Source organism: Vibrio sp. 10N, assembly GCF_036245475.1.
GTDB lineage: Bacteria > Pseudomonadota > Gammaproteobacteria > Enterobacterales > Vibrionaceae > Vibrio.
The window spans coordinates 2,589,412-3,512,157 of sequence record NZ_BTPM01000001.1 but is presented as its reverse complement, the minus strand read 5'-3'; the positions used below and the strand labels follow the sequence as shown (position 1 = coordinate 3,512,157).

Genomic DNA, 922,746 nt, shown 5'->3' with positions numbered 1-922,746 from the left:
AGCAGGTCGCCGATGTGATTGGTAAATCACGTACAGCAGTGAGCAACCTATTAAGACTGAATCAGCTCGAAACACCAGTGAAGAAACTGGTGGAGAGCAAACAGCTTGATATGGGGCATGCTCGTGCACTACTGGCGCTTGACGGTGACGTACAGAGTGAAATCGCACAAACTGTCGCGAAAAAGCAACTCACAGTACGACAAACTGAAGATTTAGTTAAAAAGTGCTTAAAACCGAACTCTTCTGAGAAAAAACAGTCAGAAGACCGTGATGCACAAGAAATTTCTGTACGTTTAAGTGAAAAACTCGGTGCGAAAGTTTCTCTTGTACGAAACGCGAGCGGAAAAGCCAAAGTCACAATAAGTCTTGATGAACCTCACAAATTGGAGCAACTTATTGCCAAGCTTGAGAGCTAAATGAGATAATTGATGTAGGTCAATTATTCGTAAATCCAAATTATGTGCGAAAGTTATGGTTTTGTGAATGAAAGTGTGTCTTTTTGATGCACTTTGATTGCAATAACTTTGGTAGAAAGTATAATTTTCGCCAATCTCCCAGCACAGTAGTTATTAGGTGCAGTGTGGATAGAACTAAAGGTAAGAATACATGGTAGCGGCATTAGCTAAACCAGGGCGAGCGCTTGCAAAGCGTTTGTTACTGATACAAGCCAGTGCGGTTGCGTTAGTAGCTGTTGGGATGGCAGTGGCTGTAAATGCTGAGTGGGGAATTTCAGCGCTCATTGGTGGTGGCAGTTTTGTTATCGCGAATGCTGTTTTCGCGTTGTGCGCATTTCTTTTTAGTGGGGCTCGAGCAGCAAAACAAGTTGCCGCGTCTTTCTATGCGGGCGTCGCTTTGAAAATCCTTATTATAGCCTCTCTATTTTCAATAGCTTACATGTATATTCAGGTGGAAGTGATTCCCTTGAATCTCACATTTTTACTGGTCGTCTTAATTAACCTTATGGCTCCAGTAATTTTCGTTAACAACAAAAAATAGGATGAGTTATGGCTGCGCCAGGTGAAGCGCTAACATCGGCCGGATACATCACTCACCACTTGACCAACCTTTCACTAGGTAGCTTAGGTCTTGTGGACGAGTCGAGTTTCTGGAACGTACATATCGATAGCCTGTTTTTTTCTTTGCTTACTGGTATGATTTTCCTAGGAATTTTTCGTTCAGTAGCTAAGAAAGCAACAGCTGGTGTGCCGGGCAAACTGCAGTGTCTTGTTGAAATAATCGTGGAATTTGTCGATGAAAACGTCAAAGACACGTTTCATGGACGCAATGCACTTATCGCGCCCCTAGCACTAACTATCTTCTGTTGGGTATTCTTGATGAACTTGATGGACCTTGTGCCTATCGATTTCATTCCTTATCCTGCAGAGCAGTTGGGTATCCCTTACTTGAAAGTGGTACCGACGACTGATGTCAATATCACCATGGCGATGGCGCTAGGTGTTTTTGCTCTGATGATTTACTACAGCATCAAAGTGAAAGGCCCAGTGGCATTTATCAAGGAGTTGACACTACACCCATTTAACAATCCAATCATGATCCCATTCAATATGCTTATCGAAGTGGTGTCTTTGCTATCAAAGCCACTGTCTCTCGGCATGCGTCTGTTTGGTAACATGTTTGCGGGTGAAGTTGTTTTCATTCTTTGTGCGGCAATGCTGCCATGGTATTTACAATGGATGGGCTCACTACCATGGGCGATATTCCATATTCTAGTTATTTTGATTCAGGCCTTCGTATTTATGATGCTAACGATTGTTTATCTATCGATGGCTCACGAAGACAATCACTAATATTAACGCGTTTTATTTAGGCAAATTTTAGCCAACAACTATAAATTGGAGATAGTAATGGAAACTTTACTGAGCTTTTCTGCAATCGCCGTAGGTATCATCATCGGTATGGCTGCATTCGGTACTGCGATCGGTTTTGGTCTGCTAGGTGGTAAATTCCTAGAAGGTGCAGCTCGTCAACCTGAAATGGCTCCTATGCTTCAAGTTAAGATGTTCATCATCGCTGGTCTACTTGATGCGGTTCCTATGATTGGTGTTGTTATCGCACTTCTATTCACATTCGCGAACCCATTCGTTGGTCAGCTAGGTTAATCAGTTTTTGTCTTGGCAAGTTTCGGACTTGTCACCTGATTACACTTTAGCTCGTCAATGAATCTTTAGAGGGGTAGCTGTTGTGAATATGAACGCAACTCTGCTAGGTCAAGCAATCTCATTCGCAATGTTTGTGTGGTTCTGCATGAAATATGTATGGCCGCCAATCATGAATGCGATTGAAGAGCGTCAGAAAAAAATTGCTGACGGTCTGTCAGCGGCTGAACGCGCTGCAAAAGACTTGGATCTAGCACAAGCCAACGCTTCTGATCAATTGAAAGAAGCGAAGCGCACTGCAACTGAGGTTATTGAGCAAGCGAACAAGCGTAAAGCTCAGATTATCGATGAAGCTCGTGAGGAAGCTTTGACAGAACGTCAAAAAATCCTAGCGCAAGCGGAAGCGGAAATCGAAGCGGAACGTAACCGTGCTCGTGATGACCTGCGCAAACAGGTTGCAACTCTGGCTGTAGCTGGTGCTGAGAAGATTCTTGAGCGTAGTATCGATAAAGATGCGCAAAAAGATATTCTCGACAATATTACTGCGAAACTTTAAAGCGAGGGGCGCATATGTCTGAATTGACTACAATCGCACGCCCCTATGCTAAAGCAGCATTTGACTTTGCGGTGGAAAAACAAGCGCTAGACCAGTGGGTCGAAATGCTAACGTTTGCCGCTGCAATCGCTAAGAACGATGAAATTGCAGACCTGATCTCAGGCTCTGTAACAGCGACGCGAGTGGCTGAAATTTTCAACGCAATTGGTGGTGAACAGTTTGATGAATTCGGTCAGAACCTGATTAAGGTGATGGCTGAAAATGGTCGACTAGTGGCGTTGCCTGATGTGTTAGTTGAGTTTCTAGAGCTGAAAAAAGAGCTAGAAAAGCAAATTGATGTAGACGTGATTTCTGCATCTGAGCTAACAGAAGAGCAATGCACTGAGATCAGCAACAAACTTGAGAAGCGTCTTGAACGCAAAGTTAAGCTGAATTGCAGTATAGATGAGACCCTACTTGGTGGGGTTATTATTCGAGCCGGAGATCTTGTAATTGATAACTCAGCACGTGGTCGTTTGAACCGCCTGAGTGAAGCAATGCAGTCTTGATGGGGATTGGAGCATGCAACTTAATTCCACAGAAATTAGCGACCTAATCAAGCAGCGTATCGAATCTTTCGATGTTGTGAGTGAAGCTCGTAATGAAGGTACTATCGTATCGGTAAGCGATGGTATCATTCGCATTCACGGCCTAGCGGACGTGATGCAAGGTGAAATGATTGAATTACCGGGTGGCCGTTATGCACTAGCACTTAACCTTGAGCGTGACTCGGTTGGTGCGGTAGTAATGGGCCCATATGCTGACCTTAAGGAAGGCATGAAAGTAACAGGTACTGGTCGTATTCTTGAAGTACCAGTTGGTCCTGAACTGCTTGGTCGTGTTGTAAACACACTAGGTGAGCCAATTGATGGCAAAGGTCCAATTGAAGCTAAGCTTACGTCACCAGTAGAAGTGATTGCACCTGGTGTAATCGACCGTAAATCGGTTGATCAGCCAGTACAAACTGGTTATAAGTCAGTTGACTCAATGATCCCAATCGGTCGTGGTCAGCGTGAGCTTATCATCGGTGACCGTCAGATCGGTAAAACCGCGATGGCGATCGATGCAATCATCAACCAGAAAGACTCTGGTATCTTCTCTATCTACGTAGCGATTGGCCAGAAGGCATCTACAATTGCAAACGTTGTGCGTAAACTGGAAGAGCACGGTGCACTACAAAACACTATCGTTGTTGTCGCATCTGCATCTGAATCTGCTGCACTGCAATATCTTGCGCCATACTCTGGTTGTGCAATGGGTGAGTACTTCCGTGACCGCGGTGAAGACGCTCTGATTGTTTATGATGATCTATCTAAGCAAGCGGTAGCTTACCGTCAGATCTCTCTACTACTTAAACGTCCACCAGGCCGTGAGGCATTCCCAGGTGACGTATTCTACCTTCACTCACGTCTACTAGAGCGTGCAGCTCGTGTAAACGAAGAGTACGTAGAGCGTTTCACTAATGGTGAAGTGAAAGGTAAGACTGGTTCTTTGACTGCTCTTCCTATCATCGAAACTCAAGCGGGTGACGTATCTGCATTCGTACCGACGAACGTAATCTCGATTACCGATGGTCAGATCTTCCTACAAACTGAAGCCTTCAACGCGGGTGTTCGCCCAGCGGTTGACCCAGGTATCTCAGTATCTCGTGTAGGTGGTTCAGCGCAGACTAAGATCATTAAGAAGCTATCAGGCGGTATCCGTACTGCACTAGCGGCTTATCGTGAACTAGCGGCATTCGCACAGTTCTCATCTGACCTAGATGAAGCAACTAAGCGTCAGCTAAGCCACGGTCAAAAAGTTACAGAGCTAATGAAGCAGAAGCAATACGCTCCAATGTCTGTATTTGACCAAGCGCTAGTTATCTTTGCTGTTGAGCGCGGCTACCTAGATGATGTTGAAATCAACAAGATTCTAGACTTCGAAGCAGCGCTTCTATCGTATGCTCACAGTCAATATGCTGATCTTGCTAAAGAGATCAACACAACGGGTGCTTACAACGACGATATCGAAGCTCAGCTTAAGAAACTGACTGACGATTTCAAAGCAACTCAGACTTGGTAATTGGTGGGTGACCTTTTGGTCACCACTTATGGAGAGTAACGATGGCCGGCGCAAAAGAGATACGTAATAAAATCGGTAGTGTGAAAAGCACTCAGAAAATTACGAAAGCGATGGAAATGGTAGCAGCTTCAAAAATGCGTCGTTCGCAAGACGCGCGTGAAGCTTCTCGTCCATACGCTGAAACTATGCGTAAAGTGATCGGTCATTTGGCTAACGCAAACCTAGAGTACCAACATCCGTACCTAGAAGAGCGTGAAGCCAAGCGTGTTGGTTATGTCATTATTTCTACCGACCGTGGTCTCTGTGGCGGCTTGAACATTAACTTGTTCAAAAAAGCTGTCCTAGAGATGCAGGATTGGAAACAAAAAGGTGCTGAAGTTGAGCTGGCTGTGATTGGCTCAAAAGCAACGGCATTCTTTAACAACAGCGGTGCGAAAGTAGCGGCACAGGTATCTGGTCTGGGTGATGAGCCTAGTCTTGAAGACCTAATCGGTACTGTAGGCGTGATGCTGAAGAAATATGACGAAGGCGAATTGGATCGCCTGTACGTAGTGTATAACCACTTTGTGAACACTATGATTCAGGAACCAACGATCGATCAATTGCTACCTCTGCCTAAATCTGACAGTGACGAGATGCAGCGCGAACATTCATGGGGCTACATTTATGAGCCTGAGCCTAAGCCACTACTAGACGCACTATTGCTTCGTTATATCGAATCTCAAGTGTATCAAGGTGTGGTAGAGAACCTTGCTTGTGAGCAAGCGGCTCGAATGATTGCAATGAAAGCTGCAACGGACAATGCGACCAACTTGATTGATGATCTAGAGCTTGTGTACAACAAGGCGCGTCAAGCGGCTATCACACAAGAACTATCAGAAATCGTTGGCGGCGCAGCTGCGGTTTAAGCTTAGGTAAAACGAAATAGATTAGAGGATTAACGATGGCTACAGGTAAGATCGTACAGATCATCGGTGCGGTAGTCGACGTAGAGTTCCCACAGAGTGACGTACCAAGTGTATACGACGCTCTAAACGTAACGGACTCTAAAGAGCGTCTTGTTCTTGAAGTTCAACAACAGCTAGGCGGTGGCGTAGTTCGTTGTATCGTAATGGGTAGCTCTGATGGTTTACGTCGTGGCGTAACAGTAGAGAACACAGGCGCGCCAATCTCAGTACCAGTAGGTACTAAGACTCTTGGTCGTATCATGAACGTACTTGGTGATGCGATTGACGAGTGTGGTGAGATCGGTGCAGAAGAAAGCTATGCGATTCACCGTGAAGCGCCAAGCTACGAAGAGCAATCTAACGAAGTCGCTCTTCTAGAAACGGGTGTTAAAGTAATCGACTTGGTTTGTCCATTCGCTAAGGGTGGTAAAATCGGTCTATTCGGTGGTGCAGGTGTAGGTAAGACCGTTAACATGATGGAACTTATCAACAACATCGCACTACAACACTCAGGCCTATCCGTATTTGCGGGTGTAGGTGAGCGTACTCGTGAAGGTAACGACTTCTACTTTGAGATGCAGGAAGCGGGCGTTGTAAACGTTGAGAAGCCTGAAGAATCAAAAGTAGCAATGGTTTACGGTCAGATGAACGAGCCACCAGGTAACCGTCTACGTGTTGCACTGACTGGTCTAACAATGGCAGAACGTTTCCGTGACGAAGGTCGTGACGTACTACTGTTCGTTGATAACATCTACCGTTACACACTTGCAGGTACAGAGGTATCGGCACTTTTAGGTCGTATGCCATCTGCGGTAGGTTACCAGCCAACTCTTGCAGAAGAGATGGGTGTACTACAGGAACGTATCACGTCAACAAAAACGGGTTCTATCACGTCTGTACAGGCGGTATACGTACCAGCGGATGACTTGACTGACCCGTCTCCAGCAACAACGTTCGCGCACTTGGATGCAACGGTTGTACTTAACCGTAACATCGCTGCTATGGGTCTATACCCAGCGATTGACCCACTAGATTCAACATCTCGTATGCTTGATCCTCTAGTTGTTGGTCAAGAGCACTACGAGGTTGCTCGTGGTGTGCAGCAAACCCTGCAGCGTTATAAAGAGCTGAAAGACATCATCGCGATCCTAGGTATGGACGAGCTATCTGAAGAAGATAAGCAAGTTGTATCTCGTGCTCGTAAGATTGAGCGTTTCCTAACTCAGCCTTACCACGTAGCGGAAGTATTTACTGGCGACCCAGGCATCTACGTACCTCTTAAAGAGACTCTACGTGGCTTCAAAGGTCTACTAGCTGGTGACTACGATGACATTCCAGAGCAAGCGTTCATGTACTGCGGTACTATCGACGATGCTATCGAGAATGCTAAGAAGCTATAAGGCTAAATAGGAGGCGATATGGCAGCAATAACCTTTCACCTAGACGTAGTAAGCGCTGAGAAAAAGCTTTTCTCTGGTCGCGTAGAAACGTTCCAGGTGTCCGGTAGCGAAGGTGAACTTGGTATTTTCCATGGTCACACACCGCTGCTGACCGCTATTCAGCCTGGTATGGTGCGTATCGTTAAACAGCACGGCCATGAAGAGTTCATTTATGTCTCTGGTGGTATTGTAGAAGTTCAGCCTGGTACAGCGACTGTACTGGCTGATACGGCTATCCGTGGTGAAGAACTAGACGCAGCGAAGGCAGAAGAAGCCAAGCGCAAAGCTGAAGAATCTATTTCTAATCAGCATGGCGACATGGACTTCGCGCAAGCGGCCAGTGAACTGGCTAAAGCCATTGCTCAGCTTCGAGTAATCGAACTGACAAAAAAACGTCGTTAATCTAGCTCGATTAGATTGACCGCGATGAGAAAGGCGACCGTTTGGTCGCCTTTTTGCTTATTTTTTATAGAGAATTTGCGTCATAACGTTAACAGTAAGGGTATTCATGGCTAAAATGACGAGAATAGATTTCCAACTATATGGTTAGATAGATGAACTTTAGTACGGTCGTACTCGCCGCGGGAAAGGGAACCCGCATGTATTCCAATAAACCGAAAGTATTGCATACCCTAGCGGGTAAGCCGATGGTGAAACACGTCATCGATACTTGTGAAGGTTTGGGCTCTCAAAATATCCACCTAGTGTATGGTCACGGTGGCGACCTTATGAAGTCGGCTCTTGAGCAGGAGACGGTAAATTGGGTGCTACAAGCAGACCAACTAGGGACGGGACACGCGGTCGATCAAGCGTCGCCTCATCTCGCCGATGACGAGAAAGTTCTGGTGCTTTACGGTGACGTGCCACTGATTTCAGAACAAACCATAGAAAACCTATTAGATGCACAGCCAACAGGCGGCATTGCGCTACTTACTGTCGTGCTGGATAACCCAATGGGTTATGGCCGTATCGTACGTAAGAACGGTCCTGTGGTGGCTATCGTTGAGCAAAAAGACGCCACTGAAGAGCAGAAACTGATTAAAGAGATCAACACCGGTGTGATGGTCGCAACTGGTGGCGATCTGAAGCGTTGGTTATCGGGTCTTAGCAACGATAATGCACAGGGCGAATACTACCTAACAGACGTGATAGCAGCGGCGCACGATGAAGGCCGTGCAGTTGAAGCGGTTCACCCTGCGAATCCAATTGAAGTGGAAGGCGTTAACGACCGTGCTCAGCTAGCGCGTCTAGAACGGGCATTCCAATCGATGCAAGCGCAGAAACTGCTAGAGCAGGGCGTTATGCTGCGTGACCCCGCTCGCTTTGACCTACGTGGTCAACTGCAGTGCGGTATGGATGTCGAAATCGACACCAACGTCATCATCGAAGGTAGCGTAACGCTCGGTGATAACGTGGTGATTGGTGCTGGTTGTGTGTTGAAAGACTGTGAAATCGATGACAACACGATTGTGCGCCCATATAGCGTGATTGAAGGTGCGACAGTGGGTGAACAATGTACCGTAGGTCCATTCACTCGCCTGCGCCCAGGTGCGGATATGCGCAATGACTCTCACGTAGGTAACTTCGTTGAGGTTAAGAATGCACGCCTAGGTGAAGGCTCGAAAGCGAACCACCTTACTTATCTTGGCGATGCTGAGATCGGTCAACGTACCAACGTTGGCGCGGGTGTGATCACCTGTAACTACGATGGCGCGAACAAGTTTAAGACCACTATCGGAAACGATGTGTTTGTTGGCTCCGACAGCCAGCTAGTTGCTCCAGTGACAATTGCTGATGGCGCAACGATTGGTGCGGGTACTACCCTAACCAAAGACGTAGCGGAAGGTGAGTTAGTGATCACTCGCGCTAAAGAGCGCAAAATCACAGGCTGGCAGCGTCCAGTCAAGAAAAAGTAATCACGATTACACTTTAATAGCGAAAAGGGTCTCATTGAGACCCTTTTTGGTTTCTGAAGTTTTCTTAAAGCTTGTTACATACCCAGCTGGTGGTTAGTGACTTGGGATCGCAATCCGTTTTTCTAGCCAGCGCACGGCTTGAGAAACCAGCAGAATCAGCACTAAGTACTCCAATACTAGGAAGGTATAGATCTCTAGTGGTAAGTACTCGTTAACCACCAGCTCATTGGCACGCCTAGTTAAGTCGCTCAAGCCAATGACACTCACCAGTGAAGACATCTTTAAGATGTAGACAAACTGGTTCCCCAGTGGCGGCAGTATCTGCCTAAACGCCTGAGGTAAAATCACCAGGCGCATTTTCTGCCAATAGTTGAGCCCAAGTGACTCCGCCGCTTCATGTTGACCACGAGTCACGGCTTGAATACCACCACGAAAGACCTCGGCCATAAAAGCGCTCTCCGCGACAGTCAGCGCTATCACACCTGCCCAGAAATGGTTGAGTGAAATGTCTAGCAGCGTCGGCATACCGTAGTAAACCCAGAGTAGCAATACCAAAACCGGTATCGAGCGTATGACTTCGACGTAGACGCGGTTGATAGCACGTAGCCAAGGTTTTTCAGAAAGCGCAGGGAAGGCAACAAGCAGACCCAACAGCATGGCAAACACCATACTCAGCAGTGACACATAGATGGTGTCCTTAAAACCTGCTAACAAGAAGCCGAGGTTGGTTTTCCCTTGTTCGGTAGAAGGGTCAAGAACATACCAGCCCCACTCGTAATCAGAACAACCACTTAGTAGCGGCAGGCACAACACAACAGCAAGTAATCGATAGCTCACAATCGTCCCTAAAATCTCTGAAAAATCCATCTGTTACTGCTATGTTATCAAGGATGTACCACCAATGTTTAATAATTTAAGGGACTATTCAATGAAGAAGTGGATTCTGGGCGTTATTATTACTTTTCTCTCTATTGGTCAGGTGGCGGCAGAAACCAGTCGCCTACAAAAGATCTTAGACTCAGGTGTACTTAGAGTGGGGACCACGGGAGACTGGAACCCGATGACCATGAAAGATCCGGCGACCAACTCTTATCGTGGATTTGATATTGATGTCACTACTGAGCTTGCCAAAGATCTTGGGGTTAAGGTTGAGTATGTCGCAACCGATTGGAAAACGTTGGTCAATGGTATCACGGCTAACAAGTACGATATCACCGGAAGCGCCTCGCTTAACATGTCTCGCGCTAAGGTAGCCGGGTACAGTCAGCCATATTTCTACTTAGCTTTTGTGCCAGTCGTGCAAAAGAAAGATCTTGAAAAGTATGCTGATTGGGCAGATTTTAATAAACCTGATGTTAAGGTGGCGGCGACGCTCGGTACGGTGCAAGAGAAGATGGTGAAAGATTTTTTCCCAGATGCTGAGCATATTGTGATTGAAGCGCCTGCACGTGATTTCCAAGAGTTATTGGCTCGTCGCGCTGATGTGTCTGTAACTTCAAACGTTGAAGCGGCGACTTTGGTGACCAAGTTTAAGCAATTGGCGATTGTGCCAGTCGCAGAGCCTCGTAAACCAACGCCAATCTCTATGTTGCTGCCGCAAAAAGACCAAGTATGGATTAACTACGTGAACCACTGGGTAGAGCTTAAGAAGACTCAGGGTTTCTTTGACGCTACCGCAGAAAAATGGGGACTAAAAAGTCTGTAACTGCAGTCGATAATAAATACAGTCGATAAATAGAAAGGGCGATCCGCATACTGTGCGAGGTCGCCCTTTTTTGTCTCTATTCGTCGCTCACTACGCGAGAGTTATCTGGAATCGTTAGTTCCTCAGTGATCGCTGGGTTGGCAATGAGATAGCCAATCCACATTACCGCCAAGCAGCCAAGGATCACGTAGCCAACCGCGGATTGCGCCATAACTGCAAATGCCGCCACAATGGCACTGGCTAGGCTGCTAACGCCAATCTGTAGGCTATTTTGCAGACCTGCGGCGGTAGCGGAGCAATGCGCTACACTGGATAGTGCACGGTTCACCACGATAGGGTAGAGCGCACCGTTGGCGACCGCCAGCAAGCAGAATGGCAATAGAATTGGCCATACACTGCTCAGCTCCCACTGACATGCTACAAACACCATCAAAATTGCTACGGTTTCCAAGCCAAGAAGCTGCTTGAGTACGGCCTCATCACCGAGTTTTGCCACCAGCTTTTTACCCGCATAGCCACCGACCATAAACGCCACGGTTTGCGGAATAAAGCTCAGGCCAATATCTTTTGCCGAGTAACCAAGCTGGCTCATGATTTCGGGCATACCAGTTAGGTAAGCAAAAAATGCTGCCGATGCCACACCGTACATGATCACGTTGCCCATGTACTCTCTGGATCCAAACAGACTCTTTAGATCGGACTGAATTGACGATCGTTGTTCAGTCGCTTTAGGTTGATCTTCTAGTGATAGAGTGATCATGGCCAATAGTGCACCTGTGATTGCCAGTACCACGAAGATACTGTGCCAGCCCCACATTTCTGTCAGCAATACACCAAGTTGAGGTGCAAGCGCTGGAGATAACGCGACTAGCGGCATGATGGTGGCAAAAATCTGTTGGCTGGTTTTCTTATCAAATTTATCGATAACCATAGACTGCCAGATCACAGCGGGTGCACAAACACCAATCGCTTGTAGTAGACGCAGCGATAGCAATTGCCACACTTGTTCACTCCAAGCCAGACCAAATGACGCGATGGTAAAAATGGTCAGTCCAGCAAACAGCGTTTTGCGATGACCAAAGCGATCGCTGGCCAGTCCCCATACAAATTGACCCAGACCCATACCGACCAGAAATACCGTCAGCGATAGCGCGATCTGCTCTGGCCCAGTGGCAAAGTCCTGCTCAATAAGTTTAAACGCAGGCAAATACATATCCGTGGCTATAAAGCCCAACATCGACAGTGCGGATAGATAGATAAGTTGAAGTTTAGAGATTTTCATTGTTATTCCTTGAAATATTTTCACAGGAATGGTTTGGCGCCAGCCCATACTGCTGATGGTGTGTATTCTATTTTTGGAAAAAGAAAAAATAAAACGCTATATTTTGTGGTTATCTATCAAATATTTTGAAAGCTAGTTATGTACTCACGTTCTTCATTAGAAATGCTCGATGCGGTTGCGCATCTGGGTAGCTTTAGTGCGGCAGCACAAGTGCTGCATAAAGTCCCTTCTGCGATTAGCTACAGCGTTCGTCAGATAGAGCAAGAGCTTGGCGTGCAGCTGTTCACCCGTTTGCCTCGTAAAGTCGAACTGACGCCCGCTGGGGAAGTGTTTATATCGGAAGCCAGACAGATGCTGCGCCGTATGGATGAGCTAACTCATCAAACCCGTCGTGCAGCTCAAGGTTGGCAAAGCAGTTTAAAGCTGACCCTAGATAATATCGTTAAGGTCGATAAGCTTTCACAGCTCATTGAGGATTTCTATCGCGAGTTTGAGTTTGCTGAGCTGCAAATCAATATGGAAGTTTACAATGGTGCGTGGGAGGCGATAGCTCAAGAGCGTGCCGATATCGTGATTGGTGCCACATCCGCCGTGCCAGTGAGTGGTGAGTATGGCGTGAAGAAAATCGGCAATCTAGATTGGGCGCTGGTGATGTCGCCGACTCACCCCTGTGCGATGGTGGATGTGCTGGATGAAGCGTTGGCAAGTCAATATCCCGCCATCTGTATCGATGATACCTCTCGCGAGCTGCCAAAACGCCATACCGAGCATTATCCACAGCAGCGCCGTGTGCTGCTCCCTAATTGGTTCACTGCGATTGAGTGCCTGAAAAGCAATGTCGGAATTGGCTACATGCCAAACCACATTGCCAAACCTTTAATTCAGCAAGGCTTATTGGTTGAACGTGCATTGCCCGATGCCAAGTTGTCGAGTGAGTGCTGCATGGTGTGGAGAAAACACGATAACCACAAGCTATTAGAATGGCTGCTCGACTATCTGGGGGACGAAGATAAGCTTTATCGTGATTGGCTGGCATAAAAAACGGGAAGCAATGGCTTCCCGTGGTATATCGTTGACTGGCTAGGACAAAAAGAACTTGTAGGACGGGTTATCCGTTTCATCTTTGCACTGATAGCCAAGCTCTCGAAGATGAGTAGAGAACTCACTGAGATCGCTGTCTTCAAGCTCAAACCCACACAACACGCGACCGTAATCGGCACCGTGATTGCGATAGTTGAATAGACTGATGTTCCAATGCGTACCAAGCGTGCTTAAAAACTTAAGTAGTGCGCCAGGGTACTCTGGGAACTCAAAGCTGTATAAGCGCTCTTTGAGCTGTTTAGAAGGCTTACCGCCAATCATGTAGCGAATGTGCAGTTTTGCCATCTCGTCATCAGAGAGGTCCGCAACGGGGTAGCCACCGGTTCGCAAATCGCTAATAATGCCCTCCAACTCATCTTGGCCACCGACAAGTCTGACACCCACAAAGATATTTGCCAGTTCGTCGTCGTTGTAGCGGTAGTTAAACTCAGTAACAGCACGGCCACCAATGATATTGCAGAACTCAAAGAAAGCACCCTGGCGCTCTGGGATAGTGACCGCAAGTAAGCCCTCACGTTTCTCACCCAGTTCACAACGCTCAGAGACATAGCGCAGACCGTGGAAGTTGGTGTTCGCGCCAGAAAGCACGGTACCAAGCTGCTTGTCCTTCAGTTGATGCTTTTCGGCAAATTTCTTCAGACCTGCCAGCGCCAGTGCGCCAGAAGGTTCAGCAATGGCACGAGTATCTTCAAAGATATCTTTTACCGCAGAGCAGATCTCGTCGCTAGACACAGTAATGTGGCCATCAATGTACTTCTGACACAGCCTAAAGGTCTCGTTACCAATGATCTTCACCGCCACGCCGTCAGCAAACATGCTCACTTGATCAAGTACAACGGGTTCACCGGCATCAAGTGCGGCTTTAAGACAAGCTGAATCTTCAGGCTCAACCGCAATTACTTTGATTTCAGGCATAAGCTGCTTAACCAGCACGGCAACACCCGCCGCCAGACCACCGCCGCCCACAGGGACAAAGATGTAGTCAAGGTGACCATTTTGCTGCAGCATTTCCATGCCAATCGTGCCTTGTCCTGCAATCACCAGAGGGTGATCGAAAGGAGGAACAAAGGTATAGCCATGCTCTTTTGAGAGGCGTTCGGCTTCTGCCTTAGCTTCATCAAAATTGCTGCCATGAAGTACCACGTTGCCACCAAAGCCGCGCACCGCCTCGACTTTGATGTCTGGTGTGGTTTTTGGCATTACGATAGTGGTGTTGATACCGAGCTTGGTGCCTGACAGCGCCATGCCTTGAGCGTGGTTACCCGCCGAAGCAGCAATCACACCCGCACGCTTTTGCTCATCGCTGAGGTTGGCCACCATGTTGTAGGCGCCGCGCAACTTGAACGAGTGTACAGGCTGTCTGTCTTCACGCTTGATTTGGACTTGGTTACCGATGCGAGCCCCGAGTCTTGGCATATCTTGAAGCGGCGATACGGTCGCCACTTCGTAAACAGGTGCTCTGAGAACCTGACGCAGATAATCTGCGCCAGATACGGGATGATTATCTACGTCACTCATGATTAGCCCTCGAGTTTGGACTTATCACGTACCGCACCTTTGTCGGCGCTGGTGGCAAGATTGGCGTAGGCTTTCAATGCTAGAGAAACGGTACGTTCACGATCAGCCGGCTTCCAGCCAAGCTTGTCTTGCTCTGCGCGGCGAGCTGCTAGCTCGTCTTCAGAAACCACAAGCGTGATCTCACGGTTTGGAATATCGATGTTGATCAGATCGCCATCTTTTACCAAGCCAATTGTACCGCCATTAGCCGCTTCCGGAGATGCGTGACCGATAGAAAGACCCGATGTACCACCAGAGAAACGGCCGTCAGTCAGTAGCGCACACTCTTTACCTAGCCCCATAGATTTCAGGTAAGTCGTTGGGTACAGCATCTCTTGCATGCCCGGACCGCCTTTTGGACCTTCGTAGCGGATAATCACGACATCACCGGCCTTCACTTTACCGCCTAGGATGCCATCTACTGCATCTTCTTGGCTTTCGAATACCACCGCAGGGCCTTGGAACTTATGGATGCTTTCATCCACACCTGCTGTTTTAACAATACAGCCGTCAAGGGCGATATTGCCTTTCAGTACGGCTAGACCACCTTCCTGACTGAATGCGTTGTCTTTAGTTCGAATACACCCTTGCTCACGATCGTCGTCAAGGCGATCCCAGCGACAATCTTGCGAAAAGGCTTGAGTGGTGCGAATGCCAGCAGGTCCAGCGCGGAAGAATTTGAGAACATCAGCGTCTTCAGTTTGCATGATATCGTATTGCGCAAGCTGCTCTTCCATTGACAGTCCTAGCACAGTGCGTGCTTGATTGTGTAGCAGTCCTGCACGATCGAGTTCACCTAGGATTGCCATAACACCACCCGCTCGGTGCACATCTTCCATGTGGTATTTCTGTGTCGAAGGCGCCACTTTACATAAGTGTGGAACTTTACGAGATAGGCGATCAATGTCTTCCATATCAAAATCGACGTCACCTTCTTGAGCGGCCGCCAATAGGTGGAGGATAGTATTGGTTGAGCCACCCATTGCGATATCCAGCGCCATCGCATTTTCAAATGCATCGAACGTAGCGATATTGCGTGGTAGTGCTGATTGGTCGTCTTGTTCATAGTAGCGACGAGTCAAATCAACAATGCGTTTACCAGCATTAAGGAACAGTTGTTCGCGGTCTGCGTGTGTTGCGAGCATTGAGCCGTTACCTGGTTGAGATAAACCCAGAGCTTCGGTTAGGCAGTTCATTGAGTTAGCCGTAAACATACCAGAGCAAGAGCCACATGTCGGGCAAGCTGAGCGCTCAATCTGTTCACTTTGTTCGTCGGAAACTTTTGGATCGGCGCCTTGGATCATGGCATCGACTAAGTCCAGTTTGATGATCTGATCAGACAGCTTCGTTTTACCTGCTTCCATCGGACCACCAGAGACAAATATCACTGGAATATTCAAACGCATGGATGCCATTAGCATCCCTGGAGTGATTTTGTCACAGTTTGAGATACATACCATAGCATCTGCGCAGTGTGCATTGACCATGTATTCAACGGAATCGGCAATCAATTCACGCGATGGCAGTGAGTAAAGCATGCCACCGTGGCCCATTGCAATACCATCATCCACCGCGATGGTGTTGAATTCTTTTGCGATACCACCCGACTTTTCAATCTCACGAGCGACCAATTGCCCCATATCTTTTAAGTGAACATGGCCTGGTACGAATTGTGTGAATGAGTTTACAACGGCGATGATTGGCTTACCAAAATCTTCGTCTTTTACACCGGTTGCGCGCCATAGGGCACGAGCGCCAGCCATATTGCGTCCGTGTGTCGTGGTCGCTGATCTGTATTTAGGCATGGTATGTGTCCTTATTTAGCTTGGTTGTTTTCTGGGTAAACGTAGTCCAACCAGCCCCACTTATCTTCTGTGGTGCCGTTAAATAGACCGAAGTACGCGTCTTGCATCACTTTAGTGATTGGACCGCGTTTGCCTTCGCCCACTTCAATCTTATCGATAGTACGCACTGGAACGATTTCAGCGGCCGTACCTGTCATGAACACTTCATCAGCAAGGTAGAGTGCTTCACGAGCAATGTTGGCTTCACGCACTTCATAGCCCATGTCTTTCGCTAGCGTCATGATGGAATCACGCGTAATACCAGGAAGAATCGCGCTGGTTGCTGGTGGTGTGCTGATCACACCATCTTTAATGACGAAAATGTTCTCACCTGCACCTTCAGATAGGTAACCATCAACGCTCAGCGCGATGCCCTCATCATAGCCGTGACGACGAGCTTCACCGCCAACCAATAGTGAAGATAGGTAGTTACCACCGGCTTTAGCGGCAGTAGGAATGGTGTTTGGTGCGGCGCGGTTCCAGCTTGAAATCATCGCATCGACGCCATTCGCCAGAGCTTCTTCACCTAGGTAAGAACCCCATGGGAATGCAGCAATGATCAGCTCCATTTCTGTACCTTCAGGTGGGCAAACACCCAGACCGACATTACCAACGAAGCCCAGTGGGCGAATATACGCTGACTCAAGCTTGTTTTGACGCAGTGTTTCGCGCGTCGCTTCCATGATTTCTTCTTCAGTGAAAGGAATTGGGAAGCGATAAATTTTTGCCGAATCTTTTAGACGCTTAGCGTGCTCAGGATGGCGGAATACCACTGGCCCTTTTGGCGTGTTGTAACAGCGAACCCCTTCAAAAACAGATGTGCCATAGTGCATTGCGTGAGTCAGGACGTGAACGTTCGCCTCTGCCCATGGAACCATCTCACCGTTAAACCAAATAAAATCTGCTGTCTTAGTAGCCATTTAGCAATTCCTTCCTTATGCGTTCTGTTCTTGTAGGTTGTGATTGGTCAGTTCGTTGTGTTTTAGTTCGGTGACCTCAACGGTTCTGATGTCCCAAAGCTTCTCAATTTGGTTGATCAAGGTAGTGATTGGTCGATCGCTGTCTACAATGATCTCAACGCTGGCAACCTTACTCTCGTGGTTTTGGGTCGCAGCCACTTGTTTGATAATAAAGCCACGGTGGCGAATAACGCGCAATACGCGCTCAAGCAAGACAGGTTTGTCATCGGCTTTGATGTCTAGTAGATATCTGTCCATTAGGTATTCTCCAACATGTCACTATTTGAGGCACCTGGTGGAACCAAAGGCCATACGTTTTCTTCTTCGTCGATCAGCACGTGCAGCATGTAAGAAGTTTTCGACTCCAGCATCTCTTTTAGCGCTGGCTCCACTTCTTCTTTGCGAGTGATGGTCTTGCCCGGGATGTCAAAGGCCTTAGCAAGCATGACGAAGTCTGGGTTGTCATCCAAAATCGTCTCACTGTGTCTGCCGTCGAAAAACAGTGACTGCCACTGTCTTACCATACCAAGACGTTGGTTATTTAACAGTACAATTTTTACTGGAATCTGGCGGCGTTTCAGCGTACCCAGTTCTTGAACGTTCATCATGAATGAACCGTCACCCGTGATAAGCACGGATTGGTCATCAGGACGTCCTACTGCTGCGCCCATCGCTGCAGGTAGACCAAAGCCCATGGTGCCGAGACCTGCGGAAGTAATGAAGTTCTCAGGCAGTCTTGGTTGAATGTGCTGAGCAGCCCACATTTGATGTTGGCCCACATCGGTCGACACAATGGAGTTTTCCGGCATCATGTCTGAAAGCTGCTTGAGCAGCAGCGGAGCAAAAATCAGATCGCCAGGGTGGTCGTAGCGCCACTTGAAGCCAGCGCGCAAGCTTTCGCTATGATGTGCCCAAGCGTTAATGTCTTTTGATAGTTCGAGCTGAGGCAGGATCACGTTGATGTCACCACGCAGCGCAGCGTGCGCTTCACGAAGCTTGTTAAATTCTGCCGCATCAATATCGATGTGAATCACTTTGGCATGAGGTGCGAACGTATCCAGCTTACCGGTCACTCGGTCATCAAAACGTGCTCCGACTACAATGAGTAGGTCGCACTCTTGTACCACTAAGTTAGCCGCTTTAGTGCCATGCATACCTAGCATGCCAAGGTAGTGCGGGTCATGCCTATCAATAGTACCAAGGCCTTTCAGTGTGCTGACACTTGGCATTGGGTTGATACGCAAGAACTCGCGAACAGATTCGGTTGCATCCGCAAGCTGAACACCACCACCGACGTAAAGTACTGGGCGAGAGCTTTCATCAAGCAATTGCTGTGCGCGTTTGACTTGCTGTGCATCGGCGACAGGAATTGCGGGTGGGGTAAATGGAGGAAGCACGTCCACCGGAGCATTAGCAAGTTGGACATCTTTAGCGATATCAACGATGACAGGACCGGGTCTGCCAGCTTTAGCAACTTCAAATGCTTCGGCTAGAGTGGGAGCGAGTTCATTGATGTCAGTGACGAGGTAGCTGTGTTTGGTACATGAGAGCGACATGCCGATCACATCCATTTCTTGGAAGGCATCAGTACCGATATGTGAACTAGCGACTTGGCCAGTGATAGCAACGAGAGGGATAGAATCGAGGAAAGCGTCGGCAAGGCCGGTAACAAGGTTGGTGGCTCCAGGGCCTGAGGTTGCCATGCAAACAGCAACATCTTTGGTGGCTCTTGCCATTCCGATGGCTGCCATTGCAGCACCTTGTTCGTGTCGGCAAAGGATGTGTTCCACACCACCGTCATACAAGGCATCGTAGATGGGCATGATGGCTCCACCTGGGTAACCAAATACGGTCTCGATACCTTGCTGCTTCAATGCGGCTACAACTAATTCAGCACCTGTCATTATAGCCTCCTTGAGTACCACGTTTGTCGTGGCAATTTGTCGTTCGCTTGCACATGTTGTGCTCCATTTCTTCCTGTCATCTCAGCCTATGGCCTTCAATGAGTGATCACTATCAAATTACTATTTTGAGTTTGTAAAAAAACCCCCGGACTTTTCAGTGCGGGGGTTTTTAAAATCTTGTGGTTATTTAACGCCCACATGCCCCCGTGCGGTACCAATCAGGACCACAATAATCAGGCTAATCAGAGTGTGAGAGTGTGCGTTAAAAGTCATTATCTTGTTTATAAATCGTTGTGTTGTGTCTAACGAAAATGTTTGCGCCACTAGTGGTATCACAAATTTCTGTTAGCTGACAAGCAAAAAATCATACTTTCTTCACATTTACTCAGCATTAAATATCGCTATATAACATAGGGTATATACAAAAATCTGACTTTTAACCATTTTTCAAAGGTAAGTTAGAGCTAAAAAGGGGATTTATGGGATTATCGATTATTTATAGTCGTGCCAGTGTGGGCGTCGAAGCACCATTGGTGACGGTAGAAGTGCATATCAGTAATGGCATGCCAGGCTTTACACTGGTAGGACTTCCTGAGACTACCGTAAAGGAATCTAAAGATAGAGTTCGCAGTGCGATCATCAATTCGCGGTTCGAATTCCCGGCTAAAAGAATCACCGTTAATCTAGCCCCTGCCGACCTACCCAAAGAGGGAGGGCGATTTGATTTGCCGATTGCGCTGGGAATATTGGCCGCTTCTGATCAATTGCCGCACGATAAGCTTTTGGCGCATGAGTTTGTTGGTGAATTGGCGCTATCGGGCGAGCTGAGGTCGGTGAAAGGGGTATTACCTGCGGCGCTCTCCGCTAATAAAGCGCAGCGATGCTTGTTGGTCCCGGAAGATAACGGTGATCAAGCGGCGCTCGTCGGTAAAGAAAATCATAAGTCAGCCTCATCACTGTTGGATGTGTGTGGTTATTTAATGGGGCAGCAAGCTCTCTCGTTGGTGACCAGTGAGCCTCGTATCCAAGCGCCGACGAAAACACGCGATTTGCAAGATATAATCGGCCAGCAGCAAGGTAAGCGCGCGTTGGAAATTGCTGCGGCAGGAAATCATAACTTACTCTTTCTCGGCCCTCCTGGTACCGGTAAAACCATGCTGGCTTCTCGTTTATGCGACTTACTGCCAGAGATGAGTGAAGATGAGGCTATGGAGACCGCTTCCGTTGCGTCACTGACCCAACAAGAAATCAATGAAAACAACTGGAGGACTAGGCCATTTCGCGCTCCCCACCACTCAAGCTCGATGGCTGCGTTAGTTGGCGGTGGATCCATTCCTAAGCCGGGGGAGATCTCGTTGGCGCACAACGGTCTGCTGTTCCTTGATGAAATGCCAGAATTTGAGCGCAAAGTCCTAGACTCACTTCGTGAACCATTGGAATCGGGTGAAATTATCATTTCTCGAGCTCAAGGAAAGACGCGCTTCCCGGCTCGATTCCAACTGGTTGGTGCCTTGAACCCCAGTCCTACTGGTTACTACGAAGGCAATCAATCCAGAACCAATCCACAGCTCATTTTACGTTATTTAAGTCGACTCTCCGGACCCTTACTGGATAGATTTGATATGTCGATAGAGATCCCCTCGCTTCCCAAAGGCACTTTAGCTGAGGGCGGAGATAGGGGAGAAACAACACAAGTTGTTAAACAACGTGTTTTGGAGGCAAGAGAGGCGATGTTGTCGAGAAGTGGCAAAGTGAATGCTCTGTTGCAAAGTCGCGAGATAGAGCATTATTGCCGCCTAGAAAAAGCCGATGCCGAATTTTTGGAAAATGCCCTGCATCGGTTAGGTTTGTCGATTCGCGCGTATCATCGCATTATTAAGGTCGCGCGAACGATTGCCGATCTTGCCAATGAGCCCGCTATTCAGCGAGCTCATATTGCAGAGGCTCTCGGCTATCGCGCTATGGATAGGTTGCTAAAACAGCTCAGCGCTCAGGCTGTGTAGCTAGAATGCGAAGTTCATACCGATAGAAGTGATCCAGTCTGCAGAGTCATAGAATGCGATTGAAGAGTCGGTCGCATTGTAGCCAGAAAGCGAAATCAGCGACAGTGAGTCGATATTCCACAGTGATAAGTACTCGTAAGCGAGGAACGCACTGTATTTGTCGTCGATGCGACCGGATTGCTCAAAGATAGCGTTATGACCTGAGAATTCGTGATTCATGTAGCTCATTGTGGCTGCGATACTGTGGCTGTCATAGTTAAACAGCGCGGTCAGCTCCCCGCCTGCGCCTTGGTTGTTCATCGCTTCACCTTTTGCATCGTCAAGGAGGTAAATAAGCGAAGGGAATAACGCCCAGTGTTGGCTGACCTCGACGCTGTAAGAGCCCTTGAGGTAATACAGGTCGCTGTTTCGGTCGTACTGGTTGGACAGTTGGCTACTTAAGTTGGCAGCGGAGCTTTCTGCGTTCACTTCACGGCTGCCGTAAGCCATATCTAGAGTGAGCAAAGTGCCGGCAATATTCTCGATCTGCAGGCGATAAGCTTGGCCTTTGGCCTCGGTTTCTTCGAGCTGCTCGGCGCCGACATAAGGGTTTTTCCAAATCGGTTCACCAATCACAGTCGGAAGGTAGGAAACACTCCAAATAGAGCCATCTTGCAGCTGCTGACGATACCCGCCTTCGAGAACAAACATACCCACAGCAATGTCGTTTCGCGAGGTACCAATAAACCACTCTTTATCCAGGTTAGCCCCATAGGTATATTTGACCATGCCAAGCGGCATCCAGAATTCATCATAGGCTTCTTCGGCACTGCTGATTTTGGGATCGGAACTGGCGACGAAGTTAGACTTGTCGCCGATCCTCGCGTTACTGAGGGAGAGTTCACCACTAAAGCCGGATTCTGGCGCTAGTGCTGCGATTGCTGATTGGCTAATAACAGTAAGTAGGGCAGCGGTAACGAGGGGCTTAAATTTGGTCATACAATATCCGTCAGTAGGCTCATTGAGGTACTCAATCCAAGTACCTATATTTGGTGCGGATACTTTAATGACAAAAAATGGCTTAACAACATGTTTTGTTAAGCCATATATTGATAGTTTTAATGCTTCGCTTCGGGTTCTATTAGAACTCCCAATTTAGACCCACAGAAGTGATCCAATCTTTCTCATCATAGAAGGCAATATTGGAGCTGCTGTTGTTCACACCACCAAATGCGACCAAAGAGAGGTTATCTGCGTAGAAGATGCCCGGATATTCATAGGCCAAAAACGCTTTCCATTCATCATCTTCGCGAGTGACATTGTCGAACACTGGGTTTGCACTATCATATTGTCGGTTGAGATACGTCACGGTGAAAGCAAATTGGTGATTGCCAGCAGAGATAAAGGAAGAAACTTCAGCACCATAGGTGTTGCTCTTCATCGCGCTACCGTTTGCATCTTGCTGGGTGTAGATAAGCGCAGGGAATAACATGACTCCTTTGCGGACAGGCAGCATCATTTTGAATTTGCCGTAGAGGATATCGGCATTTCTGTCGAGCGCTGCCATTTCATTCGCCGTTAAATTCGCGCCAGAGCCAGATAACTCCGAGTCTAATTCACGCTTGCCATAAGCAAGGTCGAGGCTGAAAAGCGAGCCGGCGATGTTATTGATTTGCATACGATAGGCGGTGCCTTTCTCGTCTGTTGTGCTCCGAGCTTGATTTTCAAGGTAAGGGTCGCGCCATACTTCACCTTCAAGAATGGTTGGCAAAATCGCTAGGCTCCACTTGGTCCCATCTTGAAATTGATAGCGGTAGCCGGTTTCAAGTGCCAGTGTACCTACGGCAACGTCGGCTCGAGAAGTACCTAAGAAAACTTGATGGTTGGAACGTGAGCCCCAGGTGTATTGAATGTTACCCAGTGGCAGAACTAATGCGCTACTGTCTTCTTGTGCCTCACCGGTATAGGTGCGAAATTCATCATCGGTATTGCTAAGGTTTGACGTTTTGCTAGCGTAAGCGGCGTTTAGTGCGATTTCGCCACTAAAGCCATTACTTTCTCCCAATTTAGCTGCAGCACCATAAGAGACAACACTCAGTGACACTGCTAAGACACTCCATGCCCTTTTCATAACGGTTCCTTATCACATTCTGATTATTGAGGTAACGGTTGTAATTATATGTTTATGTTATGTTATTGGTTCAGAATAAGATTGTTTTTTGCAAGTTACAACACAAATCAGACCAATAAATTAATCGTTGCGTAGGGTATTTCCCCTTGTACAATTAACCGCCATAAAACTGTTACAAATACTTCATAGAACATTAGATATGCTTGGATACCTAATTTTTGTAATGAGTTCGTCGCTCGTCATCCTCAATACCGCATTTTGCTCGATCCCTATCTTAGGCTTTGGGCTGATCAAACTGGCGCTGCCGTTTAAGCCCATTCAGGCCTTATGTACCAAACTTGCGAATAAGTTTATGTGGCTATGGGCAACGGTGAATCACGCAATACTTTGTTTGATAAACCCTAAGCTTGAATGGGAAATTGAAGGCATTGAAGCGCTGAGAAAAGATGGCTGGTATTTGATGATCAGCAATCACTTAAGCTGGACCGATATTGTGGTCTTGTGCAGCGTATTCAAAGATCGCATTCCTATGCCCAAATTCTTCCTCAAGCAGCAACTGCTGTACGTTCCTTTTGTGGGTATGGCGTGCTGGGCGCTCAATATGCCATTTATGAAGCGCTACTCTCGTGAATATTTAATTAAGCACCCAGAAAAACGTGGCCAAGACTTAGAAACTACGCGTCGCTCTTGTGCCAAATTTAAGGATACGCCGACAACGGTGGTGAATTACGTCGAAGGCACGCGCTTTACCACTGAGAAGCAAAAGCGCAGTAAGTCGGGTTTCCAGCACTTGCTGCAACCGAAATCAGGCGGTATCGCGTATACGTTGGCGGCGATGGGCGAGCAGTTTGATAGGATTATCGATGTCACTTTGGCTTACCCTGAGAATAGAGTCGAGCCATTTAAAGCGGCGTTGATGGGTAACATGACCAAGATTGTGGTAAAAGTGCAGACTCTGCCCATCGATGAGAATGTGTCAGGGGATTACTTCAACGATAAGCCCTATAAGCGTCGTTTCCAGCAATGGCTTGGGGATGTCTGGCAGCAAAAAGATGATATGTTGAAACAGATTCATCGCAAATAAAAAAACCGAGCCGTGATGATATCAGGCTCGGTTTTTCGTTTTAGAGTTGGATTACTTTTTCAGTAGGAAGTTAACCAGCTCAAAATACTCATCAAGAGAGGTAATGCCACCCGCTTCAACTAGGTACTTGTTGTTAACGATTACCGCAGGAACACCCGTTAGGCCGCTATCTTTAAATTGCTTATCGAAGCGACGAACCATGGAATCAACGGCAAAACCGTTAAACGCTGAATCGAATTTCTTAGCGTCTACCCCTTCATCTAGGAAGATTTGGCGTAGCTCTTCATCGTTTTTCGGCGGTTTGTTTAAGTTGTGAATACGGTTAAACAGTACTGGCGTCATTTTATCTTCGACTTTTAGCGCGATCATTGTCGCGTAAGCCTTACTCATCGAAAGACCCATTGGACCACCCATAAAAGAAACGTGGTTCTTCTGGAATTTGGCGTCAGCAGGGATCTTCTTTTTAAGCTGAGCGATGATTGGCTCAAAGCTGTTACAGTGCGGGCAATAGAATGAGAAGAACTCGGTCACCACAGGCTTTGATGACTTTTCTAACTCCAACACTTTATAGTGAGTCCCTTCTTGGAACTGCGCGGCACTGACGCTTAGGCTGACGAGTAGCGTCGCAAAAAGTGCGATGATTTTTTTCATTATTTTCTCCATGTGTAAAACTCAATCCTATTGACGGATTTCGACTAGTTTGTCACCACTGCGGCTGCAATGAAAGTGGCTTTTCGTTAAGAGCGGCAATTTGCTCTTTAAAACCAAGTACCTGACCTTCCCAGTATTTGGCGTCATTGAACCAAGGAAACGCTTGTGGAAATGCCGGATCGTGCCAGCGTTTGGCGAGCCATGCCATGTAGTGCACCATACGTAGACCGCGTAATGGTTCAATAAGTTTCAACTGACTACTAGGCAATTCACTGAATTCTTGATACCCCTCTAATAACACATCGAGTTGCATCAGTTTATCTTGACGATCTCCGTTGAGCAGCATCCACAGATCTTGCACTGCCGGGCCGTTGCGAGCATCGTCGAGGTCGACAAACATTGGCCCATCACGCCATAAAATATTGCCTGGATGGCAATCGCCATGTAGCCTGATGGTTTCTGTCGGCTGCCAATGAGCTTCAATTTGGCCGATCAGCATATCTAAGTCGCTAAAGAAGGCATTTTCCAGATGTGCAGGGATAAAGCTTGAGTTCTGCAGTAGCTTGCGTGGCTGGTAAAGGTACTCATCCAACCCGATTGTGGGGCGATGTTCGAAAGGCTTGCTGGCGCCGACTTTATGGATACGACCTAGGAAGCGTCCTACCCATTCAATTTGTTCAAGGTTATCCACCTCAAACTGTCTGCCGCCTTCGCTTGCGAACAAAGTAAATAGATAGCCTTGGTATTCATGAATGCTCTGTCCGTTGATGGTAAGCGGAGCAGAGACAGGGACCTCATGTTCCAAAAGCTCATGAGCAAAGTCGTGCTCTTCTTGGATTTGTGCTTGGCTCCAACGTTGCGGGCGATAGAACTTAACCACGTAGCGCTTACGCTCTTCATCGGTGAACTGATACACGCGGTTTTCATAGCTGTTGAGGGGAAGCAGGCCGGATTCGGCTCTGACACCGATACTTTCCAGGGCGTACCACATGAAATCCGGGGTTAGGGCGTCGAAGTTGAACGCAGTGTCTGTCATGGTGATGATAAAAGGGCTCGTTGCCGAGCCCTTTCCTATAATTAGTTGCTGCTTAAGCGCTAAAGCTTCTTGATAAATCGACTCTCCATTTGTACGGAGAAGTCATTACTGTCGCTCAGTATAAACTGAATTGTCGAGACAGGTGAACTGAGCTTATCGGGATCGGCACCTAGGCTTATCGGCAATATGTATACCTCGCCCGGCTCGACGTTGATGGTTTGTCTGCCATACCAAGTCGCTCCCTCCAGACCTGAAACACTCAATGTGTACTGCTGCTCTTGCTGGGTCTTATTAATGACTTTTAGGGTATAGGTATTTTCAACCAGACCGTCACTATTGACTCGGAACAGCTGGTTACGATCGCGCAGTACACTCAGTCCAGCAGGATCCACCGCTGAAACTTGAACGAAGAACAAGCCAATCATCACCAACAGAACGGCACCATAACCCAACAGTTTTGGTCGCATCACTTTGGTGTGTTTTCCAGACAAACGGTGCTCAGTGGTGTAGCTAATAAGTCCTTTATCATAGCCCATACGATCCATGGTCTTGTCACAAGCATCGATGCAGGCACCGCAGTTAATGCACTCGTATTGAAGCCCATCACGGATATCGATGCCAGTCGGACAGACCTGAACACACAGATCACAATCAATACAGTCACCCAATCCAAGCTGCTTCGGATCCGCTTTGCGAGAGCGAGGGCCACGCTTTTCACCGCGTTTGGCATCGTAACCGACGATGAAGGTGTCTTTGTCGAACATCGCTGATTGGAAGCGCGCATACGGGCACATGTGAATACACATAATCGAGCGCATCCACCCAGCGTTGGCGTAGGTACAAGCCGCGAAGAACACGACCCAAAATACCGGCCAAAAGCTAGCATTAAAGGTAAAGAAATCGCTAACAAGAGGGCCAATGGGCACAAAGTAACCGGTAAAGGTAAAACCGGTGGCCAGGGCAATCGCGATCCACGCGGCATGCTTGAGGCCTTTACGCGCGATAAGATTTCCAGTGAGTTTGCCGCTGTCTTGTTTACGACGCTTGTTGGCGCTGCCTTCGAGTTTTTCCTCGAACCAGATGTACATAAAGGTCCAGACGGTTTGCGGGCACAAGTAGCCACACCATACGCGACCTAGAAAGGTGGTGATAAAGAATAGGCCAAAGGCTGCAACCATGAATAGTAAGGCGAGCAGGGTGAGATCTTGCGGATAAAGGGTGGTACCAAAAAAGTTAAACTGCTGATTACCAATATCGAGCAGCACCGCTTGTCTCTCGCCATAAGGTATCCATGGCACTAGGGCAAACAATACCAGTAGGAACCAGCCGCCATAGCGTCTTAGTTTTTGAAAGGTCCCTTTGCTCTCTCGAACATAGATCCGGTTGCTTGGGTTGAATCTGTCGCCGTTGCCTTTGTGGGTTTTGGGGTTGAACGTTTTAGGCGTTACATCCTTTACGTCGATTTTGTCCTGACTCATTGTTGAGTGTCCTTCTTGGGCTGACGGTGCGTTTCGTACGCACTCTATCTTTTCCGACATTGCAGTAACTGTGTACGCGGCCATACCATTTTATTTGGCATTGCTATTCAGTACGCAGTATGAAAACCCAAGGATTATAACCCTGATAACAATTTCATTTCTTTAACGCTATCAACCTTTAACAACAAAATGAGCGAGCCGTCATAGAAAAAACGACCCTATAAAGGGTCGTTTTTATAACTAATCGTTACTTGATGATGCCACGAGCTTTAAGAATAGCGGTCTTGAAATCATCCTCTTGGTCTTTGGCAAGGCCCGGGATCATCTCGTCTTTTTGGCTGTTGCGCATCTTGAGATGGTAGATAAGCACGTCATCGGTGAGATCTTCGAGTTTGCCTTCGTAGCCTGCCTCTTGAGCAAGTTTAACCAGGAACTCAAGCAGATTGAGATCAGAATCTTTTTGCCATTCAGGGTGAATGAGCTCTATCAGTTCGTTGACGCGGTGACACTTCATAACTTTCTCCACAAAATTTATAGGTATTTTTGATTAAAAGTATCAAAGTTCATTGAGAATACCAATATATGGCGAAATGGAAGACAAAAAAAAGCGCAGACAGACTGCGCTTTTTATTAAGCTGCCTTAACAACGCTTGCTGGCGTTGATGTCATTCGGACACCTTGCTCAACTAGGGTCATTGAAGGAGCGACTTTTTTCGCGACAGGTGCAGCGACAAAACCACTGCGACGACGCATTAACGCACTACGGTTAGCCGAGTACGAGAACCTGACGGGTGTTGGGCGCATATTGTTGTAACCTAACAAGTCAGGCAATTCCGTTGCCAACTACATGGCCTGATCACCTATGAGAAACACGGAATAGACTCCCAATGTCGCTCTTTTTTGACTGATGCCACTCCAAATAAGTAATCAGGAATAACGGTGTGCATGCACACCACGCATAGAATAGCAGTAAGCTTTCTGATATTCGATAGGTCCCATAAAAAAAGTGGTTATTTTTTCTTCACCGACTCTGTGCGTGTATCGTTTGTTTTCTCTGGCGATTTACGATACAACACTAGCAAGTGTCTTTGGTTATTAAAGGAAGTAAGAATGTCTTTTTTCAAAAAAACCTTAGCAAGTTTTGGGATAGGGGCAGCCAAAGTTGACTCTGTTCTGCATCAAGAGTTTCTGCATCCGGGCGAGACAGCAAAAGTAACTATTCATGTTTATGGTGGTAAAACCGCGCAAACGGTCGACAACATCAAGCTTAAGCTATGTTGCCGTTACATCGACGAGGTAGCGCAAAACCAAAACGACAATAGTAATCATCCTGGAGCGCCAAAAAAGAAAGTCTCCAAAACCTATGAGCTGCAGTCTTGGACCTTGCCGTATGCGTTTACCATAGAGCCTGGAGAAACCCGTGACTTCGACGTTGAACTGAATGTGCCATGGAATACTCCGGTGACAATTGGCGATTCACGTGTGTGGCTGGAGACTGGCCTCGATATTGCCATGGCAGCGGATCCGAAAGACAAAGATATGCTGACCGTTCGCCCTGATCCTCTCATTGATGGCATCTTTGTCGCACTTGAAGACCAAGGATTGCGCATACGCCAAGTGGAATGCGAAGCAGCGAAAGGCTTTGCCATGCCGTTTGTTCAAGAATTTGAGTTTGTGCCAACCACAGGCCCATACCACGGCCGCTGGCGAGAGTTAGAGATCATCGCGTATCGCAGTGAAGATGAACTTAAGTTGTGGTTTGAGATCGACCGCAATAAAGAAGGGGTCAAAGGTATGCTGTCTAGTTTGATTGGCCTTGGCCAGCTCAAACGCGAGCTCACTTTACCAAGTTCTCTTTCTGGTGAGGAAGCGGGCAAACAGGTTCTAGACTACCTAGAGCAAACTACCTAACTTTGAGCTAACACATGTTCGCTGAATGTGGCATGCTCTGATTTTGTGACCAAAATGAGAGTATGCGGGCATGTCGACGATCACTTCCCACTACAGCGCACGTGAAGAGTGGGCCAACAGTGTTACTCATGGAATTGGTATCTTGCTGTCGATCCTAGGGTTGGTATTGCTGTTGCAGCGCTCACTGGCCGCAGGTGCCGATGTGATGACCATGACCAGCATGAGTCTGTATGGCGGCAGCATGATCACCTTGTTCCTCGCCTCAACCCTGTATCATTCCATTCCGCACCCGAGCAGTAAACGTTGGCTAAAGACCTTTGATCACTGTGCTATTTTCTTACTTATAGCGGGTAGCTATACCCCATTTATGTTGGTGAGTTTACGCACGCCACTTGCAGTTGGATTAATGATGGTGATTTGGGCGCTTGCGGTGATTGGCATTATCATGAAGCTGTTTTTTGTCTATCGCTTTAAACGTGCGTCACTGATTACCTATCTGGTGATGGGGTGGTTATCGCTCATTGTGATTTATCAGCTCGCCAAACATCTTGAACCTTCAGGGCTTATCTTGCTTGCTGCTGGTGGGGCAATTTACACGCTGGGTGTGGTGTTCTACGCCAACAAACGCATTCCTTATAATCACGCCATTTGGCATCTGTTTGTGTTAGGGGGAGCGGCGTGTCACTTCTTTGCTGTGTATTGGTATGTGACGCCAGTGTAGTCTAGATAACGCCGCGACTAGCGGCGCCAGAATGCAGGGAAGAACAGTACGATCAGTGTGAGGATTTCCAAGCGCCCCATTAGCATACCTAAACTCAGTAACCATTTTGCCGCATCGGGCAGCGGAGCAAAGTTTCCTGTTGGGCCAATGACTGAGCCCATACCCGGTCCCACATTCGCAACGGCGGTAATCGCGCCAGAAATACTGGTGGTAGGGTCTAAACCCATCGCGCTGAGTGCTGCAGCAAGAACGATAATCGTCACAAAGAACATCAAGCCAAATGCCACGACGGAGCGCACGATATCATCGTTTACTGGGCGCTGGTTGTAACGCTGCACGAACACGCCAGATGGGTGAATAAGCTTCATCATTTGTTTGTGCAGCAGCGTCACCGCAATCTGAAAGCGAAATATCTTAATGCCGCCAGAGGTTGAACCTGAACACGCCCCTACCATCATCATGAAGGCAAACACGACTGAAGGCAGTGGTCCCCAGGCGGTGAAGTCTTCCAAACCAAACCCAGTGGTGGTCACCACCGAGACGATGTTGAACATAGAGACGCGGAAGGCATCATCTAAGGCATAGCCGTCCTCGATAAACAGCCAAAGAGCCACAACCGTACTGGCTATCAAGAAAAGATAACCAAAGCCGCGTACTTGAGCGTCATTAAACAACACTCTCGGGTCGCGTTTCGACAGTGCGGCCACAAACAGCAAGAAGGGTAAGCCGCCCAAGAACATAAACACAGTGCCAACCCAGTGTGACCCTTCAGAGAAGTGGTTCATTGAGCCGTCAGAGGTGGAGTAGCCACCAGTGGATAACGTGGTAAATGAGTGGTTAATGGCATCGAATAGGTTCATGCCTGTTGCAAGATAGCCGAGTAAGCACAAGCCTGTCAGTACTAAGTACACCACCACAATGTTTTTGGCGACGGTTTTCGCGCGTGGACTACTTTTATCAGACCAGTCGGAAGATTCGGTCTGGAACAGTCGCATCCCCCCGACGTTGAGCATCGGTAAGACGGCTACCGCCATTACAATAAAGCCGATACCGCCCAGCCACTGTAATATTGAGCGCCATAGCAAGATACTCGGCGCCATGTTGTCGAGGCCACTGAGTACAGTCGAGCCTGTGGTGGTGATACCTGACATGGTTTCAAAGTAGGCGTCGGTAAAACTGATGTGGTTGATGAACACGAAGGGCAGCGCTGCAAAAGCGCTAGCAATGGTCCATACAAGACTGGTGATCAAGAACATATCTCGAACACCAAGCTTAAAATGTTTGGTTCGACCTATGGTGAGACAAAGGAATGCCGCGATGTGCGTAATGACGACCGCAAGACCAAAGTCGAGAAAGCCATCGGTACCAGTAAAGAAAGCGACGAGAGTGGGCACGTACATGAATAGGGCCAGCTTAGACAGCACTAACCCTATAACGAACGAGACCGGGCGGGCGTTAACCATAAAATTGCCTTACAAGAAGAACGCGCTCGGCTGGAACAGTGCCTCAACATCCGGCACGTATTTCTTATCAACCAAGAACATCACTACGTGGTCATCCTGCTCGATAATGGTACGGTCGTGGGCAATGAGTACTTCTTCACCACGCACAATTGCGCCGATGGTGGTGCCCGGTGGCAGTTTGATATCACCGATGGCCTTGCCAACCACTTTAGAGGTGGTTTCATCACCATGGGCGACCGCTTCGATGGCTTCTGCGGCACCGCGGCGTAGTGAGGATACGTTGACGATATCCGCACGGCGAACGTGAGTAAGCAGAGCAGAAATCGTCGCCTGTTGAGGTGAAATCGCCACATCAATGGTGCCACCTTGGACGAGATCAACATAAGCGCCGCGCTGGATAAGTACCATCACCTTTTTGGCACCCATTTTCTTCGCCAGCATCGCCGACATGATGTTGGTTTCATCTTCGTTGGTGAGTGCAATAAACACATCGACTTGATCGATGTTTTCTTCTGCAAGCAGCTCTTGGTCTGCGGCATCACCACAGAAAACGATGGTGTTTTCTAGCTCTTCAGACAGCTTCTCTGCACGCTGATAGCTGCGCTCAATCAGTTTAACGCTGTAGGTTTGCTCTAGGCGTTTAGCAAGACTGGCACCGATGTTACCACCACCCACAATCATGATGCGGCGGTACGGCTTCTCTAGGCGCTGTAGCTCACTCATTACCGAGCGAATATGGTTGCTTGCCGCGACGAAGAACACTTCATCATCGGCTTCAATAATGGTGGTGCCTTGTGGGCGAATTGGACGGCCTTGACGGAAAATCGCCGCGACACGGGTGTCGATGTGCGGCATATGCTCACGTAGAGTGGACAGTGCATTCCCCACTAGCGGACCGCCGTAGTAGGCTTTTACCGCGACAAGACTGACGCGTTCATCGGCAAAGCTGACAACTTGCAGCGCGCCTGGGTATTGGATCAGTCTTTCGATGTAGCTGGTGACGAGCTCTTCTGGGGCAATCAGGTGGTCAACCGGAATCGCACCAGAGTTAAACAAACTCTCTTTCTCGATCAGGTATTCACGAGAGCGAATACGCGCCACACGGTTTGGGGTGTTGAACAGCGAAAATGCGACCTGACAGGCTGCCATGTTGGTTTCGTCCATATTGGTTACGGCGACCAACATGTCGGCATCTTGTGCGCCGGCTTCTCTTAGCACGTCAGGGTGACAAGCGTAGCCATTGACGACACGCAAATCATACTTATCTTGCAGCTCTCTTAAACGGTCGCTGTCGCGGTCGACGATAGTAATATCGTTGTTTTCCCCTACGAGGTTCTCCGCTAGGGTGCCACCAACTTGACCAGCTCCAAGAATGATGATTTTCATAACATTTCGCTCTTCTGTTTTTTTATAAACTCATTACGTCAATAGCATAGCCATCAATAAGTTAGCATGCTATTGATTTTTAAGTTCCCTTTTAATGGTCGATTACTGCGTCTTCTGTAGCACTGCGTAATAGAAGCCATCCATATCGTGTTCACCCGGAAGAATCTGACGACCTGGGTTCTCTTTATCTGAGCCGATAAGCTCAGCATTCGCGGTGCGCGCCAAGAATGCAATGACTTGGTCTTTGTTTTCCTGCGGCGTGATAGAGCACGTCGCATAAACCAAAGTCCCCCCCACTTTCAGTTGCTGCCACATGGCATCAAAGATCTCGCGTTGTAACTCGGCTAGCGCGTCAATGTCCTCCGCGCGGCGCAACCACTTGATGTCAGGGTGGCGGCGAATAACGCCGGTTGCCGAACATGGTGCATCCAATATGATGCGGTCGAATTGCTCGCCTTGCCACCATTCCTGCGGCGTTCTTGCATCACCACACACCACTTTCGCCTGTAGATTAAGGCGCTTTAGGTTGTCGTGAACGCGCTTGAGACGCGTCTCATCACAGTCAATCGCGACGACTTGGCTGTCTTTGGTTCGCTCTAGAATATGCGCTGTTTTACCACCCGGTGCGGCGCAACAATCTAAGATCAGTTCGCCATCTTGCGGCTCAAGATAGTTAATCGATAGTTGTGCTGCGGCGTCTTGTACCGATACCCAACCTTTTTCAAAGCCTGGCAGTTTGGTCACATCGCACGGCGCGGCCAATTTTAGGGCATCTTGCGCCTCTGGGTGTGGAGTGGAATCTATGCCTTCATTTTTGAGAAGCGCTTGATAGTCATCACGCGGCAAGTGCTGGTGGTTCACACGCAGCCACATCGGTGCTTTCATGTTGTTGGCTTCAACAATGCTCTCCCACTGTTCTGGGTAGCTTTGCTGCAACAGTTTTAGTAGCCAGCTTGGGTGACCATACTTGCCTGCATTATGGCTGACCGATTTTTGATCGAGCTGCTCTTGATTACGCTGATAATTGCGCAATACCGCATTGATCAAACCACGCAGCTTTGGGCCTTTCAGTGCTTTAGTGGCTTCAACGGTCTCGCCGACTGCTGCGTGGGCAGGAATACGCATATGACCGATTTGGTAGAGACCCACTAAAATCAAATGATGAAATACGCGCTGTTTGCCTTTGAGTGGCTTATCCATTAATTCGGAAGCGATAGACTCGAGACGAGGCAAAATTCGAAGCGCACCAAAACAGATTTCTTGAAGCAGTGCTTGGTCGCGAGGTTTCACCTGCTGCTGACCTAATGGAAGTGCACTCGAGAGCGATTGGCCTTTATCAACCACTTGGAAAAGGATATTAGCCGCGACAGCGCGAACGTTCATGTTAGTTACCTAAAATTGTGTTGCTATGAAAACAAACTAGGGCCCGTACTGGTCAGCACTGGCCCTAAATATCGTATGCGGTGGGTATCGCTAACCTAGGATACTGCCGACTTCAAACCAGCTGGCTTTGGAATTGAGAACATCGCTCACTGGCATCGCTTTCTTACCTGGGATCTGGATTTGCTCCAGAACCAAAGTATCTTGACCAGTTGCAACGTAAATTCCTGTTTTATCAGCCTTAAGGATAGTCCCCGCTGCCGCGTCTGTCGCACTTGCTTCAACGCGAGATTGCCAAACCTTGATGTTGTTCTCTTCAACAGAGAAGAAACTCATTGGCCATGGGTTAAAGGCTCGTACGCAGCGCTCGATAAACGCGGCGTCTTGAGACCAATCGATCTTAGCTTCGTCTTTACTCAGCTTGCTGGCGTAATTGGCTTGCTCATCGTCCTGTTTGACAGGGTTGGCCTTGCCCGCTGCGATATCACCAAGACAATCAACGAGAGCCTCTGGACCAAGTTCAGCAAGCTTGTCATACATGGTGGTGCTGGTATCGGTAGCTTCAATTGGCAATGTGGCGATTTTTAGCATGTCACCAGTATCAAGGCCGATATCCATCTGCATAATAGTCACGCCGGTCTCAGCATCGCCTGCCCAGATAGAGCGCTGAATTGGTGCTGCGCCGCGCCAGCGAGGCAAGATAGAGCCGTGCACGTTAATACAACCGAGTTTTGGCGTATCGAGTACTGCTTGAGGTAATAGTAGACCGTACGCGACAACCACCATGATATCGGCGTTGAGATCTTTCAGCTCTTGTTTGGCTTCGTCTGACTTGAAGTTGACTGGCTGATAAACGGGAATATCGTGCTCAAGCGCGATGTTTTTAACTGGGCTTGCGGTAAGCTTTTTACCACGGCCTGCAGGGCGATCCGGTTGGGTATAAACCGCGATAACCTCATGCTCCGAAGACAATAACGCCGCCAAGTGACGGGCGGCGAAGTCTGGAGTACCGGCAAACACAATACGTAATGATTGGCTCACACTGACCTCTCTTAACTTAAATTCTTATTCGATGACTACTGCTTAGCGTTAAAGCGCTTAATTTTCTCAAGCTTGTCTTTAATGCGCTTGCGCTTTAGAGGGGAAAGGTAATCAACAAACAGTTTACCCTCTAGGTGGTCAAGCTCATGTTGAACACAGATAGCCAATAGATCATCCGCATCGAAAGTGAACTCTTCACCGTCGCGGTTTAGTGCTTTCACAGTGACTTCTGCAGCACGAGGCACCAGTGCGCGAGCGCCTGGTACTGATAGACAGCCTTCTTCGATACCGTCTTCGCCACGTTTTTCAGTGATTTCTGGGTTGATCAGTACCATTGGCTCGTCGCGAGTATCTGAAATATCAATCACAACAATTCGCTGATGAACGTCAACTTGGGTTGCTGCCAGACCGATACCTTCTTCGTCATACATGGTTTCAATCATGTCGTCGACGATTGTTTGGATTTCCGGCGTTACCGCTTCAACGGGCTTTGCTACCGTTCTTAGGCGATCATCCGGGAAAGTTAATACTTGTAATACAGACATATACACTCAAAATGTTGAACTGTGCCGAATAGGCTTGGACTTCGTTGGTTCAATTCTAGACATTTTCTAACCTAAATGACAGCATCCCTTGAAACAAAGCGAAGGATTGCGGTGTATGAAGCAGGGAAATGTGCTGGTATTGAGGGTTTACATTGTTGTTCTCACACTCGCCCTGAGCTTTTTCTCTTTTGCTGATAACCCGCTTACGATTAAAGAGACGGTCCCTGCTGTTTATCAGGTAAAGCAGGGCGATACGCTGTGGGGAATTTCGAGTCTCTATTTACACTCGCCATGGCGCTGGCCTGAGCTTTGGAGTCAGAACCGGCACATTGGTGACCCCGACCTTATTTATCCCGGTGACAAACTGATGCTGACATGGGTTGATGGTCAGCCAAGGTTGGTGCGTAAGGCGACCAAGAAGCTGTCGCCGACGATTCAAGTCACCACGAAAACGCCCATCGCCGCCATTAACGCCCTGACCCAAGCTCGTTACACTCAAAGGGAAGGGTTAGTGCTAGAGAGCGATTTGGCGAGCCTTCCTAAAGTGATTGGCTCAAGTGATGGTCTTAACTACGTGACCGCTGAAGATGATGTCTACATTGACTATCAAGGTGGCGAAACCGAGTGGGCTATCTATCGTGCTAGCCAGCGCTTTGCTGCACCGCAGTCAGAATACAGTATGCAGCAAGTAAGAATGGTGGCGATTGCGCGCAGCCAGTCTCAAGTGAGTGACGTTACCACCCTTAAGATTGAAAGGTTCATTCATGAAATTAAGCAAGGCGACGTTGCAATCCCTCTCTCGGCGATACAAACCCCAGAACAGATTAACCACTTTCAGCCTCATGCCGGCCCGGCTATTGACGATCTAAGTATTGCGGGAATGATGGATGCGGTGAACTATGCAGTGAGAGGACAGGCGGTGGTGCTCAATCGTGGTTACGTGTCTCAGGTCGAGCAAGGCAGTAGCTACTCGTTAGTGAGACCAACGCATGGCGTTCAATTTTCTAAGGGAGAACGAGGCCTGGTGGAGTTGAGTGAAGAAGAGACGTCGCTGAGGATGCCGACGGTTGAAGTCGGGCAACTGGTGGTGATCCGCAGCTATCCTTTTTTTAGTATTGCTGTGATCATCGAGGCGAGCGAGCCGATTACTCAGCACATGCTTGTCATTTCGCCTTCCCTGCGCCCCAACAGCTGATGGATGACTTCATGGATGAGAGTAAAGCATCGGCATGGCTGCGCCTTTCTTTGTGCCCCGGCATTGGCCCAGTTACCTTCTATAAGCTGCTCGCTGTGGATGATCCGCGCAATATTGTCGAGTCGGATGAGCAGACATTATCGGCCATTGGACTGAAGCCTAATCAGGTTAGTTTTATTCGCAAGCAATCTATTGAGATCGCAGAGCGAGCCTTGGCTTGGCGAGAGAATGCGAATAATCATATCCTTCTTCAACAAGACCATGAGTATCCAACGTTACTGCGAGAGTCCAAAGGTTGTCCGCCAGTACTTTTTGTACAAGGTGACGCGGCGCTATTGTCAGAGCCGCAAATTGCCATGGTTGGCAGCCGAAACGCCAGTGCTGGTGGTTTAGAAACAGCGCGTAGCTTTGCTGCGGAGTTCGTTAACTTTGGCTACTGCGTAACAAGTGGATTGGCGCTGGGTATCGACGGTCATGCCCACCAAGGAGCGCTAGAGGCAAATGGCAAGACTATCGCCGTGTTGGGATCTGGGCTGGATTCCATTTATCCTGCTCGGCACAAGTCGCTTGCGCAGCGCATCGCTCAGCAAGGTGCACTGGTCAGTGAACATCTACCTTGGATAAAACCGAGAGCGGAGCACTTTCCAAGACGAAACCGAATTGTCAGTGGTCTGTCGCTGGGCGTTGTGGTGGTGGAAGCCGCGGAGAAGAGTGGCTCGTTAATTACAGCAAGGTATGCGGCAGAGCAGGGGCGTGAGGTGTTTGCTGTGCCTGGGTCTATTCGCCATGCCTATCATCAGGGGTGTCATTCATTAATACGAACTGGTGCTTGCCTCGTACAAAGTGTTGAAGATGTATTGTGTGAAATAGAATCTCTGTCAAACTGGTCTAAAAAAGTACAACCGACATTGTTTGACCAAGTTATTGATAAAGAAGAATTGCCATATGCAGATCTGTTGGCTAACGTAGGAATAGAGGCAACGCCGGTTGATATTTTGTCTCAAAAGACCCATATTCCTGTTCAAGAGGTCATGCAACAGCTTTTAGAGCTCGAATTACTGGGTCATGTTGTTGCGGTTAACGGTGGTTATATTCTTAAGGGGAGAGGCTAGCTATGATGATGGACATACTGATGTACCTGTTCGAAACCTACGTGCATAGCGATGCAGATCTGCAGGTAGACCAAGACGAACTTGAGGATGAGCTACTAAGAGCTGGTTTTAAGCAAAAAGATATCTACAAGGCGCTAGAGTGGCTTGAGGATCTTGCTGAGCTGCAAAACACCGATGAGCATTCTGCGATTGCGATGAGTGCCGCGACCTCTACGCGAATCTATACCCAGCAAGAAATGACGCGTATGGATGTTAAAAGCCGTGGCCTACTGATGTTCTTGGAGCAGATTGGCGTCTTGACCACCGAAACTCGCGAGATGGTCATTGACCGAGTTATGGGGCTGGAAACTAACGACTTTGAACTCGATGACCTGAAATGGATCATTTTAATGGTCTTGTTCAATGTTCCTGGCAACGAAAACGCGTACACTCTCATGGAAGAGCTTATCTACACCGCTGAAAGAGGTGTGGTGCATTAATCCTCCCAGCCCAACTTAATGGGCTGCTTGCGTTAAGAGAACACCATGAGTGGTAAAATCGACAATCAACTTTTCTCGGCTCATGAACACGCCTTAGATCATGAGCCTTGTCCCCAATGCCAGTCCGGTAAGCTGCTTCTCAAAAATGGTAAACATGGTCCTTTTCTAGGGTGTGACCAATATCCGAGCTGTGACTATATTAAACCATTGCATCAAAACGATGGTCATGTCGTCAAAGAGTTAGGCGTACCCTGTCCGGATTGCGGTTCTGAGTTGCTGTTGCGCCAAGGACGCTTTGGTATGTTCATTGGGTGCAGCAACTACCCTGAATGTCACTTCATTCAATCACCCAATAAGCAAGAAGAGCCTGAGCAGACCGAACAAGCATCGGTTTCTTGTCCTGAGTGTGCTAAAGGGACACTCAAAGAGAGAAAGTCTCGGTTCGGCAAAACCTTCTATGCATGCGACCAGTATCCAAAGTGTAAGTTTGCGGTCAATCACCCGCCTGTAGAGGGTCACTGTCAATTCTGCGGATTTGAGTTGCTGGTGGAAAAAAAGCGAGCGTCTGGAACCGTGCAAGAGTGTGCATCACGGCGATGTCATAAAGTGCAAGATACTGAATAAACAAAAATGGCTCCCAAGGGAGCCATTTCAGACTGCTGACAAAGGTCTAGCTTTCGAGCTAGACCTTTGATCTAATAGGAGTATCGAAATATGGATACTCCGATATGCTTCAAGAACCTTCTCCTCAGCAATACGAACTCGAAATGGTCACGATGGAACAGCTTGTTCCACAAAATCATCTCGTTCGTAAAATTGATAATGCCATCGACTTCGAATTCATCCGAGACGAAGTGGCACATCTATATTGCAAAGATAACGGCCGCCCGCCCGTAGACCCTGTTCGCTTATTCAAAATCATTTTGCTTGGCTACCTATTCGGCATCAAAAGTGAGCGCCAACTGGTCAAAGAAATTGAAGTGAACGTCGCTTATCGTTGGTTCTTACGAATGTCACTGACCGAAAAAGTTATCCATGCTTCGACGTTAAGCCAGAACCGAATTCGACGCTTCAATGGTACTGACGTCTTTGAGCGCATCTTCAACAACATAGTGCTTCAAGCGATGGAGAAAGACTTAGTCGCAGGACAGGAGCTCTTCACTGACAGTACACACCTTAAAGCCAATGCTAACAAGAACAAGCACATGAATCGTCTGCGTCCAGTTAGTGCAGGCGCTTATCTTGATATGCTGAATGAAGATGTGGCTGCAGACCGAGAATCTGAAGGTAAAAATCCATTCAAAGAGACGCCACCAAAGACAGACGTCAAAAACACTAAAGTCAGCACCACCGACCCTGAAAGTGGCTTTATGACACGAGACAATAAGCCTCAAGGCTTCTTCTATCTTGACCACCGAACCGTGGATGGTAAGCACGGTATCATCGTAGACACATACGCAACACCGGGGAATGTGAATGACTCACAGCCCTATATCCGTCGTCTCGATCACACACTAGAGCAGTTCAACCTCAATCCTATCGCAGTTGGTATCGATGCAGGTTACTTCACTGCGCCTGTTGCTGAATCACTCGAGCGCCGCAGTATATTAGGTGTGTTCGGGTATCGCCGCCCATCAAGAACTAAGAACAAATTTAAGAAGAAAGACTTCAAATACCAAAAAGAGACCGATACCTATCGCTGTCCAGAAGGGCAAGAACTTATCTATAAAACCACAACACGCGCAGGCTATCGCTCATACGCTTCAGACCCGAAACAATGTGCGTTTTGCCCCGTTCGGGACGACTGTACTAAGAGTGAAAATATGCAGAAGGTCATAACGCGTCACCTTTATAGTGAGACGGTGGAGCGAGCCAATCAAATGCGACTCTCTAGCTACGGAAAGAAGACGTATCGGAGGCGAAGTGAAACAGTAGAACGAAGCTTCGCCGATGCAAAACAACACCATGGCCACCGTTACGCGCGCTACCGCGGTCTCGCAAAAGTGCAAATGCAATGTTGGTTAGCCGCTGCCGCTCAAAACATCAAGAAGATAGCGTTGGTGGTGAGCTATCTGCGAAAAATGGGCCTAAATAAGGCAGAAATAAGTCAAATACTAGTCTCTGTATGCCGATTTAAGCCTTACTCACTTCAGAACGCTATCTAACAAAAAATATCGCGATCGCGGCCTACGGCCGCTCCGAAAAAAGAACCCCGCTTGAAAAAGCGGGGTTCGTCAGCAATCTGAAATGGCTCCCAAGGGAGCCATTTCTAAAAGTTTACGCCTAGCTTAAAGGGCTTCAGCGGCTGGTTTCAGCGCAGGAAAAGCCGCTTCATCGAGTAACTCTGACAAGGCAAGTAGCTGCGCCTTAAGTGCCGCTTTGTCATTGGCCGTGACATTGATGTGACCCATCTTACGGCCAGCACGTTTGTCTTTACCATACCAGTGAACGTGGCAGCCAGACAGGCTGTGTACCGCTTCTGGCAATGCATCTTCGCCTAAAATGTTCACCATAGACGTGGCACGAATGGCTTGTGTCGAGCCAAGAGGCATGTCGCATACCGCACGTAGATGGTTTTCAAACTGACAAGTATCCGCACCTTGTTGCGTCCAGTGTCCAGAGTTGTGCACGCGAGGTGCAATCTCATTCACTAGTAACTGACCATGCACATCGAAGAACTCAAGTGCAAGCACGCCAACATAGTCCAAAGACTCGGCCACCGCGGTAAACATTTGCGCCGCTTGAGCTTGCAGTTCTGGTTCATCAATCGCTGTTGATAGCGTTAGTACGCCGTCAGTATGTACGTTTTCAGCCAGTGGGTAGATAGCAATCTCACCTTGCTTGTTGCGTGCGCCAACCAGTGATACTTCGCGTTGGAAAGGGACAAACTCCTCAGCAACGATCGCTTGGCTTTCTGATTCTGCAATACATTCGGCCATTTCTGCCCAAATTGTGTCGACATCATCAAGCGTTTTTAAACGCCACTGACCTTTTCCGTCATAGCCACCCAATGCGCTCTTAAGCACCATAGGCAGACCGACGTGGGCAATAGCCGCATCAAAATCTTCGCGTGTATTGATAACGGAATATTTGGCGTTTTTCACACCTGCGCTGTCGAGAAGGCCTTTTTCAATACGGCGATCACCACCAGCTTTGATGGCTTCTGTCGACGGGAGGAACTTGCCACTCTTCTCACAGATCGCGAGGACATCGAGTGGAATGTGTTCGAACTCAGCCGTGATAACGTCAGCTTCAGCAATGGCATGCTCTAGACCGTTACCCAGCACTTCAAGTGTCAGTGGGTGAACGATATTCTCACTGCGCACATCAAATGCTGAGATTTTGATATTCAGAGGGGCACCGGCTAGCGACATCATGCGCGCCAGTTGGCCTGCTCCAAGAACCAGTACGTGTTTCATCATTAGTCCTCAGAAGGATCTGGGTTAGCAAGTACGGTTTCTGTTTGTTGGCTGCGGAAGGCTTCAACTTTTTCCATTACGGCGTTGTCATGAACACCAATGATCTGCGCGGCTAGGATACCCGCGTTTGCTGCGCCTGCTTCACCGATAGCCAGTGTGCCAACAGCGATGCCTTTTGGCATTTGCACGATAGACAGTAATGAGTCCATGCCTTTTAGTGCACGACTTTGAACTGGAACACCCAGAACTGGAACACTGGTGAATGCCGCTGCCATACCTGGAAGGTGCGCCGCGCCGCCAGCACCGGCGATGATGACTGAGATACCGCGCTCTTTCGCAGAGGTCGCGTAGTCAGCGAGTAGTTGCGGTGTGCGGTGAGCAGAAACAACCTTGGTTTCATAATCCACACCAAACTGATCCAGCATTTCTGCTGCTAGTTTCATGGTTGGCCAATCTGATTTTGAACCCATAATAATGCCGACTTTCATCCGAAGCTCCTTCAAGGCGTGTGCAAATGGACTAATTTGCGCGCATTATACGAGGATTTTTTTCTTAGGAAAACGTTTGCGTGGGTGATTTTTGTGTTTTTTTCTGGATTCTCACTCGGCTTTTGAGCATAGTGCCGTAGAAATGTAAAATATTTGTTTAGCTTTTAGTAAGAGGGAGTCTCGGTGGATAATTTTCAAACCACAGTTGCAGCGCTTCAATCCGGTGAAGTTATTGCTTATCCAACGGAAGGGGTATTTGGTGTGGGTTGTGATCCAGACGATACTCAAGCAATTAAAACGCTTTTAGCCGTTAAAGAGCGCCCTGTTGAGAAAGGGCTTATCCTTATCGCGGCGAATTTTGAGCAGCTTCGCCCTTACATTGATGAAGCGCAACTGACAGAGCAGCAGCTAGAAAGTGTTCAGCAAACTTGGCCTGGGCCTTACACTTGGATCATGCCTGCCAGTGCCCGTGTCTCTTCTTGGTTGAGCGGCGCTTTTGACACCATCGCAGTGCGTGTTACTGACCATGAGTTGGTACAGAAATTGTGTTTGGCCTACGGCAAGCCAATTACGTCGACCAGTGCTAATCTCTCCGGCATGCCATCTTGCATGACGACTGAAGAAGTTAAGCAGCAACTAGGTAATCGCCTGTCTGCGATCCTCGAAGGTGAGACGGGGGGTAGAAATAAACCGAGTGAGATCCGTGATGCTCGCACCCTAAAAGTATTACGACAAGGCTAAGGAGTCCTCGTGCAGCAAGTCGATAAACATCAAGTTAAAGCTTTTCTACTTCAGCTCCAAGACGATATCTGCCAAAAGCTCGAGCAGCAAGACGGCGTCGCGACTTTTCAGCAGGATGAGTGGCAGCGGGAGCTAGGCGGTGGCGGTCGCAGTCGAGTGATGAAAGACGGCCACATTTTTGAACAAGGCGGTGTAAACTTCTCCCACGTGTTTGGCGACAAAATGCCAGCGTCTGCGACTGCGCATCGACCAGAGCTTGCTGGACGTAAGTTTGAAGCCATGGGGGTGTCTTTGGTGATTCATCCTAAGAACCCATATATTCCCACATCCCATGCCAATGTACGTTTCTTTATAGCTGAGAAAGAGGGTGAAGAGCCAATTTGGTGGTTCGGGGGCGGTTTTGACCTTACGCCATTTTATCCTTTCGAAGAGGACTGCCAGCATTGGCATGATACGGCAAAGCAAATTTGTCAGCCTTTTGGTGAGGAGGTGTATGCGGAGCACAAAAAATGGTGTGACGATTATTTCTTCCTACCCCATCGTAATGAGACTCGTGGTGTTGGTGGTCTGTTCTTCGATGATTTGAACCAGTGGGGCTTTGAACGCTCGTTCGCCTACATGCAGGCGGTGGGTAACGGTTACACTGAGGCTTACTTGCCAATTGTGGAAAAACGTAAAGCTGAGCAGTATGGTGAGCGTGAGCGCAATTTCCAGCTGTATCGTCGCGGCCGATATGTTGAATTTAACCTAGTTTATGATCGTGGCACGCTATTTGGACTGCAAAGTGGGGGGCGTACGGAATCGATTTTGATGTCGATGCCTCCACTTGCGCGCTGGGAGTATAGCTACCAGCCAGAGGAAGGCAGTGCAGAGGCGACTTTGTATAACGACTACCTCAAACCTAGAGAGTGGTAAACTCCCTTATCGTCCTCGTACAACTTGGCGAATGTGTGTCGAAGTGATAGTGTCGAGCTATACATTTCGGCACCCATTAGGCAAGGACAGTAGGCACAGACATGAGCAAGCCCGATCAGTACGTGGTATTTGGTAACCCTATCTCACAGAGTAAGTCACCGTATATTCATACTCTCTTCGCACGACAAACCTCGCAAAACTTAGAATACGGCCGCCAGCAGCCTGAGCCAGAAGCGTTCAAGCAAGCAGCAACGGCGTTTTTTCAATCGGGTGGTAAAGGGTGCAATGTTACCGCACCATTTAAAGAGGATGCCTTTCAATTCGCAGGCCGTTTGACGGAGCGCGCAAAGCTTGCTGGCGCAGTGAATACACTTAAGAAGCTTGATGATGGTGAGATCATTGGTGACAACACCGACGGTGAAGGCTTGGTTCAAGATTTGCTGCAACATCAAGTTCAGCTTGAAGGCGCCTCTATATTAGTGATTGGCTCAGGCGGTGCAGCGCGTGGTGTGCTTAAGCCTCTGCTCGATCAAAAACCTGCCTCCATTACCATTACAAACCGTACTTTCGAAAAAGCACAACAGCTTGCTGAGCTATTTGAACCGTTTGGCTCGATAAGCGCGGTGCCTATGCAAGATGTCTCTCGTTCCTATGACGTGGTGATTAACTCATCCTCTACCAGCTTATATAAACAACTGCCAGAAATTAGTAGCGTCATCTTTGCTGATCATACGGTGAGCTACGACATGACTTATGGACAAGGTCTGACTACCTTCAATCAATGGGCGAAAGATTCGGGTGCAAGATTTGCCTACGACGGTTTAGGTATGTTGGTTGGACAAGCGGCGGAGAGCTTTATGCTGTGGCGCGGCCTTAGACCGGGTACCAAACAGATCTTGCGTGAATTACGAAAAAATTTAGAAGGCTAATGACATGAACCAGTCGATTCTGTTTTCAGACCAGCTTGCTTGGAATCAAGACTTAGAGATGGTCGAGTTTCATGCGCAGCAAGCGGGGATGTTGATCGTTTGTCTTGTTGGACTGGAAAAGCTCGCTAAGCTCAATGCTTCAAGTGAAATCACTAAGGATAAAGCGTTTGAGTGGTTTGAAGCCGTTCGCTTTGATCTAGAAGAAATAGCAGAAAGCCTCATCGAGGATGAGGCTTTTGATGCGCAAGGTCGTATTGTCATCGACTAACGGATAACTTTCACATCCTGCATATAGTCATTTTTGTTTTGTACATAGTTATTTGCAGAGCGTAGTAAAAAGGCTCTTTCTTTATCTGTAAGAGGACGAGCCTGTTTTACCGGGCTGCCCACGTAAAGATAACCGCTTTCCAAAACCTTGTTGGGGGGCACGAGCGACCCGGCACCAATCATCACATCAGATTCAACAACAGCGCCATCGAGCACAATACTGCCCATACCGACAAGCACTCTATCTTTAATGATGCAACCATGCAGCATCACCTGATGACCAATAGTGACATCACTGCCTATAAGTAGTGGGTAGCCGTTTGGGTTCTCCGCGTTTTTATGAGTAACGTGCAATACGCTATTGTCCTGAATATTGGTGCGCTCACCAATCTCTATATGGTTAACATCCCCGCGCGCGGATACGAGTGGCCATACACTGGCGTCTTTGCCAAGTCGAACATCGCCAACAATCACACTGGTTTCATCTATATAGACAGAGTCGTCCAGCTGTGGGGCAATGCCTTTGTAACTACGAATTGAAGTCATATCAGTCTCTAAATCTATGGAACAGAGCTATTTTGGCGAGTTATTGCGGTAAATTACAGCGCTAAAGCACAAAAAATAACCATACAAACAAAAAAAGCGAAAAAACTGTATTTAGGGTATTGCCAATGTGATTTCGATCTCTATAATGCCCCCTCGCTGACACGGGAAAGGACAACGAAATCCTCAACGAGTCAGAAGGTCACAAGCTTCTAAGAAGCTTAGCAAAATAAGTTGAAAAAAGTGGTTGACACGAAAACTTATCTCGCTAAAATGGCCGTCCGTTTTGAAGTAAGCTTCGAAACAAGCTCTTTAACAATATAAACCTATCAATCTGTGTGGGCACTCGTTGATGATAATCAAATTAGATACTTCGGTATCAAATTAGGTTTCAATGAAACGAAGTGACCATTGAATCGAAAGATTCAGCACAGTCAATTCAAACATTACTTTATGTAATGTTCAGTATTCATTGAGCCGAACAAAATCTTAAATTGAAGAGTTTGATCATGGCTCAGATTGAACGCTGGCGGCAGGCCTAACACATGCAAGTCGAGCGGAAACGAGTTAACTGAACCTTCGGGGGACGTTAACGGCGTCGAGCGGCGGACGGGTGAGTAATGCCTGGGAAATTGCCCTGATGTGGGGGATAACCATTGGAAACGATGGCTAATACCGCATAATAGCTTCGGCTCAAAGAGGGGGACCTTCGGGCCTCTCGCGTCAGGATATGCCCAGGTGGGATTAGCTAGTTGGTGAGGTAATGGCTCACCAAGGCGACGATCCCTAGCTGGTCTGAGAGGATGATCAGCCACACTGGAACTGAGACACGGTCCAGACTCCTACGGGAGGCAGCAGTGGGGAATATTGCACAATGGGCGCAAGCCTGATGCAGCCATGCCGCGTGTGTGAAGAAGGCCTTCGGGTTGTAAAGCACTTTCAGCAGTGAGGAAGGTGGTGTCGTTAATAGCGGCATCATTTGACGTTAGCTGCAGAAGAAGCACCGGCTAACTCCGTGCCAGCAGCCGCGGTAATACGGAGGGTGCGAGCGTTAATCGGAATTACTGGGCGTAAAGCGCATGCAGGTGGTTAGTTAAGTCAGATGTGAAAGCCCGGGGCTCAACCTCGGAACTGCATTTGAAACTGGCTGACTAGAGTACTGTAGAGGGGGGTAGAATTTCAGGTGTAGCGGTGAAATGCGTAGAGATCTGAAGGAATACCGGTGGCGAAGGCGGCCCCCTGGACAGATACTGACACTCAGATGCGAAAGCGTGGGGAGCAAACAGGATTAGATACCCTGGTAGTCCACGCCGTAAACGATGTCTACTTGGAGGTTGTGGCCTTGAGCCGTGGCTTTCGGAGCTAACGCGTTAAGTAGACCGCCTGGGGAGTACGGTCGCAAGATTAAAACTCAAATGAATTGACGGGGGCCCGCACAAGCGGTGGAGCATGTGGTTTAATTCGATGCAACGCGAAGAACCTTACCTACTCTTGACATCCAGAGAACTTAGCAGAGATGCTTTGGTGCCTTCGGGAACTCTGAGACAGGTGCTGCATGGCTGTCGTCAGCTCGTGTTGTGAAATGTTGGGTTAAGTCCCGCAACGAGCGCAACCCTTATCCTTGTTTGCCAGCGAGTAATGTCGGGAACTCCAGGGAGACTGCCGGTGATAAACCGGAGGAAGGTGGGGACGACGTCAAGTCATCATGGCCCTTACGAGTAGGGCTACACACGTGCTACAATGGCGCATACAGAGGGCGGCCAACTTGCGAAAGTGAGCGAATCCCAAAAAGTGCGTCGTAGTCCGGATTGGAGTCTGCAACTCGACTCCATGAAGTCGGAATCGCTAGTAATCGTGGATCAGAATGCCACGGTGAATACGTTCCCGGGCCTTGTACACACCGCCCGTCACACCATGGGAGTGGGCTGCAAAAGAAGTGGGTAGTTTAACCTTCGGGAGGACGCTCACCACTTTGTGGTTCATGACTGGGGTGAAGTCGTAACAAGGTAGCCCTAGGGGAACCTGGGGCTGGATCACCTCCTTATACGAATAGATTATTGCGATGAGTGTTCACACAGATTGATTAGGTTTGTAAAGATAAAGAGATTTTGTTTTTGCTGAAAAGCGAAAACAGAAAATAGTAAGTGCCCAACACTTACTGCTTAGTGTCCCGTTCGTCTAGAGGCCTAGGACACCGCCCTTTCACGGCGGTAACAGGGGTTCGACTCCCCTACGGGATACCATTGGGTCGTTAGCTCAGTTGGTAGAGCAGTTGACTTTTAATCAATTGGTCGCAGGTTCGAATCCTGCACGACCCACCATTCCTTCTCTGAAGGAACTCTCAAGAAATGGGGCTATAGCTCAGCTGGGAGAGCGCCTGCCTTGCACGCAGGAGGTCAGCAGTTCGATCCTGCTTAGCTCCACCATTCTTGAACATTCCACGGAATGACTTTCGTGGGCGATTAGCTCAGTTGGGAGAGCACCTCCCTTACAAGGAGGGGGTCACTGGTTCGAGCCCGGTATCGCCCACCATCTTTAAGCGCATTTCTTTTAGAAGAAAGGCTTTAAGTGCTCTTAAAAATGGTTTCGAAAGAAATCTCGTTCTTTAAAAATTTGGAAAGCTGACGAATAACATTTGATTAATGTTATTCAATTAAAAGTTCTCAAATCCTAATCTTTTGATTAGGTACCAACACACATTCAAGTGTTCTTGGGAATCACGAAAGTGATTCATATTTGAGTCCGGCAAAATCGAGTCTGCATCATGTATAAAAATTGCAGACAACTTTGGTTACGTAACAAAGACCCTTTGGGGTTGTATGGTTAAGTGACTAAGCGTACACGGTGGATGCCTTGGCAGTCAGAGGCGATGAAAGGCGTAATAACTTGCGATAAGCTCAGATTAGGTAGTAATAACCTGTGAGTCTGAGATTCCTGAATGGGGAAACCCAACTGCATAAGCAGTTATCGCTGAGTGAATACATAGCTCAGCGAGGCGAACCGGGGGAACTGAAACATCTAAGTACCCCGAGGAAGAGAAATCAACCGAGATTCCGAAAGTAGCGGCGAGCGAAATTGGATTAGCCCTTAAGCTTTTAATGAGACAGGTGAAGGCTCTGGAAAGTGCCGCGATACAGGGTGATAGCCCCGTAACCGACATCTCATCATCAGTGAAATCGAGTAGGGCGGGACACGTGATATCCTGTCTGAATATGGGGGGACCATCCTCCAAGGCTAAATACTACTGACTGACCGATAGTGAACCAGTACCGTGAGGGAAAGGCGAAAAGAACCCCTGTGAGGGGAGTGAAATAGAACCTGAAACCGTGTACGTACAAGCAGTAGGAGCACCTTCGTGGTGTGACTGCGTACCTTTTGTATAATGGGTCAGCGACTTATATTCAGTGGCAAGGTTAACCGTTTAGGGGAGCCGTAGGGAAACCGAGTCTTAACTGGGCGTTCAGTCTCTGGATATAGACCCGAAACCAGGTGATCTAGCCATGGGCAGGTTGAAGGTTGAGTAACATCAACTGGAGGACCGAACCGACTAATGTTGAAAAATTAGCGGATGACTTGTGGCTAGGGGTGAAAGGCCAATCAAACCTGGAGATAGCTGGTTCTCCCCGAAATCTATTTAGGTAGAGCCTCGGACGAATACTACTGGGGGTAGAGCACTGTTAAGGCTAGGGGGTCATCCCGACTTACCAACCCTTTGCAAACTCCGAATACCAGTAAGTACTATCCGGGAGACACACGGCGGGTGCTAACGTCCGTCGTGGAGAGGGAAACAACCCAGACCGCCAGCTAAGGTCCCAAAGTATAGCTAAGTGGGAAACGATGTGGGAAGGCTTAGACAGCTAGGATGTTGGCTTAGAAGCAGCCATCATTTAAAGAAAGCGTAATAGCTCACTAGTCGAGTCGGCCTGCGCGGAAGATGTAACGGGGCTAAGCTATACACCGAAGCTGCGGCAATGCATTTATGTATTGGGTAGGGGAGCGTTCTGTAAGCCGTTGAAGGTGGACTGTAAGGTCTGCTGGAGGTATCAGAAGTGCGAATGCTGACATGAGTAACGATAAAGGGGGTGAAAAACCTCCTCGCCGGAAGACCAAGGGTTCCTGTCCAACGTTAATCGGGGCAGGGTGAGTCGACCCCTAAGGCGAGGCCGAAAGGCGTAGTCGATGGGAAACGGGTTAATATTCCCGTACTTCTTACAATTGCGATGGGGGGACGGAGAAGGCTAGGTGGGCCTGGCGACGGTTGTCCAGGTTCAAGTGCGTAGGCTTAAGAGTTAGGTAAATCCGGCTCTTTTTAAGGCTGAGACACGATGTCGAGCTACTACGGTAGTGAAGTCATTGATGCCATGCTTCCAGGAAAAGCCTCTAAGCTTCAGATTGTAAGGAATCGTACCCCAAACCGACACAGGTGGTCGGGTAGAGAATACCAAGGCGCTTGAGAGAACTCGGGTGAAGGAACTAGGCAAAATGGTACCGTAACTTCGGGAGAAGGTACGCTCCTCGCGGTGAAGTCCCTTGCGGATGGAGCTATGGGGAGTCGCAGATACCAGGTGGCTGCAACTGTTTATTAAAAACACAGCACTGTGCAAAATCGTAAGATGACGTATACGGTGTGACGCCTGCCCGGTGCCGGAAGGTTAATTGATGGGGTTAGACTTAGGTCGAAGCTCTTGATCGAAGCCCCGGTAAACGGCGGCCGTAACTATAACGGTCCTAAGGTAGCGAAATTCCTTGTCGGGTAAGTTCCGACCTGCACGAATGGCGTAATGATGGCCACGCTGTCTCCACCCGAGACTCAGTGAAATTGAAATCGCTGTGAAGATGCAGTGTACCCGCGGCTAGACGGAAAGACCCCGTGAACCTTTACTACAGCTTGGCACTGAACATTGACCCTACATGTGTAGGATAGGTGGGAGGCTTTGAAACTAGTACGCCAGTATTAGTGGAGCCGTCCTTGAAATACCACCCTTGTAGTGTTGATGTTCTAACTTGGTCCCCTAATCGGGGATGAGGACAGTGCCTGGTGGGTAGTTTGACTGGGGCGGTCTCCTCCCAAAGAGTAACGGAGGAGCACGAAGGTGGGCTAATCACGGTTGGACATCGTGAGGTTAGTGCAATGGCATAAGCCCGCTTGACTGCGAGAATGACAATTCGAGCAGGTGCGAAAGCAGGTCATAGTGATCCGGTGGTTCTGAATGGAAGGGCCATCGCTCAACGGATAAAAGGTACTCCGGGGATAACAGGCTGATACCGCCCAAGAGTTCATATCGACGGCGGTGTTTGGCACCTCGATGTCGGCTCATCACATCCTGGGGCTGAAGTCGGTCCCAAGGGTATGGCTGTTCGCCATTTAAAGTGGTACGCGAGCTGGGTTTAGAACGTCGTGAGACAGTTCGGTCCCTATCTGCCGTGGGCGTTGGAAGATTGAAGGGGGCTGCTCCTAGTACGAGAGGACCGGAGTGGACGAACCTCTGGTGTTCGGGTTGTGTCGCCAGACGCATTGCCCGGTAGCTAAGTTCGGAATCGATAACCGCTGAAAGCATCTAAGCGGGAAGCGAGCCCTGAGATGAGTCTTCCCTGGCGCTTTAAGCGTCCTAAAGGGTTGTTCGAGACTAGAACGTTGATAGGCAGGGTGTGTAAGCGTTGTGAGGCGTTGAGCTAACCTGTACTAATTGCCCGTGAGGCTTAACCATACAACACCCAAAGGGTTTTGATGGACTCAAAGCAAGAACTTTGAATGTGTATTTAGACTTTTAAATCAGTTTTCCGAATTAAGAATTTGCTTGGCGACCATAGCGTTGTGGACCCACCTGATTCCATGCCGAACTCAGAAGTGAAACGCAATAGCGCCGATGGTAGTGTGGGGCTTCCCCATGTGAGAGTAGGACATCGCCAGGCTTTGAACATAATCTGTTTAAAGCACGATTGAGATAAGACTTTAAATAGACCACTGCGGAGTGGTAGTTCAGTTGGTTAGAATACCGGCCTGTCACGCCGGGGGTCGCGGGTTCGAGTCCCGTCCACTCCGCCACTTATTAGAGAACCCGATGCGAAAGCGTCGGGTTTTTTATTATCTAAAATTTGGTAGCTCCCTTTTCAAGGGAGTCGAGTCCCGGTTGGATGCAACCCAAGGCTAGGCGCCCCCGCCATTCCGCCACTTATTATGAAGCCTCGTCGAAAGACGCAACGTAGTTCATTTAAGAGGAGCAGCGTTGCGATTAACAGGGTATCGGGTTTTTGATATTTTTACCGCCCTAGGCCGGTTTGGCTTAGGGCGTTTGTCTATAAAGAGGATGGATAGGTCGCCTCGAAGGCTCTTTAAGCGTTTCGGCGTGTTACCTAAGGATACCGCTTTACTCATCACTTTGAGCTGGCTGGCTATAAATTGGCAAGCATACTTAAAACTTATTTCATTAGGTAAGCGCCCGTGTTCAACTGCGGCTTGACTAGCTTCTCGTCTCACCAAGTTATAACCAAGTAGCAGTCCCCATAGCTCTTGATAGACGAGATCGACTGTTTTGCTTCTCAACACTAAAGCGTTATGTTGCATCGAACTCTTGATATCACGATAACCTAATTCTATCTCCCACCTTTCATGATAAAGCTCTGCCACGGATTGAGCGTCATACTTGTCTCTAGGAAGAGAGGTAAACACCGTCTTGGATTTACCTTGGACCTCGTAAGTGACCGCCCTGACTGTCCATTTCTCAGGAAGATTAGGGTTCTTCTTACGAGCCTGTGGAGAGGTCTTCATCTCTACTAGCATGTCACTGCTTTCTTTATCGTCCAGTAGGGTATATTTGACTCCTTTCTTTGCAGGGAGAAGCCAATGTCTATTTATTCCACTGTTGTGAAGAGAAAGTAGTAAATCTGCTCCATAAAACCCTTTATCCAGTAATGTCACAGAGTTGTCTGGTAAAGCGTTGATGAAGGGCATCGCTAGAGGGATTTCACCTCGGCGATACGGGCTTATCGCTGCATCAACGATGACATGAGAGCGAACATTCATCATTGTCACAACCCTCAATACTGGATGAGGTGTTTGCCTGTTGCTAGACGTATTACCAGAGCCAAAATGTTCTCTTAATTCGGGTGTGTCAGCTGTTCTAAAAAGAGCACCATCTACAGCAAAAACCTGTAGGCCTTGCCAAGTATCATCAGGGTATCGCTCAAGCCCCCATGTTTTTCCGCATTGCTTAAACAGCCATTCTGGTGCTGCTTTACCTAAGCGCTGTCTTGCTTGGGTTAAAGCGCTCTTTGCCAACAGTTCTTCATCAGCAAGGCCATCAGCACAGACGTTCATTCTCCGTGCGACTTCGGCAATGGGTTCATTACGGAAAAAAGCCATACCAACAATTAACCACAAAACCATATCACTCGGTAGTCGGCGTCGACGGATTGTCGCTTTATCAGACAGAGAGGCTGCTTTAGCGACCCACTCATCAGGAATATGTTCAGAGAATGTGGTGAGCTGAGCTACATCGACAGGGTTTTCTTCGAGGAAGTCGGCAAAGAAGTTTTGAATAGACATAAAAAAATCGGAAACCTATAAACAGGTTTCCGATTGTCTCTCATCAGAAGGATCGGTCAACCGATCCTTATCTGATCTACATTGCGTCGAAAGACGAGGCTTTTTGCTATCTGCAATATACTAAGTCTTAGACTAGTTGCTTCCGTCGAAAGAGTAGGGCTTTTTACGTTCATCAGAAACGTCCCCCCCGTCTGTGAAGCTTTTCTTCTTTGATCCAATCCGTTTTGTGCTCTAGCAACTAACCACTTCTTCATTTTATCCTCATAAGTGACGCCTGTAACTTTTGAAATAATCTCGCCAATCTGATGGATTATCGATAGGATTTTATGGTTGAAAAACGTGATGCTGACTCGAAATTATTCATTGTTAGTATATTATTACCTTTTCTATTTGTAGTTTTGGGGTTCGGTGATGGGGCAGTTTTCAATTTTGGGTTTTATCGCATTAGGGGGAGCTGTTGGTGCTTGCTCACGATATTTGGTTTCTGAACTTTGTATCGTGCTTTTCGGTCGTGGTTTTCCTTATGGTACTCTCACCGTCAATGTGGTGGGCTCGTTCATTATGGGCTTACTTATTGCTGCGTTTGAGGCAGAGATATTCGCTCCTGAACCATGGCGTCAAATCATCGGCCTGGGCTTTCTTGGAGCACTGACGACATTCTCTACCTTTTCTATGGATAACGTGCTCATGATGCAGCAGGGGGCGTTTTTGAAGATGGGTTTGAATATCTTACTTAATGTCGTCTTGAGTATTTCAGCTTGTTGGTTAGGATTTCAGATGCTGACCAAAAGTTAGGCAAAAATGTCTTACGTCTTGTTGATGTATTAAAACTAATTCCTTTATAATCGACACAATACTTGTCGGAGTGCCCATAGGGCTGAGACCGTTAATTCGGGATCCGTTGAACCTGATCTGGTTAGTACCAGCGAAGGGAACAAGAGAATAGAAATATCCATTACTTTCTATTGATCAAATAGCGCACGCTATTGCAGTTGATACCTCTTGTATTCACACATCCGTCAAGCATTTATCTTTTATAACTATATGATATATAAGGAAATGCTATGTCGACACGCAAGCAAAATAGGCTGGAAGCAAAAAACTTCATCGATACCCTATCGGTGACGCCTTACCCAAACTCTCAAAAGACATATATTCAAGGTAGTCGCAGTGATCTGCGAGTACCAATGCGTACTATTTCTCTTGCAGACAGTTTAATCGGTGGCAACCAAGACAACCCAATCTACGAGCAAAATGAGCCCATCAACGTGTATGACACGTCTGGTGTCTATACCGATCCAGAACACGCTATCGATTTGTATTCAGGTTTACCTAAGCTGAGAGAAACTTGGATTGATGAACGCGCCGATACTGAAGTCTTGTCAGGCGTCAGTTCCGAATTTGCTAAACAACGACTCGAAGATGATACGCTTGATGAGCTTAGATACGGGCAACTTCCTCGAATAAGGCGCGGTGTTGAGGGTGCTTGTGTTACCCAACTTCATTACGCACGCCAGGGCATCATTACCCCTGAGATGGAATACATCGCGATTCGAGAGAACATGGGGCGACAAAAGCTCAAAGACGAAGTGCTCACTCAACAGCATCCTGGCCAGCATTTTGGTGCGAACTTACCCAAAGAAATCACGCCCGAATTTGTACGTAAAGAAGTCGCTGAAGGCCGAGCTATTATCCCTTCCAACATCAACCACCCTGAATCCGAACCAATGATCATTGGTCGTAATTTCCTAGTTAAGGTAAACGCTAATATTGGTAATTCCTCCGTTACGTCATCGATAGAAGAAGAAGTCGAAAAGTTGGTTTGGGGCACGAGATGGGGCGCTGATACCGTGATGGATTTGTCCACGGGTCGAAATATCCATGAAACACGCGAATGGATTCTTCGTAATAGCCCGGTACCCATCGGTACGGTTCCAATGTATCAAGCGCTGGAAAAGGTCAATGGCGTCGCTGAAAACCTTACTTGGGAAGTGATGCGAGATACGTTAGTTGAACAGGCAGAGCAGGGAGTAGATTACTTTACGATTCATGCCGGACTTTTGTTGCATCATATTCCAATGACAGCAAAACGAGTAACAGGAATAGTAAGTCGTGGCGGTTCCATCATCGCCAAGTGGTGTTTGGCACACCATGAAGAGAGCTTCCTCTATACCAACTTTAGAGAAATCTGCGAGATCTGTGCTCGCTATGACGTTGCTCTATCTTTGGGTGATGGTCTGCGCCCTGGCTCGATCGCTGACGCAAATGATGAAGCCCAGTTCGCTGAATTGCGAACGCTTGGCAAGCTTACAAAGATTGCATGGGAGTACGACGTTCAAGTCATCATTGAAGGTCCAGGTCACGTGCCTATGCACATGATAAAGGAAAACATGGATGAGCAACTAGAGCATTGCCATGAAGCGCCATTTTATACACTTGGCCCACTGACTACTGATGTCGCCCCCGGCTATGACCATATTACCTCTGGGATTGGCGCTGCGATGATTGGTTGGTATGGCTGTGCCATGCTCTGCTACGTCACGCCAAAAGAACATTTAGGTCTACCAAACAAAGAAGACGTTAAGACAGGGCTTATTACTTATAAGCTTGCAGCACACGCAGCTGACCTGGCTAAAGGGCATCCAGGCGCGCAGATCCGCGACAATGCACTCTCTAAGGCTCGCTTTGAATTCCGCTGGGAAGACCAGTTCAATCTCTCACTTGATCCTGATACTGCCCGCCAGTTCCATGACGAAACGCTACCACAAGAGTCTGGAAAGGTAGCGCATTTCTGCTCAATGTGCGGGCCAAAGTTCTGTTCGATGAAAATCTCACAAGAGGTGAGAGAGTACGCTAAGGACAAACAGCAACGCGACAATATAGCCATCACATTACTTGATGATCCTTTAGAAGGAATGCGCCAAAAATCCCAGGAATTCAGGGCAACGGGTGCAGAGCTATATCACCCAGCTGTTACTGAAGAATAACTATTACAATCCAAGGAGCTTCCGTTGAAATTAATTTTGCCCTCTGGTTCACCTACTTTGAACACTCACATACAGAGTGTACTTCGCTTAGCCAAGCAAGTAGGCTTTTCTACCGATCACATCAAGGTGTCTTGTTCTGATGAAATCGACACTATTGTTATCGAGCAAGGCGTTGATAGTCATTCTATCTCGGCCGATATTCTCGGCTCTATTTCCAGTACAGAAAATAGAGCACCTGAGAGTGGAATTCGCATACGCTATTTGCACGATATGAGCGAGAGTCAGCTTTCGACATCACTGGAAACAGCCAAACAAGGCGACGTTTTCGTGGATGTGGTTACTGCGTCTCATTGGCTAGATGTGTGGTCCTGTAGAGAGAGCGTAACCAAAGCTTCAGCGGCGGCTTCTTCGATTGTCGATCATACTGAGCATCTCGCTTGGCTGGTCGTCAGTTTAGCTTTAGATTTTCCACTCGAAGATGCCGTCATGGTTGCTAGAGCAGGATGTGTTTCACGTGAAACATGGCCGAATCACCTGAGTCAATTTTCTACCCCTGTTATCGAAAACGCCAATCTAGGTATCCGTGTTGGTTGGGCGGTTGAGGCATCGAGCCAAGCGTTTCCAACGGTGAGTAAATCAAAACTCGGTTTGTACCCTGTTGTGGATAGTGTCGAGTGGGTAGAGAAGCTTCTCGTGCTTGGAATTAAAACCGTTCAGCTTCGCATCAAACAGCCCGACCTACCGGATTTAGAACAACAAATTGCTCGCGCCATTGAACTAGGTAAACACTACAAGGCACAAGTTTTTATCAATGATTACTGGCAACTTGCGATTAAACATGGCGCTTATGGAGTCCACCTTGGACAAGAGGATATCGAGGTTGCCAATCTTAGGTTGTTGGCAGAACAAGGTATTGCATTAGGCCTGTCTACTCACGGTTACTACGAGCTGCTTAGGATTGTCCAAATACATCCTAGCTATATTGCACTCGGGCATATTTTCCCGACCACAACCAAAGCAATGCCTTCAAAACCGCAAGGATTGATTCGTCTCGAGCTATACCAGCGTTTGATTGATTCAATACCTTATGGCTCAGACATGGGGTATCCAACGGTGGCTATTGGTGGCATTGATTTACAAACCGCTAAGCCGGTATGGAACTGCGGCGTGACCAGTCTCGCTGTCGTAAGAGCGATCACTTTGGCCGACGATGTGCCGTCGGTGATTGAACAGTTTAGTGCCATCATGGATGAAAGCGACCATGGTTAGTGATATTCAATTTAAGCAGTACCTGCGCCAAATTAGTCTCCCTAATGTTGGTGAGGCAGGGCAAAGTAAGCTCCTTGATGCCAATGTACTTATCGTTGGCTGTGGTGGTCTTGGAACGATTGCCAGTATGTATTTGACCGGTGCCGGGGTTGGGTCTCTGGTTATCGCTGACGATGACGTTGTGGAAGTGTCCAACTTACCTCGTCAGATTTCTTATCAGGCGAAGGATGTGGGCAACACAAAGGTGGATTGCCTGAAGGCTAGCTTACAACAACAAAATCCCACAATAAGAGTGCGCAGTATCAACAAGAAGCTTAAAGAGAGTCAACTGTTGCTTGAGATCTCTGTTGCCGATGTTGTTCTCGATTGCTCTGACAACCTAGAAACGCGCCAAGCGATCAACGCTTGTTGCAAACAGACCAGCACCGATTTAGTCAGTGCTGCAGCAATTGGTTGGAACGGTCAATTGAGTGTCTTCCCATTTTCTAGCTCTCAAGACATTGCCTGTTATCGATGCCTGTATCCTTTTGATGAAATCAAAGGCAGCAGTCGTTGTTCAGAATCATCGGTCATGGGACCGGTGGTAGGCATGATGGGTTTATACCAAGCATTGGAAACCATTAAGTTACTCACGGGTGTGCATCCACAAGTTGTCGAGCAAACACCACCACAACTCAAGCTATTTGATGGTCTGAATGGCCAGTGGCAAACCTTGAAGATAGCGCGCGATGAGGCTTGCACAATTTGCCAATAGGGCAGTGCAGTCCAAATATTCAATTACAGTTAATTAAGTTGAGAAATCAAAAAATGATCCAAGTGATGGTCAATAATACTCTCCACCAAACGCAAAGCGACAGCGTACTCGAGCAGCTATTGAGTGATCTCAAAATCGACACTCATGGCTGTGCTATCGCTGTCGATGACCAAATCATTCCTCGTACAGAGTGGTCAAAGTTTGTCGTTAAGACAAACATGTCTATCAACATTTTCCAAGCCATTGCCGGAGGCTGATCTATGCTAACTATCGCTGACAAAACCTTTGAATCACGACTGTTCACTGGAACCGGAAAATTCTCAGATCAATCACTCATGGTTCAAGCGATCACACAGAGTGGCTCTGAGCTTGCGACTATGGCGCTTAAGCGTGTTGATTTGCAGCAGCAGGATGACAATATCTTACGCCCGTTAATCGACAATAAAATTAATCTATTGCCTAATACCTCGGGCGCTAAGAACGCTAAGGACGCCATTTTTGCTGCCCATCTTGCTCGTGAAGCGTTGGGTACAAACTGGCTTAAACTAGAAATTCATCCCGATCCAAAGTACTTACTACCTGACCCGATTGAAACTCTAAAAGCGGCAGAGCAATTGGTTAAAGATGGTTTTATTGTCTTACCTTATTGTCATAGTGACCCAACGTTATGTAAGCACCTAGAAGAAGTAGGCTGTGCTGCCGTAATGCCACTGGGCGCGCCTATCGGAAGTAATAAAGGCATCGTCAGCAAAGACTTCTTAGAGATCATCATTGAACAAGCGAATGTACCAGTCGTCGTTGATGCTGGCATTGGTGCTCCTTCTCATGCTGCACTGGCAATGGAAATGGGTGCAGACGCGGTGTTAGTAAATACGGCAATTGCTGCCGCAGCAGATCCAGTAGCCATGGCCAAGGCGTTTAAACTCGCCGTAGAAGCGGGGCGACTTGCGTATGAAGGAGGCCTAGCAGGGACCGTAAATCATGCTGTAGCATCAAGTCCTTTGACTGCGTTTTTGGATTCCCAGTAGGAGAGCATCATGAGCTTTGTTGACGAACATGCGAAGTACGATTGGGATGATGTCAGGCTATCCATCTACGCCAAAACCGCCAAAGATGTCGAACGCGCGTTGTCAAAAACGCGCCTCGATCTTGAAGACTTTAAGGCGTTGATCAGTCCGGTAGCGGAACCTTATCTAGAGCAGATGGCTCAGCGGTCGTTCGCTCTTACGCGTAAGCGATTCGGCCATACCATGTCTATGTACATTCCATTGTATCTATCGAATTTGTGCGCGAATGCTTGTACCTATTGTGGATTTTCGATGGAGAATCGCATCAAGCGTAAGACGCTTAGTGTTGATGAGATAGAACGTGAGTGTGACGTTATCAAGCAAATGGGGTTCGATAATATCCTTCTGGTCACAGGTGAACATGAGAACAAGGTGGGTATGAACTATTTCCAACAAGTTCTGCCAGCGATCAAAAAGCACTTTAGTTACTTGGCGATGGAAGTGCAGCCACTTGAGACTGAAGAGTACGCATTGTTAAAGCAGCATGGACTCGATGCGGTCATGGTGTATCAAGAAACGTATCATCGCTCCACGTATGCGCAGCATCACTTGCGTGGCAATAAAATGGACTTTGACTTCCGACTAGAGACGCCCGATCGACTTGCTCAAGCAGGAATCGATAAAATCGGTATTGGCTCTTTGATTGGGCTAGAAGAGTGGCGCACAGATTGCTTCTTTGTTGCTGCACATCTTCAATATTTAGAAAGCCGATATTGGAAGACTCGATACTCGATTTCCTTTCCTAGGCTGCGACCTTGTGAAGGTGCGCTGCAGCCAAAATCGGTAATGACAGATAAACAGTTGGTCCAACTTATTTGTGCTTATCGCCTGTTTAATAATGAAGTGGAGTTGTCACTTTCTACTCGTGAGTCTTCAACATTTCGTGATCATGTATACCCATTGGGTATCACAAGTATTAGTGCGGCATCGAAAACTCAGCCAGGCGGGTATGCCGACGATCAGCAAGAATTAGAGCAGTTTGCAATTAGTGATGAGCGAAGTGCAGAGCTTGTTGCTGCCTCGGTAAAGCAGGCTGGTATGGAGCCTGTTTGGAAAGACTGGCATCAAACATATTCAGGCTAGTATTTTCCAAGCTGTTTCACGTGAAACAAAAAAGGCGCTGTTATCAGCGCCTTTTTTCTAACGGATTAACCCAACCCTTATAAAGGTTGGCATGCTGACTCTAGCCAAACCAAAGCATCACCATCTACAAGAGGTGAAACATCTTTCCAGACTTTCTGGTGATAGTCGTTCAACCACGCTGTTTCAGCGTCGGTTAACAGTTCTGCGACGATGTTTCGTTTATCGATAGGGCATCGTGTTAGCGACTCAAAGCCAAACATAGAACTGTCACCGTTCGTTGCTTTTTCAACGACCAGCTCTAAGTTTTCTATACGGATACCGAACTCGTCTGCACGGTAGTAGCCTGGTTCATTAGAGAGCACCATGCCTGGGACTAATGGCGTGTTGTTTACCGCTTTAGCGATACGTTGTGGCCCCTCGTGAACACTAAGGAAGTGACCAACTCCATGGCCAGTGCCATGGTCATAATCATAGCCATTCGCCCACAAATGTTGACGAGCCAATACGTCCAGTTGATGACCACAGGTTCCGCTTGGGAACAGCGCCGTGGCAAGGCCGATGTGACCTTTTAGCACCAAGGTAAATTGACGTTTCATCTCATCAGAGGGAGTGCCAATGGCGATGGTGCGTGTAATGTCTGTCGTGCCGTCGAGGTACTGACCGCCTGAATCAACAAGGTATAAAGTATCCTCTACAAGCGCACCAGGAATTTCTTGGTTCTCATGGTTGTAGTGACACATGGCTGCGTTACCTGCTGATGCAGATATAGTATCAAAGCTTAGGTCAACTAAGGTCGGGTCGACACGGCGGAACGACTCGAGTTTATCGCTAACCACGGCCTCATCGTACAGGTTGCCGCTCGCTACTTCACGATCAAGCCAGCTTAGGAAGTTCACCATAGCGGCGCCATCACGGATGTGGCTGTTACGCATACCCGTAACTTCAACAGAGTTCTTAGCCGCTTTTGGCATCAAGCATGGATCGGCCAGTTCAAGTAGTTTCGCGCCATTTTGTTCCAGTTTTAGTTGGAACCAAGCATTACTTGTTGCCGGGTCTAGTGTGACTTTCTTGCCTTTGAGTGATTCGAGCGCGGATTCAAGTGTATCTGGGTGACAGACCTCAACAGCCGATCCGACATGGGCAGCAAACGCGCTCATGTCTTCGATTCGTGCTGGGTCGATAAAGAACTTGGTTGAGCCATCTGCATAGAGGATCGCATGCGATAGCAATACTGGTAGGCGAGACACATCAAGACCGCGAACATTGAGGAGCCAGCAAATTGAATCAAGTTCGGTGATGATCGCAGCTTCCGCGCCACGCTTAGTCAGACTTTGTGCTAGCTGTTGACGTTTGTCTTGGCTTAATTGGCCAACGGTATCGACAGGCATTAAGCGTACAGTACTTAGCTCGGCAGTAGGGCGATCGTTCCAAAACAGGTCAATTGGGTTTTGCTCGACAGCAACCAATTCATACTGACCAGATACTTGTTCTAGTGCGTTTTGGTACCAACTGCCTCTGTGCATACGTGGGTCGATACCAATGCGAGCACCAACATCGAGCGACTCAATGGTCCAACTTAATGGCGGTTGCTCAATTAGGTGACAGTATTCGAAGCACTGCTCTGGAACTTGTTTGCGTACTTGAACGGTATAGCGTCCGTCGACAAAGATGGCTGCTTTGTCGCGAGTGATCACAGCAGCACCTGCAGAGCCGGTAAATTGAGTGAGCCAATGAAGGCGTTCATTATGCGCCGGGACATACTCACCCAGATACTCATCTTCATGAGCAACAATAAACGCATCAAGGTCGTTATCAGAAAGCCAAGATTGAACTTGTTCAATTCGGCGAGAAATGTGTTCCTGCATCTGTAGTTCCTTTATCACGGCGAAACGTATCACCTTGCTATTATTTGGCCTATAAGCTATCGCTTTTGTGGGCGATATACAAACGATTCTGCGTGCGAGTTAGACGCCTATGCGTGTCGTTTAACGTAAGTGGAGTGTTTTCTGGCGAATAATATCGATAAGCCAATTCAGCGCTGGATCTCGGTTTCTGTCTTTGTGCCAAAACAAGGTATAGGCCATGGGAGGAAACTCGAGTGGCAGCGGTAACACTCTTAATCCCATTTGCTGTGCGACAAGGTGAACAAAGTGTCGCGGTGCAGTAAACACAAAGTCTGTGTAGCTGCACAATGCAGCGGCATTGTTGAAGTCAGGGACGGTAATGGCGATATCGCGCTCTTTTCCCATGTCGGCAAGCTTGTAATCAAGAAGCCAACGGTCACTGCCATCACAGCGGACTTGTACGTGGCGCATTGATAAGTAAGTTTCCAGATCCCATGGTTGGGAGAGCACAGGATGGTCAGCGCGAACTAAGCACATTTGGTTGTCGCGATACACTTCTAATTCCTGAATGTCATCAGGAGGCAGAAGGGTGCGCTGTGCATCACGGATATCGATGTCTTTCCCCGTGATCCCCAAATCAAGTTCGCCTTTTTGCATCTGTTCAAACGTCGACTCATTCCAGGCGTGCGTGCTGATACTAAGGTTTGGACCTTGACTGAAAATAGCCGGCAAGAAGTGGGGCATGATTAGTGGATATACACTCTCGACGGCGGCGATATGGAACCGATACTCACTGGATGTAGGAGAGAACTCGGGAGGTGTTGTGATGGCCTGCATATGCGCCATTAACACATCCAATTTTGGTTTAAGTTGTAATGCACGAGCGGTGGGAGAAAGGCCGTGGGCGTGGCGAGTGAAGAGTGGGTCATCAAATAACTCACGAAGTTTTGAAAGTGATTTGCTCACTGCCGACTGGCTCAAACATAACCGGCTTGCGGCACGAGTAACGTTGCACTCTTCAAGTAGTACCGATAGACACAATAGTAGGTTGAGATCGACTCTGCTCAGCTTTTCTATATTCATAGCGTGAAATTCCTCGGAGGAATAATGCTAATGAGTATAAACCATTTCTGCTCATATCTTAACGGATATAGAATTGCGTCTTCATTAACTCATTTTACTATTGGTAAGAGGCACCCCGTTGCAAACCACACCTTCTAAAGTCCAACTCGCCGCTTTGGTGATGTTGGTATTTTTTAGCCCTTTGGCCATCGACATCTATTTGCCAGCGTTAACGCAGATTTCTTCTACGTTTGACGTAGCTCATACGCGTGCTCAAGATACGATTACATGGTTTTTGTTTGCTATGGGTGTGGGACAGCTGTTTGCGGGACCACTTGCCGATAAACTCGGACGTCGAACGGTTGCCCTTGGCGGCATAGTGATTTACGGCTTGAGTGCTTGCTTGGCGTGGGCAGCTCAATCCATTGAGTGGATGCTAGTCGCAAGGCTGCTACAAGGCTTAGGTGCATGCGCGACATCTGTGGCAGCCTTTGCAACCGTTCGCGATATGTTCGGACCTGAGCGCAGTGGCAAGATGATCAGCTACCTCAATGGTGCGATCTGCTTTATTCCGGCTCTGGCACCTATTCTAGGAAGTTATCTGACTCAACAGTTTGGTTGGCGAGCGAACTTTAGTTTCATGGCGGGGTTTGCTTTGTTTGTCTGTGTGATGGTTATCTTCAATATGCGAGAAACCAATCCCGAGCAGTCGAATCAGAAATATTTTGCTTTCTCGCGCTATACCCACGTACTAAGCACGCCGACGTTCTTGTTTCACGCGACACTGTGTTTGTTGGCGATGGGGGTCATTCTCGCTTACGTGACCTCTGCGCCAGTCGTTCTCATGGAGAATATGGGACTTTCGATGAACGCGTTCACGTTCTGGTTTGGTCTAAATGCGGTGTTTAATATCGCGGCATGTTTGTTGGCACCGAAGATGATGGACAAACTTGGCACCCATAAAACACTTCAGTTTGGAATTGTCACACTTTTGATCGCGGGCGCACTGATGGTGTGGGGCGCTCAATTACGTACCCCAGCATCGTTTATGATCCCAGTGATTCTGTCTTCAATTGGCTTTGCACTGATCCTTGGTGCGGCAGCCGGTAAAGCGCTCGCACCGTTTGGAGACAAAGCTGGTACAGCTGCGGCGCTACTTGGCCTCTTTCAGATGAGTGGTGCAGGCCTTTTGGTTGGTTTGATGCAGCGTGCAGGACTAGAAGCGCCGTACATGATTGCTTTGCAGATGTGGTTGGTATTGCCAGCATTGTTCATTCTCAAAAGCAAAGTTGGCAAAGGTTGGCATCAAGCAGTAAAAATCGGTTAATTAAAAAACGATTAGGTTTTCCATTTTCAGAAACGGGTGTATATTTAGCTTTATACACCCCGTATTTATTTATAACTGGATAAACGCAGTAATGTCTTTGACAACATACGAAATGGCTCGTGTTCTCGAGCAAATGGAAGAGTCTCCAGAAAAAATCATGTTTGGTAAATTGCTTAATGAATTAGGCAACCAAAGTGAAGAGCGTATTCGCAGCGCTGCAAAGCAAGTGCCGATCCATATTCTTCGCGATATCGTCTATCAGTTTCAACAAGTGATAGAGTCTCGTAAGGGTGAGCAAGTTGAATCTCTGGCAAAAGAGCTTGCTGAGCAAGGTATTTCTGCGGACGAATTAAAAGCGTTTCTTGCTAATAAATAATCGCTGATTAAATAAAAAGCCCCGTATCAATACGCAATGTAGATCAGATAAGGATCGGTTGACCGATCCTTCTGATGAGAGACAATCGGAAACCTGTTTATAGGTTTCCGATTTTTTTATGTCTATTCAAAACTTCTTTGCCGACTTCCTCGAAGAAAACCCTGTCGATGTAGCTCAGCTCACCACATTCTCTGAACATATTCCTGATGAGTGGGTCGCTAAAGCAGCCTCTCTGTCTGATAAAGCGACAATCCGTCGACGCCGACTACCGAGTGATATGGTTTTGTGGTTAATTGTTGGTATGGCTTTTTTCCGTAATGAACCCATTGCCGAAGTCGCACGGAGAATGAACGTCTGTGCTGATGGCCTTGCTGATGAAGAACTGTTGGCAAAGAGCGCTTTAACCCAAGCAAGACAGCGCTTAGGTAAAGCAGCACCAGAATGGCTGTTTAAGCAATGCGGAAAAACATGGGGGCTTGAGCGATACCCTGATGATACTTGGCAAGGCCTACAGGTTTTTGCTGTAGATGGTGCTCTTTTTAGAACAGCTGACACACCCGAATTAAGAGAACATTTTGGCTCTGGTAATACGTCTAGCAACAGGCAAACACCTCATCCAGTATTGAGGGTTGTGACAATGATGAATGTTCGCTCTCATGTCATCGTTGATGCAGCGATAAGCCCGTATCGCCGAGGTGAAATCCCTCTAGCGATGCCCTTCATCAACGCTTTACCAGACAACTCTGTGACATTACTGGATAAAGGGTTTTATGGAGCAGATTTACTACTTTCTCTTCACAACAGTGGAATAAATAGACATTGGCTTCTCCCTGCAAAGAAAGGAGTCAAATATACCCTACTGGACGATAAAGAAAGCAGTGACATGCTAGTAGAGATGAAGACCTCTCCACAGGCTCGTAAGAAGAACCCTAATCTTCCTGAGAAATGGACAGTCAGGGCGGTCACTTACGAGGTCCAAGGTAAATCCAAGACGGTGTTTACCTCTCTTCCTAGAGACAAGTATGACGCTCAATCCGTGGCAGAGCTTTATCATGAAAGGTGGGAGATAGAATTAGGTTATCGTGATATCAAGAGTTCGATGCAACATAACGCTTTAGTGTTGAGAAGCAAAACAGTCGATCTCGTCTATCAAGAGCTATGGGGACTGCTACTTGGTTATAACTTGGTGAGACGAGAAGCTAGTCAAGCCGCAGTTGAACACGGGCGCTTACCTAATGAAATAAGTTTTAAGTATGCTTGCCAATTTATAGCCAGCCAGCTCAAAGTGATGAGTAAAGCGGTATCCTTAGGTAACACGCCGAAACGCTTAAAGAGCCTTCGAGGCGACCTATCCATCCTCTTTATAGACAAACGCCCTAAGCCAAACCGGCCTAGGGCGGTAAAAATATCAAAAACCCGATACCCTGTTAATCGCAACGCTGCTCCTCTTAAATGAACTACGTTGCGTATCAATACGGGGCTTTTTATTTCTTAACCTTGTTTACCATGGCTATTTTATTTGTGAGCGAATCACTTTGTCTGCCGATAGTGGACCTGGTCCCCATACAACCACTACCAATATCATAAGTCCCCATAATTGGTGATCATAGAAGCCTTTTTCCCAAAGTAGTGGGTAAGAGACGACGGCTATAATGTTAAACACAAACAAAATGGCTGCCATTGGTCGCGTCAACAGACCTAACGCCAAAAACACCGGCAGAATCAACTCTGCGGCGGTACCCATATAGGCGGCAAGTTCCCAAGGCAAGATAGGGACTTGGTACTCAAGTTCAAACAGATACAGCGTACTATCCCAAGATCCAATCTTGGTCAGCCCTGATTTAAAGAATACCCAGGCCACCCACAAGCGACAGAATAATAACAGCAGAGGTACAAAGCCTGCTTGCAGTGTGTCGATAAGCTTGTCATAACGAACAAGCCAGAGAGAAAGTGTTGATTTCATAACATGCTCCTTTCGGTGTTCTCATTATCCAGAGTGAATCCAGCTACAAGATCCAAGGCGAACAAGCGGGGCAGTGCTGACAGGAGAGCTGGGTCAATGACCTTAAGAGGTTGCTGGCAAGATAGTCCCTCTAGCAGCAGTGATATATCGTGGTCGATAATATGGAGAGTCGGTTTCGCTAAACCTTGCTTGATAACCAGTACGCATTCGGGTTGATTGATGTTGAAGTTATCTAGGTCATTACTATGTATGGCATTAACTAAGCTGCCGATAGAAAATTGTGATGATAGGACAAAGTGATTTGGTTTCACATGAAACACTAGTTCGCTATGTCGCGTCTCTGGTACCGCATTCATATTGACCAAAGGCTCGATGGTTGTTGGCGCGGTGGAGGGTGGTCGCTGTTGTAGCATATCAATCGCCCATTCTAATGCCATCACATCGACTAAGTAGGGTACAGCGTTGATGATGTTTTCCAGTTTTGCGACTGACTGAGCAAAACCTTCGCCATAATGAATGACATTCGCCGTCGTTGGAGGACACCGCATGACATGATATTTGGCCATGGATTGAAAGCACTCTTCACCAACGAGTTGCAATGTGATCGGATAGCAAGCTTCGAGCGCCTCGCTTAAACTGATGGTAAAGTTGTTGCGGTATATCTGAAGGCGTTCATGGGCACTAAAGTGATCGGCGATAATGACGCTCTCAACGCTATTGTCCTGGTGGCGTAGCGAGCGACTAAAGGCGGCCTGCAGTTCATTGAGGTTCATCATCATGACGCACTCCTTAGTGAACGGTCACCATGTTCGATAAGTATGTTGATGGCTTTCTCTGCCTCTTCAAGTAACACTTGCGGGGCAGGAATCTCTAAGTCCCATTCAATCAAAGTCGGTATTGGAGTGTTGGTGCAAACCCAAGAGCGGTAGAGCTCCCAGACTTCTGCCGACACTCTAGCACTGTGAGTATCTATCCAAATTTCACCTTGATCGAGCTGCTTGCGGGTAAATCCAGCCAGATGGATTTCATCGACACTGGTTGGGTCAATTGCGCTTAGATAGCGGTTGGCATCGTAGCCGTGGTTGAAACAGGAGACATGCACGTTGTTGAGATCCAGTAACAACCGACAGTCTGTCTGGCGCTGTACTTCGGCTAAAAATTCCCACTCTGGAATGGTGGAGTGTTGAAAACGCAGATAACTCGAAGGGTTCTCCACCAACAACGGTCGTTGGAGCGCATCTTGTACCTGAATCACATTACGACAAAAAAGCGTCAGCGCTTCCTCTGTATAGGGCAGCGGTAACAGGTCATTGAAATAATGCCCGCCATGCTCACTCCAACTCAGGTGATCGGACACCGCGAAAGGTTGAATATCATCGAGTAACTGTTTCAGCTGCTTTATGTGGTTAATATTGACGGTAGAGGCTGAACCCAAAGACAAGCCAATACCATGACAACTGATGTCGACTTGTTCGCGAATCGCTTTTAGTTGGCGATATTCAGCGCTATGCGTTAAGAAGTAGTTTTCACTATGAATCTCTAACCAGCCCACCTGATGAGCGTTTTGCTCAAAATAGTCTAGATGTGGCGTGCGCAGTCCAACGCCAACAAGTTCAAAGGCACGACTTCGATCCATAATGATCTCCCAGATCTGATAGGTTCTGTGGGTAAGTTGTAGAAAACGAAAAGGGCGTACCGTTACGCCCCTCCGATAATGCTGTCACTTGAATTGGTATGAACAAACAAAGTGAAGACAAAGCGACAATCAAGCTATGCAGATAACATTAATGCTTCTGGCATGCGAGGGACTAGGCAGACTCTGTGCTACCGCCCGCGAGTTTGTCACATAGACCTTTAGGAACGACAACAAAGGCATCTTTTTGGTTGTCTTCTTTGGCTGTACCTGCACATGAACTGGTTTTAGTCGCACAATCGTTTTGGCCTGCTTTTGATACGCCATAGCATTTTTCTTTGTCGGCAGCATGAGCAGGTGCTGCGCCAAGTGTTGCACCGCCAAGAGCGATTAGACCGGTAACAGCTGCTGTGATAGCTAGATTGGTAGTTTTCATAGTTCTTTCCTCGAGACTTGATCCTTGTGGTTTATTTTCACAGGCCGCTGTTTGCGACTTGCTTAACCAATAGGATAGGAAGGGGAAGATAAATCTTTCAAAAAGATCATAATATTTTTAATAAAATGTTAAATGCTGCCGTATGGTTATGATTTTAAGGGATTTATTGTCTTTTAAAAAAACAGAACTTTTTCTGAAATGGCGCGACTGTTTGAGTTATAATCAACCGATATGTATAAATAACCAGTAGATAAGACTCACCATGGATCCTTCTCTTCTTCTCGACGGTCTCAATGACAAGCAGCGTGAAGCTGTTGCAGCCCCTCTAGAGCACATGCTCGTTCTTGCCGGCGCCGGTAGTGGTAAAACACGGGTGCTTGTTCACCGCATCGCTTGGCTTATGTCAGTAGAGAATGCGTCTCCGTTTTCCATTATGTCCGTGACCTTTACCAATAAAGCGGCTGCGGAAATGAGAGGGCGTATTGAAGAGCTGATGATGGGCAGTGCGTCGGGTATGTGGAATGGCACGTTTCATGGTATTTGTCACCGTATCCTTCGCGCACATTATCTTGATGCCAAACTTCCAGAAGACTTTCAAATCATTGATACCGATGATCAGCAAAGGTTGCTTAAGCGCTTAATCAAAGCGCAGAATCTCGACGAGAAGCAATGGCCAGCCCGTCAAGCTGCCTGGTGGATCAACGGTAAAAAAGACGAAGGCTTGCGACCACAGCATATTGATAGCTATCAAGATCCTGTCACCAAGACTTATCTACAAATATATACCGCGTACCAAGAAGCGTGCGATCGTGCTGGGCTGGTGGATTTTGCCGAAATCCTATTGCGCGCCCATGAACTGCTACGCGACAACAGGTTTGTTAGAGAGCATTATCAAGCCCGCTTTAAGCACATTTTGGTGGACGAATTCCAAGATACCAACAACATTCAATACGCTTGGCTGCGTATGATGACCGGTGCTGACTGTAAGGTAATGATTGTCGGTGATGATGATCAGTCGATCTATGGCTGGCGCGGCGCCAAGGTTGAGAATATTCAAAAATTCTTGGATGAATACTTAGGTGCGAAAACCATTCGCCTAGAGCAGAACTATCGTTCGACGAAAACCATTCTAGAGGCCGCCAATGAGCTGATTGCCAATAATACCGAGCGTATGGGCAAGGAGCTGTGGACCGAGGGCAATGAAGGCGAAAAGATTTCGGTCTACTCTGCGTATAACGAACTCGATGAAGCGCGTTTTGCTGTCGGTAAGATCAAAGAGTGGCAGGATAAAGGTGGCAGCCTTACGGACTGCGCCATGCTGTACCGAAATAATGCCCAGTCTCGTGTTCTCGAAGAGGCCTTGATTCAAGCACAGCTGCCATACCGTATTTATGGTGGTATGCGATTCTTCGAGCGCCAAGAGATCAAAGATGCCTTGGGTTATTTGCGCTTGATGGCTAATCGCAATGATGATGCAGCATTCGAGCGTATTGTGAATACACCAACTCGTGGGTTGGGGGATAAAACCCTAGATACCATTCGTTTCGCCGCTCGCGATCGCGGTGCAACGCTGTGGGAAGCAAGTATTGCATTACTGGATGAGAAAGTTCTTGCTGGGCGTGCTGCCGGCGCGTTGTCGCGTTTTATTGAGCTTATCAACGCACTCGAAGACGACACGTTTGAATCGCCGCTTCATGAGCAAACTGACCATGTGATTAAGACCTCTGGGCTATTTGCTATGTATGAGCAAGAGAAGGGCGAAAAGTCTAAGGCGCGTATTGAAAACTTGGAAGAGCTCGTAACCGCAACGCGTCAGTTTGAGAAACCTGAAGAAGCGGAAGATATGACGTTACTGACGGCGTTCTTAACTCATGCAGCGTTAGAAGCGGGAGAAGGACAAGCTGATGAGTTTGATGATGCGGTCCAACTGATGACGCTGCACAGTGCAAAGGGTCTAGAGTTCCCTATGGTGTTTATGGTCGGCGTTGAAGAAGGCATGTTCCCAAGCCAAATGTCAGCAGAAGAAGCGGGCAGGTTAGAGGAAGAGCGCCGTCTCTGTTACGTAGGTATGACGCGCGCCATGGAAAAGCTGTTTATCACTTACGCCGAGATGCGCCGTCTGTATGGACAAGACAAGTATCACAAGCCGTCGCGCTTTATTCGTGAGCTGCCAGAAACGTGTTTGCAAGAAGTTCGCATGAAGGCGCAAGTAAGTCGCCCAACCACTGCTGGCCGCTTTAGCCAAACGGAAGTGAAGAATAACTTCAACGAAACGGGCTTTAATTTGGGCGAGCGCGTGATGCACCCTAAATTTGGTGAAGGAACCATCATAAACTTTGAAGGAAGTGGTCCTCAGAGCCGTGTGCAAGTTGCCTTTAATGGTGAAGGTATTAAGTGGTTGGTGACGCAGTACGCCAAACTTGAAAAGCTGTAAACCACTTAGTAGGGCGGTTTAAAGGAAAAGGAGCTGAGTGATGAGCTCCTTTTTTGTATCTGCTGATCTCGATTGAATGGTATCTGAAGCGGTAAACCGCAGACAAAGAAAAACCCCGAGGGCTTGCGCCCATCGGGGTTATAGTCTTACTCGCAGCAATCCGGCTACTAAAAGTGCTCCATGCATCTAATCCATGATAGTGTGCTGTAATCCGTCAGCTTAGTCCTTTCGTCGCCTTCCTAGCGGTGTCCTAATGATCTTATCCTGATCTGCTAACAATCCTCGTTAGCGCACTTCACTTGTTCCCTGAGCGGTGTCCCTGACATCATCCTGATGCTAAGTCCTTGCCTCATCCAGAGGTGTCCATTGTCTTTCCTTAGTAGTAACCATCCTAGTTACTATTGCGTCCATTCAATGTCCAATTTGCTTTCCATGCCGATCATTCATCCTGAATAACCGTATCTTCTTCCTGAAGATGCCCAAATCCGTGAGCGTTTCCTGTTCCGTGTCAGCATCCTTCCGACATGATTAATATTAAACGAAAACAGCCTCTGAGCAATCGGTTAAATCGGCAGTTTTGTTTCGCCTCAAGAAAGAGAATTTATCTATTATCGTTATAAAACAATGACTTATGGTTCTTTAGGGTTGAACGCTTGTAGCACGAAGCGATAAAGGCCTAAGGCTTTGTGAGAGATCTCGCACACGCTTCGTGTCTAATGGCGCAAAATGCACTATAGGCTGAAAAATACCTGTGTGAAGATGGTCACACCAATTCCAGAAAAGAGCACGCCACACAGTCCGTCAATATAGATCGCTGCAGCCCCCAACTTGCGTTGCATGCGCTTTGTCGATAATGCCCACGCTAAGAAAGAAAACCAGGCTAAAGACAGTGACCACAGAATCACTAGTGCGGTGATCTTGCCTGGAATCGACATGGTTGAGGGTACCAAGCTCGACATCAAACTGATAAAAAACACTAATGCCTTAGGGTTGAGAATATTGGTGGTAAAGCCACGAGAAAATGCTTGTCTGCGACTTGAGAGTAGCAAGCTCGGGTCGTTGGCGAGGTCGCCTGGTTGGTGGCGCTGTGCCCATCGACCAGATACAGAGCGTAACGCTCCGACACCGAGGTAAAGTAGGTAACTGCCGCCAGCGATTTGCATCAAAGCAAACAGAGTTGGGTGTTGGTGCACGACATAGCTGACACCGGTCAGACTGAATATTGAGTGAAGTAAGATGCCAAAGGAAAGCCCAAGAGCAATATAGAAGCCAGTTTGGCGCCCAAACCGAGTGGCATTTTGTACCACAAGTGCAAAGTCTGGGCCCGGACTCATGAGCGCAACAAAGTGCACCGTGGCCAGTGTCATTAAGATAGTAAGTTCATTCATGGTGGTATCGAAGTTAGTTAGTTGATGTTTGAAGGTGAAACGCCATACACGTTTCGAAAAGCCTTACTAAAGTGTGCCTGATCGTAAAAACCTGTCTGCAGTGCGACTTTCACCGCTGACTGTCCCGCTTTCATCAGAGTCATGCTTTTTTCAAGCCTAAGTCGGGTCAGCCAGGCGTGTGGCGACATGCCCGTTGCCAATTTAAATTGGCGATGAAATTGTCGGGGGCTTAAATCACAAAGCCCAGCAAGTTGCTCAAGTCGGATTGCCTGATCAAGGTGCGCCATTATGTACTCGCGAACCCGTTGAAGAGACTGAGAGCCAATGGCATGGGGCTCAGCAGACAGCGGTCTACCGTGTCTATCCAGTAAGTTTTGAAAGCCATCTAGTGGGATACAGTCCAGTGCCAATGCGCTCATTTTACCGCTACTCAATGTTGTATGGACATTGAGTAATGAGCGAAACAATTCAGGTTCACGCACAATTGGAGAACGAAAACCTAAACCACCAGTGTCATTACTCATGGCAAACTGAGTCAGCCAAGGTGCTGAAACGGTGAGTACTTTAACCTGGTAGCCTTCTTCATGACGAGATTGCCCATCATGGAGCTCGTCGGGTGGCATGAGCACGAGGTCACCGGGGCCGCTGGTATACGATGTGCCTTTTAGTTGGAATTGCTGCTGACCACTGACAATCAACCCAAAGTGATAGTCGAGGTGGTAGTGCTTTTGAAAGGCAAACTTTTTGTAGCGGCCACTAATGAGATTAATAGCCGGGATCGGCGATGACAGATAATCTATCTTCTCCATGTGATCTCCTTCTATTAATAACAGTGGTTCCAGTATAGGAGGTGGAAAGGTGAGGTGTCTTGTAAAAAATGGACACCTCAGGCATCAATAATGTTGAATTAGCGTTTTTTGTTGGCTCGGCTGGTTTTCAGTCCATCTAAGCTAAACACCACTAATGCGCTCCAGATGAAACCAAAGGTCAGAGCCTTATCCAGGGTAAAGGCTTCGCCATACACCAATACTGCCAATAAAAACATCAAGCTAGGACCAATATATTGGAAGAAGCCTAATGTTGATAGTTTTAAGCGAGTCGCTGCACCGGTAAAGCAAAGCAGGGGCAGTGTCGTTACAATACCCGCTGAGATAAGCAATAGATTCAGTGTCGCACTGTTATCCATCATGTTTGATGTTGCGGTATCAGCGATGAACAGGATATAAATCGCCGCTGCGGGCAGCATTACCAAAGTCTCAATAAACAGGCCGGTTTGGGCATCCAAACTGACTTTCTTACGAAGCAGTCCATAGAGACCAAAACTCATCGCCAAGGCCAGTGCGACGACAGGCACTGAGCCAAATGCTATTAGCTGGATCAACACGCCAATGGTTGCGAGCGCGACGGCAAACCACTGCAATTTTCTAAGTCGCTCACCCAAAAACAACATGCCAAGTATCACGTTGATCAGTGGGTTAATGTAATACCCTAGGCTGGCATCGAGCATGTGGTTGGCATTCACCGCCCATATGAAGATAAGCCAATTGACGCCAACCAGCAGGGCGGTGGTAATCAGATAGCCCATCTTCTTTTTGGAGCGAAGGACATCGCGGACACCACGCCAGCGACGGCCAAAGTGAAGCAGAGCCGTCAGCAATACAAACGACCAAACCACACGGTGACTGAGGATTTCTAGAGGGGAGACAGCACTGAGTGCTTTGAAGTAGATGGGAGCTATGCCCCACATAGTGTAAGCACCGATGGCGAGCAATACGCCTTGTTTGGCTCTTTGTTGTTCTTCTAGTGACATGCAAATTTTCTCAAGAGCGGGTCTGTGACCAAATAAGGGGGAGGAAAGCGTTTGAGTATAACGTGTTGTGTAGATTTGGACTATTTAATGCGCGATATGGCGTTACTTTTTCTTCACCTCGCTGAGTAAATTGAGTTTCCTTCGCGTGGTAACACCTCTACAATGTAGCGTTTTCGACCTATCAAAGACTTTCATCAGGATATTGCATGACCGCTGTACTCGCTGCAGAACAATCTGAATCGCTACCCAGTTCGCAGTCGGTCTTAGAGTCCGTTTTCGGCTATCAAGAGTTTCGACCGGGACAGCAAGAAGTCATCGATAGCGCTATTGCAGGTAATGATGGCTTAGTTATCATGCCAACGGGTGGCGGTAAATCTCTCTGTTATCAGATCCCAGCCTTGGTGCGCCCTGGCGTAACGCTGGTCATCTCGCCACTGATTTCCCTGATGAAAGACCAAGTCGATCAGCTTAAAGCCGACGGTGTTGCCGCTGAGTGCATCAACTCGACTCAATCGCGAGAGGCGTTGATTGATATCTATCGCCGCATGAATACTGGCCAGCTTAAGCTGGTGTATGTATCGCCAGAGCGAGTGTTGATGCATGACTTTATCGAACGACTCGGGCACATAGAACTGTCGATGATTGCGGTGGATGAAGCACACTGTATCTCGCAATGGGGACACGATTTCCGCCCAGAGTACGCTGCGCTTGGCCGTTTGAAAGAACAGTTCCCTTATGTGCCTGTCGTGGCGCTGACTGCAACCGCTGACGATGCGACTCGCAAAGACATTATCCATCGACTTAACTTGCAAAATCCGCATGAGTATTTGGGCAGTTTCGATAGACCCAATATTCGCTACACCTTGGTTGAAAAACACAAGCCGGTTTCACAGATCGTACGTTTTCTTGGTGAAAACAAAGGCGGTAGCGGAATCATCTATTGCGGCAGTCGCAAAAAGGTGGAAATGCTCACCGAAAAGTTGTGTGGAAACCATATTCGAGCCGCTGGCTATCATGCGGGCATGGATACCGATGAGCGCGCGTATGTTCAAGATGCTTTTCAGCGAGACGACATTCAAGTCGTGGTGGCGACGGTAGCCTTTGGTATGGGCATCAACAAACCGAACGTACGTTTCGTTGCTCACTTTGATATCCCGCGTAACATCGAGTCTTATTACCAAGAGACCGGCCGAGCCGGGCGCGATGGTTTGCCGGCCGAAGCCATGATGCTGTACGACCCAGCAGATATGGGGTGGTTACGTCGCATGGTGGATGAGAAACCCGAAGGGCCACAAAAGCAGGTGGAAAGCCATAAGTTGAATGCGATGAGCGCATTTGCGGAGGCACAAACCTGTCGACGTCAGGTGCTATTGAACTATTTTGGCGAGTATCGTGAGCAGCCGTGTGGCAACTGCGATATTTGTCTCGATCCCCCTAAGCACTTTGATGCCACGCAAGAAGCGCAAAAGGCACTGTCTTGTGTCTATCGCGTCAATCAGAGCTTTGGTATCAGTTATGTGGTGGAAGTATTACGTGGCATGTCGAATATCCGTATTCGCGAACATGGTCATGACAAGCTCACCACTTACGGGATAGGCCGAGACCATAGTCACGATTATTGGGTCAGTATCTTCAGGCAGTTGGTGCACAAAGGTTTGCTGAGCCAGAACATCACTCGCAACTCAACATTGCAGCTGACAGAAGAAGCGCGCCCGTTATTGCGCGGAGAAACCACACTTGAGCTGGCCGTACCAAGGCTTGATACCGCGGCGCGCAGCGCTAAATCGGATAAGCTCGCATCGAAACACTATGATAAGAAGCTGTTCGCTAAGCTTCGTAAACTGCGTAAGTCGATCGCTGACGAAGACGGTTTACCACCGTATGTGGTGTTCAGTGATGCGACTTTGATTGATATGGCGGAGATCTTACCGACGTCGTATGGTGAAATGCTTGCCGTGAATGGGGTGGGTGAGCGCAAGCTTGAGAAATATGCCGACCCATTCCTCGACTTAATACAGGAGCATCTGACTGGTCATGGCTGATTTTGGTCTTCGTGAATATATTGAACAAGAGGGCAAGCTACTTATCGTTACGCCTTCTTTTGATTTTGATAGCTTTGATGCGCTCGCCATGGCGATGTTGACTCAGTTATCTGCTACCGTTATTGAGAAGCAATGGGATGCCGATATTCATACTTGGCTGGTGGATTTTGAAGGCTGTCGCATGTTACTAAAAGGTGAGCACTACAGTGAATCAATGTGGTTTGAAGCTATCGATATCGCTGGCAGCAAAGAAGAGTTAGACTTCCTAGCTGGGCTGTTTCGTCGCGGTTTTTAATCCTTCGTCGTGTGAGTTTGACAGTAAACGATTGCTATTGCCGCGCCTATTGCACCTCAAAGTGATTAATGTATAATCGCCCGCCGCTGAACCAAGTTAACTGTTAAGTAAGCTAAGGTGCGGCAAAAGCACATTTTATTAGTCACTCGAGGCTTTGCCTCAACTTGGGTTCCCTCAACCCCAAGAAAAACGAAAAAGGTACAATATGAACCCATTTTCTCCTGCGCAGCAGCGCAAAGCCCTGACGTTCCTCGTCCTATTTCACTTAGTGATCATTGCATCCAGTAACTATCTGGTTCAGCTACCCTTTACTATTTTTGGTTTCCACACCACGTGGGGCGCGTTTACATTCCCGTTCATTTTCCTTGCAACAGACCTGACGGTACGCATCTTTGGTGCTGGACTGGCGCGTAAGATCATCTTTTTGGTGATGCTGCCTGCTTTAGCGGTGTCGTATGGATTATCGGTGTTGTTCTTTGAAGGGCAGTTCCAAGGTTTGAGTCATTTAGGTGAGTTCAATCTGTTTGTTGCACGAATTGCAGTGGCAAGCTTTATGGCTTATCTGCTAGGACAAATCCTGGATGTGCATGTCTTCAACCGCTTACGTCAAATGAAGCAGTGGTGGGTTGCTCCGACATGTTCAACACTGTTTGGTAACGCGCTCGATACACTCGCCTTTTTTGCGATCGCATTCTACCAAAGCCCAGATCCGTTTATGGCGGAGCATTGGACTGAAATCGCCTTAGTCGACTATGGCTTTAAGTTAGTTATCAGTCTGGGACTGTTTGTTCCGATGTACGGGGTGTTATTGAACTTTTTAGTGAAGAAGCTAACGGCGGTGAATCCAGAATTAAAGGTGACGGGCGTTAAGGCTTAACCGGTACTGAGTGGTATAAAACAGCGGCATAAAAAAATCCCGAACTCTGCAGTTCGGGATTTTTTTATTCTGGCAGTAACCGCTTAGACCGCTTGAATGGTTAATGGCCATCCAGCATCCGACTGGCGGTTCGATTCGATCTCCAGCTCTGCTGCTGAGAGCGGGTGAGCATCTAACCACTGTTTGTCGATGGACAGTGTTAAGCTGTTCCCTGCACACTCGACGGCAAATTTCGGCTGTAGGCTGCGCTGACGACGGTGAGTAATGATCACCGATAAACGCAGCAGTCTAAGTACGCGCTCGGCGCTTTGTGTCGACAGTGCATGTTGCGAAGGCAGAGGTGTTAATTGGTCTTTGTAGCGACGAACGACTTCGGCTAAGAGGTGCTTTTGCGCGCGAGTAAAACCGGGTAAATCCAAGTTTTGAAGTAAGTACGCACTATGCTCGCCTGCCTTTTTAAAGTCTAGCGTAAGGCCGATTTCATGCAGTTTTGACGCCGCGTCAAGTAGTGCAATGGCGTGCGGCTCTTCTACCCAGGTGTCTCCGCCACAACTGGCCAGTAAGCTGGTGGCCGTTGCTGCGACTTGCTCACCGTATTCGACGTCTAGCTGACAGCGGATTTGTACACTGTTAATGGTACGGGCACGAATGTCATCTTGCTGAAGTTCTTTGACCATGTCATACACCATGCCTTCACGCAGTGCGCCACCGGCGAGGGTCATGGACTCGATATTGAGCAATTCGAAGATGGCAATCAGAATCGATAACCCACTCGGAAACACTAAAGCACGCTCTAACGTCAGGCCATCAATGTCCAGCTCTTCGAGGTGGTCAGCTAACATCGCTTGTTTTTGCAGACGCTTTAGCTTGGCGTGGGTGATAACCTCATCCATCCCTTGCGCTAACATGATCTCTTGCAATGCTTGCACGGTACCACTCGCACCTACACAGACGTCCCAACCCAACCCTTGATACTGCTCTAGGATTGGGGCAAGTGTCTGTTTGGCACCCTCGATAGCGCGATCAAAGTTCGCTTTATTTAACTGGCGGTCTTTAAAGAAGCGCTCTAACCAAGTTACACAACCCATCTTTAGGCTAGTTAGTGCCTTAGGCTCAAAGCCTTCACCAATAATTAGCTCGGTACTGGCGCCGCCAATATCGACGACAAGACGACGGCCTGTGCCACCCGAAGTATGCGCTACACCCTTATAAATAGTCGCCGCTTCTTCTTCTCCACAGATCACTTGGATTGGGTAACCCAAAATCTCATTGGCCTTTGCCAAGAAAACATCCACGTTGGTTGCGGTTCGCAAAGTGGCGGTACCGACAATGCGAATGTTTTCTTTTGGGATATCTTGAAGTCTTTCCGCGAAAAGACTTAGGCAATCCCAACCACGTTGCATTGCTTCTTGACTGAGGGCCATCTCATCATCAAGGCCTGCGGCCAAACGCACTTTGCGTTTTATCTTGGCCATGGTCTGAATGCTGCCATCGATATGGCGAACAACCAACATATGGAAACTGTTGGAGCCAAGATCGATAGCCGCATACAAAGGTGAAGAATTCACTGCGAGACTCATAAAAACTGCATACTTCCTGTTCAGATTACTGCTTATATACGATCACTGCCTATCAAGACTTTGGTGAACGTGGCCTTCTTTGAGGCTTTCTGTTTGATGGGCGCGAGCCACCCGTATTGGTGCGACGTGGGCCTGAGTTACGGCTCTTCATAACCAACGGCGCAGGCAGCTCAGTCAAAAGGGCACTTGAGTCATAGTCCGACACTGGAATTGAGTGTTCGATGTACTCTTCAATCGCTGGCAAGTTGATCGCGTACTCTTCACAAGCGAAGCTGATAGAGTGACCACTTGCACCTGCGCGACCAGTACGGCCAATACGGTGTACATAATCTTCACAGTCGTCAGGTAGGTCGTAGTTGAATACGTGCGTCACTTGAGGGATGTGCAGACCACGCGCTGCAACATCCGTCGCAACCAGAATATCTACATCACCCTTTGTGAATTGCTCAAGGATCTTTTCACGCTTCTTCTGTGGTACATCACCGGTCAAAAGACCGACGCGATGGCCGTCTGCAGCAAGGTGACCCCACACTTTTTCACACTTATGTTTGGTGTTGGCAAAGATAATAGCGCGATCAGGCCATTCTTCTTCTACTAACGTTTGCAGTAGCGCCATCTTTTCATTGTTTGATGGGTAGAACAGCTCTTCTTGAATGCGATGACCGGTCTTTTGCTCAGGCTCAACCACGACGTGCTCTGGGTTGTGCATGTGCTCGAACGCTAGCTCTTGTACACGGTATGACAAGGTCGCGGAGAACAGCATGTTGAGACGGTCTTTTGGCTCAGGCATACGACGGAACAAGAAGCGAATGTCTTTAATAAAGCCAAGATCGAACATGCGATCGGCTTCATCAAGAACCACAGCTTGAATGTTGTTGAGGTTAAAGACACGCTGCTTGTAGAAATCGATAATACGACCACAGGTACCAATAAGGATATCGACGCCTTGTTCAAGCTTCGCTAGCTGCTTATCGTAGCTATCGCCGCCGTACGCAAGTGCTGTTTTTAGACCCGTGCTTTCAATGAGCGGTTTGGCATCATTGTGGATCTGAATAGCAAGTTCGCGTGTTGGAGCCATGATGATCGCGCGCGGCTGAGTCGCTTTGCGGCCTTCATGTTCAGGCGTGTTTAGTAGATGGTTGAAGGTAGCAGTGAGAAACGCGAGCGTTTTTCCAGTCCCGGTTTGGGCCTGTCCTGCAATATCTCGGCCGGCGAGCAGTACCGGCAACGCCAAGGCTTGGATAGGGGTGCAATATTCGAACCCTTTTTTTTCCAATCCTTCAATGATTTGGGGGTGCAATTCCAAATCGGCGAACTTTTGCTCTGTGATATGCGTCTTTTTCATTGCTATAGAATATCAGCTTAAGCTTGCAATACGAAGGTAAATACATTCCAATAGGAGATCTAATTGTTGGTGATTATCTCATCAATACAAAAAATATCGGAGTGAAAGATGAGTGAAAAGATTTTGCAGCTGACGGATGACGGTTTTGAAACTGACGTAATTAATGCTGCAGGCCCGGTTCTTGTTGACTTCTGGGCGGAGTGGTGTGGTCCTTGTAAGATGATTGCCCCAATCCTCGATGAAATCGCAGATGAGTACGAAGGCAAACTCACTATCGGCAAGCTAAACATCGACCAAAACGCGGGTACTCCACCTAAGTTTGGTATTCGTGGCATTCCAACGCTACTACTTTTCAAAGATGGCGGAGTGGCAGCAACTAAGGTTGGCGCACTGTCAAAAACTCAGCTAAAAGAGTTCTTAGACGAGAACTTATAATGAAAAGCAACGAAAACCGTGTATCTTAACAAATACACGGTTTTGTTTTTTTCAAAGCTAGACTAGACTCTTTTTTAGTGATAATTTATCGCACGTTAATTAAACAAGTGTTCACTTCTTGGTCGATCCTGTGACCAAATCCTTCTTAACAACAAAACAGATCCTATTTTGACTAAACAAACATCCACCACAATGAACTTAACAGAATTGAAGAACAGACCTGTTTCTGAGCTCGTTAAACTTGGCGAATCTCTTGGTCTGGAAAACTTAGCTCGTCTGCGTAAGCAAGACATTATCTTCGCCATCTTAAAAGCCCATGCGAAAAGTGGTGAAGATATCTTTGGTGACGGGGTCTTAGAGATTCTTCAAGATGGTTTTGGTTTCCTGCGTAGTGCAGACAGTTCTTACCTTGCTGGCCCAGATGATATTTATGTCTCTCCTAGCCAAATTCGCCGTTTCAACCTGCGTACAGGTGATTCAATTGCCGGTAAGATTCGTCCACCAAAAGACGGTGAGCGCTATTTCGCACTTCTAAAAGTAAACACTGTTAACGCTGACAAACCAGATAACGCTCGTAACAAGATCCTGTTTGAAAACCTAACCCCTCTGCATGCCAACGAACGCATGACTATGGAGCGTGGTAACGGTTCAACAGAAGACATTACGGCGCGTGTTCTTGATCTAGCATCGCCAATTGGTAAAGGTCAGCGTGGTCTGATTGTTGCTCCGCCAAAAGCGGGTAAGACAATGTTGCTTCAGAACATTGCACAGAGCATTGCTCACAATCACCCTGAATGTGAATTGATGGTTCTTCTTATCGACGAACGTCCGGAAGAAGTAACAGAGATGCAGCGCCTAGTTAAAGGTGAAGTTGTGGCATCGACGTTTGATGAACCAGCGTCTCGTCACGTTCAAGTTGCTGAGATGGTTATCGAGAAAGCGAAGCGCCTTGTTGAACACAAGAAAGACGTGGTTATCCTACTGGATTCTATCACTCGTCTAGCTCGTGCTTACAACACGGTAGTACCTTCATCAGGTAAGGTTCTTACTGGTGGTGTTGACGCGAACGCACTACACCGTCCTAAGCGTTTCTTCGGTGCAGCTCGTAACGTAGAAGAAGGCGGCAGCCTAACTATCATCGCAACAGCGCTAGTCGATACTGGCTCTAAGATGGATGAAGTTATCTACGAAGAGTTTAAAGGTACAGGTAACATGGAACTGCACCTAAACCGTAAGATTGCTGAAAAGCGTGTCTTCCCAGCGATTGACTTCAACCGCTCAGGTACACGTCGCGAAGAGCTACTAACGAAAGCCGATGAGCTACAGAAGATGTGGATTCTACGTAAGATTGTTCACCCAATGGGCGAAATCGATGCGATGGAATTCCTAATCGACAAGCTTGCAATGACTAAGACTAACGATGAGTTCTTTGACGCGATGCGTCGCCAGTAATCGTTAAACTTGTCCGCAAAGCGGACAACGAGTCTCAAATTTTAAACGTCACCCTTATAGGGTGACGTTTTTGTTTGCACTTCCCCTGTTTCACGCGCACAATACTGAGTGTGTTAACAGGAGGTTAATATGCTACAAGGATGGTTAGCGTCGTTACTCCTCGTATTGGTTGTTTCATTCTCACAACCGGTGCACGCGTCTAAGGAAATGACGCAGCAGGAAGTAGAACGCTGGTTGCAAAGCCCAGTGGTGCTGCAAAAAGTCGACGATTTTTTATTGTTGGTGGAACAAGATGACACCGACGGCCTTAAATTTGCGTTAAATAGACTCGCGTTGCCTCAGCAAGAAGTGGCGAGGTTTTTGTTGCTCAAACATATTGAAGACAACGAACGCATTCTTTCCCCTAAAATGGCCATTTTCGTTCAAGGCCAAAAATCCCTGCCACCTACCTACACTATGCTCGAACGTGGTGATGGCTACGAGTTTTCGATTCCTGCGTTTAACTACCCAGCTATTTCTGCGCGCTTGATTAAGCGCTGGAACAGTGACCAAAAAACCTTGGAGTTTATCTTGCAGGCGGAAAGTGAGCAGTTGGTATTACGTGACTGGCTATCTGAGGGTAGTGATTATGAACGTAAGATCCGCGAGGACTTATTAGTCAAAGAATTTGATAGTCTGTCACCGAAAGCGAACGCATTTATTACTCAGCAACTTACCGATACCAATATCACCGAGTGGTTGCCTTCAACTCGCGTATTGGTGCGAATGGCGCAAGTGAATGAAGACGCAGCCTTGTATGACTTACTGTGGAAAATGCGCGCGGATTATCACAGCCAAGTAGAATTAGAGAGGCTAGCGAGTCTTTCTTCTCCGTTTGCTCAGCAGCAAATCATGGCGGCTGCACGTAATCCGAGTTTAAAACGTCAGGCGATCACTGAACTTGCTCAAATCACCCCATTACCGAATGAAGTGAAGACCTTCTTGGTGACACGAATGACCAAGGTGGAAGACGCTAGTTTTGTCGCCAGTCAATTGGCGCAGAATGGTCATGGAGGGTGGGTGAGGGATGTGTTGTCGACCAATAGTCAGGTGAAAGCAAGTTTGGTGTTGCAAGCTCTGTCTAATTAGCTGAATTCTCTCAGCTTCTCAACGTCGCAGAGGACATTTCGCCCGATGATAGATTTGCGTATATAATGGTACCCTCTTTCAAGGCGAAGTATCCCCTATGATTTACAAGGACTTACGTGATTTCACTCAGCACCTGGAAAGCCAGGGGCTGCTCAAGCGCATCTCTCACCCCGTCGACCCTGATTATGAAATGACGGAGATCAGCGACAGAACTCTGCGAGCAGGTGGACCCGCTCTGCTGTTCGAAAACCCGATTGGCTATGACATGCCAGTGTTGACCAATTTATTTGGTACCCCTGAACGTGTTGCAATGGGAATGGGTCGACAGCAAGTCTCTGAGCTTAGAGAAGTAGGTAAACTACTGGCCTACCTAAAAGAGCCTGAGCCCCCGCGTGGCTTTAAAGATGCGATCAATAAAATCCCTCTATTTAAGAAAGTGCTGCATATGCCAGCCAAAAGGCTGCGTAAAGCCGCTTGCCAGCAAGTCGTTTGGCAAGGTGACGAAGTCGACCTTGATAAAATCCCAGTAATGAGTTGCTGGCCTGATGATGTCGCACCCTTGCTAACATGGGGACTAACGGTCACTAAAGGGCCGAATAAGAAGCGTCAAAATCTAGGTATTTATCGCCAGCAGAAGATAGCTAAGAATAAGATCATCATGCGCTGGCTAGCACATCGTGGTGGTGCGCTCGATTTAAGAGACTGGATGGAAACCAATCCAGGAAAACCGTTCCCGGTATCTGTTGCATTTGGTGCCGACCCGGCTACCATTCTTGGGGCGGTCACACCTGTACCTGACACATTGTCTGAATATGCCTTCGCTGGATTGCTGCGTGGTGAACGTACCGAAGTGGTCAAATCGGTTAGCAACGATCTTGAAGTGCCAGCGAGTGCCGAAATTGTTCTTGAGGGTTATATCGATCCGCAAGAATTTGCCGATGAAGGTCCGTATGGCGACCACACCGGTTACTACAACGAAAAAGAAAAGCACCACGTCTTTACTATTACGCACATTACTATGCGTGAAAACCCTATCTATCACAGCACTTATACCGGTCGCCCGCCTGATGAACCGGCTGTATTGGGGGTGTCGCTGAACGAAGTCTTCGTGCCAATCTTGCAAAAGCAGTTCCCGGAAATTGAAGACTTTTATCTTCCGCCAGAAGGATGTTCGTATCGCATGGCGGTGGTAACCATGAAGAAGCAATACCCAGGGCATGCTAAGCGTGTGATGATGGGGGTATGGTCTTTCTTGCGTCAGTTCATGTACACCAAGTTTGTCATTGTATGTGATGAAAGCGTCAATGGCCGCGACTGGCAGCAAGTCACCCAAGCCATGAATGATCATATGGTACCGAGCCGCGATACCTTGATGATCGAAAGCACGCCAATAGATTCTTTGGACTTTGCATCACCGGTTACCGGTTTAGGTTCCAAAATGGGACTGGATGCCACAATTAAGTGGGATGCAGAGTTGGAGCTGGAGGCGGCCAAGTATCAAACGGCACAAGATATCGAGCGCTCGAATAGTTGGGATGAAACCTTATTGACGAAACAGGTTACAGCTCAATATCCAGAGGTGACTGACTTGTATATTGCACCGGGAACGGGTACAAATCGTATGGTACTGCTGACTCTAGATAAGCAACGCGCAGGTCAAGCTATTGAGGTAATGAAAGGAGTAGAGGCTATACTCTCACCTTACTTGGCGACTAAGTTTATCGTTGCCTGCGATCAAGACGTGAATGTGCGTGATTGGAATGATGTAATTTGGGCGATCACTACGAGAATGGATCCGTCCAGAGATACATTATTGGTCAACGATAACACCTCTAAAGCTTATTTAGATGCAACCAATAAACTTGAAGACGAAGTGACGCGCGAGTGGGGCATACCAATTAAAAAAGACCCAGCGTTGGTTGCAAAGATAGATAGCATTTGGGATGAACTGAATATCCTATGACAAAGCGAGTAGTGCTCAAGCCTCAGAACCTTGAGTTTATAGTCGAAGAAGGGCAGACAGTGTTAGAGGCTGCGCTCAACCAGAATCTTGCTTTTCCTCATCGTTGTATGGTGGGGGCCTGCGCTTCTTGTTTATGCCGTATCGAGTCGGGTGCGGTTGACTATGATTTGGAACCATTACTTACCGAGAAAGAAAAGCAGCAAGGTTGGATGTTCTCCTGTCTTGCTTATCCAAAGAGTGATTTGGTGATCACCTTTGGAGACGAATAAAAGAGATAAACCATGACCATTAATTGTAAAGTTAAGTCTATTGAGCCTTTAGCAGCGAATACCTATCAAATTTTGCTGCACCCAGAACAGCCTGTTAGCTTTAAAGCAGGTCAGTATTTAATGGTAGTAATGGGAGAGGCCGACAAGCGTCCTTTCTCTATTGCTAGCAGCCCTTGCCGTCATGAAGGCGAGATCGAGCTCCACATTGGCGCTGCAGAGCACAATGCTTATGCGCTAGAAGTGGTTGAATCAATGAAGCATGCACTTGAAGTGGGTGGCGACATTCAGATTGATGCCCCTCATGGCGAAGCGTGGATTCGTGAAGATAGCCAGCGCCCAATTCTATTGATTGCTGGTGGCACTGGCTTTAGCTATGTACGTTCTATTCTTGATCACTGCATCAGCCAAAACATTGCGCAGCCTATCTATCTATATTGGGGTGGTCGCGATGAAGCTCAGCTATATGCTAAACAAGAACTGGCTGATATCGCCAATGCTCATGAGCGCATTCAGTTCATTCCTGTTATTGAAGAAACACTAGCTGAGTGGACAGGCAAACAAGGCAACGTACTTCAAGCGGTCAGTGATGATTTTGATTCACTTGCTGATTTCGATATCTATATAGCAGGTCGTTTCGAAATGGCTGGCGCTGCACGTGAACAGTTTACGCAAAACAAGCAGGCAAAATCAGAACACATGTATGGTGATGCGTACGCATTTATCTAATTGTTAGTGATTTGTGGCTAAAAGGAGAGTTTTTATACTCTCCTTTTTGTTTTTTGATGGTATTTCAATCAAAAGAACGTTTTTTCTAAAAAATATTAAAAAAGGGGTTGCGCGACTTCTCATTCTCCCTATAATGCGCACCACACCAAACGGGAGGGCAGCAAAGCAAGAGCCCAACAGGTTTGGCGGGCAAAAAGCCTAAACGAAAATAATTTGAAAAAGTGGTTGACACGACAAGTTATCTAGTTAAAATGGCCGCCCACTTCGAGAGAAAAGCCGAAAGGCTCAAAAACGAAAGTTTAGCTTCTCGAAGAAATGTTCTTTAAAAATTTAAACCTATCAATCTGTGTGGGCACTCGTTGATGATAATCAAATTAGATACTTCGGTATCAAATTAGGTTTCAATGAAACGAAGTGACCATTCGAATTGGGAAGCAGCCTTGAGCTGTTTTGTTTTACTTTTTCAAAAGTGAAAACCAATAAGAGCACAGTCAATTCAAACATTACTTATGCTATTTATTAGCAAGAGCAATGTTCAGTATTCATTGAGCCGACAAAATCTTAAATTGAAGAGTTTGATCATGGCTCAGATTGAACGCTGGCGGCAGGCCTAACACATGCAAGTCGAGCGGAAACGAGTTAACTGAACCTTCGGGGGACGTTAACGGCGTCGAGCGGCGGACGGGTGAGTAATGCCTGGGAAATTGCCCTGATGTGGGGGATAACCATTGGAAACGATGGCTAATACCGCATAATAGCTTCGGCTCAAAGAGGGGGACCTTCGGGCCTCTCGCGTCAGGATATGCCCAGGTGGGATTAGCTAGTTGGTGAGGTAATGGCTCACCAAGGCGACGATCCCTAGCTGGTCTGAGAGGATGATCAGCCACACTGGAACTGAGACACGGTCCAGACTCCTACGGGAGGCAGCAGTGGGGAATATTGCACAATGGGCGCAAGCCTGATGCAGCCATGCCGCGTGTGTGAAGAAGGCCTTCGGGTTGTAAAGCACTTTCAGCAGTGAGGAAGGTGGTGTCGTTAATAGCGGCATCATTTGACGTTAGCTGCAGAAGAAGCACCGGCTAACTCCGTGCCAGCAGCCGCGGTAATACGGAGGGTGCGAGCGTTAATCGGAATTACTGGGCGTAAAGCGCATGCAGGTGGTTAGTTAAGTCAGATGTGAAAGCCCGGGGCTCAACCTCGGAACTGCATTTGAAACTGGCTGACTAGAGTACTGTAGAGGGGGGTAGAATTTCAGGTGTAGCGGTGAAATGCGTAGAGATCTGAAGGAATACCGGTGGCGAAGGCGGCCCCCTGGACAGATACTGACACTCAGATGCGAAAGCGTGGGGAGCAAACAGGATTAGATACCCTGGTAGTCCACGCCGTAAACGATGTCTACTTGGAGGTTGTGGCCTTGAGCCGTGGCTTTCGGAGCTAACGCGTTAAGTAGACCGCCTGGGGAGTACGGTCGCAAGATTAAAACTCAAATGAATTGACGGGGGCCCGCACAAGCGGTGGAGCATGTGGTTTAATTCGATGCAACGCGAAGAACCTTACCTACTCTTGACATCCAGAGAACTTAGCAGAGATGCTTTGGTGCCTTCGGGAACTCTGAGACAGGTGCTGCATGGCTGTCGTCAGCTCGTGTTGTGAAATGTTGGGTTAAGTCCCGCAACGAGCGCAACCCTTATCCTTGTTTGCCAGCGAGTAATGTCGGGAACTCCAGGGAGACTGCCGGTGATAAACCGGAGGAAGGTGGGGACGACGTCAAGTCATCATGGCCCTTACGAGTAGGGCTACACACGTGCTACAATGGCGCATACAGAGGGCGGCCAACTTGCGAAAGTGAGCGAATCCCAAAAAGTGCGTCGTAGTCCGGATTGGAGTCTGCAACTCGACTCCATGAAGTCGGAATCGCTAGTAATCGTGGATCAGAATGCCACGGTGAATACGTTCCCGGGCCTTGTACACACCGCCCGTCACACCATGGGAGTGGGCTGCAAAAGAAGTGGGTAGTTTAACCTTCGGGAGGACGCTCACCACTTTGTGGTTCATGACTGGGGTGAAGTCGTAACAAGGTAGCCCTAGGGGAACCTGGGGCTGGATCACCTCCTTATACGAAAGATTATTGCGATGAGTGTTCACACAGATTGATACGGTTTATGAATTAAAGACGATGCTTGGGTCTGTAGCTCAGGTGGTTAGAGCGTTCGCCTGATAAGCGAGAGGTCGGTGGTTCAAGTCCACTCAGACCCACCAATCTTCCTCCCAGATGATTGGCGGTAAGCATCAAACACTGATGGGGCTATAGCTCAGCTGGGAGAGCGCCTGCCTTGCACGCAGGAGGTCAGCAGTTCGATCCTGCTTAGCTCCACCATCTTTAAGCGCATTTGCTTAAGTGTTCTTAAAAATGGTTTCTTTCTTTAAATAGAAAGTAAATCTCGTTCTTTAAAAATTTGGAAAGCTGACGAATAACATTTGATTAATGTTATTCAATTAAAAGTTCTCAAATCCTAGATGATTTAATCATTTAGGTACCAACACACATTCAAGTGTTCTTGGGAATCACGAAAGTGATTCATATTTGAGTCCGGCAAAATCGAGTCTGCACATGTATAAAAATGCAGACAACTTTGGTTACGTAACAAAGACCCTTTGGGGTTGTATGGTTAAGTGACTAAGCGTACACGGTGGATGCCTTGGCAGTCAGAGGCGATGAAAGGCGTAATAACTTGCGATAAGCTCAGATTAGGTAGTAATAACCTTTGAGTCTGAGATTCCTGAATGGGGAAACCCAACTGCATAAGCAGTTATCGCTGAGTGAATACATAGCTCAGCGAGGCGAACCGGGGGAACTGAAACATCTAAGTACCCCGAGGAAGAGAAATCAACCGAGATTCCGAAAGTAGCGGCGAGCGAAATTGGATTAGCCCTTAAGCTTTTAATGAGACAGGTGAAGGCTCTGGAAAGTGCCGCGATACAGGGTGATAGCCCCGTAACCGACATCTCATCATCAGTGAAATCGAGTAGGGCGGGACACGTGATATCCTGTCTGAATATGGGGGGACCATCCTCCAAGGCTAAATACTACTGACTGACCGATAGTGAACCAGTACCGTGAGGGAAAGGCGAAAAGAACCCCTGTGAGGGGAGTGAAATAGAACCTGAAACCGTGTACGTACAAGCAGTAGGAGCACCTTCGTGGTGTGACTGCGTACCTTTTGTATAATGGGTCAGCGACTTATATTCAGTGGCAAGGTTAACCGTTTAGGGGAGCCGTAGGGAAACCGAGTCTTAACTGGGCGTTCAGTCTCTGGATATAGACCCGAAACCAGGTGATCTAGCCATGGGCAGGTTGAAGGTTGAGTAACATCAACTGGAGGACCGAACCGACTAATGTTGAAAAATTAGCGGATGACTTGTGGCTAGGGGTGAAAGGCCAATCAAACCTGGAGATAGCTGGTTCTCCCCGAAATCTATTTAGGTAGAGCCTCGGACGAATACTACTGGGGGTAGAGCACTGTTAAGGCTAGGGGGTCATCCCGACTTACCAACCCTTTGCAAACTCCGAATACCAGTAAGTACTATCCGGGAGACACACGGCGGGTGCTAACGTCCGTCGTGGAGAGGGAAACAACCCAGACCGCCAGCTAAGGTCCCAAAGTATAGCTAAGTGGGAAACGATGTGGGAAGGCTTAGACAGCTAGGATGTTGGCTTAGAAGCAGCCATCATTTAAAGAAAGCGTAATAGCTCACTAGTCGAGTCGGCCTGCGCGGAAGATGTAACGGGGCTAAGCTATACACCGAAGCTGCGGCAATGCATTTATGTATTGGGTAGGGGAGCGTTCTGTAAGCCGTTGAAGGTGGACTGTAAGGTTTGCTGGAGGTATCAGAAGTGCGAATGCTGACATGAGTAACGATAAAGGGGGTGAAAAACCTCCTCGCCGGAAGACCAAGGGTTCCTGTCCAACGTTAATCGGGGCAGGGTGAGTCGACCCCTAAGGCGAGGCCGAAAGGCGTAGTCGATGGGAAACGGGTTAATATTCCCGTACTTCTTACAATTGCGATGGGGGGACGGAGAAGGCTAGGTGGGCCTGGCGACGGTTGTCCAGGTTCAAGTGCGTAGGCTTAAGAGTTAGGTAAATCCGGCTCTTTTTAAGGCTGAGACACGATGTCGAGCTACTACGGTAGTGAAGTCATTGATGCCATGCTTCCAGGAAAAGCCTCTAAGCTTCAGATTGTAAGGAATCGTACCCCAAACCGACACAGGTGGTCGGGTAGAGAATACCAAGGCGCTTGAGAGAACTCGGGTGAAGGAACTAGGCAAAATGGTACCGTAACTTCGGGAGAAGGTACGCTCCTCGCGGTGAAGTCCCTTGCGGATGGAGCTATGGGGAGTCGCAGATACCAGGTGGCTGCAACTGTTTATTAAAAACACAGCACTGTGCAAAATCGTAAGATGACGTATACGGTGTGACGCCTGCCCGGTGCCGGAAGGTTAATTGATGGGGTTAGACTTAGGTCGAAGCTCTTGATCGAAGCCCCGGTAAACGGCGGCCGTAACTATAACGGTCCTAAGGTAGCGAAATTCCTTGTCGGGTAAGTTCCGACCTGCACGAATGGCGTAATGATGGCCACGCTGTCTCCACCCGAGACTCAGTGAAATTGAAATCGCTGTGAAGATGCAGTGTACCCGCGGCTAGACGGAAAGACCCCGTGAACCTTTACTACAGCTTGGCACTGAACATTGACCCTACATGTGTAGGATAGGTGGGAGGCTTTGAAACTAGTACGCCAGTATTAGTGGAGCCGTCCTTGAAATACCACCCTTGTAGTGTTGATGTTCTAACTTGGTCCCCTAATCGGGGATGAGGACAGTGCCTGGTGGGTAGTTTGACTGGGGCGGTCTCCTCCCAAAGAGTAACGGAGGAGCACGAAGGTGGGCTAATCACGGTTGGACATCGTGAGGTTAGTGCAATGGCATAAGCCCGCTTGACTGCGAGAATGACAATTCGAGCAGGTGCGAAAGCAGGTCATAGTGATCCGGTGGTTCTGAATGGAAGGGCCATCGCTCAACGGATAAAAGGTACTCCGGGGATAACAGGCTGATACCGCCCAAGAGTTCATATCGACGGCGGTGTTTGGCACCTCGATGTCGGCTCATCACATCCTGGGGCTGAAGTCGGTCCCAAGGGTATGGCTGTTCGCCATTTAAAGTGGTACGCGAGCTGGGTTTAGAACGTCGTGAGACAGTTCGGTCCCTATCTGCCGTGGGCGTTGGAAGATTGAAGGGGGCTGCTCCTAGTACGAGAGGACCGGAGTGGACGAACCTCTGGTGTTCGGGTTGTGTCGCCAGACGCATTGCCCGGTAGCTAAGTTCGGAATCGATAACCGCTGAAAGCATCTAAGCGGGAAGCGAGCCCTGAGATGAGTCTTCCCTGGCGCTTTAAGCGTCCTAAAGGGTTGTTCGAGACTAGAACGTTGATAGGCAGGGTGTGTAAGCGTTGTGAGGCGTTGAGCTAACCTGTACTAATTGCCCGTGAGGCTTAACCATACAACACCCAAAGGGTTTTGATGGACTCAAAGCAAGAACTTTGAATGTGTATTTAGACTTTTAAATCAGTTTTCCGAATTAAGAATTTGCTTGGCGACCATAGCGTTGTGGACCCACCTGATTCCATGCCGAACTCAGAAGTGAAACGCAATAGCGCCGATGGTAGTGTGGGGCTTCCCCATGTGAGAGTAGGACATCGCCAGGCTTTAAATACTGTTACTTGCAATAGTAAGTAACCACATCATCAGTGTACTAATCTGTTGATGACAATTTGTGGAGAGATGGCTGAGTGGTCGAAAGCACCGGTCTTGAAAACCGGCAACCGTTAATAGCGGTTCTAGGGTTCAAATCCCTATCTCTCCGCCACATTGAAAAGCCCGCTGAGAAATCAGCGGGCTTTTTTCATATCTGAATGTCTGTAAAGCGCTGCCTTAGCCATTGTCGATCTCTGTTGTCCTTCCGTTTGCTGCCATTGTCTGTCAAAGTAAACATTACTCTTAACCTTTAAAGGGAAGTAAACCTTGAGTTCTTGTCCTTATGAGCCGGCAGAGTCCCTGAAAACACTGCTTGGTGACCAACATCATGTGGTTTCGAAAGATCCAATACAGAGTCTCTGGAGCGGTTATGGCGAACTGTTTCGCGTTCATACCGACAATCCGGCGTTGCCTAGCCTGATCGTTAAGGCCATCAACTTACCTAAGGTTGCACCTAAGCATCATCCGAAAGGATGGAATACCGAGCTTTCAAACCAAAGAAAGCTCAAGTCTTATCAAGTCGAGTTTCATTGGTACCAGCACTATGTTGTTCAAATGCCTATTGGCTGGGCACCACGCTGTTTGGCCGCGGAAAATCATGGCTCGCACTATGAGTTGCTTCTGGAAGATCTCAAGCTTGTTGAGTGCGCTAGAGTAGTAAAAACGCCAACAAACATAGAAATAGAAACAGCACTTCGCTGGTTAGCGCAGTTTCATGCTTTTTGGTTGGGTACCGAGCCTACCGGACTTTGGCAGCAAGGTACCTATTGGCACTTGGCTACTCGCCCCGATGAGTGGCGAGCGATGACGCCGAGTCGTTACAAAGCGGCTGCTGAGCGCATAGATGACATACTCAATGATTGCCGTTACCAAACCCTAGTGCATGGTGATGCGAAATTGGCTAACTTCTGTTTCAACGAAGCTGGTACGCAAGTCAGTGCGGTTGACTTTCAGTATGTCGGTGGTGGTGTGGGTGTAAAAGATATCGCGTTATTTCTTTGCACTGTGCTCGATTTTGATGATCCGCTGTTATCGATCGACACATATGTTGAAACCTACTTTGGACAGCTAGAAGTGGCGTTGGCTACCTATCAGCCTAATGTGGATGCAAGTGATGTGTGTCATGAGTGGCGAAAGCTACTCGGACTGGCGTGGGCTGACTATCAGCGTTTCCTGCTTGGCTGGAGCCCCGTTCATGAGCGAGTGAATGCCTTTACTAATCAGCTGACTTTAGACGCTCTCGACGACTTTCAGTTGTAAAAAGTCAGCTGTCAAAAGCCGGTTGTAAAAAAAGCTCCCGAGGGAGCTTTTTATCATTGATAGCGATTGAGATAGAACTATTTGCTGTCAATCAAAGTCAACGCTTTGCGAGACACTTCACCGGCTGCTTTAGTGAGGTCTTGCTTCTCAAGCGTATCAGCAAGGTAAGCATAATCCGAAACGTCTGGGCGCACCGACAGCGCTCGCTCAAAGTGGCGCTGTGCCTCAGGCCATTTTTCTTCGCGGAAGTAGAACTGAGCTAAAGCGCTTTGAGCTTTGGCATTGTCAGGCTGCTTCTTCACAACATCTTCCAGCATCACAACCACTGGGTGAGCATCCGCTAAGTTCAGCTCTGGTAGCAAGCTATAAAGGTCATCGTGACCTTGCTTTTTCAGTGTCTCTTTAATCACGGTAAAGGCTTCAGCGTCTGCCTTGCGAGCGATAAGCTGCTTGGTAAAGCAACCCACGAGGTGTGTGCTTTGACGTGTTTTACGTGGCAGCTTGTTCCAATGACCGATAAGGCCCTCGCTGCCTTGTTGGCTAGCGATGTCTTCAAGCAGACCGCATTGGGCACGCTCTTCAAGTTCAACTAGCTCTTCAGCATCGATAAGCTTGGCTTTGTTAAGCTTTGGCAGTAGGTCAATAAGGGCTTGCCACTTGCCAAGTTCACGATAGGTGGTTTTTAGCAGGCTAAGTACAATCGTATTGCTTGGATACTCGGCTTTTAGTGTCTCAAGTGTAGAGGCAGCAAGTTCCCACTCTTCTTCACGTACCGCTTGCTTCGCACGAGTAAGCTGTACAGCAAGGCTTGAGTTCTCTTGCTGAGAAGCCAGCTCAAGATAGTGATCGCGTTTTGCTTTGTCGCCTTGACCTAGCGCGGCTTCAGAGGCCACCAGGTAGCACAGTAGCGGCATATCGTGATAGTTGGCCCAACGTGTCACTTTTTTCTCGGCAAGCTTCCAGTCGCCTTCTAAGAGCTTAACAATCCCTTCGTTAGTGTAACGGCGTGAACGGCGCATTTTACGAACACTGAAGTAGTTGAACGTGGTTACACTGGTGTAGAGGATTTTTTTGATGATGTACTCAAGCAGAAACAGTGCTGCGAGTGCTGCGATCACGAACACCACCAGTGTTGTCACGCTCATCTCGATGGTCTTATTGGCAATCGAAATCAACACATAACCTTGTTGACCCGAAAACTGGGTACCCACAAAGAGGCCAGCACCGAGTACGACGAAGAGAAAGATTAATCGAATCATTATTTCTCCTCCGTGATGATGGTGGTCACTTCACGGCGCAGGCGCTCACTGATGACATCGGACAGGTTTGCCTGTGTTTCGAGTTTAACTGGGTAATTCACTTGGATATTTTGCTGACTTAGCTTACCAAGCGCTGCATTAAATTCTTTAACGCTGTTGTTATCCATATCGAAGAAGGATTCAGACCACTGTTCTGCAGTGTCCAATGACATCTTGTAGATCTCACCTTGCTCTTTGTACACAGCACGAATCGCGGTCTCAATCTTGGATTTGATGTTCTCGCGCAGGTAGAAATGCTGATCTGGCGATAACAATGGAATGACGTTGCCATCACGGCTGCGGAAGGTGATGAAGTTGTCTGAGAAGTCTTTCAAAGACGTCATCAAGTTATCTTGCCAGTCGTAAATGTCCTGTGATACCTGACGTTTTTCAACGGCTGGTGCATCAGGGAGAATGGCGTTGGCAAGTGGCAGCTGGTCGACTTCACGCTGCAGTGAGGTAAGACGCAGTACCAAGCCATCACGGTCAATCAGAGGAACGGTACGAAGCTTAGTGATATCGTTCGCCATTGATTGGCGCAGAGAAACCAAACTTGGATCGTTAAGTGCCGCGATGCGTTGGTCGGCGCTTTCCATTAAGCGTGTCGCACTGACGACATCGTGCTCGAGGAACAGTTTGCGGCCAGCCAGTTTCACAAGATAGTCCGCTTCTGCTAACAGCCAGTCATTAGGGCGGCGACCTTTCACGTCGGCGACCGCAAGCTGCAGGCTCTCAATGCTCTTTTTCTGTTGACCAAGCACGACTTCGGCTTTGTGGGTCATGGTTTTTGCTTGTTTTAGCGTATCCGCTTGAACTTGCTGCATCTCAGAACTTAGGGAGCTTTGTGATGCCTTGATTTGGGCTTCGAGTCTTGCAATACGTGCTTCGTAGTCACCCGCTTGCTTTTGCATCATAAACGTCATTCCACCGCCCAGAAGAAGGGCTAGAATGATGGCCGCTGTACCGAGCTTAACACCACGCTTGCCCTGCTTTTCTTCAAATTCAGGCGCTTTTGATTGCGGGCTTTGGGCTTGTGCGTTTTCAGTTTCAGACTCGTTGGATTCTTGGGTTTTCTCTGGGGCTAGAGTTACGTCTTGTTTGTCTTCAGACTGGATTTGCTCGTCTTTATTTTTGTTCGTCATTGTTAAGTCCTGTTTTTAGACGCTGGAGAGCAGCAAATAGAGTAGGGTTCGATGCACCTTGGCTGTTAGTAACGTTATTAAATCCTTGTGCTATCGCTTGCTTGGCTATTCGTTCACTCGGAACCAACAGCCGTTGTTGCTTCAACCATGTGTGTTGTGCTTCTGGCATTACAGACACTAAATGAGCCAGTTGTTCGGCACTTGTGACCACCATGGTATCAATCTTGGCTTGTTGCCACTGATGTATCGCGGCAGGTTCGACGGGGCGATATTGGCGCTGATACAGTTGCAAATAATGCACATGAGCACCTCGTTTCGTCAACTCGTCGAAGATAAGCTCACGTCCGCCATTGCCACGGAGGATGACAATACGCTTGCCTACAACATCCTCTAGCTCAGGTAGGGCAAGGAGGTGTTCACTGTCGCTGACCGAGGGATAGTGTACGTTTTGTTGTACCAGTTTGCTCAATTCATGTGCGGTTTTTTGACCAACCCCAAGATAAATAGCGTGATTAGGCGTGCCATCTGGATGAGTTGAGAAATGCAGGGAAAGACCGTATACGGCATATTGGCTTACAGCAATGACAATGTCTGCTTGGCGAAGTTGAGTCAGATGGGATGAATCGAGAGCGGAAAACTGAATATCAATCAGTGGATAGTGGAGGGCATAGCCCCCCACATTTTCAATCAGAGTGCAGAGTTCGGTACCTTGGGATTCAGGCCGTGTTACCAGTACTCTCATCAGGCATTACTCGTGATCTTGATACAGTTTCTCAAGGATTTCCTTGGCGCCATCGTCGAGCAACTGATTCGCGAGCTGCACGCCAAGCGCTTCGGCATCTTTGCGGCTGCCTTGGATTTCACCGCGCACGATTTTGCTACCATCGGGCTCACCCACCAGTGCACGCAACCAGATGTTGTCGCCATCGATCAATGAATAGCTACCAATTGGAACCTGGCATCCGCCTTCGAGCGTTAAGTTCATGGCGCGCTCGCAGCGAACGCGATCGGCGGTCTCTGCGTGATTGAGTGGTGCGAGTAACTTGATCAGACGCTCGTCATCAAGGCGGCATTCAATACCGACTGCGCCTTGGCCAACTGCAGGTAGCGATTCTTCTGGTTCGATAAAGCTGCGAATGCGTGATTCAAGCTCGAGGCGTTTAAGGCCTGCCGCCGCAAGAATGATCGCATCGTAGTCGCCGTTGTCGAGTTTACCCAGACGCGTACCTACGTTGCCACGCAATTCTTTGATGATAAGGTCAGGGCGCTGCTCTTTTAGCTGACACTGTCTGCGTAGGCTACAGGTGCCCACAACAGCACCTTGTGGCAGTTCACTAATACTACCGTAGGTGTTGGAAACGAAGGCATCACGTGGGTCTTCACGCTCACAGATAGTGACAAGTCCCAACCCTTCAGGGAAATCTACAGGCACGTCCTTCATTGAATGCACAGCGAGATCGGCGCGGCCTTCCAGCATAGCGACCTCTAGCTCTTTGACGAATAAGCCTTTACCGCCCACTTTTGCTAAAGGCGTGTCTAAAATGATATCGCCCTTGGTGACCATGGTTACCAGCTCAACCTCCAGTCCAGGGTGTGCAGCAATGAGTGCGTCCTTGACATAGTGTGCTTGCCATAGCGCAAGAGGGCTTTTACGGGTGGCAATTCGAATAGGCTGAGTCTGGGTCATAGTGTTCTCGTAAGCATCTGGATGGTTGTAATAGCGTAATCGTACCATTGACTCTATGAAATGCTTAGTGATTTCCCAATACCCAAACTGAGGGATAACTTTACGGATCACAATTATTGTTAATATTGTGAGGTTAATCGCATTTGTTGTGGCTACTGCTGTTAGAATTATCCGCTATTATTTGGAAGGCTAAACCAAACCCCACCTTGATGGGAATTGAGTTGTCGTAGTGCCGAGTATCACTTTACCGCTTATAATAAAAATGATACATTGATCACGTTTTGAACGCTTGTTTGTTTAAAACCTATGCAAAATAGCAGTCAGATTGAACCTAGGAATCACCCTTGCAGGCATACACTCAAACCCTTATACAAAGGTTAGATACCCTAAACCAGCAGCGTATTGAGCGCGCGCTGGCACTTATGGATCTGCAAGGTCAACGAGTATTCCAGCTGATCCCAGCACTGTTTCATTTCAATCATCCTATCATCCCTGGTTTCTACGAAGCAGACAGCCCAAGCGGTTTGTTCGGCTTTGAAGCCAATGAGCTTCAGCAACAATTTCTCGATGACATCGCGCTGGCACTCGGTCAGCCACTACCACAACCGAGTCAAACTGAGATCCTTGGTTTGTACACCATGGGTAGTACCTCGTCTATTGGTCAAAGTACATCGAGCGATTTGGATATCTGGGTTTGTATTTCTCCACAGATGTCGACTAAGTCGCGAGAGATGCTCAGCAATAAATGTTTGTTGATAACCGACTGGGCAAAAGGCCTTGGGGTTGAAGCCAACTTCTTTTTGATGGATGAGGACCGTTTTCGCAGCAACATCTCTGAGGAGATGACTGGTGATAACTGTGGTTCGTCACAACACCTACTGTTGCTGGATGAGTTTTATCGCTCAGCGGTACGCCTGGGTGGTCAACGTCTGTTGTGGCAAATTGTGCCGCCAGAGATGGAAGAGTGCTACGAAGATTACGTCGCAAAAATGTGCGATGAAGGCCACATCAATTGTGACGAGTGGATCGACTTTGGTCGTCTGAATCGCATTCCGGCAGAAGAGTACTTTGGCTCGAGCCTGTGGCAACTCTATAAGAGTATCGACTCTCCTTATAAGTCGGTACTTAAAGCTATTTTGCTTGAGGCGTATTCTTGGGAATACCCACACACCCAATTACTAAGCATTGATACCAAACGTCGCTTCTTTGCCCACGAGCCTGATCTCTATGGGATGGATGCCTATTATCTGATGCTTGAGAAAGTAACGCGCTATCTTGAGCGTATTGGCGATGAGACCCGCTTGGATTTGGTACGTCGCTGTTTCTACCTCAAAACGCACGAGAAGCTATCTCGCGAACCTGGTGTGGGTTCGATGCCTTGGCGCCGCGAAGCGCTGACGCAAATGACCACCAATTGGAATTGGTCGCTAGAGGTGCTAAAAGAGCTCGATAACCGCCGTAACTGGAAGGTTGAGCAGGTGATGCAAGTGCATAACTCTCTGCTTGATGCATTGATGCTCAGCTATCGTAACCTGATCCAGTTTGCGAGACGCAACGACATTACCTCGGCAATCAGCCCGCAAGACATTAGCATTCTTGCTCGTAAGCTGTATGCGGCGTTTGAGGTGCTGCCTGGCAAAGTTACTCTACTCAATCCGCAAATCTCACCTGATTTGCATGAGCCTGATCTAACGTTTATCGAGGTTCAGGAAGGTAAGAGCTACCAGTCGGGTTGGTATTTGTATAAGCAGCCGCTGATCCCGCATCGAATCTTAGGCCAAGCGCCACTCGAGCATAACGAGTACTTAAGTAAGCTTGTTGCTTGGGCGTTCTTTAATGGCCTTATCACCGAATCGACACGTCTGAACTCGGTAGTGCGTGATGCGCACATTGATATCGATAAGTTCTATCAGATGGTGAGCGATCTGCGTAATACCTTCTCACTGCGCAAGCGCCGCCCGAGTATGCAAGCTTTGGGTAGTCCGTGTGAGATCAGCCAACTCGCTATGTTCATCAACTTCGAGAACGATCCGACGCAGGAACTCTCTGCGAAGGCGTCTAAAGTGGATCTGAAGAATGTTGATATCTTAAGCTTTGGCAGCGAAGGCAAAAGCCTGATTGGATCTGTTGACTTGGTGTACCGCAACTCTTGGCACGAAGTCCGCACGCTTCACTTTGAAGGTGAGACTGCGATGCTGGACGCGCTGAAAACCGTGCTTGGTAAAATGCACCAAGACGCGTTCCCACCGGAGTCGGTGGACGTGTTCTGTTACAGCAAGAACTTGCGTGGCGTATTAAGAAACACTGTCTACCAATTGCTGGCAGAGTGTATTGAGCTGCGCTTGAAACCAATTGACCAGGAAAAGCGTCGCCGCTTCAAAGCACTGAAAGTTGCCAATCAGATGTACGGCTTGTTCTTTGAGCGTCGTGGGGTTTCGGTGCAGAAACTGGAGAACTCGGTGGATTTCTACCGCAGTATTTCGACCAACAAACTGCAAGGCTCACCACTACTCATGCTTGATAAAGAAGTGGAGTATCAGCTACCTCAAGTGGTGGATGGGTTTGCCAGTGAAGGTTTGATTCAATTCTTCTTTGAAGATACTGACAATGGTTTCAACATTTATGTGTTGGATGAATCGAATCAGGTTGAGGTTTACCACCAGATGCGCGGCAGTAAAGATGAGATGATTGCCAGCGTAAACAGCTTCTATACGTCAAACGTCAACAACGACAGTGAGGTGTCATCGAAGCTGATTAACTTCAACTTGCCGCAGTACTACCAGCTGGTGCATGCGGAAGAAGGAGAGCCTTACATCATTCCTTACCGTAACGACGGTGGCTCTTCCAACTCTCGTAATTCAAAAGCTGTCAATGCTTGATGCATCGATTGGGCTTATACCCAGTCGATGTCTTCACCCGTGTGTTTCTCACACTCTTCTTTGACCATAGCCATTAGCTCAAGACCAGTCTTTGAGCATGTCCATTTACCTTCAATGAGCTTGAAGTGAAAACCACCGGACTTCGACGCTAGCCAGATCTCATGCATTGGCTCTTGGCGGTTGATGATGATTTGACTGCGGTCTTCAAATTCCAGTGTCATGACGTTACCCGTCACTTCATAATCGATATCGGCACCCGATTCGTCGATCGCTTCTTCGATGTTTTGCAGTTGAGCATCGACCAGTTGGTGAAATTCCGTGTCGTTCATTTTGTAATCCTATTGCTTTTCTAATTCGTGGTGCGATTATAGGGGGCATTGATTCAATAATCACGATATGCAAAATGAAAAAGACGATTACAGCAATGTTTATGCTTGTAATAGTAGGACTTGCAGGGTGCGGCCAAACGGGCGAGTTGTATATGCCTGCCGAGGAAGCTCCAGCAAACGAGCAAGCGCAATAACGATAGCCATCGACACAGTGTAAAGGGATACAGGATTTGGATTATTTCAACTATCAGGACGATGGCCAGCTTTGGGCCGAGAATACGTCACTTACCGAACTTGCCGAGCAATACGGCACACCACTTTATGTATATTCCCGTGCGACGCTAGAGCGTCACTGGAATGCGTTTGATAAATCTGTCGGCGATCATCCACACTTAGTGTGTTATGCGGTGAAAGCAAACTCGAACATTGGCGTTCTTAATGCGCTGGCACGTTTGGGCTCGGGCTTTGATATTGTTTCTGGCGGTGAATTAGAGCGCGTAGTAGCAGCAGGTGGCGACCCAAGTAAAGTGGTGTTCTCTGGTGTCGGTAAAACCGCGCAAGAGATGCGTCGTGCGCTTGAGTTGGGCATTAAGTGCTTTAATGTTGAATCTGAACCTGAGCTTGAGCGCCTTAATCAGGTGGCCGGTGAAATGGGTGTCGTCGCACCGATTTCATTGCGTATTAACCCAGATGTGGACGCGAATACTCACCCATACATTTCAACCGGCCTGCGTGATAACAAGTTTGGTATTGCATTTGATCGTGCGCCAGCCGTTTACAAATTTGCCAGCAGCTTACCTAACCTAGCGGTTCATGGCATCGACTGTCATATCGGCTCTCAGCTAACGGATATCGAACCATTCATTGATGCGACCGATCGTCTGTTGGCGCTTATCGACCAACTTCGTGCTGATGGTGTGGACATTCGCCACTTAGATGTCGGCGGAGGTCTTGGCGTAGTGTATCGTGATGAATTGCCACCACAGCCATCGGACTATGCGAAAGCTCTATTGGCTCGTTTGGAAAACCACCCTGAACTTGAGCTGATTTTTGAGCCGGGTCGTGCGATCGCTGCTAATGCAGGCGTGCTACTGACGAAAGTTGAGTTTTTAAAACACACCGAGCACAAAAACTTCGCGATCATCGATGCGGCAATGAATGATTTAATGCGCCCTGCGCTTTATCAAGCTTGGCAAGACATCATTCCCGTGTCGCCTCGTGAAGGCGAAGCGACCACCTATGACCTTGTCGGACCTATCTGTGAAACCGGCGACTTTATCGGTAAAGATCGCGCCTTGGTATTAGAGCCAAACGATCTATTGGCGGTACGTTCAGCAGGGGCATACGGTTTTGTTATGTCGTCCAACTACAACACGCGTCCACGTGTTGCAGAAGTAATGGTTGATGGCAACACCGCACACCTTGTGCGTAAGCGTGAGACCCTTGAAAGCCTTTGGGAACTAGAAAGCATTTTGCCGGAGTAACAGAACCACTATGCACTTCCACTTTTCTAAAATGCACGGTCTGGGTAACGACTTTATGGTTGTTGACTGTATAACCCAGAACGTTTTCTTTTCGCCTGAGCTTATCCGTCGTTTGGCGGATAGGCATACCGGCGTTGGTTTTGACCAATTGTTGATTGTTGAAGCCCCTTATGATCCGGAAACTGACTTCCATTACCGCATTTTCAATGCCGATGGCAGTGAAGTGGAACAATGTGGTAACGGCGCACGCTGTTTTGCCCGCTTCGTACAGATGAAAGGGCTCACCAATAAGTACAGCATCAGCGTCAGTACTAAGAAAGGTAAAATGGTTCTGAAGTTGGAAGAGAACGATTTAGTGACGGTCAATATGGGCCAACCTGAATTCGAACCTAACAAGATCCCATTCAAAGCCAAGCAGAAAGAAAAGACGTATATTCTGCGTGCCGGTGACCATACCTTATTCTGCGGCGCTGTCAGCATGGGCAACCCACATGTCGTGACCGTCGTGGACAACACGGAAACAGCCGATGTCGATACTTTAGGCCCATTGCTGGAGTCGCATGAGCGTTTCCCTGAGCGTGTTAATGCGGGCTTTATGCAAGTGCTCAGCCGCGGGGAAGTGAACTTGCGTGTTTATGAGCGTGGAGCTGGTGAGACGCAAGCATGTGGAAGTGGCGCTTGTGGCGCTGTGGCGGTTGGTATTGTACAAGGCTTGCTGGATGAGACGGTGAAAGTGCACCTGCCGGGCGGTGATTTGAAGATCAGCTGGAAAGGGCCAGGCCATCCGTTGTATATGACGGGCGCGGCGGCTCACGTTTTCGATGGGCAGATTTCTTGTTAGCCAAGAAGGCATTATACTAATGGCGGGCCAATGTGAGGCCCGCCATTTTTTTATCTATTTGACAGGGATTAAAGGGAATCATTTTGTCTGAGTTTGAAGCGAACCACCTGACAGCAGAAGTGGTAGCAGAGTATCTTTCTGATCATCCAGATTTTTTTAAGGGTAGAGAATCATTAGTAGAATCCCTTTCCCTCCCACACCAGCAGCAAGGTGCGGTGTCGTTGGTGGGCATTCAACTGCAAAGACAACGAGAGCGTATTGAAGCGCTCGAAGAAGAAATCACCGCATTGATGTCCCTTGCCGCACGCAATGATAAAACCTTCTATGAGTTCATGTCGCTGCAAGAAAACCTATTGAAATGCCATGATCTACAAAGTGTTGTTACGGCGATCAAGCAAACAGCGACTGGCTTGAACCTGCGCGGTTATCTCAAGCTTATCGACAGTGATGACAATGCTGACCCATTGTCGATGGAAAGCTGGAAGCGCTTTACCACCAATCATTTGAATGGCAAAGATGCCTATCTTGGACGTCTGCGTCAGGCGGACCGTACTATGCTATTTACAGAGCAGCAGATCGCCGATGGCCAGGTGCCTGAACTTGGCTCATACGTCGTGTTGCCGTTGAAGCGTAAGTTTGCGCAGGGGTTATTGATCTTCTCAAGTGACGATGGTGGTCACTTTCAACCGGACATGGATACCCTATTTTTGCGCCACCTAGCGCTGGTGGTTTCCTATCTTTGTGAGCACCTCGATTGGCAGGTGCAAGAGGAAGACAATGTCAGACCAAGCCATGCCTAAAGTAAACTTACCAGGTGGCCTACAAAAGCCGCTTGATAAGTTTTACGAATACCTACGCAGTGAAAAAGGGCTCAGTCTTCATACTCAGCGCAATTATCGTCAGCAACTCGAAACCATGGGTCAACACTTGAATGAGATGGGCGTGAAAGCTTGGACTCAGGTTGATGCCGGGTGGGTGAGACAGCTGGCGGGCAAAGGTATGCGAGAGGGGATGAAGGCGAGCAGCATTGCGACACGGTTATCGTCACTGCGTAGCTTTTTTGATTTCCTCATTTTGCGTGGTGAGCTGACGGCGAATCCGGCAAAAGGGGTCAGTGCGCCGCGTAAGCAGCGACCACTGCCTAAGAATCTTGATGTTGATGAAGTTTCGCAGCTTCTCGAAGTGGATGAAACCGATCCGCTGGCCATTCGTGATCGTGCCATGATGGAAATGATGTATGGTGCAGGATTGCGTTTAGCGGAGATGGTCGGCATCGATGTGAAACACCTTAACCTGTCGAGCGGTGAAATCCGTGTTATTGGTAAAGGTAACAAAGAGCGAAAAGTCCCATTTTCTGGCTATGCGACAGAGTGGGCGACAAAATGGCTCAAAGTACGCGGTGAGTTGGCAAAACCGGGTGAACCGGCACTATTCGTGTCGAAACTTGGTACGCGTATTTCTCATCGAAGCGTGCAAAAGCGCATGGCAGAGTGGGGACAGAAACAGTCGTTGGCGAGTCATGTGAGCCCACATAAACTTCGCCACTCGTTTGCCACGCATATGTTAGAGTCGAGCAACAACCTGCGTGCGGTTCAAGAGCTACTTGGTCATGAGAACATCTCGACGACGCAAATCTATACCCACCTCGATTTTCAACATCTTGCCCAAGCGTATGATCAAGCTCACCCCCGAGCACATAAGAAAGGTAAGCCTAAGCAACAAGAGGATTCCTAATGCGCTTTTATCGCAGCCTAGACACTATCAAGGCGATGACCTTTGATCTCGACGATACGCTCTATGACAACTGGCCGATTATTCGCAAGGTCGAACAAAAGGCCGCACTGTGGCTACAGCAAGCCCATCCCATCAGTCAGCAGTGGGACCGCGCTCAGTGGCAAGCGTTTAAGTTTAAGTTATTAGAGCAAAGCCCAATGTTGAAACATGATGTCACCGAGTGGCGTTTTCAGCAGATCAAGCAGGGTCTAGAGCATTTGGGTTACGATGATCCTAAAGCTACCGAGGCGGCACAAACGCTCATTAATCATGTTTTACACTGGCGCAGTGACTTCGATGTTCCACATGAAACACATCAGGTTCTCACCCAGTTGTGTCATCGGATACCGCTGGTTGCGATCACCAATGGTAATGTCGATGTCGATAAAATCGGTTTGGGTGGTTATTTCTCCCTTGTGCTCAAGGCGGGTCCAGACGGTAGAGCAAAACCTTATGCGGATATGTTTGATAAAGCCGCTGAGTTTCTAGCCTTGCCGCGTCAGCAAATACTGCATGTTGGCGATCACGTTGTGACCGATGTGGCGGGTGCCAAGCGAAACGGTTTTAGTGCCTGCTGGTTTAACGACCAAGGTATGACACCTCGTGATGCCCAGCGAATGAAACAACTGCCAGATATTGAAATCAGTCACATCCAGCAGCTGCTTGAGTTAACGCCTTGAGCAAGCATTGGATATTAGCGCGTTAGGGCGTGCCCACTGCGCTCGGCTTGAAAGCGCTGTAAGTAGTCGTCAAAGAAGGTGAGCATGGTGTCAGCATCCTGCTCACTGCCTACCTCCCGAGTGATCTCGGCACACACTTCAAAAGTGCACAAGTTGCCCGCCTCTTGGTTTCTTCGCAGTTGATATTGCGATAACTGAGTGGCATTAAGATGCACTTTCGGCAGTGATTGCAACCAAGCGCTGCGATTGAGCATCTTCTTCGCCTCTTGCCATGTGCCATCAAGCACAATGAAGTTACTGGCTAAGCCTTGTTGCTCTCTTTGCCACTCACAGAGTGGCTTGCTCTCTTCACAGGGAAACACCAGTACAGGTGTATGGGGGCTGGTATCAGGTAAACAGCGCTCACATGGCTGTTTGCGTTGCCATTCGGTTATTGCGCTGGACATAAACAACCGGTTGATCAGCTTCCCGGTATTGGTGGCACGGGTCAATTCGTTAGGGTGTGTCAGCAGGGTAAAGCAAAGATCTGAGGCGATCGTTGGGATCGCCTCGCAGTAGCAATTGTGGATAAAACCACACGTTGTGCACATTGGGTTCATTGTCTCGATCTATTCACTCTTAAACAGCACTAAACCACCATTGGCAATAGGGTAAACAATATCACCCACTTTCTCTTGTTTAGCGATGAGCTTGTTGCCGTCCCAAGTAAACAGTCGCTGTGAGACTAAATACTGTTGCTGGTGGCGTGTCATGATCACTTGTACTTGTTGATTGCTCAGCTGCTGCCAGAAGCCGCGTTCTTCGGTCGCTGGAGAGTCATCTGGGTACTCGTAGCGAGTGATGGCGGTATGATCCGGTAGCAGTGTCATTGACACGGTAAAGCCTGCTGTCTCGGTTGACTGTGCTACATAATTGCCTGCCCATTTTAGGGTGGTATCGGAGTTGGAGAGTGTTGCACAGCCCTGTCGAGTCTGACCGTTCATGGTGAGCACGCCGGTCCAGCCGTAAATGGTGTCACTCATGGTGTCGCTGCACAGTTTGCTGCTCATCTGCAGGTTAGCATCGTCAAACTCATAGCGACGGGTGGTCTGTGTTACCTTGCGATCGTTCAACGTCAGCGACTGCGCCTGTTCTCCCATCATGGCAAAGCTGGCTTGCTGTGCAGTGTCGAATTTCAGTGACCAGAAAGGTTCGTTACCCAGCACTTGTGTCGGTCTCAATGGTTGATCGCAGCGCTTAGGGTTCTCTGCGGTCAGCATGTTGACCTGCGTGACCACAAAGCGTCCTGTGTAGTCGGAATCAAAACCTCGATGGCTCGGTGGTTCAAGGTAGCCAACGACCTCGGCATAGATAGGCTGATATGGCTTGCGCGTTAACCTCTCGGCTTCCGAGCGAACTTCTTTTGGCAACGACAGCCAGTATTGGTGCTGACTACCACATGGTTGAATGGTGCGGGTCTCGTGACCAATGACCGCTTGTCCACGCATCACGTAAGTTTGTGGTGTGATGGTTTCTGGACGTGATAGTTCCGCGGAAGGCACTTGAGGCGCACTTTGCGGCGTCTCTGTGTTGAAAGACGAACACGCTTGAAGCAATATGAGCGGGGCAACCGCGAGCGTTAGACGCGACATTGTCATTAAATTTTCCTTAGTTAGAACGATCACAGGGTTCGATACCATTATGGCATATTGGTTATTCAAAACAGAACCAGATGAATTTTCCATCGACACACTGCGTGTGAAAGGAACTTCATGCTGGGAAGGGGTTCGTAATTATCAAGCGCGCAATATGATGCGTGATGAGATGAAGTTGGGCGATCTGGTGCTGATTTATCATTCGTCATGCAAAACCATTGGTGTTGCGGGCATTGCTCGTGTTACCAAAGAGGCGTATCCCGATCATTTTCAGTTTGATATCAATAGCGACTATTACGATCCCAAAGCGGATCCGGATAATCCACGCTGGTTAATGGTAGACATTGAATATGTCGAAAAGTTTAAGCGTGTCCTGCCACTGAGTATTCTTAAGGTGATGCCTGAGCTGGAAGATATGCCGTTAGTGAAACGAGGTAATCGCTTATCGGTGATGCCCGTATCTGAGCCTGAATGGTCGGCGATACTCGCGCGAGTTACCCGTTAGTCAGCGGTGCGACGAGTTAAACAAACTCCCATGCCCAATAGCTAGGATATACGCTATATAGGGGTGAGCATGGGAGATTGGATCGGTTACAGCAGGTGCTGTTTTAGAAATTCTGCGACGGCATCATCGGCATTGCTACCAATGATGGTATTGTTTGGTAGCGCTTTTTTCACCTTCTCATGCGCGTTCTCCATGACGTAGCCGTGACCCGCCATGCTCAGCATTTCTGCGTCATTCATGCCATCGCCAAATGCGATACAGTTTTCCAAACCAAAGCCGAGTTTTTCTGCAACCGCTTTAAGTGCCTCACCTTTTGATACTTCTTTGGCCATGACTTCGAGGCACCAAGGCGTTGAGAACGCGATGTTCAGCGAGTCACCAAATTTTTCGCGTAGCGCGTCTTCAAACTCAACCAGATGTTCATGATCTTGTTTCGGGTGAGTAATGAAAATCTTGGCGATCCCTTGAGTTGGTGCATTGCTGGCATCGAACAGGGTGTAGGTAAAGCCAGTTTCAGTATGGAACTTGCGTAGGAACTCATCCTCTTGGTTCAGCAACCAAGTATCGTCTTGATACATGTGCACAAACAATTCACTGTCGGTATTCAGTACATCAACGACGGATTGCACGAGCTGTTCTGGGACGTTTTGGCTATACAGCAGCTCGTCTTGCTCATCGTGGACGCGCGCGCCGTTAGAGGTGATCATGTAAGCAGGGATCCCCACGGACTTACGAATGCCGGCTACATCGACATGATGACGACCTGTGGCGAAGATAAAGGTGTAACCCTTAGCGTGCAGCTCTTTCAAGGTTTGCTTCGAGTTGGCGCTGAGCAGGTGATCAGGTGCCAGCAGGGTACCGTCTAGATCAGAGGCAACAATTTTGATGGAATCTCGATTCAGGGTCATAGTTCTCTCTTTGTGTCACAGGTACAAGCGAGTCGCTTGGTGCGGCCAAGGGGGCCATCACAATGGCGATCATTGTAGGGGATCTGAGCGTAGAAAAAGAGGGTAAATGGTGAATTGATTTGTTTCCTCATTTTACCCTCTACCGTCGCTATCGAGTACTGAAGAACTGAGTGACGGCGTCCAGGGCTTGGTTACGATACAGGTCTTTCTCAAACAGCACTTCATGTTTGGCACCATCGACCGTCACGAGTTGTGCCTGAGGGTTGGTACGAGTGAGCTTATTAATAAAGCGCAGCTGGTCTTGGTTGCTTACAATTTTATCGGCACCCGCTTGGACCACCAGTAGAGGAATGTTGACTTGCCTTGTTTGCTGAATGCACTGCTTTGCTGCCATCAAACCCTGCCATACCCAGCGTGTGCTTGGGCCACCAATCTTGAGCTCAGGCATTTTTTCATACAGATCGCGAAACCAGTGATAACGCACCTCACTTGAAGAGAGAGGATTGATATCAAACGGTTTTGCAACATACCCTTGGTAACCAGGTGCGTAGGTTGGGGTTGGGTAGATCGCAGTCATAATTTGTGACAACCACATCGCAATCGGCTTGAGGTACCAAGGAACATTCACGCCATACATTGGCGCGCTGAGCGCGATTTTATCGAAGCCGTGCTCTGGGCGAGTTTGCAGGTAGCGAGTTGCGATATTGCCTCCCATGGAGTGAGCAAGCAGGTAGCGCTGTTCGTAATGGCGTAAATCAAAACTCTCAAGGATGAGTTGCATGTCATTGAGGTAATCATCAAACTCATGCACGTGACCCATTTCCGGATTCGGAGCAAGGTGAGTCGAAAGCCCTTGGCCGCGGTGATCAAATGAGTAGATGTTGTAGCCTTGCTGGTAAAAGTCGAAAAATAGCTCTTGATACTTCCACGCCGATTCGATGCGTCCATTGACCACCACTAGGGCCTTCTTATGGCTGTCATGGGTTAACTTACACCAAAAAAGCTCGGTGCCATCCTTCGCTTTGAGCTTACCCTCATGGCGACTGTCCCATAATTGAGCGATTTGTGTGTTTATTACTTGCTCAAATTGTGGCTCTTGAGTATAAGAGGTGTCGGTAGCATTTTTTTTGTGCATACATAGGCCTACTTCAATATTTGTGTATAATGCACTGTTTTTTCGACGGTTTTGTGTCGATGTACAGGGTGATTAGTCCACGGGACGTCTTATTTAGTTAAGAGTAAACCAGTGGTGAGGAAATACAATGGATTATCATGTTTGGTTCGCTTACGTGGTGACTGCGATCGTGTTCAGTTTGGCGCCTGGATCTGGCACCGTTAACTCGATCAGTAATGGATTAAGTTACGGGACACGCAAATCGCTCGCGGCAATTGCTGGCTTGCAGATTGGCCTAGCTGTTCACATCGTGTTGGTGGGAGCGGGTATCGGCGCGCTCGTAGCACAGTCAGCTTTGGCGTTTAGTGTCATCAAGTGGGTAGGGGTGGTGTACCTCATCTGGCTTGGTATTCAAAAATGGCGTGATACTGAATCGGTTTCAGCTAAAGCTGGTCATGAATGTTGTAGTGCCGGGCAATTACTGCGCAGTGCGGTGCTGATTAACCTCACCAATCCAAAATCCATTGTGTTCTTGGTCGCTCTGTTTCCGCAGTTTATTGACCCTGCTGGCGATCAATTCCAACAGTTGGCGATTTTGGGTATCACGACGGTCATTATCGACGCTGTTGTAATGCTCGGGTATACCTCGCTTGCTTCACAAATGGGGCGCTATATTCGCTCAGACCGAGTGATGGGGCGTATCAACAAAGTGTTTGGCTCTATGTTCGTCGGGTGCGGTGCCTTGTTGGCCGCGGCTAAGTCGTAGGCTGGCGGTTTGGACATGTACGCCACCTACGTGGCTCGTCAGCCCATTTTTAATGCGCGTCGGCATACCTTGGGCTACGAGTTACTGTTTCGCGATGGCGAGCGTAATGCGTTTCCAGCGCATGTAGAGGCCAATCGAGCGACTTATCGCTTGATAGCAGAAAACTTTCTATCGCTGGGGGTCAACCCTGCGATTTCTAATTCCCGTTGCTTTATTAACTTTCCACAGCAAAGCTTGATACGTCGCTTACCGCTCATCTTGCCAAAAGATCGAGTGGTGATTGAGATCTTGGAGACCTGTGAGCCGAATGATGAGCTTTATCAAGCGATCAAAGAGCTATCACGCAGCGGGTACATGATAGCGCTCGATGATTTTGTTTATAAAGAAGCGTGGGAGCGCTTTTTGCCATTTGTGCAGATCGTTAAGCTCGACATCATGTCGATGGGCGTGGAGCAAGCGTGCCAATTTGTCGCTCGTCAAAAGGCAAAGGGCAGTCCAAGACAGTATTTGGCAGAGCGAGTTGAGACGGAACAGGAGTTTGTACTCACCAAGCAGGCTGGGTTTAAGTTTTTCCAGGGCTTTTTCTTTAGTAAGCCGATTATGGAGAAGCGAGTCTACATCAGTGCCGAGCAGCTGGTGGCGATGGAGCTGTTCCAGCAAGTGTGTGTGCCTGAGGTCGATTTTGATAAAATTGAGCAGATCGTCGCCAAAGACGTCACCTTGTCCTACAAGCTGCTGCAGTTTGTAAATACCATGAGCCCGCGCTTAGAGTCGGAGATTTCGTCGTTCCGACAAGCTTTGGTTTATCTCGGACAAGATAAGCTCAAGTTGTTTGTATCCCTCACTGTGGCCTCATTTATCTCTAGCCGTAAGCCGAAAGCGCTCTATGAGTTATCGCTGCAGCGAGCGCAATTTTGCCGCTTAATGACCAAGTATCCGCCATTTAAGCAATACAAAGATCAAGCGTTCATGATTGGCTTGTTTTCGATTTTGGATGCGCTGATGGATCTCTCCCTTGAACAGCTGCTTACCCAACTGCCTTTATGTGAAGAGATAAAGCGTGCTTTGCTTGAACGTCAAGGCCCCTACGGACGCCTGTTGCAGATTGGAGAGTGTTTTGAGTCCGCAGACTGGCAAGGGCTGGAGCAGCACCGAGTGCAATTGGGCGTGTCTCAAAATCAAGTCTTTGCAGCGCTGGCAGATGCCCAGCGCTGGAGTCAAAAAGTTCAAGCGCTGAGTTAATTCTGATTTGGCTCAGCATTGTTTGGTTTGCTCCTATTTGGCTCAGCATTGTTTGGTTTGCTCCTATTAGGCAGCACGTCGAGCATATTTTGATAGGCCATCTTATCCGCCACAGGCGCAGGCAGTGCTGACAAAATAGGTGACCAAACGGCTAAGGCGCTCGCTTGATACTGGAACTGTCCCACCACATCACTGCCAATCATGAATCGCTCTGGATAGGCTTCAATCAGAGACAGCCAGCGGCGGTCAATTTGGCCCTGAGGCATCATCACTTCAATCAAACTCCACGATGCCAAGATGTATAGGTTGTCGTGCTCACTCAGTAAGTCAGCGACGGTTTGATACAGAAATCTCATGCTGACCGTTCGGGTCAGTGTGGTCGTTGTACCAGCATGAGCCCAAAGAAAGCGGGTTTCAGGGTGCTGGCTTAGTGCTTGCTCGAGCTCTTGCAAATAGAGTGGGTTATCTTCTCGCTGTGAGGTGATATTGGTATGCAAAAGCACAGGCATATCATAGCGCGCGGCAAGATCGTAAACTTTGCTAAGAGCAGGGTGATTGGCTCTGGGCTTTTCATCGGCGGTCAATGCCGTTAGATGGTCATGGCGGGTAATCACCTCCCCAATTCCTTGCCAAAACCCGGGGCGGTATTTGAGCTCTCTTTCTATATGTTCAGCGGCGTTCATGTCCGTGGTGTTGAAGCCACTTAAAAATGGGTGCAATCTGGCTTGGCTTGCTGCAGGCAGCGATTCCACTTCACGAGCGACGAGTTCATCGGTAAAGGAGTAGTAATAGACTGGTGTATCATCACCGTAGACAAAGCGCGGCGCCTTCGGGGCACTGGCATCCCATTTTTTCATCACCGGTAAGCCCATGACATAAGCATGGTCGATGTTGAGTTTGTCCATGGTGGAGATGAGCGCGTCACCGCCATCTGAGCGTTGAAAATAGTCTACGAGGTGGACCTCGGCATCATTGATACGACCTTGGTAGGCGGCACTGCAGCCGGATGTCAGTATCGCAAGGCACGCGAGTAAGGCGTTGCGTGCTACGCTCGAGGCTAGCTTCATGATTTACGTCCCTGTTATTCAACTTGGTCAAAATTACCATGACTATAAAATGGCGTAAATCTCAGCGGTTTACGATTGTGATTAACGGTTGAGAGCGAAGTGTAAGAATTCATCCCCTTGGTAGGTCAATACCCCTTTGTCACCCGGGTTTAAGTGGTGATAGTAGTGAACTCCAATTTGAAACTCTCGCTTTGGTCCAAAGGTTCCTTTTTGGATATAGATCCAATACTCATCTTCTTTTGTCGGATCATCAGTAGTAACCACTTGCTTATCTAAAATCGTGACGGCGACTTTTCGCTCTGGAGCATCGACCCCAAAAGTGTGCTTTCGCTGAATAAAAACAAATAGATAGCCGGCAACGCCAATCAGCATCACTACCGCTATAATTAGAGAGATAGGCATACAAACCCCGTTCATTCCAATGCGCTGGATTTAAGATCGCACAAAAACCACAGAAAATAAGCTGTCATCGTTGGTTTTGCCGAGATTTTTAGGCTCATATCACACAAAAGGCGCTGGAATTAGGGTTAAATCTTTACTTGAATTTACCTAACAATTGTCGAATTCTTAATACAGATGGTTAACAATGGAGTGAACCGAAAGTAAAGACATGAGCCAGCACGGCTTTTTCACAATTCGCTGGTGTTGGGAGGGATGGATATGTCTGATATTGAAAGCGTAGTTATACGCACAAGGCGTTTGGAAAAATTGCTCCGACAGCAATATCGAGCTGATGGCAAAGGGTTACATCAGTTAGTCACCAGTTGTGAGGAGCGTTTGCCTCATGATGTGATTAGCAAGCTAAGGTACATTGCCACCATTCGCAATAAAATCGTTCATGAGGAAGATTTTGAATTAGACGACAAGTCTGGGTTTTTGCGTGCTTGTGATGAATGTGAGCAGGAATTGACGCCGCGAAGTAGCCGGTTCATCTGGCGCACAGCGATGTGGTTGATGGCATTGATTACCTTACTAGCGATGGGATTTTACTATGTACACTGGGAAAAAGTGCTTCATATCCTGTCGAAGTAGCGTAATGAGAGCGTATGTGGCTTTGATCGCCGGATAAATCAAATACCAACGAAAAAGGGACGCTGAATGCGTCCCTTTTTTTGATCTTCTAGTTTTGACCTAGTCAGTACTAGTAAAGTATCGGCAGTGTCATTAGCCCTACTACTACGGCTATCATCACTAGACCTTGCTTCTGAGAAGATGAAATCATAACACTGCTCCTTTCAATAATTCTGTCGTTGAAAATAAGAATAGCATCATTTTTGGCTTTTACACAATAATATTATTGAATTCTTTCCGTTTTATGACGTTTTCTTACGTTGTTTTGATCTTAATACCATAAAGAAACAGTGTATTTATTTTGTGTCAATTTTGTCCGCATAGCATTTTGTGAGCCAGATCCTTATTAAGATTCTGTTTTTATTGGATTTAATTGTGTTTACATGTTGCTCAATAAAGTTAGGTGTACTTTTGGGGCTTTGGTGTCTTACGTGCTCTCTGGGTTGTTTATGGGTTGGTTGGGGTCAGGATTGTGTGGGGGTCTTGTGCTACTGGGTGAGAATTTGCGCGCGGTTTTCTTAAGTAGTGATAGAAAAGACCTGTTTTTGTTAGGTTGCTAGAAAGTTAATGTGATTTTTGTCCAGATTGATAGTTGATTTTATTTATAATAAACAAGGTCTTATAATGTTGCTATTGAGTACTGATGTGGTTGCTGTGTTGCTGAAGGTCAGCAGACCATAAAAAATGACAGTTCTGTCACTCACGCCCAAGGAAAACGTTTGCTTTCTAAGTTGATGCATTTGTTAGCTGTGGGGAGACAAAGGTGCGAAATTTTCCAATGTCAAAACGAGAATGGTTTAGTTTAAGACAAGTCCAACTTTTACCCCTTACCACTAGACAGGATAAGTGAGCTTCATACACTGGGAGCGATAATAAGAACTGGGTATGTGTATGTGGAGTTGGTTGGCAGTCGCGCTTTCGGGCTTGCTGTATATTTTTGCGGATGAAAAAGGGGATAAAGTCAGAATGGTGCTGTTCAGTTTGCTGACGCATGCACTGTTGGCCGCTATCATTTTGGCTACTGACGTCTTGCTACCCTATCAACGTTGGATGTTGCTCGGACTGGGTGTGTTCGCTGTTAGCGATGCCATCGCACAGTGGCGACAACACACGAAACTAAGTTTTATCGGTTTTATTTGCGCACAGCTTATTTATAGTTGGGCCATGTGGGGGCTTGTGAATAGTCAGTTTGTGTTGTGGTTGCCCGCACTGCTGTTCTGTGTCGCCATTGTTACGTTTTTGCTGCTTTTACCTCGTTTGGACTCGTTTTTAATGCCAGTGGCACTTATGGGGCTCTCTTTGGTGCACTTACTGTGTGCGGCTGGAGAAGCTTGGCTGATCTCGGGCACGTACGCGTCGACATTAGGGTTTGTCGGAGCCTTGGTCTTGATGTTATCTGCACTGCTGTTGGCACTCGAACAGTACCATTTTCAATCTCGACGCGCGCGCTATGCCGTATCTGGCAGTTATTACTTGGCACAAAGTATGTTGGTGGCTTCGTCATTACCCATCGCGACGCATTAATGTCGTAGGTTCATTTGCGATAGATCATCTCGGTAGCGATGAATATTGATTACCATGCGTCTCTGAACAATAAGTGAGGTAATCCACCATGACCGCATCTGATATCCATGCTCACAAGGTACTTAATCTACTGCGTGAGCAGCCGATGAGCCGTGCGCAACTTGAGCAAACCGTTGTTGAACAGTTTGGCGCCAATGCTACGTTCCGTACTTGTAGCCGCGATGGCTTTGATCTTGATTCTCTATTGGCTTTCTTTATCGATAAACAGAAAGTAATTGAGAATGATGGGCTGTGGAGCTTAAATATCGAGCGCGTCTGTTCTCACTAAACGATAAATAGCCTGCTATACTCCCTGAAAATTTTCGTTAGCAGGCTGTAATTCATGGATATTCTTTCAGCGGCGACCATGCTATTCCTTATCATGGATCCGCTCGGCAACCTTCCCATCATACTTTCGATACTGAAACATATCGATCCAGAGCGTCGTCGCAAGATACTGGTACGCGAGCTGTGTTTTGCTTTGCTCATTTTGCTGCTGTTCCTTTTTGCAGGCAAAAGCATACTTAGCTTCTTACATGTTGAGCCGGAAACTCTGAGTATTTCTGGCGGTATCATCTTATTTATCATTGCGATCAGGATGATTTTTCCACAAGCGGGCAGTGTGACGGGGCTAGCGGCAGGTGAAGAGCCATTCATTGTGCCGATGGCGATCCCAATGATAGCTGGGCCTTCTGTGATTGCGTCCGTACTACTTCTGTCTACGCAAAATCCAGATAGCTTAGTGGAGCTTTCTGCGGCAGTGTTGATTGCTTGGGGCGCGACCTTCTTTATTTTAATGTTCTACAACTTCTTCCATAAATTGCTGGGAGAAAGAGGCCTGAAAGCGGTCGAACGTTTGATGGGCTTATTGCTGGTGATGATTTCCACCCAAATGTTCCTAAACGGCGTGAAAAGCTACATGGGTTAATCGTGACACGAAAATAACAAAAAAGAGCCGCATTCGCGGCTCTTTTTTATAGCTTGTTGGAGAAGGGGCTATTTTTGCTCCTGGCTTTCGTCATCCTGCTCAGGCGCCGTTCCCATCATGTACTTTTGGCGGATATCCAGTAGGGCGAAGATACCAAACGCCAGTATGGAGTACTTTTCCCAAGTGCCGAGCTTGAGCTTATCGCCAAAAGCACCAATGAAAATTGCCATCTGAATACCGTGCATCATAAATAGGAATGCGGTCATGATGTACAGCGCGATAGCGCCTTTGCCTGGGAACGGGTGGAAGATGTTCAAAATCAACACAAACCAAACAAACCCAAAGGCGATTTTTGCCAGCATTAATAGCGCTTTCATTGTGATTCCCTCTCAAATAATCGGTAGCTAACCTGACCCGCTGTCTTTTCTTTTAGGAGATCCCAGTGCTCTGGGATAGCGTCAAGCTGCAGTTCTTTTTCCGTTTCAATATAGATTAACGCATTGTTAGCGAGCCAGCCATTGCTCTCTAGACGCTCGATGACATCCGGTAGCAGCCCTTTGCGAAAAGGGGGATCGATAAACACCAAATCCTGTGGTTGCCCAGCTTGAGATAAGAAGCTCAGTGCATCACCATGATGGGCTTGGATGTTGTCTGCTTTGACCAGTGCGATATTACTGACAATTTGCTTGTAGGCTTTGTCATTAAGCTCGATCATAGTGACCTGTTCGGCTTGTCTCGACGCGGCTTCAAACCCCAGACCGCCAGAGCCTGCGAACAGATCTAACACTTTGGCATGGGGGACATCTTGAGCGAGCCAGTTAAATACCGTCTCTTTGACGCGATCGGTGGTGGGTCTGAGCCCTTCTGCATCGTGCACAGGGAGCTTACGACCGCGCCAAAGTCCGCTGATGATGCGAACACTGCCCATCTGGCTCGATGGTTTTTGTGATGGAGTTTGCTTGCGACGTCTAACCATAGATTTTTTGACCGCCAATAAAGTGATACTATAACGGGCTCATTAAAGAGCTTAAATTGATAAGTGACGAAGTGTACCAATCTCTGAGAAAAGTTTTCACTGCTTTGTCACAATTATTTTTGCAGCGCCAGACGTGAAACAGTAGCGTCTTGGCAACGACGAATTTAAGACATTTGAAAAGACAGTATTCAGGATAGTTTCAGATGACAGAAAAGAAAAAGCGCGGACTCCTCTCTTGGCTTGGTTTTGGCGACGAAGAGCAAACAGAGCAAAAACAGCAAGACACGTCTGCACAGACCGAATCAGAGCAGCCATCAGCGGAATCAGGTGATGAGCAGCAACCACAAACTGACAAGGTTGAAGCCAGTGTTGAAGAGACGCCCCAGCAGCAAGAAGAGCCAACGGCTCTAGAATCAGCGGACCAAGAGGTGGTAGCTGAGGATGAAACGCAAGATACTGAAAAAGCAGAAGCAGAAGCAGAAGCAGAAGCAGAAGCAGAAGCTCCGGTAGCCGCTCGAGCTCAAGAGCAAGAGAAGCCGACCGAAAGGTTCTTTGCGCGCTTAAAACGCAGCTTAAGCCGCACCAAAGCGAACATCGGTGCCGGTTTCTTTGGCTTGTTTAAAGGCAAAGAAATTGACGATGAGCTGTTTGAAGAGCTCGAAGAGCAACTATTAATTGCTGACGTGGGCATGAACACCACGGTAAAAATTATTGATAACCTTACAGAAAAAGCGTCTCGTGCCGATTTAAAAGATGGTGAAGCGTTATACGGTCTTCTTAAAGAAGAGATGGCCGAGATCTTGGTGCAAGTTGAAAAACCGCTGGAAGTGGACACGAGCAAAACACCATTCGTGATCCTTATGGTCGGTGTTAACGGTGTGGGTAAGACCACCACCATTGGTAAGCTGGCGAAGCAATTCCAGGCTGAAGGCAAGAAAGTCATGTTAGCGGCGGGCGATACGTTCCGCGCGGCAGCGGTAGAACAGCTTCAGGTTTGGGGCGAGCGTAACGACGTTCCGGTGATTGCTCAGCATACTGGCGCGGATAGTGCGTCTGTTATCTACGATGCCATTGAAGCGGCGAAAGCGCGTGGAGTGGATGTGGTGATTGCGGATACCGCAGGCCGCTTGCAAAACAAAGCTAACCTGATGGAAGAGCTGCGTAAAATCGTGCGTGTGATGAAGAAGATTGATGACTCTGCACCGCATGAAATCATGCTGACACTGGATGCGGGCACTGGCCAAAATGCCATTAGCCAAGCGAAACTCTTTAGTGATGTCGCACCGCTCACCGGTATTACGCTCACCAAACTCGATGGTACCGCTAAAGGCGGGGTGATTTTCGCCTTGGCTGATCAGTTCCAAATTCCTATCCGCTATATTGGTGTTGGTGAAGGGATTGATGACTTAAGGCCGTTCGAGACGCAAGATTTTATCGACGCACTGTTTAGTCGAGAAGAGTAATTGAAGGGGATGCATGGCATCCCTTTTCTGACCTAGGATGTCCAGATCAGAGGAATGATTCGGTGATCAAATTTGAACAAGTGAGTAAAGCCTATCGTGGAGGACGACAAGCACTGCAAAAAGTCGACTTCCACCTCAAACGCGGTGAAATGGCGTTTTTGGGCGGCCACTCAGGGGCCGGTAAAAGTACCTTACTAAAACTTATCTGCGCCATTGAGCGACCAACCGATGGTCGTATTCTGTTTAACGACTACGACATTAGTCGACTGCCAGCCAAGGACATTCCTTTCCTGCGCCGTAACATAGGTATCGTGTTCCAAGATCACCGATTGCTGATGGATCGCACCGTGTTTGATAACGTGGCACTGCCCATGCGTATTGAGTCTATTTCAGAAAATGAAATCAAACGCCGGGTGTCTGCGGCGCTGGATAAAACCGGACTGTTAGACAAGATGAAGTGTTTGCCGAGCCAGCTCTCGGGTGGTGAACAGCAACGAGTTGGCATTGCTCGTGCTGTGGTGAACCGTCCAACTATGCTGCTTGCCGATGAGCCAACGGGTAACCTTGACCCAGAGCTGTCGAATAAAGTGCTTAAGCTGTTTGAAGAGTTTAACCGAGCTGGTGTGTCTATCTTGCTGGCTACGCACGACATTAATTTGGTGCGCTCACGACCTCAGTATCGTTACCTCGAGCTTAACCAAGGCTTTTTGAGTGAGGTGAGCGATGGTGTTTAAACGCAAACAGAAACCAGTGAAACAGCGCCTGAAATCCGATGGCTTCTTTACCGTTCATTGGCGACAGGCGAAAAACTCGCTTATCGAAATGTGGCAGCGCCCGCTTGGCAATATCTTAACTCTGGCAGTGATCTCCATGGCGTTGACCATGCCCGCTTGTTTGTACTTGCTGGGTAAGAACGTCGCCGCCGTGACCTCCAATGTGGCCAGTCAGTCGCAAATTACAGCGTTCATTGATGTCGGTGTCGCCGATGCCAGAGTGCTAGTGCTCAAAGATGACATCGAAAGCTGGGATACGGTCAGCAAGGTGGAGTACATCACGCCGCAGCAAGGTCTGGCTGATTTGAGTGAACATTCCGGCCTTGATCAAGCATTAAGCCTCCTTGATGGTTATGCGTTGCCCGGCGTATTAGTGATCATTCCTAGTGATGCAAGCGTAGAGACTGACCGAGAGTTGGTCTCGAAACTGCGCACTCGAGGTGACATTACCGATGTGCGTCGTGATGAAGACTGGCTAGGCCGATTTGATGCGATTAAGAATTTAGCCTCGACCTTAGTGGTGAGTCTGTCGGTGCTGATGTTGGTGTCTGTCTTTCTGATTGTTGGAAATACATTGCGCTTTAATGTGCTGGCCAATAAAGAGGCGATTCAAACCATGAAGCTTATCGGTGCGACCGATGCCTACATCTTAAGGCCGTATCTGTATTCTGGAATGTGGTTTGGCCTGATTGGAGCGATAGTGGCTTGGCTGCTGACGGCTTTGCTTACCGTTATTATCAACAGTACGGTGACCGAATTGGCGAAGATGTACGACAGTGATTTCCGCTTGTTGGGGCTTGGCTGGGACGAGACGCTTCTTATCTTGATGCTTGGTCTATTCTTGGGTACTGGAGCGGCGAGAATTTCAGCTAAGCGCCATCTTAAAGAAATTGAACCGGTTTAGCGGATGGTGGTCCAAATAATCGGTAACAAGGCATGACCAGCGGTTCCAGCATAATCATACTGGGATTCAACGACATAGTGAGATTTGTGTCTCATTAACTGAAGGTTTACCTATTAATGAGTAAAATTTAATCGGTAAATACACTTGTTTAGACCTATTGATTATGCATAATTACTAACCCCTTCTTGAATCTGCTGCCAATTAGGTTCAGTATTGTCAGGTTAAGAAGGTGTTAACCCTACTCGAGATAGATGAGGACGTGAATGGCAAACCAAGCGTATCCAATGGCTTTAGTCACACAAGATAGCCTAGACGGCTATATCCGCTCAGTGAACAGCTACCCAATGCTGACCGCTGATGAGGAGCGTGAACTAGCAGAAAGATTGCATTACGACGGTGAGATTGATGCAGCGAAAGGGCTGATCTTGTCACACCTTCGCTTCGTTGTTCACGTTGCTCGTGGTTATTCAGGTTACGGCCTACCTATGGCGGATCTGGTCCAAGAGGGCAACATTGGTCTGATGAAAGCGGTAAAACGTTTTAACCCAGAAGTAGGGGTAAGACTGGTATCGTTCGCTGTTCACTGGATCAAGGCGGAAATTCACGAGTACGTATTGCGTAACTGGCGTATCGTTAAAATTGCCACCACCAAAGCACAACGAAAATTGTTCTTTAACCTGCGTAAGTCGAAAAAGCGTCTTGGCTGGTTTAACAACGGTGAAGTGGAAACGGTAGCGAAAGAGCTTGGTGTCGAGCCTGCAGAAGTTCGTGAGATGGAATCACGCTTGGCTGCGCAAGATGCCACATTTGAAATGCCTAGTGATGACGATGAAGCGGGCACCACATATACGGCTCCAGCGCTATACCTTGAAGATAAGAGTTCTGATCTTGCAGAAGATTATGAAGCGCAAAACTGGGAAGCGCACACTAATAACCGTTTAGGTCACGCACTGGCGACACTCGATGAGCGTAGTCAGCATATTGTTCGTTCTCGCTGGCTTGATGACAATAAATCGACGTTGCAAGACTTAGCCGATAACTACGGCGTCTCAGCCGAGCGTATTCGTCAGCTAGAAAAGAACGCAATGAAGAAGCTTAAAGCCGCGGTTGGCGAGTTCTAATCGCAGACAAGCGAAAAAACGGATTCATACGAAAGGCCGAAGTCATAGACTTCGGCCTTTTTTATTGTTGCTGTCCGCTCACTGCGCGCGGGTTGTTGCCAATCTGGGTTGGTGATCGACACGGTGATCTGAGTCGAATCAGAGTGTCGATCCTTGATCTGGATTTTGTTGCCATGCCTTGTGGATAAGTCTGTGACAAAATTATTTGCCAACTGTCAGAAAGCAGCGACAAATGGCGCTTTTAGCGGCTTTTGGCCTTGGGGATACCTTTTGCCTTACCCACAGTTAGATCAAGATCATACCCAGATATAGTGGATCAAAAGATCCAAAACCACTTTATCAACGCAATCCACAGAGTTACTCACAGATGGTGAAAATATAGACTGAAGTGGATAACCCCAAAAGGTGTCGGTACTTTGTTAGCACTGAATAGTGCTATTATCGAAGCCAATAAAATCATGACAAAAACGCATGGAATACGCTTAACTTTGATGTGGCACCATGTGTGACGAAAGTAAAGGATTAAACTCTATGGAGCAGTTTCAACATATCGATGTGCAAGCGGCACATCAGTTATTACAGAGCAATGAAGACGCTAGGCTGGTGGATATTCGTGATCCGCAAAGTTACTCCGTTGCACATGCCGTTAACGCTTTTCACCTGACCAATGACAGTATTGTAGATTTTATGCAGCAGGTTGAGTTTGAAGCGCCAGTACTGGTCATGTGCTACCACGGTATCAGCAGCCAAGGTGCCGCCCAGTATTTAATTAACCAAGGCTTTGAGCAGGTTTATAGTATTGATGGTGGGTTTGAGGCCTGGCATCGCGCCGCATTGCCAACTGAGAGTCACACATAGAGAGAACAAACATGGTTAGACTTATCACCCTTCAAAACCCGCGAATGGGGCAGGCGTTTATTGACTATATGGCATCAAGACGCATTGATGTGCAGATGATGCCTGAGGGTGAGGGTCAGTTTGCGTTGTGGTTGATGAACAGTGAAGATCAGCTCGAAGCCGAAGTTGAGCTCAAGCATTTTCTCGACAATCCGCATGATGCTAAATACCAGGCTTCATCTTGGGAAATGGCTGAGACGCGACACAATTCGTTTCGTTATCAAACCCCAAGTTTCATGTCGATGATTAAAGCTAAGGCTGGTGCAGTGACGTTAGCTGTCATGGTGATCTGCTCGGTTATCTTTGTGTTGCAGCAACTTGGCATGGGTAATGCGATTTTCTCGGCGCTGCACTTTCCCGCTTTTGAAGGTCAGCAATGGCAAATCTGGCGTTGGTTTAGTCACGCGCTGCTGCATTTTTCCGCCATGCACATCATCTTCAACTTGCTTTGGTGGTGGCAACTTGGTGGTGATATCGAGCAGCGTCTCGGAGCTAAAAAATTACTGGAAATCTTTTTGCTGTCGGCTGCGGTGTCCGGTACTGGGCAATATTGGGTTGAAGGCGCTAACTTTGGCGGCCTATCTGGGGTGGTTTATGCCTTAGTGGGTTACTTATGGATGCTAACCATTAAGCGACCTGAGCTTGGGCTTGAAATCCAAAAACCGATTGTCGGATTTATGCTGGTGTGGCTGGTGCTCGGCTTCGTGCAGCCGTTTATGGCGATCGCCAATATGGCGCACTTAACTGGACTCGCTGTGGGTGTGGTGCTAGGGCTGATTGATAGCCAACGTCTTAAGCGCTAAACGCAATAGCGCTCAGCGTGTTCGCACGCTGAGTGGTTATTGATAGAGGTATTTGGTAAACAGCAGATCGGCAATGACGGCTTTGCCTGTTTCCGCCAACAGTAAGTTATTGAGATTACTTACTAAAGCTTGGCGAATTTCTTCTCTTCCAGCGAGTGACTTAATCACATCGGCGTTTTGTTTGCCAAGCAGCTCGACCACCGCATCACGGATTAGTGGCTGGTGGTGTTCGATCACCGCCAAGTCATTCACATCGGCGACCATGACATCAATGCGGACTTGGACGTAGCCCAGACGCTTACCTTTGGTGTAAAAGTTGGTCGTCAGTTCAGGTTCTAAAGTGAAATAAGCGAGGTTTGGGACCGACTCTTGCGACGACAGTGCGGGCATGGCAGCAGTCAAGCCCATGATCAGGAAAAACTGGGTCAGGTAACGTTTACGCATATTTCTCTCTTTCAAACTCGATTTAGCCGATATTCCATGAGCCTAATTTTGTTACAATGACGTAATATCGCTGGAGTGAATGTGCTCTATCGATGGTACAATACGCCATCGAGATGAATAATGATTGTACGCGCTTAGCGCGTGTTATTGAATAGCAAAAATGAATGATTCAGCTTTCGACTATCTGAAAATATTACGCCAAGCTCAATGGCGATCCCCCGACGAGTTTCCTCATCTTAATCGCCATGCGCTGCAATGGCTTATGGAGCAGGGTTCACTTTCTCACAAGTTAGCTAAGCATTGTGACCATTTCTCGGTTGAGGTGGTGCGCAGTGAGGCTTGTCCCTTGCAGGACATGCTACACGATGAAATCGAACTGCTCGATCATGAGGCGTGCTGGCTGCGAGAAGTGGTGCTCTCTGGGGACGATTCACCTTGGGTGATTGGCCGCACGTTAATGTCGCTCGAGTCGATGGATCGTAGTCAATATGATATTTCCCAACAGGGCACTGTGCCGATTGGGGTGACGGTCTTTTCGAGCGCCGACACTAAACGTGATGCGCTGCAAGTCGCGCAAATTTCCACCCCAAGTGGGGACTTATTTGCACGCCGCTCAAGGCTATGGGTAAAAGGGCACCCGATTTTGGTGGCTGAGCTATTTTTGCCTCAGTCGCCGATCTATCAACAGGAGAGTGGTCAATGACCTCAACCAAGGCGAAAGCCTATTGGCAATTAATGCGCATGGACAAGCCCATTGGCTCGTTGCTGCTTTTGTGGCCGACATTGTGGGCACTGATTATTGCTGCCGAAGGGGTGCCGGACCTGTTGGTATTGGTGGTGTTTACCCTTGGGGTTGTAATGATGCGCAGCGCCGGCTGCGTGATCAATGACTTCGCCGATCGAAAAGTCGATGGTCATGTTGAACGCACCAAGGGCAGGCCACTGCCTTCTGGGATGGTCTCGTCCAAAGAAGCTCTCGGCCTGTTTGTCTTCTTGGCCCTCGCATCGTTTATTTTGGTTCTGACCATGAATACGCTGACGATCCAGCTGTCGTTTGTCGGTGTCTTTCTCGCGTTCATTTACCCGTTTATGAAGCGTTATACTCATCTGCCGCAATTATTTTTGGGTTTGGCGTTTAGCTGGTCGATTCCGATGGCGTTTGCCGCTCAAGCGAACACATTGCCCCCGGTGGTGTGGTTCTTGTTTGTCATTAATGCGCTGTGGACGATTGCTTATGACACCCAATACGCCATGGTTGACCGAGAAGATGATCTGCAAATTGGCATCAAATCGACCGCGATATTGTTCGGGAAACGAGACAAGCTGATCATCGGGGTGCTGCAATTGACGACGTTGCTGATGCTTATGGCCCTTGGCTATGCCTATCAACTGGGTACTAGCTTTTATTGGAGCCTGCTGGCGGTGAGTGCGTTGTTTGTTTATCAGCAGTGGCTGATCCGTCATCGTGAGCGCCCACTTTGCTTCCAAGCCTTTCTCAACAATAACTATGTAGGCATGGTGGTCACCATCGGTTTACTGAGCGCGTTTTTGCTGCAGTAGTGTTTGCAATGGTCGCCAGAGACAATAAAAAAGGGCGCGGTCACCACAGTGACCGCGCCCTTTTTTCATCACAGATTGGCGTGCTAAGCGGTTTCTGGCTCGCTTACGTCATCTTGATCGGGTTCGCTTTGATGCACACTTTCTTGAATGGTTAAGCGTACTTCAGGGTAAAGTAGACCGTACAATAGGTTTGCCAAGTTCTCGGTAGCGGCGATGTCGCAATTGCCATCGCTATCAAGATAACCTTGCTCTTTCAGAGTACTAAACAGGGACGCGAATACCCCTTTGTCGAAGAACTCTGGAGCGTTAATGCTGTGCAGGCGGCCAAGACGCTGGGCAATATCTTGGCTCTTTTTCTCCAGGTCGCGCTTACCGAGTTCAGGGTAGTAGGCCAGCAAGTTCAGAGAAATCGCATAGCGCTGCAAGGTTTCTGAGATGGTACGACCCAGTAGCATCAGCGTTTGAGTATTCGATTGGTTCATCGATACCACGCCTTGTTCCACCAGTACTAACTCTTGTCGAGTTAACTCACTGACAATGCTATTGACCACTGATTCCAGCTCGCTTTCTTCAATACTCAAAAACAGCTCTTTTTTCAAGAAAGGATACAGCTTACGAACATTGTATTGGATTTGCTCTAGCGATAATTTGTGCTGGCGGATCAGCATTTGTGCAATCAGTGAAGGCAGCGCGAACAGATGAATAATGTTGTTGCGATAGTAGGTCATCAAGATCGACTGGTGACGGTCAAGCGAGATGATGTCGCCCAAGGTGTCTGATTCAATCACAAACTTATCCAGTGACTCTGCGTGTGCCACCAACTCCTCGGCAGACGCGCTTGGTAGCGTACAGGTCTGAGAATAGGGCACTTGCTTGAGCAGAGACAGGTAGCAGTCAATCTGATTAACTAAGCTATCACGAGATAACGCGCGTTGACGTGAGGCCAACAGCGCAGTAGCACATAGCGTCAGTGCGTTGGCCGCCGCAGCGTCATTGATGTTGGTCATCATCTTCGTCGCTAATTCATTCACCGCAGGTGCCAACCACTGAGGTTTACTGGTGCCCATTGGGTCAATGTCTTGCGTCCAATTCGGCGCTGCCTCGTTTAGGTACTGATTGATTTGGATCGGTTCACCAAAGTTGACGTAGCCTTGGCCGAAGTTACGCAACTTACGCAGCGTTTTCAGTACCTGACCGGCGTTCTCTTTTTCTTTGCGCTTACCACGCAGCTCTTTTGCGTAAGTGCTGACTTCCATTACGTGTTCGTAGCCAATGTAAACCGGCACTAACGTTACTGGACGGTTCAAACCACGTAGCATGGCTTGGATGGTCATCGCCAGCATGCCGGTTTTGGCTTGCAATAAGCGACCGGTACGTGAGCGACCACCTTCACTGAAGTACTCGACTGAGTAGCCTTTTGCGAACAGCTCGGCGAGATACTCGCGGAAAATCGTCGAATACAGCTTATTGCCTTTAAAGCTACGGCGAATAAAGAATGCACCACCACGGCGGAAAATAGGTCCTGCCGGGAAGAAGTTGAGGTTAATGCCTGCGGCAATATGCGGTGGCACCATGCCTTCGTTGTAGAGCACGTAGGACAGCAGCAGATAATCCATATGGCTGCGGTGACATGGCACGTAGACGATCTCATGGCCGTCTTGCGCAAGGCGTCGCACGGTAGAGGCGTTACTGACGTTGATACCTTGGTATAGCTTGTTCCAAAGCCAAGTGAGGACATGCTCACCACTTTTTACCAGCTTGTAGGAGAAATCGGCGGCGATCTCATCCATGATTTGCTGTGCTTCTTTGCGCGCTTTCTCTTCTGGCACGTTGTTGCTCTGAGCGTGATCTTTAATCGCTTGCTCAATCACTTGTGAGTTCAACAGACGGTGGAATAACACTTGGCGGTTAGGCAGGTTTGGACCTGACGCCGCTAGTTTCTGGCGAGAGAAGTGAATACGAGCCACACGTGCCAGTTTATGGGCGATGGATTCATCGGTGCCGTGTGAGTCAGCCATATAGCGCAGCGAGACCACTGGGCTAAAGCGCACCATACAGTCGCGTCCTGAGGCAAACACGGCCTGAGTTTTCTGCAGGCCGTTCATTGGCTGCAAATAAGGTTTTGGTGTCTCTTCTTTGCCCGGTTTGCGTCCCCACAACACGGTGGTTGGGATCACTTGTACGTCGAGAGTAGGATCTTTCTCGTGCTCTTTGAGCAAATCAGAGAACAGAGCAATCGACTCACTAGGGACATGCTGGTCGCTATTAATAAGAGTTGGCCTGGATGCTATGAACACAAAGCGATTACGTTCTTCGCCATTGAGCACGATTGGCTCGAGTGGATCTGGTAGCCCAACTGCAATGGCTTGCTTTTGTAGGGTCAGCAAATCAACGTTTGAGCTGAATGGAAGTGCGTACACCACAGGTTTCGAAATATCGATGTTGTGGTCTTCGATGGGGTTAGATGGAATCGCCGTCCCTTTTACTAGCACCGACATGGGCAGTTTTATAAAGGAACGGAACAGTGATTGTCCTGAAGACATAAAGGTTCACAGCCTCATTTTGTTCAAAGAAACAATGTCGAGGAGTAATCATGGCATTACCATGTTACAGATAAATCCTAGACATTAAATTTAGCGCGCGCCAAGCATACCAGAAACTGGTCTTACCTTTTATTAAAAAAAGCACCAAGCCGTCGATTTAAGATTCACCACACCACTGTGATTAGTTATGGTGTCAACTTGCTAAAAAAACAACCAATTATCGTTGCAATTGCCCCATTACTGGATATACTCACAGTTAACTGTATAAACAGACAGGTGATGTATGAAGCCGCTAACGCCCCGACAACAGCAGGTCTTTGATCTAATCAAAGCCAAAATAGACGATGTAGGTATGCCACCTACGCGTGCCGAAATCGCCAAGGAACTTGGGTTCCGTTCAGCGAATGCGGCCGAAGAACACCTAAAAGCTCTCGCTCGTAAAAAAGCGATTGAAATTATTCCTGGCGCTTCACGCGGCATCCGTATTTTACTTGAGCAAGAGCCAGCCAACGAAGATCAAGGTCTGCCTCTTATCGGTCAAGTTGCAGCGGGTGAGCCGATTTTGGCGCAAGAGCACGTTGAAGCGCACTACCAGGTCGACCCTGGTATGTTTAAGCCGCAAGCGGATTTCTTACTTCGCGTTAACGGCGAGAGTATGAAAGACATCGGTATCATGGATGGCGATTTACTGGCGGTGCATAAAACTCAGGACGTTCGTGACGGACAAGTGGTTGTCGCACGTGTAGACGAAGACGTCACCGTGAAGCGTTTAGAGCGCAAAGGGGCAACAGTATTGCTGCATGCCGAAAATGAAGATTTTTCACCAATTGAAGTGGATTTGACCGCGCAACACCTTGCGATTGAAGGCATTGCAGTGGGCATTATTCGCAACACAGATTGGATGTAATGTCTCGTGGCGGTGCGGTCATCCTTGGTCGTCCGCCGATTTTCCGCGATTAAATTGACTAAATTGTAGAAAAAATACCCATCTCTACTCCCCACAGTGCTCACTTTCTGGTATGTTTCGCACCCTTGTATTGATCAGGGTATCGTGAAGGAGAGGAATTGTGGAAGCTTGCCCACTGTGTTCGGGACAATCCGTCCACCATTATCATAGTGATAAAAAGCGTGATTACTTGCAGTGCGAGCGTTGTGAGCTGGTGTTTGTGCCAAGAGAACAACGTCTAGATGCGGTGAGTGAAAAGGCGCACTATGACCTCCATAATAACGATCCCCAAGACCAAGGGTACCGCCGCTTTTTGTCTCGATTGGCTGACCCAATTTTGCAGCGAATTGCACCCGGTTCAAAAGGACTAGACTTTGGATGTGGTCCTGGTCCGACTCTGTCACTGATGCTCACCGAGCAAGGCCATGACATGGCGCTGTACGATCTGTACTATTATCCGGATAAATCCGTACTCGATACTAGTTATGACGTAGTGACCGCGACAGAGGTGATCGAGCACTTGTATGAGCCAAACCAAGTTTGGCAACAATGGTTATCGCTCATTAAGCCTGGAGGATGGTTAGGCTTAATGACAAAACTGGTGATAGATGTAGACGCATTTGCTAAATGGCACTACAAAAATGACCAGACGCATGTTGTTTTCTTTAGTCGAGCCACGTTCTTGTACCTCGCAAAGCGAGACGGGCTGGATATTGAATTCATTGGTAATGATGTCATTTTACTGAGGAAGCTTACGTAATGAGTCGTAAGAAAAAATCAAGAAAACCGGGTTCGAATCCAGAGCCGGTAGTAGCGGTTACACGTAACCGTTCACAAGCAGACGTTGATGGACGTCTTCGCAAGCGTTTGAAGAAACGTAAAGGCCAGAAGTCGGGCAGCCGCCACTCTGAAGGCAAAGAAGTGAAGCAAGGCACAGGTTCTGCGAAATTGGATCCGCGTCTTGGCAGCAAGAAAAAGATCCCACTGATTGTTGAGCCGAAGAAAAAGCCAACTAAGGTTGAGCGTCGTCTTTCTGCTGAGCAAGAGCTAGAGATGCTAGAGAATGATGCACAACTTAACGTGTTGCTGGATCGTATCGAAAGTGGTGAGAATCTAGGTGCAGGTCTACAGAAATACGTTGATGAGAAGCTGGATCGCATTGAGAAGCTGATGAACCAACTAGGTCTGATGGAACCTGAATACGACGAAGAAGAAATGTTCGAAGAGCCAGTGTCTGCACCAAGCAAGAAAGCGAGCAGCGATGACGATCTTCTGTCTCAGTTCGAAGATGTCGATATGGATCAGTTCAAAGGATAATGAGAGGTAAAGTAGATGAATACCGTTACTCTGTTAGCCATTGTTGGCACGCTCATTATTGTGGGTTTGGCAGGTTACGCTGGGTATTTGCTACTGCAACTTAAAAAGCAAAAGGAGTTGCAACAGCAGCATCGTGATCTCGCGATTAAAAAGCGTAATGCCAACATTTTTGAAAGTGTAGATACCATTTGCTTAGCAACGATCCAGGGGCAGTGCGATTTATCGGAAGCAGCGATTCGTCTGTATAACATCATGGACTATGTTCAAGGTGAAGAGCGTGTCGACTTCGATAAGGACTTTCCTGCGACCGCTGAGCTTTATCATGTAGTCAAAGGCATGCCGCGTGGTGAAGCAAGGCAAGCAATGGAAAAGCAGCAGCGCATGCGCGACAATTTAGCTAGGCAAAAAGCTGAAGCGCGCCTCAATGACAGTATCATTGAAGAGATGAAAGTGCTGCAACGCACTGTAAAGCCGCTTAACGATCAAATTGATATTAAGCTGGTGGGCTAAGGGTATTTGCTAGAGCGAGTGATCGCCCTAGCAAAATTGGCGATTGCTCGCCATAAACCATAGCGATTGAAACGCCGACAGTCGCTATGTGGTTTACGAGTGTGGCAAAATAGCGCCTTATCTAAAGCGTCACTGACTCAAGTTCGGGTTGGAAGGCGTAGGGTGACAGCACCGCGTTTATTGGAAGTATAACCATGTCTCAAAATCAATCCGACACTCAACAGCAAATCGTCTGGGATCAAGCAATTCTCGATAAGTATAACTACTCGGGACCACGCTACACCTCTTATCCGACGGCGGTTGAGTTTCATGAAGCGTATACCATTTCTGATTTCGATATGGCATGCAGCCAATACCCAGAACGCCCATTGTCACTGTATGTGCATATCCCATTCTGCCACAAGCTTTGTTACTACTGTGGTTGTAATAAAGTTATCACTCGTCATTCTCATAAGGCTGATGAGTATTTAGATGTTCTGGAGCATGAAATTCGTCAGCGCGCGACTTTGCTTCAAGAGCGCAAGGTAACACAGCTGCACTTTGGCGGCGGTACTCCAACGTTTTTGTCTAAGAGCCAAATCAGTCGTTTGATGGCGATACTACGTGGTGAGTTCTGCTTTGAAGAGACGGCAGAAATCAGCATTGAAGTGGATCCTCGTGAAATTGAACTGGATATGCTCGACCACCTTCGTGAAGAAGGCTTTAACCGCTTAAGTATCGGCGTTCAGGACTTCAACAAAGAGGTGCAAACGCTGGTTAACCGTGAGCAAGATGAAGAATTTATCTTTGCGATGGCCAAGCGTGCCAAAGAGCTTGGTTTCCGCTCAACCAACCTAGATTTGATTTACGGTTTGCCAAAACAGACGCAAGCTCGCTTTGCTAAAACGCTCGAGCAAGTGCTGACCATGCGTCCTGGCCGTTTGTCGGTGTTTAACTACGCTCACATGCCAAACTTGTTTGCCGCGCAGCGCAAAATCAAAGATGAAGATCTCCCGCAAGCGGAAGAGAAAATGGCCATTTTGCAAGATACCATCGCGACGTTAACGGGCGCTGGCTATCAGTTTATCGGTATGGACCACTTTGCACTGCCTGAGGACGAACTGGCGGTAGCGCAGCGAGCCGGGGAATTGCATCGTAATTTCCAAGGCTACACCACGCAGGGTGATTGTGACTTAGTCGGTTTTGGCGTGTCGGCGATTTCTATGATTGGTGACAGCTACGCGCAAAACCAAAAAGAGCTGAAGAAGTATTATGCTCAGGTCAATGAGTCGCGCCACGCCTTGTGGAAAGGGGTTGTGCTGGATAAAGATGATTTGATCCGCCGCGAGGTGATTAAGCAATTGATCTGTAACTTCAGCTTGGACAAGACGTTTATTGAGCAAACTTTTGCGGTCGACTTCAATCAGTACTTTGCTGAGGATATGAAGTTATTGCAAACGTTCATCGACGATGAATTAGTCAGTGTCTCGGAGCGCACTATTGATGTAACGCTGCGTGGCCGCCTGCTGATCCGTAATATTTGTATGAGCTTCGATAAATACTTGCGCCAACGTGCTCGTCAGCAGCAATTCTCACGAGTGATTTAAACGTTAAGCATTGTCGATAACGTCGATAAAAAAGTCCGCTCAATGGTAGCGGACTTTTTTGTGCGCGTTATGGCGTAGGCTCGAGGGAGGGTTCTTGCTGCCACTGTAATGAGGGCCATTGCTCAAGTGGTAGGGGTGGGCTAAACAAGTAACCTTGTGCATGATGACAGCCTAACATGCGAATAAGCTCCGCTTGCATCGGTGTCTCAACCCCTTCAGCTAGCAAACTAAAGCCAAAGCTTCGTGACAGTTTGGTGATGGCGGCCACTACGCTGTCATCGACGTTGTCTTGCGTTAATCTATCGATAAATGCTTTGTCGATCTTAATGCTGTCGAACGGCAGCTTGTGCAAGTAGGCCAACGATGAATAACCAGTCCCGAAATCATCAATCGCGATACTGACGCCGAGCGCTTTAATTTTCGCCATATTAGTCAGGATGATAGGGTCGTTGTCGGCAAGCTGTGACTCAGTAATTTCTACCGTCAGTTGCTCAGCAGGGAATCCGGTTTGTTCGAGCAAGTGTTGCATCTGCTCAATGTACTCTTTGTCAGCAAGTTCCAGTACCGATACATTAATGTGCAGTTGAAACTGAGGAGGCAGCTTACCTTGTAAGATAGCCCGATTAACCGTTTGCATCGCCCCTGCCGCCATGTGCTGGCCAATGGCTTTGATAAGACCAGAGCTCTCGGCCAACGGAATAAAGCTCAAAGGCGAGATAAACTGACCATTTTGGTCGCGCAGTCTGAGCAGCGCTTCGGCTCCAAAGGGTGCGCCGGTACGAATGTCGACCAGAGGTTGGAAATAGACTTCGTACAAATCGTGGTCAAGCGCATGTCGCATGTAGGTCAATAGGCGGGTCTTATTCTTCGATTGCTCAGCCATCACCGGAGTGTAAACAGAGATACGATTGTTATCGGTTTTAGCATGACTCAGCGCAATACCGGCGTTTCTTAGGCAGGTATCAGCATTGTCGCAATCGTAAGCGACCCCCATCGAGATATTTAAACTCAGTGGCTCACCTGCAACCACAAAAGGTGCGGCGAATATTTGCTTCAATCGATGCTGATAACAGAGCTTCTCTTGAGAGCTGAGGTTGGGTAAGTAAATCGCAAACTCGTCGCCACCCACTCGCCCCAGAACTCCGCTCTCAGTCAATACCCACGCTTTAAGGCGCTCAGCGACTATGGTCAGTAGCACGTCACCATAATGGTGACCTAGGCTGTCATTAATATCGCGAAATTGGTTGATGCCAATTAACAGCATGGTACCGCAGCCATTTTGCTGCGCTTTCAATGCATCGCAGGTTTCGATAAAGCCTTGGCGGCTGTAAAGCTTAGTTAAGTTATCGCGCACCAACTGCTCTCTCAGGGCGTGAAACGAAGCTTGCAGGTGTGAGCGCATCGCTGAAAAGCTGTGCAGCAGCTGTGAGACTTCCGTTATTTGACTGCGTTTAGCGAGCGGGTAGTCCCATGAGCCGTTGGCAATCTGCTTGGCTGCCTTTGCGGTTTCAGACAGCGGAACAGTGAGTCGGTTGAGGACAAAAATGCCTAGCCCCATACCCAGTAGCCCCAACACTAGGCTAACCCATAACGTATGCTGACTGACTATGGAGATGTCCCCCATGAGATCGGCTGCCGAGATGACGACCACTACGTACCAGTCAATTTGGTCGTGTGTTTGATAGTGACTGACCATGATGTATTGCGTCTGTTCACCTTGGTGTGTCAGTAGCATTGACTGTTGAGATGAGAGGCCGGCAATGCTGCGGCTGATGCGTTGGATCATTGGGTCGTGACTGTTTGTCAGTAAACGGCGCTGTCCCGAGCTATCCAGAATGGTCTCTGAATTACTCTGTGCAATTAGCGCTTGGTTCGCATCTATGACGTACACTTTGGCTTGGTGAGTCACATTCAGGCTTGTTAAGAACTGGCGGAAGGTGTCGATCTGGACATCGATAGCAGCGACGCCAACGAGGTGTCTGTTTCCCGATTCAGACTGAAACACTGGCGCAAGGGCAGAAATAGTGACTTCCTGAGCCGCATCGGCATTAGTGTATACCTCAGACCATGCTGCCTGGTGCTGCTGGCGTATGGGCAAATACCATGGGCGCTCGCGCGGATCATACGCAGGGATACGACCCAAGATGTCCGAATCTCGGTACTCATCGGCATAGATGAGTAGATTGCCATCAGTGCCAGCATCTTTCACCATGAGTGAGAATTGTGCTGGCTGTGCAGAGCGATCCGCCGCTCGTATCGCCAAGAACTCACCCTGCTCACCGCCAAATCCCAAAAGATCGATTTGCGGGGAGTGCAGGTGCAAAGTCGCAAAGCTCGAGCGTAGGTAGGCTTCTAATTGGGTTGCATCGTTAGGCGTGTACAGCTCATGGTACTCGATCGCGTGAGCGAGCGTTTTGACCGCAGTCATCGGCTTATCTAAGTAGATATCAAGGCTTTGCACGACATTGGTGGTCAAACTTGATAGCTGCTTTTCACTCACATCCAGCGCTAAGTCATCGTAACGCTGCTTCTGTAGCCACAAAATAGTGCCAACCGAGCACAAGAACACCACGATAAAAGGCGCAATGAGTGCTTTTTTGAGGGAGAGCGTAAACAAACCAGGCATAGAGATAAGGTACTTAACCGATAAAACAGAATTCGAGTAGCGCGCTTATAAGCATCGCGCTTTGTTTTTTATCGGCTAAATCCGTGGGAAGTTTAGGCTATTGAGGCAAATAACTACCTATTTTGTTAATAATCAACACACTAACATGGCTGCTAACGTTATTTGCCTAAAATGCCCTTTGTCTGCCACCGGTTACGCTAGTAAAGCTCTTTAAGTTTGCGGGTTAGGGTGTTTCGACCCCAGCCGAGTACTTTGGCGGCATCTTGTTTATGGCCGTTGGTATGCGACAGTGCAGCCTCGAGTAAAATGCGTTCAAACTCTGGCTGAGCGCGATTGAGGATCTCTGTTTCACCAGACGCGAGCGCTTGTTGTGCCCAAGAAGAGAGTAATTGCTGCCAATCTCCGCCACTCATCTCGGTCATACGCTTAGGCTCATCGAGCAGCTCCGGGGGTAAGTCGCTGGGCAGGATTTCGCTGCCGCTCGCCATCACGGTTAGCCAGCGACACGTGTTTTCTAGCTGGCGTACGTTACCAGGCCAATCAAGTTGGTTGAGGATCTCGACCGTATCGGGATTGAGTGATTTGGTTTCTACGCCCAGCTCTTCCGCCGCCAATGATAGGAAGTGCAGCGTGAGCTTTTCAATATCTTGCTTACGCTCTCTCAGAGACGGAATGTGGATGCGGATGACGTTCAAGCGATGGAACAAATCTTCACGAAACTCACCGTCATTCACCAGCTTCTCTAAGTTTTGGTGCGTAGCAGCGACGATTCGCACATCAACTTTAACCGCAGAGTGTCCACCAACACGATAGAACTGACCGTCGGCCAATACGCGCAGTAAGCGGGTTTGAATGTCGAGTGGCATGTCACCGATCTCATCGAGAAACAGCGTGCCGCCATTGGCCTGCTCGAAGCGACCTTGTCGAACACTATTGGCCCCGGTAAATGCGCCTTTCTCATGACCGAACAACTCAGACTCAATCAAATCTTTGGGGATCGCTGCCATGTTGAGGGCGATAAACGGCTTAGCGGAACGTGGGCTATGACGATGCAATGCATGCGCTACCAGCTCTTTACCGGTACCAGACTCACCATTGATCAATACCGAAATCGATGAACGAGAGAGCCTACCGATGGCGCGAAACACCTCTTGCATCGCTGGGGCTTCGCCGATAATTTCAGGCGCTTCAGCGGCGATGGTTTCTTCGCTAGATAGGGCGCTTTTTTGCTCTTGGCTATGGGTGATGGCACGCTCAACTAAGGTGAGTGTTTCGTCGATGTCGAAGGGTTTTGGTAGGTACTCAAACGCGCCTTTCTGATAGGCGTTGACTGCCGCATCTAAGTCGGAGTGAGCGGTCATAATAATCACAGGTAGCTCTGGCGCGCTTTCTTGCACGCGGTTGAGCAGTTCAATACCATCAATCCCAGGCATGCGAATGTCCGATACTAATACGTCGGGTGTTTCTCGCTCCAACGCCATTAAGACGCTTTCTGCATCGGCGAAGGTCTCACATTTAATGTTTGCCGACGATAGGGTTTTGTCCATTACCCATCGTATCGAGCTGTCGTCATCGACGACCCATACATATCCTTTACTCATAGCCAAACTTCCTTACAGCAAGCTCATCCAACAACCTCTCAGGGCGTTTAAATGGGCAGATAAATAGTAAAAATGGTACGACCGGGCCAACTTTCTACGTCTATTTTTCCATTGTGTTGGTCGATCAAGTTTTGCGAAATGGACAAGCCAAGTCCGGTACCGCCTTCGCGACCACTGACCATAGGGTAAAACAGTGTGTCTTGAAGCTCGGCGGGTATGCCGGGTCCATTGTCGATAATTTCTATACGAGCCGCGAGCTTGTGGCGCTGACCATGAATATTGGCTTGATGCACCGTACGGGTACGCATGGTGATCTTGCCATTGTTCTGGTGTTTGAGAATTTGTGCCGCATTGCTGGTGATATTCAGCAGCGCCTGCTCGATTTGGTCTGTGTCCATTAAAATGGCGGGCAGGCTTGGATCGTAATCGCGTTCGATCGCGAGTCCAGTTCCGGCTTCTAGCTCCACCAACTGGCGTACCTTCTCTAAGATGAGATGGAGGTTTTCTTGTTTTTTGGTGCCAGGTTTTTGGGGGCCAAGTAGGCGGTCGACAAGGGCTCTTAACCTATCGGCCTGCTCGATAATAATGTTGGTGTATTCATTGAGAGACGGATCTGGCAGCATTTTTGAAAGCAACTGAGCCGCGCCGCGCAAGCCACCGAGTGGATTCTTGATCTCGTGGGCAAGCCCGCGGACGAGCAGCTTAGCGGCTTGTTGTTGAGCGTGTTGATTCAGCTCTTGTGTCAGTCTTTTTTGCTGGCCAATTTTTCGCATTTCAACCAGTAGCATCAGCTCTTTGTTCCACGATAGCGGGCTTACGGTCACTTCAAGTAGCAGTGGCTTACCATCCACCACAAAGGTGACGTCGCTGTCTGTGATACTTTGCCCACTTTGCAGCGGTTGAGTCAGCAGGGCGAGATCCAGTGACGCGTGTTGAATGAACTGTGATAAGTGGCAATTGACCAATCGCTTAGCACTTTGCGAGAAAAGCTGTTCAGCAGCAGGGTTGGCATATTGAACCGTCAGTCCTTCGTTGAGCATCAATGTTGCGGTCACAACATTATTGAGTATTGCATCGGTCAGTTCACAATTTGCCACACGCTATCCTTACTCTGGTCGAAATTGGTGCATTGCACGAGCTCGGTTCGCTCGCTGCACTAAAATGGTGCATCTGTTAAGTTAAGTATGGCGCAATTTATTCTAGAGTAAAAGCGTTAGTGCGGCTCTGCCTACTATTGCACCGATGCACGATGAAGATGCACTGTTATAGTATCGGATGATGCAATTACCTTGCCGTTTTGTTGCACTTGAATGGTTAAGGTGTGAGTACCGCGATCTATGTTGGTCAAACGCCAACTCGCAGTGGTTTGTGGCGAGCCATAAGGTTTGCCATCGAGCAGCAGCTGCAGGGTTTGTGTTTCAGTTAGAGAGCCCGTGAGAAAACCGTTGACCGAGAAGTCGCCGGCATTATTTCGTAGCGTCGCATCATGCTGTGGGCGAGTAATCGTTAGGGCGAGCTTTGCGTTTGTTTCTGCTTGGTTCTGATCCAAGTATGGGCTTGATGTCCAATCCACAGGGGCCTCGTTGAGAACTTTTGGCGGAGGTGGAGCGTCTGGTAGCGATAGAATCTGCGCATTTTGACTATCGGGAAAATCGCTAAAGTGGAGGTTTCCTTGCTCGTCTTTCCAATGATAAATATCGGTCGCCAAAATAGGGCTGCTAACCAGGATGAATAGGCCAACAATAGTCGGAAAAATGCATCGCGCAGCAATCATACGATAGACCTTAAATAGGGTAAGAAAGTCTAGTAATGCTAACGCGCAGAGGGGGGATTTCGAATAGAAAAAAGGCCCGCCTGCGAGGCGAGCCTAATATTTATGAAAACATGAAAGTGATGTCATTCTGTCTATTAAACAGAGTAGTACAGTTCGAACTCAAGTGGGTGAGTTGTCATGTTTACTTTCTCTACGTCTTGAGACTTAAGGTCGATGTAAGAATCGATAAAGTCATCAGAGAATACACCGCCAGACGTTAGGAACTCACGGTCAGCATCTAGACACTCTAGCGCTTCTTTTAGTGAGTAAGCCACTGTTGGGATTTCTGCCGCTTCTTCAGCTGGTAGGTCGTAAAGGTCTTTGTCCATTGCTTCGCCTGGGTGGATCTTGTTCTTGATACCGTCAAGACCAGCCATAAGCATTGCAGCAAAACATAGGTATGGGTTTGCTGATGGGTCACCGAAACGTAGCTCGATACGACGTGCTTTCGGGCTTGGTACCACTGGGATACGGATAGAAGCAGAACGGTTACGTGCAGAGTAAGCAAGCATAACAGGTGCTTCGAAGCCTGGTACAAGACGCTTGTACGAGTTAGTAGATGCGTTAGCAAATGCGTTGATTGCTTTAGCGTGCTTGATAACACCACCGATGTAGTAAAGCGCCATTTCAGATAGGCCGCCGTACTTGTCGCCAGCGAATAGGTTAACACCGTCTTTCGCTAGAGATTGGTGAACGTGCATACCAGAACCGTTATCACCAACTAGTGGCTTAGGCATGAATGTCGCCGTCTTACCAAATGCGTGAGCAACGTTGTGTACAACGTACTTGTAAACTTGGATTTCGTCCGCTTTAGCAGTTAGCGTGTTGAAACGAGTTGCGATTTCGTTCTGACCTGCAGTTGCAACTTCGTGGTGGTGCGCTTCAACAACTTGACCCATTTCTTCTAGAACTAGACACATTGCAGAACGGATGTCTTGAGAAGAGTCAACTGGAGCTACTGGGAAGTAACCACCTTTAACGCCAGGACGGTGACCTTTGTTACCGCCTTCAAAGTCAGTACCTGTGTTCCAAGCTGCTTCTACGTCGTCGATTTTGAAGAATGAACCAGACATGTCTGTTGCAAACTTAACGTCGTCGAATAGGAAGAACTCTGGCTCTGGACCAACAAGAACAGTATCAGCGATACCTGTTGAACGTAGGTAGTCTTCAGCGCGCTTAGCGATAGAACGTGGGTCACGATCGTAGCCTTGCATAGTTGCAGGCTCTAGGATGTCACAACGAATGTTCAGAGTTGCATCTTCAGTGAATGGGTCAAGAACCGCGCTTGCTGCGTCTGGCATCATCACCATGTCTGACTCGTTGATGCCTTTCCAGCCAGCAACAGAAGAACCGTCAAACATTTTACCTTCTTCAAAGAAGTCTGCGTCTACTTGGTGTGCAGGGATAGAAACGTGTTGCTCTTTACCCTTAGTGTCTGTAAAGCGTAGATCTACGAATTTAACTTCGTTCTCTTGGATCAGCGATAGAACATTTTCTACTGACATCTTGGAAAACCTCCAGTGTTATTTAAAGCGGTTAAGTGCTCGATTAAATGAATCGGCATTGATTAACGTCTGCTTGATGAAGTGCGTTAATCGATGCTGATTGTTATAAAGCTAGAACCGTGCCAAAAAATAAATCCTTTATTTTTCAATCTGATATAAAACTTGGCTCCAAATTGGAGCAAACGTTTGCACCAAAATGATCATTGAGTGCACCATAACTGTGCAATGTTAAATTCTTGCACCAAGTTGAATCAAATAGCCCATACATTCAGCATGGTTTTGAATCACCTGTCAACCCATTCGTTCAGCTTGGTCTGTGCAATGCGTCGAATTGGTGAATCAGCAGTTTTGTCTGCTTGTTTTACAGCAAAATCAGTGTAAACCGACTATGTTTAAGCAAGATTTCAACGAAGAAGATCACAACTCTCGTTATTTCTGGTATATTGCGGGCGTTTTTTTAATCGAGTCAGCGGCTATCGTGCGGCGACTCTTGACTGAGTGAAAGAAATCTATGTCAACTCCACAGATTGATAAGTTAAGAAACATTGCGATTATCGCGCACGTTGACCACGGTAAAACTACCCTTGTTGACAAGCTGCTTCAGCAATCCGGTACTCTTGAGTCTCGCGGTGAAACTGAAGAGCGAGTTATGGACTCGAACGATATTGAAAAAGAGCGTGGTATTACCATTCTTGCTAAGAATACCGCGATCAACTGGAACGACTACCACATCAACATCGTAGATACTCCGGGACACGCGGACTTCGGTGGTGAAGTAGAGCGTATTATGTCGATGGTAGACTCTGTACTACTTATCGTTGACGCGGTAGACGGTCCAATGCCACAAACGCGTTTCGTAACGCAAAAAGCATTTGCACACGGTCTTAAGCCAATCGTTGTAATCAACAAGATTGACCGTCCAGGTGCTCGTCCTGACTGGGTAATGGATCAAGTATTCGACCTATTCGACAACCTAGGTGCTTCTGACGAGCAGCTAGATTTCCAAGTGGTTTACGCATCAGCACTAAACGGCTGGGCGACGCTTGAAGAAGGCGAAGAAGGCGAGAACATGGAAGCGCTATTCCAAGCTATCGTTGATAACGTAGAAGCGCCAGCGGTTGACCCAGAGGGTGCACTACAGATGCAGATCTCTCAGCTAGACTACAGCTCATACGTGGGTGTTATCGGTGTAGGCCGTGTAACTCGCGGTACGGTTAAGCCTAACCAACAAGTAACGGTTATCGGTGCAGACGGTAAGACTCGCAACGGTAAAGTAGGTACTATCCTTGGTTACCTAGGTCTTGAGCGTCATGAAGTTCAGCAAGCAACGGCGGGCGACATCATCGCGATCACGGGTCTGGGTGAGCTAAAAATCTCTGACACTATCTGTGCTCAGGGTGAAGTAGAAGCACTACCAGCACTGTCTGTTGACGAACCAACAGTAACCATGACGTTCCAAGTAAACACCTCTCCATTCGCGGGTAAAGAAGGTAAGTTCGTGACTTCACGTAACATCCTTGAGCGTCTAGAGAAGGAATTGGTACACAACGTTGCACTGCGCGTTGAGCAACTTGACGATCCAGACAAGTTCCGTGTATCTGGTCGTGGTGAACTGCACCTATCTATCCTTATCGAAAACATGCGTCGTGAAGGCTTCGAGCTAGCGGTTTCTCGTCCTGAAGTTATCATCAAAGAAGAAGATGGTCAGAAGCAAGAGCCGTACGAAACAGTAACTATCGACGTTGTTGAAGAGCACCAAGGTAGCATCATGGAAGCTATCGGCCTTCGTAAGGGTGAGCTAACTGACATGGCTCCTGATGGTAAAGGCCGTATCCGTATGGACTTCATGATGCCATCTCGTGGTCTTATCGGTTTCCAAACTGAGTTCATGACGCTAACGTCTGGTTCTGGTCTTCTTTACCACACGTTCGATCACTACGGTCCATTCAAGGGCGGTGAGATCGGTCAGCGTGTGAACGGTGTACTTATCTCGAACGGTGCTGGTAAAGCACTAACGAACGCACTGTTTAACCTACAAGAGCGCGGCCGTATGTTTATCGGTCACGGTGTTGAGGTTTACGAAGGTATGGTTATCGGTATCCACAGCCGTGATAACGACCTAACGGTTAACCCGCTTAAAGGTAAGCAGCTAACTAACGTTCGTGCTTCTGGTACCGATGACGCACAGGTTCTTACTCCGCCAATCATCATGACACTTGAGCAAGCGCTTGAGTTCATCGACGATGACGAGCTAGTAGAAGTAACACCTGAAAGCATCCGCATCCGTAAGAAGTTCCTTTCGGAAAGCGACCGTAAGCGTGCAAGCCGCGAAGCTAAGTCTTAATTGATTTAGGTGAGATGTGAAAAAACCAGCCATGAGGCTGGTTTTTTTTGTGTCTGAAGTCAGTCGATAGTTGTTACTTCTAACTGATGCCGTCATCCTCACAAAAACATCGTCATCCTCACGAAAGTGAGGATCTCTGTCCGCGAGTATTGTGCTCAAACAAAGTGAGCCACTTGCCGCGCGAGATCCCCTTTTTCAAGGGGATGACGTTGTTTTGAATTTTAAAGCAACTGCTTCAAAACTCGATCAGCCCTCACTCGAGTTATCTTCTTCAACAACTTCTGTACCGGAGCTGGATAATTCTCAACTTTTTCAAGCTGTCTATAAGTGCAAATCAACTGAGTATGCTCAAGGATATTGTTGATTTCGGCATCAAACTTCTCAACTAAGTGCGAGTAGTGATCTTGAATCAGAATCGCGTTCTCTAAATCCAAACTCCAAGCGCGTGGATTCAGGTTGTTACCAGTGATCAGCATATAGCGCTTATCAACCCAGATCCCTTTTAGGTGGAAGCTGTTTTCATCGTGTTTCCACAAACGAATGCACAGGTTGCGGCTAGCAATGTGTGCTTCATTGGCTTTGGCGAAGCGACGTAAGTTCATCTCATACAGATAAGGCAGGCCACCGATGGTCTTAAAGTCTTCTTCTGGTGAAATGTAGAAATCGTTGGCGGTTTTATCACCCACAACAATACGTACTTTCACACCGCGCTTGAGCGCGCGTTTAATTTCCTTAGCGACGGACTTCGGGAAATTAAAATAAGGCGTACAGATAAAGATTTCATCTTTGGCACTGGCTAGCAGTTGATTGATGCTCTGATTAAGTTTATTGCGGCGTTTGCCAATACCGACGATTGGCGTTACCGAAACTTGATTCTCGTTAGCCGGTTCGGCATCAAACTCATAGCGAGCTTGAGACAGGGAGCCACGCAATTGGCGGATCTCTGCTTTGATTTCTTTGGTGGTCGGCTTTTGCGGAAGTGACAAGTCATTGACCGCGGGATTCGCAATCATCTCTGTTGCCACAAAGTTGGCCATGCTGTCGGCAAGGCTGGCATTGTCGAGCACGTGATAACGGTCGAAACGATACCGGTCTTTGTAGTTGAGGTAGATGTTGTTGAGGCTAGCACCGCTATAAATGACTTTATCGTCGATGATAAAACCTTTGAGGTGCAACACGCCGAAGACCTCACGACCGCGAACCGGAATGCCATACACAGGCACGCCATGTTGGTGCTTGTCACGAAATTCGCGGTACATGACGGCGTTGCCATCCGAATGCGCCGCGCCGATCAATCCGCGCTGTGCACGGTGCCAATCAACGCAAACAGCAATATCCAGCGCTGGATTGTTTTGCTTTGCTTGATAAAGCTCACTAAGAATTTGGCGTCCTGCGTCGTCATCTTCCAAATACAGTGCGACTAGGTAGATTCTTGATTTTGCTTCGCGTATCGCTTGAATGAGATGTTCGCGATAGTCGCTGGCAGAGAGCAAAACATCGAGTTTACTCGGATCCTGCGCGATTGAGGGAAGCTGTTCAAAAGAGTTCCTAAAAGCCATCATGTAGAGACTGTACCTTTGGTGATTGCAAAATTGCGAACCTAGAATTTTACCAAATTCTTGTCGTTAATGGGTAGTAAACCGTTGATAAGTTTAACGGGGATCAAGGTAACGCATTGCAATTAGCGACTTTCCACCCTGAATATAGCGACAAAACAGCTGCTTAAGTGGGTTGGGAAGCGCTGCTTCTTCCACTGTTTCAAAGCCATGTTGTGCGTAAAAACTCTCAAGATGCGCCAGAGCGAAGCAAAAGTCGCCATCTTTCAGCTCGGCTTGCTGCAGTTGAGCCATCAATTCATGCCCTAAACCTAGGCCACGTTGCTCAGGGATAACCAGCATGCCTGTCATCAATCGATAGTGCTCAATAGTGCGAAATCGGACCAAAGCGCTAAGAGTTTGGTTGCGGCTTAGCGTCAGGATGCGTTCATCGCTTTTGGGTTTGCCCGCGGGGTAGTGAGCCTTGTAGAGTTTTTTCGCAATAGGGAGCTTTATCGGGTCAAGCACACCGAAATTTAACGTATCCATAGCCAATTCGGATTCCAAAAGGATAGAATAGCGGCAGTGTAAGCCATCAATCGACGCCCATGCAAATTCAAAACAACGCTCAGCTCCGCTCTTATCATACTTTTGGTATTAACCAGCACTGTCACGCTTTGGTCGAGGTCCACTCGGTCGATGACTTGATTGAGGTGTACCAGCACCCAGAATGGCAGTCTTTGCCAAAGCTGATGCTGGGTAAGGGCAGTAATATGCTGTTTACCGCTCCGTTTGAAGGGGTAGTGATCGTTAATCGCTTGGGCGGCATAGAGGTCAGTGACACACCGACGAAACACAAACTGCATATTAGCGGCGGAGAAGATTGGCCAAGCTTGGTGAAGTGGTGTGTGGAACACGGCTATGCAGGCATTGAAAATCTCGCCTTGATACCGGGTTGCTCGGGCAGTGCGCCGATCCAAAACATCGGCGCTTATGGCATTGAGTTAAAAGACGTCTGCAGCTATGTCGATTATCTTTGTCTTGAATCCTTGAAGGTGAAAAGACTCACGCGCCAAGAGTGTCAATTTGGCTATCGTGACTCTATTTTTAAACATGCGCTGAAAGATAAGGCGATAGTGACCGCCATTGGTATAGAACTGGAAAAACAGTGGCAACCGAATCTAAGCTATGGTCCGTTACAAACACTGGACCTAGACACAGTCACACCGAAAGAGGTGTTCGACGTGGTGGTGAAAGTGCGACAAGAAAAATTGCCCGATCCGGCGGTGACAGGCAATGCGGGCAGTTTCTTTAAGAACCCGATCATTAGCCACGAGCACTATACTTCGCTCAAGGCGAGCCACGATGCCTTAGTCGCTTACCCTGCAGAAAATGGGATGAAACTGGCGGCGGGCTGGCTGATTGACCAATGTGGTTTGAAAGGTCATCAGATTGGCGGTGCTATGGTCCATCCGAATCAAGCTTTGGTACTCGTGAACCACAATGAGGCGACAGCAGAGGATGTGGTCCGTTTGGCAGCGTTTGTACGTCAATCGGTGCTCGATAAGTTTGGTGTCGAACTTGAGCATGAAGTGCGCTTTATGGGCGCGAGCCATGAAGTGTATTTAAAGGACGTGCTATGAAAGAGCATCACATGAAATTGGCTATTCTCACTAGGCTCGCCACTGGCGGCTTCCACTCTGGTGAGGCGTTGGGCGAAGATCTTGGGATCTCGCGTGCAGCAGTGAGCAAACACATTAAGGGCATTCAAGAGTGGGGCGTTGATATTTTCCGAGTTCAAGGCAAAGGCTATCAATTAGCTCAGCCGATGGAACTATTGAGCGAAAAGCGCCTTGCACAAAGTGTGTCGACACCGTTTGAGCTGATACCAATCATTGACTCAACTAACCAGTACCTACTTGACAAGCAAGAGTCCTTAGAGTCTGGCAGCGTCTGTATCTCAGAGTATCAAGCTAAAGGTCGTGGACGCCGCGGTAGACAATGGGTATCACCGTTTGGCAGTAACCTCTACCTGTCGATGTACTGGCGTTTGGAGGCTGGGATGGCAGCGGCGATGGGGCTGAGCCTAGTCGTGGGTGTTGCTATAGTTGAAGCGCTGCAGGAGCTAGGGATTGAGGAAGTGAAGCTTAAGTGGCCGAATGACCTGTACTACCGAGATAAAAAGCTCGCCGGAATTTTGGTTGAAATGTCAGGCCAAGCGGGCGGCGCTGCAAACTTAGTGATTGGTATGGGAATGAACCTCAATATGAGTGAGCAAGTGACCGGTATCGATCAGCCTTGGACATCGCTCAGTGAAGTGGTTGATACTCCATTTAGCCGTAATGATCTAGTGGTCGCGTTTATTAAAGCTTGGCAAGCGGCATTGGAAGACTATGAACTGCGCGGTTTGCATGGCTTTGTCGAGCGCTGGAACCAGCACGACAACTTCTTAGGTCGTGAAGTCAAACTCATCATGGGTCAGCGTGAGATCAAAGGCGTTGTGCGAGGCATTGATGCGACCGGCGCGGTACTGCTTGAAACCGAGCGCGGAATTGAGTCGTACGTTGGCGGTGAAATATCGCTGCGAAAAGTTAGTGATTAAAGGTACTTTGGTCCTATGGTCCTATGGTCCTATGGTCAAAGAGCATGCAATTAGAGCGGTTATTACTTTCTTAGGTATACCGTTTCAACACTGTGATCAGCGCCTTTCTGCAAGATCAGCTGAGCGCGCTCTTTGGTTGGTAAGATGTTTTCGACCAAGTTTAGGCCGTTGATTGAGGCCCAAATGGCTTTGGCCTTGGATTCGGCTTCTGCTGCACTTAATTGGGTGTAGTGGCTGAAATAGGAGCCAGGTTTGGTAAACGCGCCTTCGCGGAACTTCATAAAGCGATTGACGTACCACTGCTCAATTTGCTCGCTGTCTGCGTCGACATAGAGTGAAAAATCGAGGAAGTCGGAGATGAATACGCGGTGTGGATCGTGTGGGTAGTCCATACCACTTTGCAGTACGTTTAACCCTTCAATAATCAGCACGTCAGGAAGGTCAACGACCTTTTCTTCTTCCGTAATGTCGTAAGTGATATGCGAATAGACCGGCGCCTGAACATTTCTTTTGCACGCTTTCACATCGGACACGAACTGCACTAAGCGGCGCATGTCGTAAGACTCTGGAAAGCCCTTTTTACCCATCAACCCTTTTTCGAGTAGAGTCTTATTTGGGTACAGGAAGCCGTCCGTGGTGATCAGTTCAACTTTTGGGTGATTGTCCCAGCGGCTTAAAAGTGCTTTTAGCAGACGTGCGGTGGTGCTTTTACCAACGGCGACACTACCTGCGATGCCTATGACAAACGGCGGCGTGTGCTCGGTGTTTCCTAAAAATTCGCCAAGTACTGAGTTACGACGCTGCCTTGCGGCAACATAGAGGTTGAGCAGTCGAGATAGAGGCAGGTAAACATCGGTTGCCTCCTGCATAGTCAGTTTTTCATTGATGCCTTGAAGCTCTTTTAGGTCCTCTTCTGTGAGGGTCATGGGTACGGCGTTACGAAGCGCTGACCATTGCTCTCGACTGAATGACATAAAGGGACTCATAGGTAACCTAACCATGGATTAAAATGACTGAGTGCTGAACATACCTGAAGCAAGGGATAAATCAAATAATTCATGCAACGGGGTTACGCTAATTCCCCGAAATGTGTACAAAAAGCCATCAAACAAAAAGAATGTGGTGAAAATCGGATTTTTTTTTAATTTAACGGTTGCATCCATAAGATTCATTCAATAGAATGCGCTCCACTTATGCCGACTTAGCTCAGTAGGTAGAGCAACTGACTTGTAATCAGTAGGTCACCAGTTCGATTCCGGTAGTCGGCACCATTTTCACTTTGCCTAGGGCAATGATGACGAAAATGGTAAGTAAAATTTGGGGGGGTTCCCGAGTGGCCAAAGGGAGCAGACTGTAAATCTGCCGGCACTGCCTTCGATGGTTCGAATCCGTCCCCCCCCACCATATTCTTTAGGGAATAGCTCTCAGAGTTACGTGTTGCGGGCATCGTATAATGGCTATTACCTCAGCCTTCCAAGCTGATGATGCGGGTTCGATTCCCGCTGCCCGCTCCAACTCATTTAGAGTGCTGATATAGCTCAGGTGGTAGAGCGCATCCTTGGTAAGGATGAGGTCGGCAGTTCGAGTCTGCCTATCAGCACCAGCTCTCAAAGCAATTTTCCTTTTGATACTTTCTTTTGCCTAAACTATGTTTATTGGTTGAAAGAAGCTTTATTACCAAGATTTTTTGGTTGCGTGGTCTTCAAAGCCACCTAAATCCGTACCTAGAGGGACAACTCATGTCTAAAGAAAAATTTGAACGTACGAAACCGCACGTAAACGTTGGTACTATCGGCCACGTTGACCACGGTAAAACAACTCTAACAGCTGCAATCTGTACTACTCTTGCAAAAGTGTACGGCGGTGAAGCGAAAGACTTCGCATCTATCGATAACGCTCCAGAAGAGCGTGAGCGCGGTATCACAATCGCAACTTCTCACGTTGAGTACGATACTCCAACTCGTCACTACGCACACGTAGACTGTCCAGGACACGCGGATTATGTTAAGAACATGATCACTGGTGCTGCACAGATGGACGGTGGTATCCTAGTTGTTGCTGCAACTGACGGCCCAATGCCTCAGACTCGTGAGCACATCCTACTAGGCCGTCAGGTTGGTATCCCATACATCATCGTATTCATGAACAAGTGTGACATGGTTGACGATGAAGAGCTTCTAGAGCTAGTAGAAATGGAAGTTCGTGAACTTCTATCTGAGTACGAATTCCCAGGTGATGACCTACCAGTTATCCAAGGTTCTGCACTAGGCGCTCTAAACGGCGAGAAGCAGTGGGAAGACAAAATCGTTGAGCTTGCTGAAGCACTAGACTCTTACATCCCAGAGCCAGAGCGTGCAGTAGACCAACCGTTCCTACTACCAATCGAAGACGTATTCTCGATCCAAGGTCGTGGTACTGTTGTAACTGGTCGTATCGAGCGCGGTATCCTACGCGTAGGTGACGAAGTAGAAATCGTTGGTATCAAAGAGACTACAACGACTACTTGTACTGGTGTTGAGATGTTCCGTAAGCTTCTTGACGAAGGTCGTGCTGGTGAGAACGTTGGTGCACTTCTACGTGGTACTAAGCGTGACGAAGTTGAACGTGGTCAAGTTCTTGCAGCTCCTGGTTCAATCAACCCACACACTAAGTTCGAGTCTGAAGTATACGTACTTTCTAAAGACGAAGGCGGCCGTCATACTCCGTTCTTCAAAGGCTACCGTCCACAGTTCTACTTCCGTACAACTGACGTAACTGGTGACATCTCTCTACCTGAAGGCGTAGAAATGGTAATGCCAGGCGACAACATCCAAATGAAAGTTGAGCTAATCGCTCCAATCGCAATGGATGAAGGTCTACGTTTCGCTATCCGTGAAGGTGGCCGTACAGTAGGTGCTGGTGTTGTTGCTAAGATCTTCGACTAATTCTTAGAATTGTCGCAAGCTCTGGTAAAATCTTTGAATAAGATTTGACTAAGCAATGCTAAAAAGGGCATCATTTGATGCCCTTTTTCTGCGCTACTATTTATAGGGGCGCATAATTCACTCAATGACTGCTCATAGAGTGAATGATTAAAGGATTTATAAGGGTTGAGTTGGAAAGTAATTTCTACCTGAGCCTTTGCAAAAAGTGTTGGTTTGACTCAAATTTTACCAACATTAAAGGAATAAGCCCTGCAGCAGCGGGGTTGTTGTCGTCTAGTTAAGACTTGTCACAGGTTGGTTTTATGAAAGCAAACGCTGAAACTCCTGATAGCTCAAATGCAGCAGATGTAATTAAGTGGATCGTCGCTTTTGCGCTGCTAGCCGCCGCTGTTGTGGGTAATTACCTGTACGGAGAGCTATCTGTAGTTCTTCGCGCTGCAGGTGTAGTTGTATTAATTGCCGCGGCACTTGGTGTTGCAGCTACAACAACAAAAGGTAAGGCAGCTATCACGTTCGCACGTGAAGCACGCGTGGAAGTTCGCAAAGTGGTTTGGCCAACACGCCAAGAAACGATGCAGACTACGCTGATTGTCCTTGCAGTAAGTATTGTAATGGCGCTTGCGTTATGGGGTATCGACGGCATTATGGTCCGTCTTGTTGCGTTCATAACCGGGTTATAGAGGGTGTTAATTCATGAGTGAAGCTCCGAAAAAACGCTGGTACGTTGTTCAAGCCTTTTCTGGTTTTGAAGGACGTGTGGCTCAGTCTCTTCGCGAACATATCAAAATGCACGCAATGGAAGAGTACTTTGGTGAAGTGCTAGTACCGACTGAAGAAGTTGTGGAAATGCGCTCAGGCCAACGCCGCAAGAGTGAGCGTAAGTTCTTCCCAGGCTACGTTCTTGTTCAAATGATCATGAACGACGAATCTTGGCACCTTGTACGCAGTGTGCCACGAGTAATGGGCTTCATTGGTGGAACCTCTGACCGTCCAGCACCTATCACAGATAAAGAAGCTGACGCTATCCTTAATCGTCTAGAGAAAGCTAGCGAAGCTCCACGTCCAAGAACGATGTTCGAAGCGGGCGAAGTGGTACGTGTTAACGAAGGTCCGTTTGCTGACTTCAACGGTACCGTTGAAGAAGTGGATTACGAGAAGAGCCGCCTGAAAGTGTCTGTATCGATCTTTGGTCGTGCAACACCAGTTGAGCTCGAATTCGGTCAAGTTGACAAACTTGATTAATACCGAATTTTTAATGGCTTAGTCCTTTAAAAATGAGAGTATAAAAAAACACCATTTTAGGGTTGTTAAAGGCGCGAATTATGCTTATAATTTCGCGCCTTTTTGCAGTAATGACTGCAGAAAGTTTTTTCAAAACACGGGGAGCTTTCCCATTCGGATAGCGTTTGAACCCAAAATTAGGAAATATCATGGCTAAGAAAGTTGAAGCTTATATCAAACTGCAAGTTGCAGCTGGTATGGCAAACCCAAGTCCACCGGTTGGTCCTGCACTAGGTCAACACGGTGTGAACATCATGGAATTCTGTAAAGCGTTCAACGCAAAAACAGAATCTATTGAGAAAGGTCTACCGACTCCAGTAGTTATTACTGTTTACAACGACCGTTCTTTCACGTTCGTAACTAAGACTCCACCTGCTGCTGTTCTTCTTAAGAAAGCTGCTGGCGTTAAGTCTGGTTCTGGTCGTCCAAACACTGAAAAAGTGGGCACAGTAACTGACGCTCAAATCCAAGAAATCGCAGAAACTAAAGCTGCTGATATGACTGGTGCTGACATCGAAGCAATGAAGCGTTCTATCGCTGGTACTGCTCGTTCAATGGGCCTAGTGGTAGAGGGTTAAGATCATGGCAAAACTTACTAAGCGTATGCGCGTAATCCGCGAAAAAGTTGACGTAACTAAAGAATACGAAATCAACGAAGCTGTAGCTCTTCTTAAAGAACTAGCAACGGCTAAATTCGTTGAGTCTGTAGACGTTGCTGTTAACCTAGGCATCGATGCTCGTAAATCTGACCAGAACGTACGTGGTGCAACTGTACTACCTCACGGTACTGGCCGCGAAATCCGCGTTGCAGTGTTCACTCAAGGTGCAAACGCTGAAGCAGCTAAAGAAGCTGGCGCAGACATCGTAGGTATGGAAGATCTTGCTGAGCAAGTTAAGAAAGGCGAAATGAACTTCGACGTAGTTGTTGCTTCTCCAGATGCAATGCGTGTTGTTGGTCAACTAGGTACTATCCTAGGTCCTCGCGGTCTTATGCCAAACCCGAAAGTTGGTACTGTAACTCCTAACGTTGCTGAAGCAGTTAAGAACGCTAAAGCTGGTCAGGTTCGTTACCGTAACGACAAGAACGGCATCGTACACACTACCATCGGTAAAGTGTCTTTCGAAGCTAACCAACTACAAGAGAACCTAGAAGCTCTACTAGTTGCGCTTAAGAAAGCGAAGCCGTCTTCAGCGAAAGGTACTTTCCTGAAGAAAGTAAGCATCTCTACTACTATGGGTGCTGGTGTTTCTGTAGATCAATCTACACTAAACACTCAAGCTTAATTGCTTGCATAGGCGCGAAATTCTTGTATAATTTTGCGCCTATCAAAATTTGTGGTTGAGGCTGAAATCCTAGTGAGTTTAGTCTCCATCCAAGACCGTAGGCGTTCTGTAAAGAACTTAATACTACCTACGTAGATGGTGCCAGATAGAAAGGAAGTTGAGCGTAACGTTTATCTTTCTTCTGGAAAGCACCGTATGAACTCCCAAAATCGCGAAGATTTCGGGTGGTGTAAAAACAACCAGGAGTAAATCCAAGATGGCTTTAAACCTTCAAGACAAAAAAGCAATTGTTGCTGAAGTCAACGAAGCAGCCAGTGGTGCACTTTCTGCAGTTGTAGCTGACTCTCGTGGCGTTGAAGTTGGCGCAATGACTTCTCTACGTAAACAAGCGCGTGAAGCGGGTGTTTACATGAAAGTCGTGCGTAACACACTTGCACGTCGTGCGGTTCAGGGTACTGACTATGAGTGTCTAACAGACAACTTCACTGGTCCTACTCTGATCGCGTTCTCTAACGAGCACCCGGGTGCTGCAGCGCGTCTTTTCAAAGACTTCGCTAAAGAGAACAAAGAATTCGAGATCAAAGCTGCTGCATTTGAAGGCGCGGTTACTGATGCTGAAGTACTAGCGACACTACCAACTTACGACGAAGCAATCGCACGCCTAATGATGTGCATGAAAGAAGCTTCTGCAGGCAAGCTGGTACGTACTATCGCTGCACTACGCGACCAAAAAGAAGAAGCTGCGGCATAAGCCTTGCTTTTCACTGGTTGCTATTTAAACTTATTGTTGACTTAAAAGAGAATTGTTATGTCTATTACTAACGAGCAAATCCTAGACGCAGTTGCAGAAATGTCTGTAATGCAAGTTGTTGAGCTTATCGAAGCTATGGAAGAGAAATTCGGCGTATCTGCTGCAGCTGCTGTTGTAGCTGGCGGTGCTGCTGGTGGCGAAGCTGCTGCTGAGCAAACTGAATTCGACGTAATCCTAACTGCTGCTGGCGGTAACAAAGTTGCTGTTATCAAAGCGGTACGTGGCGCAACAGGTCTAGGCCTTAAAGAAGCTAAAGGTCTTGTAGACTCAGCTCCAGCACCTCTAAAAGAAGGCGTTGACAAAGCTGAAGCTGAAGCTCTTAAAGCTCAGCTAGAAGAAGCTGGTGCTTCTGTTGAAGTTAAGTAATTATTGCTTAATTTCTTAGCCGAATAGGCTAATGGCTGGTGGTTTATTGACCACCGGCCTTTTTGCGCTGTAGGGCATAGATGAATTTTCCCGCTGTTTAAGCGTCTATGCACCAAGCAAAAAACGTTGTCTCGACGCTAGAGTCAACGTCACTACAGTAAACAGTTGTTAGTCACTGCCCCATACTCCACCTTAAGTAACTAGGATGGAAGGGCAGTTTGGGTCACTTATCAGCGAGCTGAGGAACCCCATGGTTTACTCTTATACCGAGAAAAAGCGCATCCGTAAGGACTTTGGTACTCGTCCACAAGTTTTGGACATTCCATACCTGCTATCGATCCAGCTTGATTCGTTCGACAAATTCATCGAACAGGATCCAGAGGGTCAATACGGACTTGAAGCTGCGTTTCGTTCTGTATTCCCAATTCAGAGCTACAACGGCAACTCTGAGCTGCAATACGTTAGCTACCGTCTTGGTGAGCCAGTATTTGACGTTAAAGAATGTCAAATTCGTGGCGTTACGTATTCAAAGCCACTACGCGTAAAACTACGTCTAGTTATCTTTGATAAAGACGCACCAGCAGGTACCGTAAAAGACATTAAAGAACAAGAAGTCTACATGGGCGAAATTCCGCTTATGACAGACAATGGTACCTTCGTAATCAATGGTACCGAGAGGGTTATCGTATCCCAGCTGCACCGAAGCCCAGGCGTGTTCTTCGACAGCGATAAGGGTAAGACTCACTCTTCAGGTAAAGTTCTTTATAACGCACGTGTTATTCCTTACCGTGGTTCATGGCTCGACTTCGAGTTTGACCCGAAAGATAACCTGTACGTTCGTATCGACCGTCGTCGTAAACTACCAGCATCGATCATTCTTCGTGCACTAGGTAAGTCTACGCAAGAAATCCTCGATATCTTCTTCGAAAAAGTAAACTTCGAAGTTAAGGATCAAACTCTACTTATGGAGTTGGTTCCTGAGCGTCTACGTGGTGAGACTGCTTCTTTCGATATCGAAGCAAACGGCAAAACTTATGTTGAGACTGGTCGTCGCGTTACTGCTCGTCACATCCGCCAACTAGAAAAAGATGGCGTTGAGTTCATTGAAGTACCTGTCGAGTACATCGTAGGTAAAGTAGCTTCTCAAGACTACATCAATGAAGCGACAGGTGAGATCATCGTTGGTGCAAACCAAGAGATCAGCCTAGAAGCACTAGCGAACCTATCTCAGGCAGGCGTTAAGAAACTAGAAGTTCTATTTACGAACGATCTAGACCACGGTCCGTTCATGTCAGACACAATTCGTGTCGACAGCACGGTAGACCGCATCTCTGCATTGGTAGAAATCTACCGCATGATGCGCCCTGGTGAGCCGCCAACAAAAGAAGCTGCAGAAGCACTATTCGAAAGCCTATTCTTCTCTGAAGAGCGTTATGACCTATCGACCGTTGGTCGTATGAAGTTCAACAGCTCTATCCTACGTGAAGATGCTCTAGAACAGGGTACGCTGGATGAGACTGATATCATCGAAGTGATGAAGAAGCTTATCGCGATCCGTAACGGTATCGGTGAAGTCGATGATATCGACCACCTTGGTAACCGTCGTATCCGTTCTGTGGGTGAAATGGCTGAGAACCAATTCCGTGTTGGTCTTGTACGTGTTGAGCGTGCAGTAAAAGAGCGTTTGAGCCTAGGTGACCTTGATGCAATCATGCCTCAAGACCTAATCAACGCTAAGCCTATCTCTGCGGCAGTTAAAGAATTCTTCGGTTCTTCACAGCTATCTCAGTTTATGGACCAGAACAACCCGCTTTCAGAAGTTACGCACAAGCGTCGTATCTCTGCATTGGGTCCTGGCGGTCTGACTCGTGAGCGTGCTGGCTTCGAAGTACGTGACGTACACGTAACTCACTACGGTCGTCTATGTCCTATCGAAACGCCTGAAGGTCCGAACATCGGTCTAATTAACTCTCTATCAGCATTCGCGCGCTGTAACGAGTACGGTTTCCTAGAAACTCCGTACCGCCGCGTTGTTGATGGTGTAGTAACTGACGAAGTTGATTACCTATCAGCAATCGAAGAAGGCCAATTCGTTATCGCACAGGCTAACGCTGCGCTAACGGAAGAAGGCTCTTTTGCTGACGAGCTAATCACAGCACGTCAAAAAGGTGAATCTGGTCTTCACCCACGCGACCATGTTAACTACATGGACGTTGCAACAAACCAAGTAGTATCTATCGCTGCATCGCTTATCCCGTTCCTAGAACACGATGATGCGAACCGTGCATTGATGGGTGCGAACATGCAACGTCAGGCTGTTCCAACACTTAAGGCTGACAAGCCTCTAGTTGGTACTGGTATCGAGCGCAACGTAGCGGTTGACTCTGGTGTAACAGCAGTAGCTAAACGTGGCGGTACAGTTCAGTCTGTAGACGCGTCTCGCATCGTTATCAAAGTTAACGAAGACGAGCTGATTCCTGGTGAAGCAGGTATCGACATCTACAACCTGACTAAGTACACGCGTTCGAACCAGAACACTTGTATTAACCAGCGCCCAACCGTACTACCTGGCGAGCCAGTAGCACGCGGTGACGTTCTTGCTGATGGTCCTTCAACAGACCTTGGTGAGCTAGCGCTTGGTCAAAACATGCGTATCGCGTTCATGCCTTGGAACGGTTACAACTTCGAAGACTCGATCTTAGTATCTGAGCGCGTAGTTCAAGAAGACCGCTTCACGACTATCCACATCCAAGAACTGTCTTGTGTGGCACGTGATACTAAGCTGGGCTCTGAAGAGATCACAGCGGATATTCCAAACGTAGGTGAGTCTGCTCTGTCTAAACTAGACGAGTCAGGTATCGTTTACATCGGTGCTGAAGTTAAGGGTGGTGACATCCTAGTTGGTAAAGTAACGCCTAAAGGTGAAACTCAGCTAACGCCAGAAGAGAAGCTACTACGTGCGATCTTCGGTGAAAAAGCATCTGACGTTAAAGATACTTCACTACGTGTACCTAACTCTATTTCAGGTACCATCATTGACGTTCAAGTCTTCACTCGCGATGGCGTAGAGAAAGACAAGCGTGCTCTAGAAATTGAGCAAATGCAGCTGAAAGAAGCGAAGAAAGACCTAACTGAAGAGTTCCAGATTCTTGAGGGTGGCCTTCTAAACCGTGTTCGCGCTGTACTACTTCAAGGTGGTTACTCTGACGCTAAACTAGATACTATCGATCGTAAGAAGTGGCTAGAGCTAACGCTAGAAGACGATGCAATGCAAACTCAGCTTGAGCAACTTGCAGAGCAGTACGACGAGCTAAAAGCAGACTTCGATAAGAAGTTTGAAACTAAGCGTCGTAAGATCACTCAAGGTGATGATCTAGCGCCTGGCGTTCTTAAGATTGTTAAAGTTTACCTAGCGGTTAAACGTCGTATCCAGCCTGGTGATAAGATGGCGGGTCGTCACGGTAACAAGGGTGTAATCTCTAAGATCAACCCTGTTGAAGACATGCCTTACGATGAGAAAGGTCAGCCTGTCGACATCGTACTTAACCCACTGGGTGTACCTTCGCGTATGAACATCGGTCAGATCCTTGAGGTTCACTTAGGTCTGGCAGCGAAAGGTATCGGTGACAAGATCAACCAGATGGTGAAAGAGCAGCAAGAGCTAGCGAAATTCCGCGAATTCCTGCAGAAGGTTTACGATCTAGGTGGTACTCGTCAGAACGTTGATATTGCATCACTGTCTGATGACGAAGTACGTACTCTGGTTAAGAACCTACGTGGCGGTCTACCGATTGCTACACCTGTCTTTGACGGTGCGTCTGAGAAGTCTATTAAAGAACTTCTAAAACTGGGTGACCTACCAGAATCTGGTCAGCTAACTCTGTTTGACGGTCGTACTGGTGATGCGTTTGAGCGTCCTGTAACTGTAGGTTACATGTACATGCTGAAACTAAACCACCTTGTTGATGACAAGATGCACGCTCGTTCAACTGGTTCGTACAGCCTAGTAACTCAGCAACCACTTGGTGGTAAAGCTCAGTTCGGTGGTCAGCGTTTCGGTGAGATGGAAGTATGGGCACTAGAAGCATACGGTGCTGCATATACGCTTCAAGAAATGCTAACGGTTAAGTCTGATGACGTTAACGGCCGTACGAAGATGTACAAAAACATCGTCGATGGTAACCACAGCATGGAACCTGGCATGCCAGAATCGTTCAACGTACTGTTGAAAGAGATCCGCTCGCTAGGTATCAACATCGAGCTAGAAGACGAATAATCCCTCTGGATTATCTGGTAGAAAAGGGGCTCGCACAGGTTTGCTGACCTAGCGGGTTCCTTTTTAAACTCCTTACAGGAGCTGATTGTGAAAGACTTATTAAACTTTCTAAAAGCACAGCATAAGACCGAAGAATTTGATGCAATCAAAATCGGTCTATCTTCACCTGACATGATTCGTTCATGGTCTTTTGGTGAAGTTAAAAAACCAGAAACTATCAACTATCGTACGTTCAAGCCTGAGCGCGATGGTCTGTTCTGTGCGCGTATCTTTGGTCCAGTTAAAGACTACGAATGTCTTTGTGGCAAATATAAGCGTCTGAAGCACCGTGGTGTTATCTGTGAGAAGTGTGGTGTAGAAGTTACACAAACTAAAGTTCGTCGTGACCGTATGGGCCACATCGAGCTTGCGTCTCCAGTAGCTCACATCTGGTTCCTAAAATCGCTACCATCTCGTATCGGTTTGCTAATGGACATCCCGCTACGTGATATCGAGCGCGTTCTTTACTTCGAAATGTACGTAGTAACAGAGCCGGGTATGACGGATCTAGAAAAATCACAGATGCTTACTGAAGAAGAGTATCTTGATCGTCTAGAAGAATGGGGTGATGAGTTCACTGCTAAGATGGGTGCAGAAGCGATCAAAGATCTGCTGTCTACTATGGACATGCACGCTGAAGCAGAGATGATGCGCGAAGAGCTTGAGTCTACAAACTCAGAAACTAAGCGTAAGAAAATCACTAAGCGTCTGAAGCTAGTTGAAGCGTTTATTCAATCAGGTAACAACCCTGAGTGGATGATCCTAACTGTGCTTCCGGTACTTCCGCCAGATCTACGTCCTCTAGTACCACTAGATGGCGGCCGTTTCGCAACGTCTGATCTGAACGACCTATACCGTCGCGTAATCAACCGTAACAACCGTTTGAAGCGTCTTCTAGAGCTAGCGGCTCCGGACATCATCGTACGTAACGAAAAGCGTATGCTGCAAGAGTCTGTTGATGCCCTTCTAGATAACGGTCGTCGCGGTCGTGCGATCACAGGTTCTAACAAGCGTCCTCTGAAATCTCTTGCTGATATGATCAAGGGTAAACAAGGTCGTTTCCGTCAGAACCTACTAGGTAAGCGTGTAGACTACTCTGGCCGTTCTGTAATCACAGTAGGTCCATACCTTCGTCTGCACCAGTGTGGTCTTCCTAAGAAGATGGCACTAGAGCTATTCAAACCATTCATCTACAGCAAGCTAGAAACTCGTGGCATGGCGACGACAATCAAAGCTGCTAAGAAGATGGTAGAGCGCGAAGAAGCGATCGTTTGGGATATCCTAGACGAAGTAATCCGCGAACACCCAGTACTATTGAACCGTGCACCAACACTTCACCGTCTTGGTATCCAGGCGTTCGAACCAGTACTAATCGAAGGTAAAGCGATCCAGCTACACCCACTAGTGTGTGCGGCGTACAACGCGGACTTCGATGGTGACCAAATGGCGGTTCACGTGCCTCTAACTCTAGAAGCACAGCTTGAAGCTCGTACTCTGATGATGTCGACAAACAACATTCTGTCGCCAGCATCAGGTGATCCGATCATCGTACCTTCTCAGGACGTTGTATTGGGTCTGTACTACATGACACGTGACAAGATCAACGTGAAAGGTGAAGGTATGTACCTTGCTGGCCCTGAAGAGGCTGAGAAGGCATACCGTACTAAGAGCGCAGAGCTACACGCTCGCGTAAAAGTACGTATCACTGAAACGGTAGTTGACGAAGACGGCAACAGCACAACTGAGACTAAGATGGTTGATACCACTATCGGTCGTGCAATGCTATGGCAAATCGTGCCATCAGGTCTTCCATACAGCTTGGTAAACCAAAAGCTAGGTAAGAAGCAAATCTCTAACCTACTAAACGAGGCTTACCGTAAGCTGGGTCTAAAAGACACTGTAATCTTCGCTGACCAAGTTATGTACGCTGGTTTTGCTTACGCAGCACTTTCAGGTGTATCTGTTGGTATCGATGACATGGTTGTACCTCAAGCGAAGTACGACGAGATCGAATCAGCAGAAGAAGAAGTTCGCGAAATCCAGGATCAGTTCCAATCTGGTCTTGTAACAGCGGGTGAGCGCTACAACAAAGTGATCGATATTTGGGCATCGACCAACGATCGCGTAGCGAAAGCGATGATGGACAACCTATCATCTGAAACGGTTATCAACCGTGACGGTGAAGAAGAACAACAAGAGTCGTTCAACAGCATCTACATGATGGCTGACTCGGGCGCTCGTGGTTCTGCAGCTCAGATTCGTCAGCTTGCTGGTATGCGTGGTCTGATGGCACGTCCAGATGGTTCAATCATCGAGACGCCAATCACCGCGAACTTTAAAGAAGGTCTAAACGTACTTCAGTACTTTATCTCAACGCACGGTGCTCGTAAGGGTCTTGCGGATACGGCACTGAAAACAGCGAACTCGGGTTACCTAACTCGTCGTCTAGTAGACGTTGCTCAGGACGTAGTAGTTCACGAGCATGACTGTGGTACGCACGAAGGTATCGACATGATGCCGCATATCGAAGGTGGTGACGTTAAAGTTGCACTTTCTGAGCTTGCGCTAGGTCGTGTAGTTGCTGAAGACGTTCTTAAGCCAGGTACTGAAGAAGTTCTGATCCCACGTAATACTCTGATTGATGAGAAGTGGTGTCAGATCATGGAAGATAACTCTGTAGACAGCATGAAAGTGCGCTCAGTCGTTACCTGTGATGCAGACTTCGGTTGTTGTGCACAGTGTTACGGTCGTGACCTAGCACGTGGTCACCTAGTGAACCAAGGTGAAGCAGTGGGCGTTATCGCTGCTCAGTCTATCGGTGAGCCGGGTACACAGCTTACGATGCGTACGTTCCACATCGGTGGTGCGGCATCTACTGCAGCAGCAGAGAACAGCATCCAAGCTAAGAACACAGGTTCTGTGAAACTTCACAACGCTAAGTTTGTTATCAACAAAGATAAGAAACTGGTTATCACCTCTCGTGCGTCAGAAATGACAATTATCGATGAGTTCGGTCGTACCAAAGAGAAGCACAAACTTCCTTACGGTTCACTACTGACTAAAGGTGACGGCGATGCAGTTCAAGCTGGTGAAACAGTGGCAAACTGGGAAGCGCACACGCTTCCAATCATCACTGAAGTAGCAGGTCGCATCCAATTCGTAGACATGATCGACGGCGTAACTGTTTCTCGTCAAACAGATGACCTAACAGGTCTATCTTCAAGCGAAGTAACAGAAGCGGCAGCTCGCCCAGCAGCAGGTAAAGATATGCGTCCAGCTATCAAACTTGTTGATGAGCAAGGTAACGACGTAATGATCGCAGGCACTGAAATGCCAGCACTTTACTTCCTACCTGGTAAAGCGATCGTGAACATCGAAGATGGCGCAGAAGTAGGTGTGGGTGATACGCTAGCACGTATTCCACAAAAATCTGGCGGTAACAAAGATATCACCGGTGGTCTACCTCGCGTTGCGGACCTATTCGAAGCTCGTAAGCCAAAAGAGCCAGCAATCCTTGCTGAGCACTCTGGTACCGTTTCATTCGGTAAAGAGACGAAAGGTAAGCGTCGTCTAATCATCACTCGTGATGGTGGCGATAACTACGAAGAGATGATTCCTAAGCATCGTCAGCTAAACGTGTTCGAAGGTGAGCGCGTAGAGCGTGGTGACGTAATCGCTGATGGTCCAGAAACTCCGCATGACATTCTACGTCTACGTGGTATTCACGCTGTGACTCAATACATCGCGAACGAAGTTCAAGAAGTATACCGTCTACAGGGTGTAAAGATTAACGATAAGCACATCGAGACTATCGTTCGTCAAATGCTACGTAAGTGTACTATCACTCATGCAGGTGACTCTGAGTTCTTACCAGGCGAGCAGGTTGAATACTCAAGCGTTAAGATCGCAAACCGTCAGCTAGAAGCTGAAGGCAAAGAACTTGTACGTTTCGAGCGTGACCTACTAGGTATCACTAAGGCATCGCTAGCAACAGAATCGTTCATCTCTGCAGCATCGTTCCAAGAAACGACGCGCGTACTAACAGAGGCAGCGGTATCTGGTAAGCGTGATGACCTACGTGGTCTGAAAGAGAACGTTATCGTGGGTCGTCTGATCCCAGCGGGTACAGGTTTTGCGTATCACCAAGACCGTCAAGCTAAGCGTGACGAAGCTCAAGAAGGTCCATCAGCTGAACAAGCGACGGATAACCTAGCTGCGCTACTAAACGCAGGTTTCTCTTCTGACGAGTAATCGCAGAGCGAAATGACAAAAGGCGCCGAAAGGCGCCTTTTTTGTATCTGTTTTTTTTGAAAGAAACGCCTTTACTGCAGCATTATCGGTGACCCAACAATACCCGTTACCTTAATGGTGTCATCCCTTTGAAAAAGGGGAACTCGTGCGGCTAGTGACTACCAAAAATTGAGCACTATACTCGCTGGTGAAGATCCTCACTTTCGTGAGGATGACGGTTTAATTCGGATAGGGTATACATTGGATTCGAGACAGTAAAACACTTGACCAGTGTGGCCGTCGTCCCTTTAAAAAGAGGACTTCGTGCGGCTGGTGACTCACGCAAATGGAGCACAATGCTCGCTAGTGAAGATCCTCACTTTCGTGAGGATGACGGTTTAATTCGGATAGGGTATACATTGGATTCGAGACTGTAAAGCCGTGACCAGTCTATCTGTCATCCCCTTGAAAAAGGGGATCTCGTGCGGCAAGTGGCTCACACAAATCGAGCACAATACTCGCTGGCGAAGATCCTCACTTTCGTGAGGATGGCGGTTTAATTCGGCTTAGGTATTAATTGGATTCGAGACAGTAAACCTGTGGCTAGTGTAACCGTCATCCCCTTGAAAAAGGGGATCTCATGCGGCACGTGACTCACCCAAATTGAGCGCAATAATCGCTGGCGAAGATCCTCACTTTCGTGAGGATGACGGTTTAATTCGGATAGGGTATACATTGGATTCGAGACTGTAAAGCCGTGACAAGTCTATCTGTCATCCCCTTGAAAAAGGGGATCTCGTGCGGCAAGTGGCTCACACAAATCGAGCACAATACTCGCTGGCGAAGATCCTCACTTTCGTGAGGATGGCGGTTTAATTCGGCTTAGGTATTAATTGGATTCGAGACAGTAAACCTGTGGCTAGTGTAACCGTCATCCCCTTGAAAAAGGGGATCTCATGCGGCACGTGACTCACCCAAATTGAGCGCAATAATCGCTGGCGAAGATCCTCACTTTCGTGAGGATGACGCGATGCTGGAGGCGAGTGCGTGCTAGGCTTGCGAAGGATAATCAGTAATTGGCTCGCGTGCTATTTATACCTAAGCCCCTGGCGGAATTGCCAAACTGTCCGCAATCAGCTGAATCAGCTTATCTTCCACTTCAAAGCGCAGCTCAAGAATTTCGCCAACTTTAGACATATCTTCTTCGAACCCAGGAAGCTCATCTTCAAATGACACTTGTACATATTTGTCATTAAACTCAAGCAGTGGGTCGGTCGTGAGAACGATCTTAGCGTAGGTCGCATCGATATCGTCATTGGTTTTAAAGCCGGTGGCTTTCCACTTATCCATCACCATGTCATAGATCTTAAAGTGACCTTCGGAAATGTAATCAACGAGATGATCGCAAAAGGAGCTGATTTCTTTAGCGGTGGGTAGCTCGACCACATTGGTTGGGGCGTGAGCAGGTTGTAGGGAGCCAAGCTTACAGTATTCAACGATAAGCGCTTGTCTGGTTTCTAACCAATGGTCGATGACCTCACTAGAGCCACCCCATTGTTCTTGTACTTGTTTGAATTTATTTAACATGACCATGTCCTCATGATCGGGGACTGCAATAGACAGTCTCACGCTTTGTAATGACAAAGAGTAAAAGAGAAATCGTTTCTCATTCACCAGAGTTAGAATTTCGAGTTTTCTAGCTGGTATGAAATTAGATTGCCAGTAAAATGGTCGAACTGCAAGTGAAGAGGATTGATGATGTTAAAAAAAAGTAAAGCAACCATTCGTCAAGCTTATTGGTGTGTGGTGTCAGGGAACGAGCTTTGGCTTGCAGATGGCGATGTTCCGTTTGGCTCAGCAGAGCAATTCTCCCTACCTGCCGAGCAAGCGATTCAAGTGGGTGAGTTTGAAGGCCACCCTGTGATGTGGCTTAACGATGCCGATTTAGACGGCGAGCGAGAGCTGACATCGCTGCGCGAACTGCTTCACTTGCCAGAAGCGCTGTTTTATCAACTTTCTAAAGCGATTCAATATGGCTACATGAGCCAATCTATGCGTTTTTGTCCTCAGTGCGGAGGTCGCAACCACCTCAACCACAATCAGCTTGCTATGCAGTGTCAGGACTGCAGAACGCTGCATTATCCACGCATCTTCCCATGTATTATTGTCGCCGTTCGAAAAGGGCAGCAAATCCTGCTGGCTCAGCACAACCGCCACGCGGGCGGTATGTATACGGTGATTGCGGGCTTTCTGGAAGTGGGCGAAACACTTGAGACTTGCGTCGCTCGTGAAGTGGAAGAAGAGACGGGGATTAAGGTGGGTAACATCCGCTACTTTGGCAGTCAGCCATGGGCATTTCCATCGAGTATGATGATGGCGTTTCTTGCTGACTACGAGAGTGGTGAGATCAAGCCGGACTATACGGAACTCAAAGACGCGCAATGGTTTTATACCAATCAATTGCCGCTGGTGGCACCGGAAGGGACGATTGCTAGAGCGCTGATCCATGCCACGGTCGACGCCGCTTCAGCAGAAAAATGACAAAAAAAACCCTCCGCGTGCGGAGGGGGTAAGTAAGATGTCGTTATGAGATGCTGAGTCCTAAGACTCAGTAGTATTATTGTAATTTTCGCTAGCAAACAAACTTTTAACATTCCTTTTCTCCATTGGCAAACTCACCTCAAAACTGCGTATTGATAATATGATCTGCTTTGCAAAGTGACTCTTTTTTGAGCGTTCGCGCAGCATAGTGGATGACCCTCAAAATTTAGTAAAAGAATTGTTATCTAAGGCTGCCAACCATGAATGAATAGCGTTAAACTAACGCCTTTCGAATTGGAGAAAAAAGAATGACGGAATTAAAGAACGATCGCTATCTTCGAGCGTTGTTAAAGCAACCTGTAGACTACACACCAGTATGGATGATGCGCCAAGCTGGACGTTATCTTCCAGAGTATCGTGAGACTCGCTCTGTGGCGGGTGATTTCATGTCACTGTGTAAGAATGCAGAGCTAGCGTCTGAAGTGACCCTTCAGCCACTACGCCGCTTCCCGCTAGATGCCGCCATTCTATTTTCTGATATCTTGACGATTCCAGATGCAATGGGTCTAGGCTTGTATTTTGAAGCCGGTGAAGGTCCAAAGTTTGAGCGTCCAATCACGTGCAAAGCGGATGTCGACAAAATTGGCCTTCCTGACCCAGAAGGCGAGCTGCAGTACGTTATGAATGCCGTGCGTCAGATCCGTAAAGACCTGAATGGTGATGTGCCACTGATCGGCTTCTCTGGTAGTCCGTGGACACTGGCGACTTACATGGTTGAAGGTGGCAGCTCAAAAGCGTTCACTAAGATCAAAAAGATGATGTACGCAGAGCCGCAAATCTTACATGCACTGCTGGATAAGCTAGCGGACAGCGTTATCGAATACCTAAATGCTCAGATCAAAGCGGGTGCTCAGTCTGTGATGGTATTTGATACCTGGGGTGGTGTATTAACACCTCGTGACTACAACCTGTTCTCACTTCAGTACATGCACAAGATTGTCGATGGCCTGATCCGTGAAAACGAAGGCCGCCGCGTTCCAGTGACCTTGTTCACTAAGAACGGTGGCATGTGGCTAGAGCAAATCGCAGCAACGGGCTGTGATGCAGTGGGTCTAGACTGGACCATCAACATCGCTGATGCGAAAGCTCGCGTAGGCGACAAAGTGGCGCTGCAAGGCAACATGGATCCATCCATGCTTTACGCTCAGCCTGAGCGTATTCGTGAAGAAGTGGCGACCATTCTAGAAGGCTTTGGCGACGGTGGCACAGGTCACGTGTTCAACCTGGGTCACGGTATTCACCTTGATGTACCGCCAGAGAACGCAGGCGTATTTGTAGAGGCCGTTCACGAGCTCTCTAAGCCGTACCACAAGTAATATACTTGAGTCTAAATAATGAGATGCCGTTATCTCCTTAACTGGGGGTAACGGCATTTTTGTATCATCTTGACTACGCTTTAACTAGGTTTCGTTTAACGAGGCAACCTTATGTTTAAAGTGTTTCTCTCCTTAATCGCCTCAGTGCTGTTGATCAGCGGCTGTGCATCTGATGTTGCGACCGACTACAACGCCAGCGTAAATTTTTCCGCCTTCAGGACCTATCAATATCAAGAAAATGAAGCGACACCTCTTAGCCTAGATGGTGCGCGGATCAAGCAAGCCGTGGACAACGAGCTCGGTAATCGCGGATTTGCAATGGTAGAGCAGGGCGCAGACCTATTGGTTCGTTATGACATTCTGGAAGGCACCGAGCTTAGAGCGGATGGACCAAGTTTCGGTTTTGGCTTTGGCACGGGAAGCTACAACAGTGGCTATGGTGTCGGCGTACGCACTCCAACACGCGTTAAAGAGAAGAAGCTTGGCAAACTTGCGGTTGAGCTGGTTGATCCAAGTACCAACGACGTCGTTTGGCGCTCGGTGTCACAGCGTCAGTTGACCGAAACCATGGAGCCTGCTGATAGAGATGCCTTTGTGCAGGAGCAGGTTCATAAGATGTTTGAGGAATATCCGGAATAAGAGCGGTTGAAGAGCGGTTGAAGAGCGGTTCTATGGCCCTGTGGCCCTATGGGGAAGAGCCATGCTGATTCATTTAAGTTATTGACAGATATTGTCTTATGGTTTTTTCTGACCACAGGACCACAGGACCACAGGACCACAGGACCACAGGACCACAGGACCACAGGACCACAGGACCACAGGACCACAGGACCCTAATACCCACGCTCAAAATCAATCACGTTCTGCAACTGGAACCCATCTCTCCAGCGTAAGAAGTTCTCCGCGAAAATATCCACCACCTGTTCAGGGAAGCTAATCGCTGCGATATGAGGGGTAACCGTCACATTTGGGTTGCTCCAATACGGGCATTCTTGTGAGATAGGCTCATCGATAAACACATCCAAAAAGGCATGGACTAAGTGACCGCGCTCTAGCGCTTGAAGTAGTGCATTTCCGTCCACCGTTTGACCCCGCCCGACATTAAAAAACAGGGCATGGCGACAGGCCGAGAACAGACGTTCACCGAAAAGACCATCGGTGGTTGGCGTATTCGGCAGCGTATTGACGATGATGTCTGCGCCTTCAAGTGCTTTCTCGGCTTCATTGATATGGTAGGTTTCGACAAACGCACTTTGCCTTGGTGGAATGCCGGTACGATTAATCCCCACAGGCACAATACCCAGCGCTTTCACTGTGTTGGCTAGGTGGCTACCAATGGCGCCAGTGCCAAAGATGGCCATGCGCTTGCCAATCATCGATTGGTAGCTATGGGGTTGCCAGTCGCGTTTGTTTTGCTGCTGTCGGTACAGATCGAAATGACGGAAATAGCTAATCGAGTAACCAAGCACATACTCACTGATCTGTTGGCCGAAAATCCCTTTCACATTGGTGAGTTTATAATCTTTACGAAGTGATTCACCGAGTAGTGCATCGATACCTGCATACGTCGATTGAACCCACTCAACTACTTTTGCTTCATCCAGTTTAGACGCTAGTTTGGGCGGTGCAGCCAGCAAAATGTTGGCCTCATTGAGCTGGGACGTGAACTCTAAATCTGGCAACTGTTTGCTTTCAAGGAGCTTTCGGTAGTGGTCATTGTTATCCGTCACAAGTGCTAAGCGATGCTTTTGCGTCGTCATTTCTGGCTATTCCCTATCCGTTTGGTTACACTTCCGCTGTCTACACTCACTACGGCAGAGCAACCATGTTAAAGAACCCTATTCAGGTACGTATCGAAAAATTTGAGCCTTGGCAGCATATCACTTTTATGACCTGTTTGTGCGAACGTATGTACCCGAACTTCGCGATGTTCTGTGAGCAAACTGAGTTTGCTGAAGCACGTGTGTATCGCAATATTTTGGATGCGGTATGGGAACTGCTGACGGTGAAAACCGCCAAAATCAACTTTGAAAAGCAGCTTGAGAAGCTAGAAGAGGTCATTCCGAACTCGGAAGATTTCGAGATGTACGGCGTCTATCCAGCGATTGATGCGTGTTTTGCCTTATCGACTCTACTGCATGGTTTGCTCGATCGCGATTACTTACTGGAATCAACGCTTAAGATCAGTCAACAGTCTGTCGCGACGGTGGCTCAGCTTGAACAGGCAGAAACCGGTGTGGAAATCACCAATGAGAACCAAAAAGAAAACGAAGCTGTGTGTGAAGAGTGGGATGTTCAGTGGGCTATTTTCCGTCCACTACGTGATTGCACTGAGCGTGATATAGAACTGATTAAAGATTTACGTGCTGAGCTGAAAGAACAGGCTGTCAGCAACATTGGTGTAGAGATTTAAAAAGCGGACCTATGGTTCTGTGGCCCTGTGGAACGTTTGCTTGACGGTGTTTAGCATACACAATCAACCATAGAACCATAGAACCATAGAACCATAGAACCATAGAACCCTACAACCCCGAATAACTAATCCGATTCACAAACCACTCTTTGATCCCTTCTGGCGTCTTGACCACAAACTCATCATCGACCTCTTTTTTCAAGATCGCGCGAGCCATCGGTGAATCGATCGAGATGTAGCCTTTGGCACCACCATAGATCTCATCCGGTCCGACAATACGAAATTGCATGGTATCGCCATCATCATTTTCAATCTCAACCCAAGCACCAAAGAACACTTTGCCTTCTTGCTGGGGAGAGTAGTCCACGACCGTAACCTGCTCTAATCGTTTTCGCAGGTAGCGGACGCGACGATCAATTTCACGTAAGCGCTTCTTGTTGTATTGATAGTCAGCGTTCTCTGAACGGTCGCCGAGCGACGCTGCCCACGTGACCTTCTTGGTCACTTCAGGTCGTTCTTCACGCCAAAGATAATCGAGTTCTTTTTTGAGTTTGTCGTACCCTTCGCGGGTAATCAGGTTTGTTTTCATCATTCAATCGAATTGTGGGTAACCGACACCATATTGCCATGAAAACAAAAAAGCTCAATCCAGTTCACGGACTTAGTGGGTGGGTTGAGGTGTTCGGCGGTCTCGTTGTACTTTTTGATGATGGCTGAGTAGCGACAATATTCGTCCTTCATCGTGTATCTGTTCAAAGAATGGATTGGCATATAAGGCGGTGAGATCACATTCATACACGGTCAGCTCCCCCACCTGATACTTCTCTGGAATGTAGATGTCCGACATTAAGGTTTTAGCGTAGGGCTTGATGGCGGTAACGAGAACCTTTTTCCCTTCAAATAACTGACAAGCGTGTCGGTGAACTTGGCGATGCAGCGGTTTATCTTGTGCTAGATAACTCAGTAAGCAATCTTGGTCGTTGGCATCTTTACCGTAAACGATATGACCCACCATGGCTTGCTGATGCAATGCGATTTCGACATGCAGCTCTTTGACGGACATCGCTGAAACTAGATTTGCAAAGCTGATGTTACGGTAGTGCTGCTGAGCGTGCTCTATTTGCTGGCGATAGAGGGCTGGCAATTGCTCCCAAGAATAACGAGTGAAAGAGTCGATTGAGCAAGGGTAGACGGGGTCATATCCAATGAAAAGCTCGTCGTATTTTTCTACCCCCTGTATTAATCGCAGCTCTTCTTGACTGTAGCGATAGGGCAATTGAAAAAACGCCGCAACCCCAGCTCGGCGCATCAAAGAGGGTTGGCCATTGCTGTGCTCCCACTTGCTTAGCATAGGCTGATTGACGCCTTGAAACGCTCGATGAGACAAGCTCAGGGCTTCGACGAGTTCAAGTTGAGACAGACCATGAACACTGCGCCAATACTTGAGTGCTGTGGCAAAACTGTCGCGGGAAAAATGCGGTTCCCATTGGGATGATGTGGTCATAACCCTCTCCTTGATATATCGAGACCAGAGACGTTACTAAGGGTATATGACGGAAGCGATGGCGGCTGTGAAAACGGTATTTCCAAGCGTTACAAAGCGTTAAAGAACGCGAGAAATATGACGGTGGCGTTAATCGTGTTTCAGAAACAAAAGTCTGGCAACATACAATAAACACCATTCATATCACACAGAATGGTGACGAAGGCAGCTAATATAGGCCATAATTAATAATCGCTAACAATTCTCTGCACAACTTTTGTCCAAGGAATGTTACATTTACCGCTGAACCTTTGGTTTGCCTCTAACGACAGCAGACTGAAGGTGTGAATTGCTTTTTAGTGGTGGAATCGAATATGCAAGAAAATCACAAGATTTTAGTTGTTGATGACGATGCACGTCTACGTGCATTGCTAGAGCGTTACTTATCAGAGCAAGGATTCCAAGTACGCAGTGTTGCTAACAGTGAGCAGATGGACCGCCTGTTAACCCGAGAAAACTTTCATTTGATGGTATTGGATTTGATGCTACCAGGTGAAGATGGCCTGTCGATTTGTCGTCGTTTACGTAACGCCAACAACATGTTGCCAATTCTTATGCTGACAGCGAAAGGCGATGAAGTAGACCGTATTGTTGGCCTTGAGGTCGGTGCGGATGACTACTTACCAAAACCGTTCAACCCGCGTGAGCTGCTAGCTCGTATTAAAGCGGTGTTACGCCGTCAAACCATCGAAGCGCCAGGAGCGCCAAGCCAAGAAGAGTCTGTGGTTGAGTTTGGTGACTTCCGTCTAAACCTTGGTACTCGTGAGATGTTCCGTGGTGAAGAAGCGATGCCACTCACATCTGGTGAGTTTGCAGTGCTTAAAGCATTGGTCACCAACGCACGTGAGCCGATGTCGCGTGATAAGCTGATGAACATGGCTCGCGGCCGTGAGTATTCAGCGATGGAACGTTCTATTGACGTGCAAATTTCTCGCTTGCGTCGTATGTTAGAAATCGACCCGAGTAAACCTCGCTACATTCAAACCGTGTGGGGTCTAGGTTATGTCTTCGTGCCAGATGGCAAAGAAGCATAATTGATTGATAAGGCTCTGGATGGATTCAGAGCCTTTTTTGTTTATTATCCTGTCTCGATCTTCGCTCCAAAGGAAATCTTATGCGCTTTCGTAGCTCCTTCACGCAATCTATCCTGCTGTTTTTCTCTCTGCTGATTGCCAGCCAAGTTTTCTCCTATTACGCCGTGTACAACTATGCGTTGTTGCCAAGTTTGCAGCAGTTCAACAAGATCTTGGCGCATGAGCTGGTGTTCTTCTTGGAAGACACGGAAGCGGTCGATGGGCAGATCGAAATGGATGCGCCAATGCGCCGCCAGGTATTGGCTCAGTTAGGCGTAACGATTCACGCCGATGATAGCCCGATGGCCGAAGAGTTCAGTCAAGCGTTACCGATTGATTTGATGAGTGAAGAGATGAGTGACGAGCTAGAAACCGAGACCGAGGTTCGTCTGATACTTGGTGAGGAGAGCTATATTTTATGGATGAAAATTGCCGCGTTGCCAAACTCCTTAATACGCATCCCGCTCTCTGAGCTGCAAGAAGAAGACTTTGCACCGCTATTTCGCAATAGCTTAATTATGGCTCTGCTTGTCCTTGCTGGTGGCTGGCTGTTTATTCGCTTGCAAAATAGGCCGCTGACAGCGCTTGAGCATGCGGCGAAACTGGTGGGGCAAGGAGAAATCCCGCCGCCACTGCCAGAGAAAGGGGCATCGGAGATCCGCTCAGTCACTCGAGCCTTTAACCAAATGGCAAAAGGCATCCAAGAGTTGGAACAGGACCGCACACTATTGATGGCCGGTATCAGTCACGATATCCGCACGCCGCTGACACGTATTCGCCTTGCCACAGAGATGATGTCGCCAGAAGACAGCTATTTGGCGGAAGGCATTATTAGTGACACCGAAGAGTGTAACGAGATCATCAGCCAGTTTATGGACTATTTAAAACCGGTTAACACTCAGTCGTTCGAACCGCTTAGCTTGAATGATATTGCCTCGGATATTGTCTCGTCTGAAGGCGGCTATGAGATCCAAATTGATTTTGAACCCATGGCGCGCATCAAAGATATTGAAGGCAGTCCAATTGCCATCAAACGTGCTATCACCAATCTCGTGGTCAATGCTGTACGTTATGGCAATGGTTGGGTGAAAGTAACCACCGGCATGACGGTTGACAACAAACTGGCGTGGGTCACGGTGGAAGACAATGGACCGGGCATCGAGCCCGATCAAATCAGTCGTCTATTTGAACCCTTCACGCGCGGTGACACCGCTCGTGGCAGTGAAGGCACGGGATTAGGGTTAGCGATTGTTAAGCGTATTATCAGCCAGCACCATGGCTCAGTAAGCATCTCGAATCGCAGCGAAGGCGGCTTAAAAGCGCAAGTGAGCTTTCCCGCAGTGAAGAATGGGAAGAATATGGTTCCTAGGACCTAGGTTGGAAGTACAGGGTTGGCCTGTCGACCATGTTAAATGAGTCACGTGTTGTAGAAGATCCCCTTTTTCAAGGGGATGACGAAGTGGCAGGAGATGACGAAGTGGTGGGGGATGACAAATTTATTTGGTCGATTGTGAGTGAAGAAAAATACCCGTCATCCTCACGAAAGTGAGGACCTCGTGACGCACGTGCCCAGTTTAGTCGTAGCGTCCAACTCACAACCTACGCCTTAGCGTAGTACTCTCGATCACCCAACCAACGCTCAATGATCTTCTTAGCATTGTCCGGATATTGTTCATGAACATGACGGGCAATGCGCTGCACTTCTGGCACTAAGCGCTGGTCACGGACTAAGTCGGCGATCTTAAAGTCAGCCAAACCGGTTTGCTTGGTACCGAGCAGTTCGCCAGGGCCTCGGATCTCTAAGTCTTTCTGAGCAATCACAAAGCCGTCATTACTTTCTCTTAGCACGCCTAAGCGCTTTTGAGCGGTTTTAGACAGTGGAGAGTGATACAACAGCACACAGTGACTTGCGACGCTACCACGTCCCACACGGCCGCGCAGCTGGTGTAGTTGAGCTAAACCAAGACGCTCTGGGTTTTCGATGATCATTAAGCTGGAGTTGGGCACATCCACCCCGACCTCAATGACGGTAGTGGCGACCAAAAGATGCAGCTCGTTGTTTTTAAAGCGCTGCATCACATCTTGTTTCTCGGCTGGCTTCATGCGGCCGTGCACCAAACCAATCTTAAGATCAGGCAGTTTGCGTTGTAGGTCTTCGGCGGTATCCGCGGCAGCTTGCGCCTCAAGCACTTCAGACTCGTCGATCAAGGTACACACCCAATAGGCCTGCTTGCCTTCATGAAGACAGGCATTTTTAACTCGCTCAATCACATCATCACGCTTGGTGTCCGGAATGGCGACCGTTTGAATCGGAGTTCGACCCGGTGGCAATTCATCAATCACGGAGGTTTCCAAATCTGCATACGCGGTCATCGCCAGCGTTCTAGGAATGGGCGTTGCCGTCATGATCAACTGATGCGGGTAGAAGCCTTGCTTGGCGCCTTTCGCACGCAGTTCGAGTCGCTGGTGGACACCAAAGCGGTGCTGCTCATCAATGATAACGAGTGCCAAGTTTTTAAACTCGACCGATTCCTGAAATAGCGCATGGGTGCCCACAACCATTTGTGCTTCACCGCTAGCAATACGCGCGAGCTCAGCTTCTTTCGCCTTGCCTTTCTGCTTACCAGATAGCCAGCCTACTTGAATGCCCATCGACTCAAACCAGCCAGCAAAGTTAATCGCATGTTGCTCAGCAAGCAGTTCGGTCGGTGCCATCATGGCCACTTGATAGCCATGTTCAATAGCGCGCACCGCAGCTAAGGCTGCGACCAGGGTTTTACCCGAGCCCACATCGCCCTGTACTAAGCGCATCATAGGAATAGGTTTTTGCAGATCGGTTTCAATCTCTTGAACCACGCGAGCTTGAGCACCTGTTGGTGAGAAGGGCAGTTGCTGCAAAAGCTTTTGTTTCAGCGTTTGCACGGGATCAAGTGCAATCGCAGCATCTTGCTGACCTTTGCTGCGCACGGCGAGCATCGACAAGTTCTGCGCCATCAGCTCTTCAATGATCAGGCGCTGCTGAGCGGGGTGTTTGCCTTCATCAAAATCGTCGAGGTTAATGTTCGGTGGCGGGCGGTGAATAATGTGTAGCGCTTGGCTAAGCGTCATTTGTTGGTTGTACAAGCCACTGGGTAGTAGCTCATCAACGGCGGCGCCATCCATGAGCTCTAGCGCTTGGTCGGTTAAACTCTTCAGAGTCAGTTGTCTCAAGCCTTCTGTCGTCGGGTAGATGGGCGTCAGAGTTTGCTCAAGCTTCGGGGTTTTCCCCTCAGCATGAAATTTGTATTCTGGATGGATGATTTCAAGGCCGTGATTGCCGCGCTTCACCTCGCCATAGGCAACAATAACGCGCCCCTCGGAGAAGTTATTCTTCATTGCTGCGGTGAAGTTGAAAAAGCGCAGGGTAATGGTGCCATTGCCATCACTGACTTTTACGGTCAGCATTTTACGGCGGCCAAAAGCCACGTCACTGCTCATCACTTTACCTTGCACTGAGCCCCAAAGACCTGGGTGCAATTTGACGATAGGGTAGATTCGCGTGCGGTCTTCATAGCGATGCGGCAAGTGAAATAGCAGATCTTGCACCGTGTGCAATCCTACCTTTTCAAGTTTTTCTGCGACTTTTGCCCCAACGCCAGAAAGCGAAGTTAAAGGAATTGCCGACAGTAACTGAGCCATATTCACCATCCATCAGAGTGTTAGATGGGAATATTCAAGCACTTTACTGTCTTTTTGTACAGTTTAAGTTTGGAAGAGCGGGGAAGAGCGGAACTATGGCCCTGTGGTCCTGTGGGGTGAGACGAGATACACCTTTAATTAATTAATTAATTGATTAATGTTGTTGGTTTGTTTTCATGAACCATAGAACCATAGAACCATAGAACCATAGAACCATAGAACCATAGAACCATAGAACCATAGAACCATAGAACCATAGAACCATAGAACCATAGAACCAAGGACCACTACTTCTTCTGCATCTCTTTCCACCATGACTCATCCGCCACAATCTGACCTTCATGATCGAGTGGTGGGTACGGCATGTTTTTCTTTTTGGCGACTTTGGCGAGAACCGGGTGGCCGCGTTCGAATAGGATGCGGTGGATAGTTTCTTCTGGGAGAGCGCTTGCCTCACGATCGTACATGCCCGCAAGTTGGCGCTGTCTTTGTGCTTCGAACAGAATGAGTGCGCTAGCAACCGAGACATTGAGCGACTGCACCATGCCGACCATAGGAATAATGATGTCCTGATCGGCTTCACCGAGCGCATCTTGAGTGATGCCGTTCTTCTCCCCGCCAAGAATGATGGCGGTAGGTTTGGTGTAATCGATGTCGCGAAAGTCGACAGCCTTATCCGAGAGATTGGTTGCCAGTACTTGCATGCCTTGTGATTTAAGCTCGCGAACCGCATCTGCCACCGTATCATGGGTTTCTACTTCGACCCAGTTTCGTGCACCTGCCGAGGTATGGCTTAAGGTACGCATTTTTTCATCTGGCCATACTGCATGGACTTTGTGGACACCTGCTGCATCGGCGGTGCGTATCACGGCAGAGACATTGTTTGGCTTGTGCACTTGCTCGAGCAGCAAAGTCAGGTCGGGTTGACGTGCTTTGAGTACTTCTTGAATACGATTGTAGCGTTCTAAGTTCATTAGGATGTTCCAAATAAAACGGGCTCGATATTCATCGAACCCGTATTAAATCAAAAAGCTGTGCTAGTTCTTACGACGTCGGACGCGAAGCGCGTGCGGCATCACGCGAATGCGCTTCATAATGCCAGCAAGGTGTACGCGATCTTTGGTCGTGAGCAACACGGTCACCGTATACAAACGGCCATCACGCTCCTCGGTTGAGATGCCGTGGATGTTGGAACCCGTTTTGGCAATCACGTTGGTTAGCTCAGCCAGCGCGCCTTGGTGGTTTTGCAGATCGACTTTCAGCTCAGCAGTAAACTCCTGCTCGAAGTCGTCACTCCACTCAACGGCCATGTACTTATCCGGCTCTTTTTGGTGACCACGCACGTTTGGACACGTCTCGCGGTGAACCACAAGGCCACGGCCCGGTGATACATGCGCAATGATGTGATCGTCTGGGATCGGGTGACAGCAGTTGGCGAACGTCAGCAAAATACCTTCCGCGCCGCGGATTGGTAGCTTTTTGCCTGTGGTCGGTACAGAACTGGTTTGCGTTAGCTCATCGGTATCACCTAGCAGGCGACGCGCGATGACGATGCTCATTAACTCGCCCAAGCCGATATCAGCCAGCAAGTCATCCACAGAGTCGAGTTTAAGATCGGTCAGTACTTCATTGATGTTATCTGGGTAGATGGTATCAATGGAATGGCGACCCAACGCGTGGTTGAGTAGGCGGCGACCCAGTACGATAGACTCTTCACGGCGCATTGTTTTAAGAACCTGACGGATCTTAGTGCGAGCACGTGAGGTCACGACGTAGTTTAGCCATGCTGCATTCGGGCGAGCGCCCGGTGCACTGATGATCTCAACCGTTTGGCCGTTCTTCAGTGCTTTACTTAGCGGATAAGGGTGACGGTCAACGCGAGCGCCAACACAGGTGTTACCCACATCGGTGTGAACCGCGTACGCAAAGTCGACTGCGGTTGCGCCAAGTGGCAGCTCAACAATACGACCTTTTGGTGTGAACACGTAAATCTCGTCTGGGAACAGATCAGATTTTACGTTTTCAATAAATTCAAATGAGTTGCCTGCACTTTGCTGAAGCTCAAGCAGACTTTGCATCCAGCGCTGGGCTTTAATTTGTGCTGTCGTGCCTGTGCGATCGCCATTGCCTTTGTAAGCCCAGTGCGCCGCAACACCTTTGTCCGCCATCTGGTCCATATCTTCAGTACGAATCTGCACTTCAACGGGTACGCCGTGAGGGCCAACCATGGAAGTGTGTAGGGATTGGTAGCCGTTCGCTTTTGGTACCGCAATGTAATCTTTCATGCGGCCAGGGCGGGGCTTGTACAGGCTGTGGACTTGACCAAGTACACGATAGCAGGTATCCGCCGTGTCCACGATAACGCGGAAGGCGTAGATATCCATAATGGTGTGGAAGCGCTGCTCTTTGGTTTTCATCTTGTTGTAGATGGAGAACAGGTTCTTCTCACGACCCAAGACGCGACAGTTGAGACCGACTTCTTCAAGACGACCTTCAATTTCACTGTGGATACGTTGAATCATCTCTTTACGGTTACCACGAGCAGCTTTCACCACTTCTTTTAAAACGCGATAACGGTTTGGATAGAGCGCTTCAAAACCCAGCTCTTCAAGCTCGGTTTTGATGTTGTGAATACCCAGACGATGCGCAAGTGGCGCATAGATCTCTAGGGTTTCACGAGCGATACGACGTTTCTTGTCAGGACGAAGCGCGCCCAAAGTACGCATGTTATGAGTACGGTCACTGAGCTTAATCAAGATCACGCGGATGTCTTGCACCATGGCAAGCACCATCTTACGGAAGTTTTCCGCTTGAGCTTCTTTGCGATCTCGGAATTTTAGCTTGTCGAGCTTGGAAACGCCGTCCACGAGTTCCGCGACAGTATTGCCAAATTGTTCTTCTAGCTCTTCTTTGGTGACTTCCGTATCTTCAATAACATCATGCAACAGAGCCGCTTGTAGCGTTTCGATATCCAGACGCATTTCTGCGAGGATACGAGCAACCGCAACCGGGTGGATGATGTAAGGTTCACCGCTAGAGCGGGTCTGCCCTTCATGGGCATCTCTTGCTACCACATAAGATTGACGCAGAGCCTCAATTTGAGGCTCTGTTAGGTATTCTTGGGCAACGTCTTTAAGGCTATCGAATAGGTACAAATTATAGGCCCGAACGTCGATGGAACTCTGGTTGGATAGGTCGAATTAACGGTTGTGAGCGATGCTGCTTACTGCCGCTAGTTCTGCAGCTTCTTGCTCTTGCTGCTCTTGACGCTCACGTGCGTCTAGTACTTCTTTCGTGATCAAGCCTTCTTCGATTTCGCGTAGAGCGATAACCGTTGGCTTATCATTTTCTTCTGGCACTAGTGCATCTTTACCACCGATTTGCATCTGACGTGCGCGGCGAGCCGAAATAAGAACTAGGTCGAAGCGGTTGCCAACTTTTTCAACAGCGTCTTGAACAGTTACGCGTGCCATAAGAACTCCAATAGTTAACTAAATTTTTGATGACGAGAAAGTATACAGGCTATTACATTTAGATTCTAGATCACAAATGATCCGTTTAGCTACTGTTACTTAGGTTTTAATTGCGCGCTACCTCCGAAGTAGCACACTCGTCATCCCCTTGAAAAAGGGGATCTCGTGCGGCAAGTGACTCGCATTATTTGAGCGCAATACTCGCTGACAAAGATCCTCACTTTCGTGAGGATGACGGTATATTTTGTTTTTGTGTGTGCTACATACGAAGTAGCACACTCGTCATCCCCTTGAAAAAGGGGAGCTCGTGCGGCAAGTGACTCGCATTATTTGAGCGCAATACTCGCTGACAAAGATCCTCACTTTCGTGAGGATGACGATGTTCCGTCATCCCCTTGAAAAAGGGGATCTCATGCGGTAAGTGACTCATTTTATTTGAGCACAATACCCGCGGACGGAGATCCTCACTTTCGTGAGGATGACGGTATATTTTGTTTTTGTGTGTGCTACATACGAAGTAGCACACTCGTCATCCCCTTGAAAAAGGGGATCTCGTGCGGCAAGCGACTCGCATTATTTGAGCGCAATACTCGCTGGCAAAGATCCTCACTTTCGTGAGGATGACGGTTTATTTCGGTTTTTAATGTGTACTGCATTCAACGCAGTACACTCGTCATCCCCTTGAAAAAGGGGATCTCATGCGGTAAGTGACTCATTTTATTTGAGCACAATACCCGCTGGCAAAGATCCTCACTTTCGTGAGGATGACGGTATATTTTGTTTTTGTGTGTGCTACATACGAAGTAGCACACTCGTCATCCCCTTGAAAAAGGGGATCTCGTGCGGCAAGCGACTCGCATTATTTGAGCGCAATACTCGCTGGCAAAGATCCTCACTTTCGTGAGGATGACGGTTTATTTCGGTTTTTAATGTGTACTGCATTCAACGCAGTACACTCGTCATCCCCTTGAAAAAGGGGATCTCATGCGGTAAGTGACTCATTTTATTTGAGCACAATACCCGCGGACGGAGATCCTCACTTTCGTGAGGATGACGGTTTTCTACTCCGCTAGCAACGCATCCAACATGCCTTTATATTTCACCGCTTGCTTATCTTGCTTCAAGCGCTCAGCACGTAAAATGGCTTTAAAATCAACCAGTGCGCCATCAAAGTCATCGTTGACGATAACATAGTCGTACTCGTTGTAGTGTGACATTTCTGATTTTGCTTCGCTCATGCGTTTTGCGATCACTTCATCGCTATCTTGGCCACGAACGTTCAAACGGCGCTCTAGTTCACTGTTTGAAGGCGGTAGGATAAATACGCTTTTCGCTTGAGGCATTTGCTCGCGGATTTGGCGTGCGCCTTGCCAGTCGATGTCTAGGAATACATCGATGCCTTTATCTAAGGTTTCTTCAATCCACAGGCGAGACGTGCCGTAGTAGTTACCGAACACTTCGGCATACTCTAGGAAAGCGCCTTGCTCAATCAGTGATTCAAACTCTGATTTTTCAACAAAGTGGTAGTGCACGCCATCTTCTTCACCAGGGCGCATGCCACGAGTGGTGTGAGAAACTGAAACCTTCATTGCGTAGGTTGGGTTTTTTTCCAACATCGCCGAAATTAGGCTCGATTTACCAGCGCCGCTAGGAGCCGATACGATATAAAGGGTGCCTTTACCAATCATTTGTCAGTGTCCGCATTCTTGGGTTGAAGGAATAGAAGCCGGTCAGTGCCTTGTTCTATTTTAGATAAAACACTGGCCGAAGTGCTGAAATTTCGGCCAGAAAAATGGAGGCGAAGAGTATCACAAACCTAGATGCAGACTCAACTGTCTTGTGGATAACTTGCTAGGCAGATTACCGCGCGGAAGCAATCCATTTCTCCAGTGTTGCGAGGAGCATTTTAGAGTTAATCGGTTTGGTGATGTAATCATCCATCCCGACTTCTAAGCAGCGCTCACGATCTCCTTGCATGGCATTGGCCGTCATGGCGATGATGATAACGTTCGGGTCCGCGACTTGACTATCGGGTTGACGGATCAGCGTAGTGGCTTCAAAGCCATCCATGACGGGCATCTGGCAATCCATAAACACGATGTCAAAACTGCGTTCATGAAGTCTCTCTAGTGCTTGCTGACCGTTTTCGACCACCTCGACACTGACCTTAAACTTAGACAGTAGCGATTTGACGACTACTTGATTGGTTTTCATGTCATCGACCACTAAAACGTCGGCATGAAACTCAGGGGCCAGAGTCGGGGAGTGCTTGGTAATAAACAGCATGCTCTGATCATCCACGCCATCAAGTGCGGCGACGCGAGACAGGACATCAAACAGCTCCGCTTGTTGAGTGGGTTTCGTCAGATAGGCACTAAACCCGTTACTCTTCACCAACTTCATGTCGCCACGTTGTACCACAGAAGATAGCATGACAAGTCGAGTAGAACGCAGCGTGTCGTCGGCTTTAATACGTCGGGCCAATTGGAGGCCATTCACTTGTGGCATTTCATAATCGAGAATGGCAATCGAGTAGGGCCTAGCCTCTTCATGTGCCTGGGTGAGCATCGCCAGTGCTTCGGCGGCAGAACTTGCCTGCTGATACTCGATAGACCAATTAGACAGAAGCTGGCCGACTAAATGCCGATTCACTGGGTTGTCGTCCGCCACTAAAATGCGCTGTTGTTTTAGGTCGCCTTTTGGTGCGTAGTGAACATCTTTATCGGCGAGATGTGGCAGGGGCACTTCAAACCAAAATGTCGATCCTTTGCCGACTTCGCTATGAACGCCTATGTGGCCACCCATCAGAGTGACCAGCTTTTTGCTTATCGATAACCCTAAACCTGTACCGCCATATTTTCGGGTTGTGGAGCTGTCGGCTTGGGTAAACTTGTCAAACAATGTGTCTTGTTGAGATTTCTCGATGCCAATCCCTGAATCCACCACAGAAAATTTTACGCTGTCGATGTGGTCATCTTTGGGCTTCACCGACACATAAACCGCAATCTGGCCTTGCTCGGTAAATTTGACCGCATTTCCTATGAGATTGACGAGTATTTGCCGAATTCGACCCGGATCCCCTATGTGCCATTGAGAAAGCACGGGATTAGCAGGGCATATTAACTCCAGTTTCTTTTGAGACGCCCCTAGGTAAAGTGTGGCACCTATGTCTTCAATCAGTTCAACCAAGTTGAATTCGAGTTGCTCCAAGTCGATTTTCCCTGCTTCAAACTTAGAAAAGTCAAGAATATCGTTGATGATGGTGAGTAGAGACTCTGCGCTATCTCTGGAGGTGCGAGCAAGTTTGAATTGCTGCTCATCCAGTTCAGTATCGAGCAGTAAGTCGGTCATGCCAATGACCCCATTCATGGGGGTTCGGATTTCATGGCTCATGGTGGACAGAAAATCACTTTTAGCACGAGCAGCGGATTGTGCTTGTTCGGTCGCTTGTTGCAATTGGCGATTGTGTTCGAGCATTTGTTCTTCTTTGAGAGCTAACGAATTGGCCATGTTGACAAATCCAGTGCTAAGGCGACTGATTTCATCGGTTTGATTAAATTGGTGCTGGGGGAGTGTAATTTTGTAGTTGCCGAGGCCGACATGTTTGGTGGCATTGAGTAGCGTTTCCAGCCTCTGCACGAGCTGTCTAGACATCAAAAGTAAAATCACCAAAAACACAATGGCGAATGCAAGGCTAAGCGAGCCAATAATGAGGTCACGGCTAGTATTGTGTACCGTGCGAGTCGCTTTTTTTAGTATTTGCTGGTTTTGTAACTCGAGAATCGATCGGATCCGTTCGATACGCTCTGTCGCCAATGGGAACCAAAATTCGGGAGTCACATCAGTGAGCTCTTGTGTCAGTGTTCCTGAGGTCACGAATACGGATTCGATGTCATCGATCTGTTTGTGAACATCCCAATTGATAATAGGCATGTAGAGTGACTCAGGCGCACGTTGTCTTAATAAGCGTAGGTTCCAGTCAAAACTGCGGATATAAAAGCCAGCATCTATCATCTTGTCGTTTGATATCACTTGCTCAGGTGCGGCAAAAATACCGTTAAGGATGCCACGAGATTGCCCGGCACGCTCTTTAAGCCAGAGTAAATGAACGTGGTGCAGCAAGTCCTCGATTAAATCAGGAGATTCAATGGAACTGACGATGACGTCATAGATGGTCAATGCCTGCTCGATAAGGCCAGAGTAGTGTTTAAAAGAGTATTCTCCCACCCCATGGTCGACAAACTCTCTGACCATGATGGTATGGTCGAGAGCGCGAGCAAGTAATTGCTTCTGCTCACTAAAGGTGCTTTCTATATCAGGGTACTTGAGAGCCAGATTATGCCACTGCTCAGCGGCCTGATCGGCTTCCTTTCTTGCAGTCAGTAACTGCTGCCTTGTTACTTCACCCAAGCTGGATTTGTATCCTTCTGATAGCCCTCGTTCCAGTGCAAAGTAATGAGCAATATTGTCCAGCGAATGGGCGACATTCAATAGTTCGATGGTTTTAGTGGCCTCTGCATTTCTTTCGACCAGCGAACGGATCACCTGATAGCTCATGCTCGATACGATGATAAGTAACCCCAATACAATCAGCGTTGTTTTGGTTTTAAGGGTTAAGTTACGTATCGCTGCTGGCATGAAGGGCCATCCTATTTTGCTATCTATCTCAGCAGTATAGGAAATGAGCGGATGAGTTCCGATGTTCCCTGTTTCTCTTTGTTGTTGAGTTAATTGCTGGCAAACGTTTGCTTATTTATCAAGGTGTTGTTTTGTAAGGTTTTGTCTTTGGGACGAAAAGTGTTGATTTATTCTCGCTAGCAATTAGAATTCGCGCCAATATTTTTGTTGCGCATACGTTTGCGTCGGCGTGTTTTCTATCTTAAAAGGTACCACTGTGAGTGCAGAATTAGCGGGTCAGAGACAGACCAACCCTTCCTTTATCGAAGCGACCTTCAAGGTGAGTGAGCGCAAGTCTACGATTGGCACTGAGGTGTACGCGGGCTTCATTACGTTTCTAGCGATGAGCTACATTTTGGCGGTCAACCCGGCTATTTTGGGCGATATTCCTGGAATGGATCGCGGCGCAGTATTTACCGCAACAGCGCTGGCGGCCGCGTTTGCGACGCTGATTATGGGTGTATTTGGCAACTACCCAGTGATGCTTGCTCCCGGTATGAGTATGAACGGCTTTTTCAAAGGCATGCTGCTAAGTGGCTCGGTCGCGCTGGTTTGGCACGAGGCACTGCTTGGTATCTTTTTCTCGGGCATTATTTACCTAATCTTATCGATGACTCAGATCCGCAAAGCGATGATTGAGTCGATTCCAGAAGATCTCAAGCTAGCCATTACGGTCTCGCTGGGCTTGTTTATCGCTTTCTTGGGGCTTAAAAATGCTGGCATCATTGTCTCAAATCCCATCATTTTGGTGAGCATGGGTGATATTCTCGATCCTAAGGTTATCATCGCCTACATCAGTATCTTCATCGCTCTGGGTTGTATGGTTCGCGATATCAAGCTGGCCACCTTCATCTCGTTTATTTCAGCTATCGTGCTGACCATTGTTGCGGATACCTTTATGGGTACAGCTAATGCGCCAATTCCAGAACAGCTAGTTGCGATGCCGCCGAGTATGGCCGGTAGCTTTGGTGCTATTTTTGATTTCTCAGGTTTAACGGCCGAGAAGATGTTTGATCTGCTGTTCATTGTCATCATCTTCCTAATTGTCGACTTCTTTGATGGTCTTAGCACGATTGTCGGTGTAGGTCGTGATGCTGGCATCATCGACAAAGACGGTAAGGTGCCGAATGCGCGATCAGCACTTGTGGCTGACGCGGGTGGTACTGTGATGGGCTCGCTGCTTGGTACAACGTCGGTAACCGCATTCTCTGAGTCAGGCATTGCGTCTTCGCAGGGCGCGAAAACCGGTCTAGCGGCAGTCGTGGTTGCTGGCTTGTTCTTTGTATCCCTGTTCCTATACCCACTATTCTCACTGTTCTCGGCAGCCATGGTAGCGCCAGCAATGGTAGTGGTAGGCATCTATATGATTGGCCGCTTGGGCGATATCAAGTGGGATAAGAAAGAGTCGCGCATCGCTGCCTTCTTTACCATCATGTTTACCGTGCTGAGCTTCTCTCCTGCAAACGGTATGGCGATGGGCTTTATTAGCTATGCGTTTAGTATGGTCGTGGCAGGTAAGGGCAAAGAGGTTCACCCGGTGATTTATGTGTTGTCGGTGTTGTTTATGACCTATCTAGTTCTGTTGTAAGCAAAATTCAGACACAAAAAAAGCAGGCATTCGCCTGCTTTTTTAATGCACGGACATTATTCAATGTTCTGGATCTGCTCACGCATTTGTTCAATCAATACTTTAAGCTCTACGCCTGATGCGGTGATGTCGGTACTAATAGACTTAGACGCCAATGTGTTCGACTCGCGGTTGAATTCTTGCATCATAAAGTCAAGACGACGGCCAACGGCACCGCCTTTCTTCATAATGCTGTTGGTTTCTTTAACGTGAGAGTCTAGACGGTCGAGTTCTTCTGCAACGTCTGATTTTTGTGCTAGAAGAATCAGCTCTTGCTCAACGCGAGAGGCATCTAGCTCGATTTTAGCTTCTTCAAATTTGCCCAGTAGACGTTCACGTTGCCATTCAATGATTTCTGGCATACGAGCACGAACTTTCACCACTTCTGCTGTAATTGCATCAAGACGCTGTACGATCAGCGCTTTCATGTTCTCGCCTTCACGGCCACGCGCTTCAATGAAATCGCTAAGTGCACCTTCAAAGCCATCTAATAGTGCTTTGTTGATGGTGTCCATGTCCTGCTCTGGCGTTTCCATCACACCTGGCCACTGCATCACTTGGAATGGGTTGATGCGGCTCTCTTCGCCGGTTAGGGCCATGACTTGGTTAGCCGCACCAATCACTTGCTTGGCCAGCGTCTCATTGATGTTTAGTTCACCTTTCGCGGCAGGGTTGGCTTCAAAACGCAGGTGACATTCAACTTTACCGCGTGCCAGACGCTTACGAAAACGCTCACGAAGTACAGGCTCTAGACCACGGAACTGCTCTGGAAGACGGAAGTATGTTTCGAGATAACGTTGGTTTACAGAGCGGATTTCCCATACTGCGCTACCCCAGTCACCTTTGACCTCTTTGCGCGCGTACGCGGTCATACTGTAGATCATGAAATGATTCCTTTGAATTCATTAAGTGTGTTCAAACTGTTGTCATGGTAGCACAGTTAATAATAAATGGTCCTAGGGGAAAGAACGGTTTTTGGGAAGAGCGGACCTATGGCCCTGTGGGGAATGACGAGTTACGCTTTCATTAATTAATAAGGTTTTCTTGTATGAACCATAGGACCATAGGACCATAGGACCATAGGACCATAGGACCATAGGACCATAGGACCATAGGACCATAGGACCATAGGACCATAGAACCATAGAACCTAGATCCCTTTTCACTTCTCCGCTATAATCTCCGCCCAACCTAACTCGCTTCCCCAATTAAGGTAATGCCCATGCGTCCAAATGATCGCGCAGCAGACCAAGTGCGCCCAATAAAAATTACTCGCAACTATACCGCTTATGCAGAAGGTTCTGTGTTGGTAGAGTTCGGCAATACCAAAGTGTTGTGTAACGCAACCGTGGAAGAGAATGTGCCTCGCTGGCTAAAAGGCCAAGGTAAAGGCTGGGTAACGGCGGAATACGGCATGCTACCACGCTCGACGCACTCAAGAATGCGCCGTGAAGCGGCTAGCGGTAAGCAAGGCGGCCGTACTATGGAAATCCAACGTCTAATCGCTCGCAGCCTGCGCGCGGTGGTAGACCTAGAAGCCATGGGCGAAATCATGGTAACGGTCGATTGTGATGTTATCCAAGCGGATGGTGGCACGCGTACTGCTTCTATTTCTGGTGCAAGCGTGGCAATGGCTGATGCGTTTGCTCACCTTGTTGCGAAAGGCAAGCTAAAAGCGAACCCAATGAAAGGCCACGTGGCTGCAGTATCTGTGGGCATTCTTGGTGAAGACATCTTGTGTGACCTTGAGTACACCGAAGATTCTGCAGCGGATACCGATATGAATGTGGTGATGACAGAAGATGGTCGAATGATCGAAATCCAAGGCACCGCAGAAGGCGAACCGTTCAGCCACGATGAGTTGATGGCGCTACTGGCGTCAGCAAACAAAGGCATTGCCGAGATCGTAGCAGCTCAGAAGCTGGCTTTAGAAGATTGATTGATAGCTCCCGTAAGGGGGCTATTTTTTTGTGTAGAGAAACCACAAATCAAAAAAACGTCATCCTCACGAAAGTGAGGATTTTTGTCAGCAAGTGTTGTGCTCAAATTATGTGAGTCACGTGCCGCAGGAGATCCCCTTTTTCAAGGGGATGACGAGTGTGTAGGGATGACGAATATACAAGGATGACTAGTGTACAGCCTCGACTTCTGAGCACGATAAAACCAAAATAAACCGTCATCCTCACGAAAGTGAGGATCTTTGGCAGCGAGTATTGTGCTCAAATTATGTGAGTCACGTGCCGCAGGAGATCCTCTTTTTCAAGGGGATGACGAGTGTGTAGGGATGACGAATATACAAGGATGACTAGTGTACAGCCTCGACTTCTGAGCACGATAAAACCAAAATAAACCGTCATCCTCACGAAAGTGAGGATCTTTGGCAGCGAGTATTGTGCTCAAATTATGTGAGTCACGTGCCGCAGGAGATCCCCTTTTTCAAGGGGATGACGAGTGTGTAGGGATGACGAATATACAAGGATGACTAGTGTACAGCCTCGACTTCTGAGCACGATAAAACCAAAATAAACCGTCATCCTCACGAAAGTGAGGATCTTTGGCAGCGAGTATTGTGCTCAAATTATGTGAGTCACGTGCCGCAGGAGATCCTCTTTTTCAAGGGGATGACGAGTGTGTAGGGATGACGAATATACAAGGATGACTAGTGTACAGCCTCGACTTCTGAGCACGATAAAACCAAAATAAACCGTCATCCTCACGAAAGTGAGGATCTTTGGCAGCGAGTATTGTGCTCAAATTATGTGAGTCACGTGCCGCAGGAGATCCTCTTTTTCAAGGGGATGACGAGTGTGTAGGGATGACGAATATACAAGGATGACTAGTGTACAGCCTCGACTTCTGAGCACGATAAAACCAAAATAAACCGTCATCCTCACGAAAGTGAGGATCTTTGGCAGCGAGTATTGTGCTCAAATTATGTGAGTCACGTGCCGCAGGAGATCCTCTTTTTCAAGGGGATGACGAGTGTGTAGGGATGACGAATATACAAGGATGACTAGTGTACAGCCTCGACTTCTGAGCACGATAAAACCAAAATAAACCGTCATCCTCACGAAAGTGAGGATCTTTGGCAGCGAGTATTGTGCTCAAATTATGTGAGTCACGTGCCGCAGGAGATCCCCTTTTTCAAGGGGATGACGAGTGTGTAGGGATGACGAATATACAAGGATGACTAGTGTACAGCCTCGACTTCTGAGCACGATAAAACCAAAATAAACCGTCATCCTCACGAAAGTGAGGATCTTTGGCAGCGAGTATTGTGCTCAAATTATGTGAGTCACGTGCCGCAGGAGATCCCCTTTTTCAAGAGGATGACGAGGAATCGTTGATTGACGGAGCATCGTCGAATGACGGGTGTACTGCGTGGGTGACGCGATGTACATTGTGAATGAAATTAAAGAGAGAGATAAAATGAAAGCATACCAGCGTGAATTTATTGAATTTGCATTAGAGAAAGAAGTCCTAAAATTTGGCGAGTTTACCCTTAAATCTGGTCGTAAAAGTCCTTACTTCTTCAACGCTGGGCTTTTCAATACTGGTCGTGACCTAGCACGTCTAGGCCGCTTCTACGCAGCTGCATTAGCGGACTCAGGCATTGAGTTTGACGTGCTATTTGGCCCAGCTTACAAAGGCATCCCAATTGCAACGACAACGGCGGTAGCACTCGCTGATCACCACGATATCGACACTCCTTACTGTTTCAACCGTAAGGAAGCGAAAGACCACGGTGAAGGTGGCAACCTAGTGGGTAGCGCACTCGAAGGTCGTATTATGCTGGTGGATGACGTGATCACAGCGGGTACTGCGATTCGTGAGTCAATGGAAATCATCAAAGCCAACGGTGCTGACCTAGCGGGCGTGCTAGTTGCGATTGACCGTCAAGAAAAAGGCAAGGGTGAGCTTTCTGCCATTCAAGAAGTGGAACGAGACTTTGGCTGCGCGGTGATTTCTATCGTCAGTCTGACAGACCTTATCACTTACCTTGAAGAGAAAGGTGGTAATGCTGAGCACCTTGAAGCGGTGAAAGCGTACCGTGCAGAGTTTGGTATTTAATTGTTCACATGATGAGAAGTCATTGAACCGCATTTGAATACAAAAAAGGCCTGATTAATCAGGCCTTTTTATTTTTTGTTGGCTAGTTATTGCTAGGGTTTCACCTTACACAGAATAGCACCGCGGTTGTGGCTTTCAGCAACGACATCACTACAATCAAACTTCTCTTGATAGTATGGGTAGTCATAGGCCATTCGGTCTTTGAAGGTGATCAGATAGAACTGATCGAGTCCTTCAAGTTGATCGTCAGTGCGCAGTACTTTGGCTTGACCAAAGCTGTAATATTGACCTGAATATGAGCGTGGGTATTTGTAGAACACGCGCACATCAGGGTCTAGGCTCTCAATCAGATGTTTATCACTGTTATCGGCAATTTTCCCCGTCGACAGCATGTACGTCGCTGCGATCAGTGCTACAGGGACAACCAGCGCAGCAATCGTCAACCAAATGGTATCTTTGTTCTTCCAGAAAATCGCAATCAATAGACCAATCGCTGGTGTGCCTGGTAGTACGTAGGTCGGCAAAATATTACTTGAAACCGTGAACAAAATAAGCGGTGACAATGCCCACCAAATAGCAAAGCTAGTGAAACCGTGGTTTTGCTTTGCTTGCTCAAGGCCAAACTTGGCACGCACTAACATGAGTACTGGCAGAATGAGTGACCAAGGGAGTACGGCTAATAGCCAGAAGAACCAAATTTTACCTTTAGGCTCTTCGTGACCAGAACCATAAAGATCGCCAGTCCAGCCAGGTTCGACAAAGCGCTTGTAGTGCTCGCCGACAATAAAGTAATCGATAAATCCAGGCGTAGCACGCTCTGCCATGATGTACCAAGGCAGTGCTATGGCTAACATCAGCAGTGTTCCCTTAATTAGTGGGAAGCGGCGCCATAGCTCAACGAACGCGCCAATGAGACCATGTTGAATCACCATCCATGGGAAGACAGCCAGGCCAAATAGAACAATCGCAACCGGACCTTTAGCCAGTAGGCCAATAGCAAGACCAATGAAGCCTACATAACCCCAAAGTGTTTCACCGCGCCAACATTGGTAGAAACCAACCATGGCAAGCGCAAGACCCATAGTGAGTGCCATATCGGTCATTACAGCGCCCGCTGAGATGGAGAACACGAGCGTGGTCGACAGCACGACTGCGGCAACCAGTGGATTGTAACCATTCTTTTTTGCAAACCAAGCGGCGGCAGCAACCACCAATACACCCGCAAGCCAATGTGGTAAGCGCAAAGTAAACTCTGACAGCCCAAAGAGCTCGACGCTCGCAGCGCTCATCCACGTAAAGAGTGGCGGCTTACCCCAAAATGGGACGCCGTAATCAAACAAAGGCGTTAGCCAGTTACCAGTTTCCACCATCATGCGCGCCATTTCACCGTAGCGCGACTCAGTTGTGTCCATTAGCGGATAGAACCCAAGTGAGAGTAGGCGAATTAACAAAGCGCCAATGAGTAGGAACCACAGCGTTCGCTGTTTATTTATCATTTTCATATGCTCCAGAAGCGGGACTTCGACCAAGATGAATCGTTTTGGCCGATGCTGAGCAAGATGAGGCTATATCATCTTGCTGAACAAAAAAACGTTCGAAGTCTCACACATTCTTCAAGTGTAGGTCAATAAAATAGCAATCAAACTATTGTTAATTTGTGTATATCTTTAGACCCTACACAACCTTCTTGGTTTGCAATGCCTGCTCAATCAGTGGTGGCACAAATTGACTCACATCGCCACCATGGATGGCGACTTCGCGAACCAAAGTCGAAGAGATGAATGCGTGCTCTTCTGCTGGGGTGAGGAACACACTCTCCAAGCCAGGCAGTAGTCTTCGATACATGTTCGTCAGACCAAACTCATATTCGAAGTCGACCGTGGTACGTAGGCCGCGGATCAGCACGTTAGCTTGTTCATCTTCTGCAAAGTTGACTAGAAGACCTGAAAAGCCTTTGGCGGTGACATTATCTAGGTGCTTTGTGACTTCGGTGGTGAACTGCACACGCTCATCGAGAGTAAACATGGTGTTTTTGCTCGGGCTAGCAGCAATGGCGATGATGACTTCATCAAACATGGTCGAAGCACGTTCAATCAGATCAAGGTGACCGTTGGTAATAGGATCAAAGGTGCCGGGATAAATCACTCGAGATAGACGTTTTTTTGTCACGGTATTGGCTCTTGTTAATAGTTTGCGTCAGTGTAGCACTTTCCAGTGTTTATTAGGAATGAGGTTGCCAGAACACAGTGAATTGCTATTATCCTCAAACAGCTAGGTGACAAGAGAATAAAGATGAAAAACATACTGGTGGTTCGGAACGACAAGATAGGCGATTTTATGTTGGCATGGCCGAGTTTTGCGATGCTCAAAGCCTCGATGCCTGATTGTCGAGTGACCGCTTTGGTTCCTAGCTATACTGTGGCGCTCGCAAGAGCCTGCCCTTGGATTGATGAAGTGATTGTGGATTGTGGAAAAAACGCAGACAAGCACACCCAGAAACATCTCGTTGAAACTCTTAAGGGCGCCAAGTTTGATGCTTCCATCAACCTGTTTTCAACTACTTATAACGCCCTGTTGGTATGGAAAGCGAAAATCCCGTATCGACTGGCCCCAGCGACCAAGTTTGCCCAGCTTTTCTATAACCGACGCATTAAACAAAAGCGCTCTCAAAGTGCCAAGCCAGAGTACGAGTACAACCTCGACCTGGTCCGTGCGTTTTTAAACGATCAGTCGATTGAGATTGTAGAACCGCGCGCGCCGTATTTTTCTTTTTCTCTTGATGCGTTGGCGAAACAGAAAGAAAAGCTGGCGAGTGAGCTTGGCTTAAATAAAGCGTTGCCTTGGATTTATGTTCACGCGGGCAGTGGTGGTTCAGCGAACAATTTGACGCTCGAGCAATATGCGGCGTTGGTGGCTGGCATTGATGGCAGTATGAATGTTGTGTTGACTGCAGGGCCGGGTGAAGAAGAGAAAGCACGAGAGCTTCAAGCGCTGCTCGCAGAGAAGACGATCGACAGTGTGGTGTATGACAAAAATGACGGGCTGGTGGATTTTTCATGCTCGCTAGCGTGCGCCAGTTTGTTTATTGCGGGCTCTACAGGGCCGCTTCATATCGCTGCAGCACTTGACGTGCCAACCGTGGGTTTTTTCCCAGCGAAACGCTCAGCAACACCGCTACGTTGGAAGCCACTAAACTCAGAAGGTCGCCATTTAGCGTTTGCGCCGCCTCGAGCAGAGGACAAAGCGAGCCAAGAGAACATGACCCGCATCGATATTGCTAAGGTGACTCAAGAGCTTAACCCTTGGGCGGCTCAGTACTTGTCCTAACCCAAAGATCAGCGTATTTCACGAACGTGGAGTGCGCTGACAGCAAACACAGTAATAATCCCTGCTTACCATCCAAAAAGCCGGCTTTGACGATGTACATTTTCACAAAACACGCCACAGCGTGCAGAATACCTTGTGAAATGCTCGACTTCTTGCCGCGTTTCTCTCTTTGTTCTGCCCACGCCTTGGCATAGCCTGCAGATTTTACCAAGTAATGATGAATGTCATCGTAAGTGTAATGGATGAGATCGCCCGTTAAGGTTTCAATCGTCATTGATTTATCTGTTTCGACTTTTTCATGCACCAAAGAATCGTTGTACTGCGTGAGCTTAGTCGGGTAGAGGCGTAGCACTTTGTCTGGATACCAGCCACAGTGTTTGATAAAGCGGCCAAACACCCAGCTGAGTCGGGCGAACTGATAAATGGTGGTTGGGGCGTTTTTACTGACCGCATCTAAGATACTGGCTTTAAGTTCTGGCGTGACGCGCTCATCGGCATCGAGCCAAAAAACAAAGTCGGATTGGACATGGCTTTGTGCGATTTGCCTTTGGCGGCCAAACCCGGGCCACTCACTGTTGGTGTAAAACTTGGCGCCCATCTCCTCGGCAATGGCTTGAGTGTCATCACTGCTGCCAGAGTCTAGGACGACAATTTCATCCACCCAGCCTTGCACTGTCTCTAGGCAAGCGCGTAGATGTTTCGATTCGTTTTTTACTATCAGCGCGACAGCTAGTGTTGGTTTGGTCACTGTAATGATCCTTGGTTGATTGTTGTTCTGCCCAGTCTTCTCGTCATCTTCACCTGCCCTCGACATGCTCGTTTACCCTCGACATGCTCGTTTACCCTCGACATGCTCGTTTACCCTCGACATCCTCACTGTTCTCGTCATCCTCACGAAAGTGAGGATCTCCTACAGCGAGTGACTTCCTAAATAATAACGCTATATCCAAAGAGCACTTAACTTCACAGCGCGCTTCATGAGATCCCCTTTTTCAAGGGGATGACGGGTGTACTACGTAGGATGACGGGTGTACTACGTAGGATGACGAGTGCACTACTTAGGGTAATGAGTGTAATAGCTTGAATATACAGCATTAACAAAGCGCTTCTGCTTTCACCACATGATCGAACATCGCAATCACGCTTTCAGCCTTAATGCGCTGCATCGCTTGCTTGTCTTTCACTCGTGCACGCCACTCAAGCTCATTGCTGGCTTTACCTGTTTCCGCGACAATCGCCTCTTCGTAAGCCGACACCACATAATCTAAATAACAATATGGGCCTGTGCGTTGCGGGTTGTGATGAGCATATAATCCTATCACGGGCGTATTCATCGCATTGGCCATGTGGGTTGGCCCGGTATCCGGCGCAATCACCAAATCGCCCATATCAAGCAGAGCCAGCATCTGCATCAGGCTACTTTGACCAATGACGTTGTTGATTGTGTGAGAGCACAAAGCTTCAATTTTCGCACCAAGCTCCACCTCAATCTTTGCCGGGCTGCCTGCCAAGATGACCTTCCATCCCTTCTCAATGGCATGATTAATCACAGCAACATAACCTTCCGCCGTCCAGTTTTTATAGCCCTTGCTAGCCGCAGGAACAATGACGAGATTTTGCTGTCCCACTAAAAGCGGTTTTGCCCAATCAGCGTGTTGCTGACTATAGTTTAGTTGCCAATGGGGGGAGGAGGCTGGGACTCCAAGTGTCTCGCTGAAGGCCAGCAATCCATCCAGTACATGCATTTTTTGTGGTGAAGGCACCTTGACGTTGGTGAATAACTGCTGAAAGTCTTGCGCTCTTTCAGCATCAAAACCGAGTTTGTATTTGGCTTTAATACCCAGAGTTGCAATGCTTGCGCGCAGCGCGTATTGCATGTGAAGTAGAGCATCAAACTGTTGACCACGAAGCTGACGCCACAAGTCGCGATAGCCTCGCCAACCTGCTTTTTTGTCAAACACGACAACACTGATGCCTTGAATACTCTCGAGCAGCTTTGCTTCTAGTGATCCGGTTATCCAGGTGATTTGGGTGTTCGGCCAGTGTGCTTGAATTGCTTGTACCGCAGCGATGGTGTTGCACACGTCGCCAATGGCAGACAAGCGCAGAATGCAAATCGATGTAGGAGGAGTGGTAAACAAAGCCATAGTGTCAGCGCATTCAGTAATAGATAGGCAACGATTATGCAGCTAAGAAAATAGAATGTAAAATTTCACTATAGTGCTAGAATCGCCGCCCCAAAACGATAGACTTTACAAATTGTTAAACTCTGTCACTCTTTGAATAGTGATTTAGTAAAGGTAATGACCACCGAACTATGCGGTATGAAGTGATTATGTCGGCCTATAACGATGCCGACGTCTTGAAGCTCACCTTGTCAGGTTATCTCAATCAGGTAGACAAGGATTTTGACATTTGTGTCGCAGACGATGGCTCTGAACCTGATGTGAAACAACTCGTTGAGTCATTTCAGCGGAAGGGATTGAGATTGCGTCATATTTGGCATGAAGATCAAGGTTTTAGAAGAACGGTCATTCTCAATAAAGCCGTGGCAAGCTCCCAAGCTGACAGAATTATTTTCACCGATAGTGATTGCATACCCAGCCCTCACTTTGTTGCTGATCATAAAGCCTTGAGCTGCCCAAAGGGACTGGTCACGGGGCCAAGAGTATATTTGGGTTCAGATATCACTCAGTGGTTAAAGAATGGTGACTCGTCGATAACGGAGTTGAGCAAAACTTCTTTGTTACTGTGGCTTTCCCTACGCAAGCAGCTGTCAAAAATTGAACAAGCTATTCGCTATCCGACATGGGTATTGCCCTTGTTGAATCGAATCAAAACGATTTGGCCATATGGTGCTAACTTCGCTGTCGATCGCCAAGACTTATTGTTGGTGAATGGCTTTGATGAGGACTTCATAGGATGGGGGGGAGAGGATGTTGATCTTAGTCATCGCCTTTCCTTAGTCGGCGTCACGGCACATGGTTCACTTGGGCGAGCGGTTGTTTATCATTTGGACCATCCTGTGAGGGAGGTCGATGATGGGGATAAGTCATTGACTCAAATCAAGCAACAAAAATTGAATACGACCGTTGCTTATTGTCGCAATGGCATGAATAAATGGTTAGATTAATGCGTGAAACAACGTCATTGACTATCCATCCACCGGAGACCTTGTGCAACAAATAGCCCCCAACCCCAATACTATGATTTGGTATGACAGCGACTACATTTCTAGTCCTGATGAAGAATTGTTTACCCCAGAGTTTTGGAAAGCACAAAACAAAGTAATAGGCAGCGCACAAGGTCGCGGCACTACTTGGTTTGTCGAAACTGAACATTTGCCAGCGGCGCTGCGCCATTATCGCCGTGGTGGGTTGTTTGGCAAGTTGGTGCGTGACCAATACTGGTTCAATGGTTGGCAAAATACGCGCAGTTTTCAGGAGTTTTCTCTTCTTAACAAACTTGCTAAAGCCAACGTCAATGTGCCCCGCCCACTAGCAGCGATTGCAATACGATCAGGCCTTTATTATCGAGCTGATCTTTTGAGTGAAAAAATTGCTAATGCACGAGACTTGGTCGCAATTCTTCAAGACGGTGCGTTAGACAAAGCGGCGTATCATAGAATTGGTGCTGAAATCCGAGCGATGCACGATGCAGGAGTGAATCACACCGACCTCAATATCCACAATGTGCTGATGGATGTGCAGGATAATGTATGGATCATTGATTTCGACAAATGCAGTGAACAAGCCGGTGACAGCTGGAAGCAAGATAATCTCAGTCGCCTAAAACGTTCTTTCGAGAAAGAGTTGGGACGTTACCAAATCCACTGGCAGCCCATGGATTTTGATGCGTTGCTAGCAGGATACCAACAGGGTAAGCAATGAGAAAACTCTATTTCTACTTAAGGTGTATTCCCAAAACCTTATGGTTTAATTTTCGCTATTTTCCATTGAGAACGGCTCTGCGCTTTCCTGTACTCGTTTGTCATCGTACCTACTTCAGAGATCTGCGCGGTAAAGTAACTGTGCCTGAGGGAGCTAAGTTTGGAAAAATAAAACTGGGTTTTGGTGAGGTTCAGATAGCTGACGGCAAATACTCTCGGTTTATATGGTCGCTTAAAAAAGGCGGCATCGTGAACTTCGGGCGTGGCAACAAAATTGGTACCGGAAGCCGTCTTCACATCTCTGGTGAGCTCACTATTGGTGATGGGGTTAACTTCTCTGGTGAAACGACGATCGTGTGTCAAAAAAGTATGCGCTTTGGTGACCGAGCGCTAGTCTCGTGGCAAACCTTATTTATGGATACGGACATGCACGCGGTCGAGCTAGAAACGGGTACGAGCATCAATCCAGATAAAGAGGTGATAGTCGGCTCAGATTTATGGGTATGTGCACGCTCGACCCTTCTTAAGGGGTGCATCATTAACGACAACTCGATTGTATCCGCATCCGCGTTAGTCAGTGGTGAGTTTGCAAAGGATGCTATTATCGGCGGCAACCCTGCCAAGGTCATTGGTTCTATGGCAGGGAAGCGATTTGTGCATTAAGGCTTAACTTTTCTCTGCGTTTTTCGCACGAATAAGGAAGCCAAGTAAAATAGCATTGGTGGTCGCATAGAGTACCACGCCTTCGTTATGCAGGAAGTGGTCTTGAGATACGCAAAAACCCGCCGTCGATAGGATGTGCAGCCCGCCAAGTGTCGCCCATAGTTTGGTCTCTTCGCTCTTGGCTCGCACTAGTGAGATCAAATAGAGAATGCCTGGAATGGCGAGAAAGGCCATTAGTCCAATAAAGCCAATCACACCGCGTTGGGATAGGGCATTGAAATAGGCGCTGTGAGCATTACCATTGAATGTTCGCGCGTAGTTTGAAAGCTCGCCACTGGCAACCGCGATATCTAAACGTGGTTGAAGCGCATCTTCACCCCAGCCCATTAGCGGTTTTTCAGCGAACAACTGCCAAGCAAACTTCCACATTTCAATACGCACGCCTACCGAGCCTTGTTCTGATTGTGCCTCACTCGCTACCACAGCCACGCGCTCTTCAAGGCCGACAGGCGCGGTGGTGAAGACTAATGTGACCGTTGCAATCAATGATAGGATTGCAATGGCGGTATAGTGGCGTGCGGTCTGTTTGAAGAAAACCCCAGCGGCAATCAAATAGGTGAGTGGAGCAAGAACCCACCCGCCTCGACTGAGTGACATTATGCTCGCAGCAAGCGCGAGATTAGCACCCAATAAGCAAAGCCATGCCAGCTTTTGATTTGACTTATACCAGTAGAATGAAAGCGTAAACAGCATCGTAGAGAATAGGATCGCAGCATTGCCCTTTTGAATTGGCATCATTGCACCAAAGCCACGCCAGTGCTGAATATACACATCGTAGCCTGAAATAAGCGCACCCAACACACCACCGGCAACCAAGCCATAGCATAGCGATGCGGTTGAAGCTCGGGTGAATATCACTACGTAGCTGACAATGCACAGCAACAAGGCTTTGGCGGGGTACTCAATTGAGCGTCCAACACTTCTTGTATCAAGATCTAAGTAGGCACTTAAAGTAATAATGGCCAAGTTAAGACCGAATAATGCAAACGTCCAGTTTAATAGCTGCAGGTTTTGAGGTGCAGAACTGGGGCTAATTTTACGTTGATACACCAAGACGATAATCGCAGTTAATGCGAGCAGTGCCGAGGTGAGGTTGTAACCACCATTGAAGTAAGACGCAAAAAAGAGCGCGATTAATGCAGCACTGAGTTTAGTGACCCATTCAGGGGTAATGGAGTGATTTACGGTCATAGTGATTTTGGGTTCGTTTTTTCTGTAATATGAAAAGAAGAAAGACGGTCTAGTGTGTGCCTTAATGCACCTTGATTGCGATTCACTACTTGTTTACAAGCAATTCCCATTTCGGTGGCAAGTGATGACTGCTCAATGAGCTTAGAAACAGCAATCGATATTTGCTCTGTATCCTGACAAATAATAGCACCATCGTTCTCAACCAATTGCTCGGTAATATCAGTAAAGTTAAAGTAGCTGGGACCGGTTAGAACAGGTAAACCAAGTGCGGCAGGTTCTAGTAGGTTATGCCCACCGACTTTCTTACCGAGTAAACTCCCTCCCATAAAGCACACATCGCTTGCTGCTAGGTAGGACATCATCTCGCCCATGGTGTTACCAAGCACAACGGAGGTTTCGCTTGATAGCACAGAGTTAAGCTCGGTGCGTTTCATCGCTCCAAAGCCTTGGTCTTTGCAAAGCTTTGCAACACTCTCAAAGCGCTCGGGGTGTCTAGGCACGACAATAAGCAGTAGTTCGGGATGATTCTGTAGTAGCTGTTTATGAACAGTTAAAACCTGCTCATCCTCACCATCATGGGTACTTGCTGCTATCCAGACTGGTCGGTCTTGACCAAGTTGCTTGCGCAGTGCTTTCCCTTGCTCTATCTGCTTATCAGTAATCTGTATGTCGAATTTGATTGAGCCTGTCACCTGAATACGCTCTGGGGCTATACCTAAACGTTCAAAGCGACTCGCATCATCATCAAACTGGCAGCACAGGGTCGAGATAGTCGGGGCAATGACATTGAATAGCGGTTGGACCTTTTGATAGCGACGACAAGAGCGCTCCGACAAGCGAGCGTTGATCACAGTGATAGGCACACCTGCTTTAGCGACAATGTGAAGCGTATTTGGCCAAAGCTCGGTTTCAACAATGACCATTTGTGATGGCTTAATCAGGCGCAAAAAACGTTTTATCGCAAAACCAAAATCGAGTGGCATGTAGCGATGAGTAGCAATGTCACTCAGTTTTTCAGCTTGCTCGGCGCCAGTTGGCGTTGTTGTCGTAATGACGATTTGCGTATCGGGATTTTCGCTAGCAAACTGCTTAATGAGTGGGGTAACGGCTAACGTTTCGCCCACGGAGACGGCATGAAACCACACCACCGGTTTGTCACTGGTTGCGAGCTTTGGTGTCCAGCCAAAATGTTCGCGCCAGCGCTTGCCCACACTTGGTTTTCCTGGCTTGGCTTTGAATAAGCCATACAGAAACAGCGGCGCAACGATGGTTAGCAATAATGTATAAACAAAACGAACGATCATTGCGGTCTCACGTTCGGACTAATGAGTGATTGCTGCTGCAAAAATTGCTCGGTTTGCTGCACATAATCGGCCTCGTAGGAGTATTTGATGCTGTCGTGAGACGCAAGCAGGTTGAGCGCCAGCAAATAACCAAACGCCAACTTCAGTAGCAGTACGCGTTTTTCACGCACAGTAAACCAAGTAGCGATGAGTGATGTTAAGCGATAGCGCTGCACGAAACCGTTGAACTTAGTCGGTGTAGAGCTGCTAGGTGCCGACTGTTTCGAAATCAATATAGCGTGAATGCCAATCAGGATTGGCAAAATGGCAAATGGATACACCATGATTAAGTGCCAGTAAGAGAAGGTAATGGGTGACAGGGCAGCACTGATTAGCACACCAACAACAGCGCCAAATGCATACAATTCGACCCATTGTTGGCCATTGACTTTACCTCGGCCACGCAAGCATAAGGGCTTAACACGTTTCCACCAAAGCCAGTTCAATCTTGCAGAGATGACAACTGTTATAGCGCCAACTAGGAATACGAGAGTCTTCCATAGTGCGAGAGCGGAAATCTTTAACCATTCAATCTGTGTTAACCAATCAAACTCACCATAGGCAATGACTTTGTTTGAGAACAGCATTGAGCCATATCTTAGCCAGTACAATAATGCTTTTAAAACCGGATAAACGTGCACTAAGCCATAGCCAATGTATCTGTCGCTCTCGCGAGTCAGTTCTTCATTGACCGCATATTCTTGGAAGTAAGGCACCAATGAAAGTAGGAGAGCCGCTACAGCGGCGAGAGCACCAAACCAAGAGACCTGCCCCATTTGGCGATAGAACAAGTACACTGAAATCACCGCCAAAATTGGCCATGAATAGTGAAGCTGCATCGCGAGTCCAATCGATAATACGTGGACAAAGGTATAGCCGAAGGACTTACCAAGGCGCATCTTGGAGGCCGACCAAAGGTGCATGGCGGCAAACAGGCAAAGATACGATGGGTTATAAAGCAGGCTATCGTATAAAAACCATGGGTTTAGCCAATAGAGTGCGAGAAACAATAAGCGCATTAAGGCGCTGTTTTTCTCTGGCATCATGGTTTTGATGACATTATCAAGTAGTACCAGTGAGACGATACGCAGAAGTACCAACAGCACCATCGGCGACCATGGCGAATCCCAAACAAGCAAAGGCACACCAATCAGCCACGTCGATAGTGAACCCGGAACATTACCCACGGCGCTCGCGGCATTACCATAGCTTAACCAGGTATCTTGATAGGCACCTAAGTATCCCTTGTACAGCATTTGGGTTTGATCGCCAGTGAGGATTTGGTTTTGTGCGTATAGGAAAGTCAGCAGCAATCCTACAGCAAAGCCCAAAGCGTACAGCCAGTGAAAATGTCGTTCTGCGATGGAATGTTGGTTCATTATCAGACTCTTTAGAGCGGTTAGTGAGGTGTGGATTCTGAGGAGCCGGAGTAGGTCCACACTTTATGAATAAGATAGGTGATGATGGGCAATATAACGACGACCATCAGCACTCGAATATAGCTGTTCCAGTCGGAGAACAGCTCGCTTATCGCTTGTGAAATCATCAGTGCGCCAAATTGCACCATAAAAAACCTTAGTGCATTGCGAAGATTTACTTCTTGCCTGAACACCAACACTGTCTGCGCGAAGTAGGAGAACATAAAAGCGATTGAGAAGCCGAGAATATTGGCGTACAGCACATTGTCTTTTACTAAGTGGATAAAGCTAAACGCGACAACAATATGGATCGCTGTCGCCATTCCGCCCGTCAGGGCGAAACGGACAAGACGGTACTCAAGCAGTCGGTCTAACATTGACTTCATGTTTACTGACTCGAATCATCATTTTGCTGTTTGATTGCGCTCGGCGAGCCAATACTATCTTCTTCAATGATATAGGTGGGCCTACGCTTCGACTCCATGTAGAGACGCCCTATGTATTCACCCATAACGCCAATACCGATAAGCTGCACACCACCAAGGAATAGCATAATGGTGATGGTCGAGGCATAACCAGGAGCATCAATACCGTAGATAAGGGTCTTTATTACCGTGAAACTGCCGTAGATGAAGGCAAGTGCCGAGATGAACGAGCCAATATAGAGCCAAATACGCAGCGGCGCAGTGCTGAAGCTGGTAATGCCATCAAGAGCAAAGTTCCACAGTTTCCAACCATTAAAACTGGTTTCACCGGCTTCGCGTGCTTCACGCTTGTATTCAACCACGGCGGTTTTAAAACCAACCCAAGAGAAGATACCTTTCATAAAACGCTGGTTTTCGGGTAGCAACTGAATGGCATTGACCACTCGACGGTTAATGAGACGAAAATCACCCACGTTCTCGGGAATGTCGACCTGAGCAACCGCATTATGAAACTTATAAAACATCTCAGCGGTAAACTTTTTCGCCCAAGAATCTGTGCTGCGATCGGCTCGTTTTGCGACAACCACGTCATAGCCTTCTTGCCATTTCTCAAGAAAGTCATGAATGAGTTCAGGTGGATCTTGCAGATCAGCATCGATCGGGATCAATACTTCGCCGCGCGCAAGGTCAATACCAGCGGTTAATGCCGCTTCTTTACCGAAGTTTCTCGATAGGTTAACGACACGAATGTGCCCATCTTGCTGTTGAAGCTCTTTAATCACTGACAGCGTATTGTCTTTACTACCATCGTTGATAAGAATCACCTCATAGTCATACTCAGTTTGCTGTAAAACCGTGGTGATGCGTTCCATAAACAAGCCCACCACTTGCTCTTCGTTGTAGCAAGGGCAGATGATGGAGATGGTCGGGTTGTGTTCTGTCATTCGGTTTCTCTAATTTGGTCGATGCCATTTAAGCAGCGCGTTAAATTCAGCTTTTTCTTTTGCTCGAACATTTGCATGGCTTCAGGGCCTTGCTGTTTCTCTTTGTGGTAGAGATGGAATAGGGCACAGCGCCCGAGTACCGTTTTAGGTTTAAGCCCCCACTTTTCTAAGCGCCACACGAGGTCGGTTTCTTCCATGCCGTAGCCTTCGTAATCCGCATCAAAGCCATTTACTTCAAGCAGAGCATGACGTGGCACGGCTAGGTTAGCACCAATAGCCCCTCGAGGTTTTCGGTTCCAATATTTAAGGATAGGTTCTGGAAACCTGATAGCCATTTCTGGTCGCTTTAACCCTTTTTTTAGTGCTTGGCTTAACAGCCAAAATACGGATTCGGTCTGCTTTAAAGCCACGTTATGTTCACGGATAAGCTGACTAGCACCTTGGTACAAGTCGACTCTACGACCAAATAGCATGGTGTCGCGACCAAGCCTTTGTCGATAATCTTCGATAAAGTACTGTGAAGGGATGCAATCGTTGTCCGTCATGATAATAAAGTCACACTGTGAACTGGCAATGGCTTTGTTTAACGCCAGTGCTCGACGGTAGCCTTTGTCTTCTTGCCAAAGGTGGCGAATATTCAAGCCAAGAGCACGATAGACATCCACTAGGGCTTTCACTTCTGGTCCTGAACCATCGTCAGTCACACAAAGAGAAAAGTCGGTATCGGTTTGACGCAAATACCCCTCGAACACCAATCGCATATCTCGCACATTGTTGTAGGCGGCCATGATGACTTCAATGGTCGCACTGTTGTCCGTGTTGTCGTAATGCTTAGCAGACATAACCGCTTAATAATCCTGATTCTTGAAAACTGGCTGCTCTATGGTTTTGATATAGCCTCTAGAGCAAATGGTTTGATGTACTATAACTTAGCGATAACCATATCGGGTTCGAGCTGTTTTAAGCAATTCATATGCCCCAGAGGACACTCACGCTTAAAGCACGGTCGACACTCTATATCAGTATTTACGATCTGTACACGCTCACCGAGAGGAGGTGTATAGTCTGGTGAGCTCGAGCCATAAATTGCCACTATATTACACCCCACGGCTGCCGATACGTGCATGAGCCCGGAATCGTTACTGATCACGGTATTGCAAGCCGCCAGTAAATCCACCGCTTCAATAAGCGAAGTGTTACCCGCCACGTTATAACAATGTTGCTGCGCCTCTGGCGTCAGAGCATTGCGAATTTTTTCCGTCACTTCGCGATCTTTTGCCGAGCCGAATAGCCAAACTTGGTTACCATTGTCTATGGCATGTTGTGCTACCTTGGCGTAGTGCGCATCTGGCCAGCGTTTCGCTGGACCAAACTCAGCACCAGGACACATGCCAATCGCCACTCTGTCGTTGGTTAGCGAGAACTTCGCCAGCGTTTGTTTTTGAACACGCTCATCCACCGATAGCTTAGGTCGCGGGCAGGTCTCCAAGCGTACTTCATCCAACATGGCGTCTTTTGGACTCGCGAGTGCGACAAATCGTTCCACATAATATTGAAAAATACGTTTGTTAGGGCGTAAGTCTGTGAGCAAGCCATAACGACTCTCGCCTTTCCAGCCGATTCGATTAGGGATACCCGCAAACAGTGGTATTAACGCAGACTTTGCAGAGTTGGGTAGTACATAGGCGTGCGTATAGCCTTGCTGCTTGAGCTGTCTGCCAATTCGCCAACGCCCTTTTAAATCAAAAGCACCATGCCCAATAGGCATTTCAATCGAGCGATTCACTTGCGGCATTCTGGCAAGAATCGGTTCGCACCAGGCAGGAGCAAGCACATCAATAGTCGCATCTGGGTAGCGTGTTTTGAGCTCAATGTAGAGACTTTGCGACATAACCATATCGCCGACCCATGAGGGGCCTATGACTAGGATCTTCATGATTTCACTTTTCTAAATAGGTAATTGCCGCGAACTTTTCGCCACAGACCAAATACATCGGTTTTCGGGAAAATCGCAATACGGCGGATCTGATACGGGTCTTGATGAAACGCCAATGGCCCGGAATTGGTGGCGACCGCATATTGATAGCCCGCTTCCTTGGCAATTTGCTTAGAGGCTTGATTGTGCTCACCAAATGGGTAAGCGAATGAGGTGAGCGTTTTACCCAAGGTTGATTCAAGCGCTTTCTTGTTTTCGACGATTTCAAAACGCTGCTGTTCATCGCTCAAGGTATCAAGTTTCGGGTGAGTGAGGGTGTGACCGCCAATCTCGATGTGCCCAGACTCGGCCAATAGTTTGACTTGCTTTGCATTCATCAGAGGTACAGATTTCTCAGGGTTGGATGGATTCTCAACATCCCAACGATTAAAGGTTTCGCCAGTCACCACGTACACCACTGCTTTAAAGTCATACTTTTGCAAAACTGGAAGCATGAGTTCTAGGTTATCAACGTAACCATCATCGACAGTCAGCATGATATAGCGCTTGTTGGCTTCTAAACGTCTGATGAGGCGGCCATCTTGTAAGTCTTCGAATGTTAACGTCTCAAAGCCCATCTTTTTGAGTAGCGCCATATGCTTATCGAACATATCAATATGCAGATAGGTACCGTGGACGCCTTTGCCACTGTCGTCTTTGATAAAACGGTGGTACATGATGACCGGCATTTCACGCTTGAGCGTCGTAACGTAGACATCTTGGTAAATACGTTCGATATCATCAACGATGTTGGTAAGGCTGTAGTTGCCTCGAATAGTATCGCTGGTGGTTTGCGAGCAATGCGAACTGTTTAGCCCCTTTTCGACCAGAGCAGCAATTTGGGTAAAGTCGATATCGAGATCGACAGGGCCAATATCACCAAAGTTCGTTGCCATGGCGTTATCGACATTGTTTTCATCGACAATGCCAATGCACGTCGCTTCACCAATCGCCAGTGTCGGTCTGCCGCAAAGCAGCGCTTCCATGGCAACTCGGCCAGCACCTATGACTAAATCCGCTTCACCAAGCATGGCTGGTACATCATCGGTGTAGCCCACAAAGTTGACGCTTGATGAAAACCTTTCAAATCGTGACTCAAACTTAGAGCCCGTGACGACTCGAATGTCGTACTTTTCAGCATCCAAACACTCATCGAGTAGGCGATAGCAGAGCTCACCTTTTGGACCGCTTAAGCGACCAACAATGGTGACAACCGGTTTGGTATTTTGCGGGGCGCCCAGCCACTGAAACTTGTCGGTTTCAATACCGTTACGACTGACTTCCATCTGTTCTAATGGTACCGCCAAGTCGTTATGGAGCTGATCACGAATGGCTTCACATACAGGCAGAGCTTTATCGCCCATCGCGTGAAACTTCTTACGGGAGGCGTGCACAGGTTGGCGACCGTGTACGGTTGTGACCATCGGTGTGTTGGTGATTTTACAAGCTACATGACAGCTCCAGCTTGAAGCGCGTGAATGGGCATGCACCAGCTGGATGTTGTGCTTTTTGATGAGATAAATCAGATAGCCCACGTGCCAAAAACGGCGCGGCACACTGCGCTTATTAAAACGCAGTGAGAAAAAATCGCCGTTGTGTGGCTTGGTTAGGGTGTCAGAGACATAAAACACATTATGGCCCCGAGCTGTCAGTTCATTACCTACCGTAGTAGCGTAAACCTCAGCCCCAGTCACTTCGAGTTGGGACAGAGCCATAAGAATGTTCATTTAAAATATATCTCTCTTAGCGGCTTAATCACCTGCGTACGTCATCCCTATATATCCTCGTCATCCTCTCTTACTCCCGTCATCCTCACGAAAGTGAGGATCTCGTAAAGCGAGTGACTTCCTACATAATAACGTTACATCCAAAGCGCACTTAACCTCACAGCGCGCTTCATGAGATCCCCTTTTTCAAGGGGATGACGAGTGTACAGCTTTGATTATTGTGCACGATAAAACCAAAACAAACCGCCATCCTCTCATACTCTCGTCATCCTCACGAAAGTGAGGATCTCGTAAAGCGAGTGATTTGCTTAATAATAACGTTACATCCAAAGCGCACTTAACCTCACAGCGCGCTTCATGAGATCCCCTTTTTCAAGGGGATGACGAGTGTACAGCTTTGATTATTGTGCACGATAAAACCAAAACAAACCGCCATCCTCTCATACTCTCGTCATCCTCACGAAAGTGAGGATCTCGTAAAGCGAGTGACTTGCTTAATAATAACGTTACATCCAAAGCGCACTTAACCTCACAGCGCGCTTCATGAGATCCCCTTTTTCAAGGGGATGACGAGTGTACAGCTTTGATTATTGTGCACGATAAAACCAAAACAAACCGCCATCCTCTCATACTCTCGTCATCCTCACGAAAGTGAGGATCTCGTAAAGCGAGTGACTTGCTTAATAATAACGTTACATCCAAAGCGCACTTAACCTCACAGCGCGCTTCATGAGATCCCCTTTTTCAAGGGGATGACGAGTGTACAGCTTTGATTATTGTGCACGATAAAACCAAAACAAACCGCCATCCTCTCATACTCTCGTCATCCTCACGAAAGTGAGGATCTCGTAAAGCGAGTGACTTGCTTAATAATAACGTTACATCCAAAGCGCACTTAACCTCACAGCGCGCTTCATGAGATCCCCTTTTTCAAGGGGATGACGAGTGTACAGCTTTGATTATTGTGCACGATAAAACCAAAACAAACCGCCATCCTCTCATACTCTCGTCATCCTCACGAAAGTGAGGATCTCGTAAAGCGAGTGACTTGCTTAATAATAACGTTACATCCAAAGCGCACTTAACCTCACAGCGCGCTTCATGAGATCCCCTTTTTCAAGGGGATGACGAGTGTACAGCTTTGATTATTGTGCACGATAAAACCAAAACAAACCGCCATCCTCTCATACTCTCGTCATCCTCACGAAAGTGAGGATCTCGTAAAGCGAGTGACTTGCTTAATAATAACGTTACATCCAAAGCGCACTTAACCTCACAGCGCGCTTCATGAGATCCCCTTTTCAAGGGGATGACGAGTGTACAGCTTTGATTATTGTGCACGATAAAACCAAAACAAACCGCCATCCTCTCATGCTCTCGTCATCCTCACGAAAGTGAGGATCTCGTAAAGCGAGTGACTTGCTTAATAATAACGTTACATCCAAAGCGCACTTAACCTCACAGCGCGCTTCATGAGATCCCCTTTTTCAAGGGGATGACGAGTGTACAGCTTTGATTATTGTGCACGATAAAACCAAAACAAACCGCCATCCTCTCATACTCTCGTCATCCTCACGAAAGTGAGGATCTCGTAAAGCGAGTGACTTGCTTAATAATAACGTTACATCCAAAGCGCACTTAACCTCACAGCGCGCTTCATGAGATCCCCTTTTTCAAGGGGATGACGAGTGTACAGCTTTGATTATTGTGCACGATAAAACCAAAACAAACCGCCATCCTCTCATACTCTCGTCATCCTCACGAAAGTGAGGATCTCGTAAAGCGAGTGACTCGCTTAATCATAACGTTACATCCAAAGCGCACTTAACCTCACAGCGCGCTTCATGAGATCCCCTTTTCAAGGGGATGACGAGTGTACAGCTTTGATTATTGTGCACGATAAAACCAAAACAAACCGCCATCCTCTCATACTCCCGTCATCCTCACGAAAGTGAGGATCTCGTAAAGCGAGTGACTTCCTACATAATAACGTTACATCCAAAGCGCACTTAACCTCACAGCGCGCTTTATGAGATCCCCTTTTTCAAGGGGATGACGTATATGAATGGATAGCGCCACACGTGAGGTTCACTCTATTTAAGGGATGACGAAATTACTTATTCACAATCGCTAAATACTCAGCTACACCCTCAGCAACCGTCTTAAATTCAATATCACAACCCGCTGCGCGCAAGTTAGTCAAGTCAGCTTGGGTAAACTCCTGGTATGCGCCTTTTAGGTGATCAGGGAAAGGAATGTTTTCAATTTCACCTTTACCGTGGTGCTTAATCACAGCACTTGCCACCGCTTCAAAACTTTCAGCGTTGCCAGTGCCACAGTTAAAGATGCCAGATACGCCGTTTTCCAGGAACCAAAGGTTCACGTTTGCCACATCGCCCACGTAAACAAAATCGCGAATAAAGTGTTCACTACCAGCAAACAGTTTTGGGTTCTCACCCGCATTCATTTGGTTGTTAAGGTGGAACGCGACCGACGCCATGCTGCCTTTGTGCTGCTCACGAGGGCCGTAAACGTTGAAGTAACGGAAACCTGTGATTTGAGACAATGTTTCACCATGTGCTTCTGCATCTGCCCATAGGCGACGAACATAGTTATCAAACTGCTGCTTTGAGTAACCGTAAACATTGAGCGCACCTTCATATTGGCGCTCTTCTTTAAATACGGTCGTTTCACCATAAGTTGCTGCAGATGACGCATACAAAAATGGAATTTCACGATCCAAACAGTAATGCAGTAACTCTTTCGAGTACTCATAGTTGTTAAGCATCACGTACTTGCCATCCCACTCCGTCGTTGCAGAGCAAGCGCCTTCATGGAAAACCGCTTCAATTGGACCGAAGTCATCACCCGCCATGACTTGAGTAAGGAAGTCATCACGATCCATGTAATCTGTGATATCTAGGTCAACTAAGTTTTTGAACTTACGCCCATTTTTTAGGTTGTCGACAACCAAAATATCATTCAAGCCAGCTGCGTTAAGTGCCTTGATAATATTGCTGCCAATCATGCCAGCACCACCGGTTACAATGATCATAAAACGTTCCAATTTGAGTGGGATAATGACTTGAAGTATATAAGATTTACGAAGGTGTTCAAAGGAGTTCCTTGGTGGCAAGCGGCGATCACTCAAGTTGACAAACTGTGACCGGGTGCTCAAAAAATATCATTTGTCAGAAAGATGTAAAAATAATACCGTTTACAATGCTTTATACAATGGACTAACATTGAAAGTCAGTGTGTTCAATCAGATGCACTGAATTATCGATAATTGAGTAAAAGGAAATAACCATGAAAAAAATCGCATTAATCATGGCGATTGCAGCAGGTATGGCTAGCCCAGCATTTGCAGAAGCTGAAGGCGGCGCAGCAGGCGCTGGCGCAGGTGGTGCAGCAGCAGGTTCAGCTATGACTGGCGGTATTGTAATTGGTACTGCAGCTGCAGTAGCAGTAGTTGCTGTTGCTTCAGCGGAAGACAACAATGCGACAACAACAACAGTAACTAACACTCAGTAATTGTTGTTTACATGCGCTCTCTTTACATATCGTTTGTAGAGGGGGCGTTATTTTCTTAAAACGGTTATTTTTCTCCACTTTGTCGAGTTGAGTAATATCCAATCTTATGCAGCGCTTATAGCTTGCGCTCAATCTAATGCGGGATGATGTATTGAAGTTTAAATCCACGCTCATTATGTGCTCGTTATTGACGATAACGGCTTGCTCCCAGCGTTTCCAAGACGTAAACGCTACCTTAGCTGAGGCCTTTTTAGGTGCCGATGATGTGGTCATGACGGCTGAAGAAATCAAGGCTCTCCCCTACGCCAGTGCGTACGTTCGAATTAACGATGGCGCCCAGATCTTTGTGGTTTTAGCTTTTGCGGAGCCAAACACGGCGACAGGTGTCACTCAGTATAAATGGATGTCTTCAGACCGTGCTTTGTTTGTCTACGAAAAGGGTAGGTTAGTGAAAACCATAGGTCTCTATGGCGATAACCTCCATGGCGTCACCAGGACAGAGCAAACCGCCAACTCATGGCGAGTGAATTATGATTGGATGCCAGACTACCGTTATGGATATCAGGGCATTGCCAATCGATGGGCTGATGGCAACGAAACCATCAATACCGCTGTTGCAAGCTATCAAACAGAAAAATACAGCGAGCGAGTGCAGTTTGATGCGCTTGACTACCCACTAATCAATGAATACTGGCAAGACAGCGAAACGGGGAAAACCGTCCGCGCTGTAGAGTACATAGGCCCGCAAATGGCCAAAGTCGAATTCACAGTATTAAAACAACCTTCGATGTAATCACTTTGATAGCAACGTCGCTACTAGGCTTTGATCTAGACGCTGATATCGATTAAGGAAACCGCATGTTCTATCACGGATGGCGAAATATTAAATGGTTAAACAGCCGCTTTTTGTCGCGAGTAATGCTGCCGCGAGTATTGGCTTATCCCCTTGTTGTTTTTATTACATTTGCCGCAACTTTCCCTGCGAGCAGTGCCGAGTTATCAATCATGCTGCAGCAGCAGTCGGTTAGGTTGGAGTACCCTCAACCAGCACGACTGGATACGATTCTAAGAGACACCAACAACCAAGCACAGCTCGCGAATGTGCAGTTGGACTATTTGCAAGCTCAGTTATTCTCCCTAGATAAGCAATCGTCTATTGATAGCAAAAAAGTCCAAGTCGTCGCTCAGCTTAAAGCGCTTCAGGCACACGATGCGAGCATTGGTGCATACAAGATTCTAAATCACATCGAAAGTTCGCAATTTCAATACCGTGAGTTCACTTCACTAGACTATGACGAGGTGCAGTCGCTACGAAACGGCAATCCACAATTGGTGGGTCACTATCACCTCAACATTGGCGCTCGCAATAACAAGATAAATTTTTTAGGTGCAGTCGAGCAGCCGGAGAGCATTGTCCATCAAGCACAATGGTTCTTAGCTGATTACTTTAATGCGCTAGGTGGCATTCGCTTGGATAGTGCTAGTCATAGCAGTGCATTCGTCATTCAGCCAGACGGCAAAGTGATGGAGATAGCCTATGGCATATGGAACTTTCAACCTCATTTTTTGGCACCCGGTGCAATAGTCTACGTGCCTTTTAAATCCCTTCCATCAGAATTTTCAAGCCTAAATCAAGACATAGCCGACTTGCTGCGCCACAAGGTGAATCACAATGAATAATAAGCGATTAACGCCTTCAATATTGTCCGCGGCAATCGCCACAGTGTTAAGTACAGTGTCCTATGGTGATGTGTTTGAACCCGCAACATTGTCGCCATCACAATCGGACTTTGGTGGTGTAGGCCTTATGCAAATGCCAACAGGGCGAATGGCTGCGGAAGGGGAAATTAGTATTAATGGTGACTGGACCGAACATTACCATAAATACAACGTTAGCTTGCAGTTGATGCCTTGGTTTGAAACCACCATTCGTTACACCTTGGTGCAGGATTTACTTTATAGCAGCGACCCGAGCTTTAGTGGTGATACCAAATACACAGACAAGGGGATTGATTTTAAGATCCGCTTGTTAGAAGAGGGAGACTACCTGCCAGAAACCTCGGTAGGTTTTAGAGATTTTGGTGGTACCGGGCTGTTCGATGGTGAGTTTGTTGCAGCTACAAAGCGCTTTGGTAATGTCGATTTTACGTTAGGGATGGGCTGGGGTTACCTAGGCACTCGCGATAATATCGCTAACCCGTTTTGTAAAGTAAGTGATGGTTATTGTAGACGCCCTTCAGATACCAAAGGATCTGGTGGTATGGTCGACTATGAACGCTGGTTTAAAGGACCAGCAGCACTGTTCGGCGGCATCGAATACCAAACACCCTGGCAACCGCTGCGTCTCAAACTTGAATATGACTCGAATGACTACTCTCAAGACTTTCCTGTGGTGCGGGCTGGCGTTGACATGACACCAGCCACACCTTGGAACGTTGGTGCGCTGTATCGTGTTGGTGATTGGGGGGATATTCGTGCTAGCTATCAGCGTGGCAATGCCGTTGCATTGGGGGTGACACTTCGCACTAATTTTAACGATACCAAAGCGTATTGGTTGGATGAACCAATGCCAGAACCACGTCCCACCCAAGTCGCCAATAGTGTCGATGAAGTTGATTGGGACAAACTGGCGGGTGAGCTAAATGCGATTGCTGGCTATGATGATGTAGCTATTGTGCGCAGCGGAGATGCGGTAACGATTGTCGGTAAGCAGAAAAAATACCGCGACCGAGACGAGGCGCGCGAGCGAGCCGCACGTATTTTAGCGAATCATCTTCCAGCTAAAATCACCACTTACAACATCATAGAAACCAATCTCAATTTACCGCAAACCGAGACTCAAATTGATGCTAACACATTCAAACAAGTCGCGCAGGAGCAGCCACTAGATCGTCAGCTTACCGACTCGATGTCAGAGAAAGAGATCGAAAGCAATGTCAGCACGGAAACGGCAGCAATAGAATATGACGGCTTTGATCGCTTTCAATACTCGTTTAGACCAACGCTAGCGCAGTCGATAGGCTCTGCAGAGAACTTCTACCTGTATGAGTTGGGTATCGATGGAACGGCTGATGTTTGGGCAACGAAAAATCTCAATCTATCCGGTACGGTGCATTTAAACGTTGTCGATAACTACGACAAGTTTAATTACATTGTCCCGCCAGATGGTACTAACGTACCTAGGGTTCGAACCCTGTTTAGGGCTTATGTGTCTGACAACACCTTATGGGTGAAAAACTTGCAAGCGACGTACTTTCAAGAGTTTGGCAATGGATTTTATGGTCAAGTCTATGGTGGCTACTTAGAAACCATGTTTGCGGGTGCGGGTGGTGAGTTGCTTTATCGTCCTCTAAATCGAAATTGGGCGATCAGCGCCGACATCAACTTAGTATCGCAGCGCGACCCAAGAAGCGCTTTTGGTCTGTTCGACCAAGAAGACCAGAACATCCCAGAGTTCGGCAGGCCATTCAAAGCGGCAGTGAATCAAACCACAGGCTTTGTTACGGGCTACTACATGCCACAGTGGTCATTCCTGGACAGCACGCTATTCAAAGTTGGGTTTGGTCAGTTCCTCGCAGGAGATGTTGGTACTCGTTTGGACTTCTCAAAACAGTTTAAAAGCGGTGTGATTGCTGGCGCTTACGCGAGTTTTACCAACTTGAGTTCAGAGGAGTTTGGTGAAGGTAGCTTTACCAAAGGCTTTTACGTCTCAATACCATTTGACATTATGACGGTCAAACCGAGCGCCAATCGTGCGTTCTTCAACTGGCAGCCGCTAACTCGAGATGGGGGACAGATGCTTGGACGTAAGTATGAGCTATTTAGCGTGACTGATGCTAGATCACCTTGGACGTCGAGACCTAGCAGCGTTGATTAAATCTCTTTTATTCCTTTCTGGCATCGTTTGTTTAATGCTCAATAACCACTCAAATCATTAGTGAATATTCAAACGGTGCCTCAGGAAAGTAGTAAATTTCCATACATAACTTATAGAGATAACATACAGAGAGAACGATAACAGAAACAGAGCCAGCATGATTGACTCACGAACTTGCAATAATTCTCCGGCTATCCCAACAAGTGCGTGTGCTAGAGAAATCCCGCCAATTATGAGTAGGCTCTGGTAACGTCCCATTTTTAGTCGCGTGCAGATATGATGTAAGTGCAGACGATCGGCTGAAAATGGCGAACGTCTGTTTTTCATTCTTCGCAACATCACCATAGCCATATCCATGAGAGGCACCGCAACCAGCCAAAGTGCAGTAACAGGCCGCATAATGGGTTCTGCTGAAGGCTCTCCGGACGTTTTAGTGGCAGCGATCATCAGCCAGATAACGGTAAATCCAATTAGGAAACTGCCAGAGTCACCCATAAATACTCGTAAAGAGCGGTTTGGGATAATATCTAGGTTGCAGATGGCATAAGGTACCATTGCCAAGACAAACAGCAAACAAAAGTAAGTCAGATTCAACTCACCAGAGGCATAGAATATTGCCGCTAGACCAAGAAAAGTAACACTCGCAAGAACGCTCAATAGCCCATCAGCGCCATCGACCATGTTGAATGCAGTAATGCACCCTATCAATGCGACTGCCGTGAACGCAACGCTAAAGCTTTTTATATCCAGCTTGCCGGATCCCGCCAAGTCTCCAAGGTTGTTTATGCTGTGCCCACCAACGTTTGCAAGCCAAATAGCCAAGAAGAGCATCAAGACAAGTCTCAAGCTCGCTGAAATATCATACTTGTCATCGAACATACCGACGAGGACTAAAAGCGCTCCCCCAATAAGGTAGTCATAGCTCATGGGAACGAGTATGGGCTGTGCCAAGCAGATAAAAACAACAGAAACGAACAGAGAAGCGCCACCCACTAGCGGTATTTCACCTGAATGCCTTTTTCTGCTGCATGGGCTATCCACAAAACCATAATGTAAAGCGGCTTTGCGCATTGATAACAGGCTCAAGGTTGATACCGTGAGCACACCAGCTGTCGTTGTAAGCACTACTCGTTCCTTAACGTTGTGTTTTATTATCTTGAGTTATTAACGTGACATCTTTGTGTCACTTTGGCCTGTTGAAGGCTCACTTACTTTATGTAATTGTTTTCTCGAAGATACTCTACGATTTGAATCGCACATTGCTCGATGCTTTTTTCTCCGCACTTTACGTGTATCTCAGGAGCTTTTGGCTCCTCATAAGCCGACGATATACCTGTAAAGTGTTTGATTTCACCTGCTCGAGCTTTCTTGTACAAGCCTTTCGGGTCGCGAGCTTCGCAAATGTCGAGAGGTGTATCAATAAAAATCTCAATAAACTGAGATGAGTCAACAAGATCCCTCGCAATTTTTCTGTCAGAAGTAAAAGGGGAAATAAAGGCAGTTGAAACTATGATACCTGCGTCAACAAAGAGCTTTGCAACTTCACTCACGCGACGGATATTTTCTACTCGATCACTGTCACTAAAACCTAGATCACCATTCAAGCCATGGCGAATATTATCGCCATCTAAGAGGTACGTTTTGATACCTAGATCAAATAACATCTTGTCAACAGCGTTAGCGATCGTTGATTTTCCTGAGCCACTCAGTCCCGTAAACCACAAAATCGCGGGCTTTTGTCCGAGTTGCGACACGCGCTCGTTGTGGCTTACTGAAGCTAGGTGCCAGACGACATCACTTGATTTTTCATTCTGAGTGTCTTTCTCGATATATGGTGAAGTCATAGTTCCTCTTTATAAACTGTTCTATGTGTTACTTTTCCAATCAGTAACATTGTATTTGTTCAAACTTAGTGCGTATTGGCTATAGGCCATATACCCAATAAATGCCGGCAATCGTCGTTATGCCGTAGACGATGCTAACGGGAGCCCCGATTTTTACGAAGTCGCTGAGTCTATATTTTCCGGCATTAAATACCATTAAGTTTGTTTGATAACCGTAGGGGCTTATGAAGCTAGCGCTAGCACCAAATGCAACCGCCATGATGAAAGCCGTATTGTTCGCTCCAAGTGCCTCAGATAAGCCAAGTGCAACAGGGAACAACAGGGCAGCCGCTGCATTATTGGTGACCAGTTCCGTCAGAAGCCAGGTAAGAATGTAAACCACAATAACAGCAGTAAGCGGTGACAGATCATTCAAGTAATGTTGAACAAAGTGTTCTAAAACTTGCTGTCCTCCAGCATTAGACATGGCCTGAGATAGCACTAGTGCGGTAGCAATAATCAACCAAATATCGACCGGGAACCGACGAAGTAACTCCGAGACACTCAAGCAGTTACAAATGAGTAGAACGCCAAGAAGTAAACAAACGCCCTTAAACAGTGAAACTACTCCGCAAGCAGACAAGAGAATGGTACCTAAAAAACCGAAGCAGGTTAGGAGTTCTTTGTAACCTGAAAGCATGACTTCTGGTTCATGCCCGCTGACAACGATGAAGTTCTTCTGTAAGTTTTGTCGATTTTTAAAGTCAGGGCCGACCGCGAGAACTAGAGCATCACCAGCCATGACTTTAGAGTCACCTAGCTTGCCTGATATCCTTTGCCCATCGCGACGTATGGCCACTACGGCAGCGTCAAATTTGGCGCGAAACCCAACTTTTTTTAGCGACTGACCCAGAAGGCTACTCTCTGGCCTGACAACGACTTCAGTAAGGTTGTTAAGCGGTAAACCATTGTCATGCGCGAAGGTTTTGAGGCCATCAAACTGACTCAATTGCATGACTTTGTTGATATCACCACTAAAGATAAGTCTATCATTTTCTTGCAATCGCTCAGTGGGAGTAACTGGACTTATCAGTTGTCCATTACGAACTATTTCAACCAAAAATAACGACTCGAGATGACGTAAGCCATTCTGCTGGATGGATTGACCAATTAGACTGGAGCCACCCAGGACTTTAGCATCAATGAAGTAGCTTTTAGACTCTCTAGCTGTCTGTTGATAGGCTGGTAGCCAGCGGTTGCAGATGAGTAATGTTAAACCGCAAGCAACAACCAACATAAGCCCGACTTTGGTGAAGTCAAAGAATTTCAGTGACGGTAGTCCAAAATCTAAAACTAGGCTGTTAACAATGAGATTGGTCGATGTACCGACTAGAGTGAGCGTACCGCCCAAAATAGCCGCGTACGACAGTGGAAGAAGTAGCTTGCTCGCGGGGTGGTAAGGGTTATTTCTTATCGGGGCGAGCATGGTAGAGACGACAGCCGTATTGTTCAGGATGGCTGAAGTAGTGGCGGTGATACCAAATAGACGAAGCCAAGTTTGAAGGTAACTTTGGTGAAGGACTTTTGTTGCGATAAGTCGCAGTAAGCGAGTTTTTTCTAGCGCTAATGAACACAGCATTAGCAATACAAGAGTGAGGAGTCCCTGGTTAGACATACTATTGAGTACGTCATTAGCGGATACAGCGTTGGATGCAAACAGCACCATAAAAGCAACGCCAAAAACCATCGCGGGTCTTTGTTGATAGCGAATCAACCCCGCAATAGTGAGAATAAATACAATAAGTACCAACATTGAATAAGCCTTGGGTGAGTGGGTTCGGATAGGTACTCTGGTGTTTATTTGTGTTGTGAACCTAACCGTATAAAGCCCTTGTCGTCAAATGACGACAAAGGGCTTTACCATTTGTAAACTGACGCTATTTCAGTTTCTTAGCTCCCCAATGTGGGAAGTGCTTAGTCACGAGCTTATTCAGTTCCAGTTCAAACTCAGAGTACTCACTCGGTGCTTGTGCTGAAATTAGACTTTTATGGGCATTGCGAATCATGCCCGCACCAACAGTGATGTTAGTGAGTCTATCGATGATAATGAAGGCTCCAGTCGAGCGGTTTTCATTATACGCATCAAAAGTCACAGCCTCGGTAAAGGTAATTTGGCAATGGCCAATCTCATTCAGAGCGAGCTGATTGGCCTCCTCTTTCTCCATCGTGTTGACATCAACTTTATGATAAATGCTTTGCACTTCCCCAAAGACTGATTTGGCACCGACCTTAATTTCATACTGACGATCAACGTGCAATGGTTCCTCTGCCATCCACACAACATCAGCATCAACGATTTGACTAGATTGCGGTTGCTCATGCGGTCGTACCAGCATGTCACCACGGCTAATATCGATTTCATCTTCCAGAGTAATAGTTACCGCTTGATCGACGTGTGCTTTTTCAAGGTCGCCATCAAAAGTTACAATCGATTTTACTTTACTTTGTTTGCCCGAAGGCAGTGCCACAACAGAATCGCCGACACGAATGTCCCCGGCAGCGACTGTTCCTGCGAAGCCGCGGAAGTCTAGGTTAGGGCGGTTTACATATTGAACTGGGAATCGGAACGGTTCAAAACCACCACGATGAATGTTGACCGAGTTTAGAAGCTTCATAAGAGGGGAGCCAGGATACCACGGCATATGCTCACTCTCGTTGACCACGTTATCGCCCTTTAGCGCAGAAATAGGCACAAAGCGCACATCTGTGAACTCTAAATCTTTTGCAAACTCACGGTAGTCATCTTTAATTTTTTTGTAGACATCTTGGTCGTAGTCCACAATATCCATCTTGTTCACGGCAACAATGATATGCTTGATGCCTAGCAATGAACAAATATAGCTGTGACGACGAGTTTGGACTTGTACACCGTGTCGAGCATCAATCAAGATGATTGCAAGGTCACACGTAGAAGCTCCTGTGGCCATGTTACGGGTGTACTGCTCGTGTCCTGGAGTGTCTGCGATGATAAACTTACGTTGTTCTGTAGAGAAGTAGCGATATGCAACATCAATAGTGATACCTTGCTCTCGTTCAGATTGTAGACCATCCACTAAGAGCGCCAAGTCGAACTCTTCGTTGGTGGTATTGAAGCGCTTTGAGTCTTTTTCGATCGCTGACATATGATCTTCAAAAATCATCTTTGAATCATACAGAAGTCGACCAATCAGTGTTGATTTACCATCATCAACGCTGCCGCACGTTAAAAAACGCAGCAGATCTTTGTTTTCGTGAACGCGAAGATATTCTTGGATATCTTCAGCGATTAGATTTGATGTGTGTGACATTTTTAATTCCTTTGGAATTTTAGTGACTGCACGCTTTGCTAGAGGTCGCTTCGCTATGGGACGCTTTGCTATTGGGCGTGTCTGTACTTAAATTCGTTTATGTTCCTTGAGTTCTTTTGATTAAAGCACCTAACATACGACCGATAGTGTCGCATTCATGCTTGAGTTTCATTGCCGGTTCTGGAGCAATGTAGCCAATATTGTTTGCAATGATGACTTGGGTTTTTAACTCGCCAAGAGAGCCTTTCGCTATGGCTAAGAAGTGAGCTTTTTCTTTGCGCGATAAGCGTTCGCAGCCTTCTGCGATATTGCTTGGTACAGAGACAGAACTACGACAGATCTGATCTTTAAACCCAAAATCACGGTTATCTTTCATTAAAGAATAAATTTCAGTAGTCAGTGCGACGCTTTTACGCCAAACATCAAGCCTTTCATAGTTCATCTTCGTCACCCTTGCATGTAGGACGCTTCAGCATATACTAACTCGCTACTCGCTACTCGCTACTCGCTACTCGCTACTCGCTACTCGCTACTCGCTACTCGCTACTCGCTACTCGCTACTCGCTACTCGCTACTCGCTACTCGCTCTAAAAATAACCTTCCATCTTCTTTTTCTCCATCGAGCCAGCAGAATCGTGGTCGATGACGCGCCCTTGGCGCTCAGAAGTGGTACAAAGAAGCATTTCTTGGATAATTTCAGGCAGCGTTTGCGCTTCAGATTCAACGGCGCCAGTCAGTGGGTAACACCCAAGTGTACGGAAGCGAACCATTTTCATTTCTGGTTCTTCGCCCTCTTTAAGTGGCATACGCTCATCATCGACCATAATCAGAGTACCGTCTCGCTCGACAACAGGGCGCGGAGCAGAGAGGTAAAGAGGAACAATTTCAATATTTTCCAGATAGATGTACTGCCAAATATCGAGCTCTGTCCAGTTAGAAAGCGGGAATACACGGATGCTCTCGCCTTTTTCTACCTTAGAGTTGTAGATATTCCAAAGTTCTGGACGTTGGTTTTTCGGATCCCAGCGATGGTTCTTATCTCGGAACGAGTAAACGCGCTCTTTAGCTCGCGATTTTTCTTCGTCGCGTCTTGCGCCGCCGAATGCCGCATCAAAGCCATGCTTGTCTAGAGCTTGCTTGAGCGACTCTGTTTTCATGATATCTGTGTGCTTTGCACTACCGTGAACAAACGGGCTGATATCCATGTCCAGTCCGCGTTGGTTTTTATGTACGATGAGATCGAAACCATACTCTTCTGCCAGTCGGTCACGAAACTCAATCATTTCTTTAAATTTCCAGTTAGTGTCAACGTGCATTAGCGGAAAAGGGATCTTTCCTGGGTAAAACGCTTTTCGCGCTAAATGTAGTAGAACCGATGAGTCTTTACCGATGGAGTAAAGCATGACTGGGTTATCAAATTCAGCGGCAACTTCGCGCATTATTTGAATGGATTCAGCTTCTAAAGCCTTAAGGTGGGTAAGTCTATTGTTTTCCATAGTGTCTGTTTTTGCTAAAGGTCGAAACCTGTTTGCATTCCTTCTAGATATCTAGCCAGTGGCTATCATAAGTTGGACTCACGACTAAGTCGAGAGAGAATCAATCCATACACTCCTAAAGTGAGCTATATACCTCTAAAGCCTGCTCTAAGTCCTCGAAGTACTCGAGCTTCCCTTGGTGCAGAATAACGGCGCTGTCACAAAATTGTCGAATTTCCTTTAAGTCATGGCTCACCATGATCACGTTCGCTGTTCGAGACTTGTCTAATAGCGCCTGTTTGGCCTTACGTTTAAATTTGGGGTCCCCAACGGAGGTCGCTTCATCAATCAAATAGACGTCAAAATCGATAGCGATGCAACACCCAAAGGCCAAGCGAGAACGCATACCGCTGGAGTAGCTTTTGACAGGGAGATCGTACTTGATGCCAAGCTCTGCAAAGTCTCTAACTTTTTCTTCGTATTCCGCTAGGTTGTCTACACCGTTCACTCGACCGATAAAGCGGGTATTTTCTCGTCCGGTCATTTGTGGGTGAATACCCGTCGCCAAGGCGACAGGCCAAGAAATGGATTTGTCAGTGACCACTTTGCCTTTATTTGGGTATTCACTGCCAGCAAGGATTCTAAATAACGTGGACTTGCCTGCGCCGTTAGAGCCCAAAATAGCGATATTCCGGTTGCTCGGGAAGGTGAAGTTTAGGTTCTCAAAAATATACTGATTCCCAAGCTCTGAAGGATAGAATTTGGTAAGGTTACTAGCTCTAATCATCGTGTATCCTTTGCTTGTGGATATAGTTCTTGGCAAGTTTTCATTCTGAATGGATTTTTTTTAACTTAATTTTCGAGGCTTTTAATATCGAACGCGCCATGACTCCAAGTTTTACTGTGATTATCAATGATATGATCTTGGCTGATGTTGTTGGAGAGTTGTTTTTGAAGTTTAAAGCAACATTGCTCAAGTATTTTAGTGATATCTTTCGACATTCATTGTTTACTATTATTAAGTGCTTGCATGTGCTGTTGAAATCAAATTTTTCCCAACAGTCTTCTGGTTGTTTTACATGCGATGATAAAATATTTTCTTCAAGAAGGTGCTTATTGTCGAGTGCTGTTATACCTTTGACATGCCTATGGTTTAGCCTGAACTTGTCGCCAGAAACCATAGATAGTAGGTGTATATTTTTTTGATAGTCACTCCCTGATAGAGGGACTTCCTGATATTGATTGGAGTTTGATATGTAGTTTTGAATAAGTTCATAAGATTGGGCGCTCAAGCTTTCATTACTCATTTTGACTGATTTATATGACTGCTTGTAACCTACTACTTTTTCGAGGAAATATTGCTCTAATCCACGCTTATATTTACATGCTTCTTCAAAACTATGTTCAGTGATTATCGATTGAGGGAAAGTGCGTTTGAGAGCATCAATGCGCAAGTAGTCATTACTCATTTTGCTTGCATTTAGCCCATCAAAGATAGATTGCTCCAACGTTCCACCTTTTAGTCGTTCTTGAACAACACTGGTAATATAGTTACCAATATCTCGTTTGAAGTAGTGAAACTCAAAGGTTGCTTCTTGATCGGCGATAGACTCAATCAGTTTTTTTAACCTCTCAAGATGAGGGGTATCTAAATTTGATATCCCCTCAGCAGAAATCAAGAGAGTTCTACTTGTCGAAGATAGACTTTGTAACTCGTTTAGGTTAGAGCTATTTGATGTTGAAATTTCTATCTGTTTAATTCTGTGTCTTATATTTAGGTGGTATAAAGAGGGTTTGTCACTTACTAGATTTATTATAGGCCAAGAATGATTGGCTGGTTTGAACGTAGCTATGGTGAGCTGAGGGTATGCAATACCATTATTTAGTAGTGCGTTGTGATTCTTTCTAAGCGTTCTCTGAATTGAAGTTGTGCCTGTTTTATGTAGACCCAGGTGGATGATAACGTGCTTAAACAAAACTACCTCGATTATAAATACAACTCAAGTGAACGTTCCAAATTTTCTATGTCTATGCGCCATTTTATTTCATTGCTTGATACTGATATCAAATCATCAGGGGTACAATATCCAAGGCTACGATGACCACAAATCAGGTCGGTGTTTACTTGGTGATTTAGACCTGGGTTAATTCTCATTATAGGCAAGCAAGTTAACCCCAGAGTGGTCGCTGCGTGTGGAATGAAAAATGAATTTTGAAGACCAGAACCAGGGTTTCCCGCTATAAAAGAAGTCTCAGATAGAATAGTCTGCATCTCTTTTTGGGTTAATAGCTCAGGGGTAACAATGTCAAACCCAGAAATTTCAAAAAATCGTTCCACTTCACCTTCATTCTCCAAGATACGCCCTTGAATAGGGTTTTTCACCGCTTTTCTACTTAGATAGATCTTTTTGTTAGGTGGGTTTGAACCGCTGTTATTGCTGTTTGACATGTTGCGGTTTATTGTGTTCCACACATGTTTTGCTTCGTCTGATAGATAACAGTTCCCATCGCTTACAGAGATCGATGACTCTGGGATAACCATATGCTCAAAAATCGTAGGTTCTCTTACGAACGTGATATTTTCTCTTTGCAACCCGAGTGCATGACAGAACTCCATTAAGTTGGATTGAAAGAATTTATCCTCAGCTTCTTTAGTAAAGTTACTAAAGACATGGAATACAAACTTAGTGTTTTCTTGTAGAATCCCTGGTTTCTTCAATGCTAGCCAAATACGAGTAATTGATTCTTGGATAAAGTGTCCATAGTGTGGATTGAGCATCCCCATATAGTAATAGCTACCGCTCAAATAAGTTTTTGGCAAATTTTTTCGGAAAGGATAAATAGGCACTTGTGAGTGATCTCGATATCCTCTCAACACAGGTTTGTAGTGATCAGCAATAAGAATTGGGTTAAGGTGCTTATCATATGCCCAATGCTCGAAAAAACCGCTAGAAGGGATGTGATAAGATTCATTATAAGGTAGTAGTAGAACGTTATCTTCTATTTGGTACCTAGGAGTGAACTTAGTAAAACTAGATTGATAAAGGCGCGTATCGCTGATATCTGAACCACATATCGGAGTAATATGGTCTTTAAGTTTTAAAGAGTAATCATGTTTGACTCTTCGAGCCACAGGATCTTGGTAGTTCATTTCAATCATTTGTTTTCAATCCATTGATATCGTGCTTTTAATCGTTCACAGTCATGTTGATAAGTATTACGAGTGATTTCTTTCTTTATTTTATTACTGACCGATTGTTGATGTTTGCCATCGTAGTCGATGTTTGACAAAAATGAGATCAACTCCTTTCTTTTTTCTACATCGTTACAGACTCGATCAAATGCTCGCAGTGTTTGGGCTGCCTCAAAAGGTATGGAAGAGTTGACCTTTTGGTTCGTCGATATTTCGTCAGGCAATGTGATGTCAATGTCAGAAAAAAAGCTCCGAACAAAATCTTTAGAGTCACGAGTAAACTCTTTAACGTAAATATTTTCGTCACCGATATGCCTTGCCCAGATATCGAGTTTTTCAGGGAGACGTATCTGATTCAGTTCTCGATGACAAAAATCGAAAATATGCTCATTTTGGCGCAGTCCCCACTGCACCTTAACCGCTTGAAGGTAAGCGGATTTTAGATAGTCGGTGTAATCTCTTATTGCAAACAATACCTTGACCTGTAAGCCACTTTTTAGCGCATCCTTTAACATATATCCGATATGATTTGCATTGTCTCGAATTAAAAATTCGCTAGAGACTATGGTGCTGGCATCTCTGTTAACAGCAAAGTTGAGTAGTTCCTTCCATTCCTTTTCAAAAATCGCTGGGCTAAACCCAGGATGAACAGAGGCAAAATGATTGTGTGCACCGCCATAAACGCCATACGGTGAAAAACAGGCCTGTCCCGAATTGTTTGTAGGTAACTCAAGTCCTATGGTTTGAATTGCGCTTGTTGCTGTTTTACCAATTCCAGGGTGGAAAATAAGGGTCTTAGGTTGATTTAGATTGATGCTCATAATGGGTTATTCACCAAAAAACGGGTAACGACCAAAGCTACTAATCATTGGCCCCCATTTTGCAATTAATCGTTCGTTTAATTCATCTTTACCGACGAGAGGGTTATCAAAGCCGGCTGCTTGCCACTTATCAAGTGGGTTTAGGATATGGAGGTTCGCCAAACCAAAATCACCGGGGATTTGTGCATCGGCGACGGCATTGTCACCAATGTGTACGAAGCTGCCCTTGTTTTTAAGGTGACCTTGCATATATGACCACATACTGCCGTTGTCTTTGCGCAGTCCCATCTCTGAGGAGACATAAAGCTGATAGCCATTGGTGACCCCTGCTTTACGCAGCATGAGTACGATTTGATGCTCACTGTAGTAAGTATCAGAGATAATGTAGACCGTTTTTCCTGCGCCAATGAGCGTGTTTAATATGTCTACGATTTCGTCTTTGCTTTCAATCATCGCTAGATCGTGACCAAATTCCACCTCAGCGTATTGCTGCGCTTGCTCGGCTGACCAGTCGAAGTGCTGACCTAGCTTTTCATAGACTTGAAAAATATTCACGTCGCCTTGGAAGTTTGTCTCTTTACGCACTTCAAACTCGGCGTTGTTGCGAAGCTTCACGAATTCATGGGCGCTGGCGACCAGTCCCTCTTTTTCGAGCTGTTGCCCGAACTTAAGCTTGGCGTAATCTGGGACGAAGTGGCTACGACGTACCAATGTATCAAACACATCGAATGAGATGATGTCAAAAGGTCTGACCTTATCCATAAGTTGCTGTTTTGTATTCACATAATTTGAGAAGACAAAACTTTTATCATGAGTAAAAGAACCTAACTCTGGTACATAAAACAGTTGCTTGTGACCGGTTTTCTCTGCAAGCAGGCCAATACAACGTTCAAGTGCATGAAGCTCTGAGCCATCATTGGGCAGCGGTTCGGCCGGGAAATCATCGTATTGGTAGGTTTTGTCTAACAGCGGCTTGAGAGCCGAAGGCCTTGCCCAAAACATTCCACCCACAGGGTAAGCAAGGAAGTCGTCATGATGTTCGATCTGCCATTCTTCAAAGAATCGCTGCTTAAAAGGTTTGTTCTTAAGCCAGTGGTTTACCCAATCTGGCATCATGAAAAACGATGTTGGGTAATAAATGCCGCAGTCTTTGTTTTGAGCAAAATACGTGAGCATTTGAGCGACACGATGCGAGTCTTTGAGCAAGAACTCACCTAAATAGTCTGCCCATTGTGTTTGTTGGCGACCAGAATAAAGAGACTTCTTAGAATGGAGGTGAGCAAAAAGATCATACCGCATCAATTGCTCGGCAAACTCGACCAGTAACGGCCCGAAATTTCGCCCGTGGTTCGGCACAATAGCGACCTCAAGTTTCTTGACGTTATCACATTGATTTAGCTTCGTTTCAGCGAGCTTTTTTGACGCTTCACTGGTCACCGACACAAAGACATCTACTTTTGTCGGGAAAGTCTTTAGGCATTCGAGATAGTAATCGAGAAAGTCATCGTAAAACACATGTAGGCAAAGGGCGATATTTAATGACTCAATCGCCTTGATGTCTATAGGGGTTGTCAGCTTGTCGGTTGGTGTCCAGTTCGGCAAGAACGGTCGTGAAGCTCGTCCCTCGTGACTGCCGGTAGCGAGATAATGGGCTAGCGGTGGTAACCCAGAGTGATAGACATCTGTATTGGCTTTTAAGTAGTGAAGGTTATCGAATGCTGGACTTGGGCTCACACCACAAAAGCGGCTTTTACTTAGATAGTCACCAAATGCCTCAAGTTCGCTATTAAATACGCGCTGTTGGACATCTTCGTACCACTTACGGTCGAACATGCCTTGTTTTTTTGCGTCTTGTAGCAGCTCGATTTGATCGGTGGATAGCGCGGCGACGGTGCCTTGCAGCTGTTTGGTTTGCTTTTTAAGTTGTCGTTTGATGAGGTGAGACTCAGTTCTCACTGCCAAGCGCATTAACATTGGGTTCTTACGCAGCAGTTTTTCTGCCAGTGGTAATTTGTGCTTTACCATTGCTCGGTAGTTCATCGTTTTAGTCCCCAAAAATCTAATGCGTCCAGTGTGCCTTCTCCTGCGATGTCATCATCGAGAGAAAATACTTCCCAGCAACTGCGCGGGAACATGCCTTGTTTTTTCATGTGTGAAGTGAGAATTTGCTCTACTTCTTGTTTTTCAAATGAAATATCGAGAACGGAATGTTGCTCGATGCTTTCAAGAGCGGCTTTCATCATCGCTTCCAGCGTGTGGAAGTTATGCTGTGAGCGAACTTTACGTCCAAAGAAAAACTGGTAGGTTTGCTCACCGGTTTCATCAAAACGAATATCCTGAAACTGACCTGTTGGAGCTGTCAGCACAGCCTCCAACAGCATTGAGCGATCCAATGGCGTGTAACCTTCGCCAAGCTTACTTCCCTCATTTAAGTAGCCTTTCATAGTTAATTGGTTGCCGTTATGCGTGCGTTGACCTGGCTTTGAGGCAATTAAGTAGTGCCCTACCGAATCGACATGAAATAGCAGACTTAGCAGTGTCTGAATGCTGCCACTGTAACCAAGATCAACTAAATGAACCTGCTTATGGTCGAAAAAACCAAGGCTTGATAGATAGTGACGGTAGGCATTCATTGATGGTGCAATGATTGCTTCTAGTTGTGGAAGTTTTTCCTGCAGCAGTTGAGCAATTTTCTCTAAGTCGTGGGGTAATACGATACTTTTCGTTTGTTGTTTCTCATCGAACAGTTTACGGATGCTGACATCACTGAGCATAAAGCGCGTGCGCATTAGCTCATAAAGACTACCCGAGAAAGAGAAGTCGAGTGAAATGTCATAACTCTTAGGCTCAATAAGGCCTAACTTGAACAGAAAAGCTCGAGATGCCAGTAGATATTGAGAGTTTGTCTTTACACCGCGTGCGTGCTGATAAGTATCGTAAGCTTGTTCGAGCCAATATCCTTCGCGGGCAAGAAAAAAGTAGTGATTGGAGGGAAACTGAGCGAGTTGCTGAGAAAAGAAAGTAAGTACAGGAGAGGCGAAGGTTTGCCCCACCTGTCGCAGTGATTCTATAGCCATTTAATACATTGTCCTAGCCGTAAGCTGTGATTGGGAACGCTACCGCCCTATGGTTTCACAGTATTGACGCATCCATTTTGCGTAGTCTTTTGTTTTTCGAGTAAGTTTATTGAAAACAGGAACGATAGATTTTCAATATGACAATAGAGGATACAGGATGACTTTTTCAGCTGCAATATCTCCAGCGAGTCGCTGGGACTAGAGAGCTTAATGAAAGGCTTAGAATGTTACTAATCTTGTTTCATTTGCTGTGCTTATTGGGTGGTTATCTTGCATTGGGCTGCTCGATGTGGCGGGTTTTATAAAAAGATAGGTATTCTGTATATTATTGATGTAAATCACATATTTTATATATAACGGCAGTCAATATGCCCGTACGGTAACTGCTACCTGTTTCATTGTGTAACAATATCAACCATTGTCAATATTTTGTGATTTTTACGTCAAAATGGAGTTGGTATGAAAACAAGGCGAATAGTGCCGATCGTGTGTTTGTCAGCCGTGGGTTTGGCAGGGCAGACGGTTGCGGCCACAACGACTTACTTAGATATTGATCGCGGGTCGAACCATTCTTTAATGATTGATGGTGAGGGGCAGTTATTTGGGATTGGTGCAGAGCAAAACTTCGTTCCGAATACAGGAAGTCAGTTAAATGGAAGAACCACGCCTCTCTCTCTCAGTAACTTAGTACCAGATGTCACTAAATGGAAAGATATTGCTGTTACGCAGGATAGCTCGTTTGCGATTTCAGAGAGTGGCGATCTCTATTCTTGGACAGGGCACTACGAGTCCGACTGGTGGACCGATAGTGAGCATTGTGACCTAGGCAGAGGGACAGGATTGTCCGAAGATACGGTGAACACCCCTATGTTGGTGGACAGTAACCAGACTTGGTCTAGCGTGTACGCCAATGACGACTCAGTTTTTGCTATTACTGATAGCGGTAAACTCTGGGTTTGGGGTGAAGGTAGCAATGGTCGTTTAGGCACCGGGTCTTCAACAGACCAGTGCGCCCCTGTCGCGCTATTGCCAAACGAAACCGTTCAAAAGGTTGTTAATTACGGAAGTGCAACCTTGATTCTTACTGCAGATGGCCGTTTGTTTACAACAGGGGACACTGCTCTTCGCAACTCACTAAATCCGCTCGAGATGGCGAGCAATCATGCTTGGGTTGATATTGCCGTTGGTGATGACTTTGTCATCCTTATTGATGAATTGGGGCAGATCTATTCTCACGGCTATAGTTATTTAGGTGCACTGGGTCTCGGTGACGATGTGCGTCAAACCAATAGCTTGACAAAAATCGATGATTCAACAGATTGGAAGAGTGTTTCTGCCTACGATGATCATGTCATTGCAACCAAAAACGATGGCTCGGTTTGGACCTGGGGTTACAACTCGTCTGGGCAGTTGGGGCGAAACAATACTTCCACATTATATAAACCCGAGAAGGTTGATTTTACTGCGACAGCCAATAAGGTCTTGGCAGACATCTACTCTACTTATGTGATTGATGAAAAAGGTGTTCTGTGGGCAACAGGTTCAGATAGCAGTGGCCATTTCGCATTAGGTGCGACATATTCCAGTTCTGTATTCGTAACACCTTCTTATCAAGTAAGCTATGCGGGTAAAGCGTTAAGCGCGGGTAGGCATCACTATTACGTACTCGATGCAAGTGGTGTGCTCTGGGGCGGAGGGCAAGGAAGTTCCTACCTTTTAGGTATCAATGATGATGTGCACAAAGCTACACCATCACGTCCATCCTTAAGTCAATGGATTGACGTTTCCTCTGGTGTATATACTACAATGGCCATTAACAGCGATGGCCGTCTCTGGGGGTGGGGCGACAATAGTTATAATTTGCTGACCGCAGAAGAAGTTAGTTATTTAAATACGCCATACCCGATCAATGATGATACTTGGCAGGCGATAAGTGTTGGTACTTACCATGCTGTCGGAATCAAAAGTGATGGTACATTGTGGGCGAGAGGTTACAACCGCTATGGTCAACTTGGTGATGGTAATTATGGGTATAACGCCTACTCCGATGATTTTGTTCAGATAGGAGATGATAATACTTGGGTCGAAGTTTCCGCCTTCTTAAATAGCACCATCGCACGTAAATCGGATGGTTCTCTATGGGCTTGGGGATACAATGGCTATGGACAATTAGGACTCGGCAATACTTCAAGTACGATATCTACGCCAACGCCGCTTAATGCTGGCGGCGATTGGGTCGCTATTGCAGACACTGCTCATAGCTCACATATGCTGGCTATAAAAAAAGATGGAAGCCTCTGGGGCTGGGGCCTCAATGGCCACAATCAAGTAAGCAGTGATACTACTGATAATATTGTGTTGCCAACAAGAGTGGGGACGAAATCAGATTGGAGTAAGGTTGCTGTAAGTCGCTACAGCTCTTTTGCGATCAAGACAAGTGGCGTTTTGTATGCTTGGGGTGACAATGATTACGGTGAATTAGGTCTTGGTCATCAGAACGATCAGTCTAAGCCGCAAGCTGTTGAGGGCCTTTGGCAAGAAGTATCTGCTGGAGATAACTTTACAGTAGGAACACGACTTGATACCAATGAATTGTATATGTGGGGTCGAACTGTAACCAATGATAGCGTATGGCTCAGTTATGCGAATTATTTAACCCCAACGCAGTGGTCCTACTACGACCGTGATGGTGATGGTATTGCCGATGGCGCAGATGCTTTCCCAGCTAACCCTAAAGAAAACTTCGACGCCGACTACGATGGCATCGGCGATAACGAAGATACAGATGACGATAATGACGGCCTGAGCGACGAATACGAACTGCTCAATGGCACTGATCCTAACTTACCTGATAATGGCCTGGTGGATCGTGACAACGATGGCTACCCTCTGTTTGTTGAGTATCAAGCTCAAAGCTTTGATAACAACGCGCAGTCTGTCCCGACTCGTGATAAGTATCGCTTATTCACATTTGCGGATGATAAAGACATCGTTAGCTTCGCTTCCCAAGGTTGGGCGGTGACGTCTGGTGTGGATTCAAGAAATGGCCATGCCGTTAAGTCAACCACGCATGCCGATGGTGGTGAAGACACACTCACGCTAACCTCTAAATTCCACAATGGTTCTATCGTCTACTGGGCAAAGGCCTCGACAGAGAAAAAGTACGATAAGCTTTACCTCAAAGTCGATGGTACAAAAGTGGAAACTACTGAGCTCTCCGGTGTCAATGGCTGGACTCAGTTTGTTGTGGATATTGAACAGGGTCAGCATACGGTCAGCTGGCATTACATCAAAGATGATGAAACCAACGAGAACGAAGATACCGTTTGGTTGAGTGACATCGTCATGCCAATCGACCTAGATGGTCTAGACAGTGATGGTGATGGTCTAACCGATGCTTGGGAATACAGCCACGGGCTCGATCCATACAATGCTGCAGACGCTAATCAAGACATCGACAACGATGGACTGACAAACCTAGAAGAGTTCTTCACTGGTACAGATCCGCGCTCAGACGATACCGATGGTGATGGTATTCCTGATAAGTTTGAGATCGATAACAATCTAGATCCACTCGATGCAACTGATGCTCTCAATGACGCTGATGGCGATGGCCTGTCAAACCTAATGGAATATGTGTTGGGTACGAGCCTGTCTAACAGCGACAGTGATGGTGACGGTGTTAGTGACTTTGACGAGCTAAACAATGGCACCAATCCGCTTGATTCGAAGGACTTTGTTGAAGATTACGTACAAGCGAAAGTTTGGGGTGATGTGAACAAGGATGGTAAGTCGGAAGTGTTGGCGCTTGATGCATCGAGCAATGATACGGTCACTGTTATTTGGTCTAGCTCAAATGGAGTTCATAAAACTGTTCTAGAACTTTCCTTGCAGAATCCTACTCTGATTGAGTTAGAAGATAGAAACAATGATGGGGTTGCAGAAGCAGGAGTCTTTGGCTTTGATAAAGTGAAGGGTAGGTATGTTCTGGCTGTAATAGAAGTGTCTTCTTCTATGAAGTTACTGGGTATGTGGAATTGGAGCAATACGCTCAATGACGTTGAATTCCGCCAAGTTCCGGATCTTAATCTCGATGGCCAGGCTGACTATGCTATTGCAGGTAAACATAAGCTAAATTCAACAAACCAGCTTATTGTTCGAAGTAGTGATGACAAAGGTATCATTAACACATACAAATGGGTTGATCTTTGGAAAGATGTCCAATTATTTGCCTTAGATGACCGAAACGATGATGGCGTACCTGAGATCGCGCTATTCGGCAACAGGAAGAGCAACGGTAAAGCACAGCTGTTTGTTCTTGATGGTAGCAATACATCACGACTAGAGGTGTACAACTGGAACTCGGTGTGGAGCAAGGGTACAGCGACTCTACTTCAAGACCTTAATGGTGACGGCACGAGAGATGTGGGGCTGTTTGCGAAGCGCAGTGATGATGGGCGCTATCAGATGGTAGCGAAACATGGACACTCTCGTTTAGGTTTTGCGGGTAAAACTGCTTGGCCAGGAGATCTAAAGCATGTACGTCTTGTATTTGTAAATGATAGAGATGGCGATGGCTTGAATGAACTCGCTCTATTTGGTGAGTCTGGAGAGGGTACCGATGCCAAATATAAAATGTTGATTACGTCAAGTCGCGATAACTCTAGATTGCAGAACCTATCTTGGAAGAAGCTATGGAGTGAAGTGCATATTGAGCAAATTGCTGACCTAGATGGTGATGGGCTTGCCGAAATCGTACTTGTTGGTCGAGATTCAAAGACCGGTATACTTCAATTATCGATTCGTGGAAGCTCAACAGGTTCGACAGTTTCAAGTACGACTCTGCCTGATACTTGGGAGGATGTCACAATCAATACTGGTGATCTAAACGGAGACGGCGTTCAGGATTTAATCATCATAGGGGAAAGCCAAACCGCTCTTGCTACAAAGGTCTTAGGGGTCAGTGGTGCTGATGGCCGCACTGTCTTACACAACCAAAAAGCTGTTCAAATGTAGCTAAAAAGTATTGCTAAAATAATGACAAAAAGCCCAGTGTGTTCTGGGCTTTTTTGTTTGCTTTGAAAAGCTCGCAAACACCTTAGTCAAACTACCTGGATTGCATGGAAGTTGACGCATCCCTTGTTTTGATAGAGATGCGAAGTTTGATACACTAAACCAAGGTTATACAGTACATGGAAAGAACGGTGCAGATAATAGAAGAAAAGCCCCAGAGAGAGGTAAGGTTTCATCTGGATAGTATTCACCAAACAAGTGTTGCCGTGTTTGTCTCAGGATGGTTTGTCACTGACGAGAAAGTTGAAGCGTTAAGGTGGTACTCTAATGACGTTGAATTGGCTCAACATACTAAGTTTGTCTCTCGGCTCGATGTTGTTGAAGAGTTGAATTTAGATGAGAACAACTACTGCAGTGGTTTCATAACAGTGATTGATAGAAGAGGAGGGGATCTAAATGATCTCAGTCTCATGCTTCACGATCAGAAATTACCATTGACGATATCTAACGAAGTTTATCGTTCCAAACCTGATGATATTCTTAATTTGCTTGGTAGTGAAAGAACGGAATTTTTATCTAAAGTCAATCTATTTGATGCTACTAGTGCTAAAGTTAACACTAAGTTTTATATGGATATTTGTGAGGTTGACCAAAATAATTTTGTTGTCATTGAAGGTTGGGTTTTATCTGACAATGTTACCAAAGTATGCTTGGTCAATGCATTTGGAGAGTCGCAGGACATTAGTGAAGAATTAACACGATTTTATCGTAGTGATGTGGCGGAAAAATGCAGCCCAACTGAAATGAGGATTAAATCTGGGTTTTTGACAATATCAAAGCTCAATATTATTAATAATGGCGTTGTAGTTAAAATAGAAACTCTTGACGGAAATGACATCATCTACCCTGTAATGCAATCGCAAAGGGAATATTCGGCTAGTGAATTATTGAAGATGCAGCTTAAGTATATTGACATATATGACAAGGGGTTCATTAATTCGGGATATAAGAAAGTCCTCAATTCGATAGCCACCATTTGGAATGCTGAGGATAAGAAGAAAAAATCTAATGCAAATAAACACCAAACTATTTTTGGTGAGGTGAATTATAAGCCATTGGTTTCACTTATTATTCCTATTTATGGTCGATATGACTTTATACAGCATCAGCTATTGGCCTTCAGTCAAGATCACGACTTTAAAAATCATGAAATAATCTATGTTTTGGATGACCCAAGCATTGAAAGAGAGTTCATGATTTGTGCGGAAGGTGTATTTAATACTTTTTTTGTACCATTTTCAATAGTTTACTCAAACGTCAATTTAGGGTTTTCTGGAGCAAATAATTTAGGAGCGAGCTTCGCTAAAGGAGAGTTCGTTCTTGCATTAAACTCTGATATTATGCCAACCAGTGAAGGCTGGGTAACAAGGCTCGTCAATACATATAACGAAAAATCTGATTGCGGTATCCTTGGAGCGTGTTTGCTTTACGAAGACGACACCATTCAACACTTGGGAATGGAATTCGCTAAAGACCCCTATTACCCTAATATTTGGATGAATTATCATCCAAATAAAGGCATGCCTATTCACTTAATGGGAGATGGTGAAGTTAGAGCCGTAGAAGCTGTTACAGGAGCTTGTATGTTGATTAAACGATCTTTATATGAGTCGGTAAATGGCTTTGATGAAGGCTACGCAATTGGGGACTTTGAAGACTCTGATTTGTGCCTAAAAATAACGTCTTCAGGTAAAAAAGTATACTTAAACCCAAATGAAAGATTAGTTCACTTAGAAAGACTATCACAAAACTTAGTGGATAGCGGAGACTGGAAGTTTAAATTAACAATCGCAAACGGTATTCGTCAGAAAAACAAGTGGGATAGAGAGATTGTTGAGGTAAAGAAAGAGTATGCGTAAAGTATTGATTATGTCGCATGGCCACCCAGATTTAAACAAAGGGGGGGCAGAGCTGGCAGCATACCAGTTCTTTGAAGAGAGCTTGAGGCAAGGAGATGATGCGTATTTTTTAGCGAGAACTGACGCAGAGCCACATGGTGGAGCGGCATTTTCGACTAAGAACTCACCAAGAGAAATCTTAATGCATACGACGCATGATGATGCATTTCTATTCTCCAATATCAAGACGCGTCATCTATGGGGGGATTTTAAAAACCTAATTGAAAAACTCTCTCCTGAGGTTGTATACATACATCACTATTTCTTTATTGGAATAGAAGCGATAAAAATAATCAAGGACGCTCTGCCTTCTGCAAAGATTGTAGTTACGCTACACGAGTACCTAGCGATATGTGCGAATGGTGGACTAATGAAGAAAACCAATGGCTCATTGTGTTACAAATCAAGCACATTAGACTGCAGTCAATGTCTCAAGTTAACCGAGAAGAGTCCAGGTGATTTCTATCTGAGGAAGAGATACTTGATGACATTTTTTAGTTATGTCGACCTCTTTATTTCACCGTCTAAGTTCTTGAAGGATCGTTATGTTGAATGGGGGCTACTAAGTGAAAAGATCACTGTTATCGAAAATGGCCAGCCAAAAGTTGAAAAGTTGATATTAACAAAAGAAGCCTCTGAGAAAACCACGCTTTGCTATATTGGTCAGATAAACTCAAACAAAGGATTAGATGTCCTTCTAGAGTCTATTGCGCTGCTTCCGAATGAGCAGTTACAGAAAGTACAAGTTAATATTCATGGCACTGGATTAGACAGTCAGCCGCAGGAATTTAAGAAGAAAATTTCTAAACTTAGTAAAAAGCACAAAGATGTCGTTAGTTTCTTTGGCAAGTATGAGGCTGAAGAGCTTCCCAGCATTCTCCAAGATGCTGATTGGGTGGTAGTGCCATCTACTTGGTGGGAAAATTCACCGATGGTCATTCAGGAGGCTTACAAGCATCAAGTTCCTGTAATTGCGAGTAATATTGGTGGCATGAAAGAAAAGGTCACAGATGGTGTAGATGGTTTTCATTTTAATGTAGGCAAACCACAATCTTTGGCTAGAGTAATAGAGAGAGTTATTGCAAATCCCACATTACATGATGCGTGCAAAAGCAATATTAAAGAACCCAAGAGTATTGCCGACGCCTATGAATTAATAGTAAGTGAGGCGTTTTAATGTACAGTTATTTTAGTAGAAAGATTAACGCGGATTTCTTTGATTTAAGATTGAACTCACCCAGCGCTGGGTTATCTGAAAATGGAGATTTAGGCTTTGAAGGATACTTAATTAGCCAAAGACCCATAAGAAATATAACTTGCACTAGTTACTTCGACACAAAAGCAAAGATAACATTAAATATTGAAAACGCGGAGCCTAGTGAGCGCATACAGTTAGGTATATCTGAAAAACTGCACTTGTTAAAGTACAAAGTGTTTGTGAGTATGATGGAAGATGTCAATGATCTCCATTGTAAGCTTGATGTAGAAGTTGAAGAAGGACAGTGGACACAGTTGTTTGCATTTTGTGTCCAACATCATCAAATTTTTCCAGAGGTTCGATTAGTAGTAGGTTCTCCACGTTCCGGTACCACGGCTGTCGGTATGGCAGTAAACAGGGGGGAAGGAGTAAGATCTCATGGAGAATCTCATGTACTTCAAGGTGTAGTTGCATCAAATCAGTCTTTAGAAGACTTCTTTATCAAGTCTTCAACTGCGCAGGTTACAGGAAACTTGGTCAACGAGATGCCTAAAACAATGACTCTTGCTGCAAATATTAAAATGGTAAGAGAGATTTATCGAAGGCATTATGGAGATACGGTGTATGTGGATAAAACACCGGGTATACCTATGCTGAACTCGTTAGAATTTGCATTTGATGTCTGGCCCAATGCAAAAGTAATTTTTTGCAAACGTAGGGGGATTGAAAACGTCCAATCAAGACTTATAAAGTTTCCTAATGTTCCTTTTGAACATCATGTTAAACAATGGCGGCAAACCTTTATAATTTGGCGAAGAACCCAAGCTTTGCTTAGCTCAAAATTAAAGAGAAACGACTGGTTTTTTGAACTAGAACAGTATGAGTTAGCGAATAAACCAGAGCCAACTATTAGGCAATTATCTGAATTTCTGAACTGGAATAATATGAAGTTCAGCCGAGCATTAAATGCAGTATTGGGCAAACGTCCCCAACAAACTAGTCAATCCGACAGGGCTAAATCATTAGCTGATATGAGTTGGACTGAAGAAAATAAATCTATTTTTTCGACAGTATGTAGTGAGGAAATGGCTCGTCAAGGATATAGTCTAGACAGCCAATACTACGCTAGTGTACTAAATAATAAGTGAGCAGTGCAATAACATGGAAAATATAATTTATTCGGTAAAGCACAACCTTGTGTTTATATCAAACCCGAAGGTTGGTTGTTCAACTATTAAAAACTCGCTGTTAAACAGGGAAGTTGATAATGTACATATAGAAGTGCATCAAAGTCAGGACTTTAAGTTGCCCGCTAGTGCCTCTTGTCCATTTTTTGCATTGACTAGAAATCCTTATTCAAGAGCGCTTTCTGCATATAAAGATAAGATAGGGAAAAGTAAGAATAATGTGTGGTTGGCATTTTGTAAAAAATATGGTTTTAATGAAAATGACAAACCTTCATTTTTCGAATTTTTGACGGTTCTAACCAAAGATGCTAATCCTCAAGATATGGACCCACACTACCGACCTCAAGTGTACAATCTCCATGTAGAAGACATTGTACCTGAGTTTTTGGGGCGGTTAGAGAATATGGCAGATGTGTCAGAGTACCTTGCCCCAAAAGGAGTATTATTAAAGACTTACAACAAGCATGCACGCAATGCATCTCAAACTTACCAGCAGGAAATTACGCCTCAAGAAGAAGACCTCATTAACAAAATATACAAAGATGATTTTGTGAAACTAGGCTATGAAATGAGCCTTAATAGTTCATATGTACCACCGTCTTTATATAATTCACAGCAGGTTAGTGAGCGTTACATGGCTTTGTTCGCTCTAAATGTTGTCGGTCTTAATGCAGATGACTTAAGGGATCTGGCGGTTGCCAATGAAAATGTTAACATCCATAAAGCGTACCAGTTAATGGATCTCGCTAAATTGTTGAGACCTAATGGACCATTTATTGTAAAGAAACACGGTGAATACTACAGCAAAATTAATGCTTTAGAATGACAATCGGAATTTGTGAGCAGGGCTATTTACCCTGCTCACAAGCTGTATGTAAGCTCTATTTCAAAGCTCGCTATTGATTGTCTACTTGTGTCAACGCTAGTTTATTAGAGTATTCATTGATTTTGCTAATGATAGCTTTACCTTTGGGCCTCTTTTGGTGAGCCAGCTTCATAACATACAAAGCAGCACTGTAGTTTTCATCTCGCTCAAAAGCTCTTGCTAGACGAATGCAAAAAGTTGTTTCATTATCTATTGACTCCATTTTGATATCGTCAATTATTTTATTAATGTCACTGAAAATACTGGTTGAATGAGTAGGGGCGTCACTATAATGGTGGTAGAAGTCATAAACGTTTCCATTTGGAGATAATGTATTTATCTTCAAAAAGAGGTTGTTGTTTTGATTTTTTATATAGTCTATAGCTTTGCTGTAAGATTCGAAGCTGATTGTTTGCTCATGAAATTTCTTTGTAGGGTTTCTTGCCAACGCACCTATTAAGGGGGTTAGGCTCTTATCTTCTGAGGTCTTGATATAGCTTTCTAGTTGTTGGGTTAAGTCTTCACTTAACCTTTTATATTCAGTTTGGCTTACTAGAGAATAATAACTTGTTTCTCCCTCAAACTGTTGAAGTATCCTATCTATCGCACTGTCTATTTCGTTCAGCGGTAGGTGGTTCAGTATTCTTTTTGTCTCAAGTGCTTCTAAGCTGTATGAAGGGTTCACTTTTTCATTGTTGCTAGTTTGTGCCAAGTTTATATCAAGAAATGACAGGAAATCAGAGACTATGTTCCAGTTTTCTTCTGCATCAAACAAGTAAGGTCGAAGTTCTATATTTATATCAGAATTTAAATCTTTTATTTTATCTAAAACGGAAAATCTAACACTGTGGGGTATGGAAAGGCGAGTTCTATTTTGTGCTCTCTTTACGGATTGGTTATATCCTGAATAAACAAGTTCTATAGGGTTTCTTACATATAATACTATGGTGGCTTCTGGAAAAAACTTATAAATATCCTCTATGTCGTTATGAAAATACTCAGAAGACAATATAAGTGTTTGGCAGAGAGAGTCTTCAAAGTCTTGTTTTAGCTTCTCTACTAACTGCGCTGATATCTTATTTGATACTTGATCATAAATAACACGTTTGTGACCGCTGCTGATGTTGTTTTTGTCTATGTTGTGAGATGGGTAGAAAATGCCCACACTCTCTAGCGACCTCTGATTACTAAGCAAATAGTGCTGTAGGGCTGATGAGCCAGTTTTTCCAGGGCCTGCATGAATGATTATGGTGCGTTCAGAACTATTTCTATTCACTAAAACTCCTTATTAGTGCATCTTTTTTGTTTATTTCAATTTTTCCAAGATACGACATGTTTTTTGGTAGATTATGTTGGTCAATGCTTATTTTATTCGATGTTGGATTCGCTATAACGAGTCCATTGTCAAACTCTCGGTATGGAATGGCAATGGCATGGATGATAGAGTAATCATCTAAAGATAAGTTGCCATTATCACTTGTTATATGAATCCTATGAACACCAGGCTCTAAGTTGTATAGTTGAAAGTGAGATGTGAAATTCCCCTCATCTGCCCACGTGCTGTCAAAAGGCTCCTTTGATTGGTCTATCCGCAGTGTCACTAACCCAGCAGGGCTATGAGTAGGAAGGTTATTAAGCTTGAATCTATACGTCATGTGAATGTCAGCTCTATCTTTCACGTTAAAAAGCACTTCAATGCTGCGCTCTGTTAATTTTTTAACTTGGGGAATGATTGGCTGTTCTTGATCTTGTTTCAAAAAGAGATAGTTGAATTCAGATTTAGGTGTACCAAGCCATCTATTATAGGCTCGTTTTGAACCGATTAGTTCTGGCCAGCGATCAACCTTTGCGTAATTTGCTTTATATGAAGGGGCAATGGTAGTCCCGGTAAGGAGCGCACTAGCAACGCGTAAGCGTCGATAATTCTCAGCCGGATTATAATGCCCTTTTCCCCTCATCGGCATTTTTCCTATTTTAATATAATTGAAGCTCGGCTCGATACTACGACTATTCCAAAAGTTTAACCGATTAATTCCTGTGTACCATAAGTCGATTTCTTTGTCCCATAGACTTGGCCATGCTTCATTTTCAATACCATTGAGTAAACCAAACCCCCTTTGTTGATTCAACTCGCTACCATCCGACATTATTAGTTTGTTCGGTAGAGATGCCCTGAGTAATGAAAATAGAGTATATACGCCTTTTGAGTAGTTAGCTTGACTCTCAATATCAGCATTAGAAAATTTTCCATCCAGGTTGTAGTCAATTTTTCTATCTCTTGACCAGTGTCGCACAGGTCGTGTATGGGCAATAACATCAAAGCTGATACCATCAAACGTATTGAGCGACCCTTCTTCCCTCAAATAATGTATTAAGTTGTCATGCAACTGCTTTGCAGTATTGGTTGTATCTGAAAAGTAGCTGTAGTTGTAGCGCCAGAGTGGACGCTTAATGTCTTTGTTGGGAGGAATATCCGTAACAATTGGCGCAATATATAGTTGGCCGTTGCCATACTCCTTAGCTGTTGTTCCAAATTTTCCTCTAGACAAGCGTAGTGTATTTGTTGCCTCGTCGATTGCTTCGACTGTTGCGTATTCTGCTTGTTTCCATAATAGTTCACCTTGAGAACTCTTTGGTACTAAAGCGACAGGATCGTTAAATGTGTTTACGCCTTTCATGCCCACTTTATAGGGTGAGATATCTTTGACATTAACGGTCTTGGTATCAGCAGAAATAGCGCCGTTAGCTTCAGCGCCGACATAGTACGTCCAGGAAGTGGGAGTAAAGAAGTGCTGATCGAAAGCAGGGTCGCGAGCATTGCCATTAAAGTGGAGCAAAAGGAGCTTTTCTGGATGTTTTTCCTTATACAGTAGAAACTTTCGTTGCGCCTCCCCACTTCTTCCAGGAAATGACTCGTCGAGTGCTTTAACGATCATGCCGTCCAACTTTGACCACCTTTTTTCCCATCTTTCGTACGAAAGCTTTGGATTCGCAGCACTTCCCTCGACGTAACGGAAGTAAATGGCCTTTGGGTAGTCTGGTTGGAGTATGTTCAGTTTCTCAAGCGGTTGAGCATTGACTATTGAAGTTATACATAAGCTGAACAGTGCCAGTCGTTGATACTTGCTAGTTATTTGAAAAAACCGTTCCATGGCTCACTCACCGCTAATGTTTAGTTAATGGCTAACTCTTCCCGACGCTTTTGATATTTGGCTATTGGCTATTGATGAGATCCTCGCGCAAAAACGCCACGAGCTTTTCATAGTTTAACGTAAACTCGATAGGCTCATGATTCACCTTATGCTCATTGATGTACATGTCCGCACGGACGACCTCTAGTGATTTTTGGGGTAAATCTGGTGCCATTTCAAAAGCGCAGTTGGCAGTAGCTAGTCCAGCGCCGGCTAAATCCTCACGTGATTGGTTGGCAATAACCTCACAAAAAACAATGCCATTTAATTTAAATGCAATATGCACAGGGTGATCCGGGCGCTTAATGTCAAATGCCCAACCTTTAACCAGATGCTTGTCTGTAACATCGAGGTGATACTGAAAGCTATGAGGTGGAATATAGTTTGAGCCTGTAGCTGCTTTGTGTTTGATTTTTCTAAGTATATTGATCATTTTTATTCCGTGAAGAAGTGAAGTATTTCCATAATGGTAACGAAATTTATTGACTACCTAAAGTAAAAACGAATTGATCTCTTTCTATTGTGTTATTTATGTCAATAGTCTAGTTTTAGTTATTGTCAAATCTTGGTTAGAATTACCCAAACATTGCTTCGGATCAAGTTGGATTCGATATTAATGTGAACTTTAAAACAAGAGATATAATTATGAAATACGGAAATTTCAAAGGGTTAGGCTTAGCTCTTTCAATGTTAGCTTGCACATTCTTACAACCTGCTATCGCCGCAGAAGTAGAAGTCGAACCTGGGCATTTGACTTTGAGTAGGGCGATTAGCGCTGCGGAGGCTGGAGATGTACTGGTGTTGCAAGATGGCATTTATTACATGTCGGAAGAAGATACGCAGGTTATTGATAAGTCTTTAACTATAAGAGCGCTTAACGCCCAAGCCGCTCCTAAACTCATATACGATAAACTCTGGAATTTTAAAGTGGAGGTTCGAGGCGCCGACACCGACTTTGTTATGCAGGGAGTGACTGTTATTGACGGTTACTTTGACGTGAGAGGTGAGGTGAAATCTGTAGCTTTTCTAGAGAACAACCTCACAGATAGTAACTTGCATGTATATCCTGAGTATGATCCAGATGGTAACCTGTTGCATTTAGATAAACTTGTTGTGGTTGGGAACCGTTTTGTACGTGGGTACATCGATTTGGCTGCTGAAGACTTGTTCCTTTTTGCGGGAAACCACTCAAGCTTTAGTAGTTTTAGAGCAAGCAGTTCGCTGTCATTATCAGAGCAGCATGTACTCGGAAACTCGTTTGTATTGGATTATAACACACAGTTTCACGTTGGCGACACTTCAGGCACCCATTCGAGAGTAATAGGAAACTTTATTAATCGACTGGTTTCAGATGATAGCAATAGCGCATCCCAAGTTGGACTCTCGCCTATTTACTTGTACGGGAATGGTGTATTTTCTAACAACACAGTACTTGCTGGAGGAAATACTTACCAAGCGCCAGGCACACCAAGTAGCATTACACTAGCTCAGTTTTATGGTTCCTTTGACGTTAAAAATAATGTGTTTCATGTAGAGCCGATAGCATTACAAGACCGAGAGCGTATTAGTATTGATGTTAGAAGTGGTGACGCACATTTCAGCAACAATATTTTTGTTAACTTACCCAATGATGTGGCATTTTCCGGCTTAGATCGTGCCAATGGAACGACGCTGGAAAATAACCTCTGTTTCAGTGAACTGGATGGAGTGCCTTGTATTGAGCATGCTGGTGTCACCGTGGTTGATGATCTGAAACTCGACAGTCAGTTCCGTCCGTTAGCAGGGTCACCCGCAATTAATGCAGGTATTGATGACGTCTTTTATCGCGATGTCGATGGTACCCGCAGCGACATCGGTATTGAAGGCGGTCCACTACCTAAGAGCCAATTCGATGCCCAGCGCTCGGCGAGCGAGTCTGCACCTTATCTATATCCCCTATTCGAGGCCAACGCGAGCTTGAGCAATAACGGTGAGCTTAATGTAAAAGCCATCGCAATCTCTAAATTACGCTAGAGCGAGGTCTCAGGGATGACAATGAATAAATCTCGGGTATTCGCCCTATTAGCTATTGTGCATAGCTATAGCGCATGGGCCAGTACCATCGACTCCGCACAAGTCTATTGGGACAACGATTCCATTAACAACGCTATTTCAGTTCCAGTCGAAGACGCGCTTACTTTGCCTTGGGTAGTCTATACCCAAAAGGTGGATACAAGCTCACTCTCAAGAGGTGAATTTGACTTAGACGGAATCTCGCACAAAGTGAATATTGCGGTGACTGACAGTGAAGGCAATGTGAGTCCTGCTTTTTCATTACCTATGTATTTGCGCCAGTTACCTGCAACGGATACCGAATACGGAAACTTAGTTAGTGCTGTCGTGCTCGCGAGAATTGATCAATCTGAAGCAATAGCTATTGACGAGTTAGAGTTCGGTGTTGGGCCTGAAGAGGAAGGTTCAGGCAAAGTGTGGGGGGTCTATAAAGGGAGCACTCAGTATGGCGCGCCACTGACGGGTAATCAAAAGCTGGCCTTAGCTGCTTTGGATAATTATGCCGGTACTCAAACGAATGCCATTGAGAGCAACTTATACCTTACATCTGAGCGCTATTCACCCATGTCTTCTGTCATCACAACGGTTGATGCAACAGTGAATGGTCAAGCTTTGAGCGTGGCTGAGAGTTGGATTAATGGCCCTATCTATAGTGTCTCTTACCACTCTCCTCAAGCGTTTGATGCTGATAACCAAGCAGCGATAACCGCTGAGGACTTTGATGGCAACGAGATCGCGCTGGGCATTAACTACTTTGGCTTTATCGATGGCGACAATGACTTCATTGACGATCGATTTGACGACGATTGGGACAATGATGGTCTAACCAACGAACAAGAGGCGGAGCTAGGCACTGACCCGCGCAATCCAGATAGTGATGGTGATGGCCTTGGTGACAAATACGAAGTAGACAATGGTCTTGACCCAACCGATCCAACGGACGCGCTGCTTGATATCGATGGTGATGGTCTAAGCCATTTGGATGAAGTGAAAAATGGTACCGACCCCAATAAAGCCGATTCTGATGGTGATGGTGTCAATGACGGTGATGAAATCCGAGAAGGTACTGATCCACTTGATGCTGAAGATTTTAAATCCCAAGCCATCCAAGAAGTACTGACTGTTGGTGACGTCAATCGAGATGGGGCGTCGGAGTTCGTTGTCCTTGATAAACAAGCACTTCCTTTGGTCAATGTGAGCGTGTTGGATGCTCAGCTTGCACCGTTGGCAGAAGTGGAGCTTGATTATCAGTTTAGCGATGTGCAGCTTATTGACTTGAGTGAGCACTATAAAGGGACAAAAGACTATGTCGCCTTATTTGGTTACATTGAAAGCCAAAATCGTTACTCATTAGTGATATTGAACCCAGCGAATGAGCTTAGCGTAGTTAAGCGAATCAACTGGCCAGCAACTCTTAATCGGGTTGAGTTTAAGTCGGTTCCAGACATGAACTCGGATGGTGTAGCTGACTTTGCGATATTTGGTCAGCATAAACTTAACCTCACCAATCAGTTGGTTGTGCGAAGTGGTGCCGATGGAAGCAGTTTTAAAACCTATAAATGGGTAAATAACTGGATTGAGCCAAGCATTATGTTTTTGGCCGACAGAAATAATGACTCAATTAACGAGGTGGGCCTATTTGGTTATCACAAGCGCACACAAAAAAATCAATTGTTTGTACTGGATGGTTCGACAGGGGCTAAACGTGAGGTTTACAACTGGAATCCACTCTGGGAGCAAGGAGAACTAAAATCGATCGCTGACATTACAGGTGATGGTGTTGATGATTTAGCGATGCTTGCTAAACGGAGCGATGACGGTCGTTACCAAGTTGCTATGAAGAAAGGGCATACAAATGCTGGCATGGTCGGCTTTGTGCATTGGCCTGCCGAATTTGAATCTGCTATCGGTGTTAATATTGATGACCGAAACCAAGATGAAGCTCGTGAAGTTGGATTATTTGGTTTATCGGTGAAAAACGGAGTGGAAAAATATAAGCTGTTGATAAATAGCTATAAAGATAACCAGCGTTTACAGACTCTTTCTTGGCCTAATGCATGGCTATCTCCAATCATTAAACAAGTCGGAGATATCGATGAAGATGGCATTAGAGAAGTTGCCCTCATTGGCGTTAACCGCAACTCTAACAATTTAGAGGTGTCCGTTAAGTCAAGTTCAACGGGTAAGCAGCTTGTCTTAACCCCTCTGGAAACTGTGCTAAATGAGGTGACTTACTCAAGCAAAGACATGAATGGTAATGGATACGACGATCTCGTGATTCTTGGCAAGAATGATGATGACAAGGTTGAAGTCGTTATTATTGATGGTCGAACGCTTCAAGACGTTCTTTTGAGCGGTGAGTTACCTTAGAAATAGGTTTGAAAGCGGTGATAAAGGCCAGCTAACAATGCTGGCCTTTGTTTTTATGGTTGTTCTTTACTCATAGAACGGCCATAGAAAGTATAAAAAATGGAAATAATAGAAACTAAAATGGAAGGCTTTAAGTCAGTGATGTTATCAAATAAGAAACTAATTTGTGTATTGATGAGTGCAGCTCTAATTGGTTGTACGTCTACAGGGTCAAGTTCAGGAACAAGTGTTGGCAATGTAGATATGACGTCGACAGAACAAATAACCATGTTTGACTCAATTAGTAGTCGGCTCAAGCAAGCTGAAAAGAAATTTACCACTGAAGAGTTAGACTGGTACGCTGTTGATGCCTATGAAAAAATGGGTGAAGCACTGGAGGAGGCAAGGGAGTATTACTCAGAGTTTGAAAACGATCCTACGCTTATAAACGACTCTGGCTTCTTCTCTAGCAAAAGTTATGGTGAAGAAACAACAGAAGCTTTAAATCAATTTGATAGTGCTTATAAAGTTGCGACAGCCACTAAAAATAGAGTGCAAACTACGATGGCAGTCGCCTTTGAGAATCGCCAGTTCTTAGAGCAGTTAGATGTTAAATCGATTTACCCTAAAGATTTTGGCCAAGTAGAGAAGCAGCTGAAAAATGTCGTTGATTACATTGCGCGAAATGTTGATTTTGATAGTCAGCGATTACTCTCTTTGGAAAAAAAACAGCACAATCTTGAGGTTCGTGCAGTTACAGAGAAATACTTAGGTGAGTTAGAAAAAAAGCTTAAAGCTCAAGAAAAACAGCGTTATGTAACTTATGCACCCATTGTTATGTCTAGGTCAAAAAGCCTGCTTGAGAAGTCTAACGCATACATAGATGCCTCACCGAGAGATTACGACACAATAAAGAAAAACTCAGAAGACTTTGCTTTCTCACTTGAGCGTAATGAGAAGATGGTGACGCAAGTTAAAGAACTAAAGTCACTATCTGAAAAACAGTATGAGAGATATATTCTGGCTCTAGAATCATCGCTTCAAGACATTGCGTCAGTGACGGGTATGGATGATATTGGCAATAAAACGCTGAAAGAGCAAGCGCTGGCGATCAAGGTATCCCTAATGGACAAGGGGAACAAGTCAAGGCTTGCTGACGAGAGCAAGTTTGCCAAACTCCAGCAGTTAAATGACAGCCTAAAAAAGCAGACTGAAGCGTTAATCGCGGAGGCACAGCAACACAAAGCCGAAAGCCTCGCTCTACAGCAAAAGGTTAAACGCTTATCTGCGATATCGCCTGAACCTACAGTGTCAGATCTCTCAGATACGGTGGCACCTAATCAAATTACCCCTGACTAAATGTTCTGCTGATAATTTTACTTTTACGAACGACCTAGTAGCTTGCTACTAGGTCGTTTTGGTTTATCAACGCTTGGTCTCAGCTAGCTTACTTGCTCATGAGCTTAAAAGGTTTCGCTGTCTTTCCGATTAATAACGACAAGGTTGTTGAGTTATTCGCAGTGACATTTGAACTTGATGTGTTTAGTGGTCGATCGTTATGCAACATAGGTCACAATGCGGATGTCGTCTCAATGAGAGATAGCAAAAGATCTGTATAATTTTTGATCAACTGCGTTGAGGCTCTTTTTACTCTTAGTGTGTATCGGGATGTTGAGTATCTCTTTCAAAGAGCTGGAATTTTGCGCCTAGTGGAACAAAGGAAGGTTATTGTGAAAAATGGTACTTGGTGGTTCGGCTTTCGATATCTAATATTCGTCTCTATTACGGCATTGACTGTCATGCTAGCCAGTGTGGTTCAGGCGCAGCAGGCTGCGCATTGGCTGCTTAATGATGTTGAATCGGATGAGTTTGTATTTAATGAGTGGGTGAGCCTCGAAAACCTTAGCTCACATAAAACTGACAGTAACGCTTTTGGCTCTAGCATTGCCTTTCTTGGACAGCTATTACTTATCGGAGACCCTGACTCAAGTGATACCGGAGAAGTCTTTGTCTATAGCTTAGCTAATGGGCAACCTGTATTAGATACCGTCTTACGACCGAGTGATGGTCAAACGAGAGATCAGTTTGGGGTTCATATTGCAGCGAAGGATGGTGTTATTGTTGTGGCCAGTGCTTGTGGTGGCAGCCAATTTGGTGGCTGCGTGTATGTGTACACCAAGGATGAGAATAACCAGTATCGAGAGCAGCGCCTCCAAGGAGTGGGTGCTTTTGGAAGTCAGTGGGATTTTGGTAGAGCAATCGCAATAAATGAACAGTATATCGCTATTGGTGCGCCCGAAGCATGGACAGTAAACGAGAGTTCGAGCATTGAACATGGAAAGGTATTTCTATTTGAGGCGGATGATAGTGCTCATTATTCACTTGTACAGACGTTAATTCCAAGCAATATAGCAAAGGGGCTCAAATTTGGTTCGTCCTTAGCTTTTAGCGATGATGACTTACTAGTGGGAGTCTCTGGCGCAGCGACCTATGGTCGTTTGTCGGGAGATATTGCTCACTATGCCAAAAGTGGCAATGGGCTATATGAAGTACGCGACTCAACCAGTGAGTTAGAATCGCAGGGCTTTAAGTTTTACGCGTATGGCAGCAATATTGAGGTCAATCAAGGGTATGTATACTCTTCAGGTGTCGCCAGTGCCCAAGTTAACCGCAGAGTGGATGATATTGCCGCTTTCAGGCATGTCGATGATTCTTCTCTTCACCTACTCTCTACATCTTTCGTCGATTTTGTTAATCCGACGGTAAATGTTAGTGATTCGTTTACAGTTGCAGATAAGCAAAAGTTAATTGGTTTATCTAACGGTGAGTCAGAAACACTTCCTCCTTATTTTAATTGCTGGAACATGGGCTGTGGTCAAAGTGGATATGTTCATGAAATAGCGCATAAAGATGGTGTCAAAATACGAGAGAGGCGATTTCGCCTTGCTGGAGAGAAATTTTACCGCTCTTCAGAGATTTCTAGCAATTTTTCTAATAGCAGTGGCTCATTACAAGTTAATGACGATGGCAGTGTATTCGCGCTAGGCGTCAGGAAAATTGGGTTTATCAATCAAGATGGTTCTCTTATTGAGGGTGAAGAGACTAACACCGGCCGCGTCTTTGTATATAAGTTAGGTAATCGGCTTAATAATCATGACTATTTATCTTACGCAATCAATGAAAATACTCAGTTTGCACATCGCCTAAAAGCACATTACCCCGATGGCCAGTCTGGAGAGGTTTTGCTAGAGGGGGATGATGCCTCTTTGTTTGAAGTGACAACAGAGGGCGCGATTACATTTCGCACACTTCCGGATTATGAGAGCCCCAGCGATGCGAATGGAGACAATATCTATCGGCTTTCTGCCACTGTTGTGTCAGCAGATCAATCATCGTCTTCGACAGTTCACCTCTTTTTGGAAGTGGCTGATATACCCGACTCCGACTTAGATGGTTTAGAAGACAACATCGATCTGGATGATGACAATGATGGGGTTCCTGATCTTGTAGAGAAAGCGGAGGGGACAGACAGCAAAGACATCGATAGCTATTTAGACTCGGATTTAGATACCGTGCCGGATTTCTTTGAGGATGGAACTTATGGTTATGACAAGCTCCAGCCAGATGCGATTGACTCGGATTTAGACGGTATCAATGACTATATCGAGGCATTTAGTGGCATCAATGATGCGCCCGTGTGGTCTTATGTCGATGGAAACAATGTCAACTTTGGCGTCGCGCTTAGGCAGTTGAAAGCACACCAGACGTTTGATGAGGATTTTGATCAGACAGGCGAACTCACCAAAGACTCGGGTTTACTTTACGTGCCTGCGCCTGCTCACAATATTGTCTATGTGTATGACACGACGGTAACACCGTACCAAAAGATCACAACCATACAACCCTCCGATATCGCATTTGATGATGACAATGATATTGATTTTGGCGCATCCATAGCGAGTGAAAATGGCACCATTGTCGTTGGAGCTTATTCGGACTCCCAAAACGGGAAAAGCGCCGGCGCGGTATATATTTACACTGACCTGGGGGATGGGCATTACCAAGAACAGAAAGTTGTGGCGTCTGACGGTAATGAGGCTGACTTTTTTGGCCGATCTGTTGACATAGATAACGGTGTGATTGTCGTTGGAGCCGATAACTGTGCGATAGAAGGGATTAGAGTTGGCTGCGCTTATGTGTTCACTCCGCAAAGTGATAATTCGGGATACAGTGAAACCAAGCTGTTCAGTCGTAATGTCTCTGAATACGCCTATTTTGGGCTTGATGTTGCGATAGATGGTCAGACCGTCGTGGTGAGTGCTTCGGGGGATGATAGCGTCTTTGAAGATTCGGGCAGTGTGTTTGTCTACCAGCGGAATACTGATGGTACGTTCAGTGAGCAAAAGCTCACTCCGAATGACCCAGAATATCGAGGGGACTTCGGCGCAGATGTGGATATAGAGGATGGCACTCTAGTAGTCGGTCTGAGAGAGGATAGGAATCAATCTTACATAGGTGGCTCAAACCCGGGTCGGGTTTATGTGTTCAATCAAAATTCACAGGGAGATTACTATCAAGCTAGTAAGTTGTACGAAAATCTTCAACAAACCCATTCGCGTGACTCTTCCTTCGGTCAGGTCGTAAAAATACACAATGGGGTCATTTATACCGGTTTCTATCAAGATGACAATGTGGCTGAAAAAGTTAAAGGAGTATATCGTTTTCACTTAACCGACCAAGGCATATATCAGCAAGACCGATTGATGACCACGGTTCCAGAAAACTATATCCGGGTACAAAATAACTTGGTCAGGGATTTTTATGTTGACCCATCTTCACTGTACATGGCCGCTAATTATTTCTTTGTCATTGCTGACAATGGTAATAGTTCGACAGTTGATCCATACGGAACTATCACCGAATTTGAGTTGGACCGTTTCCTTCCAGATAGCAAGCAGGTATTTATCAACCTGCAAGAGCATGACACTCTGGATAATGTTATAGAGGTCTCAGACCCTGATGGTGATGATATGACAATCTCTTTGTCTGGAAGGGATGCTGAGCACTTCCAATATCTATCAGGAGCACTGCAGTTTATTCATCGTCCATTAGCGAGTGCACCGAAAGACTACGGCAAAGACAATACGTACGATATCACCCTAACGGCAAGTGATGGCGAGTGGGAGAGCGTTGCCTCAATCGCGGTGAGTGTGTTAGCGGATGTCGATATTGATAACGATGGCATTCATAACAACTCCGATCTGGACAACGACAACGATGGTGTCAATGATGCTCAAGACGCCTTTCCACTGGATCCTTCGGAGACGACCGACACCGATGGCGACGGTATCGGCAATAGCGCTGATCCAGATGATGACAATGATGGAATGAGCGATGCGTTCGAAAAAGCAAACGGCCTTAATCCACTGGATCCAGACGATGCGCTAACCGATCTTGATTTAGATGGTATTACCAATCTTGACGAGTCGTTATATGGCACAAGTCCTGTGCTTGTCGACAGTGATGGCGATGGCGTGTCGGACTATGATGAACTGGTCAACAGAACCGACCCGTTAGATCCCAAAGACCTTCTCAAGCGCCACATCAAGCATTGGGTTTGGCAGGATATTAACGACGACAGTGCAGCAGAGATGGTCGTTCTTGTGCCCGGCGATAGCTCCCAATTGAGTGTCGAAGTGCGAGAGGCACCGGACATGGGAGTGGTTACCCGACAGCAGTTTGACTTTAACCTCCTTTGGGCGGAGCTCCATGGTTTAGGTGACCTCAACTTAGATGGTGTGAATGAGGTTGGGGTATTTGGTTACAGCGAGTCCGAACGTCGCTTCAAACTCGTTGCACTCGATGTGGTCAATAACCTAAATGTCGTGCGTCGTTTTAATTGGCCAGCGTCAGTCGTTGGGGGGAAACTATATTCATTGCCGGATTTGACAGGAGATGGCACGTCAGAAGTGGCCTTATTTGGTCAGCACAAACTCAATAAGACCAATCAACTTATTGTTAAAGATGGCCTTACAGCAGAGCCGGTTAAAACCTTTAAATGGGTGAATAACTGGCGTGATGTCGAGATCATGACATTAGTGGATAGAAATGATGACAACATCCCTGAAATTGGCCTGTTTGGTACGCATAAGAGAACTTCCAAGGGGCAGTTGTTCGTGCTTGATGGTGTAACCGCCAGCAAAAAAGAGGTTTATAACTGGAGCAAAACACTTGCCGAGGGAATGCCGTTTTTGCCTGGTGACCTAAATAGTGACGGAGTGAGTGATATTGGCTGGTTCGCAAGACGAACCGACGACAAACGGTATCAACTTTTTGTGAAACATGGTGATACAAAAGCAGGACGAGCCGCTTCGATTACGTGGCCGAGTGCGTTGGAAAATGGGAAGCTATTTTCCGTGAGCGATATGACATTCGACGGCGTTGCAGAGCTGGGGCTTTATGGCGTATCGGGTAGTGGCGAAAACGCTCGTTATAAAGTGTGGATTAATAGCGGTGCAGATAACCAAAGAGTGGCTAATCTCTCTTGGCCACGACTCTGGAGTGATATTTCTGTGAGGCAAGTGGGTGACTATGACAATGATGGAATTGGAGAGATCGCGCTATTTGGACTTAACACCCTGACAGCAGAGTATGAAGTATCGGTGAAATCGCCAAGTTCTCGTCTTGAGATAGGAGTGATCGGGTTGGGTCGTCATATTGAGCAGTTAAAAACTGAACAAGTTGATATTAATGGCGACGGTGAAAAAGACTTGGTCATGACATGGCAAGATAGTGATAGTGGACTGTTCAAGCTGCTGGTGGTTGATGCGAATACACTCGCTTTGTCACTTGTGAATGCAACTATAGAGTGATGCAGTAGTGATTTGTGTGAAGCTGATCAATATTAAATCAGGTGATATGAAGTGCGTTTGCTACACTTTTTGATGTCTCGTGACCATATTGTTAGAGTTATCAAGGAAGATAAAGATGCGAAAGCACACACTGATGATCGCACTCGGAATGGCGTTCACGGCTCATTCCGAGGCATCGTACAACGGATTTATTGATCAAGCTTCACTCAATTCTATTTTTAGCCTTGGTGACTTAAATCAGGACGCAGTTCGTGATTACGGCCTTTTTCAGCTCAATTCAGTGACGAACGAGCTTACTTTGAGCCGATTTAGTGGTGCTGGTGACTCGAATCGCTTGTTGGACAGTTTCGCCTGGTCAAATACGTTATCCGATCCGCAAATCTTAATTCTTCCAGACCATAACAATGATGGTATCGAGGACATTGCACTCTTTGGGCAGAAAGTAGGGGGCGCTTCAGATGGTAAGTGGCAGTTAATCCTCCACAGCGGGGCTGATTATACCTCCTTAGCGCAGTATGGCTGGCCAAATAACTGGAGCCAGGTGCAACCTCATATTTTGGAAGATATGGATGGTGATGGTGTAAGAGAAATCGCATTGTCGGGCGTATTCAAACAAGGCTCTAGACCACAGCTTATTGTTAAGAGTGGCAGTGATCCCAGTGTCAAAATCGCGACCTACAGCTTTCCAGCACTTTGGAACCAGCCTCAGTACATTCAATTAGCTGATCAAAATGATGATGGAATAAGTGAAGTTGGCTTATATGGCGTCATAAAGCGAAACGGTAAGCCGCAAATGAAAGTGGTTAGCGGCAAAAATAGCAAGGACATATTTGGTGCCTATAACGCCCCAAGTAAATGGGCAGAGCTCTCTTTGCATAAGCTGATTGATTTTAATGGCGATGGGGCGCGTGAAGTTGGCTTTCTGGGTAAACTGAAAGATGAAAGCGATGGTCGTTGGCAGCTATTGGTGAAGAAAGGCGACACTCATAAAGGCCTTTACCGCATCTACAGCTGGCCTTCTGATATGTCGAAGGTGCGACTTGAAATTATCCCCGACCTCAATTTTGATGGTATCGACGATATAGCGCTGTTTGGTTTTCGAGCTTCCATTAATAAATATCAATTGCTAATAAAAAGCGGTCAAAATCGCAGTGAGAACTTGGGCCGTTACAACTGGCCGAAGAATATTGAACCAATCAGTTTTCAGGCCGTTCCAGATTTTTCCGAAGATGGTGTTGCAGACTTTTCGCTGCTCGCAAAACGTAAAGACAATCGCTTGGAATTGATACTGATGTCGAGTGACATTGGAGCCGACAACCCAGCAAGTATCCTACTCGATGAGAACGCGGTAGATGCGCATATATTGACCGACATAGACAGCAATGAAAGCGGGCAGCCCGAGGTTGCGGTTATTAGCTTAACGGCAGCAGGAGAAAGTACGCTGAGTTTTTACTCGCCGACGACACAAGGTACAACCTTGGTAAGGCGACATGTCACTAACGATCTTGATGGCGACCATATTCCCAATGCCCTAGATAGTGATGACGATAACGATGGTGTCGAAGACAGTCTAGATGTGTTCCCACAAAATGATTTAGAAACACTCGATACAGACAATGATGGCATGGGAGACAACGCCGACAGCGATGATGATAACGATGGAATTGAAGACGATTTAGACGCGATGCCAAAAGATGCCACCGAGTCTGAAGACACTGACGGAGATGGTGTGGGGAATAACGCCGATACAGATGATGACAACGATGGCGTCGAAGACACGCTGGATCAGTTCCCTAAAGACAGTTCGGAAAGTATCGATACCGACGGTGATGGTATAGGCAACAACCGAGATGATGACGATGACAACGACGGCATTCCTGACGCCGAAGATGATAATCCGCTCACCAAAGATGTCATATTTTCGCCAACCGAAATCCATGTTAACCAGACGCTTGCTTACTCTCAGCAACAGTCGGATGTCGCGATAGACGAACAAGGCAATTTTGTCGTGGTATGGGAAGCGCAAGGCACATCGCTAGCTGATGAGCGTCGTAGCAATATTTATGCGCGTCGTTTTTCTGCCGATGGTACAGCGATAGGATCGGAATTTCGAGTTAATGACATGCCGATAGGCGAGGGTTATAACGATCTCGTGACGCCGAGTATATCGATGAATCGCTCGGGCGAGTTTGCCATTTCTTGGATAGATGAGCGAGACGATGATACATCCAAGCCCACCATTGGCCACCATATCAAAGTATTTAATGCGGATGGCTCGGTAAAAGTTGCGGATTTTGCCATACAGTCTAACTCCGATGACTGGGGACATTACGAGAACGCCGTTACTCTATTTGATGATGGTTCCTTCGTGTTAGTTCATGATTATGGGCGTGGTTTTAGTACAGGTCTTGCTTATCATCGCTTTGATGCCAACGGTGACGCTACGGCTGAAGATGAATGGTTGGTGGACGTAGGTTGGGGCAGTGTTAGCCATACTGTCGTGGCGGCGAATGCGAATGACATCAGCATCGTGTGGGAAGATGGCAATTTAAACGAAGACATCAATAGAATTGATTTATCTAGCGATGACTCAATGACATCGGTAGCACAGGTCAATATGACTGAAGAAGGCTCACAAACTGCCCCAGATGTGTCGCTAAATAGCCAAGGAGCGTCGATTGTTGTTTGGCGAGATGCACAAAGAGACGCGATTTACGCTCAGCGATTTGATTCTGATGGCAGTAAAGTAGGCTCGGAGCTGCTTGTAAGCTTTGCTGATGACATTTTTGCAGACACGCCGCAGGTGCACTTATTCGACGATGACAGTTTTGTGGTGACGTGGGAAGGCTATAGCTCTGATGATAAATATGGCTCGGATATCTACTTCCGCCACTTTGATACAAATAACATGCTGGTGGGTGAGACGTTGCAAGTGAATTCTCAGTTTACGCGCCGAGTTAAAGATCTTGCTATGGATGTGAATGGGCAAAAACAAGTGGTGATTACGTGGACGGACACCTATAGAGAAGAGCGTGATGAGGGAGGAGAGACGCATTATAATGATGGAGTTTATGCGGCGGTGTTTTCAATGGACGAGCGGTGATTCAGTTTCTCACTAAATTTAGCGCCGTGCAGTTTGAAGAGGATTCAAAGGCACGGCGTTATATTCTCAACAGAGGATATTAAGCTGGCGACAGCTCCTGAGTTGAGTCTTCTTTCTCTACTTCATATTGAGCAATGGTAGAACTTGGTGACTGTGAATCGAGGTAAAGGTTCTGATAGCAATAATTGGTTGCGTCCATATACCCCTCAACACTACCGCAATCGAAGCGTTTACCTTCAAATTTGTACGCCATCACACACCCTTGTTGGGCTTGTTTTAATAGCGCATCAGTGATTTGGATTTCACCGCCTTTACCTGGCTCGGTATTTTCGATGTGTTCGAAAATATCTGGAGTGAGGATGTATCGGCCAATGATAGCAAGGTTACTTGGAGCGCTTCCTAGCTCTGGCTTTTCAACCATGTTGTCCACACGGAACAAATTGTCCTTGAGTTGCTCACCGGCGATGACGCCATATTTGTGGGTCTCTGATTCAGGCACTTCTTCTACCGCGACAATAGAGCAGCGAAACTTATTGTAAAGTTTCACCATCTGAGAAAGCACGCCATCATCTTTATTTACACACAAATCGTCTGCTAACACCACCGCGAAAGGGTTGTCTCCAACAAGCTCTTTACCGGTTAGGATCGCATGACCCAGACCTTTCATTTCTCGTTGTCGAATGTAAGTATAAGACGCAGAGTCGATGAGAGAACGAATATCGGTAAGCAGCGACTCTTTAGCGGTGCCACTGATTTGGTGCTCTAGCTCATAGTTTTTATCAAAATGATCCATGAGCGTGTGTTTACCACGCCCAGTGACGATGGCCATATGGTTCATGCCTGCTTGAATCGCCTCTTCGACACCATACTCGATAAGTGGCTTGTTCACGACCGGCATCATTTCCTTTGGCATTGACTTTGTAGCCGGTAGAAAGCGGGTGCCGTAGCCTGCTGCGGGGAATAGGCAGTGTTTGATCATGGTTGACGTTGTCCTTTATGTTTTATTATCTAGTTGTAAGCTCGAGCGAGCTTTCCTACACCACTGTATTGGTATTTGAATGTGGAGCAAGGAATAAACGCAGACTCTCCAGTTCTAAGAATAACTGTTGTCTCTGAGGTCTCAATAACCACTTCACCTTCTATACAAAAAAGAATCTCTGCGCTTCGAAGGTACTGTGCTTTTTGTGGTTGGCTAACAGAAAGAATGTCGAATGCGAAGTCATCGACCGGAACTGGGAAGTGAGAACGTCCGTCAGAAAGAACTGGATTTAGCTTTAAATTTTCTGGTTCAATGGGCTCAAAGAGCGTGTTGTCCAATAGCTCTTGTACATCAATATGCTTTGGTGTGAGGCCTGCCCGCAAGACATTGTCTGAGTTGGCCATAATTTCCAGTGCGGTGCCGCGAACATAAGCGTGCGGTGTTTCTGCATGAAGAAACATGGCTTCACCGGGAGCCAACTCTATTGTATTCAATACCAACGGAGACAATATTCCAACATCATTGCTGAAATATTGAATAAAGGATCGGCTGTACTCCAGAGCCTCTTTTGCCATTGATGATAAATCTTGACGTTGAAAGTGATGAGTCAGCTCGTTGATGGCCTGTGACAGTTTGTCATCATTTAGCGTAAGCAATTTGGAGAAAAACGCCTTGAGACCTTCTGTATTTGGTGACTGATGTAAAGCACTCAGCTCCTCTTGGAGTGATGGAAGGTAGAGTTCTTCAAACAAACTTAGAATGTGGTTTATTGGTCTGAAACCGTTCATCGCCTTATAACAAGTAATTGCATAGACCAGTTCTGGCTTATGGTTGTTATCCTTGTAATTGCGCTTAGCGTCATTAATTGCGAGGCCAAGTTTGTCTTCTCGGTTAAATCCAACTTCTGCTTTGTCTTTATTAGGATGCACCTGTATTGATAGAGGCGCATCAGCAGCAAGTACTTTGAACAAAAAAGGGAGGGCTTTGTATCGCTGCGCGGTGTATTCACCTAGCGTCTTATGGGGTGCAGTCTCTATATATGTGGCTAACGACATAGCGTTGGATTGAAGTTCAGAGCAGCCATTAGCATGTGCACCCATCCAGAGTTCGGCCTGGGGCACATTGTCTGGGTTACTGCACCCAAAAAGTTTGTTTAGTGAGTTTTTACAGCCCCATTCATAGTTTTTGATGGGGTTACTAAGTTTGTAAGCCGACATGATATTACCGTTGTCTTTGTATAATGCGAATTAAATTTGATGATGTATGTGTTGTGCTGATGGTCGTTAAAGGCTGTTCACTTTTTGACGATATTGTTGCACTTTTTGTGAGATAACAGGGCCGCTTGGGCGGGCTTTGTGTGCAATTTCCATTAACTTGAGCGCTAGCCTAATGTCTTTATTTTCCAGACGTATTGCTTCATCACGTAAAAAGTCGACATCTTGTTGATTTCTGACATCCGCGAAAGTGACGGCATGAATATCTAAGCGTGGTGGCTGCTTTAGTCTCAAGAATCGATAGCCGCTATTGACTAGATCATCTATGGTTTGCTGACGCAACTCTGAAATGGCGGAAAGTAGTGCAGCTTTATTGTGGCCACTAATGGATACCTGGTTATTTACAATAGCGTTGTTGAGTTCTTCTTTTGTTTGGAGTGATAGCACAGTGTCTAGATTAGACGCGACAGAGATATCAGAACAAACGGGGGCTTTTGAGATCGCATTAAGTTTATGGCCTTCGCTGACAAAGTGCCATGGGTCTTTGATTTCCTCAAGCTTGATGGCTAGCGTTGTCCCATCATCTACCTTTATAGGGTTTTCAGTAAACAGGAAGTTAAGGGCTTTACCAAGGGCTTTACTTTGTAACCGCTTCGGAATAATTCGAATGGCGGTGATAAAAATACGTCTGTTCATCATACTATTGAAGTGTTCCTTTCTGATGGAGATCTTGGTTTACAGTAGCTAAGCCGACAAAGTGGAAAGCATCAGCCATTTTTCGTAATCCGTTTTGAAATGAATATTGCTCATTTGCGAGCGTGTGTGCGTTGCATGAAAGTTGTTGCCAAAGCAGCTCATTACTATACAGCTCAGTGATTTTTGCAATCCATTCCTGTGGCGTATCTGCAATCAGGGTGTTGATGTTATCGATAAGCCCGGTACTTTCAGCAGCGATAGGTGAGAGCACACTCGGCGTACCGTATGCTGCCGACTCAAGAACTTTTCCCTTGATTCCTGCACCCGACAGAAGTGGTGCGATGAATAGACGATGATTTAAAAATACATCATCAAGGTTTTCTACAAACCCAATCAAGTGTAGATTTGGGTGAGAAAAGCGCTGGAAGGTGTCCGGCATATGACTGCCATATAAATAAACGTTAATATCTGGTGCTTGCTCAACGAGTGCTGGGAAAACGTGTTCCAAGAAAAATTCTACGGCTTCAACATTGGGCCAATGTTTATATCCGCCTAAAAATGCAATACCTTGACTACTCTGGAACTGACACTGTTTTTCCTTCGCCTCTAACACCCAAGGACACTTAAATATCTTATCTTGGGTCAATAAGTGTGAGGTAATGACTGCGTGTTCTGAATCATTGTATGAGAGTACCGCATTGGCTTGCTTCATGACATCCAGCTCACTGTTTTTGGTCTCCAGGGCTGCATTAAGTAACTGTTGCTGGATTCTTTTCTGATCTTCTGATTCAGCTGGCATTGAGAGTGCCGAGCGGATTTCGCGCAGGAAGTGTAAATCAGCATTGTTGAACAGCACTGGCACATCAGGGGCGTGTGTTCGAATAGTCTCTAAGCACTGTGACGCAACATGATGCCTTGTAATGTACACAGCACTGGAGGTTGGCAAATGATTCAATATCGCGTCCAGAAATGAATGGTAATATGGGGCATAACATACCTCTATCCCCATGCTTTGAAGCCTTTCTGTGTAGTGGGGTTCGAACGACATCTTCAGAGGAATAAATACAACATGGTAGCCAAGAGCCTGAAGAAGTTTTATTTCCTGAATGGCGGCATAGGAACCAGCGTCGCTGTCGGGCGTTGGGGTCTGGGCGTCAATGACGAGTATGGTTCCGAGTATTGCTCGACGTTCTACGGTGAGAGTTTGCGTATTGTGCCGCTTGGCCGCATGTCTGGCGAGAGTATTCGCCTCTTTTTGATGATATCGCCAGTGCTGAGCCAGCTCTTGCCCTCGAGCAATCGCATTAGGTTGGTACATCCCTAATAGCTTTTCGTCGCGTAAACGTATTTGCCAATCAATTAATACATCCGATATTGATTGAGACTCTGGGTTAATGCCCAAGGCCGCAATTTGTTCGGTACGATACGCTGACGGAGCAACTAAACTGTAGTCTATCGGTCGTACGTAACGGTGGCGACAGTGTGATGCCAGCTCTAACTCAGTGACGTGACTGTCTCGACAGACATCAATGCCGGTATCAATGATGTAACCGTGATAATCCTGAAGGCTACTTCCAACAAAGCCAATACCGGTTTGATTCAATGATTGCTGTAGTGTTTCTAGGCAATGCGAGTCAACATCAACGCTATGCGGGCATACAATAGTAACCGGAGCAAGTGCAGAGTTTAATGCCAACTGTAACGCTGATGCAGGTGCTAATTCATCCGTCAACGAGACAAGGGTTAGGTTGGCAATGTCGACGCTGTCTGGTGAGCTGGTTGGCCAAATAAGCTGGTAGGTAAGATCGTTGTGACTTAACAGTAGAGCACCAACAAATTGGTAAAGATCAGCTTTGTCTATCCCAACGGGAAGAATAACCGATACATCAGGTTTGGTCACATAAGGGAGTTGAAGTGACGCGTGAGGTTTGCCCAATGATGCGAGCAGTGCATCATAGAGCGAACTTGTCGACTCGGCGGTAACTGTTTCTAATCTTTGTACCAGCTTGGCCGCGAGCAATTCCTCTCGAGATTGAGTGGTTTGTCGCACTGCATTTTGAGTCTCGGCGCTAAATGCACTGTCCGAGTACAATCTGGCGAGAAAAAGTCTCCGCTGCCACAAAAAACATGGCCAACCACTCAATGCGAGTTGAAAGTCACTTTCTCTACCTATTAACTCATCTCTGGATACCGGCACCATTAACGTCCCGACCCCTGCTTTTATACCGATTTGTTTCGAATAAATGGGAGAAGCGTTGGCGTGCAAAACCAGATGGCTATCGATGTCGGTGTCTGAATAATAAGTAAACGTTAACTGTTGTGGTGCAACAGATACCAAAGACAGTTCTATCGTATGCTCGGGGTCTTTGATACTCAGCTGCGCCTCGGGTATAGGGCGCTTTTGGTGATCGAGTAAGGTTAGAGTCTTACCTACGAGAGATGACAGAGGAAGCGAAAGGGACAAAGAGAAACTGCACTTACCATCGCCGAACCCGGCTTGCTCTAGATCTTTTCTAAACTCATTGGCAATGCCTTTGGCAATGATATCGCCTTGCAAAGCAACATAAAACTCATTTGCCTCACTATGAACCTGTTCATTAAAGATCCAGCCCCTTATCGAGCCTGCATCAAAATTGTCAATAAAGCCTCTTGCAGAGCTGGTGTTTGGTGTTTGATTCAATGCCGCTTCCTCTATACGCATACAAATGCAACTATTAACGATCTTTCTGTAGGTGCTCAGCAACCACACGCTCTAGGATATTTAGGCGTGTAGAGATCTCGGCAATATTTGCGATAGCAACATTAGTGACTAGATTGAGAGAGGTCGATTGATGAGCTTCGCCAACTTCGGCAATTTGCGCCGCGATACGCTGTTGCTCATTACTAAGTTGCTGCTGAAAGCTCTCCATTTGGCTGCCAAACTGTTGCATGAACTTGGCTCTCTCAAATTCAGCAGAGTCAAAGCTTAGTTTAAGCGGTTCAATATTGCCTGGTTTGCCGTCTAGGTAGATCTCGGCAGTGACCGTCTCAGATGGCAACAAGGCCAGGTCAACAGTGAGTTTAAAACCATATTGTGCGTCACCAATATTGGCGTCTTGTAAATCTGAGCGGAATTGCTCTGCAATTGCGCTACCTACGGTAGTCTCATCTACTTTCAGGTCAATAGTAACGCGGTGCTCGTCAACGTGTTGATGCTTACACCAACCGTTAATCATAGTGTCCTTGATGGCATCGACATGGCAAATGTAATGCTCTGGAAGCAATGCTTTCATGGCAAGAGGGAAAGGCGTTTCATTGGCTTTAAAACCATCAATAAATAAATCGACGGTCTCAATATCTGAGGTAAGCGCTTTGATATCCGGCTTTATCGTGAAGGCACAATCGCCCAGTTCGGCCTGTGCTAAATCCGCACGCGACTGCGATGCCTGAGTTTGCCAAATTACCTGCTCATTGGCACGTACCTCAATAGAGGCAGTTTGACCGGTTAGTTTATTTACCGCCCAGCCAGAGATAAGCTCGGGTGTCACTGCATCAATATGAAATTGATAGTCTAGCAAGCTAGGTGTGTGTGTTTGTGGTTGCTTTTTTTTCTTAAACACGGATTTGTATTCCTGTAACGTGTGAGCAAGTTGGAACTAAATATACCATTTACTGTGTTCATGGACACTAGCGTCCTCGCGCATTTGCTCTTTTGTGAACCATTGGTATTGCCCATGTTGTTTCTTCGGTAGGTCGTCAAGAACGATGTCGAGAACAATTCTATAGCCCAGCACGACATAGTGAGTAGAAACCTCTTCACCAAAGACAAAATCATTGTAAAAGTGCTCGTATGGTCCCAAGTGTTCCGCTTGTTCTCGAGTGAGTGTTATGCCCAACTCTTCTTGGCATAAACGCATAAAAGCGTCATCTAGTTTCTCATTCTTTAAAATACGACCACCAGGAACAAACCAAAAGCCTTGAGCTGGTCGATTATTTCTAAGCCCAAGCAAAACTTGACCTTTAGAGTTTTCAATGAGTAAGTCAATGGATACGAGTGGTGTCGACTCGATGACAGTGGTGAATGTTTCTTTGTCTAGGTACATAGTGGAGCCTTTTAGAAGCTAGAAGCTAGAAGCTAGAAGCTAGAAGCTAGAAGCTAGAAGCTAGGAGCTTGAAATGAACCACAGATCGAAAGAGAAAATGAATCACACTCTGTGGTTCAAAACGTTCTCGCTCTAGCCACGGAAATTGTCTTGATTGTCTAAGAACCATTGGTAAGCGTCTTTTAGACCCTCTTCTAAGGTGAAACTGTATTTCCATCCTAGGGCAGCGAGGCGGTCTACGTTCATTAACTTGCGAGGGGCGCCATCTGGTTTAGTCGTATCCCAAACAATTTTACCTTTAAACCCAATGACCTTAGCCACCGTTTCAACCAGTTCACGAATCGTACAATCTACACCTGTACCGACATTTATGTGGCTAAGCATAGGCTCTGTATTTTCGTCGTAAATTGCTTTGTCTAATTCCATCACGTGAATAGAGGCGGCTGCCATATCATCAACGTGCAAAAACTCTCTCATTGGCGTACCACTACCCCAAGCAACGACCTCAGAATCGCCGCGTAATGTTGCTTCGTGAAAACGTCGAAGCAGAGCAGGGATCACATGCGAATTTTCTGGGTGGAAGTTATCGTGTGGACCATATAAGTTGGTTGGCATCACACTACGGTAGTCAACACCATACTGGCGGTTGTAAGATTCACATAGCTTGATGCCCGCAATCTTGGCAATGGCATATGGTTCATTGGTTTCCTCCAATGTACCAGTGAGCAATGCCGTTTCTTGCATTGGTTGCTCTGCTAGCTTTGGATAAATGCAAGAAGAGCCCAAGAACAGCAGCTTTTTTACGCCATTCTGGTAAGCCGAGTTGATGATGTTGCTCTCAATCATCAGATTTTCATAGATAAACTCTGCTGGGTAGGTATTGTTTGCATGGATCCCTCCCACTTTAGCAGCGGCTAGGTAGACCTGTTCAATGTCTTCAGAGGCAAAAAAATCAGCGACTGCTTGCTGATTTGTTAGGTCTAACTCGGAACGTGTTTTAGTAATGATCTGTACATCATCACGTTTTTCTAACTGACGAACAATCGCCGAGCCCACCATCCCACGATGGCCTGCTACGAATACTTTTTTCATTGTTTTTTCTCGGATGTTAGAGGCTAAATATTAGCATTTAGCCTCCAATATCCAGCCTTTAGTTCATTTTAATATTTGGTGTGTTTTCTTTGGCTACCGATACATCAAAGCCGTGCTCTTTTAGTAGTGCGTGTTGCTTAGCCTTATTAAGGTCATAGGCCACCATTTCAGAACACATCTCTTCTACCGTAATTTCAGGAACCCAGCCTAACTTTTCTTTGGCTTTAGTTGGGTCACCCAGTAGTGTTTCTACCTCAGCTGGGCGGAAGTAGCGAGGATCTACTTTAACAATTACATCCCCTACTTTTACGCCTGGTGCATTAGTGCCTTCAATAGCAACTACAGTTGCAATTTCATCTACGCCTTCACCTGAGAATTCTAGGGTGATGCCTGCTTCTTTAGCTGATAGGCGTACAAACTCACGCACTGAAATTTGCTTACCTGTTGCTATAACAAAGTCTTCCGCTTGGTCTTGCTGTAGCATCATCCACTGCATACGCACGTAATCTTTGGCATGTCCCCAGTCACGCAGTGCATCCATGTTACCTAGGTACAAGCATGGCTCTAACCCTTGGGCAATATTAGCAATAGCGCGAGTGATTTTGCGCGTTACAAACGTTTCACCACGGCGTGGTGATTCGTGGTTAAACAGAATGCCATTACATGCATACATACCGTAAGCTTCACGGTAGTTTACTGTAATCCAGTAAGCATACATTTTTGCCACTGCATAAGGAGAGCGCGGGTGGAATGGCGTGGTCTCTTTTTGAGGAGTCTCTTGTACTAAGCCGTAAAGTTCAGACGTAGAGGCTTGATAAAAACGCGTTTTCTTTTCTAAACCTAAGAAGCGAATAGCCTCTAGTAAACGCAATGTACCCATTGCATCGACATCAGCGGTATATTCAGGCGCTTCGAAAGAAACCGCAACGTGCGACTGTGCACCCAAGTTGTAGACTTCATCTGGCTCAACTTCTTTTAAGATACGCGTTAAATTTGACGTATCGGTTAAATCACCGTAGTGAAGTATAAAATTCGGGTTCTCAATGTGGGGATCTTGATAAATGTGGTCGACACGTTCTGTGTTAAATGATGAAGCACGGCGTTTGATTCCGTGAACTTCGTACCCTTTTTTCAATAAAAATTCGGCTAGATACGAGCCGTCTTGGCCGGTGACACCAGTGATTAACGCTTTTTTCATTGCTTCTACCTTTCTAATTTCCAATAGCCTTTTTGACCAAACTCTTCATACATGCCTTTAGCCATCATGCACGCTAACTCTATATGCATTGCCTGACTAGGATAATAGTTGTTGTTTTTGTGCAGTCCATCTGGCCTTTCTATTTGGACCTTTTCTCCAGTAAACTGATTAATAAAAGGACTCGGAAAGCCCAAAGTGGATACATACTCATAATAACTATTAAAATAGGGCTGAAGTGAGTCAACAACCTCATCGTTGACAAATTGAGGAAAGCCGCCCATTAGGGTTGCAGGGCTATCAAACTTTAATGTGTAAGCTGGGTTTCTATTGGAGAAATACACCCCTATAATAGGCACACTTATTTTTGAAAAAAGCTGGATACAGGCATCAACATAACTTTGCCTACTCTGACTTACTAGTTTTTCGATAAAATCTTCAGAATAATTTTCGAGCACCTTACCATAAACAGAAAAAGCGTGGTTATTCCCACTGTATTCACCTTCAAAGTGACACCCTAAAAAGTCTCGATTTAACTTAACCACTTCATTGCTACTATTCCTCGCTGGTAGTACTTGAAACACTAAACACTTGCTTTGATTTATTAAATCGAGAATTAAATCATTGTTTAGGTAGTATTCAGGTGAAGCACCTGGCACACTCAAGTTTAAACAACTCAAATTCAGTGCCTTAGATAAAAGTTCCGCATAAGTAGTATCAACTAAACACCCAAACGTATGAGCAGTGCCTATGAATGATATATTATTTTTACTTTTCAAGCGAAGCGGTCTCGGCCCTCGAAAAAACCTCTCGAAACCTTCTATGTTAAACATATCATAAGTGTTCGTTAAAAAGTCTTGATACTGATATGGAACTTGCATTTTAATAACCTAGAGCCTTCAATTGAGTTTCATACTTACGTGAAAACTTCTTTATTTGCTCTTCTGTCAAGTAACTTTTAAAGTTTTCGGCCTTAGATTTCCAATAAAATTTCTTATTTCCACTATTTTTTGTTTTGCTATCAACAGAATTGACGTTTAACTCAGTAAAGTCATCCGTTCCAAAGGTAGCATTTAACACCTCCAAAGTTATCTGCTTTGGATTTTGAATCAAGTCTTCATACTTCACTGATATAACATTATCTAACTGGATCGCAGATAAATTATACTCAAAATAATTAGATTTCTCCGAAAGCATTCCAGGCCAGAAATTTTCTCCTACCGTATTTAAATACTCTTCAAAATAGTGGTCCAACTGAGAGTCTTCAACGATCTTGTCAACCCCTTTGGGTACTCCATTCAGGAATAACTGCCTCTTTCTCTCTTCTGAAAACTTATCTGACTGATGATATAAATAATTTAGCGCAGACAAAAAAACATCTAATGGATGCCTATATATATGAATGATTTTGTTCGGTTTCTCCATGTTATTATTTAGAATGTGACTTTTATAGATAAAAAAATCTCGCCCTTCGAAATCACATATACTCTCATTTTTTTTCTCGGAAAAGCCCTTCTCATGGATATCAATTGGCAAATAATTGATATCAAAGTTTTCTCTTAGTGCAGACTCTACTAAGTGCCTAAACCAAGTATTACCAGATTTAGGATAGGAGCTTATTTCGACTTTTAATAAATTCATTTTTTTACCTTTTTGTTAAAATTATATAAACATTCCAATTACTGAGAATAAAGTTGGTTCGCAGTTTCATTAACCAATAATGCGAGACTCTGAATAAAGTCCTTGTCATAATCTATAGCACTGTGATTGATTCTTTTTTCAAAGTATTCGGTTTTGTACTTTAAGTTGAGCGTAACTAAATCATTTTTAATCCACTGATATTCTTGCCGATTTTCTGGTATTAAGAAGTAAAATTTATTCCCCTTAATTTTTTTCAAAAGCTTAGAAATCATGTCTTGTGGAGCGCGCCCCTCGGAAAACTTAGGAAGTACCTTGCTCAATTCGTTAGCTATAAAAATGGCCTCTTGGGATAAAGATGTATTTAAGTCTGCCGGTGGTCTTAGATAGGCGATATCTGGCAGTTTTAGCGTTTTACAAAAGTCACTTAAGAGATCAGGGCACTCCAACTTTCTTACTTTAACTCTTTTATCTCCAAACACCGACACCCACCTGTCAATTAAGTTATGAAATATCATGAAGTTAGGGGTTTCAATTGCTTGCTCAAGTGTTTGTTCACCGTTTTTAACAGCCTCTTGCACTCCGCTACTAGCCCAATCAAACGGGTTTCGAACATAAACAAGTACAGTTAGTTTTTTCGCTTTCCGTTTAAATAGTGAAAGTAAAGCATTTATCTCGTCTTCTTTAAGTAATACTAAATGTTCAGATGAAAATAGTAACTTTTTGCTATTACCTGTTTTACTTAAAAAGTCTGTCAACTTAGAGTCATGCCAAACAACAGATTCAACTCTAGTTCTACCTGCTGATCTATTAAAATCTAACTCTTCAGGAGCATTAGAAAATTTAGACACCAAGAATTGGTGGTTTTTCGAACAGCCAGGTATAGAGATCCCATGACTAAATAACGAATCACGGTTAAGTGCTAAAAAATCTTGAATTGTAGTCGTGCCTGTTTTAGGTGCACCAATATGAAATATCACTTCGTCAAACATATGTAGCCTTTAATTTTAATACAGTCCAGCAGATATCTGGCTGGCCACCAACTTCCAACTCAAATCTATAGAAGAATCTTCGGGTAGACCTTCATTAGACAATTTTGAAGTTATCAAACTGCAAAAATCAGCAGGGGTAATAGCAAAATTGGCAGTTTCACTAGTGTAATAACGAGTAGAAGGCAAATCACTTGTAATAATTTTAGTATTGGCCGCTACCGCTTCTAAAATCGCATTATTCGCAGCCCCACCTTTAAGCGGCAAAAACATCAATTCACAGCGCCTGTATAACCAGTGCAGTGCTCGATCAGAAATGCCAGTGTTAAGTAATATTATGTTTTTATCATCCTGATTGAGCTCTAACTCTAAACCTCTAGAAACTGCAACAAATACAATATCGCTGTGCTCTCTGAATGAACGCGCCACTTCTAAAACCATATTGTAGTCACGCAGCCAGTTGCCGACAGTGATAATCACCTTACGACCGTCAAATTGCTGTTGTAACTGTTTGATTTCGGCAGAAGCTGGCTCTCCAACATCTAATGGTAAAGCTGGCATATAGTGCTCGTGCGCCACACCATGAGGAACAACAACAAGCTTGCTTTCATCAACACCTAGTTCAATAAAACTTTGCTTTTGGCAAGGGGACATTAAATGAATCGTGTCAAAGCCGCCAATAAATCCAGGATTAAGCACTAAGTCTTTAATGACATAATCCGGCTGGTGGAATGTTGCAACTAACTTAGGCCCCTGCCTTATTACTCCTTTTATATTGGCTAATGCGACCATAAGGCCAGCGTGCTCGCCATCAACAAAGTGAATTACGTCGAAATTCTGATACTGCGTGATAATTTTTTGCTCAACTTCAAACGCATTTACTTGATAGGACTTAAGATGATTGTTGGTTGCTTTTAGTAATTCCCAGCGCTTACCATCGTTTATAAATGGTACACGTTCATGACCTAAAGGTACTAACACCTCTTCTACTTCATAACCTAGTTCAGGCAAGTAATCTACAAAACCACCAGGGCCGGAAAGCTTGGTAAAATGTCCGTAGTCGGTGCGAACAACTAGTATTCTTTTCCTTTTTATTCGCGGCTGTTCATTCTGTTCAACTTGATACTGGCTATTTAGGTTCTTGAGTTGAGCAAATACGTGCTCGCCAAAGTCAGACAGAAGGGTTTTAACATAGCTATTACGATAAGTTTTTGGCGTTACTATATTGTTTTTATCTGCTAGGAACTTGGTTACAAGCCCGCTGACATCACCATACTCAACGGGGTTATAATTAGCACCCATTTGGGTAAGCTCTTTTTCATGCCAGGTATTTTGACTGACAAAAACCGACTTGCCTTGTGCGTGCCTTAACACATCCCATAATACGCCGGAGGTTTTATATTGGTAATGTTCAGGGTCGTAAAATAAAAAATAACTTGAGGCTGAGGCCAGTAGGTCCTCATACGTATCTTTAGCAATATTGCCCTCGATAATTTTAATATTATCGTTATTAAGCTCAGTTAACTGCGACACCAGAGATTGATAGACATCCGCCCCTGGAAATTCATTATTATAATGAAACACAAACTCAACATCAGGTTGTAGCTGACTTAGCCTGACTAACGCTTTAACGGTAAATTCAATACCTTTGTCCCACTTAGGCCCACCTAAATAGGCAAGAACGCGCTTGTCTTTAATTTGCTCAACTGTTTGCCCGCCACCACACACTGATGGGTGCAAGGCCATTGGCTTTTCAGGCCAAAAAGATTGATACGCATCGAGGTAGAGCTGCGTGGGCGATTCTATGCAAAAATTAAAGTCACGCTCACTTTCAAGTTGCTTAAAAATGCCAAACGCAAATTTATGGCGCATGACCTCATTTATACTTTGCGTTTTAACGTCACCAAACTCAGCAACTCTACCGGGCGAAAACATAGTTGACAGATAAACACTCACTCCCTGTTGATTGCTAAAATATAAGGCTCTGGCAAGGGCTTCGTATACATAGCTAAAGGCTGTATGAATGATAAGCTTATCATCACCGCGCAAACCAACAACCTCAAACAACTTGACAAAATGCTGGTAAAAGTCTGCCATTATTGCCTGATAGGGCTCGTGCTCTAAGTTATGGTAACCAACCGGATACATATTGAGGTCAAAAAACGGCAACACTTTAACAGCGCATTTTTTGTTTTCTGTTTCAGCTTCCTGGTACTGCTTGCCCGCAACGATTATGATTTCGTCACTCTCGTTCGCTGCAGATAAAATACGCGAGTTTACGACTTCATGGTGTGAGTCATGATGTTCAAAGCCTGGGTCTAGAATAATGTATCTATGACTCACGATTCGCTACTCCCCATTAGTTGAATAAAATAATCGGCAATTTTATCGGGCGCGTTGGCATTGGTTTGCCCTGCTACCCCCCCGGTTGTTAATGCAAAGTTTAACTCTTGAGCATTCATCTGGTTATAGTGTTGCTCTTCCACTTTGATGATGCTTTTTACCGGCAGTGATAGTGTCCGTCCTCCATTTTCTTCTTGAAAATAGTCTGAAAACGTTAGAGTTAATAACGATTCGCCGCGTGGCAAATTGAACTCGACAACAAAAACATCCTCAAAGTCTGCTTTTATCGTAAAAGCGACAGGTTCACTATTACTCCCCAGTGCTGTAAGGTGCAGAAGTCTGTGATTTAAGGTGTCAATGGAAAATATCGCTTTAGGCACCGTAAACAAAATAACCGAAGGTGCATCCGCCGCTTGAAAGAATAGCGAACATGAATTCTTCAACCAAAAAAAGTCAATGCCTTTATATTGCTCTTGAGGATAATGACCTGACCAGCAAAGTTCGCTTCCGCCTTTTACTTGGGTTGCAAGTGACTGCAGAACATCCATCTCGATAGGCGTATTAGACGCCATGAATTGATAAAATGGAGAAAAACTCATTATGCGCCACCTCCAAGCTGATGATAGAAATCTAGCAATTGGGTTGCAATATGTTTTTTGGAGTATTTATCGCTGTTTTTGCTTCGCCAGACTAATGTACTCTCTCGCAAAGCGTGGAGATCCGAATTCAGAACTAATTTACTTAACGCTGATGAGTAAGCTCGTTCAGAGCGTTCTATAACCAACTCGCCATTAATACCGGCTCTTACAATGTCGGGAATGCCGCCTAAATCGAAACCGAGTACCGGGCAGCCACACATAAGCGACTCCAAGATGACATTGGCAAAGTTCTCTTCAATAGATGTAAAAGCAAGTAAGTCAGCGCTTCTAAATAAGTCTCTTACTTGCGCTTCTTTTAGCACTCCGAGGTGTACATATTTTATATCTGGGTTATTGCACTCTAAAACATGATCGCCACCGCCGAATGCGACAAACTTGATTTTACTTTTGTTTGAATGGCCAAATTTAGCAGTATTAATTTTTTTGACAGCATCTTCAAAGTAATTGAAGCCTTTTCGAATTTCGTGATTATTTTCAGCCCCTGAAACAACAATGATTTCATCGGCTGCAAAACCAAATTCATTTCTGAGTTTAACGCGTTTTTCGGGATCCGCCGGTGAGAAATAATCTGTATCTAAGCAATTACGAATGACTACACTACTTGTGTCACCTAAAGATTGCCCTATTGCTGAGGCTTTATATTCTTCATTCAACCAATCACTTGGGAACACATATGTTGGTTGGGCTACCTCAATTGCCTTTTTCTTTTCACGATGGGAGGCTTCGATAAGCAAATAAGGATCATTTTCCAGGTGAGTGCATCCACTGCATAACTCTTGATGCTTACCGCACCCAGCGTCGTAGTGGCAGGTTCCGGTAAAATGATTCATATCATGCCCAGTGATAACCACAGGAAGTTTTTTTTCTGAAAGACGAGCTAGCAATTCAGTCGATATAAGGTTCGAGGCCCAATGAAAATGAACTACATCAAAGCCATTTTTAAAAATATAGTCAGTAATTTGAGTGTCAAATTCTGTTTTTGTTTTCCATAGCGACATGTAGGTATTGCTAACAGGCGTGCGGTTGTTTTCCAAATACTTTTGAAAAAGCAGGTCCGTTTTTATATAAGTTGGCATATGAGGCTTAACATGCACATTATGACCAAACTCTTCTAGCGTTAGCTCATGGCCTTCCCAACATTGGTCAATAAATAAGTGTTTTACATTACAACCCAATTCACGCAAAGCAACGGCTTGCCTTTCAGCAGCTATCGTTGCTCCGCCTCCCTTATTGGTTGACAGCTTTAAAATTTTCAAAATATCAAATACCCTTATTAACTTTCTTAATTCGTTATATACGAATTATCAACTAGCCAATCCGTGAATTCGTGCTCTATTCGTGACACAACCTCCGAAGATAAACTCATACCGTAATCCGTTTTTTGATTGGAAATATGATTTGGATGAAGCTGTGTTTTTTTATCGTATTCTTTTGGTGATCTTAATCGAGAAAGTGCGCTAACTACCTCTTCGACCATTTCATTTTTGGCCGAAACCTGAAGCAGTTCGCACACTTGACGTATCAAAATGCCCGGCTCAGCTAAAATTCTGGAATATTCGATTTCAAATTTTGATCTTTCTTTCCAAAATGGATGAACGCAATTAATTAGACGGCGTGCTTCACTCATTATTTGCTTTTCTTCATTGGCAATCCACCCCATTCTTATTAATGAGACAAGCGCATTTCTGATATCTCTGCGCGTAGAAATGATCACATCTGCTTGGCTTGAAAGACGATACTCTGGATCATGTACTTTTATTATGTGCAAAAAACTGTTGTTACTCGGAACATAATCTTCAATCCATTCACTATAAAGATCCACCTCCTGATTTTTATAGATTTCTCTCACACAGTTAAACAACCAAGTACTTCCACTTCTCGGCATAGTCGCGATCAAAACTATTTTCTTGTCTTTCAGTTTAATTAATTTCTGAATTTCAAAATACGCTTCAGCCTCACCTATCGCTTCCAAACTTGGTGTTGTGCTGAGTTTACAGTTGTAGTGTTCATTTTCATTAGCTTGCCAAAAAAGAAGCTTATCACTACGCAAATCATTAATGTGTAAATCATAAGTGTCATCAAACGGCAGTTGTAATAAAGAGCATAACTTCTCTGTAAACTCTGACTCAGAAAAATACAACTCTTCAAATGTAATTAACGGCTTATCGCTATTTACTTTTAAAAACTGCAATGCTCTATCGCAATACTCAGAAAATTCTAATTTTTTTCCCAAATAAAAATCATTTAGTGCTAATGAAGAGTAGGCATCAATTGTGTCTCGATATAAAACGACTGAAATAACGTCAAAGTGCGTTTCTAACAACTTAATGATGCTGTTTTCGAAAATTGCATCTTGCGACATGTAATCAAGGTGTGCGTTATCTACAATGACTAACTCTCCCCCACTTTCAGCCACTTTTTCATAAGCTTTAATAACTGTTTCTAAATATGCCTGCTTTTTAATACCTGTCGCTTCTGGTATACCTAATGCATCTAGAGAGCTCAATACATTGAATGAGTCACACTTCTGATTGGGCAACTCCAAAAATGGGTGAGACTCTGCCAATAAATAGACATTAGGCATTGCAGAAAGAATATTTTCGACTAGTGTACCACCGCTACATGCAAGATGTTGAATAGCCCTTATTTTTGGTTTATTTGTTTGATGTGTATCGCAAATATGCTCACACCTTTGCAGTAGAGACTGCGTGTCCACCATCTCATCATTAAGTTTATCCGGTAAGGATTGTTTGCCTACTTGTGGCACATCTTCTAACAGTTCAAGAGCACTATCAATTTGGTGCTTAAACTCGGTAAAGTTATTACTCATAACAGCCCTCCTTTTTACTTATTTTCAGTCGCGGTGTTATGAAGTAGTTCGGGGTGCTCTTGTTGTAACTGGTAATAATATTTTGAAGCGATGGTGAGTTTTTCTCGTAATTCTTTAATTAACTCAATTAAGTCTGACTCTGAGGATTTCTTCTCTGCGTATTTATTTCTTAAGTCATCTAAATCAATTTGAGATTTAGCGAGCATTTTTTGATTTAAGCGCGCAGAGCGAGTGAGTTCTTGGTTTTCAGATTCTAGGTTTGAAATAGTAGATTCGAGTGACGAGATGCGAGATGCGAGGTTTTTGCGTTCGGCTTCTAACCCTTTCTTGCTCTCTGTGAGCTCAGTGTTCTCTGTGGTGAGTTCTGAGGTTCTAGATTCTAGGTTTGAGATACTAGATTCTAGATGCGAGATGCTAGAGGCTAGGTTGTTGCGTTCGGCTTCTAACCCTTTCTTGCTCTCTGTGAGCTCAGTGTTCTCTGTGGTGAGTTCTGAGATTCTAGATTCTAGATGCGAGATGCGAGATGCGAGGTTGTTGCGTTCGGCTTCTAACCCTTTATTACTCTCTTCAACCACTCTTTTACTCTCTGTGAGCTCGGTGTTCTCTGTGGTGAGTTCTGAGGTTCTAGATTCTAGGTTTGAGATGCTAGAGGCTAGGTTATTGCGTTCAGCCTCTAACCTTTTCTTACCCTCTGCGAGCTCGGTGTTCTTTGTGGTGAGATCTGAGATTCTAGATTCTAAGTTCGAGATAGTAGATTCTAGATGCGAGATACTAGAGGCTAGGGTGTTGCAATCGGCTTCTAACCCTTTCTTGCTCTCTGTGAGCTCAGTGTTCTCTGTGGTGAGTTCTGTGTTTCTAGATTCGAGATGCGAGATGCGAGATGCTAGGTTATTGCATTCAACTTCTAGTGCTTTTTTACTCTCTTCTAGCACCCTTACAACCTCTGCGAGCTCTGTGTTCTCTGTGGTGAACTCGGAGATGCGAGACTCTAGAGACGAGATACTAGAGACTAGCCCTTGTTTCTCTTCAATAAGCTTGTCTAGCTCTTCATGTAGTGCGCTAAATTCTTCCGAGACGGTTTGCTGGTATTCATCAAACTCCGCCTGGAGCGGTTTTAGTCTTGCCTCACTAATCGATTCCATTAATGGCGTCGATGGCTCCGTTTGTTCCAGTTGCCGAGTCAACGTTAATGTAGTGGTCAGACCGGATTTTTTAATATCAATTAGCTCAAATCCGAGGCTTATCAGTGAGGCGAGCGCACAAGCTTGGCTTATAGGCTCTGAGGTGTCTTGGTTTGCTTTAACGGTTCTTAATTCAATGTAACTAAAATGGTCAAGAACTTCTCTGGACGTGCTATTAATTACATCGCATTCAATCCCATTTAAATCTAAGATCAAGCCATTTACGCTATTAGCATTCTTTAAGGACGGGTGCTGCTCAATGACGTTCGCTAAAGAGAGAGCGGGAACTTGCTGTGTGCCTTCACATACTGCGTTTTTAAACGCTTGCGTCACCCATTTTGTGTTGATGCCTGAAAATTGTTGAGGCTTGTGGTGGTGAAAGTCCGTTATTCCTTCTACCGCGGCAACCACTCGATTGATGACTTTTATGTTGTGGCTAGATGGCATTGTTTCACATAGAGCTTGGTAGGCACTTGAGTGCCCTTCATACAAGTAGAACTGCTCAGCCTCGTGCTTAAGTAAAGATTCTAGTTCAGTTCCATCACCTGCGCCTAATACAACTAAATTGGTCATTGGTTGTAAAAATCTTGGCGTTGTAAGGTTTGACTGTGCGCTCATACTGCTCCCTGTATACGGCTAATCTCAATAAGCACCGAGTGGAATAAGTTATTCGATCTCGGTTCAAAAATAAAGATGCTGTTGTGTGATTAATGTTCAATCGAATTTACTGTGTAACCAAGAATTGAGTGGGGTGAAAAGAAGTCCTTTGTAACACTCTGTATTGTGGCCTTTTTTTTCGTTTTTATAGAACGGCGACTTTTCTGTGATTGATGTCACGATTTCAGTTTTTTTTTCGCAATATGTGACCTCGCTTATCAGTCGTTTCGCTTCTCTTTCTAGCCAGTTCTTGGTTAGGGTGATTACCTTAAGGTCAAAAAATGCAGCCAGCCACAAGACGCCAGAGCTCTGGTATTGGTATGTTTCGGAGTCATAATTGAGCACTATGGTTTCACTGGTTTGAAATAGCGTCATCAACTCTTGGTGGTCAAGAAACCTATTCACTAATGTGAGGTTACTGTAGGTATCGTTAAGCTGTTTAAGCTGACTATCGATATTGGCTAGCAAGCTCGACTGGTTAGTGAGAGTGTATTGTACGATAAACTGTTGCTCAGGACAGTTTGGCACTACACTACGAATTAAGTCAGGTAGTAGCGTAAACCCTTTATCGGGCTTCGCGTCGCCCGTAAACAGTAACACTTGATTCTTATCGTGCTGCTTGAGTTGCCGTTGTAGTTTGATCTCTTGTCCTAATAGTAAGCACGGCTGTATATCAATAGAGCGTTTTAACAAGCGCTGATAGTAGTCTTGTATTTCGAAGTCTGCCGCTAATAGCTGTACTGAGCTCAAAGATGAAAGTCGCTTCAATGCTAGCTCGTGATGCATCTTACGTGTAATGACTTCAGGCTCAAGTTTAGGCAACCGACTAAAGGGGTGGTACATTAGGCCTACCATTACATGATATTGCCTTAATTTCGAAGTGGGCAGTGTTTGGTGTACCTTTGACAAGGCTAGGTATAACGCTTGTGCGTGCTGCCAACCAAGAGTGTGGCACCATATTACCGTAGAGCTAGCATCCTTATTTTCGAGAGCTTTTAATATTGCTTGGTAGTATTCACTGGCTAAATTGAGCGTATAGTGCGTAAGTTGCTGCCGGGTCGGGGACTGATAAAAGTACTGATAGTACTCAGTAATAAAGTGTGCGTTAATTTCGACCCCTTGTTGCCGTTTTGGCTCTACGAATGAGGTCGAAATCTCCTTGTGACAATAAACACTTATCCGTGGGTTGTTAAACGCATCGAGAGAAACGTCGAGTGCATTTACAATCGCCTCGATGCTTGCCGGGTGGTGCCCGCTCAGCTCTTTTAACCCAGGGTCGAGTATAACAAGTTGCTTCATTTTATTGGCTGACGACTAAGTACACTAGGATAACAATTGCAACGTTGTTCGTAAGTGACTACTGTCGTTAGAAACGCAAGCCTCTAAAGGTGTCCAACTCGCTTGCTGTTGATACTTCAAGTAGTAATGCTCGAGTTCTTCTTGCAATTGATGGATCTGAAGCAAGGCCAGTTCGTTTTCAGCTTGTAGTTCGGTCGTGATTGTCGTTTGTTGTGCGAGTTTGTTGTTGAGTAGTTCTACTTTGGATTGTTCTTCAGACAGTTTATCCATAAGGTGCTGTTTATTTAGATCAAGCATGTTTTCTTTGCTATCCATTGACTTTTGAAGCTGGTCTATTTCGCTCTGTAGCTTAAGTACCTGCTTTGCTGCAATCTCGTTGTGTGAAGCTAATTCTTGACTTTTAGTTTGCTCGGATTCTAGTGATTGCTCAGACTGTTTTGCCGCCAAGTACGTTTGCTCTAGCTCTTCTTGAAGCTGGTGAATTTGAAGCATCGCTAATTCGTTTTCTGACGCGAGATCCAGATTTGTCGTGACTAACTGAGCATTTGTATTGTCGGATTCAATGGTGACGTTAGCGAGTTCATCTTTTAATTCTTGCTCAGTTCGGGTCGCTGATAGGTGCGCTTGCTCAAGCTCTTCTTGTAGTTGGTGAATTTGCAGCAACGCTAACTCGTTTTCTGAGGCGAGTTCCAGGTTTGTCGTGACTAACTGAGCATTTTTTTTGTCAGATTCAATGGTGACGTTAGCGAGTTCATCGTTTAATGCTTGCTCAGTTCGGGTTGCTGATAGATGCGCTTGCTCAAGCTCTTCTTGTAGCTGGTGAATTTGCAGCAACGCTAGTTCGTTTTCTGAGGCGAGCTCAAGGTTTTTCGTGACTAATTGAGCATTTGTTTTGTCGGATTCAATGGTGGTGTTAGCGAGTTCATCTTTTAATGCTTGCTCAGCTCGGGTAGCTGATAGATGCGCTTGCTCAAGCTCTTCTTGTAGCTGGTGAATTTGCAGCAACGCTAGTTCGTTTTCTGAGGCGAGCTCAAGGTTTTTCGTGACTAATTGAGCATTTGTTTTGTCGGATTCAATGGTGGTGTTAGCGAGTTCATCTTTTAATGCTTGCTCAGTTTGGGTCGCTGATAGATGCGCTTGCTCAAGCTCTTCTTGTAGTTGGTGAATTTGCAGAAACGCTAGTTCATTTTCTGATCTTAGCTCGAGGTTGGCAGTTTCAAGCTGAGTTGTTTTCTCTTTGAACTGAGAGGTTATTTTGGCTAAATTGGCTTGCTCTGTCTCATGAGCTAGTTTTGCTTCTCGCTCGTGTTCACTGATTTTCTTTTGATAAGTGGCTAACCTGTGGGCAATGCTTGGGTTAAAGTCCTCTCCGAGTAATTCGGCAGCACTTTCGAGCTGCTCAAACAGTGTTTGACTTTTTGGTTCTGCTTGTAATAAAGCTAGCGCTCCCATTTGTGATGCTAATTCGCTGATGGAAACTTTAAGTGATGGTAACTGTGGTAAAGACAATGCGACGTCATACTGGTCGCTCAATAGAGCGCAGAGCGCAGTTAGGTTTTGAAAAGTGCGATATTCTTCGACTAGTATGGTGGTCTCTAAGCGCTCCATCGCCCAGCTTAGGCGCTGTTCATGCCTCTGATACCAGTCTTGCTGAGAGGTGTCATGGCTTACTGCCAACTCAGGAGCGCTGTAAAAGCAGATATATAGACAGCCCTCTCGTCGTTCTAGCTCTTCTAACTCACCTGTGTAGATAACGGTGTTCCACCCACTCGATGCGCGAGAATCGGAAGTTTCATTGATGATACCTTGGTGTGCGATGTGCTTCTGCGATTGCAAAAAAGAATCCAGTGCATCTAGGTGACTTTTGTTTTCAATACCATAAAAAATGACTTGCTTCATGCTCTTCTCTCGATGCGGCTAGGCGCCACAGTAAATGACTGTAGCGCCTAGCCATTGGTTCTAGTGTGTTTTATCCGTTTATTTTTTGCACTTGCTCGAGAGCTTGGGCAACATAGTTCGAAGCGATACTGTCCTCAGCAGCTTCCGCGTAGCAGCGTAACTCTGGTGCATTGCCAGATGGTCGAAGGTGAATAATATCGCCGTTATTGAACACCATTCGCAGACCATCGGTGGTGTTTAATGCCTCGAGGTGAAGGTTATCAAACCCTAGATTTTCGATAAGTCGCTGAGGTTGTTGCGTGCCTTGCGTAAGAATCGTTCGGCTTCTGTCAGTCGCAAAGTTCTGGATGCGGTCACTAGCGGTAAAACGTTTTGGTAATGCGTCAACCAGAGCTTTAATTCCGGACAGCTCTGCAGCGACTAAAACAGCAATAAATGGCAATACTGCATCACGCGTAGGTAGTGCCTTGAGTGATTGGTTGTTGATCTCAATATCGCTACCTAAAAGGAAACCGCCATTGGCTTCAAATCCAGCTATACGTTGATATTTTGATGCAAGGTTTGCGAACTCGGCAATCACGTAAGGTGAGCCAATTCTGGTTCGTTCTGTATGTGAAAAGAACCGGCTGAGTTCTACAGCTGTGTTGCAGCTCACTGGGATGGCAAGAGCCTCAACATTGAGTGCGCGGGAGCACAACAGTCCGAGAATGTCTCCGCGTAGCCAGTTCCCCTCCTCGTCAGCAACGAGAGGTCTATCGCCGTCTCCATCGGTAGAGAATATAGCGTCAAAGCCATAGTCCTTCGACCACGTTTTTGCTTTTTGCTGGTCTTCCTTGCTTACTGCCTCAGTATCTATAGGGACGAACGTATCGGTTCGCTCTAGGCTGACGACTTCTGCACCAAGTGCTGTGAATATGCCAGGGTAAAGGTCACGCCCTGCACTCGAGTGCTCGTAAATACCGATTCGTTTTCCCTTCAATGCGTCACGGCTATATATTGAGGTGTAGCGTTGGATGTAGTGTTCAGCAGCCGTATTATCAGCAATCAGTTCTGAGAGAGTTGAAGGCAGAGTAAAGTCTACAGATGCATTGAGGATAGCTTGCTCATCTTGTTTTTCAATCTCGCCATCCGGTCGATAAAATTTAAGACCATTGCGATCAAAGGGGATATGGCTTCCAGTGACCATAATTGATGGAATATTTTGTTGCATCGCGGTATATGCAAGCGCTGGCGTTGGTATAACCCCGTAGTAGACGATAGCTATATTGGCCTGCTTAGCTGCTGCAGCACAAGCTTGTGCCATGGCAACACTGCTTGGGCGATTATCTATGGCAATAGCCAACGTATCAAACGCGAAGCTTTGCTGCATCACTGAGATAAAAGCACGGGTAAATGCGGCACATACTTCAGGCGTAAAGTCAGTGACTAAACCACGTGCGCCGCTCGTGCCAAAGGCGACATTGCTTTGGCTCAGACTGGTTGAGGAATTGAAAGTCATGTATTGGGTTTCCAATGAATTACAAAATTAAAAGCGGTTCGAAGAGTAATTGTGCGTATTAGATTCTGACCAACTAATATTTATCCTTTTCAAATCCGTATATGTCTTCAAGTCGTTCGATGTCATCTTGACCTATATAGCTACCCGTTTGAACCTCGATCATCACTAAGGGGATATGGCCTGGGTTCGCAATAGAGTGCTCAGCACCAACCGGAATGTAGGTCGATTGATTTTCGGTCACTATTGATTCTTGACCATTACAGGTTACCTTCGCGGTACCGGATACAACAACCCAATGCTCGGCTCTGTGGTAATGTTTTTGTAGTGATAGTCGGCTGTTGGGTTTAATGGTCACTTGCTTCGACTGGTAGCGGTACCCTTTTTGTAGCAAGTCTATTTTTCCCCATGGGCGATAGATGGTTTTGTGCTCGGTGGCTTCGCTGCGCTGCTCCGCATTGAGTTGATCAACGATTGTTTTTATGTCTTGAACGCGAGATTGATCGGCGACCACAACTGCGTCACTTGTTTCCACGATGACTAAGTTTTCTACACCAATAGCCGCAACCATTTTGTCTCTTGCATCGATAAGAGAACCCGAGACATCAATTGTTTTTACATCACCACGGATGCTGTTGTTTGCATCATCTTTAGGTGAGGCCTCCCAAATGGATGACCAAGAGCCGACATCACTCCAGCCCGCATCAAGCTTGACCATAGCGGCTAAAGTCGTCTGTTCCATGATGGCATAATCAATCGAGTCGTCTGGACTAGTAAGAAATGCATCGTTGTCTAGTCGGGTAAAGTCAATTTCTTTAATTGAACCTTCAATCGCGCGCTGACAAGCGACAAATATATCTGGATTGTGTTTTTCTAGTTCGGAGAGGTAGACGCTTGCCTTTACAAGGAACATACCACTGTTCCAGAAGTATTGCCCTGAAGAGAGGTACTCTTTTGCGGTCTCGAGATCTGGCTTTTCTACAAATTCTCTGACATGAAAGCAATCGGAGTCATTAATAGGGTTGCCGGAGTTGATATAACCGTAGCCGGTTTCTGGCTTATCTGGGACGATACCAAAAGTAACGATGTGGCCTTGCTTGGCGCAAATCAGCGCTTTTGACACTGCGGTCTGAAAGGCATCCACATTGCGAATGACATGGTCAGCGGCGAGAACTAATAAATACGGGTCTTGCTGTTTTTTGACGGCATCAAAGGCAGCAAGGGCAATCGCCGGGGCGGTGTTACGCCCTTGAGGTTCAAGTATGATTTCACCACCTAGCTTGTCGATTTCGGCAAGTTGCTCTGCGACGATGAAGCGATGTCCCTCGTTACAAATTACCGTCGGCTGCTGGCAATCCAGTCCTTCTAGGCGAAGAATGGTCTCTTGCAGCATGGTATGCTCACCTACCAAAGGAAGGAACTGTTTTGGGTGCGCTTTTCGAGATAATGGCCACAAGCGAGAGCCATTGCCACCTGACATTATTACGGGCAAGATCATTGTTTTTACTCTTGTGTGATTTTTAATTCTTTATCTGGTTTTAAGCCGAACCAGAGTTGCGTCTAAGTTGTAAACTAAAACACTTTGTTTTCTAGAAGGTTTAGTAAGTATGTACCATAGCCTGACTTAACCAGAGGAGTGGCAATATCACGAAGTTGTGCATCATTGATATAGCCTTTTCGGTAGGCAATTTCTTCGGGGCAACATATTTTTAAACCCTGGCGCTTTTCTATTGCTCTAATGAAAACAGCAGCGTCTAGCAGGTCATCAAGGGTTCCTGTGTCAAGCCAAGCCGTGCCGCGCCCCATAATCTCCACTTTTAAGTTTTGTTGGCTCAGGTATTGGTCGATGACGTCGGTAATTTCAAGCTCACCGCGTGCAGAGGGTTTTACGCTTTTGGCATACTCAACCACGTTATTATCAAAAAAGTAAAGTCCCGGTACTGCGTAGTTTGACTTAGGTTGCTTCGGCTTCTCTTCAATAGATATGGCAGTACCGTTGTGATCAAATTCCACTACACCATAGGAAGTCGGATTGGCAACGTGGTAACCAAACACGGTTGCGCCTTGTTTTTGGCCATTGGCATTAATTAGTGACTTAGCAAGGTCGTGACCGTAGAAAAGATTGTCACCTAATACGAGAGCCGCTGGCGCGCCATCTAAAAACTCTTCTGCGAGGATGAAAGCTTGGGCTAAGCCGTCTGGGGTGGGTTGTTCCTTATACTCAAAACGAATACCCCAATCAGAGCCGTCGCCAAGTAAATTTTGAAAGCGCGGTAACTCTTCTGGCGTAGAGATGATGAGGATCTCTTTGATACCCGCTAACATTAAGCTTGAAATCGGATAATAGATCATAGGCTTGTCATATACTGACATTAGCTGCTTACTCACGCCTTTCGTCAAAGGGTAAAGACGAGTGCCTGAGCCTCCAGCAAGTACAATGCCTTTGCGAGGTGTGTTGGAGTTTTCCATGATTAAGCTCTTTGTAAACGTTGTTTTTGTATAAAATGTTAGCTGTTAGCTGTTAGCTGTTAGCTGTTAGCTGTTAGCTGTTAGCTGTTAGCTGTTAGCTGTTAGCTGTTAGCTGTTAGCTGTTAGCCTCTCGCTTCTCGCCCCTAGCTTTCAGCTCATCCATCATCGCTGATAGTTGTTTGCGCCAGTGTTGAGTTTGTACTCCGCTGTGTGCTTCTGTGCTCGATTTATCGATTACGCTGAAACTTGGGCGTTTTGCAGGCAGAGGATAAGCGCTAGCAGGGATAGGGCGCACGGGGATGGACTTATCTAGCATACCTTTTTCTAAAGCTAGCTCTTGAATAGCGGTTGCAAAGTCGTACCAAGATGCCACGCCAGCATCTGTCCAGTGTAAGATTGTGCTGTCAGCTGCAGGCTTAAAGCTGTCAGCTTTCGCTGTTAGTGCCCATATAAGTTGTGCTAAACCTTTGGCCCAAGTTGGTGTACCCACTTGGTCGTAAATAACACCTAGTTCAGACTTCTCCGCCATTAGGCGGAGCATGGTTTTGACAAAGTTATTGCCGTGCGTAGAGTATACCCATGCGGTGCGAATAATGCTGGCGTTTCCACCAAGAATGTCGGCAATTTTCATGTCACCCATTAATTTGGATGCGCCATAAACGTTAATTGGGCTTGGGGTGGCATCCACAGAGTAAGGCGTGGTTTGCTTGCCATCAAACACAAAGTCGGTAGAAACATGGATCAGTTTTGCGTTGATCTCTTTACAAGCTAATGCTAGGTTTTCGCTGCCTTTTTCGTTGACGGCATAGGCAATGCTGCTGTCGCTTTCAGCATTGTCTACCGCGGTGTAGGCGGCGGCGTTAATAACGATGTCTGGTGATTCCTGCACCAGAACCTCGTATACACGAGCGGTGTTAGTGATGTCTAGCTGTTGAGCGTCGAATGCAACCCAATCAATATGACTTGGTGCTGTCTGCTCCAGTTCCCAAGCCAGTTGGCCACCTTGACCCGTAATTAAAACTCTCATAAATGTCCTTGAATGGTATTTCGGTTAGCTTTTTTGCTAATCTCGTTTTCCTACTTTGTTTTTAAGGCCGTGCCAAGTCCCTTGCAGCATTGCAGTCATGTGTTGGCGTTTGTTGCTAGTAAACAGAGAGTACACGATAAATCTGGGCACCAATTTTAATAGCTCTGTGCGCTTCCAAACCCGCGGCACATAGGAGCGCTTCAACATATGAATGAGGTTGCGAAAATAGTAGTAGTGACGAGTTGCAGAATGGTTCACCATGTTCACGCCAAATACGGATACAGGTTGTATTCCTAAACTGTGTGTTAGTTTGGCTGCGGGAATAACACGAATTTGATAGCCCTTTGCATTGGCTCTCAGTCCCCAGTCGATATCGACAAAATCAATAAACAGCGATTCGTCATGAGCACCTATGTCGTGATAATGAGACAAGCATAGGTAACTGCCCGATGTAATCGTATAGCTGGCCCACTCCATATGTTGCGGCGCTCTCAGCCGAGAAAGCTGCGATCCTTGTATTTGAATTATGCGCCCACTACGTTGCAAGTTAGTGTCATAGTAAACAGGAGCGATAGCCGCTACTGGTTTTGCGAACTGTTTCTTACATCGCGTTAGGTGGTCGCGAGCGGCTCGCATATGTCGAAAAAACTCGCCATCCGGCCTCGAATCCTGATCAAATAAAAAGCACCAATCTGCACCGTGATTGAGGGCGTAATCAATACCATCGTTAAGTGCTTTGGCAATACCTAAGTTATCATTGTTGGCAATATAGTGCTTGAACTGTGCTAAATGCTGTTGTATGTCCAATTCTTTGGTGTTGCATGGTGTGTTGTCGACAACAACAAGTTGACCATTGCTTTGCTGGTATTGTTTTTGTAGCCAAAGTGCATGCTTGATAGCATCTTCGTCGGGGAAGTAGAAAACAATCACTGCCCAATCACATACTTGGTTTAATCTAGCGTGCTTCATTGAGGCAAGTGCCTTTTTAGTCCTTTTACCGATAGCAAACGTTTTGAACTTAATGAGTAGATAAACACACTTTTCACATGCCAAAAGAACGCTCGTGAAAGAAAGCGTTGGCTACTTCTCCTGCGATGGTGAGAGGCGTTGACATTACTCAGAAAGGTCACGGGAATGCCTTGTTTACTTGCTCTTCTGCAAATGTCGATGTCTTCACAGTACAGGAAAAACCGTTCGTTCATTCCATCTAATTGTTGGTACACCAGTGAAGTAAATGCCAAAAATGCCCCGCTAGCCCAGTAGCGCTCAGGTAGTTGACTTGGTTTACTTTTATCTATGACGCTACTTCGATCGTTGAATAAATAGTTTTTTGTGAACGTCAGTATTGATGGGTATCTACGTAGATTGTCATCATAGATTGTGTGTTCGTGATCCAAAAATAAGTTGGGAGCCGCAATTAATGGTTTGCTTTTTTCTAACGAGATGATGAGTTGTTGTAAAGCAAGAGTGTTGATGTGTACGTCGCAATTTAGAAGAACGAAATAGTCATCGTCGCGCATCCCCAGCTTTTTAGCTTCCCAAAAATTAAGATTGTTATTGGTAGCAAATCCTGCCCTTGTTTGATTTGGGAAGTAAAGAATACCGCTGCACTCACAGTGTTTTTTGAGTGCTTGGCTATTCTGATTGTCGCGGCAAAGAACCGTAATGTCAGGGTGGTTAGCCAATCGTTTTAGCGTTTGAAACTTACGAATTAATCGTTCGTGACCATGCGAGACCGCAGAGATATATAAATGCATTCTGTTCCTTAGATGTTATCTCAATTGTCACATGGGGTTTTATTCTTGATGTTGCAGTAGCACAGCGTCCAGTCAAGCTTTAAAAGGCTGGTGCTTCTGTAAATTTGAGGCCTGTCTCGTCTTTGGCTGATAGGCTGGGTGGCAGGTTGTCAACCAGTGGCCACTTAATGTCCAGTGAAGGGTCATCCCATTTAATAGATACTTCAGCATTCGGATTGTAAAAATCCGTGCATTTGTAAACGAACTCGGCTTCTTCTGAAGTGACGTAAAACCCATGGGCAAATCCTTCTGGTACCCAAAGCTGTTTTTTGTTTTGTTCAGAAAGGTAGACGCCCACCCATTGACCAAATGTTGGTGAGTCTTTTCGCATGTCAACGGCTACATCGAACACTTCACCTTTTACGACTCGAACCAACTTACCTTGAGTGTTTTCGGTTTGGTAGTGTAAACCGCGTAAAATACCTTGGCTGGATTTACTGTGGTTTTCTTGCACAAAATCACGCTCTGCACATTGTTCGTTAAACGTAGTGGTTCGGAAGGTTTCCATAAAAAAGCCACGCTCGTCACCAAAGACTTGTGGTTCAATGATTTTAACGTCTGGAATGGCAGTATCGATAATCTTCATGTTTGTCTCTTTTGTTATATATTGTTGTGAAGTGATTCGTTACTTAAGCGCTTTGCTATTTAAGTTCGTAAATGGTAAGTAGGATGATGCGACCGATTGCAAATACCATACTTGCTAGAATGGCAAACAGAGTGACGTTATAAAACACTTCTGGATACTGATTGTCTTCTGGCGTTGTTGCTGACTCCACCGTGACGAGGTATTTAAGCTGACGATATGCCTCAATGCGTGATTTCTCAAGTGAGATCTGTGAGGCAGTGTAGGCTTGCAGCGCTAGCTCCATTTTTACTCTTAAGTCTGTAAACGTGGCCAAAATTTGGCTCACCGAGAAGCTTTTGCCTTCTGATGTCGCGAGTTTGGTACGTTCAGAGAGCAGCTGCTGCTCTAAAGCGGCAATTTCATTTTGCAACATCTGTACTTGAGGAGCTTGTGCGCTCATGATTTGACTAAGCCCAGTGAGTTCGGCATTTTTTGTGGCAATTTGTCCTTCCAGGCCATATGCAATTTGCTGGATAGCCGCGCCCTCTGCGGTAGGGTCGATCAGGTTGTACTTTTGTTGAAATCCAAGTAAAGCGGTTTGAGCATCACTGAGCTTCTGCGCAACAATCTCGTGCTCACCTTGAATAAAGGTTAACTGCTCCTGTGCCAGTTGATGACCAATGGAGTTAATGTACCACTCTGCTCGATTGACTATGGTTTGTGTCAGCCTTTGAGCGTACTCAGGGCTAAAGGCTTGCCCAAAGATAGTAATCACGCCCGACGCAACGTTGACTTCGACTTTGACGCGCTTTTTGTAGTACTCAATTAAGGTTTCTCGGCTATCGTTGTCGTGCACGCGACTAAAATAGTCGATGCTCGTGTCCGCAAAGTGATCGCGCATACCAAGCTCACGATTGAGGTATTCGATCATGTCATTGGAATAAATGTACGCTTTAACAAGCTCAGAGTCTGTTCCTTGGGAGCCACTCACGCCCAACCCGCTCAGAAGCGCCATTGAGGCATCCATGGTTGCCATACCATCGGGTTGCTGAACGGTTACTTGAGCTTGACTCTCGAAGCGCTCGGAGGCCCAAAATAGTTGATATGCAGCAAATAGTAGCGTTGGAATAAGCACCAAAGCAATAAAAGGGCGTCTTGATACCCAGTCAACCAAAGGGCTAAAAGGGGCGTACCAGTTTGGCGCCTCCTCTGGTGCATTCGCTTTGGAAGGTAATGCTTGCGTTGTCTCTGTATCGTCTTGAGAAGAGGTGGCGTTTTCAAGGGAGTTAGGTGTTAATTGGTCAGTTTGTGTTGCTTGTTGCGAACTGGATTGGGCTACCTTTGGCTGCGTTGGCTTATTTTGTTGCTGCGTTTTCAGATTTTTGACTCGAAGTCGAATGCGGTTGGCGAGCTGTGGGTCGCTACTATCGAGTTGCTTGGCTTCGTTCATTAAGAATTCTATATCATTAAATTCTACGGGCTTTACACTGAGCCTAAACTCGTTAAATCGTTGTTCAATCATAGGTACTTTTCAATCTTAACTGCTCTAGAGTGGCTACTTATCGGCTAATGGCTTGTTTCCAACCTACGTGATAGCAAGCTAGTGAAAAGAACACCAATACTATAGTGACTGTGTCTAGGTAAAAGTCGCTCACGCCTTCGGTTCCATAGCCAGAGTAAGCGGCATAGCGCGCTAACTCCACCGCATGGAGAAGAGGGTTCCAGTCTAAGTAGTGCCAATACTCTCTGGGGATGTCTTGCAAGCTAAAGAATATGCCGGATATAAAGAAAAGCGGTCGCATAGCAAGGGTTTGTAACTTACTTACCTCTGGGACATAGCTTGACGCAAGCGCTGTTATCAAACCAATGCTTGTTGCTAGCAGCCAAACACGCACGACAATGAAAATGACTTCAATAGGATCGTCAATGTTATGTTCCATTTTCAACAAAAGGCATAGCATGGCTATGGTCAGAATGACAAACACCTTCACCAAAAACTCAAAACCAGCGATGGCCAGCACAGAGCTAATAGGTTGAACTTGTCGAAAAGCATATAAGGGCTTGTTTTTTTTGATGGAGTTGGACACCACCTCAACGGTTCCGAGAAAGAACTGTATTAAGATCATGCCGTAAACCATGAAGAAAAACGTTGGAACACCATGTGTATTACCACCGTCCATTTTTCCTCTCATAAAAGAGAGGAGAAAGATAAAACTGACGGGTGAAATAATGCTCCAAGCAATCCCTAGCTTGTCATTGAACTTGCTTTTTATTTCCCTGAGGAATATCGCAAATATTACATCTTTCCAGACCGCTAGCGTCGAACGCTTTTTTACCTGAGCCATGCCTAATTTATTCCTAACTAAACACGGTGCTAACGTCTCAATGCGACATTAGCTGATACGGCAATTTGATAAACGATCTGAGTAATATCTTTAACCGCTTGCATGGTCTTAGTATCTACTTTTGGTAGTACGAGGATTTGGTCGCCTTTGCGGATCTCTTTGTCATTTCCAAACTCGACCAGCCCGTTGGCGCGAACAATGGCAATGCGTTGATCTTCGGCTCGTTCAGTAAACCCGCCTGCCCAAGCCACATAATCATCAATGGTCGCATTCTTATTAAACACCACAGCTTGTGGCATTAACACCTCACCACCGATAGAGATCAGGTCGGTTTTGTATGGAATGACGATTTGGTCGCCTTCTTCGAGCATGATGTTAGCGATGTTGCCATTTTCGGACACAATCACTTTACCAAGTGGTTCCACTTTTCGCGCTTTTTCTGAGAATTGCAGCACCATTTCAGCTTCTTTGGCTCGAATAGCAGCTTCACCATCGGAAGACGCTGGCGCAGTAAAGACACTTCGCTCTAGTCGGTCGAGAGAGTCATTGAGTGTTTGTTTTTGGCGTGCGGCAACACTTTTTCTTTGGATGTAAATAGAGCCGTAATCAGCCAGTTCTGGATTGATTGGGATATAATGCAGCAAGTCGTGGAGCTTAGCGGTTTTTTTGACGGCAAAGTAAGAAGGGCCTAAATAGCTACCCATGACTTGAATATCCATCACCTGTGCATGTAAGTCATCGTTATAGAAGACTTTGTCGCCATCCTGTACTTCAAATTCAAGGAAGTCTTTGTAGGTAAGGTAGCGTGAGAATGGGCCACTTTCTCTGTTGCCAACCACCCCAACGTGAGAGATTTTTGCCAGTGGTCGTGCATACTCAGAGAGTTGGGAGCCTAGTGCTTTGTTGCCGTCTAGCTCGAAACGGAATGGGTTTCTTGCACCACCGGCTACAACCACAGCAGATTTTTGTGGTGAGACTAAAATAGTATCGCCATCTTTAAAGCTCACCTTTGGAAGCTTGCCACTGCGAATAAAATCATAGAGATCAACTTCAGCAATCACTGAGTTGTTACGACGCACCTGAATGTTACGATAACTGCCGCGTTCCGAGTCAATACCGCCAGCACGTTTTAAAAAGTAGAGCAAAGAATCGGAAGCCATGCCAGCATATTGGCCAGGACGTATTACCGGTCCACTTAAGTAGATGCTCACGGGCGTTGAGGTCAGTAGATTAACGTAAACACTGACATTCCGAGTGTAGATGGTTTTGATTTTGGAACTTACGAGAGCGTTGACTTCGCTTGCTCTGACATCTTTTACTTTAATTGGGCCAACGTTCGGAATAAAGATATTACCTTGGTTGTCCACGGTGGTGACATCGGAATAATTCACAGCGCCCCAAAGCCAGATGTTGATTTTGTCACCAGCGGCGATCAGGTAGTTGTCATTGAGACCGTCACTTCGCTCGGTTTCGTAACCGCCGGCAAATAGGTTCGCGCCATAAGGAGGAGGTAGTGCTTCTCCGGATGACGGCAATAGCTCTTTAACGTCTACTTCTCCCGGAAGCAGCGTACCATTGCGCCCGGTTGTATTGTAACTGCCCATTTCGAGTGCTTTGGTTGGAGAGAGCCCGGCTTGAAGCTGTGAAGAAATAGCGACTTGTGATGAGGTGCTAGTGGCAGGAAGTGAAGAAGCACCGGTTGGTACTGCTGTTGTACTTGTGTTGTTGCCCATTAATTCTGGTGGAATGGTAACCGCAGATACTGAGGTACAAACAACACTTAGCAGTAAGGTGCCTAGCCGAGAAGATAATTGCAATACTGACATTATTGGATCTTAATTATTGTGGATGATTCAACGATATCGTCGGTTAAAAACCACGCTTTCTCTGTTTTCGTTGAATTCGAATCGGTAGTGACTATTTTTGCGCAAGCAATGCGTGTGCGGTTTTCATTCAGTTCTGTGGTCATTTGTAGCTCGCGACATTCTTGCCCCAAACCTGAGGTATATGGCGAACCGACTTTAATGAGCATGCCGCTGGCGTTCACTTGGGTCGTGCTTGGATGATCCAGTGACGCCCAGTATTTGCGCGGAATCGCTTCTTGGTACTGAATGTTTTCGGTTTCAACCAAGGCGACTTTTGCTTCTACTTCTCTCGGTGTATGGCTGCAACCAGAGACCGCCATCACCAAAAAGGCGGCGGGAATGAGATACTTGTTCATTGTTTTAAACATCAATTTTGGGTGCTTAGCTGCAGGTTATGGGTATGCTACCGCCCTACGGTTGGTTGCGTTATCCATAACACGCTTTAAATAGAGGAGGCAGCGTACGGTAGGCTTGGAGTCAGGGATGAATCCATGTTGTACCTGTCCTTGTGATACATAGCTTAGGTTAGTGAGGAACTACTCTAATAGTGCTAAATGTTACCGTAACCGATAAGTTGAAGCAATGTCACTATGTGCATTTTTGAATACTACTGTGCATTTTTGAACACTGCTGGGCTTTTCGTTGAAACTCTGTTTCCATTTGAGGTACGTTAGGGAACATCAAAACCAACAACTGAAGTTAAGGTGACTCATGGCTCATTACGATGTATTCAATGGGGATGCAGATGGAATTATCGCATTGCTACAACTTAGGTTTTCTCACCCTAAAAAGGATGCGAAGCTCATTACTGGCGTTAAGCGCGATATTGCTTTGTTAGAGAAAGTATCATTTGAAGCGGGTGATAGCGTGACGGTGCTGGATATCTCTATGGAAAAGAACCAGCGAGGGTTGCTTCAAGCCATAGAAAAAGGGGCTGAAGTGTTTTATGTTGACCACCATAGAGCGGGTGAAATACCGCAATCAAATAACTTGGAAGCTCATATCGATTTGGATGCGGAGACATGTACGTCATTGATTGTGGATAAGTTATTGGGCGGCAAATACCACGATTGGGCTATTGCTGCTGCTTACGGCGATAATTTAACGGCGACGGCAGAGAGCCTTGCTTTACAAGCAGGTTACGGTGTTGAGCAGCGCGCATACCTAAAAGAGCTTGGAGTGCTGATTAACTATAATGGCTATGGCTCTTCTGTTAGTGATTTGCACTTTGACCCAGCAGAATTGTACCAATCTCTATCCATCTACCCATCTCCTTTTGATGTTCAAAAAGACAAAGCATCCCCTTACTATGCACTTAGAAGTGCTTATGAAGCTGACTTTAGTGAGGTGAGATCCTTAGACCCCGTCTATTCCTCGGATTATCTGACGGTGTTTGAATTACCTGATACAAAAGCATCTCGCAGAGTCAGCGGTGTGTTTGGCAACTGGCTAGCCAATGAAGCGCCACATCAAGCGCATGCGGTTCTGACAAGAAATAGAGATAATAGCTATACCGTTTCCCTTCGAGCGCCACTTGACAATAAGCAAGGGGCAGGGGATATTTGTGCGCAGTTTAGTACTGGAGGAGGCCGAGCGGCCGCAGCGGGCATTAATGCCCTGCAAGAAAGCCAGTTGCAAGAATTTATTAATAAAGTTGAACACTTTTATAAAGCGTGTTCGAGCTCATAATATAAATCAAGGAACGTTATGAAAATTCTGGTTACAGGTGGCGCAGGCTTTATCGGTAGTGCCGTCGTTCGTCATATTTTAGGTAATACAACAGACAGTGTGGTTAATGTCGATTGTTTGACTTACGCGGGTAATTTAGAGTCATTGCCGGGTGCTGTTGGCAATGAACACTACGCCTTTGAGCAAGTCGATATTTGTGACTTTGCTGAGCTGCAACGTGTGTTTGAGCAGCACAAACCGGATGCGGTAATGCACCTAGCGGCTGAATCACACGTCGACCGTTCTATTGATGGCCCATCTGCGTTTATTCAGACCAACCTTGTAGGTACCTTCAATATGTTGGAAGTATCACGACAGTATTGGAACACCTTAGAAGATAGTAAAAAGTCGGCGTTTCGATTCCACCATATCTCCACAGATGAAGTATATGGCGATCTAGAAGGCACCGATGACTTGTTCACTGAAGAAACCTCTTACGAGCCAAGCAGCCCGTACTCAGCGAGTAAAGCAGGTTCTGATCACCTCGTTCGCGCTTGGGGGCGTACCTATGGATTCCCTGTATTGGTGACCAACTGTTCCAACAACTACGGCCCTTACCATTTCCCAGAAAAGCTTATACCGCTCATGATTCTTAATGCGCTAGAAGGTAAGCCACTGCCGGTTTATGGTGATGGTATGCAAATTCGTGATTGGTTGTTTGTCGAAGATCATGCCCGCGCCCTTTATAAGGTAGTGACGGAAGGTAAGCTTGGCGAAACCTATAACATTGGCGGCCACAACGAAAAGGCAAACATCGAAGTCGTTAAAACTATTTGTGCATTGCTTGAAGAGTTAGTACCGAACAAGCCTGAAGGTGTAGATGAATACCAAAGCTTGATTACTTATGTAAAAGATCGTCCCGGTCACGATGTCCGTTATGCTATCGATGCGTCAAAGATTGAACGTGAACTTGGTTGGAAACCAGAAGAAACGTTTGAATCGGGTATCCGAAAAACGGTTGAATGGTATCTGAATAATAAAGAGTGGTGGACTCGCGTTCTTGATGGTTCTTACACAAGAGAGCGCTTGGGTAACAACTAATTAGCTCAAATGACTCTATGCCAGCGAGGCGGCGCTCAATGTAGCGCTGCCTTTCATCACTTTCTTTGAGAGTGTTTTCACTTTTATGTCATAGCGTGCAACACTTCCCGCCTATTTGCCTTCTCGGTCGCAAATAGTAAATCGCATCGAGTTTCTCTCCCGGCTGTTTTTTATCCTCCACCGACTCAATGAGCAATAGGAGGCAGCATGCTGTATATTACCAACCGAATTCCCATCCAATCTGCGCGTTCAAGACAGAATCGCAACATCTCACTCAACACTCAAAATGCCGATGTCTCGAAATGGCTCGATTTCTGCGAGCGGCGTAAAGAAGCCGATTATGTCGAGATCCTCTCCAGCGCTTTTTTTGCAAGAGTTAAGGCGCTCTCTATACAAACACAGTCAACAAGGAGCGAGAATGCCAATGTCTAAAAAAGCGGTATCACTAACCAATGAGGTAAGCGTGATACATCATGGTGGCAAGGCATCTGTGACGGGCTCGTGCCATGAGCTGAGTGTGAAGGGGAACTCGTTACTCATTGATTGTGGTCTGTTTCAAGGGAGCGATGTCAAACAGGGCTCGCTAGATATTGAGTTTACAATCTCTCATATTCGTGCGTTAGTGCTTACTCATGCCCACATTGACCACATAGGCCGACTTCCTTGGCTGGTGGCGGCTGGCTTTCGAGAGCCGATATATTGCACGCAGGCAACGGCGCATTTAGTCCCGCTGATGCTAGAAGATGGGCTCAAGTTTCAAGCGGGTCTGACCCAGTCTCAACGAACGCATATTGTGCAGTGGATTGCTCGTAAGCTTCGACCAGTGAAATACAACGAGTGGGTTCCTATCAAAAGTGCCCAGCAAGGCTACTTTACTCATATTCGGTTTCAGCCTGCCGGTCATATACTGGGTAGTGCTTATGTCGAAATTATGCTTCCTAACAAAGAAGTGGTGGTGTTTTCTGGGGATCTCGGACCAAGCCACACTCCATTGCTGCCCGATCCTAAACCACCTAAACGAGCTGACTATCTGTTTTTGGAATCCACCTATGGGGATAAGCATCATGAAAACGTTGAGACCCGCTCCAAGCGACTGCTTGAGGTCATTCAACGTAGCCTGAGTGACGGGGGCGTCATTTTAATTCCTGCATTTAGCGTTGGGCGGACCCAAGAGCTGCTGTTTGATATAGAAAGCTTGCTGTCGCAACATCAGCTAAGTGAGCGCTTACCTATTATTGTGGATTCACCACTCGCGGCAAAGGTGACCAATGCCTATCGGCGTTACCGTAAGCTTTGGAATAGAGAGGCAAAAGCAAAGGTCTTGCGTGGGCAGCGCCCGCTCAGCTTTGATCAATGTATTGTGGTGGAATCTCACCGAGAGCACACAAGGCTAGTTAATCGCCTCGCGACCAGCGGTGAACCTGCGATAGTGATTGCGGCTTCTGGTATGTGCCAGGGTGGACGCATTGTGGACTACCTAAAAGCGCTCCTGCCTGATGAAAGAACCGATGTGGTGTTTTGTGGTTATCAGGCTGGTGGCACGTTAGGGCGTGAGATTCAGAGCGGATGCGCCTCAGTAACAATCGAGGGGCGGCAAGTTGATGTCAGTGCCAAGATACACTCGATGTCCGGGTATTCTGCGCATGCCGACCAGCAAGATCTTCTCAAGTTTGTGGCAGGGTGTCAGGATACTTTGAAACAAGTGCACCTTATTCATGGAGAGGCGTCTTCACAATGCACTTTGACGCGAAAATGCAATGAATTGAAGAATGCTAAACTGGTTATAGAGTGAAAGTGGTACTTCGGTACCAGAGATGAATAAGTGAAAGAGTCGCACGACCTTGTTAACTCAGGTACAATTCTGCGTTACCTACGCTTGCTACTCTCTGGCATTTAGTTTTTAGATGCTCGATGTGGAAGTTGGGATGTGAATTAGTAATCTGCTTTTGAGGGCGTGACTCAAGGGCGGTAGCGTGTTTGAAACCATTTCATATCATTTAACGTAACTTGCGTTTACTTAGAAAGGTTATCAACGGCTTTTACGCTTAAATTGGTGAGCCGCTAGCTAACGTGATCACCTATCAATACAGGTCAACAACAATGCTAAATAACAAATCAGTATTAATCACTGGCGGCACTGGGTCGTTCGGTAAGCAATTCATCAAGACAATCTTGGAGCGATATGCGGACGTGAAGAAGATTATTATCTTCTCGCGTGATGAACTAAAGCAGTTTGAACTGAAGCAACAGTATCCTCACCATGACTACCCACAACTGCGCTTTTTTATTGGTGATGTTCGCGATCAGAATCGTATGATCCAGGCTTGTGAAGGCGTTGATGTCATTATTCACGCAGCGGCGATTAAACAAGTAGACACCGCAGAGTATAACCCTACGGAGTGCATTCGTACTAACGTAGACGGTGCAGAGAATGTGATTCAAGCGGCTCTGCAATGTGGTGTTAAAGACGTAGTAGCACTTTCAACCGATAAGGCTTGTGCTCCAATCAATCTTTACGGTGCGACGAAACTAGCATCAGATAAGTTGTTTACCGCAGCGAATAATATTAAAGGTTCGAAGGACATTCGTTTCAGTGTAGTTCGTTATGGAAACGTTATGGGCTCGCGTGGTTCGGTTATCCCATTCTTTATGAAGAAGAAAGAAGAAGGCGTGCTGCCAATTACTCATGAAGAGATGACACGCTTTAACATTTCTTTGCAAGATGGCGTCAACATGGTGATGTATGCGCTTGAACATCACCTTGGTGGTGAGATTTTTGTACCTAAAATTCCATCTTACAAGATTTTGGACATCGCAAAGGCGATTGCTCCAGAGTGTAAAACAAAGGTGGTGGGCATCCGACCTGGAGAGAAGCTTCACGAAGAAATGATCACTGATACAGATTCTCTTAACACGATTGACTTGGGCAAGTACTACGCTATTTTGCCGTCGGTTTCGTTTACCTATACGGAAGCTGAGTATCTAGATCATCACAAAGCAGAAAAAGTACCGTTTGGTTTCAAGTATAATTCGGGCACTAACACTGAATGGGAAACCGTTGAAGGTTTGCGAGAGTTAATCAAAGAACATATTGATCCTCAATTTACAGTGTGAGAAAGAACGTGATTCCTTACGGCAAACAAGATATCGATCAACAAGATATAGATTCAGTGCTTGAGGTTCTTAAGTCAGACTTTCTAACACAGGGACCAAAAGTGCCTGAGTTTGAAAAAGCGTTGACGGAGCATACAGGTGCGAAATATGCGTTAGCAATGAACAGTGCAACGTCTGCTCTGCATGTGGCCTGCTTAGCTTTAGGGCTAGGTGAAGGTGACTGGTTGTGGACATCGCCAGTAACGTTCGTCGCCTCTGCCAACTGCGGTTTGTATTGCGGTGCCAAGGTGGACTTTGTTGATATTGATCCTGCCACTTACAATATGTGTCCGAAAAAGCTGGAACAGAAACTCATCGCAGCGAAAGCAAATGGCACCTTGCCTAAGGTAGTTGTTCCAGTTCACCTTTGTGGTCAGCCTTGTGATATGCAGGCGATATCTGCACTGGCTAAAGAGTATGGCTTTAAGGTGATTGAAGATGCTTCCCATGCAATTGGTGGGCGATATCATGATGAGCCGATTGGAAATTGCGCGTACTCTGACATTACCGTGTTTAGTTTTCACCCAGTTAAAATCGTGACGACCGCCGAAGGCGGTGCTGCGGTGACAAACAACAAAGCTCTCGCAGACAAAATGGCGCTGCTTCGCAGTCATGGTATTACTCGCGATAGTGAGCAAATGGTTGGTGAAAGTCATGGTGGTTGGTATTACCAACAGATTGACCTTGGGTTTAATTATCGTATGACCGAGCTGCAAGCTGCGCTGGGTGTTACGCAAATGAAGCGACTCAATGAGTTTGTTGCTGCCCGACATCGTTTAGCAGAACGATATTATGAGAAATTGGCTCACTTGCCGGTAACGCTCCCTTATCAACTTGAGAATACTTATTCAGGTCTGCATTTATACGTAATCAGGTTAAAGCTTGACGATATTAGATTGTCGCATCGCGAAGTGTTTGATGCACTCCGTGACAATGGGATTGGCGTGAACTTGCACTATATTCCTGTACATACTCAGCCTTACTATCAAGCGAAAGGTCATCGCACTGGTGACTATCCTGACTCTGAACAGTACTATCAAGAAGCCATCTCTCTCCCTATGTTCCATGCAATGACTCAACAACAACAAGATGAGGTTGTTGAGGTGTTGTCGAAAATTTTGGTGGGGTAATAAAGATGAGAGTAGCCGTTATTCCAGCCCGAGGGGGAAGTAAAAGGATCCCTCGAAAGAACATCAAACTGTTTCATGGCAAACCTATTATCGCCTATTCGCTTGAAGCTGCGCTCGGCGCAGGTTGTTTTGATAGGGTGATTGTGTCTACTGATGACCAGGAGATTGCTGACGTTGCCCGAGAGTACGGCGCTGAAGTTCCTTTTATTCGCACTCCGGAGCTAGCCGATGATTTCACGGGGACTAATGCGGTGGTTGCAGATGCGTTGCGAAGGCTCAATATCTCTGATGGTGAGGCTTGTTGTATCTATGCAACCGCGCCGTTTGTGACTACAAAAACGCTAAATTGTGGACTGAGCACCTTGAAAGCAAGCGGCGGCGATTATGCAGTGACAGTGACGTCCTTTCCTTTCCCTATTCAGCGAGCTGCCAGGGTAAACGACGAAGAGATGTTGGAGCTGAATGAGCCCGAACATCGAATGACACGTTCTCAAGATTTACCAGAGATGTTTCATGATGCTGGTCAAGTGTATTGGGGTACGGCACAAGCATTTCTTCAGGATGTTCCCCTTTTTTCGGGCACCACTTCTCCGATAGTGCTACCGAGACACTTTGTGCAAGATATAGATACGCCAGAAGATTGGGTTAGAGCGGAGGCTATGTACCATGTGCTTCGCTCACAGGGAGCATTTGAGTGAATATTGTCATTCGAGCTGATTCAGGTATAGAAATCGGTACAGGTCACGTAATGCGGTGTCTGACGCTCGCTAAGGCGCTTAGAGCAGCAGGGCATACGATTGTTTTTGTCTGCAAAGATCATAATGGAAACATTGTTCGTCATCTAGAAAATGAAGATTTTACGGCACGGCTACTCTCTGTCGATAGTAAAGACGAAGAGGGCGCTCTCGAGCACTCAAAATGGTTAGGTGGCTCTCAACAAGCTGATGCAAGACAAACCATCGCAATGAGCCTGCAATACTTCGAGAAAGCCCCTGATTTGGTGATTGTCGATCATTACGGTATCGACAGAGTGTGGCACTCGATAGTTAAAGCACACTCTGACACAACGAAGATTTTGGTTATTGATGACTTGGCAGATAGAGACCACGAGTGTGACTATCTTTTAGATCAGACTTTTATGCGCTTAGATTCGGATTATTCCTCGCGTGTACCCAGGCATTGTCAATTAATGCTAGGTACTCCATTTGCCTTGCTTAGGCCTGAGTTTGCTTCATTAAGCTCTGAAGCTAGAGATGTTCGTCGTTTGGGCTTTGATGAGACCGCAAAGCGTATTCTCGTGATGATGGGGGGGACTGATCACCTTAATGTGACGGCGACGGTGTTAAATGCCATACAGCCGGAATCTTCAATTTCAAAAATCACCGTGGTGTTAGGTCCTACTGCACCTCATCGTGAGGCGATAGAGCTGGCATTTGGATCCGATAGTCGCATAGAGCTCCTTTCTGGCGTGTCTAACGTTGCAGAGCTAATGCTAGAGCATGACGTGTGCTTTGGCGCAGCGGGGACGGCTTCTTGGGAGCGTTGCGCAATGGGTCTTCCAAGCATATTGGTTGCTTTTGCGAGCAATCAAAAGACTATCTTGTCGATGCTCAACCAATTTGGTGCGGTTTCTGTTTTTGAACTTATTGATCAACCAGACACCATCAAAGAGCTGTTATATAAGACCTTTGATACGAACACATACAGTAAAATGGTCGCAAGCTGTTTTAAAGTGAGTGATGGGCTTGGTACTCAACGCGTGGTAGGAGTTTTAACGCAATGAAGAACATAAAAACAGTCAATGTATTGGTTGATAATGACTCGTGGGTACTCCCGTATGCAGAACAGTTGGTGACGGCTTGCAAAAAAATGGGACTGGACGTAACTTTTGCACGCAATCAGCATGAGTTGGTTCAAAGTGATGTCAGCTTTTTTATTGGTTGTACTCAATTGGTGAGTCCGGAAAATCTGAAAAAAAGTGCGCTAAATCTCGTCGTGCATGAAAGTGCCCTCCCTGAAGGTAAAGGCTTTGCGCCGGTGGCATGGCAGATCCTTGAGGGGAAACAAGATATTCCAATTTGTTTGATAGAAGCATCAGAAGCCGCAGACAGTGGGGATATTTGGCTTCAAGACAGTTTTTCACTTTCTGGAAATGAGCTATACCATGAGTGGAGGGCTAAGCAAGGGCAAGCCACATTAGCGCTGTGCATTAAGTTTCTAAATGACTCTCAGAGCATTACTCCTATCAAACAGCATGGCGTGGAATCTTTTTACGCCCGACGTACTCCTCGCGATAGTGAGTTGTCGATTGAGAAAACGCTAGAGCAACAGTTTGACCTATTACGTACAGTTGATAATGATAATTTTCCTGCGTTTTTTCACCATCGTGGGAAAACATACAAACTCGAGATTTCAGAATATGACGTCGAATAATTACCTTGTCGCTACCATAAAACCTTGGAACATCGAACAGTTCCAAAAAGTGAAAGATACACTTCCTGGTAACTGGCATTTAGTTACCGATCATACTGAGCTGACAGTAGAACTACTCGAGAAGTTAAACCCACGTTATATCTTCTTCCCTCATTGGAGTTGGATTGTACCAAGTGCGATACTTGAACGATGGGAATGTGTCTGTTTCCACATGGCCGATGTTCCTTATGGGCGAGGTGGCAGTCCTTTACAAAACCTGATTGTAAGAGGGCACACTGAAACCAAGCTTAGTGCACTTAGAATGGTAAGTGAGTTAGATGCTGGTCCTGTTTATCGTAAACTTCCGCTTTCGCTGGAGGGGACGGCCCAAGATATTTTCCATCGAATGGCACCATTGATGCTTGAACTGGCCCGAGAGATTGCCACTGATGAGCCAGAGCCGAAAGAGCAAGAAGGTGAAGTCACCTTGTTTAAACGACGGACGCCGGAGCAGAGTGCACTGCCAAGTGAAGGGGATATTGACTACGTATACGACCATATTCGCATGTTAGATGCCGAGACCTATCCGATGGCGTTTTTGGAGCATGGTGATTTTCGTTTAGAATTCAGTCAAGCAGAGATAGATGAACACGGTCAATTGCACGCTCGTGTGAGTATCGTGAAGAGTGATTTGAGTAAGTAATATGAAAGAAATTAAAATTGAAGGGCGCACCATTGGCCCAAACAGCAAGCCCTACATCATTGCTGAGTTATCTGCAAACCACAACGGTTCGATCGATCGAGCGTTTGAAACGATAGAGATGGCGAAACGTGCCGGTGCAGACGCTATTAAGCTCCAGACTTACACCCCGGATACGATGACCATCGACTGTGATAAACCAGACTTTCAGGTAGAAGGTGGTCTTTGGGACGGATATAAACTCTACGATTTGTATCAATGGGCACATACTCCTTTCGAGTGGCATAAAGCGATGTTTGAGAAAGCGAGAGAAGTAGGAATCACGGTTTTCTCTACCCCATTTGATGAAACAGCTGTGGATTTGCTGGAAGAGCTCGATGCGCCAGCTTATAAAATTGCATCATTTGAACTCACCGATTTACCGTTGATTAAGCGTGTTGCTCAAACAGGCAAGCCAATGATTATGTCTACTGGAATGGCAAACTACGAGGAGATCTCGGAGGCAGTGAGCACGGCGCGCGATAATGGTTGTCAAGAACTTGTTGTTTTGCACTGTATTAGTGGGTATCCATCGCCAGTGGATCAAGCGAATCTCGCTACCATTCCTGATATTGCTAAAGAGTTTGACTGTGTTGTTGGACTATCAGACCACACCTTAGGTACAGCCGTTTCTGTCGCATCGATTGTGATGGGGGCAAGCCTAATTGAAAAGCATGTCACCCTTAGCCGTGAAGATAAAGGTCCTGATTCTGAGTTCTCTCTTGAGCCTGAAGAACTGAAAACCTTGTGCTTGGATACCGAGTCTGCTTGGAAAGCAATTGGTCAAGCAGGCTATGAGCGTAAGCCGGTAGAAGAAGCAAGTATGAAGTTTCGACGTTCCATTTACTTCGTAAAACCGTTGAAAGCGGGTGAAGAGATTACGCGAGAGCATATCCGAAGAGTACGCCCTGGATACGGGTTACCTCCGAAGTACTTTGAGGAGCTTATCGGAAAGTCAGTCAAAGTTGACGTTAATTTTGGTGACGCGACCTCTTGGGAGAACATTGAACGTGGTGAGTAAAAACACGGTTCTTGTTGTTGCAGCACACTCTGACGATGAAGCGTTGGGGTGTGCTGGCACCATCGCTAAGCACGTTGACAACGGAGATGACGTATTCGTTGTTTTCATGACAGATGGCGTTGCTGCTAGAGGAAGTGATGATGGCAGTGATGAGCGCCATGAAGCCTCAGAGGCTGCATTGTCAGTGCTTGGTGTTCAAAAAGCATTCAGGTTTAGTTTTCCCGATAACCAAATGGATAGCGTTCCTCTATTATCTGTGACGAAACAAGTTGAAGCAGTACTCGCTGAAGTCTCTCCGAATATTCTCTATACTCATTTTGCTGGCGATCTAAATGTTGATCACCAGATCACGCATAAAGCTGTGATGACTGCTTGTCGCCCTCAAGCATGGTGTAGCGTTAAAGAAATCTATTGTTTTGAAGTACTCTCTGCAACAGAGTGGAACTCAAAATCAGCTTCCCCTTTCCTGCCACAAAAAATCGTCGATGTTACGAAGCAGTGGGATCGTAAAGTAGCAGCGTTGGCTTGTTATAAAGAAGAGATGAGACGCGCTCCGCATAGCCGAAGCATAGAGTCAGTCAACGCATTAGCGTGCCTCAGGGGCTCATGCCACGGCCTTTACATGGCAGAGGCATTCTATGTTGAGAGAATTATTTCGTAACTAAATTGTTTATTTGAAAGCATAGGCTTATTTATACATTGTTTCTCGTCATTAGCTTATGCTTTTGGAAGTTTTCACTTGAAGTGCGCGATGAAGGTAGGTGAGAGGAGATATTCAATAGAAATAAAGTTTCAGTATGCTTTATTGTGAAAAAGTGAAAGGTACACCTAAAAAATGAAAGCTTGTATTGTTTTTTCGCTGAAAATTGTAAGATGAGCCTAATAAAAGATAGCACTGTTTATGTAATGGGTGAAATGTTTTCTAGAGCTCTTCCTTTTATTCTACTGCCTTATTTGACACGTAGTTTAGGGGTAGAGGGCTTTGGTGAGCTTTCATTGTTCCATGCTTGGTTAGTTCTAGCTTATGTTTTACTGGGGCTTAGCATGGAAGGAGCTATTGCTCGCTACTATTACCGTTATGGCCATCACGCCATGGGCAACTTGGTGATCGTTTCCTATCTTTACGTAACGGTTATGTTTTTAATTTTCTTGATAGCTGCATTGGTTATCAAGTCAAATGATATGATATTAATTTCCACTGTTGGTGCCCTTCAGAGTATATTGAATGTTCAGCTATCTGTGAGGCAATGTCAAAAAAAGAGCATTAGCTATCTGAAAATCCAGTTAGGACAGGCAATCGTATCTGTCATTTTTACAGTAATGTTCTTTGAGTTACTAGCACCTTCAGCGGAGCTTAGGTTTGTTTCTCTTGGGGCTGGGTATTTATTATTCTCCCTGCTTTCTGTAAGAAGCTTCTTAAAGGTTCATAAAGTAAACTATAACGCGCTTTTGAGAGATTGCAAAAAGTTGCTCTTATACCTATTTAGCTTCGGCATTCCCTTGATATTGCATCAGCTTAACTTCTTTTTTAAAGGTCAGGCTGATAGGTTTTTTATTAACTCCTTATATGATTCTCACCTGTTGGGTATTTACTCGGCGGCTTTTCAGTTGGCATCTATTTTCTTGATACTAGCTCAGTCAATCAATAAAGGCATTGTTCCTTACTTTTATGAGAATGTAAAAAATAATAAGATTAATGCTAAGCGCGTCTTAACTTGGTGTAGAATGTATATCTTGTTAGTTCCGTTTATTATTGCTTTGGTTTACCTTATTCCTGAACAAGTGTATCTTTACTTTTTAGGAAGTGATTTTAAAGGGGTTAAGCAGAATGTAGTGGTGTTTTTATCGGGGATGTCGCTTTTTCCGATGTATTTGATGTTAACGAATTATCTGTTTTATAAAGGTGAAAACAAAGTCATATCTATGTGCTCTTTCACTAGTGCTTTATTATATGTTCTTTGCCTTTTTGTGTTTTCATCCCAAGGTTTTGAGTGGCTGCCTTTTTCTTTGCTAATCTCAAATTTATTTCTAGTGTTATCGCTTTACGCTGTGACCTATCGGAAGTACTACTTTAGATCAACCTCTTGTTTTAATGAGTAAAGTTAACTCATGGCACTTTTAGTGGCCTTAGGGGGAAGTTTAGTTGCCAATAGGTTGGGTGTTGCATTCAAAGTTTGCTACATTAGCGATGTAGCTAATGAGCTTTTATCTGTTTTCTGTTTTATTTTAGGTTTGAAGCATTATGTTATTAAATGAAAGTGGCCGAGTTCTTGTTGGTGTAAATATTAACTCACCTTATCAATTGATGTCATTTGTTTCCTACTTTCAAGCTAATGCCAACAATTTTGAGAGGGCAGTAGTCTTTAAGCGTGATGTGTGGGGGTATAATCAAATATACCAACCTTACCTCGACCTTCTTTCAACGTTAAATATTCAACTTATTGAACAGCAAATGTCACCTAAGTCCTTAGGTGTCTATTTCAAAGATGAAGGTATATCAGTCGTTACTTTAGTTATAATTAATGACGTCAATCCCCAATATTACCATTATAGTGGTTTGTCAGTTGAGCTTGTTATCATTGCGGATGGACTTGGTTACTATGGTGATGCTAGATCACGATTCTTAGCCACTCAAAGGGAATCGGATTTTAGCAAGTTGGCCTTGTTTAAAACTGCTCTTAACTACTATATAAAAAAAGTATATGACTCGCTCCGTAATCCAAAGCGCTTTACTATCGCTGAAGTTAAACAAAATATAGTTATAAATAATGATTATACTTATTCGCTTAAGTCTGTTTTTGATAAAGTGATTTTGGAGCCTCAGTTGAAGAGGCCTGCGCTGATTTTTGTATCTCAGCCATTAGTTAAGTTAGGTCTGATGTCACAGCAAGCTTATGACGACCATTTGGACTTTTTACAGCGTTTTGCTGATAATAAAGGCTTGGATTTCTTCATCAAGCCACATCCATCTGAGATTGATGATTTGAGAAAGTATAATATTTTCAATTCACCAGCAATTATTGAGCATGCGATGTATTATGAGTCTAATATTAAGTGTGTGGTGGGTTTTTCTTCGACTTCTTTGATAAATATTAAATTACTCTACGATGTTGAAGTTTGGCGTTTAGACTTGCTCGATGCTTCTCTCAGTAGTAAGCAAAATAAGCTATTAAATATGATTGATAGGCTTGAGTTTAGCTCGCTTTAATGGTTTTTATAGGGCTGTTAAATAAACGAGGAATAAACTGGTAGGGCTCGGGGTTTTTTAGGGCTTTGTGAATAGGTTGCTTGTGTTGGCGGTATTTAAGGGTGAAGAGAAGTAGTGTTAGACGTATGTTTTGTTAAAACCGGAAAAGCATACATTCCGGAGGCATCTGCCTATAGTCAATACCTCAAGAGTAAGGGTTTTGATACCGTTGTAGTGGAAGGTAATGATAATGCTCGCTTGGTAGACGCAAAATTATATTACCGATTTGGCGGGGTTTTGAAAGGTAATATTAGATCTGGTGTGCCTGAGATTCATGAATATCATACTGCTAGTACCGGTCAATTTCCTCGACTGAAAAACTTAGTGAAGTCTGCGTTAGGTTCTACCCCTTGTTACTATTCATTTCTCAGTCCATTCGTTGAAAATCAGTATTGGTTTAACGCCAAAATTCCTCGTTTCTATCGTGATATGGGAGCGCCATCGGAGTTGTTAGCGATTAGGAACTCAAAGGAAGCCGCTGTCTACGACATTTGCTACTTTGGTTCAATAAGTCAAAGAAAAGGGGTGAGGGAGTCTATCGTAAAGCTGGCAAGCTTGGGTCTTTCTATTGTCGTTGCAGGGAAAGCGGATGAGGTAGACGCCGCCATTCTCGAGAAGACGGAGGGTGTGAAGTTTTTAGGAACTGTTCAGCGCGAGGAAGTGGATAGTTACCTGTCTTGCTCTAAGGCTGGTCTTAACTTCATGCCAGATGAATATCCACTGACCTCTCAGACGTCGACTAAGGTCATCGAGTACTTAGTCGCTGGTGTGCCGGTCATCTCGAATGATTACTCTTGGATCATTGAACATAGCGAACTTCATGGTTATAAATTTGCAAATATTGATGGTTTAACAAAAGAAAACTTTCAAGCGCTGCTAAGTGACGAGCGAACAATATTACCTGTCGATGAGGTGAAAAAATTCACTTGGGATAACATTCTTGAGCGTATTCATTTCGATAGACTAATCCTTTCCTGTATAAATTCTTGATGCTGTAATCCAATGACACAAAAATCTATTCTCTATATCATTACTCGTTCTGACGTCGTCGGTGGTGCCAGTATTCATCTCGTTGACCTTATTCGTCACGCTAATCAAGAGGGTTACCAGGTAAACGTTGCTGTTGGTGGCGAGGGGGAGTTTAGTCGATATCTCAGGGACAATGAGGACTGCCAAGTCTATTGCCTTACTCACTTAAAGCGTGAACTTCACTTGAGCTCTGACGCTCGAGCGATTCGTGAAATACGAACCCTTATTAAAAGTCTCTCGCCAGATATTGTCCATTTGCACTCGGCCAAAGCTGGATTAGTGGGGCGTCTAGCCACTATAGGCTTGAGCGTTCCACGAATTTTCACCGTGCATGGTTGGCCATTTACCGATGGTATACCGGTGCTTCGTCGTGCGGTTTATTTGTCGATAGAGTGGTTCATGTCATGGCTACCGACTTACGTGATTACTGTTTCTAAACAAGATAGAGAGCAAGCTGAAAGGTACCATTTTGCGAACATGGATAAAATGTTCGCCATACAAAACGGTGTTGCCCCTTCAGGTATGAGGCGTTGCTTTGAAGCTTCGGGTAAGGCCGGTGAACTTAGGTTTACTATGGTGGCTCGTTTTGATACTCCGAAAAGTCAAAAAACGGTAATACAAGCACTCGCTTTGTGCCGCTCGTCGAAACTGCGTGTTAGCTTTGTAGGTGATGGGCCTAGTTTGGATTCATGTCGAGAATTGGCAACGTCATTGGGTGTTGAAGACAGGGTTGATTTTCATGGTTACTTGGAACCCGATGAGGTGAGGAATGTTCTTGCGCAAAGTGACGGCTTTTTGTTGATCTCGGATTGGGAAGGTTTACCTTTAACAATTCTTGAGGCTATGTCTACAGGGGTTGCGGTGATTGCAAGTGATGTAGGCGGAGTCAATGAGCTTATTGATGATGGTCAATCGGGGTATCTTATTCCTCGAGAAGGAAGAGTGGAACGTTTGACTGAAGTGTTTGAGCATTATATCGAGCATCCAGAATTAGTCAGAGTGCATGGTGAGCGTGGGCTGTCGTTATATCGAAGGCACTTTACTCTAGACATTATGCTGGCAAAGACGTTTGAGTTGTATCAAAAGGCTAGAAAGTGAAGATTTTACTTACCGGAGCAACAGGCTTCATTGGTCGAGAGCTCCTTGCTCAACAAAAAGCTGACTATCTTTGTGTGGTACGTACCCCACTAAAAAGTTCAGAAGAGTGTATTGTCGCAGATCTTTGCGTTGATGTAGACTGGTCGCAACATCTGGATGGTTGCAATGCAATTATTCACCTTGCGGGGGTCGCTCACAATAAAGCGAAAAATGCGGCTGACTTTTTTGCGGTAAATCGAGACGCTACTATCAAGTTAGCACGTGATGCAGCCGCGGCTCAGGTTAAGCGCTTTGTTTTTGTCAGCTCAATTGGAGTTAATGGTACTTCTACCCATGGTGAAGCTTTGAGTGCTGATTCGAAATGCGATCCACAAAGTGATTACGCTCGTTCGAAGTATGAAGCGGAAAAAGCTCTAATGGATATATCAAAGGAAACTGGCCTAGAAGTTGTTATTGTTCGGCCAACACTTGTTTACGGTTTGGGCGCGCAGGGAAATTTTGGGTTGCTTTCATCACTGGTGGCAAAACTACCCGTTCTGCCCTTTGGTTGTGCGAGTAATCGACGAGATTTTATATCCGTTCAAAATCTCTCGGATTTACTCTTCTGCTGCGCGACTCACCCAAAAGCCGCTAATCAAGTATTCATTGCGGCTGAGAACGAAACGGTAACAACACGTCAATTCACTGATGCTATCGCTAATGGTTTAAACAAGAAAGTGTTCCAATTGCCAATACCTGTCACGCTATTTCGACTGCTAGGAAAATTGATAGGCAAATCAGCGATGATCGAGCAGCTTTTTGGCGACCTAGAGGTGGATGCCTCAGCCCTAACATCAAAACTTGGTTGGCGCGCTCCTCTCTCTATGGAAGAGAGCATGGCCAACCTCAAAGAGAACAAACAATGATTCGACTTTTAGACTTCTTTATCGCTTTTGTTGGTTTGGCAATACTGTGGCCAGTGCTTTTGATTGTGACCATCATAGGTCTGTTTGATACAGGTTCTCCTATTTTCGTTCAGGAGCGTGTTGGACGACATAAGAAACCCTTCAAACTCATTAAGTTTCGTACTATGTCGGTGGATACTGCGTCGGTCGCAAGCCATCTAGCGAGTCGCAGTTCAATTACTAAACTTGGGGCATTTCTTAGAAAGACCAAATTGGATGAGTTGCCGCAGCTGATTAATGTCGTTAAAGGAGAAATGAGTTTAGTCGGACCAAGACCAAACTTGTTTAACCAAACAGAACTCATGGAAGTGAGAGGGCGTTTGGGTATATATGATGTCTTACCTGGCGTCACAGGCCTAGCGCAAATCAACAATATCGACATGTCCACTCCCGAGCTATTAGCAAAGACTGATCGACAAATGCTCGATGCTCTTACCGTCCGAAAGTATTTTGAATACATTATTGCTACGGCCACGGGTAAGGGCTCGGGTGACCGAGTTTCTAAATCTTAAGATTTAATTATTCTCTCTAGGGGTTAGTTTGTGCTCTCTTTGAATCCTATTTGGACAATGCCAAGACCAGCTAAAAGATTGGTTAGTGTCGTTGTTGATATTATTTTTATCTTTGTTGCATTCTGGGCCGCATTCTATTCGCGCATGGGGTCCATTGCGGAGTACTGGGTAGACCCTGTGTATTGGTATGTGTTGGCGTCTGTAACACTGGTTACTTTGGTCGCTTTTGTCAACACTGGCCTATATCGGGCAGTGCTGCGCTATTTAAGTTTACAGGTTGTCGTGACGGTCGCATTCGGTGCTGTCTTGTCAGGGTTATCTATTATCCTGTTTTCTTACTACTTCCAAATTTTCCTACCTCGTTCAGTACCTGTTATTTACGCTACATTTTTAGTTTCTATGTGCGGTGGCGCGCGATTGCTGGTCCGTTTTTTGGTGTCTGACTTGTTGGTGACAGGGCGCATTCCTGTGCTGATTTATGGAGCAGGCAAGGCCGGTCGCCAGTTATATAACGTGGTATCCCAAAGCGATGAGTATCGTGTTGTTGCGTTTATCGATGATGATCGCAAGATGCATAAAACCACGATACAAGGTGTGACGACTTTTCGCCGTAAGTACCTACCTCGACTGATTGATAAGCATAAGGTGGAAAAGGTACTGCTTGCCATGCCGTCGGCAACGCGCAGTGAGCGTAAATCTGTAATTGAAGCTCTCTCCGAATACCCCGTTGAGGTCATGACGATCCCCAATTTGAGTGACATCGTTAGTGGTGATCTGCAGATAGATCAGCTTAAAGAGGTAGCGATTGAGGACCTGCTTGGTCGTGAACAGGTCGCGCCAAATCAAGCGTTATTGGAAAAGAACATTAAGAACAAGATCGTTATGGTGACAGGAGCTGGTGGCTCGATTGGATCTGAGCTATGTCGTCAGATTGTTAAACACCAACCGACGGTATTGATATTGTTTGAGGTCTCTGAGTATTCTCTGTATCAAATAGACCGAGAGCTACGCCAGTTGGCACCAACGCTGAATTTAGTGCCGATTATTGGAAATGTGCAGGACCAGCAGCGTTTGGTGCAAACGATGAAGGCATATCAGGTCAATACGGTTTATCATGCCGCTGCATACAAACATGTTCCCATGGTTGAGTTTAATGTGGCTGAAGGCGTTCAGAATAATGTGCTTGGTACCTACCGAGCAGCCTGTGCCGCAATTGAGGCGAATGTCTCGTCCTTTGTGCTCATCTCAACGGACAAAGCGGTGCGTCCTACAAACGTGATGGGTACCACCAAACGCTTGGCTGAGTTAGGTCTTCAGGCGTTGGCTAAAGGTTATAAAACGCAACACAACACCCTGTTTTCTATGGTTCGGTTTGGCAATGTGCTTGGCTCTTCTGGCTCAGTGATCCCATTATTCAAAGCTCAAATTGCCAAAGGTGGTCCGGTTACAGTTACGCACAAAGATATTATTCGTTACTTCATGACTATTCCTGAAGCGGCACAACTAGTTATTCAAGCTGGTGCCATGGGTAAAGGTGGTGACGTGTTTGTGTTGGATATGGGTGAGCCAGTGAGAATCGCGGAACTTGCTAAAAACCTAATCCATCTATCGGGCTTAGAGGTCAAAGATAGTCGTAATCCAGATGGCGATATCGAAATCCTGTATACAGGCCTAAGGCCAGGTGAGAAGCTGTTTGAAGAGTTGCTTATTGGCGATAGCGTCTCTAAAACCTCTCACGACCGCATCATGACAGCGCAAGAAGTGTCAATGGAGCAAGTCGAATACAATCAGTTACTTGACGATTTGCAGCAAGCGGCACAAGATTATGATCAACAAGCGTTGCGACAGCTCATGTTACAAGCACCAACGGGTTTTGTGCCGACTGATGGCATTGGTGACTTAGTTTGGGCTCAATCTAACGTCAACAAATCACAAACAAATTAAAAGACAGAACTATGAAAATTGCAGTTGCTGGAACGGGCTATGTAGGCCTATCGAATGCGATGTTGCTGGCTCAGAATCATGAGGTAGTGGCGGTTGATATTAATGCAGAAAAAGTCGAGATGCTATGCAATGGGCAATCGCCGATTGTTGATAGCGAAATTGAAGCGTTTCTAAAGCGTGACGATCTTAACTTCACTGCTACGCTGGACAAAGAGTTAGCGTATCGCGGTGCTGACTATGTGATTGTGGCAACGCCGACCGATTATGACCCGCAGACCAACTACTTTAATACGGGCTCTGTTGAAGCGGTCATTAAAGATGTGCTCGCGGTGAATCCAGATGCGGTGATCGTCATCAAATCCACTATTCCAGTAGGCTACACGGTTCGCGTTCGTGAAGAGCTAGGCACTGACAATGTGTTCTTCTCTCCTGAGTTTTTACGTGAAGGTAGTGCTTTATACGACAACCTCAACCCGTCTCGCATCATTATTGGTGAGCGCAGTGAGCGTGCCAAGGTGTTTGGTGATTTGTTGGTAGAGGGCGCACAGAAAGAAAATATCGATGTACTGTATACCGACTCGACTGAAGCGGAAGCGGTGAAGCTGTTCTCCAATACCTATCTAGCGATGCGAGTGGCGTATTTTAACGAGCTTGATTCGTATGCGGAAGCTCATGGGCTAGATACGCGCCAAATTATTGAAGGCGTAGCACTAGACCCACGTATTGGAGGCCACTACTGCAACCCATCTTTTGGTTATGGCGGTTACTGCCTACCAAAAGACACTAAGCAGCTTTTGGCGAACTATCAAGAAGTGCCGAACAATATCATCGGTGCCATCGTGGATGCAAACCGCACTCGTAAGGACTTTATTGCCGAGTCGATTATGAAACGTAACCCGAAGGTTGTCGGTGTGTATCGTTTGATCATGAAGTCGGGCTCGGATAACTTCCGTGCATCGAGCATTCAGGGCATTATGAAGCGTTTGAAAGCGAAAGGCATTGAAGTCATTGTGTACGAACCAGTACTCAAAGAAGAACACTTCTTCCATTCGCGTGTGATTCAAGATGTAGATGCCTTTAAACAAGAAGCTAACTTGATTATCTCTAACCGCATGTTGCCTGAGTTAGAAGATGTCGCGGACAAGGTTTACACTCGCGATTTGTTTGGCAACGACTAATCGAAGTACATCACTTTTTAATGATTAGAATTTAAACTTTATTGCAGCCAGCCTCAAAATAAATACGTCATCCTCACGAAAGTGAGGATCTCCATCCGCGAGTATTGTACTTAAATTGTTCGAATCACTCGCTGGGAAAGATCCCCTTTTTCAAGGGGATGACGGTAAACTCAAGGGGATAATGGTCGTTTTAGGAGGGGGCTTTAGTGATGTTTTTAACTATCACTCTTCGGTGTCTTCCGCTTCTTCTTCATCAAAGCTCACATCAAGTGGCTCTTGTGACAAGATGATGCCAGTGTTGTCGGCATACACGTAGTCTTCTGGCAAAAAGGTCACGCCACCAAAGTTCACTGGCACATCCACTTCACCCACATCTGAAATAGCGGCGCCCACGGGAATTGAGGCCAGCGCTTGAATGCCTAAATTCATGTCTTCAAGCTCGTCGACTTCTCGAATGCAGCCGTAGACAATAATGCCTTCCCACTCGTTGTCCTCGGCCAATTGAGCGATTTCCGCATCAATAAGGGCTTTTCGTAGTGAACCACCGCCATCAATCAGCAGAACGCGACCCACGCCGTCTTGCTCTAAAATATCGCGTATCACACCGTTATCTTCAAAGCATTTTACGGAAGTCACTTGACCTGCAAATGAGGCTCTGCCGCCAAAATTGCTAAACATTGGCTCGACAACATCTACTTGATCTAGGTAGATATCACATAGGGCTGAAGTACTGTATTCCATGGCGGCTCTTCTATGCAGTTTTCAAAAGGGATAAATCGAGTATATCGGTTGAATAGGTCAATGCAATGACAAGGCTCAATTAAGTGATCAGAGTTTGAGCTATAACCACACCAGAAAACAAGATGTTGGTGACTAATGAGCACTTAACCACAATAGGCATCATTGGGGCGATCTGTGCTGGCTGTGTGGTCTGCCATACCGCAGTACCGTGTTTGATGACAGCTACCAAGCTCAGTACAAAAGGCAGACTTATCCAAAGCGGTGACTGCTGCAGTGACAGGTATATCGCAAACGCACTCACCGCGACAGCAAGTAAGGCGAAGTGATACAGCTTGGCTTTGCGCTCACCAAGGCGAACGGCCACGGTACGTTTTCCGCAAGCGCTGTCGTTTTCGATATCGCGCATGTTATTGACGTTAAGGACTGCGACGGCAAGTAATCCACAGCCAATGGCAGGTAAAAACAGCAGTGTGTCTAAGTGGCCGGTATGAAGGAAATAAGTGCCTGACACACCAAGCAAACCAAAGAAGATGAACACTGAAATATCACCAAGCCCGACATAGCCATAAGGTTTGTTGCCAACGGTGTAGGCGATAGCCGCAGCGATGGCAAGTATGCCAAGGCCAATAAAAGCGAGGATGTTTTGCAGCGATTCGAGCGAATGCAGCACCAAAAATAGTCCGGATGCGATGGTCAGAACCACATTCAGGATGATGGCTTTTTTCATCCCTTGCTGTGATACCTCTCCAGATTGAATCGCGCGCATTGGCCCGAGTCTGTGCTCATTGTCGGTGCCTTTTACGGCATCACCGTAGTCATTGGCGAGGTTGGATAGGATTTGCAGCAAAGTTGCTGTCAGCAGCGCGAGCAGCGCCACACTCCATGACATCTCGCCTTTGGAAAACGCTAGGGCACTGCCGGTGATGATAGAAACCAGCGCCAGCGGCAGTGTTTTGGGTCTTGCGGCATCGAGCCAAATACGAAAAGAAGAAGTCATTATTACGCTACGAATTAACTGTTTGAAGTAAGTATACGGCAAAATGGGAAGTGGCTAAACACGCACACTAAATATGGTTTTAGTATGGGATTAGTATGATATTGAGGGATGTGTGAAGTGCGCTGAAAATCTACTGGCGGCAAACGTATAGCATGAGTCCATTTGAATCCTATCAAAGAATAAAAAGGGACTAGATATGACAAAGCAGCCATGCGTGTATATTACGACATCAAAGGGACGAGGCGTTATCTACATAGGAGTCACGTCAAACCTACAACAGCGTATGTGGAAGCATAGGCACGGTGTGACGGGTGGATTTGTAAAGAAATACAATGTTAGTCAGTTGGTGCATTACGAGCTGTTTGATTGTATGGAAGAAGCAATAGCGCGTGAAAAACAGCTGAAGCATTGGAATCGTGCCTGGAAAAATGAGTTAGTAACAAGTCATAACCCTTACTGGCGAGACCTGACTACAGATTTGTGGTGATTGCTATTGTCGACTTTCAATCGAGAATATTGTTATCAGAGATTTTTATTCTTAAAGAACTTCATCACTAAAAAGCTATGTCATCTTCACGAAAGTGAAGATCTTCCAAAGCGAGTGACCAAGCATACTGAAACTTGTAAGTAACGTGTGCTGGAGTGAGTGTGGTGACTCTGGGTGTTCACTTTGGGGTTTGGTATGCGCGGAGTGAGATCTCCTTTTTCAAGGAGATGACGGGAGTTGGGAGATGACGGGAGTTGGGAGATGACGGGAGTTGGGAGATGACGGTAAGCGTGGAGAGATGAATCAATTGTCTAAGTTTAAATTCGAACGGCGCTCAAGTGGAGCGCCGTTTTAGATCGGGTCAGTATTTAATTAAAGAATAAAGCGACTCAAGTCCTCATCTTCAACAAACTCACCTAATTTCGATTTCACATAGCCAGAGTCAATCACCAGCTTAGAACCAGGTTTGTCGGTCGCTTCAAATGAAATCTCGTCCATTAGACGCTCCATTACGGTGTGAAGGCGACGTGCACCGATGTTCTCAGTCGTTTCGTTGACCGTCCACGCAGCATCCGCGATTTGTTGGATACCATCGGTAGTGAACTCCACATCAACCTCTTCGGTCTTCATCAGCGCAATGTATTGCTCTGTCAGGGATGCTTTAGGCTCAGTGAGGATACGTTTGAAGTCATCGCTGCTCAGTGCTTCTAGCTCAACACGAATTGGTAGGCGGCCTTGTAGCTCTGGAATAAGATCCGATGGCTTAGCCACTTGGAACGCACCAGAAGTAATAAACAAGATATGGTCTGTTTTCACCATGCCGTGTTTGGTTGAAACGGTGCTGCCTTCAATCAGCGGCAGCAAGTCGCGTTGCACACCTTCACGCGATACGTCAGGGCCTGATGCTTCACCACGCTTACAGATTTTGTCGATCTCATCGATAAATACGATGCCGTTGTTCTCAACGTTGTAGATCGCTTGCTCTTTTAGCTCTTCTTGGTTAACCAGTTTGGCCGCTTCTTCTTCAGTCAATGCTTTAAAGGCATCTTTGATTTTCAGTTTGCGCTTTTTCTTGGTGTCACCGCCCAGGTTTTGGAACATGCTTTGCAGCTGGTTGGTCATCTCTTCCATGCCAGGAGGTGCCATGATTTCTACACCCATTTGCGGCGCTGCGGTTTCGATGTCGATCTCTTTGTCATCGAGCTTACCTTCGCGTAGCTTTTTACGGAAGATTTGGCGGGTGTTAGACGATGAGTCATCTTGCTGCTCATTCTGACCCCAAGCGTCGCGAGCTGGAGGAAGTAGGGCATCAAGAATGCGCTCTTCCGCTTGCTCTTCGGCGCGGAATTTTACTTTTTCCATTTCTTGCTGGTGGGTCATCTTGATAGCAACATCGGTCAGATCGCGGATGATAGTTTCCACTTCCTTACCGACATAGCCCACTTCGGTGAATTTCGTCGCTTCAACCTTGATAAACGGCGCATTGGCAAGCTTGGCTAGGCGACGAGCGATTTCGGTTTTACCAACACCCGTTGGACCAATCATCAGGATGTTTTTTGGTGATACTTCAACGCGCAGGCTTTCTTCAAGCTGCATTCGACGCCAGCGGTTACGCAGCGCGATAGCGACAGAGCGTTTTGCTTTGTCTTGGCCAATGATGTGGCGGTTTAACTCATGAACAATCTCGCGAGGAGTCATCTCAGACATAATCAATTCCTTACAAAAAATCAGACACTATTTGGTTTTTGGAGCGCGAGGATCACGCGTCGCTTTCTAGTTCTTCAATAGTGTGGTGATGGTTAGTGAACACACAAATATCGCCAGCAATCTTAAGGGCTTTCTCTGCGATTTCGCGTGCATCTAATTCGGTATTTTCCAGCAGTGCAGTGGCAGCGGCTTGAGCAAAGTTGCCACCTGAGCCAATAGCAATCAAATCATTTTCAGGCTGAACCACGTCACCGTTACCTGTGATAATAAGCGAAGCGGTTTCATCCGCTACTGCTAACAACGCCTCTAACTTGCGAAGCGCACGGTCGCTACGCCAATCTTTAGCAAGCTCGACGGCCGCTTTGGTTAGGTGGCCTTGGTGCATTTGTAATTTGCTTTCGAAGCGTTCAAACAGAGTAAACGCATCGGCCGTGCCGCCAGCAAAGCCAGCCAGTACTTGGTTGTTGTACAGTCTACGAACCTTACGGGCATTGCCTTTCATTACGGTGTTGCCCAGGGATACTTGTCCATCACCCGCGATCACGACTTTGTTGTTACGACGTACAGATACAATAGTAGTCACGACGTTTGCCTCTTATTGGTTTTAATTTGGTTATGAAATGGATATGTGGACGAGAGGAATGGAATTCAAGGGAGGTAAGGGCGGTTCTAGGGAAAACATGGTCCTAGGCCCTAGGGAAAAGTTTGGCTTAGGGGGCGAGAAAAATAGCCTCTACAAGAACCACAAAATATCATCACAGTATATCGTCATCTCCTTGAAAAAGGAGATCTCCCACAGCGCCTAGCAAACTCGATTGATTTGAGTGAGTCAAGCGCTTCAGGAGATCTTCACTTTCGTGAAGATGACGGATTGGGTGTGAAGATGACGGAATCGTGTGAGGGCATGGAATGGTGAGATGCTACTGCGTTTCCTTCCAAATTGCACAAGGTTCAATCTTAGCGCGCTGCAACTTATGCTTATCGCGCTCAGCATCGCGCTTGAGCTTGTATGGGCCGAGTACGACTCTAAACCAACTACTATTTTCTTTCTTGCGAATTTGGCTGGAGATCCCTTGGAAGGCAATGTCCAACTTACGAGCTTCCGCCTGTGCTAGCGTTTTGTACGCGCCGCACTGCATGATGTAAGGGATCTTAGAAACCACTTGCTCTTTGGCTTTCACCTCAACCTCACGCTTTGGTAAGGTTTCCACGTAGTCCCACTTTTCTTCAGGTGGTGGTGGAATGGGTTTCGCCGGCTTTGGTTTCGGCTTTGGGGCTGGTTTAGTTACCGTCGGCTGTGGCTTTGATGGTTCCGGATCGTTACTTAGCGTATACAGCCCGTAACCAAACCCACTGGCGAGCAAAATCGCTAGCAAGCCACTGCGCCAGGGTTTCTTACCGGAAGTCTTCTTTTTTGCAGGGCGACGGCCAGTGCCTTTGCCCCGTCTTACATAGTCTCGGTTTGCCACTTAGATTGGTTCTGATTGAAATAACTCACTGACCTCATGGTAAATACCGCAAGGTCAAGTTGCAAGTCAGTATCGTGCCAACTAAAGGATTCTTGGAGGAGCCGCACTGTCGCGGATCACAAGTTCGGTATCCAATAAGCGCGAACCAGCTCGAACATCTGCGCCTTTGAGCACTTCAAGCATCATATACATGGCTTGGCGGCCGATCTCATAGCGCGGTTGAGACACGGTGGTGAGTGGTGGATCGCAGTACTGTGCGAATTGGATGTCATCAAAGCCAACAACGGATAAGTCTTGAGGGACACGTAGGCCGAGTTTCTTAGCCTCTTGCATTGCACCAATGGCCATCACGTCATTGTGACAGAAGATGGCTGTTGGCGGCTCTGGCAGGGCGAGGAGAGTGCGAACCAATCGTGCACCGGCTTCAAACGTAAAGTCACCTTTCACGGTGTAGGCAGGGTTCATTGGTAATCCGGCGCGGCGCAGTGCCTGCTGATACCCCTGCTGTCTAAAGCGACACAGAAACGCGGTGTCTGGACCGGCTATTTGTGCAATTCGTTTGTGGCCTAGATTGGAAAGGTAGTTCACCGCTTCAAAGGCTGAAGTCAGGTTATCAATATGCACGGTCGGCAGTTCGAGCTCAGGCGCGAATTCACATGCCATTACAATCGGAGGCAGATTTTTTTGCTCTGGCTTACTGATATCAAATGGAAGATTGGTGCCGAGCAATAGCATGCCGTCAGCTTGCTTGGTAAACACAAGGTTTACAAAGGAGGTTTCACGTTTTTTCGACTGACCGCTGTCTCCGAGTAGCACAAGATACCCATGCTCCATGGCTGCATCTTCAATGCCGCGAATGATCTCGGAAAAATAAGGGTCGCAAATGTCAGGAACAATCGTCACTATGGTTTTGGATTCATTTCTGCGAAGATTGCGTGCGAGTGAATTGGGCGAATAACCAGCTTCCAAAACAGCATCTTCCACACGTTTACGGGTAGAAGATGAGACTTTTTCCGGATTCATCAAAGCTCTCGATACCGTAGCCGTTGAGACGCCTGCAAGCTGGGCAACATCCTTCATTGTCGCCATAAACGTGTGTCCTCTCTTTTTAAGTCTGAACCTATCGGGAAGTTCTATTATTTATTGTTATCAGTCCCTTTGGGTTATTCTTGTGTTAAATGATTAATTTATCTAGTAAATAGATTTGTAATATCTATTTTTACAATCATGAACTAATACTAAATATTATTCATTTCTCGAATGAAAGTTACGGCCTGATTAACAGAATTTGCAATGTAATTGTGAAGCATATCACAACTAAAGGCGCTTATGGTTTTGTCATTAACCTTTTCACCACGTGTCTAACCCTAAATTTTGAGGCTAGCTAAGATCTTGTGGCTCTATATCCAGTGACCAGCGTACTTTTTTTGCCAGCGGCAACTGGGCAATGACAGGCTTCGCTGCGCTGATGATCTTTTGCATTTGAGGCCTAGAGGGTACTTGCAGCATCAGTTGCCAGCGCGCTTTTCCGGCGCGTTTTGCGATTGGAGCTGGAGTAGGGCCGAGTACCATGCATGCGTTGTCAAATAATGGGTGAGCTTCCAAAGAATAGCGCACTTGTCTTAAAAAGTTTTCCACTTCGTTGCTGTTATTGGCTTCAGCGCGTACCAAGGTCAAAAAGCTAAACGGTGGCAGTTTAGCAAGCTTACGTTCCTCAATGACCGTTTCGGCAAAGTGTCGATAGTCTTTGTGTAATAAGCTTTGCAGAAGCGGATCTTCTGGGTGATGTGTTTGCAGCAGGACTTCACCAGGTTTACTGGCGCGACCCGCACGTCCGGCAACTTGAATAAATAGCTGAGCAAGTCGTTCAGAGGCTCTAAAGTCACTGCTGTACAGCGAACCATCGACATCCAATAGGGCGACGAGAGTGACGTTGGGAAAATGATGCCCTTTCGCCAGCATTTGTGTACCGATTAGAATTTGATATTCGTTTTTCTTGATGGCGTCTAACGCGGCCTCAAGGCTGCCTTTACGTCTGGTGCTATCGCGGTCAATGCGAATGGTATTGTATTCAGGAAATAGACTTTCTAGCTGAGCTTCCAACTGCTCGGTACCAACGCCTACAGTCACTAACTGGTGTGAGCCACACCCTTCACACTGATGAACGATAGGGCGCTGTGAGCCACAATGATGGCAGCGAATTTCGTTACTCGATTGGTGATAGGTGTAGTACGCATCACAGCGATGACACTCTGCGGTCCAACCACACTCATGGCACATCAGTGCAGGGCTAAAGCCGCGGCGGTTGAGGAATAGCATCACCTGATTACCCGCTTCCAGATGGCGACGCAGTTCGGCGATAAGCGGTGCCGAGAGTCCGGCTTCGAGAAACTGACCTTTTACATCTATCACTTTATTGGTGGTCGGAACGGCGAGTCCCGCGCGCTGGCTGAGGATCAAATGATGATACTTGCCGGCTAATGCGTTTTGCAGCGTTTCGATACAAGGTGTTGCCGAGCCTAAAATAATCGGGATTTGCTCTTTGTTGGCACGCATCACTGCCACATCACGCGCATGATAGCGCAGGCTATCTTGCTGTTTGTATGAGGTGTCGTGTTCTTCATCAACAATAATGATGCCAAGATCAGCAAACGGCGTCAGCAGCGCCGATCGGGTACCGATAACAATGCCTGCCACTTTATCACGAGCACTCAGCCAAGCGTTGAGACGCTCGGTGTCGTTCAGCCCTGAGTGAATGACCTCAATGGGGACATTAAAGCGTTTGCGAAAGCGGTTGATGGTTTGCGGCGTCAGACCAATCTCGGGGACGAGTACCAAAGCTTGTTGCCCGCGCTCGAGTACCGGCTTGATCATTTGCAGGTAGACCTCTGTCTTACCTGAGCCGGTTACCCCTTCCAGCAAATAGCAGCCAAACTCAGTTTGACTGTTGACGGAGGCGATGGCGACCGCTTGCTCGGCATTTAAACGAAGATCAACCGGATCGTTACAGATCGCCTCTGGCCATAAAGTTGGCTGGGTCTGTTTTTCTATTGAGCTGATCCAGCCTTTTTCGGTCAGTGTTTTAAGTACGGTGGTGCTGACTTCATTATCAACAAAGGTTTGGTGACTGCATGGGCCATTTTCAAGCATATGCATGACTTTGGCCTGTTTGACCGCGCGGCCAAATCCTGAGATAAGCTGGTTTTTTCCCGACTCCGTGATGTGCCATTCAACGGTCGCAGCAAATTCGGCTGGTTTACCTTTGCGAAGCGCAGCGGGAAGTGCGTTACTTAAGGTATCCCCCAATGGGTGTTGGTAATAAAGGCTACACCAAGAGATTAACTCAAACAGAGGCTTTGGCCAGACAGGTGAGCTGTCGAGTGCAGCCTTTATTGGTTTGAGTTTGTCGATGGGAAACTCAGACTCATGACTGAACGCCATGACAATGCCCACTAAGGTTTTAGGCCCAAACGGGACAGACACACGTCCACCAACCACCGGAAATAGATGGGCAGGAACAAGGTAGTCAAACTGTTTGTCGAGTGGTACCGGTAGGGCCACGCGAGCGACATTTGGGCGCATAATGAGGTCGATATTGATAAAGAAGACGTCTATTCTAACGGTATGGGCTGCCTTGTATAGACTGGGTCGTTAAATTATCGCTAGTGAGTCACCGAAGGTGGTGAAAAAAGTCGCAATTTTAGTTGATTCCCATGGCACTATTCATTACTATACTGCGCCTTGATGGCATGGCTTCTTGCTCTCTTATGGAAGTGTGAAGCGATGGTATCGACTATTTATTAACTACGTGTGGTGTCCGGCTTAGAATCGGATGGCGACACGGCCTAAATTATTGAGGTTTCCCATGAAAGCTGGTATCCACCCAGAATACAAAGCTGTAACAGCAACTTGCTCTTGCGGCAACACATTCGAATTCAACTCTACTCTAGGTAAAGATTCTATCCACCTAGACGTATGTGACAAGTGCCACCCATTCTACACTGGTAAGCAGCGTATCGTTGATACTGGCGGCCGTGTTGATCGCTTTAACAAGCGTTTCGGTGCTCTATCTAGCAAGAAGTAATGATTACTTTTGCAGATTAAAAAAGGACGCTTCGGCGTCCTTTTTGCGTTTCTGGAGCGACAGTCGTGTCCACTTTGTGTGTCAATCTCACTCTTATGACTTTGGCACTCACTTCCGATTTTTTCCTGCTTTCATTTCGTCCATCCATTCAAAACCGTGATGAAGTCGCGTAGTATTACTTTTGCAAAGTATGATTTTGCCAGAGTATTGAACATCTGAGATACCTCCTCTCCGTTCAAATGTACCCACTCTGTGTGTATGTAACCCTTTAGAAGCAAAGCTAATAAAAATTAACGGGTTTATACTCATAAAAAAACAATACCATTCAGTCTAAAAAAAGCAGGATCGCTAACCATGTCCGATGATCATCAAATCGACGAATTTCGCCAACAAGCGCTTGATTACCATGCCAACCCCGTCCCTGGAAAAATTGAAATAGCGTTAACTAAACCCGCTAATTCTGCCGCTGATTTAGCACTCGCATACAGCCCGGGTGTGGCTGAACCGGTGCGCGAAATCGCGCAGAACGCCGAGAATGTCTATAAGTACACCGCAAAAGGCAATATGGTCGCGGTGATCTCAAACGGTACCGCCATTCTGGGTTTAGGTAACTTAGGCCCAATGGCCTCTAAGCCGGTAATGGAAGGTAAAGCGCTGCTGTTCAAACGTTTTGCAGGCCTAGATTCGATTGATATTGAAGTGAAACATCGCACGATTGATGAGTTTGTGGACACTGTGGCGAATATTTCTGACACGTTTGGTGGTATCAACCTCGAAGATATCAAAGCACCAGACTGCTTTGAAATTGAGCGCCGCCTTATCGAGCGTTGTGATGTTCCGGTTTTCCACGATGACCAACACGGTACCGCGATTGTTACCGCAGCGGGCATGCTTAATGCGATAGAGCTGCAAGGTAAAGATCTAAAAGAAACAACGATCGTCTGCTTAGGTGCAGGAGCGGCTGCCATTGCATGTATGGAGCTATTGATCAAATGTGGCGCGATGCGTGAAAAGATCTACATGCTGGATCGCAAAGGTGTGATCCACACTCGTCGTGACGATCTTAACGAGTACAAACAGTTGTTTGCTAATAACACCGACAAACGCACGCTAGAAGATGTGATTGAAGGTGCCGACTTATTCCTTGGTGTATCGGGTCCAGATTTGCTGCCACCAGAAGCGTTGACGTTAATGGCGGACAAGCCGATTGTGTTTGCTTGTTCAAACCCTGATCCAGAAATCAAACCGGAGCTTGCTCACCAAGTTCGTGATGACCTAATCATGGGCACCGGTCGTTCAGACTATCCAAACCAAGTAAACAACGTACTGTGTTTCCCGTTTATCTTCCGTGGCGCACTGGATGTTCGTGCAAGCGAGATTAATGATGAAATGAAACTGGCTGCGGTCGAAGCGATTCGTGAGCTAGCGAAAGAGCCAGTACCACAAGACGTACTGGATGCTGCCGGTGTTGAAGCGCTGACGTTTGGTAAAGACTACATCATTCCAAAACCGATGGATCCACGTCTGCTACCTCGCGTAGCTAAAGCGGTCGCGAAAGCAGCGGTTGAATCGGGTGTGGCGCGTATTGAGTTGCCTGATAGTTATATGGCTTAATTACTCAACTGCGTAGTATTGACGCTATATCGTCTATCCTCCCTGTTACCAGTCACCCCGGTGCGCTTTCGTCATCCCCTTGAAAAAGGGGATCTCTCGCAGCGAGTGACTCACGTAAGTTGAGCACCATATGCGCTGACAAAGATCCTCACTTTCGTGAGGATGACGAATAAAAAAAGACGGTATTAATACCGTCTTTTTTACTTCCGTTTAAGCGTTACTCTTCATCAAACGCTTCAAACTCAATCCCCATCGCCGTCATTAGCTCTTTTGCTTCTGTTGGGATGTCATCTGGACGGTCTTTTCTCAAATCTTCGTCGGTTGGAAGCGGCTGGCCAGTGTAGGCGTGCAGGAAAGCTTCGCACAATAGCTCACTGTTGGTTGCATGGCGTAAGTTATTGATTTGGCGGCGAGTACGCTCATCAGTCAATACCTTTAGCACCTTCAGCGGGATAGACACTGTGATTTTTTTTACCTGTTCGCTTTTCTTACCGTGCTCCGCATATGGGCTAATGTATTCACCATTCCAATCTGCCATTACACACCTTCGCTCTGTTAATCATAAATAGTAGTAATAAGAATGCTGCAATTTTAGCGGGATTTACCGCCATAAGCAAAGACATATAGACGTCTAGAAGTGTTGACGTCTCACATTTTGGCAAGTAAAGTGGTTCAACGAATGTGGACATTTATTTTAATGCAATGTTAATTCTTTAACGTTTGTGGCTTTTGCCGGTTCCCATATTACCGACAAAAGTGGACACTGTGGTTACACCTACTAGCCATGCGATCTGAGAAAGGAAGTTTCTATGAGCAATCGGAAGCCAGCGACAATAGCCGTACGTACTGGTATCGAATCGGATACCCAGCATCACGCTGTGGTGCCACCTATTTATCTTTCTACTAACTACGGATTCCCTGCGTTTGGGGAAGTGCCGACTTACGATTACACCCGCTCAGGAAACCCAAACCGAGGTTTACTAGAAACCGCTCTGTATGAGCTGGAATCTGGTAAAGGTGCGGTCGTGACCAACTGTGGTACTTCTGCGCTTAACCTTTGGGTCTCTGCTTTCTTAGGCCCTGAAGACACCATTATTGCCCCTCACGATTGTTATGGCGGTACTTACCGTTTATTTAACACGCGAGCACAAAAAGGCGACTTCAAGGTTCAATTTGTCGATCAAAGTGATGAACAAGCTTTTGATGCCGCGCTTGAGAAAAAGCCAAAACTCATCTTGCTAGAAACACCATCAAACCCGTTAGTGCGTGTGGTGGATATCGCTGCTGTGTGCGAAAAAGCAAAAAAAGTGGGCGCGCTGGTGGCCGTGGACAATACCTTTTTGACACCGGTGTACCAAAAGCCTCTTGAGCTTGGTGCGGACTTTGTTATTCACTCAACCACTAAATATATCAACGGTCACTCTGATGTGATTGGCGGTGTGGTGATCACTAAAACCGAAGAACACGCCGAAGAGCTAGGCTGGTGGGGCAACTGTATTGGTGCGACGGGCACGCCATTTGATAGCTATATGACGCTGCGCGGTATTCGTACCCTTGGTGCTCGTATGCGTGTTCATGAAGAAAGCTCGCAACAGATCCTCGATTTTCTCAAGCCGCAACCATTAGTGAAAGTGATTTATCACCCGAGCTTACCTGAGCATCCGGGCCATGAGATTGCTAAGAAGCAGCAGTCAGGCTTCGGCTCAATGCTGAGCTTTGAGTTCGCTGGCAGTTTTGAGCAGCTTAAATACTTTGTTGGCGAGCTAGAGCTATTCTCTCTCGCAGAGTCGTTGGGCGGCGTAGAAAGTCTGATTTGCCACCCTGCATCAATGACACACCGTGCCATGGGTGAAGAGGCGTTGGCGGAAGCGGGCGTTTCTCAGCAGCTGCTTCGTCTGTCAGTTGGTCTGGAAGACGCGCAAGATCTGATTGATGACCTTGCTCAGGCGTTTGAGAAAGCCACTGCGTTTGGAGGATAAGCCGGCATGAGTCACAGCAACATCCAGAATAAGCAGCTGCATAAATTTGGTGGCAGTAGCTTGGCTGACCCTGAATGCTATCGCCGAGTGGTCTCTATCCTTAAAGATTACTCCAATGAGGAAGACTTGATTGTGGTGTCGGCTGCGGGCAAAACCACCAATCGTCTGATCGAATTTCTTGATGCACTCAATAAAGATGGTCGTATTGCCCATGAACATCTGCAAGCTCTGCGTCAGTTTCAACTTGAATTAGTTGAATCACTACTCACAGGTGAGGAAGCCGAAGGGCTGACCGCTCTATTACAAGATGAGTTTAGTACGCTGGGCGAGCTGAGTTATCCACTGACAGAAGCGGAGCGCGCTTCTGTTCTCGGACACGGTGAGGTGTGGTCTTCACGTCTACTCGCGGCGTTGCTTAGACAAAGTGATCTGCCAGCGGTGGCTCAAGATGCGAGAGCGTTTCTTCGCGCCGAGTTTGGTACGCAGCCAGAGGTCGACCGAGCAAAGTCGTACCCATTGATTAAAGAAGTGCTTGCCCAGCACGCGCATCACCGAGTCGTGATCACGGGCTTTATGGCGCAAAGTGAATGCGGTGAAACCGTGTTGCTTGGTCGTAATGGTTCGGATTATTCCGCGACAGTGATTGGTGCATTGGCGGAAGTCTCATGTGTCACCATCTGGAGTGATGTTGCTGGTGTATACAGCGCGGACCCTCGTGTGGTTAATGACGCTTGTCTATTACCCTTGCTGCGATTGGATGAAGCGAGCGAATTAGCGCGCTTAGCGGCACCTGTACTTCACAGTCGTACGCTGCAGCCTGTGGCTCAAAGCGCTATGGATTTGAATCTTCGCTGTAGTTATCAACCTGAGTCGGGCTCAACGCGTATTGAACGCGTATTGGCTTCTGGTCGTGGTGCGAAAATCATTACCTCTCTGGATGAAGTGTTGCTTATTGAGTTAGCTTTCGGTGCTGGTCACGATTTTGAGCGTGCACAGACCGAAGTGCTGAACGGCCTCAAGCGTGCGCAATTGGCGCCGCTGGCGTTTGAAGCGCAAGCAGACCAATCTCGTCTTCGTCTCGCTTACACCGCAGAAATTGCCTCTGGTGCGCTCACTGAGCTGCAAGATTTGGCTATTGAAGCAGAGATTAAACTCAAAGAAGGTTACTCCATGCTGGCGGCAGTCGGTGCGGGCGTGACGAAAAACGCCAACCATTGCTTTGGTTTTTATCAGCAGCTAAAACATGCGCCAGTAGAGTTTTTCTCAGAAGCTGAGTCGCAATTGAGTCTAGCCGCTGTACTGCGCAAATCAGACATTCAGCCGCTAGTAAAATCGGTCCACACTCAGCTGTTCCAGGCGCAAAAGCGTGTTGCGGTGGCGCTGTGTGGTAAAGGTAACATTGGTTCAAGCTGGCTCGATCTGTTCAAAGAGCAGAAAAGCGAGCTAGAGAAACGTCGTGGCATGAGCTTTAACTTGGTCGCTGTTATTGACAGTCAGACCTATTGGTTTGATGAAGAGGGTATCGACGAGCAGCAGGTACTTGCACGCTACGAAGATGAAGCCACTGAATACCAAGGTGACATCTGGCTGCAGCGCTTAGCTGGACTTCAAGGTTATGATGAAGGTGTGGTGCTAGACGTCACTGCGAGCGCGGCTCTAGCCGAAAGATATGTGAGTATTGCAGAGCATGGTTTGCACCTTATCTCAGCAAACAAAGTCGCCGGCTCAGCGCCAAGCAATGATTACCACGCGGTACAAGATGCGTTCTCAAAAACAGGTCGCCACTGGTTGTATAACGCCACTGTGGGCGCAGGGTTACCGATAAACCATACCGTTCGCGATCTGCGTGAAAGCGGAGATGACATCGTAGCGCTATCAGGTATCTTCTCTGGCACTTTGTCTTGGTTGTTCCAGCAGTTTGACGGCTCTGTGCCTTTTGCAGAGCTTGTAGACCTCGCATGGCAGCAGGGCTTAACCGAGCCAGATCCACGCTCGGACTTAGATGGTTCGGACGTGATGCGTAAGCTGGTTATCTTGGCGCGCGAGTCTGGATTGGATATCGAACCTGACGCGGTTGAAGTGGAGTCTTTGGTTCCTGAAGAGCTTGCTGAGTTGTCACTCGAAGACTTCTTTGAGAAAGCCACTCTGCTGAGCGAAATCTTGCAAGAACGCCTAGAAAAGGCTCAGCGTGAAGAGAAAGTGCTGCGCTACGTTGCTCGCCTTGATAGACAGGGTAAAGCGCGAGTAGGGATTGAAGCGCTATCGAAAGAGCATGCGCTGGCGAATCTTCTGCCTTGTGACAATATCTTCGCGATTGAGAGTAAGTGGTATAAGGATAATCCGTTGGTGATTCGTGGTCCAGGTGCGGGTCGTGAAGTGACGGCTGGGGCGATTCAGTCGGATTTGAATTTGATGTCTAGCTTTTTTTGATTTCTAGATTCATAGAATACGGACCAAGAAAACCGACCAAGAAAACCGTCATCTTCACGAAAGGGAAGATCTCACCAAGCGCGTGACTAATCTGAATTAGGCAGTACCTGAAAGCACAGTATTGCTTCTCTATTCGACAGCGTCACACTCGGCATGAGATCTCCTTTTTCAAGGAGATGACGGTTTCTCTATATGAGTAGTGGTCTGTAGCTATTGTTAGTAGTCATTTTAAGGCACTAACCCCATCTTCAATTTCCCTAACTCACCACATGAAAAAAATTCATAGTCCCTCTATTGACTTTAAAACCCATTCATTTCATTCTGTAGACATATAGACGTCTAAACGTCAAAAGAACGACAACATCATCATTGAAGACAGACAGGTTTTAATCTGAGATTGGATAGGATAACCAATCTTGGTGCTTAGGGAGAGAACCATGGGATACACACACGCAGGCCACATTGATGCTTTGAACCAGAATATTGCTGAACTGTCGGACAATATTAATGTTTCATTCGAGTTCTTTCCGCCGAGCACGCCGACAATGGAAGAGACGCTGTGGAAATCGGTTCACCGCCTAAAAACACTTAAACCTAAGTTTGTTTCTGTGACTTACGGTGCTAACTCTGGTGAGCGTGATCGCACCCACTCTATCATCAAAGAAATCAAATCAGAGACTGGTCTTGTGGCAGCGCCGCACCTAACGTGTATTGATGCATCTCGTGATGAGCTAGTCGATATCGCCGAAGATTACTGGGCGAACGGTATCAAGAACATCGTCGCGCTGCGTGGTGATATTCCAGAAGGTGGTGGTCAGCCAGAAATGTATGCCTCTGATTTGGTGGAGCTACTAAAATCTCGCCATGATTTTGATATCTCAGTGGCTGCATTCCCAGAAGTTCACCCAGAAGCGAAAAGTGCTCAGGCGGATCTTCTTAACCTAAAACGCAAAGTCGATGCCGGTGCTAACCGTGCAATTACTCAGTTCTTCTTTGATGTTGAAAGTTACCTGCGTTTTCGTGACCGTTGTGTGGCGGCAGGTATTGATGTGGAGATTGTTCCGGGTATTCTGCCTGTGACTAACTTTAAGCAAGCGTCGCGTTTTGCCGCAATGAACAAGGTCAAAGTGCCGGGTTGGATGCAAAAGCAGTTTGAAGGTCTCGATGATGACCTAATGACTCGTCAGTTGGTCGGCGCTAGCCAAGCCATCGACATGGTTCGCGTACTGAGCCGTGAAGGTGTGAAGGACTTCCACTTCTACACCCTAAACCGCGCAGAAATGACCTACGCACTGTGCCACACCCTAGGTGTCCGCCCAGAAGCGTAACCCTCTAAAAACACCAATAAAAAACGCCAGTCATATTGAGTGACTGGCGTTTTTCTATCTCATATTTCCAAGGACCAAGGACCAATAATCTTACGCTAACGCTTCCAGCTCAGCGAGCGCCTCTTCCGCCCACTCCAACCAAGCTTGACGCGCAAGCAGGTTACGACGAAGCGTCAGACGCTCTAGGCGTGCGTGTTTCTCAAGCGTGCTTGGTGTTGCGTAGTAGGCCGCTTCAATTTCACGGTAGTGCGCAACCAGCTTCTTCGACTCTTCGATAAGCTCTTCGAGTTGGATGCGGAACGCAGCAGAAGGCTGAACGGCACAGGCTGCCAGTTTCGCTGAAAACTCATCACGAACGGTTGGGTGTACGGTTGGTTGCTCGAACCACTCGCCAAGTGCGCCACGGCCTGCGTCAGTGATTGAGTAAACTTTACGATCCGGTTTGCCTTCTTGCGGCTCAAGTTTACAAGTAACTAGGGCTTTGTCCGCCATCTTGTTGAGTTCGCGGTACACCTGTTGGTGGCTTGCTTTCCAGAAGTAACCGATGCTAGCAGAAAATTCCTTAGTGATGTCGTAGCCTGTTGCGTCACGAGTGCTTAGGACAGTAAGGATAACGTGTGGTAGTGACATGTCTTAAATCCAAATGGTCAAAATCTTAGTAATAGTTATGTTGTTCTTTTAAGTGCGTTTGTGGATGAACGATTACACCATGCAAGCGCCTTGGAATCTTGGTTGATTCCAGGAAACTCGCGCAAAGAACAGTGCACCTCGCCAAAGCGGGCACCAATAACCGTGTTTAAAGCCTTTGTCACCTAGATGGCCACATGAACATGTGACCTACGCTGTCGACGTCGTATTTTTGTTTTTATCGAACAGCGGAATGTAATTATATCTGAATTATATAAGCAAAAAGTGGAATAGAATGCGATACCACTTCAAAAAACTGATAAAACTCTCAGTAAGTATGCCAGTAAAAATAAAAGGCCGCAATATGCGACCTTTTGTCTCTAATGTAGAATAAAGTTCTGTTTAGCCGGTGTTGCGCATGCCTGCAGCAATACCTGCAATCGTCACCATGAGTGCTTCTTCTAGCTCAGATTCGGTCTCTTCACTTTGGCGAGTGCGATACAGAAGCTCTGCTTGCAGCATGTTGAGTGGCTCAACATAGATGTTACGCAGACGAATCGACTCTTGTCCCCAAGGGTCGCTTTGCATCAAGTGGTTGTGGTTTTCTACGTTCAGTACCGCAACGATGTCTTTTTGCAATTGACCACGCAGTTTGTCACCGAGAGGCAGTAGCTCTGGATCCGCAAGACGCGTATCGTAGTAGCGAGAGATTTCCATATTACACTTGGTGTAAACCATCTCTAGCATACCCAGACGTGTTGAGAAGAATGGCCATTCGCGGCACATCTCTTCAAGCAGCGCTTGGTGACCTTTGTCGATAGAGTATTGAATTGCTTCACCAGCACCAAGCCATGCAGGCAGTACTAAGCGGTTTTGACTCCATGAGAAGATCCATGGGATCGCACGTAAGCTTTCTACGCCGCCATTCGGGTTACGTTTCGCTGGGCGAGAACCTAGCGGCAATTTGCCTAACTCGAGTTCTGGCGTTGCTTGGCGGAAGTAAGGGACAAAGTCCGGTTCGCCACGAACCACTTTACGGTAAGCATCGCAAGAGACTTGAGATAGTACTTCCATAAGGTCACGCCAATCTTGCTTCGGCTCTGGTGGCGGCATTAGGTTCGCCTCCAGAATCGCACTTGCGTACAGATTGAAACTGTTAACCGCAATTTCTGGTAGACCGAGCTTAAAGCGGATCATTTCGCCTTGCTCTGTCACACGTAGGCCGCCTTTAAGACTCTTAGGTGGCTGAGAAAGCAGTGCCGCGTGTGCTGGTGCACCACCACGACCAATCGTACCGCCACGGCCGTGGAATAGGGTGATGTCGATACCCGCTTCTTCGCCGACAGCGACCAGTTTTTCCATTGCGCTGTACTGAGCCCAGCCAGCCGCCATCACACCAGCGTCTTTTGCTGAGTCAGAATAGCCAATCATCACCATTTGGTGGTTTTGGATGTAGCCACGATACCAGTCGATATCAAATAGCTGCTTCATGACCGCTTCTGAGTTGTTCAGGTCATCGAGAGTTTCAAACAGTGGGCAGACGTCCATACGGAACTTGCAGCCACACTCTTGAAGGATAAGGTGCACAGCCAAAACATCAGAGGCGGTACGCGCCATTGAGATAACATACGCACCAAATGCTTCACGAGATTGCGATGCAATCACTCGGCAAGTATCGAGCACTTCTTGCACTGGCTCTGAAGGCTCCCAGTCGCGTGGTAGCAATGGGCGCTTCGAGCTTAGCTCGTTAATTAGGAAAGAAACCTTGTCTTGTTCGCTCCACTGGTCGTAGTCGCCCAGACCTAGGTGGCGCGTTAGCTCAGAGATGACATCTGAGTGACGGGTACTTTCTTGACGGATATCGAGACGTACTAGGTGAACACCGAACGCCTTCACGCGGCGAAGGGTATCGAGCAGTGAACCGTCGGCGATGATGGCCATGCCACTTTCGCGAAGTGACTTGTAGCAAGCCATGAGCGGCTCCCAAAGCTGGGAGATGTCTTCAAGGATTGGCTTGTTCGGCACATCTTGATGATTAATTTGCGCTTCCAGTACTTCCATGGTGTTCACGAGAAGCTTGCGAACCGGTTTTAGGATAGCGCGGTATGGTTCGTGTGCATCGCCCGCTAGTTCGCGAACTTGGTCGTTGCACTTAACCATGGAGAGCTCAGTGATCAGCTCTTGGAAATCTTTTAGGTAAAGCTCAGCCGCTTTCCAGCGTGACAGTAGCATCACTTCACGAGTGATTTTATGCGTCACAAACGGGTTACCGTCGCGGTCACCGCCCATCCAAGATGAGAAGTGCACTGGGCGAGCATCAATAGGCAGACCTTCGTCTAGGTAGCCTTTTAGGCGCTCATCAAATTCACGCAAGAACTCAGGAACCGCATCCCATAATGAGTTCTCGACTACGGCAAAGCCCCATTTCGCTTCATCAAGTGGCGTTGGACGCTGCTGACGAATCACATCTGAGTGCCAGCTTTGTGCGATGAGCTGCTCTAGACGACGTTCGGTTTTCTTACGCTCTTTATCTGACAGCTCATTAAGTTCTAGCTTAGAGAGGCACTCGTTGATTTTGACCAGCTTGTTGATCATGGTGCGGCGAGTGATTTCTGTCGGGTGCGCGGTCAGTACGAGCTCGATGTTGAGGTCACGTACAGCCTGAACGGTGTCAAACTTGCTGACATCTTGTTGGCTAAGCTTAGAGAAAAGCGAGTAGATTGGGTCTGGTTCACACACATCGGCTTCGCAGCTGCGTGATATCGTATGGTATTGATCGGCGATGTTAGTGAGGTTTAGGAACTGGTTAAATGCGCGAGCAACAGGGGTGAGTTGCTCATTTGGCAGGCTCTTAATCTCTTCAATGAGAATATCACGATCGGCTTCATTGCCTGCGCGTACCACGGATTTAGAAAGCTGTCGGATCTTCTCCACTTTCTCTAGGATCTCGTCTCCATGCGCTTCCTTGATGGTGTTCCCCAACAGGTGCCCTAGCATCCTAACATTGCTCTTCAATGGGGCATATTTTTCGTTCATAGTCGTCCTGCCTTGTAATTTAACTACATCCGTTATTCCTTATCAGCCTCACAATCTAGCGAAAAATGTTAGTGCGAGTCAAATAAAGTAAACCAAGTTTGCATTTATCGTGCTGGCAGGATAAACGCACACTGGGCTGAGTTAAAAGCTTGAATTGTTGAAAATTTATTACAGAATATCGATCACTCGAAGCAATATTGTCGCATTGCCTTGGCCAAGATATTGATGGTCGGATCAATGAAATCAAAGCTTAAGAATTCATCTGGCTGGTGAGCTTGGTCTATAGAGCCTGGGCCTAGCACCAAGGTAGGGCAGAGTTGTTGCAAAAACGGTGCTTCGGTACAATAGTTGACCGTTTCTGATGGCATTTCACACAATGTTTCCATTCCACCAACAAATGGGTGCTTGTGGTCGCACTCGTAACCGGGAATCGGCTCATGCAAAGCGGTAATCGTTAATCGTCCCGGCCATTTTGCTTCCACTTCTTTTAGTGCATCACGGAGTAGGTTATCCAAGCCATCTAAGCTGATACCTGGCAGCGGTCTGACATCGTAATGCAGTTCACAGCAGCCACAAATGCGGTTAGCGCTGTCGCCGCCATGAATATGACCAAGGTTGAGGGTAGGGCTAGGGATAGCAAAGCCAGGGTGGTGGTACTCTTTCACCAGCTTGTCGCGCAGCTTCATCATCGCGTACATCACTTCGTGCATGATTTCGATGGCATTAACGCCTAAAGCAGGATCGGAAGAGTGACCAGACTTGCCTGTCACTCGTATTGCATTAGCCACATGCCCTTTATGGCCGCGAATAGGCACTAGGCTGGTGGGTTCGCCGATAATGCAGTAATCCGGTTTGAACGGCGCATTGTCGGTAAAGTGTCTTGCGCCCAGCATAGTGGTTTCTTCATCACAGGTTGCTAGAACATAAAGTGGCTTGGTTTGTTTGCTCCAGTCGATTTTCTTGACGGCTTCGTAGATAAACGCGAAGAAGCCTTTCATATCTGCGGTGCCCAAACCGTAGAAGCGGTTGTTGGCTTCGGTCAGATCGTGCGGGTTGAAACTCCAACGACCTTCATCAAATGGTACAGTATCACTGTGGCCTGCCAATAGTAGACCGCCTTCGCCTTGTCCCTTTTTGGCAATCATATTGAACTTGTTCGGTTCAACCTCGATGACTTCAACCTCAAAACCTAGGTCTTTCATCCATGTCGCCAGCTTTTCGATAACTTTTTCGTTGCCATGGTCCCAGCTAGGATCGGTGGAGCTAATCGAAGGTGTGCTGATCAGGCCTTTGTAGACCTCTAAAAAACTAGGTAATTGCATATTATCTTCGCTTCTACTGTTGACAGATTAATCTTAAGACGGTAAAACACATATTAAATCATAATTAATGAATAAAAAATCAATTAATGGCGTTTTTTTTATATTTATAATCATTAATTGCAAGCTTCACTAACAACGTTAAATCGACTTAAATACGGAATCAGAGTCATGCTAAAAACCACCATTATTGGCGCATCAGGATACACAGGAGCAGAGTTGGCTCTGATGGTCACCAAACACCCAGAGCTCACGCTATCAGGTTTGTACGTATCCGCCAATAGTGTTGATGCGGGTAAACCGATTTCTCAACTGCACGGTAAGTTGGCAGGCCTAGTTGAAATGCCCGTGCAGCCGCTGGTGGATGTGCAAAAAGCGGCAAGCGAGTGTGACATCGTATTTTTGGCGACAGCACACGAAGTGAGCCATGACCTAGCACCTGTGTTTTTAGCACAAGGTTGCCAAGTGTTTGACCTGTCAGGCGCTTATCGCGTGAAAGCCGATGACTTCTATACCACCTTCTATGGCTTTGAGCATCAGCATGAAAACTGGTTGGACAAAGCGGTGTATGGTCTTGCTGAGTGGAATGCGAAAGAGATTGAAACGGCGCAGCTGGTGGCGGTACCAGGTTGCTACCCAACGGCTTCACAACTGGCGATTAAGCCGCTACTTGAAGCAGGTCTTGTTGATAGCACTATGTGGCCAGTTATCAACGCAACCAGTGGCGTCACTGGCGCAGGACGTAAGGCGTCGATGACCAATAGCTTTTGCGAGGTCAGCCTTCAGCCATACGGCATCTTTAATCACAGACACCAACCAGAGATCGCAACGCATTTAGGTTGTGATGTGATTTTTACTCCGCACCTAGGCAACTTTAAGCGTGGCATCTTGGCGACCATCACTATGAAGCTTAACGATGGTGTAACTGAGGAGCAGGTAGCTGCAGCATTTGCGACGGCTTATGAAGGCAAACCAGGTGTACGCGTCAAAGGGGAGACTATCCCAAGAATTCAAGATGTTGAGAACACGCCGTTCTGCGATATCGGTTACAAAGTTCAAGGCCAGCACGTCATCGTCGTGTCGGCGATTGATAACCTGCTAAAAGGTGCATCGAGTCAAGCGATGCAGTGTTTGAACATCAAAAATCAGTTTGCACAGCTAACCGCGTTGGTTTAGTCGAGGAGAGCAGCATGAGTCAGCAAAATACACCATTAGTGATCAAGTTAGGCGGCGCGGCACTGTCGTGCTCAGAGACACTTGGACAACTATTTAAGGCTATCTCTGATTACAGTCAGCAAGCGCAGCGAAGTATCGTGATTGTTCACGGTGGCGGTTATCTCGTAGACGACCTAATGAAGAAGCTCGATTTGCCAACGGTGAAGAAGCAAGGTTTGCGCGTGACACCTTATGATCAGATCCCTTTGATTGCGGGCGCGCTAGCGGGTACTGCAAACAAGCTGCTACAAGGCGATGCGATTAAAGCGGGTCTTAATGCGGTAGGTTTGAGTCTTGCTGACGGTGGGCTTTGTGAAGTGACTGAACTAGACCCAGAGCTTGGTGCGGTAGGCGATGCTAAGCCGGGTAACCCTGCGGTTCTGCAAGCGATTTTAGCAGCAGGCGCATTGCCAATCATTAGCTCAATTGGCTTAGATAGCCAAGGTCAGCTGATGAATGTTAATGCCGACCAAGCGGCAGTCGCAGTGGCTGGTGCATTGGATGCAGAATTAGTGCTGCTATCTGATGTAAGTGGTGTGCTGGATGGTAAAGGTCATCTACTACCAAGTTTGACCAAGCAAGAAGCGGATGCGCTGATTGAAGGCAAAGTGATTACTGATGGCATGATTGTTAAGGTACAAGCCGCACTGGAAGCGGCCAACGACCTAGGTCGTCCAATTGAAGTGGCGACATGGCGATACCCAGAAAAATTAGTCGAATTGTTTGCAGGTAAGAGTATCGGCACACAGTTCGTCCCAAACTGAATTATCAGAAAGTAAACCGAATCTAAGATTAACGAAATTAAAGTGAAGTAACCCCGAGAAGCTGACCGCCAAAATCAGGCTCGGACAAGGAGAGAGACATGAGTAAACCATCCGTAAAAAAAGTTGTTGTTGCCTACTCTGGCGGTCTAGATACGTCAGTGATCATTCCATGGCTAAAAGAGAACTACGACTGTGAAGTTGTCGCATTCGTGGCTGATGTTGGCCAGGGCGAAGAAGAGCTTGTGGGCATCGAGGAAAAAGCGAAAGCATCTGGCGCCTCTGAGTGCTACATCGCTGACCTGAAAGAAGAAATGGTCGCTGACTACATCTTCCCAACGCTAAAAACGGGTGCGTACTACGAAGGTAAATACCTATTAGGTACATCCATGGCGCGTCCGATTATCGCTAAAGCTCAGGTTGAAGTGGCGCGTAAAGTCGGTGCTGATGCACTGTGCCACGGCTGTACAGGTAAAGGTAATGACCAAGTACGTTTTGAGGGGGCATTTGCAGCTCTAGCACCAGACCTAACCGTGATTGCGCCTTGGCGTGAGTGGGATCTCGTTAGCCGTGAAGAGTGTCTAGATTACCTAGCGGAGCGCAACATCCCTTGTACTGCTTCACTAACTAAGATCTATTCACGTGATGCAAACGCATGGCACATCTCTACAGAGGGCGGCGTTCTAGAAGATACATGGAATGCGCCAAACGATGATTGCTGGGCATGGACAGTGGATCCTGAGCAAGCACCTGATCAAGCAGAATACGTGACGCTAGAGGTAGCAAAAGGCGAAGTGGTTGCCGTTGACGGTGAGAAAATGACGCCATACAACGCTCTGGTTTACCTAAACGAGAAAGGCGTGAAGCACGGCGTTGGTCGTATCGACATCGTTGAAAACCGTTTGGTAGGTATGAAGTCTCGTGGCTGCTACGAAACTCCAGGGGGCACCATCATGATGGAAGCACTGCGTGCGGTTGAGCAGCTAGTGCTGGACAAAACATCGTTTGAGTTCCGTGAAGAGCTAGGCGTGAAAGCCTCACACCTTGTCTATGACGGTCGTTGGTTCACACCTCTTTGTAAGTCTATCTTGGCAGCGTCGGAAGAGCTGGCACAAGACGTAAACGGTGAAGTTGTAGTTAAGCTATACAAAGGTCAGGCGATTGTGACTCAGAAACGCAGCGTAAACAGCCTGTACTCAGAAGAGTTCGCAACGTTCGGTGAAGATGAAGTGTACGACCAAAGCCACGCGGAAGGCTTCATCCGCCTTTACTCACTATCAAGCCGTATCAGAGCATTGAACGAAGCAAAGAAAAAATAACTTTCTAGGCTTTCGGCTCTTAAGGTAAAAGCCCTCGGTGACACTAGTCAACCGAGGGCTGCTTTTTATTAACCTTGCTAAAGAACTTATTAGTTGCTTTGCTGGTTTTCTACATATTGGTAGGCAATAGTAATATTCTCCCCTTCATTAGGGATTGCAGAGCCTGTGAAAACTATTGATTTTGACAGTGGGTAATATTGCCAACCGTCAGTTGAGTTTCTATCAATAGAAACGCCAGCGACTTTTACTGCAATGGAAGAAGAAAGTATCTGCTTCGTTTCTGCTTGGGTCAATTCATAGCCTGCGCTAGATGCACCCGCATTCTTAGCCATTGTCTCAACAAACGCCCCATATTCATCAGTCACATTAATGTTGAGCGTTTTACCTAATGTTCTTGTGGCAAGATCGTCGTATTGGCTATTGCTAGCATCATTTGGATTGACAATGGAGTAAACACGATACCCGTTGTCGACAAACAAGTTGTTGTCGATATCAAATACCTCTCCCCATGGGTAATGGTTAGGTTCATCACTCATGATTACGACCGACAGCGATGCTCCAGGACGAGGGTAACCAGCTTGCTCCACAGTTCCACTAGGTGATAGTGCTTGTTCCGCATAGTAAATGCCTCTTTCTGTAGCGCTGCCCCTGCTACCTGGCTTGAAATCCGTCTCAATTTGATCGATGTTGTTTGTGAACCCTTGACCACGAAGCGCATCGCTATCTGTTGTTATTGTTCCGACCATGAAATCGACACCCGCATTTTGTATCGTCCCCGTAAACGCTTTGGTTAGGTCGCTAATAGCTTGCTGTTTATCTGACATGCTGCCCGAATTATCGATGACAAACAAGAAGTCGGCTTTCGAGACGGTTTGGTTTACGGCAGTAAAGCTATCGTTATGCAGCAGTAGTTTTGCTTCCTTAGACGAGGTAATACTTTCTGATGTAGTTGATACGATGAGTTCAGAATATAATGTTGCTTTGTCTTTTGCGACGAGTGTTGACGTAAGCACAGCACTGCCAGACTCTGGGACGTAGTTTAATGTAATGTCCAATTGATATTCTGTCGCTGCAATTTCGGTTGCCGCAGGAACTAAAGCACTAGCACTACCACCGACTTTATCGATAGCTGTCTGCTGTATTAGAGTCTCCAGCAGCGCTGTTAGTGTTTGTTCTGTGCTTAGTGTGATTTTATATGAAGCGTTAATGTCACCATTTGCAAGGACGGTTTGTGAGGTCTGTACTAGCGGGCTCCAACCAGAAAGTTGACTCGCAAATGCACTCATCATCGACTGTAGAACAGCTTCTGTGCTCAAACCCTTATCCAATGTCGTCCGTTCTGCCACGAAGCCCGCGAGTTGGGTGTCTTCTGGAGTAGGCAGTCCAGACATTGCGACTACGCTGGTCGGTTGAGGCTTGGCATAGATAATACTACCGTACACATCGCCGGTTAGTTGACTAGTATTGTATCCCTCTGGGAGAAATACCTGTTTAGTATTTAGTGAGACTGCTTGGGTGGGAGCTGGGGCATCAGCGATGGTGATTTGAACGTCTTTGTGTTGAACAATATTTTGCCCCTGTTCGTTGATGGTCGCAATTTCCAGCGTGTATATTTCCGTTCCAGAGGCGGCACTCGCTGTAATAGACAGCACATTTGGTGTGTTAACGTCTTGAGGGAGCAGTACATTTCCTTGACTGTCTTTCCAAATAAGCTCGTCACTGTCACTCATGTTGGACACCGTGGCGGTCAATGTTGCGCTCGACCCCGCTGCAACCACTGCTGGGTTCACTGTGATGGCATTGATTATTGGACTTGGAGCGAAATCAGCCCCAACACTACACAAGACCTCGTTTTCTAGAATTTCGCTATTGTCGAGTAGTCCATTGTTGTTGTGGTCAATGCCTACTAAAACTTGTTGACCACCTGCGCTGCAACGATTGTCATCTTTTGCGATTAGAACCGTGGTTACAAGAGCCTGATTGAATATATCACTGCCTTCGTCTGACGTTTCACCTGTGCCATCGTTGCAGATAGTTTTGTTTGAAATGTATTCATCTTGTTCTAGCGTTCCGTTCTCGTTTTCGTCGTAACCTGCTAAAACTTTAATACCACCATAACTACATTCCGCACTGTCCAAAAGTAGTTGTTCTACTTGCACGACTGCATCTTTTTGCTCAGATATTCCAGTATTTGGGGTACCATCCGAAGAGCTATCACCACAACCCGTAATAAAAACTGTAGCGATGGCGCTAGCCAAAAGAGTTTTATTATATGTTTTTATTGCATTCATTCTGATTTCCCTATGTTTGAATTAGCAACTAGTAGCTAGATAAACGGAACCGATATCACAAGCTACAATTGCAGTGCGTTATGATGCTTATTGATTGTTGAGTGATCTACAAGAGGGTTGATAACGTGTGACGTATATCTTTAATTTTATAATTTCTTGATATAATCATATGTTTCTTATGAATGTGTTGGTGTTTATTGAGTTGTGCGTTGATTGTATAAGTGAGGTCTATTGAATATCATCAATAGAACTTACCGAAGAGGAATGAGAAAAAATCAAAATTCGCATGAATATTTATGTGAAATAAATGAATTTTTACTTTATTTTTAATTCGGTTTGTCGTACCTTGAACCCTATCAACAAAGACACTGAGTTGCATTCAATTCACTCAGCGAGAATAGCGGTTTATTCTTACAATAAGTAACCACAGAAGCAGCGACGCAAACTGAGCAGTTAGGAGAGACACGATGGCATTATGGGGCGGAAGATTTACCCAAGCAGCAGATACGAGATTCAAAGACTTTAATGATTCATTGCGCTTTGACTACCGACTTGCTGAGCAAGACATTGTTGGCTCAATTGCTTGGTCAAAGGCATTGGTTTCGGTTGGCGTTCTGACTGAAGATGAACAGCAGAAGCTAGAGCTAGCGCTAAACGAGCTTAAACTCGAAGTGATGGAGAATCCAAAGCAGATCCTAAGATCGGATGCGGAAGATATCCATAGTTGGGTTGAGCAACAGCTGATTGGCAAAGTGGGCGACTTAGGTAAGAAGCTACACACTGGCCGTTCTCGTAACGACCAAGTGGCGACCGACCTTAAACTCTGGTGTCGTCAGCAAGGCCAGCAACTTTTGCTGGGTCTCGATAGACTGCAATCGCAGATGGTTGAGGTTGCAAGAGCACATCAAGATACCGTTCTTCCTGGTTATACCCACCTTCAGCGTGCTCAGCCTGTGACGTTTGCTCACTGGTGCTTAGCGTACGTTGAGATGTTTGAGCGTGATTACTCTCGTTTGGATGATGCCATTAAGCGTTTAGATACTTGCCCACTGGGTTCAGGTGCACTGGCAGGTACCGCTTACCCAATGGATCGTGAGCAGCTTGCTCATAACCTCGGCTTCAGAAGAGCGACACGCAACAGCTTGGACTCGGTGTCTGACCGTGACCACGTGATGGAGCTAATGTCTATCGCCTCTATCTCTATGCTGCACCTATCGCGTCTGGCTGAAGATATGATCTTCTACAACTCAGGTGAGTCGAACTTTATTGAACTTGCGGATACCGTGACGTCTGGCTCTTCTCTGATGCCTCAGAAAAAGAACCCAGATGCTCTAGAGCTTATCCGTGGTAAAACCGGTCGTGTTTACGGCTCGCTAGCTGGCATGATGATGACAGTGAAAGCACTGCCACTTGCCTACAACAAAGATATGCAAGAAGACAAAGAAGGTCTGTTTGATGCACTCGACACTTGGAGTGACTGCATGGAAATGGCCGCGCTGTGTTTCGATGGTATCAAGGTAAACGGCGAGCGTACGCTAGAAGCGGCGAAGCAAGGCTATGCAAACTCTACTGAGCTTGCGGACTACCTAGTTGCTAAAGGTATTCCATTCCGTGAAGCGCACCATATCGTAGGTGTTGCAGTAGTGAGTGCGATTGCCAAAGGCTGTGCACTCGAAGAGCTCTCCATTGAAGAGCTGAAAGAGTTCTCGCCAGTGATTGAGAACGATGTTTACGACATCTTGACGATTGAGAGCTGTCTAGAGAAACGTAATGCGCTTGGTGGTGTAGCGCCGCAGCAAGTCGCTTACGCGGTAGACCAAGCTGAGAAACGTCTCACAGCACGTGATAATTCAGCGGTGAAAGTGCGATCTGCTCGTCTGACAGATATCGATGCGCTAGAGAGCATGGTGGCTTACTGGGCGAACCTTGGTGAAAACCTACCTCGTAGCCGCAATGAACTGGTGCGTGATATTGGCTCATTCGCCGTCGCAGAGCATCATGGTGAGGTTACTGGTTGTGCATCGCTCTATGTGTATGACTCAGGGCTGGCAGAGATCCGCTCTCTAGGTGTTGAAGCGGGCTGGCAAGGTCAAGGGCAGGGCACAGCGATTGTTCAGCACTTGGTAGAGAAAGCACGTAAGATGGCGATTAAGAAAGTGTTCGTTCTGACTCGTACGCCAGAGTTCTTTATGAAGCACGACTTCATCCCAACATCGAAGACGCTGCTGCCTGAGAAAGTTCTGAAAGACTGTGACCAATGTCCACGACAGCATGCTTGTGATGAGGTAGCGTTGGAAGTGAACTTGGTAGAGCAAATTATTGCCAAGATGAACGTTGCGTAACTTATTGAAAAATAAGTGAGTAACGAAAATATCGGAAAAATTTTAAAAAAAGATCATTTTTCTGGGAACAAACAAGAAAAGGCACGGTCTATTAAAGTACCACTGCTTTTTCTTAGAAGAATCTAAGAAGGCCCCGAATCAAGGTTGATTACGGGGCTTTTTTCTTTTTAGCGCTTTTCAAAGTTTTCTCCCCTTTCAACCTAAACCTCTCACGTTCGATTGATCTAACTCTTTGCTTTTGCCCGCAGCGAGAAAAACTGCGGTTCGCCAAGCATGTCACAATGTTCGCGTGTTGCTTGTCCTTGGTATCCGATAGAATAGGCCTTCCTGTTTCAGCCCTATCGTTCGGATAGCCAAAAAAAGAGCAATAACATTATGATTGAACGCCTTCATACTAGAGAGCGCATGAGCCGCATCGTTAAGCACAATGGCACCATCTACCTTTGTGGTCAGGTGTGTGCAGATGCCACTAAAGACATTACAGAGCAGACACAAACCATGCTTGATAAGGTCGAAGCTCTGCTACTTGAAGCGGGCAGTGACAAAGAGCACATGCTGTCTGCGACCATATACCTTAAAGACATGCAAGATTTCCAAGCCATGAACGCAGTATGGGACGCATGGGTACCCGCAGGCCATGCGCCAGCTCGTGCTTGTGTGACTGGAGATATGGCCCGTGAGGCCTTGCTGGTGGAGATCTCTGTTATCGCGGCTGAAAAATAATTGACATAATGTGCCCGAGTTCAAGGTGTATTCGGGTATAAATCTTTGTGATTAGTTGACTAGGCTTGTTACGATTGATTGAGTAACTCAAGCATTTTATATCGATTGGCAGTCGGCTTTTCATCTAGATAAACGTAGAGTAATTGCCTCACATCCTTCTCAGTCAGAGGGTCATTTAAACTAGGGTCAGCACCGCGAGAAAGTAGCCATTCAAACATGGTGAGGTTATCTTGTACAACAGCACTAACTAGGGGTAATGCTTGGTTACTAGTTACAAAGTTGATGTCATAGTTGCTGTCTAGTAGAGATTGAATCAACTCATATTTATGGAAAGTGCCCTCAGTATTTAAAAGAGTAGTCAATCCAAAGTCCCTTGCTACGATTTCAATAAGTTCATTCGATGGTCCTATGTATTCGAAGTATGCCAAGCATTGGTCGCGATTGAACACCTTCATTTCAACCCCAGAAGCACACCACATTACACGCTCTTCTGAAGGCAGAATTACAATCGTTATAGCCACTACTGTAAAAAAGAGAAATAACTTTTTTTTCATACGTTTATCCAAAGTCTTTCTAGAGGTTTTGTATTTGCGTAGTGAGGAATAATGAGAGGTTTGTTTTTTGCAATGCCGTCCAGACACATAGAAAAGTAGGACTTAAAGCGCGACTCTAACGTTCTAATAACAAACTCATATATCTTAACTTTACGTAGATCTTTTTGAGTAGCATATTGATAAAAGTGGGGAGCTAGATTCGTAATGAGCTTTTCTATAATTTTACGAAGAGGCAATCTAGGGTTGATTGTTGACTCATAAATGGCAAGCATAAATCCAATGTTATAAGTCGCATCAATGGCCTCAAGCAACAGGCTTTGAGCAAATCCCCGATAAAAATCGGTTACTACCAGATCGTTAATGTCATTCTTAAGTGAGGGAAAGAACAGAGCAAGAATTTCTTTAGTTTCTTGTTCTGTGAATAGTAGTTCCTGCTCCTTGAACGTCTTCAGCTTCATTTTTTCCTCTCGAGATTGCCTTAGCTTGTCGACTGCACGCTACCTAACGTCAAATAAATTGTCGATTCGCTGTGGGGGGATTGCGAGTGGATGCTGTTAAGGATGTAATTGATAAAGAGAATAGGTTGGTTTGTTGTGAGCGTCATAGGAATGGAAGTAGAGCCAGGGCATTACTACCCTAGCTCTATTTATTATGCCAAATAGGCTTCTAGCTCTTCACTACCACCAATATGCTTACCACCGATAAACACTTGCGGTACAGTTGTACGACCACTTACGGCACGTAAAGTCACAGTAGTTGCGTCTTTACCCAATACGATTTCTTCATACTGAAGGTTATGGTCAATCAGGTTTTGCTTCGCTTTCATGCAGAATGGGCAACCTGGCTTAGTGAATACTGTGATGGATTCTTGAGTCTTGTAGCTTGGCGCGATGTAGTTCAGCATCGTATCTGCATCTGACACCTTGAACGGGTCGCCTGGCTCGTTTGGCTCGATGAACATCTTCTCTACCACGCCGTTTTTCACCAGCATGCTGTAACGCCATGAACGCTTGCCAAAACCAAGGTCGTTTTTCTCAACCAACATACCCATACCATCAGTGAAGTCACCGTTACCATCTGGAATGAAGGTAATGTTTTCTGCTTCTTGATCTGACTTCCATGCGTTCATCACGAAGGTGTCGTTTACTGATACGCATAGGATTTCATCTACACCGTGATCTTTGAACACAGGAAATAGTTCGTTGTAGCGCGGCAGGTGGCTCGAAGAGCATGTTGGCGTAAATGCACCTGGTAGACTGAACACAATCACCGTCTTGTCTTTAAACAGCTCATCTGTTGTTACGTTGACCCACGCATCACCCTGACGAGTTGGGAATGTCACTTGAGGTACTGCTTGGCCTTCTTTAGATGCAAACATACTGATGTCCTTCTGGATAATTAAATTCTTGTGAGTCTAGCGTTGCTAACAGAGAGTAGCGTTTATTGCTTTGCTTCGATGGGACTATTATCAAAAAAATGGTTTGATAGTTCTAATCGTTTATTGTTATGGTATCGATAGTCAAATTCTATCGGAGCATGCGATGAACATTCGTGATTTTGAATACCTAGTGGCCCTGGCTGAACACAAACATTTTCGTAAAGCAGCAGAAGCTTGCTTTGTTAGTCAGCCGACACTAAGTGGTCAGATCCGCAAATTGGAAGATGAGATTGGTACCTCTCTGTTAGAGCGCAGCAGTCGCCGAGTGTTGTTTACGGATGCCGGTTTACAGCTGGTTGAGCAAGCAAAGCGTATCCTTAAGGAAGTAAAGACGTTTCGTGAGATGGCTGCGGGGCAAAGCGGTGAGATGATGGGGCCAATGCATATTGGTTTTATCCCGACTGTTGGGCCTTACTTGTTGCCTCGAATTGTGCCTCAGCTAAAAGAGGCATTTCCCGATCTTGAGTTATTCTTACATGAGGCTCAGACCCACCAATTGGTCAGACAGTTGGAAGAAGGTAAGCTCGATTGCTTAGTGCTAGCGTCAGTGCCAGAAACTGCACCATTTAAAGAGATTGAAGTCTTTAATGAGCCGATGAGTATTGCGGTGCCATGCGACCATGCTTGGGCAAAGCGTGATGAGATAGAGATGGATGAGCTCAAAGGGCAAACCGTGCTGTCACTCGGTGACGGACACTGTCTGCGCGACCAAGCCCTTGGCTTCTGTTTTGCTGCTGGTGCGAGAGATGATGAACGATTCAAAGCCACCAGCTTAGAGACGTTGCGTAACATGGTGGCCGCTGGGGCAGGCATAACTCTGCTGCCTGAACTGTCTCTGCCTAAAGAGAAAGAGAAGGATGGCGTGTGCTACGTAACTGCGGTGAATCCGACGCCGTCTCGCAGTATTGTTTTAGCCTATCGCCCAGGCTCGCCGCTGCGTGCGCGCTTTGAGAAATTGGCGGAGTCGATTAGTCGCTATCTTAGTGCTTAGTGCTGAAATTCAGATGATAAAAAAGGGGCTTAGCGCTAATGCCGATCAGTTAAACATTAATCGGCAGATCAATTGAATGATCCCACCAGTGTGTAAAAATCCGATAGACCCTGTTTATCGGATTTTTTTATGCACGTTTCTCAAGCCCTCGACATCATCAACAACTACAAACCAAATCAAGTTGAAACTCTCGCAGACCTCTTACCTATTGAACTCATCAAAGAAGCCTATGAACTGACAGATACTGTCACCCTTAGAAAACGAAAACTGACTTTGGAATCGATGGCATGGCTGTTAGTTGGAATGGCTATCTATAACGACAAGTCTATGGCTGATATCGTAAATATGCTCGACATTGTTGACCGTTCGGGTAAGCCGTTTGTTGCTCCAAGCGCACTAACACAGCGCAGAAAAAGTCTCGGTGAATCTGCCGCTAAAGCTCTTTTTGAGTGTACTCAAAGCCATTGGTTCGCACACGCTAACCTTCCAAATTGGAATGGGCTTACGTTGTTAGGTGTCGACGGGGTCTTGTGGCGCACTGAAGACACGGAAGATAACGCTAGCGCTTTTGCCAAGCCCACCAATCGAGACGGTATAGAAACGCAGTATCCACAGGTTCGCATGGTATGTCAGATGGAATTAAGCAGTCATTTAATCACAGGCAGTGCCTTTGACTGTTATAGCGTCAATGAAATGAAGTTAGCAGAACAACTCATAGAAACAACGCCTGATAATAGCTTAACGCTCTTCGATAAAGGCTTTTACTCTCTTGGTTTACTGGATGCATGGAGCTCACAGGGGCTCAATCGACATTGGCTTATCCCGATGAAGAAAGGTCTAAATTATGAGGTCGTTCAGTCTCTTGGCCGACAAGACAAACTAATAAAGCTGAAGAGCAATCCGCAAGCGCGTAAGAAATGGCCGAAGTTAGGACAAGAGGTTGTTGTACGTTTAATCACGAGAGTCAAAGACGGCAAGCAATACGATGTTCTCACTTCAATGCTTGACCCTATGCTTTATCCAAAAGCAGATATTGTAGGTTTATATGGGTATCGTTGGGAAATTGAACTCGGCTACAGGGAGCAAAAACAATATATGCTAGGGAATCGCCTTACGCTGCGCAGCCGACTCCCAGAGCTCGTTAAACAAGAACTCTGGGGGATATTACTGACATACAACTTAGTCAGGTATCAAATGGTTCAGATGTGTAACACATTGAATGGCGACTACTTACCATACCAACTTAGCTTCAATGGAGCATTAGCTCACATCATGCGCCTGATAGTGGGGCTTCCATACTCGTCACCAGGAGCAATACCGAGGCAACTCCAAAACTTCTACTCAATGAGCGAGAGCCTAATACTTGAGCCTAGGCGGGAAAGATCCTTCCCAAGGGTAGTGAAGAAAAAGCCAAGCCGATACCCGAGAAAAAACAATGCCGCTCACCTTAAGTGAACGGCATTAGGGCTTAGCGCCCCTTTTACTTGTTAAGTCCAATCTAGAACAGACTTTCACCGTCAGACTCATCACTAGAGTACAAGGTGTCCGTTAGGCTTTCCTGTACGTACTCAGTCGGTTCAGTTCCAATCTTGAAGTATTCAAACATGGTTGAACCATCGGTCTTATTGGTCAGAAGACCCGAATCTCGGTCGATACGCACGCGAGTGATATCGTTTGGTACTTGTTTAGCGACCACTTCGTGACCTTCAAGCGCTAAGCCCATGAAGTCTACCCATGCCGGTTGAGCGGTTTTTGCACCAGCCTCAGCACCAGTGATTTGATCTTTACCTAAGTTAGCGTTTGCCGTTGTACGACCAAGCTTTCTTTGGTGGTCATCAAAGCCAACCCAAGCGGTTGCGACGATACCCGGACCATAGCCGTTGTACCACGCGTCTTTAGAGTCGTTGGTGGTACCTGTTTTACCGCCCACATCGCGACGCTTAAGCTTTTGAGCGCGCCAACCGGTGCCATTCCAACCAGTACCTTCGCGCCAGTTACCACCACCCCAAACGTTGCTGTAGAGCATTTCACGCGTTAGGAAGGCTGTCTGCTCAGAGATGACTTTTGGCGCGTAGCGCGGCTCGTCAGATTCTGAGAGATCTTCTTCGTTGAACTGTGCGATATCTAGCGGCTCAATTTCAGAGGCATTGGTTGCTTCTTCAATGCTTGGCGCTGTTTCATCAGTTGCTGCCTTGGCAAACTCAGGAGCCTGCATATCTGGACAGTTTTGATGGCAAACGATTTTCGGGTTCGCTTCAAACTCCAACTTGCCAAATGGGTCCTCTACCTTACTGATATAGAACGGTTCTACGTAGTAGCCACCGTTAGCAAACACAGAGAAGCCTTGTGCCATTTGAACCGGTGTCAAACTACCAGCACCAAGAGCAATCGTCTCAGAGCGAGGCAATTTAGACTTGTCAAAACCAAATCGAGTTAGGTAATCACGAGTCTCATCGAGACCCACTTCACGCAACACTCGAACCGCCATAACGTTCTTCGATTGTGCGAGACCGATACGCAGACGTGTTGGACCTGTGTAAGTCGGTGGTGAGTTTTTAGGGCGCCATGCAGTGCCTGCACTCTTATCCCACTTATTGATCGGCGCATCGTTCACAAGACTTGCCAGCGTCATATCTTTATCCAGCGCTGCAGCGTAGATAAACGGCTTAATGCTCGAACCTACCTGTCTTACCGATTGCGTTGCACGGTTAAACTTACTGTGTACGAAGTTAAAACCGCCCACGAGAGACAGTACTGCGCCGTTCTCTGGATTAATCGCAACAAACGCCGTATTGGCATTTGGCACTTGGCTTAGACGCCATGTGATGGCCGTTGGCTCAGCCACTTGGTCGTCTTCAGTTTGCGCTTCTTTTTCCTCGGGAGACACATCAGGAGTGATATCCAGATCTGCAGCACGAACCCAAACCTGCTCACCTACGGCTACAACATCACTAGGTGCTTTTGGTGCCTCACCTTGACGGTCGTCCGTTCTGAACTTACGTGCCCAGTTCATGTTCTCCCAGCTAATGGTTTGCTCGCCATAGCTTTTCACATAAACCGTCGCTGACTTATCGGCCACTTGGGTCACTACAGCAGGACGAAGCTCACCATAGGTTGGCTGGCGACGTAAGTGCTTAGCAATCTCTTCGCTAGTCATCGCCGTTTGACCTGCTTTCCACAGCACTTTTTCAGCGCCACGGTAACCGTGTCGCTCGTCGTAGTTAAGAAGGTTTTTAATGGCCGCGATGTGACCGGCTTTTTGCAGTTTAGAGTCAATCGTGGTGGTGATACGCATGCCGGATTCGTACGCTTCTTCACCGTAACGACTCACCATCCAAGCGCGGGCAATTTCTGCCACATAAGGAGCGCTTAGCTCGATCTCAGCACCATGGTATTGAGAGATAATTGGCTCGGCACGGGCTTCATCAAACTCAGCTTGAGTGATGTACTTTTCAGACAGCATGCGTGATAGCACCACGTTACGACGCTGAGTAGCACGCTCGACAGAGTAGATTGGGTTCATGGTTGATGGCGCTTTCGGAAGGCCAGCCAGTACCGCAATTTCACTTAGAGTGAGCTCATTAAGGTTACGACCGAAGTACGCCTGTGCTGCTGCGCCAAAACCGTATGAGCGGTAGCCCAAGAAGATTTTGTTAACGTACAGCTCCATGATCTCTTGTTTGCTGAGAAGCTGCTCGATGTGCACGGCGATAAAGATCTCTTTCACCTTACGCATGATTTTCTTCTCATTAGACAAGAAGAAGTTACGAGCTAGCTGCTGCGTGATGGTACTCGCGCCTTGCGAGGCGCTACCAGAGGCGATCACAGCCACAGCTGCACGGGTAATACCGATTGGGTCAAACCCAAAGTGGTCGTAGTAGCGGCTGTCTTCTGTCGCAATTAGGGCGTCGATAAGATCTTGCGGGATCTCATCGTAAGATATTGGAATTCTGCGCTTTTCGCCGAATTGTGCGATCAGCTTCCCATCTTGGCTGAACACCTGCATCGGTGTTTGTAGTTGGACATCTTTAAGGGTGGCGACATCAGGTAATTCAGGCTTTACGTAGTAGTAAAACCCAAAAATTGTACCAACTCCAAAGAGTATGCAAATGAATGCAAGAACCAACAGTCTCTTTATGAACTTCACCGAGATTTTCCTGATTAATTAAGGTTACGAGTAGGTAATTACTTGTAGGCTAGGACAAAAATATACCTATAGGGTTAATTAACGCTTATTTGAGCGTCGATCTCAACCTTTTCACGTTGTTTATGTATTTGTTGAGGTTATTTTTCATGGCAAGAAAATGGATCACCGGGATAGATATTGGCCATCACAGCACCAAGGCCGTTGTCTTGGTCAGCGATGGGACCGATATCTCCTTAGTCAACCATCTGGAGCTCAAAGGATGTGATGCTATTTTCTCCGATCCCCACGCCCTTAAACATCAAGATAGTGTTAAGAAACTTAAAATTCTGCGAAAGATTGCGCCGTTATTTCGCAATAGTGCTGCTATTGTGCTGCCGGAAAGTGCCGTGATCAGCAAAGTCGTCACACTTGAGGCGGGTCTTGAAGGGCAAGAGCAGGAGCTTGCCATTGAGCAGGCGATGAATCATCAGACGCCTTATCCAATGGATGACATTGCTTTGGATTTTATTAAAGAGACCGAAGAAGACAACGTGGCGGTAGAGGCGTATCGAGTACATGTGACCAAACAATCGATCGTCGATAACTGGTCTCAAGTGGTCAGTAAGCTTGGTTTTCGTCCTAAGTTAATGGATACCAACAATGGAGCACTGCGCGGCATACAGAGCTGGGTTTGCGCTCATACGCCATCGTTGGCAAATCATGCGGTGCTGGATCTTGGCTGCGTACAAGCGACACTACTTCCACCGCCGGCGCTCTCCCCTGAGCTGGCAAAGTCATGGGTGCTGGAGCCCATTCCCGAGCTACAAAATCGCGCAGAGAGTCAGTTCAAGTCGCTATCTGAAGTGGTGTTTGAGTCGGTGGCTGGGCGGGTTGCTTCTCAGCTGCAGTTGTATCGCTCGGTGGCTGGGCAAGAGGCCATTGATGGGGTCATTTTGATGGGCGGACACGCGCAGCAAGAGGGCGTAATCGATAGCGTTACTAAGACCTTGTCCTGCCCAATAGCGAGCATCGATTTTCAGCGATTATCGACAAGTAAGACCAAATCGCCCCAACCTTTGTCACCATGCTATGCCTCTGCGGTAGGAGCGGCCATCAATGGCCTGAATTGGCTTAAGAGACATTGATATGAAGATAATCAACCTACTGCCTTGGCGGGAAGCTAAGCGCAAGCAGCACCAACAGCGCTTTATCGCGATGATCGCCGCGGCACTGCTTCTTGGTTATTCGACGTCACATCTGTTGAATTTGAAATTAGCGGGTGAGGTCAGTACCCAACAACTGCGGGTCACCTATCTACAAGGTGAAATCGACGACTATCGACGTCAAATCCGCGCATTGTCATCGACCAAAAGTGAGCAGCAGTCTCTAGAAGCACGCCTTGACTACATTGATGGGTTACAGCAACAGCGTAATAAGACAACTGCGGTGATGAATCTACTGCCGACATTGATCCCTTCTCAAGTCTATGTCGATAAGATTCGTATGCAGGGGGAGCAATTTAAGGTCAGCGGCATTGGGGAAAGTACGGCTTTTCTTGCTCAAATGCTGGATAGATTTGAACAATCGACGATGGTCAATAATGTAGTACTCCACTCTATCGTTCATGATCGAGAGCGTTTTGGTAATAAATATCAAGCATTTGAACTGTCATTTGCTATTGATAGTGCGGCGTTACTTGCTAATCCAGCCAAACAATCGCAAACAGGAGTGAACTAATGTCACTCGACCTTGAACTTGATGAATTAAGTCACTGGCCGTTGATACCGCAGCTTATGGTTGTCGGTATGGTCTTTGTAGTGGCGGCGCTGGTCAGTGGCTGGCTTTTGGTTAAGCCAAGTTATGAAGATCTCGATTATTACAAACAACAAGAAACGCAATTGAAACAAGAGCTACAGGTTGTCGCTCGCAAGGCCGCTATGTTGCCAGCGATGTCAGCGCATCTTAGCGAACTTTCCGACCACTACGACAGGCTAATGCGTCAATTGCCTGCTCAACAAGAACTAGCAAGCTTGCTCGCAGACATCAACGAGCAAGGCCTCAACAACCATCTTACTTTTACTCGCATCAACTGGGGTAAGCGTCAACCACAGAAGTTTCTATTAAAACTTCCTTTAGATATCGAACTGACGGGAAGTTATGACGATATAGGCCGCTATGCGCAGGCAATTGCAGCGCTGCCCCGCATTGTATTAATTGAAAATGCTGAATGGCAGCGAGTCAGTTTGGAGAGCAGCACACTGCACTTTCGCGTCAATGCGACAACCTACCAGTTTATTGCGGAGGCTGAAGATGAAAAATAGCGGTCTAGCAACAGTGTTATTTCTTGGTTTATTTGGCTGTAATGCCAATCAAGACTCATTGCAACAGTTTGTTTTAAATACAGAATCGAGCACTGAGCCGCAAAAAATGGCGGCGCGATTGATTCAGTCTTCTGACGTAGTACGCTTCCAAGAGCCGAGCAGTCACTCGCCTTTTAGCTTGCCGAAAATGGCAACTCAGCAGAATCCCGAACGTGGGCAGAGCTGCTGGCAACCGAAGACCAGAACCAAACAGGGGTTGGAGCTTTATCGAATTAACGAGCTGCAGGTCAAAGGAATCATGAGTAAAAATGGCAAGATGACAGGCTTGGTGATGTTGCCTAATAGACGCGTAGTGAAAGTGGAAGAGGGGCATTTTCTTGGGGAGAACAACGGTCAAATCAAACAAATAACTGAAAATGCGCTAATAGTGGGCGAAACCTTGCCCGATGGATTGGGATGCTGGTACCAAAGACAAATAAAACTGGCATTGAAGTAATGGAGAAACACGTGCAACGTTTAGTGGTGCAGGGCATCAATTTCTTTATCTGTGGTCTTGCATTGAGTCTTGGCTTGCTGACAAGTAGTGAACTTGCGGCTAATGAAATTACCAACGTCTCATTTCAACTCAACGAACAGCGCCAAGGCGTGCTGGTGGTTGCGCTTTCTGAGCAGGAGAGTGCTGTGGATGTTAGTAGTCATGATAATGGTCTGAACATTATGCTCAGGCAAACCAAAGTGACAGCCGAGCATTTATCTATTTATGATGTGACCGATTTTGCCACACCAGTCACGACCATCGAAGTCTTTGATGAATCGCCTCATGTGCGCCTGGCCGTGAAAACCAAACAAGCGGTTGACTATCAATATGCGGTCTCTGATAGGCAACTTCGGGTTACCATTGTTGAGCTTACCCAAGCTCGCGCTGACGAAAGGGCGCTGGAGTCGCGCAATAAAGATCAGCTTACCTCGATTAATTTTCAAGATATGCCCGTTCGCAATGTGCTGCAGCTTCTCGCCGATCACAACGATTTCAACTTGGTTGTCTCTGATACGGTACAAGGCAACCTGACGCTGCGCCTTGATAGTGTCCCTTGGACCGATGTACTCGATATTATTCTGCGCGTAAAAGGTCTTGATAAACGAGTCAAAGGGGACGTAGTGCTGGTGGCGCAAAAGGCAGAACTCGATCGACAGGAAAAGCTTGAACTAGAACGTCATCAACTGACCGAAAAAATCGGTAAGTTGGCGTCAGAAATCATCAAGATCAACTACGCCAAAGCCTCTGAAATGGCGGTTATGATAGGTGGTAAAGAGGCCGTCAGCATGCTGTCTGAGCGTGGCTCTGTGACGGTTGATGAGCGCACTAACTCACTATTACTTCGCGATCTTCCTGACAATATAGAAGTCATTAAAAGCATCATTGCGGAGCTCGATATACCCGTGAAGCAGGTTCAGATTGAAGCGCGAGTGGTGACCATCAAAGAGGGCAATGTTGAAGAGCTAGGGATCCGCTGGGGAGTGAGTTCAACCAATGGTAATACGACCGTGGGTGGCTCTATTGAAAGTAACCTGGTGGCTGCTGGTAATGGAGAAGAACTTAAGATAGATGATTTCTTAAATGTAAACCTGCCTGCTGTATCCGATAACGCCGCAAGTATAGCGTTTCAGGTGGCAAGCCTTGGAACGAACACTTTGCTCGACCTTGAGCTTTCGGCACTACAAAATGAGTCGAAGGCAGAGATCATTTCTAGTCCAAGATTAATTACTACCAATAAGAAATCAGCGTATATAGAGCAAGGTACCGAGATACCTTACCTAAAATCCACATCAAGTGGTGCTACTGCAGTGGAGTTCAAAAAAGCAGTACTGTCGCTAACGGTCACGCCCCAAATTACCCCCGATAACCGGCTAATTTTAGATCTTGACGTTACCCAAGACAGAGTGGGGGAGGTGCTGAAAACACTAGAGGGCGAAACCGTCGCGATTGATACTCAACGTATTGGTACACAGGTTCTGGTGAACAATGGTGAGACTGTGGTACTTGGCGGCATCTACCAACATACTTTTTCCAATAAAATCGATAAAGTGCCACTTTTAGGTGATATTCCAGGCTTGGGCGCATTATTTAGACGAACCTATGAAAATATCGGCAAGAGTGAGCTGCTAATCTTTGTGACGCCGAAGATTATTACCCCAACTCCTGCACTGGCAGAACTCGGTAACTCTTTGTAAATTAGTCATTAATTGAAAAGGATTAAAAATAAAGTTGCATTAAAGCCACCTTACCTTGATAATTTCGGGTCTTATCACGACTTATCTGTGAGGAATCGGTGCCACAAGCCCTTTTTTCCGAGGTTCCTTTTCGGTCTTTTCTTGTGGCGATGTCATTGAATTAACGTTGTAAATTAATGCTGAACATGGCTGAGAAACGTAATATTTTTCTTGTTGGCCCTATGGGTGCCGGCAAAAGTACAATCGGTAGACACCTGGCTCAACAACTTCATATGGAGTTTGTTGATTCTGATACTGTTATTGAAGAGCGCACTGGCGCAGACATCGCTTGGGTGTTTGACGTTGAGGGCGAAGAAGGTTTCCGCAAACGCGAAGAAACCGTTATTAACGATCTAACCGAACAGCAAGGTATCGTACTTGCAACTGGTGGTGGTTCTGTAAAGAGCAAAGACAACCGTAACCGTCTGTCTGCTCGTGGTATCGTTGTTTACCTAGAAACCACAATTGAAAAACAACTTGCTCGCACTAACCGCGACAAGAAACGTCCATTACTTCAAACGGATAACCCACGCGAAGTACTAGAGAGCCTAGCGGACGAGCGCAATGATCTATACAAAGAAGTAGCGGACTATGTGGTTCGTACTGACGATCAAAGTGCAAAAGTGGTAGCCAACCAAATCGTAAAAATGCTAGAAGAAGGTTAATCGAAACCTTTTTCATTAGGAGAGCAAACCATGGAACGGATTACGGTCGAGCTTGGTGAGCGCAGCTACCCAATTTCAATTGGTGCCGGGTTATTTAATGACTCGGCTCAATTTGCCCAAATTCCCGACGGAAAATCAGTAGTGGTGATCACCAACACCACAGTATCCCCTCTTTATGCTCAAGCGATCCTTGACCAGTTAGCAAGCAAAGGCTGTAAAACTTCTTTGCTGGAACTGCCGGATGGCGAGCAATACAAAACACTCGATACTTTCAATACGGTGCAAACTCATCTGCTTTCTGGCAACTACGGTCGTGATGTCGTGGTGGTCGCTCTTGGCGGTGGCGTGATTGGCGATCTTGTCGGTTTCTCGGCAGCTTGCTATCAACGTGGCGTTGATTTTGTACAGATCCCAACCACCTTACTTTCGCAAGTGGATTCATCGGTCGGCGGTAAAACGGCAGTTAACCATGAGTTGGGTAAGAATATGATTGGTGCGTTCTATCAGCCTCAATCAGTGATCATTGATACCAACTGTTTAAAAACGTTGCCAGAGCGCGAGTTTGCAGCGGGCATCGCTGAAGTGATCAAATATGGCATCATCTACGATGAAGCTTTCTTTGAGTGGCTAGAGGAAAACCTCGATAAATTGTATGCACTTGATCAGCAAGCGCTAACCTACGCAATTGCGCGTTGTTGCCAGATCAAAGCAGAAGTTGTTGCTCAAGATGAAAAAGAGTCTGGTATTCGCGCGTTATTGAATCTAGGTCATACATTTGGTCATGCGATTGAAGCGGAACTAGGGTATGGTAAATGGTTACATGGTGAGGCGGTTTCTTCTGGTACCGCGATGGCAGCGCACACTGCACAACTGCTCGGTGATATTACCCCGCAGCAAGTGACACGTATTATTACATTGTTAGAGCGTGCTAAGTTGCCTGTGCATACACCGGATTCGATGAGCTTTGATGATTTTATCAAGCACATGATGCGCGATAAAAAGGTACTATCTGGCAAGCTGCGTTTGGTATTGCCTACCTCTATTGGCAGCGCCCAAGTGGTCTCGGATGTGCCAAGAGAGCTCATTGAGCAAGCGATTGATTTGTGTCGCAAGTAGCCCACAATCGCATTTAGTGTATTGAGGTTACGCGAGAACAGCGAATAAAATAAGAGGCTCCATTATGGAGCCTTTTTTAGTTTTGATTGGTGGAAGTAAACCTGGATGAGTTTGTGCTATGAATTACGGGTGTTAGAGCTCGACTCACAGACGCAGTTGCTTGAGAGAGTGCAACTTCTGACGCAATTCGCGTCAAACTTTGTGGTAATCAAAGGCGAAGCTGGAGCGGGGAAAACTTGGCTGGCACATCGTTACCTCGAGGCCTGGTCGCATGATAAAAACCAGTCTTTAGTGACCAGCCTTCCCAATCAAGAGGATGAGGTAAATCGAGGCAATATACTAAGGCAGCTGTTCCCACAACAGATGTACAGTACGACGGATTCACTGAATGACAGTATCGAGCGTCTTCTTGATGGAGAGGCGTGCAATATTGTGATTGTGGTGGACAATGCTCATCACGCCTCCCAAGCCTTGCTCGCTGAATTGTGGCTATTGTATAGCGCTGCACTCTCTACACCGAAACAGAACATCAGTGTGGTGCTGTTTACGTCCAGTGATTCGGTTGCAAGCAAGCTTACTCGATTGAGTCATGGACTGGAGATAAAACCGGTTGAGCTCGATGTGGATGAGTTGTCAGAGGGAGAAGCTGAGCGTTTTTTTGAGAGTTTAGTTCTACGCTATCTTGATGAAAGCGTTGAAAAAAGAATTAAAAGGGCGTTTACTAATACCAGACCACTTCCGGGAGAAATTTTGGCGCTAGGAGAGCACAAAGTGGAAAAGAAAGTGATTATTCGTTCATTGGTAGGCTCACCTGCCAAGATTGCTGCCACGGTAGCGGTTATTGTGTTGCTACTGTTTTTGGGCTATCGCTGGCTACTGCAAGCTCCCAAACCGAGTATTTCACCGGCCGAGGCGGTGAAAGAGCAAACCGTGATCCCGACCTTAGAGCAGCCGCAAGATGAAGTAACTGCTGAGCAAGCACAAAAAGCAAATCAAGAGATGCCAGCTGAGCTTAGCGCCAGTGACGATTCAGAGGCGCTGCCTCCGGTCGTCACGTCTGAAACGGCAAGCGTTGGTGTGGCTGAGAGCGGAGAGCGCGTCGTGATTACCTCAGATGTGGTTGATGCTCTGTTGGATGATAAAACGGACATTGCCGTGGAAAAAGCGGCCGAAATTCAGCAAGCCGTGGACAGTGCTAAAACGTCAAGTAATATTCAGCCCGTGGCTATTGAGCCACCACCAGAAGTGACTCTTGATGAGGAAGTCACTGAGGCGCTGCAAACGCCGATCAGCTTCTCATTTGCGAGAGATCAGCTTAATGCATTGCCATCAAACAGCTATACATTACAAATAGCTGCGATGACTGCTATGGAAGATGTGCAAAGGTTCTTAAACCAACACAGTTTTGATAAGCCAGTACGAATTTATCCTACCCTACGCGGTGAGGAAAAATGGTATATCGTCACTTACGATCATTACGCGACTATCCAGCAAGCGCGTGATGCGGCGGAGAAGCTGCCAGCAGAGCTTAAGTCGCTCGGCCCATGGCCAAAAGCGCTGAGCCAAGTGAAGCGTGAAATTGCTCGCTGGACAGAATAAGCTTTCGACCTAGTCACCTGTGAGCGAGTTAACGGCGACTCAGTCAACATTTACACCAAGCGCTGTTGACCTTTCTACCAGAAAGGTCAACATAACAATTTGAATTATGATATATTCCCCAGCCTTAATTTTTGGGGTGGTAGTAGATAGAGCAAGTAATGAAGAAGCAACGTGCCTTTCTTAAATGGGCTGGTGGAAAATATGGCTTGGTTGAAGACATTCAAAAGCATTTGCCAGACGCAAGAAAGCTGGTAGAACCGTTCGTTGGTGCAGGCTCTATTTTTCTCAATACGGATTACGAGCACTACTTGCTCGCCGATATCAACCCAGATCTTATTAATCTTTACAACCTGCTAAAGACGCAGCCAGAGCAATACATTGCTGAGGCGAAACGTCTGTTTACCCCAGAGCACAATCGTAAAGAAGTTTATCTCGATATTCGCGCTCAGTTTAACCAAACCGACGACATTATGTTTCGCTCGGTCGCCTTCTTGTACATGAACCGTTTTGGGTTTAACGGCTTGTGCCGTTACAACAAAAAGGGGGGCTTTAACGTGCCGTTTGGTTCATACAAAAAGCCATACTTCCCTGAGAATGAAATGGAGTTCTTTGCAGAGAAAGCGAAGAAAGCCACGTTTGTCTGTGAGGGTTACCCTGAGACCTTTAAGCGCGCTCGAAAAGGCAGCGTGATTTACTGCGATCCTCCATACGCTCCGCTTTCCAACACGGCCAATTTTACCTCTTATGCAGGTAATGGTTTTACCTTGGACGATCAGGCTGCACTTGCCGATGTGGCTGAGCATGCGGCGTTTGACCGTGGCATTCCGGTACTGATCTCTAATCACGACACCACGTTGACGCGCCGCTTGTATCACGGAGCCCAGCTCAATGTGGTCAAAGTGAAGCGAACTATCAGCCGCAATGGCGCCGGTCGCAATAAAGTCGATGAATTGTTGGCATTATTTGAACCGCGAGATCAATAACTCCTAGCCAAGGGCTAGGATTTACCCCCTTGCTTCGGTAGAATTGCGCGCACTGTTACTGTTATGTAAAGACTCGCTTGCAATCCATTTCACTGAGGTTAGGTATGAAAGACTTTCTTATTGCTCCATCCATTCTCTCTGCAGACTTTGCTCGTTTGGGTGAGGATGTCGAAAAAGTACTCGCTGCGGGTGCTGACGTCGTTCACTTCGATGTGATGGATAATCACTATGTGCCTAACCTAACGTTCGGTGCGCCAATCTGTAAAGCGCTACGTGACTACGGCATTACTGCTCCTATTGATGTTCACCTAATGGTGAAACCTGTCGACAGCATCGTACCTGATTTTGCGAAAGCGGGCGCGAGCATGATCACTTTCCACGTCGAAGCGTCTGAGCACATCGACCGTACTCTTCAGCTAATTAAAGAGCACGGCTGTCAGGCCGGTGTGGTACTTAACCCAGCAACGCCGCTTTCTTGCCTTGACTACATCATGGATAAGGTCGACCTGATCCTTCTGATGTCGGTAAACCCAGGCTTTGGTGGTCAGTCATTCATCCCTTCAACGCTGGATAAGCTGCGCGAAGTTCGCAAGCGTATCGACGCTTCTGGTCGCGATATTCGCCTAGAGATTGATGGCGGTGTTAAGGTTGATAACATTCGCGAAATCGCTGAAGCGGGTGCAGATATGTTTGTTGCGGGCAGCGCTATTTTCAATCGTCCTGATTACAAAGAGGTGATTGATGAGATGCGTGCTGAACTTGCTAAAGTAGAAAGCAAGTAACGGGTAGGCATGATGAGCGCAATTAAACTGGTTGTATTTGATCTCGATGGCACGTTGCTTGATAGCGTGCCTGATTTAGCACTCGCCGCTGACCAAGCGGTTCAAGAGCTTGGTTACCCAGCAGTAACGGAAGAACAAGTTCGCGATTATGTTGGCAATGGTGCTGATATCTTAATTGGTCGCTCGCTAAGCCAGAGTATTGATGTTGATCCGAGCTTATCACCAGAGCTGCTCGCGAAAGCGCGTGTTCTGTTTGATGATTTTTACAAAGCGAGTGGTCACAAACTTAGCCACCTTTATCCAGCGGTACATCAAACGCTGGATACTTTGGTTGCCAGCGGCATTACCGTCGCACTGCTAACCAACAAGCCGTCAAAGTTTGTTCCAGAGCTATTAGAGCAGCACAAGCTGGATAAATACTTCAAGCACGTGTTGGGTGGTGATGCGTTTGAAAAGCGTAAGCCCGATCCCATGGCTTTACATTGGCTGATGGAGCAAGAGCAAGTATCGGCGGATCAGGTGCTGATGGTCGGCGATTCAAAGAATGACATTCTTGCGGCGCGCAATGCGGGCTGTCACGCGTTTGGTTTGACTTATGGTTACAACCACGGTGAGCCGATTGCTAATGCCAAGCCTGATTTTGTTGCCGACATTGTGTCGGATGTGCTTAAAGCAGTCGGTATCGACGCTTAACTACCTCAAAATGCCGTGAAGCCAGTGTCTTTCTATCCCCTAGTTATAAAACACTGGCAAAATACTCGCCAATGAGTACACTGCTAAAACCGCGTTAAAATAACGCGGTTTTTCATTCTCCTAAATTATCTCGTCAAGAAGTCAAAGGAATCATAATCATGAGCAAACCCATTGTATTAAGTGGTGTTCAGCCGTCAGGTGAACTAAGTATCGGTAACTACTTGGGTGCTCTACGTCAATGGCAACAAATGCAAGACGACTATGACTGCCAGTACTGCGTTGTTGACCTTCATGCCATCACGGTTCGCCAAGATCCGAAAGCGCTGCATGAAGCAACCCTAGACGCACTAGCAATCTGCCTTGCGGTTGGTGTTGATCCAAAGAAGAGCACGCTATTTGTTCAGTCACACGTACCAGAGCATGCTCAACTTGGTTGGCTTCTTAACTGCTACACCCAAATGGGTGAACTGAGCCGTATGACTCAGTTTAAAGACAAATCTCAACGTTACGCGAACGATGTGAATGCAGGCCTATTTGGTTATCCAGTATTGATGGCGGCTGATATCCTGCTTTATGGCGCGCACCAAGTGCCAGTTGGTAACGATCAGAAGCAGCACCTAGAGCTAGCGCGCGATATCGCGACTCGTTTCAACAACATCTACAGCCCTGAATCGCCAATCTTTGAAGTGCCAGAGCCGTACATTCCAACAGTGAATGCGCGTGTAATGAGCCTGCAAGATGCGACTAAGAAGATGTCTAAGTCGGACGATAACCGTAAAAACGTGATCACGCTGCTGGAAGAGCCAAAGTCGATTCTTAAGAAGATCAACAAGGCGCAAACAGACACAGAGACACCACCACGCATTGCTCACGATTGGGACAACAAAGCGGGTATCTCTAACCTAATGGGTCTTTACTCTGCAGCAACCGGTAAAACGTTTGAAGAGATTGAAGCGCAATACGCTGGCGTTGAAATGTACGGTCCATTTAAGAAAGATGTTGGTGAAGCACTCGTCGCTATGCTTGAGCCTATCCAATCTGAGTACCGTCGCATTCGTGAAGACCGTGCTTACATGGACGAAGTGATGCGCCAAGGCGCTGAAAAAGCTTCCGCTCGCGCAGCAGAGATGCTGGCGAAAGCGTACAAAGCGGTAGGTTTTGTGGCGCGTCCATAACATCATCACAGCATTGAATACAAAAAACCACCCAACAGGGTGGTTTTTTTATGCCTGCAGTAAGTGCATGATTTGTAAACGATTGCATGACCGGAACCAGTTCTGTTGAAAGTTAGTGTTGTGCGACAAATTCTCACAAGGCACTGTGACAAAACACTCAAAATACCCTGATCTGTCTTATTTGTCTCATAAATTATCGTGATAGTTGTCCTGAATTTAGTTTCATTAAATAACAATAACGAGATATTCAGGTGGATGTATGACAACGAACAACCGACGTTCCTTGCTCGCAGTGGCGATTGGATCGCTGCTGGCAGCCAATGCGAATGCCGAGCTGATCATTTCCCAATATGTTGAAGGTGGTGGTTACAATAAAGCGATAGAGATAGCGAACACCGGCGATACGCCGTTGACGCTTGATGGCTATCAGTTAGCACGATCAACCAATGGCGATGGCAGTTGGGGCAGTACGCTCTCTTTGGATGGTAAAACGCTCGCGGCGAAACAGGTCATGGTGTTTGCCAATTCTGGCGCAAGCGATGCGATCAAAGCCGTGAGTGACGAAGTGGAAAACAGTGTCACCAGCTTTAATGGTGATGATCCTATCGCTATTTTGAAATCGGACGGCAGTGTTCATGATGTGCTTGGCGTGATGGGCGATGTGGACTTTGGCACGGACGTGACTTTGGTGAGAACCACTGCTGCCATTGAGCCTAGTGCGACGTTTGATGCTTCGGATTGGGTTACGTTAGACAAAGACGTGATTGATGGTTTAGGTGACTACGATCTGCAAGCTGCGCCTGAGGCATTCACTTGTACTGATTCTGGCGCTGCGCCAACTTTTACCACCATTAGCCAAATCCAAGGCAGTGGTGACAGCTCACCCTTTATTGATGGCTACCCTTATATCACCGATGAAGATTTCTTCGTCAACGGCGTGGTTACAGCTGTCACCTCTGGGCTGACTAAAGGTTTTTACCTTCAAGATATCACCCCAGATAACGACGTTGCGACATCCGATGGTTTGTTTGTCCACACCGGCGGTTTGGTCGCTGATCTAGCACCGGGTGATGTGGTGTGTGTGAAGGGGAAAGTACAAGAGTATTACTCCCATACCCAGCTTGCGTCAGACATGAACAGCTATCTCAAGCAGAGCTCTGGCAACGCCCCTGCGGCGACGCCACTGGAACTGCTGGAAGGTGAAAACCTTCGCCAAGCACTTGAACGTCATGAAGGCATGTTGGTTGAGCTGACCGATCAAAGTGCTTTGCATATTACGCGCAATTTCTCCTACGACTATGCTGCGCGCCGCAATAACATGCTGCTTTCCTACCAAGCACCGCTGTACAAGCCGACGCAGTTGCACCCAGCTGAGAGCAGCGAGGCGGTAGCGCTTGCAGAGCACAATGCCAACCATCGTGTGTTTGTTGAATCCGATCAAAAAGCGCCGAGCGGTCAAATCCCTTATTACCCAAGTTTTGCCACTGACCCGGATCAAAATGGTAGCTCTGAAAATCACCTACGTTTAGGCTCACGAGTTGAAGGCATGCAAGCCGTCGTTACCTACAGCTACAACGAGTATCGTTTGATTGTCACCAACGAGCTCGACAAGAGCAATTTTGTCGAGGCAGGTGAAGGATTCAATGTCGAGCGTAAAGCTGCCCCTAGCGTTGTGGATGCCGATCTGCACGTAGCAAGCTTTAACGTACTTAACTACTTTAACTCGGTCGCAGACAGCGGCGATGCTAATGCCCTTGGTCAAAATCGCGGTGCAGAGAGTTTTGCAGAGTTTGAGATCCAACGTGCGAAAATCGTGGCGGCAATGAAAGCGATGAACGCAGACATCATCGGCCTAATGGAAATTGAAAATAATGGGTTTGGTGAAGGCAGCGCGCTGAACAACTTGGTGACTGCGCTGAATGCAGAATTTGATAATACCGATGACCACTACGCCTATGTTGAGATTGAGGCTGCGGACAAACATCAAGATACGTATCTAGGCAGTGATGCCATTATGGTGGCGATGATCTACAAGCCTAGCAAGGTGGAAGTGAATCAAAGCGCTCAAGTGATACCAATGCCAGAGCAACACATCGAAGCGGGTTTGATTAGCCGTGATAAAGATGACACCACCAACCCAAGCTACGACAAGTATCAGCGTCATAGCTTGCTGCAGACGTTTGATGTGAAAGGCAGTGACGAGTCCATTACCATCGTCGTCAATCACTTCAAATCAAAAGGCTCTGAGTGTATTGAAGAGTGGATTGCGGGGGTCGAAGATAGCGAGCCAAGCGACCTGCAAGGGAACTGTAATAACTTCCGCGTATCGGCAGCGAAAGTGCTAGGGGATGCCATCGACCAGGTATCTGGCGATATCCTGGTGATGGGGGATATGAATGCTTATGGCATGGAAGATCCGATTCTCGTTCTGACCGACTACGATCCTGCGCAGCACAAGCGTGAAATTAAGACCGCCTCTTACACCACGCTTGGCCTAAATGATGATGGCACTAACAAGGTTTACCAGCAGCAAGGTGCCATTATTAATCAAGGGTATGGGCTCGTGAATCTCAATACCAAATTGCATGGGGCCGAGACGTTCTCATACAACTATGGTGGTGAGCTTGGCAACCTAGACCACGCGCTGGCGAATCAAAGCTTGGCGCAGAAAGTGGTGGCGATTGAAGATTGGCACATTAACTCGCTGGAGAGCAATTTGTTTGAGTACAGCAGCAAGTACACTGGAGATATGGCGAAGTACCAAGATGCTTATTCAGCATCGGATCACGACCCTATCTTGATTGCTATTGATTATTCTCAAGAAGAAGAGAAAGAGGATGGCGCTGGTTCAACTGGCCTAGCTTCTCTGCTCGCGCTGTTCGGTTTTGGTGTTTATCGTCGTCAGCGACGTCATATAAAACGTTAATGCTTGTAGACTTGTAAGGCCAGCGTAAGCTGGCCTTAATTTTAATAAACCATAATTCTGCGCTTGCCTTTCATCGTAGGTATTGCACAATACCGCCTCTTGGTGCGCAACCCTTTAAAGTCTGACTATGCTACTCATCATCGACAACTACGATTCCTTTACCTTCAACCTGTTTCAGTATTTTTCTGAATTGGGCACAGAGGTCAAAGTCGTGCGTAACGATGAGATTGATATTGCAGGCATTGAGGCGTTAAACCCTTCTCACTTGGTCATTTCCCCCGGCCCTTGTACACCTAATGAAGCAGGGATCTCGCTCGAGGTGATCAAACACTTTGCTGGTAAATTGCCACTGCTTGGCGTTTGTTTGGGTCATCAGGCGATTGCCCAGGTGTTTGGTGGTGAAGTGGTACGCGCAAGACAGGTCATGCATGGTAAGACGTCACCGATTCGTCACACCAACCAGAGTGTGTTCACTGGGCTCAACAATCCCTTGACTGTGACTCGCTATCACTCGCTTATTGTGGCTCGCGACAGTTTGCCGGACTGCTTTGAAGTCACCGCATGGACTGAGCTTGAGAATGGCGCGTTTGACGAAATCATGGGGTATCGTCACAAGACCCTCAACATTCACGCCGTCCAATTCCACCCAGAATCCATCAAGACTGAGCAAGGGCACGAGCTTTTGCGTAACTTCCTGTTGCAGAAATAGTCGATCTAGATCACCTTTTTTTGTTTTCTTATCCTTCATAAGTTTAACTTATGGCTTTGCAAAATTATTCGCTTTTACTGATGTGAGGCGAGTGAACACCTTGCCTGAGCAGTTTCTTTGCCTCTTCGTCAAAAAATACTTCATTCAAATTCATTTATGATGCATAAATACTCACAAGGCGATATTGAATCCGGCGCAAAGTGCGCCTAAAAAGATTTTTTCACTATTGCTATGGTTAAATAAATGTAAATACAATGCTGCATCTGTGGAAAGTCGATAGAAAATGTTCTGTCGCCAACGGAAAGAGAAGGTTCCCCTAAAGCCGCCTTGTTGAAGGCCAACCTCTTTTCGCCCACACGCAGTAATAAGAAGGAATGTGTTATGACAACGGAAAAAGCGGTAACTCGTGAGTGGTTCGATGAGGTAATGGTACCTTGTTATAACCCGATGGAGATGATTCCAGTTAAGGGCGAGGGTGCACGTGTTTGGGATCAGCAAGGTAACGAGTATATCGACTTTGCTGGTGGTATTGCGGTGAGCTGTCTAGGCCATTGCCACCCTGCTATGGTGAATGCGGTTACTGAGCAAGCCAACAAAATTTGGCACTTAAGTAATGTAATGACCAATGAGCCTGCGCTGCGTCTGGCGAAAAAACTCACCGAAGTGAGCTTTGCGGAGCGAGTGTTCTTTGCCAACTCGGGTGCGGAAGCGAATGAAGCGGCATTGAAGCTTGCGCGTCGCTGGGCAGCGGACGTGCATGGCACTGAAAAGTCAGAAATCATTGCCTTTAACCAAGGCTTCCACGGCCGTACGTTCTTTACCGTGACAGTGGGTGGTCAAGCGGCCTACTCTGACGGCTTTGGTCCTAAGCCAGGTGATGTGACGCACATTCCTTACAATGATATCGCGGCGCTTGAAGCGCAAATGTCTGAAAAAACCTGTGCAGTCATGATGGAACCGCTACAAGGTGAAGGCGGTATTGTTTCTCCACAACCTGAATTTGTTCAAGCCGTTCGTGAGCTTTGTGATAAATACAATGCGCTGCTTATCTTTGATGAAGTGCAAACCGGTAACGGCCGTACTGGTAACTTCTACGCTTACCAAGGCCTTGGTATAACGCCAGATATCTTAAGTACAGCAAAATCACTAGGTGGCGGTTTCCCTATTGGTGCCATGTTAACGACAGAAAAACTGGCCGCTCACATGAAGGTGGGAACCCATGGTTCTACTTATGGCGGTAACCCGTTAGCGTGTGCAGTGGCAGAAGCCGTAGTCGACGTAGTATCTCGCAAAGATGTGCTAGAAGGCGTTGCTGAGCGTGAAGCTTGGTTCCGTGAAGGTCTTGAGAAGATCAACGCGAAATACGGTCTATTCAGTGAAATTCGCGGCAAAGGCTTGCTACTTGGCGCAGCACTTAACGAAGAGTGGCAAGGCCGCGCTCGTGACGTATTAGTTGCTGCAGGCCAACAAGGCTTGATGGTGCTGGTTGCCGGTGCCAATGTGGTGCGTTTCACGCCATCACTGGTTATCACTCAACAAGAAGTTGAAGAAGGATTAGCTAAACTAGACAAAGCCATTGGTACGCTAGTTTAAGCAGATAGCCGATAAGTCGGCTTTTAGATGCTCTCTCGGATTTGGATGTTCCGAGAGAGTTCGCGTCAGGAGGGATTATTGATGCTTGTTGTTCGTCCTATCACTATGTCTGACTACGATGCGCTGCATACTTGCGCAGTAGAATCAGGCCACGGTTTTACTTCTCTTCCCGTTAATGAAGAGCTTCTGACAAACCGAATTACCCATTCAGAATACAGCTTTGCTAAGCATGATGTCACAGCGCCTACCGACGAAGGTTATTTGATGGTTGGCTTTGATACTGAAACCGGCGAAGTTGCAGGGACAACGGGTATTGAAGGTGCGATTGGTTGGGATGTTCCTTTCTACTCTTATCACATCAGTACCGTGGTGCATTCATCACCAAAACTCAACGTGAATAACGTGGTGAAGCTACTGACTTTTGGTAACAACTACACGGGATGCAGCGAAATCTGTACCTTGTTCTTGCGTCCGGAGTTTCGAGGTGGTCTGAATGGTCGCTTAATGTCGAAGTGCCGCTTCTTAATGATGGCAGAGCACCCAGAGCGCTTTTCAAAAACCATCTTTGCAGAAATGCGTGGTGTATCGGATGCGGAAGGTAACTCACCGTTTTGGAAGTGGCTGCAAGAACACTTCTTCTCTATTGATTTCACGATGGCCGATTATCTAACGGGGATCGGGAAAAAAGGCTTTATTGCCGACCTAATGCCGAAGCTACCTATTTACATCAACCTGCTGAGTAAAGAGGCGCAAGCGGTGATCGGCCAAGTGCATGAAAATACGCGCCCTGCATTAAAACTTCTTGAGAGAGAAGGGTTTACTTGTCGCAACTATGTCGACATTTTCGATGCAGGTCCAACGGTTGAGTGCGATCTTCGTAATATCCAAGCGGTGCGAGACTCATTCCGCGCCAAGGTATCGGTCTGTGAACACACCAGTTCACAAGACTACCTGATTGCTAATACTTCTTTCGAGCACTTCCGTGCGACGGCGGCTAAAGCGGCGTTTGACGCCGAGTCAGGCACCGTATTGCTGTCTCCAGAGACTGCGGATGCACTGAATGTTGCTGATGGCGATATGGTTCGCATGCTGGCTCAATAAGCAACATTACTCGCCTCTACAAGCAATAAGATGGCCGCTCACAGCGGCCACATTTAAAAGACCAAAGGAACTTCACTATGTCTCAACAAACTCAATGGATCTCGGGCAACTGGGTAGCGGGTCTCGGTGACGCGTTTCAGTCACTGTCACCCTACGACAATAATATCATCTGGGAAGGCCAATCAGCGACGCCTGAGCAAGTCGAGCTGGCGGTATCTTCCGCTCGTAAAGCGTTTGTTGAGTGGAAAAAAAGACCGTTCGCGGAACGTGAGGCTATTGTGCTGGCGTTTGCCGACAAGGTTAAAGAGCGTAGTGAAGAGATCGCCATTGCGATTGCCAAAGAAACCGGTAAGCCGTTATGGGAGACCCGCACAGAAGCTGGCGCAATGGCAGGCAAGATTGCCATTTCGATTCGCGCCTACCACCAACGTACAGGTGAGAGCCAACGCGAAGCGGCTGGCAACCAAATTGTCCTCCGTCACAGGCCCCTTGGTGTTATGGCCGTGTTTGGTCCTTATAACTTCCCTGGCCACTTACCGAATGGTCATATCGTACCGGCCTTATTGGCAGGGAACACGGTCGTCTTTAAGCCTTCAGAGCAAACACCACTGGTGGGTGAAATCGCGATGAAGATTTGGGAAGAAGTGGGACTGCCTGCTGGTGTCATTAACCTGGTTCAAGGTGGTAAAGAAACCGGTATTGCTCTTGCTGATTCAAAGGGTATCGATGGCGTGTTGTTTACGGGTAGTGCTAACACAGGTCATATTCTTCATCGTCAATTTGCTGGTCAACCTGGCAAGATGCTGGCGCTTGAGATGGGTGGTAACAACCCACTTGTTGTCAGTGAAGCGTTTGGTGATGTGGATGCAGCGGTGTACACCATTTTGCAATCGGCCTACATCAGTGCTGGCCAGCGTTGTACCTGCGCACGACGCCTTTATGTGCCATTTGGTGAAAAAGGTGATCAATTAGTAGAAAGCTTAGTGTCAGCCATTAAGAAGATTCGCATTGATGAGCCGTTTGCAGAGCCTGCACCATTTATGGGACCACAGATCTCAGAGCAGGCCGCAGACCATATTATTGCAGCGCAAGCTGAACTGGTGAAACTCGGTGGTAAGAGCTTAGTAGAGGCGAAACGCCTCAATGCAGCGTTCGTAACGCCAGCACTGCTAGATGCGACAGACATCGCTGAGCTGCCTGATGAAGAGTACTTTGGACCGCTACTACAGCTGGTGCGCTACGAGACCCTTGAGCAAGCGGTAGAGCTGGCTAACGACACTCGATTTGGTTTGTCGGCAGGTCTTATCTCTGAGCGCGATGAAGAGTGGCAATATTTCACAGACCATATTCGTGCTGGCATTGTAAATCGCAATCGTCAGCTCACAGGTGCGAGTGGTGATGCGCCGTTTGGCGGACCGGGCGCCTCTGGCAACCTTCGCCCAAGTGCGTTCTACGCAGCAGATTACTGCGCTTACCCTATGGCATCAATGGAAGGCGACAATACCATTCTTCCTGCGACCTTGAGCCCTGGCATTGAACTATAAGGAGTAGGCTATGACTGTTGACGCGTTATTTGGCCATTTGTGGCAAGACTACATTACTCGCTTATGTCCATCTGCTCACAAGGTTCATGACTTGCTGAGGGAAGATGAGTCGCTCATCAATGACCATATTGCACTGCGAACCTTTAATGTCGCGCCACTGGGTATCGACACGCTGGCTAAGCCGTTTCTAGATCTTGGTTACGAGGTGAGTGGTCATTACGACTTTGAATCCAAAAAGCTGACTGCGATTCACTTAGAACATAGCAATGCTCTGCTTCCTAAGGTGTTTATCAGCGAATTGCGAGTGGAAGAGTGCTCTCAGTCGCTACAAGATATCGTGGCTAAGCTAGTGGCGCAGGTGGACAGTGCTAAGCTATCTTCTGCTGACTTCTTATATGGTGGCCGCTTGTGGGATCTGAGCTATCAAGACTTCCAAACGCTGGCGCAAGAAAGCGAGTATGCTTCATGGCTTGCCGCTCACGGTTATGGTGCGAATCACTTTACAGTGAGTGTGAACCAGCTTGATCGTTTTGCCGAAGTGGTTGAGGTCAATCAGCGTCTTCGTGACGCTGGGTTTGCAATTAATGAATCGGGTGGCGAGGTAAAAGGCTCACCAGAGGTTCTTTTGGAGCAATCCTCAACGATGGCAGACAAAGTATCCGTGGCATTTACTGATGGTGACCAGGTGATTCCTGGTGGTTTCTATGAGTTTGCTAAGCGCTACCAGTTAGCCGATGGCAGTTACTATCAAGGCTTTGTCGCCGCATCGGCGGACAAAATTTTTGAGAGTACACATCAATAACCTCAAAAATAAAAGCCCCAACAACAAAAAAGCCACCCGAAGGTGGCTTTTTAAATCTGTCGACGCGCTATTAACGAGTACCGTACACCACGATAGTCTTACCGTGGGCAGAAATTAGGTTCTGCTCTTCTAGCATCTTAAGAATACGACCTACTGTCTCACGAGAACAACCTACGATTTGGCCGATCTCTTGACGAGTGATCTTGATTTGCATGCCGTCAGGGTGAGTCATTGCATCTGGTTGTTTCGCTAGGTTTAGTAGCGTCTGTGCAATACGACCCGTTACGTCTAGGAACGCTAGGTCACCTACTTTTTGGCTAGTCACTTGTAGACGACTTGCCATCTGAGCAGATAAGCGCATTAGAATGTCTGGGTTTACTTGGATAAGCTGACGGAACTTCTTGAATGAGATTTCCGCAACTTCACAAGGTGATTTTGCTCGTACCCATGCCGTACGTTCTTGGTCCTCTTCGAACAAGCCAAGTTCACCGATGAAGTCACCTTGGTTTAGGTAAGACAAGATCATCTCTTTGCCTTCTTCATCTTTAATCAGTACCGCTACAGAGCCTTTGACGATGTAGTAAAGCGTTTCTGCTTTCTCGCCCGCGTGAATAAGCGTGCTCTTTGATGGGTACTTGTGAATGTGGCAGTGTGAAAGGAACCACTCTAACGTTGGGTCGGTTTGAGGTTTACCTAGAACCATATATCTTACTTCCTCTGCAGGGTATGCTTGCTGCTTTCCATATTTGTTAGCAAGCCCGTTGGTTAAGACCTACTAGCATAAAAGCACTTTGAAGATGGCGCAAGCGATCTTCTGTTTCCTAGAAATAGTATCCTTTTTTGCGCCGCTTTTCTTGATTTTAATCGTGTCAAAAGCCTATTTATCTATACAAAACTGTGCACATGATCACGATACAAAAAAACAGGCTGATTTGGCTCACAATTCCTAACCTATTTTCCCGGTTTCTATAAGTTGCTGAAGTATTGGCCTGACGATTAGCTCCATCGCAAAACTCATCTTACCGCCCGGTACGACAATGGTGTTATGACGCGACATGAACGAACCATCAATCATCGCTAGTAGGTACGGGAAGTCGACATTCTTGATACCACGCAAGCGGATCACGACAAAACTCTCATCCAAACTCGGAATGCCTTTAGCATTGAGCGGGTTTGAGGTGTCCACGGTGGGAACGCGCTGAAAGTTAATATGGGTGCGCGAAAATTGTGGGGTAATGTAGCTTAAATAGTCGTCCATCGAGCGAACGATTGAGTCAGTAACCGCTTCTCGAGAGTGACCGCGATCGCGGGTGTCTCGTACGAACTTTTGGATCCACTCCAGGTTAACAATGGGCACCATGCCGATGAGCAGGTCAACGTGCTGCGCCGCATTCACATCCCCGTCGACGACTCCGCCGTGTAGGCCTTCGTAAAACAGCACATCGCTATTTTCGGGCAGGTCTTGCCATGGGGTGAAGGTGCCTGGCATTTGGTTATAAGGCACGGCCTCATCGAAGGTGTGCAAGTAGCGACGAAACTGTCCGGTACCGTTTTGCCCATAGTTGCGAAAAAACTCTTCAAGGGCTGGGAAATCATTCGCTTGCGGGCCAAAGTAGCTGATGTGTTTACCTTGCTCTTTGGCTTTGCGGATCTCGATGTCCATTTCTGGACGAGTAAAGCGGTGAAAGCTATCACCTTCAATAAATGCAGGCTTGACGCTCATCATGTTGAACATCTTGCGAAATGCTTCTGACGTTGTGGTGGTTCCAGCTCCAGAGGAGCCGGTTACAGCAATGATTGGGTGTTTTGCTGACATAACACTTCCTGTGTATTTGTAATTGTCGTTATAAATTTGCTAACTCACATAAGGAGTTAGACCTTGTAGGCCAATTTCAGTTCAATAGCCTTTCAATATAGCAGCTACTCACGCGGCTACCGAAAAATTACAGCGAGCGACGAGATTTTATGTCGACGGTTTCGTGCAGTTCGGAGAAGACAATGACGGCCTCGCCACTTTCTAGCTGGCTGCGAACATGGCGAACTTTGTCGTCTAGTGACACTTCCGACTCACCATAGTCGGTGCCTTCGCGCAGCACGAACTCTTTAATCAGGTTATCCAGTGTGTCTGCATCAATTTGCTGCCATGGGATGATCATAAATACCTCTCAATTCTATGACCGCAGGATTATACCATTGCTGATTCACAAAGGGAGCTATCGCTGTTTTTGGCTAGTCAATAAAGTGCCGGTAGTAACTTGGTAGGCTCTCTTCTAACCAAAAACGCGGACGTCGCAAACTGCCCGTCATGAACCCCACATGACCTCCTCGGTCAAGCAGTTGGTAATTGATATGGCATGGAAGAGTAAAGGTTGGAATGACCTCGTGTGTCATGAAGGGGTCATCCTTGGCATGAATAAACCGGGTCGGCACCGTGATTTCTCGAAGGCGAGGCAGCCCGGAGCAGCGCTGATAATAATCATCGGCATCTTTAAATCCGTGCAGCGGGGCAGTGATTAAATCATCGAACTCGTAAAGCTTTTTCATGTTCTTAATGCGCTCTTCGGTCAGTCCGAGTACTTCGCTTAGTAGATGAAGTTTGTTGAGTGCGTTCTTTTTCATCGAACTGAGCAGGTATGAGCGATAGACCTTAGAGAAGCCTTGCTCAATGCGCCTAGCACATGCTGCGAGGTCGAGCGGCGCAGAGATGACAGTCGCGCCATTGAGCTTGGTATCATCGCCATAGTGAGCGAGATAGTTGGTCAGCATGTTGCCACCAAGGGAAATGCCTACGGCAACCTTTTTACTGTTTGGGTAACGATGATCCAAAAGCTCAATGAACTGTCTTGCGTCACCAATCTCACCAGAATGGTAAGCTCTGGCAAGTCGATTTGGGTTTGGTCCACAGCCGCGAAAATGCATCATGACCGACAGCCAGCCTTGCTGGGCAAAGGCGTGCATCAGACCGTTGGCATAGGGACTGTGAAAGCAGCCCTCCAAACCATGGAACAGAATGAACACGGGTTTGCCGTGGGCACTTTGACTATGTGGTTCTTCACTCCACGCGAGCTCGACAAAGTCTCCATCTGGGGTGTCCATAGTTTCCCATATCGGCTCAAAAAGCGCTTTGCGGCGCACAAAGCGTGGGATCAGCGTCTGGATGTGTGGATTGGCTAGCCCTTTGGCGGCGATAAAGTGTTTGCTGCTCATAACGTAAATTCACTTACGGGATTGGATAGTAATAGTGCTTTAAGTGTATCTACGCCTAATTGTAGCTGCTCGATCGTTTGCGGCGAACTCAGAGATAAACGCACGGCCGGAGCAATGGAACCGCCAGGAGGGGCAAATAACTCCCCAGACTTAACGATCACCCCTTGCTGCGCGGCTTGGGCGACAAAATCACTCAGCCGCCAATGTTCTGGTAGGGTAAGCCAAATATGAAAGCCACCGTGTTGATAGCGAATATCAAACTCGCTCAAAGCTTCAACGGCAACGGCGATGCGCGTTTTCATTTCGTTATGGATGATGGTGAGGTTGCGCTCGGCATCCCCGGATGTGAGCATTTCACAGGTTAAGGCGGTCAATAGTGGGCTTATCATCCAACTGTGGTTTTGCAGCGTCATGACCAAGTTCTGGTGCAGTTTCTCTGGGGCGCTCAGATAGCCCACTCGTAGACCCGGAGCAAGACACTTGGAAAAGGCGCCAATATGAATCACACGTTCAGGAGCCATATTCACCATAGGCGCAGGTGCCTGTTCCAGCAGTAGGCCATTGATCTCATCTTCAATCACGTAGACATCATAAGACTCACAAATTCGCAAAATGTCGCGGCGGCGCTCTTCTGGCATGATGGCCGTGGTTGGGTTTTGCAATGTGGGTGTGAGGTAGATAAAGCGCGGTGAATAGCGTTGGCAACACACCTCTAGCGACTCTGGCGTAACACCAAACTCGTCCATATCCACGCCTTTGAGTGTTAACTGATTCTGACGAGCCAAGCTGATCACACCAGGGTAGGTGTATTTTTCAACCAATACCGTATCGCCTGCGCGAGTGAATGTATCGAGCACCATTTGAATCGCATGTTGGGCACCTGAGCTGAATAACATCCGATGCGCAGCGAGCTTAATGCCTCTGTCGTTTAACCAGTTGGCGACAATGCTGCGATGTGCATCCAGTCCCGCTGGTGGTTGGTAGAGCATGAGCTGGTTTAGGTGGGAATTGGAGCTCGATATGCGTTGCATGGCCTGCTTGAGCATATCACTTCTATCAAGCAGCGGTGGGATGTTGTAACCAAAGTTCATTTCATCTTGTGCGACGCTGCTTTGTTCAAATACCCAGCTCGGCTTATTGCTATCGGTGACGTAAGTGCCAGCTCCCACTTTGGCTTCAACCAATCCTCTACGCTCTACTTCTGCATAGGCTCGAGTAATGGTACCGACGGTAACCCCAAGCTTGTCGGCCAACCAGCGATGCGTAGGCAGTTTACTGTTTGCCTTAAGCTCACCTTCTTCGATCTTGGTGGCGATCTGATCGGCGATCTGTTTGTAGATCGGAGCGGGATCTTGCTTGAATACGGTAATTGTCTCGATTGTCATGGTGACAATAAATCCTTTGCGTCTGAATTATGGCTTTGTTAGGGTTATTTTGTGCTCAAATTAACAATAAATCAACGTAATTATGAAAATTGTATCGGTACAATTTTTACGGAAATAGGAGAAGAGGGATGGAGTGGTCATTTTTGCTATCGGTGGCGTTGTTCGCGCTGGTCATGACGGGGACGCCGGGTCCCAATAACGTCATGTTGACAGCGTCGGGTGCGAACTTTGGCTATGTCAGATCGATCCCGCACTTTCTTGGAATTGGTCTCGGCTTGATAAGCTTGATCTTATTGAATGGCGCTGGTCTTGGCGTGATCTTCCAAACTTACCCGATGGTTCAGGAAGTTCTCAAATGGCTGGGGAGCGCGTATTTGCTGTATTTGGCTTGGCGAATTCTAACTGCTGGGATCAGTAAGGGAGAATCTGACAGCAAAGCCAAACCCATGACCTGCTTTGAGGCCATGACATTTCAATACTTGAATCCAAAAGCTTGGGTGATGTCGGTCACCGCCGTGAGTTCGTTCGCATTGAACGGTGACTACTATTGGTGGTCACTGGTGGGGATCTCAGTGATCTTTTTGCTGGTTCAGATCCAAACGTCGTCGGTATGGGTAGGTTTTGGTACTTTTATTCGCCGCTGGCTGGCAACCCCCACGGCATGGCGACGCTTTAACTCCAGTATGGCGCTGCTTACCGCTTCATGCGTGGTGTTTATTTGGTAACGAGCTCGCTGACTGGCTTTGCAAAGATAAGCCCGAGATGCTCAGCGCCAAGTTGGCGACAGTAGCCGAGCACAAGTGGTTCATCCTGTTTGGGACTGAGCGTTAACGCATTGATGCAATCAACGAGGTCGGATTGCTGCTGTTTCTCAAGGCTGAGTTCAAACTCAAGCGCTTCACGATATAAACTATCAACCACGCTGTGCTTGAGCTGACGGCGAATATCGCGAAATTGATGCAGCAGCTTTTCAGTACGGCCGAGGCAGGATTGGACGTGATGCCAATCCTCGGCATGGAAACGAAGTGCCTGTTCGTCCAGCCACTTCAATAGCAACAGTAGATTGACGTTGCCGTGGTAGTGATTTTGCAGATTTAAGCACGCCTCTTTTACCTCACGCACCCCATAATATTGCAGGCTGAACTGCCATAGGTGCTCTAAAGTGAGATTTGAAGATGCGTGCTCACGGGTCATGACTGATTGAATTCCTGTTCCATCTGCTCAAGAACTTCTTGCTGCGCCATCCAGTCCATTTCCACTTCTTCAAGTTCGGATTTACTGGAGGCTTGCTTGGCAAGTACTTCATTAAGTTTAGCTTTATTTTCCGCATCATACAGAGAAGTATTAGATAATTGCTCTTCTGCCTCAGCGATGAGGGCGGATAACTTATCCATTTTTTCTTCAAGCTTTGTCAGTGTTTTGCGAATTGGCGCGGTTTGCTTACGAAACTCGGCGTCTTTACGCTTTTGCTCTTTCTTAGCAGCCGCACTGTTGTTTGAGGTTTTATCCGGCTCACTTGCCTGAGCCTCTTTACGCTCGATCTTTTGTTGCTCTGTCAGCCACTTATAGTAGTCAACCAAATCACCATTGAATGGTGCTACCTGACGATCGTGGACTAGGTATAGGTCATCGGTGGTCGCGCGCAGCAAGTAGCGATCGTGACTGACGATAACCATGGCACCCTCAAAGGTTTGCAGAGCAAGCGTTAAGGCTTGGCGCATATCCAGGTCAAGGTGGTTGGTCGGTTCATCGAGCAGCAATAGGTTTGGCTTTTGCCACACCACAAGCGCGAGTACCAGTCTGGCTTTTTCGCCACCGGAGAACGGCGCGACTTTTTCAAGTGCTTTATCACCTTGGAAACCAAAGCTACCCAAATAGTCACGAAGCTGCTGCTCGGTGTGCTGTGGTGCGATTTGCATCATGTGCTGCAGCGGCGTCTCTTCTGGGTGTAGGGTTTCAAGTTGGTGCTGGGCAAAGTAACCAATCTTAACGCCTTGAGAGTAATTTAGATCGCCCCCTTTAGCGCCAAGCTCGCCGGAGAGCAATTTGATCAGCGTCGATTTACCCGCACCGTTGCGACCCAAAAGACCAATTCGGCTGCCAGGTACAAGATTCAGTCGGATCTTCTCAAGAATGATGTTGTCATCATAGCCTGCCGATACGTCATCCATCATGATGATGGGGTTTGGCAGTGCTGCAGGCTCTCTAAACTCGAAGCTAAATGGGTTATCAAACTGGGCTGGGAGCACTTTTTCCATGCGCTCAAGCGCTTTGATACGGCTTTGCGCTTGGCGTGCCTTAGACGCTTTGTAGCGGAAGCGGTCGATGTACTTCTGCATATGTGACATCTGCTTTTGCTGCTTCTGGTATTGAGCTTGTTGCAAGATGAGTTTTTGCGCGCGCTGCTCTTCAAATGAAGAGTAGTTGCCGGTGTACTCATTGAGCAGTTGATTCTCGATATGAATGATGCGACCGACGATCGGATCAAGAAAGTCTCGGTCGTGCGAGATCAAGATAAGCGTACCCGGATAGCTTTGTAGCCAGCGCTCAAGCCACATCACGGCGTCCAAGTCCAAGTGGTTGGTCGGCTCATCGAGTAGCAATAAATCAGAGCGGCACAATAGCGCCTGTGCTAGGTTGAGGCGCATACGCCAACCACCTGAGAACTGGGTTAGATTCCAGGTCATCTGTTCTTGACTAAAACCAAGGCCATCTAAAAGCTCTGCCGCGCGAGCACGGATGCTGTAGCCGCCAATGACTTCGATCTTGCCATGCAGTTCCGCTACTAGAGTACCGTTATCTTGCTGCTCGGCATCGACAAGCTTCTGCTCCAGTGCTCGATACTCACGATCGCCATCAATCACGTATTCAATCGCAGTGCGCTCTAACGCAGGGGTTTCCTGTGCTACCCAAGCTAGCTCCCAATGGGAGGGTTGGCTAAATGAGCCTGCGTCAATGGACAGCTCGTCTTTAAGCAGCGCAAACAGAGTGGACTTGCCACAGCCGTTTTTGCCGACAAGGCCAACTTTGTCACCAGGGTGAATGGTGGCAGAAGCTTGGTCGAGCAGTGGTTTACCGCCGCGAAGCAATTGAATATCAGAGAAGGTGATCATAAGGAAACAACTAGCTAGTGATTGAAATTTCGACCCACGAATACTATGAGGAAAGTGCCGAAATGTCGATCTTTATCCCTTGTTGCAGGTTAGAAATAGCGCGGAAAACAGGGGCAAACTAACCTGCACGAAGGACGAAGTTTGGTATATGATGGAACAAACTGATAACAAAAACAGAATGATTTCAATAACAATCATCACTGTCTACCCTTAAAGATTAGGGTAAATAACATTGACCGGCTCTTACTTGGTTGGAGGGCGGTCTAAGAAGCCGTAAGCATGGAGATGGTTTTAAAGGAATGACGTCAGAATTACAACACTCAAACCAATCCCCAAAAGTTCTGGTGATATACGCACACCCAGAGCCGCAAAACTCTATCGCCAACCAAGTGATGCTTAAGAAAATCCAGTCACTGGATAACGTCACTTTACGCGACTTATATGCCCTCTATCCTGATTTTTTCATTGATGTGAGCACCGAGCATCAAATGTTGTTGGAACATGATGTGATTGTCTTTCAACATCCGCTGTATATGTATTCCTGTCCTTCACTGCTCAAAGAGTGGATTGACCGAGTGTTGGGTAAAGGCTTTGCGTTTGGTGATGATTGTGCGCTGGAAGGTAAGTTCTGGCGCAGCGTGATCACCACCGGGGGCAAAGAGTCTGCTTTCAGTCAATCGGGGTATAACAAGTACCCGTTGGAGCAAATACTGCAACCGTTCGAATTGACGGCTGCGCTGTGTAAGATGCAGTGGATGGAGCCATTGGTGCTCTATTGGTCACGCCGGGTGGACGATATGGAGCGCTATCAACATGCTGAGCTATACCGGCAATGGTTGATGCATCCTTTTGATGAGTCATTGATGATGTCGTCGCTCACAACAGAGGAGGCGATCGATGGCAATGGCGAATGATTTCCTACAAAGCAGTGTGATATTTCTTTCTGCCGCAGTGGTGGCGGTGCCCATTGCCCAGCGTTTTGGTTTAGGAAGTGTACTCGGCTATCTATTGGCGGGTGTGGCAATTGGCCCATGGGGGCTAGGACTTATCAGTGATGTGGATGAAATCCTCCATTTCGCAGAATTTGGCGTGGTGCTGCTGCTGTTCTTGATTGGCTTAGAGCTAAATCCGAAAAAACTGTGGCAGATGCGCGTACCGATACTGGGTCTCGGTGGGGCGCAGGTGCTGGTAACCACCTTGATATTGTCGGCGATTGCTTCGTTGTTTGGTCTTAGCTGGCAAACCAGTTTAGCGATAGGAATGGGACTGGCGCTTTCCTCGACAGCGATTGCACTTAAAGTAATAGAAGAGCAGGGCTTAGCTGGAGGAGAAACGGGGCAGTCGGGGTTTGCGGTATTGCTGTTTCAAGATATCGCGGTGATCCCAATGTTGGCGCTGCTTCCGGTATTGGCGGGTAACACGACAGGCAACTGGGATGACATTTTATGGATGCTCGCCGGTGTACTCGGGTTACTCGTCGGTGGTCACTACTTGATCCGCCCGCTGTTTCGTTATGTGGTGATGAGTGGTGTGCGTGAGCTCTTCACTGTAGCCGCGCTGCTGTTGGTGGTAGGTATTGCCGCCTTTATGCAAAAGCTCGGTTTGTCGATGGCACTGGGTACCTTTTTAGCTGGGGTGCTACTGGCGGAAAGCGAATATCGCCATGAGCTAGAGATCGCCATTGAACCGTTTAAAGGGCTACTGCTCGGCTTGTTCTTCATTGCAGTCGGTATGGCGGTTAATTTGGGGCTGTTGGTATCCGAGCCATTTAAAGTGCTGCTTGCTGTGGTGTCCTTGGTGGTAATTAAAGGGCTGCTGCTTTATGTCTTGGCTCGTCTGTTTGGGATCCGCCCCAAAGCGCGCAGTAAAATGGCGGCGATTTTGAGTCAAGGCGGTGAGTTCGCCTTCGTTATCTTTACCGCTGCCAGTGCACAGGGGCTTTTGCCCGCTGAAGAGTCGGCTTTTCTATTGGTGGTGGTGAGCTTATCGATGGTCACCACTCCGCTGTTGCTGATGGGGCAGAAAAAGTGGTTTGAGAAATCGCTCAATCAAGAGCATGAAACCACGATTAAAACCGATGTAAAAGATAGGCAACCACGAGTCATAATTGCTGGCTTTGGTCGTTTCGGCCAAATTGTTGGTCGATTGATGTACGCCAACAAGGTCAAAATCACCGTACTAGAAAGTGACGCAAGCCAAATCCACTTACTTAGAAAGTATGGCTACAAGGTGTTTTATGGTGACGCGACTCAACTTGACTTGTTGCGTGCGGCCGGTGCAGACAAGGCGGAAGCGATCATCGTTTGTACTGACTCACCGGAGGAGATCATGGAAGTAGTGGATATGTGTCATAAGCATTTCCCGTCGCTTAAGGTGCTTGCTCGGGCACGAAGCCGCGTAGAAGCGTACCAGCTAATGAACCACGGCGTAGAGCGCTACTCGCGAGAGACCTTTTTAGGTGCCCTAGACCTAGGACGCCAAGCGTTGATTGAGCTAGGTTTTCACCCTTATGAGGCCAAGCGCGCAGAAGCGCACTTTAAAAAGCTGGATAATGCCATGCTCAAAGAGCTGTTGCCGCAGCACAGTGAAGATAAAGAGTTGGCACAACGATCAAAAGAGGCTCGAAAAGAGCTCGAAGAAATCTTTGGCCGAGAAATGGAAAACGACCGACAGTCCCGTAATTTTTGGGATTAGTTGGCGCGAGTCGTCTGGAAAGTAGGAAGTAACATGAGCAGTACCAAGAAACGATTTATTGCCGGGGCGAGCTGCCCGAAATGTTCAACACAAGACAGTCTGCGCTGGTGGATTGAGAACAATGTTGAATGGGTGGAGTGCGTGGATTGTGAGTTCACGGAGCAGCGCACGCCAAAAGCTGTAGAAAAATCTGAACGAAGTGATGAAGAATTAATCGGTATTTTTAAGCCCGAATGATTGAGTTTCTATTTTCTATCCCCATAATATGCTCACACGCCGCTTAACGGCGGCATTGTTTTGATAAGACTAGGGTGCTCTTGCATCAGCCTAGTTTTAGTGCCAATCCTTTGGAGTATCCATGAAAATTGCTAAGAACGCAGTAGTAAGCCTAGCGTACCAAGTAAAAACTGAAGACGGTGTTGTTGTTGATCAAGCAACAGTTGAGGCACCTCTAGATTACCTACACGGCCACAACAACCTTATCACTGGCCTAGAAAAGGAACTTGAAGGCAAGGAAGCAGGTGACAAGTTCACTGCAACTGTTTCTCCAGAAGATGCATACGGCGAGCACAATGACGCGCTAGTTCAGCGTGTACCTGCAAACGTATTCCAAGGCGTTGATACCATCGAAGTGGGTATGCGTTTCCTAGCGGACACTGACCAAGGTCCAATCCCTGTAGAAGTCACAGAAGTTGATGGCGACGAAGTTGTGGTTGATGGTAACCACATGCTAGCTGGCCAAACACTGACGTTTGACGTTGAAGTGGTAGCACTTCGCGAAGCAACAGCAGAAGAGATCGAGCACGGTCACATTCACCAAGGTGGTGGTAGCTGCTGTGGTGGCGAAGGTCACGGTGAAGAAGGTGGCTGTTGTGGTGGTGACGACCACGGTGAGAAAAAAGAAGACGGCTGCTGCGGTGGCGGCGGTTGTGGTTCTCACTAATCACACGCTTTTCAAAGGCCTCCCATTGGGAGGCCTTTGTCGTTTATAGTACTTGGAAACAGAACGAATAATAAGGAAGTGATGTATGACTCAGCCTTTTGCTATCGCTATTCATGGTGGTGCCGGTACGATTTTAAAAACGCAGATGAGCGATGAGCTCAAGCAAGAGATACTTGATGCATTGAGTAAATCGGTACAAGCAGGCGCTGCCGTATTAGAGGCAGGCGGTGATGCCCTAGATGCCACGGTAGCAGCGGTAACGGTCATGGAAGACTCGCCGCATTTTAATGCAGGCAAAGGCTCGGTATTGACGCACGATGAGATGGTGGAGATGGACGCTTCCGTGATGCACGGCGCAGAGCAAGATGCGGGCGCAGTGGCGGGGGTACGGCATATTAAAAATCCGATTGCGCTCGCCCGTGATGTGATGCGCGATAGTGACCACGTGCTCTTGATTGGCGAAGGCGCCGAAAAATTTGCTTTTGAGCAAGGTCATGAATATACCGAACAAGATTACTTCTTTACTGAGCGACGCTACGAGCAGCTTCAATCGATGAAAGAAAAAGGGCTGTTTGCGTTATCGGAATCAAAATACCCCGACGATAAGAAATACGGCACGGTAGGTGCGGTCGCGCTGGATAAGCAGGGCAACCTAGCTGCTGCGACCAGTACCGGCGGTGTGACCAATAAGAAATACGGTCGAGTGGGTGATACTGCCATCATAGGCGCAGGTACCTATGCTGAGAATAATAATGTCGCGGTGTCAACCACAGGTATGGGCGAGTACTTTATTCGAAAAACGGTGGCGGGAGAGGTGGCTGCACGTATGCGCTATCTCAATGAAGACGTACACACAGCCTCTGAGACTGTGATTCAGGGGGAACTGAAAACGATGGGCGGAGAGGGTGGTTTGATCGCCATTGATGCTAATGGTGATGTGCACTTTGCGATGAACAGTTCTGGCATGTACCGAGCCGCTATTGGCGTCGATGGAGCATTAACGGTTAAGATTTATGCTGATGAATAGCAAGGCTTTTTGCGCTTAGACAGTGCGGGGCACTTTCCTTGGTGGTTTCGCCTCTAAAATTGCTTGCTTATTGTTCGCCCTTTCTGTAACATTCGCGGTCCTTAATTCTCGGTCTTTTTTATTAGTTCCTTGCTTCCTCTGGACGACCGAGCCAAATGTGGAAGCTAATAATCCGTAAGGAGCAACCAATGCGTCATTACGAAATCGTATTCATGGTGCACCCTGATCAAAGCGAGCAAGTTGCTGGCATGATCGAGCGTTACACTGGTTCTATCACTGAAGCTAACGGTACTATCCACCGTCTAGAAGACTGGGGCCGTCGTCAACTGGCTTACCCAATCAACAAGCTTCACAAAGCGCACTACGTTCTAATGAACGTTGAAGCGCCACAAGAAGCAATTGATGAGCTAGAAACTGCTTTCCGTTTCAACGATGCAGTTCTACGTAACATGATCATGCGTACTAAGAAAGCTGTTACTGAGCCTTCTATCATGCTTAAGCAGAAAGAAGAGCGTTCTGAGCGTGCTCCACGTCGTGAAGAGCGTACAGAAGCTAAGCCAGAAGCATCTGCAGAGTAATTCGTTACTCAATTAGTACTTGGTAGTGGTTATCCATTACCGACATCAAGACTTTAATTTAGATCAGGAGATAGCCCATGGCTCGTTTCTTCCGTCGTCGTAAATTCTGCCGTTTCACTGCAGAAGGCGTTCAAGAGATTGATTACAAAGACGTAGCAACTCTTAAAAACTACATCACTGAAGCTGGTAAAATCGTACCTAGCCGTATCACTGGTACAAGCGCTAAATATCAGCGTCAGCTAGCGCGCGCTATCAAGCGTTCACGCTACCTAGCTCTACTTCCGTACACTGATAAGCATCAGTAATCGGCACCGTTTAGAAAAGAGGATTAAACAATGCAAGTTATTCTACTTGATAAAATCGGTAACCTAGGTGGTCTTGGCGATACAGTTAATGTTAAATCTGGTTACGCTCGTAACTTCCTTATCCCACAAGGTAAGGCTGTAATGGCAACTAAATCTAACGTTGAAATGTTCGAAGCTCGTCGCGCTGAACTAGAAGCTAAAGTAGCTGAGCAACTAACTGCTGCTGAAGCTCGTGCTGAAAAAGTTAACGCTCTAGAAGCTGTTGTTATCGCTTCTAAAGCTGGTGACGAAGGCAAACTATTCGGTTCTATCGGTACTCGTGACATCGCTGACGCTATCACTGCTGCAGGCGTTGAAGTTGCTAAGAGCGAAGTTCGCCTACCTGAAGGTGCTCTACGTACAACTGGTGAGTTCGAGATCAGCGTTCAACTTCACTCTGAAGTTTTCGCTCAAATCGCACTACAAGTTGTTGCTGCTGAGTAATTTCAGTCAGAAGAACACGAAAAAACACCAGCTTCGGCTGGTGTTTTTTTTTTGCCTATTTTTATTGATTTGAGGTGTAGCTTCCGTTGTTCAAACCTCAGAAGGCGAAAAGCAGGTTCACCGTAAAGATAGAATCGCGCTTGCTCAAGTTAGGGCTAGGCACCTTGGTATGATATTTACTGTCATAGGCAAGTTTAAGAGCGATAGTCTCGGTAATATCGTTGGTGACGTTTACCTCGGTATCCATACGTGTGTTGCTTTGACCGGCAGTGACCGTGAGCTTGGTGGCGAACGTTAGGTTCTCCAATGGGTTCCAAGAAAAATTAATGTTACCGCGGACAATGGGTTCTTTGACTATGTCCTTGAAGATGATTTCATCGTCATCAATCTCATCAACGTTAGGCTCTTGATAACGAAAGCCTGGACCGAATTCGGCCTCAAGTAGCAGTGAGTCGGTATTGTACAGCTGGTAACCCAAACCGCCTGAAACAGTATGGTCTTCAAAGTACGAGCTGTAGCGGGAAGAAAACCCATTGTAGTTTCCGTAAAGATAGGTTCTTGGGCCTAACTTGTAGTCGGTTTGCAGCAAATAGTTTTGCTGGTTCTTGTCTTCTTCCCCATTTTTGTACAGTTGATAGTACTTCCATTCACCATTGGTACGGTGTCTTCCTTCCGTGTACTCAGCGCCAACCCGAGCGTTGAGTGATTGTGAATCGGTGTTGCCTGAGTGTGCTTGGTAGCCAAACTCTACTTCGGTTTTGAGCGGGGAAGCCGGAGTCTCTTCACTGTCACCAGAAGGCGTGAACTCTTCAGCATAGACAGCCGGCGACGCAAGCAGCACTAAACCAAATAACAACTTCTTGGACACGAAAACCTCATGGCATGGAGAAAAGGGTTGGGGATTATATGTGTGGCATATTCGTTCATCGTCAGCGATAGGTCAAATATTGATTCATGAACCATCGCTTTTGTCGCGTTTTCTTTACTTTAGCCGACACTGAGTTGTGTATATAATGGTGGGTCTTAGTGTGTTATCGAGTTAGGTCATGGCGGATAGTCGAAATCAGAAAAGTAAAGATGCTCAAGTGGACTCAGTGAAGGTACCTCCTCACTCCCTAGAGGCTGAGCAATCGGTCTTAGGTGGTTTGCTGTTGGACAACCAACGTTGGGATACCGTGGCTGAAAAAGTCATTAGCAGCGATTTCTATAGCAGACCGCATCGTTTGATCTTTGAAGGTATTCAAGCCATTCTCGAAGAGAGTAACCCGCTCGACTTAATCACGCTTTCCGAACACTTAGAGCTGCGCGAGCAGCTCGACGACGTTGGCGGCTTTGCTTACCTTGCTGACTTGGCGAAGAACACGCCGAGTGCCGCTAACATCAATGCGTATGCCGACATCGTTGCCGAGCGAGCGCTGGTTCGTAACCTCATTGGCGTTGCCAACGAGATTGCTGATGCGGGTTACGATCCGCAAGGACGCTCTTCAGAAGATTTGCTTGATTTGGCTGAGAGTAAAGTCTTTAAAATTGCTGAAGATCGTACCAACGAAAACGAAGGTCCTCAGAATGTTGATAACATTCTCGAGAAAACCCTAGAGCGCATTGAGATCCTCTACAAAACGCCGCAAGACGGTGTGACAGGGGTGACAACAGGCTTTAACGACCTCAATAAGAAAACAGCCGGCCTGCAGGGCTCTGATTTGATTATTGTGGCAGCACGTCCGTCGATGGGTAAAACCACCTTTGCGATGAACCTATGTGAAAACGCAGCCATGGCCAGTGATAAGCCTGTGCTCATCTTCTCGCTAGAGATGCCTTCTGAGCAACTGATGATGCGTATGCTTGCCTCCCTTTCTCGAGTCGACCAAACCAAAATCCGTACTGGTCAGCTTGATGATGAGGATTGGGCGAAAATTTCGACCACCATGGGCATGCTCATGGAAAAGAAAAACATGTTCATTGATGACAGCTCGGGCTTAACACCAACGGAAGTGCGCTCCCGTGCTCGTCGAATTGCCCGTGAACATGGCGGTCTGAGCCTAATCATGATCGACTACCTTCAACTGATGCGTGTCCCTTCACTTTCTGAAAACCGTACACTGGAAATTGCTGAGATTTCTCGCTCGTTAAAAGCTTTGGCGAAAGAGCTGAATGTACCAGTAGTGGCGCTATCGCAGCTTAACCGTTCCTTGGAGCAGCGCGCTGATAAGCGTCCAGTAAACTCGGATCTTCGTGAATCGGGCTCTATTGAGCAGGATGCCGATCTTATCATGTTTATTTATCGTGATGAGGTATATCACCCAGACAGTGCACTAAAAGGCATTGCCGAAATCATTATTGGTAAGCAGCGTAACGGTCCTATCGGTTCGGTTCGCTTAACGTTCCAAGGTCAATTCTCCCGCTTTGATAACTACGCAGGTCCTGCGTTTGACGAAGAATAGTAGGATATCCGTATGAGTTACATGAAAGCGGCGACGGCGCACATTAATCTCGAGGCGCTGGCGCACAATCTTGCATGCATCAAGCAGCAAGCACCGAATAGCAAAATTATGGCGGTGGTGAAGGCTAATGGCTACGGCCATGGTTTGAGACATATCGCTAAAAATGCCCAAGGGGCCGATGCGTTTGGTGTGGCGCGTATTGAAGAAGCGTTACAGCTAAGAGCCAGTGGCGTGGTGAAACCTATTCTGCTTTTAGAGGGCTTCTACTCGCCAAACGACTTACCGGTGCTAGTGACCAACAACATTCAAACCGTCGTCCATTGCTATGAGCAGCTTGACGCCTTAGAGCAGGCTGAGCTTGAAGGCCCGGTTGTGGTTTGGCTAAAAGTTGACAGCGGCATGCACCGTCTTGGTGTTCGTGAAGAGCAATATCAAGAGTTTGTTGAGCGCTTGCATCGCTGCGATAACGTGGCGAAACCGCTTCGTTATATGAGTCACTTTGGCTGCGCCGATGAGCTTGAAAACCCAATGACGAAGCAGCAAATTGAACTGTTTCTTTCCCTCACCGAAGGCTGCAATGGTGAGCGCTCAATGGCGGCGTCTGCCGGCCTCTTAGAGTGGCAAGCAAGCCAGCTCGATTGGGTTCGTCCGGGCATCATCATGTATGGTGTGTCGCCATTTGGAGACAAAACGGCCGCAGAGATGGGCTTTAAGCCAGTGATGACATTAAAGTCTCATCTGATTGCGGTGCGTGACGTCAAACAAGGCGAGAGCGTGGGCTATGGCGCAACATGGACCAGTGAACGAGACACCAAAGTTGGCGTGATTGCGATTGGCTATGGCGATGGCTACCCAAGAACGGCACCGAATGGTACGCCAGTACTGGTTAATGGCCGTAAAGTGCCTATAGCAGGTCGAGTATCAATGGACATGCTGACCGTTGACCTAGGACCAGATGCATTAGACCAAGTAGGTGATGAAGCTATCTTGTGGGGTGAAGACCTGCCTTCTGAAGAAGTCGCAGACCACATCGGCACCATCGCTTACGAACTGGTGACCAAACTCACCTCACGTGTCGAGATGAGCTACAGCGGTAAAAAATAGACTTTATATCTCACACCAAAAACTCACAGCCGATTACATCGTCATCCCCTTTTACATCGTCATCCCCTTGCAAAAGGGGATCTTCTCGCAGCGATCTGAGAACCAAGCTCTACCTTTTTCTCAAACCTGCCCTTGCAACGTCGCAATCACTCGACGCTCACCACCAAAATCTCGATGCTCCCCTAAGTAAATACCCTGCCATGTTCCCAAAGCTAACTGACCATGGCTAATCGGAATCGACACGCTCGCGCCAAGCAACGAGCTCTTGATGTGTGCAGGCATATCGTCGCTGCCTTCATAGGTATGACGGTAATAGGGCGCATTTTCCGGCACATAACGATTGAAGTGACTCTCCATATCCGCGCGCACAGTCGGGTCGGCATTTTCATTTAGGGTTAAACTTGCGGAGGTATGTTGAATGAAAAGATGTAGCAAACCTACAGAGTAGTCTCGAAGCTGTGGCAATTGTTGTTCAATTTCATCAGTGATTAAGTGAAAACCACGCTTTTTCTCGCTGAGGTAAAGGGTCTTTTGTTGCCACATAATCACTCCTCTGTATTATAGTGCTTAGCATTCATAAAGTGTTTACTGAAATTGTTTACATTGTGAACCGATACGTGACCTAACTCAAGGAGAGTGCAAGCGCTCTGGTTCATAATTACGCCTGAAAATTTATTACTAAACAAAGCCATTGCTTTGTGAACAAGATACAAGATTGTAACGACGAGTGATCATCACGGGCACTCGTCTGTATTTAGAATATACTGTTTATTATTCGCTAAACTGGGGGTTCCTTTTCCTTGGGGGGATTGGGAATAAAACCGACTAAAAATTGGGATAGAGACCATGTTGAAAAACATCAATCCAACGCAAACTGAAGCTTGGAAAGCACTGACAGCGCACTTTGAATCTGCGCAAGATATGGATTTAGCAGAGCTATTTGCACAAGACGCTGACCGCTTTGGCAAATTCTCTACACGCTTCGGCTCTGACATTCTTGTTGATTACTCAAAAAACCTAATCAACGAAGAAACAATGAACAACCTTTTTGCTCTTGCGAACGAGACTGAGCTTAAAGGCGCAATCAAAGCGATGTTTGCAGGCGATACCATCAACCAAACCGAAGGTCGTTCTGTGCTTCACGTAGCTCTACGTAACCGCAGCAACACGCCAATCGTGGTAAATGGTGAAGATGTGATGCCAGCGGTAAACGCGGTTCTTGAGAAGATGAAAGGCTTCTCTGAGCGCATCATCTCTGGTGATTGGAAAGGTTACACTGGTAAAGCCATTACTGACGTTGTAAACATCGGTATCGGTGGTTCTGACCTTGGTCCTTACATGGTAACTGAAGCGCTAGCGCCATACACAAACCACCTAAACATGCACTTCGTGTCTAACGTAGATGGTACTCACATCGCAGAGACTCTGAAGAAAGTTGACCCTGAAACTACGCTATTCCTAGTAGCTTCTAAAACATTTACGACTCAAGAAACCATGACAAACGCGCACTCTGCACGTGACTGGTTCCTAGCATCTGCATCAGATGAAGCACACGTTGCTAAGCACTTCGCTGCGCTATCTACTAACGCGACTGCCGTTGCTGAGTTTGGTATCGACACAGACAACATGTTTGAGTTCTGGGACTGGGTCGGCGGTCGTTACTCTCTATGGTCTGCAATCGGTCTTTCTATCATCCTGGCGGTTGGCTACGACAACTTCGTTGAGCTACTAGCAGGTGCTCACGAGATGGATAAGCACTTTGCTGAGACTGATCTAGAAAGCAACATCCCTGTACTGCTTGCTCTTATCGGTATTTGGTACAACAACTTCCACGGCGCTGAATCAGAAGCGATTCTACCGTACGACCAATACATGCACCGCTTCGCTGCGTACTTCCAGCAAGGCAACATGGAGTCAAACGGTAAGTTTACTGACCGCAACGGTGACGCAGTAGATTACCAAACGGGTCCAATCATCTGGGGTGAACCAGGTACGAACGGTCAGCACGCGTTCTACCAGCTAATTCACCAAGGTACTAAGCTGATCCCTTGTGACTTTATCGCACCTGCGATCTCTCACAACCAAGTGAGCGACCACCACCAGAAGCTAATGTCTAACTTCTTTGCACAAACTGAAGCACTAGCGTTCGGTAAGTCTAAAGAGACAGTAGAAGCAGAGTTTGCAAAAGCAGGTAAGAGTGCGGAAGAAGTGAAAGATCTTGTACCATTCAAGATCTTTGAAGGTAACCGCCCAACTAACTCAATCCTAGTGAAGCAAATCACGCCTCGTACTCTAGGTAACCTAATCGCGATGTATGAGCACAAGATCTTCACGCAAGGTGTTATCTGGAATATCTTCAGCTTTGACCAGTGGGGCGTAGAGCTTGGTAAGCAACTGGCTAACCAAATCCTACCTGAGCTAGCAGACGACAGCGAAATCTCGTCTCATGACAGTTCAACCAACGGTCTAATCAATGCATTTAAAGCGTTCAAAGCTTAATCATTGAAAAGCAAAACTGAAAAAGGTGCCGAATGGCACCTTTTTTTGTTTATTCTCGATTAGAGTGTTATTTCGCTTTGGGTAACACCACAACCTTAGTCTTCGCCCAGATATCGTGGAAGCCACGCTTTTGCGGGTCAATTGGCACTGCAAGGTTGGATAGACCAAATGCAGAGGTTGCGAGTCGAATCAGCGCCTGTGTGACAGTGATTCTGCCACCTTCAAGGTTTTGCACTTCAATCTTCCAAGCGCGCATACCGAGCGTTTGGCCTGCTCTTGTCCAAAAGAACACGATAAAGTAGATCCAAACAAACGCAAGATAACCGGTGTACACTGGACTCCAAAACGGATGGTTACCTAAAAAGTCACTCGCGTCAGCATACGGCGCGTAAGACATGAGCCCTGCGGCAACCAGTGCTTCCATTATTGCGACGACAACACCGCCAGCCATCATCACTACCGCAAGAATAATCAAGCTATCGTAGAACAGCGCACCAAGCCTGCGAAAAAATCCTGCAGGTGGGAGAGATTGGGTTTCCATTGAGACAAACTTCCATAACTAAAACTTGCCACAGCATAGCGATTTCAATGCCAAGGGGAAAGCCTTGCCCATCGCATTGCTTCACATTGTGGTGAAAATAGCAGCAAACAATAGAATATTCAGCGTTTTGCTCTTGCGCGATCTAAATGCTTACGTATAATGCCAAACATCAAAGGACATCAGTCCAAGATGCCGGTGTGGTGAAATTGGTATACACGACGGATTCAAAATCCGTTGCCTTCGGGCGTGGCGGTTCAAGTCCGCCCACCGGTACCATATTTAAACGATAAAGCCTCGACGAAAGTCGGGGCTTTGTTGTATCTGGAGTTTGTAAACTCAACATAGCTATTCTTCAGCTACCTGCTTTTTAAACGCCTTATCAAAAAACACAATCGCATTTTTGCCCTGAGTCGCTGTAAACGTGTGGTTGCCATCGTGGGCGTATTCTTCATGAGGGATGTGACGTTTTTTGAGCTCTGCGGCAAGATACGCGCTGCCTTTAGGTATCCAAGGAAACTGGTCGTTCATGCCATACTCGATGCGAATTGAGCTGAGTTTATTGGGCTTCTTAAGGTAATAATCAAGCTTTTCGGGGATGGCACCAAATCCAGATTCCCACAGTGCAGTGACTTTAGGGTTAGTGGCATCCCAGTTATGCCACTCCGCCTTAGCTTCGCTGTTCTCAATTGGCGCAAAGGCCGCAGCGTAACCTTTCAAAACTCGGTACCAGCGCATGGTTTGCCATTGGGTGACGGCGTCGGTTAGTCCATTTTCATCAAACAGTCCGGCGCTAAATGCGTGCATATGCTGAAATGTATCGGGGTGGCGTAGGGCGAGGTTCGTCGTCGCAAAGCCGCCCATTGAGAAACCAGTTAATCCACGGTAGTGAGGCTCGCTGAGTGTGCGGTAATGCGTATCGACATAAGTGATCACATCTTTGACCACAAAGTCTTCCCAGTTACCGGTCACGGCCGAATTGACGTAAAAGCTGCCACCAAATTGATTCGCGCCATTTATGCCTACGATGATCATTTCCGTTAGCGAGGGGTCTTGTGCGAGCAGCGCTGGTAAGTGTTTGGCAATTCGATCGGCTTCTCTCACTGAACCGTTGTAGCCGTGGAGGTAGTAAATAACAGGGTAGCGCTGTTTGCCGGTGTGATAGCCCGGTGGAAGTGCAACAAAAAGCTGTTGGGTCTCGTCGTTGTCTAGATACCCTGAGTGTAGCGAGGGAGCTGGGATATCAATGGTCTGTTTTAGTGGTGGGTTTGCAAATGCAAAGGACGTTGAAACAATAAATAGTAGATTGGTGAGTAACGTGCGAGAGAGTGGTATCACAAAAAACTCCTTAGAATCAGGTGGGTTGATGGCTTTTTGTACAACAATGTGGGGGTGAGTAGGAGAAAGGATGTCAGTTGCAGGTTTTTTATGCGAGTGCGTTCATATTTGAGTTTGTAATCTGGGTGAAAGACTGAGCCCAAAAATAGCGCACTATATCGGATTCACTGTGTGCTTTGTTTGTCTCAGACAAAGCGAAGCGCTAGAATCTAGGTATCAGAGAGGAGAATGACTGTGGGCGCAAAATATACCTATCTCGCTTGGCAACAAACCAATTTAGAAGCGAGCCATAAGTTAGTATTGTTGAAGTTGGCTGACTTATGTGGACAGGATGGCTCCGTCGCTGTTGTGCTCTCAGAGATCGCCAAAGAGTGTTTGCTTGGGGAGTTTGGCCTTGCCGATGTGCTCACGGCGCTGGCGCAAAAAGGCATGCTGGAAAAAGGTCAGGTGAGCTCAAATGGCCGAGAGCAAGTGCATCACTTTACTCTGTCGCTGTCTGAGCCAAACAGCCTGCCGGTGATTGAGACCAGTCGCGAACATCAGCCGCAACCTACACCTGTGGTGACAACGCCTCAAGCCTCTCCTGCGCCTCCTTGGACGTATCATCCGATGAACTTGTACAAGGTGCCGGTGGCGAACCGAGACAGCTTGTGGCAGCGGTTTATTCGCGAACGTGATGTACGCAATGTTAACGAGGTTCGCCGTGATTCGATGTTGCGAGACTGGCTGGAAATGATGAAAGGCTCGGGCGGTTTCGAGCAGTATTTTGAAGGTGAGACTCAAGGGCGTAATGATCGAGTGCCAGTAACTCGTCAGCGCACGCAAGCTCCGTCGAATGCTAAATACATTTCAACCCACGATTTGCAAGAGAATGAAATCGCCGAGTGGGCGATGCAGTCGATCTTGCATTCAGGAATGACAGCCGATCCCCATCTGTTTTGGGAAAAGTTTGTGGTGTATTACAAAGCACGCGCCAACGAGTTTTTGTCGGTGACGCAAATGTTGAATAAGCTGAGACTGTGGATCGTTAACGAGAAGCAGGCGGAAGATAGACGCAGGCAAGCGGATGAAAGACGACGTCAGTCATTCCAGCAGAGCCAGAAAGCGGGTGAAGTGAGTCCGTCGGAAGAGTTTCGTGAGTATTTGCGTGGACAAGGTAAGAATCCGAATTTTTAGTATGATGACCCTGTTGTGGTCGTTAAGGGTAAAGGGTTGATATGAGTAATGGCAAAAAGCCGAAAAACTTAGATTTTGGCGCGATGGAAAAAAAGCTCCGCGAAATGGGCGTCAGTGGCAACCTTGAGCACTTGAAATCAGCAAAAGGTGACTCTTCTGCACCCGCTACTAAATCTAAGTCTGAGGTACCGAGTACTCAAGTACAGGCTGCGCCATCAGTCGAATCTCGTCCAGTTGTTGGCGATTCGCGTCCTATGCTGCAAACCGACGCTGAGCCAGAGCGTCAGCCGAGTGATTGGTGTAACTACATTTTTGGTACTTTGCTCAGTATCTATGAGTCCACTTGGATTAAGTCTTATGGTCGAAGACCAACTGGCCGCTTCTTGGACTTTGCCGACAGTCTGACTGAGGCCGAATTGATGCGCGTGATACAGCATTGCCGTGAGCGCTTACAAGCAGGGGAAAGGTGGCCACCAATTATGGGTGAGCTTGCCCTGCTGAAAAGTCAGTTGACCGAATCTGAGTCCCTTGAAGCGTTAAATCGTGTCGTGAGTAAAACGCCGAAGAACCAAATTGAAAAGTGGATCATGCAAAACAAGGGCTACGAATTAAGACGTTTGCCTCAATCGATGATCGTTCGACGCTTTAAAGAGTTCTACCGTGAAGCCATGAGTCTGCAAGAAAAAGGCAAGCTGGTCACTGAGGCACCGAAAGCGCTGCCAAGTCAGTCGGTGAAGAACTTGGTGGATTTGAAACGCGAGGAGTATGAGCAGCAGCACGGCAAGGCGCTTGACCCGCGTATTCAAGCTATTCTTGATCGCAAAGCTTAATGTTTGAGACGCTTGCGCTTGTAGCGAGCGTCTTACTTTGTGTCGTTCGGTATATGCTCGAATCACAGTTTATTGATTAATGAGTGAATATTAGCCGTAAGTTGTTTAGAATTGCCGCGTGTTTTTCAGCCAATTGCAGTATTCTTGTGGCAAGTATCAAAATTTCAGTGGATCGAATTCAGCCCGGTCTTCACGTTAAGATCCCCCTCAAATGGAATGAACATCCCTTTCTCTTCAATGTTTTCAAGATAAAGTCCGATCAGCAAGTCCAGGTCATTCGCCAATTGGGTGTAAAGTACGTTTATGTAACGCCAGAGCTGAGTGATGCTTTACCTTTGTCCGTCCAGCAAGCACTGGCGCCTGTGGTAAATGATGGCGCCGCACAATCGGAATCGGATTTGTTGTGGCAAGAGAAGCAGCAACGTATTGAAGAGCTATCTGCCTATCGTCGGAAAGTGTCCCGTTGTGAGAAGGAGTTTGACCGCTCACTGGCGCGCATTCGTAATTTGATGACTAAGCTGAGAAGTCGTCCAGAGCAAGCGGCAAAAGAGGCTCAGCAATTGGTGGATGACATTGTCGATTCTTTGCTGTCTCAAGACGATGTGACCTTGCACTTAATGGGCAGCAAAACAGAGTTCGAAGATATCTACTTCCACTGCTTAAACGTCTCCATTTTGGCGATGATGATTGCCAAAGCCAAAGCCAAAGGACTCGAAGCGGCAGAAATTAAAATGGTAGCGATGGCTGCGCTGTTTCATGACATTGGTAAAGCGAAAATCCCCGCTGCAATCTTACGTAAAGCCACCCCACTAACAGAACCGGAAAACAATTACCTTAAGCTGCACACCAAGTATGGCGGTAATATTGCCAGAGCGATTGAGATTTTGCCGCAGCAAGTGATTACGGTTATTGAACAGCATCATGAATTGCTCGATGGCTCTGGTTACCCTAATGGGCTTAGTGGCGATCAAATCGATGTCATTACCCAAATTGTCTCAGTAGCGAATGCGTTCGATAATTTGTGTCACCACCAAAACCCCGCTGAGAAAAAGATCCCGTATACCGCGCTTTCTTATCTGTATAAACACGCCAAAGCGAAGTACAACAATGAGAACTTGAACATTCTTATCAAGTACATGGGTGTGTACCCACCAGGGACGATAGTTAAGCTGTCGAATGAAATGGTTGGGTTGGTTGTGTCGATCAACAGTGCCAGCTTACTTAGCCCAAATGTGCTGCTATACGATCCTAGCGTGCCTAAGCTGCAAGCGCCTATCATGGCTCTCGAAGGTAAAGATTTGAAGGTCGAGTCAGTGATTCATCCTGAGCGTCTACCCGAGGAGATTCGTGAGTACTTAAATCCACGCGCTCGGATATCGTATTACTTTGACGATGATGCCAACTAGCGTTGCACTCGTTGGCATCGTCCCTATGAATTAGGGCTGGTTAATTAACGTGTGTTGGTTATTGCACAGCAGCAAACAGTGTTGGTTCAGCCTTTGGTGTCCAATCTGCTTGGGAAACGTGTGCTGTAATGACTTGATACTTAACGCCCTCAAAGACTACGACATCTCCAAGATCATAGCTTACGTTTAATTGCCAATTGGTGGCTGGGTCCGCGTTGTACCATAAGGTTGAATGTAGCGAAGGTGCCCAATCGTTTTGTGCAAAGTGGTCTTTTTGTGCCACGTAGATAGTACCTTGGTGATTGACGTGATCACCGACTTGATACTGGGTATCCGGTGCCCAATCAGCGATATAGTTATCCAAAGTATCAAACACATAGCCCGCTTTCAGCGCCAGTTCTAGGAACTTATCCAGTTTTGGAATGTTGTTGGTCTCACCCATGCCGCGATGGCCATCTTCAAATAAAAACTCGTGAGTGAGGACGATCACTTTGTCTTTGTGAAGCGGTGTTTCACAGGGGAAGTTCTGCGCTTTTGAGTTCACTGGCTCAATAGTAACAGGGGCACAAGTGTTGATAGAGGCTGCGACATATTCTAAGAATGGCTCTGGTTCGGTGAGGCTGTTCGCTGGCATTTCAATTCCCCAGTTCTCCGGAGCCCAATCGAGATCCCAACCAAATAGCTGATAACTATCATTCGTTAGCATGTCAGATAAGGTCATCGCGTTACTGGAGCTGTTTGAAGGGTTTTCAGGGTCGCAGATGTAGTTAGGATCCCATGGCAAATAATCGTCCGAGGTGGCGCAAAGGCCGTCGGCTTTAAAGCTTTTCGCCACACGCCAGCCATTGGTATAAGGAAGACGAGCAAACTGATCGGCGACATAATTTGGGTAGCTGGTAATGTTCGGGATGTATTGTTCAAACTTCGCCAGATTGAGTGGGAAGTAGGTGTAGTCATATGCCGGATCACGGTAGGAGTTGACGTTGTGCATGCCTGTCGCATTACATGCAGCTGCGGTGTTTTCACCGTTTAGGCCATCACAGTTGTGTACCATGTGATCGTAGCTATGGTTGCCGACCATGTGTCCGGTGTTTAGTGCCAGTAGCAGTGCCTCTAGCGCTCGATCTTCGTTCTCATCACCAATGCCATCCAGATGCCACGCATTGAAGAAAAACGATCCTTTTACGTTGTGTTTATTGAGGGTTTCGATCACTTTGATCGATGCGTTGATGGGGCCGTCATCAAAAGTCAGGTAGATGGTGGCTTTGGGCTCAGCCGCAACAGCACTAAAGGATAGCGGGATAAGTAAGCTACTGATGATGCTAGTGACTTTCTTCATAATAAGTCCTATAAGTGTGAGTTTTAATAATACTTCTTTCCAAAAATCGATATTAATTTAGCCACAAAAATAAACCCAAATTAGTAGTGGTTTTATTTTTTGCGATCCATTTCAATTAAAAACGCAACCGGTTGCGCTTTAATGTTAATGTTGTTTTTGTTACTGTTGTTTTGTCACTGTTATGGAGGCTTTATGAAAAAAATATTACTTTGCTGCAGCGCTGGAATGTCGACCAGTATGCTAGTGAAAAAAATGCAACAATCGGCGGAAAGTCGTGGGATCGAGTGTGATATCCAAGCTAAGTCTGTATCAGACTTTAACGACGCGATTGGTGAATACGATGTATGTCTACTGGGGCCTCAGGTGAGGTTTCAGTTAGAAGAGTTAAGAAAAGTTGCCACTGAACATGGTAAAAATATCGATGCGATATCACCACAAGACTACGGAATGATGAAGGGGGCAGAAGTATTAGATCAAGCGCTAGCCCTAATAGATTAGTCAATTAATAACATCAACGTGAAATAAAGGAATATGTTATGAAGCTTTATGATGCGATTATAAATGTCGTCGAAAAGCACATCGCGCCAATAGCAGCAAAAGTCGGTAATCAACCTCATGTTCGTGCAATGCGAGATGGTTTTATTGTTGCTATGCCATTTATTATTGTCGGTAGTTTTTTACTTGTTTTTGCTTTTCCCCCATTTTCTGAAGACACCACCAATAGTTTTGGCCGAATTTGGTTAGATTTTGCCACCACACATTTTGACACCATTATGATGCCATTCAGTATGTCGATGGGCATCATGACGATTTTCGTCTCTCTTGGGGTCGCCTATAGCCTTGCGAAGTCCTACAAAATGGATGGAATCACCAGTGCTACGCTCTCTTTGATGAGTTTCTTGCTGGTGGCGGCACCCGCAAAGGATGGTGGTTTACCGACAGGCCACATGGGCGGAACCGGTATTTTTACCGCCGTGATTTGTGCGTTTTTTGCCGTGGAGCTGTATCGCTTCATGAAAAAGCACAACATTACCATTCGAATGCCAGAGCAGGTGCCTCCAGCGATTGCGCGCTCATTTGAAGTACTACTGCCAGTCTTGGCTGTGTTCTTTACCTTGTACCCGCTGAGTATCTTTGTCCAAACGCAATATGACATGCTGATCCCAGATGCGGTAATGGCAATGTTCAAACCATTGGTCAGCGCATCGAACACACTGCCAGCCATCATTGGTGCTTTGTTGGTTTGTCAGCTTCTTTGGTTTGCTGGTATCCATGGGGCAGCGATTGTTGTTGGCCTGCTGTCACCAATTTTCCTAACTAATATCAGTGCTAACATCGATGCATTTGTTGCAGGAGAGCCTGTACAAAACATCTTTACTCAGCCGTTCTGGGATTTCTATATCTTCATTGGTGGTTCCGGCGCAACCTTCGCTCTTGTGCTACTCATGATGTTTAGCCGCTCCATTCACTTAAAGAGCTTAGGGCGCATGAGTGTCGTACCAGGCTTCTTCCAAATTAACGAGCCGGTTATTTTTGGTAGCCCTGTCGTACTCAACCCAATTTTGTTTATTCCATTTGTGTTCACGCCAGTTATCAACGCGACGATTGCGTACTTTGCCGTGCACGCAGGCTTAGTTGGAATGGGTGTTGCCACAACGCCTTGGACTGCACCAGCGCTTATCGGTGCATCGTGGGGCTCGGGCTGGACACTATCACCGGTTCTTCTGGTGTTGGCGCTATTGGTCATTGACCTATTTATTTACTTACCGTTCTTCAAGATGTTTGAGAAGCAATTGCTTGAGCAAGAGCAGCCAAAACAAGAGAACGAAGTAGCGCAGCCGGGCAAAGCGGCAACCGCATAACGATTAAGTCATATTGAGGAGAATATCATGGACCAAGAATTGGTAGTGATGGAGATCATCTGCAACGCAGGTGAGGCAAGAAGCTTGTGCTTTGAAGCGCTTCAGGCAGCAAGAAAGCAAGACTTAACCGCCGCAGATGCGTCGCTTGCAAAGGCAAAAGAGTGCTTGAACAAAGCACACTTGATTCAGACTCAGCTCATTGAGTTGGATCAAGGTGAGGGTAAGGTACCCATGACGTTAGTAATGGTACACGCCCAAGATCACCTGATGACTACCATTCTTGCCCATGAGCTCGCAACAGAGTTGGTGGAGCTAAGAAAAGCATTGGTACAGGAGTGATCCTATGACAGCGCAATCACTTAAAATAGCCGTGATTGGCGGGGGCAGCAGCTATACCCCAGAGCTAATTGAGGGCATTTTACTTCGTCAAGACTCGTTACCCGTTCGTGAAATCTGTTTGACGGATATCGAGGCTGGTAAAGAAAAATTAGAGATTATTACCGCGCTTACTCAGCGCATGGTGGCCAAGGCTAAAGCCGATATCGTGGTTTCTCAAACGTTAGATAGAAGAAAGGCGATACAGGGGGCGGATTTTGTTATGACGCAATTTCGCGTAGGGGGGCTCAAAGCTCGCCAGCGCGATGAGGCGATTCCTCTGAAATACAATCGAATTGGGCAAGAAACGACAGGGGCAGGTGGCTTCGCCAAAGCGCTGCGTACTATCCCTGTTGTTCTTGATATTTGTAGAGATATTGAAGAGCTTGCTCCGAATGCGTGGATGTTAAACTTCACCAACCCTGCCGGTCTGGTTACTGAAGCGATTCAAAAGTACAGTAAAGTGAAGACTATTGGATTGTGTAACGTTCCAGTATCGATGCAAATGATGGCCTCAGAGATGCTCGATTGTGAGCCAAGTGCTTTACAAATGAAGTATGCAGGCCTTAATCATCTTGTTTGGGTAACCAGCGCATACCTCAATGGTCAAGAGGTCACTAAAGAGCTACTGGAAAAAGTCGGCGACGGCGCTAACTTCTCGATGAAGAACATTTTTGAAGAGCCTTGGGATCCTGACTTTTTGAATGCTTTAGGTGTGGTCCCTTGTCCTTATCATCGTTATTACTATCAAACAGAAGCGATGTTGGCAGAGGAGCAATTGTCCTTTAAAGATAAGGGCAGCCGCGCAACGCAAGTAATGGCAACGGAAGCGGCTCTGTTTGAGTTATATAAGCAAGAATCTTTAGACAGTAAGCCGAAAGAGCTTGAAGAACGTGGTGGCGCTTATTATTCGGATGCATCCCTGAATCTCGTTGATGCTATTCATAATAACCGCAATGACATTCATGTGGTCAACGTCAGGAACGCTGGCGTGATCAGTGCATTGCCAGAGGACGCGGTCATTGAGTGTTCCGCAGTGATTGGTAATAACGGAGCAACGCCACTCGCTGTGGATCCACTGCCACATTTCGTTGAGAGTTTGATCACCCGAGTGAAAAGCTATGAAATGCTGACAGTGGAGGCGGCTGTGAACGGAGATAAGGAGCAAGCACTATTGGCACTTGCCACTCATCCTTTGGTGGGTGATATACAAGTCGCAAAGGTATTGCTTGATGACATCCTTGAGCAAAATAGAGATCACTTACCTCAGTTTGTATTGCAATGAGTTAAATGAGGCTCTGTGAAGTCATAGAGAAGGAAATGATGTGAAGATAATTTTTAATGCTGACGACTACGGGTTATGCCAAGCGGTGAATGAAGGGATTATAGCCAGTCATCTTAATGGGGTGGTGACGTCTACGACTATGATGGTGGGCATGCCTGGAGAGCAGGATGCTTTGGCGCGTTTATTATCAGCACCAAACCTGAGTGTGGGCATTCACTTGCGCCTTACCGCAGGTAGGCCATTATCTTCACACTTTCCTATTGTAACGCCAGAGGGGAGCTTTCCTAAATATGACGCACTCATGGCACAGCTAAAGCCAGTGCATGAAGCGTCTATTTATGATGAGTTCCATGCTCAAATTGAACGTTTTATGAGTTATGGTGTTCCCCTTAGCCACTTAGACAGCCATCACCATGTTCACTTCCATCCTGTTATCGGTAAGGTCGTGGCTAGGCTAAGCCATGAGTTTGATATTCCTTACCGTGCAACACCAACCATTACCGGCTATCAGTTTAGTGATGGCTTTTATGATGACAATATTTCGCTGGACTGGCTCAAGTCGCAACTCTCTATTTGGTCAGAGCGTTATGATGTGGTCGAAGTGATGTGTCATCCCGCCATTGTGGATGATGAACTGGCATCGATGAGTTCGTACCTTGAAAAAAGAGAGTTGGAACTTGACGTTCTAAGTTCACGCGAGTTGAAACAACATTTGCAAGATCATCAGGTCGAGCTAACCCGTTACAGTGCTGTTATTTAGTCGATACTTTTATCGATAACCATGAGTGCGTTCCCAAAAATTCACCTTGCGCTCATGGTTACTTCTTTCCCTACCTCACTCGGTTCCGTAGTATTGAGTGCAGCGATTCATTTTCACAACATTCAAGGAAGCATAGTCAATGGCGAGTATTAAGGAAGTTGCTGCATTGGCGGGTGTCAACCGCTCCACAGTCTCACGGATCATTAATGGTGAAGGTAGTTTTCGAGCCGATACGAAACGCAAAGTCGAAAAGGCAATGGCCGCACTCGACTATCGTCCCAGTGCGATAGCTCGCTCGTTGGCGAAATCACACTCCAATATGATTGGTTTAATGGTGACCTATTACACTGGTGGCTTTTTCGGTCAAATGATGAATCAGGTTCAATTGGAACTGGATGTGCAGAACAAGTTCTTACTGACTGCACAAGGACATCATAGTGCTGAAGGTGAAAAGAAGGCGATCGACAAGTTTAAAGACCTGCGCTGTGACGGCTTTATATTGCATAGTCGTTATTTGAGTGACCAGGAGTTGATTGCGCTATCAAAGACCCAAACACCTTTTGTGCTTCTCGACCGCTATATAGAAGAGATCAAACAACAGTGTGTGACTTTTGATCATCAGCTTGCCTCAGCGATGGCTACACGTCATTTGCTAGAGCGTGGGCATACACAGGTCGCTTGTGTAACTGGCCCGCTAGGTAGGGTGAGTAGTCAAGTTCGTCTCGCAGGATATAAAGATGCCATGGCCGAGAATGGGGTGGAGCTTAATCCAAGTTATATTGTTGAGGGAGATTACGAGCTAGATAGTGGTTATGCGGCGATGGCTGTACTTATGAACCAAGAGCAAAGACCGACCGCTCTGTTCTCAACGGGTGAAGAGATGACGCGTGGGATAATGAAATACTGCTATGAGCACCAAATACGGTGCCCTGAAGATATCTCTATCGTTAGCTATGACAGTGTGAATAGCTGCCGTGGTCTTTATCCTCAGGTGACGACCATCGAATTCCCTATCAGTGATATGGCTCATGAGGCGGTACTTCTTCTTAATACTCAACTCAAAACCAAGAATAGTGAACAAGGCCAGTTGAGCGTCGAGCCTCGAATTCAGGAAGGTAACAGTGTCATTAGCCGCACTTAAATAAGGGTATAAGTGATACTTTTAGAGCACTTCGGCTATTTTTTCTGCATATGAGCTGTTTTTTTAAAAAAACTTGAAAAAACGCTTGCCAAGTTATCGGGCATCTCTATAATGCGCTTCCACTGACACGGCAGAGGCGGCAACGCTTCGAAGGCCAAATCAGAGCGGCAATTAGCCAAAAAGAAAATCTGGTTTTTATTTTAGAAAAAATAAAAAAAAGTGTTTGACACAAAAGATTTTCTCGCTAGAATGGCCGCCTCTTCAAGCGAAACGCAGTAGCGAACGATTGAAGAGATGTTCTTTAAAAATATAGACCTATCAATCTGTGTGGGCACTCGTTGATGATAATCAAGTTAGATACTTCGGTATCAAATTAGGTTTCAATGAAACGAAGTGACCATTGAATCGAAAGATTCAGCACAGTCAATTCAAACATTACTTATGCTATTTATTAGCAAGAGCAATGTTCAGTATTCATTGAGCCGACAAAATCTTAAATTGAAGAGTTTGATCATGGCTCAGATTGAACGCTGGCGGCAGGCCTAACACATGCAAGTCGAGCGGAAACGAGTTAACTGAACCTTCGGGGGACGTTAACGGCGTCGAGCGGCGGACGGGTGAGTAATGCCTGGGAAATTGCCCTGATGTGGGGGATAACCATTGGAAACGATGGCTAATACCGCATAATAGCCCGGTTCTTCGGAATTGGTCTCAAAGAGGGGGACCTTTTAGGCCTCTCGCGTCAGGATATGCCCAGGTGGGATTAGCTAGTTGGTGAGGTAATGGCTCACCAAGGCGACGATCCCTAGCTGGTCTGAGAGGATGATCAGCCACACTGGAACTGAGACACGGTCCAGACTCCTACGGGAGGCAGCAGTGGGGAATATTGCACAATGGGCGCAAGCCTGATGCAGCCATGCCGCGTGTGTGAAGAAGGCCTTCGGGTTGTAAAGCACTTTCAGCAGTGAGGAAGGTGGTGTCGTTAATAGCGGCATCATTTGACGTTAGCTGCAGAAGAAGCACCGGCTAACTCCGTGCCAGCAGCCGCGGTAATACGGAGGGTGCGAGCGTTAATCGGAATTACTGGGCGTAAAGCGCATGCAGGTGGTTAGTTAAGTCAGATGTGAAAGCCCGGGGCTCAACCTCGGAACTGCATTTGAAACTGGCTGACTAGAGTACTGTAGAGGGGGGTAGAATTTCAGGTGTAGCGGTGAAATGCGTAGAGATCTGAAGGAATACCGGTGGCGAAGGCGGCCCCCTGGACAGATACTGACACTCAGATGCGAAAGCGTGGGGAGCAAACAGGATTAGATACCCTGGTAGTCCACGCCGTAAACGATGTCTACTTGGAGGTTGTGGCCTTGAGCCGTGGCTTTCGGAGCTAACGCGTTAAGTAGACCGCCTGGGGAGTACGGTCGCAAGATTAAAACTCAAATGAATTGACGGGGGCCCGCACAAGCGGTGGAGCATGTGGTTTAATTCGATGCAACGCGAAGAACCTTACCTACTCTTGACATCCAGAGAACTTAGCAGAGATGCTTTGGTGCCTTCGGGAACTCTGAGACAGGTGCTGCATGGCTGTCGTCAGCTCGTGTTGTGAAATGTTGGGTTAAGTCCCGCAACGAGCGCAACCCTTATCCTTGTTTGCCAGCGAGTAATGTCGGGAACTCCAGGGAGACTGCCGGTGATAAACCGGAGGAAGGTGGGGACGACGTCAAGTCATCATGGCCCTTACGAGTAGGGCTACACACGTGCTACAATGGCGCATACAGAGGGCGGCCAACTTGCGAAAGTGAGCGAATCCCAAAAAGTGCGTCGTAGTCCGGATTGGAGTCTGCAACTCGACTCCATGAAGTCGGAATCGCTAGTAATCGTGGATCAGAATGCCACGGTGAATACGTTCCCGGGCCTTGTACACACCGCCCGTCACACCATGGGAGTGGGCTGCAAAAGAAGTGGGTAGTTTAACCTTCGGGAGGACGCTCACCACTTTGTGGTTCATGACTGGGGTGAAGTCGTAACAAGGTAGCCCTAGGGGAACCTGGGGCTGGATCACCTCCTTATACGAAAGATTATTGCGATGAGTGTTCACACAGATTGATTGGTTTATAGATTTAAGACACCGTGTCCCGTTCGTCTAGAGGCCTAGGACACCGCCCTTTCACGGCGGTAACAGGGGTTCGACTCCCCTACGGGATACCATCTTTAAGCGTTTTCTCTATCGAGAATTCTTAAAAATGGTTACTTCATTACGAAGTGATTAGCTCTTTAAAAATTTGGAAAGCTGACGAATAACATTTGATTAATGTTATTCAATTAAAAGTTCTCAAATCCTAGATGATTTAATCATTTAGGTACCAACACACATTCAAGTGTTCTTGGGAATCACGAAAGTGATTCATATTTGAGTCCGGCAAAATCGAGTCTGCACATGTATAAAAATGCAGACAACTTTGGTTACGTAACAAAGACCCTTTGGGGTTGTATGGTTAAGTGACTAAGCGTACACGGTGGATGCCTTGGCAGTCAGAGGCGATGAAAGGCGTAATAACTTGCGATAAGCTCAGATTAGGTAGTAATAACCTTTGAGTCTGAGATTCCTGAATGGGGAAACCCAACTGCATAAGCAGTTATCGCTGAGTGAATACATAGCTCAGCGAGGCGAACCGGGGGAACTGAAACATCTAAGTACCCCGAGGAAGAGAAATCAACCGAGATTCCGAAAGTAGCGGCGAGCGAAATTGGATTAGCCCTTAAGCTTTTAATGAGACAGGTGAAGGCTCTGGAAAGTGCCGCGATACAGGGTGATAGCCCCGTAACCGACATCTCATCATCAGTGAAATCGAGTAGGGCGGGACACGTGATATCCTGTCTGAATATGGGGGGACCATCCTCCAAGGCTAAATACTACTGACTGACCGATAGTGAACCAGTACCGTGAGGGAAAGGCGAAAAGAACCCCTGTGAGGGGAGTGAAATAGAACCTGAAACCGTGTACGTACAAGCAGTAGGAGCACCTTCGTGGTGTGACTGCGTACCTTTTGTATAATGGGTCAGCGACTTATATTCAGTGGCAAGGTTAACCGTTTAGGGGAGCCGTAGGGAAACCGAGTCTTAACTGGGCGTTCAGTCTCTGGATATAGACCCGAAACCAGGTGATCTAGCCATGGGCAGGTTGAAGGTTGAGTAACATCAACTGGAGGACCGAACCGACTAATGTTGAAAAATTAGCGGATGACTTGTGGCTAGGGGTGAAAGGCCAATCAAACCTGGAGATAGCTGGTTCTCCCCGAAATCTATTTAGGTAGAGCCTCGGACGAATACTACTGGGGGTAGAGCACTGTTAAGGCTAGGGGGTCATCCCGACTTACCAACCCTTTGCAAACTCCGAATACCAGTAAGTACTATCCGGGAGACACACGGCGGGTGCTAACGTCCGTCGTGGAGAGGGAAACAACCCAGACCGCCAGCTAAGGTCCCAAAGTATAGCTAAGTGGGAAACGATGTGGGAAGGCTTAGACAGCTAGGATGTTGGCTTAGAAGCAGCCATCATTTAAAGAAAGCGTAATAGCTCACTAGTCGAGTCGGCCTGCGCGGAAGATGTAACGGGGCTAAGCTATACACCGAAGCTGCGGCAATGCATTTATGTATTGGGTAGGGGAGCGTTCTGTAAGCCGTTGAAGGTGGACTGTAAGGTTTGCTGGAGGTATCAGAAGTGCGAATGCTGACATGAGTAACGATAAAGGGGGTGAAAAACCTCCTCGCCGGAAGACCAAGGGTTCCTGTCCAACGTTAATCGGGGCAGGGTGAGTCGACCCCTAAGGCGAGGCCGAAAGGCGTAGTCGATGGGAAACGGGTTAATATTCCCGTACTTCTTACAATTGCGATGGGGGGACGGAGAAGGCTAGGTGGGCCTGGCGACGGTTGTCCAGGTTCAAGTGCGTAGGCTTAAGAGTTAGGTAAATCCGGCTCTTTTTAAGGCTGAGACACGATGTCGAGCTACTACGGTAGTGAAGTCATTGATGCCATGCTTCCAGGAAAAGCCTCTAAGCTTCAGATTGTAAGGAATCGTACCCCAAACCGACACAGGTGGTCGGGTAGAGAATACCAAGGCGCTTGAGAGAACTCGGGTGAAGGAACTAGGCAAAATGGTACCGTAACTTCGGGAGAAGGTACGCTCCTCGCGGTGAAGTCCCTTGCGGATGGAGCTATGGGGAGTCGCAGATACCAGGTGGCTGCAACTGTTTATTAAAAACACAGCACTGTGCAAAATCGTAAGATGACGTATACGGTGTGACGCCTGCCCGGTGCCGGAAGGTTAATTGATGGGGTTAGACTTAGGTCGAAGCTCTTGATCGAAGCCCCGGTAAACGGCGGCCGTAACTATAACGGTCCTAAGGTAGCGAAATTCCTTGTCGGGTAAGTTCCGACCTGCACGAATGGCGTAATGATGGCCACGCTGTCTCCACCCGAGACTCAGTGAAATTGAAATCGCTGTGAAGATGCAGTGTACCCGCGGCTAGACGGAAAGACCCCGTGAACCTTTACTACAGCTTGGCACTGAACATTGACCCTACATGTGTAGGATAGGTGGGAGGCTTTGAAACTAGTACGCCAGTATTAGTGGAGCCGTCCTTGAAATACCACCCTTGTAGTGTTGATGTTCTAACTTGGTCCCCTAATCGGGGATGAGGACAGTGCCTGGTGGGTAGTTTGACTGGGGCGGTCTCCTCCCAAAGAGTAACGGAGGAGCACGAAGGTGGGCTAATCACGGTTGGACATCGTGAGGTTAGTGCAATGGCATAAGCCCGCTTGACTGCGAGAATGACAATTCGAGCAGGTGCGAAAGCAGGTCATAGTGATCCGGTGGTTCTGAATGGAAGGGCCATCGCTCAACGGATAAAAGGTACTCCGGGGATAACAGGCTGATACCGCCCAAGAGTTCATATCGACGGCGGTGTTTGGCACCTCGATGTCGGCTCATCACATCCTGGGGCTGAAGTCGGTCCCAAGGGTATGGCTGTTCGCCATTTAAAGTGGTACGCGAGCTGGGTTTAGAACGTCGTGAGACAGTTCGGTCCCTATCTGCCGTGGGCGTTGGAAGATTGAAGGGGGCTGCTCCTAGTACGAGAGGACCGGAGTGGACGAACCTCTGGTGTTCGGGTTGTGTCGCCAGACGCATTGCCCGGTAGCTAAGTTCGGAATCGATAACCGCTGAAAGCATCTAAGCGGGAAGCGAGCCCTGAGATGAGTCTTCCCTGGCACTTTAAGTGTCCTAAAGGGTTGTTCGAGACTAGAACGTTGATAGGCAGGGTGTGTAAGCGTTGTGAGGCGTTGAGCTAACCTGTACTAATTGCCCGTGAGGCTTAACCATACAACACCCAAAGGGTTTTGATGGACTCAAAGCAAGAACAAATTGAATGTGTAAGAGAACACATTAACAGCTTTCCAGATATTTTGGCTTTTAGCTTTTTTGAAAAGCTGAAAACCAAAGCAGAATTTGCTTGGCGACCATAGCGTTGTGGACCCACCTGATCCCATGCCGAACTCAGAAGTGAAACGCAATAGCGCCGATGGTAGTGTGGGGCTTCCCCATGTGAGAGTAGGACATCGCCAGGCTTTAAATTAAGGAACCACGTTGTAGAACGTGTTTGCCACTGCGGAGTGGTAGTTCAGTTGGTTAGAATACCGGCCTGTCACGCCGGGGGTCGCGGGTTCGAGTCCCGTCCACTCCGCCACTTATTAGAGAACCCGATGCGAAAGCGTCGGGTTTTTTATTATCTAGAGTTTGGTTGCTTCCTTTTCAAGGAAGTCGAGTCCCGGTTGGATGCAACCCCAGCCACTCCGCCACTTATTAGAGAACCCGATGCGAAAGCGTCGGGTTTTTTATTATCTAGAGTTTGGTTGCTTCCTTTTCAAGGAAGTCGAGTCCCGGTTGGATGCAACCCCAGCCACTCCGCCACTTATTAGAGAACCCGATGCGAAAGCGTCGGGTTTTTTATTATCTAAAATTTGGTAGCTCCCTTTTCAAGGGAGTCGAGTCCCAGTTGATGGCAACCCCCGCCATTCCGCCACTTATACTAAGCCCTAGACTAGGCGTCCCCGTCGAATGACTGGGGCTTTTTTACGTCTATGCTTTTTGAAGTTCTATCATCTGCCATCCCATAGATGCAAAAAAGGCGGTATTTCTACCGCCTTTGTTCAATGCTTATCGCCTACTCAAACAAGTCTTCGTGCAGCGCCTTTACTGCATCCTTCGCTTCACCTTCGTCTAGAAGGAAGCAAAGGTTGTGAGGGCTTGCTCCGTAGCAAATCATACGGATATTGAAGCTGTCTAGTGTATCGAATACTTCCGCTGCTGAACCTTTGGTTTCACTCATCTGGTTACCAATAAGCGCGATAAGGCTAAGCCCTTGTTTGACTTCAACAGTACAAAGTTGCTCTAGCTCTTGCTGTGCTTCAAGTGGGAGCTCTGGTGCGCCTCCACCTGTGTCAGTTTGGTCAAGTGTTAGAGAAACACTGACTTCAGAAGTCGTCACTAGGTCAACAGAGATCTTGTGCTTAGCAAGTACAGTAAATACGTTTGCTAAGAAACCATACGCCTGGAACATTCGAGGGTTACGTAGCGTGACCATAGTTTGGTTGTTACGTAGCGCTAATGCGCGGAACAGAGGTGCGCTCTCTACGGTTTGTCTTACCCAAGTGCCACCTTCTTGTGGTGCTTTAGATGAACCTACAAAAACTGGGATTTGATGACGCAGTGCAGGTAGTAGTGTTGAAGGGTGCAGGATCTTGGCACCGAAGTTAGCCATTTCAGACGCTTCACTAAAGCTGATCTCTGGGATTGGACGAGCATTTGGTGCAATACGTGGATCCGTGGTGTAGATACCTGGTACATCTGTCCAGATTTCAAGACCTGCAGCTTCTACGGCTTCAGCAATCAGTGCTGCGCTGTAATCACTACCGCCACGGCCTAGCGTGGTAGTCTCGCCATCTTCATCAGAGCCAATAAAGCCCTGTGTAACGACAACATGTTGCTTGCAAAGAGGAACCAGCTTCTCGCTAGCCGCTGCTTTGGTCGCTTCGATGTTTGGTTCTGCTTTACCGTAATCACTGTCAGTTTTAAGCGCTTCACGAATATCAAAACGCACTGCATCGACACCACGCTCTTGCATTAAGCGAGTAAGGATGTGCGTGGACATTCGCTCGCCACAGGCCACTAGGTGATCGGTAAGCTTTGGAGTAGCCGCAATGCAAGCTGCTTCTGAAAGTGTTGCTACCTTTTCAATCAAAGCATCAACACGTGCTTCAATAGAGCTGACGTCATTGAGCTTTGACATAATGTCGGTGTGGATATCGCGAAGCTTGCGAATCAGCTCAGCACGACGAGCTTCGTCTTTAACGCCGTTTGCAAGTTCAACCAAGATATTGGTCACGCCTGAACAAGCGCTGCTTACTACCAATTTGGTTTGCGGGTTATTTTCGACGATTTCGGCACAACGGCTCATGGCTTCGAAGTTGGCGACGCTTGTTCCGCCAAATTTAGCTACATTGAATGCGCTCACAGTGTTTCTCCAGGACTTCCAGTTTAAAGTTTAAGGTTGGTAACCCAACATCCGATGTTTGAAGAGAGAAATAGAGCAGAGGAATCTGAATAATTAGAATAGACCTCAGAAGCTCTTCACCAAATCTTGGTGACAGTTAAAGGGATTCAGCCCGTTTAACCGACAAACTAAATCCGACAATTTTAGTTCATCTCGGCACTGCTCCCCATGAGTGAATTGTATTGAAGTTGCGGCTTCACAAATCACTTGCCTGGGCAGTGCTCCTCTTCCGCTGTAGCATCGAGAACGTCAATGAAAACGATTGGCTACAGATAGTGTGTTTATTCAACGTTTTTGCGTGCCAAAAGTCAATGGATGTTTATGCATTTCACATGAAAAACTTGAGTGGTTGGATGTTGCAAAAATGTTGTTTTTTCGCCATTGTAGATGGCATTAACGTCCAACGTGATGTTTTTCCCAACAACTACAATAACCTAATAGGATAACTGCCCATGACCATTTCAAGCTTTGTGCCCCCTCACCGAACTCTAATGGGACCTGGCCCATCTGATATCTATCCGCAAGTATTGCAAGCATTGAGCCGCCCAACAATAGGTCACCTTGACCCACTTTTTATCGGGATGATGGATGAGCTCAAAGCGCTGCTGAAATACGCATTCCAAACAGAAAATGAATTTACAATTGCGGTCTCTGCCCCTGGTAGTGCCGGTATGGAAACTTGCTTTGTAAACCTAGTCGAGCCAGGTGATAAGGTTATCGTGTGCCGCAATGGTGTGTTTGGTGAGCGCATGCGTGAGAACGTGGTTCGCTGTGGCGGCGAGGCGATTGTGGTGGATGATGAGTGGGGTGCACCGGCTTCGGTCACTAAAGTCGAACAGGCGATAGCTGAACATCCTGATGCGAAGATCCTCGCATTTGTGCATGCTGAAACCTCTACCGGAGCGGTGAGTGATGCTAAAGCGCTAGGTGCGCTGGCTAAGCAGCACAACATGCTATCTATTGTGGATGCAGTGACCTCACTAGGTGGTGTTCCGTTATTGGTAGACGAGTGGCAGTTGGATGCCGTTTACTCTGGTAGCCAAAAGTGCCTCTCTTGTGTTCCTGGTTTGTCACCAGTCACCCTGTCTCCAGCAGCCATTGAAGTGATTAAGTCCCGACAAGCACCAGTTCAGAGTTGGTTCTTGGATCAGAGCCTAGTACTAGGTTATTGGAGCGGGGAGGGTAAGCGTAGTTATCACCACACTGCGCCAGTAAACAGCCTTTACGCGCTTCATGAGTCGTTGGTGCTTTTGAAAAACGAAGGGCTAGAGAATGCATGGCAGCGCCATAAAGACATGCATATGTTGCTACGTGAAGGGCTCGAAAACCTAGGTCTGAGTTTTGTTGTTGAAGAGCAAAGTCGTCTACCGCAACTTAATGCCGTCTATCTTCCAGAAGGCGTAGATGATGCCGCAGTAAGAGCGCAGCTGTTAGAAGAGTACAACCTTGAGATTGGTGCTGGCCTTGGTGCGCTCGCTGGAAAAGCATGGCGTATTGGTTTGATGGGCTACGGCGCGAGAAGAGAGAATGTCGCGCTTTGTCTGAAGGCGCTTGAGACGGTGTTGAAGTAGTCTTTACAACATTAGATAACAGACGTCATCCCCTTGAAAAAGGGGACCTCGTGCGGCAAGTGACTCACACAATTTGACCGCGGTACTAGCGGGTGAAGATCCTCACTTTCGTGAGGATGACGTCTATTTTGGTTATTAGTGTACGCTGCGCTCAATGCAGTACTTTCGCCATCTCCTTGAAAAAGGGGATCTCGTGTGGTGAGTGGCTCACACAATTTGACCGTGATATTCGTGGATGAAGATCCTCACTTTCGTGAGAATGACGTCTATTTGGGTTATTAGTATACGCTGCGCTCAAAGCAGTACTTTCGTAATCTCCTGAAAAAAGGGATCTCGTGTGGTGAGTGGCTCACACAATTTGACCGTGGTATTCGTGGATGAAGATCCTCACTTTCGCGATGTATGGACTCCCTCCCTCAAGAGGGAGCTAAAATTACTGGTGACCAAACCATAATCTTTAGGAGTCCATACATGAATAAGTCTACGATCATTGCGATTGATTTAGCAAAGAACTCATTTCAAGTTTGTAAGCTGATTGGCAATCATGTCGCCACCGAGAAGGCGTTCAGTAAAGCCAAACTAAAATCTTGGCTAGCTAAACAGCCGCCTTGTACTGTCGTCATGGAGTCCTGCGGCACTTCCCATTTTTGGGGGCGTTTTTGTCAGTCTTTAGGGCATGAAGTTATCTTAATCGCACCAAAGAATGTATCCCCATTCCGCTCGAATCAAAAAACAGACAAGAATGATGCAATGGCCATTGCTGTCGCAGCTAAACAGCCTAATGTCCACTTTATTGCGGTCAAATCTGTCAGGGCGCAGTCACTTCAATCCATCGACAAGATGAGACAGCACTTGGTCGATACAATCACTGCTACAAGCAACATGATTAGAGCACTTATTGCCGAGTTTGGGGTTGATATTCCACGCGGAACGTCCGCTTTTGGAAAGCAAGTTCCTTTCGTCTTAGAAGATGCAGAAAATGGCCTACCAGATATTGTCAGAGAGCAAATATCGACAATGTATTGGCTGTACCAAGACCTTACAGCAAGGAAAGAAAAGGTTGTAAAACAACTCAACAATGAGATTCAACAACAACCTGAATGTCGTGCTCTATCTGCTCTTGAGGGCGTAGGTAATGTCAACGCATTAGCCTTGTATCTATCCATAGGTGAAGACGGCGGCAACTTCAAAAATGGCCGTGAAGCTTCTGCGTGCATTGGCCTAACGCCAAAACAGTACAGCACTGGCGGCAAGACTGTGCTTTTAGGTATAGGCAAAAAATACGCCTGTAAACGAATACGAGCTAATTTGATTCAAGGTGCTCTCGCTTTTGTTCGTGCTGTCGACCGAAGGGAGCCTAAAACAACAAAAGAGGCTTGGGTTAAAGGCCTGATAGAAAGAGCAGGGCTCCGAAGAGCGGCTGTTGCTCTTGCTAACAAAACAGTCAGAACGGCATGGTCGATGCTTAATCACCACCAACCATACCAATTACCCGAGCCAGTTTAAAACCCCTATTTAGATTACAACCAAGAGTAAGACGAAAACAGGTAAGACCGACCCTAACGAGCCAGATCATCCTCATGGTACCAGGTACCTTTTTCGCGAAGTGGCATTAGGGTGCGAAAACATCAAGGGGCAGAGTTCGCTACTCAATAAGAGCCCGAATATGCGCATGCTTCCTACTTATTTTTGTCCTCTAGTTGCAATCTAACGGGAGTCCATATATGAGGATGACGTGGGATATGAGGATTACGGGGAATATGAGGCTGACGTTAAACTCTGTCCAATGGCGTTGAAAACAAAAAAAGCCGAGAGTGTTACCACTCTCGGCTTATGTTTTTAGACTTGCTAATTAAAGCGCAGCAATAGTTTGCTTTTGCTCTTCAAGTTTAACTAGCGTCTCTTTGTAGCCTTCTAGCTTCTCACGCTCTTTAGCCACGACTGCTTCTGGTGCTTTTGCTACGAAGCCTTCGTTACCTAGCTTACCTTCGATACGCTTGATCTCGCCTTGAGTCTTAGCAATCTCTTTCGCTAGACGATCCAGCTCAGCGTCTTTGTCGATCAGACCCGCCATTGGGATCATCAGCTCAGACTTACCAACCAGTGCTGTTGCACATGCTGGTGTCTCTTCGCCTTCAGCCAGTACCTTGATGCCTTCTAGTTTTGCAAGTGAAGCAAGAACTGCTTTGTTTGCTTCTAGGCGCGCTGCGTCTTTCTCGTCAGCAACCTTCAGCATCACGTCCAGACCTTTGCTTGGTGCAATGTCGTATTCTGCACGAAGGTTACGGATACTAGTAATGAATGCTTTCACCCACTCGATATCATCAAGCGCTTCTTGGTTGAAGTTAGCTTCTTCAAACTGAGGTAGAGCTTGTAGCATGATTGTTCTTTCTTCAGAATCAGGGCCTTCAACACCGTCAACTAGTGGTATAACGCTTTGCCAGATAGTTTCAGTGATGTATGGCAGTACTGGGTGAGCAAGACGAAGTGTCTTCTCAAGTACGGTGATCAGCGTACGACGCGTACCACGTTGCTGAGCTTCGTTGCCTTTCCATAGAACTGGTTTAGTCAGCTCTAGGTACCAGTCACAGAATTGGTTCCAGATGAACTCGTAGATAGTGTTTGCTGCCATGTCTAGACGGTAGTTGTCTAGGTGAGCGTTAAACTCTTTGGCTGCCAGTTCGAACTGAGATTCGATCCACTTGTCTGCTAGTGAGTACTCGATGTCACCTTCGCCGAAGCCACAATCTTGGTCTTCAGTGTTCATCAGTACGTAACGGCTTGCGTTCCACAGCTTGTTACAGAAGTTACGGTAACCTTCAAGACGCTTCATATCCCAGTTGATATCACGACCTGTAGACGCCATTGCTGCAAGAGTGAAGCGAAGTGCATCCGTACCGTATGGTTCAATGCCATCCTCGAATGTCTTACGAGTGTTCTTCTCGATCTTCTTCGCTAGTTGAGGCTGCATCATGTTACCAGTGCGCTTCTCGACTAGAGACTCAAGATCGATACCATCAATCATATCGATTGGGTCAAGTACGTTACCTTTCGACTTCGACATCTTGTCGCCGTTCTCGTCACGGATTAGACCGGTAACGTAAACCGTCTTGAATGGTACTTGTGGCTTGCCATTTTCATCTTTACAGAAGTGCATGGTCATCATGATCATGCGTGCAACCCAGAAGAAGATGATGTCGAAACCAGTAACCAGTACATCTGACGGGTGGAAGGTTTTTAGATCGTCAGTGTTTTCTGGCCAGCCTTGCGTTCCGAATGTCCATAGCGCTGAAGAGAACCAAGTATCCAGTACGTCATCGTCTTGGCGCAGTACAACAACCGGTGCCAGACCGTTCTTCTCACGAACTTCTTCTTCGGTGCGACCTACGTACACGTTGCCGTCGTTGTCGTACCATGCTGGGATACGGTGGCCCCACCATAGCTGACGAGAGATACACCAGTCTTGAATGTCACGCATCCAAGAGAAGTACATGTTTTCGTACTGTTTAGGCACAAATTGGATTTCGCCGTCTTCAACGGCTTTAGTTGCTGTTTCAGCAAGAGGGGCTGTGCGAACATACCATTGGTCAGTTAGCATTGGCTCAATAACCACGCCACCACGGTCGCCGTAAGGTACCGTTAGGTCGTGATCTTTGATCTCATCAAGAAGACCCAGCTCTTCGAATTCTGCCACGATCGCTTTACGAGCAGCAAAACGCTCCATACCGTGGTATTTCGCTGGAAGCTCGGTTGTATACGCGTCGCTCGCTTCACCGTTGGTGTTAAATACTTCAGCGGCGTCACGGATATTGGCATCGAAGGTTAGGATGTTGATCATCGGTAGTTGATGACGTTTACCTACTTCGTAGTCATTGAAGTCGTGTGCTGGTGTGATCTTCACACAGCCTGTGCCTTTTTCCATATCGGCATGCTCGTCACCCACGATAGGGATGCGGCGATCAACGATAGGAAGCAGGATTTCTTTGCCAATAAGATCTTTGTAGCGAGGATCTTCAGGGTTTACTGCAACGCCCGTATCACCAAGCATGGTTTCTGGACGAGTGGTTGCAACAACGATGTAGTCTTTGCCTTCAGCGGTCTTAACGCCATCCGCTAGTGGGTAGCGGAAGTGCCACATGTGGCCTTTTTTGTCTTTGTTTTCTACTTCTAGATCTGAGATTGCTGTGTGCAGCTTTGGATCCCAGTTAACTAGACGCTTACCACGGTAGATAAGATCGTCTTCATATAGACGAACGAAGACTTCTTGAACGGCGTTAGACAGGCCGTCATCCATAGTAAAGCGCTCGCGATCCCAGTCTACTGAAGCACCTAGGCGACGAAGCTGTTTAGTGATCGTGCCACCAGACTCGCCTTTCCATTCCCAAATTTTGTCAATGAATGCGTCACGACCGTAATCGTGCTTAGTTTTGCCTTCTTCAGCGGCGATCTTGCGCTCAACAACCATTTGCGTTGCGATACCCGCGTGGTCGGTACCAACTTGCCAAAGGGTATTTTTGCCTTTCATGCGCTCAGCACGGATCAGAGTATCCATGATGGTATCTTGGAAAGCGTGACCCATGTGCAAGCTACCAGTGACGTTCGGTGGCGGGATCATGATGCTGTATGATTCTTTAGATGTGTCACCGTGTGGCTTAAAGTAGCCTTTCTCTTCCCAAGTCTTGTACAGAGCTTGTTCGATAGATTGTGGGTTATATGTCTTTTCCATAGCTTTCTTGGATACTTACTTTAATCTGTGAAAGAAATTTGCCAAACCTTATAAATAAACGAGAGTGTGTCACGCTTACTTATAAGGATTGACCTTGATTAGGATTCTGAATGTTGAATCTCAATGGTTTGTAGCTGATAGCCCGCTTGACGGTAAATTTTATACCTTTCTCGCGCAACTTGCTTAGCTTTTTCTTCGCAAGGGACGAAGTCTACCACTTGACCAAAGGAGTTCGCAAAGGTTGCGTGACTATTAGCCAGATTTATTACCAATTGACGGTTCCAACTGGGTTTAAGCCCTTCAAAACCGATCTCAACCGGTGTGCCATTCTTTGGTCCTTCCCCCACTAAATTGTGGGCAATAAATTGCTCTGGGGAAACTTGCCAGAAAAACTCAGCCACAGTCTCAGCGTGCTGTCTATCGGTGCAATTGATGTAGAGTTTGGCTCCTTGCCCAGTGAAGTGACGACTAAGAAAATGCACATAGGCAAACCAACCTTGCGGCGTTGCTTGCTCAGACTCTTCTCCAATAATGTAGAACGTTGCAGTATTCATATCGTGACTTCTGTGTATAGAGGGAAATTACGGATGCCTAAAACTAAAAAAGGGCCTTGCGGCCCTTTTTTCGATTACTCTTCAGTCTCTTGGCCACTGCGGTTAAGCAAGAATTGGACAAGTAGTGAGACTGGACGGCCAGTAGAGCCTTTTGCTTTACCAGACTTCCATGCGGTACCTGCGATATCTAGGTGAGCCCAGTGGTACTTCTTCGTAAAGCGCGATAGGAAGCAGCCAGCAGTAATGGTACCGCCAGGGCGGCCGCCAATGTTTGCCATGTCTGCAAATGGGCTTGCTAGCTGTTCTTGGTACTCATCTGCCATCGGTAGGCGCCAAGCTCGGTCACCCGCTTGCTCAGAAGCGTTAACTAGCTCGTGAGACAGTGGGTTGTGGTTAGAGATAACACCGCTGATGTGGTGACCTAATGCGATAACACAAGCACCTGTTAGCGTCGCTACGTCAACCACACACTCTGGCTCGTAACGCTCAACGTATGTTAGCGCGTCACACAGTACCAGACGGCCTTCTGCATCGGTGTTAAGTACTTCAACCGTTTGGCCTGACATGGTGGTTAGGATGTCGCCTGGACGGTAAGCATTACTACCTGGCATGTTTTCACAACCCGCGAGGATGCCAATAACATTGATAGGTAGGTTTAGCTTCGCAAGTGCCTTCATGGTACCGAATACCGATGCCGCACCACACATGTCGTACTTCATCTCATCCATGCCTTCACCCGGTTTTAGCGAGATGCCGCCTGAATCGAAAGTCAGGCCTTTACCGACCAGTACGATTGGTTTTGCGTCTGACTCTGGGTTGCCCTTGTATTCCATGATAGACATCATAGATTCGTTCTTAGAGCCACGACCTACCGCTAGGTAAGAGGTCATGCCTAGTTTTTCCATCTCTTGCTCACCGATGATCTTAGTCGTGACGGTTTCATAGTCATCAGCAAGGCGACGAGCTTGAGACGCTAGGTAAGCAGGGTTGGCAATGTTTGGTGGCATGTTGCCAAGATCTTTTGATGCTTTCACACCTGATGCAACCGCGAGACCATGCGCAATCGCTTTTTCGCCTAGGTTTAGTTCACGACGCGTTGGTACGTTAAATACTAGTTTACGAAGTGGACGGCGAGTTTCTGGCTTGCTGCTCTTGAATTGATCGAAGGTATACAGACCATCTTTGGTCGCTTCTACCGCTTGGCGTACTTTCCAGTATGTGTCGCGGCCTTTAACGTGAAGCTCGGTTAGGAAGCAAACGGCTTCCATTGAACCCGTTTCGTTCAGCGTGCTGATGGTTTTTTGGATAATTTCTTTGTATTGACGCTCGCCAAGCTCGCGCTCTTTACCACAACCTACTAGAAGTACACGCTCTGACAGTACCCCAGGCACTTGGTGCAAAAGAAGCATTTGGCCTGGCTTACCTTCAAGGTCGCCACGGCGTAGCAGTGAGCTGATATAGCCATCACTGATTTTGTCCAGCTGCTCTGCAACTGGTGAGAGACGACGTGGCTCAAAAACGCCAACTACGATGCAAGCACTGCGCTGCTTCTCTGGGCTGCCACTTTTTACACTAAACTCCATGCGTACTCCTACATCCTAAAGACAAATAGAACTAAATGTTAGATAATCGATTATTAGTGTTTGAAATTTATGTGCCAGTTCGGCCTATAATCTAAAGATAAGAATCGATCAAAAAAGTAAAAAATAAAAGGTTTATCCGAAAACTATAGCGATTCAATCAAAAAAACAAGTTTTGTATAGGTGTTTTCACTGTGATTATTGTTAGATATTTGATCAGAGAAACAGTTAAGAGCCAATTAGCTATCTTTTTAGTGCTCTTTCTCGTGTTTTTCAGCCGTCAATTTATCCAAGTGCTTGCTGATGCGTCGGATGGGGACATTCCCGCCGGACTGATTATGACGTTGGCGGGGATCAGCATGCCAACCATGGGACTGTTGATGTTCCCGCTGAGTATCTACATCGGTATTTTGGTTACGTTTGGTCGTTTATATGCCGAAAGTGAAATTACGGTCATGAACGCCACTGGTATCGGTAACAAGTTTTTGATCCGTGCCGCGATGTATCTTGCTGTGATCACCACCTCGCTGGCGGCATTTAATGCATTTTGGCTTGCCCCTTGGACGCAAGAGCAAGAAGTGCAGATCCGAGAAAAGCTGGCGTCGGAAAACTCAGTTGAGCTAATTCAAACGGGGAGCTTCCAGCGCACGCCAGATGGGTCGTCAGTGGTGTTTATTGACGATATCCGTAATCGCAAACTGGATAATGTATTTGTTGCGCAGCTCAGCCCTAGAGACTCTATATTGCCAAGCGTGATTTCTGCCAAATCCGGTGAGGTGAAAGAGCTGAGTGATGGCAGACAAGTCATTGCCCTGTACGATGGCACCCGTTATGAAGGCATACCAACGCGCCTAGAATATATGATCACGGAGTTTTCCGAGTATGAAGGGGTGATTGGTCAGCGTGAAGTGAAGCCAAGAGGCCGCTCATGGATGGCCATTCCGACCTTGGATTTGATCTCTGATCCTACGCCAAAAGCGCAGGCTGAGCTTCATTGGCGCATTTCCCTTGTCGTATGTATCCCATTGTTAACTATGCTGGTGGTACCGCTGTCAGCGGTGAACCCAAGGCAGAGCAAGTTTGCCAAAATGGGGCCGGCGATATTCGTTTACTTTGCTTACTTTATGGCGATCAGCGCAATGAAATCGGCGCTAGAAGATGGCGCATTCCCAACTTATATTGGTCTGTGGCCCGTGAACTTTGCGTTGTTAGTCGCGGCGATTGGGGTGAACACTTGGGATACCGTGCCAGTAAGAAAAGTCAGAGAAAAATGGCGTCGCAAAAGACGCGGTAAGCCGCAAGAGGTAGCGTAAACGTGTTTCGAATTTTAGATGTCTATGTTGGCCGAACCATTATTACCACCATTTTGCTGGTATTGTCGGTGTTTGTTGGTTTGTCAGCGGTGATCAAATTTGTTGAGCAGCTGCGCTCTGTCGGTGAAGGTAGCTATGATATGCTGTCGGCTATGTACTTTGTACTGCTTGGTATGCCGCGTGATGTGGAACTGTTTTTCTCTATGGCTGCACTGCTTGGCTCGCTTATTGGCCTTGGTATGTTGGCGGGTAGTTCTGAGCTGGTGGTCATGCAGGCTGCCGGCATTTCAAAAATGCGTATTGGTTTTTCGGTGCTCAAGACCGCAGTTCCATTGATGCTAGCGGTGATGGCTCTCGGTGAATGGGGGGCACCAACTACTCAGCAAATGGCTCGAGACTTACGCATGCAGTCCATCACCGGGGGAAGTATTGTTTCGGTGAGGAATGGGGTCTGGGCGCGGGATGCTAATGACTTTATTTTTATCTCCAAAGTCGATGGCGAGTCTATCCAAGGCATGAATTTGTGGCGTTTTGACACCGATAAGCATCTGGTGGCGACGATATACGCTGATCGTGCCGATTATCTTGGTGATAACCGTTGGCAGATGTACGACATTCAAGTGACGAATATGGCAGATAGTGTGGTGCTCAGCAAAGAGACCATCGATAGCCAAGAGTGGCAAACATCGCTCGTTCCTGACAAGTTGGCCATCGTGACGGTTGACCTCAACGAGCTGCCACTGAGCGGACTTTGGGACTATACCCAATACTTGAAAGACTCAGAGCAAGATGCATCACGTTATGAATTAGCCTTTTGGCGTAAGGCAACCCAGCCTATATCGGTGGCGGTGATGATGCTGATGGCACTCTCGTTTGTGTTTGGTCCATTGAGAAGTGTCACCATGGGGGCACGAATTCTCTCTGGTGTGATAGCGGGCTTTACCTTTTATATTTCCAGTGAGTTCTTTGGCCCAGTGAGTCTGGTGTACGGCATGTCACCGCTGTTTGGTGCTTTAGGGCCAAGCTTGGTATTTCTCACCATTGCATTACTCTTGTTGAGAAGAAAGCTATAGAAGACTAAAAAATAAGGCTCCAATGGAGCCTTATTTTTTTTATGTAATCATGATGGTAGCGAGGCCCAAGAACACGGATAGGCCAACCACATCGGTAATCGTGGTGAGTGCCATACCTCCTGCGAGTGCAGGGTCGATGTTCATTTTCTTAAGCAGAATTGGGATGGTTACCCCGGCAATACCCGCGACCAATAAGTTGGTCATCATTGCGGCAGAGATAATGCCGCCCAGCATCCAGTCGCCTTTCCAAGCCACGACAATACCGCCGATGATGAGCGCCCAAAGGATCCCGTTAAGAAAGCCGATCGCCGCTTCTTTGAGGAGCAGTTCTCTGCGGTTACTGTCACCAATGTGGCCCAGTGCCAAGCCGCGAATGACGAGTGCTACCGTTTGGTTACCCGCAACACCACCCATGGAAGGGACAATCGTCATTAATACTGCAATAGCGGCCATTTGCTCAAGGGTTGCCTCAAACATGTTGGACACTGAGGCTGCCGCGAGTGCAGCTAAGACATTCGCCCCGAGCCAAACACTGCGTCTTCTAGCAGATTTCACCACAGGTGCGAAGGTATCTTCGTCATCATCCATACCCGCCATACTCATCATGGAGTGTTCGGCGTCTTCACGGATGATGTCGACCACGTCATCGATGGTAATACGGCCAACGAGGTGGTGCTGGCTATCCACTACCGGCGCGGATACCCAGTCACGACGTTCAAATAGCGAAGCCACATCGGAATCACTGGTTTCAACATGAATGGCTTCATCGGCATCGTCCATCACGTCACTAACTTTGATATCGGGCTGAGTGGTTAACAAAGTGGTCAAAGAAAGGTGACCAATCAGCATATCTTCTTCATCAATGACATACAGCGCATCGGTGGCTTCTGGCAGCTCACCTTTCATGCGCAGATAACGCAGTACGACATCGACATCGACATCACCACGAATGGTGATAACGTCGGTATTCATGATGCCACCAGCGGTATCTTCTGGGTAAGATAGGGCGGTTTCGACGCGTAAACGGTCGGCCGTATCCATTTGCGATAGAACTTCACGAGAGACATCATCTGGAAGACTACGAAGAACGTAGGCCACATCGTCGGTGTCCATGCCTTCCGTCGCTTCTGCGAGCTTCTCGGGCGCCATTTTTGAGACTAACGCATCTTTGACATCCTCGTTAAGTTCATCAAGGATCTCACCGTAATCTTCAGGATCGGTTAGCTGCCACAGTACTTCACGGCTTTTGCGTGGTGAGGCTTCTAAAAGATGGGCGATGTCTTCAGGCTCCATGTCCTGAAGTTGTCTACGAACGAATACGAAGCGGCCGTTTTCTAGCGCTTCTGTGACTTCTTGGAGGGTTTGGTGAGCTTGATCGAATTCTATTTGCTCTGCCATGGATGCCCCCTACACTCAACTGCTTGTTAATGTACTGAATAGTAGCCTAATTCTGCTTGTTAATTAATAACTAGTTATCAATGGCGAGAAAGTTTTTTGTTTGGAGTAGGCTGGGGGATGACGTTACTCGTCTTCGTCGAAACGATGTTCGACCAAGTCACAGACGGCATTGAGTGCCGCTTCTGCCTGAGTGCCTGTTGCTTTGATGGTAATGTTCTCACCTTGTGCTGATTCAAGCATCAATAACCCCATCACGCTGTCGGCTGTGGCTTCTTTCTGTTCGTGGTTACAGATGGTCACTGTCGCATCAAAGCTCTGTGCTAATTCGACCAGTTTAACCGCGGCGCGAGCATGCAGACCAAGACGATTGAGAATAAGCACAGTGCGAGAGTGAGACATTGATATTCCTATTGGTTTTTTTCGAGTGAGGCGTGACGGATTTTCACCTTGTGGCCGAGCTGCTCGAAATACTCACCGATTTGCTGAGTAATATAAACAGAGCGGTGCTTGCCACCAGTGCAGCCGATTGCCACGGTCAAATAACTGCGATTGTTCTTTTCTAGTAGCGGAAGCCAACGCTCGACAAAGCCTTGGATTTGATGCTTTAGTTCAATCACATCAGGATAGGACTCAAGAAATGATTTAATGGGAGCATCGAGGCCAGTCATTGGGCGAAGCTCTGGTTGCCAGTGTGGGTTCGGCAAAAAGCGCACATCAAACACATAATCTGCGTCACTTGGCATGCCATATTTAAATCCAAACGACTGAAACACCATGACCAGCTCTTTTTTCTCTTGTCCTTCTATCTGAAAGCGAATGGCTTCACTGAGATCATGAATAGACTGCTTGCTGGAGTCGATGACGTAATCGGCTTGCTCTTTAATTGGCGCGAGCAGTGTGTGCTCTAAATCGATCGCTTGCTCAAGAGAGAGTTTGTCTTCACGCTGCGACAAGGGATGAATACGGCGTGTCTCGCTATAGCGAGTGAGTAACACCGACTTGTCGGCATCGAGAAACAGCAGCTTGACGTCGTGCTTTAAAGACAACTGATCCAGCGTCAGTGAAAGCTGAGCAAGGTTTTTAGGTAGGTTTCGGATATCGATACTGACCGCGACACTTTGCTGCGTGTCTTGGCTGGAATCAACAAATGGGCCAAGAAGGTCGACAGGAAGATTGTCAACACAGTAGTAGCCGGAGTCTTCTAGGACTCGCAAGGCGACACTTTTGCCAGCCCCTGAGTGTCCACTTACCACAACCAAACGCATGTCTGCTGGTTTCCTTGATCAGTGACTAACAATGATGTCGTAAAGCTCTTGATCGCTTTGAGCATTACGCAGTTGTTTGAGTACCGCTTTGTCGTTAAGACGCTCTGCCATACAAGAGAGTGTTTTCAGGTGCTCTTTGCATTGTGCATCTGGTACAAGCAGCGCGAACATAAGATCAACAGGGCGATTGTCGATGGCATCAAAGTCCACCGCATCTTGGCACTGAAGCAATACCGCCACCGCTTTGTCACTGTCTTGCATGCGGGCGTGTGGAATGGCAATACCATTACCAATGCCAGTGCTGCCAACTTTCTCTCGGCTTAGCATGCATTCAAACAGCTCCGTTGAGTTCTTTCCAGTGTGCTGTGCGGCGATTTCGCTGATGATTTCAAGCGCGCGCTTTTTGCTGGTACAAGGGACTGCACTTTTGGTGCAGTCCAGCGTTAATACTTCACTTATTTGCATTTTAGTGATTACTTAGCTTTTCTTTGTGCTTATTCAGTTGTCTGGTCAGTTTATCTACTAACGAGTCAATCGCAGCGTACATACTCTCATCATTGGAGGCTGCGTGAATTTCAGCTTGATTTACGTGGAGCGTAGCTTCGGCGATCTGGTCTAATTTTTCAACTTTTAAAACCACATGAATGTTGTTTATGTGCTCAAAAAAGCGCTCGAGCTTCTGAAATTTACTGTGAACGTAGTCTTGCATTGAATCAGTGAGATCAACATGGTGGCCTGTAATTTGAATTTGCATAGACTTTCCTTCTTAGTTATTGACCTTAGAGTAGGCGTTTACGCTGACTGGATGGGGCGATGCCCAACGATTCACGGTATTTCGCTATGGTTCGCCTAGCGACCTGAATTCCTTGGTCAGCGAGTTGAGCTGCGATTTTACTATCGCTCAATGGCTTGGCTGGGTTTTCCGCAGCAACAAGCTTCTTGATTAGGGCACGAATTGCAGTAGAGGAGCATTCTCCGCCATTGTCAGTCGACACGTGGCTTGAGAAGAAGTATTTGAGCTCGAAGATACCGCGCGGTGTATGCATGTACTTTTGTGTGGTCACGCGAGAAATCGTAGATTCGTGCATATCGACGGCTAGCGCCACATCATTAAGCACCATTGGTTTCATCGCCTCTTCGCCATATTCGAAGAAGTCATGTTGGTGTTCGACGATACACTTGGCCACTTTTAATAGGGTTTCGTTGCGGCTTTCTAGACTCTTAATCAGCCATTTCGCTTCCTGAAGGTTGGAGCGAATATATTGACTGTCAGCGCTGTTGCCTGTACCTAGCTGAGCATACTGCTGATTGACCTTGAGTTTCGGCACGCTGTCAGGGTTGATTTGCACTACCCACTTGCCGCGGTCTTTGAATACCGATACATCCGGTACTACGTATTCGGTTTCATCCGGCGTGATCTTACTGCCTGGACGTGGGTCAAGCTGCTGAATAAGCTTAAGCACTTCGCGAAGCTCGGCTTCTTTCAGCTTGGTCTCTTTAATGACTAACTTATAGTCACGATTACCCAGTTGGTCGATATGGTGAGTAAGGACTAACTTCGCTTCAGCAAGCCATGGCGTATCTTCAGGGAAGGTAGCAAGTTGCAATAGCAAGCAGTCTTGTAAGTTGAGTGACGCAATGCCCAGTGGATCAAACTGCTGAATGCGCTTGCGTACCGCTTCGACTTCATCAAGCTCGACATCGTCAATGTCGACACTTTCCAGGATTTCTTCACACGAGAGCGTGAGATAGCCGTAGTCGTCCACAGCATCAATGATGGCCAGAGCGATAGCGCGATCGGTTTCGGTAAATGGCGTTAAATCGAGCTGCCATACGAGATAATCTTGCAGAGACTGGGTTGTTTCACCTTGATAAATAGGCATGTCATCGTCAGCTGCGATGCCAGTATTTCCGGTATTGGCGCTGTAGACGTCATCCCAAGTGGTGTCCATTTCGAGCTCGTTGGAGATCTCCGATTTTTCAATTTGATCGGAACTGTCTTTAAGCTCAGGCTCACTGGTTATTTCTGCAGTCGGGCTCTCATCTTTATTCTCAGCATTTGGTTTGTCGTCATTGCTTGTCTCTTCAACGGCTTCTTCGACGTCGAGGAGCGGATTTGAGTCCAGGGCTTCTTGGATCTCTTGTTGCAAATCAAGCGTCGACAATTGCAGCAAGCGAATTGCTTGTTGCAGTTGTGGCGTCATTGCTAACTGTTGACCTAGCTTGAGTTGTAATGAGGGTTTCATGCAGTGTTATGAGCCTATTATTAATATTGTATCCATGCCTATTAAATCATAGTCTGAATTGTTCACCGAGATAAACCTGTTTTACGTGTTCATTATTGAGAACATCTTCAGGACTTCCCTCTGCGATCAAGTGACCTTGACTCACTATGTAGGCTTTTTCACAAACATCTAGCGTTTCGCGTACGTTATGGTCAGTGATGAGTACACCTAACCCTCTGTCGCGCAAGTGTTCAATAATTTTCTTTATATCAATTACAGAAATTGGGTCAACCCCAGCAAAAGGCTCGTCGAGCAGAATAAACTGCGGGTTTGCTGCCAGTGCTCTAGCGATTTCAACGCGTCTTCGCTCGCCACCAGAGAGTGCCATGCCTGCGCTTTTACGAATATGCTGAATATTAAACTCGTCGAGCAAATCTTCGAGTCTATCTTGTCTTTCTTCTTGGGTTAGCTCATTGCGTGTTTCCAGTACTGCCATGATGTTGTGTTCAACACTGAGCTTACGGAAAATCGACGCTTCTTGAGGTAGATAACCAATCCCCATTTTAGCGCGGCTGTGCATTGGCAGAATGCTGATGTCATTGCCATCAATGGTAATGCTGCCTTCGTCGCGCGCGACCAGACCGACGATCATGTAAAACGAGGTTGTTTTACCGGCACCATTCGGGCCGAGCAAACCGACAATCTGACCGGATTCTACTGACAAACTCACGTCAGAGACGACCTTACGGTTTTTGTAGCTCTTCGCCAAATGCGAAGCTTTCAGTAACGCCATATTGGACTCTACTTCTCTTGAACTTGTTGCGGCTGCAGAACGGTTGAAACACGTTCGTTGGCATTACCATCAGCAACCAGCTTTTGTGATGAAATGCGGTACTTGATAGTAGTGCCACGGATCACACTGTCATCTTGCGACAACATGGCTTGTTTTTTCATCGTTAGCTGGTCATCTTTCAGTGAGTAGTGAAGTTCTCTGGCTTCGCCGTACAAGGTTTTACCATCGTCGGTTAGCTGCGAAAAGGTGGCCAGATTACCAAACCCTTGGATCACCTCGATTGTCCCTGTTTGCGCTTCACGAGTGACGATGATTTTGTCGGCGTTGATGTTAATGCTGCCTTGTTTTAACTTCACATCGCCCGCAAATGTCACTTTGTTGCTCTTCATATCGAGCTGTTGGGTGTCTGAGTCAATGTATACCGGTTGTTCGGTATCGGTCGACAGTGCCAGTGCCGCTGTTGGCAAAAGCAGGCACAGGCTGAGACTAAGGTGCGAGAGTTTCATATTTACTATTCACTTTGTTGTAAAGTTCCGCGAGGTGATTGGCAAAGTTTCCTTTCATTGCCTCTCCTTGCGTTTCAAATTGTGGACCAAGCATGATGACTTTATTGTCGGCCCAAAAATCACGATTCTCGAGTTTGATACTCATGGTCTGCGTCGACAAAGTGTCAAACCCCGATTCAGGGAGCAAGTTTCTAGCTACGACATTGTCGTGCAGTGTCAGTACTTCTTGCTTATCCAATATCGCCGTATCGGCAGAGATCTCCCACTCTTGGATTTCACCATTGGCAAAAATACGCACAATTGGCTGCTGGAATACGGTTTCACCTCGTTTTGAGAAGTGCTCTAGATGCGCAGAAGTAATACTGTAACTGCGTATCCCCGTATCGCTGTAGGAGATGTTGTGTAAGTTGGTACCGCTAAACGCCGGCAGCTCAATGTTCGGTTCAATTAAGATAACGTTAGCGTCATCTTTGCTGTACAGGTAGTACCCACTACCTGCGATAACAATGGCAAGTAAACTGTAAAGAATACGAGATAAACTCATATACTTAGACCCTTGTGAAGCTCAAGTTCTCCCTTTGATTCTAGGATCAGATCACAGATTTCCCTAACCGCGCCGTGTCCGCCACGGATGCTGGTCACATGATCGGCTTTTTTCGCCAGTAGCGGGTGACCATCCGCCACACAAACGCCCAGCCCCACTTGTGCCATGACTGGCCAATCAATTAAGTCATCACCAATATAGGCGGTGTGCTCAGGTGCGATGCCTAACTTGTCGCAAATATCTTGGTAAGCGACTACTTTGTCATCTTGACCTTGGTAAATCAACGTGATGCCAAGTGCTTTCATGCGGTTCTCAACAATTTTTGAGCTACGTCCGGTAATGATAGCAACATGGACCCCTGCGCTCATCAACGCTTTGACACCATAGCCATCACGGGTGTGAAAGGTCTTCAGCTCCTCACCATCATTGCCCATATAAATCAGGCCATCGGAAAAGACGCCATCGACGTCGCAAATTAATAGCTCAATATTGGCGGCCTTATCAACCGTAACTTTGCTGATTGGGCCGTAAAGTGTTTCTACATTCACAGACATTACATCACTCCTGCTTTGAGTAAGTCATGCATGTTTAACGCACCGACTACTTTGTGATCTTCGAGCAGAACTAGGCCGCTGATCTTTTTCGATTGCATCAAGTTTAGCCCTTCTGCTGCCAACATGTTTGGTGTGGCCGTGGTTGGTGAAGCAATCATTACCTCGCCGATGGTGGTTTCATGAATATCCACACGGCGATCTAGGATGCGGCGCAGGTCTCCATCGGTGAAGATGCCGAGCAGAGTATGTTTCTCATCCACAACCGTGGTCATGCCAAGGCCTTTGTTGGAAATCTCGAGTAGGGCGTCACGAACCAGGGTTTCAGGGCCAACCATAGGCAGTGCCTCACCAGTGTGCATGATGTCGCTGAGCTTAAGAAGCAGTTTGCGCCCCAGTGCGCCGCCTGGGTGAGAAAGAGCAAAATCTTCCTCGCTAAAGCCACGAGCTTCAAGCAAAGCCATTGCCAGTGCATCACCCATGACTAGGGTAGCGGTTGAACTGGACGTTGGAGCGAGCTCAAGTGGGCACGCTTCTTTTGGAACCGTAATCTGCAAATGGTAATCGGAAAGTTTGCCCATAGTGGAGGCGGGCTTACCTGTCATGCTGACCGTGGTAATGCCTAAGCGTTTGAATACTGGAAATAGGCTAATGATCTCATGTGCTTCGCCTGAGTTTGAGATGGCAATAACCAGATCACGAGCTTCGATCATACCCAGATCGCCATGTGCCGCTTCACCAGGATGAACAAAAAATGCAGAAGTACCAGTACTGGCGAGTGTGGCGGCAATTTTCTTACCGATGTGTCCAGACTTACCAATACCCATCACAATCACTTTGCCCTGATGGTTCAAAATAGCTTGGCATACTGCTTCAAAATGCTCATCGAAGTAGCGCTCTATGTGCATCAGTGCTTGCACTTCGGTATTCAGAACACGCTTGGCACTGCCAATGAAATCAAATTCAGACATACAATTGCTCCTATGCTGCCATATTGGCAAACAGATACACTTGATAACCTAAGAAGAGCACGAATAGGATGCCCCCTTCGATGCGATTAATGCTTTTTGACTTGCCAAGTGCCATAACAACTAACAGCAGAGACAATCCTAGCATGACCCAGAAGTCACGCCCCATGGCATGCTCGCTCAGTAGCGATGGGTTGAGAATGCCTGGGATGCCCATGACTGCAAGGATATTAAAGACGTTGGAACCGATGATGTTACCCACCGCCATATCGTCTTCACCTTTAAGTACACCTGCGAGAGAAGCCGCAAGCTCAGGTAAACTGGTGCCAATGGCAATAATAGTTAGGCCAATAACCAGATCACTCATCCCGAAATACTGAGCGATAACCACTGCGCTGTCGACAAGGCGGTCGGCGGCAAGTGGCAGCACGATAAGGCCGATGATCACCCACATAGCGGCTTTGCCATTGCTCACGCCTTCTGGCACTTCAGATTCTTGATCGTCGAGAAGGGCATCGGCATTGCCACTTTCTTTTTCTGCTTTGCTGATACGCAGCATCGTCAAGATAAAGACGGCAAATAGAGCAAATAAAATAACACCTTCTACGAAGCCAAGGTGGCTGTCCCAAAGAATTAGGCCGGCAATCAGAGTGACAGCAATCATCAGTGGCAGTTCACGTCTCAGAACGGCGGATGAGATGGAAAGTGGCTTGATCATCGCAGTAATACCGAGGATAAGTGCGATATTGGCGATATTAGAACCGAGAACGTTGCCCACTGCAGTATCGGTTTTGCCTTCCAGAGCTGCGGTGGCGGATACCATCATTTCTGGAGCGGATGAGCCCATCGCAAGAATGGTCATGCCAATGACCAGTGGGGAAATACCCACATTGCGTGCCAATGCAGCGGCACCAAATACCAGTTTATCCGCACTCCATACGAGAAAAACCAGTCCAATAATCAGAAACACCACGGCTTCGAGCATGTTTTATTCCACTTCTTTTTTTCTGAGACAATTGGCGGCTAATTTTGACGCTTTGTCATCCAAAATGGAAGCCAATCAATAAATAAAATACCGATAGAGCTCGGAATTGCGTACCTTTAAATGAGACAAGGGAAGCGTTTGTCGTTTTGAGCGCGTCTCCGTTATTACTTAACGAATACGAATTTGTTGAATTGTTTATAAAATGGATTGACCACTAGGGTTTTAATTGCACTCAAGTATCATTATCATGGAAGGTTATTAAAGCTTGGAGTTCGAGATAAGGAAGTCTATGTCAAACAATGACTTGGTTTCTATTAGCGGGTTATCTTTTTCACGTGGTTCACGGATTATCTTTGATGATATCGAACTGCATGTGCCAAAAGGCAAGGTGACAGCGATAATGGGACCCTCGGGAATCGGTAAGACGACACTGCTGCGTTTGATTGGTGGGCAATTGATGCCAGACCAAGGAGAGGTGTGGTTTGATGGCGATAACATTCCTACATTATCTCGTAAGCGACTTTACCAAGTTCGCAAAAAAATGAGCATGTTGTTCCAGTCGGGCGCGCTGTTCACGGACTTGACCGTTTTCGATAACGTGGCATTCCCGCTGCGTGAGCACACCGCTTTAGATGAATCCATGATCCGCACCCTAGTGCTGCTGAAACTTGAGGCGGTCGGACTAAGGGGGGCGGCACAACTGATGCCTAGCGAGCTCTCTGGCGGAATGGCAAGGCGCGCAGCCCTTGCGAGAGCGATTGCCCTTGACCCTGAATTGATTCTTTATGATGAGCCCTTTGTCGGCCAAGACCCTATCACGATGGGCGTGCTGGTGGAGCTGATCAGTAAACTGAATAATGCTCTGAACGTGACCTCAGTCGTGGTCTCCCATGATGTTCCTGAGGTGATGTCGATAGCTGACTGGGTGTATCTCATGGCGAACGGAAAAATCGTCGCTAAAGGTACACCTGATGAGCTGCGAAATAATCCCGACCCTCAAGTTCAACAATTCCTTAAAGGCGAAGCCGATGGCCCCGTGCCGTTTCGTTTTCCTGCCTCACCATTAGAACAGGAGCTATTTTAATATGGCATCGCTTTCGCTGTGGGTTCAAAAAGTTGGTCAGCGTGCACTTTCTGTCGGTTATGCATGGGGGCGAGCAACATTCATGCTGCTTGGTGTGGTGTTATCTAGGCCGCAACCGAGAAAACATTTTCCGTTACTTATCAAACAGCTTTATAACGTTGGGGTACAGTCCCTCGCGATTATTTTAGTCTCAGGGCTGTTTATCGGCATGGTGCTGAGTTTGCAAGGTTATGTAGTGCTGGTGGACTACGGAGCAGAAGGCAGTTTAGGGCAAATGGTCGCTCTGTCTCTGTTAAGAGAGCTGGGGCCTGTGGTGACTGCGCTGCTGTTTGCCGGTCGGGCGGGGTCTGCGCTGACGGCGGAAATCGGTTTGATGAAAGCCACTGAGCAATTGTCCAGTTTAGAAATGATGGCGGTGGATCCTATCAAGCGTGTTGTCGCGCCACGCTTTTGGGCTGGTGTGATCTCAATGCCGCTGCTGGCGATGATCTTTATGTCGGTGGGTATTTGGGGAGGACAGTTGGTCGGAGTGGACTGGAAGGGCATTGATCACGGCAGCTTTTGGTCAGCGATGCAGTCTTCGGTAGAGCTGGGTCGAGACATCGGAAATAGTGCGATCAAGTGTGTTGTGTTTGCTATTACCGTGACTTGGGTTGCGCTATTTAACGGCTATGATGCGACGCCAACCTCTGAGGGGATCAGTCAAGCCACGACCCGTACCGTTGTGCATTCTTCACTTGCGGTACTTGGATTAGATTTTGTTCTTACTGCCTTGATGTTTGGCAACTAAGCTTAAAGCAATAATTAAAGGAACTCTTAATGCAACAGACAAGAAAGTTGGAATTGTGGGTAGGCAGTTTTGTGTTGTTAGGCCTTGGCGCAATCTTGTTTATGATTTTTCAGGTTGCTGATGTCAAGAGCCTTGGCTCCGGTGATACTTATACGCTGGAAGCGAGATTTGACAATATTGGCAGCCTTAAAGTGCGCTCTCCAGTGAAAGTTGGTGGGGTGGTCATTGGACGTGTTAGTGATATCAAACTCGATAAAGAATCATTCCTTCCTGTGGTGAGTTTGGCGATCAGCAGTGATTATCAGTTCCCGGAGACGTCGAGCGCCCAAGTGCTGACATCGGGTTTAATTGGTGAGCAGTACATTGGACTGGTCCCTGGGTTTGTGTTTGATGACGAAGGCTATTTAGCGGACGGTGATCGAATCGAAGACACCAAGTCGGCATTAGTGCTAGAAGATATGATTGGCCAAGTGCTTTATAGCATCGGTGGTTCCGATGAGAGTAATAAGGAGTAAAGCGATGTTGAAACGCTGGTTTGGGTGGTGTTCAGCTTGGATAGTGACGTTATTGCTCTCGGCTAACGTGCTGGCTGACACTTTTGATGCGACGCAGCCTTATGACATGATCCTCAAAGTCTCAGATCAAGCCTTTTCTCGTTTGAGTGCTGAGCAGGAGATGATTAAAGCCGATCCTGATCACCTAAAAGTTGTGGTGGAAGAGGAGTTAATGCCTTATGTGAACTATCGCTACGCGGCGTTAAAACTCCTAGGGCCGAATTTAAAAGGAGCGAAACGTGATGATGTGATGGAGTTTATCACCGCGTTTCGTGCTTATTTGGTCACGTCCTACGCACAAGTGTTAACTCAATACACTGGTCAGGAAGTGAAGTTTGGCCCTGAGCCAAAAATTGATGATAAAACCTCCATTATCGGCGTGAAAGTGACCATAATGGACTCACCGCGTCCCAATATTAATCTTGAGTTTAAGCTTCGTAAGGACAAGAAGAGCGGTGAGTGGAAAGCATTCGATATGATTGCTGAAGGCATCAGTTTGTTATCCAGTAAGCAATCTGAATGGAATACTAAGATCCGTCAAGAAGGTATCCTTTCAGTGGCCAGTGAGCTTGAAAAATTGGCGAAAGCACCGATTCGTTTTGAGGGCGGCGGGCAATAATGGTAGCGAAATTAGAACAGCGTACTGACACAACGTTGGCACTGGTGGGTAATATAAACCGCGATACTGTGCCCGCACTTTGGAATGATATTCAACGCTTTAACTTCACTCAGCCAGAAATGAATTTGGTACTAGAGCAGGTGGAGCGCTTCGATTCTGCGGGATTGGTGATGTTAATCCACTTATTAGAGCATGCAAAAAATCAAAAGTGTCATATAATGCTCAGCTTCGTGCCCGATGAGCTGAACATACTGTTTCAGCTATACAACGTTGAATCAGTCATAGAGAAACACATTTAGGAGTATCTTGTGGATAGCACAAAAGTACAGGAACTATTACAAAACGCGCTGAACCTAGAAGAGCTTATCGTCAAAGGCGAAGGTAGCCACTATGAAGTCATCGCGGTAGATGCTCAATTTGAAGGCATGAGCCGAGTTAAAAAGCAGCAGACGATTTACGCTCCGCTGATGGAATACATTCAGCGTAATGACATCCACGCAGTATCAATTAAAGCCTATACTCCAGAAGAGTGGGCTCGTGATAAAAAGTTGATGTCTCTTTAAGGTTTATTAATGGATAAGTTTCGAGTTATTGGATCGAATACACCGCTAAGCGGCGAAGTCTCGATCTCTGGTGCTAAGAACGCAGCACTGCCAATTTTATTTGCTTCAATTCTGGCAGAAGAGCCAGTTGAAGTCGCTAACGTTCCTCATCTTCGTGATATTGATACGACGATGAAGCTACTGAGCCGCCTAGGTGCCAAAGTGCATCGTAACGGTTCTGTACACGTTGATGGTAGCGAAATCAATGAGCTATGTGCGCCATATGACTTGGTGAAAACCATGCGTGCATCCATTTGGGCGCTTGGTCCTCTGGTCGCTCGTTTTGGTAAAGGCCAAGTGTCACTGCCAGGCGGTTGTGCGATTGGTGCCCGTCCTGTGGATCTGCATATTCACGGTCTGGAGCAGCTAGGCGCAACCATCACGCTTGAAGATGGTTACGTGAAAGCAGAAGTTGATGGTCGCCTGAAAGGCGCGCACATCGTAATGGACAAAGTCAGTGTTGGTGCAACCATTACTATTATGTGTGCGGCAACGCTTGCTGAAGGCACTACCGTGCTTGATAACGCAGCGCGTGAACCTGAGATTGTTGATACCGCAGACTTCCTGAATAAGCTGGGTGCCAAAGTAACAGGCGCGGGTACTGATACCATCACTATTGAAGGTGTTGAGCGTCTATCTGGTGGTAAGCACACCGTCGTTGCCGACCGTATCGAAACGGGTACCTTCTTGGTTGCAGCGGCAGTATCTGGCGGCAAAGTGGTTTGCCGTAATACCAGTGCACACTTGCTTGAAGCGGTACTGGCTAAGCTTGAAGAAGCGGGTGCTGACGTTGAGACCGGTGACGACTGGATCGCACTAGATATGACGGGGCGTGAGCTCAAAGCGGTATCGATTCGCACGGCTCCGCATCCGGGTTTCCCAACGGACATGCAAGCGCAATTTACGCTATTGAATATGATGGCGAAAGGCGGTGGCGTGATCACGGAAACCATCTTCGAAAACCGCTTTATGCATGTGCCAGAGCTAATGCGTATGGGTGCAAAAGCGGAAATTGAAGGCAACACGGTTATTTGTGGCGATGTGGATTCACTGAGCGGTGCTCAAGTGATGGCAACCGACCTTCGTGCTTCGGCAAGTTTGGTCATTGCGGGCTGTATTGCACAAGGCGAGACTATCGTTGACCGTATTTATCACATCGATCGCGGCTATGAGCGCATTGAAGACAAATTGTCTGTGCTGGGTGCCACAATCACCCGTGTCGCGGGCGATGAATAACAACATTTAAGATTCAATTAGCCGAAATCCAAGGGTTTCGGCTTTTTTTTGAAGCCATTGTCGGAGAACAAAATGGTTGCTTTACTTCGCTGCATTGCAGTGGCTATTTTCGCCGTTGTCATGTTTGTATTTGGCTGCGGCTATTGCCTGCTTAGCCCTAGAAACCCAAAACACGTGTTTACCTTCGGTCGCTACTTTGGTGCGATGTCGAAGATCCTAGGCGTCAAACTCGAACTTCGCCTTCCTGAGGATGCGTACAAACGTGGTCAGCACATTTACATTGCTAACCACCAGAACAACTGGGACCTGTTTACTGTCTCTTCTGCGGTGACGCCAAACGTGGTTACTGTTGGTAAAAAGAGTCTACTGTGGATGCCTCTTTTCGGTCAGCTTTACTACCTAACGGGTAACATCTTGATTGATCGTGCTAACCGCAGCAAAGCGAAAGGTACGATTGATCAAGTGGTCGATAGCATGAAAAAGAGCAATCTATCGGTATGGATGTTCCCTGAAGGAACCCGCTCTCGCGGCCGTGGTTTATTGCCATTCAAAACCGGTGCTTTCCATGCGGCTATCGGCGCTGAAGTGCCTATTATTCCTATCGTGTGCAGTAGCACTGGCCACTTAAAACTTAACAAGTGGGATAACGGGCATATTATTGTTGAGATGTTGCCGCCTGTCTCCGTTGAAGGCTACGGCAAAGAAAACGTCCGTAAGCTTGCCAATGTTTGCCGTGAGCAAATGGTGGAAAAGCTCGCTGAGCTGGATGCCGAAGTCGCAGAATTGAATGCGAAGAAATAACTAAAAAAGGGTTGCCACTGGCAACCCTTTTTCTATGTCATCAAGGCGATTACTTGCGAACAGCGATCGCTTCGATTTCAATTTTCACATCTTTAGGAAGACGAGCGACTTCAACACACGAGCGTGCAGGGTAGTTTGCAACGTTGTGCTCATCAAAGAACTTGCCATACACTTCGTTCACTGTGCCAAAATCGTTGAGATCTTTCACGAAAACAGTCATTTTAACGATGTCAGAAACAGTCAGACCAGACGCTTCAACCACAGCTTTTACGTTGTCTAGAGACTGACGTGCTTGCTCTGAAATGTCGTCCGACACTTCACCGGTTTGTGGGTTCACTGGGATTTGGCCTGAAGTCAGTACCATGTTGCCTAGATCAACGCCTTGAACGTAAGGACCGATTGCTGCGGGTGCAGACTCTGTATGAAGTACTTTTGTCATCGTTTTATCCATTTTGATGGGATTAGTAAGAGGTTTAGACTGCCTCTAGGACAAATAAAAATCAAGCCTCCGATAAAGAGAAATATCGGAGGCTTGAATAGCTATTTACTCGTGGTTAACGCTAGCGTTCGGTCACGATCTCACGAGAGTATACTTTTTCGCAGTATTTACACTTCAGACGAATATCTTCGTGCTTCTCGAACACCTTGAAGCTGCTGTCTACTGGCTCGTTGTGCGTGATGCAGTTGCTGTTTGGACACTCAAAAACACCTGTGATGGTTTCTGGTAGTTCTAATGCCAGCTTTTTACACACTTCGTAGTTTTCAATCTGGTTCACTGTGGCATGTGGCGCGTATAGCGCTAGCTTGTTCGCTTGCTCTTCCGTGATAAACACGTTTTCAATTTTCAGCAGATCTTTGCTACCCAGCGCCGATGAAGGCAAGTTCAGACCGATAGTCACGCGCTGTTTTGATTCATCCATAGCAAACAGTTTCAGCACCTTGATGCCAATGTTTGCAGGGATGTGGTCGATAACGGTGCCGTTTTTGATCGCTTCAACTTGCAATTGAGTTTCTTTAGCCATGACAATCTCTCCTTAAAGTGCTTCGTTAAGAACAAGGGCAAGCAGCGCTTCGCGAGCGTACACACCGTTTTCTGCTTGTTGGAAGTAATACGCGTAAGGCGTTTTATCAACGTCTACGGTGATTTCATCCACACGAGGCAGTGGGTGTAGGACTTTAAGGTTGTCGCGTGCATCTTTCAGCGTCTCTGCAGACAGGATATACGCCGACTTAATGTGTGCGTATTCAGATTCGTCAAAACGCTCTTTCTGTACGCGAGTCATGTAAAGGATATCAAGTTCTGGCACAACACTGTCGATGTCTGTGTGCAGGCTATATTGAATGCCCGCTTCTTCTAGTTCTTCACAGATGTAATCCGGCATCGCTAGCGCTTCTGGTGCGATAAAGAAGAAGCGCACGTTGTCGAATTTAGCCAGTGCTTGAGTCAATGAGTGAACTGTGCGGCCGTATTTTAGGTCGCCCACAAACGCAACGTTGATGTCATCTAGACGACCTTGCGTCTCATAAATAGAGTACAGGTCAAGCAGGGTTTGTGTTGGGTGTTGGTTTGCACCGTCTCCCGCATTGATAACTGGTACACCGTTAGAGAACTCAGAAGCAAGACGGGCTGCGCCTTCTTGTGGGTGGCGCATAACGAAGGCATCAACGTATGAAGAGATGACCTGTACAGAGTCTGCCAGCGTCTCGCCTTTTTTCGCCAGTGAAGTGTTGCCACCGCTGTCGAAACCAATCACATCACCGCCGATGCGCTGGATAGCCGTTTCGAAAGAAAGTCGGGTACGTGTCGATGGCTCGAAGAAGCAGCTTGCCACGACTTTATTCTTGATTAACTCAGGTTGAGGGTTGGATTTTAGATGACCCGCGGTTTTCACAATGAGTTCTAGTTCCTCACGTGACAGTTCCGGAATCGAGATAATGTGCTTTTGATAGAGCGTATTCGCCATGTTTATCTTCCCTATAGTTACAACCAGACCAGATAGATATACTCAAGTAACCTCTAGATTTCGGTTCAGCGGGTGTCCTAGCTCTCTAGTCGAGGCAGTGATTTGAAAACATAGCGGGCTACGTTGAGAATCACTAACGAAGAGGAGAGAGCTAGGACACTCGCCCTTCGGGAGCCCACCTAAGCTCTTATTTCTGCGTCAATTGCAGCCAAAAGGGGTTACCATTCCGACTACAATTTCCTTGAACTAAGAGCTTAGGTGGGCTCTGAACCGCAATCTAGAGGTCACTTGAGTATAAAGACCATAAAAAAGCCCCCCATATTGGGAGGCTTAGAATTCGATAGGAAATAATAACGGTGCGTGATAAGCAAGTTGCTTACCGAGAGTGTGTTGTGATGTCAAACTCGCTTGCGCCATTAATCGTTCCCCAGACAAATTGCCGAGAATTATACGCCCAAAATTTGCGAGCGCAAGCGATTACATCAAACATTTAGCGTCAATTATTGGCAACTTTGTTAGCTGCCTAAAGTGGCTACCATGACCGCTTTAATAGTATGCATGCGGTTCTCAGCTTCATCAAAAACGATTGAATATTCAGACTCAAACACATCATTGGTCACTTCAAGGCCATTGAGTCCATATTTATCCGCAATTTCTTTACCTATAGTCGTCTGATCGTCATGGAAAGCAGGCAAACAGTGCATAAATTTCACGTTTTTATTCCCAGTTGCTTCGAGCATCGCCATGTTAACTTGATAAGGTTTCATGACCGCGATTCGCTCTTCCCATGCTTCGGCAGATTCGCCCATCGATACCCAAACGTCGGTATATAGGAAGTCACAATCTTTGACGCCCGCTTGGACATCCTCAGTTAGGGTGATGGTCGCACCGGTAGTTTGAGCAATGGTCTGACACTCATCGACTAAGCTCTGTTCTGGCCAAAATGCTTTAGGGGCGACCAAACGAATATCCATCCCCATTTTTGCTGCGCCCACCATGAGCGAATTGCCCATGTTATTGCGCGCGTCACCTAAGTAAGCAAATTTGATTTGATGCAGTTGCTTGCCTTTGCCGTGCTCAAGCATAGTGAGGAAGTCAGCAAGGATTTGAGTAGGATGGAACTCGTCTGTTAAACCATTCCATACCGGAACGCCGGCATGTGCACCCAGCTCTTCGACAATTTCTTGGCCAAAGCCGCGATATTCAATGCCGTCGTACATACGGCCTAACACGCGCGCCGTATCCTTCATCGATTCTTTGTGACCAATTTGCGAGCCAGAAGGGCCGATATAAGACACTTGTGCGCCCTGATCAAAAGCCGCCACTTCAAAGGCACATCGGGTACGGGTCGATGCTTTTTCGAAGATAAGCGCAATGTTTTTGCCAACCAGTTTCTTTTGTTCAGTACCGGCGTATTTTGCCGATTTGAGCTCTTTGGACATATCGAGCAGAAATTGAATTTCTTTTGGCGTGAAGTCGAGAAGCTTGAGAAAGTTCCTATTCCGTAAGTTGTAAGCCATGGTCCGTACCTCTGTGTTAGTTGTTGATTCTATTTATACATACAAATTCTTATTTTGTGAATAATTATTTTATTTAAGTGCAAAAAAAGCCCCTTATTTGGGGCTTTTGTAAATAGTTATGTTTAAATGCCATCGCGTTCAATTGGGCAGCTCATGCAGCGAGCACCGCCACGACCACGGCCAAGTTCATTGCCAGGGATGGTCAACACTTGAATGCCGGCTTTGTCGTATTTCTCATTAGTGTACACGTTGCGCTCATAGCCGATGACAACGCCCGGTTTGACCGTCAGTACATTGTTGGCGTCGTTCCATTGCTCTCGCTCGGCTTCGTAGTTGTCGCCGCCAGTAGTGATGATCTTCAGCTGATCTACATCTAGGGCGCTTTCTAGTGCTTTAAGATAGTTTGGCAGCTTCTCAACCTGCATTTGTCCGTTATTCGATGGCGTTAAGCGCCAGGTATCGAGTTTGTCATTGATGATTTCTGGGTAGACCGAGAAGGTATCGACATCCATGTGGGTCATGACTGTATCTAAGTGCATGCATGAGCGATGCTTAGGTAGGTCGATAGCAATCACTTGGCTGGCTTGTCCTGACTTGAACAAGCTGGCTGCTAAGTTTTCCACCCCTTGTGGTGTGGTGCGCTCAGAAATGCCGACCAGTACCGCGCCTTTACCAATGACTAGAACGTCGCCGCCTTCGATATTGGCATTGTCGTAATGCAGATCTTCATCACCGAAGTACTTAATGAAATCTTGTCCCGCAAACGTAGGGTGCCAACGGTAGATTGCGCGAAGGTGGTTAGTTTCACGCTGACGAGCCGGTTTCATCATCGGATTTAACGAGACGCCGCCATACACCCAGCACGAGGTGTCACGCGTGAAAAGATGGTTTGGCAAAGGCTCAATGACAAAGTCGAGCGGCCTGCTCATCTTTTGCAATATCGATGGTGTTTTGATTGGTAGCTCAGAGTAGGCGAGGCCACCGAGCAGCACGGTCGCTAAATGCTCGTTGTCCATTTGCGCTAAATATTGACGCAGCTCGTTGGCAAAAATGGGTCCGTAGCGAAAATCGGAGATTTGGGTATTGAGTAGCCAGGTTCTAGCATCGTCTACTGCGAGGGTTTCTACTAGCAAGTCATGAAGCAACAAAACCTCGACGTCTTGGCTGCGCAGTGTGCTTGCAAAAGCATCGTGCTCTTCGCCTGCCGCTTCTACTGCCAGTACGTCATCGAACAACAGTTCATGACAGTTAGATGGGGTGAGGTGGGTTAGGGCTCTTTCTGGACGGTTTAGCAAAACGCGTCGTAATTGACCGACTTCCGAGCCGACATACAACTTACTCATTACGATTCCTTTCAGCTTGATCTGCCGCTATTTATGACAAGCTTGTTATAAAGATGCAAGTTTAATGGTCAGTAAATATCACTGAGCAACGTTTTGTTTTCAGTTAAATTTATTGATTGATGGATTCTATGCAGACAAAGATGGCGCTATTTGGGCCATTCACAAAGAGGGATGAGTGCTTGGATATGCAGGGTTTTCTGCCAATCAAGCTTCAATACTCATGTCACTAGTTTGAATAAAAAAACATTTTCTAGCGGTTCTATTAACGATTAATGAATAAAACCTAAAGCTGGAGAGTGTCAGGCTGACTGGCGGATATGCATGCTTTATCTATAACTTTGCGGTGATCTGAGCTTAGTCTATTGTCCATCGTCAACACACCTAAAAAGAGTGCAGCCTTTGAGCATTAAAATGTTAAATTTATGTATATGTGATCTTGATCATACTTTGCACTCAATGCGATTTCGAAAAATAGTCACTAAAGATCTCGTTTTGATCTTTCGATCTCCGGCGACTTCTCGTATTATTCATGCCGTTAACCTATTTATAGCTGGAGCACTTTATGTCTCAACAAGATGAGTATATGTCCGTTGAAGAACTGATCGAATTTCAGAAGGAAGAAACTCGCGATATCATTCAAGCGCTAATTGAAGATGGAAGTGATCCAGAAGCTCTTTATGAGATCGAACACCACCTGTTCGCAGAAGACTTTGATCGTTTAGAGAAAGCGGTCGTTGAAGCGTTCAAGATGGGCTTCGAGGTGCTAGAAGCAGAAGAAACTGAAGACGAAGATGGCAATAAGCTGCTTTGTTGTGATGCGACAATGGAATCGGCACTAAACCCTGAGCAAATCGATGCTCAAGTAGAGAAGCTGGTTCATCTAGCAGAGAAGTACGACATCATCTACGATGGTTGGGGTACTTACTACGAAGGTGAAGATGCGCTTTACCCTGAAGAAGATGATGAAGACGAATAAGTCTTGATGAAAAGGTCAGCTCCGCTGACCTTTTTTGATCCTGCTATCTTTCCAAATACGATTTGATTATACTTCGCTCAACATGATCTAGGTCAATATAATCAATGAAGATGAATCTCGCCGGTCTTTGGCAACTCTCCCCCCTTACTGATCTCTCTATCCCTCAAGATGATCTGACGTTTCCAGGTGCACTGAGCCAAGTACTACCCGAAAGCTTATCGGAACAAGCGATTCGTGACCAAGAATGGCACTTAATGCACGACTTTGAGCTCACCGATGCACAGTTGGCGAATCCTGCGGTGGATCTGGTCATTGGTGGTATTGATTACTATGCAGAAGTGCGTATCAACGGACGCGCAGTCATTGATTGTGATGGTAGTGAGACGACGTATCGCAAAGAGATCCGAGCCCATCTTCAACAAGGCCCAAATCGCCTCGAAATCCTGTTTCTTGAGTATGATGAAGATGATTTGCTGGTTGATATCGACAGTGCGCCGACATGTTCATTAGCTCAAGAAAAGTCGCGCACCGACGAGCGGATGGGTGTGTGGCAAATGCCTTACTTACAGTTCATTCCTCACGTACGCCTTGAGCATGTGGCGATGGAGCAGATCTGGCACCATGGTGGTGGCTGTGAATTCAAGGTCGATTTACATTATCAAACGTTTCGTGCTGGCCTTGTCTCTGCGTCGGTCAAGTTCGATGGTATGACCTACTTTTTGCCGATAGACGTTCGCGCGAATCAGGCATCTGCACTGTTTCAGATAGAGGCACCTAAATACGCAGACCCAGAACACCCGAAAAAAGAGGACCTCTACAACTTAGTAGTCGAACTCGATGGCCAAAAGCAAGAGTTCGACGTCGCACTCAGCCAACAACTCTGCGTCACCCATGTCGCTCTCTAATAACTAGGCGATGCGCAGCAACCCAGCTGTTTCTCCCCTTAATAAGTGGGGCGCGCAGCTGGGAGTCTAGGAGGGGTAATCTTCTGATTCTAACCCTAAAGCAACTGCTTCAATCGATACAATTCGTCCAACGCCTGACGCGGCGTCAAATCATCCGGATTAATCTGCGCCAACGCTTCTTCTACTTCACTTGGCTCTGGGATCAAACTTAGCTGATTGGCAATATCCACCTGTGGCGATTCTGCTCGCGCGGGATTCTGCCCAATCTGCTCTAGCTGCGTCAGCTTTTGACGTGCGTTTTTAATCACTGCTTTTGGTACGCCAGCAAGCCCTGCTACGGCAAGGCCGTAGGACTTACTTGCGGCGCCTTCTTGTACCGCATGCATAAACGCAATCGAGTCACCATGCTCGACCGCATCCAAATGGACATTGGCAAGGTTCGGTAACTGATTTGGCATCTCGGTGAGCTCAAAATAGTGCGTTGCGAACAGCGTCATCGCGCCAACCTTGGTCGCTAACCACTCGGCACTTGCCCAAGCGAGCGACAGGCCATCGTAGGTACTGGTGCCGCGACCAATCTCATCCATCAGCACTAAGCTGTTTTGAGTGGCGTTGTGCAAGATATTGGCGGTTTCTGTCATCTCAACCATGAAGGTCGAGCGGCCAGAAGCAAGGTCATCGGAGGCGCCAATGCGAGTAAAGATGCGATCGAGTGAACCGATCTCAGCTGATTCGGCTGGGACATAACAGCCAATGTGTGCCATTAGTGCGATGAGTGCCGTTTGGCGCATATAGGTCGATTTACCGCCCATATTTGGACCAGTAACGATCAGCATCTTACGCTCTGGGTTGAGTGCTATAGGGTTGGCAATAAACGGCTCATCCATGACTTGCTCAACCACAGGGTGACGGCCTGACTGGATCTGAATGCCTGCTTTTTCGGTTAATGTTGGTCGGCAGTAATCTAGACTTTCTGCGCGCTCAGCTAAGTTTTGCAGTACATCGAGCTGCGACAAAGCGGACGCTAGGTTTTGAAGCTGCTCTAGACTTGGCAATAGCAAATCAAACAGCTCTTCCCAGAGTTTTTTCTCTATGGCGAGCGCTTTTGATTTTGAGTTCAATACCTTATCTTCGTGCTCTTTAAGCTCCGGGATAATGTAGCGCTCGGCATTTTTCAACGTTTGACGACGAACGTAGTGTGGAGGCACAAGATGGCTTTGACCACGACTTACTTGGATATAGAAGCCGTGCACATTGTTGTAGCCAACCTTAAGGGTGTCGATGCCGTGACGGTCACGTTCATCGTGCTCAAGCTTGTCTAGGTAGGCCGTTGCGCCGTTGGCAAGGTCTCGCCACTCGTCTAGCTCTGCATTGTAACCATCGGCAATCACACCGCCATCTCGAATCACAACCGGAGGGTTGTCTTTAATGGCGCGCTCAAGCAGATCGGCCATTGAGTCCATTGGTGCAGAGAATTCGGCGAGCTGCTTGAGGTACGGATGTGCCACAGTCTCTAGGTTAAGTGCTAGCTCAGGTAACTGCTGGAGTGCGCTACGCAGACGGGCCATATCACGCGGCCTTGCTGAACGCAGTGCCAGTCTTGCTAAGATACGTTCAATATCGCCGATCTGTTTTAGCGTTGGAGCCAGCTCTGTGTAGAGTGCGTCTTGCTTGATCTCGGAGATCGCATCTAAGCGGTAGTTCAGCGTTTTTTGACAGCGCATTGGCTGGTGGATCCAACGCTTAAGCATGCGGCTTCCCATCGCTGTCGCGGTATGATCAAGCACTTCAGCAAGCGTATTGTCATGGCCGCCAGACAGGTTTTGAGTCAGCTCTAAGTTGCGTCTGGTCGCAGCATCGAGGATCACCGATTGATCTTGACTGTCTAAAGTCAGCGAGCGAATGTGAGGCAGAGCAGTTCTTTGAGTGTCTTTGACGTATTGGATCAAACAGCCAGCAGCACATAGACCAAGCTCACACTGCTCAACACCAAAACCGACCAGGTCTTTGGTGCCAAATTGTTGGTTGAGCTGCTGCCTTGCAGTATCGATTTCAAACTCCCACACTGGGCGGCGGCGGTTGCCGTTGCGATTGGCCATAATGCCAACCGGTTCAAAATCTTCGGGGAATAGAAGTTCTTTTGGTGCCGTGCGCTGCAACTCGGCCAACATCGCTTCTTCACTACGAGGTTCACAAAGTTGAAAACGACCAGAGGTAATGTCTAGCGTGGCATAGCCAAATTTACCGTTTTGGTGGTAGATTGCGGCAATTAGGTTATCGAGTCGTTCTGATAGTAGAGCTTCGTCAGAGACGGTGCCCGGAGTCACGATACGAACAACTTTTCTTTCTACCGGCCCTTTGCTGGTCGCTGGATCGCCAACTTGTTCGCAAATCGCGACTGACTCTCCAAGCTGCACCAGTTTGGCAAGATAACCTTCGACAGCGTGAAAAGGGACACCCGCCATTGGAATGGGTTCACCCGCAGAAGCACCACGCTTGGTTAGCGAGATATCAAGCAATTGCGATGCGCGTTTGGCGTCATCGTAAAATAGCTCGTAAAAGTCGCCCATGCGATAAAACAGCAAAATATCTGGGTTTTCGGCTTTTAGCTTCAGATACTGCTGCATCATTGGTGTGTGTTTTTGTTCTGCTTTCACTGTCACTTCTTTGCTACTGGTTTTCGTTGCCGCCTAGGATACGTGAAAGCAGCGAGAGCGAAAAGGGCAGAGTCTTTCATGATGCTCATTAACATGATGTCACGTCACAGTTAGCCTCAGTTGGAGGCGAGGAGTAGGGGAAATGCAAAACCTATCTGAGTTAAGTACGCAATTGGGTCAGCTATTGCAACAAGGCGATCAGGTCCTGGTTACAGCTGAGTCATGCACAGGCGGTGGCGTCGCCACAGCTATTACGGATATAGCGGGTAGCTCGGTTTGGTTCGATCGTGCGTTTGTTACCTACAGTAACGATGCCAAGATGGAAATGCTGGGCGTTCGTTCAGAAACGCTTGGTCAATATGGTGCGGTCAGTGAGGCTGTGGTTATAGAGATGGCGCAAGGCGCACTCAGCCACTCAAATGGCACCTTGAGCGTCGCCATCAGCGGTATTGCTGGCCCTGGAGGGGGCAGCGAGGATAAGCCTGTGGGCACGGTCTGTTTTGCTTGGGCCTCGTCTGTTGGCTGGCAAAAAGTAGAAACGTGTCTGTTCGCAGGCGATCGAGCTGCGGTGCGCAGTCAAGCCGTTTGGCATGCCTTAACGACTTTGCTTGACCATGTGACTGACGAAGAGCCGTTCAGTTAAACATGCGGAGCATTGATGTGAGTCTTAGGGGAAGACGCTAAGCGTATGGAAATTAACAGACTCTTTTAGAACTCACATCAAGGTCACAAAAAAATCTTCATACAGGTATAGACACTGTATGAATCAACAGTATAATGAAACACATCTTGCGGCGTATTGAACACGCTGCTCACCTGATTAAAACAGCTCAAGCACGTAAGTTGCCTAAAGCGTATATCCGTAAAGGATAGTTGTGGAGAAAGTAATGGACGAGAATAAACAGAAGGCGTTAGCCGCTGCATTAGGTCAGATTGAAAAGCAATTTGGTAAAGGCTCAATTATGCGCCTTGGTGATAACCGTACCATGGACGTTGAAACCATTTCAACCGGCTCACTTTCTCTTGATATCGCGCTGGGTGCTGGTGGCCTGCCAATGGGTCGTATCGTTGAGATCTACGGTCCTGAGTCATCAGGTAAGACAACGCTTACCCTTGAGTGTATTGCTGCGGCTCAAAAAGCAGGTAAAACCTGTGCATTTATCGATGCGGAGCACGCACTTGACCCTGTGTATGCGAAGAAGCTAGGTGTTGATATCGACGCGCTATTGGTGTCTCAGCCAGATACCGGTGAGCAAGCACTTGAGATCTGTGACGCACTAGCACGCTCTGGCGCGATTGACGTTATGGTTGTTGACTCGGTTGCAGCACTAACACCAAAAGCAGAAATCGAAGGCGAGATGGGTGACAGCCACATGGGTCTGCAAGCTCGTATGCTGTCTCAAGCAATGCGTAAGCTGACAGGTAACCTGAAGCAGTCTAACTGTATGTGTATCTTCATTAACCAAATTCGTATGAAGATTGGTGTGATGTTCGGTAACCCAGAAACGACGACTGGTGGTAACGCACTTAAATTCTACGCATCTGTTCGTCTTGATATCCGCCGTACTGGCTCTATCAAAGAAGGCGATGAAGTGGTGGGTAACGAAACTCGCATCAAAGTGGTTAAGAACAAGATTGCCGCACCATTTAAGCAAGCGGAAACGCAAATTCTCTACGGCCAAGGCTTCAACCGTTACGGTGAGCTGGTTGACCTAGGTGTTAAGCACAAGCTTGTTGAGAAAGCAGGTGCTTGGTACAGCTACAATGGCGACAAGATTGGCCAAGGTAAAGCAAACGCGTGTAAGTTCCTACGTGAAAACCCAGAAGCGGCACAAGCGATTGATAGCAAGCTGCGTGAACTGCTGCTAACACCAGCACTTCCTGAAGAAGCTGAAACCGGTGAAGCGCCGGCAGAAGAGCTATAAATCTTCATCTGAATTAAACAAAGCCCTGCACTGCGGGGCTTTGTTGTATCTGTTGTCTTATCAAGCCATTAGTTTTTATGTATCAACGAAAGCCGCCGACGCTATCAGCCAACGAAGCTGCCATCCAATTATTAAGCCGCCGCGATCACGGTGAGTACGAACTGTATCAAAAGCTGAGTTTCAAAGGGTATGAAGAGTCGGAGATCGAAGCTGCGATTGAGCTGTGTAAGTCCTATCGTTATCTCGATGATCTGCGCTTTGCAAAAAGCCAAGTTCGCCAACATATCTACAAAGGCCATGGCGAGCGCCGTATTCGCCAAGAACTGAATCAAAAACGTGTCGCAGAGTCTGTGGTCAATGAAGCCATGATGGAAGAAGAAGTTGATTGGTTTGAGCTGGCGAAAACCACGGCCGAGAAAAAGTTCCGACATGGAAAAGCGAGTGACCCTAAAGAATATGCCAAGCAAGTACGGTTTTTACAGTATCGAGGCTACTCCTTTGACCAGATAAACTATGCGTTGGATTCATTGGAAAGTGAATAAAACCAAGTGGTGAGTGCCTACAACTGCTTGTCCTTACTTGAATAAACTCTAATTTCCTTACGTTTGTTGCCTTTTTTACCAGAAGACTAGGCGAATCCTTACTCATGGGGTTACAATATGCCCCCAAAATCTAACTCGAATTATTTCAGGAAGAGCTGCATGTACATGAGCACAGACGAGGTTCGCAACGCGTTCCTTAAGTTCTTTGAGAGCAAAGGGCACCAAATCGTAGACAGTTCATCGTTGGTTCCACACGATGACCCAACTCTGCTTTTCACTAACGCCGGTATGAACCAGTTTAAAGACTGTTTCCTTGGCCTTGAGAAGCGTAACTACACTCGTGCCACTACGGCCCAGCGTTGTGTTCGCGCTGGTGGTAAGCACAACGACCTTGAGAACGTTGGCTTCACTGCTCGTCACCACACTTTCTTTGAGATGCTGGGCAACTTCAGCTTCGGTGACTACTTCAAAGAAGATGCCATCAGCTTTGCTTGGGAATTCCTAACAGAGACGCTAAAACTGCCTAAAGATCGCCTGCTGGTGACCGTTTATGAAACGGACGACGAAGCATTCGAGATTTGGAACAAGCAAGTTGGCGTTCCAGCAGACCGCATCGTTCGTATCGGTGATAAAGAAGGTGGCAAACCATACGAGTCAGACAACTTCTGGCAAATGGGTGACACTGGTCCTTGTGGTCCATGTACAGAAATTTTCTACGATCACGGTGAGCATATCTGGGGCGGCCGTCCTGGTACTCCGGAAGAAGACGGTGACCGTTTCATCGAGATCTGGAACAACGTATTTATGCAGTTCAACCGTCACGCAGACGGTACTATGGAGCCGCTACCAAAACCATCGGTAGATACGGGTATGGGTATCGAGCGTATTTCTGCAATCATGCAGGGCGTTCACTCAAACTACGAAATCGATGTATTCCAAACGCTAATCAAAGCTGCGGCAGAAGTGATCGGTTACGAAGACCTTTCTAACCAGTCACTACGTGTAATCGCCGACCATATTCGTTCGTGCTCATTCCTAATCGTTGACGGCGTAATGCCATCAAACGAAGGTCGTGGCTATGTGCTTCGTCGTATTATCCGTCGTGCAGTACGTCACGGTAACAAGCTTGGCGCACAGGGTGCCTTCTTCTACAAACTGGTTGGCACCCTAGCATCAGTTATGGGCACTGCCGGTGAAGAGCTTAAGAAGCAACAAGCAGTTGTGGAAAAAGTACTGCGCATCGAAGAAGAGAACTTCGGTCGTACTCTTGAACGTGGTATGACAATCCTGACGGAAGCACTTGATAATCTTGGCGACGAGAAAGTGCTAGACGGCGAAACGGTATTCAAACTTTACGATACTTACGGCTTCCCTGCTGACCTGACTAACGATGTGGCTCGTGAGCGCGAGTTTGCTATCGATGAAGAAGGTTTTGAGAAAGCGATGGAAGCTCAGCGTCAACGTGCGCGTGAAGCTGGCCAATTTGGCACTGATTACAACGCTGCGATCAAAGTTGATACCGACACTGAGTTCTGTGGTTACACAGGCACAGAAGGCAGCAGCACAGTGGCAGCCATGTTTGTTGAAGGCAATGAAGTAGAAGCACTGTCTGCTGGCGACAAGGCGATTGTGGTTCTTGAAGAAACGCCGTTCTACGCAGAGTCGGGCGGTCAATGTGGTGATGCTGGCGTTCTGAAAACATCAGCGGGTCTATTTAAAGTAGAAGACACTCAAAAGCTAGGTAACGCGATTGCACACCACGGTGAGCTGGTTGAAGGCGTACTTGCTAAGGGCGATGAAGTGGCAGCGACTGTAGATGCAGAGCGCCGCGCAGCTATCTCGCTAAACCACTCAGCTACGCACTTGTTGCACGCAGTATTGCGTCAGGTTCTAGGCGAGCACGTAACGCAGAAAGGCTCACTAGTGAAGCCTGACAACCTACGTTTTGACTTCTCTCACCTTGAAGCGATGACCAAAGCGGAAATCAAACAAGTTGAACGTCTAGTGAACGCACATATCCGTACAAACCACGTGATCGAAACCAACGTCATGGACATCGAGTCTGCGAAAGCAAAAGGCGCGATGGCTCTGTTTGGTGAGAAGTACGATGACGAAGTTCGCGTTCTTTCAATGGGCGAGTTCTCGACTGAGCTTTGTGGTGGTATCCACGCAAGCAATACTGGTGATATTGGTCTATTCAAGATCACTTCTGAAGGTGGTATTGCTGCGGGCATCCGTCGTATCGAAGCGGTAACCGGTGAAGCAGCACTGGATGCGATTGAAGCGACAGCGGCACAGTTTGAAGCGAAACTTGGCGATGCAGCAAGCAAAGCGAAATCTCTAGAGAAAGAGATTGCTCAGCTTAAAGACAAGTTAGCAGCAGTGGAAAGTGCCAACATCATGGGTAAAGTCGAAGAGATCAACGGTACTAAGGTATTGGTTGCTGCTCTTGAAGGTGCGGATAGCAAGAACCTTCGTACTATGATGGACAATGCTAAGAACCAAATGGGCAGCGGTATTGCGTTCATTGCTAACGTGGCTGACGGTAAGATTGGTTTGATTGCGGGTGTGACTAAAGACCTAACCGGTAAAGTGAAAGCAGGCGATCTTGTTAAGATGGTGGCTGAGCAAGTTGGCGGTAAAGGTGGCGGTCGACCAGACATGGCGCAAGCAGGTGGTACTGATGTCGATGCACTGCCAGAAGCAATGCAGTCTATTCGCGGTTGGTTAGAAGAGCGTCTATAACGCTCTGAACTAACAATGAAAATGCCCAATCAATGTATGTTGATTGGGCATTGTTGCTTTAGGTCACTACCTATTCAGCTTATCAATTGCATACTTAAAAGCAGCACGCAAATTTAATAGGCGAGGTAAATTGCGTCGCCTATCTATAGGAGCGACCTTGATGGTCGCGGTTTCAAAATCTGACAACTCACGTTGTCTTGGGAAGGTGAAGACTGGTGAAAAGACCACTAATCGTACAAAAGTTCGGTGGAACTTCTGTTGGCTCTGTAGAACGCATTCGTAACGTCGCAGAGCAGGTAATTCGTGCAAAACAAACAGGCAAACAGGTCGTTGTAGTTGTCTCTGCAATGTCAGGAGAAACCAACCGCTTGGTGGACTTGGCTAAACAGGTTGATAGTGTCCCAAATGCCCGTGAACTTGATGTGCTTCTAGCGGCCGGAGAACAAGTCTCAATGGCACTGCTGTCTATGGCATTGAATAAACTGGGGCATGCTGCGGTATCGCTCACTGGTGCACAAGCGAACATTACCACCAACAATCGCCACAACAATGCCACGATTAGTCACGTCGACACCTCAGTGATTGACCAGTATCTAGACCAAGACAAAATTGTCATTGTTGCCGGTTTTCAGGGCGTCAATGAGCATGGCGACATCACTACGTTGGGTCGCGGCGGCTCTGATACTACCGCGGTGACTCTAGCTGGTGTACTTAATGCTGAAGAGTGCCAAATTTATACCGACGTCGATGGCGTCTACAGCTGTGATCCTCGCGTAGTGAAAAGTGCCATCAAATGGCCAGAAATTGATTTTCCTACGATGCACGAAATGGCGCGCAAAGGAGCGAAAGTACTGCATTTACCTTGTGTGACGTACGCATGGCAACATCAGGTACCACTTCGAGTGCTATCGAGCTTTGAGTCGGGGCAGGGGACACTTGTGGTTGGTGAGCAGGCCAAAGCGCAAGTTCAAGGTGTTGCACTGAGAAAGCAAATGCGATTACTCAAAATTGAGAAAGCTTATGTAGACCTGGTCGATAAGCAGAAGGACATGCTCGGTGTAGATGAAGCCGAATGGTTACATGGTGAGCAAGATAGCCACCTTCTATTGAAGTCGGATTGTTCCGACAAGCTCAAATTAGTGATTGAAAATAAACTCGTTGCCGAACAAGACGTCGCGTTAATTACAATGATTGGCGTCGAAGCCATAGCGCAAGCGTCACAATATCAACAACTTCTCAACCATTCAGACATATCTGTTCTACACTTTTGTGAGGGTAAACACTCAATTACATTGGTAATAGAGCCTGAAGCTATCGACAAAGCGGCAGTCGTACTGCATGATAACACCATTATCACCAGTGGAACCGTAGTGGAAGACGTGAAACAGGTACATTTGGGGTAAATACTTTTCATAAGAGAGTTTACGAAAATATAACTTTTGTTGGATAATAAGTTTCGTAGCAAGATAATTAGAGACTACTCAAGGAGCTAAGAATGCTGATTTTGACTCGCCGTGTTGGTGAAACGTTGATGATTGGTGATGAAGTCACTGTTACTGTATTGGGTGTAAAAGGCAACCAAGTTCGCATCGGTGTGAATGCTCCGAAAGAAGTATCCGTGCATCGTGAAGAAATCTACATGCGCATTCAAGCGGAAAAGGGAAATGGTAACGTTGCATCTGGCAACTACTAATTCTAACCGAGAGGGCTGGCACATTGCCGGCCTTTTTGTTGCGTGAAATTCGCCATAAACTCGTGGCACAAGGGTGAATTTTGCTTAGGAAAGCTACGATTAAATGGTGGTTTGGTTAAATTGCCAACGCTTAGTCTGTTTTTTCCTATTTTTGCCAAGAAAATGTTTGACTTATTTTTGGTAAATCGTAATATGTGCCTCCGCAAGACGGTGAGGTGGCCGAGAGGCTGAAGGCGCTCCCCTGCTAAGGGAGTATACGGTTTGTAGCCGTATCGAGGGTTCGAATCCCTCCTTCACCGCCATTCTTGCATTGTGTTGTATGACACTGTTCTTATTGAACATATTGCGCGCTCGTAGCTCAGCTGGATAGAGTACCTGGCTACGAACCAGGCGGTCGAAGGTTCGAATCCTTCCGAGCGCGCCATTTCTCTCTTCGGAAAGAAATACATGCGGTGAGGTGGCCGAGAGGCTGAAGGCGCTCCCCTGCTAAGGGAGTATACGGTTTGTAGCCGTATCGAGGGTTCGAATCCCTCCCTCACCGCCATTTATTGACTGTTTAAGTCAATTTTTTTGTTCAAAAAGAAATTAAATGTGATATGCTTCACATCCTTGCGCGCTCGTAGCTCAGCTGGATAGAGTACCTGGCTACGAACCAGGCGGTCGAAGGTTCGAATCCTTCCGAGCGCGCCATTCTCTCCTTTAGAGAATGCCCTTTGGGAAAGGACTTTCTCTTATAGAGAAAAAGGGTAATGCCCTGTAACGTCAAATGACAATGCGAAAACTTGTTGCGCGCTCGTAGCTCAGCTGGATAGAGTACCTGGCTACGAACCAGGCGGTCGAAGGTTCGAATCCTTCCGAGCGCGCCATTCTCTCTTTGAGAGCCATTTTCTTTTTCAAAGATAGTGGAAGCCCAGCATCGTTAACTGACAACACGAAAATTTGTTGCGCGCTCGTAGCTCAGCTGGATAGAGTACCTGGCTACGAACCAGGCGGTCGAAGGTTCGAATCCTTCCGAGCGCGCCATTCATTCTACTTTGTAGAGAAAAGGGTAATGCCCTGCAGCGTCAAATGACAATGCGAAAACTGTTGCGCGCTCGTAGCTCAGCTGGATAGAGTACCTGGCTACGAACCAGGCGGTCGAAGGTTCGAATCCTTCCGAGCGCGCCATTTTCTTTCTTTACAGAGACCTAGGGCAATGCCCTGCAGCGTCATACGACAATGCGAAAACTTGTTGCGCGCTCGTAGCTCAGCTGGATAGAGTACCTGGCTACGAACCAGGCGGTCGAAGGTTCGAATCCTTCCGAGCGCGCCATCCTTTAGAAACCTCGCTTCGGCGGGGTTTTTTATTAACAAAAATTTATCATACCTATAACCTTATTATTACAACGTAATGTTTTTAAACGAAAAATTGCGGTAATTTTAAGCGTGTCCCAGTTTTTCAACTTTAGTTTGTTTATGTTGAAGCCTCATGTCAGGTCATAGTATGAAGTTCTGCGTAACTTGAAATGCACCGCAAATTGTCGTGCTCATCATAGTTTTTCATTCGAATGACGTTTTAATGACGGTGTACGATTAAACAAAATTGACAAAATTTCACCAATCGAGATAATCCTAGACCTCTTGCAATGGATCGATGCAAGACCATTGCCAGTCAATCAGTGTGCAGTGACGCCACAGAAGATGATTGAGTAACTTGTCAGGATGACAAAGAAAGGACGCAACATGACTAATATTGGAAGCCTGCTAGGAGATGCAGCCACCCTAATGCTTACGGGTATGGTTGTCGTATTCGTATTCCTAACAATCCTCGTTTATCTCGTTCGGTTAATGTCGAAACTGGTACCACAAGAAGTACCAGAGCCGATCGCAGTACCTACTCAAAATACAACACAACAATCCCCCTCAAATGGCGTTAGTCCGAATGTGGTGGCAGCAATTTCTGCCGCTGTCCATCAATACCGCACTTCGGCCGCTAAATAGATTGAGTTAAAAGTTTAAAAAGGAGTTTATGAGCATGTCTAAACCACTCGCTATCACGGACGTGGTACTTCGTGACGCCCACCAGTCTCTGTTTGCAACACGCATGCGTATTGAAGATATGTTGCCGATTGCCGCAGAGCTCGACAAAGTTGGCTACTGGTCTTTGGAAACGTGGGGGGGAGCAACCTTTGACGCGTGTATTCGTTTCTTAGGGGAGGATCCTTGGGAGCGCTTGCGTGAGCTGAAAAAAGCCATGCCGAATACGCCAATGCAAATGTTGCTTCGTGGTCAAAACCTATTGGGCTACCGTCACTACGCGGATGACGTAGTCGAGAAGTTTGTTGAGCGTGCTCATGCTAATGGTATGGATGTGTTCCGTATTTTTGATGCGATGAACGACGTGCGTAACTTCGAAAAAGCGGTGAAAGCTGCGGTTGATGTCGGCGCGCATGCTCAAGGGACACTGTCGTACACCACAAGCCCGGTTCACAATACCGATACTTGGGTTGACCTAGCAAAACGCCTTGAAGATTTAGGCTGTCACTCGCTATGTATTAAAGATATGTCTGGCCTACTTAAGCCATACGAAGCGGAAGAGCTAATCTCACGTATTAAAGCGTCGTGTGAAGTGCCACTAGCGCTGCACTGCCACGCGACAACGGGTCTTTCTACGGCTACAGCTGTAAAAGCAGTCGAAGCGGGTGTGGATATTCTGGATACCGCTATTTCTTCAATGAGCCAAACCTACGGCCACACGCCTACAGAAACCGTGGTTGCTATGCTGCAAGGCACCGAGCGTGATACGAACCTGAAACTTGAACAGATTGAGCCTATCGCCGCTTACTTCCGTGAAGTACGTAAGAAGTACGCGAAATGGGAAGGCCAGCTCAAGGGTGTTGATTCTCGTATCCTGATTGCTCAGGTACCAGGCGGCATGCTGACTAACATGGAAGGTCAGCTCAAAGAGCAAGGTGCGGCCGATCGCATTGATGAAGTTCTAGAAGAGATCCCACGCGTGCGTGAAGATCTAGGCTTTATCCCTCTCGTTACGCCGACCTCTCAGATTGTCGGTACTCAGGCGGTGATCAACGTACTTACTGGTGAGCGCTATAAGAGCATTACCAAAGAAACGGCGGGTGTACTAAAAGGCGAATACGGTAAAGCACCAGCAGAAGTGAACGCTGAGCTGCAAGCTAAGGTACTCGATGGCGGTGAAGCAATCACTTGTCGCCCTGCGGATTTACTGGAAGCTGAGCTGCATACTCTTACAGACGACTTGCTACAAAAAGCGAAAGCGGATGGCATTTCTCTAGCGGAAGACACAGTGGATGACGTTCTTACTTACGCACTTTTCCCACAAGTTGGTCTTAAGTTCCTGAAAAATCGTCACAACCCAGATGCATTTGAACCAGCACCGGGCAAAGAAGAAGCGAAACCTGCGGCGCCAGTAGCGGCTCCTGCGGCATCAGCTCAGGGTATCGAAGCTTACAGCGTGAAAGTGGATGGTCAGGTTTATGATGTTGAAGTTGGCCCTAAAGGCGAACTGACGTCTGTAACGCCAGCTCAAGCTTCATCAGCGGCGGCAGCACCAGCGCCTGCAGCGACCAATGTTGAAGCAGTAGCGGCACCACTTGCGGGTAATATCTTCAAAGTGAACGTAGCGTCTGGCGCGCAAGTTCAAGAAGGCGACGTGCTGCTTATTCTAGAAGCGATGAAGATGGAAACCGAAGTTCGCGCAGCGCAAAGCGGCGTGGTTCAAGATGTACACGTGAAAGAAGGTGATGCTGTTGTCGTTGGCGCACCTCTCGTTAGCTTAGCGTAAGGGAGTACCATGGAAGGATTGATGATCTTATGGTCAGAAACAGGGATCGCTAACTTTGAATTCGGCCAGATCTGTATGATCTTGGTCGGATGCATCTTGTTGTTCTTAGCGATTCGCAAGGGTTTCGAGCCATTGCTGCTATTGCCTATCGGCTTTGGTGCGATCCTAGCGAATATCCCCAATGCAGGCTTCACTGAACCAGGTGGTTTGCTTTACTACGTTTACTATATTGGTATTGAGTCGGGGGTATTTCCACTGCTTATCTTTATGGGCGTAGGGGCAATGACGGACTTTGGTGCCTTGATTGCTAACCCGAAAACCTTATGGCTCGGCGCAGCAGCGCAGTTTGGTATTTTTGCTACCTTGTTTGGTGCGATTTTGTTGAACTATGTACCGGGTATGGAATTCTCGATGCAAGACGCGGCGTCCATCGCCATCATTGGTGGTGCCGATGGCCCGACGGCTATCTTCTTGGCAAGTCGTCTCTCACCTGACTTACTGGGTGCGATTGCCGTTGCCGCTTATAGCTACATGGCTTTGGTGCCGATCATCCAACCACCAATTATGAAGGCACTGACGACACCTGAAGAGCGTACCATCAAGATGGCTCAGCTTCGTCACGTAAGCAAAGGGGAGAAAGTTCTGTTCCCACTTGCGGTACTGTTGATGACAATTTTGTTCCTGCCATCAGCCACACCACTTGTCGGTATGTTCTGTTTGGGTAACTTAATGCGTGAAGCGGGCGTGGTCGATCGCCTGTCAAAAACTGCGCAAAATGAGCTTATCAACATCGTCACGATTTTCTTAGGCCTAGGTGTTGGCTCTAAGCTTCAGGCAGATCAGTTCTTGAACTTTGAAACGCTGGGTATTTTGGCATTGGGTGCAGTAGCGTTCAGTATCGGTACTGGTGCGGGTGTCATGATGGCGAAGCTTCTTAATAAGTACTCAAAAGAAGACATCAACCCATTGATTGGTGCGGCAGGGGTTTCTGCAGTGCCAATGGCAGCACGTGTGGTGAACAAAGTTGGTTTGCAAGCGAACCCACAAAACTTCCTGCTGATGCACGCAATGGGGCCAAACGTCGCTGGCGTTTTGGGCTCTGCGGTGGCAGCCGGTATTTTGTTGGCGCTGGTTGGTTAACGGCGAGTTCAACACGGATTATTAAAAAGGGAAGCGTAAGCTTCCCTTTTTGTTGTGTTTGTACCAAGGACCTGCAAACGCAGTGATTCGCACTTGCTGCTAAAGTGATTGAAATTGTTACATACTTGCTATTGAACGATGAAAAGTTAATCTAGACTCATGGACGGAAATCGTTACTATGAAGTCTCAATCAGGAAGAGGAAGCTGCAATGAAGTGTAAACAGGTCGTGATTCCAGAGTTTGGTGCCGCAGAAGTTTTAGCGTTTCAGGAAATCGAAGTCCCACAGCCACAGGCTGGAGAAGTGTTAGTGAAAGTGGCGTACTCGGGAATTAATCCGATTGATGTTAAAACTCGTGCAGGACTTGGCTGGGCAGCCGCTGAGAATAAAGATAATCTTCCTTGGGTTCCTGGCTATGATATTGCAGGTACGATTGAAGGATTGGGCGAGGGCGCGGAGCAGTTTGAGGTTGGCGAAGAGGTCGTGGGCTTTATCGGTTTCCCTGTGCGTGGTGGCGGCTATAGCCAGTATGTGTGTGTCCCTGAAACGGAGCTTACTCCGGTTCCCAACTCTGTTGCGCTTGAAGCAGCAGCAGCTTTGCCTTTAGCTGGACAAACTGCGGCACAAGCTATCAATAAAGCTCAAGTTCAAGAAGGTGAGCGTGTGCTCATTCTGGCTGGCGCTGGCGGTGTTGGCCACATTGCAGTACAAATCGCGGTCGCAGCGAAAGCCGAAGTTTACACCACTTGCAGTGAACGTAACTTAGATTACCTCGCTACTTTGGGAGCTCACGCCATCAACTATGAGTTCGCTCCAGCATCCGAGCGTTTGAGTGACGTTGATGTTCTTATCGATCTTGTTGGTGGTGATACCGCTTTAGATGCATTGAAGTGCCTGAAAGACAATGCTCGTGTCGTCACGATTCCGACGATTACCGCGGAGCTGGTGTGTGAGAAGGCTAAACTGCTGGGTTTTGAAGCCAGTGGTATGTTGGTATCGCCAGACACCAAACAAATGGAAACCTTACTTTATATGGTGGGTGTTGGATTGCTGAAAACAGAAATCCAGCATGTTTACCCTTATCAACAAGTGGTTGAGGCTCATCAGCAAGTCGAAACCAGCCGTACGCGCGGTAAAGTACTTCTTAATATGCAATGTTAGAAACATTCTCTCAATATCTCGCGGAGTCTTGGTTCGCCGACTCCGCTCTCGCTGTTCTTTTTATCTCAGGATTTTTAAGTGCCACGCTTCTTCCCGGCGGCTCAGAAGCAGGATTAGTCGCAACACTGAGCCTGCAGCAGTACTCGCCCGTATGGGTAATATTTGTCGCTACGATAGGTAACACGTTAGGCGGCCTGACTAACTATTGGATAGGTATTTGGCTACCAAATCGAACTCAAAACGAGAAGCACGGTCATAAAGCCATAGCTTGGCTGCAAAAATATGGTTACTGGAGCTTGTTGTTCAGTTGGTTGCCCGTGATTGGCGACCCGCTCTGTTTAGCGGCCGGTTGGCTAAGAATGAAATTTCTTCCCTGCGTTATTTTGATAGCCATAGGCAAGGCGTTACGTTATATCGCGTTGACAGCCGTCTTCTATGGATTCTTCTAGTTTTCTCGATCTTTAAGGAGCTCTTATGAGAAAGATCTGGCTCGGCTTGCTGTCGGTCGTTTTTGTTTACGGTTGCAGTAACAGCGACGTTTCGACTCAGACAGCGGGTGCACTTCCTCCCGGTATTACTCTGGTTGAGGAAATGAAAGCCGATCCCTATAGGGTGATGATCCCGTACTCTAAGTACAAGTTGGATAATGGCCTAACGGTGATCTTAGCGCCCGATGATTCAGATCCTTTGGTGCACGTAGACGTGACCTATCATGTTGGCTCGGCGCGTGAAGAAATTGGTAAATCGGGTTTCGCTCACTTCTTTGAACATATGATGTTCCAAGGCTCTGAGCATGTTGGCGACCAGCAGCACTTTAAGATCATTACCGAAGCGGGCGGCACCCTTAATGGTACGACGACCAGAGATCGAACCAACTACTTTGAAACAGTACCCTCGAACCAGTTAGAGAAGATGCTATGGCTGGAAGCCGATCGCATGGGTTTCTTACTGGGAGCGGTCTCGCAGCGCAAATTCGAAATTCAGCGTGATACGGTGAAAAACGAGCGTGCACAGAACTTTGATAATCGCCCTTATGGCCTGATTTGGGAGCGCATGGGCGAAGCCATGTTCCCAGAAGGTCACCCGTATTCTTGGCAGCCAATTGGTTATGTTGAGGATCTTGATCGTGTGAACGTCAACGATTTGAAAGCCTTCTTCCTGCGCTGGTATGGGCCAAATAATGCGGTATTGACCATTGGTGGCGACATCGATAAAGCGCAAACCTTAGAGTGGATCCATAAATACTTTGGCACCATCCCTGAGGGCCCAAGCGTTGAAAAAGCCCCTAAGCAGCCAGCAGTATTGCCAGAAGATCGCTATATCACTCTAGAGGATCGTATTCGTCAGCCAATGGTGGTGATCGGTTGGCCAACGACCAGTTATCGCGGTGCGGACGACCAAGTGGTGCTCGATGCCATGGCGGACGCCATTGGTGGCGGTACCAATGGTTTGTTGTATCAAAAGTTGATTAAACCCCAAAAAGCACTCGATGCAGGTGCATTCAGCGATTGTAACGAGCTTGCTTGTAACTTTTATGTGTATGCGATGGGCGCATCCACCGATAAAGACGGCCTAAAGTCGCTTTACAATGACTTACTCGCAACCTTGGATGAGTTTGAAAAGCAAGGCATCAGTGAAGAGCGTTTACAGCAAATCAACGGTCTTTCTGAAGCTGGTGCCGTGTATGCGTTAGAAAGTGTTAAAGGTAAGGTTACCCAGTTGGCTGCGAATGAAACCTTCTATGGCAAGCCCGATCGTATTGAGCAAACACTAGAACGAATTCGTGCAGTCACTCCTGAGGCGGTAAGTGCGGCCTACCAAACGTTTATCGAAGACAAGCATAAGGTCACACTCAGTGTAGTGCCGAAAGGGCGCACTGACATCGCAGTGCAACCTGCAACATTCGTAACGCCAGCGCGCACGCTGCCAGAGTATAAAGAGGTGACTGAAGCGGATCTTGATTTCCGTCGTCCAGTAGACAGCTTTGATCGCAGTGTGATGCCAGAAGTGGCGGAGGCTGTAAGTGCGAAAATGCCAGAGCTTTACGAGATGTACTTTGATAATGGCAGTGAACTGCTAGGTACTGAAACGTCTGAAACGCCAACGGTGGAGATCCATTTGCAACTACCAGCAGGCAGTCGTTATGTGCCAAAAGGTAAAGAAGGACTCGCAGGGCTAACCGCTTCTATGATGGAAGAGGGCACGACAACTCGCACGGTTGAACAGCTACAAGCCGAACTTGATCGTTTGGGCAGTCAGATCGGATTTAGCGAAGGGGCTTATACCACGCGTGTTTCTGTGTCTGCGCTGGAGCGAAATCTACCGCAAACCCTCACTCTTCTTGAAGACATGCTATTTAACCCAGCAATGAAGCAAGAAGACTTCGAGCGCCTTAAAGCACAAACGCTTGAAGGTCTGGTTTATCAACACCAAAAACCAAGTTGGATGGCGTCGCAAGCAACCCGTGATGTGCTTTATGGCGACAGCGTATTTGGCCGCTCTTCCGACGGCAGCAATGCCTCAATTTCATCGATTACCTTGGATGACGTTAAAGCGTTTTATCGCGAGCACTACACACCACAAGGCGCACAAATTGTCGTGGTGGGGGATATCTCTAAGAAGCAAATTACTGATCAGCTAGCGTTTTGGTCACTATGGCGCGGCGAAGCAGCGCCGCTGATTGATCCGGAGGTGATCCCTTCTTTATCGGGGCAGAAAATCTATCTGGTAGACAAGCCTTCAGCACCGCAAAGTATTGTTCGTATGGTGCGTCAAGGTTTGCCGTTTGATGCTACCGGTGAGCTCTACCTAAGCCGCCTAGCGAACTTTAACTTGGCAGGTAACTTTAATAGCCGTATCAACCAGAACCTAAGGGAAGATAAAGGCTATACCTATGGCGCAAGTGGCTACTTTGCCAGTAACCGAGAAGTGGGTGCGATTGTGTTTAGCGCTCAGGTACGTGCTGATGCGACGCTAGCCTCACTTGAAGAGATGATCGCAGAACTGAAGAACTACAGCGAGAATGGTATGACGGACGAGGAACTGGCATTTATGCGCCTTGCCGTTGGGCAGCAAGATGCATTGACGTATGAAACACCAAGTCAAAAAGCCAGTCTGCTCTCGTCGATTTTAACCTATAGTTTGGATAAGGATTACCTGAAGCAGCGCAATGACATAGTTGCCACCGTTGATAAATCGACGCTGAATGCGCTGGCGACGAAGTGGTTTGACCCTAGCCAATACCAATTGATAGTGGTTGGCGATGCTAAGCGTTTGAAGCCACAGTTAGAGAAACTGAATATTCCAATTACAGAGCTTGAAATCTCTCAGTAACATGACCATATAGTGGGAATAGGTGATTTAGCGAACACCTTACATAGTGTTCGCTAATGTATCCGTTTTTCAATTGGAATAACAAACTATAAGCGAATCGCATTGTGACTAAATTTGCTCAGCGACTGGATCAAGTTGCTAAACATCAGGCCGTATTCAAAGAGTTCGGACGCGGAGTGGAGCGGGAATCGCTGCGTTACACCGACGATGGTCGATTGGCGACAACGCCTCACCCTAAGTCGTTAGGGTCAGCCTTCACTAATGAATACATCACCACGGACTTCTCTGAGTCGCTACTGGAATTCATAACGCCAGTATCACGTGATGTCGACACGCTGATTAATCAGTTATCCGATATTCATCATTTCACGCAAACCAAACTCGGTGACGAAAAGCTCTGGCCGCTTTCTATGCCTTGTTATGTGGGCTCAGAAGACGACATTGCGTTGGCTCAGTACGGTACATCCAACTCCGGTCGCATGAAGACGCTTTACCGTCAGGGTCTTAAGCATCGCTATGGCAGCTTGATGCAGATTATTTCTGGTGTGCATTTTAACTTCTCATTCCCAGAGTCGTTCTGGGATGCCCTGTATGGCGATCAAGATGAGAAAACACGCCAAGATGCGAAGTCGGACGCGTACTTTGGTTTGATTCGTAACTATTATCGCTTTGGTTGGCTGATCCCCTATTTCTTTGGTGCATCACCAGCTATCTGTTCATCATTTTTGCAAGGTAAAGACACCAAGTTGCCGTTTGAAAAAGTGGGTGGAACCTTATACCTACCAAAAGCAACGTCATTACGATTGAGTGATCTTGGCTATACCAATAGCGCGCAGAGTGCATTAAGAATTGGCTTTAATGGTCTAGAGCAATATCTGGATGGATTAAATCAAGCCATTCATACCCCATCGCAAGACTTTGCCAAGATTGGCGTTAAAGTGGATGGTGAATACCGTCAGCTCAATGATTACGTTCTGCAGATTGAAAATGAACTGTACGCTCCTATCAGGCCAAAGCGTGTGGCGAAAAGTGGCGAAAAACCGTCAGAGGCGCTCTCCCGTGGTGGTGTTGAATACATTGAGGTGCGTTCACTGGATGTTAACCCATTCAGCCCAATTGGGATTACTGCGGAGCAAATTCGCTTCCTCGATCTATTCCTAACTTGGTGTGCACTCAAAGATTCCGAGCCAATGGACAATTGCGAGTTAGAATGCTGGCGAGAGAACTGGAATAAGGTGATCGTTGAGGGACGTCAAGTCGGGCTACAACTGCAAATCGGTTGTCACGGTGAGGTGTTAGACAGTCAATCTTGGGTTAAACGTGTTCTTACCGATCTTCGCGATATTGCTAAACATATGGACGCTGCACATGGCGGTGATGAATATGCTGCAGTATGCGACAAGCTTGCGATGTGGAATGAAAACCCCGAGCTTTCGATCTCTGGTCAGCTACTGGAGAAAACCAAACAACTCGGTGGTCTAGGAAAAGTGGGTTGTGAGCTTGGGAAAGAGTATCGCCAAAAGAACCTTTCTCACGACTATAAAGCTTACTCGGCACAGATGATGGAAGATGAAGCGTCTCGCTCTGTAACGGCTCAGTTAGATATTGAGTCTTCGGATAGCGTTAACTTTGACGATTTCTTGGCGGACTACTTTGCGTATCTATCTCCAGAGCGTACTGAGTTTGCCGACTAGAGTTGCACCTAAAGGTAGCGCCACTTACAATCACGATACAGTCATTGTGCTCGCCACCAAAAATAGGTGACGAGCCACAACAAGGAGAACAATCATGCCACTACTGGATAGCTTCACGGTAGACCACACTAAAATGCAGGCACCTGCGGTACGTGTTGCCAAAACGATGCAAACCCCTAAGGGCGATACCATTACGGTATTCGACTTGCGTTTCACCATTCCGAACAAAGACATCTTGTCTGAGCGCGGCATTCATACGCTAGAGCACCTATATGCTGGATTTATGCGTGCCCACTTAAATGGTGAGTCAGTAGAGATCATTGATATTTCTCCAATGGGTTGCCGTACTGGCTTTTACATGAGCTTGATTGGTACGCCATCTGAGCAGCAAGTGGCGGACGCATGGTTGAGTGCAATGCAAGACGTGCTAAAAGTGGAAAGCCAGAACAAGATCCCAGAGTTGAATGAGTACCAGTGTGGTACGGCTGCGATGCACTCTCTGGATGAAGCAAAAGCGATCGCTGAGAAGATCATCGAAGCGGGCATTCAAGTGAATAAGAATGACGAACTGGCCTTGCCTGAGGCTATGTTGCAAGAGCTGAAAGTAGACTAATAGAGTCCATTGCGCGAGTTAGCGGAAATAAAAAAGATGGCGATTGCCATCTTTTTTTATGCTTTAACGTTTACGCCCACTGGGCTTCAAACCAGCTTTCTAAAATAACCACGGCAGATTGGCAGTCGACATTGCCTTTTGATAATGCCTTATAACCACCCATCTCAAATAATTCCGATCGAGCCTCGGCGGTAGACAGTCTTTCATCGTGCATTTCTACTTGGTAACCGAAACGACCGTGTACGCGGTTAGCAAATTTCTTGGCACGAGCGGTGATTTCATCAAGCGCTTTGCCACGCACATCCGTTGGCAGACCTACAACAATGAGATCGGGTTGCCATTCTTTTAATGTGGCTTCGATGTCATCCCAGTTGGGGATACCGTCTTTGGCCTTGAAGGCTTTTAGTGGACTTGCTGTGCCAGTGACCTCTTGGCCTATAGCACTACCAATACTCTTAGTTCCGTAATCGAAAGCAACGATGGTTCTGGATGTCATAAGTTCTCTATTTGTGAAGGCTATGTTTGTGCAAAGAAACGGGCTGGCGGCACGGATTGTGGTCTAAGCGTGACCGACATCCGCCGAGAGCTGTGCGATGTCAAACCCTAACATACCTACCGCACTGCTCCAACGCTCTTCCACCGGAGTGTCAAAGATGACGCTTGGGTCTGCTTCTATGGTAAGCCAAGAGTTTTCCGCCAGTTCGGTTTCCAGCTGCCCAGCACTCCAACCGGAGTAACCTAAGGCGACGATATAGTTATCTGGCTGGGCATCGGTCCCCAAAACCGCCAAAATATCTTTTGAGGTCGTAACCGAGAGCCGATCGGTGATCTGAATACTCGATTGATATTTGTCTTTTGGGTTATGCAAGATAAAACCGCGATCTTCAGACACCGGCCCACCATTTAAAACGGGCTCGTCGAGACTTTTGCTATGTGTTGTTTGCGAAGCAATAGGGAGCTCAACTTGTACTTGCTTAAGCATGTTAGCTACGGTGACATCGATTGGGGTGCTGATCATGATACCCATGGCGCCCTCTTCGTTGTGCTCACACACGTAAATCACGCTGCGCTGAAAGTAGGGATCTTTCATCCCTGGCATGGCAACGAGAAAGTGATTGGCTAAGTTCATACCCGTTTCTCCCTATCTACTATTGGCTACTTGCCTAAACGACGCTCGATAGCGTCCATTAGCTTGCCGGTAATAGAGATGTCAAAGGCGGCTTCGATTTCACGAATACACGTTGGGCTGGTCACGTTGATTTCTGTTAGTTTGTCACCAATAACATCCAGTCCTACAAAGATTAAGCCTTTCTCTTTCAAAGTGGGAGCCACAGCCTCAGCTATTTGCTTGTCTGTCTCACTTAAGGGACGTGCTTCACCGCGGCCGCCAGCTGCTAAGTTACCACGGGTTTCCCCCTTAGCTGGAATACGAGCTAGACAGTACGGCATTGGTTCGCCATCGACGACAAGAATACGCTTGTCACCGTTACTGATATCAGGAACGAACGTTTGTGCCATCGCATAGTTTTGGCCGTGATTGGTCAGCGTTTCGATGATTACAGATACGTTTGGATCATCTTGCTTAACACGGAAAATGGATGCGCCTCCCATACCATCGAGTGGTTTTAGGATCACATCACCATGTTGGTCACGGAACTGCTTAATCTTCTCGGCTTTGCGCGTCACAATAGTCGTGGGTGTCAGTTCTGGGAACCACGCAGTGAATAGCTTTTCGTTACAGTCACGCAGGCTCTGAGGCTTGTTAACGATGAGTGTCCCTTTCTCTTCTGCACGCTCTAGGATGTAGGTCGCGTAGATGTATTCGGTGTCGAACGGAGGATCTTTACGCATCAGAACAGCGTCAAGCTCAGACAGCTCAATGGTTTGCTCTGAGGTAAATTCGTACCAGCCGTTTGGATCTTCTTTGAGTTTCACGACTTTTGTGTCGGCAACGGCAGTGCCTTGATCTAGGTGCAGGTCATTCATTTCCATGTAGTGGATTTCATAACCACGACGCTGTGCTTCGAGCATCATTGCAAAGCTAGAGTCTTTCTTGATGTTGATGGATGAAATAGGATCCATCACGATACCGAGTTTAAGCATTTTTTTCTCCCGTTAACCTAAATCGCCAAAGCGTACTTGAAGTGCCGTGATCGCCGTAAGCGCGGCTGTTTCTGTTCTAAGTACACGAGGACCAAGCAGGGTTTCTTCGAATTGATATTGTTCCGTCATTTCAATCTCTTGCGCTGACAAACCGCCTTCAGGGCCGATAAGTAGACGAACCTTTTGCACTGGCTCTGGCAAGGTATTAATTGAGTATTTGGCTCTTGGGTGAAGGTTGAGTTTGAGCGCATCAGATGGTTCGGCACACCACTCTTCAAGTGACATGATCGGACGGATGACTGGAATCGTGTTACGACCACACTGCTCACAGGCACTGATTGCGATTTTTTGCCACTGCTGCAGCTTCTTCTCGAAACGTTTGGCATCGAGTTTTACACCGCAACGTTCTGAGATAAGCGGCGTGATGGTGTTGACGCCCAGTTCGACCGATTTCTGAATGGTGAATTCCATCTTGTCGCCACGAGAAATCACTTGGCCGAGGTGCAAGTCGAGCGGTGACTCGATACTGGCAGCGATTTTTTCGCGGATCTCTACATCGACGTTTTTCTTGCCGACGCTGGTGATGGTGGCTGGAAACTCATGACCACTGCCGTCAAACAGCAGTACTTCTTGACCTTCTTTCATGCGTAATACCCGGCCAATGTGCCCTGCGGCATCATCACTGAGCGCAAGTGTGCCCAAAGATTGAATCGTTTCAGGGTGATAGAGTCGAGGTATACGCATAACAATTTCCAAACAACAAACAGTATTGAGGTATAAGATGGATGCCAGCCCTCGAAATTACAAGGGCTTGGCTTAGGAATTAACTGGGATTTTTACATGCCTGTGCCACGAACGGATTATCATTGCCTTGAATGCGCTTGATACGTTCGTTTCGCGTACATTCCCACGCATCAACGGGGTAGGTTTTGTTCCAGGCATTCATCAGTTGCGTCTGCTGTTTCGACAGCTTAAAGCCATATTGCTGGCTCATATAAAGGTAGGTACGAGCAATTGAGCCACGGGCGCGATCGGGGGGCATCACTTTACGTTGCTTGAAGTTGACTTGCATCTCGCAGCGGCCATAGCTGACCCCATCCATACCATTCCATTGTGAAAAGTTGTAGTTGGAACGGTCACCGTTCACTTCACCGATCGCTGGCGTTAGGTTGTGCAGGTCGGCTTCCATGAGTTTGAATTGCTTGTCATTTCGGGTGCAATTTTTGCGTCCGCCTTCTTGCCAGCACTGTCGCTGGTGGCCAAATTGCCAAGCCGGTACCACATGCTCCCATTCGATACGACTGGCTCGCTTTTGTTGTTTGCGAACTTGATAGCCACAAGCTGACAGATCGGGTATGCCTTTTTTACCTTGCCATTGAATATCACAGCCACAGTAAAAACTGATTGGGTGATCAGCGTAGATCTTGACGGCTTCTTTTTTTGCTTTGCTAAAGCTACTTGGCGGCGCACTGTGGGCGACAATAGGGAGGGCGGCGGCCAACAAGAAGGCCGAAACGAAAAGCTGGCGTATCATAGTGAGGTCTATAAAAGGTTGAGATAACCTAGTGTAACTCGCAAAAAAGACCTTAGCTATTGATAGTTAGATCATGTAATTAGCTCAGCTGCTTGCCAGTGAATTCAATCGTGTCACCGCACTTCCGGCAGCGATAGCTGGCTTGTTGGCGCAACACCTTATTATGGCGACGAATCGTGACGGCAAAAGTGTCACATTGACAGCGATACTCGTAGGTTCGTCCTTGTACTGAGCTTACATTCAAAGAGTGCGTGGTTTTCGGCGCGATGCCAAATACCTGGCTCATCACCATCTGCCACTCTTTGCCGTGTGGGCGCACACGTCCAAATAGCGCATAAGTGATCAAGTGGGCAACCTCATGAGGGATCACTTCGTCGATAAAGTCTTGCTGGTTTTCGACAAACAGAACGGGATTGAGGCGTATTTCCCAGGATTGCAGGTAGGCTTTACCCGCAGCCTTACCACGCAACTGATAGTTGAGGGCTGGGACTGGGAAGTTGCGTTCAAAGTACTGACGAGCTTGCTCTATGCAGCGAGACAGCGTCTTGATAGCTTGATAATGAAGTTGCTCAGAAAGCGAAGCATCCACGGGGTATAACCTACAATAAAAAAGCGCCCAAATAGGGCGCCATTTTACTGAGGTTGGCTGAATATGCCAACGTGTTACACGTGGTGTTTCTTTTTGATGGTCTCGTGATAGGCGTGCCATGTGCCGTAACCAAGGATCGGCATCGTCACGATCATTCCTATGCCGTAGGTGGCAAAACCGATCAAGATACCGCCACAGATGATCAGTGCCCAAACGATCATGGCTGGTACGTTAGATTTCACCGCGTTAAAGCTAGTGAATACCGCGGTCATAATGTCGACTCGACGTTCCATCATAAGTGGAATAGAGAACGCTGAGATGGAGAATATGACCGCTGCAATAACGGCACCAACCACACTACCAGTGATCAAGAACGGAGCAAACTCGGTGAGCGGCGCACCTTGTACTGAGGGGTAGAGTGCGTGCAGCAGCGCAGCAATACGCATCCAAAAGATCATCGCGACGGCCAGAAGTACCGCAAACGCCCATTGAGAAGTGGAGTTGCGCCCGATGGCCTTCATGGAGTGGAACAGGCTGGGTTTATGTCCTTTTTCTCTTTCCCATGCGGCGTCATAAAGTCCTAATGCGAGAAACGGACCGATCAACATGTACACCACAAGACTCGGCATTATGACGAGGTGTGTTCCCTGCCACTGCACTAACAGTACGATAGCGACGGCAGCAGCGGTGAAACACAGCCCGTAGAACGCGCTGATGATTGGCATACGAATGAGGTCGTGCAACCCGAGCGCCAGCCAATGGAATGGCGCAGACACACTGAGTTGATTGCATGGAATGGTTTTAGCGTAATCTTGATCCCTGACTTCATGTTTCTTCTGGAAGTCATCAGAATTAACAGTTCGAGGCATATGTCCTCCCTGATTGACAAACTGGCCTTCGTTTTTCTCAGGGCATGGCGCTAATTTTAACGGACACGTCGGGCGTGAGACTTACAGTTATTTCTGTAGTGTCTAGCCATTTTCCGTTGTTAGCGTCTTCCCCTCTTAAGTGCTCTATTTTGCATACGAACAAACTCTTAAAGTGGTCTATTCGCAAGGGCACTTTTGTCTAACTATTGACCGTGTTAGGGAAAAACACAATTTTCAGAAGGGTATTAAATACAAGCTACAAGATAAGAAATTAACACTTTTGCAACAAAGTGTTTGAAAAGACAGGATTAAAAAAATAAAAAAGCCCTCAAAAAATTTTGAGGGCTTTTTTGGAGTAAAAACTCAGGCTAAGAGTAATTACAGACCAGCAAACTCACGTAGGATTGCTGCTTTATCTGTCGCTTCCCAAGGGAATTCTTCGCGACCGAAGTGGCCGTATGCTGCTGTCTTTTTGTAGATAGGCTGAAGCAGGTTTAGCATCTCTTGTAGACCGTATGGACGTAGGTCGAAGTTTTGACGAACCGCTTCTACGATGATGTCGTGAGAAACTTTTTCAGTACCAAATGTCTCAACCATGATAGACGTTGGATCCGCAACACCGATTGCGTAAGACAGTTGGATCTCACAACGGTCAGCCATACCAGCCGCTACGATGTTCTTCGCTACATAACGTGCTGCGTATGCTGCAGAACGGTCAACTTTTGATGGATCTTTACCAGAGAATGCACCGCCACCGTGACGAGCTGCACCGCCGTAGGTATCAACGATGATCTTACGACCTGTTAGACCACAGTCACCCATAGGACCGCCGATTACGAAACGACCGGTTGGGTTGATGAAGAAGTTGGTTTCTTTGTTGATCCACTCAGATGGTAGTACTGGCTTGATGATCTCTTCCATTACCGCTTCACGCAGATCAGGTGTTGAGATTGAATCACAGTGCTGAGTTGAAAGAACAACCGCATCGATACCCACGATCTTACCTTGGTCGTATTGGAACGTTACCTGAGACTTAGCGTCTGGACGTAGCCAAGGTAGAGTGCCGTTTTTACGTACTTCTGCTTGCTTTTGAACAAGGCGGTGAGAGTAAGTAATAGGTGCTGGCATTAGGATGTCAGTTTCGTTCGTTGCGTAACCGAACATGATGCCTTGGTCGCCTGCGCCTTGCTCTTTAGGATCCGCTTTATCAACACCTTGGTTGATATCTGGAGACTGCTTACCGATGGTGTTTAGAACGGCACAAGAGTCCGCATCAAAACCCATATCAGAGTGCACGTAGCCGATTTCGCGAACGGTTTCACGAGTTAGCTCTTCGATGTCTACCCATGCTGAAGTGGTGATCTCACCACCCACCATCACCATGCCAGTCTTAACGTAAGTTTCACAAGCAACACGTGCTTTTGGATCTTGTTCTAGGATTGCATCAAGAACCGCGTCAGAGATTTGGTCTGCGATTTTATCTGGATGGCCTTCTGATACTGACTCAGAAGTAAACAGGTGCTTAGCCATGAGAGCTCCAATTACTGTTTTTAAGCGAGTGTCTAATTACTCACTTGTAATAAATTCAATGATATATAGTAGGTGTATCTACATCTAGACGTCTATTCTAGTCATCAATGTTCGATTAGCAAGCGATTTTTGCTTTTAACATATAGCCAAACGTTTGCCTGTTTTAAACGCTGCGAGCCATATTCAGCCGACATTATTCGGCGAAAATGCCAAAAAATGACGGTAAATCGTTTGCAGAGACTATATCGCTTTGCGACAATAGCGGCCGCTGATTATTCAATCAGTCTATGAAAAACTTGGAATTCGCTTAATGCACTCAGGAGCAGACATGTCTTCTCGTAAACAACTCGCTAATGCAATCCGCGCGCTAAGCATGGATGGTGTTCAACAAGCTAACTCAGGTCACCCAGGTGCACCTATGGGTATGGCAGATATCGCTGAAGTTCTTTGGCGTTCTCACCTAAATCACAACCCGTCAAACCCAGAGTGGGCTGACCGCGACCGTTTTGTTCTGTCTAACGGCCACGGCTCTATGCTGATTTACTCTCTGCTTCACCTCAGCGGCTACGAGCTGTCAATTGACGATCTTAAAAACTTCCGTCAACTGCACTCAAAAACGCCTGGTCACCCAGAGTACGGCTACGCACCAGGTATCGAGACGACGACTGGCCCTCTAGGCCAAGGCATCACTAACGCGGTTGGTATGGCGATTGCTGAGAAATCTCTTGCAGCGCAATTCAACAAAGAAGGTCACGACATCGTTGACCACTTCACTTATGTCTTCATGGGTGATGGCTGTCTGATGGAAGGTATCTCTCACGAAGCGTGTTCACTAGCGGGTACTCTAGGTCTTGGTAAGCTGATCGCTTTCTGGGATGACAACGGCATCTCTATTGATGGCGAAGTGGAAGGCTGGTTCTCTGATGATACGCCTAAACGCTTTGAAGCGTACGGCTGGCACGTAATCCCTGCAGTAGACGGTCACGATGCTGACGCGATCAATGCAGCGATTGAAGCGGCAAAAGCGGATCCACGTCCAACACTTATCTGTACTAAAACCATCATCGGTTTTGGTTCACCAAACAAAGCGGGCTCTCACGACTGTCACGGTGCACCACTAGGTCACGACGAAATTGCAGCAGCACGCGAATTCCTAGGTTGGGAACACGGTCCATTCGAAATCCCAGCGGACATCAAAGCTGAGTGGGATGCAAACGAAGCGGGTAGCGCAAAAGAAGCAGCTTGGAACGAGAAGCTAGCAGCTTATGAAGCGGCTTACCCAGAGCTTGCGGCTGAGTTTAAACGTCGTGTAAACGGTGAGCTTCCTGCTCAGTGGGAACAAGAAGCAAGCAAGATCATTGCTGACCTTCAAGCGAACCCAGCAAACATTGCATCACGTAAAGCGTCTCAAAACGCTCTAGAAGCGTTCGGTAAGATGCTTCCTGAGTTCATGGGCGGCTCTGCTGACCTAGCACCATCAAACCTAACCATGTGGTCTGGTTCTCAGTCGCTAACGGCTGACGATGCGTCTGGCAACTACATCCACTACGGTGTACGTGAGTTTGGTATGACGGCGATCATCAACGGTATCGCGCTACACGGTGGTTTCGTTCCTTACGGTGCAACATTCCTAATGTTCATGGAATACGCTCGTAACGCAATGCGCATGGCGGCACTGATGAAAGTGCAAAACATCCAAGTTTACACGCACGACTCTATCGGTCTGGGTGAAGATGGTCCAACGCACCAACCAGTTGAGCAAATCGCATCACTACGCGTAACGCCAAATATGAGCACATGGCGCCCATGTGACCAGGTTGAGTCTGCAGTGGCTTGGAAATACGCGATTGAGCGTAAAGATGGCCCAACATCGCTGATCTTCTCTCGTCAAAACCTAACACAGCAAGATCGTGACGCTGAGCAGCTAGCAAACGTTGCTAAAGGTGGTTACATCCTGAAAGATTGCGAAGGCACGCCAGAGCTGATCCTTATCGCGACAGGTTCTGAGGTTGAGCTAGCAACAAACGCTTACGCTGAACTGACGGCTGAAGGCAAGAAGGTACGCGTCGTATCGCTTCCTTCAACTGACGTCTTTGACGCGCAAGATGAAGCATACCGTGAAGCGGTTCTTCCAGCGGCAGTAACTAAGCGTATCGCGGTTGAAGCGGGTATTGCCGATTACTGGTACAAGTATGTTGGCTTCGGTGGCAAGATCATCGGTATGACGACATTTGGTGAGTCTGCACCGGCAGGCGAGCTATTCAAGATGTTTGGTTTCACAACGGAAAACGTTGTGAACACAGCAAAAGAGCTGCTTGCATAAGCACCTTCTCTTGAAATGAAAAACCGAGCCTAGTGCTCGGTTTTTTTGTGGCTATTCAAACTCTTTGCCCTTGTTATCAAGTGTGCGTTTGCCACAGTCTTGGCAGGTTATGTAGCGATCCATATCGTAGTAATGGCCGCCATTAATAAACGTATGCGCAAACAGCTTAATCTTGCCCATTAAGGATGGGTCGGTATCGTAACTGCTTGGCTTGCGTACCAGCATCTCTTTGTGAGTGGTGGATTTGTTGCAAGTTTGGCAGTAGGTTGAGCTTGTCATAGAGAACATCTCCTGTGCGTTAAAAACTGTGTGGTTAAAAGACACAAGATCATGACTCTTGTATGAGTGTAACAGGGGTATAGATAAGAAGAGTGAGCGCTTTAGAGAGGTGCATCGCAACTATTGGTGATAAATAGCGCAATCAAATTGCTAATCACGTAATGCGAAATGACGGTCGATCGGTTACCATGCAAGCCTTTATCACGTGAACAAAAAGGCGTAATGCGATGCTAAGAGTGGCAATTAATGGCTTTGGACGCATTGGACGGAATGTACTCAGAGCGCTATACGAAAGCGAGAAGAACGATCAAATCAAAGTCGTCGCCGTGAACGAACTTGCGCAACCTGAAGCGATGGCTCATTTGCTTCAATACGATACCAGTCATGGTCGTTTTGATAAAAAGGTCACCCACGACCAAGAGCATCTCTATCTGACTCACAAAGATGGTCAGTTCGACACCATTCGTATTTTGCATCTTGAAGACATCAGTCTATTGCCTTGGAAGAATCTAGAAGTCGATATTGTCTTAGACTGTACTGGTGTGTTTGGTAGCCGCGCAGATGGCGAGAAACATATAGAAGCTGGCGCTAAAAAGGTGCTGTTTTCTCATCCTGGTAGTAATGATCTTGATAACACCATTATTTACGGTGTTAACCACCATACTCTGACCAAAGATCACACCATTGTCTCCAACGGTTCTTGCACCACAAACTGCATCGTGCCAGTTATCCAAGCGTTAGATGAAGCCTTTGGTATCGACTCTGGGACTATCACCAGCATTCACTCTTCAATGAATGATCAACAAGTTATCGATGCCTATCATGGCGATCTACGACGTACTCGCTCAGCCAGTCTATCTATCATTCCGGTGGATACGAAACTTCACAAAGGCATCGAACGCATCTTTCCGAAATTTTCTAACAAATTTGAAGCAATTTCTGTAAGAGTGCCAACAATTAACGTCACCGCTATGGATCTTAGTGTAACTATAAATACGAATGTGAAAGTTAATGACGTAAATCAAGTCATTATTAACGCTTCTCGGTGTACATTAGACGGCATTGTTGACTATACTGAAGCACCGCTGGTTTCCGTGGACTTTAACCACGACCCACATAGCGCCATTGTTGATGGGACACAGACTCGAGTGAGTGATGGTCGTCTGGTCAAAATGTTGGTGTGGTGTGACAACGAGTGGGGCTTTGCTAACCGCATGTTAGACACCGCGTTAGCAATGCAAGCGTCTCAGTAGTATCAAGGGCGCTCTTGGGGAAAATATTAATTTTGAAGGTTGAAATTAATATTCATGAGCCCAATATAAGTAACCAGTTGATGAATTCTAAAACTTGGCAAGAAGCCGGGTTTCAAAAACTTTATTTATTTTTTAGTTGAGAGGACTAAACATGTCTGTAATCAAGATGACTGACCTGGATCTAGCAGGTAAACGCGTATTTATCCGTGCTGATCTGAACGTACCAGTAAAAGACGGTAAAGTAACATCTGACGCTCGTATCCTTGCGTCTCTACCAACCATCAAGCACTGCCTAGAAGCTGGCGCTAAAGTTATGGTTACGTCTCACCTAGGTCGTCCTACTGAAGGCGAGTACGCAGAAGAGTTCTCTCTACAACCTGTTGTTAACTACCTAAACGACGCACTTGAGTGTGAAGTTAAGCTTGCTAAAGATTACCTAGACGGTCTTGAGCTAAATACAGGTGAGCTTGTTGTTCTTGAAAACGTTCGCTTTAACAAAGGCGAGAAGAAGAACGAAGAAGAGCTATCTAAGAAATACGCTGCACTGTGTGACATCTTCGTAATGGATGCATTCGGTACTGCTCACCGTGCACAAGCGTCTACTCACGGCGTTGGCATGAACGCACCTGTAGCTTGTGCTGGTCCTCTACTAGCTAACGAACTAGACGCACTAGGCAAAGCAATGGACAAGCCTGCTCGTCCAATGGTTGCTATCGTGGGTGGTTCTAAAGTTTCTACTAAGCTAACGGTTCTTGAGTCGCTATCTAAAATCGCTGACCAACTTGTTGTTGGTGGTGGTATCGCGAACACGTTCATTGCAGCTGCTGGCCACAACGTAGGTAAGTCTCTATACGAAGCAGACCTAGTCGACACAGCTAAGAAGCTAATGGACGAGTGTGCAATTCCAGTGGCGACTGACGTTGCATGTGCAAAAGCATTCGACGAGAACGCAGAAGCGGAAATCAAGCACGTATCTGAAGTTCAAGACGACGACATGATTTTCGACCTAGGTCCAGACTCAACAGCTGAACTAGCGAAAATCCTAAAAGATGCTAAAACTATCCTATGGAACGGCCCTGTTGGCGTATTCGAATTCAAGAACTTCGAAGCGGGTACAGAAGGCATTTCTAAAGCGATCGCTGAATCTGAAGGTTTCTCTGTAGCAGGTGGTGGTGACACGCTAGCAGCTATCGACAAGTTCGGTATCAAAGCTGACGTTTCTTACATCTCTACAGGTGGCGGTGCATTCCTTGAGTTTGTTGAAGGTAAAGTACTACCAGCAGTAGCAATGCTTGAAGAGCGTGCTAAAGCATAATTATCTTTTTATAAAGCGGGCTAATGAGTCCGCTTTTATCTATGCTGCAATGGCTGGTTAACTTTGATACAATGCCGCCCATTGTGAGCAAACGATTGCCAATTTTTATTTAAAACGACAGAAAATAGGACTTATTCCATGTCTAAGATCTTCGACTTCGTAAAACCAGGTGTTATCTCTGGCGATGACGTTCAGAAAGTATTTGAAGTTGCTAAAGAGAACAACTTCGCTCTTCCTGCAGTTAACGTAGTTAACACTGACTCTATCAACGGTGTTCTTGAAGCTGCAGCTAAAGTTAAAGCTCCAGTTGTAGTTCAGTTCTCTAACGGCGGTGCTGGCTTCTTCGCTGGTAAAGGCGTTAAGCTTGAAGGTCAAGGCGCGCAAATCCTAGGTGCAGTTGCTGGTGCAAAATACGTTCACGCAGTTGCTGAATCTTACGGTGTTCCAGTAATTCTTCACACTGACCACGCGGCTAAGAAACTTCTACCATGGATCGACGGTCTTCTAGATGCGGGTGAAGAGTTCTTCGCTCAAACTGGTAAGCCACTATTCTCTTCTCACATGATCGACCTTTCTGAAGAGTCTCTAGAAGAGAACATCGAAATCTCTGCTAAGTACCTAGCTCGCATGGCGAAAATGGGTATGACTCTAGAGATCGAACTAGGTTGTACTGGTGGTGAAGAAGACGGCGTAGATAACTCTCACATGGACGCATCTGAGCTTTACACTTCTCCAGAAGACGTAGCATACGCATACGAGAAACTAAACGCTGTTAGCCCACGTTTCACTATCGCTGCTTCTTTCGGTAACGTACACGGTGTTTACAAGCCAGGTAACGTTGTTCTAACTCCAACTATCCTACGTGACTCTCAAGCATACTGTGCAGAGAAGTTCGGTATCGCACCTAACGCTCTAAACTTCGTATTCCACGGTGGTTCTGGTTCTACTGAAGCAGAAATCCAAGAGTCTATCGGCTACGGTGTTATCAAAATGAACATCGATACTGATACACAGTGGGCAACTTGGGATGGTATTCGTTCTTACGAAGCTGAGAACCACGATTACCTACAAGGTCAAATCGGTAACCCAACTGGCGAAGACGCGCCAAACAAGAAGTACTACGATCCACGCGTATGGCTACGTGCAGGTCAATCTTCAATGGTTGCTCGTCTAGAGAAAGCTTTCGCTGACCTAAACGCTATCGACGTACTATAAGATTAAATCGCATAAGATTTAACTGATAGTAAGATGAAAAAAGTCGCTCTTTGGAGCGGCTTTTTTTATGCCTGATGGAAAATAACGTGATGTGATTAAAAAAACTGGCACAACTGCTGTTGATTGCGTAACCTTTTGTTATGTTTTGTGTATTGGTATTTTCTGCCGGTATGCTTGAAACGATTTTGCGCGCCTTTGCTAATAAGTCAGTGGTATTAGCTAAGACTCGCTTTGCTCATCATTATCCTAGAGGTACACAATATGGCCAATGAGTCTGTTGATATTGAAACTCCCCTTGTAGACAGTCTGTCACATGCTGAAAAATGGTTAACGAATAACTCCGATCTTCTGCTTCAGTACGGTGTGAATATCATTTCTGCACTGCTTATCCTGTTCATTGGTAACATCGTGGTTAAAGCGATTGCGGGCAGCGTAGCTAAGTTGCTGCACAAGAAGAAAATGGATAAGGCCGTTGTCGAGTTTATTCACGGCATCGTACGTTACACCTTGTTTGTTATCGTGCTTATCGCAGCATTAAGCCGTATTGGTGTGCAAACCGCATCAGTGGTTGCAGTGATTGGTGCGGCGGGTTTGGCTATCGGTCTTGCGCTGCAAGGCTCACTGTCTAACTTTGCTGCTGGTGTATTGATTGTTGGCTTCCGTCCATTCAAGTCAGGCGATTACGTAGAAATTGGTGGTGTTGCTGGCTCGGTGGATTCTATTCAGATTTTCCAAACTGTTCTAACGACCCCTGATAACAAAATGGTTGTGGTACCAAACGCATCTGTTATTGGTTCACCTATCACTAACTACTCTCGTCATGCGACGCGTCGTATTGACCATGTGATTGGCGTCTCTTACGGTGCGGATTTGAAGAAGACCCAAGAAGTGATTCGTAAAACGCTTGAAGCGGATGAGCGTGTTCTAAAAGAGCCGGGTATCACTGTTGGTGTGGTCGCGCTTGCTGATTCTTCTGTGAACTTTGTGGTTCGTCCATGGGTTCGTACGGAGCAGTACTGGGATGTGTACTTTGATACACTACAAGCGATCAAAGAAGCGCTCGATGCAGAAGGTATTGAAATTCCATTTCCACAAATGGATGTGCATTTGAACAAAGTGGACTGATCGCTCAGACTTTAATATCGGATGTAAAAAAGGAGAAGCTAGGCTTCTCCTTTTTCTATTTCAATCACTTCATTTGCAACGCTGTCTAACACTCGTTTGAGAGTGCTGCCATCAATGCCAAATGTCCACTCAGGCTTGCCTGGTGTATACAGGATCTCTTCGGCATCAAACAAACGGCTATCGACAACGATGGTGATGTCATCCGGGAGTCCTATCGGGCATACCGCCCCCGGTACGCAGCCTATCTGCTCAATCATTTCTTCATTGCTGCAGATAGAGGTACGTTTTCCGAGCGCGTGTTTTAGCTGCGCCTTGTCTAACCTAGAGTCTTTATCGGTAAGGAACAGAGCAAACCCTCCGCCCTTCTTTTTCAAGAACAAGCTCTTGCTATGCAGCCCTGTCCAACCAAGCTCTTTCGCTATACGAACATCTGTTTCAAAGTCCAGAATAGGCTCATGCTGCCACTTCGAAAAGGAGACCGATAAGGCCTCCAGTAACGTAAGGTTGGCAAGATAGATGCTCTCTGTTCTATCCATTCAGGTTTACTCCATTAACCCTTTGGTAAGTAGTAGAGCAATAGTAAACATCATGGCCGCTACCGCCAAGTCGATACCTTTCTTAACTTTAGGTTTTGATAGCGTTGGGCCGAGTTTTGCCGCGCCCATCGAGAGCGAATAGAACCAAACAAATGAAGCCAGTACCGTACCGATAGCAAAGGCAATTCGGTCATTACCTTCAAACTGACCACCAATCGAGCCGAGAATCACCACGGTATCGAGGTACAAGTGTGGGTTTAGCACGGTAACCGCAAGGGCACCTAAAACCACGGTTCGTCTGCCGCGTGCGAGCACTTCACCCGATGACTCTTTTGCCGCTGGTGCTTTAAATGCACTGCGCAGTGACAACAAGCCGTAACCGGTTAAAAAGGCGATACCACCCAGTGTCACAGCAGTAAGTAATAGTTCATTCTGCGATAGGATCGCACCACCGCCAAAAATACCCAGAGAGATGAACGTCATGTCCAGTAGGCTGCATACCGTCGCCGTTGTCAGGTGATGATTGCGTTTAATGCCCTGATTTAATACATAAGCGTTCTGAGCGCCAATTGGGATAATCATAGTCGCGCCCAATCCGAAACCTTGAAGAAGCACCCAAAAATTCACTTTAATTTCCTCACAACTGCATAAAAGAGAGCGAGAGAATAGCGATTCGATTATGATTAGGATAGTTAATAATATTAATGAGAAATAAGCTTAGCTAATGGCTGTTTTGAGAGGTTAAAAGATGCGCGGATTAGACTACAAATGGATAGAGGCACTGGATGCGATTGTTGAGCAAAAAAGCTTCGATAAAGCGGCGGAGCACTTGTATATCTCTCAATCTGCCGTATCTCAGCGCGTGAAGCAACTGGAAAAATGGTTGGCGCAGCCGGTATTGGTTCGTGAGCAGCCACCACGTCCAACCGCAGTGGGGAAAAAGTTGCTTGGGCTATATCGCCGTGTGCGTTTGCTAGAACAAGAGTTGGTGCCAGAGCTTGCTGCCGATCTTGGCGATAAGCCGCTATCGGTTTCTCTCGCGACGAACGCAGATAGTCTAGCGACTTGGCTGTTACCGAGTTTGTTTCCACTGCTCGAGTCCAAGCGCGTAGAGCTTGATCTTATTGTTGATGATGAAGGTCGAACAATAGAAAAGCTGAAAAATGGAGAAGTAGTCGGCGCAATCAGTCTAGAGCCGCAATCGATTCCTGGCTGTGTGGCCGATTACTTAGGACGCGTTGACTATCTTTGCGTGGCAAGCCCAAGTTTTATCAAACGATACTTCAGCCAAGGAGTGAACCGGGAAACCTTAATGAAAGCGCCAGCCGTTGCCTATGACCAACACGACAAGATGCATCAGAAGTTTGTGAGTCAACACTTCAATATTATGCGCGGCAACATACTTAAACACACCGTGCGAAGCTCAGAAGCGTTTGTGAAACTGGCGGTCGCCGGTGTGGCTTACTGCCTTATTCCTAAGCTGCAAATCCAAGATGAACTCGAGTCCGGTGCCTTGATTGAATTGACGCCCAATATCTTACTATCACACCAAATCTACTGGCATCACTGGCAGTTAGAAAGTGGTGTGCTCAGTGAAGTGTCGGATGCCATTATTGGCCATGCTAGGCAGTTCTTGCCTCAGTAATGACAGACATTGTTTGGTCAATGTTCTGTCAGCTTTTCAATGTCCGGGAACCTATAATTCAAACTTATGCCTAATATTGAGTATAAGAAAATAAGACGAGGAGTCTTCATGAAACAGTCTTTAGTTGTTGGTAGTTTGGTCGTCAGTCTATTTGCGGCGCCAGTGTTTGCGAGTCAGCCGGAATTTGCCCACATTTCTACAACAGGCTACGGTGAAATCCAAGCCAAACCGGATATGGCAGAGTTTTCAGTTCGCGTGGTTCAGTCTCAGATGGATGCTGATCAAGCCAAGCAAGGAGTGGATACCGTTGTCGACAAATTTCTTGATGGCTTAACTAAGAATGGTATCGACAAAGCGGATATCCAAAGCTCAAACCTTTACCTATCACCGCAGTATCATTATCCAGAAAAAGGTAAGCCTGAGCTGATTGGCTATCGCGCCTCACGCACAGTGACCGTTCAAGTGATGGATCTCGATAAGCTCAATAATTATCTGGATCTTGCCTTAGAGTCGGGGATCAATCAGGTCGACAACATTCAACTGAAAGTCAAAGATCAAGGCCAGTATCAAGAAGCTGCTCGTATGGCGGCGATCAAAGACGCTCAGAGTAAAGCGTCGTCACTTGCGAAAGGGTTTGATCAGCAGCTCGGTAAAGTGTGGCGTATTGAGTACCTTCAGCAAAGGAACCAACCAGTAGTAATGCGAGCGATGGCCATGGATAATCAGGCGGAGTCGAACAGTTATCAAGACTCGGTGATTACCATTCGTGATCGTGTGGATGTGACTTATCGTATCGATGACTAACAAAAAACGCCCTGCATTTGCAGGGCGTTTTATTAATGATGACTAGCACTATCTTTAGTGAAGAATACGCGCTCTCAACGTTCCTTCAATCTGCTTCAATTTCGCCAACGCTTCTTCCGAACGCGCTGTCTCGACATCAATGACCACATAACCGATATCCGCGGACGTTTGTAGGTACTGACCTGCGATGTTAATCCCTTCCTCTGCAAAAATCGTGTTGATTTGCGTTAGGATACCTGGGCGGTTTTGGTGAATGTGTAGTAGGCGAGAGCAGTCAGTGTGCTCTGGCAGTGATACTTCTGGGAAGTTCACGCTTGATAGTGTTGAGCCGTTGTCTGAGTATTTCGCTAGTTTACCAGCAACCTCAACACCAATGTTCTCTTGTGCTTCTTGTGTAGAACCACCTACGTGCGGCGTAAGGATCACGTTGTCGAACTTCATTAGTGGAGACTCAAACGGGTCTGCGTTGGTTTTTGGCTCTTCAGGGAACACGTCAATCGCCGCGCCAGCGAGGTGACCGCCTTCAAGAGCATCACAAAGAGCTGGGATATCAACCACAGTACCACGCGCCGCGTTGATAAAGATTGAGCCTGGCTTCATGCGCTCGAACTCTGCTGCACCCATCATGTTCTTTGTGCCAGCGGTTTCTGGAACGTGCAGTGAGATGACGTCACACTTGTTCAATAGCTCAGTCATAGTGTGTACTTGTGTTGCATTACCAAGAGACAGCTTGTTCTCGATATCGTAGAAGTAGACACGCATACCCAAGTTTTCAGCAATGATACCCAGCTGAGTACCAATATGACCGTAACCGATAATACCAAGGCGCTTACCACGAGCTTCATAAGAGTTGTCCGCACTCTTCTTCCAAATGCCACGGTGAGCAAGAGCATTCTTCTCTGGAATGCCACGAAGTAGCAATAGGATTTGACCAAGGACTAACTCAGCCACGCTTCGCGTGTTTGAGAATGGTGCGTTGAAGACTGGCACGCCGCGCTTAGCCGCAGCTTCAAGGTTAACTTGGTTAGTACCGATACAGAAACAGCCAATCGCCACAAGTTTCTCTGCCGCGTTGATCACCTTGTCTGTCAGGTTAGTGCGGGAGCGAATACCGATAAAGTGAACGTCTTTTACCGCTTCCATTAGCTCGTCTTCTGGTAGCGAGCCTTTGTGGTAAGTGATATTGGTGTAACCGGCAGCTTGTAGAACCTCTACAGAAGATGGATGCAAACCTTCCAGCAGAAGAATCTTAATCTTGTCTTTTTCCAGTGAAACTTTGGCCATTGAACTCATCCTTAACATGGGAAATTTGGGCTAAAACGGCGCACATTTGACAGTGAGAATATCAGGGAGGGAGCTTCCAACTGCTTGAGGCAAACGTTTTCCTTGTGCGTCTTGTGACCAATAAAGTAACAAAAAAGTTTAACGATGGGTAAGAAAATTACGGAATAAGGCATAATTTTCTTATAGGAAAACGAAAAAACGGCACCAAGGGTGCCGTTTGTAGTCAAATGACGTAATCGCGTTCAATATATCGGCCAGTTATAAGGCCAGTTATAGTGTGAACGCACGTGTCATTAATCTTCGATTTTTGCGCCTTCTGGCGTACCAGTGATGATCACGTCGGCACCGCGGTGCGCGAACAGACCCACAGTCACCACACCCGCTAGGGCGTTGATTTTGTCTTCCATCGATTTTGGATCAGTGATTTGCATGCCGTGTACATCTAGGATCACGTTGCCGTTGTCGGTCACAACACCTTCGCGGTACACAGGGTCGCCGCCAAGCTTGACAAGTTCACGTGCTACGTATGAACGCGCCATTGGGATAACTTCTACAGGCAGTGGGAACTTGCCCAGAACGTCGACTGCTTTGGTGCCGTCAACGATACACACAAATTTGTCTGAGATAGCGGCTACGATCTTCTCACGAGTTAATGCAGCACCGCCGCCTTTGATCATGTCGCGAGCTGCGTTGATTTCATCTGCGCCGTCAACGTAAACATCAAGCGCTGCTACATCGTTACAGTCAAATACTTCGATGCCAAGTGCTTCTAGCTTCTCAGTGGAAGCAATAGAGCTTGAAACGGCACCTTTGATGTCTTCTTTGATTGTGCCTAGCGCATCAATAAAGTGGTTAACAGTAGAGCCGGTACCTACACCAACAATGCTGCCTTTCTCAACATACTTAAGTGCTGCCCAACCAGCGGCTTTCTTCATCTCGTCTTGAGTCATGGTGAAATCCCAATGTTTAGAATTAAGGTCAAAATGCGGGCGAATTATATATCAAAAAACGCAAAAAATGACGGTTAAGTTGGCGAAATGAAGAAAAACAGCAAAAAACAGCAATCGATTGCTCTGTTCGCGACTATTTTTGCCAGCGCCAAATTTTGCTTGGTGTCATGATGGTACTAAGTGGAATATCCCATGACTCAATCGGTAGCCGATCGACTTGCTGACAATCGTGAGCCAGCCCAATGGCTTTTGGACCAGCCTGATTAGTGGCAAACAGTGCCAGGGTTCGGTCATAGTAGCCGCCACCCATTCCGAGGCGTTGGCCATCGTCATCGAAAGCAACCAGCGGAGTAAAGATGATATCCAGATCCGCGACAGGGCATATCGTCTGCGTATCAAGCTTTGGTTCAAGGATCTTATATTGATTGTGTACCAGAGGAGTGGTGTGTGCGTAGCGCAAGAACAGGAGATGGCCTTTGGAAAAAGGATGGATAACAGGAAGGTAGGTCTCGATTCCTTGTTGCCAGCACCACTCAATCAGAGGCTGAGTATCGAGTTCACCATCGGTGGCCAGATACAGTGCAACTTTTTGACCAGCGCGGAGCTCGCGTAGCTGCTTGGCGCGTTCGACCAAGGCGAGGGCGTACTGAGCTTGCTGATCTATGCGTATAGATTGGCGGCGGCCTCGAATCAAGGTTCGAATTTGCTGCCTAGTCGATGGTGACATTAGGAATACCCCAGAGTGCCGTTGAGGATTGTGGCCCTTGAACCAGCTGGTTCAAGGCGGATCAGCAATGATAACCGTAGGCTTCTCGATACGAGCCGAGCTTGCTCAATAGCTATCAAGTACTAACCCTTTGGTATTGCTTATCGGCTCAGGGACTTAAATCCACTGACGCACACCCCAGGGTAAAATTAGGCTTGCTGTCCTTGCTTTACTTTGCTGATGACATCATCAAGCGATGCCGCGAGCTGTTCCATGCGCTCGTTTATTTGTGTCACTTCTTGCAGTGACTCATTACTGCGAGTATTAAGCTCATACGACATGTTAAGCGCCGCAATGGTAAGCAGTTTCAACTCGTTGGTTACTTTAGTCCTTTGGGACATCTCTTGCAATCGGTTATCCAAATCTTTCGCCGCTTGAATAAGGGTATCTTTCTGATCTGCGGGGCAATTTACCCGAGTCAGTTTACCCAAAATTTCCACTTCGACAGCTTGATTTTCCATAATGACAAGAACTCTTTTAAGTATCACCAATAGCGGTAATGTTGAGGGAGAAACTATAGGTAAAGCCACATTAAGATTCAAGCTTTTCTGGTGACTCCGTGCCAAATGCGTGGCTAATCACACACGAAATCGACAATTCGCACAAAAGCTATTCAGAAACGGGCGGGACACCATTTCCGCCATGAGTGGGAAGTGGTAGCATTGCACATCCAATTCGAATAAAAGCAGCGCTACTGATTACACAGCTGGCTGCTACAAGACAACGAGAATCGTTATGAGTGAATCAACACTACCCGATTACATTGCGGTAGCGACAGAGCTACAACAAGCCGGCCTTGCCGTTTCCCCTGCTGAACTGCATGGCCTATTGGTTGGCATGTTAAGTGGCGGGTTAGGTTTAAAAGATGACAGTTGGCAACCTCTGTTGTTTGACTACACCAATGATGGGCTAGGTTGGCCTCAATCATTGTTAACGCGTTCAAAAGCGTTGTTGGATTTGTCGATCAAAGAACTGACGGCTGAGCAGAGCTTTGAATTAGCGCTACTTATCCCTGGTGAGGGTGTTGATGCGAGTCTATTTGAACAGGCAGATGGCTTGAGCGAGTGGGTAAACCACTTCATCTCCGGTCTTGGCCTGATCAATGCGCCATTAGCGAAAGCGTCGGCGGATACCAAAGAGGCATTAGGTGATTTAGAAGAGATCGCGAGATTGGGCATTGATGAAGATGATGATCTCGAAGAGCAAGCGCAATTACTTGAGCAGGTTATCGAACACGTTAAAGCGTGCGTATTGACTATTCATGCCGAGTTTGGCGTAAAACCAAGTAAAGCGGCTGAGTCACCAACGATTCACTAATCCAGGTGCGGGTCAGGTTAGCGAACAAGGAGAAAGTCTGTGCCCAAAAAGTATGATGTTGTTATCGCTGGTGGAGCGATGGCGGGCGCGACGCTCGCCATGGCGTTGGATTCCAGCTTTGATCATGCGTTAAACATTGCGGTTGTCGAGTCATATGCACAAGACAATGCAGCTCACCCCGGGTTTGATGCCCGCTCAATTGCTCTTTCTCATGGAACGGTTGAACTGCTTAAAGAGTACGGGCTGTGGCATGTCATAGAAGATCATGCCACGCCAATCACTCACATTCATGTTTCTGACCGCGGCCATGCTGGAATGACCGATTTCTATGCGGAGAAAGAAGGTCTTGAGGCGATGGGGTACGTTGTTGAACTGGCCGAAGTTGGCAAGCGTTTCAATCAGCAGCTCGCAGAGCGTTCTCAAATCGACCTTTACTGTCCCTGTTCCGTGAGTGCAGTGACTCAGCATCAAGATGACGTCACGCTCGATATCAGTTCCTCGCAAGAAGAGACGCTGCAGTTGAAGGCAAAGTTAGTCATCGCGGCTGATGGTGCCGATTCTGCAATTTGTCATGCGACGGGATTAGCGCAACAGGTTCAAGACTTCAATCAAGTCGCGGTGATCGCCAATGTGTTGACCAGTGAAGCCCCAAACGGCCGAGCGTTTGAGCGATTTACCGAAGACGGCCCACTTGCCTTATTGCCGATGTCACAATCACGCAGCTCGCTCGTTTGGTGCATGCCAGCTACGAGCGCGCAATCTGTACAGGCGCTCTCTGATAGTGAGTTTCTCGATGCTCTTCAGCAAGCCTTTGGTTGGCGATTAGGGCGGTTTACCCGCGTCGGTTCGGTGGTTAGCTATCCGCTACTACTGAGATATCGACCACAAATTATTGCGCATCGTATTGCGGCGGTGGGGAATGCAGCGCAGACGCTACACCCGATCGCAGGACAAGGATTTAACCTTGGGATTCGCGATATTGCGACATTGGTGGATTCGCTGCGTGAAAACCGCAAAGATGTGGGTGAATACGCTAATCTAACTAAGTTTCAAGCACAACGTCAGCCCGATCGTGAGCTGACTATAACCATGACCTCTGGTTTGGTGCACGTATTTTCCAACGATTTATTAACGCTTAGGATGGCGAGAAATCTTGGGTTGGCAATGATGGACAATTTCCCACGGCTGAAGACGCCAGTGTTTAATCGTGCTTTGGGTGTGGTGAAAAGGTAATACGAAGATGCAAAGTTTTGATATCGCCATCGTCGGTGGTGGAATGGTGGGACTCGCGTTGGCGCGTGCTCTTAAAGATACTGGGTTGCGAATTGCGATCGTCGAGGGCACTACGCCCTCTAAAGATTTGTCTGGTGATCCCGATATTCGCGTATCAGCTCTCAGCCGAGCCAGCGAAATGATCCTTAAAAACCTCGGTGCGTGGGAGGCGATTGCAAAGCATCGCAATGCTCCGTATCAGGCGATGGAGGTTTGGGAGCAGGACAGTTTTGCCCGCATTGAGTTTTCTGCCAGCCAAATGTCACAACCCAACTTGGGCCACATTGTAGAGAATCGGGTGATTCAATTAGCGCTACTGGAGCAAGTTGAACAACAAAGCAATGTCACTCTATTTATGCCGCACCGTTGTCAGTCGATGGCGATTGGTGAGAGTGAGGTGTGGACGACTTTGGATAATGGTCAATCGTTTACCAGTAAGTTAATTGTCGGAGCCGATGGCGCTAATTCTTGGGTTCGTAAGCAACAAGATATTCCGCTTACCCATTGGGATTACGGCCATAGCGCGTTAGTGGCGAATATCTCTACGGCAGACCATCATGCTCGGGTAGCTCGCCAGGTGTTTACCTCGCAAGGGCCTTTGGCTTTCTTGCCAATGAATGATGACAATCTGTGTTCCATCGTATGGTCTACCGAGCCGTTACGCGCCGAGAAATTGGCGAAGATGTCTGATGAAGAGTTTAATAAAGCGCTGACGGCTGAATTTGACAGTCGATTAGGGCTATGCCAAGTGCAATCTGAGCGTCGAGTATTTCCACTTACCATGCGTTATGCACGTGATTTCGTCACTGAGCGTGTGGCGCTTGTTGGGGATGCGGCACATACGATTCATCCTCTCGCGGGACAGGGAGTGAACTTAGGGCTGCTTGATGCTGCGAGTTTGGCTCAAGAGCTAACGAAGCTTTGGCATGCAGGGAAAGATGTGGGGCGTAAGCGTCATTTACGAGAGTATGAGCGCTGGCGCAAAGCGGAAGCGGCGAAAATGATTGCTGCGATGCAAGGCTTCAAAGATCTATTTGAAGGCGACAACCCGGCTAAGAAATTGATCCGAGGCATTGGTATGAGTTTAGTAGGGCAGTTGCCTGGAGCTAAACAAGAGATCATGAGCCGTGCTTTGGGGATGCGAGGCAGGCTTCCAGAGCTGGCTAAGTCTCTGGTAGTTCAGGACTAATATTGTTCCAAATCGTCTTTTCGGAGCAAAAATTAAAGGACAGCCTTAGGCTGTCCTTTTTAATGTGGTGGATATTCTTGTCTGCGCAGGTGAAAGCAAATGAGGATGAGACGCAGTGACAAGTTTGACTAAAATTTCAGTTAGGCGTACGCGCACCTCAGCTTCATCACTTCTTGGTTTACTTCTTTTACCGCTTTGAAATGGCGCTGTTCTGCACGATCTGGGATGATCAGTTTTCCGTTATCGAACTCAAAGCCGCCGATTCCATAAATGTAGATTTTCCCCTTGAACAATCGACTTATGTGTTTAGCAATCATACTTGGCGTATAGCGCTTAAACAGTCTCATTTAACCTTCCTTATAGTGTTACCTAACGTTGTCCTAGCTCGAGAATTATAGATAAAACCCCAGCTAAAATGTGTGATTAAGGAGGCTTAATTGCCCTCTTGTTAGCGTCACTTTTTTGTTTTGTGCTACGTTTTGCATTTCTTCCAACTTATCGCCAATGCCACGTGATACTTAGCACAAAAGCTCATCGTGGGGGCTTCCATTCTTTTTACTATGCTGTTTCTGATAGCCTAGTTGTTAGATTTTCAGAATTAACAATATTAAGTACGCCCGATTCTTGGTTTTCGATTGGTTTTAAGTTGCTTACGTTTTAGTAGACCGGATAAATCAAGAAAAGTTGTCGCCAGACACACAAATTTACACATTCATGACTGAGTGTGGGTGGTGGAGATTGGGAAACATTAAGATAAAAAAAAGCCCGCACAGCGGGCCAAATGTCACAGATGCATTACACAAAAGTGGAGTTACTGCTCTAGGCAGAGATTCACTCTAGTGCGTGATCCAACTCAGCCTTAACGGCTAACTTGAACACAAAACCACCATAACTTAAATTTCATGAAATGACTATTTATGCTCAATAAATGTATAAGTTTTCATTGATGTATATGGTGAAATCCGACTAAGTTCACATTTGGTGGTTCTGAGTGGACAAAATATTACATTTGAAGCGCTGGTTTTAGGTTCTCAGTAGGGGGCCGTGGTGTGGAAGCTAGCGAATAATGTCACTCCAAGTGGGAGCGCATTGTGCACAGAGATCGCTTAACGCCAGCTCAATTCCAGCGATACGTTCACCACTGCTAATGGTGATTATCGGTGTGGATTGCAATGTATGGTCAAATACGATGGGCATAGGGGTTTTGAGTAACAGTGGTGTCACCGTCCCCACTTTATAGCCAGTAAGCGCTTCGATGTCGCTGCTATCGACACAGGTCATGCGCCTCGATTGCAATACGGCGCGTACCTTCTTGGGGTCGATCTGGCGATCGCCTGGGCAACAGGCCAGCGCATAGCGGTTTCCCATATCCCTCAATACCATGGTTTTGACCATCATATTCGGAGTAATACCGCGCAACGCAGCCGTATCTTCAATCGATACGGCTTCGCGAGATTGCATGAGTACCCTGAATGGGATGCCATTTTGCTTTAGGTACGTGGTGATTGGCGTCTCTAACTCAACACGTTGGCGCTCAGAGATGTCAGACTTTGGCATTGTCACCAATACTCACTCGCTATCGAGTGGATAAGGCGGTAATGACAATGACAGTCGGCTATCTGGTTGTGAGGCCAAACGGAACTCAACGTCATCATCAAGATTATTGTTGATGATGATTGAAGCCATCAGTGTATGGTCATCGTATTGGAATGTACTGAGTACATCGCCCGCTTTACGCCAGTTATCACCCACTGAGCGCTCGATAGTCAGTTCATCATCGCCAGTAATAGCTGCGGAGAGTGAGCCGGTTAACGTGGCAAGCATACGCTTGTTGATCCCACGGTATTTGGCTCTGGCAACGGTCTCTTGGCCAGTGTAGCAGCCCTTGTTGAAGCTGATTCCATCCAAAGCTTGTAGGTTAAAGGCTTGAGGAATGTGCTGGTTTTGCAGTTCAGCGGTCAGGATTGGCAGCCCTGCCTCGATATCGAACTTGGTCCAGATGGACTCCTGTACCCATTGCAGTTCTTGGCCGTCTAAGGTGTGAATAAGCTCGTCACTCGCCAGTACAAGCCAACGCTGGTCATCAATGCGTACGGCACTGCTGGCGTTTTGCTGCCTTACGTCACCTGATGATGGAAAATGTTCATCAACCCATGCTTGAGCCTGTTCTCCCATGACACCAATACACATTTTGCTGCTTTGAGTAAATTCAACTTTAGAGAAGATAGCGTACTTCTTTAGCTCAACTAACTCTTGGGCAATCGCCGACAATGGTTGAAACATTGCGTAGCCTTGCTTGGTATGAAATAGGCGGAACACACTCCAGGCTTTGCCTTTTGCATCGCAATGCGCGCCAAGCGTGGATTGCTGCGCCTCCAGTGAGACCACATCACAGGTCACCTGACCTTGAAGGTAAGACTTACGGTCGTCACCCGTCAGTTCAATCGCGCCCCAAGCGTTGAGCGGCGTCAACATGAGTGCGGGAAGCGTTGTCTCTGGGGTGAGGGATAGTGCTTGAATGCTAGGTTGCCATTCCATAGGTTGTGATCTCTTTGTTATACATGGTTGTTATGTTAATCGCGGCGCTGCCATTTGTCAGCTTAAACTGCGTAGTATAAACGGACCGTTGAGTGAGCTATAAAAGCGAAATGCGGTTTGTTGCACGAAATCTTGTGAGCAAAGTTGAGTTTGTGTGATACAGGGTGTGGTGGGGTATTCACTTGCTTGTTACACTCGCCCCATAATGAGTAGTAGATGGAGATTAGAATGTACTCTAGTGAAGAAAAAGCGCGCATCAAGTGGGCATGTCGTAGAGGTATGTTGGAGCTCGACGTAGTGATTATGCCTTTCTTTGAGGAGTGCTTTGATACTCTCAATGATCAAGAGCAGCGTGACTTCGTATCGCTGCTGGAATGCGATGATCCAGACCTGTTTACTTGGGTCATGGGGCATGGTCGCAGCGAAAACCTAGGTCACGCGTCCATGGTCGACAAAATCGTGGCACACAATTTAAGTAAAGTTCGCTAATCAATTTATAATGGCGCAGGCCGAGGTTCCTCATCTTGACCTGCTCCTATCTTTCTCCTCCCTTCCTTTGATTATTGATAACCTCGTTAAATGTATCCTTTGCCTGATCCTTCTATTTACCCCTTTGCCCCTGGTGGTTTTGCCCTTGATATGGCGCTTGATCGCTTCTAACGAAATGCTACGACCTTGCGTAACGGGGCGTTTGCGCTGCAAAGAAGATAAATGGCACCTCAATGATGAGAGATTGAATGAGGTCCGGTTTAATCTTGCTTTTGCTTGGTGGGTCATTGCTCTCTATGACGCTCAACATGGCTGGCGACTTATTTGGCGTGCGGGTATGGCAGAGCGAAGTTACCGGCACTTGGTTGTGGCCATAAAAGGCTGGCAATAAAAAAGCAGCCTGAGTAGGCTGCTTTGATTCGAATGACCGCTTTGTGGCAGATTACGGCTCCAAAATAGTTGGGCCGCTATTCTCTAACATCTCAGGGTAATCGAGAGTGTAGTGTAGACCGCGACTCTCTTTACGTTGCATCGCACAGCGAACCATAAGCTCTGCTACTTGCAGCAGGTTACGCAGTTCCAGCAGGTTATTAGAGACCTTGAAGTGGCTGTAGTATTCGTGAGTTTCTTGTTGCAGCAATTGAATGCGGCGTAGCGCACGCTCTAGGCGTTTATCGGTACGCACAATCCCCATGTAATCCCACATAAACAGACGCAGCTCGTGCCAGTTATGTTGGATGATGACTTCTTCATCAGAGCAGCTGACTTGGCTTTCATCCCACGCTGGTAATGTCTCTGGGTGCGTCGCGCTGTCGAATTTTTCCATGATGTCTTTGGCCGCTGACCAAGCGTATACCACACATTCAAGTAGCGAGTTCGACGCCATGCGGTTAGCACCGTGAAGACCGGTGTAGCTCACCTCACCAATCGCATATAACTGCTCTAGATCCGTGCGACCGGATTTATCAACGATGACGCCACCACAGGTATAGTGCGCAGCCGGTACGATAGGGATCGGCTCTTTAGTCATGTCGATGCCAAGATCTTGCAAGCGCATATGGATGGTTGGGAAGTGCTTAATAATAAACTCTTCTGGCTTGTGGCTGATGTCAAGGTACATGCAATCGGCACCCAAGCGCTTCATTTCAAAGTCGATAGCGCGAGCGACCACATCACGTGGAGCCAGCTCTTCTCGCTCGTCAAAATCGGGCATAAAGCGCGTGCCGTCAGGGCGTTTTAGATAAGCCCCTTCACCTCGTAGCGCTTCTGTCAGCAGGAAGTTACGTGCGTCTGGGTGGAACAAACACGTCGGGTGGAATTGGTTAAACTCCAGGTTGGCGACTCGGCAACCAGAGCGCCATGCCATCGCAATGCCGTCACCAGAGGACACGTCTGGGTTAGAGGTGTACTGATACACTTTTGATGCACCACCAGTCGCAAGGACGACAAACTTAGCACGCACGGTTTCAACGTGTTCTTTGTTGCGGTTCCAAATATAGGCACCAACCACTTTGTCTTTGCTGCCACCCACTTTGTCTTCAGTGATCAAATCTAAGGCGTTGTAGCGCTCAAAAATCTCGATGTTTGGGTGGTTAAGCACGTTGTCTTGAAGCGTAGTCTGCATCGCCATGCCCGTCGCATCGGCCGCATGCAGAATACGACGATGACTGTGGCCGCCTTCGCGCGTTAAGTGATAACGCGGCGCTTCGTCCTTTTCGGTTTCAACTTGGTCAAAGGGCACACCGCCATCGATAAGCCACTGGACGCACTCCTTGGCGTTCTCGGCAATAAACTGTACGGTGTCTTCTTCACACAGCCCGGCACCCGCAATATTGGTGTCGTTAACATGTGACTCGATGCTGTCGGCTTCGTCGAAAACTGCGGCAATACCGCCTTGAGCGTAATAGGTTGCCCCTTCACTCAACGGGCCTTTACTTAAAACAATAACCTTAGCGCGCTCAGCAACTCGCAGCGCAAGAGAAAGACCAGCAGCGCCACTTCCTATAACTAAAACATCACAAAGATGTTCTCGGTTTGTGTTCATAATTCTATTAAAATCCTGACCTATGGTAGAGCTAGCAGACTCTACCCAGCTAAAAGTGCACGATAGGAAGCTGCGTATCGCAGCTGGCGAAGGGCACTTGCTAAGAGGATTACCGCCATGCGTAACGGGTTGAAAAACTCGTTGTGTTGTGGCGTTAAGTAATCCATTCTAGAGAATTGGCCCCATTGTAGTTGACGCCAAATCACATTGTGAATGATAAATAACAAAAAAATGCAGAAAGTTTGGAACTTTCCAATTTGCATAGAGTCACAATAGTGCTCATGTTAGCGGTGGTGTCAAGACTACAATATGCATAATTAATACTCATATCTGAGAAGGTAAGGGTAATAACGAATAGGAGTGAACGCTCGCATGAACGAGCAGCCGACCGATCAGGTGTTGATTGAGCGCGTTCAAAGTGGAGATAAACAAGCATTTAACCTATTGGTTTTGCGCTATCAAAACAAGGTTTGCAATCTCATATCACGATACGTGAGCAATTCGGGCGATGTAGCGGACATAGCCCAAGAAGCATTTATTAAAGCGTATCGAGCGATCCCAACGTTTAGAGGCGAGAGTGCTTTCTATACTTGGTTGTATCGCATAGCAGTGAACACCGCGAAGAATCACATTGTGGCACAGAGCCGTAGGCCACCTGCCAGCGATGTGGACGCAGAAGATGCCGAATTTTTTGAAACCGGTAACGCTTTGAAAGAAATTTCGAACCCTGAGAACTTAACGTTGTCGAATGAATTGAAGCGAACAGTTTTCGCTGCAATTGAAGCGTTACCTGAAGACTTAAAGACTGCAATGACCCTTCGTGAGCTTGATGGCTTGAGCTACGAAGAAATTGCAGAAGTAATGGATTGCCCAGTAGGAACGGTACGTTCGCGTATCTTCCGTGCTCGTGAAGCGGTAGAGAAGAAGATTAAGCCTCTTCTTCAACGCTAAAACTAGTTACAACTATGGTGAATATAATGGCTGACAAACAGAAGCTTTCAGCATTCATGGATGGAGACCTGATCGATGAGGCGCTAATCGAAGCGCTGGAGAATGATCAGGAGAGCAAACAAACCTGGCAAAACTACCACCTCATCGGTGATGTGATGCGTGGTGATGAACCACAAAGCCTAGATTGGAATATTGCTGAGAGCGTCGCACTGGCACTCGATGATGAGCCAGCGCATCAAGCGGTAAGCAAAGAGACAGTGACACCGATTGAGGCGCAACCGACACCGTCGCAAGCGAAACGTCAGCTACCGGCATGGCTAACTCAGTTTGGCCAAGTGGGTATTGCCGCGTGTGTATCGCTCGCCGTTATTTTAGGTGTGCAGCAGTTCTCTGGACAAGATGCATCGCAACCTGAAGTTGAGCAGCTACCAGTGCTGCAAACTATCCCATTTTCGGGTAGCGCGGAGCCTGTAAGTTTGACTCGTGATTCAGTCGCGAGAACAAACCAGAATGAAAGCGCCAATGTACAAGAGCAGCGCCGCCGCATTAATGCTCTATTGCAAGATTACGAGCTACAGCTGCGCTTAAACAGTGACGATCAAGCGTCTCTGACTACGGATACAGAATCGGTAATTGAATGAAAAAACTTCTGACCAGTTCGTTATTGCTGTTCAGTTTGTTTGCTAACTCGGCCTTTGCAGAAGAGCAATCTTCTGTAGAGGCTTTGTTGCATCAGATGAATGACGCCAGTCAGCAATTGAACTACGAACTGTCTTATATCCTTATCAAAAAGAACAGTATTGAGCCTTTGTTGTATCGTCATGCGCGACATGAAGATCAGCAGTTGGCTCATTTGGTCTATTTAAGTGGACCGGTTCGCGAAGTGATCCGCCGTGGCAATGAGGTCAGCTACATCGAGCCTGGTGTCGATCCGTTTACTATCGAATCGGGTAAAATGGTCGCGCCTTTGATGCCACTGCTTAACAGCGATGTCACAAAGCTGAGCCAATATTACGATTATGTGCGTGTTGGCCGTGCCAGAGAAGCGGGAGCGGCAGCGCAAGTATTTCGTGTCGTGCCTAAAGATGGGCTGCGTTACTCATACGTGTTGTGGGTCGATGAAAAAAGTAAATTGCCTCTGCGCGCGGATCTTCTTGATCGAGATGGTGAGATCTTAGAGCAATATCGCGTTATCTCTTACACCATCAACGATCACATTGCGACCATGCTCAGCTCGCTCGATGAAGTCCAGCTCCCTGCGGTACTGTCGCTGCCGAAAGGCAACATTGAACAGACCTTCTGGCAGGTTGGTTGGGTGCCAAGTGGTTTCAATCCCAAAGATCTTAATCGCTATCGCATGATCGCCACCGAAGATGTGGTAGAGAGCCAAATGTACACTGATGGCTTATTTAGCTTCTCCGTCTACGTATCGGATCGTGATAGTAATTCGATGAAAGGTCAGCTGATCCGTCAAGGACGTCGCACTGTGCATAGCATTGTCACCGGTGATAAGCAGATCTCTGTGGTTGGTGACATTCCTCCTGCGACTGCGCAGCGCATCGCACAATCTGTTAAACTGAATAAAGTACAGCAAGCAGATGAAGGCGTAACCCCATGATGACCGCTCTTGCGACGGTGACCTCGGTAACTAACCGTGGTCATCGTTATCAAGTTGAATTGAGCTGCGACCAACAAACCAGTTGCAGCTCTTGCCAATCAAAAAACAGTTGTGGCACCGGCATTGTCACCAAAGCGGTCGGTAACAAACAGCTGAGCTGGCATCTACTGACCTCCAAAACCGTCAACCCTGGCGATATTGTTGAAATCGCGTTTCCAGAGAAAAGCCTGCTGCAATCGGCGGCATTGATCTATTTGTTGCCTCTGTTGTTCCTGTTTTTAGGAGCGATGGTGGGCCAATTGTGGCTCGCGCCATTGCTTGGCGGTAGTGAGCTGGTGGTGATTGGTTTTTCAGCAGTTTCTGCCTGTTTGGGCTTCAGGCTCGCAAAGAAATGGGTGTCGCCAATGGAGGCGGCGTCGCATCAACAGGTTGAATTGGTGCGGGTGCTCGGGCAGTCCATTGCCTAAATAAGGTGCGAACCGCAACGAAATTGGGTAGAATCTGCCAACTTAATTGAAATGCGTGTTTTTTCCGCTATTTCATTCCCTAATTGTTTAAGAGTTTAGCTACACCAAATCTATGAAGCACATTCGTAACTTTTCTATTATCGCCCACATTGACCACGGTAAATCGACGCTGTCGGACCGTTTGATCCAAGTTTGCGGCGGCTTAAGCGACCGTGAAATGGCGGCACAGGTTCTTGATTCGATGGATCTAGAGCGCGAGCGCGGTATCACTATTAAAGCTCAGAGTGTTACTCTGGATTACACGGCGAAAGATGGGGAAACCTATCAGCTAAACTTTATCGATACTCCAGGACACGTTGACTTCTCGTACGAAGTATCACGTTCCCTGGCGGCTTGTGAAGGTGCGCTACTGGTGGTTGATGCGGGTCAGGGTGTTGAAGCTCAGACACTAGCGAACTGCTACACCGCAATTGAAATGGAACTTGAAGTGGTTCCAGTTCTGAACAAGATCGACCTTCCAGCAGCAGAGCCAGAGCGTGTTGCTGAAGAGATCGAAGAGATCGTTGGTATCGACGCGATGGAAGCGGTTCGCTGTTCTGCGAAGACCGGTCTAGGTGTTGACGATGTGCTTGAAGAGATCGTAAAAGCGATCCCGGCACCAGAAGGCAATCCAGACGATCCACTGCAAGCGCTAATCATCGACTCTTGGTTCGATAACTACCTCGGTGTTGTTTCTCTAGTACGTATTAAAAACGGCGTGCTGAAGAAGAACGACAAGATCAAAGTAATGAGCACCGGTCAGGTTTGGGGTGTAGACCGCCTTGGTATCTTCACACCAAAACAAGTTGACACGACTGAGCTAAATACCGGCGAAGTAGGTTGGGTTGTGTGTGGTATCAAAGACATCCTTGGCGCGCCAGTGGGTGATACACTGACCACCGCTAAGAATGGCTGTGAAGTTGCACTGCCAGGCTTCCAAAAAGTAAAACCTCAGGTCTACGCGGGTCTATTCCCTGTATCGTCTGATGATTACGAAAACTTCCGTGATGCACTAGGCAAACTCAGCCTAAACGATGCGTCACTGTTCTATGAGCCAGAGAGCTCTGCTGCACTGGGTTTTGGTTTCCGTTGTGGCTTCTTGGGTATGCTTCACATGGAGATTATCCAAGAGCGTCTAGAGCGTGAGTACGACCTAGACCTGATCACGACAGCGCCGACGGTAGTCTACGAAGTAGAGAAAACGGACGGTTCACTTCACTATGTTGATAGCCCAGCGAAACTGCCGGCAACCAACGACATTGAAGAAATTCGTGAGCCAATCGCACGTTGTAATATCCTTGTACCATCGGATTACCTAGGTAACGTGATTACGCTTTGTGTTGAGAAGCGTGGTACTCAGGTAGACATGGTTTATCACGGCAACCAAGTGGCTGTGACTTACGATATCCCGATGGCAGAAGTAGTACTCGACTTCTTCGACCGTCTGAAGTCGACTTCTCGTGGTTATGCATCACTGGATTACAACTTCCAACGCTTTGAAGCGTCGAACATGGTGCGTGTGGACGTACTGCTGAACGGTGATACGGTAGACGCACTGGCCATCATCACTCACAAAGATCAGTCTCAGAGCCGTGGTCGTCAGTTGGTTGAGAAGATGAAAGAGTTCATCCCTCGCCAGATGTTCGATATCGCGATTCAGGCTGCGATCGGTAACCACATCATTGCGCGTTCTACTGTGAAACAGTTACGTAAAAACGTAATCGCGAAATGTTACGGTGGTGACGTAAGCCGTAAGAAGAAACTGTTGAAGAAACAGAAAGAAGGTAAGAAACGTATGAAGCAGATCGGTAACGTTGAACTGCCTCAAGAAGCGTTCCTTGCGATTCTACACGTAGGCAAAGACTAATTCTTTTGCCTAACGTGGCGACATAATACAGCAGAAGTGAAAGTGCTCATTGAGTGCTTTCACTTTCGTTATTTTTAAAGATACGAAAATTAAGGGAATTGAATGGCTAATACCTTCTCATTGATCCTCGTCATCGTGACGTTAGTGACTGGTGTCGTTTGGGTTATGGATAAGCTCGTATTGAGAAAGCAGCGTCAGCAGAAGCTGGCGGACATCCAAGCGCAAGCAAATCAAATTGATGAAGAAACAGCAAACAAAGCGGTCGAGCCATCTTGGTTTGTTGAGAATAGTGTTTCCATTTTTCCTGTTATCGCCTTTGTGTTGGTATTGCGTTCATTTATTTATGAACCATTCCAAATCCCATCAGGCTCTATGATGCCGACGCTACTGGTTGGCGACTTCATCCTCGTTGAGAAATACGCGTATGGACTTAAAGATCCAGTATGGCGTACTCAGTTGGTTGAAACGGGCAAACCTGAGCGAGGTGATATCGTCGTATTTAAATACCCACCGCAGCCAAATATTGACTACATTAAGCGTGTGGTTGGTTTGCCGGGTGATACGGTTCGTTACAGCGCTCGTAAGGACATCTGTATTCAACGTCCAGGCGAGTCACGCTGTAAGCCAGTTAAGCTGTCGAATGTCCAAGACAGCCCATTTATCCAAAATGGTATCCCGCTAATTCAAATGGATGAAAAGCTGGGAGAAGTCGGCCACCAAGTGCTGGTGAATCCACTTCGTCGTGACCGCGTTGATCAATATCAGCCGCGCAATGGCGTGAACGAGTGGGTGGTACCAGAAGGTCAATACTTCGTGATGGGCGATAACCGTGACAACAGTGCCGACAGCCGTTACTGGGGTTTTGTGCCAGAAGGCAACCTAGTGGGTAAAGCGGTTGGCATTTGGATTAGCTTTGAATTTGAACGTGGTGCAGACAGCATTCTGCCTACATGGATCCCAACCGGTGTCAGATTTAATCGCATCGGTGGAATAGACTGAACGAGAGAGCATGAATTCTCCTATTAAACTTTTAGAAAAAAAGCTCGGCTATCAGTTCAATGATAGCGAGCTGCTGATGCTGGCGCTGACTCACCGCAGCGCCCACGGCAACCATAACGAACGACTAGAATTTCTGGGCGATTCAATTTTAAGTTTTGTCATTGCTGACGATCTTTACCATCGTTTTCCTAAGGTAAACGAAGGGGACATGAGTCGAATGCGTGCCACCTTAGTGAGAGGTAATACTCTGGCTGAGCTAGGGCGTGAATTCGTCTTGGGAGATTACTTAAAATTAGGTCCAGGTGAGCTGAAAAGTGGCGGATTCCGTCGTGACTCTATCTTGGCTGATGCGGTTGAAGCGATCATTGGTGCGATTTATCTCGACAGCGATGTCGAGACGGTTCGCGGTATTGTGCTCAGCTGGTACCAATCGCGTCTTGACGCGATCAAGCCTGGAGTGTCACAGAAAGATCCAAAAACTCGCCTGCAAGAGTTTCTACAAGGTCGAAGAAAACCACTCCCTGTCTACACAGTGACTAATATTAAAGGGGAAGCGCATAACCAAGAGTTTACCGTTTCCTGTGAAGTGGCAGGTGTGGATAAGCCTGTTATCGGCAAAGGCACCAGCCGCCGCAAGGCAGAACAAGCGGCTGCGGAACTGGCTTTAGAGAAACTGACCAATGTCTGATAAACCAAATTCTGATCAAGAGTTCGATCTCGATGCGTACTTCGCTTCAACGAGCGACTCGACAAGCGCAGCAACTCATGAAAGCACCGGTGAGCAACACTGTGGCTTTGTGGCTATCGTGGGTCGTCCTAACGTCGGTAAATCGACGCTGCTTAACCGCATCCTAGGACAGAAAATCTCGATCACCTCGCGTAAACCGCAGACCACGCGCCACCGTATTATGGGTGTGGACACCGAAGGCGACTATCAAGCGATCTATGTAGACACTCCGGGTCTGCACATCGAAGAGAAACGTGCGATCAACCGTCTGATGAACCGCGCGGCAAACAGCTCGCTCAGTGATGTGAACTTGGTGTTGTTCCTTGTGGATGGTACGCAGTGGACTGACGACGATGAGATGGTGCTGACCAAGCTTCGTAAGTCGAATTTCCCAGTCATCTTGTGCATCAACAAGGTAGACAACGTGAAAGATCGCAACGACGTGATGCTGCATATGCAGGAGATGACCAAGAAGATGGAATTTGTTGATGTGGTGCCGATTTCGGCTAAGCACGGCAAAAACATCGACGTGATTCGTCAGCATGTTCGCGAACACCTTCCTGAGGCAGTACACCACTTCCCAGAAGAGTACGTCACAGACCGTTCTCAACGTTTTATGGCGTCTGAAATCCTGCGTGAAAAGTTGATGCGATTCACCGGTGATGAGCTGCCTTATTCGGTGACGGTTGAGATTGAGCGTTTCGATTACAATCCGGATACGGATGGTTTCCACATCAATGCGCTTATCTTAGTAGAGCGCAGTGGCCAGAAGAAGATGGTGATCGGTAAAGGTGGCGAGAAGATCAAAACCATCGGCCGTGAGGCTCGTCTTGATATGGAAGAGCTGTTCGATCGTAAAGTCTATCTAGAGACCTGGGTAAAAGTGAAATCAGGTTGGGCTGATGATGAGCGTGCACTGCGTTCTCTTGGCTACATCGACGATATCGAAAACAAATAATACCGTAGATCAGAGTAGCGCTAGCTGCTCTGATCCCTTTTAGACAGAATATGACCTATGGATGGATTGCAACGCTGCTTTGTTTTGCATCGAAGACCTTACAGTGAATCGAGCTTAATACTCGATGTATTCAGTGAGGAATATGGTCGCGTCACGCTACTTTCCAAAGGCGCTAGAAGTAAGCGCTCGAATCTCAAAGGCGCTCTACAGCCTTTCACCCCACTATTGTTAAAGTGGTCCGGCAATGGCTCAATGAAAACATTGAGGCAAGCGGAAGCCATCAGTCTTGGTCTGCCTTTATCCGGTGTGAACCTCTATTCTGCGATGTACGTTAACGAACTTATTGCGCGCGTGTTGGCGAGTGAGATCGCATTTCCTGATTTATTTCACGACTATCTTCAAGCGTTAACAGAGCTTGCCCATAATACCAATCCTGAACCTGCGTTGCGGCGTTTTGAACTCGCTCTCCTTTCTGCAATGGGATACGGTGTAGACTTCTTGCACTGTGCTGGTACGGGCGAACCTATAGATCCGACAATGACTTATCGTTATCGGGAGCAGAAAGGATTCATCGCAAGTGTGCGTAGAGACAATCTCACCTTTTTAGGTGAAGAGCTCATCGCCATCAGTGAGCGACGTTTCCTGAGTAAAACACAGTTACAAGCGGCAAAACGCTTTACACGCATAGCATTAAAGCCGTATCTTGGCGGAAAACCATTAAAAAGCAGGGAACTGTTTCGAATGAAGCAGTCCTGATCATGGAGTAATCATCGATGAGTTCTATCCTTTTAGGTATCAATATTGACCATATCGCGACCCTACGTAATGCTCGCGGTACTAAGTATCCAGACCCAGTACACGCGGCAGAGATTGCTGAGCGTGCAGGCGCAGATGGCATCACTATCCACCTTCGTGAAGACCGTCGTCACATCCTAGACCGCGATGTGCGTATCCTACGTGAAACGCTACAAACGCGTATGAACCTAGAAATGGCGGTGACTGACGAGATGATCGACATCGCGCTAAAAACTAAGCCTGAGTTCGTGTGTCTGGTACCAGAGAAGCGTGAAGAGCTTACCACTGAAGGTGGCCTTGACGTGAAAGGTCAACTTGAGAAAATCAAAGCAGCAACTGAGAAGCTAACCGCAGCGGGCATCAAGGTGTCACTGTTTATCGACGCTGACCGTGAGCAAATCGATGCGTCTAAAGCGGCGGGTGCGCCATTCATCGAGCTACATACTGGTCATTATGCCGACGCGGAAACAGAAGAAGATCAACAAGATGAACTGAAGAAGATCGCGGCTGGCGCAAGCTACGCGGCTGACATTGGTATCACAGTTAACGCAGGTCACGGCCTGACTTACCACAACGTTGGCCCTATCGCGGCATTGCCAGAGATCTACGAGCTGAACATCGGTCACTCGATTATTGGCCGCGCAGTGTTTGATGGCTTACATAAAGCGGTTGCTGACATGAAAGCGGTCATGGAAGCGGCGCGCCGCGGTTAATCCGAGCACGGTAAACAACAAGTAGAGGCGAGACTTAGTGGCAATCTTAGGACTTGGGACAGACATTGCGGAAATCGAACGTGTAGAAAAGGCGTTATCACGAACAGGTGAGGCGTTTGCTAAGCGTATCCTGACCGACAATGAACTGATGCAGTTCCAAAGCCTAAAACAGCAGGGACGCTTTCTTGCAAAGCGCTTTGCTGTCAAAGAAGCCGCCTCTAAAGCGCTCGGTACCGGTATTGCTCATGGCGTGACCTTTCATGATTTTGAAGTGTCCAACGATGAGCACGGCAAGCCCATTCTGACGCTCAATAAAAAAGCCGCACAAATTGCGGCTTCTATGGGGGTGGTGTCTAACCACCTCTCTATCTCTGACGAGCGACATTACGCTGTCGCAACGGTTATATTAGAGAGCTAGCGCGTTCAGGTATCAGAACCTAGGACCCTGCATCTTGTTCCCCTTTCAAATACAGCTCTGAAGTTTCCAGTACCTTGTCCATTTCGTCTTGCAGCTCAAACAGCTCAGGTTCAATGTCCTCTAGGCTGTCACCGGCACGCAGGGCTTTTTCGATGGTGGCACAGATAGATTTGAGTCGTGGCACGCCACAATATGAGCAGCTGCCATGCAGTTTATGAATCAAATGGATCACCTGTTCCACATCGTCGAAGCCGTTGTCGAGGATGTTATTGGCCAGCTCTGCCACTTCCGGAATAAAATCGACCAGCATCTGCAGCATATCGATGGCGAGATCTTCTTTGTTGGCTGCCTGTTTTAGCGCGGCATTCCAATCTATCACTTGTGAAATGGGTTTTTCCACGATAATGGCTGGCGGTGTTTCCGCTTGTTGATCCACATCGCTTGGTGCAACAAAGTCTAAGCACGCTTCCGGCTCGGATGGACGTAGGGGCACCCATTTATTGAGAACCTGCAGCAGCATGGTTTCATCAATCGGTTTGGTTAGGTAATCATCCATGCCTTCTGAAAGCAGTCGGTCGCGCTCGCCACTCATTGCGTGAGCAGTCACCGCCACTACTGGCGTCGCGCCGTTTTGCTGCGTTTCTTTGATTAGCTTACACGCAGTCACGCCATCCATTTGTGGCATTTGAATGTCCATGAACACCATATCAAAGTGCTGCTCTTGCGCTTTTTCCACGGCCGCTTGACCACTTGTGCAAGATACTACGGTTTCGACACGCTCAGAGAGCAGTGCTGTAATCAGCTTCAGGTTCGCAGGGTTGTCGTCGACTGCCATGACATTGAGGTTGCGTTTTTCCGATGAAATGACTTCCACAGCAGGGGCCAGCAATGCAGGTTGTTTGTCGACCAAAGATTGCAGCAACTTGCGGCGTGACAGAGGCTTAGTCAAACACTGCACTTGGTGGGTTTGCATCAAGTAATCAGACAGAGCCAATTGAGTGCTGGCAGTACCAATAATGATATTGGAGGTAGACTGCTTGCAGCGCGCAATCCACTCTTCAATCACGGTTAGCGGTATTTCTTCATTGGTTGGCAGACAGACTATGATGTAATCGAACGACTCGACGCGCTCTGGTAGTGTCGAGCGGTAGGTAACCATGACACCTTCGTTAGTCAGGGTCTGTTGTAGCACTGAAGCGGCTTGCATGTTTGGTTCAACCAATAGCAAGCGTTTGTTGTGGATCACCGATGGGTCGATAGGATCCAACATTGGAATGTCGGTTGAGCTGAGTTTAACGGTAAACCAGAATGTCGAGCCTTGGTGCAGGCGACTGGTGAGACTAATATCACCACCCATTTGACCGACCAGTTTTTGGGTGATGACCAAGCCAAGGCCGGTACCGCCATAACGTCGTGAGATGCTCGCATCAGCTTGACTAAAGGCTTGGAATAACTGGGCTTGTTGGCGTTCAGAGATGCCGATGCCGGTATCTCGCACCATAAATTGCAGCTCGACACGATCTTCTTTGTTGCTTTTCAGCTCTACCGAGATGTCGATGTTGCCGCGCTCAGTAAATTTGATCGAGTTACCCACAAGGTTGGTTAGGATTTGCTGGATACGCAGCGGGTCACCCACCAAGCCGCTTGGGATTTTCGGATCCACTTTTAGCGTTAGCTCTAGGCCTTTTTCATGGGCACTGGTCGCTTGCAGTGCCACCACTTCATCAAGGCTGTCTTGGAACTCAAATGGAATATTCTCCAGTGCCAGCTTACCCGCTTCGAGTTTCGAGAAATCGAGGATATCGTTGATGATATTGAGTAGGTTATTGGCTGACTTCTCGATGGTTTGCAGATAATCGGTTTGGCTATTGGTAAGCTGAGTTTTTAGCATCTGACGAGTAAAGCCGATGACGCCATTGAGCGGTGTGCGCAGTTCATGAGACATGTTGGCCAAGAACTCAGACTTCACTCGCGCCGCTTCTTGAGCACGTTTTTTCGCGATGTCCAACTCGACATTCTGAATCTCCAGCTGCTCAAGCGTTTCACGAAGATCGGATGTGGCTTGGTCAATACTGTGCTGCATTTCCACATGGTATTCAGACAGTGATACCGCCATGGCATTGATACCGTTTTTCAGTAAGTCGAGCTCGCCGTGCATTTTGCCTTCGATACGCACATCGAGATGACCCCGGCGGATACGGTCGACCATGTTTTTCATGTGTGAGATAGGGCGGGTCACATCGTACATCAAGCGGTAGGCAAAGATGCCGGATAAAATCAGCCCGAGCACTAATACCAAGATTGCCGAGAAGACTTCTTGATACTGTTGCAAACGCAGAGAAGATAAGTCGAGTTCAATGGCAACATAACCTAGGATTTGGCTGGTTGAGGCTAGCTCTCGCGTATCGGTGGCCAGCTGACTTTCAGCGATGACAGGTGCTCGGAGAATTAAGGTATTGTCACTGAATTCAGAGGAACTCAGGAACGGAATGGGGCGGTCTTTGGGAAACGTGAGTGTGTCGAAGTTAGGATGAAAGTTGGATGTTACAAACAGTTCATGTGAGGCATCGAAAACGGCGATACTGCGTACAAATTTTGAATTCTTGCGATGGGCGTAGCTAATCAGACGTCTGACCGATTCGCGGTTTTGATTTACCAGGCCTTGCTCACTGGCAATCGCCAGCGGTTCAATAATACTAGAACCAGCATTCAGCACTTGAGATTCAAGGTCGTGATAGCGGTTATATGAGAAAAAGGCACTAAGAAGAAGACCGATGATCAGGGTCGGTGCCAAGGTTAATGTGATTACGCGAGCGCGAAGGCCGTATCTGGTCATGTTAATTCGACATCATTATTTACCAACAGAGTGTCATCTGATGGGGGGATATGGGACAATACCCAGTATTGCATCCTCAAGATGACGTAAGCTTAATCAAAGCAGCGCTGTTCGACAATCATTCAGACTCAGAATAGTGAAACTCTAACAATATTTTATAGGCGCAAAGCACGAATGCTTTGCCTTGGAATTGGTCATGGCACGTTTTTTTAAACCAACAAAGAAAACTTCTTTCTCCAAAAAGCACCAAGAAGTGCAGATTGAACGCATGGATCACCACGGTGCCGGTATCGGCTATCTCAATAAAAAACCGGTATTTGTCGAGGGCGCGCTGGCGGATGAAAAGGTGTTGGTACAACTAACCGAGAGCAAAGCCAAATTTGCGAAAGCGAACCTCATCAAAATACTCAAGCCTTCTGAGCAACGCGTTGAGCCGTTTTGCCCGCATTACCATGAATGTGGCGGTTGTAATCAGCAGCACCTTGAACGTGATGAGCAAATTGCTCACAAAGAGCGTGTGCTGTCGCAGTTGATGACCAAATTTGCAGGACAAACACTGGCGTTATCGCCGTCTATTACCGGTGAAGGGCTTGGCTATCGCCGCCGTGCAAGGCTGAGTATTCAAGTCGATAAACAGCGTGGCCTGTTAATGGGGTTTCGCCGTAAGCAGAGTAATCAAATTGTCGATGTCGACCACTGCCCTGTGCTTGATGAGAAACTCAACGCGTTGATCCCTGAGCTAAGAGCCATTTTTGCTGATTTCAAGCAGCCAAATATTCTTGGCCACCTTGAACTTGTTTTGGGCGACGCAGCGCCCGTAGCTGTAATTCGACACACTAAGTCATTGAGTGACAAAGACCACGCTCGTCTATTGGCGTTTGCGGAGCAAGTTGGTATGACACTCTACTTTATGCCTGAAGCAAACCAACTCGATAGGGTGGTGGGTGAACAGCCGTTCTATAACGAAGTTGGTTTAAAGCTGCCATTTTTGCCTTCTCACTTTATTCAGGTTAACCAAGCAATTAATCAGCGTATGGTTGCCCAGGCATTAGAATGGTTAGCCCCAGAGTCATCTGATCGCGTATTGGATCTGTTCTGTGGTTTGGGTAACTTTACTTTGCCTTTGGCCAAGCGCTGCGCTCATGTGGTGGGTGTAGAAGGTGTACAAGATATGGTGGATTGGGCCACGGACAACGCGAAACTAAATGGTCTCGCTAATGTCGAATTTTATCAGGCCAATCTGGAGCAGGATCTGTCACAGCTGCCATGGGCATCGCAGCAATTCGACAAGATTTTGCTCGACCCAGCTAGGGCTGGCGCGAGCGGTGTAATAGACCAAGTTTCCGCGCTGGGTGCGACACGTGTCCTTTATGTTTCTTGCAATCCTGCTACCCTTGCGAGAGACAGTCAGAGCCTAATTGAACAAGGCTACACATTGACTCGTTTGGGTATGATGGATATGTTTCCTCATACCAGTCATCTAGAGTCGATGGCGTTGTTTGAAAAATAGCGCAAAGTCATCAAGGCTAACCGGGAGCGGTTAGTGAACCAATAAACTAGGAAGAAAAAGAAATGGTTGCGGTAAGAAGCGCGCATTTGAACCCAGAAGAACAATTCAATTTGGATAATTGGATTGCGTCACTAAAGCAAGATAAAAACACCTCGAAAAGATTGAAAGACGTTTACCGTCAGTGTGAGGAAATCGTTGCCGATAGTGATCAAGGGGCCTTGCTGTTGTGGCGCGGGAGAGAGATGAATGAAATCCTCATTACCCTTTCAATGGATAAAGCGACGCTGGTGGCAGCGCAGTTGTATCCAGTGGTCTCTAGCGGCTTGTATGATCGTGAGTTACTAGAAGAAAACTACGGCAAAGAAATCATCAAACTGATCGACGGCGTGGAAGAAATGGCCGCCATCGGTCAGCTCAACGTGACCCTTGAAGGCTCAGAAGCCTCGGGACAAGTCGATAACGTGCGTCGCATGTTGCTGGCGATGGTGGACGATTTCCGCTGCGTGATCATTAAGCTTGCTGAACGTATTTGTAATTTACGTGAAGTGAAAGATGAGTCCGATGAAGTGCGCTGTGCGGCCGCCAAAGAATGTGCCAATATCTACGCGCCACTTGCCAACCGTCTTGGCATCGGTCAGCTCAAATGGGAAATCGAAGACTACGCCTTCCGCTACCAGCAGCCAGACACTTACAAACAAATTGCCAAGCAGCTTTCCGAGCGACGCATTGTGCGTGAGCAATACATCAAAGACTTCGTTGATGATCTTACTAGCGAGATGCAAGCGTCGAGCATTCTTGCTGAAGTCAGCGGTCGTCCAAAGCACATCTACAGTATCTGGCGCAAGATGCAGAAGAAGAATCTGGATTTTGACGAGCTGTTTGACGTACGAGCAGTGCGAATCATCGCTGAGCGTTTGCAGGATTGCTACGCGGCACTTGGCGTCGTGCACACCAAATACAAACATTTACCTAGCGAATTCGACGATTACGTCGCTAACCCAAAACCGAATGGCTACCAATCGATTCATACCGTGATCTTGGGGCCAGAAGGCAAAACCATTGAAATCCAAATCCGTACTAAACAGATGCACGAAGACTCCGAGCTGGGTGTTGCCGCGCACTGGAAGTACAAGGAAGGGGGCAGTGGCGGTCGCAGTGGTTACGATGAGAAGATCACTTGGCTGCGTAAGCTACTCGATTGGCAAGAAGAGATGTCAGACTCTGGCGAAATGCTCGATGAGCTTCGTAGCCAGGTGTTTGATGATCGCGTTTATGCGTTTACACCACGTGGCGATGTGGTCGACTTGCCTATGGGTGCCACGCCGCTTGATTTTGCTTATCACATTCACTCTGAAGTTGGGCACCGCTGTATTGGCGCTAAGGTAGCAGGACGTATTGTTCCCTTTACCCACAAGTTGGCGATGGGTGACCAAGTTGAAATCATCACCGCGAAAGAGCCAAACCCTTCTCGTGATTGGCTCAACCCGACAACGGGATTTGTACACTCAGGTCGAGCGCGCGCTAAGATCAATGCGTGGTTTAGAAAGCAAAGCCGCGAGAAGAACCTAGAAGCGGGTCGTGAGATCCTTGAAGCTGAACTGGTGAAGATCGGTGCAACACTCAAAGATGCCGAGCAGTATGCCCTAAAACGCTTTAACGTGAATTCTGCTGATGAACTTTATGTCGGTGTGGGCAGTGGTGATCTAAGAATCAACCAGATCATCAACCACATCAACGCGTTGGTAAATAAGCCAACAGCGGAAGAGGAAGATCAGCAAGCACTTGAGAAGCTGCAAGAGTCAGAAAGCAAAGCGCCAGCGCAAAGCCGCCCGCATAAAGATGCGGTAGTGGTGGAAGGGGTGGATAACCTCATGACCCACCTAGCGCGCTGTTGTCAGCCTATTCCGGGCGATCAGATCAAAGGTTACATTACACAAGGACGCGGCATCTCGGTGCACCGCGCTGACTGTGAGCAGCTTGAAGAGCTCAGTCACCACGCGCCAGAGCGTATTATTGATACGGTGTGGGGCGGTGGGTTTGTTGGTTCTTATATTTTGACGATTCGTGTTGAAGCATTGGAGCGTGTTGGTCTTATCAAGGATATTACGACCTTGCTTACCAATGAAAAGATCAACGTATCGAGCATGCGCAGCCGTACTGATTACAAACGCCAGATGACAGTGATGGATTTTGATTTGGAAGTTAAAAATATCGAAGTACTGTCGCGGGTGTCAAAGCGTGTTGAACAGATCAAAGATGTGATGAATGTGAAGCGATTAGGCTAAACTCTTAATCAAATGACATTCATTAACAAGGGCGAGTGCTACCACACTCGCCTTTGTCGTAACTAGGAATCCAATATGACCCAACCTATAGACCAACTCCTCTCTATCATGGCGCAGCTTCGTGATGAAGAGAAAGGCTGCCCATGGGATAGAAAACAAACCTTCGACACCATAGTCCCGCACACCATCGAAGAAACCTTTGAAGTCGTCGATGCGATTCACAACAAAGACTGGCCGAACCTAAAAGAAGAGCTAGGCGATCTGCTGTTCCAAGTGATCTTCTATAGTCAAATGGCTAAAGAGCAGGGTTTGTTTGATTTTAATGAAGTAGTAGAAGGACTTAACGACAAGCTCACGCGCCGCCATCCGCACGTTTTTTCTGACGTTGAGTTTGAAGATGAAGCGGCGATCAATGCCAATTGGGAAGCAGAGAAACAGAAGGAAAAAGCGCAACTAGGCAAAACTGCGCAAAGTATTCTAGACTCAATACCACAGTCGCTTCCTGCGCTTTCCAAAGCCAACAAAATTCAGAAACGTTGTGCAAAATTTGGCTTCGATTGGGATGCTCTTGGGCCTGTGGTTGAGAAGGTTCAAGAAGAGATCGAAGAGGTCGTTGAAGAAGCGATTCAAGTCGATGTAAACGAAGACAAATTGGAAGAAGAAGTCGGCGATCTCTTGTTTGCCGCAGTGAATCTTGCTCGCCATTTGCAGAAAGATCCTGAAGTCGCGCTAAGAAAAGCCAACGACAAATTTTCTCGCCGATTTAAGGGGGTAGAAGCGCGTGTTACGGAGGAAGGTAAGTTATTGACGGACTTCAGTCTTCAAGAGCTGGATGCGTTTTGGAATGATGTAAAAAAACAAGAAAACAGCTCGGATTTGTGAACCGCTTCTCACTAGTGTAAGTTTCTACTATTGATTTGAAGCAAAAAATAAAAATTTTGAATGTGATAAGTTTCACGTTGTGGCGGTAAAGGGCTTCTGGTATATTTGCATCCCGTCCAGAAGAAATCCATTTTCCCTCATTCAACCAACTTCAGGTTAAACATGACGACAAATTATATTTTTGTTACTGGCGGGGTAGTATCCTCTCTAGGTAAAGGTATTGCAGCAGCATCTCTTGCAGCAATTTTAGAAGCACGTGGTCTTAAAGTGACCATGATGAAGCTTGACCCTTACATCAACGTTGATCCGGGCACAATGAGCCCAACTCAGCACGGTGAAGTGTTCGTCACGGAAGATGGCGCTGAAACTGACCTGGACCTTGGTCACTACGAGCGTTTCATCCGTACCAAGATGACAAAACGCAACAACTTTACTGCTGGTCGTGTTTACGCTGACGTTCTACGTAAAGAGCGTCGTGGTGACTACCTAGGTGCGACTATTCAGGTTATCCCACACATCACAAACGCTATTAAAGATCGTGTCATCGCTGGTTCTGAAGGCCACGACGTTGCGATCGTTGAAGTTGGTGGCACAGTTGGTGATATCGAATCTCTACCATTTATGGAAGCTATCCGTCAGCTAGCGGTTGAGCTTGGCCGTGAGCGCGCTATGTTCATGCACCTGACTCTTGTACCTTATCTAGCCGCTGCGGGCGAAGTGAAAACTAAGCCAACGCAACACTCGGTGAAAGAGCTTCTATCTATCGGTATCCAACCAGATATTCTAGTTTGTCGTAGCGATCGCATGATCCCTGCAAACGAGCGTAAGAAGATTGCTCTGTTCTGTAACGTACAAGAGAAAGCGGTTATCTCAATGAAGGACGTAGATTCTATCTACAAGATCCCTCAACTGATTAAAGCGCAAGGTCTTGACGATCTTGTTTGTACTCGCTTTGGTATCACTGCTCCAGAAGCAAACCTATCTGAGTGGGAACAGGTAATCTACGAAGAAGCGAACCCAACGGGTGAAGTCGTTATCGGTATGGTAGGTAAGTACATTGAACTACCTGATGCCTACAAGTCGGTAAACGAAGCACTTAAGCACGCTGGCCTTAAAAACCGTCTAAACGTGAAGATCAAGTATGTTGACTCACAAGACGTAGAGACTAAAGGCGAAGAAGCACTAGCAGGCCTAGACGCAATCCTAGTACCTGGTGGCTTCGGTGACCGCGGTGTTGAAGGTAAGATCCTTGCTGCAAAATACGCACGTGAGAACAAAGTTCCTTACCTAGGTATCTGTCTAGGGATGCAAGTTGCGCTTATCGAATACGCTCGTAACGTAGCGGGTATGGAAGGCGCGCATTCAACAGAATTTAACAAAGAGACGAAATACCCTGTGGTAGGCTTGATCACAGAGTGGGTTGATGGTGAAGGTAAAGTTGAAGAACGTACTGAAACCTCTGATCTTGGCGGTACTATGCGTCTAGGTTCTCAGCTATGTCACCTTGAAAAAGGCACAAAAGCTTACGAGCTATACGGCAACGCGAAGATCCACGAACGTCACCGTCACCGCTATGAAGTGAACAATGTACTTCGTCCTCAGATTGAAAAAGCAGGTCTAAAAGTTTCTGGTCTATCAGCAGACAAGAAACTAGTTGAAGTGATCGAGAACCCAGCACACCCATGGTTTGTCGCTGCGCAGTTCCACCCAGAATTCACTTCAACACCACGCGATGGTCACCCACTGTTCTCTGGCTTTGTAAAAGCAGCAGGTGAGTACCAACGCGGTACTGAAGAAAAGTAAAAAGGATACGGGCGGCAGCGAAGGTTGTGCGGCTGCCCTAAATTTGACATTTATATTTAATGAGAGGAAACATTAATGTCTAAGATCGTTAAAGTTCTAGGTCGTGAAATCATCGACTCACGTGGTAACCCAACTGTTGAAGCTGAAGTACACCTAGAAGGCGGTTTCGTAGGTATGGCTGCGGCTCCATCTGGCGCATCTACTGGTTCTCGCGAAGCTCTTGAGCTACGTGACGGCGACAAAGCACGTTTCCTAGGTAAAGGTGTTCTTAAAGCTGTTGAAGCTGTGAACGGTGCAATCGCTGAAGCTCTAGTTGGTAAAGACGCTAAAGCTCAAGCTGACGTTGACCAAGTAATGATCGACCTAGACGGTACTGAAAACAAGTCTAAGTTCGGCGCGAACGCTATCCTAGCTGTTTCTCTAGCAAACGCTAAAGCGGCAGCAGCTGCTAAAGGCATGCCTTTGTTCGAGCACATCGCTGAGCTAAACGGTACTGCAGGTCAGTTCTCTATGCCTCTACCAATGATGAACATCATCAACGGTGGTGAGCACGCAGACAACAACGTTGACATCCAAGAGTTCATGATCCAACCAGTTGGTGCTAAGACTCTTAAAGAAGGTCTACGTATCGGTGCAGAAGTATTCCACAACCTAGCTAAAGTTCTTAAGTCTAAAGGCTACAGCACTGCAGTTGGTGACGAAGGTGGTTTCGCTCCTAACCTTAAGTCTAACGCTGAAGCTCTAGAAGTTATCGCAGAAGCTGTTGCAGCTGCTGGTTACGAACTAGGTAAAGACGTAACTCTAGCTATGGACTGTGCAGCATCTGAGTTCTTCGACAAAGAAGCTGGCATCTACAACATGAAAGGCGAAGGTAAGACTTTCTCTTCTGAAGAGTTCAACCACTACCTAGCTGAGCTAGCTAACCAATTCCCAATCGTTTCTATCGAAGACGGTCTAGACGAGTCTGACTGGGATGGCTTCAAGCACCAAACTGAACTACTAGGTGACAAGCTTCAACTAGTAGGTGACGATCTATTCGTTACTAACACTAAGATCCTTGCTGAAGGTATCGAAAAAGGCGTAGCTAACTCTATCCTTATCAAGTTCAACCAAATCGGTTCTCTAACTGAGACTCTAGCTGCTATCAAGATGGCTAAAGACGCAGGTTACACAGCAGTAATCTCTCACCGCAGCGGCGAAACTGAAGATGCAACTATCGCTGATCTAGCGGTAGGTACAGCTGCAGGTCAAATCAAGACTGGTTCTATGAGCCGTTCTGACCGTGTTGCTAAGTACAACCAGCTAATTCGTATCGAAGAAGCGCTAGGTGAAAAAGCACCTTACAACGGTCTTAAAGAAGTTAAAGGTCAGTAATTCATAGTTTGAATTATTAGCTTAAAGCTTTAATGAATGCCTCACTTTTTAGTGGGGCATTTTGCTTTTAAGGCTCTAAGAACAATGAGCCGCTCTGACCGTGTTGCTGCTATACCTAAAAGAAAGCAACCAACTAATTCGTATCGAAGAAGCGCTAGGTGAAAAAGCACCTTACAACGGTCTTAAAGAAGTTAAAGGTCAAGCTTAATTCTTGATTTTTAAACGACTTTGAAAAAGCCGCTCAATAGAGCGGCTTTTTTTATGGCCAATTAACCTTACAGATTTGTGACGTTTGTCATCAAAACGGGTAACAGTTTGGGTAACACCATCCAGTATGTTACTTCTGAATTTTGTCCAATGGGTTAAAGTGACTACAGTTTTCATAAAAACGTATTCCTACTTATACAGAGGACATTACCATGGCTAAAGTTAGCAGCCCTACTACTACGTTTAACAACGAGTACTTCTCATTCATCGTTTCTGAGTCTTGGAAGCACATCGGTGCATCTCAAGCGCACGCTGATATCCTAGCGCACAACCTACTAGTTGGTGGCCTTCAAGGCAAACTACACCAAGGTCTAGGTGTTATCGAAGCGGTAACTATCCCTTACGAAGCGGGCATCCTTGACACGACTACGACTCCAGAAATCGAGTCTGAAGGTGACACTTGGGCTGTTTACAACGGTAAGAAGTCTTCTGGCCACTACGTATGTACGCTAATGGCTCAAACGGCTATCGAGAAAGCACGTAAGCACGGTATCTCAATCGTATTCGGTTACGACCACTGTGACGGCGGCAACTTCTCTAACTACACACAGATGGCAATGAAAGAAGGCATGTTCGCAATGTCTTCAAACAACTCTGTACCTCTAAACGCACCATTCGGTGGTATGGATCCAGCAATGTCTTGCCCTCCGTTCGATGCGGCTCTAGTTGGCGGTGAAGAGCTACCACTAGTAACATCTATCATGATCGGTGAAGGTTACGACTCTCACATCTGTGACGCTATCGTTAACGACCGCGACCTACACGTTGCTGCACTTGTTGACCAAGACACTGGTGAGCTAACAGCTGACGCTCGTAAGTGGGGCTCTCTAATCGAAGGTTACGGCCGTGTTGCTGACTGTAAAGCACCATGGACGTTCCTAACGCCACGTCTATACTCGCTAAACATCTGGAACGAAGTAATGACGGCAATCATCAACCCGAAAGGTAAGATTGCTCCTGAGCTTCCAGCGGTACCAAGTGACTTCTTCACTATGGAAGATGCACCATGTCCAGTAGGCGGTTCTTACATCCTAGTGATTGACCCAAGCCACTTCGGTCCAATCGAAGAAGTGAAGCGTAAGTCTGACATGTTTGTTCAAGCGCTGAAAGCTAACCGTCCACGTGCTGGCTTCAACGAAGTATTCATCCCAGATGAGTGGGGCCTAAAAGCTCTTGCAACTGCAACTGATGAGCATCAAGTAATGGACGCTCACTGGGACGGTTTCAAAGACTTCCTAAAACGTTCTGGCACTTCAATCGAAGAGCTAAACGCGAAATGGGAAGCGAAAGTTGGCGCTGAGCGCGCAGCGGAAACTATCCGTAAGTAATTGAAAATCATACGCACATGATTTTAAGCCCGGTCCTTTGGACTGGGCTTTTTTTTGCTTGTAACCGACTGTTACTGGCTTAGGGAGATTAGCAGGGTTATTTTGAGGCGGACTGTCTGTATTGCTTTGGACTACAGCCCTCAAACTTGCTGAACGCGCGAAAAAAGGGTGGTGCAGAGTGGTAGTTGAGTAGCTCGGCAATTTCAGCAATGGGCAGCGAGGAATTGACCAAGTACTCTTTAGCAAGCTGCATTCGTGTATCCAATACTAGCTGCTTAAAGGTGGTGTGTTCCGCTTCTAGTTTTCGTCTAAGCGTGCGAGAGGTCATGTTAAGGTCGTCGGCCACCATTTCCATCGTTGGTAAGCCGTATTTCATTTGGCTGAGTAGCTTAAAGCGAATTTGGTAGCTCAGCGGAGAGTCGAGGCTATCGTCTAGTCGCTGGCTTTGCACGGTGGCAATATGGGCAATGATCGCAGGTTGTAGCGTAATGTCATGGTGCACCCATTCGACGGGAAAGCGCAATTGATTGTTGTTGGCGTTAAAACTCAAGTTATCGGTAAATATCTCTCGATACAATGGAGCGTAATTTGGCTCTTGGTAGGAAAAATCGACAAAAACATATTGAGATTTAAACAAGTCGCCAAGAAAGTTTTTCAATCCAAGGTAGTAATGGCAGAGGGACTCTTCCACATTGTAGTGCTGAGCTGAGCGTCCCTCAGAGCGGTCGACTATGGTGATATAGGCCCACTCGCTGTCGTAGCCGATATGGATATCGACGTAGTCTTTGGTCACGAAAGAAAACTGCAGTCCGGTATCAAGCAACTGCTTAATGTTCTGACAGTTGATCATCGCATAGCCCCAGGCGCCCATATCTTGCAGCTTGAGTCGCTTGGCGATGCGCAGCCCAAGTCCATCGATGTGCAGTTGGTTGACAGTTAGGTTGATCAGTTGGTGCACTTGGGAGACATGGATTGGGTGGTAGTGGCCTTGATTGATACGCATGATGTCGGCTTTACGTAAAAACTGATGTGCATCGAAGTCACTGCCCATAGACTGGCGAACGATCGCTTCCCAATGACCAATAATCGCTTGTAAAAAGTGTTGATGGTTCAAAGAATACACAGATATTGTCCTGAAGTATCATGTTGCTGTCCTGAAGTGTAATTAATAACGTCCAGTTTAGCCACTATAATAACCCTATCTTGAGAAGTCGCTTTGGCGGCTACTCCAATAACGAGAGGAATTATCCATGTTTAAGCCAAAACGTGTTGAAATTGCGAAAGAAAAATTAGACCTATACCAAGACATCTACTGGAACAAGTCAGATGCGGATTTCTACATCAACGAAGACATTGCTCCTATGCAAGCGCGCATGGCAGAGCAAGGCGTTGAAGCATTCAGCCTGCTAGGTAAAGAGCACGTGGGTGCATTCGGTGCCCCTTATGTGAATAACTTTGAAGGTGTTGACATCGCAATGTACGGCCTAACCATGGATAAGTGCTCGCCAAATGCTGGTGGTCATAAATTTGGTCCAGCTGCGATTCGTGAAGCGTCAAAAACGGGTATGGGTCTGATTCACCAAGACGGTACTATGCCGTTCGAATTGTGTAACATCATCGACTACGGAAACTGGGATGGTCTTGGTCAGTTCAACCTAGATGCAGAAATGCGTGCTGCACAAGAAGTGGTTGATGACATGGTTATTAACCACGGTATCACGCCATTCTTCTTTGGTGGTGACCACACTGTCGCTTACCCTGGTCCTGCGGCACTGGCGAAAGTTCACGGCCCAGTATCACTTATCCACATCGATGGTCACTTTGACCTACTGACTCGTAAAGACTTTGACTACGAGTCATACTCCGGCAACTGGTACTGCCGTCTAGCATCAGAAGGTGCAATGGACCCATCAACCAGCGTGAGCCTAGGTATGCGTGGCCGCTGGTGTGCATCACAACAAGGTAAAGCGAAAGCGATCGGTGGTAACTTCTTCCTAGCGGATGAAATCTACGATCTAGGCGTTGACTACATCGTTGAGCAAATCCTAGAGAAGCAAGGCGACGGTCGTCCAGTGTACCTAACGTTTGACCTAGATGGCCTAGATCTTCTAGACCACAGTGCAAACTCAAGCCCAGATCCATTCGGTGTTTCTGCGCGCATGTACTACGACATCTTCCGTAAGCTTCGTGCAACTAAGCGTATCAACCTAGTCGGTGCAGATATCGCGGAATTTGCTCCTCAGAAGAACTCTGATGAGAAAGATGCACTACTCACAGCTGCATTCGGTTGGGAACTACTGACATGGTTGGCAGAGTGCCGTTACATCCGTGAAGGTAAGAAGAACCCAACTAACTGGCCAATGAACTTCGGTCGTAACATCGAGTTCTAATCTGGTTTCAGATAGAAAAATGCCCGCTCAATTGAGCGGGCATTTTGTTTTTGGCAACAGGAAATTATTTGCTAAAGTTCATCGCCATTGCAGCGGCGATGTTGCGAGAAGTCATCTCGACATTGAATGCCGCTTCCTTTAGCGCCGTTGGCAAATCCGTGGCACCAAGCACTACGCTGTATGCCGCATCAATACCGTGCTCATGCACTACTGCACAATCTTTCGCTGTACTGCCTGCAATCGCAATCACAGGTATATCATACTGCTTGGCCGTGCGCGCTACACCAATTGGTGTTTTGCCATGGATAGTTTGGCTATCAATGCGACCTTCACCAGTAATCACAAGATCGGCATCTTTTACTACTTCGCTAAGGTTTACTGCATCCATTACGATCTGAATGCCCGGACGAAGCTCGGCATCGAAAAGACCTAAAAGTGCAGCACCTAGTCCACCTGCAGCGCCAGCACCAGCGGTATCTACGACGTCACGACCATTGGTTGATTTAATCACTTCTGCGTAGTGCGCCAGGTTACTGTCTAGCGTTTCAACCATCTCAGGCGTTGCCCCTTTTTGCGGGCCAAATACATGAGAGGCGCCTTTCGGGCCACATAGTGGGTTATCAACATCACATGCCACTTCTAGCTTGATATCCGCTAGACGAGGGTCTAGCTCTGCAAGGTCGATGCGGCTGAGCTTGCTTAGCTCACCGCCACCAAAACCCAGTGCATTGCCGTTGGCATCAAGCAATTTTGCACCTAGAGCTTGCGCCATACCAATACCACCGTCATTGGTCGCACTACCGCCGATACCGACGATAATGTGCTTCACTCCGCGATCCAGCGCCGCTTTAACCAGCTCACCCGTGCCAAAAGTGGTGGTCACTAGTGGGTTGCGTTTTTCAGGTTCTACCAAATGAAGACCGGATGCTGCCGCCATCTCAATGATAGCGGTTGAACCATCACCCATCAGACCGAAAAAGCCCTCAACGGTTTGTCCGAGTGGCCCAGTTACGTCACAAGTAACAATCGAGCCGCCAGTAGCATCAACGAGCGACTGCACTGTGCCTTCGCCGCCGTCTGCCATCGGAAGTTTGATGTATTCGGCGTCGGTGAAGATTTTCTTAAATCCTGCCTCAATAGCTTCGGCAACTTCCATGGCCGTTAGACTTTCTTTGTATGAATCTGGAGCGATGATAATTTTCATAATTAAACCTTAAACAAATAGACCGAACACACCGAAGATCATTACTGAAACGAACGCGATCATTAGACCAACCGCAGACTCGTAAGGAATGAGTTTGAGACGCTCGCGAATATCCATATGCACTGCGCCGCCTGTGGCGTGGAAGAAACTACCGTGTGGCATGTGATCCAGTACAGTAGCACCAGAGTGAATCATGGCTGCACCCGCTAGAGCAGGAACGCCGAGTTCAAGAATGGTGGAGCTAAATACGCTTGACGCGACCGCAGTACCAGCTGTGGTCGATGCGGTTGCGAGTGCCATCATGGCACCTGAAATTGGAGCAAGTAGGTATGATGGAAGACCTGAGGCAGTCAGCACATCAATAAGGCCATCTTTTAGACCTGAGTTAGCGATGATGCCAGCAAGGGTACCGGTACCAAGAAGCATTACTGCTACTGGTGCCATACGCGATAGGCCAGATACGGCAAAGTGGTTAGTGTCGGCAAAGCGACCCATGACGACGGCACCCATCAAGCCACCGAGTGGTAGTGCGATGAGCGGGTCAACGTTGATGCCAGCAATAGGGCGAAGCGCAAGCAGTGCGATGGCGACTAATGGAGCAACAATCGCAGCACTAAATTTAGGCAGCTTAGAGTGATCAACAGCAACCACTTCGCTCTCTGCGACTTTAGAGCCTTTGTTGACTAGCTTTTTCGCGATGAAGTAGGCGAAGATCATGCCGCACAGTCCAGGGATAACACCCGCTGCCATTACCGAGGTTAGAGGAACGTTGAACGCATCTGCTGCCGCAATCGCATTCGGGTTTGGTGACATCACGTTACCGGCTTTACCGCCGCCGACCATCGCCAGCAAGATAGCGGTTTTGGAGATGTCAGCACGGCGTGCAATCGCCAGTGCGATTGGTGAAACGGTAATCACCGCAACGTCAACGAATACGCCAACCGCAGTCAAAATCATAGTGGCAATCGCTAGAGCGAGAAGCGCGCGAGTTTCGCCGACTTTTTTAACAATGGTCTCAGCAATAGAAGTTGCCGCGCCGGATTCGATCAGCACGCCCGCCAAAACACCCGCTGCCAGAATACGGAGTACTGCAGTGACAATGCCTTGTGCACCTCCGATCATTAGAGCAACAGTATCGGTGAGAGAAACGCCGCCGACAACACCACCGACAAGGGCGCCGATGATCATGCCGTAAGCAGGTGGAACTTTCTTAAGGATAAGGGCGATGGCAACAATCAGAGCTGCTAGTGCGCCTAAGGTAGAGACTTCAATCATGGTTTGGTTTCCGCAATTTTAATAATTTTTTCTTTGGGTCTAAAAACCCTTATTGAGCGGAAGAGTAGCCATTTAGGGGAAGGTTTTCTTTATGCGAGCTGACGAATTTATCATTGGTGATTATGGTTAATTTGTGCAAATGCACAAATTAACCATTTTGTTACAAACATTTTAACGCTAGGTAGAGTTGTACTTTTTCGTCTAAGTTGTTGATGTTTAAGTTAGTTGTTTGCTCTATTTTGTCGAGTCGGTATCGCAAAGTGTTACGGTGGATATGGAGGGATTCACAAGTTTGAGCTAGATCGCAGTTTTGCTCAAAAAAAGTGCGCAGCGTCTTTAGAAGCACGCCTTTGCTATCAGCAGTAATCAGTTTTTCAATCGGAGTCTTTAGCTGATTGGCGCGCCATGGGTCGTGTTTGATGCTGCTTATTAGTACCGATAACTTGCGGTCTTGATAAAACAAAATAGGACCATCTAGGCTGTGGCTACTTTCGATGGTCGCTTTGGCGGTTTCATAGGATTTAGCAATACCGACCAGTTCAGGGAAGTAGTCACCTATCGCCATTTGAATTGAAAAATCACACTCTTGGTCGATACGTTTTAGCAGCTTTGCCACTCGCTTCTCTTCTTCTTTGCGGCTCCACGAATCATTGATAATCGTCACCGGCTTCAAAACCACGATCTCATTCATCGATACCGAAGCGATCCCGACGATGTTATCGCGCTCTGGATACTCCAATAGATGCACCAGCTTTTGTAGGTGTTCAAGTGTTACTGGCTCGCCTGGTCGTGGGATCACTTTGATCACAGTAGCAACGCGAGGCTGGGCAAGGTCGAGGTCGAGCCTTTGTGCGATGGAGAGCAATTGGCCTTCGTTTAAGCTTGAGCCTTCTATTAGTTGTAGAAGTAGCTCTTCGCGATGTCGTTTATTCCATTGCACCTGCGACATTAAGGCCGCCTGTTCTACGATAAGCTCGGCGGTCATCTTGACCAGCTCACCATAACTGCGCACCTCTTCCGGTGTACCAGAGATACCCACTACACCAATCACGTTCTCGTCGTAGATAATAGGTAGATTGATGCCTTTTTTAACCCCTGAAAGGGTAGAGGCAACGGAATCATTGATCTCTAAGGTGCGGTTATCGCGGATCGCCAGTAGCGCGCCTTCGTGGATCTGATGCAGCCTAGAGGGATCACTTGAACCAATGATGACGCCATTTTCGTCCATCACGTTAATAGAGTAATCGATGATCTTTTTCGCACGATCGACAATTTGTTTAGCAATGAGAGAGTTAAGCTGCATACGTTGAACATGTAATCGGAAGATGCTTTTGAGTATACCCGATTGTCTTGCAAACTAAGGTATAATCGCCGCGAGATTACCAAGAGAAACAGTGATGGAATTCGAGTTTATTAAAAACAGTTTCACAGGTGAGTACCTAGTGAGATGCGAGATGGGGCAAGAAGTGATTGCTCGTCTGCTGCAAGAAGAGATCAGTACCAGTGACCGCACCATCATGGAAATTACCGAGTTGCTCACTCAAGCTGCCCAGTTTTCGGGCAATGAGTTCAAGTGGCAAGGTAAAGAGATCTCATTAAGTGTGGTGGACTCGGAGGTTCATGTTTACGAAAATTCCTTAGCTTTTGACAGTTTAATGGAGATGGATGAAGAGTTTTCTGTTTATGAGAGTGAGAGTCATAGCGAGTGTGGACTAGAGGATTTTCGCTCGGTTTTAGAGCAATGGGAGCGTTTTATTCACAACAGGTAGTGACCCTTTGCCCCAAATTTGCACACTCCTAGTGCTAATAACATAAAACGCATTATTTTTGTGAACACCTTGCACCAATAAAGTGCAAGGTGTTTTCATTTGTATAACATAAAAACATCAATTCTATATTTTTCAACAGGTTAAAAAGTTGGCACGCACCTTGATTACTAGAATACGTAACAGGGATAAAAGGCGAAGGGGATGCCATGAAACTTATTAACGCAATCATTAAACCATTCAAACTCGATGATGTAAGAGAAGCACTTGCAGATGTTGGTATCGAGGGAATGACCGTTTCTGAGGTCAAAGGATTTGGCCGTCAGAAAGGACACACAGAATTATATCGTGGTGCGGAGTACCAAGTGGACTTTCTACCGAAAGTAAAACTTGAAATCGCGACGCACGCAGACAACGTAGACCGAGTTATTGAAGCGATCACTAACGCTGCTCAAACCGGCAAGATTGGCGACGGAAAAATATTTGTGTACGACCTAGCCCAAGCAGTACGTATTCGTACGGGCGAAATGGACGCTGAAGCACTTTAAGGGATTGGAGAACTTATTATGGAATTAGCAACGACTGTAAGCGAACTACGTTACGCGCTGGACACTTTTTACTTTCTTATTTCAGGCGCACTAGTAATGTGGATGGCGGCAGGTTTCGCCATGTTAGAAGCGGGTCTAGTCCGCTCAAAGAACACAACAGAAATCTTAACTAAAAACTTCTGTCTTTACGCGATTGCGTGTACTTGTTACCTCATCGTGGGTTACAACATCATGTATGTAGATAACGGCGAAGGCGGTTGGCTACCATCATTTGGTGCGCTAATTGGCACTCAAGGTGAAGGCGCAGACCACTCTCTAGAGTCGGACTTCTTCTTCCAAGTAGTATTCGTTGCAACAGCAATGTCAGTTGTATCAGGTGCAGTTGCTGAGCGTATGAAGCTTTGGTCTTTCCTAATCTTCTCTGTAGTGCTAACAGCGTTTATCTACCCAATGGAAGGTTACTGGACATGGGGCGGCGGTTTCCTATCAGAAGCAGGCTTCAGTGACTTCGCAGGCTCAGGTATTGTTCACATGGCAGGCGCAGCAGCCGCTCTAGCAGGTGTTCTACTACTGGGTGCTCGTAAAGGTAAATACGGTAAGAACGGTGAAATCCACCCAATCCCAGGTTCGAACATGCCACTAGCAACACTAGGTACGTTCATCCTATGGCTAGGTTGGTTCGGTTTCAACGGCGGTTCTCAGCTAATGGTTTCTGATTTCGAGAACGCAACAGCAGTTGGTCAAATCTTCCTAAACACCAACGCAGCAGCAGCGGCGGGTGCAATTGCAGCAATGCTTGTGTGTAAGACAACGTGGGGTAAAGCTGACCTAACAATGATTCTTAACGGTGCACTAGCTGGTCTGGTCGCAATCACAGCAGACCCACTGTCTCCATCACCAGTTTACTCGGTAGCAATCGGTGCAGTAGGTGGCGCGCTAGTCGTATTCAGCATCATTGGCCTAGACAAGCTTAAGATTGACGATCCAGTAGGTGCTATCTCAGTTCACGGTGTGTGTGGTTTCTTTGGCCTAATGGTTGTGCCACTAAGCAACGGTGACGCAACGTTCGGTGCACAGCTTCTAGGTGCGGCAGTTATCTTCGGTTGGGTATTCGCAGCAAGTCTAGCGGTATGGGCGGTACTGAAAGCAACAATCGGTATCCGCGTATCGGAAGAAGAAGAGCTAGAAGGTATGGACATGCACGACTGTGGTGTTGGTGCTTACCCAGAGTTCGTCAGCATGAAGTAACATTTAGTTACACTTTTATTAAAAACCTGCCTTATTAGGCAGGTTTTTTTATGTCAGATCATTGTTTTTCAAATCTGTATGAATATAATAACGCAACTGATAAACGTTCTCATTATGAATTAAAGGAACTAAACAATGAAAAAACTGCTAACTCTTTCTGCAATCGCAGCAAGCTTTGCCGCTCCAGCGATGGCTGCGGAAGAAGTCAACGTTTACTCTTACCGTCAACCTTTCCTTGTTGAGCCAATGTTCAACGAGTTCACGAAAGAAACGGGCATCAAGGTTAACGTGAAGTTTGCTAAGAAAGGTTTGGCAGAGAAGCTTGCGCAAGAAGGCGAATACAGCCCAGCTGACGTTGTGCTAACAACGGATATCAGCCGTCTTGCAGAGCTAACAGACAAGGACGTAGTTCAAGCGGTAGACAGCGATGTGATTAACGCGAACGTACCTGCTCAGTACCGTGATAAAGAGAATGAGTGGTTTGCTCTGACTCTACGTACTCGTAATGTTTACTCATCTCGCGACCGTGTTGGTAAGCTAGGTGCAGAGTTCAACTATGCAGACCTTGCTAAGCCTGAGTACAAAGGCAAAATCTGTACTCGTAGCGGTAAGCACCCTTACAACGTATCTTTGGTTTCATCTATGATTGCTCACCATGGTGAAGCAGAAACTAAAGAGTGGCTAGAAGGCGTAAAAGCGAACCTAGCTCGTAAGCCACAAGGCAACGACCGCGCTCAAGTTAAAGCGATCAAAGAAGGTCTTTGTGACGTTTCTCTAGGTAACAGTTACTACCTAGGTAAAATGGTTAACGACAAAGAGCAAAAAGCGTGGGCTGATGCGGTTTACATCAACTTCCCGAATCAAGAAACCACTGGCACGCACGTTAACGTGAGTGGCATGGCAATGGCGAAACACTCGCCAAACAAAGACAATGCACTGAAGCTAATGGAGTTCCTAACAGGCGAAAAAGCGCAGCAAATGTACGCAGAAGTGAACTACGAGTACCCAGTGAAAGAAGGCGTTAAGCGTTCTGAACTTGTGGCATCTTGGGGTGACTTCAAAGCAGATACTATCTCGCTAGATGACATTGCTGGTTACCACAGCGCTGCGATCAAATTGTTAGATGAAGTTAAGTTCGACCTATAATCGAAAAAAGGGGGTATAATGCCCCCTTATTCAATCTGGTTTATGACTTCTCGACTTCGCGTCGCCTGATGTATGTTTAGGCAATGAAAGAAAAAAATGTTGTTTGGAAAACCAGTAGTGGAGTGTTAACTCTGCTACTGGTTTTGCCTATTTTAGCGATCTTCTATACCGCACTTGGTGAATCAAGTGATCTTTTCGCACACCTGATGTCGACGGTGATGCCCACCTATATCCTCAATACCATCAAACTGGTGGTTGGCGTTCTGCTGCTTTCTCTTATTTTTGGTGTACCAAGTGCTTGGCTGATGGCCATGTGTCGCTTGCCTACGGAGCGAGTATTGCAATGGGCGCTGGTGCTGCCTTTGGCGATGCCGGGCTATATTATTGGGTATATCTTTACCGACTGGTTTGACTTTGCTGGCCCTATTCAAGTGTGGCTGCGTGATGTGTTTGCTTGGCAAGCTGGCGACTACTGGTTCCCGGATATACGCACTGTGGGCGGTGCAACGGTTGTACTCTCGTTGGTGCTTTACCCCTACGTTTATTTGCTGTGTCGAGCCGCTTTTATGGAGCAAAACGTCTCTTTGCTGCAATCGGCAAGGCTGCTTAAGTGCTCGCCGTTAGAAAGCTTTTGGCGTATTTCACTGCCACTCGCGCGTCCCTCTATTGCGGTAGGCTTGTCGCTGGTGGCGATGGAAACCATTGGTGATTTTGGTACGGTCAGCTACTTTGCGGTCAGCACTTTGACCACGGCGGTTTACGATACTTGGCTTGGTTATTCGAACTTGAGTGCCGCAGCCAAAATTTCCGCCATGATGATGGTGGTGATTGTGCTTCTACTGGGCGCAGAGCGCTACAGTCGCCGTAAACAGAAACTGTTTCAAAGTCAGTACAACAGCCATGAAGATTTTCGTTACGAGTTACGTGGCTGGAAAAAGTGGGCGGCATTAACCTGGTGCTGGGGCTTGGTGTCGGCAGCGTTTATCTTCCCACTTGGACAACTCGTGATCTATGCCTACAAGTACTTTGCACAAAGTTGGACCGAAGAGTTTCAAACCTATGCCATCAACAGCTTGCAGGTCTCTATCATTGCCGCCATCATCGGCGTGATCGTCGCTTTGGTGGTTAACTTCTATCGCCGCTTAGATCCAAGTCGTAAGGGGGTTGTTTTCATGCGAGCCTCATCGCTGGGTTATGCCGTCCCCGGGACTGTATTGGCGATTGGTGTGATGGTGACCGTTCTGTTTATGGATCATTCGGTGAATGATTTCGCCAAAGCGATGGACTGGCAGCGTCCTGGCCTGATTTTCTCTGGCTCGATGTTTGCGCTGATTTTTGCCATGGTGGTGCGTTTTTCTGCGGTGGCGATTGGTAGTATCGAAACCAGTCTGAGTAAGATTTCTCCTTCGCTAGATATGGCCTCACGCACTATGGGCTGTAAAAAGAATCAGATGTTGGTTCGCGTGCATTTGCCATTGATCAAACGTGGCGTGTTGATTGCTGGGCTGTTGGTGTTTATTGAGTCGATGAAAGAGCTCAATGCTGCGCTGCTGCTACGTCCATTCAACTTTGAAACCTTGGCTACTTACGTTTATAACTTTGCCTCAGATGAGCATTTGGAGCTAGCTGCGATGCCAGCCGTCTTGCTGGTACTCGTTGGATTACTGCCGCTCATTATTGTTAACCGTTCATTGGAGCAAAATCACTGATGACCACTGCACTGTCTATCGAAAACCTATCTTGTCAGTATGACGATCAAACAGTACTTGAGAACTTGTCTCTGCAGGTTAATCAAGGGGAGATTGTTTGTTTGCTGGGCGCCAGTGGTTGCGGTAAAACAACCTTGCTAAAAGCGATCGCTGGTCTATTGCCGCTGTCTGCAGGCAAGATGACGCTGGGTGAGCGCGAGATTGATAACGGTGAAACTTGGATGCCGCCAGAGCAGCGCAACATCGGGATGATTTTCCAAGACTACGCACTGTTTCCTCATCTTACAGTAGCGCAGAACGTCGCGTTTGGTCTGAAAGGCACGCCTAAAGCGCAGCAAGATGCCATCGTGATGGAAATGTTGTCACTGGTACACCTTGAGCAGTTCATTGACCGTTACCCGCATCAACTGTCGGGTGGTCAGCAGCAGCGCGTGGCGATTGCGCGCAGCTTGGCGTATAAGCCCGACCTACTGCTACTTGATGAACCGTTTTCCAACATTGATACCCAAGTGCGTCATGAGCTGATCCGCGAGATCCGCAAAATCTTCAAAAAACAGGGTGTGACCGCGATTTTCGTAACTCACAGCCGTGAAGAAGCGTTCGCCTTTGCCGACAAAATGGCAGTGATGAACCAAGGCGTAATCGAGCAATATGGCTCGGCGTCGGAGCTCTATTTCTGCCCATCAAGCAAGTTTGTTGCCGACTTCTTAGGTGGTGGTAGCTATCTGCAAGCCAAGCATATTAACGACTCAACATTCGATACCGCTATCGGCCAAGTTGAAGCTCAGTCATGCGCCTTGATTGAGCAGGGTGCCGATTGTCAGCTCTTGGTGCGTCCGCAGCATATTCAATTGACTCAGTCAGATAAGAGTACTATTACGGTTATTGAGCAGCAGTTTATGGGTGACCATTGCCGTTATGTGGTGGACATTGAAGGCACCCGCGTATTGGCAACCTCATTAGAAGCGCTTGATGTTGGCCAAAGTGTCGCGGTGAGTGTTGATGCCCAAGGCATCGTTGCTTTTGCCTGATAAGTCGTCTAAAAACTAGAGCTCGATACGCTGACCATTATTGAGATAAGTGGTGCAAGCGACACGAAGTAGCGAGGTGAAGTTACCGATTTCTCCTCGCTTGTCGACCACCTCTCGATAAATCCTCGATAGAAACTCCGCCACCGATATCTCAGCGTCCTCCGCAATCTCTTCAATGATCTTCCAAAATACCGCTTCCAGGCGAATGCTGGTGACGACACCGTCAATGCGCACGCTACGCGACTTCAATTCAAACAAGTTGGTTTCGGCACCAGAGTAGATTTCACACATTGGTGAGCGCTCCAATGAACAGTGGGTTTGAATAGCATAGCGGCTACTGCGCGATTGTCTGTTGTGCTTTAGTCTTAGTCGAGTAGCTTGTTGAATTGAGCTAACCAAGCAGGGTGTGCAGGCCATGCAGGTGCGGTGACAAACTGGCCGTCAGTAACTGCGTCGGTGACTTCAATATCAGCGTAGCTGGCGCCTGCGAGTTTCACCTCTGGGGCGCAGGCCGGATAGGCTGAGATAGTGCGCCCTTCAATGACGTTAGCTGCTGCAAGTAGTTGTGCGCCATGGCAAATTGCGGCAATCGGTTTTTGCGTTGCCGCGAACGCTTGTACTAACTCAATCACCTCTGAGTTCAGTCTTAAGTATTCTGGTGCACGTCCGCCCGGAATGAGTAGGGCATCAAAGTCGGTCGCATCGATACTGCTGAAATCAGCATTGAGGGTAAATAGGTGTCCCGGCTTTTCTGTGTAGGTTTGGTCACCTTCAAAATCATGTATCGCGGTTTTAATGGTGTCGCCTGCTTTCTTTTCAGGGCAGACCACCGAGACTTGGTGTTCCACCATCAGCAGTGCTTGAAAGGGCACCATGAGTTCATAATCTTCCACAAAGTCGCCTGCAATAATAAGTACCTTAGCCATCGTGTTCTCTCCTTGTTACTTGTCGTGGTTGGGAAATTAGTCGCTAAATTCTCAAGTTAACAAATTTTTTACAATGCTTGGTAGTAGTGGATTACTACAAAAAAGCCCGGAGACAGTCGTTCCGGGCAAAGATGTTCTCCACCTATAGGGAGCTTTTTGCTAATGGGCGGTCAAGAAGGTGAGTCGAGACCGCTTAAGGCAAAAAGGAAAGGAAACAGTGACTACAAAGACAAAAAGTCTTTCATCTGTTGAAGAACATATTCCGCTTGTTCCTTGTCTTCCATTTCACAGAAGATGCGCAGTAATGGCTCGGTTCCGGAGAAGCGAGCAATCACCCAGCCGCCATTTTTAAAGTACACTTTCGCACCATCGGCATAGCTGACTTTTTCTACTTCATACTCAAACTCAGGGAGCAGTTTCTCGACGTAGAGTTTGTGGTACAAGCTGTCTTTTTGTGATGGTTTAAAGGTGCAATCGCCTTCGGCGGTATAGGCGTAGCCATACTTACCGTAGATCTCTGATAGCAACTCGGAAAGTGTCTTCTGAGTGACACTGAGCATTTCGACTAAAAGGCTAGAGGCAAATACGCCGTCCTTACCTTTGATGTGACCGCGAATGGTCAAGCCGCCTGAGCTCTCACCGCCAATCAGTGAATCGTCGGCCTCCATTTGACTACTGATGTGCTTAAAGCCTACGGGAACCTCAAAGCTCTTTTCACCGTAATCGGCAGCAACTTTATCCAGTAGGTGAGTGGTGGCGATATTACGAACCACTGAGCCTTTCCAGCCTTTGTACTCAAGTAAGTAGTAGTAGAGCAGCAGCAGGACTTCATTGGGGTGAATAAAGTTGCCTTTTTCATCAATGATGCCAAGACGGTCAGCATCGCCATCGGTACCAATACCAATATCGTAGCCCTCTGCCGCCACGAGATGCTTAAGACGATATAGGGTTGCTGCACTTGGCGAAGGCATTAAGCCGCCAAAGTCTGGATTTTTGCCATCGTTGATGACGTCAACATCACAGCGTCCATTAATAAGCACCGTTTGCAGTGCGTTTTTCGCTACCCCAAACATCGGGTCGATAAGCACTTTAAGGTTAGCGCGCTTGATGGCGTCGATGTCGATAAGGTCGATGATCGAATCAACAAACTCGTTCATCGGGTTGATCACGCTGATAGCGCCGCGCTCGACGCACAGCTCGAAATCGCCAGAAATCACTTCTTGTTGAGTCAGTGTGGCAATCTGCGCTTCGATCTTCTCAGTGATCACTTCATCAGCGTCACGACCGCCTTCAATAAACACCTTGATGCCGTTGTAATCTGCCGGGTTATGAGACGCGGTGATGCACGCAGAATACGCGCAGCCCATGCTTTTCGCCTTGTACATAACAATTGGGGTCGGCACGAACTTATCGATAAAACTCACTGGGATACTGTTAGCTGCCAATACTTCTGCAAACCAGCGTCCCGCTTTATCGGATAAAAAACGGCGGTCATAGCCAATAACGAACCCGCGCTCTGCTACGTTTTCGGCTTTAATGATGTTAGCCAGCGCTTGAGCGACGAGCTTCACGTTGTCCTTAGTGAACTCTTCGCCAATAAAGGCGCGCCAGCCGCCTGTTCCAAATTTGATCATCTCTCTCTCCTAAGAGGTTATCTGCTCATGCAGTGTGACCAATGATGAGCTCACACAGGAGCTCATCATTGCAGGGGCGAATTAGCCCAGCACCACATGAACTTGGTTCACGCTGCCTTCCGCTTGCGGTGGAATAGCACCCTCAATCGCTTCGCCGTTTAGGGTGATAGATTTCACGCCTTTGCTGACGTTGCTTGGGTTGTCGACTTTGATTTGATACGTCGCACCGCGCCATTGGCGAGTCACTTCAAATCCAGGCCACTCTGTTGGAATACATGGGTCAACCACTAGGCCATCAAAGCTCAATCTCACACCGAGGATGTAGTTGGTCGCGGCGAAGTAAGCCCAGCCTGAGGTACCCGTTAGCCAAGGGTGGTTAGCACGGCCATGGTCTTGGTGGTCACGGCCCATGATGAACTGCACGTAAGAGTAGGGCTCTGTGATGCGAGTTTCGATCATGTCGTTTTGGTTGTATGGGTTGAGCGCGTCATAGTATTTCATTGCTTGATCGCCGCGTCCCAATTTCGCTTCAGCGACCCATGCCCATGGGTTTGGATGCGAGAAGATCGCGCCGTTTTCTTTTACGCCTTGATAAACGCGAGTGACAAAGCCAATGTCATCGTTGGGTGTCGCGAATGAAGGAGCGTTTAGATGCAAGCCGAAGTCTGAGTAGAGGTACTCATCCACTGCGTCCATGGCTTTTTTGCCGCGCTCTTCGCTCACTGCGCCAGACACCACTGCCCAGGTGTTGGATTCAAGGTGAACTTTACCTTCGGTCTGGGTGCTGGTGCCGACTTTGTCGCCATTTTTGGTGATACCGCGGATATACCAACCGCCGTCTTCATCCCAAAGGTGCGTTTCACAGGCGTCTTGAACTTTTTGCGCCATTTGTTGGTAGTAGGCGACATCATCAAGCTCACCACGGTTGCGTGCGAGGTCAACGAAGTCTTGTAGAGCCCAGTAATGCAAGAACGCCACCATGGATGATTCACCACCGCCCAGGTTTAGACAGTCATTCCAGTCTGCGCGCAGACCTTTGGCGATGCCCGTAGCACCCACGTGCTCATCGGTAAAGTTAAGTGCCGCTTTCATGTGCTCGTAAACGGTCGCATTGCCGCCGTCAGCGTAAGGGATCACCTCATCAAAGAAGTCTGTTTCGCCGGTTTCCATCACGTAGCGACAAATCGTTGGTACTAACCATAAATGATCGTCTGAACAGGTATCTGCAATGCCGTGGATCTTGTCTTCATCACTTGGTGTTGGAACAACGGTTGGCGATTTTGATGGCTCTACATCGGCTTTTTCTGGATCGAACCAATCTGGATCGAATAGGTGCAAACCGTAGCCCGCTTTCACCTGACCGCGAAGTAGATCAACGATACGTTTACGTGTCATTTCCGGCGCTGAGTGAGGTACCGCCATCGCATCTTGCGCAGTATCGCGATAACCCAAACCAGTACGACCGCCCACCTCAATGAATGACGCAAAGCGCGACCAAACCACACAGGTTTCTGCTTGGTACAGCGTCCATGTGTTGAGCATGGTGTCCAGACCTTCGTTAGGCGACGTCACTTGGAACTTAGCGCAGCGCTCATCCCAGTGCGCTTTAATCGCATCAAAAGCCGCATCGACTTCAGACAAATCTTGGTACTTGGCACGCAGACGCTCGCCGTTGCCTTTCCCAATACCCAGTACGTATGCGAAACGCACTTCTTCACCTGGTGCGATAGTGAATTGCTTGTGCAAAGAGCCACAATGGTTGTAACAGGTTTGAGTATGGTTCGAGCATTGACCTTTTTCGACAGCGATCGGGTTTGATTCATCGCGGTACAGGCCAAGGAAGCTATCACGTTGACCATCGTAGCTGTCTGGAGTGAACGTCGACGCTAGGTAGTAGTAGCCTTCAAAGTCATTGGTGTTGTAGAACAGGTCGTACTCAATCACGCCATCTTGGTAGCTGGTGCCCGCAGAATAGAGCGACATCTGATGGTTTTGGTTGTCAGAGGCAATATGGCTAAATGAGAACTCAACAAATGAGAATGCGCTGATGGTACGCGGTTTATCGCCCGTGTTGCGGATAACGACATCCCACACTTCCGCATCTTCACCTTTTGGTACGAACAGCGTTTTGGTGGCTTCGATGTCGGAGTATTGGCACTTGAATTTAGAGTAAGACAGGCCGTGACGAACTTCGTAATTGGCTTCATCTAGGCTTTTTGCCACAGGCTGCCAAGAGATTGACCAGTAGTCGCCCGTCTCGTCATCACGCAGGTACACATAGTGTCCAGGACGGTCAAACGTCGCGTTAGGACGGAATTTCGTCACGCGATTGTATTCTGGTGAGTTGTAGAATGAGTAACCGCCCGCGTTGTGCGAAATGACGGTACAGAATTTTTCTGTCCCTAGGTAGTTAGTCCAAGGAGCAGGGGCATCGGGACGAGTGATAACATATTCTCGGTTCTCGTTATCGAAGTAGCCGTATTGCATGATGATATCCTTATTGGGGAAATTGAAACCGTTCGTTAATATTGGCGCTGCGTTTGGTATTGCACGCCTTGTAATCCTTGTCCTGTTGGCCAAGGATGCTTGTATTTCACGCACTGTCTGTCGAGCAAACAGAGGTGGCGTTTAAGCCGCGACAGAAAGGCGCAATAATCTTTGTTGTTATTCGTGCTCCACGCCGTTTCTGCTAATGCAGTGAGACGTGGGAACATCATGTAGTCGAGTGTGTCGGGTGAAGTGATTCTCTCAGTCCAAACTGCAGCCTGCATACCTAGGATACGTTTCTTTACGGGGTCATCTGGATGCAGCTGAGCAAGTGGCTCATAGTGATAGGCTTTCTCTAGCGTGATGGTGTTCGCGCTATGCACCCCGAGTTCACTGGTGTTGTCGTCTTGCGCCATATCGAGATAGGTGCTCTGGCCTGGTTGTAAAATGACGTCGTAGCCGAGCTTGGCGGAGTTAATGGCCGCTTCTTCACTTAGCCAAGAGTAAACAATGGTGTCTTTACTGACTTTGTTGACTAAGTTGCCCTCTTCCCACCCCAACATACGCTTGCCGAGAGATTTCAGCTTATCTTCGACATGACGCAGTAGGTGGCCTTGGAGATCCTTCGGATTGTGATAGCCATGTTCTGCCATTAATGCATGGCAGCTTGGACTGTCACTCCATACTCCAACTGGAACTTGGTCTGCGCCAATATGGATAAAAGGCGAGGGAAAAAGAGCGGCGACTTCTTCGAATACAGTATCAAGAAACCGATAGGTGCCAGGTAATCCTGGAGAAAGCACGTTGTCGCAGTAGTTCTGGGCACTGCGATAGCTAGAGCTGTCTTCCTTGTCGATGAGCAGATGTGGCAACGATTTAATCGCGGCACGGCTGTGACCCGGTACGTCAATTTCAGGTATGACTTGGATGTTGCGTGCCGCGGCGTAGTCAATAATCTCAGCCACTTCTTGTTGGGTATAGTAACCACCATAGTCGCGCTGGATACTGTGTAGTTGAGGCTCTAAAGCGCGCTCTGGGCCACGCCACGCCCCCACATCAGTCAATTCAGGAAAGGCATGAATCTCAAGACGCCACGCTTCATCGTCGGTAAGGTGCCAATGAAAGGTGTTGATTTTGTAGTGGGCAAGGAGGTTCAAAAGGCGTTTTATTTCGCTTATTGGCTGAAAGCTGCGAGCGCTGTCGAGCATGACGCCTCGATAGCGAAAACGCGGCGCGTCCTGAATTTGAACGTAAGGGACATACAAGGTTTGACGGTCTTTATCGAAGTCCATCAGTTGCATCAGAGTTGCGCAGCCATAGACAAACCCTGCGTTGCCATTGGATTCAATCTCAATTCCGGTGTGATCAACACGCAGTTTGTAGGCTTCATTGTCTAGCACTGGTGAGTGTCGAAAACGAATATCTTGCTGACCGATGGATTTGGTCGTGATTGCGAACAAACGATCGATCTCATCCTTTAGCCAATTGGCGACCGATTGCATTGCTTGATCTTCGACGCAGATTTGGCTGTAACGAGTCAGCTCATACACGCTGTCGCCAAGTTCAATCGATTGTGGCTCTGGGATCAGACCGTGTCTGCCTTCAAAGACATCGCCAATTGGATTCGATTTGTCTTCTCCTGATCCAAGTACAATAGGGGAGGTGGTCACCGGGTACTGGGCTAAGCTGTCAGTATTGAGGTAGGCTTCTTTAATGCCATCATTGAGTGATTTGAACGGCGCTGTGGCAATACAAAACTCAATATACACATGATTGTTGGCGTACAGCGGTGTCCCTTCAATGTTGAGGCTACAGAAGGTGCCGACTTGCGTAAGGTTACCTTGAGATAAGCTGTCTGGCGTAATAAAACGCTCGAAAACAAAATGCAGTTGCCAATTGGCGTGGCTTTTCTCAGATAAGTTATGCAAGGTTAAGCCAAAGCGGCAGCCTTTTGGCAAGCGCTCTACAATGGCTAAATCGACACGAAAATCCATATCCGCCCCTTACTAGTACAGGTTGTGTTTCTCAATGCCTGCCATCATCAAGGCACCATCCATCGCATCTCCTTGTGGAGCTACGATCCAGCGCTGTGCGGCAGGCGATAACCAATCGAAGATGCGTTCAGCGATGCTGCCCATCAGGCAGATCTTGTCAGCACCGCGCTGGTTTAGCGCGCAAAGGAACATTTCAATATCGTCAGCGGTCTGTTGTAGCAGCGCTTTGGCTAAGCTGTCGTTGAGGTAGGCGTATTCAAAAATTGCCGGTGAAAACTGCCCATAATCACGCGGCAAAGCGCTTTTAGACCACTCAACAATCGCATCAATATCGTGGTTGAAATGGGTCATAACAATCTCAGCGAGAGGGGAAGCGGGCTTAATGCCGTCTTGAATGAGCAGCACTTGCTGAATCAGTCTAAGCCCCATTACTGCGCCGCCGCCCTGGTCGGAGATTGGGAATTCTCGGCCGCCAACGACATGCTGCTGATCACCCTGAATGCAAAGACCAACAGAGCCAGTGCCAGCGATCATAATTGCGCCATCTTCGCCTTGATGGGCACCTAAACAAGCACCATAGCCATCGGTGTTGAGTGTCACACTGGCAAACGGATGTGCGGTATTCATAAAGGCGTGATAACTGGCTTTGTGTTCGGCACCGGCAAGCGCAAGGCCAACGTCCATCTGTGAAAACGATGACGCGTCTAAGCCGCCTTGCATTGCTGCTTGCTCGATGGAGTCGATGATAGATTGCATGGCCAATTCAGCGCCGAGCATGATGTTGGCACTGCCGCTTTTGGCTTCGCCAATGATATTGTTATTGTCATCGATAATTCGAGCGCGGCAGGAGGTTCCCCCACCATCGATACCTACTTTATACCTAGCCATGATGATTCCCTTTATTTTTTATAGTGTTGTTGCCACAGCGCTAAAGCCAGCAGAAGCCAGCCTGCGTGAGGGATCCATTGCTCTCCCCAGCGCCAATTCTGTAGCATGTCGTCTTTCTGTTTTTCTGGTTTGAAGGCGATATCGGATTCATCTTCAAACCCAGATGTGATGCCATTACACACGCCGCCTAGAGCGTTAAAAAAGCCAATCTCAGGTAGGTAATCTGGATTGTTGTGGCCATGCCCATCGAGCATGCACATGTCGTATGGGTTAGCGCCGAGGATCCAGTTAATACAGCCATTGGCATAGTGTTCGAGCTGAGTTTTAAGCTCATCATTAACAAGATGCGGCTGAGCTAATAGCGCCATGGAAGCAAGAGAAGCGATGCGGGCATTTTCCCCTTGCCACCAGTAACCCGATTCGTTGTTGTGGGGAACGAAAAACGCATTGTGTTTCTCGCCATCGACCGCTTTTACATATTGTCTAGGGTAACTAAATGGGTTGTAGGTCTCATCAGTGATAGACACTTCAAACTGACAGGCTTGGGTCAGCAGAGATTGAACTTGCAATGCACGCTGGCGATCTGGCTCGATAGCAAGATATTCAGTCAGTGCGATCACTGGCAATCCGGCTTCTGCAGCGTGGAAATAAGGGCGGCTACCATCCGAGTTCGCTGACCAGTAGAAGCTGTGCTGCTGGTCACTTTGAGCGCGTTGACTTAGCGCCTCGACCCAGTCGCGAACTTCGCTCAAGTATTGCTGCTCGCCGCTGGCTTGGAACAGAGCGATGCTGGCCATTAATGCGCAGTATTCGTCGATAATGTTAGCGGTTTGGTCGTTCAAATAACGGCTGTTGTGCTCTTTAAGGTGCCAATAGCCTTTTTTCGCCGCTTCCAAATAGTCGTGTGATTGCTCGCGAGACAGACTCGCAACCTGACTGGTTTTCGCAAGCGCCGCGATGCTCATGCCACCGCCTTGGCGAAAGCCTGCTTCGAAGTCACTTTTCTTATGACCAAGCTGCGTTTCGTAGGCACAAATTTCTCGCTGCGCGGTATCTTTGCTCCACTTATCAAACACCGTCATGTAGAAGTAGCCGCTCGGGTGCTGCATGCGCTTAAGGAATTCTGCGCCATGCAACGCCTCTTCAAGCAGTCGTGATGTGACAAAGTTTGGCTCTGATTTTTCGCCTACCAAGTCGTAGGCTTTGAGCATGTTCCAAACCACCATAGGAATTTGCTGGGGGTTTAGGTAGTTGGCATAGGACAGGTGACTTAAATACTTACTCACATCACCAGAAGCGTCATACCAACCGCCGTGCACATCAACCTTTTGTGAGCTCCCCACAACGGGTGCGCTCTTGTCTGCGAAATCAAACTCACCGCCACAGCGCTGCGATTTGAAGTAGTGAATAATGTCGGAGAAACTGCGGTTGTGGAGTGAGCTGTCACCCACTTCAAACGTTTGTGATTTGATGTTTTGGTAACGCAAATAGTAGCGGCCTTGCTCTGTCCACTGACTAAAGTCGATGGTGAAGAAAACACCCATATGCCAATTATCCACTTTGGAGCCACCGATAGGATTAAGCTCAAGCACAATCTCGTCACTTTGCGCATCGACTAAGAATGCGCTTGCAACTTCATGTTGAGCGAGTGATGCCATCAAGATGGCACGCTTCTCGCTGTTCGCGTGGTAGCCAATGTGGTTGGTCAGCAGCTGCATGTTTTCTTCCATTACTTCTCTCTCGGTATGGATGGGCTCCCAAAACGGGAGCCAAAAAGTTTAGTTTTCGTATAAGTAACAACGGACAAAGTGGTTGTCAGACAGCTTAGTGACACCTGGCAGTGCTTCACGACATTTGCTGGTGGCGTGTGCACAGCGACCTGCGAATGGGCAGCCGACAGATTGTGGTGTCCAAAGTGGGATTTCACCTTTGTTACCAGCCAGCTTTGTATGAATAGACTTCGCTGGATCAGGCACGGCAGAAACTAAAAGCTGGGTATACGGGTGCTGTGGGTTAGCAATGACCTCATCGGTATCGCCCCATTCCACCATATGGCCGACATACATCACCGAAATGTCTTCAGCAATGTAGCGTGCAGTGGCAATGTCGTGGGTGATGTAGAGCAGCGACATTTGCTTCTCAAACTTCATCTCTTCCATCAGGTTGAGAACACCGGCGCGAATCGATACATCGAGCATCGACGTCGGCTCATCTGCTAATACGACTTCTGCACCTACAGCGATGTTGCGGGCTAGGTTAACGCGCTGTCTCTGACCGCCAGATAGCTGGTGTGGGTATTTCGCTGCGGTCTCTTTTGGCGGAATCAAGCCCACTTGCTCAAGAAGACTGTATACACGCTCTTCGAGCTCTTTTTTGTTGCCCTTGCTGACTTTGTTGTGGATCAGCAGCGGACGCGCGATGTGGTGGAAAATAGTATGGGTTGGGTTTAGCGAGCCAAACGGGTCTTGCCATACCATTTGCACGCCTTCGCGGTATTGCATCAGATCGCGGTTTGACTTGATCTCTTGAATGTCACGGCCGCGATATTTGATTTCGCCGCCGCTTGGGGCATACATCTTAGCGATCATCTTAGCGGTCGTTGATTTACCCGAACCCGACTCGCCAACCACGGCAAGGCCGCGGCTTTTGTACATTTTGAACGAGACATCGTTAATGGCTCGCATCATAGGTTGAGATAGGGCGTTACTGTTGATAGGGAAGTCCTTAACAACATTGTTGCCTTCTATCAGTAGTTCACCAAAGTTGCTCATAATGGTTCTCCAGAAATCCTTGTTAGTACTTACTTATTTCGCTGGTGGTCGTTATGACAACTCTTGCGCGACGGCAATGGGTTCACCGTACAAGTGGCAGTTAGAAAAACGGTTGTGCTCGATTTGACGCAGCTTAGTAGGTACTCGCGTACATGCTTCGTGAACACGTTCGCAGCGCGCTTGGAATCGACACCCTTGTGGTATTTCCAAAAGGTTCAATGGGTTACCAGGAATACCCGTTAGCTTGGTTTTCGGTCCCGTCAGTGGCGGGAATGAGCTACCCAGACCTTTGGTGTAAGGGTGGTATGGCGACTCTAGGATCTGTTTGGACGGTGCCACTTCAATCAGCTCACCGGAATACATGATGCCGATGCGATCGGAGAACTCGACCATCAAAGAGATATCGTGGGTAATGAACAAGATAGAGAAACCAAACTCTTCTTTTAGTGCGTAGATCTTTTGTAAGATCTCGCGCTGTACGACTACGTCCAGTGCCGTAGTTGGCTCATCCATGATGATCATTTTTGGATTCAGCGCTAGAGCAATCGCGATAACCAGTCTTTGACGCATGCCGCCAGAGAATTGGTGTGGGTAGTCGTTCAAACGACTTGGGTGAATATCGACGATTTCTAACAAACCTTGTGCGCGTTTTACTGCTTGCTCACGAGTTAAGTTAGTGTGACGCATAATCACATCGCAGAACTGCTCTTCCATGGTGAGTACTGGGTTCAGTGCGTTCATCGCACTCTGAAACACCATCGACATCTCACTCCAACGGAACGTCTGCATGCGCTCGTCACTGTATTGAAGAATGTCTTCACCGTTAAACAGTACCTGACCACCGCTGATGTATGCTGGCGGCTTATGCAGGCGCATCAATGAGAAAGCAACAGTGGATTTGCCACAGCCCGACTCACCAGCTAGGCCAAAGACTTCGCCCTTGCCGATATCAAAGCTGACGTTGTTACAGGCACGGACATCGCCGGCATCAGTAATGTAGTCAACACAAAGGTTACGGATTGAAATTAGTGGGTCTGACATGATTAACGATCTCCGCTCCATAGTGCATTTTGTGGCGCGACTTCAACCTCGCGTTCTTTCTTGTCTTGTTGTTGGATTTTCTTCCAGCGCTTCATGCCTTTATGTGAACGAAGCTGAGGGTTAGCAATTTCGTCGACGGCGAAGTTAAGCAAAGCTAGACCTGTTACCAAGAAGGTCAGTGCCAAACATGGTGCGATAACTTCCCACCAAGCGCCAATGAGCATCGCTGATGAGGTTTGCACGTTGTAAAGCATGATGCCCCAGCTGATGGTGTTTGGATCGCCCATACCTAGGAATGAGATGGTCGCTTCCATCAAGATGGCGTACATCACCGAACCGATGAAGCTTGCACCAACGATAGAGATAAGGTTTGGTAGTAGCTCAACAAAGATGATGCGAAGGCGTGATTCACCCAGAACTTCAGCGGCTTTTACAAACTCTTTTTCACGTAGTGAAAGGGTTTGTGCACGGATAACCCTCGCGCCCCAGGCCCATGACATACAGCCAATCACTAGAGCGATGGTCAGTGGTCCTGCCTCACCAATAAAGGCTGCAACCACGAAGATGAGAGGGAAGGGTGGGATGACCAGCATGATGTTCATCGCAGCAGTAAGTACTTCATCTACACGGCCGCCAAAGTAGCCTGCAGAGATACCGATAACCGTTGCAAGAAAACACACCGTAAGACCTGCACCAAAGCCCACCATAAGTGAAACTCGTGCACCGTAAGCCACCTGTGACCAAACGTCACGACCCATACGGGTTGTACCTAGTGTGTGATCGGCTTTTTTTGACATCAGCAGAGTACGGCGATCATCGGCAAGGTTAGTCGCTACCCAACCGTCAGGGTTAGATTGAGCCATTTTAACGATGACACCAGGGTACTCATGAGAGTTTCCGGTACGTTTATCTGGAGCATGTTTGGTAAGCAGCGGTGCTGCAATTGCCACAAAGACGAACAAGCCAATGATTGAGAGTCCAAGTCTGGCTGTTCCATTGCGCCAAACAAGCTGTAAGAAACCTTTCATGGTTATTTGCCTCCCTTACGTAGACGAGGATCAAGCACGACATAAAGCATGTCTGCTGCTAAGTTAAAGAAGAGCATAAACAGAGTCATAATAAGTAGCTGCCCCTGAAGTACTTGGTAGTCACGTGCGTGAATCGCGTTGAGTAGTACTGAGCCAAGGCCTGGGTAGTTAAAGATGATTTCGATAATTAACTGACCACCGATAGCCACACCAAGAGACATAGAAAGCGCGGTGACACTAGGCAGTAGTGCGTTACGAGCGGCGTAGTTAAAGACCACGCGGTTCTCGCTCAGCCCTTTGCCTTTGGCCATGGTGATGTAGTCTTCGTTGAGTAGGTTAATCATGTTGTTACGCATGTTTACCAAGAAACCACCGATTTGAATCACAGTTGCACAGATAAGCGGCAGGACTGCGTGATACAGTACGTCTTTGATGAACTCCCAGCTCGTCCAGTCAGGGATTTTGCCGGCGGTATAGGCGTAACCTGTCGGGAACCACTTAAGGCCAATCGCGAAGATGAACATGGCCATCATTGCGATAACGACTTGTGGTAGCGCTTGGATAATCAGCATGCCCGGAGTGATGAACGTATCGAACTTAGAACCGCGTTTCCAAGCGGCGAAGATACCGAGTACTGAGCCAATAGAGAAAGAAAGAATAACCGCGGTACCTGCCAAGAATAGTGACCAGCCAAATGCGCTGCCTAGCAGGCTGTTGACGGATAGCGGGAAGTACTTAATAGAAGTACCGAGCTCCCAGCTCAGAATATTCTTCATGTAGTGAAGGTACTGAACGAAGTAGTTACCATCGACAAAGCCAAGCAGCTCTTTCATTGCTGCAATACGCTCTGGGGTAACCTGTACTGTTGCGTTAGCGAACATCATCGTGACCGGATCGCCCGGCATTGCACGAGGAATAATAAAGTTGATGGTGGCTGCAACCAGAAGTGCCACCAAATAAAAGGACAAACGTCTTAAAAAATAACCCATAACTCACACCTTAATTACCCAGCTTTTTCCTTGTTGCTGGTAGCCTCATCTCAAAATTTGAAACGAGTAACCCCCTGACGACGAGCGCCACGTATCGACAAATCACGTTTGGGGGAGGAAAGCGGTACGGACGTACCGCTTTTAGTTTGTGTTTACTTACTTAACTGGTTTTAGGTCCAGTACGTGAAGTAGACGCTCTGGGATACCAGCCCAGATGTTTGGACGACCCTTAGGATTTTGCTCGTTCCACCAGCCCGCAAAGCGAGTTGTGTTGTATTGGTACATGTATGCACCAGACATGACAGGGATGGTTACCTGATCTTGAGCGATGATCTTCTGGATGCCGTGAGCAATTTCTAGCTGCTCAGCTTTGTCCGCTGTCTTGTAGAAGCTGTTTAGCAGCTTGTCTAGCTCTGCATTTTGGTAGAAGTGCATTGCGAAACGCGGCATGCCATCACCTGACTGAAGCGCAGAGTTATAACCTGTGTTCCAGTATTTGTGTGGATCTGAACCGTGGAAGTAGTTGGTGTACGCTACGTCGTAGTTAGCTTCTAGCATTGCTTGGTTGTACACAGAGAAGTCTGGTGTACGTGCTTTTGCTTTGATGCCAGCTTCAGCAAGCTGTTCTACTGCAAGTTGAACTGTGTTGTTAAAGTCAGTCCAGCCATTTGGAGATTGAACCAATAGTTCGAATGACTTGCCAGATGGGGTGTCTACAAAGCCGTCGCCATCTACATCTTTAAAGCCTGCTTTAGCAAGCAGTTTCTTAGCGCCTTCAACGTCGTACGTATTGTAGCCTTTGTACTTGTTGTGCGTTGCTTCGTCAGACCATGTCGCAAATGCATAACCTAGACCTGATGCGAAGTCGTTCACTGTACCGCCGCCGTAGAATGCGATGTCGATGATAGTTTGACGGTCAAGTGCCATAGAGAAGGCGCGGCGGAAATCAACGTTGCTTAGCGCTTCTGCTTTCACTGGATCTTTGTGCTTAAAGTTCACTAGGAACGCTTGAGTACCTGATGGTGGGTACCAGTACTGGTGGTTAGGTGACGCTGCTGCATAAGTGCGGTCAATATCTGGAATGAATGACGATGTCCAGTCCATTTCAGAGTTAACCACTTTACCTAGGAACTGGTCGTTATTGGCGATTTGAGGAACGCGTAGACAGTCAACTTCTAGGTTGTCATTGTCCCAGTAGTTCGGGTTACGACATTGTACGTATAGCTGGGGAGTGAATGTGTCGATGACTGTGAATGGACCAGAGCCAACAGGGTTTTCGTTTAGGAACGTTGTTGGTTCTTTGATGTCTTTCCAAACGTGCTCAGGAACAACAGGTACTTTAACGATTTCATATGGAACGTTAGAGTTCGCTTCCGTTGCGTAGAACTTCACTTGGTAGTCGTTGATTTTCTCAACTTTTGATACCCAAGAGTTGATACCACTTTGGTCAAGAGCAGAGTTTTCTTGAACTAGCTTGAATGAGAAAACCACATCGTCTGCGTCAAACGTTTCGCCGTCAGACCATTTCACGCCTTTGCGGATGTCAAAGGTTACTGACATCAGGTCGTCAGCGATAGTGAAGTTTTCTGCCAAACGGAATACTGGCTCATTGCCGTGCATTTCGTTAAAGACAACAAGCGGCTCGTATAGGAAGTCGGTTGTTGTGTGCAAGTAGGTTGTACCCAAGAATGGGTTGAAGTTGCGAACAAAGGTGTTGAACTCTTTAGGGTGGATAGTGAGTTCGCTGCGTTCTGCGGCTGTCGCTACAGAGCTAAAACCTGTTACTGCGGTTGCAATAATTGCTGTCGCTAGTGCTGTTTTTTTAATATGCGCAAGCATAGCTATTCCTTACTATTTGCTTTTGTTTCACAGAGAGACCGAGTGCTTCCCTCTCACATGGTTGCTAAAGCCTACCTCTTTAATCGTTCCCAAAGAGTGGCCTGTAGGCCTTAGGCGTTACTAAGAAAACACCTTAAAGCACAATTTATCAATTACGCTCTCCGTTAAAAACGTCAAAATAACGATTACCATTGTCAAAAACGTTAAAAGCAGTCGTTTTTGACGGCTTTTTAATCAAAGCAGGACGGTGATTTGCATCACTTATTTGCCTTGGTTTAGTATTGTTTGTTGGTGCTTACTATCATTTTATGTCTTTTAATTAAAATGACTTTTTCTGGTGGCGTGCAAATGGTGATAGGGATCACTTGTGAAATTGGCTCGTTAATTTACTCTGGAAATTAGGCTGGTCGATTTGTTGTGATGATTATCGCAAACTGGTGAAGTTTCGTCTCTGATAGGGAGTTATTGGCAAAAAGCGATGATGTAAACGCTGTCATTATTGGTGGCTTGAATGCTTATTTCTCGTCGCTAATTTTATCTAATGATGCAGTGATATGCTGGAAAAACGGATGTGTTCGGCTTGGTTTTGTTGCTTAGGCAAAAAAAGCCTGAGCTACAAAATGTACTCAGGCTTTTTGGTGATTTGTAGGCTAACTACTTAGTATGAAAAATCTGCTCCGTCTCAAGTGAGGTGAAGGCGCGAATTTGACGCCATACATAATAGAAAATACCAAACATCATTAGCATGCTAGGAATAGCGATAGCCGGGTAGCTGTATAAGGTTAGCTTACCTAATTCTTCATTAAACGCCGCGGTACCCGCTGGACTGGTGACAATCCAGGTGGCCAAGAAGTAGTTCATCGCCGATGAAAATGCGAAGGTACTGGCGAATAGGTAGTTCGATGACATTAGGCAGCGCTCAAATGCCGCTGTTTTACCGTTTTGCTCTAATCGTTCATTAATCAGCGATAGGTTGAGTACAGTGTCGTTGAGGAGTACTTTCTGCATCATTGGATAGCGAGTGAATGTAGAAGCCAGCACAGCCAGACCGATCAAGCCTGGAATTAGCGCTTCTTTGAATGCTAACCAGCGAGTATCTAATTCCAAAAGACCAATACCACCGGTTAAAAGTACGCTGATAAAGCCTAGAGCCGCAATAAAGTTAAACTTCTTATTACGGATCAGATCCATCCCGCCGTAGAGCACAGGAAACAGCAGAGCGACAACCAGCGCCATTGCAGTACCTAGATGCTCATCACCACTAAACTTCATCAGAATAAAAGAGGGGATAAATACGTTGAAAAGGATTTCAAATAGGGGGTTCGACTTTTTCGTCGTTGTGGTACTCATAGTGGTTTGCTGACTCTAATTTGTTGCAGTTTCGTAACTAGGAAGAGCAGTGTTGAATGCTTTTCACTAGATGTAAAGAACTAAAGCCTCAGTTTGTGTAACTATCTATGAAATGCTTTTACGGACAAACTAATTACAAAGATTAAATGATAGGAAGTATAGATTGTTAATGAGGGAGAGCAAGGGAATATGAATGAGTTCAAAAGCGCCCGTTGAGGCGGGCGCTACAAGGCTTTAGAAGTAGGCTTTGATACCTAAACCCATAAAGTTCACGTCATTATAGCCTTCGTAATTGGCTTCAAGCGAAAAATAGTCGTTGAATTTGTATCCTGCAGCAGCTATCGCACCAATGTGTGTGTCGCTGTCACTGTAGTTAATCGTGTTGCCGGTCATATCTCCCGTGAATTTAGACTTGAACTCTGCGTGAGTCACAACAGGAGCGACACTTAGGTAGAACCCATTGTCAAAACTATATTTAGCATTGACAGCAAAGCCAAATGCGTTGTTTAGGCCTGTTTTGTTGGTTGCTGGCTCCATGCTGCCGTCAATATAAATCAGAGCTCCTGGGTTATTTGCGTCTCCAATACCAAAACCTATGCGAGCTTCTGGAGCGATAGACCAGTTGCTTTCTTCAAGTTGAAATTCGTAGCCAAGGTTGATGTTAGCAACATCAATTTCGCTTTTCAGGTTTCTGTCATTCAGTGGTTTTACACTTCCTTGTTTTAGATCTAAGCCAGCATAAAAACCATCAGCTAGAGCTGAAGACGATAGCGCGGTAACAATAGTAAGTGTGATAATTTTTTTCATTTTAGTGCTCATTGGCTAGCTGCTTGTTAAAAAGAGGCAGATAGTTCTTTGTTTTATTGGATTGCTGAGCATTCTAGCGATCTAGGAAAAAACCATAAGTTTTTATTTTGCATGGGCAGAGCATTGGAATTGATATTAAAAATCATATTCTTAATGTAAATCTATGTAGTGATATGAACAGTAGAACACTTGTGAAATTAGGTGAGAGCACCAAGCGCCAGAGATTGATTGTTGAGAGAGGAAGTGGAATAAACTGACGAAAAACGTGGGACAACAAAAAAGGCGCATGGATTTCTCCATGCGCCTTTCTAAAATTTGGTGGCCCCTCGCAGACTTGAACTGCGGACCAATCGATTATGAGTCGACTGCTCTAACCACTGAGCTAAGGGGCCAATAGGTGGATGATTATAGGGGAAGGCTGCGCGAGTGTCTAGATGCAGGGGTAGCTAATTGCGCTTGCTTTTTAGTCACTTAAACCCAGCAGATACAAAAAAGGTGAGCCAGTGCTCACCTTTTTGCTAAAGCTTGATGCGATTACTCGTCAAGGAAGCTGCGCAGGGTTTCTGAGCGGCTTGGGTGACGTAGCTTACGTAGGGCTTTTGCTTCGATCTGACGGATACGCTCACGCGTTACGTCGAACTGCTTACCCACTTCTTCTAGAGTGTGGTCAGTGTTCATATCGATACCAAAGCGCATACGCAGTACTTTTGCTTCACGAGGTGTTAGACCTGCTAGAACGTCTTTTGTTGCCACACGCAGACTTGTCATTGTTGCTGAGTCTACAGGCAGTTCTAGGGTGGTATCCTCGATAAAGTCACCTAGATGCGAATCTTCGTCGTCACCGATTGGTGTCTCCATAGAGATTGGCTCTTTAGCGATCTTAAGTACTTTGCGGATCTTGTCTTCAGGCATTTGCATACGCTCTGCCAACTCTTCTGGAAGTGGTTCACGGCCCATTTCTTGAAGCATTTGACGAGAGATACGGTTTAGCTTGTTGATAGTCTCAATCATGTGCACTGGGATACGGATCGTACGAGCCTGGTCAGCGATTGAGCGCGTGATAGCCTGGCGGATCCACCATGTTGCGTAAGTCGAGAACTTGTAACCACGGCGGTATTCAAACTTATCTACCGCTTTCATCAGACCGATGTTACCTTCTTGAATCAGATCCAAGAACTGTAGACCACGGTTGGTGTATTTCTTCGCGATAGAGATTACTAGACGTAAGTTCGCTTCAACCATCTCTTTCTTCGCACGGCGAGCTTTCGCTTCACCGATAGACATGCGACGGCTGATGTCTTTAATGTTTTGTACCGAAAGCGAAGTTTCTTCTTCGATGATGTTCAGCTTCTGAATAGAGCGGCGGATGTCATCTTCGTAGCGTTTGATCTTTTCAGCGTATGGCTTGTCTGATGCCAATACTTCGTCAAGCCATGCTTCGCTTGATTCGTTGCCAGTAAATAGGGCAATGAATGATTTCTTCGGCATTTTACCGTACTCAACCGCTTGACGCATGATCAGGCGCTCTTGAGTACGTACGCGGTCCATCGACGTGCGCAGTTCGTTCACTAGGTGATCGAATTGTTTTGGTGTTAGGCGGAACTCGCGGAATACTTCTTGAACAAGCTCGTGAGACTTGGCCACTTGTGGGCTGTCGTAACCAAACTCGTTAACGGCAAGTTGCAGATCTTGATAGGTATTGCGAAGTGCAGTGAACTTTTCTAGAGCAAGCTCAGGATCGATGCCTGTATCTTCCTCTTCTTCGTCCTCTGAATCTTCGTCACTGTCTGCATCTTCTTCGTCTTCATCTTCAAGATCAGCTTCAGACAGTTCAGAACCGATGTGCGTAGCCGTAGGTGCTGCTGTTTCGTCTTCGTTTGGATCAACAAAGCCGTTGATAACGTCAGTTAGGCGAAGTTCTTCCGCTTGTACTTTGTCAAACTGTTCAAGAATATAAGGGATAGTACCTGGGTACTCGGCCACTGAGCTTTGAACTTGGTTGATACCATCTTCAATGCGTTTTGCGATGTCAATCTCGCCTTCGCGAGTCAATAGCTCAACGGTACCCATTTCACGCATGTACATGCGAACTGGGTCAGTAGTACGACCGATTTCACTTTCAACGCTTGAAAGTGCAGCTGCAGCGGCTTCGGCTGCATCTTCATCAGTGATGTTGTTGTCATCATTCAGTGCTAGGTCATCAGCATCAGGAGCAGTCTCTACTACCTTAATACCCATGTCATTAATCATCTGAATAATATCTTCTACCTGTTCGGAATCGACGATTTCCTCAGGTAGGTGGTCATTTACTTCTGCGTAGGTCAGATAGCCTTGTTCCTTGCCCTTAATGACAAGTAGCTTCAGCTGTGACTGCGGATTTTGGTCCATAGACGATATCCAACTTAAGATCTGGTGAAGGAATTTTAGTATGCGAAATGCAAACCACTAATATTAACAAATTTATTCGTTGCTGACTAACTGAATTGGGTTACGCTTTTAAGTCTAGCATTAAGGCTAGCAGCTCCCGTTTTTCTTCGACTGATAAGCCGACACTTCTTTCTTTGGCCTGCAGGTTTTCAATTTGCTTTTCAATGCATTGAGACAATATTTTGTCCAATGAATCGATAAATACGTCTTCTTGGTTGTCATCGTCAAGCGGAATTACCCAACTTGCGAGACGAGACAGAAGTGCCTCATTACTACTTCCACGCCATTGTTCTAATAGCTGGCCTGTAGTCATATGGGGATGTGCTTGACATTTATCAACCACTTCCACAAATAAATTAAGCCCAGGCAGTGATAAGTCTCTCACTGTGGACAGATCGGGTACCATTTCAGCATAGCTCGGATTTTGCAAAAGTAGAGCGATGACCTCACGCATTGGCGTGCGTTTGATTTCTTTATGAGGCTGAGCTCGCGTTTCTTGCTGACCTTGCTTGTCAATCAGCTGCTGAAGTTGCCTTTCATCAACCAAGCCCAACTTACGCCCGAGCAGTTCTCTCAAGTATAGTCGCAATGTGCCACCAGGCACTTTGTCGATAAGTGGCACCGCCAATGTACTGAGTTTTGCCATGCCTTCTTTGGTTCGTGTATCGACCTGCTGCATCAGCGAGGAGAACATAAACTCCGACAGTGGCATTGCGTTTTGCACTTCTGTTTCAAACGCGTCTTTGCCATTTTGGCGAATGAATGAATCAGGATCCTCACCATCCGGTAGGAACATGAACTTCAATTGTCTACCATCATTGAGGTAGGGCAGTGCATTTTCCATTGCTCGCCAAGCAGCATCACGACCCGCTCGGTCACCATCGTAACAACACACGACGGTGCTGGTTTGACGAAACAAAACTTGAAGATGATCGCCCGTGGTCGAGGTGCCGAGTGAGGCGACCGAATAATCCACGCCATACTGCGCCAGAGCGACCACATCCATATAGCCTTCGACGACTAAAACCTGAGGTGGCTCGCGATACGCTTGCAGGACCTCATATAGGCCATAAAGCTCTTTGCCTTTATGAAAGATCGGTGTTTCTGGTGAGTTGAGATATTTTGGTGTGCCGTCGCCCAAAACGCGACCACCAAAACCAATTACTCGTCCGCGTCGGTCACGGATAGGGAACATGATACGACCGCGAAAACGGTCATAACGATTACCCTTGTCGTTTTCAATCAGCATACCGCCAGACACCAACATGTCTTGCGTGGCTTTTTGCTGACCAAAGCTCTTACGTACACTGTCCCATTCGTCAGCGACGTAGCCGATACCAAACTTTTGGACAATCTCTCCAGAGAGTCCGCGGCCCTTTAGATACTCTATAGCGACTTTGTTGGTGGAAACTTTAAGTTGATCGCGATAGTACTGGCCGATCGTTCCCATAAGATCATATAAAGATCGTTTTTGTTCGCTATTGGCGGTAGGCCCTTTGGAGAAATTACCCGGTTGTCCACTGCGCTGCTCTCTAGGAACATCCAAACCTAACGATGATGCCAGCTCTTCAATCGCTTCTACGAACTCGAGACGTTCGTACTCCATGAGAAAGTCGATGGCATTGCCATGTACACCACAGCCAAAGCAATGGTAGAACTGTTTCTCTTGGCTGACGCTGAAAGAAGGGGTCTTTTCGTTATGGAAAGGGCAGCAAGCACCGTAGTTCTTGCCTTGTTTTTTAAGTTTTACGCGCGTGTCAATGACGTCGACAATATCAAGCCGAGCGAGAAGGTCATCAATGAAGCTACGAGGGATTATTCCTGCCATAAAACCTTTTTACAAGAAAGAGATACAAACAAGCCGTGCGTTCCAAAGGATAGCACGGCTTGCTGCAATTTGGTTGGGCGGTTAAGCGAGTTTAGCGCGAACTAGACCACTAACCTTACCCATATCTGCACGGCCTTGAATTTGCGGCTTAAGCACGCCCATTACCTTACCCATGTCTTGCATGCCCGCTGCACCAGATTCGGTAATGGCACTATCGATTAGTGCTGCAACTTCATCATCGGTCAGTGGTTGAGGCATAAAGTCCTCAAGTACGGCAATTTCAGCTTGCTCAGCTTCAGCAAGGTCTTGACGACCCGCTGCTTCAAACTGCGTTACAGAGTCGCGACGCTGTTTAACCATTTTAGTCAGCACAGCAAGAATGTCATCTTCGCCCAGAGTGATCTGTTCGTCGACTTCACGTTGCTTAATGGCTGCTAAGGCTAAACGAATAGTACCAAGGCGCAATTTGTCCTTGGCTTTCATCGCTAATTTTTGCTCTTCTTTGAGTTTATCAATCAGAGCCATAACTAAAATCCTATCTGGACCTAGTTATTAGTACAGGCGAACGCGACGAGCGTTTTCGCGAGCTAGCTTCTTAGCGTGACGCTTTTGAGCTGCTGCTTTAGCGCGTTTGCGAACTGTAGTTGGTTTTTCATAGTGCTCACGACGACGCACTTCAGAAAGGATACCTGCTTTTTCGCAAGAGCGCTTGAAACGACGTAGTGCAACGTCGAACGGTTCGTTTTCACGTACTTTAACTACTGGCATATGCCTTTCACCTCAGGGGTTAACTGTTCATTAATGCTGGCGCTTTTTGGTTAGTACTAAGAGTTCATGCTTGAGCCCTTTGTTCTAAGCGTAAAACCAGCTAGATCAAAAATGGTGCGGAATTTTAATCCGATCCCTAGGGCTTTGTAAAGTACTTTGTCGCCTATCTCTTGTACAAAATTTGTTTGCGAGCCCATGACGCGGTAATATTGCGCCAATTTCGAAATAAGTCGAGAACAATATGCGCATTCTAGGTATTGAAACCTCTTGTGATGAAACTGGCATCGCAATCTATGATGATGAGAAAGGACTGTTGTCTCATCAACTTTATAGCCAGGTAAAACTGCACGCCGATTACGGCGGTGTGGTTCCTGAATTGGCATCACGCGATCACGTGAAAAAAACGATCCCATTGATCAAAAAAGCACTCGCAGACGCGGATCTTACTCCAAAAGACATCGATGGCGTGGCGTATACCGCAGGTCCGGGCTTGGTTGGGGCATTATTAGTAGGGACAACCATCGGCCGCAGCATTGCTTACGCTTGGGGCGTGCCAGCGGTACCTGTGCACCATATGGAAGGCCATCTTCTAGCGCCTATGCTTGAGGACAATCCACCGCCATTCCCATTTGTGGCACTGTTGGTGTCTGGTGGTCATAGCATGATCGTTGAAGTTAAAGGCATCGGTGAATATCAGATCCTTGGTGAGTCTATTGATGATGCTGCAGGCGAAGCGTTTGATAAAACGGCAAAACTGATGGGGCTTGATTACCCAGGTGGTCCGCTGCTGTCTAAGCTTGCTGATAAAGGCACGCCAGGCCGCTTTAAGTTCCCACGCCCGATGACGGATCGTCCTGGTCTAGACATGAGCTTCTCAGGTCTTAAAACCTTTGCTGCGAATACCATTGCTGCTAACGATGACAGCGAGCAAACTCGTGCTGATATCGCTTATGCATTCCAAGAAGCAGTATGTGAGACGTTAGCGATCAAATGTAAGCGCGCACTTAAGCAAACCGGTATGAAACGCATCGTGATTGCTGGTGGCGTGAGTGCTAACCGTTTCTTGCGTAAAGAGCTGGAAGCGTTAGCCAATAAGATGGGTGGTGAAGTTTACTATCCGCGCACGGAATTCTGTACCGACAACGGTGCGATGATTGCCTATGCGGGTATGCAGCGTTTGAAAAATGGTGAAGCCGCTGAGCTTTCAGTTGAAGCGACACCGCGCTGGCCAATTGATCAGCTAAGCCCGATCAAAGGCTAGTAATGAAGGTCACGTAAGTGGCCTTTTTTAATGACACTTTCTCACAAAACTCCTAAAGCTCGTGACTGACAGACCGTGCTAGAGTCTAGGTTAACAACGTATTGGTTATTATTGATTAGGGAATAGAGCAACATGAAGCAATTTACTATTGATGGACAAGTCATGGCGTATCAGGATGTCGGTGAAGGACCGGTCATTCTGTTTGGCCACAGCTATTTGTGGGACAGCCAGATGTGGCAGCCGCAAATCGACGCGCTAAGTCAACACTATCGTTGTATCGTTCCTGATTTGTGGGCGCACGGACAGTCGCAGGCGGCACCAGCGTCAATGAGTAACCTTGCGGATTATGCTAAGCACTTACTGGCGTTGATGGATGAACTTGGCATTGAAACCTTTTCAATCGTTGGCCTATCCGTTGGTGGTATGTGGGGCTCTGAGCTCACGGCGCTAGCACCGTCACGAGTTAAAAGCTTGGTGTTGATGGATACATTTGTGGGCCTTGAGCCAGAAGTGGCGCACGCGAAATATTTCTCAATGCTGGCGACGATTTCTGAACTTAAAATGGTACCCGCCCCAATCGTAGAAGCAGTTGCTCCTCTGTTCTTTGCCAATAATGCCAAGCAGGATAATGCTAAGTTAGTTGCCAGTTTTGAATCCAAGTTGGCGGCTCTCTCTGGTGAGCAAGCAGAACAGATAGCGCGAATCGGTCGAATGGTATTTGGCCGCCGTGATTTGTGCGATGAGATTGAGAAGTTTGCGTTGCCGACCCTTATTGCCGTTGGTGCCGAGGACAAGCCGCGTCCAGTGCTTGAGTCTTACTTAATGAATGATCTGATCACCGGAAGTACGATCAATGTGATCCCTTCAGCTGGGCACATTAGTAACTTAGAGCAACCTGACTACGTCACGGCGATGTTGAGTGACTTTTTATCGCAGCATGCTTAGTCGCAATTCATGAGTTAATAAAAAGAGCAGCCACAGGCTGCTCTTTTTATTTGGAGACGGTTTTCTTAACGCTTTCTTATTTGAGCACGGGACGCTATGAGGTCTTTTTCTTGCCTAGCTTGGGCTCCGTGCCTTCAAACAGTCTGCGAATGTTTTGATGATGCCTTAGCAGAATAAGACAGCTAAGCATTGCCACTGGAAAAGTGAATAAAGGTCGCGCCATCCAGGTGTAGACCGGAGCCATAAGTACCGTCACGATTGCGGCTAACGATGAGTAGCGAAATAACGCCGCCACCAATAGCCAAGTTCCTGTAATCAGTCCCGTTAAATCCCAACCAATAGGCGCAATGGCTCCCAGTGCTGTGGCGACGCCTTTACCGCCTTTAAAATGGAAAAACAGTGGGTACATGTGTCCCAAGCAAGCTGCGATGGCAATCACACCTAAAACAACAGCGTCGATACCTAAATAGTAACCACTCCAGACCGGAATGGTGCCTTTAAGCATGTCACAGAGAAGTACCGCAACGGCTGCCCCTTTGCCTCCACTGCGCAGTACATTGGTCGCGCCAGGATTGTTGGATCCGACCGTTCTTGGATCGGGTAGCCGCAGTAAACGACAGATCAGTACAGCACTCGACACAGAGCCGAGTAAGTAAGCTGTAATAATCATAGCGAGTGCTATTGGTGTCATTGGAACCCTTTTCGCAAGAAATTATCCATAGGGACTGATATCATAACGAAAATAGTACGTTTTTTCCCAACAAATGGGTATCCGACCTCTAATCAAAGGACAAATCATGGCATTGGATAAAGTATTCATTGAGCAGCTCGAAGTGATCACTACCATTGGGGTGTATGACTGGGAACAAGAGATTAAACAAAAGCTTATTCTTGATATCGAAATGGCACACGACAATGCGCCAGCAGGGAAAAGTGACGATGTTGCCGATGCTTTAGATTACTCCAAAGTGAGCGAAGCAGTGCTCAATCACATTGAAAACGGCCGCTTCTTACTGGTTGAACGTGTCGCGGAAGAAGTCGCTGCGATCATTCAACAGCAGTTCAATGTGCCATGGGTCAAAATCCGCTTGGCGAAACCAGGCGCGGTGCCACAAGCGAAAAGCGTTGGTGTGGTGATTGAACGAGGTCAGGCATGATCACCACCTACATTGGCATCGGCACCAATGTGGAGCGCGAGAAACACATCAAAGCGGCATACCAAGAGTTAAACGCTATCGGCGTTAACTTGGCTTTGTCACCCGTGTATGCATGTGAGTCCTTTGGCTTTGAGGGCAATGAATTCTTTAACATGGTCGCAAGGCTCGATACTGATCTGGCTTTAGATGAGCTGTCGACAGCACTCAAAAATATTGAGGTGAAATGGGGACGCGCTGTTGATGCCGCGAAGTTTCAAGATCGCACACTCGATTTAGATATCTTGTTGTATGGAAAAGAAATCTCACAAAAAAAACCGCTGTTGCCCCGCGAAGATATATTTAAATATTCCTTTGTCACACAGCCGCTGTATGATCTCGACCCGCAGTTGGTGATTCCTCAAGATGGACGAACCATAAAACAGATCTTAGAGACCATGTCTGATGTGGGCTCGCTGAAAAGAATCGATTTTCAATTTTAGTTGGTAGTAGTTAAACATGAGTTATTTTGAAGCCTTTATTTTGGCACTGGTGCAAGGGTTTACCGAATTCTTGCCTATTTCTAGCTCGGCTCACCTGATTTTGCCTTCCGCTATTTTGGGCTGGGAAGACCAAGGGTTAGCCTTTGATGTTGCCGTACACGTGGGTACCTTGGCAGCAGTGGTGATCTATTTCCGTAAGGAAGTGGTGACCTTATTTGGGGCTCTGTTTGGCTCTATATTCAAAGGTGAGCGCAGTAAAGAGGCCAAGCTGGCGTGGATGATTGTACTGGCGACGATTCCAGCTTGTATCTTTGGCCTACTGATGAAAGACATCATCGAGCTGTATTTACGCAGTGCCTACGTGATTGCGACCACCACTATCGTATTCGGCCTATTACTGTGGTGGGTAGATAAAAACGCCAAGCTTGCGGGTGATGAGTATCAAGCGGGCTGGAAAAAAGCCTTGTTCATCGGTTTGGCGCAAGCAATGGCGATCATTCCTGGTACGTCACGCTCTGGCGCGACCATTACTGCAGCGCTTTACCTAGGCTTTACTCGTGAAGCCGCAGCGCGTTTTTCTTTCTTAATGTCGATTCCTATTATTACACTGGCGGGTGCTTACCTTGGCCTTAAGCTAGTGACAGGCACTGAGCCTATCCATGTTGGCTTCTTGCTTACCGGTATTGCGGTGTCATTTGTCAGTGCGTACATCTGTATTCACTTCTTCCTGAAGCTGATTTCACGCATGGGTATGACACCGTTTGTTATCTATCGATTGATCCTAGGATTCGGCCTATTTGCATTCCTGCTAATGAGCTAGAAAACTGACCAAGGACCTAAGCTCTAGGTCCTAGTTCCATTTCGATCGCTTGAGCTCGGCGTTTGTCGAGTTCATCTTTTATAGTCTTGCCTTTGAACCCATCGCTAATAATCGCTTGTACATCGACATTGATGGCCGCTTGGTAAGCACGCATGAAACGCTCTGCCTGCGGGTAGGCTTCCCTTTCTAGTCCTTTTCTTCCCTGATGATCCGCTTGGCAGCACAGCAGCACTTGTTCTAGCTTTTCTGGCTTACGCCAGACATCGAGCTTGGCAAAAATCTTCACGAACGTACTCGGCTTGAGCTCAAACGCACGATGAACATTTGAGTGTTGGGCACAGACCGCAACCGCTAAATCTCGGTAGTCATTGGGGACTCGCACTCGGGCGCACAGCGCTTTAATCACTTTTTGGCCCGTATGGGTATGCAGTTTGTGGCTTGGCCACTCCTCTTTTGGTGTCAGTGCTTTGCCTAAGTCATGCACTTGTGCGGCAAATCGAACCGTGGTGAGGGCACTCAATTGAGCGGCTTGCTTCGCCACCATAAGGGTGTGAATACCAGTATCGATTTCGGGGTGCCATTGTTCTGGTTGTGGGACGCCAAACAGCGCGTCTAACTCTGGAAGTACCACCTTGAGTGCGCCGCATTGACGCAGAATGTCGAGAAAAACCTCCGGAGAGGAAGTAGTGAGGGACTTATGCCACTCTTGCCATACTCGCTCAGCAGTAAGGTGCTCAAGTTCTCCTTGCTTCACCATGTCACGCATTAGTGCCATGGTCTGCGGCGCTACATGAAAGCCGAGATGCGCTAGTTTAGCGGCGAATCGAGCCACCCGTAGCACGCGTAGTGGATCTTCACTAAAGGCAGGGGAGACGTGGCGTAACACTCGCTGCTCCAAATCACGCTGACCATGGTAAGGGTCAATCAGGTTGCCATCATCATCCTGAGCGATGGCATTGATGGTCAGATCGCGGCGCATCAGGTCTTGTTCAAGTGTGACGTCTGGGGAAGAGAAGCATTCAAAACCTGTGTAGCCTTTACCTGATTTGCGTTCGGTTCGTGCTAAAGCGTGCTCTTGCTTGGTCTTTGGGTGAAGAAAAACCGGAAACTCTTTACCAACCGCTTGGTAGCCTTGTTTGAGCATCTGCTCAGGCGTAGCGCCAACTACGACCCAATCTTTGTCATAGACCTCAATATTAAGCAACTGGTCACGCACTGCGCCCCCAACAAGATAGACTTGCAAATTGGCTCCCCTTTTTACTACTTAGCCGTTGGCATTACTGTGTACCAATGGTACTTTGCTTTGACTGATATTGTAAGGTTAACCCATGTATAAGGATTATTTCGGCTTTCTAGAGGTACCGTTTTCGATCGTACCTAGCTCGCGCTATCTGTTTTTGAGTCAACGACATCGTGAAGCGATGCAGCATCTTCAGGCTGGCCTTGGACAGGGCGGCGGATTTGCTATGCTTACTGGTGAGGTAGGAACCGGCAAAACCACAGTGGCAAAAGCCATGTTAGCGTCATTGGACGACAAAACCGCTTCGGGGTTAATTCTTAATCCAACTTTTTCCAGTCAGGATTTGTTAGAAGCAATCTGTGATGAGTTCGCTATTGCTTATCCGCCACAAGCTTCTCTCAAGCAGCTAAGCCAAGCGATTTACCAGTATCTTCAAGATAATGAACAGCAAGGCATCAATACGCTCGTTGTGATCGATGAAGCGCAGCATCTATCTGCGGAAGTACTCGAGCAGCTTCGATTGTTAACCAACCTAGAAACGGATGATCGCAAATTACTAAAAGTGCTGCTGATCGGTCAGCCAGAGCTGCAACAGAAACTGCGCACCACGCAGCTTCGTCAGCTCGCTCAGCGTATTACTGGACGTTATCACTTATTACCACTCTCGGAAGGTGAAACTCGTCAGTATATTGAGTTTCGTTTATCTACCGCGGGTGGAGAAGCTGCATTGTTCAGTAAGTCAGCGGTAGCGGTGATCAATAAAGCCAGCCAAGGTATTCCGCGACTGATCAACTTAATTGGTGATAAAGCATTACAATACGCTTATCACTCCGGTGAGAAGCGAGTCTCGAAATCCACGGCTCACAAAGCGTGTGAGGACATTCTCTCTTTTCAAGCACCTGGCGTTGGAAACAGTGAATCTACATCGGCAGTACAACAGGCCATCAGTCATTATGCGCTTCCAGCATTGCTCGGTATCACGGTGGCGGCAGGGCTCTATTGGAAGGGCGAAGAGGCCTTGCTGTGGGCACAGCAAACACTGAAACAAGAAGATAGGATTCAGGAGAGTGAGGCGTTAAATAATGACACACCGGCGTCACTCCCTGTGGTGAGTGCCCCTGTTGTCGAAAAGCCTGTTTCGAACACCCCAGCGACATCACCGGTAGCTCAGTCACAATATCCAGTTGAGCTTATGCAATCGCTGTTTAAGCGTGATGACAAGATTGCTGCTATTCAAGAGCTTTATGCGGTATGGGGTTATCAAGCGGGTGTACTTGATGGTATGTGTGAATCGGGTTCAAACAGCTTGTTCCAATGTCAAAAGTACTTGGGCACCTTAGAGCAAATCATTGAACAAAACCTACCCGTCGTGATGCCCCTGTATCATCTTGGTGATGAAAGTTACGTAGTATTGTATCGCGTCAAAGGTGATGAGGTGGAAGTGCTCAATGGGCGTGATCGTATTGTTATGCCAAAGGGCTGGCTTGAGTCTTTGTGGACTGGTGAATATTACTCGATTTGGCAGCGTGAAATTTATACGACACTGCGTTTGAATCAACGTGGTGAAGAAGTAGCGATTCTTGATAGTAAACTATCACAAGTACTCGGTGAGCCTTTGCTGGGAAGCGACGTATTTGATAAAGCGTTAGAGCGTAAAGTGGAATTATTTCAGCGCTGGCAGAAGATGGACGTCGATGGTATCGCCGGCCGTAATACGTTGAAAAAATTGGAGCTAATGACACAAACCGACGCGCCTTCCCTCAAGAGGGACGATTCGCAGGAGGCCTTTCAATGATCCGTATTACGACGCTGAGCCTATTGGTGACTTCATTCCTATCGAGCTCTTTGATGGCAGAGCCGTCAGGACAGCCTTTAGATTTGCAAGCGCCATCGTCACAAACAGGCTCTGAGAGCGCCTACAGTTTGTTGCCATACCCTAAACTGAGTGAGCTGAAACCGCTACCAAAGCGCGCGCAATCTCAGGCTGTGGTCACCTTACCCACGCCATCGGTCGCTGAGGCGTCGTCAAACGTGGGTTTTGCCAATCAACCAGTACCGCAAGCTGCCGTTCAACCTTCAAACCAAGGCAGCAGCGATGAGCCGTTTGGGCTGGATGATCTGGACTTGAGTGGGTTAGACCCAGAGATCGCTCGTAAGGTCGCCGCGGCGATGAGTAATGCCCCTGCCGATCCGCGTTTGAGTCGTGTTGACCATATTGCTCTAGAGAGCAATGAAGCACGCTATCGAGGACGTTTACCTGCACTGAACTTCCAAACTCACATGTACTCCTCTGATGTGAATCGCCGCTGGATCAAAGTCAATGGGCAAGAACTCAAAGAAGGTGACCGTTTAAATTCGGTTCAACTATTAGCGATAGAACCCCAGTCGGTGACTATCCGTTTTGATAACGACATCATCGATATTCCTGCGCTCTACGAGTGGGGAGGATAATCCCTCCTCGCGGGTTTTGAGGCCAGCGAGGAGGCATTCATGTTGGTCACTGTGCCGGTTTAGCCTGACTTGCAGGCGTTACGGCAATCAAACCAAATTGTTGCTGAGGGAATAGATACTCGGCTTCGACCAGTACTTGCTGCGCCTTACTGATCTCTCCACTGCCTTGATAAGCCAAAATCAAATTACGATAGAAAGCTGGCCTTGGTTTGCTTTTAATGACCTCAACAGACCAATCGATATAGGGCTGGATGTATTCTGGGTTGTTAGTGGATAGCCCAAGTTTGAGGTACGTGCTGTACAGGTTCCAATGATAGCGGTCTTTCCATACCACCGGATTAGTCACTTTCTCCAGCAGGCTAGCATTAACGGGCTGTGATTTTTCAAATTGCGTTAGTACATAATTGGTGTGTAACGCAGCAATCATGTATACGCTGATTAAAATCGGCACCAGTAGTGACAATACGCGACACACGGTTTTTGTCACGTTACTGAAGGCGATGCTTTTTAGTCTAGGAGTACGCTGGTCAACCCAGTAAATCAAAATCACAAAAGTGATCCAATGGATCAGTGAGTGATAAAACGGATACTCTAGTTGGCTATGTAGAAAAATCGGTACAAACAGTGCAAAGATAGCCAGTCGAGTACCTGGTTTAGCGGTGTAGATGCGGCTGACGACGAATAGTGCCGCCAACAATATCCCTAAAATGGGCAACAGTCCCCCTTCGATACCCCATAACAGTAGCTCGTTGTGAGGGTGATCGAGTGCCGGAATACCGGGAGCAAAGCTGTCGTTGAGCTGATGCTGCCTCGCCGTGTAGACCAAATACTTTGATTCAAATTTACCCAACCCGTAACCGGTAAAAGGCTTTTCAATCAGCATGTCCAAAGACTGACTGTAGATCGTTGAACGCACGTCTTCGAGTTTGGCTTTATTGGTAATGAGGTTTTGGCTTCCTGAGTTGGCAAAACCCATCAGTAGCCCCAAAGTGAGACCCGCCAGTGTCGCTAATGTCCAGCCGCGCAGTCGCTTGCGTGTTGAATGACGATAGAGGTAAGGGACAAGCAATACAAAGCCAGCAATGGAACCCATCCAACCAGTGCGAGAGCCCAGCACCACAATAAGGGGTATCACGATGACGGGCATTAAATACAAAATGGAGACATCACTGATGTGCCAGTTGTACTTGTGCTTTTGCCTAGCCAGTAGGTAACCGGACAACACGAAACCTGTGGCGAGAAAGCTTGCCATGACGTTTGGCTGTTGGAAAATACCGTAAGGACGATTGCTGACGGTGTCATAACCCAGGGGATTATCGGCGCTGAGGAGGAAATACTGAACGTAGCCAAATAAGGCCTGGATACAGGCGGCGAGTACTACTAACCACAGTAAACGCTGTTTCTGCTTGTTGGTAAACTGAAACTGCTGCAAGAGTACAAACAGTAAGAAACCACTCCATAAACCGATAAATCGTGGTAGCACGGCTTCGATATCCGGGTGACTGTAGAGTAAAGGGGCACTCATCAGCAGACAAGCCAGTCCCAGGCCAACGGTGAGCTTGCTGTATTTTAGTGCTTGGTTGCTTCCAAGTTGATACAGTCCGGTGCCGAGCACGAGTGCAAATGCCATCCAAGCTGTATTATTGAACGACAAAGCAAGCCCGGTTCCACCAGGGTTTGGCCAGAAGAAATGAGTCGCAACGAGAAACAGCACCGCCATGGCGGTCATAAACTTGCGATTAAGTGGCGGGCGAACTTTCACAGGCTCGAGTTCGGTGCCATTGGTATGAATGATTGCCATAGTTGTGACGAGTTAAATCCAAGAAAATAACGGGGGCCCACATTGGCCACCCGTGATAATGCTCTAATTTACCCTTTTAGCATAGGTTTTAGGAAGCGTGCGGTATGTGAACCTTCGACTTGGCACACAGTTTCCGGTGTCCCTTGAGCAATGATTTCCCCTCCACCTTGGCCTCCTTCTGGTCCTAAATCAATGATCCAGTCTGCGGTTTTGATGACATCAAGGTTGTGCTCAATGACAACGACAGTATTACCGTGGTCACGCAGGCGATGTAACACCGACAGCAGCAACTCAATATCATGGAAGTGCAGGCCAGTCGTCGGCTCATCCAGAATATATAAGGTTTTACCTGTGTCTCGCTTTGAAAGCTCGCGCGCCAGTTTGACTCGTTGAGCTTCACCACCAGATAGTGTGGTCGCAGCCTGACCCAGGCGAATGTAAGATAGGCCTACATCCATCAACGTTTGCAGCTTTCTGGCAATAACAGGGACAGGATCGAAGAACTCGCGAGCGTCTTCCACCGTCATTTGCAGCACTTCATCGATGGTCTTACCTTTATAGCGTACTTCTAAAGTTTCACGATTGTAGCGTTTGCCTTTACATACATCACAAGGCACGTACACATCGGGTAAGAAGTGCATTTCTACTTTAATTACTCCATCACCCTGACAGGCTTCACAGCGGCCGCCTCGAACGTTAAAGCTGAAGCGCCCTGGTTTGTAACCACGGGAGCGTGCTTCTTGAGTACCAGCGAATAGCTCACGAATAGGGGTGAAAATACCAGTATACGTCGCAGGGTTGGAACGAGGTGTGCGACCAATTGGGCTTTGATCGATATCGATCACCTTATCGAAGTGTTCGAGCCCTTCGATTTGTTGATACGGTGAAGGCTCGGCGGTGGTGGCACCATTAAGCTGTGTGTGAGCGATTTTAAAGAAGGTATCGTTGATCAGCGTCGATTTACCTGAGCCAGATACGCCCGTGATGCAGCTAAATAAGCCGACAGGTACGGTTAAATCGACATTCTTCAAGTTGTTGCCAGTTGCACCTTGTAGAGTGACGACTTTTTTGGGATCCATTGCAACGCGTTGCTCTGGGATAGCAATTTCGCGCTTACCGCTCAGGTATTGACCTGTTAACGAACGATCAGAGGCGATGATATCGTCAATGGTACCTTCGGCGACGACGGAACCCCCATGCACCCCAGCACCCGGACCGATGTCAATGACATGATCGGCTGTGCGGATCGCATCTTCATCATGCTCTACGACTAATACGGTGTTACCGAGATCGCGTAGGTGCGTCAGGGTGTTGAGCAAGCGTTCGTTGTCGCGCTGGTGGAGGCCAATAGAAGGTTCATCCAGCACATACATGACGCCAACTAAACCGGCACCAATTTGACTGGCTAAGCGGATACGTTGAGCTTCACCACCAGAGAGCGTTTCTGCACTGCGCGAGAGGTTGAGGTAATTGAGTCCGACGTTGACCAAAAAGTGCAGTCGATCGTTGATCTCTTTCATCACCTTCTCGGCGATTTGCGCGCGCTGTCCTTCTAGCTTGAGAGACTTAAAGAAGTCCATCGCATCGCTAATGCTCATTTCAACAATCTCGGGCAGCGTAGTATCGTCGACAAAGACGTTACGCGCTTCTTCACGCAGACGAGTGCCGCCACAAGTACCACAAGATTTGGTGGAAATATACTTGGCTAAATCTTCACGTACCGAGTTAGATTCGGTATCACGATAGCGACGCTCTAGAGTGTTGAGGATCCCTTCAAATGGGTGACGTTTGACGCGAATGTCACCGCGATCGTTGACGTAGTTAAATTCAATTTCAGTGCGGCCAGAGCCTGTTAGTACGACGTCTTTGATCTTCTTCGGCAGTGAGTTAAACGGCGCAAACAGATCAAATTCATAATGCTTAGCGAGCGAAGTAAGCATTTGGAAGTAGTAGTAGTTCTTCTGATCCCAGCCACGAATCGCGCCATCAGCAATACTTAAACTGTCATCGACGATCACGCGCTCAGGATCGAAGTATTGTTGAACGCCTAAACCGTCACAGGTATGACAAGCCCCTGCGGGGTTATTGAATGAAAACAGTCGAGGTTCCAGCTCTTGAAGGCTGTAACCACAATACGGACACGCAAAGTTGGCGGAGAAAATAATGTCTTCTTTCTCCGGTTCATCCATCCAACCAACGCCGACGATACCACCAGATAGTTCCAGAGCAGTCTCAAACGACTCGGCAAGACGTTGCTGTAAATTGTCGCGCACCTTAAAGCGATCAACGACCACTTCAATAGTGTGTTTCTTGTGCAGTTCTAGTGTTGGTGGATCGGACAGATCGCAAGTTTCACCGTCGATACGAGCCCGAATAAAACCTTGCGCCGCCAGGTTTTCTAACGTTTTGACGTGCTCACCTTTGCGCTCTTTGACAATCGGTGCCAACAGCATCATTTTTGAGCCTTCAGGAAGCTCGAGCACTTTGTCGACCATTTGACTGACCGTCTGCGCAGCGAGAGGCACTTTATGAGTTGGACAACGTGGTTCGCCCACGCGAGCATAGAGCAGTCTTAAATAGTCATAGACTTCGGTGATTGTGCCTACGGTGGAACGTGGGTTGTGAGACGTGGATTTTTGTTCAATCGAAATCGCGGGAGACAGACCTTCAATATGATCAACATCTGGCTTTTCCATTAGTGACAGAAACTGTCTTGCATAAGCGGACAAGGACTCCACATAACGACGTTGCCCTTCGGCATATAAGGTGTCGAAGGCAAGTGATGATTTACCTGAGCCGGAGAGGCCTGTGATCACGGTGAGTTTGTCGCGAGGAATTGTCAGATTGACGTTTTTCAGGTTATGGGTACGAGCCCCCCTAACTTCGATATTGTCCATTATTGCCACTCATGTAAAACGTAGTGTGACAAGTATTACATAGTGTGAAGTTTGTGCAAAGAAATACTGGATAAAAAAACAGGTTAAAACAAAAGCGCTACGTGCCAAGGCTCCGTAGCGCTGTTATTTGATTCAAGATTTGAGACTATTGAGCTTTACGCTTTTTTTGTTGCGTGCTTACCAAGCTCCGCTGCTTTCTCATCTTTTAGGTATAGGTTTTCAAAGCAATAGTTAGTGGCTTCGATGTAGCCTTCTACGCTACCGCAGTCGAAACGCTTGCCTTTGAATTTGTACGCCAACACGCAGCCTGCTTTTGCTTGCTTAAGCAGTGCGTCGGTAATTTGGATTTCGCCACCTTTGCCCGGTTCCGTTTGCTCGATCAGCTCAAAGATATCTGGCGTTAGGATGTAACGACCGATGATCGCAAGGTTGCTTGGTGCTGTGCCTTGCTCTGGTTTTTCAACCATGTCGTCAACGCGGAACAGATCGTCTTTGATCATCTCGCCCGAAATCACACCGTATTTGTGCGTTTCATCTTCCGGTACTTCTTGTACAGCAACGATTGAGCAGCGGAACTGTTTGTATAGTGCCACCATTTGCGCCAACACGCCTTGCTCTTCGTTAACACAAAGGTCATCGGCGAGTACGACTGCAAAAGGTTCGTCGCCGACCAACTCACGACCGGTTAGGATAGCGTGGCCAAGACCTTTCATCTCGCGCTGACGAATGTAGGTAAATTGTGCTGAGTCGATGATGTCACGAATATCAACCAGTAGCTCTTCTTTGTTTGTGCCGCTGATTTGGTGCTCAAGCTCGTAGTTTTTATCAAAGTGATCCATGATGGAGTGTTTACCACGGCCGGTAACAATGCACATGCCGTCCATACCCGCTTGAATGGCTTCTTCAACACCGTATTCAATCAGTGGTTTGTTCACTACAGGCATCATTTCTTTTGGCATAGATTTGGTTGCCGGAAGAAAACGAGTTCCATAACCCGCCGCCGGGAATAGGCACTTCTTAATCATGGTAAGACCCTTTATCTTTATATGTTTCAATTCATTGCCAACTGTGGCGAATGGGTTTAAGTCTACAGACTAACGAGCGGTTATGACAGCAGAATTGTTGTGAAGTTCGATTCACATATAGACAAAGGGATCGAGTGCAAAAAAAGCAGAATAGCGTTCACCAGCGTACGCAGCTTAGGACAGCAAATGCTGATTGGCCCACGCGATGGCTTGCAGTCTGTTTTTCACAGAGAGTTTGCGAAATATCTGATACAGATGCGACTTCACTGTTGATTCGGTGATGTACAGATCTTCGGAGATTTCTAAATTGCTCGCGCCTGACTGCAGGCAGCGTAATATTTCAATTTCTCGCGAGGTTAAATCAACCACTGTGGTACAGGTATTGGCGGAAACAACGTAACGATAGTGGTGCAACAGCTGACTGGCGACATCTCGTGGCAGCCAGTTTTTGCCATTGATAATTTCACCAAAGCCAAAGGTAATTTTGTTGCCATCTTCGTGGCTATAGAACAGGCCTTTTAGATGGCCGTACTTGAGGATCTCTTCAGTGGTCAATCGGTGGGGCACATTGATCAAAATGGTTTCAAAATTCTTACTTGCCAATGGCAAGTTGAGAACCTGTTTGAACAGATCTAACGATTCCTCGTAATCGAACAGCAAAATTCGGTTTCGTGGCCCAGTCGCGGCATTTAATAGATCGTTGGGAGTAATGGTTTCGATAGGATTGACGCATAGGCCAGAGAGCGCTTCAATACGCTCGGTGACGTCTTGATCTTGACCGAGACTGACGTGTTGTATGGTCCGTTTGTAGCTGTTTTTTCTCATCGTCACTAATAATTTTTGCCACTGAATTAATGTGCATATTGGTGTATATAAGTGTGAGCAGCTAGTGTTTACAACACAAATTGAGAGAGACTTAAACTATTTTAAGTAATTGATATGTGTATAAGGTGGGCGGTGTGCCTAGATGGACTGAAGTTTCGGCGCTAGACTTATATTTGAGCACCAAGTTGGGATTGTAGGTTAGTTCACATAAGCGCTGTTGCTGTCTTGCAGGTTCATGGTATCCTACTGGGCTATTTTAAAACACACTGTGGTTACGGAGCAAAACATGGCAAGCCGTGGAGTAAACAAAGTCATTCTAGTGGGTAACTTAGGTAACGACCCAGAAATTCGTTACATGCCAAACGGCAGTGCCGTGGCGAACATTACAATCGCGACCTCGGAATCGTGGCGTGATAAAGCGACGGGTGAACAGCGCGAAAAAACAGAGTGGCACCGTGTTGCATTGTTCGGCAAGCTAGCGGAAGTAGCGGGTGAGTACCTAAGAAAGGGCTCTCAAGTTTACATTGAAGGTCAACTACAAACTCGTAAATGGCAAGATCAGAATGGTCAAGACCGTTATACAACAGAAGTGGTTGTACAAGGCTTCAATGGCGTGATGCAGATGCTAGGTGGCCGTCAAGGTGGTGGTGCTCCTATGCAGGGTGGTATGAACCAAGGTGGCATGCAGCAGCAAGCGCCGCAACAGCAAGGTTGGGGTCAGCCACAACAGCCTGTTCAGCAGCCTGCACAGCAAAAACCAGCTCAGCAGCAGCCACAATACAACGAACCACCAATGGATTTCGATGACGACATCCCGTTTTAAATCGAATTCAGATGTGTAGAGTGAATCTTATTCACTATGACTAATGCTGAAAGGCCGCGACATTTGTCGCGGTTTTTTTTGTTTCTTAGAACCCTGCCATAGCGTGTGACTTAACGGTTTTGGCTAAATTTGATATAACAAACAACCAGCTGCCTGGCTGCCTTATTCATGAGGGTTGATAGGTGATAGCGATAATTCGTTCAAAAAGGACTTTGGCAAACTATGAGGCAAACCCCCACCCTTAAACTGAGCACGCGCTTGGTCGCTTTTGTTACGGTTATTGTAATGAGTGCGGTTTTTATCCTATTCGTGGGTGGTACCCTGTCCATCAAGCGTATGGGACAAGAGTATCTCAATCATCATCTTGCAGGGATCGTGAAAGTCATCGACAAAGAGCTTGAAGATCCCGATGCCGCATACATGATGCAGCGTTGGATGCCTAAGATGCTGCAAGCCAGTAATATCATTGAAATGCAGCTGATGTCTTCAGCTGGCGTGGTTTATCGCTATAAAAACACCTCACCGACATTAGACAGAACGGTCGTGTACGAGCGAAGCTTTGAGCTAGAGCGTAACGATGGCTATCGTGTTGAGTTTGTCGCACTGCCACCGTATCTCGATGTGCGCTATTCGCTGGAAGCGATGTGGTCGGTCACACTCGCATTTGGCCTGATTGTTTTTTGCTTGATGCAAGGGGTGAAATGGTTACGTGAACAGCTTGTGGGATCGGAATTACTGGAAGAACGGGGCAGAATGATCCTCGGTGGCCGAGTCGAACAATACGCCAAGGGTGACGAGCGAGAATGGCCGTATACGGCGAGTGAGGCGCTGGATATTCTAATAGAGGAGCTGCAAGATGCTCGCCAAGAGCGTAGCCGTTTTGACACCTTTATTCGTACTCAAACCTTCCTTGACCCGTTAACGGGAAGTGCCAATCGAATGCTGTTTGACAGCAAATTGGAATCAGCACTGCAAGAGAGTGGGGCACAAGGTGGCGTGATCTTGTTCCGCATCGAAGATTGGGAGCAGGCACAAGAGAAGCTGGGTAAATCTGAGGCGGATGAATTTCTTATTGAAGTTGGCCAAGTGTTGTCTCAGGCGGTACAAAAATACCCAGATGCCATTTTTTCTCGTTACTATGATGCAGATTTCGCGATATTTATCCCTCACCAAAGCTCCAAAGACGTGGCGGCCCTTGCGAGTCAGTGCATACGTCAAATGGAGAAATCGCCGCCACCTGTGCCGTTGGATGAAGATAACTGGTGTCACATTGGTGTGAGTATGTACTCGGAAGGGGAGCGTCGCGGCCGAATCATGGAAGAAGCGGAAACCGCGCTCAAAAGCGCTCAGCTGCAAAAGGTTAACAACTGGAGCCGCTTCCAAAAACAAGTTCAGAAATTTGACGAACGGGGTAGCGTACGTTGGCGTACTCTCTTTGACCGCGCTCTATTGCCAGACAACTTGCTGATTTATGCCCAGCCTTGTTACCTATACGAAAAAGGCAAAGAGCTCGCACCATTACATAAAGAGCTGTTTGCACGCATCGACGATCCTGAACGCGGCACAGTGAAAGCGTCCCGTTTTCACTCCGCGTTACTGCAGGTAGGCTATGAATCAAACTTTGATCGAGCGGTATTGGGTAAGGTGTTTAGAAGCATCAAGCAAGGTAAAATTGCACTACCTCTATCGCTGAATGTGTATGTCGTACCATTTGCAAACAAAAACTACTTTAAGTGGTTTAGAGATGAGTTATTGCAGTTGCCAGTCAGTGTCCGCAGCCAGCTTAGCTTTGAGTTTTCAGAAGCGCGCTTAGTGCAACATTTAGACTACATTCGTCCGGTAGTGAGAATGTTGTCAGGGTTAGGGTGTACCGTGATCGTTGGTCAGGCGGGTCGCTCGATAGTTAGCACACACTACATCAAAGATCTCAAAGTGGATTACCTCAAATTGCACCGCAGCTTGGTAAAGCGCATCGATCAGCGTGATGAAAACCAGTTGTTTGTTCGCAGTATGGTTGGTGCATGTGGTGATTCACCGACACAAGTTATTGCTGTAGGCGTCGAGACGAAAAAAGAGTGGCACACTTTGATTGACCTTGGTGTTAAAGGTGGTCAGGGGCGCTACTTTGCGGCAGAAACGCAGTTGTTGCCCGAAGCGCAGGTCAAATCGTCGTTGATTAAACCTGGTCGTCGAAATCGCTGGAAGCGAAGTTAATATCATAAAAAAATAAGCGCCATAAAGGCGCTTATTTTTTTCTTCGCAACGATTAGTTGATGCGAGGGCGATACTCGGTCCAGGATTGATCATCGAAGCTATAGAACTGAGTATCGTTAACCTCGAGCATTGTGGTGCCTGAGTTTTGCGAGACTACCGGTGTGGTTGGCAGCCCTTGGGTGAGTGAGCTCAGTGATGTTGCTTTACCTGCATACATCTGGCTACTGAGAATATTGCTGAGCAGATCGCTCAGCGCCAAGAAGCTCACTGGTTGCTCAACATCAATCTGACGACGGTTCTCAATGGTCACATCGCCAAAGAACTTAATTCCGACCGGAACATTGGTGATGGCTTTGGTTGGAATTTCGCGCATCCCAGAGATCTGCATGCGATCGCCACGTACCGCCGCGCCATGCTCAGGCAGCAATACCACGACCACATTACGGTTACTGGCCTTTAACGACTGGAAGAACTGGTACAGCTCATCAAGTAGGATTTTTTGCTGGCGTTTGTAGGTCATCAAGCGTGAGCCAGATTGACCAACGACGCGGTTACCATCGTGAATACTGATGGTGTTGTAAAGACTGACCGTCGGCTTGGTATGTGCAATTTGCTCCCATTGAGACAGGATTTTCCCATCACTGTAGATCCGGGTGCCATCAAAAGCGTACTGAGATGGCGTCATCGTTTCTATATCTACCGCGGGAGAAAAACTGCCGATGTTGTTGGCAATGTGTTTGTTAAAACCATCAAATTTACCATCGTGATTCATAAACACTTCTTTTTGATAGCCAAGGCGAGCGAGCTGATCGAACAGAGAGCATTGCGCAGTCAGATTATTATTGAATAAGTCGGCATGAGACTGCTGGCCACAATTGGCACGCAAAATTCGCAGTACCGCAGGACCGCTGTATGACGTGGCGGAGTTGAAGCGCTTAAACAGAATATCAAATTCTTTAAAAATCGGGTGATTGATGTTGCCTGAGTACTCCAAATCATCCCATGCTAATGAGCAGACACTGAGAAATAGAATGTCAAAGTTTGGCGGTGTCGGCAGAGTATCCAAACGCGACAAGCTCGATGATTTAGCCGCTTGCTCGCTAAAGAACTGGCCTAAATAGCTTGTTAGCCCTTCTGACGATGTGTCCACTGTTACTTCGGTAGTGACAGTGGTGGTTGGCAGTGTGCCGCTGGTACTGACCGTGCTCTCTACGGTTTGACCAGTGGTAAGTGACAATTGCCAAAAAGAGCTTGGGATTGAGGCAATCACCATCCCTGCCACAACAAAGGCTGACAGGCGTAGGATTTGTCCTAGATAGAGATAGCCAACGATCAGTACAAAGCTGAGCAATAGAAAGTCTAAGGAGACGAAGTCTTTGACTAGTGCCAATAGATAAACGGTATCAAACTGACTGACTAAGTCCCATTGGCTGAATAAGCGCTCTAACGGCGGTAGATAGGAATCATGGTGAAGCAACAGCACGGCCAGAACTATCGCTATACTGTGGCGGGCAATATTCAGCCAGCGACTGTGCAGTGGAATCAATACCAAGCACAGTAAACTGAAGTTATAAAGTGGTGAGAAGCTCAGGGTATCTGTGGCGTACAGCGCCAATTTCAGCGCAAAGTAGAGGGTCCACCAACCGAGTGATATGTGAGCTGAGGGTTTGGTTCTATCCATGATTAAAATTTGGTTTCTCGTAAATACTTGGGACGTTTTCTTAGTTTGGTGACGAGCATCGATATCACGCGAATGATGCTAGGCGCGACGATGCCGAGTGCAAGGCCGACTGCGGTGAATACGCCTGCGACGGTTAAAAAATCTTCAATGTTCATAGTTCATCCCAATCAGCAGGGGAAGCAAAACGACTGGCAGGTGTCTTGTGCTCTGGTACGGTATCCGCTTGGTTCGATTGTTCCGAGTAGTCGATACCTTGTATGCTGGAAAGTCGTGTCATGATTTTATCGGCATCCGTATATTGAAACTGTTCAATAAACAACTCACTCGGTGCGACGGCGAAAACATTCAATAAGGCTTGGTGGATCTCATAACGCCTCAATGAACTAAAAAAGATTAAGATACGACCGTCAATTTGACACGCAATGTCTCCTCGGCGCTTCATTTGACTATAGGATATCGCTTCACTTAGTGGAACTGAGGAAAATGGTGTCAACTCAACCAGTGCATATTCAATTTGTGTGTTGCGACATACGTTAATGGCATCCAGTGTTAAGGACTTAAATGTTTCATAGCTAACAAAACCACTGTCATTCACTGGGCTTTCAAACTGCTTAAATAGCGATGTTTCGGATACGTAGTGGGCCTTCATTGTCGTCATCGAAGCTAATCGAATCTGGTCGTAAAGAGCGGCCTCACTCTTATTGTGCTCGACGATACTCTGGGCACCTGCGGTGATCAACATGTGGAAGTCGTTGTAGCGAATGCATGGTTTGAGCTCTTTGACCACAAAATGCACCCCTTCCCCAAAGCGTTTTTTATTGTGAAGAATAATACCAGCGACACGCTTAATATCATCAAAACTACCACACGGCAGCACCACAACACTTGCTTGGTTTGCTTCGAGTATCGATTGTGGGAAATCAAATTGTTCAAACACCTGAAAACCGTGACTATGAATAAAGTCGCGACTTGTTGCTTGTGATGAAACTAAGATAGGTAATACCTCTTTCTCTATATGGTCATCGTCATCATCAGAAAGTAAAAACAATTTATTCCCCAGCTGAATATCACCATCAAGATAGCGTGTCACTTTTAAGAAAGTCTGCTTTTTCTGCTGTTTCAGCTCCCCAAGAAATACCGTTTTTCCTCGTAAATAATCGGTATATTCTTTTAAATTAAGAGAGTTATTAACATCTAGTAACAATATTGTGACATTTATAAAATCAATTGTTGCTTGTTCGATCGCAAAATTAACATCTAATTTTGAACTCTGGCTAAGGTCGAGCAATATACAGCTATGGATATTGTTATTAATAGGCAGTCTTGACAGGTCATTTAAGAAGTCAGCCATTGATAGCGCTGAGTCTGAGAGAAATATTTGCGAGAAATTTTGGTTAATGATTTCGGTTGATTTTGCGCTGAGCTTGCCAGGTTGTGTAAGAAAATCCTTACCAGACGGCGAGGTAAATAGGTCTGCTTTGGCCTCGAAAAGTGGGATTTTTTCGTGGTGGGATAACAGATTTTCCAAAGCCTGCCAAGAGTTAATATGCAAGATCTGCTGAATCATTAGTCCATTTACCATAGATGATAGTGATATTAATTGGGAGTTAGTGTACTATGCGTACAAAATTAGAACAAACTTATCTTAAGCTGAGTAGTAGAAGGTAATGCAAAACTATACCACTGATGTCGAACAGATTTATAAGTCCTACGGTATTCCAACGTCTGGTTATCAGAACTTGGAACGTAGTGATGAAATAAAGTCATCGCAAAGTAAATGGAATTTTTTGCAACCAGAAAAAACGGTGCAGAGTGAAACGCCAGATAGGGTTTTCACTACGCCTAATAATCAAGTAGAGCCTTTTCAGGCGCCATTAGAACAGGAATAAAGTTTTTATGTCCATACTGTTGGTAAAAGGCATTCATGCGGGAGTGGGGGCAAGCACTGTCGCCGCAAACCTTGCGGCTGCCTACACAGTACTGGGACACAAAGTACTTTTGGTCGATTTGGATGCTAAGAATCTTATTGGCCCCTGGTTTGGCCACCCGACAGACAAAGTCACCGGGTGGACTGACGCTGTTCGAGGTGAGCAGAGTTGGAAGCAAGCGTTACTTCGAGATCCTATTGGCTGTTACTTCTTGCCTCACGGCAGCGCTGCGCTAGGTGTGAGTGAATATAGCAACTATTTAGCTGACATGCTGACGTCGGCACAAGATAAGTTTGAAATCATAATTGTTTCTGCCGCGCATGATTTTAATCAAGCGCTCATCCCGGAAAGCACGCTGCTTACCTTACAGGTGGTGAATCCCACGCCGGTGTGTGTGACGTTATTGAGTCGACAACTCGCGCATACACCTCCCGACAATAAAACGCTGTTTGTCGTAAACCAATGCCGTCATGATATTGCTCTAATGCGCGATATGACCTTAGTACTGGAAGACGCGTTGGGTACCCGGCTGATTTCGGCACATCTCTATTATGACATTGCGATCCAAGAAGCTTTTGCCATGCTTGGCAATGTGATGACTGCTGCGACGCGCTCCAATGCGGCGGTTGAATTTAGACAGTTGGCAACCGTCGTGTTGTCTCAGGTAGAAAAGAACCAGCTTCGTACATAATCATGTTTGTAGCCCGATTTATTTCACCAGACCTGCAGCGTCAGTTTTGCAGTTCGATTCAGTTGCCTGAGTTAGCGTTAAAGAACCGTCATACGCTATTGCTGCTGTGCTTTTTGATTATGCGAGCGGGCACACGTGCCATTCCCACACGTTCAGATTGGGATCGCTATTTTCCACATATCGATTTCAATCACTTTCGCTTTGGCGATAATTTGCGACTGCTTATTCAGCTCCTTTGGTTGGCATTAATAAAACAAAACTTCACGTGGCAGCAGTGGCATTTAACACGTCACGTGAGTGCCATTAATCGAGTCTTTAAGCATTTCTTTCACACTTGCCGACGTTTTTCAGCCACCGCTGTGACTGCGATTGATGATCGGCTGGAAGGTCAGGGAGTAAGGCGTACCGCAAACCACTTTATTCCAGATAGCCTGCTCTATGTTGTCCTGCTAGTTCTCACTGTATTGTGTTTGACCGTGCCGTTTTCTATTACTGCGCAGATTGTGTTTGTCGCGGTACTGGCGATCGTCGCCACTTCCGTACGCGGCGTTAAAGGACGTCTGCCGAACATGTTGCTGATCATCCTTTCTCTCATCGCCTCTTGCCGCTATTTATGGTGGCGATACTCATCGACCATCAATTGGGATAAAGATCTGGATATGATGCTCGGTTTGGTGTTGTTGATGGCGGAGACCTACTCGTGGATGGTGCTGATCTTAAGTTACTTTCAAACGATTTGGCCGCTAAATCGTACACCGGAAACCTTACCGGCCGATCCTAAGACTTGGCCGAGTATTGACCTGTTTATCCCGACTTACAATGAAGAGCTGGATGTGGTCAGGGCGACAGTATTGGCGGCGACGGCAATTGACTGGCCGAAAGATAAGCTCAACATTTATATTTTGGATGACGGCAAGCGAGACGCGTTTCAGGCCTTCGCCGAACAAGCGGGTGTGGGGTATATTCGCAGGCCGACGAACGAGCATGCTAAAGCCGGCAATCTCAACTATGCGTTAAAACACACTCATGGTGACTATGTGGCCATTTTCGATTGTGACCATATCCCAACACGGGCATTTTTCCAGGTTACGATGGGCGCGTTTGTCAAAGACCCCAACTTAGCGCTAGTGCAAACGCCACACCATTTTTTCTCACCAGATCCTTTTGAGCGCAATTTGTCGCGTTTTCGTCAGTTGCCGAATGAAGGGAATCTCTTTTATGGCCTAATCCAAGATGGCAATGATATGTGGGACGCGACGTTTTTCTGTGGTTCGTGTGCTATTTTGCGTCGCGCACCACTGGAAGAAGTTGGCGGAGTGGCGGTTGAGACGGTGACTGAAGATGCTCATACCGCACTAAAAATGCACCGATTGGGGTATCGCAGTGCCTATCTCAAGGAGCCTATTTCAGCCGGTCTTGCCACTGACAGTCTGTCGGCACACGTGGGGCAACGAATTCGTTGGGCGCGTGGTATGGCGCAAATCTTCAGAACCGACAACCCCTTGCTTGGCAAGGGCTTATCATGGCAGCAGCGACTTTGTTATCTCAATGGCATGATGCACTTTCTCAGTGGTATTCCGCGACTCATTTTTATGGTCGCCCCATTGGCATTCCTGATTTTAGATGCGTACATCATTTATGCTCCAGCGATCGCCATCGTACTGTTTGTATTGCCGCATATGTTCCATGCCAACGTGGCCAACTCTCGGATACAGGGTCAGTATCGACACTCATTTTGGGGCGAAGTGTACGAAACCGTATTGGCTTGGTATATCGCGATTCCAACCACGGTGGCGTTGTTTGCGCCGGATCGCGGCCGATTTAATGTGACTGCCAAGGGCGGGCTGATCGACAAGCGTTTCTTCGATTGGGACATCAGTAAACCGATCATTGGCTTACTACTACTTAACCTCACCGGATTTGCGGTGGGCGTATATCGTTTATTCGACTATCAATTTACTGATACCACCACTGTGTTGGTGAATTTATTCTGGGTCATCTACAACTTAATTGTACTCGGTGTGGCGTTAGCGGTTGCCGCCGAGGAGAAACAAGTGCGTATGGCACACCGCATTGAAGTGGACTATCCGGTGTCATTTATGACGACCTGCGGGCACCACTACCCGGCGACGCTGAAAGACTTTTCGTTCAGTGGATTAGGTATGCAGGTAGACCCTGAGATCACGATTCAGCACGGTGACGAAATCTTAGTGGCATTGGAGCGTTACGGTATCAAAGAGTCATTTCGCTGCGTGGTGCGCTTCAGTCGTGATGGTGTGGTAGGGGCTCAGCTGCTGCCGATGACGATGGAAAAAGAGAAGCGCTTTGTGCAGTGTACTTTCGCGCGCTCTGACACTTGGTCTAAGTGGCAGCAAGCCTACGAGCATGATAAGCCCTTTGAGAGCTTAAAGAGCATGCTCTACGCAAGTGCGATTGGAATAAGAAAAATGATTGAGTTTAGTCCCGCAGTAGTTAGAGCGGTGGTTTTTAAGTGGGTGGATATGATGACAAGTTTAGCGTCATATCGTCCTCGCTGGATTGTATAGGATATAAGAATGAAACTGATTCACGCGTTGTCGCGAATGTTGCTGGGGGCGAGCTGTCTTTGGTCGACCTCAGCACTGGCCGATTTTGTTGATACCTCTCCTAAGCAAGTGAGTTATACCTTCAGCGAGATTGCCGGTCCTGCGTCGATCACCATTCGTGGGAGTGGCGGTACCGCCTTTTTAGGGTTTGGATCGCGCCTTGATCAGATCATCACTGGCGGTGAGCTAGATTTAAACTTTTCGCCTTCCCCAGCTCTACGTTCTCGAGTCTCTCACTTGAGGGTTTATCTCAATGAAGAGCTGATGGATGTGGTGGACTTTAGTCAGGACGATGCCCAAAAGCTGGAAAAGACCATCAGCCTCGATGGCCGTTTTTTCAAAAATTATAATCAAATCAAGTTTGAATTGATTGGTCGTCTCGACCAAGAGTGTAGTGATGCGAGCGATCCCGCGTTGTGGTGGGAGTTAGGCTCTGCCAGTCGAATTACGCTCGATGTGCGCAATATTGATGTAGCCAATGAACTTAGCCTGTTGCCTGCGCCATTTTTTGATGCTCGTGATCTGAAAGATGTGACCATTCCTGTGGTGCTGCCAGACAACTTTGGTCGCCAAAATCTGCATTCTGCCTCAGTGGTCGCGACGTATTTTGCCAGCCAAGCCAAATGGCGTGAGGTCAACTTCCCTGTCTATGAGCAGCAGGCGCCGAAACAGCACGCGATTGTTCTAGCGACCAATGACCATCGTCCAGAGATTATTCAAGATCTGCCAGAGATCACGCAGCCAACGATTCAAATGGTAACTCACCCGAGTGTGCCTGGTAAGAAGTTACTGTTGGTGCTGGGTAAAGATGAGCAACAGCTGGCCTTAGCTGCGCGTGGTCTGGTAGCGGGAAGTCAATTGATGTCAGGTGAAGTGGCGTATATCAATAGCGTCACCAATGTTGCGCCGCGCAAGCCTTATGATGCGCCTAATTGGCTACCTACTGACAGAGCAGTTAAGTTCTCTGAGCTTATTGAGGGCAACTACCAGCTTGAGTCTCAAGGGGTGGAGTTATCACCGATCCGTATTAACTTTACGCTGCCACCAGATTTATTCACTTGGAACGCTAACAGCGTGCCGATGAAGTTAAGTTATCGCTATTCTCCACCGCTTAAAGGGACCAAAACGTCTCGCCTCAACATCTCGGTTAATGACCGTTTTGTGCGTGCTTTTCCACTTGATGAAAACAAGAGTGAAGGTGAGCAAGACACGTGGCGAATTCCCATTCTCGGCACCGAGTCGTTCACTGGTAAATCCTCAACGCAGTTACCGGGTTTTAAGATTTCGCAAAACAACAACCTAGCGTTTAACTTTCAAATTGCCAACGTTTCAACTGGCGTCTGTGAGGGGGTTGGACCGACGATCAATTACGCGGCTATTGATGGTGCCTCGACACTCGATTTCTCGGGCTTCCCACATTACATCCGCATGCCCGATGCACAGTCGTTCGTGAGCTCTGGATTCCCATATTCACGAATGGCGGATTTGTCAGAAACCGCGGTGGTCATGACGGCGAATCCAAGTGCGAAAGAAGTTGAACTGCTGCTCAATACCGTAGGTTTCATCGCTAAACAGACCGGTTTGCCGGCTTATCAGTTTAGTTTGTCTGAGCAATGGGATGAGTCGACACTCAGTGACAAAGACATCTTGGTGTTAGGGGTGCAGGCTGCGACCAAGCTGGAGCTTACTTCGACGGCTTTGACTCATGTCAGCTCTAGTGAATCGGGGCGATTTATTGAAGCGACGACCGTTTCAGAGAAGCCACAGGCTCAAGGACTGGCGAAGCTGTCTGGACGTCAAGCGACGGTCAGTGCGAACGTACGCGCACGCGGTGAGTTCGCATCTATTGCCAGCTTTGAGTCACCATTCTCCAAGCAGCGCACGGTGACCGTGTTGTCGGCGCGAAATGATGGGTCGGTACCACTACTGTATGGGGCGATGAACGCTCGCGCCAATGATGTCAACGGTTCCGCAGTGGCTATCACTCCGAGCCACATCGTCAGTCATCAGGTTGGTGACTACTATTACGTGGGCTCATTGCCGCTGTATGATTTGGTGTGGTATCACTTTTCCGACCGGCCTATGTTGATGGTGGCTATCGCGCTCTTATTGGTCGTGGCCTTTACTATGGTGATGTGGCGTATGCTATCGCGTTACGCAAAACGTCGTTTGGCCAGTCAAGTGAGCACTCACAAAGGAGCGTCGTGATGAGAGCGTGGTTGATAGCAGTTGCTTTGATGCTGAGTGTTGTGGCTCCGGTAAGCCAAGCTGAGACTTGGCATGATTGGCAGGTATTTAAAGCCGTATACATGACGCCGCAAGGGCGGATTGTGGATGGCTCGGATGCTCGGCTGATTACCACATCAGAAGGGCAGTCTTATGCGATGTTTTTTGCTCTAGTAGCGAATGACAAAGCCGCGTTTGACACGCTTTACAACTGGACACAGCAACACTTAGCGGGTGGTGATCTGACGGCTAGGCTTCCAGCTTGGTTGTGGGGTAAAACCCCGCAGGGTTATGGTGTGATCGATAGTAATTCGGCGTCAGATTCTGATTTATGGATTGCTTATACTTTGGTCGAGGCGGGTCGATTGTGGGGCAGTGACTATTATCAGAATGTTGGCTATCTGCTCGCCAAGCGAATTCTTAGTGAAGAAACCAAGAGTTATGGACCCGGCAATCGGCAATTACTGCCAGGGAAGCGAGGCTTTGAGCAGGGCGAAAAGATAAGACTCAACCCAAGCTATGTCCCTCTGCCTCTATTGGCGGCGTTTGCACAGCATGACACACAAGGTGAGTGGAGCGATCTCTATTCTGGGTCGCTGGCATTGCTGTTAGACACTCAGCGCAACGGTGTAAGCCCTGACTGGGTTTTGTATGATGGTCACACCATCAGTTATGACGCTGAGACGACGGACATAGGTAACTACAACGCCATTCGCAGTTATCTTTGGGCTGGGATGATGCCAGGTACAATGGAAGGTGCCCAGTCGTTGGTGGATTCGTTTAAGCCCTTCATCGCTCAGTCGACCAAGCAGCAATATACGCCGCTTAATACTTATGCACAAAGTGGCAAAATGACGCAGCGCGGGCCTGTGGGGTTTGATGCTGCCTTGTTGCCGTTAATGAGTGCCACCCTTGATGAGGATGCGACGGCAAGTTGGGCGGCACGAGTACGTGAAAATCTCGTGACGGATCGCAATAATGAGTACTATAACAATGTGTTAGCCTTGTTTGGATTAGGCTGGTACGACAATAACTATCGCTTCAATAATCAGGGAGAGCTGGTGGTACCTTGGGCAAAGAGTGACAATCCGTGAAGGTAACGAGAGTCTCGAATACGGTCTCAGTAGCACTTTTGACCATGCTGTGCACTTCGGCGTGGGGCAGCGATGTACCCTCTGTGTTTTATCGCTCGGCACCCGACTGGCTCGAAAACCAGATTGTGATTGGTGAGCTAAAGCAAGATGAAACCCTGGTAGAAGGTGCGGTAGAGCGCTGGTTGGCGATTGCTCCTGGCAGTGCAGAAGCGTTGTTCGCAAAAGCACGTTGGCTGGTGAGAAACAATCAAGCCGCGGAAGCGAGTGCGTTATTTAAGCAGCTTGATCGCCAAGCTGACCCTGTTCTCGTTGCGGCATTTCGCAACTATCTTGACCTGCATACCACAGAGCGCGATCAATACAATCAAGCGCTGCTGCTACAGCGTGGTGGCCAGAATGAAGCTGCTCTCAAGCTGTTTGAAGAGCTCTATGGTGGCCAGCGCCCAGATATTATCAGTGAGCTTGATTACTTAGGATTAAAGTCGACGTTCCCACAGTATCAACAACAGGTGCTTGAAGCCTATCAACAGTTGGATCGTTCGTTTCCTAATGTGGGGGAGATCCGTCTCGGGCTAGCGCGGCACTTGTCTCGCTATGGACGAGAGCCAGAGGCGTTGGCGATATATCGTGACTTAGCCAATGATTCCCGCCTTGGCGTCTTTGCCAGTACGCTTTGGATGACGGAGTTGCAGTCAGAGCCAATGTCTCAGAAGTGGATGGATACTCATGAGTTGATCGCCAGTTACCACCCAGAGAACTTAGGCATTCAGCAGCAATACGAGACCGCAAAGCAGCGCTGGGAGCAAGAAAAAACACTGCGTAAAGATCCGATATATCGTGGCAAGCTGGCTGCGTTTGCAAGGATTGAAAATCGTCAGTATGACGCTACCACTTACAAGGCGCTGCAAGCCGCTAATCGAAAGTACCCTAATGATCCAGAGATCTTAGTGGCGCTCGGCCGCTACTATTATCACAATAACAACTATCCAGCCTCGTTGGATGCGTTTAAGCAAGCACAGCAGCTTGATGATTCACCAGATTTGATTGGTTTCTATCAATCGGAGATCAATTCGATCCGTTTTTGGCAAGCACTTGATGCGTCTAGGCGTGCTCTGAGTGCGGAGCAATATGCAGCCGCGATGCAGCAAGCTGACGTCGCGTTATCCTTAGACAGCAGTGTGCCATTTGCTCATGTCATCAAAGGTCAGATCTATCTGGCCCAACAAGAGTATCAATTGGCGCATCAAGCGGCCAAAAAAGCGCTGACCCTAGCGCCGGAGAACAGCTCGGCATTACAGCTTTGGGTGCAAACGTACGCACCAGAGAAGGGGCATGCTGGGGAATATGCGGCACTGCAAACACTCAGACCGTCGCAAATGGAACAAATCTCTGCTTATGCCGCCGAAGTAGAGCACCTTGTGGTGTACGATAAGCTGCTCAATAGCCAAGCTCTACCTGAAACTGATCCGCAGTTTCGGGAGCAGTTTAAGCGCGTACTCGACAGTGAGGCTTATTTACCTTGGCTGAATAAAAATATCGCCGACCAGCTACTTCGATTGGATCAGCGCCGCTTGGCTGATACCGTGATGAGCCGCGCTTATCAATTTCATCAAGACAATGAACATACTCATGCTTACGCGTTGTATTTATCCGGACAAGGGCGCTGGGATGAAGCTTTCACCATCGTCAACCAGTCTCCCGCTCAGCAGCTGACTTCCTCTGAACTGGCTACTTATTCTCGAGTCAAGCTTGAGTACTACCGCCTGCAAATAGCGAAACAGCAGCTTAGAGGCGATGAACTGGTTACGTTTATTGAGGGTGTCGCTCGTCACGATCGCCCTACTGCGATTGTATTGTGGTCAGAGACGCCTTTTGCTGAGCGTGCACAGGCTGAAATGGATGCTGTCGATATTGCCTCGCTGAGTACACCTGAGCTTGAGTTGATGTCGCAGGCCGCGTTCGATATTGATAATGCCAGTTTTCACGACGCTATCTACCGAGAGGCAAAGCATCGCAAGGTGTTGTCTCAGAGTATAGAGCAGCGTCAAAGTCTGTTTGATGCTGACACCTTGTTGGCCGAGGAAAAAACCGAAGCTGCGTCGGAGATCTATTTGGCGCGCCTTAAGGAAGGTGTCTTGATTTCCGAGGCGCGCATGGATGCTTGGCTTGGTGCAGCCCCGCAATACATTGAACCGGTGTTAGACACTCAGGCACAGCGCGTATTTGATCTCAGCGACGAGCAGGTCGTGAGCAGTTTGTCTTTGGCGCTGGAAACCGACAATCAGCCGTATATCAACTTTTTTAATAACCACTTGCCACTCAAATCGCTTAGCGCCTTTAACTATTGGCAATTGCAGGAAGCTTCGTTGGCGCAGCCTAATGATGCGCTGACTCAGCAATATTCGCGACAAGCGCTTCTTCTCGATGATAAAGAGCGTTTGGGCCTGACGAGAGTTCGAGATATTGGTAGTGCTTATCGTGATGCGGAAGATCAGTGGATGACTAACGACATCATTGCCACGTTAGATAGGATAGATGAACGGCATCAGTCTTATTTCATTGTGGGTGGTGAATTTAACAATGTTCCTGGTGGTTCTAAGTACCTGACGGTGCCATTTGAGCTTGGCATTGCTATGCCCCAATGGGACGGGCGATTGAAACTGAGAACGGACAGTGTCTACCTCAACAGTGGCTCGTTGACCTATTACAATACCAATGTTGAATTTGAGCGTGACCGAGTCGGTCAGGCATTTTCTGTGGGCTGGGAAGCCGACAATTGGCAGGCAGATCTGGGCACCACGCCTGTTGGCTTTCGGTATACCGATTGGGTCGGTGGTATAGAGGGAGTCTCCGAATGGGGTGATGTGACACTGCGGGGTAATGTGTCTAAGCGTCCTGTAACGGCAAGCTTTATCTCTTATTCTGGACTATCGGTGACAGAGCGCACAGGTGTTACCACTGAGTTTGGTGGCGTGACCCGCAGTGGCGCTACTGTCAGCGCATCGTGGAATGATGGCCGCCCTTATGGTGTATGGGGCTATTTGGAATACCATCAGCTCACTGGCAATAATGTCGCCGACAATGACCGTACCTCAGGCATGCTGGGCAGTTACTACAACCTCATAAGCAGTGATGACGAAGTGCTCTCTTTGGGCGGCGCTGTGTTTTATATGGGCTACGACAAGAACGTCAATGAGGTGATCATTGGCCATGGTAAATACTACAGTCCGCAAAACTACACCTCACTTTCTGTGCCTATCTCGTATTATCGACGCCACAGCTTCGATTGGACCTATGGGGTGAGGGGCACGGTTTCGTTGTCGAATGCGTCGTTTGATGCGCCTTACAATATCCCGGGCGGCACAGCTTCGTCATCAAGTGGTGTCAGTGCAGGACTGCAGTTTTATACCGAGTATCGAATGAACGATCATTGGAGTTTTGTCGGTTATGTGTCGCAGCAATTTTCCAGTGATTACCAGCCGAGTGTATTCAATGTTTATCTCAAATATCACTTTGATTCCAATTGGCGTAAAGCTCGACTACAGCCAGATCCGCTAAGACTGTACGCGGACTATTTCTAGTCCGCGCATTTTGCTTCATCTAGGGTTTATTGTGGGCGCTGCTTGAAGAATTTAGCGCGCTGCTTGACCCATTTGTTTGCCCAATCGACAGGGGCATTTTGGTAGGCGCGCTCAACAGCTTGGTTTAACACTCGCACTGATGGCAGATAGTTGAGGGTTTGCTGAGCACCGCCCAGTTTAGCGATATCCGTATCCGTTAATGAGCGTGAGGCAAACATCAAAGCATTAAGGTAAACCGAATCAGATTCAGAGCTATTCACCGCCGTGTCAGTGAATAGCGCCATTCCCTCTCTCTGCATCGCCCAGCGCTCTCCCAGTCCAGCGTAGCGCATGGTCTCAATGTGCTCGCCATCGACATACAGTTTATAGACCACATCGCCTTCCTCTGAGGCATAAAACACCATCGCAATACGGTACCAAGTATTGGCGGCAATACTGCCGGCATAGTTTGGTGCTAAACCGATCTCACTATCTGGTGACAAGAAGATGTCAGGCTCATTGCTACTAGGCTCAGCATCAAGTATTGCACGATATTTGCGACTGCTATCCTCTAACTCAGGCCACAGGGCATCAAATACGATAGTGTAATTTGATAGGCGGTTTAGGTTGGCAAAGTCACCATTGGCTGCCAGATCGGTAGATAGCTTAAAGCTACCACTGTTTAGAGCATGTAATGTACCAAGTTCAATGACGGAAGCTGTGCTGCCATCGGGGAGCGCTGGCACTGCAAGTGATTCTGTGGTGCCACAACGAAGCAGCTCGCTACCGCAAGATTGAGGCTCGCCTTGTGAATTGGTTAGCGTCAGCTGAGAGGCGATATTTTGCTCTGGAGCAAAGATATCGTTGGCATCGTCGAAACTCCAGATAGAGGCGGTATTGGGGGCGTTTTCGTCACAGCTGAATAGCAGCTCATTGTCATCAATATACTGACAGTTGGCCGTACGCTTGCGGGCATAGGCATCAAAGATCTCCCACGCTTCACCAACGAACTCGGCATCTTCTTTAAGGTAGTAACTGCCGTTAAAGAACAGCTCAGGATTCCAAGCGGCTGATTTAAAGAGGCCTATTTGATAGGTCTTGGTTGAATCGATATCGCCTAGCGCTGGACCATGGTAATCAAGACCACTTTCATAGCTCAGCATGGCGCTAAGCGCTTCGCCTGATACACTCACTTGATACAGCGATGAGAAACCCGGCGTATTCGCAGGCTGGCGCTCAATCGGGTAGGCGTGATGAAAGTCTTCTTGGGTCAATGAACCTGGTGCCCAGATCTCGCTATCTTCAATTTCACCGCGATTGAGGAAGCTGGCATCTATCTGATAATTGGTCCCTGACTTGGGGGCAGTAAAGTCGGTCAAGCTGTCGTGTAGAATATCCAAAATATCATCACGGCTTGGCTGTTTGAGCGATACCGCTATTTCGGTGTTCGCATCGGGAGCGTAGGTGCCCATGATGCCATCAATACGACGTTTGGTTGTCTCGTCAATGGGTAACGATTCGGTAATATCGAGTTCGGCAATAGTTTCGGGCGTTATTGCCGTTTTGGTGGCGAGGTCAAACGTTACGGTGACGTCGGTGTAACCTTTAGCATTAAAGTCAGGCAGTAGTACTGTTGTGCCGTTTACTCTGGTGGTCTTTGGTGAGTCATGAGTGTGTCCGCCGAGCACAAGATCGATGCCGTCAACAAAGGTTGCCAATGCGACATCGGTGCCGTGGCCAAGGTGGCTGAGCATCACCATATAGTCCACTTGTTCGCCATAGGCGGCGATGATCTCGCGAGCGCGCTCGTTCCAGTCCCAACGCATTCTGAAATCATCAATGAAGTCTACCTGAGGCTTAATCTCTTCATCTAGCTCATTCCAAGGGCCTGAGGTCATGCCAAATACACCTACCTTAACGCAGCCCACTTCGGCAATCGCAAAGTCGACGCCCGCAAATCCGGCAGGGTCATTGCCATAGTATTCGGTGTTGGAGGCAAGTACTGTTGATACATCATCTTTGGCGTACTCGAGTAACTGCTCAGGCCCCCAGGCAAAGTCGTGGTTACCAATCACGCGATAATCAAATTCCAACGCTTGCGTGGCCTCTAGCGTGGCATAGCCTTCTGATAGCTGCTCGGCAACCGTCCCTTTTTCATAGTCATCACCGCCGTTGGTAAACAGGGTGTAGGGCTCTTCGGCAAGCGCGTCGACATGAGCTTGTTTGATTTTGCTATAGAACTGCTCGCGATAACCGAAGTGGCCGTGTAGGTCAGCAACATGGATAAAGCGAATGGTCTGCGTGTCGGCACCGGTGTCACAGGCTGGCCCATGAGACTTAGTCGGTGCGACTGGAATAGGGTCGCCAAGCGAGACGCTGGTGTCGTCGTTACAGCCAGAGAGCAGTAGCGTGGATAGGGCGCTACTTAATGCGAGTAATGTAAAGCGAGTTCGTGTCATCGAAAAGCCGTGAGTCATCAGAATGTAAAGCAAAAGTATGCATAGGATACCAGATCCTGATGGGGAAATTATCACTAGCATTTCTGTTATTGATTGTTTTTATGTGTGGGTTCGCATTCGAGGGGGGATGAGGTCGCTGAGAATGTACTACGAAGCAAATTCAATGCTGATTCCACCATTGGTTACACCGTTGTGATTGTGGATTGCCAATAAATCCTGTGAATTTTTTGCGTTAAGTAAGGAAACTGTAAGAAAATGGGGGTTTCCTCCAATGTTTCTGCTTCAATGCCTTGCTGTGATGGCGCGGCATTGGTACATTTAGTGCAATTTTTGTCTTCTAATTCTTGCAGGACGAGCGAAGAATATGTTTAAAAAACTGCGTGGCATGTTTTCTAACGACCTATCGATTGATTTAGGTACTGCCAACACACTGATTTATGTAAAAGGACAGGGTATCGTCCTAGACGAGCCTTCTGTTGTAGCTATCCGCCAAGACCGTGCGGGTTCTGCCAAAAGCGTTGCGGCCGTCGGTCATGCAGCGAAACAGATGCTAGGTCGTACACCTGGTAACATTTCTGCCATTCGTCCAATGAAAGACGGCGTGATTGCTGATTTCTACGTGACTGAGAAAATGCTTCAGCACTTCATTAAGCAAGTTCACGACAACAGCGTATTGAAGCCAAGCCCGCGCGTACTCGTGTGTGTGCCTTGTGGTTCTACCCAAGTTGAGCGTCGTGCCATTCGTGAGTCTGCGCTGGGCGCGGGTGCTCGTGAAGTCTACCTAATTGATGAGCCGATGGCGGCAGCCATTGGTGCTGGCCTACGCGTGTCAGAACCAACTGGTTCTATGGTGGTTGATATCGGCGGCGGTACCACAGAAGTAGCGGTGATTTCACTAAACGGTGTGGTTTACTCATCGTCAGTCCGTATTGGTGGTGACCGTTTTGATGAAGCGATCATCAACTACGTACGTCGTAACTACGGCAGCTTGATCGGTGAAGCAACGGCTGAGAAGATCAAACACGAAATCGGTTCTGCGTACCCTGGTGACACGGTTGAAGAGATCGAAGTTCGCGGTCGTAACCTTGCTGAAGGTGTGCCACGTAGCTTTAGCCTAAACTCAAACGAGATCCTAGAAGCGCTTCAAGAGCCGCTAACGGGTATCGTATCGGCAGTAATGGTTGCGCTAGAGCAGTGTCCGCCAGAGCTTGCATCTGACATTTCAGAAAACGGCATGGTACTGACGGGTGGTGGTGCACTACTTCGCGACCTAGACCGTCTACTTACTGAAGAAACAGGCATTCCTGTTGTTATCGCTGAAGATCCACTGACGTGTGTGGCTCGTGGTGGCGGTAAAGCGCTTGAGATGATCGACATGCACGGTGGCGATCTATTTACTGAAGAATAATGGTTTCTCTCTAGTTTTGGTGTGGTACTGAAACTAGAGTCCGCATCAAGGTTATGAGTACATGAAACCAATATTTGGTCGGGGTCCGTCCTTACAACTTCGGTTATTTCTTGCTGTAACTCTATCAGCCGGCTTAATGCTGGCTGATAGTCGTTTAGACACATTCTCCAATTTCCGCTATTTGCTGAACAGTGCCGTCGCGCCTATTCAATATGCCGCTAATTTACCGCGCAGCATGTTTGATGGGGTGTATGAGCGTCTTAATACCCGTCAAGGTTTGGCGGAGCAAAATATCAATCTCAAACGTGAAGTGTTGCGCCTGAAAAGCGACCTTATCTTGCTCGATCAATATCGTGAAGAGAACCAGCGTTTTCGTGAGCTACTTGGCTCATCTTTTGTCAGAGATGAGAAAAAAGTCGTCACGGAAGTGATGGCTGTGGATACGTCGCCATATCGTCACCAAGTGGTGATCGATAAAGGTCGTATTGATGGTGTTTACGAAGGCCAGCCAGTGATCAACGAAAATGGCATTGTCGGTCAGGTTACGTTTGTTGGCGCGCACAATAGCCGTATTATGTTGCTAACTGATGCCAACAGCGCGATCCCAGTACAGGTGATCCGTAATGATATCCGTGTTATTGGCTCGGGTAATGGCTCCATCGATGAGATCCAACTGGAGCATATTCCAACCAGCACCGACATTCAGCCTGACGATCTTCTCGTGACCTCTGGTCTGGGCGGTATTTATCCGGAAGGTTATCCAGTGGCGCACGTGAAGTCGGTGCAACGTGACAATCGTCGTGAGTTTGCCAACATCATTGCTGAGCCTGTGGTCGATTTTGATCGCTTACGTTACTTGCTTTTGATCTGGCCAAACAATGACAGACAGCAGCAGGAAGTAGAAGACATTCTCAATGCAGAATAAAGGATTAACACACAATTATGGCTAACAGCTCTTTTCGCAGTCATATGGTGATTGGCACCTCGTTGCTGGTGGCGTTGGTACTGCAAACCATTCCTTGGCCGGGGGTTCTGGATTTTATCCGTCCGTCATGGCTTTTCTTAGTGCTTGGGTACTGGGTATTAGCATTACCACACCGCGTGAATGTTGGTACGGCTTTGTTTGTCGGTTTGGTGTGGGATCTGCTTGTCGGTTCGACGCTAGGTATTCGTGGCATGATGATGTCGATTGTCGTCTACGTTATCGCTCTTAACTTTTTGGTGCTGAGAAACATGGCACTGTGGCAACAAGCGACTATTATGGCGCTGCTCTCAATGGTGCTCGAAGTGTGCATCTTTTTCGGTGAGTATTTGATCCAGGACGTGACTTTTAATCCAATGTCGCTGTGGAGTGGTTTGATTAACTGTATACTCTGGCCATGGATGTTTTTACTGCTTCGTCGAGTAAGAAGGCATTGGCATGTCAGATAATCAAGGGTCTTCACGGGTCGTACTGGCCTCTACCTCGCCACGCCGCCGCGAATTATTGACCCAATTGGGCTACGATTTTTCTATCGTTAGCCCTGATATTGAAGAGCAGCAACAAGACAATGAAGCGCCGGAAGAGTACGTGGCGCGCTTGTCGTTAGAAAAAGCGCAAGCTGGCCTTGCGCTGAGTCATCAAGACAGTGTCGTGGTAGGCTCGGACACTGTGGTCGTGCTCGATGGTCAAGTGCTGGAAAAGCCGCACGATTTTGACCATGCCAATCGCATGCTGAGCAGCATGTCAGGGCAAAAACACCAAGTGCTGACGGCGGTCAGCGTGGTAAGCAAATTAAAGCAAGCATCGGTGGTGGTAACCACGGATGTGTGGTTCAAAACGCTCAGTAAACAAGAAATAGAACGATATTGGCAGAGCGGTGAACCGAAAGATAAAGCTGGCAGTTATGGTATCCAAGGATTAGGTGGGCGTTTTGTCACTCGCATCGAGGGCAGTTATTACGCCGTAGTGGGACTGCCGCTGTATGAAACTGACCAGCTCTTGCAAGAATTTATAAATAATTAAAAATATTGAGGTGCGCTCATGAGTGCAGAGCTGTTAATAAACGTAACTCCAAGTGAAACAAGAGTTGCAATGATTGAAGGTGGAATTCTACAAGAAGTCCACATTGAGCGCGAAGCCAAGCGCGGCATCGTTGGTAATATCTACAAGGGCAAAGTGAGTCGTGTGCTTCCGGGGATGCAGGCGGCTTTTGTGGATATTGGTCTGGAAAAGGCTGCGTTTCTTCACGCTTCCGATATTGTCCCTCATACCGAATGTGTTGCTGAGAACGAAAAAAAGCAGTTTCAGGTTCGCGATATTTCTGAATTGGTACGTCAAGGCCAAGACATTGTTGTGCAAGTGGTTAAAGACCCGCTCGGCACTAAAGGCGCACGCCTGACGACCGATATTACCCTTCCCTCACGTTATCTTGTATTCATGCCTGGTGCGAGCCATGTGGGCGTTTCACAGCGTATTGAAAGTGAAGATGAGCGTTTGCGTCTAAAGCAGGTGGTGGCCGATTACTGCGATGAAAACGGTGGCTTTATTATCCGTACTGCTGCTGAAGGAGCGAATGAGAAAGAGCTGGCGCAGGATGCTGCTTTTCTAAAGCGTTTGTGGACAAAAATCAATGAACGCCGCACTAAGTACAAGACTCGTTCGACATTGTATGGCGAGCTCGGTCTGGCTCATCGTATCTTACGCGACTTCGTTGGTACGGAGATCACGCGCATTCAGGTTGACTCTCGTTTAGTGTTCGAAAGTTTAAAAGAGTTCACCAGCGAATTTGTTCCTGAGCTAGAGTCTCTTCTAGAACTCTATGAAGGCGATAAGCCGATTTTTGATATGTATGACACCGAGAACGAAATCCAACGTTCGCTAGAGCGTAAAGTCGATCTCAAGTCGGGTGGTTATCTGATTATTGACCAAACCGAAGCCATGACTACGGTAGATATTAACACCGGCGCCTTTGTTGGTCGTCGTAACCTTGAAGAGACCATCTTCAATACCAATATCGAAGCGACTCAGGCCATTGCTCGTCAGCTCAGACTGCGTAATTTGGGCGGTATCATCATTATCGACTTCATTGATATGGGGCTCGATGAGCATCGCCAGCGCGTATTAGTTTCGCTGGATGCGGCGCTGTCGAAAGACCGAGTAAAAACCAATATCAATGGCTTTACCCAGCTTGGCTTGGTTGAGATGACGCGTAAACGTACTCGTGAAAGTATTGAACATGTTCTGTGTAGCGGTTGTCCAACTTGTGAAGGCCGAGGTTCGGTGAAAACGGTGGAAACCGTCTGCTACGAGATTCTACGTGAAATCACTCGAGTGAACCGAGCTTACGATGCTGACAAGTTTGTGGTTTATGCAGCCCCTGCAGTGGCCGAAGCGCTAGAGGGTGATGAGTCCCATGCACTTGCTGAGCTTGAAGTGTTTATTGGCAAACAAGTGCGTATCCAAGCTGAGCCGCTGTATATCCAAGAACAATTTGATGTTGTTATGATGTGATGAGAAGTTTGTGAGTCCTCGCGTTAATCAAATTATACGCCTATTTCTCTGGCTACTACTGACCGTGCTGGTGTTGCTCGCCTCCGCGGTCACAGTTCTGCGTGTCGGTCTGCCACAGCTAAACAAGGTCCAACCTGAAATTGTCACTTGGATAAATCAAGGGACCGGACTGAATGTTTCGCTCAAAGACGTGCGTGGCTTTTGGCGTAACACACACCCATCCATTTCTCTTCAAGGGGTCTCAGTCGGTCTTCCCGACAGCCCGGAAACCCGGTTTGAGGTGAGCAATCTTGAACTGGAATTTGACCTGATCCAAACGGTACTGCAGCAGCAGCCTGTGCTGGCGGACATGGTGATCAACGGCATGACGTTGGACGTTCGCTCTGTGGATCTGCTTAAAGCTGCGGAAAATAAACAGCCTGAATCTGCCGCTAATACACCTGCGAAAAGTGGTGAGCAGTTGATCCAACGTTTGGACAACTTACTCCTAACGCAGCTAGATCGATTTACGGTCACCGAATCGACCATTCTCTACACCTCTATTTCTGATGAAGCACGACAGCTCGATATTGAGAATCTGCAATGGCGTAACGAGAAGCGTCGCCATTTGGCGCAGGGAATTGTGTCGATTGAAGACGCTAACCTCAATGCATTAGAAGTGCGGGCTGACTTTGTCGACAACGGTTCATTGACCAGTGTGACAGGGGACTTTTATGTCACTGTTGATGAGATGTCTTTGTCTCCTTGGTTATCTGATGAGCAAAAACAGCAAACGGGTATTGAATCAGGTTCGGTCAGTTTAAGAGCTTGGCTGGCGCTCGATAACAGTAAAGCGAAAGAAGTCTATTTGGATGTGCTGCCATCTGAACTGACTTGGAATAGCGATAATCAGCAACATGACCTGATTGTAGAATCAGCGGTACTGCATCTTTTACCATCACCGTCAGGTTGGCAGCTTAATGTACACCAGGTCCAAGCGCGTACTGATGAGTTTACGTGGCCTGAGCTGGACGTTGCGGTTGATTGGAGTCGTGATAATCAATGGCAAGTTAATGTCTCTGAGCTGGATGTGAACAGTTTGAAGCCATTGGCGACGCTGGCTAACAACGATACGCTTGACGAGTGGTTAAGTCGGCTTAATCCAGGTGGTCGTATTGAAGATATCCGTGTTTCTCAGCTCTCAGGGACGGGGTCTCTGAAGTACTCGGCCACCCTTCAGCAGATGTCGCTGTCTCAATGGGGATTATTGCCGGGGTTTTCGAATGTATCAGGTCAGTTGCGAGGTGATAGTGAGCGCGCCTATGCACGCGTATCGGTTATCGATGATAAGTTTCCTTATGGTGAAGTATTCCAAGCTCCTTTGAATATCAAACAAGGGTTAGTGGATATCCATTGGGAAAATCATGGTGAGCAAGGTTGGTCACTGTGGTCGGATAAAGTCACCGCCGCAACGCCGGATCTGCAAGTACTCGGTGCCTTCAGGCTCGATTTCCCTAGCAATGACAGTCCATTCTTATCTTTTTATGCTGAAGCTGACTTATACAACGCCGGTGAGGTGTGGCGCTATCTGCCCACGTTGGCTATGGGGCAAAGTTTAACCGATTACCTGTCGGCGGCGATTCAAGCGGGTCGAGTGAATACCGCTAAGCTGCTTTGGTATGGGAAACTGTCTGATTTCCCGTATCGTGATAATAACGGCATGTTCCAAGCCTTTGTTGGTTTGCGCGATGCTAAGTTCAGCTTTGATACCAAGTGGCCGCCACTGACGGATCTGCAACTCGATTTGTTATTCCAAAATGAGAGCATGTATCTCGATTCGCGCTCTGCCACTCTGATGGACGTAAAAGGTCAGCGCATTACTGGACGAATTCCTGAGCTGCGTGGTGACGGCCACCTCGAGATTGAAGCCAAAGCCGCGGGGCAGGGAAGTGCGGTACGCGATTACATGACGGCATCGCCATTGGTGGATTCGGTAGGGGCCGCGCTCACGGCTGTTCAGGTCAGCGGTGATGTTAATGCTGATTTTCAGCTCTATATTCCATTCTCTGGTGATGACACGCCGTCAAGAGCATGGGGTCAGGCGGAGTTAAGGAATAACCACGTCGACATTGATGCACCGCCAATGACACTCGAACAAGTGTCTGGACGCATCGAGTTTGATAACGATGTTGTTAAGGCGACGGGATTGGCGGCGAACTTACTCGATCAACCGATTCATCTTGATTTTCAAGGGCAAAATGCCAGCAAGGGTTACGCAGTAAATATTGATGCTGTCGGTGACTGGAGTACCGGCCCACTAGAGCCATACATTGGTGACAAAGTGGTGAGTCGTTTGTCAGGGCATGCGCCTTGGCACTTGGATGTCGATATCCAGCTCAACGATGTTGGCTTTACCTACCAACTGGATTTAGATGCTAATTTAGCCACCATTGCTAGCCGTTATCCTTATCCGCTGAGTAAGGCGTTTGGCGATGCTGGGAAAGCAAGGCTGCAAGCGTCTGGAAATCAGGAAAATATTACGGCTCGCCTGCAGTTGCCGTCGGTGAAGTATCAAACTGAAATCGACATCACCCAGTCAGTGCCGGTACTTAAAGCGACCAATCTAGTACTCGGTGAGGGCGGTTTTAAAATCAGCCCGATCGTTGGCCATCACTTCCAGGTACGCTCGGATACCATAGATTTCGATAAATGGAGTGAAGTGTTTGAGGAGCCACCAAGCGAGAACAAAGCGGTACTTGACGACTTGCCAAAGCCTGAATTGCCATTGCCAAAACGCGCCAGTGTCGAAGCTAAAGAACTGATATTAGGTGGAATTGAATGGCATGATGTCAATTTCGATGCTAGATATAAGAAAGGTGGCTGGCAGTTTGCGCTTGATAGCCAAGAGGCGAAGGGTGAAGCGAGCTACAGTGATAATAATGAATTGCACGTGGCGTTAAGTCGTCTTCATATTTATGTCCCAGCATTGGATAAGATTGCCGAGAAAGATGAGTCAATCATCACTCAGGAAAACCCTGACGCCCCGTTAGTGACGGACTTTGAACGCACCTTATTCAGCGCCTTGCCTGATACCTTGTTGACCATCGATAACTTTTGGTTCCAAGGGTACAAAGTAGGCAAGGTTGATATGGATGTATCACGACAAGGTAACAAACTCGTATGGAATAAGCTCCAGCTTTCCAGTGGTGCGAACCACATTGACATCGACGGCAACTGGATGGTGTCCGGTGAGCAAAATAAAACCCAGGTGAATTTCGCGGTGAAAGGCGAAAACAACAGTGACCTGATGGAGCGCTTTGGGATCACAACGGGTATCCAACGTGCCCCGTTTGAGATGAAAGCTAAGCTCGATTGGGATGGTGCGCCATGGTCAATGCGCCTCGATACTGTTAACGGTGATATGAATACCAAGCTTGGTAAAGGGGTGATCTCCGACGTGAGTGGCGCGGCTCGATTGCTCGGCTTGTTTAGTCTTGACTCAATCATTCGTAAGATGCAGCTCGATTTCTCGGACGTGTTTGATAAAGGCATGGCTTTTAACTCAATCACGGGTAGCGGCCGAGTGCGTGATGGCGTGTTTGTCACCAACGACATAAAAATGGACGCGGTGGCTGGTGATATGAGAATTAAAGGCTTAGCCGATTTATCTAAACAAACCGTGGATGCTGAGGTGAGCTTTACTCCAGATATGACCTCTGGCATTCCTATCATTACCGCTTTTGCGGTGACGCCGCAAACAGCATTGGTGGTGCTGGCCGTGACTACCGTGATCTCACCCGTGGTTGAGGTCGTGACTCAAGTGAATTACTCAGTAAAAGGGCCACTCGACTCACCAACAGTCAGCGAGATATCCCGCAGCAAAGGGGAATATACGCTGCCAGAGGATCTTAAGCAGGAGAAATAAATCGTCTATGAGCAAGGAACGCTTTGGAATCATACAAATGACCTCGGGCCCCGATCCGCAACGTAACTTTGAGCACATTCAGCAAAAGGTGGCGTTTTTGGCGGAGAAGGGCATGCGCTGGATTTTGACGCCAGAGAACGCGTTAGTGTTTGGTCATCGCCAAGACTACCATCAACATGCGGAGTACTTAGGGCAGGGGGAGTATCAAAGTAAACTTGCCCAACTGGCTAAGCGTCACGGTATTAACCTGATTATTGGCAGTTTCCCTATTCGAGTGTCAGAGAGTGAAGTGTCGACCACCACGCTGGTCTTCGATAGTAATGGCCAGCGTATGAATCATTACGACAAGCTGCATATGTTTGACGTTGATGTGAATGATGCGCATAAGAATTACCGTGAGTCAGAGACCTTTAAAGCCGGTGGCAATATTGCCATGGTGCCGACAGATTTTGGCGCGATAGGGTTGTCTATCTGTTATGATTTGCGCTTTCCGCATCTGTATTGTGCGCTAAGAGCGCAAGGTGCCAACGTGATTGTGGTGCCAGCGGCTTTTACCGCCGTCACGGGTAAAGCACACTGGGAAGTGCTGCTGCGTGCCAGGGCCATTGAAAATCAGTGCTGGATCGTCGCTGCCAACCAATGCGGTACTCACCCATGCGGGCGAGAAACCTGGGGACACTCAATGGTGATATCGCCGTGGGGGGAAATCCAAGGTCAACTAGAGCAGCAAGCGGGCACCATCACTGCCGAATTGAATTTTGATGTGGTTGAAGAGGTAAGGCAAAGTATGCCTGTCGCTAAACATATCCGCTTCGAGCAACATCTCCACTAATTATATTTACTAAGAGCATTCGAATATGGAACGCATAGAAGACGCGCTACTAGGCCCAACGGGTCTATCTGAACAAGATATTGAAGCCACGTTGGCTAGCATTGCGACTCGCCAAATTGACTATGCAGATATTTATTTTCAGTCTAGCTGGCATGAATCTTTGGTGCTCGAAGATAGCATCATTAAAGATGGTTCATTTAACATCGACCGTGGTGTCGGTGTTCGAGCGGTGACTGGAGAAAAAACAGGCTTTGCTTACTCAGATCAAATCACGTTAGAAGGCTTAAAGCAGAGTGCGGTAGCTGCACGTGGTATTGCACAGCAAGGTCAAAGTGCTCAAGTGAAAGCACTGACACGCAGTGACAACCAGGCGTATTACGCAGCGGTCAACCCGCTTGAAAGCTGGGAAAAACAACAAAAGACCGAATTGCTCAAACAGTTGGATGCTTATATCCGTACTAAAGAGCCATTGGTGAAAGAAGTGTCGGTGAGTCTCAGCGGCGTGTATGAGCAGATGTTGGTTGCTGCTACCGATGGCACCTTCGCAGGGGATGTACGTCCATTGGTTCGTTTGTCGATCAGTGTGCTGGCTCAAAAAGGCGAGCGTCGCGAGCGCGGCAGTGCCGGTGGTGGCGGTCGTTACGGTTACGACTTCTTCTTATCGACTGAAGAAGGCCAGCAAGTGGCTTACAACTACGCTGACGAAGCAATTCGCCAAGCGCTGGTTAACCTTGAAGCGATTGACGCACCTGCGGGTATGATGCCCGTGGTACTCGGTGCGGGTTGGCCAGGTGTACTACTGCATGAAGCAGTAGGTCACGGTTTGGAAGGTGACTTTAACCGTAAAGAGTCCTCAGTCTTCTCTGGCAAGGTTGGCGAGCGAGTGACTTCAGACCTTTGTACCATTGTTGATGACGGCACGCTGCAAGATTTGCGCGGCTCACTTAACGTCGATGATGAAGGTGTACATGGTCAATACAATACCCTGATCGAAAACGGTGTATTGAAAGGCTACCTACAGGACAAGCTTAATGCGCGTCTTATGGGGGTGAACCCAACGGGCAACGCGCGTCGTGAGTCTTATGCTCACTTACCCATGCCGCGTATGACCAACACTTACATGCTGCCAGGTGAGCACTCTCCTGAAGAGATCATCTCAACGGTGAAGAAAGGCCTATATGCGCCAAACTTTGGTGGTGGTCAGGTGGACATCACCTCGGGTAAGTTTGTGTTCTCAGCTTCAGAAGCGTACTTGATTGAGGATGGTAAGATCACCGCTCCTGTAAAAGGTGCAACGCTAATCGGTTCGGGTATTGAAGCGATGCAGCAAGTCTCCATGGTCGGTAATGATCTAGCGATTGACCGCGGTGTGGGTGTGTGTGGTAAAGCAGGACAAAGCGTGCCAGTCGGCGTAGGTCAGCCAAGCTTGAAGCTGGATGCCTTAACCGTGGGTGGCACGGACTAACTTTCTTCGTTCTACCACAATTACTGACATTCGATAGCTCGTCATTTGACATATCGTCATCCTCGCGAAAGCGAGGATCTCCCACAGCGCGTCATTCGCTGGAAGAGATCCCCTTTTTCAAGGGGATGACGAAGAATTATTATCCTACTATCGGCTCACAAGTTCTCCTCAGCAAACTCCGCCAGTCGACTTCTCACCACACCATTGAGGTGAATATTGGCGCTACCGCCAAAGTTCTTAAAGCGCTCAACCATGTAAGTCAGTCCAGACGTCACCGGCGTTAGGTAAGGCGAGTCAATCTGCGCTAAGTTACCAGAGCAAACAATCTTGGTGCCTTCACCACAGCGTGTAATGATGGTTTTTATTTGCGATGCGGTTAGGTTTTGGCACTCATCAAGCAGCACAAACGCATTTTGAATCGAGCGGCCGCGCATAAAGTTAATCGACTTGAACTGAATGTTAGCTTTATCGCAAATGTACTTCAGCGATCCTTCAGTGCAGTGATCGTTCTTGTGCAGCGCTTCAAGGGTATCGGTGATCGCCGCTAGCCAAGGCATCATCTTCTCTTCTTCCGTACCAGGCAAGAAGCCTATCGACTCACCGATGTCCGGTGTATTTCGGGTCACGATGATCTTATCGAACATGCTACGCTCGATGGTCATTTCCAGTGCCGCGGCCATCGCGAGTAAGGTTTTACCACTACCCGCAGCCCCCGTAAGGATCACCAAATCAATATCTGGGTCGAGCAGGGCATCCATGGCCATGCCTTGATAGATATTTTTCGGGCGAATATCCCAGGCTTGGCGACACAGCATACGCTCTTGGCTTAGGTCACGGATAGTCACCTTTTCGCCGTCAATATCGGCCACCCGGCCTGCAAAGTCACTGGATTCATCAATCAAATATTGATTGATGAAGGTTGGGTCAATCGCTTGTCGATCAAAGGTGTGATAAGTCTTACTGGCTAGGGTCTTCGTTTCGACCTCATCGATGTTTTCCCAAAATGCACCTTGTGATTTTTGAAAGCCCTTGGTGAGATACTGAACGTCATCGATCAGTTGATCTGTTCGGTAATCCTCAACAAAGCGCACACCAGCGCCTTTGGCACGCAATCGCATATTAATATCTTTGGTGACTAGCACGACGTCGCGTGGTGAACGTTTGTTTTGCAAGTAGAGCACGGCATTGAGGATCCGGTTATCCCCCTCTTTGTCGGCAAATGCTTTGACCGTTTCTTGCAGTACATAATCGGCCAAGATGGAGATGGTGCCTGTCGCGTCTAAATTACTAGAGAAATGAATCCCTTCAGAAATTTCATCGGGTGTCGCATCCTTAAAGATATCTTCAAGCGCACGAATGGCGACGCGCGCGTCACGGGCGACATCTCGTTTGCTGTCTTTAATTCGGTCGAGCTCTTCGAGAACGGTCATTGGAATGACCACGTCGTGTTCTTTGAAAGAAAAAATGGCGTGAGGTTCGTGGAGAAGAATGTTGGTGTCGAGAACGAAAATTTTACGGTCGGTATCGCCCATAGAGTCTCCTTGCCGCAACTGGCGCTAGTCCTTTGCGGTTAACTCAGATGGGGATCGAGTCAGACTGTCTGTCCACATTTGCTTGCTCTAGCCATTTCGCTCGTCTGAGCTAATTTGCCTATTCAAGTAATGCTGGGGATCTACGCTGGCTCTGATGTCCTATCTTAGTGAGTCAACCGTGATGCGTTCAATTGATGCTGAATCGAATTGAACCTGATTCCCTGTAAGGCTAATGAGAGAGGTGACCATCAAAGCTTAGCGAGTAGTCACATGTCATTAACGTTTACACTTTGAGTATAAGTGAAAAAAGTCACTTTCGGTCTCAGAAATGACACTGTTTTTTTGCAGTTTGATGTCAACCACGACAATGCAAAAAAATCTTAGCTTTTCCTTGTAATTGGCGTGACCTGTATCACGCCTTCAAGTAAGATTAGCGACCTTTCATCTAGGGGATGGTGTGAGCAAATTTTGCACTATCACCTACTATTATTTGGGCGGAGTATTGAGCACAGTTTGTCATCAGTTGACTGGCTGCGTTACCGCTGAAATAACAAAAAATCGACACGAATTTGAGGTAGTCTCTCTATGACATTTGCTTTAGGGCAGCGCTGGATTAGCGATACGGAAAGTGATTTAGGTTTGGGTACGGTCGTCGCACTGGATGCGAGAACAGTATCACTTATGTTTGCAGCATCGGAAGAGAATCGCGTTTATGCACGTAGCGATGCGCCTGTCACCCGAGTTACGTTTAATGTCGGTGATGTCATTGAGTGCCAAGAGGGTTGGTCACTCGAAGTGGAAGAAGTGATCGAAGACCAAGGTATCTTCACTTACGTCGGTACACGTCAAGACACCGAAGAGGCAAATGTTGCCCTACGTGAGATCTTCCTCAGCCATCAAATTCGATTTAATAAGCCACAAGACAAACTGTTCGCCGGTCAGATCGATCGTATGGACAACTTTGTTCTGCGTTACCGTGCGCTGAGCAACCAATACGAGCAACACAAGAGCCCAATGCGTGGTTTGTGTGGAATGCGTGCTGGCTTGATCCCGCATCAGCTATTTATCGCCCACGAAGTGGGTCGCCGTTATGCGCCTCGCGTATTGCTTGCTGATGAAGTTGGTCTCGGTAAAACCATTGAAGCGGGTATGATCATCCATCAACAGGTGTTATCAGGTCGTGCCCAACGTGTGTTGATTGTGGTACCAGAAACTCTACAGCACCAGTGGTTAGTCGAAATGATGCGCCGCTTTAATCTGCATTTCTCTATTTTTGATGAAGAGCGTTGCATTGAGGCGTACGCAGAAGCGGAAAACCCGTTTGATACCCAGCAGTTCGTATTGTGTTCACTCGATTTTCTACGCAAAAGCCGTAAGCGCTTTGAGCAAGCGCTAGAAGGTGAATGGGATTTATTGGTGGTCGATGAAGCGCACCACTTAGAGTGGAGCCAAGATAAGCCAAGTCGTCAATATCAAGTTGTGGAAGCGTTAGCGGAAAAGACACCGGGTGTCCTTTTGCTTACCGCAACCCCTGAGCAGTTAGGTCGTGAAAGCCACTTCGCTCGTTTGCGCCTTCTTGATGCCGATCGCTTCTTTGATTATGAAGCGTTTGTTAAAGAAGAAGAGCAGTACGCTCCGGTTGCCGACGCGGTAACGGCGCTATTCTCTGGTCAAGCGTTGGCCGATGATGCCAAAAACCAAATTACTGAGCTGTTGTCTGAGCAAGATGTTGAGCCGCTGTTCAATGTGCTTGAGAGCAACACGAGCGATGAAGAGAAGGCGACAGCGCGCCAAGAGCTTATCGACAACCTGATGGATCGCCACGGTACAGGTCGCGTATTGTTTAGAAACACTCGCGCCGCCATCAAAGGTTTCCCAACACGCAATGTGAACTTGGTACCGATGCCTATTCCGCAACAGTACACCACCTCAATGCGCGTGTCTGGCATGATTGGCGGCAAGATGACGCCTGAAGCGCGCGCTATGAAGATGCTGTACCCAGAAGAGATCTTCCAAGAGTTTGAAGGTGAAGACTCTAGTTGGTGGCAGTTCGACTCGCGCGTAAACTGGCTGATTGAGAAAATCACCGCCAAACGCAGCGAAAAAGTTCTAGTGATTGCGTCTCGCGCCAGTACAGCTTTGCAACTTGAGCAAGCACTGCGTGAGCGTGAAGGCATTCGCGCCACGGTATTCCACGAAGGCATGTCTATTCTAGAGCGTGATAAAGCGGCAGCTTACTTTGCACAAGAAGAGGGCGGTGCTCAGGTTCTGATCTGTAGTGAGATTGGTTCTGAAGGTCGTAACTTCCAGTTTGCTAACCAATTAGTGATGTTCGATCTTCCGTTTAACCCAGATCTTCTAGAGCAGCGTATCGGCCGTTTGGATCGTATTGGTCAAAAACGCGATATCGATGTGCACGTTCCTTATCTAGAAGGCACGTCACAAGGTATTCTAGCGCGCTGGTTCAATGAAGGCCTCAACGCGTTTGCAGAGACTTGCCCAACGGGCCGTATGGTGTATGACCGCTACGAAGAGAGCATTATTAACATGCTAGCCAGTGGTGATACTAGCGAGCTTGATGATGTGATTGAAGGCTCTCGTCAGTACAACCAAGAGCTAAAGCGCGAGCTAGAGCAAGGTCGCGACCGTCTGCTGGAGATGCACTCTAATGGTGGTGACGCGGCGCAACAGATCGTTGAGAAGATCTCGGCCACTGACGGCGACACGAACCTAGTAACGTTTGCACTGAGCCTATTTGACACCATTGGTCTTAATCAAGACGACAAAGGTGAAAACGCTCTTGTGGTGACGCCATCTGAACACATGATGGTGCCAAGCTATCCAGGGCTTCCATACGAAGGGGCTACCATCACGTTTGATCGTGATACCGCGCTGTCTCGCGAAGATATGCACTTTATCAGTTGGGAGCACCCAATGATCCAAGGCGGTATCGACTTGGTGATGAGCGAAGGTGTCGGTACTTGTGCTGTGTCGCTGCTGAAGAACAAAGCGCTGCCTGTCGGTACGATTTTGCTTGAGCTGGTCTACGTTGTGGATGCGCAAGCACCCAAGCAAAGTGGCATTAGCCGTTTCCTCCCCCCAACACCAATTCGCATGATGATGGACGGCCGTGGTAACGATCTTTCTTCACAGGTAGAGTTTGAAGGTTTCAACCGTCAACTTAGCCCGGTAAACCGCCACCTTGCAAGCAAGCTGGTGACCTCAGTTCAAGCGGATGTTTATCGCCTGATTGAAGCGGGTAACGGCGCAGTAGAAGAGAAGCTGACTGCAGTTCGTGAAGACGCGTATAAAGCGATGTATTCGAGTCTGAATGGTGAACTTGAGCGTCTGCAAGCGCTGAAAGCGGTCAATCCGAATATCCGTGATGAAGAGATTGAGGCGATTGAATCGCAAATCGCTGAGCTTGATGGTTACATCAACAAAGCTCAAGTGCAGCTCGATTCGCTACGCTTGATTGTGGTCAGCCACAACTAAGCGTGTCGCTCACCTAGGGTTTCACTGATAGAATGGCGCAGCGTAAGTTGCGCCTTTTATTTTTTCCATTGTTTACCACCATGCTTTTTGCACTGTTTTACTCCGTGAGTACCTGATATGGCCATGCTAAGTTACACCCCGCCAACCGACCCTTGGACCGATATTGTTTATGAAGATGAGCATATTCTTGCTGTCAATAAGCCTTCCGGCCTGTTGTCTGTGCCGGGAAAAGCGGCAGAGCACTATGACAGCATGTGGAGTCGGTTGGTGGCTGACTACCCAGATATTCAAGTGGTACACAGACTCGATATGTCGACCTCTGGCTTGATGCTGCTTGCTAAAACTAAAGACGCGGAACGCTCGGTAAAGAAGCAGTTTCAATACCGCCTTACGCATAAGGTGTATTACGCGCGAGTTTGGGGCACGCCGAAAGAGAGTGAAGGGCTAATTGATCTGCCTTTGATTTGCGATTGGCCAAACCGCCCACGTCAAATGGTGTGCTATGAGCATGGTAAACCATCACAAACCTACTATCAGGTGGTTGAGCAGGAAGAGAAAACCAGTATTGTGCGCCTGTTTCCAATCACGGGACGCTCACATCAGTTGCGTGTTCACTTGCTCGCCCTAGGTCACCCGATTGTGGGTGATGAGTTCTATGCTCACGAAGAGGCCATGAGCTACTCTGACCGTCTTGAGCTGCACGCTTCGGAATTGTGTTTTTACCATCCACAAACGGAGCAGTTGCAGGCGATTTTTGTGCCGTGTGATTTTTACCCACAGTCGGAGCAACTTGTGATTGAGCACTTTGACCCCGCGCCACAATTACCGGATTATAAGACCCTGCCTCGGCCATAAACTCATTGTTGGCCGTGAACATCCAAGGAGAGAACATGGCCGTCAAAAAGATTGTGTTTTTAGATCGCGACACGATTCCAGCACACATTCACATCCCCAGTCCTGCTTTTGGCCACCAATGGGTCAATTACTCTGAGACAGCTCCCCATGAGGTTGAGCTGCGAATTTCTGATGCCGATATCATCATCAGCAATAAGGTGTATTTAGGTGAAGAGGTACTGAAAAGCGCATTAAAGCTTGAGCATATAGCGGTTGCTGCGACAGGCGTGAACAATGTGGATTTGGATTACTGTCAACGCCACAACATCAGAGTGACCAATATTAGGAGCTATGCGACCCAATCTGTTCCCGAGCACATTATTGGTTTACTGTTTGCTTTAAAGCGTAATCTGTTCGCGTATCACCAAGATATTGCCGCTGGAGAGTGGCAACGACAGAATAAGTTCTGTTTCTTTACTCATCCAATTCAAGATATGGCGGGATCAACTCTGGGTATCATTGGCAGTGGTGCGTTAGGTCAAGCGACGGCGGCGTTAGCGCGTGCCATTGGCATTAATGTTCAGTTTTCCGAGCGTAAAGTTGTCAGTGACTGTCGGCCTGGCTATGTTTCATTTGATGATTGTTTGAAGACCAGTGATGCGATTGCGCTGTTGTGCCCATTGACAGAGGACACGCGTAATCTAATCGATGCTCAAGCACTCAGCAAAATGAAAACGACCGCGCTACTGATTAATACCGGGCGTGGAGGCTTAGTTGATGAGGCGGCGCTCGTGACTGCGCTTAAAACTGGGCAGATTGCCGGGGCGGGCGTTGATGTGTTTACGCAAGAGCCTGCCGCAATGGATAACCCTCTGGTTGCTAATCACCATTTGCCGAATTTGATATTGACGCCACATGTGGCATGGGGCAGTGACTCATCGATCAGTCGATTATGTGAGATATTGGTGACTAATCTCGAAGCCGCAGTGGATGGCATAGAGCAGAATCGAGTGGTTTAAAAACGAAACAGTCCCACGTGTAGTGGGACTGTTATATAAGGCGTTCGATTAACTTGCTTGTGGTTTCACAACCAGCACGTTAATTGGAGAGTTTTGTACCACTTTACTGGCCACTGAGCCCAGAACGACCTTATCGATCTTTGAGCGTTTATGGCTAGGCATCACAATAAGATCGGCACCTAGGCGTTCTGCGTAGTCGAGGATCGTCGCGTAGGGCTTTCCTTCCGCGACATGCACCTTGTACACCACATCTTCGGAGATATGTTGTTCGGCGAACGCTTTGAGCTGCGCTTTCACGTCATTTTTCATTTGTGCCGCGGCATCTTTAGGGAAGTAAGACGCGACCATAGACATGTGAATGCCAGGTAAGACATTGAGGAGGTGTACTTCGGCGTTAGAGTGTTTGGCGTGCCAAACAGCAATTTCGACGGCTTTGTCTGAAAAGCCCTTGTCATTCAGATCGACAGGAACAAGGATTTGCTTGTACATGTTGGTTCTCTTTTTGGTTCCTACCCTACTAGCATAGGGTAAAGCATAAGCTTGGCTAGTTTTATCCGTTCCGTATAAAGGTAGAAGGCCCCAAGTCTTAAAACTTGGAGCCAATACAACCTTATGCGCTCAGGTTTTCACGACGAGCACGACGCTTTTGGTTCATCGCCATAACGAGAAGCAAAAGCAGGGCAGGTACGAAGACCCACTCCTTCATTGGTCTATCTGCTTCCTGCACGATAGACTTAATTTCCCAGTCAAAGTCGAGACCCGAAGCCTCAGCAGGACTGCCAAACTCAACCATATCGACAATCATCTTGCCATCTGTTTCATTCAGCATTAGACCCATAGAGGCGATACGATCATCTGCACTGACTGCATCGTCTTCAAATGGCAGGCGAACGGTTTTTTCAACGTACTTACCTTCCAGTGTTTCACCCGCGACTCTTAACTCGAGGGATTGTCCAACATTTAGGTTTTCAGTAATTTGAGCTATCTCAACACCTGGTGAAAGAACTTTTGCTGGATAGATCATGTCCCACCAGAAACCCGGTCGGAAGAAGGTGAAAGTGAGCGCTAGAAGCAGTACCGTTTCCCACCATTTGTTCTTAGTGAACCACCAACCTTGCGTCGCTGCAGAGAAGATAAGCATCGCAATCACCGCGGAAATTACCGTTAGTGCCAAGTGCCACCAAGAATCAATGCCCATCATCAATAGCTGTGTATTGAAGATAAACATAAACGGCAGGATTGCAGTACGAATATCGTAGGTAAAACCTTGGATACCGGTACGGATTGGGTCGGATTTCGCAATGGCTGCCGCGGCAAAGGCAGCAAGACCTACTGGCGGTGTATCATCAGCAAGGATACCGAAATAGAACACGAACAGGTGCACCGCAATCAATGGAATGATCAGGCCGTGTGCCGCACCTAGCGTCACAATCACTGGCGCCATCAACGTTGATACCACGATGTAGTTCGCTGTTGTCGGCAGACCCATACCTAGGATTAGCGAGATGACCGCGGTAAACAGCAGCATCAAGATGATGTTACCGCCTGAGATGAACTCAACGAAGTCGGTCATCACAAGGCCGATGCCGGTTAGGGTTACCACACCAACCACCGTACCAGCTGCCGCTGTCGCCACACCGATACCAATCATGTTTCGAGCGCCAGAGACAAGACTTTCTGCGAGGTCAACAAAGCCCGCTTTAAGCTCTTCGGTCACATCATTGGTTTTCGCCATCAAAGCAATCAAAGGGCGCTGAGTGATCAAGATGAAAATCATAAACACGGTTGCCCAGAATGCGGACAGACCCGGAGAGAAACGTTCAACCGTCAAGCACCAAACCAATACCACGATTGGCAACAAGAAGTGCAAACCAGACTTAATGGTTGGGCCTGGATCTGGAACTTCATTCAGTTCAGCATCGATCTCAATACCGCCTTCTTTAGCGTACTTAGCAGAAATGCGTAGCAAGCCGACATAAGAGAGCAGTAGTGCGACGCCAACAATAGGTGTTGCTGCATCACCGAAGACATCTTTGGTCCAGCCAATACCGTAGTAGACCACGGCACTGATCACACACAGCCCCAAAATAGTACCGGTGAACGACAGCAGGCTTTGTACCAGCGTTGGATTGTGACGACGAGGAAGACCTGTCATTCCGGCTTTACATGCTTCGAGGTGTACGATGTAGATAAGTGCGATATAAGAAATCAGTGCTGGTAGAAGTGCCGCTTTGATAACTTCAACATAAGAGATACCGACATATTCCACCATCAAGAAGGCTGCAGCACCCATGATAGGTGGTGTTAGCTGACCATTGGTTGAGGCGGCAACTTCTACCGCACCAGCTTTGGTGCCTGGGAAGCCGACTCGCTTCATCAGCGGGATGGTAAAGGTACCTGTGGTTACTACGTTGGCAATCGATGAGCCTGACACTAGGCCAGATAAGCCCGATGCGACCACTGCCGCTTTCGCAGGGCCGCCGCGCATGTGACCAAGCAGTGAAAACGCCACTTTAATGAAGTACGCACCCGCACCGGCCCGTTCAAGCATGGCGCCAAACAGTACGAACAGAAATACGAAGGAAGTGGATACACCAAGAGCGACACCAAATACACCTTCGGTAGTCAACCATAGGTGGGACATCGCTTTATTAAGGCTAGCACCTTTGTGAGCAATGACGTCCGGCATGTATGGACCGCCAAAGGTATACAGCAAGAATACCGCAGCAACCACCATTAGCGGTGGACCGAGTGCTCGGCGTGTTGCTTCTAGAAGCAGAATCATACCGGTTACAGCCGCGACGATATCCATTGTCGTTGGTGCACCAGAGCGACCGGCGAGCTGGGTATAGAATAGGTAGATATAGGCGGCAGAAAAACTGCCAGCAAGTGCGAGGATCCAGTCAATGGCAGGAATTCGGTCACGAGGCGAACTCTTCATTGCTGGGTACGCAGTAAACGCTAAAAAGATAGCGAATGTTAAGTGGATAGAACGCGCTTCAGTGTCGTTCAGTACGCCAAAGTTGAACACAAATGGTAGTGGTGATGCGTACCAAAGTTGAAACAGTGACCAACATAGCGGCACAAACCAAAGTATCTTGGCCGGGATCCCTTTCGGGCTTCGTGCGCCTGTGTCGGCCTGTGCGACCATGTCTTGCACATCTTGCGACGGTTGTGTTGTCTGCGTCATGTACGTTGTCCTTTATTATTTTTGGGTCGGTGACTTTTCAGCCAGTGGCTAATGAAAAAGGCACGAACCTATTTCGCATTTAACATTGTAGTCAATGGATGCAAACGTGTAGCAGTTGTTGTGTTTTTGGGCTCTTAATGACGGGCTTGGAAAGAGAGCCCAAATAGCCACACCAGTTGGATGCACTGGTGTTGATAGTTTTGAGTGTTGCTCATAGTAGAAAAGCAGTAGGGGAAGCGATGCCCCCCCTACGAAGTGGTCTTATTTTAGTAGACCAACTTCTTTGTAGTACTTCTCAGCACCTGGGTGAAGCGGGATAGATAGACCTGCTTTCACCATGTCTTCTTTCTTCAGGTTAGCAAATGCTTGGTGAAGACGTTTGAATGTGTCGAAGTTTTCAAACACGGCTTTAGCAACGTTGTACGCCGTTTCGTCTGAAACGTCTGATGTTGTTACCATCGTTGCCGCCACACCAAAGCTGTTTACGTCACCGTCTGTACCACGGTACATGCCCGCTGGAACTGAGCTGTAAGCGTAGTATGGGTTTGCTGATACGATACCGTCAATTTTCTCGCCAGTTGCCGAGATCAGTTTCGCATCACAAGACGTAGTTGCTTCTTTGATAGATCCGTTTGGATGGCCAACAACATAAACGAACGCGTCGATTTTGTTATCACAAAGCGCTTGTGAGCGCTCAGACCCTTTAAGCTCAGAAGCGAGTTTAAAGTCGTCGTTAGTCCAGCCCATCGCATCCATAACGACGCCCATCGTTGCACGGTCACCAGAGCCAGGGTTACCGATGTTGACGCGCTTACCTTTAAGGTCAGTCACGTTGTCGATACCTGCGTCAGCACGAGCGATGATGTTGAATGGTTCTGTGTGTAGAGAGAACATTGCACGAAGCTTTTTGTAAGGGCCTTGCTCTTCAAATTTGCTTGTGCCGTTATAGCCGTGATATTGCCAGTCAGATTGAACGATACCGAAATCTAGCTCACCAGCACGGATAGTGTTGACATTGTAGATAGAACCACCGGTGGACTCTACTGAACAACGAATGTTGTGTTCCTTACGGCCTTTATTCACAAGCTTACAGATAGCGCCGCCAGTAGGGTAATAAACACCCGTCACCGAACCTGTACCGATTGTGATGAACTCTTGAGCATTAACAGCGCCTGCGCCCATTACAGCAGCGGCAATAGCACCGATTTTAACAAGTTTCTTAAATGCCATGAATTTCCCTTCCTTATTCATTATTAGCCCTGAATAACTATAGTTGTCTTCAGAGGTTTCCTATGTGGAAACGGCATCTTTTTCAATCCATATGTTGAAAAAGTGGCGCAATCATACCAAATAATTTGGAAGAAAATTACTGGATTGTTAATAGAAATAGGGGATTTGTCTGTGCTAGAAATGCTAAGAGATGACGTATTTTTGGAATATAAGTCAAATAAAACAGATAATTAAGATTAATTTGAGGGCAAGGTTTCGATTTTTCAAGATGTGATGAATGTCACGGAACTAATTGTCCCGTGACAGATTGTTCTGAATGTTAACGTTTAAAACTTAACCAGCGTATTCGAACAGATCACACACAGAATCAAACAGTTGTTTGGTGGATACTGTAAGCGTAGGTGTGATGAAGATAGTATCATCACCTGCGACAACACCCAGAATACCTTCAGCTTTACCAAGAGAGTCGAGCAGTCTTGCAATTAACTGTGCAGCACCAGGGCCAGTATGAATCACTACCAGAGCATTGTTGTGGTCGATATCGAGTACCAGTTCACGCAGTGAGCTAGAAACAGTCGGGACGCCCAGTTCGGCAGGTAAACAGTAAACCATCTCCATTTTGGCGTTGCGGGTTCTCACTGCGCCAAACTTAGTCAACATACGTGACACTTTGGATTGGTTAATGTTTTCAAACCCTTCGTGTTTTAACGCGTCGACAATCTCACCCTGAGAGCCAAATCGCTCTTCTTTTAACAACGCTTTAAACGCGCGAACCAGATTATCTTGTTTGTCATTATTGCGCATATACGCCTCTTATTCTTCGTTCTACTCGCAGTGATCGCCGTATTGTGGCACAGAACCCCTATCTTAACCAACCTATCCATAGTTTCTGCCAACAATATCACTTAAACAGATATCACAAAAAACAAGTATAACCTCATAATTAACAAGGTAAAAAGCAGGTTTTATCAACGCTGTTTACGTGCTAGGTTAGTGGCACGTAATTAGCGAGTTGCGCGAGCTCGCAAAGCTGGGGTTAATTGATTGTAATCGATTAGTGAATGCTATAGCTTTTTACTAGCTGATGAAAATTTGCCCTACAAGACTATTAATAAGAGATACCAATCTCAAGGAGAACTACCATGAAAGTAGCTGTTATTGGTGCCGCAGGTGGCATCGGTCAAGCCCTAGCTCTACTACTTAAGAACCGCCTTCCAGCTGGTTCTGATTTAGCCCTCTATGATATTGCCCCTGTAACTCCTGGTGTAGCGGCTGACCTTAGCCATATCCCAACGCCAGTTTCTATTAAAGGTTATGCCGGTGAAGATCCAACGCCAGCACTAGAAGGTGCTGACGTGGTGCTTATCTCTGCGGGTGTAGCACGTAAGCCTGGTATGGACCGCTCTGACCTGTTCAATGTCAACGCTGGTATCGTGAAATCTTTGGCAGAAAAAATTGCGGTAGTTTGCCCAACAGCGTGTATTGGTATCATTACAAACCCAGTGAACACAACTGTGCCAATTGCAGCAGAAGTGCTTAAGAAAGCGGGTGTGTACGACAAGCGTAGACTGTTTGGTGTGACGACATTGGATGTGATTCGTTCAGAAACGTTTGTTGCCGACCTTAAAGCAAAAGATCCAGGTGATATCCGTGTGCCGGTTATCGGCGGTCACTCTGGTGTGACGATTCTTCCACTGCTTTCTCAAGTAGAAGGCGTCGAGTTTACGGCTGATGAAGTGGAAGCGTTGACTAAGCGTATTCAAAATGCAGGTACTGAAGTAGTTGAAGCGAAAGCCGGTGGCGGCTCTGCAACACTATCAATGGGTCAAGCGGCATGCCGATTTGGTCTAGCGTTAGTGAAGGGCCTACAAGGCGAAGAAAACGTTATTGAATGTGCTTACGTCGAAGGTGACGGTGAGCATGCTCCATTCTTTGCACAGCCAGTTAAACTTGGTAAAGATGGCGCAGAAGCTATCCTTAGCTACGGTGAGCTAAGTGATTACGAGAAAGCTGCGCTAGATGGCATGCTAGAGACACTGAACAAAGACATTGAAATTGGTGTTGAGTTCGCGAAGTAGTCTTCGTTATCGGCTATTCCAGCCACGACGATATGCAAACCCAGTCTTTACGAGACTGGGTTTTTTGATCTATCCCTAAAGAGGCACGTAACAATTGTGACGTGAAACGGGGGATTGATAATGGAAATTGATAGAGTACGAAAAGGAATGTGGGTTGAGTCCCAGCACGGTGTCGGTCAGGTACTCGTTGTTGACAAAAAGTCCAACTCGGTATTGGTCGAGCCATTGGGGAGCGATGTCCAGTGGGCTCTGGATGCTGATGAGATCCAAGAGGACCAACAACTGCACAACGGCTGCGATCAATACTACTGAGCGTATATAGAAGACAGATAACCGCAAAAGGGGTAGCAACTCGAGCCGCTACCTCTTTTTTATGCGCTGCGTTTTACCGCCATGTAGGCAAGCGCCACAAGCGCCTGTTTATATTCACTGTCAGGTACCACAGAAAGTGCCGCTATGGCTTTGTCTGCTTCTTGAAGAGCCATTTCTTCGGTGTACTTAAGTGAACCTACTCGTTGCATGGTGGCCATGATGGCTTCGATTTTGTCGAGACCATTGCCCTTTTCGATGGCTTCGCGAATCATTTCGCTTTCATGAGCCTCGCCATGCTGCATAGCGTGGATCAGTGGTAACGTCGGTTTACCTTCTGCAAGGTCATCGCCGACATTCTTACCCATGTCTTCACCGGTAGAGGTGTAGTCCATAACATCATCGATAAGCTGGAATGCAGTGCCTAGATATTTGCCGTAGTTTTGCAGAGCGACTTCTACTTCCGGTTCAGCGTCATTTAGGATGGCACCAACTTGCGTTGCCGCCTCAAACAGGCGTGCGGTTTTAGAGTAGATAACCTGCATATAGCTTTCTTCGCTAGTGTCAGGATCGTTGCAATTCATTAGCTGCTGAACTTCGCCTTCAGCTATTACATTCACCGCATCACTCATTAACTCCAAAATGCGCAGCGAGCCAAGCGCTGTCATCATCTGGAAAGAGCGTGTATAGATATAGTCGCCTACCAGCACGCTTGCCGCATTACCAAATGCTGCGTTTGCGGTGGCTTTACCGCGTCGCATGTCAGACTCGTCGACCACATCATCATGCAACAAGGTTGCAGTGTGGATAAATTCTATAAAGGCAGCAGCAGTCGTGTGAGCATTACCCTGATAACCCAGCGCTTTGGCTGACAGGATAGCAAGAAGCGGTCTTAGGCGCTTTCCTCCGCTGCTCACAATGTAAAAACCAAGCTGATTGATTAGGCTAACTTCAGAGTTTAATTGTGCTTGTATTGTTTCGTTCACTTTTGCCATATCATCGGCAGTCAGTGCTTGGATAGCTTTAAAATCCATTACGTACCCGGTTGAGCTTAGAGCCTGTAAGGCTTAATCGTTGGTTATAATCTGTGAATAATACACTAAAAAACGTTGATTAATACATGGTGAAAGGGCATTATTGCGGCACTTTCGATTGGCGATTAGTGTTTCGCCAATTTTTTCAAAATATGGCTTGTCATAGGGCAATCATTCGCGTAGAATCTGCGCCCTATTGATGATTAGTTTAGCGCACACCCTATTTGTTGAAATAACAATCAAAAGGCTGTGCGGAAAAAGCGGAGTAAAATATGTACGCTGTTTTCCAATCTGGTGGTAAACAACACCGTGTAAGCGAAGGTCAAACTCTTCGTTTAGAGAAATTAGACGTTGAAACTGGTGCAACTGTTGAATTTGATAAAGTTCTTCTTGTTGCTAACGGTGAAGACATTCAAGTTGGCGCTCCTCTAGTAGAGGGCGGCAAGGTTGTTGCTGAAGTAGTACAACACGGTCGTGGCGATAAAGTTAAAATCGTTAAGTTCCGTCGTCGTAAGCACTCTCGTAAGCAACAAGGTCACCGTCAGTGGTTCACGGAAGTGAAAATCACTGGCATCAACGCTTAATTCGATTAGGAGAGTTTAACAATGGCACACAAAAAAGCTGGTGGTTCTACTCGTAACGGCCGCGATTCAGAAAGCAAACGTCTAGGTGTTAAGCGTTTCGGTGGTGAGTCTGTTCTTGCAGGTAACATCATCGTACGTCAACGTGGTACTAAGTTCCACGCTGGTACTAACGTTGGTATCGGTAAAGACCATACTCTTTTCGCTCTTACTGAAGGTAAAGTGAAATTCGAAGTTAAAGGTCCTAAGAACCGTAAATTCGTTAGCATCGAAGCTGAGTAATTAAGCATCTCGCTAAATTACACAATGCTTTCAAGCTGAATTCAAAAGCCCTGCCGAGTCGGCGGGGTTTTTTATTTGTATTGAAATGAAGGCAGTCGATAGAGACGAATCTCTAGGTTAAGTCTTTACAAAGTAAGGTCTAGCTTAGTGGGGAGTCGTCTCTGTCATCTGCTAAAATGTAGTGATAATCGAATGAAGCCATCAGGCGCGTCGTGATGACGCTTGAGCCTTTTGGTGGGTAAGCGAAGAAGTAGTCGGAGTAAGAGATGAAGTTCGTTGATGAAGCGGTAGTAAAAGTCCAAGCGGGCGACGGCGGTAACGGTGTTGTTAGCTTTTGGCGTGAGAAATTTGTAGCGAAAGGTGGCCCTGATGGTGGCGACGGCGGCGACGGCGGCGATATCTATATCGAGGCAGATGAAAACCTAAATACACTAATCGACTACCGTTTCCAGCGTTTCTATGAAGCGGAACGTGGTGAAAATGGCCGTGGTGGTAACTGTACTGGTAAGCGTGGCAAAGACAAAGTCATGAAAGTGCCAGTTGGTACTCGTGCGGTTGATATTCACACCAACGAAATCGTGGCAGAAGTGGCTGAGCATGGCAAAAAAGTCATGGTTGCCAAAGGCGGTTGGCACGGTCTTGGTAACACGCGCTTTAAGTCATCGGTTAACCGTGCACCTCGCCAAAAGACGCTAGGTACAAAAGGTGAGATGCGTGAGCTGCGCCTTGAACTACTTCTGCTTGCTGACGTGGGTATGCTTGGTTTACCAAACGCAGGTAAATCAACCTTCATTCGCGCGGTATCTGCAGCGAAGCCTAAGGTAGCCGATTACCCATTTACGACCTTGATCCCAAGTCTTGGTGTTGTGAGTGTGGTTCCTGAGAAGAGCTTTGTCGTCGCTGACATTCCAGGTCTAATCGAAGGCGCTGCGGATGGTGCTGGCCTAGGTATTCGTTTCTTGAAGCACCTAGAGCGCTGTCGCGTGCTGCTTCACATGATCGATATTATGCCTATCGACCAGTCTAACCCAATCGAAAACGCATTGACCATCATCGATGAGCTTGAGCAATACAGTGAAAAACTGGCTGATAAGCCGCGTTGGTTGGTATTCAACAAAGTTGATCTGATGCCAGAAGAAGAAGCGAATGAAGTGATCCAAGAGATCCTTGATGCGCTAGGCTGGGAAGATGAATACTTTAAGATCTCGGCAGTCAACAAGCACGGTACTAAAGAGCTTTGCTACAAGTTAGCAGACTTTATGGAAACCCTACCGCGTGCGGAAGAAGAGATCTCTGAAGAAGAGAAAGTCGACTTCATGTGGGATGATTACCACAAAGATGCCATGTCAGGTAAAGACGTGATTACTGAAGACGATGACTGGGATGATTGGGATGACGAAGAAGATGACGGCCACGTTGTCTACGTTCGTGACTAAATCACCATTGAATTTGAAAAACCGCAATTGTTATTGCGGTTTTTTTGTACCTAAATCATTTCTCTGACTCAGAAACTGAGGCAAACTAACCGGCTCAAACGTTTGCACTTTGTTTGGCAGAAACCAATCGGCCAAACAAATTATGGATTGGCAATACATTTGCCTAGAACCACATGCTTGGAAGGATACATGGCACCTAATCAAAGAGCAGTCTCTCGGCTGATTGCTCAAGCAGGCCAAATGCTGTTAGCTCATGGCGCTGAAAGCACCCTTGTTGGTCACATTACACATCGAATCGGAAAAGCAGCAGGCATGGATGAAGTGGAAGTGTCGCTCTCTGCCAGCTCTTTAGTCGTCACTACTGTCTATAACGAACATTGCGTCACCACCGCACGTCGAAGCCCAGATCGAGGCTTGAATATGCGGGTCGTTACCCAGATTCAGCGCATCTGCATAATGATGGAGAAGGGTATTCTCGACTATCAACTGGCTCAAAAAAAGCTTAACCAAATCAGCCCAGAACGCTACAACCGCTGGTTAGTGGTGGTGATGATAGGCCTTTCTTGTGCCGCATTCAGTCGATTAGCTGGCGGCGATTGGGCGGTGTTTGGTATGACCTTTTTAGCGTCTGGCTTGGGCATGATTGTCCGTCAGGAGTTTGGTCACCGTCACTTCAATCCACTGCTCAATTTCGCTATTACAGCTTTTGTTACTACATTGATCTCCGCACAAGCCGTGATTTATGGAATCGGGGACAAGCCACAGTTAGTGATGGCCTCTTCGGTATTGATGTTAGTGCCTGGCTTTCCGCTGATTAACTCGGTGGCCGATATGCTCAAAGGTTATGTCAATATGGGGATCGCTCGCTTTGTGATGGCAAGCTTGCTGACGCTTGCGACCTGTTTAGGCATCGTGGGTGCAATGAGCATTACCAACGTATTAGGGTGGGTACAGTAATGATGGAACTGCTTCTAGCCCTACTTAATGATATGTTTTTTGCCGCGATACCAGCGGTGGGTTTTGCTCTGGTATTTAACGTGCCGCAAAATGCGTTGGCTTACTGCGCTATCGGCGGCGCGATCGGCCATGGCTCACGCTTTTTAATGATGCATTATGGAGTGCCGATTGAGTGGGCAACCTTTTTTGCCGCCACTTTGGTTGGCATGATTGGTGTGCATTGGTCTCATAAGTTTTTGGCGCACCCGAAAGTATTTACTGTAGCGGCATTGATCCCTATGGTGCCAGGCGTGTTTGCGTTTAAAGCCATGATTGCGATGGTAGAGATCAACCATTTAGGTTATACCCCAGAGCTATTGGCGACGCTTCTTGAGAACTTTTTGAAAGCGATGTTCATTATCGCAGGTCTCGCGGTTGGTCTTGCGATGCCAGGGCTGTTATTCTACCGCCGTCGCCCAATCGTCTAATTAGGAACAAACAATCATGATCATCAGTATGATAGCCGCTATGGCAGACAATCGTATCATTGGTAAGGACAACCAAATGCCGTGGCATTTACCGGCTGATTTTGCTTGGTTCAAGCGCTGTACTTTGGGTAAACCAGTGATTATGGGTCGTAAGACTTATGAATCTATCGGGCGTCCACTGCCGGGGCGTCGCAATATTGTGGTGAGTCGTAACAATGAACTGTCTATCGACGGTGTCGATACTGTGACTTCGCTTGAGCAGGCATTGGAGTTGGTTAGCGATGTCGAAGAAGCGATGATCATTGGTGGCGGTAGCTTCTATAGTCACTGTCTTCCGATGGCAAATAAACTGTATCTGACCCATATTGATGCCAAGCTTGATGGTGATACGCAATTTCCTGACTGGGGAGAAGGTTGGCAGAAAATCCACAGCGAGCACTACAGTGCGGATGAAAAAAATGCCTACAACATGGAGTTTGTAGTGCTAGAGCGTTAAGTTTTTACTGCTCGCCAGTTTCTCAACTGGCGAGCAATATAGATTGTTACAACGCAGGTTGACTAAATAGCGCCTTGTCTTCCCAGCGGATCATAGTGAGTTCCCCGCCCCACACACAGCCGGTATCAAGCCCGATGACCTCTTCGCTGACATAACCACCAAGCGCAGCCCAATGACCAAATATCACAGTTTTACTTAATGCTTCACGTGATGGTAGGGCAAACCAAGGTACATATTCACTTGGATTGACTTCTGAAGGGGGGAGCTTGCAACTCATGTCTAAGCGCCCATCAGGAAAACAAAATCGCATTCGCGTGTAAGCATTGATGGTATAGCGAAGTCGTTCAATCCCTTTCAGTTCGTGAGACCAGACATCCGGTTCGTTGCTATACATGTTTTTAATCAGTGACTGCCAATCGTCTCCGCGTAATTTTTTTGCCACCTTTTTTGCGCATTTCTTCGCTTGTTTCAGTGTCCACTGCGGTGAAATCCCCGCATGACAAACGACAAACTCATCATGTTCTAGCAATAATGGCTGTTGTCTTAGCCAGTTAAGTAACTCGTCTTTGTCACTCGCCTCGAGGATGGATAGCGTTTTATCCTTTGGCTTTGCTTTGTGAACGCCTAAAGACACAGCAAGAAGGTGTAGATCGTGATTGCCTAAACAAACCTTAGCCGCATCTCCTAACGATTTTACATACCTAAGGGTTTCTAAAGATTTTGGTCCCCTTGCAACGAGATCGCCAGCGAACCAAATAGTATCTTGTTGCGAGTTGAAGTTAACGCTGGCTAATAAAAGCTGCAGTTCATCGAGACAGCCTTGAATGTCTCCGACAATGTAGTTGGCCACAATGTTCCTTAATTCAGTATGTTGGGGATCGCCAAGCGGAAAGGTTCAATTTCTGCGGTAAATTGTTTACCACTCCCATCTAGCATAACGTAGTGCCCCTGCATTACGCCCAGAGGGGTCTCGATTGCTGTACCACTGGTATAAGTGTATTCATCGTTTTTTTCGATGACCGGTTGTTGTCCAACGACGCCATCACCTTCTACGGTAAGCTGCTTGCCGTTAGCATCGGTGATTAACCAGCGTCGACTGATGAGTTGAACAGTTTCCTGACTCAGGTTCTTGATGGTAATGATGTAGGCAAACACATAACGGCTGTTGTCTGGGTCGGACTGTTCTTCAACGTATTTAGTGTGTACTTGGCATTTTACGCATGGTGTGGTCGACTCCATGTCAATCTCCTAACTGCTTGAAGTGCATATTCAGATATGACAAAAAAAACGCTCAATAGCAAGCTAGTGAGCGTTTTTTCTGTTATTGATTTGTATTAACCATGGTTGGCGTCGAGCCAGTTTGCCATGTCAACAAACTGTTGCAGCGTCAGGTTCTCTGGGCGCATAGATGGGTTCACCCCAAGCTCTTCCAAGGTTTCCGCGGACATGAGTGCTTTATAGCAGTTACGTACAGTTTTACGACGCTGGTTAAAGCCTTCACGACATACGCGATCAAGCCACTTAAGGCTAGTTGCAGGGTATGGCAGTTCTTCGTAAGGCACAAGACGCACAACCGCTGAGTCGACTTTCGGCGGCGGCACGAATGCTGTTGGTGGTACTTCAAGTACGGGTACCACTTTACAGTAGTACTGTGCCATGACCGTCAGACGGCCATAAGCTTTGCTACCAGGGCCAGCGGCTAGACGGTTAACCACTTCTTTTTGAAGCATAAAGTGCATGTCTTGGATGTCTTTATGGAATTCAAACAAGTGGAACATCAAAGGCGTAGAGATGTTATATGGCAAGTTACCAAAGATGCGCAGTTTGTTGTTAGGCTTCACCAGTTGGGTGAAGTCAAAACGCATTGCGTCGCCTTCGTGAATGGTCAACTTGTCAGCAAGATCTGGGTGAGTACGCAGACGCTGTGCCAAGTCACGGTCAAGTTCGATAACCGTAAACTTGTCGACTTCTTTACCCACTGGCTCAGTAATCGCGCCAAGACCAGGGCCGATCTCAACCAGGTTTTGGCCCGGCTTTGGGTTAATTGAAGATACGATACCATCGATGATGTACGGATCGTTCAGGAAGTTCTGGCCAAATCGTTTTCTGGCCTTGTGCCCTAAGTGGACATCATTTCTCATTGTCTGCTCTCTACTAAGTCTATTGCGTACGCCAGCGCTGTCTCAAAGCTGCCAAAGTCTGCTTGGCCGGTGCCAGCAAGATCAATCGCGGTGCCATGATCAACCGATGTCCTTATAAAAGGTAGACCAAGAGTGATGTTTACTGAACGACCAAAGCCTTTGTATTTTAATACAGGGAGTACTTGATCGTGATACATGCCTAAGACAGCATCCGCTTCGCGTAAGTATTTGTCATTAAATATCGTGTCGGCGGGTAATGGGCCAACAAGCTGATAATTTTTCTCTGTGCGAAGTTTTTCTAGGGTAGGAGTGATGGTTTCAATCTCTTCCATACCTAGGCAGCCATCTTCACCCGCATGAGGGTTCAGGCCGCAGACATAGATGTTTGGTGTTGTGATCCCAAACTTGGTGACCAAATCGTGGTGCAATATATCAACGATTCGCGTGACGCGATCCTCGGTGATGGCATTAGGCACTTCCGATAAGGGAAGGTGTGTCGTAACCAGTGCTGTTCTTAGCCCTTCCGTTGCCAGCATCATCACCACAAGTGGTGTATTGGATACCTCTGCAAAGAACTCTGTATGGCCACTAAAGCTAACGCCAGCGCGATTGATCACCCCTTTGTGCACAGGGCCGGTGACAATAGCATCAAATTGACCATTCATACAGCCTTTTGCGGCTTTTTCGAGGGTATTTAGTACGTATTGACCGTTTCTCTCATCGAGAACGCCAGCTTTGGCTGGAACAGTCAGTGGTTCATGCAGAATCACTAAGCGTCCTTGTCGATGAGATTCGAAGTTTTGTGCGTCGAAGTCGACCAACTCGACATCGATGCCAAGTAGCTCTGCGCGCTCTGCAATCAATGATTTATCAGCGCAAATGACCACCTGATGTGGCCATGATTTTTGCGAAAGGGCCACCGCTAAGTCTGGTCCGATACCTGCTGGCTCGCCGGCTGTGACGATGATGCGTTTAATTGATTTCACTTTCTTCGTCCTCAACCATTTCGACAAAGGCACTGGCGCGCAGTTCTTGGATCCACGCAGACGCTTCTTCGTTGAACTTACGATTAAATAGGATTCGGTAAGCGCGGTTTTGCATCGCAGAGCCGGTTTTGTCGACGTCACGACGATCCAAAACTTCAACAATGTGCCAGCCGTGAACGGTTTTAAACGGTTCACTGATTTGGTTTACGGGCAGGGTTTCGACCTGGTGCTTAAATTCGGGCACGTAAAGTTCGGGCGTCTGATAGCCTAGCTCACCACCTTGGACCGCAGAGCCTGGATCTTGGCTGTATTGCTCGGCCAATTCAGCAAAGCTCATTTCACCGGATTGCACTTTCTGAATGATTTCGTTGAGCTGACGTTTTACTCCTTCATCACTTAGAATAACGGTCGGCTTGATTAGAATATGACGCGCATTCACTTCGGTCACAGACACGGTTTCCAGCCCTTTCACATCTTCTATCTTTAGGATGTGAAAGCCAACACCACTGCGGAATGGTCCAATGATGGTACCTTTAGTCTGCATACTAATTTGGTCTGCAAAAATGGTCGGCATTTCCTCTTTGCGCATCCAACCCCAGTCACCACCTTCCAGCGCTTTTGGGCCTTTCGAGAAGGTATATGCCATGGTCGCGAAATCTTCACCACTATTTAGGCGTTCGATAATCGTTTTCGCTTGTTTCTCTTGTACGCTCTTATCTTCACCGTCATTAAAACGAAGTTGAATGTGACGGATCTTGTAAGTCACGGTCGCATCGCTCTCTTGGGCTAGGAGCTCAGAGAGGTTGTCGACTTCTGCCGGAAGGATATTAATACGCTGTCTTACCATCGCATTACGTGCTTCGCTGGCGGCAATTTCGTCACGGATTTGTTCGCGGAATGCTTCCCATGTCAGCCCTTCTTCCGCAACGGTTTGACGTAGTTGCTCTTGAGTCTGGTTGTTATTGGCAGCGATATCACCTAGCGCTTGTGACAGGCGGTTATCATCAATACGTACACCAATACGCTCTGCTTCCTGAAGCTGAAGTTTTTCTAAGATCAGTTTATCTAAGATCTGTTCGAGTAGAATATCTTCGGCTGGCAGCTCTTGGTTGTTCTTACGCGCGTTAGCGGTCAGAGTTTTCGTTGCTGAGTCGATATCACTTTGCAAAATCACGCCATCGTTGACAATAACGCGAACGCGATCGAGTTCTACAGGCTCGGCGGCTGCTTGAAACGACACGGCCGCCAATAGACAAGTTGAAAAGAGTGTACTAATAAATTTCATCGATATTCCCAGTAAAAACTTCACAGACTAAGAGTCTGCGAAGTAAATTAAGTTCCTTACGTGATGTCATCTTGTGACGGCTTGGCGACTATTGGTTAAGTATAAACGGTCTGCCGTATTTCAGCGCATTGCCATTTGGTGGTTCAGGTGCGCGTGAGCTGCCGCCAAGGCCTGTGATACCAAAGCTAAAGCGAATGTTGTCTTCGAAGTTGGCGCCACCAATACCGACGATGCCAGACTCCCAGCTACGCAGTTGGCGGCTGTAGTCGACACCAAAATACCAACAATCCGATTGATACTCCAATTTCGCGAGCCACTCAATGGAGACACGCTCAGTCATGTCATAGTAGTACTGACCTGTGGCAATCCAGTTGCGGTTAATTTGATAGCCACCAAGTAAACCTACTTGATTGATGCCGTCGCGGGTGAGCTTAGACAGCTCATCGTTGCTATAGCTGTTGATACTCTCGATGTATTCCTTGGTAACATAACGATAGTTGGCTTGAATGAAGTCATCATTGACTCGATACTCTAGCGCACTGTTGGCCAGCGATACTGAAGAGGAATCAATGTCGTATTGAATTCCACCGTGGTAGAACACGCGATCGTTGTAGTTAAAGTCCGTCTCGATCGCCCATGATGAGTAATTGGATGACCCAGCATCTGCTACGTTGCTCGGATTTTTACTCGCTGGATCGAGATAGTAGATTTGACCAAAAGAGATCGCCAAACGCTCTTTTTGTCCACCATCATAAAAGCGCGATGTTGCACCATAACTGATTTGGTTCGCAGCCGCGATTTTATCTACGCCACTGAAGCGGCGGCTGCGGAACAGGCCGTAGTAATCGGTTTGCAGCAGGGTGGTGTCATAGTTATAAATGTTGCTTTGGTCGACCTCAGGGACATATAAGTACTGAACCTGTGGCTCTAGTGTTTGGGTGTAGCCATCGATAAAGGCAGTGTCACGCTCAAACACCATGCCAGCATGCGTCCGGAACTCAGGCAGTGCACGGGTGACCTTTTCGTCGAGCGGTCCCACATCGGCCGCGTTTAGGTTGTCGATCTCTTGGTTGTATTGAGTTAACAAGTAACGCGCTTCTGTCGTCCATGTCCCCCAAGTATTTGAAAGGGGCAGTGTGACACCGGGCTCGATGTGAACACGAGTTGCCGACGGTTTCTTTTCGTCGTCGGTTTCAAAGCGCGAGATACTGCTGACTAAATCAAAATTCAGGTTTTGATAAATTTCAGGGCGGTAGTAGTTAAACTCAAATTGCGGCATTAAGCGGTAAGGCTTAGTGTCATCAACTAGAATTTGGAAATCTTGAACTGTAATTGCTGCATCCCAGAACTGCTCGCGATAGGCAACAGTCCCTTTTTGCGACAGTTGACCTTCTGAGCGGCTACCGATACTGGAATCGAGATCTTGGAAGTAGTCGTTATCGCTTACCTGAGAGTAATCGACATCCAGTTTCCAGTGCTGGTTAAAAGCGCTACTGTTTTTGTATTGAAATGCCCAGCGCTGATCTTTTTCTGGGTATTTTTGGTCGTCTCCGAGGAACTCACCTTTAAGCTCGCCACGGCTGGTTGAAGTCAAATAGCGAAAGTCGCCTTTGAGCTGTAAGCCACGTGTTTGCATATAGTGGAACGTGGTGAGTAAGTCGTAGTTAGGCGCTAGGTTCCAGTAAACGGGGATTTGCAGCTCTAGGCCATTTTTAGAACCAAGTGATAGTGACGGAAACAGCACGCCCGTTTTACGTTTATTGCTGGTTGGCATGGTCATGTACGGCATGTAAAAGATAGGCACATCTTTTACTTCGACACGGCTTCCGTATAGGGTCGCTACCTCATTGTCTTGGTCGACGCGAATGTCGTCAGCTAAAAAGCGCCAAGAGTTGTCGTCTTCTGGACAAGTTGTGATTGAGCCGTCATTGATTTGATACAGTGACTTACCGGTTTTTGAGATATAAACAGCGTCACCACGCCCACCGCCACACAACATTTTGTATTGGGTATTTTCTGCAGTGATCACGTCTTTGTTTAAATCGTTAGTGATTTTGTCGGATACGGCATTAAACTGACCATCGTCAATAGTGACGTTGCCTTCGGCGACCACGACATTATCGTCTTGGTGAAGGGTTACGCTATCGGCGGTAATGGTCTTGTTACCTTGAACCACCACCACATCGCCCTTATACGTCGCACGTTCGCCATTAATCGCCTCCAGAGTATCGGCCTCGATATTGATTGGCTCTTGATTGGAGTCTGAACTTTGTGCAGTATCAACAGAGCATTGCTCTGCTGGTGGCATAGGCTGTCCACTGTTTTTCGATGTTTCTTCAGCATGTGCGTAAGACGCTAGCAGCGCAGCACCAATAGAGGCCGCTAGATAGGTGCGGGAAAAACGTGACATCGAGTTGTACTATCCTGTTTAACTTGATTCATTCAGTTGAATTCGATTGATATTGAATCGTTTATAAGACGGCCTCTATCATAAAGGAAATTGACCACAACGACACTAGTAGACTGCGAATCAGCGCAAAAATTCATAAATAAAGAGCACATACATCACATGATAGGTAAAATTTTAGGCGTATTTTTCGGCATGTTGTTTGGCGGACCGTTAGGGGCGCTGTTTGGCTTGTTTTTGGGGCACCAGTTTGACAAAGCACGCCGACTGAATCAGTCCGGCTTTGCTCGCGGCGGATTCAATCGCGGTGGGTTTGGTGGAGCAGACCAAGCGCAGCGCCAAGAAGAGTTTTTAAATGCCGCTTATGCGGTGATGGGGCACGTTGCCAAAGCCAAAGGGCAGGTGACACCAGAAGAGATACAGCTTGCGACCATCATGATGGATCGCATGAACCTCAATAATGAGCAAAAACGCGCGGCACAAGAAGCGTTTCGTGACGGTAAATCCGCTGATTTTCCGCTTGAACGTGTACTCGATAAAGTGCGAATTTCCTCTGGCGGTCGTCATGACTTATTGCAGTTCTTCCTAGAGCTTCAAATCTCAGCTGCGTTCGCAGATGGCAGCATTCACCCAACAGAGCGTGAGGTCTTGCATCGTATCGCGCAAGGTTTGGGCTTTTCTGCTCAGCAGCTTGAGCAGCGCCTGCGCATGCAAGAAGCGGCGTTCCGCTTCCAGCAAGGCGGTGGCAACTTTGGTGGTGGTCACTACCAAGGCGGTCAGCAGGGCAATTGGCAGCAAGCCAGCAGTGCGTCACAACTGTCCGATGCCTACGATGTGTTGGGTATCTCTGAGGATGCGGACTCAAAAGCCGTTAAACGTGCTTACAGAAAGCTCATGAATGAACATCACCCAGATAAGTTGATGGCGAAAGGCCTGCCACCAGAGATGATGAATGTGGCGAAAGAGAAATCGCAAGAGATCCAAAACGCGTATGACCTCATCAAAAAAGTGAAAGGATTCAAATAATGCTGACGGACAAGGATGTACTCGAGTTTTGGTTTCAAGAGTTATCACCAAAGGATTGGTTTGGCGGAGATAAATCGCTCGATGATCTTATTGAACATAGGTTTGCAGCGCTTCATAAACAAGCTCACCAAGGGGAGCTTTATCATTGGCGCTTAACACCTGAAGGCAGACTTGCAGAAGTCATCGTGCTCGATCAGTTTTCCCGAAACCTGTTCAGGGGAAGCCCCGAGTCTTTTGCCTCGGATCCTATGGCTTTGGCATTGGCGCAAGAAGCAGTCGCGAGCGGCGCTGATGAGAGGCTAACGCCGGAGCAGCGTACCTTTCTTTACATGCCCTACATGCACAGCGAATCGTTGAAAATACATGAAGAAGCGGTACAACTGTTTAAAAGCAATGGAATCGAAAATAACCTAGACTTTGAGTATCGCCACAAAGCGATTATTGAGCGCTTCGGGCGATACCCTCACCGAAATGAGATTTTAGGTAGGGAGTCTACCGTAGAAGAGATTGAGTTCTTAAAGCAGCCCGGCTCAAGCTTTTAACCCTTACTTCTTGTTCAAGTCCCAATCGTAATCGTATTTGATCTTGCCGTCGAAATTGGCAAGATCAGGGCGATACTTCGCCATATGCTTCAATGCACCACCATCTTGCACAAAATCTGCTTCAAACCACTCATAAATCGACGACAAAGTGATGGTATTTCTTGAAATGCTCGCGCCTTTCGATGAGTTCACAAATGCATTGGCAGCACTTTCTAGCAGTGCTTCGGTGTTATCGGCTGTGAATGCCTGTGTCTGAAGGTTTGGGCAGCCAAGACTGGCGCAATTAACTGCGTAATGTGTTCTTGGATCGTTCCAAATTGGACGCAGTATGCGGTGCTCAATATCGTTCAAGGTGAGAGTTTGCCCTGTAATAGTAATCACCTCATCGCCCCATGGGCCAAAGCTAAATAAGCCTCCAAGCTTAGTGATGGATTTCACTGGGTACGCTTCAAGGATCAAATCGACTGTGATGGCGTTATAGAGGTTCACCCAGTAAGCGTACTGCTCAGCGCGGCTAAGCTGTCTTGGGTCTACTCGAGCTAATTCATTAATGTAGGTTTTAAGCGCTTGCTTATCGTTGGGAGAGACGCGGACGTAGCGTACTAAGGTATTCTCGTCCTCAGTGACCAAGTAGCGGTCGAGAAAGCTCTGCCAGGCTTGATGGGACACACTTTGCGTGTTGCTGTCATTACTTTTATCCCAATACGACCAAAGCTCTGATTTTGGTGCGGCGAAAGCACTGGTGGTAAACATGAGAAAAACCAAAGAGAGAACACGTAGCATAGCAAATATCCATTCCGTTAAGTGATTAGTCCAACAGACCCGACTCATGGCCGAGTTCTTTCAGTGCAGTGATAAACGATATAAAAAAATCCCAGCCTGACTTAAGAAAGTAGGGCTGGGATTAGATTGTTCAACCAAATCGTTAACGGACTATTTTAAGAAGCTTGGGATCTTCGCTTCGTAAGCCGCGATCTTCTCTTCATGTTGAAGTGTTAGGCCGATGTTGTCTAGGCCATTTAATAGGCAATGACGACGGAACTCATCGATTTCAAAGCTATAAGATTGACCATTGGCCGTCACTTTCATTGCTTCTAGATCAACGGTGATCTCTGCACCTTCATTGGCTTCAACATAGCCAAATAGCTCATCCACTTCTTGTTCTGTCAGACGAACTGGCACCATCTGGTTATTTATAGAGTTGCCGTAGAAGATGTCCGCGAAACTCGGAGCAATCATCACTTGGATGCCGTAGTCTGCCAGTGCCCAAGGGGCGTGCTCACGAGATGAACCACAACCGAAGTTTTCGCGAGCAAGCAGAATGCTGGCACCTTGGTAACGAGGGGCGTTCATAACAAATTCTGGGTTATCTTGTTTGCCCGCATCGTCTAGGAAGCGCCAGTCGTGAAATAGGTGCTGACCAAAACCTGTACGGGTAACCTTTTGCAGAAACTGCTTAGGGATAATCGCATCGGTATCGACGTTGGCTGCATCAAGAGGGACGACTAAGCCGGTGTGTTGTTTAAATCCTGACATGGTATGTTCCTTCTTAGTCTAGCTCTCTGATATCAACGAAATGTCCAGCAATGGCTGCTGCAGCGGCCATCGCAGGGCTTACTAGGTGCGTACGACCATCACGGCCTTGGCGACCTTCGAAGTTACGGTTACTGGTCGATGCACAGCGCTCTTGTGGACCTAAACGGTCATTGTTCATGGCAAGACACATCGAGCAGCCCGGTAGGCGCCATTCAAAGCCTGCATCCTTGAAGATAGCGTCCAAACCTTCCGCTTCTGCCTGAGCTTTAACTTGCTCAGAACCCGGAACGATCAGTGCTTGAACGTGAGAAGCGACCTGACGACCTTTAGCAATCTCTGCTGCAGCACGCATGTCTTCGATACGAGAGTTAGTACAAGAGCCAACAAATACCTTGTCGACTTTGTAATCTTTTAGCGATTTACCCGCTTCTAACCCCATGTAAGCCAGCGCTTTTTCTGCGGATGCTTTCTCAACGGGATCGGCGAAGCTTTCTGGTGCTGGAATTGGCTGATCAACCGCAATCACTTGACCAGGGTTAGTACCCCAAGTGACTTGAGGTTTGATGTCAGCACCGTTTAGTGTAACAACCGCATCGAAGGTTGCGTCAGCATCGGTTTTGAACGTTTTCCAGTATTCAACCGCCGCATCCCACTCAGCACCTTGAGGTGCGAATTTACGGCCTTTTAGGTACTCAAAAGTGGTCTCATCGGGTGCGATAAGGCCTGCTTTGGCGCCTAGCTCGATAGCCATGTTACATACTGTCATACGACCTTCCATAGAAAGGTCAGTGATGGCTTCACCACAGAATTCCACTACGTAACCAGTGCCGCCGGCTGCGGTTGTTTCGCCGATGATCGCGAGAACAATGTCTTTTGCCGTCACACCCGGAGCGACTTTACCCTGAACTTCGATTTTCATAGTCTTAGCGCGCGACTGCTTAAGAGTTTGCGTCGCTAGAACGTGTTCAACCTCTGACGTACCGATACCGAAGGCTAGTGAGCCAAATGCACCGTGAGTTGCGGTATGAGAGTCACCACAAACGATAGTCATCGCTGGCAAGGTAATACCTAGCTCTGGTCCCATAACGTGGACGATACCTTGGTATTTGTGGTTGATGTCGTAAAGCGTCACACCAAACTCTTCACAGTTTTTCGATAGCGTTTCCATTTGGATACGCGCCATCTCACCAGAGGCGTTGATGTCTTTGGTTGTGGTTGACACGTTGTGGTCCATAGTGGCAAATGTTTTGCCTACTTGGCGCACTTTACGACCTTTCTCACGCAGGCCATCGAAAGCCTGTGGTGAAGTTACTTCGTGAACCAAGTGACGGTCGATATAAAGGATTGGGTTTTCACCCTCGGCTTCGACGGCGATATGAGCGTCGTAGACTTTTTCGTATAGAGTTTTAGACATTGCTTAATTCCTTGCTTCCCCTAGCCGAATTGAACGGCCATCGGCTAGGGCAGTGTTTTAATTATGAATTCAGTACGTATGCTGCGATTTTGTCACCCATCTCAGAGGTGCTCAGTGCTGGCTTGTCACCCGCTAGGTCTGCGGTAAGCTCGCCCGCTGCCAGTGCTTTACTCACGGCTGCCTCAATATCTTGCGCCGCTGCTTCTTCACCTAGGCTGTAACGTAGCATCAGTGCAGCCGAAAGGATTTGAGCAACAGGGTTTGCGATGTTCTTACCTGCGATGTCTGGTGCACTGCCGCCTGCTGGCTCGTAAAGACCAAACTGACTTTCGTTAAGGCTTGCTGATGGTAGCATGCCCATAGAGCCTGTGATCATCGCACATTCATCAGAGATGATATCGCCGAAGATGTTTGAGCAAAGCATGATGTCGAACTGCGCAGGATCTTTAATCAGCTGCATCGTCGCGTTATCGATGTACATGTGGTTAAGCGTCACATCTGGGTAGTCCTTCGCAACTTCTTCAACCACTTCACGCCATAGGATAGAGCTCTGTAGAACGTTCGCTTTGTCGATTGAGTAAACGTTCTTGTTACGAAGGCGTGCAGATTCAAACGCGATCTTAGCGATACGCTCGATTTCGTAGCGGTGGTAAACCTCAGTATCAAACGCTTTCTCTGTTGGACCTTCGCCTTCACGACCTTTTGGTTGACCGAAGTAGATGCCACCCGTTAGCTCACGAACAACGACGATATCGAAGCCTTTTGCAGAGATATCAGCACGCAGCGGAGAGAAGTCCTCTAGACCTGCGTGAATCTGTGCAGGGCGTAGGTTACAGAACAGCTGGAAGTGTTTACGAAGTGGAAGTAGCGCACCACGTTCAGGTTGATCGTTTGGCGGAAGGTGTTCCCACTTAGGGCCGCCAACCGAACCAAATAGAATCGCATTAGACTCTTCACAGCCTTTTACTGTGCTTTCTGGAAGCGGGCAGCCGTGGTTATCAATAGCAATGCCACCTACATCGAACTCTTCACGTTCTAGGGTAATGTTGTGTTTCTCTGAAATTGCATCAAGCACTTTATGAGCCTGAGCCATTACTTCTGGACCAATACCGTCACCTGGTAGAACCGCAATCTTGTAAGAACCTGCCATGGGGCTAATTTCCTTAAATGTTGTATTTGCTTATATTTTTATGTTGACTCGTTTTTCACGAGCCAACGAATTTTCTTTCTAGGACCAAGGACCAAGGACCAAGGACCAAGGACCAAGGACCAAGGACCATCTTTTATACCGCTTCAGCCTTGCTCTGCTTCATCGCTTCGATTTGATCGGCGCGATGGATACTATTGATAACATGAAGTAGTGCCTGACCTGAAGCCTCAACGATGTCGGTTGAGACACCCGTACCGTGATATTTGCGACCTTTATAGTTAGCAATGATATCCGCTTGACCCAGGCCGTCTTCACCTTCGCCTTTCGCCGTCAAATCAAACTTGTCTAGCACAATGTCGTAGCCCGTTACGCGATAGATACATTGGTAAAGTGCATCAACTGGACCATTGCCCACCGCGGCTTCGCATTTCTCTTCGTCACCGCATTGGATCTTAATGCTGGTGGTCGCCATGATGCTGCCTGATTGAACGCTCAAGTAGTTCAACTTAAAGAAGTCGTCTTCTTCGCGCAAGTTAGCAAAGTGCATTAATGCTTCTAGGTCGTAGTCGAATACCTGACCTTTGCGATCCGCAAGCTTCAAGAAATCTTGATACAAGGTATCTAGGTTGTACTCATGCTCGCTGTAACCCATTGAATCCATGTGGCTCTTAACGGCAGCGCGACCAGAGCGGCTAGTGAGGTTCAACGCTTTGTTTTTCAGACCAATAGACTCAGGAGTCATGATCTCGTAAGTATTTTTATTCTTTAGCATGCCATCTTGGTGGATGCCTGAAGAGTGACTGAACGCGTTCGCGCCAACAATCGCTTTGTTATCCTGAATCGGCATATTACATAGCTGAGACACTAGCTTGCTGGTGCGGTGGATTTCTTGGTGCTGAAGACCAGTGTGAACGCCTAAGAACTCTTGACGCGTCTTGATGATCATCGCGATTTCTTCTAGTGAGCAGTTACCCGCTCGCTCACCGATACCATTGATGGTCCCTTCGATCTGACGAGCACCAGCTTGTACAGCTGCGATGGAGTTTGCCACTGACATACCTAAGTCATCGTGACAGTGCACAGAGATGATGGCTTTGTCGATGTTTGGAACGCGATTGAAAAGAGTCTGGATGATGCCACCGAACTCGTTCGGCACGGTGTAGCCTACTGTATCTGGGATGTTGATGGTACGAGCGCCAGCATCAATCGCGGCTTCTACCATACGACATAGGTTGTCGATAGGGGTACGACCCGCATCTTCACATGAGAACTCGACGTCATCGGTATAGTTTCGAGCGTGCTTAACTGCTTTTACGCCCATCTCAACTACGTCGTCGTAACTGCGGCGTAACTTATCTTGAACGTGTACCGTTGATGTTGAAATGAAGGTGTGGATACGGAACGCATCCGCTACTTTCAACGCTTCAGCTGCAGCATCAATGTCTTTCGTTACCGCTCGAGATAGAGCACACACACGGCTGTTTTTGATGTGTTTTGCGATGGTCTGTACCGATTCAAAATCACCTGGAGAGGAGATAGGGAAGCCAGCTTCGATAACATCCACACCCAGACGCTCGAGCGCGTAAGCAATTTGCAGCTTCTCTTTCACTGTTAGACTTGCTGAAAGTGCTTGTTCGCCGTCACGTAATGTGGTGTCGAATATAATCACCTGATCGTTCATATTTGCTTCCTCTTTGTACAGGTTAATCGTTTACGTCCAGTTCAATCGATATAAAAAAACCCGCTTGTGTAAGCGGGTTTTTTGGAATTCTTTATGTGGTGTTTTTCGTCCACAACCTACCCGCGCGATTTTTTCACGATAAGGAGGAGGTTCAGGAGTAGAGAAAAACGTAATGACACTGTTATGCGTTCCACAAAAATAAGTTACAAGATTAGTACCGCACTCAGCTCGATGCGTCAAGGGTTAATCTGAATTTTTATTGATATCGGAGCAGTTCGCTCTTTATTCTAAGAGGGGGAGGGAGTCGCTAACTCATAATTAATCATCTGATTAATATTTGATGAATTTAACTGTTCGCGGATTGAACAAGCTTTACTCTACAATTAATCAATGATTAATAAAAGCAAGGATTGGTATGACGAACGCGGCTGAGACCACTCGTAAAGTTGGTCGCCCCAAAGAGCGCACGGATGCTAGGCATAAGCTGCTTACTTACGCTCGCGATCTGTTTGTTGTGATGCCCTATGACAAAGTCTCAACACGTCTTATTGCGCAAAAGGCGGGCGTTAATATCGCCATGATTCGCTACTACTTTGGCAACAAAGAAGGTCTATTCGAGACCATGGTGCGCGAAACCTTGCAGCCAATGAAGAACAAAATGGAATCGCTGATGAAAAATGGCGATTACGGCAACCTCACTGATTTTATGCGTACTTATTATTTTGAAATGAATAAAGTACCGCAGTTTCCCCGCTTGATCTCCCAAGTCATGCATATGCCGCCGTCAGCTACGCAGCGTCGCTTGTTTGAAAAGGTGTTTGCCGACATTGGTCGTCCAGACCAAGATTTCATGTTCAACAAAATGTCTGAGCTCGGATTGTTACGTGAAGGGCTGAGCCCGCGTATGTGCAAAATTTCACTCATTAGCCTAATGGTGTTTCCATTTGTCGCACCGCCTGCTCTTTTGAGTTTGCATGGCATTGAAGTCAATGAAGAATTTCTAAACGAACTCCTCGAACATAATATCGCCTTGCTGAAGCGCGGGTTGTTGCGTGCCCCATCCTAATTAAAAGAATGTATTTATATGAAGTCTATGAATAAAAAACTCCTTTTCTTTCCTGCTTTTGCAGTAGGTGTCGTGGCTTTAATCGCCGCTGTTAACTTGCGTCCAGATGCACCAACCAAACCGGCAGGCGATCGTTCACGTGTGGTGGATATCATGCCACTACAGCCTCAGATGTCAGCGCCAGTGGCGATTGGTTTTGGTCGCGCTGAACCGAAAGTGCAGTGGCAAGCCATTGCAGAGGTGGCGGGGGCGGTGATTTACAAACACCCCAACCTTGAGAAGGGCACAGTGCTAGCGGCGGGCACAGAAATTCTTCGTATTGACCCTTTAGATTATGAGCTCAAGCTATCTCAAGCCATTGCCGATTTAAAATCGAGCCAAACTCAACTGGCGCGCCTTGATCAAGAAGAGACGAACTTAAAGCAGACCTTATCGATTGAGATGAATCGCTTAAAGTTGGCGGAAAATGAATACCAGCGCCGTGTGGATCTGAATAAGCGCGGGTTAACTTCACAATCAGACGTCGATACCCAGCAACAAAACATGTTGTCGCAAAAAAAGTTGGTGCAGGAGATTGAAAACCAGTTGGCGTTAATGCCAGACGAACGTGGTGTCTCTGAAGCGCTGGTGAAGGTCAATCAAGCTAAAGCCGATGAAGCGCAGCGCTCGCTAGAGAAAACCCTTATTGTGCTGCCGATGACGATGCGTATCTCAGAGGTCGATGCTGAGATCAATCAGGTGGTCAACTTGCAGCAAACCATGGTCACCGCTCACCTGAACGACGTCATGGAAGTGGAAGCACAGTTGTCGATCCATGATCTGCAACTGCTCTCGAACACGCTCTCATGGGATGAGAACCAAGCGGAGCGCGGCGAGCTCAATAAACTGCACGCGACAGTGGAACTCAGCAGTGGCAATCTAACCGCAACTTGGCCAGCCAAAGTTGCGCGTGTCAGTGAAACCGTGGATGCCAACCAAGCAACCGCAGGGGTGATCCTTGAGGTCTCTCAATTACCAAGTAGCAATGGTTTGGCGGGCACACCTGTGCTGGTTAATGGCATGTTTGTGAAGGCGACAATTGAAGGGCAAAAGCAGCAATCTTGGTCTGTTCCAGAGCGTGCTTTGCATGGTGACAAGATCTACTTGATGAACGCCGAAAATCGATTGGAAATGCGTGATGTGAATGTCGAATATCGCCGCGATAACCAGGTGATCATTTCGGGTGATCTCGAAGCGGGTGAGAAAGTGATCCTCAACGATATCTTGCCTGCTATTGAGGGGATGCTACTGCGCGATAGTCAAAGTGATGATCACAGCGCTGGAGAGGTCACCCAATGATTCGATTTTTCTCCAAACACCCAACGGCGGCGAACCTATTGATGCTCGCGCTGCTGATACTGGGTATCAGCTCACTATCCACCATTAAGCGTGAGACCTTTCCTGAGTTCGATCCGCCCTACATCATGGCTGCGATCACTTACCCTGGCGCCTCTCCACAAGAAGTGGAAGAGAGCTTGTGTGTACGTATGGAAGATGCCGTTGACGGTCTTTCAAACATCGTAGAGACCAAATGTGAAGCAATTGAAGGTTCCGCAAGACTGACCCTCAAGCTCGATGAGAAAGCGGACATTGGCCGAATGCTGGTGGATGTTCAAACTCAGATCAACGCGATTAACGATTTTCCTGATGAGATTGAATCACCCGTCGTACAAGAGCTGGATTGGAACGAACCTGTTGTCGATGTAGCAATTACCGCCGAGACCAGTTGGCCAGAGCTAAAAGCCTATGCGGAACAATTAAAGCGCACACTTAAGCTCGACTACGGGGTCTCGCTCGTTGATGTCAGTGGCTTTTCCGATCACCAATACCGCGTAGAGCTCAATACTCAAATCATGCGTCAGCTTGGGTTAAGTATCGGTGATATTGCCACCCAGATCGGTAATCAAAACATTAAGCTGCCAAGCGGTAATGTCGAAACGGAAGATAAGAACTTTCTGATTCGCTTTGATGAGAGACGTATTACCCCTCAAGAGTTAGAGTCGATCGTGGTGGGTTCTAGCTCAAGTGGTGCGTTAATTCGTCTTAAAGATGTCGCAACCATTACCGACCGATTCGAATTGGATGAGCAAAAAGTGCTGTTTAATGGCAAGCCTTCTGCTGTGCTTAAAATCAGTAAGAACAAAGAAGACGATGCGCTACGTGTGAAAGAGAAGGTGACTGAGTTTGTGGAAGCGCAGCGCCTAATTGCTCCAGAGGGTGTCACGCTTGAGATGACCAATGATATGTCGTCCATATTGTGGGATCGTCTGACCATGATGGTGAAAAACGGCTGGCAAGGTATCTTGCTGGTGTTCGCGACCATGTGGCTGTTTTTCAGTTTCCGTTATTCATTCTGGGTAGCCGCGGGCTTGCCGGTGGCGTTTCTTGGTGGTTTGTTCTTGATGGCGAACCTCGGGCTCTCTATCAACATCATGTCTCTGGTGGGGCTGCTAATGGCGATTGGTATCATGATGGATGATGCCATCGTGATCGCAGAGTCGATACAGGCGCACCTAGACCGTGGGCAGAAAATTGATGATGCGGTGATAAACGGCGTTAAGAAGGTGCTTCCTGGTGTTATTTCATCTTTCTTAACTACAGTGTGTATCTTTGGTAGTTTGCTGTTCTTGCAAGGGGAGATGGGCGCGGTACTTAGAGCAGTACCTCAGGTGCTGATACTTGTCTTGTCGCTGAGTCTAGTTGAAGCCTTCTTGATTCTGCCAAATCACTTGTCTCACTCGTTGCACAAGCACAACCGTGACAAGCAGCCTGTGAAGTTCAAACGTGTGCTTCTGGAGCGCTTTGAACACTTTAGAAACACCACATTAGTGAATGCGGTAGATAAAGTCGTTTCTTATCGTTATGCCTTTATGGGCTGTGTGTTTGCCACGTTGCTTATCTCCGTGAGTTTATTGGCTGGAGGCGTGGTGAAATTCAATCCGTTCCCTGCATTGGATGGAGATATCGCGGAAGCACGGATTATTCTGCCGCCGGGGGCATCTTTGTCACAGACGGAGCGAGTGGTCGATAAAATCGTTCAGTCCGCTGAAAAGCTCAATAAGCAGTGGAGTGAAGAGGTGGAAGGTGGTGAAACCTTGGTGAAGCAGATCACCAGTCAGTTCAACACTAACCGAGATGCTAACGAGTCAGGTCCTCATATTGCGACGGTCAGACTGGATCTGCTCAGTGCAGAGATCCGCAATACGCTCATCGATGAGTTTATCGATGCTTGGCGTGAGGATGTAGGAGAACTTGCCGACCCAATCTCTATGGTATTCAAGCAGCCTACGATGGGGCCGGGCGGTCGTGCCATTGAAGTGCGTATTGCACACGACGATCTGGACATGCTGAAAGCTGCTTCGGTGGAGATCCAACAATACATGAATGAATTTGATGGTGTGAGCGGCGTACTTGATGACATGCGCCTCGGTAAAGAAGAGATCTTAGTCAAACTGCGTCCCGGTGCAGAGAGCTTTGGCGTTAACGGTCAAATGATCGCGAGTCAGCTGCGTGCGGCCTTCTTTGGTCAAACAGCCGATGAGATCCAAGTCGGTGTCGAGAACATTAAGATTGAAGTAAAACTCGACAAGCAAGATATCGGCGACATTCAGCAGTTATCGAACTTCCCGATTTTCTTAGCGGACGGCTCGCAAGTGCCGCTGGCATCGGTCGCAACGTTAGATTTTCAGCGTAACTACGTTCGTATCCAGCGCGTCAACGGCCTAAGAACGGTCAGTGTGTTTGGTGATGTCGATACTAGTAAGGCGAATTCAACCGATATCATTGGGCAGTTCCAAGCCGAAGAAGTCGCTAAGCTTCAACAGGAGTATCCAGGGCTGCGCTTTGACTTTGAAGGGGAAACCAAAGACAGCGCAGAGACTGGCGCGTCCATGGCGAAAGGTTTTCTTTTAGGACTGTTTGGTGTGTTTACCATTTTGAGTTACCAGTTCAGAAGTTACCTAGAGCCATTTGTGGTCATGTTGGCGATACCACTGGCATTTATTGGTGTGGTTTGGGGGCATTTACTGTTAGGCCACGCGATGAGTATGCCAAGTATCATGGGCTTTGTGTCATTAGCGGGTATTGTCGTTAACGACTCTATCTTGTTGGTGCAGTACATACGCCACCACGTTGATGAAGGCGATTCAGTCCATGATTCTGTGGTGAAAGCGAGTCGCGAGCGTTTCAGAGCCGTATTTTTGACCTCCATGACCACGGCTGCGGGGTTATTACCTCTGCTGACCGAGACCAGCCTCCAGGCACAAGTTATTCAGCCATTGGTGATCTCTATCGTGTTTGGTATTTTTGCCTCCACCGCATTAGTACTGTTTATGATCCCATCTGCGTACGCCATCCTTGCGGATTGGGGCTTAGTACATAAACACCAGGAGCTCTAGCCTATAGCGCATTCAAGCGCCTCTCCTTTTATGAAAGTTAGTGACCAGGGTTCCTCTGGCGCTAACTTTCATCATTTCTCCAATAAACCGTCACCGAAATGTCATTGTTGCTGACTACTTTTTGATCATGCATTGCGCGTCTAACAAGGAGTAGGTTGTGCGAACGATTGAACCCATTGCAAGAATGGATTTGGCATTTTCATTATTTTGTTTAGGGCACCGATTTAACGCCCAAGTTGCGTTGGTGAGTCGCTGGGTGTCACGCACTGGTGATGGTCACTTGTATCTTTTGCTCGGCTTAGCGGTTTGGTGGCTGGATGAGCCGGTGGGCAAGCTGTTTTTTGCTGCGGCTCTGTTGGCGTTTGCCATTGAGCTCCCCATTTATTGGTTGGCGAAAAATAGTTTCAAGCGGCGCAGACCAGAAGAGTTCTCACATCAATTGCAAGCGTTTATTACGCCTTCAGATCGCTACAGCCTACCATCGGGCCATACCGCCGCAGCATTTTTAATGGCGACGATCATCAGTCAGTTTTACCCCCAGTGGCACGAGGTGGCTTTGTTGTGGGCGATATTAATTGGCACTTCACGCATTCTACTTGGTGTGCATTTTCTTACCGATGTGGTGATAGGTGCGGTACTCGGTATGTCGTCGGCATATCTGGCGCTCGACTACGTGCAGCGCTGGCTAGGAGGCTATTAAATGAAGATACTTTACGGAGTTCAAGGGACCGGCAATGGCCATATCGCGCGAGCCAGAGCGATGAGTCAGGCCCTTAACCGTCACGATGTGCACGTCGACTTCTTATTCTCGGGGCGAGAGAAAAACAAATACTTCTCGATGCAGCAATTTGGCGATTATCAAACCCGACGAGGGTTAAGCTTTTTTACTGAAAATGGCCGTGTTAATTACCTGAAAACGGCGCTTGAAAATAGCCTGCCTAACTTTATTAGCGAAGTCAGACAACTTGATCTCACCGGTTATGATGTTGTCGTCAATGATTTTGAGCCCGTTTCAGCATGGGCGGCCAAAAAGCAAAACATTCCGACCGTGAGCATTAGCCATCAGAATGCGTTTTTGTTTGATGTCCCGCAGAAGGGGGCTAATTGGATCGATGACTCTGTGATACAGCATTTTGCTCCATCTCAATATCAGCTTGGTTTGCATTGGTATCACTTTGGTCAGCCAATACTGCCGCCTATCGTGCACACCTCAGGGCAAGATGTAACGTCGGAAGACTTTATCTTGGTTTACCTACCGTTTGAGAACACCGATGCCATCATCGATGTATTGTTGAGGTTTGGCAAAAACAACTTCATTTGCTATCACCCTGAAAACAATGAACAGACCCAGATTGAAAACATTTTACTCAAACCGCTTGGACATGAGAGCTTTCAGTGCGACTTACACTGTTGTGCGGGAGTGATAGCCAACGGTGGCTTTGAGTTGCCATCAGAGGCACTGAGCCTTGGTAAGAAATTGTTGGTCAAACCGCTTGATGGTCAGTTTGAGCAGCAAAGTAATGCCGCGACGCTGGACAGTTTAGGTTTGGCACAATCCATGGACTTTCTTGATGCTGGCGTCATACGCGATTGGCTGGATGAGAAACAAGCTGAGCGTGTGTTCTATCCAAATGTGGCAGAGGGAATTTCTGATTGGTTGGTAAAAGGGGATTGGTCTTGCAGTGCTAATCTACGTCAGCGTCTTTGGGAGAAAGTTGACTTTCCGAGCTATGCCTCTGTTTGACCCTACCTCTGTATCCATTATAAAGCCCGAATCGCACCTTGATTCGGGCTTTAATGTTATTGTTGCTCGCGATATGCAATGGTTTACACCACTTTTCTTGTTCGATATTTTCCGACATTGATTGATATTAACTATACGCCATGCGAATAGTTGTAGTTGTCTTTTGTGCACAGATTCAATAGGCTGTATTCTTTGCTCTGGCGATCTGTCATAGTGCTTGGTTATGTATGTGCTCACTTTGCTCAACAAAAGTTATTAAAGATATAATTTATCTTTTTTTAGATGTGGGATAACCTATTGTTGTTTAAGGTTATTGTATTTTTTCCAATAAAATTTGATGATTCTTTATAAATCTACTTGGTGTTGAGTTAATTATTGGTGGATAGTTCGTTTCGTCCTCGAAGTATGCAGAGGATTAATAGAATGACGTAAGGTACCCCACAGACGATGAAGCTGTTCTCATTGTTCTGTCTTATTGGTTACCTACCTCCCAATAGTCGAGATTGAAATTACACGAGGCTTACTAAATGTTAGACAAAAAAGATGCTATGAGCGCAATCGCTAGTTACCGCATGGAAAGCACATTACGCGGCGTAGATCTAAACCTATTGACTGTATTCGACGCAGTGATGCAAGAGCAGAATATCACTCGCGCGGCACACAATTTAGGTATGTCGCAACCGGCAGTAAGTAACGCAGTAGCGCGTCTTAAAGTGATGTTCAACGATGAGCTGTTCATGCGTCAAGGTCGTGGTATTCAGCCAACTCAGCGTGCTCGTCAGCTATTTGGCCCTGTACGTCAAGCACTTCAGTTGATCCGCAACGAGCTACCAAGCTCAATCTTCACACCAGAGACTTCAACGCGTCTATTTAAGATGGCGATCTGTTCTCCTTGTGATATGCGTTTTGCACCGCGCATCATGCAAACTATCTCTGAGCAAGCACCGCACGTTCAGCTTCACCTAGATGCAGAAGCAGACCGTCAGCTAGCAGATCGCATGCGTTTCCAAGAAATCGACTTTGTTATCGATTACGCTCGTTACGACGCTCAAGGCTTCTCAAGCACTGAGATCTTCCAAGACGAATTGGTTGTCGTAGCAGCGAAAAACCACCCACGCATTCATGGTGCAGTAAGCACAGCACAACTCGCGAACGAAAAGCACGCCAAACTATCAAAAGTACACGGCGTTCGTAGCTTCTCAGAGCAAGCTTACCGCGATCTAGAGTGCCAAGCGTCTTACGAAGGTACTAGCCTAAGCAACGTACTGTACGTTGTTGGTCAATCTGAGCTTGTGACGATTGCGCCACGTTGGTTGGTTGAAAACGCAGTAAACAAAGATCAGCTTCAAGTTCTGACGCTACCAACAGAAAACAACAAGATCAGCGGCTTCCTAAGCTGGCACGAGTCTAGTGAAAAAGACAAAGGTCACATCTGGTTGCGTGATCAACTAATGGTTATCTGTGGCGAAGTGGTTGCTTTGTCATAATCCATTACAACTTAAGTAGAAAAGCCCTGAGTACTATGTGCTCAGGGCTTTTTTCATATTGTTCATAATCTTATTATCACTGGGCGGCAAAGCTGGTAGGAATTATTGATAACTTTGATGTCGGTCTGTTGCCTTTTTCGGCGGCAAAGGTACACTTGTGCGCTCAAAAAAGCTTACATGTGTAAGCTAAAAGGTAAGATAGAACATGGCTAATTTAGATTTCCATATCGTAACTAAGATTCGTGAACGAATCGCACAAGGTGGCGACAAGATCGCCTTACGACATAAAATCAACAATGTGTGGCAAGGGATTAGCTGGAAAGAGTTTGGCATCAGCGTGGATACGTTATCCTTAGCCCTACTCGGAAAAGGCATCCAACCGCAAGACAAAATCGGTATCATTTCCAACAACATGCCGAAATGGACCATTGCTGATTTAGCTGCGCTTCAAGTGCGCGCAGTGACTGTGCCAATTTACCCTACTAATACTCCAGCCCAAACCAGCTATATCGTACAAAACGCCGACGTCCGCATTCTCTTTGTTGGCGAGCAAGACCAATATGACGCGGCACTTTCCATCTATGAAGAATGTGAGCAGCTTGAGCTGATCGTCGCGATGAGCGAAGACATTGTTCTAGCCGACAATGAATTTTCTATGACTTGGCAGCAGTTTACTGCCGATGTCAGCAACGATAACCAGTCAGAGTTGGATGCGCGAATTGAGCAAGCCAACTACGACGATCTGCTGACGCTTATCTACACCTCCGGTACCACAGGTCAGCCGAAAGGGGTGATGCTCGACTACGCCAATATCGCGGCGCAGTTGCAAGGGCACGATGAAAGGTTGAGTCTTAGCGAAAGCGACGTCTCTTTGTGCTTCTTGCCACTTTCTCATGTCTTTGAACGTGCATGGACTTTCTATGTATTGTATCGAGGTGGCACTAACTGCTACTTGCAAGATACGATGCAAGTGCGTGATGCCTTGAGCGAAATTCGTCCTACCGTGATGAGTGCGGTACCGCGCTTCTATGAGAAGATTTTCTCGGCTATCCATGAGCGCGTATCCAAAGCCCCAGTTCATCGTAAGATCCTATTTACATGGGCGGTGAACATGGGAGCGAAAATGGCTCAGTGTCGCCAAGACAATGTGGAGCCATCGTTCTTACTTAAGAAGAGTTACGCACTTGCAGATAAGATCGTGCTTGGCAAACTGCGTGAGCTACTAGGCGGTCGCATTAACTTTATGCCATGTGGCGGTGCCAAGCTGGATGAAACCATAGGTCGTTTCTTCCAAGCGATTGGGATTAATGTCAAACTTGGCTACGGTATGACAGAAACCACCGCGACCGTATCGTGTTGGGATGATACCTGTTATAACCCTGGCTCCATTGGCATGCCGATGCCTGGCGCGGAAGTGAAGATTGGCGACAACAATGAGATCCTAGTACGCGGCCCCATGGTGATGCGTGGCTACTATAAACTGCCAGAAGAAACCGCGAAGACCTTTGATGCGGATGGCTTCTTGAAGACGGGCGATGCCGGCGAGTTTGATGCAGCAGGTAATTTATTTATTACTGACCGCATTAAAGAGCTGATGAAAACCTCGAATGGTAAGTACATTGCACCGCAAGCGATTGAAGGTGCGATTGGCAAGGATCATTATATCGAGCAGATCGCGGTGATTGCGGATACGCGTAAGTTTGTATCGGCACTGATTGTGCCATGCTTTGATACGCTTGAAGAGTATGCGAAAGAACTGAATATTGCTTACCAGGATCGCTTGGAGCTTATCAAGCACCACCAAGTGGTAGAGATGTTCGAAAAGCGCATCACTGATCTACAAAAAGAGCTGGCTAAGTTTGAGCAGGTGAAAAAGTTTAAACTGCTTCCGACTGGCTTCTCTATGGACAAAGGGGAGTTAACACCTACACAGAAACTGCGTCGCAAGGTGATTAATGACCGCTATCAAGATGAAATCGAAGAGATGTATCGCGATACGCCGAACAAGTAATCTGCTTTGATTGAACGAAAAGCCCCAAGCAAATGCTTGCAATGTAGATCAGATAAGGATCGGTTGACCGATCCTTCTGATGAGAGACAATCGGAAACCTGTTTATAGGTTTCCGATTTTTTTATGTCTATTCAAAACTTCTTTGCCGACTTCCTCGAAGAAAACCCTGTCGATGTAGCTCAGCTCACCACATTCTCTGAACATATTCCTGATGAGTGGGTCGCTAAAGCAGCCTCTCTGTCTGATAAAGCGACAATCCGTCGACGCCGACTACCGAGTGATATGGTTTTGTGGTTAATTGTTGGTATGGCTTTTTTCCGTAATGAACCCATTGCCGAAGTCGCACGGAGAATGAACGTCTGTGCTGATGGCCTTGCTGATGAAGAACTGTTGGCAAAGAGCGCTTTAACCCAAGCAAGACAGCGCTTAGGTAAAGCAGCACCAGAATGGCTGTTTAAGCAATGCGGAAAAACATGGGGGCTTGAGCGATACCCTGATGATACTTGGCAAGGCCTACAGGTTTTTGCTGTAGATGGTGCTCTTTTTAGAACAGCTGACACACCCGAATTAAGAGAACATTTTGGCTCTGGTAATACGTCTAGCAACAGGCAAACACCTCATCCAGTATTGAGGGTTGTGACAATGATGAATGTTCGCTCTCATGTCATCGTTGATGCAGCGATAAGCCCGTATCGCCGAGGTGAAATCCCTCTAGCGATGCCCTTCATCAACGCTTTACCAGACAACTCTGTGACATTACTGGATAAAGGGTTTTATGGAGCAGATTTACTACTTTCTCTTCACAACAGTGGAATAAATAGACATTGGCTTCTCCCTGCAAAGAAAGGAGTCAAATATACCCTACTGGACGATAAAGAAAGCAGTGACATGCTAGTAGAGATGAAGACCTCTCCACAGGCTCGTAAGAAGAACCCTAATCTTCCTGAGAAATGGACAGTCAGGGCGGTCACTTACGAGGTCCAAGGTAAATCCAAGACGGTGTTTACCTCTCTTCCTAGAGACAAGTATGACGCTCAATCCGTGGCAGAGCTTTATCATGAAAGGTGGGAGATAGAATTAGGTTATCGTGATATCAAGAGTTCGATGCAACATAACGCTTTAGTGTTGAGAAGCAAAACAGTCGATCTCGTCTATCAAGAGCTATGGGGACTGCTACTTGGTTATAACTTGGTGAGACGAGAAGCTAGTCAAGCCGCAGTTGAACACGGGCGCTTACCTAATGAAATAAGTTTTAAGTATGCTTGCCAATTTATAGCCAGCCAGCTCAAAGTGATGAGTAAAGCGGTATCCTTAGGTAACACGCCGAAACGCTTAAAGAGCCTTCGAGGCGACCTATCCATCCTCTTTATAGACAAACGCCCTAAGCCAAACCGGCCTAGGGCGGTAAAAATATCAAAAACCCGATACCCTGTTAATCGCAACGCTGCTCCTCTTAAATGAACTACGTTGCAAGCAAATGCTTGGGGCTTTTTTGTTGTTAGTTCGCTAGTTGTTGGCGTAAAGCAGTTCACTGTATCTGTCTAATGTATCCAGACGAATTTGCGCATTGGCTAAGAAGGTCTGCTTCGCTTTACCCGTCAGCGATTTAGATTGTGGTAGTTTGACCGTTCTTGGGTTCTTGTGAACCCCGTTGACCAAGAATTCATAGTGGAGGTGAGGACCGGTGACACGGCCTGTTCCGCCGAGTGTACCGACAGTTTGACCTTGTTTCACTCGCTGGCCAGTTCTTACCTTGCGTTTTTGTAGGTGCAAGTACTTGGTAATAAAGGTATTACTGTGCTTAATAAACACGTAGTTACCATTAAACTGGTTGTAACTGGATTTGATGACCGTACCGTCACCGGCAGCCCAAATTGGCGTACCAACTGGCGCGGCATAGTCAGTGCCGCGGTGGGCACGTACTTTACCTGTAACTGGATGACGTCGGTTCGGGTTGAAGTTGGAGGTCACGCGACGAAAATCCAAAGGCGCACGCAAAAAGGCCTTTTTCATTGCCCGACCATTTTCATCGTAATAGTTGCCCGTTTTATCATCAAAGATGGCGGTAAACGTATCATTTTGGTTTTTAAAGATAGCGGCGATGATCTTGCCGCGACCAATCACTTCGCCTTCGACCACCTTCTCTTGATACAGCAGCTTAAAGTAATCACCAGAGCGGATATCTAATGCAAAGTCGATATCCCAACCAAAGATACCGGCTAGCTCCATGATTTGGTTCGCGGTTAACCCTGCGCCAATTCCGGCATTCCAAAAGTTCGAGCTGATTTCGGCTTGCGCATAGTTGTATTGGTAGTCGACCTGTTTTTTGTCCCAGCTAGAGGCAAAGCCTTTATCGGTTTTAGTGATCTTAAACGTTTCGTAGTCATTGATGCGGCGCTTGACCTGGACAAAGTCACTATTCTCGTCGAAGCCAAAGGTCAGTTTGTCACCGGGACGTAGGCGCGATAGCTGTTTCTTAATATCATCATTGGTATAAATTAGCTCGTGAAGCAGGCGAGGGGAGAGCCCAAGACGCTGAAACAGAACAGCGGCACTCTCTCCAGAGCGCACCGTATGCTCTTCCCATTTTAATACCACGCTCGGGGATGCCGCATTACCTATTGGGAATGCATCGCTATCGATAGAGAGCGCGTAGTGTTTGCCAATTTCTAGTCGGTCGTTTCCATCATCAAGCTCTGAAATGTCAGGCAGAAACAGCGCAACGACGATAATGGCACTAAAAAAGGCGATGAGCGCGCGATGTAGCCAAGGCAAGCGCTTAAAAACAGAGACCATGAGCGTTTAATTCAACATTATTTTTGAAATTTCCTAAACCAAATAGTCTAACTGGTTTCAAAAAACATCGCTATTCAAGTAAGATGTCCAACTATTATATTTTTGCCAAATCTGTGGGAGTGAACAAGAATGGCGAACCTTGAAGCAGCGTTGGCTGAAATCAAACGCGGTGTCGACGAGCTAATTCCAGAAGAAGAACTGATTGCGAAGCTAAAAGAGAACCGTCCTCTTCGCATTAAACTGGGTGCTGATCCAACTGCGCCAGATATTCATCTGGGTCACACAGTTATCTTCAATAAGCTACGTGCTTTCCAGGATCTCGGTCACGACGTGACGTTCCTGATTGGTGATTTCACAGGTATGGTTGGTGACCCAACGGGTAAGAACACTACTCGCCCACCGCTAACTCGTGAAGACGTACTGCGTAACGCAGAAACGTATAAAGAGCAGGTATTCAAAATCCTAGACCCTGCAAAGACTAAGATTGCATTCAACTCTGAGTGGCTATCTGAGCTAGGTGCAGAAGGCATGATTCGCCTTGCTGCAAACCAAACTGTGGCTCGTATGCTTGAGCGTGATGACTTTAAAAAGCGTTACGGCAACAACCAGCCAATCGCAATCCACGAATTTATGTATCCACTGCTTCAAGGTTACGATTCAGTAGCGATGGAAACGGACGTAGAGCTTGGCGGTACTGACCAGAAGTTTAACTTGCTGATGGGGCGCGAACTGCAAAAAGCACACGGCCAGAAGCCACAAGTTATTCTGACCATGCCGCTGCTTGTTGGCCTAGATGGTGAGAAAAAGATGTCTAAGTCGGCGAATAACTATATCGGTATTAGCGAAGTACCATCAGAGATGTTCGGAAAAATCATGTCGATTTCCGACGATCTCATGTGGAACTACTACGACCTATTGTCATTCCGTCCGCTAGATGAAATTGCTCAGTTTAAGACTGACATCGAGAATGGTAAGAACCCTCGTGATGTTAAGATCTTACTTGCCAAAGAAATCATTGCTCGCTTCCACTCAGAAGCAGATGCTGACGCGGCGGAAAAAGAGTTCATCAACCGTTTCCAAAAAGGTGCGATGCCAGAAGAGATGCCTGAGTTCGATTTCGACGCGGGCCTTCCAATCGGTAATCTACTAAAAGAAGCCGGTCTTGTGAGTTCAACATCTGATGCTATGCGTATGATCCGCCAAGGTGCGGTGAAGATCGACGGCGAGAAGGTTGAAGATACTAAGCTAGTGCCAGCGGCAGGCCAAGCAGTTTACCAAGTAGGTAAACGTAAGTTTGCTCGTGTGACGTTGAAGTAACCTTCAATGGCGTGAAGTGCTTTGAAAACCTCCTTCGGGAGGTTTTTTTGTATCGGTTGATAGCCGATTCACAGGCATAAAAAAACAGACGCGGAAGCGTCTGTTTTTTAGTATTTGTTTACTTGGTGTCTCTAATTATAGAGACTCAGTAAAGGTACGAGCGATAACGTCACGTTGCTGTTCAGGCGTTAGTGAGTTGAAGCGTACTGCGTAACCAGAAACACGGATAGTTAGCTGTGGGTAGTTCTCTGGGTTAGCTACTGCGTCTTCAAGAGTTTCGCGCTTAAGAACGTTCACGTTTAGGTGCTGACCGCCTTCGATCTTTGGAGCAGCTTCGATGGCTACTTCACGGCTTTCGTACTCACCTAGGTCGCTAACAGCGATAACTTGGTCAGCTTCAAAACCAGCATTTGCTGCAACACAACGAGCTTCGTTTTTCTCGCCGTCGATCAGCCAGATTGAGTTTAGTAGATCGTCGTTTGCTGCTTTAGTAATTTGGATACCTTGAATCATCACTATCTCCTAATCCACTTTCAGAGTGGTAAACTTATGGTGTTAATTTTCAAATTTTGTTGAGCTGGTCTATATATAACCCGTTGTGGTTATTTTAGTATTGATTTAGATCAAATTACAACAAAAAACATTAAAAAGATTAGGGTTAATTTTTTGACCAAGGTCAATTAAACCTTTAAAAATGGTGTATCTAAATGATATTTTAAGTATTCAAATTTATTTGAACGCTCATTTTGTTGTAATAAAACTACAAAATGAGCCGATTTATTGCTATGGAAACCAAAAATCAACGATTTCCATAGCTAAAACTGAAAGTATAAGATCGCTAAATAACAGTTCTAAAAATGTGATCTCGATCGGGTGAAAGCAAGATGAATAAATTTATTGGGGCACACGTTTCTGCGGCGGGTGGTGTGGATAATGTGCCACAAAGAGCCCATGCTATTGGTGCCAATGCGTTTGCATTATTTACTAAAAATCAGCGTCAATGGGTGGCAAAGCCGCTTGATGAAAAAGTCATTCAAAACTTTAAAGCGGAATGTCAAAAATACGGCTTCCGAGCGGAACAAATTCTTCCGCATGATTCTTATTTGATTAACTTGGGCGCGCCAGAAGCAGAGAAACTGGAAAAGTCCCGAGCGGCGTTTATTGATGAAATGGAGCGCTGTCATCAGCTTGGTTTAACCTTACTTAATTTCCACCCTGGAAGTCACCTAAAGAAGATTTCCGAACAGGAGTGTCTTGACCGAATCGCTGAATCTATCAATTTAGCGCACAAGGCCGTCCCTGGAGTGATTGCGGTGATTGAAAATACAGCGGGACAAGGCACGAACCTAGGTTGGCGCTTTGAGCACTTGGCGCACATTATTGATAAGGTTGAAGACAAGTCGCGAGTGGGGGTATGTATTGATACGTGCCATACCTTTACGGCGGGTTATGATTTGCGAACAAAAGAGGCCTGTGAGGCGACATTTGCAGAGTTCGATCGTGTCGTTGGTATGCACTATTTGAGGGCTATGCACCTAAACGACTCAAAGATCCCGCTGGCAGGCAAAGTGGATCGCCATCAATCACTGGGTAAAGGTGAGATTGGTTGGGCTTGTTTTGAATATATTGCCAAAGACTCGAGGTTTGACTCTATCCCTCTGATTTTAGAGACAATAGAGCCCGAAATCTGGGCCGATGAAATCCAACAATTGAGACGTTTTGCCATAAATAAATAATTTCTCATTGTTGTATTACGCGTTTTGGCATCTTTCTTTCATACTGAGTTACATGCATGTTGCATAAATCTGTGACTCTATAAGGTAGGTGCCATTATGACTCGTCCAGCCGCTCCAAGACCAAGCACAACACGTTCAGCACGTTATCCAAGCCCAAACCGTCATATCCATTGTCACGGGCACTACCGAACACCCCAAATGAAGAATCAGCATCATTGAGTGTGCTCTTATCTAGGCTGCGGCTAAACGGTAGTGATGCACAACACCAAGTGATAGACTGACGCCCTGATTTAGCATCAAGGGCGCTTATATGACATCACTCACTTGGCAAGATTTTATTTCTACTGAACAGCAGCAAGATTATTTAGCGCGAACTTTGGCGTTTGTCGCCGCTGAACGTGCAGCAGGAAAAACGATCTATCCAGCTGATAGCGATGTATTCAGTGCATTTGAGGATACGCCATTTGATGAGGTGAACGTGGTGATCTTGGGACAAGATCCTTACCACGGGCCTGGTCAGGCACATGGTCTGTGCTTCTCGGTGTTACCCGGCGTCAAAACACCACCCTCGTTAGTCAATATCTATAAGGAGTTGGCACAAGAGTTTCCAAACTTTGTCATTCCAGATCATGGCTATTTGAAAAGCTGGGCGCAGCAAGGGGTGTTGCTTCTCAACACGGTACTGACTGTGGAGCAAGCTCAAGCGCACTCACACGCCAAACTGGGGTGGGAAACATTTACCGACAAAGTGATTGAAGCGCTCAATCAGGAGCGTGAAAATGTCATCTTCTTACTATGGGGCGCACACGCTCAAAAGAAAGGCAAGATGATTGATACCACCAAGCATCACGTACTCACAGCACCGCATCCGTCTCCACTGTCCGCCCGTCGAGGGTTCTTCGGCTGTGACCACTTCTCCATGACCAATCAGCTGCTTGAAAAGATGGGTCGCTCGCCAATTGATTGGCAACCTAGCTTAGATTAGCTTCAAAACCCAATTGGTGATTTTTCGAGCATCATCAAAACACGCTGCCTGATTCTCTTATACACTTATAAGGAGTATGGTTATGGGAGCAGGATTATGATGATCGAAAGGATTAGGCGCGAGCACGGCTACATGGTGCGATTGCTCGCGATTTTAAATCGAAAATTGCACTTACTCGAAAAAGAACAGCCTATCAATTACGAGGTGATCAAAGAGATCGTTGATTACTTGGCTAATCACTCAGAGAAAATCCACCACCCTAAAGAAGACATTCTTTACCACTACTTTGTCGATAAGTATGGGACGCAAGAGCAGATTGAAAACCTAGAGTCTGATCACCAAGCGCTATCTGAGAAAACACATTCGTTTTTGGATATTGTTGAGATGATCTTGCACGATGCGGTGGTACCGCAGGAGCTGTTTATTGGCCGTTTGTCCGAGTTTATTCAGGATCAGAAAAAGCACTTGGATTTAGAAGAGCAATCGGTATTGCCACTGATTGAAAAACGCTTTACCACTTCAGATTGGCAACACGTGGAGAGTCAGTGGACGGTTGAAGAAGACGACCCTGTATTTGGTGAGACCATCGCGGACCGCTACAAACAGCTTGCCGAACGGGTAAGACAGAATGATATGGAGAGTGTGTAGAGGATTAAAAAAGATAATTCCCTCATCAGAGGGAATTATCTTAGTAAGGGTCATCTCTATTCAACGCGCACCGCTTAGTGCGCTCGGCGCATCTGTTGTAGATACTGAAGCCAGTCCGCGCTTTGCGTGGTTGGCTTAAGTCGATGTGCTTTTTCGGCGACTTTGGTCGCTTTCGCGTAGTTTTTCATTCCGACGTAAGCGCGCACTTCAAGTAGCAAGCGCTCGTGCTCTGGCATGCCTTTTACTTTGCCGAGAGACGTTAATGCTTGTTTGAAATCACCCTGTTGCAGTTCAAGTCGCGATACTTCCTCATAGTATTTCCCATTCAGCCTTGCTGCTGCGAGCCAAGCCGTTTGTGCGTTTGTCCACTCGCGAGCCATTTGCCAATGTCTAGCTTGCTTGATGATGGTGTCGATATCGGTCTCTTTCACTTGTAAGTCAGCGTATGACTCTGCCGCTTTTTCGGGAATACCTTGTTGAGAGTAGAGCTGCGCTTTACTTAACTTCAAATTGTCAGGAACTTGAATCCCCGCTCGCTCTGCGGACACCAATGTCGCTAGCGCCAACTTGTACTGTTTGGTTTGCATGTACAATGAGCTAAGTTGCTGCCACCACATCACATTGTCAGGTTGCAGCGCGAGCAGCTTTTGAGTGGTTAGGATTGCACTTTTTAGATGGTTTAACTGCATTTCAGCGCTGAGCTGTAGGCTCAGCGGTTGCAGTTTTGGCGTGTTATCGAGCTGGTGGTATTGCTTAATTGCCGCAAGTAGTGACTTCCACTCTTGAAGTAGATAGTGAGCGCGAGTCTTGTTTAACCAAACACCTGTGATCTGCTGTTTAGACAGCTTTTCGTAAGAGTTTGCTGTCTTGGTCAAGTTGTTAAAGTGAACCAGCGCTTTGTCCGGCATATCTTCGGAGAGCATAAGCTCGGCAAGCATACGCTCGGTTTGCCAACCTTGTTCATCTTTAAACGCTTTTGTATCGACGGCGATTTGCAATTGCGTGATGGCTTTCTTTGGCTGCTCTGCTTGCCAGTAGTAGATGCCGAGCATGCGAGCTACATACGCCTTGTCAAAGCTCGCGTTAGGCTTCACTCCTTCTAGTAGCGAGATGGCTTCGTTGAGCTTTTCTTCTTGCTCTAGCTCGTAAGCTTTCGAGACCTGAGCTGCGGTGCGCATTCCAAGCTCTTGGTTTGCGAATGCGCTGCCAGTTAACACGCTAAGAGATAGGGCAAAGAGCGTTAATACACGTTTACTCATTGATTCAACTTAAACTCTAGTTTCACGGTCTGGCCAATACGAGGCGTTGCCTTACCATTGACGACCATAGGCTGATATTTCCACTGTTTTAACGCGACCATAGCCTCACGTTCAAACATGCGCTTAGGGTTGGCCTCAACCACTTCAATATCGGTTGGGCGACCTCGTTCATCGATGGTAAATGACATCACCACATAGCCCTGAATATTGCGTTGCAACGCGCGGCGCGGGTATCGCGGCTCTTTGCGATGCAGCGGCATGACTTGTTGGTTTTGACCAATATCAGGCACAGTAGGCGCGTTGAGCGATACCCCCGCCACCTGAGTCGATACCGAAATATTCGGCAGCTGGGGGGTGCTTGGGGTTTGAACGCTGGATACCTGAGAGCTTTGCTCAACCACCGCCGCGGAGGGCGGAGTGGATGGCATCTTTGGTGGCTCTGGCAGAGTACGCTGTCGTCTTGCGGTCTCACTGTCTGGTTCAACCATGACGAGGTCATAGCTCAATCTTGGCTTCTCATCTGGCTTAGATTTAGGGCCAATATCAATCATCCAACTCATAAACGAGAATAGGGCAAACGCGAGGGCGGCGGCCAACGGTATGCTCGCAAGTACTCGAAGCATCTATGGACTCTCCGTAGCCAGTGCAATCTTGGTAACGCCAGCGCCTTTAGCACTGTCCATGACTTCGACAACGGTACCATTGAAGGCATGTTTATCCGCTTGAATAACCATAGAGGCATTCGGCTGTTCTAGAAGCAGTTTCTCAATGGTCGCTTGCACTCGTTCAACATCTACGCGGCGTTTGTCGATATAAATGTCGTTCGACGACGTGATGGCAACAAAGATGCCGGCATCCTTTTGACTGACGGCATGGCTCGCCTGAGGGCGATTGACATCAACACCAGACTCGCGCACAAAGGAGCTCGTAACGATGAAGAAGATAAGCATAATAAAGACAATGTCGAGCATCGACGTCATATCGATGTTGGCTTCATCATTTTGTTTTCTACGGTGACCTAATCTCATTTTGAGTCTCCATCAGCTAGCTGACTGGTTTGGCGTTCACTACGCAGTAGCTGCTCAAGTTGAAGCAGGCTCTTGCTGCTCCATTTTTGAATACGGGAAAAGGCTAGCATGCCGGAAAGTGCGGCAACCATGCCCGCCATTGTCGGGATAGTCGCCATAGAGATACCAGCAGCCATCAATCTTGGCTGCGCACTGCCTTGCGCGGCAAGGGTATCAAACACGGTGATCATGCCGGTTACGGTGCCGAGCAGACCAAGCATCGGACAAAGGCTTAGTAGGCACTTCAGCAAGTTAATGTTCTGCTTGAGTTTGTTCTCTGCCTCGCTCAGCATGGCGTTGCGCTGTGACTGCGCATACCAAGAGTAGTGATCTTGGCGCATCGCCCATTTATCCACCCAAGTTTTTCTCTCTGAAGGGAATATCTTGGCGAAATAGATGACGCGTTCAACGGCCACTACCCAGAATATGAACACCACGGCGGCCAGCCACCAAAGTACTGGCCCACCTTGTGTCATAAACTGATTTAAGTGCTCGCTTCCTGGCAACCAACTAAAGAGGTTATGCGGCATACGCTTGCTTAGTCTCCATGGTTTGCGCTTCAGCTTGCTCAGCCACAAGACCCACACTCTGTCTTTCTAGAACGTTGCGGATCGCTTCTGCTTTTGAGCTCAATAAGTTGTGAGCAAGAAGCAGCGGCATTGCGGTAATCAAACCAAGAACCGTAGTCACAAGCGCCATTGAGATGCCGCCTGCCATCACTCTTGGCTCTGCGTTGCCAAACTGTGTGATGACCTGGAAGGTTTCAATCATGCCCGTTACCGTACCCAGTAGGCCAAGCATCGGAGCAAGTGCTGCGAGGAGTTTCAGCATGCTCAAACCGCGCTCAAGGTGCTGCTGTTCATCCATGATAGATTCAAGAAGTCGTAGCTCAAGCGCTTCCACGTGCAGTTTTTTCTCGCTGTTATAGACGCTGAGTACGCGACCCAATGGGTTATCGGTTGGCGTTTCTGGAGTCTTTAGCTGCTTCTTGATCTTCTGCTCTGTTGTGGTTAGAACCACAGCACGATACAGCGCGATGATCATACCAATGGCAAAGAGAGCAGCGATGATCTTACCGACGATGCCACCATGGGCAAAACGCTCGCCAAGGGTTGGGTTATCCGCAAGCTGCTTGTAGATGTCTCCGCGGCTTGGGTCGATAAGCGTTGCGGTTTGACCGGTAACGATGCCCGCTGTTTGTGCCGATGTCGGCACTTCTTTTGGTAGGCGAGGGAAATCGCTCGCTAGCTTACCGTTCCAGTCAACAGGGCCGTGCTCAGCAAGTAGTGCAAAGTTACCTAAACGAGTCGCGTTAATCGTGCTGATTTCACCAGCGCCGTTAACAAATGGCACTTTAACTTCAGCATAGGTCGCGCTAGAAGCGATTTGCGCTTGGTAGGCTTCCCAAAGGCCAGTCAGTTCTTGGATAGAAGGCAGTGTTTTTGCAGCAACAATGTTGTCAATCGCTTGAATTTGCGCTGACTGCTGCGTGTTTGCAACAGACTGCTCAAGTTCAACTTGCAGTTCCTTCGCTGATTGACGCACCACACCAAACAGTTCACCTAGGCTGCCGGTTTCCAGATGCAGTTTCTTTTGCTGCTCTGCCAAAGTACGCTCGTTTTCGGAAAACGTACTGCTTAAGGATTCAATGCTGGCTTCAAGTTCGGCTTTACGCTTTTCAAGCTGCGCTTTACGCGCCGCCAATGTTTGCTCTTCTTTCTTGAACTTCGCTTCACGTTCACCGTTGTGCGCGCGTTCTTGTTGCTGCGCCGTTTGCGCTTTGGATGTCAGTGAGTCGGCAGCAATACTAGGTTGGGATAAACCGAATGCAAGTAGTGCGGCGATAAATACGGTATTGCGCATTAGCTTGGATCCTTCTGTAGAGACACTGGAAGCTCAATCAGAGCAGGAGAGGCTTGTTTGTTGGCAATCGCAAACGCTTTGTCAATTTGTGGTGCCAAAGCGGCGTCGACAGCAACCCAACTATTTTGGTGGCTATCCCAAGTCCAATATTGGTTTCGGTCTAGGCTGCGAGCGACCAAGGATAGTCTACCGAGATACAGCTGCTCAGCTTCTATCTCACTGCCTACATTAATAAGAGAACGGTAGCTACCAAGTTTAATGCCGTAGTCCATTTCAATCTGATAAGCCTCAAGAATGCGGCGGTACTTCTCGGCATCGCTGACATCGGCTTGTGGCATGAGTGCTTTCAGCTCCTCAAGTCTTGCTAGGCGAACCTGTTGGCGGATCGGTTTATCGCTGGCAATGTGCTGCTCTAGACCGGCAAGCATTTGGTACATCAGTGGTACGACGCCCTGGCGAGTGTCACTGATTTGTTCAAGTTGAACATCGATGCTCGTCATCTCTTGTTGTTGATTACCCACCACATCTTTCAGGTGACGCTCATAAACCTCAAGGTTGGCGACTTCCTGCTCTAGCATGGCAATATCGGATTTCAGCTCAAAGGCTTTATCGCTGCTTTGGTTGATGCGAGCTTGGCTTTGCGCGCTTTGTGTGATGGTTTGAGCTTCGACATTGCGAGCTGTGTTGAGGTCATTTGCACTCGTGACACTGCTGATGGTCAGCAATGGAAGCGAGCACAAGGTGAGACGAAGAGCCGTCTTGTTCATTTCTATAGCCTTCTGCTGTTACTAGAAAGTACCGATAGTGTGTTGGGGTGACGTCGATAGCTTAGTGTGGTTATCGAACGCAACGAAGGCGTATTGTAGGGCAAGCGCAAAAAGAAATACAGGTTAAATGATATTGATATGAGTTATCATTTAACTTTCGTCAATTTGTTTTCCAGATCTCAAAAGGAAATATGGCCTGTTAAATAAAGAAAAGCCCTCTAAAAAGAGGGCTCAGACTGCTGACAAAGGTCTAGCTTTCAAGCTAGACCTTTGATCTAATAGGAGTATCGAAATATGGATACTCCGATATGCTTCAAAAACCTTCTCCTCAGCAATACGAACTCGAAATGGTAACCATGGAACAGCTCGTTCCACAGAATCATCTCGTTCGTAAAATTGATAATGCCATCGACTTCGAGTTCATCAGAGACGAAGTGGCACATCTATACTGCAAAGATAATGGCCGCCCACCCGTAGACCCTGTGCGTTTATTCAAAATCATTCTGCTTGGCTACCTATTCGGCATCAAAAGTGAGCGCCAACTGGTCAAAGAAATTGAAGTGAACGTCGCTTATCGTTGGTTCTTACGAATGTCACTGACCGAAAAAGTTATCCATGCTTCGACGTTAAGCCAGAACCGAATTCGACGCTTCAATGGTACTGACGTCTTTGAGCGCATCTTCAACAACATAGTGCTTCAAGCGATGGAGAAAGGCTTAGTCGCAGGACAGGAGCTCTTCACTGACAGTACACACCTTAAAGCCAATGCTAACAAGAACAAGCACATGAATCGTCTGCGTCCAGTTAGTGCAGGCGCTTATCTTGATATGCTGAATGAAGATGTGGCTGCAGACCGAGAATCTGAAGGTAAAAATCCATTCAAAGAGACGCCACCAAAGACAGACGTCAAAAACACTAAAGTCAGCACCACCGACCCTGAAAGTGGCTTTATGACACGAGACAATAAGCCTCAAGGCTTCTTCTATCTTGACCACCGAACCGTGGATGGTAAGCACGGTATCATCGTAGACACATACGCAACACCGGGGAATGTGAATGACTCACAGCCCTATATCCGTCGTCTCGATCACACACTAGAGCAGTTCAACCTCAATCCTATCGCAGTTGGTATCGATGCAGGTTACTTCACTGCGCCTGTTGCTGAATCACTCGAGCGCCGCAGTATATTAGGTGTGTTCGGGTATCGCCGCCCATCAAGAACTAAGAACAAATTTAAGAAGAAAGACTTCAAATACCAAAAAGAGACCGATACCTATCGCTGTCCAGAAGGGCAAGAACTTATCTATAAAACCACAACACGCGCAGGCTATCGCTCATACGCTTCAGACCCGAAACAATGTGCGTTTTGCCCCGTTCGGGACGACTGTACTAAGAGTGAAAATATGCAGAAGGTCATAACGCGTCACCTTTATAGTGAGACGGTGGAGCGAGCCAATCAAATGCGACTCTCTAGCTACGGAAAGAAGACGTATCGGAGGCGAAGTGAAACAGTAGAACGAAGCTTCGCCGATGCAAAACAACACCATGGCCACCGTTACGCGCGCTACCGCGGTCTCGCAAAAGTGCAAATGCAATGTTGGTTAGCCGCTGCCGCTCAAAACATCAAGAAGATAGCGTTGGTGGTGAGCTATCTGCGAAAAATGGGCCTAAATAAGGCAGAAATAAGTCAAATACTAGCCTCTGTATGCCGATTTAAGCCTTACTCACTTCAGAACGCTATCTAACAAAAAATATCGCGATCGCGGCCTACGGCCGCTCCGAAAAAAGAACCCCGCTTGAAAAAGCGGGGTTCGTCAGCAATCTGAGCCCTCTAAAAAGAGGGCTTTACATATCATCAGTGGCGACGTTTCAGGCTCGTCACCACCGAAAATTGGTATTCAATGTTGAGTGATAAGTTAGAGATCAACGTCGTCGATTGAAAAGTCCAGACCGATATCCATGTCGTTCAGTTCTTTTTGTAGGCGTTGTCTGTCTTTAATGGCCTCAATTTCTCGCCATTTTCTTTTGACAGGTTTCGAGCGAGCGGCGCGCCCTCTTGGTGCGTCTACTTCCGTAATCTCATCCAGTTCAAAGCCATCCATAAGCTACCTCACTTGTTTTGTTCTCCCTGCGGAGCCCTTTAAGTACCATATATTTATGCAGGCTAACTTTGATATGTTTCTCATTTGTTTCGAGACTATGAATGTTTTATGCCATTTTGAACTCAATCTCACATTTTTAGAGCTTAAATTCGAATAAAAAATGACCACTTGAATCACGAATTGCAAAAGAGTGACCTGGCGAGTTTTGTTAATACCGTGTGCTAATATGGATGAGGTGCAACGTTTGCGTGCTACGATAAGCATTCTCATTGCCCGATAATGCCCAAAAAGTACTCCGTTTGGTAAAATGGCGTTAATCCGTTGTGCTAACAAGGCTTGTACCATTTTTTCTTATCTCGACGTGTACGGAAGCTTATGCCTGTCGGTTGTTATGGATTTGATGCTGCTTTGGGGTAAAAAAGTGAAGCACTTGCTTTGCTTAGTGTTAACTTTTCGTGATTTTAAGGTGAAAAATAACAATCATATACCACTAGTTGCGTATTGCTTTTTCGTGAGCATGGCTGCAAAATCCGCTCCGTCAAAAAATACCCCGACTTGTATGCCGTTCTCAAGTGGTAAGAAATACAAGCTAAGTTGCCGTGAAAAAGAAAGAAATGAACAAAACTTCACGGATGGAGAAGACCATGGCGCTTAGGACGCACTCGGAAGTGCAGCTCGGACTCTAACTTTAAGTGAGGTTTAAAGTGACAGACGTTATTAATCTAATGAACGATCTACTTTGGGGATCGATTCTTGTTTACTTGCTCGTAGGTGTGGGGATTTACTTTACAGTACGCCTTGGGTTTATTCAGTTCCGCCATTTCGGTCACATGTTCAGTGTGCTGAAAAACAGCCGCAAAGCAGACACTGCTGGTATTTCATCTTTCCAAGCACTTTGTACCAGTCTTGCTGCTCGTGTGGGCACCGGTAACATGGCAGGTGTTGCTGTCGCACTAACGGCAGGTGGTCCCGGTGCTATCTTCTGGATGTGGCTAATTGCCATGCTGGGTATGGCGACTTCATTCGCAGAAAGTACGCTAGCACAGCTATACAAAACCAAAGATGACGACGGTAACTACCGTGGTGGTCCAGCTTACTATATGGAAAAAGGCCTAGGCATGCGCTGGATGGGCGTATTGTTCTCTATCTTCCTTATTATTGCTTTTGGTTTGGTGTTCAACGCGGTTCAAGCCAACGCGATTGCCAATGCGATGAATACCGCGTTCGGTTTTGATCCGATGATCGTGGGTGTAGTGATTGTTCTTATCTCTGCATTCGTTATCTTTGGTGGCGTACGTAAAATTGCGCGTACTGCGGAGCTTATCGTTCCAGTTATGGCGCTGGCGTACCTTGTTCTGGCATTTGTTGTTATGTTCATGAACATTGAAAAAGTGCCAGATGTGATTGCTTACATCTTTAAGAGCGCATTCGGCTTCCAAGAAGCCGCAGCGGGTGGCTTAGGTTATGCCATCGCTCAAGCGATGATCCAAGGTATTAAGCGTGGTTTGTTCTCGAATGAAGCCGGTATGGGTTCAGCGCCAAACGCAGCAGCATCAGCAACACCGTATCCTCCGCACCCTGCATCTCAAGGTTACGTACAAATGCTAGGTGTCTTTACCGATACTATCGTTATCTGTACAGCAACGGTGGCTATCATCCTAATGTCGGGTGAATACGTACCGCACAGTGAAATCACGGGCATCGAGCTGACTCAACGTGCATTGAGCTCTCAAGTTGGTGAATGGGGTGGTATATTTGTAGCGGTTGCGATCTTCTTCTTCGCGTTTACCTCTATCATTGCCAACTACTCGTACGCAGAAACGAACCTGATTTTCCTCGAGCATAACCATAAAGCGGGTCTTGGTCTGTTCCGTGTTATCGTACTAGGCATGGTGATGTTTGGCTCGGTGGCAACGCTGCCAATGGTTTGGGCGCTAGCGGATGTGTCGATGGGTCTGATGGCCATTGTTAACTTGATAGCGATCATCTTGTTGTCGGGCATCGTCATCAAGCTTGCCAAAGACTACAACCAACAGCTTAAAGCGGGTAAAGTACCAACCTTCGATGCCAATGATTACCCAGAGCTGAAATCTCAGCTTGAAGAGGGAATTTGGTATGATGAGAAGGAAGCGGCGAACAAGTAATCGCTTTTAACTATCTCAAAAATAGAAAAAGCCATGCACTATTTCATTGATGAAAGTGCGTGGCTTTTTTTATACTGAAGCAAACCAATATTAAAAGAGTAAAGTCATGCTTATCGTTGTTTCACCCGCTAAGACCCTAGATTACGAGTCGCCGCTCGCCACTGAGCGATTCACTCAACCAGAGTTGATTGAGCATTCTGCAGAGCTTATCAAGGAGTGCCGTAAGCTCACTCCGGCCGATGTCTCTGCTTTGATGAAGGTGAGCGATAAGATCGCTGGCTTGAATGTGGCTCGTTTTGAAGAGTGGTCACAAACGTTCACGACGGATAATGCTCGTCAGGCCATCCTCGCGTTTAAAGGCGATGTATACACAGGATTGGAAGCAGAAAGCTTGTCTGAGGATGACTTTGACTTTGCTCAGCAGCACTTACGCATGCTCTCTGGCCTTTATGGTCTACTCAAGCCATTGGACTTGATGCAGCCTTATCGTTTAGAGATGGGCACTAAGCTTGCCAACGAGCGTGGTACTAACCTGTACCAATTCTGGGGCGACATTATCACCAACAAGCTCAATGATGCACTTAATGCACAGGGTGACAATGTGCTGATCAACCTAGCGTCTAACGAGTACTTTAAAGCGGTTAAGCCAAAACAGCTGGATGGTAAGGTGATCACGCCAGTATTCAAAGATTGTAAGAATGGCCAATACAAGGTCATCAGCTTCTACGCCAAGAAAGCACGCGGCATGATGGCACGTTACATCATCGAGAACCGTATTGATTCGATTGAAAAACTGACAGCATTTGATGTGGCTGGTTACTACTTTGTTGAAGAAGAATCGACAGCGACGGAACTGGTGTTTAAGCGCGAAGAGCAGTGATTAGTGGAGTCGAGATAAAGCAGAAGTAACTAGCTAATGCTCGCGGTATATCTCGTCATACTCAAATTATACTTCGTTATCCTCACGCAAGTGAGGATCTCTGGCCGCGAGTGTCGCTCTCAAATTAAGTGAGTCACTTGCGGTGGAAGATCCCCTTTTTCAAGGGGATGACGCATATTAGGGACTACAACATACCTAGTTGTGTAGTTATTATTTGATAGAGCTATATCTAGAGTAGCGCGTTCGTTATTTCTTCTTAGCGCTTTTCTTTTTCTTCACCGCTTTTTTCTTGTCGTCTTTCTTGGGCTTTTTCTTCTTGAAGACTGGCTTTTTGTGCGTTGGGCGCATGCCGTCGATGAAGCGCTCTTTGATAGTCTCTTTTGTGTAGCGAGCGACGCGATCCATCATTGGTTGATCGTGTGCTTCTACAATAGAGATAGCGATGCCTTTTTTACCTGCGCGAGCAGTGCGACCAATGCGGTGCAGGTAGACGTCAGCACTGCGTGGCATGTCGTAGTTGATGACGTGAGAAACATCAGGCAAATCGATACCACGTGCGGCGATGTCAGTCGCGAGCAGAACGTTCACTTGGCCATCACGGAAACGGCTGATCGCGTTGTTACGACGATCTTGTAGCATTTCACCTTGAATCCACGAACATGGGATTTGTGCGCTATCTAGTTGCTGACGAAGCTCGCCTAGGCGTTCGCGCGTCTTTACAAACACGATAGTACGCTGAGCTTGCTCGGTCAGTATGTGTTTTAGCAAGTTCAGTTTGTGACTCGCATCATCGGCGCGGTGATACCACTGGGTGATCTTTTTGCGCTCGCGTGTTGATGGCTGTGCTTCGAGCTCTGCTGGGTTTTTCAAAAGATCAGCAGTGAACCCTTCTACGCCGCGACCTTCAAGCGTTGCTGAGAACAGCAGCGTTTGTTTACGCCAGCGACACTCCGCCGATAGGCGATCAACGGTTGGGCCGAAGCCCAAGTCTAGCATGCGGTCTGCTTCATCCAGTACTAACCATTCGATAGCACGGCAGTCAAAGCGCTCAGCTTCGATGTACTCCATCAAACGACCTGGTGTTGCTACCACGATATCTTGAGTCTCTGCCAGTGTTGCAGCGTGGGAGTCATACGTAACACCACCAGTAATAGTTGCAACTTTAAGGCGAGTGTACTTTGCGAGTGCAGTTGCTTGCTCTGCCACTTGCATCGCCAGTTCACGAGTTGGCGTTAGGATCAAAATACGTGCTGGACCTGCCTTCTTGCGAGGGAAGTCGAGCAGATATTGAATCGCTGGGATGGCAAAGGAAGCGGTTTTACCTGTTCCTGTTGGTGCAGAGGCAAGAATATCCCTTGCATCCAATGCTTGTGGAATAGCCTGAGCCTGGATGTCAGTTGGGCGGCTAAAGCCCATTTCGTCAATCGCTTCTAAAAGGACCGGATCTAGATCGAGTTCGGCAAAGGTTCTGATCACTATAGTGTCTCCACAAGACGTAGGTTAACCCTGAACAAAAAAACATCAAACAGGGAAAAAGTAGGGCGGCTATTATACTCAAACGAGCGCGCGGCGCACTTACATTTTAAGGTAAAAGCCGTTAGTTAGAGTAATAAAGTCCGCAGAATATCCACCAGTGTCGCCATGGATAACTAAATGCTCCTCTTTACACTCTTCAAATACCTTACTCAAGGTAAACAGCAGACGGTGACAAGACTTTTTAGGGGTGGTTTGTACTCGGCATAAGCGTGTTAAGAACCAACCTTGCTGTTTAGCCATTGCGATGAACTGCTCACCTTCCGGTGTTGGCAGGACAAAGCTGGCTTGTCCCTCTTCCGTGAGCAAATTATGGCAGCGCTGTAGCAATTGCTCATGCGCTAGGGTGTGAGTGTGTCTGGCAGTGGCCCGCTGGGCATTGTGCGAGACTTCGCCGCTATTGAAATAGGGTGGGTTGCAAATGATGCCCGTAAAACGCTCGCTAAAGCTCTGCTTTAGTACGTCTCCTTGAAGCAGTGTTAGACGTGCGCCCCATTCAGTGGCTGCAAAGTTGCGTTTGGCATCATTAATGGCCGTGCTGTCGATATCGATCGCAGTAATCGCAGCATGTTGAAAGCGCTGAGCACTCATCAAGGCTAAAAGGCCAGTACCGGTGCCGATATCAAGCAGTCGTTCGGCGTTGGTGTATTGTGCCCATGCACCGAGAAGTACCCCATCGGTGCTGACTGGCATCCCAGAGTGACCATCGAGAATTGTGAACTGCTTGAATTGAAAGCCTTTAGTTTTTGATGTGCTACTAGTCATAAGTTATGTTGTTAATCGTTTGATTTTGAGTGTTTGTCACTGTTGTTAAATTGTTGAGTAGTTATATGTTCTGAATGTAAGCGGTGTGTGTAGGAATATGATCGAGATAAAATATCACTTATTTAACTCAAACCAGTTAATCAAACTGCCTTTTATTCCATAAGGCAAATTTATGTGGTGTTTATATCTGTGTCTATTGCTTATCGACTGGTGATTCGTCATTATGCCCGCCTTATTTTACGAGGGAACCAAGATTCCTTCTACAGAAACACAACATAACAAGTAAGGGCATATCTGTGAAACAGACGTTAAAAACAACAGATATTATAGCAGTCGGCTTTATGCTGTTTGCGTTTTTCCTTGGTGCTGGCAACATCATCTTTCCACCACTAGCGGGTCAATTAGCAGGTGAGAATTTGCTCCCAGCGATGACCGGTTTTCTTCTCACTGCAGTAGGTCTTCCTCTTATTACCATTATTGCTGTTGCAGTGGCAGGGGGTTCTTGGGAGCACCTGACGAAAGATTTGCCAAAGAAAGCGGCGACGCTTATTGCGGTACTGATCTTTATTATTATAGGTCCTGCATTCGCTGCGCCTCGTACAGGTCTAGTAGCTTATGAAATGGCGGTTCGCCCGTTTTTCGCTGACGCAGCACAAATGCACTTAACCATTTTCTCTATTCTGTTTTTTGCGGTGGCGATGTCGTTTGCATGGTCGCAAGGCAAATTGATTGATGTTATCGGTAAGGTACTTACGCCAGTTCTGTTTGTCGGTCTTATTATTCTCGCTGGTGCGGTCTTTATCGACCCACAAGGTGAAATGATTACCCCAATCGGTGAATACCTGAGTCAGCCATTGACGAAAGGCTTCCTTGAAGGTTACAACACCATGGATACCTTCGGTTCCTTGATGTTTGGCATGTTGATTGTGGATGCACTGCGTAAAAAAGGCATTACTGAGCAAGCAGCAACGACTAAGTACCTAATTAGCGCGGCATTTATTGCAGCAGCGGGTCTTGCATTTGTCTACATCTCACTGTTCTACCTGGGTGCGACGAGCGCAACGGTTGCAGCGGGTGCAGACAATGGCGGTGCTATCTTAAGCCAATACGTACAGGCGTTGTTTGGTCCATACGGTCAAATCGTACTTTCTGTGATTGTATTGCTAGCGTGTTTGACGACCGCTATCGGTCTGATCTCAGCGTGTTCTGATTACTTCAGTTCACTAACTTCTATCAGCTACCAGAAATGGGTTGTGATCATTGGTGTTGCATGTGCTGTCGTCGCAAACGTTGGTTTGGCGCAGCTTATCTCGCTATCAGTTCCAGTACTGTTTGCACTGTACCCAGTGGCGATTGCACTAGTCGCTTTGACATTTACTCGTAAGTACCTAGCGAACCCGAAACTCGCTTACCGCGTGGTTATCTTAGTATCACTAGCTTTTGCCATGATCGATGCTGCGAAAGTTGCAGGTATTGATGTATCTGCATTCAACGCACTGCCGCTGTTCAGCGTGGGCATGGGTTGGGTAATGCCAACGTTTGTTGCAATTGTCTGCATGTGCTTCATTGGTCGCAGCGACCAAAGCCTAGAGCAAGAAGCGGCTTAGTAGAGCATGCTAATAGAAAAAGTCTGCCAGTAAGACTTCAAAAGAACGAAAAACGGCGCCTTAATAGGCGCCGTTTGTTTAGGGCTTTTTACTCTGTCAGTATCAAATCTGTCAGCATCAAAGCGTTTGCTGATACTCAACGAGGATCTGCTCACACCAGCTGGCAATACGCTCATCGCTAAGCTCGTATTGAGAGTCTTCATCCAGTGCCAAGCCGACAAACTGGCTGCCATCTTCAGTCAGTGCTTTCGATGCTTCAAACTCATAGCCCTGGTTGTCCCAGTAGCCAATGAACTTGGCGCCAGTCGGCTTGAGTTCATCGTGAAGCATTCCCATTGCATCCAGATACCATTCGCCATAGCCTTCTTGATCGCCTAAGCCGAACAATGCGACGACTTTGTCGTTGAGTGACACGCCACCGATTTGATCCCATATCGCGCCCCAGTCTTCTTGGAGTTCACCGAAATCCCAGGTCGAAATCCCTAAGATAAGCAGATCATAGCTGCTCATCTGGCTAATAGGTGTGTCTTTTACGTTAAATATGTCGACGATATCAGGACCGATGATGTCGCGAATTTTCTCTGCAGCCATCTCGGTATAGCAGGTGGACGAGCCGTAAAATAAACCTATTTTCATAACTTCACTGTGTCATGGTTGTGATGAATGGCCAAGATTCTACTCTGAATTTGCCCATCTTTGCAGCGCTTATTGTTCTGCTTGCTGTTTTTTATGGCATTCTGGTTTTTTCTCGCTTACTCTGTTGAAAGTACTGTATAAACATCCAAGAGGTGGTCGTGAGCGACGTCAATATCCAAGATCAGGGCTTAGTGGAACAATTTCTCGATTCCATGTGGATGGAGCGAGGGTTGTCAGAAAACACCTTGGCGTCTTATCGAAATGATCTGGTGAAGTTGTTGAAATGGATGCATGAGCATAATTACAAATTGGACTTCATCAGTTTGTCGGGTTTGCAGGAGTACCAAACCTGGTTAACCGATCAAAACTATCAGCAAAGCTCACGCGCGAGAATGCTTTCTGCAATACGCAGACTGTTTCAATACTTGCACCGAGAAAAGCTACGATCGGACGATCCGACGGCTTTATTGGTGAGCCCCAAGCTGCCTAAGCGATTACCAAAAGATTTGACTGAAGACCAAGTGATGGCGCTTCTCGATGCGCCCGATCCTAACGACCCTATAGAGCTGCGCGACAAAGCGATGCTTGAGCTGCTTTACGCCACAGGTCTTCGTGTTACAGAGCTTGTGAGCCTGACGATGGAAAACATCAGTCTAAGACAGGGCGTGGTACGTGTTGTAGGTAAAGGTAACAAAGAGCGTTTGGTACCTATGGGTGAGAACGCCATTGATTGGATTGCTGAATTTATTGATAAAGGTCGCCCGCAGCTGCTTGGTGAGAAAACCTCGGATGTGGTGTTTCCAAGCAAACGTGCTAAGCAGATGACCCGACAAACCTTTTGGCACCGTATTAAGTTCTATGCCGTATTGGCCGATATCGACACAGAGTTACTGTCGCCCCACGTACTAAGGCACGCTTTTGCGACGCATCTATTGAACTATGGTGCCGATCTGCGTGTCGTACAGATGTTGCTGGGGCATAGTGACTTATCTACGACACAAATTTATACTCATGTAGCAACAGAACGATTGAAGAACATTCATAGCCAGCATCATCCAAGGGCTTAATTTAACGTTTTCTATACAAAGGTGATTTCAATGAGCGTATTACGCCGCTTAACTCTACTTTCTCTGCCATTTTTCGTTACGGCTTGTGGCGCTGAAGAGTCTCAACCAAGCCAAACAACACCCGCGCCCGTTGTAGAAACGGCGGCGGTGAGTTCAACAGCAGATGAAGCGGCCATTCGTGAACGATTTGCCAAAATTGGCATTGAGGTATCTGAAGTGGTGCCTTCTGATATTGCTGGTTTGATGGAAGTTCGCACACCAGGCGGCATCTTATTTGCGTCACCATCAGGCGACCATTTTATTGCTGGTACCTTGTATTCGATTGATGCCGACGGTAATTACAAAGACGTGATTGCTGAGCGTCAAGCGCCGATCAACGCAGAAAAAGTCGCTGCGTTTGCTGACAGTGTGATTGAGTACAAAGCAAAAGATGAAAAGTATGTGGTGACCGTGTTTACCGATATTACTTGTGGCTACTGTGTGAGACTGCACAGCCAGATGCAAGAGTACAATGATTTAGGCATTACCGTGCGCTACTTAGCTTATCCTCGACAAGGCGCTACCGGCTCTGTTGCGGAACAGATGGCGAAGATCTGGTGTTCTGACAACCCTGCGACGGCGATGCATGATGCCAAAGTTAATCGCAAAGAGGCGGTGTTTGATGGTGACTTGACACAGTGCCAAGAGACGATCGAAAAACACTACAATCTTGGGCGAGAGCTGGGTATCAGTGGTACGCCGGCGATTTTCTTGCCAAATGGCGAAATGGTAGGTGGCTACTTACCTCCAGCTGATCTTCTAAAGCGTCTAGAACAAATTAAATAACGATTAGGATAGGGGCCGTTGAAGGCCCCATTGCATTTTATGATAGAAATCCAACGCCGCCCTGACGTCGACATCTCGATACTTCCAGACTCCATTCCTGCTTTGCTACGCCGTTTATACATAAGCCGCGGCGTGAGTGATGTCGCTCAATTGGAAAAAGCCGCAAAAGGGCTGCATTCATACCAACAATTAGCGGGTATTGATGCCGCTGTTGAGCTGCTGTTTGAGGCGATTGAGCAGCAAAAGCGCATTATCGTTGTCGGTGACTTTGATGCCGATGGCGCCACGAGCTCTGCGCTCTCTGTGCTGGCTCTGCGTATGCTAGGCAGCCGCAATGTCGACTATCTGGTGCCCAACCGTTTTGAAGATGGTTATGGCCTAAGCCCTGAGGTGGTCGATCAAGCTATTGAGATTGGCGCGGAAGTCATCATGACCGTCGACAATGGCGTTTCTTCGATTTCCGGGGTGCAGTACGCCAAAGACAATAACATCAAGGTGCTGGTCACTGATCATCACTTACCGGGTGCAGAGCTGCCGAATGTGGATGCCATGGTCAATCCCAACCTCAATGAGTGTGGTTTTCCATCGAAAGCACTGGCAGGCGTTGGCGTTGCGTTCTATCTGATGATGGCGCTTTGCGTTTATATGAGAAAGCGTAACTGGTTCGCTGAGCAAGGCATGGCTGAGCCAAAACTGATGGAGCTGATTGATTTGGTGGCGCTCGGTACTGTTGCCGATGTGGTGCCTTTGGATGAGAACAACCGCATTTTGGTGCACCAAGGTCTGCAGCGCATTCGCGCGGGCAAAGCCAGACCTGGCATTCAGGCGTTGATTGAAATTGCCAAGCGAGACGCTAGAAAGTTGGTAGCATCCGATTTTGGCTTTGCCCTTGGTCCGCGAATTAACGCGGCGGGTCGTTTGGATGACATGTCGTTTGGTGTTGAGCTGTTGATGTCGGATAACATCCATGCTGCGCGCCGTATGGCCAGTGAACTTGATGGACTAAACCAGACGCGCAAAGACATCGAAGAAGGCATGAAGCAAGAAGCGTTGGCATTTTGTGAGCGCCTGCAAATTAGTGATAAATCAGCACTGCCTTATGGTCTTGCCCTGTTCCAGCGTGACTGGCATCAAGGTGTGATTGGCATTTTGGCCTCGCGCATTAAAGACAAATTTCATCGTCCGGTGATCGCGTTTGCCGATGGTGGCGAAGGAACGATCAAAGGTTCGTGTCGCTCTATCCAAGGTCTGCACATGCGCGATGCCTTAGACCGAATTGATACCCAGAACTCTGGACTGATTTTGAAGTTCGGTGGTCACGCCATGGCAGCTGGCCTCACTATCATGGAAAAAGACTTCGAGCGCTTTAGTAAGTTGTTTGATGAGGTGGTACGTGAAGAGCTAGGTGATACCGCGCTGAAAGGCATTATCTTGTCCGATGGTGAGCTGACACCGGAAGAGTTTTCCATGCACACCGCAGAGCAAATTCGTGCTGGTGGTCCATGGGGACAGGCGTTTCCAGATCCGGTATTTGATGGTGAGTTTAAAGTATTACATCAAAAACTGGTGGGTGAAAAACACCTTAAGATGATGGTAGAGCCTATGCATAAAGGGTTTGGCACCAATATTATGCTGGATGCGATCGCCTTTAATGTGGATCTGCGCCGCTGGCCGGATGCGTCAGTGAAAACCGTCACTTTGGCTTACAAACTGGATATCAACGAGTTTCGTGGAAACCAGTCATTGCAACTGATGGTCGACCATATTGAGCCTCGTTAGGGGCTTAATATTTCCGTCAAGGAAAATCGATATTTTCCTGTATCTTCGTCACATTTTTGAGTAGAATTCTGCGGTTAAATTCTACTCATAAATGCTGAGCAAATATGTTTGAAATCAATCCTATTAAAAACCGCCTACAGGATGTGTCTGAACGCACAAATATCCTGAGGGGGTATCTTTGACTATGACGCTAAGAAAGAGCGTCTAGAAGAAGTCAACGCAGAACTTGAACAACCGGATGTATGGAACGAGCCTGAGCGTGCGCAAGCACTAGGTAAAGAACGTGCCTCACTGGAAGCGGTTGTTGAAACCATCGACCTCCTTGACCAAGGTGTAGAAGACGTAGACGGTCTTCTAGAGCTGGCGGTTGAAGAAGAAGATCAAGAAACTTTCGATGAAATTGAACCAGAACTTGCTGAACTGGAAGCCAAGCTAGAAACGCTTGAGTTCCGTCGTATGTTCGCTGGTGACCACGATGCGTCAGATTGCTACATCGACTTGCAATCTGGCTCTGGTGGTACGGAAGCGCAAGACTGGACCAACATGATGCTACGTATGTATCTTCGTTGGGCAGAAGCGAAAGGCTTCAAGACTGAAATCATCGAAGTATCAGAAGGTGAAGTTGCTGGCCTTAAAGGCGCAACTGTGAAGGTATCGGGCGAGTATGCTTATGGCTGGTTACGCACAGAAACGGGTGTTCACCGCCTAGTTCGTAAGTCACCATTTGACTCAAGCGGCCGTCGTCACACTTCATTTGCGTCTGCGTTTGTGTATCCAGAGATTGATGACAACATTGATATTGAGATCAACCCTTCAGATCTTCGTATCGACGTTTACCGTGCTTCTGGTGCGGGTGGTCAGCACGTTAACACCACGGAATCGGCGGTTCGTATTACTCACGTTCCAACTAACATCGTGGTTCAGTGCCAGAACGATCGTTCTCAGCATAAAAACAAAGACCAAGCGATGAAACAGCTACGTGCAAAACTGTTCGAGCATGAACTGCAAAAACAAAACGCAGAGAAGCAAGCGAACGAAGATGCTAAATCTGACATCGGTTGGGGCAGCCAAATTCGCTCTTACGTACTTGATGATTCACGCATTAAAGACTTGCGTACTGGCATTGAAAACCGCAACACTCAAGCGGTTCTTGATGGCGACTTGGACAAATTTATCGAAGCTAGCCTAAAATCAGGCCTGTAAGCTTTTCACCACTTTTAAAACAGGATACATCGAAAAATGACTGATGCTGTTCAAAACGAAAACGCACAAGAAGAGAATAAGTTGATCGCTGAGCGTCGTAGCAAGCTGGATCATATCCGTAAAAGCTGCAAAGCGAACGGCCACCCAAATGATTTCCGTCGTGAGCACCTAGCGGGCGACCTTCAAGCGGAATTTGGTGAGAAGACAAAAGAAGAGCTAGAAGAGCTAAACCACGTAGTGGCAATCGCAGGCCGTGTTATGGCTAAACGTGGTCCATTCCTAGCGATTCAAGAAACGTCTGGTCGTATCCAAGCATACGCAGCAAAAGATGTTCAAAAAGAGCTAAAAGAGAAATACCAAGGCCTTGATATCGGTGACATCATCGGTGTGAAAGGTGCACTGCACAAGTCTGGTAAAGGCGATCTTTACGTGAACATGGAAGAGTACGAGTTGCTAACGAAAGCACTTCGTCCACTACCAGAGAAGTTCCACGGTCTAACTGACCAAGAGATGCGTTACCGTCAGCGTTACGTTGACCTAATCGTTAACGAAGACTCTCGTCACGCGTTCATCATTCGCTCTAAGCTAGTATCGGCAATCCGTAACTTCATGAGCTCAAAAGGCTACCTAGAAGTTGAAACGCCAATGATGCACGTGATCCCTGGCGGTGCGACTGCACGTCCATTTATCACGCACCACAACGCGTTAGATATCGACATGTACCTACGTGTTGCACCAGAGCTTTACCTAAAACGTCTAGTGGTTGGTGGCTTTGATCGCGTATTCGAGATCAACCGTAACTTCCGTAACGAAGGCCTATCACCACGTCACAACCCAGAATTCACGATGATGGAATTCTACCAAGCGTACGCTGACTACAAAGATCTGATGGATCTAACGGAAGAGATGCTGAGCACGGTAGCGATGGATGTTCTAGGTTCAACGTCTATGCCTTACGGTGACGAAACCGTTGAGTTTGGTGGTACTTACGCTCGCATGAGCATGTTTGAAGCGATCAAGCACTACAACCCAGACCACGCGGAAATCCAAGCGCTAACAGAAGAAGACCTAACCAACCGTGACAAGATGGTAGCGATTGCTAAATCGGTACACGTTGAGGTTGAGACGTTCTGGACATGTGGTCAGCTTCTTGAAGAGATCTTCGGTGAGACGGCTGAACCACAACTAATCCAGCCAACGTTTATCACTGGCTACCCAGCAGATATCTCTCCACTGGCGCGTCGTAGCGATGACAACCCATTCTTCACTGACCGCTTTGAGTTCTTCATCGGTGGTCGTGAAGTCGCGAACGGTTTCTCTGAGCTTAACGATGCAGAAGACCAAGACGCGCGCTTTAAAGCACAGGTTGATGCGAAAGATGCGGGTGATGACGAAGCGATGTACTACGATGCAGACTACATCACTGCTCTAGAGCACGGTCTACCGCCAACAGCAGGTCAAGGTATTGGTATCGACCGTCTAGCGATGCTATTTACTAACACGCACACAATCCGTGATGTAATCCTATTCCCAGCGATGCGTCCGCAGCAGTAATTTCATTGCTAAGATAATGATTTTCGACAAAGCCTCTCTTCGGAGAGGCTTTTTTCATGCCAAATTTCCTAGATTGTTTATAGAAAAGTCACAAATCGTGCACTAGTCTTAAATGTGAGACACCTCTATAGGTTTCAAACGCGATAGTCGTCTTTGATAGATAGCGCCACATGCATAGAATGGAGCTATTGAATCTAAAAACAATAATAGGAATGATGTAATGGGAACCGAATTTCGGATGGATTCAATCCCCGGCTCTTTAGTCGTTGTGGGTGGGGTTTATGAGCCTTGGCTGTCTGTTCTGGAGCAGGCGGGGTGGCGCTGCACGCAGTGTTCCGATCTGCGCAAAGCCGATGCACTTTTTTCTGAGATAGGGCCGTGTATCGGCATTGTCGATCTCACGCGAGATGATTTTAGCCTCAACGGCATCGCGAAACTTGTTAGCACGCACAAGCAAGTGCGTTGGATCGCTTTCATTCGTGAATCACAACTTAGTTCAGATACGATTTGCCAGTTTATCGTTAACTTCTGTATCGATTTTTTCACCACGCCAATTCCTGACTCAAGATTAATGAGCACCATCGGCCACCAACTTGGCATGCTTAAGCTTGAGCAAAAAGTTTGGCCACACAGCGGTAATGATAATGACTTAGGTATTGTTGGACAGTCTCTGCCCATTAGGCGGTTGCGCGATCAAATACGTCGCATTGGTCCAACGGACGTGAGTATTATGATCCATGGTGAGGTTGGCGCGGGCAAAGAGTCGGTTGCTAAAGCGATTCATCGTTGTTCTGCTCGCTCGCAAAAGCCGTTTATTGCGGTTAATTGCCGAGCATTTTCAGATGCGCGTTTTGAGAATGAATTTTTTGGCATGCATGACGCTTCGCAAAGTTCTCTGCTCGATCAAGCCTCAGGTGGCACCATTGTTCTCAATGATATTTTTACTCTGCCGCCTAAACAGCAACTCAATTTATTGAAGTTCTACCAAGACGGACAAATTGAAACCGCCAAAGGCATTAAGGAATTTGATGTGCGTATTTTGGCGGCGGACTCCTCTGATATTGAAAAAGCCCTCGGGGATGGCACCTTCAATGAGGAGCTATTTCATTGCATTAATGTACTGAGGATTAATGTTCCAAGCCTAAAAGAGCGTGCTACCGATATCGCGTTGTTGGTGACGCACTACATTAACCAGTTTGCGAAAGAATTTAACTCACCAGTCAAGTCCATTGATGATGATGCGATTAAATCACTGACGTATTACCACTGGCCAGGCAATGTAAAAGAGTTAATAAACCAAGTGAAGCGCGCGGTATTAATGACCGAAGAGGAAGTCTTGGTGAAGAAACACTTCGAATTGCCAGGAACCTTCTCTGGGAAGCGCAGCTTGAAGAGTATTCGGGAGCGCTCAGAGCGTGACGCGCTGATTTTAGTGCTGGATAGTCATAATGGTCAGGTAACACAAGCGGCGAAAGAGCTGGGTATTTCACGAGCGACCATGTATCGCTTGTTGAATAAACATAATCTGATTACCGAAGAGACGATGTAGGGTAATTTATTGTTTACTATTCAAAAGGTGCTTCGGCGCCTTTTTTGTTTGTATTAGTGCTCACTGGCAATTTTTCATCAATATTGCAGTTAAGTTTGATGCAGCTCGCACTAAGTGGTTTCGAAATAATATCGGGTTGTAATTTGTTTGCTTGAAATTATTCACCGGGCTTTTGTTTTCGTTTGGAAAAATACTCGGCAAAAAAACAACTGTGATCGCCGTCACCAGAGCATTAATTTGTTTTTCACTTTTTTGTAAATGTTTTGTTGATTTAATAAACGAACTGCATAAGAATTAACCGTGAGCGAAACGCTCATTCACCCAAATTTCAGGATTAATAAGTCAGTATGGAGGCACAGAAAATGATAAATCGTATTTCTTTTATCAACGCTTGTGCTGTTCGCCGTACTGATGCTGATCATATGTGTGATCGATTTTCGACCGTAACCGCGGCCGATAAACCGGTAGCAACTTCAGCACAAGCTTAATTAATCCGTAACCTTATGAGGCTGCGGAAATAGCAGTCACATAAGAGTCATATATCCTCCTAGACCGCTATTTCTCTCCTCTGTATTTAATCATCTGGAGATTACTATGCGTACTTCTGTTTACCTAACTATCGCAACTTGGCTAATTAAAGCAGACATTCATAAAGAAGAGCGTGAGTGGAAAAGACGCTACCGTCGTAGCGCGTATCAACTACCACTGCACAGTGAACACTTACTAAGAGACATTGGTTTAGATAAAGACGGTCGTCCTCTTGGTCGTGTTGCTGCTCCTCAAGTTGTCGCCAAACGCAAAGCTCGTCATCTACGTCGAGAGTTGCAGTCGCGATTGGCTACGTAACTCAAGGCGGGTAGCAGCACTACCCGCCGTCAAACATAGAGTGCTGATGATGTGTCGTCGACATGTTCTCAGTCAGACTAGCAATCATGACAAATCATGATTTATTAGGGGCAAGGGTTTGAATACCTTGCCCCAATTATTTGTAGCTCTTCCATAAGCTCGGTGGACAAGTTGACGTCAATACTGTCGATATTGCTCTTTAACTGCGCAAGATTGGTGGCGCCAATAATGTTCGATGCTACAAACGGACGTTGATTCACAAACGCTAGCGCCATTTGAGCAGGGTCTAAACCATGTTTCTGTGCCAGCTCGACATAAGCCTGCGTAGCTTCAATACCCTGTGGAGTAAAGTAGCGAACAAAACGTTCGAACAAACTACAACGTGCACCTTCTGGCTTTTGCCCATTTAAGTATTTACCACTCAAGCAACCAAATGCCAGCGGGGAATAAGCGAGCAGTTCAACGCCTTCGTGATGACTAATTTCTGATAAGCCGACTTCAAAGCTGCGATTAAGCAGGTTATAAGGATTCTGAATCGAGACGATTCTTGGTAAGTCATGCTTTTCTGCCAGCTTGAGTAGTGTCATGACGCCCCATGGCGTCTCGTTTGATACGCCGATGTAACGGATTTTACCGGCCTTAATCAACTCATTGAGCGCCTCGAGCGTCTCAATTAAGGTGACTTCTTCATTCCCATCGGGATAGGGGTAGTTAAGTTGACCAAAACAGTTGGTGTGGCGCTGAGGCCAATGCAGTTGATAGAGATCGATATAGTCGGTTTTCAGTCGCGCGAGACTATCATCGATGGCTTGGTGGATATTACGACGATCTAGGCTCATGTTGTCACGAATGTACGGCACGTTGCGCGGTCCTGCGACCTTGGTTGCGACAATGACTTTTTGCCTTTTATCGGAATGTGATAGCCAGTCACCAATATAAGATTCTGTTAGACCTTGAGTTTTTGCTTTAGGAGGAACTGGGTACATTTCGGCGGTATCGATGAAATTAATCCCGCGTTCTACAGCATAATCCAGTTGGTCAAAGGCTTCCTGCTTGTTGTTTTGCTCACCGAAGGTCATGGTTCCCAGACAGATTTTACTGACTTCGAGTGAAGAGTGTGGGAGCTTGTGGTATTTCATTGAGCCATCCTTGCTTATTGTTATTTGATTCCACTATACCCCGTTTGTATAAAAGATCTGCTTATTTTATGCGCAACTAATCACTCGTTGACTACACTGATAGTGACAAGTCACGCATTATCCACATAAGCAGAGGAGGTGGACTATGCAAAAACATCAGCTCGATCGTTGGCTCCATGGGTATCATAAAGAGAGCTATAAGCCACCCAAGGTGTTCGTGATCGGTTGTGCTGATATTTCACACTATTTACTTGCAGTGGAATACAAGCATAAACTCGAACCCATTAAACAAGATGACGAACCGATTCACTACGAGTCACTGGATTCGGTGAAGGAGGCCCTTACCCGGTTGGGAGTAGAAAAGGCCTACTTGCGGCTGCACAACGCCTATGATGAATGTGGTAGCGCCGAGATGAATCGTTATTGCGATATCGAACTTAACCTACATTAATGTGTCGCTGCATGCTGGTGCTAGAACACAAGTCACCAGCGAGCATCACGCGAAATAGGTTTCAAGGATATAGCCAGTAAAACTGGCTCTGAGGTAAAAACCTCGGGGCAGAGTTTTTATTGGCTGACCTTTTGTGCCGTAAGCTTCGGTTTTAGCACGGCTGTTGGCAGCCTTGGGCCTGATTTGTAGCACTTCACCGCTTCTGGCGGTGATTTGATTGACGTCACCTAAAGCTATCAAATCCATCAACTCTTCCCAGTCATTCTTCAATTGTGTCTCTTCCTGTTGTGAGGGACTCCAAATCAGGGGTGAGCCAACACGTCTCTCTGCTACAGGGATCTCGCGTTCACCTTCTACAGGTAGCCACAGTACTCGTGAAAGTTTGTTTCTGATGTGACTGGTTTCCCAAGTTAAACCTGTTATCCCGGTTAGTGGGGCGACACATACAAAGGTCGACTCAAGCGGTTTACCATTGTAGCCAATAGGGATGCTTTTGAGTTCAACACCGAGCTCGGGAAAATCTTGCACAGGTCGACTGCCCGCTGTTGCACCAAGGTGCCACTCCAGCAACTGTCCAACCCATCCCTTGTCGCGCTTGAGATTGTCAGGAACTCGCATGTTCGCTTGTTTGGCAAGTTCACCAAAGGTCATGCCAGCAATCTGACGAGCGCGCTCTAACAGTTCAGATTCGGATTTAGGGGCTGTGTTCATGGCAGTTTGATGTCGTTTCTAAAAATAACCAGCGCTAGTTTATCATGAGAACCTACCAGTGCCCTGTACAAAAAAGGATCACTTCGATTGAATGTTGATCTATTAAATAGTTATCCACAGGCGGGGTGCGCGATTGCGACTAAAATCGGATGCATGGATAAATAATCAGTATGTTTATGGCGACAAACTGCTTGAAATATAGAGGTTTGTATGAAAGTTGGCTTTTCCAATGTGGATAAGCTTGGGTGTGGTGGATCTTTGACCGATCTGAGTGTTTGTACATTAGGGTAGGGGCTTTATCAGAATGGATTTGGATTTTTGTTTTTTAAGTTGTTGTTTTTGCTATTTTTTGGTGTTTGGTTTTATTTGGCCAAAATTGGTTTTGGATAAGTTTTGATGTGGTTTTTCCCAGAGATCAACGATTCTTCACACGGTTATTCACAGAAAAGGTGAATAAATGTGGCCTAGGTCTCATTGTGGTGTTGATAAGTGGAGGGTTGATTGAATCTTATCCAGTGGGCAACAAAGAAGTGGTAATTGTTCAAATTTACACATCCATAAGTTTGCTCAAGTTGGGGATATGTGGAAAAATCAAGGTAATGAAAATTTAATTGAGGTTGGCCAGTGATAGATGGCGATGGTTACCGACTGAATGTTGGTATTGTAATCTGTAACAACCATGGTCAGGTCTTCTGGGCTAAACGATACGGACAACACTCATGGCAGTTCCCTCAGGGCGGTATTGACGAAGGTGAATCCCCTGAAGAAGCCATGTATCGAGAACTGTATGAAGAAGTGGGATTGACGAAAAACGATGTTAAAGTCGTTGCGGTCAGTCGCCACTGGTTAAGATATAAGTTACCTAAGCGTCTGGTGCGCTGGGATTCGAAGCCGGTCTGTATTGGGCAAAAACAGAAATGGTTTTTACTGCGCTTGGACTGTGATGAGTCCAAAATCAATATGCAGCGTGGTAATACCCCTGAGTTTGATGGTTGGCGTTGGGTAAGCTACTGGTACCCAGTTAGACAAGTGGTTTCGTTCAAGCGTGATGTCTACCGCCGTGCGATGAAAGAGTTCGCTTCGCTGGCGATGCCGTTCAAGGAACGAAAATTTAAAGGCAAAAGAAAGCATCGAAGAGGGTAAGTATGCTATCGCAACTAAGGGATATAGTTGAGCACGTCTCAAAAGTAGAAGACGTGCATGCAGCCCTCGAGATGTTAGTGCAGCAAACGTGTTCAGCAATGAACACCGAGTGCTGCACCATTTATCTCGCCAACGACGATAAGCAGCGCCTAGAGTTAATGGCCACTCAGGGTCTTACTTTCCAAGGTGATACCATTCACATAGGCTTCGATGAAGGTTTGGTAGGCTTGGTCAAACGTACTGCTGAGCCTATTAACTTAGCCGAGGCCGCTAAACACCCCGCATTTAAGTTTTTCCCAGAACTGGGTGAAGACGTTTACCATTCTTTTCTTGGTACCCCCATTATTCATCGCAAGCAAGTGCTTGGTGTGCTGGTGGTACAGCAAAAAAATTCTCGCCAATTCAGCGAAATGGAAGAGTCTTTTTTGGTCACCTTAGCGGCTCAGATCGCGGTGTTGATTGCACATGCAATTGCGCAAGGGCATGGCTTTTTTGATGACAATGCCGCGCCCGTCATTAAGGGCATAGGGGCTTCTTCTGGTGTCGCGATAGGACCTATCTGGTGGGACAACACCCAGCCAGATCTGAGTGATGTATTCCCAGCGTCCACTCTTGATGTGGCGCGTGAGCAAGAGATGCTCTCGGTTGCGATTGAGCATGCGCTGGCGGACTTTAAACGCATGCGCAAAAAGCTCGATTTAGAGCTAAATAAAGATGCGCTGGCGATATTTGATCTGTTTACTCACTTGCTCAACGATCCGATGCTGAGAAACGACCTCAAAGCTCAGATCCAAAAAGGGGACAAAGCAGATTGGGCATTACGCCAAGTCGTCGAAAGCTACGCCAACCGCTTTGCAAAAATGTCCGATGTGTATTTACGCGAGCGGGCGCAAGACATTAAGGAGCTTGGTCAGCGACTGCTTTTCTTCCTCCATGACACTGAGTACCCGATTCACGAGTTTAATGAGCCTGTGATTTTAGTGGTTCGAGAGCTGACGGCTTCGATTTTAGCGTCTATTCCGAAAGAGCAATTGCTTGCTGTGGTATCGCTGGAAGGCGCGGCTAACTCGCATGCGGCAATTTTGTCCAGAGCCATGGGCATTCCCGCGGTCATGGGGGTGAATACCAATCCGGAGCTCCTCAGTGGTAAGCTCGGCATTGTTGATGGCTATAGCGGTGAAATCTTCCCAGATCCTAGCCAAGAGCTGCTAGTTGAATACCGAGAGCTGGTCAGCGAGGAGTCGGAACTGTCACAAATGGTGGAGTCGACGGCTGATCTCGAGGCCGCCACTAAAGATGGTCAGCGTATCCAAGTGATGCTCAATGCCGGTCTTAGTGCTGATACTAGTATCTCTATCAATAAAAACGTTGATGGCGTCGGCTTATACCGCACCGAAATTTCATTCTTATTGCAGCAGCAGTTTCCATCGGAAGAAGAGCAGCTTCATCAATATCGATCAGTGCTGAGTGCTTACTCGAATAAGCGAGTCGTCATGCGCACATTGGATATTGGTGGTGATAAAGCGTTGCCGTATTTGCCTATCGATGAGGACAACCCATTTTTGGGTTGGCGGGGGATCCGTTTTACCCTCGATCATCCTGATATCTTTTTGATTCAGCTTCGCGCGATGTTACGTGCCAGTATTGGCATCGATAATCTGAGCATTTTGCTGCCAATGGTCTCTTCGGTGCAAGAGTTTGATGATGCGGCAATTTTGATTGAACAAGCCTATCAGGAAGTGCATGAGGCTCATCCAGAGGTGAAAAGACCGCAAATCGGTGTGATGATTGAAGTCCCATCGATGCTGTATATTTTGCCATTCATGGCAGAAAGAGTTGATTTCGTCTCGGTGGGCACTAATGACTTAACGCAATACTTATTGGCGGTTGATCGCAATAATGCACAAGTGGCTGACATATATGAGACGCTGCATCCATCGGTGCTTGCGGCAATGAAACACATTTTTGCGACTTGCCAAGCCTATGACTTACCGGTGTGTATCTGTGGCGAGTTAGCAGGTGACCCGATTGGCGCGCTTCTACTCGTTGGCTTAGGTTACGATACCTTGAGTATGAACACCTCCAACGTAGCAAAAGTGAAGTACTTGCTTGCGCAGAGTTCACTCGATGAGCTTAAGCAACTTGCTGACAAAGCGCTGATGCAACCCTACGGAAAAATCATCTACAATCAAATGCGCGATTTCTTTGAGGCCAAAGGTCTTGCAGGCTTTATCCGTGCAGGTAAATTTTAACTCTTATATTTTGGTCTTGTTGTGAATTACGAATTGATATTGCTGTTGCTACTGCTTGGTGCTGTGGTAGGAACTATGTCGGGCTTGCTGGGGATTGGCGGCGGTCTGATTGTTGTACCTGCGCTGGCGTTTTTGCTACCTAAGTTTGGTATTGGCAGTGAGCTTGTCATGCATATCGCGCTGGCGACCTCTCTTGCTTCGATCATTATTACCTCCGGCTCATCGGCGATAAATCACCTTAAGCTAGGTAATGTTGATTTGTTTGTGATTAAGTGGCTGATGCCGGGCGTGGTCATCGGCGGGTTTGCGGGCTCTTACATCGCAGAGTGGATTCCATCGCACTACCTACCAAAGGTGTTTGCTTTTATCGTTTTGATGTTAGCGATTCAAATGTTCTTATCGATCAAATCTCAATCAGTACGGAATCTGCCATCTCCTTTTGTCACCACGTGTTGCGGTGCGGGAATTGGCATGGTGTCGAGTCTTGCGGGCATCGGTGGTGGCTCTATGTCGGTGCCATTTTTGAGTAAACATGGCGTTGAAATGCGCCGCGCGGTGGGCTCTTCTTCCGTTTGTGGTTGTGTGATTGCACTGGCAGGCATGTTAGGCTTTGTGTTTCATGGCGCAAAGGTTGAAGGGTTGCCCGAGTTCAGTATCGGTTATGTTTACCTACCTGCTTTGTTTGCGATTGCCGCCACTTCAATGGTGACGACGCGATTTGGTGCCAAATTGGCGACGACGATGCCAACACCGAAACTTAAAAAGATTTTTGCAGTCTTTCTATTGTTCGTGGCATTTTCTATGATGTTTTAGCCCCATTATTTAATAACTTTAAGTGAGCGTTTTATGTCTCAGGGATATATCCAGTTTCCAAATATTGACCCTGTTCTGTTTGAGTTAGGTCCTCTGTCTGTTCGTTGGTACGGTTTGATGTACTTGATCGGTTTTGCCTTTGCCCTGTGGCTTGCCAATCGCCGCGCAGACAAGTCAGGTTCAGGTTGGACACGTGAGCAAGTATCGGATCTTCTGTTTGCTGGCTTTCTTGGGGTAGTCATCGGTGGTCGTGTTGGTTACGTATTGTTTTACGGGTTTGAAGAGCTGCTACAAGATCCGTTGTACCTATTCAAGGTATGGACTGGCGGCATGTCGTTCCATGGTGGCTTGCTGGGTGTTATCACAGCGATGTTCTGGTACGCACGTAAAAACGGTCGCACTTTTTTCAATGTTGCAGACTTCATAGCGCCACTGGTGCCGTTTGGTTTGGGCATGGGGCGTCTTGGTAACTTCATGAATAGCGAGCTTTGGGGACGCGTGACGGATGTACCATGGGCGATCATCTTCCCGAACGGCGGTCCGCTGCCGCGCCACCCATCTCAGCTGTATGAGTTTGCGTTAGAAGGTGTGGTGCTATTCCTTATTTTGAACTGGTTTATCCGCAAACCACGCCCTGAAGGTTCAGTCTCTGGCCTGTTCTTGCTTGGTTATGGAACCTTTAGATTTATGGTAGAGTACGTTCGCGAGCCGGATGCACATCTTGGTTTGTTTGGTGGATTTATCTCAATGGGCCAAATCCTCTCATTGCCAATGGTGATCATTGGCGGCTTGATGGTTGCGTGGGCTTATAAAGTGAACGGCGCAACTACACCAAAAGTATCGAAGTAATAGGAATTGTCGTGAAGCAGTATTTAGACTTATGTCAGCGAATCGTTGACGAGGGTGTTTGGGTTGAGAACGAGCGCACTGGTAAACGTTGTTTAACCGTGGTTAATGCCGATCTCACTTACGATGTTGCTGGCAATGCCTTTCCATTGGTCACTACTCGCAAAAGCTTTTGGAAAGCGGCCGTGGCAGAGCTACTTGGCTACATCCGCGGCTATGATAATGCAGAAGATTTTCGCAAGTTGGGCACCAAAACATGGGATGCTAACGCTAATCTTAATGAAGCGTGGTTAAACAACCCATATCGTAAAGGCGAAGACGATATGGGACGTGTCTATGGTGTTCAAGGTCGCGCATGGGCGAAGCCGGATGGTGGTCATATTGATCAGTTGCGCAAGATTGTCGATGATCTTTCTAAAGGCGTCGATGACCGTGGCGAAATTCTCAACTTCTATAACCCAGGTGAGTTCCACATGGGGTGCCTACGTCCTTGCATGTACAGCCACCACTTTTCACTGCTGGGCGATACGTTATACCTAAACAGCACGCAGCGCTCTTGTGACGTGCCGCTGGGGCTTAACTTCAATATGGTTCAGGTGTACGTGTTCTTAGCCATCATGGCGCAAATTACGGGCAAGAAGCCGGGTCAGGCTTATCACAAGATTGTGAATGCGCATATTTATGAAGACCAGCTTGAGCTGATGCGTGATGTGCAGCTTAAACGTGAGCCTTTGGCGGCGCCAGAGTTCCGCATTAATCCAAACATCAAGTCACTAGAAGATCTGGAAACTTGGGTGACGCTGGATGATTTTGAAGTGATCGGTTACGAGAGCCACGAAGCTATTCGTTATCCTTTCTCTGTATAACGCTTTCTTTCGATAAGATAACTAAAACGCCGAGCGCTCTGCTCGGCGTTGTGTTATTTACCAGCTGATAGCTTCTCGTTCGGTAAAGAAGCCTGCCGTTGGGCCATCTTCTTCCAATGTAGCCAACCAAATCGCGGTATCAGCGCCTTCTCGAGGCGTTTTCAACTTTACGTTGTCGCCATATTCTGGCAATTCATCGAGGTTCATGCCTGAGTCAACCCAGCCAGGACAATACGAGTTGACTTTGATACCAAACGGCTCTAGCTCTTTGGCAAACAGTACCGTATTAGCGTTGACGCCAATTTTCGATGATTGATACGCTGCGCAGACGTCATCTCGCCATGGTGAGTGCATGTTTGACAGTTGTGATAGCTGCGCTGCTTGGCTCGACACATTGACTACGCGGGCCCCCGAGGATTGTTTCAGCAGTGGCGTTAATGCGCGTGTAAGCAAAAAGGGACCAATTTGATTGACTTCAATGACTCGTCGGTAGGTGTCTTCATCGATTAATGATGGATGTTTACCAAAGTCGGTCAAGATAGACGCGTTATTGACTAAGACATCTAAGCGACCAAATTCATCGTGAATTTTATTGGCGATAGCAGGAAACATGGAAGACATCGCAAGGTCAATTTTAACGTGCGACGCAAGGTAACCTTTTTGGCGAAATTCATTGGCTAGGGCGCTGCAAGATTGGATGTCAGCCATAATCACATGGAATCCTTGTTCCATGAGCATCTCTGATGTGGCGAGACCGATCCCTTGAAACGCACCGGTAACGAGAGCGATTTTGTGCATAATGGACCTTTTCGTAGAGTTCACTGGTTGCAGTCTATCGCTGAGGTAAAAAGATGGCAGTAACATAGGGGAGTGTTACCTCTAGGTAACTGCCAAAATGTGAAGGTAAAACGTTAGTCGTAGTAGTACTCTTCGGCGATCTCCTCGTCGACGATCTCTTCTTCGATCACTTCTTCTTCAACGACTTCTTCCGCAATGATTTCATCTTCAACGACAACGTCCGTCACGACTTCACACGCTTCTTCGTCGTAAGCGCCATCGATAGTGCCGACAACGGCCCCTGTGCCTCCGCCAATCGCTGCGCCAGCAGCGGCGCCGCTACCGCCATCCACAATACCACCAACAACAGCACCTGTGATCGCTCCATCTACTGCACCATCAATAGCGCCTTCTGCGGTCTGGTCGCAGTAGTATGCGAAGCTTGGTGAGGCGATAAGTGTGGCAAGAAGTAGAAATTTTGTTTTCATGACAGAGTCCTATACATAGTGATTGCGTAATAGAGTAAACAACGGCATAACAAACGGTAAGTTGGTCAACGTCAATCTTGGGTCAGTTTCCAGTCTGGGTATTGTTGTGCTGTATTGACGGTGTGCCTTGATAAGAACGCATCAATAATAAGATGCAAAGACTCAACAATAGGCTGTGACTTGCGAAGCGGTAACTGCATGACTCATAATGAGTTAAGTGAGAAATAGGAGAGCAGAAAATGCGAGCGTATGTATGGATATTGGCAGCCCTGCTAGTGGGTTGTAGTAGCGGCCCTGATGAGATCAAAGTTGCCGATGAAAAGCTGTTGGTGAGTTATCAAGACGTGAGCCCTGATGCTACGCCTTACAAAGGTCAACCTGCGCGCTGGGGTGGGGTGGTAGCAAAACTCTCTAATCCATCAGCAAGCAGTAGTGAGCTGCAAATCAGTTATTTTGAACTTGATGATAAAGGGCGACCCGATGAAACACGCCAAGGAAGCAGTCGTTTTGTGGTCAAAGTAGAGCGATTCTTAGATCCGAACATCTTCGTGCTAGGTAAACCTATGACCTTTGTCGGTACGATTGAAGGCCAAACGGAAATTAAAGTCGGCGAGCAGACGCTGTCTGTGCCAGTATTGAAAGCGTCTAACTATTACCTTTGGACGGAAGATAAGCGCATCAAAACCTATTATGTCGGCGATCCTTATTACAACTACTACTATGACCGTTACTACTATTGGGACTACGTTGACGATGTGGATATAATTGATCATTACGACGCGTACGATGCCTACGATTATGGTGATTTCTAAAAACAAAAACGCTCAGCATGTGCTGAGCGTTTTTCAATGTTCTTGTTGTCTTTAGGCGGTTAGAGCCAGAATCGAGCCAGGAATAACCACAAAGATAGACACTAGGTAACCCGCGACCACTGCTTTATTTTTGATGGCCATATCAGAGATAAAGTCCGCCCCTTTCACTGGCAGCTCGCGCAGGAACGGAATACCGAAGATAAGTACCGTTGCCAGGATATTGAACACCAAATGCACTAGAGCAATCTGCAGAGCAAATACCGCGAACTCACCTGAGACAGCAGTCGCAGCAAGCAGACCTGTGATACAGGTACCAATATTTGCACCTAGTGTGAATGGGTATACATCACGAACCTTTAGAGCACCGGTACCTACGAGTGGAACCATTAAGCTTGTCGTTGTCGATGAAGATTGAACCAATACAGTCACGATAGAGCCAGACACGATACCGTGAATTGGACCACGACCAATTGCGTTCTTTAGAATTTCGCGAGCACGACCAACCATTAGGCTCTTCATCAGTTTACCCATTACCGTGATAGCAACGAAGATAGTTGCGATACCAAGAACGATAAGTAGTACACCACCGGTCACACCACCAAAGGCACTGAGCGGCTCTTGAATTGCGCTTACTACTGGCTTAGTGATTGGTTTGATGAAGTTCAGACCCTTCATGCTCATGTCGCCTGTTGCCATCATTGGCGATACAAGCCAGCTAGAGATCTTGTCCAGCACGCCAAACATCATTTCTAGCGGCAGGAAGATAGCAACAGCCAACAAGTTGAAGAAGTCGTGAATCGTTGCACTTGCAAAGGCACGCTTAAACTCGGTGTTACAACGAACGTGACCAAGACTGACTAAGGTATTGGTTACCGTTGTACCAATATTAGCACCCATGATCATTGGGATTGCTGTCGTGACAGGTAGGCCACCGGCTACCAAGCCAACAATAATAGATGTAACGGTACTAGAGGATTGGATCAGTGCCGTAGCAACCAAACCGATCATCAAGCCTGCAACAGGGTGTGAAGCAAACTCGAATAGCACTTTCGCGTGCTCACCAGTCGCCATTTTGAAGCCACTACCTACCATAGAAACAGCAAGTAGCAATAGGTAAAGCATGAATGCCAAGTTAGCCCAGCGCAGCCAACGCGTCGTAGTCGACATAGGAGTCGTCGCTGTAGTTGCTTGGTTCATCATAGTTTTCTCCGTTTGGCCTTTGGTTAATCTATTAGCGGCCTGTTGTTGAATCTGAGGCGATAGTAGAACTCGAATATTACAGAAATATGACGAAACTATTTCTATGTGATTTAAGTGCGATCATTGGTTGAATTTTGCACTGTAAAAATGCATTTACGCTAATAAACCATTGATATTTAATGGATTAATTCTGGTTGAGAAAAAGAGATTAATCTTACGTTATTAATGAATTAAATCGATTTATATTGACCGCTTTGTCATTTATATGACAGTGATGTGGCGAATGTGACAGTGGTTAGTTCGTAAAAATGACAAGTAAGAACTCAATATTATCGGTTATATCGAATATTGTTGGCGTGGCGAGATTTTGCTATAAAAGAGAGTCACTCATTTTAGGCGATTTAGCATGTCTCACCTCAACTATAACCACTTGTATTACTTTTGGATGGTATGTAAACAAGGTTCCGTTACCAAAGCAGCCGATGCGTTGTTTTTGACTCCACAGACGGTTACCGGTCAGATCAAAGCGCTTGAAGAGCGCATGGATGGCAAGCTGACCAAACGAAACGGACGAAGTGTCGAGCCAACGGAGTTGGGGCAACTGGTCTACAAGTATGCTGACCGAATGTTTGGACTGAGCTACGAGATGCTCGATATCGTCAACTACAGTCAGCGCTCAAACTTATTGTTTGATGTTGGGGTGGCGGATGCTTTATCTAAGCGCTTAGTCAGTAAGATCTTGATGACGACGATCCCAGAAGATAACAATATTCACCTACGCTGTTTTGAATCGACGCACGAGATGCTGCTTGAACAGCTGGCTCAGCATAAGCTGGATATGATTCTGTCTGACTGCCCGGTGGATTCGAGCCAAAGTCCGGGGCTGTTTAGTAAGAAGCTGGGTGAGAGCCGAATGAGCTTTTTTACCTCTGGCCATTTAGAAAATGTACGTTTTCCTGAGGTACTTGAGCAGAGCCGTCTGCTAATCCCTGGCAGTCGTACATCAATGGGACGCAAAGTTATCCAATGGTTTGATCAACAGGGAATCCAGCCAAATATATTGGGTGAATTTGATGATGTTGCTCTGATGAAAGCCTTCTCTATGTATAAAGAGGATGTCATTTTCTTAGCTCCAAGCATCTATATGTCTGAGATAAAAGACAAACGCAACTTACAGTTGATTGGGGATATCGAAGACATTAAAGAAGAGTATTACGTTATTTTTGCGGAGCGCATGATCCAGCATCCAGCGGTAAAAAGTGTCTGCGAAGCGGACTTTACCGAGTTGTTGACGTTTTAACTTTGGAGTTGGTTATCAATTTATTCATTTCAACAACACTTAATTAAACAAAGCCTTAGCATGCGTGGTCTAACCATGTAAAATATATCGGAAATTACTAACGTTATCATTTTCCGTGACAAAGACTGGCACATTGGTAACCGTGCCATCAAATCATTAGAGGTAGATTATGAACTTGCAGGATATGGAGAAAAACGCATCACAAGCGGTAGTACTCTTAAAAGCGATGGCTAACGAGAGACGCCTGCAAATTCTGTGCATGCTACATAATACCGAGTTGTCGGTTGGTGAGTTATGCGCGCGTTTGGAGTTGAGTCAATCGGCATTGTCTCAGCATTTGGCGTGGCTGCGCCGTGATGGGCTGGTGTCCACGCGTAAAGAAGCACAAACCGTATTTTATACTTTGAGCAGCAATGAGGTACGCCAGTTGATTGAAACCTTGCATGGCATGTATTGCAGTGATGAGTAAGTGATATCGTTCGCTGCACTTTCGTAGCGAATGTTCTCTTTTTAATGCTGAAAACGCAGATACAAAAAAACCGGCCTTAGCCGGTTTTTTTAACACAAGTCAAAGTCTAAATTATAGAGCTTTGATTGCAGCAGAGAAGCGTGCCTTGTGACGAGCAGCTTTATTCTTATGAATAAGGCCTTTAGTCGCCATACGGTCAAGGATTGGAGTAACTTCTGCAAATGCTGAAGTTGCTGCTTCTTTGTCGCCAGCTTCGATAGCTGCGATTGTTTTCTTCATGTAAGTGCGCATCATAGAACGACGGCTAGCGTTGTGCTGGCGACGTTTCTCAGCTTGGATAGCGCGCTTCTTAGCAGATTTACTGTTTGCCAAGGGTCTAACTCCCAAAAACTTAGTTCGGTGACAATTTAAGGGCGAGGAATATCCCTCATTTGCGCTCAATTGTCAAATGATTTGTGCAAAAACCCGACGATACAAAACAATTTTTGATATCTGTGGGCTATCGCGGTTAAGATGGCGGGGATTCTAACAGTATTTTTCGACCAATGCTAATACTAATCCTCTCTTCAATAACAAAGGCTATTGAAACCGATAAATAGCAAAGCATTGGCTAGGTAATTCAGAGGTTATCGTGAGTAAACGCCTTCTTAAGTCAGGCATGATTGTCAGTGCCATGACGCTGGTGTCTCGAGTATTGGGACTGGTTCGTGATGTGGTGGTGGCGAATCTAATGGGGGCAGGGGCGAGCGCTGATGTCTTCTTCTTTGCCAATAAAATCCCCAACTTTCTTAGACGTCTCTTTGCTGAAGGCGCCTTCTCTCAAGCGTTTGTACCGGTACTTACCGAATATCATGCCTCCGGGGACAAAAATAAAACGCGAGAGTTAATCGCTAAAGCATCTGGTACGTTGGGAGTGATTGTCACTATTGTGACGTTACTCGGCATCCTTGGCTCGAGTGTTGTTACCGCTTTGTTTGGCTTTGGTTGGTTTTTAGATTGGCTGAATGATGGCCCGGCTGCGCCTAAATTTGAGCTAGCCAGTCTAATGCTCAAAATCACCTTTCCTTATCTTTGGTTTATTACGTTTGTCGCACTGTCTGGGGCTATCCTCAATACGCTAGGTAAATTTGCGGTCTCGTCTTTTACTCCTGTGTTTCTCAACGTAATGATCATTGCCTGTGCATGGTTTGTGTCACCGAATCTCGCTCAGCCAGAAATTGGTTTAGCAATAGGGGTCTTTTTAGGCGGCTTTGTTCAATTTGCGTTTCAAATTCCCTTCCTTATAAAAGAGGGGGTATTGGTTAAGCCTAAATGGGGGTGGCGTGATCCGGGCGTGACTAAGATCCGCACCTTGATGATCCCAGCGCTATTTGGGGTGTCAGTCAGTCAGATCAACCTGCTGTTCGATACCTTTATTGCCAGTTTCCTTGCCACAGGCTCGATCAGTTGGCTCTACTACTCAGACCGTTTGTTGGAGTTTCCACTGGGTCTATTTGGTATTGCGATTGCTACTGTGATACTGCCTGCGCTATCACGCAAACACGTTGATGCGCATAGTGAAGGGTTTGCCCATACGATGGACTGGGGCGTGCGTATGGTTATCTTGCTCGGTTTGCCTGCGATGTTAGGGCTGATGGTCCTCGCTAAGCCGATGCTGATGGTGCTGTTCATGCGTGGTGAGTTTACCCCTCATGATGTCGAGCAAGCGTCGCTGTCATTGCTTGCTTATGCATCTGGCCTGTTGAACTTTATGTTGATCAAAGTGCTCGCGCCTGGTTACTACTCTCGTCAAGATACTAAGACGCCAGTGAAATATGGCATTGTTGCTATGGCGTCAAATATGGTCTTTAACGCAATCTTTGCTTATTTCTATGGGTATGTCGGTCTGGCAATGGCAACGGCATTGTCTGCCTTTATTAATATGGCGCTGCTGTATCGCGGGCTTCATCGTCAAAACGTGTATCGTATTACGAAGAAAACCGTAGGGTTTGTACTGCGTTTGGTTGTCGCGGTGGCGGCGATGGTGACCGTTTTACAATGGCAATTGCAGGACATGCAGCAGTGGTTAAGCTGGGGTCTATCTGAGCGTATTATCTCGCTGACTTTTCTGATTGTTGTTGGTGGCGTTACTTACTTAGTGGCATTGCTCGTTTTGGGAATTCGCCCGAAAGACGTAAAAGCAGCGACAGATTAACAATGATTGGTTATAATCCGTCAGTTTCACACTCGTAACATTTATTTAAGCAGGTGGTTTAGTCGTTTCATGGAACTCATTCGAGGCATACATAACCTTAAAAATCAGCACCATGGCTGCGTTTTAACCATCGGCAATTTTGACGGTGTCCACCTAGGGCATCAGCGAGTGTTGAGTCAGGTAAAACAGAGAGCGTCGCAGCTCGGTTTGCCAGCGGTTGTGATGACATTCGAACCACAACCTATGGAGCTGTTTGCCAAAGATAAAGCACCAGCACGCTTGACTCGTCTACGTGATAAGTACGAACTGCTTGAAAAAATGGAGCTGGATCGCCTGCTGTGCGTGAACTTTAATCAACGATTTGCCAGCCTAACTCCTGAGTCTTTTATTCGAGACTTGTTGGTAGACAAATTGGGTGTTAAGTTCCTTGTCATTGGCGATGACTTCCGTTTTGGTAAGGGGCGCGAAGGTAACTTCGAAATGCTTCAAAAAGCGGGAGAAGAGTTTGGTTTCGAGGTGGTGAATACGGCAAGTTTTCGTGTTGAAACGACTCGAGTCAGTTCGACGGCCATTCGTCAGGCCCTTGCCAATGACGAGCTAGATGTAAGCGCAGAAATGTTGGGGCGTCATTATACTTTGTCGGGGCGTGTTGCTCACGGTCAAAAGTTAGCGCGTGGCTTTGGATTTCCAACCGCCAATATTTCACTTAAGCGTTATGTTGTGCCTGTCCGTGGCGTTTATGCGGTGCAGGTGTTTGGTGTTGATGATAAGCCGTTACCGGGCATTGCTAATATTGGCAAAAAGCCAACGGTTGCGGGGACAACACCCGATCTTGAAGTGCATATCTTTGACTACGAGGGCAACCTCTACGGTCAACAAATTGAAGTGGCACTGCTTCATAAAATCCGTGATGAGAAAAAATTCGAATCACTGGAGCTGCTTAAGCAGCAAATAGAATTGGATGCTGATGTAGCAAGGGTGTGGCTACATCAGTTTAAGGGTTAGCGGAAGATTCCACCGCTAACATAATGTCTAACTTTCGCCCAATACAACGGAATTAAGAATCGATGAGTGAGTATAAAGATACCCTGAACCTACCTGAAACAGGGTTTCCAATGCGCGGCAACCTGGCCAATCGTGAGCCAGAAATGCTTAAGCGTTGGTACAAAGAAGATCTTTACGGTGAGATCCGTAAAGCTAAAAAAGGCAAAAAATCCTTCGTTCTACACGATGGCCCTCCATATGCGAATGGTGACATTCACATTGGTCACGCTCTAAACAAGATTCTTAAAGACATTATTATTAAATCCAAAACACTTTCAGGTTTTGACGCACCATATATTCCTGGTTGGGATTGCCACGGTCTACCTATCGAATTGATGGTAGAGAAGAAAGTAGGCAAACCAGGCCAAAAAGTGACGGCGGCAGAGTTCCGTGAGAAATGTCGTCAGTACGCGGCAGGTCAGGTTGAAGGTCAGAAAGAGAGCTTCAAGCGTTTGGGTATTCTTGGTGAGTGGGACAAGCCTTACCGCACTATGGACTTTGCAACTGAAGCAAACATCATTCGTGCACTAGGTAAGATTGCTGATAACGGCCACCTACTAAAAGGTTTTAAACCAGTTCACTGGTGTACCGACTGTGGCTCAGCACTTGCTGAAGCAGAAGTTGAGTACAAAGATAAAGTGTCTCCTTCTATCGACGTACGCTTTAAAGCGGCCGACGAAGCGGCGCTTTTGTCTAAATTTGCACTAAGCGAAGGTCATGAAGGTCAAGGTGACATCTCAATTGTTATCTGGACAACAACGCCATGGACACTGCCTGCGAACCGCGCGGTATGTCTACGCGACGATCTTGAGTACGTACTTATCCAAACTGAAGGCGACAACCCTGAGCGTATTATCGTGGCTTCTGAGCTAGCGAAAGACGTGATGGATCGTGCGGGTATCGAGCATTTCCACAACCTTGGTTTTGCCAAAGGTGCGGATCTAGAACTTTCTCAGTTCAACCACCCATTCTACGATTTCACTGTTCCGGCGATCCTAGGCGATCACGTAACGACAGAATCAGGTACCGGTGTGGTTCACACAGCGCCTGGTCACGGTCAAGAAGACTTCGCGGTTGGTCAAAAATACGATCTAGAAGTAGCAAACCCAGTAGGCTCAAACGGCGTTTACTTGCCTGACACTGAGCTATTTGCCGGTCAGCACGTGTTTAAAGCTAACGATGCGGTTGTAGAAGTACTGAAAGAAAAAGGTGCGCTACTTCATCATCACGCTTACGAGCACAGCTACCCACACTGCTGGCGCCATAAAACGCCAATCATCTTCCGTGCAACACCTCAGTGGTTCGTATCTATGGACCAAGCGGGTCTACGTGCGAAAGCACTAGAGTCTATCAAAGGTGTTGAGTGGATGCCTGAGTGGGGTCAAAGCCGTATCGAAGGTATGATCGAAGGTCGCCCTGAGTGGTGTATCTCTCGTCAACGTACTTGGGGTGTGCCAATCGCTCTGTTCGTTCACAAAGAGACAGCTGAACTTCATCCAAACACGCTAGAGCTGATTGAAAAAGTCGCTCAACTAGTGGAAGAGAAAGGCATTCAAGCTTGGTGGGATGTAGAAATTGCAGAACTACTGGGCGACGACGCTGACCAGTACGAGAAAGTTCTGGATACACTCGACGTGTGGTTCGACTCTGGTGTGACGCACTACTCGGTTGTTGATTCTCGTGAAGAATTTAACGGCAACAGTGCAGACCTATACCTAGAAGGTTCTGACCAACACCGTGGCTGGTTCCAGTCTTCGCTAATTTCATCTATCGCGATGAAAGACGAAGCACCATACAAGCAAGTGCTAACGCACGGCTTCGTGGTTGATGGTCACGGCCGTAAGATGTCTAAGTCAATCGGTAACGTTGTTGCGCCAAAAGATGTGACTAACAAGCTAGGTGCAGACATCCTGCGTCTATGGGTAGCGTCGACTGACTACACGGGTGAAGTGGCGGTTTCTGATGAAATCCTAAAACGCTCTGCAGATGCTTACCGTCGTATCCGTAACACGGCTCGCTTCTTCCTAGCAAACCTAAACGGTTTCAACCCAGAAACTGACCTAGTACCAGCAGAAGAAATGGTGGCACTGGATCGTTGGGCGGTAGGTCGCGCGCTAGCGGCTCAAGAAGAGATCGTAAAAGCATACGATGAGTACAACACGCACGGCGTGACTCAGCGTCTAATGCAGTTCTGCTCTATCGAAATGGGCTCGTTCTACCTAGACGTGATTAAAGACCGTCAGTACACAGCGAAACTGGGCGGCCACGCACAGCGCAGCTGTCAGACAGCGCTTTACTACATCGTTGAAGCATTGGTTCGTTGGATGGCACCTATCATGTCGTTCACGGCTGACGAAATCTGGAACGAAATGCCAGGTCAACGCGAGAAGTTCGTGTTCGCAGGTGAGTGGTTCGAAGGCCTGTTCGGTCTTGCTGAAGGTGAAGAACTGAACAACGAATTCTGGGCTGAAATCCAAACGGTTCGTGATGCAGTAAACAAGCAGCTAGAAGCGGCGCGTAGCGAGAAAACCATCGGTGGTGCACTACAGGCTGAAATCACCCTGTTTGCTGATGATGCACTTCAGGCGAAGCTGAACAAGCTAGAAGACGAACTGCGTTTCGTACTACTAACGTCAGCAGCAACGGTTAAGTCTGCATCAGAGAAGACTGACGCTGCTAAAGCTACCGATTTAGAAGGTCTATTCGTTGAAGTTGCTGCAACAGAAAACGAGAAGTGTGATCGCTGTTGGCACCATACTCCAGACGTAGGCACCATCGCAGGTCACGAGAAGATTTGTGGTCGCTGTGCATCTAACGTTGATGGTGAAGGCGAAGTTCGTAAGTTCGCTTAACATTAAGCTGCTCGGAACTTTTGAAAGATTTAACAGCCCCAGTTTTTACTGGGGTTGTTTTTATCTATAAACTGATTGAACATACCAATCAATAATCCGTTGAGTTTTTGCTACCTAGGTGGCTGTAAAGGAAAAAGATGAGCGAAACCGCAATCACTATTCGACAATCTGGTGTTCGCTGGCTTTGGCTAGCGGTCGTGATCTTTATTGCTGATATCAGCATCAAACTCGTGGTCATGGACAATATGGGCTATGGCTGGGCGAATCGTATTGAGATTTTGCCATTCTTCAATCTGCTTTATGTTCACAATTATGGGGCTGCATTCAGCTTTCTGAGCGATCAAGCAGGTTGGCAGCGTTGGTTGTTTACAGGCATCGCGTTTGTTGTCACTGGCATGCTGACGTATTGGATGAGCAAGCTACCGGCGAAAGAGAAGTGGAATAACATCGCTTATGCGATGATCATCGGTGGTGCGGTGGGTAACGTGTTTGATCGCGTTGTTCATGGCTTTGTCGTTGACTACTTAGACTTCTACTGGGGCAATTACCATTGGCCCGCTTTCAACCTCGCTGATATGGCGATTTGCATCGGCGCTGCCATGATTATTATTGACAGCTTTCGCAATAAAGATGAAAAGTAGAGCAGATAGCGAATAACCTTAAGCGCTGTGCGTTGATATGCACGGCGCTTTTTTATATAACAAGCTAAATGATAAAGAGCCTCTGTGCGTATTAATGAAAGACACAGACTCAAAAACACAAGGAAGCCGTAACGTGAGCATCATTTCCCAAGATAGCGCAGTCACCCTACATTTCACCATTAAACTGAGCGATGGCTCTGTCGCGGACAGTACCCATAATATGGGTAAGCCAGCCAAATTTATTATTGGTGATGGCAGTTTAAGTGACAACTTCGAAAAATGTCTGGTAGGTCTAGCATCGGGTGACAGCAAATCGATTGAACTAAAAGCGGCCGACGCGTTTGGCATGCCAAACCCAGATAACGTCCATCATATGGATCGCGCAAAGTTTGTAGGTGACTCTGAAGTTGAAGTCGGTACAATAATGGCCTTCTCAGGTCCTGATGGCATGGAGATCCCTGGTATCATTACGGATATTGCGGGCGATTCGGTAACGGTGGATTTTAATCATCCGTTAGCAGGACAAGATGTCACCTTTGAAGTTGAAATTCTCGAAGTAGAATAACGACAAGATAGACCCAGATAAATACGACAAGTAATAGCGGTTCCTCAATGAGTAATGAAATGAAAATTAAACTAGCTAACCCACGTGGCTTTTGTGCGGGTGTAGACCGTGCGATCAGCATTGTTGAGCGCGCGCTGGAGATGTATCAGCCGCCAATCTATGTTCGTCATGAAGTGGTGCACAACCGTTTTGTGGTTGAAGGTCTAAAGCAGCGTGGTGCGATCTTTGTTGAGGAACTGAGCGAAGTGCCTGATGACAACATTGTGATCTTTTCGGCTCACGGCGTGTCTCAAGCGGTTCGCAAAGAAGCGAAAGCGCGTGAACTGACTGTATTTGATGCTACTTGTCCGCTTGTAACCAAAGTACATATGGAAGTGGCTCGTGCGAGTCGCCGCAATATGGAAGTAGTGCTTATTGGTCACGCGGGTCACCCTGAAGTAGAAGGGACAATGGGTCAGTACTCAAGTGAGACTGGCGGCATGTACCTTGTTGAGCGTCCAGAAGACGTACTAACGCTCAAGGTTAAAGACCCAAGTAACCTTCACTACGTGAGTCAAACTACGCTGTCAGTGGATGAAACCGCGGATGTAATTGATAAGCTTCGTGAAGTGTTCCCAGAGATCCAAGGTCCTCGTAAAGACGATATCTGCTATGCAACGCAAAACCGCCAAGATGCAGTCCGTGAACTTGCTAGTGCTGTGGATGTTATGGTTGTCGTAGGCTCGACCAACTCTTCGAATTCAACGCGTCTTAAAGAGCTTGCAGAAAAGCTAGGCACACCGGCATACCTCACAGACACGCCTGATCTGATTGAAGCAGAGTGGTTTGAAGGAAAAGGCCTGGTTGGTGTGACCGCGGGTGCATCAGCACCAGAAGAACTGGTTAATCAAATCATCGACCGAATCAAAGCATTGGGTGCTGATGACGTGGAAGAAGTGTTAGGCCGTGAAGAGAACATGTTCTTTGAGGTGCCAAGAGAGCTTCAGGTGAAGGTTGTCGATTGATCTTGATATCAATGTCTATTGAAAACGCCGCGTTTCCTACGCGGCGTTTTTTATTGCATTTTTTGTCGTATATGGATGAAGTAAAACAACGAGTTTTTGCCTTTGAAATGACACTTATATGAACAAAAGTAAAAAAAGATTTCTATACCGAAATTGGACTTTACTCACAAGCGTATTTTGGTATCCTACGCCGCGCTACCAGTAGGGTAGTTTTTTCGGAGATAACTATGAACAATACCGACCATCCTCCTAGTATGAAAGGAGAAGAATAGCCTCACGTCGGTAATTGCGATCTTCGCTCCTACCGTTGAGGTAGGTGTATTCCTTTCTGTAACACCCTGATATTTTTCTCCTTTCTTCTATTTAGTCACTCTATAAGTGTGCTTGTTGCATGGCAGCTGTGCTGTGTCTAACTGCGCCCATGGAGAGCTGACGTTTTGATGGTCGTTACCAACGCTAATCGGGAGATTCGCCATGACGGTAATGAGCAATACATACATTGAAAATGCAGCACCTCGCTTCTCAGAAGAAGAGATCGGTGCGGCAACGAAAGCATTCCTACAATACGACACAGATCAGCAGCTAAACTTGTTAACCGTGATGCCGATTGATGAAGCTGTAGGCGTGTTACAACACTGTGCCTTAGGACAAGTTCAGTTCTTAATTGAAGAGCTCGATCTACAAGGGCATGACAAGCGAGCCAGACTTTATGCACACCACTTGGGGTTGATCCACTCAGAAGCGGAGACGACAGGCGGATATTTAACTACAGGTGTGCTTGAGCACGTTAAGCAGCGCATTGGCTGGATCATCACATTGGCATTACTTGGTATCGTTTCAGGCCTTATCATTGCCCAATATGAGGACACCTTAAGTCAGCTGGTGTTGCTTGCTGTTTACATGCCTGTAATTGCCGCAGCTGGTGGTAATACGGGGACTCAAGCCGCTACGCTTGTGATACGTGCCCTTGCCACTGGCGAACTTCGCAAAAGGCAATGGCTCGATGTGCTATGGAAAGAGAGCCGTGTCGCGGTGTGCCTTGCAGCGGCCGTCGCCTTAGTGATGGTTGGACGTATTCTGGTTTTTGGCGATGTGAATTCTGCGGGTGGGTTTGATATTAACCTTATCGCAATGGCCATCGCGGTTGCGCTGTTTATTCAGGTGACAGTATCGACGACTTTAGGCGGAGTGTTACCTATCATTGCCCGAGTCTTTAAATTCGACCCAGCAGTACTGGTGAGCCCAGTACTGGCATCGATTGTCGATATATCGGGGATGTGGATTTACTTTACAGTGGTAAACCACTTCTTAGGGCTGTCCTAATTGACCAGGATGTTACGAAAAGCGTGAATATACTCAAAGCGCAGCTACGGCTGCGCTTTGTTGTTTGAACGCTCAAGTGAGTAACTGTAATCGACGATTTGACGATAATAGGCTTTCTCATATTGAGTGAGAGGCGATTCAACAGGTTGGCTCGTCGTAGATTTCTTTGGATGATAATCGGTCACAAACTGAACGAACAAACTCTCACGCTCCCCTCTGCTCCCCAGGCCAAACCCCATCATGTTGTAAGTACCAAACAGTGAGCCACTTTTCGCGACCAATGCCCCTTTAATAGGCGCTTTTCGCATGCTTGAACGATATTTTAGAGTACCGTTGTTACCGGATACAGGCATCAATCGAGCAAGCTTGAGTGCGCTGTCATTTTGGTGGATGTAGCTTAAGACTTGCTGCATTTGATTGGCTGTGACGCGGTTATTGCGTGACAAACCTGAGCCGTCTTCCAGTACCGCCAGTTCAAGGTCAATGCCAGCTTGCTCTTTTAAAATAGCCTTGATTGCTTCGGTGCCATTATTGAACGAACCCGGTTTCTTGTAATAGGTGGCTCCGAGAGTTTTGGTGATGTTATCGGCATAAAGATTGTTGGAGTCTTTAAGCATAACAGCAAGCAGGTCATTAAGCGGTCGTGAGCGCTGAACAAATAAGGGGTGTTGGCTTTTGATGTTCGGCGTGCCTACCTTTACTTCTCCAGAAAGTATCACCCCTAAGCGCTGTAATTCTGACTTAATGACATCGACAGTGAATTGTTCTGGTGAAGAGAGAGCAAATTTTAATGGTAAAGGTGACTTTCTCTCAACGGCGCAACCACTGAGCGTATATTGATTGTTCGGGCTTACTTCAAGCTCGAGATCGCAATGAGTTTGCTCTTGGTTTTGTTTAGAGACCGTTTTGGCTGATGTGGTGGCGATGATCGGCTGGTGTGAGGGAATGTTGATGCGCGTTGAACCATTGCTATTGGTATAGAGAGCACCTTGAACACAGTTGCCATCGAGAGTTATCGCTGATGCAGGGGCACTGTAACAGACCCCAAGGATATCCCATGGCCACCCGACACCGCGCTCGTAACCACTGAACACACTGTTGTCTAACCAAATATTATTAAACCGTGCTCCCACCTCTGACTTTGCTTGTTTGAGCATGTTGCGCAATGATTCACGGCTGAAGGTAGGATCACCAGAATAGTGAATGATCAGATCGTTTCCAGAGGTATAGAGGGTCGTTTCGAAACGAAAACTCTCTGGCAATGCCAATTTCGCGGCGAGCGCTGTCACGACTTTGAGCGTACTGGCTGGTGGAAAAAACTGATCGGTATTATCCGCAATCAACGGCTGTTCAGGAGCGGATAGCGGTGCGATGAGCTGCGCGCTTCGACTTCCATACGGTAAGTGTTTCGTTGCCTCGACACCACTGGCAAAAGCCGCAGAAGAGAACAGAAGTAGGCAGGTGAGCGAGAGTTTAGGTGTCATAGCAAATTCATCAAGGACGGGCTTAGTTTTAATGTAGGCTAACAACCTATTAAGTCGAGATAAAGCGTTAAATTTTCGCAAAAAGTTCTATCGAATAGTCTTTGTACTGCTTTGATAATAGGAAACTACGTCGCTCACATTTTCGTACCATCGCCAACGCGGTTGGCCTTGCGAAGTCGAAGTTAACTAAGCTATATTGTTGCGTTGCTCAAAGAGATATACTCTGGTCTTTAGATTTAAGAGCATGACAGCCAGTGTCGGCCGCAAGTGTTTCCTTGTTGCCTCAGTATCCGAATCTCAGTGATTTGTATCCACGGATTGATTACACTAGGCTTAATCCAGTTTATTTTTCAAATTGTACTCAGGCTTGCTTGAGTAGGGTTTTATTGTCCAAAGGATGCTTTGGAAAAGAGGTTGTTATAATGGAAAAGGTTCCAATGACTGTACGTGGCGAACAGCAGCTACGTGAAGAGCTAGATCGTCTACTTAAACTTCGTCCACAGATTTCTGAAGCAATTGCAGAAGCGCGTGAACTTGGTGACCTAAAAGAGAACGCAGAGTACCATGCGGCTCGTGAAGAGCAGGGCATCTGTGAAGCGCAAATTCGTGATATCGAATACAAGCTCTCTGTCGCGCAAGTGATTGACGTGACCAAGCTAGATAACACGGGCAAGATCATCTTTGGTTCGACGGTTACTCTAATTGATATCGATACGGATGCTGAGCAGACTTACCAAATCGTGGGTGATGACGAAGCGGACATCAAAGCTGGTCGTATCTCAGTAAGCTCACCAATCGCTCGTGGCCTTATCGGTAAAATGGAAGGTGACGAAGTGACTATCGTGACGCCTGGTGGTCAAAAAGACTTCGAAATTGACAAGGTTGCTTACGTTTAAGCAATGCTGTTGAGAGAAAAGTCGCCTAATTGGCGGCTTTTTTTGTGCCCGCAAGCCGGAGTGTCCCCTTTGTTTTGCTAGCACCGGTTGTCAGAAAAATGAAAAGGCCGCCTGAGCGACCTTTCCCACTTTGAAACAAATTGTTTCTATAAAATCAACTACTGGGCAAATTACTTGCGTGGCAGTTCGATTTTCTTTTGCTCTGACTGACGGTAAAGAACAAGAGTCTTACCGATAACCTGAACTTTTTCTGCTTTTGTTTCGCGCACAATTGCGTCGATAATCAGCAGTTTAGTTTCACGGTCTTCTGACGCCACTTTCACTTTAATCAGTTCGTGGTGGTCAAGAGCGATTTCGATTTCCGCTAGTACAGCCTCTGTTAGTCCATTTGCGCCCATAAGCACAACGGGTTTCAGTGCGTGTGCTAGGCCTTTTAGGTGCTGCTTTTGTTTGGTGCTTAGGTTCATAACGCGGCCAAATTTATTTACTATTAGGGTTGAAAAGTCGTATTTTAACGCCATCTAATGACGAAGACTATACTTTATTCTAAGGGCGTGCCCTTATTGAGTTGGAAATTGAATGAGTAAGCAAAAACATTCGGCCAGTTCGGGTCGTTGGCTAAAAGAGCATTTTGATGATAAATATGCCAATGAGGCCAGAAGAAAAGGCTATCGTTCACGTGCTATCTTTAAGATTGAAGAGATTCAAAACAAGGATAAGCTACTGAAACCAGGGATGACTGTGGTTGACCTTGGTGCTGCTCCGGGTGGGTGGTCTCAGTACGCTGCCAAAGTCGTTGGCGACGAGGGACAAGTGATTGCTTGTGACTTGCTGCCGATGGATCCTATCTCTGGTGTGAGCTTCCTTCAGGGCGATTTTCGTGAAGAAGCGGTGCTCGATGCACTACTAGAAAGAATCCAACCGGATATGGTCGACGTAGTAATGTCTGATATGGCTCCTAACATGGCAGGTAACTTATCTGTCGATCAGCCTAGAGCTATGTATCTTGTTGAACTAGCATTAGATATGTGTCATCAAACTTTAGCCCCTGGCGGCAGTTTCGTTGTGAAAGTGTTCCAAGGCGAAGGATTTGATGAATACGTAAAACAGGTACGCGAAGCCTTCAAAGTTGTGAAGATTCGCAAGCCGGACTCATCTAGAGCTCGCTCTCGTGAGGTGTTTATTGTGGCTAATGGCTTCAAAGGCTGAACATTAGTTTACAAAGACAAAATTAACAATGTAGCTACAGCCTAAAAACTGTAGTACCCTACCTTTAATTACAATTAGTTATCGAGAGGCTGACACCTTGAGTGACATGGCAAAGAATTTAATTTTGTGGTTAGTCATCGCCGTTGTGTTGATGTCGGTATTCCAAAGCTTCGGACCGGGGGAAAGTAACGGTCGAGCGGTAGATTACACCACGTTCGTACAGGAAGTTGGCAATGGCCAGATTCAGGAAGCTCAATTCAAAGACAGCGAGATAACCTTTACTCGCCGTGGTGGTGGCAGTCGCTTTGTGACTTACATGCCGGTTTATGATCAAAAACTTCTTGATGACCTAATTAACCAAAACGTGAAAGTTTCGGGTACGCCACCGGAAGAGCAGAGCCTACTTGGCACTATCTTCATTTCGTGGTTCCCAATGATTCTTCTTATCGGTGTCTGGATCTTCTTTATGCGCCAGATGCAAGGCGGCGGTGGCAAAGGCGCCATGTCGTTTGGTAAGAGTAAAGCTCGTATGATGAGCGAAGAACAGATTAAGACCACATTTGCTGACGTTGCGGGTTGTGACGAAGCAAAAGAGGACGTAAAAGAGCTAGTAGATTACCTTCGTGATCCAAGCCGCTTCCAGAAGCTGGGCGGTAAGATCCCAACGGGTGTTCTGATGGTTGGTCCTCCTGGTACAGGTAAAACGCTGCTTGCTAAAGCGATTGCAGGTGAAGCGAAAGTACCGTTCTTTACTATCTCAGGTTCTGACTTCGTAGAAATGTTCGTCGGTGTCGGTGCATCTCGTGTGCGTGACATGTTCGAACAAGCGAAGAAAGCAGCGCCTTGTATCATCTTCATCGATGAGATCGATGCGGTAGGTCGTCAGCGTGGCGCTGGTGTAGGTGGTGGTCACGATGAGCGTGAGCAAACCCTTAACCAAATGCTAGTAGAGATGGATGGTTTTGAAGGTAACGAAGGTATCATCGTTATTGCAGCAACCAACCGTCCTGACGTACTTGACCCAGCTCTACTTCGTCCTGGTCGTTTTGACCGTCAAGTTGTGGTTGGTCTACCTGATGTACGTGGCCGTGAGCAGATCTTGAAAGTACACATGCGTAAAGTGCCTCTAGCGTCAGACGTAGAGCCATCTTTGATCGCACGTGGTACACCAGGTTTCTCTGGTGCAGACCTTGCTAACCTAGTGAACGAAGCAGCGCTCTTTGCGGCTCGTGGTAACAAACGCAACGTATCTATGGTTGAGTTCGAACTAGCGAAAGACAAGATCATGATGGGTGCAGAGCGCCGCTCTATGGTACTTTCTGAAGAAACCAAAGAGTCAACGGCATACCACGAAGCGGGTCACGCAATTGTTGGTCGCCTAGTTCCTGAACACGATCCAGTGTACAAGGTATCTATCATTCCACGTGGTCGTGCACTGGGTGTGACTATGTACCTACCAGAGCAAGACCGTGTGAGCATGTCTCGTCAGCATCTAGAGTCGATGATTTCAAGCCTGTACGGCGGTCGTCTAGCTGAAGAACTTATCTACGGTAAAGACAAAGTCTCGACAGGTGCATCAAACGATATCGAACGTGCGACTGATATCGCTCGTAAGATGGTGACGCAATGGGGGTTCTCTGAAAAACTCGGTCCACTTCTGTACGCAGAAGATGAGGGCGAAGTATTCCTAGGTCGTAGCGTAACTCAGACTAAACATGTTTCTGGTGAAACAGCGAAACTGATTGATGAAGAAGTTCGTCACATCATCGATCGCAACTATGACCGAGCGAAGAAAATCCTAGAAGAGAACATGGATATCATGCATTCCATGAAAGATGCGCTTGTGAAATACGAGACCATCGATGCGGGTCAAATTGATGACCTTATGGAACGTAAAGCCGATATTCGTGAGCCAGCAGGCTGGGCTGACCAAGCTGCAGCGCAGCAAGACAAGCCGGAAGCGAAGCCAGAGCCTAAAGTCGAAGAGCCAAAAGCAGAAGAGCCAGCAGCTCCTGCCGCGGACTCAGAAACTAAAGCCGAAAATGTGTCTTCTGAGCCGACTAAGAAAGACTCAGAATAACCACTAGTGATTAAGCCCCGAGCCTAGCTCGGGGTTTTTGTCGTTTAAAGCAGTTATGATTTTACAAGTAAACCAGAAAACCCTTTCTCTAGAAACGCCTCAAGTGATGGGGATCGTCAATGTTACCCCTGACTCTTTCTCTGATGGCGGTAAGTTCAATTCCGTAGAAGCAGCACTTAAGCAAGTAGAGGCGATGATTGCCTCCGGTGTGACTATCGTTGATATCGGTGGTGAATCAACGCGACCGGGTGCTCCCGATGTTGAGTTACAGGAAGAGCTTGAACGTGTTATTCCCGTTATCAAAGCAATACGTGAACGTTTTGATGTTTGGATTTCAGTTGATACCAGCAAAGCAGAAGTGATGCGCCAAGCGGTAGCAGCAGGGGCGGATATCATCAACGACGTGCGAGCACTGCAAGAGCCTGGCGCTTTGGAAGTGGCCGCTGAAGCGGGTGTGCCTATTTGTCTCATGCACATGCAGGGACAGCCGCGCACGATGCAAGCGAATCCCACTTATGAAGATCTTCTGACAGATGTGGCGCAATTCTTACAAGAGCGTATCTCAGCGTGTGAAGCGGTAGGCATTACACGTGAACAGCTGATCTTGGATCCTGGCTTTGGATTTGGCAAAACGCTGGAACACAATTATCATCTGCTGGCGCATTTGGATAAGTTCCATCAATTTGGACTACCCGTGCTTGCGGGCATGTCTCGTAAGTCAATGATTTTTAAGTTGCTTGATAAAGCACCTGCCGATTGTCTCGCTGGGAGCATAGCTTGCGCTACCCTTGCTGCGGCGAAAGGGGCACAAATCATCCGTGTTCATGATGCGGCTCAGACTGTTGAAGCGATGAAAATCGTTCAGATGATGCAATCAAATTTATAAAAACGAATAAGGAAATAGAATGTCACAACGACGTTATTTTGGTACCGATGGTGTTCGTGGAAAAGTGGGTCAGTACCCGATCACACCCGACTTCGTACTTAAGCTAGGCTGGGCTGCTGGACGTGTACTTGCAAAGCAAGGCACTAAGAAAGTGATTATCGGCAAGGACACGCGTATCTCTGGTTACATGCTGGAATCGGCTCTCGAAGCCGGCCTTTCTGCTGCGGGTCTTAAGGCAATTTTTACTGGTCCATTGCCAACGCCGGCAGTGGCGTACCTTACCCAGACGTTCCGTGCGGAAGCGGGTATTGTGATCTCGGCTTCACACAACCCATATTATGACAATGGCATTAAGTTCTTCTCGTCAGAGGGCACAAAACTGCCTGACGCTATTGAGCTTGCGATTGAAGAAGAGCTGGATAAAGACATTGAGTGTGTTGAGTCTTCAGAGCTTGGTAAAGCCAGCCGTCTTAATGACGCAGCAGGCCGTTATATTGAGTTTTGTAAGAGTACTTTCCCGCACGACTTGAGCCTTGCAGGCCTAAAAATTGTTATCGATTGTGCGCATGGTGCGACATACAAAATTGCACCTTCAGTGTTTAAAGAGCTAGGTGCTGATGTTGTTGCTATTGGTGTGGACCCAGACGGTACCAACATCAACGCAGAAGTGGGGGCGACAGATGTGCGTGCTCTACAAGCTAAAGTGGTTGAAGAGAATGCCGCTCTTGGTCTTGCTTTTGATGGTGACGGCGACCGCATCATCATGGTCGATCACCTAGGCAACAAAGTGGACGGCGACCAAATTGCTTACATTATTGCTCGTGACGCGCTTCGCCGTGGTGAGTTAAAAGGTGGCGTTGTTGGTACTCTCATGACCAACCTTGGTATGGAGAATGGCCTTAAGCAGCTTGGTATACCATTTGTGCGTGCCGCTGTGGGTGACCGCTACGTTATGGAGCAACTGCTTGAGCGAGACTGGCGTATTGGCGCAGAAAACTCTGGTCACGTTATTCTGCTGGATAAAGTGACAACCGGTGATGCGATTGTCGCTGCGCTGCAAGTACTTGCTTCAGTGATTGATGCCAAAATGTCACTCAATGAGCTTGCTAGCGGTATGACTTTATACCCTCAGGTGCTGATTAACGTTCGCTTTAGTGGTGATGCAAACCCACTAGAAGCCGAAGCGGTTAAGCAAGCCGTTGCGAAAGCTGAGGCTGATCTTGGCGAGAAAGGCCGTGTACTGCTTCGCAAATCCGGCACTGAGCCTCTACTACGAGTGATGGTAGAAGGTGAGGATGATGCTCTTGTGAACGAGTCGGCACAATATATTGCTGATATCGTGAAAGAAAACTGCTAAGTAACGACTATTTAGTATGAGCAAGAACCAAATTAGTTCTTTTGGTTCTTGCTTATTTTTTATATGATTACTCGCTTATTCTTATCGGTATTTGTTCTTTTGCCCTTTTTTTGAGCGTTCAGTTGCTCGGCGAAAGATTTTTGTCATTTTTCTCTTGTCAGTCAGTGCGGCATTCGCTAGTATTGCCACCGCCTTCACTTAGGAGGCCATAGCCAGGTTTTCAATGCGTTCAGCAAGGAAAGCAGCGCTGGCTCAACAATTAGGAACATAGGTGGACACATGATTCAAGTTCTACTTGTGATTTACCTGTTGGCTGCGCTCGGTGTTATTGGCCTAGTGTTGATTCAACAAGGTAAAGGCGCAGATATGGGAGCCTCATTCGGTGCTGGCGCTTCAAACACAGTGTTTGGTGCTAGTGGCTCAGGAAATTTCCTAACCCGAATGACTGCAATTTTTGCAATCGTATTTTTTGTTATCAGCTTAGTACTTGGCAACATGTACACTCACAAAGGTGAGTCTCAATGGGTTGACCCTACTCAAGGTCAAGTGATTGAGCAAGCAGCTGATACAGCGAGTGATGTTCCAGCTGAAAACAGCGACGAAATCCCTCAATAAGTGAATCGTTTTTAACGAATCGAATTACTTAGATGCCGAGATGGTGAAATTGGTAGACACGCTAGCATGAGGTGCTAGTGCCTTTGGTGTGAGGGTTCGAGTCCCTCTCTCGGCACCATTATTTATAAACTTGTAATACAGTTTGGTGAGCGTATAATGCTCAGCAAGTCGGACGCGGGGTGGAGCAGCTTGGTAGCTCGTCGGGCTCATAACCCGAAGGTCGTCGGTTCAAATCCGGCCCCCGCAACCAATACTTTCTAAGTGTTGATGGATTGCAAGTTTAGCAGTGTGAAAAAATCACTGCACATCGAGAAAACACCAACTATCTTTTTAGGGTGTTACTTTTTCTCGATGATCAGGGTCCAGCAACAAAAAACCCCGACTTTCGGGGTTTTTTGTTATTTGCGCTTTTTAAAAGGCAGCAAATACAAGTGCTTGGAATTTAAATTGGGCTATATGCCCTTTTTTTGTTTCTGGAGTGGTTAAATGACTGGTTTAGAAAGACAACTTACAGAATTGCTCGAAGCGCCTGTAGAGGCAATTGGCTACGAGCTTGTTGGTTTAGAGTTCATCCGTGCAGGTGAGCATTCTACCCTTCGAATCTATATCGACCATGAAAATGGTATTACTGTTGATGCTTGCGCAGAAGTAAGTCATCAGGTAAGTGCAGTAATGGATGTCGAAGACCCAATTACGGTGGCTTATAACCTAGAGGTGTCTTCACCAGGACTAGAAAGACCACTTTTCAAAGCAGCACATTACCAACAGTTTATTGGTCACGAGGTCAGCATCGTGTTGAAAATGGCTGTCGGCAACCGTCGTAAGTGGAAAGGTACTATCCAATCCATTGATGGCGAGACAGTGACCATCCTTGCCGATGGTAACGAAGAAGAAATGGCGCTAAGCAACATTTCCAAAGCTAACCTTATCCCTAAATTTTAGGTCCCTAATAATAAAAGCTTAGAGGCTAGATAAATGAGTAAAGAAATTTTAGCGGTAGTAGAAGCAGTTTCTAACGAGAAAGCTGTTCCTCGTGAGCGTATTTTTGAAGCGCTAGAGATTGCACTAGCAACCTCTTCTAAGAAAAAACACGAAATCGAAATCGATGTGCGTGTTGCCATTGACCGCAAAACAGGTGAATTCGAAACCTTCCGTCGCTGGATGGCAGTAGAAGAAGTTGAATTCCCAACGAAAGAAATTTCTATCGAAGCGGCACAGTACGACGACGAGTCTATTCAACTTGGTGACTTCGTTGAAGAGCAGATCGAGTCAGTAACATTTGACCGCATCACCACGCAAACGGCTAAGCAAGTTATCGTACAGAAGGTACGTGAAGCTGAGCGCGCGCAAATCGTTGAACAGTTCATCGACAACGAAGGCGATCTAGTGACAGGTGTGGTTAAGAAAGTTAACCGTGACACTATTATCCTAGACCTTGGTAACAACGCAGAAGCCGTTATCCTACGTGATGACCAGCTACCTCGTGAAAACTTCCGTCCAGGTGACCGTGTACGTGGTCTACTGTACAAAGTGGCTCCAGAAGCTCGCGGCTTCCAGCTATTCATTACTCGTTCTAAGCCAGAAATGCTAGCTGAGCTATTCCGTGTGGAAGTGCCAGAGATTGCTGAAGAGCTTATCGAGCTGAAAGGCGCAGCACGCGATCCAGGTTCTCGCGCGAAGATCGCTGTTAAAACAAACGACAAGCGTATCGACCCAGTGGGTGCGTGTGTTGGTATGCGTGGTGCACGTGTACAAGCGGTTTCTGGTGAGCTTGGCGGCGAGCGTATCGATATCGTTCTTTGGGACGATAACCCAGCTCAGTTCGTTATCAATGCAATGGCACCAGCTGACGTTGCTTCTATCATCGTTGATGAAGATGCTCACGCAATGGACATCGCGGTTGAAGCAGACAACCTAGCGCAAGCTATCGGTCGTAGCGGTCAAAACGTACGTCTAGCATCTCAACTGACTGGTTGGGAACTGAACGTAATGACAGTTGCAGACCTGCAGAAGAAACACCAAGAAGAAGCAACAGCTTCTATCGAAAACTTTATGAAGCACCTAGACATCGAGCAAGACTTCGCGGAAATGCTTGTTGAGGAAGGCTTCTCAACTCTAGAAGAAGTGGCTTATGTGCCAGTTAATGAACTTCTAGAAATCGACGGCTTAAACGAAGAGCTAGTAGAAGAGCTTCGTAGCCGTGCAAAAGATGCCCTAACGACACTTGCTCTTGCTCAGGAAGAGTCATTCGAAGGTGTTGAGCCAGCTGAAGACCTACTAGCACTAGAAGGTCTAGAGCGTGAGATGGCATTTAAACTGGCTGCAAAAGGTGTAGCTACTCTTGAAGACCTTGCAGATCAAGGTGTCGATGAGCTAGAGGGCATTGAAGGGCTAACAGAAGAGCGCGCAGGCGAGCTAATCATGGCTGCACGTAACATCTGTTGGTTCGGCGACGAAGAATAATAATCAGCAAGGAGGTAGTTGCATGACAAAACTTACGGTTAAAGCACTTAGCGAAGAGATTGGTACGCCAGTTGAACGCCTAATTGAACAACTTGCTGATGCTGGTCTGAAGAAATCAGAAAGCGATCAGGTGAATGATGAAGAGAAGCAAACGCTTCTTACTCACCTTAAGAAAGAACATGGTGATACATCTGGTGAGTCAGAGCCTACTCGTCTTACGCTTCAGCGTAAAACTCGTAGCACTCTGTCTGTTTCTGCCGGTGGCGGTAAGAGCAAAGATGTACAAGTAGAAGTGCGCAAGAAGCGCACTTATGTAAAGCGCAGTGCGATCGACGAGCAAGCAAAACGTGAAGCTGAGGAAGCAGCAAATCGTGAGGCGGAAGAGCGTGCCCAACGTGAAGCCGAAGAGCTAGCCAAACGTGAAGCTGCAGAGAAAGCACAGCGTGAAGCAGAAGAGAAAGCTCAGCGCGAAGCCGAAGAAAAACGTCTAGCAGAGGAAAAAGCTAAACGTGAGGCTGAGCAACCTGAAGTTGATACTGCTAAGCGCGCAGAAGCGGAAAAGGCCAAGAAAGAAATGAACGCAAAGAATGCTGAAGCGAAGAAAGAAGCGGACGAACTAAAACGTCGTCAAGAAGAAGAGGCGCAACGTAAGGCGGAAGCTGAAGCGGCTCGTCTAGCTGAAGAAGCTCGCAAACTAGCGGAAGAGAACGCCGCTCGCTGGTCTGAAGAAGAGAAAAAGTCTAAAGACAACGAAAAAGCAGATTACCACACGACAACATCTACTTACGCTCGTGAAGCAGAAGATGCTCAAGATCGTAAAGAAGAGAAAGCTCCTCGTCGTCGCAAGAAGAAGGCGAGCGCTCAAGAAGACAACCGTGGCGGCCGTGGCGGTCGTAACCAACGCGGTAGAAAAGGCAAATTGGCTAAGCCAACGTCTATGCAACACGGCTTCGATAAGACTGCCCAAGTTGCTAAGCAAGACGTTGTGATCGGCGAGACTATCGTTGTTTCTGAGCTAGCAAGCAAAATGTCTGTTAAAGCAACAGAAGTTATCAAGGTGATGATGAAGATGGGCGCTATGGCGACTATCAACCAAGTTATCGACCAAGAAACTGCACAGCTAGTTGCTGAAGAAATGGGTCACAAAGTTGTTCTACGTAAAGAGAACGAACTGGAAGAAGCAGTACTGTCTGACCGTGATGAAACATCAGAAGCAGTATCTCGTGCTCCTGTTGTTACTATCATGGGTCACGTTGACCACGGTAAGACATCGACACTTGACTACATCCGTCGTACTCACGTTGCATCTGGCGAAGCGGGTGGTATTACCCAGCACATCGGTGCATACCACGTAGAAACTGACAACGGCATGATCACTTTCCTTGATACTCCTGGACACGCGGCGTTTACCGCAATGCGTGCTCGTGGTGCTCAAGCGACAGATATCGTTGTTCTAGTTGTAGCTGCAGACGATGGCGTAATGCCACAAACAATCGAAGCGATCCAACACGCGAAAGCGGCGGGTGTTCCTCTGATTGTTGCAGTGAACAAGATCGATAAAGAAGACGCGAACCCAGACAACGTTAAGAACGAGCTGGCGCAATACGACGTTATTCCTGAAGAGTGGGGCGGTGAGAACATGTTCGTTCACATCTCTGCGAAACAAGGTACTAACATCGATGGTCTTCTAGAAGCTATCCTACTTCAATCAGAAGTACTTGAGCTAACAGCGGTTGCTGACGGCATGGCATCGGGTGTGGTTGTAGAATCATTCCTAGATAAAGGCCGTGGTCCAGTTGCTACTGTACTGGTTCAATCTGGTACGCTACGTAAAGGCGACATCGTACTTTGTGGTCAAGAATACGGCCGTGTACGTGCAATGCGTGATGAACTAGGTAAAGAAGTGACTGAAGCCGGTCCATCTATCCCAGTTGAGATCCTTGGCCTATCTGGTGTTCCATCATCAGGTGACGAAGCAACAGTTGTACGTGATGAGCGTAAAGCTCGTGAAGTAGCAAACTACCGTCAAGGCAAATTCCGTGACGTGAAACTTGCGCGTCAGCAAAAAGCGAAACTAGAAAACATGTTCTCTAACATGACTGCTGGTGACGTTGCTGAGCTAAACGTAGTACTGAAAGCGGACGTACAGGGTTCTGTAGAAGCAATCTCTGACTCTCTACTGAAACTGTCTACTGACGAAGTTAAAGTGAACATTGTTGGTTCTGGTGTTGGTGGTATTACAGAAACTGATGCAGTACTAGCAGCAGCTTCTAACGCTATCATCCTAGGCTTCAACGTACGTGCTGATGCTTCTGCTCGCCGTACTGTAGATACTGAAAACCTAGACCTACGCTATTACTCAATCATCTACCAGTTGATTGACGAAGTGAAACAAGCAATGGGCGGTATGCTTGCTCCTGAATTCAAGCAAGAAATCATCGGCCTTGCAGAAGTACGTGACGTATTTAAGTCTCCAAAACTTGGCGCAATCGCGGGTTGTATGGTGACAGAAGGTACTATCAAGCGTAACAACCCTATCCGCGTACTGCGTGATAACGTTGTAATCTACGAAGGTGAGCTAGAATCTCTACGCCGCTTCAAAGATGACGTTCAAGAAGTTAAGAACGGTTACGAGTGTGGTATCGGCGTTAAGAACTACAACGATGTTCGCGTTGGCGACCAGATCGAAGTATTCGAAATCGTTGAAATCAAACGTACTCTAGACTAATTGACAAAATCGCTACTCGGTTTCTAAATTGAGTATTGATGGTTGTTGAATACGCCATGGGGGGCTGGTTATTACCATCCCCCCATTCTTTCTATAGGAAGTAAAGAAATGTCAAAAGAATTTAGCCGCACACAACGTGTTGCGCAGCAACTACAAAAAGAGCTTGCTCTTATCCTTCAGCGCGAAGTTCGCGATTCTCGCCTAGGCATGGTGACGATTTCAGACGTAGAAGTCTCTCGTGACCTCGCATACGCAAAAGTATTCGTGACTTTCCTATGTGTGGGTGAGCAAACCCCGGAATCAAGCATTGCAGCACTTCGTGAGCACGAAGCGCACATTCGTATGATGCTAGGCAAGCGCATTCGCCTACGTCTAACACCAGAAGTACGTTTCCAATACGACAACACACTGGTTGAAGGTATGCGTATGTCTAATCTAGTGAGCGAAGTGGTTAGCGAAGACAAGCGTAAGCAAGACGAAGCAGGTCGTAGCGAAGAAAACGGCGCCGAGGGAGAAGAGCAGTAATGGCTAGACGTCGCAAGGGACGTCCAGTCAACGGCGTTATCCTTCTAGATAAACCTACCGGTATCTCATCGAATGATGCACTGCAAAAAGTAAAGCGCATCTACTTCGCTGAGAAAGCAGGGCACACAGGTGCTCTTGACCCGCTAGCAACGGGCATGCTGCCAATTTGCTTGGGCGAAGCAACCAAGTTCTCGCAATTCCTATTAGATTCAGACAAGCGCTACCGCGTGATCGCGAAACTTGGTGAGCGCACTAATACCTCTGACTCTGATGGCGAAGTCGTGGAAACTCGCGAGATCAACGTCACTCCAGAGCTTCTTGATGAGTGCATCGACAAGTTCCGTGGTGAGTCTGATCAAGTGCCGTCCATGTTCTCAGCATTGAAATATCAAGGTAAGCCGCTTTATGAGTACGCTCGCCAAGGTATCGAAGTGCCGCGCGAAGCACGTAAGATCACCGTGTATGAAATCGTCCTACATCGCTTTGAAGGTGATGAAGTAGAGATGGAAGTACACTGCTCGAAAGGTACGTACATTCGTACTATCGTCGATGATCTCGGTGAAATGCTCGGCTGTGGCGCGCATGTAACTATGCTGCGTCGCACGGCGGTTGCTAAGTACCCTTATGAGAACATGGTGACCCTAGAGCAGCTTAACGAGCTATTCGAACAAGCAAAACGCGAAGAGCGTCAGCCACGCGAGCTGCTTGACCCACTGTTGATGCCAATGGACAGCGCAGTACAAGATCTTCAAGAAGTAAATGTATCGCCTGAACTTGGTGATTTGCTTCAGCATGGTCAACCGGTGCAGGTTTCTGGTTTGCCAGTGGATGCGCCAGTGCGTATGACCATGGGTGAAGATCGTCTGTTTATAGGTGTTGGCGCCATGAATGACGATGCCAAGCTTGCACCTAAGCGACTCGTTGTTTTCCGTGAGGAAGAAAGTGCTCAATAGAGCGACGAATACTCCTTGCTCTAGCTAGAATTATTCCCTATAATTCGCGCTTCGCGTAGCGGCTGAATCAGAGATTGGCTGCTACAACTTTAAACCTACTCTTATTAGGAGAGAATTATGTCTCTGAATGCAGAAACTAAAGCAGCAATCGTTGCAGAATACGCACAAGGCGAAGGCGACACTGGTTCACCAGAAGTTCAAGTAGCTCTACTTACAGCTTCTATCAACCACCTACAAGGTCACTTCAAAGCACACAAAGGCGATCACCACAGCCGTCGTGGTCTTCTACGTATGGTTTCTCGTCGTCGTAAGCTTCTAGATTACCTAAAAGGTAAAAACCTAGCTCGCTACCAAGACCTAATCAAACGTCTAGGCCTACGTCGCTAATCAGCGTCTGCATAGAAAGTTTGTTAAAAGGGGCTATATGCCCCTTTTTTGTTAGCTAAATTCTTTAGTTAATGGCAAAACTTCCACTAAGTAGTTTATACTACGTCCCGTCTAAACTGAGTTGTTTAAAGCGCATTCGTTTAGTCACTATCTGCTCAGTACATTACAGTCCATTTTGTCGACCGCAGGGTCGCGACTATTCCAAGCACATTTGCTCGCTTTTAGCGGCTTAGAGCTAGCGGCTTATAGCAAAGAGCTAAGTTTGTTTGAACTAGTCGCGATTTGTAATGCATTGAGCGCACAATCAAATGATCTGGACTCGTTCCAGAAAAAAGGAAATACAATGTTCGAAAAACCAGTTGTTAAGTCGTTCCAATACGGCAACCACACTGTGACGCTAGAAACAGGCGTTATCGCACGTCAAGCTACTGCAGCTGTAATGGTAACAATGGACGATACGTCAGTATTCGTTTCTGTTGTTGGTAAAAAAGAAGCTGTTGAAGGTCAAGACTTCTTCCCACTAACAGTAAACTACCAAGAGCGTACTTACGCGGCAGGTAAAATCCCAGGTGGTTTCTTCAAGCGTGAAGGTCGTCCTTCTGAAGGCGAAACACTGACTGCACGTCTAATCGACCGTCCAATTCGTCCACTATTCCCAGACGCATTCAAAAACGAAGTTCAGGTTATCGCGACAGTAATGTCTGTAAACCCGAACGTTCAACCAGACATGGTAACAATGATCGGTACTTCAGCTGCTCTTGCTATCTCTGGTATCCCGTTCAACGGTCCTATCGGTGCAGCACGTGTTGGTCACATTGATGGTCAACTAGTACTGAACCCAAGCAACACTGAACTAGAAAACTCTAAACTAGACCTAGTCGTTGCAGGTACTGAAGGCGCTGTTCTTATGGTTGAGTCTGAAGCAGACAACCTAACAGAAGAAGAGATGCTATCAGCAGTGGTTTACGGCCACGATCAACAGCAAGTTGTAATCAAAGCAATCAACGAGTTTGCAGCTGAAGTTGCAACTCCAGCTTGGGATTGGGTTGCTCCAGAAGAGAACACAACTCTTAACAACCGTATCGCTGAGCTAGCAGAAACTAAGCTTGTTGAAGCGTACCAAATCACTGAGAAGATGGCTCGTTACGATCGCATCCACGCGATTGCAGCAGAAGTGAACGATGTTCTACTTGCTGAAGATCCAGAAGCGAACACTAAAGAAATCCACACTATCTTCCACGATCTAGAGAAGACAGTTGTTCGTCGCAGCATCATCGCGGGTAACCCACGTATCGATGGTCGTGAAAAAGACATGGTTCGTGCGCTAGACGTACGCACTGGCGTTCTTCCACGTACTCACGGTTCTTCACTGTTCACTCGTGGTGAAACTCAGGCAATCGTAACTGCGACTCTTGGTACGCAGCGTGATGCTCAAATCATCGATGAGCTAACAGGTGAGCGTAAAGATCACTTCCTACTACACTACAACTTCCCTCCATACTGTGTTGGCGAAACAGGTTTTGTAGGTTCTCCTAAGCGTCGTGAAATTGGTCACGGTAAACTGGCTAAGCGCGGTATCGCAGCAGTAATGCCTTCTGTTGAAGAATTCCCATACACAGTTCGTGTTGTATCGGAAATCACTGAATCTAACGGTTCATCTTCAATGGCTTCTGTATGTGGTACGTCTCTAGCACTTATGGATGCGGGTGTTCCAATCAAGTCTTCTGTTGCGGGTATCGCAATGGGTCTTGTTAAAGAAGGCGACGACTTTGTTGTTCTTTCTGACATCCTTGGTGACGAAGACCACCTAGGTGACATGGACTTTAAAGTAGCGGGTACTAACACTGGTATCACAGCACTTCAAATGGACATCAAGATCGAAGGTATCACTAAAGAGATCATGCAAATTGCTCTTAACCAAGCGCAAGGTGCACGTAAGCACATCCTTTCTGTAATGGATGAAGCTATCTCTGGTGCTCGTGAAGATATCTCTGAGTTCGCTCCGCGTATCCACACCATGAAGATCAGCGCAGACAAGATCAAAGACGTTATCGGTAAAGGTGGCGCGGTTATCCGTCAGCTAACTGAAGAAACGGGTACGACTATCGAGATCGAAGACGACGGTACTATCAAGATCGCTGCGACTGACGGTGACCAAGCGAAAGATGCGATTGCTCGTATCGAAGCTATCACTGCAGAAGTTGAAGTGGGTAAGATCTACACGGGTAAAGTTGCTCGTCTAGCAGACTTCGGTGCATTCGTAACGGTTCTTCCTGGCAAAGATGGTCTAGTACACATCTCTCAAATCGCTCAAGAGCGTGTTGAGAAAGTGACTGACTACCTGAAAGAAGGTCAAGAAGTTCAAGTTAAAGTACTTGAAATCGACCGCCAAGGCCGTGTACGTCTAAGCATGAAAGAAGCGGTAGAACAGCCAGCTGAAGCTGCGAATGAAAAAGCGGCACCTGACGCAGAATAATTCGCATTTCTAGACCATTGCGTCTAAAAGCATGCTATAAAGAGGGGGCAATCGCCCCCTTTTTTGTGCGCGAAGGAAAATTCCTGCTATACCATTAGAGCAGCATGGCAAAAAATTAAATAAAAGCCGTCGGTTACGCTCTGCGATAGCGGGCATAAGGAGAAGAATATAGTGAAGTGGTTTCGAATCTTAGGATTGAGTTTAGTTGCCGTTGTTACGGGTTGTGCGTCCAACTCATCAACGCAAGACCAGCAATGGTTGAACCCACCCATGGCCGTGCCTTTGCAAGCCAATGTTCAATATGAAGTACAGGTTGCAAGACTGACTCAGCTACTTCAACGCAGCGATCTCGATAATGACGTGCGAGCCAAAATGCACTTTGAGCGTGGTTCCTACTTCAATAGCCTAGGTATGCGTGATTTAGCGCATCTCGATTTCAACCAATCACTTCAGCTTAACCCTGCACAGCCAGTGGTGTTTAACCAAGTCGGCCAATACTTCACTCAGATTGGTGATTTTGATTCGGCGTATGAAGCGTTTGATTCAAGCCTAGAGCTCGACCCTGGCAATTCTTACGCACTTCGTAACCGTTCTATCGCACTTTACTACGGCGATCGTATCCCTCTCGCGATTGAAGGAATGACGCGTTATTACCAAGAGAACCCATCGGATCCTTATCGCGCACTGTGGCTTTACATCATCTCTCGTGAAGCAAGCCCATCGGATGCGGCGATCACCCTAAACAAACAGTACCTAGCTCGTAATAACGATTGGGGCTGGATTTTGGTTGCGCTGATGCTAGACCAAGTATCAGAAGAGCAGGCATTCCAAGCAATTTTGGCGAACAGCCGCGATAACAACGTACTTGCTGAGCGCCTGACAGAAGTGTACTTCTATCTTGCTAAGCGCCATCAAATTGATGGTGACTACCCTACGGCAGTCTCGTTGTACAAGCTCGCCATCGCACAAAACGTCTATGACTTTGCTGAGCATAAGTACGCCTTCCTTGAGCTAACTAAGATCTTTGAGATTGTTCGTGCCCAGCAAGCGGAAGAAGCAAAGAAACAGCAAGAAGAGCAAGCGAACGCTGAGCCAAACGACGCTTAACGTCATCTTCTCTATCGTAAAAAACACCAGCCTAGGCTGGTGTTTTTTTATGCGTTGCAGTTTATTGATATTGCCACTAAAATAGTTAGCCATGCTAATTAATCAGTCTCGTGAATGTCTATACAAGCTAATCTGGAAAAAATGGAGCGACTCACTGCAAAAGTGTGGCGTAACGTAAGTAAAGAAGATCCTTTAGGACACTTAAGTTTCAATGAGTATGATTACCTAAAAACCATACAGGCCTTTGAGGAACCGATCCGTCTGACCGATTTAGCCAAGCAATTGGATGTCTCTAAGCCGTCAGCGACCAATATGGTCAAGCGTCTAGAAAAGAAAGGCCTAGTGGAACGCTTGCAGTGCAGTGATGACGCGCGCGCTAAGCGAGTGGTGCTCACCGAAAAAGCACGCGTGCCTTTATCATCGGAGAGCGAAATTTATGGTGTAGTCGCAGAGCAGTTACAACGCAATCTCTCCGCAAGTGAGTTCAATCAATTAGAACAATTATTAGAAAAAGCATTGAGTTAGTACGGTTCCCGTCATGCACAGCGTACCGCTAATTCAGCAATAACGATAACAATGTAAAGTCGCGTTATGAATCAAAAATCAATTTACCAACAGTTTTGGCGTTATGCCGTTCCGACCGTTGCAGCCATGCTGGTTAACGGTCTTTATCAAGTCGTGGACGGTATTTTTATCGGCCAATACATGGGGGGAGATGGACTGGCAGGCATTAATGTTGCTTGGCCAGTGATCAGTGTCATTCTTGGCTTAGGCATGATGATAGGTGTTGGTACCGGAGCACTGGCGTCTATTAAACAAGGTGAGAGTGATCTTGCGGGAGCGAAACAAGCGTTGGCAACGGGTTTAATGGCCTTGCTCGCCTTGAGTCCAATGGTTGCTGTCGTACTTTGGCAGTACGCCGACAAGATGATCCTTATTCAAGGCGCGCAGGGACGCATGTACGATCTCGCGATGCAGTACCTTGATATCCTGATTGTTGGGGGCGTGTTTACACTCGGCTCAATTGCAGTGCCGTTTTTGCTGAGGAACGACGATAGCCCAAATATGGCGACTATCTTGATGGTGCTTGGCGCCGTGATTAATATTGTCCTCGATTACTGGTTTATCGCTATTCTCGATTGGGAACTCACCGGTGCAGCGCTTGCAACGGCGATTGCTCAAGCGGTGGTGACGGTGCTGGGTGTAGGCTATTTCTTTACCTCAAAAGCGAAAATGCGCCTGTCACTAGGTGATTTCAAGTTCCAGTGGCCGCTGTTACCTAAAATATTCTCCATCGGTGCCGCCAGCTTTTTCATGTACGCCTATGGCTCGTTCATGGTGGCGCTGCACAATGCTTTGTTTGCCCAATATGGTTCGATGACTTTAGTGGGGGCGTACGCCATTTTAGGTTATATCGTCGCTTTCTATTACCTTATCGCCGAAGGCATTGCTAATGCGATGCAACCGCTATTGAGCTACAACTATGGCGCTCGACGTGAAGACAATATGCGTAAACTGTTCAACGTTGCTATGTTCAGCTCCGTACTCGGTGGGGCAGTTTTTGTTGGCTTGCTTAACCTGTTTCCTTACCAAGCGGTATCGGTGTTTAACTCCAGTGAACCGCAACTTATCGAATACACGGTTGTCGGTATCCGCTTGCATTTATTCTCTATGTTCTTGGATGGGTTCATCGTTGTGGCAGCCGCTTACTATCAAGCGATCAGTCACAACCGAAAAGCGCTGTTCGTGACGCTAGGGAACATGCTGATCCAATTACCATTCCTCTATGCGATGCCAAAACTTTGGGGAGTAAACGGAGTGTGGATAGCGTATCCACTGTCTAATATCGCGTTGAGTTTAGTGGTTGGCGTCATGATGTGGCGAGACATTCGCAAGCTGCGTGCGAATGGCTATGAGACGGCAACGGCTTAACGTCACTGAACCACAACCTTGCCATTGAAAAAGAGCCCCGCTTATTAGCGAGGCTCTTTTGCTTAGATTTGCTTAATATCGAGGCCAGCAATCTGATGCCAGTAACCATTACACTGACGATCAAGTGACGTTTGTGGATTGCTGCCATCTTCATTGGCTCTAAAACGATCCACTTCGGCAAATGTATCCAGTCCTAGTGGGCTAAGGCGCACCACATCAACCAAACCATTCATTGATTTCAGATCGTTGATCAGGTTGTACTGATAGCCAGATTGGGTTTGGATACCGTTAAGGTTAAATACGGATTGACCTTCTTGGCTTTCAACTTGTAGGCCGGTAGGGTACTTGATACAGCAGGTTTCGCAGTCATCTTTCGCGCGGTTTTCGGCACGAGCGGTGAAGCAACGTGCAGAGTAGGCCAGTGGTAGATAGCCATGACTGAACACTTCCACTTCAAATTGGTCACGGATACCCAAGTCATCAGCTTGGTTCATCGCATTCGCCAGCCACTCTCGGGACAGTTCAACCGGCATACACCAGCGGATCATGCCTTGTTTAGCGAACAATTGTAGTGTGCGAGCGTTGTAAGTATTTACCGCAGGTCCTACGACAAATGGCACCTTGCTTTCACTGGCAAGTTGGATAGCAGACACGTCATTAGCTTCAATCGCAAAGTCACCGTTGTCGATGTACTTCTTCATGATATTCACTTCACTCGGCGCTTCGAGCAGTGCCATAGTGGACAGCACCACTTGCTTACCAGATGCGCTGAGCTCTTTAGCAATATCAAACCAATGGGCAGGTTTCATCTCACGGCGCTTAGAACAAACACTCTCACCCAGATAGATGATATCCGCAGAGCTTGATTTTGCTTGTTCGTAGAAGCTTTCTACATCTTGCTTTGGCCAAAAGTACAGCAGCGGCCCTAATGCATATTTCATGTGATTTGCTCCTTATTGCCACTTACGGTGGTAAGCACCGAGTGTTGTTTGCGTACCTTCAGAAACGTTCGCCAGTGCACTGTCCCAAGTTGGTTTTACTTGGTATTGCTCTGGATTACGCTGGTACATATCAATCGCTTCACGCCAGGTACGAGTCACTTGCTCGACATAGGCAGGGCTGCGTTGACGGCCTTCAATTTTCACTGAAGCAACATTGGCAGCAAACAGCTCTGGTAGCATAGACAAGGTATTCAGGCTGGTTGGCTCTTCAAGAGCATGGTAGCGCTTACGCTCACCATCGACTTCCGCTTCAAATCGTCCCTTACACAAAGTAGGGTAGCCGGCATTTTCACCTTGTGCGTAGCGGTCAATCAGAATGTCATTTAGACGTGATTCTAAACCGGTTTCTGTTTCTTGCCAGCGAACGTATTTTGCCGGAGAACATGCACCTACTGTGTTTGGCGATTCGCCGGTGAGGTAAGACGAAAGGTAGCAGCGACCTTCAGACATAATACAAAGACTGCCGAAGGCAAATACTTCTAACTCGACATCAGATGTCATGTTTCGAGAGAGCTGCTTCACTTGATGGATCGACAGCACGCGCGGTAGTACTACGCGTTTGATGTTGAAGTTCTTGTGATAGAAGTCGATGGCTGCAACGTTGGTCGCTGAGGCTTGAACTGAAAGGTGCAGTTCAAGGTCCGGATATTTGTTCGCGGCGTAATCGAGTACAGCGATATCGGCAACGATCAACGCATCCACGCCCAGATCGGCCGCTTGATCGACGGCATTCGTCCAACGCTCAAATCCATTCGGGTGAGCGAAGGTGTTTAGTGCAATGTGTAGTTTCTTGTTGTGGTCGTGAACATATTGAGCCGCGCGCTCAAGCTTCTTACCAGTGAAGTTAAGACCCGCAAAGTGACGGGCATTGGTGTCGTCTTTAAAGCCGATATAGACGGCGTCGGCACCGCAATCAATTGCCGTTTTTAATGCAGGTAAGTTACCCGCTGGGCATAAGAGTTCCATATGCTCAATACCATAATTCTGTCAGTAGAGCGCATTTTATGAAAAGTTACTGTAGGCGAGTTTGATATAAGGCAGGTTTCGCTTAATAAGCAATGAATTAACACCAAAGAGGTAAGTTTGCTGAAAGGTCAACATCTGGCCTCTTTGGATAACAATTATAACTAGTTTCGGTGGCGACGATTTTGAGCAAATAGCGCTTCCACTTCGTGCTTAGGTTGCGGACGGTGGAAGTGGAAACCCTGAATAGAGTTACAGTTGAGATTTGACAGCAGCGTCGCCTGATGACGCGTTTCCACTCCTTCGGCCACAACCGACAAGTTAAGTGATTTGCCCAAGTTGATGATGTTTTCAATCACCGTTAGCTGCTTAGGCAGGGTATCAATATCCATGATGAATGCGCGGTCGATCTTAAGTTCATCAATAGGGAAATGGGCTAGATACGAGAGCGAAGAGTAGCCCGTACCGAAGTCATCAATTGACAGTGCAAAACCAAGCTTTTTAATGGAGTTCAGCATTTGCAGTGTATGTTCGCTGTTGCTCATGACGGCACTTTCGGTCAGCTCGAAGGTGATACAGCTAGGATCAAGCCCAGTGCTACGCAGTAGGCGCTCCATGTAGTCAATGAGTTTAGGGTTGCCAAACTGTTCTGGGGATAAGTTGATCGCCACCCGTCCAGGCAAAATGCCCTGCAGCTTCCAGCGTTTTACCGTGGTAAATACATCGCGCATGACCACGCGGCCAAGACTTTCGATTAAGCCAGCTTGCTCAGCAACTGGGATGAAAGAGGCCGGGCTGATGTAGCCTTCCACAGGGTGCTTCCAACGCACCAGAGCTTCTGCGCCATTAATGCTGAAATCGCGCGCGTTAACTTTAGGTTGATACCAAACCTCTAGACCATTTTGCTGCAGCGCTTTTTGCAGTTCAATTTCCAGCCATAGACGCATTCGCGCCTCTTTGTTCATCTGGTCATTAAACTTGACTAGTCGGTTGCGACCGCGCGCTTTAGCTTCGTACATCGCGGTGTCGGCATTTTGCAGCAGGATTCGCGCATCATTGCCATCATTAGGCGACTGTACGCTACCGATGGAGCAGGCTAGTCGTTTACTAAAGTGGTGTAGATCGAAGGGCTGATTAATCAAGCCGATGATTTTCTCTGCCAGTTCGTCTGCAGCGATATTGCTATCGGGCTCAGGCAAAATGATGCCAAATTCATCACCGCCTAAGTGAGCGAGCACCGCCTCTTGCGGTAAGTAGCGCTTAAGACGTGCCGAGACTTCTTGGATCACTCGGTCGCCAATGTGGTGGCCGAGTGAATCGTTGATGTTTTTGAAGTTGTCTATATCAAGGTAGAGCATGACAAACGGAGTGCCAGCCTCAATAAAGTGATCGAGGCAGCGGGTAAAGCCGAGTCGATTGTAGAGTTTGGTTAGCGCGTCAATGTTGGCATCTTCGTGACTGCTTTGGGTGACCGGGCTAGGTTTCTCGTCAAGATCTTGCACCAATATTAAATGGGCATTGGCACCGAATAAGTTCGCCGTATCGACATGCAGTGCCAAACGTCGCTGGCTACCACAATAGTCACTGGTCATGAAATGCAGCGGTGTTTTGGCATCGATTTGGTTGAAATTGAGCTGTACACGTTGGTTGCTATTTTCATTGCGAAGCAAACGAGTGAGAGACTCCCCAAGTAAGTCGCCGTGGCTTGAGTAGCCAAACAAACGTGCGGACGCAGGGTTAGCCGAGATGATGCAGCCATCTTCGACCAGCAGCAGGCCATCGGGAATTAGCTCCGTCAGCTTTAAAAATTTAGTTTCGGATTCTTCGAGCGAACGGGTAATGATCTGTTTTTCAGAGGTATCAATGGCATGAAAGACCACATATTCAACCACGCCGTTCAATTCAATCGGGGAGACACTAAAATGCAGACTAGACTCGATGTCTGACTCGTCAAGGGTGACTTCCGCTTCAATCGATTCACCGAGAAAAGCACGTTCATAATATGGCTTGAGCTGGTGATAGAAGCGTGCGCCGAGTACCTCATTATCATTCATACCAATGAGGTCGCTGTGGGTGAGACCGGCTACATCGCAATAGCGATCATTGACCATCCAATAGTGGTGCTCGTCGTCTAAAATAGCAAAAAAGAAGGGGCTATTAGACGTTAGCTTAGCAAAGTATTCCTTTAACAATTTGGATGACATCAATGTACTACCAGTTCTCTGAAGCGCTTATATATCAGTAACCCACACACTATAACTGTGATTTATCAGTTAGGAAAGGGTAAAGATAAAAGCAAAAAATATTTGACACACAACAGGATTTTTTTTGTACGAATACCGTATTATGGCGTTTCTAAAGTACAAACTAACGGAAAAACCGCGTGTTAGACAAGATTCGTAGTCAACTAGTTAAAAACGCAGCACAAATTTTGCGATCCCCCGTCAATTTTCTGCCGAACAAAGTTCAGAACCGGGTTCTGCTTGAAGGGCTAAAAACCGTTTTTAAAGAAGCACTTGAGGATGGTGACTTCGATTTTCTTGAAGATAAGTGGTTGAAAGTTCATATTCGTGATCTGAACCTCAGTTGGTACATTTCCTACAGTGATGAATCGCTTATTGTCGCTGAACGCGAGCAACAGGAAAACGTCAGTTTTAGCGGCGATCTGAATGACTTAGTGTTGATTGCTGGTCGTAAGGAAGACCCAGATACGCTGTTCTTCCAGCGCCGTTTGAGTATCGAAGGAGATACGGAACTCGGGCTTGAGGTAAAGAACTTGATGGACAGTGTGGATTTGGATGCACTGCCAAAGCCGATGTTATCGGCTCTCATGCACTTGGCTGAGTTCGTACATAAAGGGTTGCAGCCAACATCAGACGTAAATGGGGTTGCTAATGCTTATTCGAACTGAGGCGCCTGCCGATATTCTGGCGATTGACCGCCTTCTAAAATCGGTTTTCGAAACAGACGCTGAAGCCAATTTGGTGATGGCACTGCGAGAGAATAGCCGTTTAACCTTGTCTTTGGTTGCCTGCAGTGACGAAGGAGAGGTGATTGGTCATGTGTTGTTTTCGCCTGTTGCGATCGATGGCGAAGAGCTTTCCTGGCAAGGACTTGCGCCGCTAGCTGTAGCGAAGTCCCATCAAGGGCAAGGCATTGCGAAGTCGTTGGTGAAAGAGGCATTTGAGACGCTACTGGATTTTGGCTACCCAGCATGTGTGGTGCTTGGCGATCCTAATTACTACGCCAAGCTTGGTTTTACATCAGCAAGTGAGTTCGGTCTGACGTGTCAATGGGAAGTGCCTGAGGGGGCTTTTCAAGTACAGTCTCTGACCGAGGAGACCATTCCCGCATTACTAGCGGGTAAGACAGGCACTATTGAGTACAGCCCTGAGTTTTTAGCCCTCTAGTCACCTCTATCCTCTCAAGTTGGTTGTAGTCCTATGACCGACTTGAGGTTTGGTGATCCATTTAGGCTCTGTTACACTTCGCTCAACCGCTTTATAACCGTTGCTCAAACCTGCTACACAGGCCAACCTATGCATAACCGCACTACGTTACAGTTGATGGGTATTCAAACCTGGGAGTTGATGCACCCAGAACGTGTGCCGCACAGCGCCCAAGCCCGATTTTCAGTCCCTGAATCTTGTCAGTTATTGTTTGTCTCGCCAGTCAAACCACAAGGCGACAAGGTTGTCTTTTTTGAGAAAATACTCAAAGCCATGAAGCTCGACCTTTCGCAGGCAATGCACATTACGCCGGATATGCTTACCCAACTGGACGCCACGCCGATGCCGCGTTGGGTGTGGTTTGCAGGTGTAGAATCAGCGCCCGAACGTTTGAGTCAGTGGGCCGAGCAACATTCGCTTTCCGATACGCCACTCACCTTGAATTCGCCACTGTTAGCAGAGATTGAAGGTCAAGATGGGCATAAGCGACAACTTTGGAACCAGATCCGTGCCAAGCAATAACCCCGTTTTTACTGAGATGACCGAATCACACCTCGATGATGTGGTGGTCATCGAACAGCAAGCACATAGCCATCCATGGAAAACCTCGATGTTACGTGACCTTAATGGTCGTGGTGCTCACAATGTGGTGATGTTGGTTAATGACCAAGTCGTCGGCTACTTCTATGCTCAGAATATCGTGGGGGAAGTGTCACTGCTTAACGTCGCTGTGTCGCCACGTCACCAAGGGCAGGGGTATGGTCGTCAATTGATTCAGCATTTAATGGACTACTGTGACTCTTGCCAAGCAGAAAGCGCCTGGCTGGAAGTGCGTGAAAGTAATACCGCTGCTGTTTCACTTTACGCTTCGGAGGGGTTTAATGAGGTGGACAGGCGCCGTGACTATTACCCGACAGAGCAAGGGCGCGAAGATGCGGTGATTATGTGCTATCACTTTCTGTTTTCTGCGTAGTGCTCCTGGTGTCCTGCGTTAGTCTGTTTTTCTCCTTATATCTTATTGGTCAATAGAAGGCGGTCTAAGCTTTCTAATATTCAAATAGGTTACATTACCCAGAGTTACTTCGATTACCCTACCAGTGCTTCATACTTCCCAGCAATTATTGATAATCATGGGATTAAAAACATGAAGCACTTTTCAACTCTTTCTGCAGCAGTTCTTGCCGCGCTAGCGTTCAATGCGCAAGCGACAGAAGAGCAAACTAATGATCCAGCTGACGTGACTCGCCCACAAACCTACCTAAAAGTTGATTCTGGTGCGAAAGGCAAAGATGGCCTTACTCGTCTGCAACTGAACATGGCAGGCTCTTACAACGAGGATATTGGTTACCTAGGTCAATTTGAAACTGACTTTCAAACCAACCTAGATGGACAAGAAGGCAAGTCGAAGGACTTTGGTCTCTCTCGTATCCGTGCTCGTTACTTCCAAGTACACGCCACTGGTTCAGAAGTGCTTCCTGAAATCGGCTTCTCCCTTGATTACATCAGCTATGGCTCAAACTGGGTAGCTAAGCAAAGCGGTACTCAGCAAACAGCGGCAGTGGGTGCGGTAGCAAAAGTCATCACACCATTTGAAAACTGGGTGTCTTACCCAAATGTGGCGGTAATGCGTAACGAGTACGATAACGGTCGTTCTGAAAATGGTTGGCAGGCGAACTGGTTTAACTCGTTCTATCTCTCTGAGCAAGGTCACTACGTAACCGTGAACCCACAGTACGCGAACTACAACAACGCATTTGGTAAGAACGAGCAGTCGCTTGAGCTTAACTTCGAAGGTGGTGTGCCACTCACATCAGATGGCAGTATTTGGGGTAATGTGACGTACTCTGAGCACTTCTTTAAAGCTGGTGGTGAGTCACGTCTAAAGCACCTAGATGGTAACCGTGAAGTCCGTATCGGTGCGACTTGGTTCTTCTAACCCAGTAGCCTAAACAGTTCCTCTCAACTCTAAGGCAAGGATGCCTTAGTCTCTCCTCTCAATTATCTTTATTTTTCAACCTATTTACTGCCTGTTACTGGATCGTTTCCAGTTACTAACTGCTCCCTGTCCAACACAATCGATACACTAAGTCACAGTCAAATATTAACCGCGTGTAATCAATGAGGACGCAGCATGTCTATGCCATTTCAGCTCACTGACAAAGTCGTTGTATTAATTGGTGGTACCTCAGGTATCGGCGAATCTATTGCTAAGCGCCTGCTCAGCGCGGGGGCCAAGCTGATGATTGCGGGTATCAATGCCAATGAACCTGCGCTGCAAACCCTAGACGCCCATTATGTGTATGCTGATGTGACTGACGAGTTTTCGTTAAGTGAGCTAATGGCGATTGCATTTGAGCGTTATGGACAGATTGATGTGCTGGTCAACTGTGCTGGCTCGACGAATGGCTATAGCACCATTATGGAGTCAAAAAAATCCGAATATAACGCCAACTTTGAAGTCAACGCACTTGGCACGGCATTAACCATTAAGCACGCGGTGCCTTATATGCCAAAGGGCAGCAGCATTATTAATATTGCCTCTGTTGCGGGTACTCAAGGGGTGCCATACCTTGGCGCGCTTGCCAGTTCAAAGTGGGCGGTGTTAGGCATTACTCAAACGGCAGCTCTAGAGCTTGGCACCAAACAAATTCGCGTTAATGCGGTTTGTCCAACGTCTGTGGATACGCCGCGAGCTTATGCCTCAGGCGGTGAGCCACAGTTGCGTATGGAAAAACGTGCGGTGCCATTGGGGCGCATTGCTAAACCCGAAGAAGTGGCGGCGGTAGTGCATTTTTTGGCGTCAGAAGACAGCAGTTTCGTGAACGGTCAGTCGATTGGTGTCGACGGCGGATTCAGTGCTGGAATGAGTATTGATGCATACAACCAATTAGCGCAATAGGAGCGTAACATGAATAAATTAAGTCTAATTATCGGCGCATGCTTGATGATGATTAGCTCGGTCAGCTTTGGTTATTACTGTGATCAAGAAGCAGAAGGCGCTGTTGTTGGCGCAGTTGACGGTGCAGTGACTGGCGCGATTGTTGGCGGCATTGTCGATGGTGGCGAAGGGGCGAAAACCGGCGCTTTGATTGGCGGCGGCGCTGGTGCGGTTGGCGGTGCAATTGATGGCGCTTACTATGAAGCCGAATGTGAAGTCGCGACCGATGTGATTATTGAAGATGAATACATTGCAGAAGAGTACTTGGCCGAAGAGTATATTGAAGAAGAGTACATCGCAGAAGAGATCATTGCTGAAGAGGTGATCGAAGAGGAATACATCACTGAAGAAATCATCGAAGAAGAAATAGAAGATGAGTATCTTGAAGATGCTTATGACGATGATATCTACGATTACTAGCCTTGATGTCAGCATCAAAAAAGAGAGCCGTTTGGCTCTCTTTTGCTTTGTGTCTGTGGCTCGCGTGGTTACAGGCGAGCTAATCCTTCCAGTAACTTATTTTTAATTGTTTGACTGGAGATAAATGCGCCGAGATAGCGCTCTTCATTACCTTCAAAGTCGGGACGGATTTGCAACATCTCTTTATAACTGGCTTGCGCTTGTTTGAACTCACCTTTATAAACTTGGATCACAGCCTTGAGCATTGGTACCCAAAATAGGCGGCGTAGCGACAGCTTACTGATGGACTTCTCTGCGCCGTCAAAGTCGTCTTGCATGATTTTATGAACCACAGACGCCAGTGAGAACCATGGCGGGCGGAATGGGTTGAGTGCTTTAGAGCTTCCTAACAGCTCAAGGCCTCGCTCGAACTCACCGGCCATACACAATGCCCAACCGCACAAGCCGATTTGGTAGGCGGCATTTGGGTTGATATCAAGCACTTTATCAACGGTTTCGACAATACCACTCACATCGTCTTTTAGCTGATAAGCCATGAGCATCGCCATTTGTGCTTCTTGATTACTTGGTTCAAGTTCCACGGCACGACGAGCGTGATTCAGGCCGGTTTCGACCGCATTGTCGACCTGTCCCATTCCCAGCATTTCTGCATCGAAATAGAGCACAGCAAGCATGGCGTGAAGCAGAGCAATGTCTGGCTCATTTTGCACTGCACTGAGTAGTGCTTGCATAGCTTGCAGGTGGGTATCTTCAGTCAGAGTCATCAGATAGTGACGATAACGTAACGTTGCCTCGTACGTTGACAGGTGTTCAATCTTTTTCTGATTGCAGCTGGCGTAGATCTCGCGGTGGATAATGCCAAAACTTGAGGCGAGTTCTGCAACGATCTCTGCAATGATGTCATCTTGTACTGAAAAAAGATCGTCAGTGGCAAGATCACAGGTGTATTTCTCCGCCCAAACCTGCTCTCCGCTGTCGGTGCGATATAGCTTGGCGTAAATGCGTACCTTATTGCCAAGCGCTTGCATGGTGCCTGACGTAATGAAGGATACGTTGAGCTTCTCACCGAGACCTTTGACGTCGGCAGAGGTGCGAGGATCGATATTGGTATCGCCTAACGCGTGCATCGACACCACTTTTAGCATGTCAAAACGAGCCAGTTCAGTGGCGAGCTCTTCACCGAAACCTTCTGCAAAGAAACGTTTTTCCGCGTCATCGGAGAGTGACAAAAATGGGAGAACGGTGAGCGTTGGGTTGAGAGATCGGTTGGTGTCCCCCACCATTTGCGCTAATGTCGTCGATTGACGTGCTGCTTGTGGGATCTGCGGCGTAAAGATTGGGCTATAGCGTCCTTTAGGGATCGACAGTACCAGTGGGTCGTTCACGCCTTCTGTTAGATAATACGTTTCTAGTGTACGTCGAACGCGGCCAGCTTGAATACGTACAATAGGGTCAGCTTGGTGATCAAAATCGGCGTCACGGTCAAAGACTTCGGTAGCAATGGTAAATTGCTTGAGTCGGTCTCCATTACCCGCCAAGGTTTGCTCAACGACGAAAGAGAGTAACTGTTTCATCTTCGGGCTTTGGTCGAACGCTTTACTGGAAAGAATACGATTAAGTTGATCTTTCACACGGGTTTGATTTTCATCGATTCGAATATCTAATGGAGCTTGTTCTGACACCGTTTCTGACTCTCTTTTTGTAGGATCTTGGTATTTTGCCACTTTAGGACATTGAAAAATAGTAACGAGTTCACTTCTTAATGAAAAACTAGATATCACTCGCTACCCATACCAATATAAAAGTATGCATGCCGTTAAAATAATAATCTAAACCATAGACTTATCATCACTAACTATAGACGAGCTAAATGGTTACAGCGAGGGGGGAGGCTGACATTTTTACTAAAAAGTGCCGCTAACTCAGTGGCTTTTGTTATCTAAACGTGATTATTATGTAACTATCAATACCCAGTAATATTGTGCATTTTGCGTGCAAGGAGAGGTCATGGAAAAGACGAGTAGTAGGATAATTCTGGCAGCAATTTCAGCCTTGTGTGTTTCTTCAAATGTAGGGGCGATGCAGCAATTCATCGATCCCAAAGACGGCATGTTCGATGCCAGCCAGTGGGTGTTGGACAATGCGATTGGCTTTATGCCTGTGCCTATTATCATCACCGATCCTGCGGTCGGCGTCGGTGGTGGCGCTGCAATGTTGTTTTTCCATGAGTCTGAAAAGCGCAAGCAGCTTCGTGAAGAAAACCCTGATGAAGTGGTTGGATTACCACCTAGCGTAACAGCGGTCGCAGCCGCGGGAACTGAAAATGGCTCTTGGCTCACCGGAGCGTTTCACTTTGGTTCTTGGCAGGAAGATACTTGGCGTTATCAAGGCGGCCTGTTTTACGGTTCGTTTAACTTAAAGTATTACGCTGGCGATGTGCCGTTCGATTTCAACATTGATGGTCTCTACTTTATGCAGGACATTGACTATCGGATTGCTGGCAGTAATTGGTTTGTTGGTGCGAAATACTCACTTCTTTCTTCAAAAAGCACCTTTGATATTGGGTTTGATATCCCAAGCATCCCACCGATTGATTTTGACCTCGAAGATGCTGGTGTCGAGCTAAAAGTGACTTATGACAGTCGCGATACGATTTTTACTCCGAATGACGGCCTCAAAGCGAAATTCAGTACGGATTTTCACAATACAGCCTTTGGCGGCGATGTGGATTACCAAAAAGCGCGAGCTCAGGTGAATTACTTTGCACCAGTGCGAGAGGATCTCATCATCGGTGTGCGTGGCGACTATCAAACGGTAAGTGACGATGCCCCATATTATGCACGACCATTTATTAGCATGCGTGGTATTGCCGCAATGCGCTATCAAGGCCAAGATATGGCATTGGCTGAGCTAGAAGCTCGTTATGATGTGACGCCGCGGTGGTCGATTGTTGGTTTTACCGGAACCGGCAAAGCAGTAGAGGATGGTCAGAGTTTTTCTGACGCAGACTATCAAAGCGTTGTTGGTGGCGGCTTTCGTTACTTAGTCGCGCGCCAGCTCAATATGCGAGTGGGTGTCGATGCAGCCAAAGGCCCTGAGGAGTGGGCATACTACATTACCGTTGGTCACGCTTGGCAGCTCTGATCAAAAAAGTGGGCTGGAATTGTCCAGCCCACTTTTGTATTCAAATGAAAGGCTTCTTAGTGAAGTACCCGACGTGCCCTGTCCCTATTTACGCTTAAACAACAGTGTCGCCAGTGCCAAAATCATAGTGATGATGATACTTGCGGCGCAGTAGTCTACGACCGAGACAAAGCCACCCATATCAATCAGCTGCCCAGCGATAAAAGTACCAACCCCAAAGCCAAATGCCATAGCAAACATCAGAATGCCCTGTGTGAGCGCTGGAGTGCTAGGGCTCAGCTCATCGGCAATCGCCGGAATCACCATATCGAACCATGAAATAGCTTGCATCAGCAGCACGATGAGTAAGATAGGCAATAAGTTAGGAACATTGGTGCCAATAGCCAGCCAGAGGCCAATAGCCGTCACAGCGTAGCAACCCAGTGCGACCATCCAAATTAGATATGGGCTGCTTTTTTCTGCTAATCGCCCCGCAGGCTCGAGCAGTAACATGGTCAGGACCGCGGAGCCTGCGAGCCCAAACGCTGAATGTCCAAGATCGACGTTAAAGACCTCTTTAATAACTAGAGGGCCTGTTTCCATTAAGTTGCTTGATGTGAACATTGAGACGAACACAGTCGCAAGAAAAAGCACAAACGCCGTGATGTTTTTCTTATTCGAGTGCTCTGCCGCTGAATCACTTTGAGTCGCTTCGTCCATCGCAGATACTTGCACTTTGGGTGGCGGTGAGACAAACACAGTGATGATTGAGATACACACCAGCGCCATTAGCATGAGAAGTTTTTGCTCGTTACTCCAACCTAGTAGGCTCACTGCACCCAGCAGGGTTCCTGCAATGACAATACCTAAAAATTGAAACTGGAACAGTCGGCTAAGGCTGCGTGCCTGCTCTTTTTCTGGTGTTGAATTGAGAACAAACGTTGGGTTGAGAACTAACAATGAAACAGTACCTACCCCAATACTGAGACCGACAAGTAGATAGGTATAGGTTTCAGTTTGCGCGAAATAAAGCAGTACCAAGGATAGCAGGTGTGAAAAAAGGGCAACTTTCTGCATCTGACGGTGAATGCCATATTTGTCAGCAAGCCAACCAATGAGAGGGGCACTGATGCCAAATAGACCAATCAATGACATGACACTGCCCATGAGCGCGCCACTGCCAGTACGTTCGATAATGAGTGGCGTGAGCAACAAAGCAATGCCTACCCATTGCACAACACCAATTGACATCTGAGCGATGTACCAAGGTTTGAAGGTTTTCATGATATTTTCCAAAATTGAGGGCACTGAGGCCAAAGTGAAATTACGATAGCTAAACCCATGAGCCATGCCTTTAGCTATCGAAACTCAAGTAGCGGAAAACAGTATAGGTAAGTCGCTTGACGTTAAGCAGTGTGTAACTCGTTGTTACCTAAAGAGAGGCAGTAAGTTACTAAGTCGTGGAGTAGCGACAAGACGGCCTCAGGCAGCTTGAAGGAAACTAGTGATTGAGAATCAAAGCTAGATCGGTGAAAATAGCGCCCATTATTTTTTCGACGCCTTCGAGTAGTGGTTGAGCCAATACTCTCAAACGCTATTCTACAAACCAAGAAGATCGAGATTCATGTCAAATCCTCAATTTCAGCAAGAAGTTTCTAAGCGCAGAACTTTTGCGATCATCTCTCACCCGGATGCGGGTAAAACCACCATTACTGAAAAAGTACTGTTATTCGGAAACGCAATTCAGAAAGCAGGCACAGTAAAAGGCCGTGGCAGTGCACAGCACGCGAAATCGGACTGGATGGAAATGGAAAAAGAGCGTGGTATCTCGGTAACAACTTCCGTGATGCAGTTCCCATACAACGACTGCTTGGTTAACCTTCTCGATACCCCAGGACACGAAGACTTCTCGGAAGATACCTATCGTACACTGACGGCGGTTGACTCTTGCTTGATGGTTATCGACGCTGCAAAAGGTGTCGAGGATCGTACTCGTAAATTGATGGAAGTTACCCGTCTTCGCGATACGCCTATCGTTACCTTCATGAACAAACTCGACCGTGACGTTCGCGATCCAATGGAAGTATTGGACGAAGTAGAAAGCGAACTTGGCATGATGTGTGCGCCAATCTCTTGGCCAATTGGTTGTGGTAAAGAGTTTAAGGGTGTGTATCACATCCACCGTGACGAAACGATTCTTTATGAATCAGGTCATGGTCATGAAATCCAAGAAGTACGTATCATCAAAGGTCTTGATAACCCAGATCTTGATGAAGCAGTAGGCGCTGATCTTGCAGAAAGCGTGCGTGAAGAGCTTGAGCTCGTAATGGGTGCATGCCCTGAGTTTGACCTTGAGTCATTCCTAAAAGGTGAGCTGACACCCGTTTACTTCGGTACCGCACTTGGTAACTTCGGTGTTGACCACATGCTAGACGGTCTGACTAAGTGGGCTCCAGCGCCGCAAACTCGCCAAGCGAACGAACGCGACGTTGAAGCGACAGAAGAGAAGTTCTCTGGCTTCGTGTTCAAGATTCAAGCAAACATGGATCCGAAACACCGCGACCGTATCGCCTTCATGCGTATCGTATCGGGTACCTACAAGCAAGGTATGAAGATGAACCACGTTCGTACCGGTAAAAACGTCAGCATCTCTGACGCAGTCACCTTTATGGCGGGTGACCGTGCGCGCGCAGAAAATGCGTACGCGGGTGACATTATCGGCCTTCACAACCACGGTACCATCCAGATTGGTGACACCTTCACTCAAGGTGAATCTCTGAAGTTCGCGGGTATTCCAAACTTCGCACCGGAGCTGTTCCGTCGCATCCGCCTAAAAGACCCATTGAAGCAGAAGCAGCTACTGAAAGGTCTGGTTCAGCTATCTGAAGAGGGTGCAGTACAGGTATTCCGTCCACTACAGAACAACGACTTGATCGTTGGTGCGGTGGGTGTACTTCAGTTTGATGTGGTTGTTGCGCGTCTGAAATCCGAGTACAACGTTGAAGCTATTTATGAGAGCGTTAACGTTGCGACTGCACGTTGGATTGAGTGTGACGACGATAAGAAGCTAGAAGAGTTTAAGCGCAAGAACCAAACCAACCTAGCGTTGGATGGTGGCGACAACCTAAGTTATGTTGCACCGACTATGGTGAACCTGAACTTAGCGCAGGAACGCTTCCCAGATATTAAGTTCCGCGCGACGCGTGAGCATTAATACTGAATAAAATTAAAAAAACCGCTCGATTGAGCGGTTTTTTTGTTTAGAGCCGAGTTATTACTCACGCTCTTTAGTATAAGGCACCCCAATCGCCTTAGGCGCCACCGCCTTACCAATAAACCCTGCCAGCAAGAATACGGTAAGCACGTATGGTATGGCTTCAATGGCTTGTACTGGAATAGGGAACTCGCCAATCGACACACCCTGCATACGAATCGCCAATGCATCCAAGAAGCCAAACAGCAAACAGGCACCCATTGCCGTAAACGGACGCCATTTACCAAAGATAAGCGCCGCCAGAGCCATATAGCCCTTACCTGCGCTCATGTTTGGAATGAACTGAGCCGTTTGTGCCACGGATAAGTAAACGCCACCGATACCCACTAGCACGCCACAAATAGCGACTGCAGCGTAGCGCATACGAACCACTGAGATACCTGCGGTATCAACGGCTGATGGCGATTCACCTACCGCGCGCAGACGAAGTCCAAAGCGAGTCTTGAACAGCAGGTACCAGCACGCTGGGACGATGAAGACCACCATGTAAACCAGGATTGAGTGACCACTGATAAGCTCTGAGTAAAGCAGACCAAGCACAGGCACATCCGCTACCGCATCTGCGCCCGGGAAGGTGATAGGCGCAAAGCGTGCGTCGCCCGATAGTGCTGGTGTCTGACCACCTTGTTGGAACCAGTGACGGCCAAGGGTGATGGTGAGGCCAGCCGCGAGGATGTTGATTGCCATACCACTGACCACCTGATCACCGCGGTGGGTGATCGAGGCAAAGCCATGGAGCAGGGCAAGTAATACCGATACGCCAATACCTGCAAACAGACCAAGCCAAGCGGAGCCTGTGACATGTGCTGTCGCAGCGCCAGTAAATGCTGCCGCCAGAAGTTTGCCTTCTAGAGCGATGTTAACGATGCCCGAGCGTTCACAAAACATACCTGCAAGCGAGGCAAGAATAAGCGGGGTTGCCACACGTAGCGTGGCATCAAGCATGAGAATAATCGTTTCAAACATAATCAAGCGACTCCTTTCTCTGCTTGTTGCTCAGCTTGTTTTTTGCCGAACAGTTTGAGGTAAGTTCTCTCTAGAGAAGGGCGGAACATGTGCTCAAGAGCGCCAGAGAATAGGATCACCAAACCTTGCAGCACCACAACGATGTTTCGGTCAACACCGTACTCAAAGCTCAACTCCGCACCACCTTGGTATAGGAAGCCGAACAATAAGCTTGCCAGCAGTACACCCACTGGGTGGTTACGACCCATCAGTGCAACGGCGATACCGGTAAAGCCAAAGCCTTCAACGAAGTTCAGCTTGATTTGGTGTAGCTCACCTTGAAGCACGTTGAGGCCAAAGAAGCCAGCCAGCATGCCCGAGATAAGCATGGTCAAGATGATGATCTTCACATACTTGATGCCTGCGTAGTTGGCAGCTGAAGGGTTAGAGCCCACAGAGCGGATCTCATAACCCCAGCGTGAGTGCCACATCAGTAGCCACACGAACAGACAGCACAGCAGAGCAAAGATAAAGCTTAGGTTCATTGGGCTTGGCGACATCTCAATCCCAACGACCGCGAGGATTTCATGCATCTTTGGCAGCCAGCTTGAAGCCGCAAAGACACGGCTTTCCGTCGCCATCGTGGTTTCTGGTTTGAGGATATCGACCAACAAGTACGCCATCAGCGATGAGGCGATAAAGTTGAACATGATGGTGGTGATAACGATGTGAGAGCCGCGTTTGGCTTGCAGATAAGCAGGGATAAACGCCCACGCTGCGCCAAATAAGCCGCCGACAACAATCGCTACTGGGAAAACAATATACCAAGGGGCATACTCGCCAAGGGTAAGACAGATAAGCCCCACACCGAGACCGCCAATGTAAGCCTGACCTTCACCACCGATGTTAAACAAACCCGCGTGAAACGCGACGGCAACAGCAAGACCGGTAAAGATAAAACCTGTGGCGTAATACATGGTGTAGCCAAAACCTTCGGCATAACCAAAGGCGCCCGTCCACATCACTTTTGCGGCATCAATGGGATTGATGTCGATATACATAAACAGCAGGGCAGACACTAGGAATGCAACCAACACGTTAATCGCTGGTAGCAGAGCCACGGTTACCCAAGCTGGAACTTTTGCTTGGCTCATGCACTTTCTCCTTGTGGCTGGTTGGCGGCTGCCAGTTTAAGGTGGTCAGGCATAATGTTTGCCATCATAAGACCTAAGGTTTTCTCGTCGGCATCTTTAATCGAGACTTCGCCGACAATCGCGCCATCGAACACGACAAGAATTCGGTCAGAAAGACTCAAGATTTCATCAAGCTCAACAGAGACTAACAGCACCGCTTTATCGGCATCACGCGCAGCGATGATCTGCTGGTGGATGTACTCTATGGCGCCGATATCAACACCACGAGTAGGCTGCCCAACCAAAAGTACATCCGGGTTTTGTTCCATTTCACGGGCAATCACCAGTTTTTGCTGGTTACCACCGGAGAAGTTGGCGGTTTTCAGAGTCGTGTCGTTAGGGCGCACATCCCATTTATCCATGCTCGCTTGACAACTCTCTTTGATGGCCTGCTTGTCTTGCAGAAGACCTTTGTTGTATTGCGGCAGGTGGTGATAGCCGAGGATATAGGCTTCCTGCGCCTCGAACTTGTTGATAAGCCCTTGCTTGTGGCGATCTTCAGGAATATGACCGACGCCAATCGCGCGAACCTGCTGCGGATCAAGTACGGTGTGCTTATCAATGTGGCTGCCGTTGATGTCGATGCTGCCAGAATAAGGCTGGATGATACCGGAAAGCAGGGCGAGAATTTCGGATTGACCATTGCCCGATACGCCGGCAATACCGACCACTTCACCTTGGCGCACGCCAAAACTCACGCTTTTCACGCGCTCGACGCCTGCGTCATCGAAATACTGTAAGTTGTCGACTTTAATCAGTTCTTTCTTTGGAGTGGCCTCTGACTTATCGACTTTGAGGCGAACTTTGCGTCCTACCATCAGCTCAGCCAGTTGCTCTTTATTGGTGTCTGCGGTGACCACATGTTCCACCATCGCCCCTTGGCGCATGACGGAGATGTTATCGGTGATCGCCAATACTTCACGCAGTTTGTGCGTGATGATCATAATGGTGGTGCCTTGCTGACGAAGTTTGTCGAGGATCTTAAATAGGTGATCTGCTTCTTGAGGTGTTAGAACACCCGTTGGCTCATCGAGGATCAAGATCTTCGCACCGCGATAAAGCGCTTTTAAGATCTCCACTCGCTGCTGAAGACCAACAGGAAGCTCGCCAACAACGGCGTCTAAAGGGACTTCCAGGCCATAATCTTCGGCCAGTGCTTTGAGTTTCTTCTTCGCTTTGCCAAGACTTTCTTGTAGCTTCCATCCATCTTCAGCGCCGAGAACAATGTTCTCGAGTACGGTAAAAGTCTCTACCAACATAAAGTGTTGGTGCACCATGCCGATGCCGGCCTTAATGGCTTCTTGCGAGTTCGCTGGCTTATAACGTTTGCCATTGACAGTCATCTCGCCTGCATCTGCGTGGTAAAAACCGTAAATAATACTCATAAGAGTGGACTTGCCTGCACCATTTTCACCAATGATGCCGTGAATCGTGCCTTGAGGAACCTTCAGGTCGATATATTTGTTGGCGTGCACCGCGCCAAATCGCTTATCGATCTGCTTGAGTTCGATGGCAATAGGTTGTCCATGTGTCACTAGATACTGCCTTATAATTATACGCCGCTGCTTGAGGGCAACGGCGTTGTTATGGTTGCCTAGGTTATTGATAAAAATACCAATCCTAGGCCTTCATTCTGAGTAAGAAATCGTTAGATGTTACATGTGTTGTCAGACATGTAGTCGTGCACGGCGATCTTGCCTGATACGATGTCAGCTTTAAGGCCGTCTAGGTAAGTCTTCATTTCTGGAGTGATCAGGTCTTTGTTGTAGTCATCGTATGCCCATTCAACCGCACCTTCTTTTAGACCAAGTACCTTGATGCCTGCTTCCCAGTTGCCTTGCTCTGCTTCTTCCCATGTGTTGTAAGCGGCTACGCCTACTTTCTTAACCATTGAAGTCAGCATAGTGCCTGGTTGTAGGTGGTTTTGGTTTGAGTCAACGCCGATAGCGAAGTTGCCCGCATCTTTCGCTGCTTGGTAAACACCCATACCTGTGCCGCCAGCTGCTGCGTAGATAACGTCTGCGCCTTTAGAGAACTGAGATTTCGCAAGCTCAGAGCCTTTTGCAGGGTCAGCAAATGCCGCTGGCGTAGAGCCAGTCATGTTTTGGAAGGTTTCGATTTGTGGGTTTGCGTATTTCGCACCTTGGCGGTAGCCACACTCGAACTTACGAATCAGTGGGATATCCATACCACCAACGAAGCCTACTTTGTCTGTCTTAGATGCTTTAGCGGCAAGAGCACCCACTAGGAAGGAGCCTTCGTGCTCTTTAAAGATGATAGATTGAACGTTTGGCTTGTCGACTACCATATCGATGATAGTAAATTGAATGTCTGGGAATTCGGTCGCGACTTTTTCAACAGCAGATGCCATGTTAAAGCCGACCGCCACGATTGGAGTGAAGCCACGGCTTGCTAGACGGCGTAGACCTTGCTCGCGCTGTGCTTCATTCTGTGGTTCAAATTCACGTACTTTGATGCCTTTGTCTGCATTGAAAACTTTAACACCGTTTTGGAATACAGCTTCGTTAAACGATTTGTCGAATTTACCGGCTGTATCGTAAACCACTGCTGGTTTTGCTGCGAATGCACCAAAAGAAGTCACTGCCACTGCGAGTGCAGACATTTTTAGAATAGTTTTTTTCACGATCAATTCCCTTATAGTGTCGAATGATGGGGCATCATTGACGTTTCGATAGGCTAGGCGATGTCCAAATTACTCGTGCCTAGAAAGTAGTCGTTTGTAAATATCCGAATAGTCATGCTGATAGCAAATCGTTCAGTTTACAAACAATGTGCGACATTTTATCGTTTGCGTGTGCAAAAAAAACGCCTTGCATGGCAGCATTGAGGTGTAAGTCACAACTTAGTGATAAAACACTAACTATTACAGCTATTCTTTGTATATCGAGGCGCAACATCTTGTTATTGCAATCGATTACAATGTTTTTTGATGAAGGAGCGGAGCATCATGTTGAAGTTGTTTAAGAGATGGCTAGCTAAATATGACGAGTGGTGTGAGTCCCTCGGATTAACACCAGAAAATAAGCGCAGCTGCGTACCATATAAGAAAGAGCCACAAGACGATGATAGATAGCCACTGCCATTTGGATTTACTTGCACAGCAAAAAGATTTGCAACAGGTGCTGAGGGAGGCGAGAGAGCAGGGGGTTGAGAAAATCATTGTCCCAGCGATCAATGAAGCGAATTGGACGACCATCCAAACACTGAGTGAGCACAACGACGACATTTACTACGCGCTTGGTTTTCATCCGCAATTTCTCGATGATCTGAATGAGCGTAGTTTGGATAATTTGGCAGCAAGGGTGACACCTATGCTACCTGAAAAGTGTGTCGCCATTGGTGAGTGCGGTCTGGATTTCTATCATGGCCGAGAAAATGAAACGCTGCAAAAACAGTATCTCAACGCTCAAATTGATATTGCTAACCAGAGCCAATTGCCGATTTTACTCCATTGCCGAAAAGCGCATCAGGATCTGGTGGCGTTATTAAAGCGTAATTCTCCTCAATATGGCGGAGTGGTTCATGGGTTTAGTGGTAGCGTTCAACAGGCGATGGACTTCATAAAACTGGGGTTAAAAATCGGTGTTGGTGGGGTGATCACTTACCCTAGAGCTAAGAAAACACGCGCCACGATCGCAGCACTGCCACTAGAGAGTTTGTTAATAGAAACGGATGCACCAGATATGCCATTAAGTGGCTATCAAGGCCTTCCCAATGAACCCAAGATGGTAAACATGGTGCTATCGTCTTTGATTGAGCTGCGAAATGAATCTGAGCAAACGGTTACCTCACAATTATCAATTAATGGCAAATTGACGTTTAAATTTTGTGACTAAAAATGCGTAAATTTGTGAATTCGAAATCGTTTGCACCATCTTTTTGTGAAATCGATCACAAATCTTAGTGTATCCACCATGTGTTCAGAACGAAAGTGTGAGGGGGGTACTACTTTCTTTTCTGTGGGTTTGTATAATCGCCCCCGCTTTTGAGCTTCAAATTTTGTTACACGCCAAATTATTCAATATAAGGAAGTCATAAACTATGAGCCTGTTTATGAGCCTGGTTGGTATGGTCGCACTTATTGCAATCGCAGTACTGCTTTCAGACAACCGCAAAGCTATTAATATCAGAACTGTGGGTGGCGCATTTGCTATCCAATTTGCACTAGGTGCATTCGTTCTTTACGTTCCTTGGGGACAAGAAGTACTACGCAGCTTCTCTGATGCTGTATCTAACGTGATCAACTACGGTAATGACGGTACGTCATTCCTATTTGGTGGCCTAGTATCAGGTAAAATGTTTGAAGTATTCGGCGGCGGCGGTTTCATCTTCGCTTTCCGTGTACTACCTACACTAATCTTCTTCTCTGCGCTTATTTCTGTACTTTACTACCTAGGTGTTATGCAGTGGGTTATCAAGATTCTTGGTGGCGGCCTGCAAAAAGCACTAGGTACTTCTCGTGCGGAATCTATGTCAGCAGCAGCTAACATTTTCGTAGGTCAAACAGAAGCTCCTCTAGTTGTGCGTCCTTTCGTACCTAAGATGACTCAATCTGAACTGTTCGCAGTAATGTGTGGTGGTCTAGCTTCTATCGCTGGTGGTGTACTGGCAGGTTACGCTTCAATGGGCGTGCCAATTGAGTACCTAGTTGCGGCATCATTCATGGCAGCACCAGGTGGTCTTCTATTCGCTAAAATCATCAAGCCAGAAACTGATGAGCCAGTTGAACAGCTGCACGACATGAGCGCAGAAGGCGACGACAAGCCAGCTAACGTAATCGACGCAGCAGCGGGCGGTGCATCAGCAGGTCTTCAACTAGCTCTTAACGTAGGTGCAATGCTAATTGCATTCATCGGTCTTATCGCACTAGTTAACGGTATGCTTGGTGGCATCGGTGGCTGGGTTGGTATGCCTGAACTACGTCTAGAAATGATTCTAGGTTGGATCTTCTCGCCACTAGCATTCCTACTAGGTGTGCCATGGTCTGAAGCGACTATCGCGGGTGAGTTCATCGGTATGAAGACCGTTGCGAACGAATTCGTAGCATACTCTCAGTTTGCCCCTTACCTAAGCGAAGCAGCGCCAGTTGTTCTTTCTGAGAAAACCAAGGCAATCATTTCATTCGCTCTATGTGGTTTTGCGAACCTATCTTCTATCGCAATCCTACTAGGTGGTCTGGGTAGCCTTGCGCCTAAGCGTCGCGGTGATATCGCTCGCATGGGTGTGAAAGCAGTAATCGCTGGTACGCTATCTAACTTGATGGCTGCAACGATTGCAGGCTTCTGTCTAACTCTCGCTGGCATGTAATTGCTCGCGTTAGGTTAAACAGTATATAGACGCCATTATAAATCGCCCCGTAGCAAGAGATTGCTGCGGGGCTTTTTTGTTATTTGGAGGGTAGTACCTTCCAACGACCCAGATAGGACTCTGGGGTTTAGATAGACAACGGAACTTTTTTGAGATACAAACCGTTTGCGTTTTAATCAGTACTACCGTTTTAGATATCGCTCCTATACTGTATAGGCTACTCAGTAACTCGTGATGTTTTTTCTTTATTGCAGACTCATGGGTTATGCAGCCAGAGCCAGTTCTCACCCAGATAGGAATCAGGTGATATTAACGAGCAGGTACTGTGCGGTGACAAGGATAGCAATTGGTAAGGCAGTGAGTTTGCCATACCGAGTCTTCAAGGAACCAAGTCCGTTCATTTATTGCTGACGTGTTTGTCAGATAATTAATTGAATATATTGACCGGAGATAGAAATGAGCGATTTAAAATCAGCAGCTCTACGTGCACTTAAACTTATGGATCTAACCACGCTAAATGACGACGACACTAACGAAAAAGTGATCGCACTATGTCACGACGCGAAAACCGCTGTGGGCAACACAGCAGCGATCTGTATTTACCCTCGCTTTATTCCTATTGCTAAGAAAACCCTTCGTGAACAAGGTACTCCAGAAGTACGTATCGCGACGGTAACTAACTTCCCACACGGCAACGATGACATTGAAATTGCTGTAGCAGAAACCAAAGCAGCAGTTGCTTACGGCGCAGACGAAGTAGACGTAGTATTCCCATACCGTGCACTTATCGCTGGCAACGAAGAAGTGGGCTTTGAGCTTGTGAAACAGTGTAAAGAAGCGTGTGGCGACATTCTTCTGAAAGTGATCATCGAAACCGGTGAGCTAAAAGAAGAAGCTCTGATCAAGAAAGCATCAGAAATCTGTATCAAAGCAGGCGCTGACTTCATTAAAACCTCAACAGGTAAAGTGCCAGTTAACGCGACGCCAGAATACGCTCGCATGATGCTAGAAGTCATTCGTGATATGGACGTTGCTAAAACCGTTGGTTTCAAACCTGCTGGCGGCGTACGTACTGCGGAAGATGCAGCAGCATACCTAGCAATGGCAGACGACATACTAGGCGCAGATTGGGCAGACAACATGCACTACCGCTTTGGTGCATCAAGCCTACTGACCAACCTACTGAATACATTAGAAGTAACTGACGAAACAGCGGATCCAAGCGCTTACTAAGTTACTTTGCGGGATTTAGGTTTCGTGGATTGATCTTCCTAGCCTTCCTCTTTGTAGAGGAAGGCTTACGGGAGGAAGCCGCGCCCAGCCCAACACCCCCGCAACTTCTACCCTACACTTATTTTGTACTTCAGCACTTCGCTGTGGAGGCACTAATGTATTTACCTCAAGAAATTATTCGTAAAAAACGCGACGGTCATGAACTCAGCGCGGAAGAGATCAACTTTTTCATTCAAGGTGTCGCTAACGATACGGTATCGGAAGGTCAAATTGCCGCATTTGCGATGACCATCTTCTTCAATGAAATGACCATGCCAGAGCGTATTGCACTGACTTGTGCCATGCGTGACTCTGGCATGGTTATCGACTGGAGCCATATGAACTTTGGCGGTCCGATTGTCGATAAGCATTCAACCGGTGGTGTTGGTGATGTGACGTCGCTAATGCTTGGTCCTATGATTGCCGCTTGTGGTGGTTTTGTACCTATGATTTCTGGTCGTGGTCTTGGCCATACAGGTGGCACACTGGATAAGCTAGAATCTATCCCAGGTTATGACATTACGCCAACCAACGAAGTGTTTGGAGAAGTGACCAAAGACGCAGGCGTTGCCATCATTGGCCAGACTGGCGATTTAGCACCAGCGGACAAGCGCGTTTACGCGACTCGCGATATTACGGCGACAGTGGATAACATTTCACTTATCACGGCGTCTATCTTGTCGAAGAAGCTTGCCGCAGGCTTAGAGTCTCTGGTGATGGATGTCAAAGTGGGTTCAGGCGCTTTCATGCCAACTTATGAAGCATCGGAAGAGCTAGCAAACTCTATTGTTGCAGTTGCTAACGGCGCAGGCACTAAGACGACGGCTATTTTGACCGATATGAACCAGGTGCTGGCATCGTCAGCGGGTAATGCTGTTGAAGTGCGTGAAGCGGTACAGTTCCTAACTGGTGAATACCGTAATCCACGTTTGTATGCGGTTACCATGGCTCTGTGCAGTGAAATGTTGGTACTGGCTAAGCTGGCAGAAGATACAGAGCAAGCGGAATCGATGCTTAACGAAGTGCTCGATAACGGCAAAGCGGCTGAGTGTTTTGGCAAAATGGTCAAAGGCCTAGGTGGCCCAGCTGATTTTGTTGAAAACTACGACAACTACTTGGAAAAAGCAGAAATCATTAAGCCGGTGTTTGCGGATGCTGAAGGCATCGTTTCTGCTATGGATACGCGCGCAATCGGTATGGCAGTAGTCGGTATGGGCGGTGGTCGCCGTGTCGCTACCGATGCTATCGATTATGCGGTCGGTTTCGACCAGTTTATTAGACTTGGTGAAACGGCAAACCAAGACAAGCCACTCGCGATGATTCACGCTCGCAGTGAAGCTCAGTGGCAAGAGGCGGCAAATGCGCTGAAAGCGGCGATTACTGTCTCAGACGAACCTTATACAGAAACTCCTTGTGTGTACCGCCATATTCGAGCGGAAAATTTGGCATAAGGACGGAGAGAAGTTATGAAACGTGCATTTATTTTAGTGTTAGATTCTTTTGGCATTGGCGCTACCGCGGATGCAGACAAATTTGGTGATGTCGGCTCAGACACTATGGGTCACATTGCTGAGCAGTGTGCGAAAGGCCTGGCTGACAACGATCAGCGCAGCGGCGAACTGAAGCTGCCAAATCTTTCTAAACTAGGTTTGGCGATGGCTCATAAAGAGTCGACAGGTAAGCTTGCTCTTGGTCTTCGCGACGACGTTGAGGTCATCGGTGCCTACGGTCACGCGGCTGAGCTATCTTCTGGTAAAGATACTCCATCAGGTCACTGGGAAATTGCCGGTGTTCCGGTTCTGTTTGATTGGGGCTACTTCACTGATAAAGAGAATAGCTTCCCGAAAGAGCTGACTGACCGCATTCTTGAGCGTGCAGGCCTTGATGGCTTCCTAGGTAACTGCCATGCATCAGGTACACAAGTGCTGGATGACCTTGGCGAAGAGCACATGAAGACGGGCCAACCTATCTTCTATACCTCTGCCGACTCGGTATTCCAAATTGCGTGTCATGAAGAGACCTTTGGTCTTGAGCGCTTACTAGAGCTTTGCCAAATTGCACGTGAAGAGCTAGAGGATTACAACATTGGCCGTGTTATTGCGCGTCCATTTATCGGTGCGGGTAAAGGTCAATTTGAGCGTACTGGTAACCGTCGCGATCTGTCAGTTGAACCGCCAGCGCCGACTGTGCTGTCTAAGCTTGTTGAAGAGAAGCAAGGTGAAGTGGTCTCTATCGGTAAGATTGCCGATATCTACGCTAACTGCGGTATCACTCAGAAAGTGAAAGCAACCGGTATTCCTGCGCTTTTCGAAGCGACGAAAGAGCAAATCCAAAAAGCGGGTGATAACACCATCGTATTCACCAACTTTGTAGACTTTGACTCCGCATACGGTCACCGCCGTGATGTAGCGGGCTACGCTGCGGCGCTTGAGTACTTCGACTCTCGTATTCATGAAGTGATTGAATTGATGCAAGAAGATGACGTACTGATTTTGACGGCTGACCACGGCTGCGATCCAACATGGCAGGGCACTGACCATACTCGTGAGCATATTCCTGTTATCGTCTACGGTCAGAAAGTACCAGCAGGTTCTTTGGGCCTTCGTGACAGCTTTGCTGATATTGGTCAAAGCCTTGCAAGCTACTTTGGTACATCCTCAATGGATTACGGAAAGAACTTCCTATAATTAATAGCAGCTGAGCACCTTAGGTGCTCAGCTGTATCTTGCTCCAATCCTAAAATTTACACGAACAACATAAAGGAAAAAACAATGGCAACTCCTCACATTAACGCGGAAATGGGTGATTTTGCTGACGTAGTATTGATGCCGGGTGATCCACTACGTGCAAAATACATCGCGGATACCTTCTTAGATGACGCAGTACAAGTGTGTGATGTTCGTAATATGTACGGTTACACAGGCACTTACAAAGGTCGTCGTATCTCAGTAATGGGTCACGGCATGGGTATTCCTTCGTGCTCAATCTATGTGACTGAACTTATTAAAGACTTTGGTGTGAAGAAGATCATTCGTGTGGGTAGCTGTGGCGCGGTAAACGAAGACATCAAAGTACGCGACGTTGTTATCGGTATGGGCGCATGTACCGATTCAAAAGTGAACCGTATTCGCTTCAAGAACCATGACTTTGCAGCAATCGCTGACTACAAAATGGTGAAAAACGCGGAAGAAGCAGCAAAAGCACGTGGTATCGACGTAAAAGTGGGTAACCTGTTCTCAGCAGAACTGTTCTACACGCCAGATCCAGAGATGTTTGACGTAATGGACAAATACGGCATCGTTGGTGTGGAAATGGAAGCGGCAGGCATCTACGGTGTCGCAGCAGAGTACGGCGCGAAAGCACTGGCTATTTGTACGGTTTCAGATCACATTAAAACGGGTGAGCAAACCACATCAGACGAGCGTGCAACCACGTTCAACGAAATGATGGAAATTGCCCTAGATTCTGTTCTTCTAGGTGACGCAGAGTAATTCGTGTTCCTTGTAAATAGACAAAGCCTCGCGATTGCGAGGCTTTTTTCGTTTTGGCTGTTGGGTTAGCTAGGGCTGCTTAAGCAGTAGGTTTTCGCCTTTGTTCTTTGGTTGTTTGCGAAGCAGTACCATCAGCAGTAGTCCACACAAGAAACTCATTAAGATCATCATATACATAAAGCGATCACTCTTGCGGTAGTGATGATCGGAGATTGCGGTCACTTTGCCAGTTTCAAAGGTGATGCGTACAAAGCCGATAATGGTGTTGTCATTGATGATCGGCTCAACCAATTGCTGACGGCCAATGCGAGCTGTCGATAGCGGCGTATCTAGGCCCAATACTTCACGCACGGTTTTTGCCTTATCACTGGCAGCAACCTTCACCCCTTCCGAATCATAGACAGTGGCATCTAGAACCAAACGTTCGTTGGCCAACTGATTGGTCAATGCACCGAGGCGCTCTTGATCTTGGTCGATAAGCATTTGCCTGGCCGATTGCGAGGCTTGAGAAATCAGAACCTTGGAGAGAACTTCGAGCTGGTTAGCTTGGATACGTTCGTTACCTTTACTGATCAGCACGCTATTGGTGGTGATAAAAAACACCATAGCGCCAATCAAGCAAAGCGCGACTAAGCGTAAAAAGTTCCTAAACGAAAACAGTGAACCGTCCATAAAAGTGCAAAAGTACTAAGAAATGACTAATTGGTTCATATTGATACTTGCACAACCAAATTGCAATAGGGTAACGTTTTGGGAGCACATTATAAGGAAGGATTAGCCATGGATGCTATTAAGCCGCTTGCAATCAGCAAGCGTATTCCACTGAAACAACGATTCCCAGAGACACTTCTTGCGCATTCGCTAGAAAGACGGGCAGCGACATGGATTGTGTACGCGCCGTATCTTTCGACAGACGCATTCAACGATCTGGACTTTTACGTCGGAGAAACCACACGTATTTTAGATATCTGGCAAGTTGGTCAGTATGAGGTTGCCTTGATGGAGGGCAATTTAACCGCCGAACATGCCAGCCTATTGGATGAACTCAATATCGATTATGCCCGCTTATGCGATGTTCCCGATTTGAATAAACCTGGCGTGATTGTGTTGGACATGGATTCTACCGCTATTCAAATTGAGTGCATTGATGAGATCGCTAAGCTTGCTGGTGTCGGTGAGCAAGTTTCTGAAGTGACGGAACGTGCGATGCAAGGCGAGCTGGATTTTGAGCAAAGCTTGCGTCAACGTGTCGCTGCACTTAAAGGGGCGGATGAAGCCATTTTATCCGAGGTGCGTGAGACGCTACCACTGATGCCAGAACTGCAGGAAATGATCAAAACCTTGCAAAGTTTTGGCTGGAAGACGGCGATCGCCTCAGGTGGTTTTACCTATTTCTCTGACCATCTTAAACAGATGTTGGAGTTAGATTTTGCTCAGTCCAATACACTGGCCATCAAAGACGGTAAGCTGCTCGGTGAGGTCGTTGGCGAGGTAGTGTCGGCACAAACCAAAGCGGATATCTTACTGGAGCTGGCTGAGGAATACGAAGTGGAGCCGCATAACACCATCGCTGTAGGGGATGGTGCCAATGATTTGGTGATGATGGGAGTGGCAGGACTGGGTATTGCTTACCACGCCAAGCCAAAAGTGGAAGCTCAGGCGCAGGTGGCAATCAAGCATGCTGGCTTAGGCGGCATTGTGTGTATCCTGTCGGGGCTACTGGCAAGACAGAAAAAAATCGGTTGGTAAATTTTGCCGGTTGGCGAATGCGATCTAATTGATGCGCTCATCATTGCAGCAACAAAAACGGCCCGTAGTACGGGCCGTTTTTTATCCCTATCAATTAGGTGTTCATTTCTAAACGGATCAGGACTTCTTCAGTGATATCGACGAGCTCGCAATAACCAATAATGGCGGTCATTTCATTCTCAAGGTTTCGGGCATGGCTGAGGCTCAATGATAGTAGTTCATTGATGTCCTTTTTCATTAGCATGGTTAACGCGTCATAGACTGGACCTGAGGTAACCCGCAGAATATACAATTCCCCCATATTCAGCGCATCTTTAATGAACTTGATGCGTTGCTGGGTTGATTCAAACTCATCGCGCACTTTGGTGTGAATAGACTGGATCCTGTCACCCAGTTTCAGTACCCCAATGTAGAGCTCAAAGGCGACGGGTTTAGCACCTGGCTTACGTTTCAGTGGCTCTGCCAAAAGTGAATTACTGCGGCCTTTAAAAATAGGCTCTAAGGCCAGCTTTTGATCGTGCCCGATGCGTTCGAAAAATTGTAAGTAACCGGCAAGCGGGAAATTAACGCCAACAGAGCGGCATTTGACTGAGGTGCCACGTTTATCCACATAAACCGGGGTTGAAACCATTTTTCCGAGTAGAACATTGTGCAGTGCTTCTAGTAATGAGCTACTTGGTAAGATCTCTTGCTGCGCAACCAGCTTATCTTGATTGCTTTCAATAATGCCGCGGAAAAACGCAATAGTTTTAACCGTCTTACCGGATTCGACAATTTTAAGGTGTACCGTCCTTCTATCCGCCGATAGGCGAACAATTTCATACGGTACCTGATTAAGCGGAATACGTTGGTTGTATCGCTTCAGCTCTAGGTAGTCGACGGAAATGAGAGACCCTGAAGCCATGCTGAGTGGTTCATTAAGCCTGATACTTGCCCCATGTTTGGATAAGTCCACCGTGTTACCGGAGAGAGCTTTGCCTTCCGAGGTTGTAGCAACTAACGGTGAGTTAAATTGATACCTAGGTTCCTTGCGTCGTGACTTGGCATCAAAATACAATCCGCGAGGTTGGGATTTGATGTTTCTTGGGTGTCTGAATCGGTTGAGCGTACTGGCCGGTAAACGCGGCTTCTCGGTAAACAGATAGTCACTGGCAGAACTCTCGTCGCTGATTTCCTGCAAAATGCCGAAGTGGGTGAGCTTTTCATCGTGTCCCACCAATTCACTGTAGTGTTTTGAAATTGTTAGCATGTCATCGGTCGATAGCTCAAATACCGACAAGCGGAATGCGCGCCAACTAGCGCGACGCCCACCGACATGCCAGAACAGTTGGCGCTCTTGACGATCCGCCTCTGGCATCATCATCGAGTAAAACAGTTTCATGCCGTTATGGTCATGGGTAAACGTATAGAGAACGTTACTACAGCCTTTTATGCCGGCTTTAACCAGCAGCTCCATGCGTTCGCTGGAAAATAGCGATGCCAGTGACTGTTGGTTGCGCTCATCGTTCCAGTAGCGCCAAATGTCTTGGTTGTTTTCGGTAAGCAGAGCGACTTTTAGGTCATTACCGCTGAAAAATAGGGGGAGATTACAGGCGTGTTTCAGATAGGTGTGTTCAAAACCACGAGTGCGCGCCCGAGTTATACGGTCTTGATTGTCATGGCGCACTTTCTTTGACTCGGTATTGAGCATCTTGTTGACTACCAACTCGACGGCGTTGGTGCGAGTCAGCCGCAGTGTTCGCAAATACTTCACTGGCGAGATGCCATGTACGCCATCGACACCAAGCACGCGATATTCAATGGGTTTAGTGATCTCTTTAAGCTGGCTCGTTTCAGCCAGTTCATCAAAGCTAACGCTGATGATTTGGCCTAGGTCATAGTCAAAGGTTCCGGGGACTTTGAATTTGGCACCAGAGCTAGATAAATCGACACTGAGGCCAATGATGCTCTCGCCATTTTCAAGAGTGATTGAGACCTGTGATTCGACTTTTAACCGGCACTCTTTACGTTTTAGATCGTATCCCAAGTTGATTGGGCTGGCAGCATATGGGCTTTGTGGATCGGTGAGATCACCGCGATGGGCGTTGCGTTGCTCATCCCCTAGGTTACTGAGGGTTTTCTTATCGACTAAGAGTTCCCAAACCCCTTCGGTATAGCCACCGTATTTACGAGTCAGGCGATGATAAGAGTCGAAGGCTCGGTCATCGAGCCAATGAGACAGTCCGTCCAATTGATATTCGTGACAGTTCGCGGAGACGCGTCCACGCAGGTCAATGCGCTTGTGGCAAGGCGCCATAAGACGATTGAGCTCCATTTTTACCAATAATTTGGTAGAAGGAGATTCACCTTCAGTGACTTGATTTAGCACCCGATCAAAGTCTTCAGCATGATAGGCTGTAATCAAGCGCTCTGCGATGGAAAGTATTTCTGTTTGCTGCATGAGTTTTGTTAAAGTGTCCCTGTGATGATGGATGTCATCAAAATAAGTACAGCGTAATGCCTTATATCGGCGACCATGCCGAAAACCTTAACGGTATGTACAAGAAAGATAAGGTATTCTTGCACGTTATTCTTTGTGTATTGTCATAACTTGACAATACTTTGAGCGTTTTAATGCTCAAAACTAATAGATTAATCAATAATTAATGCAACCCAGTGCAGGTTAAGCACCAGAGTAAGTAGGTTAGTTCAAAATATGGCAAAAGCGAAAAGAGCTTATGTATGTAACGATTGTGGCGCGGACTTTCCACGCTGGCAAGGGCAGTGCAATGCTTGTGGCAGTTGGAATACGATCAGTGAGGTGCGATTAGCGGCATCGCCTCAAGTCGCGCGCAACGAGCGACTAACGGGCTATGCTGGTGGCGCAAACGAATCAACGATTCAAACCCTGTCTGAGATTGACCTGCAAGAGGTGCCACGTTTTACCAGTGGCTTCAAAGAGCTAGACAGGGTGTTAGGTGGCGGCGTTGTACCGGGTGCGGCGATTCTAATTGGCGGCAACCCAGGTGCCGGTAAGTCGACGCTGCTCTTGCAAGCGATGTGTTGGTTGTCTTCGCAAATGCCAACGCTGTATGTCACGGGTGAGGAATCGCTTCAACAGGTTGCGATGCGCGCTTCTCGTTTAGGTTTGCCCAAAGAGCATCTAAAAATGCTCTCTGAAACCAATGTCGATCGTATTTGCCAAATCGCTGAAAAAGAACAGCCAAAGCTGATGGTCATCGACTCTATTCAGGTTATGCATGTGGCCGATGTTCAATCTTCTCCAGGCAGTGTGGCTCAAGTTCGCGAATCGGCGACAGCATTAACGCGCTATGCGAAACAAAACAATGTGGCGATTTTTATTGTTGGTCACGTAACCAAAGATGGCACGCTAGCGGGCCCTAAAGTGCTCGAGCACATTATTGACTGCTCTGTGCTCCTTGATGGTGGCACCGATAGCCGCTTTAGAACGCTTCGCAGTCATAAGAACCGTTTCGGAGCCGTCAACGAATTAGGTGTATTCGCTATGACGGGGCAGGGCTTGAAAGAAGTTAGCAACCCGTCGGCCATCTTCCTATCTCGTGGTGAAGAAGAAACCTCAGGAAGCTCGGTGATGGTGGTTTGGGAGGGGACTCGTCCGCTGCTGGTAGAGATCCAAGCGCTGGTGGATTACAGCCAATTAGCGAACCCACGCCGAGTGGCTGTTGGTCTTGAGCAAAACCGTTTGTCATTGTTACTGGCGGTACTGCACAAGCACGGCGGACTACAAATGGCGGATCAAGATGTGTTCGTCAATGTGGTGGGCGGCGTGAAGGTGACAGAAACCAGCGCCGACCTTGCTTTGGTTATGGCACTGCTGTCGAGTTTCCGTGACCGTCCATTGCCAAAAGATGTGGTGGTATTTGGTGAAGTGGGACTAGCGGGCGAAATTCGTCCGGTACCGAGTGGCCAAGAGCGTTTGATGGAGGCGTTTAAGCACGGCTTTAAAAAAGCGATTGTGCCGGCGGCGAACATGCCAAAAGGCGGCATTGAAGGCATGCAGATCCATGGCGTGAAGAAGCTTTCAGAAGCGATTTCAGCATTTGATGAACTTTAATGGTGGTTTTTGCCTGAATTCAGGTAGAATACCGCCAACAAAAGTATGATTTTGCGAAATGACATCGAAAAATCACCAAGAGCAGCTAAAATTAACTGCGATCTGGTAACAACACCCAAATCCGTTGAAGCTTGATGACATAAGCCTTGAGAGAGCATTTCTCCCAAGGTGGCATGTTATCGAGTCGGGTTCGGATAACTTTTTTTTAATACACATGCACGCAGAGGTATCGGTCTTTACAGATTGTGATATACTCTGCGCGCAATTTATACCTTATAAACAGAGTAAGACAATGGCAGATTTATCAAAGTACAGAAACATTGGTATTTTCGCGCACGTTGATGCGGGTAAAACTACCACCACTGAGCGTATCCTTAAGCTTACTGGTAAAATCCACAAAACTGGTGAAGTACACGACGGTGAGTCTACAACTGACTTCATGGAGCAGGAAGCTGAGCGTGGTATCACAATCCAGTCTGCTGCGGTAACTTGTGAGTGGAACGGCCACCGCCTAAACGTTATCGATACTCCGGGACACGTTGACTTCACAGTTGAAGTATATCGTTCACTTAAAGTACTAGACGGCGGTATCGGTGTATTCTGTGGTTCTGGTGGTGTTGAGCCTCAGTCAGAAACAAACTGGCGTTACGCGAACGAATCAGAAGTATCTCGTCTGATCTTCGTTAACAAACTAGACCGTATGGGTGCAGACTTCTTCAACGTTGTTGACCAAGTTAAGAACGTTCTTGGCGCTAACCCACTAGTAATGACTCTGCCTATCGGTCGTGAAGACGATTTCGTTGGTGTTGTAGACGTACTAAGCCGTAAAGCTTACGTTTGGGATGATTCTGGTCTTCCAGAAAACTACGAAATCCAAGACGTTCCAGCTGACATGGCTGACGATCTAGAAGCTTACCGTGAAGAGCTAGTTGAGACTGCTGTAGAGCAAGACGACGACCTAATGGAAGCGTACATGGAAGGTGAAGAGCCTTCTATCGAAGACCTTAAGCGTTGTATCCGTAAAGGTACTCGTGACCTAGCGTTCTTCCCAACATTCTGTGGTTCTGCATTTAAGAACAAGGGTGTTCAACTAGTTCTTGACGCTGTTGTAGATTACCTACCAGCTCCAACTGAAGTTGATCCTCAGCCTCTAACAGATCCAGAAACTGGTGAAGCGACTGGTGAAGTTGCTACAGTTGACGCTGACGCGCCACTAAAAGCACTTGCGTTCAAAATCATGGACGACCGTTTCGGTGCACTAACGTTCATCCGTATCTACTCAGGCCGCATGAAGAAGGGTGACACTATCCTTAACTCTGCAACTGGTAAGACTGAGCGTATCGGTCGTATGTGTGAGATGCAGGCTGACGAGCGTAACGAACTTACTGAAGCACAAGCTGGTGACATCATCGCTGTAGTAGGTATGAAGAACGTTCAAACTGGTCACACTCTATGTGATCCTAAGCACGAATGTACTCTAGAAGCTATGATCTTCCCAGAACCAGTAATCTCTATCGCTGTTTCTCCGAAGGACAAAGGTTCTACTGAGAAGATGGGTATCGCTATCGGTAAGATGGTTGCAGAAGATCCATCTTTCCAAGTTGAGACTGATGAAGATTCAGGTGAAACTATCCTGAAAGGTATGGGTGAACTTCACCTAGACATCAAGGTAGACATCCTTAAGCGTACTTACGGCGTTGAGCTAGAAGTAGGTGCTCCACAGGTAGCTTACCGTGAAACTATCACTCAAGCAGTTGAAGATAGCTACACGCACAAGAAGCAGTCTGGTGGTTCTGGTCAGTTCGCGAAAATCGACTACCGTATCAAACCAGGTGAGCCAAACTCTGGCTTCACGTTCTCTTCTTCAGTTGTTGGTGGTAACGTTCCTAAGGAATTCTGGCCAGCAGTTGAGAAAGGCTTCGAAGGCATGATGGACAACGGTGTTCTAGCTGGCTTCCCAACGCTAGACGTTGAAGTTGAGCTATTCGACGGTTCATTCCACGCAGTTGACTCTTCGGCAATCGCTTACGAAATCGCAGCGAAAGGTGCATTCCGTCAGTCTATGCCAAAAGCTGGTGCACAGCTTCTTGAGCCAATCATGCACGTTGACGTGTTCACTCCAGAAGATCACGTTGGTGATGTAATCGGTGACCTTAACCGTCGTCGTGGTATGATCAAAGACCAGCAAGCTGGTACTACTGGTGTTCGTATTAAAGCTAACGTTCCTCTATCAGAAATGTTTGGCTACATCGGTCACCTACGTACTATCACATCTGGTCGTGGTCAGTTCTCTATGGAGTTCGAACACTACGCAGCATGTCCAGCAAACGTTGCTGAAGAAGTTATCGCTAAAGCGAAAGAAGACAACAAGTAATTGGTCTTTGACTTCAGATAGTAAAAACCCGCCTTTCGGCGGGTTTTTTTATAGCCTAATTTTAAGGTTCTACCGTGAGTTTGGCCTTAGAACGTAGTCGGTTTCGATGATGGAGAGGTGCGACATATCACAGCGCTTAAACTCATCCACTTCTTTGTTTAGCCAAGATAAAAAGGTTTGGATTTTAGGGCGGTTGAAGTGATTTGCCGGTGCACATAGGTAGTAGGCGAATCTAGGTTTCAACGCGAAGTCACCGATACGAACTAGTGTCCCTTCTTTGATGTACCTGTAAGCGAGGCTGTGCTTAATCAATCCGACTCCTTGCACAGACAGTGCCCCTTCGACCACAAAGTGTGCCCCATTATACTGGAGTGTTCGCGTACCAATCGGCGCGCCGACATGATTAAGCCATAAGCTCCAATCCATATCCGGCCAGGTATCTTCAATTAAATCCGCTTTATGCAGATCATGAATCGTATGGATTCCATGCTGCTGCTGATATAGAGGATGGCAAACAGGATAGATAATGTCCTCCATCAAAAGTCGGCTCTCGACATCAGGGTATTGCCCCTCACCGTAGCGAATACAGATATCCACCGAGTCATCTTGGAACGTCACCAGTTTATTATTGGGTTCGAGCAGTAAACTAAGCTCTGGGTACTGCTCACGAAAACTCTGAATTCTAGGCACTAACCAATGCTGAGCAAACGAGGGGAGGGTGGAGATTGAGAGTCGGTTCGGCTCTGAATCGTTATGAACGCTCTGAACGCCGCGAAGAATATGTTCAAACCCCTGACTCAATTCCTTAAAAAGCGAATGGCCCTCGGCAGTAAGCATGACTTTTCTGTGTTGTCGATAAAACAGCTCACAACCAAGCTGCTCTTCTAGCTGGCGTATCTGTTGGCTGATTGCCGCAGCTGAAACATAAAGCGTTGCAGCTGCATCCTTAAAGCTGCCAAGCTTTGCGGCTTGATAGAAATAATACAGCCCTTGAAGTGGAGGCAGTTTATCTTTCACTTAAGTTTTCCTTAACTCAATGACAGGATAGATCGTTTGTCAGTTTTCTCTGTGTGCACAAAAATTATACGAAAAGATGGAGGGAAAACCAATGGATAGAACAATTACGAAGCTCGAATGTGCAGAGCAACGAAGTGATGGATTTCAACTGAGAAAGAATATCTTAACTGTAGTTAGCGTTTGGTATCGGAACTACAAAACTCGAAAAGCACTTGCAGAGATGTCAGACCGATTGCTTGATGATATCGGCATCAGCCCCTATGAGGCGGGACAAGAGAGTCGTAGACCTTTCTGGAAATAAAATAGGCGACCCTGAGGTCGCCTATTTTGGATTAAAGAGTCATTACTCTTCCCATACCACCAGTTGACCTTTTGGCCAGTTCTGACCGACTTCGTGGTACTTCTGCTCGAGAAGGTGGCGCTTGATTTTCAGCGTCGGAGTTAGCAAGCCATTTTCAATGGTCCACGGCTCTTTAACCATTAATACGCCTTTGATCTGGGCATGGGACTCAAGCTCTTGGTTTATACGCTTGACGACCCGCTCCGCGGTGCGTGCATAACGCTCACGATCAAAATTAGGGAAATCATGCGGGACAACCAGCAAGATAGGCGCAGGTAGGCCAAGTCCAATTAGACACATCATTTCGACACGACTGTATTCTGCGAGTTTATTTTCAATCGGTACTGGCGCGACAAACTTACCTTTTGCTGTTTTAAAGGTATCTTTCTTACGACCACGAATGGTTAAGTAGCCTTCGCTATCGATGACTCCGATATCACCGGTATGCAGCCAGCCGTCACTGTCGAATGATTCTTGAGTGGCAATGTCATTTTTGTAATAGCCGGAGAACATACCCTGACTGCGCACCATGATCTCATCATCATCGGCAATTTTCAGCTCAATCCCAGGGCCTGCATTACCCACGCTACCTATTTTGTCGGCTCTGAATGGATGGTTAATCGTGCTGTAGGCGAACGATTCAGTCATCCCCCAAGCTTCAGTAATGTTAAGGCCGACACTGTGATACCACTCAAGCAGAGCAGGCGAAACTGGTGCTGAGCCACAGCCAAGTACGCGGGCTTGGTCTAAACCTAGGCCATCGGCGAGCTTTTTCTTGATGAGTGAGTTTACAAATGGGATCTTCAGTAAGATGTTGAGCTTTTTCTGTGGCAGCTTGTCTTGGATTCGTTGTTGGAATAAGTTCCACAGTCGTGGAACCGAGATAAATAACGTTGGGCGCTGCATCTTCACGTCTTCGATAAAGGTATCGAGCGATTCTGGGAATGCAGTTGGCACTCCACCGATGACCGATGAGCCGAAGATATAGACACGTTCTGTAATGTGAGCCAATGGCAAGTATGAGAACAAACGGTCGTTAGCTTCGATGCCGATGTGATCAATCAATCTTTGTACTGACCAGTTGAACGCGCCATATGTGAGCATTGCCCCTTTTGGCAGACCAGATGTGCCAGAGGTATAAACCAAAGACATTAGTTTGTCATCATAGTGCACTGGGCGCTCTTCACTTGGCTGATGGTCGGCGACAAGCTGTGTAAAGCTATGCTGGCAGCTTGGGGCTGTATCGTAAGGCAGTGAAATGGTGATGAGCGAATCCATTCCACTGATGACTTCACTGGTTGCTGTTGGGTCATCAAGCTTGCCGGCGATAAGCACTTTACTCTCACTGTGTGTTAAGCAGTACTCAATAGTATCCGGGCCAGCCGTAGGGAAAATTGGCACGCTAACATAATCGCCAAGCATCATGGCCAAATCACAGATAAACCATTCGGCACAGTTTTTTGATATCAGTGCCACTTTATCACCAGGTTGCACCCCAAGTGATCGTAGTGCGCTGACGAGTCTTAGCGCTTTATCGGCAACATCAGCATAAGTAAATTCGACGAACTGACGATTGATGATCTGTTTGAGATAAACTTCGTTTGGTTTTTCATGCGCCCACTTTAGGATCATTTCATTGGGCGGCGGTAGCGTACAGCTAGAAGTAGTCGTTTCATTATTAGGCAGTATCATTCTTGAACTCCGTTTTCGTGTAGAACGATAAATTTTATAGTTGTAGTTATGTTAATTGATTGTTAACAATACAATACTAGTCACTGTGATGAGGGACTGCAAGAAGGGAGTGGCTGATAAATGAGGCCCCTAGCACAGAATTTGAGTAAAAACTCAGTTCTAAGGGCAAAACCATAAATAAGGTGCTCTTGCTGGTAAGGTTGTGACTGCTGTCCAACCGAATACTACATTCTTGGCAAGTGAACAGACTGCATCACTTGTCTCACCGAGTCTTGCTGGGCGCGAAGCGCTTGCACGCAGTTGCCATCAATCTTACCCGTAGCGACCATTTTTTCGAGTTCAAGCAGCGCGTGGGTCAATGACCAAGATTCGCTGTAGTAGCGGTGACTTGTAAGGGCATCAAAAATGTTAGCAACCGTAACAATGCGAGCTGACACGGGGATCTGTGCGTGGCTCAAGCCATTGGGTGCACCACTTCCATCCAAATACTCGTGATGATATTGAATGATGTCGCGCAGCAATTGTAGACAAGTGTGTTGCTGCTGGTGGACTTGTCGAGCCAGATCATTCACCAGATTTAAACCGTGCTGGATTTGAGCGGTCAGTTGTAAGTGATTCCCCCAGTCTTCTAACCACAAACTCTGTTGGGTTGACCCTAACACTGAATACTTACCAATATCATGCAATTGGGCAAACTGTACGATGTGATCCAGCGTTTCGTCATCTAACTGATACAACTCCGCAAGGTGCTGGCCAATGAGCTGAGCGAATTGGCCCACTCGATAGGCGTGATCCTGGCTTTCATCTGGGTGTTCAAAACTGGTGTGTCGCAGTGAATGACCAAGGTCCGACATTGCATTGATACAGCGACGCTGAGTAGTAATCGTTGTCATCAAAGGGGCGGAATAGTCGATTAATGCTTCCTGGCTTACGGAATCAAAGTAGTGCGGCTGTGAGGCATCGAAAAACAGCACCCCGAGGAACTGGTCATTATCATAAACCGGTTGTGATAGTGATGCTTGATAACCCTGCTCGAGTAACCAATGTGAGTGGCCATTGGTGTCGGTGACTTGTGATGGAATGTCATTGAGCACCCGAGACGTCTGACGAGCGATACTCTTACCTAGGCTGGAATCAGCATTAATTGGCGCACTGTAGTGTCGTAAAGGGCGACCAATCACAGTGCTGTGAGCAAAGGTTCTAAGTGTGCCGTATGAGGCGTCATAGCTGGCAAAAGCTAACCGCACTATTTCAGGAGCCTGCTGTTGGATAGAGCGATGGGTGCGTTTGAGCGCTTCACCAACAGTGTCGGCATGAGAGACGTCATGCTGAGAAAACCCAAGTTGTTTACTATCCATAACTCACCTCCTAGTCATCACCTGTGTCATGGATGTCTTTCGAGTTGAGGTTACTCTGATTGAGCGTGCATGGGTTAGGTGAATCGAGTCATTAATGGTATTGCTGGTTTAGTTGAGCCTTTGATTGGTTGTACATGTGTCCTTATTGGGGGCAGTTGCCCCCAATAAATAGTGTAGAAACGGGTATGAAATGTTGCGAGTCAACCCAGTATAAATCCGCTATAACTTTGATTTAGATTAAGTTTGCAACGAAAGGTGCGATCGAACCGGCGAGCGCAAAGTAGATCACCATCCAAACAATCGGCAGCTTGAATTGCTTCATTAGAAACGCCCCAAGCAATACCCAACAGAGGTCGAGAGGGGTTACGACAGCGCTGATAAAGACCGGTTGATAGAGTGCAGACAGTAGTAGGCCCACTACCGCGGCATTCACACCAACAAGCGCTCCTGATACTGAAGGAATACTTGCCAGTTGTTGCCAGTTTTTTAGTACGCCAACCAGCAGTAAAAAGCCTGGAACAAAGACACCAAGAGTGGCAATGATCGCGCCAAGGAAAGGGGCGGACGGCATGAGTTCATAACCGATGTATGTGGCGAAGGTAAACATAGGCCCTGGCACGGCTTGTGCGGCTGCATAACCAGTTAGGAACGCATCCTGACTCAGTTGGTCGCCAACTATGTTCTGCAATAACGGTAGAACCACATGGCCCCCACCAAATACTAAGCTACCAGCCTGATAGAAGTCAGAAAACAGCTGAATCGATGGTGAGTACACGCCAAGGAGTGGCAGGGCAAGCAGCAAAATAAAGAAACTTGCCAGAGGCAACCATGAAAACGATGGCGCTGCCGAGTTTGCAGCAGGTTTGTCATTCGCTAAATAGCGCACACCAATCAGAGCGGCAATAAGCAGGACTAGGACTTGGCTTGCCACAGTTTGAAATAACAATAAGGCAATGGCTGTGCCAATACATAAGCCTACGGTAAGTGGTGATTTACAGAAATTTTTGTACATTCCCCAAGCCGCATCGGCAACGACGAGAACGGCTAACAGCTTTAAGCCGTGAACGACGTTTTGAAAATAGCTGGAATCGGTCAGCTGGCTGCTGAGTATGGCAAGCAGCAACATGAGTATAACCGACGGTAAGGTGAAGCCCAAAAATGCCATGATACCGCCGCCTACCCCAGCGCGTTGGTAACCTACGGCAAAGCCCACTTGACTCGAACCTGGCCCGGGAAGAAATTGACTGAGTGCGACGATTTGAGCGTACTCCTCATCTCGAAGCCAGCCCAGTTTTTCAACGAAGGTATTACGAAAGTAGCCAATATGTGCCGCAGGTCCACCAAAGCTTACCCAGCCAAGGCCGAAAAAGATTTTGAAGATAGCAAACAGTGATGATTGCGGCTCATGCTTTGCGCCGTCTTGCGCCGGAGTGTGTTGAGTCGACACGATAAAACCCAATTGATAATGAAATTTTCAGTTGGTACCGATAGTAGAACCTGACATATAATGATTCAAATCGATAGTTTTGATATCTACTATGAATGAAATGGGACAAGAAAAACTCGACTGGAAACGTATAGACCTCAATCTACTGATTGTTTTTCACCGGCTGTATCAGACACGCAGCGTGTCATTGGCAGCACAAAAGTGCTTTGTTAGCCAATCAGCGATGAGCCACAGTCTTGCTAAACTGCGTGAGCTGTGTGGTGACAGGTTGTTTGAACGTAAGGGGCATCAAATGGTGCCAACAGAGCGAGCGAGTGAGCTGTTTCCTGCTGTGGAAGAAATCCTTAATTTGGTTGAGCATAAGGTGCTACCGAGCAGCGAGTTTGATCCCAATGAATACCGAGGGGTCTGCAAAATTGGTTTGACCGATTATGCTGAGTTCATTTTCGGACCGGTGATTTACGACGCCATTTTATCCGATGCTCCCCATTCTCGAGTCAGTTTCGTCAATGTGAACCGAAACAGCTATAAGCACCTCAGCGAGCAGGAAGGTCTAGACATGATCATCGGTAGCATTCCTGACCTTGATGAATCGTTTGCAAGTCAAAAATTGTATACCGAGAAGCATGTCTGTATTTACGACCACTCTAAGGTCAATATTGAGCAAGTAGATATTGAGACATTTGTATCTTTACCGCATTGTTTGGTGAGTCCAGAAGGCGCTTTTACCAGTAACGTTGATAAGCACTTGGACGCGGTTGGTCTTACTCGTGCGGTGACCGCGGTGTCTCGAAACTTCCTTACCATTGGCAGACTTGTCAGTGGGCGGGCGATGTTTGCGATTGTGCCAGAAAAAATGGCACAAATTAGCTTAATGCAGTCGCACCTCACTGCTGTGCCCCCGCCAGTTCCAGTCGCTGATTTTGATATTTCTCTCATCTGGCGTAAGCAGTCACAGCTTAACGATAAGGCGAAATGGCTCAAAGAGGCGCTGTATGAAGCGATATTACTGTCGATACGAGACAGTACATTGTAGCTCGAGCAATTAATTGCCCGAGCTTAGCAGCGGAGAAGGCAGGTTAGGTAAGTGCAAAGCGTGTCCAAACCTTTGAGCGCCAGCGACGGATCATGACGATGCCGCGTAGCCATTCATCCATACCAATGGCAATCCAGGCACCGAGTATGCCGTAGCCCCAATGAAGTCCAAGTAAGTAAGCAAACAGAACTGCGATGCCCCACATACTTAAGATCCCCATTTGTACTGGAAACTTAATATCGCCAGCTCCTTTTAGTGCTGCAATAAAAATCAGGTTAGAAACACGGCCCGACTCAACAAAAATAGAGCCGCCAATAAGCAAGGCTACCAAGGTGACGATTTCTGGATCTTGAGTAAAGAGATCGATCAGTGGGTAGCGGAAAATAAACAAACTAACCACAATGCCCGTCGAGGCTACAAGACCGACTAGGTAGTATTTCTGTACCCGCTCGAGAATGTCATCTACCCACCCTTTACCAATAAAGTAACTGGTCTGAATTTGCCCAGCTTGACCTAGTGCGAGGGCAAACGCGAACGAGACTCGGGTGATGTTCTGTGCGTAAGTAAATGCGGCCAGCGAGGCTGTACCCATTTGCACCACAAAATATACAATCGTCATTTGCGCCATATTGTATGACAGCACTTCGCCGGCATTCATCACGCCAATTTTCATGATCTTCTTGTACAGCGCGCTAGGAATATCGCGCCAGGTGGCAAATGGTAGCTCGATTTTTTTCGCTCGTACCATGCCAATCATTAGTAGAGTTCCAATGACCTGGCTCACCACGGTTGCGGTGGCAACACCACTAACACCAAATACTGGTAGTCCAAAAGGCTGATACAGCGCAATGTAGTTGCCGGCAATATTAATCACTCCAGCGATCAGGTTGATCATCATCGGTGAACGAGAATAGCCATGGCTGCGAAGAATGGTGGTGAGCACAATGCCTAATGTGACGTTGAAGGTCATTGAACCACTAATAATCAAATAGTCATAACCAAAGGCGGCCACCTGCGCTTCCAGGCCAAACATGGCGATGAAGTGCTCTGCACCAACAAAGAGTGCTAAGCTAAGTCCAACACCGACAATAAGTGCGAGTAAGATACTGGCAACGCCCGTTTGTGCTGATTCCGCAAACTTGGACGCACCATTGTACTGAGCGATCAAGATCCCTGTGCCACTGCTGACCATCATGGAGACAACGATAAGGAAAAAGCTGATCTGGGTAATGACCCCAACAGCGGACACGGCTTGGTCTGAGTAGCCACTGAGCATAAATACGTCGGTCGTATTGAGCGCAGTACGTAGTAAAACCTCGATAAAAATAGGCCACGTCAGCGCAACGATGTTCATTCTATTACTCAGCGCTGAAGCACGGTTCGACATTGTTTTCACCTAGAGTTGTTGTGGTTTTTGGGTAAATGGGCGGCAAGTTTACTCTCAATGGCTATAAACACAACACAATAATGAGGATGGACAGTCAGATTGACATGTTTGTCTGTGGACCAGGGCGTACTCCTTGCAGAGTAGCAGGGAAGTCACAGCATCATTAACGTGGCATTAAAGTAGTCAATTAGCCTGACCGGAGTCATTTTGACATGATTTTTAGTTGGGTCATTTTGACTTTGTTTTATGTAACTAGTCGATATAACCTTGAAAAATAGGAATTTTCTTGTTGGTATGCTTTATGCAGTATCGAATTGTAAAAGTTAAATTGAGTGATTGAGTATGATTAACATCGTCGACAAAAAGGCTGAAGAGGCCATTCCAGCATGGCTACGCTTAGGGTTTCGCCCGTTTTTCTTGTTTGGGAGTGTGTACGCGATTGTTGCCGTCGTTGCATGGGTGATCATGTTTCAACATGGGCAACCGAGTACATTAGCGGTACCCGCATTGTGGTGGCATGCCCATGAAATGATTTTTGGTTTTGCGATGGCTATCGTTGTCGGCTTTGTATTAACGGCCGTACAAACTTGGACCGGGGTAAATGGAACTAAGCATTATCGGTTATTGATTTTGGTGGGGCTTTGGACGGTCACCAGAGTGCTGTTTTGGACGCCAGCACCCCTGTGGTTAATTTCATCGATTGAGTCGTTATTTATTGCCTTAGCGGCCTACGAGGTTGGGTTTAGAGTCTACCGTTCGAAAGGGTGGCGCAACCTATTTTTTGTACCGCTTTTTCTACTGGCTATTTTTGCCAACTTTGCTAGTTACGCGGCGATAAAAGGAATGCCTCCGTTTAGCGCTGCTGCAGTTTGGCAAGCTATGCTGTGGTGGTTCACCCTACTGCTGTCTATCATGGGAGGACGGGTTATCCCATTTTTTGCTGCGCGTCGCTTTCAATATGATAAACCGCAGCCGATCACTTGGCTCGAATGGTTGGCGACAGCTCCTTTAATGGCGTTGTTTATACTGAGTTTCTTTCCAATGGTTTTTGCTGAACTTAGCCAGCCGTTGATGATATTTGCAGGTCTAGTGCAATTGGTGCGCTGGGGGCGTTGGAAACCTTGGCTAACCCTGTCAGAGCCTTTGGTATGGTCATTGATGCTCACTTATCTTTGTTTACCACTAAGCTTGCTGAGTCGCGGCTTACTCTCAGATGCTTTTGCTTCTCATGCGATGTTGCACCTGTTTGCGGTAGGGGCGCTCGGTGGTTTGGTGCTCGCGATGATAAGCCGTGTGACAATGGGGCATACGGGACGTGCCATTTATAAAGGTCCAAAGATGTCTGTGGCCTTTATTGCCATCATTGTGGCAGCTTTAATACGCAGTGTGGGCGTCGCGATTTGGCCGCAGTATATGTTCATTTTGGTGGATGTGAGTGCCGCTTTGTGGACTCTGGCGTTTGCAATGTACGTGTTCCATTTTGGAAAAATGCTCATTACGCCTCGGGTCGATGGTCATCCAGGTTAAACTTCAGAACAGGATAAGTTTAAAAACAAAAAAACCAGCCGAAGCTGGTTTTTTTGTATCTATAACGACTAGTAAGCGTCGTTATGGACGGTTTGTACCGCACGACCCGATGGGTCCACACAGTTTTGGAACGACTCATCCCACTCAATGGCTTTTGCAGAAGAACATGCCACTGATGGACCGCCAGGAACACATTTCGCCGCTGACTCTAACGGGAACAGTTCTTCGAAGATCTCACGGTATGCGTAACCTTCTTTGGTCGTTGGCGTGTTGTATGGGAAGCGGAATGCTGCCGTTTCCATTTGCTGATCAGTGATCTTAGCTTCTGCCACTTCTTTTAGGGTATCAATCCAGCTGTAGCCTACGCCGTCTGAGAACTGCTCTTTTTGACGCCATGCGATAGATTCTGGTAGGTAGTGCTCAAAACACTCACGCAGGATGTGTTTTTCCATCTTACCGTTTCCACACATCTTGTCTTCTGGGTTGAGGCGCATCGCCACATCGATGAACTCTTTGTCTAGGAATGGCACTCGACCTTCAACGCCCCATGCCGCCAAAGATTTGTTAGCACGAGCACAGTCGAACATGTTCAGCGCAAGCAATTTACGAACCGTCTCTTCGTGGAATTCTTTCGCGTTTGGCGCTTTGTGGAAGTAGAGGTAACCACCGAAGATTTCATCAGCTCCTTCGCCAGAAAGTACCATTTTAATGCCCATTGCTTTGATCTTACGACCCATTAGGAACATCGGAGTGGATGCGCGGATTGTAGTCACATCGTACGTTTCAATGTGGTAGATAACATCGCGGATGGCATCCAAGCCTTCTTGAATGGTGTAGGTCATCTCGTGGTGTACGGTACCGATTTGGTCTGCTACTTCGCGAGCCGCTTTCAAGTCAGGTGCACCTTCAAGACCTACCGCAAATGAGTGAAGTTGTGGCCACCACGCTGCAGACTGCTCATCGTCTTCAATACGCATGGCTGCAAAACGTTTAGCCACCGCTGAAGTGATTGAAGAATCTAGACCGCCAGAGAGTAGAACGCCGTAAGGTACGTCCGTCATGAGCTGACGTTTGACTGCTGCTTCAAGCGCTTCGGTTAGCTCTTCTTTACTGGTGGTGTTGCCTTGCACTGCAGCATACTCGTTCCAGTCACGGATGTAGTAGCGCTGAGGTTCTGCATCTTTAGAGCCGTAGAAACAACCAGGAGGGAACTCGCTGATGGTCTTACAAACAGGCACTAGGGCTTTCATTTCTGACGCCACGTAGTAGTTACCGTGCTCATCATAACCTTGGTAAAGCGGAATGATACCAATGTGGTCACGACCTACTAGGTACTCATCTTTCTCTTCATCGTAAAGAACGAAAGCAAAGATACCGTTTAGTTCTTCAAGAAGGTCAGCACCCATGTCTTGGTAGAGCGCTAGGATAACTTCACAGTCAGAGTCAGTTTGAAACTCGTATTTACCTTCATAGCGTGCGCGAATTTCTTTGTGGTTGTAGATTTCACCATTAACAGCAAGGATGTGTTTTTTGTCTTGGCTATATAGTGGCTGAGCACCACTGTTAAGGCCAACAATCGCTAAACGCTCGTGCGCTAGGATCGCTTTGTCTGAGGCATAGATACCGGACCAGTCTGGGCCACGGTGGCGAAGTTTCTTAGACATTTCTAGTGCCACTGGACGCAGGGCGGCGGCATCACTTTTTATGTCTAAAATACCAAATACTGAACACATACAACTTCCTTTTAGATGAAATTTAACGCTGATGGGTTCAATTTGCCATCTGCTCAAAAAAAAGCAACCGTGATGAATGAAAAATAGAATAAAAGGGGAGTCTTTTGAGATTTTATTTAATAAAATCACAAATTGGCTAAATAAATTCTATCTCGGGCTATTTTTTATCCAGATAAAGCAAAGTCAGCCACTAAAAAGTGGCTGACTGGAGGGGGCTTATTTTAGATTGGGTTGCAGTTGATCACAGACGTGACGCGCAAAACCGCTACCTGCCTCACTGTAAATGTTAAACGCTGCGTTGACGCCCATTTGTTCCAACTCGGCCAGTTGGTCTGGATAGGCTGCAATCGCGGCGACTTGGCCTTTAAATTGTTTTTTCTGCAGCAGCTCTAGAGCCGTTTGGTTACCTTGGTGGTTTGGCATGGCAAGCAACACCAACTTTACGTGTGCAGTATCAAGTATGCGTTCCCAAAAATCCGGGTCTGTCGCATCGCCAGCAATGACGTTGCGCCCTTCTTGCTGGTGCTGGATCGCAGCGTCTTCACGTACCTCTACGCCCAAACATACTTTGCCGTAACGCTCAAAGAGCTCGTCGTAAGCGCCACTACCAATACGCCCCATGCCTAAGATCAGGACTTGGGCTTCGCCAGGGTTGATAAACTGGTCGCGGGTGTTGATATTCTCTGCAGCTTGCTCTTTAAGCCATTTTGCAGAGCGCAAGTAAATGGCGTGACCAACACGGTTGAGCGGTGCCGCAATGATAAAGGACAGCGACACAGCAATGGCCAGCGCTACTAAGATATCGCCGGAAATCCAGCCCAGTTTGAAGGCGAGACCGCCAACGATGAGGCCAAACTCACTAAAGTTGAATAACGTTAGAGTGGTGAGTAGACAGGTGCGAACTCGGAACTTAAAGGCGTTGATGACCACAAAATAGAGCACGCCCTTGAGCGGCAGCAGTAACACTAACAGTGCACCCAGAATAAAGCCTTGCATGGTTGGCTCGTCGGCCAGACCGATATTAAGGAAGAAGCAAACTAGGAATAGCTCTTTCAGGTTGAATAGGGATTTTGACAACTCAGACGCTTTGCGGTGCGACGCGAGCAGCATACCAAGGATAAGCGCACCGAGATCAGGCTTCATCCCCACCAATTCAAACAGTCCAGCTCCCATCACCAGCGCAAAGAAAATGCCGCTTAACACCAGCATCTCGCCGTGGCCAGCCTTATCGAGGAACTTGAACATAATTGGGCGAAGCAGTGGCAGGGCAAATAGCGCAATGGCGTACCACTCAGGGAATTTACCAGTGGATGCTGTGAGGAAAATGACCGCGAAAATATCCTGCATAACCAAGATACCGATAGCAAGGGTGCCATAGGTCGCGTTCATTTCGCCTTTTTCTTGCAAGGTTTTGACGGCAAATACGGTACTTGAGAAAGAAAGAGCAAAGCCAAGAAGAATGAGCTGATCAATGTCGAGGTTCGCGAGACTGGTCACACCGAGGAATTTCAATCCCAGTAGCAAGAGAGCAAATAGCAAGGTTGAAAGCAGGTTATGAACGGTGGCACCTGCCCAAATTTCTTTGGATAACAGGGTCTTGATATCGAGTTTCAGGCCGATAGTGAACAGCAATAAGGTCACACCAAGATCAGCAAGAGTAGTAATGGTTGGTGTCGACTCAAAGCCAAAGTCATGCAAAAGGAAGCCTGCGAGCAAAAAGCCCACTAGAGGGGGGAGTTGGCATTTGAGTGCGAGAAAGCCTGCAATGAAGGCGACAGTGATAAGAATTAATTCCATATACTTTTATTAACTATCCACAATAAAAAAGACCACACGATTGTGCGGCCTCTATTCTACTCGAAATTTTCCTCAGCGTGCTGAGTTAATTCGCAACATTTGTTCAATCTTCGAGGAGTTTTTGTAACAAAACGCCGTTAAGCATGGCGCGTTTGATCATCGCAAATGCACCCATTGTTGGCTGTTTATCAATCTCTGACGCGACAATCGGTAACTCGTTGTGGAAGGTCGTCAGGGATTGGTTCTCGACATTACGGCGGATAGCTGGGAACACGATCTCTTTCGCCATAGTGATGTCACCAGCGATGATGACTTTTTGCGGGTTAAATAAGTTGATGGTAATCGCAATCGCCTTACCTAATTGGTTACCGACACGAACCAAACTTTGCTTGGCCAGTTCGTCACCATTAAGCGCGTGAGAACAGACGTCTTCAATCGTGATGTGTTCTTTTAGAGCCAGTGTAGACTCGTAGCCTTGATCAATAAGGGTGCGTACACGTTTGACGATAGCTGGGTTAGAAGCCACGGTCTCAAGACAGCCAAAGTTGCCACATTGACACTGCTCGCCAAGTGGATCAATTTGAATGTGACCAATTTCACCCACATTGCGGTTGTGACCCAAGAAGACTTGACCGTTAACGATAATGCCCGCACCGGTACCACGGTGCACACTAACAAGAATAGAGTCTTGGCAATCACGGCTGGCACCAAAATAGTGCTCCGCGAGTGCAAGGCCGCGAACGTCGTTACCAACAAAACATTCAACTTTGAATTGTTGCTTAACCAGATCGGCAAGCTCTAGCTTATCGATGTCAGTGTTCGGCATATACTCAACCACACCTGTCGTTGGGTTTACCAGGCCAGGAAGGGTGACACCAATAGCAATTAACTGTTCGATTTTCGGACTGTGCTCTTTTAGGAACTCACGTAGCTCAACCACCAAACCTTCACTCAGTTCGTTTTGATTGGTGTAGTAGAGCTCTTTGTGAGAAAACGCGAGTTCTTTTCCGCCCAAGTCATACAAAGAAAACGAGATGTAATCACGACCTAAACGAACGGCGACTGAGTGGAAAGGCTCTACAGCGGTGGTGAGTGAGATGGCGCGGCGGCCACCGGTTGACGCTTGCTGAGCGACCTCTTTAATGAGGCCGCGTTCGAGCAGTTGGCGGGTAATTTTGGTAACGCTTGCAGGTGCCAGTTGGCTGACATCTGCAACTTGAATGCGCGAAATAGGCCCTTGCTGGTCTATCAAACGGTAAACCGCTGCGCTATTGAGTTGTTTTACTAAATCTACGTTACCTATTTGTCCGCCATTCATGCTTAATTTTGCTCGTATTGTCCGTTAACAACCGTGCTTTGAACATTGAAGTCTTGATCAAACACAGTCAGGTTAGCGACCATGCCTTTTCTGATGCGACCGAGTTTATTGTCGACGCCCATAGCTTTTGCTGGGTAGAGCGTTGCCATGCGAAGAGCTTCGTCCAAAGCGATACCAGCGTGTTCAACTGTATTTTGAACCGCTTCTATCATGGTCAGTGCGCTGCCACCTAGGGTGCCGTTTTCATCTACGCACTTACCATCTTTGTAATATACTTTCTTACCGACAAAAATAAAGTATTCCATGTCAGCACCCGCCGGAGCTGTGGCATCCGTCACTAATACGAGCTTTTCACCTTTCACTTTATGCGCGATGCGAATATTGGCGTAGTCAACGTGGAAGCCATCAGCAATGATACCAGCATACACATCCGATGAATCGTAAATGGCACCAACAACACCTGGCTCACGGCCAGTCATTGGCGTCATCGCATTAAATAGGTGAGTGGCAAATGTAATACCTGAGTCGAAACCTTTGCGCGCTTCTTCATAAGTGGCATTGGTGTGACCGATAGAGACCACAATGCCAGCATCGCGCAGCTTCTCGATATGCTCTGGTGCATTTTGCTCTGGTGCTAAGGTTACTTTGGCAACCAAATCACGGTGCTCGCAGATCAAATCAATCATCGCTTCGTCTGATTGGCGGATGAAATCTGGGCTGTGGATGCCTTTTTTAGCTACATTTAAGTAAGGACCTTCAAGGTGCAAACCAAGAGAGTGGTTTTGGTACTGGTTATGATAATCGCGTGCTGCAGAAAGAGCTTGGCGCATGTTTTCATCAGAAGATGTGATAAGCGTCGGAAGGAAACTGGTACAGCCAGACTTCAAGTTGGCTCTATGCATGATATGAATGGTTTCTGCCGTGATTTCGTCATTGAACATCACACCACCACATCCATTGAGCTGTAGGTCAATGAAACCTGGGCTTAGGTTCGCACCGTTAAGGTCGATACGCTCGATAGAAGCAAACAGCTCTGATTCGTGGACGATAGATTGGATGGTGTCGCCATCAATGATCACCGCATGATTGGTTAGAACATCAGTACCTGTGAAGACCTTACCGTTCGTTAATGCATACATAGTTAGTGAATCCTTGTGTTGTATTCTCTCTAGCCCGTTACCACGCAGCGTTTGAATCATAATGATTTTACTTGATTTCTAGCTCATAGTAACGAAACAAATTTTTTAGTCAGCAAGTTGTAAATAGTTAAAATAATCAAAGTAACTTAATGATTAATCTGGAGTTGTTGTCGTTTTTTTGTGGTTGCTTGAGGTATAAAGCTTGATTTATATCGCAACTTATTTGCTTGTATTTGCAACTCCAGTGGCCAGAATCCTACTTAGATTTGGCTATTTTTTCGTATGATAAAATAAGTTTTATGATCTCGCTAGCAAAAAGCCTGTTTTTTGGCAAAAACTGGTGATTACGATCACAATTGATAAGGTTTTAATTTGCGGGGCGAATTTAATTCCATACACTGAATAGGACTAAATTGAACGGCTAAAATAAGTCGTCCAAAAATTCAAATCCTATAGGGGGAACTTAAGGTGAATATTCTAGGATATGCGCAGAAGCTAGGTAAGGCATTGATGCTACCTATCGCAACGCTACCAATTGCGGCGCTTCTACTACGTTTGGGTCAAGGCGACCTTTTAGACATTCCATTTATGGCACAAGCTGGTGGTGCGATCTTCGGCCAGTTGCCACTTCTTTTCGGTCTAGGTATTGCTATTGGTCTTTCTAAAGATGGTAACGGTGCAGCAGGTCTTGCTGGTGCGGTTGCTTACTTTGTACTAACAGCTACAGCAACGACTATCAACGCAGACGTAAACATGTCGTTCTTCGGCGGTATCTTCGCAGGTATCATCGCAGGTCACTCTTACAATGCGTTCCACGCGACTCGTCTACCTGAGTGGCTAGCATTCTTCTCTGGTAAGCGTCTTGTGCCTATTATGGCAGGTCTGTTTGCTCTAGTAGCAGGTGCGGTATCTGGCGTGGTTTGGCCTTCAATCCAAGGCGGCCTAGATGCACTAGCACACGCAGTATCTACATCTGGCGCTGTTGGCCAATTCGTATACGGTACTCTTAACCGTGCACTTATCCCTGTAGGTCTACACCACGTACTAAACTCGTACTTCTGGTTCGGTATGGGTACATGTCAAGAAGTTCTAGTTACTGGCGCTCAAGCTGCTGGTCAAGCACTTCCTGCACTACAACAGCTTTGTGTTGACCCAGCTCTTGCTAAGACTCTAGTTGCTGGTCAGTCTCACACATTCGAATTTGCTAACTCAGTAACGCCTGAAATCACAGCAACTGTTAAAGAAGTGACTGAAACAGTTAAGTCTGGTGACCTACACCGTTACTTCGGTGGCGACAAAGGCGCTGGCGTATTCATGAACGGCTTCTTCCCTGTAATGATGTTCGGTCTACCAGGTGCTGCACTAGCAATGTACCTAGCAGCTCCAGCTGAAAAACGCGGTCAAGTTGGTGGCGCACTATTCTCAGTAGCATTCTGTTCTTTCCTAACAGGTATCACTGAGCCACTAGAGTTCATGTTCGTATTCCTAGCTCCAGCTCTATACGCAATGCACGCAGTATTTACTGGTCTTGCTCTGGTGGTTGCTAACATGTTCGGTACGCTACACGGCTTCGGCTTCTCAGCAGGTCTAATCGACTTTATCCTGAACTGGGGTCTAGCAACTAAGCCATTCGTACTACTACTAATCGGTCTTGGCTTCGGTGCTCTATACTTCTTCACTTTCAGCTTCGCAATCCGCGCATTCAACCTGAAGTCGCCTGGTCGTGAAGACGATGACGAAGCAGTAGAAGTTGCATCTGGTGAAGGCAAAAACGGTGACCTAGCTCGCCAATACCTAAAAGCGCTAGGTGGTCACGATAACCTAACGTCTATCGATGCTTGTATCACTCGTCTACGTCTAACGCTTAAAGACCGCTCTGTTGCTGATGAGAAGGTTCTTAAGAAGCTAGGTGCTAAAGGTGTGGTTAAACTAGGTGAAAACAACCTACAAGTTATCCTTGGCCCTCTAGCAGAAATCATCGCTGGCGAAATGAAGTCTATCGGCGCTGGTGAAGACCTATCAGAAGTGAAACTGCCATAATCACTCTGACTCATTGATTTCCATACCAAAGCCTCTCTCATGAGAGGCTTTTTTTATGCCTTCCGAACCTTGCAAATCCCCTGTCTATAAATCAGTACTAAAATAATCTTATGAAAATGCGAGTTCTTGTTGAGGTTTCTCAAAGAATTGTGGATCATTAGCGTTTATATATCTGACAATACTTAAAACATAGAGGTGTTATAGATGAGTGAAGCTGAGGCTCGTCCATCGAACTTTATTCGCCAAATCATTGATAAAGATTTAGCGGATGGCAAGCATACTAGCGTGCATACTCGTTTCCCGCCGGAGCCGAATGGCTACCTGCACATCGGTCACGCGAAATCTATTTGTTTGAACTTCGGTATTGCTCAGGACTACCAGGGTCAGTGCAACTTGCGCTTTGATGACACCAACCCTGAAAAAGAAGACGTTGAATACGTTGAGTCAATTAAGAATGATGTAAGCTGGTTGGGCTTCGATTGGTCTGGTGAAGTATGTTATTCATCAAACTACTTCGACAAGCTTTACGAGTATGCGGTTGAATTAATTAACAAAGGCTTAGCGTACGTTGAAGAGCTAAGTCCAGAGCAGATCCGCGAGTACCGTGGTACGCTAACCGCACCAGGTAAGCCAAGTCCTTACCGCGACCGTCCAGTAGAAGAAAACCTAGCGCTATTTGAGAAAATGCGTGACGGCGGCTTTGAAGAAGGTACGGCATGTCTACGTGCAAAAATCGACATGGGCTCATCGTTCATGGTGATGCGCGACCCTGTTCTATACCGTGTTCGCTTTGCTGAGCACCACCAAACAGGTGACAAGTGGTGCATCTACCCAATGTATGACTTCACGCACTGTATTTCAGATGCGCTAGAAGGCATTACGCACTCACTATGTACACTTGAATTCCAAGATAACCGTCGTCTATACGACTGGGTGCTTGAGAACATCACTATCGATTGTCAACCTCGTCAGTACGAGTTCAGCCGACTAAATCTTGAATACACAGTGATGTCGAAGCGTAAGCTAAACCAACTTGTGACTGAGAAATTGGTTCACGGTTGGGATGACCCACGCATGCCGACCATCTCTGGTCTACGTCGTCGTGGTTTTACGCCTGCATCTATCCGCGAGTTCTGTAAGCGTATTGGTGTAACCAAGCAAGAAAACATGATCGAGTTTGGTTCACTAGAATCTTGTATTCGTGATGACCTAAACGAGAACGCACCTCGTGCGATGGCAGTACTTGACCCAGTTAAGATTGTTATCGAGAACTACGAGGGTGAAGGTGAGACTCTAACGCTTGCTAACCATCCGAACAAAGAAGAAATGGGCACTCGCGAAGTACCATTTACTCGTGAAGTTTGGATTGAACGTGAAGACTTCCGCGAAGAAGCGAACAAGAAGTACAAGCGTTTGGTGCTAGGTAAAGAAGTTCGTCTACGTGGCGCGTATGTGATCAAAGCTGAGCGTATCGAGAAAGATGACGCGGGCAACATCACGACTATCTTCTGTAGCTACGATCCAGAAACGCTAGGTAAAAACCCAGCAGACGGTCGTAAAGTGAAGGGCGTAATTCACTGGGTATCAGCGGACAAAGGTCTTCCAGCAGAGATTCGTCAATACGACCGCCTATTTACCGTAGCAAACCCAGCAGCGGCAGATAACTTTGCTGAAACCATCAACCCTGATTCACTGGTTGTGATTAACGGCTTTGTTGAGCCAAGCCTAGCCGCAGCGAAAGCTGAGCAAGGTTTCCAGTTTGAACGTATGGGTTACTTCTGTGCGGATTCTAAAGATTCAACTGCTGACTCTTTGGTGTTTAACCGTACTGTTGGTCTTCGTGATACTTGGGCCAAGATTGAGGCGAAATAAGCCGAGTTGCTTCCTGTCAGGCTTCCCTACACAAGGGAAGCCTGCATGAGCGATACGGCTTACCTTGAGTTCGAGCCATAAAAAAACCAGCCATTAGGCTGGTTTTTTCATATCTAAAGAAAGACTTACTTAGGCTTGTGTGCCTTAGGGTCGGTCTTACATGCGCCACCGATACATTTACCGTAAAGGTACAAGCTGTGGTTAGTCAGCTCAATGTTGTATTTCGATGCGATTTCTTTCTGACGAGTCTCGATAAGGTCATCAGAGAACTCAATCACTTCCCCACAGTCTAGACACACTAGGTGATCATGGTGGTGTTGAGTTGATAGTTCAAACACTGATTTACCGCCCTCAAAGTGGTGGCGAGTAACAATACCAGCATCATCAAATTGGTTAAGTACGCGATAAACTGTTGCTAGACCGATCTCTTCGCCAAGGTCGATAAGCTTTTTATACAAGTCTTCTGCGCTAATGTGTTGGTACTCTGGCTTCTGCAGTACTTCTAAAATTTTTAGTCGAGGCAACGTGACCTTCAGTCCCGCGTCCTTAAGTGCCTTGTTATTGTCTGACATAAACTTTCCTGTGATGATCTGCAGCAATAAACAGATTTCATGTATCCGTCCATTATAGGGTACTAGCGCGTAACAATAAACCGTGAAGTTCAAAGGGTTACTAACTATTAACATAGAAGTGGAACTGTATCACTTTACAAACACATCTGACCAGTTACAATCTGTTTACATTTAGTGGGCTTGCAGTAATGGATGGATCCGATGGATAAACGACTCGCCAAAATTTACAAACCTAAGTACGTGAAGTTCGCGCTGAACATCTGGCCGCCATTTTGGGGAGCGGGCATCCGTATCGAAGAGATCAGTGACGATTTTCGCAGTGTTAAAGTGCGTTTGAAATTGCGTTGGTGGAACAAAAACGCCAATCGCTCTCAGTTCGGTGGCAGTATATTTGCGATGACGGATCCTATTTACTCTTTGATGTTAATGGGAATTTTGCGTGAGCAGTATTACGTTTGGGATAAGGAAGCCAGCATTGATTTTATTAAGCCGGGCTTTTCTGATCTGCGAGCAGAGTTTGTTATCAGCCAAGAAATGCTCGATGACATTTTGAAGAGCACACAGACTGGTGAGAAGTGTTTCCCTGAGTTTGTCAGTCATATTCAAAACGACAAAGGCGAGATAGTGTCGACGATCCAACGTAAGCTCTACATTCGTAAAAAGGCGCAGTTTCGTGATGTTGAGACTGAGTCGGTGAATGCTTAATATTTAGGCGGGTCCCGCTACATTCAGATACAAAAAAACCTCCATTCGGAGGTTTTTTTCAAAGCGTTGAGATCAGTCTTCTAGCTCAGCTAGGCACATCTCTTCATAAAGCTGTTTGGTCCAGCTTGATACACGCTCATCAGTAAGCTCTGGCTGGCGATCTTCATCGATACATAGACCAACAAATTGAGACTCATCACCTTCAACTAGCGCTTTAGATGCTTCAAACTCGTAACCTTCGGTTGGTGTGTAACCGATGATCGTGCCGCCTTTTGCTTCAACGATGTCACGTACTGTGCCCATCGCGTCACAGAAGTACTCTGCGTAATCTTCTTGGTCGCCGCAGCCAAAGATAGCCACTAGCTTTGTTGAGAAGTCGATGCCTTCAAGTTCTGGGAAAAAGTCATCCCAGTCAGCTTGTGCTTCGCCGTAGTACCAAGTTGGGATGCCAAGTAGAAGCAGATCGAAGTTGTCGATGTCTTCTTTGCTGCTTTTAGCAATGTCTTGAACGTGAACGAGCTGTTTACCCAATTGTTTTTGGATCATCTTTGCAATAGCTTCTGTGTTGCCAGTATCGCTACCAAAGAATAGACCTACACTTGCCATAAATTCAGTACCTTTTTATCTGTCTTCGTTGGACTCAGGAACGGAGGTCATTAACCTAGCCCTGTACCTTCCCAGCTAAGCTGAATAATGCCTTTTGCGACAAAACCTGCACAGCCTAAGAACAGCACAAGCCACACAATACGTCGACCAAACGCGGGGACATTGCCTTGTTTTAATACATCTTTGATTGCCATGCCGATCAGAAAAAAAATCGACGCAAACAACAGATCCAAACCAATGGACTCGAGTTTATCTATATAGTCGTAAAGCATGGTATTCCTTTGTGCCAATATGCTTGCGCGGAACTATACCATTGTTGCTCGCTAAAGTTAATCCATGGAAATCAACCCGCTTACGATACAGGTCAAATTAAATGAATTTGCGTATCGCGCGCAGCACTTCATTGGGTTTTTCTGCGTGCAGCCAGTGCCCAGTATTCGCGACAATGTGCACTTTAATCTGACTAAACTGCTGTTGAATGAGCGCTTGGTGATCGGCTTGTAGATAGTCGGAATCAGCCCCTTTGAGGAACAAAACTGGCGTCTCGGTTTTGCCGATAGGTTCCCAGTCGAGTATGTGCCAGTAATTTTGCTCGAGTCCGTTGAGGTTGAAGCGCCACCCCATGTGCTCGCCGGCATTATACAGCGACTTGCCCAAGAACTGACGTACACCCTCGATTTCAATATGTTCGCTCATAACGGCCATGGCCTCGGCACGCGTTTTCGGAGTTTGCTGACAAACGGCGTTGAGGCCTGCAAGCACATTGTCGTGACGGCGGGTGGTGTATTTGACTGGAGACATGTCCATCACTACCAGCTTCCCAATCGGATAGTCAAAATCGCACAGTTTCATGGCGACTTTTCCCCCCATAGAATGACCGATAATGATAGGGCGTTCGATCTGGAGTTCTTGGAGTAACTTAATGATATCACTGGCCATTAGTGCATAATTATGCTCATCGCTGTGAAACGAGCGACCGTGATTTCTTAGATCGACACTAATGACGTCATGATCCTGTTTAAGTTCTCGGGCGAGCACGCCAAGGTTATTCAGGTCACCAAACAGTCCATGGATAAGAACAACTGGCGTACCGTGACCTTCTCTTTTGTAGTTTAATAAAGCTGACATTTTCTGTTATTCGTGATGTGTTTAACGTGGAGGTTCATCGCGGAACTCGTTATAATCACCCAGAGTTTAAACATAGAGATTGTGAAAAGCGAATGAAAACAATTGAGGTTGATGAGGATCTATACCGTTACATTGCAAGCCAGACCCACCACATTGGCGAAAGTGCTTCAGATATCTTACGACGTTTATTAAAGGTAGATGCAGCCGAGACGGAACAGAGACCCGCTGCCGCTAAGACGATTGTCGTGAGTAAACAGGCACCAAAAGCAGAAGTTGTCGATTCAGTGAAAGAGATGCGCTCGCTACTGATTTCTGACGAGTTCGCTGGACTGAAAAAAGCCATTGATCGCTTTATGCTGGTGCTATCGACATTGCATCGCTTAAACTCAGAGAGCTTTTCTGAGGCGACACAAGTAAAAGGCCGCAAGCGTGTCTACTTCGCAAACAATGAAGCGACGCTACTAGAGAGCGGCAATACCACCAAGCCAAAAGCCATCCCGAATACGCCGTTTTGGGTGATCACCAACACCAATACTAGCCGCAAAAGGCAAATGGTCGAGCAGGTGATGACCATGATGGAGTTCCCCGCAGAGCTCATCGAGAAAGTCACGGCTTCTATCTAAGATTTTCGATTTAAACCTCATAATGTTCAAATTAAAACGAGTATTATGAGGTTTTTTGTATTTTTAAGCTTAAATTTGAAAGGACGTCAGTTATGGCTATTCACCCACGCGCGGGCCAGAAGGCTTTGCAAGAAGATCTTCATAATATTCCAGCGCTTGTATCCAACTATTTTCTAATTCAACCAGAGGCGGGCAACACAGCGCAAAGCGTTCAGTTTGGCACTTCTGGTCACCGCGGCAGTGCGGATAAAGCTACTTTTAATGAAAACCACATTCTTGCTATTGCACAAGCAGTCGCAGAAGTACGCGCTGAGAAGGGTACAACAGGCCCTCTGTTTGTCGGTAAAGACACCCACGCTTTATCCGAGCCAGCGTTTGCGACTGTGGTTGAGGTGCTGGTGGCTAACGGTGTTCAAGTGATTGCTCAAGCAGACAATGGTTACACACCAACGCCAGGTATCTCGCATGCGATTTTAACACACAACCTAGTGAGCGATGATAAAGCGGACGGCATCGTGATCACGCCATCGCATAACCCACCGCAAGATGGTGGCATCAAGTACAACCCGACTCATGGCGGTCCTGCGGAAGCTGAGCTAACTCAAGCGATTGAAGATCGTGCAAACGAAATCATCAGCAACGAGATGAAAGACGTGAAGCGTCTACCTATCGCCGTTGCTAAAGCGAACGATTTGTTTGTAGAGCGCGACTTGGTGAAGCCTTATATCGATGACCTAGTCAACGTTATCGATATGGAAGCGATTCAAAAAGCGGGTCTTAAGATTGGCGTTGATCCATTAGGTGGTTCGGGCATCGATTACTGGCGTCAAATTGGTGCTGCGTACAACTTAGATCTGACTTTAGTCAGCGAAGCGGTAGACCCTTCGTTCCAATTCATGTCGCTTGATAAAGATGGCGTGGTTCGTATGGACTGCTCATCGCCATACGCAATGGCGGGTCTTCTTGCACTTAAAGATGACTATGACCTAGCATTTGGTAACGACCCAGATTACGACCGTCACGGCATTGTTACACCAAAAGGTTTGATGAATCCAAACCATTATCTAGCGGTGTGTATCGACTACCTATACCGTCATCGTAGTGAATGGCGTGCTGATGTTGCTGTGGGTAAGACGCTGGTATCGAGCGCACTTATCGACCGTGTTGTTGCTGACCTTGGCCGCACGCTGTGTGAAGTACCAGTAGGGTTCAAGTGGTTTGTTGATGGCCTGTACAACGGTGAATTCGGCTTTGGCGGCGAAGAAAGTGCCGGCGCGTCCTTCCTTCGTAAAGACGGTACGCCTTGGTCAACAGACAAAGATGGCATCATTCTGTGCTTGCTGGCAGCAGAAATTACCGCGGTAACGGGTAAAAACCCACAACAGTACTACGAAGAGCTAGCGGCTAAACACGGTGAGTCTAAGTACAATCGTATTCAAGCTGTGGCAAATACTGAGCAGAAGAACGTGCTTAAGAAGCTATCGCCAGAAATGGTATCGGCAGAAACACTGGCAGGCGATGCGATTACCGCACGTCTGACGCATGCTCCAGGCAATGGTGCTGCTATCGGTGGTCTTAAAGTGACAACAGCAAATGGCTGGTTCGCTGCACGCCCATCTGGCACAGAAGATATCTACAAAATCTATTGTGAAAGCTTCAAAGGTGATGAGCACCTAAAACAGATTGAAGCAGAAGCACAAGAGATTGTGAATCAAGTATTTGCGGATGCAGGTCTGTAAGCTTAATCTGACAAAAAACGATTAGCTCAGCTATTAATAAAACTATAGAAAGCGGTCACCTTGGGTGGCCGCTTTTTTTGCGCTAGTTTATCTGTAATAGCTATCCAAAATTAGTGAATAAAATTCAGATAAAAAAACACCGCCATAGAGGCGGTGTAAGAAAATTTGACAGACAGGTCAAAATACAGGAAGTACACACATCAACTAGGGGATAACTAGCCAAGGTGTGGTGGTAGAATTCTACCTAACTCGAAAATCGAGATTGCAAACACAACATCGCAAGCGCAAGTCAATCGATTCTAGAGAGAACCGAGCCGTTCAGACTCGCGTTTGCGGGATGAAATATAGAATTTCTCTGGCTGTTCGGCAATGGACAATTTATAATGTTTCAGATTAAAAAAACTAATGCATTAGAGAGTCGTTATGTCGAGACGTTTGCCTCCCCTCAATTCGCTCAAAGTTTTTGAGGCCGCCGCGCGCCATTTGAGCTTTACCAGAGCGGCAGAAGAGCTGTTTGTCACTCAAGCGGCAGTCAGTCATCAGATCAAAGCACTTGAAGAATTTTTAGGTCTTAAGCTGTTTCGTCGCCGAAATCGCTCTTTATTACTCACCGAAGAAGGCCAAAGCTACTTTCTTGATATCAAAGATATTTTCACCTCACTTGCTGAAGCCACCGACAAGGTGCTGGAGCGCAGTGAGAAGGGCGCTCTGACCATCAGTCTTCCACCAAGTTTTGCCATTCAGTGGTTGGTGCCTCGCCTTGCTGACTTCAATGAACAAGAACCCGATATCGATGTTCGTATCAAAGCGGTGGATATGGATGAAGGGTCGCTAACCGATGATGTCGACGTCGCGATTTACTACGGTCGTGGTAATTGGCCTGGATTGCGTGCTGACAAACTGTATCAAGAGTTTTTGGTTCCTCTGTGTTCTCCTGCTCTGTTGCTGGGCTCGAAACCACTCAACACGCTTGAAGATCTCTCTAAGCATACATTGCTGCATGATACCTCGCGTAAAGATTGGAAGCAGTTTGCCAAGCAAAACAGTCTGGACGGCGTGAACGTCAATCATGGTCCAATCTTCAGTCACTCCACTATGGTTCTGCAGGCCGCAGCACACGGTCAGGGTATTGCATTAGGAAATAACGTTCTCGCTCAGCCAGAGCTCGATGCAGGGCGACTTATCGCGCCATTTGATGAAGTGTTGGTCAGCAAGAATGCTTTTTATGTGGTCTGTCATGACAAGCAGGCTGACATGGGGCGTATCGCCACATTTCGAGATTGGATGCTAGCCAAAGCACAAAGTGAGCAAGAGGTATTATTGGATGAGTAATCTTATTATTGATGGGCCAGAGCACGGTCCATTGTTTCTATTCGCTCATGGCGCTGGCGCGGGTATGGAGCATGACTTTATGCAGGATATGGCCGCTCGTTTAGCGGCGAAGGGTATTCGCGTTGTCAGGTTCAATTTCCCTTACATGGTGAAACGTGCGGAAGATGGTAAAAAGCGTCCGCCAGATCGCGCCCCAAAACTGCTTGAGGCGATGACAGAGGTAATAGAGCACGTTGCTAACGGCGCGCCTATTGTCATTGGTGGCAAATCAATGGGTGGGCGCATGGCGTCACTGCTCTCCGAGCACGAACTGGTGAAGTCGATTGCCTGCTTGGGCTTTCCATTTCACCCGCCGGGTAAACCAGAAAACTTCAAAGGTGACCACTTGGCGACGATGGCTAAGCCATGTCTTATCCTGCAAGGGGAGCGCGATACCTTTGGTAAGCAAGAAGAGTTTGCTGACTTTACCCTCTCAGATAAGGTCGAGGTGAGCTTTGTACCTGATGGCGACCACAGCTTTAAACCAAGAAAGTCATCTGGCTTTAGCGAAGCGCAAAACCGCCAATTAGCCGCCGATCGTTTAGCGCTGTTTATTAAAGGCATCAATGACATGGAAGAAGCCAGTGCGTAGTGGAACACTTATTGTAATTGCGGCGCTATCGGGATTTCTCAGTGTCGGGCTAGGGGCGTTTGCTGCTCATGGCCTTAAAAGCATGCTGTCACCGTATCTTTTGGGCGTTTTTGAAACGGGTGTGACCTATCAGTTTATCCATACCTTAGCGCTGTTGTTATGTGCGCTTTTTGCATTACATAGCCAAGCAGAGAAAGCGCAAAAGGCATTTCATCGTGCAGCGATTTGCTTTATCATCGGCATCCTTTTCTTTAGCGGTAGTCTATACGCCCTTGCGCTAACAGGAGTGAAATGGTTCGGACCTATTACTCCACTGGGCGGGGTGATGTTTATGGTAGGTTGGGGATTCCTCGCTTATGCTGGATATCAGATGACTGACGAAACAAACAAAGATGGAGTCAATCAGTGAAACAGGTAATGCTTTATTGCCGCTCTGGATTCGAGAAAGAGTGTGCAGGCGAAATTCAAGACAAAGCGACAGCCCTAGAGGTGTTCGGCTTCCCACGAGTCAAAAATAACTCAGGCTACGTGATTTTCGAGTGTTACCAAGACGGTGATGCGGACAGGCTTATCCGCGATATCGACTTCCAATCGCTTATCTTCGCTCGTCAAATGTTCGCGATTGCTAGCGAGCTTGAAGCACTGCCATCGGATGATCGCATTTCTCCACTGCTGGCTGCGCTCGATGAGGTGGAAGATTTCCCTCGTTGTGGCGATATCCGTATTGAGACTCCAGACACCAACGAAGCGAAAGAGCTGCTGAAGTTCTGTCGTAAGTTTACCGTGCCAGTTCGCCAAGCGATGCGCGGTAAGGGCTACTTGTTCAATAAAGAGCATGCTAAAAAGCCAGTATTGCATATTTGCTTTATCGCACCGGGTCATTGCTATGTTGGCTACTCTTACCCGAACAACAACTCTGCGTTCTTTATGGGCATTCCACGTCTTAAGTTCCCGGCCGATGCGCCAAGCCGCTCAACGCTAAAACTGGAAGAGGCGTTTCACGTGTTCATTCCTAAAGAAGAGTGGGATGAGCGTTTGGCATCGGGCATGTGGGGTGTAGACCTTGGTGCGTGTCCAGGTGGTTGGACGTATCAACTGGTTCGCCGCTCTATGTTCGTACATGCGATTGATAACGGCATGATGGCGGATAGCCTAATGGAAACCGGTCAGGTTAAACACCACCAAGAAGATGGTTTTAAATTTGAGCCGCCACGCAAGAACGTCACTTGGTTGGTGTGCGACATGATTGAGAAACCTTCTCGCGTTGCACAGCTAATGGGTGAGTGGTTGATTCGCGGCTGGGCAAAGGAGACTATCTTTAACCTTAAACTGCCAATGAAAGGCCGTTATGATGAGGTTCTGCAAGACATTGAGAACCTGAAGATCTTCCTGATTGAGAACAAGGTGAAGTTCAAGCTGCAAGCGAAGCACTTGTACCATGACCGTGAAGAGATCACGGTACACATTCAAGTGCTATCGAACATTTCGCCGCACTAATAATCTCGCACCATCATGGTCGCTATAAGGCTTAGGAGTTCGCTCCTAAGCCTTCAAATCGAATATCCTGCAAATTAAACCCAAGCTCAATGTCTGTCTTTAGCGCCGATACTTGTTTGGACTTTCTCGCCATATCAATGTGCTCATCGAGCTTTTTGCGATATTTCGCTGCCAGTTCTTCAGAGGCATACGCCGACTCAATATCACTGTATTCGGTCAGAATATCTTTAGCTGCCTTAGGGCCAATTCCCGCCACGCCTGGTACCTGTGAAGAGCTTACACCGGTTAATCCCCAGTAATCGGCAAGCTGCTCTGGTTTTACCCCAAATTCTTGCTCAATGAAGGGCGCATCCAACCATCGGTGCTGGAAGTAATCTCGGATCTGTAGAGTCGGGGAAAGCAGTTGGCAATAGCCTTTGTCGGTCGAGATAATCGTGACCTTTTCCCCATGGCTAGCGACTTTCACGGCAAGCGTTGCTACCAAGTCATCCGCTTCATCGCCTTCGGATAGCAGTGAATCAATGCCGAGCTGCCACCAAGCATCTTGGATTTTTTCTAGGCCATTGTAGAGCGGCTCTGGCATCGGTTTTCTGTTCTGCTTGTATTCAGGCAAGATGTCTCCGCGCCAGCCTCGGTCTTGTTCGTGGTGATCGAATACCGCAATGATATGAGTTGGCTGCGCTTCGTCGACGATACGACGCAGGGTGCGGGATGTGGTCTGAATGGTTCTTTCTATGTCAGTCGGATCGGGTTGCACCGCATGGACTCGGCGGATCAGGTTTAAAGCATCGATGATAACAAGATGAATTGACATAAAATTAAAGCCACGAGGAAACGTGGCTTTATTGTAAATAAAACGCTACTGAGTTTCAGGTTTTATTCGCCATTAGCGATGCGATAACACGGAATGTACTCAGAACCCGGTAGTTTCATGCGCTGTTGAGCGACAAAGTCACTGAGCAGCTTGTCCATTTTCTTCATCAAGGCTTTGTCACCATCAATGGTGAATGGGCCGTGGCGTTCGATTTCTCTTATACCTTCTGCTTTCACGTTACCTGCCACAATGCCTGAGAAGGCTTGTCTTAGCGCAGCCGCTAAGTTTTCAGGGCGCTGATTAAGATGAAGATCCAGCCCTGCCATGTTCTCATGAGTCGGATCAAATGGAAGTTGGAATTCAGGTTCAATGTGCAGTGACCAGTTGTAGCTGTAGGCGTCGCCATTTTTCTTACGATGCTCTTTGACCGCAGGCATAGCTTGTTTCATGATTTTGGCCGCTTTTTCTGGGTCAGCAATGACGATGTCGTAGTACTTGGTGGCTTCTTCACCCAGTGTAGAGCGCACAAATTCGTCGATAGAGCGGAAGTACGCCTCACTCTCTTTTGGACCTGTAAGCACAATTGGCATCGGCTGCTCGGCGTTATTTGGATGCATCATAATGCCCAGTATGTAGAGTAGCTCTTCCGCGGTGCCAGGGCCGCCAGGGAAAATGACAATACCGTGAGCGATACGCACAAACGCCTCAAGACGTTTTTCAATGTCTGGCATGATGACCAGTTCATTAACGATAGGGTTTGGCGGCTCGGCGGCGATGATCGATGGCTCTGTAAGGCCGAGGTAACGCTGATGCGTGTAACGCTGTTTGGCGTGTCCAATCGCCGCCCCTTTCATTGGGCCTTCCATCGCCCCTGGGCCACAGCCGGTACAGATATTGAGTTCTCGAAGACCAAGCTCGTTACCAACTTCACGGGTGTATTGGTATTCGGTGGCGTTGATGGAGTGGCCTCCCCAGCACACAATTAAATTGGGGTCGATTCCGGGGATCAGAGTCCCTGCATTACGTAGGATGCCAAAGACCAGATTGGTAATGTGAGTTGAGTTGGTCAGGTTTAAACGCTGGTTGTCGGCAAGGTGCATGTTGACGTAGACGATATCACGCAGCACAGAAAATAGGTGCTCCTGTATACCTTTAATGATCTGCCCGTCGACAAAGGCGTGCTCGGGTGGATTGGCGAGCTCCAGTTTAATCCCACGCTCACGGCGCATGACATTGACGTCGAAAGATTGGTGTTTATCCAGTAGCTCTTTTGAGTTGTCGGTGTGGCTACCAGAGTTCAGTACCGCAAGGGTGCAGTTGCGATACAGTTGATACAGGTCACTAGATGCGGTTTTTTTAAGGCGCTCAACTTCGAGTTGAGACAGGAGATCCATACTACCCGCTGGACTAATGTGAGTGATCATAAGCAAATTCCTTATCTAGAACCGAATGCTGCGACGTTTCATACTGGGCGAGGGAGAGTAGGGTGACTGGATGCCCACTGAGCTGAGGTCGCAGGTTTAACAGGGTTCATTGTTATAGTTATTTATCGCTATTTTCTACGAGCACGGTGGGCCAATAAACTTAGCGATTATCTATTAGACTAGCAAATGTTGGAGAGGTTTCTATAACTATTTGAAAAATATGGTGAGATTATGGGTTCCAAGCCAATTGGTTTGGACCGAGCTTTTGGGTGTGAGAAAGGGTTTTGTGCAGGCGCTCGAGCACATCTTCAGGTACATCGTTTTGACTAAACAGGGCGCTGGTTGCTGTTAAGGTGATAGTGATTAACTGGTCGCGGAACTTAAATGGCAACTTGCTGATTTTTTTCTGTATTTCTCGGACTTTGGCCAAGCTGGTCGCTTCGTTCTGTTCTGGCATGATCAATATAAACTCTTCACCAGAGAAGCGAGCAACGGTATCGGTTTTATCTACCGAGTTAGCTATGGTTTTAGCTATGATTTTCAGTGCCTTATCACCAGCACTGTAACCAAAGTTGTGGTTGATAGTTTTGAACTTATCAATATCGAACACGACGACCCAAAGAGGGTGTTGGTTTTTGAGCCAGCGGCGGTATTCGATTTCCAGTTTATCCAGCAGAGCAGTGCGATTGTAGACCTTCGTCAGAGGGTCAAGCAGCATACGCTGTGACTGATCTTCTAAGCGGCGACGGTAGTCCTGAGTGGTATCGTACAGCGCTTCGAGCTGGTTTTTGTTGTGTGCCATTTGCTCTAGTAGTGCCGCTTCTCTCACTTCTGCGTGCTGTAGACGTTCGGTCAGAGACGCAAGCTGCGCAAACAGTGGTGTCATAGCGCGTTTTGCTTCCTCTAAGTCCTGCACCGAAGCAATACCGCGTTTGCCACTTGAAACTAAATTGTGCAGCTCCTTACTCATGTTCTGGCGCTGTTCAAAATAGATTTGGCTTTGGTCGAGGTTTTGCGTGTTGTTCTTCAATGAAGAAGAGAGAGAACCATTGACTTGCTCAAGAAACTGCTGCGAAGTACGGCGTTCATATTTGGTGGCATCGATGACCAGTCGCAGCACCTGTAAGGTGTGTTCGAGCAGTTGATTGGATGATGCATCCGTTAAAAGCTTATAACGGATTTCAAATAGTTGTTCACCAGGTTCACCGTCGAAATCGAGCTCAGTAATGAGATTTTGCAGTTCTTCATTAAGGCTTTGCAGCAGGCCGCCATTTTCAGATGGTTCCGCTTCCTTTGGTAGCAATGCTGAGTTGGAAGTAATGATTTTGGTGGCGCGTTCATAGATAGCCAGCAGTTTTACTGCATTGTCGGTCAGCTTGAGAGAGCTTTTATCACTGTATGCAAGGACATTACGTAAGTCGCGTTTGATTTGAGCGGGCAAGCCACCAATGCGCTGCAACGTTTCACCGCTGCGACGCGTCTGCTCTTCCAGTGATAGTTGTTGTTTTTCCATCGTTGCCGACCTTTGACCGATAAGACGCTCCAAGATGGCAAACTTGGGCACCAAAGCACTAATGTCCTTGTTATGCTCTAATTCTTGGCGGAGTTCAATCAGTTTATCGTCAATGCGCGAGTGGGCGCCAATATGTGTATTACTGAGAGTCGAAATGAAACGTTTCAGGATGGCTTGTTCACGACGTGACTTAAGCGAAGCATCGCGATGAGCTACACGTAGTTGCTCCACCTGCACTTTAAGCTGGTGGAGATGATCTAATGTCTCGCTGTCCTGTGAGCTCATAAATCCTTTAAAACAAACCAGATGGGTATCTTATTGATGTATTGATCGATAATATCAAAAAACATCACAACGTCACGTTATTCAGTGTTCAAGTGCGGCTTTTTTACTCACTCATCAACGATTTTTTGAACCCGTCCTCATTCTGGGAAGAAGAGTGAACTTTTATTAGCCCCTGTTTTATCGCTGTGCGGCAGGCTTGTCGAACATTGTCGGTCGCGAGACTTGCTGCAGGAGCATTATCAATGGCTTTCAGGTAGACCCAATGACTTTGGCTTTCACGCATGCTGACTTCACGTGCCATGTGCGTAGCCACCAACAGAATATCGAGGAGTTCTTTGTCATTAATAGCGGTGTAAGCGCGTGGTAGGAAAGGGTAATTGGCCATGCCCACACGCACGATACGGTTGATGTTACGCTCTTGCTCAAACTCGTTAATCCAGCTTTGAATCTCATCAAACAAACTTTCTGCGGTACGCGGTTTGATGCTAGGTTCGATGTACAGCAAGTTGGCATCGGAAAAATGATAGATGCGAGCAGGCGTTTCGATCTTCGAGCGAATATATTCACCGAATGCACGCTCCAATTTAAGGCCAGCTTCGTAACCATTTTGTAGGTACATGTTGCGAAGAAACGGTACGTCAATCATCACAAAGCGCAGGCGATCACTTAAAGGTTCGTTGATCAGCTCTCCTACTTGCCATTGCTCAAAGTAACGCTGAGTGCGTTGCAGAGAATTAGGCAGGTTGGCATTGAGTAGACGCAGGTTCGGTAACCCCGAACGCGCATGAGTAAACAGATTCTCATTGAGCTGCTCCACCTCATGTTTGTTGCGTCGACTGGTATAGCTGAGGCGCAGTACCATCAAAGCCAATATTGAGGCTAAGCAGAATAAGCCAAGAGCCACTTTTTGAAATTTATTTTGTTTCTCAAGTGCGTCAGATAGCTCTTGCTCCTGGATTTCATAGTGAAGACCCTGTTCGACAAATTGTCTTTGTTTACGAAAGGCTTCTTCACTGATTTGGTTGAGTTGATCTTGCTGATAAATGCGCAGTGAATTGGCTTTTTTGGTGTTGCTTAGCGCGCGTTTAAAGTCGCCTCTCTGTTCATAGCCCAGTGCAAGCAACTGGTAGGCTTGCTGTTCTAAGGAAGCCTGTTCAAGTGATTGGCTCATGGCCAGCGATTGACTTAATGTCAGTGCTCTTTTCGCTTGTTCTATGACTTGTTTGTTGTTTTGCTGGAAGTAGCCAAGGCCAGCATCCAGAAGCGCAGCTTTGGTTTCTAATTCCGGTAGGTCAGCATAGCGAAGCAGTTTTTCGGCACGCGCCAAATATTGCTCAGCTAGCGGGTAGTTGTAGAGCTGCAAATAGGTAGACGCGAGACTAAGGCGAACATCAATCACCTTTTTGATGTTCTCATCGGTCTTCTTTTGGTCGATAACATTAAAGTAGTGCACCAGTGCGAGGTTGTATTTGCCTTGCAGGTAGTACACATCCCCCATTTGTTTTAGCACGTCAGCTAGGATGGGAGACTCTGGGTAAGAGCCATAAAAGTCAGCCGCTTGCGATAAGTGCTCCAGTGCTTTGTCGAGAACTTGGCGCTGCATGAATAGCTGCGCTAACTGTTGGTTAATGTTCGCCAATTGATCGCTACTATTGAGTTCAATCGCTGACCAGTAGGCGAGCAGTAACTCAGAGAGGGCTTCATTGTATCGGCGGTGATGCAAGTAGTGTTTACCAAACGTGGTATGAAAGTCGATTTGCCACTTTGACAGCTTACTTTGTGGAATGTAGGTCAATGCCTTTTGAAACAGCTCATTGGCAAGCTCAAAATCGTTCTCTGCAGAGGCGATTTGAGCTTGTAAAATCTTGATCCGATAGCTGGTGCGATTAGCAATGTTTTGACCTTTACGAATTGCGTCGAGGTCACGCTCAACTTGTTCTAATGTCTCTAACGCCTTGCTGGCTTCATGGGTGGTAAGCCACTGCAGTCTTGCTTTTAAAATTCGTACGTCCAGCGCCAAAAATAGTAACTGGTACTTTTCGGTCATCGATTCGGCCAGCAATAAGCTTTGTAGGGCGGCTTGGCTATCACCAAGATTGAACTGAGCTTGAGCGATGATAAGTAATGCATTGACGCTGCTTAGCGGCGTGCGAATACGTTGGTCAGTATCATCTCGAGTCAGTTTGGGTAATCGATCATCATTGGGCTCCGCAAACGTGCGGTCGGTCAGGTATCTATTGGCAATTTCCAGTGACTTTGCTGGCTCAATGTTCACCAACTTGTCCGCTTCCAACAATATGGGAGACGTAAAGGAGGTGTTGGCGTGAACTACCCCGGCATAGAGAGAGCAAAGTAGTGCCAATACTGTCCAAATTTTAGAGCCCATGACGTTTTCCATTTTACGAGTGTGCTTATTGTCTTGCCATGCGCAAATTGTGAGAAGGCGCGCTGTGCTGGTTTGAACGATATGGGTTGATATCCAAACCGCCTCGACGTGTGTAGCGAGCATAAACGGTTAGCTCAGTTGGCTTACAGTAACTCATGATGTCAGTGAAGATACGTTCAACACATTGCTCGTGGAATTCATTGTGTTCACGGAATGAAACAAGGTAACGCAGTAGGGCTTCACTGTTGATTTTCGCACCGCGGTATTGGATTTCAACACTGCCCCAATCCGGCTGATTGGTGATAAGGCAGTTGGATTTTAGCAAGTGGCTGTGTAGTGCTTCTTCGACCACTTCATTTCCCGCAGCATCTTCAAGCAGTGCCGCGTCAAAGTCGTAGCTATCGATGCGAATGTCTTGGTTGTCGATGCACTCGCCCTTCATGCCGACGATTTGGCTGTTCTCAAAGTCGCCCACAGGAATAAGTTTCACTGTGACGGTTTCACCTGCGCAATGTGATAGGTCACTGGCGATAGTGCTTTGCACCTCATCCCATGAATCAAATCGCGTTTGGTTGTAGCTGTTGAGGTACAGTTTAAATGACTTAGATTCGATCAGGTTCGTACTGGTCGCGGGAATATAAGCTTCACCAACGGCGATTTGTGGCAAGCCATTAGCATTGAGCCAAGAGATCTCATACATTGTCCAAATATCACAGCCTTGGAATGGTAAGCTATCACCGAGCTCAAGATCGTTGCGGTTTAGGCTTCGTGGTACAGGTTGCAAAAGGGATGCGTCATACTGGTTGGCATAATCGGTCTTTTGACCCAGAGTGAGTCCCGAAAGCTCTTTCGCGTTGGAATATTTGCTCATAATTGTGTGACATTTCGATTAGAATAAAACGAATTTTACGAGATCCCCGAATAGCTGTCATCCTTTGTGCTCGGAAATCGCCGAACAATTGAAGGATGAGTGGAGAGTATATGAATCAAAGTGTACAGCAGGCTCTTGAGGCGTTTTCACAGCGCTATCAACAAGCTTGGCAAGATAAGCATCAAACACTACCTGCCAGTGAGGAACTGCATGGCTTAGTGTCCCCTTGTATCGACCGTAAAGATGACGAAACGGTATATTGGCGCGCTTGTGTCCGTAATGTCCCTGAGCGTTTGGAAAATATTGAGCAAGGGATTGAGCTAACGCTACACGATGATATCAAAGCTTTTTACGGTCATCAGTACAGTGCAGACATGAATGCGACATGGCAAGGCAATGAGTTAACGTTACTGCAGGTGTGGAGTGATGACGATTTTACGCGTTTGCAAGAGAACATTTTGGGTCATCTGGTGACGCAGCGCCGCCTGAAGCTTAAGCCAACGGTGTTTATCGCAGCGACCGATGCCGATATGGATGTGATTTCTATCTGTAACATCACTGGCAACGTGATTCTTGAACGTCTGGGTACCGACCGCCGCGATGTGGTTGCTGAGGATATCGAGACTTTCCTATATGGCCTGGAGCCGGACGTTTAATTATGTATGTGGTAGAACTTCAGTTTGAGTGTTTTGATAACACGACGATTAGCGCGGTAGAGAAAGGCATTAACGGCCTGATGGACGCGTTGCGCTATAACGGCCAAGTGCTAGGACGCGAGTTTCCGGTTGTGATGGGCGACGGTGAATTTTTTGTACGCGCGGTATGCCCTGAGCAAGACAGCTTGCATCCGAGTAACCACTCCGATTTCGTTAAAGTGTGTTTAAAGCGTCTCTCGGACTCATGTTTACTCGCACCTAAGATGCGTTTGCTAGGTCGTGATATCAACTCAGAGCAAGCAGCAGAAGATGAAACGCCGAGCTGGCAAGTGCTGTACACCACCTATGTGCACACCTGTTCACCGCTTCGAAGTGGTGAAACCTTATTGCCGATCCCGCTGTACCGTAACCCGCCAACACTCAATGGCGATCACAAGTCGGTGATAAAATGGCAAACCGAGTGGCAGGCGTGCGATGAAATCCAGATGGCGGGTGGCTGTAAAGCAGAGCACGCCGCGCTGCGAGAGCTGTCTGAGGTAGGCAGTGACCTGTTCCGCCGTGGCTGGGATATTCGTGGTCGTATCGAGTACATTACCCAAATCCCAACGTACTACTATTTGTACAAGGTAGGCGGTAAGAGTCTTGAGGAAGAAAAAGCACGTAAGTGCCCGAAATGTGGTGGAGAATGGTTGCTTGATGAGCCGCTACACGACATCTTTTACTTTAAGTGCGATTCTTGCCGAATTGTCTCCAATATTTCTTGGGATCACCTAAAGTAATCAGAGTTATCGGTTGAAAATACAAAAGGGGTTGAAGCTTAGCTTCAACCCCTTTTTGATGCTTGCTGCAAAGGTGGTGAGATTACCAGCCTTTAACGACGCCACCTTTGAAGATATCAGAGGCTGCGTTGTACACATCTTCTGTTTGGTACGCTTTAACAAAGTTCTGAACGTTTTCTGCATTCACATTGTCTTCACGCGCAACGATTAGGTTTACGTATGGAGACTCTTTGTCTTCAACAAATATGCCATCACGTTGAGGTGTTAGATCGATTGAGCTCGCGTAAGTGGTGTTGATGATAGATAGCGCTACGTCATCTAGAGAGCGAGGTAGTTGTGCTGCATCGAGTTCAACAATAGTGACGCTCTTTGGATTTTCAACGATGTCACGAACCGTCGCAAGCAGACCTACGCCTTCACGAAGAGTGATCAGACCTTGCTGCTCAAGTAGCAGAAGTGAACGACCTAGGTTAGTTGGATCATTAGGTACTGCGATACGAGCGCCATCTTGGATCTCGTCTACAGATTTCACTTGCTTAGAGTAGCCAGCGATTGGGTAAACAAAGGTGTTACCAGCAATCGTCAGTTTGTAGTTACGGTCAGCGACTTGTTGATCAAGGTATGGCTTGTGCTGGAATGCGTTGATGTCGATAGAGCCATCATCGAGCGCTGCATTTGGTGTGACGTAGTCAGTAAATGTGACTAGCTCAACGTCTAGGTCGTACTGCTCTTTTGCAATCTTAGCAGCGACTTCTGCCACTTGTGCTTCTGCACCTGCCATCACACCGACTTTGATTTTGCTGGTGTCAGCTTCTTTTTCGCCACAGCCCGATAGAATAAGTGCTGATGCAGCGGCTGCGATTGCGAGTAAATTCTTAACGTTGAATTTCATGACTCTCTCCTTGTTATAAATCTTTAAATCTCAATTATCTGTGGTCTACACGGCGCACAACGGCGTCACCGATAGACTGAATAATTTGTACCAGTACGATGAGCATCACTACAGTCACAGCCATAATGGTCACATCGTATCGGTGGAAACCATAGCGAATGGCTACGTCACCTAGACCGCCACCACCGACGGTACCCGCCATGGCTGAGTAGCTTACTAGTGTCACTAGTGTGATTGTCACCGAATTGATAATCGTAGGTAATGCTTCTGGAAGCAGTACCTTAGTAATGATTTGGTAAGGTGTTGCGCCCATTGATTGTGCGGCTTCCACCAGACCAGTTGGCACTTCAAGTAGTGAGCTTTCAATAAGACGCGCCACAAACGGGATAGCGCCAACAGTCAACGGAACGATGGCCGCGGTGGTGCCGATGAAAGTACCAATCAAAATCTTGGTTAGTGGAATGATCGCCACCATTAACACTAAGAAAGGGACCGAACGGCCGACGTTGACTATTGCACCCAGCACGCTGTTTAAGCGGGTGTTTTCTAGCAAGCCACCTTTTTTAGTGGTGTGCAGTATCACACCCAATGGAATACCAATAGCGAAGCCAACCACACCGGCGATCGCAACCATGTATAGGGTTTCCCATGTTGCCCCTAATAGTAGATTACTGTTTAGAGATAACCAGTCAGTGACAGTGTTAAAGGACATAACCAAGTACCTCTACTTTTACATTGTGGTCACGAAGATATTGAATCGCCGCGTTATCGTCTTGTTCATTGCCAAATAGCTCAGCCACCATCATGCCGAATTTTACACCGCCGGCGTAATCAAGATCGGAGCTTAAGATGCTGACATCAATATTGTATTTGCGAGCTATTTGCGTCATTAGTGGAGCGTCTACGGTTGCGCCCGTGAACTCGAGGCGAACGAGAGGGTAGCTGCCTTCCACACGCTCAGCTTGCAGTCTTGCCTGATAGTCTTCTGGAATCGACAGATCTAGTGTTGAGCGAATGAATTCGTGTGCAAGCTCCGTTTTCGGGTGAGCGAAGATTTCGCCCACAGTGCCTTTCTCAACTAAGTGACCGTCACCAATGATAGCGACTTCATGACAGATGCTTTTGACGACATCCATTTCGTGAGTAATCAGCAGCATAGTGATTTTAAGCTTGCGGTTGATCTCTTTAAGCAGTTCGAGAATGGATTGGGTCGTAGCTGGATCCAGTGCGCTGGTCGCTTCATCACAAAGCAGTACCTTTGGATCCGACGATAGGGCACGAGCAATCGCCACTCGCTGTTTTTGACCGCCGCTGAGGTTCGCAGGGTAGGTATCGCGCTTATCCGCGAGACCCACGAGCTTAAGAAGTTCCGTCACTTTAGATTCGATGTGTGAACGCTCTTTACCTGCCAGCTCTAGCGGCAGCGCTACGTTTTCAAACACGGTGCGAGATGAAAGCAAGTTAAAGTGCTGGAAAATCATACCAATGTTGCGGCGTGCTTCTGAAAGTTCTGATTTAGACAGCTTAGTAAGATCGACACCATCAACGATAACTTCACCGGAAGTCGGTGCTTCTAGCATGTTGACGCAGCGAATCAGTGTACTTTTACCGGCACCAGAGGCGCCAATCACACCAAAGATAGTGCCTTCTGCAATATGCAGATTAATGTCTGACAAGGCGTTGATTTCCTTTGCGCCTTGATAAAACACTTTGTTTACTTGATTAATTTCGATCATCTAAGCAACCTGAAGTCCGTGAGTAGCATAAAAGTTTGAACTACATCTCAATTGATAGAAGATGCTATGGTTTTCACCTTTTAGTGTCAATAGATATTTTTACGTCTAGACGTCTAAACGGCATTTTCATAGTGCCGTGACCATAAAAGCGTGTAATAATTCAGTTCATTAGCCCCTATCTATAACAAGAGAGTGAACTGTGGCAAAACCAGCTGTTTTTTTGGATCGTGATGGTGTCATCAATGTCGATCATGGGTATGTAAGCGACGAACACGACTTTGAGTACATCGAAGGCGTCTTTGAAGCGACGAAAAAACTGCAGGACATGGGTTATATGCTGGTGCTGGTCACGAACCAATCAGGCATTGCTCGCGGCATGTTCTCTGAAGACCGTTTCCTTTCTTTAACACAGTGGATGGACTGGAACTTCTCCGATAATGGTGTTGAGTTTGACGGCTTCTATTATTGTCCACACCACCCAGAGCACGGTGTGGGTGACTACAAGCAAGATTGTAATTGCCGTAAGCCAAAGCCGGGTATGTTCATTTCTGCGCGAGACTTTCTAAAGATTGATATGGAAAAATCGGTCATGGTCGGCGACAAAGCGGAAGACATGATGGCGGCAGAGGCTGCTGGTGTGGGCACCAAGATCTTAGTTCGTACCGGTAAACCGGTGACTGAGCGAGGCGAGTCTGTCGCAACTGTGGTACTTGATAGTATTCGCGATGTGCCGCAATACTTAACTAAGTAATCGGTTGACCCTAAAGGAGTCATTATGAGTGCATTGGTTAAAAATGGATTGGTTACTGCTATGGTTGTGGGCAGTTTGACGGCATGCAGTAGCTCGGAGCAGTTGGAACCTGACAACCCTTATCATGTCCTCCAGTATCAGTGTGACAACCAAAGCTTTCAGGTGACTCAGTTATCGAGTGAGCAAGTCTTGCTGCTGATTGATGGCGAAGAATACCATCTACACCGTGTCCCTTCTGCTTCAGGTGTGAAGTATTCACTTGATGGTCAATCTCAAGCAGAGTCTGAGGTTGAGCTGTTTAGTAAGGGTAGAGAAGGTATGCTTACCATTGCTGGTGAAACCGATAAAAGCTGTATCATGACCACGCGAAGCGTACCAAAAAACGGATATTGAACCTTTTAGACACCCATGAGCAAAAAACTCACCATACTTGATATTGCCAAGCTGTCGGGAGTCGGTAAATCTACCGTCTCTCGAGTGCTGACGAATGACCCTAAAGTCAAACCCGAAACTCGTGACAAAGTCGAACGCGTGATTGCTGAGCACGGCTATGTGCCGTCTAAATCCGCACAATCTATGCGAGGTGGTGGGGTTCAAAAGGTAATCGGTGTCATTATCTCTCGCTTGGATTCTCCGTCTGAAAATAAAGCGGTGAGCAGCATGCTCAATGTGCTTTATTCGGCTGGTTATGACGTCGTGATCATGGAAAGCCAATTCGACCCCGATAAAACCAATGAACATCTCAGCGTACTGCGAAAGCGTAATGTTGAAGGTGTGATTGTGTTTGGCTTTACCGAGCTCGATCTCGATAAGGTAGCCGTGTGGCAAGAGAAGGTTGTTGTGATTGCCATGGACACTGATCAAGTCTCTTCAATCAATTATGACAACCAAGGTTTGATTTGCGCGGTACTCGATAAACTCAAAGCGCAAGGCATCAGTGAACTGGCCTATATTGGTGTGGATCCTAAAGATAAAACGACCGGTCTTGCACGCCTAAACGCCTTTCAGTGTTGGTGTGCCGACAATGAACGCAGCGCGGTCTACCGAACAGGGGAGCTTCATCATGAAAGCGCCTACGAGCTGGTGGATGAAGTGGTCACTGAATCATTGCAAGCCATTGTTTGTGCCAGCGATACGTTAGCACTGGGAACGATAAAGCGCCTGCAAGAGCTTGGCCGAGAAGATATTGTTGTTACAGGTGTCGGCGGCAATGAACTGCTGTCTTTCTTGTTTCCTAACATCTACAGTATTGATCCTGGCTACCAGCAAGCTGGTGAAAAAGCAGCTAACCTATTGATTAGTCAATTAACAGGCGACAATAGCATCTCTCATATCACTCAAGAAGCTGTGTAATAACAGCTTCTTCTTAACTCAACTTCCCTTAATCAACTTGGCGCATTTATCGACAATTATTGTGATCACTCTCAATTAATGGGACTGTTCCCATTTTTGTCTGAGCTATTCCGTGGCACACTTTACCTATTCCTTGGGAATGTTCCCATTCGCATGTTGCGATACTATTAATACAACGAGACAAATGGACCTAGACGTCATAACCCTACGTCTCTATATCAGTAAAAGGTGTACAAACGATGAGCAAAATAGCCCAGCAAGACATTGCAGCGATCATCGACGGTGTTGGCGGTGCTGACAACATTGCCAGTGTTAGCCACTGTTTAACTCGCTTAAGATTCGTTCTTAACGATACCGATAAAGCCGATAAATCGGCTCTTGAAAACCTCAAAATCGTTAAAGGTTGCTTTACCAATGCCGGTCAGTTCCAAGTCGTGATCGGTACTGAAGTCGACGAAGTCTACAAAATGTTGATTGACTCAGCCGGTAAGAAAGCGGCATCTAAAGATGATGCTAAGCTGGCTGCACGCCAGAATATGAACTTTCTAGAACGTGGTATCTCGCACTTAGCCGAAATTTTTGTTCCCCTTTTACCAGCGATTATCACAGGTGGTTTGATTCTTGGTTTCCGCAACGTTATCGGCGACATTCGTATGTTCGATGGCAAAACCCTAGTGGAAATCAGTCAGTTTTGGGCGACGGTGCATTCGTTCCTATGGCTTATCGGTGAAGCTATCTTCTTCTTCCTACCTGTCGGCGTGTGTTGGTCGACGGTGAAAAAACTCGGTGGTACGCCGATTCTTGGTATCACGCTCGGTGTGACCTTGGTGTCGCCTCAGTTGATGAACGCTTATCTGATAGGTAAAGAAGTACCAGAAGTTTGGGACTTCGGACTGTTTGTTATTGAGAAGGTGGGCTATCAGGCTCAGGTGATCCCAGCGATGCTCGCAGGTGTTGCATTGGCATTAATTGAAACCAACTTGAAGCGCATTGTCCCTAGTTACTTGTATCTGGTTGTGGTGCCATTCGTTTCAATCATTCTGTCAGTCATTCTTGCTCACGCCTTCATCGGTCCGTTTGGTCGCGTGCTAGGTGATGGTGTTGCGTTTGCGGCTAAAGCGGCGATGACAGGGGATTTTGCAGTACTGGGTTCTATGGTGTTTGGCTTCTTGTACGCACCGCTGGTTATTACTGGTATCCACCACACAACCAATGCGGTTGACCTTCAATTGATGCAAGACCTTGGCGGCACGCCAATCTGGCCTTTGATTGCACTGTCTAATATCGCTCAAGCATCAGCGGTTGTTGGCATCATCATTATCAGTAAACGTGAGGGTGAGCGTGACATCTCTGTCCCCGCTGCTATCTCTGCTTACCTTGGTGTGACGGAACCGGCGATGTACGGCATCAACCTGAAATACAAATTCCCAATGCTCAGCGCGATGATCGGTAGTGCTATTGCGGCGGCTATCTGTGGCAGTGCTGGCGTGATGGCGAACGGTATCGGTGTGGGGGGGCTACCGGGCATCCTGTCGATTCAGCCTCAATACTGGATGGTGTATCTGATGGCGATGCTAGTCGCGATGGCTGTGCCTATCCTACTAACCTTGTTCCTGTACAAACGCGCTCAATCAAAAGGTGAGCTTGAGCTTGCGAGCGCGTAACCCCCATTAGTGGCTCATCTTGAGCCACTTCTTTGCTTTTTATTTTGACGAATTTCCAAATTGGTAAGTGAGATTAAACCTATGAGTCAAACAGCTCAAAAAGACTGGTGGAAAACCGCCACGATTTATCAAATCTATCCAAAGAGTTTTTGTGATAGTGGTGATAAAGGAATGGGGGACATCAAAGGTATTACCTCAAAACTCGACTATCTATCCGATCTTGGTGTGGATGCTATCTGGCTAACACCTGTTTATGCCTCACCAATGATTGATAATGGCTACGATATTTCAGATTACTACGCCATTAACCCAGACTTTGGCACCATGCAGGATTTCGATGAGCTACTCGCTACAGCTCATCAGAAAGGTATTCGTATCATCATGGACATTGTCGTTAACCATACCTCGACAGAGCACCGATGGTTCCAATCGGCGCTGGGTGATAAACAAAGTCCTTATCGCGACTACTATATCTGGAAACCGAACCATGACGGACAAGTACCAAATAACTGGCAGTCGAAGTTTGGGGGCTCTGCATGGGCACTTGATGAAGCCACCAATGAATACTACTTGCACCTATTTGCCAAAGAGCAAGCCGACCTAAATTGGGAAAACCCGCAAGTTCGCGAAGAAGTAAAACAGGTGATTGAGTTCTGGGCGCAGAAAGGCGTGGATGGCTTTAGGCTGGATGTGATCAACCTTATCTCAAAACAGCAAGACTTTGCTGATGATGACATTGGTGATGGTCGCCGCTTTTACACCGACGGTCCACGCGTTCATGAGTATTTACAGGAGATCAGCGAAGCGGTATTCCAGAAGTATGGCTCGGTAACCGTTGGTGAAATGTCTTCAACGACGCTAGAGCATTGCCAGCAGTACAGCTCACTGGATGGTAAAGAGCTCTCGATGGTGTTCAACTTCCATCACCTAAAAGTCGATTATCCGAACGGTGAAAAGTGGACGAAAGCAGACTTTGACTTCTTGCAGCTCAAGCAGATCTTCAACCACTGGCAGACAGGCTTAAATGGCAAAGGCTGGGGCGCACTGTTCTGGTGTAACCACGACCAGCCGCGCGTGGTCAGCCGCCTTGGTAACGATGAGCAATATCGAACCGAGTCGGCAAAAATGCTGGCAGCGTCTGTCCATCTGATGCAAGGGACGCCATACATCTATCAAGGTGAAGAGATCGGTATGACTAATCCGGGCTTCACGGATATGAGCCAGTATCGCGACGTAGAAAGCCTTAACATGTATCAGCTGATGGTGGAGCAAGGCGATACCTCTCATGACGATATGATGGCTATCCTAAGACAGAAATCTCGCGATAACTCTCGCACGCCAATGCAGTGGAATGGCAGCGAGCATGCTGGTTTTACTCAAGGGACTCCTTGGATTGGTGTGGCTGATAACTACCCAGAAATCAATGCTGAAGCCGCCGTCAAAGACGAGCAATCGGTGTTTTACTTCTATAAGGAGTTGATTGAGCTGCGTAAACAGCTGCCTGTTATTCGTGAAGGCAGTTATGTGGATCTGTTCCCAGAACATCCTCAAGTGCACGGTTACTTGCGTGAAACTGAGGATGCGATGTTGCTTTGCTTGAACAACTATTACGGTGAAGAAACAAGTATTGAGGTGCCCCAGCAGCTCAATGGCTTTGCTGGCCGTGTGGTGCTTAGCAATCTCAACCGAGAAGAGGAAGTGACTCTGAACGGTAGCATGACATTGATGAGTTATGAAACCCTAGCGGTACTGATTAAAAAGTAAAGATAAGGCCCCAAAAGGGGCCTCAGACTGCTGACAAAGGTCTAGCTTTCGAGCTAGACCTTTGATCTAATGGGAGTATCGAAATATGGATACTCCGATATGCTTCAAGAACCTTCTCCTCAGCAATACGAACTCGAAATGGTGACCATGGAACAGCTTGTTCCACAAAATCATCTCGTTCGTAAAATTGATAATGCTATCGACTTCGAGTTCATCAGAGACGAAGTGGCGCATCTATACTGCAAAGACAATGGCCGACCGCCTGTAGACCCTGTTCGCTTATTCAAAATCATTTTGCTTGGCTACCTATTCGGCATCAAAAGTGAGCGCCAACTGGTCAAAGAAATTGAAGTAAACGTCGCCTATCGTTGGTTCTTACGAATGTCACTGACCGAAAAAGTTATCCATGCTTCGACGTTAAGCCAGAACCGAATTCGACGCTTCAATGGTACTGACGTCTTTGAGCGCATCTTCAACAACATAGTGCTTCAAGCGATGGAGAAAGGCTTAGTCGCAGGACAGGAGCTCTTCACTGACAGTACACACCTTAAAGCCAATGCTAACAAGAACAAGCACATGAATCGTCTGCGTCCAGTTAGTGCAGGCGCTTATCTTGATATGCTGAATGAAGATGTGGCTGCAGACCGAGAATCTGAAGGTAAAAATCCATTCAAAGAGACGCCACCAAAGACAGACGTCAAAAACACTAAAGTCAGCACCACCGACCCTGAAAGTGGCTTTATGACACGAGACAATAAGCCTCAAGGCTTCTTCTATCTTGACCACCGAACCGTGGATGGTAAGCACGGTATCATCGTAGACACATACGCAACACCGGGGAATGTGAATGACTCACAGCCCTATATCCGTCGTCTCGATCACACACTAGAGCAGTTCAACCTCAATCCTATCGCAGTTGGTATCGATGCAGGTTACTTCACTGCGCCTGTTGCTGAATCACTCGAGCGCCGCAGTATATTAGGTGTGTTCGGGTATCGCCGCCCATCAAGAACTAAGAACAAATTTAAGAAGAAAGACTTCAAATACCAAAAAGAGACCGATACCTATCGCTGTCCAGAAGGGCAAGAACTTATCTATAAAACCACAACACGCGCAGGCTATCGCTCATACGCTTCAGACCCGAAACAATGTGCGTTTTGCCCCGTTCGGGACGACTGTACTAAGAGTGAAAATATGCAGAAGGTCATAACGCGTCACCTTTATAGTGAGGCGGTGGAGCGAGCCAATCAAATGCGACTCTCTAGCTACGGAAAGAAGACGTATCGGAGGCGAAGTGAAACAGTAGAACGAAGCTTCGCCGATGCAAAACAACACCATGGCCACCGTTACGCGCGCTACCGCGGTCTCGCAAAAGTGCAAATGCAATGTTGGTTAGCCGCTGCCGCTCAAAACATCAAGAAGATAGCGTTGGTGGTGAGCTATCTGCGAAAAATGGGCCTAAATAAGACAGAAATAAGTCAAATACTGGCCTCTGTATGCCGATTTAAGCCTTACTCACTTCAGAACGCTATCTAACAAAAAATATCGCGATCGCGGCCTACGGCCGCTCCGAAAAAAGAACCCCGCTTGAAAAAGCGGGGTTCGTCAGCAATCTGAGGCCCCAAAAGGGGCCTTTCTTATTTTATCCGTAAGTCACCACATACCGTGTTGGCTTATGATTCATCGCCAGCACCAAATTCAGCATCACCGCGCCTAGAATCGAAATCGCGATAATTGACGGCGATACAAAGAAGAACGATGCAACAAGAATGGCACAATCAATCGCCATCTGAGTTTTACCAACCGATATTCCAAACTTGTCCTGAATAAACAGACACAACACGTTAAAGCCACCGAGGCTTGAGCGGTGTCTGAAGAGAATCAGCATACCTAGTCCCATCAATAAGCCGCCGGCGATCGCGCAGTAGATAGTATTGACGTTATCCAACGTGACCACTCGATGCATGTTGTCCGTAATAATAGACACTAAGGCACCGGAGATGGCGCTGCTGGCCGCAAAGCGTTTACCGAAGCGTTTCCAAGCAAGTAGGTAAAACGGGCTGTTTAGGGCGAAATAAAGCGTACCGAAAGAAATCGGTACAAACTGACTCATAAGAAGGGCGAGACCTGTAGTACCGCCAGTCAATAGTTGAGCCGACTGAAGAAAGAATATCCCCTGAGCGACGATAAAGGTGCCAGTAAGAATCGCTATCCAGTCTTCTTTGAGTGAGTGTTTTTGCATCAACTTAAAATTCTTCTAATCAATAAACGGCGCAATATTATTGAAAAGTTGATGTTTTCGGTAGCTTGAAGGGGAAATTTACGGTAAACCTATGTAATTCAATTTTTACACTGTGTAAATGGAATTATTGACACTTAGTGCCCGTGATAGCGCCGATTTATCGGCGGATATGATGAAGCCTAAGGTTCACTATGAAAAAACTGCATGAGAAATTTCCAATTTTCTCTTTATGACCTAGATCAAATTATGTATCATGCGAGTCATCAAATGTGGTGACGAAAACGTTTGCTTTTGGTCATTGTGTGGTTTTTTTGAAACTTTCAGAACAATCTGAGTCAGGAGATACAGATGCTTAAGCGTGATATGAACATCGCTGATTACGATGCGGAGCTATTTGCAGCAATTCAAGAAGAGACACTACGTCAAGAAGAGCACATTGAGCTTATCGCTTCGGAAAACTACACCAGCCCTCGCGTAATGGAAGCGCAAGGCTCTCAGCTAACTAACAAATATGCTGAAGGCTACCCAGGTAAGCGCTACTACGGTGGCTGTGAGTATGTTGATAAAGCGGAAGCACTAGCGATTGATCGTGCTTGTGAGCTATTTGGTTGTGAGTACGCGAACGTTCAGCCGCACTCTGGTTCTCAAGCAAACAGCGCAGTATACATGGCGCTACTTAACCCAGGCGATACAGTTCTAGGTATGAGCCTAGCGCACGGTGGTCACCTGACTCACGGTTCTCCAGTAAACTTCTCTGGTAAGCACTACAACGTGATTCCTTACGGTATCGATGAAGCGGGTCAAATCAACTACGATGAGATGGAACAGCTTGCTGTTGAGCACAAGCCTAAGATGATCATCGGTGGTTTCTCTGCATACAGCCAAATCGTGGATTGGGCTCGCATGCGTGAAATCGCAGACAAGGTTGATGCTTATCTATTCGTTGATATGGCGCACGTGGCGGGTCTGATCGCTGCAGGTGTTTACCCAACGCCAGTTCCACACGCTCACGTAGTTACAACAACAACGCACAAAACACTAGCGGGTCCTCGCGGTGGTCTTATCCTGTCTAATGCAGGCGAAGACATGTACAAGAAACTGAACTCTGCTGTATTCCCTGGTGGTCAGGGTGGTCCTCTAATGCACGTTATCGCTGGTAAAGCAGTGGCATTCAAAGAAGCCATGGAGCCAGAGTTTAAAGAGTACCAAGCGCGCGTTGTTAAGAATGCAAAAGCGATGGTTGCACAGTTCCAAGAGCGCGGTTACAAGATCGTCTCTAACGGCACTGAAAACCACCTGTTCCTTGTTGACCTAATCGACAAAGACATCACTGGTAAAGAAGCGGATGCCGCTCTTGGCGCAGCAAACATCACTGTGAACAAGAACTCAGTACCTAATGACCCACGCAGCCCATTCGTAACGTCTGGTATCCGTGTTGGTTCACCTGCGATTACTCGTCGTGGCTTCACTGAAGCAGACGCAACTGAGCTTGCTAACTGGATGTGTGATGTTCTAGATAACATCAACGATGCGTCAGTAATTGAAGCAACGAAAGCGAAAGTACTAGAGATTTGTAAGCGTCTACCTGTTTACGCGTAATTCTCTATTGCTTTAACGCAAAGAAAAAAAGCGAGCTGAAGGCTCGCTTTTTTAGTACCTGAAACTTTAGGTCGCAGGGAGTATTACTTATTGATATTAAGCAAGGTGCCTGACTTGCATCGGAATGAGTAATACTTGCGGCTCTCACTAAACTGACCCAAGCCTTCGCCATTACAGTAGTCAATGTTGATATCACGCATGATATCTAATGTCTTCTCGCTGTTCAGTGCGAACTTAGCACCGTCCTTACAAACGATACGAACGCGACCATCGTCGCTAACCGAGTATAGATTCACTTCAGTGTTACATAGCTCGAATGACGCTTCTAAATAGTTGTCTTGTTGAGTGTTCTGCGCACAGCCTGCAATCACAGTTGACGCGAGAATAGGCAAACCAATTTTCAATAACTTCATGTTACGTCCTTGATTGGGTGAAACTTTTTCTTTAAGCCTACCTAAAAATAGCAAAAATGCGAGTATGAGATTGTCATGTTGCAGATTTTTCTCAAAAAAAACACGAATTGCTTCAATAGCGAATCCGTGTTTTATGTCTCGAAAAAGGCAATGTTACTTCCAAAAAGTAATGCTATTTCACTTCTTCGCCTTTGGCTTGTAGGTCTGCATGGTAAGACGAGCGAACAAATGGACCGCAGGCTGCATGGGTAAAGCCAAGCTCAAGGGCGATCTCTTTTAGCTCATCAAACTCTGATGGCGGCACGTAACGTTCTACTGGCAAGTGGTGACGACTAGGCGCTAGGTATTGACCAAGTGTAAGCATGGTGACGCCGTGAGCACGAAGATCTTTAAGTACTTCAACAATCTCTTCTTTGGTTTCACCAAGGCCCATCATCAAGCCAGACTTAGTCGGTACGTCAGGGTGCATCTCTTTAAACTTCTGAAGAAGTTGCAGCGACCACTTATAGTTCGCACCTGGACGCGCTTTACGATATAAGCGAGGCGCTGTCTCTAGGTTGTGGTTAAACACGTCTGGCGGGTTATCTTTCAGTGCTTCAAGCGCTACATCCATACGGCCACGGAAATCAGGTACCAAGGTCTCGATGCGGATCTCTGGGTTAAGTGCGCGGATTTCACGATTACAGTCAGCAAAATGTTGAGCACCACCATCACGCAAGTCGTCACGGTCAACAGAAGTCACCACAACATACTTAAGCTTCATATCTTTGATGGTTTGAGCAAGCTTTTGCGGTTCGCCTGCTTCAGGTGCATTAGGACGGCCATGAGCTACGTCGCAGAAAGGGCAACGACGAGTACAGATAGCACCAAGGATCATAAAGGTGGCAGTACCGTGATTAAAACACTCAGCTAGGTTAGGGCATGAGGCTTCTTCACAGACCGAGTGAAGATCGTTTTTGCGCATAGCAGACTTAATGTCTTGAATACGCTGGCTGTCTGCTGGCAGCTTAATCTTCATCCATTCTGGTTTACGAAGGATCTGTTTTTGCTCGGTAGGCATGTTCTTTACGGGAATCAGTGCCATCTTGTCAGCGTCACGGTACTTGACGCCTTTTTCCATTTGGATAGGTTTGCTCATCGTCTTATGCTTCTTCGCTGAATTCTACTTGCTCGTAATCAAGTATTTCTAATAGTGCTTTGATCATTTGGTCTTCGACAGTCGAGACCTCTTTGGGACCGCCCAGTTGGCTCACTTGAACCATTTCCATTCCTGCATAGCCACAAGGGTTGATACGAAGGAAAGGGGAGAGATCCATATTAATATTTAGCGCCAGTCCGTGGAATGAGCACCCTTTGCGGATACGCAGACCAAGGGAGCAGACTTTTTTGCCATCGACATACACTCCAGGGGCATCCGGTCGTGCCGCTGACTCAATATCATACGCGTTAAGTGTCTTGATAACGAGGTTTTCGATGTGTGTAACCAGCTCGCGAACGCCGAGCTTTTTACGACGCAAATTGATGAGAAAGTAAGCGACAAGCTGACCCGGACCATGATAGGTCACTTGACCACCTCGGTCACTTTGGACGACTGGGATGTCACCTGTGTTAAGTAGGTGCTCTTCTTTACCAGCCTGTCCCTGGGTAAAGACTGGGTTGTGTTCCACTAACCACACTTCGTCTCGTGTGTCTTGGGTTCGATTGTCAGTGAAATCATGCATGGCTTTCCAGACTGGTTCATAGTCTTTTCGTCCAAGCTTTCTTACAACTAGCTGATTTTCCACCAGTCACCTCGCTGCCACTTAATAAAGTATTCGCATTATAAACATGTTGATGGTTTTGAACTACCAATAAATAACGAATTCTTAACTATTGCGTGATATGAAACTTATATCTAACTGATAAATAAAAAGAAAGCAGCCAAAGCTGCTTTCAAAAAAATTTTAAAGTTTCAAATTTTTATAGAACCATGCGAACAATGTCGATGTCGCCAAGTTCTTTGTAAAGGGTTTCTACTTGCTCGATTGAGGTCGCTGTAATGTTGATAGATACAGCATGGTAGTTACCTTTTGCACTTGGCTTAATGGTTGGACTGTAGTCCCCTGGTGCGTGGCGCTGGATCACTTCCAGCACTTTCTCAGGAAGTTCTGGTTTAGCGTAACCCATCACTTTGAAGGTAAACGAGCAAGGGAACTCTAGTAGGTCTTTGAGTTTTGCATCAGAGTTGATGGTCAACATAATAGGGACTCCAAAAAATACCAATTCTTTATAACGGTGTGAATAGTAATGCCTTACGTGGACGATCTCAAGCCAATGAAAAAGTAAAGCCGCTTGAAGCGGCTTTACGATGACTCGATTACTTTGGCGTTAAACGCTAGGGCTTAGAAAAAGCTCTTGAAAAGTAATACGATGTAATCCCACAAGCGGCTGAACAGGCTACCTTCTTGAACATCTTCAAGAGCAAGCAGCGGGTATTCAGCTACGTCTTCGCCTTCTAGTTGATAGTATAGCTTACCAACAACATCGCCTTTAGATATTGGTGCTTCTAGCTGCTTTTCAAGTACGAAGCTTGCTTTTAGGTTCTTAGCTTGGCCGCGAGGTAGTGTTACATATGTGTCTTGATCAACACCCAGTGCCACTGCGTCTTTGTCACCCATCCAGACTTTTTCTTCAACGAAGGTCTCGTCTGCTTTGTGTGGGTTAACCGTTTCGAAGAATCGGAAGCCGTAGCTGAGTAGCTTTTTGCTTTCTGATTTACGAGCGTTAGCGTTTTTAGTACCCATAACAACCGCAACGAGGCGCATCTTACCTTCAGTCGCCGAGCTCACTAGGCTGTAGCCTGCTTTGCTTGTGTGACCCGTTTTGATGCCATCAACGTTCATGCTCTTGTCCCAAAGTAGCCCGTTACGGTTGTATTGGGTGATGCCGTTGTAGGTGAATTTCTTCTCAGAGTAGATACGGTATTCATCTGGCACGTCTTTGATAAGCGCGCGACCCAGAAGAGCCATGTCGTATGGTGTAGAGTATAGATTTGGGTTATCCAGACCGTGCACGTTAGCGAAGTGCGAGTTGGTCATACCGATAGACTTTGCCCATGCATTCATAAGGTCAACGAATGCATCTTCTGAACCGGCAATGTGCTCAGCCATCGCGACACAAGCATCATTACCCGATTGAATGATGATACCTTTATTTAGCTCATCAACGGTGACCTTAGTGCCCACTTCAATGAACATCTTTGATGAATCAGGGAAGTTTTTTGCCCAAGCATTCTTACTGATGGTCACTTCGTCTTGTGGTGAGATGTTACCGCGCTTTAGCTCTTGGCCGATAACATAGCTGGTCATCATTTTTGTCAGACTCGCTGGGTGAAGCTGAGTGTTCATCTCTTTCTCAGCTAGAACCTTACCAGAGTTGTAGTCCATCAAAACGAAGCCTTTGGCTGCGATTTGAGGTGCATCAGGCATGACAACAGGTGCCGCAGCGGCAGAAGTTGCTGCCAAAGTTGCGGAAAGAGCAATAGTGGTTACAAATTTCATAGAAGATTTATTCTTATTCATTTCGAATGCGTTTGAGTAATAGTTCGTATAGTAACAGAATGTTGACTGCAAACTAGATAGCTTACACTAAGTAACAACAGTTATTTATGTCAATGATGTTTACAGTTTTTTGACAAAAGCTGAGGGGTAGCCAATCTTTTGCACCTGCTCCAGTACGTCCTGGGTTTGCTTGTAGTCTTTAAACGGCCCAAGCATCAGACGATAGTTGCTTTTGACCGGGGTTAAGAATGTATCCACAGACAGTTTTTCACCTAGCTGTTTGGATAATTCATCAATGCGTTCCTTATGAGGTGAAGCTGCAACTTGAATAGTGTACTCAGGGTGCTTGTCCAACTCATGTTGACTGGACGGTTTTTCGACGATAATCACTTCAATCTCAACATTCGCTGTTCCTGTCTTGATGACATCCAGTTTATTCGCTGCAGCATAGCTGAGATCGATAATGCGCCCGTCATGGAATGGACCACGGTCGTTAACACGAACGATGGTTTCTTTGCCGTTATCGAGGTTAGTGACCTTGACATAACTTGGCAATGGCAGCGTTTTGTGCGCGGCTGACATGGAGTACATGTCGTAGACTTCGCCGTTCGACGTTAGGTGCCCATGGAACTTCTTACCATACCAAGAAGCTTCGCCACGTTCTTTAAAGCCTGCTGGGTCTTTAATCACTGTGTAGCTTTTACCGCGCAGCCGATAGTTTTTATTGCCACCTAAGCTATACGGTTCGTATTTCGGTACAGCCCCTTCAACATGGTCGACGGAAATCGGCGCAGTTGGCGCAACATCGTCTTTGAGATCATATCGACTGTCTGATGATGAACACCCTGCAAGGACGATAAGCCCAGAGGCCAAACCTAGCCAAGAAAGGCGCTGGCGCCTTGTGTCATTCCATCTGTTCATTAGGTTGCCTTTGAGAATGCTTTTCTGTGTGTATGAATTGACATAAGAATGCCAAATCCAGCCATCAGGGTCACCATTGAGGTGCCACCGTAGCTGACAAGCGGCAATGGTACACCAACTACCGGTAATATACCGCTCACCATACCAATATTTACAAAAACATAAACGAAGAAGCTAAGAACGATGCTGCCGGCCATCATTCGGCCGAATGCAGTTTGAGCTGAACTGGCGAGATACAGGCCTCGACCGATAATGAATAGGTAGAGAGCGAGTAGCAACAGAATGCCGATCATTCCCCATTCTTCAGCAATAACGGCAAAGATGAAATCGGTGTGGCGCTCGGGCAAAAACTCGAGTTGTGACTGAGTACCCTGCATCCAACCTTTGCCAGCAATACCACCAGAGCCGATAGCAATTTTACTTTGAATGATGTGATAACCCGCGCCCAATGGATCCGACTCCGGGTCAAACAAGGTACGTACGCGCACTTTCTGATACTCGCGCATTAAAAAGAACCAAAGTACGGGGACAAAGGCACTTAACGCGATCACAGCACCAAAGATAATCTTCCAGCTAATACCGGCTAAGAAGATAACGAATATCCCCGAGGCCGCAATCAAAATAGAGGTACCGAGATCGGGCTGCTTAGCGATCAAAATGGTGGGTACGAACACCATGACCAGTGATATGACCAGCGTTTGGAAGGTGATTGGCAGTGAGCGTTTCCCGATATAACGCGCCACCATGAGTGGCACGGCCAACTTGAGCAGTTCGGACGGTTGGAAACGTACAAAACCGAGGTTTAGCCAACGCTGCGCCCCTTTGGAGGCCTCACCGAAAAACAGCACCCCAAATAGCAACATAACTCCGGCAAAGAACATCAACGGCGCTAACGTCTCATAAGTTCTGGGTGACAGTTGAGCCAAGACAACCATCACAACCAAAGCCAGCACCATACGCATCGCCTGTCGGTCCATCATCGTCAAACTTTGGCCACTGGCGCTGTACATCACCACAAGACCAAATCCCATAAGCGCTAGGATTCCGAGCACCAAAGGCAAATCGATGTGGAAGCGTTCGAACATCACTCGGCTTTGACCGGTGGAAGGATCAAATCTCATTCTTCTTCACTCTCTGCATTTTCGGCCAGTGCCAAGTCGAACAGTTGTCGAGCGACTGGCGCACCATTGGTAGAACCGCCACCTGCGTTCTCAATAACGACGGTGACCACGACCTTAGGATCATCAAACGGGGCGAAGCCAGTAAATAATGCATGGTCTTTCAGGTGTTCAGCAACCTCTTCGGCATTATACTCTTCGTCTTCTGCCAAGCTAAACACTTGCGCAGTACCCGATTTACCACCACTTTGAAAAGGCATATTGGTGAAAGAGCGTCGAGCAGTACCCTTGACGCCGTGATTCACTCGGCGCATCCCTTCTAGCGCAATGTCCCAGTATCGCTCTTGCACACCGGTAATTGGCGGTCGTGAGTCGACTTCGCTTAAGGTTTGATGGTCAAAGCTATCGCCATTATCTATGGTTGCACGCAACAGGTGTGGGGAGAGTACCTCACCGCGATTAACAAGAACTGACGTCGCTTTGGCTATCTGCATTGGCGTTGCTGTCCAGTAACCTTGACCGATACCAACCGGGATAGTATCACCTTGATACCAAGGCGTTCTGTGTCTCGCCATCTTCCACTCACGTGTTGGCATGTTGGCTTTGCTCTCTTCATAGATATCAATGCCAGTGTAATCACCAAAGCCAAACATCATCATCCACTTAGATAGGCGGTCAATGCCCATGTCATAGGCGATTTGGTAAAAGAAGGTATCGACAGATTCTTCAATTGCCTTGAGGATGTCCACCTTACCATGTCCCCAACGTAGCCAATCGCGGAATGGACGCGTTTTGGAATTAGGGATACGCCAGTACCCTGGATCGTTACGTGTGGTTTTGGTCGTGATCACGCCTTCTTGCAGTGCTCCAACTGCGATGAACGGTTTTACCGTTGACGCTGGTGGATAGATACCCAGAGTCGCGCGGTTTACCAGAGGTCGGTTCTTATCCTCAAGTAGGGCGCGATAGCCTTTGCCTGAGATGCCGTTTACAAACGCATTTGGGTCGTAACTTGGGCTCGACACCATGGCCAGTACGCCGTTGTCACTTGGGTCGAGAATGATCGCCGAGCCACGTCGACCATCGAGTAGTTTGTGGACTTTGAGCTGCAGCGTAATATCTAGGTTGAGTACAATGTCTTTGCCCGGAATAGGTGGGACGAACTTTAGTGTCCTTAGTACACGGCCACGGCTGTTCACCTCAACTTCCTGATAGCCTGCGGTACCATGCAAAATATCTTCGTAGTAGCGCTCGATACCAAGCTTACCAATATCGCGAGTGGCTTGATAATTTGACTCTTTTTCTTCGCGGATCAGGCGACGCATGTCGCGGTCGTTAATGCGGGACACGTAGCCGATCACGTGCGTTAACACATCACCATAAGGATAGAAGCGTTTTAAGTTGGCGGCGATTTCAACACCGGGAAACTTATGTTGATGGACTGAGAATATCGCCACTTGATCTTCGGTAAGCTGAGTCAGAAGTGGGATCGATTTGAAGCGGCGGGTACGTTTACGGTCGCGATTAAAGGCTTCTTCACGCTCAGGTGATATATCAAGGTACTCTCTCAACGCTTGGATAGTCGCATCCATGTCTTTGACTTTTTCTGGAGTGATCTCTAGGTTGAAGACAGGGCGGTTCTCCGCAAGCAAAATGCCGTTGCGGTCGTAGATTAGCCCGCGGTTTGGCGCGATCGGTACCACTTTGATGCGGTTGTCGTTCGAGCGGGTCTTATAGTCTTGATACTGGTTGATTTGGATGTTGTAGAGGTTAGCGACGAGCACCAACATCATTACAACGATACCAACAAACGCCACAATAGCGCGACTTTTAAACAGTCGCGCTTCGGCCTGATGGTCCCGTATCTGGCTGCGTTTACGTTTCATCGCTAGCTAAATTACTCTCTGTGATACGGATGATTAGCGGTAATTGACCATGCTCGGTATAGGCTCTCCGCCATGACAATGCGTACCAGCGGGTGAGGAAGCGTTAATGCAGACAAAGACCAGCTTTGATCTGCTGCGGCTTTACAAGCTGGTGCTAACCCTTCAGGGCCACCAATCAGAATGGAAACATCACGACCATCCAGCTTCCAGCTTTCAAGCTGCTCAGCAAGCTGAGGCGTATCCCATTTTTTACCTGGAATATCGAGCGTCACAATGCGGTTACCCTTAGGGACCGCCGCCAGCATAGCGTCGCCTTCTTTTTGTAAAATACGCGCAATGTCAGCGTTTTTGCCACGCTTACCGGCTGGAATTTCAATGAGCTCGAGTGGCATGTCGTGAGGGAAACGGCGGCGATACTCTTGAAAGCCTTCTTCTACCCATTTTGGCATCTTAGTACCAACGGCGATCAGTTGAAGTTTCAAACGACTAGCTCCAAAGCTTTTCTAGTTGGTACAGCTCGCGGTGCTCTTCTTGCATCACGTGCAGCATAGTGGAGCCCATATCGAGCACGACCCATTCGCCTTCAGTATCACCGTCGATACCGAGTGGTTCAAGGCCTGCTTTTTTGACTTCCGCAGCAACATGGTCCGCAATTGAAATAACGTGTCTTCTAGAAGTGCCGGTACAGACGATCATGAAGTCTGTGACGCTGGACTTACCTTCAACATCGATAGTGACAATGTCTTGGGCTTTCATATCGTCCGCTTTATCGGCTAGAAAAAGTTTCAATTCTTCGCGTTGCAAAAGAGATTCCTCAGTATGTATATGGTTAGGAGAGTATCGCTACTCAATCGATCGATAATTATATCACGATTTTAAGGTTGCAAAGACAGGCCGTTGTCAGCGCTGCTTAGGTTGAACGTAAGCTGCTGTAAGTATGGCCATGGACTTTGCTCATATTGTGTTTTCACTTGCACTTCAATCGCGCTAAGTAGTTGAATACTCTGACGCAGTCTTTGTGGTGATAGACGGTTTAGTGCAGCACTGTAAAGTGGCTTCTTATTTTGCCAGATTCGGAACTGATCAAAGACGTGGCTAAGCGATGACTGCTGTAACATCGCTTGCATTTTACCAAGCTGAATCAGTTCTTTTTGAATGGTGCGCAGCAAAATCGTCGCTTCCACGCCCTCAGCTTCGAGCTGAGTAAGCACGCGATGAGCGCGTTTGGGTTTGCCTTCCAATAGCGCATCGACCCAGTGAAACACGGTAAAGTGGTTGTGTCTGCTGAGTGATTCTTGCACGCGCACAAGTGTCAATTGACCGTCTGGGTATAGGAGTCCGAGCTTTTCTAGGCTTTGGGAAAGCGCAAACAGGTTACCTTCATGCCATTGGCATAGCAATTGGATCGCTTCACCGTCAGGCGAGAGCTGATTGGCTCTGCAACGCCTCATTACCCATTGCGGCAATTGCTTGATATCGGGTGTGTTACAACTGACTAAGCAGCCATTTAGCGCTTTAAACCATTTTGCAGATTCTTGAGCTCGGGTTAGTTTGGTGCCGGTGATGACGATAACAATGTCGTCATGAAGTGTGGGTGCTATTTCCGTTAAGTGCTTAGCAATACTGGCATTGACACCAGCCTCTGGCATGGTCAGTTCAATAATTTGCTTTGAGGAGAATAAGCTTAGTGCTTGGGTGCAGTCATACACCTCGTTCCAATCAAGGGAGTTATCGACACTAAAACGGTGATGCTCTTCAAAACCTTGCTGTTTAGCGTGGTGAATAATGGCATCGCGGCTTTCTTGCACAAATAGCGGCTCATTGCCAAATAGCAGGAAACAGTGGTGCCATTGCTTAGCAAGATGCTCAGACAGGCGGTCAGCAAATATTCTCACAATCGACTACCTGTTAAGACTGCGACTTGTCTGGTGTGTTGGTCTCAGAGTCTTTAAGCTTTTGCTTTTCTTCATGCTCTTGAATTTCAGTTTTAAGTCGTGCCATTTGACGCATCATTTGCTGCGCAGAAAATTCACGCATTTCATCTTCGATTAGCTTACGCTCTGCCGACTTCGCCAGTGCTGAAAGCGGGTTGTCTAGGTAGCTGCGAGTCATAGTCGCAGTAAAGTCTTTTGAGCCTAAGTTCGGCACCGTCACGCGATAGTTGACCTCATATACCACTTCTTTTTCTGCTGCACGGGTGTTTTGATATAGAGAGAGAGTTCGGTCAGTAATTTTTTCATTAGTGATGTGTATGTTCGGCACATCTTTGTTTGGCGTGACGAGTTCGATTTGGCTTAACCGTAGTTGCTCTTTGACTAATCGAGTGATTTTGCTGTATTGGTCAAAGCTGGTGACAGAGATAGCGGTAATGCCTTCTGGTACTGAGTATTCACCACGTAACTGAAATCCACACGCAGTCAGCAATGAAGAGAGAAGAAGAATAAAACTGGCTTGTGTTAGTTTTTGTTTGAATCGAAACATAGCTACCGAAGACTCTCATTGAAAAGGCTTATGTAAGTTCCAGATCAGAAACTTAGATAAGGCTTTGCTTAAAATGGACGAAAGAGCCGCAGTGGTTAGCTGCGACTCTTGCTATCATAAAGCGATGACGATTAGTTCGCTACAATATTCAGTAGCTTACCAGGTACGTAGATCACTTTACGAACCGTTTTGCCGTCTGTGAACTTAGTGACGTTTTCGTCGTTCAGACCAAGCTCTTCTACTTGCTCTTTAGACGCGTCAGCAGCCACAGTCAGCTTAGCGCGCAGTTTGCCGTTCACTTGAACCACGATCAGCTTCTCGTCTTCAACAAGTGCTTTCTCGTCGTGTTTAGGCCATGCCGCGTTGTCGACGTCAGCCTCACCTAAAGCGACCCACATTTCAAATGAAATATGTGGAGTGATTGGGTAAAGCATTGCCACTACTGCTTTTAGCGCTTCATCTAGAATCGCACGGTCTTGTGCGGACTCTTGAGGCGCTTTCGCTAGCTTGTTCATTAGTTCCATGATAGCAGCGATAGCAGTATTGAACGTTTGACGACGGTCGATATCGTCCGTTACTTTCGCAATAGTCTTGTGAACGTCGCGACGTAGCGCTTTCTGGTCACCAGATAGCGCGGCTGTGTCGACGGCTTCTGCTGCACCTTTTGATGAGTGCTCGTTAACCAGTTTCCAAACACGTTTTAGGAAGCGGTTAGCACCTTCAACGCCAGACTCTTGCCATTCAAGCGTCATGTCTGCAGGTGATGCAAACATCATGAATAGACGTACTGTGTCCGCACCGTACTTGTCTACCATCTCTTGAGGGTCAATACCGTTGTTCTTTGACTTAGACATCTTGATCATGCCTGAGTGCTCAACGTCACGGCCTTGGTTGTCTTTCGCCGAAGTGATGCGACCTTTCCCGTCACGCTCAACAGCAACGTCAGTCGGTGCAACCCACTCTTTACCGCCTTTGTCGTTCTCGTAGTAGAACGCGTCAGCGAGTACCATGCCTTGACATAGTAGCTGCTTGAACGGCTCGTCAGAGGTTACGTAACCCGCGTCACGAAGCAGTTTATGGAAGAAGCGAGAGTACAGTAGGTGCATACAAGCGTGCTCGATACCACCGATGTACTGGTCTACTGGTAGCCAGTAGTTTGCTTTTTCTGGATCTAGGATGTCGTCTGCTTGTGGTGAACAGTAACGTGCGTAGTACCAAGAAGACTCCATAAACGTATCGAACGTGTCGGTTTCACGAAGTGCTGGTTTGCCGTTGAATGTCGTCTTAGCCCACTCTTTGTCGGCTTTAATTGGGCTGGTTACGCCATCCATCACGACATCTTCTGGAAGAATAACGGGCAGTTGATCCGCTGGTACCGGATGAACTTCACCATCTTCAGTGGTCACCATTGGGATTGGAGCACCCCAATAACGCTGACGAGATACACCCCAGTCGCGTAGACGGAAGTTCACGGTCTTGTGACCTTTGCCTTCTGCTTCTAGCTTTGCTGCGATTGCATCGAATGCCGCTTGGAACTCAAGACCATCGAACTCACCAGAGTTAAATAGAACGCCTTTCTCTGTGTAAGCTTCTTCAGAGATGTCTAGCTCACTGCCGTCAGTAGGTTGAATTACTGGCAGAATGTCGATGCCGTACTTAGTCGCGAACTCGAAATCACGTTGGTCGTGACCAGGAACCGCCATAACCGCGCCTGTGCCGTAGTCCATCAATACGAAGTTAGCCACGTAAACGGGTACTTCACGGCCGTTCAATGGGTGAATAGCAGTAAGGCCAGTCGCCATACCTTTCTTCTCCATTGTCGCCAGTTCAGCTTCCGCAACTTTGTTGTTTTTACATTCTTCGATGAATGCAGCAAGTTCAGGGTTGTTCTCAGCCGCGATTGCAGCTAGAGGGTGACCTGCTGCGATACCTACGTACGTCACACCCATTAGGGTATCTGGACGAGTTGTGTAGACTTCTAGATCTTGTTGACCTTTAACTTCAAACTTGAGCTCAACACCTTCAGAGCGACCAATCCAGTTGCGCTGCATGGTCTTAACCATTTCAGGCCAACCTTCAAGGTTGTCTAGATCATCAAGCAGCTCTTGTGCGTATTCAGTGATCTTAATGAACCACTGTGGAATCTCTTTTTGCTCAACCGGAGTATCACAGCGCCAGCAGCAGCCATCTTCAACCTGCTCGTTTGCAAGAACGGTTTGGTCGTTTGGACACCAGTTAACAGAAGACGTCTTCTTATAAACTAGGCCTTTTTCGTAAAGCTTAGTGAAGAACTCTTGCTCCCAGCGGTAGTATTCAGGCGTACAAGTTGCGAACTCGCGGTTCCAGTCGTAGCCAAAACCAAGCAACTTAAGCTGGTTTTTCATGTATTCGATGTTCTCGTACGTCCAAGGCGCAGGTGCCGTGTTGTTCTTCACAGCTGCGTTTTCTGCTGGTAGACCGAATGCATCCCAACCGATTGGTTGCATTACGTTTTTACCTTGTAAACGTTGGAAACGAGATACCACATCACCGATCGTATAGTTACGTACGTGACCCATGTGCAGTCGTCCACTTGGATAAGGGAACATTGACAGGCAGTAGAATTTTTCTTTATTTGGGTCTTCACTTACAACAAAGGTTTCATTGTTGTCCCAGTGCTGTTGAACTTTACGTTCAATGTCTTGTGGGTTGTATTGTTCTTGCATCGATGATGTCCGGTTATCTTGGAATTTGTGAGTTCTGTTACTACAGAGACTAATAGATCGTCATAGAATACCTAAAGGAAGCTCGGTCAACAATAGCCAATATAGCCTTCATCGTATTGGGGTAAATAGGGGGATGTATGCCTAAGCGTAAAACCAGTTATGAAGAAATGATCGAAGATGTGGTTGATAACCTCAAACATAGCCCGGAAGAGCTTCAGCACGTACTTGAAAAGTCAGGACAAGTAGTGGAAGCCGCCAACGACATGACCAAGGACGAGATGGCACTGATCTCTGCCTATGTTAAATCGGATCTCAAAGAGTTTGCTAACAACTACGAAGAGAGTAAAAGTGGGCCTTTTTATCTGATGATTGCTAACTCGGTCTGGCAGGGGCTATTAGACATTACTGATCGAACCAAAGTGGAATGGGTGGAGCTGTTTCAAGATCTGGAGCATCAAGGGGTGTATACATCGGGTGAAATGATTGGGCTCGGTGTGTTGGTGTGTGAGCAGTGTGGTCATAAAACCGAATACAATCATCCGACAGTGATCGGTGATTGTGCGAAATGTGGTAATCAATCCTTTAGTCGTAAACCGTTAAAACCCTAAACGGCCGGTGATATAACACAAGCCCCATAACAGGGGCTTGTATCGAGTCAGTAGGCGCTTAGCTATGCTGCTGTTTAAATTCTTGCACCCACATCGCTGTTGCACCGCACACTGAAACCGGCACGATGAATAGATTCAAAATAGGAATTGCGGTAAATAAAGACACGAGCATGCCAAAGCCATAGGCTTTGCCTTGTTTTTGCTTTATTGATAGGCGCATGTCATTAAACGGTACTTTGTGATTATCAAATGGATAGTCACAGTATTGAATCGCCAGCATCCAAGCCGTAAAAATAAACCAAGCAAAAGGACCGATGGTTTGACCCAATGCTGGAATCAGCAGTAGCAAAAATAAACCGATCGCTTTAGGTAGCGTGTAAAGCAGTTTGCGCCACTCACGCGCCATAATTCTCGGCACGTCTTTGACGACACTCATCAGTCCGTCGTCGTTGATTCGATTTCCAGTGAGCTTTTCTTCAACTTTTTCTGCCAGCAGGCCGTTAAAAGGCGCGGCAATGAAGTTAGCTAAGGTGCTAAAAAAGTAGGAAAAGGTCGCGAGAATTGTGAGAGCCAGTAAAGGCCATAGAATGTAGCTGAGCCAAGATAGAAACTCTGGTAAGTAACCAAGCCAGCTCTCAATCCATGTATTTAAGTGGGAGAAGAGATAATACATCGCTGAGCCAACCAAAAGGATATTGGCCAAAAGAGGCATCAGCACATAGCGTCTGATCCCGGGCATAAAAGCGATTTGAAAACCTTGCATGAAGTAGCCAAACCCAGTGTTTGCTTTGTTCAAAATTGGTGTCCTTTGTCTGGTTTTTGCGTTGCTTATGACTTCGACTATAACAAAAAAGGGTTTACGAAATCACAAACTTCTTATACTTAGGTGTTCTAATCGTCTATAGAGTTTTGGTAAAGTAAAGAAAGTTGAAGTGCGAAAGTACTTCTGTAAGGACTATTTTTAACATTGAGAGCAAACAATGCAGGAATTGCGATTCGTACTCATTATTGTCGGTGCCTTAGCTATCGCGGCGCTGTTGTTTCACGGCTTGTGGTCGAGTAAGAAAGAAGGCCAAAAGAAATTTGGTGACAGACCGCTAGGAAAGATAGACGACAATGATACCGCCGACGAATACGTCGCTCCTGAAGATGATTTTGAAATCATCAGAAAGACTCGTACCGAGCCAGACTTTGGTTTAAACGCGCAAAAGCCTGCTTACGATCCACTAGAGTCGACTGTGCCAGAGACTGATGCCCCACAGGACGCGCTTGTTGATGCTGCGCCAATTAATGAGGCGTCTTTGGAACCAACAAAGCCGGTTACAGAGGTTGAGCCTACAGTGGTTTCTCACGAAGAGGAAGAGCAAGAGCCTTTGCCATCGTTTACAGCCAATAAAGAACATGAAGAAATCGAGGCCGACGAACCTAGTATTAACTTAGATACATTAGATGAAAGCTTGGATGAAGAACCGCCAGCTGTGGTGAACCTTTCTGAGGCCAGTAAAGAGGTTAAAGAAGAGCCGAAAGAGCCTGACATGCAAGTGCTGGTGCTGAACGTACACTGTTCGGGCGAAGCGCCATTCAATGGAACTCAACTTTTTGACAGCATGCGCCAAAATGGCTTGATTTACGGTGAAATGGACATCTTCCATCGTCATGCTGATCTCTCTGGTACTGGCAAGGTGCTATTCAGTGTTGCCAATATGATGCAACCGGGCACACTTCAGCATGATGATCCGGCCACCTTCACGACCAAAGGGATCTCATTTTTCATGACTCTTCCTTGCTTTGGGGAAGCTGAGCAAAACTTTAAGCTCATGCTAAGAACCGCGCAGCAAATATCTGATGATCTTGGCGGTAATGTGCTTGATGACCAACGCAACCTAATGACGCCGCAACGACTGGATGCATACCGTCAGCAAATTAAAGATTTTAACCAAGCGAAAGCCAGCGCTTAAACCCATCAATTCGAAGCAAAAAAAGGCTCCTTAGGAGCCTTTTTTATCAATACTATCAAGGTATAACATGTCGCAACAACGATTAAACGAACTCAAACAACAGCTCCACTATCATGGTGTGAAGTACTATGTTGAAGACAGCCCTGAGATCCCAGACGTCGAGTACGACCGTCTGATGCAAGAGCTGCTCGCGATTGAAGCGGAGCACCCAGAGTGGGTGACGGTTGACTCTCCAAGTCAGCGTGTGGGTGGTTTACCGTTGGATAGCTTTAGCCAAGTTCAGCATGAAATTCCGATGCTCTCCCTTGATAATGCGTTTTCTGATGAAGATCTCGATGGCTTTAATAAGCGAATTTGCGAGCGCCTCAACCGAACCAGCGTCGGTGACTACTGCTGCGAAGTAAAACTCGATGGCCTGGCGGTGAGCCTTCTGTATGAAAACGGTGTTCTTATCCAAGCTGCGACACGCGGCGATGGGACTACGGGTGAAAACATTACCGAGAATGTTCGCACGATCAGTGCCATTCCACTCAAGCTTCAAGGTGAGGATATCCCTGCTCGTATCGAAGTGCGCGGTGAAGTGTTTATGCCAAAAGCGGGCTTCGAGAAGCTCAACGAAATCGCCTCAAAAAAAGGCGAGAAGGTATTTGTAAACCCAAGAAACGCGGCAGCAGGTAGTTTGCGCCAGCTGGACTCTCGTATTACCGCTAAAAGACCGCTGAGCTTTTATGCCTACAGCTTAGGCGTTGTTGAAGGTACCGATCTTCCTGTAAGCCACTACGACCGTTTCCTTAAGCTCAAGTCGCTGGGTTTCCCTATGGGGCCAGAGACCAAGCGAGTAAGCAGTATTGAAGAAGTGAAGCAGTACCATAAAGCCATCCAAGAAAAGCGCGACGACCTAGCGTATGAAATTGATGGTGTGGTTATCAAAGTTGACGAAATTGCACTTCAAGAGCAGCTCGGCTTCGTCGCTCGTGCACCGCGCTGGGCGATTGCGTACAAATTCCCAGCACAAGAAGAGATCACTGTACTGAACTCGGTTGACTTCCAAGTGGGACGTACTGGTGCAATTACTCCAGTGGCGAAGCTTGAACCCGTATTTGTCGGTGGAGTAACCGTGAGTAATGCCACGCTGCACAATGCGGATGAAATTGCGCGTCTTGGCGTTAAGGTTGGCGATAGTGTGATTATTCGCCGCGCGGGTGATGTTATTCCACAAATCGTTTCTTACGTCCCAGAGCGTCGCCCAGACGATGCCAAAGATATTGATTTTCCAACCCATTGCCCAGTTTGCTCCTCGTTAGTTGAACGCATCGAAGGTGAAGCCGTAGCAAGATGCACAGGTGGCCTGGTTTGCCAAGCTCAGCGTAAAGAAGCATTGAAGCACTTTGTATCGCGCAAAGCGTTAGATGTGGATGGCTTAGGTGAAAAAGTGATTGAGCAGCTGGTGGATAAAGAGATGGTGGAAACGCCTGCCGATCTGTTCCGTTTGTCTGCAGGTCAATTGACGATTTTGGAGCGTATGGGGCCTAAATCGGCGCAAAATGTGGTGAATGCACTAAACGCATCAAAAGAAACCACGTTAGCTCGCTTCCTATACTCTCTTGGTATTCGTGAAGTGGGTGAAGCAACGGCTGCAAACTTGGCATCGCACTTTAAAACGCTAGACGCCATTAGCAAAGCTACTCACGAGCAGCTTATTGATGTGCAAGACGTCGGCGAGATTGTCGCTAAGCATATTCAGTTCTTCTTTAAAGCAGAACTGAATCAAAGCGTCATTGCTGCACTTATTGAAGCCGGTGTACATTGGCCTGCGATTGAAGAGCTAGCACAAGATACACCTCAGCCGCTTGCAGGAAAGGTGGTGGTATTGACCGGTTCATTATCCGTACTCAACCGTAATGACGCTAAAGCTGCGCTGCAAGCACTCGGCGCGAAAGTGACCGGCAGTGTTTCTAAGAAAACAGACATTCTTTTTGCTGGTGAGAATGCGGGGTCTAAGCTGGCGAAAGCGCAGGAATTGGATATTGAAATTAAAACTGAAGCCGATTTGATAGCGTTAATTAAATAAAATTCTTTTAATTTAGAATCAGCCCTGCATTTTGCGGGGCTTTTTTTTGCGAGTAATATCAAATAAAATTTCGTTAGTGCAACAGGAATTAAAAATCAAATGCCATGTTCGCTATATTATTTTTTGTTTTGATAAAATAAATATCATGCGAGTCACTTCACGAAAAACAGCCTAAATAGCGACTAATAGCTCTCAAATTATCACTGTAAAGGATTTCATTAAAGTGTGACTTAAAAATAAGATCTCCATCAATAACTAACCTCAAAATTTGTACTGCCTCCTATTTTTCTTACCCAAAATAAGTCTTAAATTGATATTTTTTCTCGCGAAGTTAGTCTAGTGAATATGGATACACACAGTGTAGACAGCAAAATTAATCAGAAGTTCTGATTAAAAATAAAAAGGAAATGATTCACTCTTCGGCGGCCAACTTAAGAATGAATTATGGACAGCAGCTATACCCATTTTTAGGAGTTTAATTCCATGGAAAAAATGTTTAAACGCACCCTTCTAGGTGCAGCAGTGGCGTCATTAACAATGGCAGGTGCAGTTCAAGCGAAACCAGCAACAGATACTGTTGACCTATATGGTCAGGTTGCGCTTTCTGTTTGGCAATTTGGCGAAGACAAAATTGGCGGTGGCGATGCTCCAATTAAGTTAGAAAACGAATCTCGTTTTGGTTTGCGTGGTTCTCATGAACTGGATCGCGGTCCTAAGTTCATTTGGCAACTTGAAGGCGGTAACGTTGGTGACGATGGCGCTGGTAGCGGTCTGGGTGTTCGTGATACCTACGGTGGTTTTGAGTTTGAAGACGCAGGTCGTATCCGTATCGGTCGTATGCTAACGCCTCTATACGAAATCATTGACTGGCCTTACTCAGGTCAGCGTGCTGGTGCTGTCTTTGACTGGGGCGGCGACATTATCGGTGGTGCACGTTATGACCGTCAATCAAACATGGTTCGTTATGACTCTGCAAACCTAGGTGGCTTTACGTTTAATGTTGCTGCAGGTCGTGGTACGGAAAGTGTGAAAGACTCTAACTTTGTTGGTTTGGGTGCTCACTACTCAACGGGCTTCTTTACAGTGCACGGTGGCTATGAAGCTGGCCAAGATCGCCAAATCAGTAAGCTAGGTGACCTTGTTAAGCGTTGGCAGAACCAAAACCCTGGTGAAGGTCCAACAATTGGTGAAGAATTTGATGCGAAAGGTGAGTCTGATACTAACGCAGCGCTACTAGGCTTCGAGCTAAACTTTGATACATTTGCATTCTACGGTGCCTACAAACGCGAGCAAGCAGACTACAGCAACATCACTGTTACGTTTAAAGAAAACGGCGATGATAAAACTGAAACGTTTGAAAACACTAAGCTTGAACAAGATAGCTACTCTCTAGGTGTAGTATTTAGTGGTGTTGAGAACTGGCAGTTCAAAGCTAACTATGCTGCAAACATGGACGTGAAACTTGACGGTTCTTCAGTTACTGATACGGCAGACAGCATTGTTTCTGCTCAGGCTCTATACTTCCTAGACGACTCTGCAGTAACTTATGTTCGTCCATACATGATCTCTAAAGATGGCTCTGATAATGAGTTTGGTTGGGGCTTAGGCGTAGAATACTACTTCTAATCTCAATACAATATACTGCCTAATTCGCCGGCTCTTTGAGCCGGCTTTTTTGCATTATTGAAGAGCTTAAAAAAAACTCGCTATATAGTTAGCGCGCTCTTCATTAAATGACTTTAATTAGTCATCGAGATTACTAATAGCCCAGGTTAGGAATTTTTTTCTCTCTTCTAGTGATGCAGATTTAAACGTCGTTTTCAGGCTGTCATAGTGGTCGGTTGTTTTTTCACTTACTATGAGCGTAGGGCTTCGGTAGTTTTTCAAACTCGCAGGTAGGTTTGTTTTGTTGTAGTCTTCAACTTCTTTTACCATGTCAGCTGCAAGGCTAAAGGTCAGACCCAGTTGACCCTTGTTGATGTTAACGACTTCACCAGAGCTTACATTGACGTCAAACGTGGGCTTGTCATTAAACATACTGCCTTCATAGAGCGTTTTTATATTTGGCACATCAAATGATAAAACGGCATCTTTGCCTTCAAATGTTGCCACCAAAGGCTGGGACTTATACTTTGTTTTTTCAGAGCCAGTTTCCATAACAATTTTTGATATACGGAACACAATTTGGTTGACGCCATCTTCTAGTTCGATGTCACCTTTTGAGTCAAAGCCAAAGCTTGAGTAGCCAGAGTCCTTTTCGTTTACGGTTAATACTTGAATGCCTTTTGGTACTTTAACGGTAACGGCTGAGAATGCGATTGACGGTGCGAGTATGAGACTCGCTAGCATAGGGTATTTTAGCTTCATTGCCACTCCTTTAGACTTTGCCTGTATGGCAATCTTTGTGTAGGGTAACCATGATTTTAGTTTTTTTGTTTCGCGAATAATAGCAGTGCTATGTAAACTGGAGAAGGAAGAACATATTTTTGCGAGACAGTTATCACTCTGTTGTCCAATGTGAAACGAAGGTAAGTAATGAACATTAGTGAAGTGGCCAAGCGTACCGGGCTAACGGCAAAGTCGATCCGTTTATATGAAGACAAGCAGCTTATCTCATTGCCCAAACGAGAAGGCAATGGGTATAGAATCTATGGTGAGCATCATATTGAAGAACTCCGTGTTATTGCTAGAGCTAAACGAGTAGGTTTTACTTTGGATGAGTGTCGTGAATTGGTGCTTATTTCGATGAACGAACAGCGTATGAGTGCAGAAGTAAAACAAAAGGCGACTGAGAAATTGGATGAGGTTCGGAGGAAGATCCTTGAACTGCAAACAATAGAAAGTCAGCTAATCGATTGGATATCTTCATGTCCGGGTGACGAAAGTTCAACGTGCCCGATCGTTGATGACTTAAAAAAAGGCTGCACGAGATGATCACCTGCAGCCTTGTCGCTCTGAAAGAGACCTATTTTTAAAATAGCTTCTCACCGCCTGCTCGCTGACAAACCACAAGTGGAACAAACGTACGTGAACCATCTGGTAATTGGCAATCTACAAATGGACCGGCTGCTGAACTTTCGTATGCTGCGCTTGGCAATGAGAATGCAAGTATGCCCCCTAGCAACAGTGCTTTGATGTATTTCATAACCTTCCCTCTCAATCGATACAAATAATGTGAACTTTCTCGCAAAATTGGCGAGTCGACTTAAGTATGAGTATTAGAGAATAAAGATCAAAAAATATTGAAAGAATAAAAAAATTTTTACGTCCAAATAAGTATGACTTAATTGCTTACGAGAAAAAATAATAGACTGAAATTAAAAACAATTGTTTTAGGTTGGTAATGCTGAGGAAATGAATAAAATCGAATACATAGCCCTTCACACATTACTTTGTTTCTAACAATATCTAACCCATCTGTGGTTAATGTTCTGATTTATAGTGATTTTTTATAGTCGAGCACTGATTTTTTGTGAGAAAATCAGCCAATTACGAAAAAGTCGCTCGTCTTAGTAGTTTTTGGTCATTTTGTCGTCTTGTGCTGTCTCAGGTTTAAGACGCTATTCATGTGTTTTCATACTGCAGTGCGCCGATTCAGGGCGACTTATTTGCTCAATTGAAAACCCTTGCTGCTTAAGTAATGCCACCACACTCTCTTGTCCAACTAAATGTAATGCTCCCACCGCGATAAAAAATGTCCCATTTTTATACTCAGATGAGGTTACTAAGCGTCGAACCCATGTTTGATTTCTGTCGATAAGAAATCGCTGGTAAAAGTCGTCGTTATCGCTGTCGATCTGCAACATCGCCTCTAGGTTAGCGATGTCGCCATGACTCCATGACTTGATCAAGCATTGGATATTGTTTTCGGCGTAGGACCACTCTTGAATCGTCTGAAGCAGCATTTGTTTTCCGCCTAGTGGCTGATCCGCAAGTAAGTCGATTTGAAATTGTAGCGACTCGAGCCCTTTAACTGGAAGCGCATGAATTTGTGCCCAGTGGCTTAGTTGGTGTTCCACGCCAAACTCGGCATGAAAGTCGAGCGCTGTAAAAACATGTTGCTGCAATACCAAAGCGGCTTGCCATGAGGGCAGGGACTTTAGCATGTCGATATTAAGTTGGCTCTCTGAGGCGATCTCATTGAGCTGTGCTAGTTTGTCATTTGATAATACTTCCTTTACTGGATGTTCGACAGGACTGGGAAAGTCGATATTTCCCCCGAGTTCAGCCTCTAAGACGAGCGCGTCACTTTGCTTGATTGCCATTTCTATTGGCTGGCTTATGGCTTGCTGAGACTTCGAACCAACATGAACGGTACCAAACAAATACAGTGTTTGTGATCCCTTTTGAGCTTTGTATAGCAGTGGCTCAGCGGTGACGCCAAAAGAAAGTAATGAAATCAGTAACGTAGAAAACGTCAAAATTGACTTTTTGGGTATAAATGCTGACCAGGTGAATTGCGAGACGACTAACATTTTTAAGCTCAATGAAAATAAGGGATAACCAAAGGATATCAATTGGTTTGAATATGGGGAAGAAGTTCTAAAATTCACTGTAACAAAAGCGTCATCTTGTTGAGTAGATATTCTGAAAAATTACGACATTATGGATTTAAGTTGTTGTAATTATTAACTTTACTTTTTGTTTGTTTTTCTGATGACGATGGAGATCACAGTTATTTGGAAGGCTAATTGAAGCTGCTGAAGGGGAAGGTAACTTGTGCCGCATAATTTACTTCCATCCGGAGAATTCATGTTCCGTAACAGCATGATTAGCTTAGCCATCTTAGCATCAGGAATGTCCCATGCGACGCAAACGCCACAACAACTTGTGGATCGTATTTCAAAAGACCTGTTGATTCATTATCAGGTCGAGGCTAACACCTCAGATGCGAATAACTTGCCTTGCCAAACATTGGGAGCAGATTGGGCGCTATGCAATAAGAGTGTGATGACGCTTAGCAATCAAGGTCAAGCTATCCGCAGCAAAGACTGGTCTCTGTACATACACAGTGTGCGTATTATTTTGTCTTTGGATAACGAACAGTTCACGATAGCACGCCTTACCGGTGACTTATATGAGCTTAAACCAACCGCTAAGTTTGAAGGTCTTGAACAAGGTGAAAGTCTAGATATTCCGGTGATCGGAGAATATTGGCAGTTGTTTGAATCAGACTTCATGCCGCGAGCATTTGTGAATCATGAACAGGCAGAGCCTAGAGTGCTCAAGCAAATGGACACTGAGGATCTCAGTCAATTTGTTAAACCCATTACGCCGAACCTATTAAAACGTGTGTCGACGGACAACAATACTCTGATGACACCAAAAACGCGATTCGAGCAAAACCAAGACTTAGGCCAACTCGACATTACAAGTCATATCGTACCCACGCCGAATCAAGTTCGCTTAGGCAAAGGAAGCTTAGATATCAGTCAAGGGCTCGATTTTACATCATTGCCAATTTCTAATGAGGCGTTAGAAGCCATTGAACATAGAGCGGTGACGCTGGGGCTGGCAGGGCAAGGTGAGCAAAAGGTCTATGGTGATATTGACCCTGATGCACTAGATAGCAAGCTTCGGGTCAGCGGCGGTTACCAACTGTCTATTACCGATCGCGGAATCATCATTACCGCTTTTGATGAGACGGGCATGTACTATGCAGTTCAGTCCATTTTTTCCCTGGTGGATATCAAGAAACCGACGGTGTTGCCTTTGGTTGATGTTGCCGATGCCCCTCGTTATCAGTATCGCGGTGTGATGGTCGATGTAGCGCGAAATTTTCATTCCAAGTCCGCTATTTTCCAAACCCTAGATCAAATGGCGGCGTATAAACTCAACAAACTTCATTTTCACCTTACAGATGATGAAGGTTGGCGCCTAGAAATCCCAGGTTTACCTGAACTTACAGACATTGGTGCTAAGCGATGTTTCGATAAATCGGAAACACGCTGCTTGTTACCGCAGCTTGGCTCTGGGCCTACTAGTGATAACTTTGGATCGGGTTTCTTCAGCCGACAAGATTACATCGATATCTTGCAATATGCTGCAGCGCGTCATATCGAAGTCATTCCAGAAATCGACATGCCAGCGCACGCCAGAGCGGCTGTTGTGTCTATGGAAGCGCGCCATCGTAAATACGCTAAGCTCGGTGAGATGAAGAAGGCCAATGAGTTTCGATTACTCGATCCCCAAGATACATCTAATGTCACGACGGTTCAGTTCTACGACCGTAAAAGCTTTCTAAATCCATGCCTTGATTCGTCTCACCGCTTTGTGAAAAAAGTAATGAGTGAGATTCTAGCTATGCATGAGGCAGCCGGCGTGCCATTGACGACTTGGCATTTTGGCGGAGATGAAGCGAAAAACATCAAAAAGCTAGGTGGTTATCAAGACGTAAGCTCAAAAGCTAAAGTGCTTGGCAAGGGGGAGATAGAGCTTAGTGCAGAGCACCATCCATTTGAGAAGTCGCCCAAATGTCAGGCGCTCATTGCTGATAACACGGTTGACTCAGTACAGGCACTACCGAGTTATTTTGCTAAGCAGGTAGCCAAGATGGCGGAAGAATTGAATGTCGGAGCATTTCAAGCTTGGCAAGATGGGCTTAAAACGGCGAATAGTGCCGCAGACTTTGCTACGAAACAAACTCGTGTCAATTTCTGGGATACGCTCTATTGGGGCGGCTCAACATCAGCGTATCAATGGGCGAACAAAGGTTATCAAGTGATAATCTCGAGCCCGGATTACCTCTATATGGATTTTCCATATGAGTTTGATCCAAAAGAGCGCGGTTACTACTGGGCGACACGGTACAACCATTCAAGAAAAATGTTTGCCTTTGCACCTGACAACCTGCCGCAAAACGCCGAAACGTCTTTTGATCGCGATGGTAACGGATTTAGTGCCAAAGGCTCGGAAGGCGTGACACCATTTTATGGCATGTCAGCGCAGTTATGGTCAGAGACTGTGCGAACTGACGCACAATATGAATATATGGTGTTCCCTCGTGTTATCGCAGCGGCTGAGCGTGCTTGGCACAAAGCAGAGTGGGAGCAGGACTATCAGGCTTCAAGAACGTACAGTCAAGAGTCTAATTATGTAGATGAAGCTGCACTTACCAAAGATTTCAATCGATTCGCTAATGCGCTAGGGCAGCGTGAACTGAATAAACTCGCCAAAGCCAATGTTCAATACCGGTTGCCAGTACCGGGGGCTGTGGTAGAGCAAGGTAAACTGTATATGAATAGCGCCTTTCCTGGCGTGGCACTTCAGTATTCGCTAGACAGCGGCACGACTTGGCAAAGTTATGAGCTAAATCGAGCGCCAAATGTTTCCGGTGAAATTTGGATACGTAGTGTTGATTATCAAGCTCAAAGAGCCAGCCGCGTGACCATCTTAACCTCTGAAAACTAGATCCCTTTCCTCCAACGCTTCCCTTTCTTGCGCACAACAAAGGATGTTTGAGAAAGGGAGGCCATAACTAAGAAAACAACAATGAAACAAAAAACAGTACTAATGCTGACATGTTTGTCGGCAGGGGCTTTTGCGTCCGATAACATTGTCGACATTGAAGCAATCAAAGCAGGCATGAAATACGAGGTATACGGAAAAATTGCTCTGCAAGCTCACGTTCGTGATTATGAAAACTCACCGAACTTAGAAGGTTTTCAAACCAATAATGAAAGCCGAATAGGCTTTCGAGGCAGCAAACAGTTTGCCAAGTTTAAACCGCTGTTTATATGGCAGATAGAATCCGGCTATGTTGACCCTTCCTACAAGAACCATGAGGCAAGTGGTGGCTTAGGGGAGCGTGATACCTTTGTCGGTTTTGAAGATTGGGACTCGTTTGGGCAAATTCGCTTAGGTCGAGTGCTGACGCCTATGTATGAAATTGTTGATTGGCCTGGTGCAAACCCTGGTATGGGTGATGTTTGGGATTGGGGAGGATTGATTGGTGGCGCGAAATTCCAAGATCGCTCGTCCAATACAGTCCGCTGGGATTCGCCGGAGTGGGGCGGTTTATCGGTTGATCTCGGTTATGGTAGAACCAAAGCTGCAGCGGTTGGCAATGACCAAGGCTGGTGGCAGGGCGGTGCAGCGCATTATAAAGTTGGGCCGTTTTTAGTGTCGGGGGCGTATGAGCTTAACCGCAATACCAAGGAAACCTTGAGTTATGAAAAGCCGGGAACGACGGATAAGAAAGTCTCGGATAGCCGAATTTGGGACAACAACACCTACTTAGCGAGTCTACAAGGTTGGTTTGACAACGGTATTTCTTTCTTCACTCAGTACCGCTGGCAAGATGCTTCAGTGACCTCGGGCATCGACACTGGACGAAAAGAGAAACAGAACGCTCTATCAAGTGCCATCATGTACGACATTGCTGATTGGCAGTTCAAACTGGGTTATGCGAAAAATGAGGAACTGCATGTCAATGGTAAAAAACTTGCGGGTACTGATGATGACGTGATCTCATTCCAAGCGATGTATTATGTTGACCCAACCGCGGTTCTATATTTCCGTGCTAGAGATGTGCGTATGGGAGATAACAAGGTGCCAGTGAGAGGTGGTCAAGATGTGGCTTACCGACGCTGGAAGTCGGACTCCTTTAATGAAGTCTCTGTAGGCGTAGAGTACGTTTTCTAATTGTTGGCTATTTTCAGGGAGGCAGTGCCTCCCTATATTGAGGTAAAGCATGAAAAAGATAGTAATAGCTCTGATGACATTGTTAGTCGCTTGCGGTGTAAAAGCGAGCGAGGACAGTGTTCTATCTCTGAGCAGAGGTATCGTGGTACACGTGGTTAATGGTAAAGCGGTCGATAAAGAGTGGTTAGTTAGCCAGCAGTTGTTGAATTTGCCAGCAGGCGAGAATCAGATTTTAGTGACACTTGAGCAGCCAGTTCCCTACAACACTATGAAGGAAAAACATCGCTCAAACCCTATCGTGTTGGAGTTTACCCTTCCAGAAGGCGAGAGTGAGTTATCTTATCGTCTATTTCGTGACAAGGCGGATGCCCGAGCATTTGAGCAAAGCTTAGATTTTTCCCTGTTAGATACGATCGGTAGTCCAATTGACTTTGACGCGACCGTGTTACATACCTCAGGTTTTGTCGGCTTTGAAGACTTCCTTGAGCTGATTCGCCAGCATAATAAAAACTAGACACTAGCATAGTCGGCTTTGTTAGCCATTAGTCGACTAAGTCGGGCATTTGATGCTTATATTTCGTGGTGAATTAAGTGGTGTCTGTCGTTAAAAAACAGCGTTGTTTTTTCTAAAAGGCATCATCTAGATCACAGTTTTAGCGTCTTTCATGAGGCTGATATCTACAATTTTCTGCCATTCTCACCATTGACTGTAGATAAGTAGGGCTTTTTTCGTGATGACGATCTGGTTACATCGCTTTACAAAAATAGATATTGGTTTTTGTTATTGGTTAACTATTTGTTTTTTATGATTTTATATTTTATTTGATTTGTGTTTGGTGATAAAGATCACTAAAGGGCGCTTGTTATTTGTTGGTGCGAATTAAATGTCGTTATATTGTGCTCAAGCCAAAACGGCAATGTAACAAGACGGCAACATAAGTCGCCCACACACAATCAATTAAAGGTGTTTTAACCATGAAAAAAGTTCTCGCTCTTACAGCTCTAGCAGTAGCTTCAACAAGCGCATTCGCTGGTTCTTCTTACGTAACAGGTAACGTTCAATTTCACTCTACTTACCTACAAGGCGCGAAACAGACGTCTACACTAGAAGCCGGTCATACTTTTGATTCAAACACCACGCTATTAGTGGAGTTTGACGGTATTCCTCTAGGTAAAATTGACCCAAGCGCTGCAAACAACCCTCTTCCGTTCACGACTCTAGGTGCTGAGCAAGTGTTCAACATCAATGACAATTTCTGGGTAGCAGCAGGTTACCATCACCTAATTCAAGCGGGTGAGACGTTCCAGTACCGTCCACTTATCAAAATCGGTTACAACTTCGATAACGGTATCTCTCTGAGCAACCGTACTCGTCACCACATCCAAGCAGATGACGTACGTGGTGGTGTAAAAACTAACGACGAAACTCGTCTAGATAACAAAATCGCTTACGCTTTCCAAGATCAACCTCTAGCGGTTAGCTACAACAACATTTACGTGATTAAGCAAGGTGATGCGGATAACTCTATGGATCACGAGCTTCGTGCTACATGGACTCGTAGCGGCGTTCAACCATACATCGAGTACCGTAACCAAGCGAACAACGAAAACAACGCATTGGTATTTGGTGCATCTTACGGCTTCTAAGCTAGCAAATTAAATTCGTAGAATTAGGCCCCGTTAGGGGCCTCAGACTGCTGACAAAGGTCTAGCTTTCGAGCTAGACCTTTGATCTAATGGGAGTATCGAAATATGGATACTCCGATATGCTTCAAGAACCTTCTCCTCAGCAATACGAACTCGAAATGGTGACCATGGAACAGCTTGTTCCACAAAATCATCTCGTTCGTAAAATTGATAATGCTATCGACTTCGAGTTCATCAGAGACGAAGTGGCGCATCTATACTGCAAAGACAATGGCCGACCGCCTGTAGACCCTGTTCGCTTATTCAAAATCATTTTGCTTGGCTACCTATTCGGCATCAAAAGTGAGCGCCAACTGGTCAAAGAAATTGAAGTAAACGTCGCCTATCGTTGGTTCTTACGAATGTCACTGACCGAAAAAGTTATCCATGCTTCGACGTTAAGCCAGAACCGAATTCGACGCTTCAATGGTACTGACGTCTTTGAGCGCATCTTCAACAACATAGTGCTTCAAGCGATGGAGAAAGGCTTAGTCGCAGGACAGGAGCTCTTCACTGACAGTACACACCTTAAAGCCAATGCTAACAAGAACAAGCACATGAATCGTCTGCGTCCAGTTAGTGCAGGCGCTTATCTTGATATGCTGAATGAAGATGTGGCTGCAGACCGAGAATCTGAAGGTAAAAATCCATTCAAAGAGACGCCACCAAAGACAGACGTCAAAAACACTAAAGTCAGCACCACCGACCCTGAAAGTGGCTTTATGACACGAGACAATAAGCCTCAAGGCTTCTTCTATCTTGACCACCGAACCGTGGATGGTAAGCACGGTATCATCGTAGACACATACGCAACACCGGGGAATGTGAATGACTCACAGCCCTATATCCGTCGTCTCGATCACACACTAGAGCAGTTCAACCTCAATCCTATCGCAGTTGGTATCGATGCAGGTTACTTCACTGCGCCTGTTGCTGAATCACTCGAGCGCCGCAGTATATTAGGTGTGTTCGGGTATCGCCGCCCATCAAGAACTAAGAACAAATTTAAGAAGAAAGACTTCAAATACCAAAAAGAGACCGATACCTATCGCTGTCCAGAAGGGCAAGAACTTATCTATAAAACCACAACACGCGCAGGCTATCGCTCATACGCTTCAGACCCGAAACAATGTGCGTTTTGCCCCGTTCGGGACGACTGTACTAAGAGTGAAAATATGCAGAAGGTCATAACGCGTCACCTTTATAGTGAGACGGTGGAGCGAGCCAATCAAATGCGACTCTCTAGCTACGGAAAGAAGACGTATCGGAGGCGAAGTGAAACAGTAGAACGAAGCTTCGCCGATGCAAAACAACACCATGGCCACCGTTACGCGCGCTACCGCGGTCTCGCAAAAGTGCAAATGCAATGTTGGTTAGCCGCTGCCGCTCAAAACATCAAGAAGATAGCGTTGGTGGTGAGCTATCTGCGAAAAATGGGCCTAAATAAGACAGAAATAAGTCAAATACTGGCCTCTGTATGCCGATTTAAGCCTTACTCACTTCAGAACGCTATCTAACAAAAAATATCGCGATCGCGGCCTACGGCCGCTCCGAAAAAAGAACCCCGCTTGAAAAAGCGGGGTTCGTCAGCAATCTGAGGCCCCGTTAGGGGCCTTTTTTGAATGTAATGAGTGCAATATTTGATGTTAAATTTTAGTTGTGTCTCGCAATAGCTGCCGTTTTGGCTTAGTGAGTAGTGGAGACTTAGCGTCGATACGTGATAATGAACACATTCGGTGCGTTTTCGTACAAACGCTTAAGTTATTTAACTCTGATGTTTGGAGGTGCTCATGAGAAACTGGACGACAATAGGAGCCATGTTGCTCACGATGGTATTAGCGGGATGCGCGACGACGAATTTGCCAACGGATGGCTCCACGGAATCTTGGAGCCAATTCGGATATGAAGAAGGTCAAAAGGGATTCGTCAAGAAGGATCAAGAATGGCTAGATTTAACCAAGGATTCACTCTTTAGCGCTTATTCCGAAGGGTATGAAAAAGGGCGTCAAGAATACTGTAGCCAAGATGCTTACCGGCTAGGGATTATGGGCAAGCCATATGCTGGCGTATGCGATGAGTTGGATTGGCGATTTCGCTTGAGGTATAACGATGGCCGATCTAGTCAGAGTATGGGACGGCTATAAGTTATCACTGGGTGGATAAAGCCGGCATCGCTCGGCTTATTTTTTTTGGTACTTTTTTGTAAAGTTTTAAAATGTAGGAAACTTGTATGAGAGAGCGGCGTTTAAGTCAATAATGTGTACCTTCTTTGCTCCAGTAGTGACGCTGTCCTTACTTGGTAATTTTTATTTTTAATTAAATTGTTGAAAAATATAGGTTTACATGTATTTGGCTTCTTTTCTGATTGGCATAAACATGACATTGTAAAAACTTGTGTTTCAGCTCTGGCGTACCATCATGTCTGCAAATTTCTCAGCTCAAGGAAGCTTTTTTTTTGCGACATTTATTTTTGGCGCTGTTAACTCTTGTGAGTTTTGGTTCAAGCGCAGCATCCTCATACATCGAAGGCAACATCCAATTCAACAGTACGTATCTCTACGAATCAAAAACCACCGCTAAGATGGAAGCGGGGCATACGTTTGATACGGACACGACCGTCCGTTTTAAGATTGAAGATATTCCTATCGGTCAAACGCCACATAGTCATCACCATCATCATAACAATGTCTATTACGGGCACTCAGCGCGTGCTCCTCTTACGACACTTGGGATCGAGCAGAAGTTTCAATTATCGAAAAACTTTTGGTTAGGAGCCGGGTACGAGCATCTGATGCAGCTTGGTGAGACAATGCAATATCGTCCATTGTTTAAGATTGGCTATGACTTTGATGAGGGGATATCGCTGAGTCATCGAACGCGTGTCGAAGCGTATGCTCAGCATGATCGTTGGGGTTATAAGCCAGATATCGACTATCGTTTTGACAACAAGATTGCGTACCAACTGAAGTCGCATCCTATCAAATTGCACTACAACAATGTGATTCACATGGGCGGAGCTTACTACCCGTATTACAACTATCGTGATAATGCGATGGATCATGAATTTAGGCTGACGCTAACGAAATATGCGTTTCAACCCTATTTTGAATACAAAAGCCAAGGGCATTTTAGAACACCTTACTACCCACGTGGTACTGCAAACTCGGCGTTTGTTGTGGGCGGTAGCTACCACTTCTAAGGTCTTGGTATAGCATATCGGCTTAATGTTAAAACGCCCACGGTAACGTGGGCGTTTTTGATTACATATTATGCGAGCGGTAAGAAAAGACTTGCCCTTTTTCATTGTAAGCATAAACGTGGTATGGGTCTTTTTGATCACCATATTCCATACCTGGAGAGCCAACAGGCATGCCCGGAACCGCAAGACCTTTCGCTCCTTTGGGAGGATTGTCTAAAAACGCTTTAATATCATCAGCAGGGATATGGCCTTCAAACACGTAGTCACCAATCACTGCAGTGTGGCAGGACGCAAGCTCAGGTGTGATGCCCAGCTTCTGTTTGATAGGGTTCATGTTCTTGTGGTCTTCTACCGTCACCGTAAAGCCAGCATCTTCCATGTGGGTGACCCAGTCTTTACAACAGCCACAATATGGCGATTTGTATGTGAGTACGCTGGTCGCAAACGCCGAGCCAGTTAGCATGGCCAATGACAGGGTGGCCAGTTTGATCATTCGTTTATTGGTCGACATAGTCTTTCCTTTGTGAATTGGTTTATTGAAACAATGGCTGGTTAACTAGCCCTTGTAATGAAAGTTTCTTAATCTGTTGGCATTTGTTACGACAGTAATGGATGAAAGTGCCATCGCAGCGCCCGCGAACACAGGGCTAAGTAAAAAACCGAACAGAGGATACAGTACCCCAGCAGCAATAGGGATACCCAAGGTGTTGTAGATGAAGGCGCCAAACAAGTTCTGTTTGATGTTGCGAACGGTGGCGCGCGATAAGGATATCGCATAACTGACGCTGGCTGGATTGCTATTTAGCAGTGTCATCGGTGCGCTTTCAATGGCGACATCGCTGCCTGTTCCCATTGCGATCCCAACATCCGCCATTGCAAGTGCAGGCGCATCATTAATGCCATCACCGACCATGGCCACGCTCTGGTAGCGATCCTTCAGTGATAGGATGTGGTCGGCTTTCTCGTCTGGCAAGATTTCGGCGATGACTTCATCGATACCTAGCTGTGCTCCAACGACGGCAGCAACGTGTTGATTGTCACCGGTTAGCATGATGGTATGAATGCCTTGTGCTTTCAGTGAGGTAATTGCGCTGATGGCATCTGTTTTTACTTCATCGGCAATGGTGATAAGTGCTACCGGTTTATTTTCTACAACGACGATAATTGGTGTATGGGCATGACCGGCGGCTTGGGCCAATGAAGCTTCGAGCTCTTGAAGGTCGATACCTATGGACTTAATGTGATTAACTGACGCAATCACTACCTTAAGCCCCTGCACAACGCCCTGAACTCCCTTACCTTTGAGGTTTTCAAAGTGTTCCGGCTCGTTGGTAGTGACGCCACTCCAATGCTCCGTTACTGCTTTGGCGAGCGGGTGCTCAGACCGTTTCTCTAGCGGTACGATTAAATTGGCTAACTCTGTGTCGGTCAAACCCAGGGTATGCACTGACTGCACTTTGGGTTGGCCGAGCGTCAAGGTGCCTGTTTTATCAAACACCACTGCGTTGACTTTACTCAGTTTTTGCAATGCATCGGCATCCTTAATCAGAATGCCGGCCTGTGCGGCTTTTCCAATGCCGACGGTAATCGATAAAGGCGTTGCCAGCCCGAGGGCGCATGGGCAAGCGATGATGAGCACAGTGGTCGTTACCACTAACATGTAGCTGGCTTTCGGTTCTGGCCCGACAAAAAACCATACCATCGCCGCAAACAGAGCGATGGCGACGACAACAGGAACGAACACGGCAGAGATGGAATCGGCAAGTTTGGCGATGGCCGGTTTACTACTTTGGGCATCGCGGACTAGATGAATAATACGCGACAGCATGGTATTGGCGCCAATCCCGGTTGCTTTAATGACCAAACTTCCATCGGTGTTAACCGTGCCTGCGGAAACATTGTCGTTGATGGCCTTTAGTGCGGCGATAGGCTCTCCGGTCAGCATGGACTCGTCGATGTAGCTGTCACCTTCAACAACCACGCCATCGACTGGGATTTTCTCACCGGGTTTAATTCGCAACAGCATACCGAGTTGGATGTCACTCACTGCAAGACTGACATCTTGGTTGTCAATAATGGCGGTAGCCACTTGAGGTTGTAAGTTCATAAGCGCTTGCAATGACTGATTAGTCTTCGCTTTCGCTTTCGCTTCAATAAAGTGTCCAAGTGAGATCAAACCGACAATCATCGCGCTCGCTTCAAAATAGACATGGCGTGACGCTTCTGGGAACCAAGATGGCATAAGCACAACTAGCATGGAGTAAAGCCAAGCAGCACCCGTGCCAAGGGCGACCAAAGTATCCATGGTTGCGCGTTTGTGCTTAAGAGCTTGGTAGGCGTTGGCATAAAAGGCACGGCCAGCGGTGGCAAGAAGCCACAGACATAGCAAGCCCACAGCACCCCAAGCAAGCCGATCCGTTGAGTTTTGTATTGTCATACTGCCACCGAGTACACCCCACAGCATGAGAGGCGCGCCCATGGCTAGTGCCCAAATCGTATTGCGCTTTTGCTGCGCTTGATGGTGCTGTAGCGCTAGCTGCTGCTTTTTCTGTGTTGAGGCTAAGTCTTCAACTATCTCACCTTGATAGCCGGCTTCCCTGACAGCTTGAAGTAGCGATTGCTCGATACCTGAGTTAATTAAGCTAGTAAGTACTAACGCGCTTTGCTCTGCGAGGTTAACGCGCGCTTTGTCAACGCCCGTTACTGATTGCAGTGCTTTTTCGACAGATGAGACGCAGCTGGCGCAGGTCATTCCCTGAATAAGCAGTTGAATGCTCGAAGAAGACGAAGAAGAAGCTGGTGAGCTGGTGGCTGATGCTTTGGCAGAATCACTTGGTTTATTTTCTGTCGGATTGTTTAGCTCGTCGCTCGCAATGTCGGGTTGAGGGGCATCGCTCAAGACTGCTTGAAACCCTGTCTGCTCAATGTTGTCTTGGATGAGACTAACATTGAGATTGGATTCAATAGTAAGTGACTGCTTACTTAGCTCGATAGTGTGGCTTGAATCAAGCGTTTCAAGTTGAGCCTGAAGCTTGGCAACGCACTTGCCACAGTTAAGACCTGAAAGCTCAAAATGCCAAACAGGTTTCGCCTCAAAGCCTAGGTTGGCGATAGGCTGGATAATGTTATCGATATTGGCATCCGTCGAGACCGTTAACGCGTGTTTATCAAGCTGATTGATTTCAATATCCGTCGATGCCTGCTCCAATGCATTGCGAACTTTTTTTACGCATCCCATACAGGATAAGCCTGATAAATTGAGTGTGTAAGTGACCATAACCAACCTCGATACTTGTCTATTAATGCTAAACATAAACCTTCCCTCAAGGGTAAGGTCAAGCGGTTTCATCTCATTTGGGTATAGAGATTGTAGAATTAGTGTAAGGTGATAAAATAGCGCCCAAAATTTGCAACGCACGATGACAAGCATTGTGCGACGTTGACAACAAGGTACTTTCGATGACGGTTAAAACACGTTTTGCTCCAAGCCCAACTGGCTATCTTCACGTCGGTGGTGCGCGTACTGCACTTTACTCTTGGTTATTTGCTAAAAACCAAGGCGGTGAATTCGTTCTACGTATTGAAGATACGGATCTTGAGCGTAACTCTCAGGAAGCGGTAGATGCGATCCTTGAAGGTATGCAGTGGATGGGGCTTGAGTGGGACGAGGGCCCGTACTACCAGTCGAAGCGTTTTGATCGTTACAACGAAATGGTTGAAAAGCTACTTGCTGAAGACAAAGCATACAAGTGCTATGCACCAAAAGAGCTGCTTGAAGAGATCCGCGCTGAGCAAGAAGCAAATAAAGAGATCCCTCGTTACGATGCTAATCATCCGAAAATCGTTGCAGCAAATGCAGCGGCGAAAGATGGTGACCCATGCGTGATTCGTTTCCGCAACCCGAAAGAGGGCAGCGTAGTATTTGATGACCAAATTCGTGGTCGTATCGAGATTGCTAACAGCCAAATGGATGACCTGATCATCCGCCGTACTGATGGTGCGCCTACTTACAACTTCGTTGTTGTGGTAGATGACTGGGATATGGGTATTACTCACGTGGTTCGTGGTGAAGACCACATCAACAACACACCGCGTCAGATCAATATCTATGAAGCTCTAGGTGCGCCAGTTCCGACATTCGCTCACTGTGCAATGATCCTAGGTGATGACGGTGCTAAGTTGTCAAAGCGTCACGGCGCCGTATCGGTTATGCAATATCGTGACGAAGGCTACTTGCCAAATGCACTTAACAACTACTTGGTGCGTCTAGGCTGGTCTCACGGTGACCAAGAAATTTTCTCTCAAGAAGAGATGATTAACTTGTTCTCATTGAATGCAATCTCTAAGTCAGCATCAGCGTTCAACACAGATAAACTAAACTGGCTGAACAACCACTACATCAAGACATCTGAGCCTGAGTATGTTGCTAAGCACCTGCAATGGCACCTAGATGAGCAGAAGCTAAGCACAGATAATGGCCCTGCTATCACAGAAGTGATCAAGCTAGTGGGTGAGCGTTGTAATACGCTTGTTGAGCTTGCTGAGCAAATCCGTTACTTCTACGAAGATTTCTCTGAGTTTGAAGCGGGTGCAGCGAAGAAACACCTACGTGGCGTCGCTAAGCAGCCATTAGAAGTTGCGCTTGCTAAAGTAGAAGCGCTAGAAGAGTGGACAACGGCAAACATCAAAGATCAGGTGATTGCTGCGGTTTGTGAAGAGCTAGAAATCGGCATGGGTAAAATCGGCATGCCACTTCGCGTTGCTGTGACTGGTGGTGGTCAATCGCCTTCAGTTGATGCCGTTATGGAGCTTGTTGGCAAAGAGCGTGTGATTGCTCGCATTAAGATGGCGCTAGAGTTTATCGCTGAGCGAGAAGCAAACGCATAATTGCCATGCCATGAGTTTGAAAAGCCGCAACTTAGGTTGCGGCTTTTTTATTTCCTCTGAACGAGAAAAAGTGGCAACAAAAAAGCGACCCTAGGGTCGCTTTCTTTATTTAACGTTTGGATACGTCTCTACTTAGAGATGTAATCGCGAATAGAGGCTTCGATACCAGCAGCGTCAAGGCCAAGTTCCGCATGGAGCTCATCTTGTGTGCCTTGCGCGATAAACTTGTCAGGTAGACCAAGGTTAAGCACAGGTTTCATCAGCTTCTCACTCATCATAAACTCAATCACACCCGCACCAGCGCCGCCTGCGATAGCGTTTTCTTCGAGTGTGACCAGCACATCATGACTGTCACATAGCTCACGGATAAGCGCCTCATCAAGAGGTTTAACAAATCGCATGTCAGCCACGGTAGCATTGAGGTTGTCTGCCGCGACCAACGCATTGTCTAGGAAGGTACCAAAGGACAAAATCGCGACTTTCTCACCTTCGCGAACAATGCGACCTTTACCGATTTCCAAAGCAGTAAACTCAGCTTCTGGCGTCGTGCCATTACCGCTGCCACGAGGATAGCGAACGGCACTTGGACCTGTGTGCGTGTGACCTGTGTAAAGCATCTGACGACACTCGTTTTCATCACTTGGAGCCATGATCACCATGTTTGGAATGCAGCGCATAAAGCTCAGGTCAAACGCACCTTGGTGAGTTTGACCATCGGCACCAACAAGGCCTGCACGGTCGATAGCGAACATCACTGGCAGATCCATGATGGCGACATCGTGGATCAGCTGGTCGTAGCCACGCTGTAGGAAAGTCGAGTAGATCGCGACGATAGGCTTGTTACCCGCAATCGCCATACCTGTTGCTAGCGTCACTGCATGCTGCTCAGCGATAGCGACATCAAAATACTGACCAGGATATTCTTTAGAGAAGCGAACCATACCCGAGCCTTCACGCATCGCCGGCGTAATCGCCATTAGTGAAGGGTCTTGCGCCGCCATATCACATAAGAAATCACCAAAGATTTTCGAGTATGTTGGTTTGCTTGAGCTGCTTTTCGGCAAGCTTGAGTGCGAAGGGTCAAATTTAGGTACGCCGTGATAGCCGATAGGGTCTTTTTCTGCCGGCTCGTAGCCTTTGCCTTTCTTGGTCATGATATGCAAGAACTGCGGGCCTTTGAGCTCACGCATGTTCTTCAGTGTTTTGACCAGTTCATTCACATCGTGGCCATCGACAGGCCCGATGTAATTGAAACCAAGCTCTTCAAACAAGGTTCCTGGTACGATCATGCCTTTAAGGTGCTCTTCGGTGCGCTTAACCAACTCTTTGATTGGTGGTAGGCCAGATAGCGCTTTTTTGCCACCTTCACGGATAGAGGTGTACAGGCTTCCAGACAGCACTTGAGCAAGGTGGTTATTGAGTGCACCCACGTTTTCCGAAATCGACATTTCATTGTCGTTAAGGATAACAAGCATGTCTGGGTGTACGTCACCTGCGTGGTTTAGTGCTTCAAACGCCATACCTGCGGTGATAGCACCATCACCAATCACGCTGACGACTTTGCGGTCTTTATCTTCTTTGGCAGCGGAAATCGCCATGCCAAGTCCAGCACTGATAGACGTTGAAGAGTGGCCAACAGACAGCGTGTCGTATTCACTCTCTTCACGCCACGGGAATGGGTGCAGACCATCTTTTTGACGGATAGTTGAAAGCTGCTCACGACGACCGGTTAAAATCTTATGCGGGTAGGCTTGATGGCCAACATCCCAAATAAGTTGGTCGAACGGCGTATTGTAGACGTAGTGTAAGGCAACGGTGAGTTCTACCGTGCCAAGTCCGGAAGCCAAGTGTCCACTAGACTGGCTCACTGAATTTAGCAAATACGTCCTAAGCTCTTCACACAGCTTCGGTAAAGATTCCTTCGGCATTAGGCGAAGTTCTTCTGGCGTGTTTGCTAATGTCAGTGTCGGATACTTTGAAATATCAAGTGTCATAGTTATTTAGCGCTTTAATATAGTCTAGTTGTTGCGCTCGATGACGTATCGGGCGAAGTCTTCGAGTAGTTGCGTATTGTAGGGTATCGCTTGCAAAGCACAAAGTGCTTCTTCAAAAAGCTGTGTCGCCTTTTGCTGAGCGCCTTCCAGCCCCAACAATGCTGGGTAGGTGCTCTTGTTGAGTTCGACATCAGAGCCCTGAGGTTTTCCTAGGGTTTCGGTGTCACCAACAATGTCTAAAATGTCATCTTGAACTTGGAACGCAAGACCAATAGCTTCTGCGTAAGTTTCAAGTTGTGGCAAGTATTTAAGACCTTTATCCCCGGCCGCCAAAGCGCCAAGTTGCACCGCGCATTTAATGAGGGCGCCGGTTTTGTGGCGATGGATACGCTCAAGCTCATCAAGCGTCACTTGACGATTCTCAGCTTCAAGATCCAATGCTTGGCCAATGCACATACCAGCCGCTCCAGACGCGCGCGCAAGCTCTTTTACCATAGTAATACGGTGTGATTCGGCAAATGACGCCAACGGTCCTTCCGATAATATGGTAAATGCGAGGGTTTGTAGGGCATCACCGGTTAAAATTGCGGTGGCCTCGTCAAACTCAATGTGGCAGGTGGCTTTGCCACGGCGCAGTTCATCATCGTCCATTGCGGGTAAATCGTCATGGACGAGCGAGTAGGCATGGATGCACTCAATCGCAGCGGCGGGCGTGTCGAGCTGCTCTTCACTGCAACCAAAGATAGAGCCTGTTGCGTAGACCAAGAACGGTCTCGCACGCTTGCCACCCAAAAGTAGGGCGTAGCGCATCGCTTCAATCAGTCGTTGCTGCTGAAAGGGATAGCCGTCCAACCAAGCATCCAGTTGCTGGTTATTACGGGTTTGATAAGACTTCAAAGTCTCAATCATGGGGATACTCACTTTTGAAATTATTCTGACGGCTGAGCAAAGTCTTGAAGATCGGCGTCATCATCCTTAGCCAATAAGATGCTAACTTTTTGTTCCGCTTCGGTCAGCTTTTGCTGTCCAGCTCTCGCTAGGGCGATACCACGCTCGAACTTCTTCAGCGCATCGTCCAGTGCCAGATCGCCGTTTTCCAGTTGTTCTACGAGTGTATCGAGCTCGTCTACTGTCGCTTCGAACGACATGTTCTCAGGTTTCTTAGTCGCCATAACGTACTTATTTTTTATGAAATGATCGAACGTTACATGAGCGGCTAGCGATGGTCAAACTTATGGTGCGAAAAATGCTGTTAAGAACTGCTGTGTGGATTTTGATTGCTAAAAAAAACGTCAATATTGCCAGCTAAGTCGTTATCTTCTCTGTAGAAAACGAATGGGAGTGACGGACTTCTGACAGTTTGCGACGCAATTTTGTGATTTTGTGGTCATAAATCACTTAAAGATATGGTCACTTGGTCGATAACCTAAAAGTAACGAGATAGACTCGGGCTGCTTTTCGGTTCGTCTGAGTGGCTAAGATGTCAAATTTTCTATGGAGTGTTGAGTGGATTTAGCAACGCTGATAGGCCTCATTGGTGGGGTCGCTTCGATAATTATTGCGATGGTGCTCGGTGGCAGCATCATGACTTACTATGATACTACGTCGGTATTTATCGTTATCGGGGGATCGACATTTGTAGTCTTGATGAAGTTCACGCTAGGGCAGTTCTTTGGTGCCGCCAAAATCGCCAGTAAAGCGTTTATGTTCAAAACCGATGAGCCTGAAGATCTTATCGCCAAGATTGTTGAAATGGCCGATGCTGCGCGCAAAGGTGGTTTTCTAGCACTTGAAGAAATGGACATTCAAAACAGCTTTATGCAAAAAGGCATTGATCTTCTCGTCGATGGCCATGATGCCGAAGTAGTGCGCAATGCGATGCAAAAAGATATAGCCCTGACTGATGAACGTCATGAAAAAGGCGCAGCAGTATTTAGAGCTTACGGGGATGTTGCCCCTGCAATGGGTATGATTGGTACTTTGGTTGGCTTGGTTGCCATGCTATCGAATATGGATGACCCTAAATCCATCGGCCCTGCGATGGCGATCGCACTATTAACCACGCTTTACGGTGCGATGCTGGCAAACATGCTGTTCTTCCCAATTGCCGACAAGCTCACCCTGCGTAGAGAACAAGAAAACCTCAATCGTCGTTTGATAATGGATGGTGTGTTGGCAATTCAAGATGGTCAGAACCCTCGCGTTATCGATGGCTACCTTAAAAATTACATCAATGAAAACAAGCGCGCGTTCGATCTTGATGGCGAGTAGCGTTTCCGTAATGATTAATAACGGGATTAAGTGATGGAACAGAAAGGCAAGTGTAAATGTCCACCTCCGGGTGCGCCCGCTTGGATGGCGACCTTCTCTGATCTTATGTCGCTGTTGATGTGCTTTTTCGTACTGCTGCTGTCGTTTTCAGAAATGGACGTGCTGAAGTTTAAGCAGATTGCAGGCTCGATGAAGTTTGCCTTTGGTGTTCAAAACCGCCTTGAAGTGAAAGATATCCCTAAGGGCACCAGTATTATTGCTCAAGAATTCAGGCCAGGCCGTCCAGAGCCGACGCCGATTGATGTGATCATGCAGCAAACCATCGATATCACTCAGCAGACGTTGGAGTTTCAAGAAGGTGATTCGGACAGAGCTGGTGGCAATCAGCGTGATGATGGCAAGATCACCGGTGGTCAAACCGCAGATCGCACCCAAAAGAATCAGATTGGTACTGCGTCTTCTGAGAGTGAGCAGCAAAACGAAGATCTTGAAGAGTTGGAGCAAGTGATTAAGCAAGCACTGCAACAAGAGATTAATCAAGGTGCCGTCGAGGTGGAAAACCTGGGGCAGCAGCTTGTTATTCGTATTCAAGAGAAAGGCGCGTTCCCTGAAGATTCTGCGTTCTTACAGCCTAAGTTTAGGCCGTTGGTAAGGCAGGTTGCTGATCTTGTGAAAGATATTCCTGGTCAGGTTCGTGTCTCTGGGCACACTGATAATTTACCTCTCGACTCTGAGTTGTATCGTTCAAGTTGGGACCTATCTTCACAGCGCGCGGTATCGGTGGCGCAAGAGATGGAAAAGGTGAAAGGCTTCTCACATTTGAGGCTACGCGTGATTGGTGTTGCCGATACAGAGCCTCTGGGCCCGAATGATACTGAAAGACAACGAGCGCGAAATCGCCGAGTTGAAATCAGTATCATGCAAGGGGAGCCCGTGTTTACAGACGAGGTCTCTGCGGAGGGGAACTGAGTACCGCTAAGCACAACAACGCCAGAGCATTGCTCTGGCGTTTTCGTTTCAATGACTCACAACGGATCCCCACGCTCGAATTGGGTGGATTGCTCGCATCTTATTGAGCTTGCGGGTATACTTGCGCCCCTAATGAACAATCGCTCAGTGAAGTCTCATGGTTTGCACTCTGAGTTGAGCGAATTTGTACTACAGTTGATATGTGTTTCCCTATACTGTCGCGCTCAGACAGCATTGCAACGAGATGTGAAAAGACTATGAGATTTATCGTAAAGCCCCATCCAGAGATTTTTGTTAAAAGCGATTCAGTGCGTAAGCGCTTTACAAGGATCCTTGAGTGCAACCTGCGAATCATTATCCAGCGCCGTACGGAATCGGTGGCGGTGTTCAACCGTCGTGATCACATTGAAGTGAGTGCTAGCTCAGACCAATATCACAAAGAGGTATTGGAAATTCTGACTCAAACCCCTGGTATCCACCATGTGCTTGAAGTTCAGCAATCTGACTTTGCTGACATGCACGATATCTATGAGCAAGTTCTAGAGCTTAATGGCAAAAATATCGAAGGCAAAACCTTTGTGGTACGTGCTAAACGTCGTGGTAAGCATGACTTTACCTCGATTGAGCTTGAGCGCTATGTAGGTGGTGGCCTTAACCAAGCAGTTGAAAGTGCGCGCGTGAAGCTGTCGAAGCCAGATGTGACCGTTAACATCGAAGTGGCAAACGACAAGCTTAATCAGGTTATCGCACGCCATAAAGGTCTTGGCGGCTTCCCACTAGGCACTCAAGAAGATGTATTGAGCCTTATCTCGGGTGGTTTTGATTCGGGCGTATCGAGTTACCTGCACATTAAGCGTGGTTCAAAAACGCATTACTGCTTCTTCAACCTTGGCGGCCCTGCGCACGAGATCGGTGTGAAGCAAGTGGCTCACTTCCTGTGGAACAAGTACGGCTCCTCAGCGAAGGTGAAATTCATCTCTGTCGATTTCGAACCGGTTGTTGCAGAGATCCTTGAGAAAGTGGAAGACGGCCAAATGGGCGTTATCCTCAAGCGTATGTTCATGCGTGCCGGTGGTATGCTGGCTGAGAAGTACGGCATTGAGGCTCTCGTAACAGGTGAAGCGCTAGGTCAGGTTTCTAGCCAAACACTGACGAACCTGCGTCACATTGATGGTGTGACCGATACTTTGATTCTTCGTCCTCTTATCAACTGGGACAAAGAAGATATCATCGACCTTGCGCGTGAAATTGGTACCGAAGACTTTGCGAAAACCATGCCTGAATATTGTGGTGTGATTTCTCGTAAGCCGACAGTTAAAGCGGTGAAAGAGAAGCTTGAAGCGGAAGAAGAGAACTTTGATTTCACTGTACTTGAACAAGTGGTGCGCGACGCTCGTATGATCGATATCCGTGATATCGAGAAAGAGAGCCAAGAGCAAGCGCCGGAGGTTGAACAAGTGGAAGCCGTTGAAAATGATGCTATCGTACTAGACATTCGCAGTGCTGAAGAGGAAGAAGCGAGCCCGCTCGAGCTTGATGATGTAGAAGTAAAACATCTGCCCTTCTTCAAATTAGGCACTAAGTTTGGCGATCTTGACCAATCGAAAACCTATCTGCTGTACTGTGACCGCGGCGTGATGAGCCGTCTACAAGCACTGTACTTGCAAGAGCAAGGCTATAGTAACGTGAAGGTATATCGCCCGTAGCAACCTGCTCACCGAAAAGTCATAACGCCAAGCGAAGTCGCTTGGCGTTTTTTTTGGTTCGACGATAGGGCACAAAAAAGCCAGTCGTTAGACTGGCTTTGCATGCTAAGTTACGTGCTGGTTTTTGTCACATCGACGTATAGCTTTAACTTTTGTCCGGGCTTCAAGTACTTGTTCTTCTGCAGGCTGTTCCATTTCACAACATCATTGGTGCGTACTTTAAACTTGTAGGCAATACCGCTGAGTGTATCGCCACTGCGCACTGAGTAGAAGATGGTACGGATGACGGCACCTTCGCTTGCGTTCTTCCAAATCACCAGTTCTTGGCCGACGCGCAGTGTGTCTCTTGGTCCCATACCATTCCATTTCGCTAATGATTGGTGTGAGACTTTGTTCGCTTTTGCGATTGACCACAAGCTATCGCCACTTTTCACCTTGTGGGTCACTTTGTAGTTGCCGCGTGAGGTAGATTGAGTTTTCGCTAGACGATTCGCAGCGCTTAGGCTGTACGTTGAATCATCTTTAGTTGAGGTTGGTACCAACAGGTACTGACCCGCACGGATGGTATTGTTACTCATGCCATTCGCGTGACGAATCACCTTAGTCGTCGTCTGGTGGCGCTGAGCTATGACACTCAGTGAATCACCCGATTTCACTTTATAGCGCACTAGGCGCATGCCTTTACCGCGGTTCTTCTCAAGCTCGACACGGAACTGGTCAACGCTGTCGACAGGCAACAGTAAGGTTTGTGGGCCATTTGGTGAGGTTGCCCACTGGTTATAAGCCGGGTTATAGCTTTGCAGCTCTTTTACTGAGATGCCTGCGTATTTTGCTGCGATTGCCAGGTCAAGCTGCTCGTTAGGCTCGACTAACTCAAGCGCAGGTTGGTTTGGGATCGCAGGAATGTCGACGCCATATTTCTCAGCGTTAGCAAGAATATCCGCTAAGGCGAGCAGTTTAGGCACGTAACCACTGGTCTCTTTAGGAAGGTCTAACGAGAAAAAGTCTATCGGTTTACCTGCTTTTCGGTTTTTGCGGATTGCGCTCGACACTCGGCCACCACCACTGTTGTAGGCGGCAATAGCGTGATTCCAGTTGCCATCAAAGCGTCGATTAAGCTGGGTCAGGTAATCGAGTGCAGCATTCGTTGAGAGGGTTACATCACGACGGCCATCAAACCAATAAGTTTGCTCTAGGCCAAACGCTTTGCCTGTGGCTGGCACAAATTGCCACAAACCCGCTGCGCTGCCGTGCGAGTATGCAAAGGCGTCAAACGAGCTTTCTACGATTGGAAGCAGAGCCAGTTCAAGCGGCAGATCTCGCGCTTCAATTTCTTCTGTGATTAGGTATAAAAACGGCTTAGCACGCTGTGAAACCGTTTTTAAGTGATTAGGGTGCTTGATGTACCATTTGCGATAGTAATCCACTTTCGCATTGTCCGGGATCTCCATCTCCAACTGCATCGCGATACGCTTCCACACGTCCTCTTGTTGCTGAGGCGTGAGTGCTTTCGGAGCTACTTCAGGAGTGGTAACGGAAACGGGCGTTGTTGTTTTAGTTGTCGCTGTTTCTGCAGGAGAGTTGGTCGGCTCTGTTGTGGTGCTGCTTGAATCTGGCTGAGTCATTTGACAACCAGCCAGCAACAGGGCAAAAGCCCAACTGTATTTCTTATGCATTGTGTTTGCTACAACCTCTTACTTGAACGGCTGAGCATAATACTAATAGGCGTTAGGGCAAACAAGCAGCAAAACGTTAAAATTCGTTCTTCCACTCACGTAATGCGGTAAAAGTGGCTAAGGGATCATTGTTCGCACTGCGATTTGCTACTGAGTTCACAACTTCGGTTTGTGTGGTTCGTAGGAATGGGTTGATACGCTTTTCTACCGCCATCGATGTAGGTAAAGTCGGAAGTCCTTTGGCTCTTTTTTGATTCGCGTCATCGCGATATTGATGTAAAAACTCATTGTGAGGCTCTACGGCTAGGGCAAAGGCAAGGTTGCTCAGAGTGTATTCATGAGTGCAGTACACCTCGGTTTCCTCTGGGAGTAGAGTGAGCTTTTGCAAAGAGTGGTACATTTGCTCTGGGGTGCCTTCAAAAATACGTCCACAGCCAGCGGAAAACAGCACATCACCACAAAACAGCTTACCGTCGCCGACATAGCCAATATGATCGAGCGTGTGTCCTGGCAAGTTCAGAACCAGAAACTCTTCGTGGAACAGGTTAATGCGATGCCCCTCGCTGACGCGATGTGTTATGTGCTCATTGGAACAGTGCTCTGGGCCAATGACACTGATTGAAGGGTATTTCTCCATTAATTTGGCAATACCATCGGTATGATCCCAATGGTGATGGGTGATAAGGATGGTTACAAGTTCAAGCTGGTGCTGCTCTAAGTAGTCAATGACCGGCTCTGCATCTCCTGGATCGACGACAGCACAGAAGTTTTGGTTATTTTGAATAAGCCAGATGTAATTGTCATTAAATGCAGGTATGCTTTTGATATGTAACATTGTTGTTTCTCCAGTTCGGTTTGGGAGATTGCCCGACTATGAAACCAGCTCGCAGCAAGAAAAAAGTAGACCATCCCCATTCCTGGGATGAACTCGCCAATGGGCAGTGGGTATCAGAATCGATTCAAACGCGCCTTGACGAGTGGTGTCCAAAGCTTTTTGGTTATCACCTTCTCAAATTAGGTGGTTTGAGCTGCGAGTTAACCAGCTGCAATTGCAATATTCAGCATCAAGTCAACCTTGATGTTAAAAACCCTCTTCACAATGTTATCGCTGACCGCTATGAATTGCCATTTTTAGAAAAGAGTTTTGATGCAATAGTGTTGTCACACCAACTCGAATACGCCGAAGATCCTCATCGTTTACTGCGCGAAGTTGACCGCGTGATGATGGATGATGGCTACTTAATTCTGACCGGATTTAATCCCATGAGTTTTACTGGATTGGCAAGTCTGATGCCATGGCGTAAAAACAACTTTCCGTGGAGTGGCAGAATGTTCACGCCGGGTCGAATTAAAGACTGGCTTGGGGTACTTAACTATCAAGTCGTGTATGCCGATACCTATGCGCTGTTTCCGATGAAACGTTACCGAACTATGTGGACTTGGCTTGAAAGTAGTATCGGTGATTGGGCGTCTCCGATGGGCAGCCTGTATTTCATTGTCGCTAGGAAACGCACTTACCCACTTAAACCGATTAAGCCGCATTGGCGTTTGAAAAAGAAACTGACGCCAGCCAGCGTCAGTTATCGAACCGCAGATAAGCAGCCTAGCGATATTCGTTAGCTCGGCTGGTAACCTGTATCTTTTTCCGTTGGGTTTTCTGCTGCCGCTCTGGCAAGCTCATCACACATTTCGTTTTCACGATGACCTGCGTGACCTTTAACCCAACGCCAATCAACCGAATGGCGCGCAGTTTCTGCGTCGAGCGCCTTCCAAAGATCGGCATTTTTCACTGGCTTCTTGTCGGCGGTTTTCCAACCGCGCTTTTTCCAGTTGTGGATCCATTGGGTGATACCTTGGCGCACATACTGGCTGTCGGTGGTGAGGATCACCTCGCAGGGTTCTTTTAACGCTTGTAGTGCGACGATGGTCGCCAGCATCTCCATGCGATTATTGGTGGTGAGGGTATAGCCTTTGGCTAGGGTCTTTTCATTCTGCTTATAACGCAGCACAATGCCATAACCGCCAGGGCCAGGGTTACCTAAACAAGAGCCGTCTGTGAAAATTTCAACCTGCTTCGTCATGATTTGATACTATAGAGTCTTGAACGTTTATCTACATAGTCTGACATACAAAACGCCATGAATACCAGTCACAATCCAGAACAGCGCCGAATCGTGGTACTCGATACCGAAACCACAGGTATGAATCGTGAGGGTGGACCTCACTACATGGGACACCGAATCATTGAAATCGGTGCCGTTGAGATCATCAACCGTAAGCTGACAGGTCGTCATTTCCATGTCTACCTCAAACCAGACATGCCTATCCAGCCCGATGCGATTGACGTTCACGGTATTACCGATGAGTTTTTGCTTGATAAGCCGGTTTATAAACAGGTTCATGAAGAGTTCTTAGACTTCATTAAAGGCGCCGAGCTGGTGGCTCACAATGCGCCCTTCGATGTGGGCTTTATGGACCATGAGTTTGGTATGTTGGATGCCTCTATTGGGAAGACCGAACAGTATTGTAAGGTCACCGATACCCTTGCCATGGCCAAGCGCATGGCAAACATGCCCGCGAGGAAAAACCTTGATTCGTTAGCCAAGCACTACACCATTGATACCTCTGCACGTATTCTCCACGGGGCTTTGCTCGATGCGGAGATTTTGGCTGACGTCTACTTGGCGATGACGGGGGGCCAAACGTCGATGCAATTCAACGCTGGCCAATCGGATGACAGTGGCGCTGGTGGTGAATCTATTAAGCGCCTCACAACTTCAAGAAAATCACTAAAGGTTTTGATGGCCTCTGCCGATGAAATGGAAGCGCATAGTGCGCGTTTAGATATCGTTGAAAAAGGCGGCAGTTGTCTCTGGCGTCAGTAGGAGAGAATCATGCAGAGGATAATGCTAGCGATAGTTATGTGGCTATTGCTGACAGTGGGTGCGGTCGCGAGTGAATCCTCTATGCCCTTTCTCGACAATCGCTTCCGAGTGGATGAAACCGTCGATAGAATTACCTTCTTAGTCTATCGCCAAGAGCGCTCGAAACCCGTGACTTTGGTGCGCCCCGATGGCAAAAAATACTACGCTTGGCGCCACCCATCTCATGTTCATTGGATAGAAGAGCCGAGCGTCGATGTGATTACCATTGAGCGCCCTATGCCGGGTCCATGGCAAGCGATTGGTAAGGTCAGCCCTAAGAACAACATTCAGATCATTTCTCGATTAAGCCTCAAAGCAGACACGCTGCCGCAGCGCATTTATCAAGGGGAAAAGCTGAAATTTACAGCTCGCTTGATGAGTGATGACGAGCCACTTATCGTTGAAAACATTCTTGATAGAGTAAACCTTCGCGTCGTGATGACACGCTATCTTGAAGAGCAAGCGCAGCCCAATGAAAAGGTGGCACCAGTACCGATTGTGATTGGAGAGTTTTTTGACAATGGCGAAGGTTTGGATGAACGATCAGGCGACGGCGTCTTTACCGTAGAACTGCCCATTTCAGTGGAACCTGGGAAATACAATGTTCGCATTACGACAGGAAACGGTGTGTTTTTGCGTGCGCTTGAGCAAGAAGTGTTTATCTATCCAACGCCATTTGTGACGCGTTTTCTTCAAGGTGAAGGTGAGCAGCCGCATCAGGTGGTTGTGCGTGGTGAGCCGGCAACGATACAGACGAGGTCTTTGGCCGCATCCATTGAGTTGCAGCAGCCGGATGACACGCAAAGTGTCGCACAGGCTCAAGCGGGTCAGGATAAAAACGAAATGGTTGTGTCGTTTCACGATAGCGATCAAATCGGGACTTATCGTTGGTCCGGAAATGTGTTTGCCAATGAGTCTGCCTCTGGGAGACCACTGGTGTTCGAACTGCCAAACCGCACTTTTAGCGTCGTCGGGGCTATCGATCTTGCGAAGGCAGAGCAAATGCAGCAAGCAGCCCGTGAGGCGAAGAAAAAGGCGGAGCAAGAAGCGCAGATCTTAGCGCATCGCCAAGCGGTACGTCAGAATGCTATTACTGCTATTGCGGTGGGTAATGTGGTGCTGATTATAGTGGGTGGTTTGATTTGGTGGTTTGTCAGACGCCGCAAAGCAATCAAAGCCTCACTGCCAGAAATGCAGCTGAAAATGCCGGGCTAATAGTCGAGCATCAACCCAAACGTGAAACCCAAGTATGGAAGTCCCCGAATCTTGGATTCATAGCGACAAAAAAGCCAGCAAAGAACACTTTGCTGGCTTTGTTTTTGAGTATTAGTCAGCGTTTAGGCTACTTCCCCCATCGCTGGATAAACGGGCTTTGCTGCCAACTCCTCTGGTGAGAAGTCATCCACGTTTATGGTGTACAGGCGATGCGCTTCTGCGGTGGTAAGTAGTTTCGCTTCCTCTTGATTGATGATGCCTTTCTCAAGGCCGATCTCTGCCACTTGGTCCAATTGAGTGAATGGGCGACGCTGCTCAAGTGCTTTACATACTTTGGTGAACACAGGCTCTGCGCGCAGAATGATATCCAGTGCTTGCTCAATACGGCCGACCGCATTGTACTCAGTTGGTTCGAAGTATTGACCGTAACCCAAGCGAGTACGAGCTGCACTTGGCGTTTGTAAGATGCGCGCGACTTGGCTATCGAGCTTGTCTGATGGCGCTTTACGCACGGTACCGAATGGTAGAACGATCACACGTAGTAAGCGTCCAATCACCTTATTTGGGAAGTTGGTGAGGAAATCATCCAGCGCTTGTTCTGTTTGCAATAAGCTATCTTGCATACCCCAGTGCAGCAAAGGTAAATCTTCGCTGTTACGGCCTTCCACATCGTAACGTTTAAGCGTAGCACTGCTGAGATATAGCTGACTTAGAATATCCCCCAGACGTGCCGACAGGCGCTCTTTACGTTTCAGTGAGCCGCCCAGTACCGCCATAGAGACATCTGACAGTAACGCTAAGTTAGCACTGTAACGGTTAAGTTGTTGATAGTAGCGGGTTGTCACATCTTTATGTGGTGCAGACGAGCCGCGACCGTCAGTGAGACCGAGCCAGAAACTGCGCACGAGGTTACTGATAGTGAATGCCACATGACCTGCCAGCGCTTTGTCAAACTTATCAACCGCGTTAGAGGCTGTTGAGTGTGCTGCTTCCATTTCATCAAGTACGTAAGGATGGCAGCGAATCGCACCTTGACCGTAGATGATCATTGAGCGAGTTAAAATGTTGGCACCCTCTACCGTGATGGCAACAGGGGCACCTTGGTAGCCACGGCCAAGGAAGTTTGATGGGCCAAGGCATATCCCTTTACCACCGACAATGTCCATCGCGTCAATAACACTGCGTTGACCACGGTGAGTACAGTGGTATTTAACAATTGCAGAGATAACCGACGGTTTCTCACCTAAGTCGATACCTGTTACGGTGAGACGGCTCGCTGCATCCATAACATATGCGTTACCACCTAGTCGTGCTAATGGCTCTTCGATGCCTTCCATGTGACCGATAGGTTGTTTAAATTGGCGACGAATGCGAGCGTAGGCACCGGTAGCGAGAGCGGCGGTTTTAATGCCGCCCGTTGAGCTTGACGGTAGGGTGATACCACGACCAACAGACAAACATTCTACCAACATACGCCAGCCTTGCCCGGCCATTTTCTGGCCACCAATAATGAAATCGATCGGTACAAACAGTTCGTTAGCGCGCGTTGGACCGTTCTGGAATGGTACATTCAATGGGAAGTGACGGTTACCGATTTCCACTCCTTTTAGGTGTGTTGGGATCAGCGCACAGGTGATGCCCAGATCTTCTTTGTCGCCCAATAGGCCATCAGGGTCTCTTAGTTTGAACGCAAGACCCAGCACGGTTGCAACGGGCGCAAGCGTGATATAACGCTTATTCCACGTCAGCTTCATGCCTAGAACTTCTTTGCCTTCAAATTGACCCTTACATACCACACCAAAATCAGGAATAGAGCCTGCATCGGAGCCTGCTTCTGGGCTAGTAAGAGCAAAACAAGGGATTTCTTTACCGGTAGCGAGTCTTGGCAAGTAGTAGTCTTTTTGCTCTTCCGTACCGTAGTGTTGCAAAAGCTCGCCTGGGCCTAATGAGTTTGGCACGCCGACAGTCGAGGATACCACGCTGGAAACACCACATAGCTTTTGCAGTACACAAGATTGAGCATAAGCAGAGAACTCAAGTCCGCCGTACTGTTTTTTGATGATCATGGCGAAAAACTTGTTGTCTTTCAGGTACTGCCAGATCTCCGGTGGTAAGTCTGCTAGTTCGTGCGTAATTTGGTAGTCATTGATCATTGCGCACACTTCGTTAACTGGGCCGTCTAAGAAAGCCTGCTCTTCGTCAGTGAGCTTAGATGGTGTGATGTTTTGTAGCTTTTGCCAATCGGGTTTGCCTTTAAACAGTTCTGCTTCCCACCATACGGTACCGGCATCAAGTGCTTCTTTCTCGGTTTGTGACATGGCTGGGAGGACTTTTTTAAATACCGCGAGCGCTTTGGCTGAGACGAGTGATTGTCGAATCGCCGGAACGCACAATACGGCAAGGGTGGCGACGTAGAACGCCCATGTGATGGCACCAAACACACCAAGCAGTGTGCCGAGCACCATGGCAGAGGTGATAAATAAAAGGGATTTTGCCAGTGACGCTCGTTGATAAAAGCTAATACCAATAGCGCCGAATAAGGCGACGAGAGAGAGCAAGATGTCCATGATGGTTCCTTTATCTGGGTACTTATTGTTGTTTTGGTCAGTATGTCGCGGCAGTGACTCTTAGTGTTACGTGTAAGGTAAGAGGTCGTACCAGTAAATAATTGTAATTAAAATATTGCACAGATGTAAAATCTGTCAAGTAATTGCTCTAGTTGATTGCAAAATAAGCGGCTTAGGCAGCACTTTGCTCAGTCACTGTCAATTTGCAGTGGATTAATGATGAAATTGGTGCCGCAGTCGTGCGCCATCTATCGACAGAGTTGACGGTTTATAGGTAAACTCAGAATTAACAGCCATCGCTTACTTATGGCGAGAAAACAAAGAGAACAACGCTATGTACCAAGACTTGATTAGAAATGAGCTAACAGAAGCTGCTGAAGTACTGAATAAATTCTTAAGTGACGATCACAACATTGCTCAGATTGAAGCTGCAGCAAAGATGATCGCAGACTCGTTTAAGCAAGAGGGTAAAGTACTGTCTTGTGGCAATGGTGGTTCTCATTGTGATGCGATGCACTTTGCTGAAGAGCTCACTGGCCGTTATCGTGAAAATCGTCCAGGTTATGCAGGGATTGCCATCTCTGACCCAAGTCACCTTTCTTGTGTGAGTAACGACTTTGGTTACGACTTTGTCTTTTCTCGTTACGTAGAAGCTGTAGGCCGTCGTGGTGATGTGTTATTTGGTCTGTCGACGTCGGGCAATTCGGGCAATATCCTTAAGGCGATTGATGCTGCGAAGGCTAAGGGTATGAAAACCATCGCATTGACAGGCAAAGACGGCGGCAAAATGGCGGGGTTAGCGGATATTGAAATTCGTGTGCCACACTTTGGTTACGCAGACCGCATTCAAGAAATACATATTAAGATCATCCACATCATCATCCAGTTGGTTGAAAAAGAGATGGAGTAGCATTGAGCTACTGCGATGATAAACAGGAACAGAAAGAGTAGGGAACTCAATGTGTGAATTGCTTGGCATGAGCGCCAATGTGCCAACAGATATTTGTTTTAGTTTTACTGGCCTTATTCAGCGTGGTGGTAACACAGGGCCACATAAAGACGGCTGGGGGATCACCTTTTATGAAGGGAAAGGTTTTCGTACCTTTAAAGATCCGCAGCCGAGTTGTGACTCCAAGATAGCGGAGCTGGTCCAAAGCTACCCTATCAAGAGTAGGGCAGTCGTTAGCCATATTCGACAAGCCAATCGTGGCCAAGTGAATTTGGAAAATACGCACCCGTTCACTCGTGAGCTATGGGGGCGCTACTGGACCTTTGCTCACAATGGCCAGCTCAGTGACTACCAAACGCTCGATACCGGGCACTTTCGACCTGTCGGTGAGACAGACAGTGAGCTGTCATTTTGCTGGTTGCTGAAACAATTGGAACAGCGTTTTCCTGAGCCGCCACAGGACATGGAGGCGATGTTTGCCTATGTTGCAGAATGCTGTGATGAGTTAAGAGAGCTGGGCGTCTATAACATGCTGCTCAGTGATGGTGAATATGTGATGACGTATTGCACCAACCATCTTTACTGGATTACGCGTAAAGCGCCATTTGGCAAAGCGAGCTTGTTGGATGAAGATGTCACCATCAACTTCCAAGAGGAAACGACACCCAACGATGTAGTTTCAGTCGTCGCCACACAGCCGTTAACGGGTAACGAAACATGGCATCGAATGAAGCCGGGTGAGTATAACCTATTTCATTTTGGTGAGCTGGTTGCCAGTAATGTGGATGAGCTAGCAGATGTTGCGTTTGCTGAGGCGAAGCCAAAAAGCCAGGCCCCTACCGAGCCACTGTGATCGCAGTGAAAGGATGTTAAGACAGAAAAAAGCGAGTGACAGGCATCACTCGCTTTTTTTGATTTTTTCATGACGGAAAGCCAGATGGTTTCGCTACTTGTCAGCGTAACCTTGTGGTCCCAGAGCAATGCCATCTAAAAGGGCTTTGCTGCCATCCATAACCAAGCGCTCTTCAACAAACCATTTAACGACCAATGGATAGATCTTATGCTCTTGGCTCTGAACTCGTTGTTCGAGTGTCTCGACAGTGTCGTCATCGAATATAGGGACTTTTGCTTGCAGAACAATCGGGCCACCATCCAGTTTTTCAGTAACGAAATGGATGCTTGTGCCGTGGTGCTCATCGCAGTTCTCGATGGCGCGTTGGTGCGTATTCAATCCAGGGTACTTAGGCAATAGCGATGGGTGAATGTTAATCATTCGTCCCATGTAGTGGCGAACAAATTCACCACTAAGAATGCGCATATAGCCCGCTAGCACCAATAGGTCTGGTTTGTGAACGTCAATTCGGCGCATCAACTCGGCATCAAATGCTTCACGTGTTTCGCTTAGCTTTGGATCGAGAAACTCCGCCTCGGCGCCAGCATTACGAGCACGTTCCAATGCAAATGCAGATTCTTTGTTAGAGAAAACAGCACGCACTTTCGCATTTGTGATAGTCGACTCGCAGGCATCAATAATCGCCTGCAAGTTAGTACCATTCCCTGAAACTAAAACAACGATATTCTTCATGAAATTAATTGATCTCTACTTGCTCTTCACCAGCTTCTGCAGTCGCGATCTCACCAATTACCCATGCGTTCTCGCCTTCAGCGTTAAGAAGCTCAACGGCTGCATCTGCTTGACCTTTAGGCAGAGCAACGATTAGACCTACACCACAGTTGAAAGTACGGTACATTTCAAATGTATCAACGTTGCCTTTCTCTTGTAGCCAGTTGAAGATAGCAGGCCATTCCCAGCTGTTACCGTCGATAACGGCTTTTGTGCCTTCTGGCAATACGCGTGGGATGTTTTCCCAGAAGCCGCCGCCAGTGATATGAGAGATAGCGTGGATATCGTGTTCAGCGATCATTTTCAGAGCTGATTTGATATAAATTTTAGTTGGTTCAAGTAGGTGTTCACCGATAGTGCGTTCACCTAGTTTTTCGTTCTTATCTGCACCAGACACTTCTAGGATCTTACGGATAAGAGAGTAGCCGTTTGAATGTGGACCGCTTGAGCCTACGGCAATAAGTGCGTCACCAGCGGCTACTTTTGAACCGTCAATCACGTCATCTTTTTCAACTACACCAACGCAGAAACCAGCCACATCGTAGTCTTCACCTTCGTACATGCCTGGCATTTCAGCTGTTTCACCACCAATCAATGAACAGCCTGCTTGGATACAGCCTTCAGCAATACCAGATACCACGTCTGCTGCAGTATCAACATCAAGTTTGCCTGTCGCATAGTAGTCAAGGAAGAATAGTGGCTCAGCACCTTGAACGATAAGGTCGTTCACACACATCGCAACAAGGTCGATACCGATGGTGTCGTGCTTGTTCATGTCTAGGGCTAGGCGTAGCTTAGTACCAACACCGTCTGTACCAGATACCAATACTGGGTGTTTGTATTTTGTTGGCAACTCACATAAAGCACCAAATCCACCGATGCCTCCCATTACTTCAGGGCGACGAGTGCGCTTAACCGCGCCTTTAATACGGTCAACTAATGCGTTACCAGCATCAATATCTACACCAGCGTCTTTATAGCTTAGGGAAGTGTTGTTTCCGCTCACGGGACAGTCCTCGAAAAATAAATGGATGTGAAAGCGGCGCTATTCTAACAGGGGTTTATCCAAAAAGGAAAACGTTTGCGTAAGAAAATACAAACTATTTTCTCGAAGCATCAATCCATTGATTTACAGCCTGTTGTGACATTTTATTGCGTATAAATACCATTTTAACCGTGTTGCTAACTGAAATAGTCAAAGAAACCATGTATAATTTGCAGGTTTTGTGAAATTTTGCCGGAGTTGGACATGAAAGTTGTTGAAGTTAAACACCCCCTAGTAAAACATAAATTGGGGTTGATGCGTGAAGGGGACATCAGCACGAAGCGTTTCCGCGAACTAGCGACCGAAGTGGGTAGCTTGCTAACGTATGAAGCGACTGCAGACTTTGAAACTGAGAAAGTGACGATCGAAGGTTGGAACGGTCCAGTTGAAGTTGACCAAATCAAAGGTAAGAAAGTGACAGTAGTGCCAATCCTGCGTGCAGGTCTTGGTATGATGGACGGTGTTCTTGAGCACATGCCTAGTGCGCGTATCAGTGTCGTTGGTATCTATCGTGACGAAGAAACGCTTGAGCCAGTGCCATACTTTAACAAGCTTGCGTCAAACATTGATGAGCGTATTGCACTAGTGGTTGACCCAATGCTAGCTACAGGCGGCTCAATGATCGCGACTATCGATCTTCTTAAAGAGAAAGGCTGTAAGCACATCAAAGTGTTGGTATTGGTTTCTGCACCAGAAGGCATTGAAGCACTAGAAAAAGCGCACCCTGATGTAGAGCTTTACACAGCAGCAATCGATGAGTGCCTAAACGACAAAGGCTACATCGTACCTGGTCTAGGTGATGCAGGTGACAAGATCTTCGGTACTCTATAAGACCCGATGCTTAAATAGCAAAAAGGCTGACCACTGGTCAGCCTTCAGACTGCTGACAAAGGTCTAGCTTTCAAGCTAGACCTTTGATCTAATAGGAGTATCGAAATATGGATACTCCGATATGCTTCAAAAACCTTCTCCTCAGCAATACGAACTCGAAATGGTAACCATGGAACAGCTCGTTCCACAGAATCATCTCGTTCGTAAAATTGATAATGCCATCGACTTCGAGTTCATCAGAGACGAAGTGGCACATCTATACTGCAAAGATAATGGCCGCCCACCCGTAGACCCTGTGCGTTTATTCAAAATCATTCTGCTTGGCTACCTATTCGGCATCAAAAGTGAGCGCCAACTGGTCAAAGAAATTGAAGTGAACGTCGCTTATCGTTGGTTCTTACGAATGTCACTGACCGAAAAAGTTATCCATGCTTCGACGTTAAGCCAGAACCGAATTCGACGCTTCAATGGTACTGACGTCTTTGAGCGCATCTTCAACAACATAGTGCTTCAAGCGATGGAGAAAGGCTTAGTCGCAGGACAGGAGCTCTTCACTGACAGTACACACCTTAAAGCCAATGCTAACAAGAACAAGCACATGAATCGTCTGCGTCCAGTTAGTGCAGGCGCTTATCTTGATATGCTGAATGAAGATGTGGCTGCAGACCGAGAATCTGAAGGTAAAAATCCATTCAAAGAGACGCCACCAAAGACAGACGTCAAAAACACTAAAGTCAGCACCACCGACCCTGAAAGTGGCTTTATGACACGAGACAATAAGCCTCAAGGCTTCTTCTATCTTGACCACCGAACCGTGGATGGTAAGCACGGTATCATCGTAGACACATACGCAACACCGGGGAATGTGAATGACTCACAGCCCTATATCCGTCGTCTCGATCACACACTAGAGCAGTTCAACCTCAATCCTATCGCAGTTGGTATCGATGCAGGTTACTTCACTGCGCCTGTTGCTGAATCACTCGAGCGCCGCAGTATATTAGGTGTGTTCGGGTATCGCCGCCCATCAAGAACTAAGAACAAATTTAAGAAGAAAGACTTCAAATACCAAAAAGAGACCGATACCTATCGCTGTCCAGAAGGGCAAGAACTTATCTATAAAACCACAACACGCGCAGGCTATCGCTCATACGCTTCAGACCCGAAACAATGTGCGTTTTGCCCCGTTCGGGACGACTGTACTAAGAGTGAAAATATGCAGAAGGTCATAACGCGTCACCTTTATAGTGAGACGGTGGAGCGAGCCAATCAAATGCGACTCTCTAGCTACGGAAAGAAGACGTATCGGAGGCGAAGTGAAACAGTAGAACGAAGCTTCGCCGATGCAAAACAACACCATGGCCACCGTTACGCGCGCTACCGCGGTCTCGCAAAAGTGCAAATGCAATGTTGGTTAGCCGCTGCCGCTCAAAACATCAAGAAGATAGCGTTGGTGGTGAGCTATCTGCGAAAAATGGGCCTAAATAAGGCAGAAATAAGTCAAATACTAGCCTCTGTATGCCGATTTAAGCCTTACTCACTTCAGAACGCTATCTAACAAAAAATATCGCGATCGCGGCCTACGGCCGCTCCGAAAAAAGAACCCCGCTTGAAAAAGCGGGGTTCGTCAGCAATCTGAAGGCTGACCACTGGTCAGCCTTTTTTGTTTCCGTAGGAATTAGTCTTCCATCTGAGCGTTGTCTACTACCTTGTTCTCACCTAGGTCATCCGGCAAGATCTGGTTAAGGAGAATCGCAACGATACCACACAGGCTCACGCCTTGAAGGCTAAAGTCACCAATACCAAATGCCATGCCGCCAATACCAAATACCAGCGTGATAGCGACGATCACTAGATTACGAGATTTGTGCAGGTCGACATTGTTTTTGATCAGTGTATTAAGACCAACCGTCGCGATAGAGCCAAACAGCAGAATCATGATACCGCCCATCACGGGCACTGGGATAGTTTGTAAGATAGCACCAAGTTTACCCACAAGCGCCAGTACGATAGCCGTCACCGCTGCCCACGTCATGATCACAGGATTAAACGCTTTAGTTAGCATTACTGCCCCGGTTACCTCACTGTAGGTTGTGTTTGGCGGCGCGCCCACCATAGAAGCTGCAATTGTTGCCACCCCGTCACCCGCGATAGTGCGGTGTAGACCCGGCTTCTTCAGATAGTCTTTACCGGTTACGTTTGAAATAGCCAGCATATCGCCGACGTGTTCAACGGCTGGCGCAATAGCCACTGGCAGCATGAACAAGATTGCGTTGATGTTAAACTCTGGCGCAGTGAAGTTTGGCAGCGATAGCCAAGAAGCTTCAACCACAGGGGTGAAGTCAACAACGCCATAGAACAGACTGGTCACGTAGCCCGCTAAAATGCCACTTACGATAGGTAATAGCTTTAAGAAACCCTTGGCGAATACACTTACGCCAACTGTAACAAGCAGAGAAATCGCGGAGATCCAAAGTGCTGCATTGCCATCGATAAGCTGTACGGCACCGTCACCCGTTTTACCAAGCGCCATATTTACCGCGACAGGTGCTAGGCCAAGACCGATCACCATGATCACTGGCCCTACGACCACTGGTGGCAGAAGTTTGTGGATTACTTCGACGCCTTTCACTTTAATTAAGGCACCCATAAGCACATAAACGACACCCGCAGCCATTAGGCCGCCCATGGTTGCACCGATACCCCATGTTTGGACGCCAAACATAATAGGTGCAATGAAGGCGAACGAAGAGGCTAGGAAGATAGGCACACTGCGGCGTGTTACCAATTGAAACAGTAAGGTGCCGACACCTGCACCAAACAATGCTACGTTAGGATCAAGGCCAGTTAAAAGGGGTACGAGTACCAAGGAGCCAAATGCCACAAATAGCATTTGCGAGCCTTGTAAGATCGTTTTCATAATGATTTTCCAAGCAAGTCAAAAGGAGTTAAGCAAAACGGATGGGATTCTAGCACTTTGTAATCGTTTACTTAATGATCTAGTTAAAGAGAACGCTGTTTTTGTTGGCTAAATCTCAATAGCTCGAGCGAGTTACTATTTGATCCACAGATGCGAGGGAGTAAATCAACTTATTGACCAAACCTTGAATCAGTGAGCTTGCTCCAAAACGCATACTTGCTTATCATTTCGGCTTATCTATTTGTAATTTAGGATGCTTATGCGTTATTTAGCTTGGTTGTTGGCTGCCGCGTGTGCTTTGCCAGCATATGCGTTGACAAAAGTTGATATCTACTCGACGGAAGTTGTGGTGGATTCCCAACAACCGAATGCCGATGAACTGGCACGCCAAAAGGGCATGTTAGAAGTATTGATCAAGGCCAGCGGCGACAGTAATGCAGCGTCTAATCCTGTGGTCAAAAAAGCGTTAGGCAAGAGTTCACAATACATCACACAGCTTGGCTACACCCAAGTGGATGGTGAGCAGGCGATGCGTTTGAGCTTCAACAGTCAGCAAATTACGACACTATTGACTCAAGCGGACCTGTCATCTTGGCCTGTTGATCGCAAAAACGTGATGGTGTGGTTGGTAGAAGACAGTGGCTATGATCGCACGATTGTTTGGGAGCACAGCAACTCACAAAGCGCCAGCCAGTTGAAGAAAGAAGCCAATCGACGTGGACTGCCGATCACGTTCCCAATTGGAGACTTTGACGATATCACAGGTATCCAAACGACTGACCTTTGGGGCGGGTTTGTTGGGCCAATAGCACAGGCAACGACACGCTACCCAGTGGACGCGATCGCGGTGATTCGTAAGCAAGGTAACAATCTTCGTTACACACTGTACGATCAAACGCCAGATAAACTGGGTAAAAATACCCTCGCGCCAGTCACTGGTTCAACGTCTGGAGAACTGGCTATTGCCAGCGCGATTGATGAAATCAGCGATTATTATGCGTCACAAAATGTGGCCACAACTCTAGGTGAGAGTGCTGGTATGGTGTCGGTGTCGTTCTCACGAATGAGCAGTGCCGATGCTTTCTTTACTCTAGAGCGCGCGTTAGGTCGCTTAGCGTCAACCGCTAAAGTCGATGTGGCTGAAGTGAGTGGTGACGTAGTGACGATGCGCGTTTCTCTATTGGGCTCACTAGAGGCCTTTGAAGAAGAAGTGCTTAAACTGGGTTTGGTTAAAAAGCTCGAGTCAGTGCCTGTGGAAACTCCAGAGCAAGATAGTCAAGTGTTCCCGACAGATGCAGAAAACTCGAACGCCGCTGAGCAAGTACAAGATGTGACTGATACGCAAGGTGCGAATGCGCTCTCTGCTGACCCAGCACCGACCGATGAGCTTGTCGTTGATGGTATTGCTGCGATGGGAAAGCCGGTGCGACCTGAACTCAGTTTTGAGTGGCTGTACTAATCAGGAACGATGGCGCACAGTTATCACCTAAAAAAGGAGGCGTAATGCCTCCTTTTTTGTCTCTATCGCTTCGCTTTTTGAAACGCTCTAGTCCTTTCCGTAGCGCTCACGCTCTTGCTTTTCTACCGATGACAATCTTGGCAGTTTTAATCCCATGTCTTTGCCTTTGAGTCGAGCATAGATGGTATTACCCACAAAGGCGGAACTTGTCAGCAGTAACTCAACCAGTGCCAGCCAGCGTTCACCTTCATCGGCGTATAGCAGAGTTAGGGCATGCAGAAAGTACAGCATTAACACAAAGTTTGCCCATGCGTGTGTGTAAGGCTTACCTGCCAAAATGCCCGGTAAAGGCAATAACAATGGTATTAACCATGCGACGGTAAGTGCATAGGGGTTAATGTGTGGATGAGGGGATAAATAGCCATGCCATAAACCAACCCAGCAGAGCAGGGCAAAGTTAGCGGTGAGAGCGAAAGCTCGCATGTTTTTGGTATTGATTAAGGATTTAATGCTCATCGCGTGTACCTAGTCCTTGATACTGAGTTTTGTTTAACTGGCATTCTTGAGTTTGCGAGCGGTTGTCGCCAACCTTTGGCCAAGTGCTACCGCCAACGCATACTCGTCATCACTCAGCTGTACGCTGCTATTAGCGACATGAGAAGCGCCATAAGGTGTGCCACCGCTGGTGGTAGAGTGCAGCTTAGGTTCGCTGTAAGGGATGCCCATCAGCATCATGCCATGGTGCATCAAGGGGAGCATCATACTCATGGCTGTACTTTCCTGTCCGCCGTGCATTGATGACGATGAGGTGAATACGCAAGCCGGTTTATCGATGAGGCTGCCACTAAGCCAAAGTGAGGTAGTTTGGTCCCAAAAATGCTTTAGTGGGGCGGCCATATTGCCAAACCAAACAGGGCTTCCCATGGCTAATCCATCGCAAGCTTTCAGTTCCGCTTGGGTGGCAATAGCATCGCTCTGTATGTCGCGCCCACCTTCCAATTCCGGCACGGTTCTAAGCAATGCTTCGCAGCCCTCTACAGACTCAATGCCACGAGCGATGGCTCGAGCCAGCCGCTGGGTACTTCCATGGCGGCTGTAGTACAACACCAATAGTTGGCAAGACATTATAAGATCTCAAGCACTTGCTCTGGTGGGCGGCCATGTCTGGCTTTGCCATTAGTCACCACGATTGGGCGTTCAATCAGTTTAGGGTTCTCAAACATAGCTTGAAATAACTGGTCATCAGTCAAGGTAGGATCTGAAAGGTTAAGCTGCTTGTAGATGTCTTCTTTGGTACGCATCATTGCACGTACGCTTTCAAGCTCAAGCTGCTTAAACAACTGCTTTAGTTTGTCGACAGTCGGTGGTGTGTCTAGGTACTTTACTACCTCTGGCTCGATGCCTTTTTCTTCTAGCAATGAGAGGGTTTGACGGCTTTTCGAGCAGCGAGGGTTATGAAAAATCGTGACTGACATAAGGGTTCCTTTCTCTTTTATTGTAAGGCCATGAATCGTTCACGCTCGACCAGTAACTGGTCGATACGCGCGTCATAGCGTGCTTGTTTTAAACTTCCTAGCTCGGCAAGTTGACTGGCTTGCGAGTAGAGCTGAATTGATTTGTCCCATTGAGCGTTAAGCGCCATAAGTTCAGCGCGTGCGGCCAAGTCTTCCGCACTGTTACCCTGCTTAATGTTAGCCTCAGAGAGTAAGTGCCAGCCGTTGGTGTCTTTTGGTCTATCGTGGGTAAAGCGCTGCAGTACCTTGATAGCCTCATCCGTTTTGTCACTCTCAAGTAGCGCATTGGCGTAGTTGATAGTGATAACCGCATTATTCGGTTTCACCTTGAGCGCACTTTCCATCAGTTTGACTGATTTTTGTGGTTGCTTTTTCGCGATGTAAAGATCTGAGGCCGCATCAAGATAGAAGTTGTTATTCGGATCATGGTCGAGCAATTTGTTGAGGATCGCTTCCGCTTTGTCTAGCTGATTGGTATCGAGATACACCAGCGCTTTACCATATTCAAATGAGTTCTGAATTTTTGCTGGTGCTTTCTTGGCGGTTCGCTGGAACCAGTCCATCGCCGCATCAGATTTGATACCGGCATGACGAGCGACGATACGTGCTCTTGCCAAATGGTAACTGATTGATGGCTGCACGCGCAGCGGTGGATAGGCCTGTGCTCGCTCACGAGTATCGGTGATACGGTCTTCTGGCAATGGGTGAGTCAGCAGCATTGGTGGCGGTTTACTGGCATATCGGTATTCATCCGCAAGACGACCGAAAAAGCGAGGCATATCGTTGACATCAAATTGAGCGCGCGCCAATGTTGCAATACCAAAGCGGTCTGCCTCTTTCTCGTTACTTCGGGTGTAGTTAATTGACGCCTGCATCGAGCCTGCTGTCGTCGCCGTTAGTGCCGCCATACCCGCTTGAGGCGCAGCAATGGCAAGCAATAGTGAGCCCACCAGTGCGGCAACGGTTGCCGGAGAACGGCGAGCTTCGTCTTCCATTCGACGTGCTAAGTGGCGCTGTGTTACGTGCGCAATTTCGTGCGCAATAACTGAGGCAAGCTCACTTTCCGAATGAGCATGCAAGAACAGTCCCGAGTGAAGTGCGACGTAACCACCAAAGAAGGCAAATGCGTTGATGTTACGATCGCGGATCATGAAGAAAGTGAACGGCGTTTTTACATCGTTCGCGCTGGAAACAAGACGATGTCCTACCGAATCGATGTACTCATTGAGAACGGGATCGTTAATGATCGGTGAACTGGCGCGAATCATCCGCATGTACGCATCGCCATAGATAAGCTCTTGATCTATGGTTAGGGTTGCACCCGCAGCCGTGCCAATCTCGGGGAGATCCATCTCGGCGAACGACACTTGGGGAGTAGATAATGTGGCTGCAATACATAAGCAAACCAACGAACGGGTACGTTTCAACATGCTGGTGAGGTAACTCCTTTATAGTTGGTAAGTATGACCACAAAACTGACGTTGGGTTTCCTACCTTATCCTCTAGGGCAACATTTTTGCATACGGATAGACGTTAGAAAAGGACTTATCCGTGACAAAGATAGACTTTAGTTATTGTTTGCTGGTGATACATTGTCGAGGTAATTGGCGTTCTGTAACACATACAGGTTGGGGATGCCTGAAAAAGTCTTTACAATAGACCCATTGAAGGTAAATCACAGACTGCGCGAGCACGATGATGAGTGAAAACAAGCTGATGACGCACATTGAACTCAATTTAGAACAAGAGCGTTGTCCTATGTCGCTGCTTTTGGTTAAGCGGGCATACAAAGCACTAGGCTCCAACCAGACACTTAAGGTTCGAATCATCGATAGTCAGTCGGTTCGCGATTGCAGTAACTATCTGGCCAAGCATAACGCCGACGTGCAGTGCCAGCAGCAGGATGAGATTACCGTAATGACGATAGTTAATAAGAAGGATAGCGAATGCTAGAAATGGTCCGTCGTTGGTATAAGCGACGTTTTTCAGATCCAGATGCGGTCAGTCTGGTGGTTATTTTGCTATTTGGTTTTATCACCATTTACTTCTTTGGCAATTTGATTGCACCACTGCTTGTGGCGATTGTGTTGGCTTACTTACTCGAATGGCCAGTAAGTCAGCTAAGAAAGCTCGGATTACCACGTACTGTTGCTGTGATAACCGTGATTCTCGTGTTTATAGGTTTGATGTTGATGGCTATTTTTGGTTTGGTGCCTACCATATGGAATCAGATCGGCAACCTTCTCAATGATATCCCTAACATGTACAGCGGGTTGCAGCAGTTTGTGGCGTCTATCCCAGAGCGCTATCCAGACCTCGCTGAGGTGCATATCGTCGAGACCATCATCAGTAACGTTAAAGATAAAGTGTTGCTGCTTGGTGAGAACGTAGTGAAAGGTTCATTGGCGTCTTTAGTCAGCTTAGCAGCGCTTGCGGTGTATTTGATTTTAGTGCCGCTACTGGTGTTCTTCTTATTGAAAGACAAAGAAGAGATGGTGGATATGGCGAGCGGCGTGCTGCCAAGAAACCGCCGTTTAGCGAATAAAGTGTGGATTGAGATGAACCAACAAATCTCCAACTACATTCGCGGTAAAGTGCTGGAAATCATCATTGTAGGTACAGTCAGTTACATCACCTTTGCGGTGCTAGATTTGCGCTATGCCGTACTGCTGGCTGTACTTGTCGGCTTCTCAGTGCTTATCCCATATATTGGTGCGGCTGCTGTCACGGTGCCGGTGGCGATCGTTGGTTTATTCCAGTGGGGATTAACACCACAATTTTACTGGCTGTTGGTGGCTTACGGCATCATTCAGGCGCTAGACGGAAACGTGTTGGTGCCGATATTGTTCTCAGAGGCCGTAAACCTGCACCCAGTGGCGATCATCGTTGCCGTGTTGGTATTTGGAGGTCTGTGGGGCTTTTGGGGCGTGTTCTTTGCGATACCGTTGGCAACGCTTGTGAAAGCGGTATGGAATGCACTGCCAAGTCATGATGATCCAACACAGCCCGCCACATAGAAGCAAGTAGCATTCATAGTAAAAAGCCGCTCAAAAGAGCGGCTTTTCTATAACCCAATTTTATTGAAGGCTTAGCCGTTCAAGTAATCCAACACGACTTCGTGGTGAGTCTTGGTTTTGAACTTGTTGAACACGTGTTCAATCACACCTTCTTCGTTGATCAAAAAGCTGATGCGGTGCAGACCATCATAGACTTTGCCCATGAACTTTTTCTCGCCCCACACACCAAACTGTTCTGCAACAGCGTGGTCTTCGTCTGACAATAGTGTGAAGTTAAGTTGGTCACGTTCAATAAACTTACCCAAACGCTTAACAGGATCGATGCTCACGCCTAGTACGACTACGTTGTGAGCGTCTAGCTCAGCTTTCGTATCGCGAAGGCCTTGCGCTTGCACTGTACAACCTGGTGTCATTGCTTTTGGGTAAAAGTAAAATAGGACTTTTTTACCTTTAAAATCCGCCAGAGTTACCGTGTTACCATCTTGGTCGAGCAGTGAAAATTGTGGGGCTGGGGTGCCCGCAATCAATGTGTTCATTGAGTTTCCTTTGAAGATTGTGTTCTTTACAGATTGTATTGTTATTTTTAGTGGCTGCCGCTGATAAAGTTAAGCGAACCTTTAACAGACAGCTGATTGCACAGTGCCTCAAACTCTTCTTGAAGCTGCATAAGATTGCAGTTTTCTTCAACGTTGGCACTTAATGCTAATTGAAATTGATCAACGTCGGTTCCCGCCCTTTCTTTGACAATGGTTTGCGCGCTCAGCGAAGCAAGACCAATGTTCTTATCGGCAAAGAACTGAGTAAATTCTTCGGTCAATCCAACGCGATCCTCTGACTCAATAAACACTTCCACAGTGTATTGATTTGGAATGGCGTCGTGCTTGGAGGTACGCTTCATCATGGTGATCAGATCATGTTCTTGACCTAAAAGCGGTAGGGTGGTTTCTACGCGAGTGATGTAGCTTGGATTGCCTGATATCAGCATGATGAGCGTAAACTCATTGCCGAACATGGCGATGCGACTATCGATGATATTACAACCTGCGTTGGCAACGAGGTGGACGATTTCGTTACAGATCCCTGGTCGGTCAGTGCCAACTGCGGTAATCACTAAATACTGATTCATAGTGTCACTCTAAGTTCCTTGTTGGCTATATGGTAGCATAGCTATTACCAAAGCTCTTGTGATTGATGTAACCGATTCTCGCAAATCATCCATCGCTGACGTCAACATGGGCTTACATGGCAACGTCATATAACAACAGAAAAATTAACTCGTCACTGACACCTTTTACGCGAAATAGCGCATCTTACACGTGCCTCATATCTGAAATCTGACATTATTCATCCACTTCTTGATGGGATCTGTTTTTCAGCTCTTGTGTTTATCAATAGCATTACAGTACCATGCAGTAAGTATCAATTTAGGGAGATCACCATGTTTTCAGGAAGTATTGTTGCGCTTATAACCCCTCTTACCACCGATGGCGAAGTCGATTTTGTTAGTTTACGAAAACTGGTCGAGTATCATATTGCTGCGGGTACGGATGGCATTGTTGCTGTTGGTACAACCGGGGAATCGGCAACATTAACGGTTGAAGAACATGTAAAAGTCGTCGCGAAAACGGTTGAGTTCGCTGATGGCCGCTTACCAATTATTGCTGGCACTGGTGCCAATGCCACTCATGAAGCGATTACGTTTAGCCGTCTATTTAACAATGTCGGCATTGCAGGTTGCTTGAGTGTGACTCCTTATTACAACAAACCGACACAAGAAGGTTTGTATCAGCACTACAAAGCGATTTCTGAAGAAACAGACATTCCACAGATTCTTTATAATGTACCAGGTCGTACTGGTGTGGATATGCAGCCAGAAACCGTTGCGCGTTTGGCAGAGATTTCAAACATCGTTGCTTTGAAAGATGCGACGGGTGATCTGTCTCGAGTGAAGATTCATCGTGAACTTTGTGGCGAAGACTTTATCTTACTAAGTGGTGATGACGCGACTGGCCTTGATTTTGTTCAACTGGGTGGTAAAGGCGTTATCTCTGTGACCAACAATATTGCAGCGGCTGACATGGCCAACATGATGCATCTAGCATTAGAAGGTAATTTTGAAGAAGCTAGACTTATCAATGAGCGCCTGATGACACTGCACAAAAACTTGTTTGTCGAATCAAGCCCGATCCCAGTTAAGTGGGCGGCGCACAAAATGGGTCTCATCGCAAATGGTGACCTGAGACTGCCAATGACAGAGTTGTCTGAAAGTGCTAAGCCAATTGTGGCGAAAGCACTAACAGAAGCCTGCATTTACTAAATTGAATGAATAAGAGGAGCGTAGAGCTCCTCTTATATAAGGGAGTATCAATGAAATTTTCACGTCAGCTAGCGGTCTCAACGTTAGCTGTTATTGTTTTAGCCGCGTGCTCAAGTGATCCGAAAACCCGTCGTGAAGCCAAAGATGACTTCAATTACCTTGATGCGCCAGGTCTTAAAAACTGGACATTACCGGAAGGCGCGACGCCCCAGTTCTACCCTAATTATGAGATCCCTCAAGGTGACTTTTCCGGCGGAATTGGTCGTGAAGTAGATATTCGTCCACCGCAACAGGTATTAGAACTGATCCCTGGCGCACGTGTGGAAAGACAGGGCTCAGAGGTAACCTTGTGGCTGCTTCAACAAGAAGAAATGGATAAGGTTTGGGCAACGGTGAAAACCATGCTAGCCGAAATCAATGTTCAGGCCGTTAATGAGACCAACGACAGTATCGAGACCGACTGGGTAACCTGGGTATCGGAAGACGAAGACGTTGAAATTGGTAGCCGCTACGAAATTACTCGTTTTGAAGCTAACAACCGTTATGGCTTTAAAATGAAGCTGATCGATTGGCGCGAAGGTGGCACAGTGAAACCTGTCACTCGCGTGAATGAAGAACGTTACAACACCTTGATGACGAACTTAGTCACAGCGCGTTATGATCGCGACCTTCGTGAAGAAGCGGCGCTTCGTGCTCAAGAGTTGGTGAAATCTATCCCAATCAGCATGGGTACAGACCGCAGTGGCTTGCCGGTCATCATTGCACGTACGCCATACAATGTCTTGTGGCAAGAGCTTCCAACGCTATTACCGAAAATGGGCTTTACCATTGAAGAGCGTAACCAGTCTCAAGGTACAGCGAAAGCCAAATACGCGTCACCAGATGACGAATTCTGGAATGAAGTAGGTCTCAAGCCTATTGACCTTGAGCCGGGCGAGTACACCTTCCTGTTTGGTGACTTGGGTAACCGTACGTCGATCAATGTGACTGACAGCGATGGCAAACCTGTAGCCGAGAACTTACTGCGTTCACTTGAGCCTCTCATCGCCACAGTGATAAAGAAAGAGCCTTAATCAGGCATAAGAAAAAAGGACCTTAACGGTCCTTTTTTTATACGCTTTTCAATCTGCCTTTGAGACTCAATACCGCCGCACTTGCTACGATTTGTTCTTTTCGTCACTCGGTTTGTCGCCATACTTTTGTTTGTCTAGCTCATTGAGACGATCGAGCTGATTTTTGCGTGAGTTGACCTTGTCACTTTGCTGAAACTTCATATTCGCGGTGTACTTGAGCGCGGCAATGTTGCCAATTACCACGGCCAGTACCACGATAATGATTACCCAAGGGTTAAATAGCCATTCAATCATTGTCTGCTCTTAACGGTTTATGTTGGTCACATATTGATTGTAGATGGAATCGAGTTCAGAAAGTATCGCCTCACGTCCCAAAATATCCGATTGCTGCAAAACTTGTCGCCATTGCTGACAACAAAACTGCGCTAGACACGCCGAGCTGGTTTGGTGATGACTAATGTGCCAAGGTTCCATTGCCACTCCGCCTAAGTCTTTGCTATAAGGGAAGAAAAACCCATGCATTGGCGCTTGCTCCGAGAGCCAAAGAAAAAACTCACGCTGATGACCCTCCAAGTACTCCCAAGGCTCCAGTTGCAAACGGGTGTTGTTGGGCAGCAAATTTCCCGCATAGACATCAAAGTCTGTGCCCCAATGATGACGGCTTGCGCCAGGCAGCGCACTCCATTTCAAAATCGCTTGGACTTTGTCGGCGTCACTCATGTTCTTGGTCTCAATGGGGTGACTGTTTTGATCCAAAATAGGCGTATGACCGGACATTTTGTTGTTCCAAATTGCCAGCTGACGCTCAAACGATCGATAGCCGCTTGCCAAGTAAAGCTCAAACCCCGCTTCTTTGGCCGCCGCTACCAATGCCAGCAAATCAGCTTGCACCTGCGGATGCACTAAAAATGATTTACTGCCAATGGTCACGTCAACCAAAGCGTCGTCGGACTGCCCAACAAGCTGCGTTATCTGCATAGAGACCTCGACTTAGAACCTTAGCTTAGGATTTAGCGAATAAGTTAATCAATGTGTGTTCGTACATGTCAGTCAGCTTTTCAAGGTCGGCGACGTTCACACACTCATTCACTTTATGGATTGTGGCGTTCACGGGCCCCAGCTCCACGACTTGAGCGCCCATTCGTGCGATGAAACGACCATCAGAGGTGCCGCCCGTCGTTAACAGCTCCGGTTGCTGGTGATTCACTTCTTCAACCGCACTGACAACGGCATCAAGCAAGCTTCCCTTATCTGTTAAGAATGGATGACCGCTCAGTGTCCATTTTAGATCGTAGTCCAAGCCATGTAAGTCCAATGTAGAGTGGACGCGGCTCTTAATGGTTTCGTCAGTCAGCTCTGTACTAAAACGGAAGTTAAATTGAACGTTGAACTCACCAGGAATCACGTTGCTAGCACCTGTGCCGCTATGCAAATTCGGGATCTGGAAGCTAGTTGGCGGGAAATAGTCGTTGCCTTCGTCCCACTTAGTCGCTGCCAGCTCTGCCAGTGCAGGAAGTGCTTGGTGAACAGGGTTATTGGCAAGATGTGGGTAAGCCACGTGGCCTTGTGTGCCCTTGACGGTCAAATCGCCCGTGATGGAGCCACGGCGACCGTTCTTAACCACATCACCGACGCTGTGAGTGCTGGATGGCTCACCGACAATACACATGTCGATGTTTTCATCGCGCGCCATTAATGTATCGACAACACGTGTTGTCCCGTTGATAAATGGCCCCTCTTCGTCAGAGGTAATCAAAAAGCCAATTGAGCCGCTGTGGTCCGGGTGGTTCTCGATAAAGCGCTCTACCGCTACAATCATACAAGCCAATGAGCCTTTCATATCTGCTGCGCCGCGGCCGTGCAGATGACCATCAATAATAGTTGGCTCAAAAGGAGGCGTGTGCCAGTGGTCGAGATTGCCAGCAGGCACTACGTCAGTGTGGCCTGCAAACGCAAACAGTGGCGCTTCAGTACCACGACGAGCCCAGAAGTTGGTGGTGTCTTCAAACACCATGACTTCGATGTCAAAACCGAGCTTTTCTAATCTTTCAATCATGACCTTCTGGCAGTCGGCGTCTTCTGGGGTTACGGATTGGCGGCTAATAAGATCTTTTGCTAGTGCCAATACTGGGCTGTCATTCATCCTTGAGGATCCTTGTTTCTAATAGGCTAATGAGGGGTGTGATGCGATGGTTGAATTAAACACCAAATACTTGTTGGTATTGTTCCGCTTTAAATCCAATGTGCAAAGTGCCATCTACGTTGAGAATGGGGCGCTTGATCATCGCTGAGTGCTCGACTAACAGAGCAATGGCCGTCTCCTGGTTTAAGCTGTCCTTTTGCTCTTGAGTGAGTTGGCGGTAAGTCGTGCCGCGTTTGTTTACGACTTGTTCCCAACCAAGCTGCTCACAGAAGTTGCGAACCATGCCTTCGCTGATACCGTCTTTGCGATAGTTGTGAAATTGATACTCTAACTCGTTGGCTTCAAGCCATTTTTTTGCTTTCTTTATCGTGTCACAGTTGGGAATACCAAACATCGTAGTGGCCATGATGACTTCCTTATGGGCGTTGAACTTTTGACTTTCGTTTTCGTGCTTTGAACGCGTTGAAACGTGAATTTGCGTCAAACACTTGGTTATGTTTAAGCATCCTATCAAGAAGTGCTGCTTTAAACAAAACCTTGTCGCTGGTCACAGTTTTTATTCTGTTTATCGCCACTTATGGTTACAAATTCTTGAATTTCGAAATTAGAGCGATGAGCAAGAACTTGATCGAGCGCAACACGGCCAAGCGGAAATCCAATATATTGGAAAAGCACATAAATAGGAGGTGTCAATGGAACTGAGTCCTGTTTTTGCACGTCGTCTCTATCTGGCCTTGCTTGTTGAAAGCATTGAAAGACCGAATGTGCCAAAACTAATCGAGAAAACGGGGTGGCCTCGCCGTACCATTCAAGACGTTATCAAGGCGCTACCAGGTATCGGCATTGAGCTCATGTTTGTTCAAGATGGGCGTCGACATAATGATGGTTATTACCAGTTATCCGACTGGGGACCTTTTGACAGTCAGTGGGTCATTGAGCGCCAAGGCGACATTGAAACCACGTTGGGCGTATAACGCTCCGCTGCGAAAGGGTTTGAATACTCATTGTGCATGAGAATGAAAAATAAAGCCGAAGCTAAGCTTCGGCTTTATTTTTTGCAGCGGTAGGCGCTACCAAAGAGGGTTACAGAGGTGCTGAAATAGACTGGGCTGAGAAGCAATACGGTATCGCCACCTAGCGCAGCAGCGTGATTTTTGATGCCATTGACCGCACCTTGCGTTAAAGAATCATTCTTGAAGAATAAATACGTGTACCAATACCCTTCAGAACCCGTTACATCGCCTTTCCACTCACAATCAGAGACATCTACACTCGCATCGAGCCGCATTTCAACTTGAGCGGCTTGTTCCGACTGTAATTGATTAAATGGTTGAGCACAGCCAGAAAGCAGCAAAGCTATCGCAGCCCAAAGTCCCAATGTTCGTTTAAAGTGCAACATAGGCAATAAACCCCACCCAACTCAAAGTAAGCAATGCCCAAGGTAAAATTGCAGTGCGAGGAGCTGACACGCTCTCTACGGTATCTGTGGTTGCTTGGCTGGTTGCTGGCTCGACCGACTTGGCGCGTTTCTGCTTCTTTTGTGCTTTATCAGCTTGGCGCTTTTTCTCTTTTTGTTGTTTTTTGTATAGCGCAATGCCTTTTTCGATCCCTTGAGCCACCAGCTTGGTTTGCTCTTTGGTTTGCCCTGGTTTTTGAGTTGCTTTGGCTATTTTCATCGCCTCTTGCTGAGTTTCCACTGAAGGTGTGTTTTTATTGTTTTTCATCTTGGTTCCACGCGATCCGTTTCAAGCAATGGTTCGGAGTAATCACCTTAGATCATTCTCATTCGAGCCATAGTTTTCGAGCATCTTAGCACAATGCACAACTCAGTCTTGAATCAAAGCGCGATTAGCACCATATAGTTTGATATGAGTTAAAATTAGAGACGTAAAATGCGTTACGCCATAGAACAATACGATCAGCACGGTTTACTAAAGCCACCCGTTTGGCTTTGGTTGGGGTGGGCATTTTTGATTCGTGCGTGGGTCGTCTTTGTTGTGGCGGGAGCCAGCCGACAAGAGGGCAGCAATATTCTTCAATACGTCTATCCTAACCATACGATGTTGTATGTCGGACTGGCGATGGGCTTGCCGATTGTTGTGGGCATGTGGTTGGTGGGGTTGCGCAAAAGTGATTCAACCAAAACCAATTTTCTGGTCAGCTTAATGAAGCCGGTGACCCTTATCGTGGTGGGACTGCAATTGATGCACACCACTTACCTGGTTAACTTGCAGCATTGGCAATTTAGCTGGCCAAATGCCGTGACACTGGTGTCCTTGGCTTGGTTTGCCATCTACCTATGTAACAGTCGTCGAGTAACAGATAGTTTGGCGTTACCAGCCAAAATCACTTCAGTTTCTGATCAAGGTCATACAATCAACCATCAGTAAAAAATACACTGAGCGGAAAAAACAGAGGAAAGACAATGTCATTACCACAAAGTGCGATCACGCCAGAGGCCGAACCTTTTGCGTTGTATGCTCAATTAAAAGTCAATCAAAACGCTCAACAGGTTTTGGACGCGTTGCAAACCTTGCCGAGTTTGGTGGATGAACTGAACCAAGCTCAACCAGGTGCTGAACTTACGCTCTCTGTGGCTTTCTCCCACGCGTTTTGGTCTCAACTAGACCAGTCCATGCCGGCTGAACTAAAGCCTTTCCCTGAGCTGGGTGAGGGCGAAGTATATGCTCCTTCAACGGATGTGGATGTGTTGATTCATTGCCACTCACAGCGCCATGATCTGCACTTCTATCTGCTACGTAAGCTGATGGGACAAATTTCTGAGCACGTTACTGTTGTCGATGAAACCCAAGGCTTCCGTTTTATGGATTCTCGCGATATGACTGACTTTGTCGATGGTACTGAGAACCCGAAAGGCGATCAGCGTGCAGATGTCGCTCTAGTGGCAGATGGTGAGTTCGCTGGTGGCAGTTATGTCATGGTGCAGCGCTTTGAGCACAACTTGCCAGCATGGAACCGATTGAATGTTGCAGCGCAAGAAAAAGTGGTGGGTCGTACCAAACCCGACAGCATTGAGCTTGAAGATGTTCCAGTGGCATCACATGTTGGCCGAGTCGACATTAAAGAAGAAGGTAAAGGACTAAAAATTGTTCGCCATAGCTTGCCTTACGGCAGTGTTAGTGGGCCACATGGTCTGCTGTTCATTGCGTACTGTAATACGGTTCACAATTTCGATGCGATGCTAGAGAGCATGTATGGTGTTACCGACGGTAAAACAGACCAATTGCTTCGCTTTACCAAGGCTGTGACAGGGGCTTACTTCTTTGCTCCGTCTCAGGCTATGTTGGCGTCATTAACCGTTAAAGCCTAATCGCAACAACACTTCTATAAAACGCTCTCAAAGACAGTCCATTTGTCTTTGAGAGCGCTGTTCTAAATCTCTCAAGTTTCCTCAACGTTGGTCGATAACTAAGCTATTCAATTCATCCTGCTTTGGGAAGCGATATGTCGATCACTGTGAATACCAATGTCAGCGCAATGGTGGCGCAAAACCACTTAGGCTCGGCGAGTAAAGCACTCAGCCAGTCCTTAGAGCGCTTATCGTCGGGACACCGTATCAACAGCGCTAAAGATGATGCCGCGGGTTTACAAATTGCCAATCGCTTAGAGTCTCAGATCAGTGGGCTTGGGGTTGCGCAGCGTAATGCCAACGATGGGATCTCAATCATGCAAACCGCTGAAGGTGCAATGAATGAAGCGACGCAGATTTTGCAGCGTATGCGTGACCTTTCTTTGCAAAGTGCCAACGGAGCTAACTCTTCACAAGATAGGCAAGCGCTGGAGCAAGAGTTTGTGGCACTCAATAATGAGCTAAACCGTATCGCTGAAACCACAAGCTTTGGTGGCAGAAAGTTACTGAATGGCACCTTTGGTAGTTCGTCGTTTCAAATTGGCGCTCAGTCAGGGGAAGCACTGCAAGTCGGCCTGGCAAATTTGCGTACTGATCAGCTCTCTATGGGAGGAGCGGTATATCAAGCGGGACGCAGTGCGCCATCAGAATGGCAAGTCGGCCAGAGCAACAATGCTCTTGCTTTTAGCTATGTCGATGCGGGTGGGGATACCCAATCGGTGACGATTGAGCTTAAGCAAGGGGATGACATTGAACAGGTGGCAACCTTCATCAACGGACAAACCGATGTACTGTCGGCCTCGGTAGACGAGAACGGTCAGCTTCAGGTGTTTGCAGATTCAGATAAAGTCGCGGGAGCCGTGAGTTTTTCCGGTAGCTTTGCTAGTGAAGTCGGTTTGAAGACTGGCGAAGTCGTCACCGTGAACGATATGTCTATCGGTACAGTGGGCGGCGCGCAGCTGTCCGTATCCGTACTCGATAAAGCGATGAAGTTTGTTGATAGCCATCGTGCTGAATTAGGCGCGACTCAAAATCGCCTTAACCATACCATCAATAATCTCGCCAACATGGAAGAGAATCTCTCTGCATCACAAAGCCGTATTCGCGATACAGACTATGCCAAAGAGACCACTCAAATGCTTAAGCAACAAATTCTTCAGCAGGTGAGTACCACGATATTGGCGCAAGCGAAACAAACGCCGAACTTGGCATTGACCCTATTACAAGGCTAGAGCCATCGACAGCTTTGAGTCGAACTTTAGTCTTTTTTTGATAAAACATTTCTTTTTACCATTTCTGTCACATCTTCAGCTCTAAAGCAGCAAAATTCGTAACTTTGTTATCTTTTTCTCTCAAGTGTTTGGTTTTAAGGACGATAAAGAAAGTAACTTTGAGAGAACTACTTGGTTTTCCGAGACGTCGGAAACCGCTACACCGGAAAATCAATTGGAGAAACAACATGGCAGTGAATGTAAATACAAACGTATCAGCGATGACAGCGCAGCGTTACCTCAACAACGCAAACCAAGCTCAACAAACCTCAATGGAGCGTTTGTCGTCTGGTCACAAAATCAACAGCGCGAAAGATGACGCAGCGGGTCTACAAATCTCTAACCGTTTGAACGTACAAAGCCGTGGTCTTGATGTAGCGGTACGTAACGCCAACGACGGTGTGTCTATCGCACAAACTGCTGAAGGCGCGATGAACGAGACCACCAACATCCTGCAACGTATGCGTGATCTATCACTTCAATCTGCGAACGGCTCTAACTCAAAAGCTGAGCGTGTTGCGATTCAAGAAGAAGTGACAGCACTGAACGACGAACTAAACCGTATCGCAGAAACCACGTCTTTCGGTGGTAACAAGCTACTTAACGGTACACACGGTACTAAGTCATTCCAAATCGGTGCTGACAACGGTGAAGCGGTGATGCTGAGCCTACGTGACATGCGCTCTGACAACGCACAAATGGGCGGCACTAGCTACCAAGCTGCGAACGCGAAAGACAAAGACTGGAGCGTAGCGGCAGGTGCTAACGACCTAACGATTGACCTAACAGACAGTTTTGGCGACGCACAATCTATCACCATCAATGCGAAAGAGGGTGATGATATCGAGCAGCTAGCGACGTACATCAACGGTCAAACTGACATGGTAAAAGCGTCTGTAGACCAAGACGGTAAACTACAGGTATTTGCTGGTAACAACAAAGTTGACGGCGCTGTGGCTTTCTCTGGCGGCCTAGCGGGTGACCTAGACATGCAAGCAGGTAAAGCGGTAACGGTTGATACGATTGACGTAACGTCGGTAGGCGGCGCACAAGAGTCGGTTGCGATTCTCGACTCAGCACTAAAATACGTGGACAGCCACCGTGCAGAGCTTGGTGCATTCCAAAACCGCTTCAACCACGCAATCAACAACTTGGATAACATCAACGAGAACGTGAACGCGTCGAAGAGCCGTATCAAAGATACTGACTTCGCGAAAGAAACCACGTCGATGACCAAGAGCCAAATCCTATCGCAAGCGTCAAGCTCAATCTTGGCGCAAGCGAAACAGGCACCAAACGCGGCATTGAGCCTACTGGGTTAATCGGACATATCGACAAAGCACTCTGTCATCCCCCGTTGAAAAAGGGGCTTTTAAAGCGGGTATTACATAGTTTGAGCACAATACTCGCGGACAAAGATCCTCACTTTCGTGAGGATGACCATGTTCAGTTGAGATAGACGATGTTCCGTCATCCCCTTGAAAAAGGGGATCTCCTAAAGCGCGTTGCGGACTAAAAAGATGTGAATTAATCATCACCTTTTAGTGTGCAGCGCGCTTTTTGCGATCTTCACGTTCGTGAAGATGACGTGGGGTAGTGAAGACGGCGTGGGTAAGTGAAACTAATATGGGTGGTAAAGGGTGGTTAGTGCATTTGGTTAACGCTTGGTACTGTCCACATGCCCCAAGTCGCGATCTGGCGCGATAATATCACGCACTTTCTGCTTAAGTACTTTCGCCTCTGGAAAGCCGCCATCGCGCTTACGCTCCCAAATCTGTTTACCATTGCACCAAATTTCAAATCGCCCACCAGTGTCTGGGTGTAGACGGATTGTTTCCACTTCTTCGCTAAATGTGTGCAGAAGCTCTTGGGTCATCCAAGTGGCGCGCAGCATCCAGTTACACTGGCGGCAATAATAAATGTCGATGGTCGCTTTTTGCATAATCTTCCCTGTTGATATGACTAAAAAAGGAGGCTTGCGCCTCCTTTGAATACTATATATCTGAACCGAGTTAGTTTGAGAACAAGATTGACGAACCTTGGTTCAAACTGGTCAGTAGCAGTGTTTTCTCGTTGACGATGTCGATACGACGGCTCTGCTGCGCTTCCATTTTTAGGAACTGCTTGATCATCGCAAGTTGCTCATGAGTAAACTCATCAGACTGCGCGGTCGCAGTATCCTTAAACTCACGTGGCGAAATCAGTAGATAATTGTCACTGATAGTCCACGTGCCCATTTCAGAAATTTTAATCAGCGTATGTGTCTCTGGATCGTCACCAAACAGGCGCATCGAAGACTCACGAATATACTCACCACCAGGCAGGTACTTCACGTTTGCTGACATTTCAAGGCGGCTCAATGGACCAATATCCGTATCTGGATAATGTCTCGCGGCAATAATGCCAACCATATTCGATTGCCACTCATTTGAAGTGAGCACTTGCTCTAGCTTAAGATCACTTCCCCAGTATAACCACGCACTCAACGCAGTTGAGATTGCCAGTAAGATAGCGGCGTATTTCATTTTCATCGGTGACGACTCCTTACTGGCACACTTTAGACAAGTCAGACTGTTCAGTGAAGATACGCATAGTGCTGTTTTCACGTGAATGCTCGACTTTGTGGATAAAGTTTAGCGCGATTTGATCGCTTTGGTCGCCAGTGACAATGACCTCAGCTGGTAACATATCACCAGTGTGGGTCTCTACATATTTTGCCACGCACTGTTCAATCTTTGGTAGCCAGCTCGTCACGTCAGGGTGGCTTTCTGGTGTCACAATCTGAACCTCATTGACGACGCTCAGTGGCTTAAAGGTCGACTGCGCTGGGTTGGTACCCATTAACACTAAAATGGGTAGCAAAATAGCAGCGGCAACCATAGCCCAAACACTTGGTGGCGTTTTTGGCTTTGGTGCAATAGCCACAGTGGCTGCTGGTGCAGTAGCACTGGTAACCGTTTCCAGTTTGTCTGTCGGCAATTCAGCGACCGGCGCTTCATCCACCGTGTCTGAAGAGGCTTTTGGTGCTGAGCGCTCAACGGCAGAGATCAACTGGTAGCCACGTTTTGGCACCGTTTTAACAAACTGAGGAGATTTGGTAGGGTCTTTCAGCATTTTACGCAGCGTAGAGATAGCTTGCGTAAGGCTAGAGTCGTCAACCTCGAAGCCTTGTTCACGCCAAACGAAATCATGCAGTTCGTTTCGAGTGATCACTTCATTCGGTCTTTCAGCAAGTAGAAGTAAGATGCGACTTTCATTACTACCAAGACGAACGACTTCATCGTTATTGGTTTGATCGACCAACGAATTGCTGTTTGGGTCAAAAATGTACTTCTGGCCGAGTATAAACTTAGTGCCTATGTTACTCATTGCATTCTTCTTTTTAATGCCGCAACGCGACGGAACAGGTATTTTGGCGCTGTATACCAACAGAGCCAATTATAGAATTTTAGGATTTTTTTATAGTCAGGTGCAGTAGGATAATAAAAACAAATCAAAAAAACAGTATTTTTATTTATCTTTACCTTGAATTTACAATCTTCATCCTCATCTCTTTAATCGATGAATCATAGTGATATCGAGTACGACAATAACGACACTCGGTATGAAATGTGTAAATGGAGATAGCATGAGCACCGTTGAAACCAAGAACAAAGAAACTCGTGGCTTCCAGTCCGAGGTAAAACAACTTCTTCACCTTATGATCCACTCTCTGTATTCAAACAAAGAAATATTTCTAAGAGAGCTGATTTCCAATGCATCGGATGCTGCAGATAAGCTGCGCTTCCAAGCCCTATCTAACTCAGAACTGTATCAAGGTGATGCAGACCTAGGGGTAAAGCTGTCATTTGACGAGAAGAACAACACGCTAACCGTTTCGGATAACGGTATTGGTATGACGCGTGATGATGTGATTGAGCATCTTGGTACGATTGCTAAATCTGGTACCAAAGAGTTTTTTGCCAAACTGTCAGAAGAGCAAAGCAAAGACTCTCAGCTTATTGGCCAATTTGGTGTGGGCTTTTATTCTGCGTTTATTGTTGCAGATGCGGTAACCGTTCGCACTCGCGCAGCGGGCACCACTGCTGATCAAGCCGTACAGTGGCACTCTGCAGGCGAAGGTGATTACACGATTGAAGACATCACCAAAGAGACTCGCGGTACAGACATCGTGCTCCACATGCGTGAGGAAGGTAAAGAGTTCCTATCTGAATGGCGTCTGCGCGATGTGATCAGCAAGTACTCTGACCATATCGGTATTCCAGTGTCTATCTGGACACTTGAGCGTGACGAAGAAGGTAAAGAGACCGACCAAGGTAAGTGGGAGCAAATCAATAAAGCTCAAGCACTTTGGACCCGCAACAAATCTGATATCAAAGACGAAGAATATCAAGAGTTCTACAAACACGTTTCTCACGACTTCGCGGATCCACTGATTTGGAGTCACAACCGTGTAGAAGGTAAAAACGACTACACCAGCCTGCTTTACATCCCAGCCAAAGCACCATGGGATATGATGAACCGTGACCATAAGAGCGGTTTAAAGCTTTACGTTCAACGCGTGTTCATTATGGATGACGCTGAGCAGTTTATGCCATCTTACCTGCGTTTTGTACGTGGTTTGATAGATTCAAACGATCTACCACTGAACGTTTCTCGTGAAATCCTTCAAGACAACAAAGTAACCCAATCGCTGCGTGGTGCCTGTACTAAGCGCGTGCTGACTATGCTTGAGCGCATGGCAAAGAATGATGAAGAGAAATATCAGTCATTCTGGAAAGAGTTTGGCCTAGTACTAAAAGAAGGCCCTGCTGAAGACATGGCGAACAAAGAGAAAGTAGCAGGCCTACTGCGCTTTGCTTCGACAGAAGTTGATTCTGCAGAGCAGACGATTTCTCTAGCGTCTTATGTTGAGCGCATGAAAGAAGGCCAAGATAAGATCTATTACCTAACAGCAGACAGCTACGCAGCAGCGAAGAACAGCCCACACCTTGAGCAGTTTAAAGCGAAAGGCATTGAAGTTGTCTTGATGTATGACCGTATCGACGAATGGCTAATGAACTACCTCACTGAGTTTGATGGTAAGCAGTTCCAGTCAATCACTAAAGCGGGTCTTGATCTGAGCAAGTTCGAAGGCGAAGAAGAGAAAGAGAAGCAAAAAGAGACTGAAGAAGAGTTCAAGTCAGTAGTTGAGCGCACGCAAACTTATCTAGGTGAGCGCGTTAAAGAAGTTCGCACTACGTTCAAACTAGCAAACACACCAGCGGTTGTCGTCACTGATGATTTCGAAATGGGTACACAAATGGCGAAGCTTCTTGAAGCGGCGGGTCAAGAAGTACCAGAGGTGAAATACATCTTTGAAATTAACCCTGAGCACGAGCTGGTTAAGCGCATGGCAGATGAAGCCGACGAAGAAGCATTCGGCCGCTGGGTTGAAGTGTTGCTTGGTCAAGCGATGCTTGCAGAGCGCGGTTCGATGACCGATCCATCGCAATTCTTGGGTGCGATCAACAAGCTTTTGGCTAAAGTCTAATTCCCTTGTGGAGTCGGACACCCTAGTCTAATTAAGAGCTCGAGGATTCGAGCTCTTGTTTTCTCAGGGCTAAACGCACACTTTTAGGTTACTTTAGAGTGCAAAGCAGGATCTTTAGACCACTTTTGGCGTCAAGCAAGCGATTTCTATGATAGAATGCGCGCCAAGTTAAAGATTCAACTATTTTTTGAATAAACCGTTTATACCGAAACGTATCGCAGCAAACATGCCCATTGGGCATCAAGCAGTAGGCTTCGGTATAAATCTTTTTTTATATAAGAGGACAAGTCATGCGCATCATTCTTTTAGGTGCTCCAGGTGCAGGTAAAGGCACACAAGCTCAATTCATCATGGAAAAATACGGTATTCCACAAATTTCTACTGGTGACATGCTACGTGCAGCAATCAAAGCGGGCACAGAGCTTGGTAAGAAAGCGAAAGCAGTTATCGATGCAGGTCAACTTGTATCTGATGACATCATTCTTGGTCTAATCAAAGAGCGTATCGCTCAAGACGATTGCGAGAAAGGTTTCCTACTAGATGGTTTCCCACGCACTATCCCTCAGGCTGATGGCCTAAAAGAGATGGGCGTAGATGTAGACTACGTGATCGAATTTGACGTAGCTGATGACGTAATCGTTGAGCGTATGGCTGGCCGTCGTGCTCACCTTGCTTCTGGTCGTACTTACCACGTTGTTTACAACCCACCTAAAGTGGAAGGTAAAGATGACGTGACAGGTGAAGACCTAGTGGTACGTGATGACGACAAAGAAGAAACCGTTCGTGCTCGTCTAGGTGTATATCACGATCAAACTGCGCCGCTAATTGCTTACTACGGTAAAGAAGCAGAAGCAGGCAACACTAAGTACCTAAAATTTGACGGTACTAAGCAAGTGGCTGACGTAAGCGCTGACATCGAAAAAGCACTGTCTTAATCGACATTTGTGAATTCGTTAAAAAAACGACCTCTCGGGGTCGTTTTTTTTGATCCAAGAAAAGCGTTCATAGGTATATAATTCGCTTAGAAATACTATTAAAAACAAAGGAAGTCTATGAGCGATTCGTCAAAAACAGGTGTGTTGTTGGTCAACCTTGGCACGCCAGATGAACCGACAGCAAAAGGGGTGAAACGCTTTTTAGAGCAGTTTCTGCACGATCATCGTGTCGTGGATATGACCCGCTGGATTTGGTGTCCGGTGCTGCACGGTATCATTCTTCCTATTCGCTCTCCTAAGGTCGCTAAAGCCTATCAGTCGGTATGGATGGACGAGGGCTCACCGCTGATGGTGTACTCCAAGCGTCAGGCGGATAAGCTGGCTCAATCAATCAACCTTCCTGTTGAACTTGGCATGAGTTACGGTAATCCATCGCTACAAAGCGGGATCACTAAACTGCTCGACCAAGGCGTAGAAAAGATCGTGGTACTGCCGCTTTATCCGCAGTACTCGGGCACCACAACAGCTGCTGCGTTTGATGGGATCGCGAAAGCGTGTAAGTCGATTTCAACCTTACCGGCCTTCTCTATGATTCGTGACTATCACGATCACTCTATGTACATCAAAGCGCTTGCTGACAAAGTGAGAGCTCACTGGGAGCAAAATGGCCGCGCCGATTACCTGTTGTGTTCTTACCACGGCATACCAAAGCGTTATGCGGACAATGGCGATGTGTACCCACTGCATTGTCAGGTAACAACAGAGCGATTACGCCAAGAGCTTGGCTTGGATGAATCGCAGATGGGAATGAGTTATCAATCGATCTTTGGTCGTGAAGAGTGGCTACAGCCTTATACCGACAAGACGCTTGAGAAGATGCCAAGCGAGGGTATCAAAACCATCGATGTTATGACGCCAGCGTTCTCTGTGGACTGTTTAGAAACTCTGGAAGAAATCGCGATAGAGGCCAAAGAGACCTTTATCGAGGCTGGCGGTGAGCGCTTTAGTTACATCGAGTGTCTCAACGACTCAGACGCCCACGTCGCCATGATGGCAGAATTGGTGAATAACGCGTAGCGCATCAATCTAAATGAGCTTAAACGAAAAAGGCCAGTCATGATGACTGGCCTTTGTTATTTCTATTCGATTAAACGAATAAACAATTAAGCGATTTGAGCTTGCTGCTCTTCTACTTGTTCTGCATTGCTTACTGAGCTTTGCTCTGCACCGTGCATCCACTTAACAAGTGTATTCGCGAACAACAGTAGGATAACGCCACAGATAACGGCTGTGATCGCGATACCACTAAAGATAGCCATAGCACCTAGCTCGCCCACATGTGAACCAACAAGACCCGCTACGTAGTTCGCAATGGCGTTGAAACCAAACCATGCACCCATCATCAAAGACGCAAGACGCAGTGGCGCAAGCTTAGTTACCAGTGATAGGCCAATTGGAGATAGACACAGTTCACCTAGTGTGTGGAAGAAGAATGCACCTACTAACCATAGCATTGAGGTTTTCACGCTGGTGTCGCCACCTTGCTCAAGTACTGCGCCAACCATGCAAAGGAAACCTGCTGCTAGGAAAAACAGTGCAAGTGCAAATTTAACCGGTGAATTTGGCTCACGTTTGCCCAGTTTCACCCAGATAGCGGCCAGTACTGGCGCAAGAGTAATGATGAAGAATGGGTTTAGAGACTGGAACCAAGCTGCTGGCACTTCAAAGTCGCCAATCATACGATCTGTATATTGCTGGGTGTAGATGTTCATCAGACCACCCGCTTGCTCGAAGCCCGCCCAGAAAACGATAACAAATAGACCCATAATCAGTATAACCTTCAAGCGATCCATCTCCTCACGAGTGAGTGGCGCTTTGGTTTTTGATTGGCTTAGCTCACGAGCGCGTGCTGCCGCCGGCACATTACCAATGTCACCTAGCCAAGAGTTCGCCATAGTCATCTGCATCACTAGGCTGATCACCATGCCGATACCCGCCACAATAAAGCCAGCTGACCAACCGAAAGAGTTAGTTGCTGAGCCAACAACGATACCCGCTAGTAGTGCACCTAGGTTGATACCCATGTAGAAGATGGTGAACGCGCCATCACGACGGTTGTCACCTTCTGCGTATAGGTCACCTACCATGGTCGAAATGTTTGGCTTAAACATACCATTACCCGCGATAAGCAGTACCAGACCACCGTAGAACATCTGGGCGCTTGGCTCACCGGATGCCGCTGCCGCTAACACGAATTGGCCTGCCGCCATCAGTACACCACCGATGATGATCGACTTACGTTGACCTAAGTAGTTGTCGGCAATGTAACCACCGATAAGCGGAGTGATGTAAACAAGTCCAGTATAGATACCATAGAGATCCAGAGCATCTTTAGTAGACCAGCCCATACCACCATTGATTGTGGTGTCTGTTAGGAACAAAACTAATATTGCGCGCATAGCATAATATGAGAAACGTTCCCAAAGTTCGGTGCCGAACAGTAGGAATAGGCCGCGTGGATGGCCAAGGATGTTGCGTTGTGCTGTCATAAGTTTTACTAATTTTTATCATCAAAGAATTTAATGTGCCAAATGGTATACCTGACAACATTAATATCCGCAAGGGGTCTGTTTTTTGGAATTTGTGAAATAATTGTTTAACGTGATGAAATGTAAGAAAATTTTTCAGTGATGGTACGAAAATTTCGTGCTGCAATCTAAATTTTCATTTTTACCAGCTAGCATCTATTCGGATTTTTCATCGGTCTGATCGCAGACACGAGATGGTTAAACGGGCACAGTGTCGGGTTTAGTGGTAGGATGCAGATAAATAAAAACATCGAATAATTAGATTAATTAGTTAAATCGAACAGTTAAAATGAAACGTTGGTATTTGCTTTATTGTAAGCGTGGTGAACAAGGCCGCGCAAAGATGCACCTCGAGAATCAAGGCTTATCTTGCTACTACCCAGAAGTAGAAGTAGAAAAGATCCTCAGAGGAAAAAGACAGAAGGTGAAAGAGCCACTCTTTCCTTCTTATGTGTTTGTGGAATTTGACTACGAACAAGGCCCTTCCTTTACCACTGTGCGTTCTACGCGTGGCGTGGTCGACTTTATTCGATTTGGTTCACACCCGAAAGAAGTCGACTCAGCGCTCATCGATGAGTTGCAGTTACTGGCCGAACAGCCGGATGAGTCAGAAACCGACAGCTTGCCAAAACACGGTGAGACAGTTCGCGTGACTGGCGGGCAGTTCGCGGGTATTGAAGCGATTTTCCAAGAGGCTGACGGAGAAGCGCGTTCGATTATGTTGGTGAACATGATTAGTCGCCCAGTGGCCGTGAGCATCGAAAACAAAGATCTGGATATCTAGCTTGCTCTCGATAACTTAGGGTCCAGTGGATACAAAAAACCTCAGTACCAAGAGTTGGACTGAGGTTTTTTGTTTGAGGGCATTAGCTCTCCAGCAACCGAGAATTAGTTGTTGCTATGAAGCTCGCTGTTCAGCTCAACAGCTGTTTTGTTGGTCAGACATTCAATCTGGCCTGTTACTGAGTTGCGGCGGAACAGAAGATCCGGCTTACCAGCTAGGTCGCGCGCTTTCACAATTTCAACTTCCGCACCAGATGCGTCCAGCATACGTACTTTAGAGCCAGCGGTTACGTAAAGACCAGACTCAACAGTACAACGATCGCCTAGTGGGAAACCAAGACCTGCGTTCGCACCTAGTAGCGAGTTTTCGCCGATAGATACCACAACTGTACCACCACCAGATAGCGTACCCATGATAGACGCGCCGCCACCGATGTCTGAGCCGTTACCAACTACAACACCTGCAGAGATACGACCTTCAACCATGCTCACGCCAGTTGTGCCCGCGTTGAAGTTGATGAAGCCTTCGTGCATAACTGTTGTGCCTTCGCCAACATGAGCACCAAGACGTACGCGAGACGTATCCGCGATACGAACGCCTGTTGGAACCACGTAATCAACCATTTTAGGGAACTTGTCTACACAATCGACAGTCAGTGTTTCGCCTGCTAGACGCGCTTCGATTTGACGCTCAGCCAGCTCTGGAAGATCGATTGCACCTTGGTTAGTCCAAGCGATGTTGTGAAGTAGACCGAAGATGCCATCAAGTACCGTACCGTGAGGCTGTACAAGACGGTTTGAGATAAGTTGCAGTTTTAGGAAGCCTTCTGCAACAGATTGAGGTTTCTCGTCTGTCGCCAGTACAACCAGTACCAATGGCTGTGAAGAGCTTGCTGCTTTCTCTGCAAATGCCGCGTTTTCTGCATCATCATTGCTAGAGAATGCTGTTGCTAGAGCCGCGCTTTGCGCCGCAGAAATTTCGATAGCTTGGTTGCCTTCCGCGTAACCAGATACCTCTGCCACTGCTGCAATAAGCGCATCAGACGGGTTTAGGCGTGGGTGAGGGAAGAATGCTTCGATGATTTTACCGTCGCGGTTTTTGGTTGCAGTACCAAAAGCGATTGAGAATGCTGCCATGACTCTATGTCTCCATGTATAGATTTGTCTCAAAGCCGCGGCGATTGGCGGCGACCTTGACTGATTTGTTAGCAATCATCTTAAAGAGACGGGATGGCAGATGAAAGGGCAAAAACGACAAAAGTCTGTAAAACGATACCCTTTGTCTTTTTAGCGATGTTTTTTCCTAATAAGAAATTTATCGGCGTGCATTCGCTTATTCACTTACCCTTACTTAGCCAGTTGTATTTACGCGTGTAAGGCGCAAAAAGCAAAATAGCCAGTAAAACTCTAGGCTCTACTGGCTATTTGATTTGCTTGTGCAATGTTAGCAAATTAACGCATTAGGCTGCGTCTTCTGCATCCTGCTCGTCAACAGGCTTAACCACTTTTGGCTTTTTTGGCGTTGGCTTGCGCTTAGCGCCTAGTGCGTATAGCACTTCTTCTTTACGCTGAGCAAGGTATAGCGATAGCTCTTCTTGCTTCTCTTCATCTTCGATAAGCTTGCTCTCACCTAGCAGAGAAAACAGCTCATCTGCCATATCCAACATTTTGTCATAAGCGTCAGCTTCTGCTTTAGAGGTAAAAGTCATCTTTTCTTCTCCGTTGCGTTCCACCACGTACTTGACGATTACAGCCATGGTTAATCCTCTAGTTAAATTTTAAGGTTTTAATACTGTCTGTTTATACAGAGGGTCAAAGTTAATGTCCAGTCGAGGGCGCAAAATTGAGAGCTGTTTGCCTAAATCCTATTCGTGTTGGCTGTATGCCACTCTTGGCAAAATGCAATAAAGCGCTCTAGAAGTGGGCTTTGGTATTTTTCTTTGTGTACCAGAACCCAGAAGCGGCGCTTCATATCCAGCGAGACCGAGATAGGCATTAAGCGACCATCATCAATGGCGCTTTGCGTTGCCAGAGTCGACAGACAGGCCAACCCGAGATTCGCAGAGACACTATTAATGATAGCTTCGGTGGTATTGAGTTCAAACGCTTCATGCCAGATCTCTATCCTTGGTGCCACGGTACGCAGGAAAAACTCCCGAGTGCCGGAACCAGGTTCGCGCAAGATCCAGTCACTGTTTTCTAAGTCTTCAAGGGTGACGTGCGACTTTTTGGCAAGAGGATGCTTGGGAGAAACCACAATACACATCTCATCTTCGCTAAACGGGTAGCTATTGAGCTCTGGGTGTAGTGTTTTGCCTTCGACCAAGCCAATATCGAGTTGATAGTCGATGAGCTTTTGGCAAATCAAGGCGGTGTTGGAAATAAACAGTTGCTGAGACTTGTGCTGATGCTTGTCACGAAAATCACTGAGTAAGAAAGGTGCGACCTGATTACCCACCGTATCACTGGCACCAACGCGCAGCATACCGCGATAACTTTGCTCATCACCAAACAGTGATTCAATATCTCGGCTTCGGCTGAGCAGTTCATCGGCAAGAGGCAGCAGTTTTTGTCCTTCCTGGTTAATGACCAACCGATTGTTGACCCGGTCAAACAGGGCGTGACCTAACTGTTTTTCTAACTCACTCAGTGACATGCTGACCGCTGCTTTGGAGAGAAAAAGCGTGTCCGAAGCGGCAGTTAGTGTTTGGTGCTGAGTCACCGCAACAAATACCTTGAGCTGTTTTAGAGAGATATGTGGCTTCATGTTCAGTTTAACTTAACGAGTGAAATGAATAATTGAATATATATAAACATAAGCAAGGTTTACAATCACCGCAACTGAAGAATTGAGGTGATTGTGATGATTGCAAGAGTGACAAAAGCACATAACAGAGTAAAAGCGGCGCCAACCCCGATGGCTGGACTGGCTCTAGGTATCGCCAGCCTTGGCTGGTGTTGGGAAAATGCGTTGCCGCTCAATCATGTTGCTCAGTGGACGGGCGCTGCAATAGCGAGCGTTTTACTCGTTATCCTTGCTTACAAATACTTGTTTCATAATCATGTGTTGCGTCAAGAATTAGCGCACCCTGTGGTGGGCAGTGTTGCACCAACTTTCGCCATGGCGACTATGGTGGTGTCTCATTCAGTTGGCCAATTTGCACCCAATGTCGGTGACGCACTATGGCTTGGCGCTGTGGCGCTACACGTCGTGTTCTTGGCAAGTTTTACTTACCACCGTATGCGCGATTTTGAACTGCACCATATGGTACCAAGTTGGTTTGTACCACCTGTCGGCATTATCGTGGCGGATGTGGCATTCTCTGGAAACCCCGATCTAGCGTGGATAGCCAACAGCGCTTTAGTATTCGGCTTAGTTGCTTACGCGGTCATGCTACCAACCATGATCTACCGTTTGGTGTTTACTCATGAGATCCCAGATGCAGCAAAACCAACCATGGCGATTATGGCAGCGCCAGCGAGCTTATCGCTTGCCGGTTACCTAACGGTTGCGTCAGAGCCATCTGCCATCATTATTGCGCTACTATTTGGCATTGGTGTGTTGATGACACTGTTCATCTACCTTGCGTTTATCAAATTGATGCGCTTGCCATTCAGCCCAGGTTACGCAGCTTTTACCTTCCCTATGGTGATCAGCGCAACAGCTCAATACAAACTCGCGGCTTGGATGAGCGCACAACACGCGCCAGTTGAGATGGTGAAACAGATCACCGCGCTTGCCAATATTGAGCTTGTTGTGGCGACGATTGTTGTTAGCTACGTTGCGATTCGTTACCTCGTTGCTTATTTACCCAAACAATCACATATCACGGCGTAAAAGGTCTTAGATACACAGGGACTGTGTTAACCTTGAGGGAGGAAAATTAGCGAAAGGCGCGCCGTCACGTGTTCACCGTTTACCACTCAAATCAGATAGATGTGCTCAAATCCTTGTTGGTTCAGCTCATCAAACTCGACCCAATTGAAAACCCGTTTGAGAAAGAACAAATTCTTGTCCAAAGCCCAGGCATGTCTCAATGGCTGAAAATGGCGTTGGCGGAAGAGTTTGGTATTGCGGCCAACATCGACTTCCCCCTTCCAGCCACCTTCATATGGGATCGTTTCGTACAAGTGTTAGATGACGTGCCTGCGCGCAGTGCATTCAACAAAGAAGCGATGACCTGGAAGATCATGCATCTGTTGCCAGAGCACTTAACTGATCCTGACTTTGCGCCGCTCGCTCAGTACTTAACCGATGACCAAGACGCATCGAAACGCTACCAGCTGGCAGAAAAAATTGCCGATATCTACGATGGATACTTGGTATATCGTCCAGAATGGATCGCCACGTGGGAAGCAGGGCTGCCAGTATTTGAGCTTGAAGACGAGCAGCCGTGGCAGCCAAAACTTTGGCAAGCACTGTACGATCATACCGTTTCGCTTGGTCAGTCTCCGTATCACCGTGCCAACCTATATGAGCATTTCATTGACGTCCTCGCCAATAACCAAGATGTCAAAGCGCAGGGGCTCAGCCAGCTTCCTAAGCGTCTGTTTGTGTTTGGTATTTCTTCACTTCCGCCTCGTTATCTCGATGCACTGAAAGCCCTCGGTGAGCATATCGATGTTCACCTAATGTTTACCAATCCGTGCCGATTCTATTGGGGAGAGGTGCGCGATCGTAAATACCTAGCAAAACTCGCCGCCGCCAAGCGCAAGCAGCTCAATGATCTCGACGCCTTGGCTGTTAGTCAGCAGTGGCAAGAAGGTGAGTGGGAGTTGGCGCCCCAGCTTAAAGGCGATGTAGAAGCGAACGTAGACGACGAGCTGCATCTCTCTGAAGTGGGCAACAGCTTACTTGCGTCTATGGGTAAACTCGGCAGGGATAACTTGTATCTATTGTCACAGCTTGAATCTAACGAGATTGAAGCCTTTGTTGATGTCGATAGAGCCACCCTGCTTGGTAACCTTCAGGCGGATATTCTCAACCTCGAAGAGCATCAAGACGATGCTTTGTTGTTGTCATCCAGTCACAAACCAGCGATTGCCGCAGAGGATACCTCGTTGTCAGTGCATGTTTGTCACAGCCCGATGCGAGAGGTGGAAGTGCTGCATGACAACTTGCTGGCGATGTTTGACCGCAATCCAGATCTGAAGCCCCGTGACATCATTGTCATGGTGGCGGACATCAATGCCTACAGCCCAGCCATTCAAGCGGTGTTCGGTAACGCCTCTGGTGAGCGTTACATCCCATTTTCTATTTCTGATCGCACGGCCGATAAAGAAAGCCCGTTGCTCAATGCCTTTAACCAGTTGTTGCAATTGCCTGACTTACGCTGCACCAGCAGTGAAGTGTTGGAGCTGTTGGAAGTGCCAGCAATCATGGCGCGATTTGATATCAATGAACATGAGTTTTCGCTACTGCGCGCTTGGGTGGAAGAGGCGCAGATCCGCTGGGGCATTGATAACCAAACCGCGAGCGAATTTGATTTGCCTGAATTTGGCCAAAACTCTTGGATGTTTGGTATTTCTCGTATGCTGGCGGGCTATGCGGTGAGCGAGCAGGCAGGCCTACTCATGGTCGGCAACGAGAGCATCTCACCTTACGAGCAAACGCAAGGCATGCAAGCCGAGACCGCCGGTAAGCTGGCGCAGTTTATCGATAAGCTGGCGCATTATCGCAAGGTGCTCAACCACACCATGACGATTGAGAAGTGGCAGCAAGCTATCAATCAATTGGTCGATGATTTTTTTGCCGTGGATATTGAAGGTGAGGTCGTTGTTAAGTCGATCCGCGATACTTTGTCGGCACTTGGCGACCAGTTATTGGATGCGCGATACGACGAAGCATTGGCACCGCGCATCGTGCGTCAGTATTTCATTGATAAGCTTTCTGGCTCGCGCGTCAGTCAGCGCTTTTTGGCAGGGCAAGTCAATTTTTGTACCTTGATGCCAATGCGCTCTATCCCGTTCAATACCGTGTGTCTATTGGGCATGAACGATGGTGTATACCCGCGCAGTGTGCCGCCAGAGAGCTTTGACCTAATGGTAGGTCGAACCAAGCCGGGCGATCGTTCAAGACGTGATGATGACCGTTATCTATTTCTCGAAGCGCTGCTTTCGGCGCAGCAAAGTCTCTACATCAGTTACGTTGGACGTTCTATTCAAGACAATACGGAGCGCGTGCCATCGGTGTTGGTTTCAGAGCTTTTGGAATACTGTGAGCAAAACTACTGCTTGCAAGGTGATGAAGCGCTAGACGTTGATAGCTCAGGTGCCAAGCTCACCCAATCATTGCTGCGTGAGTACCCTATGGTGCCATTCAGCGCTGCGCACTTTGATGCGACGAGTGCACTGCAAAGTTACGCCGCTGAGTGGTTGCCATCGGCGCAGCAAACAACGCTTGAGGCGACACAAAGCTTATCTCTGCCGTTTAACTTAGAACCCATTGCTCGAGCGCAAGGTGAAAAGGTCGAATTGGAGTTGACCGAGCTACAGCGTTTCTGGCGCTTGCCGGTGCAATACTTGTTTAACCGACGTTTGCAAGTCAACTTTGAGGAAAGCCTTCTCGGACTCGAAGATGAAGAGCCATTTGCGCTGTCTGGACTGGAAAGTTTTGGTCTTCGCAAATCTTTACTTGATGCCATGATAGAGGCCAAAGGTCACATTGAAGGCGATAAGCTGCACGTATTTAAAGCAGAACAAAAAGCCAAGGGCTATTTGCCTGTCAATGAGTTTGGTGAACTGGAGTTTGCCGCTAACGTCTCGCAAACCCAAGAGTTGGCGCAGGCCATTACGCCGTTAGTGAGCCAAGAAGCTGAAGATGTTGAAGTCGATTTGAATTTAGACATTAATGACTGTCATGTTGCACTGCAAGGCTGGGTGACCGGGTGTTACCAAAGTGGCGTGGTGCGCTATCGAAGCGGTAGGCTGCGCGCAACCGACTACCTCGCCGCATGGATTGATCATTTGTTGGTGGCGGTGGCAGGCAGGCAATGTAAAACTCACATGTTGGCGTACGATAAAAAAGAAGGCGTCGTCCATCGCATTTATCCAGCGCTGAGCGCTGAGAATGCCAAAGACTATTTAACCCAGTTAGCCAGTTTGTATCTGCAAGGGTTAGATAAGCCGCTTTGCTATTTCCCTGAGACGGCGCTGGCTGGGATTGAGGCCAACTACAGCCGCGGCCAATGGACACCAAGTGATGAAAAAATGCTCACTAAAATGGCTGGTCGTTTCCAAGGGGGGTACATGCAGATCGGTGAAGGTGACAACCCTTATATCTCTCGGGTTTGGAATGAATGGAGCGAGGCACTGGCGAGTGAAGTCAAAACGCTCGCGCATTTAGTATTGGAAGCGCCGCGAACCCTGAGTATCAGTGCAGAAGAGTATTACTCGGCAAGCCCTGCGGGGTGACGCAAGTTGCCTTGAAAGCCTTTATCTTTGAAAGAAAGCCCGTGAAAGGGAGTGGCCGCCAGTCTTAATTATAGTGTGTAGGGAGAGTGCTGGACGGCCGGGGAGGGTCAGAGGGACCCGTATTTCTGGGCGGAATAGTAGAGTGTGAGGGTGATTAATTCCGTGAATGGGATCGCAACTTACATAGTTATTAATTATATCCGCTTGTTTTAAATTAGATTTTAAGCGTTAGATCACAGTTGAGTTCAGACATGAAGCCAAATGAGCACTCTTCAGATAACCCATTAATAGATAGCGATGCCCAAGGTCAATTCTTGGATAGCGCGCCGTCCTCGAAGCCGACCGCGCTTGATACCATGACCTTTCCATTGCATGGTGCCAGGTTGATTGAAGCGTCAGCGGGTACGGGTAAAACCTTTACTATCGCCGGTCTCTATCTAAGACTGCTGCTCGGTCATGGCAAAGATGGCAGTGGTCATCGCCAGCCTCTAACTGTCGATCAGATCTTAGTGGTGACCTTTACCGAAGCGGCGACGGCCGAGCTTCGCGATCGTATTCGCGCCCGTATTCATCAAGCACGCATCGCTTTTGCTCGTGGAGAAAGTGACGACCCGGTCATTCAGCCGCTGCTTTCGGAAGTGAGCGATCATCGCTATGCCACCGAAACCTTGCTTCAGGCTGAGCGTCAAATGGATGAAGCAGCGGTATACACCATTCACGGCTTCTGTCAGCGCATGCTGACTCAAAACGCATTCGAATCAGGCTCCCGTTTCAACAATGAATTCGTGACCGATGAAAGCCGTTTAAAAGCGCAGGTCGCCGCAGATTTCTGGCGCAGTCAGTTCTATCCATTAAACCTCGCGATGGCCTCTGAAATCCGTAAAATTTGGGCTACGCCAAGCGCACTGCTCAGTGATATCGGCCGTTACCTCTCTGGCCCTGCGATCACCTTGCAAGATATTGACTCGTCGACGGATAGCAATGGCCAAGGCGCTGACATTGCTGCTCTACATCAAGCCAACTTAGAGGCAATCAAAACCCTAAAAGCCAACTGGTTGTCAGTCAGTGACGACGTAGTCACATGCATCTCCCAGTCTGATGTCAATAAACGCAGTTACACCAAAAAATCCCTGCCGACTTGGGTGGCAAGCATTACGGAATGGGCTCAGCAAGAGACGCTGGATTACAGCTTACCGAGCGCGCTTGAGAAATTCTCCCAAGCGGTACTGATCGAAAAAACGCCTAAAGGCGAGCCACCAACGATGGCGGTTTTTGCTGATATTGAAACCTTTCTTGCTACGCCTCCTGAGCTGAAAACTCCGTTACTCGCGATGGCGATCAAAGCGTGCCGTCAGAGATTGGCGTTAGCCAAACAGCAAAAGCAGTGGCTCTCTTTTGATGACCTGTTGACTCAGCTTAGCGCGGCGTTAGAGCTCGAATCTGGCGAGCGCTTAGCAGAAAAAATTCGCAACCAATTTCCGGTGGCGATGATCGATGAATTCCAAGATACCGATCCACTGCAGTACCAAATTTTCAGCTCGGTGTATTTAGACAACCCTGAGTGTGGCTGGTTTATGATTGGCGATCCGAAGCAGGCGATTTATGGTTTTCGCGGCGCGGATATCTTCACCTATATCCAAGCAAGAAATCAGGTCGTTGATCACTACACCTTGGGCACCAACTGGCGCTCCAGTGAGCGTATGGTGAGCAGCGTCAACGCGCTGTTTGAACAGGCAGATTCGCCGTTCTTATACGACAGTGACATCCCCTTTTATCCGGTCAATGCCAGTCCGAAAGCAGGAAAACGTCAGTGGCTGCAACATGGTGAGAGTCAACCTGCACTGCAGTTTTGGCTCCAAGACGCCGATGCACCTGTTGCCAAAGGGGAGTATCAGCAGCATATGGCCGCAGCCACGGCCCAGCATATCAAAATGGTGCTGACTGAATCGCAAACTAAAAATGTTGTGTTAGCGGATGGTGATAGTGAGCATCCGGTTGAGGCGGGTGATATCGCTGTGCTGGTTCGAACCGGTAGTGAAGGGCAACTGATCAAACAAGCGTTGGCTGAGCGTGGCATTGCCAGTGTCTACCTGTCGAATCGAGACAGTGTGTTTTCTAGCGCGGTGGCAGAAGATATGCTGCGCCTGCTACAAGCGATTTGGTATCAAGATGACGAACGACTGCTGAAAAGTGCGCTCGCCTCAGAGCTGTTCGCGCTGCCTGCTGATGTGCTTGATGGCTTGAATAACGACGAGAATCTATGGGAGCAAGTGATTGCGGAGTTTCGCGATTACCGTCAGTTGTGGCAGTCGCGAGGCGTATTGCCTATGCTGCGCTCGGTGCTGTTTAAGCGTGAAATGTCGAATCGTCTATTGGCTACCGTTGGTGGCGAGCGATTGCTGACCGACTATTTACACTTGGGCGAGCTATTGCAAGCTGCTCGACAAGATGTGGAAAGTGATACCGCGTTGCTACGTTGGTTTGCTCAGTCTATCGAAGATGCTAAGCAAGGGTTAGGCGCCTCCGATGAGCACATTCAGCGTTTGGAATCTGAGCGAAATCTAGTGCAAATCATCACGATTCATAAGTCGAAAGGCCTTGAATATGATCTGGTTTACTTGCCGTTTGTGGTCAGCTATCGCGAAGCGATGGAAGCGAAATACTACGATGCAACAAATCAGGAATCGGTGCTGGATCTTAGAAAGTCCAAAGCCGCACTGGCTCAGGCAGACAAAGAGCGTTTAGCGGAAGACTTACGTTTAATCTATGTAGCGTTGACTCGTGCCGTGTATGGCTGTTTTATCGGTATTGCGCCGCTTCGCAACGGCCGCTCTACCAAAGAGCCTACTGGTGTGCACCATAGCGCGCTAGGTTTCTTGGTGCAAAATGGTCAAGAGCTGGGCGTCAGCGAGCTAGAAACTATGCTAAGCCAGTTAGCAAAATCCTGTCAGGACATCGCGATTACAGCGCCACCAGAGCCCGATGGTGAGTCATATCGTTTACCGTTAGCATCCACGCCTGAGCTAGGTGCGAAAATGCAGCGCCACACGATTGATCGTGATTGGCGTCTGACGAGCTACTCGGCATTGGTAAAACAGAGTCACCATGGCAGCAGTGATGAGGTGTTTATCGAAGAGTCGGGCTTAGATATCGACTCTTCAGACGAACAGCAGTTGGATCCACTGTTGGAGCCGGAGAAAACCATCTTCCACTTCCCAAAGGGGGCTCGTCCAGGCACGTTCCTACACACGGTATTTGAAGAAATCGAGTTTACCGAGCCCGCTGGCTCTGAGCACAACGCAAAAATCATCGCCGAGCTGCTTGCCAAAGAGCAGTACGACGCAGAGTGGCTGCCGGTAATTGTGTTGCTGGTGGAACAGGTGATGAACACGGCCCTAGATGGCGATAGCCTATACCTTCGAGATAAGAGCCCTTCGCAGCGTTTGGTGGAGATGGAATTTCTACTGCCGATAGATGTGCTGGATGCACCTTCTCTTAATCGAGTGATTCAGCGCCATGACAGTCTGTCTGCTAAGGCGCATGAACTGGGCTTTTATACGGTTAAAGGCATGTTGAAAGGCTTTATTGACTTGGTGTTCGAGCATCAAGGCAAGTATTACGTCCTCGACTGGAAATCGAATCACCTTGGTGAGGACAGTAGCAATTACCAGCGAGCTCAACTCGAACATGCCATGGTCGACCATCGCTATGACTTACAATATCAACTTTACGCTTTGGCACTGCATCGCTTCTTAAAAACGCGTATCCGTGACTACGATTATGAGCAGCATTTTGGCGGCGTTTATTATCTGTTCTTACGTGGTATTGAGCCGAATTCCGACGCGGGTATTTTCAATGCGCGTCCCACTAAGGTAATGATTGAAAACCTTGATGCGCTGATTTCCGGTGAGCTGAATGCCATCGAGACTGAAAACAGTGATACCAACGAAGGAAATAATCAACAAATGGGGCTTGGATTTTAATGACTGAACAGCGCGCTTTTTCCCATTGGATTTCCGACTTGGTTGATAAAAAATGTTTAAGACCTTTGGATCATCAGTTCGCCAAGTTTGTCGCATCTATTGAAACTGAGTATGCCGATGAAGTGATGTGGCTGGCGGCACTCACAAGTAGCCAGCTTGGGCAAGGCCACATTTGTGTCAACTTAGATAGCGACTTAGGTAGCAATTTGGTTGAGCAGGCTTTGCCACCGTTACCAAGCCTGATTGGACTCTATGGCGCCGCTGCTGTGCCGTTGGAGGATAAGGTCAATCAGGTTGATTGGCAGAAGGTCATGGACAGTGCGTCAACGATCACTGTGTTGGCGCCTGGCTCCCAGTTAGAAGGTGCGGTCACCCCTCTAGTGTGGCAGCAAAAGCGGCTTTATTTGCAGCGCTACTTTTACTATGAACAAACCATCGCTGAGCGCCTGCTGTCGATGGCGACGCCGATAGAGTTGCCCAACCATCAAATTCAGCAAGCGGCGCAGATCCTTGATCAGCTGTTTGCCCGAGAGTATCACTACCTGTACTCGGCACTAGCCTCGATCCCCGCTGAACAAAACAACCAAGTTTCACGACAGCAAATGGTGTGTGATTTCCTAGACGTTGTTGATGATGGCTCGATCGACTGGGATCAGGTGGATCGCATTGCGACGTCAGCGAACTCTGCCAGTGAGCTTCAAATGCTAGATGCTGCAATTCCGCTCAATACCTGCCTGAACTGGCAAAAGGTAGCGGCCGCGGTAGCTCTGACTCGTCGTTTCGCCGTCATTTCCGGAGGCCCTGGTACCGGTAAAACCACGACAGTCACTAAACTGCTCGCGGCAATGGTGCATCAGGCGAGCGCGCAAGGAGAAACACCCACCATTAAGTTGGTTGCACCAACGGGTAAAGCAGCGGCGCGCCTGACTGAATCGATTGGTAAAGCGGTCGATGCCTTGGCGCTGCCACCGGAGCTTAAACAGCGTATTCCCACCGACTCGAGTACCCTACACAGGTTGCTTGGTGCCATTCCTGGCCGTGTTGAGTTTAGGCACGATAAAACCAATCCTCTGCATCTGGATGTGTTGGTGCTCGATGAAGCCTCTATGGTCGATTTGCCTATGATGCACCGATTGCTTGAAGCGCTGCCAAGCCACGCGCGGCTTATCTTATTAGGCGATAAAGATCAGCTCGCCTCAGTTGAAGCGGGAGCGGTGCTATCCGATATCTGTGATTTTTCGGCTCAAGGTTACAGCCAAAAGCAAAACGAGCGGGTGAAAGCTCTCACTCAGTTTGATTGCCAGGTTGGGCGTACTGCCAAGCAGTTGGTATCGCCACTTGCTGATAGTCTGTGCGTACTGCAAAAGAGCTACCGATTTGACGCGCGCTCAGGTATTGGCCAACTGGCTAAACAGGTTAATGCTGCGAGCAGTCGAGGCTTCGAGCAGGTTTGGAGCAAAGGGTTTGAGGATATTGAATGGCTGCCACTGAGCGGTGATAGTTATCAAAAACTGATTGATTCTATGGTGCGGGCTTACAAGCCGTATTTAACCGAATCAAGAGCGGCGTCACCACAAGGTGAGTCGTTGCAAAGCAGCGATGCTCTGGTGAACTGGCAGCACAGCATCGCGCGTCAAGTTCTGGGTCTATTTGCGCAAAACCGTTTGTTGTGTGCAGTGCGAGAGGGCGACTTTGGCGTGACCGGACTCAACCAAAGGATAGAGTCACGTCTTAAGCAGCGCGGCGTAATTGCTCGTGGTGAAGAGCTTTGGTATGTGGGACGCCCACTGATGGTGACGAAAAACGATCATGGACTTGGGCTTTACAACGGTGATATTGGAATTTGCCTTTGGGATCACAGCGCGCAAACACCAAGGCTGAAGGTCTTCTTTGAACTTCCTGATGGCAGCATAAAATCGGTGTTGCCGAGTCGAATGCCAGAGCATGAAACCGCTTATGCCATGACGATTCATAAATCGCAAGGCAGTGAGTTTGCCCATACCTTTATGATATTGCCGGGTGAATTTAGTCCGCTGCTCACTAAAGAGCTGATTTACACCGGAATTACCCGTGCAAAATCGCGTTTCACTCTAGTGGCGGATGGCAAGGTTTTGGGGAAAGGGATACGTCACAAAACATTGCGTCACAGTGGACTGTCATTGCGTTTGGCTTAATTTAGCGAAGAAGCTGAAAGGGAAAATATCTACCGTCCTTGGTAGCACCTGTTCTGGGGTTTTGGGGCGTGTTAGGCCGGATTAAAGACCTCAGAGTAGGTGATTTGTTTGATCCGATACTGCTGCTGGTAGATCGTCATTAGCGATCTGACCTTTTCGGATACAGGAAATACACAGTGGACATTGAGCCCTTCGAGGAAGTGGTTTTCCGCCATATCCCAGAAACTTTGAATTGAATTACAAATAACCGTTCGCATAGATGTCACTCTTAAAAGTGGTGTTCACCTAGCATTCCTTGCACTGCCCGCCAGCACGCTGCTTTTTGGGAGTCCTGTCACATAAATAGCTGTGATGTGAGCGAATTTTAAACAGGAATTGACGTTTTGTAAAACAATTTGTGCTAATTCATGACGGCAATCGATTTCATAAATCAGCTTGCCATCATGAATGATTTTCGGTGGATTAGACGGACACGGATAAAATTTTTGAGCGTCGTTGCAGGTTATACAAATCTTGTTTGGCCATCGGTAATGATTCAACCCCGACTTCGAGAAATCCTTGCTCCCTAAACCAGTGCAAACTGTGAGTGGTAAGAACAAAAATATGCTCAATACCCATCATCTTTGAGTGCTGCTTCATATGATTGAGCAACAGGACGCCACGATTGCCGTCTCGGTAATCTGGGTGGATGGCGACACATGCCATCTCAGCCATCTTTTCTTGTTGGTAGGGATAGAGCGCGGCACAACCGATCACTAGGCCATCTTTCTCTATGATGGTGAACTGGTGGATTTCTTGTTCAAGCTGCTCTCTGGAGCGGCGAACTAAAATGCCCTTTTCTTCTAGCGGTCGAATCAGTTCAAAGATACCGCCAATGTCATCGATGTCAGCTTGCCTAACTTGTTCTGCGCTCGCCATGACGATTTGTGTGCCGATACCATCAATAGAAAAGAGTTCCTGTATCAGTGCGCCATCAATTTTATAACTTATCAAGTGGCAACGTGGAATTCCTGCACGACAAGCAGATTGCGCACCACGTAAGAAACGCAGAGTACCGCTACTATGACCTTCGTCAGCCAGCTCTTTGGATTCAAGCTGTTCAATCAGTTGGTTGACCTCAGAAGGGAACAGCTCTGCGATGGCGTTGCCGGCTTCATCTAGTACCCCTTGCTCTGAACAAAAGCCTATTAGCTTGTCTGCATTTAATTTTATAGCAACTTGGGTCGCCACTTCTTCAGAGAGAAGATTGAAGGTCTCACCGGTCACCGAACCTGCCACTGGGCCGAGTAGGGCGATTGAACCTTGCTCAAGAACACGATTGATACCTTGAATATCAATGCGGCGCACACGACCACTGTGGCAGTAGTCGATGCCATCATCAACGCCGAGCGGTTGGGCAATCACAAAGTTGCCACTGATGACATTGAGCTGGTTGCCCGCCATTGGGGTGTTATTCAGGCTCATAGAGAGACGTGCAGTGATATCCAGTTGCAAGCGCCCTGTTGCTTGCATCACGTAATCTAGGCACTTTTCCGTCGTGACTCGAATGCCTTTGTGATACGGACAGTGGCAATCATTGTGTTCGAGCAACTGGTTAATTTGCGGTCTTGCGCCGTGCACCAGAACTAACTTGACGCCCAAACTGTGCAGCAATGCGATGTCACTCACAATGTTGGTGAAGTTTTTGTCTGTGAATGCTTCTCCACCCAGCATGATGACCATGGTTTTGTTGCGGTGAGCATTAACATACGGAGTGGACTGCCGAAATCCTTTTACTAGGGCGGTGCTGCGGATCTTCACAATGATTACTCGTGGTTTATTTATGTTGAAATAATGACTTTTTATTCAAAAATGCGCAAGGGAAATTTAGCATGGAGCGATGGAGAGACTTGCCCCTTTATGAATCAAGTGACACACTGACCCAGAATACAGAAGAAGGCGAACTATGAGTCAAGGCAAAGAGAGTAGTATTGTCAGTAACGTGGATGTTACGTTAACTCCTCGCAGTACGATTAGACCCAATAAGCGGTTGGAACGAGCATTAATTTTGCTGGCACTGGTGGGCACAGCCTCTGTGGTTGGCTTGTACAACGATTTATATGGTCGAGTTCAAGATCATATCAACCCCAAAGCAGAGGTATTTGGGCTTTGGGTCGAGAAAGATGTGGCTCCTTATGCCAGAGCGTCGTTTGAGCTTGGGGATAATAAGGTGGTGATCAATAACCGTGTGGTTGCAACTTCTTTTGAACTATCTGCGAAAGAGCTTTGGTTTACCGTTGGAGTGACTGAGTATCGTTATCAATTTCTTAACCGCAATAAGACTGAGATACGACAGCTTTCACCGACTCATTACAACCCAACGTTTGTTTTGTCAGGAAAACACAAAAAAGACCTTAGATAAGCATCGGTTTTATTGCGCTTTTTTATAGAGTTTGCCATCCTGAATGCACGAACCATAAGGGATGACTAACTTGATCAAACGTATTTTGCCTCTTGCTTCTGTTTTATTGGTGTTTGGCTGTGCGCAAAGCGATCGCGCTCAGCAAAAACACGATGGTGAGTTCACCAGCCTTCTGAATAAAACCGAACAAATTGAATCCAACAAACCTCGCAACTTTCACACATTTGCCGCCCAAGCGAATGAGGTGGTGACGGCTTCGCCATCCATGGCAAAAACCTATCAGCCACTTTATGAACAGCTCGAAACTTGGGCGGTACAAAGTGGTGATCCAAAACAGTTGGCAAATTACGGTGTTCAAGCAGCGCAGCTTGGTGGTGGTGACAACAAAGGCAATGTGCTTTTCACTGGCTACTTCTCACCTGTAATGGAGCTTCGTCACAAGCCGGATGAGAAGTTCCGCTACCCAGTCTATGCCATGCCAGACTGTCAGCAAGAGTGCCCAACTCGCGCTGAAATTTATGGCGGCGCACTTAATGGACAAGGGCTTGAGCTTGGCTATGCCGAAAACTTAATCGACCCGTTCATAATGGAAGTACAAGGCAGCGGCTTTGTGCACTTTGAAGACGATGACACCCTTGAATATTTTGCTTATGCAGGCAAGAACAACAAAGCCTACGTGAGCATCGGCCGTGTGTTGATAGAGCGCGGTGAAGTGCCAAAAGAGAAAATGTCACTCAAAGCGATCAAAGATTGGGTGATGGCACAAGATGAGAAAACGGTACAGGCACTCCTAGAGGAAAACCCATCGTTTGTCTTCTTCCAGCCTCAAAATGCAGCGCCAGTAAGAGGTACAGCAGGTATTCCGCTATTACCGATGGCATCGGTTGCGGGCGATCGCTCGGCGTTCCCGATGGGGACACCGATACTGGCGGAAGTGCCGCTGCTTAACGCCGATGGTACTTGGAGTGGTGCACATGAGTTAAGACTGCTAATCGTGCTGGATACTGGTGGTGCGGTGAAAGGTAACCATTTCGATCTCTATCATGGTATGGGCGAGTTTGCCGGCACTCAAGCTGGGCACTACAAGCACTTTGGCCGCGTGTGGAAGCTGGGCTTGGAAAACTCCACAACCGCAGACCCATGGCTAATGCCGGAAGAAAAAAACTCTCCAGCAGACCCGACTGAAGCTTCAACCTCTTCGGTTGAGTCTTCAGCATCATCCCAAGACAAGCCTGACAGCGAGAGCAAATAGGCCAACGCAATCCGCGGCTGCTATGCTGACAGAGTTGACCTTTTTAGTAAGAGTGCGTATAAATCGCACTCTTCTTTTTTACTTGGACAATGCAAGGTAACCCATGCGCGAATTGAACCAACCTGCCTCTGACAGCTACAACCAACGTTTTGGTGGCACACGCCGACTTTATGGTCATAGTGAAGTCGACATTTTACGTGCAGCGCACGTGTGTGTGGTCGGTATTGGTGGCGTGGGATCGTGGGCTGTAGAAGCGCTAGCGAGAACCGGTGTGGGTGAGTTAACGCTAATTGATATGGATGACGTTTGTGTGACTAACATTAACCGTCAAATCCATGCGATGTCAGGTACCGTTGGTCAAAGTAAAATCGAAGTGATGGCAGAGCGCGTTAAGCTGATTAACCCAGAGTGCAAAGTGAATCTGGTGGATGACTTTATTACTCCAGACAACGTTGCCGAGTACATCAGCAAAGAGTTTGATTACGTGCTAGATGCGATTGATAGCATTAAGCCAAAAGCGGCGTTACTGGCCTATTGCCGTAGTAATAAGATTAAAGTCATCACAACCGGTGGTGCGGGTGGTCAAGTTGATCCAACCCAAATCATGGTCGCGGATTTGACTAAAACCATTCAAGATCCGCTCGCCAAAAAGCTGAAAGATACCTTGCGTCGTCACCACAACTTTACCAAGAATCCTGCTCGTAAGTTTGGTATTGATTGTGTGTTCTCGACTGAGCAACTTAAATACCCTCAAGCGGACGGCAGTGTGTGTGGTGTAAAATCCACAGCAGAAGGACCGAAGCGTATGGACTGTGCCAGCGGTTTTGGCGCGGCAACGGTTGTGACGGCGACATTTGGCTTTGTCGCCGTATCGCGCATTGTTGAAAAAATTCTGCAAAAGTACGCAGCGAAGTAATAGGCAGTCGAGATGAGTAATAGCAATCCATTTGGCAGTGAAATCCAAGCGCAGCAAATTGTCGATACGATGGCTCAGTTGAAAGGCTGGGAAGATCGCTACCGCCAAGTCATTCAGTGGGGTAAGAAATTACCGGTCATGGATGAGGCTGATAAACAAGAACAAGTGCTGGTGGCGGGCTGTGAAAGCTCAGTGTGGCTAGTGCTTGAACAGGTCAATGGGGCGTGGGTAATCAAAGCCGATTCCGATGCACGTATTGTTCGCGGTTTGATTGCGATTGTGTTGGCAGCCTTCAATGGCAAAACTTCACAGCAAATTGCTGAGTTCGATCTTGAAGGCTATTTCGAGCAGTTGAACCTCATCAATCACCTTAGCCCTTCACGCGGCAATGGCCTTAAGGCTATCGTGAATACGATTCGCGAACAGGCGCAGCACTCGCTTTGATATATCCGACAGTCAACGTCAAAGTGACATATATCTCGATTATTTGATAACTACTTGTTTCTCAAGAGCGAGTTTTGCTTGTCTTGCTCTCAACGAGTTAGCTTTACAGCAACGACCATCTATCAATCTAAATATAATAACAACTCGAACTCAACATGAGGTTAGTAAGAATGAGTCAAGTTGTATGTCCAGCTATAGTCGGTCTGTCATTTGACAAAGAAAGCCAAGATGCGATCAATGCAATTAATGATATGAACCATGCCGTAAAGGAGGGATGGGTCGCCATCGTAGTGGGACAGTTGGCTTTGATTTTTGGTGGACTTACGGTAAAGACACAGGCACCTAACAGTTTTATTGAGTAGAGCTTCGCATTCAAAATAGCTGCAAGTGATGTTAGTCAAACATCATATAATATCTACTCTACGAATTGGGAGTATTTCTTCAAATCCCTCACATCTCTCGACAGATATGCTCAAAATCAAATAAGTACTATTGCAGACCTTCAAATGATAAGGAGCAAGATTAGTCCGAAAGAAAGGTTATTTTGGAAGGCTATTCATCATGGGTGTAAAATAAAGTGAACTTTAAATATCTTGTGCTTCTACTCGCTACTTTTTGTTTATCTTCCCTCTCCTATGCTAATGAGATCGATAAAGTGGAGTTCGGTTCAGAGCTCATTAAGAAAAACTTTGTTAGTTATGAAAGTAAGCATGCAGCATGCATGGGTTTAGCTGAGGAAACAGCACTTACAGGGAAAGATATAGCTCGATTAAGAAAACTTCCAAATATAGCTGCAGAAGGCTTAGGTTACCTAAGTCAAAGAGCTATTAGAGAGTGCACCCAACCTGAATATACAGAGCTTGTTCGAACAATACTAATGCTAGAAGCTGCTAATAGTACCAATGAAGAAGTTAGTCATCTTGAAGAACAAGTAAATAGCATCAGAAAGTTAATGTTTTCAGCAGTGGATTTAAATGTTGAGATTGGATACTTTGAGTTGCCGAATAGCTTAAGGTCAGAGTTGGAGTCGATAGATTCTCTAAATAAGCCTTTTAATTTGCTAGACGCTTACCAGAGAGCTTGGAACTAGCAAAGTTAATCGCAGTGGATTTCTGTGAATGAACAGTGAAAAGCTGGTAGCTCTTAGGGTGCTACCAGCTTTTTCGTGTTTAAAGCATATCGACGGCTTTTGCTACCGCAGCGATAAAGCGGTCAACGTCTTGCTCAGAGTTGTAGATCGCGAACGAGGCTCGGACGGTACCTTTGACGCCCAGCGCATCCATCAGCGGATGAGCACAGTGATGCCCAGCCCGTACTGCGACATTTTGCTGATCAAGTAATGTGGCCAAGTCTTGATGATGCACGCCATCCATGACAAAAGTGATGACGCTAGCACCAGGCTGATAGCCGATGATTTGAATATCATCGAGTTGGCTTAGTGCGTCGTGGGCCCGTTTTTGTAGCGTGCAGATGTGCTTTTCAAGATCGCTGTGGCTATATTTGCTCAGCCATTCAATAGAACAGGCAAGCGCCAGAGCACCAGCGACATTAGGTGTACCAGCTTCAAACTTACCAGGTAACTCACTAAATGTTGTGCCCTCAAACGAGACTTTTTCGACCATTTTTCCGCCGCCATGCCAGGGTGGCATCGCCTCGAGCAGGGCTAGCTTGCCATACAGGACGCCAATACCCGCAGGCGCATAGAGTTTATGCCCCGAAAAAACGTAGAAATCGGCATCTAGCGCTTGAACGTCAGTTGGTTGATGCACCACGCCTTGCGCGCCATCGACTACAACCACAGCTTGGCTATTAGCGCGAGTTATAGCGATGATGTCATTAAGGGGAAGCACGGTTCCAGTGACGTTGGTGACTTGAGCCACGGCAACGATTTTAGTTCGGCTGCGTAACAGTGTGCGAAATGCATCGAGATCAAATTGGCAACCTTCACCCATTGGCACCTTGACGACTTTGGCGCCAGTTTGCTCAGCGACAATTTGCCACGGTACGATGTTCGCGTGATGCTCCATTTCGGACACGAGGATCTCATCACCCGGTTGCAATTGGTTGCGTGCATAAGTCTGTGCGATAAGGTTAAGTGCTTCAGTGGCCCCTCGCGTCCAGATGATTTCTTTCTCGCTGGTGGCGTTAATAAAGCGCGCGACCGTTTCTCGTGCAGCTTCAAAACGCGACGTCGCTAGCGCAGTGAGTGAATGAGTGCCACGATGGACATTGGCATTTTGATTGCGGTAATAGTCGGTAATGCAGTCAATGACGGCCTGAGGCTTTTGTGTGGTCGCTGCACTATCTAAGTAAACCATTTCGCCATCAATAGCAGGGAATTGATCGCGGATCGCCTGCAAATCAGTCATCGTATTTTCCCATCTTGTGGTAGTGCAGAGTGGGGTTAGTGACCATAGGCTCGGCGACTTCCCATGCTTTTTCTTTGCCACAGAGAGCAATGATGATCTCCACAGCAAACTCTAGTGCTGTACCTGGACCTTGGCTGGTAATCAGGTTGTGGTTGATGTCTATGGTGACGCGCTTGTCGCGCCAGCAGTTTTCAGGGATATGAGATTTAAAACTTGGATGGCAAGTCATTAAAGCATCTGGATAGAGCTGATGATGCTGCAAGACAAGTGCAGGGGCTGCGCAAATGGCTGCCATGAGTTTACCATCGTATTTGTGTTGGCGAACCATCTCGATCAATAGCGTGCTATCACGGAATATTTCGGAACCACCCACACCGCCAGGCAGTGCGATAACATCGAACTCATCGTCGGCAACATCTACCAGTTTACAGTCGGCAGTTAAGGTTACCCCGCGGGAGGCTTTCATCGTCAATGCGCCATCGAAGTCAGCGCTAGCCACGGTAACATCAAAACCTGCTCTCACCATAGTATCGATGATGGTAATGGCTTCCATTTCTTCCGTGCCTGGCGCGATAGGGACAAGTACCTTTTTAGTCATGCTGGCTCCAGCTTGCTTCTATTTGCTTAATTTTTTGATACAGGGATAAGTTATTCGGTATATCGACATGGTGTTTAGTCGCAATATTGACCACGTAACCAGTGATAAAATCGATTTCACTTTGCCTTTTATTATAAATGTCTTGGTGCATAGACGAGTAGTTTTGTGCCGTAGATTTAGCCACATTCACAACGGTGTCGAGTAAAACCGATGCATCTAGCTCGACTCCATCGAACCTTGCGCAAGTAACCGCTTCTTTCACGATACTAAGTAGTTGCTCTCGATACTCATCGTTCGCCAGTTGACCATTGCGACAGTCGAGGATGGCGGTCAGTGGGTTGATTGCGCAGTTGATTACCAACTTAGTCCATAACGCTTGTTGGATAGTACTGTGCCACTTTGTTGGTGAGAAAGCATGGTCAAAGACCTCAGCGACAAATTCGCACTGCTGACCTTTTTTGTTCCATGCACCGATGAGTGTTTGTCCGTTACCTGTGTGGTGAACGGAGGAGCCGCTAACCTTGAGGGCACCGTGTGTGCTCGTACCCAGCAGCACAGGTCGAGGCGCTAGTTGCTCCGTTAGACTATCAACGGTTCCCATCCCATTGTGCAAAAACAGAATAATAGCGTCTGGATGAAGATGAGTAAGTAGCGGTAGTAGTGCGCTTTTCACTTGCCATGCTTTTAAAGTCACGACTAACAGGTCACAGTGCTCCAGGTCTTCGAGGCTTTGATTATTGAACGCAATGCTTTCACCATCATCGAGAGTTATCTCGATTTTGCTAGATGAAGTACGTCCCCAAAGAGAAATAGAATGACCAGCGAGATGAAGTTTGTAAGCGTACAAGGAACCAACGGCACCAGGACCTAGAATGGTAATGTTCACAGTTATCTACGGGTAGTGAGTGAAGCGAGAAGGATAGCAAAGTTAGCTAGGTTGGTCGAAGGCTTAGTGGTCGAATTCCAGATACAAAAAATGGCGCTCTTGCGCCATTTTTTCGAACTTCTGATATTCTGAAAATTAGAAGTTGTATTGCATACGGTAGATGATAGCGTCACCGTAGTGTTGCTGGTTGCTACCTGATGAACCGTAAACACCAAGTTTGTTGTTGAAGTAACGGTATTGAATAGCAGCAGTTAGGTGCTCAGTTGCGTGCCAGTTGAATAGCAACGCACCGTTTAGGCCGTTCTTACCGCCTTGGTTTTGAGCGTATGCGTCGTTGCGATCGAACTCGATTTCGTTCCAGTTAACGAATGAGAAGTTTTGACCACCTACATTGAACGCGTAGCGTGCAGTCCAACCAGCCATGTAACCGTTGTTACCATTTACGTTTTGGTTTGGTGAGAAAGAATCCCAAGAAGTGATGTCGTGAACACCAACCCATGGTTTGAAGAACCAGTTGTCGCCTTGAAGTGCTGTGTAACCAAGACCTAGTACGCGGTTTGTTTCGCTTTGGTTCGGGTTGTCGTGGTGGTAGAACTGACCGTATAGAGATACGCCGCTGTCACCTAGGTAAACGTGAGCACTGCCTTTCATTGAGTTCTTTTGCTCAGATGAGCTTTTTTCCACACTTTCGCGATCGTAGAAACCGTATAGCTCACCCCAAGTGAAACCTGCACCACCTTCGATACCTAGTACGAACTGGTTACGACCTTTACCGTCTTGGCCATCTTGGATTGCGTTAGGGCCGTGGTTCCAGCTCTGGTGGTCAAGATAAACGCCACCAAAACCGTATAGATATTCTGCAGATGCTGGCACTGCAGCAACTGCTGCAACAACGCCAAGAGCTAAAAGTGATTTACGCATAGTGTGAAAACTCTTCAAGTTGTACTGTAAATTGGCCGCATTCCGTGCGAAGTCATCCGATGGGTGGGCATGATAGCGATTTATATCTCAAAGTAAATGTGCAACATCGCAAACGTTTACTAAAGTTTGTGAGGCCTATCACAAATTAAGAAGGATTAGGGGAACTTCTATAAAATGCTCACAAATCGATCAATTGTTAGTGCTTCTGTTTTAACATTTGAACGCACTTGTTAACAAAAGGATATTGATCGGATTTCGGTCACAGTCGTACACACTGGGTGTAGTCACAAAGGGAACAATCATGTCACAGATTATGCTTTTTCCACTGCGCTCAGTGGTCTTGCCTGAAGGAAAAATGAGGCTAAGGATCTTCGAACCTCGCTACAAACGAATGGTGACCGAATGCCTGAAACGCGAAACTGGATTCGGCGTTTGTTTGATTAGCAGTAAAAACAACGCCGCTCCTAAGAACGTCTCTGAGGTTGGTACATTTGTTAGCATTGTCGATTTTGAAACGCTGGAGGACGGTATGCTCGGCATTACCGTGTCTGGTATCAAGAAGTTCCGAATCACCGACGTGGGTGCAGACGATGATGGTTTACGACATGCGAGCGTTGTGTGGCTCGATGATTGGGCGACGGCAGAGCTGGGCGATGAGAACCAGTTTCTCGGAGAGCGATTGCAAGACGTTTACAACAAATTCCCTCAGATCGGCGATTTGTATCTTCACCGTTTTTTCGACGATGCTGCGTGGGTGAGCCAACGATGGCTAGAGGTGCTACCTTTAGATTGTCACCATTTTGAACATTTGGTCACCCAACCGGATTGCAGCTCGGCCGTTAATTTCCTCGCCGACGCGTTTAAGTCGGGTGATATTCAAGAAGAGACACGACACTAAATTTCTCCTTTTGTGATCGGGAAAGAATAGGCCAGCGTATAGTATGCTATGTAGTCGGCAATGTTGTGTTATCAACTTTAGGGACATAAGCATGATAGTAGAAAGTCCAGAAGCGCTCACCAAGCAAGAGTGGGCAGAGTGCATGGAAAGGGTAAAACAGCGTGACAAAGCAGCATTTGCTACTGTGTTTAGCTACTTCTCCCCGCGGCTCAAGCAGTTTACCTTCAAGCACATGGGTAACGAGCAAGTGGCCATTGAAATGGTCCAAGAGGCGATGACAACGGTCTGGCAAAAAGCACATTTGTTTGACGGTAGTAAGAGTTCGTTGTCGACGTGGATCTATACCATTGCCCGTAATCTTTGTTTTGACATGCTGCGCAAGCAAAAGGGTAAGGAACTACATGTGCACGCCGACGATATTTGGCCAAGTGACTATTGCCCGCCAGACTTTGTCGAGCATTACTCACCAGAGACCGATCGACTCAAAGAACAGATCTTGAAATTTATGGAAGAGCTACCCAAGGCTCAAAGGGAAGTAGTACGGGCCGTTTACTTGGAAGAGCTTCCTCATCAGCAAGTGGCAGATATGTTTGATATCCCGTTGGGGACCGTAAAGTCCCGTCTCAGACTAGCCGTAGAAAAATTAAGACATTCAATGGAGGCGGATTGATATGAGATACCACCCAGATAAAGAAATTTTGGAGCGCTACGCGACTGGGGATATTGATTCGGCCCACGGAGCTGCCGTCGCAACGCATCTAGAGACATGCTCTCACTGCCGTCACTTGGTGGCAAAATTTGAGGAAGAGGCTGCTGATAGTTTTGTTGCTAGCGGTGCTGAGGGCGCCATATCAGATGCTGAACTTGCTTTAGTGTTTGACAACATGATGAACGATATCATGACGCTCGACGCCGACTTCAGTAAGTCCAAGGTTCGCTCCTCGGCAACGGTAAATGTTAACGGAAAGGCGTTTAAAGTGCCTCCGACATTGGCGCCTTTGGTCGAGCGCATGGGCGAGTGGAAAAGCTATGGCGGTAAGGTGTTTACGTCTAGCATCGACATTGATGAAGATTGTAAGGTGAGTTTGTTGTACATCACTGAGGGCGTTCAAGTTCCCCAGCATACGCACAAAGGGTTTGAATCAACCTTAGTGCTTCATGGCAGCTTCAGTGACGAAAACGGCGAGTACGGGGAGGGGGACTTTGTCCGAGAAGATGGAAATACCAAGCACGCTCCTCAAACAGCGGTGGGTCAAGATTGCTTATGCCTGTCTATCCTGACCGAACCTATGATTTTCACACAAGGTGTGGCAAGGGTCTTTAACCGCTTTGGTAAAGGGATGTACCCATAACAGCTGTGGCAAATAAAAAAGGCTCGCATTGTTGCGAGCCTTTTTGTTGAGGTTGCTATTTATTGAGTCAGATTTTCTTGCTCTTTGCGTGCTGGGCTTTCTTGTTTATGTTTTGCTTTCTCAAGTAGGTCACTGAAGTAATGACGCAGCGAGTAAAGCATGATCAAACTTGGAATCACCATGAGCGACGTAATAATAAAGAACAAGCTCCAATCATTAAGGGCGTCGACCATCTCACCACTGAACGATGCCAATGTTGTTCTACCGAAGTTACCCAAAGACGCGAGTAGCGCGTACTGAGTTGCAGAAAATGCTTGGCCGGTAAGCACGGTCAGGAAGGACACAAACGCTACGGTCGAAAATGCTGTGGTGAAGTTATCGACAATGATGGTTGCTAAGAACAGCGTCTCGCTAGGCCCCACTTTTGCTATCCATGCAAACATCAGATTACTAGCACTCATTGCAATGCCGCCAATCATCAAGCCTTTTACAATGCCAAAGCGAACGTTGACCATACTGCCTAATAGTGTAAAGACGATGGTCGCCCCCCAACCAATAAGCTTAGAGTAGTAACCAATTTGTTCATTACTGAAGCCAATTTCTTTGTAGAAGGTAATCGACATGCGTCCTAGGAAGGCTTCGCCAATCTTAAATAGGAACACGAACAGCAATAAGGTGACCGCAACTTGCACGCCATTGCGACGGAAAAAATCCAAAAAGGGCTCTACGACGGTAACTGAAATCCAACTGGTAAGGCGACTGCCCACCACTTTGTTGTGACGAGCTTCGGCTTGTGCTTGCAGAGCTTCGCGATCAGTTTTAGGCTCACTGACGAAAAGAGTGAACAGCATCAGGATCACAACGATGCCTGCCATGCCGTAGTAGACGCCGTTCCATCCCATGGAATCTGCGTTGATAAACGCTAAATAGCCAGGAAGTGAGTAGCCTGTCCACCAACCGATAACGGCCATAGCAGACGCTTGAGGCAGCTTACTAGATTCTGATTTTGGGAAAGTATCGATACGATAAGCATCAATAGCGATATCCTGTGTTGCCGATGATATGGCGATACACAGTGCCAGCATAGAGGTAAACATCAAGTTATTCGCTGGGTTGACGCCTGCAATAAACAGCGTTCCAACTAATATGAAACTCTGGCACAGGAAAATCCAGCTTCGACGCTGACCTAGAGAGCCGTGCAGTAGAGGCAATTTTACCCTATCGACTAAAGGTGCCCATAGAAAGTTGATAGCATAAACGGCGAAGACAGAACCAAAGTAGCCGATTGCTGCTCGAGTTAGGCCTGCATCTTTGAGCCAGCCAGACATGTTCGAGCCAATGAGTACCCATGGGAAGCCACTAGAGCACCCCATCATAAAGACCCAAAGCAACCTTTTATCCCAGTAGCTTTTGACAGTCTCAAGCCAAGTCATTTTTTGTTCCACAGGTGTGCTCCTTGCGAGTGCAGCGTGCGAGAGTTAATGAGCGTAGCAAGCAAAGAGAGAGGGGAACCTCTCTCTTATCTGGTGCTAGTCGCTGATTTTTTCCATTTTAGTGATAATGATGGGATCAAGTGGCACATCGCTCATTCCGCGTGTGCTGCGAGTCGGCTTTTGTCCCATTTTTTGTACTACATCAAAACCTTCGACAACCTTACCAAATACGGCATAACCTGGATTGGTAACGCTGTAGTTGAGAAAGCCATTATCAACAAAGTTGATAAAGAATTGACGTGTTGCTGAGTTTGGATCGCGGGTACGTGCCATCGCAATAGTGGCTGCATCGTTATCTAAGCCGTTTGCCGCTTCATTTTCGATTGGTGAATAGGTCGGTAGACGTTTGAAATCTTTATCAAAGCCACCACCTTGTGCCATAAAGCCAGGGATCACGCGGTGAAACTGGCTGTTTACGTAACTGCCGTCATCAACGTACTTCAGAAAGTTTTCGACGCTCACTGGCGCTTTTTCTTCATTGAGCTCAACAACAAAGCGGCCTAAGTTGGTATCTACCGCTACTTTAGGGCCAGCGAAGACACTGGTCGCGACAAGCGCTAGGGTTGCGATTGCAGTTTTCAGCATTAGAAACGCTCCTTCATGTAGTCTTGCAGTTCTTTATCGTTAGCAATCTCTTTGAGAACTAAGTTAACGGTGTTATTAAGCACGGTTTCGATATCGTCGTTTGAGGCACTCATTAAGCCAGAACGTTTCGCCGTGCCAGTATAGGTTTTCACTAGCTTACCTTTTTCGTTTTCAGCCGTGAGTTCAAGTACTACGTTGGCTGTCATGTCGTTTTCCATCACAGTATGCTTGACTGACACAAGAGCTTCTTGCACTTCGACTTGCAGGGCATTCTCGCTATTGACGGTGACTTGATAACCTTGTGACGAAAATTGATTCACTAGCGCATTTTCAATGCCAATACGAAGATTTTGACGAGTGTGTACTGGCGTAATGTTCGAGCGGCCATTGTCGAGCAGTGCGACGTATTGAGCCGTTCGCACGTCTTTACTAGAGAGTGACATCGACTTGTTTTCGACGACTTTAGCGGCACTAGTTGTCGCTTTAGGCGCAAAATTGACTTGTTCTTGTTGAGGGCTTGCACATGCAGCAAGCAATACGACGGAAGCCGCTAAAACGAGCTTTTTCATTAATGATTCCTTTTCACACTCTAAAACTATTGAAGCCAAACCGAGTGGTGGCTGGCATCATAGCGAATTCTTGTTTTATTGCACGTTGCCTGTGGGCAACTATGACTCAATCTTTACTTAGTTGCCTGTAAAATAACAAATTTGGCATTGGAGGCGACAAGCTTAACGTTGTGCTTGCCAAAGAGACGTGCCAATTTTTTATCGTAGCCTAGGTGACGATTGCCGATAACCATTAATTCGCCTTGAGGGCGAAGAACATGCTTTGCATCACAGAACATTTGCCAAGCGATGTGATCGGTAACAGCTTGCTGTTGATGAAAGGGAGGGTTGCACATCACTCGGTCTTGCGACGCTGCTTCAAAACCATCAAGGCAGTTATTGGTTACAAATTGGCACTGAGTGGCATCAAGCTGATTGAGTGTGAAGTTGTGCTTTGCAGAAGCCGTTGCCATAAAACTCTCGTCAACGGCGGTGATACGAGCTGAAGTGAAAAGCTGCTTAAGTTTTAATGACAACACGCCGTTACCACAACCGAGATCAATAACATCTTTGTTGTCGGCATTGAGCTTAGATAAATTCTCGAGCATAAAACGCGCACCGAGATCTAGGCTTTCACCGGAATATACGTTGGGTAAGTTAGCAAGCGTTAAGCTGTGCTGCGGAACATCCCAAGTGGTGAAGGCGTCCACTGTCGGCACACGACTGGAGGATAACTCGCTGAACACTAAACGGTGTTTTTTCCAAGCCAAAGAGGTTGTTGTAGGACCTGCAAATTTCTCAAACAACTTGAGCGTTGAGGTATGGATTTCTTTAGCTTTGTTGACCGCGATTAGCTGGCAGCGTCCGGCATATTTTTCTGCAAGTTGGTTGAGCTGCCAGGTTAAGTAGCGATTGTTGCGAGGGATCTGCATGACCACCAAGTCGATATCACTTGGCCAAGACTCAGTGGAGTCGAGCAAGGAAACGTCACTGAGCTTATTGAGAGCTAAGTTATTTTTAATGCCCTGTTGAGAAACAAACGAATCACTGACCGTTGTTACATTGTGTTGTTCACTAAACCAACAGCTTAGCGCGCCAAAATTATCGTTGAGGATCAGAATGTTTGATGACGGCGGCAAAGCGAGTTCTTCGACATGTTGAATCAGATACTCATCACCAGCATCCCACGCTTGGAGTTGCTCGTTGGCAAGTTTGGGATAACGAAAAAGCGAGTAGCTACGCTCAAGGAGGTTCAGTTCAGTTTTCATAATTTCTTGAATTGGTGACAATGGTTGTATTTTGACAAAATCCCTTCCGTTAAGCCAAGTAGAAAGTGATTTAAGAGAAGATTATTGATTAAGTAAAGTATATACTTTACCGACTATATAAAAATAAATGTCGGTTTCAGCCCAAGGAAGTAAGATGATTCAACAAACCATCGAGCAAAAGCTCCATCAAGCTTTCCATCCAACACATCTCGATGTTCGCAATGAAAGCCATATGCATAATGTCCCTCCAGGCTCGGAAAGCCACTTTAAGGTCATTGTGGTCAGTGATGATTTTTCAAGCGAGCGTCTCATTACTCGGCACCGTAAGATCAATACTGTGCTTGCGGAAGAACTAGCAGGGCCTGTTCACGCCTTAGCAATCCACACTTATACACCGGAAGAGTGGACCAAAGAAAACCAACTTGCGCCCGCTAGCCCAAATTGTGCTGGTGGCGGAAAGTAGCCGAGAGACAGTTTTACGCTGGTGCGGTACTAGCCTAGACTAGCAACACAGAATAGCAACAAAGCAAGACTTTACTGATAAGCGCGGCCTATTTGTTAAGAGAAGTATCAAATTCCGCCTACCTCCTTAGGGGTAATTCATTAACAGCGTATCAACATATAATGTTATGTGATTCTGTTAGTTAGGAATGTTTCAGATTGTGAACAACTCAATCGCTTATTTTTAATAGCATTAATAACAGTTTGTGCGATCGGTCAAAGTTACACATATTCGCCACCCCAGATGTAGCAAAAGTTTCGAAATAAAGATGCTATTGCTGGGATTGGTCGTGGCATACCCTTTGTAAAAGATGCTAAACTACCGCTCCAGAAAAATCTCGCAGCGATTCTATGACGAGATTGTTAAAGTGATGTTGCTGCCTTGGCGATCAAAAAGCCATGGCCAGACACTCAATGTCGTGTCTAAATGTTACGCAAATTAAAAGAATCTTTTTCCCGATAAAAGTAGTGCAAGTGCGTATGATTACAATAAAGAAGGGTTTGGATCTTCCTATCGCAGGAACTCCTTCCCAGGTGATTAATGATGGTAAGTCCATCACTAAAGTCGCCTTGCTTGGCGAAGAGTACGTGGGTATGCGTCCAACGATGCATGTTCGCGTGGGTGACGAAGTAAAGAAAGGTCAGGTTGTTTTTGAAGACAAAAAGAACCCAGGCGTGAAATTTACTTCTCCAGCAAGCGGTAAGGTTATTGAAGTTAACCGTGGCGCGAAGCGTGTCCTACAATCCGTTGTGATTGAAGTGGCAGGTGACGAGCAGGTTACGTTTGATAGCTACACAGCTGACCAACTAGCGGGTCTTGATCGCGATGTGATCAAAACTCAATTAGTTGAGTCTGGTATGTGGACTGCATTGCGTACTCGTCCGTTCAGCAAGGTTCCGGCGATCGATTCTACGACTCAAGCGATTTTCGTGACTGCTATGGATACTAATCCTCTAGCAGCTGAGCCTGAATTGATTATCAACGAGCAAAAAGACGCGTTTGTTGCAGGTCTTGACCTACTGTCGAAACTGACAGACGGTAAAGTGTATGTCTGCAAATCAGGCACTAGTCTTCCTCGCTCAACTCAATCCAATGTCGAAGAGCATGTCTTCAATGGTCCGCACCCAGCGGGTCTAGTAGGCACTCACATGCATTTCCTATATCCAGTCGGCGCGAACAACGTTGCTTGGAGCATCAATTATCAAGATGTGATTGCATTCGGTAAGCTTTTCACTACAGGTGAACTGTACACGGATCGCGTTGTGTCTCTAGCTGGCCCTGTAGTAAATAACCCTCGTCTGGTTAGAACTCAGATTGGCGCTAGCCTAGAAGACGTAACAGATAACGAGTTGATGCCTGGTGAAGTTCGAATCATTTCTGGTTCTGTACTTTCTGGTACTCATGCTACTGGTCCACACGGCTACTTAGGTCGTTACCACCAGCAAGTTTCTGTACTTCGTGAAGGTCGTGAGAAAGAACTATTTGGCTGGGCGACGCCTGGTAAGAATAAGTTCTCAATCACTAAATCATTCCTTGGTCACCTATTCAAAGGTCAGTTGTTCAACATGACAACAACAACCAATGGTAGTGATCGTGCAATGGTTCCAATCGGCAACTACGAGAAAGTAATGCCACTTGATATGGAGCCAACGCTATTACTTCGTGATCTATGTGCAGGCGATCAAGACAGCGCTCAGCGTCTTGGTGCTCTAGAGCTAGATGAAGAAGATTTGGCGCTATGCACCTTTGTTTGTCCAGGTAAGTACGAATACGGTCAACTCCTGCGTGAGTGCCTAGACAAGATTGAGAAGGAAGGGTAATCCATGCTTAAGAAATTCATCGAGGATATCGAGCATCATTTCGAGCCAGGCGGCAAACATGAAAAATGGTTTGCACTGTACGAAGCAGCGGCAACGCTATTCTACACGCCAGGTCTTGTAACGAAGCGCAGCTCGCATGTCCGTGATAGCGTTGACCTAAAACGCATCATGATCATGGTTTGGTTCGCAGTATTCCCAGCAATGTTCTGGGGTATGTACAACGCGGGCAACCAAGCGGTTATGGCACTTAACCATCTTTACACTGGCGCAGAGCTAGCGGGTGTTATCGATGGCAACTGGCACTACTGGCTAACTCAAGGTCTTGGCGGCACGCTAGGTACCGATGCGGGTTGGGGCAGTAAGATGATCCTAGGTGCAACTTACTTCCTACCTATCTACGCAACAGTGTTTATTGTTGGTGGTTTCTGGGAAGTGTTGTTCTGTATGGTGCGTAAGCACGAAGTTAACGAAGGTTTCTTTGTAACTTCTATTCTTTTCGCATTGATCGTTCCGCCAACACTTCCACTTTGGCAAGCAGCGCTAGGTATTACCTTTGGTGTTGTTGTTGCAAAAGAAATCTTTGGTGGTACTGGTCGTAACTTCCTTAACCCAGCGCTTGCTGGCCGTGCTTTCCTATTCTTCGCTTACCCAGCGCAAATCTCGGGTGACTTAGTATGGGTTGCAGCTGACGGCTACTCAGGTGCTACGGCTCTTAGCCAATGGGCACAAGGTGGCGAAGGCGCACTAATCAACAACATCACTGGCCAAACAATCTCTTGGATGGACGCGTTCATCGGTAACATCCCTGGTTCGATTGGTGAAGTATCAACGCTAGCACTTATGATTGGTGCAGCAATGATCGTGTACATGGGCATTGCGTCTTGGCGTATCATTGCTGGTGTGATGATCGGCATGGTTGCAGTAGCAACTCTGTTTAATGTTGTTGGTTCTGACACAAATGCTCTGTTTGCTATGCCTTGGCACTGGCACCTAGTACTAGGTGGTTTTGCTTTCGGTATGTTCTTCATGGCAACAGACCCAGTATCGGCATCGTTTACTAACAATGGTAAATGGGCATACGGTATTCTGATTGGCGCAATGTGTGTCATGATCCGTGTAGTAAACCCGGCTTACCCAGAAGGTATGATGCTAGCAATTCTATTTGCTAACCTGTTCGCACCTCTATTCGACCACTTCGTGATCGAGAAGAACATCAAACGGAGAGAAGCTCGCTATGGCAAGTAATAACGATAGCATTAAAAAGACGCTGTTTGTTGTTATCGCGTTGAGCTTAGTGTGCTCAATCGTTGTATCGCTTGCAGCAGTAGGTCTGCGTGACAAGCAACGCGCGAACGCGGTTCTAGATAAACAGTCGAAAATCATTGAAGTAGCGGGTATCGAAGCCGAAGGTACAGTTGCTGAGCTTTACAGCCAGTACATTGAGCCACGCCTTGTTGACTTCAACACAGGTGAGTTTGTTGATACAGCCCCAGATGGCAGCGATGCAAACAGCTACGATCAACGTAAAGCGGCAAAAGACCCATCTGAGTCTATCCGTCTTACCGCTGACCAAGATTTTGCAAAAATCATTCGTCGTGCAAACGTAGGTACTGTGTACCTAGTTAAGCAAGACGGTGAAGTGAGCAGCTTTATCCTGCCAGTTCACGGTACGGGTCTATGGTCTATGATGTACGCGTTTGTTGCGGTTCAAACAGACGGTAATACTGTGAACGGTATTACATACTACGAGCAAGGTGAAACTCCTGGATTGGGTGGCGAAATCGAAAACCCATCTTGGCGTGCACAGTTCGTTGGCAAGAAACTGTTTGATGAAAACTTCAAGCCAGCGATTGCAATCGTGAAAGGTGGCGCACCTGAAGGTTCTGAGCACGGTGTTGACGGTCTATCTGGTGCAACACTGACAGGTAACGGCGTTCAAGGTACGTTTGACTTCTGGTTGGGTGACATGGGCTTTGGTCCATTCCTAGCTAAAGTTCGTGACGGAGGTCTGAACTAATGGCTGATGCTAAAGAAATGAAGAAGAGCCTGATGGCACCGGTGTTGGATAACAACCCGATCGCTCTTCAAGTTCTTGGTGTGTGTTCTGCTCTTGCGGTAACCACAAAACTAGAGACAGCATTTGTTATGACGCTGGCGGTAATTTTCGTTACTGCACTGTCTAACTTCTTCGTATCTCTAATTCGTAACCATATCCCAAATAGCGTTCGTATCATCGTACAGATGGCGATCATTGCATCTTTGGTAATCGTGGTTGACCAAATCCTGAAAGCGTATCTTTACGATATCTCTAAGCAGCTTTCGGTATTCGTTGGTCTAATCATTACTAACTGTATCGTAATGGGTCGTGCGGAAGCATTTGCTATGAAGTCTGCGCCACTACCATCGCTTATCGACGGTATTGGTAACGGTCTAGGTTATGGCTTCGTTCTTATTACTGTTGGCTTCTTCCGTGAACTGTTTGGTTCAGGCAAGCTATTCGGTATGGAAGTACTACCGCTAGTAAGTAACGGTGGTTGGTATCAGCCAAACGGCATGATGCTACTAGCGCCTTCTGCGTTCTTCCTAATCGGCTTCCTGATCTGGGCAATTCGTACAATTAGGCCAGAACAAGTAGAAGCGAAGGAGTAAGGCTGTCATGGAACATTATATTAGCTTAATGGTTAAGTCGATTTTCATCGAAAACCTTGCGCTTTCTTTCTTCCTAGGTATGTGTACATTCCTAGCGGTATCGAAAAAGGTTAAGACCTCTTTCGGTCTAGGTGTTGCGGTTATCGTTGTACTGACAGTGGCAGTACCGGTGAACAACCTGCTTTACAACCTAGTTCTTAAAGAAAATGCATTGGTGGCAGGTGTCGACCTTAGCTTTCTAAACTTTATTACCTTTATCGGTGTAATCGCAGCACTAGTACAGATCCTAGAGATGGTACTAGACCGCTTCTTCCCACCTTTGTATAACGCACTGGGTATCTTCCTACCGCTAATCACGGTGAACTGTGCGATCTTTGGTGGCGTATCATTCATGGTACAGCGTGATTACAACTTTGCAGAATCTGTCGTATACGGCTTTGGTTCTGGTGTGGGTTGGATGCTAGCTATCGTTGCGCTAGCAGGTATCCGCGAGAAGATGAAGTACTCTGACGTTCCTCCTGGTCTTCGTGGTCTTGGTATCACGTTCATCACGGTAGGTCTGATGGCACTGGGCTTTATGTCATTCTCTGGTGTTCAACTGTAAGGTATAAGGAATAGTCAATGGACATTATTCTTGGTGTAGTGATGTTTACGCTGATTGTTCTAGCCCTAGTTTTGGTGATTTTGTTCGCTAAATCTAAGCTAGTACCAACAGGCGACATCACGATCTCTGTAAACGAAAACCCTGATCTTGCGATCACCACACAACCAGGTGGCAAACTATTGAATGCACTAGCAGGCGCTGGCGTATTCGTATCATCTGCTTGTGGTGGCGGTGGCTCTTGTGGTCAGTGTCGTGTAAAAGTGAAATCTGGCGGTGGTGACATTCTACCAACCGAGCTTGACCATATCTCTAAAGGTGAAGCACGTGAAGGTGAGCGTCTAGCGTGTCAGGTAGCAATGAAGACTGACATGGACATCGAGCTTCCAGAAGAGATCTTCGGCGTTAAGAAGTGGGAATGTACCGTTATCTCTAACGATAACAAAGCGACATTCATCAAAGAGCTTAAGCTACAAATCCCAGATGGCGAATCAGTACCTTTCCGTGCTGGTGGTTACATCCAGATTGAAGCACCCGCTCACCACGTTAAATACTCTGACTTCGACGTACCAGAAGAGTACCGTGAAGATTGGGACAAGTTTAATCTGTTCCGCTACGAGTCTGTAGTTAACGAAGAGTGCATCCGTGCATACTCAATGGCTAACTACCCAGAAGAAGAAGGTATTATTATGCTGAACGTGCGTATCGCTACGCCGCCGCCTAATAACCCTGATGTACCACCTGGTATCATGTCTTCGTTCATCTGGTCACTGAAAGAAGGTGACAAGTGTACGATCTCTGGTCCATTTGGTGAGTTCTTCGCAAAAGATACTGACAACGAGATGGTCTTCATCGGTGGTGGTGCTGGTATGGCACCAATGCGTTCGCACATCTTTGACCAACTTAAGCGTCTGAACTCTAAGCGTAAGATGTCATTCTGGTATGGTGCTCGTTCTCGTCGCGAAATGTTCTACGTGGAAGATTTCGATGGCCTACAGGCTGAAAACGATAACTTCCAGTGGCACGTTGCTCTGTCTGACCCAATGCCAGAAGATAACTGGGATGGTTACACAGGCTTCATCCACAACGTAATCTATGAGAACTACCTCAAAGATCACGAAGCGCCAGAAGATTGTGAATACTACATGTGTGGTCCACCAATGATGAACGCAGCTGTAATCGGCATGCTGAAAGATCTTGGTGTAGAAGATGAAAACATCCTTCTAGATGACTTCGGTGGTTAATCTTCCTTGAAGTAATGAACATGGCTGGCTCATGGGAGCCGGCCATTTGTTTTTAAATAGATATAGACAGAATGCTTTCATTTGCGACAACAAACATAGGTGTGGCAAACGTAAGTATTTTAAATTCATTAGGTGAGTAAAGGCATGTTTCATCTAACTAAGTTTCATTTAGCGAAACAGTTGAAATTAGTGCTAGCCGCAATGCTAGCAGCGGTACTTTTAACCGCGTGTGGTAACGATCGTGAGCAAGTGCATTTGAGCGGCCCGACAATGGGGACGATTTATAATGTGAAATACATTGCGACCGACAATAGCCCAAAACCGGAAACTATTCAGGCAGAGCTGAATCGCTTACTTGAACAAGTGAACGACCAAATGTCGACCTATCGCCAAGATTCTGAGTTGAGTCGCTTCAACCGTTTCTATGGGACAGAAGCATTTCCTGTATCGAAACAAACCGCGATTGTGGTGAAAGAAGCAATCCGTCTCAATGAAGTCACATTGGGCGCTTTGGACGTTACAGTAGGGCCTTTGGTTAACCTTTGGGGCTTTGGCCCAGAAGCGCGTCCAGAAGTAGTGCCAACAGCAAAGCAACTTGCTGAGCGCAAAGCGCAAACGGGCATTCAGCACCTTTCTGCAACTGACACGACGTTAAAGAAAGATCTGCATGGTTTGTATGTGGACTTGTCGACGATTGCAAAAGGGTGGGGAGTAGATGTCCTCGCTGAATATCTAGAGCGTATCGGCGTTCAAGATTATATGGTTGAAGTCGGTGGTGAGATGCGCTTGAAAGGTCTTAACCGCGAAGGCGTGAAATGGCGTATCGCGATTGAAAAACCAGCGACGGATGAACGTAGTGTTCAAGAAATCATTGAGCCAGGTGACATGGCTATCGCGACTTCAGGCGACTACCGTAACTACTTTGAACAAGACGGTGTTCGCTACTCGCACATTATCGACCCGAAAACGGGCAAGCCTATCAACAACAAAGTGGTATCGGTGACGGTTCTTGATAAGTCTTCTATGACTGCAGACGGTTTAGCGACAGGTTTGATGGTGCTGGGTGAAGAGCAAGCTCTGGAAGTTGCCGAGCAAAATGGCATACCAGCGTTTATTATTGTAAAAACAGAAGATGGGTTTGATGAAATTGCGTCAAGCGCGTTCAAGCCTTACCTCAACAAGTAACGGGTGACAACTATGAGTACATTTCTAATTACTTTCGGCGTTTTTCTTGCGGTGATTGTTGCCATGTCTGTTGGTTACATCTTCCAAAAGAAAGTCGTAAAAGGCAGTTGTGGCGGTCTTGGTGCCGTTGGTGTCGACAAGGTATGTAACTGTCCAGAGCCATGTGATGCTCGTAAAAAGCGTGAAGCACGTGAGCAAGCGCGAGCAGAAAAGCTAGCAGCTTGGGAAAAAGATCGCATCGCTTAATCAACAAGCCAGCCGATAACTGAATAACAAAGACCAGAGCAACGCTCTGGTCTTTTTGGTTGGTTCTCACTCAAAATCAGCGTATACTTTTAACTGTATAAATAAACAGTTTAATGCCGTGTCTGACTCTATTCGAAAATTCATCCATGTGGATATGGATTGCTTCTACGCTGCGGTTGAGATGCGCGACAATCCACATTATCGAGGTAAGCCCCTTGCCGTTGGTGGCAGCGAGCGCCAGCGTGGGGTGATCAGCACTTGTAATTATGAAGCGAGAAAGTTTGGTGTCCGCTCGGCGATGCCGACGGCTCAGGCGTTAAAGCTGTGTCCCAATTTGCTGCTCGTCCCCGGACGAATGGAAGTTTACAAAGAAACCTCAAAGCACATACGAGCGATTTTTGCTCGCTATACCTCGCTCATTGAGCCTTTGTCGTTAGATGAGGCATACCTAGATGTGACCGACTCTCCCCATTGTCAAAACTCAGCGACGCGCATTGCTGAGCGTATTCGTGCCGATATCTGGAATGAATTGCAACTCACCGCTTCTGCTGGGGTGGCGCCGCTTAAGTTTTTGGCCAAGATTGCCTCGGATATGAATAAACCCAATGGGCAGTTTGTGATCCCGCCCGATCAAGTGCAACACGTGGTTGATGAGTTGGATTTGGGCAAAATACCGGGTGTCGGGAAGGTCAGCTTAGATAAACTCAATAGTGCCGGCTTTTTTACCTGTTTAGATATTCGCAATAGTGACTACCGAGAATTGATCGTGCGTTTCGGTCGCCTAGGCGTTTCTTTATGGAAGAAAAGCCACGGCATAGATGAGAGACAAGTTGTCGTGGAGCGGGAAAGAAAGTCGATTGGCGTCGAGCGCACCTTTAGCGTCAATATCTCTAGTTTTGATGAGTGTTGGCAGGTGATTGAAGACAAGCTGTATCCGGAACTCGAATCTCGCCTCGAAAGAGCAACACCGAAACGCAATGTCATCAAACAAGGAATTAAGGTAAAGTTTGCAGACTTTAAGTTAACCACCATTGAACACGTGCACAACCAGCTCGATCTCCCTTATTTCAAAGACCTGCTTCGCGAGGTTTTAGAAAGGCAACAAGGGCGAGAAATTCGACTGCTGGGTTTGAGTGTGATGCTAGAGCCTTTAGAGCAAGCCCGGCAACTGTCAATGTTTGAGGAATAGTATGGACAAGCGCGCACTACTAACGGCAGTGATTACTGAACTTGAAAGCAAAGTGACAACACTGGTCTCTGCCATGGAGCAAACCGTGGATGCCGCGACCAATGAAGAAACCGTACCAGAGCACAAATATGACACCTTAGCACTGGAAGCGTCCTATTTGGCACATGGTCAGGCGATGCGTCTAGAGCAAATAAAGGATGACATCAACACGCTAAAGCGCACCACGCTGCGAGAATTTTCTGAGCAAGACAGTGTTGGATTAACGGCTTTAGTCTGTGTCGAGAATGATGATGAGCAAATCGCATGGTATTGGATGTTGCCCTGTGGCGGTGGCGTGACAATAAAGGATGCTGAGGTATCAACGGACTCTGTGTTGGCGGCGCTTACAGTGGTGACTCCCCATTCGCCACTCGGTAAGGCTTTGCTAGAGCAGAATATAGATGATGAAGTGAGTCTGGCCATCGGAGATTCCGTGCAGCACTATGCTATTATCGCGATTCAGTAACGACTTTGGATCGCGTCGACAATTGGACAGCCGATCAAACCAATAAGGTGTGCTATGAAATTACCTCAACTTTTTCCAACAACAGCGCTGCTTAGCGGTGTCGTACTTAGCAGTGCTTTAGTGGCGAGCAATGCTTACGCTTTTGGGCAATGCGGAGTGGACATTAAGAACGAAGTTCACCTAGATGGTGAACAAGTCGAAATCGTTAAAGCCAGTTCTAAAGTCCTGATTGATGAAGACAACAACCTGTTCATTAACGGTAAAGCGATTGAACTGAGTCAGCTACAACAAGATGCTTTGGAAAGCTACCGAGAGAACATGAACAAGTACGTGCCTCAAGCGAAAGAGCTCGCGTCCAACGGCCTTGAGCTGACCAATGACCTTATCGATGACGTCGCTGAGAGTTTCGATAACTCTGAGGCGTTTCAAAACGTCAAACAAGCGGTTGGAGAGTTTTTTGCTGATGTTCAATCTCGCTACGAAGAGAACGGTGATTTTGTTCTAAAGTCTGAAGCCTTTAGCAGTTTTATGGACAATTGGGAGCAAGATTTAGCGAAGGCAAAAGAGGTCTTCAACAAAGAGTTCTTTAGCAGTGCCTTTACGGCATTACAACAAAAGATGAGTGCAGAGGGTGGGTTAAATCTTACAGAGCTCTCTAAACAGATGGATGAGCTCAAAGCAAAAATGTCGGACACTATGAAAGAGCAGTCAGAATCGTTAAAGCAGCAGGCAGAAGAGTATTGTGACTCGCTAAATGATGTCGCAGAGCAAGAGCAGCAGTTGCAGAAAACCATTCCGGAGCTTAAGGACTATCAAGTCTTTACTATCTAAATGCCACTCTAACTGATGCGTTCGCCCCAAAGGAAATAGGTATTTTCTTTGGGGCTTTTTATTTCATTTAAGTAGATTTAGCCAGTTCGGGTATCTGTATGATGCTCATGTTGCGGGTGTTTTATTTGCTTGGGTGGTAAAAATTAGAGCATTAAGCCAAAAACATTTGCTCTTCACTCATTTTTGACATACCGTACCAGCAAACTAGTACGACATGATAAGTGCAGTAGGTATGTCAAACACATCTTCCGCTCCAAGAGAGCACTTTGGTTCCCGATTAGGCTTTATTTTAGCCGCTGCAGGTGCGGCTGTTGGATTGGGTAATATTTGGGGCTTCCCAACACAAGCTGCCAGCAACGGTGGCGGTGCTTTTCTATTAGTCTATTTAGTCATGATATTGGTCGTGGCTTTCCCTATGTTGGTGGTGGAAATGGCCATTGGTCGACATGGGCAAGCGAACCCTGTCGATAGCATGAAATCTCTTACCGCCCATCCTATCGTCAAACAGCTTGGTGGCATGGTCGGTTGGATTGGCCTTGCGGTGCCTTGTGCGGTATTGGCGTTTTACTCGATTGTTGGTGGTTGGCTGATTTGCTTCTTGTTTGGCGCACTGACAGACATCGCCGGTCTGACGTCACTAGCTGATTGGTTCAAAGGTTTTAGTGTCGAAAGAAACGTGTTTGGTACGGTGCTTTTCTATCTGTTGACGGTGTTGATTGTTCAAGGCGGGGTAAAGAAAGGCATTGAAAAATGGTCGACACGTCTGATGCCATCGCTGTTTATCCTTTTTGGATTGCTGTTTATCTATATCATGATGCAGCAGGGTGCAATTGAAGGTCTTAAACATTACTTGATCCCAGATTTTGAAAAAGTATGGGACAGAAAACTCATTCTCGCAGCCATGGGACAAGGCTTCTTTTCGCTAACGATTGGTGGCTGTTCGATGCTTATCTACGGCTCTTATTTGTCGAAAAAAGAGAACCTACCGAAGATGGCGATGAATGTGACCTTAGTAGATACCTCGGTGGCGTTTATTGCTGGTCTTGTGGTGATGCCGGCGATGTTTGTCGCGATGCAAAAAGGCGTTCAGATTTATGCAGAAGATGGCTCACTACTGAGCTCAGATACCTTGGTCTTTACGGTATTACCATTGATGTTTGAGTCATTAGGCATGCTTGGTTTAGTCTTCTCAGTGGTGTTTTTCTTGCTATTGACCATTGCCGCGCTAACTTCATCTATTTCGATGTTGGAGTGTCCGGTTGCCCTTGTCGATGAGCGCTTTAACACCGGTCGTAAGAAAACCAGTTGGGTACTTGGTGCACTTATTGCGTTGTTTAGTATCTACATCGTATTTAACTTCGGTGATCTGTTTGGCTTTGTCGCTATGGTTGCGACGCAATACTTGCAGCCTATTGCAGCATTGTTGTTCTGCTTGTTTGGTGGTTGGGTTTGGAGCCGCGCGAGTAAGATTAAAGAACTTGAGCAAGGTTGCCC

General features: G+C 47.1%; 798 protein-coding genes, 26 tRNA genes, 9 rRNA genes, 1 other RNA gene, 2 pseudogenes and 2 riboswitches (2 of these 838 cut by a window edge). Of the genes and pseudogenes, 478 read left to right on the top strand and 358 right to left on the bottom strand.

Features of this window, described 5'->3' with window-relative positions:
* The 11 genes from AAA946_RS16250 to glmU all read left to right on the top strand — a co-directional run.
* On the top strand, window positions 1-416 hold the end of the coding sequence (locus AAA946_RS16250) for a ParB/RepB/Spo0J family partition protein (protein ID WP_338165726.1). Its footprint begins 466 nt before the window's first position; the window shows 416 of its 882 coding nt (coding positions 467-882); its start codon lies beyond the left edge, outside the window; the stop codon is at window positions 414-416.
* Between the two features lie 190 nt (window positions 417-606).
* Window positions 607-996, top strand: a complete 390-nt coding sequence (locus AAA946_RS16245; protein ID WP_338165725.1) for a F0F1 ATP synthase subunit I — start codon at window positions 607-609, stop codon at window positions 994-996.
* An 8-nt stretch (window positions 997-1,004) separates the two neighbouring features.
* Entirely contained in the window at window positions 1,005-1,808 is an 804-nt protein-coding gene (gene atpB, locus AAA946_RS16240; protein WP_338165724.1) for a F0F1 ATP synthase subunit A, read from the top strand.
* 57 nt (window positions 1,809-1,865) lie between these two features.
* Window positions 1,866-2,120 carry a F0F1 ATP synthase subunit C gene (gene atpE, locus AAA946_RS16235; RefSeq protein WP_006073065.1) on the top strand — a complete coding sequence of 85 codons (255 nt, stop codon included), beginning with the start codon at window positions 1,866-1,868 and terminating at the stop codon, window positions 2,118-2,120.
* Window positions 2,121-2,202: 82 nt separating this feature from the next.
* Complete coding sequence (gene atpF, locus AAA946_RS16230) at window positions 2,203-2,673, top strand: F0F1 ATP synthase subunit B (protein WP_042502431.1); 471 nt, start codon at window positions 2,203-2,205, stop codon at window positions 2,671-2,673.
* A 14-nt stretch (window positions 2,674-2,687) separates the two neighbouring features.
* Window positions 2,688-3,221 carry a F0F1 ATP synthase subunit delta gene (gene atpH / locus AAA946_RS16225; RefSeq protein WP_338165723.1) on the top strand — a complete coding sequence of 178 codons (534 nt, stop codon included), beginning with the start codon at window positions 2,688-2,690 and terminating at the stop codon, window positions 3,219-3,221.
* A 13-nt stretch (window positions 3,222-3,234) separates the two neighbouring features.
* A complete protein-coding gene (atpA, locus tag AAA946_RS16220; protein ID WP_006073059.1) occupies window positions 3,235-4,776 on the top strand; it encodes a F0F1 ATP synthase subunit alpha in 1,542 nt (513 codons plus the stop codon).
* A 41-nt stretch (window positions 4,777-4,817) separates the two neighbouring features.
* Complete coding sequence (gene atpG / locus AAA946_RS16215) at window positions 4,818-5,684, top strand: F0F1 ATP synthase subunit gamma (protein WP_042478116.1); 867 nt, start codon at window positions 4,818-4,820, stop codon at window positions 5,682-5,684.
* A 35-nt stretch (window positions 5,685-5,719) separates the two neighbouring features.
* Window positions 5,720-7,123: a F0F1 ATP synthase subunit beta gene (gene atpD, locus AAA946_RS16210; RefSeq protein WP_112460762.1), complete on the top strand. Its 1,404-nt coding sequence runs from the start codon at window positions 5,720-5,722 to the stop codon at window positions 7,121-7,123.
* Window positions 7,124-7,141: 18 nt separating this feature from the next.
* A complete protein-coding gene (locus AAA946_RS16205; RefSeq protein WP_042478114.1) occupies window positions 7,142-7,564 on the top strand; it encodes a F0F1 ATP synthase subunit epsilon in 423 nt (140 codons plus the stop codon).
* 152 nt (window positions 7,565-7,716) lie between these two features.
* Window positions 7,717-9,078 (top strand): bifunctional UDP-N-acetylglucosamine diphosphorylase/glucosamine-1-phosphate N-acetyltransferase GlmU, encoded by a 1,362-nt coding sequence (gene glmU, locus AAA946_RS16200; protein ID WP_338165722.1) that lies wholly within the window; start codon window positions 7,717-7,719, stop codon window positions 9,076-9,078.
* Window positions 9,079-9,171: 93 nt separating this feature from the next.
* Here glmU and AAA946_RS16195 read toward each other — a convergent pair whose 3' ends face one another.
* Window positions 9,172-9,915: an amino acid ABC transporter permease gene (locus tag AAA946_RS16195; RefSeq protein WP_338165859.1), complete on the bottom strand. Its 744-nt coding sequence runs from the start codon at window positions 9,913-9,915 to the stop codon at window positions 9,172-9,174.
* A 91-nt stretch (window positions 9,916-10,006) separates the two neighbouring features.
* Here AAA946_RS16195 and AAA946_RS16190 point away from each other — a divergent pair, with 91 nt between their 5' ends.
* The gene (locus AAA946_RS16190; RefSeq protein WP_338165721.1) at window positions 10,007-10,783 is read left to right on the top strand and encodes a transporter substrate-binding domain-containing protein; all 777 of its coding nucleotides are present in this window, start codon (window positions 10,007-10,009) and stop codon (window positions 10,781-10,783) included.
* Window positions 10,784-10,859: 76 nt separating this feature from the next.
* On the opposite strand, the gene punC is transcribed toward AAA946_RS16190, so the two are convergent.
* Entirely contained in the window at window positions 10,860-12,065 is a 1,206-nt protein-coding gene (gene punC, locus AAA946_RS16185) for a purine nucleoside transporter PunC (protein WP_338165720.1), read from the bottom strand.
* Window positions 12,066-12,203: 138 nt separating this feature from the next.
* On the opposite strand from punC, the gene punR reads away from it, so the two are divergent.
* Complete coding sequence (gene punR / locus AAA946_RS16180) at window positions 12,204-13,103, top strand: DNA-binding transcriptional activator PunR (RefSeq protein WP_338165719.1); 900 nt, start codon at window positions 12,204-12,206, stop codon at window positions 13,101-13,103.
* A 42-nt stretch (window positions 13,104-13,145) separates the two neighbouring features.
* On the opposite strand, the gene ilvA is transcribed toward punR, so the two are convergent.
* The 5 genes from ilvA to ilvG are packed head-to-tail and all read right to left on the bottom strand — an operon-like array spanning window position 13,146 to window position 19,430.
* Entirely contained in the window at window positions 13,146-14,684 is a 1,539-nt protein-coding gene (gene ilvA / locus AAA946_RS16175; protein ID WP_338165718.1) for a threonine ammonia-lyase, biosynthetic, read from the bottom strand.
* Between the two features lie 2 nt (window positions 14,685-14,686).
* Window positions 14,687-16,528 (bottom strand): dihydroxy-acid dehydratase, encoded by a 1,842-nt coding sequence (ilvD, locus tag AAA946_RS16170; RefSeq protein WP_338165717.1) that lies wholly within the window; start codon window positions 16,526-16,528, stop codon window positions 14,687-14,689.
* Window positions 16,529-16,539: 11 nt separating this feature from the next.
* Window positions 16,540-17,487 carry a branched-chain amino acid transaminase gene (locus AAA946_RS16165; RefSeq protein WP_338165716.1) on the bottom strand — a complete coding sequence of 316 codons (948 nt, stop codon included), beginning with the start codon at window positions 17,485-17,487 and terminating at the stop codon, window positions 16,540-16,542.
* 15 nt (window positions 17,488-17,502) lie between these two features.
* The gene (ilvM, locus tag AAA946_RS16160) at window positions 17,503-17,784 is read right to left on the bottom strand and encodes an acetolactate synthase 2 small subunit (protein WP_338165715.1); all 282 of its coding nucleotides are present in this window, start codon (window positions 17,782-17,784) and stop codon (window positions 17,503-17,505) included.
* Entirely contained in the window at window positions 17,784-19,430 is a 1,647-nt protein-coding gene (gene ilvG, locus AAA946_RS16155; RefSeq protein ID WP_338165714.1) for an acetolactate synthase 2 catalytic subunit, read from the bottom strand. The genes ilvM and ilvG overlap by 1 nt, the downstream gene beginning before the upstream one ends.
* A 479-nt stretch (window positions 19,431-19,909) precedes the next feature.
* Between ilvG and AAA946_RS16150 the strand changes: the two genes are divergently transcribed.
* Window positions 19,910-21,433 carry a YifB family Mg chelatase-like AAA ATPase gene (locus AAA946_RS16150; RefSeq protein WP_338165713.1) on the top strand — a complete coding sequence of 508 codons (1,524 nt, stop codon included), beginning with the start codon at window positions 19,910-19,912 and terminating at the stop codon, window positions 21,431-21,433.
* Here the strand turns inward: AAA946_RS16150 and AAA946_RS16145 are convergent, their stop codons facing one another.
* The gene (locus AAA946_RS16145) at window positions 21,434-22,411 is read right to left on the bottom strand and encodes a DUF2860 family protein (RefSeq protein WP_338165712.1); all 978 of its coding nucleotides are present in this window, start codon (window positions 22,409-22,411) and stop codon (window positions 21,434-21,436) included.
* Window positions 22,412-22,553: 142 nt separating this feature from the next.
* Window positions 22,554-23,543, bottom strand: a complete 990-nt coding sequence (locus tag AAA946_RS16140; RefSeq protein WP_338165711.1) for a DUF2860 family protein — start codon at window positions 23,541-23,543, stop codon at window positions 22,554-22,556.
* A gap of 199 nt (window positions 23,544-23,742) precedes the next feature.
* Here AAA946_RS16140 and AAA946_RS16135 point away from each other — a divergent pair, with 199 nt between their 5' ends.
* Window positions 23,743-24,627, top strand: a complete 885-nt coding sequence (locus AAA946_RS16135; protein WP_338165710.1) for an acyltransferase — start codon at window positions 23,743-23,745, stop codon at window positions 24,625-24,627.
* A gap of 51 nt (window positions 24,628-24,678) precedes the next feature.
* Here AAA946_RS16135 and AAA946_RS16130 read toward each other — a convergent pair whose 3' ends face one another.
* The 5 genes from AAA946_RS16130 to AAA946_RS16110 form a co-directional block, all read right to left on the bottom strand.
* Window positions 24,679-25,278: a thiol:disulfide interchange protein DsbA/DsbL gene (locus tag AAA946_RS16130; RefSeq protein WP_338165709.1), complete on the bottom strand. Its 600-nt coding sequence runs from the start codon at window positions 25,276-25,278 to the stop codon at window positions 24,679-24,681.
* A 52-nt stretch (window positions 25,279-25,330) separates the two neighbouring features.
* Complete coding sequence (locus tag AAA946_RS16125) at window positions 25,331-26,314, bottom strand: serine/threonine protein kinase (RefSeq protein WP_338165708.1); 984 nt, start codon at window positions 26,312-26,314, stop codon at window positions 25,331-25,333.
* 59 nt (window positions 26,315-26,373) lie between these two features.
* Window positions 26,374-27,792: a cytochrome c oxidase accessory protein CcoG gene (gene ccoG, locus AAA946_RS16120; RefSeq protein WP_338165707.1), complete on the bottom strand. Its 1,419-nt coding sequence runs from the start codon at window positions 27,790-27,792 to the stop codon at window positions 26,374-26,376.
* A gap of 247 nt (window positions 27,793-28,039) precedes the next feature.
* Window positions 28,040-28,306: a YihD family protein gene (locus tag AAA946_RS16115; protein WP_338165706.1), complete on the bottom strand. Its 267-nt coding sequence runs from the start codon at window positions 28,304-28,306 to the stop codon at window positions 28,040-28,042.
* Between the two features lie 116 nt (window positions 28,307-28,422).
* Window positions 28,423-28,596, bottom strand: coding sequence for a hypothetical protein (locus tag AAA946_RS16110; protein WP_338165705.1), 174 nt, complete (start codon window positions 28,594-28,596; stop codon window positions 28,423-28,425).
* Between the two features lie 306 nt (window positions 28,597-28,902).
* On the opposite strand from AAA946_RS16110, the gene AAA946_RS16105 reads away from it, so the two are divergent.
* Both AAA946_RS16105 and trhA read left to right on the top strand, forming a co-directional pair.
* Window positions 28,903-29,703, top strand: a complete 801-nt coding sequence (locus AAA946_RS16105) for a sporulation protein (protein ID WP_338165704.1) — start codon at window positions 28,903-28,905, stop codon at window positions 29,701-29,703.
* 70 nt (window positions 29,704-29,773) lie between these two features.
* On the top strand, window positions 29,774-30,424 hold the full coding sequence (gene trhA, locus AAA946_RS16100; RefSeq protein WP_445206085.1) for a PAQR family membrane homeostasis protein TrhA: 651 nt from the start codon (window positions 29,774-29,776) through the stop codon (window positions 30,422-30,424).
* A 17-nt stretch (window positions 30,425-30,441) separates the two neighbouring features.
* Here trhA and AAA946_RS16095 read toward each other — a convergent pair whose 3' ends face one another.
* The 5 genes and pseudogenes from AAA946_RS16095 to def form a co-directional block, all read right to left on the bottom strand.
* Entirely contained in the window at window positions 30,442-31,887 is a 1,446-nt protein-coding gene (locus AAA946_RS16095) for a TrkH family potassium uptake protein (protein WP_338165703.1), read from the bottom strand.
* A gap of 9 nt (window positions 31,888-31,896) precedes the next feature.
* A pseudogene (trkA, locus tag AAA946_RS16090) lies at window positions 31,897-33,288 on the bottom strand (Trk system potassium transporter TrkA); the annotation flags it as partial.
* A gap of 87 nt (window positions 33,289-33,375) precedes the next feature.
* The gene (gene rsmB / locus AAA946_RS16085; protein ID WP_338165702.1) at window positions 33,376-34,656 is read right to left on the bottom strand and encodes a 16S rRNA (cytosine(967)-C(5))-methyltransferase RsmB; all 1,281 of its coding nucleotides are present in this window, start codon (window positions 34,654-34,656) and stop codon (window positions 33,376-33,378) included.
* A gap of 90 nt (window positions 34,657-34,746) precedes the next feature.
* A complete protein-coding gene (gene fmt / locus AAA946_RS16080; protein WP_338165701.1) occupies window positions 34,747-35,694 on the bottom strand; it encodes a methionyl-tRNA formyltransferase in 948 nt (315 codons plus the stop codon).
* 35 nt (window positions 35,695-35,729) lie between these two features.
* A complete protein-coding gene (gene def / locus AAA946_RS16075) occupies window positions 35,730-36,239 on the bottom strand; it encodes a peptide deformylase (RefSeq protein WP_338165700.1) in 510 nt (169 codons plus the stop codon).
* A gap of 115 nt (window positions 36,240-36,354) precedes the next feature.
* Here def and AAA946_RS16070 point away from each other — a divergent pair, with 115 nt between their 5' ends.
* From AAA946_RS16070 to AAA946_RS16050, 5 genes are all read left to right on the top strand, one after another.
* Window positions 36,355-37,434 carry a LysM peptidoglycan-binding domain-containing protein gene (locus tag AAA946_RS16070; RefSeq protein WP_338165699.1) on the top strand — a complete coding sequence of 360 codons (1,080 nt, stop codon included), beginning with the start codon at window positions 36,355-36,357 and terminating at the stop codon, window positions 37,432-37,434.
* A gap of 11 nt (window positions 37,435-37,445) precedes the next feature.
* Entirely contained in the window at window positions 37,446-38,546 is a 1,101-nt protein-coding gene (dprA, locus tag AAA946_RS16065) for a DNA-processing protein DprA (protein ID WP_338165698.1), read from the top strand.
* 2 nt (window positions 38,547-38,548) lie between these two features.
* The gene (locus AAA946_RS16060; RefSeq protein ID WP_042502388.1) at window positions 38,549-39,025 is read left to right on the top strand and encodes a DUF494 family protein; all 477 of its coding nucleotides are present in this window, start codon (window positions 38,549-38,551) and stop codon (window positions 39,023-39,025) included.
* A gap of 45 nt (window positions 39,026-39,070) precedes the next feature.
* A complete protein-coding gene (locus AAA946_RS16055; RefSeq protein ID WP_338165697.1) occupies window positions 39,071-39,649 on the top strand; it encodes a DNA topoisomerase family protein in 579 nt (192 codons plus the stop codon).
* A 104-nt stretch (window positions 39,650-39,753) separates the two neighbouring features.
* On the top strand, window positions 39,754-41,190 hold the full coding sequence (locus AAA946_RS16050; RefSeq protein ID WP_338165696.1) for an IS1182 family transposase: 1,437 nt from the start codon (window positions 39,754-39,756) through the stop codon (window positions 41,188-41,190).
* 123 nt (window positions 41,191-41,313) lie between these two features.
* Here the strand turns inward: AAA946_RS16050 and AAA946_RS16045 are convergent, their stop codons facing one another.
* A complete protein-coding gene (locus AAA946_RS16045; RefSeq protein WP_338165857.1) occupies window positions 41,314-42,444 on the bottom strand; it encodes a 5-(carboxyamino)imidazole ribonucleotide synthase in 1,131 nt (376 codons plus the stop codon).
* 2 nt (window positions 42,445-42,446) lie between these two features.
* Complete coding sequence (gene purE, locus AAA946_RS16040) at window positions 42,447-42,932, bottom strand: 5-(carboxyamino)imidazole ribonucleotide mutase (protein ID WP_042478050.1); 486 nt, start codon at window positions 42,930-42,932, stop codon at window positions 42,447-42,449.
* A gap of 183 nt (window positions 42,933-43,115) precedes the next feature.
* On the opposite strand from purE, the gene AAA946_RS16035 reads away from it, so the two are divergent.
* The 4 genes from AAA946_RS16035 (at window position 43,116) to AAA946_RS16020 (ending at window position 45,785) form a co-directional block, all read left to right on the top strand.
* Entirely contained in the window at window positions 43,116-43,673 is a 558-nt protein-coding gene (locus AAA946_RS16035; protein WP_338165695.1) for an L-threonylcarbamoyladenylate synthase, read from the top strand.
* 9 nt (window positions 43,674-43,682) lie between these two features.
* Complete coding sequence (gene hemF / locus AAA946_RS16030; protein ID WP_338165694.1) at window positions 43,683-44,588, top strand: oxygen-dependent coproporphyrinogen oxidase; 906 nt, start codon at window positions 43,683-43,685, stop codon at window positions 44,586-44,588.
* Window positions 44,589-44,689: 101 nt separating this feature from the next.
* Window positions 44,690-45,517, top strand: coding sequence for a shikimate dehydrogenase (aroE, locus tag AAA946_RS16025; RefSeq protein ID WP_338165693.1), 828 nt, complete (start codon window positions 44,690-44,692; stop codon window positions 45,515-45,517).
* A gap of 4 nt (window positions 45,518-45,521) precedes the next feature.
* Window positions 45,522-45,785, top strand: a complete 264-nt coding sequence (locus AAA946_RS16020; RefSeq protein WP_338165692.1) for a DUF1488 family protein — start codon at window positions 45,522-45,524, stop codon at window positions 45,783-45,785.
* Here the strand turns inward: AAA946_RS16020 and AAA946_RS16015 are convergent.
* Window positions 45,782-46,330, bottom strand: coding sequence for a gamma carbonic anhydrase family protein (locus AAA946_RS16015; protein ID WP_338165691.1), 549 nt, complete (start codon window positions 46,328-46,330; stop codon window positions 45,782-45,784). The genes AAA946_RS16020 and AAA946_RS16015 overlap by 4 nt on opposite strands.
* Window positions 46,331-46,818: 488 nt before the next feature.
* Between AAA946_RS16015 and AAA946_RS16010 the strand changes: the two genes are divergently transcribed.
* From AAA946_RS16010 to AAA946_RS15975, 8 genes are all read left to right on the top strand, one after another.
* Window positions 46,819-48,371, top strand: a 16S ribosomal RNA gene (locus tag AAA946_RS16010).
* Between the two features lie 123 nt (window positions 48,372-48,494).
* Window positions 48,495-48,570, top strand: a tRNA-Glu gene (locus AAA946_RS16005).
* Between the two features lie 2 nt (window positions 48,571-48,572).
* Window positions 48,573-48,648 (top strand) — tRNA-Lys (locus AAA946_RS16000).
* 29 nt (window positions 48,649-48,677) lie between these two features.
* Window positions 48,678-48,753, top strand: a tRNA-Ala gene (locus tag AAA946_RS15995).
* 30 nt (window positions 48,754-48,783) lie between these two features.
* Window positions 48,784-48,859 (top strand) — tRNA-Val (locus AAA946_RS15990).
* A gap of 289 nt (window positions 48,860-49,148) precedes the next feature.
* Window positions 49,149-52,035: ribosomal RNA gene (locus tag AAA946_RS15985) — 23S ribosomal RNA — on the top strand.
* 89 nt (window positions 52,036-52,124) lie between these two features.
* A 5S ribosomal RNA gene (rrf, locus tag AAA946_RS15980) occupies window positions 52,125-52,240 on the top strand.
* Together the 16S, 23S and 5S rRNA genes with 5 tRNA genes alongside form the textbook arrangement of a ribosomal RNA operon.
* A 56-nt stretch (window positions 52,241-52,296) precedes the next feature.
* Window positions 52,297-52,373, top strand: a tRNA-Asp gene (locus tag AAA946_RS15975).
* 162 nt (window positions 52,374-52,535) lie between these two features.
* Here the strand turns inward: AAA946_RS15975 and AAA946_RS15970 are convergent.
* A complete protein-coding gene (locus AAA946_RS15970) occupies window positions 52,536-53,873 on the bottom strand; it encodes an IS4 family transposase (RefSeq protein WP_338163367.1) in 1,338 nt (445 codons plus the stop codon).
* Between the two features lie 411 nt (window positions 53,874-54,284).
* Here AAA946_RS15970 and crcB point away from each other — a divergent pair, with 411 nt between their 5' ends.
* The 7 genes from crcB (at window position 54,285) to thiH (ending at window position 61,033) form a co-directional block, all read left to right on the top strand.
* Window positions 54,285-54,668, top strand: coding sequence for a fluoride efflux transporter CrcB (gene crcB, locus AAA946_RS15965; protein ID WP_338165690.1), 384 nt, complete (start codon window positions 54,285-54,287; stop codon window positions 54,666-54,668).
* Window positions 54,669-54,724: 56 nt separating this feature from the next.
* A riboswitch (TPP riboswitch) is annotated at window positions 54,725-54,824 on the top strand.
* 113 nt (window positions 54,825-54,937) lie between these two features.
* The gene (gene thiC, locus AAA946_RS15960) at window positions 54,938-56,860 is read left to right on the top strand and encodes a phosphomethylpyrimidine synthase ThiC (RefSeq protein WP_338165689.1); all 1,923 of its coding nucleotides are present in this window, start codon (window positions 54,938-54,940) and stop codon (window positions 56,858-56,860) included.
* Window positions 56,861-56,884: 24 nt separating this feature from the next.
* Window positions 56,885-58,129, top strand: a complete 1,245-nt coding sequence (locus AAA946_RS15955) for a thiamine phosphate synthase (RefSeq protein WP_338165688.1) — start codon at window positions 56,885-56,887, stop codon at window positions 58,127-58,129.
* The gene (locus AAA946_RS15950; protein WP_338165856.1) at window positions 58,122-58,883 is read left to right on the top strand and encodes a HesA/MoeB/ThiF family protein; all 762 of its coding nucleotides are present in this window, start codon (window positions 58,122-58,124) and stop codon (window positions 58,881-58,883) included. The genes AAA946_RS15955 and AAA946_RS15950 overlap by 8 nt, the downstream gene beginning before the upstream one ends.
* A gap of 65 nt (window positions 58,884-58,948) precedes the next feature.
* Window positions 58,949-59,140 carry a sulfur carrier protein ThiS gene (gene thiS, locus AAA946_RS15945; RefSeq protein WP_338165687.1) on the top strand — a complete coding sequence of 64 codons (192 nt, stop codon included), beginning with the start codon at window positions 58,949-58,951 and terminating at the stop codon, window positions 59,138-59,140.
* A gap of 3 nt (window positions 59,141-59,143) precedes the next feature.
* A complete protein-coding gene (locus AAA946_RS15940) occupies window positions 59,144-59,911 on the top strand; it encodes a thiazole synthase (RefSeq protein WP_338165686.1) in 768 nt (255 codons plus the stop codon).
* Between the two features lie 9 nt (window positions 59,912-59,920).
* Window positions 59,921-61,033, top strand: a complete 1,113-nt coding sequence (gene thiH, locus AAA946_RS15935) for a 2-iminoacetate synthase ThiH (RefSeq protein ID WP_338165685.1) — start codon at window positions 59,921-59,923, stop codon at window positions 61,031-61,033.
* Between the two features lie 77 nt (window positions 61,034-61,110).
* On the opposite strand, the gene AAA946_RS15930 is transcribed toward thiH, so the two are convergent.
* Window positions 61,111-62,898: an aminopeptidase P family protein gene (locus tag AAA946_RS15930; RefSeq protein WP_338165684.1), complete on the bottom strand. Its 1,788-nt coding sequence runs from the start codon at window positions 62,896-62,898 to the stop codon at window positions 61,111-61,113.
* 120 nt (window positions 62,899-63,018) lie between these two features.
* A complete protein-coding gene (locus tag AAA946_RS15925; RefSeq protein WP_338165683.1) occupies window positions 63,019-63,960 on the bottom strand; it encodes a LysR family transcriptional regulator in 942 nt (313 codons plus the stop codon).
* 118 nt (window positions 63,961-64,078) lie between these two features.
* On the opposite strand from AAA946_RS15925, the gene AAA946_RS15920 reads away from it, so the two are divergent.
* From AAA946_RS15920 to AAA946_RS15910, 3 genes are all read left to right on the top strand, one after another.
* Window positions 64,079-65,266 carry a multidrug effflux MFS transporter gene (locus AAA946_RS15920; RefSeq protein WP_338165682.1) on the top strand — a complete coding sequence of 396 codons (1,188 nt, stop codon included), beginning with the start codon at window positions 64,079-64,081 and terminating at the stop codon, window positions 65,264-65,266.
* 91 nt (window positions 65,267-65,357) lie between these two features.
* On the top strand, window positions 65,358-65,642 hold the full coding sequence (gene tsrA / locus AAA946_RS15915) for an H-NS-like global regulator TsrA (RefSeq protein ID WP_338165681.1): 285 nt from the start codon (window positions 65,358-65,360) through the stop codon (window positions 65,640-65,642).
* Window positions 65,643-65,760: 118 nt separating this feature from the next.
* A complete protein-coding gene (locus AAA946_RS15910) occupies window positions 65,761-67,098 on the top strand; it encodes an IS4 family transposase (protein WP_338163367.1) in 1,338 nt (445 codons plus the stop codon).
* Between the two features lie 54 nt (window positions 67,099-67,152).
* Here the strand turns inward: AAA946_RS15910 and AAA946_RS15905 are convergent, their stop codons facing one another.
* The 4 genes from AAA946_RS15905 to AAA946_RS15890 all read right to left on the bottom strand — a co-directional run bounded on the left by AAA946_RS15905 (window position 67,153) and on the right by AAA946_RS15890 (window position 69,674).
* Window positions 67,153-67,605, bottom strand: coding sequence for a DoxX family protein (locus AAA946_RS15905; protein WP_338165680.1), 453 nt, complete (start codon window positions 67,603-67,605; stop codon window positions 67,153-67,155).
* The gene (locus AAA946_RS15900) at window positions 67,602-68,384 is read right to left on the bottom strand and encodes an HvfC/BufC N-terminal domain-containing protein (protein ID WP_338165679.1); all 783 of its coding nucleotides are present in this window, start codon (window positions 68,382-68,384) and stop codon (window positions 67,602-67,604) included. Before AAA946_RS15900 ends, AAA946_RS15905 begins: the two co-directional genes overlap by 4 nt.
* Window positions 68,381-69,241, bottom strand: coding sequence for an MNIO family bufferin maturase (gene bufB, locus AAA946_RS15895; protein WP_338165678.1), 861 nt, complete (start codon window positions 69,239-69,241; stop codon window positions 68,381-68,383). The genes AAA946_RS15900 and bufB overlap by 4 nt, the downstream gene beginning before the upstream one ends.
* A gap of 172 nt (window positions 69,242-69,413) precedes the next feature.
* Entirely contained in the window at window positions 69,414-69,674 is a 261-nt protein-coding gene (locus AAA946_RS15890; RefSeq protein WP_338165677.1) for a BufA1 family periplasmic bufferin-type metallophore, read from the bottom strand.
* Between the two features lie 262 nt (window positions 69,675-69,936).
* On the opposite strand from AAA946_RS15890, the gene uvrD reads away from it, so the two are divergent.
* A complete protein-coding gene (gene uvrD / locus AAA946_RS15885; protein ID WP_338165676.1) occupies window positions 69,937-72,108 on the top strand; it encodes a DNA helicase II in 2,172 nt (723 codons plus the stop codon).
* Window positions 72,109-72,839: 731 nt separating this feature from the next.
* Here the strand turns inward: uvrD and AAA946_RS15880 are convergent.
* From AAA946_RS15880 to rarD, 3 genes are all read right to left on the bottom strand, one after another.
* Window positions 72,840-73,496, bottom strand: a complete 657-nt coding sequence (locus AAA946_RS15880) for a LysE family translocator (RefSeq protein ID WP_338165675.1) — start codon at window positions 73,494-73,496, stop codon at window positions 72,840-72,842.
* Between the two features lie 17 nt (window positions 73,497-73,513).
* The gene (locus AAA946_RS15875; protein WP_338165674.1) at window positions 73,514-74,305 is read right to left on the bottom strand and encodes an AraC family transcriptional regulator; all 792 of its coding nucleotides are present in this window, start codon (window positions 74,303-74,305) and stop codon (window positions 73,514-73,516) included.
* Window positions 74,306-74,403: 98 nt separating this feature from the next.
* Window positions 74,404-75,306, bottom strand: coding sequence for an EamA family transporter RarD (gene rarD / locus AAA946_RS15870; protein ID WP_338165673.1), 903 nt, complete (start codon window positions 75,304-75,306; stop codon window positions 74,404-74,406).
* A 206-nt stretch (window positions 75,307-75,512) separates the two neighbouring features.
* Here rarD and recQ point away from each other — a divergent pair, with 206 nt between their 5' ends.
* The 3 genes from recQ (at window position 75,513) to AAA946_RS15855 (ending at window position 78,520) form a co-directional block, all read left to right on the top strand.
* Window positions 75,513-77,348, top strand: coding sequence for an ATP-dependent DNA helicase RecQ (gene recQ / locus AAA946_RS15865; protein ID WP_338165672.1), 1,836 nt, complete (start codon window positions 75,513-75,515; stop codon window positions 77,346-77,348).
* Window positions 77,341-77,643, top strand: a complete 303-nt coding sequence (locus AAA946_RS15860; protein ID WP_338165671.1) for a DUF3630 family protein — start codon at window positions 77,341-77,343, stop codon at window positions 77,641-77,643. The genes recQ and AAA946_RS15860 overlap by 8 nt, the downstream gene beginning before the upstream one ends.
* Before the next feature lie 205 nt (window positions 77,644-77,848).
* Complete coding sequence (locus AAA946_RS15855) at window positions 77,849-78,520, top strand: 7-cyano-7-deazaguanine/7-aminomethyl-7-deazaguanine transporter (RefSeq protein ID WP_338165670.1); 672 nt, start codon at window positions 77,849-77,851, stop codon at window positions 78,518-78,520.
* An 83-nt stretch (window positions 78,521-78,603) separates the two neighbouring features.
* Here the strand turns inward: AAA946_RS15855 and gppA are convergent, their stop codons facing one another.
* A complete protein-coding gene (gene gppA / locus AAA946_RS15850) occupies window positions 78,604-80,100 on the bottom strand; it encodes a guanosine-5'-triphosphate,3'-diphosphate diphosphatase (protein WP_338165669.1) in 1,497 nt (498 codons plus the stop codon).
* A gap of 52 nt (window positions 80,101-80,152) precedes the next feature.
* Window positions 80,153-81,445, bottom strand: a complete 1,293-nt coding sequence (gene rhlB, locus AAA946_RS15845) for an ATP-dependent RNA helicase RhlB (RefSeq protein WP_338165668.1) — start codon at window positions 81,443-81,445, stop codon at window positions 80,153-80,155.
* Between the two features lie 108 nt (window positions 81,446-81,553).
* Between rhlB and trxA the strand changes: the two genes are divergently transcribed.
* The 13 genes from trxA (at window position 81,554) to AAA946_RS15780 (ending at window position 94,486) form a co-directional block, all read left to right on the top strand.
* The gene (gene trxA / locus AAA946_RS15840) at window positions 81,554-81,880 is read left to right on the top strand and encodes a thioredoxin TrxA (protein WP_042478899.1); all 327 of its coding nucleotides are present in this window, start codon (window positions 81,554-81,556) and stop codon (window positions 81,878-81,880) included.
* Between the two features lie 192 nt (window positions 81,881-82,072).
* Window positions 82,073-83,332 carry a transcription termination factor Rho gene (gene rho, locus AAA946_RS15835; RefSeq protein ID WP_042478896.1) on the top strand — a complete coding sequence of 420 codons (1,260 nt, stop codon included), beginning with the start codon at window positions 82,073-82,075 and terminating at the stop codon, window positions 83,330-83,332.
* Window positions 83,333-83,461: 129 nt separating this feature from the next.
* Window positions 83,462-84,460: a hypothetical protein gene (locus AAA946_RS15830; RefSeq protein ID WP_338165667.1), complete on the top strand. Its 999-nt coding sequence runs from the start codon at window positions 83,462-83,464 to the stop codon at window positions 84,458-84,460.
* 97 nt (window positions 84,461-84,557) lie between these two features.
* Entirely contained in the window at window positions 84,558-86,423 is a 1,866-nt protein-coding gene (gene ubiD, locus AAA946_RS15825) for a 4-hydroxy-3-polyprenylbenzoate decarboxylase (RefSeq protein ID WP_338165666.1), read from the top strand.
* The gene (locus tag AAA946_RS15820) at window positions 86,420-86,692 is read left to right on the top strand and encodes a 2Fe-2S iron-sulfur cluster-binding protein (RefSeq protein WP_042478889.1); all 273 of its coding nucleotides are present in this window, start codon (window positions 86,420-86,422) and stop codon (window positions 86,690-86,692) included. The genes ubiD and AAA946_RS15820 overlap by 4 nt, the downstream gene beginning before the upstream one ends.
* 12 nt (window positions 86,693-86,704) lie before the next feature.
* On the top strand, window positions 86,705-87,418 hold the full coding sequence (gene fre / locus AAA946_RS15815; RefSeq protein WP_338165665.1) for an NAD(P)H-flavin reductase: 714 nt from the start codon (window positions 86,705-86,707) through the stop codon (window positions 87,416-87,418).
* 563 nt (window positions 87,419-87,981) lie between these two features.
* Window positions 87,982-89,534, top strand: a 16S ribosomal RNA gene (locus AAA946_RS15810).
* A gap of 66 nt (window positions 89,535-89,600) precedes the next feature.
* Window positions 89,601-89,677, top strand: a tRNA-Ile gene (locus AAA946_RS15805).
* A gap of 42 nt (window positions 89,678-89,719) precedes the next feature.
* Window positions 89,720-89,795, top strand: a tRNA-Ala gene (locus AAA946_RS15800).
* 290 nt (window positions 89,796-90,085) lie between these two features.
* Window positions 90,086-92,972, top strand: a 23S ribosomal RNA gene (locus AAA946_RS15795).
* A gap of 89 nt (window positions 92,973-93,061) precedes the next feature.
* Window positions 93,062-93,177: ribosomal RNA gene (rrf, locus tag AAA946_RS15790) — 5S ribosomal RNA — on the top strand.
* Between the two features lie 70 nt (window positions 93,178-93,247).
* Window positions 93,248-93,338 (top strand) — tRNA-Ser (locus tag AAA946_RS15785).
* Between the two features lie 155 nt (window positions 93,339-93,493).
* Window positions 93,494-94,486, top strand: coding sequence for a phosphotransferase (locus AAA946_RS15780; RefSeq protein WP_338165664.1), 993 nt, complete (start codon window positions 93,494-93,496; stop codon window positions 94,484-94,486).
* Window positions 94,487-94,563: 77 nt separating this feature from the next.
* On the opposite strand, the gene AAA946_RS15775 is transcribed toward AAA946_RS15780, so the two are convergent.
* The 4 genes from AAA946_RS15775 to hemC are packed head-to-tail and all read right to left on the bottom strand — an operon-like array spanning window position 94,564 to window position 98,613.
* Window positions 94,564-95,745 carry a heme biosynthesis protein HemY gene (locus AAA946_RS15775; RefSeq protein ID WP_338165663.1) on the bottom strand — a complete coding sequence of 394 codons (1,182 nt, stop codon included), beginning with the start codon at window positions 95,743-95,745 and terminating at the stop codon, window positions 94,564-94,566.
* Window positions 95,745-96,926, bottom strand: a complete 1,182-nt coding sequence (locus AAA946_RS15770; protein WP_338165662.1) for a uroporphyrinogen-III C-methyltransferase — start codon at window positions 96,924-96,926, stop codon at window positions 95,745-95,747. The genes AAA946_RS15775 and AAA946_RS15770 overlap by 1 nt, the downstream gene beginning before the upstream one ends.
* Window positions 96,910-97,668: a uroporphyrinogen-III synthase gene (locus tag AAA946_RS15765; protein WP_338165661.1), complete on the bottom strand. Its 759-nt coding sequence runs from the start codon at window positions 97,666-97,668 to the stop codon at window positions 96,910-96,912. The genes AAA946_RS15770 and AAA946_RS15765 overlap by 17 nt, the downstream gene beginning before the upstream one ends.
* Window positions 97,669-97,674: 6 nt before the next feature.
* The gene (hemC, locus tag AAA946_RS15760; RefSeq protein ID WP_338165660.1) at window positions 97,675-98,613 is read right to left on the bottom strand and encodes a hydroxymethylbilane synthase; all 939 of its coding nucleotides are present in this window, start codon (window positions 98,611-98,613) and stop codon (window positions 97,675-97,677) included.
* A 344-nt stretch (window positions 98,614-98,957) separates the two neighbouring features.
* Between hemC and AAA946_RS15755 the strand changes: the two genes are divergently transcribed.
* Window positions 98,958-101,492, top strand: coding sequence for a class I adenylate cyclase (locus AAA946_RS15755; RefSeq protein ID WP_338165659.1), 2,535 nt, complete (start codon window positions 98,958-98,960; stop codon window positions 101,490-101,492).
* 14 nt (window positions 101,493-101,506) lie between these two features.
* On the opposite strand, the gene cyaY is transcribed toward AAA946_RS15755, so the two are convergent.
* On the bottom strand, window positions 101,507-101,821 hold the full coding sequence (cyaY, locus tag AAA946_RS15750) for an iron donor protein CyaY (RefSeq protein WP_338165658.1): 315 nt from the start codon (window positions 101,819-101,821) through the stop codon (window positions 101,507-101,509).
* A gap of 74 nt (window positions 101,822-101,895) precedes the next feature.
* Between cyaY and lptM the strand changes: the two genes are divergently transcribed.
* From lptM to yigB, 6 genes are all read left to right on the top strand, one after another.
* Window positions 101,896-102,015 carry an LPS translocon maturation chaperone LptM gene (lptM, locus tag AAA946_RS24165; RefSeq protein ID WP_445206084.1) on the top strand — a complete coding sequence of 40 codons (120 nt, stop codon included), beginning with the start codon at window positions 101,896-101,898 and terminating at the stop codon, window positions 102,013-102,015.
* A 36-nt stretch (window positions 102,016-102,051) separates the two neighbouring features.
* Window positions 102,052-103,305, top strand: a complete 1,254-nt coding sequence (gene lysA / locus AAA946_RS15740; protein ID WP_338165657.1) for a diaminopimelate decarboxylase — start codon at window positions 102,052-102,054, stop codon at window positions 103,303-103,305.
* Window positions 103,306-103,315: 10 nt separating this feature from the next.
* On the top strand, window positions 103,316-104,146 hold the full coding sequence (dapF, locus tag AAA946_RS15735; protein ID WP_338165656.1) for a diaminopimelate epimerase: 831 nt from the start codon (window positions 103,316-103,318) through the stop codon (window positions 104,144-104,146).
* Between the two features lie 83 nt (window positions 104,147-104,229).
* Entirely contained in the window at window positions 104,230-104,946 is a 717-nt protein-coding gene (locus AAA946_RS15730) for a DUF484 family protein (protein ID WP_338165655.1), read from the top strand.
* On the top strand, window positions 104,939-105,880 hold the full coding sequence (gene xerC / locus AAA946_RS15725) for a tyrosine recombinase XerC (RefSeq protein WP_445206107.1): 942 nt from the start codon (window positions 104,939-104,941) through the stop codon (window positions 105,878-105,880). Before AAA946_RS15730 ends, xerC begins: the two co-directional genes overlap by 8 nt.
* A complete protein-coding gene (gene yigB, locus AAA946_RS15720) occupies window positions 105,880-106,599 on the top strand; it encodes a 5-amino-6-(5-phospho-D-ribitylamino)uracil phosphatase YigB (protein ID WP_338165653.1) in 720 nt (239 codons plus the stop codon). The genes xerC and yigB overlap by 1 nt, the downstream gene beginning before the upstream one ends.
* Window positions 106,600-106,613: 14 nt before the next feature.
* Here the strand turns inward: yigB and AAA946_RS15715 are convergent, their stop codons facing one another.
* On the bottom strand, window positions 106,614-107,198 hold the full coding sequence (locus tag AAA946_RS15715; RefSeq protein WP_338165652.1) for a tRNA-uridine aminocarboxypropyltransferase: 585 nt from the start codon (window positions 107,196-107,198) through the stop codon (window positions 106,614-106,616).
* Window positions 107,199-107,207: 9 nt separating this feature from the next.
* Window positions 107,208-108,236 carry a COG3650 family protein gene (locus tag AAA946_RS15710; protein ID WP_338165651.1) on the bottom strand — a complete coding sequence of 343 codons (1,029 nt, stop codon included), beginning with the start codon at window positions 108,234-108,236 and terminating at the stop codon, window positions 107,208-107,210.
* Window positions 108,237-108,279: 43 nt separating this feature from the next.
* Here AAA946_RS15710 and AAA946_RS15705 point away from each other — a divergent pair, with 43 nt between their 5' ends.
* Window positions 108,280-108,738 (top strand): EVE domain-containing protein, encoded by a 459-nt coding sequence (locus AAA946_RS15705; protein WP_338165650.1) that lies wholly within the window; start codon window positions 108,280-108,282, stop codon window positions 108,736-108,738.
* A gap of 86 nt (window positions 108,739-108,824) precedes the next feature.
* On the opposite strand, the gene AAA946_RS15700 is transcribed toward AAA946_RS15705, so the two are convergent.
* Window positions 108,825-109,646, bottom strand: coding sequence for a Cof-type HAD-IIB family hydrolase (locus AAA946_RS15700; protein ID WP_338165649.1), 822 nt, complete (start codon window positions 109,644-109,646; stop codon window positions 108,825-108,827).
* A 148-nt stretch (window positions 109,647-109,794) separates the two neighbouring features.
* Complete coding sequence (locus AAA946_RS15695) at window positions 109,795-110,781, bottom strand: alpha/beta fold hydrolase (RefSeq protein ID WP_338165648.1); 987 nt, start codon at window positions 110,779-110,781, stop codon at window positions 109,795-109,797.
* Between the two features lie 127 nt (window positions 110,782-110,908).
* On the opposite strand from AAA946_RS15695, the gene rhtB reads away from it, so the two are divergent.
* Window positions 110,909-111,526 carry a homoserine/homoserine lactone efflux protein gene (rhtB, locus tag AAA946_RS15690; protein WP_338165647.1) on the top strand — a complete coding sequence of 206 codons (618 nt, stop codon included), beginning with the start codon at window positions 110,909-110,911 and terminating at the stop codon, window positions 111,524-111,526.
* Between the two features lie 15 nt (window positions 111,527-111,541).
* Window positions 111,542-112,768 carry an EAL and HDOD domain-containing protein gene (locus AAA946_RS15685; protein ID WP_338165646.1) on the top strand — a complete coding sequence of 409 codons (1,227 nt, stop codon included), beginning with the start codon at window positions 111,542-111,544 and terminating at the stop codon, window positions 112,766-112,768.
* Here AAA946_RS15685 and AAA946_RS15680 read toward each other — a convergent pair.
* Together AAA946_RS15680 and AAA946_RS15675 are read right to left on the bottom strand one after the other, a co-directional pair.
* Complete coding sequence (locus AAA946_RS15680; RefSeq protein ID WP_338165645.1) at window positions 112,765-113,835, bottom strand: amidohydrolase family protein; 1,071 nt, start codon at window positions 113,833-113,835, stop codon at window positions 112,765-112,767. The two genes, AAA946_RS15685 and AAA946_RS15680, sit on opposite strands and share 4 nt — an antisense overlap.
* A gap of 81 nt (window positions 113,836-113,916) precedes the next feature.
* Window positions 113,917-114,237: a DUF2500 domain-containing protein gene (locus AAA946_RS15675; protein WP_338165644.1), complete on the bottom strand. Its 321-nt coding sequence runs from the start codon at window positions 114,235-114,237 to the stop codon at window positions 113,917-113,919.
* Window positions 114,238-114,495: 258 nt separating this feature from the next.
* Between AAA946_RS15675 and AAA946_RS15670 the strand changes: the two genes are divergently transcribed.
* The 4 genes from AAA946_RS15670 to AAA946_RS15655 all read left to right on the top strand — a co-directional run bounded on the left by AAA946_RS15670 (window position 114,496) and on the right by AAA946_RS15655 (window position 117,397).
* A complete protein-coding gene (locus AAA946_RS15670; RefSeq protein ID WP_338165643.1) occupies window positions 114,496-114,867 on the top strand; it encodes a DUF4145 domain-containing protein in 372 nt (123 codons plus the stop codon).
* Between the two features lie 930 nt (window positions 114,868-115,797).
* Window positions 115,798-116,430, top strand: a complete 633-nt coding sequence (locus AAA946_RS15665; protein ID WP_338165642.1) for a lysoplasmalogenase family protein — start codon at window positions 115,798-115,800, stop codon at window positions 116,428-116,430.
* Window positions 116,431-116,518: 88 nt separating this feature from the next.
* Window positions 116,519-116,758: a YecH family metal-binding protein gene (locus AAA946_RS15660; RefSeq protein WP_338165641.1), complete on the top strand. Its 240-nt coding sequence runs from the start codon at window positions 116,519-116,521 to the stop codon at window positions 116,756-116,758.
* Between the two features lie 54 nt (window positions 116,759-116,812).
* Window positions 116,813-117,397, top strand: coding sequence for a YhgN family NAAT transporter (locus AAA946_RS15655; protein WP_338165640.1), 585 nt, complete (start codon window positions 116,813-116,815; stop codon window positions 117,395-117,397).
* Window positions 117,398-117,465: 68 nt separating this feature from the next.
* On the opposite strand, the gene AAA946_RS15650 is transcribed toward AAA946_RS15655, so the two are convergent.
* On the bottom strand, window positions 117,466-117,774 hold the full coding sequence (locus tag AAA946_RS15650) for a DUF1145 domain-containing protein (protein ID WP_338165639.1): 309 nt from the start codon (window positions 117,772-117,774) through the stop codon (window positions 117,466-117,468).
* Window positions 117,771-118,373 carry a 16S rRNA (guanine(966)-N(2))-methyltransferase RsmD gene (rsmD, locus tag AAA946_RS15645; RefSeq protein WP_338165638.1) on the bottom strand — a complete coding sequence of 201 codons (603 nt, stop codon included), beginning with the start codon at window positions 118,371-118,373 and terminating at the stop codon, window positions 117,771-117,773. Before rsmD ends, AAA946_RS15650 begins: the two co-directional genes overlap by 4 nt.
* 203 nt (window positions 118,374-118,576) lie before the next feature.
* On the opposite strand from rsmD, the gene ftsY reads away from it, so the two are divergent.
* The 6 genes from ftsY to glpG all read left to right on the top strand — a co-directional run bounded on the left by ftsY (window position 118,577) and on the right by glpG (window position 124,334).
* Window positions 118,577-119,836, top strand: a complete 1,260-nt coding sequence (gene ftsY, locus AAA946_RS15640; protein WP_338165637.1) for a signal recognition particle-docking protein FtsY — start codon at window positions 118,577-118,579, stop codon at window positions 119,834-119,836.
* 62 nt (window positions 119,837-119,898) lie between these two features.
* On the top strand, window positions 119,899-120,570 hold the full coding sequence (gene ftsE / locus AAA946_RS15635; RefSeq protein WP_042502875.1) for a cell division ATP-binding protein FtsE: 672 nt from the start codon (window positions 119,899-119,901) through the stop codon (window positions 120,568-120,570).
* Window positions 120,560-121,513: a permease-like cell division protein FtsX gene (gene ftsX, locus AAA946_RS15630; RefSeq protein ID WP_338165636.1), complete on the top strand. Its 954-nt coding sequence runs from the start codon at window positions 120,560-120,562 to the stop codon at window positions 121,511-121,513. Before ftsE ends, ftsX begins: the two co-directional genes overlap by 11 nt.
* Window positions 121,514-121,776: 263 nt before the next feature.
* On the top strand, window positions 121,777-122,634 hold the full coding sequence (rpoH, locus tag AAA946_RS15625; protein ID WP_338165635.1) for an RNA polymerase sigma factor RpoH: 858 nt from the start codon (window positions 121,777-121,779) through the stop codon (window positions 122,632-122,634).
* 531 nt (window positions 122,635-123,165) lie between these two features.
* Window positions 123,166-123,492, top strand: coding sequence for a thiosulfate sulfurtransferase GlpE (gene glpE, locus AAA946_RS15620; RefSeq protein ID WP_338165634.1), 327 nt, complete (start codon window positions 123,166-123,168; stop codon window positions 123,490-123,492).
* Window positions 123,493-123,503: 11 nt separating this feature from the next.
* Window positions 123,504-124,334 carry a rhomboid family intramembrane serine protease GlpG gene (gene glpG, locus AAA946_RS15615; protein WP_338165633.1) on the top strand — a complete coding sequence of 277 codons (831 nt, stop codon included), beginning with the start codon at window positions 123,504-123,506 and terminating at the stop codon, window positions 124,332-124,334.
* Window positions 124,335-124,370: 36 nt separating this feature from the next.
* On the opposite strand, the gene AAA946_RS15610 is transcribed toward glpG, so the two are convergent.
* Window positions 124,371-124,778 carry a flagellar basal body-associated protein FliL gene (locus tag AAA946_RS15610; protein WP_338165632.1) on the bottom strand — a complete coding sequence of 136 codons (408 nt, stop codon included), beginning with the start codon at window positions 124,776-124,778 and terminating at the stop codon, window positions 124,371-124,373.
* 160 nt (window positions 124,779-124,938) lie between these two features.
* Between AAA946_RS15610 and AAA946_RS15605 the strand changes: the two genes are divergently transcribed.
* Complete coding sequence (locus tag AAA946_RS15605) at window positions 124,939-125,481, top strand: chorismate lyase (RefSeq protein WP_338165631.1); 543 nt, start codon at window positions 124,939-124,941, stop codon at window positions 125,479-125,481.
* A complete protein-coding gene (gene ubiA / locus AAA946_RS15600) occupies window positions 125,478-126,338 on the top strand; it encodes a 4-hydroxybenzoate octaprenyltransferase (protein WP_338165630.1) in 861 nt (286 codons plus the stop codon). The genes AAA946_RS15605 and ubiA overlap by 4 nt, the downstream gene beginning before the upstream one ends.
* Before the next feature lie 83 nt (window positions 126,339-126,421).
* Here the strand turns inward: ubiA and plsB are convergent, their stop codons facing one another.
* Window positions 126,422-128,881, bottom strand: coding sequence for a glycerol-3-phosphate 1-O-acyltransferase PlsB (plsB, locus tag AAA946_RS15595; RefSeq protein ID WP_338165629.1), 2,460 nt, complete (start codon window positions 128,879-128,881; stop codon window positions 126,422-126,424).
* A gap of 283 nt (window positions 128,882-129,164) precedes the next feature.
* Here plsB and lexA point away from each other — a divergent pair, with 283 nt between their 5' ends.
* From lexA to hemN, 5 genes are all read left to right on the top strand, one after another.
* Entirely contained in the window at window positions 129,165-129,788 is a 624-nt protein-coding gene (lexA, locus tag AAA946_RS15590) for a transcriptional repressor LexA (RefSeq protein WP_338165628.1), read from the top strand.
* Between the two features lie 160 nt (window positions 129,789-129,948).
* Window positions 129,949-130,587 (top strand): class I SAM-dependent methyltransferase, encoded by a 639-nt coding sequence (locus AAA946_RS15585; protein ID WP_338165627.1) that lies wholly within the window; start codon window positions 129,949-129,951, stop codon window positions 130,585-130,587.
* Window positions 130,587-131,144: a Der GTPase-activating protein YihI gene (gene yihI / locus AAA946_RS15580; RefSeq protein ID WP_338165626.1), complete on the top strand. Its 558-nt coding sequence runs from the start codon at window positions 130,587-130,589 to the stop codon at window positions 131,142-131,144. The genes AAA946_RS15585 and yihI overlap by 1 nt, the downstream gene beginning before the upstream one ends.
* Window positions 131,145-131,159: 15 nt before the next feature.
* The gene (locus tag AAA946_RS15575; protein ID WP_338165625.1) at window positions 131,160-131,654 is read left to right on the top strand and encodes a DUF2489 domain-containing protein; all 495 of its coding nucleotides are present in this window, start codon (window positions 131,160-131,162) and stop codon (window positions 131,652-131,654) included.
* Between the two features lie 194 nt (window positions 131,655-131,848).
* The gene (hemN, locus tag AAA946_RS15570; protein WP_338165624.1) at window positions 131,849-133,240 is read left to right on the top strand and encodes an oxygen-independent coproporphyrinogen III oxidase; all 1,392 of its coding nucleotides are present in this window, start codon (window positions 131,849-131,851) and stop codon (window positions 133,238-133,240) included.
* A gap of 67 nt (window positions 133,241-133,307) precedes the next feature.
* Here the strand turns inward: hemN and AAA946_RS15565 are convergent, their stop codons facing one another.
* The 5 genes from AAA946_RS15565 to glnA form a co-directional block, all read right to left on the bottom strand.
* Complete coding sequence (locus tag AAA946_RS15565; RefSeq protein ID WP_338165623.1) at window positions 133,308-135,866, bottom strand: bifunctional diguanylate cyclase/phosphodiesterase; 2,559 nt, start codon at window positions 135,864-135,866, stop codon at window positions 133,308-133,310.
* Between the two features lie 197 nt (window positions 135,867-136,063).
* Complete coding sequence (glnG, locus tag AAA946_RS15560; protein WP_338165622.1) at window positions 136,064-137,467, bottom strand: nitrogen regulation protein NR(I); 1,404 nt, start codon at window positions 137,465-137,467, stop codon at window positions 136,064-136,066.
* A 47-nt stretch (window positions 137,468-137,514) separates the two neighbouring features.
* Window positions 137,515-138,564 (bottom strand): nitrogen regulation protein NR(II), encoded by a 1,050-nt coding sequence (gene glnL, locus AAA946_RS15555; protein WP_338165621.1) that lies wholly within the window; start codon window positions 138,562-138,564, stop codon window positions 137,515-137,517.
* A gap of 134 nt (window positions 138,565-138,698) precedes the next feature.
* Window positions 138,699-139,241 (bottom strand): DUF4124 domain-containing protein, encoded by a 543-nt coding sequence (locus AAA946_RS15550; RefSeq protein ID WP_338165620.1) that lies wholly within the window; start codon window positions 139,239-139,241, stop codon window positions 138,699-138,701.
* A 134-nt stretch (window positions 139,242-139,375) separates the two neighbouring features.
* Complete coding sequence (glnA, locus tag AAA946_RS15545) at window positions 139,376-140,785, bottom strand: glutamate--ammonia ligase (protein ID WP_006074981.1); 1,410 nt, start codon at window positions 140,783-140,785, stop codon at window positions 139,376-139,378.
* 511 nt (window positions 140,786-141,296) lie between these two features.
* Here glnA and typA point away from each other — a divergent pair.
* Window positions 141,297-143,129 carry a translational GTPase TypA gene (typA, locus tag AAA946_RS15540; RefSeq protein ID WP_042478807.1) on the top strand — a complete coding sequence of 611 codons (1,833 nt, stop codon included), beginning with the start codon at window positions 141,297-141,299 and terminating at the stop codon, window positions 143,127-143,129.
* A 221-nt stretch (window positions 143,130-143,350) separates the two neighbouring features.
* On the opposite strand, the gene pssA is transcribed toward typA, so the two are convergent.
* Both pssA and AAA946_RS15530 read right to left on the bottom strand, forming a co-directional pair.
* Complete coding sequence (gene pssA, locus AAA946_RS15535) at window positions 143,351-144,691, bottom strand: CDP-diacylglycerol--serine O-phosphatidyltransferase (protein ID WP_338165619.1); 1,341 nt, start codon at window positions 144,689-144,691, stop codon at window positions 143,351-143,353.
* A 90-nt stretch (window positions 144,692-144,781) separates the two neighbouring features.
* Entirely contained in the window at window positions 144,782-145,213 is a 432-nt protein-coding gene (locus AAA946_RS15530) for a GNAT family N-acetyltransferase (protein WP_338165618.1), read from the bottom strand.
* A gap of 59 nt (window positions 145,214-145,272) precedes the next feature.
* Between AAA946_RS15530 and murB the strand changes: the two genes are divergently transcribed.
* Together murB and birA are read left to right on the top strand one after the other, a co-directional pair.
* Complete coding sequence (gene murB / locus AAA946_RS15525) at window positions 145,273-146,307, top strand: UDP-N-acetylmuramate dehydrogenase (RefSeq protein WP_338165617.1); 1,035 nt, start codon at window positions 145,273-145,275, stop codon at window positions 146,305-146,307.
* On the top strand, window positions 146,304-147,266 hold the full coding sequence (gene birA, locus AAA946_RS15520; RefSeq protein WP_338165616.1) for a bifunctional biotin--[acetyl-CoA-carboxylase] ligase/biotin operon repressor BirA: 963 nt from the start codon (window positions 146,304-146,306) through the stop codon (window positions 147,264-147,266). Before murB ends, birA begins: the two co-directional genes overlap by 4 nt.
* Before the next feature lie 62 nt (window positions 147,267-147,328).
* Here birA and coaA read toward each other — a convergent pair whose 3' ends face one another.
* Window positions 147,329-148,252, bottom strand: coding sequence for a type I pantothenate kinase (gene coaA / locus AAA946_RS15515; RefSeq protein ID WP_338165615.1), 924 nt, complete (start codon window positions 148,250-148,252; stop codon window positions 147,329-147,331).
* A 209-nt stretch (window positions 148,253-148,461) separates the two neighbouring features.
* On the opposite strand from coaA, the gene AAA946_RS15510 reads away from it, so the two are divergent.
* The 13 genes from AAA946_RS15510 to rpoC all read left to right on the top strand — a co-directional run bounded on the left by AAA946_RS15510 (window position 148,462) and on the right by rpoC (window position 162,498).
* Window positions 148,462-148,537, top strand: a tRNA-Thr gene (locus tag AAA946_RS15510).
* 48 nt (window positions 148,538-148,585) lie between these two features.
* Window positions 148,586-148,670, top strand: a tRNA-Tyr gene (locus AAA946_RS15505).
* Between the two features lie 35 nt (window positions 148,671-148,705).
* Window positions 148,706-148,780, top strand: a tRNA-Gly gene (locus AAA946_RS15500).
* Between the two features lie 13 nt (window positions 148,781-148,793).
* Window positions 148,794-148,869: transfer RNA gene (locus tag AAA946_RS15495), tRNA-Thr, on the top strand.
* 136 nt (window positions 148,870-149,005) lie between these two features.
* On the top strand, window positions 149,006-150,190 hold the full coding sequence (tuf, locus tag AAA946_RS15490; RefSeq protein WP_252012881.1) for an elongation factor Tu: 1,185 nt from the start codon (window positions 149,006-149,008) through the stop codon (window positions 150,188-150,190).
* Window positions 150,191-150,492: 302 nt separating this feature from the next.
* Window positions 150,493-150,870 carry a preprotein translocase subunit SecE gene (secE, locus tag AAA946_RS15485; protein WP_042478967.1) on the top strand — a complete coding sequence of 126 codons (378 nt, stop codon included), beginning with the start codon at window positions 150,493-150,495 and terminating at the stop codon, window positions 150,868-150,870.
* A gap of 13 nt (window positions 150,871-150,883) precedes the next feature.
* Window positions 150,884-151,432: a transcription termination/antitermination protein NusG gene (nusG, locus tag AAA946_RS15480; protein ID WP_042478970.1), complete on the top strand. Its 549-nt coding sequence runs from the start codon at window positions 150,884-150,886 to the stop codon at window positions 151,430-151,432.
* Between the two features lie 188 nt (window positions 151,433-151,620).
* The gene (gene rplK, locus AAA946_RS15475; protein ID WP_008078231.1) at window positions 151,621-152,049 is read left to right on the top strand and encodes a 50S ribosomal protein L11; all 429 of its coding nucleotides are present in this window, start codon (window positions 151,621-151,623) and stop codon (window positions 152,047-152,049) included.
* Window positions 152,050-152,053: 4 nt separating this feature from the next.
* Window positions 152,054-152,755, top strand: coding sequence for a 50S ribosomal protein L1 (gene rplA, locus AAA946_RS15470; RefSeq protein WP_042503215.1), 702 nt, complete (start codon window positions 152,054-152,056; stop codon window positions 152,753-152,755).
* Window positions 152,756-153,011: 256 nt separating this feature from the next.
* The gene (gene rplJ, locus AAA946_RS15465; RefSeq protein WP_338165614.1) at window positions 153,012-153,506 is read left to right on the top strand and encodes a 50S ribosomal protein L10; all 495 of its coding nucleotides are present in this window, start codon (window positions 153,012-153,014) and stop codon (window positions 153,504-153,506) included.
* Window positions 153,507-153,563: 57 nt separating this feature from the next.
* Window positions 153,564-153,932 carry a 50S ribosomal protein L7/L12 gene (gene rplL, locus AAA946_RS15460; protein WP_031493851.1) on the top strand — a complete coding sequence of 123 codons (369 nt, stop codon included), beginning with the start codon at window positions 153,564-153,566 and terminating at the stop codon, window positions 153,930-153,932.
* Between the two features lie 250 nt (window positions 153,933-154,182).
* On the top strand, window positions 154,183-158,208 hold the full coding sequence (gene rpoB, locus AAA946_RS15455) for a DNA-directed RNA polymerase subunit beta (RefSeq protein ID WP_338165613.1): 4,026 nt from the start codon (window positions 154,183-154,185) through the stop codon (window positions 158,206-158,208).
* Between the two features lie 87 nt (window positions 158,209-158,295).
* Window positions 158,296-162,498, top strand: coding sequence for a DNA-directed RNA polymerase subunit beta' (gene rpoC, locus AAA946_RS15450; protein ID WP_112460209.1), 4,203 nt, complete (start codon window positions 158,296-158,298; stop codon window positions 162,496-162,498).
* A 1,077-nt stretch (window positions 162,499-163,575) separates the two neighbouring features.
* Here rpoC and rsd read toward each other — a convergent pair.
* Window positions 163,576-164,070: a sigma D regulator gene (gene rsd, locus AAA946_RS15445; protein ID WP_338165612.1), complete on the bottom strand. Its 495-nt coding sequence runs from the start codon at window positions 164,068-164,070 to the stop codon at window positions 163,576-163,578.
* Between the two features lie 165 nt (window positions 164,071-164,235).
* Between rsd and nudC the strand changes: the two genes are divergently transcribed.
* The 3 genes from nudC to AAA946_RS15430 all read left to right on the top strand — a co-directional run bounded on the left by nudC (window position 164,236) and on the right by AAA946_RS15430 (window position 167,033).
* Window positions 164,236-165,018, top strand: a complete 783-nt coding sequence (gene nudC / locus AAA946_RS15440) for an NAD(+) diphosphatase (protein WP_338165855.1) — start codon at window positions 164,236-164,238, stop codon at window positions 165,016-165,018.
* 308 nt (window positions 165,019-165,326) lie between these two features.
* Entirely contained in the window at window positions 165,327-166,394 is a 1,068-nt protein-coding gene (hemE, locus tag AAA946_RS15435) for a uroporphyrinogen decarboxylase (protein ID WP_338165611.1), read from the top strand.
* Window positions 166,395-166,505: 111 nt separating this feature from the next.
* On the top strand, window positions 166,506-167,033 hold the full coding sequence (locus tag AAA946_RS15430) for a DUF4136 domain-containing protein (protein ID WP_338165610.1): 528 nt from the start codon (window positions 166,506-166,508) through the stop codon (window positions 167,031-167,033).
* 194 nt (window positions 167,034-167,227) lie between these two features.
* On the opposite strand, the gene AAA946_RS15425 is transcribed toward AAA946_RS15430, so the two are convergent.
* Window positions 167,228-168,154, bottom strand: a complete 927-nt coding sequence (locus AAA946_RS15425) for a D-2-hydroxyacid dehydrogenase (RefSeq protein WP_338165609.1) — start codon at window positions 168,152-168,154, stop codon at window positions 167,228-167,230.
* A 65-nt stretch (window positions 168,155-168,219) separates the two neighbouring features.
* On the opposite strand from AAA946_RS15425, the gene AAA946_RS15420 reads away from it, so the two are divergent.
* The gene (locus tag AAA946_RS15420; RefSeq protein WP_338165608.1) at window positions 168,220-168,807 is read left to right on the top strand and encodes a YjaG family protein; all 588 of its coding nucleotides are present in this window, start codon (window positions 168,220-168,222) and stop codon (window positions 168,805-168,807) included.
* Between the two features lie 109 nt (window positions 168,808-168,916).
* Here AAA946_RS15420 and greB read toward each other — a convergent pair whose 3' ends face one another.
* Both greB and AAA946_RS15410 read right to left on the bottom strand, forming a co-directional pair.
* Window positions 168,917-169,396 carry a transcription elongation factor GreB gene (gene greB, locus AAA946_RS15415; RefSeq protein WP_338165607.1) on the bottom strand — a complete coding sequence of 160 codons (480 nt, stop codon included), beginning with the start codon at window positions 169,394-169,396 and terminating at the stop codon, window positions 168,917-168,919.
* Window positions 169,397-169,468: 72 nt separating this feature from the next.
* Window positions 169,469-170,311, bottom strand: coding sequence for a helix-turn-helix domain-containing protein (locus AAA946_RS15410; protein WP_338165606.1), 843 nt, complete (start codon window positions 170,309-170,311; stop codon window positions 169,469-169,471).
* 353 nt (window positions 170,312-170,664) lie between these two features.
* Here AAA946_RS15410 and ompR point away from each other — a divergent pair, with 353 nt between their 5' ends.
* Window positions 170,665-171,384 (top strand): osmolarity response regulator transcription factor OmpR, encoded by a 720-nt coding sequence (ompR, locus tag AAA946_RS15405; protein WP_006071277.1) that lies wholly within the window; start codon window positions 170,665-170,667, stop codon window positions 171,382-171,384.
* 80 nt (window positions 171,385-171,464) lie between these two features.
* The gene (envZ, locus tag AAA946_RS15400; RefSeq protein ID WP_338165605.1) at window positions 171,465-172,799 is read left to right on the top strand and encodes a two-component system sensor histidine kinase EnvZ; all 1,335 of its coding nucleotides are present in this window, start codon (window positions 171,465-171,467) and stop codon (window positions 172,797-172,799) included.
* Between the two features lie 223 nt (window positions 172,800-173,022).
* On the opposite strand, the gene recG is transcribed toward envZ, so the two are convergent.
* The 6 genes from recG to AAA946_RS15370 all read right to left on the bottom strand — a co-directional run bounded on the left by recG (window position 173,023) and on the right by AAA946_RS15370 (window position 183,212).
* Window positions 173,023-175,101 (bottom strand): ATP-dependent DNA helicase RecG, encoded by a 2,079-nt coding sequence (gene recG, locus AAA946_RS15395; protein WP_338165604.1) that lies wholly within the window; start codon window positions 175,099-175,101, stop codon window positions 173,023-173,025.
* A 287-nt stretch (window positions 175,102-175,388) separates the two neighbouring features.
* On the bottom strand, window positions 175,389-176,075 hold the full coding sequence (trmH, locus tag AAA946_RS15390) for a tRNA (guanosine(18)-2'-O)-methyltransferase TrmH (protein ID WP_338165603.1): 687 nt from the start codon (window positions 176,073-176,075) through the stop codon (window positions 175,389-175,391).
* 63 nt (window positions 176,076-176,138) lie between these two features.
* Entirely contained in the window at window positions 176,139-178,256 is a 2,118-nt protein-coding gene (spoT, locus tag AAA946_RS15385) for a bifunctional GTP diphosphokinase/guanosine-3',5'-bis pyrophosphate 3'-pyrophosphohydrolase (protein WP_338165602.1), read from the bottom strand.
* Window positions 178,257-178,301: 45 nt separating this feature from the next.
* Window positions 178,302-178,574 (bottom strand): DNA-directed RNA polymerase subunit omega, encoded by a 273-nt coding sequence (gene rpoZ / locus AAA946_RS15380; RefSeq protein WP_006071268.1) that lies wholly within the window; start codon window positions 178,572-178,574, stop codon window positions 178,302-178,304.
* Window positions 178,575-179,635: 1,061 nt separating this feature from the next.
* Window positions 179,636-180,259, bottom strand: coding sequence for a guanylate kinase (gene gmk, locus AAA946_RS15375; protein ID WP_338165854.1), 624 nt, complete (start codon window positions 180,257-180,259; stop codon window positions 179,636-179,638).
* A gap of 175 nt (window positions 180,260-180,434) precedes the next feature.
* Window positions 180,435-183,212 (bottom strand): response regulator, encoded by a 2,778-nt coding sequence (locus AAA946_RS15370; protein ID WP_338165601.1) that lies wholly within the window; start codon window positions 183,210-183,212, stop codon window positions 180,435-180,437.
* A 256-nt stretch (window positions 183,213-183,468) separates the two neighbouring features.
* Between AAA946_RS15370 and AAA946_RS15365 the strand changes: the two genes are divergently transcribed.
* A complete protein-coding gene (locus AAA946_RS15365) occupies window positions 183,469-184,839 on the top strand; it encodes an NCS2 family permease (RefSeq protein ID WP_338165600.1) in 1,371 nt (456 codons plus the stop codon).
* A 56-nt stretch (window positions 184,840-184,895) separates the two neighbouring features.
* Here AAA946_RS15365 and AAA946_RS15360 read toward each other — a convergent pair whose 3' ends face one another.
* A complete protein-coding gene (locus tag AAA946_RS15360; RefSeq protein WP_338165599.1) occupies window positions 184,896-185,762 on the bottom strand; it encodes a YicC/YloC family endoribonuclease in 867 nt (288 codons plus the stop codon).
* Between the two features lie 338 nt (window positions 185,763-186,100).
* Here AAA946_RS15360 and rph point away from each other — a divergent pair, with 338 nt between their 5' ends.
* Window positions 186,101-186,817 (top strand): ribonuclease PH, encoded by a 717-nt coding sequence (gene rph, locus AAA946_RS15355; protein WP_338165598.1) that lies wholly within the window; start codon window positions 186,101-186,103, stop codon window positions 186,815-186,817.
* A gap of 1,490 nt (window positions 186,818-188,307) precedes the next feature.
* Entirely contained in the window at window positions 188,308-188,949 is a 642-nt protein-coding gene (gene pyrE, locus AAA946_RS15350; RefSeq protein ID WP_338165597.1) for an orotate phosphoribosyltransferase, read from the top strand.
* A gap of 92 nt (window positions 188,950-189,041) precedes the next feature.
* On the opposite strand, the gene AAA946_RS15345 is transcribed toward pyrE, so the two are convergent.
* The gene (locus tag AAA946_RS15345) at window positions 189,042-190,442 is read right to left on the bottom strand and encodes an ArnT family glycosyltransferase (RefSeq protein WP_338165853.1); all 1,401 of its coding nucleotides are present in this window, start codon (window positions 190,440-190,442) and stop codon (window positions 189,042-189,044) included.
* 181 nt (window positions 190,443-190,623) lie between these two features.
* Window positions 190,624-191,118 (bottom strand): pantetheine-phosphate adenylyltransferase, encoded by a 495-nt coding sequence (gene coaD / locus AAA946_RS15340; RefSeq protein ID WP_338165596.1) that lies wholly within the window; start codon window positions 191,116-191,118, stop codon window positions 190,624-190,626.
* Window positions 191,119-191,241: 123 nt separating this feature from the next.
* Between coaD and AAA946_RS15335 the strand changes: the two genes are divergently transcribed.
* Window positions 191,242-192,276, top strand: coding sequence for a glycosyltransferase family 9 protein (locus AAA946_RS15335; protein ID WP_338165595.1), 1,035 nt, complete (start codon window positions 191,242-191,244; stop codon window positions 192,274-192,276).
* Here the strand turns inward: AAA946_RS15335 and AAA946_RS15330 are convergent.
* The gene (locus AAA946_RS15330) at window positions 192,245-193,030 is read right to left on the bottom strand and encodes a glycosyltransferase family 2 protein (protein ID WP_338165852.1); all 786 of its coding nucleotides are present in this window, start codon (window positions 193,028-193,030) and stop codon (window positions 192,245-192,247) included. The two genes, AAA946_RS15335 and AAA946_RS15330, sit on opposite strands and share 32 nt — an antisense overlap.
* Window positions 193,031-193,370: 340 nt before the next feature.
* Window positions 193,371-194,423: a glycosyltransferase family 9 protein gene (locus tag AAA946_RS15325; protein ID WP_338165594.1), complete on the bottom strand. Its 1,053-nt coding sequence runs from the start codon at window positions 194,421-194,423 to the stop codon at window positions 193,371-193,373.
* A gap of 188 nt (window positions 194,424-194,611) precedes the next feature.
* Here AAA946_RS15325 and AAA946_RS15320 point away from each other — a divergent pair, with 188 nt between their 5' ends.
* Genes AAA946_RS15320 through AAA946_RS15310 form a run of 3 tightly spaced genes read left to right on the top strand, consistent with a single transcriptional unit; the run spans window position 194,612 to window position 196,828 of the window.
* Complete coding sequence (locus AAA946_RS15320) at window positions 194,612-195,409, top strand: glycosyltransferase (protein ID WP_338165593.1); 798 nt, start codon at window positions 194,612-194,614, stop codon at window positions 195,407-195,409.
* A 43-nt stretch (window positions 195,410-195,452) separates the two neighbouring features.
* Window positions 195,453-196,166: a 3-deoxy-D-manno-octulosonic acid kinase gene (locus tag AAA946_RS15315; RefSeq protein WP_445206083.1), complete on the top strand. Its 714-nt coding sequence runs from the start codon at window positions 195,453-195,455 to the stop codon at window positions 196,164-196,166.
* Window positions 196,163-196,828, top strand: coding sequence for an acyltransferase (locus AAA946_RS15310; protein ID WP_338165592.1), 666 nt, complete (start codon window positions 196,163-196,165; stop codon window positions 196,826-196,828). The genes AAA946_RS15315 and AAA946_RS15310 overlap by 4 nt, the downstream gene beginning before the upstream one ends.
* Window positions 196,829-196,831: 3 nt before the next feature.
* Here AAA946_RS15310 and AAA946_RS15305 read toward each other — a convergent pair whose 3' ends face one another.
* The 9 genes from AAA946_RS15305 to rfaD all read right to left on the bottom strand — a co-directional run bounded on the left by AAA946_RS15305 (window position 196,832) and on the right by rfaD (window position 208,966).
* Entirely contained in the window at window positions 196,832-198,079 is a 1,248-nt protein-coding gene (locus AAA946_RS15305; protein ID WP_338165591.1) for an O-antigen ligase family protein, read from the bottom strand.
* On the bottom strand, window positions 198,076-199,383 hold the full coding sequence (gene waaA / locus AAA946_RS15300; RefSeq protein ID WP_338165590.1) for a lipid IV(A) 3-deoxy-D-manno-octulosonic acid transferase: 1,308 nt from the start codon (window positions 199,381-199,383) through the stop codon (window positions 198,076-198,078). Before waaA ends, AAA946_RS15305 begins: the two co-directional genes overlap by 4 nt.
* Window positions 199,380-200,801, bottom strand: coding sequence for a 3-deoxy-D-manno-octulosonic acid transferase (locus AAA946_RS15295; protein WP_338165589.1), 1,422 nt, complete (start codon window positions 200,799-200,801; stop codon window positions 199,380-199,382). Before AAA946_RS15295 ends, waaA begins: the two co-directional genes overlap by 4 nt.
* Before the next feature lie 20 nt (window positions 200,802-200,821).
* On the bottom strand, window positions 200,822-201,226 hold the full coding sequence (locus AAA946_RS15290) for a GtrA family protein (RefSeq protein WP_338165588.1): 405 nt from the start codon (window positions 201,224-201,226) through the stop codon (window positions 200,822-200,824).
* A 2-nt stretch (window positions 201,227-201,228) separates the two neighbouring features.
* On the bottom strand, window positions 201,229-202,209 hold the full coding sequence (locus AAA946_RS15285) for a glycosyltransferase family 2 protein (protein ID WP_338165587.1): 981 nt from the start codon (window positions 202,207-202,209) through the stop codon (window positions 201,229-201,231).
* Window positions 202,206-203,051 (bottom strand): glycosyltransferase, encoded by an 846-nt coding sequence (locus AAA946_RS15280; RefSeq protein WP_338165586.1) that lies wholly within the window; start codon window positions 203,049-203,051, stop codon window positions 202,206-202,208. Before AAA946_RS15280 ends, AAA946_RS15285 begins: the two co-directional genes overlap by 4 nt.
* 80 nt (window positions 203,052-203,131) lie before the next feature.
* A complete protein-coding gene (waaF, locus tag AAA946_RS15275; RefSeq protein WP_338165585.1) occupies window positions 203,132-204,145 on the bottom strand; it encodes a lipopolysaccharide heptosyltransferase II in 1,014 nt (337 codons plus the stop codon).
* The gene (locus AAA946_RS15270; RefSeq protein WP_338165584.1) at window positions 204,142-205,911 is read right to left on the bottom strand and encodes a polysaccharide deacetylase family protein; all 1,770 of its coding nucleotides are present in this window, start codon (window positions 205,909-205,911) and stop codon (window positions 204,142-204,144) included. The genes waaF and AAA946_RS15270 overlap by 4 nt, the downstream gene beginning before the upstream one ends.
* Window positions 205,912-208,024: 2,113 nt before the next feature.
* On the bottom strand, window positions 208,025-208,966 hold the full coding sequence (gene rfaD / locus AAA946_RS15265; protein WP_338165583.1) for an ADP-glyceromanno-heptose 6-epimerase: 942 nt from the start codon (window positions 208,964-208,966) through the stop codon (window positions 208,025-208,027).
* Between the two features lie 254 nt (window positions 208,967-209,220).
* Here rfaD and AAA946_RS15260 point away from each other — a divergent pair, with 254 nt between their 5' ends.
* From AAA946_RS15260 to AAA946_RS15245, 4 genes are all read left to right on the top strand, one after another.
* Entirely contained in the window at window positions 209,221-209,445 is a 225-nt protein-coding gene (locus AAA946_RS15260; protein WP_112478467.1) for a hypothetical protein, read from the top strand.
* A gap of 151 nt (window positions 209,446-209,596) precedes the next feature.
* Window positions 209,597-210,238, top strand: a complete 642-nt coding sequence (locus tag AAA946_RS15255; protein ID WP_338165582.1) for a YjbF family lipoprotein — start codon at window positions 209,597-209,599, stop codon at window positions 210,236-210,238.
* Between the two features lie 65 nt (window positions 210,239-210,303).
* The gene (locus tag AAA946_RS15250) at window positions 210,304-211,125 is read left to right on the top strand and encodes a capsule biosynthesis GfcC family protein (RefSeq protein WP_338165581.1); all 822 of its coding nucleotides are present in this window, start codon (window positions 210,304-210,306) and stop codon (window positions 211,123-211,125) included.
* The gene (locus AAA946_RS15245; RefSeq protein WP_338165580.1) at window positions 211,118-213,322 is read left to right on the top strand and encodes a YjbH domain-containing protein; all 2,205 of its coding nucleotides are present in this window, start codon (window positions 211,118-211,120) and stop codon (window positions 213,320-213,322) included. The genes AAA946_RS15250 and AAA946_RS15245 overlap by 8 nt, the downstream gene beginning before the upstream one ends.
* Window positions 213,323-213,379: 57 nt before the next feature.
* Here the strand turns inward: AAA946_RS15245 and wecA are convergent, their stop codons facing one another.
* The 12 genes from wecA to AAA946_RS15185 form a co-directional block, all read right to left on the bottom strand.
* Window positions 213,380-214,447 carry a UDP-N-acetylglucosamine--undecaprenyl-phosphate N-acetylglucosaminephosphotransferase gene (gene wecA, locus AAA946_RS15240; RefSeq protein WP_338165579.1) on the bottom strand — a complete coding sequence of 356 codons (1,068 nt, stop codon included), beginning with the start codon at window positions 214,445-214,447 and terminating at the stop codon, window positions 213,380-213,382.
* Between the two features lie 83 nt (window positions 214,448-214,530).
* The gene (cysC, locus tag AAA946_RS15235) at window positions 214,531-215,166 is read right to left on the bottom strand and encodes an adenylyl-sulfate kinase (protein WP_338165578.1); all 636 of its coding nucleotides are present in this window, start codon (window positions 215,164-215,166) and stop codon (window positions 214,531-214,533) included.
* Window positions 215,167-215,245: 79 nt separating this feature from the next.
* On the bottom strand, window positions 215,246-216,958 hold the full coding sequence (locus AAA946_RS15230; RefSeq protein ID WP_338165577.1) for an SLC13 family permease: 1,713 nt from the start codon (window positions 216,956-216,958) through the stop codon (window positions 215,246-215,248).
* A gap of 124 nt (window positions 216,959-217,082) precedes the next feature.
* Window positions 217,083-218,492: a sulfate adenylyltransferase subunit CysN gene (gene cysN / locus AAA946_RS15225; RefSeq protein ID WP_338165576.1), complete on the bottom strand. Its 1,410-nt coding sequence runs from the start codon at window positions 218,490-218,492 to the stop codon at window positions 217,083-217,085.
* 97 nt (window positions 218,493-218,589) lie between these two features.
* Window positions 218,590-218,934, bottom strand: a complete 345-nt coding sequence (locus tag AAA946_RS15220) for a four helix bundle protein (protein ID WP_338165575.1) — start codon at window positions 218,932-218,934, stop codon at window positions 218,590-218,592.
* Between the two features lie 145 nt (window positions 218,935-219,079).
* Entirely contained in the window at window positions 219,080-219,988 is a 909-nt protein-coding gene (cysD, locus tag AAA946_RS15215) for a sulfate adenylyltransferase subunit CysD (protein ID WP_338165574.1), read from the bottom strand.
* A 115-nt stretch (window positions 219,989-220,103) separates the two neighbouring features.
* Window positions 220,104-220,754 (bottom strand): ABC transporter ATP-binding protein, encoded by a 651-nt coding sequence (locus tag AAA946_RS15210; RefSeq protein ID WP_338165573.1) that lies wholly within the window; start codon window positions 220,752-220,754, stop codon window positions 220,104-220,106.
* Window positions 220,755-220,794: 40 nt separating this feature from the next.
* On the bottom strand, window positions 220,795-221,646 hold the full coding sequence (locus tag AAA946_RS15205; protein WP_338165572.1) for a hypothetical protein: 852 nt from the start codon (window positions 221,644-221,646) through the stop codon (window positions 220,795-220,797).
* A 308-nt stretch (window positions 221,647-221,954) separates the two neighbouring features.
* Window positions 221,955-223,127 (bottom strand): glycosyltransferase 61 family protein, encoded by a 1,173-nt coding sequence (locus AAA946_RS15200; protein WP_338165571.1) that lies wholly within the window; start codon window positions 223,125-223,127, stop codon window positions 221,955-221,957.
* Window positions 223,124-223,981: a hypothetical protein gene (locus AAA946_RS15195; protein WP_338165570.1), complete on the bottom strand. Its 858-nt coding sequence runs from the start codon at window positions 223,979-223,981 to the stop codon at window positions 223,124-223,126. Before AAA946_RS15195 ends, AAA946_RS15200 begins: the two co-directional genes overlap by 4 nt.
* A 6-nt stretch (window positions 223,982-223,987) precedes the next feature.
* Window positions 223,988-226,021, bottom strand: a complete 2,034-nt coding sequence (locus AAA946_RS15190; RefSeq protein ID WP_338165569.1) for a rhamnan synthesis F family protein — start codon at window positions 226,019-226,021, stop codon at window positions 223,988-223,990.
* Complete coding sequence (locus AAA946_RS15185) at window positions 226,018-227,058, bottom strand: hypothetical protein (protein WP_338165568.1); 1,041 nt, start codon at window positions 227,056-227,058, stop codon at window positions 226,018-226,020. Before AAA946_RS15185 ends, AAA946_RS15190 begins: the two co-directional genes overlap by 4 nt.
* Before the next feature lie 459 nt (window positions 227,059-227,517).
* On the opposite strand from AAA946_RS15185, the gene AAA946_RS15180 reads away from it, so the two are divergent.
* From AAA946_RS15180 to AAA946_RS15160, 5 genes are all read left to right on the top strand, one after another.
* On the top strand, window positions 227,518-232,074 hold the full coding sequence (locus tag AAA946_RS15180; protein WP_338165567.1) for an FG-GAP-like repeat-containing protein: 4,557 nt from the start codon (window positions 227,518-227,520) through the stop codon (window positions 232,072-232,074).
* Between the two features lie 176 nt (window positions 232,075-232,250).
* Window positions 232,251-233,990, top strand: a complete 1,740-nt coding sequence (locus tag AAA946_RS15175; protein ID WP_338165566.1) for a glycosyltransferase family 2 protein — start codon at window positions 232,251-232,253, stop codon at window positions 233,988-233,990.
* Window positions 233,983-235,206, top strand: coding sequence for a glycosyltransferase family 4 protein (locus tag AAA946_RS15170; protein ID WP_338165565.1), 1,224 nt, complete (start codon window positions 233,983-233,985; stop codon window positions 235,204-235,206). Before AAA946_RS15175 ends, AAA946_RS15170 begins: the two co-directional genes overlap by 8 nt.
* The gene (locus AAA946_RS15165; RefSeq protein ID WP_338165564.1) at window positions 235,206-236,375 is read left to right on the top strand and encodes a sulfotransferase; all 1,170 of its coding nucleotides are present in this window, start codon (window positions 235,206-235,208) and stop codon (window positions 236,373-236,375) included. The genes AAA946_RS15170 and AAA946_RS15165 overlap by 1 nt, the downstream gene beginning before the upstream one ends.
* A 13-nt stretch (window positions 236,376-236,388) precedes the next feature.
* Window positions 236,389-237,240 carry a sulfotransferase family 2 domain-containing protein gene (locus AAA946_RS15160; protein ID WP_338165563.1) on the top strand — a complete coding sequence of 284 codons (852 nt, stop codon included), beginning with the start codon at window positions 236,389-236,391 and terminating at the stop codon, window positions 237,238-237,240.
* Window positions 237,241-237,310: 70 nt separating this feature from the next.
* Here AAA946_RS15160 and AAA946_RS15155 read toward each other — a convergent pair whose 3' ends face one another.
* From AAA946_RS15155 to AAA946_RS15145, 3 genes are all read right to left on the bottom strand, one after another.
* Window positions 237,311-238,555, bottom strand: a complete 1,245-nt coding sequence (locus tag AAA946_RS15155) for a hypothetical protein (RefSeq protein ID WP_338165562.1) — start codon at window positions 238,553-238,555, stop codon at window positions 237,311-237,313.
* Window positions 238,548-240,224: a hypothetical protein gene (locus tag AAA946_RS15150; RefSeq protein ID WP_338165561.1), complete on the bottom strand. Its 1,677-nt coding sequence runs from the start codon at window positions 240,222-240,224 to the stop codon at window positions 238,548-238,550. The genes AAA946_RS15155 and AAA946_RS15150 overlap by 8 nt, the downstream gene beginning before the upstream one ends.
* 268 nt (window positions 240,225-240,492) lie before the next feature.
* Complete coding sequence (locus AAA946_RS15145; protein ID WP_338165560.1) at window positions 240,493-240,903, bottom strand: hypothetical protein; 411 nt, start codon at window positions 240,901-240,903, stop codon at window positions 240,493-240,495.
* 212 nt (window positions 240,904-241,115) lie between these two features.
* Here AAA946_RS15145 and AAA946_RS15140 point away from each other — a divergent pair, with 212 nt between their 5' ends.
* The 5 genes from AAA946_RS15140 (at window position 241,116) to AAA946_RS15120 (ending at window position 254,846) form a co-directional block, all read left to right on the top strand.
* A complete protein-coding gene (locus AAA946_RS15140) occupies window positions 241,116-242,483 on the top strand; it encodes a hypothetical protein (protein ID WP_338165559.1) in 1,368 nt (455 codons plus the stop codon).
* 21 nt (window positions 242,484-242,504) lie between these two features.
* Window positions 242,505-244,892, top strand: coding sequence for a hypothetical protein (locus AAA946_RS15135; RefSeq protein ID WP_338165558.1), 2,388 nt, complete (start codon window positions 242,505-242,507; stop codon window positions 244,890-244,892).
* A gap of 99 nt (window positions 244,893-244,991) precedes the next feature.
* On the top strand, window positions 244,992-246,230 hold the full coding sequence (locus tag AAA946_RS15130; RefSeq protein ID WP_338165557.1) for a hypothetical protein: 1,239 nt from the start codon (window positions 244,992-244,994) through the stop codon (window positions 246,228-246,230).
* Window positions 246,231-246,601: 371 nt separating this feature from the next.
* Entirely contained in the window at window positions 246,602-251,743 is a 5,142-nt protein-coding gene (locus AAA946_RS15125) for an FG-GAP repeat protein (RefSeq protein WP_338165556.1), read from the top strand.
* Between the two features lie 115 nt (window positions 251,744-251,858).
* Window positions 251,859-254,846, top strand: coding sequence for a thrombospondin type 3 repeat-containing protein (locus AAA946_RS15120; protein WP_338165555.1), 2,988 nt, complete (start codon window positions 251,859-251,861; stop codon window positions 254,844-254,846).
* 79 nt (window positions 254,847-254,925) lie between these two features.
* On the opposite strand, the gene galU (AAA946_RS15115) is transcribed toward AAA946_RS15120, so the two are convergent.
* The 29 genes from galU (AAA946_RS15115) to AAA946_RS14975 all read right to left on the bottom strand — a co-directional run bounded on the left by galU (AAA946_RS15115) (window position 254,926) and on the right by AAA946_RS14975 (window position 289,517).
* Window positions 254,926-255,825, bottom strand: coding sequence for a UTP--glucose-1-phosphate uridylyltransferase GalU (gene galU / locus AAA946_RS15115; protein WP_338165554.1), 900 nt, complete (start codon window positions 255,823-255,825; stop codon window positions 254,926-254,928).
* A 29-nt stretch (window positions 255,826-255,854) separates the two neighbouring features.
* Entirely contained in the window at window positions 255,855-257,042 is a 1,188-nt protein-coding gene (gene manA / locus AAA946_RS15110; RefSeq protein WP_338165553.1) for a mannose-6-phosphate isomerase, class I, read from the bottom strand.
* A gap of 66 nt (window positions 257,043-257,108) precedes the next feature.
* Entirely contained in the window at window positions 257,109-257,738 is a 630-nt protein-coding gene (locus AAA946_RS15105; RefSeq protein WP_338165552.1) for a hypothetical protein, read from the bottom strand.
* Between the two features lies 1 nt (window position 257,739).
* Window positions 257,740-260,436, bottom strand: a complete 2,697-nt coding sequence (locus tag AAA946_RS15100; protein ID WP_338165551.1) for a glycosyltransferase — start codon at window positions 260,434-260,436, stop codon at window positions 257,740-257,742.
* A 13-nt stretch (window positions 260,437-260,449) separates the two neighbouring features.
* Complete coding sequence (locus AAA946_RS15095) at window positions 260,450-261,334, bottom strand: hypothetical protein (RefSeq protein WP_338165550.1); 885 nt, start codon at window positions 261,332-261,334, stop codon at window positions 260,450-260,452.
* 36 nt (window positions 261,335-261,370) lie between these two features.
* A complete protein-coding gene (locus tag AAA946_RS15090) occupies window positions 261,371-261,817 on the bottom strand; it encodes a GDP-mannose mannosyl hydrolase (protein WP_338165549.1) in 447 nt (148 codons plus the stop codon).
* Between the two features lie 132 nt (window positions 261,818-261,949).
* Window positions 261,950-262,924 carry a GDP-L-fucose synthase gene (fcl, locus tag AAA946_RS15085; protein ID WP_338165850.1) on the bottom strand — a complete coding sequence of 325 codons (975 nt, stop codon included), beginning with the start codon at window positions 262,922-262,924 and terminating at the stop codon, window positions 261,950-261,952.
* 43 nt (window positions 262,925-262,967) lie between these two features.
* On the bottom strand, window positions 262,968-264,107 hold the full coding sequence (gmd, locus tag AAA946_RS15080) for a GDP-mannose 4,6-dehydratase (RefSeq protein WP_338165548.1): 1,140 nt from the start codon (window positions 264,105-264,107) through the stop codon (window positions 262,968-262,970).
* A gap of 5 nt (window positions 264,108-264,112) precedes the next feature.
* Complete coding sequence (locus tag AAA946_RS15075) at window positions 264,113-264,985, bottom strand: DUF6473 family protein (RefSeq protein ID WP_338165547.1); 873 nt, start codon at window positions 264,983-264,985, stop codon at window positions 264,113-264,115.
* A 1-nt stretch (window position 264,986) separates the two neighbouring features.
* Window positions 264,987-265,745 carry a sulfotransferase domain-containing protein gene (locus AAA946_RS15070; RefSeq protein WP_338165546.1) on the bottom strand — a complete coding sequence of 253 codons (759 nt, stop codon included), beginning with the start codon at window positions 265,743-265,745 and terminating at the stop codon, window positions 264,987-264,989.
* A 38-nt stretch (window positions 265,746-265,783) separates the two neighbouring features.
* On the bottom strand, window positions 265,784-266,734 hold the full coding sequence (locus tag AAA946_RS15065; RefSeq protein WP_338165545.1) for a hypothetical protein: 951 nt from the start codon (window positions 266,732-266,734) through the stop codon (window positions 265,784-265,786).
* A gap of 15 nt (window positions 266,735-266,749) precedes the next feature.
* Window positions 266,750-269,074, bottom strand: coding sequence for a glycosyltransferase family 4 protein (locus AAA946_RS15060; RefSeq protein WP_338165544.1), 2,325 nt, complete (start codon window positions 269,072-269,074; stop codon window positions 266,750-266,752).
* Window positions 269,071-269,673, bottom strand: coding sequence for a hypothetical protein (locus tag AAA946_RS15055; protein ID WP_338165543.1), 603 nt, complete (start codon window positions 269,671-269,673; stop codon window positions 269,071-269,073). Before AAA946_RS15055 ends, AAA946_RS15060 begins: the two co-directional genes overlap by 4 nt.
* Window positions 269,673-270,989: a glycosyltransferase gene (locus tag AAA946_RS15050; protein WP_338165542.1), complete on the bottom strand. Its 1,317-nt coding sequence runs from the start codon at window positions 270,987-270,989 to the stop codon at window positions 269,673-269,675. Before AAA946_RS15050 ends, AAA946_RS15055 begins: the two co-directional genes overlap by 1 nt.
* Before the next feature lie 26 nt (window positions 270,990-271,015).
* Window positions 271,016-272,563 carry a sulfotransferase domain-containing protein gene (locus AAA946_RS15045; protein WP_338165541.1) on the bottom strand — a complete coding sequence of 516 codons (1,548 nt, stop codon included), beginning with the start codon at window positions 272,561-272,563 and terminating at the stop codon, window positions 271,016-271,018.
* 14 nt (window positions 272,564-272,577) lie between these two features.
* The gene (locus AAA946_RS15040) at window positions 272,578-274,362 is read right to left on the bottom strand and encodes a hypothetical protein (RefSeq protein ID WP_338165540.1); all 1,785 of its coding nucleotides are present in this window, start codon (window positions 274,360-274,362) and stop codon (window positions 272,578-272,580) included.
* A 96-nt stretch (window positions 274,363-274,458) separates the two neighbouring features.
* On the bottom strand, window positions 274,459-275,700 hold the full coding sequence (locus AAA946_RS15035) for a hypothetical protein (protein WP_338165539.1): 1,242 nt from the start codon (window positions 275,698-275,700) through the stop codon (window positions 274,459-274,461).
* 24 nt (window positions 275,701-275,724) lie between these two features.
* Complete coding sequence (locus AAA946_RS15030; RefSeq protein ID WP_338165538.1) at window positions 275,725-277,599, bottom strand: hypothetical protein; 1,875 nt, start codon at window positions 277,597-277,599, stop codon at window positions 275,725-275,727.
* Window positions 277,600-277,669: 70 nt separating this feature from the next.
* Window positions 277,670-279,097, bottom strand: a complete 1,428-nt coding sequence (locus tag AAA946_RS15025; protein WP_338165537.1) for a phosphomannomutase — start codon at window positions 279,095-279,097, stop codon at window positions 277,670-277,672.
* A 73-nt stretch (window positions 279,098-279,170) separates the two neighbouring features.
* Window positions 279,171-280,592, bottom strand: coding sequence for a mannose-1-phosphate guanylyltransferase/mannose-6-phosphate isomerase (locus AAA946_RS15020; protein ID WP_338165536.1), 1,422 nt, complete (start codon window positions 280,590-280,592; stop codon window positions 279,171-279,173).
* A gap of 74 nt (window positions 280,593-280,666) precedes the next feature.
* On the bottom strand, window positions 280,667-281,563 hold the full coding sequence (gene rfbA / locus AAA946_RS15015; protein ID WP_338165535.1) for a glucose-1-phosphate thymidylyltransferase RfbA: 897 nt from the start codon (window positions 281,561-281,563) through the stop codon (window positions 280,667-280,669).
* 115 nt (window positions 281,564-281,678) lie between these two features.
* Complete coding sequence (rfbD, locus tag AAA946_RS15010; protein ID WP_338165534.1) at window positions 281,679-282,590, bottom strand: dTDP-4-dehydrorhamnose reductase; 912 nt, start codon at window positions 282,588-282,590, stop codon at window positions 281,679-281,681.
* A 36-nt stretch (window positions 282,591-282,626) separates the two neighbouring features.
* Complete coding sequence (locus AAA946_RS15005) at window positions 282,627-283,559, bottom strand: glycosyltransferase family 2 protein (RefSeq protein ID WP_338165533.1); 933 nt, start codon at window positions 283,557-283,559, stop codon at window positions 282,627-282,629.
* The gene (locus AAA946_RS15000) at window positions 283,556-284,347 is read right to left on the bottom strand and encodes a glycosyltransferase family 2 protein (RefSeq protein WP_112478434.1); all 792 of its coding nucleotides are present in this window, start codon (window positions 284,345-284,347) and stop codon (window positions 283,556-283,558) included. Before AAA946_RS15000 ends, AAA946_RS15005 begins: the two co-directional genes overlap by 4 nt.
* Before the next feature lie 79 nt (window positions 284,348-284,426).
* Window positions 284,427-284,972, bottom strand: coding sequence for a dTDP-4-dehydrorhamnose 3,5-epimerase (rfbC, locus tag AAA946_RS14995; RefSeq protein ID WP_338165532.1), 546 nt, complete (start codon window positions 284,970-284,972; stop codon window positions 284,427-284,429).
* Between the two features lie 55 nt (window positions 284,973-285,027).
* A complete protein-coding gene (locus AAA946_RS14990; RefSeq protein ID WP_338165531.1) occupies window positions 285,028-286,473 on the bottom strand; it encodes a lipopolysaccharide biosynthesis protein in 1,446 nt (481 codons plus the stop codon).
* 37 nt (window positions 286,474-286,510) lie between these two features.
* A complete protein-coding gene (locus tag AAA946_RS14985; protein WP_338165530.1) occupies window positions 286,511-287,296 on the bottom strand; it encodes an ABC transporter permease in 786 nt (261 codons plus the stop codon).
* Window positions 287,297-287,325: 29 nt separating this feature from the next.
* Window positions 287,326-289,122, bottom strand: coding sequence for a polysaccharide biosynthesis/export family protein (locus AAA946_RS14980; RefSeq protein WP_338165529.1), 1,797 nt, complete (start codon window positions 289,120-289,122; stop codon window positions 287,326-287,328).
* Complete coding sequence (locus tag AAA946_RS14975) at window positions 289,122-289,517, bottom strand: hypothetical protein (RefSeq protein WP_338165528.1); 396 nt, start codon at window positions 289,515-289,517, stop codon at window positions 289,122-289,124. Before AAA946_RS14975 ends, AAA946_RS14980 begins: the two co-directional genes overlap by 1 nt.
* A gap of 355 nt (window positions 289,518-289,872) precedes the next feature.
* Between AAA946_RS14975 and AAA946_RS14970 the strand changes: the two genes are divergently transcribed.
* From AAA946_RS14970 to AAA946_RS14875, 20 genes are all read left to right on the top strand, one after another.
* The gene (locus tag AAA946_RS14970) at window positions 289,873-290,850 is read left to right on the top strand and encodes a DHHA1 domain-containing protein (RefSeq protein WP_338165527.1); all 978 of its coding nucleotides are present in this window, start codon (window positions 289,873-289,875) and stop codon (window positions 290,848-290,850) included.
* Window positions 290,851-290,868: 18 nt separating this feature from the next.
* Window positions 290,869-291,930, top strand: a complete 1,062-nt coding sequence (gene rfbB / locus AAA946_RS14965) for a dTDP-glucose 4,6-dehydratase (RefSeq protein WP_338165526.1) — start codon at window positions 290,869-290,871, stop codon at window positions 291,928-291,930.
* 207 nt (window positions 291,931-292,137) lie between these two features.
* Window positions 292,138-292,362 carry a hypothetical protein gene (locus AAA946_RS14960; protein ID WP_338165525.1) on the top strand — a complete coding sequence of 75 codons (225 nt, stop codon included), beginning with the start codon at window positions 292,138-292,140 and terminating at the stop codon, window positions 292,360-292,362.
* Window positions 292,349-293,722: an MBL fold metallo-hydrolase gene (locus tag AAA946_RS14955; protein WP_338165524.1), complete on the top strand. Its 1,374-nt coding sequence runs from the start codon at window positions 292,349-292,351 to the stop codon at window positions 293,720-293,722. Before AAA946_RS14960 ends, AAA946_RS14955 begins: the two co-directional genes overlap by 14 nt.
* Before the next feature lie 308 nt (window positions 293,723-294,030).
* The gene (pseB, locus tag AAA946_RS14950; protein ID WP_338165523.1) at window positions 294,031-295,044 is read left to right on the top strand and encodes a UDP-N-acetylglucosamine 4,6-dehydratase (inverting); all 1,014 of its coding nucleotides are present in this window, start codon (window positions 294,031-294,033) and stop codon (window positions 295,042-295,044) included.
* Window positions 295,041-296,213 (top strand): UDP-4-amino-4,6-dideoxy-N-acetyl-beta-L-altrosamine transaminase, encoded by a 1,173-nt coding sequence (pseC, locus tag AAA946_RS14945; RefSeq protein WP_338165522.1) that lies wholly within the window; start codon window positions 295,041-295,043, stop codon window positions 296,211-296,213. The genes pseB and pseC overlap by 4 nt, the downstream gene beginning before the upstream one ends.
* Before the next feature lie 5 nt (window positions 296,214-296,218).
* Complete coding sequence (pseF, locus tag AAA946_RS14940; protein WP_338165521.1) at window positions 296,219-296,911, top strand: pseudaminic acid cytidylyltransferase; 693 nt, start codon at window positions 296,219-296,221, stop codon at window positions 296,909-296,911.
* Window positions 296,908-297,996 (top strand): UDP-2,4-diacetamido-2,4,6-trideoxy-beta-L-altropyranose hydrolase, encoded by a 1,089-nt coding sequence (gene pseG / locus AAA946_RS14935; protein WP_338165520.1) that lies wholly within the window; start codon window positions 296,908-296,910, stop codon window positions 297,994-297,996. Before pseF ends, pseG begins: the two co-directional genes overlap by 4 nt.
* Entirely contained in the window at window positions 297,993-298,646 is a 654-nt protein-coding gene (locus AAA946_RS14930) for a formyltransferase family protein (RefSeq protein ID WP_338165519.1), read from the top strand. Before pseG ends, AAA946_RS14930 begins: the two co-directional genes overlap by 4 nt.
* Window positions 298,633-299,328 carry a hypothetical protein gene (locus AAA946_RS14925; RefSeq protein WP_338165518.1) on the top strand — a complete coding sequence of 232 codons (696 nt, stop codon included), beginning with the start codon at window positions 298,633-298,635 and terminating at the stop codon, window positions 299,326-299,328. The genes AAA946_RS14930 and AAA946_RS14925 overlap by 14 nt, the downstream gene beginning before the upstream one ends.
* 1 nt (window position 299,329) lies before the next feature.
* Window positions 299,330-300,385 carry a pseudaminic acid synthase gene (gene pseI, locus AAA946_RS14920; protein WP_338165517.1) on the top strand — a complete coding sequence of 352 codons (1,056 nt, stop codon included), beginning with the start codon at window positions 299,330-299,332 and terminating at the stop codon, window positions 300,383-300,385.
* Window positions 300,375-301,046, top strand: coding sequence for a PIG-L deacetylase family protein (locus AAA946_RS14915; protein WP_338165516.1), 672 nt, complete (start codon window positions 300,375-300,377; stop codon window positions 301,044-301,046). The genes pseI and AAA946_RS14915 overlap by 11 nt, the downstream gene beginning before the upstream one ends.
* A gap of 212 nt (window positions 301,047-301,258) precedes the next feature.
* Window positions 301,259-302,485 carry an oligosaccharide flippase family protein gene (locus AAA946_RS14910; RefSeq protein ID WP_338165515.1) on the top strand — a complete coding sequence of 409 codons (1,227 nt, stop codon included), beginning with the start codon at window positions 301,259-301,261 and terminating at the stop codon, window positions 302,483-302,485.
* 142 nt (window positions 302,486-302,627) lie between these two features.
* Window positions 302,628-303,593: a polysialyltransferase family glycosyltransferase gene (locus AAA946_RS14905; protein ID WP_338165514.1), complete on the top strand. Its 966-nt coding sequence runs from the start codon at window positions 302,628-302,630 to the stop codon at window positions 303,591-303,593.
* A 114-nt stretch (window positions 303,594-303,707) separates the two neighbouring features.
* Entirely contained in the window at window positions 303,708-304,622 is a 915-nt protein-coding gene (locus tag AAA946_RS14900; protein WP_338165513.1) for a glycosyltransferase, read from the top strand.
* A 12-nt stretch (window positions 304,623-304,634) separates the two neighbouring features.
* Window positions 304,635-305,759, top strand: a complete 1,125-nt coding sequence (locus AAA946_RS14895; protein WP_338165512.1) for a glycosyltransferase family 4 protein — start codon at window positions 304,635-304,637, stop codon at window positions 305,757-305,759.
* Window positions 305,756-306,664: an NAD-dependent epimerase/dehydratase family protein gene (locus AAA946_RS14890; RefSeq protein ID WP_338165511.1), complete on the top strand. Its 909-nt coding sequence runs from the start codon at window positions 305,756-305,758 to the stop codon at window positions 306,662-306,664. Before AAA946_RS14895 ends, AAA946_RS14890 begins: the two co-directional genes overlap by 4 nt.
* Window positions 306,661-307,215 (top strand): sugar transferase, encoded by a 555-nt coding sequence (locus AAA946_RS14885; RefSeq protein ID WP_338165510.1) that lies wholly within the window; start codon window positions 306,661-306,663, stop codon window positions 307,213-307,215. The genes AAA946_RS14890 and AAA946_RS14885 overlap by 4 nt, the downstream gene beginning before the upstream one ends.
* 30 nt (window positions 307,216-307,245) lie before the next feature.
* Entirely contained in the window at window positions 307,246-309,159 is a 1,914-nt protein-coding gene (locus AAA946_RS14880) for a polysaccharide biosynthesis protein (RefSeq protein ID WP_338165509.1), read from the top strand.
* 11 nt (window positions 309,160-309,170) lie between these two features.
* The gene (locus AAA946_RS14875) at window positions 309,171-310,337 is read left to right on the top strand and encodes a nucleotide sugar dehydrogenase (protein ID WP_338165508.1); all 1,167 of its coding nucleotides are present in this window, start codon (window positions 309,171-309,173) and stop codon (window positions 310,335-310,337) included.
* A 222-nt stretch (window positions 310,338-310,559) separates the two neighbouring features.
* On the opposite strand, the gene rraA is transcribed toward AAA946_RS14875, so the two are convergent.
* Window positions 310,560-311,078, bottom strand: a complete 519-nt coding sequence (gene rraA, locus AAA946_RS14870) for a ribonuclease E activity regulator RraA (RefSeq protein ID WP_338165507.1) — start codon at window positions 311,076-311,078, stop codon at window positions 310,560-310,562.
* Window positions 311,079-311,157: 79 nt separating this feature from the next.
* Complete coding sequence (locus AAA946_RS14865) at window positions 311,158-312,075, bottom strand: 1,4-dihydroxy-2-naphthoate polyprenyltransferase (protein WP_338165506.1); 918 nt, start codon at window positions 312,073-312,075, stop codon at window positions 311,158-311,160.
* 196 nt (window positions 312,076-312,271) lie between these two features.
* On the opposite strand from AAA946_RS14865, the gene AAA946_RS14860 reads away from it, so the two are divergent.
* Window positions 312,272-312,562 carry a GIY-YIG nuclease family protein gene (locus AAA946_RS14860; protein WP_338165505.1) on the top strand — a complete coding sequence of 97 codons (291 nt, stop codon included), beginning with the start codon at window positions 312,272-312,274 and terminating at the stop codon, window positions 312,560-312,562.
* A gap of 372 nt (window positions 312,563-312,934) precedes the next feature.
* On the opposite strand, the gene hslU is transcribed toward AAA946_RS14860, so the two are convergent.
* From hslU to priA, 5 genes are all read right to left on the bottom strand, one after another.
* On the bottom strand, window positions 312,935-314,269 hold the full coding sequence (hslU, locus tag AAA946_RS14855) for an HslU--HslV peptidase ATPase subunit (RefSeq protein WP_338165504.1): 1,335 nt from the start codon (window positions 314,267-314,269) through the stop codon (window positions 312,935-312,937).
* Window positions 314,270-314,321: 52 nt separating this feature from the next.
* Complete coding sequence (gene hslV / locus AAA946_RS14850; RefSeq protein ID WP_112461351.1) at window positions 314,322-314,852, bottom strand: ATP-dependent protease subunit HslV; 531 nt, start codon at window positions 314,850-314,852, stop codon at window positions 314,322-314,324.
* A gap of 337 nt (window positions 314,853-315,189) precedes the next feature.
* Window positions 315,190-315,738, bottom strand: a complete 549-nt coding sequence (locus tag AAA946_RS14845) for an SPOR domain-containing protein (protein ID WP_338165503.1) — start codon at window positions 315,736-315,738, stop codon at window positions 315,190-315,192.
* Between the two features lie 81 nt (window positions 315,739-315,819).
* Entirely contained in the window at window positions 315,820-316,875 is a 1,056-nt protein-coding gene (gene cytR, locus AAA946_RS14840; RefSeq protein ID WP_338165849.1) for a DNA-binding transcriptional regulator CytR, read from the bottom strand.
* A 243-nt stretch (window positions 316,876-317,118) separates the two neighbouring features.
* Entirely contained in the window at window positions 317,119-319,320 is a 2,202-nt protein-coding gene (gene priA / locus AAA946_RS14835; protein WP_338165502.1) for a primosomal protein N', read from the bottom strand.
* A gap of 283 nt (window positions 319,321-319,603) precedes the next feature.
* On the opposite strand from priA, the gene rpmE reads away from it, so the two are divergent.
* Complete coding sequence (rpmE, locus tag AAA946_RS14830; RefSeq protein ID WP_006071169.1) at window positions 319,604-319,822, top strand: 50S ribosomal protein L31; 219 nt, start codon at window positions 319,604-319,606, stop codon at window positions 319,820-319,822.
* A gap of 354 nt (window positions 319,823-320,176) precedes the next feature.
* Complete coding sequence (locus AAA946_RS14825) at window positions 320,177-321,436, top strand: malic enzyme-like NAD(P)-binding protein (protein WP_338165501.1); 1,260 nt, start codon at window positions 320,177-320,179, stop codon at window positions 321,434-321,436.
* A 217-nt stretch (window positions 321,437-321,653) separates the two neighbouring features.
* On the opposite strand, the gene metJ is transcribed toward AAA946_RS14825, so the two are convergent.
* Window positions 321,654-321,974, bottom strand: coding sequence for a met regulon transcriptional regulator MetJ (metJ, locus tag AAA946_RS14820; protein ID WP_006071165.1), 321 nt, complete (start codon window positions 321,972-321,974; stop codon window positions 321,654-321,656).
* A 271-nt stretch (window positions 321,975-322,245) separates the two neighbouring features.
* Between metJ and AAA946_RS14815 the strand changes: the two genes are divergently transcribed.
* From AAA946_RS14815 to metF, 3 genes are all read left to right on the top strand, one after another.
* Window positions 322,246-323,415 carry an O-succinylhomoserine (thiol)-lyase gene (locus AAA946_RS14815; protein WP_338165500.1) on the top strand — a complete coding sequence of 390 codons (1,170 nt, stop codon included), beginning with the start codon at window positions 322,246-322,248 and terminating at the stop codon, window positions 323,413-323,415.
* Window positions 323,416-323,421: 6 nt separating this feature from the next.
* Window positions 323,422-325,845: a bifunctional aspartate kinase/homoserine dehydrogenase II gene (locus AAA946_RS14810; protein WP_338165499.1), complete on the top strand. Its 2,424-nt coding sequence runs from the start codon at window positions 323,422-323,424 to the stop codon at window positions 325,843-325,845.
* A gap of 437 nt (window positions 325,846-326,282) precedes the next feature.
* Complete coding sequence (gene metF, locus AAA946_RS14805; protein ID WP_338165498.1) at window positions 326,283-327,173, top strand: methylenetetrahydrofolate reductase; 891 nt, start codon at window positions 326,283-326,285, stop codon at window positions 327,171-327,173.
* A 90-nt stretch (window positions 327,174-327,263) separates the two neighbouring features.
* Here the strand turns inward: metF and AAA946_RS14800 are convergent, their stop codons facing one another.
* The 3 genes from AAA946_RS14800 to argE form a co-directional block, all read right to left on the bottom strand.
* The gene (locus AAA946_RS14800; RefSeq protein ID WP_338165497.1) at window positions 327,264-327,803 is read right to left on the bottom strand and encodes a PadR family transcriptional regulator; all 540 of its coding nucleotides are present in this window, start codon (window positions 327,801-327,803) and stop codon (window positions 327,264-327,266) included.
* A 399-nt stretch (window positions 327,804-328,202) separates the two neighbouring features.
* Entirely contained in the window at window positions 328,203-330,836 is a 2,634-nt protein-coding gene (ppc, locus tag AAA946_RS14795; protein WP_338165496.1) for a phosphoenolpyruvate carboxylase, read from the bottom strand.
* A gap of 182 nt (window positions 330,837-331,018) precedes the next feature.
* Complete coding sequence (gene argE / locus AAA946_RS14790) at window positions 331,019-332,158, bottom strand: acetylornithine deacetylase (RefSeq protein WP_338165495.1); 1,140 nt, start codon at window positions 332,156-332,158, stop codon at window positions 331,019-331,021.
* A gap of 168 nt (window positions 332,159-332,326) precedes the next feature.
* Here argE and argC point away from each other — a divergent pair, with 168 nt between their 5' ends.
* The 3 genes from argC (at window position 332,327) to AAA946_RS14775 (ending at window position 335,450) form a co-directional block, all read left to right on the top strand.
* Window positions 332,327-333,331 carry an N-acetyl-gamma-glutamyl-phosphate reductase gene (gene argC / locus AAA946_RS14785; protein WP_338165494.1) on the top strand — a complete coding sequence of 335 codons (1,005 nt, stop codon included), beginning with the start codon at window positions 332,327-332,329 and terminating at the stop codon, window positions 333,329-333,331.
* A 14-nt stretch (window positions 333,332-333,345) separates the two neighbouring features.
* Window positions 333,346-334,134: an acetylglutamate kinase gene (gene argB, locus AAA946_RS14780; RefSeq protein WP_338165493.1), complete on the top strand. Its 789-nt coding sequence runs from the start codon at window positions 333,346-333,348 to the stop codon at window positions 334,132-334,134.
* 98 nt (window positions 334,135-334,232) lie between these two features.
* On the top strand, window positions 334,233-335,450 hold the full coding sequence (locus AAA946_RS14775; RefSeq protein WP_042477170.1) for an argininosuccinate synthase: 1,218 nt from the start codon (window positions 334,233-334,235) through the stop codon (window positions 335,448-335,450).
* An 89-nt stretch (window positions 335,451-335,539) separates the two neighbouring features.
* On the opposite strand, the gene AAA946_RS14770 is transcribed toward AAA946_RS14775, so the two are convergent.
* Window positions 335,540-337,741: a vWA domain-containing protein gene (locus AAA946_RS14770; RefSeq protein ID WP_338165492.1), complete on the bottom strand. Its 2,202-nt coding sequence runs from the start codon at window positions 337,739-337,741 to the stop codon at window positions 335,540-335,542.
* 467 nt (window positions 337,742-338,208) lie between these two features.
* Here AAA946_RS14770 and argH point away from each other — a divergent pair, with 467 nt between their 5' ends.
* Together argH and AAA946_RS14760 are read left to right on the top strand one after the other, a co-directional pair.
* Entirely contained in the window at window positions 338,209-340,083 is a 1,875-nt protein-coding gene (gene argH / locus AAA946_RS14765) for an argininosuccinate lyase (protein ID WP_042502697.1), read from the top strand.
* 375 nt (window positions 340,084-340,458) lie between these two features.
* Window positions 340,459-340,806: a RidA family protein gene (locus tag AAA946_RS14760; RefSeq protein WP_338165491.1), complete on the top strand. Its 348-nt coding sequence runs from the start codon at window positions 340,459-340,461 to the stop codon at window positions 340,804-340,806.
* Between the two features lie 68 nt (window positions 340,807-340,874).
* On the opposite strand, the gene AAA946_RS14755 is transcribed toward AAA946_RS14760, so the two are convergent.
* The 3 genes from AAA946_RS14755 to AAA946_RS14745 form a co-directional block, all read right to left on the bottom strand.
* Complete coding sequence (locus AAA946_RS14755) at window positions 340,875-341,360, bottom strand: hypothetical protein (protein WP_338165490.1); 486 nt, start codon at window positions 341,358-341,360, stop codon at window positions 340,875-340,877.
* On the bottom strand, window positions 341,357-341,818 hold the full coding sequence (locus AAA946_RS14750) for a hypothetical protein (protein WP_338165489.1): 462 nt from the start codon (window positions 341,816-341,818) through the stop codon (window positions 341,357-341,359). The genes AAA946_RS14755 and AAA946_RS14750 overlap by 4 nt, the downstream gene beginning before the upstream one ends.
* 191 nt (window positions 341,819-342,009) lie before the next feature.
* Complete coding sequence (locus tag AAA946_RS14745; protein WP_338165488.1) at window positions 342,010-342,738, bottom strand: redoxin family protein; 729 nt, start codon at window positions 342,736-342,738, stop codon at window positions 342,010-342,012.
* 163 nt (window positions 342,739-342,901) lie between these two features.
* Between AAA946_RS14745 and oxyR the strand changes: the two genes are divergently transcribed.
* Both oxyR and AAA946_RS14735 read left to right on the top strand, forming a co-directional pair.
* A complete protein-coding gene (oxyR, locus tag AAA946_RS14740; protein WP_338165487.1) occupies window positions 342,902-343,789 on the top strand; it encodes a DNA-binding transcriptional regulator OxyR in 888 nt (295 codons plus the stop codon).
* A gap of 129 nt (window positions 343,790-343,918) precedes the next feature.
* Entirely contained in the window at window positions 343,919-345,244 is a 1,326-nt protein-coding gene (locus tag AAA946_RS14735; protein ID WP_338164986.1) for an IS4 family transposase, read from the top strand.
* Window positions 345,245-345,287: 43 nt separating this feature from the next.
* Here AAA946_RS14735 and AAA946_RS14730 read toward each other — a convergent pair whose 3' ends face one another.
* Entirely contained in the window at window positions 345,288-347,936 is a 2,649-nt protein-coding gene (locus AAA946_RS14730) for a penicillin-binding protein 1A (protein ID WP_338165486.1), read from the bottom strand.
* Between the two features lie 146 nt (window positions 347,937-348,082).
* Between AAA946_RS14730 and pilM the strand changes: the two genes are divergently transcribed.
* The 18 genes from pilM (at window position 348,083) to AAA946_RS14640 (ending at window position 368,195) form a co-directional block, all read left to right on the top strand.
* Entirely contained in the window at window positions 348,083-349,060 is a 978-nt protein-coding gene (gene pilM / locus AAA946_RS14725; RefSeq protein ID WP_338165485.1) for a pilus assembly protein PilM, read from the top strand.
* A gap of 1 nt (window position 349,061) precedes the next feature.
* Window positions 349,062-349,652, top strand: coding sequence for a PilN domain-containing protein (locus AAA946_RS14720; RefSeq protein WP_338165484.1), 591 nt, complete (start codon window positions 349,062-349,064; stop codon window positions 349,650-349,652).
* A complete protein-coding gene (locus AAA946_RS14715; RefSeq protein ID WP_338165483.1) occupies window positions 349,652-350,236 on the top strand; it encodes a type 4a pilus biogenesis protein PilO in 585 nt (194 codons plus the stop codon). The genes AAA946_RS14720 and AAA946_RS14715 overlap by 1 nt, the downstream gene beginning before the upstream one ends.
* On the top strand, window positions 350,226-350,732 hold the full coding sequence (locus AAA946_RS14710; RefSeq protein WP_338165482.1) for a pilus assembly protein PilP: 507 nt from the start codon (window positions 350,226-350,228) through the stop codon (window positions 350,730-350,732). The genes AAA946_RS14715 and AAA946_RS14710 overlap by 11 nt, the downstream gene beginning before the upstream one ends.
* A complete protein-coding gene (locus tag AAA946_RS14705) occupies window positions 350,732-352,468 on the top strand; it encodes a type IV pilus secretin PilQ (RefSeq protein ID WP_338165481.1) in 1,737 nt (578 codons plus the stop codon). The genes AAA946_RS14710 and AAA946_RS14705 overlap by 1 nt, the downstream gene beginning before the upstream one ends.
* A 185-nt stretch (window positions 352,469-352,653) precedes the next feature.
* Window positions 352,654-353,172: a shikimate kinase AroK gene (aroK, locus tag AAA946_RS14700; protein ID WP_112461388.1), complete on the top strand. Its 519-nt coding sequence runs from the start codon at window positions 352,654-352,656 to the stop codon at window positions 353,170-353,172.
* Window positions 353,173-353,202: 30 nt separating this feature from the next.
* Window positions 353,203-354,288 carry a 3-dehydroquinate synthase gene (gene aroB / locus AAA946_RS14695; RefSeq protein WP_338165480.1) on the top strand — a complete coding sequence of 362 codons (1,086 nt, stop codon included), beginning with the start codon at window positions 353,203-353,205 and terminating at the stop codon, window positions 354,286-354,288.
* A gap of 105 nt (window positions 354,289-354,393) precedes the next feature.
* Window positions 354,394-355,887 carry an SPOR domain-containing protein gene (locus AAA946_RS14690; protein WP_338165479.1) on the top strand — a complete coding sequence of 498 codons (1,494 nt, stop codon included), beginning with the start codon at window positions 354,394-354,396 and terminating at the stop codon, window positions 355,885-355,887.
* A 158-nt stretch (window positions 355,888-356,045) separates the two neighbouring features.
* Window positions 356,046-356,870 carry a Dam family site-specific DNA-(adenine-N6)-methyltransferase gene (locus tag AAA946_RS14685; RefSeq protein ID WP_338165478.1) on the top strand — a complete coding sequence of 275 codons (825 nt, stop codon included), beginning with the start codon at window positions 356,046-356,048 and terminating at the stop codon, window positions 356,868-356,870.
* Window positions 356,871-356,974: 104 nt separating this feature from the next.
* Window positions 356,975-357,652, top strand: a complete 678-nt coding sequence (rpe, locus tag AAA946_RS14680) for a ribulose-phosphate 3-epimerase (protein WP_112478385.1) — start codon at window positions 356,975-356,977, stop codon at window positions 357,650-357,652.
* A 12-nt stretch (window positions 357,653-357,664) separates the two neighbouring features.
* Window positions 357,665-358,345 carry a phosphoglycolate phosphatase gene (locus AAA946_RS14675; RefSeq protein ID WP_338165848.1) on the top strand — a complete coding sequence of 227 codons (681 nt, stop codon included), beginning with the start codon at window positions 357,665-357,667 and terminating at the stop codon, window positions 358,343-358,345.
* A gap of 158 nt (window positions 358,346-358,503) precedes the next feature.
* A complete protein-coding gene (gene trpS / locus AAA946_RS14670) occupies window positions 358,504-359,520 on the top strand; it encodes a tryptophan--tRNA ligase (protein WP_338165477.1) in 1,017 nt (338 codons plus the stop codon).
* A 259-nt stretch (window positions 359,521-359,779) separates the two neighbouring features.
* On the top strand, window positions 359,780-362,446 hold the full coding sequence (locus tag AAA946_RS14665; RefSeq protein ID WP_338165476.1) for an ExeM/NucH family extracellular endonuclease: 2,667 nt from the start codon (window positions 359,780-359,782) through the stop codon (window positions 362,444-362,446).
* Between the two features lie 127 nt (window positions 362,447-362,573).
* Window positions 362,574-363,155, top strand: a complete 582-nt coding sequence (locus AAA946_RS14660; RefSeq protein WP_338165475.1) for an aminodeoxychorismate/anthranilate synthase component II — start codon at window positions 362,574-362,576, stop codon at window positions 363,153-363,155.
* 381 nt (window positions 363,156-363,536) lie between these two features.
* Window positions 363,537-364,748: an aspartate aminotransferase family protein gene (locus tag AAA946_RS14655; RefSeq protein WP_338165474.1), complete on the top strand. Its 1,212-nt coding sequence runs from the start codon at window positions 363,537-363,539 to the stop codon at window positions 364,746-364,748.
* A gap of 81 nt (window positions 364,749-364,829) precedes the next feature.
* The gene (gene astA / locus AAA946_RS14650; protein WP_338165473.1) at window positions 364,830-365,849 is read left to right on the top strand and encodes an arginine N-succinyltransferase; all 1,020 of its coding nucleotides are present in this window, start codon (window positions 364,830-364,832) and stop codon (window positions 365,847-365,849) included.
* A 77-nt stretch (window positions 365,850-365,926) separates the two neighbouring features.
* Window positions 365,927-367,393 carry a succinylglutamate-semialdehyde dehydrogenase gene (gene astD, locus AAA946_RS14645; protein WP_338165472.1) on the top strand — a complete coding sequence of 489 codons (1,467 nt, stop codon included), beginning with the start codon at window positions 365,927-365,929 and terminating at the stop codon, window positions 367,391-367,393.
* Between the two features lie 10 nt (window positions 367,394-367,403).
* The gene (locus AAA946_RS14640) at window positions 367,404-368,195 is read left to right on the top strand and encodes a DUF1338 domain-containing protein (protein WP_338165471.1); all 792 of its coding nucleotides are present in this window, start codon (window positions 367,404-367,406) and stop codon (window positions 368,193-368,195) included.
* 70 nt (window positions 368,196-368,265) lie between these two features.
* Here the strand turns inward: AAA946_RS14640 and crp are convergent, their stop codons facing one another.
* The 5 genes from crp to AAA946_RS14615 form a co-directional block, all read right to left on the bottom strand.
* Entirely contained in the window at window positions 368,266-368,898 is a 633-nt protein-coding gene (crp, locus tag AAA946_RS14635) for a cAMP-activated global transcriptional regulator CRP (RefSeq protein WP_004410522.1), read from the bottom strand.
* 243 nt (window positions 368,899-369,141) lie between these two features.
* Window positions 369,142-370,011 carry a phosphoribulokinase gene (locus tag AAA946_RS14630; protein ID WP_252012661.1) on the bottom strand — a complete coding sequence of 290 codons (870 nt, stop codon included), beginning with the start codon at window positions 370,009-370,011 and terminating at the stop codon, window positions 369,142-369,144.
* Window positions 370,012-370,138: 127 nt separating this feature from the next.
* A complete protein-coding gene (locus AAA946_RS14625; RefSeq protein WP_042477224.1) occupies window positions 370,139-370,351 on the bottom strand; it encodes a YheU family protein in 213 nt (70 codons plus the stop codon).
* A gap of 73 nt (window positions 370,352-370,424) precedes the next feature.
* A complete protein-coding gene (locus AAA946_RS14620; RefSeq protein WP_338165470.1) occupies window positions 370,425-371,402 on the bottom strand; it encodes a hydrolase in 978 nt (325 codons plus the stop codon).
* Window positions 371,399-372,787 carry an aminotransferase-like domain-containing protein gene (locus tag AAA946_RS14615; RefSeq protein WP_338165469.1) on the bottom strand — a complete coding sequence of 463 codons (1,389 nt, stop codon included), beginning with the start codon at window positions 372,785-372,787 and terminating at the stop codon, window positions 371,399-371,401. The genes AAA946_RS14620 and AAA946_RS14615 overlap by 4 nt, the downstream gene beginning before the upstream one ends.
* A gap of 128 nt (window positions 372,788-372,915) precedes the next feature.
* Between AAA946_RS14615 and AAA946_RS14610 the strand changes: the two genes are divergently transcribed.
* Complete coding sequence (locus tag AAA946_RS14610) at window positions 372,916-373,512, top strand: LysE family translocator (protein ID WP_338165468.1); 597 nt, start codon at window positions 372,916-372,918, stop codon at window positions 373,510-373,512.
* Here the strand turns inward: AAA946_RS14610 and AAA946_RS14605 are convergent.
* Both AAA946_RS14605 and AAA946_RS14600 read right to left on the bottom strand, forming a co-directional pair.
* The gene (locus tag AAA946_RS14605; protein ID WP_338165467.1) at window positions 373,502-373,981 is read right to left on the bottom strand and encodes a TIGR02444 family protein; all 480 of its coding nucleotides are present in this window, start codon (window positions 373,979-373,981) and stop codon (window positions 373,502-373,504) included. The genes AAA946_RS14610 and AAA946_RS14605 overlap by 11 nt on opposite strands.
* Window positions 373,978-375,900: an ABC transporter ATP-binding protein gene (locus tag AAA946_RS14600; protein ID WP_338165466.1), complete on the bottom strand. Its 1,923-nt coding sequence runs from the start codon at window positions 375,898-375,900 to the stop codon at window positions 373,978-373,980. The genes AAA946_RS14605 and AAA946_RS14600 overlap by 4 nt, the downstream gene beginning before the upstream one ends.
* A 299-nt stretch (window positions 375,901-376,199) precedes the next feature.
* On the opposite strand from AAA946_RS14600, the gene kefG reads away from it, so the two are divergent.
* From kefG to rplI, 8 genes are all read left to right on the top strand, one after another.
* Window positions 376,200-376,814: a glutathione-regulated potassium-efflux system ancillary protein KefG gene (gene kefG, locus AAA946_RS14595; protein ID WP_338165465.1), complete on the top strand. Its 615-nt coding sequence runs from the start codon at window positions 376,200-376,202 to the stop codon at window positions 376,812-376,814.
* Complete coding sequence (gene kefB / locus AAA946_RS14590; protein ID WP_338165464.1) at window positions 376,798-378,594, top strand: glutathione-regulated potassium-efflux system protein KefB; 1,797 nt, start codon at window positions 376,798-376,800, stop codon at window positions 378,592-378,594. The genes kefG and kefB overlap by 17 nt, the downstream gene beginning before the upstream one ends.
* Before the next feature lie 33 nt (window positions 378,595-378,627).
* Complete coding sequence (locus AAA946_RS14585; RefSeq protein ID WP_338165463.1) at window positions 378,628-378,831, top strand: YheV family putative zinc ribbon protein; 204 nt, start codon at window positions 378,628-378,630, stop codon at window positions 378,829-378,831.
* 121 nt (window positions 378,832-378,952) lie between these two features.
* Window positions 378,953-379,537: a peptidylprolyl isomerase gene (gene slyD, locus AAA946_RS14580; protein WP_338165462.1), complete on the top strand. Its 585-nt coding sequence runs from the start codon at window positions 378,953-378,955 to the stop codon at window positions 379,535-379,537.
* 85 nt (window positions 379,538-379,622) lie between these two features.
* A complete protein-coding gene (locus AAA946_RS14575) occupies window positions 379,623-380,564 on the top strand; it encodes an isoaspartyl peptidase/L-asparaginase family protein (RefSeq protein WP_338165461.1) in 942 nt (313 codons plus the stop codon).
* Window positions 380,565-380,752: 188 nt separating this feature from the next.
* Window positions 380,753-381,142 carry a 30S ribosomal protein S6 gene (gene rpsF / locus AAA946_RS14570; protein ID WP_042477242.1) on the top strand — a complete coding sequence of 130 codons (390 nt, stop codon included), beginning with the start codon at window positions 380,753-380,755 and terminating at the stop codon, window positions 381,140-381,142.
* A 77-nt stretch (window positions 381,143-381,219) separates the two neighbouring features.
* Entirely contained in the window at window positions 381,220-381,447 is a 228-nt protein-coding gene (gene rpsR / locus AAA946_RS14565; RefSeq protein WP_000090472.1) for a 30S ribosomal protein S18, read from the top strand.
* A gap of 30 nt (window positions 381,448-381,477) precedes the next feature.
* A complete protein-coding gene (gene rplI, locus AAA946_RS14560) occupies window positions 381,478-381,930 on the top strand; it encodes a 50S ribosomal protein L9 (RefSeq protein ID WP_042477246.1) in 453 nt (150 codons plus the stop codon).
* 97 nt (window positions 381,931-382,027) lie between these two features.
* Here rplI and AAA946_RS14555 read toward each other — a convergent pair whose 3' ends face one another.
* Window positions 382,028-382,798: a DUF481 domain-containing protein gene (locus AAA946_RS14555; protein WP_112478742.1), complete on the bottom strand. Its 771-nt coding sequence runs from the start codon at window positions 382,796-382,798 to the stop codon at window positions 382,028-382,030.
* 178 nt (window positions 382,799-382,976) lie between these two features.
* On the opposite strand from AAA946_RS14555, the gene AAA946_RS14550 reads away from it, so the two are divergent.
* Together AAA946_RS14550 and alr are read left to right on the top strand one after the other, a co-directional pair.
* A complete protein-coding gene (locus AAA946_RS14550; RefSeq protein WP_338165460.1) occupies window positions 382,977-384,371 on the top strand; it encodes a replicative DNA helicase in 1,395 nt (464 codons plus the stop codon).
* Between the two features lie 21 nt (window positions 384,372-384,392).
* Entirely contained in the window at window positions 384,393-385,475 is a 1,083-nt protein-coding gene (alr, locus tag AAA946_RS14545; protein ID WP_338165847.1) for an alanine racemase, read from the top strand.
* Window positions 385,476-385,595: 120 nt separating this feature from the next.
* On the opposite strand, the gene AAA946_RS14540 is transcribed toward alr, so the two are convergent.
* Window positions 385,596-386,018 (bottom strand): secondary thiamine-phosphate synthase enzyme YjbQ, encoded by a 423-nt coding sequence (locus AAA946_RS14540; RefSeq protein WP_338165459.1) that lies wholly within the window; start codon window positions 386,016-386,018, stop codon window positions 385,596-385,598.
* Window positions 386,019-386,321: 303 nt separating this feature from the next.
* Between AAA946_RS14540 and pgi the strand changes: the two genes are divergently transcribed.
* Window positions 386,322-387,974: a glucose-6-phosphate isomerase gene (pgi, locus tag AAA946_RS14535; RefSeq protein ID WP_338165458.1), complete on the top strand. Its 1,653-nt coding sequence runs from the start codon at window positions 386,322-386,324 to the stop codon at window positions 387,972-387,974.
* 67 nt (window positions 387,975-388,041) lie between these two features.
* On the opposite strand, the gene AAA946_RS14530 is transcribed toward pgi, so the two are convergent.
* On the bottom strand, window positions 388,042-388,515 hold the full coding sequence (locus tag AAA946_RS14530; RefSeq protein WP_338165457.1) for an RDD family protein: 474 nt from the start codon (window positions 388,513-388,515) through the stop codon (window positions 388,042-388,044).
* A gap of 191 nt (window positions 388,516-388,706) precedes the next feature.
* Here AAA946_RS14530 and AAA946_RS14525 point away from each other — a divergent pair.
* Window positions 388,707-388,791, top strand: a tRNA-Leu gene (locus AAA946_RS14525).
* 69 nt (window positions 388,792-388,860) lie between these two features.
* Here AAA946_RS14525 and AAA946_RS14520 read toward each other — a convergent pair.
* Window positions 388,861-389,850 (bottom strand): alpha/beta hydrolase, encoded by a 990-nt coding sequence (locus tag AAA946_RS14520; RefSeq protein WP_338165456.1) that lies wholly within the window; start codon window positions 389,848-389,850, stop codon window positions 388,861-388,863.
* 234 nt (window positions 389,851-390,084) lie between these two features.
* On the opposite strand from AAA946_RS14520, the gene AAA946_RS14515 reads away from it, so the two are divergent.
* The 3 genes from AAA946_RS14515 to AAA946_RS14505 all read left to right on the top strand — a co-directional run bounded on the left by AAA946_RS14515 (window position 390,085) and on the right by AAA946_RS14505 (window position 393,262).
* Window positions 390,085-391,026: a hypothetical protein gene (locus AAA946_RS14515; protein ID WP_338165455.1), complete on the top strand. Its 942-nt coding sequence runs from the start codon at window positions 390,085-390,087 to the stop codon at window positions 391,024-391,026.
* Window positions 391,027-391,067: 41 nt separating this feature from the next.
* Complete coding sequence (locus AAA946_RS14510; protein ID WP_338165454.1) at window positions 391,068-391,856, top strand: hypothetical protein; 789 nt, start codon at window positions 391,068-391,070, stop codon at window positions 391,854-391,856.
* A 146-nt stretch (window positions 391,857-392,002) separates the two neighbouring features.
* Window positions 392,003-393,262 (top strand): HD-GYP domain-containing protein, encoded by a 1,260-nt coding sequence (locus AAA946_RS14505; RefSeq protein ID WP_338165453.1) that lies wholly within the window; start codon window positions 392,003-392,005, stop codon window positions 393,260-393,262.
* Between the two features lie 58 nt (window positions 393,263-393,320).
* Here the strand turns inward: AAA946_RS14505 and AAA946_RS14500 are convergent, their stop codons facing one another.
* Window positions 393,321-394,601 (bottom strand): carbohydrate-binding protein, encoded by a 1,281-nt coding sequence (locus AAA946_RS14500; RefSeq protein ID WP_338165452.1) that lies wholly within the window; start codon window positions 394,599-394,601, stop codon window positions 393,321-393,323.
* A gap of 192 nt (window positions 394,602-394,793) precedes the next feature.
* Between AAA946_RS14500 and AAA946_RS14495 the strand changes: the two genes are divergently transcribed.
* The 11 genes from AAA946_RS14495 (at window position 394,794) to AAA946_RS14445 (ending at window position 405,762) form a co-directional block, all read left to right on the top strand.
* Complete coding sequence (locus AAA946_RS14495; RefSeq protein WP_338165451.1) at window positions 394,794-395,099, top strand: PTS sugar transporter subunit IIB; 306 nt, start codon at window positions 394,794-394,796, stop codon at window positions 395,097-395,099.
* A 38-nt stretch (window positions 395,100-395,137) separates the two neighbouring features.
* Window positions 395,138-396,463, top strand: a complete 1,326-nt coding sequence (locus tag AAA946_RS14490; protein ID WP_338165450.1) for a PTS sugar transporter subunit IIC — start codon at window positions 395,138-395,140, stop codon at window positions 396,461-396,463.
* A gap of 27 nt (window positions 396,464-396,490) precedes the next feature.
* Window positions 396,491-396,802: a PTS lactose/cellobiose transporter subunit IIA gene (locus tag AAA946_RS14485; protein WP_338165449.1), complete on the top strand. Its 312-nt coding sequence runs from the start codon at window positions 396,491-396,493 to the stop codon at window positions 396,800-396,802.
* Window positions 396,803-396,806: 4 nt separating this feature from the next.
* A complete protein-coding gene (locus AAA946_RS14480; protein ID WP_338165448.1) occupies window positions 396,807-398,123 on the top strand; it encodes a 6-phospho-beta-glucosidase in 1,317 nt (438 codons plus the stop codon).
* A gap of 40 nt (window positions 398,124-398,163) precedes the next feature.
* Window positions 398,164-398,883: a chitin disaccharide deacetylase gene (chbG, locus tag AAA946_RS14475; protein WP_338165447.1), complete on the top strand. Its 720-nt coding sequence runs from the start codon at window positions 398,164-398,166 to the stop codon at window positions 398,881-398,883.
* A 139-nt stretch (window positions 398,884-399,022) separates the two neighbouring features.
* Window positions 399,023-400,024 (top strand): LacI family DNA-binding transcriptional regulator, encoded by a 1,002-nt coding sequence (locus AAA946_RS14470; protein ID WP_338165446.1) that lies wholly within the window; start codon window positions 399,023-399,025, stop codon window positions 400,022-400,024.
* Between the two features lie 495 nt (window positions 400,025-400,519).
* A 16S ribosomal RNA gene (locus AAA946_RS14465) occupies window positions 400,520-402,087 on the top strand.
* Window positions 402,088-402,150: 63 nt separating this feature from the next.
* Window positions 402,151-402,226, top strand: a tRNA-Glu gene (locus AAA946_RS14460).
* 285 nt (window positions 402,227-402,511) lie between these two features.
* Window positions 402,512-405,398: ribosomal RNA gene (locus AAA946_RS14455) — 23S ribosomal RNA — on the top strand.
* Window positions 405,399-405,527: 129 nt separating this feature from the next.
* Window positions 405,528-405,643, top strand: a 5S ribosomal RNA gene (rrf, locus tag AAA946_RS14450).
* 42 nt (window positions 405,644-405,685) lie between these two features.
* Window positions 405,686-405,762 (top strand) — tRNA-Asp (locus AAA946_RS14445).
* A gap of 477 nt (window positions 405,763-406,239) precedes the next feature.
* Here the strand turns inward: AAA946_RS14445 and lysC are convergent.
* Window positions 406,240-407,589 carry a lysine-sensitive aspartokinase 3 gene (lysC, locus tag AAA946_RS14440; RefSeq protein ID WP_338165445.1) on the bottom strand — a complete coding sequence of 450 codons (1,350 nt, stop codon included), beginning with the start codon at window positions 407,587-407,589 and terminating at the stop codon, window positions 406,240-406,242.
* A gap of 101 nt (window positions 407,590-407,690) precedes the next feature.
* Window positions 407,691-407,865: riboswitch (Lysine riboswitch) on the bottom strand.
* A 215-nt stretch (window positions 407,866-408,080) separates the two neighbouring features.
* Here lysC and AAA946_RS14435 point away from each other — a divergent pair.
* The gene (locus AAA946_RS14435; protein WP_338165444.1) at window positions 408,081-409,199 is read left to right on the top strand and encodes a pyridoxal-phosphate-dependent aminotransferase family protein; all 1,119 of its coding nucleotides are present in this window, start codon (window positions 408,081-408,083) and stop codon (window positions 409,197-409,199) included.
* Window positions 409,200-409,670: 471 nt separating this feature from the next.
* Window positions 409,671-410,705: an IS110 family transposase gene (locus tag AAA946_RS14430; protein WP_338165443.1), complete on the top strand. Its 1,035-nt coding sequence runs from the start codon at window positions 409,671-409,673 to the stop codon at window positions 410,703-410,705.
* Window positions 410,706-411,051: 346 nt separating this feature from the next.
* On the opposite strand, the gene AAA946_RS14425 is transcribed toward AAA946_RS14430, so the two are convergent.
* From AAA946_RS14425 to pepA, 3 genes are all read right to left on the bottom strand, one after another.
* Window positions 411,052-413,925, bottom strand: a complete 2,874-nt coding sequence (locus AAA946_RS14425) for a valine--tRNA ligase (RefSeq protein WP_338165442.1) — start codon at window positions 413,923-413,925, stop codon at window positions 411,052-411,054.
* 98 nt (window positions 413,926-414,023) lie between these two features.
* A complete protein-coding gene (locus tag AAA946_RS14420) occupies window positions 414,024-414,479 on the bottom strand; it encodes a DNA polymerase III subunit chi (RefSeq protein ID WP_338165441.1) in 456 nt (151 codons plus the stop codon).
* Between the two features lie 74 nt (window positions 414,480-414,553).
* On the bottom strand, window positions 414,554-416,062 hold the full coding sequence (gene pepA, locus AAA946_RS14415; protein ID WP_338165440.1) for a leucyl aminopeptidase: 1,509 nt from the start codon (window positions 416,060-416,062) through the stop codon (window positions 414,554-414,556).
* Between the two features lie 191 nt (window positions 416,063-416,253).
* On the opposite strand from pepA, the gene lptF reads away from it, so the two are divergent.
* Together lptF and lptG are read left to right on the top strand one after the other, a co-directional pair.
* Entirely contained in the window at window positions 416,254-417,372 is a 1,119-nt protein-coding gene (gene lptF / locus AAA946_RS14410) for an LPS export ABC transporter permease LptF (RefSeq protein ID WP_338165439.1), read from the top strand.
* 2 nt (window positions 417,373-417,374) lie between these two features.
* Window positions 417,375-418,445: an LPS export ABC transporter permease LptG gene (gene lptG, locus AAA946_RS14405; protein ID WP_338165438.1), complete on the top strand. Its 1,071-nt coding sequence runs from the start codon at window positions 417,375-417,377 to the stop codon at window positions 418,443-418,445.
* 39 nt (window positions 418,446-418,484) lie between these two features.
* Here lptG and mgtE read toward each other — a convergent pair whose 3' ends face one another.
* The 12 genes from mgtE to AAA946_RS14345 form a co-directional block, all read right to left on the bottom strand.
* Window positions 418,485-419,843: a magnesium transporter gene (gene mgtE / locus AAA946_RS14400; RefSeq protein WP_338165437.1), complete on the bottom strand. Its 1,359-nt coding sequence runs from the start codon at window positions 419,841-419,843 to the stop codon at window positions 418,485-418,487.
* A 123-nt stretch (window positions 419,844-419,966) separates the two neighbouring features.
* Window positions 419,967-420,242, bottom strand: a complete 276-nt coding sequence (locus tag AAA946_RS14395; protein WP_112463143.1) for an HPr family phosphocarrier protein — start codon at window positions 420,240-420,242, stop codon at window positions 419,967-419,969.
* A gap of 8 nt (window positions 420,243-420,250) precedes the next feature.
* Entirely contained in the window at window positions 420,251-421,108 is an 858-nt protein-coding gene (gene rapZ / locus AAA946_RS14390) for an RNase adapter RapZ (protein ID WP_338165436.1), read from the bottom strand.
* A gap of 18 nt (window positions 421,109-421,126) precedes the next feature.
* Window positions 421,127-421,573: a PTS IIA-like nitrogen regulatory protein PtsN gene (gene ptsN, locus AAA946_RS14385; RefSeq protein WP_338165435.1), complete on the bottom strand. Its 447-nt coding sequence runs from the start codon at window positions 421,571-421,573 to the stop codon at window positions 421,127-421,129.
* Between the two features lies 1 nt (window position 421,574).
* Window positions 421,575-421,862, bottom strand: a complete 288-nt coding sequence (gene hpf / locus AAA946_RS14380; RefSeq protein WP_338165434.1) for a ribosome hibernation promoting factor — start codon at window positions 421,860-421,862, stop codon at window positions 421,575-421,577.
* Between the two features lie 25 nt (window positions 421,863-421,887).
* On the bottom strand, window positions 421,888-423,354 hold the full coding sequence (locus AAA946_RS14375; RefSeq protein ID WP_338165433.1) for an RNA polymerase factor sigma-54: 1,467 nt from the start codon (window positions 423,352-423,354) through the stop codon (window positions 421,888-421,890).
* Window positions 423,355-423,400: 46 nt separating this feature from the next.
* Complete coding sequence (gene lptB, locus AAA946_RS14370; protein ID WP_112478597.1) at window positions 423,401-424,126, bottom strand: LPS export ABC transporter ATP-binding protein; 726 nt, start codon at window positions 424,124-424,126, stop codon at window positions 423,401-423,403.
* A gap of 8 nt (window positions 424,127-424,134) precedes the next feature.
* On the bottom strand, window positions 424,135-424,632 hold the full coding sequence (lptA, locus tag AAA946_RS14365; protein ID WP_338165432.1) for a lipopolysaccharide transport periplasmic protein LptA: 498 nt from the start codon (window positions 424,630-424,632) through the stop codon (window positions 424,135-424,137).
* Entirely contained in the window at window positions 424,613-425,176 is a 564-nt protein-coding gene (gene lptC, locus AAA946_RS14360) for an LPS export ABC transporter periplasmic protein LptC (RefSeq protein WP_338165431.1), read from the bottom strand. The genes lptA and lptC overlap by 20 nt, the downstream gene beginning before the upstream one ends.
* Window positions 425,173-425,730: a 3-deoxy-manno-octulosonate-8-phosphatase KdsC gene (gene kdsC, locus AAA946_RS14355; protein WP_338165430.1), complete on the bottom strand. Its 558-nt coding sequence runs from the start codon at window positions 425,728-425,730 to the stop codon at window positions 425,173-425,175. The genes lptC and kdsC overlap by 4 nt, the downstream gene beginning before the upstream one ends.
* The gene (locus AAA946_RS14350) at window positions 425,730-426,698 is read right to left on the bottom strand and encodes a KpsF/GutQ family sugar-phosphate isomerase (RefSeq protein ID WP_338165429.1); all 969 of its coding nucleotides are present in this window, start codon (window positions 426,696-426,698) and stop codon (window positions 425,730-425,732) included. The genes kdsC and AAA946_RS14350 overlap by 1 nt, the downstream gene beginning before the upstream one ends.
* Before the next feature lie 10 nt (window positions 426,699-426,708).
* Window positions 426,709-427,680: a calcium/sodium antiporter gene (locus AAA946_RS14345; protein ID WP_338165428.1), complete on the bottom strand. Its 972-nt coding sequence runs from the start codon at window positions 427,678-427,680 to the stop codon at window positions 426,709-426,711.
* A 289-nt stretch (window positions 427,681-427,969) separates the two neighbouring features.
* Here AAA946_RS14345 and mlaF point away from each other — a divergent pair, with 289 nt between their 5' ends.
* From mlaF to AAA946_RS14305, 8 genes are all read left to right on the top strand, one after another.
* Window positions 427,970-428,764, top strand: coding sequence for a phospholipid ABC transporter ATP-binding protein MlaF (mlaF, locus tag AAA946_RS14340; RefSeq protein ID WP_338165427.1), 795 nt, complete (start codon window positions 427,970-427,972; stop codon window positions 428,762-428,764).
* A 1-nt stretch (window position 428,765) separates the two neighbouring features.
* The gene (gene mlaE, locus AAA946_RS14335; protein ID WP_338165426.1) at window positions 428,766-429,554 is read left to right on the top strand and encodes a lipid asymmetry maintenance ABC transporter permease subunit MlaE; all 789 of its coding nucleotides are present in this window, start codon (window positions 428,766-428,768) and stop codon (window positions 429,552-429,554) included.
* A 29-nt stretch (window positions 429,555-429,583) separates the two neighbouring features.
* The gene (gene mlaD, locus AAA946_RS14330; RefSeq protein ID WP_338165425.1) at window positions 429,584-430,069 is read left to right on the top strand and encodes an outer membrane lipid asymmetry maintenance protein MlaD; all 486 of its coding nucleotides are present in this window, start codon (window positions 429,584-429,586) and stop codon (window positions 430,067-430,069) included.
* A 4-nt stretch (window positions 430,070-430,073) separates the two neighbouring features.
* A complete protein-coding gene (locus tag AAA946_RS14325; protein WP_338165424.1) occupies window positions 430,074-430,727 on the top strand; it encodes a phospholipid-binding protein MlaC in 654 nt (217 codons plus the stop codon).
* Window positions 430,727-431,026, top strand: a complete 300-nt coding sequence (locus AAA946_RS14320) for an STAS domain-containing protein (protein ID WP_338165423.1) — start codon at window positions 430,727-430,729, stop codon at window positions 431,024-431,026. Before AAA946_RS14325 ends, AAA946_RS14320 begins: the two co-directional genes overlap by 1 nt.
* Window positions 431,027-431,035: 9 nt before the next feature.
* Complete coding sequence (gene ibaG / locus AAA946_RS14315) at window positions 431,036-431,290, top strand: BolA family iron metabolism protein IbaG (RefSeq protein ID WP_042496156.1); 255 nt, start codon at window positions 431,036-431,038, stop codon at window positions 431,288-431,290.
* A 9-nt stretch (window positions 431,291-431,299) separates the two neighbouring features.
* The gene (murA, locus tag AAA946_RS14310) at window positions 431,300-432,565 is read left to right on the top strand and encodes a UDP-N-acetylglucosamine 1-carboxyvinyltransferase (protein WP_338165422.1); all 1,266 of its coding nucleotides are present in this window, start codon (window positions 431,300-431,302) and stop codon (window positions 432,563-432,565) included.
* Window positions 432,566-432,637: 72 nt separating this feature from the next.
* Entirely contained in the window at window positions 432,638-433,366 is a 729-nt protein-coding gene (locus tag AAA946_RS14305; RefSeq protein WP_338165421.1) for a 1-acylglycerol-3-phosphate O-acyltransferase, read from the top strand.
* A 49-nt stretch (window positions 433,367-433,415) separates the two neighbouring features.
* Here the strand turns inward: AAA946_RS14305 and AAA946_RS14300 are convergent, their stop codons facing one another.
* From AAA946_RS14300 to arcA, 5 genes are all read right to left on the bottom strand, one after another.
* Window positions 433,416-433,805 (bottom strand): RidA family protein, encoded by a 390-nt coding sequence (locus tag AAA946_RS14300; protein ID WP_338165420.1) that lies wholly within the window; start codon window positions 433,803-433,805, stop codon window positions 433,416-433,418.
* 121 nt (window positions 433,806-433,926) lie between these two features.
* Window positions 433,927-434,388, bottom strand: coding sequence for an aspartate carbamoyltransferase regulatory subunit (pyrI, locus tag AAA946_RS14295; RefSeq protein ID WP_112463130.1), 462 nt, complete (start codon window positions 434,386-434,388; stop codon window positions 433,927-433,929).
* 12 nt (window positions 434,389-434,400) lie between these two features.
* Window positions 434,401-435,330 carry an aspartate carbamoyltransferase gene (pyrB, locus tag AAA946_RS14290; protein ID WP_042496166.1) on the bottom strand — a complete coding sequence of 310 codons (930 nt, stop codon included), beginning with the start codon at window positions 435,328-435,330 and terminating at the stop codon, window positions 434,401-434,403.
* 515 nt (window positions 435,331-435,845) lie between these two features.
* Entirely contained in the window at window positions 435,846-436,850 is a 1,005-nt protein-coding gene (gene argF / locus AAA946_RS14285; protein WP_338165419.1) for an ornithine carbamoyltransferase, read from the bottom strand.
* Between the two features lie 122 nt (window positions 436,851-436,972).
* Window positions 436,973-438,193 carry an arginine deiminase gene (gene arcA / locus AAA946_RS14280; protein ID WP_338165418.1) on the bottom strand — a complete coding sequence of 407 codons (1,221 nt, stop codon included), beginning with the start codon at window positions 438,191-438,193 and terminating at the stop codon, window positions 436,973-436,975.
* A 562-nt stretch (window positions 438,194-438,755) separates the two neighbouring features.
* On the opposite strand from arcA, the gene rraB reads away from it, so the two are divergent.
* Both rraB and AAA946_RS14270 read left to right on the top strand, forming a co-directional pair.
* Window positions 438,756-439,169: a ribonuclease E inhibitor RraB gene (rraB, locus tag AAA946_RS14275; protein ID WP_338165417.1), complete on the top strand. Its 414-nt coding sequence runs from the start codon at window positions 438,756-438,758 to the stop codon at window positions 439,167-439,169.
* A 104-nt stretch (window positions 439,170-439,273) separates the two neighbouring features.
* Window positions 439,274-440,074, top strand: coding sequence for a glycosyl hydrolase 2 galactose-binding domain-containing protein (locus AAA946_RS14270; protein ID WP_338165416.1), 801 nt, complete (start codon window positions 439,274-439,276; stop codon window positions 440,072-440,074).
* A gap of 95 nt (window positions 440,075-440,169) precedes the next feature.
* Here the strand turns inward: AAA946_RS14270 and mutS are convergent, their stop codons facing one another.
* Window positions 440,170-442,731 carry a DNA mismatch repair protein MutS gene (gene mutS / locus AAA946_RS14265; RefSeq protein WP_338165415.1) on the bottom strand — a complete coding sequence of 854 codons (2,562 nt, stop codon included), beginning with the start codon at window positions 442,729-442,731 and terminating at the stop codon, window positions 440,170-440,172.
* Window positions 442,732-442,873: 142 nt separating this feature from the next.
* Between mutS and pncC the strand changes: the two genes are divergently transcribed.
* The 22 genes from pncC (at window position 442,874) to luxS (ending at window position 461,378) form a co-directional block, all read left to right on the top strand.
* Window positions 442,874-443,374, top strand: coding sequence for a nicotinamide-nucleotide amidase (gene pncC, locus AAA946_RS14260; RefSeq protein ID WP_338165414.1), 501 nt, complete (start codon window positions 442,874-442,876; stop codon window positions 443,372-443,374).
* A 244-nt stretch (window positions 443,375-443,618) separates the two neighbouring features.
* Entirely contained in the window at window positions 443,619-444,656 is a 1,038-nt protein-coding gene (gene recA, locus AAA946_RS14255) for a recombinase RecA (protein WP_042496172.1), read from the top strand.
* A gap of 77 nt (window positions 444,657-444,733) precedes the next feature.
* Window positions 444,734-445,198 (top strand): recombination regulator RecX, encoded by a 465-nt coding sequence (gene recX, locus AAA946_RS14250; RefSeq protein WP_338165413.1) that lies wholly within the window; start codon window positions 444,734-444,736, stop codon window positions 445,196-445,198.
* A gap of 159 nt (window positions 445,199-445,357) precedes the next feature.
* On the top strand, window positions 445,358-447,943 hold the full coding sequence (gene alaS / locus AAA946_RS14245) for an alanine--tRNA ligase (protein WP_338165412.1): 2,586 nt from the start codon (window positions 445,358-445,360) through the stop codon (window positions 447,941-447,943).
* 215 nt (window positions 447,944-448,158) lie between these two features.
* Window positions 448,159-449,346 (top strand): aspartate kinase, encoded by a 1,188-nt coding sequence (locus AAA946_RS14240; RefSeq protein ID WP_338165411.1) that lies wholly within the window; start codon window positions 448,159-448,161, stop codon window positions 449,344-449,346.
* A 92-nt stretch (window positions 449,347-449,438) separates the two neighbouring features.
* Window positions 449,439-449,636: a carbon storage regulator CsrA gene (csrA, locus tag AAA946_RS14235; RefSeq protein WP_004415691.1), complete on the top strand. Its 198-nt coding sequence runs from the start codon at window positions 449,439-449,441 to the stop codon at window positions 449,634-449,636.
* 209 nt (window positions 449,637-449,845) lie between these two features.
* Window positions 449,846-449,938, top strand: a tRNA-Ser gene (locus tag AAA946_RS14230).
* A gap of 45 nt (window positions 449,939-449,983) precedes the next feature.
* Window positions 449,984-450,060 (top strand) — tRNA-Arg (locus tag AAA946_RS14225).
* A 27-nt stretch (window positions 450,061-450,087) separates the two neighbouring features.
* Window positions 450,088-450,180: transfer RNA gene (locus AAA946_RS14220), tRNA-Ser, on the top strand.
* 69 nt (window positions 450,181-450,249) lie between these two features.
* Window positions 450,250-450,326: transfer RNA gene (locus tag AAA946_RS14215), tRNA-Arg, on the top strand.
* 99 nt (window positions 450,327-450,425) lie between these two features.
* Window positions 450,426-450,502: transfer RNA gene (locus tag AAA946_RS14210), tRNA-Arg, on the top strand.
* Between the two features lie 80 nt (window positions 450,503-450,582).
* Window positions 450,583-450,659 (top strand) — tRNA-Arg (locus tag AAA946_RS14205).
* 67 nt (window positions 450,660-450,726) lie between these two features.
* Window positions 450,727-450,803 (top strand) — tRNA-Arg (locus AAA946_RS14200).
* Between the two features lie 68 nt (window positions 450,804-450,871).
* A tRNA-Arg gene (locus AAA946_RS14195) sits at window positions 450,872-450,948 on the top strand.
* A gap of 410 nt (window positions 450,949-451,358) precedes the next feature.
* Window positions 451,359-451,616 (top strand): oxaloacetate decarboxylase subunit gamma, encoded by a 258-nt coding sequence (locus tag AAA946_RS14190; protein WP_042496179.1) that lies wholly within the window; start codon window positions 451,359-451,361, stop codon window positions 451,614-451,616.
* Between the two features lie 34 nt (window positions 451,617-451,650).
* Window positions 451,651-453,438 carry a sodium-extruding oxaloacetate decarboxylase subunit alpha gene (gene oadA, locus AAA946_RS14185; RefSeq protein ID WP_338165410.1) on the top strand — a complete coding sequence of 596 codons (1,788 nt, stop codon included), beginning with the start codon at window positions 451,651-451,653 and terminating at the stop codon, window positions 453,436-453,438.
* Between the two features lie 9 nt (window positions 453,439-453,447).
* A complete protein-coding gene (locus AAA946_RS14180) occupies window positions 453,448-454,578 on the top strand; it encodes a sodium ion-translocating decarboxylase subunit beta (RefSeq protein ID WP_338165409.1) in 1,131 nt (376 codons plus the stop codon).
* 209 nt (window positions 454,579-454,787) lie between these two features.
* Window positions 454,788-455,738: an NADP-dependent oxidoreductase gene (locus AAA946_RS14175; protein ID WP_338165408.1), complete on the top strand. Its 951-nt coding sequence runs from the start codon at window positions 454,788-454,790 to the stop codon at window positions 455,736-455,738.
* Window positions 455,732-456,187: a YqaA family protein gene (locus AAA946_RS14170; RefSeq protein WP_338165407.1), complete on the top strand. Its 456-nt coding sequence runs from the start codon at window positions 455,732-455,734 to the stop codon at window positions 456,185-456,187. Before AAA946_RS14175 ends, AAA946_RS14170 begins: the two co-directional genes overlap by 7 nt.
* A gap of 25 nt (window positions 456,188-456,212) precedes the next feature.
* The gene (locus tag AAA946_RS14165; RefSeq protein WP_338165406.1) at window positions 456,213-459,071 is read left to right on the top strand and encodes a M16 family metallopeptidase; all 2,859 of its coding nucleotides are present in this window, start codon (window positions 456,213-456,215) and stop codon (window positions 459,069-459,071) included.
* 104 nt (window positions 459,072-459,175) lie between these two features.
* The gene (gene gshA / locus AAA946_RS14160) at window positions 459,176-460,765 is read left to right on the top strand and encodes a glutamate--cysteine ligase (protein WP_338165405.1); all 1,590 of its coding nucleotides are present in this window, start codon (window positions 459,176-459,178) and stop codon (window positions 460,763-460,765) included.
* 94 nt (window positions 460,766-460,859) lie between these two features.
* Window positions 460,860-461,378 (top strand): S-ribosylhomocysteine lyase, encoded by a 519-nt coding sequence (gene luxS, locus AAA946_RS14155; RefSeq protein ID WP_338165404.1) that lies wholly within the window; start codon window positions 460,860-460,862, stop codon window positions 461,376-461,378.
* Between the two features lie 70 nt (window positions 461,379-461,448).
* On the opposite strand, the gene ruvX is transcribed toward luxS, so the two are convergent.
* The 8 genes from ruvX to metK all read right to left on the bottom strand — a co-directional run bounded on the left by ruvX (window position 461,449) and on the right by metK (window position 468,003).
* Window positions 461,449-461,874: a Holliday junction resolvase RuvX gene (ruvX, locus tag AAA946_RS14150; protein WP_338165403.1), complete on the bottom strand. Its 426-nt coding sequence runs from the start codon at window positions 461,872-461,874 to the stop codon at window positions 461,449-461,451.
* A 63-nt stretch (window positions 461,875-461,937) separates the two neighbouring features.
* Window positions 461,938-462,507 carry a YqgE/AlgH family protein gene (locus tag AAA946_RS14145; protein WP_338165402.1) on the bottom strand — a complete coding sequence of 190 codons (570 nt, stop codon included), beginning with the start codon at window positions 462,505-462,507 and terminating at the stop codon, window positions 461,938-461,940.
* Between the two features lie 26 nt (window positions 462,508-462,533).
* Window positions 462,534-463,481, bottom strand: coding sequence for a glutathione synthase (gene gshB, locus AAA946_RS14140; protein ID WP_112460255.1), 948 nt, complete (start codon window positions 463,479-463,481; stop codon window positions 462,534-462,536).
* Between the two features lie 12 nt (window positions 463,482-463,493).
* Window positions 463,494-464,225 carry a 16S rRNA (uracil(1498)-N(3))-methyltransferase gene (rsmE, locus tag AAA946_RS14135; RefSeq protein ID WP_338165401.1) on the bottom strand — a complete coding sequence of 244 codons (732 nt, stop codon included), beginning with the start codon at window positions 464,223-464,225 and terminating at the stop codon, window positions 463,494-463,496.
* 79 nt (window positions 464,226-464,304) lie between these two features.
* On the bottom strand, window positions 464,305-465,012 hold the full coding sequence (gene endA / locus AAA946_RS14130) for a deoxyribonuclease I (RefSeq protein ID WP_338165846.1): 708 nt from the start codon (window positions 465,010-465,012) through the stop codon (window positions 464,305-464,307).
* Window positions 465,013-465,094: 82 nt separating this feature from the next.
* A complete protein-coding gene (locus AAA946_RS14125; RefSeq protein ID WP_338165400.1) occupies window positions 465,095-465,604 on the bottom strand; it encodes a SprT family zinc-dependent metalloprotease in 510 nt (169 codons plus the stop codon).
* Between the two features lie 74 nt (window positions 465,605-465,678).
* A complete protein-coding gene (locus tag AAA946_RS14120; RefSeq protein WP_338165399.1) occupies window positions 465,679-466,473 on the bottom strand; it encodes a DUF2189 domain-containing protein in 795 nt (264 codons plus the stop codon).
* Between the two features lie 378 nt (window positions 466,474-466,851).
* On the bottom strand, window positions 466,852-468,003 hold the full coding sequence (gene metK / locus AAA946_RS14115) for a methionine adenosyltransferase (RefSeq protein WP_112478573.1): 1,152 nt from the start codon (window positions 468,001-468,003) through the stop codon (window positions 466,852-466,854).
* Between the two features lie 310 nt (window positions 468,004-468,313).
* Here metK and tkt point away from each other — a divergent pair, with 310 nt between their 5' ends.
* Window positions 468,314-470,326, top strand: coding sequence for a transketolase (gene tkt / locus AAA946_RS14110; protein WP_112478572.1), 2,013 nt, complete (start codon window positions 468,314-468,316; stop codon window positions 470,324-470,326).
* 51 nt (window positions 470,327-470,377) lie between these two features.
* Here the strand turns inward: tkt and AAA946_RS14105 are convergent, their stop codons facing one another.
* Window positions 470,378-470,614, bottom strand: a complete 237-nt coding sequence (locus AAA946_RS14105) for a hypothetical protein (protein WP_338165845.1) — start codon at window positions 470,612-470,614, stop codon at window positions 470,378-470,380.
* Window positions 470,615-470,832: 218 nt separating this feature from the next.
* On the opposite strand from AAA946_RS14105, the gene epd reads away from it, so the two are divergent.
* The 4 genes from epd (at window position 470,833) to mscS (ending at window position 475,513) form a co-directional block, all read left to right on the top strand.
* The gene (gene epd, locus AAA946_RS14100; RefSeq protein WP_042496206.1) at window positions 470,833-471,858 is read left to right on the top strand and encodes an erythrose-4-phosphate dehydrogenase; all 1,026 of its coding nucleotides are present in this window, start codon (window positions 470,833-470,835) and stop codon (window positions 471,856-471,858) included.
* 151 nt (window positions 471,859-472,009) lie between these two features.
* Window positions 472,010-473,173 (top strand): phosphoglycerate kinase, encoded by a 1,164-nt coding sequence (locus AAA946_RS14095; RefSeq protein WP_112460540.1) that lies wholly within the window; start codon window positions 472,010-472,012, stop codon window positions 473,171-473,173.
* Window positions 473,174-473,311: 138 nt separating this feature from the next.
* The gene (gene fbaA, locus AAA946_RS14090; protein WP_042473266.1) at window positions 473,312-474,388 is read left to right on the top strand and encodes a class II fructose-bisphosphate aldolase; all 1,077 of its coding nucleotides are present in this window, start codon (window positions 473,312-473,314) and stop codon (window positions 474,386-474,388) included.
* Between the two features lie 261 nt (window positions 474,389-474,649).
* Window positions 474,650-475,513 carry a small-conductance mechanosensitive channel MscS gene (gene mscS / locus AAA946_RS14085; RefSeq protein ID WP_338165398.1) on the top strand — a complete coding sequence of 288 codons (864 nt, stop codon included), beginning with the start codon at window positions 474,650-474,652 and terminating at the stop codon, window positions 475,511-475,513.
* 38 nt (window positions 475,514-475,551) lie between these two features.
* On the opposite strand, the gene AAA946_RS14080 is transcribed toward mscS, so the two are convergent.
* Window positions 475,552-476,049 (bottom strand): YbaK/EbsC family protein, encoded by a 498-nt coding sequence (locus AAA946_RS14080; protein WP_338165397.1) that lies wholly within the window; start codon window positions 476,047-476,049, stop codon window positions 475,552-475,554.
* A 6-nt stretch (window positions 476,050-476,055) separates the two neighbouring features.
* Complete coding sequence (locus AAA946_RS14075) at window positions 476,056-476,676, bottom strand: LysE/ArgO family amino acid transporter (RefSeq protein WP_042496218.1); 621 nt, start codon at window positions 476,674-476,676, stop codon at window positions 476,056-476,058.
* 121 nt (window positions 476,677-476,797) lie between these two features.
* Between AAA946_RS14075 and AAA946_RS14070 the strand changes: the two genes are divergently transcribed.
* Window positions 476,798-477,694, top strand: coding sequence for a LysR family transcriptional regulator ArgP (locus AAA946_RS14070; RefSeq protein WP_338165396.1), 897 nt, complete (start codon window positions 476,798-476,800; stop codon window positions 477,692-477,694).
* A gap of 108 nt (window positions 477,695-477,802) precedes the next feature.
* Entirely contained in the window at window positions 477,803-478,498 is a 696-nt protein-coding gene (locus AAA946_RS14065) for an oxidative stress defense protein (protein WP_338165395.1), read from the top strand.
* Between the two features lie 54 nt (window positions 478,499-478,552).
* Here AAA946_RS14065 and serA read toward each other — a convergent pair whose 3' ends face one another.
* The 5 genes from serA to AAA946_RS14040 form a co-directional block, all read right to left on the bottom strand.
* Window positions 478,553-479,782 carry a phosphoglycerate dehydrogenase gene (gene serA, locus AAA946_RS14060; RefSeq protein ID WP_338165394.1) on the bottom strand — a complete coding sequence of 410 codons (1,230 nt, stop codon included), beginning with the start codon at window positions 479,780-479,782 and terminating at the stop codon, window positions 478,553-478,555.
* 293 nt (window positions 479,783-480,075) lie between these two features.
* On the bottom strand, window positions 480,076-480,732 hold the full coding sequence (gene rpiA / locus AAA946_RS14055) for a ribose-5-phosphate isomerase RpiA (RefSeq protein WP_042496226.1): 657 nt from the start codon (window positions 480,730-480,732) through the stop codon (window positions 480,076-480,078).
* A 133-nt stretch (window positions 480,733-480,865) separates the two neighbouring features.
* Window positions 480,866-481,459 carry a 5-formyltetrahydrofolate cyclo-ligase gene (locus tag AAA946_RS14050; protein ID WP_338165393.1) on the bottom strand — a complete coding sequence of 198 codons (594 nt, stop codon included), beginning with the start codon at window positions 481,457-481,459 and terminating at the stop codon, window positions 480,866-480,868.
* Between the two features lie 3 nt (window positions 481,460-481,462).
* Window positions 481,463-481,646: non-coding RNA, 6S RNA (ssrS, locus tag AAA946_RS14045), on the bottom strand.
* 1 nt (window position 481,647) lies between these two features.
* Window positions 481,648-481,959, bottom strand: a complete 312-nt coding sequence (locus AAA946_RS14040) for a cell division protein ZapA (protein ID WP_338165392.1) — start codon at window positions 481,957-481,959, stop codon at window positions 481,648-481,650.
* Between the two features lie 274 nt (window positions 481,960-482,233).
* Here AAA946_RS14040 and AAA946_RS14035 point away from each other — a divergent pair, with 274 nt between their 5' ends.
* From AAA946_RS14035 to AAA946_RS14025, 3 genes are read left to right on the top strand one after another with little or no spacing between them, the layout of a single operon-like run.
* Entirely contained in the window at window positions 482,234-482,815 is a 582-nt protein-coding gene (locus AAA946_RS14035; RefSeq protein WP_338165391.1) for a YecA/YgfB family protein, read from the top strand.
* Between the two features lie 39 nt (window positions 482,816-482,854).
* Window positions 482,855-484,048 carry a 2-octaprenyl-6-methoxyphenyl hydroxylase gene (ubiH, locus tag AAA946_RS14030; protein WP_338165390.1) on the top strand — a complete coding sequence of 398 codons (1,194 nt, stop codon included), beginning with the start codon at window positions 482,855-482,857 and terminating at the stop codon, window positions 484,046-484,048.
* A gap of 7 nt (window positions 484,049-484,055) precedes the next feature.
* Window positions 484,056-485,276, top strand: coding sequence for an FAD-dependent 2-octaprenylphenol hydroxylase (locus AAA946_RS14025; RefSeq protein ID WP_338165389.1), 1,221 nt, complete (start codon window positions 484,056-484,058; stop codon window positions 485,274-485,276).
* Between the two features lie 140 nt (window positions 485,277-485,416).
* Here the strand turns inward: AAA946_RS14025 and AAA946_RS14020 are convergent, their stop codons facing one another.
* The 3 genes from AAA946_RS14020 to ygfZ all read right to left on the bottom strand — a co-directional run bounded on the left by AAA946_RS14020 (window position 485,417) and on the right by ygfZ (window position 487,814).
* A complete protein-coding gene (locus AAA946_RS14020) occupies window positions 485,417-485,623 on the bottom strand; it encodes a DUF1107 domain-containing protein (protein ID WP_338165388.1) in 207 nt (68 codons plus the stop codon).
* Between the two features lie 709 nt (window positions 485,624-486,332).
* A complete protein-coding gene (locus AAA946_RS14015; protein WP_445206082.1) occupies window positions 486,333-486,833 on the bottom strand; it encodes an aminoacyl-tRNA deacylase in 501 nt (166 codons plus the stop codon).
* A 12-nt stretch (window positions 486,834-486,845) separates the two neighbouring features.
* Window positions 486,846-487,814, bottom strand: coding sequence for a tRNA-modifying protein YgfZ (gene ygfZ, locus AAA946_RS14010; RefSeq protein ID WP_338165387.1), 969 nt, complete (start codon window positions 487,812-487,814; stop codon window positions 486,846-486,848).
* A gap of 228 nt (window positions 487,815-488,042) precedes the next feature.
* On the opposite strand from ygfZ, the gene AAA946_RS14005 reads away from it, so the two are divergent.
* Both AAA946_RS14005 and AAA946_RS14000 read left to right on the top strand, forming a co-directional pair.
* Window positions 488,043-488,303 carry an FAD assembly factor SdhE gene (locus AAA946_RS14005; RefSeq protein WP_042473291.1) on the top strand — a complete coding sequence of 87 codons (261 nt, stop codon included), beginning with the start codon at window positions 488,043-488,045 and terminating at the stop codon, window positions 488,301-488,303.
* Between the two features lie 10 nt (window positions 488,304-488,313).
* The gene (locus tag AAA946_RS14000) at window positions 488,314-488,694 is read left to right on the top strand and encodes a hypothetical protein (protein ID WP_338165386.1); all 381 of its coding nucleotides are present in this window, start codon (window positions 488,314-488,316) and stop codon (window positions 488,692-488,694) included.
* Between the two features lie 51 nt (window positions 488,695-488,745).
* On the opposite strand, the gene nadB is transcribed toward AAA946_RS14000, so the two are convergent.
* Window positions 488,746-490,347 carry an L-aspartate oxidase gene (gene nadB, locus AAA946_RS13995; RefSeq protein ID WP_338165385.1) on the bottom strand — a complete coding sequence of 534 codons (1,602 nt, stop codon included), beginning with the start codon at window positions 490,345-490,347 and terminating at the stop codon, window positions 488,746-488,748.
* A 372-nt stretch (window positions 490,348-490,719) separates the two neighbouring features.
* Between nadB and rpoE the strand changes: the two genes are divergently transcribed.
* The 11 genes from rpoE (at window position 490,720) to acpS (ending at window position 499,899) form a co-directional block, all read left to right on the top strand.
* On the top strand, window positions 490,720-491,298 hold the full coding sequence (rpoE, locus tag AAA946_RS13990) for an RNA polymerase sigma factor RpoE (RefSeq protein WP_103882021.1): 579 nt from the start codon (window positions 490,720-490,722) through the stop codon (window positions 491,296-491,298).
* A 14-nt stretch (window positions 491,299-491,312) separates the two neighbouring features.
* A complete protein-coding gene (locus AAA946_RS13985) occupies window positions 491,313-491,939 on the top strand; it encodes an RseA family anti-sigma factor (RefSeq protein WP_338165384.1) in 627 nt (208 codons plus the stop codon).
* Complete coding sequence (rseB, locus tag AAA946_RS13980) at window positions 491,936-492,916, top strand: sigma-E factor regulatory protein RseB (RefSeq protein WP_338165383.1); 981 nt, start codon at window positions 491,936-491,938, stop codon at window positions 492,914-492,916. The genes AAA946_RS13985 and rseB overlap by 4 nt, the downstream gene beginning before the upstream one ends.
* On the top strand, window positions 492,913-493,383 hold the full coding sequence (locus AAA946_RS13975; protein ID WP_338165382.1) for a SoxR reducing system RseC family protein: 471 nt from the start codon (window positions 492,913-492,915) through the stop codon (window positions 493,381-493,383). The genes rseB and AAA946_RS13975 overlap by 4 nt, the downstream gene beginning before the upstream one ends.
* A gap of 112 nt (window positions 493,384-493,495) precedes the next feature.
* The gene (gene lepA / locus AAA946_RS13970; RefSeq protein ID WP_338165381.1) at window positions 493,496-495,289 is read left to right on the top strand and encodes a translation elongation factor 4; all 1,794 of its coding nucleotides are present in this window, start codon (window positions 493,496-493,498) and stop codon (window positions 495,287-495,289) included.
* A 102-nt stretch (window positions 495,290-495,391) separates the two neighbouring features.
* A complete protein-coding gene (lepB, locus tag AAA946_RS13965) occupies window positions 495,392-496,288 on the top strand; it encodes a signal peptidase I (RefSeq protein WP_338165380.1) in 897 nt (298 codons plus the stop codon).
* 10 nt (window positions 496,289-496,298) lie between these two features.
* Window positions 496,299-496,976 (top strand): ribonuclease III, encoded by a 678-nt coding sequence (gene rnc, locus AAA946_RS13960; RefSeq protein ID WP_042473301.1) that lies wholly within the window; start codon window positions 496,299-496,301, stop codon window positions 496,974-496,976.
* A complete protein-coding gene (gene era / locus AAA946_RS13955; RefSeq protein WP_338165379.1) occupies window positions 496,969-497,973 on the top strand; it encodes a GTPase Era in 1,005 nt (334 codons plus the stop codon). Before rnc ends, era begins: the two co-directional genes overlap by 8 nt.
* 57 nt (window positions 497,974-498,030) lie before the next feature.
* A complete protein-coding gene (recO, locus tag AAA946_RS13950; protein ID WP_338165378.1) occupies window positions 498,031-498,729 on the top strand; it encodes a DNA repair protein RecO in 699 nt (232 codons plus the stop codon).
* A gap of 17 nt (window positions 498,730-498,746) precedes the next feature.
* Window positions 498,747-499,481, top strand: coding sequence for a pyridoxine 5'-phosphate synthase (gene pdxJ, locus AAA946_RS13945; RefSeq protein WP_338165377.1), 735 nt, complete (start codon window positions 498,747-498,749; stop codon window positions 499,479-499,481).
* Between the two features lie 37 nt (window positions 499,482-499,518).
* Window positions 499,519-499,899, top strand: coding sequence for a holo-ACP synthase (gene acpS / locus AAA946_RS13940; protein WP_338165376.1), 381 nt, complete (start codon window positions 499,519-499,521; stop codon window positions 499,897-499,899).
* Between the two features lie 19 nt (window positions 499,900-499,918).
* Here acpS and barA read toward each other — a convergent pair whose 3' ends face one another.
* Window positions 499,919-502,735 carry a two-component sensor histidine kinase BarA gene (barA, locus tag AAA946_RS13935; RefSeq protein WP_338165375.1) on the bottom strand — a complete coding sequence of 939 codons (2,817 nt, stop codon included), beginning with the start codon at window positions 502,733-502,735 and terminating at the stop codon, window positions 499,919-499,921.
* A 196-nt stretch (window positions 502,736-502,931) separates the two neighbouring features.
* On the opposite strand from barA, the gene rlmD reads away from it, so the two are divergent.
* The 5 genes from rlmD (at window position 502,932) to eno (ending at window position 510,589) form a co-directional block, all read left to right on the top strand.
* Window positions 502,932-504,245, top strand: a complete 1,314-nt coding sequence (gene rlmD / locus AAA946_RS13930) for a 23S rRNA (uracil(1939)-C(5))-methyltransferase RlmD (RefSeq protein WP_338165374.1) — start codon at window positions 502,932-502,934, stop codon at window positions 504,243-504,245.
* 62 nt (window positions 504,246-504,307) lie between these two features.
* Window positions 504,308-506,530 (top strand): GTP diphosphokinase, encoded by a 2,223-nt coding sequence (gene relA, locus AAA946_RS13925; protein ID WP_338165373.1) that lies wholly within the window; start codon window positions 504,308-504,310, stop codon window positions 506,528-506,530.
* A gap of 75 nt (window positions 506,531-506,605) precedes the next feature.
* On the top strand, window positions 506,606-507,412 hold the full coding sequence (gene mazG, locus AAA946_RS13920) for a nucleoside triphosphate pyrophosphohydrolase (RefSeq protein ID WP_338165372.1): 807 nt from the start codon (window positions 506,606-506,608) through the stop codon (window positions 507,410-507,412).
* Between the two features lie 162 nt (window positions 507,413-507,574).
* Entirely contained in the window at window positions 507,575-509,215 is a 1,641-nt protein-coding gene (locus AAA946_RS13915; protein WP_338165371.1) for a CTP synthase, read from the top strand.
* A gap of 75 nt (window positions 509,216-509,290) precedes the next feature.
* Window positions 509,291-510,589: a phosphopyruvate hydratase gene (gene eno, locus AAA946_RS13910; protein WP_252012574.1), complete on the top strand. Its 1,299-nt coding sequence runs from the start codon at window positions 509,291-509,293 to the stop codon at window positions 510,587-510,589.
* A 204-nt stretch (window positions 510,590-510,793) separates the two neighbouring features.
* On the opposite strand, the gene AAA946_RS13905 is transcribed toward eno, so the two are convergent.
* Window positions 510,794-510,973 (bottom strand): hypothetical protein, encoded by a 180-nt coding sequence (locus AAA946_RS13905; RefSeq protein WP_338165370.1) that lies wholly within the window; start codon window positions 510,971-510,973, stop codon window positions 510,794-510,796.
* Between the two features lie 35 nt (window positions 510,974-511,008).
* Between AAA946_RS13905 and AAA946_RS13900 the strand changes: the two genes are divergently transcribed.
* The gene (locus tag AAA946_RS13900; protein WP_338165369.1) at window positions 511,009-512,184 is read left to right on the top strand and encodes an Ldh family oxidoreductase; all 1,176 of its coding nucleotides are present in this window, start codon (window positions 511,009-511,011) and stop codon (window positions 512,182-512,184) included.
* A gap of 97 nt (window positions 512,185-512,281) precedes the next feature.
* Here the strand turns inward: AAA946_RS13900 and AAA946_RS13895 are convergent, their stop codons facing one another.
* Window positions 512,282-513,307, bottom strand: a complete 1,026-nt coding sequence (locus tag AAA946_RS13895; protein ID WP_338165368.1) for a helix-turn-helix transcriptional regulator — start codon at window positions 513,305-513,307, stop codon at window positions 512,282-512,284.
* Window positions 513,308-513,434: 127 nt separating this feature from the next.
* Here AAA946_RS13895 and AAA946_RS13890 point away from each other — a divergent pair, with 127 nt between their 5' ends.
* Complete coding sequence (locus tag AAA946_RS13890) at window positions 513,435-514,574, top strand: arginase family protein (protein WP_338165367.1); 1,140 nt, start codon at window positions 513,435-513,437, stop codon at window positions 514,572-514,574.
* A 64-nt stretch (window positions 514,575-514,638) separates the two neighbouring features.
* Here AAA946_RS13890 and AAA946_RS13885 read toward each other — a convergent pair whose 3' ends face one another.
* From AAA946_RS13885 to AAA946_RS13875, 3 genes are all read right to left on the bottom strand, one after another.
* On the bottom strand, window positions 514,639-515,778 hold the full coding sequence (locus tag AAA946_RS13885; RefSeq protein ID WP_338165366.1) for a glycerate kinase: 1,140 nt from the start codon (window positions 515,776-515,778) through the stop codon (window positions 514,639-514,641).
* 9 nt (window positions 515,779-515,787) lie between these two features.
* Window positions 515,788-517,053 (bottom strand): GntP family permease, encoded by a 1,266-nt coding sequence (locus tag AAA946_RS13880; RefSeq protein WP_338165365.1) that lies wholly within the window; start codon window positions 517,051-517,053, stop codon window positions 515,788-515,790.
* A gap of 160 nt (window positions 517,054-517,213) precedes the next feature.
* On the bottom strand, window positions 517,214-518,356 hold the full coding sequence (locus tag AAA946_RS13875; protein WP_338165364.1) for a sugar diacid recognition domain-containing protein: 1,143 nt from the start codon (window positions 518,354-518,356) through the stop codon (window positions 517,214-517,216).
* Between the two features lie 94 nt (window positions 518,357-518,450).
* Between AAA946_RS13875 and AAA946_RS13870 the strand changes: the two genes are divergently transcribed.
* The 6 genes from AAA946_RS13870 to AAA946_RS13845 all read left to right on the top strand — a co-directional run bounded on the left by AAA946_RS13870 (window position 518,451) and on the right by AAA946_RS13845 (window position 524,501).
* Window positions 518,451-518,822, top strand: coding sequence for a YacL family protein (locus AAA946_RS13870; RefSeq protein ID WP_042473337.1), 372 nt, complete (start codon window positions 518,451-518,453; stop codon window positions 518,820-518,822).
* 206 nt (window positions 518,823-519,028) lie between these two features.
* A complete protein-coding gene (locus AAA946_RS13865; protein ID WP_038229080.1) occupies window positions 519,029-519,367 on the top strand; it encodes a P-II family nitrogen regulator in 339 nt (112 codons plus the stop codon).
* Between the two features lie 18 nt (window positions 519,368-519,385).
* Window positions 519,386-520,615: an ammonium transporter gene (locus AAA946_RS13860; protein ID WP_042473340.1), complete on the top strand. Its 1,230-nt coding sequence runs from the start codon at window positions 519,386-519,388 to the stop codon at window positions 520,613-520,615.
* A 135-nt stretch (window positions 520,616-520,750) separates the two neighbouring features.
* Window positions 520,751-521,761, top strand: a complete 1,011-nt coding sequence (locus AAA946_RS13855; RefSeq protein ID WP_338165363.1) for a Fe(3+) ABC transporter substrate-binding protein — start codon at window positions 520,751-520,753, stop codon at window positions 521,759-521,761.
* An 83-nt stretch (window positions 521,762-521,844) separates the two neighbouring features.
* On the top strand, window positions 521,845-523,470 hold the full coding sequence (locus AAA946_RS13850; RefSeq protein WP_338165362.1) for an ABC transporter permease: 1,626 nt from the start codon (window positions 521,845-521,847) through the stop codon (window positions 523,468-523,470).
* Window positions 523,470-524,501, top strand: coding sequence for an ABC transporter ATP-binding protein (locus tag AAA946_RS13845; protein ID WP_338165361.1), 1,032 nt, complete (start codon window positions 523,470-523,472; stop codon window positions 524,499-524,501). Before AAA946_RS13850 ends, AAA946_RS13845 begins: the two co-directional genes overlap by 1 nt.
* A 15-nt stretch (window positions 524,502-524,516) precedes the next feature.
* Here the strand turns inward: AAA946_RS13845 and AAA946_RS13840 are convergent, their stop codons facing one another.
* The 19 genes from AAA946_RS13840 to rpsU all read right to left on the bottom strand — a co-directional run bounded on the left by AAA946_RS13840 (window position 524,517) and on the right by rpsU (window position 547,278).
* Window positions 524,517-524,792 carry a ribbon-helix-helix domain-containing protein gene (locus AAA946_RS13840; protein WP_338165360.1) on the bottom strand — a complete coding sequence of 92 codons (276 nt, stop codon included), beginning with the start codon at window positions 524,790-524,792 and terminating at the stop codon, window positions 524,517-524,519.
* A gap of 74 nt (window positions 524,793-524,866) precedes the next feature.
* Window positions 524,867-525,427, bottom strand: coding sequence for a DJ-1/PfpI family protein (locus AAA946_RS13835; RefSeq protein ID WP_042496306.1), 561 nt, complete (start codon window positions 525,425-525,427; stop codon window positions 524,867-524,869).
* Window positions 525,428-525,648: 221 nt separating this feature from the next.
* Window positions 525,649-527,061 carry a phosphoglucomutase/phosphomannomutase family protein gene (locus AAA946_RS13830; RefSeq protein WP_338165359.1) on the bottom strand — a complete coding sequence of 471 codons (1,413 nt, stop codon included), beginning with the start codon at window positions 527,059-527,061 and terminating at the stop codon, window positions 525,649-525,651.
* Between the two features lie 81 nt (window positions 527,062-527,142).
* Window positions 527,143-529,548 carry a GH36-type glycosyl hydrolase domain-containing protein gene (locus tag AAA946_RS13825; protein ID WP_338165358.1) on the bottom strand — a complete coding sequence of 802 codons (2,406 nt, stop codon included), beginning with the start codon at window positions 529,546-529,548 and terminating at the stop codon, window positions 527,143-527,145.
* 35 nt (window positions 529,549-529,583) lie between these two features.
* Entirely contained in the window at window positions 529,584-531,542 is a 1,959-nt protein-coding gene (locus AAA946_RS13820; protein WP_338165357.1) for a beta-N-acetylhexosaminidase, read from the bottom strand.
* 12 nt (window positions 531,543-531,554) lie between these two features.
* Window positions 531,555-532,430: an N-acetylglucosamine kinase gene (locus AAA946_RS13815; protein WP_338165356.1), complete on the bottom strand. Its 876-nt coding sequence runs from the start codon at window positions 532,428-532,430 to the stop codon at window positions 531,555-531,557.
* An 11-nt stretch (window positions 532,431-532,441) separates the two neighbouring features.
* Window positions 532,442-534,148 (bottom strand): glycoside hydrolase family 9 protein, encoded by a 1,707-nt coding sequence (locus AAA946_RS13810; protein ID WP_338165843.1) that lies wholly within the window; start codon window positions 534,146-534,148, stop codon window positions 532,442-532,444.
* A gap of 60 nt (window positions 534,149-534,208) precedes the next feature.
* Window positions 534,209-535,201: an ABC transporter ATP-binding protein gene (locus tag AAA946_RS13805; protein ID WP_338165355.1), complete on the bottom strand. Its 993-nt coding sequence runs from the start codon at window positions 535,199-535,201 to the stop codon at window positions 534,209-534,211.
* 51 nt (window positions 535,202-535,252) lie between these two features.
* A complete protein-coding gene (locus AAA946_RS13800; RefSeq protein WP_338165354.1) occupies window positions 535,253-536,242 on the bottom strand; it encodes an ABC transporter ATP-binding protein in 990 nt (329 codons plus the stop codon).
* A gap of 2 nt (window positions 536,243-536,244) precedes the next feature.
* On the bottom strand, window positions 536,245-537,270 hold the full coding sequence (locus tag AAA946_RS13795; RefSeq protein ID WP_338165353.1) for an ABC transporter permease: 1,026 nt from the start codon (window positions 537,268-537,270) through the stop codon (window positions 536,245-536,247).
* Between the two features lie 2 nt (window positions 537,271-537,272).
* Entirely contained in the window at window positions 537,273-538,259 is a 987-nt protein-coding gene (locus AAA946_RS13790; RefSeq protein WP_112478533.1) for an ABC transporter permease, read from the bottom strand.
* Window positions 538,260-538,415: 156 nt separating this feature from the next.
* A complete protein-coding gene (locus AAA946_RS13785; RefSeq protein WP_338165352.1) occupies window positions 538,416-540,098 on the bottom strand; it encodes an ABC transporter substrate-binding protein in 1,683 nt (560 codons plus the stop codon).
* Between the two features lie 654 nt (window positions 540,099-540,752).
* Window positions 540,753-541,448, bottom strand: coding sequence for a VC0807 family protein (locus tag AAA946_RS13780; protein WP_338165351.1), 696 nt, complete (start codon window positions 541,446-541,448; stop codon window positions 540,753-540,755).
* A 234-nt stretch (window positions 541,449-541,682) separates the two neighbouring features.
* Window positions 541,683-542,255: an outer membrane protein gene (locus tag AAA946_RS13775; RefSeq protein WP_338165350.1), complete on the bottom strand. Its 573-nt coding sequence runs from the start codon at window positions 542,253-542,255 to the stop codon at window positions 541,683-541,685.
* 316 nt (window positions 542,256-542,571) lie between these two features.
* Window positions 542,572-542,647, bottom strand: a tRNA-Ile gene (locus tag AAA946_RS13770).
* A 142-nt stretch (window positions 542,648-542,789) separates the two neighbouring features.
* Window positions 542,790-544,643, bottom strand: a complete 1,854-nt coding sequence (gene rpoD / locus AAA946_RS13765; RefSeq protein WP_338165349.1) for an RNA polymerase sigma factor RpoD — start codon at window positions 544,641-544,643, stop codon at window positions 542,790-542,792.
* A gap of 100 nt (window positions 544,644-544,743) precedes the next feature.
* Window positions 544,744-546,510, bottom strand: coding sequence for a DNA primase (gene dnaG / locus AAA946_RS13760; RefSeq protein WP_338165348.1), 1,767 nt, complete (start codon window positions 546,508-546,510; stop codon window positions 544,744-544,746).
* 81 nt (window positions 546,511-546,591) lie between these two features.
* Window positions 546,592-547,035, bottom strand: coding sequence for a GatB/YqeY domain-containing protein (locus AAA946_RS13755; protein ID WP_112459514.1), 444 nt, complete (start codon window positions 547,033-547,035; stop codon window positions 546,592-546,594).
* A gap of 27 nt (window positions 547,036-547,062) precedes the next feature.
* On the bottom strand, window positions 547,063-547,278 hold the full coding sequence (gene rpsU / locus AAA946_RS13750; protein ID WP_001145625.1) for a 30S ribosomal protein S21: 216 nt from the start codon (window positions 547,276-547,278) through the stop codon (window positions 547,063-547,065).
* Between the two features lie 241 nt (window positions 547,279-547,519).
* On the opposite strand from rpsU, the gene tsaD reads away from it, so the two are divergent.
* Window positions 547,520-548,539 carry a tRNA (adenosine(37)-N6)-threonylcarbamoyltransferase complex transferase subunit TsaD gene (gene tsaD, locus AAA946_RS13745; RefSeq protein WP_338165347.1) on the top strand — a complete coding sequence of 340 codons (1,020 nt, stop codon included), beginning with the start codon at window positions 547,520-547,522 and terminating at the stop codon, window positions 548,537-548,539.
* 132 nt (window positions 548,540-548,671) lie between these two features.
* Window positions 548,672-549,484 (top strand): alpha/beta fold hydrolase, encoded by an 813-nt coding sequence (locus AAA946_RS13740; RefSeq protein ID WP_338165346.1) that lies wholly within the window; start codon window positions 548,672-548,674, stop codon window positions 549,482-549,484.
* Between the two features lie 94 nt (window positions 549,485-549,578).
* On the opposite strand, the gene plsY is transcribed toward AAA946_RS13740, so the two are convergent.
* Entirely contained in the window at window positions 549,579-550,175 is a 597-nt protein-coding gene (plsY, locus tag AAA946_RS13735) for a glycerol-3-phosphate 1-O-acyltransferase PlsY (RefSeq protein WP_338165345.1), read from the bottom strand.
* Window positions 550,176-550,281: 106 nt separating this feature from the next.
* Between plsY and folB the strand changes: the two genes are divergently transcribed.
* The 3 genes from folB to AAA946_RS13720 are packed head-to-tail and all read left to right on the top strand — an operon-like array spanning window position 550,282 to window position 551,940.
* A complete protein-coding gene (gene folB / locus AAA946_RS13730) occupies window positions 550,282-550,641 on the top strand; it encodes a dihydroneopterin aldolase (RefSeq protein ID WP_112478527.1) in 360 nt (119 codons plus the stop codon).
* On the top strand, window positions 550,638-551,120 hold the full coding sequence (gene folK / locus AAA946_RS13725) for a 2-amino-4-hydroxy-6-hydroxymethyldihydropteridine diphosphokinase (RefSeq protein WP_338165344.1): 483 nt from the start codon (window positions 550,638-550,640) through the stop codon (window positions 551,118-551,120). Before folB ends, folK begins: the two co-directional genes overlap by 4 nt.
* A 16-nt stretch (window positions 551,121-551,136) precedes the next feature.
* The gene (locus AAA946_RS13720; RefSeq protein ID WP_338165343.1) at window positions 551,137-551,940 is read left to right on the top strand and encodes an undecaprenyl-diphosphate phosphatase; all 804 of its coding nucleotides are present in this window, start codon (window positions 551,137-551,139) and stop codon (window positions 551,938-551,940) included.
* Between the two features lie 16 nt (window positions 551,941-551,956).
* On the opposite strand, the gene AAA946_RS13715 is transcribed toward AAA946_RS13720, so the two are convergent.
* On the bottom strand, window positions 551,957-553,183 hold the full coding sequence (locus AAA946_RS13715) for a multifunctional CCA addition/repair protein (RefSeq protein ID WP_338165342.1): 1,227 nt from the start codon (window positions 553,181-553,183) through the stop codon (window positions 551,957-551,959).
* Window positions 553,184-553,268: 85 nt separating this feature from the next.
* Here AAA946_RS13715 and AAA946_RS13710 point away from each other — a divergent pair, with 85 nt between their 5' ends.
* Both AAA946_RS13710 and AAA946_RS13705 read left to right on the top strand, forming a co-directional pair.
* The gene (locus AAA946_RS13710; RefSeq protein WP_338165341.1) at window positions 553,269-554,975 is read left to right on the top strand and encodes an AAA family ATPase; all 1,707 of its coding nucleotides are present in this window, start codon (window positions 553,269-553,271) and stop codon (window positions 554,973-554,975) included.
* Complete coding sequence (locus AAA946_RS13705; RefSeq protein ID WP_338165340.1) at window positions 554,972-555,631, top strand: general secretion pathway protein GspB; 660 nt, start codon at window positions 554,972-554,974, stop codon at window positions 555,629-555,631. The genes AAA946_RS13710 and AAA946_RS13705 overlap by 4 nt, the downstream gene beginning before the upstream one ends.
* A 46-nt stretch (window positions 555,632-555,677) precedes the next feature.
* Here the strand turns inward: AAA946_RS13705 and AAA946_RS13700 are convergent, their stop codons facing one another.
* From AAA946_RS13700 to AAA946_RS13685, 4 genes are all read right to left on the bottom strand, one after another.
* Window positions 555,678-557,432, bottom strand: coding sequence for a PglL family O-oligosaccharyltransferase (locus AAA946_RS13700; protein ID WP_338165339.1), 1,755 nt, complete (start codon window positions 557,430-557,432; stop codon window positions 555,678-555,680).
* A 68-nt stretch (window positions 557,433-557,500) separates the two neighbouring features.
* Window positions 557,501-560,329: an excinuclease ABC subunit UvrA gene (gene uvrA, locus AAA946_RS13695; RefSeq protein ID WP_338165338.1), complete on the bottom strand. Its 2,829-nt coding sequence runs from the start codon at window positions 560,327-560,329 to the stop codon at window positions 557,501-557,503.
* Between the two features lie 155 nt (window positions 560,330-560,484).
* Entirely contained in the window at window positions 560,485-561,354 is an 870-nt protein-coding gene (galU, locus tag AAA946_RS13690) for a UTP--glucose-1-phosphate uridylyltransferase GalU (RefSeq protein ID WP_112459521.1), read from the bottom strand.
* Window positions 561,355-561,528: 174 nt separating this feature from the next.
* Window positions 561,529-562,179, bottom strand: a complete 651-nt coding sequence (locus tag AAA946_RS13685; RefSeq protein ID WP_338165337.1) for a LuxR C-terminal-related transcriptional regulator — start codon at window positions 562,177-562,179, stop codon at window positions 561,529-561,531.
* 286 nt (window positions 562,180-562,465) lie between these two features.
* On the opposite strand from AAA946_RS13685, the gene AAA946_RS13680 reads away from it, so the two are divergent.
* Both AAA946_RS13680 and csrD read left to right on the top strand, forming a co-directional pair.
* On the top strand, window positions 562,466-563,002 hold the full coding sequence (locus tag AAA946_RS13680; RefSeq protein ID WP_042496381.1) for a single-stranded DNA-binding protein: 537 nt from the start codon (window positions 562,466-562,468) through the stop codon (window positions 563,000-563,002).
* 222 nt (window positions 563,003-563,224) lie between these two features.
* Complete coding sequence (gene csrD, locus AAA946_RS13675) at window positions 563,225-565,216, top strand: RNase E specificity factor CsrD (protein ID WP_338165336.1); 1,992 nt, start codon at window positions 563,225-563,227, stop codon at window positions 565,214-565,216.
* Window positions 565,217-565,268: 52 nt separating this feature from the next.
* Here csrD and bcsG read toward each other — a convergent pair whose 3' ends face one another.
* From bcsG to AAA946_RS13660, 3 genes are read right to left on the bottom strand one after another with little or no spacing between them, the layout of a single operon-like run.
* Window positions 565,269-566,897, bottom strand: a complete 1,629-nt coding sequence (gene bcsG / locus AAA946_RS13670; protein ID WP_338165335.1) for a cellulose biosynthesis protein BcsG — start codon at window positions 566,895-566,897, stop codon at window positions 565,269-565,271.
* 2 nt (window positions 566,898-566,899) lie between these two features.
* Window positions 566,900-567,052 (bottom strand): hypothetical protein, encoded by a 153-nt coding sequence (locus tag AAA946_RS13665; RefSeq protein ID WP_338165334.1) that lies wholly within the window; start codon window positions 567,050-567,052, stop codon window positions 566,900-566,902.
* Window positions 567,049-568,464, bottom strand: coding sequence for a BcsE family c-di-GMP-binding protein (locus AAA946_RS13660; RefSeq protein ID WP_338165333.1), 1,416 nt, complete (start codon window positions 568,462-568,464; stop codon window positions 567,049-567,051). The genes AAA946_RS13665 and AAA946_RS13660 overlap by 4 nt, the downstream gene beginning before the upstream one ends.
* A 100-nt stretch (window positions 568,465-568,564) precedes the next feature.
* On the opposite strand from AAA946_RS13660, the gene AAA946_RS13655 reads away from it, so the two are divergent.
* Genes AAA946_RS13655 through AAA946_RS13630 form a run of 6 tightly spaced genes read left to right on the top strand, consistent with a single transcriptional unit; the run spans window position 568,565 to window position 579,002 of the window.
* Entirely contained in the window at window positions 568,565-568,786 is a 222-nt protein-coding gene (locus AAA946_RS13655) for a hypothetical protein (RefSeq protein WP_338165332.1), read from the top strand.
* Between the two features lie 7 nt (window positions 568,787-568,793).
* Entirely contained in the window at window positions 568,794-569,516 is a 723-nt protein-coding gene (locus tag AAA946_RS13650; protein WP_338165331.1) for a cellulose synthase operon protein YhjQ/BcsQ, read from the top strand.
* Window positions 569,517-569,518: 2 nt separating this feature from the next.
* Window positions 569,519-572,062: a UDP-forming cellulose synthase catalytic subunit gene (gene bcsA, locus AAA946_RS13645; protein WP_338165330.1), complete on the top strand. Its 2,544-nt coding sequence runs from the start codon at window positions 569,519-569,521 to the stop codon at window positions 572,060-572,062.
* Window positions 572,063-572,071: 9 nt separating this feature from the next.
* Complete coding sequence (gene bcsB, locus AAA946_RS13640; protein WP_338165329.1) at window positions 572,072-574,309, top strand: cellulose biosynthesis cyclic di-GMP-binding regulatory protein BcsB; 2,238 nt, start codon at window positions 572,072-572,074, stop codon at window positions 574,307-574,309.
* Window positions 574,309-575,421, top strand: coding sequence for a cellulose synthase complex periplasmic endoglucanase BcsZ (bcsZ, locus tag AAA946_RS13635; protein ID WP_338165328.1), 1,113 nt, complete (start codon window positions 574,309-574,311; stop codon window positions 575,419-575,421). The genes bcsB and bcsZ overlap by 1 nt, the downstream gene beginning before the upstream one ends.
* A complete protein-coding gene (locus AAA946_RS13630) occupies window positions 575,418-579,002 on the top strand; it encodes a cellulose synthase subunit BcsC-related outer membrane protein (protein WP_338165327.1) in 3,585 nt (1,194 codons plus the stop codon). The genes bcsZ and AAA946_RS13630 overlap by 4 nt, the downstream gene beginning before the upstream one ends.
* Window positions 579,003-579,028: 26 nt before the next feature.
* On the opposite strand, the gene AAA946_RS13625 is transcribed toward AAA946_RS13630, so the two are convergent.
* On the bottom strand, window positions 579,029-581,440 hold the full coding sequence (locus AAA946_RS13625; protein ID WP_338165326.1) for a metallophosphoesterase: 2,412 nt from the start codon (window positions 581,438-581,440) through the stop codon (window positions 579,029-579,031).
* A 364-nt stretch (window positions 581,441-581,804) separates the two neighbouring features.
* On the opposite strand from AAA946_RS13625, the gene AAA946_RS13620 reads away from it, so the two are divergent.
* The 8 genes from AAA946_RS13620 to tldD all read left to right on the top strand — a co-directional run bounded on the left by AAA946_RS13620 (window position 581,805) and on the right by tldD (window position 592,542).
* Window positions 581,805-582,848: a rod shape-determining protein gene (locus AAA946_RS13620; protein WP_042473407.1), complete on the top strand. Its 1,044-nt coding sequence runs from the start codon at window positions 581,805-581,807 to the stop codon at window positions 582,846-582,848.
* A 61-nt stretch (window positions 582,849-582,909) separates the two neighbouring features.
* Window positions 582,910-583,773, top strand: coding sequence for a rod shape-determining protein MreC (gene mreC, locus AAA946_RS13615; protein ID WP_338165325.1), 864 nt, complete (start codon window positions 582,910-582,912; stop codon window positions 583,771-583,773).
* A 17-nt stretch (window positions 583,774-583,790) separates the two neighbouring features.
* The gene (mreD, locus tag AAA946_RS13610; RefSeq protein ID WP_042496399.1) at window positions 583,791-584,279 is read left to right on the top strand and encodes a rod shape-determining protein MreD; all 489 of its coding nucleotides are present in this window, start codon (window positions 583,791-583,793) and stop codon (window positions 584,277-584,279) included.
* The gene (locus AAA946_RS13605; RefSeq protein ID WP_338165324.1) at window positions 584,269-584,853 is read left to right on the top strand and encodes a Maf family protein; all 585 of its coding nucleotides are present in this window, start codon (window positions 584,269-584,271) and stop codon (window positions 584,851-584,853) included. The genes mreD and AAA946_RS13605 overlap by 11 nt, the downstream gene beginning before the upstream one ends.
* An 18-nt stretch (window positions 584,854-584,871) precedes the next feature.
* Window positions 584,872-586,341 (top strand): ribonuclease G, encoded by a 1,470-nt coding sequence (rng, locus tag AAA946_RS13600; protein ID WP_338165323.1) that lies wholly within the window; start codon window positions 584,872-584,874, stop codon window positions 586,339-586,341.
* Window positions 586,342-586,351: 10 nt separating this feature from the next.
* Complete coding sequence (locus AAA946_RS13595) at window positions 586,352-590,245, top strand: YhdP family protein (RefSeq protein WP_338165322.1); 3,894 nt, start codon at window positions 586,352-586,354, stop codon at window positions 590,243-590,245.
* Window positions 590,246-590,252: 7 nt separating this feature from the next.
* Window positions 590,253-591,077, top strand: coding sequence for a carbon-nitrogen hydrolase family protein (locus AAA946_RS13590; RefSeq protein ID WP_338165321.1), 825 nt, complete (start codon window positions 590,253-590,255; stop codon window positions 591,075-591,077).
* Between the two features lie 25 nt (window positions 591,078-591,102).
* Window positions 591,103-592,542 carry a metalloprotease TldD gene (gene tldD / locus AAA946_RS13585; protein WP_338165320.1) on the top strand — a complete coding sequence of 480 codons (1,440 nt, stop codon included), beginning with the start codon at window positions 591,103-591,105 and terminating at the stop codon, window positions 592,540-592,542.
* A gap of 155 nt (window positions 592,543-592,697) precedes the next feature.
* On the opposite strand, the gene AAA946_RS13580 is transcribed toward tldD, so the two are convergent.
* Window positions 592,698-594,074: a PhoH family protein gene (locus AAA946_RS13580; protein ID WP_338165319.1), complete on the bottom strand. Its 1,377-nt coding sequence runs from the start codon at window positions 594,072-594,074 to the stop codon at window positions 592,698-592,700.
* A gap of 585 nt (window positions 594,075-594,659) precedes the next feature.
* Between AAA946_RS13580 and rapA the strand changes: the two genes are divergently transcribed.
* The 3 genes from rapA to AAA946_RS13565 all read left to right on the top strand — a co-directional run bounded on the left by rapA (window position 594,660) and on the right by AAA946_RS13565 (window position 599,422).
* Window positions 594,660-597,569, top strand: a complete 2,910-nt coding sequence (gene rapA / locus AAA946_RS13575; protein WP_338165318.1) for an RNA polymerase-associated protein RapA — start codon at window positions 594,660-594,662, stop codon at window positions 597,567-597,569.
* Between the two features lie 117 nt (window positions 597,570-597,686).
* Entirely contained in the window at window positions 597,687-598,424 is a 738-nt protein-coding gene (gene rluA / locus AAA946_RS13570; RefSeq protein WP_338165317.1) for a bifunctional tRNA pseudouridine(32) synthase/23S rRNA pseudouridine(746) synthase RluA, read from the top strand.
* A 35-nt stretch (window positions 598,425-598,459) separates the two neighbouring features.
* The gene (locus AAA946_RS13565) at window positions 598,460-599,422 is read left to right on the top strand and encodes a D-2-hydroxyacid dehydrogenase (protein WP_338165316.1); all 963 of its coding nucleotides are present in this window, start codon (window positions 598,460-598,462) and stop codon (window positions 599,420-599,422) included.
* A gap of 48 nt (window positions 599,423-599,470) precedes the next feature.
* Here AAA946_RS13565 and AAA946_RS13560 read toward each other — a convergent pair whose 3' ends face one another.
* The 4 genes from AAA946_RS13560 to argR form a co-directional block, all read right to left on the bottom strand.
* Window positions 599,471-599,911: a universal stress protein gene (locus AAA946_RS13560; protein WP_338165315.1), complete on the bottom strand. Its 441-nt coding sequence runs from the start codon at window positions 599,909-599,911 to the stop codon at window positions 599,471-599,473.
* A 121-nt stretch (window positions 599,912-600,032) separates the two neighbouring features.
* A complete protein-coding gene (locus AAA946_RS13555; RefSeq protein WP_338165314.1) occupies window positions 600,033-602,612 on the bottom strand; it encodes a TRAP transporter permease in 2,580 nt (859 codons plus the stop codon).
* Window positions 602,613-602,873: 261 nt separating this feature from the next.
* Complete coding sequence (locus AAA946_RS13550; RefSeq protein ID WP_338165313.1) at window positions 602,874-603,842, bottom strand: TAXI family TRAP transporter solute-binding subunit; 969 nt, start codon at window positions 603,840-603,842, stop codon at window positions 602,874-602,876.
* A 333-nt stretch (window positions 603,843-604,175) separates the two neighbouring features.
* Window positions 604,176-604,646, bottom strand: coding sequence for a transcriptional regulator ArgR (argR, locus tag AAA946_RS13545; protein ID WP_042473435.1), 471 nt, complete (start codon window positions 604,644-604,646; stop codon window positions 604,176-604,178).
* A gap of 338 nt (window positions 604,647-604,984) precedes the next feature.
* On the opposite strand from argR, the gene mdh reads away from it, so the two are divergent.
* Entirely contained in the window at window positions 604,985-605,920 is a 936-nt protein-coding gene (gene mdh, locus AAA946_RS13540; RefSeq protein ID WP_338165312.1) for a malate dehydrogenase, read from the top strand.
* A 120-nt stretch (window positions 605,921-606,040) separates the two neighbouring features.
* The gene (locus AAA946_RS13535) at window positions 606,041-606,232 is read left to right on the top strand and encodes a hypothetical protein (RefSeq protein WP_338165311.1); all 192 of its coding nucleotides are present in this window, start codon (window positions 606,041-606,043) and stop codon (window positions 606,230-606,232) included.
* Between the two features lie 59 nt (window positions 606,233-606,291).
* Here AAA946_RS13535 and ispB read toward each other — a convergent pair whose 3' ends face one another.
* Window positions 606,292-607,263: an octaprenyl diphosphate synthase gene (ispB, locus tag AAA946_RS13530; protein WP_338165310.1), complete on the bottom strand. Its 972-nt coding sequence runs from the start codon at window positions 607,261-607,263 to the stop codon at window positions 606,292-606,294.
* A gap of 272 nt (window positions 607,264-607,535) precedes the next feature.
* On the opposite strand from ispB, the gene rplU reads away from it, so the two are divergent.
* The 6 genes from rplU to folA all read left to right on the top strand — a co-directional run bounded on the left by rplU (window position 607,536) and on the right by folA (window position 611,482).
* The gene (rplU, locus tag AAA946_RS13525; protein ID WP_006074830.1) at window positions 607,536-607,847 is read left to right on the top strand and encodes a 50S ribosomal protein L21; all 312 of its coding nucleotides are present in this window, start codon (window positions 607,536-607,538) and stop codon (window positions 607,845-607,847) included.
* A gap of 21 nt (window positions 607,848-607,868) precedes the next feature.
* Window positions 607,869-608,126, top strand: a complete 258-nt coding sequence (rpmA, locus tag AAA946_RS13520) for a 50S ribosomal protein L27 (RefSeq protein WP_004409945.1) — start codon at window positions 607,869-607,871, stop codon at window positions 608,124-608,126.
* Between the two features lie 266 nt (window positions 608,127-608,392).
* Window positions 608,393-609,562: an Obg family GTPase CgtA gene (cgtA, locus tag AAA946_RS13515; RefSeq protein ID WP_112459544.1), complete on the top strand. Its 1,170-nt coding sequence runs from the start codon at window positions 608,393-608,395 to the stop codon at window positions 609,560-609,562.
* Between the two features lie 189 nt (window positions 609,563-609,751).
* Complete coding sequence (locus AAA946_RS13510; protein ID WP_112459545.1) at window positions 609,752-610,519, top strand: threonine/serine exporter family protein; 768 nt, start codon at window positions 609,752-609,754, stop codon at window positions 610,517-610,519.
* Window positions 610,519-610,986, top strand: a complete 468-nt coding sequence (locus AAA946_RS13505; protein ID WP_162631228.1) for a threonine/serine exporter family protein — start codon at window positions 610,519-610,521, stop codon at window positions 610,984-610,986. The genes AAA946_RS13510 and AAA946_RS13505 overlap by 1 nt, the downstream gene beginning before the upstream one ends.
* Before the next feature lie 16 nt (window positions 610,987-611,002).
* Window positions 611,003-611,482 carry a type 3 dihydrofolate reductase gene (gene folA, locus AAA946_RS13500; RefSeq protein ID WP_338165309.1) on the top strand — a complete coding sequence of 160 codons (480 nt, stop codon included), beginning with the start codon at window positions 611,003-611,005 and terminating at the stop codon, window positions 611,480-611,482.
* A 46-nt stretch (window positions 611,483-611,528) separates the two neighbouring features.
* Here the strand turns inward: folA and apaH are convergent, their stop codons facing one another.
* From apaH to lptD, 6 genes are all read right to left on the bottom strand, one after another.
* Entirely contained in the window at window positions 611,529-612,332 is an 804-nt protein-coding gene (gene apaH, locus AAA946_RS13495) for a bis(5'-nucleosyl)-tetraphosphatase (symmetrical) ApaH (protein ID WP_338165308.1), read from the bottom strand.
* Between the two features lie 8 nt (window positions 612,333-612,340).
* Window positions 612,341-612,721: a Co2+/Mg2+ efflux protein ApaG gene (gene apaG / locus AAA946_RS13490; RefSeq protein ID WP_338165307.1), complete on the bottom strand. Its 381-nt coding sequence runs from the start codon at window positions 612,719-612,721 to the stop codon at window positions 612,341-612,343.
* 95 nt (window positions 612,722-612,816) lie between these two features.
* Window positions 612,817-613,623 carry a 16S rRNA (adenine(1518)-N(6)/adenine(1519)-N(6))-dimethyltransferase RsmA gene (rsmA, locus tag AAA946_RS13485; protein ID WP_338165306.1) on the bottom strand — a complete coding sequence of 269 codons (807 nt, stop codon included), beginning with the start codon at window positions 613,621-613,623 and terminating at the stop codon, window positions 612,817-612,819.
* Entirely contained in the window at window positions 613,620-614,636 is a 1,017-nt protein-coding gene (pdxA, locus tag AAA946_RS13480; protein ID WP_338165842.1) for a 4-hydroxythreonine-4-phosphate dehydrogenase PdxA, read from the bottom strand. The genes rsmA and pdxA overlap by 4 nt, the downstream gene beginning before the upstream one ends.
* The gene (surA, locus tag AAA946_RS13475) at window positions 614,596-615,894 is read right to left on the bottom strand and encodes a peptidylprolyl isomerase SurA (protein ID WP_338165305.1); all 1,299 of its coding nucleotides are present in this window, start codon (window positions 615,892-615,894) and stop codon (window positions 614,596-614,598) included. Before surA ends, pdxA begins: the two co-directional genes overlap by 41 nt.
* An 88-nt stretch (window positions 615,895-615,982) precedes the next feature.
* Window positions 615,983-618,304 (bottom strand): LPS assembly protein LptD, encoded by a 2,322-nt coding sequence (gene lptD / locus AAA946_RS13470; RefSeq protein ID WP_338165304.1) that lies wholly within the window; start codon window positions 618,302-618,304, stop codon window positions 615,983-615,985.
* 159 nt (window positions 618,305-618,463) lie between these two features.
* Between lptD and djlA the strand changes: the two genes are divergently transcribed.
* Both djlA and AAA946_RS13460 read left to right on the top strand, forming a co-directional pair.
* Window positions 618,464-619,327, top strand: coding sequence for a co-chaperone DjlA (gene djlA, locus AAA946_RS13465; protein WP_338165303.1), 864 nt, complete (start codon window positions 618,464-618,466; stop codon window positions 619,325-619,327).
* Window positions 619,327-619,869: a DUF924 family protein gene (locus AAA946_RS13460; RefSeq protein WP_445206081.1), complete on the top strand. Its 543-nt coding sequence runs from the start codon at window positions 619,327-619,329 to the stop codon at window positions 619,867-619,869. Before djlA ends, AAA946_RS13460 begins: the two co-directional genes overlap by 1 nt.
* 3 nt (window positions 619,870-619,872) lie before the next feature.
* Here AAA946_RS13460 and AAA946_RS13455 read toward each other — a convergent pair whose 3' ends face one another.
* The 5 genes from AAA946_RS13455 to leuA form a co-directional block, all read right to left on the bottom strand.
* Window positions 619,873-620,652, bottom strand: a complete 780-nt coding sequence (locus tag AAA946_RS13455; protein ID WP_338165302.1) for a DUF547 domain-containing protein — start codon at window positions 620,650-620,652, stop codon at window positions 619,873-619,875.
* Between the two features lie 150 nt (window positions 620,653-620,802).
* Window positions 620,803-621,405, bottom strand: coding sequence for a 3-isopropylmalate dehydratase small subunit (leuD, locus tag AAA946_RS13450; RefSeq protein WP_338165301.1), 603 nt, complete (start codon window positions 621,403-621,405; stop codon window positions 620,803-620,805).
* Window positions 621,406-621,418: 13 nt separating this feature from the next.
* On the bottom strand, window positions 621,419-622,819 hold the full coding sequence (leuC, locus tag AAA946_RS13445; protein WP_042496440.1) for a 3-isopropylmalate dehydratase large subunit: 1,401 nt from the start codon (window positions 622,817-622,819) through the stop codon (window positions 621,419-621,421).
* Between the two features lie 61 nt (window positions 622,820-622,880).
* On the bottom strand, window positions 622,881-623,969 hold the full coding sequence (gene leuB / locus AAA946_RS13440; protein ID WP_338165300.1) for a 3-isopropylmalate dehydrogenase: 1,089 nt from the start codon (window positions 623,967-623,969) through the stop codon (window positions 622,881-622,883).
* Between the two features lie 133 nt (window positions 623,970-624,102).
* Complete coding sequence (leuA, locus tag AAA946_RS13435; protein ID WP_338165299.1) at window positions 624,103-625,650, bottom strand: 2-isopropylmalate synthase; 1,548 nt, start codon at window positions 625,648-625,650, stop codon at window positions 624,103-624,105.
* Window positions 625,651-626,065: 415 nt separating this feature from the next.
* Between leuA and AAA946_RS13430 the strand changes: the two genes are divergently transcribed.
* From AAA946_RS13430 to AAA946_RS13395, 8 genes are all read left to right on the top strand, one after another.
* Window positions 626,066-626,716 carry a TetR/AcrR family transcriptional regulator gene (locus tag AAA946_RS13430; RefSeq protein ID WP_338165298.1) on the top strand — a complete coding sequence of 217 codons (651 nt, stop codon included), beginning with the start codon at window positions 626,066-626,068 and terminating at the stop codon, window positions 626,714-626,716.
* An 18-nt stretch (window positions 626,717-626,734) separates the two neighbouring features.
* A complete protein-coding gene (locus AAA946_RS13425; RefSeq protein WP_338165297.1) occupies window positions 626,735-628,054 on the top strand; it encodes an efflux RND transporter periplasmic adaptor subunit in 1,320 nt (439 codons plus the stop codon).
* Complete coding sequence (locus AAA946_RS13420; protein WP_338165296.1) at window positions 628,051-631,152, top strand: efflux RND transporter permease subunit; 3,102 nt, start codon at window positions 628,051-628,053, stop codon at window positions 631,150-631,152. Before AAA946_RS13425 ends, AAA946_RS13420 begins: the two co-directional genes overlap by 4 nt.
* Before the next feature lie 157 nt (window positions 631,153-631,309).
* Window positions 631,310-631,852: a phosphatase PAP2 family protein gene (locus AAA946_RS13415; protein WP_338165295.1), complete on the top strand. Its 543-nt coding sequence runs from the start codon at window positions 631,310-631,312 to the stop codon at window positions 631,850-631,852.
* Complete coding sequence (locus AAA946_RS13410) at window positions 631,853-632,896, top strand: MJ1255/VC2487 family glycosyltransferase (RefSeq protein ID WP_338165294.1); 1,044 nt, start codon at window positions 631,853-631,855, stop codon at window positions 632,894-632,896.
* Window positions 632,897-633,423: 527 nt separating this feature from the next.
* A complete protein-coding gene (leuO, locus tag AAA946_RS13405; protein ID WP_042496454.1) occupies window positions 633,424-634,383 on the top strand; it encodes a transcriptional regulator LeuO in 960 nt (319 codons plus the stop codon).
* Window positions 634,384-634,588: 205 nt separating this feature from the next.
* Window positions 634,589-636,394: an AMP-dependent synthetase/ligase gene (locus tag AAA946_RS13400; RefSeq protein ID WP_338165293.1), complete on the top strand. Its 1,806-nt coding sequence runs from the start codon at window positions 634,589-634,591 to the stop codon at window positions 636,392-636,394.
* A 123-nt stretch (window positions 636,395-636,517) separates the two neighbouring features.
* Entirely contained in the window at window positions 636,518-637,855 is a 1,338-nt protein-coding gene (locus tag AAA946_RS13395; RefSeq protein ID WP_338163367.1) for an IS4 family transposase, read from the top strand.
* Window positions 637,856-637,900: 45 nt separating this feature from the next.
* Here the strand turns inward: AAA946_RS13395 and AAA946_RS13390 are convergent, their stop codons facing one another.
* Window positions 637,901-639,190, bottom strand: coding sequence for a peptidoglycan DD-metalloendopeptidase family protein (locus AAA946_RS13390; RefSeq protein ID WP_338165292.1), 1,290 nt, complete (start codon window positions 639,188-639,190; stop codon window positions 637,901-637,903).
* A 129-nt stretch (window positions 639,191-639,319) separates the two neighbouring features.
* Here AAA946_RS13390 and tyrS point away from each other — a divergent pair, with 129 nt between their 5' ends.
* Window positions 639,320-640,507 carry a tyrosine--tRNA ligase gene (gene tyrS / locus AAA946_RS13385; RefSeq protein WP_338165291.1) on the top strand — a complete coding sequence of 396 codons (1,188 nt, stop codon included), beginning with the start codon at window positions 639,320-639,322 and terminating at the stop codon, window positions 640,505-640,507.
* 135 nt (window positions 640,508-640,642) lie between these two features.
* On the opposite strand, the gene grcA is transcribed toward tyrS, so the two are convergent.
* The gene (gene grcA, locus AAA946_RS13380; RefSeq protein ID WP_112459559.1) at window positions 640,643-641,020 is read right to left on the bottom strand and encodes an autonomous glycyl radical cofactor GrcA; all 378 of its coding nucleotides are present in this window, start codon (window positions 641,018-641,020) and stop codon (window positions 640,643-640,645) included.
* A gap of 371 nt (window positions 641,021-641,391) precedes the next feature.
* Between grcA and nfo the strand changes: the two genes are divergently transcribed.
* From nfo to AAA946_RS13365, 3 genes are all read left to right on the top strand, one after another.
* Window positions 641,392-642,243 (top strand): deoxyribonuclease IV, encoded by an 852-nt coding sequence (gene nfo / locus AAA946_RS13375; RefSeq protein WP_338165290.1) that lies wholly within the window; start codon window positions 641,392-641,394, stop codon window positions 642,241-642,243.
* Window positions 642,244-642,553: 310 nt separating this feature from the next.
* On the top strand, window positions 642,554-643,228 hold the full coding sequence (gene ung, locus AAA946_RS13370; protein ID WP_338165289.1) for a uracil-DNA glycosylase: 675 nt from the start codon (window positions 642,554-642,556) through the stop codon (window positions 643,226-643,228).
* A 96-nt stretch (window positions 643,229-643,324) separates the two neighbouring features.
* Window positions 643,325-643,876, top strand: a complete 552-nt coding sequence (locus tag AAA946_RS13365) for a hemerythrin domain-containing protein (RefSeq protein ID WP_338165288.1) — start codon at window positions 643,325-643,327, stop codon at window positions 643,874-643,876.
* Between the two features lie 74 nt (window positions 643,877-643,950).
* Here AAA946_RS13365 and AAA946_RS13360 read toward each other — a convergent pair whose 3' ends face one another.
* The 6 genes from AAA946_RS13360 to AAA946_RS13335 are packed head-to-tail and all read right to left on the bottom strand — an operon-like array spanning window position 643,951 to window position 648,832.
* Entirely contained in the window at window positions 643,951-645,135 is a 1,185-nt protein-coding gene (locus AAA946_RS13360) for a tetratricopeptide repeat protein (protein ID WP_338165287.1), read from the bottom strand.
* Window positions 645,132-645,758: an energy transducer TonB gene (locus AAA946_RS13355; protein WP_338165286.1), complete on the bottom strand. Its 627-nt coding sequence runs from the start codon at window positions 645,756-645,758 to the stop codon at window positions 645,132-645,134. The genes AAA946_RS13360 and AAA946_RS13355 overlap by 4 nt, the downstream gene beginning before the upstream one ends.
* Entirely contained in the window at window positions 645,759-646,163 is a 405-nt protein-coding gene (locus AAA946_RS13350) for an ExbD/TolR family protein (RefSeq protein WP_042496473.1), read from the bottom strand.
* A complete protein-coding gene (locus AAA946_RS13345) occupies window positions 646,160-646,732 on the bottom strand; it encodes a MotA/TolQ/ExbB proton channel family protein (RefSeq protein WP_338165285.1) in 573 nt (190 codons plus the stop codon). The genes AAA946_RS13350 and AAA946_RS13345 overlap by 4 nt, the downstream gene beginning before the upstream one ends.
* The gene (locus AAA946_RS13340) at window positions 646,722-648,065 is read right to left on the bottom strand and encodes a MotA/TolQ/ExbB proton channel family protein (protein ID WP_338165284.1); all 1,344 of its coding nucleotides are present in this window, start codon (window positions 648,063-648,065) and stop codon (window positions 646,722-646,724) included. Before AAA946_RS13340 ends, AAA946_RS13345 begins: the two co-directional genes overlap by 11 nt.
* A complete protein-coding gene (locus AAA946_RS13335; protein ID WP_338165283.1) occupies window positions 648,065-648,832 on the bottom strand; it encodes a DUF3450 domain-containing protein in 768 nt (255 codons plus the stop codon). The genes AAA946_RS13340 and AAA946_RS13335 overlap by 1 nt, the downstream gene beginning before the upstream one ends.
* Window positions 648,833-649,140: 308 nt before the next feature.
* Here AAA946_RS13335 and AAA946_RS13330 point away from each other — a divergent pair, with 308 nt between their 5' ends.
* Window positions 649,141-650,577, top strand: a complete 1,437-nt coding sequence (locus AAA946_RS13330) for an IS1182 family transposase (RefSeq protein WP_338163447.1) — start codon at window positions 649,141-649,143, stop codon at window positions 650,575-650,577.
* A 171-nt stretch (window positions 650,578-650,748) separates the two neighbouring features.
* On the opposite strand, the gene AAA946_RS13325 is transcribed toward AAA946_RS13330, so the two are convergent.
* The gene (locus tag AAA946_RS13325; protein WP_112459568.1) at window positions 650,749-650,934 is read right to left on the bottom strand and encodes a DUF3545 family protein; all 186 of its coding nucleotides are present in this window, start codon (window positions 650,932-650,934) and stop codon (window positions 650,749-650,751) included.
* 704 nt (window positions 650,935-651,638) lie between these two features.
* Here AAA946_RS13325 and AAA946_RS13320 point away from each other — a divergent pair.
* Together AAA946_RS13320 and yaaA are read left to right on the top strand one after the other, a co-directional pair.
* Entirely contained in the window at window positions 651,639-653,078 is a 1,440-nt protein-coding gene (locus AAA946_RS13320) for an alanine/glycine:cation symporter family protein (protein WP_338165282.1), read from the top strand.
* Window positions 653,079-653,184: 106 nt separating this feature from the next.
* Window positions 653,185-653,958: a peroxide stress protein YaaA gene (gene yaaA / locus AAA946_RS13315; RefSeq protein ID WP_338165281.1), complete on the top strand. Its 774-nt coding sequence runs from the start codon at window positions 653,185-653,187 to the stop codon at window positions 653,956-653,958.
* 246 nt (window positions 653,959-654,204) lie between these two features.
* Here yaaA and srmB read toward each other — a convergent pair whose 3' ends face one another.
* Both srmB and AAA946_RS13305 read right to left on the bottom strand, forming a co-directional pair.
* Entirely contained in the window at window positions 654,205-655,434 is a 1,230-nt protein-coding gene (srmB, locus tag AAA946_RS13310; protein ID WP_338165280.1) for an ATP-dependent RNA helicase SrmB, read from the bottom strand.
* 99 nt (window positions 655,435-655,533) lie between these two features.
* Window positions 655,534-656,256: a tRNA1(Val) (adenine(37)-N6)-methyltransferase gene (locus AAA946_RS13305; RefSeq protein ID WP_338165279.1), complete on the bottom strand. Its 723-nt coding sequence runs from the start codon at window positions 656,254-656,256 to the stop codon at window positions 655,534-655,536.
* A gap of 296 nt (window positions 656,257-656,552) precedes the next feature.
* On the opposite strand from AAA946_RS13305, the gene brnQ reads away from it, so the two are divergent.
* Window positions 656,553-657,863, top strand: a complete 1,311-nt coding sequence (brnQ, locus tag AAA946_RS13300) for a branched-chain amino acid transport system II carrier protein (RefSeq protein ID WP_338165278.1) — start codon at window positions 656,553-656,555, stop codon at window positions 657,861-657,863.
* A gap of 117 nt (window positions 657,864-657,980) precedes the next feature.
* On the opposite strand, the gene fldB is transcribed toward brnQ, so the two are convergent.
* Window positions 657,981-658,499 (bottom strand): flavodoxin FldB, encoded by a 519-nt coding sequence (fldB, locus tag AAA946_RS13295; RefSeq protein WP_338165277.1) that lies wholly within the window; start codon window positions 658,497-658,499, stop codon window positions 657,981-657,983.
* Between the two features lie 152 nt (window positions 658,500-658,651).
* Between fldB and xerD the strand changes: the two genes are divergently transcribed.
* The 8 genes from xerD (at window position 658,652) to AAA946_RS13255 (ending at window position 667,322) form a co-directional block, all read left to right on the top strand.
* Window positions 658,652-659,566 carry a site-specific tyrosine recombinase XerD gene (gene xerD, locus AAA946_RS13290; protein ID WP_445206080.1) on the top strand — a complete coding sequence of 305 codons (915 nt, stop codon included), beginning with the start codon at window positions 658,652-658,654 and terminating at the stop codon, window positions 659,564-659,566.
* A gap of 30 nt (window positions 659,567-659,596) precedes the next feature.
* Window positions 659,597-660,391, top strand: coding sequence for a bifunctional protein-disulfide isomerase/oxidoreductase DsbC (gene dsbC / locus AAA946_RS13285; protein WP_338165276.1), 795 nt, complete (start codon window positions 659,597-659,599; stop codon window positions 660,389-660,391).
* Window positions 660,392-660,430: 39 nt separating this feature from the next.
* The gene (gene recJ, locus AAA946_RS13280) at window positions 660,431-662,170 is read left to right on the top strand and encodes a single-stranded-DNA-specific exonuclease RecJ (protein WP_338165275.1); all 1,740 of its coding nucleotides are present in this window, start codon (window positions 660,431-660,433) and stop codon (window positions 662,168-662,170) included.
* Between the two features lie 104 nt (window positions 662,171-662,274).
* Window positions 662,275-663,373, top strand: a protein-coding gene (gene prfB, locus AAA946_RS13275; RefSeq protein ID WP_112459573.1) for a peptide chain release factor 2 whose coding sequence is annotated in 2 segments (ribosomal slippage) — window positions 662,275-662,349 and window positions 662,351-663,373 — 1,098 coding nt in all. Because the reading frame shifts where the segments join, the coding sequence is not laid out codon by codon here.
* 36 nt (window positions 663,374-663,409) lie between these two features.
* Window positions 663,410-664,927 carry a lysine--tRNA ligase gene (gene lysS, locus AAA946_RS13270; protein WP_222301850.1) on the top strand — a complete coding sequence of 506 codons (1,518 nt, stop codon included), beginning with the start codon at window positions 663,410-663,412 and terminating at the stop codon, window positions 664,925-664,927.
* Between the two features lie 220 nt (window positions 664,928-665,147).
* Window positions 665,148-666,476, top strand: coding sequence for a sigma-54-dependent transcriptional regulator (locus AAA946_RS13265; RefSeq protein ID WP_338165274.1), 1,329 nt, complete (start codon window positions 665,148-665,150; stop codon window positions 666,474-666,476).
* 362 nt (window positions 666,477-666,838) lie between these two features.
* Complete coding sequence (locus AAA946_RS13260) at window positions 666,839-666,964, top strand: hypothetical protein (protein ID WP_338165273.1); 126 nt, start codon at window positions 666,839-666,841, stop codon at window positions 666,962-666,964.
* Between the two features lie 106 nt (window positions 666,965-667,070).
* On the top strand, window positions 667,071-667,322 hold the full coding sequence (locus AAA946_RS13255) for a DUF1127 domain-containing protein (protein WP_338165272.1): 252 nt from the start codon (window positions 667,071-667,073) through the stop codon (window positions 667,320-667,322).
* Window positions 667,323-667,426: 104 nt separating this feature from the next.
* Here AAA946_RS13255 and AAA946_RS13250 read toward each other — a convergent pair whose 3' ends face one another.
* Entirely contained in the window at window positions 667,427-668,461 is a 1,035-nt protein-coding gene (locus AAA946_RS13250; RefSeq protein WP_338165271.1) for an NADP(H)-dependent aldo-keto reductase, read from the bottom strand.
* Between the two features lie 145 nt (window positions 668,462-668,606).
* Between AAA946_RS13250 and AAA946_RS13245 the strand changes: the two genes are divergently transcribed.
* The gene (locus AAA946_RS13245) at window positions 668,607-668,912 is read left to right on the top strand and encodes a DUF6482 family protein (RefSeq protein ID WP_338165270.1); all 306 of its coding nucleotides are present in this window, start codon (window positions 668,607-668,609) and stop codon (window positions 668,910-668,912) included.
* 45 nt (window positions 668,913-668,957) lie between these two features.
* On the opposite strand, the gene mutH is transcribed toward AAA946_RS13245, so the two are convergent.
* Entirely contained in the window at window positions 668,958-669,623 is a 666-nt protein-coding gene (gene mutH, locus AAA946_RS13240; RefSeq protein ID WP_338165269.1) for a DNA mismatch repair endonuclease MutH, read from the bottom strand.
* A gap of 624 nt (window positions 669,624-670,247) precedes the next feature.
* On the opposite strand from mutH, the gene rppH reads away from it, so the two are divergent.
* Genes rppH through AAA946_RS13215 form a run of 5 tightly spaced genes read left to right on the top strand, consistent with a single transcriptional unit; the run spans window position 670,248 to window position 675,543 of the window.
* Window positions 670,248-670,766 (top strand): RNA pyrophosphohydrolase, encoded by a 519-nt coding sequence (rppH, locus tag AAA946_RS13235; RefSeq protein ID WP_042473544.1) that lies wholly within the window; start codon window positions 670,248-670,250, stop codon window positions 670,764-670,766.
* A gap of 2 nt (window positions 670,767-670,768) precedes the next feature.
* On the top strand, window positions 670,769-673,018 hold the full coding sequence (gene ptsP / locus AAA946_RS13230) for a phosphoenolpyruvate--protein phosphotransferase (RefSeq protein ID WP_338165268.1): 2,250 nt from the start codon (window positions 670,769-670,771) through the stop codon (window positions 673,016-673,018).
* 21 nt (window positions 673,019-673,039) lie between these two features.
* On the top strand, window positions 673,040-673,831 hold the full coding sequence (locus AAA946_RS13225; protein ID WP_338165267.1) for a sulfite exporter TauE/SafE family protein: 792 nt from the start codon (window positions 673,040-673,042) through the stop codon (window positions 673,829-673,831).
* A 33-nt stretch (window positions 673,832-673,864) separates the two neighbouring features.
* Window positions 673,865-674,680 carry a prolipoprotein diacylglyceryl transferase gene (lgt, locus tag AAA946_RS13220; RefSeq protein WP_338165266.1) on the top strand — a complete coding sequence of 272 codons (816 nt, stop codon included), beginning with the start codon at window positions 673,865-673,867 and terminating at the stop codon, window positions 674,678-674,680.
* Window positions 674,681-674,691: 11 nt separating this feature from the next.
* Window positions 674,692-675,543 (top strand): thymidylate synthase, encoded by an 852-nt coding sequence (locus AAA946_RS13215; RefSeq protein WP_338165265.1) that lies wholly within the window; start codon window positions 674,692-674,694, stop codon window positions 675,541-675,543.
* 57 nt (window positions 675,544-675,600) lie between these two features.
* On the opposite strand, the gene AAA946_RS13210 is transcribed toward AAA946_RS13215, so the two are convergent.
* Window positions 675,601-676,341 (bottom strand): SDR family NAD(P)-dependent oxidoreductase, encoded by a 741-nt coding sequence (locus AAA946_RS13210; RefSeq protein ID WP_338165264.1) that lies wholly within the window; start codon window positions 676,339-676,341, stop codon window positions 675,601-675,603.
* A gap of 113 nt (window positions 676,342-676,454) precedes the next feature.
* Complete coding sequence (locus tag AAA946_RS13205; RefSeq protein ID WP_338165263.1) at window positions 676,455-676,808, bottom strand: hypothetical protein; 354 nt, start codon at window positions 676,806-676,808, stop codon at window positions 676,455-676,457.
* Between the two features lie 239 nt (window positions 676,809-677,047).
* Here AAA946_RS13205 and AAA946_RS13200 point away from each other — a divergent pair, with 239 nt between their 5' ends.
* Window positions 677,048-677,620 (top strand): Slp family lipoprotein, encoded by a 573-nt coding sequence (locus AAA946_RS13200; protein ID WP_338165262.1) that lies wholly within the window; start codon window positions 677,048-677,050, stop codon window positions 677,618-677,620.
* Window positions 677,621-677,671: 51 nt separating this feature from the next.
* Here the strand turns inward: AAA946_RS13200 and AAA946_RS13195 are convergent, their stop codons facing one another.
* Entirely contained in the window at window positions 677,672-678,817 is a 1,146-nt protein-coding gene (locus tag AAA946_RS13195; RefSeq protein WP_338165839.1) for a Na/Pi symporter, read from the bottom strand.
* Window positions 678,818-679,226: 409 nt separating this feature from the next.
* On the opposite strand from AAA946_RS13195, the gene nhaR reads away from it, so the two are divergent.
* Window positions 679,227-680,120: a transcriptional activator NhaR gene (nhaR, locus tag AAA946_RS13190; protein WP_338165261.1), complete on the top strand. Its 894-nt coding sequence runs from the start codon at window positions 679,227-679,229 to the stop codon at window positions 680,118-680,120.
* Between the two features lie 169 nt (window positions 680,121-680,289).
* On the top strand, window positions 680,290-680,589 hold the full coding sequence (locus tag AAA946_RS13185; protein ID WP_338165260.1) for an ArsR/SmtB family transcription factor: 300 nt from the start codon (window positions 680,290-680,292) through the stop codon (window positions 680,587-680,589).
* Window positions 680,590-680,700: 111 nt separating this feature from the next.
* Here the strand turns inward: AAA946_RS13185 and rpsT are convergent, their stop codons facing one another.
* Window positions 680,701-680,961 carry a 30S ribosomal protein S20 gene (rpsT, locus tag AAA946_RS13180; protein ID WP_042473565.1) on the bottom strand — a complete coding sequence of 87 codons (261 nt, stop codon included), beginning with the start codon at window positions 680,959-680,961 and terminating at the stop codon, window positions 680,701-680,703.
* A gap of 259 nt (window positions 680,962-681,220) precedes the next feature.
* On the opposite strand from rpsT, the gene murJ reads away from it, so the two are divergent.
* The 7 genes from murJ to AAA946_RS13145 all read left to right on the top strand — a co-directional run bounded on the left by murJ (window position 681,221) and on the right by AAA946_RS13145 (window position 690,212).
* Window positions 681,221-682,783 (top strand): murein biosynthesis integral membrane protein MurJ, encoded by a 1,563-nt coding sequence (gene murJ, locus AAA946_RS13175; protein ID WP_338165259.1) that lies wholly within the window; start codon window positions 681,221-681,223, stop codon window positions 682,781-682,783.
* Window positions 682,784-682,852: 69 nt separating this feature from the next.
* Entirely contained in the window at window positions 682,853-683,788 is a 936-nt protein-coding gene (gene ribF, locus AAA946_RS13170) for a bifunctional riboflavin kinase/FAD synthetase (protein ID WP_338165258.1), read from the top strand.
* Window positions 683,789-683,850: 62 nt separating this feature from the next.
* On the top strand, window positions 683,851-686,679 hold the full coding sequence (ileS, locus tag AAA946_RS13165; RefSeq protein ID WP_338165257.1) for an isoleucine--tRNA ligase: 2,829 nt from the start codon (window positions 683,851-683,853) through the stop codon (window positions 686,677-686,679).
* Window positions 686,680-686,816: 137 nt separating this feature from the next.
* Complete coding sequence (lspA, locus tag AAA946_RS13160) at window positions 686,817-687,320, top strand: signal peptidase II (protein WP_338165256.1); 504 nt, start codon at window positions 686,817-686,819, stop codon at window positions 687,318-687,320.
* Window positions 687,321-687,453: 133 nt separating this feature from the next.
* Entirely contained in the window at window positions 687,454-687,885 is a 432-nt protein-coding gene (gene fkpB / locus AAA946_RS13155) for an FKBP-type peptidyl-prolyl cis-trans isomerase (protein ID WP_338165255.1), read from the top strand.
* A gap of 47 nt (window positions 687,886-687,932) precedes the next feature.
* Window positions 687,933-688,889, top strand: coding sequence for a 4-hydroxy-3-methylbut-2-enyl diphosphate reductase (gene ispH, locus AAA946_RS13150; RefSeq protein ID WP_338165254.1), 957 nt, complete (start codon window positions 687,933-687,935; stop codon window positions 688,887-688,889).
* A 474-nt stretch (window positions 688,890-689,363) separates the two neighbouring features.
* On the top strand, window positions 689,364-690,212 hold the full coding sequence (locus tag AAA946_RS13145) for a magnesium transporter (RefSeq protein WP_338165253.1): 849 nt from the start codon (window positions 689,364-689,366) through the stop codon (window positions 690,210-690,212).
* A gap of 44 nt (window positions 690,213-690,256) precedes the next feature.
* Here the strand turns inward: AAA946_RS13145 and dacB are convergent, their stop codons facing one another.
* Window positions 690,257-691,696, bottom strand: a complete 1,440-nt coding sequence (dacB, locus tag AAA946_RS13140) for a serine-type D-Ala-D-Ala carboxypeptidase (protein ID WP_338165252.1) — start codon at window positions 691,694-691,696, stop codon at window positions 690,257-690,259.
* Window positions 691,697-692,118: 422 nt separating this feature from the next.
* Between dacB and greA the strand changes: the two genes are divergently transcribed.
* Window positions 692,119-692,592, top strand: a complete 474-nt coding sequence (gene greA / locus AAA946_RS13135; RefSeq protein ID WP_252012377.1) for a transcription elongation factor GreA — start codon at window positions 692,119-692,121, stop codon at window positions 692,590-692,592.
* Window positions 692,593-692,762: 170 nt separating this feature from the next.
* Here greA and yhbY read toward each other — a convergent pair whose 3' ends face one another.
* On the bottom strand, window positions 692,763-693,059 hold the full coding sequence (yhbY, locus tag AAA946_RS13130; protein ID WP_042473875.1) for a ribosome assembly RNA-binding protein YhbY: 297 nt from the start codon (window positions 693,057-693,059) through the stop codon (window positions 692,763-692,765).
* 112 nt (window positions 693,060-693,171) lie between these two features.
* On the opposite strand from yhbY, the gene rlmE reads away from it, so the two are divergent.
* From rlmE to AAA946_RS13045, 17 genes are all read left to right on the top strand, one after another.
* Window positions 693,172-693,801 carry a 23S rRNA (uridine(2552)-2'-O)-methyltransferase RlmE gene (rlmE, locus tag AAA946_RS13125; RefSeq protein WP_042496566.1) on the top strand — a complete coding sequence of 210 codons (630 nt, stop codon included), beginning with the start codon at window positions 693,172-693,174 and terminating at the stop codon, window positions 693,799-693,801.
* Window positions 693,802-693,907: 106 nt separating this feature from the next.
* Window positions 693,908-695,881, top strand: coding sequence for an ATP-dependent zinc metalloprotease FtsH (gene ftsH, locus AAA946_RS13120; protein ID WP_338165251.1), 1,974 nt, complete (start codon window positions 693,908-693,910; stop codon window positions 695,879-695,881).
* A 55-nt stretch (window positions 695,882-695,936) separates the two neighbouring features.
* Complete coding sequence (gene folP / locus AAA946_RS13115) at window positions 695,937-696,767, top strand: dihydropteroate synthase (RefSeq protein ID WP_338165250.1); 831 nt, start codon at window positions 695,937-695,939, stop codon at window positions 696,765-696,767.
* Window positions 696,768-696,786: 19 nt separating this feature from the next.
* Window positions 696,787-698,124 carry a phosphoglucosamine mutase gene (gene glmM / locus AAA946_RS13110; RefSeq protein ID WP_338165249.1) on the top strand — a complete coding sequence of 446 codons (1,338 nt, stop codon included), beginning with the start codon at window positions 696,787-696,789 and terminating at the stop codon, window positions 698,122-698,124.
* A 279-nt stretch (window positions 698,125-698,403) separates the two neighbouring features.
* Window positions 698,404-698,739, top strand: coding sequence for a preprotein translocase subunit SecG (gene secG, locus AAA946_RS13105; protein WP_042496574.1), 336 nt, complete (start codon window positions 698,404-698,406; stop codon window positions 698,737-698,739).
* A gap of 34 nt (window positions 698,740-698,773) precedes the next feature.
* Window positions 698,774-698,857: transfer RNA gene (locus AAA946_RS13100), tRNA-Leu, on the top strand.
* Between the two features lie 55 nt (window positions 698,858-698,912).
* Window positions 698,913-698,989 (top strand) — tRNA-Met (locus AAA946_RS13095).
* A gap of 236 nt (window positions 698,990-699,225) precedes the next feature.
* Window positions 699,226-699,681, top strand: a complete 456-nt coding sequence (gene rimP / locus AAA946_RS13090) for a ribosome maturation factor RimP (protein WP_338165248.1) — start codon at window positions 699,226-699,228, stop codon at window positions 699,679-699,681.
* Window positions 699,682-699,714: 33 nt separating this feature from the next.
* Window positions 699,715-701,202, top strand: a complete 1,488-nt coding sequence (gene nusA, locus AAA946_RS13085; RefSeq protein WP_338165247.1) for a transcription termination factor NusA — start codon at window positions 699,715-699,717, stop codon at window positions 701,200-701,202.
* A 22-nt stretch (window positions 701,203-701,224) separates the two neighbouring features.
* Complete coding sequence (gene infB / locus AAA946_RS13080) at window positions 701,225-703,930, top strand: translation initiation factor IF-2 (RefSeq protein WP_338165246.1); 2,706 nt, start codon at window positions 701,225-701,227, stop codon at window positions 703,928-703,930.
* 108 nt (window positions 703,931-704,038) lie between these two features.
* Window positions 704,039-704,455 carry a 30S ribosome-binding factor RbfA gene (rbfA, locus tag AAA946_RS13075; protein WP_103879120.1) on the top strand — a complete coding sequence of 139 codons (417 nt, stop codon included), beginning with the start codon at window positions 704,039-704,041 and terminating at the stop codon, window positions 704,453-704,455.
* The gene (gene truB, locus AAA946_RS13070) at window positions 704,455-705,408 is read left to right on the top strand and encodes a tRNA pseudouridine(55) synthase TruB (protein ID WP_338165245.1); all 954 of its coding nucleotides are present in this window, start codon (window positions 704,455-704,457) and stop codon (window positions 705,406-705,408) included. The genes rbfA and truB overlap by 1 nt, the downstream gene beginning before the upstream one ends.
* Window positions 705,409-705,525: 117 nt before the next feature.
* On the top strand, window positions 705,526-705,795 hold the full coding sequence (gene rpsO / locus AAA946_RS13065) for a 30S ribosomal protein S15 (RefSeq protein WP_005380094.1): 270 nt from the start codon (window positions 705,526-705,528) through the stop codon (window positions 705,793-705,795).
* Window positions 705,796-706,138: 343 nt separating this feature from the next.
* Entirely contained in the window at window positions 706,139-708,271 is a 2,133-nt protein-coding gene (gene pnp / locus AAA946_RS13060; RefSeq protein WP_338165244.1) for a polyribonucleotide nucleotidyltransferase, read from the top strand.
* A 171-nt stretch (window positions 708,272-708,442) separates the two neighbouring features.
* Window positions 708,443-709,378, top strand: a complete 936-nt coding sequence (nlpI, locus tag AAA946_RS13055) for a lipoprotein NlpI (protein WP_338165243.1) — start codon at window positions 708,443-708,445, stop codon at window positions 709,376-709,378.
* Window positions 709,379-709,492: 114 nt separating this feature from the next.
* Window positions 709,493-709,903: a MarR family winged helix-turn-helix transcriptional regulator gene (locus tag AAA946_RS13050; RefSeq protein ID WP_338165242.1), complete on the top strand. Its 411-nt coding sequence runs from the start codon at window positions 709,493-709,495 to the stop codon at window positions 709,901-709,903.
* A 66-nt stretch (window positions 709,904-709,969) separates the two neighbouring features.
* On the top strand, window positions 709,970-711,310 hold the full coding sequence (locus tag AAA946_RS13045; protein WP_338165241.1) for an MATE family efflux transporter: 1,341 nt from the start codon (window positions 709,970-709,972) through the stop codon (window positions 711,308-711,310).
* 62 nt (window positions 711,311-711,372) lie between these two features.
* On the opposite strand, the gene AAA946_RS13040 is transcribed toward AAA946_RS13045, so the two are convergent.
* From AAA946_RS13040 to AAA946_RS13030, 3 genes are all read right to left on the bottom strand, one after another.
* The gene (locus AAA946_RS13040; RefSeq protein WP_338165240.1) at window positions 711,373-712,251 is read right to left on the bottom strand and encodes a U32 family peptidase; all 879 of its coding nucleotides are present in this window, start codon (window positions 712,249-712,251) and stop codon (window positions 711,373-711,375) included.
* A gap of 12 nt (window positions 712,252-712,263) precedes the next feature.
* On the bottom strand, window positions 712,264-713,277 hold the full coding sequence (gene ubiU, locus AAA946_RS13035; RefSeq protein ID WP_338165239.1) for a ubiquinone anaerobic biosynthesis protein UbiU: 1,014 nt from the start codon (window positions 713,275-713,277) through the stop codon (window positions 712,264-712,266).
* 161 nt (window positions 713,278-713,438) lie between these two features.
* Entirely contained in the window at window positions 713,439-715,478 is a 2,040-nt protein-coding gene (locus AAA946_RS13030; protein WP_338165238.1) for a putative bifunctional diguanylate cyclase/phosphodiesterase, read from the bottom strand.
* A gap of 179 nt (window positions 715,479-715,657) precedes the next feature.
* On the opposite strand from AAA946_RS13030, the gene ubiT reads away from it, so the two are divergent.
* From ubiT to AAA946_RS12995, 7 genes are all read left to right on the top strand, one after another.
* On the top strand, window positions 715,658-716,185 hold the full coding sequence (gene ubiT, locus AAA946_RS13025) for a ubiquinone anaerobic biosynthesis accessory factor UbiT (protein ID WP_338165237.1): 528 nt from the start codon (window positions 715,658-715,660) through the stop codon (window positions 716,183-716,185).
* Window positions 716,169-716,684: a GNAT family N-acetyltransferase gene (locus AAA946_RS13020; RefSeq protein WP_338165236.1), complete on the top strand. Its 516-nt coding sequence runs from the start codon at window positions 716,169-716,171 to the stop codon at window positions 716,682-716,684. The genes ubiT and AAA946_RS13020 overlap by 17 nt, the downstream gene beginning before the upstream one ends.
* A 129-nt stretch (window positions 716,685-716,813) precedes the next feature.
* Complete coding sequence (locus AAA946_RS13015) at window positions 716,814-717,245, top strand: DNA polymerase III subunit psi (protein ID WP_338165235.1); 432 nt, start codon at window positions 716,814-716,816, stop codon at window positions 717,243-717,245.
* Window positions 717,246-717,261: 16 nt separating this feature from the next.
* Entirely contained in the window at window positions 717,262-717,696 is a 435-nt protein-coding gene (gene rimI, locus AAA946_RS13010; RefSeq protein WP_338165838.1) for a ribosomal protein S18-alanine N-acetyltransferase, read from the top strand.
* A 171-nt stretch (window positions 717,697-717,867) separates the two neighbouring features.
* Window positions 717,868-718,659, top strand: a complete 792-nt coding sequence (locus AAA946_RS13005; protein ID WP_338165234.1) for a hypothetical protein — start codon at window positions 717,868-717,870, stop codon at window positions 718,657-718,659.
* A gap of 195 nt (window positions 718,660-718,854) precedes the next feature.
* Window positions 718,855-719,622 carry an SDR family NAD(P)-dependent oxidoreductase gene (locus tag AAA946_RS13000; protein WP_338165233.1) on the top strand — a complete coding sequence of 256 codons (768 nt, stop codon included), beginning with the start codon at window positions 718,855-718,857 and terminating at the stop codon, window positions 719,620-719,622.
* A gap of 9 nt (window positions 719,623-719,631) precedes the next feature.
* A complete protein-coding gene (locus AAA946_RS12995) occupies window positions 719,632-720,081 on the top strand; it encodes a hypothetical protein (protein WP_338165232.1) in 450 nt (149 codons plus the stop codon).
* 68 nt (window positions 720,082-720,149) lie between these two features.
* Here AAA946_RS12995 and AAA946_RS12990 read toward each other — a convergent pair whose 3' ends face one another.
* The gene (locus tag AAA946_RS12990; protein ID WP_338165231.1) at window positions 720,150-721,763 is read right to left on the bottom strand and encodes a transmembrane adenylate cyclase; all 1,614 of its coding nucleotides are present in this window, start codon (window positions 721,761-721,763) and stop codon (window positions 720,150-720,152) included.
* 325 nt (window positions 721,764-722,088) lie between these two features.
* On the opposite strand from AAA946_RS12990, the gene AAA946_RS12985 reads away from it, so the two are divergent.
* Window positions 722,089-723,225 (top strand): BamA/TamA family outer membrane protein, encoded by a 1,137-nt coding sequence (locus tag AAA946_RS12985; RefSeq protein ID WP_338165230.1) that lies wholly within the window; start codon window positions 722,089-722,091, stop codon window positions 723,223-723,225.
* An 84-nt stretch (window positions 723,226-723,309) separates the two neighbouring features.
* On the opposite strand, the gene AAA946_RS12980 is transcribed toward AAA946_RS12985, so the two are convergent.
* Window positions 723,310-724,488, bottom strand: coding sequence for an MFS transporter (locus AAA946_RS12980; RefSeq protein ID WP_338165229.1), 1,179 nt, complete (start codon window positions 724,486-724,488; stop codon window positions 723,310-723,312).
* A gap of 340 nt (window positions 724,489-724,828) precedes the next feature.
* Here AAA946_RS12980 and prfC point away from each other — a divergent pair, with 340 nt between their 5' ends.
* On the top strand, window positions 724,829-726,418 hold the full coding sequence (gene prfC / locus AAA946_RS12975) for a peptide chain release factor 3 (protein WP_338165228.1): 1,590 nt from the start codon (window positions 724,829-724,831) through the stop codon (window positions 726,416-726,418).
* A 60-nt stretch (window positions 726,419-726,478) separates the two neighbouring features.
* Here the strand turns inward: prfC and AAA946_RS12970 are convergent, their stop codons facing one another.
* The 4 genes from AAA946_RS12970 to AAA946_RS12955 form a co-directional block, all read right to left on the bottom strand.
* Window positions 726,479-727,444, bottom strand: a complete 966-nt coding sequence (locus tag AAA946_RS12970) for an ABC transporter permease (RefSeq protein WP_338165227.1) — start codon at window positions 727,442-727,444, stop codon at window positions 726,479-726,481.
* A gap of 2 nt (window positions 727,445-727,446) precedes the next feature.
* Window positions 727,447-728,577 (bottom strand): ABC transporter permease, encoded by a 1,131-nt coding sequence (locus AAA946_RS12965; protein ID WP_338165226.1) that lies wholly within the window; start codon window positions 728,575-728,577, stop codon window positions 727,447-727,449.
* Window positions 728,574-730,151 carry an ABC transporter ATP-binding protein gene (locus AAA946_RS12960; RefSeq protein WP_338165225.1) on the bottom strand — a complete coding sequence of 526 codons (1,578 nt, stop codon included), beginning with the start codon at window positions 730,149-730,151 and terminating at the stop codon, window positions 728,574-728,576. Before AAA946_RS12960 ends, AAA946_RS12965 begins: the two co-directional genes overlap by 4 nt.
* A 113-nt stretch (window positions 730,152-730,264) precedes the next feature.
* On the bottom strand, window positions 730,265-731,260 hold the full coding sequence (locus AAA946_RS12955) for a BMP family lipoprotein (RefSeq protein WP_338165224.1): 996 nt from the start codon (window positions 731,258-731,260) through the stop codon (window positions 730,265-730,267).
* Window positions 731,261-731,584: 324 nt separating this feature from the next.
* Between AAA946_RS12955 and AAA946_RS12950 the strand changes: the two genes are divergently transcribed.
* From AAA946_RS12950 to deoD, 7 genes are all read left to right on the top strand, one after another.
* Entirely contained in the window at window positions 731,585-731,710 is a 126-nt protein-coding gene (locus AAA946_RS12950) for a DUF5363 family protein (RefSeq protein ID WP_338165223.1), read from the top strand.
* On the top strand, window positions 731,700-732,473 hold the full coding sequence (locus tag AAA946_RS12945) for a TatD family hydrolase (RefSeq protein WP_338165222.1): 774 nt from the start codon (window positions 731,700-731,702) through the stop codon (window positions 732,471-732,473). The genes AAA946_RS12950 and AAA946_RS12945 overlap by 11 nt, the downstream gene beginning before the upstream one ends.
* A gap of 205 nt (window positions 732,474-732,678) precedes the next feature.
* Window positions 732,679-733,944 (top strand): NupC/NupG family nucleoside CNT transporter, encoded by a 1,266-nt coding sequence (locus AAA946_RS12940; RefSeq protein ID WP_338165221.1) that lies wholly within the window; start codon window positions 732,679-732,681, stop codon window positions 733,942-733,944.
* Between the two features lie 456 nt (window positions 733,945-734,400).
* Window positions 734,401-735,177 (top strand): deoxyribose-phosphate aldolase, encoded by a 777-nt coding sequence (gene deoC / locus AAA946_RS12935; RefSeq protein WP_338165220.1) that lies wholly within the window; start codon window positions 734,401-734,403, stop codon window positions 735,175-735,177.
* Between the two features lie 155 nt (window positions 735,178-735,332).
* A complete protein-coding gene (deoA, locus tag AAA946_RS12930) occupies window positions 735,333-736,667 on the top strand; it encodes a thymidine phosphorylase (RefSeq protein WP_338165219.1) in 1,335 nt (444 codons plus the stop codon).
* Between the two features lie 15 nt (window positions 736,668-736,682).
* Window positions 736,683-737,903, top strand: a complete 1,221-nt coding sequence (locus tag AAA946_RS12925) for a phosphopentomutase (RefSeq protein WP_338165218.1) — start codon at window positions 736,683-736,685, stop codon at window positions 737,901-737,903.
* An 84-nt stretch (window positions 737,904-737,987) separates the two neighbouring features.
* Window positions 737,988-738,707, top strand: a complete 720-nt coding sequence (deoD, locus tag AAA946_RS12920; RefSeq protein WP_042496627.1) for a purine-nucleoside phosphorylase — start codon at window positions 737,988-737,990, stop codon at window positions 738,705-738,707.
* 69 nt (window positions 738,708-738,776) lie between these two features.
* Here deoD and AAA946_RS12915 read toward each other — a convergent pair whose 3' ends face one another.
* Window positions 738,777-739,379 carry a YtjB family periplasmic protein gene (locus tag AAA946_RS12915; RefSeq protein ID WP_338165217.1) on the bottom strand — a complete coding sequence of 201 codons (603 nt, stop codon included), beginning with the start codon at window positions 739,377-739,379 and terminating at the stop codon, window positions 738,777-738,779.
* A gap of 108 nt (window positions 739,380-739,487) precedes the next feature.
* Between AAA946_RS12915 and serB the strand changes: the two genes are divergently transcribed.
* Window positions 739,488-740,456 (top strand): phosphoserine phosphatase, encoded by a 969-nt coding sequence (serB, locus tag AAA946_RS12910; RefSeq protein ID WP_338165216.1) that lies wholly within the window; start codon window positions 739,488-739,490, stop codon window positions 740,454-740,456.
* A gap of 94 nt (window positions 740,457-740,550) precedes the next feature.
* On the opposite strand, the gene AAA946_RS12905 is transcribed toward serB, so the two are convergent.
* Window positions 740,551-742,896, bottom strand: coding sequence for a PilZ domain-containing protein (locus AAA946_RS12905; RefSeq protein ID WP_338165215.1), 2,346 nt, complete (start codon window positions 742,894-742,896; stop codon window positions 740,551-740,553).
* A gap of 255 nt (window positions 742,897-743,151) precedes the next feature.
* On the opposite strand from AAA946_RS12905, the gene radA reads away from it, so the two are divergent.
* On the top strand, window positions 743,152-744,531 hold the full coding sequence (radA, locus tag AAA946_RS12900) for a DNA repair protein RadA (protein ID WP_338165214.1): 1,380 nt from the start codon (window positions 743,152-743,154) through the stop codon (window positions 744,529-744,531).
* A 292-nt stretch (window positions 744,532-744,823) separates the two neighbouring features.
* Window positions 744,824-746,905, top strand: a complete 2,082-nt coding sequence (gene fusA / locus AAA946_RS12895; RefSeq protein ID WP_338165213.1) for an elongation factor G — start codon at window positions 744,824-744,826, stop codon at window positions 746,903-746,905.
* 69 nt (window positions 746,906-746,974) lie between these two features.
* Here the strand turns inward: fusA and AAA946_RS12890 are convergent, their stop codons facing one another.
* Window positions 746,975-747,922, bottom strand: coding sequence for a LysR substrate-binding domain-containing protein (locus AAA946_RS12890; RefSeq protein ID WP_338165212.1), 948 nt, complete (start codon window positions 747,920-747,922; stop codon window positions 746,975-746,977).
* 91 nt (window positions 747,923-748,013) lie between these two features.
* On the opposite strand from AAA946_RS12890, the gene AAA946_RS12885 reads away from it, so the two are divergent.
* The gene (locus AAA946_RS12885; RefSeq protein WP_338165211.1) at window positions 748,014-748,223 is read left to right on the top strand and encodes a DUF1127 domain-containing protein; all 210 of its coding nucleotides are present in this window, start codon (window positions 748,014-748,016) and stop codon (window positions 748,221-748,223) included.
* A gap of 42 nt (window positions 748,224-748,265) precedes the next feature.
* Here AAA946_RS12885 and AAA946_RS12880 read toward each other — a convergent pair whose 3' ends face one another.
* The 3 genes from AAA946_RS12880 to chrA form a co-directional block, all read right to left on the bottom strand.
* The gene (locus AAA946_RS12880) at window positions 748,266-749,954 is read right to left on the bottom strand and encodes an AMP-binding protein (protein WP_338165210.1); all 1,689 of its coding nucleotides are present in this window, start codon (window positions 749,952-749,954) and stop codon (window positions 748,266-748,268) included.
* A 224-nt stretch (window positions 749,955-750,178) separates the two neighbouring features.
* Complete coding sequence (locus AAA946_RS12875) at window positions 750,179-751,312, bottom strand: HD-GYP domain-containing protein (RefSeq protein WP_338165209.1); 1,134 nt, start codon at window positions 751,310-751,312, stop codon at window positions 750,179-750,181.
* A gap of 232 nt (window positions 751,313-751,544) precedes the next feature.
* Entirely contained in the window at window positions 751,545-752,702 is a 1,158-nt protein-coding gene (chrA, locus tag AAA946_RS12870) for a chromate efflux transporter (RefSeq protein WP_338165837.1), read from the bottom strand.
* A gap of 148 nt (window positions 752,703-752,850) precedes the next feature.
* On the opposite strand from chrA, the gene AAA946_RS12865 reads away from it, so the two are divergent.
* On the top strand, window positions 752,851-753,795 hold the full coding sequence (locus tag AAA946_RS12865) for a LysR family transcriptional regulator (protein ID WP_445206079.1): 945 nt from the start codon (window positions 752,851-752,853) through the stop codon (window positions 753,793-753,795).
* 43 nt (window positions 753,796-753,838) lie between these two features.
* Here the strand turns inward: AAA946_RS12865 and AAA946_RS12860 are convergent, their stop codons facing one another.
* Complete coding sequence (locus AAA946_RS12860) at window positions 753,839-755,182, bottom strand: MATE family efflux transporter (RefSeq protein ID WP_338165207.1); 1,344 nt, start codon at window positions 755,180-755,182, stop codon at window positions 753,839-753,841.
* 342 nt (window positions 755,183-755,524) lie between these two features.
* On the opposite strand from AAA946_RS12860, the gene AAA946_RS12855 reads away from it, so the two are divergent.
* Entirely contained in the window at window positions 755,525-756,709 is a 1,185-nt protein-coding gene (locus AAA946_RS12855; RefSeq protein WP_338165206.1) for an NnrS family protein, read from the top strand.
* Window positions 756,710-756,777: 68 nt separating this feature from the next.
* Here AAA946_RS12855 and asnB read toward each other — a convergent pair whose 3' ends face one another.
* The 4 genes from asnB to nagA form a co-directional block, all read right to left on the bottom strand.
* The gene (asnB, locus tag AAA946_RS12850; protein ID WP_112459620.1) at window positions 756,778-758,442 is read right to left on the bottom strand and encodes an asparagine synthase B; all 1,665 of its coding nucleotides are present in this window, start codon (window positions 758,440-758,442) and stop codon (window positions 756,778-756,780) included.
* A gap of 216 nt (window positions 758,443-758,658) precedes the next feature.
* Window positions 758,659-760,239 (bottom strand): cation:proton antiporter family protein, encoded by a 1,581-nt coding sequence (locus tag AAA946_RS12845; RefSeq protein ID WP_338165205.1) that lies wholly within the window; start codon window positions 760,237-760,239, stop codon window positions 758,659-758,661.
* A gap of 103 nt (window positions 760,240-760,342) precedes the next feature.
* Entirely contained in the window at window positions 760,343-761,557 is a 1,215-nt protein-coding gene (nagC, locus tag AAA946_RS12840) for a DNA-binding transcriptional regulator NagC (protein ID WP_338165204.1), read from the bottom strand.
* Window positions 761,558-761,559: 2 nt separating this feature from the next.
* Complete coding sequence (gene nagA, locus AAA946_RS12835; RefSeq protein WP_338165203.1) at window positions 761,560-762,696, bottom strand: N-acetylglucosamine-6-phosphate deacetylase; 1,137 nt, start codon at window positions 762,694-762,696, stop codon at window positions 761,560-761,562.
* 468 nt (window positions 762,697-763,164) lie between these two features.
* On the opposite strand from nagA, the gene nagE reads away from it, so the two are divergent.
* Together nagE and glnS are read left to right on the top strand one after the other, a co-directional pair.
* A complete protein-coding gene (nagE, locus tag AAA946_RS12830; protein ID WP_338165202.1) occupies window positions 763,165-764,736 on the top strand; it encodes an N-acetylglucosamine-specific PTS transporter subunit IIBC in 1,572 nt (523 codons plus the stop codon).
* 204 nt (window positions 764,737-764,940) lie between these two features.
* The gene (glnS, locus tag AAA946_RS12825; RefSeq protein ID WP_338165201.1) at window positions 764,941-766,608 is read left to right on the top strand and encodes a glutamine--tRNA ligase; all 1,668 of its coding nucleotides are present in this window, start codon (window positions 764,941-764,943) and stop codon (window positions 766,606-766,608) included.
* Window positions 766,609-766,733: 125 nt separating this feature from the next.
* Here the strand turns inward: glnS and fcrX are convergent, their stop codons facing one another.
* Entirely contained in the window at window positions 766,734-767,180 is a 447-nt protein-coding gene (gene fcrX, locus AAA946_RS12820) for a ferric iron uptake transcriptional regulator FcrX (protein ID WP_112459624.1), read from the bottom strand.
* Between the two features lie 201 nt (window positions 767,181-767,381).
* Between fcrX and AAA946_RS12815 the strand changes: the two genes are divergently transcribed.
* The gene (locus AAA946_RS12815) at window positions 767,382-767,885 is read left to right on the top strand and encodes a DUF4442 domain-containing protein (RefSeq protein ID WP_338165200.1); all 504 of its coding nucleotides are present in this window, start codon (window positions 767,382-767,384) and stop codon (window positions 767,883-767,885) included.
* Window positions 767,886-767,957: 72 nt separating this feature from the next.
* On the opposite strand, the gene fldA is transcribed toward AAA946_RS12815, so the two are convergent.
* The 3 genes from fldA to AAA946_RS12800 form a co-directional block, all read right to left on the bottom strand.
* Entirely contained in the window at window positions 767,958-768,491 is a 534-nt protein-coding gene (gene fldA, locus AAA946_RS12810) for a flavodoxin FldA (RefSeq protein WP_338165199.1), read from the bottom strand.
* A 50-nt stretch (window positions 768,492-768,541) separates the two neighbouring features.
* On the bottom strand, window positions 768,542-768,763 hold the full coding sequence (locus AAA946_RS12805) for a DUF2788 domain-containing protein (protein WP_338165198.1): 222 nt from the start codon (window positions 768,761-768,763) through the stop codon (window positions 768,542-768,544).
* Between the two features lie 97 nt (window positions 768,764-768,860).
* Window positions 768,861-769,619 (bottom strand): alpha/beta fold hydrolase, encoded by a 759-nt coding sequence (locus tag AAA946_RS12800; protein ID WP_338165197.1) that lies wholly within the window; start codon window positions 769,617-769,619, stop codon window positions 768,861-768,863.
* A 92-nt stretch (window positions 769,620-769,711) separates the two neighbouring features.
* On the opposite strand from AAA946_RS12800, the gene seqA reads away from it, so the two are divergent.
* The 6 genes from seqA (at window position 769,712) to rlmM (ending at window position 775,441) form a co-directional block, all read left to right on the top strand.
* Window positions 769,712-770,242, top strand: coding sequence for a replication initiation negative regulator SeqA (gene seqA, locus AAA946_RS12795; RefSeq protein WP_338165196.1), 531 nt, complete (start codon window positions 769,712-769,714; stop codon window positions 770,240-770,242).
* A gap of 92 nt (window positions 770,243-770,334) precedes the next feature.
* Window positions 770,335-771,981, top strand: coding sequence for a phosphoglucomutase (alpha-D-glucose-1,6-bisphosphate-dependent) (gene pgm, locus AAA946_RS12790; protein WP_338165195.1), 1,647 nt, complete (start codon window positions 770,335-770,337; stop codon window positions 771,979-771,981).
* Window positions 771,982-772,404: 423 nt separating this feature from the next.
* Window positions 772,405-773,313 carry a transcriptional regulator GcvA gene (locus tag AAA946_RS12785; protein ID WP_338165194.1) on the top strand — a complete coding sequence of 303 codons (909 nt, stop codon included), beginning with the start codon at window positions 772,405-772,407 and terminating at the stop codon, window positions 773,311-773,313.
* A complete protein-coding gene (locus AAA946_RS12780; protein WP_338165193.1) occupies window positions 773,306-773,944 on the top strand; it encodes an alpha/beta fold hydrolase in 639 nt (212 codons plus the stop codon). Before AAA946_RS12785 ends, AAA946_RS12780 begins: the two co-directional genes overlap by 8 nt.
* Window positions 773,937-774,353, top strand: a complete 417-nt coding sequence (locus AAA946_RS12775; RefSeq protein WP_338165192.1) for a DUF423 domain-containing protein — start codon at window positions 773,937-773,939, stop codon at window positions 774,351-774,353. The genes AAA946_RS12780 and AAA946_RS12775 overlap by 8 nt, the downstream gene beginning before the upstream one ends.
* Entirely contained in the window at window positions 774,350-775,441 is a 1,092-nt protein-coding gene (gene rlmM / locus AAA946_RS12770) for a 23S rRNA (cytidine(2498)-2'-O)-methyltransferase RlmM (protein WP_042473674.1), read from the top strand. Before AAA946_RS12775 ends, rlmM begins: the two co-directional genes overlap by 4 nt.
* Before the next feature lie 31 nt (window positions 775,442-775,472).
* On the opposite strand, the gene xni is transcribed toward rlmM, so the two are convergent.
* The 5 genes from xni to queF all read right to left on the bottom strand — a co-directional run bounded on the left by xni (window position 775,473) and on the right by queF (window position 782,734).
* Window positions 775,473-776,255 (bottom strand): flap endonuclease Xni, encoded by a 783-nt coding sequence (gene xni, locus AAA946_RS12765; protein WP_338165191.1) that lies wholly within the window; start codon window positions 776,253-776,255, stop codon window positions 775,473-775,475.
* A gap of 62 nt (window positions 776,256-776,317) precedes the next feature.
* Complete coding sequence (ppnN, locus tag AAA946_RS12760; protein ID WP_338165190.1) at window positions 776,318-777,679, bottom strand: nucleotide 5'-monophosphate nucleosidase PpnN; 1,362 nt, start codon at window positions 777,677-777,679, stop codon at window positions 776,318-776,320.
* A 229-nt stretch (window positions 777,680-777,908) separates the two neighbouring features.
* Entirely contained in the window at window positions 777,909-779,477 is a 1,569-nt protein-coding gene (locus tag AAA946_RS12755; RefSeq protein ID WP_338165189.1) for a GGDEF domain-containing protein, read from the bottom strand.
* Between the two features lie 103 nt (window positions 779,478-779,580).
* Window positions 779,581-781,863 carry a tetratricopeptide repeat protein gene (locus AAA946_RS12750; protein WP_338165188.1) on the bottom strand — a complete coding sequence of 761 codons (2,283 nt, stop codon included), beginning with the start codon at window positions 781,861-781,863 and terminating at the stop codon, window positions 779,581-779,583.
* 25 nt (window positions 781,864-781,888) lie between these two features.
* Entirely contained in the window at window positions 781,889-782,734 is an 846-nt protein-coding gene (queF, locus tag AAA946_RS12745) for an NADPH-dependent 7-cyano-7-deazaguanine reductase QueF (protein WP_338165187.1), read from the bottom strand.
* Between the two features lie 110 nt (window positions 782,735-782,844).
* Here queF and syd point away from each other — a divergent pair, with 110 nt between their 5' ends.
* Together syd and AAA946_RS12735 are read left to right on the top strand one after the other, a co-directional pair.
* The gene (gene syd, locus AAA946_RS12740) at window positions 782,845-783,390 is read left to right on the top strand and encodes a SecY-interacting protein (protein ID WP_338165186.1); all 546 of its coding nucleotides are present in this window, start codon (window positions 782,845-782,847) and stop codon (window positions 783,388-783,390) included.
* 2 nt (window positions 783,391-783,392) lie between these two features.
* Window positions 783,393-784,169: a Zn-ribbon-containing protein gene (locus tag AAA946_RS12735; protein ID WP_338165185.1), complete on the top strand. Its 777-nt coding sequence runs from the start codon at window positions 783,393-783,395 to the stop codon at window positions 784,167-784,169.
* An 82-nt stretch (window positions 784,170-784,251) separates the two neighbouring features.
* Here AAA946_RS12735 and AAA946_RS12730 read toward each other — a convergent pair whose 3' ends face one another.
* The 3 genes from AAA946_RS12730 to metN are packed head-to-tail and all read right to left on the bottom strand — an operon-like array spanning window position 784,252 to window position 786,797.
* Window positions 784,252-785,061 (bottom strand): MetQ/NlpA family lipoprotein, encoded by an 810-nt coding sequence (locus AAA946_RS12730; RefSeq protein WP_338165184.1) that lies wholly within the window; start codon window positions 785,059-785,061, stop codon window positions 784,252-784,254.
* A gap of 34 nt (window positions 785,062-785,095) precedes the next feature.
* Window positions 785,096-785,773 carry a methionine ABC transporter permease gene (locus AAA946_RS12725; RefSeq protein WP_338165183.1) on the bottom strand — a complete coding sequence of 226 codons (678 nt, stop codon included), beginning with the start codon at window positions 785,771-785,773 and terminating at the stop codon, window positions 785,096-785,098.
* Window positions 785,763-786,797, bottom strand: a complete 1,035-nt coding sequence (gene metN, locus AAA946_RS12720) for a methionine ABC transporter ATP-binding protein MetN (RefSeq protein WP_338165182.1) — start codon at window positions 786,795-786,797, stop codon at window positions 785,763-785,765. The genes AAA946_RS12725 and metN overlap by 11 nt, the downstream gene beginning before the upstream one ends.
* Before the next feature lie 199 nt (window positions 786,798-786,996).
* Here metN and gmhB point away from each other — a divergent pair, with 199 nt between their 5' ends.
* The 6 genes from gmhB to AAA946_RS12690 all read left to right on the top strand — a co-directional run bounded on the left by gmhB (window position 786,997) and on the right by AAA946_RS12690 (window position 793,865).
* The gene (gene gmhB / locus AAA946_RS12715) at window positions 786,997-787,548 is read left to right on the top strand and encodes a D-glycero-beta-D-manno-heptose 1,7-bisphosphate 7-phosphatase (RefSeq protein ID WP_338165181.1); all 552 of its coding nucleotides are present in this window, start codon (window positions 786,997-786,999) and stop codon (window positions 787,546-787,548) included.
* Window positions 787,549-787,572: 24 nt separating this feature from the next.
* Complete coding sequence (locus AAA946_RS12710) at window positions 787,573-787,941, top strand: MliC family protein (RefSeq protein WP_338165180.1); 369 nt, start codon at window positions 787,573-787,575, stop codon at window positions 787,939-787,941.
* A 15-nt stretch (window positions 787,942-787,956) separates the two neighbouring features.
* Window positions 787,957-788,901, top strand: a complete 945-nt coding sequence (gene treR, locus AAA946_RS12705; RefSeq protein ID WP_338165179.1) for a trehalose operon repressor TreR — start codon at window positions 787,957-787,959, stop codon at window positions 788,899-788,901.
* A gap of 239 nt (window positions 788,902-789,140) precedes the next feature.
* On the top strand, window positions 789,141-790,565 hold the full coding sequence (gene treB, locus AAA946_RS12700) for a PTS trehalose transporter subunit IIBC (protein WP_338165178.1): 1,425 nt from the start codon (window positions 789,141-789,143) through the stop codon (window positions 790,563-790,565).
* Between the two features lie 81 nt (window positions 790,566-790,646).
* Window positions 790,647-792,329, top strand: a complete 1,683-nt coding sequence (gene treC, locus AAA946_RS12695; protein ID WP_338165177.1) for an alpha,alpha-phosphotrehalase — start codon at window positions 790,647-790,649, stop codon at window positions 792,327-792,329.
* Between the two features lie 99 nt (window positions 792,330-792,428).
* A complete protein-coding gene (locus AAA946_RS12690) occupies window positions 792,429-793,865 on the top strand; it encodes an IS1182 family transposase (RefSeq protein ID WP_338165176.1) in 1,437 nt (478 codons plus the stop codon).
* A gap of 106 nt (window positions 793,866-793,971) precedes the next feature.
* Here the strand turns inward: AAA946_RS12690 and AAA946_RS12685 are convergent, their stop codons facing one another.
* Window positions 793,972-794,571: a YitT family protein gene (locus AAA946_RS12685; RefSeq protein WP_338165175.1), complete on the bottom strand. Its 600-nt coding sequence runs from the start codon at window positions 794,569-794,571 to the stop codon at window positions 793,972-793,974.
* Between the two features lie 348 nt (window positions 794,572-794,919).
* Between AAA946_RS12685 and glyA the strand changes: the two genes are divergently transcribed.
* Window positions 794,920-796,170: a serine hydroxymethyltransferase gene (gene glyA, locus AAA946_RS12680; RefSeq protein WP_042496689.1), complete on the top strand. Its 1,251-nt coding sequence runs from the start codon at window positions 794,920-794,922 to the stop codon at window positions 796,168-796,170.
* Between the two features lie 83 nt (window positions 796,171-796,253).
* Here glyA and AAA946_RS12675 read toward each other — a convergent pair whose 3' ends face one another.
* The 13 genes from AAA946_RS12675 to leuS form a co-directional block, all read right to left on the bottom strand.
* Window positions 796,254-796,583: a hypothetical protein gene (locus AAA946_RS12675; protein ID WP_338165174.1), complete on the bottom strand. Its 330-nt coding sequence runs from the start codon at window positions 796,581-796,583 to the stop codon at window positions 796,254-796,256.
* A 172-nt stretch (window positions 796,584-796,755) separates the two neighbouring features.
* Window positions 796,756-797,721 carry a lipoyl synthase gene (gene lipA / locus AAA946_RS12670; RefSeq protein ID WP_338165173.1) on the bottom strand — a complete coding sequence of 322 codons (966 nt, stop codon included), beginning with the start codon at window positions 797,719-797,721 and terminating at the stop codon, window positions 796,756-796,758.
* A 4-nt stretch (window positions 797,722-797,725) separates the two neighbouring features.
* Window positions 797,726-798,367, bottom strand: coding sequence for a lipoyl(octanoyl) transferase LipB (gene lipB, locus AAA946_RS12665; RefSeq protein WP_338165172.1), 642 nt, complete (start codon window positions 798,365-798,367; stop codon window positions 797,726-797,728).
* Between the two features lie 175 nt (window positions 798,368-798,542).
* Window positions 798,543-798,821 (bottom strand): DUF493 family protein YbeD, encoded by a 279-nt coding sequence (gene ybeD / locus AAA946_RS12660; protein WP_042496698.1) that lies wholly within the window; start codon window positions 798,819-798,821, stop codon window positions 798,543-798,545.
* A 143-nt stretch (window positions 798,822-798,964) separates the two neighbouring features.
* Window positions 798,965-800,143 (bottom strand): serine hydrolase, encoded by a 1,179-nt coding sequence (locus AAA946_RS12655; protein ID WP_338165171.1) that lies wholly within the window; start codon window positions 800,141-800,143, stop codon window positions 798,965-798,967.
* Window positions 800,144-800,242: 99 nt separating this feature from the next.
* Window positions 800,243-801,043, bottom strand: a complete 801-nt coding sequence (locus tag AAA946_RS12650; RefSeq protein WP_338165170.1) for a septal ring lytic transglycosylase RlpA family protein — start codon at window positions 801,041-801,043, stop codon at window positions 800,243-800,245.
* Window positions 801,043-802,164 (bottom strand): rod shape-determining protein RodA, encoded by a 1,122-nt coding sequence (rodA, locus tag AAA946_RS12645; RefSeq protein WP_338165169.1) that lies wholly within the window; start codon window positions 802,162-802,164, stop codon window positions 801,043-801,045. Before rodA ends, AAA946_RS12650 begins: the two co-directional genes overlap by 1 nt.
* Complete coding sequence (mrdA, locus tag AAA946_RS12640; RefSeq protein ID WP_338165168.1) at window positions 802,161-804,047, bottom strand: penicillin-binding protein 2; 1,887 nt, start codon at window positions 804,045-804,047, stop codon at window positions 802,161-802,163. Before mrdA ends, rodA begins: the two co-directional genes overlap by 4 nt.
* A gap of 11 nt (window positions 804,048-804,058) precedes the next feature.
* On the bottom strand, window positions 804,059-804,529 hold the full coding sequence (gene rlmH, locus AAA946_RS12635; protein ID WP_338165167.1) for a 23S rRNA (pseudouridine(1915)-N(3))-methyltransferase RlmH: 471 nt from the start codon (window positions 804,527-804,529) through the stop codon (window positions 804,059-804,061).
* 4 nt (window positions 804,530-804,533) lie between these two features.
* Window positions 804,534-804,851 (bottom strand): ribosome silencing factor, encoded by a 318-nt coding sequence (gene rsfS, locus AAA946_RS12630; RefSeq protein ID WP_338165166.1) that lies wholly within the window; start codon window positions 804,849-804,851, stop codon window positions 804,534-804,536.
* 71 nt (window positions 804,852-804,922) lie between these two features.
* Window positions 804,923-805,942: a DNA polymerase III subunit delta gene (gene holA / locus AAA946_RS12625; RefSeq protein ID WP_338165165.1), complete on the bottom strand. Its 1,020-nt coding sequence runs from the start codon at window positions 805,940-805,942 to the stop codon at window positions 804,923-804,925.
* A 13-nt stretch (window positions 805,943-805,955) separates the two neighbouring features.
* Window positions 805,956-806,528: an LPS-assembly lipoprotein LptE gene (locus AAA946_RS12620; protein WP_338165164.1), complete on the bottom strand. Its 573-nt coding sequence runs from the start codon at window positions 806,526-806,528 to the stop codon at window positions 805,956-805,958.
* Window positions 806,529-806,659: 131 nt separating this feature from the next.
* Window positions 806,660-809,233, bottom strand: a complete 2,574-nt coding sequence (gene leuS, locus AAA946_RS12615; protein WP_338165163.1) for a leucine--tRNA ligase — start codon at window positions 809,231-809,233, stop codon at window positions 806,660-806,662.
* Between the two features lie 137 nt (window positions 809,234-809,370).
* Here leuS and AAA946_RS12610 point away from each other — a divergent pair, with 137 nt between their 5' ends.
* Window positions 809,371-809,841 (top strand): zinc ribbon-containing protein, encoded by a 471-nt coding sequence (locus AAA946_RS12610; RefSeq protein WP_338165162.1) that lies wholly within the window; start codon window positions 809,371-809,373, stop codon window positions 809,839-809,841.
* A gap of 58 nt (window positions 809,842-809,899) precedes the next feature.
* Here the strand turns inward: AAA946_RS12610 and cysZ are convergent, their stop codons facing one another.
* Window positions 809,900-810,637 (bottom strand): sulfate transporter CysZ, encoded by a 738-nt coding sequence (gene cysZ, locus AAA946_RS12605; RefSeq protein WP_338165161.1) that lies wholly within the window; start codon window positions 810,635-810,637, stop codon window positions 809,900-809,902.
* 184 nt (window positions 810,638-810,821) lie between these two features.
* Between cysZ and zipA the strand changes: the two genes are divergently transcribed.
* The 3 genes from zipA (at window position 810,822) to AAA946_RS12590 (ending at window position 815,496) form a co-directional block, all read left to right on the top strand.
* A complete protein-coding gene (gene zipA / locus AAA946_RS12600) occupies window positions 810,822-811,799 on the top strand; it encodes a cell division protein ZipA (RefSeq protein WP_338165160.1) in 978 nt (325 codons plus the stop codon).
* A gap of 67 nt (window positions 811,800-811,866) precedes the next feature.
* The gene (gene ligA / locus AAA946_RS12595; RefSeq protein ID WP_338165159.1) at window positions 811,867-813,870 is read left to right on the top strand and encodes an NAD-dependent DNA ligase LigA; all 2,004 of its coding nucleotides are present in this window, start codon (window positions 811,867-811,869) and stop codon (window positions 813,868-813,870) included.
* 483 nt (window positions 813,871-814,353) lie between these two features.
* Window positions 814,354-815,496, top strand: a complete 1,143-nt coding sequence (locus tag AAA946_RS12590) for a porin (RefSeq protein ID WP_338165158.1) — start codon at window positions 814,354-814,356, stop codon at window positions 815,494-815,496.
* 117 nt (window positions 815,497-815,613) lie between these two features.
* On the opposite strand, the gene AAA946_RS12585 is transcribed toward AAA946_RS12590, so the two are convergent.
* Window positions 815,614-816,237 (bottom strand): YccT family protein, encoded by a 624-nt coding sequence (locus tag AAA946_RS12585; RefSeq protein ID WP_338165157.1) that lies wholly within the window; start codon window positions 816,235-816,237, stop codon window positions 815,614-815,616.
* Between the two features lie 168 nt (window positions 816,238-816,405).
* Between AAA946_RS12585 and cueR the strand changes: the two genes are divergently transcribed.
* Window positions 816,406-816,804, top strand: coding sequence for a Cu(I)-responsive transcriptional regulator (cueR, locus tag AAA946_RS12580; protein WP_338165156.1), 399 nt, complete (start codon window positions 816,406-816,408; stop codon window positions 816,802-816,804).
* 37 nt (window positions 816,805-816,841) lie between these two features.
* On the opposite strand, the gene AAA946_RS12575 is transcribed toward cueR, so the two are convergent.
* Both AAA946_RS12575 and AAA946_RS12570 read right to left on the bottom strand, forming a co-directional pair.
* Complete coding sequence (locus AAA946_RS12575) at window positions 816,842-817,015, bottom strand: hypothetical protein (protein ID WP_338165155.1); 174 nt, start codon at window positions 817,013-817,015, stop codon at window positions 816,842-816,844.
* Window positions 817,016-817,430: 415 nt separating this feature from the next.
* Window positions 817,431-818,291, bottom strand: a complete 861-nt coding sequence (locus AAA946_RS12570; RefSeq protein ID WP_338165154.1) for a TraB/GumN family protein — start codon at window positions 818,289-818,291, stop codon at window positions 817,431-817,433.
* 331 nt (window positions 818,292-818,622) lie between these two features.
* Here AAA946_RS12570 and AAA946_RS12565 point away from each other — a divergent pair, with 331 nt between their 5' ends.
* From AAA946_RS12565 to AAA946_RS12535, 7 genes are all read left to right on the top strand, one after another.
* The gene (locus AAA946_RS12565) at window positions 818,623-821,280 is read left to right on the top strand and encodes a beta-N-acetylhexosaminidase (protein WP_338165153.1); all 2,658 of its coding nucleotides are present in this window, start codon (window positions 818,623-818,625) and stop codon (window positions 821,278-821,280) included.
* Between the two features lie 81 nt (window positions 821,281-821,361).
* A complete protein-coding gene (locus AAA946_RS12560; protein ID WP_338165152.1) occupies window positions 821,362-822,513 on the top strand; it encodes a porin in 1,152 nt (383 codons plus the stop codon).
* 49 nt (window positions 822,514-822,562) lie between these two features.
* A complete protein-coding gene (locus AAA946_RS12555; protein ID WP_338165151.1) occupies window positions 822,563-823,027 on the top strand; it encodes a DUF2057 family protein in 465 nt (154 codons plus the stop codon).
* A gap of 461 nt (window positions 823,028-823,488) precedes the next feature.
* Window positions 823,489-824,160, top strand: a complete 672-nt coding sequence (locus AAA946_RS12550; RefSeq protein WP_338165150.1) for an oligogalacturonate-specific porin KdgM family protein — start codon at window positions 823,489-823,491, stop codon at window positions 824,158-824,160.
* A 119-nt stretch (window positions 824,161-824,279) separates the two neighbouring features.
* Window positions 824,280-825,716: an IS1182 family transposase gene (locus AAA946_RS12545; protein ID WP_338165149.1), complete on the top strand. Its 1,437-nt coding sequence runs from the start codon at window positions 824,280-824,282 to the stop codon at window positions 825,714-825,716.
* A 273-nt stretch (window positions 825,717-825,989) separates the two neighbouring features.
* The gene (locus AAA946_RS12540) at window positions 825,990-826,343 is read left to right on the top strand and encodes a DUF2799 domain-containing protein (protein WP_338165148.1); all 354 of its coding nucleotides are present in this window, start codon (window positions 825,990-825,992) and stop codon (window positions 826,341-826,343) included.
* Between the two features lie 311 nt (window positions 826,344-826,654).
* The gene (locus AAA946_RS12535; protein WP_338165147.1) at window positions 826,655-827,398 is read left to right on the top strand and encodes a porin; all 744 of its coding nucleotides are present in this window, start codon (window positions 826,655-826,657) and stop codon (window positions 827,396-827,398) included.
* Between the two features lie 61 nt (window positions 827,399-827,459).
* Here AAA946_RS12535 and AAA946_RS12530 read toward each other — a convergent pair whose 3' ends face one another.
* Window positions 827,460-827,909 (bottom strand): DUF411 domain-containing protein, encoded by a 450-nt coding sequence (locus AAA946_RS12530; protein WP_338165146.1) that lies wholly within the window; start codon window positions 827,907-827,909, stop codon window positions 827,460-827,462.
* Window positions 827,910-827,954: 45 nt separating this feature from the next.
* Window positions 827,955-830,711: a heavy metal translocating P-type ATPase gene (locus tag AAA946_RS12525; RefSeq protein ID WP_338165145.1), complete on the bottom strand. Its 2,757-nt coding sequence runs from the start codon at window positions 830,709-830,711 to the stop codon at window positions 827,955-827,957.
* A 146-nt stretch (window positions 830,712-830,857) separates the two neighbouring features.
* Here AAA946_RS12525 and gltX point away from each other — a divergent pair, with 146 nt between their 5' ends.
* A complete protein-coding gene (gene gltX, locus AAA946_RS12520) occupies window positions 830,858-832,285 on the top strand; it encodes a glutamate--tRNA ligase (protein WP_338165144.1) in 1,428 nt (475 codons plus the stop codon).
* A 128-nt stretch (window positions 832,286-832,413) separates the two neighbouring features.
* Here the strand turns inward: gltX and dxs are convergent, their stop codons facing one another.
* Genes dxs through xseB form a run of 3 tightly spaced genes read right to left on the bottom strand, consistent with a single transcriptional unit; the run spans window position 832,414 to window position 835,451 of the window.
* A complete protein-coding gene (dxs, locus tag AAA946_RS12515) occupies window positions 832,414-834,279 on the bottom strand; it encodes a 1-deoxy-D-xylulose-5-phosphate synthase (RefSeq protein WP_338165143.1) in 1,866 nt (621 codons plus the stop codon).
* 24 nt (window positions 834,280-834,303) lie between these two features.
* A complete protein-coding gene (gene ispA / locus AAA946_RS12510; protein WP_338165142.1) occupies window positions 834,304-835,188 on the bottom strand; it encodes a (2E,6E)-farnesyl diphosphate synthase in 885 nt (294 codons plus the stop codon).
* Between the two features lie 20 nt (window positions 835,189-835,208).
* Window positions 835,209-835,451: an exodeoxyribonuclease VII small subunit gene (xseB, locus tag AAA946_RS12505; protein ID WP_042496747.1), complete on the bottom strand. Its 243-nt coding sequence runs from the start codon at window positions 835,449-835,451 to the stop codon at window positions 835,209-835,211.
* A 334-nt stretch (window positions 835,452-835,785) separates the two neighbouring features.
* On the opposite strand from xseB, the gene pomA reads away from it, so the two are divergent.
* The 3 genes from pomA to thiI all read left to right on the top strand — a co-directional run bounded on the left by pomA (window position 835,786) and on the right by thiI (window position 839,225).
* A complete protein-coding gene (gene pomA / locus AAA946_RS12500) occupies window positions 835,786-836,550 on the top strand; it encodes a flagellar motor protein PomA (RefSeq protein ID WP_338165141.1) in 765 nt (254 codons plus the stop codon).
* Between the two features lie 33 nt (window positions 836,551-836,583).
* Entirely contained in the window at window positions 836,584-837,519 is a 936-nt protein-coding gene (locus AAA946_RS12495) for a flagellar motor protein MotB (RefSeq protein WP_338165140.1), read from the top strand.
* Window positions 837,520-837,776: 257 nt separating this feature from the next.
* Entirely contained in the window at window positions 837,777-839,225 is a 1,449-nt protein-coding gene (gene thiI, locus AAA946_RS12490) for a tRNA uracil 4-sulfurtransferase ThiI (protein WP_338165139.1), read from the top strand.
* Between the two features lie 110 nt (window positions 839,226-839,335).
* Here thiI and AAA946_RS12485 read toward each other — a convergent pair whose 3' ends face one another.
* Both AAA946_RS12485 and gloB read right to left on the bottom strand, forming a co-directional pair.
* Window positions 839,336-840,901 (bottom strand): LysM peptidoglycan-binding domain-containing protein, encoded by a 1,566-nt coding sequence (locus AAA946_RS12485; RefSeq protein ID WP_338165138.1) that lies wholly within the window; start codon window positions 840,899-840,901, stop codon window positions 839,336-839,338.
* 76 nt (window positions 840,902-840,977) lie between these two features.
* On the bottom strand, window positions 840,978-841,736 hold the full coding sequence (gene gloB / locus AAA946_RS12480; RefSeq protein ID WP_338165137.1) for a hydroxyacylglutathione hydrolase: 759 nt from the start codon (window positions 841,734-841,736) through the stop codon (window positions 840,978-840,980).
* 38 nt (window positions 841,737-841,774) lie between these two features.
* Here gloB and AAA946_RS12475 point away from each other — a divergent pair, with 38 nt between their 5' ends.
* Entirely contained in the window at window positions 841,775-842,521 is a 747-nt protein-coding gene (locus tag AAA946_RS12475) for a class I SAM-dependent methyltransferase (protein WP_338165136.1), read from the top strand.
* Here the strand turns inward: AAA946_RS12475 and rnhA are convergent.
* Window positions 842,518-842,982 carry a ribonuclease HI gene (gene rnhA, locus AAA946_RS12470; RefSeq protein WP_338165135.1) on the bottom strand — a complete coding sequence of 155 codons (465 nt, stop codon included), beginning with the start codon at window positions 842,980-842,982 and terminating at the stop codon, window positions 842,518-842,520. The two genes, AAA946_RS12475 and rnhA, sit on opposite strands and share 4 nt — an antisense overlap.
* Before the next feature lie 57 nt (window positions 842,983-843,039).
* On the opposite strand from rnhA, the gene dnaQ reads away from it, so the two are divergent.
* Window positions 843,040-843,786 carry a DNA polymerase III subunit epsilon gene (gene dnaQ / locus AAA946_RS12465; protein WP_338165134.1) on the top strand — a complete coding sequence of 249 codons (747 nt, stop codon included), beginning with the start codon at window positions 843,040-843,042 and terminating at the stop codon, window positions 843,784-843,786.
* A gap of 9 nt (window positions 843,787-843,795) precedes the next feature.
* Window positions 843,796-845,040, top strand: coding sequence for a TIGR03503 family protein (locus AAA946_RS12460; protein ID WP_338165133.1), 1,245 nt, complete (start codon window positions 843,796-843,798; stop codon window positions 845,038-845,040).
* A gap of 122 nt (window positions 845,041-845,162) precedes the next feature.
* On the opposite strand, the gene fadE is transcribed toward AAA946_RS12460, so the two are convergent.
* Entirely contained in the window at window positions 845,163-847,607 is a 2,445-nt protein-coding gene (fadE, locus tag AAA946_RS12455; protein WP_338165132.1) for an acyl-CoA dehydrogenase FadE, read from the bottom strand.
* Window positions 847,608-847,941: 334 nt separating this feature from the next.
* Between fadE and lpcA the strand changes: the two genes are divergently transcribed.
* Both lpcA and AAA946_RS12445 read left to right on the top strand, forming a co-directional pair.
* Window positions 847,942-848,517 carry a D-sedoheptulose 7-phosphate isomerase gene (lpcA, locus tag AAA946_RS12450; RefSeq protein ID WP_338165131.1) on the top strand — a complete coding sequence of 192 codons (576 nt, stop codon included), beginning with the start codon at window positions 847,942-847,944 and terminating at the stop codon, window positions 848,515-848,517.
* A gap of 49 nt (window positions 848,518-848,566) precedes the next feature.
* On the top strand, window positions 848,567-849,409 hold the full coding sequence (locus AAA946_RS12445; RefSeq protein WP_338165130.1) for a class II glutamine amidotransferase: 843 nt from the start codon (window positions 848,567-848,569) through the stop codon (window positions 849,407-849,409).
* A gap of 93 nt (window positions 849,410-849,502) precedes the next feature.
* On the opposite strand, the gene purN is transcribed toward AAA946_RS12445, so the two are convergent.
* Together purN and purM are read right to left on the bottom strand one after the other, a co-directional pair.
* Entirely contained in the window at window positions 849,503-850,141 is a 639-nt protein-coding gene (gene purN / locus AAA946_RS12440) for a phosphoribosylglycinamide formyltransferase (RefSeq protein ID WP_338165129.1), read from the bottom strand.
* Window positions 850,142-850,145: 4 nt separating this feature from the next.
* On the bottom strand, window positions 850,146-851,186 hold the full coding sequence (gene purM / locus AAA946_RS12435; protein WP_338165128.1) for a phosphoribosylformylglycinamidine cyclo-ligase: 1,041 nt from the start codon (window positions 851,184-851,186) through the stop codon (window positions 850,146-850,148).
* 243 nt (window positions 851,187-851,429) lie between these two features.
* Between purM and upp the strand changes: the two genes are divergently transcribed.
* Together upp and AAA946_RS12425 are read left to right on the top strand one after the other, a co-directional pair.
* Window positions 851,430-852,056 carry a uracil phosphoribosyltransferase gene (upp, locus tag AAA946_RS12430; RefSeq protein ID WP_112478302.1) on the top strand — a complete coding sequence of 209 codons (627 nt, stop codon included), beginning with the start codon at window positions 851,430-851,432 and terminating at the stop codon, window positions 852,054-852,056.
* 121 nt (window positions 852,057-852,177) lie between these two features.
* On the top strand, window positions 852,178-853,614 hold the full coding sequence (locus tag AAA946_RS12425) for an IS1182 family transposase (protein WP_338163447.1): 1,437 nt from the start codon (window positions 852,178-852,180) through the stop codon (window positions 853,612-853,614).
* Between the two features lie 120 nt (window positions 853,615-853,734).
* Here AAA946_RS12425 and AAA946_RS12420 read toward each other — a convergent pair whose 3' ends face one another.
* On the bottom strand, window positions 853,735-854,976 hold the full coding sequence (locus tag AAA946_RS12420; protein WP_338165127.1) for a uracil-xanthine permease family protein: 1,242 nt from the start codon (window positions 854,974-854,976) through the stop codon (window positions 853,735-853,737).
* 259 nt (window positions 854,977-855,235) lie between these two features.
* Here AAA946_RS12420 and AAA946_RS12415 point away from each other — a divergent pair, with 259 nt between their 5' ends.
* Window positions 855,236-856,435: a DUF2066 domain-containing protein gene (locus tag AAA946_RS12415; protein WP_338165126.1), complete on the top strand. Its 1,200-nt coding sequence runs from the start codon at window positions 855,236-855,238 to the stop codon at window positions 856,433-856,435.
* Between the two features lie 87 nt (window positions 856,436-856,522).
* On the opposite strand, the gene AAA946_RS12410 is transcribed toward AAA946_RS12415, so the two are convergent.
* The 4 genes from AAA946_RS12410 to AAA946_RS12395 are packed head-to-tail and all read right to left on the bottom strand — an operon-like array spanning window position 856,523 to window position 859,379.
* On the bottom strand, window positions 856,523-856,951 hold the full coding sequence (locus tag AAA946_RS12410) for a DUF2069 domain-containing protein (protein ID WP_338165125.1): 429 nt from the start codon (window positions 856,949-856,951) through the stop codon (window positions 856,523-856,525).
* A gap of 33 nt (window positions 856,952-856,984) precedes the next feature.
* Window positions 856,985-857,560: an NAD(P)H:quinone oxidoreductase gene (gene wrbA / locus AAA946_RS12405; protein WP_338165124.1), complete on the bottom strand. Its 576-nt coding sequence runs from the start codon at window positions 857,558-857,560 to the stop codon at window positions 856,985-856,987.
* Window positions 857,560-857,910, bottom strand: a complete 351-nt coding sequence (arsC, locus tag AAA946_RS12400; RefSeq protein ID WP_338165123.1) for an arsenate reductase (glutaredoxin) — start codon at window positions 857,908-857,910, stop codon at window positions 857,560-857,562. Before arsC ends, wrbA begins: the two co-directional genes overlap by 1 nt.
* Window positions 857,911-857,927: 17 nt before the next feature.
* Window positions 857,928-859,379 carry a beta-barrel assembly-enhancing protease gene (locus AAA946_RS12395; protein WP_338165122.1) on the bottom strand — a complete coding sequence of 484 codons (1,452 nt, stop codon included), beginning with the start codon at window positions 859,377-859,379 and terminating at the stop codon, window positions 857,928-857,930.
* Window positions 859,380-859,644: 265 nt separating this feature from the next.
* On the opposite strand from AAA946_RS12395, the gene AAA946_RS12390 reads away from it, so the two are divergent.
* Both AAA946_RS12390 and AAA946_RS12385 read left to right on the top strand, forming a co-directional pair.
* Window positions 859,645-859,902 carry a sulfurtransferase TusA family protein gene (locus AAA946_RS12390; RefSeq protein ID WP_338165121.1) on the top strand — a complete coding sequence of 86 codons (258 nt, stop codon included), beginning with the start codon at window positions 859,645-859,647 and terminating at the stop codon, window positions 859,900-859,902.
* Complete coding sequence (locus AAA946_RS12385) at window positions 859,896-860,966, top strand: AI-2E family transporter (protein WP_338165120.1); 1,071 nt, start codon at window positions 859,896-859,898, stop codon at window positions 860,964-860,966. The genes AAA946_RS12390 and AAA946_RS12385 overlap by 7 nt, the downstream gene beginning before the upstream one ends.
* Before the next feature lie 71 nt (window positions 860,967-861,037).
* Here AAA946_RS12385 and bcp read toward each other — a convergent pair whose 3' ends face one another.
* Together bcp and AAA946_RS12375 are read right to left on the bottom strand one after the other, a co-directional pair.
* Window positions 861,038-861,502 (bottom strand): thioredoxin-dependent thiol peroxidase, encoded by a 465-nt coding sequence (bcp, locus tag AAA946_RS12380; protein ID WP_338165119.1) that lies wholly within the window; start codon window positions 861,500-861,502, stop codon window positions 861,038-861,040.
* Between the two features lie 47 nt (window positions 861,503-861,549).
* A complete protein-coding gene (locus AAA946_RS12375) occupies window positions 861,550-862,092 on the bottom strand; it encodes a glycine cleavage system protein R (RefSeq protein ID WP_338165118.1) in 543 nt (180 codons plus the stop codon).
* Window positions 862,093-862,404: 312 nt separating this feature from the next.
* Here AAA946_RS12375 and dapA point away from each other — a divergent pair, with 312 nt between their 5' ends.
* Both dapA and bamC read left to right on the top strand, forming a co-directional pair.
* Window positions 862,405-863,283, top strand: a complete 879-nt coding sequence (gene dapA, locus AAA946_RS12370) for a 4-hydroxy-tetrahydrodipicolinate synthase (protein ID WP_338165117.1) — start codon at window positions 862,405-862,407, stop codon at window positions 863,281-863,283.
* A gap of 50 nt (window positions 863,284-863,333) precedes the next feature.
* Window positions 863,334-864,356 (top strand): outer membrane protein assembly factor BamC, encoded by a 1,023-nt coding sequence (gene bamC, locus AAA946_RS12365; RefSeq protein ID WP_338165116.1) that lies wholly within the window; start codon window positions 863,334-863,336, stop codon window positions 864,354-864,356.
* A gap of 84 nt (window positions 864,357-864,440) precedes the next feature.
* On the opposite strand, the gene AAA946_RS12360 is transcribed toward bamC, so the two are convergent.
* Genes AAA946_RS12360 through AAA946_RS12345 form a run of 4 tightly spaced genes read right to left on the bottom strand, consistent with a single transcriptional unit; the run spans window position 864,441 to window position 866,905 of the window.
* Window positions 864,441-864,650, bottom strand: coding sequence for a DUF2897 family protein (locus tag AAA946_RS12360; protein ID WP_338165115.1), 210 nt, complete (start codon window positions 864,648-864,650; stop codon window positions 864,441-864,443).
* Window positions 864,651-864,659: 9 nt separating this feature from the next.
* Window positions 864,660-865,334 (bottom strand): M15 family metallopeptidase, encoded by a 675-nt coding sequence (locus AAA946_RS12355; protein ID WP_338165114.1) that lies wholly within the window; start codon window positions 865,332-865,334, stop codon window positions 864,660-864,662.
* A gap of 25 nt (window positions 865,335-865,359) precedes the next feature.
* On the bottom strand, window positions 865,360-866,499 hold the full coding sequence (gene dapE, locus AAA946_RS12350; protein WP_338165113.1) for a succinyl-diaminopimelate desuccinylase: 1,140 nt from the start codon (window positions 866,497-866,499) through the stop codon (window positions 865,360-865,362).
* Window positions 866,500-866,554: 55 nt separating this feature from the next.
* Window positions 866,555-866,905: an ArsC family reductase gene (locus tag AAA946_RS12345; RefSeq protein ID WP_338165112.1), complete on the bottom strand. Its 351-nt coding sequence runs from the start codon at window positions 866,903-866,905 to the stop codon at window positions 866,555-866,557.
* Between the two features lie 286 nt (window positions 866,906-867,191).
* On the opposite strand from AAA946_RS12345, the gene AAA946_RS12340 reads away from it, so the two are divergent.
* Window positions 867,192-867,473, top strand: coding sequence for a winged helix-turn-helix domain-containing protein (locus AAA946_RS12340; protein ID WP_338165111.1), 282 nt, complete (start codon window positions 867,192-867,194; stop codon window positions 867,471-867,473).
* A gap of 74 nt (window positions 867,474-867,547) precedes the next feature.
* On the opposite strand, the gene AAA946_RS12335 is transcribed toward AAA946_RS12340, so the two are convergent.
* Together AAA946_RS12335 and AAA946_RS12330 are read right to left on the bottom strand one after the other, a co-directional pair.
* A complete protein-coding gene (locus AAA946_RS12335) occupies window positions 867,548-867,898 on the bottom strand; it encodes a DUF4156 domain-containing protein (RefSeq protein WP_338165110.1) in 351 nt (116 codons plus the stop codon).
* Window positions 867,885-868,223 carry a DUF2956 domain-containing protein gene (locus tag AAA946_RS12330; protein WP_338165109.1) on the bottom strand — a complete coding sequence of 113 codons (339 nt, stop codon included), beginning with the start codon at window positions 868,221-868,223 and terminating at the stop codon, window positions 867,885-867,887. The genes AAA946_RS12335 and AAA946_RS12330 overlap by 14 nt, the downstream gene beginning before the upstream one ends.
* 168 nt (window positions 868,224-868,391) lie before the next feature.
* On the opposite strand from AAA946_RS12330, the gene AAA946_RS12325 reads away from it, so the two are divergent.
* The 4 genes from AAA946_RS12325 (at window position 868,392) to AAA946_RS12310 (ending at window position 872,462) form a co-directional block, all read left to right on the top strand.
* On the top strand, window positions 868,392-868,889 hold the full coding sequence (locus AAA946_RS12325; protein WP_338165108.1) for a DUF2919 domain-containing protein: 498 nt from the start codon (window positions 868,392-868,394) through the stop codon (window positions 868,887-868,889).
* Between the two features lie 35 nt (window positions 868,890-868,924).
* Window positions 868,925-869,830, top strand: coding sequence for a Dyp-type peroxidase (locus AAA946_RS12320; protein WP_338165107.1), 906 nt, complete (start codon window positions 868,925-868,927; stop codon window positions 869,828-869,830).
* Between the two features lie 134 nt (window positions 869,831-869,964).
* Window positions 869,965-871,101: a flagellin gene (locus tag AAA946_RS12315; RefSeq protein WP_338165106.1), complete on the top strand. Its 1,137-nt coding sequence runs from the start codon at window positions 869,965-869,967 to the stop codon at window positions 871,099-871,101.
* Between the two features lie 227 nt (window positions 871,102-871,328).
* A complete protein-coding gene (locus AAA946_RS12310; RefSeq protein ID WP_338165105.1) occupies window positions 871,329-872,462 on the top strand; it encodes a flagellin in 1,134 nt (377 codons plus the stop codon).
* A 335-nt stretch (window positions 872,463-872,797) separates the two neighbouring features.
* Here the strand turns inward: AAA946_RS12310 and AAA946_RS12305 are convergent, their stop codons facing one another.
* From AAA946_RS12305 to AAA946_RS12295, 3 genes are all read right to left on the bottom strand, one after another.
* Window positions 872,798-873,082: a SelT/SelW/SelH family protein gene (locus AAA946_RS12305; protein WP_338165104.1), complete on the bottom strand. Its 285-nt coding sequence runs from the start codon at window positions 873,080-873,082 to the stop codon at window positions 872,798-872,800.
* 70 nt (window positions 873,083-873,152) lie between these two features.
* Window positions 873,153-873,671, bottom strand: a complete 519-nt coding sequence (locus AAA946_RS12300) for a regulatory protein ToxS (RefSeq protein WP_042496822.1) — start codon at window positions 873,669-873,671, stop codon at window positions 873,153-873,155.
* Between the two features lie 13 nt (window positions 873,672-873,684).
* On the bottom strand, window positions 873,685-874,509 hold the full coding sequence (locus AAA946_RS12295) for a winged helix-turn-helix domain-containing protein (protein WP_338165103.1): 825 nt from the start codon (window positions 874,507-874,509) through the stop codon (window positions 873,685-873,687).
* 259 nt (window positions 874,510-874,768) lie between these two features.
* Between AAA946_RS12295 and htpG the strand changes: the two genes are divergently transcribed.
* From htpG to hemH, 3 genes are all read left to right on the top strand, one after another.
* Window positions 874,769-876,673 carry a molecular chaperone HtpG gene (gene htpG / locus AAA946_RS12290; RefSeq protein ID WP_338165102.1) on the top strand — a complete coding sequence of 635 codons (1,905 nt, stop codon included), beginning with the start codon at window positions 874,769-874,771 and terminating at the stop codon, window positions 876,671-876,673.
* Window positions 876,674-876,963: 290 nt separating this feature from the next.
* Window positions 876,964-877,608, top strand: a complete 645-nt coding sequence (gene adk, locus AAA946_RS12285) for an adenylate kinase (RefSeq protein ID WP_006071083.1) — start codon at window positions 876,964-876,966, stop codon at window positions 877,606-877,608.
* A gap of 117 nt (window positions 877,609-877,725) precedes the next feature.
* Window positions 877,726-878,685: a ferrochelatase gene (gene hemH, locus AAA946_RS12280; protein ID WP_338165101.1), complete on the top strand. Its 960-nt coding sequence runs from the start codon at window positions 877,726-877,728 to the stop codon at window positions 878,683-878,685.
* Window positions 878,686-878,771: 86 nt separating this feature from the next.
* On the opposite strand, the gene AAA946_RS12275 is transcribed toward hemH, so the two are convergent.
* On the bottom strand, window positions 878,772-880,157 hold the full coding sequence (locus AAA946_RS12275) for a peptide MFS transporter (RefSeq protein WP_338165100.1): 1,386 nt from the start codon (window positions 880,155-880,157) through the stop codon (window positions 878,772-878,774).
* Between the two features lie 328 nt (window positions 880,158-880,485).
* Here AAA946_RS12275 and rfaH point away from each other — a divergent pair, with 328 nt between their 5' ends.
* On the top strand, window positions 880,486-880,980 hold the full coding sequence (gene rfaH, locus AAA946_RS12270) for a transcription/translation regulatory transformer protein RfaH (protein ID WP_338165099.1): 495 nt from the start codon (window positions 880,486-880,488) through the stop codon (window positions 880,978-880,980).
* A 104-nt stretch (window positions 880,981-881,084) separates the two neighbouring features.
* Here rfaH and dapD read toward each other — a convergent pair whose 3' ends face one another.
* The 3 genes from dapD to AAA946_RS12255 form a co-directional block, all read right to left on the bottom strand.
* On the bottom strand, window positions 881,085-882,116 hold the full coding sequence (dapD, locus tag AAA946_RS12265; protein ID WP_042496834.1) for a 2,3,4,5-tetrahydropyridine-2,6-dicarboxylate N-succinyltransferase: 1,032 nt from the start codon (window positions 882,114-882,116) through the stop codon (window positions 881,085-881,087).
* A gap of 323 nt (window positions 882,117-882,439) precedes the next feature.
* Entirely contained in the window at window positions 882,440-882,736 is a 297-nt protein-coding gene (locus AAA946_RS12260) for a YebG family protein (RefSeq protein ID WP_338165098.1), read from the bottom strand.
* Between the two features lie 101 nt (window positions 882,737-882,837).
* Entirely contained in the window at window positions 882,838-883,746 is a 909-nt protein-coding gene (locus AAA946_RS12255; protein ID WP_338165097.1) for a LysR family transcriptional regulator, read from the bottom strand.
* A gap of 96 nt (window positions 883,747-883,842) precedes the next feature.
* Between AAA946_RS12255 and AAA946_RS12250 the strand changes: the two genes are divergently transcribed.
* The 4 genes from AAA946_RS12250 (at window position 883,843) to recD (ending at window position 894,549) form a co-directional block, all read left to right on the top strand.
* Window positions 883,843-884,817: a TDT family transporter gene (locus AAA946_RS12250; protein WP_338165096.1), complete on the top strand. Its 975-nt coding sequence runs from the start codon at window positions 883,843-883,845 to the stop codon at window positions 884,815-884,817.
* A gap of 68 nt (window positions 884,818-884,885) precedes the next feature.
* Window positions 884,886-888,392: an exodeoxyribonuclease V subunit gamma gene (gene recC / locus AAA946_RS12245; protein WP_338165095.1), complete on the top strand. Its 3,507-nt coding sequence runs from the start codon at window positions 884,886-884,888 to the stop codon at window positions 888,390-888,392.
* A gap of 356 nt (window positions 888,393-888,748) precedes the next feature.
* Complete coding sequence (gene recB, locus AAA946_RS12240) at window positions 888,749-892,375, top strand: exodeoxyribonuclease V subunit beta (RefSeq protein ID WP_338165836.1); 3,627 nt, start codon at window positions 888,749-888,751, stop codon at window positions 892,373-892,375.
* A complete protein-coding gene (gene recD / locus AAA946_RS12235) occupies window positions 892,375-894,549 on the top strand; it encodes an exodeoxyribonuclease V subunit alpha (protein WP_338165094.1) in 2,175 nt (724 codons plus the stop codon). The genes recB and recD overlap by 1 nt, the downstream gene beginning before the upstream one ends.
* A gap of 71 nt (window positions 894,550-894,620) precedes the next feature.
* Here the strand turns inward: recD and AAA946_RS12230 are convergent, their stop codons facing one another.
* Together AAA946_RS12230 and argA are read right to left on the bottom strand one after the other, a co-directional pair.
* Entirely contained in the window at window positions 894,621-894,806 is a 186-nt protein-coding gene (locus tag AAA946_RS12230) for a hypothetical protein (protein ID WP_338165093.1), read from the bottom strand.
* Between the two features lie 205 nt (window positions 894,807-895,011).
* Entirely contained in the window at window positions 895,012-896,349 is a 1,338-nt protein-coding gene (gene argA, locus AAA946_RS12225) for an amino-acid N-acetyltransferase (protein WP_338165092.1), read from the bottom strand.
* A gap of 145 nt (window positions 896,350-896,494) precedes the next feature.
* Here argA and AAA946_RS12220 point away from each other — a divergent pair, with 145 nt between their 5' ends.
* The 6 genes and pseudogenes from AAA946_RS12220 to AAA946_RS12195 all read left to right on the top strand — a co-directional run bounded on the left by AAA946_RS12220 (window position 896,495) and on the right by AAA946_RS12195 (window position 900,652).
* Window positions 896,495-896,950, top strand: a complete 456-nt coding sequence (locus AAA946_RS12220; RefSeq protein WP_338165091.1) for a DUF2850 domain-containing protein — start codon at window positions 896,495-896,497, stop codon at window positions 896,948-896,950.
* Between the two features lie 70 nt (window positions 896,951-897,020).
* Window positions 897,021-898,112, top strand: a pseudogene (gene mltA, locus AAA946_RS12215) (murein transglycosylase A); the annotation flags it as partial.
* 193 nt (window positions 898,113-898,305) lie between these two features.
* Window positions 898,306-899,118 carry a tRNA cyclic N6-threonylcarbamoyladenosine(37) synthase TcdA gene (gene tcdA / locus AAA946_RS12210; RefSeq protein ID WP_338165090.1) on the top strand — a complete coding sequence of 271 codons (813 nt, stop codon included), beginning with the start codon at window positions 898,306-898,308 and terminating at the stop codon, window positions 899,116-899,118.
* Window positions 899,119-899,130: 12 nt separating this feature from the next.
* Window positions 899,131-899,562: a cysteine desulfurase sulfur acceptor subunit CsdE gene (gene csdE, locus AAA946_RS12205; protein WP_338165089.1), complete on the top strand. Its 432-nt coding sequence runs from the start codon at window positions 899,131-899,133 to the stop codon at window positions 899,560-899,562.
* Window positions 899,563-899,732: 170 nt separating this feature from the next.
* On the top strand, window positions 899,733-899,924 hold the full coding sequence (locus AAA946_RS12200; protein ID WP_338165088.1) for a hypothetical protein: 192 nt from the start codon (window positions 899,733-899,735) through the stop codon (window positions 899,922-899,924).
* Window positions 899,925-900,139: 215 nt separating this feature from the next.
* Window positions 900,140-900,652, top strand: a complete 513-nt coding sequence (locus AAA946_RS12195; RefSeq protein WP_338165087.1) for a hypothetical protein — start codon at window positions 900,140-900,142, stop codon at window positions 900,650-900,652.
* Window positions 900,653-900,731: 79 nt separating this feature from the next.
* Here the strand turns inward: AAA946_RS12195 and csdA are convergent, their stop codons facing one another.
* The 4 genes from csdA to AAA946_RS12175 form a co-directional block, all read right to left on the bottom strand.
* Complete coding sequence (csdA, locus tag AAA946_RS12190; protein ID WP_338165086.1) at window positions 900,732-901,931, bottom strand: cysteine desulfurase CsdA; 1,200 nt, start codon at window positions 901,929-901,931, stop codon at window positions 900,732-900,734.
* Window positions 901,924-902,529 (bottom strand): DJ-1 family glyoxalase III, encoded by a 606-nt coding sequence (locus AAA946_RS12185; RefSeq protein WP_338165085.1) that lies wholly within the window; start codon window positions 902,527-902,529, stop codon window positions 901,924-901,926. Before AAA946_RS12185 ends, csdA begins: the two co-directional genes overlap by 8 nt.
* Entirely contained in the window at window positions 902,522-903,415 is an 894-nt protein-coding gene (gene panE / locus AAA946_RS12180; protein WP_338165084.1) for a 2-dehydropantoate 2-reductase, read from the bottom strand. The genes AAA946_RS12185 and panE overlap by 8 nt, the downstream gene beginning before the upstream one ends.
* A 135-nt stretch (window positions 903,416-903,550) precedes the next feature.
* On the bottom strand, window positions 903,551-904,336 hold the full coding sequence (locus tag AAA946_RS12175) for an outer membrane protein OmpK (RefSeq protein ID WP_338165083.1): 786 nt from the start codon (window positions 904,334-904,336) through the stop codon (window positions 903,551-903,553).
* A gap of 301 nt (window positions 904,337-904,637) precedes the next feature.
* Between AAA946_RS12175 and AAA946_RS12170 the strand changes: the two genes are divergently transcribed.
* From AAA946_RS12170 to AAA946_RS12160, 3 genes are all read left to right on the top strand, one after another.
* A complete protein-coding gene (locus AAA946_RS12170; protein ID WP_338165082.1) occupies window positions 904,638-905,234 on the top strand; it encodes an LON peptidase substrate-binding domain-containing protein in 597 nt (198 codons plus the stop codon).
* Between the two features lie 91 nt (window positions 905,235-905,325).
* On the top strand, window positions 905,326-905,904 hold the full coding sequence (locus AAA946_RS12165; protein WP_338165081.1) for an RNA polymerase sigma factor: 579 nt from the start codon (window positions 905,326-905,328) through the stop codon (window positions 905,902-905,904).
* A 1-nt stretch (window position 905,905) separates the two neighbouring features.
* Window positions 905,906-906,586, top strand: coding sequence for a ChrR family anti-sigma-E factor (locus AAA946_RS12160; protein WP_338165080.1), 681 nt, complete (start codon window positions 905,906-905,908; stop codon window positions 906,584-906,586).
* A 59-nt stretch (window positions 906,587-906,645) separates the two neighbouring features.
* Here the strand turns inward: AAA946_RS12160 and AAA946_RS12155 are convergent, their stop codons facing one another.
* The 4 genes from AAA946_RS12155 to AAA946_RS12140 form a co-directional block, all read right to left on the bottom strand.
* Window positions 906,646-908,019, bottom strand: coding sequence for an AmpG family muropeptide MFS transporter (locus AAA946_RS12155; protein ID WP_338165835.1), 1,374 nt, complete (start codon window positions 908,017-908,019; stop codon window positions 906,646-906,648).
* A 96-nt stretch (window positions 908,020-908,115) separates the two neighbouring features.
* Window positions 908,116-908,664: a peptidylprolyl isomerase gene (locus AAA946_RS12150; RefSeq protein WP_338165079.1), complete on the bottom strand. Its 549-nt coding sequence runs from the start codon at window positions 908,662-908,664 to the stop codon at window positions 908,116-908,118.
* Window positions 908,664-909,233: a YajG family lipoprotein gene (locus AAA946_RS12145; protein WP_338165078.1), complete on the bottom strand. Its 570-nt coding sequence runs from the start codon at window positions 909,231-909,233 to the stop codon at window positions 908,664-908,666. The genes AAA946_RS12150 and AAA946_RS12145 overlap by 1 nt, the downstream gene beginning before the upstream one ends.
* Before the next feature lie 113 nt (window positions 909,234-909,346).
* A complete protein-coding gene (locus tag AAA946_RS12140) occupies window positions 909,347-910,480 on the bottom strand; it encodes a methyltransferase (RefSeq protein ID WP_338165077.1) in 1,134 nt (377 codons plus the stop codon).
* A gap of 154 nt (window positions 910,481-910,634) precedes the next feature.
* On the opposite strand from AAA946_RS12140, the gene bolA reads away from it, so the two are divergent.
* From bolA to AAA946_RS12075, 13 genes are all read left to right on the top strand, one after another.
* Window positions 910,635-910,943, top strand: a complete 309-nt coding sequence (gene bolA, locus AAA946_RS12135; RefSeq protein WP_338165076.1) for a transcriptional regulator BolA — start codon at window positions 910,635-910,637, stop codon at window positions 910,941-910,943.
* Window positions 910,944-911,461: 518 nt separating this feature from the next.
* The gene (locus AAA946_RS12130) at window positions 911,462-912,802 is read left to right on the top strand and encodes a Na(+)-translocating NADH-quinone reductase subunit A (protein ID WP_338165834.1); all 1,341 of its coding nucleotides are present in this window, start codon (window positions 911,462-911,464) and stop codon (window positions 912,800-912,802) included.
* A 3-nt stretch (window positions 912,803-912,805) separates the two neighbouring features.
* Window positions 912,806-914,047, top strand: a complete 1,242-nt coding sequence (locus AAA946_RS12125; protein ID WP_234495373.1) for an NADH:ubiquinone reductase (Na(+)-transporting) subunit B — start codon at window positions 912,806-912,808, stop codon at window positions 914,045-914,047.
* On the top strand, window positions 914,037-914,819 hold the full coding sequence (locus AAA946_RS12120) for a Na(+)-translocating NADH-quinone reductase subunit C (RefSeq protein ID WP_338165075.1): 783 nt from the start codon (window positions 914,037-914,039) through the stop codon (window positions 914,817-914,819). Before AAA946_RS12125 ends, AAA946_RS12120 begins: the two co-directional genes overlap by 11 nt.
* On the top strand, window positions 914,819-915,451 hold the full coding sequence (locus tag AAA946_RS12115; RefSeq protein WP_338165074.1) for an NADH:ubiquinone reductase (Na(+)-transporting) subunit D: 633 nt from the start codon (window positions 914,819-914,821) through the stop codon (window positions 915,449-915,451). The genes AAA946_RS12120 and AAA946_RS12115 overlap by 1 nt, the downstream gene beginning before the upstream one ends.
* Before the next feature lie 7 nt (window positions 915,452-915,458).
* On the top strand, window positions 915,459-916,055 hold the full coding sequence (gene nqrE, locus AAA946_RS12110) for an NADH:ubiquinone reductase (Na(+)-transporting) subunit E (protein ID WP_042477581.1): 597 nt from the start codon (window positions 915,459-915,461) through the stop codon (window positions 916,053-916,055).
* 17 nt (window positions 916,056-916,072) lie between these two features.
* Window positions 916,073-917,296, top strand: a complete 1,224-nt coding sequence (nqrF, locus tag AAA946_RS12105; protein WP_112462092.1) for an NADH:ubiquinone reductase (Na(+)-transporting) subunit F — start codon at window positions 916,073-916,075, stop codon at window positions 917,294-917,296.
* A gap of 201 nt (window positions 917,297-917,497) precedes the next feature.
* Entirely contained in the window at window positions 917,498-918,481 is a 984-nt protein-coding gene (locus AAA946_RS12100; protein WP_112462177.1) for an FAD:protein FMN transferase, read from the top strand.
* A 12-nt stretch (window positions 918,482-918,493) separates the two neighbouring features.
* Complete coding sequence (gene nqrM / locus AAA946_RS12095; protein ID WP_042496878.1) at window positions 918,494-918,727, top strand: (Na+)-NQR maturation NqrM; 234 nt, start codon at window positions 918,494-918,496, stop codon at window positions 918,725-918,727.
* 118 nt (window positions 918,728-918,845) lie between these two features.
* Window positions 918,846-919,916 (top strand): DNA polymerase IV, encoded by a 1,071-nt coding sequence (gene dinB, locus AAA946_RS12090; protein WP_338165073.1) that lies wholly within the window; start codon window positions 918,846-918,848, stop codon window positions 919,914-919,916.
* Window position 919,917: 1 nt separating this feature from the next.
* Window positions 919,918-920,421 (top strand): transcription elongation factor, encoded by a 504-nt coding sequence (locus AAA946_RS12085; protein WP_338165072.1) that lies wholly within the window; start codon window positions 919,918-919,920, stop codon window positions 920,419-920,421.
* Between the two features lie 54 nt (window positions 920,422-920,475).
* Window positions 920,476-921,252 carry a YggN family protein gene (locus tag AAA946_RS12080; protein ID WP_338165071.1) on the top strand — a complete coding sequence of 259 codons (777 nt, stop codon included), beginning with the start codon at window positions 920,476-920,478 and terminating at the stop codon, window positions 921,250-921,252.
* A gap of 232 nt (window positions 921,253-921,484) precedes the next feature.
* Window positions 921,485-922,746: the 5' portion of a sodium-dependent transporter gene (locus AAA946_RS12075; protein WP_338165070.1), read on the top strand. 100 nt of this gene lie beyond the right edge of the window; only the first 1,262 of its 1,362 coding nucleotides appear in the window; its start codon is at window positions 921,485-921,487; its stop codon lies beyond the right edge, outside the window.

What these genes read in the sequence shown, in the direction of transcription:
- AAA946_RS16245 (WP_338165725.1), top strand. Translation starts at nt 607, where the DNA reads ATGGTAGCGGCATTAGCTAAACCAGGGCGAGCGCTTGCAAAGCGTTTG.
- atpB (WP_338165724.1), top strand. Translation starts at nt 1,005, where the DNA reads ATGGCTGCGCCAGGTGAAGCGCTAACATCGGCCGGATACATCACTCAC.
- atpE (WP_006073065.1), top strand. Translation starts at nt 1,866, where the DNA reads ATGGAAACTTTACTGAGCTTTTCTGCAATCGCCGTAGGTATCATCATC.
- atpH (WP_338165723.1), top strand. Translation starts at nt 2,688, where the DNA reads ATGTCTGAATTGACTACAATCGCACGCCCCTATGCTAAAGCAGCATTT.
- atpA (WP_006073059.1), top strand. Translation starts at nt 3,235, where the DNA reads ATGCAACTTAATTCCACAGAAATTAGCGACCTAATCAAGCAGCGTATC.
- atpG (WP_042478116.1), top strand. Translation starts at nt 4,818, where the DNA reads ATGGCCGGCGCAAAAGAGATACGTAATAAAATCGGTAGTGTGAAAAGC.
- atpD (WP_112460762.1), top strand. Translation starts at nt 5,720, where the DNA reads ATGGCTACAGGTAAGATCGTACAGATCATCGGTGCGGTAGTCGACGTA.
- AAA946_RS16205 (WP_042478114.1), top strand. Translation starts at nt 7,142, where the DNA reads ATGGCAGCAATAACCTTTCACCTAGACGTAGTAAGCGCTGAGAAAAAG.
- glmU (WP_338165722.1), top strand. Translation starts at nt 7,717, where the DNA reads ATGAACTTTAGTACGGTCGTACTCGCCGCGGGAAAGGGAACCCGCATG.
- AAA946_RS16190 (WP_338165721.1), top strand. Translation starts at nt 10,007, where the DNA reads ATGAAGAAGTGGATTCTGGGCGTTATTATTACTTTTCTCTCTATTGGT.
- punC (WP_338165720.1), bottom strand. Translation starts at nt 12,065, where the DNA reads ATGAAAATCTCTAAACTTCAACTTATCTATCTATCCGCACTGTCGATG.
- punR (WP_338165719.1), top strand. Translation starts at nt 12,204, where the DNA reads ATGTACTCACGTTCTTCATTAGAAATGCTCGATGCGGTTGCGCATCTG.
- ilvA (WP_338165718.1), bottom strand. Translation starts at nt 14,684, where the DNA reads ATGAGTGACGTAGATAATCATCCCGTATCTGGCGCAGATTATCTGCGT.
- ilvD (WP_338165717.1), bottom strand. Translation starts at nt 16,528, where the DNA reads ATGCCTAAATACAGATCAGCGACCACGACACACGGACGCAATATGGCT.
- AAA946_RS16165 (WP_338165716.1), bottom strand. Translation starts at nt 17,487, where the DNA reads ATGGCTACTAAGACAGCAGATTTTATTTGGTTTAACGGTGAGATGGTT.
- ilvM (WP_338165715.1), bottom strand. Translation starts at nt 17,784, where the DNA reads ATGGACAGATATCTACTAGACATCAAAGCCGATGACAAACCTGTCTTG.
- ilvG (WP_338165714.1), bottom strand. Translation starts at nt 19,430, where the DNA reads ATGACAGGTGCTGAATTAGTTGTAGCCGCATTGAAGCAGCAAGGTATC.
- AAA946_RS16150 (WP_338165713.1), top strand. Translation starts at nt 19,910, where the DNA reads ATGGGATTATCGATTATTTATAGTCGTGCCAGTGTGGGCGTCGAAGCA.
- AAA946_RS16145 (WP_338165712.1), bottom strand. Translation starts at nt 22,411, where the DNA reads ATGACCAAATTTAAGCCCCTCGTTACCGCTGCCCTACTTACTGTTATT.
- AAA946_RS16140 (WP_338165711.1), bottom strand. Translation starts at nt 23,543, where the DNA reads ATGAAAAGGGCATGGAGTGTCTTAGCAGTGTCACTGAGTGTTGTCTCT.
- AAA946_RS16135 (WP_338165710.1), top strand. Translation starts at nt 23,743, where the DNA reads ATGCTTGGATACCTAATTTTTGTAATGAGTTCGTCGCTCGTCATCCTC.
- AAA946_RS16130 (WP_338165709.1), bottom strand. Translation starts at nt 25,278, where the DNA reads ATGAAAAAAATCATCGCACTTTTTGCGACGCTACTCGTCAGCCTAAGC.
- AAA946_RS16125 (WP_338165708.1), bottom strand. Translation starts at nt 26,314, where the DNA reads ATGACAGACACTGCGTTCAACTTCGACGCCCTAACCCCGGATTTCATG.
- ccoG (WP_338165707.1), bottom strand. Translation starts at nt 27,792, where the DNA reads ATGAGTCAGGACAAAATCGACGTAAAGGATGTAACGCCTAAAACGTTC.
- AAA946_RS16115 (WP_338165706.1), bottom strand. Translation starts at nt 28,306, where the DNA reads ATGAAGTGTCACCGCGTCAACGAACTGATAGAGCTCATTCACCCTGAA.
- AAA946_RS16110 (WP_338165705.1), bottom strand. Translation starts at nt 28,596, where the DNA reads ATGCGCCCAACACCCGTCAGGTTCTCGTACTCGGCTAACCGTAGTGCG.
- AAA946_RS16105 (WP_338165704.1), top strand. Translation starts at nt 28,903, where the DNA reads ATGTCTTTTTTCAAAAAAACCTTAGCAAGTTTTGGGATAGGGGCAGCC.
- trhA (WP_445206085.1), top strand. Translation starts at nt 29,774, where the DNA reads ATGTCGACGATCACTTCCCACTACAGCGCACGTGAAGAGTGGGCCAAC.
- AAA946_RS16095 (WP_338165703.1), bottom strand. Translation starts at nt 31,887, where the DNA reads ATGGTTAACGCCCGCCCGGTCTCGTTCGTTATAGGGTTAGTGCTGTCT.
- rsmB (WP_338165702.1), bottom strand. Translation starts at nt 34,656, where the DNA reads ATGAACGTTCGCGCTGTCGCGGCTAATATCCTTTTCCAAGTGGTTGAT.
- def (WP_338165700.1), bottom strand. Translation starts at nt 36,239, where the DNA reads ATGTCTGTATTACAAGTATTAACTTTCCCGGATGATCGCCTAAGAACG.
- AAA946_RS16070 (WP_338165699.1), top strand. Translation starts at nt 36,355, where the DNA reads ATGAAGCAGGGAAATGTGCTGGTATTGAGGGTTTACATTGTTGTTCTC.
- dprA (WP_338165698.1), top strand. Translation starts at nt 37,446, where the DNA reads ATGGATGAGAGTAAAGCATCGGCATGGCTGCGCCTTTCTTTGTGCCCC.
- AAA946_RS16060 (WP_042502388.1), top strand. Translation starts at nt 38,549, where the DNA reads ATGATGATGGACATACTGATGTACCTGTTCGAAACCTACGTGCATAGC.
- AAA946_RS16055 (WP_338165697.1), top strand. Translation starts at nt 39,071, where the DNA reads ATGAGTGGTAAAATCGACAATCAACTTTTCTCGGCTCATGAACACGCC.
- AAA946_RS16050 (WP_338165696.1), top strand. Translation starts at nt 39,754, where the DNA reads ATGCTTCAAGAACCTTCTCCTCAGCAATACGAACTCGAAATGGTCACG.
- AAA946_RS16045 (WP_338165857.1), bottom strand. Translation starts at nt 42,444, where the DNA reads ATGAAACACGTACTGGTTCTTGGAGCAGGCCAACTGGCGCGCATGATG.
- purE (WP_042478050.1), bottom strand. Translation starts at nt 42,932, where the DNA reads ATGAAAGTCGGCATTATTATGGGTTCAAAATCAGATTGGCCAACCATG.
- aroE (WP_338165693.1), top strand. Translation starts at nt 44,690, where the DNA reads ATGAGCAAGCCCGATCAGTACGTGGTATTTGGTAACCCTATCTCACAG.
- AAA946_RS16020 (WP_338165692.1), top strand. Translation starts at nt 45,522, where the DNA reads ATGAACCAGTCGATTCTGTTTTCAGACCAGCTTGCTTGGAATCAAGAC.
- AAA946_RS16015 (WP_338165691.1), bottom strand. Translation starts at nt 46,330, where the DNA reads ATGACTTCAATTCGTAGTTACAAAGGCATTGCCCCACAGCTGGACGAC.
- AAA946_RS15970 (WP_338163367.1), bottom strand. Translation starts at nt 53,873, where the DNA reads ATGTCTATTCAAAACTTCTTTGCCGACTTCCTCGAAGAAAACCCTGTC.
- crcB (WP_338165690.1), top strand. Translation starts at nt 54,285, where the DNA reads ATGGGGCAGTTTTCAATTTTGGGTTTTATCGCATTAGGGGGAGCTGTT.
- thiC (WP_338165689.1), top strand. Translation starts at nt 54,938, where the DNA reads ATGTCGACACGCAAGCAAAATAGGCTGGAAGCAAAAAACTTCATCGAT.
- AAA946_RS15950 (WP_338165856.1), top strand. Translation starts at nt 58,122, where the DNA reads ATGGTTAGTGATATTCAATTTAAGCAGTACCTGCGCCAAATTAGTCTC.
- thiS (WP_338165687.1), top strand. Translation starts at nt 58,949, where the DNA reads ATGGTCAATAATACTCTCCACCAAACGCAAAGCGACAGCGTACTCGAG.
- AAA946_RS15940 (WP_338165686.1), top strand. Translation starts at nt 59,144, where the DNA reads ATGCTAACTATCGCTGACAAAACCTTTGAATCACGACTGTTCACTGGA.
- thiH (WP_338165685.1), top strand. Translation starts at nt 59,921, where the DNA reads ATGAGCTTTGTTGACGAACATGCGAAGTACGATTGGGATGATGTCAGG.
- AAA946_RS15930 (WP_338165684.1), bottom strand. Translation starts at nt 62,898, where the DNA reads ATGCAGGAACACATTTCTCGCCGAATTGAACAAGTTCAATCTTGGCTT.
- AAA946_RS15925 (WP_338165683.1), bottom strand. Translation starts at nt 63,960, where the DNA reads ATGAATATAGAAAAGCTGAGCAGAGTCGATCTCAACCTACTATTGTGT.
- tsrA (WP_338165681.1), top strand. Translation starts at nt 65,358, where the DNA reads ATGTCTTTGACAACATACGAAATGGCTCGTGTTCTCGAGCAAATGGAA.
- AAA946_RS15910 (WP_338163367.1), top strand. Translation starts at nt 65,761, where the DNA reads ATGTCTATTCAAAACTTCTTTGCCGACTTCCTCGAAGAAAACCCTGTC.
- AAA946_RS15905 (WP_338165680.1), bottom strand. Translation starts at nt 67,605, where the DNA reads ATGAAATCAACACTTTCTCTCTGGCTTGTTCGTTATGACAAGCTTATC.
- AAA946_RS15900 (WP_338165679.1), bottom strand. Translation starts at nt 68,384, where the DNA reads ATGATGATGAACCTCAATGAACTGCAGGCCGCCTTTAGTCGCTCGCTA.
- bufB (WP_338165678.1), bottom strand. Translation starts at nt 69,241, where the DNA reads ATGGATCGAAGTCGTGCCTTTGAACTTGTTGGCGTTGGACTGCGCACG.
- AAA946_RS15890 (WP_338165677.1), bottom strand. Translation starts at nt 69,674, where the DNA reads ATGAAAACTACCAATCTAGCTATCACAGCAGCTGTTACCGGTCTAATC.
- uvrD (WP_338165676.1), top strand. Translation starts at nt 69,937, where the DNA reads ATGGATCCTTCTCTTCTTCTCGACGGTCTCAATGACAAGCAGCGTGAA.
- AAA946_RS15880 (WP_338165675.1), bottom strand. Translation starts at nt 73,496, where the DNA reads ATGAATGAACTTACTATCTTAATGACACTGGCCACGGTGCACTTTGTT.
- AAA946_RS15875 (WP_338165674.1), bottom strand. Translation starts at nt 74,305, where the DNA reads ATGGAGAAGATAGATTATCTGTCATCGCCGATCCCGGCTATTAATCTC.
- rarD (WP_338165673.1), bottom strand. Translation starts at nt 75,306, where the DNA reads ATGTCACTAGAAGAACAACAAAGAGCCAAACAAGGCGTATTGCTCGCC.
- recQ (WP_338165672.1), top strand. Translation starts at nt 75,513, where the DNA reads ATGACCGCTGTACTCGCTGCAGAACAATCTGAATCGCTACCCAGTTCG.
- AAA946_RS15860 (WP_338165671.1), top strand. Translation starts at nt 77,341, where the DNA reads ATGGCTGATTTTGGTCTTCGTGAATATATTGAACAAGAGGGCAAGCTA.
- AAA946_RS15855 (WP_338165670.1), top strand. Translation starts at nt 77,849, where the DNA reads ATGAACCCATTTTCTCCTGCGCAGCAGCGCAAAGCCCTGACGTTCCTC.
- gppA (WP_338165669.1), bottom strand. Translation starts at nt 80,100, where the DNA reads ATGAGTCTCGCAGTGAATTCTTCACCTTTGTATGCGGCTATCGATCTT.
- rhlB (WP_338165668.1), bottom strand. Translation starts at nt 81,445, where the DNA reads ATGAAAAAGACGCATATCACAGAGCAAAAGTTCGCCGATTTGGAATTG.
- trxA (WP_042478899.1), top strand. Translation starts at nt 81,554, where the DNA reads ATGAGTGAAAAGATTTTGCAGCTGACGGATGACGGTTTTGAAACTGAC.
- rho (WP_042478896.1), top strand. Translation starts at nt 82,073, where the DNA reads ATGAACTTAACAGAATTGAAGAACAGACCTGTTTCTGAGCTCGTTAAA.
- AAA946_RS15830 (WP_338165667.1), top strand. Translation starts at nt 83,462, where the DNA reads ATGCTACAAGGATGGTTAGCGTCGTTACTCCTCGTATTGGTTGTTTCA.
- ubiD (WP_338165666.1), top strand. Translation starts at nt 84,558, where the DNA reads ATGATTTACAAGGACTTACGTGATTTCACTCAGCACCTGGAAAGCCAG.
- AAA946_RS15820 (WP_042478889.1), top strand. Translation starts at nt 86,420, where the DNA reads ATGACAAAGCGAGTAGTGCTCAAGCCTCAGAACCTTGAGTTTATAGTC.
- fre (WP_338165665.1), top strand. Translation starts at nt 86,705, where the DNA reads ATGACCATTAATTGTAAAGTTAAGTCTATTGAGCCTTTAGCAGCGAAT.
- AAA946_RS15775 (WP_338165663.1), bottom strand. Translation starts at nt 95,745, where the DNA reads ATGATTCGATTAATCTTTCTCTTCGTCGTACTCGGTGCTGGCCTCTTT.
- AAA946_RS15770 (WP_338165662.1), bottom strand. Translation starts at nt 96,926, where the DNA reads ATGACGAACAAAAATAAAGACGAGCAAATCCAGTCTGAAGACAAACAA.
- AAA946_RS15765 (WP_338165661.1), bottom strand. Translation starts at nt 97,668, where the DNA reads ATGAGAGTACTGGTAACACGGCCTGAATCCCAAGGTACCGAACTCTGC.
- hemC (WP_338165660.1), bottom strand. Translation starts at nt 98,613, where the DNA reads ATGACCCAGACTCAGCCTATTCGAATTGCCACCCGTAAAAGCCCTCTT.
- cyaY (WP_338165658.1), bottom strand. Translation starts at nt 101,821, where the DNA reads ATGAACGACACGGAATTTCACCAACTGGTCGATGCTCAACTGCAAAAC.
- lptM (WP_445206084.1), top strand. Translation starts at nt 101,896, where the DNA reads ATGAAAAAGACGATTACAGCAATGTTTATGCTTGTAATAGTAGGACTT.
- dapF (WP_338165656.1), top strand. Translation starts at nt 103,316, where the DNA reads ATGCACTTCCACTTTTCTAAAATGCACGGTCTGGGTAACGACTTTATG.
- xerC (WP_445206107.1), top strand. Translation starts at nt 104,939, where the DNA reads ATGCCTAAAGTAAACTTACCAGGTGGCCTACAAAAGCCGCTTGATAAG.
- yigB (WP_338165653.1), top strand. Translation starts at nt 105,880, where the DNA reads ATGCGCTTTTATCGCAGCCTAGACACTATCAAGGCGATGACCTTTGAT.
- AAA946_RS15715 (WP_338165652.1), bottom strand. Translation starts at nt 107,198, where the DNA reads ATGAACCCAATGTGCACAACGTGTGGTTTTATCCACAATTGCTACTGC.
- AAA946_RS15710 (WP_338165651.1), bottom strand. Translation starts at nt 108,236, where the DNA reads ATGACAATGTCGCGTCTAACGCTCGCGGTTGCCCCGCTCATATTGCTT.
- AAA946_RS15705 (WP_338165650.1), top strand. Translation starts at nt 108,280, where the DNA reads ATGGCATATTGGTTATTCAAAACAGAACCAGATGAATTTTCCATCGAC.
- AAA946_RS15700 (WP_338165649.1), bottom strand. Translation starts at nt 109,646, where the DNA reads ATGACCCTGAATCGAGATTCCATCAAAATTGTTGCCTCTGATCTAGAC.
- AAA946_RS15695 (WP_338165648.1), bottom strand. Translation starts at nt 110,781, where the DNA reads ATGCACAAAAAAAATGCTACCGACACCTCTTATACTCAAGAGCCACAA.
- rhtB (WP_338165647.1), top strand. Translation starts at nt 110,909, where the DNA reads ATGGATTATCATGTTTGGTTCGCTTACGTGGTGACTGCGATCGTGTTC.
- AAA946_RS15685 (WP_338165646.1), top strand. Translation starts at nt 111,542, where the DNA reads ATGTACGCCACCTACGTGGCTCGTCAGCCCATTTTTAATGCGCGTCGG.
- AAA946_RS15680 (WP_338165645.1), bottom strand. Translation starts at nt 113,835, where the DNA reads ATGAAGCTAGCCTCGAGCGTAGCACGCAACGCCTTACTCGCGTGCCTT.
- AAA946_RS15675 (WP_338165644.1), bottom strand. Translation starts at nt 114,237, where the DNA reads ATGCCTATCTCTCTAATTATAGCGGTAGTGATGCTGATTGGCGTTGCC.
- AAA946_RS15670 (WP_338165643.1), top strand. Translation starts at nt 114,496, where the DNA reads ATGTCTGATATTGAAAGCGTAGTTATACGCACAAGGCGTTTGGAAAAA.
- AAA946_RS15665 (WP_338165642.1), top strand. Translation starts at nt 115,798, where the DNA reads ATGTGGAGTTGGTTGGCAGTCGCGCTTTCGGGCTTGCTGTATATTTTT.
- AAA946_RS15660 (WP_338165641.1), top strand. Translation starts at nt 116,519, where the DNA reads ATGACCGCATCTGATATCCATGCTCACAAGGTACTTAATCTACTGCGT.
- AAA946_RS15655 (WP_338165640.1), top strand. Translation starts at nt 116,813, where the DNA reads ATGGATATTCTTTCAGCGGCGACCATGCTATTCCTTATCATGGATCCG.
- AAA946_RS15650 (WP_338165639.1), bottom strand. Translation starts at nt 117,774, where the DNA reads ATGAAAGCGCTATTAATGCTGGCAAAAATCGCCTTTGGGTTTGTTTGG.
- rsmD (WP_338165638.1), bottom strand. Translation starts at nt 118,373, where the DNA reads ATGGTTAGACGTCGCAAGCAAACTCCATCACAAAAACCATCGAGCCAG.
- ftsY (WP_338165637.1), top strand. Translation starts at nt 118,577, where the DNA reads ATGACAGAAAAGAAAAAGCGCGGACTCCTCTCTTGGCTTGGTTTTGGC.
- ftsX (WP_338165636.1), top strand. Translation starts at nt 120,560, where the DNA reads ATGGTGTTTAAACGCAAACAGAAACCAGTGAAACAGCGCCTGAAATCC.
- rpoH (WP_338165635.1), top strand. Translation starts at nt 121,777, where the DNA reads ATGGCAAACCAAGCGTATCCAATGGCTTTAGTCACACAAGATAGCCTA.
- glpE (WP_338165634.1), top strand. Translation starts at nt 123,166, where the DNA reads ATGGAGCAGTTTCAACATATCGATGTGCAAGCGGCACATCAGTTATTA.
- glpG (WP_338165633.1), top strand. Translation starts at nt 123,504, where the DNA reads ATGGTTAGACTTATCACCCTTCAAAACCCGCGAATGGGGCAGGCGTTT.
- AAA946_RS15610 (WP_338165632.1), bottom strand. Translation starts at nt 124,778, where the DNA reads ATGCGTAAACGTTACCTGACCCAGTTTTTCCTGATCATGGGCTTGACT.
- AAA946_RS15605 (WP_338165631.1), top strand. Translation starts at nt 124,939, where the DNA reads ATGAATGATTCAGCTTTCGACTATCTGAAAATATTACGCCAAGCTCAA.
- ubiA (WP_338165630.1), top strand. Translation starts at nt 125,478, where the DNA reads ATGACCTCAACCAAGGCGAAAGCCTATTGGCAATTAATGCGCATGGAC.
- plsB (WP_338165629.1), bottom strand. Translation starts at nt 128,881, where the DNA reads ATGTCTTCAGGACAATCACTGTTCCGTTCCTTTATAAAACTGCCCATG.
- lexA (WP_338165628.1), top strand. Translation starts at nt 129,165, where the DNA reads ATGAAGCCGCTAACGCCCCGACAACAGCAGGTCTTTGATCTAATCAAA.
- yihI (WP_338165626.1), top strand. Translation starts at nt 130,587, where the DNA reads ATGAGTCGTAAGAAAAAATCAAGAAAACCGGGTTCGAATCCAGAGCCG.
- AAA946_RS15575 (WP_338165625.1), top strand. Translation starts at nt 131,160, where the DNA reads ATGAATACCGTTACTCTGTTAGCCATTGTTGGCACGCTCATTATTGTG.
- hemN (WP_338165624.1), top strand. Translation starts at nt 131,849, where the DNA reads ATGTCTCAAAATCAATCCGACACTCAACAGCAAATCGTCTGGGATCAA.
- AAA946_RS15565 (WP_338165623.1), bottom strand. Translation starts at nt 135,866, where the DNA reads ATGCCTGGTTTGTTTACGCTCTCCCTCAAAAAAGCACTCATTGCGCCT.
- glnG (WP_338165622.1), bottom strand. Translation starts at nt 137,467, where the DNA reads ATGAGTAAAGGATATGTATGGGTCGTCGATGACGACAGCTCGATACGA.
- AAA946_RS15550 (WP_338165620.1), bottom strand. Translation starts at nt 139,241, where the DNA reads ATGATTGCTGCGCGATGCATTTTTCCGACTATTGTTGGCCTATTCATC.
- glnA (WP_006074981.1), bottom strand. Translation starts at nt 140,785, where the DNA reads ATGTCAGTAGAAAATGTTCTATCGCTGATCCAAGAGAACGAAGTTAAA.
- typA (WP_042478807.1), top strand. Translation starts at nt 141,297, where the DNA reads ATGTCAACTCCACAGATTGATAAGTTAAGAAACATTGCGATTATCGCG.
- pssA (WP_338165619.1), bottom strand. Translation starts at nt 144,691, where the DNA reads ATGATGGCTTTTAGGAACTCTTTTGAACAGCTTCCCTCAATCGCGCAG.
- AAA946_RS15530 (WP_338165618.1), bottom strand. Translation starts at nt 145,213, where the DNA reads ATGGATACGTTAAATTTCGGTGTGCTTGACCCGATAAAGCTCCCTATT.
- murB (WP_338165617.1), top strand. Translation starts at nt 145,273, where the DNA reads ATGCAAATTCAAAACAACGCTCAGCTCCGCTCTTATCATACTTTTGGT.
- birA (WP_338165616.1), top strand. Translation starts at nt 146,304, where the DNA reads ATGAAAGAGCATCACATGAAATTGGCTATTCTCACTAGGCTCGCCACT.
- coaA (WP_338165615.1), bottom strand. Translation starts at nt 148,252, where the DNA reads ATGAGTCCCTTTATGTCATTCAGTCGAGAGCAATGGTCAGCGCTTCGT.
- tuf (WP_252012881.1), top strand. Translation starts at nt 149,006, where the DNA reads ATGTCTAAAGAAAAATTTGAACGTACGAAACCGCACGTAAACGTTGGT.
- secE (WP_042478967.1), top strand. Translation starts at nt 150,493, where the DNA reads ATGAAAGCAAACGCTGAAACTCCTGATAGCTCAAATGCAGCAGATGTA.
- nusG (WP_042478970.1), top strand. Translation starts at nt 150,884, where the DNA reads ATGAGTGAAGCTCCGAAAAAACGCTGGTACGTTGTTCAAGCCTTTTCT.
- rplK (WP_008078231.1), top strand. Translation starts at nt 151,621, where the DNA reads ATGGCTAAGAAAGTTGAAGCTTATATCAAACTGCAAGTTGCAGCTGGT.
- rplA (WP_042503215.1), top strand. Translation starts at nt 152,054, where the DNA reads ATGGCAAAACTTACTAAGCGTATGCGCGTAATCCGCGAAAAAGTTGAC.
- rplJ (WP_338165614.1), top strand. Translation starts at nt 153,012, where the DNA reads ATGGCTTTAAACCTTCAAGACAAAAAAGCAATTGTTGCTGAAGTCAAC.
- rplL (WP_031493851.1), top strand. Translation starts at nt 153,564, where the DNA reads ATGTCTATTACTAACGAGCAAATCCTAGACGCAGTTGCAGAAATGTCT.
- rpoB (WP_338165613.1), top strand. Translation starts at nt 154,183, where the DNA reads ATGGTTTACTCTTATACCGAGAAAAAGCGCATCCGTAAGGACTTTGGT.
- rsd (WP_338165612.1), bottom strand. Translation starts at nt 164,070, where the DNA reads ATGGTCATGTTAAATAAATTCAAACAAGTACAAGAACAATGGGGTGGC.
- nudC (WP_338165855.1), top strand. Translation starts at nt 164,236, where the DNA reads ATGTTAAAAAAAAGTAAAGCAACCATTCGTCAAGCTTATTGGTGTGTG.
- hemE (WP_338165611.1), top strand. Translation starts at nt 165,327, where the DNA reads ATGACGGAATTAAAGAACGATCGCTATCTTCGAGCGTTGTTAAAGCAA.
- AAA946_RS15430 (WP_338165610.1), top strand. Translation starts at nt 166,506, where the DNA reads ATGTTTAAAGTGTTTCTCTCCTTAATCGCCTCAGTGCTGTTGATCAGC.
- AAA946_RS15425 (WP_338165609.1), bottom strand. Translation starts at nt 168,154, where the DNA reads ATGACGACGCAAAAGCATCGCTTAGCACTTGTGACGGATAACAATGAC.
- AAA946_RS15420 (WP_338165608.1), top strand. Translation starts at nt 168,220, where the DNA reads ATGTTAAAGAACCCTATTCAGGTACGTATCGAAAAATTTGAGCCTTGG.
- greB (WP_338165607.1), bottom strand. Translation starts at nt 169,396, where the DNA reads ATGAAAACAAACCTGATTACCCGCGAAGGGTACGACAAACTCAAAAAA.
- AAA946_RS15410 (WP_338165606.1), bottom strand. Translation starts at nt 170,311, where the DNA reads ATGACCACATCATCCCAATGGGAACCGCATTTTTCCCGCGACAGTTTT.
- ompR (WP_006071277.1), top strand. Translation starts at nt 170,665, where the DNA reads ATGCAAGAAAATCACAAGATTTTAGTTGTTGATGACGATGCACGTCTA.
- envZ (WP_338165605.1), top strand. Translation starts at nt 171,465, where the DNA reads ATGCGCTTTCGTAGCTCCTTCACGCAATCTATCCTGCTGTTTTTCTCT.
- recG (WP_338165604.1), bottom strand. Translation starts at nt 175,101, where the DNA reads ATGGCTCAGTTACTGTCGGCAATTCCTTTAACTTCGCTTTCTGGCGTT.
- trmH (WP_338165603.1), bottom strand. Translation starts at nt 176,075, where the DNA reads ATGAACTTAGAACGCTACAATCGTATTCAAGAAGTACTCAAAGCACGT.
- rpoZ (WP_006071268.1), bottom strand. Translation starts at nt 178,574, where the DNA reads ATGGCACGCGTAACTGTTCAAGACGCTGTTGAAAAAGTTGGCAACCGC.
- AAA946_RS15370 (WP_338165601.1), bottom strand. Translation starts at nt 183,212, where the DNA reads ATGCCAGCAGCGATACGTAACTTAACCCTTAAAACCAAAACAACGCTG.
- AAA946_RS15360 (WP_338165599.1), bottom strand. Translation starts at nt 185,762, where the DNA reads ATGATCTACAGTATGACCGCGTACGCGCGCAAAGAGGTCAAAGGTGAC.
- rph (WP_338165598.1), top strand. Translation starts at nt 186,101, where the DNA reads ATGCGTCCAAATGATCGCGCAGCAGACCAAGTGCGCCCAATAAAAATT.
- pyrE (WP_338165597.1), top strand. Translation starts at nt 188,308, where the DNA reads ATGAAAGCATACCAGCGTGAATTTATTGAATTTGCATTAGAGAAAGAA.
- AAA946_RS15335 (WP_338165595.1), top strand. Translation starts at nt 191,242, where the DNA reads ATGAAAAACATACTGGTGGTTCGGAACGACAAGATAGGCGATTTTATG.
- AAA946_RS15325 (WP_338165594.1), bottom strand. Translation starts at nt 194,423, where the DNA reads ATGGCTTTGTTTACCACTCCTCCTACATCGATTTGCATTCTGCGCTTG.
- AAA946_RS15320 (WP_338165593.1), top strand. Translation starts at nt 194,612, where the DNA reads ATGTCGGCCTATAACGATGCCGACGTCTTGAAGCTCACCTTGTCAGGT.
- AAA946_RS15310 (WP_338165592.1), top strand. Translation starts at nt 196,163, where the DNA reads ATGAGAAAACTCTATTTCTACTTAAGGTGTATTCCCAAAACCTTATGG.
- AAA946_RS15305 (WP_338165591.1), bottom strand. Translation starts at nt 198,079, where the DNA reads ATGACCGTAAATCACTCCATTACCCCTGAATGGGTCACTAAACTCAGT.
- waaA (WP_338165590.1), bottom strand. Translation starts at nt 199,383, where the DNA reads ATGATCGTTCGTTTTGTTTATACATTATTGCTAACCATCGTTGCGCCG.
- AAA946_RS15295 (WP_338165589.1), bottom strand. Translation starts at nt 200,801, where the DNA reads ATGAACCAACATTCCATCGCAGAACGACATTTTCACTGGCTGTACGCT.
- AAA946_RS15290 (WP_338165588.1), bottom strand. Translation starts at nt 201,226, where the DNA reads ATGAAGTCAATGTTAGACCGACTGCTTGAGTACCGTCTTGTCCGTTTC.
- AAA946_RS15285 (WP_338165587.1), bottom strand. Translation starts at nt 202,209, where the DNA reads ATGACAGAACACAACCCGACCATCTCCATCATCTGCCCTTGCTACAAC.
- AAA946_RS15280 (WP_338165586.1), bottom strand. Translation starts at nt 203,051, where the DNA reads ATGTCTGCTAAGCATTACGACAACACGGACAACAGTGCGACCATTGAA.
- waaF (WP_338165585.1), bottom strand. Translation starts at nt 204,145, where the DNA reads ATGAAGATCCTAGTCATAGGCCCCTCATGGGTCGGCGATATGGTTATG.
- AAA946_RS15270 (WP_338165584.1), bottom strand. Translation starts at nt 205,911, where the DNA reads ATGAACATTCTTATGGCTCTGTCCCAACTCGAAGTGACTGGGGCTGAG.
- rfaD (WP_338165583.1), bottom strand. Translation starts at nt 208,966, where the DNA reads ATGATCATTGTAACCGGTGGTGCTGGCATGATTGGCAGCAATATTATC.
- AAA946_RS15260 (WP_112478467.1), top strand. Translation starts at nt 209,221, where the DNA reads ATGAAAAAAATCGCATTAATCATGGCGATTGCAGCAGGTATGGCTAGC.
- AAA946_RS15250 (WP_338165581.1), top strand. Translation starts at nt 210,304, where the DNA reads ATGTTCTATCACGGATGGCGAAATATTAAATGGTTAAACAGCCGCTTT.
- AAA946_RS15245 (WP_338165580.1), top strand. Translation starts at nt 211,118, where the DNA reads ATGAATAATAAGCGATTAACGCCTTCAATATTGTCCGCGGCAATCGCC.
- cysC (WP_338165578.1), bottom strand. Translation starts at nt 215,166, where the DNA reads ATGACTTCACCATATATCGAGAAAGACACTCAGAATGAAAAATCAAGT.
- AAA946_RS15230 (WP_338165577.1), bottom strand. Translation starts at nt 216,958, where the DNA reads ATGTTGGTACTTATTGTATTTATTCTCACTATTGCGGGGTTGATTCGC.
- cysN (WP_338165576.1), bottom strand. Translation starts at nt 218,492, where the DNA reads ATGTCACACACATCAAATCTAATCGCTGAAGATATCCAAGAATATCTT.
- AAA946_RS15220 (WP_338165575.1), bottom strand. Translation starts at nt 218,934, where the DNA reads ATGAACTATGAAAGGCTTGATGTTTGGCGTAAAAGCGTCGCACTGACT.
- cysD (WP_338165574.1), bottom strand. Translation starts at nt 219,988, where the DNA reads ATGGAAAACAATAGACTTACCCACCTTAAGGCTTTAGAAGCTGAATCC.
- AAA946_RS15210 (WP_338165573.1), bottom strand. Translation starts at nt 220,754, where the DNA reads ATGATTAGAGCTAGTAACCTTACCAAATTCTATCCTTCAGAGCTTGGG.
- AAA946_RS15200 (WP_338165571.1), bottom strand. Translation starts at nt 223,127, where the DNA reads ATGATTGAAATGAACTACCAAGATCCTGTGGCTCGAAGAGTCAAACAT.
- AAA946_RS15195 (WP_338165570.1), bottom strand. Translation starts at nt 223,981, where the DNA reads ATGAGCATCAATCTAAATCAACCTAAGACCCTTATTTTCCACCCTGGA.
- AAA946_RS15190 (WP_338165569.1), bottom strand. Translation starts at nt 226,021, where the DNA reads ATGAACTACCGAGCAATGGTAAAGCACAAATTACCACTGGCAGAAAAA.
- AAA946_RS15185 (WP_338165568.1), bottom strand. Translation starts at nt 227,058, where the DNA reads ATGGCTATAGAATCACTGCGACAGGTGGGGCAAACCTTCGCCTCTCCT.
- AAA946_RS15180 (WP_338165567.1), top strand. Translation starts at nt 227,518, where the DNA reads ATGAAAACAAGGCGAATAGTGCCGATCGTGTGTTTGTCAGCCGTGGGT.
- AAA946_RS15175 (WP_338165566.1), top strand. Translation starts at nt 232,251, where the DNA reads ATGGAAAGAACGGTGCAGATAATAGAAGAAAAGCCCCAGAGAGAGGTA.
- AAA946_RS15170 (WP_338165565.1), top strand. Translation starts at nt 233,983, where the DNA reads ATGCGTAAAGTATTGATTATGTCGCATGGCCACCCAGATTTAAACAAA.
- AAA946_RS15165 (WP_338165564.1), top strand. Translation starts at nt 235,206, where the DNA reads ATGTACAGTTATTTTAGTAGAAAGATTAACGCGGATTTCTTTGATTTA.
- AAA946_RS15160 (WP_338165563.1), top strand. Translation starts at nt 236,389, where the DNA reads ATGGAAAATATAATTTATTCGGTAAAGCACAACCTTGTGTTTATATCA.
- AAA946_RS15145 (WP_338165560.1), bottom strand. Translation starts at nt 240,903, where the DNA reads ATGATCAATATACTTAGAAAAATCAAACACAAAGCAGCTACAGGCTCA.
- AAA946_RS15140 (WP_338165559.1), top strand. Translation starts at nt 241,116, where the DNA reads ATGAAATACGGAAATTTCAAAGGGTTAGGCTTAGCTCTTTCAATGTTA.
- AAA946_RS15135 (WP_338165558.1), top strand. Translation starts at nt 242,505, where the DNA reads ATGAATAAATCTCGGGTATTCGCCCTATTAGCTATTGTGCATAGCTAT.
- AAA946_RS15130 (WP_338165557.1), top strand. Translation starts at nt 244,992, where the DNA reads ATGGAAATAATAGAAACTAAAATGGAAGGCTTTAAGTCAGTGATGTTA.
- AAA946_RS15120 (WP_338165555.1), top strand. Translation starts at nt 251,859, where the DNA reads ATGCGAAAGCACACACTGATGATCGCACTCGGAATGGCGTTCACGGCT.
- galU (WP_338165554.1), bottom strand. Translation starts at nt 255,825, where the DNA reads ATGATCAAACACTGCCTATTCCCCGCAGCAGGCTACGGCACCCGCTTT.
- manA (WP_338165553.1), bottom strand. Translation starts at nt 257,042, where the DNA reads ATGTCGGCTTACAAACTTAGTAACCCCATCAAAAACTATGAATGGGGC.
- AAA946_RS15105 (WP_338165552.1), bottom strand. Translation starts at nt 257,738, where the DNA reads ATGATGAACAGACGTATTTTTATCACCGCCATTCGAATTATTCCGAAG.
- AAA946_RS15100 (WP_338165551.1), bottom strand. Translation starts at nt 260,436, where the DNA reads ATGCGTATAGAGGAAGCGGCATTGAATCAAACACCAAACACCAGCTCT.
- AAA946_RS15090 (WP_338165549.1), bottom strand. Translation starts at nt 261,817, where the DNA reads ATGTACCTAGACAAAGAAACATTCACCACTGTCATCGAGTCGACACCA.
- gmd (WP_338165548.1), bottom strand. Translation starts at nt 264,107, where the DNA reads ATGAAAAAAGCGTTAATCACTGGTGTCACCGGCCAAGACGGCTCGTAT.
- AAA946_RS15075 (WP_338165547.1), bottom strand. Translation starts at nt 264,985, where the DNA reads ATGCAAGTTCCATATCAGTATCAAGACTTTTTAACGAACACTTATGAT.
- AAA946_RS15070 (WP_338165546.1), bottom strand. Translation starts at nt 265,745, where the DNA reads ATGAATTTATTAAAAGTCGAAATAAGCTCCTATCCTAAATCTGGTAAT.
- AAA946_RS15065 (WP_338165545.1), bottom strand. Translation starts at nt 266,734, where the DNA reads ATGTTTGACGAAGTGATATTTCATATTGGTGCACCTAAAACAGGCACG.
- AAA946_RS15055 (WP_338165543.1), bottom strand. Translation starts at nt 269,673, where the DNA reads ATGAGTTTTTCTCCATTTTATCAATTCATGGCGTCTAATACGCCTATC.
- AAA946_RS15045 (WP_338165541.1), bottom strand. Translation starts at nt 272,563, where the DNA reads ATGAGTAATAACTTTACCGAGTTTAAGCACCAAATTGATAGTGCTCTT.
- AAA946_RS15040 (WP_338165540.1), bottom strand. Translation starts at nt 274,362, where the DNA reads ATGAGCGCACAGTCAAACCTTACAACGCCAAGATTTTTACAACCAATG.
- AAA946_RS15035 (WP_338165539.1), bottom strand. Translation starts at nt 275,700, where the DNA reads ATGAAGCAACTTGTTATACTCGACCCTGGGTTAAAAGAGCTGAGCGGG.
- AAA946_RS15030 (WP_338165538.1), bottom strand. Translation starts at nt 277,599, where the DNA reads ATGAAGCAAGTCATTTTTTATGGTATTGAAAACAAAAGTCACCTAGAT.
- AAA946_RS15025 (WP_338165537.1), bottom strand. Translation starts at nt 279,097, where the DNA reads ATGACTTTCAATTCCTCAACCAGTCTGAGCCAAAGCAATGTCGCCTTT.
- AAA946_RS15020 (WP_338165536.1), bottom strand. Translation starts at nt 280,592, where the DNA reads ATGATCTTGCCCGTAATAATGTCAGGTGGCAATGGCTCTCGCTTGTGG.
- rfbA (WP_338165535.1), bottom strand. Translation starts at nt 281,563, where the DNA reads ATGGAAAACTCCAACACACCTCGCAAAGGCATTGTACTTGCTGGAGGC.
- rfbD (WP_338165534.1), bottom strand. Translation starts at nt 282,590, where the DNA reads ATGAGAGTTTTAATTACGGGTCAAGGTGGCCAACTGGCTTGGGAACTG.
- AAA946_RS15005 (WP_338165533.1), bottom strand. Translation starts at nt 283,559, where the DNA reads ATGAAGCACGCTAGATTAAACCAAGTATGTGATTGGGCAGTGATTGTT.
- AAA946_RS15000 (WP_112478434.1), bottom strand. Translation starts at nt 284,347, where the DNA reads ATGCATTTATATATCTCTGCGGTCTCGCATGGTCACGAACGATTAATT.
- rfbC (WP_338165532.1), bottom strand. Translation starts at nt 284,972, where the DNA reads ATGAAGATTATCGATACTGCCATTCCAGACGTTAAAATCATTGAACCA.
- AAA946_RS14990 (WP_338165531.1), bottom strand. Translation starts at nt 286,473, where the DNA reads ATGATTGAACAACGATTTAACGAGTTTAGGCTCAGTGTAAAGCCCGTA.
- AAA946_RS14985 (WP_338165530.1), bottom strand. Translation starts at nt 287,296, where the DNA reads ATGGCTCAGGTAAAAAAGCGTTCGACGCTAGCGGTCTGGAAAGATGTA.
- AAA946_RS14980 (WP_338165529.1), bottom strand. Translation starts at nt 289,122, where the DNA reads ATGTCAGTATTGCAATTATCTTCTCGGCTAGGCACCTTACTGCTAAGT.
- AAA946_RS14975 (WP_338165528.1), bottom strand. Translation starts at nt 289,517, where the DNA reads ATGAACAAGTATCTCATTCCCGCCGCCTTTTTGGTGATGGCGGTCTCT.
- AAA946_RS14970 (WP_338165527.1), top strand. Translation starts at nt 289,873, where the DNA reads ATGGCTCATTACGATGTATTCAATGGGGATGCAGATGGAATTATCGCA.
- rfbB (WP_338165526.1), top strand. Translation starts at nt 290,869, where the DNA reads ATGAAAATTCTGGTTACAGGTGGCGCAGGCTTTATCGGTAGTGCCGTC.
- AAA946_RS14960 (WP_338165525.1), top strand. Translation starts at nt 292,138, where the DNA reads ATGCTGTATATTACCAACCGAATTCCCATCCAATCTGCGCGTTCAAGA.
- AAA946_RS14955 (WP_338165524.1), top strand. Translation starts at nt 292,349, where the DNA reads ATGCCAATGTCTAAAAAAGCGGTATCACTAACCAATGAGGTAAGCGTG.
- pseB (WP_338165523.1), top strand. Translation starts at nt 294,031, where the DNA reads ATGCTAAATAACAAATCAGTATTAATCACTGGCGGCACTGGGTCGTTC.
- pseF (WP_338165521.1), top strand. Translation starts at nt 296,219, where the DNA reads ATGAGAGTAGCCGTTATTCCAGCCCGAGGGGGAAGTAAAAGGATCCCT.
- AAA946_RS14930 (WP_338165519.1), top strand. Translation starts at nt 297,993, where the DNA reads ATGAAGAACATAAAAACAGTCAATGTATTGGTTGATAATGACTCGTGG.
- AAA946_RS14925 (WP_338165518.1), top strand. Translation starts at nt 298,633, where the DNA reads ATGACGTCGAATAATTACCTTGTCGCTACCATAAAACCTTGGAACATC.
- pseI (WP_338165517.1), top strand. Translation starts at nt 299,330, where the DNA reads ATGAAAGAAATTAAAATTGAAGGGCGCACCATTGGCCCAAACAGCAAG.
- AAA946_RS14910 (WP_338165515.1), top strand. Translation starts at nt 301,259, where the DNA reads ATGAGCCTAATAAAAGATAGCACTGTTTATGTAATGGGTGAAATGTTT.
- AAA946_RS14905 (WP_338165514.1), top strand. Translation starts at nt 302,628, where the DNA reads ATGTTATTAAATGAAAGTGGCCGAGTTCTTGTTGGTGTAAATATTAAC.
- AAA946_RS14895 (WP_338165512.1), top strand. Translation starts at nt 304,635, where the DNA reads ATGACACAAAAATCTATTCTCTATATCATTACTCGTTCTGACGTCGTC.
- AAA946_RS14885 (WP_338165510.1), top strand. Translation starts at nt 306,661, where the DNA reads ATGATTCGACTTTTAGACTTCTTTATCGCTTTTGTTGGTTTGGCAATA.
- AAA946_RS14875 (WP_338165508.1), top strand. Translation starts at nt 309,171, where the DNA reads ATGAAAATTGCAGTTGCTGGAACGGGCTATGTAGGCCTATCGAATGCG.
- rraA (WP_338165507.1), bottom strand. Translation starts at nt 311,078, where the DNA reads ATGGAATACAGTACTTCAGCCCTATGTGATATCTACCTAGATCAAGTA.
- AAA946_RS14865 (WP_338165506.1), bottom strand. Translation starts at nt 312,075, where the DNA reads ATGACTTCTTCTTTTCGTATTTGGCTCGATGCCGCAAGACCCAAAACA.
- AAA946_RS14860 (WP_338165505.1), top strand. Translation starts at nt 312,272, where the DNA reads ATGACAAAGCAGCCATGCGTGTATATTACGACATCAAAGGGACGAGGC.
- hslU (WP_338165504.1), bottom strand. Translation starts at nt 314,269, where the DNA reads ATGTCTGAGATGACTCCTCGCGAGATTGTTCATGAGTTAAACCGCCAC.
- priA (WP_338165502.1), bottom strand. Translation starts at nt 319,320, where the DNA reads ATGCGCCCAAATGTCGCTCGCGTGGCCCTACCGGTACCACTCGACAAA.
- rpmE (WP_006071169.1), top strand. Translation starts at nt 319,604, where the DNA reads ATGAAAGCTGGTATCCACCCAGAATACAAAGCTGTAACAGCAACTTGC.
- AAA946_RS14825 (WP_338165501.1), top strand. Translation starts at nt 320,177, where the DNA reads ATGTCCGATGATCATCAAATCGACGAATTTCGCCAACAAGCGCTTGAT.
- metJ (WP_006071165.1), bottom strand. Translation starts at nt 321,974, where the DNA reads ATGGCAGATTGGAATGGTGAATACATTAGCCCATATGCGGAGCACGGT.
- AAA946_RS14815 (WP_338165500.1), top strand. Translation starts at nt 322,246, where the DNA reads ATGAGCAATCGGAAGCCAGCGACAATAGCCGTACGTACTGGTATCGAA.
- AAA946_RS14810 (WP_338165499.1), top strand. Translation starts at nt 323,422, where the DNA reads ATGAGTCACAGCAACATCCAGAATAAGCAGCTGCATAAATTTGGTGGC.
- metF (WP_338165498.1), top strand. Translation starts at nt 326,283, where the DNA reads ATGGGATACACACACGCAGGCCACATTGATGCTTTGAACCAGAATATT.
- AAA946_RS14800 (WP_338165497.1), bottom strand. Translation starts at nt 327,803, where the DNA reads ATGTCACTACCACACGTTATCCTTACTGTCCTAAGCACTCGTGACGCA.
- ppc (WP_338165496.1), bottom strand. Translation starts at nt 330,836, where the DNA reads ATGAACGAAAAATATGCCCCATTGAAGAGCAATGTTAGGATGCTAGGG.
- argE (WP_338165495.1), bottom strand. Translation starts at nt 332,158, where the DNA reads ATGCAATTACCTAGTTTTTTAGAGGTCTACAAAGGCCTGATCAGCACA.
- argC (WP_338165494.1), top strand. Translation starts at nt 332,327, where the DNA reads ATGCTAAAAACCACCATTATTGGCGCATCAGGATACACAGGAGCAGAG.
- argB (WP_338165493.1), top strand. Translation starts at nt 333,346, where the DNA reads ATGAGTCAGCAAAATACACCATTAGTGATCAAGTTAGGCGGCGCGGCA.
- AAA946_RS14775 (WP_042477170.1), top strand. Translation starts at nt 334,233, where the DNA reads ATGAGTAAACCATCCGTAAAAAAAGTTGTTGTTGCCTACTCTGGCGGT.
- AAA946_RS14770 (WP_338165492.1), bottom strand. Translation starts at nt 337,741, where the DNA reads ATGAATGCAATAAAAACATATAATAAAACTCTTTTGGCTAGCGCCATC.
- argH (WP_042502697.1), top strand. Translation starts at nt 338,209, where the DNA reads ATGGCATTATGGGGCGGAAGATTTACCCAAGCAGCAGATACGAGATTC.
- AAA946_RS14760 (WP_338165491.1), top strand. Translation starts at nt 340,459, where the DNA reads ATGATTGAACGCCTTCATACTAGAGAGCGCATGAGCCGCATCGTTAAG.
- AAA946_RS14755 (WP_338165490.1), bottom strand. Translation starts at nt 341,360, where the DNA reads ATGAAAAAAAAGTTATTTCTCTTTTTTACAGTAGTGGCTATAACGATT.
- AAA946_RS14750 (WP_338165489.1), bottom strand. Translation starts at nt 341,818, where the DNA reads ATGAAGCTGAAGACGTTCAAGGAGCAGGAACTACTATTCACAGAACAA.
- AAA946_RS14745 (WP_338165488.1), bottom strand. Translation starts at nt 342,738, where the DNA reads ATGTTTGCATCTAAAGAAGGCCAAGCAGTACCTCAAGTGACATTCCCA.
- oxyR (WP_338165487.1), top strand. Translation starts at nt 342,902, where the DNA reads ATGAACATTCGTGATTTTGAATACCTAGTGGCCCTGGCTGAACACAAA.
- AAA946_RS14735 (WP_338164986.1), top strand. Translation starts at nt 343,919, where the DNA reads ATGCACGTTTCTCAAGCCCTCGACATCATCAACAACTACAAACCAAAT.
- pilM (WP_338165485.1), top strand. Translation starts at nt 348,083, where the DNA reads ATGGCAAGAAAATGGATCACCGGGATAGATATTGGCCATCACAGCACC.
- AAA946_RS14720 (WP_338165484.1), top strand. Translation starts at nt 349,062, where the DNA reads ATGAAGATAATCAACCTACTGCCTTGGCGGGAAGCTAAGCGCAAGCAG.
- AAA946_RS14715 (WP_338165483.1), top strand. Translation starts at nt 349,652, where the DNA reads ATGTCACTCGACCTTGAACTTGATGAATTAAGTCACTGGCCGTTGATA.
- AAA946_RS14710 (WP_338165482.1), top strand. Translation starts at nt 350,226, where the DNA reads ATGAAAAATAGCGGTCTAGCAACAGTGTTATTTCTTGGTTTATTTGGC.
- AAA946_RS14705 (WP_338165481.1), top strand. Translation starts at nt 350,732, where the DNA reads ATGGAGAAACACGTGCAACGTTTAGTGGTGCAGGGCATCAATTTCTTT.
- aroK (WP_112461388.1), top strand. Translation starts at nt 352,654, where the DNA reads ATGGCTGAGAAACGTAATATTTTTCTTGTTGGCCCTATGGGTGCCGGC.
- aroB (WP_338165480.1), top strand. Translation starts at nt 353,203, where the DNA reads ATGGAACGGATTACGGTCGAGCTTGGTGAGCGCAGCTACCCAATTTCA.
- AAA946_RS14690 (WP_338165479.1), top strand. Translation starts at nt 354,394, where the DNA reads ATGAGTTTGTGCTATGAATTACGGGTGTTAGAGCTCGACTCACAGACG.
- AAA946_RS14685 (WP_338165478.1), top strand. Translation starts at nt 356,046, where the DNA reads ATGAAGAAGCAACGTGCCTTTCTTAAATGGGCTGGTGGAAAATATGGC.
- rpe (WP_112478385.1), top strand. Translation starts at nt 356,975, where the DNA reads ATGAAAGACTTTCTTATTGCTCCATCCATTCTCTCTGCAGACTTTGCT.
- AAA946_RS14675 (WP_338165848.1), top strand. Translation starts at nt 357,665, where the DNA reads ATGAGCGCAATTAAACTGGTTGTATTTGATCTCGATGGCACGTTGCTT.
- trpS (WP_338165477.1), top strand. Translation starts at nt 358,504, where the DNA reads ATGAGCAAACCCATTGTATTAAGTGGTGTTCAGCCGTCAGGTGAACTA.
- AAA946_RS14665 (WP_338165476.1), top strand. Translation starts at nt 359,780, where the DNA reads ATGACAACGAACAACCGACGTTCCTTGCTCGCAGTGGCGATTGGATCG.
- AAA946_RS14660 (WP_338165475.1), top strand. Translation starts at nt 362,574, where the DNA reads ATGCTACTCATCATCGACAACTACGATTCCTTTACCTTCAACCTGTTT.
- AAA946_RS14655 (WP_338165474.1), top strand. Translation starts at nt 363,537, where the DNA reads ATGACAACGGAAAAAGCGGTAACTCGTGAGTGGTTCGATGAGGTAATG.
- astA (WP_338165473.1), top strand. Translation starts at nt 364,830, where the DNA reads ATGCTTGTTGTTCGTCCTATCACTATGTCTGACTACGATGCGCTGCAT.
- astD (WP_338165472.1), top strand. Translation starts at nt 365,927, where the DNA reads ATGTCTCAACAAACTCAATGGATCTCGGGCAACTGGGTAGCGGGTCTC.
- AAA946_RS14640 (WP_338165471.1), top strand. Translation starts at nt 367,404, where the DNA reads ATGACTGTTGACGCGTTATTTGGCCATTTGTGGCAAGACTACATTACT.
- crp (WP_004410522.1), bottom strand. Translation starts at nt 368,898, where the DNA reads ATGGTTCTAGGTAAACCTCAAACCGACCCAACGTTAGAGTGGTTCCTT.
- AAA946_RS14630 (WP_252012661.1), bottom strand. Translation starts at nt 370,011, where the DNA reads ATGTCAGCAAAACACCCAATCATTGCTGTAACCGGCTCCTCTGGAGCT.
- AAA946_RS14625 (WP_042477224.1), bottom strand. Translation starts at nt 370,351, where the DNA reads ATGATCATCCCATGGCAGCAAATTGATGCAGACACACTGGATAACCTG.
- AAA946_RS14620 (WP_338165470.1), bottom strand. Translation starts at nt 371,402, where the DNA reads ATGAGCAGCAAACACTTTATCGCCGCCAAAGGGCTAGCCAATCCACAC.
- AAA946_RS14615 (WP_338165469.1), bottom strand. Translation starts at nt 372,787, where the DNA reads ATGACAATCGAGACAATTACCGTATTCAAGCAAGATCCCGCTCCGATC.
- AAA946_RS14610 (WP_338165468.1), top strand. Translation starts at nt 372,916, where the DNA reads ATGGAGTGGTCATTTTTGCTATCGGTGGCGTTGTTCGCGCTGGTCATG.
- AAA946_RS14605 (WP_338165467.1), bottom strand. Translation starts at nt 373,981, where the DNA reads ATGACCCGTGAGCACGCATCTTCAAATCTCACTTTAGAGCACCTATGG.
- AAA946_RS14600 (WP_338165466.1), bottom strand. Translation starts at nt 375,900, where the DNA reads ATGATCACCTTCTCTGATATTCAATTGCTTCGCGGCGGTAAACCACTG.
- kefG (WP_338165465.1), top strand. Translation starts at nt 376,200, where the DNA reads ATGACGTCAGAATTACAACACTCAAACCAATCCCCAAAAGTTCTGGTG.
- kefB (WP_338165464.1), top strand. Translation starts at nt 376,798, where the DNA reads ATGGCAATGGCGAATGATTTCCTACAAAGCAGTGTGATATTTCTTTCT.
- AAA946_RS14585 (WP_338165463.1), top strand. Translation starts at nt 378,628, where the DNA reads ATGAGCAGTACCAAGAAACGATTTATTGCCGGGGCGAGCTGCCCGAAA.
- slyD (WP_338165462.1), top strand. Translation starts at nt 378,953, where the DNA reads ATGAAAATTGCTAAGAACGCAGTAGTAAGCCTAGCGTACCAAGTAAAA.
- AAA946_RS14575 (WP_338165461.1), top strand. Translation starts at nt 379,623, where the DNA reads ATGACTCAGCCTTTTGCTATCGCTATTCATGGTGGTGCCGGTACGATT.
- rpsF (WP_042477242.1), top strand. Translation starts at nt 380,753, where the DNA reads ATGCGTCATTACGAAATCGTATTCATGGTGCACCCTGATCAAAGCGAG.
- rpsR (WP_000090472.1), top strand. Translation starts at nt 381,220, where the DNA reads ATGGCTCGTTTCTTCCGTCGTCGTAAATTCTGCCGTTTCACTGCAGAA.
- rplI (WP_042477246.1), top strand. Translation starts at nt 381,478, where the DNA reads ATGCAAGTTATTCTACTTGATAAAATCGGTAACCTAGGTGGTCTTGGC.
- AAA946_RS14550 (WP_338165460.1), top strand. Translation starts at nt 382,977, where the DNA reads ATGGCGGATAGTCGAAATCAGAAAAGTAAAGATGCTCAAGTGGACTCA.
- alr (WP_338165847.1), top strand. Translation starts at nt 384,393, where the DNA reads ATGAAAGCGGCGACGGCGCACATTAATCTCGAGGCGCTGGCGCACAAT.
- AAA946_RS14540 (WP_338165459.1), bottom strand. Translation starts at nt 386,018, where the DNA reads ATGTGGCAACAAAAGACCCTTTACCTCAGCGAGAAAAAGCGTGGTTTT.
- pgi (WP_338165458.1), top strand. Translation starts at nt 386,322, where the DNA reads ATGTTGAAAAACATCAATCCAACGCAAACTGAAGCTTGGAAAGCACTG.
- AAA946_RS14530 (WP_338165457.1), bottom strand. Translation starts at nt 388,515, where the DNA reads ATGGAAACCCAATCTCTCCCACCTGCAGGATTTTTTCGCAGGCTTGGT.
- AAA946_RS14510 (WP_338165454.1), top strand. Translation starts at nt 391,068, where the DNA reads ATGAGTAATGGCAAAAAGCCGAAAAACTTAGATTTTGGCGCGATGGAA.
- AAA946_RS14500 (WP_338165452.1), bottom strand. Translation starts at nt 394,601, where the DNA reads ATGAAGAAAGTCACTAGCATCATCAGTAGCTTACTTATCCCGCTATCC.
- AAA946_RS14495 (WP_338165451.1), top strand. Translation starts at nt 394,794, where the DNA reads ATGAAAAAAATATTACTTTGCTGCAGCGCTGGAATGTCGACCAGTATG.
- AAA946_RS14490 (WP_338165450.1), top strand. Translation starts at nt 395,138, where the DNA reads ATGAAGCTTTATGATGCGATTATAAATGTCGTCGAAAAGCACATCGCG.
- AAA946_RS14485 (WP_338165449.1), top strand. Translation starts at nt 396,491, where the DNA reads ATGGACCAAGAATTGGTAGTGATGGAGATCATCTGCAACGCAGGTGAG.
- AAA946_RS14480 (WP_338165448.1), top strand. Translation starts at nt 396,807, where the DNA reads ATGACAGCGCAATCACTTAAAATAGCCGTGATTGGCGGGGGCAGCAGC.
- AAA946_RS14470 (WP_338165446.1), top strand. Translation starts at nt 399,023, where the DNA reads ATGGCGAGTATTAAGGAAGTTGCTGCATTGGCGGGTGTCAACCGCTCC.
- AAA946_RS14435 (WP_338165444.1), top strand. Translation starts at nt 408,081, where the DNA reads ATGACCATTTCAAGCTTTGTGCCCCCTCACCGAACTCTAATGGGACCT.
- AAA946_RS14430 (WP_338165443.1), top strand. Translation starts at nt 409,671, where the DNA reads ATGAATAAGTCTACGATCATTGCGATTGATTTAGCAAAGAACTCATTT.
- AAA946_RS14425 (WP_338165442.1), bottom strand. Translation starts at nt 413,925, where the DNA reads ATGGAAAAGACATATAACCCACAATCTATCGAACAAGCTCTGTACAAG.
- AAA946_RS14420 (WP_338165441.1), bottom strand. Translation starts at nt 414,479, where the DNA reads ATGAATACTGCAACGTTCTACATTATTGGAGAAGAGTCTGAGCAAGCA.
- pepA (WP_338165440.1), bottom strand. Translation starts at nt 416,062, where the DNA reads ATGGAGTTTAGTGTAAAAAGTGGCAGCCCAGAGAAGCAGCGCAGTGCT.
- mgtE (WP_338165437.1), bottom strand. Translation starts at nt 419,843, where the DNA reads ATGGCAGAGCAAATAGAATTCGATCAAGCTCACCAAACCCTCCAAGAA.
- AAA946_RS14395 (WP_112463143.1), bottom strand. Translation starts at nt 420,242, where the DNA reads ATGTCTCACTCTCGCACTGTGCTTATTCTCAATCGTCTTGGTCTGCAT.
- rapZ (WP_338165436.1), bottom strand. Translation starts at nt 421,108, where the DNA reads ATGCGTTTGGTTGTGGTAAGTGGACACTCAGGGGCTGGCAAAAGTGTC.
- ptsN (WP_338165435.1), bottom strand. Translation starts at nt 421,573, where the DNA reads ATGCAAATAAGTGAAGTATTAACGCTGGACTGCACCAAAAGTGCAGTC.
- hpf (WP_338165434.1), bottom strand. Translation starts at nt 421,862, where the DNA reads ATGCAAATTCAAATTACAGGCCACCATGTTGATCTCACTGATTCAATG.
- AAA946_RS14375 (WP_338165433.1), bottom strand. Translation starts at nt 423,354, where the DNA reads ATGAAACCCTCATTACAACTCAAGCTAGGTCAACAGTTAGCAATGACG.
- lptB (WP_112478597.1), bottom strand. Translation starts at nt 424,126, where the DNA reads ATGGCGTTACTGAAAGCTTCGCATTTGGCGAAGAGCTACAAAAACCGT.
- lptA (WP_338165432.1), bottom strand. Translation starts at nt 424,632, where the DNA reads ATGAAACTCTCGCACCTTAGTCTCAGCCTGTGCCTGCTTTTGCCAACA.
- lptC (WP_338165431.1), bottom strand. Translation starts at nt 425,176, where the DNA reads ATGAGTTTATCTCGTATTCTTTACAGTTTACTTGCCATTGTTATCGCA.
- kdsC (WP_338165430.1), bottom strand. Translation starts at nt 425,730, where the DNA reads ATGTCTGTGAATGTAGAAACACTTTACGGCCCAATCAGCAAAGTTACG.
- AAA946_RS14350 (WP_338165429.1), bottom strand. Translation starts at nt 426,698, where the DNA reads ATGTCTGAATTTGATTTCATTGGCAGTGCCAAGCGTGTTCTGAATACC.
- AAA946_RS14345 (WP_338165428.1), bottom strand. Translation starts at nt 427,680, where the DNA reads ATGCTCGAAGCCGTGGTGTTTCTGATTATTGGACTGGTTTTTCTCGTA.
- mlaF (WP_338165427.1), top strand. Translation starts at nt 427,970, where the DNA reads ATGTCAAACAATGACTTGGTTTCTATTAGCGGGTTATCTTTTTCACGT.
- mlaE (WP_338165426.1), top strand. Translation starts at nt 428,766, where the DNA reads ATGGCATCGCTTTCGCTGTGGGTTCAAAAAGTTGGTCAGCGTGCACTT.
- mlaD (WP_338165425.1), top strand. Translation starts at nt 429,584, where the DNA reads ATGCAACAGACAAGAAAGTTGGAATTGTGGGTAGGCAGTTTTGTGTTG.
- AAA946_RS14325 (WP_338165424.1), top strand. Translation starts at nt 430,074, where the DNA reads ATGTTGAAACGCTGGTTTGGGTGGTGTTCAGCTTGGATAGTGACGTTA.
- AAA946_RS14320 (WP_338165423.1), top strand. Translation starts at nt 430,727, where the DNA reads ATGGTAGCGAAATTAGAACAGCGTACTGACACAACGTTGGCACTGGTG.
- murA (WP_338165422.1), top strand. Translation starts at nt 431,300, where the DNA reads ATGGATAAGTTTCGAGTTATTGGATCGAATACACCGCTAAGCGGCGAA.
- AAA946_RS14305 (WP_338165421.1), top strand. Translation starts at nt 432,638, where the DNA reads ATGGTTGCTTTACTTCGCTGCATTGCAGTGGCTATTTTCGCCGTTGTC.
- AAA946_RS14300 (WP_338165420.1), bottom strand. Translation starts at nt 433,805, where the DNA reads ATGACAAAAGTACTTCATACAGAGTCTGCACCCGCAGCAATCGGTCCT.
- pyrI (WP_112463130.1), bottom strand. Translation starts at nt 434,388, where the DNA reads ATGGCTAAAGAAACTCAATTGCAAGTTGAAGCGATCAAAAACGGCACC.
- pyrB (WP_042496166.1), bottom strand. Translation starts at nt 435,330, where the DNA reads ATGGCGAATACGCTCTATCAAAAGCACATTATCTCGATTCCGGAACTG.
- argF (WP_338165419.1), bottom strand. Translation starts at nt 436,850, where the DNA reads ATGGCTTACAACTTACGGAATAGGAACTTTCTCAAGCTTCTCGACTTC.
- arcA (WP_338165418.1), bottom strand. Translation starts at nt 438,193, where the DNA reads ATGAGTAAGTTGTATGTCGGCTCGGAAGTCGGTCAATTACGACGCGTT.
- rraB (WP_338165417.1), top strand. Translation starts at nt 438,756, where the DNA reads ATGTCTCAACAAGATGAGTATATGTCCGTTGAAGAACTGATCGAATTT.
- AAA946_RS14270 (WP_338165416.1), top strand. Translation starts at nt 439,274, where the DNA reads ATGAAGATGAATCTCGCCGGTCTTTGGCAACTCTCCCCCCTTACTGAT.
- pncC (WP_338165414.1), top strand. Translation starts at nt 442,874, where the DNA reads ATGCAAAACCTATCTGAGTTAAGTACGCAATTGGGTCAGCTATTGCAA.
- recA (WP_042496172.1), top strand. Translation starts at nt 443,619, where the DNA reads ATGGACGAGAATAAACAGAAGGCGTTAGCCGCTGCATTAGGTCAGATT.
- recX (WP_338165413.1), top strand. Translation starts at nt 444,734, where the DNA reads ATGTATCAACGAAAGCCGCCGACGCTATCAGCCAACGAAGCTGCCATC.
- alaS (WP_338165412.1), top strand. Translation starts at nt 445,358, where the DNA reads ATGTACATGAGCACAGACGAGGTTCGCAACGCGTTCCTTAAGTTCTTT.
- csrA (WP_004415691.1), top strand. Translation starts at nt 449,439, where the DNA reads ATGCTGATTTTGACTCGCCGTGTTGGTGAAACGTTGATGATTGGTGAT.
- AAA946_RS14190 (WP_042496179.1), top strand. Translation starts at nt 451,359, where the DNA reads ATGACTAATATTGGAAGCCTGCTAGGAGATGCAGCCACCCTAATGCTT.
- oadA (WP_338165410.1), top strand. Translation starts at nt 451,651, where the DNA reads ATGTCTAAACCACTCGCTATCACGGACGTGGTACTTCGTGACGCCCAC.
- AAA946_RS14180 (WP_338165409.1), top strand. Translation starts at nt 453,448, where the DNA reads ATGGAAGGATTGATGATCTTATGGTCAGAAACAGGGATCGCTAACTTT.
- AAA946_RS14175 (WP_338165408.1), top strand. Translation starts at nt 454,788, where the DNA reads ATGAAGTGTAAACAGGTCGTGATTCCAGAGTTTGGTGCCGCAGAAGTT.
- AAA946_RS14170 (WP_338165407.1), top strand. Translation starts at nt 455,732, where the DNA reads ATGTTAGAAACATTCTCTCAATATCTCGCGGAGTCTTGGTTCGCCGAC.
- AAA946_RS14165 (WP_338165406.1), top strand. Translation starts at nt 456,213, where the DNA reads ATGAGAAAGATCTGGCTCGGCTTGCTGTCGGTCGTTTTTGTTTACGGT.
- luxS (WP_338165404.1), top strand. Translation starts at nt 460,860, where the DNA reads ATGCCACTACTGGATAGCTTCACGGTAGACCACACTAAAATGCAGGCA.
- ruvX (WP_338165403.1), bottom strand. Translation starts at nt 461,874, where the DNA reads ATGACATCCAGAACCATCGTTGCTTTCGATTACGGAACTAAGAGTATT.
- AAA946_RS14145 (WP_338165402.1), bottom strand. Translation starts at nt 462,507, where the DNA reads ATGAACTTAGCCAATCACTTTCTCGTTGCCATGCCAGGGATGAAAGAT.
- gshB (WP_112460255.1), bottom strand. Translation starts at nt 463,481, where the DNA reads ATGCTTAAACTCGGTATCGTGATGGATCCTATTTCATCCATCAACATC.
- rsmE (WP_338165401.1), bottom strand. Translation starts at nt 464,225, where the DNA reads ATGCGTATACCTCGACTCTATCACCCTGAAACGATTCAATCTTTGGGC.
- AAA946_RS14120 (WP_338165399.1), bottom strand. Translation starts at nt 466,473, where the DNA reads ATGCCTCGAACTGTTAATTCTGATGACTTCCAGAAGAAACATGAAGTC.
- metK (WP_112478573.1), bottom strand. Translation starts at nt 468,003, where the DNA reads ATGGCTAAGCACCTGTTTACTTCTGAGTCAGTATCAGAAGGCCATCCA.
- tkt (WP_112478572.1), top strand. Translation starts at nt 468,314, where the DNA reads ATGCACTCAGGAGCAGACATGTCTTCTCGTAAACAACTCGCTAATGCA.
- AAA946_RS14105 (WP_338165845.1), bottom strand. Translation starts at nt 470,614, where the DNA reads ATGTTCTCTATGACAAGCTCAACCTACTGCCAAACTTGCAACAAATCC.
- epd (WP_042496206.1), top strand. Translation starts at nt 470,833, where the DNA reads ATGCTAAGAGTGGCAATTAATGGCTTTGGACGCATTGGACGGAATGTA.
- AAA946_RS14095 (WP_112460540.1), top strand. Translation starts at nt 472,010, where the DNA reads ATGTCTGTAATCAAGATGACTGACCTGGATCTAGCAGGTAAACGCGTA.
- fbaA (WP_042473266.1), top strand. Translation starts at nt 473,312, where the DNA reads ATGTCTAAGATCTTCGACTTCGTAAAACCAGGTGTTATCTCTGGCGAT.
- mscS (WP_338165398.1), top strand. Translation starts at nt 474,650, where the DNA reads ATGGCCAATGAGTCTGTTGATATTGAAACTCCCCTTGTAGACAGTCTG.
- AAA946_RS14080 (WP_338165397.1), bottom strand. Translation starts at nt 476,049, where the DNA reads ATGGATAGAACAGAGAGCATCTATCTTGCCAACCTTACGTTACTGGAG.
- AAA946_RS14070 (WP_338165396.1), top strand. Translation starts at nt 476,798, where the DNA reads ATGCGCGGATTAGACTACAAATGGATAGAGGCACTGGATGCGATTGTT.
- AAA946_RS14065 (WP_338165395.1), top strand. Translation starts at nt 477,803, where the DNA reads ATGAAACAGTCTTTAGTTGTTGGTAGTTTGGTCGTCAGTCTATTTGCG.
- serA (WP_338165394.1), bottom strand. Translation starts at nt 479,782, where the DNA reads ATGGCCAAAGTTTCACTGGAAAAAGACAAGATTAAGATTCTTCTGCTG.
- rpiA (WP_042496226.1), bottom strand. Translation starts at nt 480,732, where the DNA reads ATGACTCAAGACGAGATGAAGAAAGCCGCTGGTTGGGCAGCACTTAAG.
- AAA946_RS14050 (WP_338165393.1), bottom strand. Translation starts at nt 481,459, where the DNA reads ATGTCACCATCGACTAGGCAGCAAATTCGAACCTTGATTCGAGGCCGC.
- AAA946_RS14040 (WP_338165392.1), bottom strand. Translation starts at nt 481,959, where the DNA reads ATGGAAAATCAAGCTGTCGAAGTGGAAATTTTGGGTAAACTGACTCGG.
- AAA946_RS14035 (WP_338165391.1), top strand. Translation starts at nt 482,234, where the DNA reads ATGAGTGAATCAACACTACCCGATTACATTGCGGTAGCGACAGAGCTA.
- AAA946_RS14025 (WP_338165389.1), top strand. Translation starts at nt 484,056, where the DNA reads ATGCAAAGTTTTGATATCGCCATCGTCGGTGGTGGAATGGTGGGACTC.
- AAA946_RS14020 (WP_338165388.1), bottom strand. Translation starts at nt 485,623, where the DNA reads ATGAGACTGTTTAAGCGCTATACGCCAAGTATGATTGCTAAACACATA.
- AAA946_RS14015 (WP_445206082.1), bottom strand. Translation starts at nt 486,833, where the DNA reads ATGCCAAAGTCTGACATCTCTGAGCGCCAACGTGTTGAGTTAGAGACG.
- ygfZ (WP_338165387.1), bottom strand. Translation starts at nt 487,814, where the DNA reads ATGGAATGGCAACCTAGCATTCAAGCACTATCCCTCACCCCAGAGACA.
- AAA946_RS14005 (WP_042473291.1), top strand. Translation starts at nt 488,043, where the DNA reads ATGTACTCTAGTGAAGAAAAAGCGCGCATCAAGTGGGCATGTCGTAGA.
- AAA946_RS14000 (WP_338165386.1), top strand. Translation starts at nt 488,314, where the DNA reads ATGGCGCAGGCCGAGGTTCCTCATCTTGACCTGCTCCTATCTTTCTCC.
- nadB (WP_338165385.1), bottom strand. Translation starts at nt 490,347, where the DNA reads ATGAACACAAACCGAGAACATCTTTGTGATGTTTTAGTTATAGGAAGT.
- rpoE (WP_103882021.1), top strand. Translation starts at nt 490,720, where the DNA reads ATGAACGAGCAGCCGACCGATCAGGTGTTGATTGAGCGCGTTCAAAGT.
- AAA946_RS13985 (WP_338165384.1), top strand. Translation starts at nt 491,313, where the DNA reads ATGGTGAATATAATGGCTGACAAACAGAAGCTTTCAGCATTCATGGAT.
- rseB (WP_338165383.1), top strand. Translation starts at nt 491,936, where the DNA reads ATGAAAAAACTTCTGACCAGTTCGTTATTGCTGTTCAGTTTGTTTGCT.
- AAA946_RS13975 (WP_338165382.1), top strand. Translation starts at nt 492,913, where the DNA reads ATGATGACCGCTCTTGCGACGGTGACCTCGGTAACTAACCGTGGTCAT.
- lepA (WP_338165381.1), top strand. Translation starts at nt 493,496, where the DNA reads ATGAAGCACATTCGTAACTTTTCTATTATCGCCCACATTGACCACGGT.
- lepB (WP_338165380.1), top strand. Translation starts at nt 495,392, where the DNA reads ATGGCTAATACCTTCTCATTGATCCTCGTCATCGTGACGTTAGTGACT.
- rnc (WP_042473301.1), top strand. Translation starts at nt 496,299, where the DNA reads ATGAATTCTCCTATTAAACTTTTAGAAAAAAAGCTCGGCTATCAGTTC.
- era (WP_338165379.1), top strand. Translation starts at nt 496,969, where the DNA reads ATGTCTGATAAACCAAATTCTGATCAAGAGTTCGATCTCGATGCGTAC.
- recO (WP_338165378.1), top strand. Translation starts at nt 498,031, where the DNA reads ATGGATGGATTGCAACGCTGCTTTGTTTTGCATCGAAGACCTTACAGT.
- pdxJ (WP_338165377.1), top strand. Translation starts at nt 498,747, where the DNA reads ATGAGTTCTATCCTTTTAGGTATCAATATTGACCATATCGCGACCCTA.
- barA (WP_338165375.1), bottom strand. Translation starts at nt 502,735, where the DNA reads ATGACCAGATACGGCCTTCGCGCTCGCGTAATCACATTAACCTTGGCA.
- rlmD (WP_338165374.1), top strand. Translation starts at nt 502,932, where the DNA reads ATGGCACGTTTTTTTAAACCAACAAAGAAAACTTCTTTCTCCAAAAAG.
- relA (WP_338165373.1), top strand. Translation starts at nt 504,308, where the DNA reads ATGGTTGCGGTAAGAAGCGCGCATTTGAACCCAGAAGAACAATTCAAT.
- mazG (WP_338165372.1), top strand. Translation starts at nt 506,606, where the DNA reads ATGACCCAACCTATAGACCAACTCCTCTCTATCATGGCGCAGCTTCGT.
- AAA946_RS13915 (WP_338165371.1), top strand. Translation starts at nt 507,575, where the DNA reads ATGACGACAAATTATATTTTTGTTACTGGCGGGGTAGTATCCTCTCTA.
- eno (WP_252012574.1), top strand. Translation starts at nt 509,291, where the DNA reads ATGTCTAAGATCGTTAAAGTTCTAGGTCGTGAAATCATCGACTCACGT.
- AAA946_RS13905 (WP_338165370.1), bottom strand. Translation starts at nt 510,973, where the DNA reads ATGAAAACTGTAGTCACTTTAACCCATTGGACAAAATTCAGAAGTAAC.
- AAA946_RS13900 (WP_338165369.1), top strand. Translation starts at nt 511,009, where the DNA reads ATGGCTAAAGTTAGCAGCCCTACTACTACGTTTAACAACGAGTACTTC.
- AAA946_RS13890 (WP_338165367.1), top strand. Translation starts at nt 513,435, where the DNA reads ATGTTTAAGCCAAAACGTGTTGAAATTGCGAAAGAAAAATTAGACCTA.
- AAA946_RS13885 (WP_338165366.1), bottom strand. Translation starts at nt 515,778, where the DNA reads ATGAAAATTATCATCGCTCCAGATTCATACAAAGAAAGTCTAACGGCC.
- AAA946_RS13880 (WP_338165365.1), bottom strand. Translation starts at nt 517,053, where the DNA reads ATGATTGAAGTCTCTACCTTAGGCGCACTAGCAGCTCTGATTGTTGCC.
- AAA946_RS13875 (WP_338165364.1), bottom strand. Translation starts at nt 518,356, where the DNA reads ATGCAGCTTAACTCTCTCATTGCTAAACAAATTGTCGATCGTGCGAAA.
- AAA946_RS13870 (WP_042473337.1), top strand. Translation starts at nt 518,451, where the DNA reads ATGGAATTCGAGTTTATTAAAAACAGTTTCACAGGTGAGTACCTAGTG.
- AAA946_RS13865 (WP_038229080.1), top strand. Translation starts at nt 519,029, where the DNA reads ATGAAACTTATTAACGCAATCATTAAACCATTCAAACTCGATGATGTA.
- AAA946_RS13860 (WP_042473340.1), top strand. Translation starts at nt 519,386, where the DNA reads ATGGAATTAGCAACGACTGTAAGCGAACTACGTTACGCGCTGGACACT.
- AAA946_RS13855 (WP_338165363.1), top strand. Translation starts at nt 520,751, where the DNA reads ATGAAAAAACTGCTAACTCTTTCTGCAATCGCAGCAAGCTTTGCCGCT.
- AAA946_RS13850 (WP_338165362.1), top strand. Translation starts at nt 521,845, where the DNA reads ATGAAAGAAAAAAATGTTGTTTGGAAAACCAGTAGTGGAGTGTTAACT.
- AAA946_RS13845 (WP_338165361.1), top strand. Translation starts at nt 523,470, where the DNA reads ATGACCACTGCACTGTCTATCGAAAACCTATCTTGTCAGTATGACGAT.
- AAA946_RS13840 (WP_338165360.1), bottom strand. Translation starts at nt 524,792, where the DNA reads ATGTGTGAAATCTACTCTGGTGCCGAAACCAACTTGTTTGAATTGAAG.
- AAA946_RS13835 (WP_042496306.1), bottom strand. Translation starts at nt 525,427, where the DNA reads ATGGCTAAGGTACTTATTATTGCAGGCGACTTTGTGGAAGATTATGAA.
- AAA946_RS13830 (WP_338165359.1), bottom strand. Translation starts at nt 527,061, where the DNA reads ATGATCAAATTTGGAACAGGCGGCTGGCGCGCCTTTATTGGCGAAGAG.
- AAA946_RS13825 (WP_338165358.1), bottom strand. Translation starts at nt 529,548, where the DNA reads ATGCAATACGGCTACTTCGATAACGAGAACCGAGAATATGTTATCACT.
- AAA946_RS13820 (WP_338165357.1), bottom strand. Translation starts at nt 531,542, where the DNA reads ATGGATTTTCGTGTCGATTTAGCCATTGTAGAGCGCTTGCCAAAAGGC.
- AAA946_RS13815 (WP_338165356.1), bottom strand. Translation starts at nt 532,430, where the DNA reads ATGGCTAGGTATAAAGTAGGTATCGATGGTGGGGGAACCTCCTGCCGC.
- AAA946_RS13810 (WP_338165843.1), bottom strand. Translation starts at nt 534,148, where the DNA reads ATGCAGCTGCTGACCAACCACATTGGCTACCACGCGAACAGCGAGAAG.
- AAA946_RS13805 (WP_338165355.1), bottom strand. Translation starts at nt 535,201, where the DNA reads ATGAGCAACTTTGGTGAACTACTGATAGAAGGCAACAATGTTGTTAAG.
- AAA946_RS13800 (WP_338165354.1), bottom strand. Translation starts at nt 536,242, where the DNA reads ATGTCAGACCCACTAATTTCAATCCGTAACCTTTGTGTTGACTACATT.
- AAA946_RS13795 (WP_338165353.1), bottom strand. Translation starts at nt 537,270, where the DNA reads ATGAAAGGTTTCTTACAGCTTGTTTGGCGCAATGGAACAGCCAGACTT.
- AAA946_RS13790 (WP_112478533.1), bottom strand. Translation starts at nt 538,259, where the DNA reads ATGGGTTATTTTTTAAGACGTTTGTCCTTTTATTTGGTGGCACTTCTG.
- AAA946_RS13785 (WP_338165352.1), bottom strand. Translation starts at nt 540,098, where the DNA reads ATGCTTGCGCATATTAAAAAAACAGCACTAGCGACAGCAATTATTGCA.
- AAA946_RS13780 (WP_338165351.1), bottom strand. Translation starts at nt 541,448, where the DNA reads ATGAGTACCACAACGACGAAAAAGTCGAACCCCCTATTTGAAATCCTT.
- AAA946_RS13775 (WP_338165350.1), bottom strand. Translation starts at nt 542,255, where the DNA reads ATGAAAAAAATTATCACACTTACTATTGTTACCGCGCTATCGTCTTCA.
- rpoD (WP_338165349.1), bottom strand. Translation starts at nt 544,643, where the DNA reads ATGGACCAAAATCCGCAGTCACAGCTGAAGCTACTTGTCATTAAGGGC.
- dnaG (WP_338165348.1), bottom strand. Translation starts at nt 546,510, where the DNA reads ATGGCAGGAATAATCCCTCGTAGCTTCATTGATGACCTTCTCGCTCGG.
- AAA946_RS13755 (WP_112459514.1), bottom strand. Translation starts at nt 547,035, where the DNA reads ATGGCTCTGATTGATAAACTCAAAGAAGAGCAAAAATTAGCGATGAAA.
- rpsU (WP_001145625.1), bottom strand. Translation starts at nt 547,278, where the DNA reads ATGCCAGTAGTTAAAGTACGTGAAAACGAACCGTTCGACGTTGCACTA.
- tsaD (WP_338165347.1), top strand. Translation starts at nt 547,520, where the DNA reads ATGCGCATTCTAGGTATTGAAACCTCTTGTGATGAAACTGGCATCGCA.
- AAA946_RS13740 (WP_338165346.1), top strand. Translation starts at nt 548,672, where the DNA reads ATGAAGCAATTTACTATTGATGGACAAGTCATGGCGTATCAGGATGTC.
- plsY (WP_338165345.1), bottom strand. Translation starts at nt 550,175, where the DNA reads ATGACACCAATAGCACTCGCTATGATTATTACAGCTTACTTACTCGGC.
- folB (WP_112478527.1), top strand. Translation starts at nt 550,282, where the DNA reads ATGGCATTGGATAAAGTATTCATTGAGCAGCTCGAAGTGATCACTACC.
- folK (WP_338165344.1), top strand. Translation starts at nt 550,638, where the DNA reads ATGATCACCACCTACATTGGCATCGGCACCAATGTGGAGCGCGAGAAA.
- AAA946_RS13720 (WP_338165343.1), top strand. Translation starts at nt 551,137, where the DNA reads ATGAGTTATTTTGAAGCCTTTATTTTGGCACTGGTGCAAGGGTTTACC.
- AAA946_RS13710 (WP_338165341.1), top strand. Translation starts at nt 553,269, where the DNA reads ATGTATAAGGATTATTTCGGCTTTCTAGAGGTACCGTTTTCGATCGTA.
- AAA946_RS13705 (WP_338165340.1), top strand. Translation starts at nt 554,972, where the DNA reads ATGATCCGTATTACGACGCTGAGCCTATTGGTGACTTCATTCCTATCG.
- AAA946_RS13700 (WP_338165339.1), bottom strand. Translation starts at nt 557,432, where the DNA reads ATGGCAATCATTCATACCAATGGCACCGAACTCGAGCCTGTGAAAGTT.
- uvrA (WP_338165338.1), bottom strand. Translation starts at nt 560,329, where the DNA reads ATGGACAATATCGAAGTTAGGGGGGCTCGTACCCATAACCTGAAAAAC.
- galU (WP_112459521.1), bottom strand. Translation starts at nt 561,354, where the DNA reads ATGATTAAGAAGTGCCTATTCCCGGCGGCGGGTTATGGAACTCGTTTT.
- AAA946_RS13685 (WP_338165337.1), bottom strand. Translation starts at nt 562,179, where the DNA reads ATGAGAAAAAACAGCTACAAACGGACCATACAACACGTCAGTCTCGGT.
- AAA946_RS13680 (WP_042496381.1), top strand. Translation starts at nt 562,466, where the DNA reads ATGGCAAGCCGTGGAGTAAACAAAGTCATTCTAGTGGGTAACTTAGGT.
- csrD (WP_338165336.1), top strand. Translation starts at nt 563,225, where the DNA reads ATGAGGCAAACCCCCACCCTTAAACTGAGCACGCGCTTGGTCGCTTTT.
- bcsG (WP_338165335.1), bottom strand. Translation starts at nt 566,897, where the DNA reads ATGGATAGAACCAAACCCTCAGCTCACATATCACTCGGTTGGTGGACC.
- AAA946_RS13665 (WP_338165334.1), bottom strand. Translation starts at nt 567,052, where the DNA reads ATGAACATTGAAGATTTTTTAACCGTCGCAGGCGTATTCACCGCAGTC.
- AAA946_RS13660 (WP_338165333.1), bottom strand. Translation starts at nt 568,464, where the DNA reads ATGATTCAGCAGATCTTGCATATTAACTCTTGGCAGGCTTTGGAAAAT.
- AAA946_RS13655 (WP_338165332.1), top strand. Translation starts at nt 568,565, where the DNA reads ATGCAAAACTATACCACTGATGTCGAACAGATTTATAAGTCCTACGGT.
- AAA946_RS13650 (WP_338165331.1), top strand. Translation starts at nt 568,794, where the DNA reads ATGTCCATACTGTTGGTAAAAGGCATTCATGCGGGAGTGGGGGCAAGC.
- bcsA (WP_338165330.1), top strand. Translation starts at nt 569,519, where the DNA reads ATGTTTGTAGCCCGATTTATTTCACCAGACCTGCAGCGTCAGTTTTGC.
- bcsB (WP_338165329.1), top strand. Translation starts at nt 572,072, where the DNA reads ATGAAACTGATTCACGCGTTGTCGCGAATGTTGCTGGGGGCGAGCTGT.
- bcsZ (WP_338165328.1), top strand. Translation starts at nt 574,309, where the DNA reads ATGAGAGCGTGGTTGATAGCAGTTGCTTTGATGCTGAGTGTTGTGGCT.
- AAA946_RS13625 (WP_338165326.1), bottom strand. Translation starts at nt 581,440, where the DNA reads ATGACACGAACTCGCTTTACATTACTCGCATTAAGTAGCGCCCTATCC.
- AAA946_RS13620 (WP_042473407.1), top strand. Translation starts at nt 581,805, where the DNA reads ATGTTTAAAAAACTGCGTGGCATGTTTTCTAACGACCTATCGATTGAT.
- mreC (WP_338165325.1), top strand. Translation starts at nt 582,910, where the DNA reads ATGAAACCAATATTTGGTCGGGGTCCGTCCTTACAACTTCGGTTATTT.
- mreD (WP_042496399.1), top strand. Translation starts at nt 583,791, where the DNA reads ATGGCTAACAGCTCTTTTCGCAGTCATATGGTGATTGGCACCTCGTTG.
- AAA946_RS13605 (WP_338165324.1), top strand. Translation starts at nt 584,269, where the DNA reads ATGTCAGATAATCAAGGGTCTTCACGGGTCGTACTGGCCTCTACCTCG.
- rng (WP_338165323.1), top strand. Translation starts at nt 584,872, where the DNA reads ATGAGTGCAGAGCTGTTAATAAACGTAACTCCAAGTGAAACAAGAGTT.
- AAA946_RS13590 (WP_338165321.1), top strand. Translation starts at nt 590,253, where the DNA reads ATGAGCAAGGAACGCTTTGGAATCATACAAATGACCTCGGGCCCCGAT.
- tldD (WP_338165320.1), top strand. Translation starts at nt 591,103, where the DNA reads ATGGAACGCATAGAAGACGCGCTACTAGGCCCAACGGGTCTATCTGAA.
- AAA946_RS13580 (WP_338165319.1), bottom strand. Translation starts at nt 594,074, where the DNA reads ATGGGCGATACCGACCGTAAAATTTTCGTTCTCGACACCAACATTCTT.
- rapA (WP_338165318.1), top strand. Translation starts at nt 594,660, where the DNA reads ATGACATTTGCTTTAGGGCAGCGCTGGATTAGCGATACGGAAAGTGAT.
- rluA (WP_338165317.1), top strand. Translation starts at nt 597,687, where the DNA reads ATGGCCATGCTAAGTTACACCCCGCCAACCGACCCTTGGACCGATATT.
- AAA946_RS13565 (WP_338165316.1), top strand. Translation starts at nt 598,460, where the DNA reads ATGGCCGTCAAAAAGATTGTGTTTTTAGATCGCGACACGATTCCAGCA.
- AAA946_RS13560 (WP_338165315.1), bottom strand. Translation starts at nt 599,911, where the DNA reads ATGTACAAGCAAATCCTTGTTCCTGTCGATCTGAATGACAAGGGCTTT.
- AAA946_RS13555 (WP_338165314.1), bottom strand. Translation starts at nt 602,612, where the DNA reads ATGACGCAGACAACACAACCGTCGCAAGATGTGCAAGACATGGTCGCA.
- AAA946_RS13550 (WP_338165313.1), bottom strand. Translation starts at nt 603,842, where the DNA reads ATGGCATTTAAGAAACTTGTTAAAATCGGTGCTATTGCCGCTGCTGTA.
- argR (WP_042473435.1), bottom strand. Translation starts at nt 604,646, where the DNA reads ATGCGCAATAATGACAAACAAGATAATCTGGTTCGCGCGTTTAAAGCG.
- mdh (WP_338165312.1), top strand. Translation starts at nt 604,985, where the DNA reads ATGAAAGTAGCTGTTATTGGTGCCGCAGGTGGCATCGGTCAAGCCCTA.
- AAA946_RS13535 (WP_338165311.1), top strand. Translation starts at nt 606,041, where the DNA reads ATGGAAATTGATAGAGTACGAAAAGGAATGTGGGTTGAGTCCCAGCAC.
- ispB (WP_338165310.1), bottom strand. Translation starts at nt 607,263, where the DNA reads ATGGATTTTAAAGCTATCCAAGCACTGACTGCCGATGATATGGCAAAA.
- rplU (WP_006074830.1), top strand. Translation starts at nt 607,536, where the DNA reads ATGTACGCTGTTTTCCAATCTGGTGGTAAACAACACCGTGTAAGCGAA.
- rpmA (WP_004409945.1), top strand. Translation starts at nt 607,869, where the DNA reads ATGGCACACAAAAAAGCTGGTGGTTCTACTCGTAACGGCCGCGATTCA.
- cgtA (WP_112459544.1), top strand. Translation starts at nt 608,393, where the DNA reads ATGAAGTTCGTTGATGAAGCGGTAGTAAAAGTCCAAGCGGGCGACGGC.
- AAA946_RS13510 (WP_112459545.1), top strand. Translation starts at nt 609,752, where the DNA reads ATGGCACCTAATCAAAGAGCAGTCTCTCGGCTGATTGCTCAAGCAGGC.
- AAA946_RS13505 (WP_162631228.1), top strand. Translation starts at nt 610,519, where the DNA reads ATGATGGAACTGCTTCTAGCCCTACTTAATGATATGTTTTTTGCCGCG.
- folA (WP_338165309.1), top strand. Translation starts at nt 611,003, where the DNA reads ATGATCATCAGTATGATAGCCGCTATGGCAGACAATCGTATCATTGGT.
- apaG (WP_338165307.1), bottom strand. Translation starts at nt 612,721, where the DNA reads ATGGAGTCGACCACACCATGCGTAAAATGCCAAGTACACACTAAATAC.
- rsmA (WP_338165306.1), bottom strand. Translation starts at nt 613,623, where the DNA reads ATGAGAAATGATGTCCACTTAGGGCACAAGGCCAGAAAACGATTTGGC.
- surA (WP_338165305.1), bottom strand. Translation starts at nt 615,894, where the DNA reads ATGAAATTTATTAGTACACTCTTTTCAACTTGTCTATTGGCGGCCGTG.
- lptD (WP_338165304.1), bottom strand. Translation starts at nt 618,304, where the DNA reads ATGTCACGTTTTTCCCGCACCTATCTAGCGGCCTCTATTGGTGCTGCG.
- djlA (WP_338165303.1), top strand. Translation starts at nt 618,464, where the DNA reads ATGATAGGTAAAATTTTAGGCGTATTTTTCGGCATGTTGTTTGGCGGA.
- AAA946_RS13460 (WP_445206081.1), top strand. Translation starts at nt 619,327, where the DNA reads ATGCTGACGGACAAGGATGTACTCGAGTTTTGGTTTCAAGAGTTATCA.
- AAA946_RS13455 (WP_338165302.1), bottom strand. Translation starts at nt 620,652, where the DNA reads ATGCTACGTGTTCTCTCTTTGGTTTTTCTCATGTTTACCACCAGTGCT.
- leuD (WP_338165301.1), bottom strand. Translation starts at nt 621,405, where the DNA reads ATGTCAGGATTTAAACAACACACCGGCTTAGTCGTCCCTCTTGATGCA.
- leuC (WP_042496440.1), bottom strand. Translation starts at nt 622,819, where the DNA reads ATGTCTAAAACTCTATACGAAAAAGTCTACGACGCTCATATCGCCGTC.
- leuB (WP_338165300.1), bottom strand. Translation starts at nt 623,969, where the DNA reads ATGGCAGGTTCTTACAAGATTGCGGTTCTACCAGGTGACGGTATTGGT.
- leuA (WP_338165299.1), bottom strand. Translation starts at nt 625,650, where the DNA reads ATGAACGATCAGGTGATTATATTCGACACCACATTACGTGACGGCGAA.
- AAA946_RS13430 (WP_338165298.1), top strand. Translation starts at nt 626,066, where the DNA reads ATGACGAACGCGGCTGAGACCACTCGTAAAGTTGGTCGCCCCAAAGAG.
- AAA946_RS13425 (WP_338165297.1), top strand. Translation starts at nt 626,735, where the DNA reads ATGAAGTCTATGAATAAAAAACTCCTTTTCTTTCCTGCTTTTGCAGTA.
- AAA946_RS13420 (WP_338165296.1), top strand. Translation starts at nt 628,051, where the DNA reads ATGATTCGATTTTTCTCCAAACACCCAACGGCGGCGAACCTATTGATG.
- AAA946_RS13410 (WP_338165294.1), top strand. Translation starts at nt 631,853, where the DNA reads ATGAAGATACTTTACGGAGTTCAAGGGACCGGCAATGGCCATATCGCG.
- leuO (WP_042496454.1), top strand. Translation starts at nt 633,424, where the DNA reads ATGTTAGACAAAAAAGATGCTATGAGCGCAATCGCTAGTTACCGCATG.
- AAA946_RS13400 (WP_338165293.1), top strand. Translation starts at nt 634,589, where the DNA reads ATGGCTAATTTAGATTTCCATATCGTAACTAAGATTCGTGAACGAATC.
- AAA946_RS13395 (WP_338163367.1), top strand. Translation starts at nt 636,518, where the DNA reads ATGTCTATTCAAAACTTCTTTGCCGACTTCCTCGAAGAAAACCCTGTC.
- AAA946_RS13390 (WP_338165292.1), bottom strand. Translation starts at nt 639,190, where the DNA reads ATGGTCTCTGTTTTTAAGCGCTTGCCTTGGCTACATCGCGCGCTCATC.
- tyrS (WP_338165291.1), top strand. Translation starts at nt 639,320, where the DNA reads ATGGCGAACCTTGAAGCAGCGTTGGCTGAAATCAAACGCGGTGTCGAC.
- grcA (WP_112459559.1), bottom strand. Translation starts at nt 641,020, where the DNA reads ATGATTCAAGGTATCCAAATTACTAAAGCAGCAAACGACGATCTACTA.
- nfo (WP_338165290.1), top strand. Translation starts at nt 641,392, where the DNA reads ATGAATAAATTTATTGGGGCACACGTTTCTGCGGCGGGTGGTGTGGAT.
- ung (WP_338165289.1), top strand. Translation starts at nt 642,554, where the DNA reads ATGACATCACTCACTTGGCAAGATTTTATTTCTACTGAACAGCAGCAA.
- AAA946_RS13365 (WP_338165288.1), top strand. Translation starts at nt 643,325, where the DNA reads ATGATGATCGAAAGGATTAGGCGCGAGCACGGCTACATGGTGCGATTG.
- AAA946_RS13360 (WP_338165287.1), bottom strand. Translation starts at nt 645,135, where the DNA reads ATGAGTAAACGTGTATTAACGCTCTTTGCCCTATCTCTTAGCGTGTTA.
- AAA946_RS13355 (WP_338165286.1), bottom strand. Translation starts at nt 645,758, where the DNA reads ATGCTTCGAGTACTTGCGAGCATACCGTTGGCCGCCGCCCTCGCGTTT.
- AAA946_RS13350 (WP_042496473.1), bottom strand. Translation starts at nt 646,163, where the DNA reads ATGAGATTAGGTCACCGTAGAAAACAAAATGATGAAGCCAACATCGAT.
- AAA946_RS13345 (WP_338165285.1), bottom strand. Translation starts at nt 646,732, where the DNA reads ATGCCGCATAACCTCTTTAGTTGGTTGCCAGGAAGCGAGCACTTAAAT.
- AAA946_RS13340 (WP_338165284.1), bottom strand. Translation starts at nt 648,065, where the DNA reads ATGCGCAATACCGTATTTATCGCCGCACTACTTGCATTCGGTTTATCC.
- AAA946_RS13335 (WP_338165283.1), bottom strand. Translation starts at nt 648,832, where the DNA reads ATGAACAAGACGGCTCTTCGTCTCACCTTGTGCTCGCTTCCATTGCTG.
- AAA946_RS13330 (WP_338163447.1), top strand. Translation starts at nt 649,141, where the DNA reads ATGCTTCAAAAACCTTCTCCTCAGCAATACGAACTCGAAATGGTAACC.
- AAA946_RS13325 (WP_112459568.1), bottom strand. Translation starts at nt 650,934, where the DNA reads ATGGATGGCTTTGAACTGGATGAGATTACGGAAGTAGACGCACCAAGA.
- yaaA (WP_338165281.1), top strand. Translation starts at nt 653,185, where the DNA reads ATGCTTATCGTTGTTTCACCCGCTAAGACCCTAGATTACGAGTCGCCG.
- AAA946_RS13305 (WP_338165279.1), bottom strand. Translation starts at nt 656,256, where the DNA reads ATGACTAGTAGCACATCAAAAACTAAAGGCTTTCAATTCAAGCAGTTC.
- fldB (WP_338165277.1), bottom strand. Translation starts at nt 658,499, where the DNA reads ATGAAAATAGGTTTATTTTACGGCTCGTCCACCTGCTATACCGAGATG.
- dsbC (WP_338165276.1), top strand. Translation starts at nt 659,597, where the DNA reads ATGAGCGTATTACGCCGCTTAACTCTACTTTCTCTGCCATTTTTCGTT.
- recJ (WP_338165275.1), top strand. Translation starts at nt 660,431, where the DNA reads ATGATAGAAATCCAACGCCGCCCTGACGTCGACATCTCGATACTTCCA.
- lysS (WP_222301850.1), top strand. Translation starts at nt 663,410, where the DNA reads ATGACTGATGCTGTTCAAAACGAAAACGCACAAGAAGAGAATAAGTTG.
- AAA946_RS13265 (WP_338165274.1), top strand. Translation starts at nt 665,148, where the DNA reads ATGGGAACCGAATTTCGGATGGATTCAATCCCCGGCTCTTTAGTCGTT.
- AAA946_RS13260 (WP_338165273.1), top strand. Translation starts at nt 666,839, where the DNA reads ATGATAAATCGTATTTCTTTTATCAACGCTTGTGCTGTTCGCCGTACT.
- AAA946_RS13255 (WP_338165272.1), top strand. Translation starts at nt 667,071, where the DNA reads ATGCGTACTTCTGTTTACCTAACTATCGCAACTTGGCTAATTAAAGCA.
- AAA946_RS13250 (WP_338165271.1), bottom strand. Translation starts at nt 668,461, where the DNA reads ATGAAATACCACAAGCTCCCACACTCTTCACTCGAAGTCAGTAAAATC.
- AAA946_RS13245 (WP_338165270.1), top strand. Translation starts at nt 668,607, where the DNA reads ATGCAAAAACATCAGCTCGATCGTTGGCTCCATGGGTATCATAAAGAG.
- mutH (WP_338165269.1), bottom strand. Translation starts at nt 669,623, where the DNA reads ATGAACACAGCCCCTAAATCCGAATCTGAACTGTTAGAGCGCGCTCGT.
- ptsP (WP_338165268.1), top strand. Translation starts at nt 670,769, where the DNA reads ATGCTATCGCAACTAAGGGATATAGTTGAGCACGTCTCAAAAGTAGAA.
- lgt (WP_338165266.1), top strand. Translation starts at nt 673,865, where the DNA reads ATGTCTCAGGGATATATCCAGTTTCCAAATATTGACCCTGTTCTGTTT.
- AAA946_RS13210 (WP_338165264.1), bottom strand. Translation starts at nt 676,341, where the DNA reads ATGCACAAAATCGCTCTCGTTACCGGTGCGTTTCAAGGGATCGGTCTC.
- AAA946_RS13205 (WP_338165263.1), bottom strand. Translation starts at nt 676,808, where the DNA reads ATGAAAACAAAATTTCTACTTCTTGCCACACTTATCGCCTCACCAAGC.
- AAA946_RS13200 (WP_338165262.1), top strand. Translation starts at nt 677,048, where the DNA reads ATGCGAGCGTATGTATGGATATTGGCAGCCCTGCTAGTGGGTTGTAGT.
- AAA946_RS13195 (WP_338165839.1), bottom strand. Translation starts at nt 678,817, where the DNA reads ATGAACCAAGCAACTACAGCGACGACTCCTATGTCGACTACGACGCGT.
- nhaR (WP_338165261.1), top strand. Translation starts at nt 679,227, where the DNA reads ATGTCTCACCTCAACTATAACCACTTGTATTACTTTTGGATGGTATGT.
- AAA946_RS13185 (WP_338165260.1), top strand. Translation starts at nt 680,290, where the DNA reads ATGAACTTGCAGGATATGGAGAAAAACGCATCACAAGCGGTAGTACTC.
- ribF (WP_338165258.1), top strand. Translation starts at nt 682,853, where the DNA reads ATGGAACTCATTCGAGGCATACATAACCTTAAAAATCAGCACCATGGC.
- ileS (WP_338165257.1), top strand. Translation starts at nt 683,851, where the DNA reads ATGAGTGAGTATAAAGATACCCTGAACCTACCTGAAACAGGGTTTCCA.
- lspA (WP_338165256.1), top strand. Translation starts at nt 686,817, where the DNA reads ATGAGCGAAACCGCAATCACTATTCGACAATCTGGTGTTCGCTGGCTT.
- ispH (WP_338165254.1), top strand. Translation starts at nt 687,933, where the DNA reads ATGAGTAATGAAATGAAAATTAAACTAGCTAACCCACGTGGCTTTTGT.
- AAA946_RS13145 (WP_338165253.1), top strand. Translation starts at nt 689,364, where the DNA reads ATGACGGTAATGAGCAATACATACATTGAAAATGCAGCACCTCGCTTC.
- dacB (WP_338165252.1), bottom strand. Translation starts at nt 691,696, where the DNA reads ATGACACCTAAACTCTCGCTCACCTGCCTACTTCTGTTCTCTTCTGCG.
- greA (WP_252012377.1), top strand. Translation starts at nt 692,119, where the DNA reads ATGGAAAAGGTTCCAATGACTGTACGTGGCGAACAGCAGCTACGTGAA.
- yhbY (WP_042473875.1), bottom strand. Translation starts at nt 693,059, where the DNA reads ATGAACCTAAGCACCAAACAAAAGCAGCACCTAAAAGGCCTAGCACAC.
- rlmE (WP_042496566.1), top strand. Translation starts at nt 693,172, where the DNA reads ATGAGTAAGCAAAAACATTCGGCCAGTTCGGGTCGTTGGCTAAAAGAG.
- ftsH (WP_338165251.1), top strand. Translation starts at nt 693,908, where the DNA reads ATGGCAAAGAATTTAATTTTGTGGTTAGTCATCGCCGTTGTGTTGATG.
- folP (WP_338165250.1), top strand. Translation starts at nt 695,937, where the DNA reads ATGATTTTACAAGTAAACCAGAAAACCCTTTCTCTAGAAACGCCTCAA.
- glmM (WP_338165249.1), top strand. Translation starts at nt 696,787, where the DNA reads ATGTCACAACGACGTTATTTTGGTACCGATGGTGTTCGTGGAAAAGTG.
- secG (WP_042496574.1), top strand. Translation starts at nt 698,404, where the DNA reads ATGATTCAAGTTCTACTTGTGATTTACCTGTTGGCTGCGCTCGGTGTT.
- rimP (WP_338165248.1), top strand. Translation starts at nt 699,226, where the DNA reads ATGACTGGTTTAGAAAGACAACTTACAGAATTGCTCGAAGCGCCTGTA.
- nusA (WP_338165247.1), top strand. Translation starts at nt 699,715, where the DNA reads ATGAGTAAAGAAATTTTAGCGGTAGTAGAAGCAGTTTCTAACGAGAAA.
- infB (WP_338165246.1), top strand. Translation starts at nt 701,225, where the DNA reads ATGACAAAACTTACGGTTAAAGCACTTAGCGAAGAGATTGGTACGCCA.
- rbfA (WP_103879120.1), top strand. Translation starts at nt 704,039, where the DNA reads ATGTCAAAAGAATTTAGCCGCACACAACGTGTTGCGCAGCAACTACAA.
- truB (WP_338165245.1), top strand. Translation starts at nt 704,455, where the DNA reads ATGGCTAGACGTCGCAAGGGACGTCCAGTCAACGGCGTTATCCTTCTA.
- rpsO (WP_005380094.1), top strand. Translation starts at nt 705,526, where the DNA reads ATGTCTCTGAATGCAGAAACTAAAGCAGCAATCGTTGCAGAATACGCA.
- pnp (WP_338165244.1), top strand. Translation starts at nt 706,139, where the DNA reads ATGTTCGAAAAACCAGTTGTTAAGTCGTTCCAATACGGCAACCACACT.
- AAA946_RS13050 (WP_338165242.1), top strand. Translation starts at nt 709,493, where the DNA reads ATGTCTATACAAGCTAATCTGGAAAAAATGGAGCGACTCACTGCAAAA.
- AAA946_RS13045 (WP_338165241.1), top strand. Translation starts at nt 709,970, where the DNA reads ATGAATCAAAAATCAATTTACCAACAGTTTTGGCGTTATGCCGTTCCG.
- AAA946_RS13040 (WP_338165240.1), bottom strand. Translation starts at nt 712,251, where the DNA reads ATGAAATATGCATTAGGGCCGCTGCTGTACTTTTGGCCAAAGCAAGAT.
- ubiU (WP_338165239.1), bottom strand. Translation starts at nt 713,277, where the DNA reads ATGGAACTCTTATGCCCAGCGGGTAACTTACCTGCATTAAAAACGGCA.
- AAA946_RS13030 (WP_338165238.1), bottom strand. Translation starts at nt 715,478, where the DNA reads ATGTCATCCAAATTGTTAAAGGAATACTTTGCTAAGCTAACGTCTAAT.
- AAA946_RS13020 (WP_338165236.1), top strand. Translation starts at nt 716,169, where the DNA reads ATGCTTATTCGAACTGAGGCGCCTGCCGATATTCTGGCGATTGACCGC.
- AAA946_RS13015 (WP_338165235.1), top strand. Translation starts at nt 716,814, where the DNA reads ATGCATAACCGCACTACGTTACAGTTGATGGGTATTCAAACCTGGGAG.
- rimI (WP_338165838.1), top strand. Translation starts at nt 717,262, where the DNA reads ATGACCGAATCACACCTCGATGATGTGGTGGTCATCGAACAGCAAGCA.
- AAA946_RS13005 (WP_338165234.1), top strand. Translation starts at nt 717,868, where the DNA reads ATGAAGCACTTTTCAACTCTTTCTGCAGCAGTTCTTGCCGCGCTAGCG.
- AAA946_RS13000 (WP_338165233.1), top strand. Translation starts at nt 718,855, where the DNA reads ATGTCTATGCCATTTCAGCTCACTGACAAAGTCGTTGTATTAATTGGT.
- AAA946_RS12995 (WP_338165232.1), top strand. Translation starts at nt 719,632, where the DNA reads ATGAATAAATTAAGTCTAATTATCGGCGCATGCTTGATGATGATTAGC.
- AAA946_RS12985 (WP_338165230.1), top strand. Translation starts at nt 722,089, where the DNA reads ATGGAAAAGACGAGTAGTAGGATAATTCTGGCAGCAATTTCAGCCTTG.
- AAA946_RS12980 (WP_338165229.1), bottom strand. Translation starts at nt 724,488, where the DNA reads ATGAAAACCTTCAAACCTTGGTACATCGCTCAGATGTCAATTGGTGTT.
- prfC (WP_338165228.1), top strand. Translation starts at nt 724,829, where the DNA reads ATGTCAAATCCTCAATTTCAGCAAGAAGTTTCTAAGCGCAGAACTTTT.
- AAA946_RS12970 (WP_338165227.1), bottom strand. Translation starts at nt 727,444, where the DNA reads ATGTTTGAAACGATTATTCTCATGCTTGATGCCACGCTACGTGTGGCA.
- AAA946_RS12965 (WP_338165226.1), bottom strand. Translation starts at nt 728,577, where the DNA reads ATGAGCCAAGCAAAAGTTCCAGCTTGGGTAACCGTGGCTCTGCTACCA.
- AAA946_RS12950 (WP_338165223.1), top strand. Translation starts at nt 731,585, where the DNA reads ATGTTGAAGTTGTTTAAGAGATGGCTAGCTAAATATGACGAGTGGTGT.
- AAA946_RS12945 (WP_338165222.1), top strand. Translation starts at nt 731,700, where the DNA reads ATGATAGATAGCCACTGCCATTTGGATTTACTTGCACAGCAAAAAGAT.
- AAA946_RS12940 (WP_338165221.1), top strand. Translation starts at nt 732,679, where the DNA reads ATGAGCCTGTTTATGAGCCTGGTTGGTATGGTCGCACTTATTGCAATC.
- deoC (WP_338165220.1), top strand. Translation starts at nt 734,401, where the DNA reads ATGAGCGATTTAAAATCAGCAGCTCTACGTGCACTTAAACTTATGGAT.
- deoA (WP_338165219.1), top strand. Translation starts at nt 735,333, where the DNA reads ATGTATTTACCTCAAGAAATTATTCGTAAAAAACGCGACGGTCATGAA.
- AAA946_RS12925 (WP_338165218.1), top strand. Translation starts at nt 736,683, where the DNA reads ATGAAACGTGCATTTATTTTAGTGTTAGATTCTTTTGGCATTGGCGCT.
- deoD (WP_042496627.1), top strand. Translation starts at nt 737,988, where the DNA reads ATGGCAACTCCTCACATTAACGCGGAAATGGGTGATTTTGCTGACGTA.
- AAA946_RS12915 (WP_338165217.1), bottom strand. Translation starts at nt 739,379, where the DNA reads ATGGACGGTTCACTGTTTTCGTTTAGGAACTTTTTACGCTTAGTCGCG.
- serB (WP_338165216.1), top strand. Translation starts at nt 739,488, where the DNA reads ATGGATGCTATTAAGCCGCTTGCAATCAGCAAGCGTATTCCACTGAAA.
- AAA946_RS12905 (WP_338165215.1), bottom strand. Translation starts at nt 742,896, where the DNA reads ATGCAGCAAACAGAAATACTTTCCATCGCAGAGCGCTTGATTACAGCC.
- radA (WP_338165214.1), top strand. Translation starts at nt 743,152, where the DNA reads ATGGCAAAAGCGAAAAGAGCTTATGTATGTAACGATTGTGGCGCGGAC.
- fusA (WP_338165213.1), top strand. Translation starts at nt 744,824, where the DNA reads ATGGCAGATTTATCAAAGTACAGAAACATTGGTATTTTCGCGCACGTT.
- AAA946_RS12885 (WP_338165211.1), top strand. Translation starts at nt 748,014, where the DNA reads ATGGATAGAACAATTACGAAGCTCGAATGTGCAGAGCAACGAAGTGAT.
- AAA946_RS12880 (WP_338165210.1), bottom strand. Translation starts at nt 749,954, where the DNA reads ATGATACTGCCTAATAATGAAACGACTACTTCTAGCTGTACGCTACCG.
- AAA946_RS12875 (WP_338165209.1), bottom strand. Translation starts at nt 751,312, where the DNA reads ATGGATAGTAAACAACTTGGGTTTTCTCAGCATGACGTCTCTCATGCC.
- AAA946_RS12865 (WP_445206079.1), top strand. Translation starts at nt 752,851, where the DNA reads ATGAATGAAATGGGACAAGAAAAACTCGACTGGAAACGTATAGACCTC.
- AAA946_RS12860 (WP_338165207.1), bottom strand. Translation starts at nt 755,182, where the DNA reads ATGTCGAACCGTGCTTCAGCGCTGAGTAATAGAATGAACATCGTTGCG.
- AAA946_RS12855 (WP_338165206.1), top strand. Translation starts at nt 755,525, where the DNA reads ATGATTAACATCGTCGACAAAAAGGCTGAAGAGGCCATTCCAGCATGG.
- asnB (WP_112459620.1), bottom strand. Translation starts at nt 758,442, where the DNA reads ATGTGTTCAGTATTTGGTATTTTAGACATAAAAAGTGATGCCGCCGCC.
- AAA946_RS12845 (WP_338165205.1), bottom strand. Translation starts at nt 760,239, where the DNA reads ATGGAATTAATTCTTATCACTGTCGCCTTCATTGCAGGCTTTCTCGCA.
- nagC (WP_338165204.1), bottom strand. Translation starts at nt 761,557, where the DNA reads ATGAATGGCGGACAAATAGGTAACGTAGATTTAGTAAAACAACTCAAT.
- nagA (WP_338165203.1), bottom strand. Translation starts at nt 762,696, where the DNA reads ATGTATGCATTAACGAACGGTAAGGTCTTCACAGGTACTGATGTTCTA.
- glnS (WP_338165201.1), top strand. Translation starts at nt 764,941, where the DNA reads ATGAGTGAAGCTGAGGCTCGTCCATCGAACTTTATTCGCCAAATCATT.
- fcrX (WP_112459624.1), bottom strand. Translation starts at nt 767,180, where the DNA reads ATGTCAGACAATAACAAGGCACTTAAGGACGCGGGACTGAAGGTCACG.
- AAA946_RS12815 (WP_338165200.1), top strand. Translation starts at nt 767,382, where the DNA reads ATGGATAAACGACTCGCCAAAATTTACAAACCTAAGTACGTGAAGTTC.
- fldA (WP_338165199.1), bottom strand. Translation starts at nt 768,491, where the DNA reads ATGGCAAGTGTAGGTCTATTCTTTGGTAGCGATACTGGCAACACAGAA.
- AAA946_RS12805 (WP_338165198.1), bottom strand. Translation starts at nt 768,763, where the DNA reads ATGCTTTACGACTATATAGATAAACTCGAGTCCATTGGTTTGGATCTG.
- AAA946_RS12800 (WP_338165197.1), bottom strand. Translation starts at nt 769,619, where the DNA reads ATGTCAGCTTTATTAAACTACAAAAGAGAAGGTCACGGTACGCCAGTT.
- seqA (WP_338165196.1), top strand. Translation starts at nt 769,712, where the DNA reads ATGAAAACAATTGAGGTTGATGAGGATCTATACCGTTACATTGCAAGC.
- pgm (WP_338165195.1), top strand. Translation starts at nt 770,335, where the DNA reads ATGGCTATTCACCCACGCGCGGGCCAGAAGGCTTTGCAAGAAGATCTT.
- AAA946_RS12785 (WP_338165194.1), top strand. Translation starts at nt 772,405, where the DNA reads ATGTCGAGACGTTTGCCTCCCCTCAATTCGCTCAAAGTTTTTGAGGCC.
- AAA946_RS12780 (WP_338165193.1), top strand. Translation starts at nt 773,306, where the DNA reads ATGAGTAATCTTATTATTGATGGGCCAGAGCACGGTCCATTGTTTCTA.
- xni (WP_338165191.1), bottom strand. Translation starts at nt 776,255, where the DNA reads ATGTCAATTCATCTTGTTATCATCGATGCTTTAAACCTGATCCGCCGA.
- ppnN (WP_338165190.1), bottom strand. Translation starts at nt 777,679, where the DNA reads ATGATCACTCACATTAGTCCAGCGGGTAGTATGGATCTCCTGTCTCAA.
- AAA946_RS12755 (WP_338165189.1), bottom strand. Translation starts at nt 779,477, where the DNA reads ATGAGCTCACAGGACAGCGAGACATTAGATCATCTCCACCAGCTTAAA.
- AAA946_RS12750 (WP_338165188.1), bottom strand. Translation starts at nt 781,863, where the DNA reads ATGGGCTCTAAAATTTGGACAGTATTGGCACTACTTTGCTCTCTCTAT.
- queF (WP_338165187.1), bottom strand. Translation starts at nt 782,734, where the DNA reads ATGAGCAAATATTCCAACGCGAAAGAGCTTTCGGGACTCACTCTGGGT.
- syd (WP_338165186.1), top strand. Translation starts at nt 782,845, where the DNA reads ATGAATCAAAGTGTACAGCAGGCTCTTGAGGCGTTTTCACAGCGCTAT.
- AAA946_RS12735 (WP_338165185.1), top strand. Translation starts at nt 783,393, where the DNA reads ATGTATGTGGTAGAACTTCAGTTTGAGTGTTTTGATAACACGACGATT.
- AAA946_RS12730 (WP_338165184.1), bottom strand. Translation starts at nt 785,061, where the DNA reads ATGAAATTCAACGTTAAGAATTTACTCGCAATCGCAGCCGCTGCATCA.
- AAA946_RS12725 (WP_338165183.1), bottom strand. Translation starts at nt 785,773, where the DNA reads ATGTCCTTTAACACTGTCACTGACTGGTTATCTCTAAACAGTAATCTA.
- metN (WP_338165182.1), bottom strand. Translation starts at nt 786,797, where the DNA reads ATGATCGAAATTAATCAAGTAAACAAAGTGTTTTATCAAGGCGCAAAG.
- AAA946_RS12710 (WP_338165180.1), top strand. Translation starts at nt 787,573, where the DNA reads ATGAGTGCATTGGTTAAAAATGGATTGGTTACTGCTATGGTTGTGGGC.
- treR (WP_338165179.1), top strand. Translation starts at nt 787,957, where the DNA reads ATGAGCAAAAAACTCACCATACTTGATATTGCCAAGCTGTCGGGAGTC.
- treB (WP_338165178.1), top strand. Translation starts at nt 789,141, where the DNA reads ATGAGCAAAATAGCCCAGCAAGACATTGCAGCGATCATCGACGGTGTT.
- treC (WP_338165177.1), top strand. Translation starts at nt 790,647, where the DNA reads ATGAGTCAAACAGCTCAAAAAGACTGGTGGAAAACCGCCACGATTTAT.
- AAA946_RS12690 (WP_338165176.1), top strand. Translation starts at nt 792,429, where the DNA reads ATGCTTCAAGAACCTTCTCCTCAGCAATACGAACTCGAAATGGTGACC.
- AAA946_RS12685 (WP_338165175.1), bottom strand. Translation starts at nt 794,571, where the DNA reads ATGCAAAAACACTCACTCAAAGAAGACTGGATAGCGATTCTTACTGGC.
- glyA (WP_042496689.1), top strand. Translation starts at nt 794,920, where the DNA reads ATGCTTAAGCGTGATATGAACATCGCTGATTACGATGCGGAGCTATTT.
- AAA946_RS12675 (WP_338165174.1), bottom strand. Translation starts at nt 796,583, where the DNA reads ATGAAGTTATTGAAAATTGGTTTGCCTATTCTCGCGTCAACTGTGATT.
- lipA (WP_338165173.1), bottom strand. Translation starts at nt 797,721, where the DNA reads ATGAGCAAACCTATCCAAATGGAAAAAGGCGTCAAGTACCGTGACGCT.
- ybeD (WP_042496698.1), bottom strand. Translation starts at nt 798,821, where the DNA reads ATGTTGACCATCAACTCTGATGCAAAACTCAAAGACCTACTAGAGTTC.
- AAA946_RS12655 (WP_338165171.1), bottom strand. Translation starts at nt 800,143, where the DNA reads ATGAATAAGAATAAATCTTCTATGAAATTTGTAACCACTATTGCTCTT.
- AAA946_RS12650 (WP_338165170.1), bottom strand. Translation starts at nt 801,043, where the DNA reads ATGAACAGATGGAATGACACAAGGCGCCAGCGCCTTTCTTGGCTAGGT.
- rodA (WP_338165169.1), bottom strand. Translation starts at nt 802,164, where the DNA reads ATGAGATTTGATCCTTCCACCGGTCAAAGCCGAGTGATGTTCGAACGC.
- mrdA (WP_338165168.1), bottom strand. Translation starts at nt 804,047, where the DNA reads ATGAAACGTAAACGCAGCCAGATACGGGACCATCAGGCCGAAGCGCGA.
- AAA946_RS12620 (WP_338165164.1), bottom strand. Translation starts at nt 806,528, where the DNA reads ATGTTTCGATTCAAACAAAAACTAACACAAGCCAGTTTTATTCTTCTT.
- leuS (WP_338165163.1), bottom strand. Translation starts at nt 809,233, where the DNA reads ATGCAAGAACAATACAACCCACAAGACATTGAACGTAAAGTTCAACAG.
- AAA946_RS12610 (WP_338165162.1), top strand. Translation starts at nt 809,371, where the DNA reads ATGCCTAAGCGTAAAACCAGTTATGAAGAAATGATCGAAGATGTGGTT.
- zipA (WP_338165160.1), top strand. Translation starts at nt 810,822, where the DNA reads ATGCAGGAATTGCGATTCGTACTCATTATTGTCGGTGCCTTAGCTATC.
- ligA (WP_338165159.1), top strand. Translation starts at nt 811,867, where the DNA reads ATGTCGCAACAACGATTAAACGAACTCAAACAACAGCTCCACTATCAT.
- AAA946_RS12590 (WP_338165158.1), top strand. Translation starts at nt 814,354, where the DNA reads ATGGAAAAAATGTTTAAACGCACCCTTCTAGGTGCAGCAGTGGCGTCA.
- AAA946_RS12585 (WP_338165157.1), bottom strand. Translation starts at nt 816,237, where the DNA reads ATGAAGCTAAAATACCCTATGCTAGCGAGTCTCATACTCGCACCGTCA.
- cueR (WP_338165156.1), top strand. Translation starts at nt 816,406, where the DNA reads ATGAACATTAGTGAAGTGGCCAAGCGTACCGGGCTAACGGCAAAGTCG.
- AAA946_RS12575 (WP_338165155.1), bottom strand. Translation starts at nt 817,015, where the DNA reads ATGAAATACATCAAAGCACTGTTGCTAGGGGGCATACTTGCATTCTCA.
- AAA946_RS12565 (WP_338165153.1), top strand. Translation starts at nt 818,623, where the DNA reads ATGTTCCGTAACAGCATGATTAGCTTAGCCATCTTAGCATCAGGAATG.
- AAA946_RS12560 (WP_338165152.1), top strand. Translation starts at nt 821,362, where the DNA reads ATGAAACAAAAAACAGTACTAATGCTGACATGTTTGTCGGCAGGGGCT.
- AAA946_RS12555 (WP_338165151.1), top strand. Translation starts at nt 822,563, where the DNA reads ATGAAAAAGATAGTAATAGCTCTGATGACATTGTTAGTCGCTTGCGGT.
- AAA946_RS12550 (WP_338165150.1), top strand. Translation starts at nt 823,489, where the DNA reads ATGAAAAAAGTTCTCGCTCTTACAGCTCTAGCAGTAGCTTCAACAAGC.
- AAA946_RS12545 (WP_338165149.1), top strand. Translation starts at nt 824,280, where the DNA reads ATGCTTCAAGAACCTTCTCCTCAGCAATACGAACTCGAAATGGTGACC.
- AAA946_RS12540 (WP_338165148.1), top strand. Translation starts at nt 825,990, where the DNA reads ATGAGAAACTGGACGACAATAGGAGCCATGTTGCTCACGATGGTATTA.
- AAA946_RS12530 (WP_338165146.1), bottom strand. Translation starts at nt 827,909, where the DNA reads ATGTCGACCAATAAACGAATGATCAAACTGGCCACCCTGTCATTGGCC.
- AAA946_RS12525 (WP_338165145.1), bottom strand. Translation starts at nt 830,711, where the DNA reads ATGTTTAGCATTAATAGACAAGTATCGAGGTTGGTTATGGTCACTTAC.
- gltX (WP_338165144.1), top strand. Translation starts at nt 830,858, where the DNA reads ATGACGGTTAAAACACGTTTTGCTCCAAGCCCAACTGGCTATCTTCAC.
- dxs (WP_338165143.1), bottom strand. Translation starts at nt 834,279, where the DNA reads ATGACACTTGATATTTCAAAGTATCCGACACTGACATTAGCAAACACG.
- ispA (WP_338165142.1), bottom strand. Translation starts at nt 835,188, where the DNA reads ATGATTGAGACTTTGAAGTCTTATCAAACCCGTAATAACCAGCAACTG.
- xseB (WP_042496747.1), bottom strand. Translation starts at nt 835,451, where the DNA reads ATGGCGACTAAGAAACCTGAGAACATGTCGTTCGAAGCGACAGTAGAC.
- AAA946_RS12495 (WP_338165140.1), top strand. Translation starts at nt 836,584, where the DNA reads ATGGAACAGAAAGGCAAGTGTAAATGTCCACCTCCGGGTGCGCCCGCT.
- thiI (WP_338165139.1), top strand. Translation starts at nt 837,777, where the DNA reads ATGAGATTTATCGTAAAGCCCCATCCAGAGATTTTTGTTAAAAGCGAT.
- AAA946_RS12485 (WP_338165138.1), bottom strand. Translation starts at nt 840,901, where the DNA reads ATGCATAAGAAATACAGTTGGGCTTTTGCCCTGTTGCTGGCTGGTTGT.
- gloB (WP_338165137.1), bottom strand. Translation starts at nt 841,736, where the DNA reads ATGTTACATATCAAAAGCATACCTGCATTTAATGACAATTACATCTGG.
- AAA946_RS12475 (WP_338165136.1), top strand. Translation starts at nt 841,775, where the DNA reads ATGAAACCAGCTCGCAGCAAGAAAAAAGTAGACCATCCCCATTCCTGG.
- rnhA (WP_338165135.1), bottom strand. Translation starts at nt 842,982, where the DNA reads ATGACGAAGCAGGTTGAAATTTTCACAGACGGCTCTTGTTTAGGTAAC.
- dnaQ (WP_338165134.1), top strand. Translation starts at nt 843,040, where the DNA reads ATGAATACCAGTCACAATCCAGAACAGCGCCGAATCGTGGTACTCGAT.
- AAA946_RS12460 (WP_338165133.1), top strand. Translation starts at nt 843,796, where the DNA reads ATGCAGAGGATAATGCTAGCGATAGTTATGTGGCTATTGCTGACAGTG.
- fadE (WP_338165132.1), bottom strand. Translation starts at nt 847,607, where the DNA reads ATGGACATCTTGCTCTCTCTCGTCGCCTTATTCGGCGCTATTGGTATT.
- lpcA (WP_338165131.1), top strand. Translation starts at nt 847,942, where the DNA reads ATGTACCAAGACTTGATTAGAAATGAGCTAACAGAAGCTGCTGAAGTA.
- AAA946_RS12445 (WP_338165130.1), top strand. Translation starts at nt 848,567, where the DNA reads ATGTGTGAATTGCTTGGCATGAGCGCCAATGTGCCAACAGATATTTGT.
- purN (WP_338165129.1), bottom strand. Translation starts at nt 850,141, where the DNA reads ATGAAGAATATCGTTGTTTTAGTTTCAGGGAATGGTACTAACTTGCAG.
- upp (WP_112478302.1), top strand. Translation starts at nt 851,430, where the DNA reads ATGAAAGTTGTTGAAGTTAAACACCCCCTAGTAAAACATAAATTGGGG.
- AAA946_RS12425 (WP_338163447.1), top strand. Translation starts at nt 852,178, where the DNA reads ATGCTTCAAAAACCTTCTCCTCAGCAATACGAACTCGAAATGGTAACC.
- AAA946_RS12420 (WP_338165127.1), bottom strand. Translation starts at nt 854,976, where the DNA reads ATGAAAACGATCTTACAAGGCTCGCAAATGCTATTTGTGGCATTTGGC.
- AAA946_RS12415 (WP_338165126.1), top strand. Translation starts at nt 855,236, where the DNA reads ATGCGTTATTTAGCTTGGTTGTTGGCTGCCGCGTGTGCTTTGCCAGCA.
- AAA946_RS12410 (WP_338165125.1), bottom strand. Translation starts at nt 856,951, where the DNA reads ATGAGCATTAAATCCTTAATCAATACCAAAAACATGCGAGCTTTCGCT.
- wrbA (WP_338165124.1), bottom strand. Translation starts at nt 857,560, where the DNA reads ATGTCTTGCCAACTATTGGTGTTGTACTACAGCCGCCATGGAAGTACC.
- arsC (WP_338165123.1), bottom strand. Translation starts at nt 857,910, where the DNA reads ATGTCAGTCACGATTTTTCATAACCCTCGCTGCTCGAAAAGCCGTCAA.
- AAA946_RS12395 (WP_338165122.1), bottom strand. Translation starts at nt 859,379, where the DNA reads ATGTTGAAACGTACCCGTTCGTTGGTTTGCTTATGTATTGCAGCCACA.
- AAA946_RS12390 (WP_338165121.1), top strand. Translation starts at nt 859,645, where the DNA reads ATGATGAGTGAAAACAAGCTGATGACGCACATTGAACTCAATTTAGAA.
- AAA946_RS12385 (WP_338165120.1), top strand. Translation starts at nt 859,896, where the DNA reads ATGCTAGAAATGGTCCGTCGTTGGTATAAGCGACGTTTTTCAGATCCA.
- bcp (WP_338165119.1), bottom strand. Translation starts at nt 861,502, where the DNA reads ATGAACACATTGATTGCGGGCACCCCAGCCCCACAATTTTCACTGCTC.
- AAA946_RS12375 (WP_338165118.1), bottom strand. Translation starts at nt 862,092, where the DNA reads ATGAATCAGTATTTAGTGATTACCGCAGTTGGCACTGACCGACCAGGG.
- dapA (WP_338165117.1), top strand. Translation starts at nt 862,405, where the DNA reads ATGTTTTCAGGAAGTATTGTTGCGCTTATAACCCCTCTTACCACCGAT.
- bamC (WP_338165116.1), top strand. Translation starts at nt 863,334, where the DNA reads ATGAAATTTTCACGTCAGCTAGCGGTCTCAACGTTAGCTGTTATTGTT.
- AAA946_RS12360 (WP_338165115.1), bottom strand. Translation starts at nt 864,650, where the DNA reads ATGATTGAATGGCTATTTAACCCTTGGGTAATCATTATCGTGGTACTG.
- AAA946_RS12355 (WP_338165114.1), bottom strand. Translation starts at nt 865,334, where the DNA reads ATGCAGATAACGCAGCTTGTTGGGCAGTCCGACGACGCTTTGGTTGAC.
- dapE (WP_338165113.1), bottom strand. Translation starts at nt 866,499, where the DNA reads ATGAATGACAGCCCAGTATTGGCACTAGCAAAAGATCTTATTAGCCGC.
- AAA946_RS12345 (WP_338165112.1), bottom strand. Translation starts at nt 866,905, where the DNA reads ATGGCCACTACGATGTTTGGTATTCCCAACTGTGACACGATAAAGAAA.
- AAA946_RS12340 (WP_338165111.1), top strand. Translation starts at nt 867,192, where the DNA reads ATGGAACTGAGTCCTGTTTTTGCACGTCGTCTCTATCTGGCCTTGCTT.
- AAA946_RS12335 (WP_338165110.1), bottom strand. Translation starts at nt 867,898, where the DNA reads ATGTTGCACTTTAAACGAACATTGGGACTTTGGGCTGCGATAGCTTTG.
- AAA946_RS12330 (WP_338165109.1), bottom strand. Translation starts at nt 868,223, where the DNA reads ATGAAAAACAATAAAAACACACCTTCAGTGGAAACTCAGCAAGAGGCG.
- AAA946_RS12325 (WP_338165108.1), top strand. Translation starts at nt 868,392, where the DNA reads ATGCGTTACGCCATAGAACAATACGATCAGCACGGTTTACTAAAGCCA.
- AAA946_RS12320 (WP_338165107.1), top strand. Translation starts at nt 868,925, where the DNA reads ATGTCATTACCACAAAGTGCGATCACGCCAGAGGCCGAACCTTTTGCG.
- AAA946_RS12315 (WP_338165106.1), top strand. Translation starts at nt 869,965, where the DNA reads ATGTCGATCACTGTGAATACCAATGTCAGCGCAATGGTGGCGCAAAAC.
- AAA946_RS12310 (WP_338165105.1), top strand. Translation starts at nt 871,329, where the DNA reads ATGGCAGTGAATGTAAATACAAACGTATCAGCGATGACAGCGCAGCGT.
- AAA946_RS12305 (WP_338165104.1), bottom strand. Translation starts at nt 873,082, where the DNA reads ATGCAAAAAGCGACCATCGACATTTATTATTGCCGCCAGTGTAACTGG.
- AAA946_RS12300 (WP_042496822.1), bottom strand. Translation starts at nt 873,671, where the DNA reads ATGAAAATGAAATACGCCGCTATCTTACTGGCAATCTCAACTGCGTTG.
- AAA946_RS12295 (WP_338165103.1), bottom strand. Translation starts at nt 874,509, where the DNA reads ATGAGTAACATAGGCACTAAGTTTATACTCGGCCAGAAGTACATTTTT.
- htpG (WP_338165102.1), top strand. Translation starts at nt 874,769, where the DNA reads ATGAGCACCGTTGAAACCAAGAACAAAGAAACTCGTGGCTTCCAGTCC.
- adk (WP_006071083.1), top strand. Translation starts at nt 876,964, where the DNA reads ATGCGCATCATTCTTTTAGGTGCTCCAGGTGCAGGTAAAGGCACACAA.
- hemH (WP_338165101.1), top strand. Translation starts at nt 877,726, where the DNA reads ATGAGCGATTCGTCAAAAACAGGTGTGTTGTTGGTCAACCTTGGCACG.
- AAA946_RS12275 (WP_338165100.1), bottom strand. Translation starts at nt 880,157, where the DNA reads ATGACAGCACAACGCAACATCCTTGGCCATCCACGCGGCCTATTCCTA.
- rfaH (WP_338165099.1), top strand. Translation starts at nt 880,486, where the DNA reads ATGAAACGTTGGTATTTGCTTTATTGTAAGCGTGGTGAACAAGGCCGC.
- dapD (WP_042496834.1), bottom strand. Translation starts at nt 882,116, where the DNA reads ATGGCAGCATTCTCAATCGCTTTTGGTACTGCAACCAAAAACCGCGAC.
- AAA946_RS12260 (WP_338165098.1), bottom strand. Translation starts at nt 882,736, where the DNA reads ATGGCTGTAATCGTCAAGTACGTGGTGGAACGCAACGGAGAAGAAAAG.
- AAA946_RS12255 (WP_338165097.1), bottom strand. Translation starts at nt 883,746, where the DNA reads ATGAAGCCACATATCTCTCTAAAACAGCTCAAGGTATTTGTTGCGGTG.
- AAA946_RS12250 (WP_338165096.1), top strand. Translation starts at nt 883,843, where the DNA reads ATGATTGCAAGAGTGACAAAAGCACATAACAGAGTAAAAGCGGCGCCA.
- recB (WP_338165836.1), top strand. Translation starts at nt 888,749, where the DNA reads ATGACCTTTCCATTGCATGGTGCCAGGTTGATTGAAGCGTCAGCGGGT.
- recD (WP_338165094.1), top strand. Translation starts at nt 892,375, where the DNA reads ATGACTGAACAGCGCGCTTTTTCCCATTGGATTTCCGACTTGGTTGAT.
- AAA946_RS12230 (WP_338165093.1), bottom strand. Translation starts at nt 894,806, where the DNA reads ATGCGAACGGTTATTTGTAATTCAATTCAAAGTTTCTGGGATATGGCG.
- AAA946_RS12220 (WP_338165091.1), top strand. Translation starts at nt 896,495, where the DNA reads ATGAGTCAAGGCAAAGAGAGTAGTATTGTCAGTAACGTGGATGTTACG.
- tcdA (WP_338165090.1), top strand. Translation starts at nt 898,306, where the DNA reads ATGCGCGAATTGAACCAACCTGCCTCTGACAGCTACAACCAACGTTTT.
- csdE (WP_338165089.1), top strand. Translation starts at nt 899,131, where the DNA reads ATGAGTAATAGCAATCCATTTGGCAGTGAAATCCAAGCGCAGCAAATT.
- AAA946_RS12200 (WP_338165088.1), top strand. Translation starts at nt 899,733, where the DNA reads ATGAGTCAAGTTGTATGTCCAGCTATAGTCGGTCTGTCATTTGACAAA.
- csdA (WP_338165086.1), bottom strand. Translation starts at nt 901,931, where the DNA reads ATGACTGATTTGCAGGCGATCCGCGATCAATTCCCTGCTATTGATGGC.
- AAA946_RS12185 (WP_338165085.1), bottom strand. Translation starts at nt 902,529, where the DNA reads ATGACTAAAAAGGTACTTGTCCCTATCGCGCCAGGCACGGAAGAAATG.
- AAA946_RS12175 (WP_338165083.1), bottom strand. Translation starts at nt 904,336, where the DNA reads ATGCGTAAATCACTTTTAGCTCTTGGCGTTGTTGCAGCAGTTGCTGCA.
- AAA946_RS12170 (WP_338165082.1), top strand. Translation starts at nt 904,638, where the DNA reads ATGTCACAGATTATGCTTTTTCCACTGCGCTCAGTGGTCTTGCCTGAA.
- AAA946_RS12165 (WP_338165081.1), top strand. Translation starts at nt 905,326, where the DNA reads ATGATAGTAGAAAGTCCAGAAGCGCTCACCAAGCAAGAGTGGGCAGAG.
- AAA946_RS12160 (WP_338165080.1), top strand. Translation starts at nt 905,906, where the DNA reads ATGAGATACCACCCAGATAAAGAAATTTTGGAGCGCTACGCGACTGGG.
- AAA946_RS12155 (WP_338165835.1), bottom strand. Translation starts at nt 908,019, where the DNA reads ATGACTTGGCTTGAGACTGTCAAAAGCTACTGGGATAAAAGGTTGCTT.
- AAA946_RS12150 (WP_338165079.1), bottom strand. Translation starts at nt 908,664, where the DNA reads ATGCTGAAAACTGCAATCGCAACCCTAGCGCTTGTCGCGACCAGTGTC.
- AAA946_RS12145 (WP_338165078.1), bottom strand. Translation starts at nt 909,233, where the DNA reads ATGAAAAAGCTCGTTTTAGCGGCTTCCGTCGTATTGCTTGCTGCATGT.
- AAA946_RS12140 (WP_338165077.1), bottom strand. Translation starts at nt 910,480, where the DNA reads ATGAAAACTGAACTGAACCTCCTTGAGCGTAGCTACTCGCTTTTTCGT.
- bolA (WP_338165076.1), top strand. Translation starts at nt 910,635, where the DNA reads ATGATTCAACAAACCATCGAGCAAAAGCTCCATCAAGCTTTCCATCCA.
- AAA946_RS12130 (WP_338165834.1), top strand. Translation starts at nt 911,462, where the DNA reads ATGATTACAATAAAGAAGGGTTTGGATCTTCCTATCGCAGGAACTCCT.
- AAA946_RS12125 (WP_234495373.1), top strand. Translation starts at nt 912,806, where the DNA reads ATGCTTAAGAAATTCATCGAGGATATCGAGCATCATTTCGAGCCAGGC.
- AAA946_RS12120 (WP_338165075.1), top strand. Translation starts at nt 914,037, where the DNA reads ATGGCAAGTAATAACGATAGCATTAAAAAGACGCTGTTTGTTGTTATC.
- AAA946_RS12115 (WP_338165074.1), top strand. Translation starts at nt 914,819, where the DNA reads ATGGCTGATGCTAAAGAAATGAAGAAGAGCCTGATGGCACCGGTGTTG.
- nqrE (WP_042477581.1), top strand. Translation starts at nt 915,459, where the DNA reads ATGGAACATTATATTAGCTTAATGGTTAAGTCGATTTTCATCGAAAAC.
- nqrF (WP_112462092.1), top strand. Translation starts at nt 916,073, where the DNA reads ATGGACATTATTCTTGGTGTAGTGATGTTTACGCTGATTGTTCTAGCC.
- AAA946_RS12100 (WP_112462177.1), top strand. Translation starts at nt 917,498, where the DNA reads ATGCTAGCAGCGGTACTTTTAACCGCGTGTGGTAACGATCGTGAGCAA.
- nqrM (WP_042496878.1), top strand. Translation starts at nt 918,494, where the DNA reads ATGAGTACATTTCTAATTACTTTCGGCGTTTTTCTTGCGGTGATTGTT.
- AAA946_RS12085 (WP_338165072.1), top strand. Translation starts at nt 919,918, where the DNA reads ATGGACAAGCGCGCACTACTAACGGCAGTGATTACTGAACTTGAAAGC.
- AAA946_RS12080 (WP_338165071.1), top strand. Translation starts at nt 920,476, where the DNA reads ATGAAATTACCTCAACTTTTTCCAACAACAGCGCTGCTTAGCGGTGTC.